The sequence below is a fragment of the Paenibacillus sp. V4I9 genome (assembly GCF_030817295.1).
Taxonomy (GTDB): domain Bacteria; phylum Bacillota; class Bacilli; order Paenibacillales; family NBRC-103111; genus Paenibacillus_E.
In genome coordinates this window covers 57,672-980,417 of the sequence record NZ_JAUSZE010000001.1, presented here as the reverse complement: position 1 = coordinate 980,417, position 922,746 = coordinate 57,672, and the positions used below count along the sequence as shown (strand labels likewise).

The window sequence follows — 922,746 nt, the reverse complement described above, 5'->3', positions numbered from 1 at the left end:
CAAGCTGATTGGAACCGTAGCAGGAGCATTAGGTATTGGGGTTTTCAATACAGCTTTGGAATACACAACAAGTGCTACGCTCGGTAAAGTGCTAGTCTTTACGCTCATAATAGCCTTCTTGCAATGGAAACCGATGGGACTTGTGACGATCCGTTCAAGATCCTTAGATTGAAGAAAGGATGTGGTATCTTCCATGCTCTTAACGGGACAATCCAAGCTTAAATTGATCGTCTATGCCGTTTTTTTGATCGCTATCGCTCTGGCTCCTTTGTTCATGTCAGACTTCCGACTTTCGCTTCTTGGCAAGTTTCTCGCTTATGCCATCATTGCCATGGGAATTGATCTGATTTGGGGCTATACGGGCATTCTTAGCCTCGGCCATGGCGTCTACTTCGGACTTGGCGCTTATTGTATGGCCATGCATCTTAAGCTCGCCGCGACGCCAGACCAACTTCCGGATTTCATGTCATGGAGCGGTGTTGAAAGCTTACCGTGGTTCTGGGCTCCTTTCCACAATGCAGGCGCTGCATTCCTACTCGCCCTCATCATTCCGATGATCGTTGCATTCATCTTAGGATATTTTACATTCCGCAACCGCATTAAAGGTGCCTTCTTCTCCATTTTGTCTCAGGCGTTGGTCATTATTACCGTCACGTTATTCGTTGGCCAACAAGGCTATACAGGTGGAACTAACGGACTAACTAATTTCACCACCTTTCTTGGCTTAAACCTGCAATCCCAATCTACGAAATTATTATTTTTCTATCTCACTTTAGCTGTTGTTGTTGTTGTTCTTATTCTATGCAGTCTGCTCGTCACCAGTCGTATGGGGAACATTCTCACAGCCATTCGTGATGGTGAAAATCGGGTTCGCTTTATTGGTTACAATCCAGTCACTTATAAAGTATTCATTTACTGCGTTTCAGCAGGATTAGCCGGACTTGCCGGTGTGCTCTTCGTCCTTCAGGAAGGCATTATCTCACCTGCACAAATGGGCATTGTCCCTTCTATTGAGATGGTTCTTTGGGTGGCTATCGGGGGGCGCTCAACGATCGGAGGCGCCGTTCTTGGAGCGTTAATCACCAACGCAGCCAAAACAACGTTTAGCGAAGCTTACCCAGCCTGGTGGCCTATTATGCTCGGAGCCATGTTCATTATTGTTGTACTGCTGCTGCCCAAAGGTATCGTCGGTACGATCACACACTATACCTCCAATTGGAAAAAACCCGTGCTTCCTAAGCCGATTTCTTCATCGCAAGAAGCAAGCTGACCATACACCAAATCCTTAATATTATGAAATTTGAAGGGGGAACATCCCAATGCTAGGACAATTAGCGAAACAACAACCTGTAGCCGGCGAGAAAATCCTTAGCGTTAAAGGACTTGAAGTGAGCTTTGACGGATTTAAAGCCTTACGCAATCTGGACTTTTCCCTGCAATATGGAGAGCTTCGGTTCCTCATTGGGCCGAACGGAGCAGGTAAAACGACGCTCTTGGATGTCATTTGCGGGAAAGTGAAACCTTCGCAAGGTCACGTTTATTTCAAAGAATCGATTGATCTCTCCAAGCACCAAGAACACCAAATTGCTCAACTTGGCATTGGACGTAAATTCCAAGCACCATCCGTCTTCTCTACATTAACCGTTTTTGAAAATTTGGCTCTTTCTATGAAACAACAGCGCGGTCTCCTAAGCGCACTATGGACCAAGACGACGAGTGAACAGCGCGACCGCTTGCACCTCCGACTCGAGATGATAGGCCTCCAAAGTAAAGTCAAAGAACGCGCGGGGTCACTCTCTCACGGCGAGAAACAATGGCTTGAAATCGGGATGCTGCTCATGCAGGAGCCCGATCTACTACTGCTTGATGAGCCTGCCGCCGGCATGACAGATAGCGAAACCGAGAAAACAGGTGAGCTGCTGCACGAAATAGCGGCTAATCAGACGATCATCGTAGTTGAACACGATATGGAGTTTGTTCGCCAATTCGCTAGAACGGTCACAGTACTTCATGAAGGCACTGTGCTTCGGGAAGGCACGATGCAGGATATTCAGAATGATGATAAGGTTGCTGAGGTTTATCTAGGAAGGAGAGTGGAACGAGGTGCTTAACCTTCAGAAGATAGAAGCCGGTTACGGCGAGAGTATGGTTGTACGCCATGTCAACCTTCAGGTAAAACCTGGGCAAATCGTTTGTCTAATGGGCCGCAACGGTGTAGGGAAATCCACACTCATGAAGAGCATTATGGGACTCATTCAGCCGAAGTCCGGAACGATCCACTACAACGAACGGAATATAACGTCATTCCCGCCGGATCGACGAGCCAAATTAGGGATCGGCTACGTGCCGCAAGGCCGTGAGATTTTCCCACAGCTTACTGTTGAGGAAAACCTGCTTCTTGGGCTTGAAGCTGCAACTGATGGAAGAAAAAAGCTCCCTGAATCCCTCTTCGACACCTTCCCCGTGCTTCGTCAAATGCTTCACCGCAAAGGAGGCGACCTCAGCGGCGGGCAGCAGCAGCAATTAGCGATAGCCCGCGCCTTAGCCCCTGGCCCCAAGCTGCTGCTGCTAGATGAGCCGATGGAAGGTATCCAGCCTTCTATTGTCATGGAGATTGAAGCCATCATTGAATCTATCAAACAGAGTCGAGAAATTGCCGTATTACTTGTCGAACAAAGTTTAGAGTTCGCTACAGGCATTGCCGATTACTATTATGTATTGGACCGAGGGACAATAGCCGCCGAAGGTCATGCCGAGCATTTGAGCGAAGATCAAGTCCGAAAGCACTTAACGGTATGATTTTGCTTACATGGACCCACCCTACAGAAGGAAGCTGGATTACTTGACCTATGAAATTAGGCGTCAAGTACCGTCCAGCTTCTTTTTTTTCATACGGAGGAACTAATTATGAAGTTAAGCTGGACGTCACAAAATGTATAATGATAACATGCATATATAGGATCGAATGTTGCGTCCGGCATATCGAGCACCGAACCTTTTGAAGGAAAAGGAGGGGGGAACGTTTATGTCTAAGATATTAATTATTGAAGATGATTTAAGCATTGGTGAAATGATGTCGATTTATTTGTACGAAGAAGGCTATCAAGTTATGCGTGCGGAAACTGGCCGTCAAGGCGAAGTGTTATTTCGAGATTTCGAACCTGATATCATCGTGCTTGACATTATGCTGCCTGATGTTGACGGGATTCAGCTATGCACAGACTTCCGAAATTCGTCAACCATCCCCATTCTTATGGTATCCGCCAAAAATGAGGTCTCCGATCGCGTTAAAGGCCTGCAGACTGGCGCAGATGATTACCTATGCAAACCATTCTCCATGAGGGAACTGTCAGCAAGAATACAAGCTTTACTGCGACGTTCACATGCCTTTCCTCCGCCAGTTCAATCTACCGATACGACCGAGCAAGTCGTTCATCTGGACCTAGAGAAGCGCTGCCTTTTTGTACATAACAAACTAATAGAGACCACTTTTTCTGAATTTGAAATTATGAAACTTTTTTGGCAGAATCAAGGACGAGTATACAGTCGGGAGGAGCTTTTAAACCGGGTCCGCGGTTTCGATTCCTATGTAACTGAACGTGCAATCGATGTACATATCGCAAACCTTCGCAAAAAAATAGAAGCTGATCCAAAAGAACCGAAATATATTAAGACGGTTTGGGGTGTCGGTTATAAATTTCTACTTACGTAAGCTCCCAATGGGGCTTTTTTTGTTTGGGATAATTAAGCAAAAACCAGTCACCAAATGGGCAGATGCACAATATGATGATTATGGATAATGACACGCACTAAGAATTTGTTTCAAATTTCAATTATGAAGAAAGCTTTCTCAAGGAAAGCTCAAGGAGGAAATACCAACATGTTGAATAGCCCTTACAGAATCGGTAACCTAGGAAACCAAGGCATGGCCCCGCAAGTCCCTTACGGATATCCTTATCCGGCTTATCCCGTTCCAACAACGGGTGCGAATAAACCTGCACCAAGCGGAACTGCATTTCCGCCTGCTGGAACTGCTTTTCCACCGGCCGGAGCGGCATTTCCACCTGCTGGGGGTCTGCAAACCGGTGTAAATGTACCAGGTCTTCTCCCAATGGAAGAATCTTATATCGAGAATATTCTCCGTTTGAACCTTGGTAAAATGGCTACAATCTACATGACATACGAAAATAACTCGCAATGGAATGCCAAAATTTTCAAAGGCAAACTGGAGGCAGCTGGCCGCGATCATATTATCATCAGCGATCCAGCTACCGGTATGCGTTTCTTATTGCTCATGGTGAATCTAGACTACATTACATTCGACGAGGAACTTCAGTATTACTATCCATACTCTGGCGGCGGACCTGGCCAACAGAGAGCATAATTAGATCACACATAAAGCCGTTTGCTCTTTCGTTAGAGCAGCGGCTTTTTTTGTCATGTAGAGGTCACTTCTGTGAAATGCCACATATGCAGTTTGCGCAGGCCGCCTTCAATCCACTCTTCCCATACGGCTTGATGTGAAGCATTTTCGTTTCCATGCAAGCGTTCTTGTTTCAATGAGAGATACTCCTCATAGGTAACTTTCTTCCAAATTTCCACAAAAAGCCCTGCCTGATCCGTTCCCTCCAGCAGTTCAAATCGCCCTTCCCGCCGCTGCCATTCCTGCATATAGATGAGAAAAGAGTCCCGAAAGGCGGGTTTTATGGCATACTCTACAAAAACTTTGAACATTTTTAGATCTCCCTCTGATTTATTTTTTGCTCCAAAATGGTAAACTAATAAAAAGACGGAAAAATGACCATGCTTACAAGGATAAATGATTCCGTCGTCTTATAAGGACGAGCGCGTTTATCAAGGTTGATGCGAAGCAAAAGTATAAAACTTATACTTTCTTATCAACTAAAGTAAGTTTTCCTACGGAAAACTCAGCCCATGCTTACGAAGAAAATTTTCTACGGAAAATTCTTAGGAGGAAACCCATTTGGACACAGGTACTCATCTCGTAATTGGTTTAGGGTTAGCGGGACTGTCTCAAATTGACCCTAGCGTTTCTGCGGACACAGCGGCAACCACTGCGGTCTTCATAGGAACTGTTATTGGCTCACAGATTCCGGATGTGGACGGGCTGCTCCGTTTTAAAGGGAACGCCACTTACATTCGAAATCACCGCGGTCGTTCTCACTCTTTGCCAGCTTTACTTTTATGGACGCTGCTGATCACTGGAGCTCTTGCTCTTTTCTTCCATGGAATCCCCTTGCTGCACCTTGGTATGTGGGTAGGAATCGCCGTTTGTTTTCACGTCTTCACAGATTGTTTCAACACATATGGTACACAAGCGTTCCGGCCATTCTCTGAAAAGTGGGTGTCATGGAACATTATACACATCTTTGATCCCTTTATCTTTTCAAGCCACATCGCAGCTATTTTCATGTGGTCTTTCCATGTCGCCAGTCCAAAGCTGGTATTCCCGACTTTGTACGGTGTTATCGCCCTCTATTACATCTGGCGCTCTCTGGACCATTACATCGTAGAAAAAGGGCTTTATCGCAAAGACCCCACTCATATGCCTGGGGATAAATACACACTTATTGTAACATTCAACCTCTATGTGTGGAACGTAGTGAAACGAAGAACAGACGGCACCTTCCAGTTGGGTGAACTGAAGAATTCGAAGCTTAGGTGGATCGACACTGTCAAATGTGAAGAACATCCAGCCATCGAGGTGTCCAAGAGTCACGAAGACATCCAAGCCTTACTCTACTTCTCATCCTTCACCTGTGCAGAAGTGAAAGAACATCGTTGGGGGTACGAAGTAAGGTGGGCTGATGTGCGTTATCGACACCGGAAGCAGTATCCTTTCGTCGGTGTTATCCTGATGGATCACAATTTCCAAACACTTGATTCTTATGTGGGCTGGGTGAATGACACTAGGCTTGAAAAAAAGCTAAAAGTGGATCTTTATTAGAAAAGAGGCGCGCTAACCAAACGCGTCTTTTTTACGTTTAAAAAAGACATACAAAAAGCCCAGAGGGTTTTAGGCCTCTGGGCTTTATTGTTACGTAAATCGGGAAAGCTATTAACGAGTCAGGTTACCTAGCTGCGAAAGCCAGATTGTCCTGCCAGCGTTTGCTCAGCAATTTGCACCAAGCGACGAGTAATGTTACCCCCGATTGCACCAGCATCGCGAGTAGCCATATAACCCATGTAACCATCTTGAGGAATTTGGATGCCCAGCTCTTGAGCTACCTCATATTTCAATTGATCTAAAGCTTGATTGGCTTGTGGAACTACCAATGTGTTGCTGCTACGATTTTGCGCCATAAGGATCAGACTCCTTTCAGTCAGCTATAATCTTTGATGTATTTGCAAGCTTGCAATGATAGTATGTGGAGGAAATGAATTTATATGCACAGCGATCAAAAAAGTTTAAAATAAGAAGACACTGTTCAATCTTCTAGAAAGTAGGTCACGTACATGAGCAAACCACTAGCTCTTCTTTTCGCTGTTATTGGCACTCTGCTGCTCGCCTCCATCAGCTTATTCATTGCCCTCAGGCAGCCTTGGATGATCCTTGCCTGTTCCATCATCTCCTTAGGCTTTATAGGATATGGATTTGCAGTTAAAGCGAAGATTCGCAAGAAAAATACGCGGTCTTAACGAAAGCATTAACAACTATCGTCAATAAGAGAAAGAGCCCAAACAGCTGTACTAGCTGTTCGAGCTCTTTTTTGCTTTTTATATAACGACGAAACCCATCCGCTTCTTCACTTCGAGCAGGGTTTGATCAGCCACCTCAGCAGCTTCCTGCGCACCTTTTTTCAAAATGTCGAAAATTTCACCCGAGCTGCGAATTTCACGATAGCGTTGTTGGATCGGCTCAAGAACGGCCACAAGATGCTCAGCTAGATCCTTTTTGAAAGGTCCATAGCCTTGCCCATCGTATTTGGCTTCAATCTCAGCTAAGCTCATCTCTGCAAAGTGGGAGTAGATCGACATCAAATTACTAACCTCCGGCTTGTTTTGAGGATCATACTTTACCTCACGGCCAGAATCGGTGACTGCTCGACTAAGCTTCTTACGGATGACATCAGGCTCATCCAGCATGGCAATGTAACTGCCGGCATTTGGACTGCTTTTGCTCATCTTTTTGGATGCATCATCCAAAGACATGATTCTTGCACCGATCTCAGGCATATAAGGCTGCGGCATGACAAATATTTCACCAAAACGGTTGTTGAAGCGATTCGCTAAGTCGCGCGTCAACTCCAAATGCTGCTTCTGATCATCTCCGACTGGAATAAGGTCCGCATTGTATAACAGAATGTCTGCTGCCATAAGGGATGGATACGTAAATAGGCCTGCACCAACAGAATCCTTACCTTCGGATTTGTCCTTGAACTGTGTCATACGCTCAAGTTCTCCCATATGCGTCAGCGTCGTCATGATCCAGCCGAGCTCAGCGTGCGCATGAACATGGGATTGTAGGAAAATGGATGCTTTACTAGGATCTAGTCCCGCAGCAATATAAAGCGAAGCAATGGACTCTGTTTGCTCCTTCAGAGCTGCCGGTTCCTGAGGAACCGTGATGGCGTGCATATCGACGACCATAAAATAACAGCGATGCAAATGCTGCAGCTTCACATAATTGCGCAGTGCGCCAATATAGTTGCCAATCGTCAGCTGTCCGCTGGATTGCATACCGGATAATACTCGTTTCATTGGATAATCCCTCCAGAATTCTTAACTTCTTATGGTCTAAAAAAACAACAAAAAGGCCTCTCCCCGCAAGGGACGAGAGACCGTGGTACCACCCTAATTTGTCCGTGAACAATTGTTCAATAAGACCTTCAGGCTCTGATAACGGGGAGCTTCCGTTTGGCATACTTGACAGATGAGGATGTTCTCCGGCCTAGGTTCCGGCAACCTGCATACTGTGTTCAGCCTCATGCTCAAGGATCCATTCGGTTTGCTTGTTTCACCGGTTCGCACCAACCACCGGCTCTCTGAGAAACGGAAGACAAACTTACTTGTTCCTATCATCGCGAATTGATTTTATATCATTATACACCCTTACAATCCATTGTCAATCAAGGACATTGTCCTATCTGAACCTGCATGTACATAGGATAGATCATACTAGCCTTTCCATGGATAAAATAACTCCGCGTCCTTCAGGGACGCATCAACGGACAAAGGGGTGTCAACGAATTGCCATCGACTCTATATCGCTGGAGCCTTCCTATCTCCACGGTGATTTGCGCGTTTCTCCTCATCTTAATCGTGACAACGAGAGAGCTTCCTCCTACGGGTTTGGTCTTTTATGAAAGCAAGCTCGTCTTTACAGCATTCATGGATATTTTTCTCGACGCTTTGCCTTTTATGTTACTTGGCGTCCTTCTATCCACGGTCGTTGAAAACTTCATTCCTGAAGCGTTCATCAGACGCATGACGCCGCGGCACCCGTTAGGAGGCATCTTATTTGCCTGCGTTCTTGGCATCATGTTCCCACTCTGTGAATGCGGAATGATTCCTTTCGTTCGTCGGCTCATGCGGAAAGGAATGCCTGTGTACATAGCTGTCATCTTCATACTAGTCGGGCCGATTCTGAATCCCATTGTCTTCGCCTCGACATTCATGGCTTTCCGCGGCGAGCCTTCGATGGCATATTCGCGAATGGGGCTTACATTTGGCGTTGCGCTCATCGTAGGACTGCTGCTGACACGTTTCCTGAAAGGTAACCCTTTACGTCATCCTATCGAAAATCAGGCAAACACACTACACCACCACCGGGGTTCCAGCCCTGGACATCACGCTGACCTTATTCACGCTTACGACAACAATCACGATCACGACCATCATCATGGGCATAACCATAATCATCATCATAAACACGATCATGATCATCATCACGGCCACAATCATTCGCACGACGGTGGTCGCATGATGGTTATGTTCAGCCACGGTACGACCGAGCTGTTCGAAATGAGTAAGTACTTGATGCTGGGCGCCTTCCTAACCGCTCTTATCCAAACATTCGTCGCCCAAGACAGCTTATCTGCGATCGGTCAGGGACCTTTCATTTCACATGTGTTCATGATGGGCTTTGCCTACCTGCTCTCGCTGTGCTCCACAACAGATGCTTTCGTGGCTGCCTCCTTCGCCAACTCCTTCTCTCCAGGCTCCTTATTAGCTTTCCTTGTGTTCGGCCCGATGATCGACGTCAAAAGCACGCTGATGATGCTCTCCATCTTTAAAGCCCGCTTCGTGCTGACTCTCTCCATCGTCGTCGCGGTTACGGTGTTGGCGGGATCATTGCTTTTAATGCGTTTCTTTTTAGTTTAAAAAAAAGGAGCTCGCCACTTATGGCGAGACTCCTTTTTGATATTAATAATTAAAACTTCAGAATGGCGCCTGCACTAGCATTTGTCACCATTTTCGTATAACGCGCCAAATATCCGGTTTGGATTTTCGGTTGGAACTCTGTCCAGCTCTCGCGGCGTTTCGCGAATTCTTCATCGCTGATTTGCAATTCGATTTTGCGGCCGTCCATGTCCACATCAATGATGTCGCCATCATGTACGAAAGCGAGTGGCCCGCCCTCAGCGGCTTCCGGAGAAATATGACCGATGGAGATACCACGGGATGCGCCAGAGAAACGTCCGTCCGTAATTAACGCAACCTTCGCGCCAAGACCCATACCTACGATTTGGGAAGTAGGAGCCAGCATTTCCGGCATACCAGGTCCACCCTTCGGACCTTCGTAGCGGATAACAACGACATGGCCTTCTTTAACATGACCGTTCGCAATGCCGTACAAAGCTTCGTCTTGCGAGTTGAAGCAAATAGCTGGACCAACGTGACGTCCGCCAACGGATTTATCAACTGCACCAACTTTAACGATACTCCCCTCAGGAGCAAGGTTACCGAACAGTACAGCTAGTCCGCCTCTTTCGCTGTGCGGGTTCGTAATTGGACGAAGCACTTCATGGTTCAGAATTTCACAGCCCGCCACATTTTCACGCAACGTTTTGGCAGTTACTGTCATGCGGTCACCGTCAAATGCACCCGGCTTTTTGAGCAGCTCGTTAATAATTGCACTTACACCACCAGCCAGATGCACATCTTCAATGTGATAATCGGAAGCTGGAGCGATTTTTGCTAAGTGAGGTACACGTTCTGCCACTTCGTTAATGCGTGAAATCGGGTACTCAATACCCGCTTCTGCCGCGATAGCCAATGTGTGAAGAACTGTGTTCGTGGAACCACCCATTGCCATGTCGAGAGCAAATGCGTTATCGATCGCTTCGATCGTAACGATATCACGAGGCTTGATGTCTTTTTCAATGAGGACCATCAATTGTTTCGCACAATCTTTCACGAATTGCTTACGCTCTTCAGCAACAGCCAGAATTGTACCGTTACCCGGCATAGCTAGACCAAGGCCTTCAGCCAAACAGTTCATGGAGTTCGCTGTAAACATACCGGAACAAGATCCGCATGTCGGACAACCGTATTGCTCTAACTCTTCTAGACCCGCTTCATCTAATTTACCAGCTTGGAAAGCACCCACGCCTTCGAATACGGAGGATAGGGAAATGGATTTACCGTTTTTATCTTTACCGGCTTTCATTGGGCCGCCGCTCACTAACATCGTAGGGATGTTAACGCGAAGGGCACCCATGATCATACCCGGTGTAATTTTATCACAGTTAGGAATACAGATAAGGCCATCGAACCAGTGAGCATTAACTACCGTTTCCAAGGAATCCGCAATAATCTCACGGCTTGGCAAGGAATAACGCATACCAATATGCCCCATCGCAATGCCATCGTCAACACCAATTGTGTTGAATTCGAAAGGAACCCCGCCTGCTTCACGGATCGCTTCCTTCACGAGTTTACCAAACTCTTGCAAATGAACATGTCCAGGAATAATGTCTATATAAGAGTTACAAACCGCAATAAACGGCTTGCCGAAATCTTCCTCTTTAACGCCGGCTGCACGCAGCAAACTGCGATGCGGAGCACGGTCGAATCCTTTTTTAATCATATCGCTTCGCTGTTTTGGATGAGCCATTCTCAATTCCTCCTAGATTTCATTTCTTTTGAGAAAACAATGAATCTATCATACCACACTTCTCGTAAAATTTCTGCCTTTAGTATGATAACGCGTCAATGTAACATCAAACATACCGCTTTAGGCTTTGCGTCGATTCAAATGAACGAAAGTAATGGCCAAAGCCAGCACCAGCACCCCGCCTTTGACAATATCAAATCCGAAATAAGGCACATTCAGCATCGTAAGTCCATTGAGCAATACGCCAATCAATACAGCACCAAAGAAAGTCCCTATGACATTAGGCTTCCCTGCACCTAGCACAGAATACCCGACGAACACCGAGGCAACAGCTTCCATCAGAAGCGGAGCACCGGCATCAATCTGTCCTGAACCGACACGAGAAGCATACAGAATACCTCCGAACGCTGCGAAAATACCGGACAGCACATAAGCTGCTAAGCGGATTTTGTTAACAGAAATCCCAGAGAGACGTGCTGCCTCCCGATTTCCCCCCGTAATGTAGAGCTGGCGCCCCCAGCGGGTGTACGTCAGAAAGACATGCACAACGATTACAGCCACAATCATAAGAATAACAGGCACAGGTACACCAAGGAGCTTTCCTTGACCGATCCAAAGAAATTCCGGCGTAAACTTCCCTTTTGCCACCGTGCCGTCTTGGAATCTCATATTATTATAGATGGAAAAGCCTTTCGTATACGTTTTTTGCACGCCACCGATGATGTACATCACCGCTAGAGTAGCAAGTAAATCCGGAATGCGAATTTTTACGATGAGCCATGAATTTATGAGTCCGATGATAGCTCCTATAATAAGAGGAACGATAATAACCAGAATGAGAGGCTGTTGGTACCAAACCATCAAAGCCGCCGCAGCCACCGTTGATAATGAAACCGTTGAGCCTACGGATAAATCAAAGCCGTCTACAATTTGAGATAACGTGACCCCTATAGCAACAAACATCACTATCGATATCGACCTTAAAATGTCCGCGATGTTGTCATAAGTCATAAAATTTTCATTGATGATCGAAAAGACGATAACCACCAACGCAATAATGAACAAAGCGCCGTATTTAAACGTAAAATCCAAACTTCTTTCCTTCATGCTATTCAGCCTCCCCCGCACTCGCATACGTTAAAATGAGATCCTGCGTCGCTTCCGCACGGGAGAGCTCCTTCACCACAGAACCATAGCTCATTACTAAAATGCGATCGGCAATTCCTATAATTTCATTCAGCTCGCAGGATAAATAAATAATGCCTTTACCTTCCGAGGCCAATTGACCGATCAAGCGGAAAATATCGCTTTTCGCGCCAACATCGACCCCTTTAGTCGGCTCGTCAAACATGTAGACGTCGGCATTCGTCGGCAGCCATTTGCCCACGGCCACCTTCTGCTGGTTGCCGCCGCTTAGATGCTTCACAACGCGATTCGGATCGCCGGGCTGCACGCCAAGCTGCTCCACCATCTTCGCCGCGTGCAAACTCTCTGCGCTGCGCTGCACGAAGCCAAGCGAGCTCAGCTTGCGCAATATCGGAAGCGACAGATTGTGCTTCACGGTCTCCTCCACAAGGACGCCCTGCTTGCGGCGCTCCTCGGGCACGAGCGCGATGCCGGCGCGCACGGCATCCTCTGGCTGGCGCAGCGCGAGCTTGCGCCCGGCGAGCCACACCTCGCCGCCGTCCGCGGCGTCGGCGCCGAAGATCAGCCGGCTCAGCTCCGTCTTGCCGGCGCCGACCAACCCCACGACGCCGAGGATTTCGCCTCGGCGGAGGGCAAAGCTGACGCCGCGCACCTTGGTGCCGCGGCGCAGCCCTTTCACCTCGAGGAGGGTATCGCCGATTGGAACATCGGCTTTGGGGAACTCCTCGGTGAAGGTCTTGCCCAGCATCGCCTCAATGACTCCGGCGATGTCCATGTCTGCGGCCGCCTGCGTGAGCACGTGGCGGCCGTCGCGCATGATCGTGATCCGGTCAGCGACGCGGAACACTTCCTGCAAACGGTGGGAGATGAAGATAATCCCCACCCCTTCGCGCTTCAGGCTGTCCATGATCTGGAACAGCCGCTCTGACTCCTCCAGACTAAGCGGTGCTGTAGGCTCGTCGAAGATGATGATCTTGGCCTTGTGCGCCATCGCTCTAGCGATAAGTACTAGCTGCTTCTGTGAGATGCTCAGCTCGTCCACCTTGCTGCGGACAGAGAACGCAGCCCCGATTTTTGCTAGAATTGCTTCGGCTTCCCGATGCAGCTTTCTCCAACTGACCCAGGCCCCGCCTTGAACCATTTTATCCATCATGACATTTTCGGTCACTGTAAGCCCAGCTGCTAAGGCTGTGTCTACTTCTTGATAGACGCAATAGATACCTTGGTTCATTGCTTCCTTAGGCGTCTGTATGTTGAGAGACTGGCCGTTTATTGAAATTTGCCCCGTATCATGGGTATAAGCGCCGGATAAAATCTTCATCAAGGTACTCTTTCCAGCACCGTTAGCCCCGAGCAAGGCATGAATTTCTTTGTTTTGCAGGTCAAAATTAACCTCCTGCAGCGCCTTCACGCCTGGGAACGATTTGGAGATGCCTCTCATATGCAGCAAAGACCCGTTGTCAACCGACATCATCATTCACCTCTCATCTCAATCTGAAAGTCCCATCGCATAATAACGATGGGACCGCATTGGATTACACTATTTTTTTTCTGCCGCTTTCAACCAGTCCGTATAGCCTTGTTGGCTTCCGCCCCAGCCTTTGACGTATTCGCTAAGCTGTGTTGTATTTACTTGCTTGTCCTTCGGCAGTTGGTCTCTGGATACATAAACAGGCTCCAATACCACTTTCTCAGGCGTTTGGTCACCATGCAGCTTCTGATAAAGGTAACGCACTTGTACGCGACCGATATCTTTCGGATCTACCGCAGCAGATGCCACCCATGGGCTTTTCGGATCTTGCAGCAATTGCAAGTCTTCATCACTCAGGTCAATCCCGTATACTTTAATTTCTGTACGTCCTGCTTGTTGAATCGCACGGGAAGCGCCTTTCGCAAACTCATCCCAAGCTGTCCATACCGCTGTGATATCACCTTTGTTCGGGTATTTCTTCAGAATCGCTTCCATTTGCGTTTGTGTATCTAACGCAGGATCTTTAGCTGTACCGAATGCAGCTACTTCTTTAATGTCTGGATATTTCTTTTGGAAAGCTTGGTAGGCCAATTGTCTGCGTTCCATCGGTGCAAAGCCGGCTACCCATACTTTCACGATGTTCCCTTTACCGCCAGCATCCTTCGCAAGCTGCTCTAACGTAGCTTCAGCCATCTTCTGATCGCCTTGCTCTAAGGACGTAACGCCCGGAACAGAAAGAATCGAATCGAAACTTACGACTGGAATTTTCTTTTCTAGTGCTTTCTTCACGCCTGCTTCCAACGCTTCCGCTGTTCCGTGATCGATGAGAATACCATCGAATTTCTGATTAATCGCTGCATCCAGATTGGATGACATTTTCGCCAGATCCGTATCAGCAGCGAATACCGTTACCTTACCGCCAAGCTTCTCTACTTGTTCCTTCACACCTTCTACATACTGAGATGAAAATGTACCTGTATTGAATTGCATCACGAGTGCAATTTTCTTTCCGCTTAAATCTGCTGCTTTAGCTGCGTCAGTCGCTTTCGCGCTTGCAGCAGGTGTTGCCGAAGCGCTGCTGCTCTCTTTTTGTCCGCAGGCCGCAAGCAAGCTTCCTACTAAAGCCAGGATGATGAATAAACCGCCTAATTTCGTTCTTTTCATGAGTTACCCTCCCGATCTAATGCATTACTCTATTTCCTATCAACTCTATCAAAAATTATACCGAGTAATTTAATAGGAATTACTGTATATTAGCATTGGTAGGATTTCCCGTCAATACATTTGATGATATTTTCTCTTACATTTCGACTTTTTTTATTTCCTTCCAAAATCAGCCTTGATTTCTCCCCATTTCCGCGTATCCCACTTCATAATTTTATTAGTATAAGCGTTCGTTTTGAGCCATTTCAACGCCCGATCAACTAATGTCCAAATTTCTTCTGTGGAAGCATCCCTAACTAGATTAGTGGAAACCTCTTTTTTACGTATCCAGCTCAAAGCTGTGACTGAATCGGTATAAATGGTTTTATTACTGCCTAGCTTCTGCAAATAAGCGAGTCCGTGAACGATAGCAAGAAACTCACCTAAATTATTCGTCCCTTTGGAAATAGGGCCTTGATAGAAAATAATCTCACCCGTCTTCGTATCGACACCTTTGTATTCAACAATTCCTGGATTCCCCGAACAGCCAACATCGACGGAGATACTGTTATAGTCGACTTCAGGCGCCGTCTCAGGTGTAGCTGACTTGCCCGTAGAAGTTGCAGCTGTTCCCCCTTTTCCAGAGAAATTCAGCGACTTCTGCCACCCCTTCTCCAGTGCTTGACGTGCCTCCAGCTCCGATTCATACGATTTAAATCTAGCTTGCGGATAACCTTTGGTCTGAGCCTGACAATCAGCCCATGTACGGTAGATCCCTGGTTGATGTCCTACCCAAACAACATAATATTTCACTGCTGCCATCTTATTCACTCCGTAATTGTTGATGTATTTGATGTACAAGATCTTCGATAACTTTCACTGTATCACCGAAATAAGGCCGATAATCCAAATCTTTAATAAACGCAAGATAGGTTTCACCTACCTCCATAACCTTCTTGCTGTACTCCAAGCTAGGGATCATATGCGTTTCAAGCTCGCGATATGTTCCATTAGAGCGCTCCTCAACGGATGCGAGTTCCACTTGTTCATCCGCCAGATGACGCACAACGAACGAAAAACCTCTACACTCCGGATCTCCGCAGCCGCATACAAAGAACGGCATTCGCTCCCATTGATCCGCTGGCGCAAAACGATTCGGCGCGGTATCATGCAGGGCACTATACAAGAACGCAGGAAGCCCCACATCTACACACAATGGCTCTTCAATAATAATACTATCGTCCACCGCCATGAGGACATCTGCCTGAATAATTTGTAAATCTTTATCTAGGGACCAGCCCTTTATGGATATATCAAACATAACTCCTGCCTCCGCTCTCCCATTTATTCGGTTTTCTCATTATAGCAAAGACTGTGCGTTCCTGCTTTTAAGGTTTATTTTTATGGTGATAATTTCCAGTTTAGGTGATGAGTATAATTCCTAAAAAAGATTATACTACCATTACTGGAGGTGATATCAGATGGCATCAGGACAATCTCGTAGCAGCAATCAACTAGTTGTTCCACAAGCTACGCAAGCTCTAGACCAATTGAAGTTTGAAGTTGCTCAAGAATTAGGCATCCAAATTCCTCAAGACGGCTACTACGGCTACATGGCTTCTCGTGATACAGGAGCAATCGGTGGAAACATCACTCGTCGTCTCGTGCAAATTGCTGAACAGCAACTTGCTGGCGGCGCAGCCGGTAAATTCAGCAGATAACAGTTTTCCCTATACTTAAGTAAAAAAGGGCTTTCTTTTAAGTAGCAACTACTTGGAAGAAGCCTTTCTATTTTTTTAAAGGATAAATTTTGTATAACAGAAACTGTCGATTCATGCACTATGCCGACTAACCACTGGTAGACTTGCCTCCAAAGTTTGATTCTAGAATCTTTCAGCAGCTTTATGAGGGTAGACTGGGCTATAGTGGATACCAATGTTGTAATTCCTACAACAATTCGCACACCAAAAGGCTATTTTGCAACATGAAGTTGCATTTCATACAACATTTCGAGCTCATTTGCTGCTAAATCGCCTATATGAGGCCCAATTGTTGTAGCATTATGCAACAATGAAGGGAGAAAGGCGGGATCCAGGCAGCGATTGTTGCACTTTTTACAACATCATTTCAAAAGAGAATATGGATCCGTTCATCAGGCAACCTCAGTGTGCATAGATGGCGAGCGATTCTGATTTAAGAAATTTCCATGTAGAACAAGATTAGATGAGTGATTGGATGAGTGTATCGACGGTCCTAAATCCCTATTCCTCCAACAAACAAATACAAGCAATATACCAGGGACTCATAGTCACTTACCGAATGATTAACATATTCACTATCTCACTTTTCTTAGCAATAATCCGCAGCTAACTAACCTAAATTAGGTTAGTTTCGTCACCTTTCCCCTCTAGCCCAAAATAAAGGAAAGCCCATGCACAAGTGCATAGGCCTCTTACAGATCCGTATATGCGAGTTGTCGCATACGGTTCCTCCGAGATTATCCCCTCGGGGGATGATATTCATAGTAAAGCAGCCGCAGCCGCATCGTCTATATCCCGAATCAGATCCTGCGGATCCTCAAGACCCACGTAAAGGCGGACAATGTGCCGTTCCTTATCTCCGCTCCGTATCACATTTACGTTGACTAGACTTTCAAATCCTCCCCAGCTAACACCAATTTTGAAATACTGGAGTTTTGTCGCCCAAGCCTTCAGCTTCTCCAACGGTTCATACGATTCGAACGAGAATAAGCTGCTGAAACCTATTAGCTGCTGAAGCGCCAATTCATGCTGCGGATGTGTAGGGAGTCCTGGATGGTGAACGTGAGCAGCGTAAGGTTGGTTACTAATATGCTTGGCTATGAGCATTCCGCTGCGCTGATGGCGTTCCATTCTAAGCGGAAGTGTCCGCAATCCGCGCATCACTAACGACGCTGTTTGTGGCGTCATGATACCACCGAAAAGCATATATTCCGAATTGCTAAGTCGATTCATGAGTTCCATTGAACCAATGACAACCCCGCCTAAGCAATCACTATGTCCGGATATATATTTCGTTATAGAATGGACAACCAGATCAATACCTAACGTAATCGGCATTAGGTGACATGGTGTAGCCCATGTGTTATCGATGATGGTCTTGATTCCCTTGCTCGCGGCAAGCTGAGCACACGCACGCAAGTCTTGAAGCTCGAACGTCATCGTTGTCGGACTTTCCAAATACATCAACTTCGTATTTGGCTTGATAGCTTCTTCCCAATTGCTGAGTTCGGTTCCGTCAACGAAACTCGTCTCTATACCGAACTTGACCAGGTACGATCCGAGAAACTCGCGCGTCGGACCGTAAGCGTGATTCACGCATACAATGTGATCGCCTTGCTGAACAACAGAAAGAACTGCCGCTGTGATGGCCGCCATCCCCGAAGCGAAGCACTTCGCGTCCTCGCCGCCCTCCATTTTGGCTAGCTTCTCCTCCAGATTACGAACGGTCGGATTGTTGCCGCGCGAATAGACGTGATGCCCTAACACATTTTGCATAGCCAGATCGAATTGCTCATGAGTTTCGAAAGCGAATAAACTGTTTTGATAGACGGGGATGTTAATCGCCCCATGGTGTCGAGTATCGTACGGGTCATGTGCCGCCTTGGTGTAAAGCGAATCCCCCGATTGATCTTTATTCATAGATGTTTCTCTCCGATCCGAAATTTGCTGCTTAGCCTTTCACTGCGCCTTGCGTGAGGCCTTCTACGATAAAACGCTGCGCGAACGCGAACAGAAAGACGGTTGGAATGACGGACAAGACGGTGCCTGCCGACATGGCGCCCCAATCGACATCATATTTGAGAATAAGTGAGTTCAATGCTACAGGCATCGTCTTAAGTAGGTCGTGATCGATGAACATGACCGCCATAAACAACTCGTTCCAGTTCTGCACGAATGCGAAAATAAAAGTCGAGGCGATCCCTGGCATCATGATTGGCACGATGATCCGGATTAGGGCAACAAGCCGCGAACATCCGTCGATCATCGCCGCCTCTTCCAGACTGGCAGGTATGCGTTGAAAGAAGCCACGTAAAATAATGGTTGAGAATGGTATTAACCCTACCGTGTACATGAGTACAAGAGCGATTCTAGAATTAATTAAATCCAATTGCGTCATCATGAGGTAAAGTGGTCCGAGCGAAATGAAACCTGGCAGCATCTGTGTCGCGAAAAATGCCAACATAATTTGCCGATGTCCACGAAATTGAAAACGGGCAAGCACATAAGCACTCAAGACGGAAATCACAATAACAATAAGTGCTGATGAGATAGCTACCAACAGGCTATTACCGATATAGACATGAAATTTGGATATTTTAAAAATGTTGACATAATTGTCGAACGTAATATTCGTCGGCCAATATTTAAGCGGATATGTGAAAATTTCGTTTTGGGGTTTTAATGAAGTAATCAAAATCCAATATAGCGGGAACACCATGATTACTAGATGAAGCGCTAGAAAAAACACCTTGAATGGACCTATGAATTGTAAGCGCGTCTTCATGGTTAGAAATCCCCCATCTTTTCAGATTTGGTTACTGATAAGTAAAACAACGTGTAAAGCAGTAAAAGCACGATCATGACAACCCCGATTGCGGATGCCGCGCCGTAATCCCCAGCGTAAATGATTTTATCCAGCATTAATGAAGATAAAATATGCGTACTTCCTGCTGGTCCACCGTTGGTCATGCCGTAGATGATCGTAGGATCGTTAAAGATCCAGATGACCCGAAGCAGCGTAGTCGTAATGATCGTCGGTAAAATGTAGGGAAGCGTAACGCTAAGCAGCTTGCGCGCCTCGCTCGCTCCGTCCATCTCGGCAGCTTCGTACAGCTCGGAAGGCACTGATTGCAGCGCTGCGAGCAGCATAATTGCAAAAAATGCGATGCCGTACCATACGTTCGCGATAATGACGGAGATCATTGCCCATTTGGGATCCGACAAGAACCCGATCCGCGTTTCGATCAAACCGGTTTTGAGCAAAAGATCGTTGATGACGCCGATTTGTGAGTTGAACATCCATTTCCAAATCATCCCAATCAGAAAGCCCGAAAGCGCCCAAGAGTAAAATACTAACCCTTGGTAAATCCCTCTACCCCGGAATTTTTTGTTCATTAACAGCGCAAGCGTCAGCCCAATGAGAAATTGAAATACTAAGGAAAAAAATACCCAGTACGCACTGTTCGTCAACGCAGTCAGAAACTTCGGATCCTTGAATGCATCCCGAAAATTTTGCAAACCGACAAAATGGACATTTCTAAGATCAAACAGTTTGTATTCTTGAAATGCCATGATGCCGCCCTTTAGGAACGGATAATATGTGAAAATAAGGACCAGTAATAGAGCGGGGAGCAAACCAAATAAGATGAACGGCTGCCGACTCTTCATTAGATGCACCACCTCATATAGAAAAATGGTAATGGGCAGCGAATCGCCACCCATTACGAAGGTTAAACGCTATTTTTTCTTCGACTTTTGATCCATCCAATAAGCGTCCCATTTCTTCAGAACGTCGACGACAGTGAACTTACCGAGCAAATACGCCTGGCCAGACTCCATGCTCGCTTGATTCCATTGACCCGTTCCCGGATATTGGAATGGCGGCTTGTAGTTCATGAATACGTCCGGCTTGTTGGACATATCCAGCAACGTTTTGTAAGGACCTGTTTTGAAGTACTCATCGTTTGCCGCTGTGGTGTGAATCGGTACTAAGCCGTACTTTTTACCAAATTCGGTATTCTGCCCAGGATTAGACAAGAAGGCGATCAACTTGAAGGCCGCTTCTTTGTTCTTGGATTGGGATGCGATACCCCAACCAGCTCCTCCTGCTTGAATGAGAGCCTTGCCGCTTGGTCCCGTTGGCATCGGTGCCGTCGCCCATTGTTCCGGCTTCATTTTCTCCTGTATCGTCTGAATGACGTCCGGATCTTGCAGCAGCATGCCGGTTACACCAGAGGTGAACGCCTGTACCTGTTCTTGGAAGCCCCAGTTGACAGCATCCGAAGGTGATGCTTCTTTATAAATTTTCATATATAATTCGATAGCTTGCTTAGCTTCTGGTGATGAGTAAATCGTATTGCCGCTCTTTAAGAACTGCGCATCTTCCAAATTCACCTGATCTCCGTTATAAGCGAGTACCATCTGATCAGTGATGCCCGCAGACCCCATACCGCCTCGGAACGAGAACCCGTAACGGTTCTTAGCTGGGTCGGTTAGCTTCTTGCCTGTTTCATATAGTTCTTGGTAAGAAACCGGCGGTTTCAAGCCTTTCTCCTCGAACCAGTCTTTGCGGTAGAACAATTGACGCTGGTACAAGCCATTCGGAATGAAATAGAGTTTATTGTTATTCGTTGCAATCGACTTGGCCACAGCTGTTACTGTACCGAAGTCTTTCCAAGTACCCGTGTAAGTATCGAGCGGATCAATGTACCCGTTGTTCACATACTCCGCGATGTTCAAATCTCTTACTTCTAGAACGTCTAGTTCTTGTTTAGCTGCAAGCATAGTTCTGATCTTATTATCCGCTTGATCGAACGGAGGCGAGATGAGATCGACCTTAATTGTCGGATTCTCTTTCTCGAATTGGGAAATCATCGCTTTGAGAATGTCGGTCCGTTTCGGGCTCGTCAAGCTCTCGATCATATGAACGGTAACCACTTTACCAGAACTTGCACCGGCACCCGCTTGATCGCTATTGCCTTTCGCATCACTTTTTGCAGTGTCCGTATTGCTGCCGCAAGCTGCGAGCAACCCCATTAGCATCGTAGATGCAACTACTGTTGGCCATACTTTACGCATTTGTTTTCCCCACATAAGAAGATACCCCTCCTCGGTTGCGATTAAATTATGATGTATCATCCAGTCATCCTGTCTGATAGGTTGATCATAATTGATACCGCTTTCTCCGTCAAGTAAAAAAATCGACATTTTTTTTAATAGGTTTTGATCAGTTTCTCGATGCAATCCATCATTTGATGAAACTCGCTTGTCGCTCTTTCTGGGTCATGCTGGGAAATCCCCTCGTAAATCGTATGATGGAAAGGATAGGTCTCGTCAAATAAACGCTTCTCTCCAAGCGGATCGTTGAAAAACTTTTGATAAAGGCCGCTCATGGAGTTAATGACACTTTCCAAGATCGGATTACCTGAAGATTTAATGATGTGTTGGTGAAAAGCAAGGTCGATTTGCGAGGTATCTTTCCCGCTTTCTTTCAGCCTTTTATACTCATGTAAAATTTTCTCCAACTCTTTCAATTGATTAGCATTGATATTCCGTGCGGATAGCTCCACCGCTTTACCCTCGAGTGCCCGACGCACATCAAGTATGGAAAGTAAGAACTTCTTCTCGTTCTCCACCTTCACTTTGCCGGTGAAACGAAACGTATCAACATCGCGCACAAAAATACCCTTGCCGTTCTCAACACGAACAATATCAACAGCTTCCAAATAACGCAGAGCTTCCCGCAAGGACGAACGGCCAACGCCAAACATCGCGGTTAGTTCTCCGGCGGAAGGCAGCTTGTCTCCCTCTTTCAAAGCATTTTCCTCAATATATCGTTGAATTTCTTGTGCAACTAGTTCATGAACATTGTATTTCTGAATTTTCGGCATCGATTTTTCCCCTTATCTTCGAACCTGTGTACCTATCAGACAGGTGAATCATAGTATGAATTCTATGAAGTTGTCAAGCCGTGTGAACGAAGTCTTTTCGTTTGATATTAGCTGAAAGCAGCTCAAAAGCATGAAAAAGGGTTAAATTGTTGCACAACATACAACAACCATGAGTTTCTAAGAAGAAATCTAGGAAATTGTTGTTCGCCGTCAACTTGCCTTGCTAATTCTTCATTCAAAAAAATCAGCAAACGAAAGGCTAGGAAAACATAGTTATTACTTACCAAAAAAATAGAAAGGACTGCTCACAATAAGCAGTCCCTTCGTTTTAAGGCTTAACTTGATATAGGTTATACAAATCATCCAGCATAATGTTAGCCGCTTTGACACCGCCGGCAGTATTCCAAGTCGCATCATTCACTTTGATTAACTTATTTTCTTTAACCACTTTAAGATTTTTCCAGAGCGGGTCATTCATCCATTCCTGCTCTTGCTTGGTCCCTTTGCCATCACCGGTCTCATAGGTAAAATAAAACACTTTATCCGCAGCATCAAGCTCCGTTAGACGCTCCTTGGTAATGTCTTCGAACGATTTTTCATCACTCTTAGGATCCGAACGAACCATACCGATTTGTTTAAAAATAACACCCGTGAACATATTGCCGTAATAGTATCTGGTTTTGCCGCCCATGAAACGAACGACAGCCACTTTCTCTTTCAGCTTATCGCCTGCTTTGCTTTTGAAATCCTCAATGCGCTTATCGAAAGCTGTGATGACTTTATCGCCTTCGGCTTTCTTATTTAACGTATCGGCATATAAGATGAAGTTACTTTTCCATTCACCGCGCAGCGTCTCCGAGTATATCGTTGGAGCAATGGCTTTTAATTGATCGTAGACTTTCTCATGACGCATCTTATTGCCAATGATTAAATCGGGTTTAAGCGATGCGATCAACTCCAAATTCGGCTGTGATTCACCACCGACTGTCGTCACACCCTGCATATCAGCTTTAATATGATCAAACCATGGGCTTCCATAATAAGACTCAACCGCACCAACCGGTTTAATGCCTAACGCGAGAAGTGCTTCCGTTCCTTCATTGGTCAAAATGACAACCCGTTTTGGATTCGCCGGTACGGCCGTTTCTCCCATGGCATGTTTAATGGTTCGAGTACTATCCGCCTTCGCTGATTGTTGAGGTGCTGCAGATGCCGAAGACTGTGAACTTGGCTTATCTCCACAAGCCGTCAAAACAACGGACAAAACAAACATAAGTGCAATAAGAGCCCAAGCTCTTCCTTGTTGACGATTTCTTTTTCCAAACATATAAATGAGTTCCCTCCATGCAGTCAATTAATGATAACGATTATCATTATCTATCACATACTACTAAATTTATCACCTGCCTGTCAATATATATTGATAATGATTATCATATTCGTTGACTTCGCTAGTCAGACTCATTAAAATAAATGAAGCAGCATTTAAGGAAGCAGGCAATCATTCATGAATAACTCAAGCTTTTCAAGCAAAGAACGTCTCTACCATTTCTATAAAAGTATTGGATTACTCGCGGCTTGCTGTTTGTTGGCTGCAATGATGCTCAGCAGCGTTATGTTCGGACTACATACGTATTCATGGGATCAAATTAGGACCTCGTTTGCGCAAGCCGCCGAACCAACAAACGAAGCTATCATCATCCAAACCGTACGCATCCCAAGAGCCTTAATAGCAGCGCTAGTAGGGGGAAGCTTGGCTGTTGCAGGCGCTCTTATGCAAGCTATTACACGGAATCCGCTGGCTTCTCCAAGTATGTTCGGCATTAATTCAGGCGCTGCCTTTGCCATTGTCTTATCCGTTGGATTTTTTAATGTTTCCAGCCTTACACAGTTTACATGGATTGCATTTCTCGGTGCTGCATTTAGCTCTGCCCTTGTCTATGGACTCGGTTCCTTAGGCCGCGATGGTTTAACACCTATGAAAATTACGCTCGCGGGCTCAGCAATGACGGCATTTTTCGCTTCGCTAACTCAAGGCATTTTGCTTGGGAACGGTAAAGCGTTTGACCAGGTCTTATACTGGCTTGTCGGATCTGTCGAAGGACGGACTATGGCCATGCTCCAATCCGTTTACCCTTATATACTAATCGCTTGGATTGGCGCTATATTTCTATCACCGCACATCAACATATTATCTATGGGGGATGATGTAGCCAAAGGGCTTGGACAACGCACCGTATATGTAAAATTCATTACCGCAGTAGTGATTGTCATTCTTGCCGGAGGCTCAGTTGCTGTTGCGGGTCCGATTGTTTTCGTAGGGATTATCATACCGCATATCGTTCGCTTTCTTGTTGGAATCGATTATCGCTGGGTCATTCCGTATTGTGCGGTTCTAGGCGGCATTCTTTTAGTTGGAGCTGACATTATAGCTCGTTTCATTGTTATGCCTAAGGAAGTTCATGTCGGTGTAGCGACAGCCATTCTCGGAGTACCCTTCTTCATCTATATCGCTCGCAAAGGGGGACTTCTGAAATGAGTCATTCCCATCGTTATGTCACCATTCGAAAAAAAGGCTTCTCGTATCTGATCAGTAAGAAATCTCTTATTGTTTCTCTTTTTCTGCTCCTTGCCGTCATCATCGTGATGATTCTAAGTACCGGAATTGGAAGCATCTATATCAAACCTGCTGAAGTCGTTCGCGCTGTTTTTGGTTACGGGACTGATCCAAACACGATGATCGTAAGGACTTTGCGTCTACCTAGAGTCATTGTTGCTGTCCTGATTGGTGCATCGCTTGGTGTAGCCGGAGCCATTTTGCAAGGCATTGTACGAAATCCATTAACCTCGCCGGATACGATTGGTACAACGGGCGGGGCTACACTTGGAGCTGTTTCTTTTTTCTTTTTTTTCTCAGATAAAATCAGTATTCACTGGCTGCCAGTTGCCGCTATTATTGGCGCTTTCGCCGCTACATTACTTGTCTATTCACTCTCATGGAAAAATGGAATCACGCCTCTGCGGCTTGTCTTGATTGGGACGGGACTTACAGCTGCGATGAGTGCACTCTCCTATCTCATGCTGCTTTCCGGACCGATTATTCTGGCTAATCAATCTCTGACCTTTATGACAGGCAGTATTTACGGAGTTTCCTGGAAAAAAGCGGTTTACCCGCTCTTACCATGGGTCTTGTTATTAATTCCTATCATCTTCTTGTATGCGCGGCACATTACCATACAGTCCTTGGGTGAAGATATCGCCCGTAGTGTTGGAAGCAACGTTCAACGTCAACGCTTCCTATTGATCATCCTTAGTGTTGCACTATCAGGGGCTGCAGTCGCCTTTGGGGGTGCGATCAATTTCATTGGTCTCATGGCTCCGCACATTTCCCGAAAGCTCGTAGGACCTAGCTTCGGCGCGCTTATCCCAGTGTCCGCGTTGACAGGTTCCCTACTTTTATTGTTAGCTGATTTAGCAGGACGCTTCTTATTCAAACCGCTCGATATTCCGGCAGGTGTATTCACAGCAGCTATCGGTGCCCCTATCTTCATCTATGTGCTATATCGCAGTAGAAATCGCGGTTAACAACAGCGGTTTTACTTAAAGGAGAATAGACCTATGCCCACCCTGGAAAAAGCACTGGAAGCACAATCGCTTCAGTTAACATACGGAGAGACGACCATCTTCCAAAGCTTGAATTTACAAATACCAAAAGGCAAAATTACCGTATTTATTGGCAGCAATGGCTGTGGGAAATCAACACTTCTACGTTCACTTGCTAGACTGCTGAAGCCGAAATCAGGCGCAATCCTATTGGATAGCACGGAAATCGCCAAACTCTCCACAAAAGAAGTAGCCCGGAAAATGGCCATCCTCCCACAAGGACCTTCCGCGCCTGAAGGGCTTACCGTACGACAGCTCGTGAAGCAAGGACGCTACCCTTATCAGAGTTGGCTGCAGCAGTGGTCATCTGAAGATGAGAGGAAAGTCATGCATGCCCTCCAGCTTACGAATATGCTCACCTACGCGGATCGCAGTGTGGATTCCTTATCTGGCGGACAGCGCCAAAGAGCTTGGATCGCCATGACACTGGCGCAGGATACCCCTACACTGCTCCTTGATGAGCCCACTACCTATCTAGACTTAACCCATCAGATTGAGGTACTTGACTTACTCTTCGAGTTGAATGAGAACGAACAACGTACGATCGTGATGGTGCTGCATGACATCAATCTGGCCTGCCGTTATGCCCATCACATCGTCGCCATTAAGGATAGTTCTGTTTATGCAGAAGGAAAGCCGGAAGACATCGTGAACGAGCAGTTGCTTCTAGATGTATTCGATATGAAATGCAGCGTTGCGCCCGATCCTATCTTCCGCACACCTATGTGTATCCCTTACGGAAAGGGCCGCATTCTTCCCCATAAATAATGACAACCCCGGTCATCTACGTGACCGGGGTTGTTTGCGATAAAAGGAATAAGTGCTAAATCGTTCTTGCAAAATTAGCCATATTGTAATTGCTTTCGAACATAATACTTGCAGACACCAGGTTTTGCCTAATTGTGAAATCGAACAAAATTTCACCATGGGTCCAGCTTTTCTTCCGTTTCAAAGATTCAATAGCCATCTGACGAAAGGATTGATACTGCAGTTCCGTCAAACCTTTGGTCGTGGTTGCAGGCAATACGCCGTCCTTACTTTCAAACGGAAGGTGCTTAATACCAAATTTCCCAATTTCGTTGTTGCGAATATGAACAAACACAGTACCGGAATTCACATGCGATAATTCTTCTTTGATCTTCCTAAACACCAAATCGATTTGTCTAGCGAGTGGCATCTGATCCAAATTCATCACTTTCCTCCTTAAAGTTTTAAATTTTTACTTATTATGTAATTTACGTGACTGTAGACCTATTATACTCACACTATTTACATAATTCAACAGTTTATTTACATTATTCACACAATTCTTACTATTATTTATGTAATGTTAATATAAATCCCATTTCAATTGTAAGAAACGAACGATATTTGTCGAAATGATGTAGAATATTTCCAGATTCAATGTTATAATTTGCAAACATACATCATGGATTCCAGCACAAATAAACAAATTTCGCAGAGGAGTCGGTCGGATTGGATAAAGTATCGTCCTTATCGTTCAGAAAGAAACTACAACTTGGTTGTTATGCTCTTATTGGTTTGAATTCAATCTTCATGTTGATTGTTACATTTGCCTCAGATTGGAATCGCTTACTTGGTATCATATTCCTGCTTATTATTCTTGGAGGCAGCTACCCGTTCATTCGATGGTTCGAGAGTCAGTTAACGGAACCCATTGCCGATTTATCCCGAATTGCGCTCAACATTTCCAAAGGGGACTTCTCTCAAAAAGTAACCGTAACCTCAGATGATACACTTGGACAGCTTGGCCAATCTTTTAACAAAATGATAGATAAACTCCGCGATATTCTTCGCGACACTGGAACAATCTCGAAGCAGGTTTTTCAAACAAGCCGCGATATATATGTTAAAAATGAAAGCTTCCGTACTGTCCTAGAACAAGTGAGCATTTCGGCCCACGAGCTGGCCTCAGGTGCCGGGCAAATTTCAGAAGAAGTTTCTGGCGTTTCGATCACCTCCAAAGATATTGAAGTGAGAATCGTCAACTATGCCGGATCTGCGAAAGAAATGAAAGACCGCTCGGATCAGATGATGACCCTTGTAGAAAAAGGACGCACGTCCGTTGAAAGCCAAGGCATCGGTATGAAACGAAACGTAGAAGTTACACAGCAGGTGTCTGATACAATCGACATGCTGGCTAGACAAGCTGAAGGCATCAGCAGCGTTACTCGTTCCATTTCCGAGATTGCTGAGCAAACGAACCTCTTATCCCTCAACGCTTCCATCGAAGCTGCTAGAGCTGGCGAACATGGCCGGGGCTTTGCAGTCGTCGCTCAGGAAGTGCGTAAGCTAGCTGAAGAGTCAACCTCTCTTACACGTGAAGTATTCGGTTTCGTGAAAAGCATCGAGCAAGGCATTCAAGAAGCCATTCGCAGCATTCAAGTTAACGAAGATGTCGTGAAGAAACAAACCGTGTTAATCGAGCAAACCGAAATTGTTTTTGCTGAGATTGTCGGAAGCGTAGGCTTTATTTCGGAAGAAATTACCCGCTTCGCGGAAGAAAGCGAACAAATGCTGACAAGCTCCGAACAAATTGCTGCAGCGATGGAGAACATATCGGCGATCACGGAGGAATCAGCGGCTGGGACGCAAGAAGTTTCCGCTTCTATGAATGAGCAGATCGCTACAGTACAAGGGATCGTCACACAAGCCGAAGAGATGACACGTGTTGTCACACAATTACAACAGACGATTCAGGTTTTCAAATTATAAGCTTTATTCCACAAAAAAGGCTTTCCCACTTCGATCATGGGAAAGCCTTTTTTATCTCATACTTGGACTTTAGCTTCAGTTAGTTCCATGAACTGCTTCACATCTTGAGCTGCCATATCGACTGCGCTTTGCCAGAAATCCGGCTCTGTCAGATCAACGCCGAGATGCTTCTGAGCAAGCTCCTCCACGTTCATGCTGCCTGTGTCTCTAAGCAAAGATATGTACTTTTCTTCGAAGGCTGCACCTTCCTGCACCGCTCTCGCGTAAATACCTGCACTAAACAAGTAACCGAACGTGTAGGGGAAATTATAAAAAGGTACATCCGTCGCATAGAAATGCAGCTTAGCCGCCCAGAAATGCGGGTGATAGCTGCTTAAAGCATCTTTATAAGCAAGTTTCTGTGCATCCACCATGAGCTCATTCAAACGCTCAACGCTAACTAAACCTTGACTTCGTGCTTCGTAAAAGTTCGTCTCGAAGATAAATCTCGCATGGATGTTCATGAAGAAAGCGATCGCGCGCTGGATCTTATCCTCAAGTAAAATGATGCGTTCTTCATCAGTAGTGGCACTTTTCACAACTGCGTCCGCTACGATCATTTCAGCGAAGGTAGAGGCTGTCTCAGCGACGTTCATCGCGTACTCCTGCGCTAACGCAGGCATATCCGTCATGACATGCTGATGGTAGCCGTGACCTAACTCATGCGCTAATGTAGAAACATTGTTTAGCGTTCCGCCGTAGGTCATGAAGATACGTGTCTCACCCGCTATCGGGAAAGATGTGCAGAAGCCTCCAGGTCGCTTCCCTGCCCGATCCTCAGCTTCGATCCAGCGCTTCTCAAAAGCTTCCTCCGAAAAGGTTGCCAGCTTAGGACTGAACCGTTTGAATTGATCGACAATCAGAGTAGCGCCTTCGTCATAAGAAATTTTCTTCGAGGAATCGCCCAGTGGCGCATCCACGTCAACCCATGCCAACTTATCAACACCTAGCAGTTTCGCTTTACGGTTCAAATAGGCAACGAAAATATCTTTGTTGCGGTCAATCACGTCCCACATGACATTCAGCGTTTTCTCTTCCATACGATTGATAGCAAGCGGCTCTTTATGTATATTTTTCCAACCTCTGTATTTATAAACCTGAAGACGGAAACCTGCCAGATGGTTTAATGCTTCGGCACAATATTCCTCTTTATCCGTCCATGCTTGTTCCCATTTTTCAAACAGATTCAATCGTTCTTCCCGATTCTCTGTATGCAGTTTATTAAACGCTTGACCGGCGGATAGCTCCACCTGTTCACCGTCAACCTCCACAGGCATGCGGAATTGACCAACGGTCGTATTATACAGATCTCCCCACCCATGATAGCCATCTACGGCCAAATCATTAATTAAGGCTTCCTGCTCAGGCGGCAACTTCTCTTGGGCCAAGGCACGTCGCTCATGGAGCGGAAAAGCAATGGCTTTGAACGGCTCTTTCTGCAGTAGTGCTGACCATACATCATCTGGGATCCCCGTCAGTACTTGATCAAAATGGGTGAGCGAAGACAAATGCTCTGCAAACAAGCTTTTGACCTGCCCGCTAAGCACAGGCGCTTTCTTATCTTTCTGATTATCCGCTAACAAGCAGCCTACGAAAGAATCCGCCTCATGGATATACTTCAAATTATGCTGAAATAATTCGATCAGTTTCACTAGCGAAGCTGTATCTTCTGCCTGTTGTGGTGAAGGGGTATTTCGTACTTGTTCTTGAAAAGCAGCAATCGATGCTTGAAGCTCCTTCAGGTGAGCTGCGAATGCAGGAGACTCGCTTCCCCCAGGAAAAAAGGTTTCTAAATTCCATGTTTGATTAAGAGGTAAATTAAGCAAAGCTATCACCTTTCCTTTCCATCTTTTATTAAATCATAAACTTCACCTGATCGCCAATCATACTCATCTTGCTCATTGCTTATAGGTAAAAAGTATGATTCAATTATAGTTAGTTCCCACACCATATATTCGGAACAGGATGGGTGATTTAAAATTATGAAACCGTTACAAATTTCTCCAGAAACGGCCGTTAAGCTAGCTGAGCAACTTAAGGTGCCTTTAGAACATCTCATGCATATGCCACAACATATTTTACTGCAAAAATTAGCGGAGCTCGCTAAAGCTTCCTCTACGGAAAATAGCGATCCAGAATCGAAGTAAGCTTTGATCCCTTTCGCTAACACTTGGCCTTATGACATTATTATGAAGGACATTTATGTGGCCCAATGTCCCTTTTGCCATAGCCCCAATGTGCTGCTGCCGTTGAAAATCCACGAACTGACATCCATTCACGAAGGCAAAAAAAAGCTGCTTGTGTTTCCTTGCTGCCATAATAAGCTGACGCTCGTTGACACAGATCGAGATTACTTATTGGCGGACACCGCAATACGCAAATGAATCGTAGTTTCACGCAATTAGCCAATTAAAAAATGAACGCTTAACCATTCAAGGGATTGAAGTCAACCCAAGAATAGCTAAGCGTTCATTTGATTTATACGGCAATACTCATTATGTAGCTTGTTTCATTTCGTCTGGGAGCTCCATACGAATGGCAAGCATATCTTCGCGGGTTACTATCCATTGTTCACGACTTGCTCTAATCATACCAGCATCCATAATCTTGCGGTCATTAATAATGCGCGAAAACCATTTGACCGCTTCATTGAAGCGGCTTAATCTGCGATTGAGCTCTCCTATTAAGTACATGAGTCGTGCATTATTGAGATCCAAACCTTCTGTTTCATACACACTGACATATGCGTCCAAGGCAAACGTTAGGAAACGCTCCTCCTGCTCCCAGTCTCCTTTGGATCGATACAACCACGCCAAATGATGTAGAAGACCTGCTATAACACGCGATTTCTCATCTCTAATCTGTGCACTAAGAAGGGCCAACTTGTAACTCAGAAGGGTATCTTCCCAAGTTCTTTCTCCGCAAAAATTGCGCATTGACCAGTTTTGAGCCACTCTCTCGTAAAAAACTTCCCGCTGTGCCGGTTTCCATTTATCTGAAAAGTTCTCCGTATGCGCATACCCGCAAAACGGACAGACCCTCACGACATAGAAGTCGGGATTGATGTCTTTATAATGAACACAGAAATCAGTATCTGTTTTGCTAGCTTTCTTAAAGCTTGGGCGAACCTTCATCGTTTTGTAGGAATTGTCGCAATACGTGCACTTCACTGAAATATCATATAAAGGTTCGACCATCATTGAAACCCGCCTTCACTAAAGTTGTATGCAGGAAAGAAGAACTATTCATCTTTTGATGTGTTAATAAAATGATAGGCAGAGCCTTTCAGCCGTTCAAGCAAAAAATCCCGCAAATCAGTCGGTAGTCCTACTTCCACCATTGCTTCCGACATACAACTTAACCATGCATCTGCGCGTTCTACTGTAATTGGGAATGCCATATGTCTAGCTCTCATCATCGGATGTCCATGCGTATCTGAATACAAGGTTGGACCACCAAAAAACTGACTTAAGAACATGAACTGTTTATCTATAACCGGACCTATATCGGAAGGAAACAGAGGCGACAGAAGTGGATTCTGCTGAACTTTTGGATAAAAGGCTTCCACGAGTCTGCGTACCGTCTCCGCTCCCCCCATCAATTCGTACAACGTGCTGCGGTCATTTTCTGACATTAGGGTAAACCTCGCTATTCGTAATACTTTAATAGTTTTCTAAATCCTCATCCCCTGCATGCATGAGCGTTTCACGAATGACAAATACGAACATACATACAACCAAACCAGCAATGACACCTGTCATTTGAATCACTCCCGCTGCTTAGGATATAAGACTTCACTAGTTCTATTTTACCATAAAACCGGGCTATGAACAGTACCAAAGTCTAAGTATTTTGGGACGGCATGTATGTCCCATCCTGTTCATATAGTTGAGTAGGAGGAGGTATCCAATCTCATGCAGAAACGAAATTTCACGGCTGCGTTACTCATGGCTTTTGTTGTTGTTGCCATTATTCTATGCTTATTTGCGTTCCCTCATGACGGCCTTCAAGCAGCCTTGCGCGGCGTTTCCATTTGGTGGGATGTGCTCTTTCCCGCACTTTTCCCTTTCTTCGTCATTTCCGAAATTATGCTCGGCTTCGGTATTGTTCATTTCTTCGGTACGCTGCTTGATCCAATGATGCGTCCCGTCTTTCGTATCCCTGGCATCGGAGGCTTCGTAATGGCTATGGGATTCGCTGCCGGCTATCCGGTCGGAGCTAAATTGACCTCCCAGCTGTGGGAGCAAAAGCTTGTCAATCGTGAGGAAGGTGAACGGCTCGTTGCGTTCACAACAAGCTCCGATCCGATTTTCTTAATCGGGGCCGTGTCGATAGGCTTCTTCCACGATGCTTCTTTGGCTATGATCTTGGCTGTTGCTCATTACGGAGGCTCCGTGCTGATAGGTTTAATGATGCGATTTCACGGCAGGAAGAGTCTGCCTACTGTACAGGAGACTAAGAGCAAGGACTGGGTCTGGAAGCGTGCTTTTGAGGCGATGCACAGCGCTCGAATCAACGACGGCAGATCCATAGGCACATTACTGAGTCAATCCATTCTACAGTCGCTCAGCTTGATTTTCGTAGTAGGTGGTTTAGTTGTCTTCTTCTCAGTTGTTTTAGAAGTCTTAACAGCGGCTAAAGTCATGAATGCGATCTACCTGCTCATAGCCTCCATCCTGCAAATCACAGGACTCCCCCATGAGTTATCTCAGGCAGTTATGAATGGCTTGTTTGAGGTGACACTTGGGGCGAAGGCTGCCGGGAATGCTCCCGCGTCGCTAGCGCTCTCCAGCAAGGTAGCTATTGGCGCTTTTATATTGTCATGGGGCGGCATGTCCGTTCATGCTCAAATTGTTAGCCTATTAAGCCATACGAATCTGCGTTATTTGCCATTTGTCACCGCCCGCTTCATCCATGCCTTGCTCTCAGCTGCTATTGTTCTCGTTTTTTGGGAGCCTATGCAAATTTTCCGTGAATCCAAAGCTGTTTTCTTACCTCAATATGATTCGGCTTCTCCTGTTCTCAGCTATCTAAGGCTTATGCTGCCAATTAGCGGAACGGTCTTCCTGGGTGCTTTTTCTGTCATTGCCGGACTCTTTGCTGCATATTCCTTACTTAAACTGGTGTATGAAAAGGTTGGTGGAACAAGATAATATGGGTAATCACGATCATGATCATAAAGGGAGAGAACATCCAGATATGCAAGAAGCCTTCCCCAAAGAAGCGAAACATTTGCCTCCAACGATTGAGCGTTTAACTGAGCTATCATTCAACTTATGGTTCAGTTGGAACCATGACGCCTTGCAGCTTTTTGCACAAATAGATCCTGCAAAATGGGATCAATGCGGCCATAATCCTGTTCGTCTACTTCACCTGTTGGACAATTCACAGATCGAGGCCCTAAGCGGAAACCAAGATTTTGTAGCAAACTATCAACAAGTAATTGCCAAGTTCGATGCTTATATGAACGGCACCACTTGGTTTCAAGAGAAACATCCGGACCAGGGTTATGTAAAAATTGCATACTTCTCCGCGGAGTTCGGCTTTCATGAATCGCTGCCGATTTATTCAGGAGGACTGGGAATCTTAGCTGGTGACCATACGAAATCTGCAAGTGATTTGGGTATCCCTTTGATCGGTGTTGGACTTCTTTATAAAAAAGGCTATTTCACGCAGAAAATCGATGCCTCCGGTGGTCAGCAAAGTGAATTATACCCTTATGACTTCAGCAAGCTTCCGATCGAACCTATGCAGCAAAATGGCCAGCAGCTCGTCGTTTCTATTGATATGCCTGGTCGCGCTATCACCTTACAGGTTTGGCGTGTGCGTGTCGGACGTAATTCGATCTATCTGCTGGATGCCGATCATGAAGCCAACAATCCAGCGGACAAAGAACTGACCGCTCAGCTGTATGGGGGCAATCAAGATACGCGGATTGCTCAGGAAATGGTTCTTGGCATTGGGGGCGTCAAGGCGCTTCGGCGGCTTAATATCTACCCCAACGTGTACCATATCAACGAAGGGCATGCGGCTTTCCTCACGCTGGAGCGACTGAAGGAGCTTCTACATCTAGGCCTTCCATTTCACGTGGCGGTTGAAACCGTTCGCTCAGCCACTGTATTTACTACCCATACGCCTGTACCGGCGGGGCATGACACGTTCTCCATCGAGATGGTGGAACACTATCTCGGGCCTCTCCTAAGTGAACTATCACAGTATAAACAGGACATTGTAGCACTAGGGCTTGATCACCATACGGGTCAATTCAATATGACCCATTTGGCCATGAATACAGCCGGACTGCGCAATGGGGTCAGTAAGCTGCACGGTCAAGTATCCCGAGAAATGTTCAAAGAATTTCACGGTCATATCGATGCGAACGAAGTTCCCATTAGCTCCATTACGAACGGCGTACATCTGGATACATGGACAGCGCCGCAATGGAAAGAGCTGCTTGATCGTTTCCTGCCCGGTTCATGGCGGGAAGAACAAGCCAATAAGCATCAGTGGGCGCAAATCGAGGTCATTCCAGACGAATCCATCTGGAAAGTGCATCAACAACTGAAAGAAGATTTAGTTCGTTACGCCAGGCGAAATTTGTTCGAGCAGCGCAAGCGCAACGGAGAATCAGAAGCGCGGATCGAGGAAGTCAGACAGTATTTGAATCCCAAGGCTTTAACCATTGGATTCGCCAGAAGGTTTGCGACCTACAAGCGAGCTAATCTTATTTTTAATGATTTGTACCGGCTTAAGAAGATAATCAATGATCCCGAGAGACCCGTACAATTTATTTTTGCTGGCAAGGCTCACCCTGCAGATTACCCAGGTCAAGAGCTTATCCGTGAAATTTATCGCGTTTCACAAATGAAAGAATTCGTCGGAAAAATCGTTATTCTCGAAAACTATGACATGAATATGGCCCGTTACCTCGTACAAGGCGTAGACGTCTGGTTAAATAACCCCCGTAGACCTCTTGAGGCCAGTGGAACAAGCGGTCAAAAGGCCGCCATGAACGGGGTACTTAATTTTAGCGTACTCGATGGCTGGTGGGAGGAAGGCTATAACGGTACGAACGGCTGGGCTATCGGTTCCACAGGAGCTGCTGACTGGGCTGCACAAGAGAAAGAAAATACACAAGCCATCTATCACATTTTAGAGAAAGAAATTATTCCACTGTATTTCAATCAAGGAGCACTCCCGCATCAATGGATCAGCCGCATGAAGCGTTCTATCCAATCGCTTAGCCCGGTCTATAACACGCATCGCATGGTGCAAGACTACACAGAGCTCACCTATTTACCGACAGCTCAGCGAGCCCGACTCTTTGTTTCTAATCACTATGATGTTGCAACTAAGGTTGCCGACTACAAACAATTCATCCGTTCGAATTGGTATCACGTGAAAATCATTGGCATCGATGACCGCTCAGCCAAATTATCTACGGAAGTGCCGTTAAACGAGATAAAACCATCAACGAAAGAAATTACAACACAAGTTCACTTCGGCCCCATTTGGCCGCAAGATACGGCAGTAGAAGTCATATATTACGAGGAAAATGGCGAAACATGGGAGCAAAAAATTATTCCAATGGAACCTGTAGGCGAACTGATTGAACAGATGCAGAGCTATAAAGCGACAATTCCATCCCATCTCATTCATGGGCCTCACTTCTCTATTCGCGTACGCCCTATCTCTTCTAACTTCGCACATTCCTTTGAACTTTCCTTAGTCACCAGCACATTATCGTGGCAGTAAATACGTGAATTCCTAGATAAAGCCCCGTTTGGGGCTTTTCTTATTTTCTTTTATAAATTATTATGAATAGAGAACTTACGGTATGTGTATGCGCTCATGAATGCAAATCTAACCACTTGGTGATGCTATGGATTGGAATAAGGCACTGGAATTGGCATATATCGCACCGAATACAGATTGTCATTTGATCATTGTCGGAGAATGTAAAGATGGGCAACCTTTTTGCTATGAAGAAAATTTCTCCATTGATAAAATAGGTGAGGCTTCATTCACCGTTTGTTTAGAGCTATCCGGAATTTTTCCATTCGACAAATTAGAGCATATTTCTTTCATTGAGTTTTCTTTTAAAGACCGTGGAATTTTATATTACGCCTATGTCGATTTAATTCAACTTGAATTAAAGAAGACGGTATGTTACCTTTCGTTATCCATTCCCGAAGAAATTCATCATCATCAAAACAGAAGGTATAGCCGAGCTAAGCTCTCCCTTCGAACACCTATCACTTTGCGTATTGTTGGCATTCGCGGCATATCCGCAAGCAAGGGAGTCGCCTTTTCCGGACAACTGCTTGATATAAGTGCCAGAGGGCTTTCTTTCGTTACGACGAATCGGCTTTTCTTCCCCTTATTTCTGGAATTCAGCTTTATTCTCCCTGGGTATCCCCATTCTATTACCGCCTATGGTGAAATTATTAGGGTAACGAATTTTAGTAATGATTCTTATCACGTCGCCGCCGAATTCCGACATACACCTGAATCTATGCTTCAGGACATTGATAAATATTGCTCGATTACAAGCTAATACTTACGAAGAAAGTTTTGCTAAAGCAAAACTCATTTTATGCTTACGATGCAAGTTTTCTTACGAAAACTCTTAGGAGGAAACCAATTGAAATACAACGTCATTGAACGAGGCGATGACATCTCCAAGGGGCTGACAGAGCGGTTCCACAAACTCGCCGCACAGCAAGGCATGCCGAGGGATGAAGAAAATCCCGACATTGTCCTTTCTATTGGCGGAGATGGCACAATGCTGCAAGCTTTTCATAAATATGTGCAGCAGCTTGATCACATTGCTTTCGTTGGTATCCATACAGGTCACTTAGGTTTCTTCGCAGATTGGAAACCAGATGAGCTGGATCATCTAGCTTCATTAATGTTCAGCGTCACCACCCCCGAGGAACTGCGTATTGTACAGTACCCCGTTGTTGAGATTGAAATTACGACAGAAAAGGGCTCCGAGACGCATCTGGCTCTCAACGAATTTACAATACGAGGAATCGAAGTATCGCTAGTCGCGCGGCTACACGTTAACGACGAAATGTTCGAAATGTTCCGTGGTGACGGAATCTGCATCTCCTCGCCTGCAGGTAGCACTGCTTACAACAAAAGCTTAGGCGGAGCAATGGTCCACCCTTCGCTCGAAGCGATTCAAATTGCAGAGATTGCTTCTATTAACAATAGAGTCTACCGTACACTCGGCTCTTCCATGATTTTACCGAAGCATCATCACTGTGACATTTATCCCAAAGCGCAGCAGAATATGCTTTTATCACTTGATCACCTTTACTTGCAGCGAGACGACGTTGTTTCTATCCGCTGCCGTGTAGCAGCCAACGTGAAAGTTAAGTTTGCCAGGTTCCGCCCATTTCCTTTCTGGAATAGGGTTCGGGAAGCTTTTGTTGGGTTAGAAGTGAAATGAACAATAAGAAGACGCCCCTCGCTCGGTTGGAGAATGAGAGGCGTCTTTTGGTTTTACTACATCAAGGAGTAGTTGTAATCACTTCAGAAGGTACTTGCTGCTTTGCGCCATTCACTTTTTCGATAATGAAATAAGCGCAGCCAAAGTTGCAGTACTCATTCAAGTAATCTTGAAGAGCCGCGATGGATGATTCCTTTGTCGCTTTAGGATGGATTTCTTTAAAAAATCCTCTCAGCCTTAACTGGCTGTACCCCCAATCGCCGACAATATAGTCGTATCGCTCCAACACTTCGCTAAAACGTTCTTTAAAAACTTCAAAATTCCAGCCATTCTTATGGTCTGTAACGAGCTCGTATGTTTTATTTGCAATATGAATCATGATGGTAGGAAGCTCTCCTTTCTATGATCCGTTCGTTAATTTAAACGTTCGATGCGGCTTGAACCTGTTCATGGGCATGGTACGAGCTGCGTACTAACGGCCCCGACTCTACGTGCTTAAAGCCACGTTTCATGCCCTCTTCTTTGAGCACAGCAAACTGCTCAGGTGTATAATACTTGGCTACAGCCAAATGCGTTGTAGACGGCTGCAGGTACTGCCCAATCGTCATAATGTCGCAGCCAACTGCGCGTAAATCCTCCATCGTTTGCAGCAGCTCGTCCCACTCTTCGCCTACGCCAATCATGACGCTGGATTTGGTTGGGATGTTCGGAGCAATGCGCTTCGAACGCTCCAGCAGTTCAAGAGAACGGCGATACTTCGCCTTCGAGCGGACGCGGTCTGACATGCGTTCAACAGTCTCCATATTATGGTTCAAGATATCAGGCTTAGCCTCTAGAACCGTGGCCAGTGACGCTTCCCGGCCCAAGAAATCGGGGATCAGCACTTCGACTGTGCACATTGGCAATTTGCGGCGAATCGCTTTGATGGTCTCAGCGAAAATCATCGCGCCGCCATCCGCCAAATCATCGCGCGCAACGGAGGTGACGACACAGTGGCGCAGTCCCATTTGTAAAGCGGCATCAGCTACACGTTCTGGTTCTTCAAGATCCAGCTCGGTAGGCAGCCCTGTTTTGACTGCACAGAAACGGCATGCTCGGGTACAAATATCGCCCAAAATCATAAAAGTGGCTGTACGATTCGCCCAGCACTCATGGATGTTCGGACATTTGGCTTCTTCGCAAACCGTATGCAGCGTCTTGGAACGCATCATTGACTTTATTTCTTTGAAATTCTCATCTGTCTTAAGATTGATTTTTAACCAGTCTGGTTTTCTCTCTAATGGCTTTGGAGGCACTATAATTCCCGCCTTTTATTTGGTTTCTCGTTCTTGTTATTATAACATGAATGACTGACAAAACAATCCACTTTGCCAGTCAGTTGTGATACACTTATCAAGATGGCCAAAACAGCTTAACCTATCACGTAAAGGCTGTATGGGAGGGAAGAAACATGAGCATACAAGAAGTAACACGAGAGAAAGACCGCAAGCTTGGAGAAATTTTAAGAGGTATGGGCCGAGTATTAATCGCCTTCTCCGGAGGGGTTGACAGTACATTCGTCCTCAAACGTGCGCAGCAGGAGCTAGGAGATCAAGTCTTAGCCGTCACTGCAGCATCCGAAACATTCCCTTCTCGGGAATTCGATGCCGCCGCCCTACTAGCAGAACAAATCGGTGTCCCACTGTACAAAACAGAGGTCAAAGAATTGGAGAATGCGAATTTCGTCGCTAACAATCCAGATCGCTGTTACCATTGCAAAACGGGACTTTATTCACATTTGCAGCAACTAGCCAAAGAGTTAGGGTACCCCTACATTCTTGATGGCTCGAACATGGATGATCTCGGTGATTATAGACCGGGTCTACAAGCCAAGAACGAGCAAGGCGTCCGTAGTACTCTACAGGAGTCCGGCATGACCAAAGACGAGATCAGACAGCTTTCCAAAGAGTTAGGACTGAGTACTTGGAATAAACCGTCCTTTGCTTGCTTATCTTCTCGTATCCCTTACGGAACACAAATTGAGAAGTGGAAAATCGACCAACTTGACGAAGGCGAATACTTCTTGTCCCAGCTTGGATTGTACCAGGTGCGCGTACGTCACCATGAGAAAATTGCCCGGATCGAGGTTATGCCGGATGAGATTCATAAGGTCGTTGAACACCGTGATGCGATCTATGAAAAGTTCAGCAAGCTCGGCTTCACTTACGTGACGCTCGATTTACAAGGTTACCGAACGGGCAGCATGAACGAAGTACTGTCCAAGGAGACGAAAGACAAGGTGAAAGAAGCATCCTTATGATGGACCTAGAGAAAATCTTAAAGCTCGTCCAGGCAGGCGATCTGGACGTAGAAGAAGCCAAAAAGCAAATCATCAAGGAAGGCAGCGCCGCTGGCCCAGCTAACCTTGATCTTGGATTTGCTCAGCTCGACATCGATCGCGAGAAGCGTACGGGCTTCCCCGAGGTCATATTCGGGGAAGGCAAGACCGCCGAGCAGATCGAAGCGATATTCCGGCGGCTGATGGAGCACACCGACCGCGTGCTCGCTACGCGGGTCGATGCGGCCAAAGCCGCCCATGTTACCGCTGCCGTGGAAGGTGTCACCTACCACGAAACAGCACGTTCGCTCACTTGGTTCAAGCGACCGATGCTTAAAGTCCACGACGGATATATAGCCGTCGTGTGCGCAGGCACCTCCGACCTCCCCGTGGCGGAGGAGGCGGCTCTTACGGCAGAATGCCTGGGCAGCCACGTTGAACGTATATTCGACGTGGGTGTCGCTGGCATTCACCGGCTTTTCCGCCGGCTAGAGCTCATTCGCGGCGCAAACGCGATTGTGGTCGTTGCCGGCATGGAAGGCGCGCTCGCCAGCGTCGTCGGCGGGCTAGTAGCCAAACCGATCGTGGCTGTGCCGACAAGCATCGGTTATGGCGCGAACCTTGCAGGTATCGCCCCCTTGTTGTCGATGCTAAATAGCTGCTCACCAGGAATCTCAGTAGTGAACATCGACAACGGCTTCGGAGCTGGTTACTATGCAGGGCTCATTAACAAAAATATGTCGAAACGAGCGTGAGATCCTACAATGCGCATTTTATATTTAGACTGCTTCTCCGGAATCAGCGGCGATATGACCCTTGGTGCTTTAGTAGATGCGGGAGCAGATCGAACTTACATTGAAGAAGAGCTTACCAAAATCAAGCTAGAGCCGTATATGTTGGAATGGAAGCGCGTTGTAAAGCGCGGTATTTCCGCCTTAAAGCTTGATGTTATTCTAGACCCAGAGCATCCACCGAAACATCATCGTCATTACTCAGAAATCGTACAAGTCATTCAACAGGCAGGATTCAATGAGCGTGTAGCAGCTCTCAGCTTAGCTATTTTTGAAAAGATCGGTATTGCTGAAGCCAAAATCCATGGCATTCCCGTTGAAAAAGTACACTTCCACGAAGTTGGAGCCATAGACTCCATTGTCGATATCGTAGGTGTGGCCTTAGCCATTGACTCCCTGCAAGTCGAGCGCATCTTTTCCTCTCCAGTACCGCTAGGTTCAGGAACGATACATATCGATCATGGTATATATCCCGTACCGGCTCCGGCAACACTGGAAATGATGCGAGGGTTACCCATTGCTTCAACCAACTATAACCTAGAAATGACCACGCCAACTGGTGCCGGTATTATTTCCGGAATCGTGGACGAGTTCTCCAAAAGCTTTCCTCCTATGATCGTTGACACCATCGGTTACGGTGCAGGTACAAGAGATTTACCTAATCAACCTAATGTGCTTCGCGTCGTAGTCGGTAAAGTTGATCCTTATATTGGAAAATGGCAAGTAAGCCATGAGCACCTTGTCCATGAGCATGGTCATGGACATACACATGATGATCATCATCACCACCAACATGAACATTCACATACGCACCCTCACCATACATGAATCTCCAAAGGAGACCATTTATCAAATACCAAAACGCCTCTTCCTTCAAATCAGGAGGAGACGTTTTTTGGTTTTTGCTGTATAAACTGCATCCTAACTTCCTCGTATACCTGTTTCAAAGGTACTTGATGCTCCTTAGCAATTTGTTCGCATTCTTTGAACTCTGGTGCATATTGTACCAATTTCCCCTGGTGATAACCAACTTTTACCGTTAAAAGTCCCCATCGTGTTAGCACTTGCTCGAATTCTCTAGCCAATCTATGACAAGAAGCGTGCATATACCGGATGCCAAGTGTAGTTGTCTCGCTAAAAATAACCTCCTCTACAACAGAGAGCCGTTTATCTTCAACGAGCACATTCAGCATAATCCCTGGTCTGCCTTTCTTCATAATAATCGGTACTACAAATACATCATTCGCACCTACTTCAAACAGCTTATCCATTATATAAGAAACCCACTCCGGGTTCATATCATCCAAATTAGCCTGAATTAACAACATACTATCGTCCACATGCTCATCCCTATGATTAAAACTCACTGTTCTCACCTCTTACAGGCATCATAGCAAAAATCGGATAACAACGAAAGATGCAGGGATAAACATTCGTAGAAGAGTACATCCTAAGAACTAACATTTCAGGAAGGATGATAGAGATGAAAAGCAGACCGTTTTGGTCGCGGGTTCTTGTTCTTAGCCTCCTCCTATCAGCAACCGAATCCGGGACTTTTTCAAGTAGTGCTGAATCCCATGCCACTGCATCTGACCAATTATTTGCCGCAGTTCCGTCTAAAGTTAACCCTAACTTGAACACTGAGCGGAAAGAGCTATTCGAAAAAACAAGCATCTTGTCGGGCATTCCATGGGCATACCTTGCCGCAGTTGATCAGTACGAAAGAACCATGAATATCGCGAAAAAAAGAACCGTGCATCAAGGGATTACCAGCATTTACTTCCCTGAAGCAGATTGGGTCGGCTTATTGAATCCAGACCAACAAGATACGAATCCAAGAAGTATCTCCTTCTTTCATGGTTACGGGCGAGATGGTTCAGGTGACGGCATCGCAGATCGAAACAACGATTTAGACGTACTGGCAGCTATGGCCACACTAATGAGCAGTAATGGCAAACAAGAAGAAAATTTACAAATTAACTTATGGAATTATTATCAAAACTCGCGCAGTGTTGAACGTATCAAACAATTTGCTACAATTTATGCCACACTTGGTACCCTCGATGTTTACGAGCATGCTTTTCCACTACCGGTGCACGCAGACTACTCCTACCGCAGCACATGGGGGGACAGCCGCGGATGGGGTGGGCATCGTTCCCATGAAGGAACAGATTTATTTGCGGGTTACGGTGTTCCTGTTCGAAGTACTTGCTATGGCATTGTGGAAATTAAAGGCTGGAATCCCTACGGAGGCTGGCGGATTGGTATTCGAGATGTAAACAATATTTATCACTACTACGCCCATCTCTCTGGTTTTCAAAAAGGAATCAAAGAAAATGATATTGTAAAGCCTGGACAAACCATCGGCTGGGTGGGTAGTTCTGGATATGGTAAGCCGGGAACATCAGGTAAATTTCCACCCCATCTTCATTTTGGACTTTATCGTGATAATGGGCTGACCGAATGGAGCTTCGATCCTTATCCCTCCCTTCGCAAATGGGAACGTGAAGATCGGATGAAAAAGAAAAAATAAAACCGCTCCATTATTGGGGCGGTTCTTTTTGTGTATTACTTTCTTGCGTTGAAACTCCCTCTGGCTTTGGTGTTGTTGTAGTTCCCGCATTCGGAATGCTTGGGAGTGATAAACTCGGTGGACCCGCATCCTTATTACTACCCACAGGTTTTCCCTTATTATCATAATAATAGGTAGGGACATCCCCAACCACGAGTGAATAGGAAATAGGAATTTCTGTTTCCACAATTTCAGTGTCAGAATCAAAGGGAATAATCACGGATACCTCAGCAATAATGCGAACATACACTTCAAACATAACCATATTGATTCCCGCATTTTGAGAACGCGTATTCAGATCAACCTTCACATTACCAACTGGCAGCAGCCGAATCGGAATATCAGGGCCAAATGAGGAGAGAATCGCACTATTCATCGCTTGCCCCACCGGAATATGCTCTGAGATACTTTGCAAATCTTTCAGTTCACCTTGCACAGTCTTAATCGTATCCGCAGTTATACGCATATGTTCATTATAATTAAGCATGAAGCCTGTTATTTTACCGTTTTTATCCATCTTCCAATCAATTAATTGCTCCGCACTCGTACTTCCAGCCACATGATCCGCAATAGCACTATTAATCGCTTGTGTCGCTATCTGCTTGATGCGTACCTTTGCCAAATTCATCAGTGGAGGTCTAAGATTACGTTCTACGAAAATAAAAAACTGCACGCCAAATAAGACAAAGATGAGAAGACCGATCAACAGCACCTTTTTGCGGTTTGTTTTACCTGTAGGTCTGCTTCTCCAGCGTCGCCTTAGCAGCATCCCATTCCCTCCCCTAGCCACTCAAATCAATTAGTACTACCTTATGCGGACATGGAGTGAAAAAGAAGACACGTTCCCTACAGCAAGTCCACTCAACGGTCATACGTTTTGCGCATCCATATCATTATCGTGTCTGAACCCCAATGGGTCTTACCTACTTACGACTGCTCAGTTATCCCCATCATTAGTATCCGCTCACATCTGTGACCCATCATCTCAGTTTCTTTCCACATGCGTCTCATTCATTCCGTATCTTCTCACGCCTGGCCCCCATCATCTTAGCATCTTCCCACGTGTGTCTCATCCATTTTGTATCTTCTCATGCTGCGCCCCATCCTCTTAGCATCTTTCCACGTTCGTCTCTTCCATTCCTTATCTACTAACGTCTGCACCTCATAGACTCTGCATCTCCCTAACTTACCCACCACATCCTTCAGCCGACAGAATTTGTCCTGTCCAAGTCCTGTCCGTCCTGCTTGTCTCAATACATGTATCTCAACTCATTAGTATCTTCCCTCCCAAGCCACCTCACTTTGCATCCAACCCAACTTTTCACCACCTCTATGGACACTATCCCCATCACTCAGAAATCAGAAAATAATCCGAGTTTCAATCAAATATTTTCCATCTTCTCTTGAAATAAGACCATATGTTTGGTATATTATTAGTAGGAACATATATTCCCATTTTAACGCAAATGGAGAGATGCATATGAATTCTGCAAGTATGTCACTTGATCAATTTCAAAATCATTTTTCCACTGATAATGCTTGCATCGAGTATATTTTTCATACTAAGTGGCCTGAAGGGTTTAGCTGCCCGCGCTGTAAACACAGCCATGCTTATGTAACAACAACCCGTCGTCTTCCGCTTTACGAATGCTGTCAATGTCGCCATCAAACGTCTCTTATATCCGGGACTATTATGGAAGGAAGCCGAACTGGACTAAGTAAATGGATGCTGGCTCTTTTTCTTTTCTCCCGTACAAATAAAGGTACGACCGCAACCGAACTTTCTAAATTTATTAAGGTTACTTATAAAACTGCCTGGCTAATCTTATATAAAATCCGTTCTATGATCCATAGCTCAGATAATCAAACTCCGCTTTCGGGCTCAGTTTGTATTAATTCGGCTATCTATGGACGACCTTATAATCCTTCTGTTCACAAACACCCTCAAGAGCACCTTCTTCTCATAGGCTCATCAGTTAATGAATGGAATGAATCTACCTACCTCAAAATAAAGCACGTTCTTCTTACGAATCCAAAAGAAAGACATATTCCTCGTTTTGAAACAAAAGCCTTCCATCAACAGCACATAGAATCCGATACCCAAAATATTGAGATTGTTACAGGCTTTTATACTCCCACACGACTTCGCCCTTTGCTCGTATTCGCTAAACAAGCTAGTAAATGGATAAATAACACCTTCCATAGCCTCGGACCCAAACATTTACAAAAGTACTTAGACGAGTTTAGTTATCGACAAAACCTTTCTTCAAAAAACACACCTATTTTTGCCCATTTAGTTCAACTCTGCTTCAAAACCGCTAGCTACTAATAACAGTAGTATTCTATTTAGCCATTCAATTTCTTGTAATTATAGAAATAAAACTTAGTTTCAATTGACGAACAATTTTATCACGCATACATACATACATACATACATACATACATACATACATGTATTCATTCCTACATTCATGTCTGCTTTCATTCTGAGTTATAGGGATAGTGAACATAGTGGAATGAAAGTGAAAGACCACCTTTGTTGAAAGGTGGTCAAGTATTGGAATCATGGTTTCGGGTTTCGGGTTTCGGGTTTCGGGTTTCGGGTTTCGGTGCTTGGTTCTGGTTCTGGTTCTGGTTCTGGTTCTGGTTCTGGTTCTGGTTCTGGTTCTGGTTCTGGGTTCTTGTGATCTCGGTTATTGGTTCTTGGTTCTTGGTTCTAAGTTCTTGGTTCTTGGTTCTTGGTTCTTGGTTCTTGGTTCTTGGTTCTTGGTTCTAAGTTCTTTGTTCTTTGTTCTTGGCTATTGGCTCTTGGCTATTGGCTCTTGGCTACTTGCTCTTGGCTCTTGGGTTCTTTGTTCTTTGTTCTTTGTTCTTTGTTCTTGGTTCTTGGCTCTTGGTGCTTAATCTTGGTACTTCTTGGTTCGTTTTATAGTCGGTGTCGTATAGACAATCTTTTTAGTATCGATCCATGATTAGTTGTGTTTTCAGTGAATCTTGTGCGAGGAACCAGCCTTTACTTTGCAGATAGGTAATTAATTCATCATGCTTCGTGGATGCCGTCGATTCACTATTTGTTTTAAATGAAGCTTCAACAATGTACTCAGTTCCCGTACCAGCTGCATTTAGAATCGGCCATACTTCGATATAAAGCTGTTGGCCGCTCCATGTTCTGACTGAACGTTTGGCTAGAACTGGACCGTAGACACGGGAAGAAGAAAGCTTGCTAGTCCCCCATCCACTGTAGAGCCAATTATTAAATTTATCAGGTGAATTATTAATCAAAAGACTGCGGGAATCGGTCTGGTTTGGGAGATCCATACCGCTATAGCCTGATTTAGTACCTGTCTTTGGACGTGTGATACTTAATGTTTTTTTCTGATATCCCCACTCGACTTGTGCCTCATAGCCCGTATCGTTTGAATCAAAGCCTTGTTGGTTGGCGAGTGTTAAGGCCCCATTAATATCGTTACCAATAACGGCATAGCGCTTTTTGTAGGTAAGCTCGAAATCGTTTTCTCCCTCTGTTTTACGAATCCTTGGACTCCACCCATTGTTATAAATGTCCTCGGCGTTCGTATCCAGGAACTGGACATTCATCTTAGTCACACTATCTGGCATGCCAAATGCACTCTTTACGCTGCTTGTAAGTTTAAAATCTGATCCAAGAACTGCACTTGGATTAAGGAGAAGCTTCACTTCATAATTCGGTATCATGTTGCTCGCAGCTGCAGCAGGCTGGGGTGCTCCGCCTAGACCAACAAGTAAACTAGTTCCTACTACGGCCACTAGGACGACCATCAGAGCATTTTTCTTTAACATCACTTCATCTCCTCAACTCTTATGGAAAGTTTACCCTCATAGACTGACATTAAAGGAAGAATGTCATTAGATGATTATCTACACTTGTATTTAGTGTAAATCTAGTTAAAGGAGTAAAAAAACTGAACCCCCTTAACATTTAGGAGTTCAGCTGTGTTTCATTTTATAATTTCTCGGAGTTCATCCCAAGATACAATTCGAGGCAGGTTCAAGTGCTGATTATACGATCTATCTTTCACATATAAGTTCAATGGGAGGTGAGACATGGTTTCCAGAACAACCGGTTTATCATCAAAATAATAATCCAAGTTCAGTTTCTCAATAATATGTACTTTCTCGGAATCACTCATCCCACAATAAAAATGTCCCTCAACCACCGGGAAACCATTGGCTATTAACCAGTTTTTCGTTCGGTCTGTATGCTCTTTGGCCCTTGCCGTAATATAGTAGACCTCATGACCTTGATGTACTAATTCCTGCAAGATATCTACGGCATAGGGAAAAGAAGGACACTGAGAATAATAAATGTCATCGCGGAGGCTAGACCACAGCTTGCCTCCTTCTTCTTTCGTCAAACCGAAAGCACTGTGAATTTCCATCGTCGTTAAGGCGTGAAACGCGTCCAAGCCAATATTTTGCTTTAGCTTATGGTTATAAATATGAAAGGCATGTTCTCTTAAATTAATAAGTGTATCATCGATATCAAAGCCGAATTTCAAGGTTAACTCCTCATTTCACGGATATACTATGCTGCGGGAGCAATTTCCTTTATTATTTTCCCCTTATTCCTTCAATATAAGTCCGAAAAGACTTGCAAAAACAGAGGCTTGTCCCCTCGAAATGATGCAGCCGCGCAAATCCTCTATACTCACACCTAAACTTGTAAATTCACAGCTGCTGATATCAATTCCTGCAAGCTTCACACCCGTGAATTGTGCCCGGTCCAGCTGACAGTTATCGAAATATACTTTTTGCAGCGTGGATTCGTAGAAATCGGCATTTAAAAGCGAACACTCCTGAAAAAAAATCTGCTTGAAATTAGCCATACGAAAGGTCGCATAGTCGGCCAAGCATGTATGAAATAAGACGTTTCGGACGGTTGCTTCTGTCAGGTCAATGCCCATGATTTTGCAGTTTCTAAATTCAGTCCGATGGATCGTAGCTTCACCAAAATCAACGTTGGATAGATCGCATTTCTCGAAAATAACATCTGTCAGCTCTATATCTTTCATCGATATCCGAGTGAAGGTGACATTACGAAATATCACTTTATCAAACGCGACTTTATATGCGGACTGATTGTCAATGATACAATCACTTATAAGACCCGTATGAAAGCTATCTTCCGGCTGCATTTCCTCGTTCGGCAGTGTAATGGCTGATATTTCTTTGGGGATTTTCGGTGTTTCAATTTTGGGAATGCTCATCTGGTACTCCTTTGTGATCAAGTGATAGGGCAAAAAAATAAGCCTTACGGCTTTTTGAACATATACTCGTTGGTAGTTAAGTCTCTCTTGATACTACCATCTCTTCTTCCCACCAGACAAATCTTGATCGCTTAACCCATTCAATTTCTCATACGATTCTTTCCACATCACATAAATGGACTGAATTTGGATAAATTCCTGGTCCGTCGGTCCTGCCCCTTGCATAAACATGGCCTCTAACATTTGTTTGTAAAAAGTCATTCGTTTATAAATAATTTGTTTCTCCATGTCTATAATTTCATCCAATGTATGATAATCCATAAATGACTTTATATCGTCAGGGAGCTCATCATCCAGTCGTTCTTCTCTAGGTGAAGGAGTAGGTCTAGGTGTAGATATACTCGTTCTATTACTTAAATCAACTGTCGTCCGCAGCTCTGATAATAGGATATTCTCTTTCGCGCACATGACATGAAAATATTTATTTTTGAGCAACTCATTAATTACAAGCTGACACATATCTTTATTCCGTATTAACATACCATCAAAGGGATGAAGGGTCCAAACATGATCTTTCTCATATATATTGAAAGTGAACCATTCGTTGGCATACAAAATTCTGGTATTAATTGTAGACTCGTCAACAATCTCAAATGTAAAATCCAGCAACGTACAGCCCCCTCCCCAGCATTACAAATCTATTCTTATATTCTACCAAATCATAACAAAAAAAAGAAACCTTTTCAGGTTTCATAGAAGACTATTTTTCAATGAATTTAGACACATATTCTGCTTTTTCAGCGCTTGCTACGACAATGAGCACAATGATTATTCCAGAAAGTATAATCCCGCTTATTATCATCCTGTGCACCTTCTTTGACAGATTTGTTCATCTATATTCAAAGATATGATGCACGGTTTCTTTTATTCGCCTAAATCCATAATAACGTATTTCTCAATATGACTAGCCATAATGCCATAATTTGGTATCTGTTTGTCCACTTGCTCACCCAAAATTGATTTCACTGCTAAATAAGGGAAATTAATACCTGATAGACAAGTCACATGCAGACCGCCAGACATTCTCGGATTAATCTCAAGTAATTTAGGCACACCCTGATTGTACTTCACTTGAATATTGTAATTAAACGGGATCTTGTAGGTGACAGCAACCTGATGTGCGATTTCGATCAGCTCGGGCACTTCCTCAAGCAGCCTTAGCCGTCCGTCTGCTTTGCGACGCGGCACAGCGGCAAGTAATTCCCCAGAAGCCGATGCTAAGCAATCGATGCTGTACTCGAAGCCGTTTAATAATTCCATCACCATCAGGTCCTCGAAACGATTTACGGATGATAAGGTCTTGTATACCTGTTCCGTAGAGAGATAGGGAGTAACTGTGCCGAACAGGTCAGTTAATGTATCCCGCCCATTGCTGATGATTCTGAAGCCCATACCGCCCTCGGCATTCGTTGGCTTGATACAAACCTGGTGTCCTGCACTTACGAGCGTCTCATAGGCTGTCATAAATTCATCTGCTGTATTGACTACATGATAATCAGGGATTGAAATAATGTTCGTTTCCCTAATGGCTTCATAAAACTTTTGTTTCTCCAGCAAGTTCTCTAATAGCTCAAGGTCACGACAAACCGTGACTTTCGTTCCTGCTTTTTCGAACAAATCAATATGCTTCGCTATTGCATACATATGCAACCTGGGAATGAATACATCAATGCCATGCTTTTTGCAAAAATTTAGGGCAAACTCCACATAATCATCATCACCTAACACAGGTTCGGTATCCGCGTAATCAGCCGCCTGTAAAGCCATGTGGGTACGGTCCGGATGTGTGGCATACATTTTGAATTGGACGCCATCCTCATTATTGCGAATGCTATTCATGTAATGAAAGGCTACCGAAAACCAACGGTTAAACCATACTTTTTTCATGAGGACTCCTTTATGACAAATAGATTAGTTTGCTCGATGTTTACAGATTCAACATACTTAAGTATTTCGTCCGTAGCAAAAATCCCAGATTCCTCGGTAAATGAATAGCTCCCCGTCGATAGAATCTGCTCTTGTCGAAATAACTCTCCATGCCTAGGGACGATAGAGAACTCAGCAAAATCAATCAAGATTTGATCCAAGAGGGAATCACCAGATGCTACAACTTGGTGCTCCTCTGTTAACTGCTTGAGATGCTGAACAGCATCTCTTTTATTAACAACTTGGGGAACGACATAGACCTTTCTTCCTTGAACGGAAGTGCTCCAGCCCATACGCTGAAGTTCTGCACTCATTTGAGTAACTTCCTCCAGCGGCATCTTCGCTCGGTCAATGATATGGGAAAAAAATAGCTCGTCGCAATAGCTGGAACTGATGACCCATTCCGGACTAAGGACACGATCTAGCAGTATCCTGACATCCTTCACATGCTCACTTGATTCAGTAACGCGAGCGACTACAGATGCTTGCCATCCCAAGTCGGGATGTCCATCTATCAAAATATTCCCGCCGTTGCTCGTAACCGCATAGGTGGGTTTCAACATTTGACTAATTAAATGTATACGATTGTACTGCTGCATGGTTCGTGTCGTAACCGGGATGAAAATGAGCTCCGTCATCAACTTTTGAAGCAGCTGGTAGGAACTTGAGGACATATACGATCTCACTTTACCGTCAATGAACTCTGCTGTAATAATCCGATCGCCTAATTCTTCGGCACGTTCTAAAGGCTGTGAATAGATTAACGTTTGATCTAAATCGCTTGCAAATATCATTCGGCATCTCCTTTCACGGATTTAATAATACCACAACAGGAATAAGTGAGACCTGGGTACACTTCTATTGGTACTTCCCTAGCTTCAGCTAAAAGGAGGATATGACGTATATTGGGATTATCTAATCGGTCAACTAATATCCGCCACGGCACTCTACGGAGCAGTACACGGGTCGTTTCTCCGACACCGGGTTTAATCAAGTTGATATCCTCAATCTGATACTCACTCTGAATCGCTTGGATATCTCGCAAACCCTTCCATGAAATCGTAGGAGGATGCTGGAGTAAATTCTGGGCACAACGCTGTGCTTCTTTCACTACCTCACCAAAAAAGGGCACAATCTCCGCAATAAAATGATTGGAGAGATCGTGGTCTAACCACTCTTTATAATATTTGGAACCATGAAAGTCATGCGGCCCAATGAGATCCTCGCGCAGCACCGTTCGACTAATTAAACCGGATACCACCGCATTCAAGCATGCACTCGGAATCAAGAAATCCTCTCTCGTTCCAAACATATCGGTGCAATGGCCAGGATCAGCAAGTACAGCAAGATCATCGTCCAGCTTGATCCTGTAATCTCGTTCCAGCTTGCTGCAAGCCTCTATAAGCACTTTACGGATTGCTCCCTTGCCGGTCCACCCGTCGACAAATTGAAGATTCGCCTCCGGATGCTTCTGCAGGATATAAAACAAAGCGTTCTCGTCAATCCCTTTACCTCGAATAATCGAGATGCTGTAATGAGGCAAGTCCAACTGATGCACCTCTTGCAGGTAACGTCTTATTAGAATACCGACCGGTGTGCCCGCTCTCGCAAGAGAGACTAACACCGTGTTCGGTCCTTTCTTATTTCGAATAAGCTCTGCCGTAGTACCGACGGCTAATGCAACCTTCTGGGCTGACATCTGAAGCGTCTCTCGGTACAATTTTAAATAATCGGACGTAGGTAGATGCTCTTGCGGTAACATTTCTGAATAATGAGTACCCGATTGAATGGCTAGTTCTCTCGCATCCATCGACTTTTCCAACTTAACCTCGCTCAAATCCTTAAGCAGGAATGTCACATCAGAAGCTGGATAGCTGCCCAAGTGCCTAGGCTCCTCTATTGGCCTAGCTCGCCAATCTTCCATTCTGCATTCTCCTTCCATTCAACCGTTTGAGGAGAGAAAATAACAATATGAATCTGTTTCAGCCCTCGCGTTTGAAGAATTTGAAGCAATGGCTGCATCGAAGCAGGATCAGCTTCTCTTTCCATAAATAAATAGAGATCGTCATACATGCCTACCGGAACGTTGTATAGGAAATGAATTACGTCGGGATCCTCCGGAGATGAGTACGGATAGCCTACCTTGACTGCGTAATCCTCTGTATCAATGGTATGAATTGGACTCCTCGTCGTCGATTGGTAATACACACCTTCTCCCATTTCAGCGGCAATTCGCATGGGGATATACATAAACTCACCTGTGCCTACGCACAGCGTCTTCTTACCTATTCGAGTAAGTTTCAACTGCTTGGCGGCTTGAGATATCGAATGACTGGATTGTTCGCTTTCCTCCGGCGTAAGACCAAATCTTCCGCTATGCTGTAAATAAGGATGTTGGCTCACATAAGGAGCATGAGCGAATAGATGATCTATATACTTGAAGTAAATGGGTCCCATTTGATTTGGAATAGGAAGGACAGGCACTTGGGGGGTTAAACTTTCAGATGAACCCGTTACTTTTACCTCACCTTTGACTAAGGAAAGCACGTGGATGGAGATACCTAACTCCAGTTCTAGCTTCAGAAACTGCTGCTGATCCTCTGGGGTTCTCCAATCAAGCAGAGCAAGGATGTAGTAGGTTTTCTTCGGAAATTTCCCCTGCATATCTCGAATAATGTTCAAAGAGGTCTTACCTGTCGTAATTTCATCATCAACAAGGACTACAATCTCAGGGTGTGTAAGCATCTGAGGATCCTTCGCGTAACAATAATGTGCTACCGCATGGGAATGTTCCTCACTGAAATTAATGATGGATGCCGATCCTTCTATCACTTCACGTGTGGTATGAATATAGCTGCCACCATAACCAAAGGTTTCATAAACCGCATGTCCGATAGCTGTGGCAGTTTCAGCAAACCCTATAAAAGCAACTGATTGGGGCAAACTTAAACGATAGGACATAATTTCTTTATAGGCCGCCTCGGCCTGAGAAGGATCTATAATGCCCTGAATGGCTTGAGGGATTAACTGCTGCGGCATATTACCTTTTAAGGCTTGTTGTAAAAGTAGTGCCAATGAAGCTCCGCTTAATAAGGAGGAATAAGGATTTACAGGGATATGTTTACCTAGCACTTTGCTAACAAACAGAAACGATCGTTTCTTATTGATTCTTGCCGCCATGGCGAACAGAGAGTCGAGGGGAATCTCAAATGGATTAGAGGTCAATGTCACTTGAAGCTCTAAATCGCCTGCGATCTTATACGTATGCTCGATTATGCTTGAGCAATAATCCGTCATATTGTTGTTGTTCATGCAGCACCCCATAAATTTGTGATCGTAAGAGAATACGTCTAGCCCAACTTAAATGAGGTTTGATTTCATTCATTTTATTGGCATATGCGCTCTTAATAACGCCATGATCGCCATTATTGTTCGTAATAATGCTTGTAGCATCCGTATACTCTTCATGTGTCACCGCGTATAGCGATTGAACGGGTTTAATATGAGTAGGATGAATAATTGTCTTGCCAATCATGCCGTTCTCTTTATCCATAATCACTTCGCGAACCAATCCCTTTTGAGGAAAATATTCCCATACAGGTCCAGAAATAACGTAAGAGGCGTCAACACGTCCAAATATATTAATAATGTCAGCTACACAATCTCGAATCGGCGTTATGTCATAAATGGTCATGTCTGGGCTGCGTCTCAAACCAAATAGGCTCGAGAAATCCGTAGCGCCAATTCTTACATTGAGGACCAAATTCTTATACTGCTCTAGGATCTCTTTAATCGTTTGAAGCGTATGGGTACGGCTTTCCTTATAAATCACAGGTTCAGACTCTAGAATTGGCAAACCATATAGCATCGGGGAAGAAGAAGGTTTCTCATCATTATAATTTTCTAGGATTTCAAAATAAGCCACTCCATTGTCTACACTAAATTTCGGGAAAACAAATCCCGCTAAAAGGGCTACATTCTCTTCTAATCTTTCGATCAAATAATTTAACTGATTCACACTTCTTACACGTACGAATAATAGCGGAAGATTGTCCGTATGAAGAATTCCGACTTCCATGAAGGTGGCTAGCTTATTCATTTGATTCACCAATGATTCTTCTGCGGCATGAACCTCATTTTCACCAACGGCATCTTCCAAATCAAGAATAACTGAAACAAGACCTTCAATTTTACCAAAAGCGATATCTTCCGCGAACGTGGGACGTGTAGCAGGCATATAAAGAGCAGCACCAATGGAATAAGCAAGGATTTCTTTGCGCGAATGATTATGGAAGGAAGTCGGAGGTAAATAAAATAGAGCTTTCTCTTCATCCGCTGTTAAATAATTAAAATATCTCAATCCCGATTCCTCCCTCTTTCGTTTAAGAAACAATCCCCCCGTAAAGGAGGGATTGTCATTGTTATAGTCGGTATTATTAGTTAGCTGATTCAGGCTTGTCCTTTTTGCGAAGCAAGCTAAGTACAATCGTGCCTCCAAATATGACAATAAGGGTTGAGAAGAAAAGAACATGTGAGATATGGACACCGAATGCGCCGGCAATCATCTTAAGACCAATAATGATAATAAGGATGAAGGCTGCTTTCTCCAACTCTGGAATCTTGTCAATGAGCTTTAAGAAGATTTGCGCCACGCCTCTCATCATAAGTACACCTATAATGCCTCCAAGGAACAGAACCCAAACCTGGTCACTGACACCAAAGGCAGCAAGGACGCTATCGACACTAAAAGCAATATCCATGACTTCTACAGCAAGAACAGTACGCCAGAAGGAAAGTCCTTTATTCTGAACTTCCCCTTCCTCTTCCTTCTTCTTGAAGAAAAGATTACTGATGGCAATCCAAAGGAGATAGGCGCCGCCGAGCACTTTAATCCAAGTAATTTGAACAAGAAACGTACCTACCCCAATAGCTATGAACCTGAAAACATAGGCACCTAGGAGTCCGTAGAATAAAGCTTTTTTCTGCTGCTCCTTCGGTAAATGCTTAACCATTACTGCCAGTACCAATGCGTTATCAGCGGATAAAAGACCCTCTAAGATAACTAATGTCCCGATAATTCCCCAGTTAACCGGATCAGAAAGTGTTGTTGAAAGCACTTCCCAATCGAAAAAGTTAAGGAAGTTGTTGATAAAACTTTGAAAAAAATCTGACATGCCTTGACCCTCCTGTATATTTCGCTAATTATTTACTTATTTCCTGCAACCCATCTCATTCCCCATCCAAAGGCTTCATCTAGCACCTTATGACCGGAGAAATATTGAACAAGCCGCTCAATGCTAAATGTTTCATTATTTTGGTTACGAATTAATGCAATGGCACACATGCCCTGACGATTATCATGTTCGTTCAATTTCACTATGATGTCGGGTCCGCCATCTTGTTTGATGGACACTACGCCATCTGCTTCAGACCAAGTGGTTGCACCTTCGTAAATGAAAGTAAAAATTAGGATGCGCTCAAATTCAGAGAGCTTATTCCCATTAATTCGAATGTTCTCTCCTGTTGTTACCGAGCCCGTACGATCATCACCGTCTAAGGCGATATACGGCTCTCTATGGAGTGAACCGAATCGGTTGCCAAGCGCTTGAATAACGCCCTTCTCACCGTTCTTTAATTCATATAAACAAGCTAGATCCAAATCGATCCCTTTGCTTTTACCAAAAAATCCGCCGGGTTTCTTCTTCTGATTCCAGTTTAAATTAATGACAATTTCCCCGAGATTACCTGTTGTCTTCTTTGCAAGACTTATGCGATCGCCCTTCTTCTTCAATTCAATCTTATTCAGATTAATTGGAGTTGGAGGGATAAGAGGAGGTTTACCCGCTTGCGTCGGAGTTGAAACTGGGGGAGGCGTCGGTGTCGGATTAGGTACAGGGCTAGGTGTAGGTTCATCCTTAACCTCGATTCCGAAATTACCGCACAGCGCTTTCAGCCCACCGGAAAAACCAGATCCAATCGCACTGAATTTCCATTCTGTGCCGTATCTATATAATTCCCCTACAACAATAGCTGTCTCAACGGAGAATTGATTTCCTAATTCATATCGCAACATATCTTGCCCTGTGCTAGGATGAAAAATCCGTAAATAAGCTTGTGTCACTTGGCTGAATTGCTGCTTTAACTTCTCACCCTTATGAATGGTTAGTGTGATAGCAACTTTCTCAACATGGGCTGGAACGTTGGAAAATTGAATAGAAAATTGCTTCTTATCGGTCCCTTGAGAGGGTTGATCGATGAAGTTCACACCACTTTTTGTAGGATTGTTGTAGAATACCAACTGTTCGTCATTATCTACCTTCCCGTTAACGCCTAACAAGAATGCTGAAGTATCCAGATCTATGTTCGCAGGAGAGTTCCATCCGAGTCCAATACCAATCTGTGAGAGTCCCGGATTTGTTTTTGTAACATCCGTCTTTTGGCCTTTGACAAGAGATATATGCATAAGGGCTGTCCCTTCCGTACTCAATAATTGAAGGGTGATGCCTTACTCGCACCACCCCACCTGTTTCTGAATTTACTGGGCATCAAGTCCGTAGTTTTTACAAAGGGCTTGAAGACCACCTTGAAAACCACTTCCAACAGCTTGGAATTTCCATTCTTGACCTCTGGCTGTCTCGGTACAATTCACAAATGACAACGGCCGTTTCTACAGAAAAGTCCTCGCCCAAGTCATAACGTAAAATCTCCCGATTCGTTACCTCATCAACAAGGCGAACGAACGCATTCGATACTTGTCCGAAATTTTGGTTGCGATTCGATCCATCATGAATCGTAACAGCTATACCTACTCGGTGAATATGCGCGGGGATTTTGGAGAAATCAACTCTGATTTGCTCGTCATCCCCATCGCCATCACCTGTACGATTATCGCCGGTATGCTCAACGCAACCATTAACACCAACCAAGTTGTTGTAAAAAATGAAGTCCTCAAGCCCTTTGGCTTTACCTTCAGCATGTAGCAGAAAGGCTGACGCATCCAAATCGAATGAATGCCCACCGCTATATTTGTTCGTATCCCAACCTAATCCGATGATAGCCTTACTGAGGCCAGGGTTCGTTTTGGTTAAGTCAATTCTTTGACCTTTTGACAAGCTGATTGTCATTGCTGCATCTCCTTAGAGTTTTCGCAAGAAAACTAGCATCGTAAGCATAAGCCTTAGAGTTTTCGCAAGAAAACTAGCATGATAAGTAAGATCTTAGGAAGTTTGCAAACCGTAATCGCGAGCTAATCCTGAAAGACCGTCTTTGTAGCCGCTACCGATTGCGCTGAATTTCCATTCGCCCGCGTTACGGTACAATTCACCGATAACTACGCCTGTTTCAATGGAGAAGTCTTCTCCAAGATCAAAACGAATCAATTCTGCGCCTGAACCTTCGTTAAGAATACGAACGTAAGCATTGGAAACTTGTCCAAAGTTTTGCGCTCTTGCTTCAGCATCATGGATCGTAATGCAGAAAGCAATTTTCTCAGTTTCAGCAGGTACTGCACTTAGATCAACACTTACTTGCTCATCATCGCCATCGCCAGCTCCTGTACGGTTGTCGCCGTTATGTACGATTGAACCATTCGCGTTCTTCGGATTGTTGTAGAAGATGAAATCAGATTCAGATCCTACTTTGCCAGAAGCATTAACAGCGAAAATGGAAGCGTCTAGATCGAAATCTTTACCGCCATCATATTTGTTCGTGTCCCAACCTAGACCAACAACAACTTTAGTTAGACCTGGGTTTGATTTTGTTAAATCTACTTTTTGACCTTTGGATAGTGAAATTGCCATTGTATATAACCTCGCTTTATAGGGGATTTGGTTGTGCTATTATTGATATCGTTTAACTAATTGTCCAACTGTTGTATCCGTGCTTCCTTCACCAATCGCGTTGAATTTCCATTCGCCGCTATGACGATAAATTTCACCAACAATCAGGGATGTTTTACCTGAATAATCTTCGGTCAGATTAAACTTAATCAATTCTTGTTTATTCGAATCATTCACTAACCGGATGTAGGCTGATTGAACGAGACCGAAGTCTTGTTTTCTATTCACGCAGTCGTAGATATTAACAACGAAGACGATTTTACTAACATCCGCAGGAACTTGTCCTAAATTAACAGCTACTTGCTCATCATCGCCATCGCCTTCCCCTGTGCGGTTATCACCGGAGTGAACAACTGAACCATCAGGGCTTTGCAAGTTAGCGAAGAAAACAACATTTTTCTCTTTCGTCAATTTCCCATTCTCATCTAGTAAGATGACGGAAGCGTCGCAATCAATTTCAACAGCTGTTTTTTTGGATCCGAAGAAACCTTTCTTCTCCACAACTGCAGGATCCCAACCTAGTCCAACTACAACTTTGGAAAGACCCGCATTACCTTTTGTTAAATCAATTTTTTGACCTTTGACCAAACTAATTGTCAACGAGGTCACCTCCCTTCATATCCTGTATTCGTACACTCTTTCATTTGATACGGATGAAGTTCGAACACGTTTCATTTTTCCGATTAAATTATTTGTAAATCGACGATCACAGACTAAATTCGCTCGGATTGAGGTTCAGCGCTGTACAAATATCTTTGACAACCTTCTTTTCTTGATCATCAAAATCTCCGTCTGCAGCACCAATTGCGCAGCATACCGCAATGATGATTCGTCCAACTTCCGGCTTATTGTTAAACTTGGAAATAACTTTAAGCGCTTCTTGCTTGCCTACAATGGCTGAGAATTCAAAGTTGCCAGCAAAGTGATTGAAGCGAGCGATGACATTACTGACATCAAATACTTTAAGCTCTTCGCTACGGCTGATGTAACCAATCATCTTTTCTTTTTCTGAATTACCAATGCTGCCATCAGCGGCCGCTACAATCGCACAACCTGCTACAACGGCATCCAGAAAATCTTTGTTTTGAAATTTTTTGACTTGCTCGGACAAGCCCGTTTTCGCGCTTGAAAACCATGATTTAAACGTACTCATTTCAGCACCACCTATATGATTTAGTAACACATTTTGACTATAGGCTACATTTTTCTCCACAATAGTCTATGTTCACAGTTTATACGATTACACATTTGTTTTCAAATATTGGAATTTCAAAGCTGCATTAGGAAATAATTCAACCTAAACGCCATAGAACCGCCCAAAACGGGCGGTTAAAATAGACTAATTAATTAAAATGGAAATAAGTACCAATACCAACTGAATTTTAGATAGCAGCCTCTACCTTCGTGTAGCGATTCGCAGGAATCGGTACGCCTAGGTTTCCCCGCAGCGTGTCAGATTCATACTCTTTTCGGTATATACCGCGCTCTTGAAGGATTGGCACAACGAGATCGACGAAATCGTCCAATCCTTTGGGAAGAGCTGCGGCAATAATAAAGCCGTCTGCCGCTTCTTCTTTAAACCAGCGCTCGACACGATCAGCCACTTGTTCGGGTGTTCCTGTAAATTCATTGCGCGGTGTTGCGATACCAAGCGCAACTTGACGAAGTGTGAGGTTTTTCTCTTTCGCCGTTTGCTTGATTTTATCCGTACCGCTGCGGAAACTGTTACTGCCGAAATCTCCGAGATCCGGGAACGGTTCATCAAGTGGATATTGAGAGAAATCGTGGTGCTCAAAGAAGCGCCCCAGAAAATCCAATGCTTTATCAATCGTAACTAAATTAGCAATTTCTTGATATTTGCTTTCTGCTTCTTCTTCCGTGCGTCCGATAATCGGGCTAATCCCAGGAAGAATAACGAGTTCTTCGGCTGAACGGCCATAAGCTACCGCTCTGCTTTTAATATCTTGATAATAAGCCTTAGCTTCCTCAATCGTTTCGTGTCCGGCAAATACGGCATCAGCGACTTTAGCCGCGAAAGCCCGACCATCCTCAGAAGCCCCTGCCTGGAAGATAACCGGTTGGCCTTGCTTCGAACGCGCAATATTGAGTGGTCCCTGAACGGAGAAAAACTCCCCTTTGTGGTTCAACGTATGCAGTTTGCTTGGATCAAAGAATACGCCGCTTTCTTTATCCCGAACGAAGGCATCGTCTTCCCAGGAATCCCAAAGTCCACGCGCTACTTCCAAGAATTCATTCGCGATCCGATATCGTTCTGGATGTGTGGGGTGCTGGTCTTTGCTAAAATTTCTTGCCGATCCCTCTAGAGGTGAAGTTACGATGTTCCACCCTGCACGCCCATCACTGATCAGATCAATCGAGCCGAATTGTCTGGACACTGTAAATGGCTCGCTGTAGGAGGTCGAAAGTGTACCAACCAGACCAATATTGGACGTGACAGCAGCCAGCGCTGAAAGAATCGTAATCGGTTCAAACCGATTCAAAAAGTGAGGGATGGATTTCTCGGTAATGTACAGACCGTCTGCAATGAAAACCAGATCGAATTTACCGGCTTCAGCTTTCTGGGCCTGCTGTTTATAAAAACCAAAATTGACGCTGGCATCAGTAATCGCCTCGGGATGGCGCCATCCTGATATGTTTCCACCAACACCATGAATGATTGCTCCAAGCTTCAGTTGCTTTTGTTTTGACATCGTCATCACGTCCTTATAATTATTATTGAAGAATTGCTGCTTCTTTCAACTGCAAGCGGTAGCTTTTTACGACGTTTTCGCCCTTTAGAATATCCTTATCAAATGCCCGTTCGAAGCCTAAACGCTCATAAAGCTTCACGGCAGATTCCATCATATCGGAAGTGTGCAGATGCAGTGTAGATGCACCCAATTCCAGCGCTCGTCGGGCGCTTTCTTTAATGAGCTCCGTAGCGATTCCCTTGCCTCTCGCTTGCGGGGAGACAGCCAATAAGCGAATAATCGGAGTATGGATATCCAATTCAGGAAGTCCATAGGCAACCTGGGAAGACAGGAACAAGAGGGAGCTGCCCACGATTTCCCCATTGATTTCGGCAATTAGTCGTGCAGAAGGAGCGTCGCCATCTACAGAGGCAAGAATGTTGTCTTTGTACTGCTGCCATCCTTCGGGAGGAAGAACTGCTTCGTATTGACTGTAGGCATCAATAAGAAGCTGCCTGATCCCCTCACGGTCTTCCGTACGAGCTTCGCGAATCCGAACCCTATTTGTACTCATTTCCCCCACACCTCTTTCTATCACATATAGGTTTAGTCGGTTTTATTATTAAAGGTTCGCGGCTTGCCTAGCTTGTTTAATCCGCTCTATTTGGGCAAGATGCACCTGCACATGTGCGGTAAAAGATTGAACGACATCCGTCAAAGCTAACGTCTGACCTTTGAAGTTAACGCCCGTTTTCTCCCAGTCTTGTGGGGATAGTCTTCGCAATAATAGGCTGTTATAGGTCAATAACACTTCGAAAGCGTCCAAAATATCTAAAGCTGCACCTTCATTCGCCTTGGCACTGCTTACCCAAGCATCTTGCCCAAAGGCAGGCAATTGGACCGTGGATCCAGAAATGATCTCGCGAATGCGAAAGGAAACAACAATGTTATGATCGGTCAAATGAGACAGAACTTCCGTCACACTCCATTTATCCGCGTTCTCTTTCCATTTCAACTGCTCATCCGTAAGTCCGTCAATCGCTGCTCTCAACTGTTTATTTGTATCTATATAAGGTTGAATATCGATTACAAGTTGACTCATCCTGATACCTCCACTTCGAATTTGGAGCTTATTTGCTTGAGAGCTTGCTCCGCTAATATGGCAAAATAGTTGGCACTGATCGGCAGTGCGCGCTCATCTAGATCAAAGGCGGGATGGTGCCATTCCTGCGTACCCGATGTACCCATGAATAAGAAAACACCCGGCACCTTCTTCTGATAGAAAGCGAAGTCTTCCCCTGCTAGCGATGGTGTAGGCGTGATGACCTGCAAGCCAGCAATATCCGCAGCTAGGGTTGCTAATTCTGCTAAGCCCGCATCGTTCTGCACGGCTGGAGGACCCTTGATCCATCGTACAGATGCCTTCGTCCCATAAGCAGCCGCTACACCATGAACAACTTGATCGAACCTGTTCAGAACCGTGGCTCGAACCTCCTTATCGAATGTCCTCACCGTTCCATCTAAGACAGCTTTATCCGGAATGACATTCCAAGCGGTTCCACTGTGTATCTTGGTGACGCTTATCACAGCACTTTGCAGCGCACTCACATTCCGGCTTACAATCGCTTGGAGTGCTGTGACGATATGTGCGCCGGTTACAATGGGATCTATCCCCGCTTCAGGCACCCCAGCATGTGTACCCTTACCCTCGATTTCAACAACAAACCCATCTGCAGAAGCCATGAGTGGTCCCGCTTTAATGCCGATTGTGCCCACAGGAAGATCGGGTTTATTGTGCATTCCAAATACGGCACGAACCCCCTCCAAAGCACCGCTCCTGATGACCTGCTCCGCTCCTTGCGCTTTCTCCTCTGCCGGTTGGAAAATGAAACGAACCGTACCCAGCAGCTCCTTCTCTCGCTGCTTTAATAAGAAAGCGGCGCCCAGAATGGCTGCGGTATGAAAATCATGTCCGCAAGCATGCATGGTGCCCGGAACCAATGAGGCGTAAGCCAGTCCAGTAGATTCCTGGACAGGCAACGCATCAATATCGGCTCGCAGCGCAATAATGGGTCCTTCGTGCAGACCACCAACCTCCGCGATAAGACCTGTTTTCAGAGGAAAATTAGCCACTCGGATACCCGCTTCCTGCAGCCAGTCTCGGATAGATGCGGTTGTTTGAACCTCTTCGTTCGATAATTCCGGATTTTGATGCAGATGACGCCGAATCGCGATCAGCTTCTGCTCAAATGCCGACTGTGATTGTTCCGACAGCGTTTCGCTCATGCACATTCCCCCTCTAAAAAGCCCAATGGCGTTTTTACCTACACAAGCAGCTCCGAGAACGCCTCACTAAGCAATTCAAATGACCGCAAGCGTTTGGCGAAATCTTTCACCGACGTTGTAACGATAAACTCATCTACCCTATACGTTTGCTGGATGTCCAGCAGCTTTTGACGGACGGATTCTTTGGTGCCTTTCGTAATCTCCGCTTCCTTCTCTTCTACGGTGAATTTGGCTTGCGTTTGCCGTCCATACTCCTCGGCTTGTTCAAGGGTTCCTACCGTCAAGGTTTTACCGTTTTCCAAATGGATTTTGACATTTTTATATTCGCCAGCCATCACTTTGGCCTCTTCTTCTGTGTCAGCTACAATTAAGGACAGTGCCAAGATCGCCTTCGGCTGCCCGCCATGTTCTCGATTAAATCCCGTGTGATACGCTTCAAAAGCAGCAGCTGCCACAGCATGATCACCATTAATGAATTGGGCGAATACATAAGGAAGCCCTAATTCAGCAGCTAATTCCGCACTGGCCGCTGTGGCGCCAAGCAGATAGATATCCGCTGGTTGTGTCGGAATCGGAGATACCCGAAGGCCTGTAAGCGGATGATCAGCATCCAATCGATTATAAACAAATTGTTTGAGTTCCTTCAGCTTTCCCGATAAAGTAGCTGGCTCCGTGATGCCCTGCTGCAGAGCTTTCGTAGAACGAGGAAGCCCGCCAGGCGCCCTTCCGATCCCAAGATCTACTCTTCCAGGTGCTAATGATGCCAGGACATTAAAGTTTTCTGCTACTTTGTAGGGACTGTAATGCTGCAGCATGATGCCGCCAGAGCCAATACGTATGCGCTCTGTTTTCGCTAATAAATGAGAAATTAGCACCTCGGGTGAAGAACCGGCCAATTGATCGGAATCGTGATGCTCCGATACCCAAAAGCGGTGATAGTCCAGCTTTTCCGCTAGTTGCACTAGCTCAATCGTATGCTGCAGAGCGGCTTCCGCATTCTCCCCCGGGAAAATAACGCTTTGATCCAAAATACTAAGTTTGATCCCCATATCATCCACTCCGTATTCGCTGTTAATTTATATGTTAAAGGTATACTCCGGCGTAATTCGTTTCAGAAATTGTCTCGTACGCTCTTCCTTCGCATCGCTAAAAATATCCTGAGGCCTTCCTTCTTCCACAATCACACCTTGATCCATAAAAACAACATGATTCGAAACTTCACGAGCAAAGCCCATTTCGTGCGTGACGACAATCATCGTAATGCCTTCTTTGGCAATTTTCTGGATAACCTCCAGCACCTCACCGACCAACTCAGGATCAAGTGCAGAGGTTGGTTCATCGAACAAAATCACTTCTGGATTGAGTGCCAGCGCACGGGCAATGCCCACCCTCTGCTGCTGTCCGCCTGACAGTTGGCTTGGATAAGCGTCCAGCTTACTTCCCAGCCCCACTTTCTCCAGCATTTGAATGCTCGTTTGCCGTGCAGTTTCTTTGGATTGCTTCTGTACAATGACAAGGCCCTCCATCACATTTTCCAGCACCGTTTTATGTTTAAATAAATTGTAATGTTGAAATACCATCGCCGTTTTCTTGCGCAGCGTGTGAATATCCTGTTTGCTCGGACGCTTGCAATTGATGGTGAAATCCCCAATCATTACCTCACCTTGATTCGGCTTCTCCAAGTAATTGATGCAGCGAAGCAGCGTCGTTTTGCCTGAACCGCTTGGGCCAAGAATACAGACGACTTCACCCTTTTTAACCGTCAAATTGATACCTTTCAGCACCTCATGCTTGCCGAATGCTTTGGTGATATTCGCCATTTTGATCATCGTACACCACCTCGGTTGTAAATATTTATTCGTTTCTCAAGCAGCTCCGTTATCTTCTCGATCAGAATTGTCACTCCCCAGAACAGGAAAGCCGCGGCAATATACGATTCAAAGAATTTCCAATTCGTTGTAGCGACGATTTGCGCTTTGGCATTAATTTCAACAACGGATACCGTGAAAGCCAGTGTAGAACCGTGAAGCATACCAATGAACGAATTGGATAAGTTAGGCAAGCTAACAGCCAGTGCCTGAGGAAGCACAATGCGCCTTAACGCCTGCGGTGTTGTCATGCCGATGGAATAGGCAGCTTCGATCTGTCCCTTATTCACGGCTAGAATGCCTGATCTCACTACTTCAGCCAAATAGGCCCCTGCTGTAATCGAGAAGGAGAGAAAGGCGAAACCGATCATTGGAATAGAAGTCGATCGGAAGCTCCAACCGATGGCTGTTGCCAAAGAATCAATAATAACAGGCAATCCGAAATAAATGAGCAGCAAATGCATCAGCATCGGTGTTCCTCGTATGAACGTTACATAGCCGCTTGCGATGTAATGGATAACAGGTACGCGGTATATTCGGATGATCGCCACTGCCGATCCAATCAGAAATCCGAAGAAAACCGATACAATCGTAATTAGCATCGTAATGGGCAAAGCAGAGAGCAGTTGAATAAAGGCGGAACCGATAAACCCTAGATCGAGCTTCATGGTTGATACCCTCCTTTATCTGTTTGAGCGGATGCAGCCCAGGGTGTCTTAAACAAGCGCCTAAATGTAAACTTCGAATCACGTTGAACAATGAGTTGTTCATGCCGAAGTAGTCTTTTTTCAACATCCAAGAACAGCTTCTCCAGCCCGTAACAAATGACAAAGTAGATGAGCGATAAACAAATGTAAGTTTCAACAAAATGTTGAGTTGCCGCACCAAGCGTTTGCGCTTTCCCCATCAATTCCATCGCGCCTAACGAAAAGGCTAACGAAGTATCCTTCAAATTGGCGATAAGCAGATTCGCAAAGTTCGGTATCGATATGGCAAGCGCTTGTGGCATGATGATACGTGTAAAGGCTTGGTACCCTGTCATTCCTATCGCATAAGCAGCCTCCACTTGCCCTCGATCCACGGCTTTCACGGCTGCCCGAATGACTTCAGAGATATAAGCCCCGCCATGCAGCCCAAAAGTCAGAATAACGAAGGTCAGGACGGGGGCTTTAGAGACGTCGACGTTAATGAGCTTCAAGATCTCGGGAAGACCATAATAGATGAGGAACAATTGGATAAGGATCGGCGTCCCCCGGAAAAATGACACATAGATTTGGGATATCCTTCTTAGCACCGGAACCTCATACAACCGTGGCAGGGCTATGAGGAATCCGATCAGTACACCCAGCAGCATAGAGCAAGCTACAATAAACAATGTAATATGGAGATAAGAGACTAATTTGGGCAAAAAATCAAAGACATAGGTGATATCAAATTGTTGTTCCATTCGGACGATCTCACCTTTCTGTACCGTTCTTACTTAAAGCTGCATTAATCTTTCTTCGTATAGTCTCCTCCGAGCCATTGTGTGCTAAGTTTGGAAAGCGTTCCATCTGCCTTCACAGCTTTCAACGCCACGTCGATTTTATCCGCAAGAGCTTGCCCGTCTTTATCATTTTTGCGGAAAAGAAAGCGAACCTCAGCTTCTTCAATAATCGGTCCCACTGCCTTTAATTTACTTTGAGGGTCGACGAGCGGCAGCAAGAAATCCGCTCCGAGGGATCCGTCCGCACGTCCTGTTGTAAGCTGACTAACCAAATCGTTAGCTGCACCGTTTTGGTAAACTATTTTGATCGCGTTATCGTTTGCTTTATTATAATTTTCTAATAGCGTAGCTTCGGCACTAGTCGCTGTCGTTAACGCTTTTTTACCTTTTAAGTCATCAATCGATTTAATGTTTGTATTGTCTTTAGCCACGATAACTTTTGTTTTCCAGTACGCATAAGGCTCGTTGTTGAAAAGGTATTTTTGCTCTCTTTCCTTATTCTTCTCGATTTCGTGGGCAACAAAGTCAATTTTGTTCGTTTCCAAGCTGAGGAGCAGGTTAGCGAAATCCATCGTTTTGAATTCAAACTCGTAATCAGGAAGCCGATTATCCAGTTCTCTGACAAGCTCGATATCATAACCGGTAAGCTTACCGTCATTATCAAGGAAAGCTACGTTCGGAAATTTGGTACCTGTTCCAACTATGATCTTCTTCACTTTGACAGGCTCGGTTGCAGCAGCTGTAGCTGCAGCAGCCTTCGTACCTTCAGCGGCTTCCTTTGGTGATGCGATGGTTTCTGTATTTTTCGCCCCACAGCCTGCTGCTACCAAAGCCAAAGTTAGTGTTGTTCCAAGGATTGTTAATTTTCTCATCTGTGTATTCCCTCCATTTTTTCGGTTACAAACATTAAACTTATAATTCCTACCTGTTTTATACGAATTAACTTTAGAATTAATTTATCATCAAGTTTCACAACTGGATAATAGAGTTTTTCTATAAGCTTATATAAGAATCTGATATTACCCTTTCGTTCGGCCCCATAATCCTTTGCAAATATCCAAAATACTGTTGAAAAATAGTGTATTTTCCCCATTTAGCGTAATCAAGTTCGTCTGCAAGGCAATGCCCGCTGTCTCTGGAAAGTCAATTGGAAATAGCCTATTATCCTTAACTTCCTGACTGACGCTAAGCCCAGGTAAGAAAGCAATACCTGCCCGCTGTAGAACCAGCTTCTTAGCAGTTTCGGAGTTATCCGTCTGGATCTGGATGTTTGGAGGCTCCTTCAAACTCTCAAATACACGGTGAATGCGCATCCAGTCTAGAGAGCCGCACTCAAAGAAAATAAGTGCCTGACGTCCAATATCCTGGATCGTTAAGTTTTCCTTCTCAATAAAGGGATGCCCCTCATATACATAAAGTCGAATAGGATCTTCATAAAATTTCGCTGACAAAAGACTTGGATGGGTGATTCCCCGCACAAAGCTGATATCCACATCCCGGTTCAGAACCTTGTTGACGAGATCATCTGTAATTCCGGTCGTTAGTTTAAAATTGATTTCCGGGTATTTATGCTTCATCTTAGGGATGATTGCTGGCATCATGTAATTAGATACAGATACCGTACAGCCGATCCGCAGCTCATTAGGCAGCGCCTTTTTCTGCTTAAGATGGATTTTACTCTTCTGGAATGTTTGCAGTAATTGCTGCGCGTAAGGGAGAAACTTCCTGCCATCATCCGTTAAATGAACTTGCTTGCCAATTCGATCAAAGAGCTGACAATCCAGTTCCCGTTCTAACGATTGAATTCTAGCTGTTACCGAAGGCTGGGAAAGGAATAATACTTCCGATGCCTTGTTAAAGCTGCCATAATGGATGACATATACGAACGCTTCTATATTCTCAATATTCATCGCAGTGCCCCTCCAGATGACCTAAAAGATATAAAGTTTATTATTCCAATCAATTAACTCGGAATTAAATATTTTTATAACTATAAGCTATCTTCCAATCGCTGTCAATATAAGAAATGCTGTTTCATTAGAAAAAGACCTTAGCTCCTGCCGCAAAATCTTGCGGGTGATCTAAGGTCTTTGGACTATGTATACTTAGGATCGTAAACAACGGTACAATTCCGCCCTTTTCCTTTGGCAAAATAGAGCGCTTGATCCGCATGCTCAAGAACTTCATGTGCCGTCATTCCGTCTGTTGGGAATGAGGACACTCCCAGAGATACCGTGATGGGTTGACCTACTGGGCTTATGGTCATTTCCAACTTATTACGGATCTTCTCCGCATACAGATACGCATCATCTTTCGTCACATGGGGCATTAGAACAATGAATTCCTCTCCGCCAAACCGGAAGTAGTATTCGTTCTCACTTGCCATTGAAAGCAGAAGCTTTCCTAGATATTTCAGAACCGTATCTCCTGCAAGATGCCCGTGCGTATCATTAATAATTTTGAAATGATCAATATCCAGTACAATGAGAGAAAAATCTATGCCTTCCTCCAACCATTCGAGCATTTGTGTTTCCATGCTCCTTCTGTTGGCAAGACCCGTTAAAATCCGTTTGAGCTTCCAGTGCATATTGATTCGCTCTCTTTTGCAAAGCATCGATCGTGATTAACATAGTTTTGTACAAATGATAGGCTTCATACGTATTCGTTCTTACCTTTGGCAGATCTGCGACTTGCTTGCCATTCAAGATTTTATAGGCGGTCGCAGCCAATCGGGCATAGGGAAGAGTCAACTTCTTGGCCAACCATGCCGTTAGCATAAGGATGAGAAGGAGAAAGGGTAATGAGTACAGAATGGCATTTTGGATCAAACCCATCGACTTTTCATTTATCTCTTCCAGCGGCGATTGCACTACGATTCCCCAACCATTGGCAGGTACATAAGAATAGCCAGCAAGCATTGGCACTCCCACTGTATTCACGACTTTCTCTTACCGCTATGACCACTAATGAGCTTGGCTACCACTGGATTAGCGCTGACATTCTGACCTAAACGATTGTGTTCTGGATGATAAATAAGATTACCGGCCCCATCGACCACATAGATATATGAACCTGATGGAGAGTAGCTGTTGGAACCGAATATATCATTTAACACATTGTTTTCTCGCAAATAAATAGCACCTCCTAAAGAACCCAAATACTGGCCTGAGGAATTAAATATAGGATTTGTCATTAATACAATAAGCCTATTCGTTACAGATTCAAAAGGTGCTGAGATCGCAGGCTTTCGCTGCTCAATCGCATCCAAAACGGCTGTCGATGTCAGTTTTTTGCTTGTGAGACCTACCGAAACAGGAGAAATAGCTAAGACATTCCCATTGGCGTCATTGACCATTTGTGAGTTAAAGTAATTGCTGCTCCCCGTTACCAAATCCAATTGTGCTTGGATAGAATCTTGTGTTTGCATACTCCTCGCCAGGTGTTCAGAGGTCACTTTCAGGCTTTTCTCCATTGCTTTGAAAAGGGAGTTCATGGTCACGCTCATTTTTTTTGCACTGTCATAATTAAGCTCAAGTGTCGTTTCATACAAGGAATCTCGTTCTGCCTTAAACGAAGCAGCTATTTGAATGATAGATATGATCGAAATAGATACAAGCATCAATAGGGTTATATAATGAACAAGTCGTATCCGCGGAGCAGCATCGGCTGTTCTCATACTCCTCATCTCCTAAAAAAGATAGTTACGAGTCGTTTCGACAACTTTCGACATATCTCCTTCATTTTTAATGCCAAGCATACAATTGAAAAACAAAACAAAGAAAAAAGCACGAAATTCGTGAATGAATTTTGTGCTTCTTATTTCTATCTTAGAAAGAGCTTGCCGTTGATCGTACAAGCAGCCGTGAATACGCTCGAATGTACGTCCTTCCGCCTATTAGCGAAATTAAACGGTTTCGTGGTAACTAAACCTTCCAGTTCAATACGGTTTCCAGCATGGATTTCAGATGCTTCACTCGGTGGACCTCAGGTTTTACTTTTACTATTTTAAATTCATCCCTGATATGCTGGATGAAATCAATCCGTAAGCGTTCTAACTGCTCTTCTGTTAAAACGTACGTATAATCTCGGACAGATTCGTATGTATGGTACCATTCGCTATTTTCCAAGAACGTAAAGGATGAACGTTGGTACCACTCTTTTACATGACTCTTCAATGCAGCTGTGATGGTATCATCATTCCCCGACATTGCGTAAAGTCGATCAGAGGACATTAGGTTTCTGTACTTGATCATGCTATCATCAGGGAACGAATTGGGAAGTGCATAAAACTGAATTACAAGTTCCAAAATCTCCATATAGGCATGTGGTCCAGCCAGTTTCGGATTAAATTGACACTTAACTGCGGCATGGGCAATATTCTTAAGCAAACGTAGTGCTTCTGCTGCTTCCTTTTTATCAGGCGAACCTTGAAAAAATAACCCTTGCTTTCCTGCACGAATTTCAGCCCGATCAATCGCATCATGGAGCGCATCTTCAAACTGATCTTTGCTGTACGGTGCCCACTGATCGATATGATCAGTAAGTTCCACGCTCATGCCAAACTCTCTACGGATAATGCTTAGCAGGTTAATCCCGCCGCTGCCGTTAACTACAGCAAATATATCGTGTAAAAACCTTTCCAAGTTTTTTGCCTTTTTCGTGGCCCCCATAATTTCACTGGGAATCGTATAACGGGTCTCAGCCTCTTTTTGCTCGAGATTGGTAATAAGCTGATTTAACTCTGAGAGTAATGGATGCTCCATTCTTGAATCCTCCGCTTTATCTTTTTTATTGAATAGTTCCCCCAACTGCCCATTTTTATCAAGTATTACAGAAACATGCCCTTCGACACCTGCCCGAAAAAAACACGTGTCCTCTACAATCCATTTGTTTGGTCCCGAAAACCGTACCTAAGTATATATAAGACATCATTATGTCTTTATAACATTTCAATAGTACACATTATTTAAATATAGTGTATATTATTTATGAGATCATAAAGCAGGCTAGGAGTACAAGAAAGGATTGAGAAGCGTGATAAACAACATCCATTCACTGGCTGAGGAAATTATTATTTCCGCCCAACCCGATCGAACGATCGATAAGGAAGCTAATAAGGACGGACATCTGCTATGTCCAAGGTGCAACAACAAAACCGGGGAATTCCTAATAGGGGAAGTATGTACTCTTTGCTTGGACGAATTGGAGTTTGGCTATCCTTCCTATCCCTCTTATCCATTAAGTGAATACAATAAAGGCGGCTAATATGAGCCGCCTCTTTTTAATATTCTTACAGCAATAAAGTTCATTCCGCATTGTGTTTTAGGGATTGTATCCTATTCTCTTACTTGACTTACTCCTCCCCGTCTTGGGTCGGCAGCACCAACTATTTGTCCTGTGTCATGCCATCTCATTAATCCGTGAATCCCCCCGTAATACATAGGATCCGCGTTGTTCACTACCTCATATCCAAGCTTGACTAAATCATCCGCCACAGCATCTGGAAGCGGGCTCTCAACATATATCATTTTTTCATCAATAAAAAACCGCGAGGCAGCTACTGCTTCTTCGAGGCCGATCCTTTTTTTTATAACGTTTTCCAAAATGACAGATAGTATCATAGGGATACGCTTGCCTCCTGCCGAGCCAATCACAATGGTTCTTTCATGGTTTCGTATGATCGTCGGACACACGTAACTTTGAGGCCTCTTTCCCGGCTGCACCTGATTAGGGGAGATTGCATCATTCGTAAAATTACGCATTTGATTATTGAGAAAAAATCCGCCTATTTCAATGCCCGGGCCAAAAAAGCCGCCTATTGTATTTGTCGCAGACACACACATTCCATCTTTATCCATAATGGAAAAATGAGTTGTATTAGCAACATCGTCCAACGTAACCGGTATCTCTGATATGATGTCCGGCCTGATGTTGTCAGCCAATAAGCCGATCAGCTCACGGCTAATCAACCTTTGTACCGGCGGAGAACAAAAGTCCGGGTCACCCATCGTGCTTTGTCTCAGCTCATAGCATTTCCTTATGACCTCGCCCCAGTGATGTATATAATAGATAGATTGCTTCTGCTGCTCGTGCAGCTCCAGCAGTTCACTGATCTTTAACGCTTGGATCAACGTTACACCTCCGAAAGGCGGAGGTGATGTGATCACATCGTAATTGTCGTATTCACTGTAGACCGGCTTTTTCATGGACACGCGATAGTCCCGAAAGTCGTCTTGTGTCATTCCGTCTACCATAGCCGAAATTTGTTGCCCCAGCTCGCCCTGATAAAACCAATCGGAACCGTTATCACGAATTGCTCTCATCGTCTTTGCAAGTACCGGCTGCTTCAACCATTCTCCTTGACGAATAGCTTCCCCCTCAGGAAAAAAGCTTGGATGCTGTTCTGCAATCAATTGCGGAGATTTCACCAATTGCCGATGTAAGGCTGCACCGGAGGCAAAACCCGCTTCAGCAACGCTTATAGCAGGATCCATTAAGGTTTCCATATCCAAAGTACCGAATAATTCATGCACCTTCTCCATGCCTTTTACGAAGCCCGGGACCCCAACCTCTGTTGGCGAGATAACCCCCGACATAGGTGCAACTTCCCGGTAATCGCACACTATCGATTCTTGTATCTTTGCAGGCAATATTAGCATGACACCGCCTCCCCCGATCCCGGAAGCATAAGGTTCGACCACGCTCAACATATACGAAACCGCGATAGCGGCATCTGCCGCGTTGCCTCCGGCCTTTAATACGGACATTCCCGCTTCCGTCGCCAGAGGATGTGCTGAACTGACACCATATTGATGCTGATTACCCATAAAAAGACGCCTCTATTTCCCCAAGCGGATAATGGCATGAAACGGATCGATCTAAACCTAACTGACGTAACTGCGGTTCCTCCACGATGCACCGGTCCTGTACGTAGGGACAGCGGGTATGAAATCTGCAGCCTGAAGGTGGATTTAACGGATTTGGAGTTTCCCCCTCCAATGCTTTCTTCTCTTTTCCGCGAAGTTCCGGATCCGAAACGGGTACGGAGGCAAGAAGCCCTTCGGTATAAGGATGTAAAGGACGGTTAAGCAAATCCTCCTTTTTGCTGATTTCCATAATTTTTCCCAGATACATAACTGCGATGCGATCGCTAATGTAGGCAACAGCCGGAAGGCCGTGAGCGATGAAAATGTATGTCAGCTTATAACGCTTCTGTAAAACGGAAAGAAGATTAAGTATTTGTGATTGTATGGACACATCCAGAGCGGACACCGGTTCGTCGCAAACGATCAATTTAGGCTTCAGGGATAATGCTCGTCCGATTCCTACTCTTTGCCGTTGCCCGCCGCTGAATTGATGAGGGAACCTCTCTGCAAAATCCGCAGATAAGCCCACCGCTTCCAGAAGCTTGTATACTTCCTCCTCAAGTTTATCCCCCTTGGCAATCCCGTGTGTACGGAGCGGTTCAGCAATGATATCAAATATTTTCAAACGGGGATTTAATGATGAAAACGGATCTTGAAAAATCATTTGAATATCCTTTCGCTTTTTGCGAAGCGTTTCGCGTGACATTTCGCTAAGATCAGTGTCCTCAAACAAAATTTTCCCGGAGGAAGGCTCTATTAAGTGCATAATCATATTCCCCAACGTCGATTTCCCGCATCCTGATTCACCCACAATACCGAGAGTTTCACCCTCATAAACAGTGAGGCTCACTTGATCTACCGCTTTCAATATTTGCGTTTTTCTTTTTATGAAGCCCTTGGTAATTTCGAAATGCTTGCTCAACTCGTGGACTTTCAGGAGCACTTTGCGTTGTTCTTTCGTTTCCACTATCATCACCTCTTCTCCGCCCATTCTTTTTCGAATTCTTCCTGATACATCAAGCATCTAACCTGATGATCCGACGCTAATTCTGTTAAACGCGGCTCATTACGGCTGCAAGTCCCTGTTGCGAAGGAACAACGCGGATGAAAGCGGCAACCTTCCGGCATGTTCAACGGGTTAGGGACCGAGCCTTCTATGGAATCCAAGGTCTCCAGGATATTGTGCAACTTTGGTATGCTTTTTAACAACCCCCGAGTATAAGGGTGCTTTGGATGTTTGAATAATGTATATACGCTGCATTGTTCGACAACTTGGCCTGCGTACATAACCACAACTCTGTCTGCCATTTCAGCAATTACACCCAAATCATGAGTAATCAAGACTATGGAATTACCTTCATTCTGAATAATTTCTTTCATTATTTTCAAAATTTGCGCTTGTATAGAAACGTCCAAGGCGGTTGTCGGTTCGTCAGCGATCAACACTTTAGGACTGCAGGAAATCGCCATCGCAATCATCGCTCTTTGACGCATACCACCACTTAGTTCGTGGGGATACGATTCGTACACACTTTCAGGCCGGGGTATTTTAACTTTGTTCAACAGCTCCAAAGCGTGTTGCTTTGCCTCTGTCTTGTTCATGTTATTGTGGTTCATAAGTGATTCCTGAATTTGATGGCCGATACGGAAAACCGGATTTAATGCGGTCAGAGGCTCTTGAAAGATCATACCGATTTCCTTGCCTCTAATCTTCCGCATCTCATGATGACTTAATTTCAATAAATCCCGGTCCCGAAAACGAATTTCTCCCTCAACAATTTTTCCCGGACTTTCAATCAACCCCATAATAGAAAGGGAGGTTACGCTTTTGCCTGATCCAGATTCACCCACAATACCAAGTGTTTCCCCCTCTTGTAATGTGAAAGTAACGTCGTCAACAGACGGCACTGCGCCATTATCCGTGAAGAAGTAAGTTTTTAATCCATTAACTTGTAAAATAGGTTGTTTCAATGTATTTCTCCTCCCTCCATGAATGATGCCTACTATTATATGTCTTGAGAACGAGGGTCGAAAATATCACGCAACCAGTCGCCCAAAAATATGATACCTAGCGTCGTGATAGTTATGGCTAGTCCGGGGAAAGTTGCGAGCCCCCAATTAGTAGCCAAGTATTCACGTCCGGTGCTCAGCATTCCGCCCCAAGAAATAGTGGGAGGTTGAATGCCTAAACCCAAGAAACTCAGTGAAGCTTCCGAAATAATGGTGGTCGCCATGCTTAATGTCCCAAGCACACAAAAGGATGAAAACACATTTGGTAATAAATGTCGGATCATAATCATCCCGTCACGTACTCCAATCGATTTAGCGGCTCTGACAAATTCTCTTTCTTTTAGACTTAATACCTCACTTCGGATAACCCTTGCATAAACTACCCAATTCGTGACACCCAACACAACAATAAGAGTAAACATACCGGGTCCGGTCACTTTCAATATAACTAGAGTGAACAGAATATTAGGAATAGCCAAAAAAGAATCAACTAATCTCATAAAAACATTATCCAGCCATCCGCCGTAATAACCTGAAATCAAACCAATGGATAAACCGATAGCACCCGCCACAATAATCGCGAATAATCCTACAACCAAAGAAACCTGGGAGCCGTATATGATTCTGCTTAACAAATCTCTGCCCAAGTTATCGGTACCAAGAACATACTGCATGCTTCCGCCGTCCAACCAAAAAGGAGGGGCAAGCATATCGGTTATATGTTGTTCTGAAGGATCATAAGGAGCCAACCACGGTGCAAATAACGCCGTAAAGATAACGATAGACATAATTACAAAGCCGATCGTACCTGTTTTACTTTTGAGCAACAATCTAAACCAAAAGAAGATACGGTGATTTTCTTTTTTGTTTTTCTTTATGAGTCGACTCGCCGGAACTGCTTGCTCACTACTTATCATCCGTCTTCTCCCCTTATCTGTACTTGATACGCGGATCGAGCCATCCGACAAGAATATCCGTTACTATGTTAATCAATATGACGGACACAGCTACAACAAATATAGCAGCTTGTACAACTGCCATGTCTTTTGAATTAACAGATTGTACAATTAATTGGCCTAATCCTGGCCATGCAAAGATGGCTTCCGTAACTAGAGCACCGCCGATCATACCGCCAATCTGCATCATAATGATCGTAACGACCGGAATCAAAGCATTTCTGAATGCATGCTTGTAGATGACAACAGAATTCTTTAATCCTTTACTCTTTGCCGTTCTAACGTAATCCTGATGTAAGGAGTCAAGTAAACTCGAACGAGTTAACCGGGCAATATAAGCGGCATTACCGAATCCAAGCGTAATCGCCGGCAGAATGAGATGTAAGAATGTGCCGCTTCCCGAAACCGGTAACCACTGAAGGTTGACACCGAACACGAGAACAAGCATAATCCCAAACCAAAAATGGGGCATCGCCTTTCCGAGAACGGTTCCTGTCGTTACAAAAAGTTCGAGAATAGAGTTTTTGTGTGTTGCGGACAATATTCCAAGCGGTACTGCCAAACAAATTGCGATTATTTTGGCGGCTACTGCCAGCTCTAATGTAACAGGCAGCCTTTCCAGCACCAACTCCAGCGCATCCTGATTAAACCGGAATGATTTACCGAAATCACCATGCAGCACATTCCATAAGTAGGTCGCATATTGAACATAGAATGGTTTATCTAAATTTAAAGCTTTCCGGAGTGCATCCATATCTTCTTGGGTAGCGTCCTCCGGAAGCATTAATGCAACAGGATCCCCGGATAAGTGCATCAAGACAAATACGATAGAAACGATGATCAACAACACGGGAACCATCTGTGCCAATCGTCTTAGGGCATAACTTCTCATGGAATTCACTTCCTTATGTTATTATGCGAACAAGTTGTTAAGTAATATTGAAAAGATAGGGGCATAAATATTGCCCCTATTGAAAGATCAGCTTTTAAATAAGCAAATATCAGCGTTTTGAAATTTCGTATACTTTGTACATTTCGTCTAAACGAGGGGTGAAGTTCACAGATTTACTTGCTCCGTAGCTGTTATGCTCCAGATACAGGTACAATCTCAAAAATTGATTCGCTTCCACTTGTTGTGCCATTTGATACTGAGAGTCCCTTTCACCTTGATTCATGTTCTTTTCAGCTTTTTTCAATATCTCTTCCAACTCCGGACTGCTAAGACCCAAATTAGTTAAGCTTCGTACCGAAGTGAGATGCTCGCTGACCATAGTGAAAGCATCGAAGTTAGAGTTCGCCAGCCAAACCATATGTAAATCACTGACTTTGTTTACTTTTCTTATTTCTTCATAAACACTAAATTCAAGTAATTCCAATTTCACCTTAATACCTACTTTAGCCAGCATACCGACTATCATCTCGGTAACTTCCTTGTCTTTTGCATAACGTCCTGTGGTCGATTGCATCGTCAGTTCCAAGCCATTTTCGTATCCTGCTTCTTTCAATAATTCCTTAGCACGCTTTTCATCATATACAGCAACATTGAACAATTTTGGATTTGCCCCGAAATTACCTGGCGTAATGCGTGTTCGCGTTGTAGTACCCAAACCGCCTAATAATTTATCAATGATCAGCTTCTTATCTATTGCCAACTCAACGGCTTCCCTGACTCTCAAATCTGCCATTGGAGATTTTGGATTAGTAACTTTTGGAACAAGAAATGCTACACGGTTCGAAGCGCCGCTTACGATCTCGGTTTTATCATTTCCTTTCACACGTGGCCAATCATTGCTGCCGACTGAGGGAATTATATCAACTCCACCCGTTAAAAGCTCTCCAACTCTTGTCGAGCCTTCAGGAAGAATACGGAACACTACCTGGCTCCAATCTTTTGCGGCACCTTCAAAGTATTGCTCATAAGGCTCTAACTTAAGGTGGCTGCCTTTTTTCCACTCAACAAACTTAAACGGTCCTGTTCCAACAGGCTGCTGGTTGAAGGAATCCATTCCCTTTTCTTCTATGTATTTTTTCGGTAAAATTGCAGCACTTGTGCGGGCAATGACACTCAAGAAAAGCGGGTTTGGTCCGTCCGTAATAAATTGTACCTTGTACGGATCAATAATCTTCACTTCTTTAATTGATTTGTAATATACACTTTCGCCCAGCGTTTTCTCAGCAACTGCTCTTTCGAAGGAAAACTTGACATCCTCTGCAGTCATTTCTGTGCCGTTATGAAACTTAATGCCCTTTTTAAGATCAAATTCCCATGTCGTATCGTTTACTTTTTTATAACTTTCTGCCAAATCAGTGCTGATGTTTCCTTTAGCGTCGCGTTTTAATAATGTATTGTACATGTTATTGACTGCCATCCATGTTACAAAATCATTATGGGCGTAAAGATCCATGGATTTGACCTCTGTAGGCAGCGCGATTGTCAGTGGACGCTTTTCATCCTTCTTGTCGGGTTGAGCCGTATTATTCTTACTAGTGGTACAACCCGCCAGCAAAACTGCAAATGCAATAAAACATAAAAGAGCGGCTTTAATAGAATGCTTCATATATATATCCCCCTATTATTTTTTTCACAACATAACAACAGCCACAATAAAGAAAAGCCGGATCACTAATGTTGACAAGCCTGGACGAAAGCATTAAACAGTTTCAGAGAGTAAATATCGTTCTTGCCGGTCAAATTTTCCGGATGCCATTGCACGCCCAAAACAAAACGGTGCGTCTTGCATTCAAATCCCTCAATGATACCGTCACTGGCTCTTGCGCATACTTCAAACCCTTCAGCAACTTTTCTTACCGCTTGATGGTGGTAGCTGTTCACCTTAAAACGGGTGGATTGAACAGCTTGATGGAGCAGCGAGTTTTCTGCAACATCTACAAAATGCGTTACGTGGCTCCGGGGCGCATTTTGTCTATGCTGCAAAAGCTGATGATCATGTTGGGCATAAATGTCCTGAAAGAGATCCCCGCCAGCAGAAACGTTAATCATTTGACTGCCTCTGCAGATGCCCAGGATTGGTTTGTCTAATTTCAAAAATTTGCTTATCATCATAATTTCGAAATGATCCCTTTCAGGGCATACTTCACCTAATTCCGGATGAGGTTCTTCTCCGAAAATATTGGGATCAACATCTCCTCCTCCAGTAACCAATAAGCCGTCAATTGATTCCACCAGCCGGTCTACTTCTGAATCCTCCGATAAATTAGGCAACACGATCGGCACTCCGCCCGCTTTTACAATTGCACGAATATTACTCAACCCGGTAGTCAGCAGTTTCTCATCTCTGATATTCGATGTAATTCCAATAATAGGTTTCAATTCATACACTCCTTCTGAAAAATACCACGAGTTTATATATCTTTATTAGCGGAAATCCTTCGGCACTTTTTTGGCTACACCCGTACGAATAGCCGCTTCAATTACCCGGTTCCGAACTGCGCTAACTACTTTATGATTAAATACGCTTGGTATAATATGACTCTTGCTTCTGTCCTCGTCAGTAATGATCGAGGCGATAGCTTCGGCTGCTGCAAACTTCATTTCTTCATTGATTGTAACTGCTCTGCAATCCAAGGCCGCACGAAATATTCCTGGAAAACAAAGCACGTTGTTGATTTGATTCGGATAATCCGATCGTCCTGTTGCAATTACCGCAGCTATATCTTCGATATCCTCCGGGAGAATTTCCGGATCGGGATTGGCCATGGCGAACACGATTGGATTTGCCGCCATCGTCATGACATCCTCTCTCGTTAACAAACCTCCAGAGGAAAGACCGATAAATACATCTGCTCCTCTTAACGCATCGCGTAAGGTGCCCGAAAGCCGCTTTGGATTCGTTTCCATTGCGAACCATTCCTTCATCGGATTATCATACTTTTGGTCAGCGGTCAGTATCCCCCGCCGGTCAACGCCCACGATCTCCTTTACACCTGCGGCAAGCAACATACGGGTACAGGCCACCCCGGCAGCGCCAACCCCGCATACAACAACCTTGATCTCCTCCATAGATCTGTTCACGAGTTTCAAAGCATTGAGCAACCCTGCATACATGACAACCGCTGTCCCATGCTGGTCATCATGAAAAACCGGAATATCCAATTCTTCACGCAGCCGTTTTTCAATCTCAAAACACCGTGGCGCTGAAATGTCTTCAAGATTAATCCCGCCGAATACGGTGGCTATATGCTTTACGGTTTGGATAATTTCTTCCGTATCCTGAGTACTGATACAGATCGGGAAGGCGTCTACTCCGGCAAATTGTTTAAACAAGACCGCCTTTCCTTCCATGACCGGCATAGCTGCACTGGGCCCAATGTTTCCAAGCCCGAGAACAGCACTTCCGTCAGAGACCACAGCTACTGTATTTTTCTTGATGCTGAGAGTAAACGCTTTGGCAGGATCTTCTTTGATCGCCATACATACTCTGGCTACATCCGGTGTATACACCCGGGACAAATCGTCACGGTTTTGAACCGGGCTTTTGGGCACTGTCGAAATTTTTCCACCAAGATGCAGCAGAAAGGTACGGTCGGATACATGGATCAGCTTTATCCCTGGGATTCTAGAAACCGCTTCCTCAATTTTACCGATTTGCCCTGCGTCAGCGGCATTTATCGTGAGGTCTCTTACTGAGATATTCTTTCCCGCATCCACCAGATCAATGGCTATGATGTCCCCCCCTGCCCCTGTAATGCCTGTCGCAACCTCACCGAATTTGATATGAGAGTCCATTTCAATACGCAGTATAATATTTTCTCCTTTATTAAAGGCTATTTTCCCCATACTCTTTCCCCTCTCACGCTTATGAAAACGCTTTACTATGTTTATAGTTTAATACGACATGAGAAAAATTGGAAATACTGCTTCCTTATAAATATATAAGTAGAAATTATTAATTGTCGTTATCCTGATAGTGTTTCGAACAATTCCGGTTACAAAAGCAGATTGAAATGCTATAATAAATTGTCGAATCATATTGTCATATATTAGGAGATAGCTCATATGCAAGTAAGTTATTTGTCATTACGTTATTTTATGGAAGTCGCTTTTTGTCTTAACTTCAGCCATGCAGCCCAGAAATTGCATATTTCCCAGCCCGGATTGAGCCAGCAAATCACAGCGCTCGAAAAAGAACTCGGCATTAAACTGTTGAACCGTTCGACCCGAAACGTTACATTGACCGCAGAAGGCGATTATCTTCATAAAAATCTTTTACCCTCATTCGATAACATTGAAAAAACCATCATGCAGCTTGTGGAAGCCGGAACTGTCCCGCAAACGACTATTCGAATCGCGACCGTTCCGTCCGCTGCAAGCAATATGGTCCCTTACCTTATTAAAAAATTAAAAGAAGAGCATCCGTTAATCGAATTTTATATCAAGGAGACAACCTCCGTTCACGCAGCCGAGCTTGTACAGAAAAGCGAATATGATCTCGCCTTTATCCGAACTCCTATAGACCTCAAACAGACGATACAGCCGCCGCTTAAGTGGTTAGAGTTTTCCAAGCATCCTATGAAGGTGGCTTTATCCTGCCAGCATCCGGCAGCCGTACAAGATGAGATCGATCTTTACGAGCTTAAAAACGAAACTTTTTTACATTATGACCCTAAGCATTCGCCGTCTCTTTATTATTTGCTGGAGCATGCATGCCTTACCGCAGGATTCATTCCAAAAACCATCGGGGCCGGGCCGGAAATTTTGACCATTGCCAATCTGATCTCCAATGGAATCGGGATTACCTTAATGCCGCAGGATATGCTGGAACTTTTAAATTCTTACAAGATCAAAGCTATTGCATTGAAAAACCTGTCTCTTTTCAGTTCGATTTCTGTCATTTGGAACGACGTAAGCGTACCTTTAATTACGAAGGACGCATTGTCTATATTGGAGCATTTACCGCATTACACTACAAAAGAGTCTATGAAATCCAAGACATTATCATCTCAAACCGTAGGACAGCATCCATCATGAATCGGGATGCTGTTTTTTTAATGGCGAAAACGGTCTCTCAACCTTGAGGGCCTGGCATAACTCTACTTATAATCCCTGATTATAAATGTATAATATATTCATATTTTCACTTTATTTCTGATGATGTTACATTGTTCATGAAATACATTTAAGAGAGGGGTAAGGTTCATGAATTCTGTAAAAATGAATGTCATTTCCTATGGCTTAGGTCCAATAGGCATCAAAATTATGCAAAGCTGTTTGCAATCCGATCATATTCGGTTAATTGGTGCGGTTGATATTGATCCTCAAAAAATCGGAAGGGATGTAGGAGAACTAGCAGAGAGTACTGCTGTGGGGATTAATGTTGTTCAGAGTTTAGATGAAATCGATACGGCACGGCTGGAGGGGCGCAAACTTGCACTCCATGCAACAGGATCCAACCTGCCACAGGTTTGGCCGCAAATTAAGCAGTTACTTGATCAAGGATATTCCGTCATTTCTACCTGTGAACAATTAGCTTATCCATGGCACCGCTATTCGGAATTGTCCAAAGAAATTGATTTATATGCACGCGATAAAAGGCAGTTTGTAATTGGTACCGGAGTTAATCCGGGATATATCATGGATTCTATGACTTTATTTTCCACTTCTGTGACGCAATCGTTGTCGAAAATTAAAATCTACCGTAAGGTAGATGTTTCCAAACGCCGTATTCCACTGCAGAAAAAAGTGGGTATCGGTATGTCACCGGAAGAATTTCACCAGCTTGCACAAAACGACCGCATAGGTCATGTCGGACTTGAGGAATCATTGCGTCTTGTTGCTTATGGTTTGAATCTGACCTTAACCGAAGTTATTAACAAGATTGAACCAACCATCTCCCAAGAAGACACTGTCTTAGCAATAGGACCCTTAAGTAAAAATGAAGTAAACGGCTTGCATCAAAATTCAACGGGTTCTACGAAAGAAGGGATACCCATTGAATTGGACCTGATTATGTCTGTAGACGTTGTTACGGAGGACAGGATCATTCTGGAAACGAATGATATGGGTACTGTAGAGTTTGTTGTCCCACAAGGTATTTTTGGCGACACCGCTACCATCAATGTTGTAGTTAACACCGCAAAAACGATGCATTCGTCTAATCAGGTTGGTTTGTTAACCATGGCAGACATTCGGCTTACCAGAAATTTAATGTAAGGTACACGTTCTATTTTTAAAAATATCATTTCAAACATATAAAACAACTAATCCCTTGCCTTTCATACAAGCATGGGGTTATTTTTTTAGAAATTTAGGCGAATATATAACCCCTAATTATAGAAATATAAGTATTTCGTATTTCATTTAAGAAATTTTCAATGTTACAATTCAAAAAAGAAAGCGTTTACAAAATTATCCTGTTCAATTTCTTGCATATTAGAAAGGAGGTGAGGCCATGAGCTCTACATTAGTTTTCCAGTTTTACTAACGTTTTTTCTATGGATTTGTTAGTTAGGTTCGTTTTAGAACAACGATGCTAATTTCGTACAGGATCTATATTTCGATACGATTAGGAGGAGATTTTATGTCTACGTTACAGAAGCAGAAGCGCTTATTAAAGAAAAGCATTTTTTGGAGTTTATTGATGAGCGTACTTTTCCTTGTATTATTTAATACGAATGTCCTTGCAGCACTTCCCGCACCCACCGGACTTAAGGCTAATTCCGGGAATGGCCAAGTGACTCTGTATTGGAATGCCGTATCCGGCGCTGTTAAACATAAGATTTCGCGGGCTACCTCCAGCGATGGCAAATACAAGCACATTGCCAACAATATTACATCGACGTCTTTTACCAATACCGGGGTAGACAACGGGACTACTTACTGGTATAAGGTGGCGGCTATCGATTCCGAGGGAAACACAAGTGAGTATTCCAGCGCTGTTTCAGCCAAACCGAGTGCGGTTCCAGCTGCACCGACCGCATTGATAGCAGTATCGGATGATGGACAAGCTGTTCTCTCTTGGGAAGCATCGGGCAGCAATACGAGCTATACGGTTAAGATGAAAACATCCTCGACCGGGTCTTATTCGACTGTGGCAAGCGGAGTAAACAATACGACATTTACCAAATCAGGCTTGACAAACGGCTCTATATATTACTTTGCCGTCAACGCTACCAACTCCGGCGGTACCAGCGCCGATTCGAATGTCGCTAGGGTTACTCCTGTGGCCCCGCCTGCAAGCAGCGTCTATTGGCCTCTAAGCTTTTCAACTGCTGTCAATGGGGACGAAATCCGCTATCCATACGGTCCCCGCAGGCCCGGGGATTATGATTACCATGGTGGGATCGACATAAATGCTCCGGAAGGCACCCCTGTCTATGCCATGATGGATGGAACCGTAACTAATATTACTCCGGATAACGGCAGCTCAGGTCCCGGCAACAAAGTCCTTGTCAATCACGGAAATAAACATTGGACCGGTTATTTACATCTTAGCGCGTTCGCTTCGGGACTGACTGTGGGTCAAACGGTTCAAGCCGGCGATCTGATTGGATATGTGGGGCACACCGGCGCGAATTCCGACCATTTACACATTACTTACATGGTAGGACTAACCTCCGAAACCAATAACGAATCCAGAAGCAAGAACCCGTTGGAAATACTGCCTCATAGCCAACCGACGGTCACCGCAGCGTTCCGCACCGATACAAGCAATACAGTTGACATCAACATCCCTGTCCAACAGAGCACTATTCGCTGGATCATTCTGAAGGGCCAAGGACAAACAATAATCGCAGATTACTATGATATCGTTGGCCAAGGTTCAACGAACCGTAACAATCAGAGCCAGTATGGCATGTATATTGACGTTGACGCTCCTGTCGATCCATACCCGGCAGGCGGAGGAAATCTGCATCTTTTTGTGCGGCCTGATCCTTCTTCCTCCTTCGTCGCGGACAGAATTATCATTAAAGACTTTAACGGTAACACACTGATTGACGAGACAAAATAAAAAAGTCTGCATCAAAAAGGAGCTGTCCTAGTCAGTTATGACTTTGGAGACAGCTCCTTTTAAATTGCTGCACCCGTACGTCCGTTCCATGGACAACCCTGTCCTCACCGCTATATTAATTAAATATTGCAGGAGCCTTACTTCCTTTCTAGGCATGATCTGAATGGTTAATTAGAATGCAATCTGTACAATAACCATAGACATCAAGCTTGTAGCTAATGGGCTTGAAACTGTTGGTTAGTGTTGGGAGCTCGATCCGCTCGGTCACTAAATCAATGGGTACGGATCTCTCGCAGTCAACACAGATCAGATGGTACTTTGGATTCTCCCGATCAATGATTCGAAATCTCACCTCATCCCCCAGAACAAAGGATTCAATGATCATCAGTTCAATAAAAAGTTTGATGTTTTGGTATATCGTGCCATAACTCAGTCCTATAAATTGCTTTTCCATCTTCTGATAGATATCAATGGCAGATAAAGGTTTTGCAGAGTTCAGAATAAGATCTATCATAGCTTTGCGCTGTTCGGTTAAACGCATGCCTTTGCTAGCTAATTTCTTAAACTGTTCCTGCAAATCATGATGTTCATTTATTGGATGCTGTCCCTTCATTCGAAACGCTCTCCTTCTACTACAGCTATGATATGGCTCCAGCTGGTGCGGCATCTCTAGGTAAGGTTCTTGGATTGTAAGCTGCATAACCGTGAGCGATTTTGTCGTAACTCACTTCACTATCTTCAATAATCATTTTGCGCTTGGCCTTCAAAATAATTTGTTCAATGTCGGCAAAACTGCAGCCTAGCAGCAGCTCCTTAGACTGCTCGATGAGCTTCCTATTTTCATGCGAAACCCCAAGTAGTTTTGTCAAAAATACATCAAGCTCCGCCCTGCCTGGCAATTCATACGTCATTCGCGTATCAAACCGGCGCCACACTGCCGTATCCAATTCCTCTTCCAAATTCGTCGCAGCTATAAATGTGCTATTACTATGGAATTCATCGAGACATTGCAGCAAAGTATTGACCACTCGCGCCATCTCTTTCACTTCATCAATAGAATCTCTAGCCCTTGCAATGGCATCGAATTCATCGAGAAACAGCACACATGGCGCCAGCTTGGCGAATTCGAAAATTTTACGAATATTCGATCCCGTTTCACCGAGATGACTATGAATAATCGCATCCAATCGAACGACAATGAGTGGAAGCTCCAAGCGGGACGCCAGATAATAGGCCGTTAGTGTTTTTCCTGTTCCCGGAGGGCCAAACATAACGATTTTGTTCGGAATTGACACCTCGGCTTCTTCGAACTTCTGCTTCATATTCTGAATGGTTATAAATTCTTCCACGATTTGCTGATTGTTTTCTTGCAGGACGATATGTTTGATTTTCTTCAGGCACTCATCAGGTGTATAAACAGTTGCCGTTTCAATCCCTTTGGATTTGGGCAGCCTGATATTTTTTTTAGTGGTCATTCTTTATTTGCTCCTCATTTTGTACGTATTCGGTGCCTAAACCTCATTCTCAAAAGACTCAGCGCATTGCTGGATCATCTGACAGAAGGAACGGTTGTGGCCTATGTAAAAGGATGAAAGATCGTATCGGTTCCTTGCGGGTTCAAAGGAAATCAATAAGCGATGTCTCATGCGCTTCATGGTCAATTGGACAAATTGCTCGGCTCGCTGAGATGCTATGATCGTGAGATAAGCATACAGGGAATGGTCTTCTGGTTCATCAAGTGGGCTTACACCTGCACAAGAGAATTCAGTCGCAATTTGCTTCTGCTGAAGCAGCATCAAGGCTGGAAACAATTCCGCATCCACGTGGATATGTCCGAGAAGTGTCGTCTTCTTAGCATGCTTGCGCTGTTTCTCACGTGCTGCCCATTGCAATAACTCTTGCTCGCGGCGGCGCCACTGAGCATCTGTGTGATGACTTAGAATGACTTCGCTTTCCTCATTGGGTTTCAAACTCATCAACCCCATCAGCCTCCTCTGAATAATCTCCTTCACAAAGCAGAAAACCCGGACAAGTAAGCCCGGACCTTCTTGGTTTATTAACGTGTTTCACGATGAAGTGTGTGACGCTTCAAACGTGGACAATACTTTTTCAGCTCTAAACGAGATGTTTGGGTTCTTTTATTCTTCGTCGTTGTATAGTTTCTGTCACCAGTTTCCGTACACGCCAATGTAATAATGACTCTCATGCTGTTCACCTCCTATCATACATCATGGCTGAATTTATTGTGGCAAAGGGCAGGCTTCTTCCAACTCCATCATAGAATTCGGCAGCTCATCCTCGAAACGATTCCAATCTCCTTGCATTTCAACATCCGTTAGCAAGCAGGCATCCAAAGAAGCGACGATACCAACTCGGTCCATCTCCATGCCGATGAATACAACCTTATTAATGCGATCTCCATAGGTATCATCCCAGTGTGTGATTTGATCCGCGTCTTCTTCGAGAACAGCTTCTCTTTCACCATCTGGCAGCGCAGATACCCAATACCCTGCTGGACCGAAGCGAATAGAAGGACCTGCTTGGCTTAAGTTCTGAGCGTGATCGTTGCGCGTTGCAAGCCACATGATCCCTTTAGCTCGGATGATCTCAGCCGGCCAATCTTCCATCCAACTCATGAGCCGCGAAGGCTCGAATGGACGAATTCTTTCGTAGACAAAAGAGGAAATGCCATATTCTTCAGTTTCTGGTGTATGTGATTCCTTTTCCATTTCCCGCATCCAGCCTGCGGACGTACTCGCTTCATCGAAATTAAATAAATGAGTGTTCAAAATATCGGTTGGAGCAACCTTCCCGTGAACCGAGCGAATGAATTTGGCTCTAGGTTGTAATGTGCGTAGTACGCCCTCTAGCTCAATCAGCTCATCTTCTTCCAGCATGTCACACTTGTTCAAAATCAGGACATCACAAAACTCAATCTGATCAATCAGCAGATCAACAACTTCGCGTGTATCATCTTCACCCACAGCTTGACTGCGTTCAAGAAGCGTTTCTCCAGAGGAATAATCCGTCCAGAAACGGTAGGCGTCTACGACGGTTACCATCGTATCGAGACGGCAAAATTGCGTAAGATCAATCCCTTGCTCTTCATCCATATACGTGAACGTTTGTGCAACCGGTAAAGGTTCACCTACACCCGTTGATTCAATAAGGATATAGTCAAATTTATTCTCTTTAGCAAGCCGCTCTACTTCCTTCAACAGATCTTCACGTAATGTACAGCAGATACAGCCATTAGACATTTCAACCAAACTCTCATTCGTACGGGAAAGCCCGTTGCCTTCTCTAATCAGCTCGGCGTCGATGTTGACCTCACTTAAATCGTTAACAATAACCGCAACTTTTAAGCCATCACGATTATGTAGGACGTGGTTTAATAGCGTTGTTTTGCCTGCTCCCAAATAGCCGCTTAAGACGGTTACAGGTATTTTTTGATCTACCAATGTCATAACCTCTCTCTATTCGTAAATTTTACGTATTCAAATGATTAAAAAAAGCAAACTCATGATTCTATTTATTCATTTAACGCTTTTTTCAATGCTTCTAGGTTATTCGTCATAACACCGATGTAATCAAGGTTTTTCTTTTTATCATCGTCCGTTAATCCCTCTAATGGATTCAACACAGCCGTTTTCGCACCGACTTCTTTCGCAATTGTATTCGCAACCTTTGGATCTACCAAAGTTTCAAAGAAAATCGTTTGTACCTTATTATCTTTCGCAAATTTAATAATATCTGCCATTTTATCAGGAGCTGGCTCTTCTTCAGGGGAAAGTCCGGCAATAGGAACCTGTGTTAGCCCGTATTCTTTGGCCAAATAACCAAATGCAGCATGCTGCGTGACGAATTCTTTACGCTTTACATTTGTAAGACCTGTTTTAAATGACTCGTCCAAGGCTTTAAGCTTTCCGATATAGGCATCCGCATTTTTTCGATAATCCTCTTTGTGAGCAGGGTCAGCTTGCGTTAATCCAATCACTATGGCCTCAACCTCTTGCACAGCAAGAACCGGAGTTAACCAAACATGCGGATCTAGGATTTTGTCTCCATGCGCTTCTTCTTTATGGTTTTTATCTTCTTTCTTGTGATCCTCTTCATGCTCTTCTTCCGCTAAGCCTTCCATTAATTCAATTCCTTTACTGGCTTCAACAACAACACGATTCTTATTCTCAGCGCTCTTAAGTGCTTGCTCCGCCCATCCTTCTACAATACCGTTGTAAACGAACACATTGGCGTTCTTCAGTTGTTTCATATCTTTCGCACTAGGCTCCCAGTCATGGGGTTCAGCCCCCGGCGGGATTAGAGTAATCACATTGGCATGATCACCTGCAACCTGTTTTGTGAATTCATACATGGGATAGAAGCTTGTAACGACATTTAATTTCCCATCGCTTGAAGCGGTGTTAGATGCACAGCCCGATAAGAGAGCAGCTGATAGTACGGTAAAAGCAAGTGATTTCGTTACCCAGATTTTTTTCATTGTTTTTTTCCTCCTAATATTTGTTGAATGATGAAATTGTCGTTTCTTTGGACATACGAGGCATGGTGTCAATTGCATTTTTTGCTTTGCTTTTGCTTAATGTCAGCACGACCTTTTTCAAACCCAAGCCAGCAATAAGAATAAATAAGAGAAGCAGCGCTATCGTTCCTCCCGGGGGTGTACTAAGCTGATATGACGCGGTAAGTCCGGAAATGACACCAAGTAAACCAATACTCATAGCTATAAAAAGTGCGGATGTAAAACTAGGTGCAATCCGAATGGCAAGTGCCGCGGGCAGTACAATTAATGCCGAAACGAGAAGAACTCCCACAATGGGCATAGCCGCAGATACAATCATACCTGTTAAGACGCTAAAGCCAAGTGAAATCCATTTCACAGGAAGCCCATTTGTCTTAGCCGTATCTTCATCGAATGTAATCTGATAAAGTGGACGACGGAATATATAGAAAAAGATGCCCCCAATCATCGCTACCACAAACATTAGGAGTAGCTCGGTTTCGTTCACAGCAACCACAGAGCCGAATAAATAAGCGGAGAAGCCTTTATTAATGCTTTGATTGAGACTCATAATGATCACTGCTGTAGATAACCCACCCACCATGATGATAGCAACCGAAATTTCACTATAGGTTTTATAGGACCTCCTTACATATTCAACAGCTATAGCTCCTAACGTAGCTACGACGAATCCAGTCAAGGTTGGATTGATATTTAGATACGCACCTCCTGCAACCCCAGCCAAGGAAACATGGGAGAGCATGTCAGCCATCAAAGCTTGTCTGCGAAGCAGCAGATACACACCCAGAATCGAAGCCAGGATGGCAATTAACCCACCGGCACAAAATGCCCGCTGCATGAAGTCGTAGTGCAGCATTTCCATCCGCCATCCTCCTTCCTCTCCAGCTCAATGATTCGATCCAGATAGGGAGCGACCTCGGTAAGGCCATGCGTCACCATAACAACGGTTCGCCCGTGAGCTTTCACTTGATGATGCATCAACTCATAGAAACCAAAGCGGCTCTCCTGATCCATCCCTGTCGTCGGTTCATCGAGAACAAGCATATCGGGCTCCTGTGCAAGCGCTCTGGCTATGCAAATTCGCTGCTTTTGACCGCCAGAGAGCTCACCGATCTTGCGCTTGCGCAAATCCCACATCCCAACCTGACGGAGTGCTTTCTCCGTCTGCACCTCATCTTCTTTGTCGAGTTTACGAAACCATGAGCGGCTTGCGTACCTGCCTGATTGGACAAACTCCAATATGGTGCTAGGGAATCCACTGTTGAAGGCGGAGATTTGCTGAGATACGTAACCCACTCTTAGCTTCCTCCCCTCTTTATTGGTTGAAGACAAGAAAATACTCCCTTTCCAAGGATCAAGCAAGCCAAGAAGTAATTTCAGCAAGGTCGACTTGGCTGCACCATTGGGGCCCGTTATAGCTACAAATTCACCCGACTGAATCTCTACACTCGCGTCTTGAATACAAGGGACATCATTGTAACCGAATTCCACCTCATCCATGGAGGCTACCAGCATAAGAACAAATCCTTTCCAACTTTATATGTAAAAATTACGATTTTATATCATGACGATCCTCGATTCATATGTCGAAGCCCAAACTACAAGAAAGTTATTAGGCATTGCGGTTGACAAATCGTAATAATTACTTATTACAATGAAGAATATATCTTTTTCCAGAGGTTGTGTCAATAAGAAATCTTTGCAGGTAATATGCGAAACTTGAGGTAACTCATAGAAAAATGGCGTTCACCCCATGGAGTGAACGCCGTATATGGAATCTAATGTGCCGCTCGTCTATACTGAAAAGCGCATATCGTTTTATTTTTTTATTAAACAAAACGAAGTATTTAGAATGGTTTCGATTTGTTCCACAGGCACCCCTGTTTTCTCTAGAATACGGGTACCACGCAAGGCATTAGCCAAGAAGGCTCCTAATTCTTTGCTTGTGAAGCGTGTCGTAATCTCTCCTAATGCTTGCCCTTTACTAATCACTTCCTCGAGCACAAGCTGGACGTCACTAAACATTTTTTCAACTTCATTGGTTACTTCCTCATCACTAATTCCAAATTCCAACGCCGTGTTTACCATCAGACATCCGTTGCGGCTATCTTCATTTTTCGAACAAAGTGAAGCCGATTTAACGGCATCTAGAATTTCCGTTGGCGACCCGCCTCGATCGACCACTTCTCGAAGTGAATCGAGATTTTGCGCTCGATACAGGGCAAGTGCTTTTAAAAAGAGTGAACGTTTGTCTTCAAAGACGCCATACAGACTTTGTTTTTTGACATGAGTCTTATTGGTGAGATCTTCGAATGAGGTTGCTTTGTAACCTTTTGCCCAAAAAACTTCCATCGACTGATTCAATACTTTATCAACATCAAATTCTCTTGGTCTGCTCATAATAAGTGAATCATACAAATAGTTGACTACGAAGTCAAGAATATAAGGAGATGATTTCCTGAGTTTTGCGAAATTAATTTTAACAAGATGAATAAAAAACCATTTAATCCACAAAATACTCCTACACCACAAAAAAGGAGTGAATCAAATGTCTAGAAGAAGAAACAGCAATACATTAGTCGTGCAACAAGCAAGAGCAGCTCTTGACCAAATGAAATATGAAGTCGCTCAAGAATTAGGTATTCAGATTCCTCAAGATGGTTATTACGGCTACATGGCTACTCGTGATACTGGCGCAATCGGTGGTAACATTACGAGAAGATTAGTTCAACTGGCCGAACAACAGCTAACCGGCGGAATTAGACGCTAATTCCTTGGGTGATGTGCAAGCAAAACAAAAGACTGTAACCACCACTTCCTCCTTTGGTGATTTCAGTCTTTTTTTTATGCTCATGTAACGAATTCTATGAATACTGGGGACCGAAGTTTTCCATTTTTGGTCCAATTTCTCGTCTTAATCTTTGCCATGATTCGTGGTTCCATATAAGCAAAATTCTTGTCTTCCTTGAATACTAAGCGATTCTTCAAGCTATCTAAAGCTTTCTGTTGAATTGGTGTTACACCTGACTCAATAACCCCGACTGGGAACTTCGAGCCATCAGCTGCATCAATAGAGGCCAATAAGGCAAAATTATTTTTTCTGTAACCGGATATGTACACATCCGCATAAGTCCAATTGATCACCTTTTGCCACTGTTTGGAGCGTTTTTCTATTTCGTATTTGGAATTCTCTTTTTTCGATTTAATGATGATGCCCTCAAGTCCCCGCCCACGAACCTGCTCAAAATAATCAACTGCATTTCCTTCAAACACTTTAACCTTTTTATAATTCTCAGTTTCAATGAAAGCCTTGTCCAACAGTTCTTTACGCCCCAGTAAAGTTAGACCCGTGACGTCAATTCCTTTATATCTCAAGATATCAAATGCGCAGAATATCACAGGTGTTTTGTTTTTCCTAGATAAAAACCTGGCCGACATGGCTTCAAAGTCTGGTTTCCCTTGATCATCAACAATCATTAATGCACCATCAAGTATCGTTCCTTCAGGCAGGGGGCAATTATACAATTCGGGGAATTTATTTGTGATCAAATTATTATGCCTCGTATAAACATAGAGTTTATCCATGTTGGAAATAATACATCTTAGACCATCTAATTTTAATTCCGCTATATGATTTTTACTGTAAAATGGTTTATTATCTTTAGCGTTGTACGCTAGCATAGGAGAAATGAACATTTTTTATCACCCTAAGCTAAATGATACTTCACTGTTATTCATCTGCCTAATGGAACTTGGAGGAAAACTCATTTGAGGTAAGGACGCATCTCTTACTTTACCGCAATCGCTCTACTGTTTCCTGTTGGAATTGCTTTCGCTCCTTTCGATGTCGAATGATATGCATATCCACAATTTCACTTAGCCTAGCAAAAAATCCATAGCTAACTATACTAAATAAGGTAAACTTCGTCGCCTTACCCCTAACCTAAAAAATATAAATTCTTATGTAAAAAAAGACACATACCTGTGCCCTTTTCACCTATCTGTTATTGTCTGATAACTAAAATATCACGAGGAGGGATACCGGTACTTTGGATCTGTTGAATTTGGGAATTTGTAAGGTTGCGTCCTACTAAAATTAAGGAAGAAGTTAGATTATTGAAATTACCTAAATTCGACACGTTTTGGCGTCCACGAAATATGCGAATGGATCCCTGGAAGTTAATTCGTGAAAACAAAACTAGTGTCACAGAATCTGTGGTTGAAACATTTCTTAGACGGAAACTGGATAGGACGTTATCAAAACGGAATGCGCCCAGATCTCGAACTGCTACACCTCCACGTCTAAGAGCAATCCGCCGATTTGTAAAATTATTGCCAGAGAAAAGTTGGAGCCTTACATCTGTGTTTGCCAATTCTATCATCCTTTCTTTTGGAATAATATATTCTATGATTGATTCATAGGAATGGTTTGGACAAATATGCATGGCAAAACAACCGTTTTTCTGTATAAAACTGGATGGAACAAAATTGAATACGGAAAAACATGGGAGAGCGACTGAAAGAGAAAAAAGCCCCTGATAGGGGCAAATTTAAAGTAGACGATCTTCATTATCCTAATCGATTCGATTCAGCTTTGTTGAAAGATGTAAGATCCGCTACATGGTCCTTTAGTTCTAATCGCGACTTTTGTGGTGAACCCGCCCGCCAAACTGCCAATTCTAGCGATACCATAAGGCATAACAGTAATAGTCACTGTGTTATTTAAGAGCAATACGAAGGATTTGCTACTGTTGTTAGATATTGCTAATGTTCCGTCCACTTTAGGGACTACAAATAATGGTTTTGTACCTGATGTTGGGAAATTAAATGACCCGGCATGCGAATATTTAGACATACTTTTCCACCTCCTCTTACTGACTCAATTAAATTATTCAGATCAATATATTTTGTCCGGGTGTTTGTTGATCATTGAGTAAATTGGTGGAAAATGAACATTTAGGCTCATGAGGAGGTGCAAGATGAAGTACAAAGTTTGGGAAGAGTTTTTTCGGTGGTGTATGATAGTTGGCAGAAATGTTAACAAGCGAACCGCCGACACCGTGATGGCCCGAATGAAACTATACGAAGCGATCAAGAAGGCTGAGGCAGATAAAGAATATCTAGCTCGGATGAATGGAGCTGAACCGCAAAAACCCCCGCCTAACAAAGATTCGTTCTTCTAGCATAATCACCTCCTCATTTTTCGTAACGGATTTCATTGAACGTATGAAGTTCAGATAAAAAAAAGTATTTGACCCCGAAGAGATCAAATACTTTAATAGGCGTAAAAATGGTTAGTTTCCCAAAGGCTTACCGTCTTTAAATTGCCCTTCATACGTAATTTTCCCATAATAATCCATTAGCTTGCCGGTTCCTTCCGGCACACCGTTTATAAACATTCCTTCATAGATTTGTCTATCCGATATAAAAAGCCTTCCGTAGCCTTCCCTTACTCCGCCTACAAAAACACCTTCATACTCGAGATATCTCCTATAGTCTTGGCCCTTGCCATGTTTTTCTCCATTTTTCCATTCGCCAATATAATCTTTGAAATAGTGAATTCCATAACCTTCGAATTTGTCGTTTACAAACTCTCCCTCGTACTCTAAAATTTTAAATCTTGTGTTATCATATAACTTGCCTTTGCCGTGACGGTTATTCTCTTTAAACCCGCCTTCATACAATAGTCGTCCTTGTGAGTATAACTTGCCAGATCCATCATATTTGTTTTTTGCGAATTCGCCTTCATAAAGAAGCATTCCTTTTACATAAAACCGACCAATACCATCGTATTTTCCGTTTTTAAAACTGCCTTCGTATATCATTTCACCAGATGGATCATATCCGGCCCCTTGCCCTTCGGGTATTCCATCCTTAATTTCTCCGACATAATAATAATCAGTCATATCATTGCCTTCAACGAATCCTTTTTGGATGAATTTCCCTTCTTCTTCAATCTCATTATTCACGAATTCAGCATCATACCACAGGGAACCATCCTCCCGATAAAGTTTACCTTTGCCATGCATTTTTCCATCATGTAGTTGTCCCTCGTATCTTAACGTTCCGTTTGAATAATAAAGCTTTCCTTCGCTGCTGGGATCAATGATGTACACTTTGCGAAGTTCATTGTTCCAAATCACTTTTCTCCCAGTTGCCTCCCCAACGAGTCGTAGCGGAACCATCGTAACGTCATTTTTGATTTTTGGCGCTGCCTCCAAGGTGATTACAACTCCGTTAACGATTGCTCTAGGCTCGTCGATCTGCAACTGAATCGTTACGCCATCTTTAGAACCGGTCACGGTTCTTGTTTCGGCGTCCCACTTTATTCCTAGCCCAAGCTTCTCGAAAATAGGACGGAATTGAACCAAGGTGGAACCATTCTCGATAAAAGGCTGCTCTTCAAAAGTTACATTTTGTCCATCTGCATAGACCTTAACACGCTTAGCATCCGACTTACGCAGAGGGGCTAAAGGTGCCAATGATTTATCCAGTTCTGGGAATTCAGGTCTATTTATAGCAACTGGCGCAGGTGAAGGAGGGGGATCTGGTTTGAAGTTCGTTGGTCCGTCCACAGATTTTTCAATCTGTAGCGGCATCGCCTTCATTGTTACCCCATCAAGCCAAATGAGCGTGTCGCCAATAAATGCGATTGGCAACGCGGGTATCAATTGTTCCTCGGACTGTGTCAATTGCATGGTCGTGCCGTCATCTATTCGAGCTCCCATAAGTTGATGAATGCCATTCTTGTCTTCATTCACCCAAGCTACATAATTATCGCCTACCGCTAATTGGGCATAAAAGCGCGTACTGTTGTTAAACGGTGTTAAGTACTGAATTTTGGGTGAAGTCCCACCTAGCTGCAATAACGCTAATTGTCTTCCTTTATCATTTTTTGATACATAATATAGAGCTGTATTTCCTTTAAACTCAACAAAACTATTGAAAGTGTAGCCACCCGGAGGAGCGATCTCAAGCTTTATAACGCCCGACTTAAGATCATATAGATTTAATTTCCCCCCAGATTTAAAAAGCACATTGCCGTTGTCAATAATTGGTTCTCTACCTGACCCAATAGGCGATACGGTACCCGTGGCCCATTCATAGGCGAATAGACTGCCTCCCGTTTCCCAAACGATAAACTCGCCATCAGTGCTTGGCGCTGAGAGTGGTCCAGGTGTGTCCGTAAGCTTTTTCTCAGCTCCTGTACTTAGATCATAGGCATAAACATTGAAATCGAATTGGGAATCGGCTTTTTCCAGCCACACTACAAGTGTACCACTGATGAAAGCGCTTCTCTTATGCTTTGGTGTGGTTGTGATTTGCTGCTTTTCACCGGTAACAATGTGCTGTACCGTGATTTGGTTATTGTCCAGCCAAACCATATTTTGTCCTGAGATTGTGGATTCCCCTGAGTATCTTGTTGGGAAAATCGTTTCCTCTGCGAATGCTCTAGGAATGTAGGAATTCCCGAACAGACACCCTATAGCAATAACTAGAGACATGATTATGTAAAGATGTTTTCTAAACGTTGTTTTAACCATGGGTATGTTCAGTCCTCCGCTATGAAATAAATACAACAAGTTCCCCTAGATTATCCAATAGTTCTTCTGATATCGACATAGGGCTTTTGTCATATTTATGCAAAGGAGCAGAACGCACCAAAACCTAACATGAAAATCTTAATACCATCTCAAGGCGACAGGCAGGCATTGGATAAACAAAACAAGGCTCTCCAAACGTTTCATCATCGTATTCACCCTTTCAAAAAGACAGAAAACGCCTATCCGTGTAGGATAGGCGCCATTGCCTTAAGTATTAGTTGCACTTTGTCGTGCGGTTAATTGAATTATACTTCCAGTTGGACTTCGTGTCAATTATAGTGACACGAAATAATGTTATTCTTGTTTTTATTAATATAAAGATATTAAATGGTATATAATATGACATTCAATCAGTGAAGGGAAACCAAAAGCGGTTGTAACTCGCACGATTTCAGTATGAGGGTGTAATAAGAAGCGACGGAAAAAGCAATTTACGGCATTGCAACGTAACAAATACAGCCGGCCTCTCAAGAGGGCAGGTTGTATTTGTTTAAAGGATTTTAATTGGATGGAATGATTCGAATATCCTTATCCAAATTGGCAAGCATCATGAAATTGCGATTGAAAGTAAAGATGCGTTTTACCTGATAATAGGACATGGTCACAGCAGTGAATGCTTCGCTGAGCGAGAAACGGAGCTCGGGCCTGTCCATAAGCAGTCTGCGCGATTCCCCCTCAATTTCGGGGCCGCTAGAGATGACCGCCAGCTTGCCTTTACTCACTGCTTTATCAATTGCATTCAGAAAATATTCCGCCTGCTCATAGCTGTATTCATTGCGAAGCCATTCGTGAAGATCAAATATAATGGAGTTGGTCGTCATGTAATTACGTTCAAGGTCATGCAAATCCAGAAACAGGGAACGGGCTTTCGCATAGCGGGGGTCTTCAGGGTTCATTAAAGCGGCTAAAGCTGTTTCATCCAGAAAAATTGCATCTTGAATGTTCAAGTGGTTATCCATATGTCAGCACTCCTTAATCCTCTAGTCTGCAAATACCATCCAAATACAGAAGCGGGTTATCTTCCTTTTGATCCACTGAGATGGGGGTTAATTCGTATGAGGCGCTTGCCAGGTATTGGACAAGGATTCCATTGACGATCGCTTGTACGGTCGTATGCTGCATATCGGCGATTGCTTTCAGCTCAACATAATATTGCGGATCGAGTTCTATAGTGCCTTCTTCTTGTTCTTCACTTCTTGAAGAAATGAATTCGGAAGCGGTAGACTTCGCTTTTTCGAATTGATTTTGAATGAAGCGTTTGTAATTATTCGCCATCGTGATTCACTCCTTATGCATAGCTTTTATAACGATTCGTCGAATTCTGTCGATTTCAGGGGGTAATGTCGGGCGGAAAGCCAGCTTCTGGCTTCCTGCAAGGTGATGGGTGTCTTGGGAAAATAAAGAATTAGAGTGGTTTAGACGTATCAAAATCAAAAATTGCTATCGCTGATGAGGGTAGGAGTGAATCGCGGTACTGGGGTACTATCGTCCATACGAAAGAAGCTGTTCGCAAATTGATTCAACAACTTCGTAGAACGGAAGAGGTAACGCTTGAAGTTTGCTATGAAGCTGGACCTACTGGGTATGTGCTGTATCGTTGGCTACTAGAGATGAATATTTCTTGCACGGTCATTGCACCAAACGGTAGAGAAAAAGGAAGGGACAGGGATTAAGTTTGAAGGAAACAAAGAGAACAATCGAGGAACGACTGATAATACAGGGAAAATACAGGATTCTCAAGGCTTTAAATATACCTTATTCCAATTTCCTATCCCCATAAGCCAAGTGGAATCAAGAGTGAGTGCGTGAAATCAGCTCAGCTTGCATTCATAGTTTGTAATCTTTAATCGGAATTTGTAAGCTTTGTGTGGAGTTTATTGGGTGTTAACATGAGGAAGCAAAAACGGACAAGCCTTTTTGACTTGAGCAATTAAAGTTTGCAGTTTATCAGGAGAATAATGGCTTGATGGAATCGGAGATGGCACGGGAGCCTGGAGAAACAAAAAGCCGAGCGAAATCAGGAATGGATGGCTGTAAACTATATTTAGCCAAATAGCATGGGTTTATTTAGGAATATCTTTCCAGCCCACCATTTGTTGAAAGCGTTGAGCCAGTCAAGATTACCGAAGCCCCCTCCTTTAGATGGGGTAAAGCGACTTGTATTATCATTTAGCTAGTTTAAGCTGCTTCCGGTCGGTTCGGCCTATACCCAGCGGCAAGCTAAGCGCCCCCAAGAAGATGATGAAAGCCGCTCCGATTAAAGCGGTACGGTAGCTGCTATTTCCCAATATCAGAAGACCTGCAATGAGCGGTCCGATTATTTGCCCCAAGCCAAAGAAGGTGGTTAGCAAACCTATAATCTTTCGGTTGTTTTGCGGGTATAAATCCTTGGCAAAAGCGACGGACAGCGTCGTTATTCCCATAAAGGTTACGCCGAACATAAGGGCGCCTGCTAATACGGCAGTTGAAGAAGGAATAAGAACTGGAATCGCAATGCCTATGGATTGCAGCAGCATGGCAACGGTCAATGTCCACTTTTTTCCCCATCGAGAGGCAAGCATCGACCAACCGACGCACGAAGGCGTCGCGGAAATACCAACCAGCATCCAACTGAGTGACGCAATATTTTGGATGCTCGAAACCGACTTGGCGAAAGCTACAAGATAGGTCCCGGTAACAATGTAGCCCAAGCCTTCCAAGCCATAGGCAATCATCAAACATATCAAGACCCGCCGAACGGCCGAAGGGTGATGGTCGTGGTCATGAGGAGAGCTTAACGTCTGCGTACCGGTATGCCTGTCCCGCAACGAATACCAGGCTGCCAGACCTAAGATCAGACTGATCAGTCCCAGTCCCTTCCATACTTCGGTCCAATCGCTGTTTCGGGCAAGCAGCGGAACTGAAAGTCCGGTCAGCAGAATGCCCGCTCCCACGCCTCCGTAGAATATTCCGGCTTGGAGCGCCGATAAACGATCCAGTACGATGCTGGATGCGATGACAAACACGATTGCGCTGGCAAGGCCCGACAAAGACCGGAGTACGAGCCAGGCCTCTAGGCTGTGGAACACACCCATTCCCCATGTGGTCGCAATACTGACGATTAACCCGGCGAACAGCAGCGTGGATCGGCCTTTAACCTGGACCAGCGTCAGGACAAACGCGCCGATCAAATAGCCCAAGTAATTGCTTGAAGCCAGATAGCCCGCACCCGCGGCGGAGAACAGATGGTGATCCATCATCATCGGGAGGATAGGAGTAAAGGCGAACCTTCCGATTCCCATAGCCACCATCAATGCTGCTATGCCTCCGAGCAAAACGATCAACGTCCTTCTCTCCATTCGCTTTCCCTCCTGTCTTTACCTTCGTCTGTTCATTCATCATACAATGATTTTTGTTATCATGTATAATACAGAATAGTGATATTGAATATCTTAATTTCAGATATCTAAACCTAAATATACAGGAGGTCTATATGGATATTCAGTTGCTCAAAGTGTTTTTTACCACGGCGCACGAAGGTAGCATTTCTAAAGCGGCTCATAAATTAAACTTTGCCCAATCCAACGTTACCCATAAGATTCAACAGCTGGAGACCGATTTACAGACCCAGCTTTTTTACCGCCACAATCGGGGAATTACGCTTACCCCTTCCGGTCAAATCCTAGTTTCCTATGCGGAGAAAATATTGCATGTCATTCAGGAAGCCAGACTGGCCGTCGGAGACTCCTCCGTTCCCGCAGGACCGCTTCATATCGGGTCTCTGGAAACAACCGCCGCCGTTCGGCTGCCTACGCTGCTTACCAAGTATCATATCGAATATCCGGCGGTCGACTTCTCTTTAATTACCGGTACTTCCGAGAAGCACATTCATGCCGTTCTTCATTATGAGCAGAACGGAGCATTCGTGGCCGGTCCCGTGGAGCATCCCGATTTGGTTCAGGAAAACGTCATTGATGAGGAGCTGGTACTTGTCACCTCGGTCTCCCATCCGCCTGTTAATTCCTTCCATGATGTGCAGCTGTCTACGCTTCTTGTATTCCACAGCGGCTGTTCCTACCGGGCAAAATTAAATCAGCTGCTCCATGATGAAGGCATATTGCCCGTTAAGCTGATGGAATTCGGGTCGATTGAAACGATTATAGGTTGTGTAGGCGCCGGCCTCGGCATTGCTCTTCTGCCGCGTTCCATCATAACCGAGTCGGAAAAGCAAGGCCGAATCCGCTGCCATGCGATCCCCGGCAAGCATACCATCGTCACAACCGTGTTCATCAGACGCAAAGACGCTTTAATCACGCCCGCATTGTCAGCCTTCTTATCGGAGATGCGAGCCCATTTTAACTAAAGTACTGGAATTGAGCTTATCTATAATTAAGACACCGATTTGGCAGGAATCCTATTCGGAGGTGTTCCTGCTTCTTTTACATGTTGACAGATAAATACTCTATAATTATAATAACTATTATTAGATTAAATATATTTAGGGTAAATATTCATAGGAGTGAGTTGCAAACATGTTTCTGTTCGTCCTAGCATTGGCTGTAATCGCTTAGCTGGAACACACTATAAGATAAGGAGTTGTTCAAATGAACATTCAAATATTGGGACCTGAACATCAAGGTAAAGAAGAATTCGACGGCGGCAAAATAACGGCTCAGAAACCTCTAGGTTTCTCGGGACAAGGGGCAGTTACGGTTAGGCTTGGTCCTCTTTTCTACTGGGCTTGGGGACATGCAGAGTCGGAAGGAGGAATCGGGTTTCATCCTCACCAAGGTTTTGAGATCATTTCTTATGGAATTGCCGGACAAGGCTTTCACAAAGACACGCTCGGCACCGAAAGCATCCTTGGACCAGGTGATATTCAACTCATGCAAGCGGGCTCGGGTATTCATCATGCCGAAAGCGTCGAGGCGGGCTTCGAGAGTTTTCAAATCTGGCTTGAGCCTTACTTGAATGAAGCTGTAAGGCGAGCGCCAACCTATTCTCTGTTCAAGCATGAGCAGTTTCCTCAGTCACGACAGGATGGAGTGAACGTAAAGACGATATTGGGAGAAGGCTCCCCCATCCTCCAACTAGTAACAGATGCTCGGATGTTTGACGTCGAGATTCAGCCAGGTACGTCGTACGTCCATCGGGTTTTGCCGAACCGGACGCTTGCCGGTTTGTCGATTAGAGGGGACGGCGGTTCCTTAAGGGCAACTGGACAAGAACCCGTCTCATTCAAGAATAAAGACTTTGCGATCGTTCAATGTGAACAAGAAGGAGAAATCAACATACGCGCTTCAGGAGAAAAGCTTCGAATGTTTCTAATTGAAGTTCCTACTGAGGTTGAATATCCTTTGTATGATAAGGCCAGATAAGGGGGATGGAGAATGACTGAACGCGATGCTGAGGGTAAGGAACTTGATTTAAAACTAATACGCGTAATAAGAAACATGGTGAAAGAGTTGTACGGGAGCTTAGAACGTGACATTGACAGCTATGGCCTCAGTGGGGAGACCTTTCAAATTTTGGAGTTTCTTTATAATAAAGGACCGCAGCCCATCCAGAAAATAAGCGACACCTTCTCGATTCCAAGCGGGAGTATCACCTACGTGGTCGATAAGCTTGAGAAGAAGGGCTTCGTGGAACGACTCCCCATCCCGGGTGATCGACGAAAAACGAATGTGACATTGACTGCTGAAGGGCGAAGCTACTTTGATAATATCTTCCCAAGGCATGTTCAAACGATCTCCGATAATTTGTCCTTCGCAACGGACGGGGAGAAGCTCGAACTTATTCACGTGCTGAAGAAAATTGGGTATGGTATCAAGAATCGTGAAGGCAATACCAATAATGATGGATCAGATTCTTTTTGAAAGAAGGATTTTACTTAAATTTTGTATGTAGGGGGATTTGAAAATGGAAATAGGTGTAGATACATTTGTCGAAACAACTCCGGATGTTAAAACGGGCAAGACAATAAGTCATGCGGAGCGGTTGCGTGAGGTTGTTGAAGAAATCGTCCTTGCCGATCAGGTTGGGTTGGATATATTTGGGGTCGGTGAGCATCATCGTAAGGAATTTGCGGATTCCGCTACTGTCGTTGTGCTGGCTGCAGCGGCGTCCATGACCAAAAGGATACGCTTAACCAGTTCGGTTACCGTGCTCTCTGCTGTTGATCCAGTACGTTTGTTTCAGCAATTTGCCACGCTCGATGGTATTTCAAATGGTCGTGCTGAGATTATCGCGGGTCGAGGCTCTATGGTCGATGCGTTTCCATTGTTTGGTTATGATTTAAAAGACTATGATGAGCTTTACGCGGAAAAATTGGAACTATTATTAAAATTAAGGGACTCGGAGAAGATATCCTGGAAAGGAAAGCATCGACCTGCGCTTACGAATCTGGGTGTGTATCCGCGTCCAGTTCAGAACCCTTTACCCGTGTGGCTTGGCAGTGGGGGTAATGCGCAATCGGTAATACGAGCAGGGGAACTGGGACTGCCTCTTGTTTTGGCGATCATTGGCGGGAGCCCCTTGCAATTTGCTCCGCTCGTGCCGCTCTATAAGAACGCTGCTACTCGTGCAGGACATGATGCATCGAAATTAAAGATAGCCGTACACTCACTCGGGTTCGTTGCGGAGAGTACTTCGCTTGCGGCCGAAAAGTATTTCCCTCCCACTCAGGCAGTGTTTAATTCAATGAGTAAAGAGCGTGGTTGGGGACATTATAGCCGTTCACAATTCGATGCCTCATGCAGCCCAGAAGGCGCATTCTACGTAGGCGATCCCGAAACGGTGGCCAACAAAATTATTTATATGCAAAAACATTTAGGCTTCTCACGATTTTTCCTACATTTACCTGCCGGCAGCATGCCACATGAGGATGTTATGAAATCCATTGAACTATTGGGTAAGGAAGTCGCACCGCGAGTTCGGGAAGAGGTCGCAAGATGGGAAGCTGAAAATGAGGGTAAGTAGAAAGTTAGCGATAATAAAAGCCGTCTAATTCTAGGTGACTTTTTTCTATCGAGAATTCAACTATTGTTTATTGAAAAATAGGTCTTGGCAAATTCTCCGAATTGTTGGACAACCTATTCGACGGTCAGATCATATTAGGTTTTATTGTATGCTGTGAAGAAGAGCCTCGTATATATGGATACCATTTGCCCAAGTCACGACTCCTTCAAGGAGAAGGACTCGATAACGTTAAAAACAATCAACGCGATGCGCAAAAACTAGGTATTACAGGGTGCCTTTCTTTATCCTGAATGAGAAACAGCAGGTTGTTTTCGTTAAGTGTTCATTGAAAATAAAGATTTAGACAATAAACCAATAAAAGTGCAAGCATCCGCGCTGTGAATGAACGCAACTCTTCAAAAGCAAATGACGCAGATCCACAAGCTGTAGCGAAGAAATTGCACATATTCTCAGCTTTTCGGCAGACAGCCAGCACGCTCGTGAATAGGTGCGGCTGAAGAAAATCGCTTGACATGGAGTAAACTCCATACGATACGATACAAATGAAAACGAACATGCTTAATCGCATAATCAATATGATGGGAGGAGGGTGAGGGATGGAGCCTACATTTTCAATCGCAGAGATTTCCAAGAGGACAGGTCTCAGTTACGATACGATACGTTATTATGAGAAAATTGGGCTGCTGCCGCCAGTGAAGCGTAAGGAAAACGGGCAGAAGGAATACGACAAGCTCCATCTCGACCGTTTCGTCTTCATTACCCATCTAAAACGAACCAATATGCCGCTGAAGGAAATTGAAAGGTATATGACCCTGGCATCCGCTCGAAATTACGAGAGCTGCTACAGCGTACTTCATGAGCACAAAAGATGGCGGAAATGAACGCTACTTTGGAAATGATGAATTACAAGCTGGACCACTTTAAGGACCTGATGAAACGTTCAGGCTTAGGAGGAGATTGAACTATGCATACAGATCACACATATAAGATTACACCTCAAGCACCGATCCCATCGGGCTACGGGCCGCAAACAACAGCGCGAGAAGCGCTAGCCGGACTTGACCTAAGCGGCAAGATCGCCATCGTGACCGGCGGGTACTCCGGTGTCGGACTTGAGACAACCCGCGCTCTGGCGGAAGCAGGTGCGTCGGTAATTGTACCCGCGCGTACGCCGGAGAAAGCCCGCACTTTAATTGCTAATATCCCGAGAGTGGAGCTGGAGGAGCTGGATCTTATGGCCCCTGATTCCATCGATGCATTCGCGCAGCGGTTTCTGAATACTGGCCGGCAGTTGGATATGCTCATTAATAATGCAGGCATCATGGCTCCTCCGCTGGTGCGCGATTCGCGCGGCTATGAATCCCAGTTCGCGACCAATCACTTGGGACACTTCCAGTTGACAGCTCGGCTTTGGCCTTCTTTGAAACAAGCAGGAAACGCGCGTGTTGTCTCCGTCTCTTCAACCGGTGTCCGCTTCGGAGGCGTTGATTTTGAAGATCCAAACTTCGACCGGCAGGAGTATAACAAGTGGAAGGCCTATGGACAGTCCAAATCTGCCAATGCGCTATTTGCTGTTGAGCTGGACCGCTTAGGCAATGCGTACGGCGTTCGCGCCTTTTCTGTCCATCCCGGCAGAATCATGACTGATTTGGTGCGTTATATGTCGGATGAGGAGAAGAGCGCAGCAGGCGGGGAATTTAAGACCACTGAGCAGGGAGCTGCAACAAGCGTTTGGTGTGCGACGAGTCCTCAGCTTAAGGGCAAAGGCGGCGTTTATTGCATAGATGCCGATATTGCCGAGGTCATTACGGCCGAAGCTTTGCAGGGGCTTGGTCAAGTGATGTCCGGTGTTCTTCCTTGGGCGATCGATCCTGGCTTTGCGGAGCGGCTTTGGTTGCTCAGCGAGGAGATGACTGGCGTGAAATTCAGGACCTGAGCATGACACTATATTAACAATTTTATTTACATTGAAATGATCAACTTGAGAAAATGGAAACAATCTCTTTACCGTCTAGTGAGTGAATCGGGCTTGGCTGCTGCAGCTCACAAACCTGGGTTCTTCTGGTCCGAAAGAACCCTATAAATGAACCCAGTGCCGTGTAGGCACTGGGTTCATTTATATTTCCTAACCACGAGAGGGTACTGTAACCATTCTCGGATTACTTTCCAACCGTATACAAGATGTTAAGAAGGGAATACTTGGAGAGAATCTGCTCTGAAGGAGAACGTAAATGAAGTCCACTGAAAAAATATCGGGAAGTCAATTATGCTTGTTAATTTTTTCCTTTATAGCTCCCATCGTCATTCTTATGATACCAGGTTTGGAGTCGAAGTTCTCCAAGCAAGATACATGGATAACGATTTTTCCTGCTACCTTGATGGGGGCATTAACGATTTGGGTGATGATCATATTGTCGAATCGCTACCCGGGTCTTACGATTATACAGTACAGCTCTCAAATCATAGGGAAATGGCCTGCAAAATGCTTAGGATGTTATTTTATTTATTACTGGATTAGTTATGATTTCGTCGTTCTTAATCAACACATACAGTTTATTAATACCGTTCTGCTCATGAGAACTCCTGCTATCGTTGTCAGTCTAACGTTGGCACTCTTATGCGGTTTAGCAGCCTATATGGGTATCGAATCTATCGCAAGATCTAATGAGTACATTTCCTTACTCATCTTTGCTCTGTTGATTCCACTCTTGATACTCATGCTCACGGAATCTGATTCGGAGCGGATCCTTCCTGTGATGAGTCATGGAATGGTTCCAGTCCTTCAGGCGTCCGTTTTCTCAACCACTTACTTAAGTCAATTTTTTATTTTGGGGTGGCTTCTTCCTTATTTGAATCAACCGAAGAAAGCAACCAAAGTTTCGTTCATCGCATTGTTGCTTATCACTGGTCTTCTCTGCATTGCTGTTATACCTCTGATTATGATCTTTGGGCCGTTAACCGATAAATTGACTTTTCCAGTGTTAGAAGTAATTCGGTATATAGGCATAACAGGAAGCTTTGAACGCTTGGAAGCTTTAGGGGTGGCTATATGGGTTATGGGTTGCTTTGTAAAAGATGCTCTCATCTGCTTTATTATATGTCTAAGTGTAAGCCATCTTTTTAACATAAGAAATTACAGGGACTTTGTATTCCCTATAACGATTTTGGCAGGGATAGGATCGGTTTCGGTTTTTAAATATTATTCCACTGATTTGACTACTTTTCTTAGATATTCTTATCCAAGTTTTGCAATTTTCACACAATTCATTTTACCCCTTGCACTTCTAATGATTGATACGATAAAGTGGCGCTGGAGGAAGTCAGTGGTTTAGTTGAAGGAGAACGCGAATGGAGTCCGCTGAAAAATATCGGGAACTCAATTATGTTTATTACTTTTTTCCTTTATAGCTCCCACCGTCATTCTTATCATGCCGGGAGTGTTGTCGAAAATTTCCAAGCAAGATGCGTGGATAACGATTTTTCCTGCTGTCTTGATCGGGTCATTAACGATTTGGGCGATGATCAGAATCGCTACCCGGGTCTTACGATTATACAGTACAGCTCTCAAATCATAGGGAAATGGCCTGCAAAATGCTTAGGATGCTATTTTATTTATTACTGGTTTAATTTTGATTTCATCGCTCTTAATCAACACATACAGTTTATAAATACCGTTCTGTTCATGAGAACTCCTGCTATCGTTGTCAGTCTAACGTTGGCACTCTTATGCGGTTTAGCAGCCTATATGGGTATCGAATCTATCGCAAGATCTAATGAGTACATTTCCTTACTCATCCTTATTTTGTTGATTCCACTCTTGATACTCATGCTCGCAGAATCTGATCCGGAGCGGCTCCGTCCAGTGATGAGTCAAGGAATGGTCCCAGTCCTTCAGGGGACCATATTCCCAGTCGCTTACTTAGGTCAAATTATTATTTTGGGGTGGCTTCTTCCTTATTTGAATCAACAAATTGACTTTTCCAGTTAGATGTAGTTCGGTATGTAGGTATAAAAGGAATCTTTGAACGCTTGGAGGCTTTAGGGGTGGCTATATGGTCATGGGTTGTCATCTTTTTAACATTAGAAATTACAAGGACTTTGTATTCCCTTTAACGATTTTGTCAGTAATAGGATCGGTTTCGGTTTTTAATTTATATTCCACTGAATTGACTACTTATCTTAGATATTCTTTTCCAAGTTATGCATTTATTACGCAATCCATTTTACCCCTTACACTTCTAATGATTGATACGATAAAGAGGCGCTGGAGGAAGTCAGAGGTTTAGATTTCATTGTTTTAAAATGATTTTTCCGATGGGCTCAAAAATGAATCTCACAGGAGCTGTTATGCTAATATGAACATGGGCAAATAATAAAGAGCCTAGAATCATACATAATCCCATCAAACAACTATATACAACAGCTACTTTAGGCTGTTTTTTATTTAGAAACATCTGAACTTTATAGTAAGACCAACCCAACGTGAAAATAACAAAAGTTGATATTTGCAGGATCATTATTCGGACTCCTTCTCGAAGGAAGAATGCACCATTCCCTCTCCTTTTATTATCAGGTTAACTTCAACCGATATATCTGCCTCTGGAAACCGAGTATCCCATTGATTTTTCAAAATTGCCCACTTTTCAGGGTTATGCTTATAAATTTCTTGGCCAAAGCCCACGCTATCCACTTTATATTTCTTTTGGATTTTAAATATAACATCTTGGACTTGTTTCTTGGCTGCATCTTCAAGCGCTTTTGTTATTAGCTTCAAATTCTTTGGTTCGTTGATATCCAGACCGGAGTTATTCTCGGTCAAACTTCCTTGACCTTCCAGATGGATCTTAAATTGTACAGAATCATACCCAGTCTGCGTAATGATCTTGCGGTCAGCATGGGTTATCACCATCCCAACTTCCCCATTACCTTCGGGTAAATTTGCCGTGATTCGACCGAACTTCAGCTTGTCCGTCACCCACATCAGCCCGAATGTTTCATTTATATCTAATAAACCAGATAGTTTTAAATCTTTAAAAACGCCGGCGCCCGCTAACCTAAATAGTTGCTTATGTGGATCTTTTGAGTGGATATCGGATTCAATTACCCCAACAACGGGATGAACACCCTCACTTTCAGACGAAATAAAAAAATCCTTCAATGTTACTGCTAAATCATCTCCCGAATTTTCCATTTCCCTCACTGCTTCGATTGGCACTTGCTTTAAAGGATAATTCATTTGCAAAATATTCTTCCCTTCTTCCCCTTTAACAACCATGATATAGGTTTTTAAGCGATTTCTTGGGTCATGAGTAAAGATATCCAGTACACCTTGAATTCCATGCTTAGCTAAACGTTCACTAATAAACACAACGCTGCGATGAGAGTAGAACAATATACGTGAACTTTTCTTCTGAAGTTTTTGATGAATTTCATTTCCATTTTTTCCTTCTGCGGATATAACGAAAAATTTATCTTTGCTGCCGCTCCCTCCACCACTCATTCCTCCTTCAGTAGATGGAGTTGCGATTTGAAGGGAACATAGCAGCATGTTGCCGTCGTCCGACAGGTCCATTGCAGTACCTGTGACAAATGCAAGATCATTCATTTCCATACGATCCCAACACCCGCTAATAAAGACAAATACGAGAAGAATCATATATTTTAGTCTTCTCATCACTTAACCCCCAATCCTTTAATCCGCCTCAACCTAAATTTCTATGAACTGCTAAGACCGCCCTCCCTCTTGATTCGATCTTGTCGACGAGCGAAATTTCGCCCAAATCGGTATCCTTATCAAAACATCCTTCAAGCCGGTCAACTTAAGCGGAGAGACTGGAGAAAAATAAAGAACCCCGAAGGAACGAAGAGAAGTCACGTGTAATATGATGCCTATCAATCCTAGAACAATGCCATAGAGGCCCAGTGTCCCCGCTAAGAATAACATTGGAAAACGAAGTAATCGGATCCCATTTCCAAAACTATATCGAGGAATCGTAAACGCCGAAATTCCAGTGATGGACACGATAATGACTACTGGAGCAGATATTAATCCCGCTTGAACCGATGACTGGCCAATGACTAAACCTCCAACGATACTTATGGTTGGGCCTATCTGTTTAGGCAGACGATTTCCGGCTTCCCGCAGGGCTTCAAATATGACTTCCATAAGTAAAGCTTCAATCATCGCAGGAAAGGGAACGGCTTCCCTTGATGCAAGAATACTCAGCACAAGATTAGTGGGTATCATTTCCTGATGAAAGGTCGTAGTAGCTACATACAGCGGAGGTGCAAATATCGCTAAATTGATAAAGAGGAATCGAATCCATCGAACAAAAGTAGCGACTGGCCAACGACTATAGTAATCTTCACTTGCCTGAAGTCCTGTCCAGAACGTCATCGGAACAATAAGGACAAATGGGGTAGTATCCACAAGAATGGCTACTTTTCCTTCAAGCAATTCAGCAGCCACTACATCTGGACGTTCTGTGCTGTGGACTTGGGGAAATGGTGAATACGGTTGATCCTCAATAAATTCTTCGATATACGCTGAATCGAGTACACCGTCCAATTGTATGGAATTCAATCTTGTTCTAACTTCGTCAACTAATGTTTCCTGCACAATACCCTTTAGGTACGTAATGGCTATTCGAGTCTGGGAAAGCTCTCCTAAAGTAATATACTCTATCTTTAATTTTGAAGTTTTGAGTCTTGAACGTATCAAACTTATGTTTGTTGAAATATGTTCAATAAAACCGTCCCTTGGGCCGCGTATAACAGGCTCGGATGACGCTTCTTCAATACTTCTTTTGGATGAACCGGGAATTGAGACCGTTATCACATTGCTGCTACCTGTAATTAGAATGGCGGCATAACCCTCTAATAGGTTACGAATGGTTTCCGATACTTTTTTAGAGCTATTCGTGGTTCCAACGGAGATCATCTCACTTTTAAGATCTCCTGCTTCCTTCGGAAATTTATCATTTGTTATGCTCGTGAGCATTGGTTTAATTACATGCTCATCGAGCATTTTTGTATCAATCAAGTTATCTATGTAAACAATGAGCCCTTGAAGGTTATGATTACCTTCTATCCTTCGGTATTCCAAGTCAGAACAATCCTGGAATGTTTCTCTTAAAATCTTTTCGTTTTGCTCGATATCCGATGTAAACTCATTATTATTGTCTTCCTCCAGGTTAGTGCTTTTCATTTTAAGAAGATTTTCGTTTTTTTTGAATTTACCTCTTTTAAACCATCTCATGAAAGATCCTCCTGGTTGACACAGTCACTGCTATTATTCCAACTGGAGTAAAACATATACGATGAATACGACTTCGATGAATTTATTGAACCGAAACGATTCCCAGCAGAACTGATCACAGCTAGTGAAACGTTCAGGAGAATTGCCGTCTGCCTATATCCTCACATAAATCAAACCCACTGCCAACACGGCACTGGGTTCATTTATAGGGATATTAACGTAATTACTTCATCTTAGCGGCAAGCTGCCGGCGATATTCCAACGCAGGTAGTCCGCCCCAACCCCAATTCTCGGTATCAACCTCTTCGATAACTACGAAGGTAGCTTCTAACGGTTTGTTCAGAACGTTGAGAAGAAGCTCGCTAGCCCCTTTTATGAGCGCCGCCTTTTCTTCCGCCGTGACAGACTGACGATCTGGTGTGGTACCCTCACGGGTCACTTGGATCGTAACGATCGGCATGGAAATTTCCCCCCATTCGGAATGATATGTTTAGTTATTATTTTCCTAAACCGTTTTTAACCCAACTAGCAACGGATACGGCGCGTTTTGCTTGATGCTCGGCAGCAGCCCGCACGTCTTCCTTTATCGCTCCATTTTGATCCACGGATATACTTGTCCCGTATGGATGTCTCCAAAGTCATTCCATTTTTATTTAATAGAGAATAGTTTGCGCCTGATTGATAGTTTCTTGCACGATACTCTCTGCACTTTGGCCAGAAGTAAGCATCCGCAAACCTTGTCCTGCCCATAAAGACATATAATCGGGATTATTTTGCTTGGCCGCAGCAGTTCTAATATCCCTTGTCGCGGTATTTTGAGTAGGGAACGGAAGCGGCTCTAACCCGCTCTTATCCCAGACTTCGATAAATTCGTTAGCAACCCCTCTGGCTGGACGACCGGAAAACACGTTCGTGATCACTGTGCTCTCCTCGGTGCTGGCAAGCAGTTTTTGCTGATACGAGATATGCGCTCCCGATTCAACCGAAGTCAGGAAGCGCGTTCCCATCTGCACACCCTGTGCCCCAAGTGCGAGGGCGGCGACAAGCCCGCGGCCATCCATAATCCCTCCTGCCGCAATTACCGGAACATGAACACGGTCAACAATTTGCGGTACTAAGGCCATTGTGCCAATATTAGCACCCATGGGTCGATTGGAGATGTCAAATGTCCCACGATGCCCCCCGGCCTCGCTGCCCTGAGCCACAATCGCGTCGCATCCCGCCTGTTCAGCAAGGAGCGCTTCATTGACCGTCGTCACCATTGTGACAATTCGAATGCCGCCCGCTTTGGCTTGCTCAATCATATGTGCAGGAAGAACGCCAAACGCCGTGCTGATAATCGGGACTTTTTCCTCCAGCACAACGGTGAATTGTTGCTCGAAATGATCTGGCGTCCGCACGGCTTCTCCCGCGACCTGCGGTAGCCCGAATTTATTTCGGATATCATTTAGTCCCCGTTGAACTTCTTCAGTTCTCGTATTATCGTCGGTAGCACGAATAGCAAATAAATTCACTCCAAAGGGAGCATTCGTTAACTTACGAATGTCACGAATCGCACTGCGGAGCGCTTCGGGCTCCATATAAGCGGCTCCCAGCGTGCCAAGCCCACCCGCATTGGATACGGCCGCAGTCAAGCTGACTGTTCCAGGTCCTCCTGCCATGCCCGCCAAGAAGATTGGGTAACGAATATTAAAAATGTGACAAAGCTCTGTGTCAAGTTTCATATTCATCTTCCTCCTCTTACGTTACCTTAATTATCCTGCGGTAGTTCTCCGGTGTTGAGAGAATCGAGATATGCCAATTTACTGCGCTCCAATGGCTCATCGGGACGTGCTTTTTAATCCATTTGGAAAAACGGCGCGTTTTTCATATAGACAATATCGATATTCTCATGTAGAGGACCGTTTTGTTCAGTTCTTTCCTTAAGCTCCAGCCATTCTGGATCTTCCAGAAAGGCTTGGAAGTTCCGTTCACGGGATGCCGCGTCCAGATGCTCAAGTACGTAATACAACCGATCCTTTGATTCGTCCACATCTACCCAAAAATTAGTTACCTTCATGTCATGCTTAGCAAAAATTCTTATCGTATCATCCCGAAACCGATCCAGTATCGCTTGCATGCGGCCGGGAACCACTTGGTAAATCCGCAGTTCGTACAGCATAAACGCCATCCTCCTTTTCTGAATTCAGTATTTGTCTGTATTCAAAAGATTATTTACGGCTTACCACTGTCCGGCATTTTGACCGCCATCGACATGAAGAATCTCTCCGGTCACGAATTGTGCGGATTCTAGATACACAATGGCGTCAACAATATCCTGAACCTCGCCCATTCGGCCCATTGGGTGCAATTTAGCCAAAAAGTCGTGTGTCTCTACCGAATGCATCGGTGTTTTGGTGATCCCTGGCGCGACTGCATTCACGCGAATGCCCTTGTCTGCATATTCAATCGCCAGCGATTTCGTTGCCGCGTTCAAGCCTCCTTTGGTCAGTGCGGCAAGAACGGATGGCACGGCTTTAAGGGGCTGCTCTGTAGTTCCGCTTGCCGTGATGTTGACGATGTGGCCGGAACCCGCCTTCAGCATCTCGGTCACCGCACGCTGAGTAACTTGGAAGAATCCTGCCACATTGATGGAGAGTACCGATTCAAAATCCGCTTCAGTGAAGTCCGTGAATGGTTTCGCTATAAAAATACCGGCATTGTTCACCAGTGTGTCGATACGTCCAAAGCGCGAAATTGCTTCGCCGATTAAGCGTTCAGCTATTTGCGGATCTGAAATGTCGCCGGCAACATATGCCACATGCGCGCCTGTCGGATCGATTTCATTTGCAGCCTCAACCAATGCTTGTTCGCGGCGACCATTGATGACTACATTGGCTCCTCGTTTCACTAGTTCAATTGCTGCTGCTTTTCCCATACCGCTGCTTCCACCTGTAATTACTGCTACTTTACCTTGAACACTCATTTCTCCATTCTCCTTTATCTACCTATTAGAAGGTAGTTTGTATTTGAAAAAATATCAGACCTTCTGATCTGCTCGTTCATCATACAATGATTCTGTTATCCTGCATAATACAGAATAATGATATTGAGTATCTCAAATTCAGATACCTAAACCCAGGAAGTCTATATTCTAGAACAATGGGAAAGTCGATGGCGAGCCATTGCAGCAGCTTAACTATTCTCAAACACTCTTATAAAATCACTAGGAGATTGTAGACCAGATAGGCTGACCTTCTCGTTGATGACAAAGTAAGGCACCCCTCTGATTCCCAGCTTTTCCGCGTTGCGCTGTCCTAGTTCAACCTTTTCAATCCCATCGCCTTTAATAAGCCGCATTTTAAGTTCAGCAGCATCATCAGTGATCCCGTTTGCTCTTGCTATTTCCACAAGTTCATCCACATTACCGATATCGATGCCATTTTCAAAATAAGCCGTATATATCTTCTCAATCAATTGCTCTTGCAAGTTCTCTGGCGTAATAGCTATTAACTGATGGGATAAGGTAGTATTCGGTGTATATTTCACAATATCCATATTAAATCTAAGACCGAATTGAGCACCGGTTTCATTATACTGCCTCATTCTTGCTTCGAATTGAGGAACCCCGCCTAATCTGCCCATCATAACCTGGCGATAATCTTCTCCTTCAGGACGAATGCCAGGATTAATCTGAAAAGCATGCCAACGAACGATTGCCTTAGTGCCTTCTGGCAATTGTTTCAAAGCGGTTCGCAGACTGGTAGTTCCCATACGACACCAGGGACACATCGTATCCATATAAACATCAATCATCAATTTTTTCATGATTCAACCACAATTGGCTTTACCGTTTTAATATGATTAATATAATCGATGCTGCTCTGTGCTAATCGTTCATCCGTAACGATAGAAGTGTCGTTTAGTGAAAAGTGAGGCAGATAAGAGGCACTAATAAAATGAGCAAGTGCTTCTATAGGTCGCAATATTTCTCGGAGGGTAAAGCGATTGAACCCGGTTGCTTGATACGACTCTTCCGTACCATAGGTCGAGATCGCAACACCGATTTCTTTACCTGCTGTTTTAGTGCCATCCGGACCATAGGCCCAGCCGTATAGCAAGACGGAATCAAACCACTTTTTGAGTAATGGCGGTGTGCTGTACCAATAAAGCGGATATTGAAAAATAATCCGGTCATGCGCTTCAATCAATTGCTGCTCTCTAGCAACATCGATATTCTCTTCTGGGTACGATTTATATAATTCATGAATCGTGATATCGCCATGCTTTTGCAATTCCTCCACCCATGCTTTATTCCAGTTGGATGCGTCGATGTTCGGGTGAGTAACGATTACTAAAGTTTTCATTTTATTTGCTCCATTTCATCATTGTTTTAGGATCTTTTTTAATTTACGGACAGGTTTCCTGCATGATTTTCATTTGTTTATTGAAAATCTTTCTTGCTTGTTAACTAAGGGTCCATCAAGTTCTGAGATTCGTTTTACTTCAATCCATTCAGGATCGTTGCGGAAACGATCGTAGTTAAGGTTACGCATTTCCATATTGGCATGCTCAACAACATAATAAAGACGGTTATTTGCTTCATTTAAATCTTCCCAGAATTGCGTCACTTTCATACCATAATTCATAAATAATTGAACAACATGATCTCTTAACCTTTCTTGGATAACCTTCATCTTATCTAGATTTACATCATAAACTCGCAGCTCATATAATATCCAAGTGTTTGTGAGGCGAATAGCCCGTGGACATTTACTTGATTCGTCCACAACTACCCAAAAATTAGTTGCCTTCATGTCATGCTTAGCAAAAATTCTTATCGTATCATTCCGAAACCGATCCAGTATCGCTTGCATGCGGTCGGGAACCACTTGGTAAATCCGCAGTTCGTATATTGGGTTTATCCTATGTCTGTCTATTAGGGTAACTTTTCGTCAATTTGTTATTTCGGCATAGACGCTTAATCACGCCCTCATTATCAACCATCTAGCGATTACTTCCTCTTATCAGCAAGCTGATGTCGATACTCCAACACAGGCAGTCCGCCCCAACCCCAATTCTCGGTGTCAACCTCTTCGATAACTACGAAGGTAGATTCTAAAGGCTTTTTCAGAACGTTTAGCAAAAGCTCGCTGGCCCCTTTAATAAGCGCCGCCTTTTCTTCCGCTGTGACAGACTCACGATCTGGTGCGGTGCCCTCACGGGTCACTTGAATCGTAACGATCGGCATGGATATTCTCCCCATTCAAATTAGATTTGTTTTGTATCTACTGTTGCATTTGCTTAGTGACCAGCATTCTGTCCGCCATCAACATAAAGGATCTCACCAGTTACGAAATTGGCTGAATCCAAATATAAGACTGCTTCGACGATATCATGTGACTCGCCCATGCGTCCCATAGGATGCAATTTAGCTAGAGCATCGTGTGATTCAACAGGGTGCATTGGTGTTTTAATTACCCCAGGTGAGACTGCATTCACCCGAATTCCTTTGGAAGCATACTCAATTGCTAATGATTTCGTCGCCGATTTCAGACCGCCCTTCGTCAATGAGGCGAGTACGGAAGGAACGGCAACCGACGGTTGGTCAACTAGACTCGTCGTGATGGTAATGATGTGTCCCGTTCCTTGTTTAAGCATCTCAGTTACCGCACGTTGGGTAACGTGGAAGAAGCCGACGACATTCGTGGATAAATATGTTTCAAAGTCCTCTTCTGAATACTCCGTAAATGGCTTGGACATGAAAATTCCTGCATTATTAACTAGTGTATCGATGCGTCCATAGTGAGCCAAACTTTCGTCGATTAAGCGCTGCGCGGTCTTAGGATCTGCAACATTACCAGCAACAAACCGCACTTGTTTTCCTGTAGGATCGATTTCTTTTGCAGCTTCAGCCAACACTTGTTCGCCGCGTCCATTGATGATTACATTCGCTCCTCGATTCACCATCTCAATCGCCATGGCTTTCCCAAGACCGCTGCTTCCGCCAGTTATCACAAATACTTTTCCCTGAATATCCATGTGTTATTTCTCCTTATGAATTTCTAATTATGAAGAATAAATTAAGCGTAATGAATCTTATTATTGACCTAAACCGTTTTTAACTCGTGCCTTAATTATTTTCAAACAATTTAATAAATTCATTAGGAGATTGTAGTCCAGATAAGCTGATCTCCTCATTAATTACAAAGTAAGGAACCCCTCTGATCCCCAGCTTTTGCGCATTACGTTGTCCTAATTCAACTTTTTCAATTCCATCACCTTTAGTAAGCCGCATTTTTAACTCAGCATCATTAGTGATTCCAATTCCTCTTGCTATTTGTACAAGTTCATCCACATCTCCAATATTAATACCCTCTTCAAAGTAAGCAGTATATATCTTTTCAATCAATGGCTCTTTCAAGTTCTCTGGAGTAATAGCTATTAACTGATGGGATAAAGACGTATTGGGTGTATATTTTACAATATCCATATTATATTTAAGGCCATAACTTTCCCCGTAATCGTTATATTGCTTCAATCTTGCTTCGAATTGAGCAACTCCGCCTAATCTACCAATCATAACCTTCCGATAATCTTCTCCTTCAGGACGAATACTAGGGTTAATCTGAAAAGCATGCCAACGGACGGTTACCTTTTTATCTTTGGGTAATTGTTTCAAAGCGGTTAATAAACTTGATGTTCCCATACGACACCAGGGGCAACTTGTATCCATATAAACATCAATGATCAAGTCTTTCATTAGTCCACCACAATTGGCTTTACCGTTTTAACATGATTAATGTAATCGATGCTGCTCTGTGCTAATCGTTCATCCGTAACGATAGAAGTGTCGTTTAGTGAAAAGTGAGGCAGATAAGAGGCACTAATAAAATGAGCAAGTGCTTCTATAGGTCGCAATATTTCTCGCAGGGTAAAGCGATTGAACCCGGTTGCTTGATACGACTCTTCCGTACCATAGGTCGAGATCGCAACACCGATTTCTTTACCTGCTGTTTTAGTGCCATCCGGACCATAGGCCCAGCCGTATAGCAAGACGGAATCAAACCACTTTTTGAGTAATGGCGGTGTGCTGTACCAATAAAGCGGATATTGAAAAATAATCCGGTCATGCGCTTCAATCAATTGCTGCTCTCTAGCAACATCGATATTCTCTTCTGGGTACGATTTATATAATTCATGAATCGTGATATCGCCATGCTTTTGCAATTCCTCCACCCATGCTTTATTCCAGTTGGATGCGTCGATGTTCGGGTGAGTAACGATTACTAAAGTTTTCATTTTATTTGCTCCATTTCATCATTGTTTTTAGAAATCTTTTTTAGTTTACATACAGGTTCCTGCATGATTTTCATTTGTTATCGAAAAATGATACGTTTTTCATAAATATACTTTCTTGCTTGTTAACTAAGGGTCCATCAAGTTCTGAGATTCGTTTTACTTCAATCCATTCAGGATCGTTCCGGAAACGCTCGTAGTTAAGGTTACGCATTTCCATATTGGCGTGCTCAACAACATAATAAAGACGGTTATTCGCTTCATCCGAATCTTCCCAGAAATGCGTCACTTTCATATCATGATTCATAAATAATTGAATAACATGATCTCTGAACCTGTCTTGGATAACCTTCATCTTGCCTGGATTTACATCATAAACTCGCAGTTCATATAACATCCCTTCCCTCCTCCAATTATGAAAAATTGTTTGTTTACTACTTAACTTTGCCGATAAAAATATCCAAGTGTTAGTGACGCAAATAGCCAGTGGGCATTTACTTGATTTGGAAAAACGGCGCGTTTTTCATATAGACAATATCGATATTCTCATGTAGAGGACCGTTTTTTTCAGTTCTTTCCTTAAGATCCAGCCATTCTGGATCTTCCAGAAAGGCTTGGAAGTTCCGTTCACGGGATGCCGCGTCCAGATGCTCAAGCACGTAATACAACCGGTCCTTCGTTTCGTCTATGTCCACCCAAAAATTCGTTACCTCATGTCATGCTTAGCAAAAATTCTTATCGTATCATCCCGAAACCGATCCAGTATCGCTTGCATACGGCCAGGAACCACTTGGTAAATCCGCAGTTCGTACAGCATAAACACCATCCTCCTTTTCTGAATTCAGTATTTGTCTGCATTCAAAAGATTATTTACGGCTTACCACTGTCCGGCATTTTGACCGCCATCGACATGAAGAATCTCTCCGGTCACGAATTGTGCGGATTCCAGATACACAATGGCGTCAACAATATCCTGAGCCTCGCCCATTCGGCCCATTGGGTGCAATTTAGCCAAAAAGTCGTGTGTCTCTACCGAATGCATCGGCGTTTTGGTGATCCCTGGCGCGACTGCGTTCACGCGAATGCCCTTGTCCGCATACTCAATCGCCAGCGATTTCGTTGCCGCGTTCAAGCCTCCTTTGGTCAGTGCGGCAAGTACGGATGGCACGGCTTTAAGGGGCTGCTCTGTGGTTCCGCTTGCCGTGATGTTGACGATGTGGCCGGAACCCGCCTTCAGCATCTCGGTCACCGCACGCTGAGTAACTTGGAAGAATCCTGCCACATTGATGGAAAGTACCGATTCAAAATCAGCTTCAGTGAAGTCCGTGAATGGTTTCGCTATAAAAATACCGGCATTGTTCACCAGTGTGTCGATACGTCCAAAGCGCGAAAGTGCTTCGCCGATTAAGCGTTCGGCTATTTGGGGATCTGAAATGTCACCGGCAACATATGCCACATGCGCGCCTGTCGGATCGATTTCATTTGCAGCCTCAACCAACGCTTCTTCGCGGCGGCCATTGATGACTACATTGGCTCCTCGTTTCACCAGTTCAATTGCTGCTGCTTTTCCAATACCGCTGCTTCCACCTGTAATTACTGCTACTTTACCTTGAACACTCATTTCTCTATTCTCCTTTATCTACCTATTAGAAGGTAGTTTGTATTTGAAAAAATATCAGACCTTCTGATCTGCTCGTTCATCATACAATGATTCTGTTATCCTGCATAATACAGAATAATGATGTCGGGCATCTCAAATTCAGATATCTAAACCTACATATACATATGTCATTCAAAAATGTTCTACTTCACAGCTACCGTTCTCCACCTCAATCCGCTATCAGCGGCGATACCTTCTCCCATTCCACAACTTCGTCAATTCTTTTACTCAAGGCATCACGAATACCATACGTTGCCAATGATCCGACTGGGAAATGAAGATTGCTCAATAAATTTACGACCGAATCCTGTAACACCTATGATGGTTACTTTCTGTTTACACAGCTATGTCTCGTAACGCTTGTTTGTTTCTGAACTGACGGTATGCTGCAGAAATACACATCAAAACTCCTGTTGTAACAAAGACACCAACTGGAAAACCCCAGGTCCCCCATACTGGGAATATAAGTGGCATCAACGAGACACCAAATGCAACAGGAACAGGTGCTTTAAACAAATTACAAAGAATGAGTGTAATCAAAACATTAACGACACCAACCCAAATGATTGAACCTGCCAACAATTGATAGACTCCGACTGAAAGAATGGCCGTTATCGTCAATACCGCTAAACGGGGTGGAATCAATTTCCAAGTGAATTTCTCAGCATGAAACACCTCAAAAATCAGGGCAAATACAGGTGGAACCACTAAAACTTCTAGTCTTGTTGCGAATGCCAGCCCAATCCAAAGAGCTAAAACAATGGTTATGATAACCGTATCCGTTTTCTTTCGAAAATTCTGCGGACCACCAGACAACTTTTCTGGATTTCTCAATCTAAAAGCAGCAAACATAATCACAAACGTAAAGACAGCAGTTGTGATTGCAAAAACATAGTCATGTAGACCTAAAAAGATCGGCAGCAATGTAGCAGGAATCGTTGGTCCAAAATTGACGCGAAATATATGCATTAGAATGACAATAATCACAAGACCAAGCAATATTTTCGGCAGAGGCATTAGGGACAAATCGTTCAAAGAGGTGCCAATGAATGCACCTAATGTTGGGGAAAGCCACAAGTGAACCGGCTTCTTCATCCAATGCGGTACAGGAAACACCATAACCCCCATGGCCATACCAGCAATTTCCGGGAAGAGAATATCCCTTTGTTGTAGAACTACAGAACCAACAAGCATGACAATAACTAAAATGTAAGCTGATAAAAAACTTCTGGATTTTAGGATATTCCAAACCATTTCAATAGTTCTCCTTGTCGAGACCAGTCCATTACTATGACGAAAATGTACTGATTCCTTTGTCATTTGAGATTTCAGTTCAATCCTTAGTAGGCTTGTTCAAAATCGTTATCGATATCGACGTTCTGACTCTTGAATTGGATAATCATACGTATTATCCGTTGACGAATGGATTTTATACGCGCACCATCCCTTATTACGCGATCCTATATAATGACTCGATTCTTAAAATCCTGAAAAGATTGTACATAATTCCTCCATCTTTCGGGAATCTCCTCAATATTTTCACAATAAACGGCCTGTAAATAATGGGACAAGTTCGTTACTTTCTCTTCGACAAGGACCTCGCGTATCTCAGAAGGTTTTGAAGGCACATCATTTTCCCGCACAATCTCGAATTGGTCTAGTGGCAAAAACATTTGCAAACTTTTTTTATAGGAACAACGAGTTGGGTAACGAGGTGAGCTTCCGGAATCGTACTTAGACAACTTAACAGTGTCATAGCAGTCATAGAGCAACGAATGTGCATCCAATTGAAGGATAGCAAAAGCTTCATCTGGTTCTCTTTTTGAATAAATCTCCAGCATTTTTTGACAATCTCTTTGCGTCGGCCAAAAAAATACGTGCTGATCCAGATAATTACGAAATTGTTGATGAGTTGTTTTTGCATCCATTACTTGATCTGCAATTCGTAGATGAGCGTTTGCTACAAACACATTTCCGTGAAAATGTATTTCTCTACTGACTATCCGTCTTTCATTTGATAAGTTAGGATCAACCTGATTACATGAATACAAAGCATCAAGGTGCGCAATTGAAGGCAAGTTGCGGACTCTCGTAAAATGAAATAGTGACTTCCTTTTTGAGCTGTTCGTTATTTTTTTTACAACTGAATCGTTCATACCATGATACCTCTTGTCCGATCTCATTTTTTTGTCTTAGGTACAAATATAACTCAAAAAAGCTTGATGTCTCTATCAAGCTTTCGCTTCCTGATCGCAATATACTGTAGGTTCTTCCTTCTTAATAGACTTAATGTAAGAAAGAACAAGATCGATAAATCCGCTGGCTGCCCGCCCCAAATACTTATCTTTATGATAAACAATCCCTACTTCTCGGCAGAGCGTTGGGTTTACGATCGGAATGATGATCAAATCCTCATATTGATACATCTCGATTAATGTTTTAGATAGAATAGTGGACCCCGTCCCAGACCTTACTAAATTAAATAAAGAATCGATCGTTGTCGTTTCAATAAAAGGCTTTAATTCTAGACCTGCATTTTGACAGGTAGAATCAATCAGTTGTCGGCATCGGTGTGTTTCAGGAAACATCACAATGGGCGTTGTTACTAATTCCTCAAAATTAATTTGAGGGTAGCTGGCCAAAGGATGGTTAGCGGTAGTCACGAAAAAGAAAACTTCTCTATAGAGAGGCTTAATCGCCAATTTATCATGTTCTACAGGTAAAATGGAGATGGCAAAGTCCAGTTCATTTAGCAGGACCCGTTCAACGACATCTTCATTAGCAATCAACTTTATGCGTATATTCGGATAATTGCGATGATAGTCGGTTAAAAGTGATGAAACGAGTTCATTTAATTCACCCGGCAAGGCGCCAATCGATAAAGTACCGCGTTCTACTTTCTGAAGCTCTTGAATTTGTTCGCGTGCACTTGCCAAGGATCCTATAGCTTTATGGGATTGCTGATACAAGATCATACCCGCTTCTGTGATCATCGTCTTCTTACCGATTCGATCAAACAATTGAACACCAAGCTCGTTTTCAAGCGCCTTAATTTGATGACTTAACGTAGGCTGTGTAATTCCAAGCTTATCTGCAGCCCGAGTGAAATGGAGTTCTTCGCAAGTCGTCATGAAATATTCTAGTTGTCTTAATTCCATCCTCATTCACCTCCTGTTTCTTGCATCACGTAAACATGCCACTAATGGTTGTTATTATTTGTTACTGACAGGAGGACAATACATGCGAAAACCTCACTATCACGATAAGGTTTTGGAGTTAAATTGCTATTTGTCCGATTGATTCTTCTCGTGTTGTAATCAGTCCCTTTCCGATATTTCGAAAAGGGACTCATGACGAACTAATCTGTGCACTGTGCACGATTACCTACGCCTTTATTTGAAACTTGAATTATCCTCTAAGCAATTTGCCATTGAACAGAATGTTCAGCGTTCGAATAAACAAAACGATCAGAACGATACTAAGCAATGCCAGAATGACTGCGGCGATGGCGATTAACAGCCAAGAATTCACGAACATCGCATACTTCAAAGCAGCATTGCTAAGCGCAGCCATCGGAAAGCTTACACCCCACCAAGAAGCGCCGAAGGGTACAGACTTTTTGAAGACTTTAAAGAACAGGACGGTGAATAAAAACAAGCCAAAGTAAAACAAGATAGATGCGAACTGATCAATTTGTTGCATGAAGTTCGTATAGCTAAGAAAACCAACCTCAAACGGTGCAATCATGATGAGTATGGAAGGCGTTAATCCAGCTGGCATTGGAGCATGATGGATCAATCTGGATGCGATCATGATGAACAAAACTAAAGCAATAATTCCGCCGATCGCTAAGCACAACAGATTGATTTCATGCGCCCAAGGAAACGGCATCGTTCCGCCGGCGACGCCCACGTCGAGTGTAGCCACCACAGGAATAAGCCATGCAGGAACCGCATTTCCTGGTTCTTGATTCCCCTTTAACAATCGTGAAACGAAGACAAAACTAAGCACTAAAGTGGTTGCCGTACCGATGATCCAAACAGTTTGGCCTATTACTTGACTGTAGGTACCTAGCACGGAAGAAAGCAATAGAATCGCAATCGTGATTGTACCGAAAAAGTTCCCTATGATAGGATGCGTAAATTCGCCTACCACTTTCTGAGGGTATAGAACCCATTTTGAAATATAACCTATGCTTAACGCGATAAACATAAGAACCGCAACGATTCCAATAATATCAGCGATGACGGGGGAAGTACCAAATAGCTTGCTCGCTTGTCGCCAAGCCAAAGACAAACCTGAAATACCCATAACTGACGCGAATAAATTAACTGGCAAGAATTGCACGGAACCGATCCTTCTTTGTTTCTGTACGGCAGCTATTGTTTGCATAGAAAGTCACCAATTTCTTTTTATTTTATTATCCAATTAACTAATTATTTGGTTAACACTTTATTTTTAATATCAAATTAAAGAACTTGCGATTTGATCAAAGCCAATCGTTTGGTCTAATTAGGAAAAATCATATGCACTTCAGGTGGAGGCAAATGAATGAACGATGATTGTGTACGTAAATGTTGCCTGCCGTTTATCCAAACGTACTTTTCGTCATAACTTTCTATTAATCCCCCACCTGAGGCTTTCTCATCAGTTACAACCATCACATAATAACCAAAAAAAATAGCATTTTCAAAATCGATGTCAAATTGAAGCGTAGTATGGTTCATCTACTTCCATCCTTTCTTTCGTATTATCCAATGGCTGGATGTACTGTTCTACCCCAAACCAATTAATCTCCCACATCTAACAGCTACCACTACACCTAAAGCAAGCTCCATATTCGATAGATACCAAATCTTCAAGCTTCCCCCCTTCTGCAACGATTTCCTAATTTTAAACTTGTCCCGAAAAGTGATCAATATCGTTGTTTCTATTATTCCTATAGATAAGACTATCACCTACGACCTCTCCACGAGACATAGCCGTCAAACCTGTACGGGTTAGTTCCAAGATGCCATAGGGTCTCAGCAGCTCAATTAATGAATTAATTTTATCTTGATCGCCAATAACTTGAATTATCAAACTTTCTAATCCCATATCGACTATAGAAGCACGAAAGGGTTCAACAATACTTAAAATAACCGGTTTCACTTTGGACACAGCACTTACTTTGATAAGTGATAGCTCGCGGTTAACCAGCGGATAATCGGTTAATTCAACACAGATGTCACAATAACCATACGGGACAATCCAGGTTCTTCTGACTGGCCTACAGTTATACTGTCAATGTTGAAACCACTTCCTCCTGGAATCCCAAAAACAGTATCGACACCTTCAATTAGCAAGCTTCTGATAAGCGCCTCCGATCCTGTTATCATATCGCTCTTCATTAGCTTAGTAAGCCATTCATGCTTCGAGTGTTGTCACTCAATCTTAATCATGGTTTTTTCCTCCAATTTTCCAAAATATAAAAATCCTTCCACCCCTAACCGCAATGTTATACAGCGATTAGGGACGAAAGGATCATTTCGTGGTACCACCCAGATTCACAGGAAATCTTATGACTTCCAGCCTCATGAAGTCAAAGTAAACTCTTTGACCTATTACCAGATTTAAGGTTCAATCTAGTTTTCACTCAAAAGCTCCGAGATGACCGTACAAGGGTTTAAGGCAAAGCTTCCACCAAATCCTTTGCTCTCTGGACTTAAGAGCCCTTGTGCTTTATTCTCTTCATCGCATGGAATTATTTGAAATATTTAAAAGTATCTTGATTACCTTTTAGACTAGGTTATCATAAGTGATCTATTTTGGTTATGAAAAGACTCGATACCTGGTATATCAAAACTAGATAACAAAGGGGATGTCAGAATTATGATTGACTTGTTAGAAGGGAGATTTTTCTAGACGTTCATTGCAGTGATGGTGGTGGAAAGCTTTTATCGTGCGTCAGAAAAAATGGGGATATGTTCTATTCGACATGCTTCAATGGCGTACTGATCATCATACGCAGTGCAAAATATAATTTTCGACTTTATTCCTAGCTCTTGGACGTACAAACCGGTTTGTAATGTGATTTTCATTGGATTTCACTCCTCTTGATTGGATGCGCAGATTTCCGCGTGTATGCTTCTTCTAAATGTTACATATAGTAATCGTAGAAACATATACTATTTTCCCTTCCATAAAGAGGCCGACCCGAATTTTTACGTTTCAGGCCAGCCTATTCTAAAAATTATTCCGAATCATTCATTGGACAGTTTGTAGATGATCTTTTTTATTCCAATGGTCCTAATGGTTTATTAGAGTAGAGTTCCAAAGTTTATCAGTAACACTACTAATCCTAAAATTAATAAAAATATTGGCATCATCATTTGTTTTACATTATCTTTAATTTTAAAATGAGTAAAAATAGCCCCGATCATCGTTATAACAATTATTAAACTACCCCAAGCGGCCAATGTCCCATTCCAAATACCTGCAATAACCAAAACCCCTGAAATGACTTCTACCATTCCTGTGAATACTCTAAACCATCCCGGATAACCATAATTCTTAAATCCTTCCACCATTTGTTTCGATCCGAACTTCATAAACCCAAACATTAAAAAACCTAATCCTAAAATAACTTGAAGAATAATTGATAAAATATTCATTACTATCTCTCCTTATTTCTTAATTTTTTTATCCTAAGCGTTAGATATCCTTGTTATAGATTTTCTACGCGTCCCTCATTGTCGGCTTCCCATCTTGCGACCTCTTCCCGAACTCGCGGTGCGACTTCCTTACCCAATAGTTCAATGGATTTCATAACATCCTCATGTGGCATGCTGCCGGCAGGTAAATGTAGGAAAAATCGTGAGAAGCCTAAATGTTTTTGCATATAAATAATTTTGTTGGCCACCGTTTCGGGATCGCCTACGTAGAATGCGCCTTCTGGGCTGCATGAGGCATCGAATTGTGAACGGCTATAATGTCCCCAACCACGCTCTTTACTCATTGAATTAAACACTGCCTGAGTGGGAGGGAAATACTTTTCGGCCGCAAGCGAGGTACTCTCCGCAACGAACCCGAGTGAGTGTACGGCTATCTTTAATTTCGATGCATCATGTCCTGCACGAGTAGCAGCGTTCTTATAGAGCGGCACGAGCGGAGCAAATTGCAAGGGGCTCCCGCCAATGATCGCCAAAACAAGAGGCAGTCCCAGTTCCCCTGCTCGTATTACCGATTGCGCACTACCCCCACTGCCAAGCCACACGGGTAAAGGGTTCTGAACTGGACGCGGATACACACCCAGATTCGTAAGGGCAGATCGATGCTTTCCTTTCCAGGATATCTTCTCCGAGTCCCTTAATTTTAATAATAGTTCCAATTTTTCCGCGTAAAGCTCATCATAGTCTTTTAAATCATAACCAAACAATGGAAACGCATCGACCATAGAGCCTCGACCCGCGATAATCTCAGCACGACCATTTGAAATACCATCGAGCGTGGCAAATTGCTGAAACAAACGTACTGGATCAACAGCTGAGAGCACGGTAACCGAACTGGTTAAGCGTATCCTTTGGGTCATGGACGCCGCTGCAGCCAGCACAACGGCAGTAGCGGAATCCGCAAATTCCTTACGATGATGCTCACCGACCCCAAATATATCCAACCCAACCTGATCGGCAAGGACGATTTCTTCCACAACCTCACGCAACCGCTCCGCATGACTTATTGTCTTGCCCGTTTTAACATCCGGAGTTGTTTCGACAAATGTATCTACACCTATTTCCATTTTCAAATCCCCCTACATACAAAATTTAAGTAAAATCCTTCTTTCAAAAAGAATCTGATCCATCATTATTGGTATTGCCTTCACGATTCTTGATACCATACCCAATTTTCTTCAGCACGTGAATAAGTTCGAGCTTCTCCCCGTCCGTTGCGAAGGATAAATTATCGGAGATCGTTTGAACATGCCTTGGGAAGATATTATCAAAGTAGCTTCGCCCTTCAGCAGTCAATGTCACATTCGCTTTTCGTCGATCACCCGGGATGGGGAGTCGTTCCACGAACCCCTTCTTCTCAAGCTTATCGATCACGTAGGTGATACTCCCGCTTGGAATCGAGAAGGTGTCGCTTATTTTCTGGATGGGCTGTTGTCCTTTATTATAAAGAAACTCCAAAATTTGAAAGGTCTCCCCACTGAGGCCATAGCTGTCAATGTCTCGTTCTAAGCTCCCGTACAACTCTTTCACCATGTTTCTTATTACGCGTATTAGTTTTAAATCAAGTTCCTTACCCTCAGCATCGCGTTCAGTCATTCTCCATCCCCCTTATCTGGCCTTATCATACAAAGGATATTCAACCTCAGTAGGAACTTCAATTAGAAACATTCGAAGCTTTTCTCCTGAAGCGCGTATGATGATTTCTCCTTCTTGTTCAGATTGAACGATCGCAAAGTCTTTATTCTTGAATGAGGTTGGTTCTTGGCCGGATACCAAGATGGAACCACCTGTACCTCTAATCGACAATCCTGCAAGTATCCGGTTTGGCAATAGCCTATGGGCAAATGACGCTCCTGGCTGAATCTCGACGTCGTACATCCGCGCATCTGTTACCAGGTGAAGGACGGGCGAGCCTTCGCCCAATATCGTCTTTACGTTTACCCCATCCTGGCGTGTCTGAGGAAACTTCTCGTGCTTGAACAGCGAATAGGTCGGTTGTCGTCTTACCGCTTCATTCAAGTAAGGCTCAAGCCAAATTTGAAAACCCTCGTAACCCGCTTCGACGCTTTCCGCGTGTTGAATACCCGAGCCTGCTTGCATAAGTTGAATATCACCCTGTCCAAGAATGCTTTCGGTGCCGAGTGTATCTTTGTGAAAGCCTTGACCGGCAATACCATATGAAATAATCTCAAACCCCTGGTGAGGATGAAGCCCGATCCCTCCTTTTGCCGCAGCATGCGCCCAAGACCAGTAAAAAAGAGGACCAAGCCTGACCGTAGCAGCCCCTTGCCCCGAGAAACCTAGAGGTTTCTGAGCTTGTATTTTGCCGCGGTCGAATTCTTCTTTAGCTTGATATTCAGGTTCTAATATTTGAATATTCATTTGAAAACTCCTTTTCTTAAAGGTTTGCTCCAAATCAAATGGACAAAAACCGCAGATTCCGCCAACCGCAGCAAGCGGGTCAACAGAAAAGATATCTTATTAATATTATTCCTATAGTTAAATATCCTAATATTAGTTATTCTATTTCTAGAGTTTGTATCTGTCAACCTGTAAAAAGTAGGAACATCTGCGAAGAGAACGCAAACCAAATTTCCCTACAACAAGGGGTCCTTCAGCTGTTTGCTCGCAAGTTATAAACATGCAAACAGGGCAGCAGCCATGAATGGGCTGCCACCCTATTGGGAGAGCTTTTATTCCACAATATTAATTTTCACATCGATATTCCCTCATGTAGCTTTGGAGTATTTCCAATGGCTGCATCACAGGGTAACCCTATCGATGCTACAATTGTACACTCTTGATTGAAAACAGACCCCAGAATGCTGATGCACTGAAAGGAGCTGACTCGGCAGCTCCTTTCATTTTAATTGTATTATGTATCAAGCTTTAAGAATTTCGCTGTCCACCTTGAGAGTCAGCTCAATAGCTATAAAATCCCCTACCTATCAAAAGGTAAATTATTTACAAAAAATATCTGCTTTCTTTTTTAAGTATTTTCAAACACTCTAATAAGTTCATTAGGAGATTGTAAACCAGATAGGCTGACCTTCTCGTTGATGACAAAGTAAGGCACCCCTCTGATTCCCAGCTTTTCCGCATTGCGCTGTCCTAATTCAACCTTTTCAGTCCCATCACCTTTAGTAGTCACTTGGAGACAAAACATCATCATTCCTATGGTGAGCCTTACTTCCTCTCAACAAAGCAAGGCTACCATTCGAGATGGCAGCCTTGTCATGGTTAACCTATAATCACCGAGCATTCATCAACTAGCTCGATTTGGTACAATCTTTTCGGTTAAGTTATTACCGTTACTATTCGCAACTATTAAATATATCTTTTGTTTCATTACCACGCTATTCTACCCATAGCGGACTGAAGGGCTGCCATGCGGCAGCCCTTCAGATGTTTAACTATCGTTCTTCGTTTAGCTTAATCCCACTCAACAAGATGGTTTATATTATTTTTATAAGATTTTTTCTATCCTACATATCCATTTATAATACCCTAATAAGATTATCATAAGGAGAGGATTAATAACTACTGAATGCCAACATTTCCACCACCCGTAGTGAAAGTATCCCCAAGGTTCAGGTAGCAATGTAATGGACTCATAAATTACTGTACATATGTCCTAATAGATCAAGTAAAATATTTGTTTTCTCAATGGACTTTTTAAAAGGATACCAATTTAAAAATATCATATTAACGGGAGGAATCAGTGCACCATGGGCTGGCAAAGCCTACCAATCAATAACTTTTGTAAAATACCAATAGCCATGGTATTTAAAATCCACAAAAAAATCGAAGGTATCTTGAAACGCCATGTAAATGTTCAAATATGAACAATTTGGTTTACTGTCAAATTATGACCGCCTCCTCCACATTTCCCTCTAGTTCAAATATCAATATTAATCCTTCTTTTTATTAGCGTCGAGTTCTGCTTCGATTTGGGAGACTTTTGAAGACTCCCCCATACGCCAGTAGACAAAAAAACTAATGGCAATGCAAGCAGCTACGTAAAAGTAGAAAAGCGACTCAGCTCCAATGCTCTTGAACCATAATGCAATGAACTCCGCAGTCCCACCGAATACCGCGACGGTGAGCCCGTAGGGAAAACCCACGCCAAGAGCACGGACTTCTGTCGGGAAGAGTTCGGCTTTCACGATTGCATTGATGGAAGTATATCCTGTGACAATAATGAGACCCACCAGCATGAGCAAAAAAGCACCGATAGGGTTCTTCGTATCCTCCAGGATCAGGAACAGTGGCACTGTCAACAATGTTCCAAAGATTCCGAAACAGAGCAATAACGGGCGCCGTCCAATCCGGTCGGATAACATGCCAGCAAGCGGCTGAAGTACGACGAATACCAGCAGGGCAATAAAGTTGATCCAACTGACAACCTCCTTTTGGAGCCCCACAGTATTTACCATGTACTTCTGTAAATACGTCGTGTAGGTATAGAAGGCGACGGTTCCGCCGAGTGTTAGTCCAATTACTGTCAGCACCGCCTTAGGGTGCTTCATCAAAGCCCGAACCGTTCCAGCGCTAGCCCGGCTTTCAGAACTCATTTTTGAAAACTGCTCCGATTCATCCATCGTGCGGCGCAGCCATAATACGGCCAAAGCTCCCAATGCTCCGATAACGAAGGGAATACGCCAGCCCCAAGACTTCATATCAGGTTCACTGAGTATTTGCTGGAGGATGATCTGCACCCCCAGTGCCACCAGCTGTCCGGCAATAAGTGTGACGTACTGGAAGCTCGAGTAGAAGCCTCGGCGGCCACTGCTGGCCATCTCGGACAAGTACGTTGCCGAGGTTCCATACTCTCCACCTAGCGACAACCCTTGGAGCAGACGAGCAAGAACCAGAATAATAGGAGCCAGCATGCCAATGGTACCATAACTCGGGGTGCAGGCAATGATCAGGGAACCACCGGCCATGACGGAGATAGAAAGAGTCAGCGCCGCACGCCGGCCATTACGATCAGCGTAGCGGCCTAGCAGCAGGCTCCCTATCGGGCGCATTAAAAAGCCGACGGCGAAGATCGCAGCTGTGTTTAGCAGTTGGCTAGTCGGATCTCCCTTGGGGAAGAACTGGGACGAGAAATACACTGCGAAAGCAGTATAGACGTACCAGTCGTACCATTCTATCAGATTTCCAACCGAGCCTTTGAAGATGTTGCTTGTGATGCTTCGTGTCTTTGCGCGCTCAATGGAATGAGTCATAGTTACATTCTCCTCCTGAATTATCGGTGTTAGATCAGGTGCCTTATGAATTATGTTGCTCAAATTGTAAAAAAGTCATGTTTCCTAATTTAAATAGAACGCTTGTCAGACATATGATTCATAAATGGAAGCGCAACCAATTAAAAAACTCTCCTAATGAGCTCATTATAACAAGGTTTTAATCACTTGGAAGCGCTTTACATCCAAGATGTATGATAGTCAACCTAAGATGTTATAGTTCGATCCTGAAACGCAATTCGCTTACTTTGTTAATTCACAATTAAACTGCCCGGTAGTTGAGCGAAAGGCTTGACTCGATTAGCAGCCTTTTTCTATGCTGTTGTACCAGATTGGAAGAAACATAATGAAATTACCTTAATACCCATTAACAACTAAAAACCCTTAAAGTGAATTACTTTAAGGGCTTCATTTTAGTTTTATATCTACTGTTTATTAAAAAATATATACGTTTAATATGATAGGGGCTTGTTTGTACTAAATAAAAATCTAGCCGGCATGGCTTCAAATCTGGTTTCCCTTTATCCTTCTTGATAATCAATTAATCAAACATCTTGGTTCCGCATCCAGTTCTCTAGAGCACTAATTAACTGTTTTTCTAAATCATTGAGTCCCAAATTGGATTTATCATATACTGATTTATTTTGACTCTCAGTTCCATTTAACAATCATTCAAGTGAACATCCGAATTTCAAATGAATGGAAACGACAGTTTCTACGGAAGGCTTGCTTTTTTCGGACTCTATCCCCAATGACATTCAAAAAAAACCTCCAAATCGAAACGAATTATGACAACGTTTATTACAGAGATTTTCGAGGCCAATTTTCTAAGTAATTTTCATTTCAACTATTTTTATGCTATTAAAGATTTTCTCTACTGATGCTTATAAAAAATCCCGATGTATCAAGGCTTTGAGCCACATCGGGAATGACTTAGTTGTGACAAATCTACGTTCCAAATCTATCAAATAAATTACAAACGGTGACAAACTGAATTATAAATCACATATTATGAGTTTATTTGCTGTGGAGTCAACCGCTGCCGCGAAGCCTCAAACAACAACACCGTCGCGGCCATCGCGACGTTCAGCGATTCCGCTTTGCCCTGCATCGGTATAATCACCTGCACATCCGACTGTGCAGCAACCTCCGGCGACACGCCCTTGGCTTCGTTGCCGAGGATCAGCCACGTCGGCTGCCGCAGGTCCGTGTCGTAGCACGAGCGCTGCGCCTGCAGGCTCGTGGTTACAAGCCGCACGCCGCGCTCACGCGCACGCGGCAGCAGCTCAAGCAGATCTGCCTCCACAATCGGCAGATGATACATCGATCCCATCGTCGAGCGGATCGTCTTGGGATTGTACAGATCGACCGTGCCACGGCCGAGCACAACAGCCTTGGCCCCGACGGCATCCGCGCTGCGGATGATCGTGCCAAGGTTGCCTGGGTCCTGAATGCCGTCCAGGACAACCACAAGATCATGCTCGCCGGCGAGCAGCTCGTCCATACCAAGCTGCGGCCGAGCCACAACGGCCAAAACCCCCTGCGGCGTCTGCGTATCTGAGCATTTTTCCAGCACAGCCTGGCTGACGCCAACCCATTCCACAGATGGAGTGGCCTGCTCAGCTAATCCAGCAGGAACCCCTTTTTCCAAGCTATACATAATGGTCTCTACCGGCGCTCCCGCACGCAATGCTTCCTCGACCAGATGATAACCCTCAATGATATATTTCCCTTGTTTGTCCCTGCCCCGGCGTTCTAAAAGCTGCACCCATTCTTTGACTCTGGCATTTTGAACAGACATAATTTCCGTATGTATACTTGTCATTTATTTTTACCTACTCTGCAAAAGTCACTTCAAAAGTTTGAAGATTTGAATTTTTTCCTACAATAACTAGAATATCGTCCATTCTAAGAGGCTCTTCCGCACTTGGCGGAATGATCAGCTGTTCATTTTGTTTGATCGCAATAACATTACAGCCATATTTAGCCCGGATATCCAGCTGTTTGAGGCTTTTACCAATCATTTGTGTAGATACTTTAATCTCAACGATACTGTAATCGGCAGAAAGCTCTATGTAATCGATAATATTAGATGAGATCAGATGATGCGCCACACGCTGTCCCATATCTCTTTCCGGATAAACGACTTTGTCTGCGCCAATTTTCTTTAACACTTTTCCATGCAGATCATTGACAGCTTTCACTACTGTCGTAGGTATGCCCATTTCTTTGAGGATTAATGTAGTCAAAATACTCGCTTGAATATCCTCACCAATAGCCACAACCACAACGTCAAAATTACGAATACCTAGAGCTCGCAGCGCTTCTTCATCCGTAGAATCTGCTTGAACGGCATGCGTGACGAAAGCTGAAACCTCTTGAACTGTCTCTTCACGATGATCAATAGCGAGGACCTCAAACCCTAATTGTGACAATGTCTTAGCGACGCTAGACCCGAATCTTCCCATCCCAATAATCGCAAATTGCTTTCTCACTGTTGGCGTGTCCTCCAAATTCCTAAGATGATTATAATTATAACATACTCATGACCCGCATCTCACTATGCATAGAAAGGTGGTGAAGTGTCGAAGGATGAACGGCTTGAAACTTGCGCATATTAATAACGATAACGAAATGGAAGCGAGGTCCACGAATGAACATCACCTTAAGACAGGCCATCGTCCAGCGAGTCCAGAATAAATCGAATAATGAGCTTCAGGAAGTTATTGAGGATTCCATCGGCGGAGAAGAACGGGTTTTGCCCGGACTTGGTGTGCTTTTCGAAATCATATGGCAGCATAGTGAAGCGAATATTCAAAACCAACTCGTAGAAACACTCAAAGAACATCTCGAATGACTCTACAACATCTAGCTGGCTAGGGGGTCGCCTGTGCATCCCTTAGCTGGTTTTATCCTATTCTGGGAACTTACAGGCAGCAGGGAATCTCCCTTGAAGACGGCGAAGCGCAGTGCCACTCAGATACGAATCCCAAGCTGGTCTTACTATGGTTAAAATATCATGAAACGTCTCAAATGGATAATAGGCTGTTCCTTCCTCTTTCAAATACTTAGCAAGACTCGCTCGCGCAAAAATCCAATCAGCAAAGCCGGAACCATAATAGTCACTGCTGCCATCACCAATGTAAATGACAAGCCATCCTTCCTCTTTAAGCTGCTTAACAACACTTGCCTTGCAGCACCCACACCATTTGCATGCTGAATTCGTATTCTGGACCCCGAACTGAAATTCACCATCTGCCAAATAAGTAATCGGATTCCCGATAACACGGTCCACTTTCACCTTCAGACGACCTAAAATTCGCTCAATATAATAAAGCATCCCATCACTTAAAACCGTAATGGGCACATCTTTCTGCTGGCAAAAATCAATAAAATCCCGCGCGCCATCCCGCAAATAGACACTCTCAATCAGCCTATCAACCTGCTCCTGCCGACCTGCAAGCAAGGGGTATGCAGCTTCAATCCAAGCCAAAGAACCAACCTTTTTCTCTCGAAAAAGTCGGGATGCAAGGGTAACCTGCGGTTCATTTAGCACATCTAATCCTTCCATCAATACATCGCCAACATCCTGTTCCATCAATGTTCCGTCAAAGTCCGTCACGACAGCAATTTTTTGCATGGCAGCTTGTCCCCCCTTTTAAACTCAGAATCCGATAATCTTAATTTTCTATAGAATAACCTAAAAAACCTGCCCAAAGGGACAGGTTCTACTCTAACTATTCTACTTTCACCTTATAATTTAGCCCACTCAAGACCGCAAAAAGCATCAATTGGAGACTCTCCTCGAAACGGTTGCTTGCCAACCAAACATCTAATAATTTCCTTCTGTACCGCCAAAGTAGCGTTATATGCATTTATCATCGTAGGCATAGACGGGAGTTCATAAAGTGTATACGGATTTCCCAGCGAGATAAAGACGGTTGGCACCTGAGTAGGGTACCATTTGAAGAGACCTCCTGTCTCCTGGGGAGAGAGACGCATGGAATTTTGCATGAATCCTGGCGATTTCTGAACAAGAAAAATAACCGCATCTATTTCGTTACCCTCTTCAAGCCAATATTCTTGTGACCGCCTCATTCAGCCGCTCCTCCGTAAGCACGCCGTCATGGACGCCCTGAAGCATAGCCTGAAAATCTTCATGCATATCATTCGTAAACAGGAACATGTCAACGCCCGACGCAATACATTGCGGAATGATATCTTTACGTCGGCCAAAGCTCGTCATGCCAATCATCGATGTAGCATCGGAAACGATAAGTCCGTTAAACCCGAGCTCTTCCCGCAGAAGCTTCGTGTTCAATTCGTACGATAAGGATCCCGGTGTATGTTTAGTTCTTACATCCGTGATTCCCAATTCTTCATAATAGCTTGGCAGCGTGATGTGAGCGCTCATGACTGTCTTGATCCCTTTCTCGATCGCCGATTTATATACACGGCCATAGGTCTCACGCCACTCTTTCATCGTTAACGTATTATTCGTCAGCATCTTATGCTGATCTCGGTCATCCATGCCGTCACCAGGCCAGTGCTTCACGCAGGCAGCCATCCGGTTGTTCTTCTGAATAGCATTCATAACGGGCAGCGCAGTCTGTTCCACGATATCTGGCGTATCGCCGAATGATCGGATGTTGACGATGGGATTTTGATAGTTGTAATTGATGTCAATGACCGGACCGTACACCCAGTTGAACCCCATTTCGTTACCCTCAACTTCTATTGCTGCTCCAAAGGCTGTTGCAAGGTCTGGTTCGTTTGCGGCAGCCAACTGCATATTTGAAGCCAAATTCGTTCCATCGGCTGCCCCGCCTTGTCCACCATTTTCAAGATCGCCTGAAACCAGCAGCGGTACTTTACTGCGCTTTTGCAAGTCACGGATTATAGATGCCTGATGCTGCTTCGTTGCATGTGGGGAAAAACCAAACACATGGAAGATGAGGTAAATATTTCAAAATTACGGCTCGGCCTGCTGGATTCTCCCAAATTTGACCTAATTTTGAATTTTCATTTAACGTCATTTTCTAGGCCTCCGTCTTCTTGTTTGTGTATAGTACCGAAGCTACCGCACGATTCCATCCGGCGATATGCTGTTCACGTATGTTTTCCTGCATCTTTGACTCATAGACGGAATAAGCTTGGCCCCGGTTCTTAAGCTCATCAAGCGATAACCAAAAACCGACCCCTAGCCCTCCCAAATAAACAGAACCCATCGCAGAAAGCTCGACAACCTCCGATTTGATGACTCTACGTTCCAGCATGTCTGCTTGAAACTGCATAAGAGTGGTATTATCGGAAGCGCCTCCATCTGCCCGCAGTTCTTTCAACCGGATGCCGGATTCAGATTGCATCAACGCTACCGCATCATTTACTTGGTAGGCAATGCTCTCTAGCGCTGCACGGATGATGTGCGACCTTCCACTTCCCCGGCTCATCCCCATAATAGCCGCCCGGGCATAGGGATCCCAGTAAGGAGCGCCTAATCCAACGAAGGCCGGAACGACATATACACCTTCGTTATTCGGAGCTTGAGCAATCAATTCCTCCATCTCCTCAAAACTGCTAAAGAGACCCAATTGGTCGCGAACCCATTTGATCGTATCGCCGGAGGTGCGGATGATGGCCTCAAGCGCATAAGTGATCCTGCCGCTCATCCCCCATGCAATTGTAGTCACCAACCCATTTCCAGGCTGATCATGCTTCTCGCCAGTGTTCATGAGTACAGAGGTGCCGGTACCGTATGTCGCTTTAGCCATACCGGTATCAAAACATTGATTCCCAAATAAAGCGGCTTGAGAGTCACCTATAATGCCAGAGATAGGAATCTTTGCTGAGAATAACTCTGGATCCTGTGTATAGCCGAAAATTTCATTAGAGGATTTAACCTCCGGCAGTAAAGCGGTCGGAATCTGGAACCATTCACATAATTCTTTGTCCCACTCCAGTGTATGAATATTGAATAATGACGTTCGGCTAGCATTCGTAAAATCAGTGGCATGAACGCTGCCTCCCGTTAGCTTCCACAGGAGCCAACTATCTATAGTCCCGGCCAGAAGCTCCCCTTGTTCAAGCTTCTCCCCAGCGCCTTCTGCATGCTCCAATATCCATCCCCACTTAGTTGCAGAAAAGTAGGGGTCGAGGAGCAGACCCGTCTTGGCGCGAACGATATCTTCCATGTTGGCAGCTTTATATGCAGCGCATCGATCCGCTGTCCGCTGACACTGCCAAACGATAGCAGGATAGACGGGCAATCCTGATGTTCGATCCCAAACAACGGCTGTTTCTCGCTGATTGGTGATGGTCAGTCCGGCTAACTGATCGGCGTCAATACCGGCCAATTCCATGGCATGATGAGCTGTTTTTTTCAAATTGTTATAAATCTCAAGGGGGTCGTGCTCGACCCAGCCAGGTTGCGGATAACTCTGCTTATGTTCGGCTGTACTTCGGGCGATGATACTTCCGGAACGATCTACGATCAAGGCCTTCGTACCCGATGTACTTTGGTCTATGGCTAGGATATAGGTTTCAATCATGGGCTGCCCACCTACTTGCCAAGTATCTCAAGCGCTACACGCTTAAGATTATCTGTGTGGATCCCGTAATGTTTGAATACTTCTGAGCTTTTGCCCGCGATGGCCGGTTCATCCGGAATGCCGATAATACGCATCGGAACGGGTTGATGTTGGACGACTACTTCCGCAACTGCTGCGCCGAGTCCGCCGAAGATACTGTGCTCTTCTACCGTAATGATATGCCCCGTTTCCCCGGCAGCCCGAATAATCGCTTCTTCGTCTAACGGCTTAATCGTGTGCATATTAATGACGCGGCAGGATACGCCAACCTCTTGGAGAGCTTTCTCTGTATCGAGAGCTACCCGAACCGTTTCCCCAGTAGCAATGATCGTCAGGTCCGTGCCATCACGCAGCGTCACCGCTTTGCCAATGACGAATTCATAGTCATCGGATTCGTAGACATCCTCTACAGCGTTTCTTCCAATACGAACATAAACGCCGCCTCGGTGCTTAACTAAAGCCATTGTCATTCTCTTCGTTTCGTGACGATCGGCAGGCAATACTACCGCAAGCCCCGGAATTGCTCGTGCTACAGCTATATCCTGAACAGAATGATGTGACATACCAAGTGCGCCATAGCTGATCCCGCCACTTATGCCTACAAGCTTCACGTTGGTTCCAGAATAAGCTACGTCTACTTTGATCTGCTCAATGCTGCGCATACTTAGGAAACAAGCCGGCGAAGTGACAAAAGGCTTCTTCCCGCTATGGGCTAGACCGGCGGAGATGCCAACAATATTTTGCTCGGCAATGCCGACCTCAACGAATTGATTAGGAAACGCATTGGCGAAAGGCGCCATAGCCGCGGAACCTCGGGAATCGCTGGTGAGAACCATAATATCCGGATCGGTTTCAGCCAATTTCAATAGTGTTTCGCAAATAACCTGACGGTTAGGGATCGTATTCATGTTAGCGCACCTGCCCTTCTTGACTCAATAGCTCAAGCGACGCGGAGAGTTCTGCCAATGCTTGCGAAAGCTGTGTATCGTTCGGTACGTGATGGTGCCATGCAGGATTATTTTCGGCAAAGGAAACGCCTTTGCCTTTCACCGTATTGGCCATGACCAAGGTAGGTTTTCCAGGTACAGTTGGCACCGCCCCGAAAGCCTCAACCAGTGAATCCATATCGTTTCCGTCAATGGAAACAACGTTCCAACCGAATGCTGCCCATTTCTCTTCAAGTGGCTCAAGCCCCATGACTTCTTCCGTGCCGCCGCTGATTTGCAGGCGATTTCGGTCAATAATACCTACGAGATTGTCAAGTTTGAAATGGGGACCGGCCATAGCCGCTTCCCAAACAGAGCCTTCGGCCTGCTCGCCATCACCCATGAGACAGAATACCCGATAACTCTTACCATCTCGTTTAGCCGCTAGCGCCATGCCTACCGAAATGGCAAGCCCATGCCCAAGAGCACCAGTGTTCATTTCTATCCCAGGCACCTTATTGTTAGGATGGCCGATCAAACGTGTACCGAATTGACTGAATGTCCCCAGTTCCTCTTTCGGGAAAAAGCCTAGGTCAGCGAGGATGCACCAAAGTGATTCCACGGAGTGGCCCTTGCTGGCGATGAAGCGGTCCCGTTCGGTCCATTTCGGATTCTGTTGATCGATATTCATAATTTTATAATATAAGGCCGTCAAAATATCCGTATTGCTCAGGGAGCCGCCAGTATGTCCTGTCTTGGCTCCGTGTATCATCTTTAGCAGATCCATTCGGATCTGGATGGCTTTTGCTTTCAGTTCTGAGTGGTTCATAGGGCCCTCCTTAGAGTTTTTGTTTTAACAAAAACTTACTTCGTAAGCATAAGCTGAGTTTTTCGCCAGAAAACTGGCTTCGAAAGCATGGTTTACACATCAGCGCCGCGCAGCCACGCCTGAATTTCTTGTACAGTCGGATCCACTGGATCCGGGGATAAACCTGGTATATATTGGCATGCTTCATAAAGTGCAGGAATCACGTTAGCATGAATCCCAACTGCATGATGAACGTAAGGCCCTTTCACCAACTTTTCTTCCCATAACGGCCAGTCATTTACTTCCACCCAAACATAGGAACCGCGTGTATAAGGACCCTTGATACCGTGTGCTCGCCCTAAAAACAATTGATATTCCCCATGGTCGCCGTCAAAGCGGGCCAGCGTCATTCCACCGCCTTTGATTTCTCCTTCATGTGTGCCTGGCGCATGATCATCGAACAAGAAGTGCTTACGCAGCTTCGGCTTATCCTCAACCGAGAGAGAGACAGGGAAATTGCCACAGTGAAAGAGCAGCTCTCCATTCGGATTCTCAGGATGACGGACCGTCAAGTCGGCGAAGAAACGTCGGAGCTTGATTCATCGAAGCAGCCTGCACCATGATAGAGGTAATCGCTCCGTGAATGTCGGTTTCGCAGGTTACCGGAATCTGCTCATCCGTTAGAATCGCATTGGCCAAGCAAGGCATAATTCCCATAGCATCTTGAAGGGAAGACCAGCACTGGATGGCGATCGCTGTACTGCCAGTTTTGGTTGCGTATTGTTTCATAGCTACCTTCAGGGCTGCTATACGTTTCACGTCTTCCTCGGTAACCTCGCTGTAATCAAGCTTTTCTTTGATGTAGGCAATGGCTTCATTCAGCTCAGCGCTGCTTCCCTTTTCAATCTGTTTCGATGTCCGCTGAATATCGATTAGCGTAATGGGATGAATTTCGATACCGAACTGCTCCAGCAGCTCCCCTTCGTTGCACATCATCGTCAAGAAAGAAGCTGGCCGAGGTCCAATCTGCAAAATACGCAGGTTGCGCATTTGACGAACCACATTCGCAGCGGCAATGAAATTGGTAAATCCACGTTCAAATACCGGATCATTCACCCGACTGTTAGTCACATACGTAAAAGGCACATTAAAACGGCGCAGCACTTTACCTGTGGCGAATAGCCCACATTGGGTATCCCGCAAACGCATACCGTCCTCAAGAGGTGATTCATCACGAGGTCCCCATAACAACACAGGCTTTCCAAGCGCTTTACCAACCCTAGCTACGGTATCCTCGGTACCAAAGTTACAATGCGGAAAAAAGACAGCATCCACCTTTTCCTCTTTGAAGCGTTCAATAATCGCATCCGCATTGATATGATCATCATAAAGCAGCCCCTCGGAATTCAGTCCCTCCAAGTCCACAATGTCGATGTCCAAACCGAAGCTCTCGATTTTCTCCCGTATTTGAATCTTGTACTTGAAAGCATCTTCAGCGCTAAATACAAAACGACGGGTAGGGGCGTAACCCAGTTTAAATTTCTTCATGTCATGTCTCTCCTCTAAAATTCAAATGATAAATGGATGAATAAACAAACTAAACACAATAAGGAAGAATTCAATTAATCAACTAAACAGAAATAATAATTTAGTAGTTAACGATATAAACTTTTTACTTAACTCCCTTTACAAAATCATCCTATCACCCTAAATTTCAGGTGTCAACGACTTATTTTAGCTATTTTAAATAAAATTTAGTTCTATAATAGCTAAACTTAACTAAACAAATTAGATTCAACTTGTATATATTTATCAATCGTTGTAAACTAAACTTACTTAACGAATTAGTTAACATGAAAAGAGGAAATTCCGATAATGAAGATGGAAGATATTGCGAAATTAGCAGGTGTTTCAAAATCAGCCGTATCCTTTGCTTTCAGTGGAAAACCTGGAATTAGTCCAGAAACACGTGAACGCATCCTGCAAATCGCACAGGAAAGCGGATACCTCCCTAGAGCAAAATCCCCATCCATTGACCATACAGCTAAATCACTTACCTTTTTAGTCATTTCAAACTCTGGAATCGTACTAGAGCAGTTTTACCAACAACCATTCTTTAGGGAACTTATCCAATTCATAGAGGAACGATGCCGTACGAAGGGCTATTCCTTACTTTTTTCCTCCATCGATATGGAGTTTTTGGAGAGGGATATTCGGGTCGTTGCAGAGGAAAAGAAAAGCAATGGCGTCGTCCTTTTAGGAACGAACCTAAATAGGGAGCAAATCGCAGATATTGCCAATAAACTTCAATCGCAACTCGTTGTTTTGGACACCTGCTTTGATACCCTGCCGATTCATTTTGTAGAAATTAACAATTTTATGGGCGCTTATCAAGCCGGCACTCATCTCTGTGAGATAGGGCATACCGATATTGGCTATATTGAATCGAATGTGAGAATTCATAATTTCGAGGAGAGAAAGCGTGGCTTTACCTCAGCCATTCAAGAACATGGCAGGGAGATTCTAAGTACCCACAGATTTTCCGTAGCGCCTACCATCCTATCCTCCCAAGATTCGCTCAAAGCTCAGTTGCTAGCGTTCCTGAAGGAAGGTCATCGTTTGCCGACCGCTTTATTTTGTGAATGCGATTATATCGCCATCAGCGCAATGAAGACACTTCACGAGCTAGGATACCGAATACCTGATGACGTGTCCGTAATCGGTTTTGACAATATCTCCGAAGCGGTTATTGTCTCGCCAGAATTAACGACCGTCCATGTGGAAAAGCAGAGAATGGCATATCTCGCTGTGGATCTGCTTATTGAATCGATTGAGTTAGAACAGAGTGCTGGCACCAAGATCAAGGTTGATACACATTTCATCGAGAGACTATCCTCGCGAGCGAATCTTGTATCGATAGACTAGGTCAAAAGGTGCCATCCAGATCGGCTTTTCAAACGCAAGCCTTTAACCACTTTTAGTTGAATTAGTAGCTTCTGAGGGTCTTATTTCTGCGGAATAACCCATATGCCATAAAGGTTACTTAGAAGACCTTTTCATCATCTCAGTTACTAATCTGCAATTTTAGCTACTCTCCAGCAACTGAGCCGTCTTTTTCAGACGTCTCACGGCTGTTTCTCCCCATTCAGGCTTCTGAGAAGGCCTTTTCCGCCTTCTCAGTTACTCATCTGCAATTTTAGCTACTCTCCAGCAACTGAGCCGTCTATTTCAGACGTCTCTCGGCTGTTTCTCCCCATTTAAGCTTCTGAGAAGGCCTTTTCCATCTTCTCAGCTACTCATCTGCAACTTTTAGCTACTTTCAGCAACTGAGCCGTCTTTTTCAGACGTCTCACGGCTGTTTCTCCCCATTCAAGCTTCTGAGAAGGCCTTTTCCGCCTTCTCAGTTACTCATCTGCAACTTTTAGCTACTTTCAGCAACTGAGCCGTCTTTTTCAGACGTCTCGCGGCTGTTTCTCCCCATTCTGACTTCTGAGAAGGCCTTTTCAGCCTTCTCAGTTACTCATCTGCAATTTTTAGCTAACTGGGATGGCGACCTGCTGCGCGAGGTCCTCGATCAAACGTAATTCCAGCAGCATTTTAGAAGGAGCCGGCAAAATTTATAAATGGGACTACAAGAACAAAAGCTTAACTACGCTGCTAACCGCCACCGGGACGTATTCCAACAACATCACGAAAGGAACTCCAAGCTTGCAGGCCGATTTAATCGGCGATTGGCGTGAGGAAGTTATCTGGAGGACGGAAGACAGTACTGCCCTAAGGTTGCTTCGATCGCGGGACAATATCAAGTTTATAATCCTAACAGCGGGAAGGTGCTGGACGTTGCCGGGAGTGGGACGGCAAATTGAACAACGTACAAATCTGGGCCGCTACCGGCAGCACTGCGCAAAAAAATGGCGTCTGTTAGCTCCGTAAACCGCTGCCAAGCGCAACAAAAAAGACTGCCCCTAGGCAGTCTTCTTTGTATAACCTCAACAGTTACGCTTCTTCGATAATCGCAATTCCCCAGCGAGTCAGCTCCCTGACCGCCCCTTGCTTCACTGCCTGCCCGCTCAACAATTCTTTCCCCTCCGCATGCGGATACTTCAAAGTCTCCGTACGATCGGAGTAATTGAAATAGTAACGAACGGTCTTCCCTTGGTCATTAACGCCCGATTTCACAATAAGAGGATACTGAATATCTTGATCCATCCCCCATAGTCCGGCATCCTTGACCGTCATTTCCAGCACCTTGCTCATCACGGCAGCGCTCGGCAGACAGCCAACATAAGTCGTAGTGCCTTTCCCATGGCGGTTCTTGGTAATGGCCGCATACGCTCCCCAATGAGGATGGTCATAAGAAGCCACTACTTCTGCCGTCGTAGGAGTAAGCAGTTCCATCCATGTGTTCACTGTGTTGTCCGCGGGTCTAACTTCAAAAGGGTCACCCTTGAACGAAACGGATTTCGGCTCCACAAATAGGCTATAGCGGATACCGCAAGCTTCATCGATAGCGCCGGGTTGATGTGTGGTGCGGACTTTGACATGTTCATTGGTAAAGCCGCTTTTAAACGTATAGACAACATGCCCGCCATTTCTGACGAAAGCGTTCAACCGCTCCAGCAGTTCATCTGACGCTGCATATAAGGCCGGAACAAGAATCAGATCATAGTTGTCCAGATTTCCGCTGTCCGGATGAACGATATCACAACCGATATTCATTTTATACAACGCATCGTACATAAGCCGAACTATATCGTTATAGTTGACTTTACGACCGGGCAGAGGGAACCATTCCATCGCCGTCAAGGACTCGTTAGTGACCAGCATTGCGACTCGATTCGATTTCTGCAGATTCACAAGATGCGGCGACAATCGATTAAAATCGCTGCCGATCGTCTTGGCTTCTTCATAAACGGGATTCGACTCCAAATCGTGGCTTAGCAAGCCCTTCCAGTAGGTTTCGGCTGAATTGTGTATCGAATGCCAATGCCAATAAGAGACCATGTTAGCCCCGGAGGCCAGATGGCTGAATGCTTGAAGCCTTAATTGTCCCGGGTAAGGAGTCCAGTTAGGAAAAGCTTGCGCCTGCGTTTCCAACACGAAATAATTGGTTCCTTTTAGAGCACGGGTAACGTCTCCGCCAAACGAAATTTCGGTTCCTGTCAGTTCATCTTGGGAAGGATGATAGATGTCGACTCCGGCGATATCCAAAGACGCCGACGCAGCAAAATGGTCTACATCCGGTTGAACATCGAAGGAGTAACCTCTCCACTCGAAATCAAAGTTATGCGTGACAAACTGACTTGGTCGTTTATATTCATTAACGATTGACACCTGCCAAGCCAGAAAATCGGTGACGAGCTTCCTCTGGAATCGGGCGAATTCTGCCCCCAGACTGCCGTTGATCGTACCGACGACGGAAGGAAAGTCCTCCCAACTGTTAATTCGGTTGCTCCAGTAATCCAGCCCAAATTCCTGATTGAGACGTTCTAGGGTTCCGAACTTGTCTTTCATATATTTCACGAACATAAATTGAACGTTGGCACCTGCCGTATGATAATGCTTGGTCTCATTATCTACCTGATAACCGATAATCGCAGGGTGATTTTGGACATGCCCGATTAAGCGAAGGTCCTCATTGCGCAGCCCGATCTGCCTCTCAATTGATGTTCTAATGTAACCAGCAAGGTAGCGTTTGTGTGCAACAGACTTAAGCGCCTCTCCGATAATCGGATGAGGCGCTTTGCGCTCATTGCGTAGCCCGACCTACCCCTCAAACAAGTTGCCTCCATATTGGCTTATTCTCATATCCCAAAACTTTTACCTCCTTGTCAACACAAAAAAAGGGCTGTTCCACATGTAGAAATCTACTTGGGACAGCCCCTTAAGGTCATTGACCTTCTGGCACATTCGAATCGGTATTCAAAACGAAGTTCATACTTCCATTGGATTTTTCCAATGCAATTGATCTTCAGGCTTCAAAATTCGTGCTTCTATTGGAGTAACTCCAATGAAATTGACGTTTAGAGCGCCAACCCCCTATTTCCACTGGATTAATTCCAATGGAATAGCTGCAGACTGCAAAATTTATAAAGTAGAAGCTGAATTTTCCAAATATGACATAGGAACAGCCCGCATCTAAAACTTTTTATAGCACAGAATCAGGTGAAAGCGGAGCTGGTTTTTCACAGCTGCTTTGCATCACGTAATGCTTCCCTGAGTCGGACGCATCGTGGAAGCCATGCATCGCCTCGAGCACGTGGTACGCCAGCTCACCATTCGCACGGTGTGCATCACTTTGGCCGCTTATCAGGGCCTCTGCCATCGCTGCAACACCTAAACCGCGGTGGTTTTCTTTGTAGCCGTGCGACAGAGGGATCGGCTCCCAATCTGAACCGCCTTTGCGAATAAGCACCTGACCGCCGAATGTATTCGGATCCGGAACGCGTAAAGAACCTTGACTGCCGTAGATTTCAATGTTCGGAAGCTGAGTGCCACCCATAATATCAAAGCTTGTTACAAGCGTAGCAATCGCACCACTATGGAAATCCAGCACACCAGCAATATGCGTTGGGGTATCTACTGTAATTTTTTGCCCACGTTTCTTCTCACTAGAAATTGTGCGCTCCGGGAAACTTACTCCAGCGGACCCTGTTACTCGGCGAATAGGACCAAGCAAAGCCACAAGCGCTGTTAAGTAGTATGGACCCATATCGAACATAGGGCCGCCACCCTTTGCATAGTAAAACTCAGGATCCGGATGCCAGTGCTCATGTCCTTTGCTCATCATAAATGCGGTTGCCGCGATCGGCGTGCCAATCCAGCCGTCATTAATCAGCTTCACACACGTTTGAATCCCTCCACCGAGGAACGTATCCGGCGCACTGCCAACTAGTAATCCCTTGCGGCGCGCAACTTCTAGGATCTGCATACCTTCTTCACGGGTTACAGCGAGCGGCTTCTCCACATATACGTGTTTGCCCGCTTCCAACACTTGAATACAGACTTCGGCATGTGCTGCTGGAATCGTCAAATTGATCACAATATCAATATTCGGATCATTCAATAGCTCTTGAACCGTATACGCATGAGGAATACTAAATTCCTCCGCCCGAGCCTTTGCTCTATCCAAATCGATATCGGCACACGCGAGCAGCTCCAAATGCACAAAGTTAGGAATATTTTTCATATAGGCAGCACTAATATTCCCGCAACCGATAATACCAACTTTCTTCTTGCTCATCTCTTACTTCCCCCTAATCGTTATCGTGTTGCCCACAGCAAGCCGCGGCGCATTAATTCAAGTGTTTCTGGCATACGAACGATGTTAGCTTGATGACCTAACGAGTTATAATACACCTTGCCCGCTCCATATGTTTTGGTCCAAACAACCGGCATCTCCACATCGCCAAAGTCTGTAACCGCATGTACATGAATGGCCGGATCCACATGCATGTAATACTTTTCAGAGACAACGACAAAATCATCCATGCCCTCCGTCAATAGATGCCCCCGATCCTTGATTCGAACCGTATACGTAACGCCATCATTCCCGGGATGCGCTACCCATTGACCGCCAACCATGTATTGATATTCCACTTCATTACGGAAGGAATCTCCCATACCGCCATGACAACCGGCGATGCCAGTTCCGCCTTCTTTTACCGCTGCGATTAACGGATTCAACTGCTCACTTTCGATTTTACCCATGGTCCATACTGGAACGATAAGATCAACGCCCGCCAAGCGCTCTGCATCTTTGAAGCTGTCCAGTGTATCCGATACTTCCACGCCAAAGCCTTCCTCACGCAATAACCCTGCGAAAATTCCAGCCACCTCTTCAGGTTGATGACCGTCCCAGCCACCCCACACAATCAATGCTTGTTTACTCACTGCTCAAAGCCCCTCTCCAGACTATTTATCATTAGACTTCACTAATACTCACCCAACGACGCTGCGCAATGGATTGATCCACCGCTTCCAGCACTTCTTGACACTTCACACCGTCTACGAAATTCGGGACCGGCTGACGGTCTTCCGAAAGTGCGTTCATCAGCTCAACGACTTCGTGTACAAATGTGTGCTCATAACCAATCGTATGTCCTGCAGGCCACCAAGCATCCATGTAAGCATGTGACGGATCTGTCGCCAGAACACGTCTGAAACCCTGAACATCCTCATCATCGCTTGTAAAATAAACCTGTAATTCGTTCAAACGCTCAAAATCAAACTTCACACTACCCTTACTACCATTAATTTCAAAAGAATTCGTGCACCGGTGCCCTGGCGCAAAACGAGTGGCCTCGAAGCTTCCGAGCGCCCCATTCGCGAAGCGTGCCATGAACAGCGTCGCATCATCGACCGTTACCGGTCCGTGCGGTGCATCCTTACTGCCTTTGGCGCTAAGCCCCGTCATCGAAGACGGCAGTGGCCGCTCCTTAATGAACGTCTCACTCATGCCGATAACCTCCGTCATATCACCGACTAAGAAGTGTGCCAGATCGATCAGATGCGCGCCCAAGTCGCCGTGCGACCCAGAGCCGGCAATCTCCTTCTGGAGGCGCCAGACCAGCGGGAACGTTGGGTCTACGATCCAGTCCTGCAGGAACCAGGCGCGGAAGTGATAGATGTCTCCGAGGCGGCCGCTCTCGACTAGCTTCTTCGCGAGCTGCACCGCAGGAGCAAACCTGTAGTTGAAGCCCACCATGTGCTTCACCCCGGCAGTTTCAGCCGCCTCCAGCATCTCCCTTGAATCCGCAAGGGTCAGCGCCAGCGGCTTCTCACAGAACAGATGCTTGCCAGCCTTCGCCGCAGCAATCGCGATTTCCTTGTGCGCATCGCTGGGCGCATTGATATCGACAACGTCGATATCGGGATGCATGACCAGCTCGCGCCAGTCGGTGACATACCCGTCCCAGCCGAATTGTTCGGCTGCGCTGCTGACACCGCTTTCATCCCGACCGCAGATGAGCTTCATCTTCGGTACCGCTGTCTGCGGGAAAAACATATGCAAATCCTTATAAGCATGACTATGTGCTTTGCCCATAAACTTATAGCCAACCATACCAATATTGAAAGAATTCATAAAAGTGCGCCTCCCTAGAGTTTTGCCTTAGCAAAACTAGCTTCGTTAACATTCATTTCGGTTCTTTCATCCATATACCTACTATTCATTTATGATGACTGCTCTTTGATGATTGTCGAACAACCAATCGGGTCGGCAGCTTGATTCGTGTATCCTTCGTGCCTTCCCCACGCAGCAAACCCGCCAGCACACTGCGTGCTGCTTCTTTGCCCATCTCATAGAAAGGCACATTGATGCTGCTTAGCGGTGGATCGCTGAGCTTAGCAGCATCCGAATCATCGCAGCCAATAATAGCGAAATCACGCCCAGCCATCCAACCTCGCTCACGGAGCCCTTGCATCAATCCGATCGCCATACGATCATTGGCCGCAAATACCGCTTCCACTTGATCCCGATGTTCCCATAGCTCTGATGCCGCTTCATACCCGCTCTTACGGCTGTAATTACCTTCAAGCAGCAGCTCAGGCGTAACTTCTAAACCTGCTTCACTCATTGCTTTCATATAGCCTTGAAGTCTATCGCCAGAGTTCGAGTACTGGGGCGAACCATTCAGAAAAGCAATCTTCCGATAACCCTCTTCCTGTAAATGCCGAACCGCCCTATAACTGCCCTCTACATGATCAGCATCCACTTCATGAAAGGATAACCCCTCGAAGCTTTGATTGACCAAGCAAAAAGGCAGTCCCTGCTCCTGCAGCTGCATTAGCGATTCCCGCTGGTGCGGAGTATCCCTTGAACCCAGAATGACACAAGCATCCACCTTCTGCGAGCGATAAAGTCGGGTGTAATCCAAACTCTCATCCGGTGTTAAGAGCGACAGCAGCATATCATAACCCTGCTCCCTTACTTGTTCCCCTATGCCGCTTAATATTTCTGCGAAATAAAAGGCAGAGAAGAGATGCACTTTGGGCATATAGGGCAGCACAACGCCAAGATTACCACTGCGTCTCCGAGCGAAGCTTTGCGCAATAGCATTTGGATGATAGTTGAGCTGTTTTGCAGATTCAAGTACACGCTCTTTCGTAGCAGGCTTCATGGGGCCTAGCCCATTAAATACACGGGATACGGTCGCCTCTGAAACCCCTGCTAGTTCAGCAACCTCTTTTCTCGTCACCATGCATAAGCCTCCAATAATTCATCCATTAAACTAACAATGTACACGCGTACATTTTCTCATTCAAAAGCCATTCATGTCAATACAAAATTATTGAATGTTTTTATTTAACAATATTCGACATTTTCATCAATTTTACATAAAGTTAAACAAGAAGATTGCTATTATTTGTAAAAAAAACTAATTTATAATCTTGTCTACAGTTCGCCTTTCGACTTATGATAGGGGGTACAGTGGACAACTATGATGTAGGAATGAGTGATAGCAATGAAAGCAGTCTGGCGCCTTTTTCACTTCGCCGCATCGACAACATTAGGTACTCTTAGGAGTAAGAAAATAATCACTCGCATTAACCAACGACAGCAGATTCAAGCATTGTTAAAGCAGGCTATTAGAAGTCAACATTATGATAAGCGCACAGCCCCATTATATACCCTTCTCATCCTTGATATTGACCGCTTTCGCCAAGTTAATTTCTCGCTCGGATACAAGTCTGGCGATCTCCTTTTGGAAGAAGTGGTCAAACGTCTGCGGACCGTACATGGCTGTGACCTTGTTGTTCAATCAGGAGATGATGAATTTGTTCTCCTTATACATGCTACTACCCATGATCAGCTTTCCCAAATCATTCAAAGCATACAGTACGTTTTTGTTACATCATTCATCGTAATGGATCAAGAATGTTTTATTACCGCGAGTATGGGTATGAGTGCTGTGGACATATCGTTTGCTACGATCGAACAAGCCTTGCATCAAGCTGATCAAGCTCTCCTAGCCGCTAAGCGTACAGGTAAGAACAAGCTTGTTACCTATAATTCCTCACACGCGCAGCGGTTCTCCAATCAAATTCAGATGGAAACTGAGCTGCGGAAGGCGATACTTGAGAATCAACTCATCCTATACTATCAGCCACGTCTTGAGCTCTCCACCGGAAACATTATTTGTCTGGAAGCGTTGGTGCGCTGGAATCACCCGAATCACGGCTTAATTGCTCCTAACGAGTTTATTCCGCTTGCTGAAGAGAGCGGTTTGATTTTGCAACTCGGGGAATGGGTGCTTCGCGAGGCTTGTCTCCAAAAAGCGAGATGGCTGGAAGCCGGTATTTTAAATTATCAAATTGCTGTAAATATTTCCCCTTGTCAATTTCAAGATGAGTCATTTTCCGATAAGGCCATTCAGATTATTGAGCAAACCGGTATCGATCCTGCCTTCCTGGAATTTGAAATTACCGAAAGCTCGATTATGCAAAATATGGATATGACCGTTGCGGTATTGGATAAACTATGTAATAAAGGGATTTCGATCTCTATCGATGACTTCGGTATTGGCTACTCTTCACTTAATTACTTGAAACAATTCCCTATCCATTGTCTGAAAATAGACCCCCGTTCTTTCGTGAAAAATATACATAGCAATAAAGATGATTGGGCCATTACGAATGCCATTATCCATCTCGGCCATGCTCTTGAAGTGCAAGTGGTTGCAGAAGGCGTAGAAGAATGGAGCCAACTTGAAATATTGAAAGAAACAACCTGTACAACGATTCAAGGCTATTTACTAAGTCCTCCTGTATCCGCTATCGAAATTGAGCAAACCTTTCATAGGAATAACAACAGGCCGGTTATGATTTCATAACCGGCTGTATGCTTTGGCATAACGTCTCATTTTGGCAAAAATACGTTTGTCACTCAATCTTCGAAAAATATAGGGATCAGGACTCGTATTTACCTCGAGAATCCATGGATGCAGATTATCGTCCAAGGCGACATCGACACCGATCTCCTTAACCCCTCTATAACGCGTATTGATCGCCTTCGCAACCTGTAACCCCAGAACATGCAGCTTCTTGACATACCTCTTCCTCTTACTTGTACTCAAATACTTGTGGAGCAGCGTTTCCACCGGCTTCAATGTTCCCCCATTATGGAAATTAGTAACCACTTTTTTCGGATGGGCCACTCTGCCTATAACACCTGTTGTCTCCCACTTCTGTGAAGGCGTTTGTTGAACCATGACACGCAGATCAAATCGGTTTCCTTTGTATTTGAGCAGATGAATCCCTTTCTGTACTAAATAATTCCGTTTTTTCGTCTTTTTACTGAGAGATGCATACATCTCATCAAATGTTTTAAACTGTCTTAATCGAACGCCTGACTGATACGAATAAGGCATTTCTGCCCCCTCCTCCGCCAGTTCCACACGTATAACACCGTTTCCAAACATACCTACATTCGGTTTAACATACACCATCTTATATTGGTTAAGCATTTCACTTAGTGTCTCTTGATTCATTCGTTTGGTGGTCGGAACATATTTACGCAGCTTGTGCTTAGATTCAATTGCTTTTGTTTTGCCAATTTTGCTAGTGACGTACCTAGCTCTACTAAGACGGACCGGTTTCTTTAACGCCTTTTTCATATTTTGCCTCCAGCTTCAGTCTATAGAAGTCGGCCAAAGATTGTGCTGTGGCCTGCCAGCTGAATTGCTTTATGACATCTTGCCGCGCCTGTTTGGCTAAACCCTCTGCCCATTCTTTCCGTTCGGCCACCGCCACAATACTTCGTGCGAATGCGCGAGGATCTCGGAATTCTTTGATCAAAATCCCGTTAATTTCATGCTGAATAACCTCTTTAATTCCCCCAATGTTCGAGGCGATTACTGGTAATCCAGAAGCCATCGCTTCCACGTTCACCAATCCGAATGCCTCATGCTTTTGTGAAGGACATATAAAGCAATTCGCGAGTCCATATACTTCATGTATCTTACGATGCGGTATATTGCCAAGAAACTTCGTTGGCACTCCAAGCGTATTAGCCTTCCTTTTAAGCTTCGCCTTGAAGCCTCTACCTTGCTCACCCCCAGCAATCAACAGCTTTAACCCAGGGATCGATTTTCTAGCTTTATGAACAGCGCGAATCAACTGAGGGATGCCTTTGCGCTGGATAAGTCGGCCGACATAAAGAATTTGAAAACCGTTCCTGCTAACTCGGTACTTTCTTCTTAAACGTCTCCTCGTTTTCTCCGATTTAGGACTAAATCTAGCCACATCGGTCCCGAGGTAAATCTTGTAAAGCTTATTTCGCTGTTTCGGATACAGCCTTGTTAGCTCTTGTTCGAGTGAACTGCTATTAGCTACAATCCAGTCCACTTTATTCAATTGCTTGGAGCATCTACGAATAGAAGCATAAGGAGGCTTCACGAAAGTTAAGGAATGTAAGAATAAAGATACTGGTGTTTTCGGAAAATGGCGTTTGATGACGGCAGCATAATGGGGTCTGTTATCAACTTGAATCCAATCAAATGTCTTTCCTTTGGTAGCCTTAAGCACTTCCTTCAAGTACGTACGAGAGCTTCCCGTAGGTACCCTTATTATCGTAAGTTGGCCTTGTCGTGAACTACGGCTGTACCTAGGATGCTGCCTCGAAATAACGGTAACTTGATGCTTTTTGGCAAGCTCGCGTGCAATGGAGTAAATACATATTTCGACGGAACCACCTAGAATTGGCGGTACTGGAATTTGTTCAGGAGCAATGATTAAGAGGTGCACGTCTCTAATTCACTTCCTTAGGGCTAGCTTAATGATTACTTATTAACCCGTACCTATTGTATGAAGCAAACGGTCCATTGGCGACAAAATTGAAAGAAGAGGCTGCTCCCCAAATTAAGATCTGGGGGCAGCCTCTTCTTCAATTACAACACTTATGGAGCACTAGTTAAAAATTTAGCATTCGGGTTTTTCTCGATCGAAGATCGCAGCGCATACTCGCTCTCGAACAAGCCTACGTAATTCCCTTTTTTATCTTTTACCAGCTGTGAGTTAATACGGAATTTACTTGGATCCAGCTTCTCATCTACAATCCAACGCGCGAATTGATAGTTCTGGCGCTGTAATAAAATATCTACGCCATATTCGGATTTCATCCGATGTTCAAGCACTTCGAATTGCAGTTGACCGACCACGCCAAGAATCATGTCCTCGAAACCAATCGTGGTGAATACTTGAATCATACCTTCTTCAGTCAATTGATCAATACCTTTGAGGAACTGCTTTTGCTTCAAGGCATTCTTGATGGAAACTTTGCTGAACAGCTCCGGAGAGAACGTAGGCAGCTCGTCGAAGATAACCTCTTCCCCTTCACTTAGGGAATCTCCGATACGGAAAATACCGGGATCAAACAAGCCAATGATATCGCCAGGGAATGCCTCTTCGACAATGTCACGGTCTTGCGCCAAAAATTGCTGCGGCTGAGCTAATTTAATATCTTTGCCGAGTCGAACATGTTTCACGGACATACCACGCTCAAACTTGCCAGACACGATACGCAGGAAAGCCACACGGTCGCGGTGAGCTGGATTCATATTCGCTTGAATCTTGAATACATAACCTGAGAATTTCTCTTTTGTAGGCTCTATGATGCCTGCCGTGCTGTTCCGCGGCTCAGGCGCTGGCGCAAGCTGTAGGAAGTTCTCTAGAAACGTCTGCACACCGAAGTTGTTCACGGCACTGCCGAAGAAAACAGGTGTCAGCTCGCCTTGCAGCACTTTCTCCATATCAAACGGGTCACCGGCTACATCTAGCAGCTCAATATCCTGGCTTAATTGTTTGTGCAAGAATTCACCTGCAATTTGTTTCACTAATGGATCATCAACACCATCCACCTTGCGTACTTGAATTTCTTTGTGATCTTCACCTTGATACAGCTCTAATTGCGACTTCCCGCGATCGTAAACCCCACAGAACTGCTTACCCGAACCAATCGGCCAGTTCATTGGATACGAACGAATACCGAGCACTTCTTCTAATTCCTCTAAGAGTTCAAACGGGTCACGGCCTTCGCGGTCCATTTTGTTAATAAACGTGAAGATCGGTATTCCGCGCATTCTGCACACCTGAAATAGCTTCTTCGTCTGCATCTCGACCCCTTTGGCTACGTCAATCAGCATCACCGCGCTATCCGCAGCGGTAAGTGTTCGGTACGTATCCTCACTGAAGTCTTGGTGACCAGGTGTATCCAGAATGTTCACGCGATGCCCTTCGTAGTCGAACTGCATAACGCTGGATGTTACCGAAATTCCACGCTGCTTCTCAATTTCCATCCAGTCGGATGTCGCATGTTTGCTAGCCTTACGCCCTTTGACCGTTCCGGCTAAGCGAATCGCGCCTCCGAATAACAGCAATTTCTCAGTTAATGTTGTTTTACCCGCATCCGGGTGAGATATAATCGCGAACGTACGTCGCTTAGCGACTTCCGTTGCGAGAAGTTTAGTGAGTTGCGTTGTCATCTGTTAGATTATTCCCTTCTTGTTTTACATATAGAGGTAGTTTAAAAAGTTCACTTTGTCCACATCAGATGATAGTCTGATTGGCGAATAAACTTACTGATAAACACGGTCGCTCATCCCCGAATTACTTCGATATAGGATTATCTCATAACGAAGTCATTCAGTAAGCATCTCGGCATCGAATCTTGAACGAAACCGGGAAGTCCGGTACTCACGTAGCAAATCTCTACGTTCCGTTCCTCCTTCTCCGGACTTCGTCCAACCTTCTCGGTTCTGAAAGCGAGCTTTTTAAACACGCATTTAATAGCTTACTATGAATCAGGCTTGAACTTTCTGCAAATCAATACTCCAATTCGCTTCATCTAGGAAAGTTCGATTGCTAAACTCTCGGCCGCGCACGACAACCTTATCCGCAAATACTTGCACATATATGCCCTGTACTTTATTTTTGGCTTCTTGCTGGTAGGCGCGGTTAAGCGTTCTTCCAACCGAAGCATTGTGGAAATAATGGAAAGTCTCCTGCACATAATGCTGTGTCCCATTCTGGAAATCTTGATGGCGATGCCCACAGAACACGAATACATTCTTATAAGGCTTTAGCGTCTCGCGGAACTTTATAGCGCGCATTAACTGATGTGATCCACCATCTGTGCCATTAGGTGGCAGCGGTTGATGCGTCATCACGAATAGTGGTCTTCCTGGTTGATAGAGGCTTTTCACCCGTTCTTTGAACCATTCCAGTTGCTCATCGGAATACCAAGCTCCCTCACCAACCTCCGGCTTCTCCTGCACGTAGGCTTCTTGTGAAAGCAGCAAAATGGAGTGACCCTTGGTCGTAAAATCATTGTAGAGTGTCTTGTAGCCAAAAAACTTCTTGAACGACTCTCGGCTCATCGCGTCACTTTTGCCGTTGGGAACGGCTGCTTGATCCCAGATATTCGCTTTATTAATCCAGATCGAGTAATAATCGTGATTTCCCATGTTCGCATGAACAGGGGGAAGTTTATATTCACTTACAATGGTACGCAGCTCCTTATAATCTCGTTCCGTTCCTGTGTCCGTCAGATCGCCTGTTAGCATAATAGCATCAACAGGACCGTCGAAATGTGTAATATCATCAAGCGCTTGCCTTAATTTCTTACCCGTAAGTGCATCACCTATACTGACATGAAGGTCGCTTAAAATAAAATAGGACATGAGGGGACCTGTCGGCAAGGGTTCTGTCGAAGTTTGTGCCACGGATTGGGAAGGCTCAGGTTTCACAGATGATAGGGCGGGCTGAGCATCTGGAATAAACTTTTTCTTAACCATTTGACTAAAAATCGCACTAAATCCAACGAGTGCAGCCCCTATTGCCAGCAGCCATCTGATAAAAGCTCTTCGTGACATATACGCACCTCAAGTAATGAATAGTAAGATTTACTCCGTAATATTTATTATACCACAAAAAAAATCCAACAGGCAGAGTCGCCAGTTGGATGTTAGGCTTGTTACCTCAAGGATAAACGGCTTACGCCGTCCATAACGAGCGCGTTTGACAAGGTTGATGCGAAGCTAGGTTATTCCCTAAACTTATTCGTATCAACTATGTTAAAACCGTTGTTTTTTGAACGGCTTCCCAATCAACTTCACCTTCATTTTGACCATTAATCGGCCACCACTTAAAGCCGTCTTCGCTTAGGAGCTTCGTTGCCTCTTCAGGCCCCCAAGATCCGGCTGGATAATGTTTCAGATCTTCCGTCTTCTCACTCCATGCTGCTGCAATACGATCCACATAGGACCAAGCAAGCGCCACTTCATCCCAACGGGTAAAGTACGTGGAATCTCCACGTGTTGCATCGTACAGCAAGCGCTCGTAAGCTTCCGGCGTATTGATACCGATCTGGCAGCTTTGGCAGAAATCCATCGCTACTGGAACGATGACGCCTTCCGAGCCCGGCTGCTTCGCATTCATTTTCAGATAGATGCCTTCCATCGGATTCACACGGAAAACAAGCAAATTCGGCTCCAACTCATGCTTTTTGGCCAAATACACATTATTCGGAATATTCTTAAATTCTACAACGACCTCTGTCGTTTTAACTGGCAGTCTTTTGCCCGTACGAATGTAGAAAGGTACACCTGCCCAACGGAAATTGTCCACGTGAACTCTGGCTGCGAAATAAGTCTCTGTTGTTGATTGCGGATTCACCGAATCTTCTTCACGATAAGCAGGCAGCGCTTTGCCTTTGGCTGATCCATTCGCATATTGACCACGGACCACATTCGCACGAACATCGTCGCCGGATTCGAATAAGCGGAGGGAACGCAGGACCTTCACCTTCTCATCACGGATATCTTCCGGATGCAAACGGCTTGGTGGTTCCATTGCCATCATCATCAGCATTTGCAGCATATGATTCTGACCCATGTCGCGCAGGGCGCCAGAGTGATCATAATAACCGCCGCGTTCTTCAACACCGACAGTTTCACTTAACGTAATTTGGATGTTAGCTATGTATTTGTTATTCCAAAGTGGTTCAAAGAAAGCATTCGCGAAACGAACGAACTCAATATTTTGCACCATTTCTTTACCTAAGTAGTGATCAATGCGGTAAATATCTTGCTCTTCAAATACTTGACGAAGTTGTCCATTCAAGCGCTCAGCCGATGGCAGGTCGTAACCGAACGGCTTCTCAATAACAAGACGGTGCCAGCCTTTGGTTTTGAGCAATCCGCCTTCACTTAAGTTGTACGATACGTTACCGAAGAGCTCTGGAGCCAGAGCGAGGTAGAACAAACGGTTCCCACCGGTCTGATATTTCTCATCGAGTTTGGCTGTCAGTACATTAAGTTCATGGAAACCAGCGACATTATTGATATCCAGTGACATGTATTCAAAACGCTGTGCGAATCGATTCCATTCCGCCTCATCCGTCACTTTATAACGGGCAAAATCCTCAATCGAATGCTTTACATCATCACGAAATTGTTCATTCGTACGAGGTCTTCTAGCCAAACCAACTACAGCAAAATTTTCCCCTAACTTTCCTTCACGATATAGGCTATAAAAAGCTGGAAACAGCTTTCTTTTCGCCAAATCGCCCGTTGCTCCGAAAATATAAAACACAGCTCCACTCATCTATGCATCATTCTTTCTCTATTAGGATTAGTTAATATGCTTAGCATACCTAAAATAGTCAAGCTATTCAACTTTTCTGAGAACTTTCTTCCATAACTTTTTCTTATGAGAAACTAGACATTCGTCTATACCGAACCGCCCGGCCATGAATAGGCTGAAAGTACACAATAACACGGAGGTGCTAAGATACGATGCAGCCGATTCATCCGATTACTGATAAAACCTGTCGAAGCTTATACGGAAAGCCTGTTCTTATTTTTTTTAACGATGGCTCCGAGATCTATGGCATATTAAGTCGTATTGAAAAAAACAAGCTGATCCTGAATGATGATGCCACTCCTAAGCTCAGCACGACTACGAAAAAAACCAAAAAAACCATATCCAAATCAAAAACAGTTAAATCGAAGCAAGCAAAGTCACCAAATCAAACTTCATTCTCGGGTACAGCAGATGAGGGGTATTCCTCCTTTGGCCTACCTCTCTTCGGTGGCGTAGCCTCTGGCTATCAAGGCGCGATCGATATTCAACTCGAAAACATTGCAGCTATGTTCAGTGAATGATGAAGGGGCTGTGGATGAAACCATCATCTGCAGCCCTTTGTCTTATCTTCTCAATTTCTTACTCATTTTATAGCAGCTTAGCTCGGGAATAAACGAATGAATTTCGTAACCTTTGCGTAAGTAAAATTGAATCGCCTTAGGGTTGCTTTCATCAACAAAAAGTTCAGCCGTCAAACAGCGTTCACTTTTCCCGTACTCCTCAGCGACCTTCATAAGTTCATGCCCCCAACCTCTCCCTTGCTCACGAGAATCGATGGCTAACATATCAATGAACAGCACACGCGATTTGCGAATCATTGTGATGAATCCGAACGGCTGTTTTAACCCTTTGGCAGTAACAAACGTTTTATTCTGATTCAGTCTCTTCCGTATTTCTGAAAATGTTACGGAACTACCTGTGTCATACAATCTAGAAAAGGGTACTAACTGTTCAACGACTAATCGATGAATAGCTCGATCGTCAATGGAAGCCAATCGTTTGCGTATCACTTGGCACCGCCTCCACAAGAAGCAATAATGCTATCTTATGTTGGCAGGACCGCAAATGACTCTGCTTGAATAGGCAGCTTTTTTATTGTTCTAACCAAGCAAGTACCAATTTACCCCAGTCCCTACGAATGCTATACTATAATTAAGCGAAAATGAGGTGATCTCCATGATTTATGCGTATCCCCCAATCATGGCTTTGAACAGCTATCAAACTCATAAAGACTACTACCGGGTAAGCGCGGTAAGCGGTATTGCCGGCGGTAAATCAAGTACCATTCGACGTCCTCTCGACATGCCCTTTGCAGAATTAGCCTACAAACAACACGCTCAGTCTGCCGCGAAAGGCGTAGCCGAATTTGTTCAATCCGCACAGAACGTTAAACAATCGGCACAATCCTTGGTGGAGTCTCGACTTCCTGCTATTGCCTACAAGGCAACACCTCTTTCGTCAGAAGCCGATAGCGATTCCATCATTGAACCTATACGTCAATTCGTACATACATATAATGAATTTCAGGACAGTTTGCGGGATTCTCCCGAGTATTTGAATCGCTCACTTCTCATAGGACTAGAGCAAGCCGCTAAGCCCTATTCTCTGAAAGAAATTGGGATAACGAAGCTGGATAACGGAAGCTTAGAACTCCAAGAAGACGAACTTCAAGATCAGATTAAGAACCATTTTAGCTCTACGTTAAAAAGTCTTGGCAGCATTACAAACTTCGCCGCCACACTCTCGAATTCGATTGGACAATTGCAGCAATTGCCTTCGGAGTCATTGTTCCAAATCTCACGTTCACAGCTTAAGCCATACGGCCAATATCGATCCCAGCTGCAAGCTTATTTGCCGGTTCCGATGAGTGGACTGCTGCTTGATGTTGAGATGTGAGCGAGAATTCAAAATTTTATAGATCTTATGAAAATGATCCGGCTGATGCTCGGGTCATTTTTTTAGCGCCAATCTCAGGCTCAGAAATCGACATCTCAAACCGGCTACTCCTTCTTACACACATAAAAACGACCCTCGAATGAGCTCATGCACATGCATGCTCACCCAGAGGGTCGCTTTCTTTAGAATAGCTTCTTACCTAATACATGATCTAAAGGGATGAATCCGATTACTCTGCTATCCATACTGTTATTACGGTTATCTCCCATCACGAAAATATGATCGGCAGGCACCGTCCATTTCTTGTTTCCGTTCGCTCTCATTGCCTCATTAATGTAAGGCTCGTCAAGAAGCACACCATTGCGGTACATCTTGTCATCCTTAAGCTCCAATTGATCTCCCGGCTTACCAATCACCCGTTTGATCCAGACATGTTTATCATCACCTTTGGTAAATAAACTGAGCAAAGGGCTGTCTAACAGGTCATTCTTGAATGTTCTCTTAAGATCGACTCTGGAGTCAATAATGACAATATCCTCGTATTTCGGTTCATAATTAAACGTATGAGAAAGCTTTGATACATAAACGCGTTGACTGTCATGCAGCGTCGGATCCATGGAATGTCCCATAACCTTCGTGGATTGGAACACAAAAACTCCAAGAAATATGACTAAAACAAACGAAATGGCAATGGAACCAAACCAGCTCCAAATTTGCTTTAATAGATTCATTCGTATCGCTCCCTTATGACTAAATGCTATTCAGCCAAACCATGTTTAAAAGCATAGATGGCGGCTTGTGTTCGATCTTCTACACCTAGCTTGGCCAGAACATTGGTAACGTGAAACTTTACCGTCTTCACACCAATAAACAAATCATCCGCAAGCTCTTGATTGGATTTACCTTTAGCAATCAAGCGAAGCACTTCCATTTCACGATCGGTTAACTCTTCATGTGGCTCTGCTGCCGGCTTAGGCTGACGAAAGCGATTCATGATCTTGGAGGCAACCTGAGACTCCAGAATGGACTGCCCTTTAGCCGCCGCTCTAATCGCTTGAGCGATCTCGGAGGCACGTGACGTTTTGAGCAAATAGCTGAAAGCCCCAGCTTCAATCACTGGATACATTTTCTCATCATCTAAGAAGCTCGTCAACACAATGACTTTGCAATCCGGGTAAAGTTGCAGCAGCTTCCTTGTCGTTTCGATACCGTCCATGCCTTCCATAACCAAATCCATGAGTACGACATCAGGTCGATATTCCTGTGCTAGCCGAATCCCATCATGACCATTGCTGGCTTCCCCAACCACTTCAATACCATCCTCTGTCCCTAGTACGGCTGCGAGTCCGATCCTGACCATTTCGTGGTCATCGACAAGCAAAACCTTAATCAACGCATCGTCCATTTGTTTCTCCTCTCGATAGAAAACTATTTCTGCCTTGTTATCTATGGTAATGGATTAACTTTCAACCGCATATTCAGTAGCTAGTATCGGCACACGAATTTCAATACGCGTACCTCGATCAGGCGCGGTAATGATATCCACAGAGCCGCCGATTTCATTAACCCGCTCCTTCATGGACACTATACCGTACGATGTAAGCTTCTTAGCATCTAATTCAAATCCGACCCCATCATCGCGTATCGCAAGTCGAACACCGTCTGGGCGATGCAGCAGCTTCACTTCCAGCTTGTTCGCCTTAGAATGACGCAGAGCATTAGAAAGCGCCTCCTGGACAATACGGAACAAATGGTCCTCAATCCCCTTATTCAAGCGGATATCCTCGTCCATATCCCAAGTAATCGCCATGGGCACTTTAGCCGCAAGCTCCTTCAGAAGCTCGACAAGTCCTTCGGACAGTCGTTTCCCTTCCAGATGAATAGGTCTTAAATGCAGAAGCAAGGCTCTCATTTCCGATTGGGCAACAGAAGCCATCTCTTCAATGAGATGAATTTGTCGTTTAGCCTTCTCGAAATCTTTATCCAAGGTCCGCCCTACTGCCGTTGCCGTCATCGATATCGCGAATAGTTGCTGGCTCACCGCATCATGAAGCTCCCGTGCCAATCGTTGTCTTTCTTCAATCACGGCAGACAGCTTTGCTTTCTCCGCAAGCTCCGCATTATCATTAGATAAGCGTTGCAGGGAAGTAACCTGCTCTTCCCATCGCTTCATAATACGGCCTAACTGATCACCTAGACGCCCGATTTCATCTTCACCGTGTTGGAAACCGCCGCGGGCAAACGTCCCTTTTTCCAACAAAATCATCGTTTCCATCATCGGCTCAAGCCTCCGAGTAATTCGGTTGCTATTCCAGAAGCCATACACAGCGCCCATTCCGCCTATAACCAATATCGTTATGAATGTAAACTTAACGCCCTCTTGCCAGCTCGTAAATAGCACAATCAGATTGCGTGAATTCAAAAAATAAATGATCGCGCCAAACACAACGAAACTAAAGATGATCGATTCACTCATGCTGCGCCATATCATATTCGTTAATCGTCGTTTATAGCCGTCCAATTGGTGATGAACCTCCTCGAGATCTTTACGCGTGCCTAAGCGCACATTCTCACAATACTTTGATCTTGATATCTCCTACGATGTAAGAAAGCACAAGTTTCACGCGGTGATCGCAAAGTTCATAGTTAGGGGACTGCCAGACCAGCTTGTTCATAACCCCTGACTCACGCTCATTCGCAACTTGAATCTGCCCAAAAGAAATGGAAGCTGTGACAGCGATACCGATATCATCCGGCACTTTTATATCTACATCTCCTACAACGCCTTGCAGGATGACAGTCGTTTCCTTTTGCTCCAAAATCGCAAGTGAGAGATCAATGTAGGTTTCTCCGATAATGTACCAAGTTGAACTGTTACGTAAAATCCAAGGCTCACGTCCTAAACGGACGCTATCCACCAATTTCTGCTTTTGCATATACGTGTCGTCTTTGTGTACTTGCTTAGATCGTATGAAAAACAAACCTAGCGAAATTAAAACAATAGAGAAGACGATGGTAATGTGATCACCGAATAAAATCACTGCCCCTATACCGATCAGCACATAACCTTTGCGCTCTTTGCGTGAACGGACCCGATGAATGCCTAGCAAGATGAGGATAATGGCAAGAATGGGGAAAAAGCCTATCATATGATCTAGAAGCAAAAAAAGACCGGCTCCAATCAGCACTAGTGCTGTATTGCGGTTACGGTTGCTTTTAGTTTCTTCTCCCATCGCTGCACCTCCTCTGGCTGACTTTTAAATGACTTCATATAGATTCCTAGCATACCATAAGAATGGACGACCTCCAAGATGCAAATCCTTGCGCGGCAAGGCTTCCGCATGAATCATGGAGGTCAATGGCCCATCTGCGCCTACTTATTAGGCGCTAGAGGGATACACGCGGCTATTTCTTGTCGCGCGGGTCGTTGTCATCGCTGCGATGCTGCTGCCACTCCTGCTGGAACTTGCCGCGCAGCGTGCGCAGTTCCTGCTGAAGGTTGCCGCCGGCTTCCTTCAGCGTCTCTTGCGACAGGCGGCCCGCTTCGCGGAGCCCCTGCAGCGCTTCCCGGCCGAGCTCGCGGCCGGTCACTTCCAGCTCGCGCCAAGTATCGCGAGCCTCTTTCTCATGCAGCCCGCTGCTCGGCGGCTGCACCTGAGCCCCCTCGGCTGCGTGCCCCGCACGCAGCCCGCGCAGTTCATCCGCGAGCGCCAGGCACACGTCCTGGCTGCTTGCGTACTGCGCGCGGTAGTGCTCGCAAGCGGCTTCCTCGCGCTGCTTTTCTTGCAGCGCTAGCCGCGCGAGCTCTTCATCGCCGGCGCGCATCGCCAGCTCGGCTTGCTCGCCGCGCAGCTGCGCCATCTCCTCTGCGTTCACACAGTGGCTTCGCAGCTCAATGGTTCGCTTCAGCGCCTCCTGATAGCGCTGTTCCAGCTTCTCTATCACACTGTTCCCCCGTTCAAGGTGATCAAGCTTGCCGGCCGTTTCTTGCCAAGCAGCCTCAGCCATTTTGCCAATCCGATTCAATATATTCATGAAGTTACACCCCATACTCTTAAGATTTAAAATTCATTTCGTTTCTTCAATAAATGAATACCATACGCCACTAAACATGCTGCGAACGCAATCGCGATGAAGCCCGATAGTTTAATGATCAGTATCAAGCCGCCCAAGCCGGCGATAAACCATCCAATTTTCTTTCCGTTCTTAATACCTACATAGCCTAATCCAAGCATAGCTGCCGGGAATAACAACCCCATTAAATGAATATGACCACCCATCTGATGTAAACAAATAAGTAAACCTGCCGTGATTAAAACCAGTGCCAGCCCTTTCGATCGATCCATACTCATTCTGCTTACCGCCCTTCACGTGTTCTTCATGCTTCTATCGTACCTGAAACAGCGATATGTCAAAACGGACTCGCGACTGTTTTTGTACCTAGACCTAAGTCCAGTACCCTCTAAGACCTCCATCCATATTTTGGCCGTTGCCCCGTCAAGCCTCGGATGCTAAACTATTTGAAGCCGAGTCCGGTGCACAGACAAAGTGCCGGTACGGGGGACGATTTACATGGGGTGAATATTTGCTCTTCATCGGAGCAGACTAGGGAGAACCTTCTTCCCGAACCCGTCAACTAACCTCGAAGGCTTATGAAGGAGGATTACCAATTGCATACAATTACTAAAGGGTTAACTAGCCTTGCTGTGTCTTTAACGGTTTTGGCAGGAGGCTTTCTTTCGCCATTTACGGCGCATGCCGCTGAAATGGATGTGAAAGTGCAAGTCAATGACGAACTGATTCAATTTCCGGATGCTCAGCCTTTTCTGGATGACAATCATGCCACCCAAGTGCCGATTCGTTTCGTAACGGAGAAGCTTGGTTATGACGTGAAGTGGCAAAAAGAAGGCGATGAGATCAAGGTCACGCTAAATAACAACAAACATTCGATCACCTTAGTATCGGGACAAAAAGAAGCTGAAATCGATAGCAACCGTGTCGAGATGGATACACATGCGGAATTCCAAAATGGACGCGTATACGTGCCTCTTCGTTTTCTAAGCAGAGCATCAGATATTCCCGTTCAGTGGGATGCAAGCAGCAAATTAGCTATTCTAAGTAAAGATGGCAATCAGCATGCGCCAGATTATGAATTGTTTCAATCCACTGCCTATTCAGCAGATCCATCTGAGAATGGCGGCTACGGAGCTTTTGATTATATGGGTAATCCATTAGGTATTGGAACCGTTGCTGTAGATCCGAACGTGATTCCTCTAGGAACTAAGCTCTATATAGAAGGTTATAATTTCAATGGCCTACCTGCAGGCGGCATGTATGCTTACGCAACAGATACAGGCGGTGCAATCAAAGGCAAACGTCTTGATATCTTTATCCCAGGATCCAAGCAATCCTTAAAGAAGTTTGGTATCCAAATCATTAAAGTGTACAAACTATCCAATTAAAACGGCTGATATCAAAAAAAAGCTTGGTTTCTGAGATTATGATCTCAAGAAATCAGCTTTTTTTATTTCAGGTGGTAAAACCAGAAAAGCTGCTCTCCCATCATATAGTGACGAGAAGAGCAGCCTGCAGTTACTTAAACTTGATTTTTGGGGATACCATTTAAACTTGGGACATAATCAGCGGCATTGTTGCTCGATAGCGTTTGCGCCTCTTCGGTGAAATTAGCGTTATTCTGCTGATTCTTTTTCTTATCTGCTCGGTTATCTTCGCGGTCATACTTGGGATCGGCGTCATTTTTGGGCATAGCATTCACCTCCATTGTCTCATAGTTAGTATGAGAAGGTGGCTTGCATTTTATCCCAGTTATCTGGAACTAGCGTTGTTCCTTATATTACTTTTAAAAGAAATCCGCTAAATAGGTTGTCCGCCGCGGAATAGCAGTTTCCAGCCGGCTAACAAGTTCATCAGAGCCTTGAAGACGCTCAATTCGGGCCATGAATCCTGCTTTCTGATAACCCATGAGCAAAGCCGTCAACGTCTGAATGTTACAGCTAAGTAGTTGTTCCTCAGCTGGTATTTCATCTTCAGATAACTTCGCTACGAGGGCCGTCTTCCCATTGTCGGTAAACTGTAACCGATAGAAGCCTTGGTTCCAATCCGCATGCGTGTCTGAAACACGTAAATATATGGGTTCGGCTCCATCACGAGCTTCATATACATACTCTGTCAGAAAAGCTTCTACATCCACAATTCTCGCCGAGAAATAAGTAATCTTCTCTTGTTTGAACTTTGGATCGTGCACCAGAAACGGAAGTTGGTCATCTACAGGTGCATTCACTTCCACTTTGGTTATCATCGAGTCATGATCAGCAATGAATTTCCATAAGCCGCGTCTTGCTTCCTCGTCAAGAAAAACCAACTCATGGATGGTCGCCACTGTGTCCTTTACCTGGTAAAATACATAGCCCCGCTGTTCCCCTTGGGCGTTCGTGTAGACGGCAGCTGTACCCTTTTTAAATTTCAAATAACGATTATTCCACCAGTCCGCATCCCGCTCCATCATGCCATTGTATGCTTTTGCAAACTTAGCGTAGATTGGATTCAGAATCTCACCGCTTTTGACTACACGTAAAATCGAACTGCCCTCTGCGGCTTGAAACTTGGGAAGCTTATCTACAGGAATTTCATATTTCAAATAATCCACGTATGTTTCCCAGCCATATTTACGATAAAATTCAAACTTAAACGGCGCCAGAAAGGAAATCGTTTGACCCTGCTCTTTCATCGCTTTAAGCGCTTGAACAAGAAGCTGTCCCACCATCCCATTGCGTCGGTACTCTGGCCATGTTGCTACGCCCGCAATACCGCCCATCGCGAAGCTCTTCCCGTTTAACCAAGTCCGGAAGTTAAGTACGGTAAGCTTTGCAGCCATATTGCCGTCAACGAAATAGCCCCACACTTGATTAGGATCTGTAGAGCTTATCCGCTCTGCCTTTTCCTCTGCGGTAAGCTCATATTGAAACGCAAACTCAGATAGAGAAAAGCTCTCTAGAAGCTCCTCTTGTCGTAATGTACGAATTTCATTCATCTCAATTCACCTCATTTAGAATAGATCAGCTTTTCACCAAAGCGGCTGCTAGAACTGGCTTTCCTCTGGGCATGACACCATGAGCATCGGGCTCTAACGTAATGGCAATCGTGTCATAATTATTCGGATTGAATATGTAATATAACCCGCCTGTACCGTTATGTGTCATGAAAGTGCCAGCATTCACAGGGGTTTCTTTCCCCTTAATTAACCACACTTGATAAGCCTCAGGATGCTGACTGGTCTATCACATTAACCAAAGCAGTGGCGATGGGTCCTCACTCGCATTAATGAAGAGTAGGGCAAATGTCCAATCAACGAATGCCCCCCGGTCATATGCTGTATAGGGATACATCCTACAAAAAATATATACCGGAGGGGATACTATGTCATATGCAGCTGGTTGTGGAACTCCAGGATACGGAAATTCAGTAGGCGTTGTTCTTGTCCTGTACGTTCTGCTTGTTATCATTCTTGCCACGTTCTTCTAATAGAGTGAAAAGTCTCACACATTGATCTCGTATAGAATGGCCTACCATCAATGACTTCTTAACGGAAGTTCAGCGATAGGTAGGCCATCTTTATTGTATAGGATAAATAATTACGCGTTCGTCTCTTATGAACCCCTTACCCCCGGCAGGTAAGTAAATCAAACAATCCGCATCTTTGATAGAAACCATAATACTGGACTTATCAATACCTGATGGCTTAACCTTCAAACAGCCGTTGACCACATTTGTCGTTCCTCTGACATAACGCGGGTAAGCGGAGCCTTTATCATAATCGACATCCAACTGAGCCGTGATCGCTACTGGATAAGGTGAGTGACACCCTGCCATCGCTTTAATCAGCGGTTTGGCAAACAGCTCAAACCCAACGAATGATGCGCCCGGATTACCGGACAAAGCTAACAGCAACCGATTGTTCCATAAGGCAGCACTGGTTGGTGTACCTGGCCGCATGGCCACTTTGTTGAACAGCAGCTTGCCCTCAAATCGTTCAAAGACATCAACAAGAACGTCGTAATCGCCAACAGAAACACCGCCGGATGTGAGGACTAAGTCGACTTTGGAGAAAGTTTCTTGCAGCGCCGCCTCCACCTCTGCCACATCATCCGAAAGCGCCTGCATGATAACCGCAGATCCCCCAGCAGCTTCCACCTGCGCCGCCAGCATGTAGCTGTTACTGTTGCGAATTCGCCCAGGCTGCAGCGGTTCTGCCACATTCAGCAACTCAGAGCCTGTTGAGAATATGGCGACTCTTGGTTGCCGATAAACGGATACATACGAGTAGCCGAAAGTGGCTAATATCGCCGCTTCGCCAGGCCCAATCTGTGTACCTTGCTTAAGCAATATATCCCCTAAACCGATTTCACCGGCTATTGGGGTTATATTGCTTGCTGCGGGTATATTTTTTTTGATGCTCACATTGTAGGTGCTCGTTCCCGCATCTTGGAGGGAATCCGTCATCTCCAGCATAACGACAGCATCCGCGCCATCAGGAACTGGAGCTCCCGTCATAATACGAGCAGCCATACCAGATTGGATGGTAAGCTGAGGAACCGTTCCGCTAGGAATTCGTTCTATAACACGTAATACAACTGGAGCTTCTGGTGTGGCCTGCTCAATATCCTTTGAACATAGCGCATACCCGTCAACGCCTGATCTGCGAAAATGGGGTACCGGATGATCGGCAACTATGTCCACGGCCAGCCTTCTACCGAAAGCGGAAGATAGCGGAACAGACTCTATTGGTGTGTGTTTAACATATTCGAAAAGTAGGCTTCGGGCTTCCTCAACCGAAATTACTTTTCGCCCAAACTTTAGCTTAGTATCGCTGCTCACTAGCGTCTGTTCCTCCTAAGGTTAACCGCCAATCTGCGACATCCGGCGAAGTGTTGGTGTATGAGACTGCTCTTCATTCATCAATGCCTGGGCCATCTCATGATTTTGTGGTTTGATATCCAAAGCGCGGAAGAACAAATCTTCCATCGCAGCGTCATCCCCGATATATTTTCGCACATTAAATTCATCTGACCAATATAGACATGGCTTCACATTGCCATCCGCTGTTAATCGCAGACGATTGCAGGTCTCACAGAAATGATCACTAATCGGGTGTATGAGCCCAAATGAGCCTAAAGCTCCGTCAATTCGAAAGTTCTGAGAGGGACCATTTCCATAAACCGCGTCCGAGGCAGAAGCATTCCACCCCTTGGCTTTACAGCGATCTAAGACCGTGGTCAGGGATAAATAGCGGCTTTTCCAATCCTCGTCTTGGTGACCGATTGGCATGTATTCGATGAACCGAACCTGAATAGGACGGTCAATCGTCATTTGCAAAAAGTCTTCAATTTCGTCATCGTTAATGCCTTTCATCAAGACCACATTGAGCTTAATCGGGGTGATGCCCACCCGGTAAGCTTCTTCAATGCTAGCCAGAACACGACGAATATCCCCGCCTCTGGTTATCAAAGAGAACCGATCCGCTTTCAAAGAATCCAAACTAATATTAACACGGGTTAACCCAGCTGCACGAAGCTTTTCAGCTCTCGATGCAAAGTATATCCCATTCGTAGTCAGAGCAATATCTTCAATTCCGGGAATTTGAGAAAGCATACCGATCAACTGCTCCAAGTTTTTGCGCACAAGGGGCTCTCCGCCGGTTAATCTCAACTTACGAACACCAAGTCCTGCCAGCACACGAACAACTTCAGTAATTTCCTCGAAAGTTAACAGCTTTTCATCCGGTTCAAATTCCATTCCTTCTTCAGGCATACAGTACACACAGCGCAGATTACAACGATCTGTAACAGAAATTCGCAAGTAATCGTGCATCCGTCCGAATCGATCCATAAGCAGCTTCGGCATAGGAGTTCACCTTCTCTCTATGTACATTATGGCATAAATAATAACAAAATCCTAGATTCCCTTGCGAGAACTATCTGGAAAAACAACTTCTATGGCAGATTAGCTAACATTTGCTCATACTCTTCCGGAGTATTCACATTTGTTGCGAAATGGGTAGGGATACTTTGCCCTTCAAAAAAATCATTCTCTACAGGCTTCCAGTCAATATGATCCAGCAGCCCCATTAAACGAAACTGCTCTTGCTCCAATAACACCTCGGCTTCGGAACCAACCAATCTTGAATAAATGCCATGAAGAGGATGAACGCGACCGTCCAACACAGGGATAACTGCATCCAAATTTGCTTTTTGGCATAAAATGGCCATTACCTTTGCGGCTTCGGCAGAAATAAAAGGCATATCACAGCCCACAATCCATAGATACTGCTCTGATGCAACCAGGGAGGCGGCATGAATGCCGCTTAAGGGCCCTTTTTGTACATAATGGTCCGTGATACAATGCACGACTATATCGGAAACCGAAGACAAGTGAGGCAGCAATACCTCAGGTTCATTGGTTACGACAATGACTTGCTTACAGATGCTCGACATTTCCTTCAACTGCCTAAGAAGCAAGAGCTGCCCTTGCACGGGAAGAAGTGCTTTTAACCTTCCTCCCATACGGCGATTGAGACCCCCGGCAAGAATAACACCTGTGATCATGCTCCAAGCTCCGCCAACCTTTTTAGGAAGGATTGTTTCCAACTTGCCGATAACGCTTGTATCTCTGCAATGCGCTTAGCAGCCTCTATATTCGTTTTTTCGTGATACTTGATTTGGTTGGCATAGGCGACAGTTATACCCGCTTCATCTTTGGCGATAAGTCTCACTTGTGAGCTCTTAGAGATCACGCCTTCTGTAAGCACCCTCAAATAATAGCCAGTATAGCCGGTTTCCTGTACTTGGAGGGTTGCATCCACCCAATCCAAACGTTTCGCTAGTTTATGACAAGGTTGACGAGGCTGTGAAACCTGAACGATTACGTCACCAATAGCGTAGGTGTTACCAATACAAACCTGATATTCGAGCAGACCGCGCACCGTTAGATTCTCACCAAACGTTCCTGCTGCCATCTTCTGACCTAGTACTTGCTCCCAGTGTGCGTAATGCTCCTCCGGGTACACACATAGCGCTTTGTCAGCTCCTCCATGCACCGTTAAATCCGCTTGCCCATCTCCATCCAACTGTGTCTTCGATACATGCAAAGATGAGCTGACCGGATATTTATAAATACCCGTAACCAGCTCTTTCCCTTGATACATGATTGTTTGTGGTAAACCAACGTTCAATGATACGATTTCCATCGCAATGTCCCTCATTTCCGAGCAAGTTTCTTAGTATTAACTATACCAAAAGCCTCTTGGAAAGTCAGTTACCAGCTTACTTGAGTAAAAGTAAATCACGCTTTGGATCTATCTACCCATGCATCGTTATCGTAGCCTCTTACTTCCCAGTAGCCCATATGCTCCTTCTCGATGAGCTCGATGCCTTGGAGCCATTTGACGGATTTGTAGGCATACATTTGCGGAACGATTAGTCGGACTGGGCCTCCTAATTTTTGCGGTATGGGCTTACCATCCATGAGCACAGCGACCATAATATCATCCCCGTTTGCCTGGCTCAAGGACAATGCATCTGTATACACTTTATCTCCTGAATAAAATTTCACATATTTTCCTTTGGCTTGAACACCAGCAGCAGCTAATAATTGCTTAAGCGGGATGCCCTCCCATGTACATTTGTAAACAGACCAGCCGGTCACACAGTGAAAATCACTAACCTGCACAGTCCGCTTCAGCTTCAAGAACTCTTCCCAGTTCCATGCACTGGGGTTATCGACCAAACCGGATATCGCGAATTTCCACGTATCCGAGGAAAAAGCCGGAATTTCCGTAACGGTGTAAATACGGAAATTCCCTTGCGCTCCTCCGCCCACGACGGCGGCGGAGTCCGGCAGTGGCGCCGGCGGCGGAAGCATCCGGTTGCCGTCGGTTGCGATATATTCGGCGGTCGTAGAGCCGCCGGTGTCGAACGCACCTTTTATCCAGCGATAAAAGGCGGGACCGATCGCGATCACGAGCAGCAGTCCTGCGGCTATCCGCAGGAACGAAGCGCGTGTGATCGGCGACTCCTTCAGCGCGGCGATGACCGCCTGCGCTGCTGTGCGCCTTGCCGTGGCGTCCTCTGTCGCCACGGGAGCCTGGTTCGGCGCCGCTGCGATAGCACTGGCGGCGGCTGGGTCTGAGACCGCCTGCGCGGATGCCGGCGGTCTTGCCGTGGCAGCGGCTTGTTCAAGCCGCTGCTGGCGCTTGAGCCATCTGCTGCGCGAGATGGCGTGGTACACGGCATACGGCACTCCGACCCAGGTGAGCAGGTCATGCACGAAGAGTGCCGAGTTGTTCAAAGCCGGTGGCAGATTGCGGAACTGCCACAAGATCACCCCTGATCCGGCCCAGCCGATCAGGAGAGCAAGGACGAACACCAGATTCGCGCGTTGATTGCGGCGCGCGCGAATCTGGTGCCAATGCTTACGAATCATCGGAGCGTAAAGCGCGATGAGCAGAATCGATGCAACACCCAAGTAAATGTGAAGCTGCTTGATCGTCACACGAAAGCTCCCCAGATCTCCCCTAATCGCACCTATACTCAGCACAATGCCCGTCACAGTTAGCAGCAGCAAAATCCACGCATTCCAGCTATGAATAGCATTCAATCGCTTCCCAAAAGATTGCTTCAGCCACCCTCTTTTTGAATCCATACCGTCACCACCTTCATTCATTTACGATCTTTCCGTTATTCTTATCATAACGTATAAATATTAAAAAAGGCTTACAAATTCGCTAATATTCGCATGGCTATCAACCTAAAGAAACCCCCAAACTCCACTTACGTCGTGGCGATGGGGGCTTTTTACGTATTAGACTACCTCACGAAATACTTACAAGAGACTAACAAAAAAAACCAGCACCATTACATGCCAGGCTTCCAAATCATTAAAATTAGCGAAATCAGAGGTAAAATTGTACCTATTGTCCCATAAATATCCCATTTCCTTGATACCTGCCGATACGCTGCCGTTTGCTCCCCTAATCGCAGTGATTCTTCACTATAGCGGATCATTCTTCTCTGCAGAGGCAGTAAAATGGCCAACCATAACAACCCAGAAAGCGAGAATAAAATTAATGATGCCGTCACCCAATTCCATTCTAAAAGAGAATAACCTAATTGAAAGGCCATCATATGCCCCGGAATCAGAAGCAGCAGAATTCCAGGCACAGTGAACACATAGTCTGCTAACATAATATTTTTAACCGTCAAATGAATGGTCATAAGATCCTGCTTTCCATAATGAGCACGAACCTTCCAAAAAGCAGCGGTCACTATATTCCCCAGAAACAATACAGCCCCTAATGAGCAAGGTCATAACCCGATGGTGCCTAAGTCACGATGATAAACAATCTCTCATATTCCCCCACAAACGGTACCCAGGACTAGCAAGCAAACTTGTATTAAATACAACAATAGTCAATCAAATTTAGCCTTATCTCTGCAAATGTTGCATAAAATACAACAATTTTGCGCCAAAGTGGCCAGTTAGAGTGAATTAAGCTTAAATTGTTGTACAACATACAACATCTCTGACTAGAAAGGCAGAAACCTAGGGAATTGTTGTACGTTGTACAACAATTCCCCCGCTTACAAACGAAAAAATCAATCATACCAGCCATCCTAATCTGCCCCACCTACCCCTTCGCCTAGAACCAAAAGAAAACCTACCCGCGCAAAAAATACCACAAGAAGGGACAATCCCTCTTGCGGTCCATATGCGTTTCAATTACAGTCTATATGCGGTCTATATGGTCTATATGTGTTTCCCTTGCAGTCTATTTGCGGTCTACTTTTGATCTACTTTCGATCTACTTTGATCTACTTTTGATCTACTTACGTCCTACTTCTGGCCTACTAGTGGTTTACTTGCAATCTACTCGCACTCCTTGCAACTTCCGGCAATAATCTCTCGCTGCCTCTTTTCAGTCTCTTACCCCACTAATAAATCGGCAACGTAAACCAGAATCGGCTGCCATTCCCTTTATCACCCGTATGGCTATCAACGCCAATCGTTCCTCCATGCAGGTGAACAATCGATTTGGCGATCGCAAGTCCAAGACCTGCGCCTCCGCTTGCTCGAGTTCTTGACGGATCTGCACGATAGAAGCGATCGAAAATCTTATTGCTATCCTCTTCGTCGATCCCTTGACCATGATCCTGAATATCAAGTTGCACATACTGCGCTGAGATCTGTTCAACTTTAATTTCAATCGTCCCACCAACAGGAGAATGCCGAATTGCGTTATCCAAAATGTTAGAAAGGACCCGCTTCATTTCCTGGGGCATAATGGCCACCGGTGGCAATCGATCAGGCAAGTCGACATCGACTTGCAGCTTTTTTTCCTCCAACTGAAAAGCCAAGCTTTGCAAGCCGTCTAGCAGCAAATGATCGACATGGTACCGTTCAGGAACAAATTCAGTTCCTCCAGCATCCAACTGCGATAGCTTAAATAATTCTTGAATTAGTCCGTCTAATCGTCCTGTTTCAAGCCGGATGGTTTGTAGATACCGCGCAAACGTTTCTTTATCTTGAATGACATCGTCCTGCAAAGCTTCAACGAATGCTTGAATCGAAGCCATTGGGGTCCTCAAATCGTGTGAAACATTCGCTACGAGTTCTTTACGGGATGCCTCAGCGGTTCGCAATTTCTGAAAGCTTTCATTCAAGTTGCCCGTCATTCGATTGAATTGTTCTGCCAGTTTTTGAAATTCAGCAGGTCCAATCTTAGGCACTTGTCCCTCAAAATGCCCTTCCGAAATATGCGTCGTTTCCTCCGTAATCGCATGAATGGCTTTCTCGAGGGGGCGCGTCATGAAGTAATGTATGAGCATCGATACACTCGCTGCTCCAAGAGTTACCGTCGTCAACAGGACGACGTCCTTCCAGTTCAATAACATATATCGATAGCATATAAACAAGGTGAGCAAAATAATACTCGTACTCACCCCACTCGCAATGAGCAAATAAATACGAAGCTTCATGATGGCTCCCTACCCTCAAATTTATAGCCAATACCCCATACAGTCTTAATATATCGCGGTTGGGAGGGATTGGGCTCGATCTTCTCTCTCAACCTGCGAATGTGGACAGTGACCGTTGTTGTATCGCCATAATAGTCGATATCCCACACTTTGCTTAGCAGCTGATTGCGTGAAAATACTTGCTCCGGATGCCCAGCAAACAGGTGCAGCAGTTCAAATTCCTTCACGGTCAGCTCGATTTCCTTCCCTTTCACCCGAACACTCCGGTGCAGCACATTAAGCTCTAGCTCCGGAAACTTCATGATATGCGCAGGTGGCACAGCGCCTGCACCGTTAGCAGCTTCCGCTTGTCCGCGCTGCTGCCTCCGCAAAATCGCTTTCACTCGCAGCACCAGCTCCCGCGGCGAGAATGGCTTCGTCAAGTAGTCGTCTGCGCCCATCGTTAACCCCATGAGGCGATCCATTTCATCGCCTAGAGCCGTCAACATGATGATGGGCACGTCCTGCTCGTTGCGAATTTCTTCGCACACTTGCCAGCCGTTTTTGCCCGGCATCATGAGGTCAAGAACAATCAGCTGCGGGCTGTGCAGCCGCCATAAGCGGATGGCTTCGTCGCCACTCACCGCCGAAATAACCTGGTACCCCTCTCGCTGCAAATAGACGGTGCACACATCAATAATATTCGTTTCATCATCCACCACGAGAACGATTGAACCCATACGGCATACCTCCTCAAGCATTCATTCTATTATACCGCAGAGCAATGAAATGAAGCTTACGTATGTATTACAAAAGCATTAAAGCTTACAAAAGTATGAAAGCTCCCCAAATTTCGGGGAGCCTCATTCCTCTAGGTTTGCAAAGCAGCCTCTATAATAGGCTCCTCTTTTTTGTGATTAAGACTTCGAATATATCGTGTTTGAGCAATACCGGCTATGAGAATAATGGCAGCTAAGACGGCGAACATCATCTTCCCGCCATAATGACTAAATAGCAAGCCTCCCAGAATAGGCCCAATGGCGCGCGATAGCTGCCAATTCATACCGAACACTGAGAAATACCAACCTCTATGCTCCTCTGGCGCAATAACGGAGATCACCTTCTGAATGTGGGGACCATTTAACATTTCACCAATGGTAAATAAAAATTCAACAAAAAGGAGTATGGCAAAGATAGGTACAAATCCATAACCAACTGACACAATGGCGAACAACAGATAGGATGCAGCGACTACCAAATAGGCGGAAACGTGCTCTGTACGCTTTGCAATCCATATTTGCAGTGCAATAACGACACAGCCATTGAAGGTGATGATCGCAGCGAAAACAGTCTTATAATTCTCGAAATTCTGCTGCAAATGCAGTGGGAACGTAGACTCAACTTGTGCATACAACAGAGATACCGGCATGGCTAAAAGCGTTATCCAAAGGAGCGGCTTATGATCCCGCCATCTGATTTTCGGCTTTGTCTTAGACAATTCCTGCTCCGCGGCACTCTTCACAGGCATTGTCTCAGGAACCTTCCAGACGACCAACCCTGCGTATGCCAAGAGTGCAACCGCGCAAGTCAAGAAAATAATTGTGGGATTCCATGTGAATAGAAGCAGTCCAAGCAGCGGTCCAAATGCTGAACCCATATTTAATGCTGTGTGCAGCAAAGCAAATACTTCAGCTCGCTTCTCCTGCGGGACAACATCTGCAATCTGTGCATTAGCAGCTGGTCCAAACATAGCATGGCCAATGCCGTTAATGATCGAAATGACAGCAAATTCCCAAACGTAACTGGCAAACATATAACCGCCAATGGCGAAAGCTTGGATAATGAGCGCAGCCAGCATCATCGGCTTCCGCCCATAACGATCGCTTAAGCTGCCTGCATACAAATTCACGAAAATTCCGCATAATGGCTGCAATCCGATAATCAACATAGATAAGAAAATAGAACCATCCAGCTTATCATACAAATAAAAAACCAAATAGGGTCTCATCATAAATCCGGCTAATGAAGTTAGAATCGTCCCAACGACTCGAACCCATATCGCTGTATCATACTTGCTAATCAATGAAAACAAAGGGATCCTGTGCATACAACCTCCTAGATGTTATTAGTCTTTTCAGTTTAGAGGTATTTTGACAAAAGAAAAAGGTAAAATCTCGTTATAACGGATTTCACCTTTTATGAATGATTACCTATGTAGTTATCCGCCAATACGAATTTTGCGGTATGTATCGATAAACGAGAGGACATCTACTCTTTTCCCCCTCTTTTTCGCGACTCTGGCCATTTTCACGAGTGTTGTCCAGAATTCATCTAGAACAGGAGATTCAAATTCATTTTCTTTGGGTGCTTGTGTAAGGTTATGTTTATTTTTATAGGTCGTGCCTTCATCCGAAATGAGATACTGAATTTGACTTTTTTTCCATTGCTCCCCGGTTACATAACTTACTCCAATTTCGCGCATTTTTTTGCGTACAGAAGTTACGGGACGACATAGTTCTCTGGCAATTACAACTGGAGGACACTCAGAGGAAAGGCGAATCAACTTATCTAATTCCTGTGTGGACCAAGGTTTCTTAGTCATAATAATAACCCCACTTCATAAATGAATGTTTCGTTCTGCCTGTTAATGGTTACTAACTAAAGGTATAATAAGAGAATACCAACGAAATGTTAAAGAAGTATGAGTTAACCATAATGAAAGTATGAAGACATAACTTTTTCGATAATTTCCCCTATTTTATGCCCTTCGAACTACTATTGGGTGACAAATTAGGACTTTATTCGTGGTAAATTTATCTAATGGAGAGTGAAGGACTATGAAACATCATATTAACGGAGCCGAACAGTTCGTCGTAGAAAAAGGGCATGGAGCACCAGTTATTTTACTGCACGGCTTTCCATTGGATCATCGCATGTGGCAATCGCAGATAGACGCTTTGTCAGGGAACTATCGTGTCATTACACCTGATTTACGTGGCATGGGCCAGTCTGATGTACCCGTATCGAATATATCGATAGACCAATATGCCAATGACATTTTAACTTTAATGGATAAAATGGGCATAGAAAAAGCCGCACTTGGCGGCTTCTCCATGGGTGGTTATGTGGCGTTTGCACTTTTACGCAAAGCTCCAAAACGTTTCACAGGTCTTATATTGGCCAATACTCGTCCTGAAGCAGATGGACAAGAGGCTCGTAAGAATCGTTTAAACATGGCAGTCTCTCTATACGAAAAAGGGTCCGTGGTGGCAAGAGATGCTATGCTGCCTAAACTTATTACAGAACCATCGAAGCAAAAGCACCCTAAGCTCGTCGATACCTTGAGTATGGTGATGGAATCGATGCCAGCAGAGGGGCTTGTCCATGCATGTCTTGCGATGGCATTCCGCGAGGACTCTGTCGACCTGCTTGGCTCTATTTCGGTGCCAACTCTCGTCATCGCTGGCGAACAAGACCCGATCGCGCCTCCGGATGTCATGAAGAAAATGGCTGACCAGATTAATGGCGCCAGCTATCATGTAATATCGGCTGCCTCACACTTGACGCCGATGGAAAAACCGGAAGCTTTCAATGCGCTGCTGATTGATTTTCTAAAGGGCATTAAAGCCTAACCAGCTGGTCCATGACCATCACGGCTGCACCAATCGCTAAAGCTTCCTCACCAAGCTGCCCTTTGCTGAAAACAACCTGATAAGTGGGGTAGTAGTATGTCTTCCGAATCGCTACCTGCGTAGCGGTTTGGAAAAACAACTCCCCTCCCGCAATTAACGGCCCCCCTAAGATTACCTTCTCGGGGTGTAAAATATTTAGCAAATTAGCTAGTCCAATGCCAAAATAGGTGGCAGCCTCCGTGATGATCTCCACAACTAGGGGATCATTTTTTTTGAGCGCCTCTAGAACATGCAAGTAAGTGACATGCTCGGGGTCATCAACCAAATGGGATAACACCGTGGATCGACCCTGCTTCAATGCAGATCGAGCCGCCTTCTCGATGGCATATAAAGAAGCATACGACTCCAATGCTCCATAGTTGCCTGATCTATTACGATGGGGAACACCATCCGTTTGAATAATCATTTGGCCAACAGAGCCTTCCATATCGACCGCACCGTAAATAACCTTTCCTTCCGAAACCATGGAGGAGCGCAAACCAATTCCTGCATGAATATAGAGCAGATGCTTAAAGCTCTGCGTACGTTGATGCCATGATTCAGCTAGGATGGCCGTATTAGCTCCATTATCCAGCAGTGCGGGAATACCTAGCTCTCCTGTTAGCTGCCTGCAAATCTCAACATTTCTCCATCCTTTTGCTGGAAAATAGGACGGCTCTAAGATGGTACCTGATAATCGATCCACAGGACCAACAGCACCAATCCCTATTCCCAGCACCGATGAAGAATGTATCTGGTGCGTGGCTAACATCCTTTGCACTTCTTCCACGATAAGACGAATCAGCACATCAGGCGTCATCTCAGCCGTCATCGTCCAGCTCCGTGTGTCCAATTTCTTCATTCCCAGATCGACAAGAACGAGCTTGGACAATGTTCTGGATATTTCCAAACCAAATACATAAGCATAGGCTGGATTCTTTTCATACAGAATTGGCCTACGCCCACCTGTTGAAGCACCGAAACCAGATTCAAGGATAAGTCCTTGAATCGTCAGTTCCTCCAAAAGCCGCGTCAACGTAGATACCGTCATCCCGCTTTGCTCTAATAATTCCGTTTTGGAAACCGTTGTTTGACGACAAATTCGCTCATAGATTTCTTTCGCCTTACGATTTGGAATACGTTCCGTTATGACATCTACGTTCAAAGAAGCAGCCCCCAATGATAATCTTTCTCATATATTTCGCCATTGGGAAGCCAAAATCCTTCCTTGTCTTCCCCTTATTCCTTCGATCCAATCATGAGGGTATAGCCCATATAGGAATGATATTTATTGACGAGCTCATCGTATTTGGCTGTGATTTGCCAAATCCGCGGATCCATAAACGACTGCTTATCAGATAAGTGAACAGGATCCGGATGTTGAACTTGATCTTCGAACATCGTAAGCGGGAATGAATGTATCCCTGAGAAGTCCACGGGTACAAACCTGCTCTTTTCCAACAGCTCCCGCCATTCATCCATACTATATATTTTACTTACCCCATAGAAGCTGCACAGCGCCCGATGAACTCCTGGGGACATCTGTTTGATTCGGATGACTTCTCGATCATAGAGCTTACCTTCGGATTTAAGTACCCTGTAATACTCGGATACAGCTTTCTGAGCATCGGCAAAATTCGTCACTGACTCCACCATCACAACATCAAAAGTATGATCATCAAAGGGTAATTGGCATACATCCCCAACCATGAATTGCACCTGTACCCCCTGTTTCTCAGCTCTTATGATCGCTTTCGCAATCATTTCTGGGCGAATATCGACCGCTGTTACTTCGCATCCTTGCTCAGCCAGGAAACATGCCGTTCTTCCAGTCCCGCATCCGACCTCCAGCACGCGCTTCCCTTTCTCAATGGGATACTTCTTCAATTGCTCAATCGTTTCTCCGAAACCCCCGGGATGCGCATTGCCCACTCCTAATTTGGCTAACATATCTAAGTACTCGATAGCACTTACACCTCCACAATGGCATATCATTCTCTTTTCTACCATATGGAGGGCTGTCGCCTCATGTTCAGATTCTTGAACCATTTTTGGAAAAAAAGGCGCTCGCCTAAAAGCGCATGTTTTCAACTTCTTTTAGGCTAAATACCCAATCAAATTATCCCCTCTCCCCATAGGATAATATTGTCTCTCATCCGATTTCACAGAGAGCATTCCTTCAGATGGGGGGTGACATAAATGGGTGTTGCTGCTGGTGCTGGTGTTGGATATGGCGGTGGATATTCTTCCTCTGCTGCTGTTCTCGTATTGTTCATTTTGCTTGTAATCGTAACTATGACTTACGCTTGGTAATCATAAATCATTAGGAATATTGCAAGAAAATAAGGAGCTTCGGTTCATTTGAACCGAGCTCCTTCTACATGTACAGACAGGTTTGATGCCATTCTCACGCAGTTTATCTAACTTATTTTTTGTTTGCTGCCAAGAAAGCATCGAATTGTTTTTGTTTTTCTGCAATAATCTTATCGACGCCAGCTGCTTTTTGTTTCGCCAAATACTCGGCAATTTTTTCATCTGGATCGACTGAACCCGTTCTTATTGCTGCTTCGTATTGCTTGCTTACGTTAGTTACAGCAGCGATTTCGGTTTTTACCGGTTCCGCATCAAACGAGAAACCTAGACCAGGAGATTTAATGCCTTTGGCATTAAATTCTTTAAACAAATCCCATTTCTTAGGATTTTCATTAGACATCAGGTAGTTCAAGAATTGGTTGCCAAGTTCCCATTGTGCACCTGGGTTATAAGGATGATTTTTGGGATCAATTCCAGGTGCTGTATCAATGACATTATCCGATTTTTTGACATAATGTTTACCTTCAATACCAAAGTTAATTAAGTTGTTCAAATACTTATCGTTGTGTAAAAGTCCAATCACTTTCATGGCTTTATCCGGATTTTTAGATGATTTCGAAATAGCCAACATCGCGCCGGAAGCATCGCCGGTCGTAATCGTAGGTACTGTCAAATCAATTTGTCCAAGCTTGAAGCCAACATAACCTTCCATTTCAGCAGCTTTTCCCGGCTTCAGACCTTCTGCCCACATAAATACTTTTCCCGCTTTTGCTTGATCGGCAACGGTCACCGTACTTGTAGACGCATCTTTATTAATGTAACCCGCCTTGTACCACGAACGGGTAAGCTTCATCACGTCTACATATTGAGGAGTCTCCAATTGATTCAAAACTTTGGTGGATTTATCCGTTTTACTTATCACACCAGGAATAGCCCCATCACCCAAATAATCCCAATCTAAGCCATCAAAAACTCCATTGCTTGTAGCAGCCATAAAGAAAGGAGTAATTGTAGGCTCTTTTTCTTTAATCACTTTTAATAGCGGCTCTAAATCAGCCCACGTTTTTACTTTGGATACGTCTAACTGATATTTATCGGCCAAATCTTGACGGTAGACAACACCCCGCGTTGCAGCCAATTCCTTATTTGTAGGAATTCCGTAGTTTTTACCATTAATTTTGGAACCTTCAAAGAAAGCAGGATCAAGCTCCTTCTTAAGTTCAGGAGCATCTTTATCAATCAGCGGTCCAAGATCCAAGAAAGCGCCTTTTGCTACATTGATCGCATATCTTTGCCATGCAGCTGTGAAAACAATATCGGACGGTTCGCCTGAGGCGATCATCAAGTTTAATTTATTATCCCATTGTCCCCAGTCAACAGCATTAATTTTGAGGGTAACGTTCAGTTTATCTTTTAAATATTTGTTAGCTTCGGCTTCGACCAATGCAACATCTTTCTGTGGGGTTCCAGGAAACATAAGCTGTATTTCAGCCGTTGGTTCATTTGCTTTTGTTGTTGCTGTTGTTGCTGCGGCAGATGCTGCCGGCGCTGGCGTAGAAGTCGTGCTTTCCTTCCCACAACCCGCGGCTACCATACTAAGTGCTAACAAAGAAACCAAACTTATAGAACCTAAATTCTTTTTCACTAGTAAACCCTCCCATTTTTTACATATATATACTAAACCGGAGTGATCCGGAACTAGCCTTTCACAGCACCGATGGTCAAACCTTTAACAAAATACTTTTGGAAGAAAGGATAAGCGAATATGATAGGTCCAATACCTACTACTGCCATTGCCATCCGCAGTGTTTGCGAAGGGAGATTAACGACTGCACCCATTTTCGATAATTGGCTGGCAGCATTCTCATTCGTTGTTAAATATTGAATATTTAGCAGCGTTTTATACATTAAATATTGCAAACTTATTCCGTTGCCTTTCGTGATAAAGATCAAGCTGAGAAACCAGTCATTCCAGTAGTTCAAAGTATTGAATAATCCGATTGTTGCGAGCACCGGAAGTGATAAAGGAAGGATAATTTTATAAAATATCTTCACTTCACTCGCGCCGTCAATGGTTGCGGATTCAATGATAGAGTCAGGAATGGTCGTTTGAAAAAAAGTCCGCATGATAATCACAAAAAATGGCTGAAGAAACAAAGGTATAATAAGTGACCAAACCGAATCCTTAAGATGTAATAAATTCACATATACCAGATACCAAGGAACCAAACCGCCGTTAAAGATCATCGTTAAAAATATGAAAAGCGCGAATTTATTCCGATGTCGGAGTTCCTTTCTAGATAAGGGATACGCATAAAGTGCGATTAACAGCAGGCTAAGCAAAGTTCCTACAACGGTTACAAATATCGTGACCCCATAAGCTGTAATAATTTGAGATAATTGATTATAAAGAAAACTGTATGCATCCAGACTGAACTTCTCCGGGTAGAATTTAAAACCGTTCGCAACAACCGTATTCTCATCCGAGAAAGAAATGCTAATGACTAAAAGTACCGGAAGTAGACAAGCCAAGGATAAACAGATAAAAAACAGATGCAGCAATAACTGCGATAATTTGTATTTCGCCATTTTGATCCCCCTAAAAGTTACCGATTTCTTGTTCTAAAAGAGTGCATTCTCTCGGCTAAATTTTCTCACGAGAACGTTGGTCGTTAATACTAAAATCATTCCGACAACAGCTTGATAAAGCCCGGCAGCAGAGGACATTCCGATATCACCATTCGTTTGGAACGTTCTATATACATAGGTGTCAATCACATTAGTTGTTGGGAAAATCGATCCTGAATTTAATGGAACTTGGAAGAACAGACCGAAATCCGAATAGAAAATTCTACCGATAGCAAGCAAAGTCGTTATGATAATTATTGGATATAATAATGGAATCGTTATATAACGTACTTGATGCCACCTGGATGCCCCGTCGATAGTTGCAGCTTCATAGTAATCACTGTCAAAACCGATAATCGCAGCAAGATAAATGAGTGAGAAATAACCTATGCTTTTCCATGTATTCACAAGAGGAAGTATATACGGCCAGTATTTGTTTTCCGAGTACCAATCGATGGCTTCAAATCCTAGTGGAGTCAAGATCGATTTATTAATAAATCCATTTTCCACCCCTAAGAAAGCAAGGACGATATAACTAACAATTACCATCGATAAGAAGTAAGGTAAAAAAATTATCGATTGATACATTTTTCCTGCAATTCGACTTTTAACTTCATTAAACAAAATAGCAAGACCGACACCGAACACAAGATTTAACACAATAAACAATGCGTTATAGAGCAGTGTATTGCGGGTAATAACCCAAGCATCTGAGGTACTGAATAAAAACTTGAAATTTGTCCATCCCACCCATGGACTATGCAAAATTCCATCGGTATAATTCACGTTTTTAAAAGCAATAATTACGCCAAACATCGGAAAGTAATTGTTAATGAGTAGAAATATAACACCCGGCATAAACATAAGATAAAGCGCTTTATATTGCAAAATATGACGAAGGCCATCGTTCTTTTTACGAATACTTCGTTTTACAGGTTTTGCAGGTACTGTTATACTAGCCTCCTGGTTCATTTGAAAACCCTCCTATTATCCGGCAAGCTTTAGCATCTTGCATCTTCTATTACTTATTATAAGGTGCTTGATCTTTCTACTCTACTGGTAAAAGTGACTTATCAACTTGTGTTATTATGACATAAATAAAAAGACTCTTGGCTGCAAAACCAAGAGTCATTCTTTATGTTATTTACACTTTTGATTTACTCTTTCGAAATTCCTGTGGAGTTAATCCGACATTTCTTTTAAACATTTTAGTAAAATGAGGGATATCACCATAGCCAACCAGAGAGGAAACATCACTTATTTTAATATTTGTGGAGATCAAAAGTAACTTTGCTTTGTTCATTCTTTTCTCCAGAATGTAGTCCGTTAACGAGGTGTTTGTTTCTTTTCGAAACAACCGAGATAAATACGCTGAATTAAAGTGTACATATTCTGCAATTTGCTCTCTACTAAGTTCATCCTGCAAATGCTCATCAATATAATCGTATATTTTTTGGATGACGGATGCTTTTTCTCTATCTTCTACTTGTAGGATGTCTGTTCCTAGTGTGACAATGCGCTGAGACCATTGATTAAATTGCGCTAACACTTTGTTGGATTGTGTAACATTGCTGCGTTCCATTTCCAAAACCGATACATACGTTTTGAGCAGATTATGGAACGTTGAGACTGTGCCGACATAGCAGGACAAATGACAATAAAAGTATTGATTGCAAGCCGATAAGTAACTTTCACACCGACGTGTAAGTTCCTCTATATCCATACTTTCGCCATGTTTTTCATAAAGTATAACGATATTATGTCCTCTTCGATCTTGAATAACACAGCCCTGATCTCCTTTTATAATTAACTCGGAAGCTGCATTTCGCAGTGCATATTCCAGTATTTCCTCTTCACGTACTGTCAACTCCTTTTGCCACAATTCTACACTTATTAAAATAGGCAGTATTGAAAATTGGGATGAAATATTCAATTGATATTTTGTAATAAGCTCTTCTAATTGTGTTTCCGAAGGAGACATTCGATTTGCAAAAAATTCTTGCCAAAATCTTTCCTCCATAAGAGGTTTATGGGATTCAAACAATGAAGAGTATTTTTTGTAAGTTCGATCTATAATAAGTTTTTGTATGACACGGCTAACAACAGCCTTTAATTCTTCATAATTAACAGGCTTCAACAAATAATCAAAACTGCCTAGGTGAATCGCTCTGCGTGCATAACTAAAGTCTGCATGTCCTGTCACAAAAATCGTTTCTGTTTGCGGATAATTTTCTTTAATCCATTCTAATAGTTCTAAACCATTGCTTGAAGGCATCTCTATGTCACAAATTACGATATCTACTGCGGATAAAGTAAATCGTTCTTTGGCCTCCTCTGCATTAAACGCCTCAAAAACTTCTGAAATGTCAATCTCTGACCAATCAATGCCTTGAGTAATACCTTTGACTGCATATAACTCATCATCCACAACCAACAAGTTATACATCTTCATCCTCCTCATTTACACAATAACTCATTGGTATACCTAATTTAACTTCAGCACCTCTGACTTTGCCATTGTTAAACAACAATTGTGCTTTTCCTTTATATCTGATACGCTGCCTTTTTATTACATTCTGGATGCCTAGATGGCCTTCTGCAAATAATTCATCCTCGTAACGGTCTTCTTTCAGCTTCTTCAAGAAAGTCTCAGAAAATCCGACTCCGCTATCACTAACTTCTATCCACAAGAAATCTTGTTCATCTGCAGTAATAATGATCCGAACCGTAAACAACTCTCTTCGATCCGTAAATCCATGAATGATGCTATTCTCAACAAAAGTTTGAATCGTCAAAGGCAGGATATCACATTTCCGATATCGATCCGGAAGTTCAATCTCATAAATGAGTTGGTTAGGAAACCGCAGCTTCTGAATCTCCAAATAATTTTGAGTGTGTCTGATTTCAGCTTCCAGTGTCACGGTTCCTTGCTTAGTCTGCGTTATAAAACGAAAGTATTCAGCTAAATGCTGTGTCATTTTTTGTATCAAAGCATATTCCTTAATAGCAGCTAAACTATAGATTATATTCAGTGAATTCAAATAAAAATGAGGTCGGATTTGCACCTGCAGCAGCCCAAATTCAGCCTCCTGTGTACGAATTTTTTCCTCGTAAACATCTATTTTCAACTTTGAAATCTCTGTAACCATATTGTTAAACGTGCCTATCAAAAAAGAAAATTCACTAGAGTGATTTTCATTCAATCGAATGTTTAAATCGCCTCGCATAATACGATTCATCCCACGCATCAATGAATTCATTGGCTTCAATAAGACACTTCGCAGAAAGTATAAGTAAAAAAGCAGAATCAATATCCCGCACAGAGGGATAAAATATACCGCTATCTGAAAGAATGGAAGATGTTTCAGCATAGTTCCTTCGGGAATCATTACGGTGTAATTAATGTTTGCAATTTCAGAAAAAACACTAATCAGCAAATATTTATTATTGTCCTTTGGATCGGTAACAATTTGGTACGTATTATTAAGATGAGGTACTGCTTCAACTGCTCCCTTTAGTTCCGAAGCTCCAAGAGTCGTATGTGAAGCGACAGCCCCATTTTTGGTAAGTATGACTGCACCGCCGGTTGTCCCCATATCCAAAAACTCTAACGAAGCGACCAAGCTATCTGTATTTACGATCGCCCCCGCGATGAGATTGTTCGTCAGGCGCGTAGTTTTCATTAAGACCGTTCGATTTTCAAATTGAATTAACCGCCATACCGGCGAGTCCACATTTTTCTGATCCGCCATTTCTATTGGAACTGTTTCCACAATTAGCTTCTGCTGAAAATAATAATCCTGTTTTGTTACAAAGGTCACATCCTGTGTCTGGTCATTAAAAAGAAATATGGTATCCAGCAGAAAAAAATAATTGAGGTTCGTTTGAAAGCGATTAACTATTCTTTTTTTAGTTAGTAAATACTCGTCCGTACCGAATGTAAGATCATTAAGCTGATTAATGTCAATTTCGTTGTCCCATAAATCATATAGATAGGTATTAGTTTCAGCAAACATCTTATTGATTTGCTTTACGTGCTGCGCAAGTAAGTTGCTATTTGTCGTGGAGACTTGCTCTCGTACGACAGTTATTGCATACAAATTATTAAATAATAGAAAGAATATAAGCGGAATAATTATAATTAGAAAGCCAGCAACGAATTTGAAGCGCAAGGAATTTTTCACACCCATCCTCCTTCCAGGATATGCCAGAAATTATATGAAGTATTTTCTCGATTTCACGACATTTGTATAGGATTCAAACGCATTAAATTTTATATTGTATGGATATAAAAAAGGACATGAAATCAAATGATTTCATGTCCTTTTTTTGCTCCATACCGGCAAGAGGACTCGAACCTCCACCCTTTCGGACTCGATTTTGAGTCGAGCGCGTCTGCCATTCCGCCATGCCGGCATATGAAGTTGTAAAGATAATGGTGCCGAAGACCAGACTTGAACTGGTACGGTAGTCACCTACCGCAGGATTTTAAGTCCTGTGCGTCTGCCGATTCCGCCACTCCGGCTAATAAATGTGGAGGCGCCACCCAGATTCGAACTGGGGGTAAAGCTTTTGCAGAGCTCTGCCTTACCACTTGGCTATGGCGCCTTAGTAATAATGGAGCGGAAGACGGGGATCGAACCCGCGACCCTCGCCTTGGCAAGGCGATGCTCTACCGCTGAGCCACTTCCGCATATAAAACTGGGGATCAAGGATTTGAACCTTGGCATGACGGAGTCAAAGTCCGTTGCCTTACCGCTTGGCTAATCCCCATTATGTTACTTGGGTAATAATGGGCGGACGACGGGACTTGAACCCGCGAATGCTGGATCCACAAACCAGTGCGTTAACCCCTTCGCCACGACCGCCACAATATTAAGTTTCTTACTTTTTTGGCAGGGGCAGCAGGAATTGAACCCACACCAAAGGTTTTGGAGACCTTTGTTCTACCCTTAAACTATGCCCCTAGAAAAAGTAAATGGAGGCTGATGGATTCGAACCACCGAACTCGAAGAGAGCAGATTTACAGTCTGCCGTGTTTAGCCACTTCACTAAGCCTCCACAAAGCAATGGTGCCGTCGAGAGGACTTGAACCCCCAACCTACTGATTACAAGTCAGTTGCTCTACCAGTTGAGCTACAACGGCATATTAAGTTTGTAAAAATGGTGGCTCGGGACGGAATCGAACCGCCGACACGAGGATTTTCAGTCCTCTGCTCTACCGACTGAGCTACCGAGCCTTACTTGATTTTGAAAAAATGGCGGAGCTGACGGGATTCGAACCCGCGGTCTCCTGCGTGACAGGCAGGCATGTTAGGCCACTACACCACAGCTCCATGCTAAGTACAAGATCTTCAATAAGAAGATTGGTTGCGGGGGCAGGATTTGAACCTGCGGCCTTCGGGTTATGAGCCCGACGAGCTACCGGGCTGCTCCACCCCGCGTCATTAAGCATATATGATGAATCCTAGTAAAGCAAGTCTTGCTAAGGAATCATGGTGGAGGCTGACGGGATCGAACCGCCGACCCTCTGCTTGTAAGGCAGATGCTCTCCCAGCTGAGCTAAGCCTCCATGAGAGTATTAATGGTGACCCGTAGGGGACTCGAACCCCTGTTACCTCCGTGAAAGGGAGGTGTCTTAACCACTTGACCAACGGGCCTTGCTAGAAAGATAGTGGCGGAGAGAGAGGGATTCGAACCCTCGAGACGCTTGTGACGCCTACACGATTTCCAATCGTGCTCCTTCGGCCAGCTCGGACACCTCTCCATATGGCTCCCCGAACAGGACTCGAACCTGTGACAACTCGATTAACAGTCGAGTGCTCTACCAACTGAGCTATCAGGGAATAAAAACAATGTTCACTTCAAGGATTTATTCCTTGAAAACTAGATACGAAACTTGCGTAAAGGTACAGCTCTTAGGTTTTCTTTCTGGGCGAATCTGAGAGACTTTGACTTTCGTCAAAGATCCCTATATTAGGTTAAGCCCTCGACCGATTAGTATTCGTCAGCTGCATGCATTGCTGCACTTCCACCTCGAACCTATCAACCTCGTCGTCTACAAGGGGTCTTACATACTGGGAAATCTCATCTTGAGGGGGGCTTCGCGCTTAGATGCTTTCAGCGCTTATCCCCTCCGTACATAGCTACCCAGCGATGCCTCTGGCGAGACAACTGGTACACCAGCGGTACGTCCATCCCGGTCCTCTCGTACTAAGGACAGCTCCTCTCAAATTTCCTACGCCCGCGACAGATAGGGACCGAACTGTCTCACGACGTTCTGAACCCAGCTCGCGTACCGCTTTAATGGGCGAACAGCCCAACCCTTGGGACCTACTTCAGCCCCAGGATGCGATGAGCCGACATCGAGGTGCCAAACCTCCCCGTCGATGTGGACTCTTGGGGGAGATAAGCCTGTTATCCCCAGGGTAGCTTTTATCCGTTGAGCGATGGCCCTTCCATTCGGTACCACCGGATCACTAAGTCCGACTTTCGTCCCTGCTCGACTTGTAGGTCTCGCAGTCAAGCTCCCTTATGCCTTTGCACTCTGCGAATGATTTCCAACCATTCTGAGGGAACCTTTAAACGCCTCCGTTACATTTTAGGAGGCGACCGCCCCAGTCAAACTGCCCACCTGACACTGTCCCCATACCGGATCACGGTACCAGGTTAGAACTCCGATACGATCAGGGTGGTATCCCAACGATGCCTCCACCCAAGCTGGCGCTCAGGCTTCAAAGGCTCCCACCTATCCTGTACAGATCGTACCAAAGTCCAATATCAAGCTGCAGTAAAGCTCCATGGGGTCTTTCCGTCTTGTCGCGGGTAACCTGCATCTTCACAGGTATTAAAATTTCACCGGATCTCTCGTTGAGACAGCGCCCAAGTCGTTACGCCATTCGTGCGGGTCAGAATTTACCTGACAAGGAATTTCGCTACCTTAGGACCGTTATAGTTACGGCCGCCGTTTACTGGGGCTTCAATTCATAGCTTCGGAACCGAGGTCCCTAACCACTCCTCTTAACCTTCCAGCACCGGGCAGGCGTCAGCCCGTATACTTCGCCTTGCGGCTTCGCACAGACCTGTGTTTTTGCTAAACAGTCGCTTGGGCCTTTTCACTGCGGCCCCCTCGGGCTATTCACCCTACCGAGGCACCCCTTCTCCCGAAGTTACGGGGTCATTTTGCCGAGTTCCTTAACGAGAGTTCTTCCGCGCGCCTTAGAATTCTCTTCTCACCCACCTGTGTCGGTTTGCGGTACGGGCACCTTCGCCTGGCTAGAAGCTTTTCTTGGCAGTGTGAACTCATGACCTTCGGTACTTAAAGTTTCCCTCCCCATCACAGCCCAGCCTTATCGATGTGCGGATTTGCCTACACATCAGCCTCACTGCTTGGACGAGCATCCATCAGCTCGCGTCACTATCCTTCTGCGTCACTCCATTGCTCATAACGGCTACGGTGGTACAGGAATTTCCACCTGTTGTCCATCGACTACGCCTTTCGGCCTCGCCTTAGGTCCCGACTTACCCTGAGCGGACGAGCCTTCCTCAGGAACCCTTAGGTTTTCGGCGGATCAGATTCTCACTGATCTTTTCGTTACTTATACCGGCATTCTCACTTGTATGCGCTCCACCTGTCCTTACGGTCAGAATTCTACGTACATACAACGCTCCCCTACCCATGCACAAATTCATGTGCAAGCCATAGCTTCGGTGGCGTGTTTAGCCCCGTTACATTTTCGGCGCAGAGTCACTCGACCAGTGAGCTATTACGCACTCTTTCAATGGTGGCTGCTTCTAAGCCAACATCCTGGTTGTCTGTGCAACTCCACATCCTTTCCCACTTAACACACACTTGGGGACCTTAGCTGATGGTCTGGGCTGTTTCCCTTTTGACAATGGATCTTAGCACTCACTGTCTGACTCCCGGATTTAAGTTTGTGGCATTCAGAGTTTGACTGGACTTGGTAACCCTTGGCGGGCCCCGCACCCAATCAGTGCTTTACCTCCACAACTCAACATCCGAGGCTAGCCCTAAAGCTATTTCGGGGAGAACCAGCTATCTCCGAGTTCGATTGGAATTTCTCCGCTACCCCCACCTCATCCCCGCATTTTTCAACATGCGTGGGTTCGGGCCTCCAGTGAGTGTTACCTCACCTTCACCCTGGACAGGGGTAGATCACACGGTTTCGGGTCTACGTCCACGTACTAAAGCGCCCTATTCAGACTCGCTTTCGCTGCGGCTCCGTCTTTTCAACTTAACCTCGCACGGGAACGTAACTCGCCGGTTCATTCTACAAAAGGCACGCCATCACCCATATAGAGGGCTCTGACTTTTTGTAAGCACACGGTTTCAGGTTCTTTTTCACTCCGCTTCCGCGGTGCTTTTCACCTTTCCCTCACGGTACTGCTTCACTATCGGTCACTAGGGAGTATTTAGCCTTGGCAGATGGTCCTGCCGGATTCCGACGGGGTTTCACGTGACCCGCCGTACTCAGGATACCTCTAGGGGTTTCGTTCGATTTTGGCTACAGGGCTTTTACCTTCTATGCCGGACCTTTCCAGATCTCTTCGCCTACCGAACTAACCCCACAACGAGGTCCTACAACCCCAAGGAGCAAGCTCCTTGGTTTGGGCTATTCCGCTTTCGCTCGCCGCTACTGACGGAATCACTTTTGTTTTCTTTTCCTCCAGGTACTTAGATGTTTCAGTTCCCTGGGTATGCCTCTACTATTGCTATGTATTCACAATAGAGTAACTGCGCATTACCACAGCTGGGTTCCCCCATTCGGACATCCCCGGATCAAAGCCTGCTTACGGCTCCCCGAGGCATTTCGTCGTTCGCCACGTCCTTCTTCGGCTCCTAGTGCCTAGGCATCCTCCGTGTGCTCTTTCTAGCTTAACCTAGAAAAAACTTTAAAGATTTTTGCATGATCCAAAAGAATCACACAACCTAAGTTCTTACTTTACGTTTTGTTTCGTTATCTAGTTTTCAAGGAACAATGTGATGCTCTTCGCTCCGCTTCTCAGCGGCGGAATAACATCTTAACATCTCTTCTATACGTCAGCAACACGTAAATGTTACCAGCACAAAAGTGATGTTTGAAAGAGGCTTGCTCTTTCAAAACTGAACACGAGTGAGTAAGCAATTTGTGTACTTACGTACACTTGACTGGTCTTATCAAGACCGAGTCTCCATAGAAAGGAGGTGATCCAGCCGCACCTTCCGATACGGCTACCTTGTTACGACTTCACCCCAATCATCTACCCCACCTTCGGCGGCTGGCTCCCTTGCGGGTTACCCCACCGACTTCGGGTGTTGTAAACTCTCGTGGTGTGACGGGCGGTGTGTACAAGACCCGGGAACGTATTCACCGCGGCATGCTGATCCGCGATTACTAGCAATTCCGACTTCATGCAGGCGAGTTGCAGCCTGCAATCCGAACTGAGATCGGCTTATAAGGATTGGCTCCACCTCGCGGCTTCGCTTCCCGTTGTACCGACCATTGTAGTACGTGTGTAGCCCAGGTCATAAGGGGCATGATGATTTGACGTCATCCCCACCTTCCTCCGGTTTGTCACCGGCAGTCATCTTAGAGTGCCCACCCAAAGTGCTGGCAACTAAGATCAAGGGTTGCGCTCGTTGCGGGACTTAACCCAACATCTCACGACACGAGCTGACGACAACCATGCACCACCTGTCTCCTCTGTCCCGAAGGCCTACGATATCTCTACCGTATTCAGAGGGATGTCAAGACCTGGTAAGGTTCTTCGCGTTGCTTCGAATTAAACCACATACTCCACTGCTTGTGCGGGTCCCCGTCAATTCCTTTGAGTTTCACTCTTGCGAGCGTACTCCCCAGGCGGCATACTTACTGTGTTAACTTCGGCACCGAGGAATCGAATCCCCGACACCTAGTATGCATCGTTTACGGCGTGGACTACCAGGGTATCTAATCCTGTTTGCTCCCCACGCTTTCGCGCCTCAGCGTCAGTTATAGGCCAGAAAGTCGCCTTCGCCACTGGTGTTCCTCCACATCTCTACGCATTTCACCGCTACACGTGGAATTCCACTTTCCTCTCCTACACTCAAGTCAACCAGTTTTGGATGCGAACCGGGGTTGAGCCCCGGGCTTAAACACCCAACTTAATTGACCGCCTGCGCGCGCTTTACGCCCAATAATTCCGGACAACGCTTGCCCCCTACGTATTACCGCGGCTGCTGGCACGTAGTTAGCCGGGGCTTTCTTCTCCTATACCGTCACACAAAGAGCAGTTACTCTCCTTGCTGTTCGTCTAGGGCAACAGAGCTTTACGATCCGAAAACCTTCATCACTCACGCGGCGTTGCTCCGTCAGACTTGCGTCCATTGCGGAAGATTCCCTACTGCTGCCTCCCGTAGGAGTCTGGGCCGTGTCTCAGTCCCAGTGTGGCCGTTCACCCTCTCAGGTCGGCTACGCATCGTCGCCTTGGTAGGCCGTTACCCTACCAACTAGCTAATGCGCCGCAGGCCCATCTATAAGCCACAGATTGCTCCGTGTTTCATAATTCTCTCATGCGAGAGAACCAATTATCCGGTCTTAGCTATCGTTTCCGATAGTTATCCCAGTCTTATAGGCAGGTTACCTACGTGTTACTCACCCGTCCGCCGCTAACTTATCCCGAAGGATAAGTCCGCTCGACTTGCATGTATTAGGCACGCCGCCAGCGTTCGTCCTGAGCCAGGATCAAACTCTCCATAATAGTAAAACTATTTGAAAGCTTAATTGCTCATTTGCGTTGCTAGCGAGATTTTGCAATCTCTTTTTTGAACGATTTCTCGTTCGCGCTTACTCACTCGTTGTTCAGTTTTCAAAGATCAATTTCTTTCGTATTTCTGCGCCATCCGTTTAGCGGCGACTTTTATAATATATCACATCTAGGCTACTCAATGCAAGCTTTTTTTATTTTTCTTTTTTCATACTTCGCTTACATCTTGGTATTGCGTTGGCTTTCGAATGCGAACCGTTTTTAGCGGCGAGAGTTAATTTATCATAGAATCACAATCAAAGTCAAGCAATAAAATAAGAATAAAAAAAGAACCAGAATAATACCTGATTCTTCATGGGTTTGGATCAATTAAACACTCGTATATCTTAACTCGATTTCTGAATTCTCTTCATCAATGATAACGGCTACTTCTTTAATCAATCCTTTTTTGACAAGTTTATTCAACAGTAATGGAAGCTCTGCCCTAAGCTCAACTAATTGAGAATGCTGTTGCAGTTCATCCGTGCTCAATGGTTGTTCATTTTCTCTTAGGATTTGAATAAACGCCTCACAGCAACGTTCCATTTTCGACATAACTGAAAACTCACAGGCGAGTAGAACCAGCTGAACTCTTTGTTTCAACGTCTCCTTACTCATTGTCAGTTCCTCATATAGTTTATACACGCCAGGATTAATTGCACGGATCTGCCTCCATACGGTGATTTCCGGGTGATAGCCATCTTCGATAATAACAATGCGAGCCCAGTGATGAAGCGCTTCAAGAATGTTATTGTACGCATCTAACAAATGCTCATCTAAAATGTATTCCTTGCTCTGAAGATATTTACGTAGAAAATGGGAGAATTCAACAAGTAGTTTGTGCTCACGTAAGTCCCCCGGAAACTCGAGTATTCGGTGACGCAAGCCTTCTAAATAAGTGTTCTGATCCAGAAGTATCTCCCCTTTTAGCAGCCAGTGAAGGATATTTCGGTTGACGCCATGACGTATCCATTGCTCTATGGAAGACGGATCTACCCATCTTTCTTGTATCCTCGAATCGTCTCTTATATAATTAGTCGTATGATTGTTCAGGCTCAGGTCGTTCGTTACTATAAGAAGTAGCGTATCAAAACCATCCGTCAGTGAAGGAAGTTGCTTAGGATTATCTACCGCCATGACACTAATGATCCTCTGGTCATTTCGGAACTTAAGCAAAAACTGCTCTTTATCGATTCCCATGGGTATCCGAAGCTCCTGTCTCCAAATTGTTTATATCTATTTCTACATTGTAGAAGGAGTTTCCTGCTGATTTCTGTGACAATTCATACAAACAAGATAGCAATTGAATGGGGAGGAACAACGCGTGCGTTTCAGATCAAGTAAAGTAAATGAATTCCGCTTATGGGGTCTCGCCATGACCATGGGTGGAATGCTGCTTATGATTATAGGACTAGCGGGCATCGTTTTTGACTGGGGGAAGGCTGGGCGAATCATCGCTGTAGTCTTCATGATCATTGGTATGATAAGTATGATGGTTAGCATGGGTATATACTTCTGGGCAGGGATGCTTTCCACATCGGCGACTGTCATTGATTGTCCGGAATGCGGAAGAAGAACGAAGATGCTGGGGAAAACGGATCGCTGTATGTTTTGCAAAACGATCTTAACAGTTGATCCACAATACGAACCAACGGCCGAGAACGAAACAGCAGCCACACAAGCAATTCAAGTCGAAGTGGACAGAGCTCACGAACATAAGCCTCATTGATCGTAAAATAAAAGCCGCAACCCTCTTGGGTTCGGCTTTTTGTTATCTTATTGCTTAGCTTGTTGCAAATTATCCTGAATGACTTTCCACGTTGTCGGCTGTTCAAAGCCTCTTCTCCACGAGGCCACTCCTGCTAGATCGTACTTCTTCACGAGTTCAAGCCTTGCTTTTATCGATGTTTCATCTTCTAACCAGATACGTATGAGTTTCTCTCCTTCTTTGTACTCCACGTAGTTCTGACCAGTTTCCGCCAAGAAAGTAGGAGTTAGTTTCTTATCTTTAATAATCGTTTGGGCGGCTTCCATCGTTAAAGTTTTGGAGGTAGCTGTCGTTTTACCATTTTTGGTCTCTTCGGTCCACTGGCGCGTATAGAATGGCACACCTAGGACAAGCTTAGATGGCGGCACCTTCTCGCTCCCCAAGAGCTGGGTAACAGAGCGCTCTGTCCATGGCAGCGATGAAACGGAGCCGGATTTGGGGCTAGAAGCCCAGTATTCGTCATAAGCCATCAGCATCATATAGTCAACAACTTCGGCAAGAGCAGGTCTGTCATAAAACATGGACCACATCTCATTCGTTGATTTCGGTGTTACATCGATGGAAACGGCAAGACCTTGTTCATGCATAAAAGGTGTCAATTCGCGGACGAATTGGACCAAATTTTCTTTATCTTTGAGATGCACATTTTCAAAATCAATATTGATGCCCTGCAAATTATACGTTTGTGCAAAGCCGAGCAACTGTTTAATCATTTTCATACGAAGATCATAGGACGACAACGCTTGAGATGTGCGATCAGGTTCAAAGCCGTTGCTAAACAACGCCCAGACCTGATAATTGCGCGTTTGCGCCCATTTTACATAGGAAGCGTCGGCCAAGTTCTTAATGCGCCCCTCACCGTCAGCCAGAGAGAACCAGGTAGGGCTAACCACATGTAAGCCAGGCATCTCGCCAAGCTTGGAAGTGTCGGGATTCTTCGTAATGACGTGCTCCCAAGTCAGATTTAGTTTGCCGTTAAGCGGCTTCCAAGGTACATAAACTGACGTCGGCTCCTGTGCAGGTATGGTTTCTTCATGATCCTCCAAAATATCAGCTTTACGTACAAAGCCTATAGGACCACTCAGCTGCTGTACGCGATACCATTCTCCCTCTACAGCTAGTATTATCACTTGTTCATTGTTTGCAATCGTGGAGACTATCGGTGCTTTTATAGAAGCAAAGGTCCGCAGCTGTGTATCTTCAGTACCTACATGCTTCCCCCACTTGACGAGGTCGCCTTTTTTGAATAAAAGAACTGCACCAGACTTCTCGGACTCCCTTATTTCAAAAGGATACAGCTGCCGAAGAGGTTCTATGGGCACGTAAATGTCATTCCCTTTCTTTTCAACAGGAAAAGATAAGGTGATTGGTTTCTCATTCATTAACGCTGAAAGCTCCGTAGTCTTCAACCGTAATACTTTATCATTCGTTGTGATAATAACGGAATCAGTGCCTTTTTCATATATAATCGATGGGTCCATCCACTCCTGTATGAGCTCCAGCGGAAGTTTCAGTCCCTCTTTTTCCCCAATCGCGCTTGTCTTATAGAAATTCCCTTGATAGAAAACCGGTTTGCTTAACTCATGATATTCTAGTTCTACCTTCGTACGGTTCGGCGCTAACTGCTGCCATAAGAACGTAGCTGCACCCGCGGCAAACATTCCAATAAAGAGACCAAATAATAAGAGAATTCTCTTCGTTGATCTTCTGCGTTTCGGTTGCTGATCTGTAGGTGTTGAATGCAAGGTTTCACTTCCTTTATGCGATATATAAAAAGAAAAAAACGTGTTCTCACCTCTCTACATCCGAAAGGTAGGATCACGTTTCATTATACATCATAGGTACAGATAATGAGGAATTCTACTTAAGTTAATGCTTGGTAATCCCTGTACAATCCGGGCAAACGCCATAAACCTCTAGTCGATAACCGCCAACTCGGAAGCCTGTTTGCTCAGCAGCGGTAGTCTCGATATCCGAAAGTGGCGGATACTCAAAATCCGAAATCTTCCCACACATATCGCAAACAGCATGATAATGGTCCGTCATATCCGCATCAAAGCGACTCGAGCTGTCTCCATAAGTCAGTTCCCGAACGAGTCCCGATTCAATAAATACTTTAAGATTATTGTAAACAGTCGCAACGCTCATGTTAGGAAATTTCGATTCAAGAGACTTGTAAATGTCATCTGCTGTCGGATGAGTCATGGAGTCCAGCAAAAAGGATAGAATAGCATGCCGCTGCGGCGTCATCCGAACACCTGTTGTTTTCAACTTAGCTAAAGCCTGTTCTAATTGTGCTGCCATGGTACTCACCACCTGATGTTAGTCATTAAAACCTTACATTATATTGTACGCTGTGTTAATTGACTTTTGTCAATGATGGTTGCGCATATAGCACCATTTGGCTATTTATTTTTACGGGAATCTAGTACATACATAGCTAAACCAGCAAGGACGAGGATAACCGATCCAATATACGTGCCCATGAGATCAAAGAGCCCTGTAAACCAACGAGGTTTGTTGCTGAGAAGAAAAAACAATACACCTGCGGCAATGAAAATAACACCAAGATTCGTGCCTTTGATCAGCTTCTGTAAAGGATCTTCACTATCATAGAGGCCAGCTGCAAATTCACCAAGCTCATTGCGCCGATTCACATTATCTGTGGTTTGAAGCGCATCGAATAGATTATAGAAGTAAATGACCGGAATGAACAATGCAAAAAGCGTTACCATTGGGACACTTGTGTCGGTCCGAGACGCGAAAGACGTGATAATAAAAATATCGAGAATGAGAAGCATCATAATAAATAGCCCGCGCTGCATAAGGCCTAAGTAGAAGTGTCCAGTCCCCGGGACAATGAACGATAGTACGCCTGCGACCCATTTGCGTTTTCTTGGAGCAGGATAATAAGGAGGATAGTGTTGAAAAGATGGATTGGGCGAATACTCCGGAATGTGCGGATTGTCGTTTGATTGATTCATGTGATTGCCTCCGATCGAATTTTTTAACACATATGAAAATATAAGTCCTCGATTAGAGGTTTTCTCATAAGGATTGGGATAAATATTGGATATACATTGTTATCTTAGCGATCCCCGAATTTATATGCATTATTTTGTTAATAATCCCTGATTGCATAAGGAGTACAGTTGCTGCTATCGCAACAAAACTGTTCACCCATTGATTCCTTCTGCCAACTTGAGGGTTTTTAGGATTGTCAGGAATTTCAGCAGATTGTACCCTGCGCATCACACGCTCCGTCAGCATTGGGCTTGGTTCGCTAAGCGGCATCTCGTCCAGCAGTTTATTTAGGTATTGCGTGAGCCGAGTGTCTTCCTGATCTTTGGGAATCATCTGCGTTCACCTCCAACCATTTTTCTTTGAGCATCGCTTTTCCCCGATAGAGTCTAGTTTCCAGCGTTTTCATGGGCAGCCCGGTCACCTCAGACATCTCTTGATACGAGAGCTGCTTATAATGGAACAAATACATAATTAATCTATACTTGTCTGGAAGTTCGGAGAGCAGTGCCTGCATGCGCTCCTGCTCATCCTTCAGCATAGCCATTTCCTCGGGCTGCTCCCGGGCATCTGTAAACCAGCCCTTCATTTTATCGAGCAGTGCTTCATAAGGCTTACGCTTCTGAGAACGCCGAAAGTCAGTCACGAGATTCGTCGTCATGCGATACAGCCAAGTTGTGAACTTCGCATCGCCGCGAAAATGAGTTAAGGAACGAAACAGCTTAACGAACACTTCTTGGGTTAAGTCTTCAGCAGTTTCCTTATGCGGGGCCATGCGGTATACCAGTGTAAAGATGTAGTTCTTATGCCGTTCTACCAATACACGGTAAGCATCGGAGTGACCTTGACGGACCCGGTCGATCAGCTGCTCATCCGTCATTTTGTCCATGCCTGACTTCCCCCCTTTCTGTTCGTCCAAAAGCTTAGACGCTTCTTATGGGCTGACCCCTTCAATTTTTACTTTTTTCAAGAGTAACGCCGGTAACCCCTTTCATTTGATTGATTTCTTCAAGAGCCGTCCCGATAATGGACGGCTTAGGAATGGTGACGTGAAATGTAATTTGAACATGATTCGGTTTATTCTCGTTTTCTTGTTCTTCCATTGAGATCTTACGGATGTCAACTTTCTGTTTACCAAGTAGGGTCGTAATAAGTCCTAGCGTCCCCGGTTGATCAATCGCCTGTATTTTGAGAATACGAATTTTCTTCCCGTTAAAATATTTATGCTCCACTTTATTCAAGATCCATAAGGAGATGAGTACCATGAAACATGCTAGAACAGCCGGGTAATAGAAGCCAGCCCCAATGGCAAGGCCAATCCCCGCAACAACCCAAAGAGAAGCCGCTGTCGTAAGACCCGTAATGGATCTCCCATTAAAGATAATCGTTCCAGCACCTAAGAATCCGATACCGCTAATAACTTGCGCAGCTAAGCGCGAAGGATCAATACGGACGTTCACTTCATTCACAAAGGCACTAAACCCATACATGGAAAGCAACATAACAAGGGCAGAGCCCACACAGACTAAAATATGTGTACGAAGGCCAGCTGCATGACTGCTAACTTCCCTCTCAAACCCGATTAATCCACCAAGAAAAAGTGCCAGAACTAACCGTATAGTGATATGGAGTTGATCAATGACCCAAGGATTGCTCATCGTGTAACCGCTCCCTTTTTTCATACTGATAGCGCCATGTATCACACATGATAGTGAGAACAACTGAAAAAATACTTAGAAGCTGATAGCCGGCCGTTCGAAAGTGGTTAAGCTTATTCCCGGAGGAACTGTGAATACTCGACGCACGGCGAAACCGAAGCTCTCGTATAACTGAATAGCAGGTAAATTCTCGGTTCCGGTGGATACAATAAAACGCGTTGCTCCATTTAACTGTTGATCCATTAGTATATGTTGTAAAAGTGACCTAGCAATCCCACGGCGAAAAAAATTCGGATGGACCATCATGCGGCAGATCGTGACAATGCAGCCTTCTCGGGAGTAGGAAATGGCTCCAGCAAGTGTACTCTCATCATTCTCATGAACGAAAAAGCCATAAAATGTTTCCTCCGCTTCGCGTATAGACTGGATTCCATCCTTCAGTGGCGGGATGTCGTCGAAGCCAATAAGGTCTGCTTCCACACGATAGGATGCAATTTGTAGCGATAACAGGACCAAGATATCCTCGTTGGTTTCCAATAGAAGTTGTTGAATGGACAATCAGAGTCCTCCTCTCAGTGAACTACGCCAATCAATTGAAAAAAAGTGGTGTCCATAAACATCGGATCACCACTTCAGCTTTAATCACTTACTGTTCAGGCACTCCACAATTAATTTGTTGACGAGTCCTGGATTTGCTTTACCTTTGGTTTCTTTCATGACTTGCCCAACTAAGAAGCCCACGGCTTTTTCCTTGCCGGCTTTGAAATCCGCTACCGATTGGGGACTGTTCTCCACTACCTGCTCAACGATGGCCTTGATAGCACCTTCGTCGCTGATTTGTACAAGCCCCTGCTCTTCAACGATCTTCTGCGGCTCTTTGCCGGATTCGATCATTTCCTTGAACACCGTTTTGGCAATTTTGGTGGAGATTGTGCCTTTCTCAATCAGACCAATCATCTCCCCTAAGCCCTTACCCGTGATTTTCACATCGGCAAGTTCGAGGTTATTCGCGTTTAAATATCCGAGCAGATCGCCCATGATCCAGTTCGAGACCGCTTTGGCATCTTGGGTATATTGTAAACTCTCTTCGAAGAAATTTGCCAGCTTCATGGATGAAGTGATTACATCAGCATCATAGCTTGGCAGGCCGAACTCACTGCTGTATCTCGCTTTACGCGCGTCAGGCAATTCAGGGATAGAGGCTTTGACGCTCGATTTCCAAGCATCATCGATATGCAGGCTGACGAGATCCGGATCTGGGAAATAGCGATAATCATGCGCATCTTCTTTGCCGCGCATAGATAACGTCTTGCCTTGCGTTTCATCCCAGCGGCGGGTTTCTTGCTCGACTTCGTCACCACTGCGGAGAATTTCGGCTTGGCGATATTCCTCATACTCGAGTCCTCTTTGGACGCCACGGAACGAGTTCATATTCTTCAGTTCGGCTCTCGTGCCGAATTTCTCTTGCCCGAAAGGACGCAAGCTGATGTTAGCGTCACAGCGCAGCGAGCCTTCCTCCATTTTCACATCGGAAACGTCGCAATAGATCATGATCGCCCTGAGCTTCTCCAGATAAGCCCGCGCTTCCTCCGGCGAACGCAGATCAGGCTCGGATACGATTTCAATCAAAGGCGTTCCCGCACGGTTCAAGTCAACAAGAGAAGTGTAACCACCATCAACGTGTGTCAGCTTACCTGCGTCTTCCTCCAGGTGAACACGAGTCACGCCAATGCGCTTGCTTACTCCATTCACTTCGATATCGATCCAACCGTTCAACCCGATTGGCTGATCATATTGCGAAGTTTGGTAGGCATCCGGTGAATCCGGGTAAAAGTAGTTTTTACGGTCAAATTTACTATGTGTAGATATCGTACAATTGAGCGCCATAGCGGCTTTCATCGCATATTCGACTGCTTGACGGTTAAGTACCGGAAGTACACCCGGGTGACCTAAACAAACCGGACATGTATTCGTATTCGGAGGTGCTCCGAATGAGGTTGCACAACCGCAAAATATTTTGGAAGCGGTATGAAGCTCTACGTGAACTTCAAGACCGACTACTGTTTCAAATTGGGTATCTGTTGCCGACAAAATGAATGCCTCCTTCGTTACTCATGAACTATTAACCTACAATTGCGGGCGCTGCTTATGATGATCTGTATGCTGCTCGAAAGCGTGGGCTACACGCAGAAGGGTAGCTTCATCCAACGCTTTGCCGATGACTTGCAGGCCAACGGGAAGTTCGTTCACGAATCCGCAAGGTACGCTAATCGCAGGAATGCCCGCCAAACTGACCGGAATGGTCATGATATCGTTCAAATACATCGTGAGTGGATCACTGCTTTGCTCACCGATTTTGAAAGCAGGCGTCGGAGCCGTTGGTCCGATGATGATGTCGAATTTCTCGAACACTTGATCGAAATCTTGCTTGATCAGGGTACGGACTTGTTGTGCTTTCAAGTAGTAAGCATCATAGTAGCCTGAGCTTAACGCATAGGTTCCGAGCATGATGCGGCGTTTGACCTCGGGGCCAAAGCCTTCGCTGCGCGACATGTGGTACAAGTCCAACAAGTTGCGAGCATTGTCCGAACGCACACCGTAGCGCACGCCGTCAAAGCGCGCAAGGTTCGAGGACGCTTCGGAAGAAGCGAGCAAGTAGTAAGCCGCCACAGCATACTCAGTATGAGGCAATGTCACTTCTTCCCATACAGCGCCTAGACCTTCAAGCACTTTGAGCGCTTCAAGCACTTTCTCTTTGACCGCAGGGTCGATACCATTGCCCATGTATTCTTTGGGTACGCCGATGCGCAGACCTTTGATATCACCAGTCAATGCGCTGAGGTAATCAGGGATATCCACTTTCGCAGACGTGGAATCCTTCGGGTCGTAGCCGACGATGGCTTGCAGCAGGTAGGCGGAGTCTTCAACGTTCTTCGTCAGCGGCCCGATCTGGTCGAGTGAGGACGCGAACGCTACTAAGCCATAGCGGGACACAAGTCCGTATGTCGGCTTCAGCCCGACGATACCGCAGTAAGCGGCAGGCTGGCGAATTGAGCCGCCTGTGTCTGAGCCCAGCGCGAAGTACACTTCGCCTGCAGCTACTGCTGCAGCGGAGCCGCCGCTGGAGCCGCCTGGCACGTAATCCGTGTTCCACGGATTGTGGGACGGATGGAAAGCGGAGTTCTCGTTGGAGCCGCCCATGGCGAATTCATCCATGTTTAGCTTGCCGATCGTAACGGTTTGAGCATCCTTGAGCTTGCTAACCACTGTTGCATCATAGATCGGCATGAAATTGGATAAGATTTTGCTTGCACAGGTCGTTTTCAAGCCTTCGGTGACCATGTTATCTTTGATCCCAATCGGAAGGCCGAATAAATGGCCACGTTCATTGCTGCTTGCGAACTGCTCGTCCAACTTGGCGGCGGCTTGTCTAGCGTTCTCTTCATCTAACGTAAGAAAGGCGCGAACCTTGCTTTCCACTTGTTGAATTCTTGTATAGGATTGATCCACGAGATCGGCAACTTTAAGTTCTTTGCCTTGAAGCTTCGCGTGAATTTGCTGTAGGTTTAAATCAAACAAAGACAACGACAGGCACTTCCTTTCATAATGGTTCTTATTCTAAAACAGCTGGGACTTTGAATTGCCCGTCTTCGTGATCGGGTGCGTTCAGCATCACTTTCTCAATAGGAAGCGATGGCTTCGCGACATCCTCACGCATGACGTTGACTAACGGCATGGCATGACTTGTCGGAATGACACCCTCGGTATTCAGTTCATTCAGCTGCTCGGCATATTTTAAAATGGCATTTAGCTGTTCGGTAAATAGTTCTTTCTCGTTATCACTCAGGTCGAGTCTAGCCAACTTCGCAACATGCTCGACATCTGTTTTAGTTATGCTCAAGTTTTCTACACCCCTTTAATTAATCAGCATTTAGTCATTCTTTTCATTATATCCCAGATATTTTACGAACTCAATCCAGAAAAAACCACAATTCAAAAACCACAGCTTTCTTCCTAGCTTGGCTTGGAGGCCTTCGCTAAAAAGAAGCTGTGGTTGAGTTTGCGGTCAAGAATTATTGGATAAATCCCGTATCCATCGCTTTCGCTTTTTCTTTTAACATGTAATATTTAAGCTTAGCTGCGGCTACGACCGTTTCATTCTGACGGACTTTGATCTCGAATTTATTCAGATCATGCTTGGAGATGACGCCAACGCTATAGCGAAACTTCATTTTAGTCAAATCGGCCTGTACATCATTCAAGTTCCGCTGTTCCGTGAGAACGGTTTGATATGCATTATTGGCATCGTTGTACATCACTTGAATTTTCTTGGTCAGTTCAAGCTTGGTTTGCTCATTTTTCTGACCGTTTATGGCCAGATTAATGCCTTGATACGTTTCACCATATGTGTTCTGGGTAACCGTGTGACCCGTTTCCCATACGGCTTCGTCGATGTTATTACCGGCTGTTTTCATCTGATAGGAAGCCTTCAATAAGGTGGTCGTATCTGTCTCCGAAATGGGATCCACTGAAATGGACTCGATATCCTTGATGACTAGATTAGGGTCGTAGGAAATCCCAATGTCCGTCGAGAGCTGCACAAGCCCCAACCGATAGTTATTAAGCAGCGTTGCGATATCGTCCTTTTGTTTATTGATGGTTTTCTGCACCGTTTGCACATCGTCAGATGATGCTAAACCTTGCTGCACGAAAAGCTTAGCTTTCAGCAGGTCTTTCTCCATCACAACCTGGTATTCATTCATGAAATCCAGCTGCTTTTTCTGTGCTAATAATTGCACATATTGCGCGATGGTTTGCAAGCGGATGCCCGCCTTAGCTTCATCTGACTGCAGCAGCGAGTTCCGCCCATCCGTCCCGAGCTGATGCGCTGCTGTGCTCATTTGCGCGCGTTGGGAGGATATGATTTTATTCATGCCACCAGCGAGAGCCCCCATCCCCTGCATCATCTGGTTCATCGCATTATTTTGCATGACGGTCCAGGCGATATCGGTTGGGTTTGTTAGGTTAGGCAGCTGAGGATTCCCTGTATTGGTGACCTCTGCAGGAGTGCTCGGTAAATGTCCGGGCGTCATCGAGGCTGAACCCATTTCATTCATTTGCTGTTCCAAATCGCCCTTTTTACTGCCTTGAGCTGCGTATTTTAGCGTTAGCAAGGCAAGGTTATGGGAATCTTTCAGTGCTTTATCCAGCACATATGTCAAATCAACGGAAGATACGGTTTCCAGAACATTCACATTGACGTATACATTTTGATTTGGATCTTGGGCGTTATCGGCGAATACGAGAGTTTGCGTTGTGCTCGAAAGGAGTAACAGGGCTGCTGATAAACTTATGAGCTTTTTTTTCAAAAAAATCGCTTCCTTCCTCTTTGGTTATAGCGTGATATTCGAACCGGCTGGCAGCACAGCTCGCGTGCCCGCAGCGGTATCATTGGATTTCTTTTTAGAGAAAATAATGAAACGAGTTAGCAACATAGCAATGAAATAAGTGAGTGCACCGGTCAAAATCAATGAAACGCAATCATGCCAAATGACGGAAAAGTCATTTCCTTTAACAAATACGTTGCGCACGCCATCTAAAAAATAAGTGAGCGGAAGCATATGCCCGAGCACCTGCAGCACTTTAGGCATAGCTTCGAATGGCCAAGTGAACCCCGATAGCATGAAGGAAGGCACCGCAATTAACATCGCTGTCTGCGTCGCCCCGAGCTGATTGCTCGAGAACAAGCTGATTAGATAACCGATACCGCTAACCGCAAAAGTAAAGCTCACAACGATGGCCAAGCCTACAAGCAAACTACCGCTCATAGGTGCACCAAAGGCATACAATGCGATGACGAAGGTAACGGATGTGTTAAAGAAATTGATTAAGAAGTAAGGAGCTGTCTTCGCGTAAGCGATGCGCCACGGATTTCTTCTCCATGCCTCGAACCGCTGCCACGTTCCTGCATCTTTCTCGCGAGTGATGGTTAAGGCAATGCCAAGAAACAGTACTTGCTGTAGAATCGCGCCAACAAGCCCGTACAGCATAAAGTCACTATAGTTGAAAGCTGAATTGTACATTATCCGATATCGAAAAGGAATCGGAGAGAGTGTGTTCATCACTTCTTCATTCTGAAGTCCTTGCTTTAGTTGGAGCTTTTTTTGTGAGTAACCCATGCTGAAGGTTGTAATGACTTCGTTTGCCCCTTTGGTAGCCGAGTTCGAAATCATCATGTTGCTGCCGTCGATCAATGTAAGCAGCGGCAGCGTTTCGCCATGCTTCAGCTTCGCTTCGAAATTAGAGGGAATGACGAGGCCTACCTTGGCCTCCCCCGATGAAAGCGCCCGCTTCACATCTTCCTCCGAGTGATATTCCTTCTTGATCTGGAACGTTTCACTTTGCTCGAAGGCTTGAATAATTTGACGACTAAGAGGACTTTGGTCTTCATCGATAACAACAGTGGCCATTTCGGTCACTTTATGGTGTAAGTAAATCGATCCGAACAGCACCGTATAAAGAATCGGAACGAAGAACAAGATCAGAAAAAGACGTCGGTCCTTCAGAATGTGCTTCCATTCTTCTGCAATTAGCTTGCCAATCCGAAGATCCATCTCCTTCATCATCCTTCCGTTTTACCGTTCCATTGCAAGGTCATCCCTGTTGTTGCTGTGTCTGGCAATGTATTCAGTTCGATTTTGATCCCAAACGAACGTATGTCCGTTTCGCCTGAGGTTTGCGTTGCTTTCTTAATTGCGAAATCCGGCGCAGCTGCCACGGTTTTAACGGTACCGACGACTTTCTCGCCCGTTGATAACATGATCATGCTGATGTTGTTGCCTACTTTCAGTCCTGCAATAGATGTCTCCGGCAAGTAAAACTTAGCCCAACGTTTCTCCGTCGACTCGACCGAGAGTACGGGGAATCCAGAGCCAACAAGCTCGCCAACCTGTGCTGATTGACTAAGAATAACTCCGTCGATTGGTGCAACCAACTCTGTGTAGCTCAAATAAGTCTCCGCTTCCAGCTGAGCCGCTTTCGCTTGCTGTTCACCGGATTGCGCCGATTGAATTGCACCTTGTGCTTGCTGCACAGCCGCTGCAGCCGCCGCTACATCGCCCTGTCTCACCTGCACGTTTCCGCGATTGGCTTCAGCCAGCTTAAAGGACGCTTGCGCTTGGGCTAGCAAAGCTTCCGCTCCGCGAATTTCTTCCTCACGTGGTCCTTGATTCGCCATGTTTAACTGCTGCTGCGCCAGATCACGTTTCGTTTTCGCTTCTTCGTAGCTCACTTTCACTTTATCCACGTCAGCCTGAGCAACAAGTCCTTGCTCCAGCATCGCATTCATCCGATTCAAGTTTTGTTCAGCAATGTTGTATACTTCGGAAGCCGCCTGGAATTGAATCTCCGCTTGCTTCTTTTCTTCCGGACGCGCCCCATTATGCAGCCCATCAACTTTGGCTTGTGCCGCGCTAACTGCCGCCTTCGCCTGTTCGACTTGCTGTTCGGCTGTATCAGCCGTCACGTTGACACCAGCAATACCCTGCTGCTTCTTCGCTTGAGCTGTCGCGGTAGCTCCTTGCGCCTCTGCGATCTTGCCTTGAGCGAGCGCGACGGCCGCCTTGGCCTGCTCGACTTTAGCTTCAATCTCGGTGCTTTGCAGACGGGCTAGTACTTGCCCTTTTTTCACAACATCCCCTTCTTTCACGAGGATTTCGGTGACTCTTCCGCCCACTTTGAAGCTGGCGCTCACTTCGTTCGATTCAATATAAGCCGTAGGATGCAGTTGGTTAACTGTATCTGATTGGCTAGTTGCCTGTTTGGTTGTTAAAAGAAATGCACTAGTTCCTATGACAATCGCCATTACGGAATAAACCATTGGTCTAATAAAACGCATAATTACCCCTCCATGAAATAAAAATGAGAAAATTACTGAATCAGAAAGTTAGCAAAATATAACTGCAGCGTGTTCATAATCCGCTCGTCGGTTAATGGCACGTTCTGTTTCTGCTTCTCCCAATCAAAAACTAAAGCGACATACAGCTTGAATAAAATGAAAGCCGTCATCTTCGGGTCACAGTTCTTCATCGTGCCGTTATGTATCGCGCGTTCCATATGTTCACTCATGAACTGGATCACTTCTGTTTCGATACTGGCCAGCGCTTCGATCGTTACCGGACTGCCAAATTGTTGAACCTCGTGAGCCAATTGGATGAGCAGCTCATGCTCTTTGCGAAAAACGAGAACCCCATAAATCGCACTATGAATTTTCTCAAAGGGTGTTAACCCCTCTGCAATTGCTTTATCGGCGACTGCTTTCATCTCGGCAATTAACGACTGTACAATTTCATGCAAAAGATCTTCCTTATTCGCGAAAAACGTATAGATCGTCGCTTTACCGACACCAGCTATTTTGGCGATTTGATCCATCGTTGTACCTTTGTACCCAAAAAGTGAAAAAGATTTCTTCGCTGCTTCCATAATCATCAATTTTTTGGCATCCATTTGCGCACCTCAGAACTAGAATACTAAAATAGTTTTATGTTCGGATATTAATGTACCACCATTTCATGATTTTAGCAACAAAATTAAAAAGCAAAACCCGCACTAGTGAGCACTAGGCGGGTTTGGTGTTTGATGAAACATGTATTAAATCCAGGCCTTCAGGCCGATTTGTTTAATGAAGTCTTCGGTTGATTGAACATCTTTGTCTCGTTCTACTTCCTGTTGTCCACTTGGCTCACCGTTCATAATTTTACGAAACAGCTCTTCGTTCTTCGTTGCAAGCGCGAAATCGATTAATGCTTCTCTCTCGACTTGGTCCGCCTGCTGATGGAGAAGAACTTCTTCAAGCTCGATATCTGACGCAGGTACGTAATAGTGTTTATTATCCTTGGGGACGCGAACGACGTAGTCGAAAATGTTATCGTTATTCCGGTCGTATGCAATAATATATCCATATCCGCCTATAGGCAGATTCTGTTCTAAACTATCGGCAATTACTATTATTTTCTCACCAAGACGAAGCATCTGAATTCCCCCCACCTATATAAACCCACAATCTATAAGTCAACCAGACTTACCCTCTACTCTACTAAAAAAAATAGATGGTGTCCAATTGATAGAGGGATCATTAGTAAAATACGCTATTATTTTTGGAATGAGATGGAAGAAGGTATAATGAATGAAGAACTTTAAATGCAATTATCTGAATGAATAACAAGGAGATTCCACATGAGCGAGAATACCACTAAGAAGCCACGCCCATCTTTGACGGAAGGCCCGATTGCCAAGACGTTAATCTTATTTTCTTTGCCAATTCTGTTAGGTAATGTGCTCCAGACGCTTAATGGTTCTATCAATGCCATATGGATTGGCAAGTACCTCGGTGAAGGTGCGCTTGCGGCGACATCCAATGCCAACATTATCATGTTCTTCTTAATTAGCTCTATCTTCGGCATTGCGATGGCCGTCGTCATCATGATTGGTCAAAATCTCGGTGCTCAAAAGGTAGAAGAAGCTAAAAAAGTTGTCGGCACCAGTACAGTCTTTTTCCTCATTCTTTCCATCGTCGTCGCCTTATTCGGTTTGCTTTTCTCCCATACCATTCTGGGGTGGATGAATACACCTGCGGATGTTAAGGATCTTGCTGTTACGTACACGCGAATCATATTCGCTGGCGTTCCATTTATGTTCGGCTTTAATCTCATTATGGCTATATTACGGGGCTCAGGTGACGCCAAGACTCCTTTCTATTTCCTGCTGTTGTCTGCCGTTATGGACATTGTGCTTAATCCATTGCTAATTCAAGGCATGGGGCCTTTTCCGAAAATGGGGATAGCCGGCTCGGCTGTCGCAACCTTTGTGGCACAGCTGATAAGCTTCGTGCTGTTGATTGTATATTTATATCAGAAAAAGTATTTTCTGCGGATTACGAAAAAGGATATTCCCCTGCTTCGCATTAACTGGATGATCATACGGACGCTGATTCAAAAAGGACTGCCGATGGGATTAAATATGGTCGTGGTTTCCCTAAGCAACTTAATTCTCATCCATCTCGTGAACTCCTATGGTTCTGAGTCGACCGCCGCTTTCGGCGTTGCGATGCAAATATCCAGCTATGTGCAAATGCCAGCCATGGCGATTGGCGGAGCTGTGACTTCCATGGCTGCGCAGAACATTGGTGCTGGGAAATGGGATCGGGTGAATCGGATTACGTGGACCGGTGTTGGGGTTAACATTATTATGACGGGACTTATCGTCGCTCTGCTTCATTTGTTCAACCGTGAGGTCGTCAGTTTCTTCCTTCCACCTGAGGGCAAAGCTATCGCAATTGGCGTACATATTAATAATATAACGCTATGGTCTTTTATTATTTTTGGCGTGTTTAACGTCGTTGCGGGCGTAGTTCGTTCTGCAGGGGCTGTTGTGTTCCCGCTCATTGTTGCCTTTATTGCCCTGCTGCTTGTACGAATTCCGCTTGCTACTGTACTGGCGAACAAGTATGGATTTGATGTGATCTGGTGGAGCTTTCCGGTTAGCTTCAGTGTAGCGGCTGCGCTGAACTTGCTTTATTACCGCTTTGGTAAATGGAAGCAGGCGAGGATGCTTACGAGTAAAGTGTAGAAAAAAGGTCTGCTGAGCCAGTACATAGGGCTTGGGCAGACTATTTTTTATCAGAAAGTATGAGTTAAGCAATATCCGCTTCCGCTACCCGCACGACAAAATCCATACCGTAGGGATACCCCGAGGCGTAAAAACTGAACAAATCCACATCCTGGTTTTGAACAAACGGCAAAGACTCCCCATTGTCCAGCCACTTTACGGAACGAATCGAATCCTTTAAACCCGTAAACGCCCTTGGACCAATCCCGCCTCCACCAACTGTGACATTGGAATGTCCGTTCGATCCCAAGTCGTGAACAAAGAAGTATAATTTCCCGTTGTCTCCCTTCAAGGCAAAATCAGCCCCTACACCTTGGATGCCAGACGGAGTTACGCCATAAATGGCTTCCTCATACATGTGTACCCAAATTCCCATGGTTTCCAATAAAAATTTTTGCAACGAATCCACCATTCCCGAACCGGTAGGACCAATATTCAGCAGATAATTGGCTCCAACTTTCCTGCAAACGCAAATGGTCTCGATTAACTGCTTGACGGATTTGGTCTGAAAGTCTTTTAACCCGTACCCCCAATGATTATTAATGGTCTGGCACATTTCCGCAGCGACATACTTGCTTTTGCCGCGACGATCAAGCGGGGTCGGCTGTCCTTGTTCGAAAGTCACACTGTCAATCTCCGGATGACCGTATTCCCCGCGTTGATGCAGCCCGGAATTATTGACAATAATCGCCTCAGGCTGATACTTGCGAATCATGCCGTATAGCTCATCCTCCCTCCAATCAGCCAAAGGTTTGTCCCAGTTACCATCAAACCAAAACCCACCAATCTGCCCATAATGCTTGCACAGAACCTCTACAGATTTTATTAAATAGTCCAGATAGGCGTTAAAATCCTCTTGGTAACTTTCCTGATACCAGTCGATTGTCGTGTGGTAGAAAAACGGAACAATTCCTTCCTCCCGGCATCCATCCACAAATTCAGCAATGAGATCGCGTCCGGCGGGACTGTGGGGGGCATCATAGTCAGAGAGCCCCCTAGTATCGTACAAGGAAAAGCCGTCATGATGGCGAGTCGTAAGCACGATATACTTCATTCCGGCTTTTTTCGCTACACTCGCAATCGTTTTTGCATCAAAATCCTCAGCCGTGAACGTATCTTTCAGCTTATGATACTCAGCTTTAGGGATTCGATCAATGTTCATGACCCATTCCCCTCGACCCAACTGCGAGTATAATCCCCAGTGAATAAACATGCCGAAGCCCATACGTTCGAAGGCAGCCACATGTGGTGAAGGCTCGGGAATTCGGTTCGAATTCATATTTCCATCTCCTCCTTTGGTTTGCGAGCGCTATCGAATTAAAAGCCTTAGCTGGAGCTGTATAACCGGAACCAGCTAATTTGCACAGTTCCATCGAAGATCAGATAGACATCGCGGATTCCGGCAGCACCTGACAGTGCAGCCTTTACCGTCGTCCAAGCCTGCCAACCGCCAGTAGGTGGCACGGCACAGATGCCTACAAGATGTCCATCTGGCGCGTCGAGACGTATTTCGATCTTCGCACCCGCTTCTGCTTGGGCAACCCGAGCTTCAAACGCATCCACTCCGCTGCCTAAATCGGCGTTCTGAAAGGCTATCCAGGCTGCAACGCCATGATTGCGAAGGCTCGCTCCTCCGCCTTCGCAGCACGCGTCCAAGTAGACGCCTTCATAGTCGTCATAGTTCGCGGCACGAACGGGATCATCCAACTTACGCGCTGGAATCGTTTCTCCATGCACGGAAAAAGATGCCTCCGCGAGCAAACTGCCTGAAGAAGAGCCAACCATTACCGTGTAAGCACCGCTTTCCACACAATACCGATCACGCGTTACGTCCCAAAAAGCAAGTTCTGCCATTAGAAGTGTAAACGTTACGATTTCGCTTTGACCGGGCAGCAGATGCACGCGCTGGAATCCTTTCAATGTCTTAAACGGACGTTGAACGCGAGATTCGTTGGCGCGAGCATACAGCTGGACAACCTCATCTCCAGCGAGATTTCCGATGTTTTCTATGCGGATAGTGACCTCCAATTGTCCATCAGAGTTGATCTCTGCGTCACTAAGCCGCAGATCGCTATATTGAAAATCGGTGAAAGAACGCCCGTGGCCGAAAGGATAGAGTCCTTCACCATCAAAGTACTGATACGTTCGTTTCCCTTTGATGATGTCATAATCCATCAAATCCGGCAGCTGGTCCGCAGAGCGGTACCAGGTCATGTTAAGTCGGCCCGCCGGATTATAATCGCCGAACAACACATCAGCGACAGCGTGCCCGAGTTCTTGTCCGGCGTGAGAGCTGTAGAGCATAGCAGGGATATGCTCATCTTCCCAGACCACGGCAAACGGGTAGCTGCCGACGATAACCACGACCGTGTTCGGATTTGCTTCGAACACGGCGCGAATGAGCGCTTCCTGCGCAGGCGGAAGCGTCAGGTCTTGACGATCAACGCATTCCTTACCGTTGATGAACGGGTTGTTGCCGACGAAGACCACGGCGGCTTCAGCGGATTTAGCGGCATCCACCGCTGCGCGGATGCCGTCCTTCACGACGTCGATCTCGAAGCGATCGGCGTCACCCGACTGACCGGCTCCGCCGCTGACGGTCAGCTGCCCGCCCTCGCCGGCCGCTACCGGATGGCCGGCCCATGACTTCATCGCGGCTTCGGCGGCGTCCAGCGCCTCGAAGCCGAAGGCTTCCTTGACGAACCAGCCGCGGGCTTCGTCGGCAGTTGCCGCGAGTCGGCCGTCATCCGTCTCGGTGACGAACTTACCGCTGTCAGCGGAGCGCAGCGTGACGCTGCCCCAGCCCCAGTCAGCGCGGTCGAACAGGGCCGCGTCGGCCGCGTCTGTGCGATCGGCTGCAAGCAACTGATGTGCTTCATTACTAAGCCCAACGTACGCGCCAACAGCCTTGTTACGAAGTCTTATTCTATCGGAAGCCTCTTCAAAGATGACTGTCTTCCCAGCCATCTTCTCTTGAATCCCTTGCACTGGTGTGATTCGATAGGCAGGCGTGCCGCTGTACCAATCCGTATAAACGGTATTCGCGAGCGGCCCTATGACAGCAATGCTCTCCAATCCTCTTTTAAAAGGGAGAGATCTATCATTCTTAAGCAATACGATCGATTCACGTGCAGCACGTAAGGATAATTCCGCATGCTCGGGTGCACATAGTTTGGACTCTGGTGTATTGGCATACGGGTTGCCTTCCTCTGGATCAAACTCCCCTAGTCTGAATCGGACACGAAACGTATTGCGCAGAGCCTGATTCAAGTCCTCTTCATTCAATAATCCTTGCTCTAGCGCGTCGTGAATGGCTCGAAGCGAAATCTCCTGATCGTCCGTTATGCTGTCAATGCCGTTCTTGATCGATTCCGCAACCGCTTGGGCGTAAGAATGCATGTGTTTATGCTCGCGCACCGTGCCTAGAACATCGCCCGCATCGCTGACAACAAAACCATTCATCCCCCATTCACCCTTCACAATCTCGTTCACATCGGGATTCAGATTGCAAAGTGTGCCGTTGACGGCATTGTAAGCCGTCATCATCGAGAGTGCACCACCCTCTTTGAAAGCTGCCTCAAATGCTTTCAGGTAATATTCCCGCATATTACGCGGATCCATGCTGACCGAACATTCACCCCTATCAATTTCGTTATTATTGCCTAGGAAATGCTTTAATGTAGCAACCGCCTTCAAATAAAACGGGTGCGGTCCTTGCATGCCTTTTACCAACTCTGTAGAAATCCGTCCTGTCAGATAAGGATCTTCTCCATAAGCCTCCTCCGTACGCCCCCAACGAGGGTCACGTTCCATATCAACGGTCGGCGCCCATATCGTAAGTCCATTAATCGCAGGATTCCTCTGAAAATATACCCTTGCTTCATCACCGATTGCTGAGCCAATCTCACGAAGCAAATCTGGATTCCATGTACACGCCAGGCCGATATTTTGCGGGAACACTGTCGCTTCGCCCAGCCATGCGATCCCATGTGCCCCCTCCGTCCCATGCTTATATGGCTTTACACCAAGGCGGGGAATTTCCGTTTGATACTGGCACATTAGGTTTATTTTTTCTTCTAGGGTGAAACGGGAAATCAAATCAATAACACGCTCTTCGAGCGGTAATTCCGTGTTTTGGAACAGCAAAGTCGTATCTATGTTCATACCTAATTCACCCCTTATAGTTGTAAACGTTTACCATTCTTGCCTGCACCACTTATTTGAAAAAGAGCCCGTGAGACACGGACCCTTTCATCAATTTATGCCATACTTCTATTCGTTCCAGAGCTTCACTCTGTCTTTCACCAACTGTGTGAATTGTTCACCCATTTTCTTCACGCCGACTTTCTCCAGATCTGCCATGAAAGCATCCCATACTTTATCGAAGTCTTCCGGCTTCGCTAGAATCGCCTCTGGGATCCGTTTTTTCATAATATCTTCGGATTTTTGGAATGTGACTTGTATATCGGAGCCTGTTGGCATCGAAATTCCCCAAGCAGCGCCGTACTTTCTAACTGGGAATTCTCCATCTTTTGGCCACAGATCTTTATAAGTTGTAACATTATAAGCTTTCAATGTTTCAAGGTCTGCTTTTGTATAGTTCTTTTGGATTTGTTCAGGGAAACTAGTCGTATAGTAGTTGCCGGTAGGATCTTTAACTCCATCACCATAGCGTGCGGACAGAAAGTAGTTTCCGATTCCATTTTCTTTCTTATAGCCGCTCGGGTTGTTGGTTTTTTTGTCCTGCGCTTCAGGTGTAAGTACACGCTTGCCATTTTCCACCTTGTAGTCGACGCCCTCAATGCCCCAGTTAACCAATACTTGGCCTTCATCCGACGCCAACCAATCCAGAAACTTGATCGCACGAACGGGATCTTTCGCTTTCGTTGTAATACCGATTCCCCAGCCTGCTAAATAACCTGTATCTTGGAAGGAGTGATCTTTTATATTCTCATTCAAAGTTACTGGGAAATGCGCATAGGTTTGATCCAACTTGCCGTCTTTCTTTAAGACGTTTTCGCCGTCGCCATACTCCCAATTTTGGTCAATCAGACCAAGCACTCGGCCGCTGGCTATTTTCGCTTTATATTGATCGTATTTTTGCACAAAGCTTTCCGGATCGAGCAATCCGATACTGTTCATATGATTAAGCCATTTGAAATACTCTTTTTCTTCAGGACGCAGGAAATGGTACTTGGCTTCATACGTATTTTGATCGATATTGAACTCGCCGTCATCTGGAGCTCCTGTTGTGTAGAACGCCGGGTTCGTCACAGAGATCAGAATACGCCAGTCGTCTGCTAGCAAAGACAATCCGACTGTTGGTTTTCCATCCATGGTTGGATGCTTTTCTTTGTAGGCTTTTATAGCGTTCTCATAATCCTGCACGGTCTTGATTTTCGGATAACCAAGCTCTTTTAAAACCTGATGCTGAAGTTCAAATCCACCCCCAGCATCAAAATACTTTTGGTTCACTCCTGCGGATGGAAGCACATAAATAGCGTGATTATCATTGCTGTAACGGAGCCTTTTCAAATAATCGCCATACACTTTTTTGATGTTCGGACCGTATTTGTCGATTAGAGGCGCAAGATCCACCATAGCACCGGCATCGATTAGCTTTTGCACATCACCTTTCCCACTAATCAGATCGGGGTATTCACCACTGGAAGCCATTAGAGCAATTTTTTGATCTGCAGCGCCTACCGGGAATTCTTCTTTAAGCGTTACTCCGGTTTTTTCTTTAATTTTCTTACCAACTCCGGATTGCATATCGTCCCAGTCTGCATTCGGATCAGCGCTAAACATAGAAAAAGTTATCGGTGCCAATTCATTTGAATCAGCTGCCTTCGTACTGCCTGGTGTTGAAGATGCAAGATCTGAAGCGTCTTTGGAGCAGCCTGTCACGGTTACGATAGCTGCAGTAAGCAAGACTGCTGTTATTGTCGCGGCTTTCTTTCTCATGGTTTGTATCCTCCCTTTATATGTACAATCTATTGAATCACAGGAAACCCTGTCATTACCACATCCCTTTAACTCTTTACAGCACCAAGCGTAATCCCTTTAACAAAATATTTTTGTAAAAATGGATATACAAGTAAAATGGGTACGGAGACAACCATTGTAATCGCCATTTTAATGGACTCAGGTGAAACCTTCGCCACATTTTGCATAACATTGGGATCATGTGATTCGTTGCCACTTTGTGTACTCTGGAGTACTTTCATTAACTCATACTGCAGGGTGGTCAACTTTTCATTCGAGCTGTTATATAGAAATGTATCGAACCAAGAATTCCAATGTCCTACAGCAATGAACAAAGCAATCGTTGCTAGTACCGGCTGACAGAGCGGCAATATAACCTTCCAATAAATAGTGAAATCATTGGCTCCATCGATTTTTGCCGATTCTTGCAAAGCATAAGGCAGCCCATCCATATAAGATCGAATGATGAATACGTTCCAAACTCCGAGGATACCAGGAATGATATAGACCCAGAACGTATTAATCATGTGCAGATCACGCATCAACATATAGCTAGGAATCAAGCCGCCTGAAAAATAGAGTGTAAGTGCAAACAACATGGAAACCGGTTTACGAGCTTGGAAATCTCTACGTGACAAAACAAAAGCGACCATCGATGCACTACCTACACCAAGAATGGAACCGATTACTGTGCGCAGCACGGAGTTTTCGAATCCTCTGATTAGACCTGGAAAACGAAAGATAGACTGATAGTTTTGCAAGGTGAAAGCGCGAGGCCAAATATGTATACCGCCCCTCACCGTATCGACAGAATCATTAAGGGATATAGCTAATACATTCAAGAAAGGATATAAGGTAGCAATTGCTGCTAAAATCATAAGAATGTAGAGAAACAGATCGAAAACAATATCGAAGTAGTTTCTCCTGAGTAATACTTGCATGCTCCCACCTCCTAAAAGTTTTGCTTTAGCAAAACTAGCATCATAAGCATAAGTTTAGATAATCGTTTCTTTAGTAACTTTCTTATAGATGGTATTGGCTGTTATGACAAGAACAATACTTACGACTGAACTGAAAATACCAACCGCGGTACCAAAGGAAAATCGTCCTAATTGAATCCCATATTTAAGCGCATATAATTCCAGCACTTCCGCATAGTCGAAAACGAGCGAGTTTTGCAGCTGAAACTGCTTTTCAAAACCGATGCTGATCAAATTGCCAATCGACAAAATGAATACAACCATGAATGTGGTACGAATACCTGGCAACGTAATATGCCAAATGCGGCGAAATCGACCCGCGCCATCCACGGTGGCTGCTTCATACTGCTCCTGATCTATACCCGCCATGGCTGCAAGGAAAATGATCGAATTCCAACCGGTTTCCTTCCACATATCGGAAGCGGTTACAATCCCCCAGAACCAAGTGCCTTTGGCCATAAACTGCACAGGTTGATCGATGATATGAAGCTTCATAAGCAGTTCATTAACGGCACCTCCGTCAATAGAAAGCATCTTGGTCACCAAGCTGGCTACAACAACCCAAGATACGAAGTGAGGCAAATAGGAAATGGTTTGAATGGAACGTTTGAACAATTGCCCCTTGAGCTCATTCATCAGAATAGCAAACACGACAGGTACTGTAAAACCAACGACAAGCCCCATGATACTCATACCCAGCGTATTCTTTAATGCGTTGTAAAACCGCTCATCCATAAACAATTGTTTGAAGTTATCGAATCCGACCCATTGCTGCTGCAGAATCGATTTCCCAGGCTTGAATTTCTGGAATGCCATTAACCAACCCCACACAGGCACATAATTAAAGATGATCACGTAGATGACAAAAGGGATCGACATCATATAAAGATAGCGCTGTTGAACCATCGTTTTCCAAAACTTCGAAGACTTTTTCCGATCCGTAAGGTGGATGGTCGTCTCCGTAGATAGCGTTTTCATAGTATCCCTCCGTTTATCTTATATCTCTATCATACTGGATGATTCCCATTCAAAAAACCACCCTAATTCAGCTTCAAATCATGTCAAAATAGCGCTTTCAAGAATTCGGTTACATAGGGATGAAATAAAAGAGATTGCCTCCTATCCAGTTCTCAGGCTAGATAGAAAGGGCAATCTGTTCAATTCTTCTTCCCTTTAAACGAGGAAGGCGATTCGCCTACATATTTCTTAAACTTGCTGTGAAAATAATCTGCATTAGCATATCCAACACGCTGAGCGACTTGATGGACCTTGTGCCCTTCACCCAGCAGCTCAATCGCTTTCTGGATGCGGATTTGATCCAGGTAGGTGTGAAAGTGTGCGCCGGTATAGTTTTTAAAGATTTTACCTAAGTATCCGCTTGTATAATTAAACAACTCCGCTAACGTATCCAATTTTAAATTCTCAGCATAATGCCGCTCGACGAAATCCATAATCTGCTTTAACAAAGGTTCATTACTAGAGACACTAATCTGGTTGGTCAAGTCACATAACTGTTGACGGATGCGATTTTGGATGGCGGACAAGTTCGGCTGCTCATAAATTTGCGCAATGATGGTCATGGCATTCTGCACGATGGTGTACGTTTTATCGTTCAGCCCAGCCAGCTTGTTCAATACCATAGAGATCAGCTGTGCATAGTTCGTTTTTAAGCCATGCTCGCTGCTATCATAGGTGATAAGCTCTGCTCCGGCAAGTTGGAGCAAGTGTTCCAAGTTTTCTTTATTCCCCATATCCATTGCGTAGTAGATCTTCTCGGCTAAGGAGACGATGTCTAAAGCTGACAGATGCTCGCTTGCTTGAATGACATCATGCTGAGCAATAAGCTCATCGCCATAGAGAAAATGCTTCGTAAGCAGGTTCGCTGCTTCTCCGAAGGAAGTGCTAACTTCATTACTTTGCTTAACTACACGACCTATGGCACTATGGAAGATATGCTCAGGCAGAGCCGCCTTTATCTCACTGTAAACACGACTCCTTGCTCCTTCATCCACAATGGGCTCCGTTAAAAGAACACCAATATAGGGGTTCGCTGTAAAGACAACACCTCTTCGCTTTTTGGTCTCAAACAAGTCGATTAAACGTTGTTGGATTAAGGCGTAGATGCGAGAATCAGTCTTTTGTGACTGAGCCAGTTGGAGCAGCAGGACTTGATATCCTCCCGCTGATGCTCCAATTAGAGCTTCAACATTATCCGGTATGGACCGCTGGTTATCATCCGCTGCTATTAAAGCTTGTATGCATTCCTCTCTACGCTGCGCCTCACTTTTTACACTAAATTGGGATAACTCCTCTTGCTTCTGAAGATACTTATAAATCCGCATTAATTCAACCACAATCTCTTCTTCGTCCACTGGCTTGAGCACATAGCCATCCACCTGTCCGATAATCGCTCTTTTCGCGTAATCGAAATCCGCATATCCGGTGAGGATAAGAAACCTGCAGGCAGCATCCGTTTTGCGAATTTCCTCAATGACCTGCAGCCCATCCATTACCGGCATGCGAATGTCAATGATAATTAAATGCGGCGCCAACTCTGCATACTTGCTCATCGCTTCTCGGCCGTTCATCGCATCACCTACAACCTGAAAGCCATAACGCTCCCAATCGATCAATGTCTGCAAGCCCGCGCGAATCATAGGTTCATCGTCGACAATTAACACTTTGTACATTCTTCTCACCCCTGAATCGGTATCGAAAAATAAATGCGTGTCCCAAATACCTCATTAGAAATAATCGTCAAGCCATAGGTGTCGCCATACATTAATTTAAGCCTTTGGTGCACGTTACGCATGCCAATACGATGCTCTTGTTTGTCCTGGGTGTCGCTCATCGACTCCGTAATCTCCATCAGTCTAGATTCACTGAAACCAACCCCATTATCGATTACTTCAATACGCAAATGATGACCTTCTATCGTCGCATGAACCTTCAAAATTCCGTTTTCCTCCATATACTCCAAACCATGAATGACCGCGTTTTCAACAAGTGGCTGTACGATCAGAGGGGTAATCATCATGTCGCTAACTCCCTGATCCAAATGAATTTCATACGTCAACCGATCTCCAAACCGGAACTGCTGTATATCTAAATAACAACGAATCATGTCAAGCTCATCCTTGAGTGGAATTAGACCCCCCATGATTTCAAGCTTTTTGCGCATTAGCTTGCCCAGCGTTCGAATGATGCCGGAAATTTCTGCTTCGCCTTTCAGATGGGCTTTCATTCGAATCGATTCCAGCGCGTTAAACAGAAAATGCGGATTGATTTGACTCGCCATCATCCTCAGCTTAATCTCTTTTTGCCGCAGTTCTAACTGATTGTTTATTCGGTTTGACTCATGAACCTCGTCCATCAACTCCCGAATGCTTCGGACCATGTTATTGAACTGTCTAGCGAGCATGCCAACCTCATCATGCCCATCAATTTCTGAAGTAACATGCAGATCTCCTAGCGCCACTTTATTGATCTGTTTGTTCAACTGAAGCATTCTGGACGTTAACATGTTGGAAAAGAAATAAATGAGGACAAAGGCTACAAGTAAACTCGCTAACGTAATGTACAAACCCATATAGCTGATCTTGTTGGCTTTGCCAACGATACTCTCGACTGTGAATACGGATACAATTCGCAAGCCTCTATCACTTAACGTCGGTATGAGGTCGTTGATGAGAACTTTAGAATCTCTTTCTTTGAACCGCGTCTGGTACGTGCCTTCCGGCTTATTCAGAAAGTCTTTGGCGAAATCCAATTCATTTAAGTTTTTGCCGACCCATTCCGTGTTCTTAGCAGCAACGATATTTCCAATGCCATCCAAAATCATCGTATCAAATAACTCTTGACTAACGATCGCATTTATTTCGTCAGGATTAACATCAATCACCAGCACACCACTGGTTCGGTAGTTCGGGAAATAAATCCTTTTTACCAAACTAAGCACTTTTCGATTATTTTTCGTTTCATCCCCGATATAGTACCAACTGATCTTCTCTGTTTTTTTATTCATTGCTTCCTGGTACCAAAAAGACTCCAGAATCGCAGGGGAAGGCTGTATGAAATTCCAATTGTTTAGCGTTGTTGGATTCGTTGTGTAGAGCCGGATATTGTAGACCTCTTTATACAGCTTTACAAAATCGGTAAAATCCTGGAACTCTTTATAAGCGCTTACAACTTCATAAATGGATTGATATTGCGTGTTAACTACACGTTCCAACCGCGGATCAATCATCAGTTTGTTCGAAATCTCAATCGGAATCCGGAGAATGTCGGATGCACGCTTATTAATTTTCTCCACGTTATTGGATGTCTGTCCAATCGCATCATTGAGAACCGATTGCCGAAATGCGTTCGTCAGGAACACACCCACGATCAGTACCGGAATGACCACGACCAAAATGAACGCGAGAATAATTTTATTTTTTATCCGAATATTGTTCGTCTTCTTCATGAAGTATTGGAGCATCGTCATCACCACTCGGCGCGAGAAATTTGTCGTACTTTTTATTATAATACAGTTTCATGATAACGGACTACAGGAGAGATTAGGCAGATTATCATGTCAAAATTAAAAACCTTCCGAAGCCATGTGAGATGACTTGGAAGGTTCTATGGTTGAGATGGGACTTTATTAGCCTTTGACGGCACCTGCCGTCATACCGTCAATAAGGAATCGCTGCATGAAGACGAACAGGATGACGACCGGCAGTACGGATAAGACAGAGGCAGCCATAATACTACCCCAATCCGTCATGTATAACCCTTTAAACAGGGTGATGCCGGGCGTAAGGGTGCGATGGGCTTCATCATTAATGAACACAAAGCCAAACATAAATTCATTCCAAGCATTCACGAAAGCAAATAACGCGGTAGCAATTAAGCTTGGTATGGAAACCGGAAGGATAATCCGGAACAGGATGCCTACTCTCGAGCAACCGTCAATTTCGGCCGATTCCTCCATCTCGTACGGGATGGAATCGATGTAACCTTTTAGCATAAAGGTACAAAGTGGTACCATGAAGGTCGTATAGGCCAAAATCATCGAGTAATACGTGTCTAGCAAATGATAATTTTTCATCAGTAAATACAAGGGAATAAGCAGCAACACGCCCGGGACCATTTGGGACAGCAGCATCGTTATACTCACAGCCTTCACACCACGGTAGGAGCTGAACCGACTTAAGGCATAGCCAGCAAAAATCGAGATAATCAGCGAAAGGATCGTCGTCGTCGACGCGACATACATGGAGTTGCCGAAAAACGTGACAAATTTGGATTCCAACAGCACCCGCGAGAAATTACCAAACGTTAGGTTATTAATCATAAATGTCGGGTGACTAGTCCGGACTTCTTGGATTGGCTTTAATGCCGTATCTGCCATCCATAGGAATGGAAACAGGCAGTAGGTTGCAAGAATGACGAGTACACCGTAGGTGAGTACTTGCAGCCAAAACTTTTGCTTCTTGCTCATAAGCATGCCATGCACCTCCTATTTTAGGCTATTTTTTTAGCGGATCGGACGTACAGCAAGAGAAAGGCAACCATCATAAAACCAAGCATCATCGAAGCCAAGGCCGAGGCTGCGCCTACATCGTACTCTTTCATCGCATAGCGGTAAATCATCACAGGCAGTGTTTCCGTCGAATTAAAAGGGCCGCCTTCCGTCATGACCCAGATAAAGTCAAAATTGATGGCTGTCCATATGATATGCACAAACACGAGTACCAGGGAGACGGACTTAAGCTGGGGCAGAACAATGTTGAAAAATCGCTTGGTGACACCCGCTCCGTCGATCGCCGCGGCTTCAATCATTTCTTTGGAAACCGACTGCAGGCCGGCGAGCAGACTGATTGTATAGAAAGGAAAACTTCTCCATATGTTGACGAAGGTTACGGTTAAAAGTGCTGTATTGATTTCGCCCAGCCAATAATAGGGCTTATCGATTATTCCCAGCTTCACCATCCAAATGTTCATAATGCCGTAGTCCGGTGCGAGCATCCATTGCCAAGTTAGTCCGGCAACAACGATCGGTACGACCCATGGGATAATAATAATACCGCGAAAAATGGCTCTACCTTTCAAAGGCTGATTTAACGCAACAGCGGAAATAATACCGAGCAAATACTCTCCGATCACAGATAATACCGTCCAAACAACCGTGTACCTCAAAGAACTCCAAAAATTCTCATGCTGAATAACCTCTTTATAATTATCCCAACCGGCAAACCCATGAATCGTTTTATTCACTAGGTTTTTGAAATGAAAGCTATCCCATATGACCGTTATCAAGGGATACGCAATGAGCAGCAGAAAGAAAACTAGGGCAGGCAGCACGAACAGGTTGGCTATCAGTCTTGTTTTACGTTCGCGCCCGAAAGGGGATTTTCTTCCCGGGTATGTTCGATTTTCTATCGTTTCTCTAATATCCATATTCTCCACCGTTATCACCATTTTTGGGTAAAGTAAAGCAGGCATAGTCAGGGTATGCCTGCTTGGTATTGGGTCTTACTGTATGGTTAAACTCTATTTCGAGCTCAACTCTCCGGATTTCTTCAAGTCATTGTTGATCGCTTCAGATAACCATTTCGCGACGTCTTCAGGCGCATCGTTTTTGATGAGGGCACGTGCAATCGAATCTTCCATATCTTTGGTAATTCCACCTAGCGAAACACTAGGGAATACGACGCCTGTCGAAGCTAATTCTGTAAATCCTTTGCCCCAAGGGCTGTCGCTTACCATGTCAGAACGCGGTGAATTGGTTGGGCGAATGCTAGTTTGCCAATCTTTGCTCATAATAAAGGTAGCAAATTCAAAAGCTTCTTTCGGATGCTTACCCGATTTATACAAGTAAAGCGGGCTCACCTCAAGGAAAGTAGCTGATTTCTTTTTGGATGGCGGAGCCGTTACCTTGACATCCTTCATTTCCTCCGGATTCTCTTTGCTGCGTCCTTCAATCCATGGGCCGTTGACAACCATCGCATATTGACCTTGCGCAAAATTCGTATCCTCTTCCTGCCAGCCCCATGTCTTCGCTTCGGACCTGATCGCTCCTTTAGCAAGCAGATCTTGGTAGAACCGATAAACCTCACCTGCGCGTTTCAACTCATCGGCGTTGTCTTTCCATGTGTTCTTGAATTTACCATCATCCATTTTCTTCGCTATGACCAGGTCATTTTGCGCAAATAAGGAGAGGAGTTCTTGTGGGGAGCGAACTCCCGCAGCCGCAATACCGAATGCTTCTTTGCCGGTAGCCTGCTTCACTTTACCTGACATGGCGAGCAATTCGTCCCATGTTTTCGGCGGTGCATCGTAGCCTGCTTTCTTCAGCATGTTCTCGTGATACAGTAATGCGCGAATACCTAGGTAATGAGGGAGCGCGAGCACTTTGCCTTCCGCTGTAAGGGAGGCCATGACATTCGGATAAACTTTATCCTTGTCGCTCCATGCATTATAAGAAGCCGTCAGATCTTGGAGGGCATCCATTTTCATGAACTCTCCAAACCATTCGCTAAGTCCCCAGCTTAGATCAGGCGCGTTACCCGCATTAATCGCCGCAATCAGCTTATCATGCAGCACATCAAACGTAATGAGTTGTACGTTAATCTTAATGTTTGGATGAGCTTCCTCAAATTTCTTGATCTGTGCTTTGGTCTTCGTCTCTTCTTCCGAATTCGGTGACCAAGCTGCCCAATAGTCCAGCTTCACCGGCTCTTGATTAGCTGCAGTCGTTGCTGCAGCTTCTTGTTTTTTTGGAGCCTCTGTCGGGCTGCCCCCATTAGCTGCTGTGTTGTCGGACTTTGCACATCCTGCCAGAACCGAAAGCGCTACGATACCTGACAATACTGCTGGAACTATTCTTTGATTTGCCATACGTCCAAGTCCCTTCCTTTATCCCATTGTTTGTTGGTTTTGCTTACATTCTTATTGTACAAAGGGATGATCGCCTGCAACATGTGACAATACTCAGAACAAAGTGGAAAATATTCAGATGTCATTATGCAGCTGGGCTCGATATTGTTTGGGAAGTAGACCTGTCGTTTTTCGAAACACTTTGCTAAAATACCGCTGGTCCTGATAACCTACACGCTCAGCTATTTCATAGGAGGTCAAACCACTGCTTGCAAGCAGCAGCTTAGCCTGATCCATACGAACCTTCGTCAAATAGTCGGAAAAGTTTTCTCCGGTGACGCTTTTGAACATGGAACAGAAGTAATTTTTATTGAGATAAAAATGCCGCGCAATGCTTTCCAGATTAACCGACTGGTAGTTGTCTTCCACATACTGTTTGATGCTGTAAATAAGCTGCTTTCCGCTCTTCATTTTGTGGTTGTTCGTGACGCTTTTGAGCAGTTGATCCATTATGCTGCGGAGCAGTCGTTGAACTTGATTCACTTTGAGTTCCTGAACACCCGTTCTTGCCTCCTGAAGCCAGAGCGGAATTTGCTCTGAGCGGTGTGAAGCGTGTGCAATTTTATCAACCAATAAAGTAGCTGCCTGCTTGAAGTCTTGCAAGCTCATGGTCGCCATTGCCTGCTGATGAAGGGCCTCTTCGAGCTTTCGCAGCAAACCAGCCTCGCTGTCGATCGTCCCTGTATCGACTAAGCATTCAAGCAGAACTTGCAGCTCCTTCCATTCCCTGGACTCGACCTGCCCTGCTTTATCCGGTTCCTCGCCATAACGTACGATCGTCTCCTGCGTACCGAAACGGATCGTTTCCATTGCATGGACACCTTCGAAATAAGCGGTCGTGAGCGCATCTATGCGCTGCTTCTGGACACTGATACCGATCAGGGCGCGCACACGCAAACAGGTTGTTAATGACAAATGAATGCGTCTGGCCCACTTCATGACGTCATAGAACGTTCCTTTGGCCTCACATACCGCGACAAATTCATTCGATTTATGCAGGTTGCGAAACACAGTACCGCCCTGTTCCTGCAAGATTTCCTCCAAAATGTTTCGTGCGGCAAAGTAAAAGATGGATCGATCCCCGCGATAACGATCTTGAATATGCTCATCCAGATCGATAAGGTGAATAACAAGGGTATGGTACTTATATTCCGGCAGCGCCAAATACAGCTGCTCGGCGCGCACAAAAATGTCAATCTCGTCCTTAATCCGCCCCGCTACAATTTGGCTTAACAGCTCATCCCGCATGAGCACAATCCCTTGATTCAGGACCGCTTTTTCATTGATTTGCTCGATCCTCCGATTTGAGTCCAAAGCGAGCTGTTCTACGGCCCTGCTTAATGTGCGAATCAACTCCACCTCTTGCAAAGGCTTCAATAAATAGTCGAACGCATCCAGCAAAAAAGCAGGCCGAGAATATTGAAAATCACCGTATCCGCTAAGTACGATGACCTTGCCCGTAAATTGTCCGCGTTTCATCCATTCCATAAAGCTGAGCCCGTCCAGCAGCGGCATTTTGATGTCTGTAATCACAATATCCGGGAGATACTGCTCAACCATAAGACAAGCTTCCTCGCCATGATAGGCATCACCTACGATTTCCCAGCCTAATTGTTGCGCAGGTATACATGCTTTCAATTGTTCATGAATGGCTTCTTCATCATCGACAATGAGTATTTTCATCGGGCGACCCCTTTTCTCACATCCGTAACCTCTTCCCGAAGGGGAAGCTCAATCACAACGATCGTCCCCTTGCCTTCTTTACTTAATAGACGAAGTCCAAAGTCCTTCCCGCACAGCAGCTTCAAGCGTGTTTGCACATTATGAAGACCAATGGAATCGCTGGTTTTATTCAAAAGATCTTTGACCGACGGCGGCATACCCGCTCCGTTATCTATAATATAGATGCGAAGCTTGTTCTCACCCCGGTCCTCTCGGACATAAACCTTCAGTATTTTCTTGGACTTTCGGGAAGGAATTAAGCCATGATCGATGGCATTTTCAATAATCGGTTGGAGAATCAGCTTCGGAACGTACACGGTCTGCAGCGCCTCTTCCAAGCGGATATTAATGCGTAAAATTTCCGGATAACGCTTGTTGATAATATATAAATAATTGCGGATATGCCGAATCTCTTCTCTCAGCGTTACCCACTCTTCCTCAATATTCATATTGTAGCGATACATATTGCTCAGGCACTGGCAGATGATCTTCACATCCGGCGCGTTTTGAATCATGGCGATACTGGACATCGTCTGCAGGGTGTTATGCAGGAAATGCGGTGAAATTTGGGCCTGCAGCGCCTTAATCTGCACCTCTTTATTCACAAGCTGGAGCTTCAAATCATGATCGATCAGCTGCTCTATTTGTTCCGCCATCTGATTAAACTGATTACCGAGAAAGCCTATTTCGTCCTGCGTAAGCACGTCCGTTCTAGCGGTATAGTCACCAAGTTGAATCCGAGCCATATTGCGATGGAGCAAAACAATCGGCTTCGTTATACCGAAGCTAAGCGTCAGCGAGAACCCAATCATCAAGATAAAAGCAAGAATAATGACGGCAATCGCTACATTACGGAAAAAGAGCAAGCTAGGATTGATCATGTAGGTATACAATAGCTTCCAACCCAATTTCTCAAAATTCGTTGTAACCAGCTTACTGCCCGGCGCCAATGAGCTATCTTCCAGCTTGGCATTGATTTGGTTAACATCCGTATGATAAACGATCACTTGCAAAGCGTTCGTCAAGATAACCTGGCCTTTGTAGTAGGTATTGTATTTTTCAATACGCTGCTGCAGTGAAGTGCCTTGAATATCAATAACAAGTAGACCCACGCGCTTTCCCCGGTAATTTAAGGGGTGCAGGTATTGGTAGATGGGTTGCTCATAGAAACTTTGCCTATGGTAAACCAGAAGTGGTCCCTGTTCACTGCTTTGTTCCATCATATCCATGAGGCTGTTCAAATATTTCGGGTCTAAACCGGAAAAAGAGACCGGTATATAGGAGAAAAAGCTGCCTGCTGACTCCCCCTTGGAGTTGACCAAGTAAATACCGAGAATATCTTTGAGCTTGGAATTGTAATACATGCCCCAGAACAAATCTCGCGTGTCGCGAAGAGTATCATAATTTCGGCTGTTATCCGGCTGGTAATCGGCACCTCGTCGTAAGCTTTCGAGTAGATCAAAATTGTAATATACCCGATAGGCCGTATCATATAAATCTTGATTGTAGTCTTCGATTTGGCTTTTCATATCTTGCGAAATGCGAGACTGGGCCTGCTCAGCATCATTACGAATGGTTTGTGACACCTGATACAATATAATGCCGGCCAGAATCGTGATCGGTATCCCTGTTGTCAGCAGCATCGCCATTAAAATTTTCATCCGAATTCGTTTGATTTTCATCGGGTCACTTTCCTTCTGTATGCATGGGATAACCTAGTAATGAAACATATTTCTCGGTATAAGGGTAAAATCCTTTTCTTCGCTCAGGCGAATCGGCGAGAAGACCACCTGCGTTTAAGCAAGTGGCCTTTAGGTCACTTATTAAGTATAAAATAGCTTGGCTCATAACGGCATGAGACAATGTTCAGAGGCATGTGGAAAATATTCAGTTACTAAAAAAACTTTCCGAAGACCTATAAGAGGCTGGGAAAGTTCAGTGGAACTGATAAACTACAACTGCAAGAGATCTTTATGGATTTTAATAACAATCTTCTTATTCGTCTTGACCTCGGAAATGGAGCAGTTCGGACGGTGGATATCCGATGGGAAGCAAACCGCAAACATGCCTGGTTTCAAAAGAATCTCGGTTTCTTGCTGCGAAGGATCCGATTCGTAAAAGGCGATATCATGCGAGTCGAACTTATTATCGACCACTTTGGCGTCAGGATGGAGCTTGTAGAAACAAAGCTTTTCCTCGCCGCTGACCAGAAATTGAATATCCGTATATATTACATGAGACTCAGGCATTTGCTCCGCAGATGGTCGGGTCACAACCTCCTGCACATTGGCAAACATAAGATGACCATTATCGCCTTCTAGGTCATATCTACCCGCTTCCGCTTCACCTAAGTTGCGATTCAGAATGTAATCGATACCTCGTCCAACCGCTGTGGGCCACAGATGGCGTTCTTGTTCAAAATGCCTAACGTCGCTAATAATCATTCGATACATGACTCCTTTTGATACACTGAATAAAATACTACTTTTACTATAGCCTATGACGAAAAAAAAGACCCGCTTTTTTTAGAAAAGCGAATCTTTCTTCGTTCTATTAATCGAGATGAAATGCGAAAATTACTCAGCAGGACGCGGACCAGGATCCATACCTGTTTCAGAAGCCGTCATTAACGGTTTAACCGTGAGCTCAGCATGTACATGAATTTGGCAGGATAAGCGGATATTGTCTTCCGTGATTCCTTTAGTCTCTCGAATAGCAGCCTCTGTCGAATTCATGGGACCAGCATCCCCCTCAATGATTTCAACACGGCAGGTTGCACATCTGGCGTTACCCCCACAGCGATGCAAAATGTCTACCCCTTGGTCCATGAGGGACAAAACGAGCTTTTTTCCTTCTTCAGCCTCAAATGTTTCTGCTTCTTTCCCTATAACTTGAATCATCGGCATCATAAATTCCTCCTTTTTAACCTTTGTTGCCTAATTGGCGTCATAGCAAACACGAAGCAAAAAAAAACGTTCACACCATTGACGGTGAATGATCCCCCGAACAGTGTGAACGTTACTAGGCTGCCTTATTACTAAAGTTTAAAACTTTTCTTGCTTTGCGCCTTCCCAATCCGCCAAAAACTTCTCGATCCCCGCATCTGTCAGCGGGTGCTTGCTCATGGATTCGATAACCTTGTAAGGCACTGTAGCGATATGTGACCCTGCAAGAGCAGCTTCAATCACGTGAGCAGAGTGACGAACGCTGGCAGAGATGATTTCGGATTTGATACCGTGTACTTGGAAAATTTGGCTGATTTCTTTAATTAGATTCATACCCACTTGGTTGATATCATCCAAACGTCCAATAAATGGCGATACGTAAGTTGCTCCTGCGCGTGCAGCAAGTAAAGCTTGCGTCGAGCTGAAGATCAAGGTTACGTTCGTTGGGATGCCCAGTGATCTGAAAACGCTAGTCGCTTGAAGTCCATCCAATGTCATTGGAAGCTTAATAACAACATTTGGGCTTAGCTTAGCAAGCTTCTTGCCCTGCTCAACCATTTCGTCTGCTTTCAATGAAACGACTTCTGCACTAATCGGTACATCGCCGACAATGGAGATAATTTCTTTCACGGTTTCGAAGAAATCTCTACCTTCTTTAGCAATCAGTGAAGGGTTAGTTGTTACTCCTGCTACTACACCTAACGCGTGAGCTTTGCGAATTTCGTCTACATTGGCTGTGTCGATAAACAATTTCATCTGTATCCCTACCTTTTCTCCCTTTTGTGGGCTCTTATTGGAAATACTTCTGTCTGATTTGTTGAACGATTGCATCTGCTGTAAAACCGTATTCACGAATTACTCGATCTGCCTTCGCTGATGCACCAAATTTACGGATGCCAACAACGAAGCCATCGCCTCCCGTAATCTCTTCCCATCCTGCAGGATAGGCCATCTCAATGACAACATTTGCTTTTACTTGTGGTAAAAGGATGGCACTGCGCACCTCTTCTGGCTGCTGCTCGAACAATTCACGGCTTGGCATGGAAATAACACGAGCCCCAATACCATCTTGCGCCAACTGCTTCTTCACGTCAAGTGCTAAGCTCACTTCAGAGCCCGTTGCGATAAGTTGAATATCAGGGGTCGCTGATGCTTCAACATCAGATAACACATATGCTCCTTGATGAATATGAGCATAAGCAAGCTGATCCGTGCCCGGAAGCACCGGCAAATTCTGACGTGAAAGCGCGAATACGAACGGGCCTTCCTTCGCTTGGAGAACATACTCCCAAGCTGCTGCAGTTTCGTTAGCGTCCGCAGGACGGAACAACGTCAGATCCGGAATCATGCGCAGGGATGGAATCTGTTCGATTGGCTGATGCGTAGGGCCGTCTTCGCCGACAGCGATGCTGTCATGCGTGAACACGTACGCAACTGGGAGCTTCATGAGCGCGGACAAGCGAATCGCGCCGCGCAAATAGTCGCTGAACACGAGAAACGTTCCGCCGAAAGCGCGCAATCCGCCGTGCAGCAGCATGCCGTTCAGCGCTGCGCCCATGGCGAACTCGCGGACGCCGAACCAGAAGTTGCGGCCGCTGTAATCGGCAGCGCTGAATGCCGCGGCGTCATTAATCATGGTGAAGTTGGAGCTCGCTAGGTCGGCGGAGCCGCCTACTAGTTGAGGTACCCGCTTCGCCAAGCCGTTAATCACTTTGCCAGAAGCTGTACGCGTCGAAATAGCGCCGCTCTCTGGGGTAAAGCGCGGCACATCGGCGTTCCAGTCCGCTGGAAGGTCGCCGCGATTCGCGAGTTCGAATTGCTGAGCGAGCTCCGGGTGCGCAGCCTGGTAGCTGTTCCACAGCTGCTCCCAGCTGGTTTGGGCTTGAGCGCCCAGTTCCTTGTGCTGGGCGAAGTGCTTGTAGACCTCAGCCGGGACGTAGAAATCCGGCTCGAGCGGCCAGCCCAGAGCCTGCTTCGTCAGCAACAGCTCTTCTTTGCCTAGCGGCGAGCCATGCGTACCGCCGTGGCCGCCTTTGCCGGCTTTGTTCGGACTGCCGTAGCCGATCGTTGTTTTGATTTCAATCAGGGTTGGACGACCCAGATCCGCCTTGCCTTCTTCGATCGCGGCGGAAATCGCCTCGACGTTGTTTTGTTCTTCCACACGTAAGTATTGCCAACCATAGGATTCAATACGCGTCCGGATATTTTCAGAGAACGACATGTTTAACTCGCCGTCGAGCGAAATATCATTTGAATCGTAGAGCACAATTAGCTTGCCCAATTTCAAATGACCTGCCAAAGAAGCAGCTTCGGAGGAAACACCTTCCATCAAGTCGCCGTCTCCGCAAATAGCATACGTGAAGTGATCAACGATTGGGAAGTTCGGTTTATTGTAGACGGAAGCTTGATGAGCTTCGGCCATTGCCATACCAACAGCCATGGCAACCCCTTGGCCAAGTGGTCCCGTTGTCGCTTCTACACCTGCTGTATGACCATACTCCGGATGCCCGGGTGTGCGGCTGCCCCATTGACGAAATTCCTTGATGTCGTCAATGGTTACATCATAACCACTTAGGTGCAGCAAACTATAAAGCAGCATCGAGCCGTGTCCTGCAGAAAGAACAAATCGATCACGATCAACCCATTTGGGATTCGTCGGATTGTGCTTCAAGTGCCGTGTCCAAAGTGCATACGCCATAGGCGCAGCACCCATCGGCATACCAGGATGACCCATAGCCGCTTTCTCGACTGCATCGATTGTAAGCGTTCTAATTGTATTGATGCTTAACTCTTCAATGCCAACAGTTGTCTGATTCAAAAGAGATTCGCCTCCATCAATTTGGTTGTATTAATTCCATCTACTCTTTATTATAAGGATAGATGAAGCATTCAAATAATTGATAGTTTCGATACTCGCTATAGAAGGTGTCTATATGGTGAACTTTGAGCTTTATAAAGTATTTTATCTGACTGCCAAATCTGGCAGCTTATCTAAAGCAGCAAAAGAGCTTTATATTACCCAGCCCAGCGTCTCTCACTCGATCAAATTGTTGGAGGAGACTCTGGGGCTGCAGCTGTTTGCCAGAACGTCCAAAGGCGTCGAGCTTACTAAGGAAGGTGCTGTGCTGTTTTCCTACATCGAACAGGCTTACAATTTCATTTCACTCGCGGAAGAGAAATTAAGTGAGCTTCGTAATTTCTCGAGCGGAGAAATCAAAATTGGCGGCAGTGACTCCTTGTGCAAACACTATCTGCTCCCTTTTTTGGAGTCATTTCACGTGCAGTATCCACATGTGCAGATTAACTTAGTCCACGGAACGACACCGGAAATTGTGAAGCATCTGAAGGAAGGCAAGATTGATATTGGAATTGTCAGGACGCCTATTCTTGATGATCAATTGCAAGTGCACGAAGGTATTACTATTCAGGATTGCTTCGTAACGGGGCCAAAATACCGAGAGCTGTCAATGGGAAAAGTCTCCCTTGCTAAGCTGTTAACCTACCCGATCATCTTATTTTCGAGTAATAGCTCATCACGGAAATTCGTCACCCGAATTTTCAGTGAAAATGGCTTACTGCTGGAACCGGAAATTGAGCTCGGCAGCGTGGATTTACTCATCGAATTCGCAAAGATCGGCTTTGGCGTTTCCTTCGTAACCAAAGAATTTGTAGCGAAGGAGCTGGCAGACGGAAGCTTGTTTGAGGTGAATATTGACGCTACCATTCCGTCGACTAAGATCGGAATTATCACTTTGAAAAATATGCCGCTATCGACCGCGGCTTCTGCTTTCGTTGCAGAGCTGGAGAGTCCCGGGGATTGAGCCGAGGTGAAAATAACTTGGAGTCGGTACCTGAACACCTCTACGCGGCCTGAGAGCGCCAAAAAGGCGCTTTCAGCTTGCTTTTTCGCTCCTAACATGCACAAAAACTCCAAACTTACAAATTAAGCGCCTTTTAGGCGCTCTGAACTTGATAGACCTCCCTAGGAGAGCGGATGGTTGGGAGCGGGAGGCTGGGGGCTAGTGTGGAAACCCCATCCGAGCGCAAACAAAGGCACGCCCAGCCAAACTGGGCACGCCTTTTTCATTTTCACAAACTAACAATCGCTTTAATGACCTTCGACTCTGGCTTCAACCAAGTCTCGAACTGTCCAATCATGCTCTCGAAAGTCGCGCGGTGCGTGATGTAGCGCTCGATGTCGATGATGCCGTCTTGCATGGCGGCACTTACGGTGTCGAAATCCTCCATGGTCGCATTGCGGCTGCTCATTAAGGTCAGCTCCCGTTTATGAAAGTCGGGATCATGGAAGGTGATATCTGCCTTAACCAGTCCGACATACACGAGTTTGCCGCCATGTGCGGCAAGTCCGAACGACTCCGTCATCGACCTGGCGTTCCCTGTCGCATCGAATACGACGGTAGGATATTCGCCGTTCGTGAGCGCGGCTAGCTGCTCCTTCGGCTGCTGCAAGGCATTAATCGTATGGTCGATTCCTGCCCAATCACAGCAAAAGGCCAAGCGCTCATCGTTAATGTCCATCGCAGTTACATTCGCACCGAGCTGCTTAGCGAGGATCATGACGCCGAGTCCGATTGGACCAGCGCCAATTACCAGCACGTTTTCACCAGCGCGAAGTTCGGACCTTCTCACTGCGTGAGCTCCGATGCTCAGCGGCTCTAACATAGCTGCTTGGTCCAGTGTCAGCCCATCGGTCTTGATGAGATGGCTGACTGGCAAGGCGATCAGCTCTCTCATCCCCCCGTCGATATGTACGCCAAGCACCTTCATATCTGTACAGCAGTTCGTCTTGCCATTACGGCAAGCAATACAAGTGCCGCAGTGCATATAAGGGACGATGCTTACTTGATCACCGACTTTTAGCCCTGTGACACCCTCAGCAATCTGTTCAATATAACCAGCCAGTTCATGCCCGAGAATACGCGGATAGCTAAAAAACGGCTGATTCCCTTTATACGCGTGCAAATCCGTCCCGCATATGCCAATCCTCTTGATGCGAACAATAGCTTCACCTGCTCTTAGACTAGGCTCCTGTACTTCTACTAGTTTAAACTTTTCGATCTGTTCACATATGATTGCTTTCATACCTGGTTTCCCCCTGTCCCATTACATATAGGTCTTCTCGTTATATTCGGGTCTTCCACTAATCCAAGATTTATTGTGAATAGGGGTCAGGATCTCTAACACTTCATGAAGCAGCTCGATGTCCATTGGTTCATCTGTCCACGCAATATTTTTGCGAATGTTGTCAGGGTTCGCTGTGCTGACTAGCGTCGTAGGGATGCGTTCATTCGCTGTTGCATACTGCACGGCCAACTTGGCAATGTCAGTTCCCTTACTTGCACAGTGTGCAGCAGCCTGTTTACATAATCGCTGGATTTCGCCTGAGGCTGGATGCCATTCCGCCGCTGGCCTAGTGCTCAGAAGCCCCATCGACAGCGGTGATGCATTCACCAAACCGACCCCATGCTGCTCCAGAAGCGGAACTAGATCCAGCAAGGAAGTATCATTCAAACTATAGTGACAGTACGACAAGACGGAATCGAGTTCTTTGTGAGCCAATGCCTTTTCAAATATAGATACCGGCAAACCGGATACCCCAAAATAACGAATCTTACCTGATTGCTTCAATTCATCCAGCGCAGGGAAGGCCCCTTCCAGAATCTCGTTAAATGGGACAAACTCCATATCGTGTAAATATAAGATATCAATATAATCCGTCCGAAGCCGCTGTAAGCTCTCATCGACACTTTCCAGAATTCGCTTCTTCGAGAAATCGAACACTTCTGCTCCGTACCGCCCTGCCTTCGTCGTCAGGATGAAACGATCCCGATCCAACTGGGCTATCGCCTTACCTAGTACTGTCTCTGCCTTGGTTAATCCATAAAAGGGAGACACATCAATCAGATTAATGCCCATATCAATCGCTGTATGAACGGTTCGAATACTTTCTTCTTCGTTCGTTTCACGAAATACAGATCCAAGTGAGGATGCACCAAAGCTCAGCACGGAGACGTCCAGTCCGGTTTTGCCTAATTTACGATATTTCATAATTTATAAAATTCCTTTGCATTTAGTCCGAATAAGCGGGCTTTATCTGCTTCCGACCAATTTCCTGGCAATGCTTGAGTAAGCACATCAATAACGTCATCGTACTCTGCTGCGAGCAAACAAACCGGCCAATCACTGCCGAATAAAACACGCTCCGCTCCGAATACATCTATCACATGCTGGATATAAGCAGTAAAATCCTCACGCTTCCACTCCGTATGATTGGCTTCAGTCACCATACCGGACAGCTTACAGTATATATTGGGATGCTTCGCAATAGCGGCCATTTGGCTTTTCCAAGGCTCAATAACGCCATCCGCAATACGCGGCTTAGCCATATGATCGATAACTGCGCGTAAACCCGGAACCAAATTCAAAAGCTGAACCACCGGCTCTAATTGATGAGATACGACAAGCAGATCAACGGGTACATCTTTTTCGGCAAAATAACGGATCGCTTCTACAAAATGAGGCTCAAGTATAACACTCGCATCCGGCATTTCTTGAATCATGACCCTAAAGCCTACATATTTGGGATGCTGGCTAAATCTTTTGTAATGGATATGAAAGTCAGGATCATTCAGATTGAGCCAACCTACTACTCCTGCAATCGTATCTGATTCCTCGCTTAGAGATAATAGATAATCCGTTTCTTCTAATGTCGGCGCCGCTTGAACAACAATGGTTTTATTCAAGTTGTGCTGGTGCAGGTGGGAGAGTAAGTCGTCCGGCAGAAAATCACGATATAATACCGATAGTTCCGGTGTAAGCCACCCATAGTCACCCCGATCCATCTTCCAATAATGCTGGTGTGCATCGATCCGCATAAGATTCTCCTCTTCATTATCCGTATTTGGTACCGCTTTCTTCTATTGTATCACCAAATAAATCATATGAAATAACGATATCTAGCATATTTATACGGTTTTTTGATATCATGGGTCTACGAGCTAATTTGAAGGAGAGATCATATGCATCCTGTACGTAAAGTGTTCGATTCAAACGATGCCTTCCCGTTCTCATTTGCCTATAAAAACACGAAGAGCTCGCAAAGCGAGCTCCCTGATCATTTCCATGATTGGTATGAAATTGTGTATGTGTATCGAGGAAATGGAACTTTCTTTATCGATCATACTTTTTATGAAATGAAACAAGGTGATCTCTTCCTCATCCCAGGCAATACGATTCACCGGGCAACGCCGGATAAAGAGACACCTGTAACGTCCACAGCGATTTATTTCAGCCCCAGCATCATACAGACTCTTCACTTGGGTGACTCTTTCTCTTATTTGCATTGCTTCGAGCAAGCCGCAGAACACCGCAATTACAAGTTTGAAACGCTGCTCCCGCAGCGTCAACAACTAGATGTGTGGTTGGAATCCATTCAATATGAATTCAAACATCCGAACTTGGGTCACCGGCAAGCTATCTTGCTGCAGCTCCTTCAACTCCTGCTTTTTTTGAATCGTGATTTGGGTTCTGGCACGAAGCCAAACGCAGGGGATTCCATCGCTCCCCCTATGTGGATGAGGGAAATTTTACTCTTTATCGATCAGCATTTCTGTGAAGACATCGGCCTTAAGACGCTTTCGAAGCAAGCCTCCGTCACGCCTGCCCATTTCAGCCGGGTATTTAAGCAGTTAATTGGGATGAATATTACCGCCTATATCATAACCAAACGAATAATACGAGCGAAGCAGCTGCTTAGCGAAAACGACCTCAACATTAGCATCATCGCAGAAATGTGCGGCTTCGAGAGCTTACCCCATTTTCATGCCATGTTCAAAAGAGTTCTGGGGATGACACCCGCGGCTGCTAGAAAGTCGGCTAGATAGCTGAGCTGCACTGGTTATTTGGAGGCGTTCAATCGAGCAATTGTGATCATATACGTGGTACCTTTGGCCACTTCACTCTTGACCTCTATCTTACCTTGCATCTTTCTAATAATGCTAAACGAAACCATTGTGCCAAGGCCCGTCCCTTTATCTTTGGTCGAAAAATAAGGAGTTCCAAGTCGATTCATTTGCTCTTTGGTCATACCAATACCTGTATCTCCAACCGAAATAACAACATGTCCGTTTATTGAATGGGCAGTAAATGTCAAAATCCCGCCATCAGGCATGGCCTCAATACTATTTTTCCCGATATTAATTAGCGCTTGCCGTAATTTATTTTTATCACCAAGAATCAGAAGCTCTTCTTGTTCGATTTGTTTGATGATCTGTACATTTTGATAGTTGGCATAGGAAGTAAGGACGTTAGCTACATAATCGATCTCATTCTTCATTTCGATTACTTCTATTTTTTCCGGTTCAGGTTTAGCGAAAGTTAAATAGTCGGAAATGATGTGCTCCGCACGCTCCAATTCCTCCAGACAAATTTTTTGATAATATTGTCTATTCGACGTCTTAAGGTCATCTTTCCCCATCAATTGTATAAATCCTCTGACCGAAGTTAAGGGGTTTCTTACCTCGTGCGCAACAGATGCCGCTATATCACTGACAATCTTCATCTTCTCGCTTCTTATGATTTCATCGCGCAATTGGGCATTTCTCTTGAAAGTTTCGAGTACGTATACAAATAAACCGGAAATAGCGCATTGGACAACAATTACACCGTAAAAAACCGGATAATTCGTATTAAATAAGGTAGACAGATTGCCTATGAGATAGCTATAAACGGTTAAACTTATAAGACGAATACTAGCATAAACAAGAATGGATGAGATCATTTTCTGAATCAATGATAATCCCTGGAACTTGATTACAAACCAGATAATCACCAAAAAAGTAGGTAGAAAAGCGATGATATATGCCATCTGGTTGGGACTGCCTTGTATAAATCGATAGACAACGACCACCGCATATAAAAAAAGAGAGACGTAAACGCCTCCATATAAGGAGCCTATACTTAGCGCAATACCGCGTAAATCAAAGGTAAAACCATTAAGTACGACCGGAAACGTCATTGTAGCCACGAGCGTGAAACAAAAAACAATGGCAATTATTGTCCGAGTGTAGCCATAATCACGATCTGACTTCATGATATAGGGGTAAAGGACAACAGGTAGAAACACAAGAAATAAATTGAATAGAAGATCCCTAACGTGATTAAACATATAGCCTCCCAGTACCGTCCATACACATAACAGTACCACTAAACATGATGTGGAAACAATTAAAAAAACATCCTCCATAGATGTCTATAGAAGTTGTTTAAGTTTAAGTTTAAGTTTAAGTTTAAGTTTAAGTTTAAGCCTAAGCCTATTAATTTTAAGGACGCCAGCCAACTAGTTATCACGGATTTTGTTCTTTGTAATAGTCAACGGTCTCTTGCAAGCCAATTCTTAAAGTATACACCGGACTCCAATCCAAACCGGTAAACGCAGCGCGATTATCCAATCGACTGTGAATGATATCTCCAGCTCGGGCAGGTGCGTAGGAGGGATTGAAGCTCACCCCGCTAATGTCGCACATTTCCTTAAGAAGAGCGTTAATACTTGTCTGCTCGTTCCAACTGATATTATATAGACCTCGGCTCCCCAGGTTCAGGGCGGCCATATTTGCACGAACGATATCTTTCACATAAATAAAATCTCTTGTTTGCTCCCCATCACCAAAAATCAATGGTTGTTTCCCCTCTAGAAGCTTGTCTACAAAAATCGAGACTACGCCTCCCTCACCCTTTGGATCCTGTCTAATCCCATATACATTCGAATAACGTAAAATCGTATAATCTAACTCATAAAGAGAAGAAAAACTCTCTATATAGTGTTCCGGTGTATGTTTAGAAATACCATAGAAGGATAGCGGCTTTATCGGATGAAGCTCATCAACACCCAAATATTGCGGGGTTCCATACACCGCTGCGGATGAAGCGTAAATCAGCTTCCGAACACCATGTTCCCTGCATTGTTCCAAGACTGCTATCGTTCCGAGAATGTTTATTTTAGCGTCTAGTAAAGGATAAGTAAGCGAGGTCTGGATATCGATTTGTGCAGCATGATGAATCACGACTTCTGGGCTCGCAGCGGTAAATGCTTTTGCTAATCCGTTATCTAACAAATCTCCACGATGAAAGACAGCAAGGGGATTCAAATTCTCTTCACGACCTGTAGACAAATTATCAAGAATATGTACATGATGCCCAGAAATGATCAATTGATCGACAATATGTGAAGCAATAAAACCGGCTCCCCCGGTAACTAAAATATTCATAAGCGCACGCCCCCATCATGTTAACGTAAATAAGCTACAATATAGATCACTCGACTTGCGTTTTATTATATTATAAATAACAAATAAAAAGAGCCATTATTTCGAACTAGATGAACTAGCTCCAGATAATGGCTCTATTTTTTGTCAGCCTTAGATTTAATTTTTCACGACTCTATCATATAAAAAGTCGGCAATATGGACGGCTTCCATGCGATCTTTTTGCCCATGCTTTTCAATACCCAGCTTCATTTGCAGCAAGCAACCAGGGTTGCTTGTAACCAAATACTGAGCGGCAGTAGCGTTCACATTTTCCATTTTATGTTCAAGAATTTGGTTCGCCATTACGGGCTGTGTGACATTATAAATGCCGGCCGAGCCACAGCAGGAACCTGCATCTTTCATTTCAATAAAGGCAACATTGCCTACCTCTTTCAGAAGCTGTCTGGAAGGATTGCTGCCTTTCATGACATTACGTAGGTGACAAGAGTCCTGATACGTAACGCGAGTGGAAGCTCCACCGTCAACAGTCTCTGCGAACTGGAGTGGACGTCCTTGCTCAACTAGAATCGTACTGATGTCCTTCACTCGCGCAGCGAACCAAGCCGAAGCTTCCTTCCATTCCGGCCCCTCGTGAAGCAAATGATCATACTCCACTAGAATGGCGCCGCAGCCACCCGCATTGGACACGATATAATCTACACCGGCTTCTTGGAAAGCGCGAATGTTATTCTTGGCCAAAGCTTTCGCCTGATCACTCTCACCGCTATGAGCATGAAGAGCCCCGCAGCAATTCTGCGTCTCTGGAATGACCACGTCAAATCCCGCTTCAGAAAGCAGCTTTACCGTTTTGATGTTCGTTTCGGTAAACAAAACATCCATTAAACAGCCGCGGAACATGCCAACCGTAGCAATCTTTTCCCCTTTTGCCGGAATGTAGGTGCCCAATTGCTCTACGATCCCTTTACTGGAAGCGTCAGGGAGTATTTTTTCCATATCGGATAAGTGCTTGGAAAATACCTTTACAGCGCCTGTTTTCCTAACGACGGTTTGCAACCCTGATTTTTTATAAAAATGAAGGCCTGATCCTAACAAACTCATCCTTTTTTGATGAGGGAATAGCTCCTTGAACACCAGCTTACGTACACCGCTTACCCACCATCTGTGCTGCTTCGTGTGCGTCTCAATTGCATCGCGCGCCTGCTCAATTAACTGACCATATTTCACATCAGCCGGACAGGCTGGTTCACAAGCGCGGCATCCTAGGCAATGGTTCATTTGGTCTTCGAAGCTGATACCTGGCTCCATAATACCATCCACGGCCGCTTTCATAAGTGAAATTCGTCCGCGAGGAGATTCGGCTTCCACGCCGGTCTCCTTGAATGTCGGACAAGCTGGCAGACAAAAACCGCAGCGCATACAATTGGTTAACTGCTCGTAATCCAGCTTCTGTACCAGTGTTTCTTGAAGTGTTGCTGCTGCGAGCTTAGCCACGATCAATCACCACCCTGCGTCTGGACTCTTTGGCAAACATTTTACCTGGATTTAACAGATGGTGAGGATCGAAGACTTCCTTAATCCCTTTCATCATGGCGATTCCGGTACTTCCCACTTTCCATTCCAAGAAAGGCGCTTTGACTAAACCAACGCCATGCTCGCCAGTAATCGTCCCCCCCATCCCGATTGCCGCTTCAAATATTTCTTCGAAGGCTAATTCAACACGATGTATTTCTTCGTGATCCCTGGCATCCGTCGTCGCCGTTGGATGAAGGTTGCCATCTCCTGCATGTCCAAAGGTACAAATTTGCACGCGATGCTTCTCGGCTATGCGATTGATTTCTAGGACCATATCAGCAATCTTAGAGCGTGGAACCGTTGCATCCTCCAATATCGTTGTTGGGCGTAAACGGGCGAGAGCGGTAAAGGCGCTTCTCCTTGCCGTTAACAGCTTCAGAGCTTCCTCTTGATTGCTCGCAATGCTAACTTCATCCGCCAGCTCCTCGCGGCAAATTTCTGAGATCCGTTCGATATCCCGCTCAACGGTTTCCATATCACCATCCTGTTCGATTAACAAAATAGCTGCCATATCGAGCGGAAGTCCCAACTTGGCGAAATCGTCTACAACACGAATCGTTGGATTATCCATGAATTCTAAGGTAGCCGGAATGATGCGATTTTCAATGATTTTGGATACCGTACGAGCTGCTCCATATAAGTCTTTGTACATGGCGAGCATCGTTTTCTTATATTTGGGAGGCGGTATTAGCTTAAGCGTTGCTTCGGTAATGACGGCTAATGTACCCTCCGAGCCAATAAGGAGCTTCGTTAAATCATAGCCGGCCACGTCCTTCATCAGCTTCCCGCCAGTACGCATTATTTCGCCTGAGGCTAGGACACATTCTAATCCGATCACATAATCTTTGGTGGTGCCGTATTTTAAGCCGCGAAGACCTCCGGAGCATTCCGCTATATTTCCGCCTATCGTCGAGATCGACATACTGCTTGGATCTGGTGGATAAAATAAGCCAAGATTTTCAATATGTTCAATGAATTGCTTCGTAATGATTCCCGGCTGAACGGTTGCCGTTAAATTTTGCAAATCAATGTCGAGTATCGCATTCATTCGATGCATGACCATCACGATGCCCCCTTGAACAGGGACCGTTCCGCCGCAAAGATTCGTGCCTGAACCTCGGCTGACCAGCGGAATGCGATGCTCATTTAACACTTTCATAATCTCAGATACCTGCGCCGTATCTTTGGGATAGATCACACCTTCAGGCAGCGCTTGGAGCATGGGTGTCCCATCGTAAGAATGCGTAACAAGAGATTCCATATCATCTTTGAAAAATGCTTCGCCTACAATATCCTGCAGTTTTTGTCTTACTCGGCTTTCAAGCATAAATACCTCCCATGGGACTGCTCATTTATTTCAACACAATTGATCATGTGATCAGATGACTTTTTTTCTATTTTAACTTATGATTGAATAGATGTATAGATACTTCATGGGGGAATTATATGACATTTCAGCAGATTCGACCGCAGAAGGGCTCGGAAATCGTGCTTCAGCAAATTAAAATGCAAATCGAGACGGGTACATATGCACCAGGTTCGAAACTTCCTACCGTCGTGGAGCTTGCAGCTAGCTTTCAGGTTGGCCGTTCTACGGTTAGAGAAGCGCTTAGCGGATTAAAGGCAATGGGCTGGGTAGATATTCGACATGGCGGAGGCACCTTCGTTACGAACCCTTTGCCAATAGACAGCAGCAGCCTCTTTGACCAAGGCCAAACGCTGCAGGAAGTGCAGGAGGTGCGAAGATTCATAGAGGCGGGTTGTGCTTCGTTAGCCGCAAATCGCCGTACCGAAGGAAATCTGACGTCACTCAGGCAGATCCTTAGCACGATGGAAGCAACACTTGAAAATGAAGAAGAAAGCGAGCAAGCCGACATTCGCTTTCACCTAGAAATCGCCAAAGCCTCTCACAATTCCCTCATGATCGGGATGATGGAGTCATTGACGGAGCGGTTGCAGCAAAGTATGAAGGCTTCTCGCCGTCTATGGTTTTTTGCTGAACGTGCTTCCGCTGAGAAGCTCCTCCAGGAACACCGTGACATCGTCGATGCCATCGAGATTAAAGATGAGCAGCTTGCAGCGGAGAAGATGTCGCAGCATATTCATAAAGTGGATCAAGTAATTCAAAAGCTTGCTAAAATCTCTACGGATACATTCTGAGAAACTTTGCTGCCTATTCTTCTATAACTGGTATCCGCTCGATTCGGGGATCGGTAAAGATGTCATACTCATCCCGGCTAGTGCTGGAAAATTCAGAAACAACTCTGCTGTGCGCTCTTGAGCCCTCGTGATCTCGCTTCTATTCATCTCTTCTTGCCCTCCCTAAAAGTACCATCGGATATTGCAGTCTGCCAGTTCTATATCAAAAGAATCTAAGGCAGGGCTAACTTGCCCATGATCGTAGGTCGTTCAGCTCCGGTAGCGGATGGCAGATTATTAGGCGCGCCATGAATCCAATCGTTACCCAGCAAGGCAAAGAGGACAGCTTCTTTGGCATCACCTGATAAGCCAAGTTCATCCGATGTAAGAATGGATTGCTCCGGAAGCAGCTCTCGGAGCATTCCGAGCAGCGTCTGATTATGCGCCCCGCCGCCGCTAACAATCACTTCCGCAATGTTATACTCTGGGAAAACGAAGTCGTTGTAAGCATTGGCGATAGAATGCGCGGTAAATGAAGTTGCTGTCGCGACGATGTCTTCAGGAGGTAATCCTCGCTCAAGAGCAGTCGCCAAATAAGAAGAGGCGTATGCTTTACCAAAGAGCTCCCGCCCCGTTGTTTTGGGTGGAGGGAGTTTGAAGTAAGGATGTGCCAGCATGCTATTAAGCAGCTCTACATCTACAAAGCCGATAGAGGCCCACGCGCCATTCGAATCATAAGTCAACCGGCCTTGTGAAAGCTCAAAGACAACTTGGTCCATGATCATATTGCCTGGTCCTGTATCAAAGGCGATAAGACGATGAGAATCGGTCGATGCGGAAGCCGGAATGGCGGTGCAATTGCCAATCCCGCCGATATTTTGGAGAATACGACCCTTTTCCTCATGGCGGAACATAATAAAGTCCCCGTATGGCGCTAGCGGTGCACCTTGACCGCCAACCGCCATATCCGCTGTACGGAAATCGCCAACAACAGGTCTTCCCGTCCGCTTAGCAAGGACGGATAAATCGCCGATTTGCAGGGTTGATTTCGGCAGAAATGGATTCGCTTCATCCGCGAATGGAATATGCCATACCGTCTGACCATGAGAGCTGATGAGATCAATTTGCTCCAAGGGAATGTTAGCCGCTGCTGCCGCACGTAACACTGCATCGGCAAAGCACTCTGCTATCGCGAAGTTCATCCCGCATAGCAAAGACACATCGGAATGTTCGATGGAACATAATTCTTTGAGCTTTTCCCGTAATTCATCTTCATAGGCGAAGCTCTCAAAGTGGAGCACCTTGACCTTCGCGTCAACGCCGCAGCCATCAATTCGAACAAGCGCGACGTCTATGCCGTCGAGGGAAGTACCTGACATGATTCCAGCAACCGTCAGAGATGTTTGGTTCAAAAGGGAACGCAGCATCACAAACCACCCTCCCACTTCCATCCTGCAGGATAGTCTAAACCGAGCGAGACCGGCAGCCGGCCTTGCGGAGTAAGCTGACCTAGCAAGCACTTGGCCGCACTTTGCAGGGCAAGCGGCCGGCTTTCATAAGCCGCGACGAAGGTTGAAATCTCCGGCAGCTCCAGCAAATCGTAAGGCACTCGCAGTGCGACGACGACAAGCGGCTTGCCGAGCGTCTGCAGGGCTCGCACCAGCTCGATCTGCGCGGGATGGAATCGGGCGTTGTACGTCCCGATAACGATCTGCTCCGCCCGCTGCGCCTCGGCGAGCAGCCCAGCGCTCCTCGCTGCCACCTCCGGCAGCGGCAGCACGCGATCGAGCACGTCTAGGCCGTGCTCGGCCAGCGCAGCCCCCAAGCTCGCGGGGCCCGCGTATGTTTCGTCGACACCCGACGAAACAGCTGCGGCCACAGTGATCGCGAGCGTCTTCACCCGCTTCAGCGGGAGCAGCTTCTGCTCGTCTTTGACGAGCGTGATGCTCGCCTCGCTGAGGCGCTGGGCGACCGCGCGGTGCGCCGCGGTCCCCACTTCATCCGCGGCAGCCGCATTTGGCCGCGCTTCAAACAAGCCGCGCCGCTCCTTGAGCGCGAGCAAACGGATTACCGAAGCGTCAATACGCGCTTCGGTAATCCGCCCTTCGCGCACCGCGCGCTCCAGCGCGTCGATGGCCGCGAGCTGGCGGTCGCGGCTGTGGCTGATCAGCACAAGATCAGCACCCGCTTCGACCGCCATGACAGACGCCGGTGCTGTGCCGTAATGCTCGGAGATAGCGTTCATTTCCATGCAATCGGTCATGATAACTCCCTCAAAGCCGAGCTCCTCGCGGAGCAGTCCAGTAAGTACCGACTTCGAAAGCGTAACAGGCAGCTTAGCCGATTCTAAAGCGGGGAAATAAATGTGCGCTGACATAATAGCATCCACGCCGTTCTTGATCGATGCAACGAAAGGTACCAATTCAACCGCACGAATACGCGCTTCGGAATGCTCGATCGTTGGTAAATCCAAATGTGAATCCACATTCGTATCCCCATGACCCGGGAAATGCTTGGCCGTTGCGACGACCCCAGCATCCTGGTAACCTTGCATCGACTGACGTCCAAATTCAGCGACAAGTTCCGGAGACTCCCCGAATGATCGAACACCGATAACGGGATTATCCGGATTATTATTCACATCCAGAACAGGTGCGAAGTTCATATTAACGCCCAGCGTTCGCAGTTCCTGCCCTGAAATAAAGGATGACTCATAGGCAGACTTTGAACCGTCAGTTGCTTCAAGAGCTCCCGCGGCTAGTGCCATCTGCCCAGGCATTAACGCCACGCCTTCCGTTAAGCGAGCCACCATGCCGCCCTCTTGATCGATGGATATCCATAAAGGCAGATTCTGAGAACGCTTTGCAACTTGTTGGAGCTGCTCGGATAACCGAGCAACTTGCTGTGTATCCTGTACATTACGAGCGAAATAAATGACCCCGCCTATGTTATTTTGTTCAATAAAGTTCTCCAGATCTTCGGTCATACCCGTGCCTTCAAATCCACAAAGGATCATTTGACCGATTTTTTGCCGAAGCGTCAATTCATTGAGGTCCCTCTGGCTCCTGCTCATATTCATCTCGTTTATTACTCCCCTCGTAAAGCAATCAAATTCATCTATGTAAGTGTTTACAAAGTGAACCGAATACCTATTATTATAGGAACAACAAAATAATATTTCAATACAAATATAAAACATGAAATTTTATTTTAAATAAAATCAGAACCGATTAGAATGAAAAAGAGGCAAACGAATGTATCCACATTCGCTGCCTCTTTTATGCTAACCCATATAGTTATCTATCGCTGCTAAAACCTCTTGTAATTTACGATTAACTTCTGTCAGCTTAGATTCCAGCTGTTCATAATTACTTTGTGTATCAAGAGTTGTATCATGAATTGCATCCTGCAAGTCATATGCTGAGCTTGAAAGATCTATCGCCCCAATATTGGACGCAATCCCTTTCAGCGTATGGACCAGCAAGATAGCTTTCTTGATGTCGTCTGCTTGAAGCGCCTCTCGAATTTCAACAGCTGTTTCTGCATGATTTTGCACAAATAGCCGTAAAATCCGATGATATAATTCCGTTTTATTTCCCAAACGCTCCAGTGCTTCTTTTACTTGTAAAACAGGCAAGGTTTCATACGTTTCTACAGTGGCAGCGACTTGTGACAAGCCTTGCAATTTCGTGCTTTGAATCACTCGCTGCAGCACACTGAACAGTTCAATCGGTTCAAAGGGCTTTGTTATATATGCCTTCATTCCTGCTTCAATCACTTGCTCCTTTACGCCCTTCACCGCATCAGCCGTCATCGCGATAATGGGGGGAACTTTGTAGCCCATCTCTATGATTTGACGCGTAGCCTCATATCCGTCCATCACAGGCATTTGCAAGTCCATTAATATGGCGTCATATCGCTTATTTCCGACCATTTTTATAGCTACCGCACCATTCTCCGCTACATCGACAAACATCCCTTTCTCACTTAGAAACTCTTTGGCTACCATCTGATTGATCTCATTATCTTCAACTAACAAAATGTTGGCGTTGCGAAGCTCAGTGAATTTCTCTGCTTGATCCTGGTCCTCTAAGATGCGCTTTTCCAAAGATTGAGAGATCTGAGGCTCAAAAAAACCTAAAATTTCGTTATACAGTTGTGACTGGCTAATAGGAAAGTAAAGCACTTTCATGACAACAGACGTATGAGCAAGCTCTTGCAATTTTGATTCGTGATAAGCACTAATCAGCACAAGAACTTGAGATGGCGTCGAATAGTTCGTTTTGATATTATCCACAAGTTGAACGGCATCCGCATGTTCCAGCTGCCAGTCGATAAGTACCAAATCAAACCGACAATCACGGTGGATATTTGTTATCTCGTTGACCTCCGACCCGATGACACAGACAATGAACTGCAATTGTTCAAGTTGATTTTTCAAAACCAATTGCATCTCGGGGCTATCGCATACAAGTAATACGCGAAGGAACTTCAAATGAAAGTCTTTCTCTACTTTAAAAAATACATCCGTGCTGTGATCAAAACGTGAGGTAAAGGTAAAACAAGACCCGCTTTCCAGCTCGCTTTCTAAGTCGATTGACCCGCCCATGAGTTCGATCAGCTTTTGGCTAATGACCAGCCCAAGGCCAGTGCCCCCGTATCTGCGGGTCATCGACATGTCAGCTTGCGTGAACCCGCGGAAAAGTTGTTTTTGCTGCTCCTTAGTCATACCAATCCCTGTATCGCTAACGTTAAAACGGAGCACAATCCCTTGGTCGTTGTTCGATTGCAATTGGACGGAAATGGCTACTTCCCCGTATTCCGTGAACTTAATCGCATTATTGCACAGGTTTAGCAGCACCTGATTTAATCGGAACGGATCTCCCTTCAGCATCTGAGGAACCGCGTGATGAACAGAGAAGTGGAGCTTAAGCCCTTTTTCAAACACTTTAAAGCTCATCATCGTCGAAATATTGTTAAGCACCTCATACAAATCGAAATCGATTTGTTCCAAGACGATCTTCTTCGCCTCTATCTTCGAGAAATCGAGGATATCGCTAATAATGGAAAGCAGACTCTTGGCGGATAGAACCGTTTTGTCCAAGTAATCCTTTTGCTGGTCCGTCAACTCTGTTTGCTGCAGTAAATAATTAAAGCCAAGAATCGCATTCATGGGTGTACGGATTTCGTGGCTCATATTCGCAATAAACTCGCTTTTGGCGCGATTTGCGGCATCAGCCGCTTCTTTTGCCTCTGTTAACAATTTATTATTGCCCTCAAGCTCTGTAGTGCGATTATCAATCCGTTCCTCTAAGCTTTCATTGACTTGCAATAACTCTTGAATCAGACATACATTTGTATTTTCTAATTCAAGTGCTTCTAAATTTCGTTCTTTGAGCTTAGACGACATCTCATTAAAGGCATTGGTGAGCTCGCCAATAACGTCTTTTCGATAATTTTCTATAACAATGCCAAAATTGCCATTTCGAATATCAATCACTTTTTCATTTAATATTTTAATAGGTGTAATGATCCATTTCGTTAATAAAAGACTTAGCGCGACCAAAATAACTAACACAATCAGAGCCTCTATACTAAACTTGAACAGCAGAGAATGAATGTCTTCTGTCAAATCATGTTCAGGTATCGCAATGACTAAGTACCAATCAAAATTTCCATTATACGAATATTTACTAACATCTAAAAAATAATTCTCACCCATAATTTGATACTTACCCGAACGAGTTTGCAATTCATTATTAGCCTTCGCTTTGATCAATCCATTACTTTCTTTAATTACTTTATTTTCTGATGTGCTAGCTCTGACTCTTTCATATTCTTCCCCTTTTTTCGTAAATAAGGTATTTCCGGTTGAAGTTGCAATTAATTCTCCTGTAGGCTCCATAAGGAAAACCAGACCACTTTTACTAATATTAAGATTTCGCATATGCCTAGCTACTTTATCTAGAGAAATATCCATACCAAAAACCCCAACAACTTTGCCATCAACTGATATTAGTGGTTTTGAGGTTGTGATTCCCAGACCAGCTTCAAATACGCCTCCATACACTTTCGACCAATAAGTAGTTCCCGTCCATTTCGCTTGCTCATACCATGATTGTTTTCGAGCATCAAAATTCGTAACAACCTTTAATTCCTTCATAAAATTACCAAATTGATTGACTTGATTGACCATAACCCTGTTGGAAGGTTCACCTGTCGAAGAAGAAATTTCTAGAACACCATTATTTATTCCAGACGATACGAATTTACCTGATTCATTTGCATAGTAAGCATAGTCAATAAAGTCATTATTGCGAACTTCTTCTAGAAAAACCTTCCCCAACTTATCGACATCTTGTAGGTTTAGAGAACCATTTTCCTCTAACGTGACATTTAAGCTATTCACATACTCCGCCGGTTTAAAATAGCTGTCCAACTGATTAAATAAATCGGATTGTATATGATGGATGACGCGCAAATTCGTTTTGTCAGTGACTTTAGATGTAAATCCATTGACTTGTAGATAATAAATAGCTCCCAATATAAGGGGTATACATATAAATGGAAAAATGATTTGTTTATGTAGACTTAAACGACTATATGTACGCGCAAAGCTCTTTATCATCGGTAATGCCTCCAAATGAACTAAGTCTATGTATTCATTTATTCGACATGGTTTGACGTTATCCTTGGTTGTAATGTAAATCTGTGGCAAAATAAGATCGCCCACAGGAAGGCCTCGTGACCAAAGGAACAGCCCTTGTCGAAATCCTATTCGGGGATTAAACGACAAAAAAAGTGGTTGATCAGGAAAGCTTCCTGTCCAACCACTTTACTTTGTTATGCGATACCGGCAAGAGGACTCGAACCTCCACCCTTTCGGACTCGATTTTGAGTCGAGCGCGTCTGCCATTCCGCCATGCCGGCTTATATGCGCGCCTTAATGAGTTAAGCCGCGCATGCTGTTAAGATAATGCCGAAGACCGGACTTGAACCGGTACGGTAGTCACCTACCGCAGGATTTTAAGTCCTGTGCGTCTGCCGATTCCGCCACTCCGGCTTAATTGAAGCTCCGAACTGGAGTAACTAAGCTACAATCCAGTTCGTCACTTTTGGATGCGCGTAGAGGGACTTGAACCCCCACGGTCGCCCGCTAGATCCTAAGTCTAGTGCGTCTGCCAATTCCGCCATACGCGCATGCTGTAAATAAGGCAAAATGAGTCATGTAGGATTCGAACCTACGACACCCTGATTAAAAGTCAGGTGCTCTACCAACTGAGCTAATGACTCATGTTTAAGACATGAGTTCTTGATTGGAAAAGAATGGGCGGACGACGGGACTTGAACCCGCGAATGCTGGATCCACAAACCAGTGCGTTAACCCCTTCGCCACGACCGCCATATGAATAAGTCTTGCTGGGCCCCGAAAAAGTAATCGGCGTTTCTACAAAGCCTTGCTTCACTTTTTTTGGTAATATGGTGCCGTCGAGAGGACTTGAACCCCCAACCTACTGATTACAAGTCAGTTGCTCTACCAGTTGAGCTACAACGGCATATTCAAGTATGGTGGCTCGGGACGGAATCGAACCGCCGACACGAGGATTTTCAGTCCTCTGCTCTACCGACTGAGCTACCGAGCCATGCTAGATGTTAATATAGGGTTTCCCGGAAAGTAAACGGACGTTACTTCAAAACTTAGCGTCACTTTTTGGGGAATAATGGCGGAGCTGACGGGATTCGAACCCGCGGTCTCCTGCGTGACAGGCAGGCATGTTAGGCCACTACACCACAGCTCCAAAATGTACGTGTTATGGTGAACGCTGACGGGATCGAACCGCCGACCCCTACCCTGTCAAGGTAGTGCTCTCCCAGCTGAGCTAAGCGTTCATGATGAAATCATTTGGGTCCCGCGCAAAGTATTAGAACTATGCTTCGTCAGCATCTCGTCACTTTGTGGGGATATTGGTGACCCGTAGGGGACTCGAACCCCTGTTACCTCCGTGAAAGGGAGGTGTCTTAACCACTTGACCAACGGGCCTTATTTCCGCGCGAAAGAGGCGGCAAAAAAAATACCCAACTAGTGGGTACTGCTTGGCAACGTTCTACTCTCCCAGAACCCTGCGGTTCAAGTACCATCGACGCTGGAGGGCTTAACGGTCGTGTTCGAGATGGGAACGCGTGGGTCCCCTCCGCCATCATCACCAAACAGTCAAAGCGTGTTTGCGCCTTGAAAACTAGATACGAAACATTTGTAAAGTAATCCTTAGGTTTCAAGCAGAGAGACTTTAATCTACGATTAAAGATCCCTATATTAGGTTAAGCCCTCGACCGATTAGTATTCGTCAGCTGCATACATTGCTGCACTTCCACCTCGAACCTATCAACCTCGTCGTCTACAAGGGGTCTTACATACTGGGAAATCTCATCTTGAGGGGGGCTTCGCGCTTAGATGCTTTCAGCGCTTATCCCCTCCGTACATAGCTACCCAGCGATGCCTCTGGCGAGACAACTGGTACACCAGCGGTACGTCCATCCCGGTCCTCTCGTACTAAGGACAGCTCCTCTCAAATTTCCTACGCCCGCGACAGATAGGGACCGAACTGTCTCACGACGTTCTGAACCCAGCTCGCGTACCGCTTTAATGGGCGAACAGCCCAACCCTTGGGACCTACTTCAGCCCCAGGATGCGATGAGCCGACATCGAGGTGCCAAACCTCCCCGTCGATGTGGACTCTTGGGGGAGATAAGCCTGTTATCCCCAGGGTAGCTTTTATCCGTTGAGCGATGGCCCTTCCATTCGGTACCACCGGATCACTAAGTCCGACTTTCGTCCCTGCTCGACTTGTAGGTCTCGCAGTCAAGCTCCCTTATGCCTTTGCACTCTGCGAATGATTTCCAACCATTCTGAGGGAACCTTTAAACGCCTCCGTTACATTTTAGGAGGCGACCGCCCCAGTCAAACTGCCCACCTGACACTGTCCCCATACCGGATCACGGTACTAGGTTAGAACTCCGATACGATCAGGGTGGTATCCCAACGATGCCTCCACCCAAGCTGGCGCTCAGGCTTCAAAGGCTCCCACCTATCCTGTACAGATCGTACCAAAGTCCAATATCAAGCTGCAGTAAAGCTCCATGGGGTCTTTCCGTCTTGTCGCGGGTAACCTGCATCTTCACAGGTATTAAAATTTCACCGGATCTCTCGTTGAGACAGCGCCCAAGTCGTTACGCCATTCGTGCGGGTCAGAATTTACCTGACAAGGAATTTCGCTACCTTAGGACCGTTATAGTTACGGCCGCCGTTTACTGGGGCTTCAATTCATAGCTTCGGAACCGAGGTCCCTAACCACTCCTCTTAACCTTCCAGCACCGGGCAGGCGTCAGCCCGTATACTTCGCCTTGCGGCTTCGCACAGACCTGTGTTTTTGCTAAACAGTCGCTTGGGCCTTTTCACTGCGGCCCCCTCGGGCTATTCACCCTACCGAGGCACCCCTTCTCCCGAAGTTACGGGGTCATTTTGCCGAGTTCCTTAACGAGAGTTCTTCCGCGCGCCTTAGAATTCTCTTCTCACCCACCTGTGTCGGTTTGCGGTACGGGCACCTTCGCCTGGCTAGAAGCTTTTCTTGGCAGTGTGAACTCATGACCTTCGGTACTTAAATTTCCCTCCCCATCACAGCCCAGCCTTACGATGTGCGGATTTGCCTACACATCAGCCTCACTGCTTGGACGAGCATCCATCAGCTCGCGTCACTATCCTTCTGCGTCACTCCATTGCTCATAACGGCTACGGTGGTACAGGAATTTCCACCTGTTGTCCATCGACTACGCCTTTCGGCCTCGCCTTAGGTCCCGACTTACCCTGAGCGGACGAGCCTTCCTCAGGAACCCTTAGGTTTTCGGCGGATCAGATTCTCACTGATCTTTTCGTTACTTATACCGGCATTCTCACTTGTATGCGCTCCACCTGTCCTTACGGTCAGAATTCTACGTACATACAACGCTCCCCTACCCATGCACAAATTCATGTGCAAGCCATAGCTTCGGTGGCGTGTTTAGCCCCGTTACATTTTCGGCGCAGAGTCACTCGACCAGTGAGCTATTACGCACTCTTTCAATGGTGGCTGCTTCTAAGCCAACATCCTGGTTGTCTGTGCAACTCCACATCCTTTCCCACTTAACACACACTTGGGGACCTTAGCTGATGGTCTGGGCTGTTTCCCTTTTGACAATGGATCTTAGCACTCACTGTCTGACTCCCGGATTTAAGTTTGTGGCATTCAGAGTTTGACTGGACTTGGTAACCCTTGGCGGGCCCCGCACCCAATCAGTGCTTTACCTCCACAACTCAACATCCGAGGCTAGCCCTAAAGCTATTTCGGGGAGAACCAGCTATCTCCGAGTTCGATTGGAATTTCTCCGCTACCCCCACCTCATCCCCGCATTTTTCAACATGCGTGGGTTCGGGCCTCCAGTGAGTGTTACCTCACCTTCACCCTGGACAGGGGTAGATCACACGGTTTCGGGTCTACGTCCACGTACTAAAGCGCCCTATTCAGACTCGCTTTCGCTGCGGCTCCGTCTTTTCAACTTAACCTCGCACGGGAACGTAACTCGCCGGTTCATTCTACAAAAGGCACGCCATCACCCATATAGAGGGCTCTGACTTTTTGTAAGCACACGGTTTCAGGTTCTTTTTCACTCCGCTTCCGCGGTGCTTTTCACCTTTCCCTCACGGTACTGCTTCACTATCGGTCACTAGGGAGTATTTAGCCTTGGCAGATGGTCCTGCCGGATTCCGACGGGGTTTCACGTGACCCGCCGTACTCAGGATACCTCTAGGGGTTTCGTTCGATTTTGGCTACGGGGCTTTTACCCTCTATGCCGGACCTTTCCAGATCTCTTCGCCTACCGAACTAACCCCACAACGAGGTCCTACAACCCCAAGGAGCAAGCTCCTTGGTTTGGGCTATTCCGCTTTCGCTCGCCGCTACTGACGGAATCACTTTTGTTTTCTTTTCCTCCAGGTACTTAGATGTTTCAGTTCCCTGGGTATGCCTCCAATGCAGCTATGTATTCACTGCATGGTAACTGCGCATTACCACAGCTGGGTTCCCCCATTCGGACATCCCCGGATCAAAGCCTGCTTACGGCTCCCCGAGGCATTTCGTCGTTCGCCACGTCCTTCTTCGGCTCCTAGTGCCTAGGCATCCTCCGTGTGCTCTTTCTAGCTTAACCTAGAAAAAACTTTAAAGATTTTTGTGCAATCGTTAGATTGTCACAACCTAAGTTCTTACTTTACGTTTTGTTTCGTTATCTAGTTTTCAAGGAACAAAGTTGAAGGTAAATTCATCCTTCAAAACTGAACACGAGTGAGTAAGCGATTTGTGTACTTACGTACACTTGACTGGTCTTATCAAGACCGAGTCTCCATAGAAAGGAGGTGATCCAGCCGCACCTTCCGATACGGCTACCTTGTTACGACTTCACCCCAATCATCTACCCCACCTTCGGCGGCTGGCTCCCTTGCGGGTTACCCCACCGACTTCGGGTGTTGTAAACTCTCGTGGTGTGACGGGCGGTGTGTACAAGACCCGGGAACGTATTCACCGCGGCATGCTGATCCGCGATTACTAGCAATTCCGACTTCATGCAGGCGAGTTGCAGCCTGCAATCCGAACTGAGATCGGCTTATAAGGATTGGCTCCACCTCGCGGCTTCGCTTCCCGTTGTACCGACCATTGTAGTACGTGTGTAGCCCAGGTCATAAGGGGCATGATGATTTGACGTCATCCCCACCTTCCTCCGGTTTGTCACCGGCAGTCATCTTAGAGTGCCCACCCGAAGTGCTGGCAACTAAGATCAAGGGTTGCGCTCGTTGCGGGACTTAACCCAACATCTCACGACACGAGCTGACGACAACCATGCACCACCTGTCTCCTCTGTCCCGAAGGCCTACGATATCTCTACCGTATTCAGAGGGATGTCAAGACCTGGTAAGGTTCTTCGCGTTGCTTCGAATTAAACCACATACTCCACTGCTTGTGCGGGTCCCCGTCAATTCCTTTGAGTTTCACTCTTGCGAGCGTACTCCCCAGGCGGCATACTTACTGTGTTAACTTCGGCACCGAGGAATCGAATCCCCGACACCTAGTATGCATCGTTTACGGCGTGGACTACCAGGGTATCTAATCCTGTTTGCTCCCCACGCTTTCGCGCCTCAGCGTCAGTTATAGGCCAGAAAGTCGCCTTCGCCACTGGTGTTCCTCCACATCTCTACGCATTTCACCGCTACACGTGGAATTCCACTTTCCTCTCCTACACTCAAGTCAACCAGTTTTGGATGCGAACCGGGGTTGAGCCCCGGGCTTAAACACCCAACTTAATTAACCGCCTGCGCGCGCTTTACGCCCAATAATTCCGGACAACGCTTGCCCCCTACGTATTACCGCGGCTGCTGGCACGTAGTTAGCCGGGGCTTTCTTCTCCTATACCGTCACACAAAGAGCAGTTACTCTCCTTGCTGTTCGTCTAGGGCAACAGAGCTTTACGATCCGAAAACCTTCATCACTCACGCGGCGTTGCTCCGTCAGACTTGCGTCCATTGCGGAAGATTCCCTACTGCTGCCTCCCGTAGGAGTCTGGGCCGTGTCTCAGTCCCAGTGTGGCCGTTCACCCTCTCAGGTCGGCTACGCATCGTCGCCTTGGTAGGCCGTTACCCTACCAACTAGCTAATGCGCCGCAGGCCCATCTATAAGCCACAGATTGCTCCGTGTTTCATAATTCTCTCATGCGAGAAAACCAGTTATCCGGTCTTAGCTATCGTTTCCGATAGTTATCCCGATCTTATAGGCAGGTTACCTACGTGTTACTCACCCGTCCGCCGCTAACTTATCCCGAAGGATAAATCCGCTCGACTTGCATGTATTAGGCACGCCGCCAGCGTTCGTCCTGAGCCAGGATCAAACTCTCCATAATAGTAAAACTATCTGAAAGCTTAATTGCTCATTTGCGTTGCTAGCGAGATTTTGCAATCTCTTTTTTGAACGATTTCTCGTTCGTGCTTACTCACTCGTTGTTCAGTTTTCAAAGATCAATTTCTTTCGTTCACTGCCGTGTTACCGAAGCAGCGAGAAGTAATATACCATACTAGTTTTTATTTTGCAACTAGTTTTTTTCTAGTTACTTTCACCAGCCTGTCTTGCGGCCGGAGTGATAATATACCATGGTTATTAAACGTATTGCAATGTTTTATTTTTCCAATTCAAATGTTTTTTAAATATAAACGAAAAAGGCAGATTCCAATTTGGAACTGACCCTTTTAATCGTTTTCTTAATTGGGATTCATTTTAGGAACTACATGACTCTAGGTTTTGCGGGATCGCAATTCGGCGGGGGAACAACTCCGCTTTGAGACAACTTTAATAAATAGTAGCACTCTTCGCGATACATATGATCCGGGACGAGAGGGTTAATCCGCGATAACAGCTCTGCACTTAGACCAAGCTCTTCGACTTCTTTCAAGAAAGCCATGAATATAGACATTTCCATATTAACATCCGAATGGAACTTATTAATTGAAGGGTAACTAGCTCGCAACGTACGTAAATAACCTGTAAGTTCAATCGCTTTTAAATAAAATTCATTGAAATTCTTCTCAAAGTGCCTGCTTCTCTTGATTAATCTCTTCTCTACCACATCCAAGTCCACCGCAATAACTGCCGCATGACCAGCAGCATCAGTCAGCCAAAGCAAATCATTATGCAAAGGAGCATACATCGGAACCGGCTTACCCTCCATGAGCACGATAAGTATTTTGAAGTACTCCTCAAGCTCATTCACCATATGATTGAGAAATGTCGGTGTTAATCCAAGCTTTATTTGCCCGAGTAAAGATCGATCTAAAAGATTCAGTTTATACTCGCGTAAATTTGACGTTAAATCGTAAGCTTGTTTGTTTAATTGAGCCAAATTGCTATCTTCCTTCATTCGCGCTTGACCAAGGAGTTGATCATATTGGTTTATGTAGGAATGGGCGATAGCAATATCTTTGAGCTCCACAGGAGCAAGGGCATTATAAATAAACCTCGCATGATCCCCTAAAATTTGCAGCCAAAATCGATGTTCAAACAACGTTTGTTCCATCAGTTCATGCCCCTTTCCCGCTAATACTTCACTTAATTGTATGTAACGATCTAATGATAAAAAACCGATCCCTGTTACTTTTTTAGAGGAAAACGAAAAAAGACGCCTTGTGGCGTCATAGTGGCAGCAACTACCTAGCATATATAGAAGCTTCTCCAGAATCTCTTCATAGTTAGGAAAGGATTCCTAGAACTCGAATGAATCTACTTCAGCGCGGGCATTACTAGCATAACTGCGATCTCCTATATTACATTCACTCTTCACCCTCTTACACGATCAGCTTTAACCTTTGGCAAAGCCACTTTATATCGACCCAAATATTGCGTCCCGATCACCCCTGTTAGAATCATCACAGAACCGATCAAGTGATACACCGTCACTTTTTCCCCAAGAAAAAGGGCACCCGCAACTATGGAGACAATTGTTGATAAATTAGTGAAAACGCTCATTTTGGAGGCTTCTATCTTGGACAAGACATAGTTACCTGTCAAAGCCGTCACCAGTGAGGAAAACAAGCCTAGGAAGAGAATGGCCACAATAAATGAAGGGTTAGACAGCGGTGAAAGAAAGGCCTCAAATGTCCCCGCACCAGCATGACTCGAAAGCGAAACAATAAGAAAGGTAGCAAATCCGATACCGAGCATAAAATAACTTAGCTCCGCTGGGCTAAACTGCTTCGAAAGCGAGCGAGCTAGAACACTGTATCCAGCAAAAGCCACACAAGTCAGAACCAACAGGATAATCCCTGTCATGTTTGACCAATTTAACGTGCTCCCCTTCATGATGAAAATAAATAGAACGCCGAATACAGAGAGGAAAATCGATAGTTTCTGCAAAACGCTTGTGGTTTCCTTCAGAAACAATGAAGCAAACACCATCGTTACGATCGGCGTGAACGCGTACAGGATGCCTCCCTCTGCCGAAGAGGTATGCAGCAGTCCATAAGCTTGAAGCGTAAAGAATCCTAGTGGATATGTTGTTGCGAGCAGAAACACTTTGATTAGCGGTTTGCCACGGTAATTCAACTTAACCAAGCCTAGTGCAACCGGGATGGATAGGACAGAGAACGAAACGGCAAAACGGTAGGTGAGCGTATCGAGTGGACTAGCATGATCAAGAGCTATTTTGGCAAACAAGAAAGAAAATCCAATGATTACCGCGTTTAGTACGGCAAATATATAGGCAAGTTTGATTCCTTTTCGGCTATTCATAATTCCCCCCACTTCCTAACGAATTTATGGTACTTTATTGGTAATGGTGCCGGCCGGCTGTTGGTTATAAGCATAGAACGAATGCTGTCGTACTACAATATATTTACGGACCAACTGTACCGGTACAATTAAGGGCGGGGGACATATATATGCATAAATATTCTCTTATTTTCAATGACATCGAACAGCGAATTGAGGATGGACAAATACGATCCGGACAAAAGCTGCCGTCAATAAGGGAGCTCTCCATCACCTATTCTTGCAATAAGAGTACGGTCATTCGTGCTTATACCGAGCTTGAGAATCGCCATCTCATTTACTCTATCCCCCAAAGCGGGTATTATGCGGTACAGAAGAGAACGGATGGCATCCATCCAACGGAACAATCTGCCTATGATTTCTCTTCGGGTGCTCCGGACCCTGAGCTGTTTCCTTATCTCGATTTTAAACATTGCATTAATAAAGCGATTGATACCTATAAGAACGAACTGTTCGTATACGGAACTCCGCAAGGACTGCCATCGTTATTAAAGGTGTTAACCAAGCATTTGGCCAACTATCAGGTGTTCACGAATCCAAGCAATATTCACGTTACATCAGGCGTGCAGCAAGCCTTATCCGTATTGGCTTTGATGCCTTTTCCGAATGGAAAACGAGGCGTGCTGCTTGAACAACCGAGCTATTATTTGTTTATACGCCTTTTGGAACTTTATCAAATCCCTACTTTTGGCATCACAAGAACAGTCAGCGGCATCGATCTAGACGAATTAGAGCGATTGTTCCGTACAGAAGATATTAAGTTCTTCTATACCATGCCCCGCTTCCATAATCCTCTCGGCAGTTCTTATTCGGAACAAACGAAGAAAGCAATTGCCCAACTAGCCAAACGCTATGACGTCTACATCGTGGAAGATGATTATCTGGCTGACTTGGAGAACGATACGAAATCTGACCCCATCTTCGCTTATGCTTCAACCCATGTTGTTTATTTAAAAAGTTACTCTAAGATCTTGTTTCCAGGATTACGAGTGGGCGCAGCCGTCCTCCCTACAGATCTCACGCCCACGTTCAGCAATTATAAGAAATTGTCGGATATCGACAGTTCCATGCTCTCGCAAGCAGCATTAGAAATTTATATTCAGAGTGGTATGTTTGAACGGCGCAAGCGTAAAATCAGAGATTCTTATTCCCGTAGATTGATGCATCTGAATAAATCCTTGCTTGCAAACAATAACACCGCATACCTATCTCCCACTGAGGTGATTTCGGGTGTGTACACCCATATCATCGTCCCAGCTCATCTACACATCCCAACCCTGTTGGATAGATTGCGTAAGAAGCGTGTTATTCTGCAAGACCTCGAGCCTTATTACTTACCTGCGTTTAAACCAGAGCATTTGTTAAGTCTTAGCGTAACGCAAGTATCTGAGGAGCGGATCGAAGCCGGCGTACGACTTCTTGCGGATGAGATTAAGCGTATGCTTGGGTGAAACGGAGCTCCTTCGAATTCCGAGGTCCCTATCAACTTCCTAAAAGCAAAAGCCCTTCTGATTATACTCATCAGAAGGGCTTTATTTACACATTCATCTGGTAGGAGATTCCGGAAAGAAGCAGATCCCAAACCGAAGCAAATTCCTGTTCAATCGTGTCTGTTGACCACTCTTTCGCATGTGCAGGATGATGAAAACGCGAAGTAGCGATAAAAATAGCTCTCGCAGTAACGATTGGTTCAACAGATTTGAACTCCTGGGACTTCATTCCTTCTTCGATAATCCGGGCAATCTGATCGATTAATTGATTGACATGCGTAGTTATCATTTCAACGGCATCTAATGTAACAGCCGCGTACATGGCAAACATTTCGGAATCATTGATTGCATAGGTCTTCTTCGTTTGGATCAGGGTTTCAAACCACGAGCGCAAACGCTCCGTAGCACTGCCACCAGACTGGATGGTAATAGTTTCTAAGGGTTCTAAAATGATTTTGTGCAGCCACCGCTCAGTTACTGCCTCTCTTAACGAGGCTTTACTGGCAAAGTGTCGATAAAGTGTGCCATGGCTAACTTGAAGTGCCCGAGCCACATCGACAACGGAAGTTTTATCAGGTCCATAACGTCGAAGCACCTGTTCCGCCGCGTCTAGTATGGCTTCCTTCGTTAGTGGAAGATCATTGGACATGTTGGTCCCCCTCTCTATTAGTAGTTCCATGGTACCACATCAAGTATCAAAAACAAAATGACAATATCGTTATTTTGTTTTATGTTTTATCTTTTATGGGAACCCAACCATGCTCCATATGTAATATTACCTAACATAAATATATTAATTCCCTATTATTATATTGCTTTGCCAAATCATTGGAAATAAAAAATCGCCTTAGAAAAACATAGAATAATAGAGTATAGGATAGATTATTGAATATATAACACAGTTGTTATCGCTTTCTAGGAGCTTGATAGATTTGTCAGTTTATCTAACACGATATAAGATTATTTTGTCTTACATACCAACATCATTCACGGGAGGTAATATTTTATGACATTGGATCGAAGCAAAAAAGTTTTCAAGCGTGTCCTTTTCTCTTTACTTACTATCACCATGTTGGGGAGCAGTTCTTCATTAGCTTTCGCAGCGGATGCTCCAGCTCAACCTACTAGCATTCCGATTCCTGCTCTTTCGGACTCCTTTAAGCAATCGTCACTCTCCAACGTGATTGTCATTGGAACTGGCGGCACCCTCGCCGGTAAAGCAGAAGATAGCACAAGCTTCCAGAACTATAGAGCAGGTACATATTTGATTGAAGACTTGGTGAAACAACTGCCGGGTAAACAGAAAATTGCGGATGTAACGACCTACCAATTCGGTAACAAAGGATCAGGCGGCTACACCATCGCTGATCTGTACGATCTTTCTCTTACTGTGGATCAAGCGCTTCAGGTTTATGATAGTGCCGTAGTTACAACTGGAACCGATACCATGGAAGAGATCGCCTACTTCCTTGATCTAACTGTTCGCAGTGAAAAGCCAGTCGTCGTAACCGGCGCTATGCGTCCCTGGGACGTTATTGGTACTGACGCTCCTGCCAACCTGTACAATGCTATCAAGTTGGCAGGCAGCGGCAAAACTAAATGGTTTGGCACAGTCCTAATGTTGAACGATGTTGTTCACGCAGCTAGAGAAGTGACGAAGACCAACGCACAGCGTATGGACACCTTCGAGACGCCAATGCTTGGTGCACTAGGGTACATTGACGAGAATAATATTCGTATTTACCGCGCTCCTGCCCGAGCAGTGAAAGCTGGTACAGCGGATTGGGCTACACCTTTCGACTTGAAAACGATCACGAAAGACAAATTGCCTGCCGTAGAAATCGTCTATAGCTATCAAGAAGCAGGCGGAGGAGCTATTAAAGGCCTGGTTGCAGATGGTGCCAAAGGGATTGTAACAGCTGGAACCGGCGCTGGCGGTATTTCTGCCAAAATGACGGCAGCCCGTACGGAAGCAATTAAACAAGGCGTACTCTTCGTTACAACGACGAGAACGGGTTCAGGTACGATGTATCCAGGAACTGCGGATGGCATTATTGCAGGTGACAACCTGAATGCACAGCATGCCCGTCTCATGCTTCTGCTTTCATTAGCATTCTCTAACGATCAAGCCAAGATCAAAGGTTGGTTCGCTAATTACGGTACACAAGATGTCAAAATCGATGCGCAGCTTCCTGCTGCTCCTTAAGTCCTCCAAGACCACAGAAGAGATGCCAGTATCGGCCATCCACATAACAAGGAGGTATAACTTTAATGACACGGACTCAACATAGCAAAAATAGTCGTATCAAAAAGCTGTTCACTCTTCCCCTTATCGTGTCTTTGTTAGGCACCATGTTGGCATTTGGAGGAGCGGCAACAACCGCCTTCGCGGAAGAAGCTGCTCCCAAGCCTGCCAGTTTTCCGATACCAGCCCTTTCCGATACGTTTAAGCAATCATCGCTTTCGAACGTGATTGTTATTGGGACCGGCGGTACCTTAGCTGGCAAAGCTGAGGATAGCACGAGCTTTCAAAACTATAAAGCAGGCACGTATTTGATTGAAGACCTCGTCAAACAACTGCCAGGCAAGCAAAAAATCGCCGATGTGACGACCTACCAATTCGGTAATAAAGGCTCTGGCGGCTACACCATCGCGGATCTATATGATCTTTCGTTAGCTGTCGATCAAGCGCTTGAGGTATACGATAGCGCCGTTGTTACAACAGGTACGGACACTATGGAGGAAATCGCCTATTTCCTCGATCTGACCGTGAGAAGTCCTAAACCAGTGGTTGTAACTGGCGCCATGCGCCCTTGGGACGTCATCGGAACCGACGCACCTGCCAACCTGTACAACGCTATCAAGCTGGCCGGAAGCGGCAAGACCAACTGGTATGGCACTGTGATCATGCTGAACGACGTCATCCAAGCGGCCAGAGAAGTTACCAAATCGAACGCACAACGGTTGGATACATTTGCGACTCCAATACTAGGTGCACTTGGGTATATCGACGAGAGCAATATTCGTATGTATCGCTTGAATGGACGCGCTATGAAAGCTGGAAAAGCCGATTGGGCAACCCCATTCGACTTAAAGTCCATCACCAAGGATAAGCTGCCAACCGTTGAAATTGTTTATAGCTACCAAGAAGCAAGCAGCGGGGCCATTCGCGGTTTCGTCGCAGACGGTGCGAAAGGGATTGTTACTGCGGGTACAGGTGCAGGCGGTATTTCTGCCCAAATGAGCGCAGCCCGTTCAGAAGCAATTAAACAAGGTGTTGTGTTTGTAACGACGACAAGAACGGGCTCAGGCACGATGTATCCGGGAACGACGGATGGCATCTTTGCCGGTGACAGCCTGAATGCACAGCATGCCCGCCTTATGCTTCTTCTTTCACTAGCATTCTCAAGTGATTACAATACGATCAAAGGCTGGTTTGCGACATACGGAACACAGAGCATTGGCGTGGATCCGTCCGATATTGCTAAGCATTGGGCAGAGGTAACCATCGGGAAAGCGATCAAAGATGGCATCGTGTCAGGCTACCCTGACACTTCGTTTAAACCAAACAAAAATGTTACTCGCGCGGAATTTGCAGTCATGCTGATGAATGGTCTGAAGCCGGTTAGCGAAGGGGCGAAGCTAGCTTTTACCGATGAGAAAGAGATCGGTACTTGGGCTAAGAATGCCGTTGCGCAAGCTGTCAAAGCAGGCTTCATCCAAGGCTACGAAGATGGTACATTCCGACCGAATGAACCGATTACCCGCACAGAAATGGCGTCCATGATAGCAGGCGCGATGAATCTGAAAGCTGATCCTTCTGCAGCTACAGGATTTACCGATGATCAGGAGATCCCTTTATGGGGTAAAGGTGCTGTCATTGCACTTAAACAAGCAGGTGTTATTAGCGGCAACGAAAACAACCAATATGCTCCGAGTGGCTCTACGACAAGAGCAGAAGCTGTAACAGTCATTATAAACATGCTGAACAAGAAATAATAACAAGCGTTGATAAACCCCTCTTTGTATGATTTTTTCATACAGGAGGGGTTTTTAGTTTCTAGGTCATCATTCGTTTGACTAATTCTCGATTGCGCTTTTTAAAGACTTCATTATGTGAAGACACCATGGCAACCTTATTTGCATCCGGCTGGATATATTGCTTTGCTTTATTTACTGCGTTTGCAGCGTCTTGGAAAGCACCGGCTATCAAATGAAGCTTCCCATCGTGATGTAAAATATCTCCAGCCGCATAAATTCCATCTATCGAAGATTCGCTAGCCGCATTACCAGCAATGTAATAGTTATCTGCGATTGCAATCTTTACTTCACTATTTTTAAGCAGTGTTGTATCACGTTCATAACCATGATTAATAATCACTTCATCAATGGGCAAATACGATACCTCACCAGTTTCATGGTTGGTAAGTTCGACACGTTCAATGACTTCATGATTACTGCTAGCAACTAGTTTGGTTATGGACGTATGGAAGAAACAAACAACGGAGCTCTCCATGAGCTGCTTTACTTGTGCTTCGTGGCCAGTTAAAGCCTCTTTTCGATAGGTTAAATAAACGTTTTTGGCGATAGGCTCTAGTTCATTTGCCCAATCAATTGCGGAATTTCCTCCACCAGAAATGATCACCGTTTTGTTTCTAAAATGCTGCAAAGACTTCACGGTATAGTTCAAATTAGACACTTCATATCTCTCAGCGCCTTCGATCTCCAGCCTTTGCGGATTCAATATTCCCCCTCCAACAGCAACGATAACTGTTTTCGAGTAATGCTTTTGACCAGAAGCAGCTTGTAAGACAAAAATCCCCTCTTCATTACGGGTGATCGACTCTACTTTTTCATTCAACACAACTTCAGGATGAAACGTTAATCCTTGCTCTACAAGATTTTCAATAAGCTTCGCTCCTGGAATTGGCGTGTGTCCTCCCACATCCCAAATCATTTTCTCCGGATAGATATGTATTTTTCCACCCAGTTGGGTTTGGTACTCAATAAGCTTAGTCTTCATTTCTCTAAGTCCACTATAAAAAGTTGAGTAAAGCCCTGCTGGCCCTCCTCCAATGACAGTCACATCATACAATTCCTGTTCTTCCATTTCCCGATCACTCCTCGGCTATGAAACGTAAATGATTATCATTCTCAATCAAATATACGTCTATTCTTCTTATTTGACAACTAAAAAAGTTATTAACAAATAAAATCGTTCGCTTTATTGTGTGTATTGTAATGAAATTGATAATCATTATCAGTTAATGGGTAATGCCTATTTTTAAATAAATGGAGGTTATCTTATGGTTCGCCTGTATACAGATCAGCTAAACATTGGTTATGGTGAACGTTTAATTGTAAAAAATCTCAGTGTAGAGATTCCAGACAAGAAAATAACAACCATTATCGGAGCGAATGGCTGTGGAAAGTCTACCCTATTGAAAGCAGCTACGCGGATTATTTCCCATCAATCTGGTTTAATCGTTCTAGATGGCGAACATATTGCCAAAGAACATACAAAGATACTCGCTAAAAAAATGGCGATCCTTCCACAAGCGCCCGAGAGTGCAAGTGGTTTAACCGTCGGTGAGTTAGTATCCTATGGTCGCTTTCCTTATCAAACGGGCTTTGGGCGCTTATCGAAAAAGGACTATGAAGTGATCGACTGGGCGCTTGAAGTTACAGGTACCATTGACTTTAAGTTCCGTCCTGTAGATGCACTATCCGGAGGCCAACGCCAACGCGTTTGGATTGCTATGGCGCTTGCGCAAGAAACGGAGATTATCTTCCTTGACGAACCTACCACCTATTTAGATTTGGCGCATCAATTAGAGGTTCTAGAACTTCTGCAAAAACTAAATCGGGAACAGGAACGTACGATTGTCATGGTCTTGCATGATTTAAATCAAGCGGCGCGTTTTGCTGACTATATCATCGCTCTAAAAGATGGTGAAATCGTGAAAGCTGGCACTTGCGAAGAAGTGATGAACCATGACGTGCTCAAGGAAGTATTTCACATTGATGCTGAAATCGGGCGAGATCCTCGAACAAATAAACCTATGTGTGTTACCTACAATTTATTAAAGGGAGATAACCAAAATGAACAAACGGCTCATTCCGTTCCTGCTCTTCATCTCATTAGCTCTTAGTGCTTGCAGCAGCCAAACAACCCAAACCGAGAAGAACGCAGCGAAAGTTGAAAACAAACCGACAACCATTACCTACCAATCCGAAAATGGACCTGTCGAAGTTCCAGCCAATCCGCAACGCGTCGTTGTCCTTTCTTCTTTTGCAGGAAATGTAATGGCTCTAAAAGTTAATCTTGTTGGTGTCGATTCATGGTCTAAAATGAACCCGCGCTTCGAAACAACATTGAAAGCTGCGCAAGAAGTATCCGATGAAAGCTTAGAAAAATTGATTGAATTAAAACCGGATTTAATCATCGGTCTATCCAGTGTTAAAAACGTGGATAAATTGAAGCAAATTGCCCCTACAGTCACGTATACATATGGAAAGGTAGATTATTTAACCCAGCACTTAGAAATCGGCAAGCTTTTAAATAAAGAAAAAGAAGCGCAAGCTTGGATTACTGACTTTAAAAAACGGGCACAGAAAGCCGGAGAAGATATTAAAGCTAAGATAGGTGAAGACACGATTTCTGTTGTTGAGAATTTCGACAAACAGCTTTACGTCTTCGGGAATAACTGGGGGCGTGGCACCGAAATTCTTTACCAAGAAATGAAGCTAGAAATGCCTAAAAAAGTTAAAGAAATGGCTTTAAAAGCCGGTTATTACGCCTTGTCTTTGGAAGTACTTCCGGAGTATGCAGGTGACTACGTTATCTTCAGCAAGAACCCAGACACGGATAATTCATTCCAACAAACCGATACCTACAAAAACATTCCAGCTGTTAAAAACAAACAATTATTTGAAGTCAATGCGAAAGAGTTCTATTTCAATGATCCACTAACTTTAGACTATCAACTCGATTTCTTTGTTAAATGCTTAGGTAGTAAATGATTACGGAACATCAACGGTTCATCCCATTCGTTTATAAACTGATTGCTGGACTAGTAGTATTTGCGGGTATGTTTATTGTTTCCATGGCATTTGGGGCCGCAGATGTTACCGTCAAAGATGTCTGGCTCGCCCTCACTTCTCATGCTGTAGGTGATAAAATTTCGATCATCCGTCTCCCCCGTGAAATTGCGGGGATTTTTGTTGGAGCCGCGCTGGCCGTTTCCGGTGCCATTATGCAAGGGATGACCAGAAACCCGCTTGCTGATCCAGGTTTACTTGGCTTGACCGCTGGGGCAAACGCGGCACTCGCTTTTACGATTGCTTTTATCCCTTCAGCCAATTATTTTGGGATTACGATTGCTTGTTTTATTGGAGCAGCCGTAGGTGCAAGTATCGTCTTCGGTATTGGCGCAGTGAAAAAGGGCGGCTTCTCCCCTCTGCGAATTGTATTAGCCGGAGCTGCTGTATCTGCGTTCCTATACGCGATCTCGGAAGGTATCGGTATTTATTTTAAAATTTCAAAAGATGTATCCATGTGGACTGCAGGAGGGTTGATCGGCACTTCATGGGGCCAACTCCAAGTCATTGCGCCATTTATTACGATCGGTATACTGATTTCCCTGTTCCTATCTAGGCAGCTTACCATTCTAAGTTTAAGTGAAGAAGTCGCTGTTGGATTAGGACAGAAGACGACACAAATCAAAACCGTTCTTTTTATCATCATCATCTTACTCGCGGGTGCTTCTGTTGCACTTGTTGGGAATATGGCGTTCATTGGTTTGATGATTCCTCATATTGTTCGCGCCATTGTTGGAACCGATTATCGTTTTATTGTGCCAATGTCGGCAATTATAGGGGCCGTATTTATGCTTTTTGCGGATACCCTTGGACGTACGATCAATTCTCCCTATGAAACACCCGTTGCGGCCATTGTGGCGATGATGGGTTTGCCCTTCTTCTTGTTCATCATACGTAAAGGAGGAAATGCATTCTCATGATTCATCCTCCCGCTTTAATAAAAAAACAACGGCTGCTCATATATGGTTCACTTGTGCTTATTACGATGACGATCGTTCTCGGGATGGGATTGGGATACTCCTCTGTATCCTATGATAGGCTGATTCCTGCCCTTTTCGGTCAAGGCACATTCAAAGAAGAGTTCGTTTTATTTTCGATCCGACTGCCACGCATGATCATTACACTGCTAGCAGGCATGGCACTTGCCTTATCGGGTGCAATTTTACAAGGAATCACACGAAACGATCTAGCTGATCCGGGCATTATTGGTATTAATTCTGGGGCTGGTGTTGCTATTGCCGTATTCTTTTTGTTTTTTCCTATCAAGGCGGGATCGTTTATTTATCTGCTTCCACTTGTTGCTTTTATAGGTGCTTTAATTACGGCATGCTTCATCTATTTGCTTTCGTATAATAAAAAGGTAGGTCTTCAACCCGTCAGGTTGGTGCTAATTGGAGTTGGGTTTTCAATGGCGCTATCCGGAGTCATGATTGTCATTATTTCATCTGCTGAGCGGGCTAAAGTCGATTTTATCGCAAAATGGTTAGCCGGAAGTATTTGGGGTTCTGACTGGCCTTTTATTTGGGCTATTCTTCCATGGTTAGCCTTACTCATTCCATTTACCTTATACAAAGCAAATCGTTTGAATCTCCTGGGACTAGGCGAACCTGTAGCCATCGGCGTAGGTGTATCCGTTGAAAAGGAACGAATTGTCTTACTTTTAACCGCGGTTGCCTTGGCCGCTTCGGCCGTTTCGGTTACTGGAGGAATTGCCTTCATTGGACTCATGGCTCCGCATATGGCCAAAGCTTTGGTAGGACCCAGAAATCAATTATTTATTCCAGTCGCCATTCTGATGGGTGGTTGGCTGTTAGTAATGGCAGACACCATTGGACATAACGTGATTGAACCTGATGGTATTCCCGCCGGCATTATGGTCGCACTCATTGGGGCCCCGTATTTTATGTATTTATTATTGAAAAAATAAGCGAGTTTAAAAAAACTGAGCTCCATGGCATTATGGGTTCGGTTTCTTGCCGTATATTTTATTATCGCATTACGTTGTTGGATATTTCACCAATTGTATGGATTTCAGTAGTAGTAAGCTTAAATTGCATTGCTTTTACATTTTCTTGAGCATGATGAATTTTAGAAGCGCCGGGAATAACGATCTTCGGCACATCATCGGCACTCAGCACAAGCCAAAACTTGCCTACTACCCCTTGCCCATTGCTAAATTGCCAGCATCCCAGTCCGAGTGGAGAGAGCACTAAATTCGTGCTTCCCAGTTTACGGAGTAATCTTGTTTTCTCCATGACACTCACCTTTTTTTCAAATTGAACGCGGGCTATCGCTTTTGCAAAGTAATGCAATGTTGTATTTTCTACAACATTAGGCTGGCAAATCCGCGTTTTCCTGTGATTGTTGCACGAAATACAACATTTTCCCTCGAAAATAGCTCATTGTCATGAAATTAGGCTAAATTGTTGCACAACATACAACATTGATAGCTTTGTGAGAAGAAAAACTCCGGAATTGTTGTACTCCGTACAACATTAGCCCCTCACCACGATCACAAACCCAAATTCTTAGCTGGCCAAGCTATAAAAAAATTTGTTTTATGTTTTTTATGGTTGGGGTTCCTTCCTGCTGGCAGCATACCGTATGAAACGCAAAAAACCAGCAAACTCGAAAGAGAAAGTTTGCTGGTTTTTTCAACCCAAAATGTATCAAATTACAGTACTGTTTGACTGCAGCAGTCAGAATGGGATTTAGGGGATGACGAATGTTCAGCTTATTTCTTTGCAGTCGCGTACCAATCATTGACTTCTTTGACGCTTGCATCTCCGCCGGAAGTTTTGAATTTCTGTTGGAATGCTTCCAAACCACTAATGGCTTCTGCTCCGAAAATCAACTTCGTTGTGTAGTCTCCTACCATCGTATTCAACTGTTGGAAGTTTTTCGAGAACTCAGGCAAGTAAGGAGCGAAACCCAATGGATCAAGCACTCTTACACTAGCTTCCGTCACATTCATAAACTTCCAAGCTTCAAACAAGCGTAAATCTTTACGTACACGTGCTTGCCAGTAAGTTGGATAGTTTTTGTCATCTGAGCCCATTAAGAAATTATTTGCTCTATTGCGCTCATCTGTAAAGATAGGTTGAATCGGTGTATACGTGCCATCCTTGAACGTAAAGTGCTTGTTCTCTTCACCAATAGCCATCCCTTTAAACGTATCCTTTTCAAGTTTAGCGTTCATCCATTTGATAGCATCCTCAGGATGCTTGGATGCTTTAGGAATGAAAGAAATACGGTCAAAGCCTTGGTTTGCAGATAGGCCTACTTTGCCATCCTTACCTTTTAATGCTGGAAGAAATGTCGCCTTAGCTGTAGGTATGTTTTTCGCTAATGCATCTGCAATAACAGGCACATCAGACCAGTTCATCAGAATGATTCCTGCTCTTCCGCTTGTGAATTTTTCTTTAGCGGTAGCATCTTTATTGGCGGCAAACTCTTTATCAATCAAGCCTTGTTTAAAGAGATCTTGGGCAAAATTGATATAATCTTTGTAAGCTGGGTCTAGAATTCGCGGTGTTAACTTCCCATTCACATTATTCCAGAAGTTCGGCATACCAAAAGCACCGACAATGTTATCAATGAAGGCTGAATCGCCTCTCACCGTTAACGGAATATTTTTATCTCCGTTCCCACCTGGATCCTTCTCTTTGAATGCTTTGAGAACAGCCAACAACTCATCCAACGTCGTAGGCGCTTTCAATCCTACTTTATCAAGCCAATCCTGCCGAATGTATAGGCTAGTAGAGGTGGTCGGTATACTTTTGGTAGGGATTGCGTACAATTTCCCATCCACTTTAGCGGCTTCCAGAGCTTCAGGATCTACAGCCGATTTAATGTTGGGTCCAAATTTATCGATCAGCGGCCCTAAATCTACTAGAGCGCCTTTTTTCGCATAGTCTGCATATAAGGCTTTGAATTCAGTCCCACCAAGTGAAGTAATCACATCATAAGCCTCTCCAGAGGCAATGAGAATGTTCAGCTTATCTTGAGGCTTATCTTGGGGAAGCATATCATATTTCACTTTGTAGCCCGTTTTCTCTTCTAGGAACTTAGCTACCGGATACGTGTTGTAGTCCTCTTGCTGCCAAATTTGCAACGATCTTAACTCTGCCTTCGGTCCAGCAGTTGTCGCAACTGCCGTAGTTGCCGCTGCTGTGCTAGCTGGGGATGCATTGCCGCCTGTGGCCGTGTTTTTGGATGCGCAGGCGACAAGTGACGAAACGGACAAGCATGCTGCAACAGTTATAAGCATCGCTTTGTTGTGCTTTTTGAGCATGGGTAGACCTCCCTAAGTGTATGTGTTTACTATATCATTAAACCCTGGATGCTGAAATCCAGAGCGTTAATGCACAATTACCCTTTCACAGAGCCAATGAGTACGCCTTTGACAAAATGCTTTTGCAAATAAGGATAGACGAGCAGCATCGGAATAATGGAGGCAATCACGGTTGCGGATCGAACTCCCTCCGGTGATGTATTCATCAAGTCGTCCGTACTTTTATTCAAAGCATTGGAACTGTCGGCATTCAAAACAATGTCGCGCAAGTACAACTGCAAAGGCTTAAGGCCTGCATCATTAATATAGAGCATCGGGTGAAAATAGTCGTTCCAGAAGTAGACAGCATAGAAAAGAGCAATCGTTGCGATGACAGGTACACTTAAAGGAAGTATGATGCGAAAAAGAATCGTAAAGTTACGAGCGCCATCCATTTTGGCGGATTCTTCAAGAGCCTCAGGCAATGATTCATAGTAGCTTTTGATCACAAGCATATTGAATACACTAATAAGAGCAGGCAGCATCAGCGACCATAAGCTATTAATTAAATGCAGCTGTTTCATTAGCAAATAATTTGGAATAATTCCGCCATTAAACATCATCGTGAAAATAAACAGCAGCATAATCATCGAAATGCCTGGCAGATACCTTTTGGACAATGGATAAGCCGTTATTGCAGTTACCAGAATTGCAAGCACTGTACCAACAACTGTGATGAGCAGCGAAATCCCTATCGAGTGAAGAAATTGGCTGGAGGACACCACATATTTCATTGTATCTAGCTGGAAGCCTACTGGAAAAATCCCTACTTTACCGGAAACTACCGCTGACTCATCACTAATGGCTTTGGATAAAATATTGGCCAAGGGCAGCAGTGTAGCTAAGCCGGATAATAATAAAACAAGATAAATACAGAAGTCTAATGACCAATCACTAAGCGTTTTTTTATGCATGTTTTCCACCCCTACCATATGCTTCGCTTGATTAGTTTTTTACTAAGTTCATTACCTGCTACGATTAGGATGAACCCAACGAGGGAGTTGAACAACCCGACCGCTGTACTAAAGCTATAATCTTGTTGACCGAGACCTTGCCGATAAACAAACGTACCGATAACATCGCCGGACTGATACACGACCGAATTGTACATGGTCAAAATTTGCTCCGTACCCGCTTCAAGCAAGTACCCCATGCGTAAAATTAAGATTAGAATGATCGTTGGCAAAATACCCGGCAAGGTAATGTGGAGCATTTGTCTAATACGTCCTGCTCCGTCAATGGAAGCGGCTTCATATTGTTCCTGTTCGATACCTGCAATGGCTGCGATAAAGATAATCGCGTTCCAGCCTGATTCCTTCCAACCTGCTGTAAATACCACTACACTTCGGAAGAACTGGTTGTCCAGAAAGAAGGAAATCGGCGTCCCACCGAACCACTGAATCATATTGTTCACTAGACCGCCTGATGGGGACAAGATATTAATAAACAATCCTGAAATGATCACCCATGATAAGAAATGCGGTAGAAAAATAATGGTTTGAATCGTCTTCTTGAAAAAGGCCTTCCGAACCTCATTCAAGAAAAGCGCGATGATGATCGGTATCGGAAAAAGAAGCACAATCTTGTAAACGCTGATCAACAAGGTATTCATGAAAACCTGATAAAACTCTTCGGAATGTATGAGCTTCTCAAATTGATCCAGACCCACCCATTTACTTCTGGCAAAACCATCAAAAATGTTGAAGTCTTGAAAAGCGATAATAATCCCATACATAGGCGCATATTTGAATACAAACAGAACTAACAATCCCGGCACTAATAATAGGTATAAATCAAAATTGGTTAGAATTAGCTTCCAACGGCCACTACCTTTTGTCTTGGGCTTGGCGTGAGCTTTTTTTCGTTCAAGCTCTGTTAGCGTAACACTCATGAATGGCTCACCTCCGTGTTCTTATAGGTTAATTATATAGGTGCCTTGAAACGACTTGTAGATGGTAATATTTCTGTTTCTGGTGCAATCTTATGGTATTTATGCAAACAAAAAAGCCAACCTCTTTCTTATAGAGACGGCTTATCAGATGAATATTTAGTTGTCATTCGAACCGTAACGGTTGTCCCCTCTCCGAGTGTAGAGTGAAGCTCCAGTCCATAGGCGTCTCCTGCGAACAGCTTGATCCTTTCATTCACATTGAACAAACCATACGAGCTTCCGGAACCGTCTGATTTCATGGTGGGACGCGGCTTTGTCAGCAGACTTTGCACAAGCTCTGGCTCCATGCCGATACCGTCATCCGTGACGGATATGATCAGAACCCCCTCTTCCTGTCTCGCCTTGATCAAAATAGATCCTGTTTTGCCCTTTGATTTTCTTATCCCGTGCAGAAGGGCATTTTCCACAATTGGTTGGAGTGTGAGCTTAGGCATTTCAATATCATCCATGCCATCTTCGATGTCAAAATGAACCTCAAAACTCTTTGGAAATCGGGTTTGCTGAATCTCCAAGTAAACCTTGGCTAAATTAAGCTCATCGGTCACACTGACCAAATCTCTGCCCTTATTTAAGCTCAGCCTGAAATATTTGGCCAACCCATCGATCATCTGGCTAATATCGTGAGCGTTGTGTCCAATAGCGATCCAATTGATCGTATCCAAGGTATTGTATAAGAAATGAGGGTTAACCTGTGCTTGCAAAGCTCGAAGCTGTGCTTCACGCTCCTGCACCTTCGATGTATACGTCTCTTCCATTAAATCTCGGACCCTATGGATCAGATGATCGACGCTCTTTTCTAGCAAGTTAAAGTCGCCTTCCGACGTACCGCTCTGCTCATCCAGTCCCTCCATGCCTTCTCGTTTAATGGCTCTTATCACCATCTGTACGCGACGATTCATTCCCCGAACGATAAAAGCAATCAGAATAAAAACAAGGATGAGGAACAGTATCGTTACCCCTGATAAAGTCGCCGCACTGGAAAATTGATTCAACGAGGCAGCACGGGAGCTAATGCCATTCTTAGGCACTTCCGCAACCAGCTTCCAACCTGTGGAGCCAATCGTCGTATAGACGACATATTGTTGGATGTTATCCTCTGTGATGGCAGATACGCCTTCATTCTTTTGTTCTATAGCGCTAAGCACGGCACTAGATTTCAGCTTCGTCCCGAGCAAGGATTTGTCGTTGTGCAAGACGACCGTGCCACCCGGTGCAACCATGAATACATTTTGCTCTTTGTTCAACTCGATATTGGATAGGATACTTTCTATGGTTTTAGAAGCGACTTCAATAGATAAAACTCCTGACAAATGATCGTAATTATCCGGATCCCGCAGTACTCTAATACCCGAGAAAATATAGCGGGCGCTCTGTACATCGTCTAGAAAGTTTTCCAAGTAAGCTCCCGTCCACACGAGATTGCCATTGGCGTTCAATACATCTGTGTACCAAGGACGGTTTTTGATGCTTTCCCACGGAAAGAAATTCACCCTCTCATGGGAAAAAAGCTTGGAGTCGTTGACATACAATCGAACACGGAACACAATCGGATTCGTTTTGGCATTATCAACCAAAATACGCAGTTCCTTCATGGCGTCGAGTTGATCGCTATCCGATGTTGAGGTGCTTAAATACTGATGCAGCTTAGGATTCATGAGAATCGTATTCGAAATATCTCGGGCGGAATCGAATTGGTGATTCAAATTGATTTCAGCCTGCTTCAACGTCTGAAGCATCGTTCGCGTTACTTCTTCTTCCAAAATGCGGGAGTACCTCTGCGAGTATGCATACAGTAATATGGAAGCTGGAATCAGGATCAACACAATGTAAGCGACCAGCCATACCCTTGCTGCAATAACGCCCTTGAAGATCATCGATACGTAATTCCAACCTCTACTCATGAGATGCTTCATTCCCCTCTACCGTCTTTACATGAAATGATCACGAAATGAGCTCGGCGTATGTCCAGTTTGTTTCTTAAATATTTTGCTAAAATAGCTAGGATCCGAGTAGCCAACGGCATAGCAGACCTCATAAAATTTGTTGGCTGGATCTTTCAAGAGCTCCTTGGCTTTGTCCACCCGAACTTTCGTCATATATTCGTTGATGGTTTCGCCTGTCTCCTGTTTGAATAGCAGGCAAAGATAGGTAGTAGATAAGAATACTTCCTTCGCAATATCCCCCACCTGCAGGTTTTCCGCGAATCGTTTATCGATTAAGGAACGAATACGTTCAATGACATTTTTGGCTTTGCCGCTGCGCTTTTCACCGATTCGCTCACACACCTCGATGAGATGGGATTCCACAAGCCGTCTTAAATCGCCTAACGTTTCTTGTTGAAAAACCTTAACCAGAAGCTCGTTCTCCTTCTCCTCCAACCCCTGCTTGTGAACATTCAGCTCCAGCAAGATTCGGCTTGCAAGCAGCAGAAGCTGCAAGCTTAAGTTGCGCCCATACGGCATGCCTTCTGCACGATTGCGGGAAAGAGCGCTATAAATAACATTTAGTTCTTCCTGCACCTTGCCAGTTTCCGCAGCTTTCAAAGAAGAGATCAATCTCTCATTCTGCGCTGGATCAAAGCGGTACATGCTGTCCTTACCCTGTTCCAAATTATCCATGGAGATAACCTGATTCTTACCGAGATACCATCTTTGATCAGCGGCTTCTCTTGCTTGCGAATACGACTGCGGCAAGCTGGCAAGCCTCGATATTCGTTCGCCCACGCCGATGGTCACACTAATTTTCAAATAGTTGTAGAGACTTTCGCGGACTTCCTCGGCTAATGTAAACAAAAGACTTTCCTGATCTTCCTGCTCCACCAGCCGAAGAATGCCAACGAACTCGCCTATTTGATTTTCAAAAACATATCCACCAATCTCTTTCTCAATAAGCTCTTGCACGATATTAAGTACAGAGTAGGATAACAGCTGCTGATCCCTCTCGGATCGGTTCTGTGCAACCTCAGACGCATTGTCTATGCGAATCGCAATCACCCAGTATGTCGCCTCAAACGGAAGCTCAAGCCCGAGGAATAGGGTACGATCCTGTATACGTGCAGGAAAAGTGATCCCTTCCCTAATTAATGACATGAGGAATTTCTCCCGCAGCAAGGGCATGCTTTGAATGAGCTTGACCTGCATGTCCTCAATCAGTTTTCGTTCCTGCTTTTCCGTCTGTAAGGTACGAACCAAGCGTTCAACCACCACGCTCAGCTCCCCCAAATTGACGGGCTTAAACATATAATCGACCGCTTTGACTTGAAGCGCAGATTTCAAATATTCGGCATCATCATGGCCGCTCACAAAAACAATTTTGATATGAGGAAATCGCTCACTAAGTATATTCGACATCTGAATGCCATCCATATTGGGCATACGCACATCCGTTAACACTAAATCCGGCTTCAATCGCTCAATAACCTCTAACGCAACGTCACCGTCATCCGCATCACCCACAACTTCAATCCCATAAGCATTCCAGTCAAAATAGGTACTTAGCCCAAAACGAACTGTCGGCTCGTCGTCCACAATGACTAATTTATACATCTCGTGTCGGCCTCCCTTTAGCTGCAGATCTACTTATTATATCTTGCAAAAAAGCCAAGGACATATGAGAATCTTATGATTTCTGGTTTTATATTTATATGAATTCAGAAAAAACACGGTCATTTGCAGGCGCTGAAGTTGTACTCCCAACAAAAAAATCACCTTGAATGCGAATGTGTTCAAACGGCAGCGTAGGATTGGCAATTCGCCACAGCATCCGGTCGGCAGCGCGATAACCAGTCTCTCGGATCGAAAGAAGCGGTCGGGTGAACGATGGCAGAGATTCGGATTGCTCATTCAGAAACCCAACCAAGGACACATCCTCAGGCACTCGCCACTGAAGCTCGTTGCACAACTCATATACGATCGGAACTTCATGATCAATTCCGCAGATGATAGCGCTTGGCTTAAAGTGATCCATTTGCTGCAGCAGCTCTTCACGCCACTGCGCTTGGTTGGTCCGTTCACCGATGGAATGCATAGAAGGGTCGATTTCGACACCGAGCATATTCATCGCGTGACAGAAGGCTTGCCAGCGCAAAATAAAGCCACGCTGCAAATGGATATCTCCCACGTACATCATTCGCTCATGCCCAAGGCTTCGCAGATAGGTTACCGCTTGAAACGCAGCTTCGTAAACATCCCAGATCACGCTGTCTATTTTCACTCCTGGAGGAGGAAAGCTGAGCAATATTCGTGGCAGCTGAAGCCCAAACAGAGCGGGCTCCCACGCCTTAGGCACAATGCTTGGAGCGATGAAAATGCCGTCCGCATAGGCCATTCCGCTCTCTTCGATCCAATCGTTCATATGCTCCTTCTTGATCTTTTGCGGTAACATGAGAAGCTCGATTCGATGGCCGAAGGAAAAGAAACGATCTTGAAGTCCTTGAAGCAATAGGCGATTATAGGCCACGGATTCTGCGGTCTGTACCAAAAGGAAGCGCTTCCGCTCATTGGGATAAGGAGCAATGTGATCGAGCCTAAGGCTGCGAATCTGATCCATTGTATAATAGCCCAGCTTCTCGGCCGTGTGGACAATAAGTTGTCTGGTAGCTTCCGACATGCCAGATTTTCCTTTTAGCGCTTTAGACACGGTCTGAACAGTCAACCCAAGCTCATTGGCAATCGTTTTTAGTGTAACTTGCTTGCGGGTAGGCATATAGGGATGCACCTCAATATTAAGTAATCAGGATTTGATATTCGTTCAGTTATCATATCACGTCCTCTTTTTTGATTAAACTAAAATTAAACTAGTTCCTCCATATCAGGAATCTATAATGAAAGAAATGACACTCAACACTGAGCTTTAGCAAATGATTACAAATCCAGTTTTGCTGAAGCAAAACTCTTAGGAGGAACATCAACATGACGAAGTTGAACATTCAAACCGTAACGATCCCCACGCAGAACTTACCTGTTAGCTATACCCCAGACGTGGTTGTCGTTGGAGGCGGCGCATCAGGCATTGCAGCAGCTATTGCGGCAGCCCGCAATGGCGCTAATACGTTATTAATTGAACAAAGAGGCTACTTGGGCGGGATGGGGACAGCTGCTCTGGTTCCTGCCTTCTGCCCTTATACCGATGGGGAGAAGCCCGTCATTCGAGGAATTGGGCTTGATCTGCTCGAGAAGATGAAGCATGCTGCTGGGGATGACTTTATGAGACGTTACAAGGAACAGTTGGACTGGGTTCCCATCGATGTGGAAACGCTTAAGCGCGTATATGACGCAGAAGTACAGTCTAGTGGGGCAAAGTTATTGTTCCATACGGTAGCGGATCAGGTGCTGCTGGATGGTGATCGGATAACCGGACTAGTCATAAGCAATAAATCCGGACGATCCGTCGTCCAAGCCAAATTGTACATCGATGCTTCGGGCGATGCGGATCTCGCTGCGCTGGCAGGCGTTCCTTTTCAAGTTGGAGGAGATCATGGGGAGCTTCAACCTGGTACTATGTGCTATGTGGTTACCGGTGCGGATAAAGCACGCTTTGAGCAGTTCCTTCAAGATACAGGCGAACATAAACAGCTGGAAAGCATCGTTGTTAAAGCGCAGCTAAACGGCGACCTTCCGGAGGGACGTAAGCGAATATCGGGCATGGCCTGGATTTCCGATTCCGTTGTTGGCTTTAATTTCGGTCATATCTTCGACATTGACGGCACGAAAGCGGAGGATTTGACCCGTGCCGCAATCGAGGGCCGGAAGCTAATCGACACGCAGATCCGGTTTTTACGCAAATATGTGCCGGGCTTTGAGTATATCTTCCTCGTTCACTCCGGCGACCAGATCGGTATCCGTGAAACACGCCGAATCCAGGGTGACTATACGCTCGTTGTCGAGGACTTCTTGTCGATGCGGACATTCGAAGACGATATCGCACGCAATTCTTACTTTATCGATATCCATTTGGCAAACGCCAACAGCACGATGACAATCAAGCATCTGCCAAAAGGCAAATCCCATGGCGTACCTTATCGCTGCATGCTTCCGCAAGGCAAATCGAATCTAATTGTAGCCGGACGTTCCGTCTCGTCCGATCGCCCTGTGCAAGGTTCGCTTCGCGTCATGCCAAACTGCTTTGCCATGGGAGAAGCAGCAGGTGTCGCTGCAGCCATGGCAAGCTTCGCCGGCCTAGGTTTCCGCGAGGTTCCGATCTTAGAACTGCAGAACAAACTGATTGAGCAAGGGGCATGGCTTGGTGAACGGCCGGGTAAAGCCGACGTGGATCAAACCGTTGCCGTAGGTGCCGTTACATTTGATGAAGAATGTTAATGTAGGGAGTGTTCATGACATGCAAAGTAAGTGGGTAGGAAAAACCTGGGGAACACTCGGTGACAGCATTACGGAAGCAGGCGGATATCAGCCTCTCATTCAGTCTGCTCTAGGCTTTTCGAGCGTCATCAATTATGGGAAAAGCGGCTGTTCGATGACTGCCGGAGGCGACCGCGATTACGGAGCCACGACGCATGTGGGCAAAACGATAGATGCTTCCTTGGATTGCGTCACCGTCTTCGCGGGAGTGAATGATTTTCGCTTGGATAAACCTATTGGCGGCATCGGTTCGACCGATATTTATACGTTTTATGGAGCCTATACGACCCTCATCGAAGATATTTTGGCGAAAAATCCACACTGCCGCCTAAGCTTGTGGACACCGCTGCAGAGGGATAAAGATGGTTATGACATCTTCTATGTCAATGCTGTCGGGCACCGCTTATACGATTATGTCGAAGCTATTAAACAAATTGGTCGTCTGTACGCGCTCCCTGTCCTTAATCTGTATGAACAAAGCGGGCTCAATAAGCTGACGCTGCCCCTTTTTACTTCAGATGGCTTGCATCCGAACGAGTCAGGGCATCGACGCATTGCGGATATGGCGATACCTTTTTTATTAAGTTTGTGAAGGAAGCCGTTCCTAGGTATATTTTGAACTGTGACCCCATTCTTAGACACTTCAAAACGCTCAGACGGTTTCCTGCCCTTTTGGTAAGCTTTAACCACAGCTAACTTGAATGCTGGTTGATAGAGAAGTCTATTCTTTCATTGTGCCTCCTACATTGGTAACCACTGTAGTCCATCTACCCTCACGAAAGCTAAATGACTCTAAAATCGAATTCAGCATGCACGTACTTTTATACTTTTTAACCGGATTGGCCAAGTGGCTCAAGCTTACACCGGGCCATGTTTGACGGAACCAAATGCTTCACCATCGCCTTGCTCTCCTTCTGCTGGAAGGGAGCTGGCATGCAAAAAGACACCTATACGGTGTCTTTTTGTCTATTCTTTCTATTCTTTCTATTCGTTAATACCCGCTAAAGCCCCACGCTTATGGGTTCATAAATTCGCATAAGCTAAAAAGCCCAGCAAGGGTACGATCCAGAGCAGCGGGATACAGTTCCAGATCAGCGCAGCCTTATACCTCCGGCGGGAAAAAAGAATCCATCCCGTAATTAGCGCGGCCAGAAGTCCTAGCGGGTAAATGACAATATAAGAAAAAAAAAGCCAAGTCGTCACATCATTTACCGCATCAGGATGGTCGAACATCATGACCGACATTCCGGCGACAAACAGCCATACTATTACAAACAAGACGTACACGATTTGTGACACGATCAATGTCCAAAGCGTTTTTTTGCGATTCATCCGTTTTACCCCTTTATGTTGGTATTTGTTACCTTACCTATATTTCGACATCATTTTCAATCAGTCCTACTAGAAGTGAAGCAATTAGAACCATATGTGACCTGGGTGAATATCATGCTGTTGTAAAAACGATTGGAGGATGGCTATGTACCCGAAATATCCTTATTACAGCTATGAAACAAAGTGCGAAAATAAACCCGTTACCTTTCCGCCGCAGCATCAGGACATACAACCGGGTTTGGAGTACTTAATGGTTCCAACGCCAATATCAGACAATCCGCAATATGTTGGGAGTGGGAAATTACAAGGTAAGGTCGCAATTATTACGGGGGGCGACAGCGGAATCGGGAGAGCCGTGGCCATCGGCTTTGCCAAAGAGGGCGCAGATGTGGTCATTCCTTACCTTTACGAGCATGAAGACGCCAAAGCAACAGTGGAAATGGTATCACGCTATGGCCAACGCTGCCTTCCGATTGCCGGGGACTTAAGAGATGAAGAGTTCTCCAATGAAATCGTGCGAAAGACGCTGGAATATTTCGGGAGAATCGATGTTCTGGTGTTGAATCAAGGCGTTCAGTTTCCCCAAGAGAGCATCCTGAATATCAGTACCCAGCAGCTCGAGGATACGTTCCGTACGAATATTTTCCCGCATTTCTTTATGACCAAAGCCGCGCTTCCCTATTTGCAGTCAGGAAGCTCGATTATCAGCACGGCATCTGTGACAGCATACGCGGGGGCCCCCCTCCTTGTAGATTACTCATCAACCAAAGGCGCAATTGTATCGTTCACCCGTTCGCTTTCGCTTCAGCTAGTGAAACAAGGGATCCGGGTGAATGCGGTGGCTCCGGGTCCGATCTGGACCCCATTGATCGTTTCCAGCTACTCCGCCGAATACGTAAAAACATTCGGCACTGAGACACCGATGCGGCGTGCCGGTCAACCGTTCGAGCTTGCTCCGACATACATTTACTTGGCATCGGACGATTCCTCGTTTGTTACCGGACAAGTGCTGCATGTGAACGGTGGTGTTATGACTGAGACTTGAAAATGACAGCAAGGCATGCTCCTATGCAGTATGCCTTTTTCGCAAATATCGCCCTATTCCGTCCATCATTATTTAGGGTAGTAGGAAAACCCTGGATATTTGACGTTCAATCTCAACAAGCGCCGCTGCGATATTTTTAGATATAGGAAAATTAGAAGAGTCCACGATTCGTACGCTGCCGCCAGGTGTTTTGATTGGTGTTTGTGCTAGTAGCTGATGCTTGAAGCTCAAGGGGATGGTTCCGTAAGGGGACTGTACCCTCTCACTTTCAATCGGTCCAGGAACCATGTCTTGATAGATATAAACCTGCCCGGAGGGAATGTTGTCAAAGACATTCATAGGTACTCCAAAATTGGCCGATAATACATCTTTTGGCGTGTGTGCAAACCAATCGGAGATCGACTAAGTATTAAGATCAGAAAAGTTACCGTCATCGAAGACGAGCAGGAATTCGGAGTGTTCCAACCCCTGAATGGAATGTGGCAGCCCCGGGGGAAAGTACCACAGGTCGCCAGGGCCTACGTCGGCAATGAAATTTCGTCCCTCTGAGTCAATTGACGTAATTCGTGCTCGACCTAATATCATATAGGACCATTCTGCTTGTTGATGCCAATGCAATTCCCGGACACCACCTGGCGCCAAGCTCATGTTTACACCTGAAAGCGTGGTCGCAATGGGTAGTTCCCTGACCGTGATTTCCCGTGACCACCCTCCGTGATTTAACTTCATAGAAGTGTCAGAGAATGAAAATTTCATGTTAGGGAGCAAGCCAGAATCCGTTACAGGCGGAACCAGCATGTCAGGGTTTTCAATATCCCTCATAACATCCCGGGGACCGGTATCCATCCCTCCCGCTCCGTCACTTCGGAGGGGCTGTGGTACATTTCCGTACATCCCTTGATTCCGTCTCGGAATTTCCATTTCATTGACTCCTCTCATGGATCGCGTTCTATGCATACTCATACTAAAAGATATATGATAGTGAATCTGTGTAAATGACTTTCGTACCTCTAACAAAACCTTGCATAGATGAACAAAAAATAAGGACCTGCTGTGGCAGGCCCTGTCTTTATTTTTAGATAGAACTGAATTTATATGATCTATCAACCGCAGTGTTAGAAGCTGTTTACACACTTTACTTGATCAACATCCGATCTGCTTCGCCCCCTTACCCCAGCTGAGTTGGCGGATCACCTTAAACTCACCACAAGATATGCGCGAACGCTCCTTCGTAATCTAGTAGACAAGCAGATGCTGGTTGTCATAAGTGGTCAGGAGCGAGTTCGGACATATAAGCTGCTAATCTAGGCTGGTCGGGAAATAAGCGGTTTCGAGCAAAATAAGGTATCTACGTTCCGCGAACATAATGGTAGTGTCGATTAGAACAGAGTCGAGGCTGGGACACACATAAGTAACTACCTCACAGCTGTTCATTGATTAGTATTCTTGAAGCTGCGGGGCTCCATTAAGTCATTAGTATGGCCATTAACTGCATTCGCTCCATTCCTTCTATCATATTAATCGTCCTGCTGCTCCCTTTATCACGTTTGATTGTCGGAACCGCCTTGGGTCCTACGGCCGCTATCGTGTCAAAAAGCCTGCAGCAGCTGCCGAATTGCTCCATCTAAGTCCAGCACAATATTCCAACAAAAAAAGGCTTACGCCGTCTTTGTGGAGAGTGTTTGTAAAGGTTGTTGCACAGAAAGCTACACCCAAGTGACATAATGCTAAAACATTTGCTTGCAAGGTAGCAACGGCAATAATTTGACATTCCCAAAAAAACTGTGGGTTTCAGCATTCTTTACTACCCACTGTTTACACAAGAAAATAGGCGTGCACCCGATAGAGTGAACGCCTGAATTATAATTTCGTTACAAGATTGTTCGGTTACAAGATTCTCTTACCGAGAAGCGAGGCGATCAAACCAACTGCAAGCCGTGCCGTTCGTCTGCTTTCATCGAGGGTCGGATTCAATTCGACAACATCCATGGACGTAATGAGACCCGATATCGCTAGCAGCTCGAAGGCAAAATGAGCTTCCCGGTAAGTTAGTCCACCGGGAACTGACATACTGACCCCAGGGGCCTCCAAAGGATCTAGGCTGTCAATATCAAAACTAAGATGGATACCATCCGTTCCGTTACCGGCGATTTGCAGCGCTTTTTCCATGACCTTCTCGATACCCATACGGTCGATTTCATGCATGGTAAAGCACGTAATACCTTCAGATAGAACTAAATCCCTCTCACTTTGCTCTACATCTCGAACTCCAACAATAACGACATTCTCTCTTTTAATAAAAGCATTTGTCCCCGGAATATCGGTTATCTTGAATTTGGATTTGCCAAGTGCCGCCGCTAGCGTCATCCTGTTCATATTTCCCGTTGGACTAGTATCCTCGGTATTCAAACCGACATGAGCATCGAAGTAAATAACGCCTAAGTTTGTAAAACGTGTTGTCAGCCCTGCAAGTGTCCCGATGGTTACGCTATGATCTCCACCCAGCACAAGTGGGAATGTCCCTTGAAGAGCCGCTTGTGACACATGCTCCGCCACCAGCCTACTCATCTCCATGACTTCAGGGAAATGCTTTACTACCGCATCCTTTGCTTTGTTTGGAGGAAGTACGGCAATTTCCGGATACTTTACCGTATGCACAGCCGCTAGTTCATACTCTGTTTTACGGATTTGCCGCAATAAGCCCGCCTGTTCTAGGCTATCAGGACCAAGTTCAGTTCCAGTTCGTCCGGACCCAAGCCCAAAAGGCACTTGAATTATAGTTAATTGTTTATCGTTCCCCATCATAAGCACCCTCTTATCGTTTTATCCAAATCGGAAGGAATTCTATTTCACTTAAGCACCAGCTCGATGCGCTCAAGTGCCCAATCTATTTGGTCTTTTGTAATGGTGAGCGGAGGTGCGAATCGTATCGTCGTTTCGTGTGTCTCCTTACACAGAATGCCTAACTCTTTTAGCTTCTCACAGTAAGGGCGAGCAGGTTCGACCAGCTCAAGACCAATGAACAATCCGCGACCTCGTACTTCTTTGACATTTTTACTATCGATTTTCCGCAGCTTATCAATGAAATAGGTTCCCAATTCGGCCGAACGTTCAACGAGACGCTCTTCCTCCAAAACATCCAAGGCTGCAATAGCAACGGCACAGCCCAATGGATTCCCGCCAAAGGTAGACCCATGCGATCCGGGGTTGAACACACCTAGAATTTCCTCATCTGCTGCAACGGCGGAAATAGGAAACACGCCACCCCCTAGTGCTTTCCCCATTATATATATATCCGGTCTCACCGATTCCCATTCACATGCGAACAGCTTTCCGGTTCGGCCAAACCCCGTCTGAATTTCATCGGCGACTAAAAGAATGTTGTTCTCTTTACAAAGCTGTGAAGCTTTGCTTAAGAATCCTTCCTTCGGAATCACAATCCCTGCTTCCCCTTGAATCGGCTCCACTAAGAAAGCAGCTGTATTCGGAGTTATGGCTTTCTTTAGTGCTTCCAAATCGCCGTAAGGAATGATTTTAAAGCCTGGAGTGAAAGGCCCAAAACCCTCTTTATACTCATCCGAAGACGAAAAAGAAGTTATCGTAATCGTCCTCCCGTGAAAGTTCCCTGCACAGACGATAATTTCAGCCTGATCCGTCAGCACTTTCTTAACTTGATACGCCCAACGCCTTACTGCTTTGAGTGCAGTCTCCACCGCTTCAGCGCCTGTATTCATGGGCAGGATCATACTTTTCCCTGTCATAGCTGAAAGTTTTTCATAAAAGACACCAAGTTGATCGTTGTGAAACGCTCTGGAAGTCAATGTTACTTTATCCGCCTGATCTTTAAGTGCCTGAATAATTTTCGGATGCCTGTGCCCATGGTTTAATGCGGAATAGGCGCTCAGCATGTCCATGTAACGGTTGCCTTCAGGATCTTCCACCCAAATACCTTCCGCTTGTGAAACAACAATGGGCAGCGGGTGGTAATTATGAGCGCCGAAGCGTTCGATTTGCTGGATGATCGTTTTCGATATGCTTTGCATAGGGCTTCAATCCTTCTCTAAGATATGTTATAGTATGCGTTCTCCAAATACAGAGCCAATCAGCTCCACGGCTGTTCTTGCTGTTTTATTATGTTGATCAAGCATCGGATTTACTTCGACAAACTCAGCGGATACGAGCACATTACTCTCATACAGCATCTCCATCGCAAAGTGGCTTTCCCTATATGACATCCCTCCTGATACCGGAGTGCCAACACCCGGAGCTTCCGCAGGATCCATTCCGTCAATATCTAGACTAAGATGAACGCCGTCCGTTCCGTTCGTTACGATTTTGAGCGCTTCTTCCATGACATGCCTCATTCCATAACGGTCAATCTCATGCATCGTAAAGACGCGAATTCCTTTTTCCTTCAGGAACGTCCTCTCGCCATGATCGATCGATCTGGCTCCTATGATGACCACATTCTCCGGCTTTACCTTTGTTTCTACACTGCCGATCGATACCAACTCCGAGTGCCCGTACCCGAGTGCAACCGCTAAGGACATGCCGTGAATATTACCAGAGTACGTTGTCTCCTCCGTATTCACATCCGTATGTGCATCAAACCAGATGACCCCGAGCCTGTTCACATGCTGTAGAACCCCTTTAATGGTTCCAATCGCAATACTATGATCGCCACCGAGAATGAGCGGAAATTGACCTTTGATCATTTCACCAGTGACAACTTGGCATAATTCATTATTCACTTTACTTATTTCTTTTAAATACTTCAGTTTTTCGCCTGTCCGACATGCATCCAAAGCTCTATTCACATGAATATCGCCTAAATCCTGTACCTGATAGCCCAAAGCTTCAAGTCTATTAACCATATCGGAGCCTCTTAATGCGCTTGGTCCCATCTCCACGCCATTTCGATCTGCGCCATACTGCAGCGGAACGCCAATTATGGAAATACTATTTTTCTTCATGGTATTCATCTGAAGCGCTCCTTTTCACCTAGTGGAAATGCTCATCTCCATAAACACAAAATCCTCCTAGATAAAACCTATAAAATGGCTTTTCTCCTCAGGAGGATTCTGCATAGATGCCTTATTCAACACCTAATTATATAAATGGCATGCAATATACTGACCATTAACTTCCTTCAATATCGGCTTTTCTGTCTTACAAATGGCCATGCACTCACTGCATCGTGGATGGAATGTGCAGCCCGAAGGCGGATTGGCGGGGCTTGGTACATCACCCTGAAGAACGATCCTTTCCTTCTTGACTAAAGGATTCGGTATCGGTACGGCAGATAACAAAGCTTTCGTGTAGGGATGCTTCGGGGAATTAAACAGTTCATGCTTATCCGCAAGCTCCACAATTCTCCCCAAGTACATTACGCCTATGCGGTCGCTAATATGCCTTACAACACTTAAATCGTGCGCAATGAACAAATACGTCAACTGAAATTGCTCCTGTAAATCCTGAAGCAGATTGATCACTTGCGATTGGATCGATACATCCAAAGCGGATACCGGCTCATCGGCTACGATCAGCTTAGGGTTTAAGGCTAGCGCACGGGCTATCCCTATCCGTTGGCGCTGTCCGCCACTGAATTCGTGCGCATACCGTTTGGCATGGTAGCTGCTCAAGCCGACGACATTCAGAAGTTCCTCCACGCGTCGGTCTCTTTCTTTGCCGTGGGCTAGACCGTGAATAATGATCGGCTCCGCTATAATTTCACCTACAGTCATACGCGGATCTAGAGAGGCATAAGGGTCCTGGAATATCATTTGCATTTCTCTACGCAGCTTCCTTAACTCCCCCGGATTCATGCCGACGAGATTGGTCCCCTCATACAATACCTCTCCTTCTGTAGGCTGAAGCAGCTGCAGAATCGTCCTTCCTGTTGTCGATTTCCCGCATCCGCTTTCGCCTACCAACCCTAGCGTTTCCCCTTTGAAAATCGTGAAATCCAGTCCATCAACAGCCTTGACATGGTTCACGGTACGGCTGAATATTCCTTTTTTGATCGGGAAATATTTTTTTAGGTTTTTAACCTCAACAAGTGGCTGCTTCATTTTGAGCCTCCCCTGTCGAAGAATGGAGCCAGCAACGGCTGAAGTGGTCGGTTTCGACTTCTATTAGCAGTGGAGCTTTTTGCCGGCAAATATCCAAAGCGAACTCGCAGCGAGGAGCAAATGCGCAACCTTCGCGCAGGCTGCCTGGAGTCGGCACGATCCCTTTAATAGCATACAATCTCTTTTCATCCGAATGCATGTTCGGGATCGATTTCATGAGTCCTTGTGTATACGGATGTTTCGGGTTTGTGAACAGTTTTACTACGTCGGTTTCTTCCACGACTTTTCCGCTGTACATGACAATGACACGGTCACACATTTCGGCAACTACGCCCAGATCGTGAGTGATCATCATAATAGCCGTATTATGTTTCGTCTTAAGCTCCCTCATTAGATCCAAAATCTGCGCCTGAATCGTTACATCGAGCGCCGTGGTCGGTTCATCAGCAATCAATAGCTTCGGATTACAACTCATCGCCATAGCTATCATCACCCGCTGCCTCATTCCTCCCGATAGCTGATGAGGATATTCATCGACAATTTGCTCTGGCCTAGGGATACCTACGAGTTTGAGCATCTCGATCGCACGTTCCCTCGCCCTTTGCTTGTTATACCTCATATGGATTTCAACCGCTTCGCCGATCTGCTGGCCGATTGTAAACACTGGGTTCAGAGAAGTCATTGGTTCTTGGAAAATCATCGCCATTTCATTACCGCGAATCGTTCTGATTTCTTTGTCCGAAAGCGCTAACAGATCTTTCCCATTAAACGTGATTGAGCCTTCTACCACCTTACCGGGGGTAAGCCTCATCGCCGTTAAAGAAGTCACACTTTTGCCGCAGCCGGACTCTCCGACAATGCCAACAGTTTCTCCCTCACGAACCGTGATGTCAACTCCGTCTACGGCCGGTACTACACCCTCATCGGAATAAAAATAAGTCTTGAGCCCTTTGATCTCAAGTAATTTGTTCTTCAATGTATGACCTCCCGTTACAGCTTCATCTTCGGATCAAGGGCATCGCGCAAGCCATCGCCCAACATGTTGAAAGACAATACCATAAACATAATGGCAAGTCCGGGTATGGTGCTGACATGAGGGGCCGTTCTCAAATATTCCCTTCCCGTGCTGAGCATAGCCCCCCATTCCGGTGTAGGCGGCTGAGCCCCCATACCTAGAAAGCTGAGTCCGGAGGCAGTCAATATGGCCGTTGCGATTCGTAAGGATGACAACACGATAATAGGAGCAATACTGTTCGGAATCACATGCTTAATAATGATAAACGCATGAGTGCCCCCCATCGCTTTGGCAGCCTCGATAAATTCTTTATTCTTCACAGAAATGACGGCGCTGCGGGAAATACGAGCAAACGTCGGAACCGAGAAAATACCAATGGCAATCATCACGTTGCTCATACCAGGACCCAAGACACTTACGATCGCCAATGCCAACAGGAAGCTCGGGAATGCCATGAAAATATCCACGATACGCATGATCAACATGTCGGCCTTTCCTCCAAAATAGCCGGAGACCGTTCCTAACGTAACGCCGATAATAACGGAAATCAATACCCCGACGATGCCGATCATCAATGAAATTTGAGTACCGTAAATGATCCTAGATAAAATATCCCGCCCGAATTCATCTGTACCAAACGGATGGCTCCAACTAGGAGTTTCAAGCATTATTTGCATATTTTGCACGATAGGATCATAGGGAGCAATCCATCGTGCCAAGAGCGCGACGATGACAAAGATCACTGTCATCCACAGTCCGACCAAGGCCCGTTTATTCTGTTTAAATCGGCTCACCATCATGTTCCAAGGCGTACGGGGGACGTAAGCCTGTTGGTCCAGATGGTTCTGCGCCCCTTGTTGATCTGCTGCTTCTAGCTGACTCATGAACGTGCTCCTTTCTTAGTCGTATCTCACCCGGGGGTCTACTAAACTGTAGCAAAGGTCGACGATCAAGTTCACCACGACAAAAATGGTGGCGATAAACAGAACACTACCCTGAATCGCCGGATAGTCCCTAAACTGAATGGATTGAATCACATAGCGTCCCAGCCCGTTCATAGAGAACACCGTCTCCGCAAGAACCGCTCCCCCCAACAAATGACCGAATTCCAATCCGATAACCGTAATAATCGGGATTAGCGCATTCTTCAAGGTATGCTTATAGATCACGGCCTTTTCCTTAACACCTTTCGCGCGTGCCGTACGAACGAAATCTTGGTGAATAACTTCCAATATGCTGGAACGTGTCAGTCGGGCAAGGATAGCTGATGAAGAAAGGCCTACAGCAAACGCCGGAAGTATATAATATTTAAGCCCGTCATTCCCTCCGGATGGAAGGATTTGCAGGTAATATGAAAAAATAAGAATTAGCATGAGTCCCAACCAAAAAATTGGCATAGATATTCCGAACAAGGAGAACATCATCGTGAGGTTATCCCAAATACTGTTCGGCTTAGTGGCAGAAACGATTCCGGCAATAAGCCCGATCAACACCATAATAATAATGGCCATGACGGTAAGTGTAATTGTGGTCGGGAATCGCGTGAGAATCTCTTGTAGAACAGGTCGGTCAGAGCGTAAGGATGTTCCGAGGTCACCACTTAACAAATGATACACATAACTTCCATATTGCACATACAAAGGTTGATTTAGTCCCAATCGATCCCTAACGAGCTCTACATCCTGCTCGCTGGCTTCATTGCCGGCTATCAAACGGGCTGGATCACCTGGAACCGAATGAATCAGGATAAACACAATAATGGATACACCAATCAAGGTCGGGATCATCTGCAGCATACGCTTTATGATATAGCTAAACAACCTGGTGCCTCCTTGTGAAAATGGGGGGATGTAAGTCATCTCCCCCATTTATCTAGATTTCTTATTTCTTCACAGCATCACGCAAAATAAGTCGTTCGTTAGTCCAATTATAGACGCCCTCTACATTTTTGCGAACCCCAGTAATTTGCTTATTATCCAAAACGAAAATCCAAGGGGCTTGCTCCTTAATTATTTTCAACGCGTCACTGTAAGTCTTCTTACGTTCGTCAGGATTTGCCGTTTTCATGCCCTTATCAAGCAGCGCGTCCAAATCTGCATTCGTGATTCCAGAGAGGTTATTGCTTCCAGTTGTAGCAAAATTCGGTCTTGCCGCCCAGTCCGCATCTCCAGTTGAAGCTCCCCAACTATCCATGATTACGTCGTAACCGTCTTTCTTCGGATTGGTTGTTAAACCTTTGTACGTGCCCCACTCATATTTCCGGAATTCCACGGTAAATCCAACAGCTTGTAAATTGCCTTGAACAAACTCAGCGATTTGACGATCCATCAAGTAACGGCCTTCCGGTGTCCACAGCATAATCTTGGTTCCCGGCTTAACACCGGCTTCAGCAAGCAGCTGCTTGGCTTTTTCCGGATCATAAGGATAAGCACCTACGGAGGAATAGCCTACGATCGGCTCTGCAACAGCCGCCTCAGAAACCTTACCATATCCAGACAAGATTTTTTTCACAATCGTGTCTTTATCGACCGCATAGTTCAAGGCTTGACGAACTCTTACATCATTGAAAGGCGCCTTCGTAGTATTTAGAGGAAACTCAAGAGTTCTAGAGCTTGGAGAAACGATTACATTCACTTTGTCGTTCCCTTTAAGCCGCTCTACATCTGTAGGAACGACAGGCGAGATCACATCAGCTTCACCTGTTTCCAGCATGATGGAACGCGACGCATTTTCAGGAACCGGCTTAAACGTAATCGTCTTCACTTTCGGCTTGCCGCCCCAATAAGTAGGATTGGCCTCGAACACAACTTTGGTGCCCGGTACCCATTCTTTCAGTTTAAAAGGACCAGCGCCGACGGGCGCTTTACCGATATTTTTGCCCTGCTCTTTCAGATTTTTCGGGCTATGAATAGCGCCAGCCGCTTGAGCAAAATAAGTTAAAGCGGGACCGAACGGAAACTTGAGATCGAAGCTGACTTGATATTCGCTATCCGCGTTCACTTTATCGATAAACTCAGCATAAAACGAATATCGATTCAGCTTATTCTCTTTGTTCAGAACCCGGTCAAAGTTGAATTTGACGGCTTCAGCATTCAATGGGGTATCATCTTGAAATTTGACCCCTTCACGAAGCTTAAACGTCATTTTCTTTCCATCTGTAGATGTACTCCACTCTTTCGCCAGCTGAGGTACGATTTTTCCTTCTTTATCCAAAGTAACCAATTTGTCGAAAAGGAGTTCAGTCGCATTGTTGGATAAGGCGTCATTGCTATCCTGCGGGTCCAAAATCGTAGGTTCAGCACCTAAAGCGACAACAAGATCTTTCGGTTCTACAGCGGCTTGATTATCAGTTCCTGAGGATTTTGATGAACTGCTGCAAGCGGAAAGAACAAGCATCGTGCACAAAAACAATATAAATGAAATTTTTTTCAAAATAACTACCCCCTATAATTAATTATTGCGTTCATTACTGGCCTTCCATAATACAAACTCATCGCGAACTTGGCGTAATGAGTCTGGATCAAAACATAAATCATAGGCGGTCATTGCCAAAGCCTTTGCAGCTTGGTTCAATCCCGTCATGCCTCCCTCGGAGCACGCCGCATCGCGAAATTCCGGGGTATGCGGGGTTACATCACCAATTCTAATGTACGGATGAATGGTAGCTGTGATTTGTCCCACATTACCTATGTCTGATGAACCTATTCCTCCTCTTTCTGGAGGGTTGGTTACTTCAAGACCCATAAGAGTTAAATTGTCTTTAAATAAGCTGGATAAATATTTATTATTATTTCTTTCCGCATATATCAAACCTTCGCTTATCTCACACGTTGCTCCTACTGCTTCTGAGCAGTGGTGAACCACCGTATAAATTTTGTCTCTTACTACGTTCAGTTCTTTAACCGTAGGAGCTCGAAACATAAATTTCGCCTCGCAATAATCGGGCACAACATTAGGTGCATCTCCTCCTCTTGTTATAATTCCGTGAATTCTAACATCTTGCTTAAAAAACTGACGTAAAGAATTAATGGCTACATAGGAGTTAATTAGAGCATCTAAGGCACTGATTCCTTTTTCAGGCTCAGATGAAGCATGAGCTTGTTTTCCATAAAACTTGAATGTTGTATCTACGCAAGCCAGTCCTCCACGCATCACCATATTGCTTTGACGTGGATGGCACATCATAGCTGCGTCCACCTGATCGAATACACCCTTCTCGCTCATAATGATTTTGCCGCCGCCATCTTCCTCAGCAGGAGTACCATAGACTTCTATTTTTCCCGGGAAATCAGGAAAACAATCTTTAAGAGCTAGTGCGGCACCAACGGCTGCAGTACCTATCAGGTTATGGCCACAGGCATGACCGATTTCAGGCAAAGCATCATACTCGGCTAGCAAGGCGATTGTAGGCCCTTCTGAACTTCCTGCCCAAGAAGCGCGGAAAGCAGTCTCCAAACCCGCTATGCCCGTTTCCACCTCAAAACCCGCTTTCTTTAGGGGCTCCGTTAACCAATGAACCGCTTTGTACTCGTTAAAGGCTAATTCCGGATTGGAATGAATCTTAAGAGCAATTTCGCGCAATTCAGGGTCCCGGGTGTCAACAGCTTGCTGAATGTGTTTTTTAGCTAGTAATAATTGCTCAATCACCTTTTGTCATCGCCTTTCGATTTATGCATGTCAGATTAACTAACACTTCATGTATTAATTTTAAACCATCACCACGATATAAGTAAAATTAATATTTTTTTGCTATATACCAAAAATTTTTTAATAACAAAAGGTTAGATTGATGCCGTGGATCAGCATAAAAACAAAAAAGGAACACGCCGTTTATCGGTGTCCCTTTACGGTTTATGTTATTTGTTTGATATAGGAGACAAAGTGATCCACCATTGTGTATTGCAATGACGTCTCTCTGTACAACATCCAAGTGTTTCTTATAATCGGCTCGCCATTTTTACGCACCAAATTGATTAGATGTAACCCATCCTCTGGTCTTACAAAATTGCTAGGAATAATGGCGTAGCCCAATCCATTTTTCACCATTTCTTTACAAGTTTCATAGGTATCAACCTGCATCGTAATAAAAGGAGGCTCCGTATATCTCTCATACCACCAATCTTCAATCGTTCGGCTCAAAGAGGAATGAGATTGAACATAACTTGTAGATGATTTGCTAGTAAGTTTAGGCACTTTATAATTAATCCTAGGTAATTCGGGCAGCCTATCTACATCGATTTTCTCTTGGGATATTATGCTAATGTTTCCTTCATTGATCAGATATTTTTCATCAAACCATTGAAATTCCCCTCTGACTATCGCCACATGAATATCTTCAAGAAGCAGCAATTCAAATATTTCGTCACTCCAACCCGTATTCACATTGAGCTGCACTTTAGGGTAGGCATTAATAAAATTCTTTAAAATTGGAGGAAGGTTATGAAGCCCAAAATAGCTGAAGACCCCTATTCTTAAATTGCCTTTTACTTCATTTCGCATGTTTACGATATAATCTTTTGTATTTCTCAAATCAATCAGATTTTTATTGGCGTAAGTAACCAAATACTCCCCTTCGGGGGTAAGCTTAACTCCCTTTGCGCTTTTGGTAAAGATGGGGACACCAAACTCTTTCTCTATTTGATGAAGTCGATAAGTTAATGCCGGTTGTGTAACATATAGGCGTTCCGCTGCTTTAGTTAAGTTTTGTTCTTCCGAAATAATTTGGAGCATCAAACAATCCTTCTCGTTCATGCACTTCCCCCTCGATATAGCAATGACTTATATAAGGCAACCTATTTGAACATTCAAGCATCTTCCCCTCGTGGCGTTCTAATTTCGTTAAGTTTGATTTTATAAATCTCCCCCCATTCTTTCATAGATACTATGATCGGTACTAACGTCTTTCCAAAATCGGTAAGTGAGTATTCCACTTTGGGCGGTATTTCTTTATAAACTTCTCTATGAATGATCCCGTCCCGTTCAAGCTCCCGTAACTGCAATGTAAGCATAAACTGCGTAATACCCGGATTGAGACGTCGAAATTCATTAAATCTTTTCGTTCCGTCAATGAGATGATAGAGTATGATCCCTTTCCATTTCCCCCCGATGACGTCCAGAGTTGTCTCCACAGGGCATCCTGCCATGTTTGGACTAGCACCGTATTTGTTTCTTCGATCTCCCATTACCCTATCTCCCTCCAATGGTATGATTTTTAGTACTATATAATAAAATTATGCGTACTTCCTTAAAGTAAGTATACAACATATAATTCAAACGTACGATATACCAACTTGAAAGGAAGAAGAAAAATATGACTAATCACCAAAAAATGAAAGCAGTCGGCGCTTACCGATATCTCCCTATATCCAATCCGGAGAGCCTTGTTGATCTGTATATTGAAAAACCGATTCCTACTGGACGCGATCTACTGGTGGAAGTAAAAGCCATCTCTGTCAACCCTGCCGACTTGGGCGTACGAGAGAAAACCAACTATGAAGAAGAATCACCTAAAATTCTTGGTTGGGATGTAGCTGGGATCGTGGAACAGGTTGGACCTGAATGTCAGTTGTTTAAACCTGGAGATGAGATCTATTATGCGGGGAGTGTGGCTCGCCCAGGGGGTAATAGTGAATTTCACTTGGTAGATGAACAAATTGTGGGAAACAAACCGAAGAGTTTGGATTTTGCACAAGCAGCCGCTTTACCGCTTACCTCGATTACTGCCTGGGAGGGTTTATTTGATCGTTTAGGAATCCATCTCAGTGTAGAAGAAAATAAAAATAAAAGCATACTCATTATCGGAGCAGCAGGAGGAGTAGGGTCGATTGCTACTCAACTTGCCAAATTAGCAGGTCTAACTGTAATAGGAACTGCTTCACGCCCAGAGTCAATCCAGTGGACCAAAAATCAAGGGGCAGATTTTACAATCAACCACAATAGCCATTTTGCATCGCAACTCAAGACTATTGGATTTGAGACTGTCGATTATATATTTTGCTTAAATGACACAGTACAACACTTTGCGAATATGGCAGAGGTCATAACACCCCAAGGTAAGATTTGTTCAATCGTTCCTGCAGATAAAGCCTCTTGGACGGGAAGCTTGGATATGGACCTGCTTTTTTCTAAAAGTGTCACGTTTGTATGGGAGCTCATGTTTACCCGATCCATGTTCCATACCAAAGATATCATCAAACAACACGAGTTGCTGAATGATCTGGCCGACTTAATCGATAAAGGTAAGTTAACAACCACTTTAACTGAACGCCTAGAACCAATTAATGCAAAAAACCTACGTGCAGTACATGAAAAAATGGAATCAGGTAGATCGATAGGAAAGATTGTGCTGGAAAACTTCTAATAAGCTTCAAGATTATGAAGGCATCTTACTGTTCGCATATGCAGCCGCCCCGATCATACCAGCTTGTCCACCTAATTTCGCTTGTTCTATCTTACAAGCATGGGAAGAAAGCTTTAAAGCATGATTTCGGGCGGTATCACGTACTGAATTTAGCAAGCGATCACCAGCTGCCGACATTCCACCACCAACTATAATTACTTCTGGATTTAATAAGTTGATTACATTCGAAAGACCGAATCCAAGAATCTTTCCTGTTTCATGCATAACCTCAATTGCAAGTGAATCTCCCAGATCGTATGCTTCTGAAATCATATGGGCAGTAATTGCCGTCCGATCGTCTCCCACCCATTGCAATACGGTACTTGACCGCCCTTCCTCAAGCTTGTCTGTAAAGGTTTTAACCATTCCTATCGCAGACGCGTATCTCCCTAGACAGCCTGAGCTTCCACAACGACAAGGGCGACCTTCCCGGTACATATTCATATGCCCAATTTCGCCCGCGCTAGATGTTGTACCGTAAAAAACCTTGCCATCATTTACAATACCAGATCCTAGACCAGTACCTAACGTGATCAATACCAAGTTTTTGTAACCGATGCCTGCGCCAAACAGCCATTCACCATACATATTTACCCGCACATCATTGTCGATAAAAACAGGGAAGTCAAAATTACTTTTCATTTGATTAACAACATGAATGTTTTCCCAATCTGGAAAGTTTGGTGAAAATATGGATAGACCTTCATCTGGATCAAGTAAACCAGGGATTCCCATACCCATGCACTTAATAGAAGTTTGATTGATTCCTTCGAACGACATCATCTCTTGAACAATTTCTTTAATTCTGTTTAACACATGAGTAGGTCCTTTTGCTGCTTCCGTGGGGTCACTTCTTTCGTGAATTCTTTGAAACTCCGTGTTGAAAATTGCGGACTTAATATTTGTTCCACCAAGATCAATTCCAATTACATATTTACTCATAACTATCTCCACTCTCACATAATTTCAAATCCGATAAAACACAAACTATGAAGTCAAGGATAATTAAGGGATATGTCTTTCCAGTACTCCCACGCCTTTAAATACACAGGCAGATCATGTGGGATTTATGTGCCGATAAGTATGAAGAAATTGTTCCGCCAAGATAATTTGTTGCGGACGATCTATTTTCAAAACGTATTTTGCTTCGTTGTGTTCTGAAAGAACATTTTATTTTCCCCTTATTAATATACATTCTTAAGTTACTTTGATTTTCAATAGTCTGGTTTTCGTGACCATGCCCGCACTCTCCAGAGTCCTCTTAGAAGCTTCGTTATAATACCAACATCCACTTACAGGCTTAATACCCTGCTTATAACACCATTTCCTTAATTGTAAAATGATGACTCTCCCAATTCCTTGCTTTCTATATGCCTCATTAGTTAACATACCTATGCTTGCTAAACCTTCGAACATCTTAGACTTCTCAACTACTCCGATTCCAAGCAACACAGCACCTTTATAGTAGGTGAAGAGTTCTCCACTGGCAATCCGCCGTTCGTATTGGTCAAGAAAATCTCCACAGATTTGTTGTATTTGTTGCAGATCTTCTAAATTAGCAGGGCCAAATGATTCATCACCTGAAACATTACTCACTATTATGTCTGCTTGATTATCTTGGAAAAAGTAAGCTTGTTTGTTGATCGTGAAGTCCTTATCTACCGCTAGGCTTACAAATAGTTCATCGCAGGTCGGAACGAAAAGAGAGTTCACTGTATTACGTTCAAGCACTTGGCTAAACATCTTCTGCGAGTGCATTTGGTAGGGGCGGCTGATGTAGAATTGGGTAAGAAGTTCGTTATTGTAAATAGCATAGTAACCTACTACTTTCGATCCCTCTTGGATCATGTAAAAAGTCGATGCTAGAATATGCTCCTCCAAGAAGGAATCAAAAGGTGAAGATAGCCCGTGGATATATTCTTCAATAAGATATTGAATTTCATTGATAAGACATTCTTTTGTAATCATCCCAAGCCATCCTTTCATGAGCGACTATTATTAATTCCATAGTAAATGATGCATTTCATAAATTAAAGGGAAAGTATTATAGAGTAGGGGACTGGTTTCCCAGTCCTCCCTCATCAAACCGTACGAGCAGTTTTCCCGCATACGGCTTTCCGATGTTCTTCACCCAGCGCAGTATTGCTGCCCCAAGCACTGACTCGGTGACCCTTCTCGGGTGCAGTTGGTCTCGCTTGTGCTTTTTGTTCCAGTACAGTGTCAGTCTACGAATAATATGCCAGTCAACTTTTAATAGAAATTTGTTCGACATGCCTTCTTCATCACCTTTTTGGATGGAATACTTCGCAAGTCATAAAATTTCCCCGTCTTAAACAATTTCGGCATGCGGCGGTGATGAAATCCGAGAAAGTCGAATCCCTCTTTATCCAACCACAGGTTCACAAGTTTAGACTTGTCCGTATTCATTGTCAATTCCACCCGAAGGCAACTGCTCCTCCAAGATGTTCTTATTTTTCCTTTTTCCAGCCTTCTTTTAACCAATCGTACAGTTCTAGTGATTTTGCACGAAACTTATTCGAATCGTTACTTAGAACGACTTCTTTTTTTGCGGGGGTGCACGCCTTTGAACAGTGGAATAAATAAAGAGCGGTTGCCGAAGCAACCGCTCTTTCGTTCCCATTAATTAAAGGAAAATGGGATTCCCCCTGATTTTATAGCTTTTATATTTCCTTCATTTTCTTTTTAAAGTTGGACATAAATAAACCTTTAGTTACTTCCATTTTTCCAATTTCACTAAATCCCTGGTCAATATATAAGTTTTTAGCTGGGGTATTATTGGCTCCCGTTGAAACAATGATCTCATGAATATGATTTTCAACCTTTTCTATGAACTGTAATAGTATTCTCCCGATTCCTTTTCGAAAGTGATTAGGGGCAACCATTAAACGATGAATGTCCAAAGTTTTTTCTTCTATCTTATAAGATATAACTCCTGCTAATTCGTCATTAATATAATAACCAAAAAAATTCTCGCCACTCTGTTGAAGATTTTCAATATTTTCCCTCAATGGTGGTAAATCAAAAAAATTAATCAGTTGAGCTTCAACTTGGTATGATGGGATTTGGACATTTAGAACACTTTGAGCCATTTCTTTGTTGCTAATATCTATATTTCTAATCATATGTACACTCCTTTATTTCACTATACCAAAATTTTTCCAAAACATTCAACTTTGGAGGCAACTACATGATAATAGGCAACCGTATTACATTGCTGCGGGAAGAACCAGGTTTGGCTCAAAAAGAGTTGGCTTGCAAAGGCGAAATATTAGAACACAAATTTGGGTGCCCTGCGTTTGTTCCCTTCTTTTCCACTCTAGGCATCACATCTTTTTTAACTACCCGACAGATATCCCTTACGGATTCTTGATGTGGACATATACTTAAGAAAACCCGATGGGGAGGATGCATGTGGTTATGAAATCAGACCGACTCACGATTATTATAGAAAAAGGTAATAAACGCATGATCGCAAGAACGCCGATCACTGGAATTGACAAGCTGGTGTTCGTCGTAAACCATCAATTTACCAACGCCCCCAACACGACGCAAATTGCAAGCGGTGCAGGCCGCAGCAGCGCTGCTGGCAACAACGCCGCTATTAAATCCCCGAATACGCAGCAGCAACAGAGCGTCGGGGCCGGAGGAACAGCTAAGAACAAATGGTTGAAGGGCGCCAATGGCGGACTTTATCATGGCAATACCCGGCCCGGAACGCGTCGTTGCGGCAAAGAAATTGTCATTGTCCTTAATGATCAGATCGTCAAGCTTCCCAGAAATTCCGCTAACGCCTCGGCTACCCAGGTGGCAAGCGGAGGCGGAAGATACAGTACGAGCGGGACTAACTCTGCAATTGAAAGTGCAGGAACCAAACAGCAGCACGCTGTCGGTGGAGGCGGAACTGCTTTGAATAAATGGATTAGCAAGCGCAGGAAGAAAAGAGGAGCACCCGCTTAGTAAGCTCCTCTACTCTCGTTTCTCTTTAGTTTAATCGCTTTTTACAACACAAATGCCTACTCTTTACTGGTTAACCATCGGTTTGTCCCAGGAAATTAGGTAACGGTAATAGAAACGGCGTCGGATAATTGCCCCTGGAAGCACCTCATGTGCCGCTTGGCGAATCTCGATTAATGACTCTTTAGGATCTGCAATCCGAACACTCGGATCTTGCATCCCGCCATGAAGTCGGTCCATGACACGGATTGGGAGAACAAGAAGTCCGGAGATGACAAAATCCATAATAGATTTGTCAGCTGCTATACCAACTATAAGGAGCCGCCCGCCAGGTGCGAGAACTTGGCGCATTTTTAACAGTGCGCTTCTCAATTCCATATGGTGCAAAGTCGCTACACAGATGACCGTAGAATAACGTTCCTCTTGAGAAGGGACTGGCATGGCGAGGAAGTCACCGTTTACGAGCGACACATTTGATGTTGCAGCAAATCGCATTTGCGCACGCTCAATAACTTTCGTATCGGGGTCGATACCGATAACTTGTTGAGCGAAAGGCGCAAGGCGTTGAAGTAGTAATCCGTCACCACACCCGATGTCGAGCACTCGTCCGCCGCGTACCTTTGCGTTTTCAACTAACTCTTCGTGAAATGCAGTATTGTGATTCCAATATTTCTCCATTGCTATATTCACTCCCTTACTCTTTCGATCGTAGATTATACCTCAAGCAGATCTACTCCTTGTTTTGTTCAACTATAGTTTCCGAAGTTTCCGACTTAAATCTATGAATCCATAATGGCTTAAGCATATACAAACGCATAGAAGCGAGAGATCCCTGATATGTAAACACATTCCTTTGTATTAAGCAACGAATTCGCCACTCGATGAACCCATCGTCAATTCGCTGTTTCTGACGCCCGATGATTTCACCCACTAGTCTTACAGCATAGAAAAAACCATCGCTTTTAAGATGAAATTTTTCCGGAGAAATTCTTTTAGCTCTGTCTATTATTTCCCGGTCAAAATAATCTACGGGGACCGTTTCGACTTGACGGGTCTTACGTATTCTAAGGATGCCGTTGTCCTCAAGGAGCTGTTTCCAATTCGTTACATATCGATCCCAAACATGCGGGGTAATAACTTTCGCATCTTCCATAAGCGGAAACAATTTCTCTGGTGAGACTTCTCCAGTAGAGCGTGGTCTGAACTTGCCATATCTCTTGTAATAAGCTTGGGAAACGCTGACAAACGATACAGGAATTGAATATGGCAAATTAGCCAATAAACACATAAAACCTGTTTGTTCTGTTGAGCTGTCGCCCACCCAAAATAAGAGCGAGTCATCATCAGTGAGTAAACTCGCCCATCCGCTGAAATTTTTATATGAATCACGCAGATATGGAATATATTCGGTTTTGTCTTCTTCATTTAAAATTTGCTCCCACCAATTAAGGCGAAATGATTGAACACTATCCAGAAATATATTTCCAAGCGGACCCAACATTAAGTCATCTTCCATAGCTATGATTTGTTCAGTTATTTGATTTATTTTAAATGCTTGTCTAAGCGTTCCACGGGTTGATGCCCCAAAAACAATATGAGTCCTCATTAATATTTCCTCCAAACGGATGACATGGTTTATTTCTCATTATATCCGTTTTAATCCGAATAATAGTCGTTGAAGTAATCTGCCCGTCGTTAATAGCATTTTTTTCCTATTTGAACTGCTTATATTTTTAATGAATTCAGATATTTGGTCTATACCCTCCATCCAAAAACCATAACAAGCTGTTGCATCTCCCTCAGGCGATGTGACATGCGTCTTTTCGGCTGTTACTTTTCTTCCAGAAACGCAACTTCTTCAGGTGTTAACTTAATTGAAAGAGCCTACCGCATTTTCGAGATGAGCGGAGGCTATCGTGTCAATCATTAGGTCCGCTCCCAATCAGTGCTTCTGTTACATTCACATCTATGCCATCTCTTCCGCCCCACGCTCGGCACTTATGCCATTTTCCTGAACCCATGCCCACATAGCCGCAAAAATAGGCTGCAGATTCCACCCTCGCTCAGTTAGCTCATATTCGACGTGCAGGGGCACACCGGGGTACTGCGTGCGCGTTATAATCCCCTTCTCCTCCAGCACCCGCAGTCGATCCGTTAACGTCTTCGGGCTAATCGGGTGTAGCTTTCGCCGCAGCTCTCCAAATCGCTTGGTGCCGACAAACAACTCTAGCAGAAGAGGAAGGGTCCACTTACCATCCAAGATTTCCAGCAAAGGATCAATGGCTTCGATACAAGAGCGATCCAACATTGACGTTTCCTCCATAGTTCATTTTTTGAAACTATTGCACTTTATTGTAACTACTTTTCAAATATACCACAGTGTTGTAGTCTTATTGAAGAGCCGAAACACAAAATTCTACTTCATATCGATATCAACCCCTGAGTGGTGCGCGCAACCGGGGCGCTCAATCGATATTAACAGGACTTTGAATCACATCAATAATCTGAATATTTAGATAACTATTCAATACGATTTAAACGCTGCTTGAAACAATCGGCAGATTGGAGGCATAAATGCAAAGACCGTTTGATGTAGATGCATCGGAGTATCCGTTCAAGGACCACTGGATGCCTTATGGCGATGGCATGATTCATTACGTTGACGAGGGGCAGGGGCCTGTCATTCTTCTCCTACACGGAAACCCCACCTGGTCGTATCTTTACCGGAACGTCATCAGAGAATTGAGCGGCGAATGCCGTCTGATTGCATTGGATTACCCGGGACTCGGAATGTCACGAGCTCCTTCCGATTATGGCTATACGCCGAAGGAGCATTCTGAGGCTGTCACCGAATTCATCCGGCGACTGGATCTCAAAGACTTCGTACTAGTAGTCCAAGATTGGGGAGGCCCGATCGGATTCAACTACGCCGTAAGGCACCGTGAGAACCTGCGCGGAGTTGTCGTGATGAATACCTGGGCATGGCCGGCCACGCTCCCTGCGATGAAGCTATTCTCGTTTGCCATGGGCGGATGGCCCTTCGGATATTGGCTGCAGACAAGGCGAAACTTCTTCGCCAAGAAGATTGTCCCGCATGGGATCTATCATTCCGACAAAATCACGGATATCTTGAGAAAGGCTTACACCGATCCATTCCCAACCCCAAAATCCCGGAAACCGACATGGGTATTCCCAAGGCAGATCCGAAAAGCGCGTCCGTGGCTCGCGGAAATCGAGGCGAAACTGCCGGTTCTATCCAATTTGCCAACAGATTCTGTGGGGGATGAAGGATAGCGCGGGCTTTCCACCCGAAGAGATGGCTAAATGGCAAGGTTATTTGAAATCGAACGAAACTGAGTCGTTAGACGATGCCTCCCACTACGTGCAGGAAGATCGGCCCGACCGGGTGGTCGCATCCATCCGCAGAGTCCTTGAACGGACATCGCAGCAATCAAGAAAGCTAGGCTGAACTATAATCACCATTTATTTTCATCGACTATTAGGAGGCTATCCAATGAAAACAATTCTATGGGCAACACTAACAGGCAATGGCAACTACGCGCAATCGAGTCCGAATAATCCCCCAAAAAAGGAAGCGCTCGGCGATTTTGCGGCACAAGTTCAAGCAGCTGGTAATTTCATTGTCGGAAGACGTACGTTTGAAGGGATGTTGGCGAGCGGAGGCGAGGGTGCTTTTACCGGCATGGATATCGTCGTCGTATCGGCAAGCGTGAAAGAAATTCCCGGTGTGACGGTTGTCGGCTCGCCGCTCGAAGCCTTGAGCTACCTGCAGGATAAAGGCTATCAAACCGCCCTCATCTCGGGGGGCGCGGACCTTCACAATGCTTTTCTGGGTCAAGGGCTTGTTGACGAGCTCATATTCAATATCGCGCCGGTACTGGAAGGGAAGGGGCTCAATCTATTGATTGACACGGAGAAGTACCAATACAAAGAAGTGGAATTGTTGAACTTCAAATCACTCGGCAGCGGCGTCGTTCAATTGCACTATGCGATTGGTCATTAAAACGGCAGCCAGGTAGATCGCACCAAACGTATGAGTGGGGCAATTGAGCTATGATCAAATCTTTACGGTTCAACGAGGCCGTCGATCGTTTCCGCGGCAGCCTCGTTGTATATTTAATATGAACTAACGTTCTCCGTTAGCCATCCATGCATCTCTTCCACTGCACCACAGAGCATGAAAGTTAATCAGTTCTTTCATGGTAGTTGAGCGACCGTTATTAGTACTTGTCGGTTGCAGATAAGGGGTATACACTTCTAAGCGATAATGGGGTAAATTTGAGCGGTACAATAACATGCGTATTCCAGTATATGGTATAATGAATTGCGATTTACATTCATTTATACTATGTTTCCTGATACTTAAACACAAGAGGTGCCATATGTTCACTCAAATTTCTAATGATAGAGTTGATATTCATAATTCGTTAAATCAAGAAGAAGTAAAATCTCTGGCAGCTGATAACTCTTTAAAAGTTGTTCAATTCTCTAATGAAGTTGACCCTGCAACTTTCCGATTACTTAATGATTTATTATTTTCCGTCAGAAATGATATTTGTCTTCGTGCATATGGATTTTACAGCTCTACTTGCGATTTAAGCTTTATTTCTTCTTTAACAAATCTCAAGCGATTTTCAGCAGACTGTTTAATGGACGCAAAAGGTATGCATAATTTAGTCCATTTGAGAAATTTGAAGGAGTTAGGGATAGGTATATATAAACTTGAAAACTTCGACTTTCTAAATGGAGTTCCAGACACTTTAGAACGATTATTTCTAGGAGCAACAAAATCAAAGAAACCCGACTTAGTTCCTTTATCAAGGTTTACAATGCTAAGGAAAATCTATATAGAAGGACAACATAAAAATATAGATGTTCTCAGGGGCCTAACAAATTTGGAAGATGTAACATTGAGGTCGATAACAACACCAGATTTGAATTACTTAGTCCCGTTAAAGAAGATGTGGTCCTTGGATATAAAGCTCGGGGGGATTAATAATTTTTCAGCAATAGAAGGTTTAACGAATATTAAATATCTTGAACTGTGGCAGATTAGAGGGTTATCAGATGTTGGGTTTATTTCCACATTGAACGGTTTACAAAACCTCTTTTTACAATCTTTACCTAACATTGAAAAGTTGCCTTCGTTCGATAACTTAAAAAACTTGAGGAAGATATCTCTGGAAAATATGAAAGGTCTTAAGGATGTTAGCAACTTAGAATCGGCACCTGCATTAGAGGAATTCATCCATTTATCTGCAAACAACATGCAACCAGAAGATTATATTGATGTCTTGAAAAAAACTTCTCTTAAACGAATATCATGCGTATTTGGCAGCGATAGAAAAAATAATAGGTTTGATGAAATAAAAAAAGAATTTAATAAAGTTTCATCTGAATGGTCAAAGTTTATTTATAAATAATTCCTACAGAATAAGAGCTTGGGAAAGTAGTCCAAAGCTAACTTTGAACTGCATATCCACTGGCAATCCATCACGCTCTACTCCCGTTACTTAAATGAACAAAAAAAGAAGCCACCGCGAGGCAAGCTCCTTTACTATCGTCTCCCGTTAGAGTTCAATCTCTTAACTTAGAAGTGCCTCATCTTGCAATCTCGTTATAATTTCATTAACAGTTTCATCAGGGGTCAATTCAGATGAATCCAACCACATTCCGATTCGTGGTGTTTCATTTCGCAACAGACTATCCAATCCTTCAACGGTCCAAACACCATATCCTTTTTTAATACGGGCAGATTCCCTTAGTATGACAACTGACGAGTTTGGACAAAGAACCACTACATAAAAAGGTCGGCTTTGGATATAGGATATAAAATCATTCAACATTGGTCCAATCACGACGTCTTGAACTACTACTTTAAAGCCTACTTGAAAATAGGCATCCGCGGACTGCGCGGCAAGCCGATATCGTAGACGCAATTGGTTCAATTCATCACTTCCGGCATCTGGGTGAACCTCTTTGCGGTTATTAACAATCATTCTCCGGAAAATATCTCCCCGCAAATGAACCGATTTCTCGAACCGTTCGGAAAGCAACTGTGCTACCGTTGATTTCCCACTCGCCATTATTCCGGTAATTAAAATAATGCTAGGACGTTCTGTCAACATTGAGTCATCGCTTCTTTCTTCTTTTTACCAAATATTATAAGGGTAATAAACCAACTGATTTAAGGGTGAGTTTAAATAAATTTGATTATTCCGTCTTCTGCCTGTTACTTTAATGAAAAAAGCAGACCGCCGCTGTGCCTGCTAGGTTTAATGGTATTATTCAAAATGGTCTTCGAACAATTCGATAGTTTCAATATGATTAAACTTTTTTTTGATCTGCTCAACCAAAGATCTTACTCCAAATATTTCAGTAAATGTATGACTCCCAACTATTAAATTCATTCCTACATATTGAGCATATTGTACCGTGTATAATGTTTTTTCTCCGGTTAGGTATGCATCGCAGCCCAATTTTACTGCGTCAAGGATATTTTTCGTTGAGTTTCCTGCTCCCGTAATAATCCCCAATTTACTAATTCGTTTCTCTGTATGCTTCCATGATTTAACATCTTCATTTAAGACGTCTGTTACCCTTTCACACAATTCCTCGAACGTTAATGAGTCATTGAACACGCCGACTCCCGGTACACTCCTACCTTCATCATGATAGGAAGTTTGGATAATTTGGTTGACCTTTAATAATTCAAAAAGTGAATTACACGTACCAAAGTCAGCATAATCAAGCGGTAAATGAACGAAGTAATGACCGATTTGAAAATGCTTCAATAGACCATGGCATTCTTCTTTCATCCCGAATATGAAATCCCAAGCATCATGATGCGTAATGATTAAATCCACCTTTTTATCAGCAGCTTGACGTACAATATCAGGTGTAATATTCGTTGCGAAACCAATTCTGCTAATTACCTGTGGGCCAAAATTGTATAATGTGTATTCTTCTCCTTCATCAAATGTCTTTAATAAGTCTCCAAAGAGCAAGTGGGTGGTCTCAATAAATTGATCACTCTGCATTCAAATACACCACCTTATATTTTTTTTGAATACTTTCTCTAAAATTTCCCATTTTCCTGCTATCAACCGATAGCCACCATACTCTGTTCAATGTCCCATGATTTAGATAATTTTGTCCACATATCAATATAAACTGGTTTATAGCCATCTGCATTCATAGGGGCAAAATGACAAACTTGGTGGGAAACATCTTCTATAATTTCAGAATTTTCACTAATGGCATCCGAGTAGATTTTATCGTATTCCACGACCTCATGAGGTGAAAACCTTAGTAAAGAAGATTGATAAAATAAAAGTCCCATAAGCACTGAAACGAATTTATTTTCTCCTGTATCTTAATAAAAATAAGGAGCAGCTGCCAATGGCAGAACTGCTCCTTATTTGTGTTCAACTAAAGTTTTCCGTAGTATTTTCTATGATGAAGCATCTAGTTTAGATTCCGTATATCTGATGCGGTACATAAGGCTCCTCTAGGCTCACAATTTCGTTTGAATCCAGCTTCACCGATAACGCAGCAACTGCATCCTCCAGATGATTAAGCTTTGTTGCGCCGATGATCGGCGCCGTTACCGGCTCCTTTTGCAGTACCCACGCAAGCGCGACTTGCGCACGAGGAATGCCCCGCTTGGCGGCAACTTCGGCAACTTTCTCCACGATCTTGCGATCGGCGTCTACCATTGCCGCAACTAGCCTTTGTCCGGCTTCGTCTATCTCTGAACGGGCTGTCTTTTCATCCCAATCTCGGGTTAGCCGACCTTTAGCAAACGGACTCCATGGGATGACACCGATTCCCTCTGAGCGGCAAAGCGGCAGCATCTCCCTCTCTTCTTCCCTATACATTAAATTCAATAAATTCTGCATGGAGACAAACCGGGTCCAACCGTTACGTTCGGCGACATGCTGCGCTTTCAAGAACTGCCAAGCATACATCGAGGATGCTCCTATATACCTTGCCTTACCTGCCTTTACTACGTCATGGAGTGCCTCCATCGTCTCTTCTATAGGCGTAGTGTTATCGAAACGGTGGATCTGGTACAAATCGACGTAATCCGTACCCAGCCGTCTTAGGCTGTTATCAATTTCGCTCATGATTGCCTTGCGGGAAAGTCCCGCGCCATTCGGACCCGGGTGCATGCGGAAGTATACCTTTGTCGCAATGACGACCTCATCACGACGGGCGAATTCCTTCAATGCACGTCCGACAATTTCCTCACTTGTTCCGTCAGAGTATACATTCGCAGTATCGAAGAAGTTAATGCCTAATTCTAGCGCTTTTTTAATGAATGGCCTACTTTCCTCTTCATTCAGCGACCATGGAGCGATTCCGCGTTCGGGTACCCCATAACTCATGCAACCAAGGCATAATCGTGAAACTTCTAAACCGGTGCGGCCAAGTTTTACATACTCCATATAATCGATACACTCCTTAGTTTTACTATTTTTTTCACTGTTTCAACGTTGTGCAGCTGCGTCAATTTGTTTCGGAGGGAAGAGTACCGGTGTTCAGAGGGCTAAGCCCTTTGTTTTTCAACAAACGTTTTACAAAGAAAGTGAATAGCAACAAGGAAAACGCGACCGACACAGCGCTGACCGTAAACAATAGCTGGTAGCTCGTGTATTGGGAGACCCAGCCTAGCATGATTGCACCTAGCCCGATGCCGAGGTCGGTAGCAGTCAATAAAGAAGCAGTGGCAACCCCTTTACGGTCCGGGTGAGCAAGACGTATCGTTGCCGCTTGAAGAGCCGGATGCACGGAACCGAAACCGATACCGTACAGAACCGCCGAAACGAGCACGCCGAACAATCCGGTCGAAAAGCTCAAGGTAATCAAAGCCGAAATCGTAATCACAAGGGCCGGTACAATGACATACGTCTCGCCATGCCGGTCCGAAAGTTTTCCCGCAATGGGACGGATCAGGGCAAGCGTTGCAGCATAGGCCAGAAAGAACGCGCCGGGATTGACCTTGATCGAGTTAGCAAAAAGCGGGACAAAGGTGGTAATGCCACCATAAGCGATAGCATGAAAAAAGCACGATGCCGTGACGGGCAAGACCGATTTTTCAAAAAATTCGATTCTCCTTGCACCAGATTTCGGCCGGAAAGGCATTTTTGCACCAAACGTCAAGAGCAGCGCTGCGGCAGAGAGGAGGACGGCGAATAGAAACAGAGCGTGGTACGACAGGTTCTGTGTAACCCAGATGCCGAATATCGGGCCGACCGCCATAGCCATGGTCGTGGCCGTGCCAAACCACCCCATGCCTTCTCCACGGCGGGCCGACGGGATCATATCCGCAATTGCCGTGTAAACGGCGGTTGTGGAAACCGCCCAGCTCATCCCGTGCAACATTCTGAGCACCATCAAAACGAAGATTCCACCGATCCAGTCATACATATACATCCCCAAGGTGAAGAGAAGCAGCCCCCAGACGATAAACGGACGCCTGCCAAACCGATCCAGCAGCACGCCGACGATCGGGCGAAAAATAACGGCAGTCAGCATAAACGCGCCCGCTGCCAGTCCGACCTGCGTTTCGTTGCCGCCCATCTGTTTGATGAACAGCGGTAGCGTCGGATACAGCGAATAAAATCCGGTGAATAGGAAAAACATCCCTACCGTCATGAGAATAAACGGCTTCGTCCATAGGCGTTCCACTTTCATTCCTCCTCAAGTTCTATCAAGAACTCTTGTGTGTTAAAGGGCGTAACCTTATTATGCAATAAATGAAAAAAAGACCGTTATCTCATTTGTCTTAAATGATTGCCTAATCCTCTCACTACCACTAACACCACAGACGTATATGCCTTATAATTGAAAAAGATAAAACAATAAGGAGGAGCCTATGTCTGAGGAAATACTAAAACAGCAGGATGAGCTCGCCAAACTGATAGAACCTCATTCGGGTCAGGACGGAGTTTACGAGACCGTTATCCCATCTTTATTTTTTATTCGCTACTCTAATGTGACCGAGCCAGTCTACAGAGTTTACAAGCCTTCCTTATGTTTCATAGCTCAAGGTTTGAAAGAGATATTGCTGGCACAGGAGCGTTTTGAATATGGTCCTGCCAACTACCTTATTTCATCCATGAACTTACCGGTGATCGGCCAGGTCATAAAAGCTTCTTTCGACGCTCCGTATTTGAGTTTCAAACTTGAATTTACACAAAGTCAAATTTTAGAGGTTTTAAATGACTCTGAAATTCAAATCACCCCGAAAGAAAATGCTAAGCGAGCTATGTTTGTCGGTCAGATAGAGCTGCCTATACTGGATGCGATACTCAGATTAGCTCGTTTGCTAGATAATCCCAAAGACATTCCGTACCTTGCTCCCATCTACACAAGGGAAATTCTATATAGGCTTCTGCAAGGGCAGTATGGAGTTGCGCTGGCACAAATCGCAATGGAAGGAAGCAGCATCTATCGAATCAGGGACGCTATCGAACAAATTATCAATGACTGTGATAAGCCTTTACGAATTGAAGAGCTTGCCGAAATAGCCAGTATGAGTATTTCTTCGTTTCACAGACACTTCAAAGAGGTAACCGCTATGAGCCCTATTCAGTTCCAAAAACAGCTGCGATTGCAGGAAGCACGACGCCTATTATTATCCGAGTCAGCGGATGCCGCTGATGTCGCATTCCGGGTAGGCTATGAAAGTGCATCCCAATTCAGTCGCGAATATTCTCGTATGTTTGGTTCTCCTCCCAGAGCAGACATAAAGCGTCTGAAGGAAAAATATGACCAAAGACTAAACGTAAGATGATCCTGCCCAGCGAGGGCAAATTAATCCGTCAAAACGCGATTGGGTAGTCCCATTGAGAGACGACTATCTAAAATAAAAATTGAATTAAAAACATATAGATGAGAGTACCACTTGCAATTGACAAAAACATATTTCTCTTCCAAATATGGAGCAAAGCAACTAGAACAATAGAAATCAGTTCGGGTACTCCGTGGTTACCGGATAAAAATTTGACATCTTTGATACTATAGACAACCAGTAACCCTAGCGCTGCTGAGGGCAATACTTTGCCTAGATACTGCACATAACTTGGTGTGGGTCGACCTGAAGGAAAAATAATAAATGGAATAAATCTTGTCATCATGGTTCCCAAAACAACCATTCCAATCGTAATCATTCGCTCTATTAAAGTCATTGACATGTTCGTTCACCTGTTTTCTTTAGCTGCATTCTCATCAAAGTAAGTACGAAGAGAATGACGATCATGGAAGGGAGGATAAAGTTACCACTGTTAAAAATGAAAAGGCATAAAAGTGATAGTCCTAGACCCAATAAGCAAATTTTATTGAGATTTCGAAAATGTTTCGTATTAAGTTAGTTCCAATTCCCGGTGACGAGTGCGGAATGCTGCCGGATGAACTTGAAACTCAGTGCCTTCAACTGGAAGTACATGGCGTTTTTTTGATGCCTTCTTGTTCTAATCCCACTACTGTAATGATTTCAGAAAACCGCAAAAAAGAATTAGCTGCTATAATTCGTAAGCATAATTTGATTTTAATTGAAGATGACATTTACGCCTTTTTGACGGCTGGTATTATAGCCGATTATGATCAGCCGATGTTTCAGCTCATCCCAGAACAAACTGTCTATATCTGCAGTACCTCCAAGTCAATCTGTTCAGGGCTCCGAGTGGCATATATTGTGTTTAGCGATGCTTTTAAAGAGAAGATTATTAAGGCAATTTTTAATATCAATGTCAAGACATCTTCATTGGATGCCGAGATCATAACCGAACTTATTTTATCTGGAAAAGCAAATGCAATTGTTGAGGAAAAAAAACAGCTAGCACAATCTGCAAATCATATATATTCAGAGTTTTTTTCACAGTCTTTCCACACTGGTCATCCACTGAGTTTTTATAGTTGGCTTCCCATCTCGGACAATGGCGATGGATCACGGATGGAGAGTGCCTTTCTTCAGAAAGGAATTCGTGTTTTTCACTCAAATCGCTTTCTATGTGGAGCCAATACGCAGGATAAGTTTTTGCGAATAGCACTTGCGTCCACAAACTCTTTGGACGAATTAAAAAGAGGATTGGAGATCTTAAAAGGAAATCTCAGGTAAAATAATGACGGTTTAAACCAGTTAGTAGGTTTTCTAGTTCCCATTGACGGTAAATCTATTTTTTCGTTAATGACTTCATAATGTTCTTGACGCCTCTCGATCTGTTCGAACCCCTGGCTATCGCATGAATCAGACCGTTTTTCTCGTAGTAACGCAAGTTGTTGCAACTCCAAAAATAATAAGCGTTCACCCAATAGAGTGAACGCCTAATTACTTCAAAACTTTATTGTACTTCAATAGACGGCCTTTGGACGACAATAAAGGAATCGACATTCATTCCTGCCATCGTTAACGCTTCGTCCCAAACGACCGCAAAACGTAGATACACCCCTCCTCCGTAACGAATTCAATCCGATCAGCATCAATCCTACGATAATCGATGATAACGCCCTCCGACACAACGGTATCAACGGGCTGCTTGCTTCTTACTCTGCATAAACCTCGGTGTCGGGATCGCAGGCTCACTTCTGTCCATCCCCCCTGCTCCCACCGGATATCAACCTCGAATCCACCTCTGGCCAGTAAGCCTTTTACGAACCCGTCAGCCCACGGTGTGGGTAATGCGGGAAGTAGGCTAAGTTCATCGGCATGACTTTGAAGCAGCATTTCGGCGATACCAGCCGTGCCGCCAAAGTTGCCGTCAATTTGAAAAGGAGGATGCGCGTCGAATAAATTCGGGTAAACGGATGTCTCCAGCAGCTGTCGTACATAGCGATAAGATGATTCGCCTTCTTCCAACCTCGCGAACAAATTAATGATCCAGGCACAGCTCCAGCCCGTGTGCCCGCCACCCTGCTCCAGTCTTCTCCGAAGCGAGGTCCGCACCGCTTCCGCCAACTGAGGATGCTCATGAAGCAAAATTTGATTCCCCGGGTAAAATCCGTACAAATGGGACATATGCCGATGCCCCGGTTCCTTTTCCATGAAATCTTCTATCCACTCCTGAAGTTGTCCGTACCGCCCAACCTGTAACGGATAAAGTCGTTCCCTTGCCTGACTCAGCGCAAATTGGAAGTCCTGATCAACATCCAAAACTTCACAGGCCTGCATACAATTATTGAATAAATCCCAGATGAGCATGAGATCCATCGTTGCCGCTTTGCTGACTGCCGAGACAAAGCCATTGGACGAAACAAATTGATTTTCCGGCGAGGTGGACGGATTCGTAATCAGAAATCCTGAGGCGTCCTCTACCAGCCAATCAAGCGCAAACATGGCTGCTCCTTTCATCAAGGGATAAGCCTCGTTGCGTAAATAGGAAGTATCTTGGCTAAAAACATAATGCTCCCATAGATGCCTGCAAAGCCAAGCTCCCGACATCGGCCAAAAAGCCCAATGGATACCTCCATCCTGCTCGCCAACCGGATTAGACAGTTTCCAAATATCCGTATTATGATTAGCAGCCCAACCGCGGCAGCCAAATGTTTCCGATGCAGTAGCCGCTCCTGTAAGAGCCAATTCTCCGATCATCTTCAGCAGAGGTTCATGGCACTCGCTCAAATTACAAATTTCAGCAAGCCAGTAATTCATTTGAACGTTAATATTGGTCGTAAAATTGGAGGACCATGGCGGTTGGAGCTCCCGATTCCAGATGCCTTGCAGATTCGCCGGCTGGGAGCCCGGTCTTGAGGAAGCGATCAATAAATATCTGCCGAATTGAAAGAACAACTCCACCAAACCACGATCATCGGCGCCTGTGCGAAATCTTTCCAATCGCTTGTCAGTCGGTAATTCAGACTCCGCTGGGTCGCCAAGCTTTAATTCTACTCTATGAAATAAGCGTTGGTAATCTTCTATATGCCGCTCAAGCAGCTGGGTATATCCTCTGAGTCTTGCCGCTTCAATTCTGCTGAGGCAGGTGTCTCTTAGCTTCCGCTGCCGGTTCGGGTCGTCAACTGACGGATACGTCGTAGCAGCAGTTATCAGCAGAACTGCGTTCTGCACCCCCTGCACCGTAAGCTCCCCTTGATTGGAAACCGAAACCTCACCTTCATCGGCAAGCACGGCCAGATGCAGCTCGAACTCAATGCTTGGCCGTTCATCGTAGAGAATAGGAGGCTCCGCTCCCACACTCCTGTAGTTCGGCTCTACGTGACTGGGGCATCGTCCCTTGTACACCAGATGCTTGTCCGTCAGCCTGATCACTTCTCCCTGCAGCATGCCCTGCAGCGAGGCTGTAAAGATCAGCTCCTGCTGCTCCGCTTCGAGACATACAACCATCACCTGATCTGGGTTACTGCAAAATGCCGTCTGCAACAAGCACTGCTCACCGCTGGCCGTCATAAGTACTTGTGTAACGGCGTTGTCCAGCGACAGCTCACGCTTATACGTCGAAATCTCTCCCGGAAACTCGCGCTGGATGATCAGGTTGCCCAAGGGCAAGTACGACTGCGCATAGGAGCTCAACGCTTCTTGGTGGATCAACTGCTCTGCTTCTTGATAACTGCCTAGATCAATGAGACTTCTGACTTTGGACAGGCTCGGAAATGGACGCGGCCGCTGAGCGTCATGCGGAGTCCCTGACCACAGCGTATCTTCGTTTAATTCAATCCGCTCCACAGTCTGTCCGCCGAACACCATGCCGCCCAATCGCCCGTTACCGATCGGAAGCGCCTCTTCCCACTGTACCGCCGGTTGCTCGTACCAGAGCTCCAATTCTTTTTCACTCACACGCTTGCCCTCCTCCGGATATCCCACTATCAGAGATGAATCGTTTGCTATAAAAGTCCATCCAACGATTTTTTATTAAGGCATGGCCAGCTGGTGTCGGATGAATCCCGTCCCAAAAAAAGTCATCGTTTCTACCGCGATTACCGTCGGTAATCGAATCACCTTGAAACAATATGGATGAAACCCCAAATGTATTCATATCAATACTCCTTTAGATCAGCAATTGTTCCCATACCATGACAGGAAAGCATCCGCTATAGCTAAGCCCGCCACCCCGTTTGGATGCGGGTCCGAACTTGAGGCCATGTAGGCAGGCTTTAGCAGATTATCGTTTGGTGCTGCTTGGGAAAGCACCTCTGCCATATCAAACACGTGATCGGCACCAAGAATGGCATGTTGGCGTATTGAGTCATTGACCTGTCTCCAGACCAATTCCTGCGAATCGGTGAAATTAAATGTAGGAACTGTGCACAGGATAACCGTCTTTGCAGCATTGTCCTGCTTAAGCTTGATGACGATGGTCTGCAGGTCGTCCAGCAATTGAGCCGCACTTCGGCCAGCAGTACCAATATCGTTAACACCTAATGCAACGACAACCACATCGCTTTGCTTGGCCTTGTACAGCCAGGCCCCGTCGCTTGCAGCATCATAGGCTCTTGCCCATCCTGAACCGATATTCCATACGCTTCTAGAATCTCCTAGACCCTCCGCAATGTGTGCAGCCCAGTATTCATAAGCATCCAAACGTGTCCGTACGCCTTGGGTAATCGAATCCCCCAGAAAAGCAATGCGTTTCGCACATGCACGCTCATAGCCTATAAAATCCGGCAGCACCAGGCAGTTGGCAGATCTGCGGTATAAATCGGATGACGCTTGATCAGCAGCATGTCCCGGCGCATCATAGGCAGACACCAGCAAGCCTTCCGTATTGAAGGGAATGCTGTTCCCCGCATCCATAGTCGTAATCGTCCATGTAAACGCCAAATAGTTTCCTTCCGGGATAGCAAAAGTTAAGGCATCACTCCAGAACGTTTCACCCGGTATGACAAGTTTGGAGAACGAAGAATCGTAAGTTAACGGTACTTGAGTGCCCGAAACGACACTTCCATCGGGAAGTCTCCCACCGTCAGCTATGTAAGCCGCCTCAATTCTCCATGAACCCCCTTGCAGATTTGCCTTGGAAACAGACCCGTCCGCCCATGTGGAGTCCACGTTATTACTGCACCAGAATTTCATCTTCAGCTTTCCGTATTCCCTCGGGTTAATGTAAGTTCTGTAAGAGTGCGTAAAGGTTGAATCGCTAGTCATGATACAATTTTTTGCCGTTGAAAGAACGGTGGCTGACCTATAGGAAGCCCACATCGCTGAAATGACATCCTTTCCTTAGCCTTTGACGGCTCCGGCTGTTAAGCCGCTGACGATATATTTCTGCGCCATTAGATATAAGACAAGAACAGGTAATGAGGTCAGCGTCAAGTCGGCGAAAACGAGATTCCAGTCCCTGCTGAATTTACCGTAAAAGTTATATACGGATAAAGGCATCGTCCAATTGGAGCTATCCGTTAAGAAATAAATCGGGATCGTAATGTCGTTCCAGACAGACATAAACACCATAATCGCCACGGTGGCATTTACCGGAATAATTAACGGGAAAATCACTTTTATAAATACGTCGAACATATTGGCGCCTTCCAGAAAAGCTACCTCATCCAGCGCCCTTGGTATCGACCTCATGAAACCTGTGTACAGAAAAACGCTAAAAGCGCTGTTCATCGCCGCATAAATAAAAATTGCGCTCGTAATGGTGCCGTAAAGGCCCAACCATTGGACAACGCGGATCGTCGTAATAATCGAGACCGGAGCAATTAACCCCATAAAGAAAAACAGGTAGATCAGATTGGAAAGCCGTGTATCCCGGCGCACAATAATGAAAGCAGCCGCAGAAGTCGTGATAATGTTCAACACGGAAGATACACCTGAAATCAGGATGCCATTCCAGAAAGCACGAAGCAGCCCTCCCTGTTCAATCACTTCCTTGTAATTGGAAAACATCCATTTACGGGGAAGCTTTAATGAGAAATCCAATACCTCTGAGCTTGTTTTAAAGGAACCTAACAGCATGATGAGAAGTGGCGCAATAATGGCGAGCGCAAGGAGCAGCATGATGGCTTCCACAACGATCGTCTTCCAGTCGGTTTTACGCAATGAAATCATTATTCCTGTACCTCCTTGCGGCGCATATACATGAGCAGCGGAATGGAAATAAGAGTTACGGCTATAAACAGAACGGTATTCACGGCCGTTCCAAGCCCCCAGTTGCCTTCACCGAAGGCTTTTAAAATCATGGTCCCAATGACCTGAGAAGAATTCCCGGGACCTCCTCCTGTCAGAACGAACACCTCGGAGAACACCTTCAAGCCTCCGATCAAGGTCAGCATGACATTGATATTGATAGCGGGCCACAGCAACGGGAGCGTAATGTGAAGGAAGCTCTTCCAGCCTCCCGCTCCGTCGATTCTGGCCGCTTCGTAATAATCTTTCGAGATGGATTGCAGCCCGGCCAAATAAATAGCCATTTGAAATCCGGTAAATTGCCAGATCGCTAGTCCGCTAATCGTAAACATAATAACGGAAGGATCCGTCAGCCAAGCTTGCTTCAGAACACCTAAGCCTACGGCTTCAAGGATTTGATTAATTAAGCCCTCCGAACGAAGCATAGGGATGAACAAGAGACTGATGACCAGTACGCTTATAATGGAAGGTGTGTAAAATATCGCTCTTAGCCAATTTCTGGTTTTTAAATTCATATTCAGTGCAACTGCAAGAAGGATTGCCAGCACATTTTTGCCAATGACAGTTACAATAGCGAAGATAATCGTATTCTTGATGGCCAGAAGCAGCGTCTCGTCCGTGAAAATACGTTCAAAGTTATACAGCCCATTGAAATGGATCTCTTCCGTGTCCAACCGCCAATCCGTAAAGGAATAAAACAAACCAATTACCGTTGGCAGCACATAAAAAACCAAATAGAGAAGAAGAGCAGGCAAAATTAAATAATAGGAATACAGACGTTTCGTAATTCTCATGTTATCACGCTCCATAAAAAAACTTCGGCAGAATAAAGCCTTTAAGCTTCATTCTGCCTTTTGGCGAAACCTTATGCTTAGAAGCCTGGCATCTTCTTGTCTTTCATTAACTGTGCGAATTTCTTATCCCAGGAAACATAAACGTCTTTCGGAGTCTTACCGCCCGCATACATGTCTTGGTAGCCTTTCCATAGCTCTGAGATGTCGACAGATAGGTAAGCGTCCATTGTCATCGTCGTTTTATTCGTTTTCATATAGGTATCGACGATCGCCTGCTTATATGGAGGCAGTTCCGGCGTTTGGATATCTTTGAAATTGGAAATATACTTGTTCGCTGTTACAATTTTTTGCCCTACGCTTTGGGAGGCAAGGTAATCAAGGAATTTCTTGGTTTCCGCCAGATGCTTAGCTTTTTTAGGGACGAACAATTGGCCGCCCAGCGGGCTTATTCCCAAATCCGCTCCGTCTGCATACGGGATAGCAAAGAGTCCAAGATGAATGGTTGGATCTTTTTGATAGGCGTCATTAATGAGCCAATCCCCCATAGCCATCATAGCGACTTCCTTCTTCAGGAATTTATTGACAGCCATGTCATAGCTATCGCTTAATACATCTTTGTTCGTATATCCTTTCTTAAACAGGTCCAGCTGCTGCTGCGTAACGGTTTCAAAAGCGGGAACTTCGGTCCATTTGCGCTTATTCGCGTTCAAATCTTCCCACAGCTTAGGATCATTTTTCTTCGCATAATCAGCCAAAGCAGCTGCAGTCCAAATATTGGTAGCCCAGGAATCTTTAAAAGGCATGAAGATCGGAGTGATACCGCTTGCTTTAATTTTGTCACTAACCGCCAGCAGTTCTGTATAATTCTTTGGAACAGACAGTCCCAGTTCCTTGAATATATCCTGGTTGTAAACCATTCCCTGCTGCCCTGCGTCCTGATTCAGGTGAAACGCGTAAATATGCCCGTTAGAAGAAAGTACATCCTTGTTAAGCAATCTGGAAGCCCACGGCTCATTATCCAGCTGCTCAAAATTTTTATCCAGATTTAGTTCTCTTTCAGCACTGACTAGGTTATATAGAATCAGGTCAGGCACTTCTCCTACAGCCAGCTTCGTCTGCATGATCGTGGAGATTTGCTCGGAAGGAAGCATCTGAATGTTAACGTGAATATTCGTCTGCTTTTCAAACTCCGCCAGCATTTCTTTATTCGCATAAGCTGCGTTCTCAGAGCTTTTCCCCAATGCAAATTCAATCGTTGTTTTTGCTGACTGCGAGGGAGCCGCTTTATCAGAGCTGCTTGGCGTGCTGCTTCCGCCTGAATCTTGATTGCTTTTGGATCCACAGCCTGTCAGGGAGAGCGCTATCATAAGCGCAAGGGAGCCAAATACGATACTTCTATTTATTTGTTTCAAACTGAACCCCTCCATCATGTTTGTTTGATGAAACCCGTTGCAACTGGTTACAATTACGATTATAGGGCGCCACTCCTGCAAAGTACATGTTCGTGGTTGACTCTTCCTGTGTAATATTATGAACCAATTTTGGGGGTATTAACGATTTCATTCCGGTGTTATAGTAGGGATATTCATGACACTACAGGAAGGAAGGTGTGCAGGGGTGAATAACTTGATCGGCAAAAAGCCGCTGCAGATCAACCTCCAGACCAAGCTGTTTGCAACCTTTTTCATTTTGCTTGTCTTTATTCTCGGCTGTTTCCTGATTTATGTAAATGTGCTTGTCGTCAAGCCGCTTAAAGAAAGGACGATTCAGGACACCCTCTTGACGGCCACCAAGGTTGCGAGTCAACTGGACAGCTACATCGCTATGCAAAACCAGCTTTCGCAGCGCGTATTGTCCAATCGGGATATTTTCTCTTTTTTGTATGAGTCCTTAAACAAAAAGTCAACCTACACGATTGATGATTTAAATCAGAAACGTGTGCTTAGCGATATCATGTTTCGTGCCGTCGGCCCAAGCCTAAATATCCATGATATGATCATTTACAGTCTTCAGGGCGATGAGCTGGCCTCCTATATCGGTTATACGGACTTGCCTACGTTAGGGCCGGTGCTTAGCAACGAGACGACAAGAAGGAAATTGGAAAGCAGCAGCTACATTCTCTATGCGCCCAAGGACCAGCCAATCTCCTTTATACGTTCCATCGTGGATGTGAACGGCACCGTCTTCGGCTATCTATCCATTCAGATGGACAATCGTGATTTGCAGTCTTTGGCTGACGCCGGAAACATCGGAAACGTGTATATAACGGACGGCAACGGTGAAGCGGTTATTAAGTCCTCAAACATGGAATACAAGATACCTGACGGAAGCAATGACAAACTTTCGAACACTAACGGCATTTATAAAGATACGTCTGACAACTATGTCGCCTTCCAGAAATCTTCGTTTACAGGATGGACGGTATATGTGATCACACCGAGCAAATCCGTTCTTGGTTCTGTCAATTCCGTTAAAAATATTGCGATAATCATCATTGTTTCACTGACGTTATTCTCGTTTTTGTACATCTATTTCACGTCCAAAAGTCTAGTGTTGCCGATCAGAAAGCTTCGCAGCCAAATTCTGCGCATCAACTACAGCAACTTGAGCATGAACATGGACAGCCGGTTGTACAACAATGAACTGCTGCTCCTGAACGAAGCGTTCCGCGAGCTTTTTGACCGGCTGCAAGAATCGATCGAAAGAGAGAAGATGGCGGTACATAAAGAGGCAATGGCTCGGAATTCGGCGCTGCAAGCGCAGATCGCTCCGCATTTTATTCATAATGTGCTTTATTTGATCAGCATAGCGGCTCAAGAAAATAAGAACCAGATCGTCAGTGAAATGTGTAAGCATTTGTCTGAAAATTTGAGATATGTCGTTTCTTCGCCGTATGAGCATGTCACTTTATTGGATGAAATCGAACATACCAAGCATTACTTATCGCTGATTGGGCAGCAATATGAGGATGATCTCATATGGGAAATAGACATCGATCATTCATCTGAATCCATACTGCTGCCACGCCTGGTCATTCAACCATTTGTGGAGAACTGCATCGAACACGCCTTCGATCGATCCGATCCTCCGTGGAAAATCCAGATTAAAGCCAAGCTGTACAACGGGCTGTGGGCTATTGAAATCACGGATAACGGCGGAGGGTTTGAGGAATCCAAGATCAAAGAAATTCTAAGAAATATCGACGACATGAACCCCGACTCCCAGGAGCAGGAGAGTCTTGCAGCGGGAATTGGCAATATGGGGATTGTGAACACTGTAAACCGCCTTAAGCTTATGTACAGGAACCGGTTATTTTTTAATTTGTACAACAATTCCGGCAGCCAGGGCGCTACCATCCAAGTTATTGCTTCGTTAACCAGAGACTTTTACTAGATTCATGTGGGAGGGACAACGATGTTTCAAGCTCTCATTGCAGAGGACAGCAAACCGATTCTGCGGAACCTTAAAGCACTCCTTCAAACTTCCGGTCTTCCCATTCAGGTCGCAGCCGTCGCTACGAACGGCGAGGAAGCACTGGAGATTTGTCACCATAACGCAATCGACATTCTCATTACGGATATCAGAATGCCCAAGATGGACGGTCTTACACTAATCGATCAAGCCAAAAAAATAAACGCCAAACTGAAGGTAGTTCTTATCAGCGGGTATAACGATTTCGAATATACACGAAAAGCCATTAATTTGCAGGTATGCGACTACTTGTTAAAGCCTGTAGAACGCAGTCAGATGATGGAGGTTATGGAACGAGTCGTCATCCAACTCATAGAGGAACACCATACAGAAAGCTCAGTATTTGACGGAATCATGGATCAGTCTGCCAGCCGTCTTATGAAACTGGAACCCGTTTTTTTTGAGCAATCCAAGCTGTTATGGGTGGTTCGCAAGCAAATCTTTACGCCCCTTTCAGATCACTGGGATTCGGGGATTATTAAGATGAGACTGACGGAGGCTTTTGAGGGTCATCCCTTCTGGCTTTTTCCAACTCAAGATCCCCTTCAGCTTCTTATCCTGACGAATGCTTCTTTCATTGAGGGCCACAATTACAATTTGAATACATTGGAAAAAATACACAATTGCTTTGTAGCACTGGGCCTCGATGTCTCTATAGCTTGCAGTTCCAGATCGGTAGTGCCCAAGAAAATCCCCGAGTCTTACAGGGAAATTTCACAGACGCTCATGGAGCAATTAAACTTCTCCAAGCCGATCCTGCTGGATGTCAGCCTTCCTCAGCACATACAGCAATCTTCCAAAGAGGAAATAAACCGATTAAGCGACAACTATTCAGGCATGATACAGAGACTTCAGAAGGACCGCTTTCTCCTCCAGCTCTCCGAGCAGTTGAGTAAATGGCAGCAGGCTGACCTCCCCGTCGCCCAGTTGGAACGCTTTGTATCCCGGCTTGTAGGAGCATTCGAATCCTCCGCAAACCAGCATATCGAATGGAAAAACTGGGCGGTGCTTGAACAAGCCAGGAAACTGAAACTATTTGATCAAACAAGCTATACCGATTTTTGCTCTGAACTTCTTGCATTTTCTGGCGAATGCTTCGACTTTTTGCTGACCTTTAACAAAAAAAGCGGCAATAAGTTGTTTATCAAAATCGATGAGCATCTCAGAACGAACCTGTATGCGCAAGTGTCCATGAGCGATCTTTCCACGAAATTTCATGTAAGCTCTTCCTATATAAGCCGAATCGTAAAAAAATATTCACAAAACACGTTCGTACATCACTATCTGGATTTGAAAATTCGCGAAGCAAGAAGACTTATGGAAACAAATCCCGATATGAAAATCAAAGAATTATCGGATGCTCTCTACTTTCACGATCAGCATTACTTTTCGAAAGTGTTCAAGGAATATGTCGGATGCAGTCCATCGGAATACAAAGCAGCGATTCCCTTCACGCCTCAAGATGTATAAAGAAGCTGGGGCAAGAATTGGACATTTGAAACAAAAAAATCCGACTTGCCTTTTGAAAGGAAAAGTCGGATTTCTCAGTCTCAATCTATCTTTGCACCGTATGAACGCAAAAAACTAACAGCTTGTTCTCTGTCCATCCGTGCGCCTTTGACAACAAGCGTTTTAAAATCGATTCCATCCATATTAGCGCCACGCAAGTCCGCACCCTGCAACTTTGCTTTTCCAAAAATTGCACTTGTCAGGTCGCAATCTCTTAGATCAGCCTTCTCCAGATTAGCATCAGAAAGATCTGCTCCATAAAAACGAACTCCTCGCATAACCTGTTTTGCTAATCTGGCTTGTCTCAAATTTGTATAGGACCAATCCCCTTGAACCAATGTAACACCATCCATTTGCGCGCCTGCAAAGTCTGAGCCTGTCATTTTACAATGGTTAAATTCTGAAACGAAGAGATTAGCTTCAGTAAAATTGCAGTTTTCAAAAGCTGATTCTGTGTGAATCGAACCATTTAACAAAGCTCCGCGAAAATTGCATTCTACGAACCGGCATTGATTTATCGTGATTTCCTCCATCGAACTGCTAGTAAATGTACAACGTTTAAAGGTGCAGCGAATGAGTTCGCCGTATCTTAAATCCCGCCCACTAAAATCGACTGCCTCGTAGTGTTGATCCATATACTGAAACATATAGCCTCCCTCAAACAAACAACAATTGAATAACTAACCTTATAAACCCCACTATTTATTTTTTTAATATATCATATGCGTGTCAAGTCCCTGTCTAATCTCAATCAAAAGTCAAGAATTTTATTTTTGTATTTATTTTTTTGAAACACGCCGCTTCTTTAAAAGTTGGAACGATTCCTAATACCTCTTGGCTATTCTATAATAAGATAGGAATGACAAAATGGTTGAGAGGGATAATTAGTCCCCACTCAACCACTTTTCTTTGTTTTCACCGATCAAAGCACGTCGAATGGTGCCATCATAGCCGGTGAATATTGAATTCAAACGCTAGGTCTTGATCGGCTTTGATCAAATACTCATCATGTACCGGCGCGCCCCAGCTGTCGTCACCACCAACGCCCATCTGTCTGCCCGCTACCGTGACGACCGTATAATGAACGTTCGGCAGCTCGTAATGATGGTAGGCATTTTCCAACTCGAATGCCGTAAACGGCGAAATGTTACATTCCACCGGCTGAGCAGCTGGTGCGGTTATCCGAATACCGCGGCCATCGTCGTTCGTAATGTTCACACGGCGGACGCCCGTGCGGTTCCCCGACTCTTGCGGCACGACATATCCAGACACATTATCAGCAGCGTCATTATTGAACACCCCAAGCCTAGCTCCAAAGGCGCGATCGATATAGTTCTCCTCAGGTCCCATCGCGTACCAATCCAAATGGAAATAATCAGCTGGAACCTTGAACGACAACGCGAATATCGGCAGTTTCGGAAGACCGGTTGCCCCCTCGTAGCGAGATTTGACGTTCAAACTGCCGTCGGCATACACCGTATATGCAACTGTCACTAGAACGTCCGCGCTAATGCTAAGCTTGTAACGAAATGTTACTATTACGCTTCCCGCTTGCTGCGTCAATTCGACTCCGATGCATTTGCGCGTTAAGCTCGCCGCGTACCAAGCACCCGAATCAAAGCCAAGCGAGAATCCTTTATCGTTATCCGTTGTCGCACGCCAGAATAACGGCGCTGGCGGAATGGCGATCATCTCTCGCCCGGCATAGTTCAGTGAAATCAGGCTTCCCGCCTGCTTCGAGAACATGATACTAAAATCTCGTCCATGAACCCCTATGTTTACATCGCCATCCACGACTCTGAATGATCCTTCAGGCTGTGCAGACGAAGCCAGATCATCAACCAGAAATACGTACTGCCCGAACGCAACTTCATATCCAGCTTCAGCCCATAGGGTGCTCTCCTTCAAATTGAGCGACGTATGTACGACATACTCACCTGGCTCATCAACAGACGGCAGCTCAAGCGGCACATACGCCTCGTTTTGCGCCGGAACGTCGATATTCCTCTTACCTCGGAATATCTCCTTGCCTTCTTTATGAAGGACAACTAGCAGATCATAGGCCTCCGTACCTTCGAACAGGTTCTCGTTCGTCACCTTCACACCTTTACGATCCGGCACGAGTTTGATGTTCTGGTAGAGGAATTTCACTTCCTGCATCTTTGGCGATACCTTGCGGTCCGCATAAACGATACCGTTCGTGCAGAAATTATAATCAGTGGCGCGGTCGCCGAAATCTCCGCCGAATGCGAGAAACTCTTTGCCGTAACGATCTTTCTTGACGATCACCTGATCGATATAATCCCAGATAAATCCACCTTGATACATCGCATATTTCTGTTCGAGCTCTGTATATTTATGCATACCGCCTACCGAATTACCCATCGCGTGCATATACTCGCAGCTTATATAAGGCTTCTGCGGGTTATCGTTCAAATAGGCCTCAATGTCTGCCGGCTTCGCATACATGCGGCTCTCCATATCGCTTGTATCGTTATACTTGCGGTTATGAAAGACCCCTTCATAATGAACAAGTCGACTAGGATCCTTCTCCCGGAAATAGTTCGACACGTTTAGCAGGACTTCGCCCGCATAGGCTTCATTACCAACTGACCAGATCAGAATAGAAGGATGGTTCTTGTCGCGCTCGACCATCGAAATTGCACGGTCCATCACGATATCCTGCCATTCCGGCTTATTCGCTGGAATATTCCAAGATGGCTCTACTGCGCCCATCTTCTGCCATGAACCATGCGTTTCCAAATTCATCTCATCAATGACGTAGATTCCATAGATGTCACACAATTCGTACCATAACGACTGATTCGGATAATGAGACGTCCGGACGGCATTCAAATTGTTGCGTTTTAGCGTGGCGATATCCCACAGCATATCTTCCTTCGTAATGGCCCGTCCTCTGCGGCTGTTAAATTCATGACGGTTGACACCCTTGAAGACGATTCGTTTGCCGTTAAGGTGCATAATTTTATTTATCATTTCAAACTTACGGAAGCCGACCCTCTGTGAAATAACCTCAACAAGCTTGCCTGCTTGATCATATATACTCACATACAGAACGTACAAATACGGCTTCTCTGCACTCCAAGTAGTAACTTGTCCCGCATCGATTGACAACGATATAGCTTCAAGGGTTGACACTTCGGAGCGAGCCTTCGCCACTATATTCCCCACTGCATCCTTCAATTCAAGATAAACAGCAGCTTCTTGCCTATCTGCAAGCTTGATATCCGCACGAAGGCTGCCCTTCTCATAAGCGGCATCAAGATCAGCATGGACAAAAAGATCGCGAACGTGAATGCTCGGAACGGTATATAAATAAACGTCGCGGAAAATGCCTGAGAAACGCCAGAAATCTTGATCTTCCAGCCAGCTGCCTGTACTTCTTTGATACACTTGGGCAGCAAGCTTATTCTCACCTTCCTGCAGGAACGGCGTCAGATCGAATTCCGCCGGAGTGAAGCTATCTTCGCTATAGCCGACAAATTCACCGTTTAACCACAAGTAAAAGGCTGACTCCACGCCTTGAAACGAGATGTAGACGGGCCTGCCCTTCATATTATCAGGCAGTGTGAAGTACTTCACGTAACTACCGACCGGATTATCATTTTCCGGAATAGCTGGCGGACGAATATCGTGATGTCCATCCCATGGATACATCGTATTAACATACTGGGGCTTTCCGTAACCCTGCATTTGAATGTGTCCTGGCACTTCAATATTGCTCCAACTGCCGCACTCGTAATCGAGCTGATGGAACAGCTCGGGACGATCAGCAGGCTTCACGGAATAGTTGAATTTCCAACTGCCGTTCAGGTCGTGCCGCAGCGACATCGGCGCTGTTGCTTCTGCTTCCTCTAATGTTTCGTAATAACGGTGATCTGAGTGCGCCGGCAGACGGTTCACAGCAAATACGCCTACATCGGTAAGCCAGCTTAGGTTTGGCTTCGTCAAATTCATTACATTATTCCCCCGTAAAGTTATTTAAAAGCCAGGTGATATGCGCTGTGTGCGTAATCACCTGACTTTCTTTTTTCTATTTCACCGAGCCTGTCATACCCGCTACAAAATGCTTCTGCATGAGGAAGAAGACAAGTGCAGTCGGAATCGTCGAAATCACGATAGCCATCATAATAATACCATAATCAGGTGAATAGCTTGATCCCAAATTCGATATCAGCATGGGTATTGTTTTTTTCTCCGGTGATTGCAGAACGATGAGCGGCCATAAATAGTTGTTCCAGCTCGACATGAACGTAATGATGCCCGCTGCGGCGTATGTCGTCTTCATCGTAGGCATGAAAATACGGAAGAATAGGCTTAATTCGTTCAGCCCGTCAATTCGACCAGCCTCCAAGAGCTCCCTCGGAAACATCTTCGTACTTTGACGGAAGAAGAAAATCAGGAATGCTGTAGTGAATGTCGGCAGCACAACGCCGGACACCGTATCCAACCCGATAAATGGAATAACGCGCGAGATACCACCGAACATTTGAAACAACGGTACCATGATGGCCGCGAACGGAATCATCATTGACAGTAACAGAATGTTAAATACGACGTCCTTCGCCTTACTTCTATAAATTTCAAAGCCGTACCCGGCTAGAGAGCCGATTAACATGGCCAGCACAGTCGTTGTAATCGAAATTTTTGCGGAGCTCAGCAAGGCTGGTACAAAATCTACGGAACTAAACAAGTTTGTTATATTTTCCACAAGGTGGCTTCCCGGCAGCAATCTTCCTTTGGTTACATCGGCCGACTTATTCGTGGCGCTGATAATCATCCATAGAAACGGAAATATGGAAATAAACGCAGCGACACTCAGAAATATATAAATAAAAACACGTTTCCATTTATCCATTTTTATCACCTGCTGCTTTAAACTGAACAAACGCCAATATAATGATCATAATCACGATGGAATACGACACGGTTGCCGCATATCCGAAATCCGCTGAATATTTAAAAGACAAGTTGTAAATATACTGGGAAATGGACATTGACGCGTTCCCCGGTCCGCCCTTCGTAATGTTAACAACTTCATCAAACAACTGCAGCGTACCAATTGTCGATGTAATGGAAGTAAATAAAATGATGGGCTTGAGCAGTGGCATCGTAATTCCGAAAAACTGTCTCGTTGATGAAGCTCCATCAATCTTTGCAGCCTCGTAAATCGATTGATCGATATTTTGAAGCGCGGACAAGTAGAAGATCATATTATAGCCTGTCCAGCGCCATGTGATTGCAAGAATAACCGTCACTTTTGCCCAGAACGGATCCGTGATCCATTGAATCGGGCCTGCAATAAGATGAATCTTGATCAGAAGTTTATTAACCAAGCCCTCCGTAGCAAACAAATATTTAAATATAACGGAATACGCTACAAGCGAGGTAACAGCCGGTAAGAAAATCGCCGTACGGAAAAAGCCTTTCAATTTTAACTTACTGTCGTTCAATAACACAGAGATAAACATAGCTAGAACAATCATCACTGGAACCTGGATAATCAAGTAAATAAACGTGTTCTTAACCGCGGTTATAAACGTTTTATCGCTAAACAGACGAGCATAGTTGTCGATGCCGACGAAGGATAAATTCATTCCCTTACCCGATTTAAATGACAAAATAAGAGCTTGAATCATGGGATAGAAATAGAACGCTGCAATCATGATGACCGCCAGGATAATAAACATCCAACCAGTCAAGTTAGCTCTTGTGCGAATATTTACGCCAGGCCTCGCTGCTTTCACGTTAGCCTAACCCCTTTCTTTACGGAAATAATACCATGGAACTTCCTCCAACTCCTGCAACCGGAACGTTAACTTTGGAATCAGGAGAAGGCGAAGCCCCAGGTTTTATTAATTGCCGTATGATCTAAATTATTTAACTTGTGTTTCTGCTTGAGCTTGAGCGTCGCTTAACACTTTGTCGAGATCCGTACCCTTTAAATAATTTTGCATTTGGACGACAAGAATATCTTCAATCGCATACGTATGCATACCATAGTTCACCTTTGGAATTTGCTCTGTCCATTTGGCGAAATCGGCAATTACTTTTTGACCACCGAAGAATTCGTCAGCTTGGGTGTACGCCGGTCCGGATGCCGCGGCTTTTAATGTACCGATTGCACCAATCTCCGTAACAAGCTTCTGATACAATTCAACGTCAGAGCCAAATGTCTGTTTCAAGAAATCAGCCGCAGCTTCTTTTCCATCGACGTTCATGACATACCACGAGCTGCCGCCAAGGTTCGATGCATGAACAGATTTTGGGTTGTTTGTCAGTTTAGGAAACGGTACGACAGCCCATTTGCCGGACTGCGACGCTTCTTTTTTAACCGAAGCCGTAATCCAGTTACCAGTTGGAATAGTAGCTACTTCGCCACTATTGAATGCGCCAACGAATTGGCTCCAATCCGATGTGACCTTCACAATGTCCGCTTTCATTATATCTTTATAGGTTTCAGCCGCTTCCTTCAAGGCCGCATTGCCTGCCAAGTTAGGCGTCGTTCCATCTTCTTTTAAATACCACGAGCCTGCGGACTGAATCATCATGCGAATAAGCCCAAGATCGTTCGGATCTTGCGTTAGCAGTTGTTTGCCTGTTTTGGCTTTCACTGCTTTACCGATCTCAATCAGCTTCTTCCAATCGATATCCTGCAGATCCTCAACTTTGTAACCCGCTTGCTCTAAGTAATCTCTTCTTACATATAATCCAGCAACGCCGGAATCAAATGGAACCCCATATTGTTTGCCATTTACACTTGTAGGTCCGATTTTGTAATCGGCGAAATCAGTCGGTTTAATCACATTCGTTAATTCAAAGAACGAATCAGGATAAGCTTGCAGGAAGCTTTGTGCACGATAATCTTCGATCAATACGATTGTCGGCAAACTTTTTGTCGTGCCTGCATTCAATCCTGCGTTCAATTTCTGAATGATATCGGCTTGCGCGTTTTCCACAATGTTGATCTTCAAACCGGAATCGGGATTTTTCGCCGCGTAAGCTGCTTTTGCACGTTCCATAGCACCAATATTAAATACTTTATCCCACGCCCATACTGTAATTTCCTTTGCAGCTGCAGGCGTAGCTTCAGCGGTTTTTCCACCCGTATTCGGCACATTATTCCCTTTGCTTGCGCATGCCGTCAATAGTACTAAGCTGGCCAACAGAATGGCGAGTACCTTTTTCACAAAAATTCAGCCCCTTTTAAATTACTGTAAATTAGTTTTGAAAGCGTTTGCCTCGCTAACAATAGTCATTATAACAATTCGTTAAAATGACCCGTTAGTAATATATTTGTGTGGATTTGTCATTCTATTGTTAGCTTTCTATTGGTTTTTTATGTAATAGCAATTAATTTGTTTATTGGTATTTTTTTTAGGTATGAAGGAGTGGAAGCTTTATTTTCACTCTCGTTCCCTCGCCGATGTTACTCACAATGGTAACGCCGTATTCCTCTCCGTAAAGCAATGCTACACGGTCATGTACATTTCGAATTCCAATACCGGAGAAAAAACGGCTGCTGCTAACGGAGCTCTGCGGATTATTCCCATTATCAAAGCCTTTCATTCCAATACCGTTGTCGATGACCTCGCAGACCAGCGCATTTGCCTCCCGCGACACCAGTACATAAATGTACCCTTCGTTCCTTTCATGAAAGGCATGAAAAAATGCATTTTCGATAAAAGGCTGGATGATGAGCTTGGGAACATGATAGTTCATACAATCCTCGGCTGCAAAATAATCGACTTTGATCTGCTCACCGTAACGCACGTGATTAATAAATACATAATTTTTCAAATTAACTAGTTCTTGCTCCACGGTTATCGTTTCACTAATGTTGCTGACGGTATTCTGGAGAAGGGAAATAAGGGAGTTGATGGTAGCGGCGGCTTTCTCCTTATTCCCCTGCTGGACCAAAATTTTCACGGATGCCAGCGTATTGTATAAAAAATGCGGGTTAATCTGCATTTGCAGAGCGGATAGCTCCGCGTTGCGCTGGTCCTTCTGTGTCTGAATCAGCTTCTTTATATATTCGTTAAGCTCGTCCAGCATGTAATTGTATGCATGTCCGAGTTCCTTGATTTCGTAGCTGCCAGTAACCGTTATATAATTATCGAAATTATTTTCCGTAATGCCCGACATTTGTCTGGCAAGCAGGGTCAATGACTTTGTCAAACGTCTTGAAATAACAAATACAATAAGCAGAGCTGCGAACACGATAGCCATACAGATAAGCGCAACCCTTTTGACATCAACCATCTGACTAAGAACCATTTGTTTATCAATGAGATTGACTAGATAAAAATCATACGTAGGAAGGTATTCCGAAAGCACTAGACTGTTTTTCCCCATTACACTTACATCTTTGACATTTATTTTTTTTTGTTCAATTTCTTTTGCATAGCCAAGTAAATCAGGCGCCTCTTCGCCAATTAACTCATGGCGGTTACTTGATACGACATTGCCCGAACGATCCAATATGATAACGTCGTTGCCATCGCTTGTGAAGTTCGTGAAGAACCGCTTAAAGTCACTTTCTCGTATGGCAAAATAAAGAACACCATATGGATTGCCGCTCGTTCTCTCCATAAGTGCCCTAGAAGCGACAATCACCGGGTCAGCTTCAGACGTATTGGTTATGCTTTCTTTATCCAATTGATAGATAAGCCGCTTTGGCGCGACTAGGGTATTGACGGTTAACATGCTGTTTCTCAGCTTTTCCAATGAGCTTGGCCAATAATAGCTATCCGTCGAGTGGCTTTTCTTATTCATTCCACTGATCGTAATTGTAACTGGGTAGGCTGCTACATTAGACTGAATTCGTTTCATCTGCTGGCTAGCCTCATATTGACTTCGCACCGTAGAAAGTGTGTCCATATCCGTATTCGTCAGAAACTCTTTTATTGTGCCGTTCTGCAGCACATTATTCGATGCCGTAACGATAGAATAATTGAACGATTCGAAATTCGCTTGAATCTGGCTAATGATTTTTGAGTTCGTAATACTGAACGTATTCATGAAGAGTCGCTCCGACATTTGAATCGTGACAACTGAAGTGAAGAGCGACACGGAGATAATACTAACCACCGTGACGATAAACATTTTAATAAAAAGACCATGATATTTAAATTTGTCCAGAAGTCTCCTCATAACCTAGTTCCTTTTCTTGTTGAGATGAATTTTTTTGTATTGGCTCGGTGATATGCCCGTTAATTTCTTGAATACTTTTGTAAAATAACTATGGTCCGAATAACCTACTTTTTCGCTAATTTCGGATATAGATGCGAAATCCTGCTCCAGAAGATTCGCTGCCTTCTCGACTCTGATCTTGTTCAAATATTCGCTGAAGCCTTCTTTATTATGCGATGTGAAATAACTCGACAAATAAGAAGGATTAAAATGAAAATGCTTAGCTATTTCCGTTAGGCTGAGTGGCTCAGCGTAATGCTGGTGGATATAATCTAGAAGCATCGTCATATTCGGATTTCCGCCCGTTGACCGCTTCGTTTTTATAACAGCGTTTGTTTCTTGTATAAATGTCTCAAGAAGCCTGATTGCTTCGCTGACATGCGACGCTTCGCCTATCGATTTGAAATAAGCATATTTCGCTTCTTCCAAATTCTTCATATCCAACTCCAAACGGCCAAGCACAATTGTTATATTAAAAATGATATTTCCCAAAAAGGACTTGAACTCAAACACATCCGTTTGATAATGGTTTGACGCGGCCTGCACGTACCCCAATAAATCCTGGAAGGCCTCTTCGAACTGTTGTCGATTCATTTGTTCGGTAAAGCGAGTCATATTAAATTTCGCAACCTCTTCAGAATGTTTCGGCAGTTCCCCATATACAATTAAATTGTTGGAGGTAGGTAAAAAAAAGCGATAAGCGTTTATTTTCAGGAACCCATCCCTAAAGTTCGTGCCGAGCTGTCTCAAATCGCTAAATGCCTCACCGACCGTCCAGCCAATCTCCGGCTGCTGATTCCTTGTCCAAGCGGCAAGCCTCCGAACGATAAATGTGAAACGATCCCACTCGCTCTTGTCCATGTTTACCAGCACAACAACCATGTTAGGATCAGTGGGAACGGGATAATAAACCGCATGATCGAAGCCACTATCCAACTCAGCAGCAATTTTCGCCATCCATTGAGAAGCGGTATGTTGATCCTTGCTCTTGCTCGGCAATTGCTTGAGATCAGCCCCCAGCAGGATGTAACTAGGATATGGAAAAGCAGCGGTGATATCTTTAAAATCGTCATCGACCTCATAACCGGAAATAAGCTTATCAATGACAATCTTAATGGACAAGCTGCCATCGTCATTTGACTCTTCCAGCTTTAAAGAGGGAATCTTACGCGCGGTGCGCTTCAATATGTCGAGCAGCTGCTCAGCTTCAAGCTTTGGCTTTAATATATAATCAGCAACCCCGCTTTGAAAGGTTGACCTTACATAATCAAACTCACCAAAACTGCTTAATATGATCACTTCAATTTCCGGGAACTGCGACTTTATCACACGAGTAAGCTCCGCTCCTCCCATAACAGGCATCACGATATCGGTAATAACGATATGAGGCTGCATGCGCTCTATTTGTTCAAGAGCTTCTTTGCCGTTGGAAGCCTCTCCTACGATCTGAAACCCCTCTTGTTCCCAGTGCAACAAGTGCTTGATACCCTGTCTGACTAAAATTTCATCATCTACAATAAGTATACGACAAGAACGAGCCATCCCTTTACCTCCGCATTGAATATCTATTACCTTCTTCAAATCATTCGTAATAACTTCGAATCACGATGTCTTGATCGTAGTTGCCGAATCCCCTGCCGAATAAGGTTAATCCTCCTCGACCTCGAGCGGTATCTTCAGCACTTATTCGCAATGTCCACTGCGTGCTATCCCATTGTACATCCTTGATCGTGACATCCGAAATTTGCTGACCATCTATGAATGTACCGTTTGCATTTATTCGAAGTACTTTCATTAATCCGTATTGATTGACGTCAGAATGCCACCAATCTGGTGACAATCTACCTCTCATTCGACCGAAATCTCCGGGACTCGTCCACATTCCCAGTAATTTATCATTGATTGTAAATAGGATGTCCGAAGGCCAGTTTTCATTAATATGGGGAGCTTCGGAACCGATTTCCATTGAGATTTCAATTTCTTGTACGATTTGATCTTTGAAGAGATAGTTTGGTAATTTATATTCGACAAACCCCCTAGCAAACCACAAAATGCCTGCATGAACGCGTTCAGGATCCAAAAAATAGGTCGGATTATCGTAATAACCGATCATCTTTTCTGTTGTTGCAATTCCACACGTAGGGGAAGCCGCGAAATCCGTGTATTGGCCGACAGGCATAGCAACCTCAACGAATTTTCTTTTCAAAATAGAAGAACGGGATAATTTTATTTGCAGGTACTCCGTTGACAACGAACAAAACTTGTAGGTCCCGCCGTTAACCCTTTTCATTTTATAGCTTACAAGCCCTGCTCTCTGCAGTTTGGTAACGTGTTTACTGACAATTGCACTGCTTAGGTAAAGCTCAGAAGCCAATTCTTTAATATGCATCTCTTTTGTATATAATAAATCAATAATCTGCAGCCGCACCTCGCTCGCCAATGCTTCGTAGACCCGAAGCGATTCCGAATCCGTTGTTAAATACATAATTACACACCCATTCTTGAATTAGTAATTTAGTTAATCCTATATTTTTCACATCCAACACATTGAAAGTATCTATCTATTATGATAAATATTATATAGAATATTAACAATTATGACTTAATCATTTCATTAATTCAACTAGGAGGATTATATGCTATGTCCATGAAATCGACTATGCTTATTGATAAGAATTTCACCATTTCAGAAGTAGATCCAAGGCTCTATGGGTCATTTATCGAACACCTAGGACGTGCCGTATATGGCGGAATTTATGAGCCAAACCATCCAACCGCAGATGAGAACGGCTTCCGACGCGATGCTCTGGATGCTATTCGTTCACTGAATGTTCCTATCATTCGCTATCCTGGGGGAAATTTTGTATCCGGCTATAACTGGGAGGACGGTGTTGGTCCAAAGGCCGAGCGGAAGCGTCTATTGGATCTAGCATGGTGGACAACAGAAACCAATGAGATGGGAACAAATGAATTCGCGGATTGGGCTAAATTAGTCGGTTCAGAAGTCATGATGGCCGTTAATCTGGGTACCCGCGGCGTTGACGCGGCTAGAAATCTCGTCGAATATTGTAACCATCCTTCTGGTTCTTACTGGAGTGATCTGCGAATATCCCATGGTTATAAAGATCCGCATAATTTCAAAACGTGGTGCCTTGGGAATGAAATGGATGGACCTTGGCAAATCGGAGCAAAAACGGCTGTCGAATACGGCAGATTAGCGAATGAAACGGCCAAAGTTATGCGCTGGGTTGACCCATCCATAGAGCTTGTTTCATGCGGCAGCTCAACAAGTGGAATGAGTACGTTCGCTGATTGGGAGGCTACCGTGCTCGATCTTACCTACGATCAAGTGGATTATTTATCCTTGCACTCCTATTACAATAATAATGCGAACGATTCCTCTAATTTCTTGGCGAAATCGCTTGATATGGATCAATTCATTTACAGTGTAACAGCGATTTGCGATTACATGAAAGCGAAGAAACGGAGCAAGAAAAAGCTCATGCTTTCAATGGATGAATGGAACGTTTGGAATACCATCGGATCAAGCCGTGCTGCTGAACGCTGGCAGGTGGCACCGCCGGAATTCGAAGATGTTTATACGATGGAAGACGCTCTTGCAGTAGGCTGCTTCCTAATTACACTGCTTAAACATGCGGATCGTGTTAAAATGGCGTGCATAGCCCAATTGATTAATGTGATTGCACCGATTATGACTGAAAATGGAGGCCCTCTTTGGCTGCAAACCACTTATTATCCGTACCTTCATGCTTCATTGTACGGTAGAGGAACGGTGCTTCACCCCATTATTTCTTCACCTAAATACGATTCAAAGGACTTCACCGATGTCCCTTATCTAGAGGCAATCAGTGTTTTCAATGAAGAGCAAGGTGAAGTTACGATCTTCGCAGTAAATCGTCATTTATCAGAGAGACTCGAGCTTAACGTTGACGTCCGCAGCTTCGGTGAAGTCAGCATACTTGAGCATTTAGTGTTGGAGAATGCAGATTTAAAAGCGACCAATACAAAAACGAAGCCTGATAATGTCGTCCCTCACAAAGGCGGTAACGCCAAAGCAGACGACGGATATGTAAAGGCTGATCTCAGCAAAGCTTCATGGAACGTTCTTCGACTGCAAATAAAAAACACCTAGAATAAATAATAGTAACTGATCCAAAATATCCGCGTGGACGTACCCAGATTCAATCAAAAAGAGTCTGCCACCATACAAAAAAACGCAGCCGAGTTGGCTGCGTTTTTTTGTATAATGGAGCCTAGGGATTTAACCGACCTCAGCTCGCGTCATGGATCAGTCCGGCTGTAGTCGGAATAATTTCTAACCATTCAAGCCGAACTAGAGCATCTTTAGCTTGAACTACAATGCGATGTGTCCCTGGCTCAAGCGTGAACGGTTCTCTGATATTTTGGTTCTCGTCATCTATCGAGATTGCCAGACTTCCGTTTTCATCAAACTCGTTAAGGTGTACGTTGATCTCATAAAGCGTATAGTCCGTAAACTTAGGCACATAAATTTCATAGGCCAGCCAATCGCCTTCAGCTAAGTCTACTTCTAGGCGCTCGTCATCCTGCCATGTCTCTCCTTTGCCATGTTCGAAGTTTGCTGTCTCCCTTGCACTTGCTACAAACCGAATGTCCGTGCGGTCATTGATGCGAAAGCCAACATTCTGATTCGACGGCTGCTGGATGCCATAACTGACACCTTCTCCCCGATACCCGTAGAAAATAGCAGGTATTCGGACAGGAGGTCTGCCTAACATGGCGTCAACAAGATCGCGGTAATACACACATTGGTCGAATGCTAAATTATTTAGATATTCCCATAAGATCCGTTGTGCAGTTATCTCATCTGGCTTCGGACCGCCTTCTAAGTACTCGACCAGCATCTCCCATTCGCGGGGCACCTTAACGCTGCAAGGTGAATTATCCTTGCCCATCTTCTTCCAAGTCCAGAAATTCCAAGAGATATTGTGATCTTCAAAAAGACGAAAAGCACCCGCATACCATGCTTTGTTATTCTCGCCACCTTCACCCATGTAAATGGGCACGTTCCACTCTTCACGCTTTTCTAAGTAGACTCTGATGCTTTCCGTATCTGGATTATTCCAATATTTATGGAACTGCAGCATCAGATTATCATCGATTTTTTCCGTAAAGATCGACCAATCCGTTGCCCAATGGGCACCTTCTAGAATAATCAGGTGGCGTTCATCTACTTCCCTGATCGCCTTAACGATGTCCCGGTAAAGAGGCATTACCTCACCGTTATAGGCAGAGAACCAGTTAGGCAGCGGCTCGTTGAGAAGATCATAGCCGGCGACAATCCACTCATCCTTGTAATGCTCTGCGAGAAAACGCCATAACTGAACCGTAAGACGCCTATTATGCTCTTCTGTAAATAGCTCTGGCAAGTCACGTTCAGAGTCGTCAATATTCGTACCCGTCTGGCCCCCAGGTGCCCCGTGCAGATCTAGAATCACATAAAGGCTGTGCTTACGACACCATCCGATCAGTCGATCAATGAGTTTCAGTCGATGCTCTTTCACCCGAAGTGGCTCGCCGTCTTCAATTAAAAATCTTGCGTTTATTGGCACCCTAACCGAATTGAATCCTTCAGCGGCAATCTGCTGAATATCTGCTTCCGACGTGTGAACATCATAGTAAATGTCCCAAAATCTTTCGGCCTCCCGTTCGCCGATCAGCTCTTGAATCATCTTTTCAATACGCCGCGGACGATCTCCTTGCTGCGGAAACATCCACATATAGCCCTCTGGGAGCAGCCAGCTTCCGAAGCCGACGCCTCTCAGCAGCACCTCGCGACCTTCTCCGTTGACTAGTCTCTTCCCGTCAGCTCTAAGAAAGCCAACAACTTCGTTCTCACGCTCTGAATTCATTCTTATTAGTCACTCCTATCCCTTTATTGCACCGTCTGCTATACCCTTCATAATGTATTTTTGCAGTAATAAATAGAAGAGAACGACCGGCAGCATGGCCAAAATCAATGAAGACAAGATGGCAGACCAGTCATTATTCCCGTATTGACCGAACAGCATATTGGTAGATAATAGCAAGGTATACGTCTTATAGTTTGTCAACATCAGTAACGGCAGAAGAAAGTCGTTCCATATCCATAACAGGTTTAAAATCGCAATCGTAGCCGTAATCGGCAGTAATAACGGAAATATGACGACAAAATATAATCGGAACTCACCGCACCCATCGATGACAGCTGCTTCATCCAGATCGCGGGGGATAGACTTTACAAAACCATGGTACAAAAAGATCGCAAAGGCGACACCCGTGCCTATATAGATCAATCCCAGACCCGTTGTTGAGCCCTGCACGGATAGCGCTTTTGAAATTTTAGTCAGCGTTATCATAATAGAGTGAAAGGGAATCAACGTGGACATAACGAACAGCAGAAATATAAATGCGCTTAACTTCCCTGGTGTCCTAGATAGTTTATAGCCAGCCATCGATGCGCAAATAATAATGCCTAACAAACCAACCGATGCGATATATACCGTATTTCCTAAGCTTCTAACAAAATTAGTCTTATGGAACGCGCCAATATAATTTCCTACTTCCAAATGGGTAGGCAGCGACAAAATATTATTCATCATGGCGCCTTCCGTCTTAAAGGAGTTCAGCAGTCCCATGTAGATCGGAAACAACGTAAATATGGCAGCCGCAATAAGGATCAGCAGAACCATAAAGGAACCGATTCGCTTCATGATTCCACCTCTCTTCTCTTCATCAGCCACAGCTGAATCAAGGTGATCAAGAACACGACTAGAAATAATATCATCGCCTTAGCATTTGCGTACCCATATCGATTACTGGATTTAAATGCTTCTTCGAAAATGTTCAGTGCGATGACCTGTGTCGATCTGCCTGGACCACCGCCGGTTAACGAGTAGACGGCATCGAATGCTTTAAACGAGCCGTTAAGGGTAAGAAAGATACCGATCGTCAAGGCTGGATAAATCATCGGAAGCGTCACATATCGAAACGTTTTAAAAGCATTCGCGCCATCCATCGCAGCCGCTTCTTTCAGATGCTGGGGCACCCCCTGCAAGGAGGCAATATAGATCACCATCAGGTAACCGACGCCTCCCCACAGAGACACGATGACGATGGCGAAGAACGAGTAAGCCGGATCACCGATCCAAGATTTATCCAAAAAGGCGAGTACCGAATGTTCGGCTATATACGGAAGTACTTTTGTGAAAATAAATAACCACATAAAGCCGCCTATGATCAAGCTGATCATATTGGGCATGAAAAAAATCGTACGGAACCATACCTTGCTGCGCCGTCTGGATTCCACGAGAACCGCCAGAAGCAGAGCCATTGCATTCTGAAGCACAACCATGAACACGACATATTTAAGGGTGAAACCTATCGACTTTAGGAAGAAAGGGTCCGCCGTCAATGCCTCGATGTAATTCGCCAATCCCACCATCCGATACGTGCGATTCAGTCCGTTCCAATTCGTAAGGCTGTACCATGCGCCCCCGAATGCGGGGGCGAGTACGAATACAGCGTAGAATAATAGAGCGGGAAACACGAAGGCTAATAGGATGACCGTCTTTTTTCGTTTCGTTGTCATTAGCCTGTTCTCACTCCCGGTCACCATATATAGCCATGCTATTGCTGAGCCTTAATCGCGTCTGCCCATTTCTTATCCAACGCTTTGATAATCTCGTCTTTCGTTACTTGCTTCGCGTAGTAGCTTTGCAGCAGCTTCGCTTGTTCATCCGTGATGCCATTGGGAAGAGACAGGTCCTGATAAGCTTTCCCTTGAGAAACGTAGGTCATCGCTTCATCGATCCAAGGGAACGATTTATACGTGTGAACCTTAGATACGGGATTGAACTTCAATTCTTGGAACAAGGCTGACGAATCCTTCGCATCAAGGATGTAGTTTAGAAGATCCATGGCAACCTCTTTGTTCTTGCTTGTTGGAGATACCGCTAGAGACGTGGACGTTGATAGGTTAATCATCGTGCCTTTCGGGTTATTGCTCACTGGAAGCGGTGCTACACCGAATTCGATTTTCGGGTTAACCTTTTGAATCGCTTCTGCTTGCCACGGTCCTTGAACCCACATTGCCGCTTTTCCGTTAGCGAAATCGGTTGAGCCCTGGGCGCTGCCTACTTCAAATGGCTTATCTGTCCCATTTTGCATAACAATATCAATAATATTAAATACGTCCTGTACGTCTTTGTAGGAGGCTTCACCCTTGTTCATCTTCTGGATCCAATCCGGATGCTCCGAAGTCACGATTCCACCGAGCGACAGCGCCATGATTAGCTGCGGAATCCATGCCTCTTGGAAAGACAACTCGAAGGGTGTCACTTTATTCGCTTTCAGCTTCTCTACAACGGCTTTCATTTCATCCAACGTTTGAGGTGCCTTCAGGCCTAAATCATTGAACACTTTCTTATTGTACAAATAACCCCATTCCAAGCTTTCAAGGGGTAATGCTACAATTTTTCCATCAAAGGTTACCGTCTTTTTAACGTTATCGAACAAGCCTGCCGCAAATGGCTGATTGGATAGGTCACTCAAGTAACCGGCTTTGTAATAGCTGGGGACGTCTGCCACAGCGTGCAGGGTGAATAAATCCGGCGCATCATTGGAAGAAAGGCGAGTCTGCAAGATTTGCTTGGCTTGATCAGGATTCGGCATTTCAAGATTGATGGTGACATCAATATTTTTTTCAGCTTTTTCCTTTGCTTTAAATTGCTCAAAATATTTTTCAAATTGATCCTTAAACCGTGGAAAGCCCATAAATACTTTCAATTCAACTTTCTTCGCTGGCGTGGATGCTGCAGGTTTCGAATCTGCCGGTGCCGGCGTAGCCTCTATTCCACCAGAGTTTGTGCCACAACCGACCATTGCGCCCAATAAGGTAACGCTTAGCATTAAGTGAAGCGCTTTCTTCATTCTTCATTTCCCCCTAAAGAAGATTAGTAACTACAATTTCAGTATAGAGGAGAAGGGTTTTATGAATCATTTGATGTTATTAGCATTCGTTATTGTACTTTATTGATTTCCGAGCTAATCCTTACGCATTTCCCCTGGTGTGAGCCCGAAATGTTTCTTAAACACGCGATAAAAGTAAGCAATATCGATATAGCCTGTTAGCTCTGCTACACGTTTGATGGCTAGTCGTTGATCCATAATTAATTCCTTCGCTTTCTCCATCCTCTTACGAACGATATAGTCGGATAAATTTTCTCCGATGGAAGCCTTAAATGTTCGACTTAGATGCTCCTTACTCACAAAAAAGTGATGAGAGACCGTCTCAAGGGAAATCGTTTCTTGGAAGTGGCGGTCAATGTAAGCTTGTACGTCCTCGGGGGCTAATCGATTTTTATTTTTGCGGTAAGCTTCTATGACATCTATTGCATCAATTAACCAATCACGCAGGATGGTATGAATCTCTCCTAAAGAGAACCCACTTAGCAATGCAGCACGTTCGCGTCGCTCTTCGATCCAAGCTGAATCCAAACCATAGTCCGTACCAGCTGTAAACTCTTCCAGCAAGTGCAGAAAATCATGCACAATTCTAGCCGGTAATCTCCCGTCCAGTGCTTCTGAATAGCCTTCGGATAAGAGGTCCTCTATCTTCACCAGTGTGTGGAGCACTGCGGGGCGATTAAGTTCCAAGAGATATTCATAAACCTGCTGCCGGTAATTCAAATAGGTGTCCAGCATCTTTTTATCCGTAAAAACGTGCGTATCCCATGAATTTGGTAGTTGTAGTGAAGCTTGCAGCTCCTCCACGCACCGAGAAAGGGCAGCGTTCAATTCAACCGGATTGATTGGCTTCAAAAGGTACTCGATGGCACGGGAACGTATCGCCTGCTTCAAATAAACGAAATCGTCAAAGCCGCTCATCACGATAATTTTAACTTCGGGGTATCGTTCATTTAATACTTTCAGGAGCTCCACACCGTCCAGTCCCGGCATACGCATATCGGTGATCACGATGCTTGGATGCAGCGTCTCAATCAGAACGATTCCTTCCCGCCCGCCGTCTGCTTCCCCAATGATATTCAGTCCAAGTTTGTTCCAAGCTCCCAATGATCTAACGACTTGTCTGGCCCATAGCTCGTCATCGATGATCAATACGTTCAGCATCCGTTTTGTCCCCTTCCTCCTGCGTAACAGCAGCCAGTACTAATACAACCAAAGTCCCTACCCCTGTCTTGCTAAATATTCGAACACCACAGCCCTTGCCGAATTGCAGCTTGAGCCGTGCATGCACATTCCTTAATCCGATTCCCCTTTTCTTCCTTACATCGTTGTTCCTTGCTCGAGGCGCCAATTGTCCATCTCTCAGATCCGTTCGCAACTCGTATAGACGCTGGCCGTCAACGCCTACCCCGTCATCCTTAATGAAGATATAGACTCGTTTACCTATCAACCTTATCCGAATCTCGATATTCCACTTGCCTTCCTTACGCTGTAGTCCGTGTTCAAAGGCATTCTCGAGAATCGGTTGGAGTGTGAATTTAGGAAGCCTTGCAGTAAGTGCCCTCTCATCTGTAGATACATGCATGCAGCAACGATCTACAAAGCGTTGTTCCTGAATATATAGGTAATTTCGCATATGCTTAATTTCGTCTTCGAGAGGTACCAAATCACCGTCTGCACTGATGGAATAACGTAAAAGCTCCCCCATTACCCGGGTAATTTCATAAATTTCAGGCGCATCCTTCACCAATGCCATTCCCCCCATCAAATTCAGGGTATTATTGAGAAAATGCGGGTTGATTTGCGCCTGCAGAGCCATTAATTGCGCATTCTTCAGATCGATTTCCTGTTGATATTCAACCTCGATCAATTCCTTAATACGCTTCATCATGGAATTATAGCCGTTTTCCAGCAATCCGATTTCGTCCCTGCTTTGGACCGGAGACATTTTAAAATTATGAATATGTGTCATCTTCATTGTTTTGGCAAGCTTGACAATCGGCCTGCTAATCCGAAGCGATACGAAAATGGAAAGCAAAATAGAGGCTATAGCAAATAGGGTTCCTGTTAAAATCCCTGCTTGGATCGTCGGTTGTGCGCTTTGGTTAACTGTGCGAAGTGGAATGACCTTCACCACCGTAAGTTGACCGTCCCCGACTCGTTTTAAGAAATAGAAATCCGTCTTGGTTCTACGAAAGGCCAATTCAAAATCATTCTGATCGAGGCTTTGAAGTTGAGACTGAAGCTCTAAAGCGTCCATTGTCTCCGTTGAGCCCGACAAAAGCTCCCCTTGATCGTTAATCAAGTAAACCGAGCTTTCTGATTCTGATTTTAAAATATCGCTGACTTCCCTCCACACTTGCTTGTTTATACGGACGGAAATACCGCCTAACAACATACGATCCTCAAATCGGTTCATACTGTGATATGCATAGATGGCACTGCCGGATTGTTTAAAATACATATTGATTGGTGTTTGAAGCATACGTCCCCAGTTGCCTTCCTGAATGTTTAAGGAATAAATGGTTCCGCTGTTTGCATAACTGACTGAGAATGCCTTTTGGATCGGATGAATATATAAATTCAACTCGTCTATCTTTCTGGAATTTGCATAGAAGGCAGACGTTAGTGTGTTTTTGATATAATTTTGCGTGTTAAATTGTACCCCGATATCAGGGTTGTTCATATCATTAAGTCCAGCCATGAGCGTTTGATTAATTTGTAAGGAATAAAACAGAATATCGATTTGCTGATGGAGCTCCTCCAAATATTGATCGGCCCATAACATCCTCGAATTGTTCGCATTAATGATTTCCTTCTCTACGGAACTCCGTGTATTATTCGTGGCAATCCATGTGACGGTTACGACCGGCAGCGTGGTTAAGCAAATCATGAGTACCATCAATCGAAGACGTAGGCTTGTTCGCATCGTAGTAGAGTTCCTTTCTGAACGAAGATAGCGCTTATCTTCATGTTACTTTATCTTTTGAGGAATAGCATTCCTATTTTATAATCTTCATGCAAACTAGAATAAGCGCAAGTATCTCTTGCGCTTATGAATCAGAAGATCTTATTGAATAAGCTCTCATAGCTTAATTTTAGAGTTGCTGCATGCAGATGTCATTCTAATTTATTGATTAACACTATTAGAAAATATTGATTTCGAAGAAATAATAAGGAGCTTTCCCAAAAGCAAATAAGTTCATATAGGGGCACAGAAACAAAAAAAATGAGGTGGCAAGGTTCTTGCCTTCTCATTTTTTTTGTTTTCTGTCGACTGCAAGGGAAAGTCACCCCATCTTTATTTCGCGGAACGTCGATCCGTTACGAGACGTTTCGAAGATCATTCAAACACGAATCCACACCGACATTTCACCAGGCTGTCGGTTGCCCCACAAGTAATACGGTACAGCTTTTAGCTTTACCGGCTCAGAAACATGCTGCTGCGCAAGCCGGCGGTACGCCATATTCTCTTGCCATGAATCTCGTTCCTCGGCGCGACCTTTCGCTTCAATGACGACCGCTCCACCAAGCAGCTCGGTGTCGTAATACGAATGCAGCTCCGCTTCGCGATCGATAGACAAGTTCGGAAGCAAGCTGCCGTTGTCCGTTTCCTCCAGACAATAAACTAGCGGACCGCGTTCAATAGCAGCTTTGCCTGCATTGGCCCTGATCTCCGGATGCGAGGTAATCAACTGCGCCTCAAGCACGGGCTCCCATTCCACGATGTCTCCCTGTGCCCATTGCCTACTTACGGTCGCATATCCATTCTCTACCTCGTATTCCGAAATCATGCCGTTAATTTTCATCACAGCTTGCCCGTAGCACCAGGATGGAATGCGCAGCGCAAGCGTAAATCCGGCATCCGGAACAGCAGTTAATTCAATTCGCACATAACCTTCCCAAGGAAGACGCGATTGCTGCTTCAGTGCCACTTGACCGACAGCTAGCTCGAACTGTGCTTCGCTGCCGATGAACAGATGCGTATAAACTTTGTTATCTTCTGCAGAAGTTGTATAAATATAATCGTTCAGCGAGGTGAGAAGCCGCGCCACATTCGGTGGGCAGCACGAGCAGCCGAACCACTTCTGCCGCACCGACTTCACGTGCCTACGGTCCGGGTTATCTAAAGAAGCCTTCGGCCACACTTCCAGTGGATTGACGTAAAAATAATGCTTGCCGTCCCGCGACATACTGCCTAAAACGTTGTTGTACAGCGCCCTCTCTAGGACGTCGGCGTACTCGCTCTTCGCCTCCAGAAGCAGCATGCGGCGGGCGAAGAAGATTAGACCGATGGAAGCACACGTCTCGGCATATACGGTATCATTCGGCAAGTCGTGGTCGAAGGTAAACGCCTCACCCTGATGCGTCGAGCCGATACCACCTGTAATGTACATCTGCCGCTTCGTCGTGTTATCCCACAATCGACGGCACGCCTCGAGCAGCTCCCGGTCATTTGTCAGGCTTGCAAGGTCCGCCATCGCCGTATACATATAGACCGCCCGTACAGAATGGCCTATCGCGGCATCCTGTTCACGAACTGGCAAATGCGCCTGATTATAGGCTATTTGTTCGATGGACGGAATCGGCAGCTCCTTCTTCGCCCAATGACTGTACCCATCTCTCTGCTTGCATTCCTCAATCAAAAAGTTCGGCGATTGACCGCGCTCATCGATAAAAAATTGCGCCAACTTCAAATAACGCTCCTCACCCGTCGCTTGATACAGCTTCACTAACGCCAGTTCTATCTCCTGGTGACCGTCATAGCCCCTTAGTTTGCCTGGCTCGCGACCAAATACGGTGTCGATATAGTCGGCAAATTTGCAAACGACATCAAGCAGTCTCCGTTTTCCCGTGGCTTCGTAATACGCAACCGCTGCCTCCATCATATGGCCCGCGCAGTACAGCTCGTGCGCTTCATGAAGATTCGTCCACGCATTACCCGGTTCTTTGATCGAGTAATACGTGTTCAGATAACCGTTGTTGTGTTGGGCCTTGGCAACTAGCTCGATCAATTCGTCCGCAGTTCGCTCCAGCTCGGGGTCGGGTTGGCTTGCAAGCGAGTATCCGACCGCTTCAATCCACTTCGCCACATCGCTGTCCTGGAAAACCATCCCCCCGAATTCGCCTTCTTCTATCCCAGCTGCAATCCGGAAATTACGGATCGCATAGCTCGGCTCGGCATCTGGAATCCGGTCGTTAAGTGCCTCCCATTGATAGGGAATAACCGTCCCCCGCACCAGCTCTGTAAATTGATTCCAAAACCCGTCCTGTATGCGTACACGCCTACTACTCTGCCGCTCGCTCATTGATATCCCCATATGAAAATCCTCCTAGAACTGTAATTGATTTATATGACATTTGATTATCACTCTCATCCAGTTTATCCTTGAATATATGGATGAACTACGAATAAAACAAACCTATTTTTTATAAAATTTCACACTGCATATGGAGGGTATTGGGAATGAACGAATCAGGAATCATTTGGATGGAGCTGCCACCAGTGCCTTATTACATTACGACCGGGTTATCGACCTTAAATCCGGGGGAGCAGCACCCGAGCCGGCGGAATATCGGCATCTTCGATCTGCTTTGGGTTGTCAAAGGGACGTTATACATCGGAGAAGAGGATATGCAGTGGGAAGTTACGGAAGGACAGACACTATTACTATTGCCCGACCGTTATCACTACGCGGTGAAGCCCTGCGAGACGGAGACCCTTTTCTATTGGAATCACTTCGACTTTAAAGGGAGTTGGCTCCAGGCGGCGGACAATGCTCCAAACCCAGCCTACCCGGTCCAGCATGTATGGGCAAACCCCTATACAATTCGGATTCGGCAATATGCCTCGCCGCCGGAGTTTCCCCTTGCCGTGTGCCACCTTCGCAAAATGCTTGCATCGTCAGACCAACATCGCTCGGCGACCTTTTGGAACGAGCAGCAGCTGTTCATGGAGCTGCTGCGTCTACTAGAGGAAGGGTATCGTGGAAGCGACTCTTCCCCTGCCTTAAAGCTTGCAGAGAAAGCAGAAGCTTACCTTCGGCAGCATTTTCAGGCTGACGTAACGAATGAATCACTTGCGGAGGCTCTTCATTATCACCCGAACTATATTGTTAGGTGCATGAAAGAGATCTACCACTGTACACCGATGGAATATCTGCACGAGTATCGACTGGAGCAAGCAAAGCTGCTGCTGATCAAAACGGATTGGGCGATCGGGCAAATCGCCGATCGTGTCGGTTTCCAATACGCCCCATACTTCTCCAACTGCTTCAAACAGTATGCCGGCATCTCACCTCTGCGTTTCCGCAAGCAGTATTCACATTAGTCGTTCTGCTAATGACGCCGTGCTTGTAACGCGCTAATCTTACAATCGATGACCCGCTTCCCCTTCCTGTGTTAACTTCCATGCGTCCAAGCTTTCCAGAAATACTTCTCCATTCCTGGCAAACAGCTTGAATCCCAGACTGTCAGGTTTCGGGTAAATGCGGTTCGTTACGGTTTTCAGCCCGTTATTAGCAAATAGCTCAACAGAAGAACGGTCAATGAATATTTGCAGCTTAATGCAGCCATCATCCAATGGAGCAAGATCCACTTCACTCACACCCGCTTCGCCTGTACCGGAGTGATTACGATCCACTCTAAGCTTACGGTCAGCAGCCGAAAAGCTCACTTCCGTGTACTCGGAACCATCCTCTGAACAGCGAAGCAGTAAACCGAACTCAGCATCGTCAGCTGATTGATTCGTGTTAAAAATGGCGATAAGTTCAAGCGCATCACCATGAATTTCTGGCAATGGTACTTCGGTATCCGCACAGATGGACAGATTGCTGACATGGTGATGAGTCCCGCGCATGTCCCTCAATTCCTCCACAGGCAGTATCCGCAGTGTTCCGTCGTCATCAGAAAGTCTCAGCTCGCGAGGCAGGGTAAAAGCCCCCATCCAGCCATGCTCCTGCTCCGGCATTCGAGCACCCCAAATATTCATCCAGCCAATGAGAATACGCCTTCCCTGTCCGTCCACGAACGTTTGCGGAGCATAGAAATCAAAGCCATAGTCTAGCCGCTCCGCGTAACGGTAGTCGAATATCCCGGTCTCACAGCTAAGCCTGCCGGTTAGATACATCGTCCTGGTCGTTCCCATATTCATAGGGGAAATCACCAGCACGTGGTCATCTCCGTTCCCTAGCGGAAACAAATCTGGGCATTCCCACATATCCCCCATCGTGCCATCGCTTTCAGCTGCGACCCCGATATAGCTCCAATCCCTCAGATCAGAAGACTTATACAGCAGCGCTTTGCCCAAGCCGTCTTTCCCGTATCCAATAACCATGTACCATATTCCATCATGCTGCCAAACCTTCGGATCCCGAAATCCGAAGCCACCTTCTTCTGGCGCGCCAGCAATAACTGGGTTATACGCTGCTTTGTTGAAAGTAACCCCATCTATGCTTGTCGCAATGCACTGAACCTCAGTGGGTGTGCGTCCATCGACATGTCCCGTGTAGATCAACGTCAGCACACCGTTATCGTCCACAGCACTGCCCGACCAGCAGCCATGACCTCCACTTTCTCCCGCATCGTAATTCTCCGATGGCGCCAACGCTACAGGCAGATGCTCCCAGTTCACCAAGTCTTTACTTTTGGCATGCCCCCAGTGCATCGGTCCCCATTTGGGCTCATAGGGATAGTGCTGATAAAACACATGATATTCATGATTAAAATAAATCAGTCCATTCGGATCATTCATCCATCCCGCTGGAGGCATTAAATGATAGCGAAGCCTGTAGTTCCCCTCTGCCACTGATGCTGAAGCTTGCTCCAACGCCTTATTGGCTAGATCGACTCGTTCTTCGTGACCCCTGTTCCGTTCCTTGTCCTCTTGATGACTCATCCTATCTCACCCTCACTCCTAAACTTCTATAACACATTTTCTGCTAGCATTAATGCATCAATTTCTTCAATTGTACCAAGTGAAGGAATGGCACCTTTTCGAATCGTCGCTAAAGCACCCGCTGCATTCGCAAATCTCAAAGCGCTGCATAGTTCATCTTCGCTCCAAGCGTGTAAAGGTTTTCCAAGCTTTAACACTTCATGTAGAAAGGCTCCAAGAAAGCCATCCCCTGCACCCGTTGTATCAACCGTATGAACAGAATAGCTATCAACCTTCCCCCACCAGTCGTTCATTCGATAAAATGAGCCTATAGATCCCGCGGTTACTAATAGCAGCCTAATTGAATACAGATCCATCAACTGTTTGGACGCAATTTCTATGTCCCCCTGACCTGTCAGGAAGATGATCTCTTCTTCGGATACTTTCACGAGGTCAGCCAATCTCAAGCCTGCATGAATAGCCTCCCTAGCATGCTGTTCGTCCTCCCACAAAGAAGGACGCCAGTTGGGATCATAAGAAATAAGCGCACCTTTCTCCTTGGCTTTCTGCGCGGACTTAATCGTAGCTGAGTAGGAAGGCTCCGCCGTCATCGAGATGGATCCAAAGTGAAAAATCCGCGTTCCCTCCAACATAGCATGATTCACCTCATCCTCTTTCAGCAGCTGGTCAGCACCAGGCTTTCGTGAGAAATGAAAGGATCTCTCGCCTTGCGAATCCAAATGAATGAAGGCCATTGTTGTATGGGCCTCGTCAGACGCTATAAGCCCGCTATCTGACACACCCTGCTGCAGCAAGGCTTGCCGCAAATACCTACCAAAGGGGTCATTGCCCACCTTCCCAATGAACCCGGTCTTCATGCCGAGCTTAGCCATAGCGGCCACAACGTTCACGGGAGCTCCCCCCGGATTTCGCTCAAATAAAGGCTGTCCGGCGTCTGATAAACCTTGAGGTGTAAAATCAATTAAGTACTCCCCTAGCGCAACTGCATCATAGTTCATCTTAAGCTTCCTTTCTCCTCATTATGCAAACTCTGGGATCAACCTTTAATACCTGACATCGTGATACCCTGGATATAGTAACGCTGCAAGAACAAGAACAGCAGCAGAATCGGCACTGTAGATAACGTGTTCGCCGCTAATACTTTGGACCAATCCGTCCCTTCGTTAGAGGAAAACGTGGATATACCGACTTGAATCATTTGCATCTTCTGATCATTAATGACAATGAGCGGCCAGAGATAGGAATCCCAATTGCCTAGGAATGTCATCAGGCCGAGTGTAATTAATGCGGGAACTGCTGCCGGAAGCACGATGGATACGAAAGTGCGCTGCAGGCTAGCTCCATCTATACGTGCCGCTTCCATCATTTCATTCGGAACCTCTGCGAAAAATTGCCTCAGCATAAAAATGCCGAACACGGACAACATCGATGGTACGATCAGCGCTTTATATGAATTAAGCCAGCCCAGATCATGCATGAGCAAGTAGTTTGGCACGAGCGTAACTTCACCCGGTATAATCATCGCGGACATAAATAAGGCGAATACCACTGTTTTAAAGCGAAATCTGAGTTTAGCAAAAGCAAAAGCTGCCATCGAATTAATGATAAGCACAAGCGCGGTTACGATCGAAGCCACGAACAAGGTATTCCAGATATAACGAAGAAACGGATTGCGCGCATTGAAAATGACATTATGAAAATTACGTCCCGTCCATTCCACAGGGATCAGCAGATGAATATTCAGTGACGTATATTTAAAAAGCTCCTGGTACGGACGAAATGAGCCGGCGACCATCCATAGGATCGGAGCGACAGAAATCAGAGCGATCACAATCATGATGATCATTCTTACGATGTTGTTTATCCTCTTCACAGCGATTCCCTCCTAATATTTATTTGGGGCCCCCGCAAAGTAATCGGCATATACTTCAGAGCTTAGCTTCACTTTGTGGGGTAATACAGGGATCTTTGAGCGGAGCTCAAAGTCTCTCCTCTTTGGGATCTTTGAGCGGAGCTCAAAGTCTCTCCTCTTTGGGATCTTTGAGCGGAGCTCAAAGTCTCTCCTCTTTGGGATCTTTGAGCGGAGCTCAAAGTCTCTCCTCTTTAATCAGCATCTTTGTTAAACAGCTTCATTTGGATAAGTGAAATGGCTAGCACGATCGCAAAGAGCACAAAAGCCGCCGCTGTCGCATACCCCATTCTCATTTGCGTAAAAGCCTGCTTATAAATATAGAAAACAACCGTTTCCGTCGAGCTGTTAGGTCCTCCATTCGTCAAAACGAAAACCAGCCCTGACAGCTTGATAGCATCTATCGTCGTCATAATGACCACGAAGGCCATGGTCCGATTCAACAACGGAAGCGTAATCTTGAAAAATTGCTGGATCCTAGATGCACCATCCACTCTAGCAGCTTCGTACAGATCTGGAGAAATATTGTTCAGACCTGCGAGGAAGATGATCATGAAAAATCCGGCGCCTTTCCAGATTCCGAGCACAATAATGCCATTCATCGCCGTGTCAGGATCAGATAGAAAGCTCGTAACCGGCAGGTGTAGAGCCTTGAGAACACTGTTCAAGAGCCCAAACTCTTTGTTGTAAATCAGCTTAAAGACCGTTGCAGCCACCGCTGTCGAAATAATAACCGGGATAAAATAAAGCGTTCGGAACAGACTTGCCGCCACTGTTTTCTTCTGGATCAATAACGCTAGCCCCAGAGCGATACTTGTTTGAATCGGAATCACGATAATAGCAAAATAAAACGAATGCTTCAGACTGTTAAAGAAAGCGCGATCCTTCATCAAATGAACATAATTATCCATTCCGACAAATACATCGCCTGCGCCTACAAGTGAATAGTTTTTAAAGCTAATGATGAATGCTTGCAGCATTGGGTAGAACACGAAGACAAGCAATAAGGCTATCGCCGGGAAAATAAACCAGAATGCAGTAGCTTGCTCATGCTTTCGGAAGCTTTGCGATTTTTTTTGGGTTTCTATCACTGTTTGTATCGCAGTATCCATGGTTCATCTCTCCATTCCACTTCTATCAATTTGTATCGTAAACAAAAACCTTGAAGCTCGAAACCACACCGCCATCTGGACTAATCGCTTTGATCTCCGCCTGTCCGGCCTGAACGCCCTTCACCATAGCTCCTCCGTCAACAGCTGAAACTGTAGCTACCGCATCGCTGTTAGACTGCCATTTCAACAGCTGCGGAGCGCTTAAAGGAATGACCGAAGCTTCGACCAGCTGACTGCCATTCACAGGCACATCGAGCGTGCTCTTACTTAGCACAATCCGCTGCGGCTTCACGGCATTCACATCCTCATCACGCCATATCGTTTGTATCGGATAAAAATGAGCACTCTCCAGCGTGACGCTGCCTTCCAAAGCAGTTAACTCCAACCGGTTACTCGTCGGGTCCGGGAATATCAGGCTAGAGACGACAGCCTCGCCATCGTGCCCAAATACCTCAAGACTAGATTCATCTACGAAAAATCGGAGCTTGAGCTTGCCTTCCTTCAGCTTCAGCGGCGCCGAAACTTTCTCAGCGAAGCCCTTCTCGAACGATGTGATGCCGGAATGTGTTCGATCTACCGTCAACTGCTCCGTCTTGGCATCATAGCTGACGCCCGTTTCTTGGTTGCTTCCTTTTCTTAGCTTGAACGCCAATTTCGCATTCGGCTGAACAGATAGTTCGGTAACCATCTCATAAGATGTTCCTTTGATGACGTCGAACGGATTATTTCCTGCTGATAACGCCTGCTTGGACACAATCACTTCCTTACCGCGCAAAGTCTGAAGTTCCTTAATCGGCTCCTGAATCAGCCGCAAACCTTGATCAGGGATATTCCTCAGCCTAAGCTCGCGTGGGATGGACATGTTCCCCCTCCAGCTGCTCGTCGGCATCGCGAACGCATAACGCCAATTCGACATCCAGCCCAGCCAGATGCGGCGTCCATCTTTGGCCGGGATATCTGAGTAGGACACAGCCGCATAGAAATCTTTACCGTAATCCGTCCATAGCACGTCCGATGGCTTATTATCATTCTTGAACGTTAGGCCATCGAACGTACCGATGAAGTATTGCGCTGTGGACCCTTTCGTCGTGTTGTTACTGCCGATACTTACCGCTAGAACCCACTTCTTTGCTTTTGAGCCCTCCACCGGCAGCTCGAACAAGTCCGGACATTCCCATACGGCCGCGTGCGAGCCTTGATCGCTCCCGAATTCACTGGTCATTTTCCACGATTTAAGGTCAGGCGATGCATAGAAACGAACATGGTTATCGACAGACACAACCATCACCCAAGAATGGGTAGGCGCATGCCAGATGACCTTCGGATCTCGAAAATCCTTCAAGCCCTGATTCGGAATCACCGGGTTTCCTTCATATTTGGTCCATGTCCGGCCTTTATCCGCGCTGTAGGCAATGCTTTGCGACTGAACACCGCCTTTGAAATGGGTAAAAATCGCGACCAAGCCCGCTTTGCCGCCAAAAAATCCGCTCGTGTCCTTGCTATCCACCACAGCGCTCCCAGACCAAATCTCTCCCAAGGAATCCCGAGCCAGAGCTACCGGGAGATGATCCCAGTGGATGAGATCCTTACTAACCGCATGTCCCCATTGGCCCTTGCTTTGGTAAAATTGGTGATACTCACCTTCGAAATAGACCATCCCATTCGGATCGCTCATATTCCCGGATTCCGGTGATAAGTGATACTGTGGACGGAACTTTTCTGTATAATAATTCGGATCACTCGCATACGTAAAAGCTGAGTTTTCTGCTGAATCCGACGATCTGCCATCCTCTTTAACCAGAACCGCCACCCCCAATCCTAGAAGTACGACCGCGGCAGTACCAACTGCCCATAACCCTAATTTCTTCCGCATACTTCCTCCTTGCGTCATGTCGCCATCATTTTCTGTATGGTTATTGTACCGAGTCCGTACGAAGAAAGATTTCAAAATCATCGGGAGTTGCCTTTCAATTTTATTTGCAAAAAAATAAGCCCTCTGCAAATGCAGGGACTTAGGATAGCCTATGATTTTGTATTAACTATACTTTTTTACTTAGTAGTTCTTCCCGATACTCCTTTGGACCTTTGCCATAATACTTCTTAAAAGCGGTGCTAAAGTAACTCGAACTGGAGTAACCAACCAGCGTAGCAATATCCGTTAGCTTCAGTTCATTTTCTTCCAGCAGCACCGTAGCCTTACTTAGACGCAATTTCGTGACATAATCACTAAAAGTAACTCCCACACTCGTCTTAAACAACCCGGACAAGTAGGTCTCGTTAAGATGAAACATTTCCGCAAGAGAAGCCAGCGTGAGCTCATAGGAGAAGTTCTCATCCACATAATTGCGAATCGCTTCGATCATCTGCTGGCCGCTGGAGAACCTCGTTTTCCTCACTTCATTCATCACCAATTGAGCCATTTCATGAAGCTGCTCCAACACTTGCTCCCTTGAGGAATAGTCTCTCACCGTCATCTGACAGTTCCATAGATAGCTTTGCAACGATGCGCCACCAAGTTCGAACTTCTTGGCTATTGCATTAAACAACAAAATAATCCTAAGTGTCAAAAAGGTGAATACAAACATCGGTGTGTCTCGATCAGCGGAGAATATGGTATGCAGCTGCTTAGTAAATGCAGGCATATCCAGATTTTCAATGGTTTGCATCAGCTTTCTCTCTACTTCCGGCGAAAACGCGTGTGTCAATGCCAGCATATTTCGGTTCGGCTCAGCCTTGTCTGATTGGATCGTGCCTTGACTCCATGCCAGCATGCTTGATGCATAACCATCCTTCAACTGCCTCAGCCCGTTGATGGACTCGCCTATGCCGACTACACTCTCAACTCTCAGATAGCTTTTGATATTCCGCTTGAGCTTGCGCACGAAGTCATCCATGAAACGACCATGCTGCATAGGATCTTGAATAAGGATCAGAAAATGCATCATGGCAGGATGAGTAATGGGATAAAAGGGATACACCTGCTCCCAATTTTCAGCAGACTCCCGGCAAATCATCTGGAATGCCAGGTAGAGTAAGTCTTTCCGCTCATTCCAATCGTCCAACCGTCCTTGCGGAATTCTCATCTCAACCGTCACAAACTGCGCATGTACATCATCTATGGTCAAAGAAGACAGCTGTAATTGCTGCATCCGTTCTTTCACGGTTGGTACACTAAACCATTCATCCTTCACCAGCTGCCAAATTAATTGCTCCTGCATCAGTTGAAGCTGTTGGTGATTCTTCATTTCCTCTTGGTCTTGTTCGCGTATTCGATTCCGGTCATCTTCCAATTCTCCGGACAGTTTGGCAAGGAGTGCCGTTAATTCGCTGCGTACTACAGGCTTTAACAAATAATCTTTCACACCCAATTGGATGGCCGCCTTCATATATTCAAAATCGGAGTAACCCGAAAGCACGATGATACGAAGATGGGGGAACTTCTCCTTACTAGCTTTGATGAACGCTATACCGTCCATTTGCGGCATTCGGACATCCGTAATCACAACATCGGGCAGCGGCTGCTCACTAAGAAGCTGCATGGCCTCCAGACCATTAGCTGCTTCTAATTCAATTTCAAATCCGGCGGATTTCCAATCGATTTTGGCTTTAATACTGTTACGTACACCGACTTCGTCATCAATCAGCATAATTCTGTACATCTATGTTGTCAGCTCCTTAACAGAGGAAGGTACAAGGTCAATTCCGTCCCTTCGCCCAACCTGGATTGTAAGCCTAAGTGAAATTGCTCCCCATAATTCAACCGACATCGTGATAAAACATTGCGAAGTCCGATACTTTGCCCCTCGCTGCTAAGAATGGCAACAGAATCCCCTGTTTTTATCTCTGCCAATAAATCTTGTACCAACTCGGGGGACATGCCAATTCCGTTATCTTTGACGGAGATCAGCAGTCTTTCATCTTGTACCAGAGTCAGCAATGTAACCTGTGCGACGCCTGCCTTCTCTAGACTATACTTCACTGCATTTTCCACCAGGGGCTGAATAATGAACTTGGCAATCATGACATCATCTGCCGCGGGATCATCCTCTATTACGACTTGTAATCGATCTTCATGTCTTAAATGAAGAATGAACAGATAATCCCGAATATAGTTCATTTCCTCTGCCACTCGGACCAAATCGCTGTTCAAGTTCAGAGAATACCTCATCATTTTACCTAATGCCTCGGTGGCGTCCATCACTAGGTCTTCCCGCCTCATAGCCGCCAGACCGCTAATGATTTCAAGCGTATTATTATAGAAATGCGGGTTAATTTGCAGAAGCAGCGCCTTATATTCGGCATTCTTTCTACGTAAATTCGTTTCGAATTCGGTTTCGATCAAATATCTTAACCTGTGCGTCATTTGCTCGAAAACCCCCGTCACATAGCCTACTTCACTATGTCCTTCCCGGACTTTCGGCATCACATGCAGAGCCTGATTAAATTCGCCGCGCTGCACATGCTTCATCGCTTTGCCCATCACACTAAGCGGCTTGGTAATGCCTGCGGACAACCAAAAGGCCGTGAGTATGGCGAGTATAAGCAAAAGAGCGGTAACCAAAAGCATCGTTTGCCTGATATGAGTGATCTTCTCATACAATTCTCCTTCGGGAACGGTGCCTACAATGGTCCAATTTTGAGCCGGCAATTTGCGGAAAAAAAGCAGATTCGTACTCCCTTTCTCCTCAATAGGGAAAATCCCGCTAATCTCCTCCTCGAATCGTTTATCGATTTGCTTAAGACCACTACTTAGAATGTCCCGATGCTCTGCAATATTTTGATCCAGCACACTATTGCCTTCACTCGTTAGCAAAATCACTTTCCCAGTCTTCCCGACCCGAATCTTCTCAATCGCATTTCGAAGCAAGGTTGTGGGGTAATTGACTTTAATGAACCCGACATTCTTTAACGATTGCAGCTGCACCAGTGGAAAAAGAAAGCTATTAATCGATCTTGCTCTCATGAATTCGTCCGATTGGTCGATATCTTTATGCGCTGTCGTCCAGCGCTTGTTTGCTGTCATAAATGCCATAAACCACTCGCTATTTTTATAGGTTCTATCTTGCGTCCACAATCCTCCGGCATCCTCGGCAAAAGCACTAATTGATATGCCGTTAGAGTTGTTAACTGCATACGAAGAAAAATACTCCCGCAATCTCTGCTTCGTAAGAACACGCTCCTGTATCGTATTATCCGGATTCAAATGAACGGTAAGCCATTCCTGCGTCGTTCGGCTGCTCACGACCTGATTGCCCGTATCTTCAACCTGAGTAAGCAGAGTCACAACATGCGAAGCAAATTGTTCAATTGTTTGAGCGGTTGAAGATTCAATCGACGCTTTAATCGTTTTCGTCGCTTCCTCACTAAGAATATAAGCGAGTGCGGCAAAAGGGAGGATTAGCAAAATAGAGAAAACAGCCATTAGACGGCTCCTCAATGAAAAAAACATGAAATCCCCCGTTTCTTATCCAGTCATCACACCATCTATTTATCATACACGTCAACCTTCTTAGGAAACAACGACAAAGAGACGATCATCGAAATGATTCGTCTCTATGATCTTCACAACCCTACTTTTTCTGCTGCGCCTGCACATCCGCATAAGCCTTATCGATTGTCGTAATCGCTTCTGCAATGGATGCATCAATATTCCGTTTGCCGATGGTGACATCTTCAAACATTTTATTCACAGCATCGGACATTTGCGGGAAGATTGGCGTAATCGGACGCGGTCTGCCGTACTTCTGATTTTGAATGACGAAGATGTTCTTCGGATACTCGTTCAATTCCGGGAAAGTCTTCGCTGAAGAGTAACGGGATGGAATATCTTTGGTCATTCCGGCATACGTCTTTTGTCCTTCCTCACCAGTCACCCAGTTGACGAACTTCCAAGCTTCATCCGGATGCTTGCTCTTCGATGAAATGCCCAGCGCCCAACTGCCATTCGCTACCGCTTGTGCAGTCCCCTTAGGCAGAGGAGCAATGTCATAGTCTTCGCCCAGCTTGAAATTCGGGAACTTCTCTTTCAGATTCGCCAGAGACCAGGAGCCATCAATCGTAATGCCCAATTTACCGTTCGGGAATGGATCCGGCGGATACTCCAGAGCAGATACTTTATCTTTGTTATACAGATCCGAGAAGAATTGAACGGCTTTCTTCGTTTGCGGTGAATCCAAAAAACCTTTCGACGTTTTACCATCAGGACTCATAATTTCCCCGCCAAGCTGCCAGATGATCGGATACTTGAAGTAAGCCGTACCACCCGCGTTCCCGAAGCCCTGTGCAGGATCTATACCAAAGATGCCATTGGCTGGATCATTGATTTTCTTTGCAGCATCGAGCACCTGATCCCATGTCCACGGCTCATCCGGATTTTTGGAAGGAAGCGGAATACCCTTCGCTTGAAACATCTTTTTGTTATAGAACATGGCAATCGATGATTCCGTTAATGGCGCCATATAAATTTCATTTTGATACGTGTAGGTCGCAAGTGTTGATTTAGGAACATCATCGATATTCCCGTCCGTCTTGAAGTATGTGGTTAACGGCTTCAGAGCACCGGCATTTGCGTACGAACCGACCGTAGGAGCATCTAACGCCATAATATCCGGCGGGCTGCCCGATGCGATGGATACTCGTAGTTTCGTGTCATAATCTGAATATGGAATCGGTGTCATTTCGACAGAAATGTTCGGATACTTTTGCATGAAGGAAGCAACGAGCTTGTCATAGGCTGTATTCTCCGTATCATTCCCTGAGTTTCTCCAGAACGTCAGCTTTACTTTCTCTTCTTTTTTAACAGCATTATCCGTTTGTTTGGGTACTGCTGACGACGTATTTCCACCATCACTTTGCGTTGAACATCCCGCCAATAAACCACCGACTACGAGAGCGCTTACTACTGTTTGGCTTAGCTTTTTCAAAATGTGAATGCCCCTTTCATTTATCTGTTGTTGTAGTTCTTGTCATCATCATATCAAAGGGGCCGGGATATTAAATTCAATATTCTCTGCTTAGAACTTATAAAATTATCATGATTCTGGTTATTGTACAAGAGCGTAACGAGCTTCATCGAACATATTATCTACGTCAAAGCTATATTGTACACCAACAAAAAGTGTTCATTGAGCTTTTGCGAAATACGTTGATCCCACGTTCGTAATCCTACCTGCCCCCAGAAAATACGCTTGGGTCTCGTATAACTTAGTATCAGCTGCAGCTAGAATACTTTAATAAGGTGGTCATAATCATGATAGTAAAGTTAACAAAAGAACCCAAACGGTCCTACCTTCTTGCCAAAAGCTTCATGATCAGCTTACTCGTTTTTAGCGTGGGTACCGGTAGCGTTTTAGCTTCGGAGATTACAACAACAACAACAACACCGTCGTCCAATCCCGCATCCGTGAGCGTCACCCAGAATACGACTTCCTCCTCGCAAGCAGGCACGACTTCGAACGAATCCAAAACAGAGACTCCAGATCTTTTGCCAGGAGACTTATTCTACTTTGTAAAAATAATGTACGAAAACATTCGATTGGCCCTAACTGTCAATGACGTGAAAGAGGCGCGACTACTTACCGCATTTGCCCAAGAGCGACTTGTGGAAGCAAACGTCTTATTGGCTCAAGGAAAAACGGAAGAGGCGAATCTATCTCTCCAGAAGTCGCTGGAAACTCAGCAAAGTGCTGTTCAAAAAACAGATCAGGCTTCTGGAATATCGATAACCGTAAAGACTACACAAGTAGAGACTATTGCACAAGCGGCTGCTAAAGATGAGGATTCAACACAAAAAGAAACTGCAGCAACAGCCGCAGCGAAGCAGGGCAGTGAGCAAACAGCAGATCCCGAGCAAACGGAAGCCGAAGATGTGATCAATCCTGTAAGAGAAGTGAAAAATCCGGAGCAGGTATTGAAGGTAAAGGCCGATTTACAACACAATATTGTAGCCCTGTCCTCCGCATTGGAAAAAGTGGGAAATCCGAACGCTCAACTGGCTTTAATGAAAAATATAGAAAAGGCGTTTGCTCATCTGGATAAAAAACTGTCCAAAATCGAGAAAAAAGAGAAGCTGGGGCAGATGAATGAGAACGTAACAGCTAAGGAAGAGCAGCCCACGGTTGCTTCGCTGGTTCCATCTCCATTTCCAACACCAGTATCAAATGAGCCTGTCTCGGACCAAGAGAAACAGGAAAGCTTAGTAACAAAATCAGATCAAACGAAGAAGGATGAAGACAACCAGCATATGAATAAATCTGATAAAGCAAAAGAGAAAAAGAACGATAGCCCACACAAAGGTGGCGAAAAAGGGAACGGCAACGGACACGATAAAAATAAAGGTAGCAAACAAGAATAAAACCGCTACTCGCCCCCTTTTCAATATATAAATACTTAAGTACGAATCTTACACCTTCTCGATGTTAAAAGTAACGTGCTTCGGGATGCGCAAAGACAATGGCCGAGACCGCAGCCTCCGGCGGCAGGCACTGGTCATGCTCATGCATTTACCGTATAATCATAGGCAAGTGACGAAGAACGTCCCGTTCCATTCCGATGAGTGGAAACGGGACGTTTTCTATTTTTAGAGGGAGGTGAGAGATTGCCTTTTGATGAAGAGCATACCGCATTTATCCGTCTTCATCTTGAAAGCAGGACGGGGGAGCGTCGAGGCCGGCTGGAGAGGGGCCATCGGCACGGTGAACTGCTGTTTCTAAGCAATGTCTGGTGGCCGCTACGTGGAAGTTTGAAAGACCTTCATCCGGAATACGAAGTACTCGATTGGCGGGGGAGATCTTACTTTGCCGATTTTGCCTGGCTGCCGGGATACGTTAAACTAATATTTGAAATCAAAGGATTTACCACGCACGTACGAGAGATGGACAGACACAAATACTGTAACGAGCTGAACCGTGAAACGTTCCTTCACTCTATGGGATTTCACGTCATTTCCTTCGCTTACGACGACGTCGAACAGCGCCCAGATCTATGTATCACTTTGCTGCGCATGGTGCTGAGCAGGTATCTTCCCAGCCAGACACCAGTCTCGCGCGCGCTTCTTGCCGAGAAAGAAATTATCCGACTCGCGACCCAGCAGGCTCAGCCGCTCCGACCAAAGGATGTGGAGCTTCATTTTGAGATCGATCACAAAACTGCGGTTCTTATGCTGAAAAAGTTATGTACAAAAGGCCTGCTGCTTCCTTCTTTTCGCGGCAACAGAGAAAGGGTAGTTAGGTATGAATTGGCTCCTGGTGTGCTAGATTACTTCGACTAAAGGGAAAACATCCTGCTAATTGCTCTGTTTGATCGCTTTGCAATCCCTATAGCTGGATAAGCTCCCACTAATTCAATCGAATTCAGTCAATTTTTCAACCAATCGCCGATTTAGATGGAGGTTTTCCAGTTAGACGCATTTCCCTCTATGCAGGAATCAATTTTGATGGAGGATCTCCCTCTATATGTGGCTGCGAGCGACGGGGGTGGCGTGGTTGGGGTCTTGGAACTATCAACAGGATGCCGATTATGCTGGCAATTTGTTTTTGTAATTATGCTCTCGTTCTTCGTTATGTTTCGAGGCCGTAAAGCAAACGAGCACGATCACAGTTTATTGGTTCATTTATAGGTGTTTCTAAGAAATAGTCCAACTGCCATTTCTGAGTTTTTTGAGCCTGGTGACTTATTGTCTTGTCCCAAGGTGGATAAACTCGTATTGCACGTTTACCGCCTTCACCTTGATTTGATACTATATTTTGATTGAATAGAACATGCTTTGGAAATACAAATTGGCCAAAGTTATTCCCTTTGCGAGTACTAATTACGAAGAAATCGACTGGATCCAATACGTCATACGGTTGGATCGATCCATCCCCAATTCTATGCCATAGTGTCACAAATTGCCCTACCTTTGTAGGAGTGATTTTAGCAACACGAAATCTAATGGAGAGAGAATTTAAATGAAATAAATAAGCCCCATATTCAGCATTTTGAGCTTCTAAAAGTGGTTGAGAGCAATCAAGCCCGCACACGTTATAGACGAGATTCTTGGTAGCAAGCAGGTCAATATGAATTATTTCTGAGGAAACCCAGGAATTTTGATCATTAGGGCATGCTTCTGATAAATTACTATTTTTCTTATCCATCAATTCTAATCTCCTATGCTCATAATATTCTATATAAAAGAATACCAAACATTTGTTCTTGACGAAAACGTTTTTTCACATAACTTGCATTAAGCCTTACTCACCTATTTGACAAGCTAATCCAAATCCAATTATAGTGTTAATAGTTATTATTACTATTAATAAGTGATTCCTGGGGGATTGCTGATCGTCAATGAATTTGCAAAAGGAAAAGGCAAACAAACTGGCTAACTACTTCTTTTCATCAAGGGGGAGGCTGGAAGGGACTAGGCATTGAACATATTACCAGCTCGCCATGTAACCCACGCACTTGTCGCATATAGCAAAGCGCTAACATAGAACAGCGCATTGATCGTCAACCAGTCGATTACATAGCCTCCTATGATGACAGCAAAACCCGACGCCACAGACGTCCAAAAATGATAAGCCCCAATTACAGCCCCGCGCTCGCCCCACTTGGTATGATCGGCGATTAGTAGACGTTCGCTCATTTTTTGCATCGCGTTGCAAACGCCCATCAGCAATTGTAACGCCAGCACCCATGCGTAGCTCTCCACCCACGGGAACACAAGCATTGCCAGCATCATGCCGAGTGAGCTCCATGTCAGGATTCTAATTCCGTGGCTATCAAGTCGCGGTGCCAACCACTGTGACACAGCGGCAGAGCTGATCGTGAACACCGCAAACGCTAGCCCGTACTTCGTGAAACTGTTACCAAGGTTTTTAAGGAACAGCAAGTAATAAGGATAAATCATACCCGCCGCCAGCGTAACGATGCTTTGCGAGCGAATGAACCATCTTAAATTCATGTCAGGCTACTCCCCTTTATAGTCCATATAAAAATAGTTCACAAACAAATGATTCGGATCGTATTGCTCCTTTTTTCGAAAAAAATCTGCATACCTCGGGTATGCTGCCCGAAACTGATCAAGCCGCGGATATGCGATATACGGCAAATAGTATGTTCCATTGTGTTGAATGACCCGATCTAGAACGGCCTGAATTCCTGTCCGAACTTTATCCTGACCTTCCTTTGACAATGGGACATTGAATAAACAAACAAGCGCAAACATATCGTCGGTAGCATAAGAGAGTGTCGCTTCCTCATCGTGATTAACATAGCGTACCGTAATATTGAGTAGATTTAAATTTTCTACCTGCAGTACTGCCCTCAAATCGTCCACAAACCCCGCAAACTCCTGAACCGGCAAAAAATATTCCTGCAACACGTCATTGCTCCCTGCCTGCCGGTACTCCATAAACTCCGACTCCGAGCGCATCGCGTTGTTCCTCGTTATCCATGTACCTTGCTGCTTGGTGAAATATGGCTTCTGTAGATTCCACAGCACATTTTTACCCCAGCCGAACGTGCGGTTCAGATTAAACAACAACTTGGATAGAATTACGCCCTCTTCCTGAGTTTTCAACTGGTCGTGGCCCTTCAAAGGGACGGAACGGTCTAGAACATAATTAATCGCATACATTTCGGTTAAAAAATGTTCTGGCGCTACCGAAATCCGAGCAATGTGCAAATGAATATCGGGGTTCGTCTTCACATACTCAGCAAAATATCGACTGTACGAAGCTACGTCCAAATTGTCGACCGCGAGCTTATACATTTCGTTGTCGGTCAGTGTAAGCGTTACGTCAAGAATAATCCCGAACAATCCATAACCGCCGATGACGAGCCCGAATAGATCGGCATTTTCATTGCGGCTGACGTTGAGTATTCGGTCATCTGCCGTAAGTAGACGGAACGATTCGACGCTTTTGATGAGTGAACCGTTGCGGATGTCCCTTCCATGAGCATTGACGCTAAGCGAACCGCCTATCGTAAAAATGTTCTGCGACTGCATCGTCTTCACCGCCAAACCGTACGGGTTGACGTAATCCTGCACGTCTTTCCAAGTTGCGCCGGCTTGAATACGGATCTTTTTTTTCTGCTGATCGAAGTCCAGCACGCGGTTATACGAAGTCATATCTACAACGATGCTGTCTTTGTAATACGTATGGCCACCCTGACTATGCCGCTGCCCGGCTATTGAGATAGTAAGGTGCTTATCCCGAGCCTCCTGCAAAATGCCCCGCAACTGATCCTCCTCACGCCCTTTAGCAACTCCCGTTACTTTTACTGGACGAAGCCTGCCGTAGTCGGTGATCAGATACGGATCCTGTTCGAGCGTATCGTATTGAAAGTAATTGAGGAAGCAAAGGACGGCGAGAAGGAGGAGAGCGATCCATTTTTTCATAAGTTCCTCCGTGGTGAATCATTATGTATTCACCAATTCGGCAATACAGGCAAATATCCTGTTTATTGGGACAGGTTTTGTACTTTTCGCTTGCTCGGTGGAATGTAACCCTTGACCAACTTTCTGTTTTCTCAAATATTTGGCTAATCTGGACATGGGACAGACTAAAATATTTTTTGGTTATTTTGTTGACTTAAACCTTGGTTTAAGTCGTATGATAGTCCTGTCGACAAAGAAAGATAAAATTTGGAGGTCTCCAGATGAAATATTGTTCAATAAGCGAAGCTGCAGCCAAATTCAATATTCCAGAATCAACGTTACGTTATTATGAAAAAAAAGGATTATTACCATTAATCGAGCGTGATGAAGCTGGTAGGCGGTTATTTTCATAAGATCAAAATGCGAAAGAAAAATTTCCTAGCCTTATTACTCGTGTAAGTGATTTGGCTATTGAATCCGAGCGTGTAGCATTGTTTGATTGGGTAACAACGAACTATCCAGAAGTGAATGTGTTAGTTAACAACGCAGGGATTCAACAACGTTTTAATGTGTTAAAAGCGGATGCGAAGAACAATTGGAGTTATTTCAGTAAAGAAATCACAGCCAATATTGAAGCACCATTCCAACTCTCTATGCTTTTCGCTCCATTTTTTGCAACAAAAAAAGAGGCGATTATCATTAACGTCACATCCGGGTTAGCTTTTACACCGTTTCCAATTGCTCCGATTTATTCAGCTACGAAAGCAGCGCTTCATTCATTTACGATGAGTCTAAGACATCAACTTTCTGATACGTCTGTAGAAGTAATTGAAGTTGCTCCTCCGGCAGTGAATACAGCTTTAGGTGGAACGGGGTTACATTCGCATGGAGAACCATTAGATGCCTTCGCAGATGGAATTTTCAAAGGATTAGAAGAAGGTAAAAAGGAAATTGGATATGGTACTTCTGTGGATCGCTTACGCATGTCACGAAATGAAGTAGACGAACACGTAGAAAATATGTACAAGGCAATGAAAAACACAATTGAATAACTATACTTGCGAAAATTCCTTATTCAACTAAACTCCCGTTCGGAATAGAGCACCAGATGATTTAATACAAGCAGCCTGCTAGATCTTGTTATGAAGCTACCTTGTCATCGGCCAATGACAAGCACTTTATATCATAAAACAAAAAAGCCGCAATATAAGCGGCTTGTAATGGGATAATATTCTTGTCATCCGACAGATAAGATGATCCAGTATCTTATGCATCTTCTTCAGTACGCTTCGAATTAAAGTTGCACCAGACCACCGCATAAGCGATGCCCTTTAGCATGGAAAGCGCTTCTGCCACTTCTTTTTGTCTGCACTACCTTCAAAAACAAGCTGCATGGCTGGTCGAATTTCAGTCCTGTCTTTCGCAATAGTGAAGCTCATCATTGAGTCGATCTCTTATTGAAGAAAGGAATCGTTTTTAAGCCAAGACCCACCTTCATCAGTGCTTCGGTAACACATCGTTGCAGCTTGCAGTGCTCCCTTTGCCGCTTCCTCTAGCGTATTATAACGGTTTTCCATTGCAACAAGAGGTCCAGCAGTGTCTGCGTCTCTATAATAATGACTGAGCTCATAAAAGTAACTGCTCTCCCGATTTTTAAGAATGCGAATTCCAATATATATGCCATCTATTCTTGCTTTTAAACATTGTACGACTTCATGAACGGATTCAATATCTGCATGGACATTCTCGAGCTCAGATAAATTTAACATGCTTTATGCCTCCACGTCATCGTTCATAATAAGATAATCGATGCACTTCAAAATTTAGGTATCGAGGATAGTTTATCCAGATTAATGAAATCGATTCATTTTCAGATGTCTGATGAAAAATATTATTTATCAAGTATTTGAAGACGACTACGTTCTATTATCTCATTATCCGATAAAACCCAATCTTTAAATCGAATTGTCCACAAATCTAATTTTCCATCGAACTCCATGTCTTTTATAACAAAAAACGTTACGATCCGGACCACATTCGTGTTCCTGAGGGGTGAGGCTCGACCACCGGTAGACCTCCTCCGTCCATTGATAAATGTGCTGAAAAGCGGAATTCACCCTTATGATGTTAAAATTTATATCCACGATATCGATCCCATCGGAAACGTTATCGAATAGGGATTCCAATAACTCCTTCGTTTTCTTCAACTCATTTTCAACTTTTTTTCTCGAAGTAATGTCGATGCAGGAAGCGATCACTTCCACGGTTTGGCCGTTGCGCCGTATGGGGCTGAGCGACGCTAGGTAGGTATAACCGTTTACTGCTGTTTCCTTACTAAGTCTTCTAGCTCGCGCTTGGTTTCCGGTAAGGCCTCATTCGTCCTTTTAACAACTTGTATGGGAAAAATATTTTAGGTATTCACTTCTGCTGCTGACATCTTGAACACCTAGACAGACTTCGTTATTTCAATCTCGATAATGGCAAATTTAATAGACTAGGTACCTCTTCAGGGAAGTTTGTCATACATAAACCAAAACTATACTCATGTATTTTAAAATAAAGCTCGTCATCACCGTTACTTTCGTAAATAATATCTTCTTCCTGCAAGCAAGTTTTGACTTCCTCAATGAAGATGGAATTTGTTACTCCAAAACTTACGTTCATCGTTGGTGGTAAAGCAGACATTGCGATAGGAATCCATTTTCTTGTCTTTGAAGGAATAACGGCATGTGCTGTTCCCCCAATTGCGAAAGTAAAGTTATCAGATACCTTATCAAGTTTGAGGTTGAGAATTCTAACTAACAATTCTCTGAACTGAATGACACTATCTACTGGAAATCCAGTTTCTCTAAGATAAAGTATTTTTAACGGACCGCATGGAGGTAAAATGCCTTCCTTTACATAATTGTGCGTAATGATTTCTAGTAAATTCCCGTCTCCGTCTCGAAAATATACATTTTTCCCTGTCTCAAAAACGTCCACAATCCTGCCATCTGTCCACTTTAGAAGTGATATACGTTCCTTATCGATCCATTTTACTACATTTTCAAATTCTGAATAAGGAACCTCGAAAGCAAAATGGGCTGGAGCTATTGGCTCAGCAGCTTCTTTGAATGCTAAGGTAAAGGATTCTGTCGGTAGAAAACGTATTTCGTTATTTGATTCATAAATAATCGGGAAACGTAATAGATCATGGTAAAATTGCTTAACACCTTGTAATGAAACCGTATTTAACTGTAATCGGGCGAAATGAGTAATCACGTTTTTCACACCCTTATGTTTTATGGTTTATTTTACCATGTTGGAGATGTCTGTTGGTAAATTTGTTCCCTATGACTCACTCTTCACCCGATTAAGTTTCAAGCAAGGGTGAGATCAACTTTATGTAGGGTAAAGAGAATAAAGAAAGTAAGAATTGACCATTCGTCAAAAAAAGTATGGAATCGACATCACAATTGGTTCGACCAACCCATGTTATTTATGTATTCTGTCACTTACAATTTAATTAGAACTGCAATTTTTCTTAATTGAAGGAGGGCTACTATGAAGCGTAAGTGGACAACCCTGGTGGTATCCAGTATCTTGGCTGTCTCAACAGTAATGGGTGGCGGCATATCTGCAATAGCAGCATCGAAGAGCAGCACAGGTGGAACATCAGTTTCAGCCAAAACATATGTAATCGCCTTCTCGAACCAGCTTCCGACGGGTTATGCAGCAATGATTCAAGCGGCAGGTGGACAAGTTGTTCGCGCCATTCCTGAAATTGGGGGATTGGAGGTGCGCTCGTCCAGCACCGAATTTATGACAAAGCTGCAGTCATTCAAGGATATTGCTGCTGCCAACGTTCAGATGGTACATAAGCTAAGCGATGGTACAGTAGATCCCTCCGCAGCAGACGGTCAGCCAGTTACAGATATTCCCCAGCCGGAAGCAACGAGCAGTTACTGGGACTATCAGTGGGACATTAAGAAAGTAACGAATGACGGAGCTTCGTTTGCAATTGAAACCGGCGGCACAGGCGGAACGCATAAGGCTGTTGTAGGCGTTATCGACAGTGGTATTGATGCCAATCATCCCGACTTAAAAGCTAACTTCCTCGGTGGTATGAACTTTGTACCCGCAGGAACAGATACTAGTGAAACCGGTGATCCTAACGATCTACTGGACCGCGAAGGCCACGGAACGCATGTGGCAGGATCGATCGCCGGGAACGGTAAAGTCAGAGGGGTCGGCCCGAATCTTGGCATCCGCTCCTACCGCGTATTTCCCGGCGGACAAGGTGCGCCTACGGCCTGGATTGTAGCTGCTATCATTCAGGCGGCGAACGATAAGGTTGACGTCATAAACATGTCGATCGGCGGATTTGACTCCCAAAAGTATTATGTAGATGGAACCAAATATTCGGATGTTGCTGACATTCTGCTTTGGAAACGTGCCATTCAATATGCTGTGAACCATAATGTAACGGTGGTAACGGCAGCTGGTAATGAAGGTCTCAACCTACGCGATAACAAAGCGATGATCGATTATCTAAACGCTACATACGGTTCCCCTGGCGTTGTATTTAAAGGGAAAACAACAGAAACACCTGGCCAAATCAATGGTGTCATCAATGTTTCATCCTCTAACAAGTGGTCGACGAACAGTATCGCATTTTACTCCAATTATGGATTAAACCAAATCGATGTAGCAGCACCAGGCGGCGACAATGGGCCCGTATATGCTGCAACTCTAGACTTGAACCAACGGGATTTCCACTATCGCGCGCTAAGCACATGGCCTACTTATTTGCCTTCGTACTTCACTTCTAACCTGCATAGCTACGCGCTACTCCACGGCACATCCATGGCGGCTCCGAAAGTAGCTGGCATTGCAGGCGTCATCAAAGCGGCTCATCCGGAGTTGAACCCTGCCCAAGTAGCTGCGTTAATTGAAAAAACAGCAAACGATTACGGCCCAACCGGTAATGATGCTCTATACGGCGCAGGTGAAGCGAATGTATACAATGCTCTAGTCAAATAAGTTCATAATCAAACAAGCCCAGTGCCAAAAACGGCACTGGGCTTGTTTGATCTCTTACAACCTTAAAGTAAAGTATTTCGCCTACTCAATACCAACTTGTAAATACAGAAGAAGTCCCATAAGCTAATGGAATTGCTGCTCCGATCATCAGTACAGGTCCCCACCAGGTGAAGAAAGAGATCCCCATACATAGGCTGATTAAGATCAGCGCCGGCAGTACAAGGATAGGAATTGCAGATTGGAGAGCTTGATGTTTAGTTATGTCCTGTATTGGAAAAAGAGTCAGAAACGGAGCTGTTAATTGATCTTTACAGAATGATTTCCTCCAAAATACTAATAGGCATGCAGCAAGGATCCAGATCGTAATTTTAAGGGCACCTGGCAAAATAAACATAGCTCCACTGATCACAACGACGAACTGTATCGTTTGCTTCCACTGTGTACCATTTCTAAAAAAGGATTTCGTTAATAAATCAGCGATTCCGTTGCTAGCACCTTTCCCTTTGAATAAGCGCTGCGATTTCCCGAATAAAAGGGGATACTTCCGTGTCGGTTTTCTTTTCCGCTCGACAACTCGAATTAACATCAGAGAGACAATTCGCATCCGTGAATCTCTTTCTCTGGCGATATCAGCGAAGAAAGCCCCTTTCTCTTGCAGCCGTTCTCTGCTTAAGAAAACAACCAGCACTAGTAAAAGAAGAATAGCCGTCCAACTGTAGTAAGTATTATGACTAACCTCCGTAACTAACACTTGATACAAGAAGAAAAGCCCTACGAAAACCACAATCCGCAGCAACCAAAGCACAATGCCATTTAAACGAAGTGTAAGCAATTGGCGAAGCAAGCCTAAGTTAATTTTCAGCAAATAGGTAAGCAACCATAAACAAATAACTTGTAACACGCTATAGGAATACGTTTGAACTAATAAAGGAAGAAATACGAGCATCAATATTAACGTCGTGACTCCCTGCAGCACAAGTGAGTATCTATAGCCGAGCAGCATGAGATGCCGAAACCATTTCTGGTTCTGTCGGAGGAAAAGTTGGTCCCCCTCCTCAACAAAGTATCGAATGGTTCCCAGCCAAGTGAATACATAGAAGACCGCTGTAATCATAAACATCGATATCCAACTAAACCAAGAAGGCTGAGTCGCCCACCAGGAGTAATATTGATAGCCAGCCACAATCATCAGTGGAATGACAAAATAAATGGCAATAACCCAATCCACAGCCATTCGTAAAGCCCGATACTGGAAATGCCAATCCGAACGCACTCTTCGTGTGAAAACCTGAAAGCTGCTCTTCAACCCGTTGTCCCCCTTCATAGTAAGGAATGGAAGCAGTCGAACAATGGCGCGTCAGGCATGCCGCATTGCTGCCTAATATCCTGCAGTGTTCCATTTGCTACCAATCTGCCACCTGAAAGAAGTACAAACGAACTGCAAATTCGTTCTGCTGTATCTAACACATGGGTACTCATCAGAATGCCCGCACCGCGTTTGCGTTCCTCCTCCAACATCCCTAAGAAATCTTTAATCGCTTTCGGATCCAGTCCAATGAAAGGCTCGTCTACAATATACACATCTGGTTTATTCAAAAAGCCGAGGATCAGCATAATTTTCTGCTGCATCCCTTTGGAAAATTTCCCGGGCAGTTGATGCTTTTCATCCAACAGTCGGAACCGATGCAAGAGATCATCTGCACGCTCTAGGAAAACCGTTCGATCCAGATTGTAGACGGAAGCAGCAAATTCCATATGCTCCCACAACGTCAACTCATCATACAGAATCGGATGCTCCGGTATGTAACCATAGCTTTTTCGTTCACCCATAAAGGAGATTTTACCCTTGAAATCCTTCAATAAACCAAGGATGCTCTTAATCGTCGTGCTTTTGCCAGCTCCATTTGGACCTAATAGACCCACTAGTTCACCTTGTCGAACATCAAAGTGAATATTTTTAACAATATCTGGAACTTCATCATAACCAGCCTGATCGATATCTACTTCTAATACAGCTAATCGTTCTTCTGACATTCTCGGTCACGATCCCTTCTACCCTCATCATATACCACGCATTCGCGCATTTCCAACACTGTATCATGAAATGATTTACGGAATATGAATGTCTGATAAAAATAAAAAGTATTTGATCCATAGCTGATCAAATACTTTGCTTTGTGCTAGCTATTTTTTTAGTAATATCACGATTTTCTGGTTGATCCGAATGTTTCTATGCACTGCTTCCACCGCTCCAGTTCATTCGTGCAAGCCCAAATGTGCGGGTATCTGGAGCGTAGGTCTCGCATATCTTGCTCATCGTCAATCGTCCACGCTATCAATTGAATGCCCTGTTCATCACAGTGCTGAACGAATTCGTCCGTCAAATAAATATATTTCACGGAAACGTAACGGGCATCAATCTGCTTGGCAAGCGGGAAGACGGAAGGTGTTGCTCCGTAAAGGACAAGGCCCAGCTCGATCTCACGAGACAATTCGCGCATCCGGACGATTGAATAATGATCGAATGATGTCACGAATACTTGATCATTGACACCGCAAGAGTGCACCACATCAAGTACCTTCTGCTCCAGTCCCGGATACATGTTGCCGCTCTGCTTCAGTTCAATGTCTACCTTAGCTTTTCCCTTGGCCAGCTGCAGTACTTCCTCGAGCGTTGGGATCCGTTGGCCTGCTCCGGCGTCCAATTTACGCAGCTCGTCGAACGTGAACTCCATCACTCTGCCCCTGCCATTCGTCGTCCGGTTTACCGTCGTATCATGAATAACGACAGGTACACCGTCTTTAGTCAACTGTACATCCAGTTCCAGATGACTGTACGATAAGTCTAAAGCGGCTTGAAAAGATGCGATCGTATTCTCCGGAACTTTCTTCGGGTAACCTCTATGGGCCAATCCTGTAATCATTGCGGCTCGTCCTCCTCGGTTTGATCATGCAGCAGAACTGAATCCATCTAACTTCCATCATCATAACGCAAATGTATGCCGCTTGCCACCTAGGACTTACTCCTTCGACGGCATGATTTGAATCCGGTCCAGAGCGTAGCTAGAAGACGTTCGGTACTTGGTTGCACCAGACTCGAAAAGTATATAAAGCTGTCCATTTGTTTCGAACAGTCCTTCGGACATGGGGGGCGTTTCCAGCTTATTACTTAAGTTTTTGCTATCCAAAAACCAGACCGGAACATCCTTGCCTCGAACCGACACAGTGGTATGCGGTTTGTCCACAGTCAAGCTATTGACGTACCTGTGCAGTGTACTCGCATTATTGCGGCCATATGATTGGCTGAGCCAAATGCCGTCCTTGCCGATGTACATCCCTTGAATACTGTCGGGCAGTGATAAAATATAGTCCGGCACGGCTGGTACCGCCCCCTGCTCCGCTTTTGCCAAAGGCAGATCTGTCGCCACATCGAGCTTATAACCGACCGCCCATGCTTTATGCTCTTTATCATCGCGATTCGTCATATAGTGTGACTTATCCGTCGGGTAATCGGTGCCGTGGGCAAATTCGCCGATCCATAAGATGCCGTCCGCGTATGCAGAAAATGAGGCACGCGTATCGTTCTTAACCGAACCGACGAACGTCAGCTTGCCGTCATCCGCTTTAACGATATCTTCGATATTGACATAGTTCACGTCTTTATCCGACGAAATCCAGACATGCTTCCGACTTGCCGTAATCCCTCCCGCATGACCAGTGTAGGGAGCGCCTCCGCTTTTATAAAGTTCAAGTGCCTTGACCATTTGCCCAGTACCAGCATCTATGACCGTCAATAGACTTGGCTTGCCATCGTCCCTGTAATACGAAACAAGGATCCATTTGCGGTCCTCTAGGTAGGCCAAGCCTTGCGGGACAGCATTTTGTTTCAAAGCAGGGACGATAGGCCCCTGCTTGCTTTTTTGCAAAAAGGTTTTGATCTCCGGCATGTCGACGCGGATTTTGATACCCGCTTCTTCTTGTGTAATACTGGTCGATGACACTGCAGGCTGGCTGTTACTTGACTTATTCACCGTTCCGCTGGAAGCTCCGGCTTCAGCGGCCGGTTTCGTATACGCCGTTGGCGTGGACGAAACCGATGAAGCAGCCTGCTGGCAGCCTGATAAGGCTAATGTCGATAATCCTGCTATGAGAACAACCCATGCCGTTCGTTTCATCGTTCTGCCCCCGCACTGACCGTATGCGATAACATGGCCCGCAGTTTGCGGGGATAATCAGTGATAATTCCCGATACGCCATAGTCAATCAACTCCGCCATACGTTCTTCGTCATTGATCGTGTAAGGAAATACTCGAAGGCCTTGTGCAATCGCGTCACGCACATCTTCACCGACGATTCGAGTATGCTTGGGATGCAGTGAGTATACCGGAAAACCTAAGCCTGTCGCCAATGCGATATGCCTACCTGGGTTAATGTCATACAGAAGGCCGATCTTGATTTCCGGCTCAAGGAGCTTCAGAAACAGCAGACATTTATGGTCGAATGAGGAAACAATCACATTTTGCATGCGATTCTTGCGTTTCATGAGCTCCACCAAAGCAGGCTCAATTTTACGCCCATAGGAGTGCTTAATTTCCACATTAATGATTACATTCGCCGGTACGAGATCGAATACTTCTTCCAGCAGCGGCACACGCTCACACGCGTACTTCTCATGAAACCATCGGCCTGCATCAGCTTGCTTCAGCTCCGTCAGTGTCAATTCGTTCACTCTGCCGTTTATGTCCGTCGTCCGATTCAGTGTGTCGTCGTGAATAACGACGATTTCCCCATCCTTGGACAAATGAATATCCAATTCAATCGCGTCACAGCCTTGCTCAAGTCCGAGACGGAAAGCAGCCAGTGTATTTTCCGGCGCTTCCCCTCTCGCTCCGCGATGCGCGATGACTAACAGTGGTTGTTTTGTCATGATGCGAGGGACTCCTCTCTTACTTAAATGTCGAGTTCGCCATGGCGGCTACAATATATTTCTGCGCGAACACAAACATGATAACGATAGGTAAAATGACCAAGATACTGGCAGCCATCAGCAGATGGAAGTTAAGCGCCTCGTCTCCGGCGATTGAATCGCGCATCATAGCAATACCGACAGTCAGTACGCGCATTTTATTCGAGTTGGTCATAACGAGCGGCCAGAAGTATGCATTCCAGCTGTGTATAAAGCTGATGACAGTCAAGGTAGCTACCGTCGGCATCGCCATCGGGGTCAGAATGCGATAAAGCACCTGAAAACGACTCGCTCCATCCACTTTGGCTGCCTCAATCACATCGTTATTAATCGATCGGAACATTTGGCGCAACAGAAAAATGCCGTATGCTGAAGCCGCATGTGGAATGATCAACGCGTAGTACGTATTAATCCAGCCTATTTTCGACAACATAACGTAAATCGGTACGAACACGACCTGTTCAGGTACAATCAGCGCTGCCAGTACAAGGACGAACAAGTAATCTCTGCCCGGAAACGTACCTTTCGCGAAAGCGTATGCAGCCATTACGCCAATGTTAATTTGCAGAAATACGATGCCGACTGTTTGGATGACCGTGTTCACGGTAAAACGATAAAACGGGATCGCCTTGAAAGCGTTAGCGAAGTTTTCCCACATCAACTTGTCCGGCCAAAAGGTCGGTACAGCCATGCGCAGCTCACCCGATGTTTTCAAAGCAGTGATCAGCATCCAATAAATAGGAAAAAACATAATTAGTGTAATACAGATTGCGACAATGACCCGGGTACTGGTAAACAGCGGATTCTTCATATGTCACTGGCACCTACCCTTCGTAATGGACTTTCTTTTTGGATACATACATTTGTACCATGGTCAGCAAGACGATAATGAGGAAGAACATGATAACAAGAGCTGACGCTCGGCCTGTTCGAAACTCGGTAAACGCCATTTCATAAATCCAGTACACCATTGCTTTCGTTGAATCGAGAGGACCACCATTCGTGATGACATCGACCGATTGGAACACTTGCATCGAAGAAATAAAGTGTGTAACGACCAGAAACAGTGTTGTCGGAGACAGCAGCGGCAATGTAATTTTCCAAAACTGCGTCCATTTGCTCGCCCCGTCGATGCCGGAAGCCTCATAATATTCGATCGGGATGCTTCTAAGTCCGGCGATGAATATAATCATCGTAAAGCCGACGCCTTTCCAAACCCCAATAAGGACAAGCACCCAAAGCGCGGTCTTCGTATTGGTCAGCCATTGTATCGGCTCCAACCCCACCCTATTCAGCAATTCGTTCACCAATCCATATCGACCGTTGAAGATCCACAGGAAGATCATCGACACGATAACCATCGAGATGTAATGCGGCATGAAGATGATCGCCCGCATAAAGCCGAAAAACTTCGAAACCGAGTTAAACAAAAGAGCCAGTAACAGCCCGAGTCCGAGTGTAAGCAAAACGTCAAATATGGTGTACGTAAAAGTCACTTTGAGCACTTTATAGAACGTGTCGCTAGTCAGCAAATAGACGTAGTTGTCGAAGCCGATGAACTTTTTCACCGGCTTCGTCATATTCCAGTTCGTAAAGCTGAGGTATAACGAATTAAGCAGCGGATAATAAATAAACAGTGTCAATACGACCAATGCCGGCACCGCAAACGAAAAGTCTTTCAAGTATTCTAACCAACGGGATTTAGACCGTTTGGGCGTTTGCTGTAGATGAACCAACTGACTTTCCGTCGCTTTCATGGCGACTCCCCTTTCCTTCTAGCCTTCTTTCAAAATCGCATCGATTTCTTTCACAGCGTCTTTCATGAGCGGCACTGGATCCCCATTTTCGAGAATCATTTTACCGATCACTTCCATGTATTTCTTACTGAATTCCGGATAAGTCGGGTGCTGCGGACGGCCTACAACATTGTCGAAATTATCGAACACCGCTTTGTACTGCGGAAGCTTCTCAAAGTACTTCTTGCCTTCTTCCGTCGTGAGAACGGACTTATGTGTTGGCAAATAGCCTGTACCTTCCGCCCATTTGATATTGTTCTCGGCTTCAGTCATGAACTTGATGAACTTCCAGGCAGCTTCCTTCTGTTTAGCGGGAGCTCCGTCCATCATAACAATGCCTGCTCCGCCGATGTGCGATTTGCGTTCTTTGTCGCCAGGCAGAAATGAAACGCCTACTTCAAATTTCGCATTTCCCAGGTAGGTTTTCAAGACAGCCGAAGTATGCTCAACCATCGCCACTTTTTCCTCTAAGAACATTTGGCGCATGGTATCCGAAGCACCTTTGCCGTAGCCCATATGCATCGAGCCGTCCTGCAGCCATTTATGGAAGTTTTGAACCCACTTCAGACTGTCCGGCTGGTCAAGCAGCGTTTTCTTATGATCTGGACTCAGTATCGCGCCACCTCCGTTAGATACCCACGGATCCATGTACCATGTATCCCAGCCTGGTACGGAGAATGCGTAACGAGTCGTTTTTCCGCTTTCCTTAACCGTAACCTTTTTATTGAAATCTTCGATTTCAGCCCATGTTTGGGGCGGTTTAACATTCAGCTTATCGAGCAGCGTTTTGTTATAAATCATAACGCTTGTACTGACGATTAACGGGAAGCCGTATTGCTTATTGTTGTAAGAATACGCTTGCAACATCCCTTTAGAAAAATCGTTCATATCTACTTTATCGCGAGATATGTAACCGCTTAAATCTGCAAACACACCACTGTCAGCAAAGTTAGGTAACACTGAAACTTCCACATTGGTGACGGCAGGAACTTCTTTGGCCGCAACAGCCGCCTGCAGCTTCTTATGCAAATCGACGTATGCACCCTGGAACACCGGTTCCACTGTGATGTTCGGATACTTTTTCTGGAACTCGGTAATCATGTAATTGACTGCAGGCATTTGCACTTCAGCATGGGAATGCCAATATTGAATCGTGATCGGCGAGTTGTCTTCCACCGCCGACGGCACTTTCGCAGTTGTCTGCTCCCCACCGTTCGAGCAGCCAACTGCTGTTGTCAACATAAGAGATGATGCCGCAAGCAAAGGAAACCATTTTGTTAATTTCATTGTAAAAACCCCTTCCATTAATTGTATGACTTCTGCGGATGAAAAAAGGAGAGCACCAAGACACAAGAAACTAAGGAGCCGCGCAAATACCACACGGTCCGTTCGTCTCTTGGGCTGTCTCAATGATCTCCGACCCAATCGATATGAACGAATTAAAGCGTTTTCTTAACCGTTTCTAGTATTTCACATTATTGCGTAATAGTCAATACAGCGCTATATTTTTCCATTTATTAACATTGAAGACAAGGTATTCATCAATTTGAGCGATTTACCCTATCGCGTGTCTGCTTGACTCCCGGGTACCTGACACCATGCTGAAGACCTTCGACTCCGTAGACAGAATATGTCCAGTTGTCGAGATCGTATCCATCGCCCTAATCAGTGTTTCCCTTTGGCTTGTCTTCAAGCTGAAACGCAGCTCCATGGCCGCCTCCAATACACCGTCCACTTCGGTCATGCCGTCCGGCTTCATCTGGACGTTCACGATGTGAATGCCGTTCTCGCCGAATTTGGTAGCAATGTTGCCCAGCACGCCAGGCTTATCGACGATTTTTATCACCACCTCCATCGTTCTCCGATTGCGCATTAAATACTTTTCCCATTTGTTAAGCACAATCAAACTAAGCAATACCATAACCGTTGCAAGCACCGCGCAATACAAGAAGCCCGCACCGACGCATAGACCGATTGCCGCCACCACCCAGACGGAAGCGGCGGTCGTCAACCCGGACACAGTCAAACCGGTTCGCATGATGGTACCGGCTCCCAGAAACCCGATGCCGCTAATGACCTGCGCCGCCAGTCGTGCCGGGTCTATCCGAACTTGCGGCTCGTTAACAAACTCGGAGAAGCCATATATCGACAGCAGCATAATTGCCGCTGATCCGATACAGACGAGAATGTGCGTGCGCAGACCAGCCGCATGGTTGCTCCATTCCCGCTCCAAGCCTACGAGTCCCCCTAACCCGACAGCTAGCAGAATTCGTATGGTAAGCTCTAGATCTGTAATTTGCCATACACTGCTCAACTCCTATCACCCCGTTCTTTAGATTGCATGATCATTTACTGGGAGATCGTAAATAGAAGCGAATAGCGCTTCCATCATGTTGAGCTGTTTTTCTTTCTGAGCCCCGTCGTAAGACAGGTGATTGCAAAGTATTTGAAATACAGCGTCAGCATATTTCTCCGCCTTGGTCAGTTGGAAATACGTCCAACCGGTATGCAGTCTTAAGAAATCGGACACGTTGACGGTCATTTCTTCTTCCATGCAGTACATCAGCTCTGCATGCAGCCAATGCATTTCTAGTGGAATGTTTGCCTGTCTCAAAGCCGGCAGACGGTCCATAATACGAAGGGCATTCGAACCGAACGTATCAATCCAATCCTGCATGACCGTTTGATTTACGCCTTGTGCGGCTCCCAATCTCACCATTTCTTTCTTCCATTCCGCATAGCTTGCACCACTCAGGTGAACTTCTCCACCGCTCACCGTAATCCTATCCGTACTGCAAGCTGAGTAGCTTCGTCCAGTGGAGTTATGCAGCTCACGGGCGACAAGGTCGACGACTTTCTCGGACATTTTGCGGAAACCCGTCAGCTTGCCGCCGGCTATGGTAATGAGCTTGCTGTCGGAAACGAAGATCTCATCCTTTCTCGACAGCTGGGAAGGGCCTTTGCCTTCTTCGTAAATAAGCGGTCTAAGCCCCGCCCAATGGGAACAGATATCGTCCGTTGTAAGCCCGACGCTGGGGAACATAAAATTCACCGCGCGGATAATATAGTCGCGATCCTCTTTCGTCGTTCTCGGGCTCTCGATGGATTGCGAATAGACAGTATCCGTTGTGCCGAGATATGTCACCTTTCCACGCGGAATGACGAACACCATGCGGCCATCCGGCGTATCGAAGTACGCAGCCTGCTTTACTGGAAACCGCTCGTAATCGACAACAAGATGGACACCCTTAGTCAAGAACAAGCGTTTCCCTTTCAAGGAACCGTCGATATCCCGCACCTTATCGACCCACGGTCCGGTTGCATTGACAATATGTTTGGCGTTAATTTGCGTGTACGTCCCGTTAATACGATCGTGTACGCGAACACCCACCGCTTTACCGTCACGGTAAATAAACCCCGTTACTTCGGCATAGTTCACGATGCTGGCGCCTTGCGCGTAAGCAGTCTTCATAATGTCAATCGTCAGTCGGGCGTCGTCCGTACGGTACTCGAAATATAGCCCGCCACCCTTCAGGCCATCCTGTTTCAGCAGCGGCTCTAGCTGGGCTGTTTGTTGACGGTCAAACATTTTTCTCCGCTCCTTACGGGCCACTCCTGCCAGCCAATCATAGATGTATAACCCAATTGACGAGGCAAGGTAACCGTACGTCCCGCCTTTGTATACAGGGAGAAGCATCGGTGCGGGAATGACAAGATGCGGTGCATTTTTGTACAAAATTGCCCTTTCCCGTCCAACCTCCTGCACAAGCTTGACGTCTCCTTGCTTCAAATACCGCAATCCGCCGTGAATAAGCTTCGTAGAACGGCTGCTTGTGCCGGAACCGAAATCGTTCTTCTCCAACAAGCCGACACTCATGCCGCGCGCACTTGCATCGAGCGCAATGCCAGCTCCTGTGACTCCGCCTCCGATAACCAATAAATCAAGCTCGCTTTGCGCCATCGTTTCTAAGATAATCGGTCTGTTAGCTGCTGAAAATGCAGGTTTCATGTATGGTTCGCCTCCAAGTAAAATATAAAACCCCTAAGAAAAAATGCGTAAATAAACCGCATCTTTTCCAAAGAGGTTCTCCTTCGTCTCTACCGTTTGGAATTAAGTCGTATTTTTGTTTATTCTTCTCATACGGCCGAATATCCTAATACTTTTTGGTATCCCTATTGTTACCCCCGGCCTCTTCTGGACTAACAATTATTTTCATCTCAATCGTTTTTCCGTCGAATGCGATCGATATCACGTTGGTACCTGGTTTAACGGCCCGGACTAATCCCTTGCTGTTCACCTCGAGAGCCTCAGAACTTCCTTTGACCGCATAAGCAGCCAGTGACGTTACGTCACTCTCGTACCCGTCCGCATAAACAGCTTTAATCGCAAGCTGGAACGACGTGCCTTCCGTCATACGTCCGTTAGAAGGAAAGTCTGCGCGAATCGAATCCGGAGAGGTTACCCGTACGGTGGCCTTCAGCACACTCCCTCCGGCCGTACCAGTAATCGTTCCTGTGCCCGGTTTTATGCCGCGAATGCGGCCTTCCGCTGTGACCTCGACAATTGACGGCTCGCTGCTCGTCCAGATATAGCTACCCGTTACGTCCTCAGCATTGCTTTTACCACGGTCTGCAAGTACGGTCGCCTGCGCTTGAGCTCCGATCTTCAATTCCTGAGGAACACCTGCTAATGTCCGGTTGTCGTATGCACGCAGCTGATCCAGATTCAGCTTAAGCAATCGATCCATCGAATAGGACGACATGAACCGCATATGGTTCGCACCCGATTCGAAATTCATATACAGGTGATCAGCACCGTCCTCATTGCGGATGAACATATTCTCGGCACCGGTTGGAACGTTGATCGAACCGGTTTTATTCACGTTATCCAACAACCAAACCGGAACGGTAACGCCTCCGATGGACGTTTCCGCATTTTTCGTAGACAAGTCAGAGACGTTCGGCATCGCATAGCGTACAATCGAGTTGTATGGCCGCCCATGGTTGTAAGTGAGCAGCACTTCTCCCTTGTTAAACGCCACACCTTGGATTTTATCTCCGATACTTATCACATATTTAGGCACAAATTTGTCCATGCTCTCTTCCCGGAAGCTTGGTGTATCGGATGGAAGTCTGTCGTTTATATCAAGCTCATAGCCAACAATCCACGACAAATGCGACTCCCCGTTGCGGTTTTGCATCTGGTGCGATGGACTTGTCGTATAGGAAGGCGGGTTGCTGTATTCTCCAACCCACAGTATCCCGTCCTCGTACGCTGCGAATGAGGCATTCGTCACAACACCGAACGAATCCGCAAATTGCGCAAAGCCCTGATCCGGCGTATCAATTAGCGTCTGAATCGGCATTCGGTACATTCTCTTGCCGGATGATAGCCATATATTATCCCGGCTTACCGCAACACCACCCGCGTGCCCGGTGTATATGGAACCGTCAGGATTTTTCAGGTTAACATATTTCTCCAAAGTACCTGTCTTTGCATCGACGATTGCCAGAGTGCTCGGGTCCCCCGTGTAGTGATACGCTGCCATCAGTATCCATTCATGCTGGTTATCCGCAAAATATGACATACCCTGAGGAACGTGACCTTGTACAAGACCCGGGATGATCGGACCTTTCTCCCCGACATCCCATGCCGCCCTGTACCGAGATTCAGTAAGTGCATTCGCAGGACTCGGCTCGCGTTCTACCTGAGTCATCAGTGGGTAGGTCGGCATAACCGCAGCCGATACGCGCGCGGATTCGTTGCCGGAGTTATCTATCGCGCTCAACTCGAACGTCACCGCAACTTGACCCGGAAGTGCCGGTATCTTGTACGACGTAACCGATGCCGGCAGTGTCACCTCAAACTGTCCGCCCATGTACAGCCGATACCCAGCCAAGTCGGATTCCGCATTTGGCTGCCAGCTGACAAACACTTCACCTCGGCCTGGCTCCGCTTGAAACCCTGCAGGTGCGGCAGGTGCAGTTTGGTCATGCGTCGACTCGCGAGGAATTTGCGTAGAGTTAACTACCCCAGGCGACCCGGTTTGCTGCACGCCGAGGGTCCGCATGACAGTGCCGCCGAACATCGGATAGGCATAGGCAATCCCTTTTTTCTCGAGAAACTGACCGGCTGAATATGCTGCCGAAACGAGTACAGTACCGTTCGGTTCGACGATATCGATGATACCGCCGCTGTTGGATAATCCGCCTGCGCCGTCGCCATATACGAAAGCCGAATCCACAACATACTTTGCTACTTGGAAGCCGTAATAGGAAAAGTTAAATCCGTCCGGCTTCAAATAGTTAAGCCCATTCGGACGTACCCAGAATTGAATGGTTTTTTTCGGCCCGATGAGGGTCTGCTTTTCGAATGTCCACGACCAGCTTTTCGCAGCGTCATCCGGCTGAGTGAACCGCACTGTTTTACCGTTCAGGTCGAACGGCACCGAACGCGGATTGTACAGTTCGATGAACTCATACGCATCGTAGACATCGCGCGATTCGAGCGGCTCTGTGTTCCATGTGTCGGGAACAACTTCCGTTATCATTACGCCCGGCATAGCATCAGCCGTCGGCGTTGCAACGATCGGAGCCGTCAGAACAGATTCTCTGCCGGCCGTATCGATCGTGCTCACCTGCAAGGTAACGGCCGTCCCGTTTTCCAGTCCCTCAATAATCGCCTCATTCTCCGGTATGAGCAGCTTATTTCGCGCCACGCCATTCACATATACGTTCACATAGGCAACATCCGGCTCGAGCATATCGCTCCAGGTCACCCTCACTCCGCCGACACCAGCCGTGACCTGTATGCCAGTAGGGGCAGCTGGCGGCAGCGTATCCGCCGGATCGGCTACCTTCTGCACCGGATACAGGAAGCCCGGATTTGTCTGCATGGGTATTCTGCCGGTCGAAACAACCCCATTGGCGCGATCCGGAATAAAATTGGCACTGATGCTTTCACCGATATCTTCTACATTGTAGGTCGTGTCAGTTAGCAAAATATGGTCAGGATCGAAAAACTGTACACGCCGTGAAGCCGAATTCGACATGCCGCCGTTTACGACTACGAACATCTGATCCTCCGTAATCGAGCTGCCATAAGCGAGATTGAACTCAGGCAGTCCAACCTGCTGTACGTTGGTGTTTTTGAACCAAATAATGAACGTCCCTTGCGGTGCAATCATTTTGTTCTCCGTGATGGGATAATCATAAACGGTTGCGCCTGCCATGTATTTTAAAGTAAATCCTTTGACGTTAATGGGCGTAGAGGTAGAGTTGTACAGCTCAATAAACTCGAATGCATCTGTCCCGCCGGTTTTGTAGTCGATGTTTTTCGTATTTGGCGCCATCTCCGTAATTACAAAGGAGGGAGCCGCCTGCGGTTTTTGTGCAACCACGGCGGGCTGTGCGGACTTTAACCCTGACTGATTGACGGTATAGACAGCGAAGGTAACGCTTTGTCCATTCGTTAAACTTGTCGCCACATAGGAGGAGCCTGTCACCAAATCCGGCAGCTGCACGCCGTTTTCATAAACACGATATCCAGCAACATCCCCCTCGGTAGAAGCGTCCCAGCTCAGACGAATCGCCTTATCGCGAGGAAGCGCTTGTAAACCAGTCGTAACAGCAGGAATAACCGGAATGCCCGCCTTCCCGCGTACCGGGAGCGAAGCTGGGGATACGCCCCCATCTGCATAGACGGACGATAACGTAAATGAATAATCGGATCCATTCGTCAGCCCGGTATATGTGTATGTCACATCCGTGACCGACGCCGTCGAAAGTCCGTTCCGGGGATAAATCCGGTAGCCGATCACATTCGGATCGCTGCTCGGCGTCCACGACAGCGTCAAGCCGCCGTCTCCCCCGGCTGCAATCACGTCGCCCGGCGCGACTCCCGGCACTTCATCGGAGGCGATACGTCCCGGCGTCGCTGTCTTATTTCCGCCGTTATGTACCATAGCGATGCCGGAGGAAGGTTGCTTAAACGATATGCCTTTGTTTTCGAACGTATCATCAACGGCATTCACGAAATATGTGGCGACAGCAATTTCCGAACCGCGCAGGTCGACTAGGGAAATGCCGATATTTTTCTGTGAAGAGCTTCCGTTGTACAAGCCAGAAACGTTTTGCAGAACATGTATACGGTCATTCGGCAGGTCGGACTCAGCGATACCATAATTGCTTCTGAACTGGTCACGCGTCAATTGTGGTGTGTTTTCACTGATCGTGCTGTTTTGCGTCCAGATCAGCACCGTTTCACGAGGGGGAATACGCACATTACCACCTAGTGTTCCTTCCCATTTAAAGACACCGTCAATTTTTCCTTGAAGCCTGTACCCCGTCAAGTCAATCAGATCATCAGAAGCGTTGTAAAGCTCGACATATTCGTAACCGTCATTCGAATTTACGTTGACCGTATCCGGAACCAGCTCCGTTATAAGTACAGCTGGTACCGATGCCGCCGATGCCGACACAGCCGGGATACCGATCCCAGTAGCGGCCGAAGCGGCGAATAGTGACAGAGCAACCGTACGAGCGACAGTTTGTTTGAACTTACGATTCATAGCTCTCCTCCTCTTTTTCACCCATGATCTCGTCGTCTCATTTCAACCATTTTTCATTCAAATGTACTTGCAGTCTCTTCGATGGTCTTCCCTAACAAGAGGTCATATACGGAATTGAGAATATAATCCGGTTGATAGTCGGCCTTTTGAATATCCTCCTTTTGCGTAATTCCCGTCAAAACCAATGCCGTGTGCAAACCCGCTAGTTTACCCATCAAAATATCGGTTTCAATCCGATCGCCTGTCATAAGACATTGATCTGCATTCAGCTGCAAGCTTTCCAATGCCGCTTTGGCCATATAAACGGACGGTTTACCGGTAATGAGTTCAATTTTCTTGCCTGTTGCACCTTCAATAGCTCCGATCATCCCCCCGCAATCCGGAACATCCCCTCCTTCCATTGGACAAGTTCTATCCGGATTTGTGGCAAGCACCATAGCTCCTTGCTTAATCGCTTGATAGGCAAAATCCAGATGAGAATAATGAAACTCACGATCCCATGAGGTGATGACGACATCCGTTTCTTCAGGCGATGCTGCGAATGTAAACCCCGCTTGCTTGAATTCTTCTTTGATCAACGGTTCCCCGATCACGTATATTTTACAGTCCTTGTATTTTTCTTTTAAAAACCGAATGGTAACAAGCGTTGGACTCAAGATTTGGTCAATCCCGACTTTTATGCCCAAACCATTCAGTTTTACGACATATTTGTCTCTGGATTCAATCGTTTTATTCGTTAAAAATAAGATTTTTTTATGCCTCGATTGTAGGAATTCGATCACCTCAGCTGCGCCATCAATCAAGCGCCCCCCCAGATAAATAGTGCCATCCAAATCAAATATATATCCAGCAAAATCTCTCATCTGTTCCAACTCCCATATGGTTCAATTCGAAAAAAATCCCAAACCCTAAGACAGACTCCACCTTCCGGCTAAAGTCAATCTGATAGGTTTGGGATTCTACTCGTCTCTTTCCCTTACACATCATCATAGATTAATTTTCATGAAATCAAAGCCAATGCTTATTTTATCCTTAATAGCTGATACTTGACTCTCGAGGACGCGAACATAAGGCTCATTATCGGTTAAATGAACGGCAACCACCTGATCAATACGTTCCAATGGATAGTAATCGATTATTTCCTGTAAACTCGAATGATTAACCAGTGGACGTTCGGCTGTTGTCGCTTCGTGAATCAATATGTCAATCTGCTTTTGTTCTTTGATCCAACTATTGGGCTCAGTATCTGCCGAATAAACCAGCACCTTATCCTTATACAGGACTTTCAACCCAACAGTCGGACCTAGATGCAGACTTGGAAAGGTCGTTATCTCTAACTCCTCTTCTTTGATCAACAGTGATTCCGTTCTCCACGCATACGTATGGATCTGAACTTCAAATAACACGGGCCATTGATGAATATCAATCACCTCTAGCCATTTCTTTAGTTGGACCTCATTCTCAGAGGAACAATAAATGATCAGAGGCTTCGTTCGGCCGGCCAGCCACATTCCCCATAGAAGGGATGGCAAGCCATACACATGATCGATATGAAAATGTGTGAAAATGACTTCCTTCACTTGATGGACGCTGATTCCCAATTTAGCAAGCTTGCTCAAGGGACTTCCGCCAACGTCTACCATCGTTCAATCTTCACTGTTTTGGATGAGGAAATAGGTGTTATCTCTTTCCATCCCGCCAACCGCACAGGCTGTTCCTAGTAAGGTAATTTCCATTTTGTGCTCCAACATGAATCCCCCTAAAAAAGATAAAGAACCCGCAACTACACATGAACTCACTTTTCCATTAGAAAGTGAATTACAGTGTAATCAGGGGTTCTCATTAGTCTCTGCCCAAGATACAATATAATTTGATATAGCCACTATACAACAACAATTCTGAAAGCGCAATCATTAAATTTATACAGCCTGAGATTTTTCTGGTTCCATGGTTTTGTGCAAATTCCAATGGTGCGACTCGAGTGAGAGCACATCACCCGTTTTGGAAATATTCTCAATCGCTCGATTCAACTTTTCGATATTGTTCATTTTAACGCTGAATGTCAGTTCTATAATCGACCCTACACCATATGCGTTTTGCCCGGAGTTATCCGGTTTCAATTTCACATTGATCACCTGAATGCCTTGTTCGACGAATAAAGTTGATATTTTATCCAGTGTCCCCATCCGATCATGGATCCGAATCACTACATCCTGATTCTTTCTGAAGCGAAATACGTGTTTCTCCCATTTGTTTAAGACGAATAAGCTAACTAATACCATAAACGTTGCCAAAATAGCGCAGTAAAAAAAACCTGCACCTACACATAGGCCAATCGCTGCAACAACCCAAATGGATGCCGCTGTCGTTAGCCCTGAAACCGTTGAACCGTTTCGCATGATGGCTCCAGCCCCCAAAAATCCAATGCCGGTGATCACCTGTGCTGCCAAACGTGCCGGATCTATTCTCACATTGGTTTCATCTACAAATTGGTTAAATCCATAAATAGATAAAAGCATGATGGCTGCGGAGCCGATACACACCAAAATGTGCGTTCGCAGACCGGCCGCATGGTTGCTCCATTCCCTTTCGAAACCAATAACTCCCCCCATAGTGGCAGCAGCAAATATACGAAGTGTTAACTCCCAATAACTAATATGCCAAATGCTATCCATCTCTAAGCCTCCTGCAATCCTAATAACTTACTGTCCGATAAATGCCGATAAAAAAACCTCCTTGAAAAAGGGCATACGGGCATACTCCCGCTGCACCCTTTTCCAAAGAGGTTTCTCCTAGTCTCCTACCACTTTGAATCCGTTGTTATCCTGCTATCAACTACGCTATTGCCATAACTCAGACTTCCCTGTAGACACTGCCAACGCCCCAGCGTGTAAGGCCTCATCTATTTCTCGCTGATTGTCAACCAGTCCTCCGGCAATAATCGGGTAGGGAGTCATCGTAGTTAGCCCCTCGATAATGTGGGGCATAATGCCAGGCATGACCTCAATTGCATCCGGCTGGCTTTGCTCCGCCGCTTTGATCCCTCTTAGCACGGCGCTGTGATCAATAAGGAAAATACGTTGAATGGCCATCAAATTCATGTCTTTCGCTATCCGAATGAGGTTACCTTTTGTTGAAATGATTCCCGTTGGCTTTACATTTTTCGCTAAATAAGATATTCCGGTCCGATCAGCCACTATTCCCTCAATAAATTCTACATGAAGAAAAACTTGCTTACCTGCGCCTTTTACCTGATCCACCAAATCCTTAACATTGAAGATGGAGCCCACTAGCAGAAAAATAATATTGGCCTGACTCTTCAAAGCAAGCTCTAGTTCTTCTTCTTTTTGTACTGTGGCAATGGTCTGGTGCTCTACAAGATCGATTATCGGATACATGCAAATTCCCCTTTCAAATAGATAAATAAAAACCCTGACCCAAATGAACATACCCCTCCAGTCGAAGGATATGATCACGGGAAAGGGTTTCTCTTTATATTCGAACCTAACCGTATTTAATTGATATGATTTAGTTTGAATTATAAAATCGGTATCGACTTTTGTCAATTGGTAATTCAAACGAGTGGACTGTCGGATAGGGTTCCGGTTCCCGATAAGCATCGACGAGAAACGCTGCGTGAACTTTGATGCTCTCGCGCAACGATTGTGGCTGTAACACGCGTGCGTACCGCCCCCAACTGAGTACCCATTGCAAAATATCTTGTTCATTTCGACAATGCAGCGTCGCTAGGACATCGTCCTCTCGTTCTTCCAAATTTATTAAATAGAAAGAGGGATTTTCTCGAACCCAAGGAAGTGCCTCTTTCGCGAACGATACGGTCACTTCTTGTTGAAAGTTTTGTTCCGGCTCATACTCATGCATCCGAAATTCGGAGGGACGCTCAAAGGTGTCTGACAACAGAGTAACGGACTCCATACGCTCCAAACGAAATTGACGCAGTTCTTTGCGCATGGTGCAATGACCCACGAAGTACCAAATTCCTCTGAGATGAACGAGTCCGTAGGGATGAACGTTTCGTGAGGATGAGGGTTCTTCGGATGCATAAGGGGAAGATCGACGGCTTCTATACGTAAAGGAGAGCACACGTTGTTCCAAAACGGCTCTGCGTACAAGCCCTAATATTTCTTGGGCGGATTCTGTTACGTTCGGGGCATGAAAAGCTTCATCCAAGTTCAGGAGATGAATACTGTCACGAAGCTGTTGAACCTGTTTCCGCTGCTGTTCGGGCATGATTGCCTCTATTTTCTCTTGTGCTGCATGCGCTACTTCACAATATGTGCTATCAAACGTATTAGCTACATAGTCGCTCCCGAGTAACAGCATGGACGCCTCTAGAGCCGTAAATTGAATCGGCGGTAGAAAGAACCCTTCCATGAGCTCATACCCAATACCTGGTGTTGAGCGGAGTGGTATGCCTGATATCGAGAGGGCCTCCATATCACGGTACACCGTACGGACGCTCATTTCGAAGCGCATTGCCAAATCTTCGGCACGCACTACCCCTTTTCTCTGTAGTTCCAGAAGAATTGCAAGCATACGATCAGAACGTTTCATGAAAAAAGCCTCCGTCTTGCTCCTGACAATACGTTGTCAAGAGCAGGTTGTTATAATGAACATATTCTCACTTCAAGTAGGAGAATCCTACATCAAAAAAAGAGATATTTCTCATGACAATCAAAATGGGTACCGTTGGCCGAGAATTTGCAGCTGACTAACCATAAAAAGAGGAGCAATCAAAATGTGGAAATTTGAACACAGCGTTATAACCGATGCGAAGGCGGAAACCATTTGGGGTCTTTACAGCAACATTGACACTTGGAAAGAATGGGATGAATTTGTTCATGTTAAACTAAGGAACAAAAGGAACTTTACAGCCGAAAGGGCGGGATGCGCTGGCATCAGTATTAGTTTCTCCCATGATATGGACCCTGTAGAAAACGGTACGAGGGTAAATCACACGATGATTATTACCGGTCCAAATGCTGAAACTTTAGGGCCACAAATCGGAGGAGAAATTTCACAACGTATCCCTCATACGGTTGAATCACTTTGCGGTTGGCCAGAAAAATTGAACTCGAGGCTGTGTGATTGATATGGAAAATAATAATCTGCGTTATTGGATCGGAGTCGTCTCTAAATCGCACGTCATGAGAGGAGTAGAAGGCGGCTTTGCTCAATTATGTCACGGAAAAGCTGCCCCCTTAAAGCGAATGAAACAGGGAGATTGGCTAATCTATTACTCCCCAAAAACGGATTTAAACGGCGGTGAACCTTTACAAGCATTTACAGCAATTGGACAAGTGAGAGATGACGAAGTGTACGAATATCCTATGAGTGAATCCTTCATTCCATATCGACGCAACATCGATTATTATGAGTGTACGGAGGCTCCCGCCCATTCCCTCATGGACAGAATGAGTTTCACCAAAGGAAACCGAAATTGGGGATATCGCTTTCGCATGGGACACTTTGAAATTGATTTAATGGATTTCACAATTATTTCAGAGGCTATGAGACAGCAATGAGTTTTCTACAATTGAATTCATAAATGAACTTTTCGATCAATTTGCTCTATTGGCAAACAGAAAAGGCCCCTCACGGAGCCTCTGTGTTACCATTAATTATATATGGTTCGAAAATAAAAAAACTCCCATCGTGGGAGGTTAGTTTTGTGAATATCGATTTAGCAATGGATAGCTATTGCTTCTGTTGAACCTTTACACCTTTAATCAGAAGCCAGAAAGCTAATGATAGCTCTCCAATCACACCAGGTACGGCTACAATCAGTAGGAATATCGTTTTGTAGTCGGTATAGTTGGGTAGAAGAAAATGTGCAATACTATCTATGACATATCCCGCAGATGCAATGATCAAGAAGAGCCCAATTATTCTTGGTAGGTAGCCTCCTGACTTGACTATTACATAACCAACGACCAACAAATGACATCCAAAAAATACTAATCCAATCAGCCATCCATTGTTAAATGCATTGATCAGTAACATCACCTGAGCTTGTAGCTGATCTGTTGTGAATACCGTCAAGTATTCAGCACCACTTAGAAGCGGTAAAACATTCAAAAAATTAGACAAGGCGATTCCAAAAATGGCCGTGTATACCAACCTAAAGCACGCTGCGAGCATGGCAAGATTCTTATTAACGGGTTTGAGTAGAACATACAGTACCCAAGCTACCAGCACATCAAGAATAAGTACAATGACGAAGCTAATAAATCCACTCCGAAATAACATTTCATTGGCTATGATGTTATTAGCAGTTGTTGCTGCATCATCCGGGATAATAAGACGCTCAATAACAGAAAAATTAGAAAACATAGCAAGTATGGCCATAAGTAAAAGCCCTAACCCTGCGACTCTAGAATAAAAAAGCGGTGAAGCTTCGGTGTTACGATTTGTCATTTCTAACCCCTCCTAATTTTCCTCAAAAGAGAACACTTCTTCCAACTTTAAGCCGAAGACGTGAGCAATACGAAAAGCCAATTCCAGAGATGGGGAGTAATTACCTTTCTCGATTGCAACGATAGTCTGTCGTGTCACCCCCGCTTTATCTGCTAATTGTTGTTGGGTCATTTCATCATGGTTAAAACGTAAGGTCCGAATGTTGTTGCTAATTTGCCCTTTGCCCATCTTAAACTCCTCTCCGATAGAGATACAGCTGAGTGATGATTCCAACCACCTCTGACAATAAACCTGAACTAATAAGTATGATGAACATGACATAGGGTGGTTGATCCATGACCAGCGGTATCATGGATAGAAGAAACCCAATGATAAATACATAATGAGAATTTCTCGTGGATTTCAATTCAATTAATTTGTCCAGCTCATCCGTAATTAATGGTTCTTTCTCCTTTGTTGCTATGGTATTGATCATACTGAATGCGATATGAATGATGACTTTTGCTAAAATCGACACTGGGATTAAGATTAAGATGAAGGCTCCCCAGAAGCTGTATTCATTCGAAGTATGAAAGCTCCCTTCTTGGTACTTTTGAAACACGTACATACTATAGATAGAAAAAATGAGTAAGGTGGTAAATAATGATACGATGTTTCTCTTTTCTTGAAAGGACATATTTACCTCTCCTTTTCTGTTAATATTTTTAAATAAGTAAAGTATTATATACACATTATATTATTTACCATACATTATGTCAAGTTTTGTTTACATCGCTGATCAAAAAGAGAGCAGCGGCTCCAGCCCATGCTCCAATACATACAAATAAAGGACTCAATCAAGAGGCCTTTAAGGGTTAAATTTATGATTGCATCAGGTGATGGCTGATTAAAAAGTATTATGATAGTATTACAGACATGATTTGGTATGATAAAATCAGAAAACTGAATGTTTTAAGAGGATGTTTTATCGTGTTTGATTAGCCTTTATTTTCAAATTAAATCGACTGGTTGAGGTGAACTGCTATGAAAGAACAAAAAATACATACGTATGAAGAGGCCGTTCAACTTATTCATGAAGTCGGTATTCTACCTTTAGCTCCCTTAATCCCAGATCACCCGTCACTCTATCAGGTCACTCACGGTGAGCCGTGGTTAACTGGCACAGATTTAGATCCTTGGGTGTGGCGAGCGCGGTTTCCGAGCGACGGTACGGCTGCCTATGGCAAATTCCTTAAAAAAAAATCAGTTTTTATTTCACGCGAACTGTTTCCATGGGTCAAAGCCATATTAGGAAGCCCTCAACCCATTGAAGATCGTTATAAGAACGGCCTTGTTTCCAACGCTTCCTTAGAGCTCTTCCGGCAAATCAAAGAAGAAGAAGGAATTGAAACAAGGTCGTTAAGAGTTAAAACGGGCATGAATGCCAAAGAAATGAAAAAAACCTTTGGTCAAGGTTTATTGGATTTACAAGGCACGTTGGATATCGTCATTTCCGGTGTCAAAGAAAGCAGAATTTTACTAGATGAGAAAAGCGCATGGCAAAGCACTTCATTCGAAACAGCGAATCATTGGATGGAGAACGTTGGATTGCACGAATTCGACATTGATTTGAAGATTGCCAAACAAGAATTGCACGCTCGATTAAAAAGCAGTTGTCGTCCCGATTCGATGACATTTTTCACTAAACTGTTTCAGTTCGAAGCCTGACCTTACTTCAAGTTGTTTAATTTTAAATAACATTCCGATATAACGCACCTCAAATACTTAACCGCTTAACTCCAAGCTCCTTGAGCTTATTACAGTTAGTAAGTCCCAGGCATTCCGTAGTAATAAATAGTTATAAAATGGAAGCTAGGAAATGATTTTAATTAAAATATCCCTCTCGAACAGCTGCATTCATTATTCGACTATCTTCTACACCCTCATTCGTGAAGAACATAACGAAACCTATAAATTGAAACAATTATCATGATTAAAGGAGCTTCTAATGCTGACCAATATGGAGGAAAGAAAAATCACTAATGGAGATATTGACCTGATGATTGCCCAGATTGAGGAAGGCTGGAGAGAGTTGAGTATGATCGGTAGGTCTTGTCGGGATATTAGGGATGATCTGGTTAGGCTAACGCAAGTTTTGGATGAAATCTTTTATTAAGCTACCGGCATGCGATCCCGTATGATACCTCCTGGTGTCTCTCGCTTTAATGGAAACATCTTTCAATGCCTTTATAAGACATTTATGTTTTAATGAAAGTATCATTAATTGAAATTTCAGAGAAAAGGAGTTTATGACTATGAAAATAGCCTCTTTTCTATTACCCAAAGACAAAGTTGCCTTTATCACATCATCAGCTTCCATGCAGGAAGCGTTAGAACAATTAGAAAATCACTATTACACAGCACTTCCCCTTGTTGATAGTGACGGGAAATATGCAGGTACATTGTCGGAAGGTGACCTGTTATGGACGTTAAAGAATACACCTGGGATTCATTTTGATAATATCCATCAAGTGCCCGTGAGCGAAATCGAGAAGCATATTCATAATGAGTCCGTTTCAATTAATGCACACATGGAGGATATGCTGGCTCTGGCAGCTGATCAAAATTTTGTTCCGGTTGTAGATGACGAAAATATTTTCATAGGAATTATTCGCCGGAAAGATATTATTGAATATTATATGAGAAACATAACCGATTAATGAACCTAATGCCCATGCTTTAAGTTCCATTAGTATTGATTTGCGTTTCCCTTTCCTCTTTTTTCTACTACATCGACATCTCTATCCAGACACTATGCCTCCTTAAATTGCCGAATTCACAATTAATCCCACCATTTAATCTATGGGTATCGCCCTTATTTCACCATATTTGGTCATAAAAAAATTAAAAAGCTGCCCAATTAAATTGCGGCAGCCTAAATGTGTTATTAAAAAACGCACAACATATTCCATTACGATTTAGTTAGTTGTCTTCTATCTTCTACTTGTGGTGGTTCCTCCATCCAACCATGTTTGATCATTATTTCTCCACCGTCTTTGACAAAGGGTAAAATTTTCTGAGCAAGTCGTGCCATCGTCACCAGCAAATCACTTCGCAAACTAAAAGCTCCACCAAGTGCATGGCTCCCAATACCAAATGATCCTAACAAGTTAGTGATATACATCATTAACTTATCCGAAAATGGAGAAACAGTGGAATTCGTCGCTTTACCTGCATGAGTAGCTGGCGGTTCTATGTAATCCTCGCGTAAAAATTCACCTAGTGTTGTCTCAACGTCCTTGGACAATTTCATTCCTTCAATAAAATATTCTTTTACTTTCTTATCATTAGCGACTTGGGCGAATCCAATCATTAATTGCATACCTGTAAGGTTGGTCTCAATGGCATGATGTATAAGGGAAATTTCAATGGCATTTAATGCTCTTGTTTCCCTTAACAAATTAAACCCTGATAAATAATTTTTATCCTGAACAAAGGTAACTTCTTTGGGCATTGTCATAAAAGGCGGGCGGACAAGAACCCCCTTATCTAAAAGAAATTGTGTACATTGGTCAAACATGTCTTGTGCGTTTGCTGTTAATTGCTTAAATAGTTGTCTTATATCTTTACGGTAGGACATCGTTGAGTACAACGCAAAAAGACTAGCTTCAATCTTACTTATCATATGTAAAAACATGGGTTCATACAGATAATCAAATAACTTAGGAACTCCTTTATTAACGTCGTTCGCCGTAAAGCCAAGTGGAATAACGGCTCCTTCTTGTTGGAAAATATTTTTAATGGATTCTACAATTTGTACCGATGAATCGTAAGTCGACTTTAAGATTTGCTGAATTTCTTCATTTTCTACATGCTCAAGGAAATACTCTAAAAACCTTAATAACATTGTTTTTTCATGATATGTCATCCACAGGTTTCCTATTTCCGATGATGTCAATGGTACATGGTTTGAATTCATTGGCTATACTCCCTTGTTTTAATGATTATTTTTATCCATTAACTCAATTTAAATTCCCAAATATTTAATATGCCCGTTATTGGAGTGAAGGTACGCTACGCGGCAGAGCTTTTCTCCGTGCAATAAATTATCTTATTTACAGGAAATAATACTACTCGTTAAGACTACTTTATAGACCAAAGCTACTCCTTTTGAATTTACATAGTCCGTATTTACGGGTTCTAGAACTGAGCTACAAGGCATCGATATATTAGCTTTTCCGGTTTCAGGACTAATCAGGGCACTACCCACTATGAATAAAGCCACAATAATTTGTTTCACTTTGTCCCTCCACATTTTGTTATGGTTATTATTCCTTCCCACTTCGTTGTTTAGTATTAAACGAGAAATAAAAAAAAGAAGCCGCTTCATAGCAGCTCCTGTTAAACTAAAGTTTTTCGTTAATTGTCATCATCGGAATCGGAAAATAGCTCCTGCAGGAACGTCTTTCTGTTTTCAAGAAACCGTCTTGTGATGATGTAATGCAGCGTGTCTTCATATCTAATTTCCTCTATGGGATGAACATCAAAGTTAATAATCTGTGCATCTGGAAATCCGAGAAGTATCGGAGAATGCGTTGCAATGATGAACTGAGCTTCTTTCTCTAAATCCTTGATGACCCGCATCAATGCCAATTGCCTTGCAGGGGATAACGCAGCCTCAGGTTCGTCGAGAAGGTAAATCGCCTTTTTCCCAAAACGATGTTTAAAAAGAGAAAGAAACGCTTCACCATGCGATTGCTCATGTAAAGAACGACCACCATAATACTGCAGGCTTTCGGGCAAGGTATCCAAATGGGAGGCAAAGTGATAAAAAGTCTCTGCTCTTAGGAAAAAGCCATTCGTGATTTTAGGCATCCAGGAAAGACGAATATGATCCCCCAGAATGGAATGCGAAGCATCCACATCATAGTAATTGTTCTTCCCTCCGCCAGCCGTATTAAACCCGCTTTGATAAGCAATTGCTTCAAGGAGCGTTGATTTACCCGAACCATTCTCCCCAACAAGAAAGGTGACATTCGTCCGAAAAGAAAGTGACTTTAAAGATTTTACAGCTGGTATAGAAAATGGATAGGTTTTCGGATCCGTATGATCATTCCTTAGAATCTCAAGGCTTCGCAAGTACATTAATGTCAACTCCAAACAAAACTTTCATGAACCTAGTATTTGTTGTTATTTTAACATAACCGCTGTTATTCCATTATAAGCTATTACATATACTCAAGTATTATTTTGTATAAAGCTGGTCGCAATTGACCTATCCGAAGGTGAGGTCGACGCTAATGACTAAAATGCTGGAATCTGATGCAGATCTATTTGCCGCAGCATTATCACAAACTCCGGTTTCTGTGTGGCAGACGGATGCTGACGGTGTTTACTGCGAAGTAGATCGCGGAATCATCGAAAAGTTTACGAATAAATCCGTAAGATTGAGCACGAGAACGGATGATATCGCATATTACTTCCGTGATGATGGGACCATATTCCGTGCTGAAACGTAAAAAGGGCGAGATCCGGATAAACCAGCCTCTTATCTATTTTTGCAAAGAAAAGATTTTGCGGACTTGCTCATTCCTCAACCAAAGGCCTCCCCAAACTAACACTGCAAGATAAACGGGAAACAGGATCGTAGAAAAAAGCGGGGCATCTAGACGAACCTGTGTCGCAATCACGCCGCCAAAATAACCGGTCAACACCACTGCACCTAAGATCGTTGTACGAGGTAATGCATATAGAATAGTAGAAAGAAGTCCGAGTATGCCTATCAACAAAATATGATGTTCCTGGTAGCCAAGTGATACGGTAGAATCAACAACAAACGCAGGTTTAAATAATTTCATGATACTGTCAAGCAGCATAAACAAAATGGCTATTCCGCTCAACACTCTTGCCGTCCATAATCGGCCTTTAGAAATTGTTCTTGTCATCGTCCATCTCTCCTTTAACTGACTCCTATTGATTACAAAACTAGAAACACAAATGATGCATACTTTTATTGGTCTTGTAAACTCAAAACTATGTAAAGTTTAACGCCGCTGACAGTCTACAACTTCATTATACCGTCTAGTACTTTATTTTTCAGTCTAAGTTTATTTCCATCTAAAAATCGGACGATATTCTTAGTTTAGATGTTCAGGTGTCGGATCTGCTTCACAACTTCCTTGGGGCTTTCAGGATAATATCTGAATTTTCTGTCAAATTTCTCTCGGAGTTCTTACCAAAAGCCTGTCCGGATAAACCGAACAGGCTTTCTTCACTACTCTTTCAATTTGGCAATAACGGCGTAAGTGACTGTTCTGGAAACCGCAGTCGGGTTCCAGGCGGTGAAGAACCATCTGTCTTCAGTGGAAGAGTAGTTATCGAGCAAATAACCTTGCTGATTGCCGGAAAAAATCCAAGAGCCGCTAGTTGTAGGCGTTTCCGTTGACTGCCGTACTCCGGAAACTGAAGGGAGCGACGGTGACCGGCGCGAATTGAAACCGGGCGAAGCCGTTACCCAGTTGCGTTACCCGAATAGCTTTCTTGATGTTCAAAGCGCCGGTACGCTTGGTGAATTTTTTTCCCAGCTTGATTTCGGCTTTGCGAATGAGTTGGAGTGTGCTTTTCTTCAAATCTATCATCACCTTTCTAGTTGATACGATAGTAGATGCATTGATTGAGAGATTTGGATTGGACTCATCCCTTCGGGAAAATGCATCATTTTTGTATAAAAATTTCATACGGTGGAAAACTATTCCTTGTTGTTATTTTAATAAAGGAGGTGTCACATGCCCAATCAAGATAATCAAGCAACTAAGGCAGAAGTACAGTCTACGGAATTAAACAAAATGCCTGTCCCAGGTAAAGATGATACGGAATTTTCCGCAGAGGAAGCGGCAGAGGCATTTAAAGAAAATCAATCCTCCAGCAGCAGATCACAAGATCAATGATCATCCTATGTAATGCGAAAAAAGCCCGGTTCCACTTGGACCGGGCTTTTCGTTTTCTATAAAATTAATGACTAACAATCATTGGAATTTCTGCACCGTCCGTGGACTCGCCTTCTGCTCTCTTGGGCTTTTGCAGCATAAGGCCAAGCAAACCGCCGACAACCGCGATACCCAGCAGAATTAAGAAAGTGTACCCAAAGGAAGAAGCATACAAGTCTAAATCCGGCTTCTGCTTACCTGATTCAACCATTAAATTTTTCATCCTCGTTGTAAAGATCGTCATCAAAATGGCGATAGCGAAGGACATCATAACTTGCTGTGCGGCGTTCGTGAGCGACGTTACACGTCCAACCAAATTCTGTGGAGCGGATTGGATCAAATGATTATTGAGAGGCATCATAAACAGTCCCATTCCCGCGCCCAGCAGTGCAAGCGGCAGGATCACTGTACCTACACCTGAATCGCCAGAAATATTGGACAGTAACAAGGCTGAAACCGTTGTAAGTGCCATCCCCGCCAAGACGAGCGGACGCGCTCCGAAACGATCTGACAGTTTACCGCCAATTGGCATAAATAAACCGGATGCCAGAGCTTGCGGAAGCATGATGAGCCCTGTTTTCAATGGACTATAGCCATGGGCCTGTTGTAAATATAGGGGGACAAGGAACATGGTTCCGAACATCGCAATCTGTGAAATCCATTGTACGATGATTCCTTTTGTAAAATTACCTGAGCGGAAAACGCGAAGCTCGAGCAGCGGATTCTCACGTCTTAATTCCACAATAACGAATAAAATAAGCGCCACAATACCGATTCCTGAGCCGATCAGTGTATCAGCATCCATCCATGTGGATTTCCCGGTGATCGGGTCAATACCACCATTAGAAACGCCGTACACTAGCGCGGCAAAGGCAATTGGCCCTAACAGCATGCCAAGTAAATCCAAGGATGCAACCGACTGCCGCTGTATATTCGGTAATGTACGGATTCCAAGGATAATACCGATTACACCGATAGGTAGGTTAATCAGGAATATCCACTGCCAGCTGTGATATTCAACTAACCAGCCTGCAACGACGGGTCCAAGCGCCGGACCCAGCAAGATCGGAATTCCCATCATGCCCATGACTGCCCCTACTTTTCCCGGCGGCGACAGACGATAGATGAACGCCATAGCAATCGGTACAACAACACCGCCACCCAAGCCTTGGATGATACGGAAAGTAATCAGCATTTCAACCGAATTAGCCAGCGCACATAGACCAGAACCAATAGTGAATAGACCTACCGAGATCAAGAATATTTTCTTGGCGCCAAATCTGTCGGATAACCAGCCCGCTAAAGGAATGACCGCTGCTTGTGCCAACGCATATCCGATCACGGTCCATTGTACTAAGGACAAGTTCAATAGATTAAATTCTTCCTGCAGCTTGGGAAGAGCAACGTTTACCGCCGTTCCGTCCAAAATCACCATGAAAATCCCAACCACAATTGCCACCAACGGCCCTAATATGCTTCGCATTGAAAACGGGGCTTCTGCTGCTGCAATGTTTTTATCTGAAGACATGTATTCCCTCCATCCGATTCAGCATCCTCTGCTGACTCTCTCTTGTCTAATCCCAAATTTAACGGACAATTGTCCGTTTCAAAATGATGCTAACGAAATATTGTTTATTTGTCAATTGGCTGGGAGATGTTCTCGACTCAAGCGATCAAGAGTGTCCATTGTAAGAGACCCACAGCTAATGGCTGCGAGTCTTTAGTAAAACAGTTAGAATTGAAAATATATAAAGGAACTCTGCTCCTGCTTTAACGTATAAAGCAATACTAGCACTATTACACTGTACACTGCTGCCCTTATGGGCGAAGGAATCCAACGGTGCCATGCTATGGATACACGATCAAGATGCTTTAGTAAGTACCACTCCAACACATGCAAGGCACAGAGTCCACCCGTGATCCACCAGAAATGCCACACCCACTTCGGCATGATCAAAGCCCTCGGACTTAGCATACGGCCAATTAAATCCAAAGCGGTATGTAACCCCTCTGTTCGAAATATCACCCAACCGAGACAAGTTAACATGAAAAAGACGATAAGAGCCATAATTCGATACCATATGGATTTTTGAATATTAACGAAATGTAGTTTCTTTAGTAGGATCAAGTATAGTTTATGACCTATTAGTAGCGCCCCTTGATACATCCCCCACGCGACGAAGGTCCATTTACTCCCGTGCCACAATCCCGAAATCGTCATAGCTGCAAATAGGTTGGCATACTGCCTTATCTCACCGCGACGAGATCCTCCAATTGAAATATATATGTAGTCACGTATCCACGATGACAATGTGATATGCCACCGACGCCAGAACTCCGTTGCGTTAGTACTCAAATAGGGCGTATCGAAGTTTCGTGCCAGCTCTAATCCGAACAAATACCCGACGCCTACAGCCATATCACTGTAACCGGAGAAATCGCAATAAATCTGGAAAGCATACAATACCGACGCAGTCCAACCTTCAGCACCGCTGATTGAGCTGGCTTGTGAGAAGAAGCTATCGCAATAAGGGGCCAATTGATCAGCTATTCCCATTTTTTTCACCAGTCCAAGCACAATAAAGAATGCACCCAGACGTAGTTGAGCAGGGGTAAAGCGGATGTCATCCAACTTCTGGATCTGTGGCAGGAATTCCTTACCTCTCATAATTGGCCCTGCGATCATATGAGCGAAGAACATAATGAACATCCAGAATCTCAGCAGTGAACGCTCAGCAGGAATTCGACCCTTGTATACATCCACTAGATAAGAAATCAACTCAAACGTATAAAATGAAATTCCGAGAGGAAGTGCCATATGCAACCACGTTGCCTGATGGGCGACCAGATGGATGGACAATAACTTCTCTAAGCTTCGCAGGGCAAAATCCGTATATTTGAAAAATATGAGATTGCTCGACGTCAAAAAAATACCCATAAATAACAGAATCCGCTGTCGAGCCGGGCCTGAATGGACTATGCTCAAACCGCAACAGTAAACCGCTAACGATATAATCCCGAATAAGAGTAAATATCCGGGTCCCACCACACCGTAAAAGATGACATTTGCAGCCGTGAGCAGCCATAAGCGATTTCTCGGAATTAAATAATATAAACACATGGAGATCACTAAAAACAAGGCAAATTCCGGCGTATTGAACATCATAACGAGTTGGTTGCCCCTCTCTGTAAGTAAGCGTCCCAAATGAACTGAGCCATCATCCTGTAGCCATCAGGCATGAGATGGGTGAAGTCCGTGAACAATTGATCCGGAACTTGTCCCTCTAGATTCAAGTAATGAACAGGTTGCTTTGACAGAAAATTATCCAGCCTCTTCATGTTCTCAACATATCCGGAAGTATTGACGAAGTCTTTCATTAACTCATGATTTGTACCCGTCATCACAACCCAAGTATTTTTGCCTTTTTGATGAAGGATGATTTTCCGAATAAAGAAGACGTCTGGATTGGTCTCCGACAAGTTCAAAGGTAGTTCGCTGAAAGATACCTTCAATTGTTCCCAATGCAGCATGTCGCTCAAGGTTTGCGGATCCTTGATGTACCATGGCTCCGGCTGTGAAAGTGAATCGTCCGCCATTGGCCTGTTGTGCCACTGATCCCACTTGTTACCTATATATTTTTGATAATAATCCTTATACGACATTAAATTGACATGCGAATAAACGTACCGATTCAGCACATCCTGCAACCATTCATAAGGCTTTTTATATATCGAATGCCAATCTGTTTGCTTCAGTTGTGATTTTACTGCCAGGAACGATGTAGGCTCTAGTTTGCGTAAATCCTCGGCCCACCATGCCAGTGTGGATTGATAAGGATCTCGGAGGACAAAACTCGCATATCGTATATTCAGGATCACATGGTCGGTTGATATCCCGTGCTTATCCAGCATTAGCAGCATCGTGTATAGATCGCCAAGTTGTGAGCCTGGGAACGATAGATTGAATATCAGCGGCTGCTCAGGCATTTGTTCCAAGTAGGCACTAATACTCTGATCGGAATTGCCTGGACTTCCGTAAAATACAGAATCACCGAGAATGATAATGTAATTGATAGCATTGTCATGATCGATTTTGTTCTTAATAAATTTGATAACCGGGTCAATGTTTCTAGGATTATTGACGATAAGCGGGTACGGGAGCCGTTTGTGATAGAACACATCCGCAGAAATGGCATAAGGCAGTAAAAAATTCAATAACAATATATACACAACCAAATAAGGAATCGTCTTGATTCTCATCCATAATCACCCAGATATAAGACGCAAGCTAGATTTAAAAGTTGCGAATGAAACTATACATGATTTGCGGTGACGCCTCGTACTCCATGAACTTTCTCGCAGTCGATTGCGGCCATACAAAAAGCCAGTATTCGGTTTATGGCCAATCGCTACGAAAACACCGTCAGTTTCGATGACTTCTTCAGCACCGGTCGCATTATCTTTCACCTTCAGCCCGGTCACACCTTTGTTATCGGAGACGACCTCGAGCGGCGTCTTGTCCAAGCTCCATGTAATTTTACTGTTGCTGCGCGCTCCTGCATGATTTTCGAGGCGAGTACTATCTGATTAGTGAAGGTTACCCGTATGTTGTTTCCATTCGTGTGCACCCCCTCCTCCAACCTGTATGCTTGGAAGCCTTTGTTGCGCAGTTCGCCAAGCGGTATGGATATAGCTCCAGGAATATGATCATTGCCATTATTGAGCAAAACAAAAAATCCTTCAGTATGTGCCGAAGGATTGGATCTTATAATCAGTATTAGTTGTGCAGTTTGACTAAATTGTCTGTTTGGATATCGATCCAAAATATTCTACAACTACCTCACGGAATTCCATTGCAGCCCGCGAAATGAACCGACTCCTGTGCCATAATAAAGCGATCTCCCGTACCAATTCGTGATTCTCAACTTGGAGATATTTGATGTGTTCCCGTGAATTCCTTGCCGTGCTTGGTATGAAGGCTATGCCAATTTCTGCTTCCACAAGAGAGCTTAGCCTTGCAGGTTCATCTCCCTCATACACATATTTAGGTACAAATCCAACCGATTTGCATATAGAGTCCACTAGATCGCGAGTACCGTAGCCTCTCTTTACACCAACAAACCATTCATCCCTTAGTTCTGTCAAGGATACGCTGCTTCGGTCTGCCAGCCGATGCCCCTTTGGAACAGCTACAAGGATTGGGTCGAAGAACACGATTTGACATTCAATGTCATCCCCTTGTATAGAAGGTGAGGACAAGCAGAAATCGACCTCTCCTCTATGAAGAAGTGTAACCATTTCCTGCGTGGTCAGCATTTGCACATGAAATTGGATATCGGGCCGCTTTTTCCGAAACTCTCGAAGGATACTTGGCAACGTGCTTGCGGTGGTCACCGCCAATTCGAGTGTGCCATGTTCCGGGCTGGATAAATCGCTAAGCTCCTGCTTCCCCTGTTCCAATTCAAACAACGCCCTTTCTGCACGGCGAAGGAATCTGCTTCCGAACTCATTCAATCGCAGCTTCCTCCCTATTCGATCGAATAGAGGGACCCCTAAATCCTCCTCCAAGCGTTGAATCGTTTTACTTAGTGACGATTGAGTTACGTGCAGACTTCGTGCAGCTTCGGTCACATGTTCCAAACGAGCTACCGCGAGAAAATATTGCAGTTGAAGAAGTTCCATTTTGCACCCTCCATTCATTCCCTCAAGTCAATGAAATCATAACATAAAATGCATTGGAATAAATAATCGATTTCAAGTACGATGACATCAATACACTTTGAGGAGTGACCAAAAATGAATGCTCGCAGCAGGTGGTTGATGATTTCCGTTGGCCTTGGGATACTATTGAACCCATTAAATTCTTCAATGGTTTCTGTTGCTATTCCAAGGCTGCAAAATGTGTTCCAACTTGACTTTACAGTTGTTTCCTGGATTATTTTTTCTTTCTACATTGCGAGTGCAATTGCTCAACCTGTCATGGGAAAGGCCAGCGATTTATTCGGTCGCAGGAAGATATTTCTTACCGGGCTTGTTGTAGCCTTCGTTGCATCATTATTAGCTCCACTATCACCAAACTTTGGGTGGCTCATCGTGTTCCGCATTGTGCAATCCATCGGAACAAGCATGATGGTTGGGGTTGGAATGGCCATTGTTCGAATTCATATTACGGAGAAACAAGGGACTGCGCTGTCTGTTTTGTCCATATTCCTATCAGGAGCGGCAGCCATTGGACCCTTTATTGGCGGGGTCTTGACTCACTGGTGGAGCTGGCCTGCTATCTTTTTCGTCAATATTCCGTTCGTGGTGGCGAGCTTTCTATTTTCTTGGAGGAATATTCCTAAGGACGAACCATCAACATCCGTTGCACGGGGCATGTCCTTTCGTAAATGGTTTGATTTGATTGATGCGACAGGGATCCTGCTCTTCACAGTGGGTCTGGTTGCCCTGCTCGCCTCCTTACTCTCAGCAAAATCATCTGGGCAAATCTCATTAAGTAATGTTATTGTCGGGCTGATAGGCCTCGCTCTACTGGGGGCTTTCGTACGACATGAGTTAAAAGCGAAGTCACCCTTTATTCCTTTGCGCACATTCGCCAAATATCCTGCGATGACTTGGGTTAATGTCGAATTCATGCTCGTAAACATACTTTTTTACTCGCTCTTTTTCGGGCTTCCGTCCTACTTGCAAATGGTACGTCATGTCAGCGAGTTCCAAACAGGGATTCTCATGCTTAGCTTAGGCTTGTGCTCGCTAGTTACTTCTCCAATAGCAGGACGATGGATCAATAAATCAGGACCCAAGCCGGCATTGCTCGTGTCCGCAATACTTATGACACTTGGGTCGGTGTGGCTCGTAACATTGAGTCAAACTTCACCGGTTATCAGTGTGTGTTTGGCTTTGGCTGCATTCGGTATTAGCAACGGGTTGAACAATGTCGGTATGCAAGCGGCATTGTTCAATAGTTCTCCAAAAGAAATAATCGGTGTAGCATCCGGATTATTTAATACATCAAGATACTTGGGAACCATTCTCTCTTCATTGTTGATAGGCATCGTAATGGGAGGTAACTTCAGCTTCGGGGGATTTCGAGTGCTTGGGATTATCCTCACGGTAATTGCATTATCTTTGGTATTCATGAGTCGGCGGCGCCGGGAGTCAGGGCAATTGCAAGAGTCGTAGGTTCACCAAGTTCAAATTAGAAGGAGCACCGATGTGGTAGGAATCGTTTTTTTGAAATGCAAACAAATAAAGAGGGTGAGTATCATGATAACTGTTAACATTAAGGATTGCTCCTCGTGGGATCAAGCCTGGCAACAATCGCAAAAGAACCACGGGAATCAAACCATCTCGATGTGGGACGCCCGAGCGCAAACTTTTGCCGGGAATGCCCTCGGAAATGCGGCTGAAGGTTTTGCTTTGACTCCGGAGGAAGGATCCAACTTCTATCGCATCCAGGCCGAATTCTTGATCGACGACAACGGCATCGTACAGGATGCGCACTACGGCCAACTTGTGATAGATCACTTATCGCTCGACGTAATTGACCGTTTTGCTGCTGGTAATAACGGCGCAGTCGATTTAGGAGTATCTGTTGAATCTAAAGTGAAGCCGGGATAGAACAGGTGATTTGCATAGGTTTCATTCAGATTGTGGCATGCTCACATATGCGACAAAAGGTTGGTACTTTCAATACACGACATAGGCGAATTGTTGGCAAAACATGAATAAGACTTTAACGTCGGTACACACCCGGTGTTAAGGTCTTTTCCTTTTGCGATTTCTACGAAAACTTCACAGGCTTCTTTATGAGCTTACATAAAGCTAGGTGATTCCCTATTGACAGTACACAGAGCTTAAATTAAGATATTAGTAAATGAACGGTTCATTCATTATTTGAGAGGTGGAATAAAATGGGGAGAATGATTACGAATAGTAAGTGGACAGTACAAGGCAAATATGTAGTGATTACTGGGGCTACAAGCGGCATTGGGTTGGCCGCGGCCAACGAGCTTGCAACTCGGGGGGCAAACATAGGAATCGTAGCTCGTAATCAAGCTAAAGCAAATGAAGTAGCGGCTCAAATCATGGCATCAACCGGTGGAAGAACCACTGTGGACATATTCTTGGCTGACATGGCTTCACAAAAGTCCATACGTCATGTTGCAGCTGACATTTTGGCCAAATGCCCGAGAGTGGACGTTCTGGTCAATAATGCCGGCGCCTTGTTCGAAACGCGGAAATTAACCGACGATGGTATGGAGATGACTTGGGCTGTAAACCATCTGGCGCCTTTCCTTCTGACTACGCTTCTCCTTGATCGTATGAAGGAAAGCCAGCATGCCCGTGTTATCACAACCGCATCCCATGGTCACAAGATGGCCAAGAAGGGTATCAACTTTGATGATTTCACTGCGGAACAACTTTATAGCTTTCCCCAAAATTTTATTGGTGGTCCTACATTTCGCTACGCTGAGACCAAGCTCGCCAATATCCAGTTCACCACTGAATTGGCGAGGCGGCTAGAGGGGACCGGAGTCAGCGCCTACTGCTTTGATCCTGGTCTTGTTTCCACGAACTTCAATCAAAACAACGGACTCTTAGCCCGTATGACTATGGCCGTGATGAAATTGTTTTCCCGCAGTCCGGAGAAAGGTGCCGAAACTTTGGTGTGGTTAGCAGACTCGGACGAAGTGACTGGTCATAATGGTTATTACTACACCGACAGGAAAAAAACAATTCCGTCTGTTCCCGCTCAAAACCTTGACGACACAAAACGATTATGGATGGTAAGCGAAGAACAGATCGGAATTCGAAGACTCTAACAGATAGTTGTCACAAAGGAACCTAATTGGAGAGTGAATAACGTTGACACAACTACACGAACAATCCCCTGATCGCACTCACGATGAACGCAGAGAACAGATTAAGAGAGCAGCTCTTAAAATATTCGCTCAACGAGGAATCGCTGGTACGAAAATGAGCATGATTGCTTCTGAAGCCGGTATTAGCCAAGGACTTTCTTACCGCTATTTCAACTCCAAAGAAGAAATCTTTTCAGTACTCGTACAGGAAGCGATCGAAGAAGCCCAAGCGGCGATTAACAACGTTCATCAACTACCAGGTACACCATTAGAACAAATAAGAACTTTAACAAAAAGAATGCTTGATGAGAGTCATAAACATTTTTTCTTATTGCTTCAACAAGTACAAAAGTCGGATGAGGTGCCTGCAAAAGCCAAAGAAATGGTCAATCAATATTCTCCCAGAGATACAATTGATAAACTGGTTCCTATATTCATCAAAGGTCAACAAACAGGGGAATTCTGTCAAGGTAATCCTCAAGAGCTGTTGATCCTCTATTTCACCGTCATAACTGGACTCATGCTGCAGGAAACGCAATCCAATAAAGGCTGGCTGTTAGAGGTTGATACCTTAATGAAAATTTTAACGAAATGAACACTCACTGCCCATAATATTACTGTATATTTAATAAATAAAATCCTAATGCAAAAAACCCAATTCCAATCGCAAAATGAATACCTCTTGCCAACCACCAAGGCAATATTTTGAAGAATAGTCCCACAAATAGACCGAATATTATTCCAGCAATAGCTCCGAAAACCCATCCTATAAAAGTATCAGATGAAGCATTAAACAAACTTGGCATAAGTGCATAATCAACAACGCTTTTCTTTTTATGTACTTCTTTCGTAAGATAAAAACCGTAAGCGATGGCTATTAAAGAAATTATCCAACAAATTATAGTTCCGATCCAATCCTTGATCATCTTTTCCTCCAATATGAAACGCTTGCAATTTAATAAAAAAGAAGCTGGATCATTGATCTCAGCTTCTTCATTCTTGCGTCTTACCTGAAAGGAGAAATTAACCATATTGCAGGCGATACTTCATTCAATTTCAATTCCAATATGGATACAATTTTTTAACAACGAACATTATCCGGTAAACAGGTTTTCTTTCTTTTCCGTTTTAACGCAATCACCAATATTATTGCCCAATAAAAAGCAAAGTATACATGAATACTTTTGACTATAAACTAGACGGTAAACCACGAAGAAACATCTGTATACAATCCGTATTTTGCTTTAATGCATTAATTGTTTTTAAGCTTGGCCCTTTATATATCTCTGGATGATCCACTTCGTTGTATTCTTCCCGTACCGAAAAAGCCAGCTTTTCTTCATCTTTGGAGAATTCCGCATTAACATTAACTTTATTTCCACGTGCATCTAGGCGAACCCATCTTCCTATGGATTTAAGGTAAACTGCATTTAAGGCATGGATGCAATACCCTGTATCTGGTGTGTCACCTATTGTGAGTCGTTGATAACAAAAACCAGTTGGAATCCCTTTGCTTCTTAATATGGCGCATAACAGATTAGACTTAGCGTAACAAATACCTTCCTTAAAGAATAGTGCTTCCGAGGCTTTACATGTAATTCGTGTACTTTGAATATCCCAAGAATGAGATATTTCATCACGAACAAATTCATAAGCTCTTTTCACAAAATCATCTTCGTTATCCGATTCGTTATATAATTCTGTTGCTTTTTCTTTAATAGATAGGTGACTATAATCAACTTCCTCAGTTTCTACTAGATAATCTTCTAGAAAATTTGATTCACAAGACAAAATCATTCCATTTCACCCTCAATCGATTGTTAACATCATATCGTTATTTTTCGTTACTCCCACTTGAATGTTAGGCTGGCGATAATGAAGGCTACAAGCATCCAGCCGCCAAGCAGCGCGGCTTCACGCCACACGTCGGCAAGCGATGCTCCGACATTCATGATTTGGCGCAGTGCTGAGGACAGATGCGAGATCGGCAGCAACTTGACTACGGGCTGCAGCCAGTCAGGCATATTTTTGATCGGAAAGAAGACGCCACCTAGAAAAAGAAGTGGGAAGGAGACGAAACCGGCAATCGGGCCAGCGCTTTCCGGCGTTTTGGCGAGTGCGGCGATGATAAAGCCGATCGACATGAAAGTAAGTGTCCCGAGTATCACGAACATTAGCAGAAGTATCCACGAACCATTCACCTGTGTTCCAAAAATCAGGCTGCCGATTAGCAGCACGATCATCGCCTGCGCGCCGTTCAACAGCAGTCGGGCGGTGATTTGCGCGGCAATGAAGCTCCGCGGTTGGAGCGGCGTACTCTGAAGACGCCGAAGGATACCCCGCTCGCGCCAAGATGCGATTTGGCCGGCGACGCCGTTCAGATTGTTACTCATAATCATCATAGCAACGATGCCTGGGACGAGGAAGTCGATATACTTCAGGTTAAGAGATTGGACCGCCTGTGATTGAATCGTGACGACAGGTGTGTAACCCACGATCTGCTTGCTAATACCATCGGCGATCTGAGACATGATGGGAAGCCCGATCTGATTGGTTGTTTGGCTCGTCTCGTCGTAGTAGACGGTGAGTTTGGAGCCCTGCATAGAGGCGGATTTAGCGCTCACAGCAGCTTCATACCCTTTGGGAACGGCGACGACAAGCTGCCGATCGCCATGCTTAAGATCTTTCATCGCAGCATTGAGATCTGTGCTTTCAGTTAATTTTAATATGGATAGCTGCTTCATAGAGGATAGAAGTGCCTTCGACGCAGTCGTCTGGTCTTGGTCGATAACGGTGACGGAGAGCGATGTGCTGTCCCCTTTTCCTAAGAATGAACCTAGCATCACCATGAAAAAGATCGGAAAAACGAGCGTCCAAAATAATACTTGCCGATTTCGCCCAAAAAGTCGTAACTGGGCTAAGGTCAATTGACGATACGCTTTCATTCTTCCCTCAGGCTCCTTCCCGTCATGTGGATAAACACGTCCTCAAGCGTTGCCGTGCGCGTTTGCAGATCAGAAACCCGGATGTTTTGCTCTGCAGTTTGTTGTACAAATGCAGTTAGCGCATTCTGCAAATGATCCGTGTACAACACAAACGTGTCTTTACGCTGATCAACTTGTTTCACATCAGGCAATGACTGGACAAGCGTCAGCACTTCCTGCTTTCGTGCCTCATCTTCTCGGATCTGCTCCGGCATGCGAAACTCGATGGCGCTGTCTGACTGCAGGCTGCGCACGAGCTGCTCCGGTGTATCCAACGCAACGATTTGTCCTTTATCCATGAGGCAGATACGGTCGCAAAGCACATGAGCCTCTTCCATGTAGTGCGTTGAGATCACCACAGTCTTACCGCGCTCCTTCAAGCGGAGCACGATATCCCACAACGTACGTCGGGCTTGAGGATCGAGTCCGGTTGTCGGCTCATCCAGAAAAACCACCTTCGGATCATTCACGAGCGCCAACGCAATGGCGAGTCGCTGCTTCTGGCCACCGGATAAGTTTTTGACGCGGTCATTCTTTTTTTCGCGCAATATCATGTCGTCGAGCAGCGGCTCGACTGGCACTGAGCTTGGATAAAAGCTTGCGTACATGCGGATGATCTCGTGAACGTGAAGCAGATCGAACAGTGACGTCGATTGGAGCTGTACGCCGATGATTTCCTTGACCTTTTTCAAATCTTTTTTCGTATCGAAGCCTGCGACAAGTGCTCTCCCTTCATCCGGTCGCCGCAAACCTTCGATCATTTCCATCGTTGTCGTTTTGCCCGCCCCATTTGGCCCGAGCAGTCCAAATACTTCCCCTTCACTCACTTTAAAATGAATGCCATTCACCGCGGTGAATTTCCCATACCTTTTGACGAGTCCGTCAACTTCTATGATGGCGTTGGCCAAGGTTAGTTCCTCCCTTTTGATATTCCTTTATTTCTTGTGCCACGTTGTTAACGGAACGAGGCTACCGATTCTTTTGCGCGGCAGCCTCGTTATCTTAGTTGTTAAGCTCTCGTTTCCCGTTTAGGTCGGATGACCAAAAGTACACCAATAAAGATTAATACGGTACCTATCCCAAAAGACAGGCCAACTTGCTCACCTAGTAATAGCCACCCTAAAAAAGTACCGACTATAGGCTGGAAAAAGAAGAATAATCCGCCACTTGAAGCGTTCAGCATTTGCAATCCACGATTCCACAGTAAAAAACCACATGCGGTCGAAATAACTCCTAAGAATAAAAGACCACCCCAAATAGATGGATGCATCATGGCTTGAAAATCGAGCTCATCTAATCGACTAATTGTAAAAGGTGTTAGTACGGCGATTGCCACAAGAGTAGCATAGCTCGTTACGACAATTGGTGAATATTGCTTCGGTACACGTTTTATAAGAACAGACATTAGTGACCATGTTAGTGCTGCAATAAGCAGTGATGCGCCACCAAGTTGATGAGATGTATCAATATGGGCATTTCCAACAATAATACACACACCGAATGTGGCTAAAACAATAGAAATTGACTTTTTAAATGTAATTTTTTCTTTTAAAATGAGACGCGCAAACAGCACCATAAAGGCAGGTGTCGTTGAAGTAATAATGGCGCCCATTTGTGCATTAGAGAGCATCGTACCCACTTCTTGGGTAATGATAGAAATTGTATTTCCAACAAGCCCAATAATGAAAATTAATGGCCAGTCGTTTTTCAATCCGCCATGATTGTTTGGTTACAACGCCAATAATTAGCAATGCAAAAATCGCAATAACATAGCGAAGCCATACTAATACAAGTGGTGGTACAACGTCTACCACAACTTTTACCACCACATACATCCCACCCCAAATACTAGCAGCGAGTGATAAATATAACGACCCTAATAAGGTTTTATTCATTTTGTACCTGCAGGTACATCATTTTCAAATAATGGTGACCACATCATCAGCTTTCAGCTCACTTTCAAAACGTTTATTTGATTATACAATAATATGGTTAATTTAGGCACCGAAGTTCAACTTAGAAGATACCGCTTTACATGCTGTGCCACTTCAACCGGTGCGTATTTATTATCCGGAGCGAGATGATCTAGATTTGGTAAAATCAACGTTTGTGTTAGTGAAATGGTTTCGTCCAATACTCGAATCATTTGATGCACAGAATCTGGACTCTTCCCCCCAGAAATTAAAAGGACATTCGTATCAATCATTTGGTAATTACTGAAAGTGGATGCCAGGCGTTTCACTTCTCTGTGCTCTATTAAATTTTCTGGCAATAGTTTTTCAATTTGATTCCAATGATTTCCGCGTATTACCAAACGTAAAATAAACTTTGCATACCATTTCGGTAACTTTTTTAAGGGCGAGTGAGCTGCACCCTTTACAAAGCTGGCAAATGCCCCCCTAAAATCTTTCTTATTCATGTCTTTTTCATATTCAGGCAGCCAATCCCATTCCGTTGGTGTCGACTTAATTGAAACGCCAGGTTCATAGACAGCCATTTTCTTAAAGGTATGGGTTCGCGCAGCCTCCAAAGCTACAAGCCCACCGTAGCTATGACCGAATACATAGGTTGCCTTCGTTGCTTCTTGTACGCTTTTTACATCTTCACATTCCTTATTGATGGTATAGTTAATCCCTTGTGGTCCACTCCATCCACGTCCACGTCGATCCATAACATGGACTGTAAAGGAATCCGACAATTCTTGGGCAAACTTAGTAAAATCATTCGAAGTACTAAGCGCCCCGTGGATTACAATGAGACTCGGACCCTTACCTATACTTTGGTATCCAATTGTAGTTCCGTCCTTCGAAACTGCAGTTGAATGGGTAAACGAATCCCGAAAGTTCGAATTTATTTTTGCACTTACTATATCCATTTCCATCCCCTTTTCTTCACCAGTAGAAACAACGCATACAACCTAGTCTCCAAGCTGAATAATACTCGTGTTTTCATTATATAACGACGAAATTATCATTCATTCAAGCCCGGGGATGAAATCACACTCAGTCTTGAGACCGAACCAAAGCAAAAAGACATGCTTAGCTCCCAGCATGCCTTCCTTTAGCCGTGTCCCTGCAAAAGTACTATTCCACCAATTCTACATTCAAGATATCGTCAAATGCTACCCAATCCGTACCATTTTCGTGGGATAGCTTTACTCTTCTTATCTCTTGATCAATTATGGTTATTAGACCTGTAATTTGCCCATCCCCAGTCTCATTATAAATCTTTATACTAATAAATTGCTGGCTAAGTAAGGCATTAGCCAATACGTTGGCTATCTTTTTATTCTCACGATTACTAATACTCATTATTTCTCCACTCCAATCCCAGAACATTTGTTCTAAACCTATTATACTTTTAGTAGGATGAGTGGTAAAGAGTTAGTGGTCAATCCGTTAAGGAAAGGATATTCAAGTAAAAGTCAGCTGCACATAATCCGAAAATCGTTTCACCGCCGGAGACAGATATCGGCTTACGTAACCTATGCAGTTCACCCCATTTACTGTGATTGTCCAGATAAATGGTTTTCCATGGGAATGGATGGTCGACACAATTTAACTGGAAAATCTGCTTCTAATTATGCCCTTTCCTCTTTGAAAACACATTTTAGATGGAAAACCTACCGTAAAAACAACTGTTTTTGATGATTTCAAAGAAAATGACTGAAATTAACGGGAGAAATTCCATTTGATTTGATCGAAGTGGTAACTGCAATCCAATTACAGGTGTATTTTCACGTTAATAACTGAATTGGAGTCTGTTTTACCAGTAAATGGATTAAACTGCATAGGTCATATTCCTTAAATCCCCTCTACGATCCGTTTCGCACGAACAGTTACTTGTTTTAAAAGTTCATCTTCATCAATCGTCATTAATTTCCGGTTTTTCATGAGCACTTTACCGTTAACTATCGTTGTATCAACATCAGCTCCATTAACACTGTATGCAAGCAGCGACTCAACATTATGGATAGGCTGCAAATGCGGTTTGTTCATATCGACGAGAATTATATCCGCTTTTTTCCCAATTTCTAGTGTTCCTACTTCATTATCTATGTTTAACAACTTAGCGCTTCCTTTTGTCGCCATACGTAAAACATGCCCGGCGGGAAGCACTGTCGGGTCGCCATAATCTAATTTCTGCAACCAAGTCGCCGCTTTTATCTCCTCAAACATATCGATAGTTGTGGCACTTCCTGTTCCATCCGTACCCAGACCGACGGTGATGCCCTGATTAATCATTTCGAAAACTGGTGCAATCCCACACCCTAACTTTAAATTGCTTACTGGGTTATGCGATACGCCTCCACGCATCCCTTTCAAAAATCTAATATCTCGTCGATTCAGATGCACGCTATGAGCTAAGAGAACATGCGATCTTTCAAAGAGACCTTCATTATACAAATACTCCGTGGGCGTCTGGTTGTATTTTTCTTGAATTTTCATTACTTCTTCCTTTGTTTCGGCTAAATGGATGTGGATTGGTAAGTTCAACTCTTCTGCCATATTTATGATTTTCCTTAATGCTTTTGGAGGACAAGTGTACGGTGCGTGTGGGCCGAGCATAGTTGAAATTCTACCTTCCGCTTTTCCATTCCAGCGTTCAACCAGTTCCAGTGCTTCTGTTATCCTTTTACCTCCGTCGTCTTGAAGAAAAACCAACCCTCTTGTTAATGAAGCACGCATACCAACTTCTTGAACCGCTGAAGCAATTTCGTTCATATGAATATACATGTCAGCAAAAGCTGTTGTTCCTGATTTGATCATTTCTGCCATCGATAGCTTGGCACCCCAGTAAATATCTTCGGGGGTCATTCTGGCCTCGGCCGGCAGCATTTTTTTCTCTAGCCAATCCATTAATTTTAGATCGTCGGAAAATCCTTTCAACAAGCTCATTGGGGTATGTTGATGGGCATTAATCAAGCCAGGCATCGCAATCATTCCTTGTCCCTCAATAACTTCGTCTACCCCATCTGTAATTTGGGTCCCCAACTTTTTGATCTTGTCTCCTTCAATGAGTATGTCCCCAGTAATGGGTTGATCATCATCGATCATCGTGAGTATAGTTACATTTTAAATTAATGTTTTCATAAAAAAACCTCCTAATATCTATTGATAATTAGGAGGATAAACTATGACGTAAGGTTAATGTCAACGACTTTCCTTTTCCGCTGAGGGTGACTTCGATTGTTCAGATGGTCAAGGAAATTGTGATTCAGGCAAAATCGGGACAGTTGAGCAGCGCACTACAATGTCTCAAAGCTAGGGAATCTGCTGAAACGATTATCATTATTTCGCATCGTGAAATATAATACCCAAACTGTATCTTGTACCTGTTGTTATTGTGTTTACACCGTGTCGAAGAGTCGTTTTATAATAGCCTCGCGTTCCCAAAACCGGACGATGATTGGTTGGAAAAATCAGTCCTTCTCCTTGTTTCAAAGTGATGACATGACCTCTACTTTGCGCCCTCGGACGCTGTTCCACCAATAGTAACTCCCCACCTGTGAAATCTTCTTCTCTTTGATTAAGAGCGAATACGACCTGAAAGGGAAAGAATACTTTCCCATACAAATCCTGATGCAGACAATTGTATCCCCCAGCTTCATATTTCAGGATCAATGGGGTTGGACGGTTCTGCCCTTCTTGATGGCATTGATCGAGGAATTCCGCTAATGTTGCCGGATAAGAAGCATTGTGGCCCAATTGTTCTAGCCAGCGATTAGCTGTTATGGCAAGTTCCGGATACAATCCTTCGCGCAGCTGTTGAAGCAAAAATGGCAGGGGAGCGTTGTAATATTTGTACTCCCCGACCCCAAAGCGGTACCGAGCCATGTCAATGGTCGTTCGAAAGCGGCTTTCTTCCTCGTAAGTACTTATGATTTCCTTACATTCCGTATTGTTTAACAAGCCAGGTAGTTTGGCATAACCGTGTTCGTCCAGCGACTGCTGCATGAAACTCCAATCCAGATCAGCTAATCCTTGCGACAGATTCTCAGACATGCTGTAAGCCTCCCTTTTTGCGCGTATCGTCACATTCAAGTTCCAACCAACTCGTCAAAAGGCATATTAACCTCTGCGAACAGTATAACCCCGAAAATAAGCTTTTGTACGCGTTCTCGAATGTAACAGCAAGATAACGAAATTATTAAATGCCGTTTTATGTTACAACTACAATAAGGTGGTGAATTGTCATTTACATGGGTTCAAACGGCATTGAGAAAAACGAAAATCAATCTTCCTACACATTATGTTTACCGGAACAATATGCAAGATGGAAAGCGGAAATTGATTTTAAATATTCCTTTACAGGAATATTCCCATTGTGGTATATTCAAAACAGAAAACAAGAACAAAAACAATTTGGAGGATGATAATATGAATAACGCTCAGGACACGAACAACACGCTCACGTCCATTACAGGTCAAGAGCTCCGTATCACCCGTATCTTTCATGCGCCGCGGGAACTGGTTTTCAAGGCTTGGACAGATCCGGAGCATTTGCCGAAATGGTGGGGACCCAAGGGCTTTACGAATACGGTTCAGGAAATTGATATTAGACCAGGCGGGGTATGGCGTTACGTTATGCACGGTCCGGATGGCGTCGATTATGATAATAAAATCACCTACCACAAGATAGTAAGCCCAGAGCAGCTCGTATACTCCCATGGCGACGACGATGAGGACGATCAATTTCATGTGACGGTCACGTTTAAGGAGCAAGCTAACACAACGACAGAGCTCACGATGACGGCGCGCTTCAAATCCGCCGCTGAGCTAGAGAAAGCGGTCAAGGAATATGGAGCTGTCGAGGGCGCCAAATCAACAATGGATCGTCTCCAGGAACAACTGGCCGCTATGTAAGAACCAAAATCAAGTCAAATTATAAATTGAAGGGAGTAATAAATTCATGAAAAAAACGAAAGTTATGTATTGGATTTTTACAGCTTTGTTGGTAGCCTTGATGGGCATTGGTGCTATCCCGGATATCCTCTATGCATCAGATGCGGTTGCCTTATTTGCTCATTTAGGCTATCCCTCTTACCTCCTGCCTTTTCTGGGCGTGGCCAAATTATTAGGTCTTGTAGCGATACTGATTCCCGGCTTTCCGAGAATGAAGGAATGGGCTTATGCCGGGCTTACATTTGACCTTGTGGGTGCGATGTATTCAAGTATCGCGGTGGGCGATCCTGCCGGCGGCTTAGCGTTTTTCATCATCGGATTTGTTATCATCGGCGGGTCCTATGTGTGCTATCATAAGAAACAAAGATCTGCATCATTAAGTCAGCCACCCGGCTTAGCGGCATAAACAAAAGAGCTCCCTTGTCCGGTATATGTTGAAGGAAGGAGTGCATGAACATGGGCTTGATCACAACAACCTGGAGCGCACTAGCAGAGCCCAACCGATTGTACATCGTCGAACTCCTGCGGGGCGGTCCCCTCACTGTAGGGGAAATCGCCGAGCGCCTCAGCCTCCAGCAGCCACAAGTTTCCAAACATCTCCGCGTCCTTAGCGACGCGGGGTTTGTTGAAGTACAGCCCAGCGCCAATCGGCGTATTTATAAGCTTCGAGCCCAGCCCTTCATAGAAATGAACACCTGGCTGGAATCTTACCGCCGCATGTGGGAGGAACGCTTCGACCGATTGGACGAATATTTGAACGAATTACAGGGAAAGGGGAAGAAGTAGGGGTTCTCTCCCTGTTCCCGCATAATAAACTAAAGACACCTTCTCGGGTGTCTTTTTTGCCTGTTGAGATTTCTCAACAGGCTATTCATATTATCCTCTTCCAGCCACCCGTTGCCATCCTCCCGGATATGCAAATGGACATTTATTTTATATTTCATGACAACTATTGTCACTATTACCCTCTACAATAGGGTTCAAGATCAAATATAAAAGAAAATGGTGAAAAAAATGAACAAAATTATCGTGTTATTTTTTCTTGTCATGTTTGTTATCGGTACGGATACGTTTCTTATCTCTCCGCTGATTCCTACACTGCAAAGTATGTTCGGCGTTCCTACCTTAATCGCAGGATGGATGATGGGAGCCTACACCTTGGGTTCGGCGGTGTTTGCACTGATCGCCGGACCTTTATCAGATGGATGGGATCGAAAAAAAGTACTGCTGTCAGGCCTTACTTGCTTCGCAGTTTCAACATGCTTGTGCGGTTTTGCTGTTGATTTTTGGACCATGTGCTTATTCCGTTTTTTGGCGGGAGTCAGCGCGGCGTTTACAGCTCCGCAAGTGTGGGCAGCCATTCCGACCCTGTTTCCTCCAGCCAAAATCAGCAAAGTGCTGGGCATCTCCTACGCAGGGCTCGCTGTCTCCCAAGCGCTCGGCGTGCCGATCGGAAGCCTGTTGGCAGCAAGCAATTGGTCCCTTCCATTCTGGGTGATCGGCATATTTTCACTTCTTTTGGCGGTTGCGGCTTTTTTCGTCATGCCCAGCATGAAACCGCACGGACAGCAAGGGTCTAAGCCTATTATATTAAAAAGATACGTTCCCCTGCTGACAAGCGGCAAAGCGAGAGGCACCTTCCTCGCCTACTTTTTTGTACATCTAGGGAGCAGCGCCGCCTTTGCTTTTCTCGGGAAATGGATGACGGACCGCTTTTACCTTTCGATTAATGAGGCAGGATATGTGATCATTTTTTTGGGGCTTGGCAATTTGCTCGGCAGCCTATGCAGTCCTTATGTGATAAAAGCCTTAAATCAGTTACAGACTATGGTGGCGGGGATGCTCATCGTTAGTGCGGCTTATATCGTATTGCCTCATGTGTCGTCGGTTTATATAGTAAAAGGTGCTTACTTTTTCATTTTCACTATCCTCGGTATTCTGTTCCCGCTTATGGTAGGGCTGCTGAATAGTTTAAATCCGACCATCCGCGGCACCATTTCAAGTCTGGCCACATCAACCATGAATGCGGCGACAACGTTCGGAGCTTGGATGGCCGGATTGCTTTATGCGGTGTTTAACGGTTATTCTGCTGTAGGTATTTTTACAGGGATCTGCCTGGCATGCTCGCTGTTCGTATTTATCTCAAGCGGGGTTCTGTCGACTCAAGTGGAAAGAAAACAATCAAATTAACACGGGTTCGCGTTCCGTAAGTGCAGAAGTCTACTCCCTCAAATCGAAAAATTTTTCATCAATGGCATGATAAAAGAAATTACTCCCATACCCAGCTTAAAAAAGCTGCCCATATTACCAAAGAAACCTCCACCCCCAGCAGTACCTGTTGCAGCACCACCTTTACCAAGGCCACCCAGTAATCCGCTAGAGCCTCCTCCAAAAAATCCCCCAGGACCCCCGCCACCAAGAAGACCAAGCATGCCTCCGAATCCACCTCCGCTAAGTAAGCCTCCCAAACCTCCTAAATTGGATATTTGTGCTTTTGCTTTGGCTTTATTTCGCGGGAGCTTCCGATTTCCCTTGAAGCCTTGAAGAATGATTTGGTCGCCTTGCATTTCATTTAGTACTCCGTAATACAGAGAACCGTCCTTGAGCACTACACATACCGGTGTTCCTAAGATATCTTTAACTTGCGAAGAGATAGTGGGCGATGATGCAGGAATGGCCTTTTGTCCGACTTTCACGCGTCCGTGCTTTTTTTTACGCTGATGTAAAGTTTTCATTCCCTGCTCACTCATCCTTTTATATGAAATAATACTTCTTGTCATCTTATGTTGTTTCTTCATGTTTGGACTATGCTCTCTTCAAGATGAGTAATTATTAAATTCACTAGGTATCGAAGGAAGCTTTCTGTAACTGGCTAGAAGGTAAGTAAACAAGAAAGACGGCGGCCATTGAATAGGGCCAAATAATTGCGTTCCTGGATGTGGACTTTGATAGTTTATTTTGAGACCAGTTATTCCAGGTGGCCATACTGTTCCAATATTCCCAATTGTCTCAGGTCGCCCAAAATTCATTTCATTTTCAATGTTTTCCATTAGCATTCAGTAGTTCACCCAACTTATTTTACGATCTGATGTTACTTCAATAACATAAAGAGGAGCTGCCGCGATGCAGGCCCCTCAAGTATGGTTTACTTTAAGTTTAATGGTATAATTAACTATAGATAATCTAAATTACATATAGTGAGGCGGTAATTATAATGGAAACAGGTAATCAAACAATAACGGTAGAAACCACGGTACATGCACCAACTGAAAAAGTGTGGGAATATTGGACAGAACCACAGCATATAAAGAAATGGTCTTTTGCTTCTGATGACTGGTTTGCACCAAATGCCGAAAATGATTTAAGGGTTGGTGGAAAATTTCTTACAAGATTGGAAGCAAAGGATGGAAGCTTTGGATTTGATCTTGGTGGTGTTTATGATGAAGTGAGAATAAATGAATTTATTTCTTACACTATGGGAGATGGAAGAAAAGTTGCGATTACTTTTATTAGTCTAGAAAACGATACTAAGGTAATTGAAGCTTTTGAAGCAGAAACCACCAATTCCATTGAGATGCAAAAAGCTGGCTGGCAAGCGTTTCTAGATAATTTTAAAAAATATAGTGAAATTTCTAAATAAGATTAGGATAAAATGAATCGGACATGCAGGTTTAGTCATAATTATTGAAACATTAATTTAAACCTTCCATTCGGAAGGTTTTTTTATACAAAATTAAAGTTTAGAGACTAAACGCCGGGTCGTATATTTCCCCCGAAAAGCCTCTCGGCAACCAAAGGAGCGTAGCGGCTGCAGCCGGAATGCGGTGTTAGCTGATGTTGCCTCTTCTTAGAACTGCCTATTAAATTTCTTTGTAAATATTTCCTTTAGTTTGTTATTCAGTTGTTCATTTAATTTATAGTAAGTACGGTTTATTGAGGTCGGTATAAAATCCATCTTTAACTCATTTCCCTCATACAATGCTACTCTAAAAATATATCCTGTTCTTCCTTCTTGATTTTTCTCAGGATCTAAGACCAAGTCTTTGATTTCATTTGAAAATTGATCAATTTCTTTCTTGTTTTCAATTTTTATTCTTTCACCAGAACTTCCATCAATCAGTTCAATTTTTGAGACATTCATTATGCTTCCTGGATAAGCTTGAGAAATAGTTATTGGTTTCAATATGGGGCTGTCTGTTGTTTTACAAGCGGTTAATCCCAGTAAGAGAAGAATTATTATTATTTTCTTGATCTTAATCCCTCTTTCTTTAGGCAATTTCCGATAACGGCTATTCTGCAAACTTAGCAAAAATTCCATACTTAGAGTATTCGCTAAGTGATTAAGCTGCCCGTTAACTTAACGAGGCTGCCTTGTGCTGGCAGCCTCATCATGATGTAGTTATAGTTTTAGAATTTGTTATTATCCTCATATCCCCATCGTTCCAAAAGCCATTTATTTTCTAAATATCTTCTTCAGTTAATCGGCCCAATTTCATTTTAGCAAGGAGAACGAGTTCTTTACGACCTGTGTACTCAAAGTCCTTGTAGATCTCCTGATTCTTTTTATGGAATAGGTGGATTTGCTCAGTAAGTTCGAAATATGGCAACGTCCCTTGTTTCCACTCCAAAAACGATTGATTCAATGGCTCCAAGGCTTGTTCAGTTACCAATTTGTGATACTCATCAAGAAGTTCACGTTCTTGCTGTTTTTTTTGTTTAGAATTAAACTTGCTCTCCACCTTGTTAATCTCCTTATTCAGTATTTACTTATTTTTCTGCGTTAGCGTAATGAACTTGATTTAATCAGTAAGCCAACCAGATAATATTCCTGCTCTTTTTACTACTGGAATACGCTCTTCGCGACTTTCTATCCTTTTGGCATTTCCACTTTACCTTAGTTAAGAAGTAGACTCTACACGAGTCAAGTTCCTTCCAATACCAACAGGCGAAAGGGATTCTCTCATCGGATAATTCTATCCCCGCCTCCTCAATCGCTTCTCGATCTAAGCCTTCATTTATTGACTCGTCTTTATCCAGTTTACCACCGAGCACAGGCTACCACGCTTTACTGCCCGTTAGCTTAATGACCCGACCAGTCTAACACTTATTTCCTAGGCTACGACCAAGCCCCTGTAATGAAGCTGTGGCGAGTATGATGGGCATAAAAAAGCACCATCTAATAATGATACTTGATGGTGTTGCACCGCGACATACTATGTATATGGAACTTCTCTTTTATATGAACCCTGATTTCAAGTTCTTCGAGTGACCCATACCTTATATATAAATTTGCCTTCAGACTAAACTTTGTCAGCATGAGCATGGAATCGGTCTATGTTAGCTAAGTAAAAAGTAACACATATGCGGCTTTCTCGTCAGGAGTTGTATATCCATCAAACGCACCCATATTTATGTCATTGCTTATAGAATGCCCCCATTCTTCTGCCTCCCAAAGAGTATCAAAAATCATGGAGCCTTGTTTACAGTTTGATTCATGCCAAATGGTACTCAATTAAACCTCCTTCAAATTGAACCTCTCATGAAATCCATCTTTTATTTACTTATTTGATTGTATTTCAATTTTCACCACTGAAGCTTGACCAGGGTAACTTAGAAAGGTAATACCCACTGACCATGCCTTTACCTGTTGACCAATGGATAAGTCGCTAAATACCTGTAACTGTTTACTATCCTTTACCACTATTTTTCCATCTTCAGTTAAAGTGACCCAAGTCGCATCTGGATTTTCACTATTCCCTACCTTCTTTTCGTGATTTTCAATAAGAACTTTTTTATTTACCTTATCAGTTTTGATGATTTCGCCTATAATATTGGCTTCTTGTCTACAACATTGAATAACTCTAAGTTTCAAGGGAAACTCCTTACCAACAAATTTAAACAGTGATTTTTTAATTGAATATATTTCTTCACTAGACAGATTCTTCTCAAATTCACCAAACTTTCTAATCTCTACTTCAAGATGTTCTTGAGTTGAACCAACAGACATTAACCTAATTGAATATGTTCGCCCTAATTCATCCCAGTAATTTCTTAACTTTTCCTGAATTATTCGCAATTCTTCACTTGTAAATTCTTTTTGTTTTGCGGTTACACTTTCACCATTAGCAGATGTTATCGCAATGGTTTTCGTAGCCTCATTCCACTGGACTTCTCCGCCTGTTGCCTCAACTACTGCTTTAACTGGAAGATACGATGTGCCATTAAGAATGACTGGAGTTAGTACGACACCATCACTGTCTTTGGGTACCCAAGCGTTATTATTGAGTGTAAATTTGAAATCATGGTTTAAGTATGCCTGGATGCTTTCCACACCTCCTGACGCATAGCTGGTAATCCCAAATGCCATAATGCAGGCACTTATAACCGCAATTTTCTTCCATCTCATTTTTATTCACCTTCCAGAAATATTTCTTTTTCAAGCAATAATCAAGGAGCAAGATGCTTCAACATTAATACGGTAATTACTGGGAAATGTTGCATCCATGTTGAAGAATCCTGCCCGTTACTTTAATGAACCAAAAGTGGAGATGCTCCACGTAAGATCCTTCATCGTAACTACTCGTTAGCCATCCATTTCCCTTCACAGAACACCACAAAATAATGTGAATTTAATTCGTGACTGGCAACTTCCAGGGTAGTGCAATAAAAAATTGTTGTAATCAAAAAAATATTAGTATAAGGTAAAATATAAATATAAATAAATTACAATTTAAGGCAGGGACATATTATGAGTGAGTTTACTTTTGGTAACATAGTTCGCACTGTAAATAGATCAATTATATGTGAGAACCTTCCCTCTGGAACTCCTATTATTCAGCTCAATGAAGAATGGCTCGCATTTTTCACTGAAAATGACGGTGAACAAAGATCGTCTGATCTAGCCGAAGAAATTTCAAAACACTGTCCTATACTTTATTTTTATAACCTTGAAGATCATTGCTGGGGTTATGAGATATTAAATGGAGGTGACGTGTTATCCACATTTCACTTTTCTTATGAACTAGAAAGTGAACTTCTATTTGATATTGCTTCAGATCGATATCCAGATATTAAAAGAATAACAACGTTTTTATATAACACAGAGGAAGGAAAGAAAGTTTTAGACGAAATTCAATCCCAACTTCAGGACCCGTCTTTCTTAGAAATCGAAGTAAGGAAACACTTTGAATCAGTGAATGTTGATGATTTTAATTTTTTTGAGCTAGAAGATGAAATCATAGATGAGTTACGAAAACTATTGATAGCTGATACTTATTTAAATGGAGAGTATGACGCAATCGATAGATTTAAAACATTACTTGATATCGAGAAAATGTGCTGGATAAGGTATGATCGAACAGAAGATAGAGAAGATATTGAGTACGTTTAGAGTATTATCCTTAATCGACGGTTCTGCTTCCTTAGCAATCTGGGACAATAATTTTATCAGTAACCATAAACCGAAAAGTAAAGGAGATACCTATTGTACATGTATAATAGGTATCTCCTTTACTTTATCATGTTACTGAACTATAGTTCTTCGTTAGCTTAATGACGTCTATTTCTATCCCCGCTTATTCTCTAGTCGTTTTCGTAATAAAAGTATTAGTGTGAAGAGACCAAATATAGAAACAGCTTCTAATAAATAGTGAGTCAAACAAACTGATAATGATTGATCACTAAGGTATTATCCAAATTGTGGTACTCAAAATCAGCGGATTGCATAAATCCAGTCAGGTATAACAACCCCCAAACTACAAATATCCCATAATCCACTGTCGCTGCCATTGTTAATGCGATAATAATACCGAGTAAACCTTGTTTACTTCGTCATACCTGACACCCCATCCAAAGATCTGTTAGAATCCCAAGACGTTACTTTTATAATCATCAAGTATCTTCACTTCAATACTAGATTTCAGCGAAGACAACTCGTTAATAAATTGATTATATAACTCATCTGTCATTTGATATTTCGGATTATTATATTCCAGGCTATTAATATATGATATCCGATTTGCTGTAGGAGGATGAGTTACATCAAGCCTAGAATCCGACATTAGATTAATTCTATTTATCCGTTCCAATTCCTTTTCAGGAATGTGTGCAGCCTGATTCTTGAATTCCTCGAATAATGGATTTGAGTTCCGGTTGTTAATCGTTTTCAGAATACAGAAATCAAAAAGAAAATGGAGATGCATCTTGTTCAGCAATGATAGCTTTGCATCCTTACCGGAAATTTTAGTTGCATAGCTATCTGCCAAATATTCGGCCCTCTGAGCATCTAGCCAATTTAGGTGACAGATCAAATATAAAAACACGAAAATCAATTTTGAAACAAGTAGTAAAAAAACATTAACGGGAATCATACATATGGCTATTACAAAAGAGAATCCGTTTGGTTCGAAGAGTCTGTTAGGCTTTATTATTTGATACCATGTACTCAAAGTGTTAATAGCGGAACCTATAAAAAAGCCCCGATTCAAGTCCCCATTAATTCCATGGGCTAGTTCGTGTGAAATTAAAGCAACTAATTCCTGTTTTTCAAGGATGGCTATTAAGGGCAAACCGAATTGAATTATTTTCTTCCTTTTTAGCCCCACTTGAGCAAATGCTGCATTGAAATCTCCATTAATAATAATTCCATGTACTTTACCAGCACCAAAAGTGGAAGCTATCTCATCTACAATCTGATAAGAAACAGGGAATCGTTCTCTCGATAAAGGTTCGGTATCCAACGTATAACCTTTGGGACGTGTTAACCAAGCAAGAAATATTAAGAATACTCCAATGATCATCAGTAATATGTGAGGAAACTCTGCTATCAATAAATAAACTCCGCTCAAGCATAGGCTTAGGCTTAAAAGATGAACGACGGTGCCAGAAAATATCGTTAATATCTTACGAACAGTAACTTTTGGGTAGAGGGCTCCGTTTCGAATCATCGTGTTAAGCAAGCCCTCACTTGATTTCTTCCCGGCTTGTATGTATATTTTCTCGAACAAGTTCTTTGGTCCCTTATTTTCTTTAGGATTAATATTCCAGTTGCATTTATCACACCATGTAGCATAACCGTGAACTTTAAGAACGATCTCTTGGCATTGAGGACAATTTATTCGGCTTTTATTTTCCAATGTTAATTCCATTATTTTAATAATCCCCATTTCGAATACTATTATTGATATGAATAGTTAAATACTATAGTTGTAATATCGGTTTATTTAGCCTAGTAATTAAGGATTTAATGCTGACATTACAAGAATAGAGCAACCGACACGGTTGCCCTATTCTTGTAATGGGTACGCTGATCCATACCAAAATACTAGAACATTTATTAATTCAACACTCCATTAATCTGCCCGTTAACGTAGAAGGCTGCCGATTCATTTCTGTCGATAGCCTTCTCCTGATATTTATTGAGCTATAGTTTCCGTTAGCGTAACATCTCCGACTGTAATAAGCGATAGAGAATGATTAGACTAATAATTTTGATACACTTTTTTGCCTTCTTTATCATAACCCGTTGCATTTACTCCTGGCACTGTTCCATAATAATTTGTTGAGATAACATACCAGATTCTAAAGCCTAAACCCGAGTCAAATAATATTGCATCTTCATTAAGATTCCAGCCGTTATTGTAAGCGATGTGTAATTTATTTATTTCTTCGTTGTTTACGCTACCCCAGAATAAATGGTATCCCTTACCTGCCCCTCTCATTTGGTCAAGATTAGCCCATGAAAACGAAATAGGTTCAATATCCTTATTAACCATCCCTGACCCCATGATCCATTTCCAATTACCATCATAATTCCTATCCAAACCAACACCTACATCATTTTTCAAACCTTCATAAAAAATAATTGCACCATCAGTTAATTCCACTTTTTTGATAATACCCTTTGATTTAATACCAGTAGCAACGAATGCTTGTTCAGGTGTTTTGTATGACTTTTCAGTATAACATCCAGCAAAAATCGACACTGATACAACTAATAAAAGCAAGACATTCAAAAACTTGAGCATGAGCGTCCCCCCTAACTTTCAAGCTTTAAATACTATAAAAATTAATCAAGCGTTGATTTCTACATGTGCTTCTTTAAATGTTTAAACGTAATCAAGGCATTATATGTTTCCATGACGATTTATTGAGCAATTCTGCCCTTTAGTTCAACAAAACAGAAAAAAAGCCGGTACTCGCAGATACCGGCTTCTTATTTACGTCTACATATGGACAATCATGTTATCCAGTCACACGACTCACAATTTTTAGAACCGCATCTCTCGTTAATTTGTTTCCACCAACAGCGAGTAGGTTTACCGTAGCATGAGCTAACGCTAATGGTATCTTGCAAAATTTCAACGCTGGACCTTCCTTCAGGTCTGCGATATAAGTGTCGGCGAGTTGTAAATTGCGACGTGTGTACTGTTGCATCTCCTTGAATCCCCAACCGTCAGGAAAGAAGTCAACGCCACGTTTAAGATCCTCCACTCTATTTCGGAGGATATTTACCGCCTGCAGTCCTCTTCCGAAGGCAATCGCCTTCGTTAGATCGGATTGCGTCCCGTCATGCCACAACCATAGTTCTGATAGCATTTCTCCAACCATACCAGCCACGCTATAGGTATAGCGGTCCAAATCCTCTTCCGTATGAATGTTCCACCCGTTCTGAACCCATTCGGCCATTTGTAACGACATCTTTGCGATGTAACTATATACGATTGGAGCTCCGGAGGATGGACAAAGAAGCACCCACTCATCGAGTTGCATTGTAACTGCCGGTAATACTGCCCCATACGGCGATAGTAATTTTTGTGTTGCTTCGATAATATGTGGGGATTGGAATGCCTCGTGTATACCGAGTAATAATTCCACTTTCAATTGGTCTGTGAGTTCATCATGATCCTCGATTTCATCTATAGCCCGCATACACAGATAGGCAGATGTTACAGCCTCCTTCAATCCTAAATCCAAGTAACTAATAGGTATATAAAAAGTACGGCTCGTTTTCTTCAACATGGTCATTGCATCATTCAGGGCGGCGTTATTAATGGGTACTCCCTCCAAGTATTAGCTTAGCTTTTAACTTATTCATAGCTTAATATCATGATAACATACGTTGATATTGTCAATCCAAATACGATAACCATTACTCTACTAAGCTGCCCAATAGCGCAATCACTCCGGTTCCAGTCTACCGCGGCGGCGATATTAAGATAGTAGAAGTATTGTCGTAACTTGAACATATCCAACGCGATTCACACCCTTTCGATTGGCAATAAAAAAAGCACCCGTGGGCACTCTATCTAGCATGGCTTTTTTGTAAACATAAATTTCGTTTGTTTATTGAATTGAGCGTGGGAAGGTCCATATCAACTGTTTTTTGAAAATAAATTTAGACTTTAGATTCTTACTGTGACAAGTGTTTCTGACCTGAAAAAGGGGTAAGACCGAGATACGTGTAGAAATGGGCTAGAACGCTAGCAGCCGATCAAAATTTTGTTCCAGTTGTAGATGACGAAAGTATTTTCATAGGAATTATTCGTCGAAAAGATCTTATTGAATATTATATGAGAAACATAACCGATTGATGAACCTTTCAACTGTTTTTGGAAGAAATGTTAATGATTTGAATTTGCGAATCGCCTTGCTCTAAGGTTAACATTACACAACTAAATGTTGACATAATCATTAATTCTTAATTTCCTACTACTACTTTTGTGTACGAACTAAACTCTGGGTTCCCCCATTTTGAAGATCCGAACAAATAAAAAAACGCAGCCGACATGACTGCGTTACTCAATATGTATTGGTGGAGCCATTCCACTACCATACAGAAGAGGTGTCCTCTCTATGATAGAGCAACAACAGCCACTCGATTCAACTGCCAAATGAAATCAAGCCAGCGTTTCGCGAGTTGAACGTGCTCAAGCAGTTTAACATTTATGTTCGTCTATACTCGAAGTACTTTTACCACTAGACGTTTTACCACCCCTATAAACCGAGGTTTCGTCCATGAAGGAGATACGAAAATCGTGTACATCCCTAATCGGTTTCCGCCCCATAAATCAGTAATAATGCCATTACCAATAACTGCTGTCTCATTTCTACGGGTTCCAAGTATATCCAATGCGGCAAAGAATGCTTTTTTCTTCGGTTTACCCGCCTCGAACAAAGCTGGAATCTCATTTATCAGCCCATGTTTTTGTATCGGAGGTTTGCTGTTCGAGACGATAATTAGCTTTATTGCATATCGGGACTGAAAGTTTTTAAGCCATGTTTTCAGCGAATCCGATACAGACTCAGCATTCTTTTTCATTATTGTATTATTCCAGTCAAGTATTATTCCTTTAATTCCTGCCCGCTGAAGCGCATCTCCGTCTATCTCATAAATTGAACGCGCAATTTGGGAAGGTTTAAAAATAGGCATAAGCTTCCTCCGTTACAGTAATATACTAGTAAGCCAGTCGTATATAGTTTGCCTTCATTTGGTTAAAATCATTCTAACCGGAACCTTCAGCATTTCGAACCATGATCTCTACTGATACATTCTTTAAGATCCCTTAAATTGCTCTTTCTTCAGCATTAACCTGCCCTTTAGTTTAATAGCAAAAAGAGACCCACAGCAACGGGCTGAGGGTCTAAGTTTATATTTTAAAGGGGGGTCGACTTTTATTATAGGCTCGATTCATTAATGCCACATGAAAATAAGATTTCAATCATGTTACATTTACTTAACACTTGGTTGCAATAGGTAAGCATTTGATGTAATCTCCAGCTTTTCCCCTGCTCCACACGGAGCGTGCCAGTTTCCAAGCACTCCGCGTTCCCTCTAATTAAATGTACTTGATCATAAGTTCCTCGTTACTCATTGATTTGGGATATGTTAAACTGGTTCTAAAGCATATTTTTCACGGTAGTTGTTGATCTTGTTCATCATCAATTCCGTTAGACCCAGTCTATTCTTGAGTACGTCAATCGTCTGTATCTGAGTTAGAAGTATAAGTTGTTGCACCTCTTTGTGGAGGATACGTAAGTTATTAAACTTGTCGGTTCCCCCTAAGTGCAACGGGATGTAGTGGTGGCAATGAACATCGGATGCGAAGAGATACATGCCTGTAATTTCGCATTTCCCCATCTTCATACTATACCGACTGATCCGATTATCCATATATTGGGCACTCTGATTCAGGATGCTAGATTTCGTTAGTAAGTAAATTTCCTGACGTAAATCTGGTCGAAGCTTTTTGTGTATTTGTTCTCTGCCTGCTGTCGTAAAGAGCGAAAGACCTGTACTGAAGCCCATCGTATTCTTTGTTTTCACATTCGTAAGAGGATATAAATAGACATCTGCTACTTTAAAAGTCCTGCAGCCCAAGCTGTAAAATTTACTGTACGTTGGCGGTGGGTTTGCAGGATGTTCGTATTTCCCGATTTGTTTAAGACGATTGTACATGAAGGCACGTAGATCGTAGGCAAGACGTGAGAACGCAACACTTACATGTGTTGCCCGATTGAAGTAGTTGTGAATTCCTAAAACGAAGCTGTTGAACCGAGCAGCGTTTAGAGCCGTTGGCGAAGTCCTCATTCTGAGAATGTGTTTCTTGGCTTCGCTTTTAATTTTCTGCCTTTTACCCGCTTTGATGCCCGTATGCGCTACTCGCTTTTGACCCTTTTTGTTCGCTCGGATTGTAAAACCAAGAAATTCCGACTCTCTTTTTCGCAGGTTAATGATTTGCGATTTCTCTGGTGAGACGTCGAGTTTCAGACGGTCTTTGAGATACAGAATTACCGCATGAAGTAAAAGGGTTGGACAAACAATTAAAACTCCACACCGCGAACTTTAGAAAACACCATAGTATCTCTCAATGAACCGTCTACATCACACTTATCATTTCGAAGAATTCCTTCTAATGTGAATCCCAGTCGTTCGGCAATTCGTGAACTTCGAACATTGCGTCCATCACATCGGATTTCAATTCGATTAGCTTGTAACTCATGTACAGCATAGTTTGTAATAGCTTCTACTGCTTCAGTAATATATCCTTGATTGCCAAGAGATGTACGCACCCAGTAACCAATTTCAAATTTTCGTGATTGCCAATCAATTCGATGTAGACCGCTGCTACCAATTAATTGACCTGTTTCTTTCAGAATAAGGAGTAATCTTAGATCGGTACGATCCAAGAATTGAAGCCTAGATCGTCGGATACTTATTTCAGACTCTACAATTGTAGGAATGTTCCTAGCCCACGGCATCCAGGGACGCAATTCTTCAATACTTTCTTTAACTGCCTCATTTACCCTTTCGCCATCTTCCCATAATGGGGCTCTTATAAGCAATCGCTTACTTTCAAAGCTCTCAGGTATCGTATATAGTATCGGATCGGTTGGTTTAATGCTCATTCAATAACCCCCCTATACAAAATATTTCCATAAGATTAACAGCATTTTATACATTCTTCAATATAAAATCATAACCTTTATGAAGAAAACTGCCCGTTAACGGAACGAAAGACTGCCACGCGGCAGCCCTTTCAGTATGGAACTATCGTTCTCCGTTAGCTGAGTACGTCTTTAATTCACTCTTACAGTGTAATCTGCTGATCCCTAATATTTTTGATACTGTTCTGCCAATTTTTAATCGGCAGCACCAGTCCGCCATCGATCAATTTTTTCACATTCTCATCGTTTACATCTAACGTAATGAAATTGAAAAGCTTGCTTGAAGCGATCATCGTATTCAGCTTCTTATTCTCATTTCCTGCCAGGACCATCAGGTAAAGATTCACACCCGTCTTTTTGGATAAACGAAACCTTCAAGTCCACATTCGGAATTGAAGGTTTTTAGCTGGTCTCGAACTCTTCTGGTACTGGTTTTCTGTGAAATGCTTTTATATCTTGAAGCGGAGGAAGCCCGAAGAGCCGGCGGTATTCCCGACTGAATTGAGCTGGGCTCTCGTATCCGACTTCCAGCGCGGCGGCCGTCGCGTTCGTGGAGCCGTTCAGCATGAGGCGTCTTGCTTCTTGGAGGCGGAGTTGCTTCTGATATTGCAGGGGAGCCATCGTCGTGACAGCTTTGAATTTGTGATGGAGTCCTGAGACACTCATTTTGGACGATCTCGCCACCTCTTCGATTGTAAAGGTTCTGTTGTAATTCTCTTTTATCCATTCAATGGCTCTGCTGATCCCCTCGTTCTGCTGGTCCATGAAGACACTTTGGACAAACAAGTGTCCATAATCTCCCGTAAGTAAGCGGAAAATCATCTCGCGCTTGATCAGCGAAGATAGAAAGCGGATTTCCACCTCTGGTTTGCCTCTCAGTTCCAACAGACGGATGAATAAGAGCTGCAAGTGCTCATCGGATTTGCCTACATAAGCTCCAGGTCCTAGCTTTCTGTCGAGCGGTTTCACGCTGATACCAGTATCCATCATGACAGAAGCAATCTCTTCCGCCGTTACATCGATTCGCAAGCCAATATGAGGCGATTGCCGCGTAGCGCCGACGACTTGACCGGAGGCCGGTATATCGATCAACGAAACCAAATAGTCGCCCGCGCCATAATAGATCGTGTCCTGACCGAGATGAAGCTTCTTGGCCCCTTGTAGAATCAGGCAAAAAGAGGGGGTGAGAATACCGGGTATGATCGCCGTTGGTCGGTTGCGCCGGACCAGCGAAAAAAAAGGTACGGACGTCTCCGTACGCCCCTCTGAAAGATTAAGGGAATCGACCATATTTAGTAATTGATTCAATTTCGTTTGCATGGAAACGTCCCTCCATCCCGTATTTCTTCTCCCATTATACGCGCTTCCTCTAAGAACGCCAACCTGTTTATCGAACTATAAGAATTTTACTATTGCAGTATTGAGCAATTTTTTAGCAGAAACGAGCTACTTCCCGATGCTAATTCGCGTCATAATAACCTTTATAACATGAAAGGGAGGTTATCCTCTTGAATGAACATTCGAAACGAATTATTTTGGCGATGATCGTCGCCTGTCAGTTGATGATGGTGCTCGACGCTTCCGTCTTGGTTACCGCGTTACCCGAAATCGGCCGCACACTCCATCTGTCGACGGCCGCTTTGACTTGGGTGCAGAACGCTTATATTTTGGCGTTCGGAGGCTTCTTGTTGTTAGGCGCTCGTGCAGGGGACATCCTAGGAAGGAGAAAAACATTCAGTGCGGGGATCGCCTTGTTTTCGCTGGCCTCGATGCTGGCCGGCTTGGCGCCGTCCGCTTCGCTTCTGCTTGTGGCTCGCGCTTTGCAAGGATTGGCGGCAGCGATGGCGACGCCGTCTGCTCTCGCCTTGTTGTCCGTCAGCTTCTCGCAAGCCCGGGAACGGTCGAAAGCGATCGCCGTTTACAGCGCCGTATCGGGAGCCGGCGGCAGCGTCGGTCTAATCGTCGGCGGATTGTTGACGGATCTGATCTCTTGGCGCGCTGGGATGTTCCTCAACGTTCCGATCGGCGTCGCTCTGCTTCTTATGGTGCCTCGATATATGCAGGAGACGGAAACGAAAGCGGGCCGACTGGATTTCATGGGAGCCTTGACGTCGGTGATCGGCATGACGGCGCTGGCATTCGGCTTCGTTCAAGCCGCGTCTGTCGGATGGGAAGCGCCGGAAGTATGGGGCTCGCTTGCTCTCGGAGGTATCTCGCTAGTGGCTTTCGTACGGGTTGAAGCACGGGCGAAAGAGCCAATTACGCCTCTTCACCTGTTCGCGAGCCGAACGCGCTCCGGAGCCTACTTGGGTAGGCTGTTGCTCTTGTGCGGGAATTATCCGATCTTTTTCTTCGTTCCGCAATTTCTACAGAACGTCCTTCATTTCGATTCTTTGGAGGCCGGACTCGCAATCATGCCGTTCACGGCCGTTCAATTCGGGATGATGTATGCCATGCCTTCGCTCGTTGCCCGATTCGGGAATGCTAAAGTACTGATCGCCGGATTGATAATCGCGATCACTGGAACAAGCTGGCTGAGCCTCATTTCGGCTGATTCGAGCTTTTTCCCTCATTTGTTTTTCCCTTTGATCGTCATGGGGTGCGGTGCCGGGATGATCTTCCAGCCCTTCACGACGCTGGGGTTGTCAGGCGTAGAGGCCAAAGATGCAGGAGCGGCGTCAGGGCTCGTCAACGTCGCTCATCAGACCGGCGCATCGCTAGGGCTCGCGGTTCTGACCGCCGTCTTCGAGGCGGCGAACCGTCCGGCAGTTCCTTCGGGTACTTCTTTTGCCCATGCGATCTCCGTCTCGCTCGTGGGTTCTGCTATTTTCCTGACGGCTTCTCTCCTAGCAGTCTTGATCTTGCTGCTGCCGGCGGACAGGGCGCAGCGCGCCGTTGCGGCTGAAACGCGGAACGCGTCCTGAAGCTTTTATTATTCTTTTATTCTTCCATGTGCTAGATGATAGATGAGACCGAAGTAGTTTCGGCGAAACGGGCCGGATTCATGGATATTTGAAGTGGATGTTGATCTTTCTATTCATCGCGACCGGCATAATGCTGTTTCCTTGGAGCTGGGAAAAGTCGTAATGCTGCTTGAACAGCTTAACGAAATAGTTTTGTTGTCGTAGCCGAGCAGCTCCGCGACCCGCTCGACGGTGTTGTCGGAATGGTCGATCAGCGACTGCGACTCCGCCTTCTCCATCTTCATTCAAGTTACGAATTTGATGAAGTTCTGTTTTCCCCAGTCTCTTGCAGCACGATCTTGCAGGTTTGGAGTTGGAATCCGCCTGGTCAACCTCCCAATTTTGATTAATCGCTTACGCATGTCAAGAGATGAAGTCGATGTATACGTAAAAAATATGTACAATGCAACGAAAAAGTAATTGAATAATGGTGCTGTCTGACTGCGCAGAGCGATTCGACGCGGGTCGTCAATGTGGCGGACGAGATTTATTCTAGCCATCAATGGCAATTGAAGAATGCTGCCCTTTAGCTCAACAGTCACTGACCTCCGACTAACCATCACAGAAGAGATTGTTAACAATTACTTGTTACTTCATTTCACATTGCGGCAATAGTACGTTGTTCTTGTCTAAAAAATCAGTTACGATATAAGTTCTTGACTATATTTACAGTAATGGTTATATGTTCTTGTACTATAATTCGGCATAAGATATATGTTCTTAGTACAAGTTTTTTTGTTTATTCATTAAATGATGCCATATATAGTATATAATGGTGATCTCATAACACACCATTAATGTGTAATGTTATGCCTCTAAATCGACCATGGCAAAGGATGTATGTTCTTGTCCAATATCGGTAAAGGATACAAGTTCTTGTCTTGCGAAAAAGACAAGAACTTGTATCCTTAAAATAAAAAAACCGCGCTACGCGCGGAACTTTATAGATATATGTTCTTGTCCTCTTACAGTTTTTCTTGAGTATTTATAAAACTAGTAAATGAACTTTCTGAGTAATCAATGTTATTAGCGTTTAACCCCTCGATAGTAAATTCATTATTGTTAAATGACTTTTTTAAATCTGTTTCACTACCATTTTTTTAAGACAGACCTCTTTCTTAGTAGTACCACTGTAATAATCTTTAGCCCAGGTTTTGGTGATGTAACTGACAAATTCGGAGTGACCTTTCAAAATTTTTACTGAAAGCCAACGCTAAAATATAAAACTGAAACGTAAGACTTTTATCTTTGCCCTGCTGTTATTCAGCAGGGCCCATGCTTTCCGGCACATCCTTCGCATAAATCACAACCTGCATTTCCTACAGGTAATTACCTCATTTCACTCCGATTCCAAGCCATATCGCTCAAATGACCTGCATGTTGTGCAGAACAACTGCCTTCTGCCATCAATTCCTTACAAATCACATGCACTTTTTGCATCTAGATCAGCTATAGGGCGCTACGATCCCCTAAGCTCAATTGGCACATTCACCGGAACCTTCAACAGCACCACCCAGAAGACCGTAAGCACAGCTGAAACTAAATACGCCAGCAGGGGCTTCACCGAGAAAAGTCTCAACATAGGAAACATCGTGCAGTCAAATAACAAGGACCACCAAAACCCCCAGCCATATTGATACTGAATTCGCCCGAACATATGCAAAACGTATTCTGTACCGCCGTAAATGAGTACCCATTGGATATAGTGAAAGACGACCTTCATCCGACCCTCTGGATAGTTCGTTAGGAATAGCAGCGCTGTAGCCGGGAAAACAATAAAGGTATAGATCATTTCGGTTATACTATGACTAAGGGAAAAGTCAGGCATTAACTGCCATAACAGATGGTTGGCACAGAGATAGTGGTACAGTAAGTTCCCCAGCGCAAAGTACATCATGGTCGAATGATACTTCTTCCAGTTCCGCCAATCCCCCCACCGATAAGCTGCCCCAATGATGATGAAGCCTATTACAAAGTGCATAGAAGTTCCCCTTGTCATATCAAATTTACACAAAGGTCATTATTACCATAATTTACCTATCTATGCACGCAATAGAAAAGAGAGCTACTTGCCAGCCCTCTCATCCTAAACTGTCTTGCTGTTCGTTGAAAATAAAGTTTTAGACTGGAGTTGCTGATCCCACGCGGGTTTTAGAATTACAAAATCGGCAGCCTTCGTAAAATAAGTTTTAGACTGACCCCAATAAAAGAAACAGCGGCAGCCTTGGACGAGAAAATAAAGTTCTAGACTACCACTGTTTTAATGAGCTATCGTTCTCCGTTAGCGTAACTCCAATTCCCATCGATCTATCCTGATATGATTAAGAGGAATCCCTTACATTGAATTAGTGTCTAGAAATTGAAGAATCGCATCATTTACTAATAAAGGGTTCTCCCTTAACATATGAGGTCTATGGCTGCCGTTCGAGACAATAAGATACTTTGATCCCTTAACAAGGGAACTCAAGTGTCTGATTTTTTCCTCGCCGACAAATTGGTCATGTTCACCAGTGATAAATAAGGTCGGGCATTTAATACTGCTGAGTTGTTCCTCTGATAGTTGCGGGTATAGACACCAATCTCGTGCGGATTGTCTCATATGTTCTTGCCAATTACCTTTATGTGCTTCCATGTGCCTTTCAATCATTTGATTAATCGTATCCTGCTTCCCATTTTTAACAAGCCATTCTGGTTCAAATTCTTCAACACCAGTTGGATCACAAAAACCGCTTGAACCAATAGTAGTAAGAGTAGCTACTCTATCGGAGTTATTAACGGCAACATACAGACCGACATTTGCTCCCAAGCTGTAACCAATCAAATGGGCTTTTGAGATATCCATATTATCCATAAATTCCAAAATATCATCAGCAATTTTAGGCGTAGACCATTCAAGAGTTTCGCATTTTGTCCTGCCATGTCCTCGGAAGTCAGGAAAAAAACAGGTGTATTTCTTTTGGAAATCTAGCATTTGACTCGCGAAAGCCAAGATGCCCCGGGAATACCCGCTATGCAGAAAGATTACAATCTCCCCCAAGCCCATTTTTTCGTAGAACATCTCCAAGTCCTTAACCTGTAGGTATGGCATCGTTTTTCCCCCTCCCTCATGAGTGTTGAGTTTCTATAAAATTCAATATGGTATCGTTGACAAATACAGGATTTTCTCCATTCATATGAGGTCTATGACTGGAACCTGGCACTATCACATAACGAGAGTTATGGATCAGAGCAGCTGAACGCTTTAAATCATCCTCAGGTGCGAGCTCGTCATATTGCCCAGCAATAAAGAGAATGGGACAGGCGATACTGCTTAGTTCTTCGTCATTTAGCCGCGGATACGTCCGCCAATCTTTAACCTTTTGCCGCAAGAATTCCTGCCAGTTACCTTGATGCGCGTCCATATGTCTTTCTATCATGGAATTGATAAAATCATTGTGACCGTTTTGTAAAAGCCACTCCGGTTCAAACTCTTCCGATCTTTTGGACGCGACAAAACCACATTGACCTATTGACGTCAATGATGCAATTCTGTGAGGATGACTGACAGCACAATGGAGCGCAACTCCTCCTCCCATACCATATCCAATAACATGTGCATTGGAAATATGTAGTTGATCCATAAATTCTATGATGTCTTCAACATGCCGCGGGGTACTCCATTCAAGGCTGTAACTCTGGGTTCGACCATGCCCTCTAAAGTCTGGAAAATAACAGGTGTACTTCCTTTGAAAATCGAGTATTTGACTGGCGAAAGCTAATATTCCCCGTGAAAAGCCACTATGTAAAAACAAAACTGGATCACCGGTACCCATTTGTTCATAATACATTTCTAAGTTATGAAACTGAAGATAAGGCATCCTAACTCAACTCCTAAATTCATATATAAGAACTAATGCTCTTATATCGTACACCAAAATTATCCATATGAACAAGAGAATTATTACGCATAACTGCCTGTTAACTCAGTCAACAACAAAAAGGGACCCACAGCAACGGGCTGCGGGTCTAAAATTTATATTTTAAAGGGGGTCAGTGTTTATTATAGGCTTGATTCATTAATGCTGTATGAAAATAACATTTCAACTTTATTACATTTAATGAACCAACGTTATCGTTTAGCGAGAAGAGTTTTTATTGAGCATTGTTTGCTCCTATAAGTGAGAGCAATTTATCCCTTTCGAGATCAGGGATGGGATATGATTGCAACATAGACAATGGATCACTCAAGGAACCATCAACGAAGGTAGCTGTTTCTCCCTTTTTAAGCCATACCTGTTTGTCCATTGAACTCCCTGTTATGGTTTCGATATGCACCCAATAGTTTGGATCAATTTGATTTCTTTCAACTACTTTATCGGTTATTTTAAATGCATTCAATACTGCTGCATGGCATTTTTTGTTTTTTTGTCTTCACGGAAAAGAACCATTCCCTTTGAATCCGATATAGTTATTTTATCTACATCGTTTCCATGTAAATTCGGAAATCGATTTATCCATAGAAAAACGTTTACTACAACTATTGATAAGATAATAATCAATGCTTTAAAAACTTTATTCATTTGTCTCCCCCCTGCTGAGTTGCACATGTAGCATGGTTCTATTGTCACCAACTCTTTATGCTTATTATGACCGCAACTCAACACGAACATAACTTCCCGTTACTTCCATAAACAAAAAGAAGAGCTGCCGCGAAGCAAGCCCTTCCACTATAGTTTCCCGTTAGCCATACATGCAGCGCAATATCAGCGCTGCACCACAGAGGATGAAAATGGATAAAATCCGTCAATACTGCTACTACGGCTGGGTGAGGAAGGTCGATCAACTATGGTGTGTTAGAGCCCATCCGTTAGTCTGACTCCAACGACCACGGTGGATCACAGAATGTCGCTCCCTTTCGGGAAGCACGCATGGTAGATTAATCCTATTTTGGTTTTTGCACCAGCCCAATATTCAGAGCCGTAGAAAGGATTATTTCAATGGATATTATCATTGAGCGAGCATGTGGTATGGATGTACATAAGGATTCCATTACCACATGTACGATGACACCTGAAGGAAAGGAGATTCAATCGTTTTCTACTAAAACCGTATTTCTACTCCAGTTAATTGACTGGATTAAAAAGCATGGGTGTACCCACGTAGCGATGGAGAGTACAGGCGTTTTCTGGAAACCAATTGCTAACCTATTAGAAGCTGAAGATATTGAGTTTCTTGTCGTGAATGCTCAGCATATGAAAGCTCTCCCAGGACGTAAAACAGATGTCAAAGATGCTGAATGGATCGCCCAACTTCTTCGTCATGGACTTCTAAAAGCTAGTTTCATTCCGAACCGAATTCAACGAGAATTAAGAGAACTAGTTCGCTATCGCCGAAGCATCATTGAAGAACGAGCCCGACAACATAATCGGATTCAAAAAGTGCTAGAGGGAGCAAATATCAAACTGGGATCTGTGGTTTCAGATATTATGGGGGTCTCGTCCAAAGACATGCTTCACGCCATCGCAGACGGTGAAGAAGATCCTGAGAAATTAGCAAGCTTCGCTCGACGCACTATGAAAAAGAAAAAAGAAGAACTCGAACGGATAATTCTGGACATAGACTTGTTCATCAAATATATATTCTCCCAATATAACTACCCAATCCAAACTATAAGAATTCAATATACTATATAAGTTTAATAGGAGGGGAGTTGGAACTTAAATTGAGTATATTAACGGTAGTAGCGCTGCGAAAAGCGGCTACGAAAACGATCCCAATTTACCGTGAAATTGTTTGTAATCCGGTATATGCAACACGCTTAACCATCGCGATCCGGAACAATAATTTGGATTCACTCAATCGTTTATTCAAGGAAGTTACATCTGGTTTCAACGATTTTGGAACCAATAGATTTGGATTTAGCATCGGCTTTAAGGCTCCGGCTCCGGCGGATCAAGTAGAAAATGCGACTAACACAAAAGGGAGAGTCCGCTTAACGGTAATCAGCCTGAGAAGCATTTCTAAGAGGATTCTGCCGTTATACCGTAAAATTAGCAGTAACAACGTATTCGCCACCCAACTCGTCCTAGCTGCAAGAAATAGAAACAATACCATACTTCGCGCATTAATATCACCATTGCTGCCAGCCAATAGTTTGGTATCTGTACAGGGTGACCGCACAGGTATTATACTTGAGATTAAGTCAGTGACGGGCGTTGTGTTTATTACTCAATTTTTTGTATTGTAAATTTTTATCCCAAAGCAAAGAACTCCAAATCAAAGAGGTTGGGTTCATTTGTTGATCTGATTAAAGGCATTAATGAAGAAACGGAGCATCTCGTGTTATTCCTCCCGTAATGCTCCGTTCCTCTTGATTTTACCGCTTTCATAACGCTCAGAAGAAAACCTACTGTAACGATGGAAACAAGAAATGATACTACTTTGACCAATATTTGATGCCTTCTCGGAATATCCCCAAACCTATTTGGTAGGTCATCAGTAACCAGCCAAAAATAAGACTTCATAATGATGATTATAATTATCGCCCTTACTAAGTCCCACAAAAACGGGTATCCAAGAAAAGCAACCGATCATATTTACATCGGCAAGTGACAACAGAGCCACGGCAGGAATCCCGCCATGGCTCTGTTTCGATTGCGGTTATTGTACCAACACCTTTTCAAGCTCGCCGCACCATTTACCCCAGCCATACCTAGCGCCTTCGAGACCTTGAGCATTGGCGAATCCGGTTTGTTCGAGATGAGGGTTAACCTTTCCATCCCCTAAATCCTGCAGCGTCCAGGTGACCGTGTGCTTCTCTCCTCCGCTGACCCAAGTATAAGACACCCGGTTTGGTGCGTCCACGATAAGCACTTCGCCGTCAATAATGCCATCCCAATATTCAGACGGCTGAGTGCGAAACTGAAAACGGTGTCCTACAACGGGCCTAAAATCATTATCCATCGCCTGACCGGTGTGGATGTTGACCACCCACTTGGCAAGCTTGCTTGAATCGGTTAAGGCGGACCAAAGCTTCTCAATCGATGTCTTGTACTGAAAATCCAAGGTTAATGTTAAACTCATTCTTCTTCCTCCTCTAGTAGTTGGTTCAAGCGCAACATATTCGCACGCCAAAAATTGCTGTAGAAAGCCACCCAATCTTGAATTTCTCTGAGTGGAGAGGCGTTTAACCTAAATCGCGTTTCTCTGCCGACTTTTCGATCAAGTACCAGTCCGGCCTCTTTAAGGATTGTCAAATGCTTGGATACCGCTGTACGGCCCATTTGAAACTGTGCCGTTAATTCATGAAGCGGTATCTCTTCAGCCTCTGCTAACAGACGAATTAGTCGGCGCCTAGTCGGATCTGCAATCGCGTCAAAAACATCCCGCAATTGGTTGTTTTCGCTCATAGCACCCACTCCAAAATATTATTTTCTGTAGTAGAAATTTATTGGTGGTACGAAGGGAGAGCCGTTGATTTTACCACCTCCTTAAAGCATGCGGCTCTTCGGACGTAGCGCCCAGGAGGCGATATTTAGTGCAGCATATGAAAGCGGAAGGATAATAGGAAACCCATAATCGCCAGCAAACGCATGAGATACAGCCGCACCGGTCATTAAAAAGAAGATACCTGCGTGAACCCATTCTTTAAGCCGAGGAAAACCTGGCACGACGAGAGCAATGGCTCCAAGCACTTTCCAAGTCCCGAGAATGGTCAAGACGTATAATGGGTAACCAAGATTCTTCACTAGCTCGATGTTTCCCCCATATTGCATCAGTTGCCCGATACCACTTAACATAACTGCTGCTGCGAGTAGTAATGTGACTGACCAATATGCAATAATTTTTCCTTGAGGCTGGGTTTCTACTTTCGTGATCGTTTCCGCACCGATAATCTTACTCATTTCTTTCCTCCTCATAATTGTTGATTCAAGTGAACTATATTCTTGCTCCAAACTTTCCAAATGACTAATTACTAATTGGACACCATTTAGTGACGCTTTGATTATAGGTCACCATTTGGTGTCGTGTCAACAACATTTTTAAACTCCGCATGAAAACGTTAGTTAGCAATGTATGACAACACTTTATGCCATTTGGCTCTTTGACTAAATGTTAAAAAGCCTCGGCGCGATAATGCCGAAGCTTTTTGATCATGACTCAGTTTTGGTGGGCAAAAAAAGCCACAGCAACGGGCTTAGGGTCTAAGTTTTATATTTTAAAGGGGGTCGACTTTTATTATAAGCTTGATTAATTAATGCCACATGAAAATAAGATTTCAATCATGTTACATTTACTTAACTCTTGTTTCTCGTTAGCTTTTTCACCAATTCAATAACTGATTGAATGAATGGTGCTATATTTTCCATTTGTAACCAATATATATTTACTGTTCTATATTGCCCATTAGCACAATAGGCCACCGATCCCCGACAGCCTACATGAACTTTGTTATGAAGCTAGCGTTTCCCGTTAGTTCATCGAACCGCGAGAGAAACGATTAAGTGCAAGAAGTTGGGTGTGTGAGCGTTTATCTTCTCGTAAACTCCATAATCCAATTGGTATCCCAGTTGTTGCCGCCATCAAACGAAAAGGCCTGTTGCCAGCGAGCGGTATTCTCCGTGATCTCATCCCAAGTGAATCTCATGTGCAGCGGCTTTCCGTCTGATGTTTCTACCACTTGATTAAACACACCAATTCCATTTTCAAACTTTCCGATCAGCGGTCTAAAATCATGAGGGTTGCGATTATCCAGCCATACCAACGACCACTGCTGCGTTTCCTCGTCATAAGCGCGTATCGTCATCCCTTTTCGGACTTCACCATCCGGGAATATTCCTTCAAAATGGTCAATGATGACCTTCCCATCGAGATATTTCTCACCTGTATGACTAGCTTCAAACTCTTCCCAGACGCCTTCCTTTTCCGGATACATCGCATTCGTCCGACGTCTATTGCGATTTATCATCGGTTTAAGCGTAAAATCTAACAAAAAAAGGAGCTGCTGCAAGGTAGCTCAGATTTTACATTAACAGGCCTTTCTAATAAAAAATTAAAGGAAAAGCAAATGTAACGAAAGCTGCCCAAAGCCCGTAGACCGGCAAATACTTAGTAACGGCATCTTGGATGGCCAACGGTCCGGTTTTGTTTTGTAGAAAACGCATATAGGAGAGCATAATCCAAATTAGATTGGCCCAGATAAGTATGTTTACGCCTAAAACAGCAAGTCTGTTGGGCGTAATCCCATAAGAAGAAAGCCTGAACACTATGGCTGATAAAGACACACTGTCAATGATAAGAGCAAGAACAATTAGGGCAAAATTTATATAATCAGAAATGTTCTTTTTCTCGTCTGTGCCGCTTTCGGTAATGGAGAATATGGTGACGGCCAATACACTAAGGAGTATTCCGTTGAAGGATAGGAGGAAATTGCGGTCCAAGAATGGATTTTTCCCGACCCAAATAACCGTTATAAGATAGACCAACAATGTTGCCAGTACAAGAGGACTAAAAATTTTGGCTATATATGGCGCTATATTTTTTGCAAGTTTAAGGTTCCTTGATACCAGGTAAGTAGCCACTATAGCGAGTGCGGCAGCACCAAATAAAACGACATTTTTGAAATAAAAATCAGATATATCCATGCCGACAAATCTAAATAACTGCATGGTTAATGCGGTTAGCAGCATTCCGCTTATTGCCATACTGGCGTAGAGTATGCAAAGTTCCCCATTAAATTTAAGATAGGCTAATCTTATGCTGCCTCTGCCATATTCATTTCCTGTAAATGCAAGCCCTACTACTACCCACAAGAATATGGGAAGGTGTATATACGCCAGGATAATACTGTCTTTTTGCTCTAGTGGCAGCATATTCAGATAAAACCCGGAGATTAGGAATGACGATACTAGGGTGTAAAGAACATTTTTTTTAGGGAAATTATTGAATACAAAATAGATGGCAATTAAGGGAAGAATTCCAAATACAAGGTTAATAGGGGCTATAGCTTGCTGTTCGACAAAATGAAAAATGATCCTTGTACTAATCCCGGCCAGAATTGCTAAAATTCCCATGGATAAGAAATCTTTCTGAAACAAGGAAGCTTTTTCTGTATGTACAGTCTCCTTGAAATGCAATCTTTCATACCAAACGGCAAGAACCTGCGAATCAGGGTTTTGTTCCCAGGCGTAGGAGAATGACTTTTTAAAAGTTTCGGGTTCTTTTCTAAACATTCTCTCCAGCTCTTGGGGATTAGCCATATTTTCAATAATCAGATTGTTAATGCCCATGGTTATACCTCCCCTAATTGTCATATTAAGTCCTACTTTCCTCCACAATGTTTATTAACCAAACTTTATTATGCTTGAGTGTCTTCGTCACTTCTGTATTCTAAAATATCTCCAGGTTGACAATCTAAAGCCTTACAAATCGCCTCTAAAGTGGATAATCGAATCGCTTTTGCCTTTCCATTTTTCAATATAGAGAGATTAGCCATCGTGATTCCAACCCTCTCCGAAAGTTCTGTTACGCTCATTTTCCGTTTAGCCAACATCACATCAATATTGATGATAATCGCCATGTTATTCACCTCAGACCGTTAAGTCATTTTCTGATTTTATATCTATGGCATTTTTTAAAAGCTTTTGAAGAACAGCAGCAAAGACTGCAATAACCATGGAGGCAAAAATCATGACCATTCCGATTACAATTATACCTGGGGCATCGTCTTTCTCCGCCATGAGATAGAAGAGTGGCATGCCTACCACATATAGGATACTGATTGTGATTGCACAGTATTTTATATTCTTTAAAACTTGTACAGATAATTCCGAGAAAGCTTTGTTCTTGTCAATATAGCTTAAAAGTTTAAAAGCTTGATACAGAGCAAAGTAAAAAGGTATCGCCGTTGCATACAAATCGATTAAAACGAGATATTTCATATAAGTATGATCTGGATACAATTCTGCTGCAAAATTCGCTATCTCTGGCACCAAAAATATACACAAAGCAAGAATCGGAATTCCAATAAGAAAAACAACTACCTTTAAAAAGAGTGTTTCTCGTTTCATAAAATGCACCTCACTTAGTTATTGTCATTGATTTTAATACATGATTTATCGTTTTACAATATATAATTACCGATTATTATTATATTATTGTTGTTATATAAATATCCCTTGAATTTTAGACAAAGATAAAAAGCATTCCTCATTACCAAGAAATGCTCTATACCTTTGACGTATTGCTATCATAGATTATAGCCTAGAATCCGGCAACCGAATTTCGCTTGAGTTTATTGAAGAATCCAAAAAGGAGCCTAGTCAGCTCCTGCACTAAACTCCCTCTATGGAGAATTGCTGCCCTTTAGTTCAATGAGGCTGCCCGGTTGGTTCCGCGGCAGCCTTGTTTTTGTGTTATTCAGCTGGTATATAGGTTACACCTTCTGTATAGGAATTGTTAGCATTCCAGATTAGGTATTCATTAACACCAGCATCTTTTAAGGCTTTAATTTGTGCATCTACTTCAGCCTTGCCATATTTAATATAATTGCCAGCACCTAACCAGCTTGCTGTAAAATCTTGAAGCCAAGGACGTGATAAGGGGGGAGTCTGGAGCTGTGCAAACTTCTCTTTTTCAGCCTTCATATATTCGGTAACAAGTCTATAAGGCTCTTTATCTGGTTTTGGAATTCCGAAATAACCATTAGACCAATGACTTGGATAAATCATAGACGAAATTACATCTACTGAGCTAGAAATGCGGTTAAAGTTCTGACCGATACCTGGAGCTTCAGGCAATGTAGCCGTATATCCGAAGATATCAACAGACACTTTTACTTTATACGACTTTAGTTGTTCTCTGGCATATGCGACAAAGTCGCTGACAGCATCAACACGAAGCTGTGTCATACGTGCTTTATCGCTAAAATCCGGTGCTTGGGGTGCATGTTTTTTTAGATCAGACATGCTCTTTTGAGCATCGTCCAGTGCTTTTTTATTTTCATCGGCTTTTGCTGAATTGTAGGTATTCGTAGCATCTGTCAACTTTATTTGTAAAGAAGTCAAATCGTCTTGATATTTCTTAGAGGCTTCAGAATAATCTTTTTCTTCTTGCACAAACTTAGTTGGTTTTTTATCCTTGTAGTCGCCCAATGAATATTTAAGAACTTTGTCCCTACTTTCAAAACCTTCCGGAAATCGAACATAGTCAAATTGGATCTCTTTAAACCCAAGTTCTGCAGCTAATTTTGCAACATCAACATTATAATGCCATGTTTCTTGAAGGAATGGGTTGATAAACCCGTCACCTTTTCCATTACGCCAAACACTGTTGCCGTCTAAATAAGAAAGGTCTGGACGTTTTTTCGACAGAACCGTATCTTTAAAGGCTACAATACGTGCGATAGGATAAATTTTATGCTGTTCAAGAGTTTTCATGAGTGCTTGGGGATCTTTTATGTAAGGTTGGCCAAATTCTGCAAATTTGCCCTCAGGTTTAAATGTGATATAGCCGTCATCATCCTTTATATCTATCACCATTGCATTTAGGTCTGTGTTATCAACAAGTGATAGAAGTTTAGACATATGGCCCCCCCAGCTGACCAACCTGTTACATAAATTCCACGTACTGCATCTGGATAATCGAAGTGTAGTGGGGGATCAAATGCAGGTGCTTGACTTGCTGCAGGTGTTGGCGACACCGCGAGCGGTGAATCTGAGGGCGATGGCGCGGATATGGGTGTAGGCGTGGGCGTGATTTCTGGTGCAGACGTTGATGGCGGTTCCGATGGATTCGGCGTGTTTAAAGCGACTTTTGACGACAAACAAGCTGACAACGAGAGTACTAAAAATAGCATAATAAAAATAAGACTTTGTTTCTTCACGATGTTCTCCCCCTTCTCCCAAAATCACTCAATTCTAATAGTTATTTTTAATTGGTAATAACGGGAAATTTAATACTCAATAATTGAAATATTCGCGAAGCGATTAAACTATGCTGCTCGTTTGTACAATAAATAAAAAAAGAGCCGTCTAAGCAGCTCCTGCACTAAAGTTCCTCGTTAGCTAAAACGTTATTGAATGATGAGTTGAGGATAATATTCGCAACTCCATCTTTCGGTTTAAGCGTATCACTGATTAAGTATAAGTTCGAAACTTTACCACTTAATATTTCATTTATTGAATCAATCAGCATATGCCCTCTTCCATCGGGTACATTAGTGTCGTGTTGAATACCAGTCCAGCACTCGTAAGGCGCGGAGAGTGTTCCAGCGGCTAGGCTCGCCTTCCACACCTTCCATGTCGAAGTGAACTCGATCGGGGTGAGAGTTCTCGAGCGGCCATTTCCCGTTTTGGTCTTGATTCTTCGCCACCAGACCGACGGCCTCAGTGACCCGTTCATCGGGTTCGACACCGGCGCTGCGTAAGTAATCCAGACCCCGCAGCAAGTCGTAATGCCACGTGGTTGGGAACGAGAAACGCGTCCAATTTGGATCGATCACCTCGCCGGATGACAGGGACCTCAACATGCGACGCTCCAGAAGGTACTCTTGTGCCCGGACGCGGGCTTCGGTCACCGCAGCAGTTTCACCCTTAGCCTTCTCGTACTCTAATAGTCCTTCCAAGACACATATGGTGCTATGGAACGAGGATCGTCGACTTTGAGGGGCGTTGCAATTCCAGCCTCCGTCCTCAAGCTGCTCACCGAGGAGTCGATCGACTAGCCGACCGCTTGCCTCTCCGAAGTAAGCACCCACTCCAAGGATCCAACCATTGACACAGGCCTCGGTCTCGCCGTCGAAGTAGGGCCGGCCGCCCATTTGCCGCGGCCAGGTGATGTGGTCACGCACTAGGCCGATCGATCTGCGGGCTTCCTCACCCGACGGATCCAAGCCTAGGTCCTTCAAAAGCAGCAAGGTGTAGCTCGTGCATAGCCAGTTCCGTGCGTCGGCGTCACCGCCCCAGTTGCCCTCGGAAGATTGCAGGCCGAGAACCCGGGCACCCCAACCTTCCGAGACAATCCGCGACCGCTCTGCGGCAACACAGTCATCGGGCTCTTCGGTTAGGTCACGCATCACCTGCCAACGGATCGCAGGGTCCCCGCTAGTATGGAAAATGATCGTTCTTTTCAATTAGACTTGGGGCTATTCCTCCACCTCGATTACAGAGGTTTCATCAGTCATACCCCTGCCCTCACAAGGATAAATTCATTTCGGCAAGTGCCTTATTGCAACCGTTTCGGGTAAACAGCCCTTCCAGCAACGTCCCTTGTTTTCCAAGTCCCTTATAACCTAGCTATCCGTTCTGAACTTAGGTGCTTCCTCTAAGCCTGTGAGACCAATGCCACCATAGTTTGGCATAGCGTATTTCAGAGCAGAAAATTTTACTTTACGCCACTCACCCCATCGTCTGATGGTACACACGTTTCCGTGTGCTCTAACTGTAGACCTGTACATTCGGAAGTTCGTCAGTTCGCTTCTGTGCAAGCATTCTCACCATATCCAGTTTTTCAGCCACGCGACATATCCGTTGGCATACCTTTTTTTTTTTCTCTGTATGGCTCTAGCCTTCGTTTTGCCGAATCTACCTGTACTTCACACCTCATGTTCTGTTAAACATGACGCGCGCAGGAGTATTGGCGGGGTGGTTTCGGGATACATGGTTCCGTCATTCCCATCCTCGGTTGTAAAGTTAAGATTACACCTTGTAATCTTCTGCTTTTCACACTGTCTGGTGCTTATGGCAGAACTTGTCGTACTTCTGCGTTAGTTGAATACGTTCACGGTGATTATTCGAATATCTTATTAATTTCAACACTGTCATAATCTAAAATCCAATCATTATAATTTTTATACAAATGCCTTATAGATTCTTTACCTGAAGCAATAACATCACAACCTCTGTCATCATAAATATGAAAGATTGTATCGTTGGTAGTGTTGATAAAAAATATATCGTGATAAATTTTTGGTTTTATATCCATGTCCTGATTACAAATTGCCTTTATTAAGTTAATATACTTGACGTCAGAAACTTTGCATCGAAGTGTGTATCTATGCGTTTCAAAGTCGTAGATGTCGTACACGTCTTCAAAGACATAAGGAATAACCTTGTGTTGTAATTTAAATAAGACATCTTTGTATTTTATATAGTGGTTAAATATCTTTAGTTTTCGTCTTTTAAGTAATTTTTTTTCATCAGCATGGTGTACGTTGGCAACTATAATTATATCTTCATCAGGAGAATGAAGACTTTTGAAAAGTGATAAAGAACGCTGATAGACACGCTCCATATAAAATACATCCTTATTTTCATCAGGATTGCCCAGCTCAAATCTAATACCTATATCCCAATTATAAAAAAGAGGTGGTCTTAATTTTAAGTCAGGAAACTTCTCATTCATACAATCGTTAAAGAGCATATTAGCACCTCTTTTTTCTTTCATTTTAACACTGGTCGTTCTAAAACTTAACTGCTCGTTTAGCTCAATGACCTGGTCACATCCGGTTGGGTGGTGCGGATGTCTCCGACTGAATCTGCTTCCTGCTCAGATGGAAGTGCAATTAAAAATACTTACAAAATCTGATATAGTCTTAATAGATAGCATAAACCTTAGAGGAAAACCTCCAATTAGAAGGAAGTGTTAAACAATGAATTTAGAAATGGTTATACAGGAGCTTGAAGCTCTCGGCAAGGAACGAACCAAGAAAATGTACGGATCCAATGGCGCGCAAGAACCGCTTTTTGGCGTGGCTACAGGCGATATGAAGCCCATCGCCAAGAAAATTAAAATTAATCAACCTTTGGCTGAACAGCTTTACACCACAGGGAATTACGACGCAATGTACTTTGCCGGCATAATTGCAGACCCAAATGCAATGACTGAAGCGGATTTTGAGCGTTGGATGGATGCGGCTTATTTTTATATGCTGTCCGATTATGTGGTTGCAGTAACCTTGGCAGAAACAGATATTGCTCAAGAAGTTGCCGATAAATGGATCGCAAGCGGCGAAGAACTGAGAATGTCAGCGGGCTGGAGTTGTTACTGCTGGCTTTTGGGTAATCGCCCGGACGGTGAATTTTCCGAAAGCAAAATTGCCAATATGCTTGAAATCGTGAGAAATACGATTCACGATTCTCCCGAAAGAACTAAATACGCTATGAATAATTTTATTTACACAGTGGGGGTATCCTATATACCGCTCCATGATAAGGCGGTCGAGACCGCAAAGGCAGTAGACCCAGTAGAAGTCAAACGGGACAAGAAAAAAAGCAGTTTCCTACATGCTTCCGAAAATATTCAAAAGGCAGTAGATAAAGGGCAACTTGGTTTCAAACGCAAACATGTAAGGTGTTAAACTATGGCTTCGCCACAAGAAACGATTTGGGCAGCCAAGCCATTCAGGCTTCTCCCGGGAAATCTGATCAAGTAGAAATCATTGCCCAAAACTTTTCCTGCCCGATAGCGGGAAAAGACAGCCGGTCATAGCAGCTGCCTTTTCTTCACGGTTATTGAGCTAAAGTTTCCGATAGCATGATAGTACCTTAATTAACTCCAATTAAAGTCCTACATTTAGATACTTGAAAAATGACCATAAGAAAAGTGTTGTTGTTATACACCAAGCAAAAAAACAATACAATGAAATCTTCAATTCTAATTCTACATACAAGCATCTGAATTATTCGAATGATTATTTCACCAACAACAAAAATCCCTAAACAAAGAAGTCCCCAAAAATATACAGTTTTTTCAAAACCATTAAGTTCAATAATTTTATGATTAATAATACTCGGCACACTAATCCAAAAAAATCCAAATAATAAAATCATTAAATATTTGAATTGGTATTTCGAGCAAATATACTTTAATTTAAGTCTTGAATTTTGCATTTAAATTTCCCTATTCTTGGAGATTAATGAACTCTCTTCTGCGTTAGTATTTGAACCGATAAAATAAAAAAAACCACTATTTAGGCGGTTCTTAATCGGACTATGTTCTTGTCACCCGACAAAAACCTACAAAAACCAAAAGCACCCTGAGCTCTCTGCACCGCGAAGTTACATATTTCCCCATTAATTGGAGCATGGTAAGAAGATAATCGCAACCTGAAAGGGACCCTGTAATGCTGACTCTCCTTATCGCTTTTTTTATCAGCATGATCGGCATCGCATTGATTCCTGTTCTACGGAAGACGCTGCATCCGCTGGAAATATTGTCGTGCGGCTTATTAGTAGCTTCCCTAGAGCAGTTCTCCTATGCCATACTGACCGTGAACCTGCGGCTGGTGAATGTAAGTGACAATCCGCTCGAATTTATTGCATTGAAGCTGGAACAGATTATCCTCGCTCCACTCCTTATTCTGTTTGGTTTATTTGTGCTCTTTTCCAAATCAGGAAAGCCTTTTCTTAAAGCGATAGCATTGGCAGTCACCGTTGTTCTCCTTTGGGGCGTGCAGTATTTGTATCATCTAAGCGGCACCGTTCAATTTGTTAAATGGAAATGGGAATACGTATGGATCAGAGATGTTGCGTTACTTGCCATTTACATTATGTTTCTCGCGTTATTGCGAGAATTTTTACGATGGCAGGAGGTGTCCGATGATCCTGTATCCTCCGATTCGCTTTGATGCAAACGAATGGTTCATCCTGATCATATCCGTGGTTTCGTGGGGTATTTTCTTGCTGCTGCCGAACCGCCTGTCTTTCGTCAGCATATTTATCATTTGGCTGTTTAACGGATTGCTGGCATTTACAGCCGATTTTTCCATCGGCGTCAAGCCATTCGATCTTTACGATTTCGGCGATCGGCCCGAATTCGAGTGGTTCGATATCATTCTCTATCTGTTTACCTATCCGCCTACACTGTTTTTCATGCTGCACTTTTATAAAAAATGGATGCCTGCGGGATGGCGTCTCTTCGGATATATTCTCTTATTCAGCCTAGTAACGGTTGGGCTCGAAGGAATCTCAACCTACTGGTTTCACGCCTTTACCTATAAGGGCTGGAAGCTGTGGTACTCGGGTCCGATCTATTTGATCATTTTTGTCTTGAACCTTCTGGTATTTCGCTTTGTGCAGCGTTACGTGCCGGAACGGAAAAAGTAACTCGCCGCCAGTCCTCGTAAAATTTGTTGACACTTGCATACTGCTCATCCCGAGGTTTGGCATTGGTACGATGCGGATTTGGCACGATTGAAAGGAGTTAGTGAGGAGTAGGGGTGTTGAATGTGTTAAATCCACGTTTTACGAATTACAAAACCGTCTGACTCCGAAAAATTAGTAATCGTATGATCCCAAAAATCAAAACAGCGGCTGCAAAGGACGAGAAATAAAGTCCTAGGCAGCCGCTGTTTTATTGAACTATCGTTCTCCGTCTAGCGTAGCAGTACATGCAGCAATAATTGCTTATACTCCGTAGAAATCCTTTATATTAAACCAAGTTTCATACCAGAATGTTTTTTGTTTATTTGGTTTCAATATCTCGATCGTTCCTTATTATAAACACTTTATCATCTATATTTTTTAGGGTATCACCGAACTGAAATACAATATCTAAACAATCCTGTCGATACTGTTTTTCTCTTGTATCTGACAACTCTGCTTTTTCAGTGGAAAATTTTTTTCTAATTTTTTCCTCGTCCCTTCTAAAAAACTTTAAGTTGTTAGCCCGTTGTCCTAGGCTATCGTTCTTCGTTAGCTCAACGAAGAACATGTTGCCAATTTGGAAGCAATCCATAGTCCCTAGTATGTTTGTAATCTAGGAGCATTGCAGCTTCCGTATTATCTATACGAAACTTCATCGAGTCCATCCCTAGATCTAAATGAGGATCCCTATGTATTGTATGAATAAATACCTTTTCTTTAAACAAGGTATTTTATTTATAATAGTACCTTGACAGACATAGTAGTATGTCATATTATAAAAACACGGAGGTGATGAAATGAGCGAGAACAAAATTACATCCGACTTGCTTCGCGGACATACCGATACGATGATTTTACGGCTCTTATCCGAAGCTGACCGCTACGGGTACGAAATTGTCAAACTGATCGCCGAGCGCTCGGGCGGCGAGTATGAATTAAAGGAAGCCACGATGTACTCCAGCGTCCGGCGGCTTGAAACAGACGGCGATATCGAGTGGTATTGGGGCGATGAATCTCAGGGCGGAAGGCGCAAGTATTTTAGGATTACCGAAAAAGGCAAGGATATATACGCCCGCAACAAAAGGAATTGGGAGTATTCGAAGCGCGTGCTAGAAAATTTATTATAAAGGAGATTGGATGAGATGAATCCGAAATTGACGAACTATTTGAACGGCGTTTTTACGCCATATGATGGGGTAAAAAGCGTCACCGAATTAAAGGCGGACCTGCACTCCGATTTGCAGGAGCGATATCGTGAACTGAAAGTCGAGGGCAAAGACGATGAAACAGCGTTTAAGATGACCATTGAGAGCATCGGCGACATCGAACAAACAATCCTGGAGGTGGCGAACCTCTCCCGCTCGCTGGAGCGGCAGGTGCTGACAAACTTTAGCGCGAGCAACTTGCCAATGAGCGACTTTGCGGGCGTTATTGCGCATAAAGGAAATTTTACAGCGAGCGCTTTACGCGGTTCCGACTTTGCTGGCGCAGACTTGACCGGCAGTTCGTTTAAGGCCAGCGACGCACGTGAAGCCAATTTTGACGGCGCGAATCTGACTGACTGTACCCTATCCTCCCTAGACCTTTCGGATGCGAGCTTCAATGAATCGATCCTTATACGTACTAACTTCAGCACTTCGGGGCTGGACGGAGCAAAATTCACAGGCGTAAAACTGACCGACGTCACGCTAACCAAGCTCGACCTTAGAAAAACAATCTTTGAAGGTTGTATCTTTGACGGCGTGGTCTTCAAAGATTCCGACCTGAGCGGGCTGCGTCTTGACGGGCAAACCTTTATCGGTGTTAAGTTTGACAAGTCGGCATTAAAAGAAGTTTCGTTTAGGGGCGCTACACTCAAGAATGTCTCTTTTCAGGCTTTCTTTTCGTTGACGAATAAGTATTACCGTGGCATCAAAACCATCTGCTTTGACGGAGCAATGATGGATAAGTTGACTTATGCCTCTCTTAAGGGCATGGGGGCCGATTTGTCTAAGGTTACTGTTCGATAAGGAGGAGGAAGTTTATGCAAAACAAATCAATTAAAGTGATTGGGCTGCAAAAATCCTACAAGCAGCATCAAGTCTTAAAGGGCGTGGATTTTGAGGTTGAAAAAGGTAGTATTTTCGCCCTACTTGGCTCCAACGGGGCGGGCAAGACAACGGTTGTCAAAATCCTCTCCACGCTGCTAAAACAAGACAGCGGAACCGCCACCGTAAACGGATTCGATGTTGCGTCAAAACCCGAGAATGTGCGGCAGGCGATCAGTCTGACCGGGCAATTTGCCGCCGTGGACGAAATTTTGACCGGACGGGAAAATCTGATTATGATTGCCAAACTGCGATACCTCAAAAATCCGCGTCAGGTTGCGGACGATTTGCTTACACGCTTCGGCTTGACAGACGCCGCCGACCGCAGGGCGTCTACTTACTCGGGTGGTATGCGCCGCAGGCTAGACATCGCCTTGAGCCTTGTGGGAAAACCGCAGATCATTTTCCTCGACGAGCCGACCACTGGGCTTGACCCCGAGGCGCGCATCGAGGTTTGGAAGATTGTCAAGGAGCTTGCCGACGGCGGCACGACGGTACTCCTAACCACGCAGTATTTGGAGGAGGCTGAGCAGCTTGCCGAGCGAATTGCCATTCTGCACGAGGGTAGGATTATCGCCAGCGGCACACTCTCGGAGCTAAAAAAGCTGTTCCCATCCGCAAAGGTGGAATATGTTGAAAAACAGCCGACATTAGAGGAGATATTCCTCGCAATCATCGGCAAAAAGGAGGGAAAATAAATGGAGACGGTAAAGAAACACTTTTTCAGCGATCTGGGCGTTATGCTTGGGCGTTCCATGCGCCATATTTCCCGCAGTATGGACACCATCGTCACGGTCACCATCATGCCGATCGCGATGATGGTGCTGTTCGTCTATGTGTTCGGCGGTGCCATTCAAACCGGTACGGACAACTATGTGAATTATTTGATGCCCGGCATCCTGCTGATTGCTATTGCAAGCGGGATTTCGTATACGGCTTATCGCCTGTTTATCGACGTGCAGCGAGGCATATTCGAGCGGTTTCACTCCATGCCGATTTCACGTTCCACCTTACTGTGGGGGCATGTGCTGACCTCGCTGGTATCCAACGCCATATCGGTTCTCGTCATCATTCTCGTAGCGTTGATTATGGGCTTTCGTTCGCCGGCAGGGATATTGTCATGGCTTGCAGTAGCCGGCATACTCGCGCTGTTTACGCTGGCATTAACTTGGGTCGCGGCGATTGCCGGACTGTCCGCAAAATCAGTAGATGGAGCAAGCGCCTTTTCCTACCCGCTTATCTTCCTACCGTTTATCAGCTCGGCGTTTGTACCGACCGAGTCGATGCCGTCGGTCGTTAGAGCCTTTGCAGAAAACCAGCCGGTGACCTCGATAGTGGAAGCCATCCGTGCGCTACTGTCAGGTCAGCCGGTGGGCAATGATATATGGATCGCTCTTGCGTGGTGCGTAGGGATTTTGTTCATAGCATATTTCTTTGCAATGAGGGTGTACAAAAAACGGGTGTGAAAAAAAAGACAGCTTTTTCTGAATTGATCAAAAGAGAAGACAGTCCTGAAGAAAAAATTCTACATCTATATAAAGGCGTAACTGATTAGCAGTGTAAAAAATGCGAATGTCGTTCTAAACACTTATACTGGGCTTACATCAAGAGGGTATTTATACGAGTTATCGTGCTTTGGTTGCTCATGTTGAAAAAATGTCATATAGCATGGATTTGACGCACAACCGACTAAATAAATCGTGAGGAACTTTTACGATGATTTTCAAATAAAATGCAAGATATAAACCAATTGAGCGATGATAAACATTTCCTCCTAATCGTGCAATCTAACACCAATAAAATCACCTTTGTTTTATTCTAAATTCATGAAACATGGTATCGTTATTCTTAAAGGAAACCACAGTCAATTGGACATTATAACTTGAATTATAACATACAATTTATTCCACTATGCTGCCCGATAGCGGAGAAGGCAGCCGTTCCAATCCGACGGCTGCCTTCACTTGTTGTTTATTGAGCTATCGTATCCGTTAGTTCAACGTTTTTTTACATTCATTTAGATTTAGAAAGGTCAAAACGTGCGATTTCTTTTTCTTCGATTGAAACAATTAATGTCGCATCGAGGGCATTGATTAATAACTTGTTTGGTAATATTCCAAATATATGATGGCGTTAAGTTTTTCAGTGACTCCATCTGAATTGTTCTATCCGATAAAGCCAAAAATATCAGCACCTTTTCTAAACCACTTAATCCTAAAAGGAAAAACTCAAAAAGTGGAATCCTATATTTATTAAGGGATTCCACTTTGTTCTTTTCTGTGAAAATGCTCTAAGAAGAAGGGGAGTACCTGCGAAGCTCACCATTGCCAACTCCCTTAAAAAGTTTCATATTAGACGTGTATTGGAACAAATCGAAGGGATCACAATATGTTTTCGCCTGATCTTTTCTGTCTGGAAGAACAAATAGCGGGGAATCCCCGCTTTGAACGATTTGCGTTACTTCAACCAGCCCTTGTAATTATGTTTTTTGGTCCACTGATCACCCAATAATTGTACGACTTGCTCGTTTGTGAGATTTTTCTTATCTACAGTTGCATATAATTCATTGAATTCTTCCTGAGTAACAGTAATTTTCCATAACTGATCAACCATATATTTACGAGTGGTTCCCAACTGAATTCCTTTCACCTTAAAAGGAACCTGTCTTTCATTCATATAAATAAACATCTCCATGGCGGCGTAGACATGGTTCAGCTTTCTGTTATCTTTGGTTTTTGATATTACGTATAAAACCTTTGCTGTTTCATCAATTGTTCCATCCCTCTCGGGGATAGCCTCTTTAGTTGATTTATTGTTGCTAATTACGTCTATTCGTTCAACTGATACTTTATCTGCTGCAATAATCTTGAGGTCATGTATCAAAGCCTCTTCTGTCACACTACTACCGACTGGATCAATTCGATTCGAGATCAAAGTGATAAAAAAGTACAATAATATAAGAGCCGAAACTCCTAATAAAATATAATAAATGAGACGTTTCTGTACTACCATGATTGCCCCTCCCTTTATTAGAAAAGCTGAGTCCTCATAAAATGAGAACTCAGCTGTTATGTGGTAATTGTCCCAGCAACTTGACCTCGTAATACATTCCGAATTCGTGAAGTGATTCATACTCGTAGGCATTAAAATTTTCAATTATGGCGATAAGTCGATCGATGACAACTTGAAATCCTAACTCCTCCAAGAATTCACGGACGACGATTTCCTCCGTCGGCTCATTCACCTCAGCTCTTCCGCCAGGTAAGACCCAAGCGTCACCTTTCTTGTTTCTTTGAAAAAGAATTTTATCACCATTACGTAAAACCCCTGCGACTCTGATACCCGGTAGCCTCGTCATGTACTCATGGAGCTATCGTACCCGTTAGTGCAACGAGTCTTTATAAGAATTAAGTTACCCAATCCACAAAATGGTATTTTCTGTTTTAAAAGCTAAAGGTAACTTTTTAATAAGCAAATCAATCGTTGTCACCATATATACCAAATCATTTTTTAGTTCCAGAAGTGTAGATTCCAACTGTTCTTTTCTTATTTCTACTCCATTCTGAATACCATAAATTTTTAACTCCTCAATAGCTGGTTGCCAAAAATTTGTAAAGAATTCTTCGTTAGAAATTGGTATTTCAAAACCTAGTTCAAATAAATTATCCTCTTGATTCATTCTAAACATACTAACAGACATTAATTAGCCTCCAAACTCCGCTACCGTCTCCCGGTAGTTGAATGAATGATATGGTTCTCAGCAGTATCTTTCTTCAATAATTATTAATCTTACTTATTCTTTATCTTTTATCTTCCACTAATTTATATCCTGTATAAGTAAGTTTATCCGTTTTTGCTTTTCCATCTTCAGAATAAATAACACTCTCAGTAATAAACCCATACTTTTTACGATTATATTCGTGCTTATTCCGTTCATACTCTGATGATTTTTCTCTCGGGTCATTTTCTTTACCCAAGAAGCTGTCAAACGAAGACGAAGTTGAAAAACGTGCTCCCTCAATGACTTCAAATTTAGAAACATCATCTACAAAAAGTGGTAAGCTACCACAGTATGCGTCGTTTTTATCTTTTGAATAAGGATACTCCAGTACTTTAAAACTATCTGGGTTTGCATTGATTACTTTAAATATTGACCAGTCATTACTAACGTAAATATATACATTATTCTTATCTTTTGCGTAATGATATCTGCCTTTGGTGCTAATAATTTTGAAGGTTCCCGGATCAGACCCTTCTACTTTATGGTTTTTAAAAAATACACTGTTATTATCTCTTGCAAAATCACTGTACTTTAAAACCTTGAATTCATCCTTTTTTACATTGATCGGACTAACTCTTCTGCCAGCTCCCGCATCATAGGAAACATAATTCCATGTTCCATTTTCATATACAAATCCCGGTTTGAATGAGAACCATACATATAAACTTATAGTTAGGATGCAAACAATAAGGGTACAAACAACAATTCCGGTTATCGCTAACTTCTTTTTCATTAACACCACTCATTCTAATTAATTGTAAGGAAACAAAAGCCATAGACATTGATTTAATACATATTCGTTTAGGTTATCGTACTATCCTGCCCGTTACTTCAATGACAAAAGCAGACGGCCGCGGCTGTCTGCTTAATTTCACTATCGTTCCTCGTTACTTCAACAAACTGTATTAAGAATTGTGATTAATAGTTCCTCTGAGTACATATGGTGCTGATGATTTACCAATTATTGATCCCTTTAACTCACTTGGTATATTTATGTATTCTTCTGCTCTTTGAGGTTCCATCCAAGTAACTTCCTCAATTTCTTCTGGAAATGAGATATTTATTTCTCCACCAATTACATTCCCTCTAAAGGTAAAGAAAATTGTATGATGTTCCCTATCTACAAAAAACGCTTCACTTACACTGAAAATACCATTTAATTCAACCTCTAAGCCCGTTTCTTCTTTTACCTCACGAATAGCAGCTTCTTCAAGTGTTTCTCCCCGTTCTACTGCTCCACCAGGAAGTGTATAGTAGGAAGATTTCATACCCTTGTTTTTGACCATCAATACATTTTTTCCTTGTTCATCAAAGAGAAGCACGTAGGCAACATCTACTCTTTTCATTTAATAAATCCCCTTCTCGAAGAAATGTGAATTATCAACAATTCGTTACTTTATTTGAACTATCCTGCCCGTTAGCGCAACGAGGCCGCCGTTCAAAACGCGGCAGCCTCGTGGTATAGTTTATTGTGCTATCGTTATCCGTTAGTTGAACGCCGAACTAACTTCAATCACGTTTCCTTATGAATAATTTTATATAAGCCATATAACAGCATCACCAACACCACTAGCAATATTGCTTCAAACAGCAAACCTTTAAATCCAAAATAATGTTGGCTATAAACGGATACCACAACAATCGCTGTTATCGATATATTTAAAAAAGTTGTTGACATAAAAAGACTTCCTGACGTTATGATTCTGCGGATTTTACCTACTATGATAAGGGTAAACAATAGTGCCACTAAAAATATAACATCTGGGGAATTTGTCTCTAATTCATTTTTGTGAAATCTATAGCCAGTAATCGCTAAAATCAAAATTGTAATTGCAGGGATGAAAATGATGTTTATCCACCTGAATGCCTTATTCCAAAATCCATCCATAAGAACTCCCTTATAAATTTTTTATATATACATTTTCACCATATGTTATTCAATTATTCTGCCCGATAGTTGAACAGGCCGCCGATGAAGAAGCCGGCAGCCTGTTCGTCATTGTGCTATCGTTTCCGTTAGTTTAATCACATACTGGGTTATATTTCTTTATCCTGTCTACATATTACTTTCTGTCACCTTCCCCAATAAGGCTAACATCGGCATTTATTTTTATTTTTATATTCGGATACTGCTCCTCCCATATATTTTCGTCCCAATGTCTTGTTCTGCTTCGTACAAAGTTACCAAGACCCAGTGGATCGATTCCTAGTTTTTGAAATCTATGGATTAAATCCTCTACTGCATTAACAATTTCTTTACTAAATGTAGATTCTAAATGTTGTCTGTCATTATCTGTTATTTCGAAACCCGCACTTTCTAAAATGCTCCCTTTCAATTTAAGCTTAATGTCAATTTCAGGGTTTACGTTATTAAATGACGCTTTATATCGAAAACTGGATTGTTCGTTCTGTACAGAGACGTATACATCTTCCCTTAATTTCGTTTCATATGTACCGTGATTCTTTTTTTCAACAAGCAATTTAAAAAATTTTAATTCCTTATTGTTTAAGGAATCAACATACTTGTCCTTTTGAAATAAAGCTAGACCCGTTATTTTAAATTTACCCTCTTCTAATTTTACAAGCGGCAGATACGGATCGATCCCTTTACCCAACAAGGCATATTCAAAAGTATGCAAATTTGTCCTTGGTAAATGTCCTTCTTTAATATTACTATTGAATTGTTGAATCAAATAATGGCCTTTTTCCACAGAATGACTATAATTTGCCTCTAATAACTCTTTAGCTTGTCCATCTACCACTGCTAATTGCAAACGTTTAGATACTCTTGGATTTCTCAAGGCCATATCTATAGCTTTTTCAAGTCCTTCTTTAGCAAGCTGACGACTACAAAGTAGGACGGATAGCTTTCCACTTAATATAGGCGTGTTTTCCTCTTCCAGAAGTATTCCTCTTGCGTTTATAATTGTTTGACTAACGGCGGTTGCCTCAACATTTGTGATCGTGTCCTTACCTTTGTATTGAGGTTTTGAAATCGTTAGTATCATTGTCGTCTTTGGTCCTTTATCCACACCTATAACAAGAGGGATTGAAACTCGATCAATGATTGATTTATTTACACAACCTATCAGAGCAATTATAAAAATAAAAATAACAATTACAATCAGAGTAAATCGTTTCATTCAGTTTTCACCTTCTTTATCATCACAAGTAAAAACATGAAGGGAATATAAGCATAAACAATCGCCATGCCGGTATAAGACAGCAAAAGACGTGCATTGTCTATAACTTTAAGATGAGACAGTAAGGACACAAGAATAAAAAACAGAACTGCATAAATAGGAACCGTAGCAGTTAATCTGATATTGGTAATTAATTTAGTGATTCGGCTCACGGACCATAGACATAAACATAGAATAGGCAGAACGCGCAACAACTGAGAAGAGACACCCACAACTTCAAAACGTTCAATATACGGAAGCTGTACGAATTGGAATTGAGATATTGATGGCCATATTTGTTTAATTAATTGATCTTTACTGAAAAATGCTAATGAAGCTATAATTTCACTCAGGTAAAAAAAGGTAACGGCTAAATTAGCTAAATGCACCCAACGTTCAGTTTTTTGCGGCTGTTTAAACCATGGATAACAAATTAATATGACTTCCACTCCAAGGAAAATAAAGGTTGTTTCCCCTAAGCCTTTTGCTAGTTCAACTACCTTATGATCCATAATGGGTAAGAAGTTGCTAATATGAAAGTAAGGTACAAGAAATACATAAATAAAAAGTAGCAGATATTGAAATAAACTAAAGAAACAAACTCCGATAACGATTCTTAACCCGCCATAAACGGCATAGCTGGCAAGAAGAAGTAACACCAGATTAAGAATCCACGTATCCAAATCAGGAAACATCCATACCTGAACAATCTCTATAAATGTTCCAAGCACAGTACCACCGAAAAGAAGCAAATATCCGATAAGCAACAGATTCAATAAATTACCAATCCACCTCCCGAAAAAAACTTGGTTGATGGATATAATGTCTTTTTTTTCTGAATTTAATATTCGATACATCATCCAAATGACTACATGAAAAATAAGACCGTTTAATATGACAACAATCCACGCATCCTGTCCAGCTATCTTTGTAATCGCACTTTGGAATGTCAGAAAGCCTACTCCTAATTGCATACAGTGTGCTGCAAAAAAGGCCATATAAGGCGAAAGTAAGTATTTTTCACTGATGTTATTGCCCATAATTTACAACCTCATTCTTCATCTAGATCTGAACTCATTCTGGAAGGATTTTGTGTACGTAAGGAGCGTGGTCTCTTAGAAAAACTCGAAAAGGGAAGACGAACCAACGAATCATTTAAATCAGAACGTCGAAACGGGTAAATAGGTGCCAAATAAGGTGATCCCAACGTTTTCAACCTCAAAAGATGTATGAGAATGAAAGCAGAAATGATAAATATACCGAGCAATCCCAACCATTGTGCAGCTAATATCAGAGGGTAACGAAGTAAGCGAATAGTCGTGCTCATTCTGAAAATCGGCGTAGTGAAAGAGGCCAATGCAGATAATCCAACAATAATTAACAGTATATTGCTAGTGAGTGACGCTTGGACAGCTGCAGTCCCAATTACAATACCTCCCACTATTCCTATGGTTTGTCCAACTCTAGCCGGCAATCTCGCACCTGCTTCCCTCAGAAGTTCAATAGTCAATTCCATAATAATTGCTTCGATAACTGGCGGTAATGGAATTGTTGCCCTAGACGAAATCAGCGTGCTTAATAAAGTAGTAGAAACTACTTCGTAATGATAAGTGGTCACGGCTACATAAAGTGATGAAGCACCTATGGAGAAAATAATTGCAAAAATCCTTATTAGCCTAAAGAAAGATGCGATATTCCAAGGCAAATAATAATCTTCATATGCCACAAAAAACCAATTTAACGATACTGGACCGAGCAATGCATCAGGAGAACCATCCATTAAGATAGCAACCTGTCCTAATCCTAAACCTGAACATATACGATCCGGTCTTTCCGTTTCCAACAGCTGAGGGAAAATCGATTTCGTGTTTCCTTCAATCATTTGTGACAACATCGTGGTGTCAAAAAGAAAATCATAATCTATACCCTCAATTCTCTCTGTAACAGTTCTCACGTAATCCTCATTAGTTATCCCTTCCAAATAACAAACAACCACTTTTGATTTCGATAAGCTACCTACAGAGAGTTCCTTCATTTTAAGGTTTGGAACAGGCAGTCTTCTACGTATCAAATTCAAATTGACTTCTAAGGATTCTACAAGTGCTTCTTTTGGCCCAACTATACTAAATTCAATTTCAGGTTGTTGAACGGATCTACCTTTATTTTCTGCTCCATCTACTAATACAACTTGTTTATCCTTTCCTTTGAAATAAATAGCAACGTACCCTCTAAGCAATTTTTCCTCAATTATTTCCCACTCTGCTGTCATCAATTTTTCAGTAAATGGTAATAAAGCATAGAATTCGACTAACGATTGATTCCCATTAAAATTGAGGTGAGGCAAGATTGCTTCATGTAAAATAGTTGGATTAATTAAAGTTTTAAAATAGCTAATCGTAAACGGAAGAATAGATGTACTATTCTCATAAAATATAAAATCAGATGAATTCACCATTTTTTTTAGGTTATTTATATGTTCATCATTCTTTTCCAGGTTCATTGGTAGAATTTCCTTTCTTATATTTATAGGGATATTGTTCCAAAATGTGACGATATTTATCCAACAATTACTGGTTGTCTCGATTGATCTCGATTGTGAATCATCCCAGGGAAATTGAAATCCTTGAATGAACAAGAAAATTAAATTCAGAAGGTAAATATGCTAGTAAGGATTGTTTTGCCGATACACCTGTGGCTGAGGATCGCAGAGCATTCCTAGTAATACGGCTTTATTATCCGCTATCCGTAAAATAAAACAGACATTACCGGCTATAAAAATGAGACTTTGCATATACGATATGTAGGAATTGATATCGTTAAGGAATTGAACGAGCGGGATATAAACTTAGACGAATGTTTCCGGCATCAACTAAGCGGTGAAACAGTAAATTTTGCTTTATCATGCAGCGCATATACATCCAAATTGATTTTCAGTTCATTAGGATTCAACTCCGAAAAGATCTAATTAAAAAGACCCAAGGTAACTTAAAAGTAACTATCTTATTAAATAGTGCCTCCTTGAAGGAACAATCGCCCTATTCTATACTTGGTTTCATAATCCGAACGAAAAAATATTGAGTAGAAATAAAAATGAAATTTGAATATAAAGTTAACTCCGCATCACTCATACAGTAAGATACATAAAAGTGATCGTATTCGTGGATAAACAAGCAGCTAAAAGGCGATTTCAATTAGAGGTGACAAATTGTGTGGTCATTATCGGATGAAGAATTGTTAAATATTTTAAATGAGGCTACGAAACTAAAATTAGACACTAAATTTATTGAAATGATTCAATACCAAATTCATCTGCGGAAATTGAAAATCGATTATTCGTTGATTGAAGAAAATTTTAATATCAAATTAGCTAACGTTGAATTCGATTAGCTGATGATCATTAAAAAGCGGTAAGCGTCACTGCTGCTGGACATTATTTTCAAGCGATTATATGTGTACAAGACAACTACCGCGACATGAAGTCTCGGTAGTTGTCTTGTTACTATAGTTACAATCTGTCATACAGCAGGAGGGCCTATTCCACCCACTTTGGTCTAGAAGTTCTTCTTTGTTGTACTCCTAACACTTCGAAAGTAACCATCCTTGCTCCGCCCAATTTTCTACCTCTTGCAATACGTGCCCAAGTGCTTTGCCCCTGTCGGTCAATTCATTTTCAATTAGTATCAGTGTATGATTGTAAACATGCCTTTTCAATGATTCCGAATTCCAACAGTTATACGTTTTGAGAGCATGACATAGCTCAGCTCGGGTATTTCTGCAATAATCTCCATGTAATGTCTATTTCCTTCCTTCATTAAGCTTTTGATGATTAAACCCGTCCAACGTTTGCCAAGCACATCAAATGCCGCTTCAGATATGTATTTATTCATGTTTATGAGTTACATCTCCTTTTAGACCGCAGGAGGACCGAATTTACCTGCATGATAATCCCGAAAAGCCTGCTGTATTTCATCCATCGTGTTCATGACAAAGGGACCGTGCGCAACGACTTCTTCTTTAATCGGAACCCCGGAATAAATAAGCACTTTTGAGCGAGTATTTGCTTTGATTATCAGTTCGCTTGTATTTTTTTCGTCCCCGTTTTCATTGAACGTTAGCAACGCCACGCTTTTTTTATTCAATACAGTTCTGCTATCACCAAACTCAAGCTCTCCTGACAACACATACAGATAAGCATTGTGATTTTCAGGCAAAAGGTGCGTATACGCTGCACCGGGAGCAAAATTAATTTCCGCCATGGTTATGGGAACCAAGCTTTCCAATGGTCCTTTAACACCAGCAAATTCGCCGGAATAAACCTTAATAGCTCCCCCATCAAAAGGAACCCTCGGAACATCTTCAACATAGATTTCCTGATAGGTAGTTGGCGATTTCTTTAACGACTTAGGCAGGTTAAGCCATACCTGAAGAGTATGGATAATCTCGTCATCTACAGCTTCTTCGGCATGTCTGGCCGCCCAACCAGCATTCATATATTGCACGTCGCCGGCTTCCATAATGGAGTGTGCCCTCCGGCATTGTCGATGTGCTCCAATCTTCCATCCACCACGTAGGTGACAGTTTGGAAACCACGATGCGGGTGATCGGAGAACGTGCCGCGCTTAAACCAGTCTTCCGCCATCAAGATGAATGGATCCCAATCTTTCCATCGACCTGGATCCAATACCCAAGCTTGTTGAACATGCGGAAATCCTCTCTCACCGAATCGAACCATCCAATGTTCCTTGATATCCCTTTGAAAAACGGCAGTTGTTGTTTGTTCTTTCATCATTTTTCCCTCCATTTAAAAAATATTTTTTGGGGAAGTAAGGACGAGACAAATTTGATCTTGTCCAGGCCCCGTTTCTTTCTGTTATCTGATTACCGGGTGCCCTCTTTTAAGTCAAGAAGCTGCCATTCCCAGCGAAGACCTTGGCCGAAGCCGCCGCCGTATTCCTCGAACAATGTCATGACTGCCCCGGTGGTTTCCTCCCGCGCCCAATCACGTTGCAGCCCACTGACATAGGACCACGTGGTGATTGGGGTAGCTCCCGCTTGGAACATACGCTCTACAGCGAACCGCCGGAAACGTCTGTAATAAATTAGACTTCGTAACCGTCACCGATTGCAGAAAGAACCGGCACCAACAAACATACTTCTGTCCAAGCCCTGCCATAACAATCTTCTAATGACTCGATTTCTTTACCCACTCTAGGAACACTCTAGGAATCTCTCATCTTCCCATGTGTTTAAACCTGTGTGGTCGGTCGATTGGCTTTTGATTCGGGAATTCTTCCTTGAATTTCCTTGATGAGATTCTGACGTTCGGCGAATGCTGTTGTCAACAAAGTCGGCACCTTGAATATATTTGCGGCTTACGATAATGCTTTGGCGTGGTTGATCACCGTTGAAGCATAATGGGACCGGATCGTAAGCATTGCAGGTATTGATGATCGATGAGCAGAAGGGCATGATTGTTCGGGTTTAACAGTTTGGAATATGATATTGTGGTTGTCATTAGTATGTCCTTCTAATAATGTTTTGTTCTCTCCCGTGATGTTATACCTTTATTATAAATAAATAACTTTAATAAAGTAAGTAAGCACTTCAATGTGTTAGTTTCAAAAAAGAAACCGAAGGTGTTTAATGGACTTATTATGAACAATATGATTCTCTGGCCTTTATCAAGTCAACCTATACTCTGGTGCGAGCTGAAGGAGGAACAAGCGAAGTTCCGCGAAGTAACACTATCAGAGTTGAAAAAGCAGCTAAGCCGAGGGAGTATCTATCATCTTTTGTTTAAAGACTATGTATGGCTTAAATAAGGTTTGTAATAAGCACAACAAAAGACCATTCCTAATTAGAATGGCCAAACTTTCGCTATTAAGCATTGTTCCTAACCACTGTTTCCAACAGTATCTTTTTTTGATACTATTCCACATCAAAGTGGCTTCTTCATATTTTGACAATTTAGGAACATAATATATAAACGTAAAGAGACGAATGAAATATGGCAACAGAGTTCGAACTTGGGCTATATACCTTAGGTACAAATCGATCTCGGAGGATGGAATTATCGAAGATAGCACAGATATTGAAGTGGCGACGCTATGGATATGATTATCGGGAAATGGAAAATCTCCATTCTCCTGCATTTGATGCGCGGCGGCACCAAGCGGTTTAATGAATTGCGACAACTGATGCCTAGTGTCACTCAAAAAATGCTAACTTCCCACTTAAGGGAGCTTGAAGAGGAAGGGATTGTAGGACGAGTAATATACCCTCAGGTGCCTCCGAAAGTTGAATATTCCCATTACAGAATACGGGCGAAGCCTGGAGTCCATCATCAATATGATGCACGAATGGTGGGAAGCTCATATCAGAAAGAAGCAACCCATAGAGTAAAATTAGGTGCTCTTGGGTGTGACTTTCTTCGGCTACAGAAGTATTATATCACCATTATTCCAGTTCTCATGAATTGTGCCACATTAGACTTCATGCGGCATAAGTTTTTCATTTAGCGGCATCTTAATGCATGTACTTTCAAATTGATTTTCAGTTTATTAGAATTCAACCCGATAAAATCTAACTAAAAAACAAAGGTAACTTCAAAGTAACTATCTTAATAAATAGTGCCTCCTTGAAGGAATAACCACCTTATTCTATACTTTGTTTCATAACCCGAACGAAAAAATATTGAGGAGGAATACACATGCAATACAAATCATACGGTTCAGAGAATTCTTCGGTTTCCGCAATCGGTCTCGGCTTAATGGGAATGTCCGATCTTTATGGTCAGTCAGACAGAGTGGAGAGTATAGCAACTATTCACGAGGCACTCGAACAAGGAGTTACATTGTTTGATACTGGTGATTTCTATGGCTCTGGTCATAATGAGCTGCTGCTAAGCGAAGCACTGCAAGGTCAAAAGAGAGATAAAGCTTATATCTCAGTTAAGTTCGGAGCATTGCGCACTCCTGATGGAGGCTGGGGGGGATTTGATGCCCGTCCGGAATCCATTAAAAACTTTCTAGCTTATTCATTAAAAAGGCTAAATGTAGAATATATCGATCTGTATCAGCCTGCACGTGTCGATCCAAACGTGCCTATCGAAGAAGTTGTGGGTGCTATCGCAGACATGGTCAAAGCGGGATACGTTCGACATATTGGCCTCTCGGAAGCTGGTGCGGATACCATAAGACGCGCTCATGCTGTACATCCTATTACTTCACTGCAAATTGAGTATTCCTTGTTCAGCCGTGGAATTGAGGAAAAGATTCTTCCGACTTTAAGGGAGCTCGGCATATCCTTAACAGCTTACGGTGTTCTTTCACGAGGACTATTAAGCGGTACTTGGTCTAAAGAACGCAACTTAAGTCCTTACGATTTCCGCGGCTATGTTCCAAGATTTCAAGGCGAGAATCTGGATAAAAATCTGTCTCTTGTTGAAGCTTTACGTGAAATTGCCGAAGAGAAGCAAGTAACTGTTGCTCAGCTCGCCATAGCCTGGGTCCTCTCACAAGGGGAAGATATTGTTCCAATCATTGGCGCAAGGCGCCGCACATACCTCAGAGATGCCCTGGGAGCGTTAAATGTAAATTTGGCTCCTAAGGATCTGGAAGCTATACAAGCAGCCATACCTCAGGCTGCCGTATCTGGAGATCGATATTATGCTGAGGAGATGGCACATCTCGACAGCGAGAAATAAATACCCCACCGAAAAGGTCTCAGGTATTTAATCCTGAGATCTTTTCGACTTTATTTCCCTGTAGGTTCTGACTCATTATTTTTCGGTGATGTCCTCCCCAATCATACATAACATCAAATAATGAATCCAGTGTTTTACCGTATTTTGTTAATGAATATTCAACTTTGGGAGGCTTATCAGGAATAACCTTTCGCTGTAGCAAACCATCCTCTTCTAATTCACGCAGCTGTTGTGTCAACATTTTTTGAGAAATTCCAGGCAGTGCTCGACGCAACTCGTTAAATCGTTTACTCTCCTCGCTAATTTGCCATAGTAAGGATAACTTCCATTTGCCACCAATAACTCTCAGCGTTTCCATGACGTTAATATCGCATTCATCATCCAACTCATCAGTAACGACATTGCTGTTAGTAAAATCCTGATCCATATAAATGATCTCTCCCTTTAGATATGTACCATTCGTCTCTGCTAAATAAATAACTTTTTTATGGAAGCATGTTCAGTTCCTTCTCTTGCAAATCATAAAATGCCAACTTGTAATGAATTTGTTCCAAATAAACATAAGTTTGTCTCAAATTTTTTTCAACCTTTTCTTTATGCTTAAGCATCATTTGTTTACGAATAGATAAAGTGTTATTCCTTCCAAATAACAATCTACCATATTGCCTCTCATCTCCTTTAGAAGCATACCGTTAAACGCAATGCTCTACCTTTTCCCCTTTGAATTAGAGATAGCTCTTACTTTTTTTCTTCTTTTCAAAGCTTACAAACCGTTTTATCAGTCATCTTATCCAAACGAACAACTATTATACAAGGATTTTATCAACTATATTTTTGACCGATAAGACGCTTGACTTAGAGTTTACTCTATTAAATAATATGTAATCAAGCGCCAAAACGACTGGCGCTAATCTATCCAATCCAAGACAAATGTTTCGCTATAGTTATCCGTTAGTTGAACAGCCAATTATTTCCTCCTCGACCTCATTTGTCTGATGAATCAGCCGCACTTGTACCCGATGTCTCGTCCAACTTCCAATGACCTTACAAAACCTTAAATTCTGGTTGTATGACATCTACCAGACTGCTTGAAGGATCTACTTGCAATAGAGTTACAGCCCTATTTTCATAGATCCCCCTTACGGTAATATTACCTGGAGCATGTAACTTAAAATCTACATTCCACGAGGTTGGCCAGGATGGTAAAAGTCTTATTTCATTTCCGTTACTTTGCAAAATCATGGACTGCAAGGCGTTCATGCCCACACCACCATTATCCAAATCAGGCATCCAGTCATATTGTTTATTCCAAAACGAAGGGAAACTTACATCAGCCGTTTGGTTTGTTAAATGGGATATAACACCCGCCTTGGCAATGGCTGTTATTCCAAGTAAGGCAGCTTGTATGGCATCAGAACGCCAGCAGTTAAGTGCTTTAAATATACGATTGTTAAAAGATGTAATACCTGTATCTATATTCGGTTTCCCAACACCGTACACTTTATAGGGAAAAACAGCATAAAGTTCAGGGTTCTCAACGTTTTTCGTCTCTGTTGCATAGAATTCGGCTGGTTTAATAAATGTCGCTGAACCTGTTGTCCCAAGTGGAATTGGCGGCAAGTCATCCAAGCAGTTTTGCCATTCATCCCTTTGGGCTTGTGTTGTAATTGTTGTAGGTAAGGCAAGTAATTTGGACAGAATGTATCTAAGACCAGCTACCTCAGGGGTAGGATTGATAACATCATCCCAATACGTCTCCAAAGAATGAATGCCCTCGAACTTAATGATCCCATTCTCTCTCGTAAAGTGCTGATCAAAGAATTTTACTACTTGCTCAGCTATCGGAATAAGCGTATTGGATGCAAATGCTTGATCCTTCGTATAGTCGAAATATTCAAGCATCATTGCTGAAAGCTCTATGCCCCCCTGCCAATAATATTTGATATAATTATTCCTCGGCAAGTTACCCGGATTCGGTGTCGAACTACTGTTCAAAAAGTTATCATTAAGGTATAAGCCATAAAAATTGACTACTTCAGGAAAAAATGCACCTTCGTGGTTAAAATATTGTTGCGTGACGTCCTTTTGCAGATTGAGCATATTTGTATACATATTAAACAGCGGAAGCATCATATCATAATCCCCCGCTGCAAGCATTGGCCAGTACATATGTCTTGTATTCTGGAACCAGTAGCCAGGACCCCACTCCCTAAAATCTCCATTTACATTGTTGCCATCTTTAGTCATGTAATCGAAATTAACTATACCTCCGTTAAACTTAATTGGGTATTTCCCTCTGCCTTGGATGGCATCCATAAACCTTTGCAACAGGTAACCCCTTGTTACATTGGTTGCATCCTTATCGCCTGTTACAAAGATCCAACTCCTGTCCCAGAACGAATCCCACCAGTTCATATGGTTGGTACGCGCCGTTTCTATATCAGTAGCTTCAATATTGTTTATTTGGGTACTCAGCTGGCTTTCCCAAGTGGCTACTGTGTCTGTTTGGGCCGTATAGGGATAAATGGAAAGGACAAAATTAGTCCCGTTTGAACTTGAACGAAGAGTTGTGTTACTGATGGGAACCATATTGCTGCCTTTCAGAATAGCCCCAAATGTCAAGTTCATATAGGGGTCGGGGTATGTACTTTCATAACCGCTTAAGTTCTGAGCATCAAGAGTGGTTTGGTAAGGTGAACTGCTGTTCCTGTGATACCATAGCAATTCATTAGTTCTTGATAAAACCTGATCAGCGCTTTCCGAAGGTGTTGGTTGACCAGAATAAGCTATTCCGTAATAACTATGTTTCGTTTCAGGGGTCGAACTAATAACAGTATCGCGCCATATCTCTGTAGTGACATCCATCTGGAAAGGCTGTTGACCTGATGCCTCAACTCTGATAACAGCCTGGTTTGCATCCACCCAAACCCTGAGAGTAACCTGTTGGCCTGCCGGACCGGCGGTAATAAGGATCTCTCCTTGACGTAGTTTCAAGATCTGCGAGAAAGCATTACCTATAGCGAAGGGGTTAGGCGTAATTTCAACACGCACCCTGCCTAATTTTAATAGTCTGGACGCCTCGCTCCATGTGTCTGTTTTAGATATATAGAACAAGAGATCCCCATTACATTCCGTCCATACATTCAAGGCAATATCTCCATTTCCAATAGGCATTGAACCGGCTGAGCCTATTGTGCTTGGTTTAGTATAGGCAACATTGTAGCTATCCAGTTTTGCCTGAATGTCGGTATTAATCTTGGTTTTTAACATATTTTCCTCCCAATGGTGATAATGGAATATAAGAAGGAGCCATTGCTAACTCACATGTTATGCAATGCCCCCTTTCATGAATTGACTTTGATTTGTTGTTTTCTTAAATTTTACTAAACAGGTGTATGCATGAATAGGGAGTCAGAATAAAGATACGTCTCTTAAATTGCTTAACTCGACAAATGAAAGATACTAAATGCAATTTAAGTCACATAAATAAACTTGTTTATCATTATATTTAATCGGTCGTAAGTTCCGCTAATCTGCCCTTTAGTTTAATGATGCTGGTATTCAAGGCAGACAGAGTTTATCAAATCCCCTAACGAGCCAATCCGCTGTTCAACTGAATCAACATGATAAAACGTACATGTGTTTCCGATATCATTCAGTTCATTTGTTGAGGAGTATAAATAAATTTTCTTTCCAGCCCCCAGAGCAATTCCTAACTCAACATGACTCCCTTTTCCAGCTGGAAACATGACAATTACAACATCTGCATTCAAAACCCCTGCTACTTCTTCTTGACCTATGTTACGTAGTTTTGTTATGGAGTCTATGTTTGAATGAGTTGTCCAGTCGTAAGTATGTTGAAAACCACGGGCACTCAAACTCTCCGAGACTTGCCGTACATTTTCTATATTTTTGAGACTAGACGCTATGTAAAATTTCATATAATTCCCCCTGTTTCAACCTTCTAATCATTGCAGTTTTATATTAACACATATTGGAAGTATCCTGCCCGTTAGCTGAACAGTAATGCTCTTGATGGCTCTTTCGGGAATGAGATCAAGTTCTTGTCCCCCGACATGTATTATTATCTTATGTTATTATCAGAGTACCCGTATCGTCTGCACCTGAAGGCGGGTTAGCGCCGGCATTAAATTGTTTAATAATTTCATTTTTTAAATTACTCAAATGCGACCACTGATTGATCTCTAGTCCATTTTTGCCTCCTTCTTGGATATGCATGGAGGTTATTTTACCGGCTGTTTGACCATGCTCTGATTTTCGAAACCAGTGTGCATGAATTTCAATTTCGACTCCTTCAATATCGGCCTTCAAGAAGGCTGTTCTTGGCTGTGCTCCTTGATATTTTCCACCGGCATAGTGTACATCAGGTTGAAATACTTCCCATTCAATATCGTCTTCCGCATCTACAGTAGCAGCCAGACGAGTTCCTAGAAGATGAGAAGCTGGACTGTTATTTTTAATTTGCATATTATTGGCATAATTTAAATAAATATCGTTGTTCCCCCAAGATGCGGCGATAGCTACACGATCTGCCGCATCTTGGGAGTTAGCTGTTAACGTTCGCATCAATGCGCTAGCACTAAAAGAACCATTCCCAGCTTTTAAAACGTCTGCGATAATTTTTCGGCTTGGATTACTTGTGAGTCTTGTAAGAAGCGTGACCCACTCATAAGCTGTTGCGTCTTCCGGCATATTATTAACTGCTCTATCTATATCAGGAATATCAGCCACTGATTTATAGATCTTAGGCAATTCCGCGTTTACGGCATCTTCATCTTCCGTTCCATCACGTAATTTTTGTGCTATCTCTAAATTTGTTGGATCCTCAGGCACCGTCCCATCAAGTGCATAATCCACTTCATCAGGGGAGTATGCGTAATCATCATCAACCTCTATCCAATCGTCACCTTGTTGTTTAAATGATTCTGTAATCGTACCGGATTCATCGTACACGATGGCTGTCTTTCCATTGTCTGTTAATTTAACAATACTGCCACCGTTTAATTTATTGTACAGCTCAACATAGTCTGCTTGGAAAACTTCCCATGTCATTTCCTCCGCGCCTTTAAAAGCTTGAACGGTTTCTTGATCATAATCAATAGTGTGGTATGCGATTCGCTGTACGACGGGCATGAACTTACCTTGAGCCACTGTCATTGAGGCTTCTACGTTCTTGGATTCTTCGGGCATTTCAGGCGAAGGTCCTATATACATGGATGCCTTGCTACCCATTACATCCGCTTCCTGCTCCAAAGATGGATCATCATTTATGTTAGCCGCACTCATTGTAGGCTGCACTCTACCTTGTTTTTGCTGTACTACATGCCAACCTTCATGCGGTAAATGTTCTTCTTGACTAGGCCCGATATGAATCTGATTTCCCTCTGCATAAGCTGCAGCCTGTAGTTTCGCAGGCTTGTCTGAATTGTAATGAACCTTTACATCCGATAAATCAGTGCCTGATAAATGCTCTAGCCCTGATTTAAGATGGCTGGGCATCCCCGTACGATTCTCTTTTCTTTGGATCGGTGATTTAGTGGGGACATCCACTTTTGAATTGTTCGCGTATTTTGGAGGTCTTAGTGGTTGCATTTGAGAACGCATGAATTGAGCAACCGCTCTATTTCCTATGGTTCTTTGCAAATGTAAAATGTGGGATTGAGAAAATTGAACGGAAGGCTCAACAGGAACACTTTTCGTATCTGCAGTATTATTAATATTTGAAGTATGATCTGATTGCTTCGAAGTATTGCTGCTTTTAGAAAGTGAGTATGAATGCACGGGAAATCGCCACCATCTTTAAATTAGTTTTAGTTATGCAATATTATCTTTCCAAACTTTTTATTATAGTTCTTCTCTTTCAGATAGAATGTTGAATTTGATGTCATTCGTTATTGCGGTTTCGTCATAAATAGTTTCATCCATATTTATTTGAACACCTCATGCCATATAGTGAACTTATAAATTAATAATACCATTATTTGGAACCATTATGTTTTAGATCAATGAAATTGGGCAATAAAAAAAGCACTGGTTAGGGTGCTTACTTGAACGATTCGATCCAAGGATACTTGTTCTTGTCATTTTACGCTCCTCCACTCCTACCAGGGAAAAGAATTTCATAAACCTAGCTACGCCGGTTGAGTTGAATATGTAGTTCTCAGAGGGGATATAGCATTAGTAGTAGTTGCATATCATAATTGAATATTTCAAAAAAAGCCCCCGTTTTCAGAGTCCACTGCAAAAGCCTGACTGTTGTATATTTCCACTATACTGCCCGTTAGCGGAATAGGCCACCGAAATTTATCACCGGCAGCCTGCTAGATCTTGTTATGAAGCTATCGTTCCTCGTTAGCCTAACAAATCCCAGTTCTCAATCTTTCACAACAACTTATTGGTTCGACAAAAGCATCACCCACTAACATATTCGGCGGATCGTTTGAATTGCTCGTCATTTGGACTCACGGCTATATAAAGGTCATATTGATCCAATACTTGGATAGCGAACACTCCCACCGCATATCCCAAAGAACGTATTCTTGCAGATTATCTTTTATTGCTTTTATTTGCTTTTTAATTCAATGGTTTCGGTAATATCATCCACAACAACAGTAGCTTTAATTATTTCGTCTTTTATTTCAATCGCACCGTTTCCCGGAGCATTTTTAAGGATTAGAACCTTCTCTTTAGGAGGAGAATCTTGTGACTGCTTTGTACCACGGGAACTTGACTGAAATCCATATTCAAAGTGTTTTATTGAAGCCAATTCAGCTAACGATCCTTTATAGGTTAAAGTGAACTTACTCTGTGATTGGTTCTCATAACTTGTTTTATGGTTGGTATCTTCTGTAAACACCCCTTTTCCGGTCACCTGGTATTCTGCTGACCAATTCTTACTTTCTCCAACATAAATATAATTATGATTAACTACTTTTTTGTTTGAACAGCCATTAAAAAACAGTGTTGAGATAAGACAGATAAAAACTATTGACGTAAGTTTCAAATAAATTCCTCCATTTCATATTTGATAAAATCATAATCGATTATTGATTTCAATAATGTATTATCCATATCAAAAACAATGCCTTTGAATTTAGCTTTCATCGTATCCTCCCACAGTTTTTATGATCGACCTGATCACTAATATCCATTTATTAGTGTATTCGTGACACGCACAAAATTCCCTTTAGGTTGTTCTTCGATAATCTAAGCTATTGCACTAATGTTATCCGTTAGCTTAATCCTCAGTGATTTGATAAGAAAATTACATTGTAAGACCCAACGACAATTTTTGGAGGTAGCATGAAACAGTTCACTCCAGATAAAGTACCTGCAGATATGTTCACTACATCAAAGTTAAAGAAAATGGGGCTTACCCCCATTTCAGAGTACTCTGCGTATATTACTTATCCCCCAAGTAAAAGACGCTACAAGTTATACAAGCTTGAGAACGTACGTCCAATTGATAAGAATGCAGGATATTCATTACTCGTCAAAGTTAGTAAATATTCAAGCGGAGAAATTTTAAGCCCACAAGAAATGGAAAAGAAGCTAAGAGAAATAAGTAATCGCTTTAAACCTATATGATTCAAGTAAAACGAGGTTGCAGTTTATCTGAAACCTCGTTTTACCACATGTTCAACTATCGTTTTCCGTTAACTAAACGAAAATCTCGACTTATGATAGGGAAACTGAAGTAACATTGCCCTGCAGTGATTGCATTATACGATGGATTTAGACTTCCTTGATTAGCTTCCATAACTTTTTTGAATATACTAACCAAACCTTGTAATCACTTATTTCTTCCCTAAAATCGTAAACTTTGTCCATATCCGTGAAATGGCCAATAGCGGCTATCGGTATCTTTAATTCAATTGAATTTTTTATAGTTTTTGATAAATCAATGAATAATCCATCTCTGGTGGATTCTAAAAGCACTGATGAAATTTCCTTTGGGATATTCTCAAGTTTCCTTCCTGTTAACTTTTGAAGTTTCAAAATAATAACTTTAGATAAAAGCATTTCATAATCATGTAGGTCTGTAACATAGAGCTTGTTAAACCAACCATCATCATGTGCAAAATAGGCAAATCTCTCCTTTGGCACATTATGTAATGGCCTAGCAAGATGACTAAAAAATAATAATTCTGCAATTTGAATGTTGCTTAATGCATCCAATTCCTCCTCGTTAGAGAAATCTACCCAACAAAAATCTCCATAGCCATAAACATAATCCTCTATCAGTTGCTTACATATATCAAATCCCTAATTATCTTTTTTTTCTTCATGAGATATGCACCTCAAAATGAACGATTAGTTTTATGTATTTTATAACCTATATTACTACCCTTCAGGCCGGCTACCTTCATATGTCTATATTGCGCTCTCGTTACCGTTAGCTTAACTGAAATGCTTTTTTAGAACAGCTAATTTCGCAAATCTCCTGTCGTAATTTTGTCGTTCCAGAAGGTTATTTAACCAAAATAATGCTCTTTGTTTTTCCCCGTTTTCAAGAAATGTTTCAATGATTCTTTTAAAATTATTGTTATATTTGAATTGCTCATCTGATACTAATTCCAGTGATTGTTGGTAAAAATTTGACGCTTGATTAAATTCGTTCATTTTCGAATACAAAATTCCCAAATAAATCAAACCACTCGCCTTTTCTTTTTTAGAAAATGGTTGATTTATTGCATCCTTCATTGTTTCAATTGCTTTTTTCGTAAGAAAGAGTGATTCATAAAAAGATGCCCTATCAACATAATGCACATATTTTTTCAAAGGTCTTATCAACGAAAATATGCCCATTTATTAACCCGTCCCCATATTAAATTCTCCCGTAATTATGTTTATGTTTCCCAGATCCTTTCTCAACTAACCTGCCCGTTAGCCATCCATGCATCTCATGCACTGCACCACAGTGCATGAAAGTTGCATGAAAGTTAATCAGTTCTTTCATGGTAGTTGAGCGATGCCATCTGTCTACTACTTTATTATTTCAGTCAACAACATTATTATCTAGTCTAAAACTTTATTATTTGCGGACACCATCGAGGTTTTAACCAGAAATGGCCCACACATTGTCATTATCCTCCGTTTATGCGATTCCGAGATATTTTTGAGAGCCCTGGGTTGGTTGTTTATAATATATTCTTTAATAATATTTGCACATTCGACGCTTGTGTTTTTATTCGTACAGACTTCCAAGTCGTATCTACTATGTTTATGTACAATTTCAAACTGTGCTTTGGCTAAGCATATAGGTCTATCTCTTCGCTCGAGCTCGTCAAGCGGACAATGTACACCAATGAAGAATGTTTGTGTGTTACACTAAGTATGATCAACACGGCCAGAAGAAAGAACTCAGACCAAGGGAGACACCCTACCAAATGAAGAAATGGTACACCATCTGCATGTATCTCGTGCTCATACTCATTGTCTATGTATTCAAGGATGAAATTTTGCATTGGATGCAGTATGGGGATGCGCCCGTTCTGCTTATTTTTGCGGCTGCGCTCGGTTTTATTATTGTACCGGTCATCCCCTACAAAATAGTTATCGGCATGCTCGGGTTTATGTACGGTCCATTGCTGGGCGCTTTGATCAGTTGGACTGCTGCTTCCGTCGCGTCAGTCATTGTTTTTTGGCTGGCACGCTACTTGTTTCAAAAGCAGGGCCGTGCTTACTTGTCCAAGTACGAGAAGCTGGAAAAGCTCCAAGCCGCGATTGAAAAAAATCCGTTCCTGACTATTTTATTGGCTCGACTGATCCCGGTTATCCCTCAGTCTGTCGTTAATGTCATTCCTGCCATTACTTCCATTCCGGTCGTTACATTCGCCGTTGCGTCCGCATTGGGCAAAATTCCTGCTATGCTCCTGTTTGCGTTCATCGGCAGCAATCTGTTTGCTGGCACCAGCAAACTCGTTTTGTCCGTCGGCGTGTATGTCCTTTTTTTGGCGTCCGTCTACGTCGTTTACCGCGTCTGGCTCAAGAAGCGATGGCTTTAAGCAGCTATGCTTCGGGCATTTACTGATAAAAAAATCACGGCCGCCTGACGTTGATCCAAGAAAAGCTCAGTAACATTCCCGATAAGAGGTTTTTTAAAGTGTCTGCCGTTATCCACCAGAAGCTGATCATTTCTTCATCGCTGCCGCGGCGGTTTGTTTTCTGGTCTTTGCACTATCGTATCCGTTAGTTTAGTGAGCAGATCTCTTTCTTAGGGTTATTCTGAACCTGATTAATGACTGAACCAATGAAGGAATCAACGATGCAGTGTGGTGTTTCCGAGGTCGATTTTAATTGTGGAACAAATAACGTACCGATGAAGAAATTGTGTTCTGGTAATTCAATTATTCTTGGGCTTCCCATGGTATCTGCTCCAACTATTTTTAATCCGGCTTCATGAATGGTAATTCGCCCCATTGAAGGGGCGACAGCAGGAATTATTCACGCTCTCGTAACGATTTGGTCTGCCGTACGAATAGCAAGCGCAACTGTTGTCAACGTTGGATTTCCGGACCCAATGAATGGCAAAACGCTGTTGTCGGCCACATATAGTCCGGAAATGCCGTGAACTTGACCGTACCGATTCGTGACCGAGGTCGAAGGATCATCACCCATACGGCACGTACCCGAAGTGTGATGCAAATCTCCGGTAGGTACAAGGCAGATTTCACCCAAGGTGATATCGGCCACGGAAGAAATATGCTTTACAGACTCTACCATCTTTTGAATTTCGACTCGTTCCGCTTCACTAAATGAAAAGTGTACTTCTATTTCCGGTACTCCGTATTCATCTTTTCTATTTGGGTTGAGAGTGACCCTATTTTCATACCGAGGATCAATCTTCCCAAAACATTGGATAAGAATGTCCAGCTCCTCCAAAAACGGTTTTGCTTCAGACGATGGATACCAATCATAACCGCTCGGTCCTACCAGACGGATCTGGTAGGGCTTTTCCGGCGTTGCAGTGATTAAAATGGCGAGAGTCCCCGGAATGTCCGTGAAATCTCTGCGGCTTACTTTTCCGGGAGCCAGCATAAAAACTTGATTTGTCATATAGCGGCCAACCGCTTCCCCCTGGATGCCCGATTGAAGCAGCAAACGCGGGGTTTCATACGTACTTGCCGACAATACGATCGTTTTTGCTTTAAGAATATAAGAACTCATATCCGGAGACATGACCTTAACGCCTACTGCTTTCCCCTGATCGACCAGTACTTGAACGGCTCGGGCGTTTATAGCCAAATCGAAAGGTCTGAAAAATGAAGCTTTGGCAATGAGAGAAAAAGAACTAAAAAAAACATCCGCATGAACTTCCCCAAACTTTGTCGGATGAATATCGGCGGCTATCGGCATGTATCTCGATTCGGAAAAACCGCCTTTCTGCAGACGATCCAGCAATATCTCCGTTAACGTAGACCCTCTGGCATATTCGTCGTTGACATTCATGACCCGCTCGGCAATGTCATAATAGGTATCCATTTCGGGAATCGGGATCGGCCAATCCGGAAGCAGAGACAAAACCAAGCGTGAAGCGACTAGGTCCCAGAACACGGTCCTTCCCCCAAGGCAAATGACCTCTCTTGCCCCTATAAACTCCGGATAGGAGCCTTGCAATGGTTTTGATAAGTACCGGTAATATTGTTCAAGGCGTGTACGATTCATCATTGGAAGGTTCCGGCCATGCGTTGGCATGACAATGTTTCCTCTTTCGATAATGCCAATCCGTTTACCGTTGTTCCGCCACTGTTCGCACAGTCTCCAGAGCATGGTTCCTCCTCCGGCACCTGTACCAACTATCAGAACATCGTATTCGTTTTCCGCCATGGTTTCCAAGGAAGTCAGAGGAATCCAATTTTCGATATATTCTGGTGGTATGTGACAAGTCGGAGGAATAGCAACTTGCCTCATGTCCGATTCGGTGAAGAAAGGAAGATTTACCAGTTTACCAGCGATGTTCTGATCAGGGCTTTCGATGGATGGATTAAGTGTTATGAGTTCATCAATCGATACACGCTTTGTATCCGCGATGATTCGAAGTGTATCGTTGTTTCGAGCAACCCATATTTTCAATGCCATGACTCCTTTTTCACTCCTTTACATCTTAATCCTACGCCTAATTTAGTTTATGTAAGGGATACTGGGAATAAGTCTATGCCAAAAATAATAAGCGTTCATCCAATAGAATGAACGCCTACTTACTTAAAGACTTTATTGTCTACTTCAAACATTATTGTTCACTTCAAGACTTTTTTGTTTACTTCAAAACTTTATTTGTCACTTCAAAACTTATTTGTAAACCAATAAGGGGTTGTTGGGTGACAATTAAGTTTTGAAGTGGTGTTTTCGAGTGAAAAACCTGAATTACAAATAAGTTTTGAAGTACTTTTTACATACATGTATCTATAGGTCTCATTCAACTAATGTGTCCTGTTAGAGTAATAACATGTTTGCATATCTCCTAAAATCTACTCCATCGAGATTAAAAAAACAAAGCTCATAAGACTCGTATCGGCCAACATCTACGTTGAAAATTTTTTCCCCCTCGGGGAGAAGTCTTTTAAAAGAGTTTACACAAAAGATTTGACAGACCCCCCTAAAAAAATAAAACCGCGCTGAGCGCGGGTATCTAACGATATATGTTCTTGTCTAAAACTTTCAACTAATAAAAGGTGTATTTCAACAGTAAAACTCCCCCATACGCACAATGGTAAAGCCGATTTCCCGCATCCGCTTGTAATCATCGGCCCACATCTGCTCCGGCCAATGCTTGGGGTAGTAGCACAAGCCCAGATCAAATTTCTCTCCCGGAATGGTTTTGTCCACGGTTCACTTCGTCACCTTATCGTTTGGTATGATATTTGAATTATTCAAAACGGATGTTGCCAGCAAACGGAAGCACCCGGATGTTGCCCGATTCGGCGTCCGTCACCGGCTTCCCGTTGATTGTGACATTCTTGAATACGATATGCTCGACTGTCCTGTCCGCATCGTATCCGCCGATCCGCGACGGATTGGAGCAGTCCCCGGCGCAGGAAATATTCTCGTAGTGGATATGTTCGATCCGTTTGCCCGGCACTGGATTGTACTTCGGGTTGAAGAGCACGCGGATATCGAACAGCTGTCCGAGCTCGAACGGTTCAACCCGGATGTTCCGGTAGGTCACATTTCTAACCGTATTGTTATCGCCGGCATTAATCGACATACAGCCCCGATAGTCGGGCTGCGGCTCATGATGCTCGAGCACATCGATATTTTCGAACATGATGTTCTCAATGACGTCCCCCTTATGGTGATTGCCGTGCCCGCCGATATTCATCGGATGAGCCACGTCAGCCCATAAGACGGAATTGCGGACGACAACATTCCGCGTGTCTCCCTGATAATCCCAACGGCTGGCGTAAACCGCGATGCAATCGTCGGAATTGCGCATAAATACGTCCTCGATCTCGATATCCGAGCTGGCCATCATATCGATCCCGTCCGACCACCCTTTCGTACTGAACGCTTTAAAGTTCGCAATCCGGATCTGCTCGGACTTGCCGATATAGATGCTGTAATGCGGAGGATCGATAAGTGCAATTCCCTCGACGCGAATCCGCTTGGAGAAGATGATACGCACCCCGCGGAAAGCGGAAAAACGCCCGAATTCAGTCAAGTAAAGAACGCCTCTACCGCGGACAGTGACATCGCTGACGGAGTCGCAGACCATAGAGCCCGCGACCGCCGCTCCGCCGGCTATGTAAACCGTTTTCCGCGACGGGATGCGCAAAATCACTTCCTCCAAATGATGCATGCCCGGCCCGAAATAGAGCGTATGCGTCTCGCAGCCGTCTGTTCCCGCAGCCGTCAGCAGCGCAAGAAGGTCCTCGGTCCGGTGGATGCCCGGCTTGATGAAAGCGACGCCCGGCTCGTCAGGGGACGGCGCATCCTGCTCGAGCGGATTGGCAAACAGATGCAAATTATGGAACCTGTCACCGTTCACTTCCACCGACAGCTTTTGCGGGCCGTCAATGGTAAAGGTGATCGTGTTGCCGTTAAGCGTGTAAGAAACACCGCGCGACAACGGACGAATCACGCAGTCGTTTACTGTCCTCTCGTTCTTCGTAACCTCAATCTCAGTCGTGCCCGAGCAATCGAACATCGCCATGGAGGCATGCCGGACCTGATGCATGTCGACTTTGACATCATAGACGAAGAGCTGTTCCCATTCGCCGCCCGCCGGTCTTGCCCTGACCGTGAAATCGTGATTTTCCGCTAACCCCGAGGGGCCCGGATACGTAATTAGCTTTGTTTCCTTTGACATGTTGGTACCTCCAACTGAGTTCATTTTGATGTATGGCGACAATGCCCACGCGATCCGCAATCATGATTATTGGATTTTCACGTCGAAAGTCGGCTCGGATGGCGCTTATTATATTTTTTAGGTTCCCTTATTGGGGGCCTTTTTTATATGACAGCATATGGTCCAGCAGAGAAGCCACTCATCCCCAATCGGAAATGAGCGGCTTAAGCTCAATCAATTATCTTAGTTTAATGTTACGATCTTCCACTGCTGGTTGGTGCTGTTGCTGTCGTTGAAAGAAGCGGCCTGACGACCGTTTCCGTAACCTTTAGTCTAACGACAAAACCTTCACACCGTAAGGAGCGAGGTTCAGTTCCCCCTCAGTAAGTCGTTCGCTTTCCAGCATGTCTTCGGTATCCCTCAGTATACGGACTTTGACCGGTTGTCGGAGTAGTTCAATAAAAAGGCGAAGCGACGATGTTGTTTCTCTCGGATGGCAGCCTCCACCTCAGGAAACAGTTCCGCCCACCCTGCTGCTTTGATTGTAGTGGCATCTCTTTCCATGATTGTACTACTCTGTTGTCACGGAAGCCGAAGCTTTCAAACAGCTTTTTGGCAGAAGTTATTGGTCCCATAAGGGATCCAGCAATAACGTGCAGGTCCAGCAGGAGCATTGTAGATACCGGTTTTATTGAATATTCCTCCAAATAGAGAAAATGCTTTAGGTTATCTTTGTACATTACATAGGTTTTAAATAAATTGCTGTTCCTCCCGAGCTTTCCAAATGAAACTCAAGTATGGAATCTTTGGTAACCTCGACAGATCTAATACCCACCTTTGTGCGAGTATCAAGTTCCGATACATCTTCATAAATCTGTGCACTATATTTATTCTCAGCATCCAGAAAATGTAGAGGAATTTTAGCAGTACGGGCTTTCTCATTATTAATGCATCCTATAAACCATTTGCTGTCCTTGCGTCTTGCAATAATTGCATACTCTCCGATCTCACCCGATATTCCAATTGACTCATCCCAAGTTACCGGTATTTTCTCCCAGAATTCAATTTCCTCCTCACCATGCCAATCCGAAGGTTTGTCATACCAGAACATCATCTGCATAGGACTATACACAATAACGCCCATAGCCAGCATATGTGCATGTGTTACTTTTAACCGTTTATCAAAATAGCAAAGCGTATAATCACCGGCACCTGCCTGAAAACGCACAAAAGGTAAAGTTGTGTTATGTGTAGCCGTGGGAAAATGCTCATTTCCCCGAATCCCTTCCTGTGTAAGCACATTGGGATAAGTTCGCGAAAGGCCTGTAGGGCGATAGGCATCGTGAATATTGACCATCAATCCATGTTCATGGCACTTTTTTACCGCTTCTACAAGCCATCGTGTCCACTCTTGAGGCCCTACTTTCACAAAACCTAATTTAATGCCTGCGATCCCCATCTCTTTCCATACAGGAAGTGAAGCATCCAAATTCGGTTCTGCTGCCGTTCTGTCCACATAGAGGAAGATCCCGATCCCTTTCTCCTTCCCATAGGAAATGACTTTCCTCAGATCCAAATCCCGGTTGGGATCTTCCCTTGTTGGAACGATCGCCCTATGTTCCGGGGGATCCAACGGTCCGTACCAGCCACCGTCAAAAAGAACATACTGGAGACCATGGTCGGCGCAAAAATCAATGCAGGCAAACGCGCTGGTTGTAGACAGACCCACATCCCGCAACGCTTTTCCAGGCTTTACATATGGAAAATCCTCCTCCTTGCAGGCCTCGCTCAGATTCAGCGCCATGTTGCTCCGGCACAGCAATTCTGCCGCATGGTCGGCAAGAATAAAAGTGCGCCACGGCGTTGCAAAAGGAGCCTTTCCTACTACATGGGAAACCAGGCTATCGCTTTCATCCTCGTTTAATGTAAATCCATATCCCACATAATCAACATCATTGTAAAGTCTGCACATATGTCCTGATAAATGCACTTGTAACGTGTTTTCGGCATGTTCGTCTTTGACAATCAACATCCTGGCGTAATCGGTCAGCCCCGCTTCGTGAATCAGCACATATCCGCCTTCCGGCAGTTGCACGGCAAACGGACGTTCGCAATAGCCGCTTATGTCTCCTACCGGTTTTACACAATATTCCCCTTCGACTCCATGCTCTTCCCAAGCCATACTCCCTGAAGGGAAAGTAAAACCTGTATCTTCCTGAGTAATGGTAAACTCCTTTATTTTTTCCTGCTCCGGTATCACATATTGAAAAGCCGTTCCCTCCGAATAAGCACGCAAACGGATTTCCAGTATTCTTCCCAAGTCATCTTCCACGCAGACGGCTGCCTCTTCGAAGCTTTCGTCAATCTCGGCCCGCTCCCCGTATAGAGGTTTCCACGATCCTTCCACTTTTCGTCTCGTAATATTACTTATTGTAAACTTGTCGCATAAAGAAGGAAAGTTGGCCAGGTGCAGTCCAAGCCTTGAAGGCATAACCACCGTTTGCCCTTTACGTTTCACGTCATACCACAGTTTTCCATCCTGATCCAAACTCAAGCCGATGCTATTCCCGCCATATGATGCTTCTACGATCATCCTTACTCACCCCAACCTTTATTTTCCAAATATTTCATAGGCAGAAGAAGCGTCAAGAAGTTGGCTTGACCGCTCCTTCTGCCTATAAGGTGATCTCCTATTTCTTCCAATCTTTCAGATATAAACGATTCACGGCTTCTGTAAGATCATTTCCGACTTGCTTTTTCCACTGATCGATGAAAGCATCGTAATCTTCAAGCGTTTTCTTGCCGATAATGACCTGAGTATACAGAGAAAGCCACTGATCAAACAACGCTTTCCCCTTAATTGTCAGGTCCTCACCCGAAGGCGAAGTAATCGGTCCAGGAGGAGCCGTTACGGTTACAGTCAAATTATTTTTCCCGTAATGCCCATTCGGATCGTCAATTAAAGTCGCCAATTGCTCTTTAACCGGTTTGGACGTCAATTGCTTCGTGTAATCCCAGTCTGCCCCGACCTGGGCTATAGCCCCCAACCACCCAAAACCTTCTCTCACTTTTGCATCGTCATTATTGAGTTCCTTTTTAACGACCGGAACGCCGTCCACATAATCAAAGGTCTTGCCTTCGACCCCATAACTCCTTAAGGTATACATATCTTTGCTCATCGATCTATTGATAACATCCATGGCTGCATGCAGCTTATCTCTATCTTTCTCTAGTTGGCTTCCAAATGCCACGAAGTACATGCCGTTCAACAAGTCCCCGGCTATATAAATCGGCTTATCTCCTTGCTTTAATGCCGGGTACGGGCCCCAGTCCATTTTAATATTCGGTATTTTTGCAGCAGCCAAATCTGGAGCAGAGCCCGGTATATAAGGCGGCTTCAAGACATTCGCCAAGGGACTCTGAACTTGCATAAAGATGGAATTTCCATTGTAGAAATCATTACTATAGCCAGGAGAATCCATCGTAACCCATTCCGGATTGATGTAGCCATCTTTATACCATTTCTGCAATTGCGCCAGAGCACTCCTCATTTCCGGCATGAACGGACCATACATCAGCTTTCCGTCCTTCATATGCCATCCCTCGACCGAAGTTCCGTATGCTCCCAGTACCCATCTGAAGGAACCCAGAATCCAGTCCTTCCCTCTAGCTGCAACCGGATATTTGTCAGGATATTTCAGTTTATATGCCTTAAAGACGTCATCCCAATCAGCTATGGTCTTAGGCATCGTCTTTCCGAGCTGTTCCAACACATCCGTTCTGACAATCATTCCATAAGGGGTCAGCGAGACTTGCGAACCTGCACCAAATCCTGCAAACTTGCCGTTAACCTTCATCCTTGAGAACATGCTGTCCTTGGAATAACCGTTGTTGGCAAAATTTTTCAGCGCAAGGTTATACACATCCGGCATATACTGCTTAAACTCTTCTTCTGTAAATTTGGCCGTAGCCTTCTCTAAAACCGTCTGACTGCTCCAGGTCAGAAAGATATCGGGCAAATCTTGGGCAGCCAAAAGCAATTGAATTTTTGCCAGGTAGTCGGCATCGGGAACATTCGTCACCTCAAGCGTATTGCCTCCCAGCTTCTTGTTGAACTTCTTCATGACTTCCGAATCTTTATTCGGCGTGATGCGCATTCCGAGCATTTTAAAATTATAGGTTTTCTTCGGCTGCTCCTTTGGCGCATCTGCCGCCGCCGTCTTATCTGCGGGCTTACCGTCAGGCTTCGCGCATGCAACAAGCGATCCGGCCATCAAGACCGCCGCAATTGCTGTGGCTATAATCCTTCTGTTCTTGTTTAACAAAGGTGTTTCCCCCTTCAGCGAAATAGTTTATATTATAACGACAATGTCACTATAATCACATTCCTAGCCTTTCACAGCTCCAATCATAATGCCCTTAACGAAATACTTCTGCAAGAACGGATACACTAAAATGATCGGAGTCACGACAAGCATCAAGATGGCCGACTTAATAGACTCGGGAGTATAGCGGCTGCCCGTATGATCGGCCGTCGGGTCTAAAGCTATCTGATCAGCCCCGGACATCTGATAAGCATCCTGCAAGACATCTCTCAATTGGATCTGCAGCACTTTGATGTTTCCGTTGGTGTTGTAAATCAATGCATCGAACCAGGCATTCCAATGACCGACCATGGTCCACAACGTCACTGTCGCCAAGACCGGAGTAGAGAGTGGAATCACGATTTTGAAGAAAATAGATAACTCGTTTGCCCCATCCATCTTCGCGCTTTCCTCTACTTCATCCGGCAGCACCATAAAAAAACCTCTCATAATCAATATGTTCCATGCCGTGCAAAGACCGGGAAGCACCAAGGCCCAGATCGTATTGGTCAAATGGAGATCCCTTACCAATAAGAACGTAGGAATCAGACCTCCGCTGAAAAACATGGTAAACACGACTAGCCCCATCCACAAAGGACGCCCGTACAATCCTTTCTTGGAAAGCGGATAAGACATCATGGCCGTAACGATTACGGTCAGAAAAGTCCCCAATACTGTTCTCAGTATCGTCCAATAATACGCTTTCAAGATGGACCCGCCGATAAAAATCCGTTGATAAGCATCAATAGTCGGATTCTTCGGAATCAAATGCAAACTGATGATATTCGCTTCCCCCGGCGGACTCAAAGAAATCACAATTTGTTGCCAGAATGGAATGACGATGGTTAGGCACAGCGCCGTCATAAATACTGCGTTGCCAACGTCGAAACTTTTTTCCAAAAAACCTTTCTTCATCCTCATCCTTGCCCCCCTTACCAGATACTGCGCTCTGTAAACTTGCCGACCAGCCAGTTCGCCGATACGACTAATAAGGCCCCGATTACGTCTTTACACAAGCCCACAGCAGTTGAAAAGCTGTATTCGAAATTTTCCAAGCCGATGCGGTATACATATGTATCGATGATATCGGACACCCCGTATACGGCCGGAGAGTACATCGTAAAGATCTGATCGAAGCCGCCATCCAGAATGTTTCCCAAGCGGAGAATGAACATCATGGAAATAACGGGCAAGAGGCTCGGCAAGGTAATATACAAGCACTGCTTAAACCTTCCTGCCCCGTCTATTTTCGCCGCATCATACATATCGTTGCCGACAGTCGCCAGTGCAGCCAAATAGATGACGCTCCCGTACCCCATTTCTTTCCATACATCGGTTCCAATTAATATCGATACGAATGCGCTGGAATCGGCAAGCGGAACTCCGGTTTTCCAACCAAACAATTTGTATATATATCCATAGATGCCGTAACTCGGAGAGAAGACCTGGAACGAAACCCCGGCGACAACGACCCATGAAAGAAAATGAGGCAGATAGGAAATAGTTTGCAATACTCTTTTAAACTTGGCGCGTACGATTTCATTTAACAATAAGGCAAACAGAATCGGCGTCGGGAAACCGAAAAGAATCTTTAAGAAGCTGATTTTCAACGTATTTTCGATCAATGTCCATATATATGGCGACTCGAACAGCCTATTGAAGTATTTGAGTCCGGCCCAGGGGCTGTGCAAAATTCCGAGCAACGGGTCATATTCTTTGAAAGCAATGATAATGCCATACATCGGGTAGTATTTAAAAATCAAAAAATACACCAAGCCTGGCAGCAACAAAAGAAAAAGGTATTTTTGTTTACCTATTTTCACAATAGGATTTGGGATTGACGCAACAAATTGTTTTACCGTCTTTTCAGTTTGCATTCTTTTCACTCCTTATGGTTATAAGTGTAGCAACGTCCGCTATCCATTTGAATGATATTTTGTGCCTTTTTTCTTGATGTTTTGTGACTGCGGATCATTCCCGAAGAAGCAAAAAAAACGTGATCGGTGCGGAGCCGCAACCTGCTCCTCTTACCGAACACGATTCACTCATCTAGCCTCTATCCCATTCCTTAGGCGTAGTCCCCGTCATCTTTTTAAAGATTCGGCTAAAATGTTCAAAGTTGCTGTATCCGCACTTTTCTGCGATCTCGTACAGTTTATATTTATTGCACGCCATCAATTCCTTTGCTTTATCAAGCCTGATACTGTTCAAATACTCGGGAAATGTCGTCCAAAGTTCCTTTCTGATGAGCCTGCTCAGTTGAGACCTGTTCATCCCTACTTCATCGGCAACGAACTGAAGGGATATATCTTTGAAATAATTATCTCTTACATAAAGAATGACTCTGGAAACCGTATCATTATACGTAATGAACTGCCTGGATATCGTAATCAGCAAGTCTTTCAACCATCTGTTCAGCTGTTTTACCGACCAGGTATCATAGTTATTTTCATCAAACTTATGAATATAACTGCCGCAAACCTCCATCATGCCGTTTACTTCCGCAAATTCATTGATAACGATCGAATATTTTTCAAATAGTCTGACGACCTCGCCATACTCCCTAACATTTACTTCCCCTTCTTCAACGCATAAAATTTCATGTGCATTTCTCAAGATATCCGGATTCAGACTCTTCAATGCGCTCCGAAGATATTCGACCCGTTCCGCAATTTGAATTGACTTTTTTGGAGTGTTCTCAAAAGTATTTACATCGCAAAGCAGTTTTCCCTGTCCATAAATATATTTGGATCGGCACGCACTGCAGGCACTTTGATATAGCTCTTTCAAGCAGGAAGTTTCCCCAGGCATCATACATATACCCGCTGAAATTTTGACCTTCAGATAAGCAAGCAACGCTTCCTTCAAATGATCAAAGACTTGGGTGAATGGATCCACCCCCGAGATTTCATCCATTCCTTTGGCATAACAAACAACCACGAATTCCCCCGAGGATGTATAAAAGCTGTCTGCCGTATAATAGTTGCAAAAAACTTCATCGATGATATTAAGCACCGCAAAGGAAAAAAATGGTTCGTCTCCGTTCCATACGTTTTTCATCAGACTATTGAAATTATCGACACTGAATTGCATGACTCTGCAATAGCCCTTAACAAATTTCACATCTAAAGAGATCAAATCCTTTTTAAGGAGATCCTCATCTTTTATATATCCGCGCACGAACTGATTCAGTAATATACCCTTGATATAATGCCTGTTTTCGAAAAGCTCCTTGCGGCTGAACTCAGTCGAATCCTTTCCAAATGCCCTTTCTTCCTTATCCGAATCAAGTTCCTCTGAAACTTGAATTAAAAGCTTTTTAAAACTATCCGTATCCAACTCGGTTTTTAACATATATTCACTGGAACCCAATTTAAAGGCTTCTCTGACCATGTTGAATTCATTATATGAACTAAGGACAAGGATCTTTGCGTGCGGATAAAGCTCCCGGAAATGGCGAATAAGCTCAAGTCCGTCCATCACCGGCATCTTCATATCCGTTACGAGGATATCAATGTTGGTTGCTCTAGCAATTTCAAGGGCCTCTCTTCCATCGGCGGCTAATCCCGCAAGCTGAAAGCCGGTTTCCTTCCATGGAATCATTGTACTTAAAAGCTCTAGGATTTTCTTATTGTCATCTACCAGTAATATATTTTTCATAGCATCCCCCTTTGGATGTATGTGCTCTCGGGATCGTCTGTTGTATAATTCAGGTTTATGATCGCCTTGGTTCCTCTTCCTGCCGAACTCTCAAACCTCAGACCACACTCTTCTCCAAAATATAACTTAATACGCATATTCACATTCGTTAAACCAATACCATTGTAAGACATTCCATGTTCAGGGTGATTGTTCTTCAACTTTTGAATCGTTTCTTCACTCATTCCCAATCCATTGTCTTCGATAACCAACTGAAGCTGTCCATCCCTGATACGGGAAGAGATACGGATTTCGGGGTCTTTCACATGATCTCCGAAGCCATGCAGGATGGAGTTCTCAACCAGTGGTTGAAGCAGCATGTTCGGGATTAAACACTTATAGGATTGCTCACATACGTCATAAACCACATTGATTTTGTCATTATATAAAACTTTCTGTATGTCTACAAAATCATTAATATTGCATAGTTCCGTTTCAAGGGAAACCATACGTCCTGCATTTGCTAGCGTGCGTTTTAACAATCTCGAAAGCTTTTGAAGCATTTCCGCCGTTTCCTGATCATGATGAGAAACTGCTGAAAGCCTTATTGTAGCTAATACATTGTATAGAAAGTGAGGATTGATCTGATATTGAAGCATGCTGATTTCGGTTTCATTTCTTCTTCTCTCTTCCTTAATCAGTTTGTCCAACAGCTCCTTAAGCTGAACGGCCATGTAATTAAAACTCACCGCAATACTTCCGAATTCATCCCTGGACCTGACATCTAATCTGGCGTCAAAATTCCCGTCCTGCAAATTTTTCATAGCAGCTTTAATTTTCTTAACCGGTCTTGCAACGCTTCTGGACAGAAATAAAGCCGCAACGACCAGAATCGCGAACATCAACACGGAAAGAGCCAAAGTCGCAACAATAATATTATTTGTTTCTCCTATAAAGTCTTTTCTGGGCATGCTCTGGACAATTTTCAAATTCCACTTCGGCAGCGTATAAAAAGTGATTACGGAAGTGTCTCTTCCTTGTTCATCAATGTAATATCCGCTTGCGTTGCTTTCATAAGCCCTTCGGTAATCGGACCGATCCTTTATATTGCTGAATATCTGCAGCTTATCCTGACTTGCCAGAACATTGCCTTCGTTATCCGTAATATAGGATTTCCCGTTTCCGGAACCAATCGTATCATTGATTATGGCGGAAAAGCTTTTGATATCCATAAATAAAAACACGCTTCCCACATCTGTATTTTGATAGGAGTTATAATCCGTAAGCTTTCTGCCGTAACACAGATACAGCCCATCCGTTTCGGAGGAATCATCCGACTTGATCGTTCCTCCGAAATAAAGCGCGCCATCGGCGGCAATCGTATTTTTATAGATGCTATCTCCTTTAAATTTCTTATCGTCAAAACTGCCGTTGCCGTATTTATACACAAGTCTTTCGTCTTTGAATACCGCAAAATCCTTGACCATGTCGTCCTCAAAGAAAATAGCGTCCAGCATCTCTTTCATTTCATGCTCGGCAGGAACTGTTTGGTACGACGTTTTATCAAAGCTGTTGGTTTCCACTACCTTCATAAATTCAGGAGTATAGATAATCAGGTCCATATATTTTTTTACGGTTCGCATCTGAACATCCAGATTTTTCGCCTGCTGCTCCAGAGATTTCAAAACAGCGGCGCTGGTTTTTTCTTCTACTACGGACGAGGAAAGACGGTACGAATAGATTCCCATCGTCACTAACGTCAAAATAAGCAGGCTGCAAAAAAAGATCATCAGTCGAAGGTGAATGCTTCTCAAGCGGCAATCCTCCATATTTTTATGTTCGTTTTAATAGCCCCTTACTCGAGATTTGTATGACCTTCACCGTGCCGTCATCCACATTCACATCCGCTTGGATGACCCCGTCCTCTGTTTCCAGGATCAAGAGGGCTCCGTCGATTCGGCTCACACGCATCTCCTGCTTCCCTTTTTCCTTGGGATACAGAACGGTCAGGAACCCTTCCTTGGCGTCGGCCACGGCACGGATATATTCCATCATGGAGATCCCATCATGCCCGCTGTCGAAGAACTGTGTGGAACGCCCCTTCTCCAACCGAAGGGAGTTTAACGAAGTAACGAACACCGTTTCCAGATCCATGGAATAGGCTCCCTCCGAGTGGACCCGGCCGGCTTCAACCCTGCTATTCACAGATGCCACCGGCAGACTGAAGAGTACCTGTCCCTCGAAATCCTCCAAGGTGTCACGGATAATGTAAAGATCCGGGTCCTTAATATAAGTCACATGCCGGATGTGACGGCCGTTGCCTTCGGGATTGCCGATCTCAATCGTAATGCTCTCCACGTCATCGCCGAGCTTGATATCCAGCACTTTGCTGTTTCGCGGAACGTCCACCCAGCCCCGCTCCAGACTGTAGGTCCCCGCCGACAAGTTGATGGGTCCGCCGGTATCCTTCGCTATGCCGGTCTGTCGGGTGGCAAATTGCACGCAAGCGTGAGAGTATGAACTGATATGCCAGCTGGTGCTGCTGTCGAAGTAGCCTTCAATGCCGGAATCCATTACCAGCGGGATGGAATTCTTATACAGAATGAAGGAGCCTTGGTCCAGATGGCCGTGGGCGACAGGCTTGGGACTCGACATGATGGCGAAGTAGCTCTGGTCTCTCTGCCCGGGGTTTTTCCGGAAAATATAAATGCCCGCATCCGGATAATCTCCGGTCGAACGAAGTGCAAGAGGCTTAAACGGAAGGTAGGAATCCCCTTGGCCCATAATATTCTCCAGAATGATGCTTTCTCCCCACAGCCTCTTGAAGGGCTTCCCGGAGGCTGCCCAGGTATAGTACATCCGGTCGGCCAGGTCCCGGTCCATCTTGGCAATATCGGTGAGATAAGTGGCGAAGTAGCCGAATTCCCCGCCGCCGCCCAAAGCATGGTCGCCGAAGGGAGGGGTTCCGACCCGGCCCTCGAAGAACGCATAGCCCGGTGTCTGCATCTCAATGCTGTAACCGAACATTCTCGCAAGCGGCGTCGTCTCAAACCAATTCTCACCCATTACATTGTCCACGGCCTTCGCATAACCCGCGAAACGCTCCAGCGCTGCATGGTGGTACCTGATGGACTCCGGCCATGATGAGTCCGGATTCACGTTCAGCTCCAGCTGGGCCTTCAGAATCATGTCCGCATTGTTCAACCACGTATGGCGGTTGGGGAAGTCGGGCAGCGCCATCATCATAAGTCCGGTGCCCGCGCACATGTCCGTCTGCCAATTACTGCAGCCCTTCTGCGCTTCATATGGCGTCCACTCCGTCCTGTCTCGCAGGTCAAGCATATATCGGAGCATGTATTCCACCATGGCGTAGAACCGCGCCTTCTCCTCCGGAGAGAATACGCCCGCCTCCCGGATGAAGGAATAGCTGACGGCTATGGCGCTGAGCAGTCTTCCGCCTTGTACAGCGCCATACGAATCGTTTCCTTCCGGGCGCAGGTTCGTTACCAGCCAGTGCTCCGCGCCCTGGCAGAAATCATTCAGAATATAGAGGATCGCCAGCTTCACCTTTCGGGCGTAATCGATTTCCTTAGTAAATGCATATTGTATGGCATCGCATTGCATGGCAAGCTGAAAGCGGCCGCCCGGTATGGAGGATTTTCGGTTGAACCAATATTCATTTTGGCCCACCGTGTTCCCCGACTCATCCTTATAGGTGATGAGTGTCTTCAGGCCTTTCTTCAGCTTGCCGTCCAGCTTAGCCTCGAAGGTCAAGGTGTAACCGACGCCGCTATCCACGCGGAATTCCTTCGTATAGGTCCAGGCCCCCTCATCCGTACCTGTCGGATTGCTGATATACAGCGAGTGCTTGGCGCCCCCTTCCTTATCCTTCACCATGATCTGGGAGGAAGGGTTGGCCGTTTCCAGGGCTTGGCGGTCTCCGCCGCCGCAATACGGATAGACGTCCTCCCACTTCAGGACAGGATTCCCCCGGAGCGCCTGCGGCTCCCAGAAGAGAGGGGTTTTCTCCCCTTCGTCGAAGCCCGGGTTCAGGATCTTAAGGCTGCCGCCGCTGGCCGACAGGATCTCCAGATTATCGATCCATACGTGTCCCAGCCCGTCTTCTTCATTCTCTTCGGCAGGCAAAATGAACGAGATTGCCGCCTTCACCGCCCCCTCAGGCGCTTTGAAGTTTACGATCTTGTCTGTGGAGCTCCAAAGATAGAAACGATCGTTCAACGCGTTATAATCCGCTTGACCGCCGGGGATCAGGGAAACGGCCTGCTCCAGATAGTCCAAGGAGTAATGCTCCGCTATTCGGGCAATCTTCCCGTATTGCTCCTTCACCAGCGGATCCGCCGCAACTGTGGCCTTCACCTGCTCCAGTGCAGCTTCGGTCAGATAAAGGGAAGTTGATGGTTCCAGATCGGTACGCAGCACCCTGGAGTGCCGGAACTCCCGAAGGCGGTTGAAGCATTCGACAGTGGCAAGCGCCAGAGTCTCGTCGTCGTCCAAACGCTCCAACGCCGTCTCCGCCTCTTTCAACGACAGCTTCAACCGGACAGCAGCATTCGGAGCATAACACCCTACCTCCGTTCCGGTCCTGGCCTGCTCCAGCACATCCTTGGCCTTGCCGACGGCCGAGAGGGCTCTCTCCTTCAGCCGCCCCAAGCCCCCGGCCATGACATCCTGCTGCTCGAACCACTCCAAGGCCGGCTCCAAGCCGTAATAGGTATAGACCGTCTGCTCCCGGTCGAAGGGAGGCACCATTGTAAACCGCTTGGTGGCGAACAGAACCCCTTCTTCCTCCCTTGGGACAACAAATTGGCGGTTCCGTACAAAGGGCAGGCGACTGTCCCCCGCCAATGTATTCTTGGCCGCCTGGACCATATCGGCCAGCGCCAGCTTGGCCCCGTCCGTGAAGTAACATCCCCTTGCTTCTATCAGAGCCTCCGCCCGGTTCACCAGAGACTGCAATTTTTCTTTTTCGGCAGATATGGCGTTCATTTCTCTATCCCTCCTTTGGATTGAAGCATCCTTCTAACGGATCATTACTTGCAAACGTTCACCTTCCGCAGCCGCCATACATGGCTCGTGAAATCTTTGCGCATATCTTTTAATCATAAACCCGTTTTCCCCTCTATCATTTGCTTATTTTATTAAATTTCGGTGTGTATTTTAGTAAAGGCTCGCAATTGAAAACCATGCAGCCCGCCCGTTGACCAGGCTGGGCTGCATGTTTCATTGCTTCGTATATTTAGCCTACAATCTGCCATTGTTGGTTCGTGCTGTTGGTGTCGCTCCATTGGCCTAGATCGGCACCGCCCGTCGTGCGGCCCATCCCGTCCAGAAATAACCCGGTTGCTCGGTTTTGGAACCGCACTTGGTTGCCGGCTATCAAGATGGACCATTGCTGGTTATTGCTGGTGCTGCTGCTCCATTGTCCGGCAGCGGAGCCGCCCGTCGTGCGGCCTAACCCGTCCAAATATAATCCGGTCGCAACATTCTTAAATCGCACATAGTTCCCGTTAGTTTCCTCAATCCACCGCTGATTTGCGCTGGTGCTGTCGCTCCATTGTCCGGCAGCGGAGCCATTGGCAGTGCGGCCCATCCCATCGATATACAAGCCGGTGGCGGCGTTTTTGAATCTGACCGAAGCAGTCCCCAAAGTTCCTCCCGTAGCTGCAGATACGGCAGAGGATTTCGATCCTCCGGCTACTTCTACCTGATAATAGTAATTCGTATCAGGGGTCAAGGTTGTATCGCGATATAATGTCGCTGCAGTAGGGGCGCTGCTAATCTTTACAAAAGTGCCATTCGGATCTGTGGATCGGTAGATGTTATACCCCAGCGCACCCGGCACGCCCGACCAGCTTAAGTAGATCGTATTCGCACCCGCCGCCGTTGCCGTCAATCCCGTTATCGAGCCTAACGTGATTTTGTTGCTCAAGCCGACCGTCTTTGCCGCATCCGGCGTATACAGCAGCATCGCAAGCGGATAATCCTTTGGCGCAACCTCCGGCATTCTTGTTTCGTAGGCATAGGCCAAGTACTTGTATTTCTCTTGGCTCATATCCACTTGTTGGATATATTTATAATAGTTATATAAAACACTGTAGAACGCATCGATTCTGCCTCTGCCATCTGCGTTGATCGTATCAAAATATTGAATCGTACTGCTTTGGTTTGCCCATGCAGGCGTCCATAAAACATTGTAACCCAGATGATACTTGAGCAGATAAGTAGTTCCTGCCAGCAGCCGGTCGTCCAGGAAGTTGAACATATTCACCGCATTGGAAGCCGCAGACATCGCTCCGCTTGCCGGGTCAACCTTCGTGCCTTGGGCATAGATGGTTTGCGCCAATGTAGACAGTCCGGCGACATCGGCGTAGGAATGCCCTACATCACGCCCCATTTCGATGGCCTGCACATGGTAATCCGCCGGAGCCAATGCCGCTCCTGTTCGCTCATTTTGCGTCATCCACCGCATCTGATGCTTAATGGAACCGTTTTTCCCTCCTTGATCCCCTGCCGAGTTCACGGTTGTTGCTTCTACAGCCTCGGCATACAGCTTCATATCATTGGTAAAGATCGCTCTTCCCATCGTTCCCATCACAGCGAACTGATGCTGATTCATAAACATGGTATGCGTATTATACGTAACCGAAACAAGATTCATCGCATTGGCAAGGTTCGCCGTATCCGTTGCCGTCCATTTCAGACTCTGCGTAGGCGTATCGGAATAGCGCAAGATTTCCGCTGCTGCCGAGAGAAAATAACTCATTGTAGCAAAACGGAAGTTCACATGGGTAACGCAATCTTGAATGGCGGAATACTTTCTGATGATATCCATGGCATTGGAACGATACGTTTCATCGCCGGTGATATACCACATGATTGCCTGCATGAATGCGGTTTCAGAATCGGTATTGGCACGTGTTCCTACATATTCGCTGGGATTACTGTAATACTTCATCGTCTCGGGGTCGGTAAACCCCCATGGCCCTTGGATGTGCCGGAATATATAACTGTTTTCATAATAGATTCTTGGTGTCTTACTGGATTGGGAGTCGGCGGCAAAGGCATTAAAAGCCGTGTTCCAAGGCTCATCCCCCGCCCTTACATGATCGCGCATGTTATCCAAATCCGCCAGATTCATCGCGATTCCGGGGTGGTGGATGGTTCCCGTTATCGTGTTCCCATTGGAATCTATGTAGGAAACATTGGCGTCCACATTGACTACCTGTGGTTTGTAAGGAGTAATCAGCGGTGAAACAGCCGCTTTCGCAGTCTCGATGCTCCCAAGCCCGATAAAGCTCATCATGACCAACGTCAAACAAAGAATACTGGATAGAACTTTCTGTAAACGCTTTCTAAACATTTAATTACCTCCGTTTTTTTGCGAATTTGGATAAATGTATCATTTCACTCCTTATATAATTAGGAGGAAGGCGCTAAGGCCTTCCTCCCGAATATAATTGTTCTTACTGGACGCTTGATTGATCATGCGGCACTGTTACCGTTGCCGTCCTGACCGTTTTGTTGCCTGCTTTATCGGTAGCTGTGTACGTGATAGTGTAGATGCTTCCTTTTTCCGCACGAACACTGAATGAAGTGGCGGCTGTGCCGAAATGGGCCTGAATGTCGCCGCCTCTGCCGCTATCCGGCAGATTGCTGGTAATGGAGGTCAACACCACCGATTCGATCCCTGAACCGTCGTCGCTCGGAAGCAGAGTGGCATGGATCGGCACCATCATATGATTCGGCGGCCAAATCGACGTCTTGTCAAGCTGGACGGATAATACAGGGGCTATCTTATCCACTTTGAACTCAATCGTTTTGAGTTGTTCCACGTTGCCGGCTTCATCCTTGCTGCGGAAACCAACTTTATAAGTCCCATCGCCAAAGGCGGGAACGGATCCGTTGTAAACCGTCCAGTCACCGTCATTGATCTGGTACTCCGTTGTCACCGCTCCTCCATACACACTGGCGTACACCGACAGACTTACGGTTACGTCCGTCGTGTACCAGCTGTTCTTACCGTTGGGCTGGGCAGGGCTTACTGTTGCTGTGGTGACAGGAGCGGTCTTCCAAATGTTGCTTACAACGGCGCTGGTTACATTCGATACGTTGCCTACGGCATCCGTTCCTCTTGCATATACGGTATCATTGTCCTGGACAACAACAGGACCCGTATAAACGTTCCAAATGCCGCTATCGCCCGTTTTGTACTCCTTCACCGTTGCATCTTCCGGATAGGTAATCGTTACGGTAACACCTTGATTGGTCGGATCTGTGGTATCCACTGCCAAGGTCGCTTCAGCCGGTGCTATACGGTCGATGTTGACAACCGCATATTGGGTAACGTTAGAGACATTGCCGGCGGCATCTTTCCCTCTTGCAAAAACCGTACTGTTGTCGGTGATTACCACTGGAGCGCCGTAAGCGGTCCAAACGCCGGTCTCACCTACCTTGAACTCCTTCACTGCAGCATCGGCCGGATAGCTGATTGTTACAATAACATCCTGATTAGTCGGCTCCGTAATGTCGGCAGACAAAACGGCGTCTGCAGGCGGCAGCCTGTCGATATTGCTGACGGTATAGTGGGTCACATTTGAACCATTCCCCACAAAGTCCTTGCTCTGAGCATAGACAGTAACATTGTCGGTTACGGTGACAGGTGAAGCGTACGCTGTCCATGTGCCGCTAACCCCGATTTTGTACTCCTTGACCACTGCGTTGCCCGGATAGCTGATCGTCAAGGTAACATTGCCGTTGGTCGGGTTTGTAACGTCCGCGGTGAAGACGGCATCCGAAGGTGCGGTCTTGTAAATGTTGCTGACCGTGTAGCTTGACACGTCCGAGATGTTGCCTGCGGCATCCGCACTTCTTGCGTACACCGTTGTATTTTCGGAAACTGTTACAGGAGCCGTGTACGCTGTCCATACGCCGTTATCGCCCATTTTGTACTCCATCACCGCCGCGTCAAGCGGATAGTAGATGGTCACATGAACATCCTGGTTGGTCGGCACGGTAATATCTGCATACAAGCCGGCCACAACAGGCGGAGTAGTATCAGCGGTGCTTACAGTGACCGTGTGCTGCTGCTCCACATTGCCTGCCCAGTCTACACTCCAATAGACCAACGTATGCGTTCCCTCAGCGGTTAATGTTACCGTTTTACCGGTTTGCTGCGTGCCGCCGTCAAGGATGTAATAAGTTGCCGCAACACCTGAGCTGTTATCTACGGCATTGAGGTTTACCGTATTACCAGTGATGACCGAACCCTGGGGCACATCATCCGTTGTTGCCGGAGGCGTCACGTCCGCCGGTTTCACTGCACCATGGAATCTCACTTCATTCATACTTCCAAACCAAGCGTTTGGATTGACAATTTTGATGTAACGGTACGGTACTTTACTGCTGACCGCAAGGGTTTGCCAATTCGGTGTAGATACCGCCGCTTTGGTGAGTGTCGTCCAGGTTGAATTATCGTTGGAGCCTTGGATCACTGCACCATTGATTCTTGTATAATATTGATCTTGTCTTGCGAGCAGCTCTACACTCGTTAGCGTAGCTTGATTGCCGGCCTTAAAGTCGAAGATGATGTAGCTTCCGTTACCGGAGTTGTTGCTTCCAATACGGAAATCCGAACCCGTGCTTGCATTGCTGTCGAACAAAGCATTCACCTGCTGCAGGGTTGTTGCTGCCGATCTTCCTGAAGTGGAATCAATTAAATTCGCGATACTGGTGACATTTTTAATCACATCCGACTCATCAACAAGGTAAAGAGAAGTGTTGTCTGTTGTTTGAGTAGCCGGATACCCTGCCGTTCCGTCTTGTTTATTGTAATTAATGGTGAATATCACCGGCCCTGAAGCCACGCCTTGATTCAAGGTGGCCGTAGCTGTCCAGTTGATATTGTCAGTGGAAGATACGGCTGCCTCTTGGCCTTGAATCGCGACTTTTACGTCTTTAATGGGCTCTTTGGCTACAATCGCCAGTTTTACTGTGTTGCCGGGCACGATCCTGTTCACGATGCTTTGAGCTGAACTGATCGAAGCCGATTGGATTCTGAGCAGAGATTCAACTTTACCATGGAATCTCACCTCGGCCATATTGCCAAACCACGCATTGCCATTATAAATACGGATATACCGATAAGGGACATTACCGTTGACCGACATGGTCTGCCAATTCGGTGTAGATACCGCCGCAGCAGTGAGAGTCGTCCAGGTCGTATTATCGTTGGAGCCCTGAACCACTGTTCCGCTTATTCGAGCGACTTGATCTTGTCTGGCAAGCAGTTCTACATTCGAAAGGGTAACTTGATTGCCTTCCTTAAAGTCAAAGGTAATATAGCTTCCGTTACCGGAGTTGTTACTTCCAATACGGAAGTCGGAAGCTGTGTTTGCATTGCTGTCAAACAAAGCATTCACCTGCTGCAGGGTCGTTGCTGCCGATCTTCCCGAAGTAGAATCAATTAAATTCGCGATACTCGTCACATTTTTAATGAGATCCGACTCGTCTACAAGGAACAGAGTGGAGTTATCTGTAGTAGAGTGAATCGGGAATCCGACTGCTCCATCCTGCTGGTTGTAAGTAATGGCGAAATTTACTGGGCCTGTTGCAGCGCCTTGATTCAAGGTCGCTTCTGCGGTCCAGTTGATATTGTCCGTCGAAGTAACCGTCGCAGCCAGGCCTTGAATCGCGACCTTAACGTTATTGATCTCTTCCTTGGATGTGAAGGTCAATTTGGCCGTGTTACCCGGAACAATCCTGCCTTTGACGCTCTGAGCCGAACTGATCGAAGACGACGCGATCTTGCTCAGGGACTTCACAACGCCATGGAATCTTACCTCCGCCATATTCCCGAACCAGGCGTTCCCATTGATGATTCGGATATACCGGTAAGGCTGATTGTCGTTAACAGGTAAAATTTGCCAATCCTTCGTGGACACAGCACCCGAAGAGATGGTTTTCCAGGTTGTATTGTCATTGGAGCCTTGAATGACCGCGCCATTGATTCGGGTATAGTATCCGTCCTGCCTTGCCAGCAGCTCCACATACTTCAATTGGGCATAGCTGCCTTGCCCGAAGTCGAATTGGACCCACGAATCGGCTCCGTTGCCGTTCAGGCGGTAATCGGTCGATGATGCAGGATTGTTATCGAACAAAACGTTCGCCGTTGCAATAGCGTCTGCCGGCGATCTGCCGTTGGAATCGGTAACCGCAGCGATGGACGTCACATTTGGGATGACATCCGATTCATCCACCAGAATCAAGCGAGACCCGTCGGTTACGAACATCGTTTCCGGGGCATCGGTCCCTTCCGCCGTCTGATAATGAAGCTTGAATGTCACATTCCCCGGCGACGTCCCCTGCTGCATGACCGCTTCGGCCGTCCAGTTCAGGCCATCCTCCGAATGAACGGTCGCGGGTACACCCTGAATCGTAACCTTCACGTTCTGAATGGCTTCCGTCGATTGGAAGGACAATTTCGCTGTGTCTCCCATGACGATCCGCCCTCCGATGACCTGATCCGAACCGATGGAGACCGATGCGATCTTGTTGATGACCTCGTGACGCTTCCCGAAGATATGGAACTCGGACAATTCAATGAAGGGAGCGTCGTACGGTTTTTGAATCATTTCGATCTTCAGAAAACGGAATGGCTCATTCTGGAGCTCTGGCGACACCGCCAACATATTCATGGCTGTCGAAACGGGGGTCACTCCCGGCGTCAACCGGGTCCAGTTTTCTTTGTCGTTGGATCCGTATATGGTAATGCCGCCGCCGCGTTCAGGAAATCCTCCTCGTGCCTGAATCCCGAACGCACTGGCCGAAACCCGAAAATTGGGCCCCATGTCCATATCAACGTCCCTACCGGACGAGCTCGGGTCATTATCCATGTAAGTTCCCGTATTGAAGCCCCCAGACAAGAACATCCCCTGATAATTGATGCTGCCGTCGCCCAGCAACGGCGTGGTTAACTGAAGTCCTTGCACGACGCCATGCAGAACCGCCAGCTTCTGATAGAATTCGGCGTCCGTTGCAGTATTCATAACGCTCATGATTTCGTTGTATGCTTGTTTATACGTATCGAGCGTGGCCCAGATATAATCCTTATTGGCGTCATAAGACGCAATGACGGCACCTACCGCCGACTGCCGATCATTGGCGACGGTCACCGTGACATCCCTTGTGGATACCGTTATGCCGTCGGAAGCTTCCACGCTGAAGGCATACGTTCCGGCTTGCGCCGGTTTCCAGGAAAATGTGCCGGTGCTTGTATCGAACACGGCGCCTTCGGGCGCACCCGCGATCCGATAGGTCACAACATCGGACGTGCCTGCGTCCGTTGCCGAGAAATCTAAATGGAGCGCCGCCTCGGACCCAACATAGGTAAACAGGTTCAAAGGGGTATTTCCTTCATTAAACACCGGCGGCGTCAGTTCATTGGCCGCGTTGACATTGATATGGTCGATATCGACCGTCGTTCCGTTGCCTATAACCGTGAAATAACTCAGGGTCCAGAGCCCACCGCCTTCAGAATATACATATCTCCATTGCCCCTGGGTATCCGGCAACGTGATCGTTTGGCCCGAGGCTGCCAGCTTCGCCGCACCGTTGGTCCGAATCTTGTATCCGAGCACGCTCGAACCGCTGCCGGATTCAACCAAAGCGATTTTGCTGCCGGATTCCGTGGCCTGGATGCGGACGAAGGAAACATCGCCCTCTTGCATGGCGGTCGAGTTGCCGTCCAAGTTGGTGAACCGATCCTCGACCTCCTTCCAATTCGGATTCGGGTTCACCTTCGGGAGATGGGCCGTTCCTTCGGCCTCGGCAGCCCTGGGGATGTACAGCCAATATTCCCCTCCGGAATCCCGTGATGCCCAACTGTAATCCGTCCTCTTGTTGAACATCTCCGTGTAGTAGGGAGCAACTTGCTCCATGTCCAAGCCTTGCTCATATTTATAGTAATAGTACAGATCGTAGGCATTGCCGCCGATTCTTCCCCGATATCCGGTATTCAATACCTGGTAAATGACCGGGCTGCCATCCTCGCGCATACGCGCCTCTGTCGGGATCCAAGGCGTATCATAGCCGTTCATATACCGGGCAAAGTAGTCGGTACCCGCCAGAATACGTTTGCCGAGAAAATCGTACGTAGTAACCGCATTCGCTGCAGTGGAAACCGTACCGTCAACCGGATCCACCTTGGTTCCCTGGGCCTGCAACAGACGCGATATAATGGAGACATTGATGACGTCGCCGGTGCTGTGAGCCTGGTCCCTGCCCATCTCCGTTATCTGCACCTGCGGGTTATCTACCTTCTCGCCTGTCGCCGCATTCGTATCGACCAACCGGAACAATCTCAGGATGGAACCGTTTATGTGCTGGTCTAGAGCCGTCTTATTCACTGTGAACCACTCTACGGCCTCGCGATAGCGCTCCACATTGCCGGTGAAGATATATCCGGAGATGGATCCGACGAGCGGATACAGATGCTGGTTCATGAAGCGGCCATTCGTATGATTGAAGGTATCGGTGACCGGAACGATCACATTATTCGTGAGCTTGGCCGTATCCTGGTCTGTCCATGCCAGTTCCGGCGTCTGCGTGCTGGTATACCTCATGATCTCCGCGGCGGTAACCATCCGGTAGAGCGGGATACCCGTATGGATGTGCGCATCGGTAAAATACGCGTAATCCGCAGGGTTCTTCTGCTCCCATTTCCGGATAATATACATCGCATTGGCCCGATAAACCTCATCGCCCGTAATCACATACATAAGAGCCTGCGTATACGCTGTTAAGCCATCCCATATAAATTTTTCGTTATAGCCCTGGCTGCACCAACAGCCTTCGGAAAATTTGGACGAGACCGTCTTGGTTGCAAGCGGGACTCCCCACGGGTCAGTCGACGTGGCCATCTGGTTGAAATAGGTTTTCCAAGGCTCCTTATTCGCCCGTATTTGAGTTTGCAAATTCTCGAGTGTTTCCTTGGTCAGCCCGATACCCGGATGTTTGAATCCGCTTTCATCCATGGTTTCATAAATCGTTGGCACATAATCCGTCATGAGCGATGGTGAGGCCGTTTCCGCCGCCGCAGTTCCTGCCGTCAGAGGCAGGAACATGACGGTCATGCTCGCGATAACGAGGATGGATAGGTATTGTTTCAATTTTAGACGAAAACTAGTATGATGCACCTTCATCTGAACTCCCCCATTCCAATGATTTTATTCGACTTGCATTAGGTGAATTCAACGTCATATGCATGTTCTCCTACCCGAATATTTCCAGACTCCGGATGGAGAAGGTGCCGACCGTTGATTCGAACATTCCGGAACATCACCCCCTTGACGATTCTGGACTCATCGAATCCGGCAATAACCGACGGATTATCGCAGGCTCCGTTGTAAACGATATTGTCGAACAAAATATTTTCCACCCGGTAACCGGGACATGGATTATATTTGGGATTGAAAAGCACGCGAATATCGAACAATTGTCCGAGCTCGAATGGTTCGACCCGGATATTTCGATAAGTGACATTCCGGACCGTATTGTTGTCGCCGCAATTAATGGACATACACCCCCAATAATAGGGCTGCGGCTCATGATGCTCGAGCACATCAATATTTTCGAAAAGGATGTTCTCGACGATGTCCCCTTTCTCATGATTGCCGTGCCCGCCGACATTCATCGGATGAGCCACGTCCGCCCATAAAACGGAATTGCGGACTCTGACATCCCGTGTGTCCCCCTGATAATCCCAGCGGCTGCCATAGATCGCGATGCAATCGTCGGATGTTCGCAAGAACACATCGTCAACGTCCACATGGCTGCTTGCCATCATATCAATGCCGTCCGACCACCCTCGGGTGCTGAATGATTTGATGTTTCGGATCGTAATATGCTCGGATTTCCCGATGAATACGGTATAGTGAGGAGGATCGACAGCAATGATACCTTCAATCGCAACGTTTCTGGAGAACAGGATTTCAACGGTGCGGTAATACGTCGTCTTCTCGAAGTCGGTCATATAGACGATTCCGCGCCCCCGGATGGTTACATCCTGTACACGATCGCACACGAATGCCCCAGCAATCACCGCACCGCCAGCGACATAGACCGTCTTGCCGGAAGGAATGCGGAGCTGCGGCTGTTCCAGAACATGCATACCGGATTCAAAATAGAGGACCGATATATCTGGCGTAATAAGACTCTGAAGTTCTTCCGTCCGATGAGTGCCCGGCCGAACGACGATTACGCCCGGATCACCAGGGTTCGGTGCGTCTTCCTCGATCGGATTGGCAAATATGTGCAAATTATGGAACCGCTCTCCGTCCACTTCGAGCGATAGTTTGCGTGGTCCATCGATTGTGAACGTCACCCGGTTTTCGTTCACGACACCGTCAATCCCCACGGATGCAGGACGAATCTCCACGCTCCGAACCTCTCCGTTATTCTTGGTCACTTCGATTTCAACCGCACCGGTGCAATCGAAATAAACCATAGAGGCGTTCCGCACATCGTGCATGTCAACCTTCACGTTGTAACAGAACAACGGCCGCCATTCTCCCTGATCTTGTCGAACGCGCACCGTATAATCGGAATTTCCAACCGCCCCCTCGGGAGCAGGGTAGACGATCAATCGATTCGATGCCGAAGTGTTTGAAATCGTCTTCATACCGGTCTCTCCGTATATTCCAGAACAATCATGTTGATCCCGTCCTTCGTCAGTTAAAATACGGTCGACCGGAACATAGAAGCATATTCCAGCCAACCGGCTTCATAGATAGTTAAATTACATTACTTTTTATTTCGCTCTGCGTATACCTTATTAACTTCGTCCGTCATTTCTTGACCGCCGGATTTCAGCCATTGCGCCTTGAAATCGTCGAACGCCTTATCTGTATCCGCTTGGCCAGTGACGGCTTTAATCACATATGCGTCTAAAAGTGTCTGTAGATTCGCCCCATATTTCGCCTTGGTGGTCAAAACAGCAGGTCCCAAAATGTCTCTGAGCGGCTCATAACCGGTATCCACCTTCGCCTTCAAGTCCAGCAATTCCTTGCTCGTGTTATATTTCGCCATGGAACTATCTACGGCGTTGAGTGGATTGTAGAAGTTGCCGGCGCCGGCTTTGTTAACAGCGGCCTCAGGTGTCGTCTTCGGAACAACCAAGTCGCCGTTCATATCGTAGTTGATGTCCTTCTGACCGTAAACCGTCAGCAACCACAAATCCGGATTTGTTGCAACGGCATCGAGAATTTGCTCAATCTTGGTCCGTTTCGCTTCATCCTTCTCAAGCTGTACGCCCAACAGAACAGGAGCTTGACGCGCGCCGCCCGAGAAAGCGTACGCTTTGCCAGCCGGACCGATAACCGGCTTTCCGGCGATAACGTTCTGACCCTTCTCCAATCCGGGCTTCGCAATAAATCCGGAGGTCTTAGCGAAGCTACCCCACCCCATGTTGTCGACCATACCGATCTTTTGGTTGGCGAATTTCTCGTTGAGTTGATTGTTGTCGGTCGTCAGAAACTCCGGATCGATCAGTCCGCCCTTATACCACTTGTTCAGAAGCTTAAGTGCGGAGCGGGTTTCTTCCGTGATTCCGCCGTACACGATTTTGCCGTCGGTGCCTAACTTAAACAGATACGGCGATACGCCGTAAGCCGAGAATACGGAGGTGAACATTTGGATCGGGATCTTGCCGCGGCCCGACATGCCGTACGTATCCTTCTTGCCGTTGCCGTCCGGATCGTTATTGGCGAATTTCGTGAGCACATCCTCCAGCTCCGCGAGCGTCTTCGGAGGCTCGTTGTAACCGATCTTCTTCAGCCAAGCCTCGTTGTAACCGGGAATGAGGCCTGAATTGCCGCCCGGCCATACTTTCGGAATCCCCCAGTTCTTCCCTTTGTAATTGCCAACACCCCAGCTGCCTGCGTCGACCGATTCCATCGCTTTTATATAACCCGGCATATTCTTTTTGATTTCATCCGGGGAAACGCTGGCGATGACGCCTTGATCCGCCCACGTGGCCATATCGATTTCGTTTGCATCGATCGGGAAAATGTCAGGAACTTGTCCCGAAGCAAGCAGCACTCCGAATTTATCCTTCCATGTCGTACGTTCAAATTTGACATTCTTGATTTTGACGTTGAATTTTTGCTCCAACTGCTTCTGCACATAGTTGTCGTCAGCTTCAGGCGCATTGAAGTTGTTCGCCCAAGTAATTTCAATCGGCTTTACTGCTTCCCCCGGTTTATTGGAAACTGCCGGCGTTTGTTCGGCCGTTTTCCCTCCACCGCATCCTGCCGCCAAAAGCGACATCGATAAGACGATAGAAGTCATACCCAACATTTTCTTGTTAATTTGTTTCATTCTTTTTTTCCTCCCTTTTTTATCATACAAGTTATATTTAGACGGAACACTACAAGAGCAATCCGTTTAAATCAGGTGATATATGCTAACCCTTTAGCGAGCCAACCAAGACGCCTTGGACAAAATATTTCTGAAGAAACGGATAGACGACGAGGATCGGCAACGCAGTAAACATGATGATTGCGGCCTTGAGGGTTTCCGGCTCCTGTTCCTCGATAGGCCCGTTCATCAAGTTATTTCCCTCCGGGATAATCACGATTCTTCTTAGCAATATCTGAAGCACAGTCTTCGATTGATCCTGAATGTACAGCATCGCATCGAACCAGGCGTTCCAATGCCCGACGGCAGACCAAAGCGCAAGAGTGGCCAATATAGGCTTGGACAACGGTATCACGATGGTGAACAAAATACGCAGGTCGCTTGCCCCGTCGATTTTGGCGGAATCCTCCAACTCCTCCGGAAGGCTCATGAAGAAGTTGCGAAGAATCAGCATCGAATACGTGCTGATCAAGCCAGGGATAATCAAGGACCAACGCGAATCGATGAACCCTAGCGATTTGATCAGGAGGTAGGTGGGAATAAGCCCGCCGCCAAAAAACATCGTTACAACAATAAACATGGTGTAAAAATTGCGATGCGGAAGATACTTCTTCGAGAGCGGGTAGGCCCCCATCGCCATGAATAGCAGTGTAAGAAACGTCCCCACTACAGAGCGAAACACCGTGTTCCCGAAAGCGATCCAAACCGAATCGGTCGTAAGCACTCTCTTCCAAGCACCGAGCGATATCTCATGTGGATACCAGTGCAATCCCGGCCTTAACGCCTCGGCACCGGTACTGAGGGAGATGGAAAGAACGTGAAGAAACGGGTAGATCATACATATACAAACACTAGCAAGAAATGCGATTACGAAAATTTGAAATACCTTTTCACCTGAGCTTAGTCTCACGGCCGTTCACACCTTTCTGAACCTTGTTACGTAATTCCTTCTTGCCCCATTTTTTTCACGATATAGTTGGTCATTAACACCAGAACTACCGCTATGACATTTTTGAAAAGACCGACTGCTGCCGTCAAACTGAACTGGAAGTTTTGCAGGCCTACGCGGTACACATACGTATCCAATACATCAGCTTTGTCATATACAGCTGGAGAATATAAGGTCAGGATCTGGTCGAACCCCGCATCCAAAACCCCGCCAACCCGCAAGATCAATAGAATGGTAATAACAGGAAGAATGGAAGGAATCGTAATATGCACGGTTTGCTTCCAGCGGTTTGCTCCGTCAAGTACGGCTGCTTCGTACAGCTGCAGATCCACTCCAGCCAAAGCCGCCAAATAGATGATGGTCCCCCAGCCAATTTCTTTCCAGATGCCGGAAGCGACAAGGGTGAACCGGAAATACGATTCGTTGCCCAAAAAATAGATCGGTTTAAATCCAAGCTGTTCGATGATATAATTGACGACCCCCGTGCTCGGAGACAGCAGCGTAATCATAATCCCGCCTATGACGACCCAGGATAAAAAGTGGGGCAAATACGAGATCGTTTGGGCAATCTTCTTGAATACCGAAATCCGCACTTCGTTTAATAGCAATGCCAAAATGATCGGGGCCGGAAAACCGAATGCGATGTGATAAAAGCTGATCACAACCGTATTTCGCATGATTTTCCAAAAGTCAGGTGACATCGCAAATAAATAATGAAAGTGCTTAAACCCAACCCAAGGGCTTCCCCAAATCCCTTTCATCATGTAAAAATCTTTAAAAGCCAGTTGAATTCCGTACATCGGGCCGTAGTGAAATATGGCATACCAGATTAACACAGGAGCTAATAATAGAAACAAATACTTGTTCTTTTTATATAGTCTCCAGTTGTAGGCCACCCTGGATTCCGTTTTTTTGCCGGCTTCTTTGACAGCGCTTACTGCAGAGGCGTTTGCCGGATTCATATGTTTTGCACATCCTTTCGAAATTTGGGTTGTTGTGTTCTTGGCGCTATGACCAAAATGTAAACGATTGAAAGCGCTTTTTCCATGTCAATTTCATTCGAATTTTTTTGAATTCTTTCAAAATCGGATGTTAATTTCTTTCGAAATGAAAAAAAACAGCCTGAAATCGGCTGTTTGGGAAATATTGGGGCAAAAATGCGCTATTTTGCCCCGCTGAACATCCTATTCGATTACTTCTTTTGCCGCTGTGCATATACCTTGTTGGCTTCGTCCGTCAATTCTTGGCCTCCGGATTTCAGCCAATTCACTTTAAAATCGTCGAACCCTTTATCCGTATCCGCTTTGCCGATGACGGCTTTAATCAAATAATTATCCACCAGCGTCTGCAGACTCGCCCAATATTTCGCCTTGGCGGTCAATACGGCCGGGCCAATAACGTCTCTGAGCGGCTCATAACCGCTGTCCAGCTTCGCCTTCAGATCCAGCAATTCCTTGGTCATGTTATATTTCGCCATGCTTATATCTACGTTGGCGAGCGGATTGTAGAAGCTGCCGGCGCCGGCTTTTGAGGCCTCCGGTATTGTCCTTGCAACGACAGAGTCGCCGTTCATGTCGTAGTTGGCGCCCTTCTCACCGTAAACCGTAAGCAGCCAGCCTTCCGTATTTGTTGCAACGTATTCGAGAATTTGCTCAATCCTGGCCCGTTTCGCCGCATCCTTCTCAAGCTGCACGCCTAACAATACAGGGGCTTGACGCGCGCCGGCGGAGAAGGCATACGCTTTGCCGGCCGGCCCGATAACCGGCTTTCCTGCAATGACGTGTAGGCCCTTTTCCAATGCGGATTTCGTAATATATGCGGATTCAGCGTCAAAGCTGCGCCAACCCATGTTATCGATCATGCCGATCTTTTGGTTGGCGAATTTATCATTAAGCTGACCGTTATCCGCCGTAATGAACTCCGGATCGATAAGTCCGGCCTCGAACCACTTGTTCAGGAGCTTGAGCGCCAAGCGGGTTTCTTCCGTGATGCCGCCATATACGACTTTGCCGTCGGCACCTATCTTGAACTGATACGGCGATACGCCGTAAGCCGAGAATACGGAAGTGAACATTTGGATCGGGAGCTTGCCTCGGCCCGACATGCCGTACGTATCCTTCTTGCCGTTTCCGTCCGGATCGTTGTTGACGAATTTGGTGAGCACATCCTCCAGCTCCGCGAGCGTCTTCGGAGGCTCATTGTAGCCGATCTTCTTCAGCCATGCTTCATTGTAACCTGGGATCATGCCTGAATTGCCGATAGGCCATACTTTCGGAATTCCCCAGTTCTTTCCATTATAGTAACCGACATTCCATGCGCCGGCGTCAATCGATTCCAGCGCTTTCGTATACTTCGGCATATTGTTTCGGATTTCATCCGGGGAAATGCTGGCAATGATGCCCTGGTCCGCCCATGCGGCCATATCGGTTTCGTCTGCATCGATCGGGAAAATGTCGGGAATTTGTCCGGAAGCAAGCAGCACGTTAAATTTATCCTTCCATCCCTGGCGGTCGAGTTTGACGTTTTTGATTTTGACCTTGAATTTTTGCTCCAGCTGCTTCTGCACATAATTGCCTTCAGCTTCAGGAGGACTGAAGTTGTTCGCCCACGTAATCTCGATCGGATTGTCGCCGGCCTCGGGCTTCGCCGTTTCTACGGATGCCTTCGGTGTAGTCCCGCTATCGCTTTCTTTGCCGCAACCGACCGCGACGAGAGACATCGACAAGACGATGCTCATCAGACCAAGCAAAGTCTGTTTTCTTTGGTTCATTGTTTTGTCCTCCCCTTTTAATTTCTTTATTTAGAAATGGAAGAAACAGCCGTTAAAAGGCTGTTTAAGGAAAAAACCCGCTAGTTGGTCGCACTCGCCGTTGGTTTCGTTTGTCTGTACTGAACCGGAGTAATGCCAAAACGTGCTTTGAATTTAACATGAAAATATTGCAGGTTACGATATCCGACAAGTGCAGCGATTTCCGTAACGGACAACTTATCGTCCTCCCGCAGCAAGCAGGCGGCTTTTTCGAGTCTGATTCGGGTCACGTATTCGGTAAACGATTCGTTCATCACTTCGCCGAACAAAGTGGAAATGTAGGCAGGAGCAAGCGAAGCAACTTCGGAAAGAACGTTGAGCGAAAGATCTTCGTGCAAATGCTCATCGATATAGCCTTTCAGCTTGAAAATAACTTCCGCTTGCTTATGCTTGACTGAATCCCGCACATGAACCCCAATCCGTTCGGAAAGTCTGCGAATCGATGCCATCGTGTCTGCCAGCGTATCTTTCTTCAGTTCGTCAAACAGATTAGAAGGAGGAACGATTTGCTGCAGCCCCAGCTCAATGATCGTTTCGTACAGTGCGGAAACGAGCTGAAGAAGCGCGAGTTCCACCGATTCAAGCTGCATATTCCGTTCCATCAGAATCGCAGCGAATTCATCGATAAATAGATTAGCGCCCTCTACATCCCCGGCCTTAAGCGTATTCTGAAATGTAGCCAGAGGAATCAGTGGCGGCTTCGGATCAAAAGCGGAAATTTTCGAATGAAGAATGATTGCTTCAGGACCGTACATAAAGCGATATCGATACGCTTGATGAGCAACTCGATAGGAAAGAGGAATTTTTTCGGGCGATACGACCGAAGTGCCGATACCCGCTCCGAATCGAAGCTCTCCCCGTACTTCGTCCTTGATTTTGTCCAATTCCGCTGCTACCATCTCATCATCCATCTCGGTGCGTGAATCCAGGAAGTAAATGATGGCCACTTCCTGCGAATTCAAGCAAACAACCTCGTATGGCACGGTGCGATCGAATTGCTCGTATCGCATCTTAAGCTTCTCGCTATCGCCTTCGATGAGTTGGGCATGTACCACCTGATAGCGGCATTCCTGTTGCAGGCCATCCACATGCACTAGACCGAGACTGGCGCCCAACACCAGGTTTTTCATCTCATTCTTTTTGGCCTGAGATTCCAAACTCACGATTTTTTGTCCCATGAAGTTCAACGCACTGCCGATAATCATATATTCATTCGCATGGCCTGGGTTCAGACCCGGTTGATACAGGTTGCGAACATGTTGGATCAGCTTTTTCATCGGGAGATAGAAACGTTTGGAAATCAGGTAGGAAACCGCAAGCCCGAACACGAGTACAAGACAGCAGGCTACGAAAATTTTGGTTTTCATTCGTTTTGAATCCAGCACAAATGAATTCATCGGCCGAACTATCGCATAGGTCCAACCAAGTTCCGACTTCGAGCCGGTGAGATGCGATAATACGATGGTACCGCGCACACTGTCGCTGATCTTTGAGACGGTCTTGCCGGATCCGATGGCTTGCTGAAGCAGCCCGACTTCTTCCGGATTCTCCCCGGCTGTTTGCAGGAGTACATTCCCGTTCGCATCGAATATATAGAACCTCTCGAATGAGGAGGTAATGATTTTAGCTACAGCCTGCTTCAGGTACTCCAGATCGACGTCAACATACAGGTATCCTTTCGGCGAAGAGCTGCCAATCCCATATGGGAGCTTAACGACATACGTCATCACTTGTTTTCCGTCCGGCAATGTGCGGATCATCCACCGGTTCGGAGCAATTTGCGAAAGCTGCCCTATAAAACCGAAGTCCTTGGAGTTTTCAGGATTTTCAAAGAAAAGATCGCTGTTTACGACATAATTTCCTTTATGAAAATACACGGTTATATTGGAAGCGCCTTCAGATGTTTTCCTAAAACTGTCAAGATCTTGTTGCAAGGATAAAATAAGATCAAGGTTTCCTACCCATCCATTATCCAGCAAATAATTTAAATTAGAGTTGTTCCGAGTGAAAATGGTGGGTATGACCTTATTTTGTAGATTGTCTTCGTATTTTTGCAGCAAGGTCCGTTCCACATAATCCTTTGCCGTAACGAGACGGCTTTGGCTATCCCTGGCGATTTCGTTCACCATCATCTGATTGGCCTGCGTGTACAGGTAGCCCCCCGCAAGTCCGAGCAGCACGACAGCTAATGCCGTATGCGATAAGATGAGGCGGTTAAAAAAGGTATCTCTATAAAAAGACAAGAATTTCATGAGTATCCTCCCGCACAATCCTTGATACCGTACAACTTCTGAATGTTTCTCTTCCATTGCCCTCGGGTAAAACCAATATACCAATCTTTTGCTTGATTTGCCAGAGGTTCGTAGATTGCAAGTGTTGGAAATCAATGAACAAACAACTATACAAATAATAAGCGTTCACCATAGAGTGAACGCCTAATTACTTAAAAACTTTATACTTCAAAACTTTGTTTGTTACTTCAAGACTTTATTTGTCACTTCAAAACTTTATTGTCTACTTCAAAACTTATTTGTCACCCAACAGGTGTTGTCATCATAGCCCATTGACATTTCACTCTCCACGTAATAAAATATTTTTACGTAACACATACTTTGTATTGGAGGCTATCCACTCCATGCTAAAAGATATTCAAGACAGCTATTACATCGAGTCTCCAGAGCAAGCTACCGTCTTGTTGAACCCTATTCGCGGGGAGATCATTGCTCAGCTTCTGGAACCTGGCTCTGCTGCTGAAGTGGCTCGAACACTCGGGGAAACGGCCCAACGCATTAACTATCACCTCAAAGCTTTGGAAAAAGCAGGCTTGGTTCAACGCGTAGGCACTCGTCAGGTGCGCAATCTGGTCGAAGTATTGTACAGAGCGATAGCCAAAACATTCGTACTGGCCGAATCGTTAAGTATGAAGCCTGAAACCTTGCAGAGGTTGAAGGACCAGAGCTCTTTGGCTCACCTTGTGACCACATCCGAGCGGATTCGTAGAGATGCGATGCTGCTTATGGAGCAATCCGATGTGGGCGAAGTAATTCCTAGTGCTACGCTTCAGCTGCAGGTCCATCTGTCTGATGAACAGCAAAGGCAAACATTCGTTGAGGAGTACGCTGCCATGGTGCAGCAATTGGTGGATCGATACTCGGGCTGCAAAGACGGAAATGATGCCTATCAAGTCTTGTTAGCCGTATATCCCAAACCGAAAGAATGAGGAGGCAACCGCCATGAATCATGAACAACAAACAAGTAAACCGCAGAATGACGCAGTACCTGCAACACCTGTTATTGCTTGGGAGCAAGCCGTTGATCGTACTCCTGAAACCTCAGGAAGCAACGTGATCTCGATCGACTCATATCGTCGTCAAGGCACCTCGCCTAATGAATCAGAGGCTACCTTCACCGTTCGTGAATTTCAAACCACCCATGGCGAAGAACCGATCCGTTTAATCATGGTATCCTCTGGTTTTGGTCAAAAACGTACGGTCCACAGTCATACCGTCCAAAGCAAAGCTTCTTAAATATAATACTTAAAATGAAAGGATGATTCCTATGAGTTTCATACCTATGGTTGTCGAACAATCTTCGCGCGGCGAGCGCTCTTATGACATTTATTCCAGACTGCTCAAAGATCGCATTGTGTTCCTTGGCACGGAGGTCAACGATCAAGTGGCCAATGCGATTGTTGCCCAGTTATTGTTCCTTTCCGCTGAAGATCCAGAGAAAGATATTTCTCTCTACATCAACTCACCCGGCGGTTCTACTTCTGCAGGACTGGCGATTTTCGATACGATGCATTTCATTAAGCCCGATGTATCCACCATCTGTGTAGGTATGGCCGCATCTATGGGGGCTATCCTGTTAACAGCAGGTGCACCTGGCAAAAGGTTCGCTCTCCCTAATGCCGAGGTCATGATTCACCAACCATGGGGAGGCGCCCAAGGTCAAGCCAGCGATATTCATATTCGTGCCCAGCACATTCTCAAAACACGGCGAACACTCAATCGAATTCTTGCCGAAACAACTAAGCAGCCGATCGAGAAGATTGAATTAGATACAGACCGTGATTATTTCCTAACCGCTGAAGATGCGAAAACGTATGGATTGATTGATAAGGTTATTGAGAAAATCTAATCGTTCATCCTATAAATCAAGATTGAAAAACCCTAGCCACTGGCTAGGGTTTTTCAATAATAAATGATCCCTCCGAGGGAAGGTAGATGGAATCCTCGTTCGAGTGTCTCCAATTATCCTTAACCTTTTACCGCGGAACCAGTAATACCTTGTATGATATATTTTTGTCCAATAAGAAATATAAGCAGCATGGGGACAATGCCAGCAGATGTTGCCGCCATCATTCCGTTATAGTCAATATTGAATTCTAGTATGAAATTCTGCATACCCAGCGGGACTGTATACAGATCACGGTCAAGTAGGAAAACGAGGGCATTCTCATAATCATTCCAGTGCCAGGAGAAATCAATAATCGCTAAGGTAGCCAACGCCGGTTTGGCCAGAGGCAGCATGAGCTGAAAGAAAATACGGAAGTGACCAGCCCCGTCCACAAAGGCCGATTCAGTGATCTCCTGTGGGATCGACATGAAAAATTGTCTCATCAGAAATACCCCAAAAATGGTAAACAAACCAGGAAGAATAAGTGCCCAGTGCGTATTATAAATCCCTATTTTATCAAACAAAATAAATTTAGGAACAAATAACACTTGCGGTGGAACCATCATCATAGATAAGTAGAACATGAAGAGCAGGTTTCTTCCCTTAAACTCAATTCGCGAAAATCCATAAGCCGCTAAGGAGGATAAGAATGTAGCACCAACCATGCAAATCAGAGCTATTTTCAACGAATTCATATAATAAATAAGAAAGCTTTCCTTGCCTGTCCATACTTTAAGATGATGTTCAAACGTCACCTTCTGGGGTATCCATTGGATCGGGTATTGGAACACTTCATTTGGTGTTTTAAAAGATGTACTTATCATCCAAAGAAACGGCAAAATCATAAAAAGACCCAATACTAGCATGGCAATCGTATATAGTAATTTTGTCGATTTTATCTCCATATGTCTCAACTCCGGTTTTTACTTAATAGTGAACCCATCGCTTCTGACCAACCCATTGAATCATCGTGATCAAGAAGATAATACCGAATAAGACCCATGAGATGGCTGAAGCATAGCCCATTTCATAGTAACGAAACGCATTGTGGTAAATAAATAAGGATAAAATCGTTGTACTGCCGCCAGGTCCGCCTTGCGTAACAGCTTGAATCATGCCAAACGTCTTCATAGACGTAATTAAGCCCGTAATCATTAATAAGAACGTGGAGGGACTAACTAGAGGAAAGATGATTTTCCAAACCGTCGTCCATGAGCTGGCTCCATCGATTTTTGCGGCTTCCAATTGTTCTTGCGGTATTTCTTGAAAGGCTGCCAAATAAATGATCATATTATAGCCAAGAAGAAACCAAATCCAAATAATGTCTATGGCGTACATCGAAGAGGTCGTCGTAGACATCCATCCTGGCGGATTATCAATGCCAATGGAACGAAGAAAGCTGTTAATAGGTCCCTGCGACGGCTGAAACAAAAGCATCCATACAAAAGCAACAGCTACACCGCTCGTAATGTAAGGCATGAAAAACATAGCCCGTAACAGACTCTTTACATACACACTGCGATTCAATACAAGAGCTACAAGAAAGGCCAATCCGATTGAAACAGGGACAGCGGCAAGAAATAAGGCTGTTTTCTTCAATGAAACATAGAATACTGGGTCATGAAATAACCTGTTGAAATTGTCGAGACCGATCCACTCGATATCCGGCGATGTGTATTTATAATTCGTGAACATAATCCCCAACGAAAATATGGCAGGGATGACAAAGAATAATATGACGCCTAGCATATTAGGTAAAATGAACAAGTACCCTAATCTACGTTGTTTTTTTGCCCAGTTCATTCCATAAATCACTCCTTTTTTGAACAAAAAAGGGAGGTGCCTCTTACTTGATGCATCCCCCCATCTTTTCTTGCTATTTCTTGTTTTTGGATAAGTAGTCGTTATGGCGCTTGACCGAATTCTTAAGGGTGTCATCTAAGGACTGTGCCTTCAAGAAATACTTTTCATATTCTTCTTTTCGCGCATCCACAACCTGTTGCGGAAGCGTTGCTGTAAACGTAGGGAATTTGCCGAATACAACCTTTTTGAGCGAATCCACATCATATGTTTTTTCATTGTCTCCAAGGAGCAGTTTAATTGCTTCTTCCACATTCGCATCCTTAGAAGAAGGGATGCGTCCGCCAGCAGCAAGTGGCATCATTCCACCATCTGCATACCATTTCAAAAACTTCCAAGCTTGCTCTTTATTCTTCGAGTTTGGATTAATGGAAATAACGTCGCCAAGTCCTCCCGGATATTTAAAACTAGTCTGTTCTTTCGTCACTTTAGGAACCGTGGCAAAAGCAATCTTGAAGTCGCGCGGGAAATCTTTCATGTTGTTTGAACTGCGGAATATAAACTCGCCCGCCCCAAGCATGGCTGTTTCGCCTTTTAAAAACATCGAATCGGTAGGCATTTTACTCGTCATTTGTTCGCCAAGAAGAGGCATTGATTTATCATTATGCATCATATCAAACATAGCTTCGTACGCCTTACGAACAGTCGGTTCGTCGAGATTGGATGTCCCATCCGCTTTCGTGAATCCGGCTCCGGCACTAGCTCCATCAATAAAGTTGGTGTATCCGGAGATATGTTCTGTAAAGCCCCAACGTGTGCCTTTTTTGAGCTTGGTCGCATATTGCTGCAGATCAGCCATCGTCCAATCTAACGAAGGAACGGCTAGTCCAGCTTCATCAAGTGCATTTTTGTTCAACCAAACGAAAGATACATTCTTTTTGGTTGGAAGCCCGTAATACTTATCTTTTACTTTCCAGTCCTTTGCATCCGTGCCCATTTTATCGTCAATATTGTAGTCTTTAAATTCACTAAGATCGAGTGCTGTTCCAGCATCAACACGTTTTGATAAACCCGATAAGGTATAGTTGACATATAAATCGATACCTTGATTTGTCGTAAGAGCCGTATCTAGCTTTAGATTTCCGGCATCATCATTGACAAAACGCTCATATTTCACCTGAATATCGGGGTTCTTTGCGTTCCAATTATCAACAACCAACTGCGGACCGGCTTCGGCAGGTACGCCACCCCACATCGTAAGCGTGACCGCTTTCTTAGTTTCTGAAGAAGCAGCGGGACTGTTCTTAGCGGCATTCTCACCCGATGAACCACAGCCTGCAGCAACTCCCAACACGACAGCCGCAGAGAGTAGACTTAGCGTTGTTTTCTTCATATTCATCATTTGACCCTCCTGTATTTCATATCCTTACTGGTTATAAATCAACTATATCACCAGCTTTTTAAGGTTCGAAGGAACAATGTATTGTTCTTTTAGCACAAAAGTTTGATTTCATAACTTCGCATTTTGTTGTCTGAAAATACTCGGCGGCATGCCGACTTCTCTCCGAAATATGCGAGCGAAGTAATTCTCATTGGCAAAACCGACATTGGCCCCGATTTGAGCAACAGGTTGATCCGTGTGCAGCAGCAGGTGACAAGCCTTTTCAATGCGCAGCCCCATGATATATTCCGTTATAGTTTTACTTGTTTTTTTCTTAAAAAGGACACTCAAATATTTATCATCCATCGTTGCAATACCAGCAAGCAGCGACAGCGGCATCTCTTCTTCAAAATGCTGATTCATATAGGCAATGACTTTATTTATTTCAGCATGATCCGTAACCTCATAGTTCGTTGCCTTCCATTGTGCCATGTACATATCGATTCTCTGTTTAAAAAGAGTCCCCGCCTCCCTATGAGAAAGAGCCTCTACAAAGGTACTTAGGGTGTCAATTGTCGTAAATGCGAGCTCTGCAAACTTGCGATCCAAACGCAGCACTATTTCTTTTACACGAAGCAAAGATAGTTCTACGTCCCTCATCCACGACCAGATTTCCTGCCATGAAAGATCCAGTAATCCTTGGTTCATTTGCTCAAAAGCTTGGATTAAGCTCTTCTCAAGCGACCAAGGCAGGTTGGAATAGGCATTAGCCTTCAAGGTTTTGGGCTGGTGGAAGAAAATGCCCGCTCTACTTGCATACCATAGTTCAGTCAACCGAGAAACCATGGTTTTCCAAACCGTGTGAATAGCCTCATCAGACAACCGCTCTGAGATTAAAACAACGAAATCACAACGCTGTTCGGTGTCCCTTATTCTAATCTTTATTTCATCTGGAACAGAGCATAGGACCGTGGTCATTCCCATCTTGGTAAAAAGATGCATCCTTGCGTTCATTTCCGTATCGAATAAAGGCAGTTGCAGCAAATCTTGCTTATCGAAAATGGTTTGTCCATGCAAAATAAGGATAAGTAGATTGGGGTTAAAAGAATCCCGAATAAACGCCGGGTTTTCAATCGTCCGCACCTGATCATTAGGTTCGTTATATAAAATCTCACAGTAATCGTCTATTTCTTGAGAAATAAGACGCAAGTTTCTTTCTAACTCCCGTTTTACCTTTGTTAGCGCATCAGTCATTTTCTCCGGAGTCAAATAAAGCTTAAGCACATAACCCGATGCCCCTAGCTCCATCGCTTGCTGGATAAACTCAAAATCATTCATGACAGTGAGCATGATGAAGGCTGTTCCTAAATTCTCCCGGCGAACCTGCGAAAGAAGCTCTACACCATTCAGGACAGGCATCATAATATCGCAAATGACCAAATCCGGCTGTTTATTTCTGATAAATTCCAAGGCTTCTTGGCCATTTCCACATTCCTCTATCACCTTGAACCCATTTTCCTCCCAGGGCATCCCCTTTCGGATACTTCGTCTCACGAAGGCTTCATCTTCTACCAAGAGAACTGTCCACATGTAAGCTTTCCCCTTTCGAATAGGGTGGAGACAACAAGAACGGAATACGAATGCGAACTAATGTCCCAATTGGGATGGATTCTATAGCCAAAGTTCCTTCTTTTCGAAACAGGAGCACGAGTCTCTCTTCGAGATTTTTCAAGGCAATGCCATTTCCTGTACTGGAGGTTGACCCAGCGTTACCTACGCCAACACCATTATCCTCCACATCGATAACAAGCTTATTTTCTTGTTTTTGAACTCTAATTTGGATGCTGCCTGACCTCTCGATCTTCGCAAACCCATGATAGATACTATTCTCAATTAGCGGCTGCAAGCTCAATTTAGGAATAAGCGCATGGCGAAGCTCAGGGTCAAATGTGATATCCACATCGAATTCGCGGTCATAGCGAAGCTGCTGAATACGGATGTATCTCTGGGCAAGTTCAATCTCATGCTCTAGATGAATTAAATCCACATCCAATCGCATTCCTGCTTCCAATAACTTGCCGAGCGACTCGCAAACTTCAGGAATTTGATGATCACCGAGTTCAATGGCAAGCCATTTCACCGTATTTAACGTGTTTAACAGAAAGTGCGGGTTCATTTGTGACAAAAGCATTTGGAAACGCATAGCCTCTTTGTTCCTTTCTTCCTCTTTCAACCGGTTAAGAAGGTTCTCCACATCTCTGACCATCTTATTAAAAGCCTGTATAAAGGTTAGAATTTCACCCTTATAGCTTTCCTCAGGCAATTGAATCTTCAGATTTCGCTTCACAACATCAGACATTTTTCTCTGCAAAAGCTGCAGGGGTCTGGTGATGGTGGTCGAGATCAGAAAGGTCATGACAATAAATAGAACGGCAATAATTAGCGTTGTCAAAATATAGGATTGCTGCAGCTGATTCACTTTGTGAAACAGGTATTTGGTTGGAATGCTCTTGACTAGAAACCAATTCAAGCTCGGAATTTTAGAATAACTAATGATGTGGTCATTCTCGACCTTACTTCCAGTCGGCTCCCAACCTAACGTATTCAATGGGTTTGGCAGCGCAAAAGCACTGGATGTATTGCTGCGCCCGTAGATTTCTCCTTCTGCGGAAGCCAATACATACAATTCGTCATTTATCGGGCTTGGGATAGCGCTTCGAAGCCAGCTTTGATAATCAACGCCAATTCTTACAACGGCATAAACCTGATTATTTTCGTCTCGTAATCCTTTATACATGGTCAATAAAGAGGGTTGAATACCAAAGGCTGAGGTTAGCCCACCTTCTTCTAGCTGCCATTTGGAAAGGGACTTTCCAAGGAAAGCATCCTGTATAACTGGCATTGCCGAAAGAGCAGCGTGGCTTAATATATGAGTAGGTCCATATGAGGTGTAAACATGATCTTCCGCATCAAGAACGGTATAGTAGACGTAGGAATTAGCAATAAAAACACTATTATTAATGGCATTAAACTTCTCTTCGATTTTTAGTCTTTGTTGGAAAGAGGCATAAGAACCCCCCTCTTCGGGATTTCTCAAAATCGCAGTTACAAAAGAATCCTGTTCAATCAGGGTAAAGGTCTTCTCTGAAACACTTAATAAACTGCCAAGTGAGGATGTAATCGTTGTCATTTGTTCGAGATTTTGACTGCTAACTTGTTCTCTCATTAACGTCTCAAACTTTTGAACGTGCGTCATATTTAAGATAATAATGGGCAGCAAAATAACGAGTAGGAATGCTAAGAACAGTTTGTACTTTAACGTTTGTGGTATGAAATGTCTCAATTTCATTGTCCATTGTCCCCTTATGATTTTCATATGGGTCAAGTATACTTGCTTGTTAATTAAAAACAAAGAGACTGGCATGATTTTTCCGCCAGTCTCTCTTTTATGGAAAATTATTTATACTCGGCGAATACCGTCCCTCGAAATGGTCAGCTTTTCATAACCATTTTCGGTAATCAAATACGTATCCTCAATACCAACCACTCCGCGACCGGGGTAGGTGAATTTAGGTTCGATCGCGATGACCATGCCGGGCGCCAGCGGGTATTTGAAGCCTTTGGCGAGAACGGGCAATTCGTCGATTTCGAGCCCAATGCCATGACCAAGGAATTTCACTTGGTCGGCGCCGTACCCCATGAAGTGGGCGCTAAGCCCCGCTTCCTGCACTTGATCCAGCGCGAGCAGATAGAGATGCTCGGCAATAACGCCAGGCTGCAGCCTGGCTTCCGTGGCGCGGAGCACCTGCTCCGCCACGTCATAGGCCCGCTGCAGCTCAGGGTCTAGATCGCCGATCACAAGCGTGCGCGTCTGATCGATAAGATAGCCGTCGATCGAGCAGCCGATATCGACGAGGATTGGTTCGCCGCGCCGAATCGGCGCGCGGCCTGAGCTCTGCGGGCTGGACGGGTGAAGCCCCGTGCCTCCGGCCGGCCCGTCAAAATAGGTGGGCACCGCTGCCGCCGCGCCTGCCGCTACCATTCCGGTTATCAACTCGGAATTGTACGCGCGCATGCGCATCAGCCCTTGGTGCCCGCGCAGCCGGAGCTGATGCTCAATGAGCGCCATCAGCTCAAACTCCGCCATCCCCTCACGAATGTGGGGGATGACCGCTTCCAGCGCTGCGTCGACGACGCGCGCAGCCGCTCGAATCGCCGTGACTTCGTCCGGCGATTTGATCATCCGCTGCTCGCGCACGAGCAGCGAGCCGTCCTCCCAGGCCGCGCGGGGCAGCGCGGCCTGCAGCCTTACATACAGCTGGACGGGTAACACGTCCAGCTCAGTGGCGATCCGCATCGGCGCAGCCGCGGATCCACCCGCGCAGCGCGCGCGAAGACGCTCACCCAGCGTCTTCAAAGACCCCAGCGCTTCCACGGCCGCTGACGCTTCCTCCTCCGCTCGGACCAAGCTTCTGCGTACGAGGTAAAGCGCGTCTCCCTCCGCCGGAATAAACAAATACCCCGTCTGCATCGATCCGCAGTAGTAATATATATCGACGTTGTTCGTGACCAAGAAGCCGGACCAACCCCGCTGGATCATCTCACGCTGCAGCGCCTGCTGACGTTGCTGGAAAATAGTCATATGTATCTCTCCTTGTAACCTTGAATTCACACCTCACTTTCTCATTATACTTTCGTATGAGGTCAAAATACCATCTCCGCCGAAGACTTAATCGTCCACGTAATCGGCTGCAAAACCGCATAAGTCCGCGGAAACTCCAAACGGATGAACATAATCACACCAGGCCGATCCAGTGTAACAGAGTAACTATTTCCCGCATTCACATACGTATAAGGAAATACCTCATTATCATTAATAATCTTAAATAATTCCACGACAACCCTACTGCGCAAAAACGTATTCGGCAGCGGATCGTTCGCCGTATTTAATCTTAAATTAGCTTGCAGATATTGCATGGCTACTTCTCTAGCCTTCGTCTCATCAATACTGTGAATACCGCTTGCCAGCTTTACTTGATCACTTTGCTGAGCCGCCGCATGCACCGAATTATTCAATGCATGCTTCCCGTGAAAAAGCGTATGCATAGCCAGTTCTTCATCCGTTTGCAGCCCATATAGCGACATATAAACGACGCTCATCAAGACTATCAAAAGCAGTTTATACAAAACATCACCTCGAGCCCCTAAGGCACATACTCACTCATCTTCATGCCTGTTGCCCCCATACGATCCGATCCGGAAGGGACCGTAATTCCGACAAGCTGATCAATGACAAAAAGTCGATGATACGGATACGTCATTTTTAAACTCAGTCCTGTTCCTCTCCAAACAGGCATTCCTGGATCCATTCCCCCGACCCCCGAAGTCGTATCTACCGTGTAAACGAGATCTCCCGGAATGAAGCCTCTTTCCGCCATCCGATTCTTAGAGTCCTGAATCATGGTGCTATTAATATAACCGTGCCTGCCATTAGCACCGATTTCTAGCAAATAATCGACTTCTTTTTGCAAAACAGCCTGCCGAACAATAATGACATGCTTATACACCGGTGCAAACATAAACCAACAAAGCATTGTTGCAAATAGGATAAACACCAAAATCTGCTTCATGGGTTAATTCGCTCAATCGTCCCATTGATCCTTACTCCGCTGTTACTTACTTGCTTCCGAGTACCTGTGCTGCCACCAACCACACTGTTATATATGACAATCACCACCATAATTAGCATCACCGTAACGAGGATCGATCTCACAGAAAATCTTCCATCGTTACGGCCTTAATGCGGTAATATCTGTATTTGCCTGCGTTCCGTGCGTCGAAATATTCCGCCTCATCCCTGTTGACCCATCATTAATAATCGATGTAAAAAGTAAAGCCACTACAATTAGCATCATAACTGTGATCAATATATTCCTCATAACTTCCCTCTCCCTTTAGTTAATCGCATTAAATAATCGCTGGCCTTCTGCAATCCACGGGTACATGAATACCCGAAATGTGTTCAAAATTGGCAGTCCTGCTAATACAAACAAAAGATAAGACACGGTTTCTTTTTTACTATCTCGAACCAGTTCCATTTTTTCTTTGTAGTCCTGAATTCTTTGCTTTAACAACTCGTAATAGCTCCCATGTTCATTCAGTCTCAAAGCATTCAGCGTCTCCCCAAAGCTGTGTGCTTCATCTGTCCCTAGTCTGATTTTAAAATGGTTAATAGCCTCTTCCGAGCCTTGATACCATTCATTCAACAGCAATTGGAAATGCGACCGGATGGAGCGCGTTTGTGAAACACATAGAGATAGCTTGGCATGTAAATTCAGCCCAGAATCGTTGTAATAGAGAAGATGATGACTAATCACGTAAATCTCTCGGACTATTCGATGTGCTCGTTTTTCCTTTAATTGAGCCAGCACCTTTTTATCAAAAAACAAAAAAATGAGTAAGCAAGCAGTCCCAACCATCACATAAATCGGCTGCATATACAAAGTTAGCACCGGATACTCCAGAGCTAAATACCCAACAGCACCGAGCAAAAGTGCGCCACCCATCGCTATCCTTCTTACACCTTCATAAAGATTAGCATTCATCCAAATACCGCACCCCAGCAGCAGTTGACGCTTTTCCTCCACGATTTTCGTACTCATACCTAAGTATGAGAACATCCATGAAGGAAGTTTTGTTTCTTGCAGTGCTCTTTTGACATGTAGTGATCTCCATCTCTTCTTACGTGCAGGCATATGCATGAAAAAGTGATAAAAAACGGTCATGAAAAGAAGAAAGAGCAGCAAATTAGAAACCATCTGCAGCATAACCAGCTGCGTGCTTTCAATAATCACGGAAGCAAATCCCTCACATTCTTCGCATAGATAAGTACATGCCCATTAAAAACGAGACGAAAATGAGCAGAAGCGCATCAAGAATCATGTTTCGCCCATCAGGGTCAACAATATAATACAAATAAGCGTTCTCCGTGTTTACCTTGAAATTAATAAATAAGAATAAGGCAAGAAACAATATCGGCGTAAAATTAGCAATACGTATCTCTAAAAGTCGATTTCTTTCCAACTGATCGAATCGCTGCGCTTTCCGCATATCGACAATCAAATCCTTTAAGCTTTCACCGACAAAGCTCCCTTCCGTCAAAGCAACACGCATGACACCGACAAAATACTCGGCCCATGTATGGCCCAAAGTGAGTGAGAAAATGCGTAAGCTCTCCTCCGTATCCCTTTGTGTCATGAGATTACGATATAATTGCTCAAATACGGGCTTGATCGGATAAAGAATTCGGTTCTCTTCTAAACAATATTTAAGAGCCATTTTCATGTTTTTATTGGGATCCACCATATAGTACTGATAGAACACTTCAACGGCCGGAAGAAACTCCAATCGGGTTTGCAGCCTGACACTGACCAGCTTCAACCGAAGCAACATATAAGGAAGTGAAACACAGATAGAAGTAACGATAACAACCCCTTTTAACGTCTGAAAAAACAACATCCCCGCCAACAATCCTACTAAAAACAAAACGAAACTGACTGTCATAATGCCACGCATGCTCATTTTGGATTCGACGGATTCCATCATTTCCTTTATATGCTTAAATAAAGTACTTCTATTTCCCAAATATTCGCTGAATCTAGCGACGAACGTGGAGGTTTTGACATAATGCAGCCTATATCTGGCTTTGCGTTGTCGGATCAGTACGTGTAAAAGCGATTGAGTAAGCACAAAAACTAGAACAAGTAACAACAAGAGAAAGACATATTTGGCGAAAATCATGGCTAAAACTCGCCTTCTTTCTCAATAAATCCGAGTTCCCTCAACAAAGCAAGACTCTCATTGTCTGCCTTGGCTATTTTCCGCGATGCATGATGCGACAATTTCCCGGGAAATGTCCATTCATCTGTCGACTTGTCATAAACTGAGAGATCCGTGACGCAAACCTCCTCATTTTCATAACGATATTCGACGATTCGCATAATCTTTCTTTTTCCATCAACGACAGCCATCTCCATACCGATTTGTGTCACAAACTCTGTAATCCGTTTCGTTAGACGAAGTGGATTCATCCCCCTGCCATCCAACATACACATATCTGTAATCGCATCAGGCACATCCTCAAGTTCACTCACATGAACCGAAGTAATACTGCCCTCGTGACCCCGCGTACAAGCCCTAACATAAAGATTGGCGTCATCATCCCGAATTTCAGCATGACAAATGCGCTTAGGCGATTGCCTCAATGCCAATTTAAAAGCTTGCAGCCCAGAATGCCGCGGATCTTCCTCGTCAATTTCGTATTCGACGATATTTTTATGCGGAAAATCGCGCTTTAAATTCAACTCGAATCTCGATTCGATCGTAATAATTCGTTCATTATCGTCCATTTCGGCAATTATCGCTTTGATTAAATTCGTTTTCCCCGAGTTGGTAGGACCGATAACAACCATATTGAAATAGGATCGGATCAAGATCAGAATCAGCTTTTCCATCCTTTTATCCATCGTGGCTAGTTCCGCAGCAGCAAGGGACGTCAAATCAAACCGCTTAATCGTATAAAAGCGAATCGTTAATGTCGGTTCAGCCGTAAATCCGAACCCAGTCATCGTAACGCGGGATCCGTCCCGTAGAACTACCTCTGCCCATCGCTTCCTGGGATTCAAAGTATCATTGTTAAACAGAACCAAATTCTGCTGAATCCTCTCTAATTCACGCACAGAAGGCAACGAATAGGCAGACGGCATTGCCATCCCATTGCGCACCTCAAAAATCTGTCTCCCCACAACCTGAATCTCTTCAAGTCCCTCCTTATGCTTTAGTACTAGTTCAAGAACGTTAAGCCCAATAATCTCTGCAAAAATGGCTTCTGGCAAAGTCGTATATCCACTCGTCCTCGGAGGCACATCCGAAAGCCTTCTTTTCGAAACCAGATCATGGATAATCGCAAGAAGCTTGCCTCGATCCTCCTCATAACCAAGAATCGCACGATTCAAAGTCTCGTTATATTGCTGCTTTTCGGCCTCAGTCCTGCCCTTCATCGAAACAAGTTCACTTCGAATATCCTGTACCCATTGGTTAAAAAGAGCATCCCCCTGCATCTGCTGTTCAGGTCTTTCTCCATTGGAAGCTCCAATACCCACACTTGATCTTAGACATCCCTCGCCATCTTCCTCTTCTCCCACATGGCCCAGAGTCCGCCCGCCATGCTCTGCCCCAAAACCAGATCTCACCGAGCCATAATCGGATCTTCTCTTTTCCATCTCAGTACTTGAAGTCAAATCAACCACTGTGCCCTCGCTTTTGCGTTCATGCATGTATGTAATGATTGAAAACCTTTCCTCACTCACTCCCCTCACCTCTTTCCAACTTGATTTAAGTTGCAGCTCGTCTGCCTGTTATGATCTTCTGCAGCCATGTTACTTGTCGTAAACTCACCTTCCTTGGCAGCTTATAGTAGTCAATGAATTTTCGAGAAACCGCCCTAACCTCCTCATGCATGGCGTGGGTCGGCACGAACATGTCCAACAGTTTGCCTTGATTACAACGGGAAAGCGCATCAGCATGCCGAGATACTTGACCAATCAGATGCAGCTGTGTTTCCTTGCGAATATCTTTAATCGTGAACTCACTATGCTTGGCATGTCGATCCGTTTGAACAGCCATTAACTCAAAGCCATCCGGCTGAAGACCAAAAACAGCGCCAACCTGCCTAATCCACCTCGAAAAATCCTCTTGAAAATGGGCGATATCCGCTGTCGTTACCACAATTTTGCTATCCGCTTCTAGCAATCCACAAACCGTCGCCGCATTGTCCCAATAAGCGCTTACTTCTATGATGCATACATCAAAAGTGCTTCGTGCCACACGCAATAAATGAATAATCTCCGATGGCGTAAAAAACTCCGCCTGCTCTCGAAGCATATTCCCATACAGGATATGCAGCCCATGTGCCTCTTTCGGTTTATCGCAAACCTGCTGCAGCCTTTCCGGTGTAAGACTTTGCGCCTTTAGCTCCGCTCTCAGACCATCCAACGTAAAAACATGTTCATCTCGACCTAAATAACGATGAAGTTTAGAGCTTTTTAGATTGAGACACAAATATCCGACTTTCATTGATGTCTCTAAGGCTAGCGCGTGTGCTACACCAAATGAAGCTAACGTCGTACCTATGTTTGGCGTAGAGCCGATGAAAGTAATTAATTTTCCTAACGATTGTTGATTCGTATGGTCTACCCCGGAACCATCAACCCAGGCCCGAATGTCGTCAGCAATAACAGCTGTGCTGCGCCCTGGCTGAACATAATCAAGCTTCATCAGCTTGGACATTTTCAAATATTTCTCATTTATGGAAGCATCGTGATAGTTCGAGAGCAGAACAATGATTTTTAAACCTGCGTACTGGAGTTGTAACTCCTCAAGAAACTCTTCAAAATCCCCAAAATCCATCTCCCGATCCGAAATAATCGTATGCGAGTAAGGCATTTCCGTTAATTTACCACGTAAATCATCCGCAGCCGAGCAGATCGTCCAGTTTAACGGTTTCGAATAAACCACATTCGTAATCTCATCAATTAATCGTTGATCCGTCGATAGCAGTCCTATATGCAAATCTCATACCTCCTTTCATTCCTCGCCGATCTCATACACCTTTTCATTCTTCTGCCAACCTGATACCCATTTCACTCCCCAGTCAAAATAGAAGAGGAACTGAACGCGATGACTAACCTCGCTTTCTTCGAGCTGCATAATTGATCAATCTGAAGCCACTCACTCTCTGCTAAATTTAAGTTGATTTGGTCGATAGCGCCGTTCGCTTCCAATCGGGAAGCATACATCTTTTCCTTATCGCCTTCCACCTTGGATAGCAGATTAGAACTCTTCGGGTTGTCCACCTCCACATTCGCCGAGGACTTCACGGAAGCAACCGTAATTTCCTTCTCATCAAAAAGCCTGCGCGAGCTGCCATCAGCCCCCGACACGTAAATACGCACCCGATCCCCGGCACGAATACCATTTGAAACCGACAACAAATATTCCTTGGGAATTTGAAAAGTAGCCTGCTGCTCATTGGGAAGCAAATGATAACGATTCACCTTCCATTTCAAAATAGGCTCCTGCTTACCAAGCGGTATCAACGTCTCCTGCCCAACCACCTCCGTCAGCTTCGTCATCATTCCTTCTGTGTAACTGCCCTTCTGAACAGCTCTAAATTCCATCATATCCTCACGAATCAAGACACCGGCCCGAATAAAATCCTTCGGAACCACAACCTGAACAGTCTGCTGCAGCTCGACCTGGTTCACTTGCATGACATACACCCCATACACAAGCACCCCCGCCATAACCGCAGCAACCAAACTAATAAGCAGGCTTCTCCTGCGATTCAAAACCTCACCCCCTTTTCTCGCCAAAACAAAAAAAGAACGCAACCCCGGATATAAATCCGAAATCTGCGTTCTTCGCAAATCAAAACATTCTTGATATAAAGTTCAAAATCTACAACCTAAAAGTATCACATAAACTTCCAATTTTCAACATATATTTACAAGCTATGGAGATTAGGGCAATGCATCCATTTCATAAGCCAATATCTGGTCACTATCCCTTAGACTCAGGAACTCTAAGTTTTAACTCTTCTTATGCCACGGTTTCCATCATTCTACTTTTGTAGATACCACAGAAAAAGCCTCTATCAAACATATGAAGGAGTCGGCTTACAATCTCTAACATCTGAGGTGACATCTTCGACCTTCCAAGTTTTCTGAGTAGAGGGGATAGCGATCCATATCATGCCAAGCCGATTATTGCACTTCCGCAAGCGTAGGGAGCGCAGGAATCGCTCCCCTGCGCGTCGTCGTAATTGCGCCTACGCGGTTGGCGAAGGCGAATACCTGTTGGGCGGCTCCTGTTTCAGCGAGCACGTCGACGATGTTAGCTGGCGTAGCGCCAAGCGATACCAGCTGATAGAGCATGCCGCCGACAAAACTATCGCCGGCGCCAGTCGTGTCCACGGCTGCCACAGGCGTGCCGGGGATAACGACATCCTGCCGTGCGGTCACGACACGGCAGCCCCCAGGGCCTAAAGTGATGATAATCACTTTAGGTCCGCGCTGCAGCAGCTGCTGCGCACCTGTGGTCGCGTCCACGCCGAGGAGGAATTCGACTTCCTCCTCGCTGACTTTGACCACATCCGCAAGCGGAAGCTGCGCCAGGATTTCAGTCCGAGCTGCGTCAGCGCTCGGCCACAGCGCCAGTCGAACATTGGGGTCGTACGACACCAATGCGCCAAAATCTCTCGCTCGGCGCGCTGCGTCCAGCGTCGCGGTGCGGCAAGGCTCGGCGATCAGTGATACCGAGCCGAAATGATAGACCGCGGCGTCTTCCAGCCACTGCGCCTGGACTTCGTCTGCGCGCAGCAGCATGTCCGCCGCCGGGTCGCGGAAAAACAAGAAATCGCGCTCACCATCCGCGCGCAGTGAAACAAACGCCAGACCGGTCTTCGCCTCATCGGTCTGCACAACTGCCGTATGCACGCCGACTTCGTCAAGCGTGCGCACCAAAAAATCGCCGAATGGGTCACGGCCGATTTTACCGATAAACCTTGCGTCGCCGCCCAGCTTGGCGACCGCCGCAGCAACATTGGCCGGCGCTCCGCCCGCCGCCCGCTGGAAGCTTGTAACGTCAGCCAACGCTTGCCCGTTCACCTCCGGTACGAAATCAATCAAAAGCTCACCCAAACATACGATATACGTTTTACCCATTTTTCCATCAATCCCCTTTATTTTGATATCCTAATGCATTCATTACATAAGTGGTTGTTTGCGCAATTAACGTCTGCGTATCCGGCCGATCCTCCGTAAACATAAGCTCAAAAAACTCCCTCTGCTTATAAAAAAACATCGAGCCAAGCACAAACATAAGCGTGCTATCCAAGGATTCAAAATGAAAAATCCCATCCTGCCTGCCTTTCTCTAGTAAATCCCTTACCTTTTTCCATAATGGATACACGAGTTCTCTCATTTTCTCCACACGTGGAGTAATCGTAATTATCTCCATTTGAATAAGAGTAATCATTTGAGGATCAGCACTTCTGATCTCTATAACACCCTGAATAATCGTCCGGATACCTACAATGGGATCCTCAATGGCAAAAAAATCAATTAACTTGTTCTTCGGAAAAAACTGATTAAATATCTCATAGAAAACGCTCTCTTTTCCGCCAAAATAATAGGAAACCAGAGCCACATTGGCCCCGGCCTCCTCGCATATTTGACGAACACTTGTCGCATCATAACCATGCTTCGCAAACAGCTTCTTTGCTGCCAAAAGAATTTTCATTTTCATATCTAATTCTGGTTCAGCCATTTTATCAACGCCCTCCTCGTACTTGAGCTAAGCGGTTTGTGGACGTTGTTCCATGGCAGGCACTGCCTTTGCCTTTTTCGCAGATACAACCAAGATATCGATTACTAGTGCAACTGCGGCAATAAGAAACAAGAAACCGGCTTCCTTTGTAACACCTGGCCCACCAAACAAGATATTCATTAACCCATTCACTGCATAGGTAGCTGGGAAAGCATTACTGATTGTATGATAAAAATGCGACAAAAGCTCCCTTGGCACAATGGCACCCGAGGACACCAATTGCAAGGACAACATCGCGATGTTAAATAGCATACCTGCGTTCCCAAACAATGTCAAAAACATTTGAGCGACGAGCGCAAAGGTGAGTAAGAATAAGGTTTCGAAAGCCCAAAGGGATAAAAAGCCTTTCTCCACATGCCCGCCCAAGGCAATGACCATCGTTGCACTGATCAGTCCCACAACAACAACGGCAATAATAGTCACAACGATACGCGCGGTCATTTTGCCCATCTTATTAACAGATGCACCCAGTATATTCGTAGATACATTAAAGTTCATTCCCATGATCATCGTACCCACAATAGAAGCAAGCACTAGCATCATAGGAAGCATCTGATTTGGCATATCCTTTACTTTATTGGTGCTTTGAATGTCCGAGGTCACCTTAGTTGCGAGTCCTTGAGCTATTTGCCCTGCTTGCTCAGCTGGTAATTTCGGATTCATCTGTGTTAGAACTGCAGATGCCCCAGCTGCTACTGCCTCTTTGTTCACAGACGCCGTGACATTCCCGGCTACCGCTTGCATCACGGACTTCGTCATAGAAGGATTAGACTCATTAATTGTATAAGTAATAGGTACCGTCTGTCCTGGTGTTTGAAGCTGTTTAGAGAAATCAGCCGAGATATGCATAACCATCTGAACTTGACGATCATTTAACAGATTTTGTGCTTGTTCATTAGTAGTCACTAACTCCGTTTGAAACGGAAGATTGCCTTGCAGGTTCTGAACAATTTTGCTCCCCAAACCTTGATCTTCATTGACGATCGCGATCTTTAATTGGCTCGTATTATCGGTTACTCCCTTATAACCCGTCATCCAAATCAAACTAAACAACAACTGAAACGTAATGGCTGTGATAATCCCGACCTTCGTCGTTGCTTGTTTTAGAAATGCACCTAATGCGTGTTTCATATTTACCACTCCTCTTTGTTAAACGACCGTTTAAATTAAACGTTTGTTTAAATTATAGATTGGAGCTTAAAAGCTGTCAATACGTCTTTTTAGCTGCTGCTGCTGAAGAACTTATAATCATCGTTGACTAATAGTATAAATTTTTGGAGGGTATTACACTCAGTGTGTCTGACTCAGTGATCGTGCAACTTACACTTCGCTTTAGAAACTGGATTACGAGCTATAGTTTTGTTCGAGGGAGAGGTTCCGCCTGCATATCAAATCTAATATTATATTTTCTGAGACTAATACTAAATTTCTCCGATCATCATAGCAGCAGCAATAAAAAAAAATAAAAAAAACCGCCCCTGTTTGGCGGTTTAGAAAATAATATTTGTTATCAAAAAAATCTTGTTAAATAGGCATGTTAACACTATTAACACTTGTTAACATGATTTTCTATGCATTTATAAGCATTATTATTAGCCGTTCAGATTTTGATTTTCCAAGATTTCTTTGTCCTCAACGTTATCGCGAGTAACTTTTTGTACCCCGATAGAGCTGTAGGAGATCAAAAGCATAACGGCAACGTAGTAGCCCTTTACGTTTAAATCGAATGGCGCGTTAAATAATCCAATGAAAAACATGACGAATCCAATTATTAACCCGACTATCGCCATTCCTGTGAAAGCGGGAGTGTTACGCATACGATGCTTAGGATTTTCGATTTTCATATCTTTGTCCTCAGCATTGTCCCGTATCACCTTTTGGGTGACGATGCTTGTGATGGTGATTAGGAACATACATAACAAGTAATAACCTTTGACGTTTAATTGCCAGTCAGCATTGTAGATGCCAAGGCAATATAAGAATAATCCAGCCGTAAGAGCGAAGTAAGAAGCCGCTGTGAAAGCTGGTGTGTTACGTTTTTGATACTTTGGGTACATTGGGGGCCCACCTCTTATGGTTTTTTGTGGTTTACTTATTGTTGGTTAGTGCATCATCATAATTGGATCTCTTTTACAAATATATTAACTTACCGAGCAGCATAATAATAGGCTTATTTTCATGTAGTACCTATCTGGTAATTAGGCAACATTTGTTATATTAAACGACTGTATTGTTCAATTCATATTCTCCAAGTTAAAGATCAATTTTTATTAATCGAAGTAATTTGATAAGTTCTCTTCGCGTTTTTACTTTACTCATAAGTAACTGTTCGGATAAGACTGCTAGGATCCATACAATAACTCCTGTCGTATCCAAATCCCTATCTGAGCTTTTCTTATTATCTAATAAATGAACTCCAAGCGCAAAACACATTCCGTCTCTATTTTGTCCAATCACATCTAGCATTCTATGAATAAAATGAGAGCATAGGGAGGTGATTACAATGGCTTTGTTCACAGGTGTTATCGAAAACCGTCATTTTACAGTAACAAATTTAGTTATCAGTTTATCCAACGAAGGCGATGTCCCAGCCGAAGTTGAACTCCAGGTGTATCGCATACCGACTCTGGGGTTCAGCACTGCAATACTTTACGTTTTGCACACAGTTTCACTAGCTCCTTTCAACGAAGTAAACTCTATTATTACTTTTGACAACGTATTTGCGAAAGTAAGTCGATTTGCCGTTCGTGTATTTCCAAGCGGTCTAGGGGGGGCTAATATCGTCCCAACTGTTGGCTTATTAGATGACTCAGCGAATGTTATTCGCATAATCAAACCAGGTGATTTTCAAGCTACTGACTGACCTAATGTTTTAAGCTAGCAGCAAGGCCAGCCATTTTCTGACCACGAAGTCTTCAGTTACGACGATGTGGGTGGAATAACCACCTTGCGTATATTGCCCGTACCTAGGAGGATCGAACCCCTGACCTCTTGCATGCCATGAAAGCGCCATCCCAGGCTGAGCTGACCCTCATTATGATCTTGTATTGAAGGAAGGGGTAGCCCCGCGTCTGATAACGAAGTTTACATTGCCAAAAAACCATAGCATACTCCGGCATCATAAGAACCTTGCCTGTGGCGGAAGGATCCTCTATCTTGTTACTTGATAATTTCACTATAGACGTTTTGTGTAGCCGTAATACTCTGACTCTCTAAATCGGTAAATCTGCTCCATCTCTCAAAAATAACGGTATAACTTCGAGTGGTGCATCGCTCTCTATCCAAATGCCGCCCTCATGGATTTGACCCGTGCTTACCTCTTTCCATGATGAACCTTTTGGCAAATAAATCTTTCTTACTCTTGCACCTTCATAAAGTATAGGGGCTACGAGCAGATCAGGACCGAACATGAATGCATCCTCAATGTTCCAGGCTTCACGATCCTGCGGAAAATCATAGAACAGCGGACGCATTGGGGGAGTACCCTTTTCGTGCGCAGGGCTGGGGAGTAGCCTTAATCCCTAAAGATAAGCAATTCGCCTCTGTGCTAGGCGGAGAAAATTTGGCGGTGATTAAAGGTGAAAACAGCGGTGAGGCTATAAAGTTTCTGACTTACTTTGCGGACCCTAAAGTCATGAACAATTTCGAAAAAGATTTCGGGTACTTTCCTCCCAGAAAGGACGTGGCTTCCGATCCTTTATGGACAAAAGATCCGCTATTGCAAATTTTTTCTGAAGAAATGCAGTATGCACGTCCTCGACCTGCTAGTCCACAATGGCCGGGAATTTCTAAAGCCATCTCTGCCGCTTTAGTAAAATCGTTATCGCAATATGCCGATCCGATTGAAAATGCCAAGGAAGCGCAAGCAAAAATAGATCAATTATTGAAATAACCAGAGATTAGCCATCAATGCTAGTCTCTTTAATTTGACTATAAATAAAAAACTCCCCATTCACGGGGGAGTTCAATTTATGTTGTTTGTTGTGTGTCAAAATTTGATGCTGGGTTACCGTAACCATCGAGCTTTTCATCGCCAATGATATCGACAAATTCTTTCGCTCCTTCTGGAACGGAGAGAATATCTGATGCCTCAACAATTGTTTCTAAATTTCCTTCAAACGTTTCTATATCCATTTTTATGCCTCCTTCGAAGAATAATATTGATATTATGTACCAACATTTACCTGAACATACAATGAATTATTTCAAGGTTCAGTAAAGCCATGTGAGGCCATAGAAATCATCCTCCACGAATCTTCCCCAGTCACTCTATCAAACTTGATATACGCGGCATCCTCATGTTTGTCACAAGCATGTAGTTCATAGTCAACATTTCCAATTCGAAATGTCGCTGGTTGATCGCAGTAAGAGCATATTGCCGTATTTACTATTCCTATTCCCATGCCCATTAACACCCACCGTTCAATACATCATATAACGTCCATGATGCCACCTTCTTGGCATTTCTATACATAGTAAAAAGTGAAACGATACGAGACAGGAATGCTCCCAGTGGCTCCATACTTATGAAACAAAAAAGTAATCCAATCCGGTCGAAAATCCCCAGAAGTGGATTACTTTTTTATTGACGATCAATGAAATTAATATTTACAAATCCCACGCGTAATAATCACAAGCAAAATGAACAGAACGAGAATACTTCCGACTGAGTTATAAGAGCTAACTTTTGCTACAGGGTGGTGTACAGCAACCGGTTTTGGGAAAACATAGGATGTTTGTTGGTAGGATGCGTGCAAATGGATATCATTGTGGACCGGGCTTTGCATCATAGGAGCTTGCGGCTGTACCGATAGCGGCATTTGGGTTGGCATCGACATCGGCATCGGCATTGGCATCGGAGCTGGCATCGGCATCGGGGCTATTGGGTACGTTGGAGCTTTTGCATATTCCATGAAAGAGCACCTCCTCAAAGTTTTCCTTAAGGAAAACTTTCATCATCAAATTAAATGGTCTTAAACAACTTTGTTTTCGTTTAGGTTTGGGTGAATAGCTTACAACATCAGTCTATGGGGGAGCACCTACCTTGAACACGGTAAACACCCAGATCCAAATAAAATGGTCTGATGTCATGGGCGAACGAGCATGCATGCATGGGCAAAAACGATCCAAAACCACGCGAAAGGGAACTCGATTCGTTATCGTAGTTCCTCTTAGCTCATTTCCAACTAAAAAGGACTGCCCCACAACGGGAGCAGCCCTCTCATATTTACACATATGGATTGTTTTCTCGTTCGAAACCAATCGTTGTTTTGGCGCCATGTCCTGGATACACAATGACGTCATCATCGAGTAAAAACAGCTTATCTTGAATGGAATCCAGCAGCACGTTGTTATCCCCACCGAGAAGGTCCGTTCGACCTACCGACAGTTTGAACAGAACATCTCCACTGAACAGGTGCTTCTCGTATAAGAAGCTCACACTTCCCGGTGAATGACCGGGGGTATGGAATACCTTAAGCTTAATGCCAAGAAACTCGAGCGTTTGCCCTTCGTCTAGCGCATATTCAGCCGGGTCCGTTTCAATCGGAGCTCCTAGATCAGGCCAGCGAGCTGAGCCGTTTTTCTTTGGATTCGTCAGCCAGTCGGCTTCCAGATCGTGAATATACACGGGGCAGCGTTTGAGCTTACGGATCTCATCGACCCCACCGATATGGTCAAAATGAGCATGCGTGAGGAGAATCGCTACAATATCCAAATCGGCAATCTTTTTGATAAGTGATTTAGGATTCATGCCTGGATCTATGATAATGCCTTTTTTCGTTTCGGGATCAGATAACAAATACGCGTTCGTACTTACCGGGCCTAGCACAAATGATTCTATTTTAATCATATGTATTCACCTTAGAACGACTCGATTAATTCACGAAGTTCCTTCACAATAACAGCATGATATCCGTTACCTTCACCATATTGACGGCCCATTTCGGCTCTGGCTACTTGAATTTTTTCGTTATAATCTGCCGCTTCACGATCTGGATTTTCTTTTTTGAATTGATTCATGACAGCTTGCACGTGTTTCGGACGCGGACCCCATTGTCCCAAAACAAAACCGCCTGTATCTGTAAATATAACAATTGGAATCGCACGACCGCCACCCGTCAGGAACTGGTCAATAACGTCGTAATTTTGTTCAATAATAAGTACTTCCGTAGGAATACCGCTGTTCTCCAGCGCTTTGAATACGACAGGTACGTTACGAACAACGTCGCCGCACCAATCCGCAGCAACGATTAGACAGCGCAGATCATCCCGGTTGTTTAGAGAATCGAAATACTCCTTGTCCTCTTCATTATCCCATTCAAATCCATTGTAATAAGCTAAAAATTGCTCTTGATTTTTCTCCATGCTGTCAATGAACTGCTGTGGCTTTAAGCCAGTGCGTAGTTTGCTTGCAAGATTCGTACTCATCGCTGATCATCCTCTCATATCGTCATTCGTTTCTTTTATTGTAGCAAATGCACGCGAAAGCTCCAAATCTTTGTGGCTTATATCTTCGCTTTTCTTTTCAAATATAATTGATAACCCACATACAAGATCGTTAAGACAATCGCTGCGATAATTAATGGCTTAATGTATGGTCCTGCGATTTCGTCAATCGTTTCCCAGTTATCTTTGAGCTTCATGCCCAAGTAGACATAGAGAATGGAATATGGAATTAAAGCTAGACCTGTGTAGAGTGTAAACTTACCTAGTGGCATTTTGGCCATACCCCCGGGAAGGGATATCGCATGACGGACAATGGGAATGAATCTAGCTGTGAAGATCATGCCTGTCCCATAGCGGTTAAACCAAGACTCAGCTACATCAATATGATGTTTGCTGATAAGCAAATATTTACCGTACTTCTCAAGGAAGGGTCTACCTCCGTAGCGACCGATCCAATAGAGCACCACTTGCGCTAAGGTACCGCCGATTACAGCACAAACTATAGCGCCAACAAAATTAATCTCACCTTTAGACACCAGATAGCCTGCGTATGCTAAAAGCAGTTCGTTAGGGATAACTTCCAACATTAATCCGAGGAAAATCCCCCAATACCCAAGTCCTTCCAAATAAAGCAGTACATTGTGAATCAACTCACTCATCCATGAAACCTCTCTCCACTTAGAATATCCGTTTCTAGTCTATAAAACATTCTATCACAGACGGGCTCCTATCAACCAGTTCCACGCTCTTTTTGCGCTAAAAAGTAGGATATAATATGCTCCTTGCAGGCATGTACGGGTGCACTTAAATCTTTGCCTGAGCGATGAATGAGCCCATGCTCTAGCAAAATTGTTTTCTCCTGCTGCAGTCTCAACAATTTGCCCGATTGAAGCTCTTCCTGAACGGATGTTAACGGCATTAAGGAAAGACCCATTCCAAACATCATGGTCTGTTTAATCATTTCCGTGCTGTCGAACTCCATCGCTGTAAAGGTGGCTAACCCTTTGTCTGCTAAGACCTGAGAGGCCATCGTTTGGTAAATGCAGCGGCTTCCAAAGCCAATTACTTTGGTATCCGCTATTGCTTCCCAACCATCGTTCTCCACACGACTTACCAATGCAGGAGCCCCTACCCATACCAATTCATCTTGGATCAGAGGTATAAAAGTAAGATTGTTAGCCTTCGGGTCGCGAGGAACAATACCAAGGTCAACGCGGTACGCAGACACTTCTTGGATAATATCACGTTGATAACCGGTTTCCAGTTGCAATTGTATCTGAGGATATTGTTCAAATATAGTAGGCAGCAGCTGTGGAAGATGCGGCACGCAGAAGGATTCAAGCGCTCGGAGCCGCACCACGCCTTTGGGTTCATGCAGACCGGTTAATTTATCTTGAAGGGATTCGCCAAGCTGTAGGTATCGATACGCATAGGGGGCAACTTCTCTGCCCGCAGCAGTTAATTCTACACCTCGGGGCAAACGCCTAAACAGAGCTTGACCCAATGTTTGCTCAAGTTGATGAATATGCATCGTAACCGTTGATTGCACGTATCCGAGCTTGAGGGCTGCCTTGCTGAAGCTTTTCTCCTCCATCACCGTGATGAAGGTTTTCATGCTGCGCCCATCCATATGTTCAAGCATTGTACGCCACCCCTACCTATCGAATTATCGAATATCTATTATCATAATCATTCGTTATTCAAATGATTTAACTCATGATACCATGAGAATTAATAAAGGAAAAGAGGTGTACACAAGCAATGAATAGCCCTGCATCATTCCCAAAAGCATTCGCTCTGCTCATCCCCGGAATCGGCGGGTTTCTCGCCATTCTGGTTTGCAGCTTACTCGGCGATTTCACCCGAGTCTCGCTGCTTATGGCGCCCTTCGGCGCCTCATGCGTCATCGCCTTCGCGCTCCCGCAGAGCCCGCTCGCGCAGCCCCGCAGCCTTGTCGGCGGCCACCTGCTGAGCACGCTCGTCGGGCTCTGCGCGCTCTCCGCCTTCGGCGTCCACGCGTGGAGCCTCGCCCTCGCCGTTGGCGCCGCCATCACGCTCATGCAGCTGACGCGCACGCTGCATCCGCCGGCCGGCGCCGACCCGCTGCTCGTGATGCTCACGGGCGCGGGCTGGGGCTTCTTGCTCACGCCGGTGCTTCTCGGCGCCGCGCTGCTCGTGCTGGTTGCCCTCGTTTATCACCGGGCAACCCGAACCCATTACCCCACAGCATGGTGGTAATTAGAACCCTCACTTGAACATCGGCTTGAACTGTTCATCAGATCATAATCATGCGCTGACAAGCCTCCGCATAAGATGTACAAGAACCTTGTACAGGAGGCGGACCAACGATGTCCCGAGTATGGATTATTAAACGTAAGCATCTCTTTCTGGCAGCCGCTGCTCTGCTGCTGCTCCTCTCCGGCTTGCTGTATATGAACCGTGGGAGCATCGTCTCAACGGCAGCCGAGCCGACTGCGGAAAGGACGATTCACATGGTAACCGGAGAGTTCAAATCAACCACCGCAGACGGTAAAACAATTGAAGCCTATCGATGGGATCCGGGCACCGTCGTTGTCCAAAAGGGCGAGAAAATCAAGCTAAGCATCTATGGTGTGAACGGTCAGAGCCACCCTTTTCTCATCGAAGGGCTAAATATTAGCGGTGAAGTCAAAAAAGGGAAAGAAACCGTTGTACATTTTACAGCCAATCAGGAAGGGACTTACCGCATCATTTGCTTGACGCACACGGATATTGCCCATAGCGGTCCGATGATCGGCTATATCGTGGTGGATTAGCCTCTTGGCCCAAATGGGCGGCTTAGGTTCCTGTCCCCAGTGGCTCTGCGCCCTCTCCATGCATACAAATAGCATAGAGGGAGTGTGGATACAGTCATGATCAATAACAAGCCGAGTGAAAAACATAAGCAGCAGTTCCCCAGTGCTCGCGGAATTCGGAGAGCTTGCAGCAAGGAATTATACCGAACCGTTAAGCGCTTGAAACTATGGATTTCTCCCGAGCAGATTAGGGCTGCTGAGGAGCTCTATGTGAAAAAAGTGATGCTGAATCTTCCATTCATCATGGAGAACGGCAGTAACCGCAAAGCGCTTTCCGACTGGTTTGACGAAAATGTAGGGCCAGAAATTGCCCCGCTTTGGAATGTGGAGCTTGAAGTACTAAATCATGCGTTTCGTGACGCATTCGGTGGTTAAAGCAAAGAAGGCCATGGGTATGTTAGACATACGCCATGACCTTCTTTTTCATATGAACATTTTAGTGATATTCAGGCAGCCATTTGCCGTGTGCTTCAATTAACTCATCACACATCGCAACGATATCGTCCATCGACAGCTCTGCTGATGTATGTGGATCCAACATAGCCGCGTGATAAATATGCTCGCGTTTACGTGTGATTGCTGCTTCAATCGTCAGCAGCTGCGTATTGATATTCGTACGGTTGAGCGCCGCTAGCTGCGGAGGCAGATCGCCAACGTAGGTAGGCGTAACTCCATTACGGTCTACTAAGCAAGGAACTTCAACGCATGCTTCGCGCGGCAAGTTCGTAATTAAACCAGTATTCATCACATTACCGCCGATTTTGAACGGAATATCGGTCTCAATCGCTTCGAAAATGTAGGAAGCATACTCATGGGAACGATTGTGTGTCAGATTCGCATCATTTACCAGATCCTCGCGCATTTGTTTCCATCTGCTAATTTGCTCGATGCAGCGGCGTGGATACTCGTCGAGTGGAATATTGAAGCGGTCTACCAGCTCTGGATAATTGCGTTTGATGAAATACGGATGGTACTCCGCATTATGCTCGGAAGACTCGGTAATATAATGACCGAATTTCAGCATCATTTCATAACGAACCATGTCCCAATGCTTCTCTTTTTGCTTTTCCGCGGCCCGCTTCTTAATCTCTGGATAAAGGTCAACGCCATCCTTGGTTACTTCCAACAGCCATGCCATGTGGTTGATGCCGGCGATTTTGGCTTTAACGCCTTCCTTTTCCAAGCCCAGACTTTTGAAAAGCTCCGGAATACACGCTTGTACGCTGTGACATAAGCCAACTGTACGAACACCGCCATACGTGTTCATAACATTGGTTAATACTGCCATCGGATTCGTATAGTTGAGGAACAGGGCATCTGGACATACCTCGCGAATATCCGCTGCGAAATCCAGCATCACAGGAATCGTACGCAGATTTCGGAAAATACCGCCGATACCGACCGTGTCGGCAATCGTTTGACGCAAGCCGTACTTTTTAGGGATTTCAAAATCCGTTATTGTACATGGATCATAGCCACCTACTTGGATAGCGTTCACCACATATTTAGCTCCGCTCAGAGCTTCCTTACGGTCCGTATAAGCTTTTATAACAGACGTACTTCCGCTAGTCTTTTTGATGTTATTCAGCATGTTAGCTGAATCCTGCAGACGTTCGTGATCAATATCAAAGAGAGCGATTTCAAAGCCTTGCAGCGCAGGTGTGAGCAAACAATCACCAAGTACATTTTTCGCAAAAACCGTACTTCCAGCACCTAAAAAAGTAATCTTGGACATGTGTGAATCTCCTCCATAGTGAGTTCTTTTTTCTTATCCTCACTATAGCGCAGGACGACTTCCAAATACATGGATTGAACGAACTCCTATATGGACATTTGTAGTTTATTGATGTATCCTAGAAACAAAAACTATAAAGAGGCTTCTATGAATCAGGATCATTCCTATTTCGCCCTTCATATCAATCCGCTCCATAGCACCAATGAATTATCCGTACTTTTCAGTGGAGAAGGCAAGCCTATTCCTCTGCATAAAATGGGACCTGCCGTGCATGATTATTACCTTATCCATACCGTGCAAGCGGGAGAAGGCACGTTCGAGATGCATAACCGCACTTACCGGTGCTCCACTGGAGACACCTTCGTTATTTATCCCGGAGAGTTGTTCAGTTATATCGCAGATAGCGATCATCCCTGGCACTATACATGGGTTGCCTTTTCAGGCCGCGCTGCAGGAACCTTGCTTTCGCAAATTGGCGTTTCCCCCCAACAGGCCGTCATTTCGGGGAGCAACCCCCGCTCTATACGTCATTATTACCGACACATTCGCTCCAGCTTTCAGCATTCTGACACTCCTGTGCTTGAGGATATGGAATCCGCTGCTTGGCTTCGCCTCTTAATCCGGGAACTCGGGCGCATGAACAGCCACCAGATTGCCGTTAAACCAACAACCGAAACTGATATCGAGCGTCAGGTCGGACAAGCCATCCGATACTTAGAACTGCAATACACACAGCAGGTATCTATCGAGGAACTCGCACACACACTAGGCTATCACCGTACGTATTTATGTAAGATGTTCAAACAATCTACGGGCTTAGCCCCTATGCAGTATCTATTAAAAGTTCGCATGGAACGGGCCAAACAGTTGTTAGAGACATCTATGACTATTGACCAAGTAGCGTCTTCTGTCGGATTTAACGATGCCCTCTATTTTTCCAAACAATTTCGCAAATGGAGTGGAGCAGCGCCTTCGGTTTATCGTAAAGAACAGAAATCCTAATAGGTGAAAAGAAAGCCTACAACCCCTCAGTTTTATCTGGGGCCGGAGGCTTCTTTATTAGAGGGCGTTAATAACTAAAGCGCTCAAAGTAATAGGACCTATGACAGTAGCCGTTAAACCTGCTGTCAAAGACTCAATAGATAAGGTATAGCCATGCGATCCTGCTGGTGGGTTAACATCGATTGCTTGAATTGTCGGAACATAGTATTTCTCAACGCCAGATTCAATACCAAGTCGTGCATAGTAAATGACTTGACCATCGCGGAAAATGCGGAATAATACACTTCCTGTACCTACATCTCCTCTTACTCCAATTGTTGCTTTCAATTCTACAACTTGAGGATATGTGGCTGGAACATCCACTCTGACTTCCGCAAGTCCTACTCCTGCCGGAGTTAATGGGACAGGAATTTGTACCCCATCTGTAACGGGCGTAACCGTAAGACCAAAGTAACTTTCGATTTGATTTGCCATGATTCTTTCATCTCCTTTTCTTGTAAGATACTATATTGTATGAAGTTGATAGATTAATAGATTGGACAAAATAATCATTTATTGAAATTATCCGCATAAAAAAAACTGCTGACAAGGACGGATCCTTATCAGCAGTTTTTTCGTATGATTAAATTTCAATATCAACAATCAAGCTATCGACTCTGCCTACTTCTCTAATATATGCAGCAACCGCTTGGTGCTCCGGATTTGGACCATAAGCCTCAAGAGCTGCTCTATCCTCAAAACGTACAGATAAAACAATTTGGTAGCCTTTGTTCTTCTCTGAAAAGTTAATGCCCGCTTGAATATCTACAATGCCTGTTAGATGCTCTTTTAACGCTTTAAATCTATCAACGACTTCTTGGAGCTGCTCCTGTGTCGTTGTTTCACCGAATTTTACAAGTACAATATGATCGATCATGATATAAAACCTACTTTCCCTGTGTGTTTATATTTAACGTTTGATTAAGCGCAGAAAACGCGCTTTCAGCGAGAGCGTAAGGAGCCGAAGCTCGTCAGTAGAGTCTGAGAAGCCGAAAAACAGCTTCTCTGCAGATTGTCCCGCGCGTCCGTGCTGCTTAGAGATTAACGTCCTTAATCATATCAGGTAGGCGTGTTCACGTCGATATGGAACCTCTACTTCGAAGCAAGCTCAGCAATCTGAGCTGACAGCAGCACATGTGTGCCGAACTGACCTGACTTTGCGGATTTAATTAATCCCGTAGCGATCGTTTTCGCATGGATCGGCCGATACGTACGGAGTCCACCGATCATAAGCGGGGAAATGGCTCGCGACACCATGCTTCCCAATTTCTCACCCCGTCGAAACTCATCTCGTTTACCTAGAATAAGTGAAGGACGAAGCATGTAAAGCGCATGGAGCTTAAGCTCCCTTAGGCCTTCCTCCACCTCTCCCTTTACCCGATTGTAAAAAATCGAGGATTTGCGGCTCGCTCCCATCGCAGTTACTATGGCAAATGCCTCTGCCTTACCCGAACTAGCTATTTGCCCCAATTTCATAGGGTACGCCAAGTCTACTTTTCGAAACTGCTCTTGGGATCCTGCCTTCTTAATTGTCGTACCTAACGTGCAAAATACATGAGCATGCTCCATGTCAGACGGTTCAATAAGAGCATCCAGATTGCTAAAATCGGTTACGATTTGAACCAATTTCTCATTTCCGCGGAGATGACTAATTTGCATGTTTTTACGAACCAGTGCAATCACTTTCGTGTATGCCTGATCTTCTAGAAGCAGCTTAATCAGCTCACGGCCAACTAATCCGGAACCGCCTGCTACAATGGCTGTGATTCCCATATAAGCCCTCCTAATTAAACTTCCCAATCGTTTCTGAGCTTCTCATAAAGTTGAGCTAAATATGCAGCAGGATCCAATGTAAACCCTAGGTCATGTTCTAACTTATTAGAAAAATGTTGAGCAATCGGTACGGCTAACTCCTGTAATCTTACATTGTGCATTGTCGGTATTCGCTCAACCCAGGCTTGTAAAAGCTGCCAGTCTATCGAAGAGATCTCTTGTCTTTTGGCTTCGTCTATCTCCAAGGTGAGGATGGGGTAGTTCTTTTTGGAGATGACCTTATCGATATGCTTTCGACGTTTCATTCGTTCAAAACGAGCTTCAATCACAACAATCGTTCCGGCTACCATATCACCGATGCGCTTATCTTTTGAACTAAAGATGATACTGACTGCACCAATGAAGTAGAAAGTTGGCATCATATCCAGTAAACGAAATAAGTTACGAATCAAGATCGATAATAAGGTTGCAGACTGACCGTTATTTTGGAGCACGCGAAGTCCTAGAATTCTTTTCCCGGGCGTTTGCCCTCCCATGAAAGCTTCTGTGCAGACGAAATAGCCTAAGTTCACTACAATCCAAAGAATGATGGCAATTGCAATCAAATAATCTGCAAGGGCAGGCAGCCAATCACCCGAATATAACCTGCTTATCAAAATAGCAAATACAAATAAAAGGCCATTCATCACAAGCAAAATCAAACAATCAAGTATATGCGCTAACGCCCTGCTGCCAATGCCTGCGGTTTGAAATTGCAATTGCACCTGCTCAGGTGTAACTATGGTTAGTTCTTTATCCAGAGACTCGTTCATAGCATCTCCTTATGATTTCAAAATTATGGTAACGAATGTCATTGATATGCTAAAATGAACAAGCAAAACTCTTAGATTATGCTCACGATGCAAGTTTTGCCAAAGCAAAACTCTTAGGAGGTCCACCCCATGAATATCTCGCGCTTTATTCGAGAACATAAATCGCAATGGACAGAGCTTGAGCAGCTGCTGATTCAGCTTAGTAAGCGGAAGAGCAGTTTGCAGGCCAGCCAAGTGAATCGATTCACTGAACTTTACAAAGTCGCATCTGCTCATCTCGCTACCTTACAAACTCACATGCCTATGGATGAAACAACCCTATATCTGAATCATCTCGTGTCCCAAGCTCATAATGCGATGTATAAAGAAAATAACAAAAGCAGTAAACAGATGAAGGAGTTTTTCCTCCACTACTTTCCATCGCTAATACGCGCGAGAAGTCTATTTGTGGGCTTTGCCCTTTTCTTATTTTTGCTTGGTGGGCTGCTCGGCTTCCTGTCTGTATGGAACGATCCATTGAATCTATCCATGATCATGCCAGGGGCCATGGCCGATAGTATTGACCCTTCCAAAACCGCCGATCCACGCGGCGACCTGCATTCACCACTTGTATCAACAGCCATCATGACGAACAACATTCGAGTCGCCGTTCTCGCTTTCATAAGCGGTGTAACGCTTGGGATCGGGACCATCTATTTAATGATAAGCAACGGCCTTATTGTAGGAGCATTAGCTGCCGTTTTCATGCAATCTGGGAAAAGCTATGTATTCTGGGCTTACATATTGCCGCATGGCATTATTGAGCTTACCGCTATTTTCATCGCTGGCGGCGCCGGTTTGTATATGGGATATCGATTCTTCGTTCCAGGACCCTTTCCGCGCAAGCTGCGTTTTCTGGAGTCGGCCAAGGAATCCGCCCAGCTCCTGATCGGCACGATTCCTTTATTCATCATTGCTGGGATTATTGAAGGTTACATTACACCGTCCACGATGTCGCTTGAGGTTAAATATCTCATAGCCGGAATGACTTTATTGTTACTCGCACTCTATTACGGATATGGCATTAGTCATCGATCTAAACAAAAACAATTAACGCTATGAACGATCTCGCGATTTCAAATCCAAATAAGCATTAACAGCGCTAAGTGTCAGTTGGTCGGCAGGGACATCCATCACCGGGATGCCACGGCCGGCCATTTTGGTTACATAGGCGTAACGGTCTGTTGTAAATTGGTGGGCAATACTTTGCCGATAAGCCTGGCGGCTATCCTCAGCGCGAATACGTACCCATTGATGAAGAAGCGGATCCTGCAAGGACAAGAGCAGCACATGGTGACTTCTGCGCAATCGCTGCACATATGGCAGCATCTCTTGATCATACAGATAACTTTCCATATCGGAAAATAGCACGACAAGCGAGCGTTTTTTCAGAAAGCGCAGCACATGAGAGAAGGCGATCTGTGTGTTAGACTCCACGAAATCCGTCCTCAGATCATACACGGCCCTCGTTAACTCCTGAAGATGGGAAAGCCCTTTTCCAGCCGGTACGTACACTTTCACTTGGCTTGCGTAAGCAATTAACGCTACTTGATCCCCTTGTTTAAGAGCTACGGCAGCAAGTGTTAATGCAGCTTCCAGTGTCCGGTCAAGCTTCACTTGTCCCTCAAGCTCGATAGCCATTTGCCGACCACAGTCCAACACTAAGGTCACAATCTTTCCTTTTTCCGGCTGGAAAAGGTTCGTCATCAGCTTCGTCGTGCGAGCAGACGCTTTCCAATTGATATGTCTCATATCGTCGCCTTGCACATAATCACGGATATAATGAAACTCCGAGCCGATACGCTGCTTTTTGAATAGTCGCTGGCCTTCTAATATTAATGCATCCTGTACAGCGCCTAGTACACCTCGTACCTGAGATAAATCAGGATAGATATCAATCTTATCTACCTGTTTCAATCGCACTTGCTTCTTCCAAAGCCCCATGCCTCCGGAGTAGCGCAAGTATACATGTTCGAAGAAGTATTCCCCTCTTTCGAGAGCCATCGTTGTATAAAAGAAAGAGGCTGAAGTTCCTCGGAACGCGCCGCTCAAATGGTTGCTTACCATGCTGAATGTTTGGGGCAAATGATCCATTAATTCAACGTGAACAGACGGCTGTTCCTCGGATTCAAGCTCAAGACCCACCTCAAAGCTGCTTCTGACATCCATCTGCTCCGGAAGTTTGCGCCGGATTCCCCAACTGCTGCGTTTAGGAAGCAGTAAAAGATCAATGCCACTTAACACGCAGAGCAGTGCATTCCAGCTCCAGAATACAGGTAGGGCGGCATCAAATATAGAGGCTATTAACGTGACTACTGCACCTACGAATACGAGTACAATGAATCGGTTCGTTGGCAGGATAAAGTCCTGAAGCAGGAATTTATCGAGGAACCGGAATAGAGCCGAGCGTCTCTTGGATGATGTGGTCACTTGTTCCGCCCTCCAATTCCGCTTGCGGTGTTAACAGCAGTCTGTGCCGCAGTGCAGGTCGCGCTACAAGCTTAATATCGTCAGGCGTCACATACGTTCGTCCATCCAGTAAGGCCCAAGCTTTACTTGCCATCAGGACGGCAATTCCTGCCCGGGGACTAGCTCCCAGCTGTATGCGTTTGGACTCGCGGGTCTTACGAATAATTGTGGCAATATAGGTGTATAAGGATTCCTCCACAACCACATCGGAAAGCCTGCGCTGCAGCTCTGTGATGCGTTCTGGGGTCAGTATGGCCGCGAGTGACTCCTCTTGATGCTGCCCAAACGGTACGTGGCGGCGAAGAATTTCCACTTCAGCTTCTTCACCAGGATAATCAAGCACCAGCTTGAACAAGAAACGATCGAGCTGTGCTTCTGGAAGCGGATAGGTACCTTCGTATTCAACGGGATTTTGGGTGGCTACGACAAAAAAAGGATTTGGGAGCTTGTATGTATTCCCCTGAATCGTTACTTGGCGCTCTTCCATTGCTTCTAGGAGAGCCGCTTGTGTCTTCGGTCCGGAACGGTTAATTTCATCAGCCAATAGAACATTCGTGAAAATAGGACCTTGAATCGTAGTAAATGAATGATCCTGCATATGATAAATGACGCTGCCCGTAATATCTCCGGGCATCAGGTCTGGCGTAAATTGAATACGGCGGTAATCGCCGCCTGATAATTCCGCAAGGGTGCGCGCCATCTTGGTCTTTCCTAGACCCGGCACACCTTCTAGCAGTACATGACCACCAGCCAATAGGGCGGTGACGAGCAGCCTTATGTTCAGCTTTTGGCCGAACAAGCGCTGCTCCATCGATTGGATTAATTCATTCATTGCGCTCACTCCTTCTCCAAGTAGGCGATCATCTCGCCCATCTCCCGCGTTCGCTGCACGAACGCTTGGGTGCTCACGCCCCGCTGCTTCGCAGCGCGGGGCCCAGCAGAGCCGCCGCTAGCAGGCGGCTCCTCCAGCAGGCGCGCGAGCTGCGCCGCCTGCGCCTCAGACATGCGGCCGCGAGCAGCTTCCGCGGCCTGCAAAGCACTTGCGCTGGGGCTAAGCCCCCAGCGCTGATGCAGCAGCTGCCGCAGGAACAGCTGCTGGTGCGCAAGCGCCTCGTGCTGGTAGCCGAGGCGCTCGTACCAAGCGGCGACGGCGTGCACGCCTTCGTCGCCGCGGCGAACCGTCCACGCCCGCGGCGTGTAGACGGGGCCAAAGCGCTTGCCGCGCAGCCAGAGCCACAGCAGCAGCGCGAGACCAAGCTGCACGCTCGCGAGCACGAGCCACGCGGGGTAGACGGCAAGCAGTCCGGGCTTCGTCCCGAAGCCGTGATGGGTCTCATCAACCCACACGGCGTCCCAGGACTTCGCGAACAGCGGCCAGATCAATTCGAAATGGGACTCCTGATCAATCGTCCCATTCTGCATCCAGTTCGGGGTCATCACCACGGTGATGCTGCCCGAACCTTCTTCTATACGGCTGGCGAGCACGCCGTGGTCATCTTCGAACAGCACCCGCCCGTTTCCACCGGGCTTAATCCGGTACGGTGTATCCACCCGTCCCGTCAGCAGCCCCTCTGCTGGCGTGTAATCCGGCGAGACCCTAATCGTCGAGACAGACGTCCTCTCTTCCGTACTCTCTTTCGCACTCTCATTCGCACTCACTTCCGTACTCACTTCCGTACTTCCCATCCCAATCTCCCCTGCCAACACAGTCCCCCAAGGCTCCCACCCTTCGGGCTTGCGATCAAACAGAACAACATCATTACCCTTCCGAACCCAACCCAACAGCTGCTCGCGATCTGCCTTGGTCACAGCCGACGGCTGTAAGGCAACCAACAGCATCGCTTCACCATTGGGCAGGTTTTTCCAGTTTAGACGCCATTCCTTTACAGCCTTCTGCTTCGTACTCAGCAGTTCTTTCCAAGCTTTCGTGCCGTCGATATCCGCCGAGAAGGACAGATAGGGAGGTTGATCTGGGAGCTTTGGCTTTACTAGCCAGTAGCCTAATGCGAGAAATAACAGGATGCTGAGTGCTAGTCCCACATGCAGCTTATTCAGCCCTCTCATGTGCAAAGCCCTCCTCCCTGCCGATAACACGGGCAATCTGTTCATACATAGAAGTAAACTGTTCCTCTGTTACAACTTCCTTGCCATACCAAATGCGTTCAAATAAAAGCGAGCTATCATGGAACAAAGGGACTAGGGAAGAAGCTGAACCTCCCAGCTCCTCCGCATACTCCCAGTTCGTCTTCCATTTCTCCACACGAATCATACGTTTAGCTTCCATAAAGAACAGAAGTGACAGAAAGACCGAGCGTACGCCCTCTCTCCAGTCACCAGTTCCCTTTAGCTCCGCTGCTTGCTGCCAATAGAAGCGATAAGAACGGCTAATTTCTCCTACAGGCAAGTAAGCATCAGAGCGGATTCTCTTTTGCCAAATAATTTGCTTCAAGAACCAATAAATCGCAAATGCAGCAATTCCAAGAAGTGTAACGACAACACCAACTGTCATCCAGTCCGTTACCGAATCAGAAACTTGAAAATCTGGCAGCCAGCTCCGTATTTTACGAAAAAGCGGCTTCAACCATGCCCAGAACGAGCTGTTCTCTTTGACCTTATAAGCCGTATATTCGCTTTGATTTAAGATTTGTTTTAATTGCTCTTTATCCTCTTGCAAAGAAGTCGCTAAAGCTGCATTAATCATTCTTTTTATCCAAGTCTATCGGACGAAGATCTTCAAAAGTATCAAACGGCTCCAGTTCTTCCGCTGGCTCAGTTGGAGAAGTTTGCATCGTGCTTTCAATCAACGATTCAAGTCCCAGACCCTCATTACGAACCTTGAGATCGAAGTAGCTAACCGCATAAGGCAGAAACCATAGGGACATGACCAATATTGAAATTAAACTTTGTAATAACTGAGCCCCTAGTCCTAAACCCAAGACTGCAGCAATAATCAATTGAATGACGAATAGGAAAAGATACAAAATGAGCGTAAGTACGAAGTACATCAAAAATAAACGCCAGAAGCTTTTGCGGGTCAATTTCCAACTGCGGCCTAGTCCAACAGACTCTTCACCCATTGCAACAAAAGGCAAATAATAGCACCAGCGAATGAAAAAATAGGAAAAGGTGAAGATAGCTCCAAGACCAAGGATGACAAAGAAGACAATCGTTAGTGCCACCGCACCTCCACCAAAACCTCCTACCGAACTGGATAAGTTTCCACCTATCGCAAAGACGATAGCAAAAATGACAATAATAATTGCGAGACCTATGTATATTCCGAACATGATAAGAGCATCCAAGAACGTGCTTCCAGCTAACGGCCAAAATCGACGGAACGATTTGCGCAATAGCTCCCCGACTCCCGGTGTTTCTTCGCCGAAGAGGCTTGCTTTAACCAGATGTAAGACAGAAGCCACCGAAGCTGGCATAAGGCCAAGAATCATGATTGGTACTAAAACCAACACAAAGAGGAGTGTCTTCCCTATGTCTTTCGGCGTCTGATTATTTTTCATAAAAGAACCGGATCCAAACATATCCTGCATGGATGCTCCACTGCGAATCTGCTCAAGAATGGATGATGACGTACTTGCCGTCTCTTGATACGTCAGCAAATGCTGCAGTAAGTAAAATGGACCATACAAGATCAGCATGATAATTGTCAATGTCACAAAATGCTTGCGGTACAAATGGAAACTGCGATCTAATATTCTTCCAATTCCCATTGGTCTTAATGATGCGTTTTGCATGGAGAACCCCCTAAATGTTGGTAATTCAAATACTCTCTGACTATTATACACTAAACCCTCAAATTTCTGACCATCAAATTCTACACAAAAAAAACTAGATCAATACCTATCATTGATCTAGTTCTACTCTGTTTCTTCCACCGGATTTCGCGCGATAGAGGGCATGGTCTGCTCTGGAAACCATATCTTCAAGTACCATCGTACCGAACACCAGAGTAGGAGAATATTCAGCTACACCTATGCTCGCTGTTAGTCTTACGGTAACCTGCTCATCCGAGTATGGTTCTTCCATGATATGTAGTCTCAGATCCTCAGCCAAGCTTACACTTTCTTGTGCATTTTTACGCAGGGCAAGTAGGATAAACTCTTCGCCTCCATAGCGTGCAACAATCGTATCTGTTCCCGAATGCCGCTGTAGTATAGAAGCAACGTGATGAAGGACGCGATCACCCACCAAATGCCCATAGGTATCATTGATTTTCTTAAAATGGTCAATATCGAACATCATAACGGAGCACATTTGCCCTGCAGCAATACTGGCTTGAAGCTGTTTATTTCCTTCTTGCATCATATAACGGCGATTATGAATTTCTGTCAATTGATCCACCAATGCGGAATGCTCCAATAGCGAAATATTCTTCTTGAGCTTATCAGACATCAGGTTGAATGTATTGACCAACTGCCGCAATTCAATCGGAGCCATTCTAATTTTATCCGCATCAATCTGATAGTCGTAGTTCCCGTTCTGAATGATCTTTGTACCGCGAAGCAAGTATCTAATCGGTCTCTCCATTCTAGATGCAATCGTAACGGCAGCACCGATACTGAGAATAAGGGCAATAAGCGAAATGATAATAATCGCAATACTTAATTGATTTAATTTCTGAAAAACTTCTCTCTGCGTGATCTCACCTACGACAATCCAGCTTTTTCCTGTAGACCATTTATACTGGCCATAAACCCTTTCACCGCGAAATCCAATATAGGAATCATTCGAAGTGCTCCCTGTCTTGGCTCTTTGCATAATTTCAGTTTTCATCGGGACATTGACGAATTCTTCGCTTTTGCTTGTATTACTTGAGGCTGTGACAATATACCCGTCCGAATCCAACACATAGACTTCCCCAGTTTCACCAAAACTTAGCTGCTTCATTAAACTATTCAGCATTTCCAGTGTTACTACGCCTAGCACAGCACCTTTGAAATCATTATGGTCGCCAAGCACGGGAGCAGAGAACGTTATGACGGGTTTCCCTGAATCTTTGGATAGGATAACGCCGGAGATAAAGCTTTTCTTCTCAAGCGCACGTTTAAAATAAAGTGTATCTCCGACATAAATCTGGATTCTAGGATCCGCATCCGAACGAATATATCCATCTTTTTCTACGTAACTAATCGACAAGAATTCAGAATTCACTCTTGAGTAGTCTTGAAATTCTCTTTTTAGTTCGCCTATTTCATGAAATTTTGCATGGTCGGATAAGGCGAATCGTTTAATCGTATCCAGTTTTTCCTGATTCCATCTTTCAATATATAAACTTTGCAAGACAATCATTTGCTTTAATTGATTTTCAGCTTCATCTAAGCGATTTTTCTTCTCTATAAAATAAAAAGGGACAATAATTGAAAAGGTTAGTGTCACAATGACAACAACGATCCATAATTGAAACCTCATTTTTATCGTTTGATTTGTAAAATAAGAAAACATCGGTCTCATTAAGATTTTTGCTCCTCTTCATCCCTTATTTCATCATTATACCCTTATATTAGGACAAGAACAGACAATTTTCTCCTTTTTTTCAACATAAAAAAGCTCTCATCCGAATAGATTTGAGCTTCAGTTTCGAGCTGCAGCACATTGAAAAGCATGCTTTTTTCGCTTATGCTAATTTGTAAGCAGAAATGAGGTCATTTTCCCTATGAAAATTCTTGTACTCACCGAAAAACCAAGCGTCGCCAAAGAAATTGCCCGTGTCCTTGGCTGCAACCAAAAGCAAAAACACCATTATGAAGGTGCCAAATATGTCGTCACTTGGGCACTTGGCCATCTCGTTACCCTTGCCGAGCCTGATGATTACGATCCCAAGTACAAAACATGGAACCTGGAAGATCTCCCTATCATCCCTGAACGCATGAAGCTTAAGGTGATGAAGGAAACATCGCAGCAGTACCGTGCGATCGAACAGCTTAGCCGCCGGGGTGACCTTGCAGAGCTGGTCATAGCGACGGATGCGGGGCGCGAAGGCGAGCTCGTCGCGCGATGGATTATGGAGCTGATCCGCTGGAAGAAGCCGTTCAAACGGCTTTGGATCTCGTCGCAGACGGATCAGGCGATTCGCGAAGGCTTCGCGCAGCTGAAGCCGGGCACTGACTACAACCGGCTGTATCAAGCAGCCGTCTGCCGTTCCGAGGCCGATTGGCTGATCGGCCTGAATGTGACCCGCGCGCTGACCAGCAAGTTCGGCGCGTCCTTGTCTGCTGGGCGTGTGCAGACGCCCACGTTGGCCATGATGACGGGCCGTGAGGCGGAAATCCGGGATTTCCGATCCGTCGACTATTGGTTGATCGAAGCCGATCTGTGCTCTTTCCGCGCGGTGTGGCGAGACCCCAAAACAGGCGACACGCGCATTTTTGACCGCGAGCGTGCAGATGCCTTAAAAGCGAAGCTGCAGGGCCAGAGCGGCAAAATCCTGCACGTGCAAAAAACCGAAAAGCAGATTCCGCATCCGCTTGCTTATGACCTAACCGAATTGCAACGCGATGCTAACCGCAAATTTGGTTTTTCAGCTAAGCAGACGTCGAATGTGCTGCAAAGATTGTATGAGCAGTACAAGTTGGTCACCTATCCGCGTACCGATTCACGTTACTTGACCTCGGACATGGTGCCGACCCTGCTCGGCAGGCTCAAGGGTGCAGCCATTGGCCCCTACGCAGCGCTAGCGGCTCCTTTTATACGCAAACCGTTAACGATTACGAAACGCATTGTCGACGATACCAAGGTAAGCGACCACCATGCGATTATTCCTACTGGAGAAGCCATTTCACTCGCCACCTTAAGCGCTGACGAACGCCGTCTCTATGATCTCATTTTGCGGAGATTTCTAGCCTTATTCTGCGGTCCTTGCCGCTATGATGAAACCAAGCTGACTGTGGAAATAGCCGGAGAGAAGCTATATGCATCGGGTAAAGTGGTTAAACAAGCCGGTTGGAAAGACGTGTACGGAGCCACTGATTTCACCGATCCAGATCGGGAAGATACCGAGTCTGATGAAGACTCTGCTCAGCTGCTGCCCCAAGCTGCCGAAAAAGACGCCGTAACCGTCCGTAACGCCCGTCAATTAAGCCGCCAGACGAAACCGCCTGCTAGATACAACGAGGCCTCCTTGCTTTCTCAAATGGAAAAATGGGGCCTCGGCACGCCCGCTACACGCGCTGACATTATTGAGAAGCTTGTGTCTTCCGACACCATTGAACGTCAAGGCTCCTTACTCGTTCCAACTGGCAAAGGGACTCAGCTCATAGAGCTCGCTTCGGAGGAGCTGCGTTCTCCTGAGCTTACAGCCCGCTGGGAGCTGGAACTAGAACGCATTTCCAAAGGCAAAGGAAGCATGGAGCAATTCCTAAGCGGCATTCGCAAAAAAGCAGCCGAGCTGGTCGATGAGGTCAAGAAAAGCTCTGCGGCCTATAAGCCGCATAATTTAACGGGCAGCAAATGCCCGGATTGCGGGGAGTTTCTCCAAGAAGTAAAGGGGAAACGAGGCCGCTACCTCGTTTGTTCCAGCCGCGAATGCTCCTATAAACGCGAAGCTGATGGATAACTGACCAACCACCGCTGCCCGCAGTGTCATAAGAAAATGGAGATCCACACCGGCAAATCCGGCAAGTATTTCCAATGCCGTCCTTGCAACGTTGTCGAGAAAATAGACAATGAATCAACTGGCGGCGGCCGGCGCGCTTCTGCCAAAGCGAACCGTCAGTTGATCGAGAAGTTTTCCGATCAAACCCAGCTTGGCAACTCACTTGCTGACAAATTGATGGCTGCGCTGCAGCAGAAGAATGACGAGTAGCCAAATAAAAAAAACCAAGCGAGACTACTGTCGTCGCTTGGTTTAACTCTCTATTTACTACTCACAGCTACTGTTCCTTTTACCGCTAGTTGAAGCTGTTCCAAACTCGTAATTCCCAAACTAATGAGCGCTTCTCCCGCTTCCATGTGGACATTCGCTAGCATATGCATACTTGTATTGGGTACAAGTGATTTTCGGAATTCATGAAATAAGACAGCGTTGTACGTTTTAAGAACTGTCATGAATTCTACCGTTGGAGGGATAAATGAACGGATTTCGGAAGCTTTCCAGAAAAAATCCCTCACTAACATAATATCAGCACCCGTGCGTGTCAACTTTCGAATCATTGCAAAAAATTCATCGATCAATATCTGTTTATCCGGCCTCATGTGACCATCCTCCAGTTCAGCGTCTTCTCGTTCAAAAACCGTCTACTTGAAGGATATCATAAATAGTACTTTTGATCTACCTGTATAGTTTAATATACCTATATTATTGAAAATTTTTCTGTTTTGGTAACAGCTTATGCCGATATGAGAGAAACATATCCAGTACAAAAAACACCACACCCAAATTAATCGCTAAGTCAGCCAAATTCATCACACCATGGCCAGATCGAAAAACGATGAAGTCGGTCACTTTACCAAATAATAATCGTTCGATGCCATTACCAATAGCCCCGCCCACGAAAAATGCGGCACCAACCTCTTTGAAGAATCCTTGAAAGCTTCCTTTTTTTCTGTAATACAAAATAACAGCAATAATCACAACAGCAAGAATTCCTAAATAACGCGCTGAGCCCTGCAGCGAACTGCCTGCTGCTCCACTATTTTGATAATGCGAAAACGAAATGATGTCTTTATAAAACGGCATAGATTCGCCTACTTTTAAGATAGACCGAATCCACACCTTCGAAATTTGATCCACGGCTGTCACTACAAATATGATGAGATAAAATAACATTAGACGCCTCCTCCCGCAAATATCACCTCATAGATTCTATATTACATGATGACACCACTCGACTGCGAATGTTGCCAATAGCTCTTATAAAAGCAAACACAAATAACTACCTCAGACTCTGTCTGTGATAGCTATTTGCGCCCTCTTTTACCCTTCCTATCAGGTTAAGGACAGAAGTGTTTTTAGCAGCTCTCCGGGCGAGTTTACTAAGTAATCGGGCTTTCCGCTGAGCAGTAAATGCTGAGAGTCATAGCCCCAAGTAACGGCAACTATGGGAACGCCTAGTTTCCTGCAAGCTTCGATATCCCTTAATTCATCTCCAACATAGATCATCCGCGAGGGGGAAGTCCCCCATTGTTTCATTACTTTGCGAATCGAATGATGCTTACCAAAAATATGCTTAGCCGAAATGATTTCCTTGAACGCGCCATCCAGCTTATTATTTTTAAGAATCTGACGAATATTCACCTCGGAATTGGAAGAGAGTATGGAGCTTCTCATCCCTTGTGAGGAAACTCTGGCAATAACTTCTTTCATCCCAGGTACAATGTGAAGTGTACGAATATTTTCTTGATAGAGCTGTCTACCGGCCGTTACTAGCTTTGGAATTTGGAGTACCGGTACACCTAAGCGATCCACCCGCTCAGAGATTGAAAGTGATCTCAGAAGCGCAAGGTCTTGGTCTCGAATCCTGCGAAATTGATACTGCACGGCCATTTCATTATATAGCTTAACAAGTAATGCTCTAGAATCGACCAGTGTCCCATCAAAATCAAAGAGGATGTGTTTTACCATTCTGTTGTATATAGAAATAAGGCCGGACCCTCGGGCGGCACTTGGCGAATTTGATTATGAATAAACTCCTCTTGCGGATCCACAGCGATATGCGGATTGCTAACGACCCGTACATCTTCCCATACACAGGATACACCAAGTCCATGTTCATCGGCATCACCGGCAAACATTTTGCATCCTTTGCAAAATTGCTCTTTCTGTTGGTCGTCAAGCTTCACAATTTTATTACGAAGACAGCAGTAAATTTCATTCTCTGTATTACATACATTAACATGGGTGATTAGAGCCATTGACTGTCAACTCCTTGCGGCACTTTTTGTGTGTAATAGTAAGTTTATCGCGCTATCATTAAGTGTATGACTGTTTTTTGTAAACGAAATATTTTTTTCGCTGACAACCTGCCTAATTTGTTACAATAAGGAAAAAATACGTTTCTCTTGGAGGAAATCTCATGCAAAACTGGATGCACTATGCCATTCCTTTCCTACTCATTGGCCTTTTTATCTATCGAAGAACGAAGCGAACCATTGGTTTTCAAAAGTTATCACGAGGTAGACTTAAATTCCGACTCACTCTCTTTAGTATCCTCGGAGCTGTCATCTTCCTGCTAGGCTTTGTCCATCCCATCCATTTCATTGGTTATATAATCGGCCTAGCAGCAGGTATCGCACTCGGACTCACCGCGATTCGCCACACCCTTTTCGAACATCGTACGGACGGATGGTACTATCGCACCCACTTATGGATCGAAATTACGGTTCTGGTGCTATTTCTTAGCCGGATCGTTTATCGCTTGGCCTTTATCAGTCTTTCATCCAACTCAGCGCGCATGAATCCGGTAGATCCAACTCAATTTACCAAAGACCCACTGACCGCAGGTGTATTCTTCATTATTTTGTCTTACTACGTCTTATTTTTCAGTTATCTCCTTCGCGAAGAAGCCAAATTGGATCCAGCTCCTTTAGTCTCTGATGATACAAGTGATCTTTCGAATCCACAGGCAAACGTTAATGTGGTTAAGTAATCCCTAACTTCAAAGAAAACAAAGAGCAGTCCAAAACTAGAAAATATAGTTTTAGACTGTTTTTGTATTTATTGTATGAACGATGGATTAATTGGAATAATAAGGACTTAACATGAACAAAGGAGTTCGAAATCCCTTGGTTGCGATTTTATACTCGGTTTTATGGTTACTAGCAGCTCTTCGGTTTGCGGACCGAAAATGGGAGCAGTACTATCCAACACTCCTCTTTGCTGCGTTATGTAATGGTCTCTATGAGTTGATCTGTTATCAATATCAACTTTGGCAAATGGAGCCGAATGGGCTTCCGGTTGCCACGATTCCGATCCTATTGCTTATTCTGATTGGCATGCCTGTATCGACTTGGGTATACCTATCGAACTACCCGCGAAATCATAAACTTCTTTCCCAGGCTTATTACATCATCTTTTTCACTGGTATTTTTGTTTTGCTTGAATTTGTATCTGTGAAATGTGGAGCAATAACGTATCATAATGGATGGAACCTACTTTGGTCCTCATTTTTCGATATGATCATGTTTATCATGCTGCGTATTCATTATCGCAAACCGTTATTCGACTTGCTCATGTCGGGACCCTATACCGGATTATTAATGAGTATTTTTGATGTAGGTTTTGATAAAATGAAATGAACCTCGAAGCCGATTGGTCAGCTGCTTCGTTCTGACTCTGCATACACAAGATTATTATTGTCTTTATGCGTGTAAAGGTGAAATTTTAAAAACGCGATGCTAAAATGACATCGCGCTTTTAATGCTTGGGCCAGTTCCTATTCAATCCTGGAATGCCGCCCTTTGAAAAATGTTGCTTAAACTTGTTCATTAAATACCTTTGTTTCTACATCCAAAGAACTAACCATAGACTAGCTCTTTTTCGCTTAGACCAAGCGTCTCTGCTGTTGAAGTATGAATTTCGTGCAGAAGCTCTGGATTTTCCATTAGTGACACGCCATAAGAAGGAATCATTTCTTTAATTTTCGGTTCCCACTCTTTCATATGTTGCGGGAAGCATTTTTTAATTACCTCAAGCATAACGTGAACAGCAGTAGAAGCACCTGGAGAAGCACCTAGTAATGCTGCAATCGAGCCATCAGCGGAACTAATAACTTCCGTGCCAAATTGAAGTGTACCTTTACCGCCTGCTTCAGTATCTTTGATAACTTGCACACGTTGGCCCGCTGCTACTAAATCCCAATCCTCGCTTTTGGCGTTCGGGATAAACTCTCGCAACTCTTCCATGCGCTTTTCTTTCGATAACATAACTTGCTCGATCAGGTATTTTGTCAATGACATATTTTTTGCACCTGCCGACAACATCGTTACGAGATTATCCGGTTTTACGGAAGTTACCAAATCAAACATTGAACCTGTTTTTAAAAACTTTGGTGAGAAGCCGGCAAATGGTCCAAATAGCAATGATTTTTTATTGTCGATAAATCTTGTGTCAAGATGCGGAACAGACATTGGAGGAGCTCCAACCTTAGCTTTACCGTATACTTTTGCATGATGCTGCGCTACAACATCCGGATTATTACACACCATAAATATTCCGCTTACCGGGAATCCTCCAATATGTTTTCCTTCAGGAATGCCGCATTTTTGCAGTAAATGCAGGCTTCCTCCCCCGCCACCGATAAAGACGAATTTTGCAGTATGGCGTTCGACGTTACCGCTGTCATTTCGTACTTTCAATTCCCACGAGCCGTCTCTAGTACGTTTAATATTATCAACGCTATGTTTGTATTTGATATCGACGTTTTTACTCTTTAAGTGGTCAAACAAAATGCGCGTTAAAGCGCCAAAGTTGACATCAGTTCCAGAGTCGATTTTTGTTGCAGCTATAGGTTCATTCGATGGACGATCTTGTATAATAAGCGGAATCCATTCCATCAGTTTTCCAGGATCATCGGAAAATTCCATCCATTGAAATAGAGGATTATTTGACATCGCTTCAAAACGTTTCTTTAAAAACGTTACATTTTGTTCCCCTTGTACCATACTCATATGTGGCAATGGCATGATAAAGTCCTGCGGATTACGTATCAGCTTGCTGTTTACAAGATAAGACCAAAACTGCATTGAAAGCTGAAACTGTTCATTAATTTGGATAGCTTTGCTAATATCTATAGATCCGTCTGGTTTTTCGACAGTGTAGTTAAGCTCGCACAGTGCCGCATGCCCTGTTCCTGCGTTATTCCATTCGTTAGAGCTTTCTTCTCCTGCATTTTCGAGCTTCTCAAACACTGTAATTTCCCATTCCGGTACTAATTCTTTCAGAAGTGTCACTAAAGTCGCACTCATGACTCCGGCACCAATTAAGATGACGTCTGTTTTAGTTTCTCTGTTGCTCATTTTTACCATCCTTATACCCTAAATTTGCAGAAAGGATGTAGGCGCTCCTGCTTAGGCGTCACACCAAACCAAGGCGCGAACTAGTCACACACCTTTTCTGTTTCAATTATAACCATATCATAGTGTATTACAATTATTTATAGATTAAAATATCTACTATTATCTGATTATTATAAGCTATTTAATAGCTGGTGAAAAGTGAGAAATCCGTCCACAAGGTCCTAGGAACACACAAAAACCAAAGCCTTAACCCAGCTTCTTGCAAGGATTAAGGCTTTGGTTTGCCGTTAACATTACTTATTCACTTTAATATGGTTATCATACCATTCCCTACCAGAAGCCCACTTTTTAGAAGCAGGATTCTCTTTTAGTATTTCAGAACAGGCGATTGCCATAATATATTCTTCTAATCCATTTTTATCACTATTAGCAAATTTGTCGAGCATATAATTTAAAGACTTTTCTCCTTGCATAACAATGTATTTGTAATCCTTATTACTATCTACACCCTTAATATAGTCATAAGGATTAGAGGATAGTGATACTGTATTATCTTTTGGGCTAGTAATATTGTTAAGTTTTTCATCGATTGTTTGCTCAAAGGTTATATCCGATGTATCCGATGCAACTTTCTTTACAGAGCAACCAATCAAACTAAATAAAAATAAAACAGTGAGACTTATAACCATCACGTTCATTAATCTTTTTCTCATAAATTTCTCCTTTCTATTCCTCCAATCTTTCATTTTTTCTGTTTATATAACCGTTCAGATTGTTATTATCATGTAATCTAATCAGTCTTTTTCAATTATAGCTATATACTTCTATTTTGCCTGAATGTACCCTTCCGCTTTAAGCAGTTCGGCGATCAGAACAGCACCGCCAGCTGCTCCGCGTAATGTATTATGTGATAGTCCTACAAATTTAAAATCGTATATTGAATCCTCGCGCAATCTCCCCGCAGAAACACCCATTCCGCGCTCAATCTCACGATCAAGTTTAGTCTGTGGCCTGTTCTCTTCTTCAAAATAAGTAATGAACTGTTTTGGGGCGCTTGGCAGACCAAGCTCCTGCGGTCGACCTTTGAATTGCAGCCAGCGATTAAGAATTTCTTCCTTAGAAGGTTTTTTCTCAAACGATACAAATACGGTAGCCAAATGCCCATCCGTTACTGGAACGCGAATACACTGCGTTGTAATTAAAGGCGCACTTGCTTTAATAATTTCATCATTTACAATGCTGCCCCATATACGCAGTGGCTCCTGCTCGCTTTTTTCTTCCTCACCGCCAATATAAGGAATGACATTATCTAACATGTCAGGCCAATCGGTAAAGTTTTTACCGGCTCCGGAAATCGCCTGATACGTCGATGCAACCACTTTTGTAGGTTTATAATCTAGCAGTGCATGAAGGGCCGGCACATAGCTCTGGATTGAACAGTTGGGCTTAACGGCAATAAAACCGGTTGAGGTTCTAAGCCGCTTTCTCTGTGCAGCAATCACTTCAATATGCCCTGGATTAACTTCCGGAATGACCATCGGGATATCAGGCGTCCAGCGATGAGCCGAATTATTGGAAATAACGGGTGTGCCCGTTTTTGCGTATGCCTCTTCCAACGCTTGAATTTCATTCTTTTTCATATCCACTGCACAAAAAATAAAATCGACCTGACCGGCAACTTCCTCCACTTTCGATGCATCCTGAATCACGATATTTTTCACTTCTTCAGGTATTGGGCTAAACAACTTCCATCTGCCTTGCACAGATTCTTCATATGTTTTACCTGCCGAACTGCTACTAGCGGCGATGGCCGTTACTTTAAACCAAGGATGCTGATCCAGCAACTGAACAAACCGCTGACCAACCATACCTGTTCCTCCGACAATACCAACCTTCAGTTTTTCTGACATAAGATATTCAAATCCTTTCAAAATAGCATGATTAAGGGGAGCCCCTAAAATATATATTCAAACAATCTGATTCGGTGTACCGCATATTACACATGAGCTGTACTTCATCTGCTCAATAAAAAAAATCCCACCCCCAAGACTATAGTCAGTCTTAGGGACGAGATTGTATATACTCGTGGTACCACCCCAAATTCGCTAATATGTCGCCATATCAGCCTCTTCAAGTACGGCACTACCATGTAATGCGTATACTTTAGCTCTGTAACAGGAGCTCCTGACACACCATCACCCTTTTCAAAAGGATCCGATGTGCTGCTCTGAGGCTTTTTTCAATAAAGTACTCTTTACTCCTTTTCAGCAAACGGAGCTCTCTGTGAAAGATTTCATTTATTTACTCTTCTCTTCATCGCATTTGAATATTGCGATTATATTATCAAATAACCATTGTAAGGTAAACATAATTTTTGAAAATTCGAAAACTTTACAAAGTTTGAACATAACTACCCTTTACTTGAGAAGTAACAAATTCTAGTGGAGCACCGTTATCTAGCAATTGACATGCATAGGTGTGGCTGATTCGATGAGGATATACATTGGCAGTAATTTCCCCGCGTTGTGCTGGCTTATTACCTGACTCTTGTCATTATTGTGTTAAACATTCAGTACAGCTTGCTTCGAAGAGCTGACACCTTTGAATTTAATAAAACTAATGATCCGCCATGTTGCAATGTAGCCAAAGGTCATCAGGTTGCACATAAAGCTAAGTGTGCTTGGATCGATTGATTTTATAGTCGCAATCGCGAGGAAACGCAGTGCAAAGATCACGATCAGCAGCACAAAGACCGTTTTGTTACGCTTAATAAACGTGTTGCCATTGTCTCGAACTTCAAAGTTGGTCGTCACGATAAGCGGAATCGAAATCATCATACCGATCAACAAAGCAATGATTACTTGCTCTTCGCGGATATGCAGCGATGGATCGAACAATTGCATAAGCGAAGTAGAAATGTATAGGATAGGCAGCAGCAACGTTACTCCCGATTTTTTTAGCGGCTTACGCATGCCACTTAATTGTCCACGCAGGATGAAAAAGAAAATCAAAGCCGAAATCATCAACGATACAGTTGAATTCATAGTAATGTACACTCCCTTAAAGGATTTTATAGTCTTATTATCACCTTTAAGGGAGTGTTTCAAAAGTGAATCAAGTCATCGGATCGAGGTGACAATTGTCATATTCGTGCAACTATGAACTTAAAACGCCATCTTTCCAGTGATATTCATCGGCAAAGCATCCGCCCGGCCAACGGAGCACAGGGATTTCAAGTTGCTTCAACGCTTGTTAATTCAGAAACAATAAATTATAATAGCCAAAAACTGACCTATCGTGCTTTTTAAGGAGATGCAGGATGATTCAATTAATTAGTTGCGGATATAATTTTAAACATTGGGATGGGGTCACTATTGACCGTCCGGTAGGAGCAGGGAATTATGCCTTTGTTCTTTTTAAAAGCAATTCAGAAGTTATTCTCGACGGCAAGTCATTCGTGGCCGAAAAAAATTCCTATCTCATATTTCAACCTTCAACCCCCCATCTTTACAGGGAATTGGAAAAACCATTTGTCAACGACTGGTTCCATTGTGACGGCACTGAAATTCAGGATTTCCTTTTGGAGTTGAATTTCCCCCTTGACACGCCCGTCAAGGCTGCAGATCCGCTATTAATTACAAAATGCATCATGGAATTACATAGCATCAACCAGTTGGGCGGCCCGCTGCGCGATAAAATCATTGATTCGGATATAAGAACTCTTTTTATGAAGCTTCGTAATCTGCTTGACAGACCCACCTTGCCCGACAAGACAAGTCGATATTTTAGCCAATTTTCCGAGCTGCGCAATGAGCTCTACAGTTCGCCTCAAACGAATAGGTCCGTAGAAAAGCTTGCTTCGTGCATGAATTTAAGTAAATCTTATTTCCAACATATTTATAAGGAACTATTCGGGTGTTCTGTGGTTATAGACATCATTAACAGCAGGCTGGAATACGCCAAGTATCTTTTGGAGAACAGTTCGTTATCCATCGCCGCCATTTCCAAAATGTGCGGATATGAGAATGATACCCACTTTATGCGCCAGTTTAAAAAATTCGTTGGCTTTACTCCTAGTCAATTCAAGTCCGGACGCAAATAAGGTGACTTGTTGATGGGAAGAAACTCTAAATTCCAAAACAAAAAACCGCTAAACCCAGCACGAAGTCATCTTCATGTCGAGGTTGCGGTTAAAAAAACATGGATGTTTTTTCTTACTCAGTCCCGCCTATCATTGGCAGGGCTGCGTAACTAGGAGATGAGAGCTCGTTTTGCATTTTCTTAAAATGAATTTGTAACGAGCCAAAAAATACTTTTCCCTGATTGTAGTGAAGCTCACATTTATACCCGTACGAACGGGATGCCGATTGCAGCGCTTTATAACCTGGTAATGCAGTGACCAAAGTGGTAATCCGTTTAATAATATGGTTAGGTACTTTCGTAAACATCGTCGCGTGTATCCCATCGGCAACCGATACAAAGCTAGGAAATGTACGCTTGTCGAAATGCGAAAGTGTAACAAAATCGGCGCCAATTGCCAGCATATCTTTGTTCAAACGGTTTAAATTTATGGTGATATCCTTGTAAAAATAAATGCCAAAACCGATTTTGTTCGTTAATGGGTTCAAGCATTTTTTCCATCTCAACAATGTAGCTGCTGTATAAGTCTCAAGTTGATCCATAAATGAATGCCAGTGAATTAGTGATCTCAAACTTTTTTTCATTAAGTTCTCCTTCATTTCTATATGTTTACGTAATTTAGGTGTTTATTTTATTTGACTCTAGAACAAGAAGGATTGTTCACAAATAGCATTGGTAAATGAAGGGAGTGCCCTTGAGGGCAGCCTCTTTTCATCTATTTGCCGTAAGTTGTCGGGTCTAGGGTGAATGCAAGACTTTTCCAGTTGAAATCTCCTCGCGCTCCACGGAGTCGGTTTTCATGAGCAATGTTCCGGTAAAGTTGAAGCGCCTTGCGGTCGGTTAACTGTAGAGTGTCTTGACCTAGGTGTTCGGACAATAGTTGACGGCGGAGTGAACGCACCACTTTGGGGTCCCAAAACGCAGCGTTCATCTCCGTATGACCAAAGAGTGAATTCCAGTGAAGGTTGCAGGAACCGATTGTCGCCCACGCGTCGTCGATCAGCATTATTTTGGCATGTACATAAATATTGCTGCGCTCCCCCTGTCCATTCAGCCCTGCTATTCCAACAAGTGCGAAATTCTCGTATCGGCCAAGCGCTTCTAAAGAATCGAAGAAGCTTTTGCTATCCGGATGTTGACGGGATGCGCGCACGTATGGCTCGGGCTCAGCTGGAACGAGGAGGACGACGTCCACGCCACGTTTTAGTGCCTCCTCCAGTCTGGCAGAGATCTCCGGAACTGGGAGAGCCTGATTCTCGATGTAGATTGAGCTGCGAGCGGCATCGATCGCTTGTTTGTACTGCCCGAAAATGGATCGCTCGCCTGCAGCAATATCGAAGGAAGAACCCCCGGGAGTTGGATAACTATTACTGTAACGGCCCGCATACACGTTCCTTTGAATCTGCACCTGGCTGTCTCCTCGAGGAACGGATACGCGTGTAGGGAAAGTCAACTCGTCATCGCCATTGTGGCCCCACACTCCGCCTTCCTCCATTCTCTCGCTAGCCTCGTTCCATCTTTGCACGAAACTATGGTGCACGTCGGTCGCGGATGGTCCTATTACTTCGACAAAGACGTCGTGGCGTTGCCCCTCGCCCATGTGGCCTGGTTCGAAGGACTTGAATGTCGGATTAATTCCACCGATAAATGTCGTCTCGGACGAATGTCCTGCATCGATCAGCCAACATTTTTGATGTTGGCAGAAGTAACCATGAGCACGGTCCCAACGGGCACGGAAAAGCGAACCACGCGCAGCGAGCATTTCACGGTTATCGTGAGATACTGGGAAGGCTTGGCCATACCCACTGCTCTCCAAATTTGGGCGCCAGAAAATGACGCGTACATCCAATCCACGAGCAACCGCACGGTCCAGCACATCGAACAGGGTACCGCGATCATCTGGCATCTGGAAATCCGGATCCATGAAAGTAATGGTGAGCCAGACACTGTGCTGTGCTGTTTCGATAGCCTCACAAATGCGCCGAAAAGTGGGAGCACTATCCACAAGCGGACGAACAATATTACCGTGCCGTACGGGATAAGAACCGGATTCGAGAAATGGTATATGTGGCTCCGAACCGGCGACGGTTGAGACCTCGGTTTTGCTCATAATTTCCCCCTTAATACTCATCTCACCAAAATCGATTTCTAATTTTATTGCAGGTTTTCGAGCGATACTACTTCTATATATGTGTTCAGTAGATTCCGAAGTTGTTGCATAACAAACCCTACATGTTTACTATCTCTGCTCAATTTGCTTGCCATCACACTGCCTTCGAGTGAAGAAATGATAAATGATGATAGTGACTCAACATCTACATCTGATCGGAATTCTCCAACAGATATCCCATGTTTTAAAATACCTTGGACGAGGCTTAACATCTCCTCATACGCGGCTAAAGCTTTATCACGCAGGATTGGAAAGGTATCATCGCTTTCAACTGCCGTATTAAGCAAAGGACACCCGCCTTTTATTGGGGGATTGTTCACGGGATCAATATGTACATTACATACAGCCATTATTTTGTCTATCGCTGTATCCGCATTATTTATGGCCGATGATAATTGTTCCATCAAAACCTGCCCCGCATATTCAAACGCTTCCACCGCGATTTCATCTTTGTTAGAGAATCTTCGATAAATCCCTCCTTTTGTTAATCCTGTAGCCTCTATGATGTCTTGTATCGATGACCCGGCATACCCCTTTTGATTAAATAATTCAGCGGATTTACTAATGATATGTTGTCGTGTTTTCTCATCTTTACGCATTTTCCAGTCCCCCATACATCCCAAATAGCATTTGAAATACATTGTAACATTTCTCTTGCATTTAACTAAATATTGGAGTAGCATAATACCGAACCGTACGGTTCGGTTCGGTATTTTTATCTTGGGTTAGTCACCAGAGAGGACAATGAAATTATGAACACTGTAAAAATCGTCCGCATTCCAATCCTCCCCATGCACATGGTAAATTCCCACTTACTTGTGGGCCCTGACGGATGCATTCTAATCGATGCGGGACTACCCGGGTCTGAGAATAAAATTAAAAAGGCCTTAGCTAAAGAAAGACTTACTTTCAAAGACATCAAACTCATCGTCGTGACCCATGCGCATGTAGATCATGCCGGAAGTGCAGCAGTAATTCGCGAGCTATCAGGAGCACCTATATTGGCTCACGAGGGGGATGCTAAACATTTTAATCGAGAAACGCCAATGACTTTTTGCCCAACCGGTTGGTTTGGCCGTTTATTTATCAAGACACCATTAATGCTCGAGCCGTATATCGGTTTTGAACCCGATATTCTGCTTACAAAGCATGATGTTATCGACTTGGAGCGGTACGGAGTTCCGGGGATGGTTAAGCACACACCTGGGCATACAGTTGGCTCTGTCTCTATAGAGCTTGCTTCTAATGAAGCTTTGGTCGGTGACCTTGTCGCTTCAGGAATTTTGTTAGGCGGTATCGTAAGAACCAATCGTGCCATACGTCCACCATTCGAAGATGACCCGCACACAGTAGCCCGTGAATTGACCCGCCTGCTTGATTCTGGAATCGAAAAATTCTACATGGGGCATGGTGGTCCGTTAAAGGCTTCCGAGATCCAACGTCATACCCAGTCTCTCATGATGCTGCCAAAAAAATAAAATGCGCCTACGTCCACGCTATTCTTTGGTGAGCAAAGGCTGCCATAGAATCATCCTCCGGCAGCCTCAAACTAATCATATGATTCACTCTTGGAACTAAAGTAAGGACCACATAAGCCAGTTTCGTGGGTTATTACATATGTGTATTTAACACATTTAAGATTTTATCTCTAGTTTCTCCTAAACGTTTTTCTGCACCATTTGGGAATAGCGGTTCGCTCCAGGTGAATCCGTCACCCTTGTATCTTGGAATAATATGCATATGATAATGCGTTAAGTCGTTAAACACTCCGCCGTTCTGGCATAAAGAAATGCCGTCTGGCTGAAATATTTGTTTTAATATCTTAGTTATTTTCATTGAAGTATCCATTATGCAGTGAGCAGTGCCAGTATCCATATCCTCGAAATCCCAAAAATGTTTTTTGGGGAGTATTAGCGTATGACCCTCGTTAAATGGAGCGATATCAAGAACACAGGTTATCAACTCATTCTCGAAAATAATATTTACGTTTGGCTCCATCCCATTAGAAATGCGACACCCCAGGCAATCCATCCCTATCTCTCCATTCTTATAGAATTCAACACTACATCTAGCCCCAAACCAGCACAAAAGCACAATGGATCAGGAACTATTTTCTCCTGGTTCATTGTGCTTTTGTGTATCTGGCCTAGAAATGAAACGCCTCAATAATTACCCTTCCAGCACATCCGCCGCCAATTCGCCCGCAACCTCAATCATCTTGGGAATTACTGCTTCATTTGTTCCGGATACGTAAATATCTCCCTGATAATGCCGAAATGGGACCATTATATCGCCATAGCTCCACAAGAAAAAATCTCCCTCAATGGACATGCTGGTAGAGCCTGTTACCGTAAACACTGAGGTATAGGAAAAATCAGGTTTGGACGTAAAATACTGCTTGCACTCTTCTAAAGATATTATTTTCGACGAATTGTCCTTTTCCTGAAATGCTCTTGTAATTCGATAGCGTTGACTCATTGAAATTCCTCCATGATCGTTCAATATAAAAATAACCCATGTGTAGAAACATGGGGGTTCTCAACAATTTTAGTTAAGCAAGCATGCGCTTATTTTTCAAGAAATCCTGTTGAAGGGTTCGTTATGAAAAAACCTTCTTCAGGTACATGAAAATATTGAATCCAAACCCCATCTAAAAGGTCTTCTCGTTTATCTAGTAAAATTTTAATATCTTTGTCTGTTTCTACGATCTCATCATGTTCAGTAGGTGTATCCAGCATCACATCATAATGAGCATGTTCTCCATGATTCAGTGTAATAAATACACGAATCATCTTCCCTTCCGCTTCTTCACTACTCAACATATTTTTTAAGACCTTAGCGGCATTTCGATTGATTTTACATTTCATGTTTTACGACCCCTATTCATTTTTTATACTGTAATACTATTAGTTACAGAAAAGTTTGTCAAGATATTCGAATTTTAGCTACCTATCTCTTTCTCATCAAATGATAATCCTTTTACTTCAATAAGCCGTGACACCTTTGTTAATCTTATTCCCCTGATGTTGAGTCGTTATTCTTTAAGTTATTTCTTCCCGTGTAACAGAATATCAAGCGTAAGAGCAATAGGCACCCTCTTGGACTCTAAAATCATTCTAGCTTCTTCAATAGTCTCACAATCCTTTTTGTTGGTACATTTATGAAAAGTGGCTGTCTCAAAAAGTCTATTGACCTTTTGGGACAGCCTCCCTACCATGACTTATCAACCGCCGTAACCGCGTACAGCCTACTCCTCAGCAGCGTGAGCGAACTGCGTGCTGTACAGCCGTGCATACAGCCCATCCTGTGCAAGCAGCTCGCTGTGCGTGCCCCGCTCCACGACGCTGCCCGCTTCGATCACCAGAATGTGATCGGCGGCCAGCACCGTGGAGAGCCGGTGCGCGATCACGAGCGTCGTGCGCCCTTGCATCAGCTCCTCGAGCGCCGACTGCACATAGGACTCGGACTCCGAGTCCAAGTGCGACGTCGCCTCATCGAGGATGAGGATGCGCGGGCGCTTTAGGATCGCGCGAGCAATCGCGATCCGCTGGCGCTCGCCGCCGGAGAGCCGGTGGCCGCGCTCTCCCACCATCGTGTCGTACCCTTCGGGAAGCGACACGATAAAGTCGTGGATGTAGGCCTGCCGACAAGCGGCCTCCATCTCCTCACGCGTTGCGTCCTCCCGCGCGAAGCGCAGGTTGTCGCCAATCGTCGCGTGGAACAGAAACGACTCCTGCGTCACATACGCGATCTGCTCGCGCAGCGAAGCCAGTTGAACGTCGCGGACGTTCACGCCATCGACCTCGACGACACCCGACGTCGAGTCATACAGCCGCGCGATCATGCCGATCAGCGTCGATTTCCCCGCGCCGCTTGGCCCGACGAGCGCGACCATTTCACCCGGCTGCGCCTCGAACGTGACGTCCCGCAGCGCGTACTGCCCTGGCTTATAAGCAAAAGAAACCTGCTTATAAGCCACCCGACCCGCGACCTTCGTCAGCGGCGCGGCCCCGACTGAGTCCATGACATCCGGCACCATGTCCTGGTACTCGAAGATACGCTGGAATACGCCAAGCGCAGTGGCTACCTCGACATGTAGGTTCAGCAGCATACCTACAGGCATGTACAATCGCCCAAGATACGCCGCGAACGCGACGATCGATCCCAGCGTCATGCTGCCGGATATGACGGAGTAGCCGCCATACATATAAATAATCGCTGTGCCTAACGGCCCCAGCGTACTCGTCGCCATCCCGAACCAGCGGCCAACCAGATTGAGCCGCAGCTCCAAATCCATAACCTTCTGGTTCATGGCCGTAAACTCGATCTCCTGCTGCCGTTCTCTACCGAAGATACGCGTCAACAAGGCACCGGAGATTCCGAAATTTTCACTAAGTTGAGAAGTAATATCGGAACGCACTTTCTGTGTTTCCGTGCGCAGCGATTTCCTTAACCTCGATACTTTTTTCACAGGCAGCACAAACAGCGGAAGAATAAGCACGGAGATAATGGCCAGCTTCCAATCAAGGGCAAACAAAATACCAATGGTCGAAACAACAATGACAATCTGTGTAATCGAGGACACAACCAGCGAAGTCACGACACTCTGCACAGCCTGTACGTCTCCCGTAATCCGTTGAACAATTTCTCCCGACCGAGCATCCGTAAAGAATGCCATCGATTGCCGCTGCAAATTATGAAACAAAGACTGTCCTAAATCCCGAATAACCCCTTGGGTTACTTTGGTATTGAGATGATTTTGCCACACCCCAAGTACTCCGCTTAGAACGGGAAGTACAATCATAAGCATCGCCATTCCTGCCAAAAGCTTCATATTGCCCAGCGGGATCGCTTTATCAATAATTTCTTTCATAACAAGAGGTGGGATTAAACCTATCAAGGCTGCAAACAGCGCCAACCCTATTATCGCCATTAGTTGTCCCCAATACCCTTTGAACAACCGTAAAATCCTTCTAACCGAAACATCCTTTAACTTCGCTTTAGGCCGATTCCTATCGGAAAGCCGCCCCATTCCACCTGGTCCCACTAATCATCTCTCCGTTCTACCCTAAGCTGCCTTCTAAATGGGAAAAGCATGCTCGATTGCCTTCGTCACTTCATTAGCCATCTTCAACACGCTGTACAGCGATGTCGTTTGTAGAACACTATACTGCCTAGGACCGTCTGCATTGACGATAGCAGCGATCGTATAATCTCCAACTTGAGGCAGCACCTTCCCTACTGACTTCCCCGGAGCCAAAGGCTGATTAGACACCTGATACATGCCCACTGACAGCTTTTGTCCCAAACAAGCATCAATCGCTATCACCACACAGCCATGTGGAATTCCCTGCAAACGCGCTGCTAAGTTACTAGCATCACAAGGCGCTTCAAGTGTTCCTATCACATGCGGATACCCCAGTTCCATAAGTCTGCTCCCTACAAGCGGGCCCAGTGAATCGCCTGTAGATCGATCTGTTCCTATACATACAAAAGCCAACGAATCCGGCTTCATCACCGACTTTTTCCCAATTGCCTTGAGAAAGATGGCCAACTGCTCGCCATTCATCTTTTTCCAATACTGCTCCCGCGGTTCAATCCGTTCTTCCCCCATCAGATCCTCCCTTAACACGCATCCAGCAAAATTTCCCCTCACTCGTGATGAATGATATAATGCGGTCAACTTCTATTCTTTCACAAGGAGGCATACCATGTCCACCCTAGGAATTATCGCGATTCTGACCCTCCTCTACTGGCTTTATATCACTTTTGATGTGCATAAAGGCATACATTTACTGCATACACTGCCCAAATCCACGAAGCTCCCGGACAAGCCTCCACTCGTTTCGGTCATTATCGCCGCCAAAGAAGAGGAGAGTACCATCCTAGAAACCGTTCGACATCTACTCACGCAAAATTATCCGCGCCTTGAGATCATCGCCGTCAATGACCGCTCTCAGGACGCTACCGGCGTCCGGCTTGAAGAGCTGCGGAAGTGGTCACAGCACAAAACGGATATTCACACACCGCTGCAAATCATTCACATCACCTCTCTGCCTGAAGGCTGGCTTGGCAAAAATCATGCCCTCTACCAAGGGTATCAGCAAGCGAGAGGCCAATATTTACTTTTTACAGATGCCGATATCATTTTTGCACCAGGAACGATTTCAGATGCGGTTACTTATATGAAGGAACATGACGTACAGCATCTCACGCTGACCCCTAACATGATTGCACGAAGCACACTGCTCAGAGGGTTCGTTCATTTCTTCCTCTTCTCATTTTCCTTATTCGTACGCCCGTGGCGTGCCAACCTTGACAACGCTCGTGAACCGGGCATCGGAATTGGTGCCTTTAACATGGTCAGCCGCAGCGCTTATGAAGCGATTGGCACGCACAAATCGATCGCCCTAAGACCTGATGATGATCTTCAATTAGGCATCTCCCTCAAACGAGCTGGATTTAGGCAGAAGGTTCTGTCTGGCAAACACATCCTTCAAGTCGAATGGTACCGCTCTCTCAAGGAAGCGATCGTCGGCCTGGAGAAAAACCTTTTCTCCGGCTTTCGCTACAGCTACACCATTGCTTTACTGGCTTGTCTGGGTCAGCTTATTTTTTTTATATTCCCTTGGCTCGGTCTTATCTTCTTTTGGGACTGGAGAGGTGCCGTCTATGCTGTCACTGTCATTTTACAAATATGGCTATACCGCAAGCTAATGTTCCGCCTCATGAGCAAACGCGGAGATGAAGCTTTCTTGCTCCCTATCAGCGCTTCCCTGCTCCTCTATACGATTGTCCGCTCCGTTTGGCTAACTTGGAAACAAGGTGGCATCAATTGGAGAGGAACGTTCTACTCCCTGCGCGAATTAAAAAAGAAGTAAATTCAGAAAGGATGATAGCTGCCATGCCTCTTGCGCGTTTCCGCATTCGTACTTACACCGCGATGCTCAGCTGTCTGCTCTTAGCAGACGTTATCTTCCCAGTATCTACTTCTGCACAAGGTACCGTACAAACACAAAGCCGAACGATTGCTCATAATGGCAAGTCGTTTACTGTACAATGGGTCACCATTGATCTCACCGATCCCTACTTGCGCGTTAAGCCTGTTACGGCTGAGGGCGGCATTGGCCATGATGAGTCCTTCTCCTCCATGTTAACGAGAAACCATGCGATTGCAGGGATCAACGGAACTTTTTTTGACGCCTATGAAAAAGATGATACCCAGCGCTACCCGAATGGTTTACTCGTTGGCTCCGGCGAAATCATGCACTCAGGCATTAATCCTGCCTTTCTGGTTCATGCCGACAAAACCGCTAGCTTACAACGAATCCAAACAGAGCACCAAATAAGCGTTACTCATCAGAGCAAAGCCTACACATTCACTGCTTGGGGTGTGAACAAATATTACGGCGATTCCGCCAATGATCAAGTCGTCTGGTACAACCGCGCTTTTGGGCCGACGATCGACTTTCCTAACTCAACCAAAGTTGTTCTCCGCGAGGGCAAAGTTACAGCCGTTACGACGCAGAGTGTCGATATTCCCGAAGATGGGCAGCTGTTCCTACTCGGAAATAGTGCCAACAATAAGACCTACGTGCTGCCTAATATCCATATTGGCGATATGGTGAAGCTGACTTCATCTCTCCATAATCAAGATACCGGAGAAAGCTCTATGCTTACAGCGGTTGATGCCGCTATTGGAGCAGGGCCACATTTGCTAACGAATGGCGCAGTTGATTTGGATACCAAACGGGATGGCTTTACCGATCCCAAAATCACAACAAGTGCGAACGTACGCAGCTTCATTGGGTTAGACGCTTCCCATCAGTTTGTAATGGGGACACTCTCGACTGCTACGATGGCGGATATGGCGCAAGTTCTTCTAAAGCTAGGCTTAACGGATGCAATGAATATGGATGGTGGTGCAAGTTCATCTCTGTATGCGAACGGCTCCATGCTGCGAAGTCCGGGTCGAGCGCTCAGCAACGCACTTGTCGTGGAACGTCTCGATCATCCACAAATCCAATTAGAGGTAAATGGACAATTCGTTTATGAGTTCCGCGGATATTTATTGCAAGAAACAAGTATGGTACCCTTTCGGGGTATTCTAGAAAGAATCGGTGCCAAATTCGAATGGAACGGGACAACACGTACATTAACCGTTCATCATGGTTCTAATAATCTTGAGCTTCGACCGGATCATTCCGTGATGACTGTGAATGGGCAATCGGTCACACTACCTGAAGCACCTACCATAGTAGATGGTCATATTTATATGCCCTTACGAGCCATTATTGAATCCTTAGGCGGACAGATCCAGTGGGATCCACAGCTTTACCGGGTTTCACTTCGCTTTTAGTGCACGCGATTCATTCGTACAATTCGGTAATACAGTTGGCTGCTCACCTCTTGCTCCACTTCCAAATAACCTTCCACATGCACATAATCACCCAATATAAAGGTGGATGCATCGGCAGACCCGGAGTGTGTCAGAAAGAGGAGAGCGGCTTTTTCATTTCCAACCACAAACCCCATTTGCTCATTCACTTGAAACTTATCTAGAACTTTCCCATGGTGAGACCTTGCAATATGATGAAAGCGCCAAGACTGATCCTCTTTTATTAGAAAATAAAGCACGCGATTTCTCTGATTATTACTGAATTCCCTCGTCACACCAATCATGCAAACCTTCTCGCCTATGCTAAGATACTCATCGACAACAAAGGATTTTAATCGCAAGCGATGCACATTTTTCTGCTGAATATAGGCTTCCATCTCTTCAATCGTTCTTTGATCCTTCGGATCCTGTTTCGTTGCGTAAAATACTTCTTTTATAAACGTGTCCGTCTGTAGGCTTCTAGCCCCTTTGAAATGATTATACGTAAGGAAAAATCGATCAATAACTCCCCGAATCTCCTCTGGTATGGCAGGACCTTTTTCCACGATATACATGCTATCTGCTTTATTCGAATGTCTTTTTTTATAAAACCAACTTTTCCAGACACTTAATTGCATGCCGTTCGTGTCACCTGCTTTCTTCCAAACATTTCTTCATTATAGGCTAAAAACCATAAAATTTCGATAAAAATCGCAATATTTCGCGCAAAAAAAAAGAACATCTGCCTTCTATGCTTTCATTCGAAAGATTCATAGAAAACAAATGTTCGATGATTTAATCCTTTTTCATCACATGGCTTATTTACAGAACTCTTTTGGCACCCACATATCTGGATCCCCAGTATGAACTGGCGAGACTATCTATCGTTACACCTCTAGACGTTGTCGCCGAAATGAATTGATCATTCCCCAGATAAATACCAACGTGATTTACACTGCCTGCTGCAAAAAACACCAGATCTCCAACCTTCAAGTCCGTAACTCTGGTTCCTGCTTGATCGTACATTTGAACTGAAGTTCTGGGTAGATCAATGCCTTTAGCTTCGTACAAATAGCGCACAAATCCGGAACAATCAAACCCTCTGGGTGTTGTGCCTCCCCAAACGTATGGCGTACCCATGAACGTATTTGCTGTTTGCACGATTTGATCAGACATGGATGGTTTAGCCACCGCTGCTACCTTCAGAGCTGGTGCTGGTGGCGGTGCAATCCAGGCTGGCATGTGCGACTTGCCATCGACATTCACAATCGCGATACGATTCGCTTCATTCCATTCAATCGGAGAACCGAATGTTTCAGTAATGAATCGCAAGGGTACATACGTATTACCTTGATAAAGCGTCGGACTGCTTTCCAGACTAATCTTCTTGCTGTTCACAATCGCTTGCTTCTCGTCGGTTGTCAGTTGAATCGTCTGCTGCTTGTTCATCAACGTGACCACTATGTCGCTTTCTTGCTTCGCCCAGCCTACTTGATAACCCAATTTCTCAGATAGTACTCGCAGAGGAACTTGCAGCGTTCCTGCGTTGTCAATAAATGGCTGTACTTCTGGGAACTGAATCAACTCATCGTTGACCTGGACTTTCACAGTGGATGCTGATGATGCGGCTTGAACCGAGGGAGCTGAAAACAGAGATACTGCTGCACAAACAAGTGCGCATGAACAAATAAAGCTTTTTGTAAAAAGTTTCAAAAATTGTTCCTCCTTGAAGCCTCCGAGGTTAGTTGACGGGTTCGGGAAGAGGTTTCCCTAGCGCGCTCAGTTTATTAAACAGCTGAGCATTCATTCACCCCAAATAAAGAAGTCCCCCGTACCAGAGCTTTTGCTGCTCCGAGATTCGGCATTTTTTGTCTATGTTAGACTAGCATAGTTGGTCTATTAGTTTCAACTTTTGCATAGTGGTAATAGTTTCCACAAGAAAGTCTCTCGTATTAATTGCTTATCGTTTCAACTTCGGCTGCGAGCACATATTTGATCTTCTTGATTTTGGTGTAAACCGTTGTCGTACGATGTTTGTCTGCTGTGGAAATGACCAACTGAATTTGTTGATTCTCGTTCAAGTCCTTAATTTTGATATGCTTCACCTTCATGTATTCTGCGCTGATTTGATCGATAAGTGTGGACATGTCCCCTTCAGGACTGAATATTATATTGATCGCCAAGTCCTTCTCCCTCAGCTTTTGTGGGCCAAGCAGCTTGATAAAAATCGGAAACAGATTGATAGCGAAAATAATAAGAATAACAGCCAAAGTCGCTTCTTGATAAAATCCTGCTCCCGTTGCGATGCCAAGAGCGGAAGCCGCCCATACCAATGCCGCGGTCGTAAGTCCAGAAATAATCTCATTACTTCGTCTTAAAATAACGCCAGCCCCGATAAAGCCTACTCCGCTAATAATTTGAGCCGCTAGCCTCATAGGATCCATATTCGTATATCCAGGGATGGAGTACTTTTGAACGGCTCCTATCGATACAATAGTGATTAAGCAGCTAGCCACCGAAATCACCATACTCGTTTTCATACCCAATGGTTTATGCTTCAGTTGACGGTCAATCCCAATCAACAGACCTAATAACAGCGCCATCCCTAGTTTCTCCAAAACAAGAAGACTCATTTCATGTCCCCATTCCTAAAGATAAAATGAAAGGTAAAGCCCCGGAAACCGGGGCTTTTCGCATAGAAATTTTTCACTTGGAATCCTGCGTTTGCAACAAATCTTTTAATCTTCCTGGGAAGTCTGTAATGATACCCGAAACCCCAAGCCCAGTTAGATGCAGCAGATCATTTACTTCATTTGCCGTATAAGGGTAGACATAAAGCCCGCTCTTTGTCGCCTTCAGCACATCCTCGGCATCCAACATTTGAAAGTAAGGATGAAGCGAGTACACCTCCACATCAAAACTGCGTGCGTATGCGGTAGGATCAAGCAATTTGGATTGATACAAAAGACCGATCTTGGCTTCCGGTTCCGTTTGTTTGATCCTTCAGACACACTTATGGTCGAATGATGAAACGATGACATTATTCAAACGGTTACGCCTGCGCAGAAATTCAACTATCTTATGCTCCATTCTGCCATCGTAGGAGTATTTGATTTCCACGTTAATCATAATGTTATCGGGTACAAGATCAAAGACTTCGTCCAAAGTAGGTACGGTCTCCCCTTTGAACTCATCGCCAAACCAAAGACCAGCATCATAGGTTTTGATTTCCAATAAACTTTTCTCCACTATTAGGCCTTTCCCGTTTGTAGTCCGATCTAGCGTCATATCATGACACACGACGATTTCCTCGTCAGCGGTTAAATGAACGTCAAGCTCAATCCCTTCGCATCCCTGGCTTAACCCAAGCCGGAAGGCAGCAAGCGTATTTTCTGGGGCCATTCCTTTGGCCCCACGATGTGCAATAATCATCGGTTTATTACTAAGCATTCCTGTTTCCTTTCCGGCTAGTGGACTCAAGCCTTTTTACATCATTATTTGACTGTTTTGTTATAAGTTTGAATCTTCGAAGTGATCTCTTTTTCGGCGGCATCCAATGCTTCCTTCGGAGTCTTCTTGTTGTTAAGCACTTCTTCGATCGCCCCTTCAACAATTTGTCTTGCTTCAGGGAATACACCCATTACCGCGCCCTGCGTAGATGTGTTTAACTTCGTTTGGTGCAGTTGATCAATCGCCGTCTGGAATTGAGGGAACTTTTTCAGGTTTTCCTTTACAAGGTCTTCGTCATAGGCTTTTTTGGTAATCGGGAAGTACCCCGTATTGACGTGCCAGTAAGCCTGCTCCTTAGGTGTAGTCAGAAATTTGATGAAATCCCAAGTGGATTTCTGCTCATCATCTGGGCGGTTATTCATGACCCATAAGCTGGCTCCGCCGACAATAACACCACCTTCTTTCGCATCTGCCGGCTTCGGCAAGAAGCTGGTTCCCACTTCGAATTTACCGCTGGCGCTGTCAACAAGACCCTTAAGCGCCGCTGTGGATTCCAGAATCATACCTACCTGACCTGCGGAAAATGCTTTTTTGGAATCGTCTGTTTTGCGTCCCAGATTGTTAGCCGCTTTGGTGTCAATAAGATCCTTCCACCAAGTCAGTACCTTCACACCTGGCTCCGTGTTCACCTGCGATTGGGTTGCATTAGAGGTGCGACCGTTTCCGTTGTTTACGTATTCGGCGCCTTGATTGGCAAAGAGCTGCTCCATGAACCAGCCATAAATCGCAAAGTTTGCCCCGGTAGCTTTACCTGATTTGGTAATGGCATCTGCAGCAACTTTCAATTCCTCGAATGTTTTTGGAGGTTTCGCAGGATCTAGACCAGCTGCTTTAAACAAATCTTTATTATAATAAAGAACCGGATTCGACGTGTTGAACGGCATCGAGTAAAGTTTGCCACCTAAAGTATAGTAACCGGCAATGTTCGGCTCCAGCTGTGTCAAATCCCACTTATCCGCATCAATGAAGTTTTGCATGGGTGTAATTGCTTTGGAATCAATCATGAAGCGGCTGCCGATCTCATACATCTGGACGACCGAAGGGCCTTCGCTTGTACCCATCGACGCCTTTAATTTGCTAAGCAGGTCGTCGTAATTTCCTTGGTACACCGCTTCTACCTTGATTTTATTCTGAGAAGCATTATAATCGGCGACCAGTTGATCAACAACTTTCGTATTTGCTCCACCCATCGCATGCCAGAAAATGACTTTCTTAGGTCCGCTTGCCTCAATTGCTCCAGATTTCGTTGCTTCTGGTTTCTTGCTTTCTGTACTTTCCCCCATATTTACGCTGCATGCCGCAAGGAAAACCATCGATGCCGTTAAAACTAAACCCGTTAACTTTTTTTTCCCCATTGTCTCTATCTCTCCTCGCTCAAAGTGGATACATATATATGATAAGCCTGTTAGGTAACAGACGGATCATCGCTCGCTTAACCTTTAACAGCACCCGCGGTAATTCCACGTACTAATTGTTTCACACCTAAAGCCAATAAAAGGAAAGAAGGAAGCAGAACGATCGTAACTCCCGCCAAAATCAAATTCCACGACATGACTTCCGCATGCTGCAGCATAGAAACCCCGATTTGCACCGTTCTCATGGACGCCCTATTTGTAATTAACAGGGGCCATAAATAGTGGTTCCAGTGCGTAAGGAAGACATAAACCCCCAAAGTAGACAGCGCAGGACGGGATAGCGGAAGTACGATAGAGAAAAAATTCCGGAGATGCCCGCATCCGTCGATTTTTGCCGCATCAAACAGCTCATTAGGCAGCTGAAGGAAAAACTGGCGAAGCAGGAAAACCCCGAAAGCTCCCGCCATAAAGGGAACGATCAGCCCCTGGTAGCTGTCCATCCATCCCCAATTTTTGATGGTCAAATAATTAGGAATAATGGTGACTTCCCATGGAATCATCATGGTCGAAAGAAAAACGGCGAACAATACTTTCTTTCCTTTGAAATTCAGGAACGAAAAAGCGTAAGCGGCCAAACTGGACGTGATAACCTGACTTACCGTAATCCCCGAAGATACAATAAAGCTGTTCAGGATAAAGCGCACGATTGGAAAGCCCGAAATAGCGTTCTTGAAGTTCTCAAGATACAACTGAGAAGGAAATAATGGCGGTGGGAAGTTAGAAACTTCCTTCTCTGTCATAAACGATGAGGATACCGTAAATAAAAGCGGATACAAAACGACAAGGGCCAGCACAAGCAGCAACAAGTAATTCAGGGTGGGTGCGATCCTTTTCGCGATCATTGATAATGCACCTTCTTTTCTAAAACTTTAAACTGCACCACAGTCAAAATCATGATAATCACAAAGAGAACCAAAGCCTGAGCACTTCCGATTCCGAAACGGAAATTAACGAAAGCGTCCTGATAGATGGAATACACGATCACATTGGTCGAATTCATCGGACCACCTTTTGTCAAAATATGAATCTGTCCAAAGGCTTGGAAGGCTCCGATCACTGACACAATAAGGGCAAAAAATATCGTGGGCGACAAAAGCGGAAGAACGATTTGGATAAATGTCCGTGTTGGGCCTGAACCATCAATTTTAGCGCTTTCATAAATTTCTTCCGGAACCCCTTGAAGACCACTGGATAGCACAATGAACAGAAATCCCATATTCATCCATATCGTCAACAGGGAGATCGAAACCAGTGCCCACGAAGGGCTCGTTAACCAAGGGATCGGTTCAATATGTGCAATGCTTAGAAAGTAATTCAGCATCCCTGCTGTCGGATGGAACAGCAAGAACCAGATAATCGACCCCGTACCTACCGATATGACGATAGGCAGAGAAAATATGAACTGGAATACTTTCATGCCCCGCAGTTTGTTGTGGGTGATCGCTGCCAAAAATAAGGACCATACGATTGAGGTAGGTACCGTAAACAAGATAAACAACAACGTCACTTTTAAATTCGAATAAAACTGTCCCGATGCAAGTAAATCGATAAAATTATCAAGCCCGACAAATTCAACGACCCTACCGCGAGGGTCCGTGAGCGTCATACTCAGGTAGACTGATTTGACCATCGGATAAAAAAGGAATGCAGCAAACAAGACTAAGGAAGGTGCCAGAAATAAATAAGCTAATATGTTCTCCTCCCACTTCTTTTTCCTTGCTGATACACTTTCAGTTGTCTCTTGAATTAAAGCGCTTTCATTTACTAACAAAATAGCATCCCCCTCTCTTTCAAAAAGTTACATTTTCACGCTAAGGGCATTCGGTTTCCCTGTATCGCTTTTCGTAACTCGTTAATTTCCGTCTCGCACATTCGGAGGAAACGGGTGAAAAGAGCGAAAAAAAACACATAAACTGACATGCCCTTTTGACATGCAATCTACGTGAATCTCCTTGTCTCCATCACAATTATTAACTTGTTCACATCATACACGCTAGTAACGGATACTGTCAACCAATATTTTCCATGAGTTATCATTTATTTGATTAGAGCACATGCTACCCAATATTCTTCGAGCAGAAGCAGTGAGAATTCATGCACGCATCCCCTTCTTCCTTCACGGATCATAAGAAAACGGCTTACGCCATCCTTGATTGAGAGAGTTTATAAAGGTTGATGCAAAGCAATCTACGCCTAATTAATGTCGTGCTGAAACATTCGCATACTTATCCCTGTAAAGTTGTACTTTGTACAACTTTAAGCAAGCTAATCCGTGTTTTCCAACCGAATGTTGCAAAAAATACAACACTTTTAGCCTAAAGCAGCTCTATAGCCAATAAAAAGGATAAATTGTTGTAGCACATACAACATTCTGAGCTGTCCAAGCAGAAATCAAGGAAATTGTTGTACGCAGTACAACTTGTCTTCCCAATTCTCTATTTCTTAAAAAAATCAGAAACAAAGCGCTAGAAAAGAATAGTTAGCTTCGTCGCTTTACCCCTAACCAATAATACTGTAAAAAAAGACCACCCGAAGGTGGTCTTTTTCTGTGAAGCGGGCGGCGGGAATACTCCAAATTCTTATTTAAAATGCTTCCTACGGAAGCGGCTAGTAGTAAATTGGGACGCGCGTCCTACTTGGGTATATTCTATGATGTCTTCACGGACGGTCGAACCCATACGGCTTCTCTTCCTTTTCCGTTCAAACGAAAAAGATCACCCGAAGGTGATCTTTTCCTGTGAAGCGGGCGGCGGGAATCGAACCCGCGCGATCAGCTTGGAAGGCTGAAGTTCTACCATTAAACTACGCCCGCGTATTATAAAGGGATTGATGGTCGGGACGACACGATTTGAACATGCGACCCCCTGCTCCCAAAGCAGGTGCTCTACCAAGCTGAGCTACGTCCCGATGCGTTTTATGAAAATGGCGCGCCCTGAGAGATTCGAACTCCCGACCTTTTGATTCGTAGTCAAATACTCTATCCAGCTGAGCTAAGGGCGCAAATTAATTGGAGCGGAAGACGGGGATCGAACCCGCGACCCTCGCCTTGGCAAGGCGATGCTCTACCGCTGAGCCACTTCCGCATCGTATAATTGCATGTCATTCTCGCTTACGTTTCTCCGAGGCGACAAGGAATAATATATCAGGAATTAAAGACAAATGCAAATGTTTTTTATATCCATTTTTTATTTGATGAAAATACCGCCAAACGGCAGTACTTCTTTGGCTATGCGACGCAATAGACTGTCATTTCTCATATGCTCATCCAATTTGCGATCTGGCTTACAGGGCTGCATGAGAACATGACCTTGCCCCGTCATTTCCCAATGATAATTCATATGCTGACTGGCCAGTGTATTGCCGTACACACACAGACGCAGCTGAGCATTACGCGGATAGGCAACAAGGCAGTTTATATCGACATATAAAGGCTGCTTAACATCCAGTGCCATTTGGTAAATCGGTCCTGCAGTCAGAAGTCCTAGTTTGCCTGGACCTTTAAACTGCATTTTCACAAGATCCTGCGTAATCAGTGTATTCTTAACATTTTGCAGATGAGAAGTGTAGCTGACTCCCTCAGTATAAAACAAAACATGTCGAAATTCATACAGAAGATCATCATCCGCTCCTATAAGTATTACAGCCATGCTATACCCTTCAGGGAGCCCTAGCATTACATTGGCAGGACCATGCAGCCGTGACTGGACAAAACGCCTCTTCCTATACATACTAGGCAGCTTCATTAACGAATCTTCTCTCTGCTCAGACTTCCCTTGGAAAGCAACAATTTGGTTCGGATGCAGCACATGAACAGACTCACCCTGTTCGATGCACATTGTAGCTATCTTTGCATGTGAGCTTACTTCTTCGAAAGATACCTCCATACACACCGACCTCCTCGTAAGACTACCTCTATCTCATTCCGCGCTTTTGCCTCCTCCAGACAATGAATCGAAACACGCGGCCCAGCACAAAATAAAAAAGAACCAGCAAAACAGCCGTCACAGCCATATAGGTTAATTTCCGATTTCGCTTTTCTTTATCTAGGGCTACTTGTTCCATGGCCTTCAAGCGTTCTTGCAATTGTTCATTTTCCCTTTTAAGAGTTTCGTTTTGCCCAAGAAGCCGTTCCTCAGTTTCTTCCGAATGCCGTATGGCTTCGGAAAGCTTGTCCTTCTGATCCTCTAATTGCTGCTTCGTAGTCTCATAGTCCTTCTGAATTTGTTCCACATTCTCTGGCAGTTGATATATGTCTTTCACCCGATCCAACCATGAGGCTTGGACAGCAGAAGCTGGATACATAATGGCCATTAAGATCACAAGTACGCCTAGACCTTTACCGATGCTGTAGGAAAGCTTGTAAAGTGCTTCAGTGGCATTTGAGAAGGCTATGCCGTCCGGATCCCCTTGACCTTGAATCGTGACATACCAGATAGGCACAAATTCGAGCGATTGCGGGTTCGCGGGAGCTGCTGCATGTGTCAGCAGACATAAAAAAACTTACCCTTCGCCAAATTTCGCGAAACAGGTAAGTCTCATCCTCATAAAAGTCGTATGTAATTATACCGCTGCTGGTGGCGTGAATGAACGCTGAGCAAATTCAGCATCTAACATGTAGAAAGCGTTACTGTCTTTATCAATTCGTTTCAATTTATTAATAATGCTGTCGAACATTGCTTCTTCCTCTACCTGCTCATCAATGAACCATTTCAAGAACTGCATAGTCGCATGTTCTCTATCGTTCAATGCCAAATCTGATAGATGATAAATACGTCTTGTTACTTCTTGCTCATGTTGATAAGCATGTTCAAAAGCATCTAGGATCGATTTGTACTCATTCACAGGCGTATCCATACCAGCAAAGCTAACCTTTTTTCCACGATCATTTATGAATTTGAAAATTTTCATCGCATGGAATTTCTCTTCTTCAGCTTGTACAATAAAAAAGTTTGAAAAGCCGTCTAAGCTTTCCGCAGCACAATAACCAGCAATAGCCAAGTAGACGTGCGCGGAGTAAAACTCATAGTTCATCTGCTCATTGAGCGCTTCTGTAAGTGTATCATTTAACATAGATGCACACACCTTTCTGTATGGTTATCTCTTACGTATTCCCCATACATACAAGATTACCAGAACTCCGCATACAAATACAAACGGAAGTAACAATTTAAGAAGGGTTAAGTTCAAGCCATCACGCTTTCTGCCCTGGATTCAGCTATAATTTGTTTGATCTGAGCATAAAGTAAGTCAGGCGATGCTGCACACAACAGCTCCTTTTTACCGATCATGGCGATACATTCTTTCTTACAATGCTTACAATTACCTAAGCAGTCCTTCTTCTTCTGCTTCAGGTCCGGATATTCGTTTTTCAAGGACTTATATATTTGTTTGGATCCGAATTTCTCATTTCTACAGCAGTATTTAATCGTTTTCAATTCGATCTCTCCCCGCCATCGTCATTTACTACTATCATTGATATTAGTGATAATAATAATCAATGTCAACTGAAATATAAAGTTGCTTGTCCATAGAACGCAAAAAACTCAATAGCCGCTAGGCCATTGAGTTTTTTAAATCTTTAGAATGACGAGTAACACAGTCTATCATTGAACAGGTTTCTAAATGTGCAGGTGCAGAGAAGACAAAAGGTGTGCGACCCGCACTCCGGGCCATAAAGGTAACTGTCTTAGGGCGATTCGGAATTAAATCAAAATAGTTATCATCAAATATGCCCTCTGTCGACGTAGATATTCGTACTTGTTTGGCCAACGTATCTGTTTCCAATACAAACCGGGTTCCCCCGCTTCCTTCCACCTCGGTTATTTGAATGGTTGGGTCAGCTAGTTTCATTTCCTTAAATGGCACCAAATAATGTTCGCAGCTTCCGATGACGGTTCCATCCTTCTCCAACTGTACAACGAGCAGAACGGATGTCTCATCGTTTCCTGCCAGCAACTCTTCTTTGTTCACCGAGATGGCTTTAACGCCTGATAAAGCATCTACCTCAACCAGCCCCACGCAGCACCATATAACATTTCCAGAAAAATCTAATAACTCGATCCTAAGCGTTCCGTGAATCGGAGATCGCATATCGGAAATAATGTAAACATCGAGGCGGCTTTCATCTGTATCATCCACCGAGAGAAGTACATCGCTGAAGCTGCGCCGTGCATAATATTGCAAGGCTTTCCATCTGCCATAGTAATCCATCCCAGCCCATGAGGCCACAGGCCAGCAGTCATTCATCTGCCAATATAGAGAACCCATACAGTATGGCTTACGGCGTCGATGCGCTTCAATGGCAGTTTTCATCGCCTCCGCCTGCAATACCTGACTCATATATAGAAAGGATGGGAAATCTTTCGGTTCCCTCATATAGATGTCCATGTATTCCTTAATTAATTGATTGCCAAGTTTGTGCTTCTGATGTGCCAGCATGACTTCAGATTCTAACGCCATATCTGTTTCCTCGGCATAGGTCTTAACCGACTCGTATTCCGGGAACGACTGGAAACCATATTCGCTCATAAAACGTCCAACATGCGCATTATACTTTTCAAAGGGCTCTACAGAATGCCATACGCCCCAGTAGTGTATATCCCCAGAGGATGAATTCTGGTGAGCATGTTGATCCTCATTCCCCTTAAGCCCACACATAGGTGAAGAAGGCCAGTATGAAATATCCGGAGCCAATCGGTTAACTGCTTCAGGTAAAATCATATGAAAAATTTGCTCATAGTCATGCCAAATACGGTCCCGCTGCTCGGTGCTGTAAAGCTTTTTCCATCCCCAGCCAGCTTGCTCATCATAATGTGACCACGCCGTATCGATTTCATTGTTTCCACACCACAACGCAATACAAGCATAGTTTCGGAGACGTTTAATGTTCTCCTCAGCTTCTAACTTAACATTGAGTAAAAATGCTTCGTCACCAGGATACATACTGCAGGCAAACATAAAGTCCTGCCACACTAGAAGTCCGTACTCATCACAAAGCTCATAAAACATGTCCTGCTCATAGATCCCGCCGCCCCAAACCCGAAGCATGTTCATATTGGAGGCTGCCGCTGTGGCAATTTCATGTCTATAGGTTTCGTAAGTAACTTCTGTTAAAAAGCTGTCATTCGGTATATGATTGGCACCCTTGGCAAACACCGCTACGCCATTTAATTCGATATAAAATGAGGTTCCATCGTCATCTTGATTCGTCACCAGTTTAACGGTTCGAAGTCCGGTTCTAATACTTTTCTGTGCTGCAGAACCCCTCAATCCTATTAATTCCACTTTAAAGCTATATAAATCCGGCTCTCCTAGCCCTCTGCACCACCACAAGCGGGGTTGATAGATAGACAAATTCAGCTCGACATGATTAATTCCACTTACGAGATCTACTTTCTTTGTCCAACTGAGAGATTCCGTGAAAACATGTAGTGATCCTTCCCATGCTTCTGTAACCTCCATTTCCAGAACAGCAGTAAGTTTGGCGATTAAAGGAGTAACTTCATCTTGCCTGATATATACATCGGTAATTCGGCATTCCGACCAGCCTTCGAGCCTTACTTCACGCCATATCCCGCTTGTTACAAAGCGCGGACCCCAGTCCCATCCGTAATGATGAGGCGCCTTGCGAGCGAAGACACTAATCTTCTTGTCACCGAGGCCGCCTACATCCGACTGATCGTTTGCTGCAGGCAGTCCGTAACCCAGCCTCGAAAGCTTCGGTAAATCTTCATGAATCGGCGATCGGAAATGAACAGTCAGCTTGTTATCGCGATCGGTGAGCCATTGCTTCACATCAACTCTCCAGCTGCGGAACATGTTATCCGCTGAGAGAATGTGCCGATCATTCACATATACGTCTGCGTACGTATCTAATCCGTCAAATACTAGTTCCAGATGTGAGTTGGATTTCAGCTCCTCTGAAACATCGAAATAGCATTGATACACCCAATCTTTTTTGTCGATCCACTGCAGTTCGCTCTCATTCTTTCCATAAAACGGATTCGGAATAATGCCGTTATGATATAGATCCATATGGACACAACCAGGAACTTTAGCCGGCATCCAGTTATTTTCGTCATAAGCTTTAAACGTCCACTCTTTCCATACATTTGCTGTTTCGCTCATCCTGTCCTCCACATAAGCGGTGCTATCGAAAACCCGCTTTTATAATCTATAATCGAACATCGTTAGTGTTCGTGCCCTTACTTTCTTTCAGTCTCGCTTCTTCTATCTCATGTTCCCAATTCAGATGCCGGTATTCGGCCGTTTCATCAGAGGCGTCAAACCAATCCCTAAAGTCCTGCCAAAGAGCCGGTGTCCACATCCCATCGATTTGAGCTGTTGTATAGATTCCCTCATTCAGCCTTATAAAGCCGAAGACGTCGCGCACTTGCGATTTTTCTGCAAGCTTGACCGTCGTCTCAGCCAAATGCGGAGGAATAAAGATAACTCCAGATGGGGTTCCGAGTACAACATCACCCGGGAGGCATACAGCTCTTCCGATCCGGCATGGCACATTCATGCCGACCATTGTCACATCCTCGATAGCAGTTGGATCGCTTCCTCGATAATAAACATTGATTCCCTCAATTTTGACGACCTGCTGATTATCACGAATGCCTCCCCATATGACAGCACCGCCTCGCTTTGTGCGAGCAGATATGGCTGTTGATAGATTTCCGCCCACGAATGTTCCTTTGTAGACCTTATCGAACATGTCGACTACGGCCACATCATCCTCTTCCAGACAATCGATAATCCATTGATTGAAGAAGCCTTTTCTATTCTCTTGTTCATGTCCATAATTTAGGAGTGTATGATGCAAATCAGGCCGTAGAGGCAATAATACCGAAGTCACGGCACGTCCTACCATAACTTGTTCAGGATGAATAATCTTGAAATCCCCTTCAAATTGAAACTTGTAGCCGCTGTTCCACAGGGGGCCCCATGCTTCCTCCAACGTAATGCGGCGCATACGACGCAATACATCGTCGGGTACTTTTGGACGTCCATTTGGGAATCGTTCCCCTTCCCATAACGGCGTAAGTTGGATGATGTCTTCAGCATTATCGAATTTCATGAGTTATTCCTCCTGCGTTTTCGATTTTGTCAGCTCCATATGCGGTCGTTCGACCAACGATGATTCCATTCATCCGTCGAAACCCATAAACCTTGATCTTCTGGATGCAAATGCTGCGCAATCACTTCGTCATTAAGCTCCTCAATACCGAGACCGGGAGCATCCGGCACGGTGATGAATCCATTCTGAACGAGCGGTTTCGTCACATAGCTAGAAATGATGAGATCATCCCACCACGACACATCATCGGAGTGGAATTCCAAGGCAAGGAAATTCTCCGTTGCAGCAGCCACATGTGCAGCCGCTAGACAGGCAATTGGGCTTTCAGCCATATGAATCGCCATCGCTACGCCATATTCTTGCGCCATATCGCCAATTTTCTTCGTCTCTAGTATTCCACCAGCCGTTAGCACATCCGGATGAATGACGGATACTCCGCCAGCTTCAATGAGCGGTCTGAAATTTTCTTTTAAATAAATGTCCTCACCCGTACAAATCGGTGTTGTGACACTACTCGCTAGCTTGGCGTACTGCTGTGTATACGTCCATGGAATCATATCCTCCATCCAAGCCAGGTTGAACTTATCGATCCGACGCCCAAGTTTAATACAATCTTCAACACCGATATGTCCAAAATGATCAATAGCAAGGGGAACTTCATACCCGATAACGGATCGAACATCCGCTACATATTGTTCCAGCATATCGAGCCCCTTTTCTGTCACATGGATGCCTGTAAAAGGATGCGCGATATTGTACATATCATACACTCGGTTGCGCAGCGCTCTTTCTTCGGATTGTGACAGGCTTCCGGGCTGGCGTTTCCACCAGGAGCGCGATAGACTCTGCATGTCTTCTAGGAATCCAAGAGGCGCGCTTAAGGTACCCGGCTCATGAATAATTTGATTGATGCCAAGATCCATTTTCAAAAATGTATATCCTTTATTCATTCTTTCTTTCAACGCTAATCCCATCGCATGACCAGTGTCTCTGCCGTTCACGTCCGTATCGCAGTACATTCGAATATTATCGCGAAATTTGCCGCCCAGCATTTGATAGACAGGAATTTGATAGGCCTTTCCTGCCAAATCCCATAGCGCAATCTCCAACCCGCTGACGCCCCCTCCCTGACGAGCATGGCCTCCGAATTGCTTAATACGACGGAACAATTTATCAATATGACAGGGATTCTCACCTAGCAATCGACTCTTCAACATCTGAGCGTACACTTTATCCGCACCATCACGAACTTCTCCATAACCAACCAAACCTTGGTTGGTATACACCTTAATTAGGCTGCAATGCATCGGTGCGCTGACAATATCGGCAAAGCGGATATCAACGATCCTCAGCTCAGATGGATTTGAATGCCCGTTAACGTGGGCTAAAGTGCTTTCATAGGTATCTGGTCTCAGAATGATCCTCAATCCTTTCTTTACTGTAAATAAATTGCTTCTACCGTTAACATCAATTGTTTGAGGCTGCTGCCTCCATCAAGCCCTTCATGTAACCAACCCCAAACAAACGGCCCAAAAGCTCGTAACCCGGATTCTTATTATCCTCTCCTGCCATTGTAGGCACATGATCGGGCCTTGCAGGGCCTTGATAGCCGTATTTATAGTAAAGCTTCATGGCTGCGAACATATCCGTTTTGCCGTCATCATGAAATGTTTCCTCGAAACGTTCCGCATTGCCCTTCACATCGCGAAAATGCACAAAAAATATTTTATTCTGTTCTGCAAAGTGACTGATGACAGACGGAATATGCTCACCAGCTGTAGCTAATGTCCCTTGACATAAAGTAATCCCGCTATATTCGCTTGGAACTAAATCGATTGCCCTCTGCAGTGCATTAGCGCTCGTCAATATACGTGAAACTCCGCGAATTGGTGAAATTGGCGGATCATCCGGGTGTAGAGCAAGCTTCACCTTGGCTTTCTCAGCAGTTGGCACAATTTTCTCCAGATAGTATTTAAGATTGTCCCAGAGCCGATCTTCCTCCACGATACCTGCCTCCGTCAAAGGTGCATCTTTCATCAAAGAATGATCATAACCGGATACAAGGGCTTCTCCACGTGTACGAATGCTCGTTGATGTGCGGAACCAGCCAAACTGCGCCATAAAATTGTAGCAAAGGACAGGTATGCCAAGAGCACCCATGTTCGTAATCAACGTTTGCATGACGGCAATCTCTTCATCCCGCCCAGGTAACCCTAATTTAATTAAATTCGTCGAAGGAGCCGATTCAATAACCGCTAATACGATACCGTTGTTCTCGAATCTTTGCTTCATTAGAAGCAGATTATGATAATCCCACGGTTTCATACCGTTAAGTTCTCGGGGCAATGGACCCACCGCATAATTCACGCCCATTTGTTTGGCAAGCGACCAAAGCTGATCAGGTTCTGATGAAAAAAATTCAGCTAATTGCATGCTAACATGACCTCCCCCAATATTGAGCCACTTCAATTCTCAAAGGAGAACGGAAGTGGCTCAAGAGAAATGTATAGGATGATTAGTAGTGCTGACTTTATTTATTCAACTTGGCTTCCGCATCTTTTCCTTTATCTGTAATTGTTTTGAACGCTTGTTCAAGCGTCTGTTTGCCGAACATGACGGCTTCCATTTCCGATTTATACGTTTTCACGAAATCTTCACTGCCTGGAGGAGCCGGATAGAAAGGCAGCGCTTTGTCTTTGGCTACGTTCAATAAATCTTTACCGAATAGATCACCTTTTGACAATGTAGATTCAAGACTTTTGAAAATAGCTTCATTAATTGGAATTCCTCTCGTTGTACCCAGAGCTTTGCCAGCCTCTTGATTGGAAATGAACCACTTGATGAATTGTTTCGCTTGTTCTTTATTTGCTGAGTTTGCACCCACACTGAGGAAAATGGTCGACTGTGCCCAACCTCCCCCTTTCGAACCTATCGGATTGCTGTTCACTACCAATTTGCCTGGAACTAGTGCCTGGATAGCCGTTGCAGACCCCACGGATGCTCCTTTGAGCATCACTTTGCCGGCTGCCAAAGAGTCGAGTTTTGGATCGTTCTCCTTAAAAGATAACTGTAAATCGGCCGAAGGTACGATGCCGTCTTTGCGGAACCCAGCATATATGTTTTGGAATTGGAACCAAGTGTCCTTATCCAGATTGAACTTCGTGCCGTCTTGGAAAATAGGTCCTTTTCCTTGGGCCGTTTGATAATACTGATACCAGTCCCAAACATTTGATAAATCATCGATCGGATATTTGTCTTTAGGCAATTTCGTGCGTGCTTCTTTCGCAAAGGCAAAGAAATCATCATAGGACCAATTATTGAATGGCAGCTTGATGCCTGCCGCTTCAAGGTCAGGTTTGTCGTACACCATCCCCTGACCGTTCAAACTGAGGGGCACACCGTACAGCTTTCCGTTGATTTTAACATTTTCCAAAATTTTCGGATCGACGATGTCTTTCAAATCGAGATCCGACAAATCAGCGAGCTGCCCCCGCTTGACGTAGCTCTGAATATATGCCGCATCCATTTGCAGTACATCCGGGATCGAATTGGACGCCGCTAAAGTTGGAAGCTTCTCCCAAAATCCATCCCATGCCGTATACTCTGGGGCAAATGTCACTTTAGGCACTTGACTAGTGTATAAATCAAGCGCCTTCAAAGTGGCATCATGACGTGCCTGTGTTCCCCACCACATGATCTGTCAGCTTAACGGCCTTGTCAGAAGCAGGCGCAGCCGTCGCTGTTTTCGCCGTCGTTTGCGGCTGTGTCGATGATTGAGCCGGCTTACTGCCGCTGCTGCATCCTGTAAGACCAACTGCTGCGGCAATCATTGTTAGAGATAAACCTTTGAGCCATGCTTGTCGTTGTTTCATGAATAAACACTCCCTTTTATATGTGAAATGATGTATTACCTACATGAGGTGCAGATTTTGGCATCAACCTTTGATTCCTGTTGTAGCGATGCCCTCCACGAAATGCTTTTGGGCCAAGAAAAACACGATGGCAGAAGGTGCGACTGAGAGAAGCGACATGGCCAACAATTGGCCCCACTGGATTTCAAATTGGTCAATAAACATCCTTAGTGCCAGACCGACTGTAAATTTCTCAATGGAGCTTAAATACAGCAATTGGGAGAAGAAATCGTCCCAGCTCCAAAGAAATGTGAAAATACCTACGGTTACAAGCGCTGGTTTTATTAAAGGTGCAATAACGAAGAGAAATATTTTATATACAGAGGCACCGTCCATTTGTGCGGCCTCGTCCAGATCTCTCGGAATGCCTCGAATAAATTGGACGACCAGGAAGATGAAGAATGCCCCCCCTCCAAAGAAATGAGGTAATATCAATGGAATATAACTGTTCACAAGACCCAGCTTGTTATACATAATGTACTGAGGCACAACCGTCACCTGAGAAGGCAGCATCATGGTAAGCAGCAACACGGAAAACCAGAAACCTCGTAGTTTAAACTGCAATCTCCCAAATCCATACCCTACTAGTGCCGCCGTGACTACGCCGCCTAATACGTTCCAGAATTCCATTAGAAGCGTATTGGCAAAAAAGGTGGTAAACGTGTACTCGGAAGAATACGTCCAGCCTTTGGTGTAATTTTCCCACATCAACACTTGCGGCCAAATCGTTGGTGAACCTAATTCCGCCAAACTTTTCAATGAGGCACCTATCCACCAAAAAACCGGGTAGAGCATGATCAGAGAAAACGGCAGTAGAATGAAATGTGCCTTCAATGAAGAATATCGCCGTATGATCATTTAGATTCTCTCCCATCGGATTCGTAATAGACCCAGTATTTGGATACAGCAAAATTAATTGCCGTTAATATTGCTATAATAAGTAACAATATCCATGCTAGTGCGGACGCATAACCCATTTGAAATTGTTTGAAAGCCTTTTCATATAAGAACATGACATACATGTAAGTTGAGTTTGCAGGGCCACCTGCCGTAATGACGAAGGCAGAAGTAAACATTTGGAAGGAGCCAATAATACCTAAAACTAAATTGAAGAACATGACAGGTGAAAGCATGGGTAACGTAATGGTGAAAAATTTGCGAATGTTTCCAGCACCATCTACGGAAGCGGATTCATATAAGTCTTTAGGAATTTGTTTCAAGCCCGCTAGGAAGATAACCATGGTGGACCCAAACTGCCAGGCATTCAGTAAGATAAGAGTACCAAGAGCTGTATCAGGGTTCGATATCCATCCAACTCCGGTAATATGAAACCATCCCAGAATGTGATTGATATATCCATCCAATCCGAACATGTTTCGCCAAAGCGCAGATACCGCAATACTTCCCCCAATTAACGATGGAAAATAAATAGCTGTCCGATACACATTCATCCCACGGAGACTCCGATTCAGCAGCATGGCCACCATTAGGGAAAAAAACAACTTGAATGGCACGGAGACGAGAACAAACGAAAAAGTTACAGAAAGCGATTTCAAGAATAATCGATCTTTTGTAAAAATCTCTGAATAGTTTTTTGAGCCAATCCATGACGGCGTATCAAGCAATGAATAATCTGTAAAAGATAAATAAAATGACTGAATAATCGGCCATAGCGTCAACAGTAGAAAGCCAATTAACCAAGGAGAAATGAATAGATATCCAGCAGTATTATGCTCATCTTTATTGCGAAAACTACGCTTTCTTATACTCATAGTTGTTACCTTCTCTCAGCTTAAAATAAAAATGAGTCAAATTTGCTTAATGTATTCCGATTGTAACCCTAATGTTTTTTACTGTCAACCTAATATGTGAATAATGTTATGTTAAATAAACTATTTTTTTGTTTATTTTAATCGTTTACTTTCATAACATAATACATTATTTACTTATATTTATGTTTATCTCCTGGATAAATCGATAAGTAACATAAAAAAGTTCCCGATTCAAGTTTACTTGTAAACTTGAACCGAGAACTTTGTAAATCGAGCCATTTCAATTATTCTTAAGTGTTACTTTCTGTGAGAGCACGGATACTTTCCCTAATAATTAAGTCGCTTTGCAGCAATACTTTTTCATAGGGCATATGCCTATTCTTCAATCTCCATATCAACAAGTCTACAGCTTTGATACCGAGTGCATCTTTCTCTGCATTGATTGTTGTAAGCGTTGGAAAGTCTTTAACAATATCGACATTGTTATCAAAACCGGTTAAAGAACAGTCTTCTGGCACACGAAGTTTCATTTCCCTTAAGGCATTATGGACAAGCACAGCAATTTGATCATTTGCGCTCACGAATGCAGTAGGAAATTCGCTTGTTGGGATAGACTGCAAGCCTGTCAGCAGTAAATTCGTATTCTCTTCTCTCAGAGAAGGTATTACATTTAACAATGCATGATTTCTATGCAAATAAGGAAGCTCATTCTCCTCCATGATCGACCTGAAGCCTGTCCAACGGTCAAAAAAACTTCGCGAATAACGCAAATTGCCGACGAATTGGATACGAGTGTGACCCTTGCCAATCAAAAAATTAGTAAGCTTGCGCATAATATCCACATTATTCATGAAAATAGTATCCGACTCAATCATCTCATCTTCATGATCGACCATTACAAAGGGGATTGCCTTACTTCTTAGCTCCATCAGCATTGGAGTTGATACAAGCCCAACACCAATGACCCCCAACAGCCCCTCTGGTTTCATAACCAGATTAAAGTTTCTAGGATTGTCATCTGAGACAATGATCGAGCCTATTCCTTCAGATTCAAGTGTTTTGGAGATGCCGTCTAGCACTTTCCCCCAATAGCCGGACTCTTTATTCTGGCTGCGAATGTTTGGAATCAGAATACAAACGATTTTATCACTTTGCTCCGAAGTGGACTGACTCTGAATTTTTTTAATCGTTTTCTGGTTCAGATATCCTAATTGGGAAGCGATTTCAAAAATTTTTTCTCTCGTTACTGCACTAATGCCAGATTTACCGGACAATGCTTTCGATACTGCATATTTAGATACACCAACTCGATCCGCAATCTCCTGCATGGTAATTTTATTCGTTTTTGTCAAAGCTATCACTCCAAATCAGTATCCGACACTCGCGTTGATTTTGTAAACCAAACAATGTATTCATAATAATAACAAATTAGCATAGATAAGTATACAGAAGTGTTATCCCTTGTAGATGGAGAAAATAAAAAGAAGAGTAGGCGCTTATTAGCAACCTACTCTTCTTTACCGATAATGCGGTCAAGAGGACTCGAACCTCCACGGGGGGTTAGCCCACACGGACCTGAACCGTGCGCGTCTGCCAATTCCGCCATGACCGCGAAACAGAGAACTTTAGACTACGTCTAAAGCTCCCCATAAATACTGAGTCATGTAGGATTCGAACCTACGACACCCTGATTAAAAGTCAGGTGCTCTACCAACTGAGCTAATGACTCATGTCCAGAAATAAAAAAATGGCGGAGCTGACGGGATTCGAACCCGCGGTCTCCTGCGTGACAGGCAGGCATGTTGGGCCACTACACCACAGCTCCACACTATGTAAGACATCTAATATAGGGATCTTTTTGATATTATCAAAAGTCTCTCCTTATATAAGAGGTTGGTTGCGGGGGCAGGATTTGAACCTGCGGCCTTCGGGTTATGAGCCCGACGAGCTACCGGGCTGCTCCACCCCGCGACATTACTAGCATGATATTTTATTATCCCCGAAAAATGTTTAGCTAATGCGTTACACTTTTTAAGGTAAAATGGTGGAGGCTGACGGGATCGAACCGCCGACCCTCTGCTTGTAAGGCAGATGCTCTCCCAGCTGAGCTAAGCCTCCATGGGATAAAACTAGAAAATAGATGGTGACCCGTAGGGGACTCGAACCCCTGTTACCTCCGTGAAAGGGAGGTGTCTTAACCACTTGACCAACGGGCCTCGTAAACAGGCTTTTCTTATGTAAAAGTTTATAGGTGGCGGAGAGAGAGGGATTCGAACCCTCGAGACGCTTGTGACGCCTACACGATTTCCAATCGTGCTCCTTCGGCCAGCTCGGACACCTCTCCATGAAAAGCCTGGTATGTTATAAAAAATGGCTCCCCGAACAGGACTCGAACCTGTGACAACTCGATTAACAGTCGAGTGCTCTACCAACTGAGCTATCAGGGAAAACTGCTTGGCAACGTTCTACTCTCCCAGAACCCTGCGGTTCAAGTACCATCGACGCTGGAGGGCTTAAACGGTCGTGTTCGAGATGGGAACGCGTGGGTCCCCTCCGCCATCATCACCAAACAGTCAAAGCGTGTTTGCGCCTTGAAAACTAGATACGAAACTTGCGTAAAGTAATCCTTAGGGTTTTGGTTAAGCCCTCGACCGATTAGTATTCGTCAGCTGCATACATTGCTGCACTTCCACCTCGAACCTATCAACCTCGTCGTCTACAAGGGGTCTTACATACTGGGAAATCTCATCTTGAGGGGGGCTTCGCGCTTAGATGCTTTCAGCGCTTATCCCCTCCGTACATAGCTACCCAGCGATGCCTCTGGCGAGACAACTGGTACACCAGCGGTACGTCCATCCCGGTCCTCTCGTACTAAGGACAGCTCCTCTCAAATTTCCTACGCCCGCGACAGATAGGGACCGAACTGTCTCACGACGTTCTGAACCCAGCTCGCGTACCGCTTTAATGGGCGAACAGCCCAACCCTTGGGACCTACTTCAGCCCCAGGATGCGATGAGCCGACATCGAGGTGCCAAACCTCCCCGTCGATGTGGACTCTTGGGGGAGATAAGCCTGTTATCCCCAGGGTAGCTTTTATCCGTTGAGCGATGGCCCTTCCATTCGGTACCACCGGATCACTAAGTCCGACTTTCGTCCCTGCTCGACTTGTAGGTCTCGCAGTCAAGCTCCCTTATGCCTTTGCACTCTGCGAATGATTTCCAACCATTCTGAGGGAACCTTTAAACGCCTCCGTTACATTTTAGGAGGCGACCGCCCCAGTCAAACTGCCCACCTGACACTGTCCCCATACCGGATCACGGTACTAGGTTAGAACTCCGATACGATCAGGGTGGTATCCCAACGATGCCTCCACCCAAGCTGGCGCTCAGGCTTCAAAGGCTCCCACCTATCCTGTACAGATCGTACCAAAGTCCAATATCAAGCTGCAGTAAAGCTCCATGGGGTCTTTCCGTCTTGTCGCGGGTAACCTGCATCTTCACAGGTATTAAAATTTCACCGGATCTCTCGTTGAGACAGCGCCCAAGTCGTTACGCCATTCGTGCGGGTCAGAATTTACCTGACAAGGAATTTCGCTACCTTAGGACCGTTATAGTTACGGCCGCCGTTTACTGGGGCTTCAATTCATAGCTTCGGAACCGAGGTCCCTAACCACTCCTCTTAACCTTCCAGCACCGGGCAGGCGTCAGCCCGTATACTTCGCCTTGCGGCTTCGCACAGACCTGTGTTTTTGCTAAACAGTCGCTTGGGCCTTTTCACTGCGGCCCCCTCGGGCTATTCACCCTACCGAGGCACCCCTTCTCCCGAAGTTACGGGGTCATTTTGCCGAGTTCCTTAACGAGAGTTCTTCCGCGCGCCTTAGAATTCTCTTCTCACCCACCTGTGTCGGTTTGCGGTACGGGCACCTTCGCCTGGCTAGAAGCTTTTCTTGGCAGTGTGAACTCATGACCTTCGGTACTTAAATTTCCCTCCCCATCACAGCCCAGCCTTACGATGTGCGGATTTGCCTACACATCAGCCTCACTGCTTGGACGAGCATCCATCAGCTCGCGTCACTATCCTTCTGCGTCACTCCATTGCTCATAACGGCTACGGTGGTACAGGAATTTCCACCTGTTGTCCATCGACTACGCCTTTCGGCCTCGCCTTAGGTCCCGACTTACCCTGAGCGGACGAGCCTTCCTCAGGAACCCTTAGGTTTTCGGCGGATCAGATTCTCACTGATCTTTTCGTTACTTATACCGGCATTCTCACTTGTATGCGCTCCACCTGTCCTTACGGTCAGAATTCTACGTACATACAACGCTCCCCTACCCATGCACAAATTCATGTGCAAGCCATAGCTTCGGTGGCGTGTTTAGCCCCGTTACATTTTCGGCGCAGAGTCACTCGACCAGTGAGCTATTACGCACTCTTTCAATGGTGGCTGCTTCTAAGCCAACATCCTGGTTGTCTGTGCAACTCCACATCCTTTCCCACTTAACACACACTTGGGGACCTTAGCTGATGGTCTGGGCTGTTTCCCTTTTGACAATGGATCTTAGCACTCACTGTCTGACTCCCGGATTTAAGTTTGTGGCATTCAGAGTTTGACTGGACTTGGTAACCCTTGGCGGGCCCCGCACCCAATCAGTGCTTTACCTCCACAACTCAACATCCGAGGCTAGCCCTAAAGCTATTTCGGGGAGAACCAGCTATCTCCGAGTTCGATTGGAATTTCTCCGCTACCCCCACCTCATCCCCGCATTTTTCAACATGCGTGGGTTCGGGCCTCCAGTGAGTGTTACCTCACCTTCACCCTGGACAGGGGTAGATCACACGGTTTCGGGTCTACGTCCACGTACTAAAGCGCCCTATTCAGACTCGCTTTCGCTGCGGCTCCGTCTTTTCAACTTAACCTCGCACGGGAACGTAACTCGCCGGTTCATTCTACAAAAGGCACGCCATCACCCATATAGAGGGCTCTGACTTTTTGTAAGCACACGGTTTCAGGTTCTTTTTCACTCCGCTTCCGCGGTGCTTTTCACCTTTCCCTCACGGTACTGCTTCACTATCGGTCACTAGGGAGTATTTAGCCTTGGCAGATGGTCCTGCCGGATTCCGACGGGGTTTCACGTGACCCGCCGTACTCAGGATACCTCTAGGGGTTTCGTTCGATTTTGGCTACGGGGCTTTTACCCTCTATGCCGGACCTTTCCAGATCTCTTCGCCTACCGAACTAACCCCATAACGAGGTCCTACAACCCCAAGGAGCAAGCTCCTTGGTTTGGGCTATTCCGCTTTCGCTCGCCGCTACTGACGGAATCACTTTTGTTTTCTTTTCCTCCAGGTACTTAGATGTTTCAGTTCCCTGGGTATGCCTCCAATGCAGCTATGTATTCACTGCATGGTAACTGCGCATTACCACAGCTGGGTTCCCCCATTCGGACATCCCCGGATCAAAGCCTGCTTACGGCTCCCCGAGGCATTTCGTCGTTCGCCACGTCCTTCTTCGGCTCCTAGTGCCTAGGCATCCTCCGTGTGCTCTTTCTAGCTTAACCTAGAAAAAACTTTAAAGATTTTTGCATGATCCAAAAGAATCACACAACCTAAGTTCTTACTTTACGTTTTGTTTCGTTATCTAGTTTTCAAGGAACAATGTTGCAACCATTACATTCGCAAAGCGATGTTGGTTGTCAACTTGTGTTTGAAAGATTGCTCCTTCAAAACTGAACACGAGTGAGTAAGCGATTTGTGTACTTACGTACACTTGACTGGTCTTATCAAGACCGAGTCTCCATAGAAAGGAGGTGATCCAGCCGCACCTTCCGATACGGCTACCTTGTTACGACTTCACCCCAATCATCTACCCCACCTTCGGCGGCTGGCTCCCTTGCGGGTTACCCCACCGACTTCGGGTGTTGTAAACTCTCGTGGTGTGACGGGCGGTGTGTACAAGACCCGGGAACGTATTCACCGCGGCATGCTGATCCGCGATTACTAGCAATTCCGACTTCATGCAGGCGAGTTGCAGCCTGCAATCCGAACTGAGATCGGCTTATAAGGATTGGCTCCACCTCGCGGCTTCGCTTCCCGTTGTACCGACCATTGTAGTACGTGTGTAGCCCAGGTCATAAGGGGCATGATGATTTGACGTCATCCCCACCTTCCTCCGGTTTGTCACCGGCAGTCATCTTAGAGTGCCCACCCGAAGTGCTGGCAACTAAGATCAAGGGTTGCGCTCGTTGCGGGACTTAACCCAACATCTCACGACACGAGCTGACGACAACCATGCACCACCTGTCTCCTCTGTCCCGAAGGCCTACGATATCTCTACCGTATTCAGAGGGATGTCAAGACCTGGTAAGGTTCTTCGCGTTGCTTCGAATTAAACCACATACTCCACTGCTTGTGCGGGTCCCCGTCAATTCCTTTGAGTTTCACTCTTGCGAGCGTACTCCCCAGGCGGCATACTTACTGTGTTAACTTCGGCACCGAGGAATCGAATCCCCGACACCTAGTATGCATCGTTTACGGCGTGGACTACCAGGGTATCTAATCCTGTTTGCTCCCCACGCTTTCGCGCCTCAGCGTCAGTTATAGGCCAGAAAGTCGCCTTCGCCACTGGTGTTCCTCCACATCTCTACGCATTTCACCGCTACACGTGGAATTCCACTTTCCTCTCCTACACTCAAGTCAACCAGTTTTGGATGCGAACCGGGGTTGAGCCCCGGGCTTAAACACCCAACTTAATTAACCGCCTGCGCGCGCTTTACGCCCAATAATTCCGGACAACGCTTGCCCCCTACGTATTACCGCGGCTGCTGGCACGTAGTTAGCCGGGGCTTTCTTCTCCTATACCGTCACACAAAGAGCAGTTACTCTCCTTGCTGTTCGTCTAGGGCAACAGAGCTTTACGATCCGAAAACCTTCATCACTCACGCGGCGTTGCTCCGTCAGACTTGCGTCCATTGCGGAAGATTCCCTACTGCTGCCTCCCGTAGGAGTCTGGGCCGTGTCTCAGTCCCAGTGTGGCCGTTCACCCTCTCAGGTCGGCTACGCATCGTCGCCTTGGTAGGCCGTTACCCTACCAACTAGCTAATGCGCCGCAGGCCCATCTATAAGCCACAGATTGCTCCGTGTTTCATAATTCTCTCATGCGAGAGAACCAATTATCCGGTCTTAGCTATCGTTTCCGATAGTTATCCCGATCTTATAGGCAGGTTACCTACGTGTTACTCACCCGTCCGCCGCTAACTTATCCCGAAGGATAAGTCCGCTCGACTTGCATGTATTAGGCACGCCGCCAGCGTTCGTCCTGAGCCAGGATCAAACTCTCCATAATAGTAAAACTATTTGAAAGCTTAATTGCTCATTTGCGTTGCTAGCGAGATTTTGCAATCTCTTTTTTGAACGATTTCTCGTTCGCGCTTACTCACTCGTTGTTCAGTTTTCAAAGATCAATTTCTTTCGTTCACTGCCGTGTTACCGAAGCAGCGAGAAGTAATATACCACAGCTCGTTCATCAATTGCAAGCACTTTTTTTCTTGTCAATTTCTGTCGCTCTCTGTCGGAAAGCTATAATAACATAGGTTGCTGTTTGAATGCAAGTCCCATTTAATGACTCATGGTGATTTGCCGCTTCAAAGCAACGAGGAATAATGTAACACGTAGGGAAACCAATTACAACCCCTTTGGAAATGTTCCATAATTGCAATTGTTTTGAATTGTTCCTACATAAGAATCTAAACAAAAAGGATGCAGTCCTCTGCATCCATTGAAGCTCATTAGTATTCCATTCTATCTATTGAAGGGAAATTCAAGAGGGAATCTACATCATCTCTAATAAATCGCATTATCTAGCAGATTATTAACGAATCAACGCGTAGATTGAAAGAATTCGATACGCTCTCCGTCTAAACCATTAAAGAAGAAGTATCTGGAGCCATTCGGAAGGGTTGTAATCTCAGCATCCAACTGATCTACTCCCAATCCTTTGATTCTTGTAAATTCCGCTTCAATATCATCCACAGTAAAGGCCAAATGGTGAACTTTGCCCTCTTGCGGTAAACCCGCGTTATAACCCTCTATTAATTCAACTTCAGTTTCATTCATTGCTTCAAAGCCAAGAAAACCGAGTTTGATCACACCATTCGTATGTAACAAGGTACTTTTATGCTTAAGCCCAATCACATCTTCATAGAAACGAATCGACGCTTCTAAGTTCGCTACCATTACACCGACATGCTCCAACTTCAAAACTGCCATCTGTACATAACCTCCTCCATTCATCTCCTTCTATTGTAACGAAAAGAGCATGAGAGGACTAGACCGTCTTTAAGAGATACGGAGCGTTTCCATTTCGCCATCCAGCGAGAAGAGCGTTACTTCTTTATTCGTAATATTGACCAAACCAATCTCATCGAACACTTTTCTCACCTGAGCATTGGATAAATGCTTCATTATCGTTTGGGCCGCTATCTGTAAATGATCCTGATACATAGATTCAAAAAACATAAGAACTTCTTTTTCCCCGACAAGGATTTTTGCGTACATCATCCCATCAACACCCCCAATATCAATGGTTCAATTGTATAATTTGGAATCTAGGAAAGTGTCAGAACTTTATTAGGTTTATGTTAGGTTCATAGATTTCGCCTTAGATATAAAGTCAGTGTATACTAGAGTAAAGTAGATGAGGTGGGAGGGTGCAAATATGAGATTACTAAAGCTTCTTCAAATCTATGAAGTGGATGGGATTACACCCAAGCATCGATCGGAACGATTCGATTTTGATGAAATTCAAGGGCAGACATTTCGTGAAATGAACCCTACTGAGGTTGGGTGCCCAATGATCCTATCAGGCGTCCATCAATACATTCCTTTCAAAACAACTAGAGTTCAAGCAATTGATCGGGACGGATTGGATTTCAGGGTGCTGACACGCAATACCATCTATCATTTTGAAGTTTATACGGAACGCCAAGCCAAGTAACCTTTGGAAGGTTAATGGCTTTTTTTGTTCATTCATATAATAATAATTTCTTTACTTCTCAAAATCTACCATTTCCCCTTATACTAATAGATGGGTTTATTAACCGAGGTTCTATTAATTTGAAGGAGGAATTTTTAACACATGAAAAAAACATTGACCACCCGCCTTACAGCGCTCGCTCTTGTTACTGTTCTAACTAGCTCTTTCGCTAGCAGCCTAGCATTTGCTGAAACAGCAGCACCCTCTTCTCCCGTTTCAATGAAATCAGATATGCGTCTTGCCATTGATAACGGCGCTATTGAGGGCTACGGAGATACCGATTACCGTGGTGCAAATGCTGCTACTCGCGCTGAAGTGGTAACAATGATTAACCGTGCTGCCAAGCTGAAAAGTGCAGATCTTGGTTCTGTCACGTTCACGGACCTTGCAAATTGGCAAAAACAAGCGGTTGCGAATGCCGTTGCAGCTAAGCTCATTAGCGGCTTTGCTGACGGTACGTTTCACCCAAATGCTGCCGTTACTCGTCAAGAGCTTGCTGAGTTGATCGTTAAAGTCGTAACTGGCGGCCAACTGCCAAAAGTGAACGAGAATGTGTTGAATTACTTCAAAGATTCCTCATCTATCGCTAAAGAATCCCGACCTTATGTCGCTTATGCCGTCATCAGCGGAATTTTCACACCTACCCTTGACGGAAACTTCAACCCTACTGCGGAAGTAACGCGTGATGAAGCAGCTAAGGCGCTTAAGCCTATTTTATTTAAAGTGGTTGATATTTTAACAACGAACGATATTCACGGTAAAATCGAAGTCGGCTTCGATAAAAAACGCAATCAAGGTCAAGGCGGTATCGAAACACTCGGCGGTATCGTGACCGATTTCCGTGCTGTAAATCCAGGCGGAACGGTCGTTGTTGATGGCGGAGACGCATGGCAAGGTACGCTGATTTCCAATACGACGAATGGTCAATCTGTGATGGACACGATGGCGCAAGTACAATATGATGCCGCGGCTATCGGAAACCACGAGTTCGACTTCGGTCGTGACGTTCTGATCGACAACATTAAGAAAGCTAAATTCCCTATTCTCGGGGCTAATATTATCGATGATAAAACGGGTAAACGCGTTGACTGGACGCAGCCCTATGTAATTGTTGAAAAAGATGGTCTGAAAATCGGTATCATCGGCTTCGCAACTCCACAAACTACAACGACAACGAAATCTACAAACATCGAAGGCCTTTCCTTTGTAAATCCAGTTCCTTTGGCTAAAGAGTTGTCTGCTGAGCTTCGCGCTAAAGGTGTTGACATCATTATGGTTACCTCCCACCTACCAGGTGAGCAAAACCAAAAGTCTGCTGAAATTATTAGTGAGCTTGCTGATCTCGCAAGAGGCACTGGGAATGGTACTCTTGATGCGATTGTTGGTGGTCACTCCCACATGCGTGTTGCCGGTATCGTAAATGGTATTCCTGTTGTTGAGGCTCAAAGCTGGCTATACGCGGTAGGGCACATTCAACTATTTGTAGACAAATCCACAAAGCAAGTCGTATCCTCGAATGCAAGCTTGCTTGAAACATATACGAACCTGACGACAGCTGACGCGAAAATTCACCAAACGGTTGAAGATTATAAAGCCAAAATTTCGTCGAAATCCGGAGAAGTTGAAGTCGTTGTTGCAGAACCGCTAAGTCGTAAATCTTTCCGCTTTGCTGTCAATGGCGGAGTTGATCGCGATGGCGCTTCCCAGTTAGGAAACAGCATCACAGATGCCATGCGTGCTTCTGAGAAATCCGACATTGCCTTCACTAATATTGGCGGCATTCGAGCAGATGTGGACAAAGGTGAGCTGACGTATGGCAAAATGTTTGAAGTGTTCCCTTTCGGCAATTACAATGTTACGGGTACGATGACTGCTGCGCAAATCAAAAAAGCACTCGAAGTAACGGACAAGTATACCAATCTTCCGGCTATTCAATTCTCAGGCTTGAAAGTAGAATGGGACAGCACGAAGCCACTCGGTGAGAAATATTCCAAGATCACCCTAGTAGATGGCACTCCTATCTACGTCGATGGCAAGTTGAATACAGATCGCACGTTCAAAGTAACAACCAATGATTTCATGGCTACTGGCAGTGGCGATGGCTTTACGGTATTTGGTGAAGTGAAGGATTGGAAAGATGGCGCCATCATGCTGGACGCTTGGGTGAATTATGCTAATTCCCTGAAAGCTGCTGGTAAAGAACTATCTGTGCAGGACGATGGTCGCGATGTGCGTTTGGATTTGAAGAAGTAAGCTATCATTAATTATTAATCCCATAAAATAAAAAGGCCTTTGACCGCATCCAAAAAGGATAGGGTCAAAGGTCTTTCTATTTGGTCAGCCATACACGCAACAGGGATAGCAATTGGCTTAAATTAAGCGGTTTGCTAATATAATCGGAAGCTCCTGCTTGCAAGCAAATATCCCTGTCCTGTTTCATAGCCTTGGCTGTCAATGCAATAATCGGTACTTTCTCAAATCGGGTATCTTTCCTAATCATTCGCATGGCTTCGTAGCCATCCATAACGGGCATCATGATATCCATAAGTATGAGATCGATGTCCTGATCTTTCTTCATGATCTCCAAACATTCTTGTCCATTATGAGCAACACTAACTAGTATGCCTTCTCTCTCAAAAGCATTGCTTAGAGCAAACACATTCCGAACGTCATCGTCGACGACAAGTATTTTTCTTCCACTAAAATTGTTCCTCTCTGCTGGGTCCGCGGCTTTCTTATAGGCATCCCTAAGCAGAAAGTCACTTATCATTGGGGAAGACGCAGCGGCAGCTTCTTTCTGCATGGATTCAGTTTCGTTAAAGACATGCTCCAATGAAGGAACATAAAGCGTGAAGGTACTACCTACTCCCTCTTCGCTTTGCATAATAACCCTACCACCGAGAAGTCGGGCTAATTCACGGCTTATCGATAAACCAAGGCCTGTCCCTCCATATTTACGATTCGTTGTTCCATCCGCCTGGCGAAACGGCTCAAAGATCAATTGCTGTTTCTCAGGAGATATCCCAATCCCTGTATCTTTTACGGATATGACCAGAACTTGTCTTTGTTTAGCCAATGGCAGAAATTCTCTAATCTGCTCCTCGCTACACATACTCAAATTCACCAGAACAGAGCCCTTATGTGTAAATTTAAAGGCATTCGAGAGTAAATTTTTAATAATTTGGCTTAAACGTTGTTCATCCGTATAGAAAATGTCTGGAACCTGTGAATCACGCATGATGCTGAAAGTGAGATTTTGCTGTTCGGCCACCTTTGCAAATTGACTTCGCAATATATCTGGAAGCTCTGATACATTCATTTCACCGACATGAATATCTAATTTACCAGCTTCGACTTTGGATAGATCAAGAATATCGTTAATCAGATGCAGAAGATCATTTCCTGAAGAATGAATAACACGGGCGTACTCTTGCTCTTCTTTCGTCAACGAACCCTGTTTATTTTCTTGCAGCATTTGGGAAAGGATCAACACACTGTTTAATGGGGTACGAAGTTCGTGTGACATATTCGCCAAAAATTCCGATTTATATCGAGAACTTTGCTGCAGCTGAATCGCATGTTCTTCAAAAGATGCCTTAATATTCTCTAGTTCCCGTGACCTTTCTTCGGCATAACGATTCTGTTCCTCCAACTGCTCATTCGTCATGTGCAGTTCTTCTTGTTGTGTTTGAAGTTCTTCCGTCATGATCTGATATTCTTTTAAAAGCCGCTCAACTTCAACACGCGTTTGCACACTATGTACAATTGTACCTAACACTTCGAGAATATCTTCCAGCAGCTCAAGCTGCAGCGGAGTAAATTTATCAAAGGAGGCCAGCTCCATCACAGCAATAACTTCATTGTTATGTAAAATGGGTACGATCAGAACACTTTGAGCCTTCGCCGCTCCGAGTCCAGACGATAGGATAATGTAACTATCTGGTACATTTGTTAGGTGAAACATTCGCTTCTCGATCGCACATTGACCGACTAGTCCTTCACCCAATTGGAATCGATGAACCCCAATGCCATCACTTTCCCCCATGACCGCATAAGAAGCCAACCTAATCATAGAATCCTTACCTTCATAGGAAGAACGAAGATAAAGCAGACCGTAAGAAGCATCAAACAGTTCAGCCGCTTTACTAATAAAGGTTTTCCCGAGTGTCTCCAGGTCCGAAATCCCTTGAAGCATATGAACGACTTCCGTTAATTTTCGCTGCTGCCACTCCATCTCTTCTTGATTCTCAAGCAGAACATTCGTTGCTTCCGCAAGATCTTTCACCTCATCATTCATGGTAACGTGTATACGTTTAGAACGATCTCTCTTCGATGAACTTAAATGCATAATACTTCGTGTTACTTGTTTAATCGTCCCTACGATAGATCGGGAAATTAATAATGCAGCTGCTATTGAAAATATAACAACAAGCGTTAACATGACGAATAAAGACTTGGTAAGCATCTGATTCTGTGCATCTAAGTGAGCCGCTCTTCTCTTGGTAAGTCCCATTTCAACGCTGCGAAAGCGATCCAACTGTGAGCGTATATCATCAATAATCTGCTTCCCAAGTAAAAAATTATAATCAAAATACGTTTCGTTATTAATACTATTTCTCATCGAAGATAGGGAGTTCCCTCCGCTCTGCTGAAGCCATCGCTCGATTGATGCCTTAATGGAAGAAAGATTTTGCTCCTGTATGTTATTATCTCGAGTTAGTTGACTGAGACGACTGTAGGATTCCCTCCATTTCGACTCGCCAAGTTTGTAAGGTTCTAAATAGCTGAGCACACCCGTAAGCAAATAGCCCCGCTGCCCGCTTTCCATATCCATCACATATTTTTCGATACGATTCGTTTCATTATGGACGGCAAAATCATGCTCGATGATATAATTTCTATCTTCCTGCATGGAGATCACTTGATAATTAACTAATACAAATGAAATGGTTAAACAGACAATGATGAACATATACCCAATCATAATCTTGGAACGGATACCAAATCTACTTTTCCTCATCATGCTGCCGTCCTTTCCTTAGTAGAATTCACCTCATTAAATATATTATACTATGTTCCCTAAAAAATGGGATATGGTGATTATATATCCTTTACTACTTTACCGAGTTAATGTATTATTATAGTAACGCATTAAATTAAACTAATTTAATTAAGTAGGAGTGATTATTATGAGTCCAACAATTAAACACATCCGCCCTCGCAGTGTCCTTTCACGCATGAAGCCGTACTCTCCTGGGAAACCCATTTGGGAAGTTCAAAGAGAATTAGGTATCGAAAAGGTCACTAAGCTTGCTTCTAACGAGAATCCAATAGGCCCTTCACCACTGGCATTAGCAGCCATTCAAGCTTATCTGACCGATATCCATCGCTACCCAGACGCCGACACGGTTGATCTTAGGGGGGCAATTGCAGAGAAATTACAGTTTTCTTCGGATGAAGTCCTCGTAACCAATGGGGCCGATGAACTCATTACGCTTATTTCAGAGACATTTTTGGAACCAGGGGATGAGATTATTGTTCCTTCTCCAACTTTTAGCGAATATGAATTCGGGGCTAATTTAATGGGCGCAAGTATCGTGCAAGTACCGCTTCGCGAAGATTACCGTTATGATGTTGACGATATACTCACTGCTGTAACTGAACAAACCAAGCTGCTTTACATTTGCTCACCTAACAATCCAACAGGCACTTATATGAAGAAACAGGATTTACATCGGCTTATGGAGGAGCTCCCTTCCTATGTTCTTGTTATTTTTGACGGGGCCTATAGTCACTTTGTAACGGCGGATGATTATAGTGATGGGTTGGAGCTTGTGCGTATGGGCTACCCCATCGTCGTAACACAAACCTTCTCCAAAATATACGGATTGGCTGGTATTCGTGTTGGGTATGGCATCGCGTCACCAAGTATTTTGCATAGTATCCGTCAGGTCAAAGAACCATTCAATGTGAATGCATTAGCACAAGTTGGCGCTACTGCGGCGATTAATGATGATCAGCATCTTGATGCGACACGGGAGATGAATGCTCGCGGGAGAGAGCAGTTATATGAAAGTTTGCAGGGAATGGGATTGAAATTCACACGCAGTATGAGTAATTTCCTATTGGTTGAGCTTGGACCGGACGCTAAAAACATCTATGAAAAGCTGATGAATAAAGGAATTATTATTCGTTATGGCGGAGCTTGGAACCTCCCTGATCATGTGCGGATTTCAGTTGGGACGTCTGAAGATCATACGGTACTAATCGAGGCGCTTCGCGAAATATTCATTCATCAAGCCTGATTTCATCTCCACAACTCAAAAACGCCTTGAACAGATAAACCGAAACTTACCGCCAATTGTTTGTGTGCAATCAAATATGCTACAATACTAACAATTATTGTCTCATGGGGGTAAACGAAGCGATGCTGAAGGAATTTAAAGATTTTGCTTTCAAAGGGAACATGGTTGACTTGGCTGTTGGGGTTATTATCGGGGGCGCTTTCGGGAAGGTTATTACTTCGATTGTGAATGACATTATCATGCCACCAATTGGGTTATTACTGGGCAGAGTTAACTTCAATGAGTTGTTTATTTCTTTGAATGGCAAACACTATAACACCATTGCAGAAGCTGCTGCAGACAATGGCGCCCCCGTTCTTAAGTATGGGCAATTTATTTCTACTTTTTTAGATTTTTTAATTGTTGCACTTGTTATTTTCCTCGTTATCAAACAGCTTAGCAAGTTCCGCAAGAAAGAAGAGCCGAAAGAAAAAGTGGTATCATCCAAATCTTGCCCGCACTGCTTGTCCGAAATTCCCGTACAAGCTACACGCTGTAAGTTCTGTACTTCAGAGCTGTCATCAGGTACTTCTGTGTCAGGAAGTATTCAATAGGTATTGTAAAAGCCCGAATCGAACTATATCGATTCGGGCTTTTTGGTGCGCAGATCGGCGATCTCGCCTTGCGCGAAAGCGTTTGTATTCAGTAGGTCGAGCAGCTGCTGCGCAGTAGCTTCGGGCGATTGCAGCTCGCCCTGCTCTTTGAGCTGGACGAACCTGCTCACCTGCGGGAAGTCCACTTCTTCAGCAGCGCGGATCTCCCGCTGCATATCCGTGTCAACCACACCCGGCGCGATGGAGTAGATCTCCACCGGGTGCGGTTGGTTCATCTGCTCGACGCCCACGCACCGCGTCAGCATATCGAGCCCGGCTTTGGCGGTGCAGTAAGCACCCCAGCCGGGGTAGGGCTTCTTCCCCGCGCCCGAGGAGATGATGGCGACCCGCTTCTTAGTCAGCCATGCCTGCGTGAGCCGAATGAAGCTGTTCGTCAGCAGCGCGGGCGCGATGAGATTGACCTGCAGGCTGCGCTGCAGGTCGTCATGGTCTGCTCGGCCGATCGACGTCATCGGTTCGAGCATGCCAGCATTATTGATGAGCGTGATGGAATCCGCTTCATCCACCGTGCAGAGGATTCGCTCCATGAGCGAATCCAGGCCTTGCGTGTCCGCCAAGTCGTAAGCGTGGAAGGTAAGTGTACCTTCCGCGCGCAGCGCCTCTTGGCGCAAAGCCTCACTGTAGCTGCGAGAAATGCAGTGAATCGCAGCTCCCTGCTGTAGAAGCTGCTGAATGATCGCAGCGCCAAGTCCTTTTGAACCGCCTGTAATAATATACGTTTCCATTTACGGCACCTTTACGACAAACGGAACTGTTATTACTTGACCATCCCGTTGAAATTCGCCCCATATTTTATAGATACCACTCTTCGGAAATGATGTCTTGAATTTGGCTTCTGGCCCTGATGATTTCTCATCTACAGGATGTACATGCAGATACAGGTCCGCCTTCTCATCAAGAATAACGACATGCCCTACTGCACCTAAATAAGGCTGCAAATTGGTTATTGGCGCTTTTGTAGCAGCATCCTTGAAAGTATAAGTCAAATTCAGGTCCATTCCCGCCATGAGATGATCAGCCACCAGTGATATCTCGATACCATTCACCGCTGCGGTAAGCTTGCTATCGGGCTGAAGGGCTATGGCAGGCGCAGCCTCTCCACCTGCTTTAATTTCGTGACTTTTGACTATTTGCGCTTGCCCGCTAGGTTTAAAATCAGCGAACAACTTATAGTTTCCGCCTGCAGGAAGCGCTGTACGAATCGTGAACAACCCCTTACCTTGATAGGTCGGATGAATGTGCTTGTAGTAGGAAAGATCTTGGCTAACCAGAATAAGATGCATCTTTTTCTCATGGTTTAGTTCAAAATCATCTACTGATTTCCCGTCTTTATCAAGTATCTGTATCGTCATCTCAGTTTCTTGTTTGGCTTGTACGGAGTCAGACGAAAGCTTAAATACGGCCTGAATACCTTCTTTTTCCGCCGATTCACCACTGCTATGGCCTGGATGTTCCTGCCCTTTATTTTCTGAATGAGCGGAGTGCTCCGTAGTTGTTGCTTTACCACAAGCACTCAATAAGAGAGCCGCTGTGAGGAGAATTACGCCTATTTTCTTCATTATTGCACCACGTAGCCTTGCTCTTCGATCGCATCTTTGATTGCTTCCACGCTAAGCTTCGTCTCATCGAACTGCACTTCGACTTCTTTGTTAGCCAGATTCACCTTACCTTCTGCACCCAGCTCCTTCACCGCTTTCTCAACTGAATTCACACAGTGATTGCAGGACATTCCTTCAACTTTCAAAATAATAGTAGACATTTTCAACACTCCTTATAGGTGTAGTTATTTCATTAGGGTTATTTTTAAAGTATACCCCCCCACCCTATATTGTCAAGTCTCATTAAACAAAAAAGAACCCGCTGCCTGGTCGCAACGAATTCTTCTCTCATTAGGCTATTAGTTGAGCACGCCCAAACTACTCATTTCCTCTTCCATCTCTCGTCTTAACGACAGCTTATCATGTTCTTCCATAAACGCGGCATCTACGCCATTCATGATCAGCTTAACCAGCTCCGGTGTCGTAAAGCCAAAGCGGTCCGCGAGCACCCGATATTCATTGGTAATGTTCGTACCCGATACGCTGGGGTTATCCGTATTAATCGTTACGACCAGCCCTTGCTCCAAATATTCGCGAATCGGGTAGGCTTCCCAACCAGAAACGGCCTTCGTTTGGATGTTGCTGATCGGACACATTTCGAGCGGGATGCGGCGATCCTTGACCATTTCCAATATGGACCTGTTCTCCTTCAATCTAACACCGTGCCCAATACGAACTGCGCCGAGATTCGTGATGGCTTCAAACACGTTCTTCGCTCCCGCTGCTTCTCCAGCATGGATGGTGACAGGAATACCAAGTCTTCCTGACTCTGCAAAAACCTCCCGGAAACATTCCGGCGGATACGACGCCTCATCACCGGCTAAGTCGACAGCGACTAAGCCTTTCCCTACATACTTAGCAGCCGCTTCGATCACTTCTAGGTTGCTTTCGCAAGAATGATTTCTCATGCAGATCGCAATGACACCGACTCTAACACCGAAATCCCGCTGCCCCCGCTTCATTCCCTCTAACACATGATGAATCGTTTCCTCAACCGTCAAACCGTTGTTCCTATGCAGCTGCGGTGCGAAACGAACTTCCACATATCTACAGTTATGCTCAGCAGACTGTTCGACGACCTCATAGGCGACCCGTTCCAAGGCTTCAGCAGATTGTAAAAACCGTGTAGTAAAGTCAAATTTGCTTAGATATTCAATGAGACTTCCGCACTCCTCACCTACTCGCATATGTGGAATGAGTCCATCTTTATCATACACGGGAAGTTCAATACCTTGCCTACGAGCGAGATCCAGAATCGTCTCTGGCTTCACACTGCCATCCAAGTGCAAGTGAAGATCAACCTTGGGTAATCTCGCTAATAGATCGTTAGCCCGCATGTTATTCATCTTCCATCTCTCCTTTTTCTTTCAATTTCGTAACGCGCTTTTAAAGAATTTTAATAACTTTACTCGAATGTCATGATTATGTCAATATACATGACGAAAATTTCGTTTTGTTAATATATGCGTAAGGTATGATGACATTGTGTGAAAATCTGGAAATAAAAAAAGATCCACTCCAGGGTCATTCATCCCCGCTGTGGATCTTCTATTCATTTCTCCTTACGATGAATCACTTTCAATGCTTCCCGTACGCTTAGCGGCGAAAGCTCCGTACTTGCAACGAAAGACTGTACCGCTGCGGCGTCTGTCTTCGAATACTCACGAAGCGCCCAGCCTATTGCTTTGCGGATGAAGAATTCCTTCGAATCGGCCATGCGCCTGATACAGCTAAACAGAAGCGGCACATCCGTCCGTTGTTTATATTTTAGTTGGAACAATATCGCCGTTCTTTGCAGCCACATATGATCCGAAGCTAACCACTTATCCACATAGGATGGAATCAACTCAGGAAACCTCTGCAAGTGAAAGCCGATTAAGTGATCAGCGATCATATCAACGGTGTCCCACCACGATTTTGTCACGACGAAATGCTCCAAGACATCGATATGCTCCCGTTCTGCATCTTTTTGCAGCCCAGTAAGGACCAATAATGCCGTGTAGGCAAACTCGCGCTCCGGCAACTCCCAGAGCTCTTTGGCAACTCTGACCCCGTCCTCACCTTTAGGGAAGCCATGTTCCTTCGTGAATTGCTTAGTCAATGCTACTCGTGCTGGATTTCGGATCCCGAGAAATGGGAAATGATTCTTCATATAGGCTTCCATACTTGGCGCATTTGCCGTGTCGCGGTGTGCTCTTAGCCAAGCCTCCAGCTTGTCCGTATAAGGGGATGCCATCGGTCTCGTGCCTCCTTTTTAACCTATCAGCTATATGCTTTATTGTAGCAATTCCAAAGTAATTCGGGTATGCTTATAGCAGAATTTTTAATATATACTACTTATCGGATCGGAGAGAACTACATGACTTACAAACTAGTTGCCGCTGACTTAGATGATACGCTGCTGCGTGATGATCTAACCATCTCACAAGAGACTATTGATGCTATGCACCAGGCTGTTGCCAAAGGCGTAACCGTAACGATTGCAACGGGAAGAAGCTTCCCATCAGCTGCCAAAATCGCCAACCAGATCGGACTCAATGTTCCGATTATCACGTATCAAGGCGCATTAATCAAAAATCTACTTGATGAGGAAATCCTCTACGAGCGTACAGTACCTGTTGAAAGCGCCCGCCTCCTGCTCGATTTCTGCGAAAAGCGCAATCTTCATCTACAGCTTTACCATGGGGATCAGCTTTATGCAGGTGAAGATAACGAAAAGATTAAAGCCTACGTACGTCTTTCTAAGACGCCTTATATCATTGGTGATCTGCGCCAATGGATTGACATCCCGCAGCCTAAGATGCTTATCGTCGATACGCCGGAAGTTTGCGACCAGCTGCGCGAAGAGCTGCTGCCTCTGCTGGGAGACAAGCTGCACATTACGAAGTCCAAACCACACTACTTGGAATTCATGCATAAGGAAGGTACCAAAGGACATGCGATCACTTTCCTTGCTGAGCATATCGGCTGCTCCTTAGATGACGTTATTGCTCTGGGCGATGCTTGGAATGATCGTGAAATGCTGGAAGTCGCTGGACTTGGCGTTGCCATGGACAATGCGCTGCCGCAGCTCAAGGAGCTGGCGAACTACGTGACGAAGAGCAATAACGACGACGGCGTTAGACATGTTATTGAAAAGTTTATTTTGAATACGTAAGAATACGCGAGAGTTAAACCGATTCCATCTGCATGGTTCACATGCGCCGGAGTCGGTTTTTTATTTACAATCGCTTGTTTTTCGGACATATCCTGTCCCTCCGGCTTATATATTACAATAGAATCAGACAATCCCCGGAGGTGTTTCCACATGGAAAATTTCCCATTAACGCTGCGCTCTCTCTTTGAACGTTCACAAACCTTGTTCCCCAAAAAAGAGGTTGTTTCACGTACAAGCACCGACATCCGTCGGTATACGTACGCCGATTTCGGGAGACGTGCGAAGCAGTTATCCAGCTCCCTGCAAGCACTTGGCGTGAAGCCAGGAGATCGGGTTGCGACTTTTGCCTGGAATCACCACTGGCATCTAGAGGCTTATTTCGCCATCCCCTGCATGGAGGCTGTGCTGCACACGGTCAACATCCGCCTCCCCGCTGAGCATATTGCGTATATTCTTAATCATGCGGAAGACCGTTTTCTCTTCGTCGATGAGACCTTACTCCCTATCATAGAGAAAATCCAGGATCAACTTACGACGATAGAAGGCTATATTTTGATGACGGATAAAAAGGAATTGCCGCCTACTTCTTTACATCCAATCTATTTATATGAGAACATGATAGAGGGCGGCGACCCTCAGTATACATACGCTGCGGACATAAATGAAAGCGCTCCCGCAGGCCTCTGTTATACATCTGCGACAACTGGCAATCCCAAGGGCGTGGTGTATTCTCATCGCGGGATCTACCTGCATTCCCTCTCCATTGGTCTGGCGGATACACTAGGACTTTCTGAACGCGACACCGTTCTGCCTATTGTGCCGATGTTTCACGTTAATGCTTGGGGACTTCCATTCGCGTCTGTCTGGTTCGGCAGCAAGCAAGTGCTTCCGGGACCTTCGCCGACACCTGACATCCTGCTTCGTTTGATCGCAGACGAGAAAGTGACGATTGCTGCTGGTGTCCCTACGGTATGGACGGCCGCACTTAAGGTGCAGGAATCACTGCAAGTGGATTTATCATCCCTTCGCGCAGTGGTCTGTGGAGGATCTGCTGCCCCGCGCAGTCTGATTGAAAGCTACGAGCAGCGGCTCAAGGTTCCATTCTATCATGCTTATGGGATGACAGAGACCTGTCCTCTCGTTACCGTTGCCCGCCTCAAAAGCTACCAGGAAGAGGCCTCTTACGATGAACAATACGATGCGAGGGCTACTCAGGGCTTGCTTGTGCCTGGGCTTGATATGAAAATCGTTGGACCTCGGGGTGAGGTAGCTTGGGATGGTAAGGAAATGGGCGAAATCCTACTGCGCGGGCCATGGGTAGCTACGGAATACTACAAAGATGCCCGAACACAGGAATCGTTCCAGGACGGGTGGTTCTATAGCGGAGATATCGCGGTTATTGACAGTGAAGGATTTGTGAAGCTGGTGGACAGGGCCAAGGATTTGGTCAAAAGCGGCGGGGAATGGATCTCGTCTCTCGACTTAGAAAATGCATTAATGGCACATCCGAATGTGTTCGAGGCTTGTGTCATCGGTGTGCCGCATCCCAAATGGGATGAACGGCCTCTTGCTTTCGTCGTCCTGAAAGACGCTGCGTTACAAACGGATGACAATAAAGAAGATTTACTCACCTTTTTGGCAAACAAATTCACAAAGTGGTGGATTCCGGACGATGTTGTGTTCCTCAACGAAATACCTAAATCGTCGGTCGGTAAATTTATGAAACGCGAGCTTCGCGAGCAGTATCAAACCTATTTCACAGGAGACTAGATAGCAATGAACAATTTTGAATTAGAGGGCTTCCGCTTTTATACACCAACGAAAGTTCGTTTCTGTGAAACCGATGCGAACGGACACCTGAGTCACCTTTCTTCCGTCATTTACATGGAGCAAGCCCGCTGTGAGTATATGAACGGTTTGGGTTTATTTTTTGCAAATTCGGATGGTAATCTGGCTGATAAAACCTTCTTTCTCGTCAGCCAAAGCGTCGAGTACAAGTCTCAAGCGCATTTTAACGATAACCTCGATATTTATATGAAAGTGAGCCGGATCGGCACTTCATCGATTGAAACTCAGTATGCCATTGTTAAGCGGGAGAATAAACAGCTTGTGAGCTTCGCTACCAGCACTGGCGTTTATGTCGATGTTCATACACAAAGCGGCACCCCGCTTCCAGAAGACTTAGCAAGCCGGATCGAGCAATTCGAAGCTTCGTTCCTAGGGCAGCAGCAATAGAACAGCATTCACAGCATTAATTATTAGCAGCGTAAATTGATGATGGAGGGCGCGATTGGTATGTTCGATTCAACCTTGCTGAAGGATAAAGTCATTCTTATTACAGGTGGCGGTACCGGTCTGGGCCGTGCTATGGGCGAGAAATTTCTGACGTTAGGCGCAAAACTAGCGATTATCAGCCGACGCGAGGAAGTGTTAGCTAAAGCAGCAGCCGAAATGGGCAGTGAAGGCAAAGAAGTATTCTACAAAAGCTGTGACGTGCGTGACCCGCTTCAAGTTGCCGAGATGGTGGCCGCTGTGGATCAGCACTATGGCCGTATTGATGTACTGATTAATAACGCAGCCGGCAACTTCGCCAGCCCGACAGAAAATTTATCTCCGCGCGCAGTGGATGCGGTGCTGGATATCGTCCTTCACGGAACGTTCTACACCACGTTAGAAGTGGGCAAAAGATGGATCGAGCAGGGCGTCGGCGGTACGATGCTGAACATCGTCACCTCTTACGCCTCCACCGGCTCGGCCTTCGTTGTACCGTCGGCTGCGGCCAAGGCCGGCGTGCTTGCGCTGACGCGGTCGCTTGCCGTCGAGTGGGCGCGGCACGGCATCCGGCAAGTCGCCATCGCGCCGGGGCTCTTCCCGACCGACGGCGCGTGGAGCCGACTGGCTCCGACCCCCGAGCTGTCGGAGAAGCTCTTGAACCGCGTGCCGCTGCGGCGGGTCGGTGAGAAGGATGAGCTCGCGAACCTCGCGGCTTATCTGATTTCGGACTACGCCGCCTATATTAACGGCGAAGTGGTCACGATCGACGGCGGCGAATGGCTGCAGGGCGCCGGGCAGTTCAACGATCTGCTCGAGGTGACCGAGGAGCAGTGGGTTGGGCTTGCGGAGATGACGCGCAAGGGCAAGTCATGAGTGGTATGTAGGATCATTTGCTTACTCATTTGCGTAATGTTGTATTTCGTACAACATTACGCACGTTATTACACGTTTTCCGCGTGAATGTTGCAAAAAATACAACAATTTATGCCTCGCACTATTAATTATTTGTTTTAAAACTCGTTATCCTTTGACTGCACCAGCCGTCATTCCCTTCATAATCTGCTCTTGGAACAATAAGAACACGATAATGGTTGGCAGTACGGCAATGGCAAGTGCAGCCATCGTCAATTCGTAATCGGTCATATACCCCGTAGCAAAAGCAGATAAACTCAGCGGAACTGTCTTAAGCGCAGGCTTGCTAATAAAGACTAGTGCGAACGCAAAATCATTCCAAAATCGTAAAAATCCTAAGATCGCTACCGTAGAGAGAGCTGGCAAGCTAAGCGGAAGCATCATCCGAAAGAAAATGCCCCAATAGCCTGTGCCGTCGATTAACGCCGCTTCTTCAATTTCTTTGGGAATCGTAATTAAATAAGCCGCAATGACGAAGATGGCTAATGGCAGTTCAAAGGCCACATAAGGTAAAATGAGTGCACCGTACGTGTTCAGAAGGCCGATTTTTTTCATAATAATAAAAAGTGGTACGAGTGTGCTATGGATCGGAATGAGCATTCCGAGTAGGAATAAGCCCATTAAAAATGGCTTTAATTTAAATTCAAACCGTGATAAAACAAAGGCTGCCAGTGCTCCAATAACTAAGGTCAGCACGAGCGAGGCCACTGTCACTACGGTAGAGTTCCAGAGCGAGAGACCCATACCCGATACTTTCCATGCTCGAACGATATTGTCCCATTTCCAAACCGTCGGCAGTAAAAAGGGCCGCGAATGAAATTCCTCATTGGACTTTAAAGCACTCATAAATAACCAAATCAACGGGTACAGCGTGACAAGTGCATACAGGGTCAAACAGATGTTGATGACAACGCGCGCCCACCCTCTTCGCTTCTTACCTCCAGCGGGAAAACCCGTCTGCATCGATACAACCTGCTCCATAGATGTCCCTCCTGAGAGAAATTATTTCCTAACGATAGTCTCGTTTCATGAGATATTGGCTGCCAACGATTAAGAACAAACTAAGAATAATAATTGCCGTAGAAATGGCACTGCCAAAACCGAAACGATACACATTGAATGTGCTGTTGTACATATAAGAAGCAAGCAGTTCCGTGGAGTGTGCCGGTCCACCGCCCGTCATGACATAGATGAGATCGAACGCCTTCAAGCTTCCGGATATGCATAGCACGACGGCTACCTTGACTGTATCCCATATCATAGGCAGTGTGACTGCAAACAACTTGCGAACCGGACCCACGCCGTCCAGCTGAGCAGCATCTTCAATCTCCGGTGAAATATTCTGTAGAGCGGCAATAAACATAATCATGTAGGGACCAATATAATTCCAGATGATCGGCACCATGAGCGCGAACATCGATACTTTCGGATCGGAGAGCCAAGATTTCTTCCAGCTTTCAAGCCCGATTCCCTCAAGTAAGAAGTTGAGAATACCGATTTGCGGGTGATAAATGTATCCCCAGATGATCCCGACAACAACCGAAGACAGCACCATGGGCATAAAGACAGAGGCTCGAATGACACGTTGAAATAGCGTACTGCGCATGAGGAGAAGCGCTAATACCATAGCAATCGGTACCTGACCGAAAACGGAAGCTGCAACGATAAGCATGTTATTTTTAAAAGCTTTCCAGAAGATTGGATCTTGGATCACTTCTGCGTAGTTGTCAAACCCGATAAATTTGGCTGCCCCGATACCTTTCCAGTCGAAAAAGCCGTAGTATGCCGACCAGAAAATCGGTACAATGACAAAAAACAGATAGAGTACTAAGGCCGGAAGCAGCCCTATGGTAATGAATCCTCTTATTCTAGCGGATACGGTCATAACTTCCCTCCTTGCTATCTTTTTTTGAAAAAAGGCTCCAGCCGGGCTTTGGCTGGAGTCCTGTGGCCGTACTTTATTTGCCGACGGCTTTCGCTTGCGCGTCTTGAATTTTTTTGGCAATATCCTCAGGCTTGCCGCCCATAAGTAGCTCTTGAAGACCATTGTTCACGACATCGGCACTAGCGGAGCTAAGCTTGCCATCGTAAACTGGCGTTTTCTTGACCGTGTTCATCATTTTGTACACTTCTGCAAACAAGGAAGATACTTTGGTTGTATCCAAATCTACTTTGTAGCTAACGAGCTGGTTGCTTTCCAAAATGGCTTTCTGTGCTTCTGGGCCAGACAAGGCATAGATCAGTTCGTAGGCTGTGGCTTTCTGAGCGCCGGTAACTTTCTTACTCATCCCAAGACCTGTTCCCACTACGCCTGAAAGAGAGCTCGGATCACCTTTGCCGTTAGGCACGGATGGCAGAACGGTAACAGCCATGTTAGCTAATGCTTCTTTGGACGTATTCGACGCTAAGTTCGGTAATGCCCAACCACCATCGATCATCATGGCCGCTTTACCTTGAGCGAACATTTGTTCCATTTGTGTGTTATCAATGCTGTTGAAGCCTTCTTGGAAAGCCCCAGCCTTACCAAGCTGTTGAAGATACATCAAGGCTTGTACGAATTCTGGATCCGTAAATTTGGCGCCATTCTGATCCACTGCTTTCAGGAACCATTCCGTACCTGTCACACGGTCTGCAAGTGAGCTGAGAATGCTGGACTGCGCAACCCATGCTGCTTTGTTACCAAGTGCGATTGGTGTAACATTATTCTTTTTGAACGTATCCACCAGCTTCATGAGATCGTCCCATGTCTTAGGCGGCTGTACATTATATTTGTTAAAGATTTCTTTGTTGTAGTAAAGGATCGAAGTAGGAGATAAAGCCATCGGTGCGCTGTAAGTTTTGCCTGAGATGGTGAAATCATCAAACGACCCTGGCATAAAACCATTCTTCCATTCCGCTTTGCTGTCCAGCAGCTCATTAATCGGCTGAATCAAGTCACCACCGACGAATTCCTTGGTCATGACACCTGGCCACATCACGAATAGATCTGGCATTTCATTAGCGGCTGCTACCGTTTTTAAACGTGGACGGTAACCATCGGGCGGGATTCCCTGTATATCTAACTCGACATTCGGGTGATCTTTCTTGAACTTCTCCATATATTCACGCATCGTTTTGGCGCGGAGATCTTCGCCTGTATAGTTGTGCCAAATCGATAATTTCACTTTCTCAGCTGGTTTGGCTGCATCTGTCGATTTGGGAGATGTGGTACCCGCAGCACCCTCTTTTGTTCCACTTGAACCACAACCGGCTAATAAAGCTAATGACATCGTTGCCGCCAGTGTAACGATCAATGACTTTTTCATTTGTTTGGACCTCCTAAAAGTTTTCGTAGATACATAAGCTCAAGCTCTCTCTATGAACTTTAGTATAGAGGACATATTCAGGAGGGGGTACGGGAGAAACTTCGGCGCAGAGGGGGACATTATTCAGTCTTTATTCCCTTGTCGAAATTCAGACGGCGTTCTTCCCGTATACTTTTTGAACTGCTGCGTAAAGTATTTGATATCTTCATAACCAACTCTTCTAGCAACATCACTGACTTTGGTCTGAGTACCCTGGAGGATATCCACGGCGCGCTTCATCCGTTCCTGAGTGACGAATTCGATATACGTACAGCCTGTCTCCCGCTTGAACACCTCGCTAAAATGATTAGGATTCACATGCACGAATCCAGCCACCTGCTGCAGCGAAATCGGCTGATGCAGATTGTCCCGGATATAGGCAATAGACTTGTGAATATACGCGTAGCGATTCTGATCCAAGCCTTGATGAAAACGCGTCATCACGGCAGAAAGCACCTTAAAGACTTCTTCTTCGGGACGCCCTTCCCGCTCGTAGGTAGGAAGTGTGCTAAGTGAAACCGTCCCCTCTTGGGAAGAACTGGCCCGTTCAAGCCATCGATGACCCGCTATAATCATCGACTGCAAATAGCCCTGCACCGTAAGCGGCGTCGCTGAGGCATCTTCCATCAGAGCCCGCACCTTCTGGTTCACCCAGTGCCTCAGCTCTGTGGCATTGCCGCTCATCAAGATCGCCGTAAGCTCCGCTTCCTCCTTCTCGGTGCATACCGTACGACCTCCGCTGCGGTCCCTGATATCATCAACCGTAAACAGTCCCTGTGCACCGAGCAGCCCTTGGTAAGCAAAAACTTCTTTCGCCGCACGATACGATTCCCGAAGGCCTTCGTAATCCTGTGTTACGGTTCCAAGCGCTGCAAATGCCGAGCATTTGAGCGTTTCGGTAACGCGCTTAAGCGCCTTTGTGAGCCCAGCTGGATCGGTCATCCCGACTTCGTGACGCACTACAAGCAACAAATGGTCCTTCTTCATGAGCGTAACACACGGGAGCAGCTCGAAGAGGATATTCTCTGCGGCTCCTTGCAGAAGCTCCAAGATAGGCGTTTCCCCCCAACCGGACACAGAGATAAGGAGAACTTGCATCGCTGCAGATTCACCTGACTCCGGGTGAACAACTATACCATTCTTGCTAAACCATACTTGCAGCTGCTCTTGAGCTTCGCTATCATCGTTCAAGCCTCGACCCAGCACCCGTTCCAACAACTGATTGCGCAGTGCAGCCTGTTGAAGATTATCCTGTTTGATCGACTCCCATTTATCCATAATGTTCTGCTTCGCTTTCAGCGCAGCTTTAATAATCTCTTCTGGACGACTGGTCTTCAGCAAGTAATCAGTCACACCTTCGCGCAGTGCCTGCTGGGCATAACTGAAGTCATCGTAACCTGTAAGGATAACGATCTCCGTATCCGGCAGCATCGCTTTCACCTCGCGTGCAAGCTCGATTCCATCCATACCTGACATACGAATATCGGTCAGCACAATATGCGGCTTCTCTTCAGGAATGCGCTCTAATGCCTCTTCAGCAGAAGCGGCGGCCGGAAGAAGTTCTAGACCAAGCTCCTTCCAATCAATGACGGTACAAAGACCTGTTCGTATAATAACCTCATCGTCTACAATCAAGATTCTCATGTCGCTAGTTCTCCCGTCCCAAGAGGAATTGAAAATGAAATGCTCGTCCCCACACCCTGCATACTCTCAACAATAAGCCCAGATTCTGCTCCATAATGCAATAACAATCTTCGGTGAACATTGATGAGTCCGTAGCTAGTAACAGCTATCTTCGTTTCTTTAGCGACTTCGCTTAGCATACCTAGTTGACGATTGGCCAAAGCGAGCTGATCTTGAATCTCACGAAGCTTCGTCTCATCCATGCCTATTCCGGTATCTTCAACAACGAATTTCATTTGACTAGCCTGCCGTTCTCCGTGCACATAGACGTGACCCTTCGCTTTTTTCTTCTGGATACCATGAATAAGACTGTTCTCAATCAGAGGCTGTAGAAGCAGCTTCAGCATTGAGGTTTGCACCATCGCGGGATCGATAAAAAATTCAATCTCAAACTGGTCTGGAAAGCGAATAGCTTGTATATAGGCATAATTCTGTGCATGAGAAATTTCCTGCTGAACGGCACAAAACTCCTCGCCCTTATTCAAACTAAATCTTAAGAAATCACTGAGCGCGCCCACCATTTCAGCAATTTGACGATCCTTATTCATCAAGGCAATCCAATGTATCGAGGATAGAGTATTATACAAAAAGTGCGGATTGATCTGCGCCTGCAGAGCCATAATATCCGCTTCCTTTTTCATCGCCTCGTTCAGCTGCACTTGATCCTTCAGTCTACCTATCCGTTCACTCAGCTTATTATAACTGTGGACCAGTAGTCCGACTTCATCGACGCTTTTCACCTCATAAGTAGGAATCGTCTCGTCTGGATTCAGATCCTTCAAATATTTGGTCAGCTTCATCAAAGGCTTCGTTACCCATTGCAAGAAGTAGAGTACCATCCCCATAGCGAGCAGCAGGGCAATTACGATCGTAACAGCTGTCACTGTGAGTACGTAACCATTTTGCTTTTGATAGATCTGTGTAGGGATGAAACCAATTAATTTCCAACCTAATCGAGGAATAGGATTATACAAAACCGTATGCGGTTGTTCCCCTATTCTTACGTTCAGCACACTGCTTGCAGCCGCTAGATCCCCCATTTTCGGAAAAACTTCTCCGACGGTTCGTGCTAACCAACTCGGATCGCCACCCGAAATGATCTGATCATATTGATCTAACAAAAGAACGAATCCACTGCTTTCCCAGCCTGCACCTGTCAAATAACGCTCGATCTCTGCCTGATCGAGCGAAACGGTAAGCGTACCTAACGTCTTGAAAGTACTGACATCACGAATGGGTCTGACTAGTGAAATGACCTTCTTCGGTCCGTCCGATGTTTGAATTTCATACAGCGGAGACCACCATTTTGAAGCTGGCCTGTAAACGGATTCATATTGCTGTGAGAGAGGAAATAATCCCGAGTTGGTTATGGTCGTTGTAGAAAGAGCAGGGTTGCCGTTCTTCGGTGTAATTGTAATGTTGGAGATGTATTTTTTGGAATATGATAAATTCCATAGGGTGCCCACGATAAGTGAATAGCTGTTGACGTCCCCTTCTTCGTTATCGAGATACGTTTGAATATCCTTTTGCCCGATCAGAAACACCGACATATTCTCAACGTCTTGAATAACAAAATCAAGCTTATCTGACATTTGCTTCAGTGTGTTCATCCCCGCCTGCTTCGCCTTATCCTCCGTCACCGATGTTGCGATGCTATAGGACACGATCCCCATGGAAAGCAACGGTAATACAACTGCGAATAAAATAAGCAAAGACAGTTTACGTTTCAGGGATTTGGCAAACCAGCGTCTCATGGGTGATCCCTCCTTCGGTCTTACAGTGATCTTTTTTACATAGTACCATGAGCATCGGCAGAAAATCATACTTTTTTTTAGTTCAACAAACTTTTTGTTTGACATTAAATATGTTTGTGTTACCATTTTTCTCAGAATAACCTTACAAGGGGAGATGACAGACATGGAATCAATTCAAGATGAATTCGGGTTTTTGACTGAACTTGTGACAGGACTTGCCGCTCAATTCGGAGACAACTGTGAAGTCGTGCTGCATGACTTGACAGGTCCTTACGACAGCTCCATCGTCGCGATTGCGAATGGTCACATCACAGGACGTAAAGTCGGAGATCCCGGAACGAATCTGGGTCTGGAGCTGCTGCGGGGAAATCATGTAAACGATAACAAGTTTAACTACTTAACACAAACCAAAGATGGTCGCATTCTGCGCTCCAGTTCGATGTATATGAAAAATAAAGCAGGTACTATCATTGGCTCGCTGTGTATTAATTACGATATTACTGAGCTGATGATCGCGGAGAAAACGCTGCAGACGCTTATACGTCCTGGGGAACAAACAGAAGTAAAGGAATCGTTCGTTACAAGTGTAAGCGATCTGCTCGATGCCCTTATTCAAGAAGCACAAGAGCAAGTTGGCAAACCCGTGGCGGTCATGACCAAGGAAGATAAAATGCGCATGATTCAACTTCTGGATGCGAAAGGTGCTTTTCTTATTAAAAAAGGTGGCGAGAAGATTTGTACCTATTTGAATATCTCAAAGTATACCCTTTATAGCCACTTAGAAGAAGGCAAAAGTGCCGTGAAAGAGAGTGTGGAAGGATGATGAAAACGTTGGAGAATTTGGAGACACCTTCCCTGCTTATTGACACAGAACGCATGGATCGAAATATTCAAGCAATGGCTGATGTCATCAGCAAACATCATGTGAAGCTGCGTCCGCATGCGAAAACGCATAAGCTCCCTTCCGTCGCACTCCAACAAATTAAGGCTGGCGCTGTCGGAATCACGGTAGCAAAAGTGTCCGAAGCTGAGGTTATGGCGGCGGGTGGCGTTAACAATATTTTCATCGCTTACCCACTTGTAACCGCAAGCAAGATTGAAAGAGCGATTCGCTTAAGCGAGCAAATCGAGCTGATCGTCGGCGTCGATAGCTTAGCAGGCGCTCAACAATTAGAGCAGTGCGCTAGCCGACTTGGCCACTCGCTGCAAGTCCGGCTAGAAATCGATACCGGCTTTCGCAGAACCGGCGTACTCTACGAGCAGGCCTCAGCGCTCGCCGCGGAGATCGCCCGCATGCCGCATTTGCGGCTGACCGGCATCTACACGTTTCGCGGCTCCCTGCTTGCAGGCAAGCCAACTCTCGACGTGGCTGCAGCCGGTCAAGAAGAAGGCACCCTGATGGCGCAGCTGGCCGAGCGTCTTAGAGCGCAGGGCATCGCTATCACGGACGTTAGCGTCGGATCCACACCGACGGCCGCTTCCGCCGCTGCGGTAGAAGGCGTGACGGAGGTCCGCCCAGGCACCTACGTGTACTACGATCGGATGCAAGCCCGCTTAGGCCTTTGCGGCATCGAAGACTGCGCAGGCAGCGTACTCGTCACCGTCGTTAGCCGCCCGTCGGCGGATCTCGCGATCATCGATGGCGGCAGCAAAACATTCGCTACCGATGTGCAGCCGGGCACAGACCCGCTTCAGCTGCGGGGGTTCGGCCACATCATGAACCTAGAGGATGCGCTTCTCATTCGCTTATCAGAAGAGCATGGCATGCTTGATCTTGGGCCTCTCGCCCAGGCGACCAACATACAGGTAGGCGACAAGCTGCGTATTATTCCTAATCACATTTGCAGCACCGTCAACCTGCATAATCAGGTTTTTATGCAGCGCGGTGATGCGTATGAGCCGCTTCCGGTGCTTGCACGAGGTATGTTGGAGTAAGCAATCAGGCAGCATTACTGCCGATTTAATCACCATTCGACTTGGAGGTCAACATTATGTCTCAAATTGAACAACGTCTACAAGACCTAGGTATCACGCTTCCCGCATCCCCGGAACCGCGATTCACTTATATTCCTTGCAATCAAACAGGGAATCTCATTTATTTATCCGGTCAGGATTGCCGTATTAACGGTGAACTTATGTACGAAGGCAAACTTGGCCGCGAAGTAACGATCGAGCAAGGTCAAGCAGCAGCCCGTCAAACCATTATCAATTGCTTAGCGGTTATGAAGGGCTATCTTGGAGACTTGGATCGTGTTGTCAAAATCGTGAAAATGCTCGGTTTCGTCAATAGCGCTCCGGGCTTTGGTGATCAGCCCTATGTCATCAACGGCGCTTCTGACTTGTTAGTGGCTGTGTTCGGCGAGCAAGGCAAACATGCTCGTTCAGCGATTGGTACGAGTGATCTGCCTTTTCACACACCGGTGGAAATTGAACTTATCGTAGAAGTGCGTGATTAAGCACTATAATAAAAAGAACCTGGCCGATGGCCAGGTTCTTTTCTGCCTACGTTTGAGTATAGGGAACGAACTTCTCTTTGCTATCACTCACTCGAATAGATACCAATCCTCCATCTTCTCGTATGTAAAGATGAAATATATAGTTACAGACACGATTCCACATCCCCTCGCATCTATAACGATGAAAAATATCTTTACAGCTTGTGCAACGGAATCTTCTCGAAACCACACCCCATTCTCACGAGCTAAGAGGAACGAGGATTCGTTATTTCGCCGTTTCACGTCCTAAGAGCCTTATTGGAGTCAGCTATACTCCTCACACGCGGAATCTTCCGATTAAGGTCTGCAAATCAGCCGCCATGCTGTTCAGTACTGTCGCCGAGGAGACGATCTCCTCCATGCTTGCGTACTGACCCTCGATGTTGGAAGAAACATTTCTTGCTCCCGCAGCGGTCTGTCCGGCTACTTCATCAATCGCGCGAATCACATCCACGGCTGCGCGTGTTTTCTCGGAAATAGCGGCCGAACTTCCTGCCACTTCCTCGATCTGCCTCGCAACTTCGTCCATCGCATCGCGAATACGTTTGAAGGTATCTCGCGCTACGCCGACCACCTCAAGTCCCGTCTGCACCTCTCGGCTCCCAGCCTCGGTGGAACTGACAACCTCTCTTGTTTCATCCTGAATACTGGAAACAAGATGAGCGACTTCTTCCGCCGCTGCTCCCGTCTGCATAGATAACTTGCGGACCTCGTCGGCGACGACCGCAAAGCCTTTACCAGCGGCTCCGGCGCGTGCCGCTTCAATGGAGGCATTGAGCGCGAGCATGTTCGTCTGCCGCGCAATACCTGCAATCATCGCGTTCGCATGGACGATTTGTTCAGACCGTTGACCGAGCCTCTGTACCGATTCAGCAAGTTCCTTCATCTTTTGATAGATAGCATTCATCTGCTTTATCGCTGTCTCGACAGCCGCATTGCCCTCCCCAGCCTCTTGCTGTGCGAGGAAAGACTGATGATTAGCCGACTGCGTGACGCTTGCAATCTGAATGACGGCTGCTGACATTTCCTCCATGATGGAGACTCCCAAGTGCACACTGCGTACTTGTGCATCCGTACCCATCGAAATGTCCTGGACGGTGTATGTAATTCGTTCCGAAGACTCGCTAATTTGCTCAGAATTGCTGCTGAGCGCTTCCGATGCAGCAGCGACGTGCTGGGCACTGCTGCCTACCTGACTAATTAAGCGATGAAGATTGGCTTTCATTTGATTAAAAGCGGTAGCCAAATGTCGTAATTCATCCCTATTCTTCACGTTAATGTCATCAACCGTTAAATCGCATGCTGCGATTCGTTCGGCTGCTTGTACCATAGAACGTATGGGATTAACAATCATGCGGGACAGCAAGAGGCCGATGGCCAAGGCGAAAAGAAAGGCTGCTACACTGACCCAGATCAACGTTTGAACGGTCGATACAACCACATCATGATTGCGGGCAGAAGCTTCCTCCTGGACGTTCCTTTCCAACTCTTCAATCTTCGCGGCAGCCTGTGTCAATGTTTCCGTTGTCGGAATAGCCCACTGCATCGCTTCCGCTTTGGCTAGAGCAACATTCCCTTTGTCGGCGTATTCCGTCACTTTCTTCACTAGACGAGCAAATGTCATGTTCGAGTCTGCCATGGATTGGATAGCACTTTGCTCGTCCTCGTTCTTCGAAACCTCTCCCATCTGTGTAATGATCGAAGAAAGTGTTCCGTTCATTTCCGTCAAAAGCTTCTCTTTGTCCTTCGTTGGGTCTAAAACGTATCCGAACAGCATACTGTTCTGTATTTGCGTTTTCTCTTTAATCTCAGAAACATTTCGAAGAATAGTGACATTATCATTCAGGAGCTTGGAATAGGAGCTATCCACTTTATTCAAGTATGTATACGACATGCCGCTGGTTACTGCAACGAGTAAAGATACAATAATAAATGTGCCTACAATCTTACTTCTCAAAGAAACTGAAAATAGTCTCTTTCTCCAGCTAGTCGAATTATGATTTGCCATGAGTATGCCCTCCTAAAACGTCAGTAATCGCTTTCATTTCATACAGGATAACAGGCTGTCGTTAAATTGCGACAGCCTGTTTCACTTTATTACCTATAACCAAATGGAGCGTCATGGTGTTTAATTATTATTTCGAATTCATGTATTTACGCATATCGAAGGCAACAGCCGCTACGATAATCACACCTTTAATAATCAACTGCCAGTAAGGACTAATTCCGATAAACGTCAAACCATAGTTGATAACGCTGAAAATTAATACCCCTGCAAGAACACCAGGTACAGTCCCGATACCACCGGAAGTGGATACACCGCCGACGACGCAAGCTGCGATCGCATCTAGCTCGTACATATTCCCGTAGTTATTCGTTGCGCCACCTGTTCTTGCTGCTTCCAACACCCCTGCTAGACCATATAAAGCGCCAGCAATCGCGTAAATGTAGATGAGGTAACGGTTTACGTTAATACCTGAAACGACTGCCGCGTGAATGTTGCCGCCGATGGCGTACATATATTTCCCCAGCTTCGTTTTGTTGAACACAATCCAAACGATGATAGATACGACAATGGCAATAATGACAATGTAAGGAATGGAATAAGTAGAACCGGTTCCGATCGCGCCTGTCCCCAGCTGACTGAAATCTGGTCTCAATCCGCCAATTGGCTGTGACTGATTCGGTTTCATATCAAAGTACAAGGAGTTAGCTCCGTAGACAGCTACCATCGTACCCAAAGTTGCGATGAACGGTGGAACCTTGAATTTTGCAACAATGATCCCATTGATCAGACCTACCAATAGACCGGCTGCAATCGCAAGAAGGATCGGTACGATCAATGGCAGCTCTGGCAAATTCGGGAAAAATCTTCTTCCATACTCCTGCGTTTGCAGCATGGAAGCGGAGATAACGGCGGTCAAGCCGACGATACGTCCAGTCGAAAGGTCCGTTCCCCCTGTGATCAAGATGAATGCCGCACCCAAGGCGATAATGACGCGCGTGGATGACTGCAGTAAAATATCACGAAGGATATTTACGGATAAAAAGCGTGGATCATATATCGCGATACCGATAACTAACACGACTAACACGATGTAAATTGCATATTTGGTCACGAACCCACTAATGTCTCTGGATTTCAATGTTTCTGTCTTCGTACTCATGGTTCTTGGCCCCCTCCATTATGCCATATGCTGTGCAGCAAGGCGCATGATCTCTTCTTCAGTTGCTTTATTTCCTTCTACAATGCCTGTAAGGCGTCCTTCACACATGACCATGATTCGGTCTGACATCCCTAACAGTTCGGGCATTTCAGAAGAGATCATGATAATACTTTTCCCCTGCTTCGCAAGGTCAGCGATGATGGAGTAAATTTCGAATTTAGCACCTACGTCAATTCCCCGTGTCGGTTCATCAAGCAGAAGTACGTCCGGTTCTGTGAGCAGCCATCTGGCAAGCAGCACCTTTTGTTGGTTACCACCTGACAGGTTCTTGATCAGTGCGTGCATATTCGGCGTCTTCACCCGAAGCATTTCGATACTTCGTTCGACTTCTACTTTACGTTTAGCTTCGTTGATGAAGCCAAGTGGATTCATATATCTGCCCAAATTCGCAATCACGGTGTTCTCAAGAACGGATAACACGGGGAAAATCCCCGTTACACGACGCTCTTCCGTGAGCAAAGCGATTTTCTGCTTAATGGCATCAATCGGCGACTTGAGCTTCACTTGCTTGCCATGCATGGAAATGCTGCCGGAAGCAACTCCTCTCATCCCGAACAAAGCTTCAATCAACTCTGTCCGCTGAGCACCAACAAGACCGCCGACTCCAAGAATCTCTCCCTTACGTAGATCAAAGGATACATTCTTAAATGATCTTGGAATGACTGAAGTCAGTCCTTCGACTTTCATTAATACACCGTTCGGCACATTGCTGCGCTCAGGGAAACGCTCCTTCAGATCTCGTCCGACCATCTTCGAAATAATCATGTCGGTCGTTAACTCCGATGATGCCCACGTACCGATCTTGGTACCGTCGCGCATAATCGTCACTTCATCTGAAATTTCGAGAATTTCTTCCATTTTATGTGAAATATAGATGATCGAAACGCCACGACTTCTCAGGTCGCGAATGATGCGAAACAGCTGCTCAACTTCGTTACCCGTTAGTGAAGAAGTCGGCTCATCCATAACAATAACTTTCGAATTGAATGACACAGCCTTGGCAATTTCAATGGATTGTACCTTAGAAACAGATAACGTCCCTACCAGGGTATCCGGCTTAATATCCATCTGAAGCTGTTTGAACAAACTCTCTGTATCTTTACGCATCTTCTTGTGATCCACTAATTTCAAAGGTCCGATCCCTTTTAGCGGAAATCTGCCAAGCCAAATATTCTCCATTACGTTACGATGAGGAACCGGATGAAGCTCTTGATGGATCATAGAAATGCCGCTTGCTAAAGCATCTTTCGAACTTTGAATGGAAACGACTTCGCCATTCAATTTGATTTCTCCACCATCCGGCTTATAAATACCGAACAAGCATTTCATCAGCGTCGATTTGCCCGCACCGTTCTCTCCCATCAGCGCATGCACGCTTCCCGGGCGAACTTTGAGGGTAACGTTATCCAGCGCTTTGACGCCGGGGAATTCTTTGGAGATTTGATTCATTTCCAATAAATAGTCATGTACAGTCATGGTAACTCCCCCTACAGCTCACGATAATCCCCACAAAGTGAAGGCTTTCTTCGTTGTCTCTTTACCTTTGCATGGGTTCCCAAATAAGGAAGGCAAGAGCGCCCGCGTATGATACATCGCTGCTCTTGCCCGCTTCTATTCGGATTACTTCGCTTCGTTCATGTTAGCTTTTGTAATCTTTTTGTAGGAAATCCATACATATTTACCGTCTGTTACATCGTAGCCAGTTGTTTCTTTGCTAGGTGTTTTGCCGTTAGCCAGTGCTGCTGCTACATTCGTTGTTGCTGCACCTTGGTTTTTCGCATCGTTCAGAACCGTTCCGAGCAATGTGCCATCGCTAAGCGCTTGAAGAGCAGGAGCTGTGGCATCTACGCCTACAACCGGTAAAAATTTGTTATCTTTGAAATAGCCTTTTGCTTTCAAAGCTTCGATAGCGCCAAGAGCCATATCATCGTTGTTCGCAAGAACAGCTTCGATTTTGCTTTCGCTGGAAGCTAGGAATGCTGCCATTTTTTCTTGACCTTTAACGCGGTCCCACATAGCTGTATCTTCCGCTACTTTTTCTACACCCAGACCAGCGTCTGTGATCGCTTGGATGGAGAACTTCGTGCGAAGCTCAGCATCTTGATGTCCTGGCTCGCCTTTCAGCATAACGTATTGGATTTTACCGTCTTTGTTTTTATCCGCTTCTGGGTGAGCTTTGAAATAGTCAACCAGCAGTTGGCCTTCCATCGTACCGGATTGCTCTGCTTTAGCGCCTACGTAGTAAACTTTATCCCATTTCTTCATGTCGTCAGCAAGTGGCTCACGGTTCAAGAAAACAACTGGAACGTTTGCAGCTTTTGCTTTGTCGATGATAACGCCTGCCGCTGTACGGTCAACTGCATTAATCGCTAGAGCGTTTACTTTTTTCGTGATGAAAAGATCGACTTTATCATTTTGTGTTGGTTGTGAGTTCTGGCTATCAACGATTTCAACTGTTGCTTTATCTTTAGCAGCATCAGAGATCGCGGCACGAACACCAGACATGAATGTATCGTCAAATTTGTAGATAGCTACACCAATTGTTGGTTTTTTTGCTGTGTCTGCTGCTTTTGGAGTTGCTGCTGCACCTGTAGTTGCTGCTGGAGCTGGTGAAGGTGTTGCTGCTTTATTGCCACAGCCTGCCACGGTTGCAACCAATGCGCCTGCTACTGCAAGAGTAATCAATTTTTTCAAGGTAAGACCCTCCCTAAAAGGTGTGTTGTTTATTATTTACATTCCCTACTATACTGGATCAAAACACCAAAACAAATGCAATATCCTCATGTGTTCTATCAAAATTCTCATCACTTTATAAAAGGGAACAGCAGCTTCTGATTATCCGACCAGAACATATTACCCAGGTCAATGGCTTTAATCCCTGTATCCACGCGGCTGGGCACCTTCTTCCCATTCGAAGCTTCAACCGCGTTCTTTACACCCAAATACCCGATACTGAATGGGTTCTGAATGATCGTCGCTTGGATGACACCCTCTTGCAGCAGCTCCAGCTCTTCGGAGGTACTATCAAATGTGATGATTTTCACTTTGTCCTGCAGGTTCATACTCTGAATCGCATGCGCAACGCCAATGGACGAGATTTCATTCAGAGCAACAATCCCGTCTAATTGGGGATGCTTCTCCATCATGTTACGGGTTAGCTGCGCAGCAAGCTCATAGTCAGTCATACTGTAAACCTTATCAATCACCTTAACACCAGGATATTTGGATAATTCCTCCAAAAGACCTTGTTCCCGAAGCTCTGTATTGCGCTCTCCTTGCATAAAGCTAACAATAGCAATATCACCGCTTGTCCCAGCCAGCTTGATGAGCTGTTTGCCAGCCAATTGTCCAGCCTCATAATTATTAGCCCCGATGAAGCTCTTGGCTTTGCGTGTCTCCACTTCAGAGTCGATCGTGATGACAGGAATTCCTCGTATTGACGCATCATTCACAACCTCGGATAATTGCTTATAACTGTTAGGAGCCAACACAATGGCGTCCGGTCCACTGTTGATTGATTGCTCCATTAAAGCGATTTGCCCCTTCACATCCGCTTCATCGCCTGGTGCACGGAAATCCAGCGTAACATCAAACTCCTTCGCGGCCACCTCGGCGCCGATCTTCACCGTCTTCCAGTAATCTCCATTTTGACTTCGGAGTACAACCTCCAAATGTTTCTTCTGCTCGGTTGGTGTAGTCTCCGTTTGTTTGGAACAGGAGGACATGGAGATGACGGCTACCAGGACGGCAAATAGAAGCGGTCTTACTTTCATTGTTTTATCCATGGCTTCTCCTTCCTATTCATCTTCAAGAAATAAAGGAATCCAAATCTTGACGGTAGTTCCTTCTTCCAGCTCACTTTCAACCTTGACCCCATACTCCGAACCGAAATATAACTGGATGCGCTCATGCACATTTCGCAGCCCTACCCCAGACCCTTTTTCACTTTTCACATGACCGGTCAGGATGTTTTTGAGCGTTTCTTCCGACATTCCGACACCGTTATCCCGAATCTCGAATAGGATCTTCTCATTGATCTTGCTGACCGAAATGTGAATGAGGCCTTCGTCCACCATATATTCAATGCCATGATAAAGTGCATTTTCCACAAAAGGTTGTAAAATCAATTTCAACGTCTTGTAGGGCAGCACCTCATCATCCACCTGAATCTCGTAATCGAACTTATCTTTATACCGCATCTTCTGGATGATCAAATAATTCCGAATGTGCTCGATCTCTTCCCCGATGGTAATAATATTCTTACCTTTGCTCAGCGAAATCCTGAAAAACTTAGACAACGACGTGATGGTTTTGACGACGTCTTCATTCTTCCCATTACCCACCATGCGAACAACGGAATTGAGTGTATTGTACAAAAAATGCGGATTAATCTGAGACTGCAGTACCTCCAGCTCATTCTTCCGCTTCGTCTCCTGCTCATGGATACTTTGATCCATCAGCTCACGAACCCGCGAGACCATCAGATTGAATCTCCGCGAAAGCTGCTCCACTTCATCAGCGCCCCGAACATGAATATAGGTGTCAAAATGGCCCTTTTCGACCATTTCCATCGACTTCTTAAGTCGCTTAATAGGCTGCGAAATGCGCGCAGACATGAATGACGAGATCAACAAAATGAAAACAAGGACAATCACGAGAAGCCAAATCATGAACGTACTGATTTCCTTGCGTGTTGTAACCATTTCATCCATGTAAGAGACGCCAATAATTTTCCAACCGATGTTATTAACCGTCCTGACCACATTAAGCCGCGACTCACCATCGCTGACATCCATGTATTTTCCATACGAGAATTTGAGCGCTTGCTCCACATTTTCATACTTCAAACCAATATAAATAAGCTGCTGCTGCGGGTGATAGACAATGTTACCGGCAGAGTCGTCGATGATGTAAACATAGCCTTTTTTGCCAAGAGAAACCGTGCGGAACACGTCATCCAATGTCTTGAAATTAACATCAACGAGCAGCACAGCCTCCACCCATTTCCCATCCTTTTGAATGGAAACCCCTTTGCTCATGGAAACGACCCATTTGTATGGATCCTTGAACAGATTCTGTATATGCGGCAGGGAAAAAGTGAGATGGTTCGGATTATCCAGCGCAGACTTAAACCACGACTGCTCAAGAAGTCGCGTATTTTTGCGCATCTCGGTCGTGGGAATGCCGGTTACTAGTCCGCCATCTGCTGTAAAAAGATGAATGGAGACGATATCCTCGCGCGTACTCGCGATCGTTTCCAACTGCTCGAGCAGCTTGTCCGTTGGAATGCCATGGCTTTTGGCGATTTTTGCATCGACCACCTCGAAGGTATCCGCCATGCCTTTAATATAGTGTTCCAAGTTAAACTGTACCTGCTCGATCACCTGCTGCGTATTCAGAAAAGCACTCTCTTCTGCGGTTCTAGAAAATTTATTATAAAGCACCAGTGAGACGATCAACATAACGATCACCGTAATCAAAATAAACGACATCGTAATCGTAAATTGAATGCTTTTCACTCTCATCGTGTCCAGCAATACGTTATACAAAGCCTCGAATAGTGTTCTCACTTTACGTTTCAAGCTTTACCACCCACCCCTTTAACCCTAAAGCCCTTTGGAACTGTTATTTCGGTACTCTTTTGGGGAAACCCCGACATTTTTACGGAACGAAAAGCTGAAATAATTGGCATCGGCATAGCCAACCTTCTCCGCGATCTCCAGAGCCTTCATATCCGTTGAACGCAAGAGCTCTTTGGCCTCTTCCATACGAATATGGTTCAAATAGTTCACGAAGGTCATTTTCGTCTCTTTCTTGAAAATACTGCTGAAATACCCCGCGCTAATATGCAGGTGGCCGCACACTTTATTAATCGTGATATCACCTTCGTGATAGTGGCTCTTCGTATAATCCTTGGCCATTTCGACCAGATTTTTGTACGTATATTGACGATCCGTCGCGATATGATTCATCATGCTGGCACATAATTCGGCAAGCCAATGCTTGGCTTCTTCCAAGGATGTGAATTTATTTATCTCTGTAAAAGGAATAAAATGATCGCCAAATACCTCATCGACGTTAAGGTTCGAGTCCTTGGCCGCTTTCAGGATACAAGTCAATATTTCGAGTAAATAAATTTGGTAGTCCTTAACGGAAACACCGCCCTCTAACCCTTGAAAAAGCTCGTCCATCGTCTCCCGAATCTCCTGGCTCGTCCCGACCTTAATGCAGCGCGTCAAGGCATGCTCCTTCACATCATCAAAACGAATCTTCTCCACGTTCCGCTTCTCCACATCATCAATGTAGATCATGCGATTGTTGCCTAAGATAAGCCGGTAATCCAGCGCCAACACGGCATCTTCATACGAATAGCTAATCTTGGTTACATCTTTCATAACGGTTCCAATCCCAACTGTCAGCGTAAACTTCAAATATTTTTCTACGTTCTGCCGTACTTCTTCCAGCACCTTCATCGTTTCTTGAAGCGCAGCTCCTCTGTCTGTGCTCTCCCTCGCAGCTAGTACAACCACTTGATCGTTATGCATAAAAACAAGGCCAAGACGCCGTTTATCGGCAATCTCCTCGGTAATATTGAGCAGGGCAAAATATTTCAGCGCCTGATCCTCGGAATATTTCAAAGAAACGGACTTCGCCAACTCACTGCGATTCTCCAAATCCTCTTCATGAATGAGCACCCCATCGATGCTCAGGACTGCTACAACATAGCTATTCCCACTGAGCTCAATCCCATAGTTCGCGGCCTTCTCGTACACTTCATCGCGCGGGAGTTTCCGGTTCATCAGGGTCGCCAGGAAATTTTCCTTAAGCACAGGCATGCTCTTGCGGTAATGCTCCTTCAGCAGCTGGACATTTTCCCGATGGGACACTTCTTCCTGAATCTGCTCCTTCACCTTCAGCAAAGCATTGATCAGCTCTTGCGCGGAAAAAGGCTTCAGTACATATTCATCAATATGAAGCTTAATCGCCCTTTGGGCATATTCGAACTCATCATGCCCCGTAAGGATGATGAGCTTAATCGTTGGGAAGCGCTCACGGACCGCTTCTGCCAACTGAAGCCCATTCATGAACGGCATCTGAATATCCGTCACAACCACGTCCGGCTGCAGACGCTCAACCATTTCCAGCGCTTCCCTTCCATTCTCCGCCTTCTCTACAACTTCAAAGCCAATAGCTTCCCAATTTATCTCACGGACGACACCTTCCCGCACGTCCTCTTCGTCATCCACTAATAGCAGCTTGTACATGTCCGTCCTCCTAAAGCTGTTCGTATAAAAAGCTTACTTCGTAAGCGCTTCTCGTAAGCGTATTCTTAATAAACATCATTGTACTAACTGCCTATGGAATAAACAACTGGTTGATGCTCTCACTCAGGAAATAATGGTAAAAATCACCTTTCGTCTGTTAAAATTAAGTGAGATAAGACAATTGTCGTAAAACTGCTTACAAGACAGGAATTACAATAAAACTGCTCACACAAACAAGGAGGAGACCCCATTGGATTTCGCACAAATAGGACGAATCGCTTCACTTATTAAAGCAAACGTAGGTAAAGTCATTGTTGGCAAAGACGATACCGTCGAGCTTATGGTCATTGCCCTCATTGCTTCCGGGCATGTGCTGCTTGAGGATGTTCCCGGTACAGGGAAAACGCAGCTAGCCAAAGCGCTGGCCCGCTCCCTCGACGGCACTATGAAGCGCATCCAGTTCACACCCGACTTGCTTCCGTCAGATGTAAGCGGCATCAATTTCTTCAACCAGAAGCTGGGCGAATTCGAATTCCGCCCAGGGCCGTTATTCGCTCACATCGTGCTTGCCGATGAGATTAACCGCGCGACGCCGCGCACGCAGTCCAGCTTGCTGGAAAGCATGGAGGAACGCCAGGTGAGCATCGACGGTGAAACGCGCATGCTCGAAGCTCCGTTCCTCGTCATTGCCACGCAGAACCCTGTCGAGAATCAGGGGACATTTCCCCTCCCGGAAGCGCAGCTCGACCGCTTCCTGATGAAGCTCTCGCTGGGCTATCCGTCCGCAGCCGAACAGGTCCAGATCTTGAAGCGCTACCAGCAGCATGATCCACTAGATCAGCTGCTGCCGGTCGTAGGCCGTGCTGAGCTGCTCGAAGCTCAGCACTTGTTCAAGCAGGTGCGCGTCAGCGACGAGCTGCTGCAGTACATCGTGCAGCTCGCGGAGGCGACGCGCGCGCATGCGGATGCCGCGCTTGGCGTCAGCCCGCGCGGTGTTCGCGCCTTGATGAAGTCGGCGCAGGTCTACGCGGCGCTTCGCGGCCGCGACTACGTGCTGCCAGACGACATCAAAGCGCTGGTTAAGCCCGTCTGGGCGCATCGCATCCTGCTGCGCACGCGATCGCGCCAACAAGACCAGCAGGTGCATGCCCTGCTGGTCAGTATCCTTGCAGCTACCCCCGTTCCTACGGAAGTGAAGCTGGGGTAGCTAATGAGCATTAGCTGGATTCTCATCATCACTGTCGCTCTGTTCTTCCTCCAGCACCTGCTATTTGCCCGCTGGGGGTTTCGCGGGCTTCGCATTGAGCGAACCTTCAGTACGACACATTGCCATGCCGGGGACGACATTGTCATGATCGAAACGATCGTTAATCGCAAGCTAGCACCGATTCCTTGGCTTCGCTTGGAATCAACAATTCATGCGGGGCTCCACTTTGCGAAGATGAGCAATCTCGCAGTGAGCAGCGGAGCTCTTTTCCAGAATCATCGCAGTCTGTTTAGCCTTATGCCTTATACAAGAATAGTCCGACGCCACGGAGTACACTGTGCGAAACGAGGTTGGTATAAGCTCGAAACGGTGGCCGCTTCAATGGGAGATTTGGTTGGTGTGCAAGCTGCTTCTTCGATCCACCGTATGCAGTTGGAGCTCCTTGTTTACCCTCGCTTGGTAAGCAGAGATGACATCCCTCTCCTTTCCAGCCGATGGCAAGGGGATATAACCGTTAAACGCTGGATCATGCCAGATCCGTTCCTCGTTTCCGGCGCACGGGAATATCGCTTTGGTGATACGATGAACAGCATCCACTGGAAGGCGACAGCACGCAGCCAGCGACTTCAAGTATATAATCGAGATTTCACTGCTGACCCTAGGCTGCTCTTGGCCGTAAATACGCAAATAACGGAAACGATGTGGGATGCTGTGACCGATCCCGAACTCATTGAGAAAGCTCTCTCGTACGCAGCTACACTTGCTGAATATGCCGTGAGCCAAGGTATTCCTGTTGGTTTCGGCTACAACGGCTCTCTGCAGGGTCAGCCTGGAGTTCCTGTGTACCTCGCCCCCGAAGGTGGTTGGCCGCACTTGGAACATCTTTTCGAAACGATGGCTAAACTTGCCATCTCTTGCTCTCGCTCCTTCGATGACTTCCTCGATCATGGAATCGAGCAGGAAGGGACCGCGATGGACATCATCCTGCTGACATCCTTCGTGTCTAAGGGGATCGAAGAAAGTATTGTGCGGCTTGAATCGTTAGGACATTCTGTATTTATCATCCCCTTGCAACACGACCTTCTTGAGCTGAACGGAGAGGAGGTAGGTGATTCCGATGTTAACGCCCATTCAAACGCCTTCTCAACGAGCTAATCTTAATTTTCTTGTGAGAGAATTCTGCTTAACGATCTTGTACAGTTTACTCGAACTCATTATCTTCTTTCCGATTATAGTTCTAATCCAGGTCTATGTGTCTGAGACCTTACTCTGGATGACTTGCTTACAGTTTTTGCTCTGTTATGTGTTTGGCTGTTTCTTTGGACGTATAAAATGGCTAACTCGTACTCTCTACGAGTTAATGCTTTGTGCGGGAGCAAGTTTAACGATTGCTTACCTCCTACAAGGCAACAACTGGCATGGCTGGACCTGCGCAGCCATCGGGTTAATACTTGCATATCGCGGAATTCGCTGCACCAAGGATGGATGGCTCTCGCTCTTCCCTGCGAGCATATTTGTTACCGCAGGTTTGGTTTATTTCGTAGGTGTCCCCATTATGGGACGGTTGGCTCTTTTCCATCCGTATATAGGTTGGATGAATGGATTCGGGTTCTGTTCGTTGGTCATTTTTTTCTTAGCAACGAATCGCGCTCAGCTCCTTAGCGCCACGTTAGCAGGCAATGAACGTGCTGCAGCATCGTCACTATCTGAGTCAGTGAAGCGCTCAAGCCGCATTTGGTTAATTACATTAATTGCTTGTATAGCAGCTGTTGCCTACTTTCAGCAATTGCAAAAAGGAATAGGCACTCTTTTTCGTGCTTCGATCGCTTGGCTGCTGCGTCTTTTTCAGTCCGAGCCATCATCTGATAAGCTGCCCGAACCAAGCCCTGCAGCACAACCACAGCCGTTTCCGCCTCCTGCTCTCAGAGGGGAACCAAGCTGGTTTGACATGCTGCTTCACTATGCCCAGGTTATTTTCGGCTATCTCATAGTTATCGCTCTTATCCTTTGCGCCATCTATATCATCATTGCCAAGCTAACACCAGCTCTGGTCTCGCTTATCCGGCGCTTGATGAACCGTTCATTTAGCAGCAAAAAAGGCGAGGGAACCGAAGGATTCACAGATGAAAAAGAGAATCTTCTAGCGTGGAAAGAACTACCGCGTATGTGGTGGCAGCAAACGATGAAGAGTTGGTCAAGGGGGAAGGCCAATGAGCCAAAATGGTCACATTTGTCGAACAATCAGGAACGCATCCGTTTCCTTTATCGTGTTTTGATCCAGCAAGCAACTGAGGCGGGGTATACTTATAATAAAGCCCATACCCCAAATGAAACAGAACAGGAGTTGTCAAACCAATATCAGCTATCCAACCAAGCCGTTCATGCCATCACATCAGCTTATAACCAAGCACGATATAGAGATGACGTTGTATCTGATTTAGAGCTTGATCAAGTACTGCAAACTCTTGACCCTCTCATTCGCAATCAATTGAAATGAACACCTTATTCCCAAGCTGTAAGCATGTTTTTCATCACTAAGGTGATGAATCACAGCAATCCCATTACAATAACGATGAAAAACATCGTCTCAAATTAACAAGCTCACGCCGTTTCGCCATCACGTATTTTCCTATCAACGCCTCGGCCCCGCTAGCACAAATAAAGGGCCAGCTTACTCACCCAATTCCGATTCACCTATGCAAAACCATAAAGAAGCTGCGCAGCAAACAACTGCACAGCCTCTACCTTTTATACTTATGCACCGCTTATGACTATTTATCCGACTGTTTAAATCCCACTCCGTATCCCAGCATTCACATTCAAAAAAATCAGTCACATTTTTGCACACGGCTGCATATACATAATTGTTTGAATACATTCGACTGAGGTGGTTTTGAGATGTTAGCATTAAAAACCGGTTGTGAAAAAGAAGAAGTCGTTCACACATTATGTGAAATGGGATTGGATCAAATCGCAAAATGGATCATGGTATTACCTGAAGACAGGTGGGAAAGCATGTTTCTCTCAACATGGCCAACACTTGCTAAAAAATGCGGCTTCAATAGATAAGCTGCTTTTCTTTTACATAAACATACGAAAGACCATGTTGGCATTCGCTCTATGCAATCCTTGCATAGAGCCTTTTTTGTCATCATGGCTGTCAAACTCTATTATTTGTTTGGTGACCATCTTTTTAATTTATGAATATTTCGTGTAAAGAGGCCTGTAAGAAACCGCGGAAAACCAAACTCAACCAGCTTCTGCTTCACCCGATCCTTCATCTGATCAGCGGTTAAATCAGGCATTGTGAATTCACCGTTTTGGTAGCAATGACTGCAGTATACCTTGCTCTTCACGCCAGACTTCTCTGTTCCTCCGCCTTGCTCATCACGAGCGAGCGGCATGCCGCAGCTTTGACAGTTTTTATTGGTGTCCATGTTTTTTACTCCTCCTAAAAGCTTCTCCTATTATCATACCAACAAAGCATTCAATTGCAATGAGAAGCTGACTATTATCTATTCAAGCGCTTTCAGAGCAGGATAGCAGCTACCCGCAAGCGAATCTACTAGAGATAGATTGTCAATTTCATTAGAATAGTAAAACTTTAAGGAGGACTGTTGTGAAGCCCGTCACAGTGAAAGATTTGGTTGAGCGTTTCTCGCTCGAAGTACTTGCCGGACATTCGGAACTGCACCGCCCGATTACCAAAACAAAGGCACATCGCCCTGGACTTGAATTTGTCGGCTATTTTGAATATTTTCCGCAAGCGCATGTTCAGTTGTTAGGCAGGAAAGAAATTACCTATTTACACAGTCTCAGCGAGAACGAAAGAAATCTTCATATCGGTAATATTGTCAAATATCATCCGCCTTGTTTCGTCGTGACGAGAGACCAAGAAGGCTTGAAATATTTAACCAAATATTGTGAAGAGGAGAAAATCCCACTCCTTCGTACGGCTGCCCATACGAGTAAATTTCAAGACTTAGTTGATTTATACTTAAGTAAATCGCTCGCTCAGGAGATTGCCGTTCACGGTGTTTGCGTCAATGTCTCGGGGATTGGTATTCTGCTTCGAGGCAAGTCTGGGGTTGGCAAGAGTGAAACCGCCCACACCTTAATTCACAGAGGGCATCGCCTCGTTGCCGATGATGTCGTCGTACTGAAGAAAATTAGCCCCGAGACCCTGCTCGGTACCCACAATGGGAAAACGAAGGAATTCCTGGCGCTTCGCAGCATTGGACTGATTAACGTCTCGCGGCTTTATGGCCGCAAAGCTTTCCAAGACGAAACGCGGATCGTGCTAGACATTGAGCTTACGAAGTGGCAGGAGCATGCGCTCAACAACGATTTGGAGCTGGAACCCTGTTTCACCGAGTATATGGATATTAAAATTCCACATATTGAAATCCAACTACAGCCAGGACGTGATGTTGCCGGACTCGTTGAAGCCGCGGCCAACAACTGGTATTTGCGTCAGCAGGGGTACCGTGCTGCCGAGGAATTCATGCAGCGTCTGCAAAATGACACCGATTAAAAGAAGCCGCCCCATCCTAGGATGAGGCGGCTTACTTATTTAGCTTTTTCTCTTTTCGTCAACCAAGTCGGGGAAGTGATCCTGACTGTAATATCATCGCTTTCACCGTGATTCATATTTTTCCAGGCTCGCTCTTGCCACAGCTCATACGGATACAGAATAAACGAAAGTCCCAACATGATGAGAAATATGTGATAGTGCTTCACACTGACAAGATCCGCTATGCCAAGCTTTTCCTCAATCCGATGAAACACAAAGGCATAAAAGGCATCTAACAACACATTAGCAACAACATATAACCAAAACCGCCCAAATGTAAAGTGAAAGACCCACATCGTTCCGACAAGAAAAACCCCATAGGCAAAGGCTGTATTTGTCACATGGCCCCATGGAACGATGGTATCTTTTAATATCCACAACTTATATGTATAGCCAATCTCATACACGATCGTGACCAAAAGAGCTGAGAAAATACAGACAGGCATATACCTGTAAATACTTTTCTTCTTCATCAAAAATAAAGATAACCAGGGCAGCACAAATCCTGACCAAAGCAGCAATTTATTTAATATGTGACAACCTCCCCTGCGGTTTAGTTGATTTTACCATTTCCTTATTTTGTCCATCTTATGCATGGTTTAGGCTCGGTCAGCTCTGTTTTTGGCTTTTCGACGATACGGGGTACCGTCCCAAAACAACCTTTCGAATCGAAAGCTGTTAGTGGAGGTGCTTCTTATGCGCAAAAGATTAACAATCACGATACTATCTATTACCCTAGCCGTTTTGATGCTTTGTGGGTGGACGGCCTATGCGGCAACTTCACCTAATACATCGACTTCGACTTCCGTCCTGGGGACATTCAAAACCATCGCTTCGGATGCTGTCACTGTAAACACAAGTACTGGTGATCAAACCATTCCATTAGCCAAATCCGTATGGGTTTACCGTAATGATCAAAAGGCTCAACTGGCTGATTTAAAGCCTGGGGATCAGATCGAATTAATCGTCAATAGCAAGCAGCAGGCTGCCTATGTGAAGGCGACCTCAGCTGGTGCCGGGGTACCCGTGACTGAAGCCGCTCCAGCGACAACAGTAACCCCTGAGCCTACGTCGACACCAGCTGCGTCAGGATCAAGCCAACAACCTACAACAGTTGTGCCAAATGAACCTGTAACTAGCACGCAACCCCCTTCCCAGCAGAATAATGAGATTTATCCTAACTTGGAGGACATCGACCTGAAGGTGGATGGCAAGCATTTCAAACTGCACATTAAACAAACCAAGGGTGCGAATGGCATCTTATATGATCTGAATATTAAGCCTGAAAATAGCGGTACGATTCATCTCAAAGGGGATCAAGCCGCCGCATGGATCAAAATGCTGCTTGCTTCCGTCGACCTCAAATCTTCAAATGCTGAGCAGGCGTTAACACAGCTGCTTGCCGAGCATTATAACTTGGACGCAACTAAACTAAATATCCATATGAAAACGAAATGGGAGCAAGTACAAGCACCCAATACGCTAAAAGAGCAGGGTTCCCATGAAGTTGAAAACGCACAAAAAGATGAAGATGATGATGAAGATAAAAACAAAGATAAAGACAAAGACGACAAAGTTAAGTACAAAGAAAACGTTAAAAGCATCAGCAATAATAACAACAAAGAAAATAACAACGCTAAATCCAAAGCGCACGGTAACAATGAACATTCAGGAAAAGACGATGATCACAAAAAGAGTGACAAGTAGAACCGTTGCAGCCACAATGATGACTGACTCATAAAACTGAAGTCCGAGTTTTGTGCAAAATGATGCACTTTTTACAGGTTCTCACAACGTAGAAGGCCCGCCATCACAATAAAAGCCGCCGATATCCAATAAGGATGTCGACGGCTTTTTGCTGCTTTATCTTTTCTTCCCCTTGCCCTGTCCGTGCTCACGTTCTTTTTTGTCTTCCTTATCGTCCTTGTCTGACTCTTCAGATGAATTCGAATCCTTAGCAGTTTGAGCCTCTGCCCCCACAATCGGCATATCAAAAGGAACAATAGGCGTCTGAGCCAAGGCCCGACTCATCATCTCGCGAAATAAAACAGCAGGAACAGCACCGCCGGATGTCGTCAAGTAGTGCTCTTTATCCGTACGGTCATAACCGACCCACACAGCAGCCGTTAGCTCTGGTGTGTAACCAACGAACCACGCATCTTTAGCACTTCCGCTGCCTAAGCCTTCGAATTCCTTCGTTTGCGGCAGCTGCGTTGTGCCAGATTTACCAGCAACGGGGCGATTCATAGCAGCGTTCCTGCCTGTTCCCTGCGCAACAGCCACTTGCAGCATTGTAGTCATCGCATAAGCTGTTTCCGGCTGCATCACGGGAGCCCCCTTCGGGTTTGCCCCAACGAGCACATGACCACTGCTCGTCTCGATCTTCGTGATGGTATGCGCTTGATGCAGAACCCCCTTGGCGGCGAAGGCGCTGAATGCTTGCGCCATCAGTAGGGGTGACACCCCTTCTGAGAGTCCGCCAAGTGCGATGCCAAGCTGACGATCCTGAGCGGGTAAATTAATGCCCAGTGATTTAGCAAATTGGAGTCCACGATCAATCCCTATCTCGTGAAGCAGCCACACGGCTGGCACGTTCCAAGATGAAACAACAGCCTCTTGCATCGTCACCTGTCCTCTCGTTTGGTGATCCCAATCTTGTGGCTGGTAGCCTTCGATGTTTAATGGACCATCATATAAGAGGGAAGATGGTTTATAGCCTTTCTCCAACGCGGGTCCATAGACAACAATCGGCTTAAAAGATGACCCCGGCTGTCTCTTCAACTGCGTTGCACGACTGAACCCACGGAAGACGCCTTCTCCTCGTCCTCCAGCTAAGGCGCGAATCCCACCGGTTCGCTGATCTACGATTGCAGCGCCACTTTGAATGAGCTGATCTGGCTTGCTTTCCGGAAATAGACTTTCGTCTTTAAAAACATCCGCAACTGCATTCTGCACCGAGGGATCAAGCTCCGTCGTGATTCGCAAGCCACCCGTCAATAACTGTTCTTCTGTAAACCCATACTCATGAACAGCTTCATTAATGACCGCATCCACATAAGCCGGATAACGTCCCTTCAGCTCATTGCCTTTATCGGATTTAACGACACCTAACGGTGAAGCTTTGGCTTTCTCGTAGTCCTGCGCAGTGATCTTACCTTCATCACGCATCAGTACAAGCACAGTATTCCTTCGCTCGAGTGCCTGACCTTCATCCTTAAATGGTGAGTACCGGCTAGGAGCCTTAGGAAGAGCGGCAAGAACGGCTGCCTCAGACAAGGTTAGATCCTTCACATTTTTATTGAAATACGTTCTAGCCGCTCCCTGTACCCCCCAGCTCCCTTCCCCGAAATAAATGCTGTTTAAATACATCTCCAGAATTTCATTTTTACTGTAGGTTGTATCTATTTTAATCGCATAGGCGGCTTCTCTTAGCTTTCGGCCCAGTGTTTTGTCCGCATTGAGAAACAGATTACGAGCCAGCTGCTGTGTGATCGTACTGGCTCCCTCCGAATAGCTGCCTCGCAGCACATCACGAGCGACTGCACGGAAGATGGATCTCATATCAATACCCGTATGCTCATAGAATCTTCTATCTTCTACAGATACAACCGCATCTGTCAGTGCCTTCGGCAATTGTGAAAACTGAACAGGCTCAATTTTTGAAGCAGATAACTGCGAAGCCGGTTTACCGTTCTTATCCAGCACAAGTGTTGACTCCGGCAGCGGCTGGCTTAACTTTGATACATCAAGTCCACGAATGTAGGAATAACAAGCCACGAATACAATCACACAACCCATCAGTACAATAACACTGCAAATTTGCCAAAACCTTTTTTTCTTCCAAAATGCTTTAAACATCTTACCTTCCTCCTTACGTACGCTTATATATATTCGCAGGATTCCTGCAGTTAGCGACGCATGAGGAAAAGGAACTCTTACCAATTTAAACGACGTATAAAGCCCCCCAGTACATAAACAACTGAAGGGCCCATTATTTAGAAAATATAATTTTTAAGCGATTGAGGTCGGCGCTCCGAAAATACTGGTGTAACCGCTGATGCTGCCTAGGATACGCTCCGCTTCCTCATCGTTCATGGAACCATATCGTTCCACGGCATCGACGATTTTAGGAAACAAATGAATGTCTCCTGCACTTGCGAATCCGCAAACACCAGGGAACGATAACACAAAATGCACACAAGCATCTATAATCTGCTGCTGGTCAAAAGGTTCATACCATGTCGCATAAGGGCGCTTCTCCTCTTCTCCCCATGGAGCCTTAGCAATCGCTTTGATGACCCTGATAGCTGCATTTTGCTTATTGGCTTCTTCCATGAGTGCATCGAAAGCTTCCCGATACTTCTGCAAACTATACATATAATAATTGAGCGGCAGGAGCACGGTTGCGAAAGGAAATCGATGTAACGCTTCCAAATGTACACTCGGAGCATCATGCCCATGTCCAGTTATGCCAATCTCCTTAATAATTCCTTCAGCTTGCGCTTCCAAGGCTGCCTCCAAAGCACCGCCCTTTTCTGTGCAGCGGTCTAACTCCTCGATAGAGCCTACCGCGTGCAGTTGAAGTAAGTCTACCGAATCAACCCGCATCCGTTCCAGAGAGCGATAAATTTCTTCTTTCGCTTCCTTCTTCGTTCTTTGCCCTGTTTTCGTAGCTAGAAAAATATCCTTGCGAATTTGACTGATCATAGGACCCATGCGTACTTCGGCATCCCCATAACTGGCTGCGGTATCAAAATGGTTAACCCCATGCTGCAAGGCAAAAGAGATGGATGCATCCGCTTCCTCTTGCGTCACATTGCCGAGACTTGCTGCACCAAACATAACGACTGAGCTTTCGTAATTCAAACGACCTATTGCTCGTTTCAACATGAATGAAGTGCTCCTTCCTTATTGTTCTTACTCTTCCTCACCATATCATTTACTGGGCCAAGAATACAGTTCTTCGCTTAACTAGATACAAAAAAAGCTTTTGGATACAAACATCCAAAAACTTTTTACTCCTACATCAATGTATGCCAATTAATACGTTGCCCCTTGCAAGAACTTAACTCGTTCACCCATTGGAGGAATTTCGTTGCCTTCCACAATGACTTCAACAACCACAGGACCCCCATGAGAAAGCCACTCATGCACATTTTCTTTCTGTAGTTGATCCAGAGATCTAACCTCGGCATGACGCAAGCCAAGCGATTGGGCAACACCTGCAATACTAACCCGCTCTTGTGAGAAGTCTTCCAGGCACCTTTTGTACTGCAGCATGTGACCATGATAAACCATCCCGAGACGGGCATTGTTAATGACGACAAATAGGATCGGAAGATTGTATTCCTTAGCGGTTAGCACTTCGAGACCATGCATGAAGAAACAGCCATCGCCTGTAATACAGATTGTTGGTCGAGTCGGTTCCGCTAATTGTGCTCCTAATGAACCTCCGATTCCAGAGCCCATGCCTCCGAAATTGATATCAATATCGAACTCTTGTCCGCTCTCGATCAATAAGTTTTGGATCGAATAGGTCATGAATTCACCGATATCTAGGAAGAATCGAGCATTCTTCGGTGCTGTTGCACTGAGACGACGGATCGCCGACAACGTATTCCATTTCTCTTCGCCTTGTTCGGAAGCTGCCGCTGCTTCGCTTAGCCCTTGGAATGCCTCGCTTGCATATGATTGATCTTGTCCATCAGCCGAAAGCTGATCTAATAATTCCGCAATGACAAGCTTTATTTCACCATGTACAGGATACTGGGTTTCAAAGCACTTTCCTAGCTCACTTTGATCGTAATCGATATGAATGAGCTCTCTACCCGCAACCAATCGCGGTTCCCAGTTGCTTGTTGCTAGCTCGCCTAAGCTTGAACCGATGATCAGCAGTACCTCATGATCATTACCGTTTAAGTATTCACTCGCTTTGATATTTGCTGATAAGCCATATATCCCTAAGGAAAGCGGGTGATTTTCGGGAAAGGCCCCTTTGCCGCGAGGCGTCGTTGCCACTTTCCACTCAAGTGTTTCAGCCAACTGTACGATACTTTCAGAGGATGATTTAGCGCCATTACCCAGCAGAATCGCTCCACGTAGACCAGCTGCTTTGATCCGGTTAGCCGCCGCCTGAGCTGCTGCCAAATCCATCGTTGGCGGCTGTTCTGGAGGTAACACAGGAAGCTCTCTTACGCCAATGTCCGTCATTTGAATATCAATGGGAATCGCCAAATGCACAGGACCTGGCACGCCGCTTATCGCTTTGTGATAGGCCTCTGCCAGAATCTCTGGCAGTTGATTAGGGTCTAGAACCGTTCGGCTCATCTTCGTAATCGATGCAAAGATCGGCTCAGCATACAGCTCTTGCGCGCCCCCCTTGCCCATTTTACCAGATGGCACCGAGCCTGTGATGAATATAACAGGAAGCTTCTGCTTCCAAGCATTCGCAGCCGGAGTCACGAGGTTCGTCGCTCCAGGTCCGCTAGATGCCACGCAAATCGATGGAAGTCCGGTAATTCTCGTATAAGCACCTGCCATGTAGCCGGAGCTGTTTTCATGCTTAGCTACAATCGGCTTAAGCTCAGGAATGTCCAAAAGGGCGTCATAGATCGCATTGATTGAGCCTGCTGGAATACCGAACACATATCGCACACCTTGCTGCACTAAAAATCTCAATCCTACTTCAATCGCCCGCATATTGGTTACTCCTCTCCTTTAGGTAAAGTAAATTTGAATACCGAACCTTGACCTTCCGTGCTCTCAAACCAAATCCGACCGCCATGCAGTTCGATAAGCTGTTTTGAAATCGCAAGACCTAAGCCTGTCCCATTAATTTGATTATTGGCTTGATAAAATTTCGTGAAAATGTTTTTCTGCTTCTCGTAAGGGATACCGATACCGCTATCATGTACTTCAACCGTAAGTACCGTTTCTTCGAAAATCGTTTTAATGGTAATCACACCCATAGGAGGTGTAAATTTAATCGCATTGGAAAGTAAGTTCAGTAGAATCTGAAGAATGCGTTGTTTATCGACGCTTACAATCGTATCCGTTTCTGCATCTGATTCAACAACCAGAATCAGTTTCTTCTTATTAATCAGTGACTGTACGATAGTAACAGATTCCTTGATGATTTCTTTGAAATCAGCTTCGGTATACACCAATTCAAATTTACCATTTTCCATTTTAGCGAAATCCAGCAATTCATTCACTTGATCCAGTAAACGCTCGATCGACTTGGATGCAATATCCAGTAAATCCTTCTGCGAATCGTTGAGACCACCGAGAATTCCTTTGCTAAGGATATCTACAGATCCTTTAACCGCTGTAATCGGCGTACGCAGCTCATGCGAAAGTGTCGCGATGAAATCACTTTTCAACTCATTTAGATGCTCTAGCTCTCGTACTAGACCCTCAAGCTTGAAGTTAGCATGCTGCAGCTCTATGGAACGTTCATTGACAGAGTGATCCAATGTTTCCGTATGCTGGGCATTCGATAGCGCGGTAGCTGTAGCATCAGAAATCGATTGGCAGAATTCCAATATGCTCGCTTCATACTTCCTAGGCTTCCCAATAGATGGAATCGCAACGACACCGTAAACGGATCCTTTGGCCACGAGCGGGAATACCATTATGCTCCGGATATCAAAAGAGACGAACGCTTTATGATTAGGCCGCGGATCCGCATACACATCCTCGATTGCCGCTGATTTCTTCTGAGTAATGACTTCATACAAAAGGCGGTCATTTTCAATGGTTAACTTGACTTCTCTATGCTTAACCTTCCATTCGTCAACCGTTACATTCACAGAAGACAATTGATAGGGCTCAATGGTATGCTCTTTTTCATTATATAGATGAATACCGATATCCTTAGACCCACTGGCTTTGCGCATGTAGTGGAAAAAAGTGTTCAGAACATCTTTGACCGACAATGACTCCGATAAAGCTTTCGTAGCGTCAAGAAGAAGCTGCTGCTTCTCCATCAGAAGCTGCCGTTGTTCGAACATACGGATATTGCGAATCGCCACACTTGCCATGTTAACAAAAGCTTCTGTAACTTCCATCTGCTCCTGGGTAATATTCATCGGTTTTCCGAAATCGTGGACGAAGACAAGACCAAACACGTCATTTTCTACAATGACGGGAATCCCGAGAATAGATTTAATTTTTAATAGTTGTCTCTTGGATTGATCCAATCTCAGATCAATACTCGTATCCGAGATATAATCGCTAGCTTGGTTGCGTAAAATATCCCTAACAAACTCATCTTCTCTGGGATCTATGAGCAGCTCCGTTATATCCACAGGCAATTTATTGCCTTTATATCCTTGAAAAGTACCATCCGGCTGTTTCAAGAAAAAACCAACAAGATCCGCTTGAGTAATCTCTCCTGCGATCGCGTCAACGAAGACTTGCAGGATTTCAGACATTTCAAACTGAGAATTAATGACCTTCGTCATTTGAAATAACTTTTGAAAACTTTTCAATTCCATGACCATGCGCCACCCATTCCCCTTTTATTAGCGAATCTTTATTTGATGTCTTCCGTTATTCTTGGCCCCAAGAAGTGCAGAATCAGCTTGCATAATGATTTGATCGAACGAGCTAGGGTCGAAATTATTCGTCAACCCTATGCTTACTGAAAATTCCTGTGATTTATGCGGTGCCAGGCTAACCTTTAAACCGTCGACAGCCTTAATAATGCTGTCTGCAATCTCTACACAATTCGCTTCACTTTGGAGTAAGACCAAGTACTCGTCCCCGCCGTACCGAAAGGCTAGATCATGCTCGCAAGAAATTTTCGAAGATATGATCGTTGCTACTTCCCTCAAGACTTGATCCCCAACCAAATGACCATAGTTATCATTAATGTCCTTAAAATAATCCATATCGACCATCATAGCGGCTTGAAATTGCTTGGTTCCCTCTTTGATCATCCGAATGGTAATATCCAAGTAGGCTCGATTATATAAACCAGTTAATGCGTCCACATACACCAATTTGGCTAATTGTTTATTGTCTTTCTTCAAGTTTTTAACCTTCGCTTTTTGGTGGAGGGCAATTTCAACCTTTCGTTCCAGCACATCCAGATCGAATGGCTTGGTCAAATAATCAATGGCTCCTAATCGTAGTCCTTGTAAAATATCTTCCTTCTGTGCATTTGCAGATAAGAAAATAATCGGAATATCAAAGTCACTTTCGGCTATTAATTGTTTGCATATTTCAAATCCAGTCACTTCAGGCATCATCACATCAAGTAAAATAAGATCAGGTGCCGTCTCTTTGACCATGGAGAAAGCCTCTTTACCATCCTCAACCGTGATGATTTCATAATGTAACGAATTTAAAAATATACGGAGTATATTTAAATTATGGGGTTCGTCATCGACGATAAGAATGCGACATTTCATTAATCTATCCCAGCTTTCATTACTAAAATAGTTGCATGTTGATAAGTTATTATCCATTCATTTGCATTTGCTCATCGATGATACTTAAGAAAATTCGCACCAATTCTTTATCAAACTGCTTGCCCGCGTGAATAAGAAGTTGTTCCCTGACTTCATGCACGTGCAGCGAATCTCGGTATACTCTCGTAGAAGTCATCGCATCAAATGCATCTGCAATACTTACAATGCGTACAAGCAAGGGAATCTCTTCACCTTGCAGATTGTCCGGATATCCTCTCCCATCCATACGTTCATGATGCCATTTTACAATAGGCAGCAGGTGCTCAACATCCGGCAAATCTTTGAGCAACTCATAGCCAATTACAGGATGCTGGCGAATGACGTTAAATTCTTCATCTGATAACCGTTCAGGTTTCATTAAAATATGATCGGGAATTGCTATTTTACCAATGTCATGCAAAAGAGCCCCTAACTTCAGTCGTTCCAGTTCGTCCTCACTTACCCCCGCTTTCGCTCCAAGCAAAGTAGAGTAGAAAGCGACATTATAACAGTGATCGACCGTGAAGCTATCTTTAACCCTCAACGTATTAAAAAGATTCTCGTAAGCTTTCTGTTTCAGCACTTGTCTCCGAAATTGAATCTTTTTAATCAATTGTTCCATATGCAGTTTAATGAGGTTGCATAGATGCAATTGATCCTCCGTAAGTTGAATATCAGAAGGAAATGAGAATAATAAAGCCCCGTAAGAAGGTCCATGCTTTATATGAAAACCGTATATACATTCATACTTGCTCATTATAAGATAATTTTTGATATGTCCTTCTGCCTTATGTACAGACAAACGTATACCATCGGGATTTCGGAAAAAAAACTGCGTTTGGAGCACAATTTGTTGTAACTGTTCCATGACTGCGGTACTAATATTAACCGAATAAGATGCTGGGGTGCTCTGATGTTTCTCGTCTATAAGAAAGAGAGAGATATGTTCGCAGCCAATTGTTTTCTTGGCGATATCACTCAATTGTCCGATCGATTCGAAGATGGAATCAGAATTTATCACATTTTTAAAAAACAATGAATTCTGCATAGATGTACCTCTTATTCTTCTCAAATAAACTTCCCCAACTATTGAATTAGTACTAGTTCTTCTTAATAAGGAGATTCTCCTCTATTATAAATAAAAATTTCCATTATTCTAATATTTTTTTACTCATATCGCTATATAATTACTCACTTTTTGTTAATTTCTTGGATTATTCTCTCGATTTCTGTCAGATAACTTGCGTATATCCTGCACCAAAAACAAAAAGGCCAGCCCACTTCTAATGAAATAGGCTGACCTTTTCTAGTTCTAAAGATCTAGTTAACTGAAATAATAGGTTCAATAAGTGATAACAAGAGCTGTGTGTCCTCTTACCATTTTGGGAGAAGGGATTATTCGGATTGTAGAGAGTTAATAGAATCTGCTCAATGTCGATTACTGTAGTTTCCATAAAGTATTCGTGCTTAAGCGCATTTTGTACCTGATAAGAAGAATAATTGTCATAGATATATACCTGTGATCCGTAAGGAGTCAAGTGGTTATTATAGTCCATTGTATAGATGGATATAAAATTTGCTCCTTGTGGACCCATCCGCCGAGGAAACCACCTATCAAAGGGCCCACTATCATACCAAATTGGCTCCCAACCCCTAGCTAAAACGCAGTAGACCGAAAGCAATCAAGTTATGATTAATCAAATCAGTTAACTGTATGAAAACACAAAAAAGCATAATCTAGCAGTGATTTCACTGCTAGATTATGCTCTACTATGATCGGGACGACACGATTTGAACATGCGACCCCCTGCTCCCAAAGCAGGTGCTCTACCAAGCTGAGCTACGTCCCGAAACTAACTATGAATATCTAAAAAAATGGCGCGCCCTGAGAGATTCGAACTCCCGACCTTTTGATTCGTAGTCAAATACTCTATCCAGCTGAGCTAAGGGCGCTTAATAAATGGAGCGGAAGACGGGGATCGAACCCGCGACCCTCGCCTTGGCAAGGCGATGCTCTACCGCTGAGCCACTTCCGCATAGGGATCCCCAAGCCGTATAGTACGACTTGGGGATGATTGATGCGCGTAGAGGGACTTGAACCCCCACGGTCGCCCGCTAGATCCTAAGTCTAGTGCGTCTGCCAATTCCGCCATACGCGCATGCTGTAAATAAGGCAAAGTGAGTCATGTAGGATTCGAACCTACGACACCCTGATTAAAAGTCAGGTGCTCTACCAACTGAGCTAATGACTCGCATCATTGGTTGCGGGGGCAGGATTTGAACCTGCGGCCTTCGGGTTATGAGCCCGACGAGCTACCGGGCTGCTCCACCCCGCGTCATAGTTAGATGTGTTCCCTACATTGGTACTAATACCCTTGCGGGTACTGCTTGGCAACGTTCTACTCTCCCAGAACCCTGCGGTTCAAGTACCATCGACGCTGGAGGGCTTAACGGTCGTGTTCGAGATGGGAACGCGTGGGTCCCCTCCGCCATCATCACCAAACAGTCAAAGCGTGGTTTGCGCCTTGAAAACTAGATACGAAACATTTGTAAAGTAATCCTTAGGTTTTTTTTCTGGGCGAATCTGAGAGACTTTAATCTACGATTAAAGATCCCTATATTAGGTTAAGCCCTCGACCGATTAGTATTCGTCAGCTGCATACATTGCTGCACTTCCACCTCGAACCTATCAACCTCGTCGTCTACAAGGGGTCTTACATACTGGGAAATCTCATCTTGAGGGGGGCTTCGCGCTTAGATGCTTTCAGCGCTTATCCCCTCCGTACATAGCTACCCAGCGATGCCTCTGGCGAGACAACTGGTACACCAGCGGTACGTCCATCCCGGTCCTCTCGTACTAAGGACAGCTCCTCTCAAATTTCCTACGCCCGCGACAGATAGGGACCGAACTGTCTCACGACGTTCTGAACCCAGCTCGCGTACCGCTTTAATGGGCGAACAGCCCAACCCTTGGGACCTACTTCAGCCCCAGGATGCGATGAGCCGACATCGAGGTGCCAAACCTCCCCGTCGATGTGGACTCTTGGGGGAGATAAGCCTGTTATCCCCAGGGTAGCTTTTATCCGTTGAGCGATGGCCCTTCCATTCGGTACCACCGGATCACTAAGTCCGACTTTCGTCCCTGCTCGACTTGTAGGTCTCGCAGTCAAGCTCCCTTATGCCTTTGCACTCTGCGAATGATTTCCAACCATTCTGAGGGAACCTTTAAACGCCTCCGTTACATTTTAGGAGGCGACCGCCCCAGTCAAACTGCCCACCTGACACTGTCCCCATACCGGATCACGGTACCAGGTTAGAACTCCGATACGATCAGGGTGGTATCCCAACGATGCCTCCACCCAAGCTGGCGCTCAGGCTTCAAAGGCTCCCACCTATCCTGTACAGATCGTACCAAAGTCCAATATCAAGCTGCAGTAAAGCTCCATGGGGTCTTTCCGTCTTGTCGCGGGTAACCTGCATCTTCACAGGTATTAAAATTTCACCGGATCTCTCGTTGAGACAGCGCCCAAGTCGTTACGCCATTCGTGCGGGTCAGAATTTACCTGACAAGGAATTTCGCTACCTTAGGACCGTTATAGTTACGGCCGCCGTTTACTGGGGCTTCAATTCATAGCTTCGGAACCGAGGTCCCTAACCACTCCTCTTAACCTTCCAGCACCGGGCAGGCGTCAGCCCGTATACTTCGCCTTGCGGCTTCGCACAGACCTGTGTTTTTGCTAAACAGTCGCTTGGGCCTTTTCACTGCGGCCCCCTCGGGCTATTCACCCTACCGAGGCACCCCTTCTCCCGAAGTTACGGGGTCATTTTGCCGAGTTCCTTAACGAGAGTTCTTCCGCGCGCCTTAGAATTCTCTTCTCACCCACCTGTGTCGGTTTGCGGTACGGGCACCTTCGCCTGGCTAGAAGCTTTTCTTGGCAGTGTGAACTCATGACCTTCGGTACTTAAAGTTTCCCTCCCCATCACAGCCCAGCCTTAACGATGTGCGGATTTGCCTACACATCAGCCTCACTGCTTGGACGAGCATCCATCAGCTCGCGTCACTATCCTTCTGCGTCACTCCATCGCTCATAACGGCTACGGTGGTACAGGAATTTCCACCTGTTGTCCATCGACTACGCCTTTCGGCCTCGCCTTAGGTCCCGACTTACCCTGAGCGGACGAGCCTTCCTCAGGAACCCTTAGGTTTTCGGCGGATCAGATTCTCACTGATCTTTTCGTTACTTATACCGGCATTCTCACTTGTATGCGCTCCACCTGTCCTTACGGTCAGAATTCTACGTACATACAACGCTCCCCTACCCATGCACATACGTGCAAGCCATAGCTTCGGTGGCGTGTTTAGCCCCGTTACATTTTCGGCGCAGAGTCACTCGACCAGTGAGCTATTACGCACTCTTTCAATGGTGGCTGCTTCTAAGCCAACATCCTGGTTGTCTGTGCAACTCCACATCCTTTCCCACTTAACACACACTTGGGGACCTTAGCTGATGGTCTGGGCTGTTTCCCTTTTGACAATGGATCTTAGCACTCACTGTCTGACTCCCGGATTTAAGTTTGTGGCATTCAGAGTTTGACTGGACTTGGTAACCCTTGGCGGGCCCCGCACCCAATCAGTGCTTTACCTCCACAACTCAACATCCGAGGCTAGCCCTAAAGCTATTTCGGGGAGAACCAGCTATCTCCGAGTTCGATTGGAATTTCTCCGCTACCCCCACCTCATCCCCGCATTTTTCAACATGCGTGGGTTCGGGCCTCCAGTGAGTGTTACCTCACCTTCACCCTGGACAGGGGTAGATCACACGGTTTCGGGTCTACGTCCACGTACTAAAGCGCCCTATTCAGACTCGCTTTCGCTGCGGCTCCGCCTTTTCAGCTTAACCTCGCACGGGAACGTAACTCGCCGGTTCATTCTACAAAAGGCACGCCATCACCCATATAGAGGGCTCTGACTTTTTGTAAGCACACGGTTTCAGGTTCTTTTTCACTCCGCTTCCGCGGTGCTTTTCACCTTTCCCTCACGGTACTGCTTCACTATCGGTCACTAGGGAGTATTTAGCCTTGGCAGATGGTCCTGCCGGATTCCGACGGGGTTTCACGTGACCCGCCGTACTCAGGATACCTCTAGGGGTTTCGTTCGATTTTGGCTACAGGGCTTTTACCTTCTATGCCGGACCTTTCCAGATCTCTTCGCCTACCGAACTAACCCCATAACGAGGTCCTACAACCCCAAGGAGCAAGCTCCTTGGTTTGGGCTATTCCGCTTTCGCTCGCCGCTACTGACGGAATCACTTTTGTTTTCTTTTCCTCCAGGTACTTAGATGTTTCAGTTCCCTGGGTATGCCTCTACTATTGCTATGTATTCACAATAGAGTAACTGCGCATTACCACAGCTGGGTTCCCCCATTCGGACATCCCCGGATCAAAGCCTGCTTACGGCTCCCCGAGGCATTTCGTCGTTCGCCACGTCCTTCTTCGGCTCCTAGTGCCTAGGCATCCTCCGTGTGCTCTTTCTAGCTTAACCTAGAAAAAACTTTAAAGATTTTTGCATGATCCAAAAGAATCACACAACCTAAGTTCTTACTTTACGTTTTGTTTCGTTATCTAGTTTTCAAGGAACAATGTTGCAACCATTACATTCGCAAAGCGATGTTGGTTGTCAACTTGTGTTTGAAAGATTGCTCTTTCAAAACTGAACACGAGTGAGTAAACGTTTTGTATCCGAAGATACTTGACTGGATCTATCAGATCCGAGTCTCCATAGAAAGGAGGTGATCCAGCCGCACCTTCCGATACGGCTACCTTGTTACGACTTCACCCCAATCATCTACCCCACCTTCGGCGGCTGGCTCCCTTGCGGGTTACCCCACCGACTTCGGGTGTTGTAAACTCTCGTGGTGTGACGGGCGGTGTGTACAAGACCCGGGAACGTATTCACCGCGGCATGCTGATCCGCGATTACTAGCAATTCCGACTTCATGCAGGCGAGTTGCAGCCTGCAATCCGAACTGAGATCGGCTTTTAAGGATTGGCTCCACCTCGCGGCTTCGCTTCCCGTTGTACCGACCATTGTAGTACGTGTGTAGCCCAGGTCATAAGGGGCATGATGATTTGACGTCATCCCCACCTTCCTCCGGTTTGTCACCGGCAGTCATCTTAGAGTGCCCACCCAAAGTGCTGGCAACTAAGATCAAGGGTTGCGCTCGTTGCGGGACTTAACCCAACATCTCACGACACGAGCTGACGACAACCATGCACCACCTGTCTCCTCTGTCCCGAAGGCCTACGATATCTCTACCGTATTCAGAGGGATGTCAAGACCTGGTAAGGTTCTTCGCGTTGCTTCGAATTAAACCACATACTCCACTGCTTGTGCGGGTCCCCGTCAATTCCTTTGAGTTTCACTCTTGCGAGCGTACTCCCCAGGCGGCATACTTACTGTGTTAACTTCGGCACCGAGGAATCGAATCCCCGACACCTAGTATGCATCGTTTACGGCGTGGACTACCAGGGTATCTAATCCTGTTTGCTCCCCACGCTTTCGCGCCTCAGCGTCAGTTATAGGCCAGAAAGTCGCCTTCGCCACTGGTGTTCCTCCACATCTCTACGCATTTCACCGCTACACGTGGAATTCCACTTTCCTCTCCTACACTCAAGTCAACCAGTTTTGGATGCGAACCGGGGTTGAGCCCCGGGCTTAAACACCCAACTTAATTGACCGCCTGCGCGCGCTTTACGCCCAATAATTCCGGACAACGCTTGCCCCCTACGTATTACCGCGGCTGCTGGCACGTAGTTAGCCGGGGCTTTCTTCTCCTATACCGTCACACAAAGAGCAGTTACTCTCCTTGCTGTTCGTCTAGGGCAACAGAGCTTTACGATCCGAAAACCTTCATCACTCACGCGGCGTTGCTCCGTCAGACTTGCGTCCATTGCGGAAGATTCCCTACTGCTGCCTCCCGTAGGAGTCTGGGCCGTGTCTCAGTCCCAGTGTGGCCGTTCACCCTCTCAGGTCGGCTACGCATCGTCGCCTTGGTAGGCCGTTACCCTACCAACTAGCTAATGCGCCGCAGGCCCATCTATAAGCCACAGATTGCTCCGTGTTTCATAATTCTCTCATGCGAGAAAACCAGTTATCCGGTCTTAGCTATCGTTTCCGATAGTTATCCCAGTCTTATAGGCAGGTTACCTACGTGTTACTCACCCGTCCGCCGCTAACTTATCCCGAAGGATAAATCCGCTCGACTTGCATGTATTAGGCACGCCGCCAGCGTTCGTCCTGAGCCAGGATCAAACTCTCCATAATAGTAAAACTATCTGAAAGCTTAATTGCTCATTTGCGTTGCTAGCGAGATTTTGCAATCTCTTTTTGAACGATTTCTCGTTCGTGCTTACTCACTCGTTGTTCAGTTTTCAAAGATCAATTTCTTTCGTTCACTGCCGTGTTACCGAAGCAGCGAGAAGTAATATACCATATTGGAATTTCATTTGCAAGCTTTTATTTTATTTATCCATTCGTGAAGATATTCAACACGTTCAGACTCATTTATAATCGCTTGCCCCTTGTCCGTTTGGAACAAGAATCATAATATAGCACATACAATTTTGTAAAGCAACCTTTAATTAATTTTTTATGAAGGAACCTCTCGAGGCCAGAACATCTGACAAACGAAAGGCTCAGTAAGACTATTTTATGAAAAAGTGTTTTAATCTACTTCAATCTAATGCTCTTGAGCAATAAATCGAGGGGTTCTCTCTCTTCTGATTCTCCACGATGATCATGCTGGGCAAGCTTATCCAACCTCGCTATCTGATGACCATAGTCGTACATAGCCGCAGCCACAACCGACAAACGCAACATTCCTTCGGACTGCTTATTATAACGGTCGATGAGTACTGTCATGAAACGCTCGTTCTCTGCTTCCATCTCCAAACCTTCCGAGCAGTCATCCTTGAGCTTATCATCGAATTTCAGCAGAACGTGCTCGTGGAACTTTATTAGCTTTTCCAAATGATCATCGAAATAGACATCGATTGCCTGTGTGCGGGACGTTTGAAAATAGTGCTCATCCACGGCTTCAAGAACCTCAAGCCCTTTATACATCACGAGAAGCTTCTGCTTGTAAACAACGAGTTCACGAATGCGGTTTAACCCGCTTCCCTTGATTTTCTTAATCTCTTCTTCCATGAGTCTGTACTTATCCGATAAAGACTTCAAACCGCTGCGCAGACCTTCTTTTTCCTCACGGAATACGGTCTCTTTCATTTCATTAGAGATAACCGTGCGAAGGAGGAGCGACATTTTACCAAAAATAGTACGAATCTGTGCGGCGAATTGCTCTTTGGGCTTAGGTGGAAAGAAAAGAACATTCACTACAAATGCACAACCTATGCCAATTAAACTCAACAGCAAGCGATTGACGGCAAAGCGCCACTCTCCTGAAGCCTCCATGACTGCTACAACGGTGACTAAGGTAAGGCCGATCGTTTCCTCCATGCCCATTCTTAAACTTATGATGATAACAATGATACATACAATGCCAATAGCAATCACATTATTAGAAAAAAACATACCCGCAAGCAGAGCCAATGCCGCACCTAGAATATTCGTCTGCAGCTGCTCTAGGAAATAGCGCCAAGATCGATAGATCGAAGGCTGCATGGCAAAAATTGCCGCTACGGCCGCAATAACAGGAGGAGAGAAATTGAGCCAAGCACTTATGTATAAGGCCAAAGCAACAGCAATCCCCGTTTTCCACACGCGCGCACCGAAAACCATGAAACCCCACCTCATTCACAAAAATCTTATTCATTTATTATCTTACACAGGTACGGATATGGATGCAAAGATGAGGTTTAGAATTAGATACGGCTAGCCGCTATCCTCCGAATGATCCACCCAAAGTCAGTCTAACAATGAATTGGCTGCCATTACCTTGCTCACTCTGAAACGTGAGGGAACCACCTAGCAATTTGGCAAGCTGCATATTTAAAGCCAAGGTTCCATTTGAATGACACCTACTCCTAGTAGCCATACTGTAAAGATAACTTACCTAATGCTGCAGGAGGACACCAATGATCAAACAAAAATGGCGAATTCCCCCCACGCAAGGGCTTGGTTTTAAACTGGGAAATGGGCAAGTCGTCCGCATAACCGATGTGAATGGCGAGCAGATTGCTGACTTTGTCGCCTATCGTGTCGACGATACCAACGTGCGTCTGGATCCTGGTGTTACCATGGATGTGCTGCGTGCGATGAAATTAAAACCTGGGGATCTTCTCTATTCCAATACATATAGCCCTCTGCTCACTGTTGTGGCTGATACCGTAGGGCGACACGATTTCATTAACTCTCCTTGCCGCTCTGAAATGTATGAACTGCTGTACGATAAACAAAACCATGCAAGCTGCTATCATAATCTGAATCAAGCCCTTGCTCAGTTCAGCATTCCAGCTCCGGATCAACACTATTCTTTGAACTTCTTTATGAACACGTTTATTCTGCCTTCTGGACAAATCAGGATAGAGCGGCCGCTATCCAAAGCTGGCGACTATGTTGAGCTTCGCGCAGAGACGGACCTATTCGTGGCGGTATCTGCTTGTCCTTGTTCAGAAAGCGCCTGTAATGGATATGTTTGCACACCTATTGATGTGGAAATTATGAACTAGGGACATTCACCCACTTTTCCTCCTTCGCATAGTATGCACGAATGGATGAAGGAGGGTGTTGACATGGCTAATTTAATCTCCAAAGACTGGCTTGAGGATCATCAAACGGATCTGCCGGAATGGCAGCAGGATGCTATTCGCAAATTTGGTCATATGATTAATGATCCGGACCAGATGTACCCTTGCATACCCGGTCGTCTTGGCTTTATCTCTAATAGTCTACGATTCGGATTTGCTGCAGATCCTAGATCCGACGAAGCCGTCAATAATGTCGCTAAGCTCTTGCAGCAATACGGCGATTGTTCGCGTGAAATGGGTAAATATGCTTCTCTAGTCATTTTTTTTAATACACCTGACGAACTAGTCAATAGCTTCTCTATAGAAGATTATGAACAACTGTTTTGGTCTGTTTTAAGCCGGGTAAGCGCTAAAGATCAGGTCCCATGGCCTTCACATATTTCGTCAGATCCTACCCATCATTCCTGGGAGTTCTGTTATAACGGGCATCCGTATTTCGCTTTTTGCGGGACCCCTGCGCACGAAATTCGGAAGAGCCGACGAACTCCTTGTTTCCTCATTACGTTCCAGCCTCGGTGGGTATTCGAAGAAATCAACGATTCGACCCCTTTTGGCCGTAATATGAAAAAGCTGATTCGTCAGAAGTTAGTCGAGTATGACGGAGTTCCCGCGCATCCCTCTTTGAAGTGGTACGGCCAATCGGATAATCTAGAGTGGGAGCAGTATTTTTTGCGTGATGATGAAAGTGTCGCTTCTAAATGCCCTTTCACTTCTATGATAAATAAGGTTTAACGAGCAAAGAAAAACCAGCATGGGTTGCCGAGACCGATGCTGGTTTATTTTGTAATTTAATGTACAGTTCCTGCTCTGTTATTTGGTGGCATTTGTGGCATTCCTTGTGCCGGAACGAAGGTGTTAAGCATTTTTTGCATATCAGAGGCTTCAAGTTGCGGAACTTGGTAATAGGCATTTCTATTTTGATACAAGAAAATTTCATACGCCATCTCGATAAAGTTCTGTACTTGAGAAGCCAATACACGACGTACAACAGGGTTCGTCACTTCAAGAGAAGTCATCGTAAGCAGTGCAGCATGGGATTTCACAAGGCCTAGCATATGCGCGCTAATGCCTGCATCCTTCACATCAGCCAGCGATTGATTCGGTTTTTTCGGTTGAGTCGGTTTGATGCCGTAGATCGGCTGCGACAGATTTCGGATCATATACGTCTGCGTTTCTTGACTTGGCTTTTGCCCTGTTGAAAAGCACTCTGCCGTTATGTTGTAATGGAACAGTGCAAAATTGTACTGACGATCCAAAATATCCAGAAGCTCGTTATCTTGGACAAATTGTCTAAACATCATGAACTGGTCCAACACATTAATTGTACAAGATAACACCTCATGTAAATCAAAGAGCTCATGCCCCCCATGATTCATGTTCTGCATGCCTTGTGTCATGTTGTTATTTGGCGTTTGCTGCTGCATCTCGAAGTCTCCTTTAATGAATGGAATAGTAACTTCGATAATATGAGTTATTTTGAGCGATTTTATTCATGTTGAATGTAAAATACCCCCGGCAAGATGCCGAGGGTGTCGTTATTTGAGATGTAGAACTTAAGCAGCAGCCGCTAAGCTTTAGGTTTATCGCCATTGCTGCTACTCGCGGCCTTGGCAGCTTTGGCTGCTGCTAATAGACCTTTACTTTTATAAGGTTTCGGGGCACTCTTTGCTCTATTGGCACTAGCTTGCCATCGGTTCCAGCCCTTACTGTCTGTCCCTCTACCGGTTCCGCCTTTACCCTTCGCTTTGCTCATGTATTCACTCCATTATGTTATGCTTCTTATTTTTTCAGCAACGACGACCATGTGGTTTCAAGCCATTGATCGAAGTCAGACCCTTTGTCGCCTTCGTAAGTATCATATACGTCACTTCTGGTCTTCTGTAACTTCTCTTTAAACTCTTCAAACGTATGACCTTCCGGCAAGCTCTTCTTAATGCGCACAAAAACTTTACCTGCGCCTTTAATCAAGTCACCTTTTTTCCTTGGCGGCAGCTGAACATCCTCACCAAATGCCCGGAGTTTGCGGTAAGCAGCCTCCTGAATGGGATATACAGCATCGCTGCTCATCATACGCGCTAGTATGTTAATGGTTTGTTGGTCGTTATACTGACCTAATGCTTCAACGGCTTCTAGACGTTCTCTCCAATTGGATGTACGATTGGCCGATTTTTTTAGTTCCTCAAAATTGGGAGGTATTTCGTTTTTTAATTCGATGGTCAAATGATTCAGGCTCCTTCTGTCTGCTGTTATTAGATTGATGTTACACTTTTTTGATGTAGAGCGCCAACTTTTTGGTGATTATATTTAAAAACGGGACACTGAAGTACCATTTATACAGGATTTTATATATTTTATCATATTATACGGGTATCTCTTTTTATCAACGATTTCAATAACCTCAATTTGAGGTGAATGAGATGTCCGATTTTTTAAGACTAGTTGGCGAGCGGTTAAGAATGGTTAGAAAGTTAAAGGGGTTGGAAATTTTCAACGAATGATTTCCTGGATACTATAGATGCCAAGGAGTCTGGTAAATAGCAAAAAAAACAAAACAACGACCAGCTCACACCATGCGAACTGACCGCTGCTTCATTTGCTATTCATTATATCAGCCTCAATTTACGACAACACCCCTACAGTACTTGCATACAGCAGCATCGATTGCAATTTCCTCGTTACAGTAAGCGCACGACTTATGTGTTTGTAAATCAGCCACCGGTACCACTTTGCGCTTCTTCACGTTCATGTAAATCAATAAACCAACCACAACCACGATAACGGCCAACAACCAATAAACCATACCGAAACACCTCCTAGTTGATAAACAACTTCTGATGATTCCGTATAAGTATATTCGGTCATTCTTGTCCATTTGTCTTAGTTGTGAACAAGAATAAATACTAGTTCCTATTTCGACTCAAATCGCAACGTTATCCCTTTACATCATCATGATCCGTTCCCGTAATGACGTCATACCAGTCTTCAATGTCTTTTTCAAACTTTGCCGTCTTTTCTCTATACATAGCAAGCGTATCGTTGCCTAGAGGCAAATGAACCGGAGGCTTTTCGGCATTAGCCAGTTTAATGAAAGCTTGAGCAAGTTTCTTGGGATCGCCGGGCTGTTTTTTATTAACTTGTGTGGCAAAGCTTTGCATTTCTCCCACTGTGCCTGCATAATCATCGATGACATGAGCGGTTCTTATCAGAGATGTTGGATCAAGGAATTCAGTTCTAAAAAAGCCTGGTGCTACAACCGTTGCATAAATCCCTAAAGGAGCTAATTCCAAAGCCATGGACTCTGTAATGCCTTCAACAGCAAACTTGGTGGAACCATAAATCCCCCAGCCCACAAACCCGTTTAATCCACCCACTGATGAAATATTAATGACATGTCCCGAACGCCGCTTACGCATGTAGGGTAAAATTGCGCGGGTAACGTTTAGTAAACCGAAAACATTGGCATCATAATTTTGTTTCACTTCTTCATTCGAAGCTTCCTCAACGGCACTCAGCAATCCATAACCAGCATTATTGACTAGCACGTCAATTTTTCCGAATTTGTCTATTGCTTGTTTCGCTGCATCTAAGGCTTGAGCTTCGTCCGTAACATCCAGCACAGTTACCAACAAGTTTTCGTTGTTCTCAAGCTGCGCAGCTAGTTGTTCAGGCTTGCTGCGGACGGTAGCTACCACCTTATTACCCTCCGCTAAAGCAGCTTTTGTAATTTCCAATCCGAAGCCTCTGGATGCGCCGGTGATGAACCATACTTTTTGATTTATCATTTTTTATTGTCTCCTTCTCGTCGTCATTTTTAAATTGAATCATTCATGACCTAAGATTATCACAGCGCATTCCACCCTACTTTTCCAAAAAGCCCAAAGTATTTGACCATTTAGCTCAAATAAAAAATCTTAGCCCGGCGGGTGCCGAACTAAGATCTCTGTTAGCTTTTAGCTTAACTGTTGCTTGTAAAAGGACGGGGTATAGCCAAAGTGCTCTTTGAAAACCCTTGAAAAATGCGCAACATTCTCAAAGCCCGTCGTAAAGCAAACATCCGTTACTGACATGGCTGAATGGGTCAACAATTCTCTGGCCTTCTCCAAGCGTTTCTGCCGAATCCATAGGGATGGGGATGTATTGTAAATCGTTTGAAAATCCCGTTTGAAGCTGGACAAGCTTCTGCCCGATAAATAAGCCAAATCATTCAGAGAAACTGGATTCAAGATATTTTGTTCCACGACGGTTGAGATATCGGATCGAACCTGCTGCTTCAATTGAAGTAATTGCTGCATGATATTTTCGTTGGCATGGCTAAGATCAAACAATAATTCCAACAACTTAATCTTAATTAATCCGTCCTCGATGTTATCGGGTTCGTTGAAATATGGTTTTAGCGAGCCTAAATAGAGTAACAGTCGTTCACTTATCGGATTTACGAAAATAGGTACCAACACTGTTGGCTGCGCAGATTGAATGTCCGCCATTTTAATAAAGTCTTTAAGCACTTCATCTTTTAGAAAAAACATCATGTACTCTAATAAGTAAGCCTGATTAGGTTCGCCTGATTTTTCATATTCAATAACAATGGATTTTTGAATCAGTACCATTTCATGCCTATGAGCAACGTACACCTGATTGCCGTAACGCACCGTATAAGTGCCATTCAGCACAAACATGAGAAGATAGTCTTCTAAGAACATAGACCCTTGTTTTCCTACCGTGTTGGTGCACGATTCAATAACTGTGAGCCCTTTGAGTTTCAAAACGCTTTGATTGAATGGCGATGCTGCCAAGCCTTGCGGTGCTTTTATTATTCTATGGGTCACGCGCACCCTCCCCTCAATTCCCTACTTCAACTGATGATAACCAAACTCAGGCTGATGATAGGAGATATTCTCTCTAATTGTACCACGGAATATGACATTTTTCTGTTGGACAACATAACTAAGCCCCTCTGAACACCAGAAGGGCTTTTCGTTTAAACGTTGCAATAAGGTCTAGATGTGCATAATCAATCCGTCATACGCGACTACGACCCCGGCAGGTTTAAAGATTTCGTCGAATTCATGATGAAGCAGTTTGGAATTATGGCTAAAATGAGTGACGACGATGGGCGCATCCGCTTTTAATATGTGTTCTTCACGAAACACTCGCTGAGCCTCCAATACGGTTTCGATACACATATGGTTTCTGTCACGGGAGCGCCCCGTATACCCGTGCGTGCAGTCAAGTATGGCGCAATCTACATTGGCTCCCTTTAACCATTCCCATGTTGCTTCTGGGAACCAACCTGAATCATGTCCGTACAGCAGTTTCTTGCCGCCCCGCTCGATCAAATATAATAAGCATGTTTCCATTTTGTCATGATCCGCTAAAAGAGGTGTGACAAGTGCTTCACCCACTTCAATCATCTGAAAGGGACGCAACAAATGGAAGGCGTAGCGTTCACCCTCAAAACGACCAATGGCGACACGTGTATGGTGCATCACGGCATCATTCCCATAGATATGTAGAGGATGCTCCAGTCCGTGGGCAATCCCCTCTCTCCGGCATTCAAGATCATAAGCATTAAAATGATCAGAGTGCGTATGCGTAACAAGCAAGTGCTCAATTGCGCCCAAATCAATGTTATCGCGAAGCGCCTGCATATAAGAATCGGGAGAATAGTCGAATTTGATTACATCGTCAAGGATGGCCGAACTTCGTGTGCGAATGTTTTTTCCGCCCAGCGTCCGTGCCTGGATGCAAGACCCACAGCGGCAAAACGCATTCGGAAAGCCTTCTGCTGCTGCGGTTCCGAGAAAATGAATTTTCATAAGCTTCACCTGTCATTCGTATTTTGTCTAACTATTTACACCAAAGAGAGGACGGATTTCCGCTCTACAATCGTCGTCTTAATTTTGATCGTAATTTGTCTCTCATTGGAATTGTTAACACGCTTCATTAGCAGATTAAATGCTGATTGCGTAAGCTGCTCGGTACATTGCTTGACCGTTGTAAGAGGAATCGGTGTTAACCCAGATAATTGAATATCAGAGAAACCCACAATGGAAAGCTGCTCAGGGACCGGAATCTTCAAGTGTAATGCTGTATATAACGTAGAAATTGCCACATGATCGTCTCCGCACATCAGGGCTGTCATCTGTGGATTTTCACGTATGAAGCTCTCCTGTTCAGGGTCGCTCTTGTTAACATGGCTAGAATCACAGAGTTCGCTTTTAAAAAGAATATACTGATTTTTGACGGGAACCGCATGATCAATGAGCGCCTGGATATAACCTTGATAACGCTCCTCCCTGCTGGTGATGTTCTCAATCGCATTCGAAACGTAGCCGATTTCCCGATGTCCTTTTTCAATCAAATACTTAGCCATCTGGTAAGAGCCTTGAAAATGATCATGGTAAACACAATCAATCTGAACTTCGCGAAAAATTCGGTCGATAATCACAATCGGAAACTGCTGCAATTTCAATCTCAACACTTGGTCACTGCATATCTTTCGTCCTTGTGGAAATAGGATAATGCCGTCGACTCCACCTTCGACAAGCCCCTGAAGACAACGGTCCTCATCATCTTTGGACTTGCTAATCTTTAGAATCAGATCACAATCATGCTTTCGCGATTCGATCTCGGCAGCTGCAATAATCCTTGACGTGTAATCAGACATATGGGACACGATGATAGCGATCCGCTTATTCTGTTTTTGCTTCTCTACGACCGGCGTCGGCTCATTTACCTTCAGAATACCTTCGTTATCAGACACCCCATTCTGCTGCGCGCAAAGGAAGGTGCCCCTTCTTGGCAAACGGTAAACGAGACCCTGCTGAACCAGTTGTTCTAGAGCTAGCTTGCTTGTCATCCGGCTTACACCAAATAGCTTCGCAAGCTCCCCTTCCGAAGGGACTGGATCATGCGGTTGAAGCCTACGTCTTTGAATGATGTCCCTTACCTTTTCGGCAAGCTGCAGATAGAGTAGATTCGGTTTTCTTGGCATATGTTCATATTTCATATAAGGACATCCCTCGTTTAATTATATAAATCATGATTATCGATCGACGCAGCGTTATAAATGGTGATTAGCCTTTAATGCCCGTAAAGGTAATGCCTTGAATGAATGATTTCTGCAGAAAAAAGAATAGAATGATAATCGGCAGGATCATCAAGAAGGTAGCCGCCATAAGCAATCCCCACTCTGTGCTGATCTCGTTTTGAAATTGCTGCAGCCCCAGAGACAATGTATATTGGCTAGGGTCATTCAGATATAACAGCGGGCCCAAGAAATCATTCCAACTACTCATGACCTGGAACAACCCGGTCGCCAGAACAGCCGGCATCGCCAATGGCAGCATAATGCGCCAGTAAATATGAAATTCCCCGGCCCCATCTATGCGTGCGGCCTGCTGCAGCTCCGAGGGCAGGCCTTTGAAAAATTGCCGCAGCATAAAAATATAGACTGGCACACCGAGCGCATGCTTAACGATTAGCGGAAGCAGCGTTCCGACCCATTTCAGCTTATGAAATAGAAGGAACTCAGGGATCATCGTCACGGGCCCGGGAATCATCATCACACTCACAGTCAACCCGAAGATCAACCCCTTCCCCCGCCAATCCAGCTTGGCCAAACTATAAGCCGCCAGCGGAGAAACGATAAGCATGCCCAACGTACTGAATACGGTGACAATCAGTGTATTGCTAAACATTCTTGGAAAAGAGATTCTCGTAAACGCGTCGTAATAATTTCTCCAGTGCATCGGATTAGGAATCCAACGTGGAGGATCCATGTATAATTGGGAGTTATCCTTCAATGATGTCGATATCATCCATAGCAGCGGAGCTGCAAAACTCAACGCCAGCGCGATTAGAACCAATTGGGTAAGGAGGTTGCGCGCAGCTGCATTTCTATGATTTTTCACGTACACAAGCCCCCTCTAGTCCCCTTGATAATGAACCCATTTTTTGGATGAGACGAAAATCACGACCGTTAGCAAAGCAATCACGATAAAAAGTATCCATGCCATAGCCGATGCATAGCCCATTTTCAAATACAGAAAAGCATTCTGGTACAAATACATAACATAAAACATCATGGACCCTGCTGGTGAGCCACTCCCGCCCGTAAGCGTATAAGGTAAGGAGAACACTTGAATTGAACTAATTATCCCCATCACCAAGTTGTAGAAGATGACTGGCGTTAGCAGCGGCAAGGTGACCAGCCCAAATTTCTGATACCATCTGGCGCCATCAACCGAAGCGGCATCGTAATATTCCTGCGATATCCCCTGCAATCCAGCAAGGAAGATGACGACCGTCTGTCCGACAGCCCATAAAGATATCATGACGAGGGTGGGCTTAGCCCAGGCTTCGTTGCCCAACCATGGCGGACCATCGATGCCCAATCTGGACAATAATTGATTGACCAGCCCCGCCTGAGGGTTCAGCAGCCACATCCAAAGAACTGCCTTAGCAACCAAGGGAACAAGAGTAGGCAGGTAAAAGACCGTACGGTAGATTGCGATTCCCTTTACTCTGGTGTTCAACAGCAGCGCCAGCCCTATACTGAGGACGATACTCAGCGGAACGAAGACAAGTGCGTAATACACGGTGTTGTAAATAGAGCTCCAAAACACTTTGTCCTGCATCAAGCTTTGGTAATTCTGAAGGCCGACAAATTGTCCGGCCTTCAGAATGCTGTAAGAGGTAAAACTGAGATAGATGGAACTGACAAGCGGGTACAAATAAAAGAGCAGCAGACCCACTATCCAAGGGGTGATGAATAGCCAGCCAGGCGCGTTTTTACTGAACGCGCGGACGAAAGATTTCTTCCGGGCTTCTTGATGTCTAGGACGGGAAGGCTCCTGTCCAGTAGCTCGGACCAAGTTTGAATCCATCATCTTTCATCGCACCTCATTTGCTTTTTTGGTCACTCGCCAGAGCGGCATTCACCTTGTCTGCCACACTATCGAGCAGATCCTTCGGTTTGCCTTTATTGTTCGAGGCCATATCCAAGGCGCTCGCCATCTCGTTCCAAAGTAACTGCCCTTGTGAAATCACCGGACGCCAGTGAGCCGTTCCTAGAAATCCAAGAATTTTCATATTGATTGGATCATTGGCAAACACTTTTTGATTTACCGAATGAACGACTGACAGATAGGATTTAGTCAATTTTTCTTGTGCCTCATCACCAGTAAAGAATTTCAGCAGCTCCCATGCGCCATCCTGATTTTTGGCTCCCTTGGGAATGACGAGACTGAAACCACCCGACCATGTAACCGTCTGATCGCCGGTTGGTGTCGGCAGCTGTGCTACACCGAAGTTCACATTCGTATTCGCTGCTTTAACCGTTGCCGCCAGCAAGTTGTTTCCGATTTCCATGCTAACCTTGCCGGCCGCAAAAGGATTGATCTGGGTCGAACTGGCTAAAGATTTCATGTCACTGATATTATATTTGTTGGCATAATCCTGCAGCCATTGCAGTGCCTCGACGTTCTTAGGATCATTAGGTGTTACTTTACCGGTGCTCGTGTTATAGAAATCGCCGCCGAACGCCCATCCCCACGTGTAGAAGTTGCCTTGATTAGACCACGGTATAAGACCGATCCGTTTATAAACGTTTCCTTCCTTCACGGTCAGCTTGGCCGCATATTCTTCCAACTCTTTGATCGTCTTAGGCGGCTTCTCGGGGTCAAGTCCAACTTCCTTGAAATGATCCTTGTTATAGAACAAGGCCCGCCCATCAGTAGAAACCGGAAGCCCGTATACTTTATCCTTGTACACAACCTCATTCCATGCAGCTGGATAAAACTTTTTCGGATCGATGGCATCTTTCTTGATCCGGTCCGAAATATCGATCAAAGCCTCCTGCTGGGCCCATGAGGCGATTTGGAAGCGATCGAAGAACACCGCATCCGGGGCAGTTCCCCCAGCGACAGCGGACATCAGCTTTTGTCCTCCGCCAACTGTTAAATCAGCCACATATACAGCATTCAATTTAATTTCGGGATGCGCTGCCTGGAAAGCATCAGCAGCAGCCTTAATTGCTTCCCCCGCCACACCTGTCTTATCATACCAAAATGTCACGGTTCCAGAGGCCTTTGCAGTTGAGGATGCTGGCGTTTCCTTAGTACCCGGCGTGTTCGTCGAACCAGTTGTACCTGTTTGATTGGCCGTAGAGCAGCCTGCTAGCAAACCTACACTCGCAATAAGAGCTAAGACCGCTTTGGGACCACCGTGCGTTCTCTTTGTCATCACTGAACACCATTCCTTTTTTAGGTTTACTTGTCTCTCGTGAAAAACTACTCCTAACCAGAAGCTCTTGGCTGTCTTCAATGTAAGGGCTTCCATATCATTATCGAAGGAGCTTGCCGAAAATGTTTCCCTGTTACTATTAGGGCAAATATAAGGATAACCGACACGCTAATCTATTCACTTTCTTACACTCTAAGTAAGATTTATTGTGGTTCGACCCTGATCAGTGATCTAAGGAAAGGTTACTAGATGTCACTGACACATTCAATGGTTATTTTTATTTAGATTATGTAAATCAATCATTTTATACGAAAAAACAATAGAATTGTAATCGCTTACTATGTCAGCATATGCCAGTATCGTACCCTCTGCCAGAAATCCCTTTAACGATAGACGGGACTTAAATAACAGTCCCTCCGATTGAAAAAAACACTAATTCAGCGTTCTTTTTCGCGTTGTTCTGAAGTAATTTTGCTCGATGCATCAACCATACCCTTTGAACATAATATTAAAATAAAGCGCTTCCAACATCGCTATCGTGGAGAATTTGTAGGAAATATATATAAATAGGGAGTTGATGTCCATGTTCAACCCAAAAGAATGGACCAAACAAATGAAATTCATTCACGGCGTTGCAAGAACTATCTACATCAACAAACACACTGGATTACCAAAGCTAAGTTGTACTTTCACCAAAGAGCAGCAGAAAGAGTTAGAACGTGAAAACAGTAAGTTATCACTTTCGTAATTAGAATCATTTCGGATCAAGTTAGAAAAAGAAAAAGGGACCCCTTTCGGGGTCCTCTTCGACGTTGAATAATGGAAATCCCACTATTAGTACATGACTACGTTAATGATTAATCTAGATGAATACCAAAATGCTCTTGCAGTGCCGCTTTATACTCTTCTTCGTTCTGCGGAATGAAAGTCCTTACCCCGGCGGATGTAAAGATGCGAAACTCTCGGCCTGCCAGTGTATTCCGTCCCTCCAGGGTGCGCTTGGCTACCATTGGGCCTTTGGTAAATATTGAATCCGGGGCGTTCTCACACCAGAATGTCGCAAAAGTGAAATCCTTCGGCAGCTGGGGCTCCTCCGTAAACGAGTAAATGCGGTTCCATTCCTTGTTCTTCTGCTCACATAGCATCCAACCGTAATAGGCATCGCGCTCGAGACGGTAGCACTCTCCTCCTTGATGCTGTTCAAGACCTTCAATCCATGCGATCGGCTTCCTGGGGACGATCCCACCTACTCCGACATCGCACAAGTAAGTCGTGCCTTCTGCTTCAACCTTCAGGACGTGATGACGTCGTTTCGGTGGCGCATTCGGTTCGTCGCGCCAAAATCGAGCAACCAAGTCAGTAACCGGGTAGCCAAGCTCCCGCAGTAACCAGCCGAATAAAGCGTTCAACTCGAAGCAGTACCCACCGCGCCCGCGCACGACTATCTTTTGATATACATCCTGAGGATCCAACGATAAAGCTATGCGGTTCATAATGTCCAAATTTTCGTATGGAACCGTGTGCAGATGACACTCCTGCAGGTCAGCCAGAGTCTTTGCGCTGCCATCGAGCAAACCTTCAAACCCGATACGCTCCAGATAGGACTGAATCTGACTATTTTTACTGAACATGTTGAACAACTCCATCCTTATTTTTTTTCATTGATAGACAAGATCGTGAGATTTAACAACAATATACTTTTAAAAATACCATCATCACCCTATTTCTGCCTCAAATTCCGTTTAACTCTTCATAAAAAGCTTACAAAACGACAACGGTTTTCGAGCGACATTTTAGTTCTAATCCGTTAATCTATGAAAAAAGATTCATAGGAGGGCTAATTTATGATTCAAAACTTAGAGCTATGTATAACGGGATTGTTAATTGTCTCCATCATGTTTCATCTTTTTATAGATATAATCAAAAAGAATAAAATCATTAACTACCCAATTAACTATCCAATTCAAGAAGAGGAATCTATCAAAGTGGTTTACCCACAGTATATCGACTGCAGCCGGAACATTAATCTTTCACTTCTTCCCAAAGAATATCTCTTTACGGATGGGCAGTTTAGTGAGATTCATTAATTTAAGGAGGCCGTACTGTGTCATACAAGGTAATCAGTGATGAAGAGTTGATGCTGCTGCTGTCCCCCACTTACAATAACGAAGAAAATGAGCCATCAGTGAAACCGAAGCTCACCATGAAATTACTATATGAGCTTATAAAGAAGCTTAAGCAAGAGAACATGATGCTTTGCAAGCGTGTAGACGAATTTGAACAGCAATTGAATTTGTTGCATCAGACTCGAGATGAGGTGGCCACCACCCTAGATCTGCCGATTATCGAGGAAACCGGGATAACAGTCGGGACGGAAGCTGAACTCGTTTCCGGCCCCCCGCAAACCATCCTAACCTCCCGCGCCGAACGTCATCCTACTAAAAAGAATAAAAAGAATAAGTCCTTTTGGACCTATTTATTTCGTCCCACTTAATCAATTTCCACTTCAATTAACTTGAACTGTGTAACATCGACAATACCTCGGTTTGAAATCCGAATTTCAGGAATAACAGGTAATGCAATTAATGAGAATGTCATAAACGGGGCGTTCAACGGACAGCCAATTTGTTTCCACGCTTTTTCGAGCTCTGCAACCTCATTAACGACTTCAAGCAATGATTTATCTGACATGAGGCCTGCGATGGTCATCGGTACTTGAGCCAGCACTTCACCGTTCTCTACAACGATCATGCCGCCTCCCATTTTGACAAGCTCATTAGCTGCGAAAGCCATATCCTTCTCATTGATCCCCATAACAATTAGATTGTGACTGTCATGCGCCACTGTAGATGCTGCCGCACCTGCCTTCAATTGAAAGCCATGCGTAAAGCCAAGTGAAATTTGACCCGTTCCACGGTGCCGCTCGATACAGGCTAGACGGATAATATCCTGCTCTGCATCTGGTTGGATGATCCCTTGTTCAACACCTAGTACTGCAGTCATTTTCTCAGTTCTTGCACTGTTTTCAATAATGTTAATGACATTAACCTTCGTCTTATCCTGATTACTGCGACTTACAAGCTTGAAGTCCTCAGCTGTAAGTTCCTGCTTAACGTTCATGGAATTACGGATGTGCTCGGGATAGACGAAATCGGGGAAATCTACCGTGAGCTTGCCATTATCAAAAACAACTTGACCATCGGTAATGACCGTTGAAGGCTCGACCTTCTGTAAATCATCCAGCAATAAAATGTCAGCACATTTACCGGGAGTAATGCTGCCCAAATCTTGCTCCATTTTAAAATAACGCGCCACATTAATCGTTACCATTTGAATCGCGGTTACAGGATCGACACCCTCTTCGATCGCGCGGCGCACCACATGATTGAGATGCCCTTTCTCCACCAAAGTTTGCGGATTTACATCATCCGTGACGAGCGAAATATTGGACGTGCTGACCTTATCTTCGGTTACTACCTTAATGACCTCTTTGACATCATGCCAGGCCGAACCTTCACGAATCATAAGGTGCATACCCATGCGGACTTTGTGAAGACCTTGTTCCCTAGTTACGGTTTCATGATCAGATGTCACGCCGGATGCCGTATAAGCTTGCAGCATACGATCATCATCACTTGGAAAATGTCCTGTGACGGTTTTACCACTCTTGATCGTTTCTTCAATCTCTCCGCACATTTTCGGATCACCGTAAAGGACACCAGGGAAATTCATGACTTCGCCTAGTCCAACCACATTGTCCCACTGCAGTCCTTCTTTAATATCGGTCACTTCTAAGCTTGCACCTGCATCTTCCAAGTCCGTAGTCGCTGGTACGCAGGATGGGAATGTCGTGAATACTTTAAGAGGCAGCTGCTGCCCCTCTTCATGCATCAGCCTTACACCTTCTGTTCCAAACACATTGGCAATTTCATGAGGGTCCATAAAAATCCCCGTTGTTCCTTTGGCTAATGCCGCTTTGGCAAACTGGGTAACGGACAGCATCGTGCTCTCAACATGCATATGACCATCTATTAATCCCGGAGACATATACTTTCCTGTGGCATCGATAATGACCGTTTGAGCCCCAATGGTATGGTCTGCATTCCCTACATACGCAATTCTCCCAGCGGCGACAGCAACATCCATATGCTCAAGTAATTCACCAGAATACACATTAACGAGTGTTCCATTCTTAATGACTACATCGGCAAAAGCTTCGCCTAGTGCAACCTTAGCTAGCGTTCTGCTCACTTCAACTAGCTTATTTCTTTTATTAAGCGTTCTTTTATCTAGAGTCATGGGTTTTGTACTCCTTTATGTATTTTAATTGACATTCTCCGATACGGTGACAAGCGTCACATCCCTCTAAACATTGGTTCACAGAGACCGTCGATTCATTCAACCATCTTGTTCTACATTGAGGTGTCTTAAACCCGAATCCATCGTCATATATGCTCTCTTGAGGCTGCCGGGTAAATGAATCCATATTCTCGGTCGAATGATGTTGTAGAATGTGCAACAATTCTGCCTAGATCCCGCCTGTCCTCCCTCAATGTTGCATAATATACAACAATTCTGCCCGATACAGACGATTTTGCAACAAATGGGCTCAAATTGTTGTACGAACTGCAACTTCAAGTTGCAAAATAGCCTTTAGGCGTACGAATTGTTGTAGATATTACAACATTGGTAACCGCTATAACCCATCTATCTTCACGAAGCTACCGAACAACTCTACAATCGAATTTCGAGTAATGCCAACGAGTTGTGAAAATGAATCGACAGTCTCTCACATGCATTACTTGCATCATTTCACATTAAATTTACCATGAAAATGGTTTTTCTCAAGGGTTGCATGTTACAGCAGAGGATTCCCCATTGCTATTTATTAAATTATACTGAGCGAAGGTCATTCAGATGCAGGTTATCATGGAGGATATATCTAAGACATCAACGGTGACTGGAATACTCCAAATCCTTATTTAAAATGCTTCCTACGGAAGCGGCTAGTGGTATATTTGGACGCGCGTCCTACTTGGGTATATTCTATGATGTCTTCACGGACGGTCGAACCCATACGGCTTCTCTTTCCCGTTCAAACGAAAAAAGACCACCCGAAGGTGGTCTTTTTTCATTGAAGCGGGCGGCGGGAATCGAACCCGCGCGATCAGCTTGGAAGGCTGAAGTTCTACCATTAAACTACGCCCGCACGTCTATCGGGACGACACGATTTGAACATGCGACCCCCTGCTCCCAAAGCAGGTGCTCTACCAAGCTGAGCTACGTCCCGATAAGGTAATAATAACATATGAAAAATGGCGCGCCCTGAGAGATTCGAACTCCCGACCTTTTGATTCGTAGTCAAATACTCTATCCAGCTGAGCTAAGGGCGCATAATAAATGGAGCGGAAGACGGGGATCGAACCCGCGACCCTCGCCTTGGCAAGGCGATGCTCTACCGCTGAGCCACTTCCGCATGGGTACCTCAGGAGTATGAATACTGCTGAGGATTTGATGCGCGTAGAGGGACTTGAACCCCCACGGTCACCCGCTAGATCCTAAGTCTAGTGCGTCTGCCAATTCCGCCATACGCGCATGCTGTAAATAAGGCAAATGAGTCATGTAGGATTCGAACCTACGACACCCTGATTAAAAGTCAGGTGCTCTACCAACTGAGCTAATGACTCAAGTGAAGAACTGGGGATCAAGGATTTGAACCTTGGCATGACGGAGTCAAAGTCCGTTGCCTTACCGCTTGGCTAATCCCCAACATAGTTTGGAAATGGAGGCTGATGGATTCGAACCACCGAACTCGAAGAGAGCAGATTTACAGTCTGCCGTGTTTAGCCACTTCACTAAGCCTCCACATATAAAGCCTTACCGGGCCCCGAAAAAGTAAAAGGCGTTGCTACAAAGCTTTGCTTCACTTTTTTGGGAATTATGGTGCCGTCGAGAGGACTTGAACCCCCAACCTACTGATTACAAGTCAGTTGCTCTACCAGTTGAGCTACAACGGCATATTCATTTATTAAAAATGGCGGAGCTGACGGGATTCGAACCCGCGGTCTCCTGCGTGACAGGCAGGCATGTTAGGCCACTACACCACAGCTCCACACTGTGTAAAACAACTCTCAGAAAGAGTTTGGTTGCGGGGGCAGGATTTGAACCTGCGGCCTTCGGGTTATGAGCCCGACGAGCTACCGGGCTGCTCCACCCCGCGGCATTAAAAGCATAATTTCTTTATAAGCCCCGAAAAAGTAATCGGCGTTGCTACAAAGCTTCACTTCACTTTTTTGGGTAGTATGGTGGAGGCTGACGGGATCGAACCGCCGACCCTCTGCTTGTAAGGCAGATGCTCTCCCAGCTGAGCTAAGCCTCCATAATGGGATGAAGAACTGGGGTCCACGCAAAGTAATCGGAATATGCTTCGTCAGCTATACGTCACTTTGTGGGGAATGGTGGTGACCCGTAGGGGACTCGAACCCCTGTTACCTCCGTGAAAGGGAGGTGTCTTAACCACTTGACCAACGGGCCAAACTTAAAAAAATTACCGACGGAGAGAGAGGGATTCGAACCCTCGCACCACTTACGCAGTCTAACCCCTTAGCAGAGGGTCCCCTTATAGCCACTTGGGTATCTCTCCAATTTATCTAGTAGCGGCAGAGGGGCTCGAACCCCCGACCTTACGGGTATGAACCGTACGCTCTAGCCAGCTGAGCTACGCCGCCATATTGTCTTTCATTTATCTAAAGAAACGGAGAAGGAGGGATTCGAACCCTCGAGACGCTTGTGACGCCTACACGATTTCCAATCGTGCTCCTTCGGCCGCTCGGACACTTCTCCACGGATGTGCTAAAAATTATTGGGGCCCCCAAAAAGTAATCGGAATATGCTAGCATTCTTCACTTTTTGGGGATTTGACTCCCCGAACAGGACTCGAACCTGTGACAACTCGATTAACAGTCGAGTGCTCTACCAACTGAGCTATCAGGGAATATGGTGGAGCCAAGCGGGATCGAACCGCTGACCTCCTGCTTGCAAGGCAGGCGCTCTCCCAGCTGAGCTATGGCCCCTCGTTTGGTGGGCCCTAGTGGACTCGAACCACCGACCTCACCCTTATCAGGGGTGCGCTCTAACCAGCTGAGCTAAGGGCCCTAATGTGTAAAACAGTCTACAGGGCGGCAAAAAAAATACCCACTAGGGGTATTCTGCTTGGCAACGTTCTACTCTCCCAGAACCCTGCGGTTCAAGTACCATCGACGCTGGAGGGCTTAACGGTCGTGTTCGAGATGGGAACGCGTGGATCCCCTCCGCCATCATCACCAAACAGTCAAGCGTGTTTGCGCCTTGAAAACTAGATACGAAACTTGCGTAAAGTAACACTCAGGGTTTTGGTTAAGCCCTCGACCGATTAGTATTCGTCAGCTGCATGCATTGCTGCACTTCCACCTCGAACCTATCAACCTCGTCGTCTACAAGGGGTCTTACATACTGGGAAATCTCATCTTGAGGGGGGCTTCGCGCTTAGATGCTTTCAGCGCTTATCCCCTCCGTACATAGCTACCCAGCGATGCCTCTGGCGAGACAACTGGTACACCAGCGGTACGTCCATCCCGGTCCTCTCGTACTAAGGACAGCTCCTCTCAAATTTCCTACGCCCGCGACAGATAGGGACCGAACTGTCTCACGACGTTCTGAACCCAGCTCGCGTACCGCTTTAATGGGCGAACAGCCCAACCCTTGGGACCTACTTCAGCCCCAGGATGCGATGAGCCGACATCGAGGTGCCAAACCTCCCCGTCGATGTGGACTCTTGGGGGAGATAAGCCTGTTATCCCCAGGGTAGCTTTTATCCGTTGAGCGATGGCCCTTCCATTCGGTACCACCGGATCACTAAGTCCGACTTTCGTCCCTGCTCGACTTGTAGGTCTCGCAGTCAAGCTCCCTTATGCCTTTGCACTCTGCGAATGATTTCCAACCATTCTGAGGGAACCTTTAAACGCCTCCGTTACATTTTAGGAGGCGACCGCCCCAGTCAAACTGCCCACCTGACACTGTCCCCATACCGGATCACGGTACCAGGTTAGAACTCCGATACGATCAGGGTGGTATCCCAACGATGCCTCCACCCAAGCTGGCGCTCAGGCTTCAAAGGCTCCCACCTATCCTGTACAGATCGTACCAAAGTCCAATATCAAGCTGCAGTAAAGCTCCATGGGGTCTTTCCGTCTTGTCGCGGGTAACCTGCATCTTCACAGGTATTAAAATTTCACCGGATCTCTCGTTGAGACAGCGCCCAAGTCGTTACGCCATTCGTGCGGGTCAGAATTTACCTGACAAGGAATTTCGCTACCTTAGGACCGTTATAGTTACGGCCGCCGTTTACTGGGGCTTCAATTCATAGCTTCGGGGTTGCCCCCTAACCACTCCTCTTAACCTTCCAGCACCGGGCAGGCGTCAGCCCGTATACTTCGCCTTGCGGCTTCGCACAGACCTGTGTTTTTGCTAAACAGTCGCTTGGGCCTTTTCACTGCGGCCCCCTCGGGCTATTCACCCTACCGAGGCACCCCTTCTCCCGAAGTTACGGGGTCATTTTGCCGAGTTCCTTAACGAGAGTTCTTCCGCGCGCCTTAGAATTCTCTTCTCACCCACCTGTGTCGGTTTGCGGTACGGGCACCTTCGCCTGGCTAGAAGCTTTTCTTGGCAGTGTGAACTCATGACCTTCGGTACTTAAATTTCCCTCCCCATCACAGCCCAGCCTTACGATGTGCGGATTTGCCTACACATCAGCCTCACTGCTTGGACGAGCATCCATCAGCTCGCGTCACTATCCTTCTGCGTCACTCCATTGCTCATAACGGCTACGGTGGTACAGGAATTTCCACCTGTTGTCCATCGACTACGCCTTTCGGCCTCGCCTTAGGTCCCGACTTACCCTGAGCGGACGAGCCTTCCTCAGGAACCCTTAGGTTTTCGGCGGATCAGATTCTCACTGATCTTTTCGTTACTTATACCGGCATTCTCACTTGTATGCGCTCCACCTGTCCTTACGGTCAGAATTCAACGTACATACAACGCTCCCCTACCCATGCACTAAAGTGCAAGCCATAGCTTCGGTGGCGTGTTTAGCCCCGTTACATTTTCGGCGCAGAGTCACTCGACCAGTGAGCTATTACGCACTCTTTCAATGGTGGCTGCTTCTAAGCCAACATCCTGGTTGTCTGTGCAACTCCACATCCTTTCCCACTTAACACACACTTGGGGACCTTAGCTGATGGTCTGGGCTGTTTCCCTTTTGACAATGGATCTTAGCACTCACTGTCTGACTCCCGGATTTAAGTTTGTGGCATTCAGAGTTTGACTGGACTTGGTAACCCTTGGCGGGCCCCGCACCCAATCAGTGCTTTACCTCCACAACTCAACATCCGAGGCTAGCCCTAAAGCTATTTCGGGGAGAACCAGCTATCTCCGAGTTCGATTGGAATTTCTCCGCTACCCCCACCTCATCCCCGCATTTTTCAACATGCGTGGGTTCGGGCCTCCAGTGAGTGTTACCTCACCTTCACCCTGGACAGGGGTAGATCACACGGTTTCGGGTCTACGTCCACGTACTAAAGCGCCCTATTCAGACTCGCTTTCGCTGCGGCTCCGCCTTTTCAGCTTAACCTCGCACGGGAACGTAACTCGCCGGTTCATTCTACAAAAGGCACGCCATCACCCATATAGAGGGCTCTGACTTTTTGTAAGCACACGGTTTCAGGTTCTTTTTCACTCCGCTTCCGCGGTGCTTTTCACCTTTCCCTCACGGTACTGCTTCACTATCGGTCACTAGGGAGTATTTAGCCTTGGCAGATGGTCCTGCCGGATTCCGACGGGGTTTCACGTGACCCGCCGTACTCAGGATACCTCTAGGGGTTTCGTTCGATTTTGGCTACAGGGCTTTTACCTTCTATGCCGGACCTTTCCAGATCTCTTCGCCTACCGAACTAACCCCATAACGAGGTCCTACAACCCCAAGGAGCAAGCTCCTTGGTTTGGGCTATTCCGCTTTCGCTCGCCGCTACTGACGGAATCACTTTTGTTTTCTTTTCCTCCAGGTACTTAGATGTTTCAGTTCCCTGGGTATGCCTCCAATGCAGCTATGTATTCACTGCATGGTAACTGCGCATTACCACAGCTGGGTTCCCCCATTCGGACATCCCCGGATCAAAGCCTGCTTACGGCTCCCCGAGGCATTTCGTCGTTCGCCACGTCCTTCTTCGGCTCCTAGTGCCTAGGCATCCTCCGTGTGCTCTTTCTAGCTTAACCTAGAAAAAACTTTAAAGATTTATGTGCAATCGTTAGATTGTCACAACCTAAGTTCTTACTTTACGTTTTGTTTCGTTATCTAGTTTTCAAGGAACAACTATGATGCTTCTTCGCTCCGCTTCTCAGCGGCGGAATAACATCTTAACATCTCTTCTATACGTCAGCAACACGTAAATGTTACCAACACAAAAGTGATGTTTGAAAGAGGTTTGCTCTTTCAAAACTGAACACGAGTGAGTAAGCGATTTGTGTACTTACGTACACTTGACTGGTCTTATCAAGACCGAGTCTCCATAGAAAGGAGGTGATCCAGCCGCACCTTCCGATACGGCTACCTTGTTACGACTTCACCCCAATCATCTACCCCACCTTCGGCGGCTGGCTCCCTTGCGGGTTACCCCACCGACTTCGGGTGTTGTAAACTCTCGTGGTGTGACGGGCGGTGTGTACAAGACCCGGGAACGTATTCACCGCGGCATGCTGATCCGCGATTACTAGCAATTCCGACTTCATGCAGGCGAGTTGCAGCCTGCAATCCGAACTGAGATCGGCTTATAAGGATTGGCTCCACCTCGCGGCTTCGCTTCCCGTTGTACCGACCATTGTAGTACGTGTGTAGCCCAGGTCATAAGGGGCATGATGATTTGACGTCATCCCCACCTTCCTCCGGTTTGTCACCGGCAGTCATCTTAGAGTGCCCACCCAAAGTGCTGGCAACTAAGATCAAGGGTTGCGCTCGTTGCGGGACTTAACCCAACATCTCACGACACGAGCTGACGACAACCATGCACCACCTGTCTCCTCTGTCCCGAAGGCCTACGATATCTCTACCGTATTCAGAGGGATGTCAAGACCTGGTAAGGTTCTTCGCGTTGCTTCGAATTAAACCACATACTCCACTGCTTGTGCGGGTCCCCGTCAATTCCTTTGAGTTTCACTCTTGCGAGCGTACTCCCCAGGCGGCATACTTACTGTGTTAACTTCGGCACCGAGGAATCGAATCCCCGACACCTAGTATGCATCGTTTACGGCGTGGACTACCAGGGTATCTAATCCTGTTTGCTCCCCACGCTTTCGCGCCTCAGCGTCAGTTATAGGCCAGAAAGTCGCCTTCGCCACTGGTGTTCCTCCACATCTCTACGCATTTCACCGCTACACGTGGAATTCCACTTTCCTCTCCTACACTCAAGTCAACCAGTTTTGGATGCGAACCGGGGTTGAGCCCCGGGCTTAAACACCCAACTTAATTAACCGCCTGCGCGCGCTTTACGCCCAATAATTCCGGACAACGCTTGCCCCCTACGTATTACCGCGGCTGCTGGCACGTAGTTAGCCGGGGCTTTCTTCTCCTATACCGTCACACAAAGAGCAGTTACTCTCCTTGCTGTTCGTCTAGGGCAACAGAGCTTTACGATCCGAAAACCTTCATCACTCACGCGGCGTTGCTCCGTCAGACTTGCGTCCATTGCGGAAGATTCCCTACTGCTGCCTCCCGTAGGAGTCTGGGCCGTGTCTCAGTCCCAGTGTGGCCGTTCACCCTCTCAGGTCGGCTACGCATCGTCGCCTTGGTAGGCCGTTACCCTACCAACTAGCTAATGCGCCGCAGGCCCATCTATAAGCCACAGATTGCTCCGTGTTTCATAATTCTCTCATGCGAGAAAACCAGTTATCCGGTCTTAGCTATCGTTTCCGATAGTTATCCCGATCTTATAGGCAGGTTACCTACGTGTTACTCACCCGTCCGCCGCTAACTTATCCCGAAGGATAAGTCCGCTCGACTTGCATGTATTAGGCACGCCGCCAGCGTTCGTCCTGAGCCAGGATCAAACTCTCCATAATAGTAAAACTATCTGAAAGCTTAATTGCTCATTTGCGTTGCTAGCGAGATTTTGCAATCTCTTTTTGAACGATTTCTCGTTCGTGCTTACTCACTCGTTGTTCAGTTTTCAAAGATCAATTTCTTTCGTTCACTGCCGTGTTACCGAAGCAGCGAGAAGTAATATACCATACTGATTTTTATTTTGCAACTAGTTTTTTTCTAGTTACTTTCACCAGCCTGTCTTGCGGCCGGAGTGATAATATAACATGGATTACAAACACATAGCAATGTTTTATTTTTCCAATTACAAAAAAGTTTCTAAGGTTGATTCTTACCTACTCTTATAACATCTCCCTACTAATGAATCCTTATAACAAAAAACACATGCTGCTTAAGCACGTGTTCATTATACTCATCATTTTGAACGCAATCGTCAAACCGATTAATGTTTAGTAATCCGAAAACAAAGGCATTATAATTTTGTTCACTATAGTTAGAAGCTTCTTCAAAAAGCGCTCAGCAGTTCATTCAGCAGCTGCTTCAGTTTCCATTAAACGCTCATGAACAACATAACTGTTAACAATGGCTGCTGCAAACGTTGCCCGGTTGTTTCGAAAGTAATGAAATAAAATGCGAGCTTCTGTACACTCTTCATCATATTGCGAAAAGTTGAAGAAATCGTCATCTACCCATCCCTCACTACGCAGGCTTTCAATCGATTCTGCAATTAGACTAGGGATGACCGGCTTTGTTATCGTTGTCATATTCCCACTCCTCGGAGTATATTCAGATACCGTTTATTACCCGTTTTTGCCCACATCAGAAAACAATAGCGATTATTTATAATAACGGGATTATTGGATGGCAGGATCGGCTTTTTTGGATTGGCTTTTTTCAGCATGTTAAGATCACCTCCTTGTTTACTTTCTTATGTACTTGTTATTCATTTGTATTTGTTACTCATTCTAACCAATCTATTAATCTATTAAACCTGATATAACTATTAATTTTGATCCCGTCCAAAAATAGAAACAAATAAAAAAGGAGCAGCTTGACTGCACCTTCACACTATATTTTCAATATTCCATTGTTATGATTGGAGTACCTACGGTTAATCGCAACTTGCCCGTCGTAGATTCTTCATGCAAAGCAACCTGCAGATTTACCGTTTGGTTATCACTCTTAATAGAAGATTGGAACTCTCCAGAAGCTAGTGAAGCACTTACCGTGTTCTGGTCTTTGTAGCTTTCTACAATTTTACCTTTAAAAGCTAGAGCTATTGTATTTACCAGCTCTTCGGAGCTCTCTTGACTAGACTGTTCTTGCCCATTTACATAACCTTGCACCATAACATTCCATTGGCCATTTATACCTAGCTTCTTCAATTGTTTGCCCGCTTGATCTTGCCACTTAACCAACTCCGACTGTTCAGCTTCATGAGAAGCGTCTAATCGCAAGACGACATAGCACGCCGATTGTCCCTGTGGACTAGCCACTGTTACGGTGACGACCGCTCCGGGTACAACCTCAGATTTCGCTGTATAGGTCGGATGTGAATTGGATTCACTCAACACTTCAGCCTGAGAAATTCCAAAAGCGCGGGACAGTTTCTTCCCAGTTTGCAGCATATCCTGAGGTACACCATTGCACGTTCCGTAATTGCCTGTATATTTGAAGGTTATTTGATTCTCATTCATCATGTACGGTTTAACTGTGTTCAATAACTGAAGGGCTTCTTGCTCACCTTGCGCATCGGCATGACGAACCCACCCAAAAATAATGCTTATAATGGACATACAAATGATCGATAATAACCAAGATTTCTGCATATAAAAAGGCACCTCTTTACTAGAATCTTAATCTCTAGTAAAAGGATGCCCAAATCTAGCAAATGTTAAACAGAGGAGGTTTTCTCAAGCTCTTTTTCTCGTCGTACGATTTCTTCCATGGAAGTGTTAAGTGCGGCCTGCGGACCAGGGAAGTGATTTTTATAATAAGCCAAATCCATAACGATCAGAAGAATCAGCATCCCAGCTACGGCATAGCCGGCCATTTGATTCGGAGGGATGACCATGACGATACAGATGAAAAAGATCCACAAAAGCGCGACTACAGAAATGAACGTGCTGTATTTTCCGAGATTCCACGGACCTAGATGCTTATCTTGAAATCTGCCTTCCGCTTTGGCTCTCAGCTTGAGATAGATCGGAATGCCGTAAGCCACATATAAGCCCACAACACTGACCGCAGTTAGGAACGCAATCGTCGTGTAAGTCGCATCCGGATTCACCATTTTGATGATGTAGTCGATGAAAGCGAGCAGGAACGAAAGAATAATGGCCAGCCAAATGGCTTTGGCAGGTGTACGGTATTTCTTCGAAATTTGCGCCCATTGATGGCTCAGCGGCATCCCTTTGTCACGAGAGAAGGCATACATCATACGTGAGAAGGAAGTGATAGAAGCTAGACCGCAGAACCACATCGCGGCGGTGACCAGCCATAGGATAACTGATCCGAATGTCCCACCAAGTGCTTGGCTGATGACATAGATGAACGCATTGCTTGAACCGGCAGCTGCACCGGCATCCTTGATGGACAAGGTAACAAAAGCAAGCATTACGAATCCAATGACAAACGAATAGGCAACGGATGTGAAAATACCCCAAGGTGCTCGCACACGAGGGTTGATAGTCTCTTCGATCGTATGAGCGGAGGCGTCGTAACCCGTAAATGTCCACTGCGCTTGCAAAAGTCCGATTAGAAAAGCAAACATATACGGTTTATCCGAGAACGTTTCGCCCACTTTGAACAAATAATCAACAGGATTCAAGTTGCCTTTGGTGAAAAAGGCAAGTGACAAAACCAGCACCGCCACCACAGCAATATGGTACCACGCCGAGAAATCGTTCAGCTTAGAAACGATACGAATCCCGATATGATTCAGAATACCATGCGTAAGTAGTATGATCGTGAAACAAAACAACACGGTTGTATTACTGGATTCATAACCGAATACACTCGCGATGAGCGGATCGGCGAATAGCGCTACCGAATAATCGATTCCAGCCACAATCCCGATTTGGCCGATCAGATTGATCCAGGCGGTGTACCAGCCCCAGCGTTTGTTTTTCAAAATAGCCGCCCAATGGTACAAAGCGCCAGCCGTCGGAATGGCCGAAGCAAGCTCAGCCATAACTGCCGCGACGAACATTACAAAAAGGGCGACGATCGGCCAGCCAAAGCCCATCATGCCCGCTCCGCCATAGGTTAATCCGTGGCCGTATAACGATACAGCGCCAGTAAGAATGGAAATGATGGAGAACGAAATCGCGAAATTGGAAAATCCGCCCATACTACGCAGTAGTTCCTGGGCATAACCGAACTTGTTTAAATCACTTTTGTCTTTTTCATGATGATTGGAAGGGTTGCTCATCTTTGATCCTCCTCATCAAATAGATACGATTTTGTACAAACAAGTCACCAGTCTCATTTCCCTAGGAAACTTTCATGCTTGCTTTCATCGAATTCGCGAATGCTTTTGTTGGCGATTCTGACAATCCATAAAGCAAACAAACACGTTACCGCAATAATTACGATGCCAATCGTCAGTTCCATTCCGCCTCACCTCCTTCACGGTTAAATTTCCAAGTTGACACCGCTCGTCTTTTGCTCAAGCATTTTACTCACGATGGTGCCGATATGCGCACCGCCTTCCAGGGGAGGGGTACCCCCGCGATGAATGTTGGAAATCACCGTACGGTCGCTCTCCACAGTGCCTTTACGCGGTTTGTAACAGATGTAGGCACTAAGCGATTTCGACGAAACAAGACCAGGTCTTTCCCCGATCAAAAGCACAAGAACTTCCGGCTGGACAATTTCGCCGATGTGATCCATGACAGCGACCCTACCGCCACGGACGAAAAACGGAGTACCTGTGGATAACCCGTAAGCACTCAGCGAATCAAGCAGCGCAGGATAGACATCGCCCAAATTGGCATCTACCGCATTAGCGCTCAGTCCATCCGAAACGACTATCTGCACCTGCGGCTTCATCTTGCACCTTTTCTGAATTTCCGTGATTCCTTCTTCGGTAACAATACGTCCCATATCGGGGCGTTTTAAGTAGTTTTCCGTATTCTCGTACCGAGTTTCTACCGTAAACAAACCGAATTCGTCCAAAAGCGCCTGACTCGCTTCACCATATATGGAATCGACAGCAGCGGCATGGTCACGGCGAAATTTAAGCACCTCTTTGGTGAGCGCCCTCGTTCCCGTACGCCATACGCCGATACGTGCCGGGGTGCTGGCGAGCAGTTCATTCATCCCTTCCTCCCATTTGGGAGTTGGTACTTTAGAGGTAAATGTGACCAAATCGGGGGCTGGGTTCAGTTCCGACACCATTTCTACGCGGGTAGACGGCTGCGCTTCCTCGTTAACCAGATCAGGGTTCATAGAGCGAATGGCCGCCGGATTATCAGCAGCTTTTGATGCAGACAGCTTCTTCTCAAGCTCTGCCATCACCATATCGACAAGCTGATCCATGGGGACAGCTTTATTCATGTTTGTTCCTCCTTACATAAAAAGGGTCGGATCTCCCGCCAGCGGTGTTAATCGGCCATTTTCCATGATCCCCATTTTAACCAGCCATTGTTCAAAAGCCGGGGCTGGACGAAGTCTCATCAATTCCCTCAAAGTAGCGATATCGTGGTAGCTGGTAGATTGGTAATTGAGCATACAATCATCTGCCATGGCTACACCGATCAGGTAATTGACGCCTGCAGCGGAAAGCAGCACCGCTAAATTGTCCATATCATTCTGATCTGCCTTCATGTGGTTGGTGTAGCAAACATCTACGCCCATCGGCAGCTGCTGAAGCTTTCCCATGAAATGGTCTTCCAAACCGGCCCGAATGACCTGCTTGCTGTCATACAAATACTCAGGTCCGATAAAGCCAACAACCGTGTTGACGATAAATGGCTTATATTTTCGGGCAAGGCCATAACAGCGGGACTCGAGTGTGACCTGGTCGATACCATGATGCGCTTCGGCTGACAATTCGGAGCCTTGACCCGTTTCAAAATACCACAGATTCGGCCCTGTCCCTGTGCCTTCCCTGGCAATGAGATCATCTGCTTCGTTAAGAAGAGCAACATCGATACCGAACGCTTTATTCCCGCCCTCCGTGCCGGCCAAGCTTTGAAACACCATATCGGCAGGAGCGCCTTGGCGAATAGCGCGCATCTGGGTTTTGATATGCGCCAAGACACAATTCTGCGTCGGAATCTGCCACTTCTCCATCACTTCTTTGGTGACCTGCAAAATATTTTTGACGCTTTCTGCTGAATCGATAACCGGGTTGATACCGATAACCGCATCACCGATCCCATAACTTAAAGCTTCAAATAAAGCGGCCTTAATACCCTGAATATTGTCCGTAGGATGATTGGGTTGGGCCCGACCGGACAGCACTCCCTTTTGGCCAATCGTAATGTTGCAATGCGATGTGATTTCCATTTTGGATGCGGCCTGCACAAGATCAAGGTTACTCATTAATTTGGCGGCAGCGGCTGCCATCTCACTCGTTAAGCCACGAGAAAGCCTGCGAATTTCATCATTTCCCGTTTCTTGCCTCAGCAAGTACTCCCGCAACTCAGCCACCGTCCAATTGCGAACCTCGGTATATATCTTTTCGTTTATCCCGTCCTCGATTACCCGCGACACTTCATCGATTTCCGGCGGCAGCAGCGGATGATTACGGATATCCGCCAGCGTCAAATCGGACAGAACCAGCTTGGCTGCAATCCGCTCCTTCGCATCTTGTGCGGAGATACCGGCCAACTGATCGCCTGATTTCTCCTCGTTTGCTTTCGCCATGACTTCCTTTAAATCTTTAAATTGAAAGGTAGTACCAAGCAACGTAGTCTTCAGGTTCACTGACTTATCCCCTCCGCTCTGTTGTGAAAGGCCAACGTCTTAACAACGACAGGGATCATGATCCCTGAAATCGGCGTGCCCAAATCGATATAGTCCCCATGCTCTACACGGATTTGATCGATGCATATGACTTTCGGACGTTGTCCGCAGCGCTTAGCCAAGGATTGACCGAGCGCCTTCGCGATATCCGTTTCACAGATAACCACTATGACTTCGCCGCAAGGAAAATATTGAACAAAACTTGCATGCAGCCGATCCGCTAAGTGCTGAAGCGATGTGTACGTAAGATCATTCATTCCTGACAAAGCCAGCCCGAATGGAGGTGACTGATCCCGATCAAAGAGGCTTACGCCGCTTTTCATGATCGCATCCAACGCTTCCGCAAGCAGTCCAGTTTGCTCAAGCATCTGTGGTGTTATATCAAGCCCCAGTACGGGCAGATTGCGTATCGGCAGCAGCGATGCATCCAATTGCACCGTAGCGCCGCTGATTTCCGTACTCTGCATCCCGGCACCGATGACAGTCGCTCTGACCGTTTGATCCGCTTGGATGAGCCGGATGGGATATTGGCCCGATAATTCCTTCCAAGTGTGTGCTAACAAAGGGCCGATATCCTGATGGACCGCCACATCCACCAAGCTTTCCGGTTTCTTCGCCTCCATCAACAGGCCGATGCCTCCGGATACCATCCATTCTCCAATGGGAGGCATTGACGCAAGCGGCTCGCCGCTCAGCAATGAACGAAGTGATTCATCATGCTCTGGAATGATCTGCCCGGCTAAGTAATCCATCATGCAGTAGCACATTCCCATGCAGATTTCTTTTATGAGAGTAAAGCTAACCGTGTCGCCAGCCTTTATGTTGTATCCGCTAGTCCTCAGCCACGGGCGAATCGATGCAGAGATGTCTATAACTACTCCGTTCGAGTCTAATTGGATGAGCCTGCCCCCAACGTGAAAGGTGACCGTTCCAATCAGTTTGCCTCTTTGAAAAATAGCCGCATTCGCTGTACCTCCGCCGATATCGATATTGGCGACTGCGCCTCGAATATGCATGGAACGGCGCTCCGCACCGGCGCCTTTGCCGGCAAGCAGCCCTTCTAGATCAGCACCTGCGGTTGCTACAACGAAATCGCCCGAGCGTTCGGCGAGCAGATGCAGAATTTGCCTCGCGTTCGTTTTATTCGCCGTTTCTCCGGTAATGATCACCGCGCCGGATTTCAAATCCGCTGGACGGATTCCTGCCTGCTCGTACTCTTTGGTCACGATTTCCCATATGCGCTCAGCATTGATTTCATCGCCATTCTTCAGCGGAGTGCTGTAAAGCGGACTCGCATACAGTAATTCCCGCTCCGCGATCTCAAATCGAGGCAAGCTGAGAGCACCCGACGAGCGTACTAATTTCAAACGGCTAATCACCATTTTGGTCGTACTCGTTCCGATATCTAGGCCGACACTTGTGATCCACTGGTTATGCATTTCCCCATTCACCCGTCCTGTGCCACACTAGATAATGATTCCAAACCCTCCGTGAGCATGAACGCCGCCAGCTTTGAAAGAGGAATACGCGTAGTCATGCTCGCTTCACGCATTTTCTTGTAGGCTTCTTCCTCATTTAAGGCGTATGCCTGCATCACGATGCCCTTCGCTTTCTCGATCACTTTGCGCTCTTCGATGGATTGCTTTAGCTGTTTGATGTCCTGTTTCAGTGAATCCATCTTTTCTTTTTGACTCAAAGCAATTTCCACAGCGGGCAGCAAATCTTCCTCCGACACTGGTTTAACCAGGAAAGCGGCGACTCCCGCCTCGCGAGCATCCTTCACCAATTCCTTTTGGCTGTATGCCGTAAGAAGTAAAACAGATGTATCCTGCTGCAGCTTGCGTATAATTTGGGAAGCCTTGATACCGTTCATGACTGGCATTTTAATATCCATGATGGCTAGGTCCGGTTTTAATCTGGCAACGAGTTCTACCGCTTCCTCGCCATTTTTGGCTTCTCCCACGACCCAATATCCACCCTCCTCCAGCATTTCGCGAATATCCATGCGAATGATCGGATCATCATCCACAACAACGATGGCGTTTTTCATGGCTATTCGTCCTCCTTCTGCTGCGTTTTGGAAAGCGGAAAAGTGATATGAACGTCCGTACCCCGCTCATCCGAAGTCATATTGATGATACCGCCGAGATTCTCTTCCACCAGCGTTTCTGTGATTTTCAAGCCAAGATGCCCTTTCCTGTCTGAATGGATTGCCGCTTCAATTCCGATGCCATTATCGGATACATGGACGCTGATGAAGGTGCCAATAAATTGCAGGGAAATGTCGATATTCCCGGTACGTCTCTCCCCAAAAGCATGCAGCACGCAGTTCTGCACAAGCTCATTGACAACAAGCGCAAGTGTCGTAGCAACGTCTGACTGTAAAATAAGCTCATCCCCATAAATTTTCGGATAAATATTCTGATCCGGTTTGGAAGAGGATGAGATAATGTTCTTCGTAATGCGGTCCACCACATCGTTGAAGTGGATCGTTTCAATTCCTTCAAAGGCAAGCATTTCATGAATGACGGCAATGCTGTTAATGCGGTTGATGCTATCGCGATAAACTCTCTCCACTTCTTCAAGCTTGGTTCTTCGCATCTGTAAGCGGAGTAGACTGGATACGGTCTGCAAATTATTTTTCACACGATGATGAATTTCTTTAATTACAGCGGACTTGATCACTAGCTGCTTCTCTTTTTCTTTAATATCCGAGATGTCGCGAATGAGAATAATACCGCCAACCTCCCGCTGATTCCGGTAGATGGACATGGCTTTTAGATCAAAGGAAACATGCCCGATTTGAAGCTCCTGATGGATGAGTCCTTTGTGGCCAATAAGAGGATTCCCTTCCAATCTGCTATAAAACAACTGGGCAATCGGGTATCCGTTAATCACGCCGGCATGACCGATTTCCTTTAACATTTCAGCTGCTCGGGGATTGGTGTAGGTCACACACTCTTTGTCATCAAATAAAACAATGCCTTCGTGCATAAGCGACTGCATACTGCCTTCAGACATCGCCACAGTAAGCAGCGTTTCGCTCAGCTGTTCGGTTGTTTCCATTAATCTCGTCACATTTTTCTCCTGCTCGAGCTTTTCGGAGATGTCCTTTTCCATGATCAAGGCGCCAATGACATTGCCGCCTTTTGACCGAATCGGCACGACGTTCTGCTGAATGGCAATCTGCTCCTGCGAGATGCCTCTGGATCCGATTACGGATTGCCCGGAAAGCAAACAAAACATCACGGCAGGCTCATTTTGCGCAAAAGCATATTGTCCGACGACCGATGTCTTATACAGGGATGGGGCTGAGGATGGGTGTGCCTCGGCAACCACAAGCGCTGAACCCTTGTCTGCGAGCGGGCAGTCAATAAATACATCCGATTCCGACACATCGGCTATCAATTGCAGCTGAGCAGCCATCTCCTTGATTGTCTGGGCTTCTTCCTCGCTTAAAATCGTGTGATTCCTGCACAATTCTATGATCGATGCCACCATGAATCCCTCATTACGTCGTGGATTTACTCTTGTACAATCTCCATGAGTCTTTGCTTCAGCCGTTGAATTCCCTTTGTGGAATTAGCCGACGTCAAAAAGATTTCTCCCTCCGGCAGCGACTGTCTGAGAAGGGTAATGGCTCGATCAATGTCTGCCTTCGGGTGATCGATTTTCGTTACTACCCCAATCGTTAATACAGGAAACCCCTGTTCAAACCCGGGAGGAAAATAGCTTCTGTTCCTCGCAGCATCCTGCACAAGCACAACGGCAGCAGTCTCATGAGAGGTCGCTATTAGGGAGCGATAATACAATGGGTTTTCGCTGTATTCACCGGGCGTATCAATAATCCAGTCCCGATAGATGAGACTTTGGGTTTTGGCCGCCGGCTCCGATTCCCCGAACAAGGCTTTAATTAACGTTGATTTTCCAGCACCGACAGCGCCGATCAGCATCACTTTTTTCATAATTTAAGACCTCGTTATCGGTGCAGTCGCAAATTTCAGCTTATCCTGCAAAAAAGCATTCACAGCCTCAATCGCCATCTCCACAGCGGCTACTTCTCCCGTGAGCACGAGCGAACCGGTGAACCGATCCAAATAACCGATGCCCACACTGGCCGCTTTGGTCGCAATATCTGCGGCAATGATGGCTGTTTCCGTAGGGGTAAGCGTTAAAATCCCGATCGCATTCCTTTCATCAATGCCAAGCTTCGTATACAAAACCGGGTCAGGATTGGCAATCACATGAGCCAGTGTCAGTTGTTTGCCGGGCACATATTCCTGAATCACCCTCATCTTCTGCTCTTCCATACGTCCTCCTCGGTTTCTTGAGCGACCTCATAGCTATCTACAATGCCTACAATCATTGCATCGATAGGAACCATTTTATCCGTGAACAAGGTTCGGGCCGGACTCCCTCTGGACACAATCACACTCTCGCCAACACCGGCTCCAATACGGTCTGCGGCAATGATCGGAGTGCCCGCTTCGCTGTCTTTGAAATCCATCGGCTGGATAACTAACAATTTCAAATTGTCCATGCCCACTTCTTTTTGCGTAGCCCATACACTTCCGATTACTTTTCCTAAAAACATAGGACCTCACCCTTCAGCCGTGACATATTCGATCGTGATGCCTTTCTCCTTCAGCATGTCTTGGGCTAATGAAGATATGATCGTTCTCTTGCCAACTCGTAGCGAGCGAAGAGATTTACTTTTGGATTCCCGCGCCACCCAATCCGCTGAGATGAGCCTTCCTTCATAAACGATGTGCCCGCTATCCTCGGTGCGCTCGTCTTTTTTCATGGAGCTGTCGGGTTCTGTAATTTCAGAATCTGGACGGATTTTATTCACAACCATTTCAGCCAGCTGCTTCAATGGACCAAATTCAACGCCATACATTTGCAGTTCCATTTTGTAATAATCAAAAAGGTTCACATAAGGCTTAGGCAGCGTTAGCGTTCTTAGCGTCCGTCGGTCCGCCCGCTTCAACCCGGAGATATCATCGCCGATGAGTACAAATTTATTCTGAACCAACGTGGAAAAGATGATTTCCGATATGATGGTCCCTTTCATGCCAAGAGCGGCCCTTGCCGCATTATCAAGATCAATTTCCGGGATCACGATTCCCTCATATTCAAGAGGTACCTCTAGTGGAGACGGTGCGAATTCATCGGATGCAATCGTTTTTCCGCGACCGCCGCATTCAATTTGGTGCTTCCCCAGCCAAGAAGAAGCTTCGCCATCCAAGAACAAAATATCATGATTAACCTGGTGATTATTTAACCATATAAAATGATCGGTAAAAGCCTCATGAGCCGTACTGTCGTAAAAAATGTAAAGCACCTTAGGTCGCTTGGCCGCTTGCTTCTCCAATGAGTCAATGAGCTCACGAACAATAGATTCGACCATTTGCTTGATCTCCACCTAGAGCTGCCTCCTTTCGGCGCACGTGATTTCACCGTTTTTGCCGATCACCCGAACCTTATCCCCAGTATTCAAATGGGCAGCATTCGCTTCATCCAAGTCGATATGAAAATCCAGCGAAAATTGTGCGCTAACCCTCACGATCGTATCAGCAAAAATAATTGGCCGCTCCCCCATTGCTTGGACAATGAGGCGATCTCCTTCGTTGACCTGAAAAGTTTGGGCATCTTCTGGAGACATGTGCACATGATTTTTGGCAATGATCAATCCCTGCTGCAAAACGACCGTTCCGCTCACGCCGACGAGTGTAATACTTGGTGTACCTTGGATATCACCGGATAACCGGACCGGAGTATGAACGCCCAGCGCATATCCGTCTGTACGAGAGATCTCCACTTGGGTTGCTCCACGTGAAGGACCCAGAATGCGGACATGTTGGATGATCCCTCTAGGACCAACCAATGTCACGGTTTCGTGCGCAGCGAACTGACCCTTTTGAGACAGCTCACGAAGTGGAGTTAACGCGTAACCAGCGCCGAACAACGCTTCAACATGCTCGGGAGAGAGGTGAACATGCCGGTTTGACACGCCGACTGGAATAAGCTTGAGCCCAATATCCTGGCTTCCCGGAAGGATTGTTGACTCCGTCGGGGCCACGCGCCGCAAAGAGATTCCCCTATCTTTCAAAAAGTCAGCGGCTGCTGGTGTCAGCTTATCCCCGTCCGTTATCGGAAACGGATTTGGCAGGCCTTTAACCAGCTGAGTACGCAAGTGCGTTTCCGTAATAAGCGTCATAGACGTTTTTAACCTTCGAGTTTAGGTAGAATGAACTCAATGTCAGAATGCGGACGGGGAATAACGTGAACAGAGACAAGCTCTCCCACTTTTTCCGCAGCTGCAGCACCTGCATCCGTGGCCGCCTTTACAGCGCCAACATCTCCTCTGACCATGACCGTGACCAGTCCTCCGCCAACATGAACTTTACCGACCAATCTCACATTCGCTGCCTTGACCATGGCGTCTGCCGCTTCAATTGAACCTACCAAGCCTTTCGTTTCCACTAAACCCAAAGCTGCCATTTCTCCTGCCATTTGAATTTCCTCCTCCGGTTATGTATGCAATTGCATTTCGGAAAGCACGCTTTTAATGATCTGCGCAACTTCATCACGCGTAATACCGAGTTTATTAGAGCTTTCCAAACTTTCCGCGACTAGCGCTACAATACGGTTCTCATCGGGCTCCGTCGGCATTTCTTTAATGCCAAATGCAATACGCTTGATGTTCATCAAATGCTGAGGACCGATGTTGTCCGACGTGATGTTGTTGCCATAGGAACCACAGCCCAGCGTCATTGATGGCATAATCCCCGTCGTTGCACCGATTCCCCCGAACGTAGTGCCTGTATTCACTACAATTCGCGATGCTGGTTTCTCCAGCCCGAACGCTTCAATGATCGACAAATCCTCGCCATGGATGCCGAGTGTATGTCCAAGTCCTCCGAGCTCCAAAAGTAGGGTGCAGCGTTGACAGCCTTCTTGCCAATCACTCACGGTATATAAAGCAAGCACAGGACAGAGTTTCTCCATGGAAAATGGATACGCATGTCCTACCTCCGACTCTTCCGCGACCAGTACCCTTGCATCCTCCGGAACGGTTATGCCAGCCTTGCTAGCAATCACTTGCGGAGAACGGCCAACCACATTCGGGTTCATCCCTTTTCCAATGGTGAGGATCGAGCCGACCTTTTCTTTTTCCTCTGCGTTCAAAAAGTAAGCCCCCTGCCGCTTCAATTCCGCGACCAGCTCCGCTTTTACCACTTGATCGACGACAATCGCTTGTTCAGAAGCACAGATCGTTCCGTAGTCGAACGTTTTGCTTTGCAAAATCAGGCTCACAGCTCGTGGGATATCCGCACTCTGATGTATATAAACCGGAACGTTGCCGGGTCCGACACCGTAGGCGGGCTTGCCAGAGCTGTAAGCGGCCTTGACCATGGCGGTTCCACCCGTCGCCAAGATGAGATCGGTCAGCTTATGCCTCATTAGTTCGCTGCTCGCCTCAAGGGAGGGATGCGATATACAATGAATCAGCCCTGCTGGAGCTCCTGCCTTCTCCGCCGCAGCACGCATGACGGCTGCCGACTCCTGCGAACAGCGCAGTGCCGATGGATGCGGACTGATCACGATGGCGTTTCTTGATTTAAGTGAGATCATACATTTGAACAAGACGGTTGAAGTTGGGTTCGTTGAAGGTATAATGGCAGCAACAATTCCGACGGGTTGTGCGATTTCCCAGACTTGCTTCACATCATCTTTGCGGATGATACCAACCGTTTGCATATCCTTGATTGCCGAGTAGACGTCTCTCGCAACGAATAAATTTTTCGCCTTTTTATCGGCAACTTTTCCGAAGCCTGTCTCTTCTACGGCCATAACACCCAGCCGCTCTGCTTCGGACTCCGCTGCTTGAGCCATGGCTGCTACGATCGCGTCAATTTGCGATTGCTTCATTTTCTCCAGTTGTTTTTGTGCCGCCTTTGCCTCTTGAAGGAAATGGCGGACCTCCTGGATCGCTTGTAAATCACTATCCAGCTTCATGTTATCGGCTCTCCCCCTCCATCCCCGTGAAAAGTCTTACCAATTCGGCTTTGCTAACCAATTGGATATCCCGACCGGTTATGGGGAATCGGGGTGTATGGTGCGCAAGCTCTCTGAGTTGTGCTACGCTCATCTTGCTCCAATTCGTTGCACTTTTTTCGTGCGGCGCTGGCACCTTATTGAGCTCCTCTTTCGGTGAATCTTTCGGCTGGTTTTTGGCCCAAGCCTCCTGAATCATCGCGTGTACAGAAGGATCCGGTCGCGGTATAACATGTGTGGATAACAGCTTGCCCACTCTCTTCGCTTCTGCCGCACCTGCATCCACGGCAGCTTTGACCGCTGCAACATCGCCCAAAATATAAATCGTTACGATGCCGGCATCCACTTTTTCATAAGTCGTTACCTTCACATCCGCGGTTTTGGCAGCAGCGTCTGCGGCTGCAATCAAGGCAGGCAGACCGTAAGTTTCGATCATGCCCAAAGACATCAATCTTCCATCCATTTGTAAACACCCGCTTCTCTTTACCCTATTTTCTTAGGCTCTCGAGCAATGCTTCGAACGGCCTCCGCGAACGCTTCTGCTGCTGCCGTACAAGCAGATTGACTGCCTGTCAATAATCCTCCCGCAAAGTTCGTCTCCGTCGGAGGGCCATAAAACTTGCACATGCGTACATCAGCCGCCTTCAGTGCGGCATCGAGTGCGTAAACGGCTTCGAGTGGCGGAGCAATCAAATAAGCAAGAGGCTCTCCTTCTTGAATTTCCGCCAATGTGGACAAATAAGAACCTGTTCTGGAGACAACATGAGCATAGTAAGCATGCGTTCCCTCGTCGTTGAGGGAGTAAAAACAAGCTCCAGTCTCCATCACTTGGATAGCTGCATCTAGCCCGCTTCTTACTTCTGCAGGCGATGCACCGCCTATGATCCCTATAAATTCTCCTGATAGCGGTCCAGAAGCATGACCTGATCCCGCATAGAATGAACGAGCATACACAACTTCAACTGCTGCATTCTTCGTTGCTTCATCGATTGCCGTATAGCCCACATCATCGATGCTGGACGTTAACAGACCAAGGCTGCGAACGCCCGGCTTCAATTCCAACTGAAGTGCCAAGCCAGCATCCACATTAGGGATGATCCTAACGGCGAGCGGAATGGCTCGAATTGGTTGTTGTTTCACTCCTTTCACCTCTTTACCTCGAATGAATGAAAACAAAAAGGTGCCCAGGTGCAGAGAACGACATGTCGCTCTTGGACCTAAGGCACCTTTGCCTGCTATTTATGCTTTTGTTTATGGATATGCAGGTTGTACAAGGAATATTCCGTTTCTATTGATGAAATCTATATCTCTTCCACTATTAAATAAATTAATTTTATTGGAGACTTCGACAAAGAACCCCATCCGTAGATACGGATAGGGTTCAATCATACTCAATATTCATGTTTTTGAAGTCGACCTTCAAACCAACTGCGGTCATAAAGTCTATACCTACTCAATTTCATCTTCATAGTCGGCTGCAAATGCATAATAAACCTCAACAAGATGATCATGAAACCCCCAACCTACTCCTCCCGAATCCTGAACAATTCCCTTTAACCTATCTCGAAATAGATGAAATAATCCACTGCCATTATCAGCTGTTATTTTTTGAAGTGCATTGTGGTACATTGACCCCATACTATAATAAAATGATTCGTACATGTCTCCATATTCGTTGGTAAAATCCACACCCAACTCTACGTAGTAGATCATTAAATCTATCGTTCTCGCTTCATTGTTGCAAAGCTTGCTGAATTCAGAAATAGCTTTTTTCGCTTCAGCCAATTTAAGCTTAGGTTCACCGCGTTCTGGGTAAAACTGATGCAAAATTTTCTTTTGGGCTTCATCAAACAATTGATTTTCCGTATTCTCAGGCTCCAACATCATATGAATATAGCTCTTTACATCGCTACTTGATTTATAACAATCGATAATGATAGAGACTAGCTCTTCAGCCTTATACGTTTTTAATTGTTTCTTAAGCTCCGGTATTGAAATCTTGGTCATCGTGAATTTCTTTCCTTTCCTTTATGGTAGTTATTCTGTCTTATCTACAATTCCATTCCGCTATAGCCCATAGTTCGATATCCTTTTATCCTTTTTTTATACATACTCATGAGAAGTGGCACCTGAATGTCAACATAGTCATAAATTTGAACGTCTTGTTTGTTAGCATGTGACCGGTGTAATCTCCCTGCGTATTGCTGCAAGCTTCCTTTCCACGAAATCGGATGAACTAAAAATAATGTATCCAGTCTAGCATCATCGAAGCCTTCTCCAATCAATTTACCCGTTGCAATAAAAACTCGTTCTTCGTTATCAGGTATGCTTGCGATCCGTTGCCTTATTGACTCTCTCTGCTTTTTACCCATACCGCCTCGTAACACGATCACATTCTTAGCGAACTTTTCAAGCTTCTTTTCAAAATACTCAACATGTGCTGTTCGCTCTGCTAGAAGGATTGGTGATCTTCCTTGATCCAAACATTTTAATAAATCGTCAAAAATCATCTCATTCCTTTTTTCATCTTCTACTAATAACTGATAAATAGTCTGAATAGAAGGACTGACCGTCTGAGATGGTAATTGAAAAGATGTATATCTTGGCAACACTTTATGTTCAAATCCTCTTGTATTAGCTTGGGACTTCGCGTCTATTCTAGTTCGAATAGGACCGCACTGCATAAGTACAATGGGTTGTTGTCCATCTTGCCTGGTTGGAGTAGCCGTTAAACCAACTACATATTTGGCATTTGCCTTTTTCAATACTTGCTCAAAGCTAAACGCCGAAACATGATGACATTCGTCTACAATGATTTGCCCGTACTCTGTTAAGTAATCCTTTATTTGACCTTTATTGTTTAAGCTTTGAATGACGGCAATATCGATAATACCCGTTCGTTTCTCCTTCCCGCCTCCAATGACACCGATATCTTTTGTTTGCAGATTTAGAAAAGTATTTAATCTTTCCTTCCATTGATCCATTAATTCACGGCGATGCACCAACACTAAGGTATTCACTTTTCTCGAAGCAATAATTGAAGCTGCAACTACCGTTTTTCCAAAAGCAGTTGTCGCTGATAGAATTCCCGTATCATGAGCTAAGATTGATCTCGCCGCGGCATCCTGCAGGATTAAAAGCTGCCCAGAAAATTGCACTTCCAAATCTGATCCTTTATTTCTCTCATCGGTTATCGAACATTCCACACCATACTTATCAAACAAATTTACCACCAATTGGAGACAACCTCTAGGCAAAGCAATATGCTTAGAAAAGTCCTCAGCACACCCTATGACACGTGGTTTTCCATATGTAGGCAATCGCATCGCCTGTGTTTTATAAAAATCTGGATTTTGAAAGGATGCTAGCTGCCCAATTCGGTTAATCGCTCTACCTGATAATCCATTCTTTTCAATATAGATCATATTAGAAAGAATGATGTGAATCTTCGAGGGCAGAGTCATATCCATTTCTTCTTCATCAAAGCCAATTTGCTGTATTTCCCACGGTCTATCCTCTTTTGCTTCCTCTTCCCAAATTCCTACGTTTATAACTTTTGAATTTCTAGTAATCTGCTGCAGCTTAGTTTCAACTTGAGATAAACTCATTTTCTTTAAACCAGATAAAAAACTCCACTGATCTTCATATGGGGCTAAATTCTCATCTACGAAAACACTGTTTCCTTCTTTCCGAGGACTTCCTTGCATAGGCAGTGCTATTAAATTACCAAATCCACCTCTAGGAAGCGTATCTTGATTTGGAAATAGCCGATCATAGGAATCCAGACCCAATTCATACCTGTTTTCCATCGTCCTGGTTAAAAGCGCGCATCCGAGTTTCCGAGCCAAGCTTGCATCAATAGGTTGATCAAAAAATATCCATATATGTCCCCCATTCCCTGAACGGGAGCGTTCTAACGCAGCAGGAATCTGAAGTTCTTCGCAAGTAGTTATAACGGCGGCTGCATCTAGCTGCCAATTTTGTTTATCAAAATCCATTACTAGAAACCAACACGTTTCATCTTGGAGCATTGGGTAAACTCCAATCGTACGATTAATCTTCGCATCGAGATGATGAGATATGACCTCATCTGTTACAGGTAGAAACTCTTTATGGGAGCAGTCCGAGCACTTGATTTGAGGCTTCTTACAAACAAATGACCATTCGTTACCACATACTGGAGAGTATCCTGATTTTCCTGTTTTACTTTCCCATCTAATTGGATAAACATCTTCACGACCACGAAAAAGACTACGAAATAACGCAATCTTCTCACTCGGTGTAGAGTAATTATGGACGTTGCCCTTTTCGAGTTCTATCTTAAAGATTGGTTCATTCATCACAATAGCATCATGAGGAAGATTACAATTAACAACCTCCGAATCATCTTTTGTAATAACAGCAAGCTTTTGCTTCAGTTGATGATTCTCCTGATTCAATCGTTCAATTTCTTTCATCGCGAGCTCCAGCTTTCTTGCTAGATCGTTCATAATTCCTCCGGAAGACGTAACTTTGTAAGGTTAGTTTATCATATTAATAATAGAGATTAGAACAAGAAAAACCGTCCATTCACATTAACTCGTGATACAGACGGTGGTTCAATTAGAAATAGAAATAAAAAAAGGAGCAAAAATAGCTCCCGAACTATTGCATCTTTTTTAGAATCTCTTCTTCTTCTTCTTGACTGACCTCTGCATTGAATTTCGACAACAGGTGTTCTATCCACTTTTGCAAGTCTTGGTCTTCCTTCAATAGCTTTTCATCTTCTACTGATAGCCGATATATTTTATCGTTAACTGGATCCCAAATCGCTTTTTCGAAAACAAGAGCTGGCACAAAATCCTTTACATTATGCGTTATAATAGAGCGATCTTCTTGAAGCGCAGTCAATAATATTCGAGCATCATCTGTTTTAAGACTGTTCATTTTAATTTTTGTGCCCTCATCCTCATCTGAAATGAACTCGTAGTTCAATTTCAGATATTCAAAAATTAATCGTATCTCTTCCTCTTGATGCTTATCAGCTTCACAATCTACTTCCTCGAATTCCTTGATAAACTTATCAACATCATCCGCTTGCTTTAGCAAAGCAGGGTCATTCTTGAATTGTTCGCGAAAACGGTACATAAATAAACGGAGTTCCGAACCAACCTGCCAAGGAATAACAAAATTGTAAACTTCCTTATGCTGGTCCGTATAATTGAAAAATTCTCTAACTGCTTCTATTCTATCTTGCTCATTACTAGCACCATTTTTAAATCTAATTGTATTTGTATCTAATACAAAGTTCACTGTTTCATGATTCGTTTTATTTTCTATTCGAAGTGTGATTGTCTTTTTATCCGTCATTTATGGTTATCATCCATTCTAATATAAAATACGGCTAATCTCCCAAATTATAACAGCATACAAAAAAAAGTAAATCACCAAAAAGATGATTTACTCGTTATCTTCTTTTGTTTCCCCAAAAGTTTCTTTGTAGCCTGGGAGGTTTTCCAAATTCATTTCTTTTAGGGCTCTGTGTGTGCGAAGTTGTTTTTGCCTATTTTCGAATATTAAATTACGATATTTTTTGGCCAGTTCTGCATTTTTTTTAAATTGACTAGTGTCAATTCTCCATTCACCATATTCGCCAAAAGTTCTTGTAGCATCCAGTTTTTTGGACTCACACCACTTACGAACAGCTTGTGGTGAAATCCCTAGCAATTTCGACACTTCATTTGTTGTTATATATTCAGGGTCTGGTACTAGGTGCTCTTGTATTTCATTACTTTCAGCAAATGTAACAGTGACTTGTTGAATAAATGTCTCTCTTTGATTTAAGGACAATTGTTGGAAAGTTTCGGATATATTTAGAGAAGCGTTGTAAAGTTGCAAATAAAGCATACCTAATTTATCATCACTTTCTGTTTTACTTAGCCTTTTCAACTGATCAATTACAGGTGTTTCCCAAAGAAAAACAATTTCCTTTTCCTTAGTAACCATCACAATCAACTCCCTTCACCTCCTAATCATACATTATTCTAACCAAGTGCGAAAGATGCGAAACATAAGAAACATAAGAAATTTATAAATGCATAAATTTTCGCTTCGGAATTCCGGATCCTATTGCGGTCCGCAACTCTTCTCTTTTTTCTGTTATTTTAAAATGCAGTAAAAAACACCTACTTTTCACAGCAGGTGCCTTCACTAGTTAAATTGATTTAATTCATCAATAACCGATCAACTACGACAAAACTCAGCCTCTGTTTATTTTTCAACGTGCATCATATCCGCTCATCATCGCCATACCCACTCAATAAACTCCCCCGCCGACAAAGGCTTGCTAATCAAATATCCTTGAACACCATCACAACCCTGCTCATGCAAGTAAGAAAGCTGTTCACTCGATTCGACTCCTTCGGCGATTACTTTCATGTTTAAGCTATGCGCCAATTTGATAATACCGCTTATGATCAATTCGTCTTTTGGAGACATGTTTAAGTTATCAATAAAAGACTTGTCCATTTTTAAATAATCGAATGAAAAATGTTTCAAATAGCTGAGTGAAGAGTAACCCACTCCAAAATCGTCGATGGAAATAGATATACCGAGCTCTTTTATTTCTTCAAGCACTTTCATTGTATGTTGGGTGTTCTGCAGCAGCATGCTCTCCGTTATCTCAATTTCAAGCCACTGAGGATCTAGCTCCGTTTCCTGCAAAATTTGCCCAATCGTACGGACTAAATGATCATTCTGCAATTGAATGGAGGAAAGATTCACCGACATCACGATAGGAGGAAACCCTGCATCCTGCCAAGCTTTATTCTGCCTACATGCCGTCCTTAACACCCATTCCCCGATGGGCAGGATCAATCCACTCTCTTCAGCGATCGGAATAAACTGAACCGGCGACATAGGTCCCAATTCTTGATTATCCCATCGAATGAGGGCCTCTACTCCGTTAATTTTATCGTTGGTCAAATCGATCTTCGGTTGAAAATGCAAATAAAATTCTTCGCGCTCGATCGCTTTGTGCAAATTAGAATGTATCTTGTGCTTGGCTTCATTAAGCTCTTGAATATTTTTGGAATATACACTGTAGGTGTTTCCACCGGATTCTTTGGCCCGATACATAGAGGCATCTGCATTTTTGATCAGCGTTTCCACATCGGTCCCATGTTCAGGATATATACAAATCCCTATACTGGTCGTTATATATAATTCTCTATTGTGTAAATAAAAAGGTTCAGCTAATGCTTGTAAGATCACATCGGCAACTGGTATGACCTCATCTGTATGGCTTAGATTTGAAAAAATAACCGTAAATTCATCGCCCCCCAGCCTAGATACGATAGATCCTTCAGGAACAGCTTGGATAATGCGTTTGGATACATCAACTAATAGAAGATCACCTGTATGATGCCCCAGCGTATCATTTACTTGTTTGAATTTATCTAGATCAAGAAACATTAATCCGGCTAAGGAGTTGTTATGAGCTTTTTCCAATGTTTCCGCCATGCGCTCCTGAAAGTTGCTTCGGTTCGGTAACCCGGTTATTTCATCAAAGTAAGCCATTCTATGAATAATCTGTTCGGCTTGCTTCTGCTCGGTAATATCCTTAGCAATTCCATAGACCCCAACTATTTGATCGTTCACTACCGTCGGACCACAAGTTATGAACATATCACGGCTTGTACCCTCTTTTGTTAAAAAGCCCATTGTAAATTGTTGAGGATTTCCAAGCAGCGCTTGTTCTATATGATGTATCGCTTCTTGTTTCCCTGTAGAAATCACATATTCGAATAAATTAACGTCCAGTATAGACTCTGGGGAGAAGCCCAGTGATTTTTCAAACATGGGGTTAATACTAGTAATTTTACCGGATAGATCTAATGAAAAAACAATATCTGGATTACGGTCAAATAGAGACTGGTAGCGTTGTTTGCTTTCTTCAATTTTATAGATATGCTTGTTATACGCTGAGATAAAGAAGTTAATAACTAGCATGAGGAAGACCGCAAAAATGATCTCGATAAGCAGATCACTTGAATTAGTTTGTTTCAGAAAATGATACAATATAATGGCTACTACTAATAAAGAAACTTGCATTTTAACAATCTTAATCATTGAAATTTCATTAAAAAAAGGAACTTTACTTACAAATTTCATGATTCCCGCACGTATTAATAAGTTAACATTCTCAAAAACAAAGGTAATGCAAATAACTTGAATGATCAGTGGTAGTTGGGTTGTAAACTGCAGAATTGCTGCTGCACATACCATACTAATAAAATACATGCCTAAAGTTGAAAATAACCGATACCAGTTAATTCTATAAAATGGTTTGGTGGCTAACAAAAAAAACATTATGGCGCTTATAAGGATAGGAACCGTACTTGCTGAAATTCCCATAGAATACATCAAGTAAAGAATTCCTAACGTTGATCCATTATACAAAAGTCCATTAGACATTTTAATTGGAAATATATCAACTATTAAAGTTAAAACGCATATAAGAATTATAGGTTCCCAAACTCTATTAGATTGAAGAAATTCCAGACAGATAAATGTTGTGTAAATTCCAGTTAAGAATAATATCAGAGTGTATAGATTTTTATCCTTCATGCTGCTCCCTCTTTGAAGTGGTTCCTAATAGATATCGAATAAATCCGAAGCCTACACTAATATCTCCAATACTTATCACATGTTTGAAAAAAGGAATCCAATCTCCCAACCACCAATAATTGGAAGTATTCATTAGTTGATGTCGAGGATCGTCTGTAACAAAAGCAGAACCATTATACCCAGACATCATCAGAGCCTTTTCTGATACTGGCATTAAACCACCGTGTATACTAATGGCAAATAAATTAAACAAGGCACCAAAACATATAAAAATAATTCCTGGTAAATGCCTGTTCATCCATAAGCCTAAGATCATTATAGCAAATGAAAGTTCAAGTAGAATAGGATAATCGCGCCCCGTTCTATTACTCAACCAATAAATAAAAATTTGAAAAGCAAAGGTACCGATCAATAAATAAGGCATTCTGAAAGTTGCAAAGGAATCAACAATTGTCAATAAATTGCGTTTTAGAATGATACAAAGTAGAAGGCCTGCAAGTATGAAGTAAATCATATATGTTCATTCCTTTATATAAAAAATGAAAGGAACTAGGTTTTGCCTAGCTCCTTTTTGGGATTATGGCCCCCAAGGCTGTGATACAACGGACGAATAAACCATAGCTGCCAAAACCAGAGTCATAAGTACCCAATTCTTCCAATTTTTCATTGCATTTCCTCCCCTTTGATTGAAAAGAATGTCTAGTCAAATGGAAAAATCCATTAAAGAAATTATACTTTTAATGGATTTTTTATACAATGAAAATATTCAAAATATTCAATAATTCGATATAAAATGACATTCAATATTCCCACTACGTCCCTATCAGATCTCTCAATACAAAAGGAACCTACGTACTCTGCTCCAACAGAATAGCGTATGTAGGTTCCTCTTTCAACAATTAATCACAGGATGAATCAACCTCTATAGAAATCCCGAATCCAGCGATGCGGCTTCAGCTTCTCGATTTGTTCCTTTGTTAATCCTTGCCCATCTCCAACCCGCATATTATTCTCCACATTACGAACCGAGCGCATACCCGGAATGACCGTTGAAACAGCAGGATGACTGAGCACGTACCGCAGCGCGATTTCCGGTAGGTTATCCATGGAAATATCAAGATCGGAAGCGATCTTCTGAACGCGGTCATACACCTGTTGTTTGCGGTCGCCACCGAAATAGTTATTGCGGAAATCACCTTCACTGAACGTCGTATCCGGGGTAATTCGTCCCGTCAAGCCGCCTTCATCCAGCGAAACTCTGACAATAACGCCGACATTATGCTCCGCACAGGCAGGAAGCAGTTGATCTTCGGGGCTTTGATCGAAAATGTTATAAATGACCTGTACCGTATCCACAAGCCCAGATTCAATCAGCTTAATGGCATTGTTCGGTTGATGATCGTTAATAGAAACGCCAAAATAGCAGATTTTCCCTTGCTCTTTAAGTTTGCGGATCCCTTCCAGCCAATCTCCTTGACCAACCCATTCGTCCGACCAGACATGAAACTGCTGGATATCGATCGTATCCAGGCCCAGATTTCGCAGACTTTGCTCAGTACTAGAAATAACATGCTCCGCTGTAAAAGCCTCTTCCACAGGCACCCCGTCCCGAGCAGGCCATTGTCTATTTTGGGGAGGAATTTTGGTAGCAACATAAATCGGCTTATCATGGGCCTTTACAACTTGCCCGACAAGTCTTTCACTGTGACCGTCTCCATAGCCCAAAGCGGTATCGATGAAGTTAAGCCCCAGCTCAATTGAGCGATTCAGCGCATGAATCGATTCTTCGTCGGATGCACCAATCCAAGCCGTTTTGCCGATTCCCCATGCACCATACCCGATTTCCGATATCTGTAATCCCGTTTTTCCAAGAGTTCTATAGTTCATTTTTAGCCCTCCATCCATAAACTGTATTCGTTCACTGCTATTATAAAGGAAAACAAAAAACTTAATAAGAACTGAAAAAGTTGTCAGTTAGTAACATTTGAGTAAGTATGGGGTGGGAATTTATTAATGTATAAACGAAAAAAAACTCCCATCTCGAGAGTTAATCACATTAATTAGAATTTTTAAAAATAATACTAACCATGAAGTCGTTTATAAGATTAACTATATTTTTGAATTAGCTGACCATTAGCTTCTAAACTTTTAATCTTATTTTCCAAAAAGCTCTTCTCTAGTCTGATATGAAGCAATTCGGTGTCTAAATCCTGACCCATGGTATAAACCGCGGTAACAATGTCTTCAGTTCTATAAACTCTTTTCATACTCGGATTCTTTGAATGAGAACATTTTTCCTTAAACTCATGTTTTTATTTCTTTAACTCCTTAATAAATTGCAGATATGTAAAAAATAAATGCCAGGCAAGAAAAAATCCACCAATAGCTAGGGCTAATAGAATAGTACCTGTCCAAATAAATCCTTTTCCTGAACGTAATATTCTATTCTTAGATTTTCCGTACTTAAAAATTCCAATCAAAGTAAGTATAATACCTAAAATAAACAAAATAAAACAAAGCAAATACAACAAGAAAAACAAATATCTCACCCCAATAAGAAATAATAATCGTCATTTAAAATTATTTTACCGTCGCACAATGAAAAATCACGGTTGCTTTAATAAATGGGACGCAATTGAACCAGTGTATTTCCATCTTCAACGATAGGAGGCTGTGTGAAAAGTACTTGGTTTTCATTTACAAAAACGTGAATTGGTTCGTTAGAAGCAGCAGCATTGGGTTGCGGGAACGAGCACGAGAAGATATTTCATTTTCGTTTCTATTCCCGCTTCTCTTCTCTAACAGGTTTCATCTCTGCAGGTATGGGTTCACCATGCACATATTCCACATCAAAATGGCCGCTGTATCCGAACAAGGGTCCGAACGTTTTGTTATGAACCTGAACATCAATCCGGAACGTCCCCTCTACATCGTCATACCATTCACAAACATCTGCATAGCCCGAAGCTATCATTGGAAATCGAAACCCAAGCAGCCCCTCATAAAAATATTGATTTCCAGAGCGCAGCTTGATGCCGCCATTGTCCGCAACGGACATGTCGATCTCTACGGCAAGATGCTGGTGTGTGCCCAAGTAATCAATGATCTTTTGACGTTGTTCGCTGTAAATCATTGTAGCATCAAATTTACGTACCCGATTCTGAAAATCAAAGCTCCGTACCCATGTAACTGTCTCTCGTCCGAAGCTATCTAAATAGGCATAGTTATGTATGGTGAATGGAATGTTTTTACCTTTTTGCGGAAATAGGATGTTGCGCCACGTCCCAATGTATAGAAATGGCAACGTAAACCACTTACCATACCAAACTTTGTCCATTGTCCCACGGCCTATGGCCGCTATGCCATCGCTGCTACTGAAACCGAATCGTTTTTGAATGTTAGGATGCAGCTGCGAGAACTCGACTCCCAACACTTTTTGATAAATTGAACTCATGACTACTCATCCCTCCAATGTACTGTGCGCTTACAGCGACGGGCATCCGGCAAATCACGCAGTTGCAACAGCCCAACAAAGGATAAAGCAATCATGCTGACATTGAGCGAAATAGGATTGAAAGGCTCGACATAGACATGCGGCTGTCCTATTGCACTAATACCAAGCAAAACCATAAGAATCAGGTTTAACAGGTACATGATCTTTCTCCATTTTCGGCCAACTAATAATAGTAAAAGACCAAAGCTGATTTCGCCAACCCCCATAATAGCCAGAACAATCGACTCATACCCGTGAAAGAGCCCCGTACTCTGTAAAATGTCTATTTCACCAGAATTCTGCACAAGCAGTTTCGGAACGAGACCTTGATATATCCAGTCAATTGAAAGAATACTTATGCACAATATGTCTGTCAGAGAACGGCTGAAGGAAACTCGAGGTGAGATCCCCTTTTCCAGCGACAGCCTTAACCGATCAAAACTCCAAGCTGTTGCCCCTCCCATCATAGACCTAAACATTAGTTGGTCAAACCATTCCCCTGCCTTGCCGAATCGCGTTCGATAATCATATCGGGTTATGAAGCGAATCCCCTCTTCCGTAGGTATGTACCTCCAAAAACCAGCCCCCTCACGAATCAGAGATAGTGACTGATCAGAACTGAATTTTAAAACCGAAGTTCTCATACCATCTTTTTCATAGGTGCTGTACGTTTCCCCTAATCCCTCTATACGCATCCCGAATCCGATCTTAGTCGCATATTTAAACTGCTGGGGTTCCGACTCCGCACTCTTTTGCAAGTATTGAATTTCAGAAAATCGCAAGTCCCAACTCTCGTGCAACATCGGGTCCTGTGTATATTTCCATAACGACTCTATATCAGTACGAATTATAATTTCTACATATATAGGTTTTCTAGGCAAAAAGTCTCCTCTTTTCCGCAGCCATCTTCTCAAATAAGTGATGGTGAACACAATTCAATGCCATATTTTGCTCTTTTTTATGATGAGCACCAAATACATGACTAATGGAGTTCCTATAACTCCAACAATTGGAACCAGAATTTGCGCATGGATTCCATAATGGAGTTTTAAAGCTTCGGCAGCTAAACCTTTCGGGATAGTCTCCACGGATGGTTCTGTAAGCTTTAGTATTAGGAATAATAATCCTTCTACTAATGCCAAGGAGCCGATCAGTAGAACTGACATCCACATGAATTTTTTCAATTTATCTCCTCTTTCATAAAGAGACTGGATCATACGTATTTTATCGGTCCCTAGTCCAAACATGATTAATTTATAACCACCAAAACTAAGTTAGTCCTTTCCATTGCCAATAAAATACATATTGACTTTTCACTTTATGAAGCATATTATTATCTCATAACTAAGAATCTTAATTTAGAGATATTTTTCTTGCATACAAAAAATATAGCTTACCCAAGTATTGATGCAAAGAATACTAAATTTACACACATTCGAAGGAGTTGTTGTTATGTACGATATCGCAGTGATTGGCGCAGGTCCCGCAGGAGCAAGTGCAGCATTGTTTGCAGCAAAAGCAGGAAAGAAAACTTTACTCATCCATAATGATAAAAGCATGACAAAAAGGGCGTGGCTTGAAAATTATTATGGTATTGAGGAAATTTCCGGTCCTGATCTTATAGATATTGGTAAGAAACAGGCCGTTAAATTTGGCGCCGCAGTAAAGGATGAGAAGGTTCAAAATATCGTTAAAATAGATGCAGGTTTTCACATTGAAACCAATATCGGACAATATGAAGCTAAATATATCATTATTGCAACAGGAGCTTTAACAGAGCTTGCGGAACATTTGGGCTTAAAAACAAAACCAGCAACCGAACCCCGAATTAAGACGGTCATTGATGTTGATACAAATGGCCAAACAAGTTTGGATGGCATTTGGGCGGCAGGTACAGCAGCTGGCGTTAGCGTCCATGCCATCATCACCGCTGGTGACGGAGCTAGAGTGGCGATAAATGTCATTAGCGAAATAAATGGGGAAAGATACGTTGATCATGACATTTTAAAAACTTCTGAATAAAAATTTACCAACTTTACACAAATCATATAAAAGGAGTGGTTCACTATGCTTACCATTTTAAATAAAATTAATGAGCTTTCAAGAAAAGAGAAAGAAATCGGATTAACTGAGATTGAAAAAACAGAACAAGCCAATCTGCGTAAAGAATATCTTCAAATATTTCGTGGTTCAATAGACAGCTTGCTCTTGAATTCTACAATTATTGACCCGAACGGAGATAATGTTACCCCTGAAAGATTAAAAGAAGAACAGGCCAAAATAGCTGCAAAATAAATGCTTCCTGAGTGATAGGAACCAAAATATGCTAAAATTGAGGCGTACCCGTAGGAATTCATATTTATCATTCAATGGAGGTTATACCATGGGCAAAATAGGAATATTTGGATTTGGGCGTATTGGCAGACAGTTATTAAGAGTAGCTTTACAGGATCAACTATTTGTTCCCGTGTCCATCTCTGATATTAAAGACGCAGCAACACTTGCCGCTCTGTTCGAAGTTGATACCAACTATAAGCGCTGGCACGAAGCCGTATCGGCACAAGAAGGTATTATGGTAATCGGTGGACGCGAAATTCTGTTTATCGATTCATCGAAGGAAGTCCCTAATTGGAAAGAATTAGATGTAGATCTGGTAATTGACTGTACAGGCCGAGCTGTCACCCGAGCTGTTGCTCAGGTCCATTTGGATCGCGGGGCAAATAGAGTATTAGTTAGTGGGCCTAGCAAGAGCCTCGAAGATTGTGATGCTGTCTTGCTGAAAGGGATAAATTTAGATAGTTTTGATCCGGAAAAGCATAAAATTATTAGTATGGCGAGTTGCACGACCAACGCATTGGCTCCAGTGGTCAAAATAGTCAAAGAAAACTTCGGGATTAAGTATGGTCTCTTCTCCACCGTCCATTCTTACACGAACACCCAGTCGCTAACTGATCAGCCTATGAAGGATCGCCGAGATTCGTGGGCTGCAGCTGAGAATATCATTCCTTCTTCATCAGGAGCTGCAAGAGCCCTTAAATTTATCTGGAATGATTTGCAGATTACCGGAAAGGCCTACCGGATTCCAACGCGCACCGGAAGTATTGCTGAATTAAACCTTGTGACGGAGAAGCCATGTACAGTACAGCAGGTAAATGATATTTTCCGCAGTGCTGCCAAAGATGGTCAACTGAAAGGAGTTCTTGATGTTCTGGAAGGTGAATGGGCATCATCACGTATCGTAGGCGACCCCCATTCCTCCATCATTGACCTTCCTTTGACCCAACTGCAGGGTGAAATCCTATCCGTTGCAACTTGGTACGATAATGAATGGGGCTACGCTTCGCGATTAGCAGAAGTTGCGGCTTTTCTAGTTAATAAGTAAAATCGCTGCCATTGAATAAGTAGGATCGCCTCCGTTTATATAGAGGCGATCCTTTATTACCTCAATGATCCCCCACTCTTCAATCCTTGAACAAAAGCAATTAATTATACGATAACCATACGGTATTACCCACAACCTCAAAACCCTGCTTGTACCAAAAATTACGTGACTTTTCTAATGAATACACATACATTTTCTTATTAGGGTATTTCAGTTTAAGCCAATCAATGAAGAAAGCTGCATAGCCCTTCCGTTCAAATTCTTTCAGTACATCCAATGCTTCTATAAATACATAATCTGTTTTGTTCTTGATATCAATATAGAAGTCTTGTTCTAAGTATTTTTCATCATCGTTAAAATAATCTTTCTCCGCTTTCTGAATTAACTGTTTCGCACTCGTGTATTCCCAAACCACGGCATACCCCACCATTGTGTTTTCAACTTCAATGAGATATACATCATTAGGCAATTCCGAGCTTTCCTTCTTACTCAATTCACCTGCATGGTAGCCGGATTGCAATTCACTTAATATCGTTTGGAACTCTTGATCGAATGGTCTTTTCGTAATCGTAGGCATTATAAACATCCTTTTCACAATGTTGTCGGTAACGGAAGTATAACATACATCTACCCACATCCCCTATGTTAGTTAATAACGTCAACTATAGCTAATCATGTATAGTACATATGTAAGGAAATCGGCCTCAGAAGCATATGCTCCTCCTCATCATGATAGGGAAACATACATACGCCCCATTTTCGCCTGCTGGGACTTATCCAGTGTGACGAACAGCCCACTCCGATTGATTTTGATAATATGCCGCTGATAACCAGCACGACAAAATCCAATGCCATATTCATCTCTTTTTTATGACGTGTACCAAATACATCACTAATGGCGTTCCTATAACTCCAACAATTGGAACCAAAATTTGCGCCTTGATTCCATAATGGAGGTTTAAAGCTTCGGCTGCTAAACCTTTTGGCATATTTTCCACTGAAGGTTCTGTAAGCTTCAGTACTAGGAATAATAATCCTTCTACAAATACCAAGGAGCCAAACAGTAGAACTGACATCCAAACAATTTTTTTCAACTTATCTCCTCCTTCATAAAGGGAGAGAGCTTCGATAATTATCTTCAAACCCCTCTTTTCCTATTACGGAATTGCCAAAAGAGACTGAACTAAATCAAGCACCCGTGAGATGTGGTGAATTGGAAGGTAGATTAACTTAACCTATGTTTGCAACCCAATAACCCCATCCTAAAATAAAGACAGGGTTAATAGAAGTCACTTTACAGCTCCAATATATCTTTGCAAACTATCCTCTACACATCCGGCAATTAGTTCTACGAATGGTCCTAGGTCATTGCCTATACTTGCTGTTTCGGCGTTGCAGAGATGAAGCTATGAATCGTTCAAAGAGTCTTTATTCTCCACGTGAAACCAGTCAAAATCGGCATACCCGCTTCCGAGAGCTTCGCCGAGCTGAAGGCAAAACAATCCGATCTTCGCGCCGACCCAGCCTCCCGGCATAGCGTCGAACGTGTCGCCCAACGTCTCGTACGCCTCACCGTCAAAGCTGATCTGGAATAAGCATTTCGCCTCTCTAACGATAGTTACACGTAGATAAACAGTTGAAATATCCGCCGGTACCTCAGCATCCAACCGTTCCGACGCCCCCTCCTTGCTTCCTTCACCACTTACAAGCACGATCCGAAGGCCTGCTTCTGACGACTCTAATGAGATGTATCTGTATTTATGCCCGAACACTGTAAGCCCGGCTCGTTCTATGCCTGACCCGGCATACAGCGTCAGCTTCGTCGTCACCGTAAGCTCAGGCGCAGGCAGCTTTTGACATAAGACGTTAGGAGCATCGTATAACGTTGATGCTCCTTTCGGCAGAGAATGAGCCATGAGCCGCAGCTGTCCGGGACTTGCCGTGAGTGAGAGCCATTCCGGCCTGCTGTTTCCTTGCCATTGCCACTGGAGACCAAGCGCCGAGTGGTCAAACTCGTCAGAAGTAGCAGGTACGGCAATAGGCCAACTGCTCCCCGTATTAGGCTTTCGATACTCGGACACCGGCTCGCCGATCCCGTCGCCGTTCGAATCGATACCCATCGTCGGCCAATCGTTCTCCCAGCCCATCGGCTGCAAATGAACAATGCGGCCATATGCCTCCCGATCCTGAAAATGCATGAACCACGACTCTCCCGAATCAAGCTCCACGTATCCACCTTGATGAGGTCCGTTAACATCAGTATGGCCCTGATGCAGCACAATCTTATCTTCATAAGGGCCAAATATGCTTCGCGACCGCAATATCGTTTGCCAGCCTGTTTTCACACCGCCGGCTGGCGCGAAAATGTAATAATAGCCGTTGCGCTTGTAAAGCTTCGGTCCTTCCATGGTAGGATGATCCACTGTCCCGTCGAATACAATACTCCCGTCATCGAGCAGTGCCGTTCCGTCCGGCTTCATGCGGCACATGTTCAGCTTATGCTTAATGCCGCACCTGCTGTTGGCAAACGCATGCACCAGATATGCGTGTCCGTCTTCATCCCAGAACGGGCAAGGATCGATCCAACCCTTTACGGCCTTTACCAGATGTAAGGGTGACCAAGGCCCTGTCGGGTTTTGCGCGGTCGTCATGAAAATCCCCTCGTCCGGAGCGCCGAAATATATATAAAACGTCCCGTTGTGGTGGCGGATGCTTGGTGCCCATACCCCATCCCCGTGGCGAACGCGCCCTTCAAAGCCATCGGGCAATTGATCTATTGCGTGCCCGATGAGCGTCCAGTTCACCAAATCATTCGAGTGCAGAATCGGTAAACCAGGCGTGCTGACGAAGCTCGAGGCTGTCATGTAAAAGTCGTTCCCGACCCGAACAATATCCAGGTCCGAATAATCTGCGTATAAAATCGGATTTCGGTAAAAGCCGTTTCCTAAGTCTGCGGTCCAAACGGAAGATGGTATAGGTGTTATTTTCATTATTGAAGATCCCCTTTTGTAGTTTGAGAGTTTTTAACGAATGGCATTGGCTGCAGCAAAACGAGCTCCCGTAATGTGCACGTTTCGTTTGTCAGCCGCCGCTCCGGCTTCCTGTAGGCGGATCAGCTCCACCTGTTCGCATTGGTGCAAGGTAATGAGCGAACCGTCTTTTACATGTAAGTCCATCTGCTCTAATACAAGCTGCTTCGCATAATGGCAGACTACTCCCCGGTCAGCTGCCGCCGTAACGTTATGGACGTACAGCTGTTCCAGCGGCATTTCCGGAAGGCCGTTGATGAGCAGTGCCGTTTTTGCGCCCGTGCAAACAACATCGATGATTTCGATACTGCGAAAAATCGGCGTTCCCTCGTTCACCGGCTGCATCTCATCTTGAGCGACACCTGAGCCTTCCTTCCCTTCGTAGAAGAGATTGAAGGAGATCGCTTCCATTGCAATGTCGATCATCCGAATACGCTGGATGGAAATATGCTCCACAATGCCTCCCCGCCCACGTGCGCTTTTGAAGCGAAGGCCGATGTCGGTTCCGATAAAGGTGCAGTCCGTCAAGGATACATATCGCACGCCACCGGACATTTCGCTCCCGATCGTAAACCCGCCGTGTCCATGGTAGACAACACAGTTCTTGATTGCCACGTACTCGCATGGAAGACCCAGTTTGCGTCCTGCTTCGTCCTTGCCGGATTTCAGGCAAATCGCGTCATCCCCGACGTCAAACGTACAATGTTCCACGACCGCGTACCGGCACGATTCCAGATCAAGGCCGTCACCGTTCTGCCCATACCACGGATTACGTACGGTTACGTTTCGAATTGTTACATGCTCGGAAGCCCACGGATGCAAGCACCATGCCGCGGAATTTTGAAATGTAGGTCCGTCCAGCAGGATATGTCGGCATCTCCTAAAACTAAGCAGGTTCGGCCGTAAATAATCTCGAGCTGGCATATAGGCTGCCACATCCTTAACACCTTCCCGGCTAAGCCGATCGACCCATACGGCCCCTTGCATAGCGGCCTCCGACGGCCACCACATGTCGCCGGCTTCATTCGTAATACCACCGCTCTGGAGCAGCTGTACCCACTGAGGTTCCGTCATTTTCCACTTCTTTACCGGCCTCCACGCTTCTCCCCCGCCGTCAAACACACCTTTCCCTGTTATGGCAATATGTTCTTGTCCTTCCGCATCCAACGGCGATTGGCAGCGAACAGCGCCCAGACCTTCATAAGTAGACTGAATGAGCGGATAGTCGGCGAACGTTTGACTGAATCGAATGACTGCGCCTTCCTCGGCATGAAGCTCCAGTCGGCTCGCCAGCTTCAGTGGCCCTGTCAGCCAAAGTCCGGCCGGAATGATCAGCTTTCCGCCTCCCGCTTCCGTACAAGCTTGGATCGCTCGGTGGAACGCGTTGGTATTGTCCGTCAGTCCGTCGCCTACCGCTCCGAAATCGGTTAACCGGAACGTCCGATCCGGAATGTCCGGCAGGAGCACCTCCGGCATAACCCAATGAGGGATACCGTTCTCCTGTGTAAAATAAGTGCTGATCGGCAGGCCGGCGCGTATGAGCCCTTCACGCACAAGCAGTGCCATTTCACCCGCCCCGCGTTCGTTAAAGTGCGTATTGTCCGCGCAGCCGTCCGGGTAGTTCGGATGCTCGCCGGGACGAAGCCAGACGAATAACGATTTGGATCCGTCAGGACCAAGCGAAACGAGTTTCATCTCGCTTAATGTGCATAAATCGATGCAGGCGACACCTTCCCGCTGCGCCAACTGCCGGACAGCCTCCGGGTAATCACCATGAGATTGAACGTAAGTCCCCTCTTCGTTAAATTGACGCCGCTGCACCGGCGTAAGAAGAACCGGGGTAGCCCCCACGGACTTAGCAGCATTAATGTACGTTTGCAAGGTCATTTGATAGGTGCCAAAAGGCTCCGTCCGTCGCTCCGGTTCCGGCTTCTGATCGTTATGCCCGAACTGTATCAGCAGGTAGTCCCCTTCCTGCATCGCATCCGTTATTCGAATCAAATGCCCTTCGTTGATAAAGCTCTTGGAACTTCGCCCATTACGGGCTTCGTTGACGACAACGACGGAATCGTTGAAGTAACGCCCGATCATCTGTCCCCATCCGGCCATCGGTGACCGTTCCTGCGGATAAGAGGCTGCGGTGGAATCTCCTGCAATAAATAAGCGAATCGGTTTCATGATGGTACGCTCCTCGTATATAGGATTCATTGAACGGCCCGCTGTGGGACCGATCTCGAAACGATATGACTTCTATCTACAACCTAGCACAAAATAAACATACCTCTCCACACCAATGTTGCTGTATTTGCTCAACCTTTGCAATATTTGCTCTCATGCTTTTAGCATCAATCGGTAACGGTAGAACAAAATCACTCTTTGGGTGATATGATCATAACAAAAATAGCGAGAACAGCCTTTCCATAGGTACCTTCATTGCTAATGACTTTGTCCTTTAGACGTATCCCCTGCACAAAAATTGCATCAGATGTTGCGCTATCCTGCAGCTTGCATCAATTCTCAGAAGTACTCGAGGTAGTTTTGTAGGTTCGTATAGATTCTTATAGTTGAGATTTTATACTGAATAATGAAAGCGTTTTAATGTCACTCAAAAACCGGAAAGAAAATCGTGGCTGTAACTGCACTGGCATTATCTCTCTTATCCATTTTCATTCCCGAAATAAAAAAACCATCCGCCAAGACATAAACGAATGGTTTTGGAGTAAAGATGCTTGATCGCTAAATTGTCAACCTGGATACATATTGATTGACGTAATTTCGAAATGTTTTGTTCTCATGACATCTACGCTTAAGGATAATTGCAGACTCAGGTAAGGGACTTACGGCGAGGTTGAGTAATCTTCCCCAGACGCTGTCGGGATGCCCTTAACCCTGGAAGCAAACTTCAATAACGTTTTACTTGCTTGACTGATCGCGGGGTACGGTTGCAGTTACCGAGACCGTCGTCTTATTCCCCACTTTATCGGTTGCGGTGTATGTGATCGTGTAAACGCGACCGGAACCGGTACCCGCTCGTTCTGCGCGCAGCATAAATGAAGTATCCAGAGTACCGTACTCTGCTCCTTGTATATCATTCGGCTGATCTCCGTCGCCCAGGCCGTCGTCCGGTTCGTTGCTCGTTATGGAGATCAGCACGACCGAGTCGATCTCCGACATGCCATCGTCCGCATAGACGCTGGCATTTACGGTTTCCAACTGATGGTTCACCGGCAAGAGCGTTGTCTTGTCAAGAACGATACGAAGCGTCGGCGCCGTCTTGTCAATGTTGTTTACTGATGCTACAACCGTTCCTGTATTGCCCGCCCTATCCATGAATTCAAACGTAAAGCTGCCATTCTGACTGAACGTATAGCTGGAAGCCCCGTTGTTATTGGTGATCGTCACTTGCTCATTGGGCTCGATCGTGGCGATAACATCTTGGTTTGTCATCGCCGTGGTGCTGTATACCACCTTGGCTGTCGGCGCCGTCTTATCAATGTTGTTTACTGATGCTACAACCGTTCCTGTATTGCCCGCCCTATCCATAAATTCAAACGTAAAGCTGCCATTCTGACTGAACGTATAGCTGGAAGCCCCGTTGTTATTGGTGATCGTCACTTGCTCATTGGGCTCGATCGTGGCGATAACATCCTGGTTTGTCATCGCCGTGGTGCTGTATACCACCTTGGCTGTCGGAGCTGTGGTATCTATGGCTAATGTTCGATAAGCCCACTTCGACCAAGCCCCCCGGGTATCTTGCGTCCGAACCCGAATGCTCCAGGTATCGTAATCCTGCATCATTGGAGCTTGATACGACGTCGCGCCATCGACCACTTCCCCGGAATCCCAAGCCGTCGTCTGCCAATTGTCTTTCGATCCTTGCACCTGATAAGCACGCTGTGCGTCGCCGGCATCCGCATCACTGAAGCTCCACGTGATTGTCGGATTGCTTACGTTGATATATTGGCCGTCCGAATAGGAAGTCACGGTCGTAACCGGCGGCGTATTCTGAAACGTCAACGATACGTTGGAAACCTTGACAGCGTTATAGTTGTGAAGCTCGTTGCTTTCCTGCTTGGCATCGACAGCGATCCCAATATACACATCCGGGTTCATCCCGATCGTGAGTGGCAATCCAACCTGTGTCCACGTTTGACCGTCTTGAGACGCATAAGCCGTAAAGACGTTGCCTGTTCGGTTTAACTTTAGCCAGACAGGTATATTCGTCGCGGCCAGCACGGCTGTCGGTCTCGCTGGCGTAGTCGTAACGCCGCCCTTTTGCCCGCGGGAGATCAGATGTACGGAGTATTTCGTCGGCTGAGTGTCCGATTTGACATAAGATGTGCTGATCATGACCATCGCGGAATCCGGGTCTAGCGTATTCCGGATCATGATGCCGGAAGCGGCGTATTGGTCAACCGGCGTGATGGACTCCACTTTCACGATCCTTTCTCCATCGCCTTTTAACAACTGGTTTGTGAATTGGAACGAATCCCGACTGCCGCTTATTACACCGGATCCTTTGACAGTATAGACGTTATTGGCATCGACGCTTGCGGTTCCCGCGATCGGCGGGTTGCCGATATCCACCGATTTCCATGCAGACTCTGCGTTTAGCGCAGCATCGTTGACATGAATCGGAATAATCGAGGACTGCGTCGATAGTCCGTTGCTGTCGATAGCTCTCGCCGACACATAATGGGTGCCCCCGCTTAAGTTAGTCCAAACAAATGAATAAGGAGCGTCCTTTGCCTCGCCCAATTTCACGACACCATCATAAAATTCCACTTTGGCAATAGAGGCAGCCGCGTGGGCAGTTGCTGTCGTTTGAAGCGTCAGGCTGGAGCCCGTTAGATGCAACTCGTTCAAAGACAGCGATGTTAACGCTACGCTCGGGTTTTTCGGCGCGTTTGTCCAATCGACTAGCGAATGGAGGTACATCTCCACGTTCGTATAGCCGCTTCCCCCCTTCTCCAGCGCGCTCCCGTCGCTATTGTCATTTTTGTTCAGCCCATGCTCATCTTCCCACACGTCGGGCATTCCATCCCCATCGGAATCTACCGGCGCAGGTGCCGAATTCATCTCGGGATAGCCGCCTACCTCTGTCGCCCTGTTTATAAACCGACCGGTCCCGTTTCTCACATCGTTGACAACGCGCGCGTCAACCGGATCTCGCTTCGGCAGGATGGCCCCGGCTTTGGCCAATACGCTGGTATAAGCGTCCTTGCCTGCTTCCGTAGCAACGGAACCGTCGGGCACGGAAAACTCGGTCGGAGACAAGCTTCCTCCATTGACGCGAACGCCAAGCTCGTTATTCGCCGTTACTTCCTCCGAGCCATCCATCACATTGCCCGCAACGTACCATGATCCGGTATCTGCTGAGGCAAATAGTTTTCTCACTGAAGCGTAGGTCCCGGGGCCGGGTTTGTAATAGTTGTTGACCATATTGATCTGGGATCCGTCCCCGCCGTATGTGGGTAAATATCCCCAGTCGTAGATGACATTGTTGCGCAAGTCGACGGTTGCCGGCTGTGGCGCCGTCCCCGCGCCGATGCGAGGATTTCGGCTCGTATTATGCGCGATCAGGTTATGATGGAATGTCGCGGAAGCGCCGCCCCAGATTCCGCCATAGCCGTGTTTGCCTTTATCGTGTCCGGACATCGTCAAGCTCTCGCTAATGATGCTCCACTGCACCGTGGTGCGGACATTGCTGTAGAACGAAAGCACCTCGTCCGTCGACCAGCTCGCGGAAACATGATCGACCAAAATATCGTGTATAAAGCGTCCGCCGAACGCATCCGGTTCGTTAGCAATATTTTGATCTCCCGGACGAAAACGGATATATCTCACAATAACGTTGCTTCCGCCTATGACCGTCTCACCATCCGCTACCGTTATGCCGTCCCCGGGCGCCGACTGCCCTGCAATCGTCAAGTTGCTTCCGGCTATTATTAACCGGCTCTTCAAATGGATGACGCCGGATACGTTGAACAGGATCATCCGATTGCTTTGAGATATCCCGTCGCGAAGCGAACCCGGACCCGAATCGTTTAGATTCGTTACATAATAAACACTGCCGCCGCGACCGCCGGTCGTATACATTCCCGCCCCTTCAGCTCCGGGGAATCCGGGTATCTTGGCAGGGGGCACTTTCGGCTCGGCTCCCGCTTCCTCCGATGCAGCTCCTTCTCCTAAAAGATTAACCGCGGTTACGACATAATAGTACATCGTACCGTTAACAACTGCTTCATCGGTGTAAGCCGGATCTGTCAGCCCGGAAGCGCTGACTTGATACGGTCCGCCTGCGCTGGTACTGCGCTTGACGTTGTAGGATATAGCACCGTCTACCGTGTTCCAAGTCAGGCTTACTTTGGCATTCCCTCCTACGGCGGTTAATCCGGTCGGAGCCACGGGTTTCAGATTGTCCGTTATTTGCGATTGTCCCGGAATCGCTCCGAATGCACTTTCGGTGAGCGTTGGGAGCGGGAAAAGCCCCACAACCATCGTGATCATCAGAAAGCAGGCAAGCCACCTCTTCGACCATATTGTTTTTTTCACAGATTTTGCCTCCCAGTTGGACAATTCTATCCCTTTCGAAATGCCGATAACGCTATTAGTTACGGGGTGCTGGTTCCTTTCAGAACGACATTAAACGTAATTGGGTTGGAGATTGCCTGCCAAAATCTGCAGTCCTAAAAGAATCTCTGTTTGAACCGTCAAGCCGTCATAACCCATACCGTTCCCGCTTCACTCAATCGGCATGAAATCGGGTAAGGGTTATAAACCGTACTGTAAATATTGTCGTTTTTTCCCCTTCCGGCCATCCGCTTGATTTCGGGAGCGACGTTGTCGTAAACGACCCGCATCCCGGTAGCTTTCTTCGGCCAATAACATCCCGAAGCGTACAGACGCTGTCGGAGTCCTTAACCCTGGAAGCAAACTTCAATAACGTTTTAATTGCTTGATTGATCGCGGGGGACGGTTACAGTTACCGAGACCGTTGTCTTATTCCCCGCTTTATCGGTTGCGGTGTATGTGATCGTGTAAACGCGTCCGGAACCGGTACCCGCTCGTTCTGCACGCAGCATAAATGAAGTATCCGGGGTACCGTATTCTGCTCCTTGTATATCATTCGGCTGATCTCCGTTGCCCATGCCGCCGTCCGGTTCGTTGCTCGTTATCGAGATCAGCACGACCGAATCGATCCCCGACATGCCATCGTCCGCATAGACGCTCGCATTTACGGTTTCTAACTGATGGTTCACCGGCATGAGCGTTGTCTTGTCAAGAACGATACGAAGCGTCGGCGCCGTCTTGTCAATGTTGTTTACTGATGCTACAACCGTTCCTGTATTGCCTGCCCTATCCATAAATTCAAACGTAAAGCTGCCATTCTGACTGAACGTATAGCTGGTTGAACCGCCATTATTGGTGATCGTCACAGCCTCGCTTGGCGTAATGGTTGCAACTACATCTTTGTTGGTCGGCGTTGTCGTGCTGTAGACCACTGTTGCCGTAGGCGCGACTTTGTCGATGTTCGTCACAGTGGCTGTAGCGCTGCCCTTGTTGCCCGCTGCATCCATAAATTCAAACGTAAAGCTGCCATTCTGACTGAACGTATAGCTGGTTGAACCGCCATTATTGGTGATCGTCACAGCCTCGCTTGGCGTAATGGTTGCAACTACATCTTTGTTGGTCGGCGTTGTCGTGCTGTAGGCCACTGTTGCCGTAGGCGCGACTTTGTCGATGTTCGTCACAGTGGCTGTAGCGCTGCCCTTGTTGCCTGCTGCATCCATAAATTCAAACGTGAAGCTTCCATTCTCGCTGAACGTATAGCTGGAAGCCCCGTTGTTATTGGTTATCGTCACTTGCTCATTGGGCTCGATCGTGGCGATAACATCCTGGTTTGTCATCGTCGTGGTGCTGTATACCACCTTAGCTGTCGGAGCTGCGGTATCTATGGCTAATGTTCGATAAGCCCACTTCGACCAAGCCCCCCGGGTATCTTGCGTCCGAACCCGAATGCTCCAGTTATCGTAATCCTGCATCATTGGAGCTTGATACGACGTCGCAGTATCGACCATTTCCCCGGAATCCCAAGCCGTCGTCTGCCAATTGTCTTTCGATCCTTGCACCTGATAAGCACGCTGTGCGTCGCCGGCATCCGCATCACTGAAGCTCCACGTGAATGTCGGAGTGTTTACATTTACATATTGCCCGTCCGTATAGGATGTCAGGATTGTAACCGGATGCGTATTATCTGTTAACGGAATGATGGCGGTACGCAGCGGGTTCCAGTTGTCAGTTCCTTTCATTACGTTTTGTACCGTGTACTGACTTGCTTCCTCCGGTGTAAGCTGTTTCGACCAGCCTACACGCGCTTTCGGATTCGCACCCGGTCCCCGGCTGTTATACTCGGAGTATCTGGCCGTTTTCTCGTTAGTCGGCTTATCCCAGTTATGCCAGCCGTAAGGTGCGATCGACGAATCGATCATCGTGTCGATGAAGGCTACTGCAGCGTACTCACGCCACGGTCTTCCGAAGTAGACGTTCTTGACCCCCGGATTGGAGGTGATCTTCGAATTTTTAAAGACATACCCGTAGGTTGTAGTCTCCGGCGTACTTGCCGCGGTTATATAACCGCCGTTCAGGCGATTGTTGTGCAACTCATTGTTTTCGAAGAACGCGGTCGCCGGACCGTAGATGTAATCGACGTCGCCTTCGATATAGCAGTCTTTGAAATATTCCCGCCCTGAAATGTAGATCGTATCCTGAAAACCAAGGAAACGGGCATTTTTGAACACACTGCGGTCCCCGCTTATATAAGCGGCGAGCGCCTGACCGGTGCCTGGACCGGAGTCGTTCTGGAAGGTCATGTTTTCGGCCGAAAAATCGCGGCCTTGCAAGAGGGCCGTCACGGTTTCGAGCGTACTATACGGCGTACCGTCAGGTTTCTTGGAATTCACGTTAAGATTGTAGACGAGAATCGTGCCGGTTGCGCTTTCGCCGACAAGGCTTACATACGGCTTGTTTGCCGGTACGACAATTTGCTCTCGATAGACGCCGTTGCGAATATAGATAACGGTCCTTTTGGTGTTATTGGCCGGAACCGCATTCAATGCCGCTTGAATCGTTGTAAAATCACCCGTTCCATCTTTCGCGACGACCAAAACATCCGCCGGGGTGACAGCGATCGGTTCGGAATGATAGCTTTCCCCATGGGCGTTTACCGCTGAAATCACATAATCGTAGGTTACGCCATTGACAAGGCCCGCGTCCTGATAGCTTGTCCCGGGAATACCGGTCTTAATGGTCTCGTATTGACCGCTCTTGAATGCACCACGTTTGACGGTATACGATACCGCCCCGCTGACCTCTCGCCAGGTCAATATGACCTGGGCATTGTCGGCAACAGCTTGAATGCTGTCCGGAATTGCAGGCGTTCCGCTCGGCGCAGGGACTACCTGAACGGATGCGGAATTGGCGCTTGCAGTCACCGGGCTTGCGGCCGATACGACATAGTAATACCTGGTGCCGTTGCTTACCGTTGAATCTGTATATTGGAGATCTGTTACACCCGAAACAACCGTCTCATAGTTTCGGCCATTTTCCGTACTGCGCTTCACATCGTAAGATAGAGCTCCAGCAACCTGGTTCCAGCGGATCGTAATCTGACCGTCGCCGCTTATAGCCGTCAAACCGGTTGGAGCGTCGAACGGCGCTATCGGTACAACGGCGGCAGCGGCAGAAGGCGCGCTTTCCCCTACACTGACGGATGTGACCTGATAATAGTATCTAGTACCGTTGTCCAGTCCGAAATCACGGTACTTGGTGTCCAGTACGTCGGCAATTTTGGTGTAGGGGCCTGCAGGATCGGTGCTCCGGTAAAGCCTGTATGCGATGACCGGATAATCAATCGGCGGATTCCAGGTCAGATCTGCCTGGCTGTTTCTGGGCTTGGCCGTAAGATTGGTCGGTACACCGGACAGACTCGGAATATCTTCGGCAAACGCTACACTCGAAGCCATGGGGCTTCCGATCTGAATCCATGAAAGCAATAACAGCAAACTTACAATAGCCAAAATACTTTTTCTCATACGCTTCCTCCTAATGAATAGTATCAACCTCATGTCGAAAACAAGAAATCCGCACTACGATTTTTCAAATTTTTTATGGTGATATACACCTCCACCTTCAGTTTGTAACCGTTTTCAATGTATCACATTTGATAGAAGCGAACTTTATTTTACACCTCCAGGACCCAATTTCAGGTCCGGAGGTGTTGTATCGCTCCCTTTCGTAACTTCGAATAACTAGTTATTTGTTGTCATGCGGCACTGTAACCTCAGTAGTAGCCATCGTTTGATTTCCTGCGAGATCAGTGATTGTATAAGTAATCAGATATATACGTCCCTGCCCTTTGCCGGACCGTTCAGCCCGCAGCTGAAACTCCGTATCAAAAGTTCCGATAGCGGCATCCTGAATATCTCCCGCCGTGTCTCCGTCACCTAGGCCATCGTCCGGCTCATTGCTCGTAATTGAGGTCAGGACGATCGTACTGACGCCGGCGCCTTCATCCTGTCCATAGACGCTCATACTAACGGTTACCAGCTTATGATTCGCAGTCGATAAAGTCTGCTTATCCGGAATCAGTGTTAATGTCGGCGCAGTCGTATCGATGTTGCTGACGGTGGCCGTAGCGCTGCCCACGTTGCCTGCCGCGTCAACAAACTCAAAGGTGAAGCTTCCGTTAGCCGTGAATGTATAGCTGGTTGATCCGCCATTGTTGATAACCGTAACAGCCTCGCTTGGCGTAATCGTTGCTACTACAGCCTGATTGGTCGGCGCTGTTGTGCTGTACGCCACCGTCGCCGTAGGTGCGATTTTATCGATGTTATACACAGCGGCTTCAACCGAGCCTTTGTTGCCCGCAGCATCCATAAATTCAAAGGTGAAGCTTCCGTTGTCCGTGAATGTATAGCTGGTTGATCCGCCATTGTTGATAACCGTAACAGCCTCGCTTGGCGTAATCGTTGCTACTACAGCCTGATTGGTAGACGCTGTTGTGCTGTAAGCCACCGTCGCCGTAGGTGCGATTTTATCGATGTTATACACAGCGGCTTCAACCGAGCCTTTGTTGCCTGCAGCATCCATAAATTCAAAGGTGAAGCTGCCGTTAGCCGTGAATGTATAGCTGGTAGATCCGCCATTGTTGATGACCGTAACAGCCTCGCTTGGCGTAATCGTTGCTACTACATCCTGATTGGTAGGCGCTGTTGTGCTGTAACCCACTGTTGCCGTTGGAGCGACATTATCGATGTGGGCTTTGACAAAATCATTCTCAACGTTTACCTCATTTACGAGCACCCACATAAAATAAAGTGCTTTGGCCGCTTTCGCTCTTGCAACGATCATCTTCGGCTCAAGCTCTGTGCCATTGATCATCTTGCCTCTCGCGATACCTTTCTCCGACCGGATGAGACCCAATTCATAAGCATCCTTTACCTTATTGACCAAATCAGGAGATATATCCGCCGTATCCGTAAGCTGCTCGAAGGAAACAAGCGGATAATACATCACGCCTTTGGCGCCGGAATCCAAATTCGGATCGTAGTTCGGGCTGCCGGGCACTGCGGTCGTGCCGTTGTAATCGGTCATGTACTTCGGCTTCGCAGTACCGAATTTGGCCCGATAAGCATCGTCCAATATAGCGCCCATTACCTCGCGTGTCAGCTCTCCGTTCGCATATCCGGCCAATACCGATGAATCCACGTCCATAATCGAGCTGATGGCTCTAACGAATTCGCCCACCGACATCTTCATGTCGGGATTAAAGTTTCCATTGCTATCCTTGCTCATAACGCCAAGCTGAAGCAGCTTCTCAATCTGATTCCGATAATATGAGCCTGCACCGGTCGTCGTATCCTTGGCCATTTCCGGGAAGATGTTCGACCAGTCGCCCGCTGCGATGGCAGCCTTGACGTCTTGTTTAAGAAAAGAAGCAATATTCGCGGCTTTCGGATCGCCTGCGGCTCCTTTGCCAGCGATTTCCGTAACGATGATCCGGGCGAATTGTTTCCCGAGAGCTTCCTTATAGTGAGTTCCGTCTATTTTGTTTGACGGATGTCCGTTGGCGTAGCTTCCGTCGTTGGTTTTGCCCGGCGTTTCCCCCGCTTCAATGGACATGACGATCGCGGTCGTCGCTTCGACTCCGATAGCGTTATAATACTTGAGGCTTTCCGAGTTCAGATCAACAACGGTGACTCCCAGTTCCTCAGCAGCCTTTTTCATAATATCCGGGAACAATCTGGTTTTAAAAGAGTTCGTATAGACAGATCCTGGCTGCGCAGCACCATTGACCCTGGACATCGGAGTCACCAGTACGGGAATCATCCCGCGAGCCCGAATGGCAGGAACATACACTTCCTTGATATAAGATTCATACATCGCTTCAGTAGCGCCTCTGCCGAATCGACGGTTCTCATCCGTACTTTCGTCATTATGACCGAACTGAAACATCACGTAGTCCCCGACTTTTCCTGTCATCAGAATATCGTTAAAACGGCCTTCCGTATAAGCGCTCTTGAACGAACGTCCACCCATCGAATAGTTAACGACATTCACTTTGCTCAAATCGAACATATTGTCAAATACTTGACCCCAGCCACTCATCGGCGTTTCGTCAAAGGTGTAGGATTTGACTGTGGAATCCCCCAGCGTATAAATCGTCGGAAGGCTTCCAGCAGCGCGCGTTTGCGGTGCGATCGGAGTAAGGACGATTTCCTGCACGCCAACAGGCGTATTGGTTTTGTTCGGTTCAATCTCGATATCGATAAAGCTCCGCCCGTTGATAAAGTTATAGGTCCATTCCTTTCCGCTCGCTGTAATGAAATTGCGTATTGGCACTAGCTTTGCCGTATCCCAGTATCCGCCTTTCAGGAGCCGGCTCGTCTGCATGCCCGAAACCGATACGGTTGTGTCCGCAGCAGCGGAGGTTGTTTTAACGTAAACTTGGTACGCTCCCGGAGGAGCTTTGATCCGAAATGCCATGCCGTAATTGTTGTAGTTGTCCTTCTCAAAGCCTTTCTCTGCATAAAATTGCGGTTCGCTAATGACAAAACCGGTTCCGTCCGAAGTAATTGGAGCCGTATGCACTTGTCTTGCCGGCAGCGCGCTGGTCTCATTAACAAAGCCGTAGCCAACCGAAGAGTTGTACAGCGGCGCACCGTTATTCGGGCCATAAACCACTGACGAGTATCCGTCTTTAGCTGTGTTGGTAAAATTAAATTTGTAGGTAATTTGTTCGACCTTGTCGGGTACGTTCTGAATGAGATTAGCAATCACCATCAGATCCTGATTATCGATTTTCCCGTCCAGGTTGATGTCCCCCGCTTTGACCAAGTCCCAGTCGGAATCCGCGGATGATTTGCCGTAATGAGCAGTGATCCATCCCAAATCTGCGATCCCGATTTCCCCATCCTTGTTGACATCCATAGGATCATAATTGAAATTAACTGTGTTAGAGAAATTTTGAATCGCCTTATTCAGCTCAAGGGCAGCTTGATTGATCTCCTGCTGTGTCGACGCACCGTTGCTCTCAACCGCCTTGGCAGTCTGGATCGCCGATTGGAACGTTGCCTTCGCTCCAGACGGGTACTGCCCTGTGCCTGTTCCTTCCACTGCGGCGAGGACCGCAGCTTCCGCATTGACAATAATGAAATGGAGAACCGATATATCCGCATTCACACTCCCTTTTATTGTGCTGCTTACCGTCTCGGACGGCGCGCTTTGACCATCCGCATTGTTTGCGGCCACCGTATAATAGTAGGTTTGGCCTGCCATTACGTTAACATCTGTATAGGTCGTGTCATATACGGAACCGGCGATCGCCGTAAAGCTGCCGTCGCTTGTTGTGCTGCGTTGCACGCTGTAGTAGGCGGCTCCAGCAACAGGGCTCCAATTCAGCGTAATTGTACCGTTGCCCGCCGTCGCGTTCACTCCTCCCGGGGCTGACAGTGCTTGTGGAGCTTCTTGTCCGGGCAGCATGCTGATTAACGTCGGCTCCCATCCGTCTGCTCCCGCCAATATTCGCTGCGGCGTATATTCATTGGCTTCACTAGCCGTTAATTGTCTGGTCCAGCTGAACCTGCCCTTCGCATTGGCTCCCGGCCCGCTGCTGTTATACTCCCCGTATCTGGCCGTCGCTTCATTGCTGACACTGCCCCAGTTGTCCCAACCGATGGCTTTGATATGGGCATCCATCCAGCTGTTGATATATTTGACATTGGCGTACGGCCTCCAGGGTCTGCCCAAATCGACGGTGCTGTTCGTTGCGCTGATATTGGCATCGATATCCCAAGAGGAATCCCAGCTTCCTACCGTTACGAAAGATTTTAATGCAGAAGTGCCTCGTGTCAATCTCGAGTTCAGGAACACATAACCGAATTCAGCTGTCGCATCCGTTGAAGCAGCTGTAATATGACCTCCCGCCTTGCCTACGAATTTGATCTCCGATCTGTCGAAGACCGCCTTCGCATTGCCGAAGATATAATCGCCATCGCCTTCAATAATAACGTCCTTATAGTATTGTCTGCCGCTGTTCGCATAGAGAGTGTCCTGGAAGCCGAGCACCTTCAAGTTCGTAAATACAGCGCGGTCTCCCGTCACAGACAACGCAACGGCCGGTGCAACCAACGTTCTCGGGTACGCTGTATTTTGAATCGTCAAGCTGTCCGCCGTGAAATTGGTTCCGGTTACGCTGACCGAGTAGCTGTTGCCTGTTCCCAAAATGAGCGTTCCTGCAGGCAAAGCAGAGCAGAAGCCCGCAGCCGCCGGAGTTCCGGTCGGGCTCTCCTTGCAGGCATAGTCGTCGTAGGTCAAAACCGTGCCGTCCCGGCTTTGGCCAACCAAGCTGACATAAGGCTTATTAACCAAAATCTTTTCCTTATACACGCCGTTCTTGATGAAAATAACGGTTCTGACCGTATTGTTCGATGCGATGGAATTTACCGCATTTTGAATAGAAGTGAAATCTCCCGTACCGTCCTTCGCAACGACGATCATTGACGCAGGTGTCGCAATGGCCGGCTTGCTGGGCGCACCTTCTCCATTTGCACTCGTAGCCGCCACGATATAGTAGTAGGTCGTGCCGTTCAAAGCAGTGTCATCGTTGGCGTTTGTTCCGGTCAAGCCTGCGCTCAATACCGTGTACGGTCCGGCAAACGAGACCGCTCTCTTCACCGAATAGGAAGCCGCCCCCGGCACAGGATTCCATTGTAATGCCACCTTGTTATTGCCGGGGTTAACGGCAACTCCGTCTGGAGCGGCCGGCGCCCCTACCGCTATGGAAGCAGGCGATGCGGCAACTTGTATGGAATTCATGCTTTCGAGCTGTCCGTTGGAAGCGGAAACCACATAATAATAGATTGTGCCGTTGACCGCCGTTACATCCGTATAGCCCTCCGAGGCGACGTTAGCCGCGATCGTTGCGTAAGGGCCGCCGGAGTTCGTGCTGCGTTTCACGGTATAATAGGCTGCGCCGCTGACAGGCTCCCAACTTATAGCAACCTGCGAATCGGCAACATTGGCAATAACATTCGCAGGCGACGCAAACGGTGCGGCCAGCTTCGCAACAACAGGCGCGCTGTCGTTGCCGGGTGTTCCATCGGGCGCTGTACTTGCCAATGTATAATAATAGGTCGTACCGTTCGTTAAGCCTGAATCATAGTAGCTTGTTTGCGTATACGGCAGCGTGCTTGAAAGGGTTGTATACGGTCCTTCCAAAGACGTGCTGCGTTTCAACGTATACTGGCTTGCGCTTGAAACCTGGCTCCATGATAGGCTTACCGCTGAATCACGGGCGACAACGGCTATATTCGCCGGAGGCTGGGGCAACGCCGCAGATGCCGTTGGCGTTACGGATTGCTCCACCGAATCGTTATTGCCGAATGTATTGACAGAGCTAATCTTATAGTAATAGGTCGTATCATTCGTTATGGTCGAGTCGTAGTAATCCAATTGCGTAACAGGAAGTCCCGAAGCAATCGTCGTATACGGTCCGCCGGAAGTCGTGCCGCGCAGAATCGAATACGACTCTGCGTTTTTCGCAGCCTTCCATAACAATTTTACTTTGGAGGCGTATGGCGTAAGGCTTCCCCAGACAGGCGCATCCGGCAGCGCATTCGGCTTGTAGACAATGATGTTATCCAGCAAAATATTTTGCGCTGTCGTGCCGCCGGTAGTTGCCGAATACGACTTGGCGACCGCATAATCCGTCGGCGCAGCACCGAGCGTTTTCAGCGAGAACGGTTGGCCCTCCAGCTTACCGATCATCGTTCCGTCGCTCATTTTGGTAACGTAGTAGTCGGCACGGAACGAAGTGAAGTTGACAACTGCCTTCAAATGGTACCATACCCCGTTCGAGACGCTGTTCGGTGTAATATTGGTAAAAGCTCCGGTGCTGTCCTTCCATGCAATTCTGCCGCCTTTGAGGTCGACTTGAACGAGCGTATCCGTCGTACGATTCGCATCATTGATCCCGCCGGACAAGGCCAGGACTGTTCGACCGCGGCTGATATCGTTCGTTCCGTTCGGGACAGTTGTGTCTCCGAAGAAATACATATCCTGCTCAATCGTCAAGATGCCTTCTTTAACATTTTGTCCCAATGATTTGGCGATGGCCGTGGAACCGCTGCCATCTCCGACAGTTTGGCCAAGCCCGTTCTTGCCGTCCAAGTCCCTGAGCAACAAAGCATCGGAAGTAACGGCTTCGCCTCCGTCCATTCCTGTTCTGGTAATGCCGATCGAACTGTTGGCGCCGGTAATCGTAGGCGTATAGCCCGCTACCGTCGTCATAGGGTTTGTGGTTTTCATCACCGTCGCATCAGTTACCCCATTCAAATCATCATTGATTAATGCAGTATTCCCGGAGGGCACGGACACGGCGGCCGCTACTTGGCTTTCTATATGGGGGAAGGATACTGTTAATAAAAGTGCGGACAACACAATTTTCAATAGCCTTTTCAACTAGACCACTTCCTTTTCATGTAACGTTATTCAAGGCGAATTGCGTTTATTGCTGCAGAGCAAACAAATGATAAATGGCAACAGCCATCTGCACTCCCATCCCTTTGCCTTTCGGCGCAAACCCGTTTTAAGCGACGTCTGAACCGAAAGACTGGTATTCTACTACCCCGTTTACTTGGCAGAAGGAGCAACTTGTATTATGGATGGATTAGCCTGCAACACAGCAAAGCTTTGAGCCGCCCCGTTGGAGACTTTAAAGGAAGTGAAACCAAGCGTCGCTGCATCCATACCCGAGACCGGCTTCGCTTTAAACTTCAATTCCATAATATCGCCGTTGGAGGTTATGGCGTTGGAAGATCCCAGACTGGACGCGATAATCCTCACCTGACCCGGAATGTCCGTCTTCTGAGCGATGATCTGGAAGCCCGGTTTGAGCGAATCGGCGGAAACAAATTCCACAGTGTTCGTCCCGAATTGCATCGTGAAATCCAATGCATACACTGACGAGTATTGGGAGGACGAAACATTGCTTAACCCTACCCGGTAGCTGAACTCCTGCCCCGAATATACGGTCGCAGGCCCGCTAAGCTTTGCGATCGGCAAGTCGGCAAGGATGCTCGTTTGGCCGCTGATGAAAATATACATGCTTCCATGAACCCCGCTGCCGTCTTTTGCGGTCGCGACAACCTTGACTACTCCGTTATTCTTCGCGGTCAGCAATCCGTCGGCGTCAATCATCGCCCGGCTCGAAGGCGTAATTCCGTCGCTTTCAAACACTTCCCAGGCAACCGACGGGTTTGTCGCATTGCCCGGAAGAACCAATGCCTGCAAGGACCGCGAGCCATTCTTCGACGTGATCGAGTACACTCCGCCCAGCCGCAATTACCGAGATGGATGACACCCGCACGAGAGCAACCGGAGCTTTGTCAATCAACCCGATCGACCCTTTCGGATTCCAACCGTCGGAGCCGCCAAGAGTGGATGCTATGGTATATTGTGCCGCTTCTTCCGCTGTCAATTGTGTCGACCAATTGACACGCCCAGCCGGGTTGGCTCCCGGTCCGTAACTTAAGTATTCTGAAAAGCGGGCAGTCTTCGAACGGCCGGCAACCCATTCGTTCCAGCCTGTAGCCCGGATATGCTCCCCAAGGTAGTTATTGATATACGTCGTGCTGCCGTAATCTCGCCATGGTCTGCCGAGGTCTACAGTTCCGGCAGACGCATCTGGACTGGCAATCAGTTGATTATTGACAAACACGTATCCCGGCTTACCCATTTCCGTGGACGGCGCCGTCACATAACCGGGACCAACGCTTTGAATGATGTTGTTCTCTAATACGGCCGCAGAGCTACCGAAGATAAAGTCGACGGTTCCCTCGATGTGGCTGTTGACAAAATACTGCCGTCCTCTTTCGGTCTCCAGCGTATCCTGGTAAGCTAACAGTTTCACGTTGCGGAAAATCCCCCGGTCGCCTTCCGCATAGAGCGCGACGGCTTGCCCTGCAGTCCGCCCGGCATTGTTCTGAACCGTCATATTTTCCAACGTAAAGTCAGTTCCCGACGTCCTCAGCGTATAGCTGTTGCTTGTACCTAGCGGCTGTCCGTTCGGACCGATCGTGCTTGCTGAATCTCCATTGACAAGCACAGTCCCTTCCCGGCTTTCCCCGGTCATCGTGATCATCTTTTTCGTCGAAGGGACAAGCACCTTCTCGTTATAAATGCCGTTCTTCACTTTGATAATCGTAAGCCTCGTGCTGTTGTCCGGAACGGCATTGATGGCATCCGCAATTTTTGCGAATTGCCCGCTTCCATCCTGGGCCACGGCGAACACTGTGCCCGGTACTGCCTTAACCGGCAAGGAATGATAGCTAGAACCTTTATCGTTGTACGCCGCAACAGCGTAATAGTAAGCTGTATCATTGGCCAGCCCCTTATCGGTGAACGCCAGCCCAGCCACTTGATCGGCGATAACCGAGAATGGTCCGTTCTTGCTGGTTGAGCGAACCACCTGGTAATCGCCAGCACCGCTGACCGCATTCCACGTCAACTGAACCTCCGTATTTCCTGGATCCGCTTTGATGCCAACCGGCACATCCGGCTGGCCGATGTTCAGTACGGGGCGAGCTGCTGCAACAATGGACTCCAGGCCGGTACCCGACTCGTTTGCGGCAGATACTTTGTAGTAGTAAGGCTGACCGTTAACCAGCTTCGTGTCGGTATAATTCGTTCCCGTCACATCTGCAGCGATAATCGTGTATGGCCCCTCTATGCTCGTGGCCCGTTTCAGCGTATAACGGTTGGCTTGTGCAGCCGGCGTCCAACTCAGCGTCACTTGGGCGTCGCCCGCCTCCGCCGTCAAGCTAGGCGTACCAATCTGTGCAAGGGCAACGCCGCTCACAGATGCCGAGACTTCACTTTCTCCCGCTACATTCGTAGCCGTTACTGCGTAATATTCGGTTACGCCATCCAGCACGCCACCCATCCGATAAGCCGGTGCCGTAATATTGGCAGCGATGACCTCGAAGGGTCCCGACGGGCTGGCCGCTTTTTTCACCGTATAGAAGTTGACATTGTCCACGGCGTTCCAGCTCAAATCTAATTGAGAATCCCGGCTCACTGTGTTCAGTCCTGTAGGTGCCGCGGGCTTTATAGCGGATGCCGACGGAGTTACTTGCACCTGATTGGAAGCAGCGGATTCTCCGCCAACTCCGTTGGCCGTAACGACGTAGTAATACGTCTTCTCGTTCGTTACTGTGTTATCGATAAACGAAGCTGTCTGCGATTCAGATTGGATGGTTGCATAAGGGCCTCCATCCGTTTCGCTTCGCTTCACATTGTACGAGGTCGCCCCTTGTACATCCGGCCATTTCAATTCAACAGCTCCATTGCCCGGTACCGCAACCAATCCCTTCGGAGAAGCTACCGGCTCCACATACACCTTCACGTTATCCCAATAGGGGCTGCCCGATCCACTTCCCGGTGTGGAGAAATGAATACGGCCAATTCCCTTCGCTTGCGTATCGGCTAGAGCCGTGCTGAGGAAATCAATTTCCGGAGTCACCGCCGGAACATTATCCACATAAATCTTTGCTTTGCCCGTTTGAACGTTCGCTTCAATCTTGATATTGATCCAACGATTGAGTGCCGGCTGCTCGTTGGTTAACTTCACGTACGTACCGCCATTGTTGATGACGAATACATTATTGCTTTCACCTGCCGGTTTGCGGATTTCCAAAGACAAAGGCGTCTTACCGCCATCCGGTGTTTGCAGCTGGAGCAGGCCGGCAGAGCCGATCATCGATTGCTGCATGTAATCCGCTTCGAGGATGACTGTACCCTTTTGCGGTGTAAAGGTCTTAGCAGCCCTGGTGTTTACCGAGCCTGTATCAAAAAGCTGCATAACTTTGTCCGAGCTGTTTCCTGTACTCGTCCCCGGAACTGCCTGTGTAATCACTTTATTCGTGGCTGTCGCCGGAATTGGATTGACCAATGTATATCCGGCAGGCATTTCTCCAATGGTATCTCCTTCAAAATTGTCCGCAATGAGCCAAATGATCTCAGGAGCGCCAGTAGGAGTTGCGCTGACCTCCGTTGAATCGAAGCTTTCGCCATTCGCATTTAACGCACTAATGACATAATAATACGTTTTGCCCGTTACCAGGTTCGTGTCGGTATAGGACGATGACGTCGTGTTTGGCATGATCGTTGTGTAAGGGCCGCCGTGGATGTCGCTTCGTTTGATGTTATAGCCGGTTGCCACGCTTACCGGGGACCAGCTCAGCACTGCTTTATTTTGCCCTGCCACTGCCGCTGGTGCCTGTGGAGGCGTTGGAAAATCTGCGGCTAACGTATGAAGTTCCACACCGCTGAATAGTGCAGTGTTGTATTTATTAATGTCGTCTATCGTCTTGGAGGCGTCCGCCGCCAACCCGATATAGACGGTTTCCGACATCGGAATGTCAACGGTTGCGACCCGCTTCCAGTTCGTCTTGTCTGCGGATATCAGTCCTGTCAGCTGGCTGCCAAGTCGAACGAGCTTTACCCAATAAGGCGTCGATATGAAATCATCCGGCTCCTCCCTCGCAGAATCTCCGCCTGCCGCCGAACGGCTGATTATGACGCCTTTCTTGCCAAATTTGACATAAGGAATCGCAAGCAGCGCCATTTTGGAGGAAGCATTAAGTGATTCGCGAATCATAACGCCTGCTTCGGCGTTGTCATCTGTAGGTGTAACATGCTCAACACGGGCGATGATTTCGCCGTTGCCTGTTAACGACTGATACGCGAAGTGGAACGCGTCGGCAGTGCCGCCAATATCCCCTGCAGCTTTGACCGTTACCGTCTGTGCGTTGCCTTCCAGCTGTGTATGGCCCGGGATGCCTACAGAACCAATATCTTGCGCTTGCCATGGAGCGATCGGACCGGTTTTGTTTACATGAATAGCGACATTGTCCGAATGCGTCGAAAGTCCCGCTTTGTCCGTTGCACGAACGACAAGGAAATGAGTGCCGTCGGTCATGTTATTCCAATCAAAGCTGTACGGAGCCGCCAAATCCTCCGCTATGGCAATGCCATCAACAATGAATTCTACTTTGGCAATCCCGTCCTTGTCAGAAGCAGAAGCCTCCACGGTTACATGGCTTCCGGCTTCTTTCAAGTTGTTGTTAACTGGGGATGTGATCGAGACAACTGGGTTATCCGTATTGTTGCCGCCCGCGTTTCCTTTGACAATCAAGCCATGAAGGTACACCTCAAGGTTCGTATATCCTTCCGGAGACAAATTTACCCCGTTTCGATCATCCGGGTTTGTAGGGGACAAGCCCTTTTCCAATTCCCAAGCATCATCTATGCCGTCATGATCCTGATCGACTACGGTTGAGACGACTGTCGGATAATCGGGATATCCGCCCACCTCGAGCGGGGAATTCATATGTTGGCCGGTTCTGTTTTTCACGTCGTTCATGACCCGGGCATCGATCGCATCACGCTTTGGCAAAGTAGCCCCCGCACCTGCGAGGACATGATTGTACGCGTCCTGAGCAGATTCAGGCACGTAGCCGCCGGCGACCTGCGCGGGCTGAGACAGCTTCAAAGAAGGGTCTTGCACGCTTTGCACGCCAAGCCAATTGTCGGATGTGACCGCAGCGTCGCCATCCATAATATTTCCGCCTACGTACATCTTGCTTGGCGAAGAGAGTTGATCGAACAACTGATTACGCACATTGTAATAAGTGTTTGCACCATATTTATAATAGTTATTATTCAAGTTGTACTGCCCTTCGCCGCCGGTGCCGTATGCGGAAAAAAGCCCCCAATTGTAAATCACGTTGTTGGTCGACTCCACGATGTCATATTCATTCTTGACCGTCGGGAATCTCGGGTTGCGGCTAAAGTTATGGGCAACGAGGTTATGAAGAAAGCTGGCATTATTTCCACCCCAGATGCCGCCGTAGCCGTGACGCCCCTTTTGATGCGTCGTCATCAGCATACTTTCCTCGGCGATCGACCACTGCACCGTTGTGTTCTGGTTTTCGTAAAGGCTGAGCACCTCATCGACCGACCAGCTGAAGGAGCAGTGGTCAACGATAATGTTTTTGTGATAGCGAAAGCCGAAGGCATCGTCCTCGCTGGGATAACGATCGCCCAAGCGGAAACGCATATACCGGACAATGACATTATCCGCCTCGACGGTCGTCGTGTAATCGGTTACAGTAATGCCGTCGCCGGGGGCGGTTTGTCCTGCAATGGTCAAGTTCGAGCCTGTAATTTTTAGGCTTTCCTTCAATCGAATCGTACCTCCGACGCGGAAGACGACCGTCCGGTTGCTCTGGCTTACAGCGTCTCGCAGAGAGCCGGGAATTGGCGTTTCATTGATCTTATAATCCGCGAGTGTAGTAATCTCATATACCGCTTGACCGCGTCCGCCGGTCACATATTTGCCTCCGCCTTCGGCGCCTGGGAATGCCGGCAGCGAATCGACTGCTGCTTCAGCGTGAGCGCTTACAGGAATGGATGCGGCAAGCATAGCAGCAACAAGAATTTGTGAAAACCATTTCTTCATAACGTGCCTCCTTAAGTTTTGTAGAGCAAAACTGGCTTCGTAAGCAATGCAAATCGATGAATTTAATCAGGAATGCCCCCGATCAGGGTTCGGGGAACATTCCTGTCTTCCTAAAGGATGGGTTACTTCTTCTTGATTTTCTCGTATGCCTCCTTGTACTCCGTTATCAGCTTCTCGCCGCCGGCTTTTTTCCACTTCTCGATCTCGGACTTCCAGCCTGCCTCGTCAATCTTGCCCATAATAAATTTCGTTTCCGCATCGGTCATGATCTGTTCAAGCTCCTTGCCCTTTTCCAAGAAGGTTGCGGAGCTCAGCGTCAGCGTCGGATTGGTAACAACGTGCTTGTCGCTTTCACTACCGATTTGTTGATTCTTACGGAATAGATCGGGCTGCTTCATCCGCTTGGCAATGTTGTAGTCCTCATTCCGCTGTGGCAAAGTATCCCGATAAGGCTTCACTTCCTTCACATCCGCATCTCGGTCTAACGGCAAGGTAACGTCTCCTCCGTCTTTCCAATGTCTGCCTTCAATTCCTTTGACCAAAAGGGTCGCCATCGGCGGATCCATCAATTTGTCCATGAAAGACAACACTTTTTTCATGTCTGCTTCCGTTTTTACAGAGCTTTTCGGAATGGCCAGGAAGCCGTTGTTTCCGCTTTCTCCCGGCACTCTTATGCCTTTCGGGCCTTCTAACGGAGCGTTATCGATAACGGCGGTCGGCACGACCTTAGCGATCTTATCCTGCCAGCTCTGAGCATTGCCTCCGGAGATTCGGATCGCGGCGCGCCCGGTATCGTAAGCCTTATCGATCTCAGCGACATCGACTACAGCAAAGTCTTGATTGATCAGCTTCTCGTCATAAAGACGCTTGAGGAACTTCATCGCTTCGAAGAAGGGCTCGGTCATGAATTCGGGAGTAAAGGTTCCACTCTCATACTGCCACTTGTTTGGACCGCCACTCATCACCGAGAACCGGGTCAGCATTGAATCTGCATTCTGGTTGTATTTCTTTTCCACCATCATTCCGTAGGTGTCGTTCTTTCCGTTCTTGTCGGGATCGCTCAGCGTCATTGCTTTGATTACGTTATACCACTCATCCAGAGACTTCGGCGCCTTGAGGCCTGCAGCGTCAAACCAATCCTTCCGGTAATGGACGACGGAACGGCTCAAACCGCGGAACAAAGGGACGCCATAAATTTTTCCGTCTACGCCAATATTTTCGTAGAAAATCGGATTTTGCGCCGACAAGTTTTTGTAATCTTTCAGGTAGGGGCCGATTTCCCAAAAAAGATTGTCTTTCAATGCTCCGATGGCTACAGCATTGTAGTTGAGCTTGATCAGCTCCGGAAGCTCGCTGGAAGCAATCATGACATTGACCTTCTCGTCGTAGGCCGATAGAGGAATCCACTGGAATTTCAGATCGGTATTCGTGTACTGCTCCATCGCTTTTTCCATATCGTTGTCGTTTGCGGGAGCTTCCCCTACCTGGTTGATGACGATTGAAATCGGGAAGGGCTTGCTGTCCACTTTCTTCGCGCCTTCTGTGGCGCTCGCGCCTGTTTCCTTGTCGCCGCCACAGGCCGACAGCATCACCGATGCAAGCAGCACTGTGCTCATTCCTAATGCAACCTTTTGCTTATTCATAGTTCTACCCCTTCGTTATGAAATGTTATTTAAAACCTAGCCCTCATAGTCATCCTAAGAAAGATAAGTTATAAACCGATGTATTCGAAATAATCAAAATCCGCATGGTTAACGCCGGACTCACCGTTACTGCTAGCGAAGAGACCGATGTACGCTCCTGTGAAGCCCCCCGCCGTATCTGTGCTGAGAATGGTGCCGTCTATATCTTCCGCCAAGTGCTGCCACTGCTCAGCCTCCGCTGCATAATCGAAACGAAGGGACTGTCCGATCGCTTCCACCCTCAAATAAAGCTGGCTCGTATCGATGCTCCGCCTTGCAAGCACCATTTCCTCGCCGGCAATCCTGCTCACAAGGCGAACTTCCCTCTGAGATTCATCATCCAAGCCGCATTCCAAACGATATTGAAAATTATGGTTTTGTAATAACACCAAACCGGCTCTTTCCTTAATCGTACCCGGCGCAAATTCCAGCTTCGTCCGCACGGCATAGGAAATATCCTGCTGCCTACGGCCTACAAAGCTTGGATTGCCGACCTCGGATATCGACTCTGATTTAAGCCTCAGCCTTAGATAACCCGGGCGCTCGCTTAAACTACAAAACTCTCCTCTCGGAGTCCGGATGAAATTCCATCTGTGCTCCAATGCCGGAGCATCAAAATGATCGCAAGCAGGTAATGCAGGCCACCTTGCTTCGGGCAAATTCGGCTTTGGCATCTCCCATTCAATGATTCCTTTACCCGGATTCACTAACGGCCAATCGTCCTCCCAATCCACGGAAACGAGGAACGTTTCACGCCCCATGTTACGGTAATATCCCCCATACGGCCGGGAAGCCAAACATACCATCCACCACTCCCCAGTCTGCGTTCGAACAAGATCCGCATGGCCTACGTTGGTAATACCGTGCTGTTTGCCAAGATGCCGATGCGTCAAGATCGGATTCCGTTTGCATACTTCATAAGGTCCGGTTAGCGATTCGCTCCGTGCAATAGTAACTGCATGAGTAAAGCCCGTTCCTCCCTCAGCAATAAGCAAATAGTAGTACCCGCCCACTTTGTAAAGATGCGGGGCTTCTTGTGCGTGAGCTTGCTTCAGCGCCCCGTCCCACAGACTAAGTTTCGGACCGACCAACTGTTTCGTCTCCAAATCCAGCTCCTGAAGCCAAATCTCCATATGCTTCAGATATTGCTGTCCGCTCGGCGGCACCCGGTTTCCTGTATAGTAGACCTTGCCGTCATCATCGAAGAACAAGGAAGGATCAATCCCAGGCGCATCATCCAACCAATACGGATCCGACCATGGTCCGGCAGGGTCTGTGGCCGTAACGAAGAAATTTTCGCGCCCGCCGGGAACTCTCTCCGTAAGCGTCGTAATCATATAGAAAACACCTTCATGATATCTTAACGTGGGGGCATAGATCCCCCTAGAAGCTGGAATACCATCCAGATTGAGCTGCGACGGCCGATCGAGCACATGTCCGATCTGGCGCCAATGGACTAAGTCCTTGCTGTGGAAGATTGGGACACCGGGAAAATATTCGAAAGTCGATGTGACCATGTAATAATCCTCCCTCACCCTACAGATGGAAGGATCAGGGTAAAACCCGGCAAGAATCGGATTACGAAACGTTTCCATTCAACTTCTCCCCTCTTTTTAGTAAAAACTCTCTATCCCTTCACCGAACCCAGGAGCACACCCTTCGTAAAATGCTTCTGCAAGAACGGATATACAAACAGAATCGGAACGGTAGCAAATACAATAACAGCCATACGAATGGTTAACGGCTGAATCTGGGCTTCATCGATACTTGCATCGCCGATCCGGCTTTGCGCTAAAATAACGATCTCCCGCAGGAGCACCTGAATCGGCCATTTCGTATTATCGTTGATATACAGAATAGCATTGAAAAATTGATTCCAATGAGACACCGCATAGAAAAGAGCGAATGTGGCCATGGCCGGCATCGATAAAGGGAGAACGATACGGAATAATACACCCAGATCGCTGCATCCGTCGATTTTCGCCGAATCCTCCAAACCATCCGGTATTTGTTGAAAAAAGTTTTTAAGCACGATGAGATTGAAGCCGCTAATTGCGCTTGGAATCATCAAAGACCACAGCGTATTGGTTAAACCCAGCGCTTTTACTATAAAATAAGTGGGGATCAACCCGCCTCCGAACAGCATCGTAAACAATACGGCCAGCAAAATGTATTTTCTGCCCCGGATATGCGCCTTCGATAGCGGGTAGGCCATCAGTGAAGTAAACAGCAGATTAATGAAGGTGCCTACAACTGTGATGTAAATAGAAACCATTAAACTTCTGACCAACGTATTTGTTGAGAAAATGTATCGGTAGGAGGCAAGGGACCATTCCTTGGGAAACAAAATGATGCCCCCTCTTGCTACCTCCTCCGGACTGGTGAAAGAAACCGCCAGAATATATAGAAACGGCAGTCCGCAAGCCACAGAGAAGATGAGTAAGAAACTGTAGTTAAAAATATCGAATAGGCGGTTGCCTAAAGTTTTATCGTATGACATTGCGATGTCCTCCTTTTTTTGAAACAAGACGGTGTTAGTACACGCCTTCTTGTCCGAATCGTTTGGCAAGCCAGTTCGAGCCAAGCACCAAGACCAAACCTATTGCCGATTTAAATAAACCTACCGCCGCACTATAGCTATATTGCGCCTGCGTTAATCCTTTCGTGTATACATAGGTATCGAATACTTCCCCTACCTCCCGATTGGTTGGCGTGACCATCAAGAAGATATGCTCGAAGCCGGAATCCAGAAAATTTCCGAGACGAAGAATCATCAGGATAATGATCGTGCTGCGAATCGCCGGGAGGGTAATATGCCAGAGTTGTCTCCACCTTCCGGCTCCGTCTATGCGCACAGCTTCATACAGCTGCATGTCGACACCAGATAAAGCTGCAAGGAAAATAATCGTGCCCCAACCGACTTCCTTCCATATGGATTGCGAAATAATCATCGTCCGGAACCATTCCGGTTCAAGCAGGAAGGCGATTTTCTTCCCGCTGATCGCATAGATCAGTTCATTTAAAATCCCGTTCTCCGTCGTAAGCAGCATATAGAATATACCTACGACAACCACCCATGAAACAAAGTGAGGAATATAGATAAGCGTTTGTACGAATCGTTTGAACCTTTCCCTGCGAAGCTCATTCATCATTAGCGAAAGAATGATCGGCAGCGGGAAGAAAAAGACCAGATTATAAATCGCAATAATGATTGTATTTCTAAACAGCATGCCGAATTGCGGCTCGCTAAAGAACCGTTCAAAATGCTTTAACCCAACCCAAGGGCTTTCCATAAAACCAAGGTGGGGCTTATAATCTTGGAATGCCATAATCAATCCGTACATAGGGACATATTTGAAAATAAGAAAGTACGCCACACCCGGCAACATCATCAGGTATAACCATTTGTCCCTAATGAATTCCTTCATCAGTAAACCGAATTTCGATTTTCGAACCTGTCCGTCCGATTGTCCCGATTGTAAAATCAAGTCTGCTTTCATCTTAAGCTCCTCCACATCTCTTTGTTTATGCCTTTATTATTGGACAGAATCCTTGTGGCAGGCTATACCTGCGGCATAACCTCTTTCGCTGTTCTGCCCTTTTCCAGAGCTATAGCTTCCAGACAACTATATATGCACAAACGAAAAAACCCTTGATTTCTCAAGGGTTCTACGGCATTTTCCAGTATTGGCGGTCTTATTTATCCTTATCTTACTTGGTATAAGCTTCTTCATATTCTCGGATCATCTTATCGCCGCCGGCTTCTCTCCACTTGTTGATTTCGGATTTCCAGCCTGATTCATCGATTTTACCCATAATAAACTTCGTCTGCGCATCCGTAATCAGGACCTCAAGCTCCTTGCCTCGCTCGGCATAGGTTTCTGATTCTAAGGTTAACGCTGGGTTAGGGACAATATACAACTCATTCTCCTTGATGATCTGCTGGTTTTTCCGATAGAGGTCGGGTTGGCGTATAGGCTTCAGGGCAGGATTACTGTCAATATACGGGAAAGAATCTCTATAAGTCTTAACCTCCTTTAGATCCAGTTCACGATCGAGAACCTCCGTATACTCACCTTTATCGATCCAATGTCTATTTTCAATTCCTTTAGAAAGCACGGTTTGCATGACAGGCTCCAACAGCTTATCTAGAAAAGCTAAAATTTTTCTCATTTCCGCTTCCGTTTTCACCGCATCCTTAGGAATGGCCAGGAAACCCACATTGCCCGGTTCGCCAGGGAGCCGAATCCCTCCAGGACCCTCTAACGGAGCCACCTCCACAACCGCTGAAGGAACCGTCTTTACCAGCTTATCTTGCCAGCTTTGGGCATTCCCCCCGACAACCTGAGTACCCGCCCGCCCCAAATCATATAACCTTGACGTTTCCATAGCATCCACGACTGCAAAATCCTGATTCATCAGCTTTTCTTGATAAAGCCGTTTAAACAGCTTCATCGTTTCATAGAACGGCTCCGTCATAAATTCAGGGGTGAAGCGGCCGTTCTCCACCTTCCATTTGTTCGGCCCTCCTTGTGATACGGAAAACCGCGTCAGTGTGGAGCTTACATCCTGATTGTATCTTTTCTCCAGGATAATCCCGTACGTATCATTCTTCCCATTTTTGTCCGGATCGCCAAGTGTGAGCGCTTTCATGGCTGCATACCAATCATCCAGCGTCTTTGGCAGCTTTAAACCCAAGATATCAAACCAGTCTTTACGGTAATGGATAACTGCACGACCAAGGGGACGGTACAATGGTACCCCGTATATTTTCCCGCCTACTGCAATGTTATCGTAAAATTGCTTATTTTGAGCGGATAAATTTTTGTAATCCTTTAAATAAGGTCCGATCTCCCAAAACTGACCCGCCTTCAGCGTAGCGATGATCGTCGGCGTATAGCTGAGCTTGATCAGCTTCGGGAGCTCTCCGGAAGCGATCATCACCTTCACCTTCTCATCGTAGGCCGAAAAGGGGATCCATTGGATCTGCAAATCCGTGTTCGTATATGCTTCGATGGCTTTTTCAATCTCGTTGTCCTTGGGAGGAACCTCTCCAATTTGGCTGACCACGAGCGAAAGAGAAGAGGTTTTAGTGGTATTTTCCACTTCCGGCCTTTTACCCTGGCTGCATGCAGTCAACAGCAAGGAGGATATAAGCAAGCTGACTATGTACACGGAATATCGTTTCACTTGGCACTCCCCTTCTCCTTTTGATCCATCTTCTCCCGGTACTGCCCTGGTGTTACATCGAACATTTTCCGAAAGCTCCGAATGAATGCGCTTATATTTTTATACTGAAGCTTTTCACCGATTTCCGAAATTTTCATATCCGTCGTCTCCAGCATGACCTTGGCCATCTTCATCCGATACTCAGATAAATAATCGCTAAATGTCGTGCCGATTTCCTTCTTGAAAATACGGCTTAGATACACCGGATGATAGCTAAGAACTTCCGAACACGATTCCAATGTAATTTCCTGATCGAACTGCTCCTGAATCATTCTTACAAGCCTATCCGCGATCTTTACGTATTGCGTTTCTGATTTCTCTGATAAAACCTGAATCATTGGAGCAAACAATCGGGATTCGAACCAGTACTCAATTTCATCCCGCGTTTGCAAATGCAGCAATCGTTCTACCGCGCCTTCATCTCCAAGAACTTTTTTTATCGAAATACCCTGATCCTGTACGATCCCTAGAATCCGGGAAATAAGCTGCAGCAGTAAAATGTGATGCTCGTACAAAAAGCCGTCCTTATGCAGCAGCGCATTCAAATAATCCTGAAACAGCTCGGTGGCTTTGTCCAGCTGCATTTCCCGAAGCGCATAGACAAGCTGCTCTTCCATTACCTTAAGGTGCGTATAGACATATTTATCTGCTCCGGGGTTATTTTCGATATCCTCATAGTGAACAATAATATCCGGACCCAGGCTAATGCGGGATTTCATGGCAGACAAGCTTTCTCCATACGCTTTAACGGTATCTGTTAACGAAAGGTACGGTTTACTGATCCCGATGCTTACTTGTATTTGTAAATAATGCTCGGCGTTTGTTTTAATGGACTCTGCCATTTGATACAAAACATTCTTGACCTCCGCCGGATCCTCCGCGTCCGTTGCCACAAGCGTCACTTGCGACTGATTCAAGATGATCGGTGTAAACCGAAACTCAGGCGGCAGTACCTCCTGGGCAATGTTATTCACGGCATAAAGCAGAAGCTCCCGGTCTTGCTCCTGATACTTCGAATCCTGTAAATTATCAATTTTCAGAGTCAGCACCCCTAGACGTTTCCATCCGGTTGGAAAGCCATACATGGCAGAGCGGAATAAATAGTCGTTCTCCGATAACTGTCCTGTAAACAGCTTTAGAACAAAAAACTCTTTTAAATGTCCCGCTTGACCGAGCATTTGCTGTTCGATATGATTTCTTGAAACAGCCAAAGACTGCATGCTTACTTTAATGAATTCCAGCTCATCGGTTCTAGGCTGTATCGATTGAGCGTTAAATTTATGATCAATACCCTTGGCAACATCTAATAGATTTTGTATCGGTCGATACATGCGGCGACTGCCGTACAAAGCAAAAGCCAGAACGATCAATAGAATGGCAGCGCAAACAATCAGCGTTAGCTTGGCAATTTTCTGGGGTTCCTTGGTGATTTCACCAATAGAGATAACCGACACATACGTCCACCCGTTGTAGCCTGAGGAACGATACATAACCGCCACCTCTTCACTCCCTAGATGCGTATTGAAAAGTCCTTGTTTATTCTCCGGTTCCGACTCCAGTCTGCCCGCGATGACCCGATTTATTTCCCGATACCCTTCCTTTACCTCAGCCGTTACAAGAATATCAGCTCCTGTGCGGTCCAGGATATAGTTTCGGTTTGATGGATTGCCGGGTATCAGCGCTTCCCGAATATCGGCTGCCGAAATACGCACAACCACAAGCCCTTGCGGCTTACTCGTCTGGGGCAGGATCGGTATTTTATGTACGAGGGTTATCATTTCCACAGGATTTTCAGGCTCAACGCCATTTGCAGATACCATACCTGTACTCCAATAAATGCTTCTCGGCTGCTTGGCATAATCCCAGAACTCCTTATTGTTATCAAGCTGATCCAACGGTTTCATGGCATTCAGGTTTATAAACCAATTTCGCTCAAGGTTGATTAGAAAAGCCTCCGTAATGACAACATCACTTGATTGAAGGTTATACAGCGACACGGAAAGATCACGTATCTGTTCAAAATCAGTTGGCGAATAATTCGTGTTCATCGCCGTCTTAACCAGAGAAGAGTTGGCATACTGCGTCGCCGATTTCTCAATGGATTTCAACATCTGTTCCACACGCATCTGGGTTTGCGTCAACCATTGCATGTTGCCTTCTTTTACCTTGTCCTCAAGATCCCTAGTTGCAATCGAATAAGAGACAATCCCAATAATTACAGCGGGAAGTACGCCTAATAAAAAGCTAAATGCCAGTAACCTAAGCAAATATCTTCGCAATACGATTTCCCCCTCCGGAAGCACCGCTCCCTGCTCTGTCTAGAAATTGAATATTTCTATTATATATGGAAAACGGGAAATAGACATGATCGTTCTCTTTTTTATTCATTGAGACTTTACGAAAATTTGTTATTATTTAATAAAGGAGTGGGATACCGAATGAATGGGGATTTTGAAATTAGCTTTGCCAAGCAGCCTACCAACATGCCGATGCAGCGTACTCACTACCATGAGCACTATGAAATTTATTATTTGTTCGCCGGGGAGCGTTATTTTTACATAGAGAATCGAACCTATCATGTGAAGAAAGGCTCTTTGATTTTTATCAAGAAGAATGACATTCATAAAACACTAGAAGGCGGTAAACTTCATGAACGCGCGATCGTTTACTTCACGGATGCATTTCTGGAACCGTATCGCGGATCCCATCTGGATCTGCTCTTGTCGCCTTTTATGCAAATTAACCGCGTTATTGATTTTAACAACCTGGAACAGAATTATATTGAGAATCTTCTCTTTCAAATGAATAATGAATATACCAACCCGAATCGTCATGGGCAATCGCTGTATTTTGAAACGCTGCTCGTTCAATTACTGCTGTTCGCCTCTCGCAAGGCAGCGGAAACGGCGGAAACCGCCTATCTTCCGATGAACAAAAAAATTGCGGAGATCACCGAATATTGCAACACGAATTATATGAAAACACTTACGATGAAGGAAGCGTCTGCTCAATTCTTTATTAGTCCCTTTCATTTCAGCCGTCTCTTTAAGCGATATACAGGCTTCAACTTTACCGAATACATTCTCACACTCCGAATTCGAGAGGCACAGAGACTGCTGCGGGAAACCTCCAGCAAAGTAATCGATATTGCAGAATCCGTCGGCTACATGAACATCACTCATTTTAATCGCAAATTTAAGCAGGTAACCAAAATGTCACCTCTCGAATATAAGAAAATGATTAGAACGAATGTAAAATAAACATACGTGAAAAAAAGGAAGGTTGGAGCCATCGAATGGCTTATACAACCTTCCCGAAAATCTGCTATCCATGAATAGGTTCCACATGCACTAGCTTTTCTGACTCCATGCTAGCCAACAGGAATGGCGCCAAGCCCATCATGACGTCGCTAACTATCTTCTCTTCCACATAATACTTGAAAGAACCATCTCGGTAAGGGGTTCCACCCAGTCCGGCACCATGACAAATCCCATGCAGATGTACCTCGGCTGAATCGGTTTCCACAAAATGATCAATCATTCCTTGAAACCCTTTTAACGCTACAGCCTTGAATTTCCCAGATAAATAACCGAGATTAACTCCTTTAGCAAGCGCGTAAACAAACATGCCCGTACCGGAGGCTTCTACATAATTGCCTTCCCTGTGGCCCATATCCAGCACTTGATACCAAAGGCCCGTATCTAGGTCCTGTACCTTAGCCAGCGCTTCCGCCATACGCTCAAAAATCCCGATTATGGTTCCCCGCTTAGGGTGATCTACAGGAAAGTGCTCCAACGCATCGACGACCGCCATCGCATACCACCCCATCCCCCGGCTCCAGAAATGATAGGATTGTCCTGTCGTCGAATCGCACCACGCCTGCTCTCTGCTTTCGTCCCATCCATGGTGGAGCAGCCCTGTCTTCGGGTCTCGCGTGTGCTTCTCTACCAGCAGCAGCTGATTAGCTACATCATCGAAAAGCTCCTCTCGTCCGAACGTCTTCGCATACTCAGCAAGGAACGGAGAGGACATGTACAACCCGTCAAGCCACATTTGGAACGGATAAATCTTCTTATGCCAGAACCCGCCCTCACTTGTTCTCGGATGTCCTTTCAGTTGACCAGCGAGCAGATGTGCGGCCTGCTCATACCATTTCTCACCAGTTCGCCGAAGCAAGGGGAACAGTACTTTCCCTTGGTTTACTTGATCAAGATTATATTCTTCGATAGCGTAAGTCCGAACCCTTCCATCAGGCTGAACGAACAGGTCCATGTGCCGCTTCATAAACTCGTAATAGCGTTCATCGCCGGTTTGCTCCGCCAGCCTCCCAAATGCGAGAAGCATCATACCGGGAACGTAGGCCCACCGTTTCGCCAGCTCCGGATGATAGCCCTCTGCATCAGCTTCAGACATAAATGTATTTGCCGTATTTACAGCCCAATCCAGATGTTTCGTCATTGTTTTTTATCCTCTCTTTTTCCTTATATAAGCTGCTTCTGTAACAGTTCCTGAATACGGATCGGTGCACCTAACTTTGAAGATGGTAACTCTCGGATCTCATTGTAGGCCAAATTCAAATAAAATTCTTTGTGCATCCTTGTTCATTTTTGTGGAACTTTGCTATATATGCGCTTTTTACGTTGTAATATGAAAAGAGACCCTGCAAAGTTGCGGATTTCGCAGCTTTAGCAGGGTCTTTCTATGGCATTATACTCTAAATTGTTCGATTAATGTTTGAAGTTCTTCAGCCAGCTTGGATAAAGCAGCGGAGGAAGAACTGATTTCCTCCATGGAAGCCAACTGCTCTTCCGTTGCAGCCGCCATGTTTTGGGTCCCATAGGAAGCTATTTCAGCAATCTTGGTCACTTCAGTAATGGAGAAGATCACTTCCTTCGTACCTTCCGCTATTCGTTGGGAAGCAACGGAAACCTTTTGAACTTGAGAAGAAACATCATCAACTGAATTTTGAATTTTGGCAAAGGATTCTCCGGCAACATTTACACTCTCGATCCCTTGAACCACCTCTTGTGAAGCTTTTTTCATGGTTTGAATCGCATCTTTCATTCCATCTTGAATGAATGTAATGACTTGTGATATTTCTTTAGCCGAGTTTGCCGATTGTTCCGCCAACTTTTGTACCTCTCCAGCAACTACGGCAAAGCCCCGGCCGTGTTCTCCTGCCCTGGCTGCTTCGATTGCTGCATTCAATGATAATAAATTGGTCTGGGAAGCGATGTCAGAAATAGCGGTTGTTATACTATCCACCTCTAGGGATCTGTCACCTAACCCTTTGATGACATATGACATCTGTTCCATAATCAGATGGATAGACTGCATTTGTTTAATGACCGTCTGAATCGCTTGATTCCCTTGCTCTGCATGAGAAGAAGTTTGCTCCGCTGTTGAAGAAACTAACACCGCATTAGAAGCGATTTGTTGGACTCTGACTGACATTTCATTGACAGCTTCCGAGCTTTTGTTTATGTTATGAACTTGATTTTCCGCCCCACCTGCCAATTCTTGAGCCGTAGAAGCAATCTGTTCCGTAGCTTTACTGTTTTGTTCGGCGCTTGCTAATAATTGTTGGGAAGAAGCGGCTACACTTATAGAAGTTTCTGCCACTTGTCGGATTAACCTTTTCAGGTTATCCGTCATATGATTGATTCCTTCTGCTAGCGTTCGAACTTCATCCTTGTTTCTGACCGTGATGGGTTCCAGCGTTAAATTACCTTCCGCGACTCGTTTGACTTGATCGGAAATTTTTAAGATTGGGGATGCCAAGGAACGCCCCGAGAATAAACCGATTCCTACTGCCATAATGGTAGAGAGCGCAATAACCCCGAGCAGAAACCAAGTAGATTGGCTATACACCTTCTCACTTTGATTTTTGATCGCACTTACTTTCTCATTGTTTACGGCTAATAGCTGTCTGATATTTTCAGAGGCTTTACTAAAGGAGACTCCGCCTTTGGTAAGCCCTTCACTTGCTTCCGCATAGCGATTGCTTTTGACGAGTTGGATATTATCCCTTACTCTAGAGCTAAAATCAGTCCAGTTCGTTTTAAACTCTCCTAAAATTTCCGTCTCCTTAGGATTAAGTTGTAGGATTGAGTATCTGTCCATCTTATTCTTGATCTCTTCTAGATTCTTTTCTGCAACATCCGCAAATTTTGGATCTTTGTTTTTGACAGCACTTAGCATATTAACTCTGGTATTCTCCGCCAATATGCCTATTTCCCCTAACTGTGAAGTAGGGAATAAACCCTGATTAATTATGGTTTCCTGATTAGAGTTTAACGTCCGTAATGAACTAAAAGCGTATGTACCTAAGATGATCATAAGCACACTCACCGCTAAATACGAAGCAATCATTTTACCAGCTAAATTCAAATTAATTCTTGTTTTCATCCTTCTCACTCTCCGTATCGTCTTCGGCCTGAATCAGGAATATCTAAATCCCGACATAATATTCCATTAATCGAGATAATAACACATAAAATATGACAATGACATGATACTTTGTGAACTTTTTTCGCTTTATCATCAAAATAAAAAAGCCACGGACGTAAAGTCCATGACCGATAGGTTATCGCACACGATAACCTTAAAGCCTACAACAATCGCTCTGTCCCTCTCAATGAGGCACCGTTACTAGCGTATACCCTTTGCTTCGAATGCCTTTAATAATGTCCGGTAAAGCTGCTATGGTAGAGGGATGATCGTGCATGACGATAATGCTTCCAGATTGAACTTGAGCTAATACACTTTTAACGACTTTTGAAGGGTCAGTTGTCGCCCAATCTTTGGGATCTTCGTTCCACAGCACCATTTGCATATGATGTTGTTCCGTTACAATCTTGGTATCGTTGTTATAGGCACCATATGGCGGACGAAAAAGTGTGACCGGGTGTTTATCGAACTTTGTAAGCTTATTTAAACCGCTATTAAACTCATTTTCCTGTGCGTCATAGGTCATTTGCGACATATGAGGATGCGTGTCTGAATGATAACCAACCTCATGGCCCTCATAGACAGCCTCTGTCACAGACTGCGGAAAAGCTGCAGTATTTTGTCCGATGAAGAAAAAAGTGACGTGTGTGTTTTGTTCCTTTAGAACTTTGAGAAGTTCCCCCGTGTATTTAGTCGGACCGTCATCAATGGTTATGGCTACATTACCTTTTCCAACCGAATAAATGGGCTTTAAGACTGACTTCTTCATCTGCTTCTTCGTACCTGATACCACAGGTTCTTCCTTTGGTAAACCTGTCTCGAATCCAACCGGCTCCTTAATCGGGCTAGTGATTGGTGTATTATTCGTGGAGGGCATGCCACTATCGGATACAGGTTTAGGTGCAACAATGGGACCAGACGTAACCGCGGGACTCACTGTAGAAAGGGTATCAGGAACGCTGGGAGTTGAAGCTTGCTCACACCCCGTTAACATAAGGATTGTAAGCATACTACTTAAAAAGTACCGAGAGAGTTTCATAGTCTACCTACCCTTGAAAGTATAGCTCCAATTATCGAAAATAGAGCAATACACATTGCAATGAAAATTAATGGAGCAAGTAAATTTTGATTCATGAATTGAGATAGTTCACTATTCATTAATAGTAATTCCTTTCTTAGCCTTATGTAGGTTATAAAGGATAATTTCGACATTATCTTACATAATTCCTTCCAGCTTGTAAGATAGACAAGACATCCGTCCCTGTTTCATGAAGCACCACTCTATGAGAAAAGGCACCTCTTGGGTGCTGCTTTGGGTTTGTCATCGAACCTTTATTCCAAATAAAAAAAGAGAACCTTTTGATTAGGTTCCCATAAGGGGGGCACGCCACTGTTTATTCTTGGTGCGGAAACCCAAATCCGGATGCGATATCATCTCCTAAAGATGCAGAAATTCCACCTAATATATCGTTACTTTTAGCCGCGCTTTGAAGTTGCGAACGTACTTCTGCGGCTGTGTAAGATTGATTTGCAATTAATTTTTCACTCCAAATCTTTGCCGCAAGACCGGAAATATGAGGTGTTGCCATAGATGTCCCACTGATCGTATTGTATCCCCCATCATTCCATGTAGATTCTACATTACGACCAGGCGCACTTACTTCAATATCTCTCTCTTGAATGATGTAATTCCCAACAGTTGCTTCTGCAGAGCTACCACGTGATGAGAAATCGGCTATTCGTAAGCTGTTATTTTCAATCACATTTTCAAGTGCGGCTACCGCTACCACATTTTGTAATGCACCAGGATAACTTATAGTGTCAGGAGAAGGTCCTGAGTTCCCTGCTGCCGCTATCACAAGAACTCCATTTTTTACGGCATTATTAATCGCGGTTTCAATCAAGCTATTTTTTGTACTTGAACCGAGTGACATTGAGATAATTAATTTTTTTACTATTCAAAACGGATTGTTTTACAGCCTCATCTATAGCCCTAGCGATATCGTCCGAATACCCTGAACCTCTATCATTCAGAACCTTATACGCCCATAGTTCAGCGCCTGGAGCGACTCCCCATATTCCTGTACCTGAAACACCACCATCGGCTAAAATTGTACCCGATACATGGGTTCCATGGCCATTCCCATCTGAGCAGCTATCCTCGACAATAGGTTTTTTCATATTGGTAAAGTCCCTACAGCTTATTATCCGTCGCGTTAAATCAGAATGACTTCTATATACACCAGTATCCAAAACAGCAATTGTAATGCCGCTTCCTCCAGAAGTATTTGTAATTAGCGAATTGTTATAAATCTTTTCAATTCCCCAAGGAGTCGGGTCACTCGGACCTTTTATCGTTACTTTCCCTTGAATCCGATTGATTTCCATCGTGTGAACTGTTCCTACCTCTGAAACTGTTATATCCTCACCCTTGCGTTTTTTTATGTCTTCAAATGCCTGCGGGGTAACATCGGTCGTAAAACCTTGTTCTTTAAAATCATGCCGGACGCCATACTTTGACTTTAATCCTCCCTTCACAATTGGGTTATTCGTATTTATGAGTACCCGTATCTGTTGTTCTTCATTACTTGCTGCCGCACTTGATATAGAAACGGACAGAAGGAGAACTAAACATAGTGAAACTATTACCCACTTTTTCATAAAAAACCTCCCAACCATGTAAAAAGTTTGTTTTTTACGATCCGAACTATCATATGCGAACTAATTTTCTTTGATTCCAGTTATTTCATAGACCTTATAGCCAAGAATGTTAACGTCTATTTGGTTGAAAAAGTAAAAAGACCGTTTATGCCTGAGAAGTGGCTATTAACGGTCTTTTGTTTGTGTTCCTCTATGAGAACGGACATGATTGTCAACTGCTTCAATTATTTCTAAGTTGTAAAACGAAACTTCTCGCTCCACTCCCCGTCGTCCTTCACTATGAACTATTCGGTTTTTCCGAATAGTTGCTTCTTCCTGTAATTCACCCTCTTGATAATTGTCATTAACTACTCCAACCCAATCCCCAAAATCCGACTCCCCAAATCCAAATGCTCCCGATCCAGCGTCACCTTCACCTTACCCACACGCCGTTTCTCCCGCCAATCACTAAGCTCCTCTTCCGTATCCAACCGCAATTCCGACACTTCCTTCGCCCTGTTAAGCATATAATCCGTCGTATACAAAATCCGATAAATCCCATGCCCCGCGGGAACTATAGCACTCTCTCTTCTAACCCACTCGTCCACCTCAAACACTACATATAGCTCATCCGTCGCACCTCTACGCCCCAAACATGCTACGCTCGTACTCTCTCCCCTGCCCTTCCGAATACACAATCGCATCCCGATAGCGGTGCATCGTATTAATATCATCCTCTTCCGGCCCCGGCATCTGGTACCTCTCGAAGTATGGCGTCCCCTCATAAGCAGGATTAATGCGATATTTGGCATCAAAAATGTATTTATACTCCTGTCCACCTCGAGAGCTACTTCCACATTTCCTGAACTTTCATAAAATAAAAGCGTGTAATGCATAGTTATCCACCTCTCAAAAGTTTGGAGCTTAATACCCGCTCATTATTATGACGAACTTTAAAGGATTTACCTCATTCATTCCAATTCACTCTCAATTGAATAAAAAAACTGCACCCTAATTGTTAGATGGTGTCTAACAAATGGGGTGCAGTTCACATAAACATTGTGATTTTGCTCGGACAAGGGCTCAGGAAATCGAACCGTGGCTAGGCAGAACCATAATTCGCCGCCGCGATGATCAGGATGTTTGGAGAGACGGCTTACTTTTCAAATCTCTTATAATCCTCAATAAGGTCTTTTAAAATAGGTGTGCTGTTACCCTTACCCAGTTGCTCCCACTTCAAAAGGCCGCCGCATACTTCTCAATTGAAAAGGAATACTCTCCTTAAGAATCTCAAGAAATCAACGTCCTTAAAAGAATCCATTTGCTTGCCCAGATGGTGAAGCTCCCATTGTTTCCCTGCAAGGTGCTTATTTATTTCAGCTATCTCCTTATCGAATTGGTTGAGTTCGTTATTCAGGTTGATTCTGGCAGTATCTTCTTCCCTCTTTAAGAAATCATACTCCGGACTATAGGTTTGCCTTATGTTAGATATCATGTCCTGCGACCTGTTTTGATAAGTTTGTTCTAAGTTATTCAATATTGATTTCCTGTCCTTAAATTTTGATTTTATGGCTGTGATTTCACTACGAGGAACGGATTGGGGGATTTTAGTCCTATACTTGCGTTCTATCTTTTTTTTCCACTCTACCAGCACTTTCGCTTGGGATGGACTCATTCCTACATGAACCGAGCCCCCGTTTTTTAATATCATATACACCTTTTCAATTTTTTTGCGGCCATAGGACTGGAAGATATTAATGTCCAAAAAATCAGCCGGCGTACGAATTCCGCTCGATCTTAAACGCCGTTTGATTTCATCGTCTATATCCGGTATTTTTTCTTGGCTAATCCTATGCTTCATTAATTGATCTTCCAGCCAAGTTTTTTGGAAAGAGGCCAATGCGCCGGCAAGCTCGGTTTTTTCCTCCTGATCTATGGTTTGTCTTTCACCCACGATTTCGCTTATATGACTCCGGAGTTCCTTCTGCAATTTTTCCGTTTCATTCTTTTCTCGTTCCGATACTTCCCCTTGCCTTCGTAATATATCGTTTATCTTGTCTTCCTCCATTTGTTGGAACTTATGCTTTATATCGTTGACTTCGTTCAATTCGCTTGTCAGATCGGAAACAACATATTCAAGCTCCTTTATTTTTTCAGACGTGGTTCTCTTTACTTTAACAGTGGGAAGTTTCACATAACACCAGCTTAAAAAGGCCATCTCCACACCTAATCCCAAAGTCGTGCAGGATACTAAAGCTGTAACCGGAGCGTTTCCATACATAACAGTTGCAGTCGATGCTGCGGTAGTTAATACCAATAATGAAATGGTTCTTTCCAACACGAACCTATCTTTTGACAGAGGCTTGCAAGGTATTGCTTCCGTTGTGAGATAATCCAGTACCCACGACGAACCAACAGGATACGATGTTTCTGGTTGTGATTGGACAGCGGCTGACCGCATCTTCCTAGCGAGCCAATCAGAGAAGGCTGCTAGATGAGTAATTAATTTCGTTGCAGAGGCGGCTAAAGGATGCACGGCATCAACCAATGATTCGGGATCAGGGGGCCGAGGCACCTTCGGCATTTCTATTGCCGTAACATCACGAAAGGAGTTTACCAAAAAACGTAACGTTTCATCATCAACAAGTTCCAGATATTCAAAAGCGCGAGATGCGCCTGGCGAGACAAAGTCTTTCTGTCGAAAGAGGAGACATTCTTCACCCTCTCCCGCTCCAAGCGAATTCCATAATGAAGCATCCACAGAAACGGTTACTATTGAAATCAAAATAACCCACGCTGAAAAGTTATCGATATACGGCCCAAAATGTTCTTCGTTTCTTCCGGGGTGTTGATAATTTCTGTGACCGAGCTCGTTGCTTTTCATGCCGTTTAAGCCTGGTACATACATACCATCATAATCGATCAGAATCATTTCATCATTGTGAATCAATATGTTGCCATGCTGCAGGTCGCCATGCGCAATATTTGCCATGTGCAGCTCAGTGATCATTTTTAGCCATTTATTTGCTAGTCCTTTCAATATTTCAACGTTATGCAAATTTCTTTGGATATAATGAAGCAGCGATTCCCCCTCAACCCACTGCATTTTAACGACTGGAAACCAATTGCCGTTTATTTTTATGCCTTCAGAGAGGTACTCAAAAGGGACGATATAAGGGAGATTAACGGAGCTTAAATGCAAGCTGATGGCATCGTAACGGACCTTTTGATCCTTCACGTTATTGGTAAAGCACCTGACCGCCCATTCCGTCTTTCCGCACTTTATTTTGTAAACACTAGCGAAACCTCCCGAAATAGGACGAGGCAGTCCAAGCTTATCCAATTCAGGGAATCCGGATTGAAGCTCTGGGTCCTTGAAACAAATTTGCGGATTTTGTATCGCTTCCCTATAATCCTGTGGAGTGGGCCATAACATCACCTCACATCCCCTTACAATAGATTTACCCGAATTAATGTAACATCATCATTTCTTAGATAAAAGCCGCCGTCGCGGCAAATTAACTTCCTTTCGGACTGAACTAAATTTATGAATTCATGTTCACCCGCTAACCCTTGTATTTTCTTTATTACGCTTGGGTCTTCCTCGTAACGAGTTAATATCCAGCATGCCAGGGCATCGGTCATTAACAAAAAGGTGTCTCCCGTTTGGGCAGTACCGGTCCATTTTTTAACGAACATTTTAAGGTGAATGTTATTGGCTGAGTTACTCGATATAAGAACCGGCCTATTATGAAAATCATCGACGGAGCTCAAAGGAAAAAAGGCGATAATTTTATCACCCCGAACTTGAAATATACAGCTGTCACCGATCGCTACTGCATCAAACCCCGCGGATGAGGCATCCGTCAAACGAAAAGTGATTCCGGCTAATGTAGAGAACGCCCCGCTTTTTAGCTTCTCTTCAGCGTACCAGGGAAGGTTTTTGGCATTTAGTTTTCTCTTCCAAGCCTTTGACAATTTGGAAACGGATTTATCGATATGTTTACTTTCAAATTTGCCATTGCAATAACCGCTAGCGAGCAAATTAGCCCATATATCGGCAAACGAAGATTCACTAGCCCCATCGGCTATGGCGAATCTATAATACGCAGTATCCTTATTAACAAAAATGCTGCTGCCAACGGCATCTTCATATTCATCTTTGCGGTTTCCCGCCTTTGGCAATGAAAAACATGTGTTTTCTATTTGCACCATAGCCCCCCCCTACCTAAGATTGGCGGGACGCGTTCCAATGTCAAGCGCCTGGATCACAAGGGTTAGATCGGCATTTAATACAAATCCCCTTGATCCATCCGAAAGATTCAATTCATGTTCCTGATTGGCCACCCGGATCATAAATGGTGTCAGCATGCTTGAGCCTTCGTAGAGCATCCTGGAGTATTGATCAGGCAGTCCATCCGAGGTTTCCGGAAAACGCAGCTCATCCGCACTCGGAATGCCGGATATATGCAAGTTGAACAGCAATACATTTCCATCGTCCGTTGCAAGTAGCCTTATTTGTTCCATTGCAGCAGTCGGATCACCGTCGGTGGATTCTCCGTCCGTAATATGAATGACCACCGGCGGAAAACAATGAGAATATTCACTGATCCATTGACTCAAGATGAGATGGGCTGTATTCAACGCCTGGCACATTGGAGTACCGCCGTTCGCGACAGGATCAAACCAGACAGGAAACTTAACAAGCTGATCTACAAGCCCGCCTGCCCCATCCGGAACTTTCTTCAGACGTTTTTCCAATCTTGACGGATTATCTGCTATTTCACTAATCGGCACAAATTCCTTTCCGGCTAATACACCGCCGAATGCCGGCCCAACGTTGGCGCCATAGCCGATCACACCAACATGATAGTAGTCGCGTATACCTTCTGACTTCGCACACTTTATAATAAGATTTTGTAATAAACGATTTATTGCATCGGAAACACTTCCGGCTTTTGAGCTAGCCCCGAATGGGTCGGACATCGATCCGGACTGGTCAATAATAAACAGAAAACAAGACGGATCTGAACGGCTGATTTCTGCTGAATACATGATTTTTCCTCCTCAAAAATGTACATATTCCCATCATATTCCGCAGGAACGGAGATTTGTACTTTTGAAGAAAAAAAATATTGGATGGTTCTTTAACCCGAGATTAACGGCAAGCAGTGCCCCATCTTCGACACACAAAAAAAGTCCCTACATCACTATTCACGGTGATGTAGGGATACTATTTTTCAAAGACTATTTCGTTGCGTCGATTTGTTTAAGCATGAGTACGGGAGACTTTCACTTCTTGCTCGATTGCACTACCAAACACGGGTTATGTTCGCATTAGAAATTAAGAAATTGTCCACGACTACTCTCATTGATTAAATATTTGATAATTCGTTTCACTACATAATTTGCAGCTTCTTCGATTGAAAACTTGCTTGTATCGATTTCGATTTCCGGGTTCCCAGGTGTATCATTTGTGCTCGAGCTGCCTGCAAGCGGTCTGTTTACATAAACTTCAATATATTCTTTACCAATGATGTCTCGCGCGGTTTCTCGGTCGTTTTCGATCGGGGAATCATTCGATACCAATGCAATAAGTCCAGCATCGTTCATCAATTTTGCAACTTCTGCTAATCGCTGCAACGATTCTCCCTGGCCATTCCCCAGTAACATGGTATGGTGACCTGTCGATACCAAACGTTTTTCGACTTCCTTCGCAAGGGTTGATTTATCCGAAACCGCACCGGTGAACCAGAGGGTTAATGGATTCTGTCCTTTTTGCTGGGCACGAACATCTCTGGTGATTTCCGTATCTAGCTGTACAGATCTGTCGGAGCTTTGAAGGGCTTGGTCTATCACTCCGCAAGCGGATGTCATATTGGTTACACGATCGATCAGAATAAATCCGCCAATGCTTTTATTTTGTTCAAAGGAATCAAAAACGATGTCGTCCGATAAAGAAAATTCACATTTTGCCACTTCATTCTTAACAAGATGATCGGCTGAAACCGTGTTGCCTGTATTAATATCGATTTTATGTTTAATTGCCGTTACGGTACCTGGCAGGACTTTCGTTCCTACTTTGACCAGATAATTCTTGCCTGGCGTCAGTACGGAATCATCCATCCAAAGAATCGTAGCGGAGAAACGATCCGCCTCTTGGATTTGATTATCTTTTGTGAATACACAGCCCCGCGAAACGTCGACTTCACGATCCAATTGAATGGTTACGGGTTGTCCAGCAAAAGCTGAATCCCTATCTTGGTCTGTCACTAAGATACGTTTGACTTTCGCTTTTTCACGACTGGGTAGAGTCGTCAACTCATCGCCGACCGCGATGCTCCCAGCCTCAATCTGGCCTTGGAAACCGCGAAACGTATGGTCCGGTCGACATACACGCTGAATTGGCATCATAAATTGCTTCGAGTCGTCGTTTTGGTGAACATCCACATTTTCCAAATACGGCAGCAACGCAAGCCCTTCATACCATGGCGTATTTGGTGATTTTTTCGTAATGTTATCCCCTTCTGTAGCAGAAACAGGAATCACCTGAATGCTTTCAAAGTGAAACTCAGCGGTCAATTGCGAGAACTCTTGTTTGATCGCTTCAAATTTCTTAGGATCAAAACCCACTAAATCCATTTTGTTCACAGCTAAAACAAGATGTTTAATGCCCATGAGTGCGCAAATCCGAGTGTGGCGCTTAGTTTGGGTAATAACCCCTTTCTTTGCGTCCACAAGAATGATAGCCAGATCCGCAAAAGATGCGCCTACGGCCATGTTACGGGTATATTCTTCGTGTCCAGGTGTGTCCGCTACGATGAACGAACGGTGGTCCGTCGTAAAATACCGATAAGCCACATCAATCGTAATGCCTTGCTCACGCTCTGCCATCAGCCCGTCAAGCAGCAAAGAATAGTCAATTTTGCCGCCGCGGCTGCCAAGTCTGCTGTCTAGTTCTAACGCTCTTTCCTGGTCGGCGAACAAAAGCTTTGCCTCATAAAGCATATGTCCAATCAAGGTGGATTTTCCGTCGTCTACACTTCCGCAAGTGATAAATTTAAGCAGACTTTTCATTTTAGAAATAACCCTCCCGTTTACGTCTTTCCATACTTCCCGCCGCTTCTTGGTCAATAACCCGAGTTGTCCGTTCGGATGAAACCGCACCAAGCGTTTCTTCGATAATGGCATCTAGCGTATCCGCCTCCGAATCGGCTCCGCCAGTAAGAGGATAGCAGCCTAATGTGCGAAACCGCATCTTCTTTATTTCAACTTTTTCATGAGGTTCGAGTTTCAAGCGATCATCATCCACCATGACCATATGTCCATCGCGATTGACGACGGGTCTTTCTTTTGCAAAATAGAGAGGTACAATATCAATGTTTTCTCTGCGAATGTATTGCCAAATATCTTTTTCTGTCCAATTGGATATTGGGAAGACGCGGATGCTTTCTCCTTTATTAATTCTTGTGTTGAAAAGTTTCCACATTTCCGGCCGTTGGTTTTTCGGATCCCACGCATGATTTTTATTCCGGAACGAGAAAATCCGCTCCTTCGCACGCGACTTCTCCTCGTCACGTCTTCCGCCACCAAACGCAGCCGTAAATCCGTATTTGTCCAATCCTTGTTTTAATGCTTGGGTTTTCATAATATCGGTATACGCGGAACCATGATCCATTGGGTTGATCCCTTGATTAATACCTTCCTGATTCGAGTGAACAATCATTTCGATCCCAAATTCTTTCGCTTTGCGATCGCGGAATTCGATCATTTCTTTAAACTTCCACGTTGTATCAATATGCATGAAAGGAAATGGCGGTTTCTCGGGATAAAAAGCTTTCAGCGCCAAATGCAGCATCACGGAACTATCCTTCCCGATCGAATACAGCATCACGGGATTTTCACATTCCGCCGCTACTTCTCGTATAATATAAATCGCTTCAGCCTCGAGTTGATCCAGATGCGTCATTTCTTGTATGGAATCAAGCATCAGTTTTTGCATGGAAAGGTGCCTCCTTTTAATTCTCACTAAATCTATCGTATTTCTTTATATCCTATCAGATTCTAGCTTTAATGCAAAGTGGAAGAAAGTGAAATTTTCTATATTTCTAACATTTTCCTCGAATAATGTCGTATTTTTTTCGAAAAGCGGCACTCTTTAGCACAATAATCACTGTGTGACGTTAAAGTTCACTTCGTCACGCCTGAGTCAGAAAAGCGTGGGGAGTCGAACCCCTGTTCATCTTATCCATGCGAACATTAAACATTCTACTCGTAATGAATTAAAGTTTCTTCACAATAAATATTGGGGACGCAAGATTTCGCGTCCCCAATCAGTCCACAACCCTATTAATCTTTTACTCGATCCCCTATAAATGAAGAATAAATTCCTCATAATTCGGCAAGATAAATTACAAAAGAAAATATGTTGAAGTTCGGTGGGAAGCATCAAATGAGTCACCTTTTCTCTAAATATCTAAACTTAGTTTGACTAGTTCAATATTCGTTATTAATTGGACTATCACATGTTCTACACTCCCTAGGAAATGTATCATAGACTACACGCCTTGTATAAAGATCTACTATCTTCAGTTTTTGTGGACGCTGCTCTTCTATGAAAGAGGTTGCTTCAGTAATGCTTTTAAATGTTTCAATAAGTTTATTATCCTCTGTTAGAACATTACAGGTAATGTTATCCCACACCAACATAGTAGGGCTATAAATTTTAATCTTGCTATTATTAAGAGTTTTTGCATATTTTACTGCTTCTTCTAAGCTATCATATTGGCTAATTACTTTATTGCCTTGATATAACGTATAATCCTTGGGATGATCTAAATCAAACATGGAGTCCGTCGGAAAATCATTATTCTTATTTAAGTTTGGTCCAGAAGTATTGTTATTTACCTCTTTAGACGAGCTACTCTCGATAGATATTGAGCTGTTCTTTTTCTGAGAACCACCTAATAATTTCTCTTTTAATTCTCTCTGTTCCACATCCCATTCACTTATTTTATTATGAAGCATTAGTTGATTATCAGTAAGTTTGTCAGCGTCTAGAGGTCTTCCCGCCTCAGCAGTGTAAAGTCCGGCTTGGAGTAAATTTACATATTCATCTCCTAAACGGATGAAATTCTTATGTAAACAAATAATTTCGTTATTATCAGGTAAGATCATATCTTTAACTAAATATAAATTTAGATCAAATCCATAACCAGCCATTCTAATTTTAGATACTGCTTCCTTTTGACTCATTGAGCCATTTATGTAGTTAAGTCCAGCTTCACCATAGTAATTCAAAAAATTTTGAAGCTCTATGCGAGACTTATCCATCTCATCAAAATACTCTTTTATAGTTAACTTCTTTTTATTATTTTGATTGTTTGGTTCAGAGATCGTTTTAGAAGTGGAACTCGGAATATTTTTTGGAGCATCCCCTACATCTATAGAATAGTCTTTGTCATTGCCCTCTTGAACTACCTTCGAATAACGTGGTGTGCTATTTAATGAATCCATAACTTGAAAAGAAGTAAAAATAAAAGTAAGTAATGAAATTAAAAATAAAATTGATCCTAATTTTACGAACCCCTTATTTTGAACATAGGAGAATGCAGTGTAGATCAAGGATAGTGCCGCGCATAGCACACTAAGTATTAATGCTACTATGATTAAATTATTCATAAAATATCTTCACCTTTTCCAACTTCATATGACTACTCTACTATTTAAAAATCAAGATGGTTATATTATCCGGCATAAACAACAACTGTTTACGAAATCCTCGCTTTCTTTGTTTAATGTCATTTGCTTTACAATGGTATCTGTACCCATGCATTCCCCTCATTTTACAATTTGATACCGATGAAATATTATTTCTTATCGTTAAACTTCATACTTTCCAGTAAACTTTGAAAATCCTGAAACGAACTTTTATATGTAACCTCATAAGCAGAGTTTCGGACGCTATAATATTGCGATCCCGACTTGAATATAATTAACGTATCAATTCTTTTATCCCAATCATGTCTATTTACATAGGTTATTTGAAAAGCGTCAAATCCAAACAATTTCACTTGTTTTTCATCGATGATGTCATCTTTGGAGATAGCTCCCTTTTTCTTAGCACGGTCCAAGTATTGAATCAAAGTCATGTCTTTCGTCTCGTTCACCATTTGATCAGAAGAAATAAATAACATGGTGAAATTGAAATATCGCATAGCTAACTGGATGTTCTCAATATCCTCAACTGTAATGAAATCCTGAACCCTCTCATTCACTTCAGGTTCTACTTGGTCGACTCCGGCCATATTCCTCCATAAGCCATAAGCGGTAAAGCGAAACTTAGCATTCATACTGGTATACTCTTTCTTGCTATAAATCAATACTATTCGTTTAGCCTCATTCCATTCTACCTTTGCTCCAACAGACTCTGAGATAAACCGTAAAGGAACGAAGGTATTACCCTCTCTTAACTTCGGCGCTACGGATAAGGTGGTCAATTTACCATTCACTTTTGCGATAGGGTTGTCAATTTGTAATTCGATTTCAATGTCTTGTTTATGACCAGTTATTGTGCGAGTATTTGCATCCCAGGTTATATCTAGACCCATTCGTTCAAAAACAGGCCTAAATTGAACAAGCGTAGATGAGTTTTCAATAAAAGGAGGAGCACTAAACTCAACGGGATTCGCATCAAGAGTTACTCGAATAGGATCATCTTCTGCTCTGGTATTCCCAGGATTAATAATGAAAAGAGATATTATGAAAAACAGTCCTGCAAAATAATAAGATATTTTCGACATAGATACACTTCCTTACTGAAATAATTGACAAGCTTTTAGTTTGCTCCGCGCATTTCTTGGTTTAACTTTTTAACAAAGATGGCTGTTTAACACTATTTCATGTCCCATGTAATTGAATCATGGCATAAATATCAAAAAATCCATGAACCAGAATAATGGGAATAATACGCCTCTTTTTGGCAAAATAAATGGAGAAAATAAAAAATAAAAGCCCATTTAATATCGCGGGTATTGCACCTTGGTATAAATGATATGACGTTTGAATCAGCGTACTAACTAGCACAGCAATCTCTTCTTTTTTAAAAAAGTGAAGAAACTCGGTTATTCCATATGCCCTAACGATCAACTCTTCGAAAAAAGGATTCACAATTATGAATATGAAATAAAATAGAGTGATATCGCTTTTTAAAAATTCAACGTTATGGGGCTCAGACTTCAAGTGTGGAACAAATAGAAATAGTATAATTTCGAGTACATAGAAAGCAAAATACAGTAATAGCGCGTAACCAAGATCAGAAAATTTGAAGGTCAGACCAAGTTCCTTAAAACTTCTTTTCTGAATTTTGAGTGACACTCCCAGTAAGATTAATCCAAGCACCTCAAAGATCACATTAAAACCGAATCTTAAATTACTAACTTCTACTCCATGGGATGGGTGGAATAGGAGATATGTTGATTTAGTAATCGGCCATACCAACGCAAAACATAATATAACAATTAACCAAATTAACCTTTTTCTTGCCTCAAAGTTTAGCATTACGGTTCTCCTTAAAATCCAATTGACGGAATAACAATGTCTAACCCATGGTTTTTTGCTCACTAGCTTTTCTAATCTGCATTCATATACCTAGTAGCCTCTCGAACAATTTCGAACTTATTATCTTCTGAAAAGGTATAACCCTCGTGTCCAAACACTTCATGAATTATTTTTTTCCCTTCGGGATTGCTTCCAATAGAAATAAACGCATCCTGGATCTTTTCACGCCATTTCGGATCCATATCTGAGCGCACTGAAATGGTGTCGTTTGGAATTTTATTAGTAAATGCTAGGACACGGGTATCTCTAATAACATTAGGATAATCCTTTTGCATCAGGGAACGAATATCCTGAAAAACGGCGGCAGCATCCACTCGATTATTGAGTAATCCTTGAACAGCTCTATCATGACCTTGAAAAAACTGTCCCTTTACATCACGTACAGGGTCAATTCCATTCATTCCTAGCGCTAATCCAGGATAAACATAGCCTGCAGCTGAGGTCATGCCCTGCCATCCGATAGTCTTGCCTTTTAGATCCTCAATGCTTTGGATAGGCGAATCTGCTCTAACGAGAAGCATTCCTTGGTAAAAGTCAACAAGTTGTTGAGTGGTCTTTCCAGTTGGAGCGTCCACACCGTACCGTAAAGCCTGCAGAAGTACATCTGCTGTCTTAAAATTATCGTGGGCAGTAACATATTGATAAGGTGGCAAAAAACTGAGATCGACAGTCTTCGCTTTCATTAACCTTATTACATTGTTATAGTCCGTAGAGACAGAAAGCTTGACGGGAACTCCTAGCTGTTCTTTAAGCATTTTCTCGAGCGGCTTTGCCTTAGCTTCCAAAATTCCTGCATTTTGGGAGGGGACGAATTGCACCCGTAGTTCGCTTGGCACAAAAGTAGCGTTAGATGTGGCACTGTTCTGCGGTAACGGATTCAAACTATCTTGCCCTCTTCCACCTATACCTGAAGATGCCATAATAATTGTGACTCTTCGATCAACAGTGTTCCAAGATACCTTCGCCCCGAAAACTTCGGCAATGAATCGAACTGGAACCATAGTGCTCCCATTAGATACATAGGGAATACTGCTCAAGACAACGGCTCCTTTATTGATATATGCAAACGGTGAACCAAGAGAAAGTTGAACAGATGTACCTTCTTTCTCAGCAGTTATACTTTGATCTTCTTCATTCCAGGTTACTGATGTATGCAGCGCTTCGAAAACAGGCCGCATAGGAACCATAACAGTCCCTTGATGATTTACGGGTGGAACTTCAAAGCTCAGCGTCTGATTATCAACGACAATACTTGCCTTGAGATCGTTGTCGGCCATTGCTATCCCACTATTCATACAAAAGTAAATACTGAGTATAGTTGAGAACATGCACAGCAGAACTTTTCGAGCCTTCATATGTAATCCCCCTATTAAATAAATCTCATGTTGATTAACCCCATTAATAAATTTATCAGCATTACTCGTCTGAGGCTTCAAGGTTTTTCAGTATTTCATGAATCTTATCTTCAAATAATGACCTCCCGATTTTCTGCTACCTACACTTGTTCTACTCACAGCTGTTAATAAACCCAGATCGTTCTCAAACCTATTAGCTATACCTAGAAAGTGTTGTCCCCACCCGCTATTCATAGAGATTTCTTGAAATACACCAGTAGGTGCGAAACATATAGCTAAGTCTGATAATCACTACCATATACAACTAAAAGAGCGAGAAAATCTGCGAGTTTGATAGAAACTGTTATAGTCCGCTGAAGCCTTGATATTACTGGGTTTTTCGAGTCTACTCTCAACTCTAGTAGGCTGCTTACAACGGGTTACTGCTACACTTTATCACCAGTTTAACACCAATTTATCACCAATAATGTTGTAATAAGGAAGCATTACTTTTAATTTTGCAGGACAAGAAAAGGCGTGCCTCCTACACATTGTCTTCAGTAATTTAAAAGGAGCCTGAGCAAGGTTAGGCTCCTTGAAGTATTAAAACTACGACTTTATTTGATGAAGCAATCTGTAGTAACAACCGCTGCTTGAGCCCTCGATGTATCTTCTTGAGATGCAAATTCACTTTCATTGGTTCCATTCATTAGATTCAATCCGGATGCTACCCCGACATAAGTGGCCCAGTCGCTGATACTTCCTTCATCGGTAAATGTTACTCCTTGTGTTACCGGTAATTCCTGAAGCTTCTTGCCAGTCGCTTGTAAGTAGGCATTGACCATCATCACAGCCATTTGCTGTCTTGTGATATTAGCCGCGGGAGAAAAAGCATGATCGCTAACCCCGTTCACAATATGAGATTCAAATGCAGCATAAACGGAACGGAACTTTTATACCAGGAACTATCGTTAACATCGGTAAAATTCTCCTCGACTTTGGAGCTTCAATGCTTTAGAAAACCGAGTTACGAATGTGCACTTGTCATATTGGAATCGGCTATATAATTTCCCGTTTTCTTATCCAAATTGCTCAACTGTAAAAGTTAGTGAATTAAAGTTACCGTCTACCCCATTTATGAGGAATGGATTTGAAGATATAAGCATCTTGCCGTAATCGCTGAATCCACATGATAGCCAAGGATGATACGCTGCTATTCACATTCGACAATTTATATAGGATTCACATTATCATTTAAATGCTCTACTAGATCCGGATCGATCTTGATTTGGGACATTATCTGAAAGCCTCCTCGAACACCTCCACAATCTCCCTGCTATCAAAAGGCTTGGCATTATTCAGAGAACAAGCCCTAATATACTGCAAGCGAGGTATGACAATGAGTTTGACCACGAGCGGATCAACAGATAAACTCTCTAGCAATTTAATGGGATCAATTGGAGGATCAATTAATATTACTTTTTGGGCAATATTTTCCTCTTTAAAAGCTTCAATTGTTTCCTTTAAAAGGGCTGTTCCTCTTGGCGTACAATCTGTAATAAAATGGACAGACAATGCAGACGAAGCTAGACGGTTCAACAATGCTGTTTGGGTCGAATCCAAAAGGATGTTCATGTGACCATAATAATTTAAACGCGTTTTTAATTCTGCCACTACTTCATCTACTTTTTCTAAATCATTTTCAAAGTTTCCTTCTATGCATAAGAAATGTCGTTCCATTCGATCCGTTAAGAAATCGTTGAGACTTACAGGTTCCAAGCCGTACTGTCTTAGCTTCGAACTTCCAGTAAGGTCCAGCAACAACGTGTTTTGCCTGCGGGAAATGACTCCTGACCAAGTTAAGGCAGTAGCTGTTCGCCCAGTATCAGCAGGTCCTACGAATATACGAAGCGAATTCTTAATGACATTGTCCACGATCACAACATCTTCTACTCTTTGAGCCCTCAAAAGATTGATAAGTTTCTGTTGATACTCTATAATCGTCGCATCTTCTTCACAAAGTTTAAACACGAGATTAATGAGGCTCTTGATCTTCTCTTCAATGATCGACAAGGAAACTTTATTTTTCTGCAAATCACCAATAAGTTTAGTCGTCACTGCTGCAACATTCTGAGGTGTAAAAATGGGTTTTATCGGTTTCAAGACCTCTTTTATATACTCATTCTTTGACGGAATTTCCTCTTCGAAATTAGTAAGAAGGTCAGTTACACTCCTATCCATTGCCTTGTATACTTCAATAATTTCTTTAGATAATTCCATAAGATCTAGCTGAAGGTTTAGCCTAGATTCAATAAGAGCCTGTAATTTACCTTGGTCTTCGTATACCAATTTCACAGTAGACATCGTATCTAGTGCATTTCTGATATTGTTAATACGCGTATCCACTGTCAACTCTGCTGACTTCACAATAGCTACCATAATGGCAATAACTTTATCAGCTATAATGTTGCGCTCAACCCCTTTATAAGCTGAACGCTCCACGCCAATTTGCTTTATTTTGTCAAACCGAATTTCAGCTGTTAACGAAGTATCCTTAAATACATTGGCTATCTCGCTGTCTAATGACTCTAACATATTCACTAGTACAGCATAATGCGTGTTCTCATGCATAAGTTCTTTGTAGATCTCATCCTTCTCTAAGGCATGCTTAAAGAAATTGAAATCAGCATATTGTCCCATTTCTACTACTCTTTGTTCAAGAGATTTAGTTGGCACATAAGGTTGTTCAATGGCCGCACTTACTTCAACTTCTGCTCCAGCATCAATAACTGCCTCTGCAATATGAAGGTTATCACGAGTCTTACCATCTCCTGATTCTATTACCCTGTTATCACTACCAATTAAGTTGGTCTCGATAATACGATTAACAGTCTCTTGTATAACTTCTAGAGTAACCTTCGCGATTTTAACTTTTTGGACGCTTCCTTCAATAAGATCGGCGTCCTTGTCTTTTTGATACAAGTATATGACGCCTACCGAAGCATGCTTATTCCTTAAGGCCGCATTTAACCCCTGGCCTGAAAGTCCTCCCAAATCTTTTGGACTTAAGACAACAGCATCCATGTTAGATAAATTCGGATGGATCGCAAGGTTTTCAGCTATTTTACTTATATTCGTTTGAAAACCTTTCTCTAAAAAAGCTTTTTTAACGAAAGGACCTAAAGACGCTCCAAATATCATACACGTTATCTCCTAATCAATTAGTAAACTTCCCTTTGTAATCCTTATAAAACTGAATATTTAGCTGCGAATTACGGTTCTCATTGTAGATATACGGATAATGATAGCCTTGAACGACATTGGCTTGATCGACGAACTGTTGGTTTAGATTATAAGATACTTTAATAAAATCCAGTAAATGGTTCATATAAATTGTCGATGCAGCAAAAGTTTTCTTATCCAGTTCTGCAGTCGCGCTTGAATTGGAACCGGCTATTTTTCTGATTTCATTAAAATCATTATTAAGTTGATCTATTAGATCTTCTCTCCGTTTAACCATGGGCTTGTTGAGTTCCTTCACTTGCGCGGAAAGCTGTGTAATGGTTTTATCTTTTTCTTTTACCTCATTGGTTAAACTCTCTATTTGTGCTTTTGCTTCTTCTAACGTTATCTTTTTTTCAGGGCTAGATGCTGATAGAAAAGAAAATGCCGAAGATACGCTTGTACGATGAGCAGGGTTTTTAAAAAATGTATATGCCGAGAATCCGCCAAGAGCTATTACCACAATGAATACAGAGAGCCATATTGTCTTGGTGCTTAATTTTAAAGATGGGCGTTTATTAAACAGAGCTTTCACCCTCTTTTTTCTATCACCCTTTTTCTCCTCCAAAATTTCAATAGCAACATCAATTTCCCTCGCAAGACTCGAATGTGGATTCTGCAAATGAATTGACCGATATACTTCAATCGCGTCTTTAAACTTCCCTCTTGATTCCAATTGCCTTGCTCGTGCAAGAAGAGCCTCTGCCTTCTTCCCATCATTCGGCTGATTAGCAGCCTCTTTAGGCTTAGCTTGTTCGTTTGCAGCCGCTACCTTCGGTTGTTCATAGATGGCGTATTCCATTTTCGAAATTTCAAGCATCCACTCGCCGAATGTTGGACATTGGCTAAGATCATCGCTATCCCATGCCCTCTCAAATAGTGAAACAATTGCATCTCCCCAATTGGTTCGAATGGCCTGAACAAGCTTATTGTATCGAACGCAGTCAGTCTGTAATTCAGAAGGGGCAAAATAACTTTCCCCCCATGCGTTCTCAAAAAATAGTTCCGTACAAGCTGCTAACATTTCCATTAAGAGCACGGCCCCCGCAAAACGGTCGGAGTTAGCGCTCCACAAGCCCGATTGGGTATTGTTCTGAGATGCATACTGTGGGGCATAACCTGGCGAACCTGCTGGGACATACTCTGGACGTTCGAGATGTGCGGCATACATTTGTTCCAGATCAATTAATTGCACATAATCAATCGGTTTTATATCTTTTTTACTTTTATCAAACATAGGAAGAATAAGGTTGGGAGCTGAAAGATCACAGTGGGACAACCCGCGCTGCTCCATCGCAACTAACGTGTAGGCCAAGGCGTAAACTGCCGAATAACTTTGTTTTTTGGTCAAACACTGCTTGTTCAATAAGATATCCATCCAGGTCGGTCCTTCAACCCAATTCATAACAACTGCATAGAGAAGATCCGACTCATTACTTAGCAATTGGGTATTGTTCTGAGGCGTAATAATGAACCGCTCACAGGCCGAGAGTCCAGACATTCCCTTATATTTCGCAATTTGCTCAGTTTGGAAGGCCATCGAAGGATTAATAAACTTAGAACGAAATACTTTAATTGCCTTCTTATGCTCTCTTTCCTCGGAATAAAGTAAATAAACCGTTCCTTGACGACCCTCTTGACCATATGGAACACCGGGAGCATTAGGATGTTCCCCTACGGTATACATATTTCCATTAATGACAAGTCTCTCATTCACTTCCGGCTGAAATCCCATAAAGACGATTCTCCTTAATCGATAACATTCTATTTAGTGTGTTTTGAAAAGTGAGGTGTCCCAACGCACATGAAATACGGACATATCATCACTAGAAGGGTTTTGGCCCTCCTTAGTTAATGTCAGTTGCAGCTGCTTCCCAGAAATTCGCTCCAAGTTGTTAAGTGCCTTTAGACCGTCCGAGTACAGCAATATAGAACCTTGGCTCCCCCAATCACGCAACGTTTCACAGAAGACATGAGGCATTCCACCTACTGGACCACAAGTGCTATTCCATTGATGGTGTGTGTAAAAGCGGTCTCCTAACTTCGTTGTCCATTCAGTGTGATCTGTCCACAGCCGCAATCGCACGTCCCCCTGCCAGGCCAATAAAATTCTGCCTTCTGGGAATTTCTTGCTGGGGAGGTCGATCCGTCCACACCCATAAATCGCACCGCTGCCGTGCTCTTTTTTTGCGGCTAACACTTCACGCAGCATACCCTTAATATGTGGTGGGATTTGATGCCCCTTTAAACTCTCTGTTGCACGAACGGCTATTTCCTTTAAGTACTGATTTAAAATTTGTTGTAGCGTTTCTTCGCTCTGATCATCCTCATTTATATTAATAAGCCAATCTATGAGATGATCTCCTAGAAACTTAGCAGCAAAATCTCCAAAATAGGACATGCTAACTCCATCACAAATGACAAATAACAGGCTCCCCTCCTCTTCGAGGAAAGACAAATAATCTTGTCCACTATCGCCCGCTTCTCTTGTCTCTGCTGAACGTGAATAACCGTATTGATAATCCCAAAACGAATGAATAACCTGTTGAACCTCGGTTTCTGTCTGCTGAGAAATCTCAATCCTCTTATTCATAACTTAGTAAATCGGCGTCGCGGCTGACATTTGAAAACCTAGCGACACCAGTTCAGGATTGGTTCCCGGAAACATAAGCAAGGAATCTTTAGCAAGATTAAAGTGTGCCTCCCGCATCATTTCCCGGTAACTTTCGGGGATGACAGAAGACATCAATTTCAATTTATAACCATAATCATCCCGAAAAGCAGTATCTTCTCGAACACCTTGCCAGCGCTTAGGCTCGTCTACCTCTTGTTCAAGAACATCATCAGAGATAAAAATATTTTCGACAAGCACATTACCATCCTTCACTGACATATCCATTATTCTGCGGACAATAGGCTGCGGATCCTCCCCTGTATACACGCCGTCTGTCATATGACAAATCAAAGGAGCCGGACAATCCTGCATGGTTGGAAGCTCATCTTGTAACAATTTTTCAGCGTATTGGAAAGCTTGAGAAGTATCTGTGAATCTGTAAGTCTTAAGAGTGGGCATCATGCCCGTATTCATCAACTCATCGATTTTTTTAATTCCTCCTGACAGATCGTGAACCTCATCGCTATAAGCTAAAATAGCCACCCGATAACGGGATGAGATGCGACTTCCTTTCGTAGACCTGAATACCATTTGTTTGAGAGCTACATACAAAGAATCCATAACAATATCGATTCGCCTCTTCTCACCCTTCATCAAACTCATAGAACCGCTAACATCTAATAAATAAATAATTAGTGCTGGATTGCTTTGCGTAGCTTGCGTGGTATAGGCTTGCGACTGAGAAGGGACCGTCATCCCGCCTAATATTTGTTGATGAACTTGAGTAGCCTGTTGATTGATTGCCCCCGGCCTTAGCACTTGCGTTTTCATTATGTCCGTTTCCGGGACACTCTGCATGTTTAATTGACTAAGCTGCTCTTTGACTTCGGAAATATCCTGAAATCTCTTGTCCGGGTTTGGTTCCAGCATTCTTTGGATCAACCGAACAAGCCTATCAGGCACATTAGATAATATGGTATTGAGGTCTCCACCGTTAGGGTAATAATACTTGCCCTCCGCTAGTAAGTAATATAGGACCGCACCGACGCTAAATATATCCGTTCTTCGGTCTGTTTGCTTATTCTCGAATTGCTCTGGAGCAGCAAAAGCAATTGTTCCCATTTGCACAGTATCTGAAAATTTACGTTGATCGTATTTGCGTGCGATACCAAAATCAATCAGTTGAATATTGTCATATTCATCTACCATCATATTGGATGGTTTAATATCTCTGAAGATGATTGGAGTAGGTTGATTATGTAGGTACATGAGAATATCACATAGTTGCTGTATGTATTTCAGTATCTTTGTAAGAGGCATCTTACGCACGGCGCCGTCGAATACCTGCTGCAGTGTGATTCCATTGACATATTCCATGACCAAATAGCATCTGCCCTCGGCATCAGGCTCGAAGTAATCCATAATTTTGGGGATATTAGGATGCGATAGACTTGTTAAAATCCTTGCTTCTTCGAGAAACACTTCGTTATTATCAACTTGGGTTATTTCTTTAACAGCCCATATTTTATCGTTAAGCTTCGTATCTTTGACGAGGTACACACATCCCATACCTCCTCGGGCAATTAACGATTCTACCTTGTATCTATTTCCAAGCATATTACCTGGTTGCAACATATGATCACCGGACCTTAAGGTTTGTTTTATTTCCAAGAGATCTTTAAGAGAAAATCATCCCCATTTGTTTCTATCATCAAGTCTCCATCATTAACAGTCTTAATCCCGCCTTTTAACTTGGTTACTGTATCAACTGATAAATTAGTAGATATTCTGTCTATATACTCCGACATCTTTTCGGGATTAGAGACAGAGCCTAACTTTATATAATTAATTCCTACTCGTGCATCAATGTTTGACCCTTTTGGAAGTATGGGAGTATCTCCATTGTTCTTAACGACGTCGGACATTTTAATAAATAACTTTCCTCTCAGAGAAATACCCTCCATACTACCAGATGCATCTAATAGACGCCTCATTGTCACTATAGCCTGTTCCCTAGTGTATGGATCATACGCTCTAAATCCGATGTCTGTTCCTTGAAATATCTTAGCATTAGCAGCAATGTTGACACTTTCTTTGGCCCAATCTGCTATAGCTAACTTATCAACGAACTCAAACTCAGTGGTGGATAGATCCGACATCCTTATCGACATTAGCATGTTAGCCATCATTACTGCTGATTCTTGTCTTGAGATATTAGCTTTGGGTTTGAACTCCGAATCTGAGACGCCATTAACTACTCCGGCCCCAAAAGCCTTGTATACGTGAAAGTCTTCTGTATCATTAAATTTCACATCGTTATGCACCCTAGATAATGCAAACTTTGCAGGAGACATATAGTCAATTACTGACACTACCAATTCAGAAAATTCTTCTCTGTCTATAGTAGACTGATAATTGCTTTGCAATCTCTGCGGCACTATCCCTTTATCTGCCATATATTTAACATCATCTTGAGCCCATGAAGATACTCCATTAGTCTTAGGCGAATTATTAGGAGAAGTAACTTGAGACATGTTGTTGTATGTAGAACTGGTTACAGATTCTTGTGCTTGAATATGTACACCACCATAATATCCGATTGTTGTAGCAGCTACTGCTAATGTTAATGCTCCTAATACTACTTTAAACTTTTGCATTTATATTCTCCTTTAACCCGTTCATGGATATAGGAGTAGCTGACCTTTTGTAGACCATCTACTCCTATGTTTTTTATTAATGTGTTCCAAAGACATCCAAGTCATCGGCCGAAGATTTATTCGAAGAGTAAATGTTGATAACTGGATATGGGATACTTGTTAATGGCCAACTTGTTCCCGCAATATTTACATTACCGTTTGAGTTAGGAGCTTTGTACTGTAAGACATACGTATCCCCCACAGCCTTAATATCAGCTGCCATAACTATAACGGTATTCTTATTTCGGATAGCGTCAATGTTAGCTTGTGTTGCAGGTTGCCCTGCTGCTACTGCTACGGCAGATGAAGGAAGAGCGTAAGTATAATGCCACCTTTGTGCTTGCTCCATGTACTGTGCTGCTGGTAACCTACTTCCTGGATTCTTGTCCCATCCATAGGTACTTGTGTTACCAATGTATGTTCTATTCCGTCCAGTTGCATACATGATTTGTGCTGTACCGTAAGCGTAGTTACTTCCATTAGGTCTAGATGCTTTACCAGTTACAGTGTCTCCTCCAGTATTCTGAGCGAAATCTGCAATGGTATTAGTGTTCGCTGCTTCTTGAGCAAACACATTACGTCTACCAGACTCACCTAACCAATCTAATCCAACGATATGCTGATGTATCGTCATAGGATTCCATCCAGGAACAGCTGCTCCGTGTTTATTAATAGGTTTATAATCACTGTTAACATCCATGTAGATATCCACCGGTTGGATGTTACCATTCTGAAGATTAAGAGCGTAATAGTATGGAATGATCTGCAGATTACCATAGTAGTTACCGATAGTTTGGATATCAGATAGAGTGTTGTACCCTAATCTTATAGGTTGAGTCTGTAGAGCTGGAATGTTGTTCTTCTCTGGCGATAACGGGAATGAAATTGGAGTCTGTCTTAAGTGACCCAATAATCCCCATGTATCTAGATAGTTAGTCCCTGCTGTTACAGGATAACCTCTGATATCAGTTAGGTCCCCTACAATCTTGTTCTGTTGATTCTGATTTACCTTCTTAACTACATTCTGTACTTGCCACTCAGTAGGAATTAACGGCATCTTGAACAAATTAGAATATCTGAAGTCACCAGTATCCTGAATTGTCATATTACCAATACGACCTACTACGTCCACATTAAACCTCTTAAGCGAACTATGCTTAGCTGCATGTGGTTTAGGAGTTCCATATCTAACTTTATTAGTCGGAACGTCATTATCCATCTGACCATTGATTGCAATACTCTTCCACTGTACTAAAGCGCTTAGTCTTTCTCTGTCTGCTAATGGCACATAGAAGTCATACTTACAACCATAACTATTGCAGTCTACCTGTAATGGTATCCACTCTTTAGCTAGGTACATATGGTTATTGTAAATAACATTAAAGTCATATTGGACATATTTCTCTTTTGTCCATTCTGTTACGTCCATATCATCTACAAAGCCTTTCCCCCTAGTATCAGTAGTAGCAGAGATACCATTAGCACCGTCCCCAAAGAAGTCACCTCTATTAGGGAAGTAGAGTTGGAATCCGTAATCTAGCACTACGAAGTTACCTGGAGTAAACCCTCCAGCAGGTGCTGCTGGATTCTGCTGCTTAGCTGTTGTAATGTAAGCCTCTGCAGGGATTGACGTTCCTGAGGATCCGGCTAATACAGGTACATCAATAGTAGGAGTACCTACTGCTGCGTTTGGAGGAGATTTAATAGATACTGCACCATTTCCAGTGTGACCCACTTCAGTCCCACCTGCCGGGGATGGCATAGTAAGATTACCTTGGACAATAGCAGTGTTAGATAGAGTTCCTACGTACGAGGATCCACCTCCACCACCTCCGTCAGAACCGCATCCTCCAAAACCACCTTGACCTCCAAAGTAACCGCCGCCGCCACCACCATCGTCAGTAGCCCCACCTTGTCCTCCAATACCGTTGGCATTGACTCCTGGCGCTCCACTTCCACCGCTGCCTTTAGGGGTGTTAATTCTATCCCCTCCTAAATCTCCATCTCCACCAAAGGATTGTTGTCCTGCACCACCACCAGCTCCAGCTACAAGAAGTTTACCTCCTGCTATAGATGTTATAACTTTAATTGATTTTAATTCATAGGCTACGCTGCTAGACGCACTGTTAGCTATATCCATGCGAATACTATTTATGGTATGACCTGCCCATCCAGCATCGCTTCCCATAGGTACTATATACGTTTTGTAACTAGTATCGCCAGTAGTCATAGCAAACCTAACTACTCTGCTCTCGGATGGACCACCCTGCTCGTTACTAATATAGAATTCACCTGATGGACCGTTACTGGTATTCTTTACTATTAGTTCCACGTAGTCAGTAGAGGATCCTACAAATGACATAGCAGGAGGAACGATCCACGTATCTGAACCAGAGTAACCAATACCATATCCAGCTCCTGCAGATACTCCTGAGAATCCATTAGTGCTTCCTCCAGTAAAGTCCCAAGCATACAAAGCTGTTGGAGTTCCTGAGCTTCCTCTAATATCTGAGGCTCCTCCACCAGAACCAGAATAAGTACCCCCTGCTCCTCCACCGTTCCAACCACCTGCTCGTGTTCCTGGAGCATCACAGCCAGCGCTTAATTCCTGTCCGTGAGATCCTTGACCTCCTACGTTAACAGTTAATTGTTGACCTGCTGTCAAATCAATCTTACCTGTTGCGTAACTACCTCGTCCACCTGTCCTTGCTCCATATCCAGGATCTCCTGTATATTGAGCATTACCACCTGATGCTCCCCATGCTTCTAACGTATACGTTCCAGCTGATGGAGCTGTGAAGGTCTGAGAGCTTCCGGTGTAATTGAATAGCTTAGAAGTTCCAGAATTTGCTGGAATATAGTCAGGATTAGGAATAGTCTGTGTTGTGTAGACTCCCTCTACAGGAATGAATTCTTGTATGCTCATGTTCTTGAGTTTCAAGTCATCAGCAAACATATATTCAGCTACACCTGCTGTAGAGTCAGATTGACCGTTGCCTTTTACGATGTGAATTCTAACTCTATTTACATTAGGGCCCGTAGTAAAATTAGTAACATGATTAGTAGGTGTGTATTGCTTTGTTTCAGACCCACCACCTACAGTTTGATACAGACTTCCATCACTGTTATATACATCTAAATAGAAGTTACCTGTACATCGGTGACAACTTATCTTACCTTCAAACTGATAGTTTGTATTAGGCTTGATTGTCACATCTTTGTAGTACACCCCTATATAGTTAGGACCTGTGTTACCTCCTACGTTCGGAGTCGTATTGATCTCGAAAGAATGCAATCCAGATACTACCCACATATCACCTGTTCTACTAGTGAATCTCACATTATTGTCTGGAGTAGAAGTCCACGTATTCCATCCAGCTACTAAGCTGTTTGGATTAATGTACTCTGCATTTCCATTACCAATAATGTTTTGACGGTAGTTAGGATCTAAAGTCTTTTCGTATTCAACTACTCCTTCTTGCTTATTACCACCTAGAGCCGCAGAAGCTGGAGTTCGTTGATCCATACTGCTAGGTAGAGATATAACCATAGCATCTTCAACTGATACTGGATCATGTATAACAATGTCATTTACTTTGGCATGAGATGATGAATAAGTGCTTCGATAATATTGACCATTATCATTGTAAGTAGGATCCAATGTTTGATTGTAAGGAGTGCCTTCATTATCAATATCGTAGCTTTGTATAGATTTGTAGAATACACTAGACTGTCCTGTCAAGTATTCTCCGTTAGGTTTAGTGTCTGGAATATCTAAATTGGTCTGCATTAATCTAAAGAATGGTGCTGGACGACTTGGTCTATTTAGACCTGCAGGCAAGCTATCAAATACTGTAGATGTTGTCCCTAGACTACCACCAGAATACTTACTACTTGGTACGGAGAAATTACCGTTGTACGACCCTACATGTACTTGCGTCTCTGTCCAATTAGCTGCTGAGTTAGGATTGTTAGTCCACATAGTAGCAAAGTTTGTAACAGGAACATCTAATTGATCTGTAACCTTAGCGGTGTTAGATACTTTATCAAAGTACATAACCGATTGATCACCAGAAGATGTTTGAAGAATCAAGAAATCTGATACCGCTGTTACATTAGTGGTAAGATTTCTACGCTCTGTAAACTTAGCTTGCTCATTAATTGCTCCTGTTTTACTGTTAGCTAAACAGTTATCCGAATTACCTTCCGGCCAATATACGTTATCGTGTTGATCTGTTTCAAGAGAATAACGTAACCTACCGCCCGCACTGTCTTGAGTATTAGATACATGGTAAAAGATATTTGGATCGCCTTGTACTACAGAAGCCGTTACCTCATTAGTGCCAATGATATTAGTCATACCATTGACCTTAGATTTATCTAGCTTCCAAACATTAGCCTTAGTGATCTTCATATAATCGAATGTTACAGTTTGAGTCCAAGTATCGGTGTATCCACCTACCATATGAGAGTCATACCCTCCTTGGTCATACCATCTATCCGTGTGAGCTACGACTGGTCCTGGAGGTGACCCAACAGTATAAGACCTACTTCCTGCTGTTACAGTCTCAGTGTAAGGAGATCCACAAGCATCGACCTTAGTTCTAGGTGTAGGAGCTGAAGGGCTGCAATCTGTACAGAAGTTGACATTGTTAATAGGAGACATAGCCCATCCATTAACTACAGAGAAAAACTCTGATTTGTAATTCCTAGTCTGTGTGACTTTAGGTACATATTCAGTCGTAATATCTACGATGAATTCAGATCCACCTGATGCGAAGTATAAGTTACGATTAGTAGGTGTACCTGCCATTGCTTCAAACTCTTCGTCAGATCCCGTACCAGACATCTGCGGAGATCCTTGTTTGATCTCTGACCAATATTGAGGCTTAGATGTATAATGTCCTTGGTCAGGTTTCTTAGCAGGTCTAATAAATGGTGGAATCTCTACTGATGCTCCAGCTGAGCAAGTTATGGTAGCTGTAGTTCCTAATGTCTTATGAGTAGACATGATGTCTATCGTAGCATTGTATCGGAAATTAACATTCTGACCCTCTGCTATAGGATAACTCATAAGATTATCGTTATAAGTAGGTGGAGTTTCTCCGCCTAATAATTTAAGTAAGTTCGCTTCACTTATGTCTTGATAACTTCCAAGTGCTGGACTTCCTACTGGTGTCCATATAGGAGCTGCTCCAGTATTCCCTGAGTTACCTTTAACGACATCAGATCTCCACATTTGTATCCTGATCTTTATATCTTTCCTAGTGTCTAAGAAAGTTTTCCAATCGTCTACTCCTGATGGCGGCTGCTTCATATCAATTTGTACAGGTAGTTGTTTACTTATTGTGCTTCCAGTAACAATACCACCAGTGCTGTCTTTGTCTGGTAATAAGATATTCTGTATACAAGCACAAGTAGTGTCATCGACCTTCTTATACAGCATTATAAGATCCGTACCACCAATTGCTATACCTGGATTTCTAGAGACTGTTGTAGGTCCCCATCTTACATAGTACGGATCTTCTGTCTCTGTATTACAATTTACGAACGTATTATCTACAGTAGGTTGTTGATATGAGCACACTAGCTTGTAAGTATCTGCTCCAGAAACTAAAGTTTGATCTAGAGTAATACTTTCAGAGTCGGGACCTGCTGGCCAACCTAAGGGATCTGCTGGATTAGGCTCTTGTTCTACTGGTTTTAGATCAGCCCTAGTAGCGTCTACTTTCCATTTCTTATTCAATGGCTGAGGTAGACCAGTATATGTAACTGATAAATCAAAGTATTGTCTAAACCCTGACTTGTTTGCCCAATCCTTAGCAGTTCTGATACTTGAAAGAGTTGTATACTCTCCTGGTTGGGAAATTCCATTAATTGTTACCTCGAAAATAGAGTTGAAGTAAATGGTCTTTCCTTCTGTTACATCTTTCAGAGCTGATGGCATTTTGAACTTAGCCTCAACATCCGAAGCTCTCATTCTAAATTTAGATATAGTTCTACCGGGCTGTGACCACGTGTCAGTACTATCTAGCTGGAATCCTCCTGGACCCATATCTAAGCGAATCCAATTGCTATCCTTTAAAGGATTACAATCTCCCGATAATGGGGCATCTAGCTCAGCAGTACAAGTAATGCCATTATAACTTCCATCGGTCGCGTCGGTCCTCACTAACCATCCTATTGTTTTATACCTAGTTCCCGTCTTGGCTGTTTGATCGTTAGATATAAATATAATATCCTTAGTTCCTGTTTCAAAAGAGATTCCAGTATCATTCCCTGTGTCTACACTACCAGCAGCATCTACATTACTAGGTATTAATTGTAATAGTAATGATAATACCAACAGAGATATCATTATTCGTGATATCTCTGCATTCCACTTGTACAGCTTATTCACGGTGTGTACCCTCCAATATTCTTTCGGTACTTAATGCAGATATTTCTACTACTACGAATTTATATTGCATTTGATACTCTGTAGTCTAATGCAGAACTATTCATCTTTGTTTTGCTCGTAGCTGTACTGACCTTTTCTAAACATGTTTTCGTTAGAACGAACAGCTAAGTACTTTTCATAAGTAGTTACTATGTTAGTGAACAAAGCAACATCCGCATACCCATCATACCAAACTCCAGTGTTCAGTGCAGGTGACTCGGAATAAGCAGAAGGATCATAATTGTCCATGAAAGTTTGGGTTGTGTCATCTGCAGAAATAATCATGAATTTAAAATGAGTTCTCATTGTGGGCATACCATTCATTGCTCTAGTTTGAGAGCTTTCTGGGTCAGCATAACCTTTAGCAATCACGTGATTATCTTTTACCCATTGAACATATTTTCTAATAGATCTCCCGGTAGCTTCTTTATGGGCTGTACTTGGAAATTGCATATTAGATAGTAAAGTATTGGTAAAAGTATCTTCATCAATAGTTCTGTAATCTACATTTAACTGAACTTCGTAGTATTCCTTTACCTTATTAGCCCATTTATCCACATAAGTCTTCAAATCAAAGTTTACTAGACGTAACATCCAATCTCTATTAAAAGAGTCAGTAGTTAGACCTTTGAAGTATGGAAGATTATAAAATTTTTCTGGAAGATCAGTAAGTTTATTCCAATCCGTTGAATATGTTTTACTCAATTCACGTCCCCAAGCATCTAAGGATACAGTACCATTAGTTACTTTAGTTTTGTACGAAGAATCAGTTACTTTTACTGAGTGAGCACCTTCGTCCCATACAACTTCTGAGGACAAAGCTTCACTCACGAAACGCAAAGGAACCATAGTGCGTCCGTCAGTTAATACAGCTGAAGTATCCAAAGTTACAGTAGTACCGTTTACAGTTACAGTGTTAGAGTTCAAAGGGAGGTTGATTTCTTTAGTGCCATATTTAATAGTTACTGCGTTGTCAGCATTATTCCAGACAACAGTAGCTCCCAACTTCTCACTTACGAAACGCACAGGAACCATAGTGCGACCATTACCGTCGATGTAGGGTTCTGTATCAGGGAACTTGACCTTTTGACCGTTAACGATTACTGGAATCATTCGAAGGTCAGAAGATTGTGAACCGAAAGCTGCTGTTGGTACTAATGCGGATGCGAAGATAGTAGCTGCAATTGTTAATGTTGCAATTGTTTTGTTTGTCAATGTAGACCTCTCCCTTTACTACTTTTTCTTTGATTCATTCAAACCTAATCAATCTTCTTCATTACTGTCGTCATTCCAAATGGCATCAAATTCTTCCTCGGTCATTCTATTACTTTCTTCTAAATGAATATAGAGAGGAATTCCATTGTGATCTAGTATATGATCAACAACTGCTTCTTCATCAGAAATAACATAAGTAATTTCGTCATCTCCTTCATATATCTTTGGTGCTATATCTGCTACAACCAGCCATGCATATCCTTTGATTCTATAAAAACTGCTATAAAACTTAACAGACCTTTCAATGTCATCATGTATAATTCCCGAAAGATTATACTTTTCTTTATAATCTTTGGCTATTTTCATAGCCTGACTTGCTGTTATATTTGTTTTCAACTTTTTTTCCTCTATTCTTCAAAACCTTTCCAATCCTGTAAAGGCCACTGCTCCATACCTCTTTAATCTTCTTCATCACTCTCGTCATTCCAAATTGCATCAAATTCTTCCTCGGTCATTCCGCTACTTCTTTCTAAATGAGGAGCAAACGGATGCCCATTAGGGTCTATAATATATTCAACGATTGCTTTTTCATCGGGAGGCCAATCTCCATTTCGTAATTGCCTTTAATGTGTTTTTTTCAAAGTCTCCTTATCTCCTGCCGTTGAACTGTGGAGACTGTTTATTATTTTAGAGATAGCCCCTGTATCATTACTTGGACCATGAAGCGCTAAAGCACCGCAATTCATGGCTAAAATAATTTCAAATAATTGAAATATTTTTTATTGTTTTTAATTCTTGGCTTTTATATTTACCATCCTGAACTGATTCATAGATAACAATTCTTATATGGATATCATAATCTCGAAGCAACTCCGAATCATCATAGTCTGTGATATTTACAACCATATATTTGGGGGTATTTTCTGATATTGTATAAGAATGTTTGGGTAAACTTAACACAGAAGACATAAATGCCCCGAATTTTTCCTCACCAGCTTGATATAACATAATCTCTCTTATATCGATCTTGTCAGTAATGATTTTTTCCGTCTCTGACGATATTTCTATAACTAAGGGAATTGATCTGGTTCCCGCCTTATATACATAGCCTTCTAGTAAATATAAATCTAGTTTCACATTAATTACCTCTAAAAAAATCATAATATTGCTAAACCATTGCAAGTCTTCATCGGTAAGACCTAACCAATTGCCTTACCAAATATTTGTTGCTGTCGCATATTTTTCAGCTTGATCAATCGGTAAATTCATAAACTCTTTCTTACCAAATTTTACTGATTGCCTTAGATGCCTGACCTCATGCAAAATTGTATTTGCCATCATTTTGCATTTCCGAAATTCTTATTTAGATCAATAATCGGCTCCCACTTGGGGTTGAACTTGAAAAGCCCTAAAACATCTCCAGATAGAGTAAAACTCCGCGAATGAAAGGAAAGAAGCTGCGATTGTTAATGTTATGATTGTTTTGTTTGCCATTGTAGACATCTCCCTTGAGTAATTTCGGAGTGTTTATTGTTTCTTAATTACTACTTTTATTGAAAACTTGCGTATTTTACGCAACGAGTAAAAATTGAATCGCAAAGACAGAATTTCAAAATAGCACCATTAAATGTATTCAGGCATATAAGTTCATTTTATATTAGACATGGCTCTAATATAAAATGAAATGGTATCTTTATTTAACAATAAGCTACTAAGATATAATAAAAAATCAAACTCTTCTTCGTCTTCCTCAAAGGCTAACAATAAAGGACTTATAAACGGTTTATATGTAATATCACATACAACTTGATTATTTATTTCAATCCGAAAACATCGCTCTCCATTATCAATCTTTATATTAGAACAAATTATATTATCAGGATTTATTTTATAATTATTATCATTGTATAAAAAGAAACCTTCATTTGCCTCAACATAAATACCTAATAATTGCCCATCTTCACTAAATCCACCTACGCCTTGTCGTGCTTGCTCTACCTTATCTTTTTCAACTATTGAATATCCAGTAGAGTCCATAATTATATAAGTTCCTGTAGTTGAGTAATTATTTAGTGTAACCAAATTCATACCTCCTAGTGAATTAAACCTAATAGGCTTTTACTGAGTGACCACCACCTTCGTCCCATACAACTTCTGAGGACAAAACTTCACTTACGAAACGCACAGGAACCATAGTGCTACCATTACCATCAATGTACGGTTCTGTATCAGGGAACTTAACTTTTTGACCATTAACGATTACAGGAATCATACGAAGGTCAGAAGACTGTGAAGCGAAAGTTACTGTAGGTGCTAGAGTGGATGCAAGGATAGTAGCTGCAATTGTTAAAGCTGTGATTGTTTTAGTTGTCATAGTAGACATCTCCTATTTATTGTTTCTCAATTAATACTTTTATTGAAAACTCATTCTCATTTAACTTATGAATTTAGCATTGTTTCTTTCTTCTTTTCTAACTTTAAAAAGTAAAGTATCAAATCGAAAGCTTCATCTTCATTATCAAATGTTTTAATAATATTATATCCCCCTCTTTCAAAAGATTGGTAAACTATCCACTTTTCACACTCCTTAAGTAAACCTAATTCTAATTCTTTCATAGGCATATTCCCCAGATTATATTTATATTTATCTAAACCTAATTTTTTAATTTCTATCTCTAATTCATTTATGCGCATTTTAATCGTCTCCTCTATTTAATTTCCTTTAAGAAACCTAATTTTTTTAGATATTGCCATTGTATTCCTCTTCCAATAGCATCAAATGCTAGAGCAATTTCTCCACCATAAGTTTTTAGATTATCTAAATCAATCCCATATCTCAAAGCATCTGCATTTATTAACTCAACTAAATCCATATCTTCACAATTTTTAATTGTCACTTAATTCACTGAAATCTCTAATGACTTCATATTGATGATATGCATTCTTATTCTCTATATATGGTAATGCATTTCCTTTTCGTGGAAAGCTCTCATATTTAATTATGATTATATTCAATCTCTTCTAATGTACCTCCTTAGTTTGTTCTATGATAAGCTCCTATATCTCTATAGAAGCTCATTAAAAACCACTAAGTTTTCAAGTTATTTCGTTAGGATAAGAATCATCTCCAGTGTTTCTGGACAGACTATGTTCAAATCAGGGGCAAATGCTTAACGATCCGACTAATTTGCATTGTGAGAGCTTGTTATTCGACCGCCGCGACTCGTTTAGGCAAAAAACAGAAATAACTCATTTGAGTAGCCGCACGTTGTATGCCTTCATTTAACATAACCCATTAATCTTCTTCATCACTCTCATCATTCCAAATTGCATCAAATTCTTCCTCGGTCATTTTATTACTTTCTTCTAAATGAACATAGATAGGAATTCCATTGTGATCTAATATATGATCAACAACTACTTCTTCATCAGAAATAATATAAGTAATTTCGTCATCTCCTTCATATATCTTTGGTGATATATCTGCTACAACCAGCATGCATTCTACTTCTTCTGCTGAATCACCTAGGTATTATTACTCTTGTCTATTTCCTGATTGTTTTCGAGTGGTGCTTCTATTTTATTTACGTTAATTGATAACTCAAGTCCCCCAAATTTATTAGCAAAGAAATTATATAGTGCGCTTACTAACATACCTATTAATCCGTATACTATGATCATGAAAAACGGCATTACTACAAGTGGAATGAAAGTCATAGTACTTTTTGAATTCCCTGAAGCTATCCCGATTATTAAAGCTAAAATTCCAACAAGAAACATTATCCCTAGTGGAACGCTTGCCAAATATAATGTTGTTTTAAACATGCTTTTTGCACCGATTGATTTAATTTCGATTTTCATATGAAATCAGTCCCCTTTGGTTTTAGAAATATCCCGCATTGCAATTACTCATTGGTGTTTACAAAGTGGACATTCGATAACGAACTTTATTTTCCACTAACACACTTTATTTTCCTTGATCATCTTTCTTGAAATACAGGGAATTCAAGAGCCTTATATTTTGCATAGTACATAGCATCGTATGCTGATTGGATTTCAATAGCCGATACGATTTTCAAAAACACCCCGAAAAGTGGCGGTTAAATCCTTCATTTTGCGATGCAATATCATATGATCTTAGTTTATATCTGTCAGCATCTATCCGACTCACTTCATATTCCTTATTCTTATAAATTGCGTACCTTCCATTTCTCATATAAATTTCCCCAGCTCTGCTTTTTTCAAGGTCTCTACAAATCCGATTGAATTCCATCATATCGGCCCATGAGTCAACTATTGGAGGCATTTCAGGATATTCAAATATGTCATGGGTTATATATGTTGTTTTGTTGATGATGATTGGTTCATTTTATACTGAGATAGCCCGCACAAAAATAAAAACCATGAAAGAGCCTTTATTTATAGTTATTATTAAATTTATTTATTGCTCTCAATCGTTTAATAAAGTTTTCTAACGCTTCGCTTTCAGATTGGAATTCTTTCTCAGATATAGGATTTGCTCTCTCATCAGAAGTATAGACATTCCATTTATTTGCCCTTTCTCTAATACCAACTTCATTTGGTTTAATGTCATGGTCATCGTACCAATTAAAATGTTTCATCTCTTCATCCTTCATAATCTCCATAGCTTTATCTCTGGTCATTTTAATCCACATCCCTATTTAATTTTCTCTAATAACCCTAAGCCTTCTAACATACCCACTGGTAAAGGTAATTCATACTGAATTCCACCACCGATTGAACCGAATCCACTTGCAATTTCACCTTTCTGTATTTTTAAATCATTATAAGATAAATCATAACCTTCCATATATGTTGTTACTTTCTCCCTAAGGCTAGTGTCTGTACAATGATTTACATAAGTTTCTATATTATCGAAGTCTCCTGTAACTTTGTACTGATAATACTTTGAAGCATCCTCAACATAAGGCAATGACCTCTGGTCATAATTATATGTTTTACAATCTATAACTGGAGATATATATCTACCATTTGGTGGTCCATATCTGTCAATAACATCTCCTAAATTAGGTGAGTATGCTTCTTTAATAGCATTTCCGTTCCCATCCAATACGTAACCTCCTTTTGGAACTTCAGACCAATTGATTGATCCGTCAGCATTTAATACGCTAGGGTCTTTCGGTATCTGAATATCGCCAGGCCACTTACCTGATGTTGCAAATTCATCTGCAAAATTTGTCCCCTTATATAAATCAATTTTCTTAAGATAAACTGTAAGCTCATCTGCATTGCATGTCGATTTCTTTAGTAGTTCACTTACAAAATCACCCGTCCTCTCTATGACTTCTGGACCCTGACTTCCCTCTATCCTCGAAGGTACACTTGATTGTGACAAGGTTTTAGACCCCGCGGAGATTTCCTCGGCTGTTAAACCGTTCCCCACCTTGATGCCCATTTGTCCCTTCGCTCCACCGTATAGGAAACTCACTACCCCCAAACTCGCTAACCAATGTTCCTTGGATAAGGGCTTGTCCGGTGTAAAGGCCTCGTCCACCGTCTCTACCGCACCGACCGTCAGCCAATTGAAGAAATCATAGCTCGAGTCCCACATATGATCGGCACGGTCTTTTGCCCCCTCATAGATACCGCCCGAAGCACCAATCGTCAGCCAGTTGATAAAGTCATAAGGTGAATCCAACGCTTTATCCGCTCTTGTTTGCAGTCCATTCAAAAAGTCATTTCCGATTTCCCCAAAACTATCCCAAGAGGTTTCCGCCGCGTATGCAATATCATTTCCGATATCTTTGAGAACTTGTTTGAACCAGTTTTCAGAGAATTGTTTTGATATCGTTTTACGATCATCTTCACTCAATTGATTCCATATTTCGTTGAGTTGTTCTGTCGTATAACGGTCTGATTTGCGGGTAAATAGTTCTTCGAGAGTTACTTTTCGGTCACCTATCGATAGAGCTTTACGGCTCAAATCCTTTTCAGATCTACTATAACTATCGATAGAGTTTTTAATAAATGAGTTTAACTCTTTTAATCTCGATTCCAGTTCACGCAAGGATTGACTAGTACTTTGCAATCTGGAGTGAATATTTCTACGCGCTGTAATCGCTGAATCCACATGATAGGTCAAGGATGATACGCTGCTATTCACATTAGATAATTTATAAATGTTTTGATTCACATTTCCTTTTAGATTCTCTACTACATCCATATCAATTTTGATTTGTGACAATATGGCCTCACCTCCTGAGTACAGCGAGTATTTTGTTTATTTATAGTACGTATCTCCATTGATTAATTTCGAATTGCTCATTTCCGCCATCACTCATGGCGCAGGAAAACCCCACATAGGGACTTTTACTTCATAGAATTTCTCGATGTCACTTCTTTCTACCCACTTCTCATATTCAAATCGATCTACTTCTATAAAGCCGTACTTCTTTATAATGTTTGGTCCATGCGTTCCGCTTCCAAGTAACAACTTATCCACTTCTTCTTGAAATACAGGGAATTCAAGATCCATGTATCTTGCATAATATCTGACATCATATGCTGATTGAATTTCAGTCTTGGTGACATGTTTGCAGTAAAGGCCCGAGCTATCAAGAGCAAAACCCAAGCCACTCGTTCCTGAGTCTGTTGTAAATAACTCATAATGGTTATTACTATGTTCTATAACTTCATACTCTCTACCTAGATATAAAGCCCATACACCATTTCGCATAAATAACCTCCGTGTTTCTTTTAATTGACTGCAATAAATCTTTTTACTTTTGCATTGTAAACTCCTATTATACGTTCACCCTGATTTGTAATTTCATAAAGTTCAGCTCCATCTTGTACCGGTGTTTTTGCATCATTCCTGTACTCAGGGACAATATGATCCTTGCTCTCTGTGAATCCATTTCCAGTAAAAGGTGACTTTTGCTCAGTTGCTATAAAATCACTTGCTGTATCACCATTTGTCATCCTGTCTACAGCCTCAGCATTCTTCCCTCCAAATGGGATTTTATAATCATTTGGATTTCCTGCTTTGTAACGCACAAGTAAAGCAGTATCTCCCCCAATGTATGGATTACTCTCGTAATCTAACCTCAAGCCCTCATATATTCCATCAAATGTTCGGAGTGCCTTTGTATCCAATGCCTTTGCAACATATCCTCCTAATCTGATTTGTCCTCCATCTTTAGGACTTTCAAATAACCAACCTTTTGCGTTTTCAGGAAGAACTTTTTGCATAATGGTATTGTATGAGGGACTCTCTACACTTCTCCGGATGTCCTTAATCATTTCAACTTCTTTCGTCGACAACTGTTCAGCAGATTTCAGTCTTAATTCATTGAACTCAGACAAAGTAAGATTGTGCTTATTAAGTATAGGATCAAGACTTTCCTTGAAAGATATTCCTAATTTATCCTGACTTCTCTCTAACCACGATAGTTGCTCACTTGATTGCGTTAACGTTGTAGACCCCGCAGAGATTTCCTCGGCCGTTAAACCGTTCCCCACCTTGGCGCCCAATTGTCCCTTCGCTCCACCGTATAGGAAACTCACTACCCCCAGACTCGCTAACCAATGTTCTTTGGATAAAGGTTTGTCTGGTGTAAAGGACTCGTCCACCGTCTCTACCGCACCGACCGTCAGCCAATTGAAGAAATCATAGCTCGAGTCCCACATATGATCGGCCCGGTCTTTTGCTCCTTCATAGATACCGCCCGAAGCACCGATCGTCAACCAATTGATAAAGTCATAAGGTGAATCCAACGCTTTATCCGCTCTTGTTTGCAGTCCGTTCAAAAAGTCATTTCCGATTTCCCCAAAACTGTCCCAAGAGGTTTCCGCCGCGTATGCAATATCATTTCCAATATCTTTGAGAACTTGTTTGAACCAGTTTTCTGAAAATTGTTTCGATATCGTTTTCCTATCATCTTCGCTCAGTTGATTCCAGATGTTATTGAGCTGTTCTGTCGTATAACGGTCTGATTTGCTGGTAAATAGTTCTTCGAGAGTTACTTTACGGTCACCTATCGTTTGAGCTTTTCGGCTCAAATCATTTTCAGATCTACTATAACTATCGATTGAGTTTTTGATAAATGAGTTTAACTCTTTTAATCTCGTTTCCAGTTCACGCAAGGACTGACTAGTTCTTTGTAATCTGGAGCGAATATTTCTACGTGCCGTAATCGCTGAATCCACATGATAAGTCAAGGATGATACGCTGCTACTCACATTAGATATTTTATAAATGTTTTGCTTCACATTTCCATTTAGATTCTCTACTAGATCCAGATCAATTTTGATTTGGGACAAATTCCGCCACCTCTACTTCCCCCTAAATTCTTCATCTCGAGAAACGTCAATTTTAACAAACAGATATGGTAAAGATTGATCACCAAAAACTACATGGAATATCGGAGTTACTTGGTGCCATTCATTGTGTTCTATGTAATCTGTAATACCTTATAACCCACTTCCGTATTTTTTTCGAAATCCGAAAAAATGCACACAGAAATTATATCTTCCATACTGAAAATACATGCCTTCCATAAGAGTAATGCTATCCTCCTCAACAGGCATAAAGAATTCTGCATGAACCATTTCATCCGTAGGCACATTCAGTATTGAATAAAATAATGGCCCTTTAATCGTTGCATTTTGATGAATGATATCTTTCATAAAGCCTTCAAGCCGATCATTCATTTCTTTATAGTGAAAACGGAATTTTCTAGATATCACATTAGTAAATCGAATGGAATCTGATACGTTTATCATACTAAACCACCTTCATGATGGGGGCATAAATATCGATGATACCCGTACCATAAACATCCAAATAAATGTTGTAGAAAGGTTCTTGTAACTCTAATTCAAAGGATGCCGCTGCTAAACGTAGCAGTTCATAGGAGGGATCGATTTCCTCATCTAAATCTGCATGCCTGATTACCAAACCATCCTCAAACTTCCACAGAGCATGAAAACTATATTTGTCATTTACCGGCATATCTACTACTTCATTAAACCTTCCGTTGCCAAGCCCTTGTACTAAATTGATAGGTTCTCTCTTGCAAATTCCAATTCTTCTTCATCCTGAAAACCAATAAAATATATTTTCTCAATTTGACTATGATTAAAAAGGTACATATATTCTTCATTTATGTTTCCTTCGGGATAAAGGCAGCCAGTATAGTCCCAGACTTGATTGGTTGTAATCTGCTGCTGTTTACGACCATAAATCATTACTCTTTTATTCCCATTCTTTAATAACACAACAGAACCTAAGGGTAAATATGCTTCCATTAGTTACTTCCCCCTCTTTTTTTTGTACGATACATTAGAATAAATAAGCTTATAGAACAATATCCAATACCAACTGAAGCAATAAGAAAATCATAGGACTCTTTCATTTGATGAGGCTGTGCAAAATATATCTTCTTAATAATGTGCATAAATATAAACGTAATAATCACCAAAAAACTTCCGCCTACTACAGCCCAAAAAGTTACTTTTTCATTTTTTATTTCTTTAAAAAGAATTTTAGGTGAAGATAAATAATAAATAAGTAATGATACCAATATAACTATTGATAAATATTCGATTGCTGAAAACCGGAAGTAATTTATTTGCTCATGAATTATACCAGTCGATTGATCAGCCGAGAACTGAATATTTGCCGTTAAGAACAATTGAATACTAACTAGCAGCAAAAATACTGCACTAAAATAACCCAACTGAAACTTAGAAATGTACCTTATTCGAAGCCAAAAACCATAAATAAACATTGCCAAACTACTAACGAATATCGTAACCGAGCTATACCATAACCAAATAGGAACCATTGAAGCATCCTGAGAACTCCCAAACGTTAAAAAGGCATTCATAATAAAAAAGGCAATATTAATTATAAGTAAATTCTTTTTTAAAGAATCATTATGGACTGCGCGATGCCTGGGTAACTTTATTTTCATTATATATGTTCACCCTTTCATAAAATCTATTACAACACTTGGCAACCGCAATGTTTCGCACTGCATCAATGTGACAAGATCGCCATTTTCTGAATAAATACTCTTGGCCAATCGGGCAACGCCATTTTCGTGTGATATTTTCGTTAATATAGTACCTGGATCATTTATCCGTTCCGTTAATACCGTTTCGCCGCTGGATAGATGAATATCTCTTAAAGTCATCATGCATATGTCATAATTCACCCTATTTTCTAAACAAAAGTTTGCTATTTCTTTATTTTTTTGGCCATCATACCATTCAAGTAATCGTTCAAATTGTTTTAAAGGAACTTCCAATACAAATGGTTCTGACTCCTTGATACTATTTGTATGATTACAATGAATCGCCCTTAAAAATTCGTTATTAAACTTATTTTCATTTTTATACAGTTGCAAATCGTATTCATTATTGTTAATTTTGCTTAGCAGCATCCTTTGACCCGAGTTGATATAAAAAACATGGTTTATTTGCTCTTTCTCAATAATGGAGATCATCATATCGGCCCCAAAACAACACATCATCGTTTGCGACAACTGTTCATCTACTTCAATTCCCCCCACTGTATCAGTCTTAAACAACCCCTTTTCAGTAAATTTTTCACAAAACAACTCCCACTCCTCTTGAATCTGCTTTTTTGTAGAGATTTCAAATGGGTCTCTTACTATTAAAGGCAATGGATGCTGGAAAACGACACATAAGAAGTTTATTTCTTTCGCTGATAAACGATATAACATCATTTTTCCCCCACACTTTAATTGGATTATGTAACGATCGCTGCACCTGTCACAGGCTTACGATTAAATAATCCACCAATCCATCGGCTAGCCCCTGTTACAACATCACCAACAACGTCCTTTGTAACATCCAAAGTTGATTTTTTTTCACCATTTTTACCATTCCATACTTCCCATTTCAGTAATTTATCCACAATGTACGTCGCACCAACTGCAATGGCTGCTCCAGCCACAGCTCCAACCGCTGTTCCCGCCCCAGGAATGACTGAGCCTATCGCGCCTCCTATCATGGCACCTGCTTTAGCTGCTACAAGAACTTCTCCAACTGCAACAGCAGCGTTACTAATTTTCCTTTCAATTGGAGCTTTATCGTCGGTAAGCTCTTCAATTGCAACGGCTGCCATTGAGACATACGAAATTCCTTTTCCAAACTTTTCAACCTTCTTAAGTTTTTCACTAACATTGAATAGCTTTGTCGCATTTGGATATCTATTAGCCTTAATATTGTCAAGTGTATAGCGCCTCGCGAGTCCTTCGCCACCTTTATAGTATGGACTATTAATTACCTTGACGTATCTACCGTCGATTTTAAAGCTAGGCAGGTGAAAATATTTAGAAAACCCAAATAAAGCGGATTTTTCTAATACGTCCTTATAAAGTCCCACTTCATCGTTAGTAAGAAAATCGTTTACTTCTTTAAACCACGTATTCCCATTCGCAGCATTAGCATTTTGAGACTTGATATCAGATGGTTTTGCAATGTTGCTAATAGATAATGCTTTTTTGGCTAAATTCTGTTCTGCGACAGCATAGCAATTAATCGATTGTTTCATAAATACCTGTAATTCTTTCAAGCGAGATTCCAATTCATGAACAGAAATCAAAGCCTTATTAATTCTCGAACCGATGTTTCTTCGGGCAGAAACCCCCGAGTCAATCCTAGTCCCTAATGAAGTTAACCCCCCATTAATGTTCGATATTTTCAAGAGATTAGGGTCGATATCTTTGCTCAGACTAGTAGCAACATCTAAATCTATTTTGATTTGGGACATTTCATAAACCTCCTACTTGAATAGGTTGTTCATACTGCTTTTAGCTCTCTCTAATTGCTCCATAAGTTGTCTTGCTCGAGCTCGCTCTGCTGCTTCTCTAGCTTCTTCTTCACGTTTGATTTCCCAAGCAGTTGAGGAAATATCGCTGCTCAGTGCATCAAGAGAACTTGAACAGCTTGCTATTTGCTGCATCATACTGGTGATGGCATTGTTCACGTAGTTCATTTCCTCTGCTTGCCAGACATGATTGAGATTCCCTCTAAAAGAATCCATGCTTCTTTGTATATCTCTCAGAACTGATGCGTATTGACTGATTTGACTTGCTTGGGAACTTGCTTGCTCCATATTGATCCCCAAATCTTACACCTTCCTTTCTAATTAATTGCGGTCACATACGGAAAAAGCAAAACTTATAAGGGCAACAGGATACCCTCATAAGTTTGTAAACTTTTACTTAAATAGACTGGAGTTGTCAGCTTTGTTGTTAAGTTTAGTTTCATTTGTTTCATAACTTTCAACGGTTTTATTTAAGAAATCCACGTACGAATTTACTATAGTCTTATGTTCTTCAAAGCGTGGTACAAGGGCTTCAAATTTCCCTTGAATGGTCCCCGATGCATCACTTTGCCATGTATTCTTTAAATTAAGCATTTCCTTCTTAATATCTTCAAGCCTGGTAAATAAGATATCGTTAATATTTTTGATCGATTGTGCTGTTGTTGATACTTCTGTAAATGAAATACTGATTCCCTCAATAGACATAGTAAATGCCTCCTTGTATGATTAGTTTCTTAATTTCTTTGCTTCGTTAATCCTATCATTTTGTGTGTTAGTATACTCCGTAGAACTGTCTTTTAGAAAAGTGGAATAATTAGTCAACACATCTTTCATGTGTTCAAAATCATCCTTAAACCCTAGAATTTGCCGAACAAATGCTTCATTATCAATACCTTGCCATGCTGCACCCATCTTTTCCACTTCACTGAACAATTGCCCATACTGCTTAATGTACTCTCCTACTTGCCCATCAATCTGAGTTGCCGCTGCTTTCAGTTTTGCTGGATCAACTACGATTTTGTTAGCCATTTTCCTAGCTCCTCTCGAAATTCAATTATTTATATTAACATCAGCTTGGAGCCGTTAAGTAAACCTAGCTCCTGAGCTGATAAATTAATATCCAGAATAGATCCAGATGTTCGCTCACAAATGACAGTATTTTCTGAAACGGCATAATACCCGGCCGATAGCTCCGTAATCGCCTTTGTAAGCAGCTTTTCTATTTCATGCATCTTGCTCGTGAAAGGAATATAAACGTCATAACTTTGGTTGACGGCTGGAACGAATAGTTCAACTAAAATTTTATCCAACGAGCTCAACCTCCATTTGATGTTGTTTAGAAGTTAATTGCTTAATGAGAGTGACGTAACCTTGTCGGTATACATACCCAAAGCCCTCACCTACATCTTGATACAGTTCATTCGATGTTTTGGTTAATTTGAACTGGTATTGATCTGCAATACCATTGCCCAGCCAAATGCCATCTTTTAATGAAGCTTTAGCTTTAAACCAACCTTCATAAGAAACAGAGGAGATGTAGGAGACGCTTTCGCTAATGATTAGCAGCACATTGTAGTCTACTTCGCCCTTCTCAAGTAAGACTTTCAATTTATCCTTAGAGTCCTCAGATAAACGGACGAATAAGGAAGATAACGAACATATGATGCAAGTTAATTTATCGAAAGCCGGCAATGGCTCCCCATTAGCAACAGCATCCTTATACGTATTGTTTCGAATAACAAGGGTGTTAAACAAATCAATCACGGTTTGCTCCAGATCTTCTTTAGGGGTGACATAGGTATAATTTTTCCTGTCATCCGCAATAAATTTAGTTTCAGGGTCAATCACAAGCACTTCGGCAGTATCTTTAGCCGCTAGTACTTCTGCTAGTCCTTGAAGAAAGGAAACCTTATCATTGTTTTGCGATAAAACCAGATTGATATAAGACTGCTCAAAATCAAAATAAGATACTTTCAAGCTTTGCTTCTCCACACCAATTGGAATCAAGGCATTTCGTTTATTTGAGAGCTCATTCACGAAAAAGTCCACATCCACGATTTCAGGTAGAATCGGGATTTTGGAAGCTGTCGGCTGCATCCATGTTTTTGCGTATCGATTACAGAAGTCTCGCACAAATTCAAATGTACGCTCCGGTTCATCATGTACATGAGCAATTTGGAACTCATAGACCTGGTCTGATTTAAAGATTCCCCTCCCTTTATATTTGGAAGGGTACACCCCATCGACATTACCCAATACACTTGAATAGTCGGAAGTATCATTAAGCTGCAGCACATATAATTGCTTGAAATTCTGTAAAATCCGATATCTGACCGCACCTGTATTCAATGCAGTGAGGATAAAATAAATGCCATATTTCAATCCTTCACGCGTCAAGTATGCAATCGCCTCTTCTTTATCATCAAATATTTCAGTAAACGCTGAGAAATTATGAATGACGACAATAATGGATGCCAAATCTGCATGGGTAGCCTGCCTATACGACTGATAATCTCCGCCATAATCAGCAAACAGCTTTTTCCTGCTTCCAATCTCCTTGTATAGCATTTTGAATAAATTATTGATTTTTTCAGTTTCATGCGACAGCAGGACGTCTCCAGCATGGGGAGCAGAAGCAAAGGCTCTCAACGTCTCCGATGCAAAATCTAGGATATATAGATTGATCTCCGAAGGTGTATGTTCCGACATCAGTGAATACATTAATGTGGTCAAAAACGTCGTTTTTCCACTTCCGGCGGCACCATAGATCACTGCATTCCCATCTCGGGATAATGGAAACCTCATGGCCACTTGACTCTGATTAAAGGGATCATCGAATTCGCCAATAATCGGATTCAATTCACTAACTGATGTAGAAGTGGAACTGTATTTATCATTTAATTGCTTTAGATAAATCATTTCCGGGATTGGATCTAACCACAGCGGTCGAACAACGATCTCTTCTTCTTCTGCAATTGCTGCCAAATATTTATTGACTTCATCGATTTGTTTGGGTGGATTACGAACCATATTGCGCTGCTCCGCCTTCACCTGCTTCACAATACGCCCTAAATTGTCGATAACCTCAATCTGCGTTTCTTTATGATTCTCAAGACGATCGGAAGGATAATAGGGCGCACCGCCCCAAGCGGATTGTCCAAGCACGAATAATTCATTGAAGCCTACTTGTACATAGAATCGACCCGTAATGGACAGTTCTGCTGCATCAGGCTTCTTGATCATATCCATACTGTCAGCCTTCTCTTGTACCTTGAGACAAATCCTAAAACGGCTATTGCTCCAAATTTGATCATCCACAACTCCTGAAGGTTTCTGCGTAGCCAATATTAAGTGGACGCCTAAGCTTCTTCCTATGCGCGCCGCGCTGACTAGTTGTGCCATAAATTCCGGTTGTTGTGTTTTTAACTCTGCAAACTCATCCGATACGATGAACAAATGCTGCAGCGGTTCACTTACAAGACCTTCACGAAAAAGCTTCTGATATTTATAAATATCCATATTGCTAATGGTTAATTGCTTGCTCGTCTCACTAAAAATAAACTGTCTGCGTTTTAGTTCACTTTGAATCGAAATTAAAGACCGCTTTACGGAGGCTCCATCTAAGTTAGTAATCGTCCCTGCCAGATGCGGGAGCTCAGAAAAGGCATTCGCCATTCCTCCACCCTTGTAATCGATTAGAATAAAGGCAACTTCATGTGGGTGATAATTCACGGCAAGTGAAAGAATGAAAGTCATGATAAATTCACTTTTCCCTGATCCCGTCATACCGGCTATTAGTCCATGCGGCCCATGAAACTTCTCATGTAAATCAAGATTAAACAACTCACCAGATGGATCTACGCCTATAGGCGTTTCAAGGGAAAGTGTAGGGTCATTTTCCTTCCACCGTGTTAATGCATTCAGATGCTCTATTTTCCCTACACCAAACATATCTAAAAAAGTTAGCATTTTCGGTAGCGCGTACGTCGAGTCGGATGAATCCAGTTCAATATTGGCTAGGGATACTGCAATTTCAAGCTCATCTTGGTTTACATAGCGATCTGCCCTGAAGTCAGTGGATTTAGCGGATGTATCATTCTTATCATAAATTTTGGACACGTCACCATTGCATTCGATAACCCAAGAACACTCTTTAGGTAAATCCATTAATTCATCGTAGAGATTGATTAAACTAAAACCAATATTTTTTTTCTTTTTCAATAAGGACTGAACCATGTCTGTTTTTAAAGCTAACTGCTTATCCATGGAAAAAACCACATAATAAGGGGTAATGTCTTTTAACTCTTCATCTGAAGTAATCAGTTCTCTGTTGGCCATTTCACTCTCAAAATAAGCTGAAAGCTCTTTAACCTCATTCACATTCGTTGCGATAAAACGAACCGTCTTATCATTACTCCAAACATGAGGCAGCCACTTTACATAATCCCAAATATCATGTTCTTTACGATCATAAATAAACACTAGCTTCAACTCATCATAGCTATGGAGCGCTGCAAGCTGTAGAATGGTTCCTTTAATAAATTGAATAACACGTTCCCTATTCCCAATAACCCCACTTATCCATTGATCAATTAAAGAGATAGAAATGGGTACGTGCTCTAGAACTTTGGGAGCCTCCGCTAGTCTATGGAGCTCTTCTTGCAAATTATCGTCATCCATGACAAATCTTTTTTCAGGGTACTTCATTTCCACTACCAAAGGTACGCTGCCCAATCCAAGCCTTACTTTCACAAAATCATTTTGTCTGCGTGTCCTTTCCCACAGATTGCGTTCGCGCATTTTAATTCTAGAGACACAATACTCTAGGGGAACATTATTTTCATGTAATATTTGGCTCTGGTGTTCGGATTCCGCCAAAATTTGTTGGCGAATTTCATTGAGATATTGGGTATATTTTTCTTGTCTTGATTTTTCATATTGAATCTTTTTCTTCTTCTCGTGCCTTCGTGTAAGTATCGGCCATAGGATAGTACCCAGCAGCATGCTAAATGACATCATGAGCATAGGTACTGCCTTCAGCACGGATCCACCTGAACTCAATACGTTTTGCAGTGTAAACATTCCGATAAATAATGACGTTATGCCCATTGTAATTGAAGGACCTAACATTAACATCAATGGCATCTGCTCCATATTTCCAAGCGTAGGGGGAGGATCTATCTTGATCTCTGCTTTTTCAATATCACGCTTAAATCGAGGAGAACGATAAAATAATTTACGATCTTCCTCCACTACATCTTCATCTTCATATAAGTGAACCGGAACTTGTTTCACAAAAGGGTTAAAGATTGAGTCCTTGTAAATCACTAGGCCGTCAGGATTGTTCATAGCAATATAGCCTTTGCCTACGATAATTTTGAGACCAACCAGATAAATGATATCTCCTGGAAGCAGCATTTTTTTCGAAACCCTAACTCCATTTACAAATGTACCGTTAGAACTATCATTATCTCGAATAAAGATGCTAGACTCTGAGACAATCAATTCTGCATGCAAGGAAGATGTATATTTATGCGCGTACTGGATGTCGCTGCTCTCTACCCTGCCTATGGTTATCGTTCCAGAAGTAGGTAGATTTAATTTTTTGAAAATTTTCCGATCACTGGTAATCGGATCTGAAAACAAAACTGCATTTTCTTTAGTTTTTTTCAATGCAATACTATTTACACTCGACGGTTCTAAAATAAGTTCTTTCACTTTTTGATTATTGTGATCTAGTATACTGGCATTCTTATTTGATTTTAGTACCCAATTACCTTCAACACCTTCTACACTAATCACTTTTTCTTCGTAACCATGAATATTTGTATGGGTAACCCAATACTGCCCCCTTGGTTTCTCAGGCAAGACGCAAGTATATAGAAGATTTTCTTTGAGTAAAGAAAGCTGCATGGTCATACTCCTCGAATAATTTATTAAGATACATCTTCTACCAAGAAACCGTCCGCACCGTGAGATATTGTCCAATACTCCACCATATCATCACCAAGCGCTACTTTAATTCCTTTTCTCACTTTAATACGCTTGTGGGATATTTCTTTTCGTAGAACGATTTCATTCTTCTGCTGTTGCATAACACACCAGATTCTTTCTCTGTATTTTTTGGTCCCAAACAGCTTAGCTGGGTTCTTGTAAATCGACTCCATAACTTCATTGCATACATGACTGGTCGCATACTTGCTGAAAAAGCTGATCTCAATCGCTTCGTGTGTTAAGATGTAGGCATCATCTGCTTTTTCCAAAAATTCAAATAATTCCTTTGATATAAGCTCCGATTTTCTTTTGAACGCTGACCTTGAAAAATGGATACTAGATAGCATCTTAGAAAGAAAGAAGATAACTACAATGAGAGCGAAAATACTTAAATAAGTCATTGCGAACCACCGTTTGACATGTTATTATCAACACCTCTGAACCAAAACTGTAACGCTTGGGAAATCTATGAATAGAAAGGATTATTGGCGTTGAAAACAAGTGAGACTACACCGGCTGAATTCTCAGCAAGATTCGGAACAAATAAGGTCCTTCCGGGACAATTCTCTTACTTCATTTGCGATAATGGCGTTGGAGTGATAAGAGATAATAGTAACAATTCCATTGAAATTGTTGCGGTTGACGAGATCGTACCTACCGATATTACACCTGAAGATGAATTATTACTTTTATCTTTAGTATGTGGTGAATTTAAGGAGGATTTAACCATCCCGCGAACGGATACCCTCTTTGATTACGAAGAACGAGAGAAATTGTCCCAGAGACGAGTAAACACCGTATGGGTCGTATTCGGCATGGTTATAATTATCTGTTTAGTTTTTTATGCCTATATGTATTTTATTTAGTAGACCACATTTGTTTTATTCAGAACTGACGTTGTTAAATCACTTCTTTAAGTTTAAATCCATAGGAAAGCCTTGAGTTCGGCCAACGTCAGCAGCGGAAAGATGCTTTTCACGGGCAAGCTGAGCAGCCCCAGCTAATCTAACTTCGATGAACTTATTTGTGGTCTCGAGTGTCCGTTTGAGAACTCCTATTGCATCACTTAGGTTGGAAATTGACTCCTTAGCATTATGACCATGTTCATCGGCTAGCCCAATTTGTGAAGAAGGGTCATTTAGCTTGGCTAGCTCACTCTGGATAATGTGCATGCTCGTTTCTACTTTTTGATTAAAATCGCGACTTTCAAGGTAGATGGATTCCAACTGTTTAGGGTCGAAAATTTTCGACTTACCTCCCATCTTGATCACCTCCGTAATCACTAATACCATCCAAATTAGCTTGCACTTTCGACACGGCGTCAGCCAAGTTATTGAACTCTTCCGTCAAAATTTCATATTGTTCTTCAATAATTTTAATAAATGTTAAATCAGTTGCAGCAGCGGCTTTGCCATAAATATCTCTGAGATATTCTGCATTTGAACGAAGAGCCTGCAATTCATCCGCTAAAATCGCCATAGACTTCTGCACTCCCGCTCCTTCTTTTTCCAACGTTATTAAAATGCTCACCCAAATCCCCTCCATACTACTATTTAAGTAAGTTTTTAGTAGCTTTTCTCTCAGCCGCAGTTGAATTACCTGATGCCGATGTTGAAGTATCTACATTCTTATCCGAATTACTCTTAAAAATTGGCAAAATCGTGGTTTTGTCAGCTTCTGCCTGTGTAATGACTCCTAAAGAGTCGTTAGGAATTCCGGTGGGAATGCTGCCAACGGATTGCGTTAAGATATGTCGTTGTTCGTAAGGTATAGCTGACATGAAGAAACGATCCCATGCCATTTCGTATTCTTCTTTTATAGAATGAGAAAATATGACGCTTTTTCGAACCTCTACTGGCTTATTTATAAAATTACGAACGTTAATCATCGCTGTGATCGCATGCAGCACTCCGCAGCATAACTCCATATCTTGTTCTATTTCTGTGTCTATTAAGGAAAGGTAAGGAGCTAATATGTGGATTGGCTTAGGTGCATTTTCGAAGAACCACGACACTGTGTCATCGTTCAACCTTGGACCTCCAATTAAATCAGTTATAATCTCCATAGTTTTGTAGCTATCTGAAAGTACAACTGCTTGATCGTACACATCTCTATGTACATAGAAGTACCAGTCTTCTTTCGATAGAACTACGGTGTTAATTGTGACGGGCACGTATCGTTCCTTCGAAACCACTAACATTTGAAGTCCACCCCAATTATCTTCATAAGATTGCCCCATGGGGCTTAGTCTATTTCTAATGCGGCACAAAAACTCCAGGATCTACAGCTACTCCATCAATGAACACAGCGAAGTGCAAATGAGGACCGGTAGTTTGCGAGCCCGTATTTCCCGATTTAGCGATGACTTGATATTGTTTCACTTGTTGATTTTTTACAATTTGTTGGCTAGATAAATGACCATATAAGGTTTTTATTCCATGGCCATGATTAATTACAATATAATTACCTAATTCAGAATTACTCGAAGCCTCCTCAATCATGCCATTAAAAGCTGCCAAAACAGCTGTACCTTCAGAAGCATGCATATCCATGCCTTTATGGAATGTCATAGATTCCCTTGTAATAGGATCTAACCTTTCTCCAAATGGTGAAGTCATTCGCACTGGTATTTCTAAAGGAGATTTAAAATGCGTCACCTCTCCTAACTCTGGATAGGATAGCGTTTGTTGATACTTCTCCCTTTGTTCGACTAGTTGATTGTTTAAAACATTCATTCTCCGCTTATCTTGCTCAACGTTCTGTATGATTACAGGATTATTTACTTTGGATTGTTCGACCCAAAAGTTTCTTGCTTTACGTTTAGCTTCAAGCTTAGCAACTATAGATCTGTACTTGGAATCAAGGTTCATAATAAAAGCTACATCTCTCTCTTTACTATTGTTCATTAATGCCTCAGTTGCGTTAAGCGCATCCGATAGGGAGTAAATTTCTAAATCCATGTTCTTTAATGCTTCCTTATTAAATTGATCATTCAAATCCGAGGCTGCAGACAACATCGTATTCGTATTCACTTTTTGAGCTACTCTGGTATATTCTTCTTCCATGAGACCCAGCTTTTCGCCCTCTGCTGCTGCATTATCAACCGCCACACCGTACTTGTTTAATAGGACAGAGGCATCTTCTGCGTGCGCGAAGGAAGTAGAGAAAACTAAGAGCAACAAAGCTATATAAATGACTCTAAACACGAGTACCACCTTTCTTATCTCCAAAGGATTCCTCCCCCCGAGCTGATTCACTTCGTATCTTATAAATTTCTTACTCTTTATTAATTCATACCATGTGCTATTCTTTCTACGATTTCTTTATCCCACTCATCAAGTTCATTCATCAATAGTTCATATTGTTTTTTGGATTCTGGCGTATTTAAAGCCCAAAGTGCAGCAGCACTATAATGTCCCAGAGTATCTATTCCAAAAAGTTTGTTAACGATAGGATCTCTATATTGGCTGATATAAACTAATTTTTCGATAATCTTTTCATTGCATAATTTTTTCCGAACAATTTGACTTATGGCACTAAATTGCACCTGATTATGATGAATATCTAGACAATTAACAAGTTCAACATCGTTTAATTTACCTTCTCGTATCTCTTTTGCTAAAGTTAAGGGTTTCATAATTTCATCTCCTACTATTCTTTTATTGGCCCATAGTTATCTATTAAATATTGTCTTTCTGCTCGATAATTATTCCAAAGTTGTTCAACAAGAGCTTTATTTCCGATTTTTTCTGCTTCTTTTATTTCCACCATATATGCTCTGAGTTCCATAATTATTCTATTTTTAAACTCATACGTAACATCCAATTTTGGAAATCCTTTAGCCATGTCATCAAGAAAATGTTGATACTCATGTCTTAAGGCACTTATCGAAGCATCTTTATAAATATTTAATTGTCCTGGAACAGCCCCTTTAGGTGCATATGCCATAATGTCTCTATCCAGAATTCTTACTTCAACCTTGGCTTCCTGTGCTTGCTTAATAATACTATTCCATTCCTCTGGATGGGAAATTCGCCCAGGTCCGTATATATCTCTAAATGGATCAGCATCATTTTTTCCGAACATGTTATCAGGTAATCTTGTAGGAGTAGTACTTCCCGTAATAGACGAAGAAACCTTCTCTTCAACCTTGCCTACTTGTGCAAGCTTCGCAGCATCATCAACAAGTACCGCACCCTCTTCAGCTACTTTCGCCCCTCTTATAGCTACACCGGAAAAAGGGATTAAAACTTCCGCAATTTTCTCCGAGCCATAACCTAACATGCCCGCTTTGCGATTAGCATCTACTTGTCCAAATTCATGTGCTGTATCTGCGGCAGCTTCATAAAGCTTCCCAGGAATTTGACTTAAGTTTCTTCCGATCTCCACGGAATGTTCTGCGGAGTCGATCATATCTTGCTTCACTTTCCTTAACGGATCAGCACTCGATGCAGTATCTACAACGTAAGCCGCCGCTTCTAAGCTCATTGTCAGCGGATTTATTTTCTGTTGTAATGCGCTCACGGTTATCCCAAGTTTGGCTAATCCAGCTACGCTATCGACTACCCCTTTGGCCACACCTGCTTCAAAATAAGACTTGAGTTGAAATCCTTCATCTACGGTTTTGATCAGCATATGTGTAACTTTATTATTTAAAATCGTGCCTTTTATAAACCGTTGTACCACTCGTTGATTCTGACCTTTATACGTGGAACGATCAATGTAATCGTTAACGAATTGCGCTCCTTGGTCGATCCAATGTTTGGATTTACTTTCAAAATCGTCGCGCATCTTGCTTGCTTGATGAATGGTCTCGACAAATAAGCTTGAAAACGTCCGCTTGTGACTTCCTTCCCCTATCGATAGTGCCTTTTTGTTCAATTCGGTTTCCGTTCTGCTATATCCATCCATAGCGTGTTCGATAAAAGACATTAGCTCTCTTAGTCTCGTATCCAGTTCATGCAAAGCATGACTTGAAGTATTTAATCTAGCCCTGATATTTCTACGAGAAGCAATTGCAGGATCCACACTGTTACCTACTGAAGATAACGAGCTCTTCACATTGGAGATCTTATTGAAGCTTTGATTCAAATCTCTATTACTGTTCTTAACTAAATCTATATCAATTTTGATTAGAGACAATCTGTCCCACCTCCTATCTTGAATAGACTTCCATTATTTTTTCATAAATTCAAGATCTGCATAGTATCCTGCTAGTGCTGCTTCTTTTACTGTGGAGTACAAATTATTTACAGTTACGCTCCCTGGAATTTTATCTACATAACAATAATAATTTGCACCATTACGTACATATCCTGCCACCATACGAGCTGTGTCTATCTTAGTGCCGGCAATGCTGAATCCACTTATAGGTCTAGATGTAGACAAAGTCACACCTTGTACAAGAACTAGAAAGCTAGGGCCTTCTATCGGATTGACCCCGCTGAATGTGGTCAATTGGCTAGGTATGTAGAAATTGTTTTTCCAATTCGGATTATTATTGTTGGTTCTGCTTATGCTATTCGCCATATCATTAGAAATGATGTCGTTTATCTTTACTCTTGCATCTGTTTGAGACATAGTACCTGCAGCTGTTGGCGGTAATCCCATTTGTTTAGTTAAGTTGTTTCCGGTTAAAGCTAGCGTGTATTCTAATCCCATATTCAGAGCGTAACTCGTTCCCAAGTAATTGTGGGTATAGGGGATTTTCATGCCAAAAGTTAAGTCCCAATCCACATCCTTGGCCGCTGTCTCTGGGTAATTACCTCCACCATTTTTGACCAGTTGTTGTGAGGCTAGATAATAACCATCGAAAGTAGCAACAGCGGCTACGGGGATATAATCCTTAATGATTGCTTTGTTCTGTGCAGTGGGCTGCAGGTCGTAGTTGAAGCAAAATACATCTAGAAATGTATCCAATGCAAGCTGTGGATTCACTGTGAATGCTTTATTCATCGTGTAATCCATATCAAGGCTGCCAGTTTTCAACATCGCCATTGCTCCAGCATCCGTTGAATAATCAATGGCATAGGATAATTTTAATTGTTCAATTTCATTTCGCTCTTTATAAACATAGGTCGTAAATCCTATTAACAAAGCTGCGAGGAAGAGTACTCCTACGATATTGACTACACCAAAATTTTTACTCATATCGAACCTACTTTCGCACCATGCCGGCTAAAGTTTGGTCGAACTTAGGTGGAATGAGATGTAAGAGTCTATTTTGTATTCTTTGCGCTCCAGTATAGTCAATTGCTTTTACTGAGACTTTGATTATGTCCCCAGCGTTCCAGGTTGTTGTATTGTCATTAAGAACATAAGAAGTATAAGTGCCGCCAGACCCATCAGGATTTACTACTTTCATATATCTTTTTACCGTAGCATCCATAGACACACCATGAGAGGAGACCCCTAAATAAAAGTCTGATAAATCTGTCGATGATAGTCTGCCATTATCCGCTACTTTATTTATTAGATTTGTCATTTCGTTTAAAACACTTCTATTCATGGTTAAATCCTTACTCATTGTATTGAGAATGAGGGGGCCTCCGGCTAAAATAGTAAAAGCTAATATGACTCCAAGTACCTTGTTAAGTATATCTGTCAATTTCTAATCCACCCGCCTTAAGCTCTTGCTAGTCTTTCTTCTTCTATTGCATATAAGACTTCTTTGATAAGAACTCCATAGTAAATGTAAGAATCCCCTTCAGGATCTTTGTATTTCATTAGTGAAACAATATGTCCTTTAGTATTTCTCTTGATTGCTCCATATAAGTTTCTTCTGTACTTATTAGATGGATCTAAGAATTCAAATAACAACTCAGCCCTCTCTCCTCTGGCACAAGTGGGACTTGCTACGATGACAGAAGTTCCTTTACGGAAAGATGGAAATAGAATGCCAAATAACTTCATTGTGCTCCCCCCTTATGGATGTACATCCCAGAATCTCATACCTGATGGTCCTGTAAATAATTCTAGATGTACCGGTACAGTTGACGGCATAGCTGCTTTGGCATTTTGCAGCATCAACACCTTATTGGCAAGAAAATTGTCATCTATAGAGAACTCTGTAGGAGCTCCAAAAGTATTCAACCTTATTTTTTTGGGTGAAGGGGTATTACGATCCGCTACGACTAACATCAGCATAATATCATCCGTTGTCATATCTCGTTCTGTAGGTACAATCTCACTTTTTGTTTCGAGTGCTGTCTTCTCAATCTGCACCCCAAAACCACCCACATCCCCTTTGAAGAATGGAATTGCGCAATAAATCATGATCGGTGTAAAGATAGCTAAGACCATGATTAAAATGATGGCATCGAATGCATCATCTGACTCGTTCATTGATTATTCATCTCCTACCACAACATCGTACATGTCATTTGTTTTCGTTAAGGTTAGGCGTACCTTCAATTCAAACACTTGGGCTAAGTCGTTAACACTCGTTATAGGGATTATTACGGGATTTGTTAAGGGTGTTTTGGTCACTGAACCGGTTATAGAACGTATCGCATTCGCATTCTTTTGCAGCATGACAAAGACACTTGCTGCTGGGGCAGCCCCGTAAGCCGCCGTGTTGACTAACTCAGTTGCATATGTTTCTGCCTGTATATCAGCAACAGTTGTTACGGCATTCCTTCCGAAGCTTTGACTCATAGTAGTGAACAAAGACAACATGCCAATGATTACCGAAATCACTATAAGATGGACAGTAATATGAACAGCATTGCTTACTTCATTATCCATGCCTACTGCCTCCTAAACTCAATATGGGTAATAGCGCCATTTAAGTCTTTCACTAAAGTGGAGTCATATCTTGCTGTTATCGGAAACAAGTTAGGGTCAGTTAGATAAGTCGTTGAAAACTGAGACGCTGGCGTTGTAGAGACCCATTTCCAATTAAAATTAACATTGGTTCCTGCAGTTGTGTCCACCCATATTTCAGGCATCCCTCTGGATTCTGCAATAGCGGATATAACATCTTGCGGGTATAAATTGGTTGTTCCATCAAACTGACTATAACGTCTATGCTCTTTCACGATAGCGACTGCATTATCATCTTCTTGCTGTATGCTTGCACTCTCTCTTGCTAGAGACCCCAACACCACTACAAAACTTAGAACAAGAGCCGCTGTCATCGCACTTATGCTCGCCCAGACCGCCGCAGGCCATTCATTCATATGAGATCCTCCTCTTACTTTAAAAACTATTTTCTATACTCTATAAGAATTCGCGAGAGCTGAACTAGCTTTTCGCGAATCTTAACAATATAAAAAGATATTTAGTGCTGTCGATGCTATTGTTGAGTAAAACAAACCCCAATAATCGTTCCTGTGGTATCTTTAATTAGTTCTGCTAGGAATTTAGCAGTTGGCCGAACAAATGGTCTAGTTCCCGATTCTGTCATGGGAATATAAACCATATTGTAGGTTATATTACCATTTCCAGCTAACCCCCCTGTAAAGAAGGAATCAGTAGTATTTGCTTTACGTAATCCAGAGGCGCCAGTAGTAGTTATATAAGAAGCAGGAGTTGTAGCAGTAGCAGCAGTAATATTATCACCTGTTAAAATAGCACCATAATTGAACCCTGTATCTGGCGTAAGCGCCATCTGTGATGTTGTCTTTGTAACCGTAGCTACAGGTCTACCCTCAAATAATTTAATCGCAGAAATCACTTGTGTACCTGACAAAATCTTCTGATCATAATCATCGAACTGAGCCAAAGACATGGAGTCCATCGAGTTCTGAACGGTTGTAATCCCCTGATTCGTTGTCCCCCTAGTAAATCCTAAAATAACGAAAATAACCGAAATAATTACCCCAATTACAATCAATGCTATCGCTATTCGTGCGCCAGATCCCAATTCGCCTTCCATTGATTACTCACTCCTTATATCCCTATTTTTATGGTTTTGTGAACAAACTTTCCAATAAAATCAATCTTACAAAATCGGAACCCACGGTACATTATTCAAACATACTCACCCCCTTAGCGTAATCGAGTTAACACTAGTGTTTGACATTCGCCAGAGCAGACATAAATTCTTTAAAGCCCAATATACCCAGCGGTAACAGAATATATAGAATTGCCGTTAACACAAGAGGTGCCATAGCCAAAGGGCTGACCATCGATCTCTTCTTGTTGAGTGTTGTATTCTGTGAGACTTCTCTAATTCGCATGACATGATCTCGCTCTGTCACAAGATCACTGAAAGCTTCCCCTAATGATATTTGGTGGATGGTAAGTATTAGCTTATCCACTAATCTTTTGAATCCGGGGAGAACTGCTTTTGCTTTTAAACGATTAAGAGCTAGATCGGGATTAGACGGATATTCATGATAGGCATCTAGTATGGCATTTTTATGCACTCTACTTTGCCTCTCTAGCCAATATAACGTTTCAAGCGTATCGGCTGACGTATTCATTAAAATAGAAATAATCGTTTGTAGTTGTAATACATCTTCTTCACTTTCTGTTTTCAGCAGCCACGCTCTACCTCTTAGCAATAGTTCCGGAATTTGATAGAAACCTACAGCTACAAGGAAAGCTATGATTATCATCCACCACTTAAAGTAAGTGTTATGATAGCTGATATACTTTTCCTTTAGCCTCTTAACTTGCGCATCTTGGTCGAAAGGAGGCAGTTTAGGAAGTTTTGCCTTCACCAACTCTTTCGTTTGATTTTCACTAGGCAACTGAGGCTTGGATAAATAAAACTCATCCATATCTTTTCTAATCTGGATGTCTTTCGCCGTTAATTTTTCTCCACCGACTAGAGAAACTTCTTTTACATTGCTATAAACAAACTGCTTGCCTAAGTTCACAGCGAAAAACATGCATATCATAGCCATCAAGAAGGCCATACAAGCGTAAATGATCTTGCTCCCGTACATATGACGTAAATCTGTCATGCTAAGAGCACCCTTGATGATCCGCAGCTTCCTTGCTTTCTTTATTTGCTTCTTAGGCATGATATCGTTCACTATTTTTATAAACCATTCACGCTTTAGAAGGTACATTGCGATGCCGTTACGATCATCTTTCCTCACAGAGACTGCGCTATTTACTTTCACAATAACCGTGTATCCAACAATCGAAGCAAGTAATATAACCGTTCTCGAAATATATCCTATCGGCCCGCTATACATCACGGAAGTTCCAGGAATAATGGAAGTGAAGAAACTCTCAATTACTCCGATAGCTAGCAATGGAGCGACAGGCAAATACTCCAATGCGCCGAATCGAGCCTTTTGCAAAGAGATACGCCTAATCTCTAAATTCACCTCGTCCGCCATCATACCCATAGCTTGGAGAAAGTTGGAAGTACCGTCACGCAGCTTCGTGTCACCTGAGTTATTGAGTATGAAACATACACCGGCCAGGGTGCATAACAACTTAAATGGCGTAGTTGCATAAAATTCCTCTAGCCGCTGTTTCCCATCCACATCTGTTAACATGATATAGATTTCCTCGAAAGCACGATGCAGCTCTGAGCCCGTTTCCGTTTCTGCGACAGCTTGAGGAATGGAATTTAACCTTAGGTAGTTTTGCCTTAAAGATGATAAGGACATGGATAGCTGTTTCAAAAGCTTGAAATGAACGCTATCAATTTGCTTATGTATTAAAACATTGTTCATAATAATTGCGTATAGCAAGACCAATAAAGTAGAAAACAAATCCCTGAAGATAATTGCGCCTGATACAATCAATACCATTGAAGACATGGCAGAGGTCGCATAGACACGTACGGCATATACCTTGATCTCTTGGCTTGTGTATACCGACAAATCGGCTACCATAGATTTCACTTTTCTGAAACTGCCCCGCGTTAAGAAGAAATCATCTAGAAATTTACTCATTCTAAAATAAGTCGATAAGGAGATAAATCCTTTATTCTTTTTCGCATAGCCTTTTCTTGAGGCTGCCTTTTTCTTATCCGAGATGATAACCATCGTAATTCCGATAGTTGCCGTGAAAATTATCCCTATAATTAGAAAGATCACTTATAACCTCCAATTATCCAAGATAAATTTCTTGAAATCTTTCACCTTGTCTAACGGCATGACGTCAAGCATTTTCTGTGTTAATTCCGTGGTAAACCAATCGCATGTTTCGTATGTATTCGTTTCTAGGTTATATTTTAAAATATCCCTTGTTGTGAACGTCTTTCTATCCGTCTGTCGATTGTAATATTCTTTGGTAATTTCATTCATAGAGTTCAATGGATCATTCCTGTCGTACTCTGGATAAGGCACGCTTACTTCTAGCCTTACGATTTCGGAAATTCTCTCAATGTATCTACGACCATCAGTGGTGTAGTTGAGATGGATATCTACTCGAATTACGTCGATGACCTGCTGCTCGGCTGTAATCATATTCCCCGAGAACCCTCCGGCATTAACTAGTGAGTTACGTATCGCATAAACTAATTGCTCCGCAACGTTCGCGTGATGTGAAAAGATCGTGAAGATGGATGCTACTTGTCCCATTTGAATCATCCGGGCTGCAATAGGATCTGTTGCAACTTCCCCGACGATAGATACCGCAGCATCTGATTTCTTCAACGCATCTTGCAACTCAGATGCAGATACATAATCAGTTTCTTGTACGGATAAAATATTTCTCTCTGGATACAATTCGCGTAAGTACATCTCCGGTGCCATTTCTAATACACGAATGGTATATCTCGGATCTATGAACTTCACAGCAGCTGTCATCATTACTGTCTTCCCTGCACCCTGCCGTCCGGTAAATCCGCAAGTAATTTGCCCCATCATCAGATACATCACCAGATTGATCGCAAGAAAGGCATCATTCACATAAGGCTTATCAATAAGTGCAGGCAGTGAAGAATCGCTCAAGGTGAATTTACGGATAAAAACAGCCCAATATTCAGATGCCGGAGGTCTCATCGCCAAAACACGTGATTTATCATACATCGTGTTAACCAGAAATCCACGCTTCTCTGTCAAAGGGCCCGGATTGTTGTAACGACATAACAACTGTACGACCCTTCTTAATTCTTCTTCCGAATGAAAGGTCAAGAATCTAAGATGAATATACTTGCCGTTGAAATATAACCATACTGACCTAGGTGCTTTCATAATTTTTTTATCTTTGTTAAGCAGAGCACTCAGAATTGACCCAGAAGTACCGCAGTTGAATCCATTGATATTCATTTCCCGCAATGTATCGATGACACCGAAACCCTTGTATTTCTGATATAACATGACAGAGAGTATATCTAGCATCACATGGTAAGTAAGATCGAAACTTTTCTCAGTGTAAATGGCATCTATATCTTCATTTAAAATAAGATATGACGGCTGCGTTTTATCTTCAATCACATAACGTTCCCGATCTAATCGATACTCTTTGATCATCTCGGAAAGCGCATCTTTGCCATATTTTTTCTTATAGAAATACATTAAAATCTCAAACTTCACGCGAGGCTCCAAGTAATTTGCTCGGAAATCAAATACTTGTAGAATGTCATCCTCGGTCTTTAATACATCCGCTACAATGCTTCTTATTAAATCTTGAACGATTAGCTTTGCTGAGTCGATGCCATAAACACAATTACGCATAGCATCCACGATACGTGCTTTCCTTTTATACATTGACTCGAACTCTTCGTCCGCTAGTCCCGCGAAGTTTTCATCTTTGATCAGATCCGCCAAGCTATACTTTACTATATCTAACAATCTATCGAATGTTAGCTTATCCGATTGCTCGATATCAGGTCTTTCCCGTTTAGACTTCAGATATAGAAACGTCACCAACAATGCGATGCACAAGATGGTAACCATGATCAGTAGTGAATTTAAAGTCACATGTACATCCTCCATTCAAGCTAAACCTTACATCACCACCATTAACCTTGCGGCCAAATCGTTTTCCTGCCTAAATTAGCTAAAATAATCATAAGGCACTCTTTCAAATCATTATTTAGCTCTATGACACGCGGATCTTTATCGATAATATAGGGAAGAATCGTTTGCAACTTCCCCATATTGCTGGTGCGTTTAATAAAAGCGTTATAGCTAATTTTTGCACACCGTCTGTGCCTTAAATTGATTCTCTTAGTTGTATCTCTAAAAGCTTCCACATAGGGATCAAACTGATTAAAGATAAACACTAAGCCTTTTTTATTGAGATAATCCATGACCCCCACAGACTCCCAATATTTTAATTTATCTGCTACATCTCTAGACTGTGTAAGAACCATGACAACCAGATCCGAGTTATCTATGACTGATCTAGTTATTTCGTCATAAATCTCCGTCGCTACGTCTGTAATGACCATCTCATGATTCAGATTCTCGATAACAAACTTCAGAAGCTTCGTGTTGTCTTCATTAGATATCGTATCCGATGCTGTATCAATGATTTGCAAGTTAGGAACGCCTGGGAGCTTTAAACAATAGTCTGAGATCTCATCACCTGATATAGCATTCGCCTCAAGCAGCTTAATAACCTGAGTAAGACTACGTGTCTTATCCTCCAATGTCTTTAACCCTAGAAAACTAGCAACCGCCTTATTATCATTGCCGGTATAAGTCAGGCAAGTCGTCAGATTTTGTGTTTGGGCTAATGCCAAAGCCAACATGACACTAATCGTGGTGCCGCCTTGTTTTCGATCAGGAGATATGATGGCTATTTTCATCTACCCCACCTCCTTGTTAGAAGCGCATAGGCAGCCTTGAAAGTTATATTCAGGTTGGGAGCCAGCATGGCAGCCAACCCTTTATTCAGCTCCTTAGATGGAATAGGTGATAAAATATGAAAAGTTTCAATCTCCTCCACCCTTTTCCAGATCTGAGATAAAGGCATAACGTTAATAGCTCCTTTGTCTCTCTTGCCATCATAGATTATTTTGACCGTTTCATACGCACCTAGAATATCCAGAAAAGCTTGCTCATCCTCGTTTGGTTTATAGCTCTTTACATAGATAATGAAAGAAAGATTTTCAGGAATTGTATCTTGAATATCGAAAATGATATGGTCAAAATCATCCACGGTGTACCCAACTTCTTCAAATATTTCATCCGGAGAAGCATCTGATACCGAAATCATGATATTCGCCATATGTCCTTGGGATTCACCATGTTCCAATAGCCTTTTATAGTGTCGATTGTTACTGAATAAAGCTACATCACCTGTTGCCTGCAATAATTTCATCAAAGCGTAGATAACCGGCCGTTTATCTGTATAGCCGCACACACCTATTAACATTACTCAACCACACCCTTCTCTATGTTCAGAAGCGGTGCACCAGGAGCAGTGTTTTTCTTCTGTTCATTACTGCTTGTTGAGTTCGTTGAATTACTGCTCGGTGGTTTATTACCAGTCGACCCACTATTCGTTGAATTAGATGTTGGTGTTGAGGTTGCGCTTGGTGAAGACGATGGCTTCGGTGCCGGCAACCCGGCTTTGGCTTGGGCATCAGCTTGAGCTTCAGCATCTTGGCGCGCTTTCTCATCATTTTTCAGTTGAGTCGATCCACTATCAATCTTTCCTATTATTTCATTTCTTCCTGACGATATAGCTTGTCCAACCTCTGGGGATACACCAGCTATTCCAGCATCAATCATCGTTCGGGATGTATTGTTAAGTTGAGCATTTATCTTTTGTACAATATTTGGATCGGCTATCATAATAGCTAGTATGTTTTTAGGTACAGAGTAATATTGCGTTGCCGCCTTTTGTATGCCAGGCTCTAAGTATTTTGTTAAGTACAATGTTGAACCATTTCTTACTTGTAAGAAATAGTCGATAAGCGCAGCTTGGTAAAAATGAATCTCTTGTTCGTTTAACTTAAATTTAATTGTTTTATCGTTGATAGCTTCCACCCTTTTGCGGGGTAATACGATGTAATCCTCCCCTAATGGATACACAATTCTGAAGTCTACGTAATCTCCGACTTTCAATCCAATCGGCATTACACTAGCAACTACGTCATATTCCCTAATCGTATCGTCCAAGGGATCTTCCATTACTAAATCTTTGCTGAGCGGTGTTCCTGAAGTCAGTCCCACTCTGTAATATTTACCTATTACGGTTTCAGGATCTAAGATAAAACTCTGATTAATAAAAGATTCCGGTATTTGCTTCATATCTAGATCATTCGGATCGATTTGTTTACCTGGAAATAAACCTTCAACTCCGTCTTTGACCGTCCACACCTCAACCATAGGGCCAATTTTATTGATCTTGGCTTTTAGAGCACCTAGTTCTTTATCATACGACGCTGTTAACGCTCGCTGTTTCGGTCCCCATATCATAAAATATTGACCTACATTGGTACCGATGAGTATTATCGCAATTGCCGCAGCTATAATGATGGTCTTCAAATTCCATTCTATATTCATTCGTGCATCCTCCATGTACTACTTGAGAGTTTATAGCTCATTTATGTATAAAGAATTGATTGTTGTTGTTTCTAACTGACATATGTCCAAGGATCGGGCATAGTCCCTTTAATTTCATAAAAGGTTTTCATGCTATTTTCTAAAATTATCAATCTAGAAACTACATTATTTTTCTTTAAGTAGTAATCAACGTAACTGAAATCGCTGTAAAACCCTGTAATTTCCCACCCATCGTAGAGCAATGTTTCCAAATATACGAAACTCTTTTCCAAAGCTGAATCATATGTATAAGGGATGGATTGTTTTATTCCTATTTTCAAACTCACAGGATCAACCATGGTATTACCAGACATATAGGTATAAGAAGTAATCGGTGTACCATTCTTTCTAGTAATCAATTGACGTACACCACCTGTTACTTTTCGTAACGGCGTACTGACCCTCGTATTCATATCTTTCAAAAATAAGGTATCTCCCTGCACATAATTGATATAATGCTCTCCATTTGCCTCCACCTCTTTGACTATTACCACCTCAGCTGGTAATTTAATTTCAGATTCATGTGAAGCAGCTAAAGAAAAATAAAAACCTGCTAATACTAGTAATAACAGAGGCGAACCCACTATCACCGCTCGCTTATTCAAACTCTTTCACCACTTCCCCTTGATACTTGAGCATCACATTTCCTGCTTGATCAAACTCAATGGTTAGACCTAAAGCTTTCAGATATTCGGTTATATTATTGGTATTTTTATCCAAATTTACCTTGAAGGCCTGTTTTCCATACGTGATGTATAAGGTGTTCCCTTTCTTTTCAAACCCAAGGTTTTCTATACTGCTTACACCAATCGAGTTGGTAGGATCATATAGCGTACCATCTGGATTAACATAGTTTAGGGCAAATACTTTTTAAAGCTGGGTCTATTCCAGGTTCTTTTTGTACCCACCAATAACCCGCAATTAAAAACAAAACGAAAATGGATGTCCACACCAAGGTTCTAAACACACTATCACCACCTGTATTTTGCAATTCTCTACTAAGTACACAGAACTAAATCTTCCCAGTGGAGATTTTAAAAATAGGATATTAGGCTTATACAATATGGCTATATACACCCGTACAATTGGAAAACCTAAGATATACAAAAAGACAAAAAAAAAGACCAATAGCAAGAGGCGACCCGGCTGCCACATCGTTTTCATCTGAAAACGGTAAGGCCCGTAGTTTTGCGTCCCTGCCTTTCGGTCAGGTTTGCCTTTTTCAATTACAACTGCTCTTAATTTCATTGTCGATCTAACTTTTCTTTGTGCCCAAAAATCGATGGCTTAACTTATGAAAAAAGTTGCATTATTTCTCCTCTTTAATATGAGTCTACATACCTATATCATACATATATACGACTAAATTTGATTAAATCCTCTTTTATTGGAATATTTTGTTGAAAAAAGTACGTTTCCTTCGCTTACCACAACTAAAGCAGAAACTCTCTTTCTCCATTTCCGACATATAGTGACTCCATTACGGTATTTCATGTCAGTATGTCTTAATATATCGGACACATGTACTTTTTTCAATGGATCAAAATGTCGAATTAAGTCGAATTCGACGAATTTTTCACAAAGTATTGAAGATGAGTACCAAAAAATGTCCTTTCTGGTACCAGAAGTCCTAGAAACATTGGCCTAATATTTTGCACTCGAGAAACATATATAAGCCCCTTATTCAAAAACAACCCTATCCTACAGAGAGGGTTGTTTTCTTTGAAGTCAAAACTTGAATTTCAGCTATATTGTTAGAGTTGCGGAGGCTCTGAATATCAAAGATATTCGGGAGATTATTGATCTTGTAGATGTTTGGAATGAGGATAACGAGTAAGGTTAAAGGAAAGTAAAAAAACATAGAAGCTGTTGCTTCTATGTTTTTTCACTTTGACTTAGTACAACCATTTTTTTTGAGAGGGTGATGATTTGAGCTACTTCTTTGTGAAACAGTGGTTTCTTTGGAGTGGAAGAATACTTATTTGGAAAGCAATGTATTGAAATTCATATTTCTACTGTATGTATTTAACAATGGAGCTCTCGTGAAAAAATGTAATTAAAAACAGCCAGGGAAGGAATTTATATTTCCTTCTCTGGCTGTTAATCTTGTTTATATAAATTAAATAACACAAGTCACTTTACCGCACAAATGTACTTTTGCAAACTATCCTCAACACATTCGGAAATTAATTGCACGAATGGTTTTAATTCATTTCGTATACTGGCTATTTCCAAAGTCTCATAATATTTCAAACGAGCCTCATTTGCTGCTTTTACAATTGCTGGTGGAAATCCATATTTCATTAAAATTAAATTCATTAAAAGCCGTGCTGTACGCCCATTACCATCAGAAAAAGGATGTATGTAAACGAAACGGAAATGAAATTCCGCGGCTAGTTCAACTGGGTGCAATTTATCTTTGTGTTCATTATACCATTGAATCAACTGTTCCATTTTTTCCGAGAGCACTGTGAAGTTTGGAGGGGTATGAAGAGAGCCTGATATCAAAACGTTGATCATCCGATATCGCCCTGCATTCTCATCGTCAATGTTTTTAAGCACTAGATGATGAATTGATTTTATGACATACTCACTCAATTCCATGTTTCTATTTACTACATCTTGTACGTAATAAATAGCTTCTGAATGGTTAACAACTTCAAAATGCTCATGCAGCTTTTTACCACCTATTGTTAAACCTTCTTCTAAAACTAATTTAGTTTCTAAAAGTGTTAATGTGTTACCTTCAATCGCATTAGAGTTGTACGTCCATTCGACCCGATAAACTTGCTCCAAATTTCTTACAGCAGCCGCTGGTAAAGGACGTAATTTATCTAATTTACTTTTTAAAAGATCTATTTTACCAAAGGTCATATTGCCCCTCCCTCCTTACTTTTATTACCATTATATCACAGTTAAAAAAATTAGACGTTGACTAACTACACTCGAAATAAGTCTTATTCTCCGTCTATCAGATCCATAATAGTCCATGATTTTCGAATACTTTTCATCACCCCTGGGTTAGAAAGCATCCAATCCACCTTTTACAGTCAAACCAAGTTTTTTACCCATTAAAAATGTTCAAAATTGCACTACCATACTTTTCAATCTTTATCTTCCCAAAACCCTTTACCTCTAATAATTCATTTTCAGTTCTTGGATATTTCGCAATCATATCATCCATCTCAGCGTTGTTAAAAATATAATACGCCTTGCTTTGCTCCTCTCTTGATGTTTGCAGCCTGTATGCTGTCAGTTCTTCACGAAGCGCTTCTTCATTTTTTCTTTGTACGTTATCATTTGAGAGCTGATATTTTGCTTCGAAATCCATATCTATTGGAGTATTAAGCTTGATTAGCAAGCTAGCAATATCATACATATCCTTCTCTGCCAGATCATATTGATTCGCCTTATCATTTTGGTACTTCTCTAGTGTCACTTTAATTTGGTCATACTTAATTAGCGTCTTTTCGATCTCCGCAGGGCATTTATACTTCTTAATGATCGTTTTAGGATTGGCCATAACCACAAGTGACAAGATAGGCAAATTGTTGATTTTCAGCTCTTTTGAAAGCACGTGTTTAAGTATATCAACGTGTCTCTTATTTTGAGTGACTGGACTGTAGATTCCCTCTTTGTAATCTTTCCCAAATTTGTTCTTTAAGGTTCTTACGAAGTTACCGTCTGAGTCAATCGAGATGTTACCACTTAACTTCTTGGTCTCAAGGATGCATGTAAATTTGTTTGAAATCACGACAAAATCAAGTTGAGCAACGTAGTCTTCATATTCTAACCTAACATCATGAAGGCAAAGTAAAGGTAAAAATGAATTTTTCAATTCAAAATAAACATTATTCTCACCATCTATTCCGTATTTAAGGAGCTTTATATCCTTTTCAATATTGTCCTTTTCTTCGCCTTCGACAACCTTATTAAAAAGTTCGTTCAAAGCTATTAGTTGATGATTCTCTTTTGTGAAGTCTTTTACGAATGTTGGACTTTGAATTGTACGTTTTTGACCAAATAATTTATTTAATAATGACATAACCTATCTCCTAGCATTGTGTTTTAAGTTTGATTAGAAGTAGTTATCACCTAACTTTATATGAAAATTATACCACGATATTTTCATTGTGGTATCTATTCTTGTGACATGACAGACTTACCTATAGTCCCAACTAAAAGGCGCTCAGGAGCAATTCTAGAGCGCCTGACACCGCTACGAAAAACAATTTGAAAATACGAATCATACATATTTGCATTGTGTATGATTTATAAAAACGGCACAAATGATTGTCAATTCCATTTAGTTCACCATTATCATGTTTGTATCATACATAATTTTGGAATAATGAATTTATGATGATGGGGAGGCTTACCTAAATGGAGTTCGTACAGCCGATTCGTGACAAAAAACAAATCAATGCCATGAAGAAAATTTTGAAAGCAACGAACCTTCGGGATTATTGTTTATTCACAGTGGGAATCAATTCCGGATTAAGAATCAGTGACCTATTGAAATTAAAAATGAGTGATGTTGTTGATAAAAATAGTAATATCAAAGCGCGAATTTATATACGGGAGAAAAAGACAAATAAGGTAAAGGATTTTCCAATTAGTGCGGCGGCCAGCATGGCATTAAAAGAATACTTTGACGAACGAGAAGACTATTCATATGAAGAACCACTTTTTATTTGCCGAAAGCAGCACGCAGGTAAAGCTTCTTTACAACGGGATCAAGCATATAAGGTCATCAATAACGCAGCAAAATCCATCGGGATCAAGGATAGGATTGGGACCCATACACTACGGAAAACATTTGGTTACCATGCTTATCAGTCAGGCGTAGACATTACATTGATTCAGAAGCTTCTCAATCATACAACTCCCAATACAACCTTAAGATATATTGGTATAACCCAAGACGATATGGATGATGTGTATCTAAAATTGAATTTATAGTACATAAGTCATTTTGAAAATGTATATGTTTTAAGAGCTGGATTGCTTTGGCAATCCAGCTCTGTTTGAAAGAAAATATTAGGTAGAAATTATAAGTTCTAGCCTTAAGGAAGCTATTATACATGCACTCTTTTAGAGTTTCGGTAGAATTTTCGGTATGCGGGTCAAAATGCGAGTTTTATAGAGACTGTTATAGTTGGCTGGAGCCTTGATTTCACTGGGTTTTCGGCGTTCGCTTTATGTTCGCTTAGGCTCATTTTGTTAGTTTAGGAGAGGTTTTTTCACCAACTTTACACCAGTTTTACACCAATAGTTTACTAGTTTTAACACCACTTTTTCACACCAATATTTACATCGATATTTACACCATATTTACACCAATAGTGCCAAAAAAGGATCATCACTTGACACATGTTCCCAGAGGAATACGTATGGGTTCATGTGAAGGAGACATGAATATCATTTAGGGTGCATGTAGGTTTACACCATGATTATACATGCCCTCCTAGTGATACATGTAGTTAAAAAACTGTGAAAATACATACATCTCTGGGGGTTGCATGTTAATTTCGGGTGAAATACTAAAAATATCAACACCAATTATGAACACGCCCCCCAATAATTCCTTATGCCGAGGAGCTGCCAAATGTAGATATAGCAAGGGCTTAAACGTTGTTCGTTACCACTTTCCACACCAATTTACATTGGTGACAAATGGGTGCATGTAGAAACGTGAAAGAAACGCAATAAAAACAACCGGAGCAGGAATTTGAAATTCCTGCTCCGGTTGTTAATCTTATTTATATAGGTTACGTGACACAAATCACTTTACTGCACCTATGTACTTTTGCAAGCTATCCTCAACACATTCGGTAATTAATTGTATAAATGGTTTTAGATCATTTCCCATACTTGCTAATTCTAAAGATTCATAATATTTAAAACGAGCGGCATTTTCAGCTTTTACAATTGCTGGTGGAAATCCGTATTTCATTAAGATTAAATTCATTAAAAGTCGTGCTGTACGCCCATTACCATCAGTAAAAGGATGAATATAAACAAATTGAATATGAAACTGCGCCGCTAGCTCAACTGGATGTATTTTACCTTTTTGTTCATTATACCACCGAACTAGCTTTTCCATTTTCTCAGTGACTACCGTAAAATGTGGAGGGGTATGCTGTGAGCCTGATATCAAAACGTTAATCATCCGATATCTCCCTGCGTTTTCATCGTCAATGTTTTTAAGAACAATGTGATGAATTGACTTTATCACAGATTCCGTGAGTTCAATTTTCCGACTTACAACCTCCTGAACGTTGTTGATAGCTTCCGAATGATTGATAACCTCGAAGTGTTCATGTAGTTTTTTCCCACCAATAGCTAGTCTTTCTTCTAAGACTAATTTAGTTTCTAGTAGAGTTAGCGTATTACCCTCAATCGCATTTGAGTTGTAAGTCCACTCAACTCGATAAACCTCATCTAAGTTCCTAACAGCCGCAGACGGTAAAGGTCTGAGATCATCAAGTTCTTTTTTCAAATGATCTGTTTTAGCAAAATTCATTATACCCCTCCCCCATCTTACTATTACCACTATCTCACAGGAGGTGATATTTAGTCGGTGATTGCACCTAGCCTTAACCCGCTTTCAGAACTTTGATTTCACAATAAGAAAAACGATGATCTATTTCATCATCATGGTAATCACGATTTTTCTAATTTTTGATCAGCCTTACTTAAGACTTCACCTATTGATAAGTTGATTACCAAATCTGCATAATTATCAAGCGGGGTAGGATCACGATTGACTATAACAAGTCTAGCTCCGCGTTGTTTAGCTCGCTTGGGAAATTGATTAGCTGGACTTACCTGCAATGATGAACCTAAAACAATAAACAGGTCAGTGCTCTGTAATAAATTCTCAGCAAGGTCAATTGATGCTTGTGATAGCATCTCTCCAAAGAGGACAACATTCGGTCGTATAAATCCTCCGCAGCTGCAAGAATTCCTTTCAACCGGAGGAAGATAAATCTGAGATTCAAATTGTTTATCGCAACTCATACAACGTAGTGTTCCCAGATCGCCGTGAAGCTTTGCAAGTTTTCTTGTACCGGCTTGTTCATGATAATTCTCCACATTCTGCGTAATGATTCCTTTGATTAATCCTTTACTTTCCCATTTCGCAAGTATATGATGCCCTTCATTGGGTTGATGGTTCAACATTTCTTGGATACGCCATTGATAAAACCTAATAAACTCAGAACGATTCGAATTAATTGCCTCAATATCCGCCAACTCAATGGGATTACGATTATTCCACATTCCCCTGTCTGCTGAACGGAAATCCTGCAGCCCACTTTCCGTTGACATACCAGCACCAGAAAAGATTACAGTCGACCTTGCTTCCTTAAGCAATTCTGATAGCAATTTGATTCCCTCCTCAAAACATTCTTCGTTCGGTTGTAATTCCTTTTAAACGCTATCCGGTTTCTCATCTTCTAGCTGTCGAATAGCGCACATTATCGTCAATCGCATACGCGGAATCAATACTTTTTCCAGAAAACATTGAAACTAACTTCACTATAGTCAAAATCCAAAAATTACGAATTTCGATTTAATATCTGTTTAATCCGATTCGTTGCTGCTTCTCCTAGATTCTTCTTCCTTATCCAGTTAATCGGGTGGGACGGCCAATTATTCTCTAGAGAAACAACAATTTTATCTTTGTAATTATTGATTGACGATTTTCTCATAATTTCATCTACTTGACTAGAAAACTTCTCTCTCAAAAAGCCCATGATGACAAATGGCGATTCTTCAAAAATTCGGAGTATTTTATCTGAATATACATTTTCATCTTCTAGAAATCCTATAAATGATTCATTTTGTTTTTCTATGATTGCTTTTATATTCTGATGATACAACTCAGCTTTATTCCCTTTGGGACACACTGCATTAGATGTATTAAAAATTTTAACTTTCCCATTCAAATTATTAACATTGCCGAGTGCAATCTCAAGGGATTTAATAAGGTTTATCATTGTCGGGTCTGGAAAACCCCAGTGCGTAATTGTATCTCCTAGTTCATTGAAACCTCCCCCTGATTCAAATGTACTCCAATGAGGATGTTCAATAAATCCATAGGATCCGGGATTTGTCATCAAGACACTGCAAATCACTTGGGTACCTTCTCCAAACTGTATGTAAGTGTTATCCCTGACCATGTAGCAAATACCCTCATTGTCTTTATGGTAATCTAGAACTCCGTTGGAAAACCTCCTCATTCTGCCATGAACGCGTTGATTATATTTTCTAGGCATTATTTCTTTACCGCCCCTTCAATGAGAGTTAATTCACATGATTTAATTTCATGACCTTAATGCGGCAAATTAAAAAAAGGTACTTCAACTCGCTGTTAATTTTAATCCAACTATCGTAGTTTAATACCATGCTTCAACACTGGAGTAGTTTACTAGAAGGTAAGTGGGAATACTAATAATTCCATTTCAAGATTATGGCTTAATTATACAAGGAAACCCCGACATGTTTCCTTGTCAGGGAAAATACTTTTGAATCAGATATGCACTCATCATATATAGCCTGCCTAACATTTATACAGAATCGCTCTTTCCTAAATTACATCTTGAACAAAGTGATTGTAGGTTATTAATTTCGGTTTCTCCGCCTTTTGACCACGGTATAATATGGTCCAGATGCAATTCTATCGAGGCGTCTTTTGCAGGAGATGCACCGCATATGCAACATTTAAACATGTCTCGTTTCAATACATCAAACCTAAGTTTTATGCCTGGTGTACGACTAGTCTTGTGAGTGCTAGATTTTTCGATCTTCTTTGCTCCTAACGCACTTGTTGAGTCCATAACATCGAGATTACTATTTGGGGCTATGATACGCTCTCCGTTAACACATTTACCTACTGGAAATTCCGCTTTTGCTCCCTTGGGTCTATGCCATATTACACCATTATATGGATAATTTAGCCCAACACATTCATATTGACCTTTACCATTATATATAAATAACGTGGGTTTATTGGGTTTAATTCCATTATTAATAATGTTATAGCAGTAGTCAGAAGGAATAATACTCACTACCGTTCGCCCATACTTCAAATTAACTTCTCTAACAATTTCACTCCTCTCGACAACCTTGCCAATACCGAACATCTTAACTACATCAATAGCGTACTCAACGATTTCTTCATCAGTTGTCATTAAATATTCCAACCTCTCTAAATAAAAAATTAAAATTACCATTAAAAATTATGTTACACTTCTGGTTTTTTTATATTTGATAGTAGGTACTTTGTCTTTTAACGCAGGAAACCATTTTTCTATCTTATAAACTTGTTGAATAATTCCATCGAAAATCAAAAATGCATAATCAACCTTTTCTCGATCTTTTCCCACTTTCCAAATCCCTCTTGTTGCATTATAAATATCTTAATCAGACATACGAAAATTGTGTAACCATCATAAGTACATCTATCTCCCATTCGCTCTAATATTAAATTAGCCTTTTAATACATATATGCAAGAAACCGCACGAGACAATTCCTTTATTAGATGACATTACCGCTCTGCAGACTAAACTTCATCAAACAACTCCTGTATTTCTAATTGCAAAAGTTCTAATAATGGAAAACTTGCGTTGTACCCGAGGCTTTGTACGATGCCGGTGTAGTACCATTTTTTGACTACCCCTGCCTCTTTTAAATTTCTCCCAAGCTGTTTCCCCCGTAGTTGCCAGGTCACGCTTGATGGAACGGAGATTATGGAGCTTGTCGGCGCAGACAACGAGGCGAATTGGCAAAGGAGCATACTTCAATTCGTCCAATGTGTGCTGCTTCCGCTCCTCCCAACTAGCTCCTTTGTCTGATTCCGAGCACCCCTTCACTATTTCGAGCACTCTTTGCCCAAAAAGTTCTAGTATCTCTTCCTCCTTCGTGTCCGTATCTTCAAGGGTATCGTGGAGGAGTCCCGACACAACCACTTCATCTTCGCATCCTGCTTTCAAGAGGATCATTCCTACGGCTTAAGGATGACTAATGTACGGAATATCCGTCCCTTTACGTTTCTGGGACTGATGTGCCGTTGCGGCAAATTCAATAGCAAGATCGATAATGCTCATTTAGTATTACGTCCTTTGTTTTTGTATTATTTATCCATCCATAAGCTGAGGAATGAATCCTTCTGTCGCCATTACATTCTATGCAATTCATTTCCCAGTATCGCTACATCTACTGCAATCTCTTCCGCTCATAATTCTCTCGCACTTTCTACAATCTATAATCTTCTTCCCATTGCAAGTTGCCGTGGTTCTGGCGCTCTGATCTTCTTTTTCTTTCTTCCAATTTGATTTAAGCGCCCCCTTTAAATTGATTCAGTAAATCTTGTTCTTTTGGTACAAATTATTTATTTAATACATATTGCCATTTGATACAAATTGTATCACGCCAGTTTCTTTAAAGCATTATAATCTTCTGAAGCAAGCAACTGTAAACTGTCATCGATTCTTCAATATGTGCGATGCCTGGGTATTTAGGAATATCACATCAACTGAGGTAACATTAGTCCTCTCTTCGCTCAGCATGCGTCTTGAATGTAACGATTACTTTATTAATTATTCATGCTAATCCTCCTAACAGTGGGCAACTAGATTATACTTAGAGTACTGCTCCCGACAGAACATAGCCGCTTCTTTTGAGCTTTCGAATCTGGCCCATCCACCATCCCGCCTTAGATTTTCAATTTCCTTATGTTACGTTTTCTTTTTCTGTTCGACGAAATTGCATTGCAAAATAACATATCCACACCATTTCCCATGACAATTAGACAATATTTCCCCACACATTCTTCTCACGTTCTTCCACCACTCTTCCAACAAAAAAGCCTGAGCAATTTGCCCAAGCTTTTGGAATCAATTTTAGGTTTTTCATAATTTGATGATTTTGAATGACCACACAGTACTATCGATACTTTCTAGAAGCTCAAGGGTTGATTTCTTCAACCCTCTGTGTCTCCATCATCACCGTCGATATACCGCGGCTTACTTGGGACCTCTGGATGCTAGAATTCATGTTCGTCTCTTTGTTGGTCTTGATTTGGGTGGTTTCAGATAGGTTTAAATCCAATTTATCATCAATCTAGCAGCAATTTTTCACCACAATAATAAATGCATTCAGTGGTGTGGTTTCCCTTCCTGATGAAGGATGAATGCTGAACAGGATAAAAATGATAACCTAGCTAATATTTCAAGAATTTAAGAATGATGGGACCGAGTAGAGTCACCTTATAAATAAGGCTGTTACTCCTACAATAATAGCTACTCCAATGCCTCCGAAAAGCAAGATAATTCTAGCATTCAACTTCTTTATCTCTTTAAACAAGGACTCAATATCTATATTGTTAATACGATCAATTATTCCATTTGTTTTCTTTTCAAAAATTTCTTGTTGCTGTTTATTGACTTCAATATATGTTGAAATTACATTTTCACTTTGTGTGTTAATATTACTATTCGCCTGTGACAATTCTTTTAAGAAACTCTCGTACCTTTCATCAAACTCATTTTTTTGTTCTGTGATAACTTGCAAGCTTTTTTGCGCAATGTTTTCAGATATCTTGTCTATATTCTCATTTGCAATTTTAATTTCGTCTAAGAACCCCTCATACCTTCCATCAAATTCTTTTTTTTGTTCAGTAATAATTTGTGAGCATTTAAGTGCAATGTTTTCAGATATCTTGACTATATTCTCATTTGCGGATTTAATTTCGGTTAAGAAACTGTCGTAATTATCGTCCAATGATTTATTACTAATATCGATTTTTGTTACTAAATCATTCAAAATATCGAACAGCTTGTTTGAAATTTGAATATTCTTTTTGAAATCATCAATTCCTGACAATAATTCTTCAAAATCATTAAATAATTTATTTTCCATAGCTACCCCTAAATTTTATATTTGCAAATCGTGCTAAAACCCCATAGTATATTGCATCTTTTTCATTCGATTCAAATACTCTCTTAAATAACTCAATCCCATTAATATTATATCTTTGTGCATACAACTCAAAATTTTTCAAAAGATCAAAACGGTTTCTATTGTCACAATTTTTGTAAACTCTTATAACTGTATTCAAGATATCAGTAAACTCTGTATTAGATGTATAAGTAAGAATTCTTTCTATTCTACCTTTATCAAATTTCCCATCAAATTTTAGGTGCAAGATAAATAGTAAATAGTCCAACTTGTATGAATATTGATTGCTATTGATTCTTTCAATATTAACCGCTATTGACTTATCCAGTCCCCCTATTATATTTTCAGAAATTTCTTTTATTGATAATTTTGAAAAGTGCAATTCGTCATTTTTCACTTCAATAAATGGTAGAGAGAAATATTCTTTTAACCTACTCATTATTACTTGGTTTCCGCTCTCTTTGTGCATTTCGATAAATGATAAAAGGTCTAAAAATTGCTCTTTGTGATGGTATAAAAATTTTGCATGATACCAATTAACATAAATCTTAATTATTTCTTCTATATTATTTGCTTTTGATACCTTAGAAATGCTTTCCCTATTGTTGCCCATAAAATCAAAATAATCGTTTGTTTTTTGTTTGATAATGCGAAGCATATTATCGTTAATTTTATTCGCGTTATTAATAATATTTACAAGAATATCTATTGTTTTTTTCTTTTCGTCCATCGAATAAGAGTACCAATCATTTATATAACCTATTACGTAAAGCATATAAAGATATCTTCTTGTAGTTTCAATAAAGTCTATTTGATATGCATAGATGAGTCTTCCACCATCTCTAAGACTTTCGTAATTCGCAATCAAACTCTTATATAAATCCTCTTTTGAATCAATATTATTATTAAGCTTTCTATATGTCTGCGAATAATCATTATTTAATTCATCTAAGATTGAACTGATATTATCAATTTCACCCACTCTTTTTAATAACACAGGATCAATATTTTTATCGGAAATATTTAAGTATATTATATATGAGGTAACAGCTTCATTAGCTCTCCCGGCCCTTCCAATTTGTTGAACATATTCACTCTTCGAAACTGGTAACCCAAAATGAACAATATTATTTACGTTTTGAAAGTTAATACCAACTCCAAGACCTTCACTCGCAACAAGCACTTTACACTTATTCTCAGCAAAATGATGATATGCATCAGGATTATTTATTGAAAACACATCGGCTTCATACCCAATTTTTTCTGCCAGGTTATTAGAAATTTGATCATTCTTTGTAAAAACAATAGTTCTTTCATTATTTTTTATTGTTTTATTTATTATCTCACAAACTTCTTTATACATATCTGAAGTAGTATCAACACTTTTAAAATTAAAAAGATATATTGTATTTATTAAATGAAATAGGTGAGAAAATATTTTTCACTGGAATATCTAATTGTTTTTGAATATCCTCGATAACTGTATAATTTGCAGTTGCTGTAAACCCAATAAATAGTGCTCTGTCTAAAAATTTCTTCAAAAATTTTGATAACATTAAATATTCCGCTCTAAAATCATGTCCCCAATTTGACAAACAATGTATTTCATCTAATACTACATATGCGACCATTAACTCAGTATTGATACCCCTAAATTTCGCCAATAAATGTCTGCTTTGAAAGGTCGTTGGCGTTAGATATAACAAACTATTACACATTTCAAATTTTGAAAAATCATTGTCATTCTCTAGTTTTAAATGGGAAATATTATCTATATTATGAAATTTCTCTAAATTTCTTATTTGATCACATATTAGAATGTCCGTTGGGGAAACAACAAATATAGGAAGAGGTTGTAATATTGAAATCATATAGTAAATGAGAGATTTTCCACTTCCAGTCGGCATAATACAAACAGAGTGCTCGTTAGCAGCCAGCATATTTTTGAGCACTTCAAATTGACCATCTTTAAAACTTTCGAATGGGGATATTTCGCTCAGTAAATATTCCAAGTCCCCTAAGTTATCGGAAGTTAGTCTATAGTTAATTTTTTGTCCAATCCACAACTCTCGTGCATTAGATATAAACGAGGTGTTTTCTTTTATGTAAATGCCTTTTCCATTTTTTAAACTAATACTATTTCCATTTTTACTTTGATGAATTGCTATTGGCAAATAATTTTTAATTCCGACTAACCTACAATACAATTCTGCATAATTGTTAATAACCTCGATCGCTTGATCAAGTTCTTCAATATCGCCATCAAAGTCAACCTCAAGATAAGAATCTCTTAAATAATTATTTTTAATCATTTGTAAAATAAGTATTTGCAACCTATAAATATTTTTATAATCTAAGCTATAAATAGTTGAAATTTGTTTTATGTATTTAGGTTTATTTGCATCGGTAATTTTAGAATTTCTTAATAAGTAATTATAAATCAATGCGTAAACATTAGCATATCTGTGTTCACACCTTCGAGCTTTTCGCAATCCACAAATAAAGAATCCATTATCACTATTTCCTATACCACATGGCACATAAATATCATCAGTAGTGTGCTTTAATGAAACATTTACGAAATAGTCCTCTTGTGTAATATCTTCCTTTGTGACGATCCCTTCTTGCACAATTTTTGTAAAGTCAACAACTGGTGGTATATTTATTTCTTGTTTGGGTGTGTTTTGTTCGTTTAATTTCTGATGTATCGTCCACGCATTTATAACTTTTTCATCAATGCAAAATAGCCAAGTATTAATTATCCACTCAGCTGTTTTCTTTTCATACCCATAGTTTGTTTTAATATCACTAACTAAGCGTTGTCCTAAAAACTCATCTCGTGGATCTGTCTCTAACATCTTGTTTACTATTCCACTATCAAATGCAGCTAACAACTGATTAACTTTTGCTTTTTCGTTAACGAAGCAATCGCTTAATAACCCTTTAATTAATCTTCTGTCAGTAAATATATAAGGTCTACTCTGTAATTCCTTCAGTATCATTCTTTGTGAGTCCATCCACTACATCCTCCATGATAGATGCATCAGCAGCTTCTTGATTATCTAACACTTGCTCTGACAGAGCATTAATAGTTTTTTCTTCCTCAATCTTGCCTATATCTGTAATACTTCTAGCGTTATTTTTCAAAATATTTTCTAAATATTTCACATTATATATTGTAGAAATAGATACATCATCTCCACTACCGTTTGCGGTTAATCTTTGTAAAAATTCAGATAGTTCTTCTTTTGCTTCACTAGATGACATCTCATTAAATGATTCAAACACCGTCATACATAAATTTTGATAAAATGTTTCATTTGTAAAAGAATTTCTCACCCCATCGGTTGATACCAGTATAGCAACCATGGGCTTTTCGATCCAAAAGTGTCTAAAATTCCGAATTGCATTTTTATCACAGAGAGAAGTAGTAATATTGAATTGTATACGATCATCTGGAGGTACTGGGTTATCAACTTCCCCCTTTCCATTTAATACAACACAATCACCATCGCCAATTTGTATTCCAAAGCAATAATCATCTGTTAATACCGCAGCTATCAGTGTCGAACCATATGCCGATTCGATGTTCATCTCAATAGATTTTCTATCTTTGATAGACAATTTATCCAGTTCACCGTCCGTGAATGGGTTTTCGCGATAGTGATTAGTTACCTCATCATTCCAGTTAAGTATGATGTTTTTTTCAATTTGTATTAACAAATTATCTTTATTATCTGGAAATGATTTTTCATATTTCATCAGTTCATTAAATGCATCAATGGCTACAATTGTTGCGATCTCAGAGCCCTTTGCACTTCTAAAATGCTTTTCACTGCCATGGCCATCGCAAACAACTGCCACCCCAAACTTATTAGAGGGATAATGTGATGAACTGTCTTGGCATTCGGTGTGTTTCTTGATATGACTACTTCCAACAATTGAAATGCTTACTCCATCATATGTATTCAATACTTATCCCTCCATTAACGATGAATGGATTAGTTCCAATCGTCATATTGTGAGTCAACTAATTGGTCATTAAAGTTAACAATTTGCTTATTAAAGTCATCTTGCTTAGTTTTGTCCTGTCCGTCTACAGGTGCATTGCTACTCTTACTGCCAATTTTAGATGCAGTAACACTTACAAACCTAATGAGTTTTTTAAGGGCTTCCGATGTGTGAACTGTAAGTACACTTTCTCGATTTCCTGTAAACTCCGCTAACATATCCTTATCGGCGTCATCACCAATGGCTAATGCTGCCTTCAAAGATGCCTTGAACCAATTATTATTTTTTAATTCATTCAATACTTTTTGATAATCATCAGTTGGCTGACCGTCAGACAAAAGGAATAAGGCAGGTGCATATGAACCCGCTGCATCAGTCATAAATCCACCATTTCTTGAGAGTTTTTCATTTAACAATTTAAAAGCATGTCCCATATCGGTCATTCCGTCAACATTTATATCACTCCATTTGAAATCTTTGGCATCAATAGCAGCTTGATACATCCATTCAGCACCAGTTGAAAATGTAAGAACAGCTATCTTTATATTTGCATCCGCACTATCCTCTGCAATTTGTTGTATTTCAGGAATTACTTCTCTAACTGCTACATTTACAGTTCCAATTTTTGAGCCGGCCATACTGAAAGACTTGTCAATTATGAAAAAAAGGTTCATCGTTCGTTTAGAAATTCCCTCAACTTTATCATATTTGCCCATTAAAAACCCTCCACATTATTTGATAAAACCCTTTTTATTTCCAAAGCTAATACATATGTCCTTTAAAACTGGGATAACTTCGTTTTGCTTTACTGTTTTCTCTTCACCGTTTGGATAGTTCACTAACCAAAGCTTATCTGAAACATTTCTAATACCCCAAAGATTTGGATTAGATTTATTTTGTACTACGGATCCGACAATTTTTGAATAGTTTCCGTCATATGCATGCCACTCAGTGATATTCTTCCCTGGAAAAAGTGCAATTTCATAATCCTTTCCAGAAAACGATAACGGTTTATTTATTTTGTTGTTACATTCGCAACATTCAACAATATCGTTCCGTACCAAACTGGAAAAGTTTTCTTCCCCACATTTAGGACAAGGAAGAATATCATCCTTTAATCTATAAAAAATCTTTTTCCATTCAGCTTCCATAATTCTTTGGTCAATTTCTTTTGACCCTTTTGTAAATGCACGAATAAATGCATCTTGTAAGTAATTTGGGAATAAAGGCCACAAATTTATTACATTGTTATGAATCCCTCTTACCGGTCTATTGCTGGTATCATTAGGATCGCAAACAAAAATTGGTTCACTTGCATAGAACTTCTTTTCAGACTCATCTGTTAAACAAGGGCAACTTGCAACCTTCGTACCTTCGAGTGGATGCGATAAAAAGTAAAACATAAAAAGAACGACAGATAACGAAAATAAGTCTGTATCTAAGTTCGGCCTTGATTTTCCAAGCACAACCTCTGGTGCCATATATCTGCTTTTTCCACCAATACCGAATCCATCACCATAAGGGGCAACATTATCGTTATCACAAATTAGCACATCACCATTTACAGGGTTTACAAAGAAATTTCCATCGTTCAAATCCTGATAACTATAACCTTTCCTATGTAATGCCTGAAAAGCAGTTACCATATTTATTGTTGCATTAATAACAGCCGAAGTACTTTTAAACCTCACCGCTGCATTTAGAAGTTTAACAAAACTTTGATATTCTGCAGGTCGTAACTCCATTATATAGCCAAAACTACCATCTTGAATTTCTGTAATTGCTAACGGCCATAAAAAAGCCTTTGCCGGATTCCCCATTGTAGCATTGCTTACAAGATTCTTATAAAATTTACTTTCATTAGATGAATCTTTTTCAGACATCCCTTTTAGATAGCTGTGGTGATACCATTTAAGAGCATACTCTTTTTCTTTATATTCAACTTTATAAACAATACCCTGTCCACCCTCACCAAGTTTGCTAACTATGCTAATCTCATCGCCGTTGATAAGTTTAATTAGCTTATCTTTTTCAAATTCTTCCATATGCTTATTTCCTTTCGATATGGTTTCAACATAAAATAATGAAATGTATGATTACCGTCCGAGAGCATTATTGTATGAGTTCTATTTCCAAACTGTAAGCCTAATCCATCACGTATCTTCTTAAGTTCCGTAAACAATGCGCTTGATTGCTTATGATAATAAGTCCACCACAATATGCTCTCTAAATATTTCAAGATTCTGTTCAATAAATAGTCGAACGCTCTTGATAGATTTTTTTTCTAGATAAAGCATTTTCAATTATTTAAGGATTGATAGCTTAAACTGAGCCATGTTGTTGTATCGCTCGGCGGCGACTCATCAGCTGTTAGGAAGATAAATACTTTTTCATACGCGGCAAATTATCCATTCAAAATATCAAGGTATTTCTGAAGCTGATGTAAAGATGCAACGCTCCAAATCGTATTTCATAATCCAAAGTATAAGGCTGCCTTTCTCTAAATCACGATATGTTTAAAATTCGACATAGAACACTCTTTTCCTTCCACAATTATGAAGCTCATTTCGGCCTCTATTATAATCTTAGTAATAATTACGATTTTATCTAGCCGCTGACCTCCTAGATGCATCACGCATATATGTTTAATTGCCTTTCATAGTAGTCTTTGTTTTCTCTTACCTGATCCGCTTTTAAAAAGGATATAGATATGTTAAAGATACATTAAATTATTCTTGTTGGATTTTCTTGTCATTCAATGTAGAAGCAAAATTTGGTGATGGGAAAATTCAGGCAGTCCACAATTTCGCTTTTGAAAGACTACGACCATTTGATTGCTTACCCACCTAAAGAAGGAATACTCAAAGGCATGTTGGCGGGTAGAGTAAACGAGAAGAACCTAGAAGAGGTGAAAACTGAAGAATTAAATAAAGTTCACGAAAAAGAAACCTTTTTCGTCCTCGATACGGATGCAAGCCAAGAAGCTGCGGTAATCGCTTCGAATAGCCGACAAGGGCTAATTGTCCACGGCCCCCCTGTAACAGGCAAATCACAGGTTATTGCCAATCTTATTGCAGACCGGCTCGCAAAAGGAAAAAAAAATCTTGTTAGTCTGTCAAAAACCTGTTGCTCTTGAAGTGGTATACAATCGATTGAGTTCAGTAAATCTTAGTCGCCATGTGGCTTTGTTACGAGATTCTTCGAAAGATAAAGCGGGAGTTTATGCTACAGTTTCTTCTATTTTTGAAACCTTATTAGATCAAATACAATCGCCAAATCACGAGAAATTATCTGAAGAGATGCAAGTTCTTGCGAACAAATTAAACGAAGTGGCAATTTCATTACATAAAATAAGACCTTTTGGAAAAACATTGAATCAACTATATGCAAAAGCAATGTGGGAGTTTGAAATTCCGAGCCGTGGCTTGCTAAATCCACAATTCGGTGCCGCGTGATGTTGCGGATGTTTGGTGAGGTGGCATGAACCATGACATCCCTAGCTCCCCTCCAAAGATGCAAAATCATAATTGTGTTATTACTGCCAATTCAATTACTGTGACTGCACTAAATAGGGCCAGGAGTTGGTTCTTCCACCGCAACCGAATGGATTTTTTGAGGTATAGCTCCGTAATTAGTAAGATAAATGCTGAATTTATTATACTGATCCAAAATATACTCATTTGGAACCTCCTCATGATTTGCTTATACTTACCAGTGAAAATAATGATCATATCCTGTCAATGCTTATTTCTATTATAAGTTTCTTTAAAAATTGCTCAACATTACCATCTTCCAGATTAAATAAATCAATGATAGGATGATCCATCTCAACACCAAAGCTATCCTTTTCTATAAGGACTTTTCTGCCAAATTTCTCATTTCTCTTAGAATATTCATACTCCAAGAACGATACCAACTGAAAAAACCTAAGATCTGGATACTTAGTCCAAACTGTTTGGATTAAAGACAATATTCTACTAATGCGTTCTGTCTCCCTGGTCATACTTCCGCCTCCAATAGTAGTGTTATAAAGTGTATCATAGATGTCATCTTTTCCATCAAACCAAAAATCTAACTCAGAACCGCCTAATATTGCACTTTGAAAGATTTTACTTTGTTGCTGTAAATCTTTATTTGGTGTCATATCCACATGTTTCTTTTCATAATTCACATTGTTTTCATTATGCTTGTTTGTCAGCTCATTTCCATCCTCATAATTATCCATGAGTAAATCCTCCATTTTGTTTATTTTTATATGAACATGCAAAAAACCCGCTAAAATTAGGTTTTACTCTTATAGCAGTAGCGCGGTAATTGCGGGAAATCGAATATATGTTGATTATGTCATGATTGCAATTCAGTTGTAAAACGCCAAAAATGACGAATTTTTGATTAAATGCTCTCCAGGGGAACAACTCCTAAAATCTCATGTTTCCTTCAAATATCTTACATTATCACAAATAGATTAATGGTGGTTATTTAGATTCCTAGATAACCCCTTAAAAGCGAAAGTACCGAGTTGCTCTGGATGTTTTAAAAAAGAATGGAGTTTGTGAGTGGGATTATTGGCCTTACTGCCAATAACGTTGGAAATCCAGACTCCAAAGCAGATGGCAATGCAAGAACTTATTTAATTAAGTCATATGTGTGTTTGGACACTTTGGATTCAATGAAAATTAGCTTGCTTATTAATGGACCATTTGTAATGGGGGTTCCTGTCTTTGAAAATTGGTCCAATAATGAAGTGCGTGCAACAGGAATAATACCACAACCTGACAATACTACGAGTTCGTCTGGGCATGCGATATGTATCGTTGGATATGATGACAACAAGCGTATGTTCAAATTTAAAAACTCTTGGGGTACCGAATGGGGAGAGGCTGGTTACGGATATTTGCCCTATGAATATTCCAGCCAGAGTGATTCTGAGGCGTGTAGTGCAATGGATGTTGATTTGGCGGAATTAGATAGGGAATTAAATGAAAGGATACTGCACTTAAAATACATTCCAATATTTGGTAACCCAGTTATTTTACAAAGTAGGTTTGGAAATATAGGAAACTTTGAGCTCATTACGCCCCTTGTTACAGGTGGACTTGCCCATTATTGGAGGAATAACGATGATCCTCATATGCCTTGGAACATCCCTTCCGTTTTCGCTACCGGCCTAGGTCGTATTGACGCGCTAACTTTCATCCAAAGTAATTTTGGGGATCCTGGCAATTTTGAAGTATTTGTTCGAACTGGCGTAAGGTTGGCGACAATGTGGCGTGATTCCCAAACCCATACTTGGAGTGATATAACCTATATTCTAGGAAGTTAAGTAATATCGATAGCACCATTATAGCCAATATCGAATAAGTACTCATTCGATATTGGCTTATTGTCTTTAGATTTGTAGTTTATACGGACATAGGTTCAGAAACGGCACCGAGGATAGCAAATCTACAAATTCCGCTGCTTGATGTGGCTATACAAATCCACAATTCGCCGTCGCGTGATGGTGAGAATGTTTGGTGAGGTGGTGGCTTAATTTCAGCATAAACCACCATTGTAAATTAATGTTTATTTACCTCATTTATGTTGAAACTGGATCATTGAATAAAATGAGTTCATAAAAAAGGCCCGAGGGATGCTTTCTCCTTCGGACCTTTTTGTAACCGATGCTTTCGGATTTGTAGGACAATCATAACATATATTTACAAATACTGTCTATATGAAAATTATTTCAGCTCTTGGGGATTTCTGGAGAGTAACATAGCCAATAACATTTACGTTTGGACTGAATGAGATGCCCGAATTCATCTGAGTCGTGAAGAACCCCTATCCAGTCCCTTAAGTTATGGTTCTGCATGGACAAGGGTTCAGAAAAGCGAGCCGTGGCTGTACAAATCCACAATTCGCCGAAGTGTGATGCTTAGAATGTTCGGAGAAGTGGCATAAATAATTTAGTAAAATTAATCACGATCATTCGAATCTTCCCAGTCAGGCTCCTCAATAATATGATCAGGTGTGTGGAAATAATCACTATCTCCAACACAAGTGCTAAATACCATTCCATGTTCACCACAATCAATAAAATAATCTTCATCATCTTTCACATGATCACCAAAATAACAATAATTACTTTCATAACAATTCTCGCAGTAAGCCACATTGTGATCGTATTTTATTTCTTCTTCAGGGAAAAACTCTCCACAACCATTGCTTTCACATTGAATTCCAATACTCATAGTTTTTATCACCTTGAAAGGGTTTGGTTATTTACCTTTTTCGGCTTCCTTTCTTATAGTACCAATTAGCTTATCACTCCTTGTATCTCTACCATTTGTATTTCTGATTGTTCCTGATGGCAAACCGTGCTTTTTCTCAAATGTACCTACCGTGCAGTCGCTTCTAGTCTTCCTAATCATCTAATCTCCCCCTAATTAAATATGTATTCTCAACAATTACATTCTTTTCAATTGCTTCACACTCGAAGCAATGGTTTGTACAGCTACTAAAATCCCTAACACTAGCCCCGCTGCCTTCACGACTTTCCCCATGTCTCATCCCTCCTTATTCTTGAATAAATCTGAAACAATCCATCCGACTAGCCCAGCGATTAAAAGAGCAAGAAGAACATTTGGAACAGAGGTCCCGTTCTCGATGTTTCGAATAGTTTCTCTGCTCACGTTAGCGCGTCGTGCTAGTTCTTCCTGTGACAACCCTACATTTGCTCTCGCCTCAGCGAGCTTCGATACATATTTGGGTTCCAACAATTACCACCCCTTACTTGTTGTAAGCATACCATACTTGTCCAATTGATGACAAGTATTCTTTGCAAATTATTATTTGCAAAGTAAAGTTGTCGATGATCGTGTAAGAGGATCTTTAGATAGACGACCCTCCCATTTTCATGGTCGCACCGTTCCCCGCAGCAAAAAAAAAAGCGTCAGCACCGTCGAAAGCGTCACCAAGACGCAACTAACGGTACTGACGCTTTTAATGATAAGAATCTTGGTTTGGACTAGAAGCGTGACGAACCCCTTTCCAACCTCTTAAGTTGTGGGTTTATATGGACAAGGGTTCTAGCAACTGAGGGGAGTCGAACCCCTGTCTCCACCTTTTTAACTTGTGTTATATCGCCTCTGTTAAACTACAAAACCCTAGTTTACTAGACTTTTTTAGAATAGTTAAAATGAACCAATAGCATATAAGCCTAAGTAAAACAAGTTAATGTCTACATGTTGGATACAGATTTTCGAGGGGATTCTTAGAACTAATACTGTAAACTTTATCCTATTTTATCTTTTATTATTACAGTACCTTCGTTTCAAGCTTATATCGTTTAGAGACTCTTGATCAAGATTGACATCAGTCTATTAGCAGAAACTTCCACTAGTACGACACTACGTAAATCAAACACTGGATTTTCATTGAATTTTCGACTCAAAATTTCGGGATACCTTGCTAGCGATGGCGATATATTCCAGTCTAACATTATCTAGTATTTCAAGTAGTTCTTTTGCATTTTCCTCATCTTTACCACTCAGTCCAATTTTTTCGTTAATATTAATTCCTATAAATAAGTGTCTAATTTTCTTAAAGTTTTTTAATTTGTTATTGCTATAGTTTTTAGATAGTTGCTCAATGATGTAATTTGCTGAACGCGGGTTAAAGTATTCAAATAAAAACCATCGTATATACTCTTCAAAATTAATTATAAACTTATCTTTGTTTGATTCGTTTATATATTTAACATGTTCTTTTGAAAAAATTAAAATATTAATTATTCTTTTAATCTCACGTGGTGTTATATGTATAAATCCGTTAACTTTTCTTAATGTTTTTGATATCAGGACCTTTTCTTCATTCGTAAAGTTCTGCTCATCATTACCTGTAAGAAAACTGATGTAATCTTGATAAGTTTGCTCTTCTGGCAAAGAAAATGGAATTGTAATATATTTTTCTAAATACCTATCTCCAAAACGAAGTTTTTGTTCGTTTGTAACATTTCCCTCAAAATAATGTTTATTATTATTTGCCAAAGCGTAAGAGACTGTTTCCTTATTAATAGAGATTACACTAACAATAGATTCTACTGGTAGTAATAGTTGAAATGCATTAAAAAACTCCACAATTGTTTTCTCCGAACATCTATCAAGCTCATCGACAAAGAGAACTAACCGTTCTTCCTTTTTATCTTTTAGCCATATATCAATCAGATCCTTCAAATCATCCTTTATATTTTCTCTTGTCCCAAGTTTCCGTTTATAATTTGGAATTAGCATGTGATTTGTAGCTTTTTCTGATAAAGGTTTGGTTAAAAACTTTAATTTTTTAATAAATGGGATGACGATATTAATTCCAACTGATATTGAGGATATTAATCCGATAACATTAATAAAAAAACTGTTATTTTTCACCATGTCAATTATTGAGTTTTCCTTATTTAAAAAATAAAACCATATAAAGAATACTAACAATAATATTGAATTTGTAATATACATCCATTTGTTTTTTCTGAAAGAGATAATTAATTTTCTAAGTCCATAGATTATTTTTGCTCGAAAACCTAACTCCTCCTCAAATTTCGCATAAAGCTGTTTGAGAATAGAGTACCATATCTTGCTTTGATCGTCGTATTCAGTAGCATCAAATCTTACAGAATGTGTCTTACTATACTTAGCTCTAAGTTCCTCATCCTGTTTTCGATTATTATTTAAAACACTTAGCTCCTCCTCGATTAACCGCAAAAAAGATGATTTACCTTCTCCCCAGGGACCATAGATGCCTATCGAAAGAGGAGGCTGTGTTTCTTTATTTGTTATTAATTTACTAATGGAATTTGCAAATTGACGTCGTGAGAGCAAATCATGAACACTTTCAACATCACGAATAATATATCCATCTGTAAACTTTAAATCATTTAGTTCCTTTTCTCTCTGCTCTTTTTCTTGATTATATTCTATCCTCCTAATCTGCTCTTCTCGCTTACTAATTTGATTTGAAAGATACTCTATTTTTCCTTCATCACCCTCATAATCGGGTTCATATGATTCTATTTCATCATGATACCCTTGTTGCTCATATATTTCATTTTGCAACTCATCGCTAAGTTTTGATATTTCTTCCTCTAATTGGGCAATTGTATTATTACCGTCAGACATTAATTCTCATTCTCCTCCAAAAAAAGCGTTAAATTACTTGTTTGTGTTTATCCTGAATTTCTAATACTATATCGGCTAGCAAAAAATGCATAAACAAATATTAGCAAGACTAGAAGAATACCTCTGAACCAAGGACCAATGAAAATTAGTAGGAAGGACGTTATTACAAACAGACAGAATACTGTCCAGTTAACACTTGAATGCTTAAATCTTTTTTTCATCATTATCTCAGAAACAATAATATCAAGTATCGCAATAAATAAAATAAATGCAACTAAAACTGAAATAATAAGAACCTTTTCATTCCAATAATTAGTTGTAGTTAAAACAGAAATTATTAAAAATCCAGTCAATGAAACAAAAAGAATTATTCCAGTATGCACTAATGGTTCAATAAGTGAGGACAATTTAGTTTTAAAATATACACTAATAAATTCTGTGATCCCACCATTGTTTTGATAAGTTATTGGATCACATTGAGTCCTTTTCAATCTTAAAATCTCTTCTTTAAGCTTTTTGCGTAATTTTTTAAGAGATTCATACTTTTCTTCCCCATCATCACTATCAATCCACTCATCAAACTCTTTAAGTAACTCATAGGGAATAAATACTTTTGCTTTTGATATCTTCATTTCAAGTAATGATATTTCTGACCTTTCCCTAATGGTTCTCTTCATTTCAATTTCTAATTCAGAATATATTTCAATAGCCTTCTCAGTCTTTATTATTAAGTTTTTTTGGTTTTCTAAAACGTTTGTTCTTATTTGTCTATACATTGATATAGCGACTACAGTTAATACAATAATAAACAGAGCGGACTGCGGATCTGGAAAAATCGTTTTTACTAATTCAACTAAGTAATTCATAGCATCTCTCCCCCAAGTAGTTTTTATATTACTACTACGTCTTTAGTAAGCTATCGTTTCAAAATATTGACGATATTTGTCGATATGTTACTTCGTATTTTCCTATGTTATCTACTTACTTCCTGTTATAATTTGGATATCACTTAAACAAAGAAGGTCAAAAACATGTTTGATGTATTCTCAGAAGAAATTGAAGTCCAAATTAAACTTGGCATTTCTACCCTGTACTGGTATGTCAATGATTTAAAAAAGGCATGGTTAAGAGCTGGTGTTGACGATAAGTTATGTAATTCTATTTTTATAAGAAAAAACAGCTCAGGTCTTAAACCAAGTAAACGCGAGTTCATGGATATGTTATATGTCGAGCTTCGCAATACAGGCTACAATAAGAGACTTGAAGTATCTCGAAATTTCGTTCGTTTTTTAATTGAGCATAAAAACTTTGTTCCTCACGATCAGAAGCATCGCATAGAAATTGCAGAAAAATGTTCTTTAAAATTAAAAGACATCCTCAATCAACAATTAAAAGAACGTGAGAAAAAGGAAATTATAAAGAAACCTTCTCATGAAACAAAAAAAAGTTATTCCGAACAAATTTCCATGCTTGAGAATCAATTTAAATCGTTATTTACCCTAGAACCTCAGAAAAGGGGCTACGAACTAGAAAAACTCTTTACTGAACTAATGAAAATAAGTGGAGTCTTTGTTGAAAAATCTTTTAAAATTGAGGCAGAACAAATAGATGGTGCAATAAAGTATGAGGGGCATTATTATCTAGTTGAACTTAAATGGACTGAGAAAAAAATTGACCAAGCTCAGATAGCAAGTTTGTATTTTAAAGCTGAGGGTAAATTAGACGCTAGAGGGGTCTTCTTCTCAATTAATGGTTACTCCAAGGAAGTTCTCTCTACCCTCCCTAGAGGAAGGGAAATTAAGGTCTTGTTGTTCGATGGCGTTCATCTTATGAATGTATTTTCGGGAATTTATACATTTAATGAATTACTAGAATATTCTTTAAAGCAAGCCTCTTTAAAAGGAGAAATTTATTGTTCTCATACAATATAATTTTTAAAATAATAATTCATGGTTGATATTGCAATTAGATCAGTAAAATCAATACAAAAAGCAAACAGTAACAGCATCTCGAAAGATAATGGAAATCTTAGCACAACGTTGGAACTGATGAGTTGAAGAAATTATAAAAATTCAAAAGACCACTAAACTGCTTAAGTTTAAGTGGTCCTTTGTTCTCCCTCATATTTCGCTCAATACTATTGTTGTCAAATAATAAATTTGTTTAAAATAGCTTCAAAAAATGCAGTTAACCCGGCCTGGGCTTCGGGCGATCTTAGTAATAAAGTTGTTTAAAATGCACTCAACTATCGTGTCCCGTTAATTGAACAACAACAAGGGATATCCCTCGCTACTTCTATGTAGTTGATGGAAGTGATTTACCAAGCTTCTGGAAAGCTTTTGATAATCTTAAGTTTGGAAGTGAATAACTTGTGGAAAATACATACCCAGATTTTTATGGTTTTATGAAAGAGGAACTGGTTGAGTACTGTAAAAGTATTTATAACAACGTTGGAATTGAAGGTTTATCCTATGTATATTTAAAAAATATAGGCAACTTATACATGTCTTTATATAAAAATGGCATAACTCAAACGGTATTAGTAAATATTCTTGGACTAACTGCCGAATATTCAAAATATAAACATAGTACTATAAAGTGGTCTTACGATAATATACTTGAAAAATGCAAAGAAATCGTTAAAGAATATGGGTATTTGCCACCTGCTGAATGGTTAAGAAAGAACGGATATGGTTCGCTTGTAACAGCTTTGTATCAACATCAAGACAAGTCATTTGCTGATTTACGAAATGATCTAAATGCGAACGAAGGAGGATCGTTTGTTTTATCAAAAAATGGAATGAGATGGCTGAGTCATCCGGAAGCTTCGTTTTCAAATTTTTTATATGCAAGAGGTATTAAACATGATCGTGGGAGAAAATATCCAAAAGAATACTCTGGTTATTCGAAATCGAAATACGGAATTTATGATGTACAATTTTATGATAATCAAGGAAATTTGATTGATGTGGAAATATGGGGAGATAGACCAAATGGGCATAAAGAAGATTATTATGCTGAAAAAAGGAAAAACAAAGAGAAGTATAACGCTGAAAACAATTCAAATTTTTTAGGCATTGGACATAAGGATTGTTTTGACGAACTAAAGCTAACGTCTATACTAGAACCTTATATCAGCAGTATAGAACCTTATGTATTTCAAAATCCTACTGACAAAATAATTCCCTCAACCCATTGGTCTAATGCTGACGAATTATTAGAGTATTGCAGAGAATTCGTGAAACAATTTAAAGATCAAGAATTTCCTACGGAAGAATGGTTAAGAAAAAGAGGAAAATGGAAGGATAGAGAAGGGTTGGCTTATAATACTCTATCAATTTATATAAAAACATGGTTGGGCGGAGTAAGAAATCTTAGAAGGATATTGGGACAAGAGAACGTTAGTACCGTTGAATGGAGTAAAGAAAAAGCATTAAACGATTTGAAAGAATGGTATGAAAAGTATAATTTAACAACTGGAAGTGCCATCCAAAAATATAGGATAAAAAAATTGCAGTTATCAAGAGAAGAGTATCTTAAAGCTTGTTCAATTAATCATGCGATATTTAAATATGTAGGTAGTATGTCAGAAGCTATGAAAATACTAGGTGTTAAAATTAGAAGTATGAAAAAGACTACTCGCTGAGAGCAAGGAGGTGCTTATAGCTTATAGAAAATGTTAAAGACAATTTTATATGGATTATGCGTTTTAAACGGTGAGGAAGTTAAATAACTTTATTATCAAACAACAATTATACCCGATATTTCAGTTTATAGATATACTATCTTGTTAACACTTATTCATTTAAAAAGATCAATCTATAGAAAGGATTGAATTATATGAGAAATAAAGTTTAATTTAAGTGTTTTTTGACGTAAATTTCTTTGATCACTGTCCGTGTCAGGGTAACAAAAATTAATTCAATGACCGCGTCCTAGAAATTCAACTTATTAAGAGTGGTATTTTACAAGGCAAATGAGTGGAGGTGGCTACTATCAAGGACGAATTTAGATTTTTGGGGTATAGAATTAAAGAAAGCCCTGAGTCTGTAAAATATATTGTGTAAACTCCTAAACCTATTAAAATGGAAGTATAGGAAAGGTTGGGGAGAACACATGGGATTATGGACAAAGCAGCAGCTCCGCGAGTTTATGCCGATTGGCATTCACTCACTCGTGCCTCCTTAAAAAGCATGAACAAAGTAGGGCTCCTTCCCTCCCAAAGGTTATGTTGTCCTTCGGTTCCTAGGTACTATGAGCCCCTCGGACTCCCTTCCTGCAGGCGGCTCACTTCGCTTTTCCGCTTATAGAGCGTCTCTTTACGGTTTCTAAAAAAAAAACCGTGCAGGGGAGGGTCTCCCCAGTTCACTGCATTATCTTTCATGCCATGCCGATCCCTTTACACCGGAGGATTCTTCGCTGTTGTTCCAAGTTCTCCACAGCTTCCTTGGCCTTCGTCTATTGAAGCAAGACTCGGCTTCCCCTTGTCCCCCTTGCGGGGCCTTTTTGACAATGCGGCAGGATTCATTTGATATTACGGCCTGGCATGTCGCTCGCCCTGTCTCTGACAGGTACTTTCGTCGATGCGCTTTTACGCACATATCTCGCCATACGCAAGCATCCTAGCTACAAAGGTGGCTTGGCCCCTCCCTTGGTTGGACTTACACCAACTAGATAACGCGTGCTTCTGGGCACGCCTGCAATAAAAAACTGCGCCACGGCGCAGTAGTTGAATTAATCAGTATAAATGTTTATGTATGTGTTTTAAATTGCGAAACCTTAAATGGTCCAATTTGGACATTTTCAGATAGTAAATTAACCGATACATTAAAACTCCGAGTGTGAAAGGTTCTCCTTTAGAATTAATAAACACTAACCCTGATTCTGAAGATACACTAGAATTGGAATTGTAGTACATTTTTAATTCCAACAACAGACTTAATGGTATCTTCACTTCTATAGATTTTTTAGTTCTCTGATAAACATCGATAAATGCTCCACTCAAACAAATATCCTGCCATTTTAGACTTGCAATTTCCCCTAGTCTCATTCCACAATAAATAGCAAGTGAAAACATCAAATAATAAATGTAATTATCTGATTTTACTACAGATAAGAAGTTCTCAACCTCCTCCTTATTTGGTAGCGGCTTAGAGGGTAAATCACTGTTAGAATACAATGAATGAGTATCATATTTATTAAGCAGAGAGAAAATTTTCATTGCCTTTTCTGCTCCACTTCTTGTACTAAACCCGGAAACCTTAACTTCCTCTTCATCAGAGATAAGGTTATTGTTCAATGTGAAAAACCATTTCGATCCTTCGCATTTTATTTCCATGCTTCCTCACCTCCTTATTTTTTTCAAGCATTATTAATTAGCTCTAGCATTTTAGAGATATTCATACCGAGTGTCTCCATTTTGTTGCGAACTTGCTTAAGATGCTCTAGCTCTTTATTCAATCTGATATTCTCCTCCTTCATATCATGTAATTGTTGTTGCATATGCTGAACTTCAAGTGCCTGTGAATTTAAAAAACCTAAGACCGGCTGCCAACTGAGTCCGTCATCATTTATGCATTTGTTATCAACTCGAGGAAATTGAATCACCATTCTGCTCGGCAGATCTCCATTCTTTTTGTGACTAACGGAACGTATCTCATCATAGTGCTGTTTTCTTAGAACACTATTGAATCGAAATGTACAAGCCCCGTTTGTACGTCCTATTTTACCGGCAACCTCTTCAAAAGCCTTTTTTTGACTGCTACCATTTCTCAAATGTTGCAAAACCGTTTTTAATAAAAATTGATCTTGCTCCGTAGACCATACTTCATGATTCGATCTTGCATGGCTCAAAATTTATCCTCTCCTACCTTTTCTATTATTTCATTAATACTATTGTTTCCAACATTGCTACTTCTATTCATTATTAATAGATAGTATTAGATTGTTCTATACTTAAAATTAGTCCCTCATCTCTTCTAACCATATTAGATTCTATGAATACAGTACTGGAACATAAAAAATCCTATCTATATGAACTATAGAATAGGATCTTTTTTTTACTTTAATTGTTAGGTTTCTCTAAACAACCAGGACCTAATGATAGTGGCCAATGATTGCTTTTAATATCTCCCGCGCTGCATAATTCTTCATTGAGCCTTTGAATTCTACTTCTTGATTACACGCCGCCCTTCTTTATCCACTCTTCAATCAGTTCTCGGTGAAACAAGATTCTCCGTCTGATTCTAACATGGGGTATTTGTCGTTCACGAACCATTGCATAAATACAATCCATAGAAACTCCCAGGTAATCAGCAAGTTCTATTACAGAGAATATCTTATTCTTGTTTTCCTTCTCATTGATTACCGTATTTTCCCGGTGCAAGGCCTGCTTCTCCATTTCTATCTCCTCCATCCAAGTTTGAACAATAGAGAGAAGCTTTTGCCTTAAATTATTTGTCCCATTATCAGTGATCATAAAAAAACCTCCCATAACTAGGAGGTTCGACAAGATATCTTCGATATAGTAATTCACTACACAAATGGAGTATGGTAAAAAGCCTCCATTGGTAAACAAACAATTTCTCTAGATCTCAAAGGATGGAAATATGCTAAGTGGTATCTCTGAGGAAATATCGTTCTCATGTACAGAGGAGAAAAACCGAACTTTATAAAGAAAATATTTAGTTCATGGACTTCATGGTTGGATAACTGATCTTCACAGATCTCCATCATCACTGACCCATACTTTATTTCCTTTCGAACATACAAGCTACGATTGCCAAATAACAAGTTAATTCCCTCAACACTGATAGTATATCTATTAACGTCGTTCAAAGATGCTAGAAGTTCTGACGCCCTGCACTCCTCAATATCCAAATTCTCATAGCAATCGTATGACCATTTAGCTGAAGCTCTTCCTGTGGTTAGCCAGTTAAGGGGAACACGACAAATGATTGCAAACATAGCTGCTACAACAATTCCGTTCGTTGAAGCCTCACCATTTTTAATAAAAATATCAATCCTATTGTCGCTAAATCCTTCAAACATCTTCGTATTATACTTTTCGAAAATCTTTCGATATTCTGACCAGACAAATCCTGTAGAATAGGCATCGAATAATATCTTACGTCGTCCTGGAAGAGATAGCTTTCTTAGTAATTGAACATAAAGTGCCATATCCTTCTTCAGTACAGTGAGTTCAAAAAAATGCTTTGAACCTTGTTCCTTGTGAAAATGCAGGTACTCGTCCTCTGAGATTTTTCCATTAATGAACTTTTTTGCTTTCTCAAAATGTTCATTCCTAAATGAATCCGCGCCGCGTTTCTCCCTCATATGAGTATCACCAAAAAAAGGATACCTCATTATGCATAATTCAGGGCCCACACTCCATATATGGAGTGTAAGAATTGCTGTAAACTTTACCGGGAATATTCTTATTAAGATCACACACACACCAAACCAAAAAAAGACTACAATCCAGACCTATCAAGGAGGGTTACCACTGTATCGCAAAGTTAACATTTCCTAAGCTGAACACCTCACTTTAGTGAACTAAAGCCTTTGAATATTACAAAAATAATATCTAAATCTTTGGAAAAAAATGGTTTGATTTGGTGGTGAATTGTCAACAATATAAATAAGCCCTCATAGGTGTGTTTATCCCTTATGATACAGTTCTAAATAGACAGAACTATACCAATAGAAACCACCCATAGGGCTTACGACTTGAACAAGGTACTGCTTAACTAAATTAAGTATAGATAATGTTGGAATGGTTGTAAAGAGTGAATTTATGATAAGGAGTTCAAGCTAATGAACGTTGTGTTAAGTACTGCATTCTCTCAGAACCCTACCGTTGATCAACCGACTCTTTTTGATAGTTTCTCCCAACACCTAGAACGGAAATATTCACCGCGAAGTATCCATAATCATCGACTCAATATCAATTACTTTATCACTTATATGGTAAATACACATTTACTAGGCATCCAACAAGCGGTACTTAACTTGTTTTCCACGGCAGTAACGGGATATGAAGATTTCCTGAATAAGCAAGTTGATAGCCAATCTATAAGCAAAGCCAGAAAGAAAAACCTACTCTCTAGCCTTTCTATCTTTTGCTCTTTTTTGGACGAAGAGAACCTCAGTCCAGTGAAATTCAACATTCCTAAAACAGTCAAGATGAAAAAATCAAGACTAAAAATTCTCAAAAAGAAAAAAGAGGATAAAATTTCTCCCTCTCCTTCCAAGTTATTCACATACCGGCAAAATTGCTCGATATTCAACCATTATTTAGATGAAGTAGAACGACTAGATTTAAATTGCAAAAGAGAAAGGCAGTACAAAACATTATATTTCGTAGAATTCATTTGCTCTACTACATCATCAGATGTATCAATAGATGATAGTTTGCGTCATTTAAGTCCACATAAAATCAAAAATTACGAAAACTATTTAGAGAGAAAGGTTGAATTAGATGAAATTGAAGGGTCTACTGCATATGTAAAACTAAGATATGCAAAGATATTTCTTGACCATCTATACCTAAACAATATCATTCCATTTAAATATTCCATCCCCCCTAAGTTTAAGCAACCTGCTTCACGTAGAAATTCTTTTACTCGCGAAGAAGAGAGATATAAATTTGTGGAAGCCATCTGCAGTAACAGTTCGCCGCATCAAGTGAGAAATCTAGCAATCGTGAGCATACTGATCGATACCGGCTGCCGGCCTATCGAAATATGCAATTTAAAATTAGGGGATGTCTCTGCTACCGAATGTACATTAACATTCTTCAGTGCAAAATCTCAATTCCGGAAGCTCCAAGTGAATAAAGAGGTAATGGCATTCTTGAAGGACTATCTAGAGATTCGTAAAAATATAGCGGTTGATACTGACGTTCTGTTTTTAACTATTGAAAATAAACCCATAACGACAGAATCAATAGGTTCCATTTTCAATAAATACAATAAGTTAGCCTTTGGAAAAAACGTATTCAGCGCCTATGATTTACGTCATACGTACGCAACATTGGCCCTGGATCAGGGTGAACCATTAGAGACTATTGCAAAAACGCTCGGCCACAAAACTTGGGCCTCGACATTATATTACTACCACCGAAATGCGAATCGTTTAAAAGAAAATACGATTTCTAATAATCCGCTAAAGCAGGTGATTGGTTTTGGCCATTGAAGTCTATTCGAACTATGATTATAAGGAAATATGCAATGAACTGGGTATCTCCTATCAAGATTTATTATCACTTATTAATAACAGCTCAAAAAAAGATTTAAAGGATAATTTTCCTGAAGTATCCCTATTGCAGGCGATTGCCCTTTTTAGAGATTACCTAGATAACCAATACGAACTTCAAAAAAAATCAAAGACAACGCTGAATTATTATTTCTCGTTCCTTAATCGGTTCGAGAATTTCATCCAAGATAGACATCCCAACTTAACGATCGCCACAATAAATGAAAATATCTTGCATGAACTCTTCAGTAAGTTTCGTGGTCGAGAAAATTCAGCATTGTCCCCCCGCACACAAAATACATACACATCTATCTTACGTAAATTTTTAGACTTCTGCTATAGAATGGACTATGTTGAGAAAGATTACCGCTACCGATTTACTTGGTCAAAGACCTCTCTCCTTCCGAAATACTTTCAAGAAGAACAGATTGTGGAGATACTCGCTTTGGCCAAGCAGAAGACTTATGGGTACCGTTACCATGCAATGATTTGCTTTCTACTTGGTACCGGCTGTAGGGTTGAAGAACTTCAACACGTTCGTGTCCAAGACTTTGACATTGAGAATGATCTGATTTTCATTCGTAAAGCAAAGGGAAATAAGGAACGATATATCCCCATGTATCCAGAACTGAAGAAGGTAATCCTAGATTATTTAAACCTAACACACGTCAAGGTATGGAGCCGAAACCATACTGGTTTCCTTTTCTGCAAAGAAGAAGTTGCTTGGAGCAATCGCGGAATACCCCTTGCGAAAAGCTCAATTCAGTATGCAGTATCCAGTATTCTGGACAAACTCGGATACACTAAATTCTCCGCACATTCTTTCCGTCACACGTTTGCGGTCAGATGCTTACTAGCTGGCATGAAGTTACATGACCTTAGTCTAATTTTGGGCCATGAGGATCCGAAAACAACTTTTATATACACACAAATGCTTCCGCTAGATTTAAAGAAAGCTGTCGCTGATAAGTTTCCATTCGCATTTGAGAAACTTATCAAGCAAATATTGGAGTTTGATGATGAAAATGTGGATGTTAGCAAGAGAAATTGAAGAATTCGTAACTATCTCTAAAGTGTCCCTTGCCACAAAAAATAAACACAAAAAACATCTACATCTTTTTATGATACACTTGACCGAGGTAGTCGGGGGGAAAGCAGAGGAGATCAACTTAGAAAAAATCTATCTTTTAAAGGATACTCGAGGCGAGGTAATTACCTGGAGACCTATTGACTCAAGAATCATCAACTCCTATCTTTTATCTTGTTACAACAAGGGATATAACTATATGGCTTCCGCACGAGATTCACTAAGTTCATTTTTTAAGTATTTAGAACGCAATTACGATTTTGCGAATCCTCTTCGTCAAGAGCGATTAAATATCCTTGAATTTAAAAGGAATACTGAACGTCGAGCAGCCCTCTCTAAGCACGATGTGTTACGTTTTTTAAACAGTCTGATCACTCATAGTGATAATTTAAAACAAGATTTGATTCTATTTATACTGTTGTTAAGTACGGGATGCAGGATTGGCGAAGCGATTAGCCTTAAGGTTCATCAAATCAATTTCGGAGAAGATACCATTCGTTTGGATAAAACAAAATCCAAAAAAGGAAGAACACTTGTACTTCGCTCAGAATTCGGAGCACTTCTCAGATTATATTGTCAGAAACAGGGGCTGATGAACGAGGATTGTCTATTTTTAAATAAAGATGGCTATCCTATAACACATGATTTTGTAAATGATAGGTATCAAAGTTATCTGAGGGAAGCAAAGATACAAACTTTACCTCTTTATAGTCTCAGACATACATTCGCTACTCTCTTGTATGAACAGGGAGTTGATTTTCTCATTTTGCAACAGCTCATGGGACATGAAAACATTGGGACTACAGAAGGTTATGTACAATCAAATTCTATTCGTAATTCAGGGATTACTATAGAGGAAAATACAATGATGTTTAAGAATATATTCAAAAAATATAGGGGCGGAGGGTGAATCTATTTTTCAAATTCACTCTCCGTATTATAGGTACTATCGGTATACATGATATACAATGACAAATAAAACTCATAGAAAAAAGCACCCATGACAACAGCTATTACCGTCCTCTCCAGATGCTTTCAGGTGCGATTTAATTTCTTGTATTTATAACATAAAATGTTCTTGGTCGTCCATTTTTAGAATGCTGACTAAGGTTCAATTCCTATTAATAGTAGAGGTACTGGTGGATTCCCTCTGCCTTGTCTTATTATATGTTGTAATTCTCTTTCATAGTAGGACGGTCCTGAGGACATTTCATTCAGTAACTTCTTTGTTGGTAAAATCTCAATTCCAACATCAATTTTGTCAGCGATATAGAAACCCATGTGTTTGACAAAAACATCAAAAGCCACAAACGCATATTTCCCAAACTGTAGCTCAACAGCTGTTCTCTTTTTTACGAAATCTGTTTGATTGTAAGATTCTAATGCAACCTTTCCGGCAGCTTCAATTTGCGCTTTCTGTTCTTCATGAGATAAGGATAATACTTTTCTTGTTAAATTTTCATCATCAGTAACGTAATATTTGTATCTCTCTTCCTTCCAATCTCTTGCTTCCAGCTTATCTTTAAAAGCTTTATTCATCTCGCCAGGACTATACAAGACTTGTCCCATCTTTGTTTTTTCTTCACTGACTTTTGTCTTGTACTTCTCTGCATCAATACTAGAAATAACTTCATAGATTTCATCTAAAATATCTGACTTATGGTATTTTAAATACTCAAAACCATTAAGATGTGAGTATTGCGCCCCTATTTTCATAGCTTTTCACCCTCTTTAAATAATTCCTCAACTGAAACATTCAGTATCTTGGCTATTGCAATAATTTCGATGTCAGTAATTTCTCTTGACTGACACTCAATTCTTGATATCATTGGTCTATCAATATTAATCCCAATTACATTTAGTTTAGCAGCTAGTTCATCTTGGGTTAGTTGCCTTAATTTTCTGTAATACTTTATACTAAGCCCAGTTATGTTTCTAACATTCATATCCTTATCTATGTCCTTATTGTGTTTTAATATTGATTCTATAACAAAATCAATGATATAATGTGTGGTATTCACACATCCAAGGGGTGCAACATGAAAACTTTCACACAACAAGATATTTTATCAAATACAAAATTCACTGCAGATGCACTTAATATCACTTTACATAATGGTGATACACTAGAATATCTGAAAACTTTACGAACTGGTTCAGTTAATCTAGTTGTTACTTCTCCACCCTATAATGTTGGTAAAGCGTATGAAACAAAAACTTCAATTGAAACATACTTAGAAACTCAGGAAAAAATCATCGAAGAACTAATTAGAGTCACTAACGATAACGGTAGCATTTGCTGGCAAGTGGGAAATTATGTAGACAAGGGCGAAGTCTTTCCATTGGATATATACTATTACAACATTTTCAAAAAATTCAATCTGTACCTCAGGAATAGAATTATTTGGCGATTTGGGCATGGACTTCATGCAAAGAATAGGTTCTCTGGTAGATATGAAACCATATTATGGTTCACGAAAACTAATAACTATACCTTCAACTTAGATGATGTTAGAGTCCCATCCAAATATCCAGGAAAAAAACATTTTAAAGGTGAAAAGAAGGGCGAATTATCAGGTAATCCAAAAGGTAAAAACCCTGAGGATGTTTGGGATATTTTAGTGAAGGATTGGGATGAATTAGTTTGGGACATCCCAAATGTTAAGGCAAATCATCCTGAAAAAACTTCCCATCCATGCCAATTCCCTGTAGAACTAATCGAAAGATTAGTCCTTGCTCTAACAAACCCTCATGACACAGTTCTTGACCCTTTCGCAGGCGTTGCTTCTTCGATGATTGCAGCACTGAAACACAACCGCAACGCGATAGGTATAGATAAAGAGTTACAGTATATTGATATTGGTATTGAAAGAATAAAATCTTTATTTGATGGCACTTTAGGTTTAAGACCTTTAGGGAAAGAGGTACACATCCCTACTGGGAAGGAAAAAATATCAGCAATACCAGAAGCTTGGCTTAACTCCGATGAATCTATATATAGTAAAAAATGACACTTACAAAGAATCCTTTCCATATTATTCATGGTAAAGGGTTCTTTTATTAACTTTTTGAACGCATCTTCATTAGTGCTCCCGCTTTAATTAGATTAGGAACAAATGGTAGAAACCTCGTCCCCCTCCCAATGATGATAACAAACAATCCAGCCACACACATCGTCAGAATGCTCACAATTGCTTTTAGTGGGGCTAACTCCCTTCGAACAACAAGATACAAGTAAAAAAAACCCACCTTTACGATGGGCTTGTAGAGAGTTACATACGATCCTCATATTCCTTCAAAACTTTGTAGAAAGTGTTTTTCTTTAGCCCCAGCATATTAATCAGTTGTACCGCGGTTATCTCTTTAGTCTGCCATTTTGAATACTCCGCTTTCAACCTTGCTTTTTGCTCCTCTCTATCTTTTCAATCGATAAAAACTTCAATTAGTTTCCAGCGACCATTTCCTCTTTCAGTAGGAATATGCTGCTCGACCTGTTCTACACTTAACTCAATAAGTGTATCTCTTTCGAAATTCCAAACGTGAAATAAATACTTCTCCTTATTGTTTACTGCCTTTTCCCATTCATTATTTGTAATAAAAAAATGTGTCGGACTAAAGTTACAAGCTTTTACCTCGATATATTTTTCCCTGATTTCATTTCGGTCTCCCCTCTTGTAGGAAAGTATGTCATAACCAGCTGTATTATCCTCCAGGGAAATCCATTTTGGAATCCGATCGATGTTTTCCTCATCTAATTTCTTTTTTTCCAACTGAAGTGACCTTCGCTCACCATTCCGACCAATCTCCAGCTTCTTTTGTTGATCAATTTGTCGGGAAATAGAAGCAATATCTTCCCACCACTCCAATGCTTCTTCTGAGAGTTCTTCATTTAGTAATCCAGCATAAGTTAAACACTGTACTTGATCGTCTGACAGAAGCTTTAAAACTTTACTTCTACCAAGATATGCGACCTTTGCCCAAAAGGGCATTATTTTCATAACAAGATTCTTAAGTGTCTGTTGCAGCTGTGTTCTTCTATCTCCAGTAATAACGATTATTTCCCAACCAAATAAATTACCCACTTCCATCGACTTCTTGTAGTCATATGGAACCATGTGGGTAGGTCCCTCTTTCAAATGTTTAACTGCATCTTCAATTGAGCAATCACTGTAGATTGATCGGTGCTTACAAATATTCAAACATCCATCTATGATACTCATTTTAAAGAAGTCTTCTTTCATTAAAGCACCTCTTCATCACTCACTGGTGCTGCAAGGCCAACCAACTCATCGATAATATCCGCTAAATCATCTATTGTAATATCATAATCAATTGGCATTTCTGCCTCTTCTTCATCTAGAGAAAGTCTTTGCAAATCAAAATCCCTAAGAACAGTAGACATTGTTCTTAGTTTCGTAATCAATCGGCGACGGACGGAAAAATCTATCGCGCCAACAGAATTTGGCGCCACGCTCTCTAATACATGAATATTACTAATTGTTCCTTCAGGTAAGCCTAGTCGATGAATTCTGTCTACAGATTGTAGGTAGTGTGCTGCGTTAAAAGACCTATCAAGGTAAATAGCGTTATGGCATGCCATATGTAAGCTAATTCCTTCAGAACAAGCTGCGGGATTTGCAACTAATACCATACACGCATCATCATTGTGGAACCTTTCGATTCTTCCCTCTCGAGTGTTTGGATCGTTTTTTTCCCCTGTAGCTACCTGGCCATGAATATATGTTGCTCCTATGTCACTTAACATTTCTGAAATTCTTTCAACGTTTTCTGTGAAGCTTGACCAAATAACGCTCTTCTCACGAATCTTAGCTAGGTCACGTGCCAATTCACAAGCTTTTTTTATTTTGGGTGAATCATATTCTTCAACAATTGCTTTAAATATTGCTTCTATTTTAGGATCATCGTACAAATAGTTTTCTGGATCTTCATTTGTAAGTCTTTTAATGACCAGAATCGGATTTGCTGAAACTTGAAGTAGTCTCATAACGGATTTCTTTGACGACATCAAGTCAACATTTCCGTTCGTCCTAATACCCGCCAGCTGTTTTAATACCTCTTGCCTTATAACGCTGTATAAGGCCATTTGTGGAGTTGACATTGGGACAGGTATAAAATTCCTTATTATATCTGGTAATCCAAGTTCTCTTTTTGTTGTTCTGACATACAAGTTTCTAATAACATGATTAGCGTCTGCTGATTGGACCGCTCGATACCCCAATCCTTGCCCAGGCCATAAAAAATCAATTTGAGGCCTAAGATCATCTACTGATCGAGGTAATGGGGTTCCACTTAAAATGTCTCTTCTAACTGGTAAATGAGATATTCCAAGGAGGGTGTTTCCCCTCTGAGACTTATCTCCCGCTTTAATACGGTGACTTTCGTCCAGAATTAAATGTACTTTATTACGACCTAAGAGACGTGCTATTACGTCACGTACCCTGGCAAGTTGTTCATAACCAATGATCATTCTCTTCGGCAAACTTTTTAGTAATAATGATATTTGTTCAATACCACCAGAAAGTCTTGTAAATGCCCATTCATTCTGTAATGAAGGGTCTAAGCAATCCTTAATTACATCATCCCATGCTCCGAAAGCATTTTTAGGAGCAACTACTAACAAACGAGTATCATCATCACGTGTTAAAACATGGGCAGCGAAAGCTACTGTTGTTTTCCCTGCCCCTGGAACGGAGAAATTGGCGCCATGAGAAAGACTAATCATTTTTGAAAGGTCTCTAATTTGGTAATCCTTCAGGGTCCGCTGATTAAAACCTAAATCTTTTAATCTTTGGGGAATATCTGCTTCTGAAATGATTAACGATTGAGTAAGTTGCGCGCCCCGAGTAGACCGCACTTCATCTCTATATTTAAGTAATAGCTTCTTTGCATTTTCGCTGTAAGATGTTAAAAACCCAAAGTCTTTGCGAAGATCCGCAAGATGGGGGGCAATTTCAAGGATAGTCGCCCAATCCGCTACTATTGTTCTATCTGTCAGTTCAGCATCTGGTTGGACCCCAAATATTAACTCACGTATTCTGTTCCAAGCTAAAGTATCCGATTGCCCATATAATTCCAGGGAGCCGAGAGAAGATTCATCATGATAACAAATTTTCACTTCCATTTAACTTCCACCTACATTTCATAATCAGTAGATAAAATAAGTAACAGTTGATTGCTTTTCTCGATAATACCTTCTAGTTGTCCCTTTATCTGCTCAAATGTAGACTGATCGCATCTGGACAAATCAATGTCATTTAGACTTCTTAACGCATTTTGTGCATTAATAAGCCCTAATTGTTTAGCTCTATCTTCGTTCCTTCCTTGTTTCACACTCTCCAAAATTCTAGCCAACTTTTCTGCCTTCTCCAATGTTTGGTCCGGGTTGGTGAAAATTGGCTTCAATGGCGCGAATATTGACTTTTGTGTAGTTCCTAAATCACTTAATGGATCATCTTCATCAATATTTCCAACTTGGGTACTATCTATTACAGTATTATCAAGTTGAATCGACTCTTCACTAGCATATCTAAATAAGACGTTTTCAAACTCACGTCCAAAAATCTCTTTAAATCCATATGCCCGATCACCCATACTTCTTGACTCTTTTACCAGTAAGAACCCCAATGATCGACGCAACTCCAATTCATCACCACTTTTACCAACAAGAGCTTTTTGCAAATCTTTGAATAATTGCTCACTACTTCTTACTTCACGATAATCTCCTGGTTTTCCTAAGTAATTATTTAGATACTCTTCCGCCAATCTCAATTGCTGTAGTTCAGCATTTATTTCATCTTCTCGCCTAAAACGATAAGTATCCTTAACTTTTTCTCTACTCCATCGTAAAACTTCAACGTGATATCTTAATTTCCATCTACGTTCCAGCCATCCGTAGGGCAGTTTAGTTTCAGGAATAAGCTGTAGCTCCGTTTCTAGTAATTCAATATCTTCTTCTGTAGTTTCAGTCGGCAAAACAGCAACATTTATATACTCAAATTCTGAAAATGTTCCAGGGTCCTTAGTATAAAGATCACGCATTGCAGCTATGCGCCGATTTCCATTTACTACTACACCAGTGTTGGTGATTAACAGACTAAATCTCTGCACAGCTACTTTTTCCAATTCCTTATAAATCGAACCTTTTTCATCTTTGGATAAGCCAAGTAACATTTTGTGCTGTACGGTTTGTACTGTTTGGTTCTCCTCACCAACCACGAAAAAATCTTCCTGCTCTCCATGCTCTTGTATATACATTATATGTTCAATTTGTGTCCTACCATTTCTCATTCTATAAATAGGGAGGTTTATCGGGATTCTTATAACTGGTATATCAGTGCTCTGACCACGAAATGGGATGATTTCACTCCGATTTGAATTTTCTTTTTCTTGATCAATTCGCACTTTCCTTGCTACTTGATCCATCACAGTAATTAAGTTCATTTTATTTATTCCTCCTCATTCATCAATTCCTAATATAATAGTTGGTATAGTTATAATATCTTTGAATAAGATGATTTCTTTTGTTACTCTTAAGAAATTTGCTATATTACTCCCCAAGGCCCTTGCGGCTCCACTTGTAGGAACAACTAAAACCCCAATCTCAATCTTCTTATTCAGGTACATAGCTTGAAATTTTAATAAATCGTAAAACGCGCGCGTAATGTTTCCAGTTTGAACAGTAAGTCCAACCTTATTTTTCATTGCGTTTATATTCAAGTTAAAATCAGGATGAACGGAAGGGTCTAAAACCCAACCCTTTATGTTTAAATTTACCTTCACTAGCTCATTTATAGTAACAGCTGCTCCTTTTTTCATACCAACGTCAGGTAATTTGAATATCGACTCGATTTCTTCAAATAATCCAATTTTTTCGATAAAATGCCTTCCGTTGTTATGGGAATATACTTCTGATATTATCAATAGCTTCATCACCTTTTCGTATAAGTATCTTTTAACATACTTATTTAGCCTGATCTAAATCCGACAAACCCTCTAGCGTCCTTTATAGCACCATAATCATAGCAATGTTTTATTTCGACACCGTCTTGCCCATTTCCTGTATAACCAAAACAAAAGTATAGTACTTTTGGCATACGTTAATTAACATATATTACTACAGAAGGATATATGATCACTCAATCAATCATCTTGTTGGTTATCCTTCTATTTCTTCTTAAAGCCCTGCTTAAACCCATCTTTTCATTGACCTGTTCTAACTTGATAACACGAATTCGTTCAGCAGCCTCTATTGATTGGAAATAATCATCCTTGGCCTTTAACCTCGAAGGTGATATCCACACTTGCCGTCTCCGCTGTAACTATACCTCAAGAACCACATGATTCTTATGGATCAGCAATTTACCAAGTCCGGGAACATAGCTTAGTTTGTTCCCATATGGCGCAGCGGGCTAAGGTCTTGATTTATAAAGGTTTTCCCGATTCGAGTATTGTTCTGTTTGGTTGAAGTTTGCCCGCAAATGAAAGCTTTCGTCCCCAATTCGTCCCCATTATAAATTGTCTAATCCCTTTACATTAATTTCTGTGTTACTCATGCCAGCCTTGTAATATTGAGGTTAAAACTCAAATTGATCAATTTAATGCTTGAAGAAATTTTATCTTGAACGAATTATTCTCTACTCTAAATTTGCTGTTTTCCTTAAACGATTCATGCTTTTTATATCTAAATATGGATTGTAAGCGTAAGATATCTGGCTCCTCATCATTTACGTTATTAATAATAACAACCTCGTATAAGTCTTTATGTTCCTCTCCAAACAGCACTTCATCTTTTGTTATGTTAAATGTCATCTCCTCTTTCGTTGACGCCTTGACCTCAACAAATCGATACACACCATTTTTGTCCTTATATCTTAGATCATAATGAAAAGTCTCGCTTCCTGTTTCATTATTCTTGGCTCGTAAAGCATTTTCAGAAACCCATTCAACATTATCCTCACCGTATTCATTAATTAGTGCCAGGTATGCAATAACTTCACCCATAAAACCAATTTCTTCATTGGATCGTGCAATACTTCTCCCCACACTCCTTTTGACATTTTTTTTGAGTTTACTTGAGATATCACTTTCAGGTTTTTTCGAAGAAATGTCTTTTATTGGTAATGGCACTCCCGCAAAATCACGAATTATTTTTGAATATAAGTTTTGAAAAGGATCATTATATCCAGGTTTACTTCTGCCATCCGGTCCACCTTCTGGACTTTCAAAATTAGACCGTAAAAAGCCCACATGAGTCTTTTTAAATTCAGTCAAAAGATAATCAACTTCATCAAAGTATAACAAGCTTTTAAACTCATTATTACTCAAAAAGTCAATAATTTGCTGAGTTGTTACATAATATTCTTTTTGAATCAATGTTTCTAACTGTGTAAAGTTTTCATGGTAAATTTTGGATAAATCAATAGACGATGCTTCAGATAGATCGATCTGAAACTTTTCTTTAATGGTGAGCTTAAAAATTTTAAGAACGTTAAAATCAAAAGAATTTTCATAAGAGGAAAACTCCATGTTTTCATAATCAAGTTGCAACTTAATATACCTTTTCTTTTCAGCAGGCTCTTTGAATTGTTTAATTTGCAGATAAAGCAACGTTAAGAATTCCTGTCTGTAATTTAATTTGCAATTGTTAAATTCCTTTTTATAGTAGTCAATTAAATTAATCTTATTTAAAGTAAATAAGTTAAATACTGAAATTTTAAGGTGTAATATTTGAAATAATCTTTTAAGAGACTGAAAATTCGAGTATGAGTTTATTTCATCATAATCGAGTATAGATTCAATTACATTGGAATCCAATTTCAATATATTTTTACAAAACACTTTAAACTCTTCTTCGTGATATGGGATATCCTCTCTGATTTTTATTTTTTTGGCCTTAATGACGGCCATCCAAAAATTTTTAATTGGACTTGTTGCACTTCCTAGAAGATTCTTTGACCTTAATAGGAGTTCCAAGTTCTCATCCTGAAATTCCTGAGCTATTAAATCATCACGATCAAGTCTTCTTTGGTAATACATTTCCCTAAAAAAACCTCTGCTATCTTCACAATCTAAGATATTAGCAATAAGTTCCGTAAAATCAGCCTTGAAACGTGCATCATAACGTAAATCATCAACGGAGTGATGTCTGCCTTCTGATAATTTAAACATAATTGTATTGTCAATAATGATAAAATCATAGTCATTGAGAACCAAGGCTGTCTCTACTCGTTTATGTATAAAACTAGTAACAATCTCCGTACAGAGCATCACTTTTAATTTTTTTAATTTCTCCAATTCATTATGTTTTTTATCCCTGTTTATCCTTGAAACATAAAAATATGGCTTTAGCTCCTCAAACTCTAGTTGAAAATCATCATTTAGACTATGATAAATAGGTTCCGATAACAAGTTATACTTAATACCTTCAAAATAGTTCACCCCGTAAACATCCTTCACTCTCTGCTTACTAAGACGTCTATCAAGAGCAATAATATTGTAATTCTTTAATATATCATCACAATACATGCGATTTGGTATAAAATATGTATCTTTCACGGATGAATATTGTGATTGAGTTCCTTTTCGCGAAAATACTTTCCCATCTGCATGAAAGGCCGAGTAAAAAATCGACTCTTTTTTTATCTTAGGCCTGCTATCAATTATCATCTTGTAGATAATTTCAGCTTTTTCACCTTTAGGATCTAATTCCTCTAGATCATCTAATATTCCATATATAGTTTCTGTTGAAAATGTAGAAAGATCGGAACCAATTCCAATACTATGTAACAATTTTTCAACATCCTCAGCAGATATTCCATTACTGATAAATTTATCGGAGTTTACATCAATATTAGGCGATTCTATAAAAGGACTTAAGCTTTTATGAATTATTTTAGTAAAACAAAAGTTTCGGGGTAAAAGTCTCTGATTTTTTTCATTAATCACCCAGTTGCTATTTTGTAGTTTCCAAAGAAGAAATGACTTAAAATACTTCCCCGGTAATGGTTTCCTTTCTGATCTATATTTAAACTTCAATTGAAAGGATGCCCTACTATTTTTTTCGATACCTGATGTAACTAATTCATAGATTGGTTTACATTTAATTAGCCATATAATTATATCTTCGAAAGAAGATTTCTCCAGTATTTGATCAAATGAATCTACTATTTCAGCTGTTATGTGAGCTCGTTCAGTTTGATAGTTCATCACATCATTCGGACTACCAAATTCAACATTCAAGTCGCCGAATTTAACTGGATAATTCTCTATGGCCTCATATACATATTTTTCATAATCCTTTTCTCTAACGGGCAATAGTATAGACCTCGGGAATACTTCAATTCCCGTCCATGATAAGAATCTTTTCACTTCAGCCTTATCCACAGTTTCAAGTCCTAAAATTTTGGGTGAACCTACAAAACAATTCTTTTTAATTGGCTTAAAAAGGTTCTCGGTTATTGTTTCAAAGTATTCCTTTCCAAAGTAAATTTGATTTGATTCCACCACTTGATTATGTCGATTTAGAATAGGCACCGATAAGTCGTTAGGAAATCTCTCTCCTGTCTTCTTCGCACTTATATAAATATTAAATAATGAATTTAATAATAGCTTAATATATTTACTTTTATGTCTGTCCAGATCATGAATAATTTCTCGAGTTTGATTAACAATCTTCCTTATTACAGTTACAGGTTTATATTCATGCACATTAAATATTTGGATACAGTTATATAATCCATTTACATTGCTAACATTAAAAGCACTGAGTAGAGCTTTGTATAGAGACTTGCTCATGAATGTGAGACTAATAAACTCCGGGACAATTATTGACATCTCATCTAACGGAAGAAATATTTCATTCTTCTCTGGAATAATGTTATTATTTTGATCAACAAAAAGAGGAGGACGAGACTCTTGTATGTTATCCTTATAGCACTCGAACATGAATCTGATTAATTTTGCTCTTATATTGTTATCAAGCTTTGAATTAATACTTTTAAGATTATTGCACAGTGGCCCATACATATAGGTAAACATATTTATTTGTTTTAACATATTACGAACTTGATCATCATCAGTAAACTTAGTAAGGTTGGCTGATATTTCCTTCGGGAGGTATTCAGCTTCTTTCAGTCCATAGAATACTGGTTTCTCCAGATAAGAAATATATTGGTCAGAAACTGTAGGAAATAATTTATTTTCCTTTATCTTCTCAATGAGTTTTTTCTTGAAACCCATGTTTTCTAAGTTTTTATCTAATTTCCCATCGAAGGAAAGCAATTTAATTGCATCCCAGCTAGACTTTGTTTGATTAAAAGTGATTAATTTAGCTGTATCAATAAGTACATCTATAAGGACTCCCATTAAATGTTTATTATTGGGAGAGTCATTAAATTGGTTCCTATTACCATTGAGCTCAAATGTTCCATGAATTACTGCAGGAAAACTTAGCTGCACATTAGTTCTAAAAAATGAATATAAAACATCTCCATCATCATCAAAGTTATCAGTGTAGGCTACTTTTATCTCATACTCCTTATTATTATACTCACCTTTTCTACCATGTACGGACCATTGTTTCCCCTTGATTTTCTCCCCATTCTCATACTTTGAGACATCCACTTTTTGATTTGTTAATAAAAGTTCCTCGCCGGTAATATTAATTGTATTTGTATCTTCTAATAGAATTTTCTTTTCCATTAATATCTGTTTTTCGTTAGTTTGGAGAACTAATTGATGAGTGTTTTGCATAAACAATAAATCTTCAATATCAAGCTTATCGAGTTGAGTTACAATATTATCATAAACTCCCTTTTTTAGATCAAGAACTATATAAGTGTCAAACTGCATATTTTGAATATTTTCATCAACAATTATTGGTCTATTAACGATCCATTTTGGGGCAACTAATGTAGCAATCGGATAAGGTTCTTCTTGTTTGATTATAAAATCATTTACTGACGGGGATTCACTTATAATTTCATTAAGAAATTCGATTGCATTGTTTCTAGAAAACTCAATTGAAAGATCATAACTTTTAATATAAACAGATTCAGCCCAACTCAAAATCGACCTAAAGCCGGTACCTTTGTGGCCAATCTTATTCTTTCTTCTAGATTTTGAACTTAAATGAGGATACATGAGGGAAACAATACCATCCCTAGAGAAGGGAAGCCCATTATTTGCAATGATGAGTTTTTCCTCGGAAACGAAAATATATATTATTTTCTTATTGGCCAATTCCGCCTCATCATCAGCGTTTTGAAGCATTTCCAGTATTTGACGACCGTTGTATTCAGATATTTTCTCTTTTTCATTTCCATACTGACTTAACATTAAGTTAGGGTTATGAATATAACTATTCTTAATTTTATCTATCTCTTGCTCGGCAAACTGCTTCACGATGAGTCCCCCTCTTAATATCGACTTTGTCCCCAATTCAGTTTATTAATTTGTGACTAACCAGTAAGCGGAGTAGAACTGTTTCTTAAAATTATCATTATCCCCAATCTGAAACTTATCCTATCTAGTAACCGCAATTGATTTTCCTCAAAAACCCACTCAAATATTTGGTCTCGAATGGATAAACTGATGACGCTTCCTACACCATTCATTTTAATGGTTTTTAATAGACACATATTTGTGATTATCAATAAAATAAAGCCCTGCTTCCTTCACTTTACCGCCGCCGACCATTCGCTCCCACTCCTCCACATAAGCAACTACTTGAGGCCTATAATAATCCACATACTGCTGCTCATGCTGGGATTCATAGCGATCCGTCTTGAAGTCTACGATGACATATCCGTCTTCCTCTTCGAATACAAGATCGATAACACCGCGAAGCAATATGGTCATCGACTGCTCCTGCTCATTCTCCTCCATCTGACACGCGGTCATGAAGGAAAACTCATGGCTTCTCCACCTTGCATTCATGCAACGTCGCCACATGTCGCTCTCGGTTACCTGCAGCACCGTCGCTTCCGCCTGCTCCAGCCATCTCTCATCGACGCCCTCTTCTTCCGCATTCATTCGGCAGAAGTCCCGCAGGTCTTGAACATCCATGCCTTCTCCTAAAGCCTGTAAGCATCGGTGAACCAAGCTGCCATAAGCCATACCCTTGCCTTCAGCTGAGCGTACAAGTACTATTTCGCTTGAAGACTTAGCTAACTTTGTTACGCTAGCCACCTGATATGTAGGTTTTTCTGCACTTTCCAGTCGACTCTTCCATTCGGCCAACCTTGCCTCTACATTCGGAATTGCTTTTAGCTTTTCAGCCCGTACTGGACTGATCGGCGTCACATCTAGCTCCATCTGCCGCTGCAAGGAAACAGCCAAAAGGCTCCACGGATCAATCGCTGGTCTTGATGGATATTGGCTGACAACCAAAAGCTGTTTGGCTCGTGTTGCAGCCACATACAGCAGTCGATCCTTTTCCGCATGCATGTAATCGCGCTCTTTCTCGGCGAGTTCCAACCAATTTAACGGTTGGGCAATGATCTCCGAGCTGTAAGCATCCTTTGGTCTGGTAATTGTAAAATAACCAAGCGGCGGTTCTGACATTCTGTCAATATGCTCCTCAGCATCATGGTCTATATAACCGCAAGGACATGCCAGGATGACAACGGGTGCCTCTAATCCTTTCGCTTTGTGAAGGTTCATGATCTTAACGGCTTCTCCTCTCCCCGCGAACAGGCTAGCTGATTCCAATCTTTCCGTGAACGTAAGCTTTCTCATCCGCTCTGTTAGCGCACGCCAATCAACAGCTGCATCCGAATCCCCTTGCAGCAGCTCTATCAATTTGATAAGCGTACCGCTGCGGATTGCTCCTGATTCATTAACTGCAGCTGCAGGTACGATGCCAATGTCTTGAATCATTTGCGAAAAGGCGGATAGTGCAGGTAGTTCTTTAACCCATTCGGCATATTGGCGGAGCTTGCGAAGCGCTTCATCGACCATTATGTTTTTCTCCGAAAGAACGGAAGAATCTAGAGAGGAATACAAGCTGATGCTGCCTCCAGCAAGTCGATAGTGATACAACGCATCGTCGCTGATTCCGAACAACATCCCCCGCAGAACTGCCAATAACGGAACCCGATCGGTTGGATCGTTCAGCGTTTCCGCCAGCAGGTATAGAGCGTTCAATTCCTCGAACACGGCGTGGCTGCCCGATGTATCCGATGCGATCCCATAATGCTCCAGAAGCTCCGCATACAGGCTAATGAATTTTCTATAGTTAAACAAAATCATAAAATCGCTCGGACGCGCTGACCGTGTTATCGACTTTCCATCGCCATCCTTATCCTCTTGAATCAAGAGGTTCCCATCACAGGCCCACGCCACAAACTGCGCTGTACGTTCAGCATCGTGAATGGCTATATCCGCTTGCCGATCTCTCTCCTGCTTAAGTATGGTCATGGTGTACACACCATGCAGCGCTTTTTTACCAGAAGGATTCTGCCGCTGCGTAATCATTTGCACGTAAGGCGCTTGGAAATCCGATGTTTGCCCCGGCAAAATGAATTTGCTCTCAAACGCATAGTTGACGAAGTCGCCAATTGCCTTAACGGAGCGGAAGTTACGTGTTAGTTGGAGCACGTTTCCGCATTGTCTGATTCGTTCTTTCACGAAGTTGTAGGTCGAGATGTCCGCTCTGCGAAATCGATAAATAGACTGTTTCGGATCTCCTACGACAAACAATGAGCCTGGCCGCGGAAGCTGCTCTCGCCAATTCGACTCGGATGGATCTACTCCTGTAAGCAGCATCATCATTTCCGCTTGTATAGGATCTGTATCCTGAAACTCGTCAACAAAAAGCCGGCTGTACCGCCGTCCGAAATAGCTTCTCACTTCTGGATAAGTCCGCAGCAGCTCCGCGGCTTTCATCAGCAGATCTTGAAAGTTCAGTCTACCCGCTTCCATCCTACCGCTTTGACAGTATTGGACAGCCGGAAGAACAAAAGTGATCAGCTTAGAGTGTAAGAACTCTCTCCATGCCTGTAAAAAAGGCCGAAGTGTTGTCGTCTGCCAATCATGAAACTGCCCCTTTATTTGCTTAGCCATCTTGAGGTCCGTCCAGCGATTTAAAGTAACGTTCAATGTCCGGTCAAACAACTTTGCCAAGACCAAAACATTCATATCATCCGACATGTCCTTACTTCGTAGATGACGATTAGCTGTGCGAATTGTTTTCTGCAAATCGTCCCAATCCTTTTCCGGCTGAACCGTCGGGATGTATCGGAATGCTTCCTCCATCATTGGAAATAACGATTCTCTGATCACAAAGAAATCTGGTCTTTCCGACTGTACGGTATGTATAGTCACATCCTCATACTGTGACACTTTGTTGTAAACAGCTCGCAAATCCTCTACATGGACTAGTAAAGCAGCCAACTCATCGATATGGGAATCTTCTCCATCTTCACGTAATTGCTCCAAATAGTCATCCCAGCATTTATCCCGAAACTCTTGGTCCTCATGCTCATCCATTTCCTGAAAAGCCGGATCGAGCTTCGCTTCGATGGGACGTTCCCTCAAAAGCCGGCCACAGAACGCATGAATCGTTCCAATGAAGCTTTCTGGCACCTGCCGCACAGCTTCCAGCAGCGCTTCCCTCTCTGGACCTTTCGGTGCTTTGCGCAGCTCTTGCTCGAGCTTGATTCTAAAGCGTCCCATGAGCTCGGAAGCTGCCTTATTCGTGAACGTAATGGCGGCGATGTCTCGCACTTGTGCTTTACCTGTTTTAACCAGTGCAATCATCCGACCTACGATGGAAGTTGTTTTGCCCGAACCTGCACCCGCTTCTACCAAGAACGTTGTATCCAAGTCGGTAGCGATTCTCTCACGAGACGCCTCATCCACATGAAGCTCTTGCTCTTTAAGCATAGCGGTTCACCTCCAAAATGTGCCCAAGTCTATGGGCGTTCTCAGGAGCAGTCCTTTTCTCTTCAAAGTGCTCTGCATGGGCTCCACAAACCGCTCTGTAATCACACCAGCTGCAATTCTTAGGCTCATTCGTTGGTGGAAAAACACCTTGTTTCATAGAACCCAGCGCGGCTTGAAGCAGTGATGCCAAGTCGTCCCTCCGCGTTTGCGAACGGCTAACTTCCTCTCCCATTCCCCGCTCCGTCGGAAAATAGTATGCTGAGTCCACGACCTGCGCCTCTGGATCAAAACCGCTCTCTCTCATCCACTGTTCTACCGCAGCCCCGTATAAAGGAAGCTGCAGCTGTGTGCCGCCTGAAAAGCATTCATTTTGCTTGTATTTTCTAGGATTACCGGTCTTGTAATCGAAAATTTTGTAACGATGGGGAGCAATCTCATCCACACGGTCTACATATCCTCTAATTGGAATGGTTAACTCGTCACTCAACTCTAACTGCATAGGCAATTCTCCATGAAGTTGCAGCTCCGTAAATACGGGAATGGAAGTCCGATGCTTTTCGTTCGCGTAAAAAATCTCAACATCCTTCCGTATGCTTGCCGCTTCCTTCTGAAAAATATGTGCGCTAGGAGCAGGTACTTGAACCAAATACAGCTGAATAACTTCCTCCGTAATGGCCTGAAGCAGGGATTGATCGTGTGTGATCGGATCCGTTGAATGCGGGTGCTGACTTTTTACCTCCATCAAATATCGATTGTATATTTCGTGAACCAAACTTCCGCGTTGCATCGCGTCCAGCCATTGCGTACGATTATAGGCCGCTACGTCTTTTATACGAACCCCTAGAATCTCCTTATAAAAAAATTGCAAAGGACATCTTGCGTACTGCTCGAGCTTGCTAGCGCTGAAAACGATCGAATCCATATTTACCGGCAATTGATCAGGCTGCTCTCCCGTGTTAACGAGTCCATCGTAAGAAGAACACTTACTATCTAATCTAGCCTCTACCGCCACTTTCCCGTCTTTCAAATGCGAGTAATTAGCATATACAGCTTCTTGACCGTTATAGATTCGCGATTCGCTCGAGAGAAGATTTGGCATCCACCAATCAATTGCATCCATGGATATATCGGACGGCTCGCTAAAAAATCCCAGGACATCTTTCATATCCTGATGCATAGCTTCGTAATCCGCATCGGCTTGACCAGACTTCCTGCGGAATATTTGCAGCATCTCAAAAGCAGGCATGTTCTCCTTTTGATCCGCAAGGTCATAAGAACAATAACTCATTAGGCATCGCCCCTTAATCATGCCAAGCCGACTATTCCTTTCCTCTATCATTCGCGCTGCCCGGTCAGAGCTAACCTGAAGATTCAGGCTGATTCTAAGCCGCTCATCGTCTAGCAGTACAGGATCCTGCTGAATAGAAAAAGCCCAATTGCTTTCACTCATACCGACGATAGATGTATAGGGTCTGCCGGTTTGGCCTCCAGTGTTAAGGGACGCAACGTGAAGATGCCCGGGTGAAGGCGTACTTGTGCATTGTATCCGCATATGATCCAGATCACTGCGCAGATACTGAATAGCTAACGATGTATTCATCGATAGCTCACCGGCAGCTTTCATAGATTGTTCTAACGCTTGAAGTTCGCTGAGGACTTGATAATCATTCTCCTCTTTTAGCAGACAGTAGTTTTCCAGAAAATCCACGACTGCATGGATCAGTTTCTCAGGAGAACTTAATGCTGCTTCCGTTAATTGATTGAATAGCCGCTGAAAAACACGATCAAGAGTCAGAAGAGCGTGGCTTCTTTCCTCTGTAACTTCTTTCGAAGCAGCCAAGTGTCCCAAAAACTTATATCTTTCTCTTCCCCAGCCAATACCTGCACGCTCCAATTCACGTACCTGGCTCGACGTGGTCACTCCTTCATACCGCTCATCTTTGAAGCGAATAATCCCTTGTTTTAGGGCAGACAAAACAGGGTCAACGTTATAGCCTGATTCCAGCCAATCTAGGTATAGCTTTACTGCCTTGCCTGCATTCGTAATTACAATTGGCAGCCCTTCCGAGAATGTACATCTGACGCCTACAGAAGAAGTAACCGTATAAATAGCGGCAGCGTACTTTTCATAGTCGGAAGCAATGACCTCTACATGATCCCATGCTATCGAGCTGCCCATCATTCGGCGCATGACTTCACGCACTTCCGCGATTGACCCCAATGCATGGAAGAATTCCGAGTTTTCAACAGGGAAATTGGAGCGCTGATCCGTAAATTCGTGACCCACAGATAATGTAACATGCTTTCCACGCGTGAGTGCTTGCAGCAGTTTGTGTTCCATTTCAGTTCGAATCACGAAAGGGTCTACGATAATGCTCTCATTTATTAGCTGAACCCGTGCAGTAAGTTTACTCAGTCCTGCAAAATCTACAAGTTTATTTCGTCGCAGCTCTTCCTCATACCGTCCGAGCAATTTTTTTACGAACAGACCTTTTTTCTCATTCTCAAAATCCTCGGCGAGCAGTTGATCCGCTATCACTCCTGCACCGCGCAGCTCCAAAACCGCACGATGGAACGCATGGTTGAACCCGGGAGTTAATGCGACCCCTGAGAGGTAGGATGAAGCTGACGATGATTCTTCCTGAAGCAATCTATACAGGATCCATTTCGATTCTGAATGGGGAAGATAACGCAACTTGCTCTTCGCCAATTGCAACTTGAGGCGTTCCATTGACCATGATTCCAGCGTCCGCACCTCGGTATTTAATACGGGCCCATAAACTCGGCTTATTTGTTCCAGCCATTGATGTCCCTGCGCAAGACTTGGTACAAGTAGTACTTTACGCTGCAATGGATTCTTGTTCATGATCTCATATAACTGTTGAATGCGCGTCAATGAATCCAGGTCTCATCCCTCCATTTATCCTATCAGGCTTCATACAAGGTTTTCCAACGCTCCAGCTTCTGCCGCATGACGTCCCGATAAGACTTCGGCTCCAAGATTTCCGCGTCCGGACCGTATTGACTGACCCAATTCATAAACTCACGCTCATGATTGACCGTTACTTCAAACAAAAGACTTCCATCCTTCTGAGGGGTCATTTTCGGCTTCACAAAAAGCTCCTCTTCCTTCACATAACGAGCTATATCCGCGTGAAACTTAACTTTAAACCTAATTTGTTCTTCCCCACGCTCGATGGACCATGTATTTTTCATGTACGATCTTAAATTAAAATCGCCTTTATCGAATGATTGATTAAGCAACTTTACATCACGAAATCGGCTGATCCGGAATGTTCGAATGTCACCAGCCGAATGACAATAGCCAATCAAGTAGAAACGGTGGTCCCGTGGCACCAAATAGTAAGGATCGATACTTCTTTGAGACTCCTCATTGCGACTCTGTGTATAGTAAACGGTTTGTATCGTTTGCTGAGAGAGAGATGCCTGAATAATATCGTAGAGAAACGAAGTTCCGTCTTCACGGTAGGCAGGTGTACCCATTTGAATAACATCCGTGACATGCTGCACAATATCGGCTCGTTTCGATTTTTCCTTTTGATGTACGCCCATAACCTTTTCAAAAGCAGAATCAAAGCCTTCCGGAAGCAAAGGTTTGATTTGTTCCAAAACAGAAGGCATCATGGAGAACGACAACGCTTCCTGCTCCGTCCAATCTAGCGGATACATGGAGAAATTACTGATAAACGCATAGCCTTTGCCATGTCCGTAATTCGAAATTGGGATATTCATCGCATGAAGCGCTTCAAGATCACGATAGATGGTCCTCTCCGCAGTCTCGCATCGTTCTGCCAACTCCCTTGCCAAAATGCCCGGTTTGGATTGTATCAAATTAATAATTCGCATCAATCGAATCAATCGTTCAGTCACGTCTTGTTGTCTCCTTCACATTCACATGATCTAAAAGTACTAATTTCAGTAAATTCGACCTATGACTAGGAGAGTCCTGCTATTTCTTTCTTTTCATCTGCCTGTACTTCTGCTCATGCAAGGATTTTCTCGTTTTGCTTGAAAAGCTGAAATTCTCCAAATGGCTGTAAAGCATTTGAGCTTCCTCACGCAGCTCGGCATCCTCGGATTGTACCGCTGATAGTAGCATTTCATCCGCTTGCTGTTGGAGCAGCATTTTCCCCGTTTCCTCATCACCTTGGTCGAACGCGATTATCGCATGCTCGATTGCCATAGCTGATTCAGTGATTTTGACCTGTTTTTCAACATGGGGGTTCGATGAATTCATGATCAAATTGAGATCGTTCGTAAAACTGGCTTCGATCTTGTATTGGATCGTGCAGAGCTTTGCACCTTCCGTCACATCTACGTAGTCCCATTGGATATTAAGAACTTCGTGTTTACCAAAGACATGAGGGAAGAACGAGATTTCAAGCAAGATTGACTTAACCTCTTGGTCGAAAATATCTCCCATGGACAGCTTCAGTCCATTATTGTCATCTTGAGCTTTATAACCATAGATATGTGTAATGCGTGTTGTATCTGAAGGTTGTATTGTCAACTGTACATTTTGGGCAACGACGGATAATAGACCATCCAGTTCCTTGGAGAAAAAACCAGGAATGTCTTCCGGTTTCTCAATAAAATAGAAGTTTCCACCGCCATGGTCCGCAATGCCCTCCATAAGTTCCTCGTCGAACCCGTCCCCAACGCCCATTGTTGTTACACCAATTCCAAGACTATGAAATTCCTTTGCAATAGACTGCAGCTTCGTACGATCCGTTATGCCTTCATTCGCATGTCCGTCGGATAATAATAGAACCCTGTTTACACTACCGTCTACTTTTCCTTGCACCACATACTGAATCCCCTGCAGCAATCCCCCGCTCAAGTTGGTACTGCCACCATCTTGTATAGTCTCTATCTTTTGTTTCATGACATCCTTGTGAGTCACATTCTGTGGCGCAAACACCGTATTTACCTCATTATCAAAAGCAACCATGCTGAGTTGGTCCTCTTGGCTCATTTGATCGGTTACGAACTGGCAAGCCTTCTTACTGTAAGCAAGCGGCGCCCCAGACATGGATCCACTGCGATCCATCACTAGTGATATATTCATTGGCGCTCGGTCAGAGCGAGATCCGGCATTTCCTTTTAACTCGAGGAGCAAGAATGCTTTTCCCGCCCCTCCCATTGGCCAATACTCGTTATTCCATGCATGGGTCATTTGAATAGGTGAACTCATGTGCAACATCCTCTCTCATGGTTTCTGATAAGAATGTAGCATATGCTTTGGTCAACATGATGTCAGAGAATGTTCGTTCGCATGTAAAAGACGTGGACCGAATAAAAGTCACACGTCTCCTTTTAACGTTAGTACCGTTTTTCTTTTCTTGAACTTACGATTGCATTGGCCATATTTAAGAAGCTAGAAACATCATCACCTGAATTCATTTTATCTTTTAACAGTTGTAGCTCGTTGATCATTTCATCCCTTGGTCTAGCGGATATATAATTCATATACTTATTGATTAGTTCCATCTTTGTATTTTTTGCAGCTGTCAAAACGAGCTTTCGTGAAACAAAATTTTGCAGTTCCTTTACAACTCTGAACGTATCTTTGGACTGAAGCATTTTATTTATTTCAAAAAGCAGCTCCTGGCTCTCGGTATCCGTATTTTTAATAATATCCAAATCTGTTGAAATCGCTTTCCTTTTAGGAGTGGCACTTGATTTAGCTCCTGAAATGCCTTCGAGCTCTTGAATTAATTGGATGACACGAGCCAAGAATGGCTCAGAACCGTCCTTTAGCACTTCAGCAACCTGCTCGAATTCCTTGTCGCTATACCGCACTTTTAACTTCAACAGATCAAGTAACAGCTCTTTGGCCTGGTTCGTCATTCAATACCCACACTCCGTAAAAACTCGTCTCCTACCGCATAAAATTCTTCCATAATATTTCCTCGCGCCCTCGAATCTTTGAACATCGGCTTTCCTTCACGAATACCGTTGACATATGCTTTGGATTCTCTAACTTCATTGTCGAATACATGCCAGTTGTTTTCTTTAGCAAAAGCTAAAACCTCTTTCTTGGAAATACGGTTTTCCGGTATGTCTCCTGCCTCTACATTATTGAAAATAATTCCGGAAACGGAAATCTTGTATTCTCCTTCGTTATCCTCATTGAAATCCTCAATACTTCCCTTAAGCAGTGGCAGCCCGATGATAGCTAATTTTTCAGGCTTTACAGGTATAATTAACGAATCGCTGGCCAAATAGCTGGCTACTGATAAAATGGAGTCTGTCGGTGGACAATCAATCAGAACCAGGTCGTAATTACATTGGAACTTCGCTAAAAATCGGCGCAGTTTATGCTCCTTTGCCGTTGGATTCTTCAATGTTTTCGATAACTCAGCTCTCGCCGGAACAAGATGAAGGAGACTACCATCCGTCCATTCATCAACAGAATGAATAATATCGCTTGTTACTTTGTTGCTGTTTTCAAAAATGTCAACTATCGATTGCTTTGGACTTTCTAAAAAATCCCGATACCCGTCGCCCCCCATGAAAATTTGCGTCAGATTCGACTGGGGGTCAAGATCGACGGCTAACACTTTGTACATTTTTTTATAAGCTGCATACCAAGCTAGGTTGTAGGTTAGGGTGGTCTTACCGACTCCGCCTTTCATATTAAGCATAGAGACAACTTTTGCCACTCTACCCGCTCCTTCTACCTATTATTGAATTAGATTCAAACATTATGTTCATTCATGTTTGTTCAATAATACGTACGGAGTTTCCCACATATGCGTCATCATTCTGCTTAACCCAAAAACGAAAAAACAGCCCATAATGATTCGGGCTGTTTCACAATTATCCTATACTCATCTAACAAATTGATTATTTAAATTTACTCCCACATTATACAATGATCTCCAGTAGCCTCTCGTGAATCGATCTCCAGTTCTTGCTTAGATCTACAGTACATACTTTAACCTCATGACCAGACACACGATATACTAGGTCTACTGACTGATCTACTTTTGGATATAGCAGCATCCCTTTCAGTAATTTGCTTTGTGGCAGTTTTCTTTCATAGTTTCTTAAATACGCATACAACTGATAAAGATTAGCACTCTTAACCTTTTCCGTGTCGTAATGCCGGGATAAAGTTTCTATGGAGTATTTAGTATCGATAATCCACTTGACGGTTTCACTTTCCAAAGAAATATCTGTTTTCATTACAGGTAAGAACGAATGATCATTATCATCCACGTCCCAATGAATGATGTCACTTGATACCTTGTAGGTTAGCAATTCTTTTCTATAGAAATTTCGGACAAATTCTTCGAATAACTGGGCCATCTTATAATGGTTTCGTTCAAAGTCAATAAATCGATAGCTGCCCTCGTCTTCATTGATTAATAGTCCCTGATATAATAGCTTGCATATATTTAGAATAAATCCGTAGTGCATGTTGCCGCGCTGAAGAGTTACCCTCTGAAACAACTTATAATCTAGTTTGAGAAGTGAAACATCACCCAAATATGGATATATCATCATAATTTGTTCACGATAAGACACACTTAAGTCCTTCGTCTTAAGTAACGCGAAGAGTGTAGATTTGATAATTTGGTTATGCAAAATATTAGGACTCAGTTCATCATATGTGATTACCATTTTGCTACGATGAAAGGATAATTCTCGAATCGATTGGGGGAAATCAATTTTCCCTCTCAATGTAGATGACTCTTCATGAAATGGTTTATACTCACGGTAAAATCCCTTTTTCATTAACGCAGTTAATCTTATAATTAAAATTCTTGTTAGAAGATGATAGATGTCCTTATCCTCTTCTTGATTTACGGTGACCTCGTCCTTCTCTTTTAGCCGATCCCAGGCATAGCAAAGCATATAGTAAAGGTTGCGAATAGGAATTTTGTTAGGCTCGTTCAAGCAAACCCCTCACTTTATCTTCATCATCAAACCAATACTCCCGAAGCAGCGGCTCCACTTCCATCTTTAGAATATGCTTGTACCAGGTCTCTTCATCTTGAACATTGGCCATTGGACAGAAGTAACTGTGCCCAATCTCGTAGCCTTTACCTAAGCTCACTTTATCATTTAAAATTTCACGATTGATGTCGTTCATGGCAGATACGATTCGGTCGATAAAACCTTGGCTAATGCCCTTACCTAGAAGATGTTCTTTAAATTGCAGTGTATGATAAGCTGACTCGATGGAAATAAAGGCGAATCTTCTCCTTAAAGCATAATCCACTAGAGCAAGTGATCGATCAGCCGTATTCATAGTTCCAATGAAGTAAAGATTTCTAGGTATATAAAAGACCTCATGGTCTTCCGAATACGTCAATTTGACAGCATAAGCCTTAGATCGTTTGTCGGCTTCAATCAACATCATGACTTCGCCGAAAATTTTTGACAGATTACCTCGGTTAATCTCATCAATAATCATGTAATAGTTATGGTCAGGATCCTTCATTGCACGATCACAGAACTCATAAAACAGCCCATTTTTAAGGCCAAAACCTCCGTTGCCTACTGGCTTATAGCCTTGAATGAAATCCTCATATGCATAGGATTGATGAAATTGGATCATTGCAATGCGACTATCATCTTTCGCACCATTATGATAGTAGGCAAGACGTTTTGCAATGTATGTTTTACCGACTCCTGGAGGTCCCTGTAAAATAATATTTTTCTTAATCTCTAAAGCTAATCGAATCTCCTCAATCTGTTCTGCAGAAATAAATACTTCCTGTGTCAGTTGATCAAGCCCATAGGGTTCCAAGGTCTGTTCATCTTCAACTGGATCTTCTTCGTTCTCAACAACTCCATCAAGAGGCTTGCTTTCCCCCATTAAATTAAGAACTGTTTCTATAAAATCTTCGTAAGGAGTAAGATTCGTAAGGGTCTTTAAGGCGAGCTTAGAATCAGATGGAAGATTCCAATTGCCACTCTTCAGCCAAAGTGCGGACCTGACCGATTTATAGTCAGAGCGTGAAAGGTCAAATCGATATTCGGACGTTATTTGACCAAACGCAATAATGGACCGGATACCTTTTTTAATAAAAACATAATCTCCAACCTTCATCTCATATAAAAATTGATAATTTGCCAATGCATCGTTACTCGGATTATGATCGAGTCCATTTACTTCTTTTAATCTATCTGCAATTTCTTGTTTGGTCTGAAATTGCTGTAAATCACCAATCTCATCCCAGTTTACCGCGATGATTCCATTTTCGTGGAAGTCGTTCCACCGATGCGCATCTTCACCGGCAGCAAGAACCCAATACTGTGCTTCCCCTTCAGTTTGCTTTAGCGGAGTCTCCTTTTTTCCATACTTCACAAAGAGGAAGCTGAAAAATTGATCAATTTCCAAGAATATAGGAAGGTCCGTCTGCTTTCCTACTATCTTCAGATACTTATTTACTATTTCATGCTCCTGAAGGCATGCTTGGAATTTAAGGAACTTAAGTGCCGTGGAATCCCCTTTGGCATAATCGGGCTTCAATTGCAGAACATTTTCAACCGCCACTTTATCTCGCTGGTTATAAAAGCAAAATTGGTCAGGAAACACGTTTCCAATTATTTCACTAGCAACGCTTTCTCCAAAACCAAATAATTTATATTTATCATCAGTGGTAAAACGCTCGATTCGTTCTTCGATCGGATCTTCGCCGTAGAGCAGATATAAGAAACTGCTTCGATACTTTTCAATCGGCTCGTTAATGTTTCCAAGCGCCCTCTTTTTGGCAAGAGCCATTCCAAAGGCATTTATATGATCACCAAGTCGCTGAATATCCTCCCACTCAATGGTCTTTAAATAGTTCAGATCTTTGAATGTATTAAAGAATTCATAGTTCTCTTTGAGAAAATTGCAGTTGTCAAACCATTTAGCCGCTTGGTTTCTAAATGCCAATAAATATTTCTCTAGAAGTGGTAAATTTGACTGCTCCGATAATTGACTCGGTGAATTCCATAGCTCCAGCAATGTTTCATATTCACTTTCTAATATCTTGTAGTTGGTATTCTGATTCATTTTAAAAATAGGCAAGTCCGCGGTTTCAGGTAAATCCCTGAGTTCATGTCGCAGTAACATACCATCCTCCGATTTTACACGGTGTTCAAGTACTTGTAGCTCAACTCTCCAACATTGCCTCGTTTCATCGAAATATGGCTTAGCAGCTACCTTGCACCAGCCAATGATTCCTCCAGAATTCTTCTTTGCTCCGTCTGACCTCCATAAAAAAACAGGGTCGTGGATAGCAATTTCATCTTTATAATGTTTTTGTCTTAAATCCCAACTGATTCTTTGATTTTCTGATACATAAGTGTCTATATCAAATTGTTTCGGGTTACCTTGAAAAATCCAATAATTCATGTTTGTCCCACCTATCATTTATTTTTGAAAATCCCTGTCTCTTTTGCCTTTGCGTTAGTTAATTATTGGTAAATTCAACCCTAAGTTAAAAAATCCTTCTAGTCTCCTCCTCTCATCTGACCTTACTTTTAAACCAATTGAATAGATGATCAACTTATGATAAGAATTTAGCACTTTTTTCTGTCATTAGGATGACAGCGAACGTACGTTTTTAAAGGATTATTTTCAAAGGGGAAAGGGAGCTTGAATTCAATGCTTGGCATATGTATCCGTGAATATTTAAGTGGTGATACTTGGAATGTATTCATATTGCTCTGGAGGTCATATGGTATGGCGAGTTTAGAAAAAAGAGGTAAAAATTCATGGAGATTGACCGTTAGCATCGGAAGAGATGCAACAGGCAAATATATACGTCACGGTAAAACCGTTCATTGCCGAACTAAAAAGGAGGCTGAACTTGAACTTTCCAAATTTGAGATTGAAGTCCACGCCGGAGCTTACATCTCACCTGAAAAATTGACGCTACATGCTTTCGTCGATGAATGGAGGGACAAGTATGCATTGCAGGAACTTGAAGTAAAGACATTATCCATTTACATCAGAATTTTAAACAAACGGATTCTTCCTGCTCTTGGGCATTTACGATTAGATCAAGTCAAACCATTGCATATCGTTTCATTATTAAGTGAACTAGGTAAAGATGGAAGCAGGCAAGACGGGAAAGATGGTAAGCTTTCTTCCGGAACCGTTCAATACGTATACCGAGTGTTGAAAAACATCTTCTCAAGAGCGGTTGAGTGGCGCGTTATTAAATCAAATCCTGTTGCGGATGTTAAATCGCCCAAAGTCGTGCATAAGGAAAGTGAAGTGTACGATGAGGATGAAATTCAGTTATTATTCCAAGCTTTAGAAAATGAAGCTTATCATTGGCGAATGATGATCACCCTTGCTTTAACCACTGGTCTTCGCCGCGGCGAACTAGTCGGCCTTGAATGGAAAAATGTTGATCTAGAACACGGCACCATTTATGTAAAACAAAGTATTTCAGATTTCATCAACGGCAATCCCGTTATTAAGGAACCCAAAACCAAAAAGTCTACTCGGAAAATTAATCTATCTGACGCTGTATTGGAAGAAGTAAAAGAATATCACAAGTACTGCACACATGAATGGGATGGATTGGAGAAAACCAGAGATAACGATCATTTCTTTGTTTTCTTTAATCAGTACGGCAGAGCATTTTATCCCGAAAGCCCGTATTTGTGGTTTCGCGGCTTCTTAATAAAACACAATTTAAAATACATCAAATTTCATGATTTACGTCATACTTCCGCCACCTTATTAATTAACCAGGGTGTTCATGCCAAAATCATTTCTGAACGTCTGGGACATGCCAACATCACGACAACGATGAACATCTATGGGCATGTTTTATCAAAGGCGGATAAAGAAGCTGCAAATAAGTTCGATCTGATCATTCCATTTAAAAATCGCAAAGAAGCATAAGAACCCGAACGATTGCTGTACCAATCGTTCGGGTTCTTTTTCTTATGGACTATAACAGTTCATTCAAATACGCCCTGTATTATCAGCAATAAATCGATCCGGTTTATCCACGCGAATCTAAGGTAGTTTTATTTAAATTTATACATGAGGGGTATCCTGTCCAGTAACAGGGATAACATGACCGTTATTGTATTCCTTAATAATCTGACCTTCTGCATTCATATACACAATGTATGTTTCGTTCGCCTTTGCATCTAGCTTAGCGCGATCACCAGTAAGCTTGATAAGCTTTTGGAGATCATTGATTTGATTCATGAGGCTCACCATCCCAGTAGTTAAGTACCAGCATTTTGTTTTAAATTATAACATAAATGAACATGTAACTTCGCATAACTTCTGTTAAGAAGCACAGCCGCAAATAAGTTCAATCAGATCATTCCGTTTGAAAATTGCAAACAAGCATAAAGAACCCGAACGATTGCTGTACCAATCGTTCGGGTTCTTTTTCTTAAGGACTATAACAGTTCATTCAAAATGTGCCCTGTTTTAGGCTCTTTTCGGGTGATTTCCGCTGATTTCGGCTCATTTATGTTGAGTTTTTACACCAATTTTACACCAATGGCAAAAAAACCACTAAAAATCACTACTGTATTACTAATTTCATCCAACTGTTTCATCGAAAAAACCCAGTATTAATAAGGCTTTTCAGCATCTGTTTCATTTCGTACAAGCAGCGCAACCGACTCCACATGCACCGTATGCGGGAACATATCCACCGGCGTCACCTCCGCGACGCCGTAGCCGCCATCGACGAGCACGCGCAGATCGCGCGCGAGTGTCGATGCGCTGCACGATACGTAGACGACGCGTCGCGGCTTCAGCTCGAGGATCGTCGCGAGCAGCGCCGGATCGCAGCCCTTGCGCGGCGGGTCCACCACGATCACGTCGGGCCGAACACCCTGACGTGTCCACTCGGGGAGGACCACTTCCGCAGGGCCTGCCTCGAAGTGCACGTTCGTCATGCCGTTTAACTCGGCATTCTTCCGTGCATCCGCGATCGCCTCTTCGACGATCTCAACCCCGTACACCTGTCCCGCCTTCTGGGCGAGGAACAGGGAGATCGTACCGATGCCACAGTAGGCATCGACCACAGTCTCGCCGCCTGTCAGCGCGGCGTACTCCAGTGCCTTCCCGTACAGCACTTCCGTTTGTACGGGGTTAACTTGATAAAACGATCGCGCGGAAATTGCAAATTTCACATCGCCGATATAGTCATAGATGACCTCGCTGCCCCACAGGACGCGAGTCTCATCCCCAAAAATAACATTCGTCTGTTTCACATTAATGTTATGGCAAATGCTCTTCACACCGGGCAGTGCAGCCCGAATGCCAGCAACCCACTCGGCGACACGAGGAATCTCGGTGCCGTTGGTTACGAGCACGACCATGATCTCTCCCGTGCGGAAGCCGACTTTGACGACGACGTGGCGAAGCAGTCCGTCATTACGCTCTTCATTATAAGCGCGAATACCAAGACGCGCGCCGATCTCTTTCACACGAGCAACGACTTCGTCGTTCGACTCATGTTGAATCAAACACTCATCCATATTGATGATGCGATGGCTTCCTTGCGCATAGAATCCGCCGATGAGTCCGCCCTGCTCTTCCCCAAAAGGAACCTGAGCCTTGTTCCGATAACGCCACGGATCGGTCATCCCCAGCGTAGGATGAACAACAATCCCTTGATCTGAAGCACCAGCATCAAGATGACCTAGTGTTGGCTCACCCACAACCTGCAGCTTCCCAATCCGCTGCAAATTATCCACAACCTGCTGGCGCTTCACGCGAAGCTGCGCCTCATAACTCAAATGCTGCAGCTGACAGCCGCCACATTCCTCATATATCCCACAATCAGGAACCACCCGATCCGGACTCACTTCCAGCACTTCCACAAGCGCAGCATACCCATACTGCTTCTTCAAATGCTCCACCCGCACAAGCGCACGCTCACCAGGCAGCGCACCAGCGACAAAAAGGGTAAAGCCGTTCACACGGCCTACCCCTTCGCCATCATGGCTGATCCCAATGATCTCAGCCTCATATTGCTGCCCAATCTGCACCGGCAGATCGGCCATCCAAGCCGGAGCCGCCTTCGCGACGGAATTCCCTATCTTTCCAGAATTCCCTGTATTCCCAGTCCTTCCGGAATTCCCTGTCTTAGCTGTCTTCCCAAAATTCCCAGTTCCTCTATGTTTACCTGACACTGAGCCAGAACTACCTTTTGCTCTCATAATACCCTCACTTTACTCAATCCCTGTTTCTTAATCTACTTAGGCCGGGCGCAGCGCGCAGGGGGTAACGTCTTATCCCTACTCTAGCTTCTCCTGCTCCTCATCCCCATGACCCTGCCCATTCCCCTTCAAATGAAACGGCGTGGTCAACGTCTCTAGGAACGTCTTCTTATAAATCGACTGCCCAGACTCATCCACAATAATCTGCAAATGACTCTTCAAATTCGTCATCACACAAGGCAGCGTGCCCCCGAACTCTCCATCCAAGTTCAACTGGACGTAGTCCGGCGAATTAATCTCGATATGATTCGTTTGGAAATAAATCAGATTCGGATCGCTCAGATGCTCGCCGCGCAGTGCGAGTGTAACCACTCTTATGAACTCAGCAAGATTACACTTGCGCAGAATCAGCACATCGAACAATCCATCATTCATACTCGCTTCCGGAGCCAGCTTCTCGAAGCCGCCGACGGAGTTGGAGTTGCCGACGAGGAACATCATGACTTCCTCATGAAATTCCAGTTCGCCTGCCTTAACGTACAGCTCAATCGGCTTCAGCCTAGGCAGTTTCTCCAGTCCCTTCATATAATAGGCCAACTGGCCGATCATGGTCTTGAGCTTGCTTGGGACTTCGTACGTCAGCTCGGTCATCGAGCCGCCGCCGGCGATATTAATGAAGTAGCGGTTGTTGATTTTGCCTACATCGATGTCGGTTGTGTACTGCTGCACAATCAGGTCGCAGGCGTACTCCAAATTCTTAGGAATGCCGAGCGCCCGGGCAAAATCGTTGGTCGTTCCCAGCGGCAAAATGCCAAGCGGGGGCCTGCCTTCCCTCTCGGCCATGCCGTTGACGACTTCGCACAGGGTGCCGTCTCCGCCTGCAGCGATGATTAGATCGAAGCCTCGGCTAACGGCATGTGCCGCTGCGAGTGTTGCGTCGCCTTCACCGATGGTAGCGTGAGTGGATGTTTCGAAACCACCGCGCTCCAGGCGCTGAAGAATTTCTGGCAAACGTTTTTTCATTTCTTCCCGGCCAGAAGTCGGATTATAGATCAGTCTTGCTCTTTTGACCATTGCGTCTCATCACCTGTTTCGCCTTCTGCGATTTCTGAAGCAATCTGCTTCTCGATCCATTTGGAAATTAGCGGACTAGGCAGCAGCGCCCGTCCATTGTACCGATATTCGAACCCTTCCATGCGGGAAGGGATGACTTGCGTCGTGAAATAGCCTTCACTTAGAAAAAGCGGCGCAACGACGACTGTATGGTCAGGCTTCTTCTGAGCCCACCCTGTCATCTTCCGTTTCACTTGATCTGGCAAAAGCATAGCGACATCCGCCTCGTCGAAACCGCCTAACACTTTCAACCGCTCTGCGAGCAGCTCTAAGCCTTGGCGCCACTTGAGATGGAAGCTCTTCTCTTTACTTCCGTGACCGATGAGCAGGACGATTTCCTGACTTGGCGATTCGGAAAGCTCTTTGATTTTCGCATAAATAATCTCAGCAATAACGGGGTCGTCATCAATTGGTGATGTGAAATGAATGCGCGCCTTGATATCAAAAGGTTCCATATCTGTCTCGAGCAGTGGCTCTTTAATCACACCTAAGGCGTAGCTGATTTCATCAATATGTGTACTCCCAGAGGACACGAACAGTGGAACGACGATAATATCCGTCACGCCTTGCGCCTCTAAACTGTGAATACCATCTTGAATTAATCGACCTTCCACCAACTCCAAATAAGAAGCGTAGATCGGAACATTCATCGGCATCCTGACGGCAGTCACGGCATCATCGACCAGCTGAACCCAGCCCTCATCCCGAGATCCATGGCTTATGACTAGCACACCATACTCACTCATTTTGTTTTCCCCACCCGTTCTAACCATGCCTATAAATCCTATGCTAACGAATGTGTTCACACATGTCAATTGACCTGCAAATAAACAGGAAAAATCCCGCATTACGCAAGTAACGCAGGATTTGAATTCTTTTTGGAACAAACGACTTCATTAACGACCTAAACGATCTAGCGTCAGCACATAGCCGTCGTTTCCGTAGTTCAGGCATCTTTTGACACGAGAAATGGTTGCTGTTGATGCGCCCGTCTCGGCTTCGATCTGGTTATAGGTACAGCCCTTGCGCAGCATGCGAGCAACCTCAAGGCGTTGGGAAAGCGATTGAATCTCGTTCACTGTGCATAAGTCATCAAAAAAGACATAGCACTCTTCAATATCTTTGAGCGTCAGCACGGCTTCAAAAAGCTGGTCTATTGCTTTATCATTTAATTTTTTTAATTGCATAGGTTGTCAACTCCCAGTAGAAAAGCATGTTAGCTTATAAGATCTGTTTAAGCTCCTGTGTATCATTCGACACGTCATGTATAAATCCTTCCTTTAGGATTGCGAAACGTTAAAATTTCTATGCGTTAATGAGGTGAATTGTGACATTTAACTAGACCCGTGACATTCGTCCATACCAACGGTAGGCAAGTGACATATCCTGTAGGAGACAAATCTGATATAAAGGATCGTGAATCCTAGTGAGCAACCAAAGACAAATCATTGGCAATGGCGGTAATCGTCCTGAGGTGCATACAAGAAGCTTCACTTTACCTACCCAACTCGGGGATGGCGGCTTCGGGCAATATCCGGGCTTAGGCGGCGGTGGCGGCAATCCGTTCGCACAAGGCGGTGGAGGATTTCCTACTCCTTTCGATGGAGGCGGTAATCTCTTCGGCGGCCCAAGCGGCGGTAATGCGGGTGGCGGATTTTTTGGTGGTGGTGGAAATCCTAGCGGCGCAGGTGGTGGTGGAGGCGGTAATTTCCTTAGCAACCTCTTAGGCGGTGGCGGTGGTGGAGCTGCAGGTGGTGCCTCGTCTAACCCACTGAGCGGCTTGAATTTGAAGCAAATCTCCGGCTTCGTTGAACGTATGGGTGGTATTGACGGCATCCTCGGCACAATGGGCAAGGTCCAGAAGTTCATGAGTACCTTTCAACAAATGGCACCTATGGTGAAAACCATTTTGAGTTCGATTGGCAAAGGAAAAGTGAATTCATCCGCTGACTTGGAAGAAATAATTAAACCCAAACGCAAACGCCGTAAGAAATCAAGCTCAGGCCCTAGAAGAAAAGGCGCTTCTAAAACCTCCTTAACCAAACGCAAACGCCGATAAGATTATCCTACACAGATCACTCTCAGGTCAACCTCTAGTCATACGCAGGTCAAAATAATTCCAAAAAAGCGCACGAGAAAAGCCGTCTCGTCTTGGTTCTAAACCCAAGCCGGGCGGCTTCTCTGCGCCTATCTATTGCTATTCCATTTTCACCGCTGTCCCCTCCGGTACGATCTGAACCCAGGTGTTGCCCGGCAGCAATGGCACTTCCTTGCCATCGTCCGCATAGGCGCGAAGCATGCCACTTTTACGTTCCCAAGTGATCTGCTGTGATTTGCCTTCTTGCAGAATGAGACCTTTACCAGGTCCAAAAACATCCACCGTCCGGCGCCCCTCTTTGTCCACAATCTTATGCTTGCTTTCGAGTACGAGCAGATTTTTGGTTTGCAGCTGTTTGCCGGTCTCCTTGTCGAGATGCGGCTTGCCCTCCATGCTGCGCTTGTACACACCTTCAGCCGCATTGTATTCATAGGAAGCGAAATATCCTTGAATATAAGGAATTTGAATATAATTCACGGCTGCGCCGGTAAGCTTACTTTGACCATCCTTGGCAAAAGTGAGCAGCGGCCCGTTCCATTCGGAGCGGAATTTGCGCGCCTCGGCGCCCTGCTTCATTTTATCCACAGAGGTATAAAGATTGTGCGGTGCTTTACGATCCGTCGCGCGCCAGTAGTAGGCGCCATCGCCGTACACCTCATCGAGATGGGACAGCTTACGGCCTGCCATCATATCCATCGCCTCCTGACTCCAGCCGGCATGGACGATAACCGCATCGAGCGCGTCGCCGATCTCTACGAAATAAGGGCGTATGCTGCGCACGGGACCAATGGTCTTCGCTGCTTGGCTCTGGAACACGGAGACGAATCTCGTAATCTCGCCCTCTGCGAGAATCTCATAGACGATGTCCGCTTGATCTAGGCCGGTTTGGGGCCTGGCTTGCGGGGCATTTTCGACCATGACCATGAAGGGTCGGCTCTTTACTTCTTTATCGGTAGGCAAACCCGTTAGCGGGAATTTGTAAGGCAGCTCCGTTTCCACAACTGTAGCAGCAGGTTTGGAAGGTGGTGATGCGGCGGCGGACGTGGCTTCAGCGACATTCGGGCTGGCGGGTGGTAAGGAGGCAGGCGTATCGCTGCAACCGACAATAGCTATGACAGAGCATCCCAGGACGAGCCAGGCGCTAAGGTTTTTTTTACGGAATAAAGGCAATGATTTCAACAGGACTGCACCTCTTCTCTTAATCGTTCTAGTAAATATATATGCTAGTGATGCGATAGGTAGAAGACTTTTTGTGCTAGTGGGTCAAAAGGTAGTTGGACCCGCGACTGTGATTAGGTATAGTAGGGAGAGATGGATTATGTGTTTGTTACTAGGTAAGTGTGGTACTGAATCGTGTTGTGAGGAGCCTAGACCGGCTAGCTTCTGTTTGTGTGATAGATATGTTTACCGGCTTTCTTCCGGTTTCTTGATTGGCTTATTTGTTAGATTACTTCTTTATGCCTGATGGAATTGGTTACTGGAATGCTAATGGCCATTTTTGCTGCACTTTTTGCAGCTTCTACCTTTATAGACGGTCTGACCACCGGAATTACATGCACTTTTTGCATGATTATTTGAATGACTTAACAACCAGATCAAACCAAAGCATGATAAACACTAATTATCTTTTTTACTCGCCAAAAAGGAGGCTATTCCATGACCAAGCTCACCGATGACCAAGCCATCGTATTGTTCGACGGGGTCTGCAATCTATGCAATGGTGCTGTTCAGTTCATCCTGCGGAACGACCCGAAGGGGATTTTCCACTTTGCTTCCTTACAATCGGAAAGCGGCCAAAAGCTGCTCGAGCAGCACAACCTGCCTACGGATATCATCAGCACGATCGTCCTGATCGAGGGCCGCCGCTCCTATATCCGTTCGACCGCTGCGCTGCGCATTGCCCGCCGTTTGCGTGGCGCTTGGCCCTTAGCGTATGCGGCCATCATCATTCCGGCTCCGCTCAGGAATCTGGTCTATGCTTTCGTGGCGCGAAACCGCTATCGTTGGTTCGGTAAAGCCGAGCACTGCAAGCTGCCGAAGCCTGAGTTCAAAGCGCGATTCCTGGATTAGCGATCAGTATGATTTTTCGCAGTCCGACTACGACTTCCTCATCCCACCAAACATCCAACAGCACAAACTCAGCGTGCCCATCTGAAAGCTATGATGCAGCAGCTTTGCCCTACGTGTAGTGTCTGCCGCACCTAGCGCAAGCAGCAAAGGCACAAAATGCTCTGGCGTCGGAACCGCCTCACGCGCGTTAGGCGCTCTTTCATCATATCGAACGAGCGCATCCAAATTCCAAGTCTCCAGCTGCTCCGCCAACCACTCATCGAACTCCACCGCCCACACCTGCGGCACAGGATTATTCCGATCCAGTCTGCGCAAGTTGTGAACCGTCCCTCCGCTGCCGAGGATGAGAACATCCTCTTCCCGCAAGGGGCCCAGTGCTGCACCAATGCGATAATGCTCCTCCGCCGTCAAACGCGGATTCACAGAGAGCGCCACCACCGGTATCTGCGCATCTGGATACATAATATGCAGCGGTGCCCATGCCCCGTGATCCAAGCCTCGCTCATCATCGAGCTCACAACGAATGCCTTCTTCCTGAAACAATCGCTGTATATGTAAGCTTAGCGTCAAATCCCCTTTAGCTGGGTACTTAATGTCATAAAGCTTTTCTGAAAAGCCCGAGAAATCATAGATCGTTTCTAGATGAATCGCCGAGCTAATCTTCTGCACGGGACCTTCCCAATGTGCGCTGAACAGTACAATGGCTTTGGGCGCAGGAATGCTCTTGGCTAGCTTCTGCAAAAACTCGGTGTAAGCATGCTGCTCGATCGCCAAACTCGGTGCTCCATGGGCAATGAAAAAAGATGGCAGCATGGCAGATCCCCCTTCTTCCTAAATGGTAACTTTTTACCAATATATTATACATTATACGCCGTTGGGCACAAATAAAACCTGGCCGATGGCCAGGGTCTTGTCTAAAGCCTACGTTCGAACATGGGGAACGAACTTCTCTTTGCTAGCACACGCTCGTTTAGATATCAATCCGCCATCTTCTCGTCTGTAAAGATGAAATATATGGTTACAGACACGATTCCACATCCCCTCGCATCTGTAACGATGAAAAATATCTTTGCAGCTCGTGCACTGGCTGTAGGTTATTGTTTATAAGGGCAGCTCATCGGCTTTTCAAAAACTGCTCAATCCCATCTGCGATACCTTGGGCCAGCTTCTTCTGATATTCCGCTTCGGACATCAGCTCATCTTCTTCCGGATTCGTCATGAAGCCAAGCTCGACCAGCACGACTGGCACTTTGGACCAGTTGAAGCCTGATAAGTCGCTGCGTGCTGATAGTCCTCTCCCAGCTGTGCCAGTAGCTGTCTTCAGATGCTCTAGAATAAAGCCAGCTGCTTCATGGCTTCCTGCTGCGATGGGCTTCACCGCCGCTGAGGAAGCCGACGGGTACAACACCGAAAACCCTTTGGTCTTCGGTGAACTATCGCCATCCGCATGAATGCGCACAGCCAGCGCTGCTCCTGCTTCGTTCGCCATATCCGCGCGCTGCTTGTTGCTGATATCGACCTCATGCGACTCGCGGGTCATCGCAACCTCTATGCCGCGGCGGACCAGCTCGTCTTTGATCAGCAGGGAAACTTCCAGATTGAGCACATATTCCGGTTTTTTCGTTCGTACGCCAACCGTGCCAGAGCTGACCTTTGGCTTGGTTTCCCGTGTATCCGGACCTACAGACTCAAGAGCATTATTACCATAACGCTGATGTCCGGGGTCCAGCATGACGAGCCTTCTTTGTTTAGACGTTGCAGCGGTTTTGGAAGCCGCGGGTTCTGCTGCAGCCTTTGTTGAAGGTTCTGGTATAGCCTCTGCTGCAGGCAACTGCAATGCTTTCTCAGCGGCGGAACTTTCCGCTTGCGGCTGCATCGTCGCGCTACTCGTGACCGCAGGCGTTTCCTTGCTTACTATAGGCGACTCCTGCGGTATAGCCGGTCTATCCAAAACTTGTGACGCACAACCAGCCACGACCAGTACAAAGACCATCCCTACGGCAACACTCATGAAAGCCATCCACGGCTTCCGGTTTTTTGCTGTATTCACATGCATGAAACCAACATCTCCTGCCAAAACTATCCTTAATATAAAAAAATTAGAGGAGGCACTCACATGAATACCCTCTGGAGCTACATTTCTCACCACTGGTTATCGATTGCTTTAATCGTTGGTGTACTCGTTGCCTTTTGGTATGTTTACAAAAACAAGGACAAGTATATCAGGGGAACCGATGACAAATAACTCCGGACTGTCTATACTTATTATACCTTAAATACTTTGACGACCTCTTGGAGCTCGTCAGCCATTTTAGACAACGATTGGGAAGCTGCGCTAACTTCTTCCATGGAAGCAAGCTGCTGTTCAGCAGCTGCGGCTATGCTGTGTGTGCTTTCTAGCGATTTACTGGAAATGGCACAAATTTGCTCGACAACCTCAACCATGTGTTTCGAGTCGGATTGAATGAGGACAGCCGATTGAGACACTTCTTTCACATGTCCAAAAACATCCTCCACCGCTTGGAGAATAGCCAGAAATGCCGCCTTCGCACTTTCGCTCATTAAGGTTCCATCATTGACCGCCTGAGTTCCCTTATTCATGGAATCTACCGCACTGTTGATTTCAGATTGGATGTCACCGATCAAACTGCGAATACGGTCCGCTGCTGTTGCTGATTGTTCGGCCAGCTTGCGTACTTCGGTTGCAACAACGGCGAAGCCCTTACCGTGCTCGCCAGCTCGCGCTGCTTCAATCGAGGCATTGAGCGCTAACAAGTTCGTCTGACTGGATAACGATGTAATCAACGTGATCGTTTCCCCGATTTGCAGCGATTTCCCGCTGAGCTCATCTACAATCATGGACGATTGCTCCATATTGCGATGAATGAGCTTCATTTGCTCCGTTACCTCGCCTACGGCTCTGTTCCCTTTTTCAGCTGTCTCAGCCGTTTTTTCTGTTGAATCATTTACCTTCTTAACGCCATCCACAATCGATACAAGCCGCTTGGCGATATCGGTGACCGTCTTTTTCGACGTATCATTCATATGACTTTGTTCATCTGCGCTTGAAGCGACTTGCTGGATGGAATCTGCAATTTGCTCTGTCGCTCTCGAAGTTTCCTCTGCGCTAGCCGATAATTGCTCGGACATAGAGGCAACTGTGTGCGTGTGCATCGAAATAGATCCAAGCATCGTACGAAGCCTCTGAATCATTTCATTGAAGGAATGCCCCATTTGTCCTAGTTCGTCACTTGTTTTCACTTCCATATGCTGCGTTAAATCACCTTCCGCAATGCGACCCGCCATCACTTTAGCTCTTCGTATTTGGTTAATAAGGTATCGACTGAATAAAATAATCACAAGCACCATGATAACCAGCGCGATCAGACCTCCTATGCTCAAAGAAACGACAAGCTTCTTCATAGGCTCTAGCAGCTCTTTCTCTGGCATAACGAGCGCAATCGTCCAGCCGGTTTCCGGTATTTTTTGATAATAAATACGATTAATTCCCTTGTCATCTGTCATGGTGGACTGGCCATTTGGCTGGGAAAGCAGCGTTGGCGCCAGCGCACTTATCGACGGGTTCGGGTCCTTATCCATACTGACCTTCATCACCTTGGACTTATCCGGCAGATCTAGATAGTTCCCTTTGGCATCGACCATGAACGCCCAGCCTGTGCGGCCTACCTTCGTTTCTTCAACAAGCTTTTGCAAGCGAGCTAAGTTAAAATCGCCGGTGACAACAGCGAGAAACTGCTTTTTTTGATCATAGACTGGCACGCTCGCTGTCACCATGGTGACTTTCGTCGGTTCGTCATAGTAAGGATCAGAGTACGCAAACGACTGCTTGGTATCCTGAGCCACTTTGTACCAATCCCAGTGCGGATAATCGTAATCGGCTGCGTTATAGTCTTGGGTTAAGCTAATTTTGTCACCTTCGCGGAATGCGTAAGTCGAAAAATATTTCGTTTTGGCATTGTACTTGAACGGTTCAAAGAAAATTCCTAAACCAAATGTATCTTCACTCGTGGACAAATCACTACTTAGTATTTTATTATAGTTGTCCAAAGTCAACTGGTTAGGTGCAAACTCAACCGTCCTGGCAACCACTTCTCCCACTTTACGATGCGCAACAAGCTTTCCATTAATGCTGCTGGTCACACTTTCTAGCTGCTGCTGCATCTTGAGCCCAATCTCGTTATTAATCAACCCTTTGCTCTTAACATACGCGAACGCGACGATGCCAAACAGAGTAACAACAATTAGAGGAACAAGCAGCAGCATAAATTTACTTTGAATACTTTTTAGCTTCATTATCTTCATCGCCCCCACTTATCTCTAGGATTATAGATTATCACTAGAAAATTCTGTGTTTTTTCGACAAAAACCTCTTATTTTCGACATTAAAAAACACAGCCTTTTAACATACAAAAGGTTGTGTTTCTGCTTCCAAACTATTTACTGTCAAAATAAATTGGGTTCGTTAACGCAGCCATAAGCGTCATGTTGACCACATCGAAATGCCGCCACACTTCAGCACGTACAAACGTTGTTCCCTGTGCGTCAAAATGGATGGTAAGCCCCCCGTCTAAGGACACTAGTACTTCCTTTTCCAATCTGATGTTGCTGAACAGTTTGATCTTATCTCCGGCCTTCAAATCCTCGGCTTGCAAACTAACTTCTCTGCTCCTCTCTCCTGCTGGAACAATGTCGCCAACCCGATAAGAGCCGCAGTTCAGCTCCACAAAAGGCCCGTTTGGCGCATAAGTAATCACCACATGACCCAGCCCTATGGCGCTCAAAATGCCATCCACGGTTTTTTCAGAAGCGTACACCCATGTACATGGCATCGCATGCTTGACGTACGGATCCGGTCGATGGGTATCGCTGCCGCCAACAGCAACAAGCCTTCTGCCAGAGACGAGTTGACTATGCCACCAATTCAACGTTCTAACATTCCGCTCCGTAAAGGGGCCATTCCATACTTCTACCCAGTCGTGATCTACACCCAAATCCCAGTCCCACGGGCAATACTCGCAGTGCGGATGATTGATCACGATTTTGGCTCCGTTAGCACGGGCTTCGGCAATCTTGGCGTTGACGTCTTCCTGACTCTTCACCCGAAAATCTCGGATCGGATCGGTAACGCCCAGGAAATTACTGTGTCCGAAATTCGTTGTAAACTCCATCCCCGGTATCATGACAACGCTTGTATGGCGCGGATAGGTCATGTTCTGGCTGACTGTATTGTGATCCGTCATGGCGATGAAATCGCAGCCGAGTTCCTCCATCCTTGCTGCATTCTCTTCCAGTGTAAAAGTGCCGTCGCTGTTCACGCTGTGCGTATGTAGATCGCCTTTCAGCCAGCGAGGTGTCTTATAAAGAAATTCGATGGTAATGGTAACTGAACAACCTTTGCTCGGTACCTTGTAGGCGTTATGCAGAACCGCCCAGTTTCCCGGTGTTAAGTCACCCGATAAATAGCCGGGAGTTGATTGTTCCTTTCCGAGTCGAAATGCTTTGCGCGCTCCTCCGCTCCAGCCTCTCACTCTGCTAGTGTCCCTCAGGCCTAAGTCGATTACGGCCTTCTGTTCGCCGTGTGATTCGATCACATAAGTGACCACAATTTCCTCAACATGCTCGGGCATTTCAAAAGGCACTTCGATATAGGTGCTTTGCTCAGAATGAGTAATTTTTTTCGTAATTGTCGTAACTGAACGTAATCTTTCCACATGTTTCATTTGTCGCTCTCCTTGATCTGCTATGTTTTAAGAAAAGCGCAAAGAAGCAACAATCGGATAATGATCCGACGGGTAGCCCCCTTCAATTTGCCTTCTATCGACTATCGTTTCCAGCAGTTCCACCTCGGGAGATACGAAAATATAATCAATTGGCGCCTCGTCTGCTCCACCTTTGAAGTCATGCGCAGTTCGGCCCACATTTCCTTCCATAGCGTTATAAGCGTCTTTCAGCCAGCCGTTCGGACCTTCTCCACCAAATTCCCCTCTCAAATAACGGATAGGCGGATAGCTTGGATGGCTGTTCATGTCCCCCATTAAAATAACGGGTAAAGAAAGCTCGGACTTGTGCGAACGAATATAATCCCAAATCACTTTAACGCCATTTTCTCTAGCTTCTTTACTGTGATGATCCAAATGGGTGTTGTACACGATAAATGCTTTCTGACTGTGTTTGTCCAGGAATCGAACCCACGTGCACATTCTAGGGAACATGCTGTCCCAGCTTTTGGATGCCGTTACTTCTGGTGTTTCCGAAAGCCAGAAATGACCTTCCTCCAGCACCTCAAGCTCATCCTTCTTATAAAAAATAGCGCAATGCTCATTTTCGTGTTCGCCAAATCGACCCATGCCGATCCAATTGTATGCTTCCAGCTCCCCATGAAGCTCGGTCAGCATGTCATAATAGCCTTCCTGCGTGCCAACAAGAATAGGGTCGTGCTCTTGGATTGTATGGGAAACGCGCCTCACACGATGAGGCCATGCGTTGTCCCCATCCTTCGGCTCATTGTATCGCAAATTGAAAGTCATGACCTTCCACTCCATCGTATATGCACCTCTTCTTTGACTATTCTTTTACAGAACCGAGCATGATGCCATGTATAAAATACTTTTGCAGAAATGGATAAACGATAAGAATCGGCACCATCGAAACTACGATTTTGGCAGCGTTGAGTGTCTTATCCGATACTTTCATTAGTAACTCAAGCTTCGTCGAATCAAGCTCCAACAATGCGTTCTGGTTGACGACGAGCTGCTGAATATACGTTTGCAGCGGATAATATTCTGCACTGCGCATAAAGATCATGCCGTCAAAGAACGAATTCCAGTGACCGACAATACTGAATAAAGTGACAGTAGCCATCGCTGGCAGCGAAAGCGGCAGATAGACTTTTACCATCATATACCAAGGTCCTGCACCGTCCATGTAACCCGCGTCGCTCAGCTCCTTCGGCAAGTTCCGGAAGAAGTTCATTAACAAAATAACATTAAAAACCGGCACCGCACCCGGCAGCACAAGAGCCCACATGGTGTTAAACATCCCTAATGCCTTGACGGTCAAATATAACGGAATAATTCCGCCACTGAACAGCATCGTAAACAGCATGAACCACATATAAACGTTCCGGTATGGGAATTCCTTGCTGCTTCTCGACAACGGGTAAGCCATCATAACGGTCAATACAAAATTGATTCCCCCGCCCAGCAAAACCCGTTTGACAGAAACTAAAAACGCATTGAAAAAATGCGGTTCTTCCATAATTTTGCGATACGATTCCAAAGAAAAGCCAACTGGCCAAAACTTAACGAATCCCCCTGCCGCTGCCGCGTTGTCGCTAAAAGAGACAGAGAACACGTGCACAATAGGCGCAAGCGACATGGCTGAGATGACTAGCATCACCAAGATTAGAGCTGCTTCGGCTATACGAGCCGAAATTGTTTTATTGCGTACCACTGGCATTCACCTGCTTCATTAGAAAATTCTGTAATTCGCATACGTATAGGCAACTCTGTACGAAATAAAGATGAGAATGAAACCGATCGCTGATTTCAACAAACCGACGGCCGTGGCTAAACCATACTGAGCCTGCACAAGTCCTACCCGGTACACATACGTATCGATAATATCACCTGATTCGTAGACAAGAGGATTATACAAATTGAAAATTTGATCAAAACCTGCATTCAAAATATTGCCTATGCTCAGAGTAGCCAGCAAAATAACAGTAGGAACCAAGCTCGGCAGCGTAATATAATACAATTGTTTCAATCTAGCAGCTCCGTCCATTTCGGCCGCTTCATAGAGGGAAGGATTAATGCCAGCAAGTGCGGCTAAATAAATAATGGCAGCAAATCCGAATTCCTTCCAAATGTCCGTACTAACGACAATGCCAGGAAACAAGCTGTTTTTGGCCATAAACATAATCGGCTCAAAACCTAACGCTTTCAACATATTGTTGATAATACCGTCTAACGACAGCATATCCATCACAACACCAGCCAAGATAACCCATGAAATAAAATGAGGCAGGTATACAACCGTCTGCACCCATCTTTTGAATATCCTGAATCTAATCTCATTGAGCAAAATAGCGAATGTAAGCGGAATAATAAGGTGCGCTATAATTTTACACACGGCAATAAATACCGTATTAAAGAAAATCACTTTACTATCTCTCAGTTGAAACATGTACGTAAAATTTTCGAAGCCAATCCATGGAGAGTCCCATATTCCCAATCCGATTTTGAAATCTTGGAACGCAATCGCGATTCCGAACATCGGCACGAGATGAAAAATAATGAGAAGCACGATACCCGGCAGGATCATCAAATGGTAGTGTTTATAGAACGATTTTATGTTCATGAACGATACACCTCTGTTCAAACTTATCCGTTTTTGATGGTAGAAAGAGCGCACCACCATTCGGTTAGGTGATGCGCTCTTTTCATTAACACGTTACTTTTTGGACTTGCTGATTTCATCCGTTACTTCTTTCGTGATTTCGTCGCCGCCTTGTGCTTTCCAATCGGTAACGAACTTATCAAACGAATCAAGGGGCTTCTCGCCCATTACGATGCCGAAGAAAGTTTCATTCTCCAATTTTTGTAGATTAACCCATTTTCTTTCCATCGTTTTCGTATTTGCTGTAAATTCGCTGTACACCTTATTCATGTTCATCTTCAGCAAATCTGCTGGAACGGTATACCCGAAATATCCTGACCAATCTTTCAGATCTGCTTTCGGATTGGCTTTATCGCGAGTTGCCTTTGCATGCAATTCTTTCATTTCAGGATTCAGCTCTTCAGGCTTGATTTGTCCGCTCATCGCCTTTTTCAATGTATCGGACTTTCTCTCCACAGCATCCGCATAATCGTAGGTGGAATTTCCGATCGGCCAGTACTCTGCGCTTACCGTGAAGTCTAATTTCAATGCGTCAGGATCTACTTTACGCTGAGCATTGATAAACGTGTTCGCGTAAATCATAGCCGCTTCAGGATTCTTCATCCCTTTCCTTCACAACAATAAACTGTGTACTTACTGGCACCATCATCGTGTTCACAGTCCCTTTGGCATCAGGGATCAAATAAGGCACGAAATCAGCCTTCGGATTGAGCTTCATAGCATCAGCAGCCAACCCGCCGGACCACCAGGGTCCGAAGAACATACCCGCTTTGCCGGATACGATATTCTCGTTCGGATCTTTGCGCAAAGCAAATTCCTTATCAATTGCACCTGCTGCATACATGTCACGCAGCTTGCCGAGTGCTTGCTTCGTTTCAGGAAGTATCGAAGCATAAGCAATCTTGCCGGAGCTATCCTTGACCCAGTTGGAAGGATAAGCACCGAACGCCTGGAAAATACCTTTAAAGTCACCTCGTTGCGCTTTACCGCTTACAGTTAAAGCTTTCTCGAAACCGGCGATTCCAATTGTATCCGCTTTGCCACTACCGTCTGGATCTTTCTCTACGAAAGCTTTGGCGATCGCAGCGACATCGTTAATCGACTTTGGCGGCTGAAGTCCCAATTTATCCATCCAGTCCTTGCGTACCCACGCCATACTTGCAGCATCCGCTTGCACGCTAATATTCGGAATACCCATCAATTTACCTTTATAAGTTGCTTTCTCAATCGCTTTGTTGTTCGTTGATGCATACAATTCCTTAGCTAATGGGGAAGCATATTTGTCATACACTTTGCTTAAGTCCTCAATCTGTCCGGCTTCGGCGAGGGTAAGGAAGATTTGCTCATTTACAAGCATAACATCGGGCAGATCGTTGCTCGCGATGGCCAGTTTCATCTTTTGCTCATAGTCCTGTGAAGCTGCATACCATAAGATTTTAAAGTTGATATTTGTTTTTTCCGAGATATATTTCATGTACTGATTGCTTTCTACTGTATCGCCGGCAGGTAACTTTGCGCCTGGGCTCAAGCTTTTGAAGGTGGTCACTTCAATCGGATTCGGCATTTTAAACGGGTCCACCTTAACGCTCGGATCTGCAGCTTGCCCGCCGCCGTCCTTGCTGGTCCCTCCGCTGTTGCTTGAACATGCCGACATGAGAACAACCAATGCAATCATAGAAATTAGAGCTTTTTTCTTTTTCATATTGCCCCTCCTCATTAATTACCCTTCACTTACATCTTAAAGAAAATGAGAGGCATTCGGGTCAGTTAATGTCTTACGTTTAGGAGCAAATCGTCTCCTAATTGGCATCCTGGGAACGTTTAGGAGACGAAAGTGTACTTCATTGGAGACGATTTGTGTCACTGTCGTTTTGTAAAAGCCCGAATTTATCTCTGGCTCTTGCGAAACTCACCAGGCAGCATCCCCGTCAACTCCCGGAATACTTTGCCAAAATATTTTTCATTCGGATACCCAGCCTGCGTGGCGATCCAACCAATCGTTTTCCCTGTTTGACTAAGCAGTATTTTCGCGTGATTCACCCGCACTTCCCGGATATAATCGTTAAATGTTTTCCCGGCAATATCCCGAAAACAGCGGCTGAAATAGCTGCGACTCATATTCACCCTTTTTGCGATGTCCGGCAGAAGAAGCTCATTTTGAAATTCTTGATGAATAATGTCTACTGCCTTCCAAATACTTGCTTTCACTTCCTGCGAATACGGTCCTTCATCCTCTTCGGCAAACGCAGGAGTGCCCTGGATCTCTACTTTCGTTTCCCTTGTTCGTACATGCTGCTCCTGCATTTTACCTACAATTCTTCTTAAAATTTCGTCCATCTGCTCATGTTCAAGCTCGACCTTGGTCATATAATCCAGCGCCCCTAGGCGAAGCGCTTCCTGAATCAGTTCAAAATCCTGATGAAACGTTAATACGACCATGCTAATATCCCGATACCGTTCTTTCACACACCTCATCAAATCTATACCTGACATAACAGGCATCGCTAAGTCGGTAATGAGCAAGTCCACTTGATTATTCTCCAGAAACTCCAACGCTTTTTTGCCGTTACCGGCTTCTCCTACAACCTCTAGATTATGCTCACGCCAAGGCATCATCGCGATGAAGCCTTTACGCACCAAGTGATCATCGTCCACAACCATAACTTTTATCATCCGAGTACACCTCCTATTGGAAGACGAAGTATGATCGTCGTCCCTGAGCCGATTGTGCTTTTAATATGAAAACTCGCGGCTTCTCCGAATTGGAACTTCACCATACGGTTTACATATTGCAGCCCGATTCCCATACCTACCTTCTTTTTCTCTAACGTGTTCTCGCTCATTAATTGAACGATTTCTTCCTCTGTCATCCCGTCTCCATTGTCTCTAACTTCAATAATGACATGCGAGTCACCGTCTTCTATGACACTGACCTCGATAATACCTTTATCCTCCAAGCCGTGATACAACGCATTTTCAACAAGCGGCTGTAGAATGAACCTTGGAACCGGCAGCTCAAGCGCCTCGGAATCGGCATGGATTTTCACATCAAATTGAAAGTTATAACGGATGCCCTGCAGCTCAACATAATTTTTCAAAGCCTCAATCTCATCTTTAATTCGAGCAGGCCCGCCTTTACCGAGATTATAATAGAGCACTTTATTCAACGTAGAAACCAAGCGGTCAATATCCTTCTGCCCATTGGCACGAGCCAGCCAGCGAATAGTATCGAGCGTATTGTGAATGAAGTGTGGATTGATTTGCGTCATTAATTTCTCGACTTCGAGATATGCCTTGCTTTGCTCCTTCTGCTCCACCTCGCCGATTAATTCGAAGATTCGGCTTCTCATTTCTGCGAACTCTTTATAAATAACCGCAAACTCCAAGATCTGAGATTGTCTTCTCGGGAAAACCTCGTTGTTACTTTTTACATTGCGAATATCCGTACTCAGCAGCTTGAGCGGACGGTATACCGTTCGCCAAATCAACCAGGCAATGAAGAAACTTGCTATAAGCGTTAAGATGGCAAAAAAGGTGAACTGCTTGATCCACCTATTTACTTCGAGGTTGTATACCGATTTGGGGACAGCGGCCAACACCTTCCAAGATTGATTGCTGGTCTCCTCAAACATCATATATTTGCCCGAAATGTCTTTATTCGATTGGTTATTGGCATTATGCAGCATGCCCACAGGAAAATCAGTGGAATTCTCGCTATAAACAATTTGGCCAAGATTATCAACGATAAGATGTACCAAGTTGCCGCCGAATTGTTCGTTATCTTTGAGTATGCTTTCGGCCAATTTAAAGTTAGTTTCGATATAGACATATACATCGTCACGATCCGGCAGCTCGACTTTGCGCAGGATGGACAGCACTTCATTGCCGTCGATCGGGTTTAAAGAAAGATGCGGTCCCATATAAGTAAGTTTATCGAATTTAATAAGTACAGGTAGCTGCTTAAGGTCGTAATCGTCCCGAACGTTAAAATTCTCAAATAATAGTTGCTTGTCTTTCTCAAAGTAATAAAACATTAATCCAAGGGTCGGGTTCGTAAAATGAATCAAGCCTAACTCGCTTCTGATCTCGTCGTTCAATCTTTTCTTCTCATATAGATCAGCTGATAAATAGTTCTCTAGACTTTTGCCAACCCTCCCGTCAAAGGCGAGCTGCTGAGAAGTGTGATTTAACTGTCCGAGCGTATCTTCAAGCAATAGCCTTACTTGATGCAAATTACTTTGGACCCCGCCCTCTGCTTTATTTTGTAAAATCGCATACATAGAGAAATAAGAAATACTCCCAATAAGAATTAAGGGTGCGAGTGAGCTGATAAACAGGATCAGGATTAGACGATATTTCAACGAATGCGGCTTCGGATGTAAACCCCTAATTTTAAGTATTGTCATGATTCAGCCTCACTTTGCTAACTTCCTAACATTGCCTAGTATACCTAACATATAAAACGCTTACAACGGTCAATTAATTGAGAAAAATGAAAAAGCACAACCCTTTGATGAACAAAAGGCTGTGCTTTATAAGTTTAAGCTATTTCAAAGCTTTCATAGCGATATCCGTACGGTAATGCTTCCCGTCAAAATGAATCCGATCCGCATCCGCATATGCTTTCTGGCGAGCTTCAATGATATCTTTGCCAAGACCTGTGATTCCAAGAACGCGTCCGCCATTGGTGACAATTTGGCCGTTCTCGATGGCTGTCCCCGCGTGGAACACTAGCGAGTCTTGCACTTGATTAAGCCCAGTGATCGGCAACCCTTTCGGGTAAGGACCTGGGTAGCCTGGTGAAGCTACAATCACACAAACTGCCGCTTCCTCGCTCCACTCGATCGGCTGTTCAGCCAAAGTTCCGTTGTTGATAGCTAAGAAAATATCAAGAAGGTCAGTCTTGAGGCGAGGCAAAATAACCTGCGTCTCTGGATCACCGAAACGTGCGTTAAACTCAATGGTTTTCACGCCATTCGGGGTCAAAATCAAACCGGCATAAAGTACGCCCTTGAATGGACGGCCTTCTTTTACCATCGCATCAGCTGTAGGTTGAACGATGTTCACAAGCGCTTCCTGTACAATCGACTCTGGGATATGCGGCAGCGGGGAGTACGTACCCATTCCGCCAGTATTTGGCCCTTTATCGTTATCAAAAACAGGTTTATGATCCTGCGAAGGCACCATAAGACGAACCGTGGCCCCATCGACAAAAGCTAGCAGTGACATCTCTTGCCCCGTTAGGAACTCCTCAATCACCACGCTGGCTCCGGATTTGCCAAACACTTGATCCACCATAATATCGCGAAGCGCGGCTTCCGCCTCCTCCATCGTTTGCGCAACGGTAACACCTTTTCCAGCAGCTAAGCCGTCCGCTTTAATAACAATTGGCGCCGACTGACTGCGCAAGTATGCAAGCGCTGGCTCATAAGCGTCGAAAGACTCGTAAGCTGCCGTAGGGATACTGTATTTCTTCAATAGCTCCTTCATAAACACCTTGCTGCCCTCAATAATCGCCGCATTCGCGCGAGGTCCGAAAGCCTCGATACCTTTGGACTCCAAATGGTCAACCAAACCTGCTGCTAATGGATCATCAGGTGCTACCATCACGAGGTCAATCGCCTGCTCCTTCGCAAATGTACTGATCTCCTCGAATTGCAGTTCCGTAATCGGCACACATTCCGCCAAACCAGCAATCCCGCCGTTCCCCGGTGCGCAGAACAATTTGCTGATCTTCGGGCTTTTGCTGAGTGCCCATACAATCGCGTGCTCACGCCCGCCTCGTCCAATAACTAATACACGCATCCTAGGTAACCCCTCTCATGGGGAATGCCCACGGTCCTGTTAATGATCGTGAGCATTCTCAATTGTTTTAGTGTTTAAAGTGACGAACGCCTGTCATGACCATCGCAATGCCATTTTCGTTCGCTACGCGGATGGATTCTTCGTCTTTAATGGAGCCGCCCGGTTGAATCACCGCTGTGATTCCCGCTTTTGCTGCCATTTCAAGCGTGTCACCCATTGGGAAGAACGCATCGGAAGAAAGGACGGAGCCTTTCGCCTTGTCGCCAGCTTGCTCAATGGCGATTTTGGCCGCGCCAACGCGGTTCATTTGACCAGCGCCCACGCCAACCGTCATATCGTCTGCAACGAGTACGATTGCGTTAGATTTAACGTGCTTAACTACTTTCCATGCGAAAAGTAATTGTTTCATCTCTTCAGCCGTCGGTTGACGTTCGGAAACGACTTTCAAGTCAGCTTCGGTTAGCTGGTAAGCATCGCTAGCTTGTACGAGCATGCCGCCTTCAACCGTTGTAATCACTGGCTCCGCTTTGCGACCAGCTACTGTATCTAAGCCGCTTACTTTGAGTAGGCGAATGTTTTTCTTTTTAGAAAGGATCTCGAGCGCTTCCGGTGTAAAATCAGGCGCAATGACGATTTCCAGGAAAATCTCATGCAGCAGCTGCGCTGTTGCTTCGTCAACCGCACGGTTCGCAGCAACGATTCCACCGAAGATGGAAGTCGGGTCTGCATTGTACGCTTTCGTGTAAGCCTCTAGTACGTTTGTACCGATACCTACCCCGCAAGGATTCATGTGCTTAACGGCTACAACCGCAGGCTCGCTGAATTCTTTGACAATCTGAAGCGCAGTATTAGCGTCGTTAATATTATTGTACGATAGTTCTTTACCGTGTAACTGTTCAGCTGTTGTAATGTTGCCAGCAGCCGCATTCGGCTTGCGATAGAAAGCCGCGCTTTGATGCGGGTTCTCTCCGTAACGAAGCTCCTGCATTTTCTCATAAGTCACTGTATAGCGCTCTGGGTAAGGCTCGCCTTGCAGGCCAGTCAAGTAGTCACCAATCAACGCATCGTAAGCTCCAGTGTGACGGAACACTTTGGCAGCTAGACGTTTGCGCGTTTCCAGCGTTGTGTCGCCAGTCTCTTGCACTTCTTCCAGCACCTTCGCATAGTCGGTTGTATCCACGATAACGGAAACGAACGCATGATTCTTAGCTGCGGAACGAAGCATAGTCGGTCCACCGATATCGATGTTCTCAATCGCATCTTCGTAAGTCACATCAGGCTTCGCAATCGTTTCAGCAAAAGGATACAAATTCACGACAACCAGATCAATATACTCCAAACCGAGCTTCTTCATGCTCTCTTGGTGCTCCACGTTGTCACGAACTGCTAGTAGTCCGCCGTGAACATTCGGATGAAGCGTTTTGACGCGGCCATCCATGATCTCCGGAAACCCTGTAACCTCGGAAATACCGATCACCGGCACCCCTTTATCCTTCAACAAACTAAGCGTACCGCCCGTAGAAATGATCTCAACGCCCAGCTTCGACAGCTCGCTCGCGAATTCAACAATTCCCGTCTTATCGAAAACGCTGATTAGTGCTCTTTTGATTGCCACTATGCTTCCTCCCAGAAAATTGATTTTGTATGTTAGATGATTACTTTAAAAGCTAGTTGTTACCGCAGAAGCGCCAGCCCGCCGCGGCTGAAAGTGCGTTTTTGGTCGTCTCACGACCAAGTTGGTCCATTACTGCTGCTGAGAGTGCGTTCTTTGTCGTCTCACGACCAAGCTGGTCCCTTACTGCTGCCGAGAAGGCCTTTTCGGACTTCTCAGCGAGCTGGTCGGGCTGAACAGCCGCTTTCGGCCGCTGAGAGTGCGTTTTTGGTCGTCTCACGACCAAGTTGGTCCATTACTGCTGCTGAGAATGCCTTTTCGGACTTCTCAGTGAGCCGGTTGGGCTGAACAGCCGCTTTCGGAGGCTGAGAGTACTTTCTTGGTCGTCTCACGACCAAGTTGGTCCATTACTGCTGCTGAGAAGGCCTTTTCGGACTTCTCAGCGAGCCGGTTGGGCTGAACAGCCGCTTTCGGAGGCTGAGAAGTGCGTTTTTGGTCGTCTCACGACCAAGCTGGTCCATTACTGCTGCTGAGAAGGCCTTTTCGGAATTCTCGGCGAGATCGCAAAGCTGATCAGCCACTTTCCGTCGGCTGAGAAGGCTAATTTGTTTTAAAATCCTCGCGCATACAGATGAGTTATCCACAGGGACCTTGATCAGGATTTACGTACCAACAGACATGGAGCAAGCTCCTATAGCAATTAGCAGATTCTACGGCCCCGTCTGTTTTGCCGTTTATCAAAACGCAGTCACAAAGCGGATACCCAGATCCTACGACCGCACGCTAACCCTGCGGCCATCCAAGCTCAAGCGGTCCTCGCGCAGCCAGCGAATCACCTGCGGCAGCAGCACGTGCTCAGCCGCATGGATGCGCTCCGCCAGCGAGTCCGCAGTCTCGTGCTCGTGGATCTCCACGGCGCGCTGGGCGATAATCGGTCCGGAGTCCAGCCCGCCATCCACGAAGTGAACGGTCACGCCGGTTTGCTTCACGCCATACTCGACGGCTTGCTCGATCGCACGCACGCCGGGAAAAGACGGCAGCAGCGAAGGATGAATGTTGATCATGCGCCCGAAATACGGCTCAACAAGCACATTCGTAATAATCCTCATGTAGCCGGCCATTACGATCAGATCAACCTGACGATCTTGCAGTTCCTTAAGAATAAGAGCCTCATAAGCCTCACGACTCCCATATTCCTTCGGAACAAACGTGAAAACAGGCACCTTCGCCTCTACAGCACGCTCCACCACATACGCTTGCGGGCGGTCACAGACAAGAAGCTCGATGCTGACATCAAGCTTCCCCTTCTGTACCTGATCTACGATGGCCTGGAAATTCGAGCCGCTGCCCGAAGCAAAAACCGCAATACGGTAAGGCTGCATTAAACCTCAGCTCCTTGGAACGTCACTACACGCTCGCCTTCTGTAACAACACCAAGACGGTAGGCTTTCTCGCCTTGTGCTTCTGCTGCTGAAATAGCCTTCTCCGCGTCGTCTGCGCCCACGATAACAACCATCCCGATGCCCATGTTGAACGTGCGGAACATATCGTTGTTCGTAATGCCGCCCTCACGCTGCATCAACCCAAAAATCGGCAGAATCGGCCACGATCCATATTGGATTTCGACGTTCACACCATCAGGCAGAACGCGCGGAATATTCTCGATAAAGCCGCCGCCTGTAATGTGTGCCATCCCTTTGATTGCAACATCTTCAAGCATCGCAAGAACTGGCTTCACATAAAGCTTCGTTGGCTCAAGCAGCACATTACCAAGCTTATCGCCCAGTTCATCCACATGCCCTTGAAGCGTATAACCGCCATCTTCCAGCAAAAGCTTGCGCACAAGAGAGAACCCGTTACTGTGCACACCGCTCGATGCCAGACCTAGAACCACGTCTCCAGGACGGATCGTTGTACCATCGATGATCTTTTTCTTGTCGACGATTCCAACCGTAAACCCGGCAATGTCATACTCCCCTGACGCATACATGCCCGGCATTTCCGCCGTTTCGCCACCGATAAGTGAGCAGCCAGACTGCGCACAACCGTCAGCGATCCCTTTAACGATAGCTTCGATTTTCTCTGGAATTACTTTGTCACAAGCGAGATAGTCGAGGAAAAAAAGCGGCTCCGCGCCTTGAACGATAATATCATTCACGCACATCGCAACAGCATCGATCCCAATCGTATCATGCTTATCCATTGCAAAAGCGATCTTCAGCTTCGTGCCCACGCCGTCCGTACCAGATACGAGCACAGGCTCCTCGTACTTGTCTTTGTTCAAGCTGAACAGCCCGCCGAAGCCACCGAGGTCAGTTAACACTTCAGGACGGAATGTCCGTTTAACGTGCTTTTTCATCCGTTCTACTGCTTCGTTCCCCGCCGCGATATCGACTCCAGCCTTTTTGTAAGCATCCGACACTTAGCAATCACTCCTTAGTTTGTCTATGTATCGGGAGGTCCTAAGACCATCCCGTTATTTCAAATCATTTTAATCGCAAGCACAACCAACCTTTGTAACATCTACAATTTCCGTTGGATAGGTATTATCGAAGCAAGCCGTACAGTAGCCGCTTTCTGCCCCTGCCGAACCTTGGCCGATCGAATCTAACAATCCTTCTTTAGTCAGAAAATGCAAGGAATCCGCATTGATCGCTTTACGAATCTCTTCGATAGAATTCATCGCAGCGATCAGCTCTTTCCGATCCGGAGTATCAATTCCGTAGTAGCATGGGTTCATAAAAGGCGGCGAAGAGATTCGCACGTGCACTTCTGTTGCCCCAGCTTCTCTTAATAGATTGACGATTCTCAAAGACGTTGTCCCGCGAACGATGGAGTCATCAATCATGACAACACGCTTGCCTTCGACGACTTTGCGAACGGCGCTCAGCTTCATTTTAACACCTTGCTCACGAAGCTCTTGGCTTGGAATAATGAACGTCCTGCCTGTGTAGCGGTTCTTGATCAGACCCAGCTCATAAGGGATACCCGTTTGTTCCGCATAACCGATCGCAGCCGAAATACTCGAATCCGGCACCCCGGTCACAATATCAGCGTCAACGAAAGCTTCCATCGCCAGTTTCTTACCCATCCGCTTACGTGCGGAGTGAATATTCACCGTATCAATGTCACTATCTGGACGAGCAAAGTAGATATACTCCATCGCACAAATCGCACGTCGACCGCTTTCCGTGAACCGCTCCGAGCGGAAGCCGTCGCGGTCAATCACGATGATTTCCCCCGGCTGCACATCACGGAAATACGTAGCTCCCACCGCATCGAAGGCGCAGGACTCGGAAGCGAACAAGTATGCATCTCCCAGACGGCCGATCATGAAGGGACGAAGTCCGTTCGGATCGAGCGCAGCAATCATTTTATCTTTGGTAGTGATCAGGAAGGCAAAGCCGCCGATAACTTGATTCATCGCATCTTTAACCGCATCTACAATATCGTCGTGCTCCGAACGGGCAATCAAATGCGCCATAACCTCGGTGTCGCTCGTCGTTTGGAAGATCGAACCCTTCTTCTCAAGCTCGCGCTTGATAATGTTGGCATTATCGAGGTTACCGTTTGTCGCAATCGCAAGGTCGCCCTCCCGATATTTGAAAACTAGAGGCTGCGCGTTCGCCAGCTTGCTCTCGCCTGCTGTGGAATAACGCACATGCGCAATCGCTGTGGAACCTGTCAGAGGCGATAAATTCTCGTTAGTGAACACCTCTTTGGCAAGTCCCATCCCGCGATAGTAGTTAAACTTTTCATCTTCTACTGTACAGATACCAGCGCTTTCCTGTCCGCGGTGCTGCAGGGCATGCAGCCCGTAATAGCACAGAGAGGAAGCGTCGGGATGACCATACACCCCGAACACCCCGCACTCCTCATTCAGCTTATCAAACAATCCGCCTTGGCCGCCTACACCTTCGTTGAAATACTCTCCTGTCCAAAGCTCATGCTGCCCGTCGCCCACTTGGACAACAGGAGCAGCAGGAAGCTTTAGGGCCTCTGATTGTTTCACGCCATTAGACATGGAATCGCATCCTTCCAGACTTTCGCCAGCTCGTTTACCGGAGACTGGAGACGCTGTTCGTTATTGATTTTAACGGTCAGATCTGAACCTGTTACTGTTCCAATTTCTTGATAAGGTACGCCTTGTGAAGCAACCCAGTGTTTCAAAGCGTCCGCTTTATCAGGGGAAGCACTCAGCAAAATACGGGATTGTGATTCACTGAACAGCGTGAAGTCAGGACGAAGGTCAGACGCTACATTAACAGCTGCGCCTACTTTACCACCGATACAGCTTTCAGCCAAAGCAACGGCCAAGCCGCCTTCGGATAAGTCATGCGCAGAAGCTACAAGACCTTCTTGAATTGCTTTTAGTACAGCATTTTGCAGGCGTTTCTCTGTAGCCAAATCCAATTCAGGAGGACGGCCTTCAGTTACACCGTGAATCACATATTGGAATTCACTGCCGCCAAGCTCCGCTTTCGTCTCGCCTAGCAGGATGATGATGTCGCCTTCTTTTTTGAAGCTTTGCGTTGTGATGTGATCGATGTCATGAACAAGACCAACCATCCCGATGACCGGAGTTGGGTAGATCGCACCTTTGGCGTTCTCGTTGTAAAGCGAGACGTTACCGCCGATAACCGGCGTATCCAAGAAGCGGCAAGCTTCTGCCATACCGTCAGTGGATTTCTCCAGCTGCCAGAAAATTTCTGGCTTGTCTGGGCTGCCGAAGTTCAGGTTATCCGTAACCGCGAGCGGCTCAGCGCCGGAGCAGACAACGTTACGTGCTGCTTCAGAAACGGCGATCCGTCCGCCAACTTCCGGATCCAGGTACACATAGCGTCCGTTGCAGTCGGTTGTCATCGCGAGGCCCTTGCGGGTACCGCGAATGGTCACAACCGCTGCGTCCGAACCCGGACGCACTGCCGTATCTGTACGAACCATGTGGTCATACTGGTTGTAAACCCACTCTTTGCTTGCTACCGTCGGAGACGCGAGGACAGCCTTAAGCGCATCCGTCAATTTCGTTACCTCTGGGTAACGAGTCGTGTCGATCGATGCGCTAGCTTCGTAATAAGCCGGCACTTTGCTCGGCTTATTGTACACCGGGCACTCGTCGACGAGTGCGCCGACAGGCATGTTCCCCACGACTTCACCGTGGTGGATCAACTTCAGGTAACCGTCATCGGTTACCTTGCCGACTTTGGCGCAGTGGAGACCCCAGCGCTCAAAAATGCCCTTAGCTTGCGCCTCATGCTTCGGCTCAACAACGAAAAGCATACGCTCTTGAGACTCAGACAGCATCATTTCATAGGCGGTCATGCCTTCTTCGCGCTGCGGAACTTCATCAAGGTAAAGCTCCATGCCGTTACCTGCTTTACTAGCCATCTCTGCGCTGGAGCAAGTAAGCCCCGCAGCGCCCATATCTTGAATTCCGAGCACGATGCCGGAATTAATTAACTCTAAGCACGCTTCCAGCACGAGCTTCTCCATGAACGGATCGCCCACTTGTACCGCTGGGCGCTTCGCTTCGGACTCAGCCGTAAGCTCCTCGGATGCGAAAGTCGCACCGTGGATACCGTCGCGGCCAGTCGCTGGTCCAACGTAGAACACTGGGTTGCCAACACCTTTGGCAACACCGCGTTGAATCATGTTGTGGTCGATAAGACCCACGCACATCGCATTAACGAGCGGGTTCCCCTCGTAGCTCTCGTCGAACATCACTTCGCCGCCGACTGTCGGAATCCCGATACAGTTCCCGTATCCAGCGATTCCGGATACAACGTGCTCGAACAAGTACTTCACGCGGTCGTTTTCCAGCTTGCCGAAACGCAAGGAATTCAGAATCGCTACCGGGCGCGCGCCCATGGAGAAAATATCACGAATAATACCGCCCACACCTGTCGCCGCGCCTTGATAAGGCTCGATCGCTGAAGGGTGGTTATGACTTTCTATTTTGAAAACAACCGCTTGGTTGTCTCCGATATCTACAATCCCTGCGCCTTCGCCAGGTCCCATCAGGACGCGAGGTCCTGTAACTGGGAATTTGCGAAGAACAGGTTTGGAGTTTTTATAAGAACAATGCTCGGACCACATAACGCTGAATACACCGATTTCTACATAGTTCGGATTGCGTCCAAGGAAGCCGCAAATTTTGGCAAACTCTTCGTCCGTTACGCCCATTTGCTTGTAAAATTTTCTGCTCCGCGATTTGCTCGGCTGTTGGTTCATTAACGGATAGCTGCTGCGTCATGTTTCTCCCTCCAAGCGCTTAGAATTGATGTAAACATTTTCTTACCATCTGCGGAGCCAAGAATCTCATGAACGGCACGCTCTGGATGAGGCATCATACCAACTACATTACCAGCTTTATTACTGATTCCAGCGATATCATCAAGTGATCCGTTCGGATTGTTCCCTGCTTCATAACGGAATACGATTTGATTGTTTTCTTGTAATTCTTTTAGCGTAGCTTCGTCACAATAGTAGTTACCTTCGCCGTGAGCGATTGGAATTTCAATCAGCTCACCCTCCGCGTAATCACGCGTGAAAGCCGTTGTGTTGTTCTCCACTTTGAGAATCGTTTGGTGGCAGCGGAATTTCATTCCGTTGTTGCGCAGCAAAGCGCCTGGCAGCAATCTTGCTTCCGTTAACACTTGGAATCCGTTACAAATACCTAGAATGTACTTGCCTTCTTCCGCCGCCTTAACCACAGCTTTCATGACGTTCGTAAATTGTGCAATCGCTCCGCAACGCAGGTAATCCCCATAAGAGAATCCACCCGGCACGAGGATGCAGTCGTATTTGGACAAGTCGCCATTTGTATGCCAAACATACTCAACCGGCTGACCAATGGTATCTTCGATTGCTTTGTACATATCGATGTCGCAGTTCGATCCCGGAAATACAAGAACCGCAAAATTCATGACGTATTCCTCCTCTAGCGTTTTGCCTTGGCAAAACTTTTTTCGTAAAAATCTGGTATGTTACGCCAACTCGTAGCGGTAGTCTTCGATAACCGTG

The 922,746-nt window shown here is 44.2% G+C and carries 815 protein-coding genes, 63 tRNA genes, 14 rRNA genes, 23 pseudogenes, 3 riboswitches and 2 other annotated features (2 of these 920 running past the window's edge); of the genes and pseudogenes, 177 read left to right on the top strand and 738 right to left on the bottom strand.

The annotated features are described in order from the left end of the window. The 6 genes from urtB to gerQ form a co-directional block, all read left to right on the top strand. Positions 1-172 carry the final stretch of an urea ABC transporter permease subunit UrtB gene (urtB, locus tag QFZ81_RS04805; protein ID WP_047681504.1) on the top strand. It extends 734 nt beyond the left edge of the window, so the window shows 172 of its 906 coding nt (coding positions 735-906); its start codon lies off the left edge, out of view; its stop codon occupies positions 170-172. 21 nt (positions 173-193) lie between these two features. Further along, a complete protein-coding gene (gene urtC / locus QFZ81_RS04800; RefSeq protein WP_307447469.1) occupies positions 194-1,270 on the top strand; it encodes an urea ABC transporter permease subunit UrtC in 1,077 nt (358 codons plus the stop codon). A 49-nt stretch (positions 1,271-1,319) separates the two neighbouring features. Next, positions 1,320-2,111 (top strand): urea ABC transporter ATP-binding protein UrtD, encoded by a 792-nt coding sequence (gene urtD, locus QFZ81_RS04795; RefSeq protein WP_307447471.1) that lies wholly within the window; start codon positions 1,320-1,322, stop codon positions 2,109-2,111. Next, positions 2,104-2,799: an urea ABC transporter ATP-binding subunit UrtE gene (urtE, locus tag QFZ81_RS04790; RefSeq protein WP_307447474.1), complete on the top strand. Its 696-nt coding sequence runs from the start codon at positions 2,104-2,106 to the stop codon at positions 2,797-2,799. Before urtD ends, urtE begins: the two co-directional genes overlap by 8 nt. Before the next feature lie 226 nt (positions 2,800-3,025). Further along, complete coding sequence (locus tag QFZ81_RS04785; protein ID WP_307447477.1) at positions 3,026-3,712, top strand: response regulator transcription factor; 687 nt, start codon at positions 3,026-3,028, stop codon at positions 3,710-3,712. A gap of 168 nt (positions 3,713-3,880) precedes the next feature. Beyond that, on the top strand, positions 3,881-4,384 hold the full coding sequence (gene gerQ, locus QFZ81_RS04780) for a spore coat protein GerQ (protein WP_307447480.1): 504 nt from the start codon (positions 3,881-3,883) through the stop codon (positions 4,382-4,384). 53 nt (positions 4,385-4,437) lie between these two features. Here the strand turns inward: gerQ and QFZ81_RS04775 are convergent, their stop codons facing one another. After that, on the bottom strand, positions 4,438-4,734 hold the full coding sequence (locus QFZ81_RS04775) for a hypothetical protein (RefSeq protein ID WP_307447483.1): 297 nt from the start codon (positions 4,732-4,734) through the stop codon (positions 4,438-4,440). Positions 4,735-4,984: 250 nt separating this feature from the next. Here QFZ81_RS04775 and QFZ81_RS04770 point away from each other — a divergent pair, with 250 nt between their 5' ends. Beyond that, entirely contained in the window at positions 4,985-5,968 is a 984-nt protein-coding gene (locus QFZ81_RS04770) for a metal-dependent hydrolase (protein WP_307447485.1), read from the top strand. 128 nt (positions 5,969-6,096) lie between these two features. On the opposite strand, the gene QFZ81_RS04765 is transcribed toward QFZ81_RS04770, so the two are convergent. Then, positions 6,097-6,324, bottom strand: coding sequence for an alpha/beta-type small acid-soluble spore protein (locus tag QFZ81_RS04765; RefSeq protein ID WP_056829533.1), 228 nt, complete (start codon positions 6,322-6,324; stop codon positions 6,097-6,099). A gap of 153 nt (positions 6,325-6,477) precedes the next feature. Between QFZ81_RS04765 and QFZ81_RS04760 the strand changes: the two genes are divergently transcribed. Further along, positions 6,478-6,660, top strand: coding sequence for a DUF5325 family protein (locus tag QFZ81_RS04760; protein WP_307447488.1), 183 nt, complete (start codon positions 6,478-6,480; stop codon positions 6,658-6,660). Positions 6,661-6,738: 78 nt separating this feature from the next. On the opposite strand, the gene trpS is transcribed toward QFZ81_RS04760, so the two are convergent. Then, entirely contained in the window at positions 6,739-7,722 is a 984-nt protein-coding gene (trpS, locus tag QFZ81_RS04755; RefSeq protein WP_307601663.1) for a tryptophan--tRNA ligase, read from the bottom strand. Between the two features lie 65 nt (positions 7,723-7,787). Continuing rightward, positions 7,788-8,052: a binding site (T-box leader), on the bottom strand. Between the two features lie 159 nt (positions 8,053-8,211). Here trpS and QFZ81_RS04750 point away from each other — a divergent pair. Then, on the top strand, positions 8,212-9,345 hold the full coding sequence (locus QFZ81_RS04750) for a permease (RefSeq protein WP_307447494.1): 1,134 nt from the start codon (positions 8,212-8,214) through the stop codon (positions 9,343-9,345). Between the two features lie 49 nt (positions 9,346-9,394). On the opposite strand, the gene ilvD is transcribed toward QFZ81_RS04750, so the two are convergent. From ilvD to QFZ81_RS04720, 6 genes are all read right to left on the bottom strand, one after another. Then, complete coding sequence (gene ilvD / locus QFZ81_RS04745; protein ID WP_307447496.1) at positions 9,395-11,080, bottom strand: dihydroxy-acid dehydratase; 1,686 nt, start codon at positions 11,078-11,080, stop codon at positions 9,395-9,397. Between the two features lie 120 nt (positions 11,081-11,200). After that, positions 11,201-12,187, bottom strand: a complete 987-nt coding sequence (locus QFZ81_RS04740; protein ID WP_307601661.1) for an ABC transporter permease — start codon at positions 12,185-12,187, stop codon at positions 11,201-11,203. A 1-nt stretch (position 12,188) separates the two neighbouring features. Continuing rightward, positions 12,189-13,697: a sugar ABC transporter ATP-binding protein gene (locus QFZ81_RS04735; RefSeq protein WP_307606827.1), complete on the bottom strand. Its 1,509-nt coding sequence runs from the start codon at positions 13,695-13,697 to the stop codon at positions 12,189-12,191. Between the two features lie 69 nt (positions 13,698-13,766). Then, the gene (locus QFZ81_RS04730) at positions 13,767-14,861 is read right to left on the bottom strand and encodes a sugar ABC transporter substrate-binding protein (protein WP_307447503.1); all 1,095 of its coding nucleotides are present in this window, start codon (positions 14,859-14,861) and stop codon (positions 13,767-13,769) included. 153 nt (positions 14,862-15,014) lie between these two features. Then, positions 15,015-15,662 (bottom strand): ribonuclease H, encoded by a 648-nt coding sequence (gene rnhA, locus QFZ81_RS04725; RefSeq protein ID WP_307601659.1) that lies wholly within the window; start codon positions 15,660-15,662, stop codon positions 15,015-15,017. 1 nt (position 15,663) lies between these two features. Continuing rightward, positions 15,664-16,161 carry a hypothetical protein gene (locus tag QFZ81_RS04720; protein WP_307447508.1) on the bottom strand — a complete coding sequence of 166 codons (498 nt, stop codon included), beginning with the start codon at positions 16,159-16,161 and terminating at the stop codon, positions 15,664-15,666. 160 nt (positions 16,162-16,321) lie between these two features. On the opposite strand from QFZ81_RS04720, the gene QFZ81_RS04715 reads away from it, so the two are divergent. Next, the gene (locus QFZ81_RS04715) at positions 16,322-16,561 is read left to right on the top strand and encodes an alpha/beta-type small acid-soluble spore protein (protein WP_307447511.1); all 240 of its coding nucleotides are present in this window, start codon (positions 16,322-16,324) and stop codon (positions 16,559-16,561) included. 798 nt (positions 16,562-17,359) lie between these two features. Here QFZ81_RS04715 and QFZ81_RS04710 read toward each other — a convergent pair. The 6 genes from QFZ81_RS04710 to QFZ81_RS04685 form a co-directional block, all read right to left on the bottom strand. Next, on the bottom strand, positions 17,360-18,520 hold the full coding sequence (locus QFZ81_RS04710; RefSeq protein WP_307601657.1) for a trans-sulfuration enzyme family protein: 1,161 nt from the start codon (positions 18,518-18,520) through the stop codon (positions 17,360-17,362). A 31-nt stretch (positions 18,521-18,551) separates the two neighbouring features. Then, positions 18,552-19,385 (bottom strand): carbohydrate ABC transporter permease, encoded by an 834-nt coding sequence (locus QFZ81_RS04705; protein WP_307447517.1) that lies wholly within the window; start codon positions 19,383-19,385, stop codon positions 18,552-18,554. A gap of 2 nt (positions 19,386-19,387) precedes the next feature. After that, on the bottom strand, positions 19,388-20,269 hold the full coding sequence (locus tag QFZ81_RS04700) for a carbohydrate ABC transporter permease (RefSeq protein WP_307447521.1): 882 nt from the start codon (positions 20,267-20,269) through the stop codon (positions 19,388-19,390). 69 nt (positions 20,270-20,338) lie between these two features. Further along, positions 20,339-21,694 carry an ABC transporter substrate-binding protein gene (locus tag QFZ81_RS04695; protein ID WP_307447524.1) on the bottom strand — a complete coding sequence of 452 codons (1,356 nt, stop codon included), beginning with the start codon at positions 21,692-21,694 and terminating at the stop codon, positions 20,339-20,341. A gap of 119 nt (positions 21,695-21,813) precedes the next feature. Further along, positions 21,814-22,491 carry a FadR/GntR family transcriptional regulator gene (locus QFZ81_RS04690; protein WP_307447527.1) on the bottom strand — a complete coding sequence of 226 codons (678 nt, stop codon included), beginning with the start codon at positions 22,489-22,491 and terminating at the stop codon, positions 21,814-21,816. A gap of 328 nt (positions 22,492-22,819) precedes the next feature. Beyond that, entirely contained in the window at positions 22,820-23,818 is a 999-nt protein-coding gene (locus QFZ81_RS04685; RefSeq protein ID WP_307601655.1) for an ABC transporter substrate-binding protein, read from the bottom strand. Positions 23,819-23,998: 180 nt separating this feature from the next. Between QFZ81_RS04685 and QFZ81_RS04680 the strand changes: the two genes are divergently transcribed. From QFZ81_RS04680 to QFZ81_RS04670, 3 genes are read left to right on the top strand one after another with little or no spacing between them, the layout of a single operon-like run. After that, positions 23,999-25,030 carry a FecCD family ABC transporter permease gene (locus QFZ81_RS04680; protein ID WP_307447532.1) on the top strand — a complete coding sequence of 344 codons (1,032 nt, stop codon included), beginning with the start codon at positions 23,999-24,001 and terminating at the stop codon, positions 25,028-25,030. Then, positions 25,027-26,076 (top strand): FecCD family ABC transporter permease, encoded by a 1,050-nt coding sequence (locus QFZ81_RS04675; protein ID WP_307447534.1) that lies wholly within the window; start codon positions 25,027-25,029, stop codon positions 26,074-26,076. Before QFZ81_RS04680 ends, QFZ81_RS04675 begins: the two co-directional genes overlap by 4 nt. Before the next feature lie 33 nt (positions 26,077-26,109). After that, positions 26,110-26,922, top strand: a complete 813-nt coding sequence (locus QFZ81_RS04670) for an ABC transporter ATP-binding protein (protein ID WP_307447536.1) — start codon at positions 26,110-26,112, stop codon at positions 26,920-26,922. A 55-nt stretch (positions 26,923-26,977) separates the two neighbouring features. Here the strand turns inward: QFZ81_RS04670 and QFZ81_RS04665 are convergent, their stop codons facing one another. After that, positions 26,978-27,346, bottom strand: a complete 369-nt coding sequence (locus tag QFZ81_RS04665; protein ID WP_307447539.1) for an O-methyltransferase — start codon at positions 27,344-27,346, stop codon at positions 26,978-26,980. Positions 27,347-27,630: 284 nt separating this feature from the next. On the opposite strand from QFZ81_RS04665, the gene QFZ81_RS04660 reads away from it, so the two are divergent. Continuing rightward, positions 27,631-28,890 (top strand): methyl-accepting chemotaxis protein, encoded by a 1,260-nt coding sequence (locus tag QFZ81_RS04660; RefSeq protein ID WP_307447542.1) that lies wholly within the window; start codon positions 27,631-27,633, stop codon positions 28,888-28,890. A 56-nt stretch (positions 28,891-28,946) separates the two neighbouring features. Here QFZ81_RS04660 and QFZ81_RS04655 read toward each other — a convergent pair whose 3' ends face one another. After that, positions 28,947-30,755: a M3 family oligoendopeptidase gene (locus QFZ81_RS04655; protein WP_307601653.1), complete on the bottom strand. Its 1,809-nt coding sequence runs from the start codon at positions 30,753-30,755 to the stop codon at positions 28,947-28,949. Positions 30,756-30,911: 156 nt separating this feature from the next. Between QFZ81_RS04655 and QFZ81_RS04650 the strand changes: the two genes are divergently transcribed. Both QFZ81_RS04650 and QFZ81_RS04645 read left to right on the top strand, forming a co-directional pair. After that, positions 30,912-31,076 (top strand): YycC family protein, encoded by a 165-nt coding sequence (locus tag QFZ81_RS04650; RefSeq protein ID WP_082562639.1) that lies wholly within the window; start codon positions 30,912-30,914, stop codon positions 31,074-31,076. A 3-nt stretch (positions 31,077-31,079) separates the two neighbouring features. Next, entirely contained in the window at positions 31,080-31,313 is a 234-nt protein-coding gene (locus tag QFZ81_RS04645) for a hypothetical protein (RefSeq protein ID WP_082562640.1), read from the top strand. 111 nt (positions 31,314-31,424) lie between these two features. Here QFZ81_RS04645 and QFZ81_RS04640 read toward each other — a convergent pair whose 3' ends face one another. Then, positions 31,425-32,129 (bottom strand): DUF2225 domain-containing protein, encoded by a 705-nt coding sequence (locus QFZ81_RS04640; RefSeq protein ID WP_307601651.1) that lies wholly within the window; start codon positions 32,127-32,129, stop codon positions 31,425-31,427. A gap of 41 nt (positions 32,130-32,170) precedes the next feature. Then, on the bottom strand, positions 32,171-32,563 hold the full coding sequence (locus tag QFZ81_RS04635) for a globin domain-containing protein (protein WP_307447553.1): 393 nt from the start codon (positions 32,561-32,563) through the stop codon (positions 32,171-32,173). 280 nt (positions 32,564-32,843) lie between these two features. On the opposite strand from QFZ81_RS04635, the gene ylbJ reads away from it, so the two are divergent. The 4 genes from ylbJ to QFZ81_RS04615 all read left to right on the top strand — a co-directional run bounded on the left by ylbJ (position 32,844) and on the right by QFZ81_RS04615 (position 38,386). Then, positions 32,844-34,082 carry a sporulation integral membrane protein YlbJ gene (gene ylbJ, locus QFZ81_RS04630; protein ID WP_307447555.1) on the top strand — a complete coding sequence of 413 codons (1,239 nt, stop codon included), beginning with the start codon at positions 32,844-32,846 and terminating at the stop codon, positions 34,080-34,082. Between the two features lies 1 nt (position 34,083). Continuing rightward, entirely contained in the window at positions 34,084-36,684 is a 2,601-nt protein-coding gene (gene glgP / locus QFZ81_RS04625) for an alpha-glucan family phosphorylase (protein WP_307447557.1), read from the top strand. Positions 36,685-36,811: 127 nt separating this feature from the next. Continuing rightward, positions 36,812-37,486, top strand: coding sequence for a PilZ domain-containing protein (locus QFZ81_RS04620; protein ID WP_307447559.1), 675 nt, complete (start codon positions 36,812-36,814; stop codon positions 37,484-37,486). Positions 37,487-37,573: 87 nt separating this feature from the next. After that, on the top strand, positions 37,574-38,386 hold the full coding sequence (locus QFZ81_RS04615; RefSeq protein ID WP_307447561.1) for an NAD kinase: 813 nt from the start codon (positions 37,574-37,576) through the stop codon (positions 38,384-38,386). 61 nt (positions 38,387-38,447) lie between these two features. Here QFZ81_RS04615 and QFZ81_RS04610 read toward each other — a convergent pair whose 3' ends face one another. Both QFZ81_RS04610 and lipA read right to left on the bottom strand, forming a co-directional pair. Then, complete coding sequence (locus tag QFZ81_RS04610; RefSeq protein WP_036632718.1) at positions 38,448-38,765, bottom strand: YutD family protein; 318 nt, start codon at positions 38,763-38,765, stop codon at positions 38,448-38,450. Between the two features lie 40 nt (positions 38,766-38,805). Next, positions 38,806-39,681 carry a lipoyl synthase gene (gene lipA / locus QFZ81_RS04605; protein ID WP_307601649.1) on the bottom strand — a complete coding sequence of 292 codons (876 nt, stop codon included), beginning with the start codon at positions 39,679-39,681 and terminating at the stop codon, positions 38,806-38,808. Between the two features lie 155 nt (positions 39,682-39,836). On the opposite strand from lipA, the gene larE reads away from it, so the two are divergent. Genes larE through larC form a run of 3 tightly spaced genes read left to right on the top strand, consistent with a single transcriptional unit; the run spans position 39,837 to position 42,322 of the window. Further along, a complete protein-coding gene (gene larE, locus QFZ81_RS04600) occupies positions 39,837-40,685 on the top strand; it encodes an ATP-dependent sacrificial sulfur transferase LarE (RefSeq protein ID WP_171692805.1) in 849 nt (282 codons plus the stop codon). Next, the gene (gene larB / locus QFZ81_RS04595) at positions 40,682-41,458 is read left to right on the top strand and encodes a nickel pincer cofactor biosynthesis protein LarB (protein ID WP_057307614.1); all 777 of its coding nucleotides are present in this window, start codon (positions 40,682-40,684) and stop codon (positions 41,456-41,458) included. Before larE ends, larB begins: the two co-directional genes overlap by 4 nt. 9 nt (positions 41,459-41,467) lie before the next feature. After that, positions 41,468-42,322 (top strand): nickel pincer cofactor biosynthesis protein LarC, encoded by an 855-nt coding sequence (gene larC, locus QFZ81_RS04590; RefSeq protein WP_307601647.1) that lies wholly within the window; start codon positions 41,468-41,470, stop codon positions 42,320-42,322. 50 nt (positions 42,323-42,372) lie between these two features. Here larC and larC2 read toward each other — a convergent pair whose 3' ends face one another. After that, positions 42,373-42,861, bottom strand: a complete 489-nt coding sequence (gene larC2, locus QFZ81_RS04585) for a nickel pincer cofactor biosynthesis protein LarC2 (protein WP_307447569.1) — start codon at positions 42,859-42,861, stop codon at positions 42,373-42,375. Positions 42,862-42,977: 116 nt separating this feature from the next. On the opposite strand from larC2, the gene QFZ81_RS04580 reads away from it, so the two are divergent. After that, the gene (locus tag QFZ81_RS04580) at positions 42,978-44,027 is read left to right on the top strand and encodes a M23 family metallopeptidase (RefSeq protein WP_307447571.1); all 1,050 of its coding nucleotides are present in this window, start codon (positions 42,978-42,980) and stop codon (positions 44,025-44,027) included. A 10-nt stretch (positions 44,028-44,037) separates the two neighbouring features. On the opposite strand, the gene yunB is transcribed toward QFZ81_RS04580, so the two are convergent. Further along, a complete protein-coding gene (yunB, locus tag QFZ81_RS04575; RefSeq protein WP_307447573.1) occupies positions 44,038-44,835 on the bottom strand; it encodes a sporulation protein YunB in 798 nt (265 codons plus the stop codon). 711 nt (positions 44,836-45,546) lie between these two features. On the opposite strand from yunB, the gene QFZ81_RS04570 reads away from it, so the two are divergent. After that, positions 45,547-46,395, top strand: a complete 849-nt coding sequence (locus tag QFZ81_RS04570; protein ID WP_307601644.1) for a transposase — start codon at positions 45,547-45,549, stop codon at positions 46,393-46,395. Positions 46,396-46,623: 228 nt separating this feature from the next. Further along, on the top strand, positions 46,624-46,842 hold the full coding sequence (locus tag QFZ81_RS04565) for a hypothetical protein (RefSeq protein ID WP_307601641.1): 219 nt from the start codon (positions 46,624-46,626) through the stop codon (positions 46,840-46,842). Between the two features lie 179 nt (positions 46,843-47,021). On the opposite strand, the gene QFZ81_RS04560 is transcribed toward QFZ81_RS04565, so the two are convergent. From QFZ81_RS04560 to QFZ81_RS04420, 29 genes and pseudogenes are all read right to left on the bottom strand, one after another. Further along, positions 47,022-47,885: a hypothetical protein gene (locus QFZ81_RS04560; protein WP_307601639.1), complete on the bottom strand. Its 864-nt coding sequence runs from the start codon at positions 47,883-47,885 to the stop codon at positions 47,022-47,024. 158 nt (positions 47,886-48,043) lie between these two features. After that, on the bottom strand, positions 48,044-48,604 hold the full coding sequence (locus tag QFZ81_RS04555; RefSeq protein WP_307447579.1) for a 5' nucleotidase, NT5C type: 561 nt from the start codon (positions 48,602-48,604) through the stop codon (positions 48,044-48,046). Positions 48,605-48,667: 63 nt separating this feature from the next. After that, a complete protein-coding gene (locus tag QFZ81_RS04550) occupies positions 48,668-49,312 on the bottom strand; it encodes a pentapeptide repeat-containing protein (RefSeq protein ID WP_307447581.1) in 645 nt (214 codons plus the stop codon). A gap of 93 nt (positions 49,313-49,405) precedes the next feature. After that, positions 49,406-49,981 carry a hypothetical protein gene (locus QFZ81_RS04545; protein ID WP_307447583.1) on the bottom strand — a complete coding sequence of 192 codons (576 nt, stop codon included), beginning with the start codon at positions 49,979-49,981 and terminating at the stop codon, positions 49,406-49,408. Between the two features lie 255 nt (positions 49,982-50,236). Then, positions 50,237-51,259, bottom strand: a complete 1,023-nt coding sequence (locus QFZ81_RS04540; RefSeq protein ID WP_307447585.1) for an ATP-grasp domain-containing protein — start codon at positions 51,257-51,259, stop codon at positions 50,237-50,239. After that, on the bottom strand, positions 51,256-52,092 hold the full coding sequence (locus QFZ81_RS04535; RefSeq protein WP_307447587.1) for an HAD family hydrolase: 837 nt from the start codon (positions 52,090-52,092) through the stop codon (positions 51,256-51,258). Before QFZ81_RS04535 ends, QFZ81_RS04540 begins: the two co-directional genes overlap by 4 nt. Then, positions 52,089-53,222 (bottom strand): cysteine protease StiP family protein, encoded by a 1,134-nt coding sequence (locus QFZ81_RS04530; RefSeq protein WP_307601637.1) that lies wholly within the window; start codon positions 53,220-53,222, stop codon positions 52,089-52,091. Before QFZ81_RS04530 ends, QFZ81_RS04535 begins: the two co-directional genes overlap by 4 nt. Next, positions 53,195-54,610 (bottom strand): phosphoribosyltransferase family protein, encoded by a 1,416-nt coding sequence (locus QFZ81_RS04525; protein WP_307601635.1) that lies wholly within the window; start codon positions 54,608-54,610, stop codon positions 53,195-53,197. Before QFZ81_RS04525 ends, QFZ81_RS04530 begins: the two co-directional genes overlap by 28 nt. Beyond that, a complete protein-coding gene (locus QFZ81_RS04520) occupies positions 54,555-55,658 on the bottom strand; it encodes an HpcH/HpaI aldolase/citrate lyase family protein (protein WP_307601633.1) in 1,104 nt (367 codons plus the stop codon). Before QFZ81_RS04520 ends, QFZ81_RS04525 begins: the two co-directional genes overlap by 56 nt. A gap of 76 nt (positions 55,659-55,734) precedes the next feature. Next, positions 55,735-56,472: a TerC family protein gene (locus QFZ81_RS04515; RefSeq protein WP_307447594.1), complete on the bottom strand. Its 738-nt coding sequence runs from the start codon at positions 56,470-56,472 to the stop codon at positions 55,735-55,737. Between the two features lie 32 nt (positions 56,473-56,504). Next, on the bottom strand, positions 56,505-57,761 hold the full coding sequence (locus tag QFZ81_RS04510; protein WP_307601631.1) for a TerD family protein: 1,257 nt from the start codon (positions 57,759-57,761) through the stop codon (positions 56,505-56,507). A 72-nt stretch (positions 57,762-57,833) separates the two neighbouring features. After that, positions 57,834-58,422, bottom strand: a pseudogene (locus QFZ81_RS04505) (TerD family protein). 93 nt (positions 58,423-58,515) lie between these two features. Then, on the bottom strand, positions 58,516-59,097 hold the full coding sequence (locus QFZ81_RS04500) for a TerD family protein (protein WP_307447601.1): 582 nt from the start codon (positions 59,095-59,097) through the stop codon (positions 58,516-58,518). Positions 59,098-59,136: 39 nt separating this feature from the next. Further along, on the bottom strand, positions 59,137-59,736 hold the full coding sequence (locus QFZ81_RS04495) for a TerD family protein (RefSeq protein ID WP_307447605.1): 600 nt from the start codon (positions 59,734-59,736) through the stop codon (positions 59,137-59,139). 106 nt (positions 59,737-59,842) lie between these two features. Beyond that, complete coding sequence (locus QFZ81_RS04490) at positions 59,843-60,289, bottom strand: tellurite resistance TerB family protein (RefSeq protein WP_307447609.1); 447 nt, start codon at positions 60,287-60,289, stop codon at positions 59,843-59,845. A gap of 229 nt (positions 60,290-60,518) precedes the next feature. Beyond that, entirely contained in the window at positions 60,519-61,847 is a 1,329-nt protein-coding gene (locus QFZ81_RS04485; protein WP_307447611.1) for an LLM class flavin-dependent oxidoreductase, read from the bottom strand. Positions 61,848-61,869: 22 nt separating this feature from the next. Further along, the gene (locus QFZ81_RS04480; protein ID WP_307447613.1) at positions 61,870-62,400 is read right to left on the bottom strand and encodes a GNAT family N-acetyltransferase; all 531 of its coding nucleotides are present in this window, start codon (positions 62,398-62,400) and stop codon (positions 61,870-61,872) included. Between the two features lie 48 nt (positions 62,401-62,448). Further along, a complete protein-coding gene (locus QFZ81_RS04475; RefSeq protein ID WP_307447616.1) occupies positions 62,449-62,928 on the bottom strand; it encodes a DinB family protein in 480 nt (159 codons plus the stop codon). Beyond that, on the bottom strand, positions 62,925-64,112 hold the full coding sequence (locus QFZ81_RS04470; protein WP_307447619.1) for a M20 peptidase aminoacylase family protein: 1,188 nt from the start codon (positions 64,110-64,112) through the stop codon (positions 62,925-62,927). The genes QFZ81_RS04475 and QFZ81_RS04470 overlap by 4 nt, the downstream gene beginning before the upstream one ends. Positions 64,113-64,150: 38 nt before the next feature. Then, entirely contained in the window at positions 64,151-65,161 is a 1,011-nt protein-coding gene (locus QFZ81_RS04465; protein WP_307601629.1) for an LLM class flavin-dependent oxidoreductase, read from the bottom strand. 27 nt (positions 65,162-65,188) lie between these two features. Continuing rightward, complete coding sequence (locus QFZ81_RS04460; protein WP_307447625.1) at positions 65,189-65,941, bottom strand: amino acid ABC transporter ATP-binding protein; 753 nt, start codon at positions 65,939-65,941, stop codon at positions 65,189-65,191. Further along, positions 65,938-66,648 carry an amino acid ABC transporter permease gene (locus tag QFZ81_RS04455; RefSeq protein WP_307601626.1) on the bottom strand — a complete coding sequence of 237 codons (711 nt, stop codon included), beginning with the start codon at positions 66,646-66,648 and terminating at the stop codon, positions 65,938-65,940. Before QFZ81_RS04455 ends, QFZ81_RS04460 begins: the two co-directional genes overlap by 4 nt. Further along, positions 66,645-67,427, bottom strand: coding sequence for an amino acid ABC transporter permease (locus tag QFZ81_RS04450; protein ID WP_307447630.1), 783 nt, complete (start codon positions 67,425-67,427; stop codon positions 66,645-66,647). The genes QFZ81_RS04455 and QFZ81_RS04450 overlap by 4 nt, the downstream gene beginning before the upstream one ends. A 44-nt stretch (positions 67,428-67,471) precedes the next feature. Then, positions 67,472-68,338, bottom strand: a complete 867-nt coding sequence (locus QFZ81_RS04445; protein WP_307601624.1) for a transporter substrate-binding domain-containing protein — start codon at positions 68,336-68,338, stop codon at positions 67,472-67,474. Positions 68,339-68,485: 147 nt separating this feature from the next. After that, positions 68,486-69,376, bottom strand: coding sequence for a LysR family transcriptional regulator (locus QFZ81_RS04440; RefSeq protein WP_307447634.1), 891 nt, complete (start codon positions 69,374-69,376; stop codon positions 68,486-68,488). A 185-nt stretch (positions 69,377-69,561) separates the two neighbouring features. After that, entirely contained in the window at positions 69,562-69,990 is a 429-nt protein-coding gene (locus QFZ81_RS04435; protein WP_307447637.1) for a GGDEF domain-containing protein, read from the bottom strand. Next, positions 69,935-70,405, bottom strand: coding sequence for a hypothetical protein (locus QFZ81_RS04430; RefSeq protein WP_307447641.1), 471 nt, complete (start codon positions 70,403-70,405; stop codon positions 69,935-69,937). Before QFZ81_RS04430 ends, QFZ81_RS04435 begins: the two co-directional genes overlap by 56 nt. Next, complete coding sequence (locus tag QFZ81_RS04425) at positions 70,402-71,142, bottom strand: cache domain-containing protein (protein ID WP_307447644.1); 741 nt, start codon at positions 71,140-71,142, stop codon at positions 70,402-70,404. Before QFZ81_RS04425 ends, QFZ81_RS04430 begins: the two co-directional genes overlap by 4 nt. Before the next feature lie 247 nt (positions 71,143-71,389). Then, positions 71,390-72,229 carry a hypothetical protein gene (locus QFZ81_RS04420; protein ID WP_307447647.1) on the bottom strand — a complete coding sequence of 280 codons (840 nt, stop codon included), beginning with the start codon at positions 72,227-72,229 and terminating at the stop codon, positions 71,390-71,392. A 262-nt stretch (positions 72,230-72,491) separates the two neighbouring features. Between QFZ81_RS04420 and QFZ81_RS04415 the strand changes: the two genes are divergently transcribed. Beyond that, positions 72,492-72,731, top strand: a complete 240-nt coding sequence (locus QFZ81_RS04415) for a hypothetical protein (protein ID WP_307447650.1) — start codon at positions 72,492-72,494, stop codon at positions 72,729-72,731. A 71-nt stretch (positions 72,732-72,802) separates the two neighbouring features. Here the strand turns inward: QFZ81_RS04415 and QFZ81_RS04410 are convergent, their stop codons facing one another. The 8 genes from QFZ81_RS04410 to QFZ81_RS04375 form a co-directional block, all read right to left on the bottom strand. Continuing rightward, on the bottom strand, positions 72,803-74,293 hold the full coding sequence (locus tag QFZ81_RS04410; protein ID WP_307601622.1) for a gamma-glutamyltransferase family protein: 1,491 nt from the start codon (positions 74,291-74,293) through the stop codon (positions 72,803-72,805). Next, complete coding sequence (locus tag QFZ81_RS04405; protein WP_307447656.1) at positions 74,286-75,305, bottom strand: ABC transporter ATP-binding protein; 1,020 nt, start codon at positions 75,303-75,305, stop codon at positions 74,286-74,288. Before QFZ81_RS04405 ends, QFZ81_RS04410 begins: the two co-directional genes overlap by 8 nt. Further along, a complete protein-coding gene (locus QFZ81_RS04400; RefSeq protein ID WP_307447659.1) occupies positions 75,305-76,303 on the bottom strand; it encodes an ABC transporter ATP-binding protein in 999 nt (332 codons plus the stop codon). The genes QFZ81_RS04405 and QFZ81_RS04400 overlap by 1 nt, the downstream gene beginning before the upstream one ends. A gap of 35 nt (positions 76,304-76,338) precedes the next feature. Continuing rightward, positions 76,339-77,259: an ABC transporter permease gene (locus QFZ81_RS04395; protein WP_307447662.1), complete on the bottom strand. Its 921-nt coding sequence runs from the start codon at positions 77,257-77,259 to the stop codon at positions 76,339-76,341. Between the two features lie 13 nt (positions 77,260-77,272). Beyond that, positions 77,273-78,190, bottom strand: a complete 918-nt coding sequence (locus tag QFZ81_RS04390; RefSeq protein WP_307447664.1) for an ABC transporter permease — start codon at positions 78,188-78,190, stop codon at positions 77,273-77,275. A 109-nt stretch (positions 78,191-78,299) separates the two neighbouring features. Then, positions 78,300-79,856, bottom strand: coding sequence for an ABC transporter substrate-binding protein (locus QFZ81_RS04385; protein ID WP_307447667.1), 1,557 nt, complete (start codon positions 79,854-79,856; stop codon positions 78,300-78,302). A 65-nt stretch (positions 79,857-79,921) separates the two neighbouring features. Continuing rightward, on the bottom strand, positions 79,922-80,629 hold the full coding sequence (locus QFZ81_RS04380; protein WP_307447669.1) for a gamma-glutamyl-gamma-aminobutyrate hydrolase family protein: 708 nt from the start codon (positions 80,627-80,629) through the stop codon (positions 79,922-79,924). A gap of 45 nt (positions 80,630-80,674) precedes the next feature. After that, a complete protein-coding gene (locus tag QFZ81_RS04375) occupies positions 80,675-82,096 on the bottom strand; it encodes an NAD-dependent malic enzyme (RefSeq protein WP_307447673.1) in 1,422 nt (473 codons plus the stop codon). 219 nt (positions 82,097-82,315) lie between these two features. Here QFZ81_RS04375 and QFZ81_RS04370 point away from each other — a divergent pair, with 219 nt between their 5' ends. The 3 genes from QFZ81_RS04370 to QFZ81_RS04360 all read left to right on the top strand — a co-directional run bounded on the left by QFZ81_RS04370 (position 82,316) and on the right by QFZ81_RS04360 (position 86,267). After that, positions 82,316-83,287 carry a LysR family transcriptional regulator gene (locus QFZ81_RS04370; protein WP_307601619.1) on the top strand — a complete coding sequence of 324 codons (972 nt, stop codon included), beginning with the start codon at positions 82,316-82,318 and terminating at the stop codon, positions 83,285-83,287. A gap of 168 nt (positions 83,288-83,455) precedes the next feature. Next, positions 83,456-84,469 carry a hypothetical protein gene (locus QFZ81_RS04365; protein WP_307447679.1) on the top strand — a complete coding sequence of 338 codons (1,014 nt, stop codon included), beginning with the start codon at positions 83,456-83,458 and terminating at the stop codon, positions 84,467-84,469. Between the two features lie 367 nt (positions 84,470-84,836). After that, positions 84,837-86,267 carry a peptidoglycan DD-metalloendopeptidase family protein gene (locus QFZ81_RS04360; RefSeq protein WP_307447682.1) on the top strand — a complete coding sequence of 477 codons (1,431 nt, stop codon included), beginning with the start codon at positions 84,837-84,839 and terminating at the stop codon, positions 86,265-86,267. A 148-nt stretch (positions 86,268-86,415) separates the two neighbouring features. On the opposite strand, the gene QFZ81_RS04355 is transcribed toward QFZ81_RS04360, so the two are convergent. The 9 genes from QFZ81_RS04355 to QFZ81_RS04315 form a co-directional block, all read right to left on the bottom strand. Next, positions 86,416-86,880: a Fur family transcriptional regulator gene (locus QFZ81_RS04355; RefSeq protein WP_307601617.1), complete on the bottom strand. Its 465-nt coding sequence runs from the start codon at positions 86,878-86,880 to the stop codon at positions 86,416-86,418. A gap of 25 nt (positions 86,881-86,905) precedes the next feature. Continuing rightward, positions 86,906-87,742: an AAA family ATPase gene (locus QFZ81_RS04350; RefSeq protein ID WP_307601615.1), complete on the bottom strand. Its 837-nt coding sequence runs from the start codon at positions 87,740-87,742 to the stop codon at positions 86,906-86,908. A 36-nt stretch (positions 87,743-87,778) separates the two neighbouring features. Continuing rightward, positions 87,779-88,243, bottom strand: a complete 465-nt coding sequence (locus QFZ81_RS04345) for a hypothetical protein (protein WP_307450065.1) — start codon at positions 88,241-88,243, stop codon at positions 87,779-87,781. An 80-nt stretch (positions 88,244-88,323) separates the two neighbouring features. Next, complete coding sequence (gene rpmG, locus QFZ81_RS04340; RefSeq protein WP_029195131.1) at positions 88,324-88,473, bottom strand: 50S ribosomal protein L33; 150 nt, start codon at positions 88,471-88,473, stop codon at positions 88,324-88,326. A 34-nt stretch (positions 88,474-88,507) separates the two neighbouring features. After that, the gene (locus QFZ81_RS04335; RefSeq protein ID WP_307601613.1) at positions 88,508-89,734 is read right to left on the bottom strand and encodes a GTP-binding protein; all 1,227 of its coding nucleotides are present in this window, start codon (positions 89,732-89,734) and stop codon (positions 88,508-88,510) included. 65 nt (positions 89,735-89,799) lie between these two features. Beyond that, a complete protein-coding gene (locus QFZ81_RS04330) occupies positions 89,800-90,765 on the bottom strand; it encodes a metal ABC transporter substrate-binding protein (protein ID WP_307601611.1) in 966 nt (321 codons plus the stop codon). A gap of 13 nt (positions 90,766-90,778) precedes the next feature. Continuing rightward, entirely contained in the window at positions 90,779-91,666 is an 888-nt protein-coding gene (locus QFZ81_RS04325) for a metal ABC transporter permease (protein WP_307447696.1), read from the bottom strand. Continuing rightward, positions 91,612-92,319, bottom strand: coding sequence for a metal ABC transporter ATP-binding protein (locus tag QFZ81_RS04320; RefSeq protein WP_307447699.1), 708 nt, complete (start codon positions 92,317-92,319; stop codon positions 91,612-91,614). The genes QFZ81_RS04325 and QFZ81_RS04320 overlap by 55 nt, the downstream gene beginning before the upstream one ends. A gap of 303 nt (positions 92,320-92,622) precedes the next feature. Continuing rightward, the gene (locus QFZ81_RS04315) at positions 92,623-93,204 is read right to left on the bottom strand and encodes a TetR/AcrR family transcriptional regulator (RefSeq protein ID WP_307601609.1); all 582 of its coding nucleotides are present in this window, start codon (positions 93,202-93,204) and stop codon (positions 92,623-92,625) included. Positions 93,205-93,352: 148 nt separating this feature from the next. On the opposite strand from QFZ81_RS04315, the gene QFZ81_RS04310 reads away from it, so the two are divergent. Next, entirely contained in the window at positions 93,353-93,574 is a 222-nt protein-coding gene (locus QFZ81_RS04310; protein ID WP_307447707.1) for an alpha/beta-type small acid-soluble spore protein, read from the top strand. A gap of 80 nt (positions 93,575-93,654) precedes the next feature. Here the strand turns inward: QFZ81_RS04310 and QFZ81_RS04305 are convergent, their stop codons facing one another. Together QFZ81_RS04305 and QFZ81_RS04300 are read right to left on the bottom strand one after the other, a co-directional pair. Further along, positions 93,655-94,500 (bottom strand): ATP-dependent DNA ligase, encoded by an 846-nt coding sequence (locus QFZ81_RS04305; RefSeq protein ID WP_307447710.1) that lies wholly within the window; start codon positions 94,498-94,500, stop codon positions 93,655-93,657. An 892-nt stretch (positions 94,501-95,392) separates the two neighbouring features. Next, on the bottom strand, positions 95,393-95,659 hold the full coding sequence (locus QFZ81_RS04300) for a hypothetical protein (RefSeq protein WP_307447713.1): 267 nt from the start codon (positions 95,657-95,659) through the stop codon (positions 95,393-95,395). Between the two features lie 124 nt (positions 95,660-95,783). Between QFZ81_RS04300 and QFZ81_RS04295 the strand changes: the two genes are divergently transcribed. Further along, positions 95,784-95,987, top strand: a complete 204-nt coding sequence (locus QFZ81_RS04295; protein WP_307601607.1) for a hypothetical protein — start codon at positions 95,784-95,786, stop codon at positions 95,985-95,987. Positions 95,988-96,098: 111 nt separating this feature from the next. Here the strand turns inward: QFZ81_RS04295 and QFZ81_RS04290 are convergent, their stop codons facing one another. The 4 genes from QFZ81_RS04290 to QFZ81_RS04275 form a co-directional block, all read right to left on the bottom strand. Continuing rightward, complete coding sequence (locus QFZ81_RS04290) at positions 96,099-98,348, bottom strand: stalk domain-containing protein (protein ID WP_307601605.1); 2,250 nt, start codon at positions 98,346-98,348, stop codon at positions 96,099-96,101. 560 nt (positions 98,349-98,908) lie between these two features. Continuing rightward, positions 98,909-99,367 (bottom strand): hypothetical protein, encoded by a 459-nt coding sequence (locus QFZ81_RS04285; protein ID WP_307447720.1) that lies wholly within the window; start codon positions 99,365-99,367, stop codon positions 98,909-98,911. Positions 99,368-99,380: 13 nt separating this feature from the next. Beyond that, on the bottom strand, positions 99,381-99,683 hold the full coding sequence (locus tag QFZ81_RS04280; protein ID WP_307601603.1) for a hypothetical protein: 303 nt from the start codon (positions 99,681-99,683) through the stop codon (positions 99,381-99,383). A gap of 890 nt (positions 99,684-100,573) precedes the next feature. Continuing rightward, positions 100,574-101,746 carry a YbfB/YjiJ family MFS transporter gene (locus tag QFZ81_RS04275; protein WP_307601601.1) on the bottom strand — a complete coding sequence of 391 codons (1,173 nt, stop codon included), beginning with the start codon at positions 101,744-101,746 and terminating at the stop codon, positions 100,574-100,576. Between the two features lie 134 nt (positions 101,747-101,880). Here QFZ81_RS04275 and QFZ81_RS04270 point away from each other — a divergent pair, with 134 nt between their 5' ends. The 8 genes from QFZ81_RS04270 to QFZ81_RS04235 all read left to right on the top strand — a co-directional run bounded on the left by QFZ81_RS04270 (position 101,881) and on the right by QFZ81_RS04235 (position 109,353). Beyond that, on the top strand, positions 101,881-102,750 hold the full coding sequence (locus QFZ81_RS04270; protein ID WP_307601599.1) for a LysR family transcriptional regulator: 870 nt from the start codon (positions 101,881-101,883) through the stop codon (positions 102,748-102,750). Positions 102,751-102,991: 241 nt separating this feature from the next. Continuing rightward, positions 102,992-103,765 carry a pirin family protein gene (locus QFZ81_RS04265; protein WP_307601597.1) on the top strand — a complete coding sequence of 258 codons (774 nt, stop codon included), beginning with the start codon at positions 102,992-102,994 and terminating at the stop codon, positions 103,763-103,765. 12 nt (positions 103,766-103,777) lie between these two features. Beyond that, positions 103,778-104,263 (top strand): MarR family winged helix-turn-helix transcriptional regulator, encoded by a 486-nt coding sequence (locus QFZ81_RS04260; protein ID WP_307601595.1) that lies wholly within the window; start codon positions 103,778-103,780, stop codon positions 104,261-104,263. Positions 104,264-104,306: 43 nt separating this feature from the next. Then, complete coding sequence (locus QFZ81_RS04255) at positions 104,307-105,365, top strand: LLM class flavin-dependent oxidoreductase (protein WP_307601593.1); 1,059 nt, start codon at positions 104,307-104,309, stop codon at positions 105,363-105,365. Between the two features lie 596 nt (positions 105,366-105,961). Next, complete coding sequence (locus QFZ81_RS04250; protein ID WP_307601591.1) at positions 105,962-106,246, top strand: MerR family transcriptional regulator; 285 nt, start codon at positions 105,962-105,964, stop codon at positions 106,244-106,246. An 83-nt stretch (positions 106,247-106,329) separates the two neighbouring features. Further along, complete coding sequence (locus tag QFZ81_RS04245) at positions 106,330-107,301, top strand: oxidoreductase (RefSeq protein ID WP_307601589.1); 972 nt, start codon at positions 106,330-106,332, stop codon at positions 107,299-107,301. A 295-nt stretch (positions 107,302-107,596) separates the two neighbouring features. After that, entirely contained in the window at positions 107,597-108,697 is a 1,101-nt protein-coding gene (locus QFZ81_RS04240) for a GerAB/ArcD/ProY family transporter (protein ID WP_307601587.1), read from the top strand. 50 nt (positions 108,698-108,747) lie between these two features. Next, complete coding sequence (locus QFZ81_RS04235; protein ID WP_307601586.1) at positions 108,748-109,353, top strand: GerAB/ArcD/ProY family transporter; 606 nt, start codon at positions 108,748-108,750, stop codon at positions 109,351-109,353. Between the two features lie 301 nt (positions 109,354-109,654). Here QFZ81_RS04235 and QFZ81_RS04230 read toward each other — a convergent pair whose 3' ends face one another. From QFZ81_RS04230 to QFZ81_RS04075, 32 genes and pseudogenes are all read right to left on the bottom strand, one after another. Then, positions 109,655-109,882 carry a hypothetical protein gene (locus QFZ81_RS04230; RefSeq protein WP_307601584.1) on the bottom strand — a complete coding sequence of 76 codons (228 nt, stop codon included), beginning with the start codon at positions 109,880-109,882 and terminating at the stop codon, positions 109,655-109,657. Beyond that, positions 109,882-111,039 carry a Ger(x)C family spore germination protein gene (locus QFZ81_RS04225; RefSeq protein WP_307601582.1) on the bottom strand — a complete coding sequence of 386 codons (1,158 nt, stop codon included), beginning with the start codon at positions 111,037-111,039 and terminating at the stop codon, positions 109,882-109,884. The genes QFZ81_RS04230 and QFZ81_RS04225 overlap by 1 nt, the downstream gene beginning before the upstream one ends. A gap of 51 nt (positions 111,040-111,090) precedes the next feature. Further along, the gene (locus QFZ81_RS04220) at positions 111,091-112,623 is read right to left on the bottom strand and encodes a spore germination protein (protein ID WP_307601580.1); all 1,533 of its coding nucleotides are present in this window, start codon (positions 112,621-112,623) and stop codon (positions 111,091-111,093) included. 223 nt (positions 112,624-112,846) lie between these two features. After that, positions 112,847-113,083 carry a tautomerase family protein gene (locus QFZ81_RS04215; RefSeq protein ID WP_307601578.1) on the bottom strand — a complete coding sequence of 79 codons (237 nt, stop codon included), beginning with the start codon at positions 113,081-113,083 and terminating at the stop codon, positions 112,847-112,849. Between the two features lie 37 nt (positions 113,084-113,120). After that, a pseudogene (locus tag QFZ81_RS04210) lies at positions 113,121-113,252 on the bottom strand (NAD(P)H:quinone oxidoreductase, type IV); the annotation flags it as partial. A gap of 24 nt (positions 113,253-113,276) precedes the next feature. Then, the gene (locus tag QFZ81_RS04205; RefSeq protein ID WP_307601576.1) at positions 113,277-114,353 is read right to left on the bottom strand and encodes an NAD(P)H-dependent flavin oxidoreductase; all 1,077 of its coding nucleotides are present in this window, start codon (positions 114,351-114,353) and stop codon (positions 113,277-113,279) included. A gap of 107 nt (positions 114,354-114,460) precedes the next feature. After that, positions 114,461-114,784, bottom strand: coding sequence for an NIPSNAP family protein (locus QFZ81_RS04200; RefSeq protein ID WP_307601574.1), 324 nt, complete (start codon positions 114,782-114,784; stop codon positions 114,461-114,463). Between the two features lie 60 nt (positions 114,785-114,844). Continuing rightward, positions 114,845-115,588, bottom strand: a complete 744-nt coding sequence (locus QFZ81_RS04195) for an SDR family NAD(P)-dependent oxidoreductase (RefSeq protein ID WP_307601572.1) — start codon at positions 115,586-115,588, stop codon at positions 114,845-114,847. 209 nt (positions 115,589-115,797) lie between these two features. Continuing rightward, positions 115,798-116,430 carry a DsbA family oxidoreductase gene (locus tag QFZ81_RS04190; RefSeq protein WP_307601570.1) on the bottom strand — a complete coding sequence of 211 codons (633 nt, stop codon included), beginning with the start codon at positions 116,428-116,430 and terminating at the stop codon, positions 115,798-115,800. Continuing rightward, positions 116,427-116,969, bottom strand: a complete 543-nt coding sequence (locus QFZ81_RS04185) for an NAD(P)H-dependent oxidoreductase (RefSeq protein ID WP_307601568.1) — start codon at positions 116,967-116,969, stop codon at positions 116,427-116,429. The genes QFZ81_RS04190 and QFZ81_RS04185 overlap by 4 nt, the downstream gene beginning before the upstream one ends. A 69-nt stretch (positions 116,970-117,038) precedes the next feature. After that, a complete protein-coding gene (locus tag QFZ81_RS04180; RefSeq protein WP_307601566.1) occupies positions 117,039-117,479 on the bottom strand; it encodes an NIPSNAP family protein in 441 nt (146 codons plus the stop codon). A gap of 137 nt (positions 117,480-117,616) precedes the next feature. Further along, a complete protein-coding gene (locus QFZ81_RS04175) occupies positions 117,617-117,853 on the bottom strand; it encodes a tautomerase family protein (RefSeq protein WP_307447764.1) in 237 nt (78 codons plus the stop codon). Positions 117,854-117,906: 53 nt separating this feature from the next. Beyond that, positions 117,907-118,644: an SDR family NAD(P)-dependent oxidoreductase gene (locus tag QFZ81_RS04170; RefSeq protein WP_307601564.1), complete on the bottom strand. Its 738-nt coding sequence runs from the start codon at positions 118,642-118,644 to the stop codon at positions 117,907-117,909. Positions 118,645-118,735: 91 nt separating this feature from the next. Further along, entirely contained in the window at positions 118,736-119,365 is a 630-nt protein-coding gene (locus tag QFZ81_RS04165; protein WP_307601562.1) for a DsbA family oxidoreductase, read from the bottom strand. Beyond that, complete coding sequence (locus QFZ81_RS04160; RefSeq protein ID WP_307601560.1) at positions 119,365-119,904, bottom strand: NAD(P)H-dependent oxidoreductase; 540 nt, start codon at positions 119,902-119,904, stop codon at positions 119,365-119,367. Before QFZ81_RS04160 ends, QFZ81_RS04165 begins: the two co-directional genes overlap by 1 nt. 70 nt (positions 119,905-119,974) lie before the next feature. Further along, positions 119,975-120,298 carry an NIPSNAP family protein gene (locus tag QFZ81_RS04155; RefSeq protein WP_307601558.1) on the bottom strand — a complete coding sequence of 108 codons (324 nt, stop codon included), beginning with the start codon at positions 120,296-120,298 and terminating at the stop codon, positions 119,975-119,977. Between the two features lie 97 nt (positions 120,299-120,395). Beyond that, positions 120,396-120,596 carry a hypothetical protein gene (locus QFZ81_RS04150; protein WP_307601556.1) on the bottom strand — a complete coding sequence of 67 codons (201 nt, stop codon included), beginning with the start codon at positions 120,594-120,596 and terminating at the stop codon, positions 120,396-120,398. 11 nt (positions 120,597-120,607) lie between these two features. Continuing rightward, a complete protein-coding gene (locus tag QFZ81_RS04145) occupies positions 120,608-120,718 on the bottom strand; it encodes an NIPSNAP family protein (protein ID WP_307601554.1) in 111 nt (36 codons plus the stop codon). A gap of 60 nt (positions 120,719-120,778) precedes the next feature. Continuing rightward, positions 120,779-121,522, bottom strand: a complete 744-nt coding sequence (locus QFZ81_RS04140; protein WP_307601552.1) for an SDR family NAD(P)-dependent oxidoreductase — start codon at positions 121,520-121,522, stop codon at positions 120,779-120,781. Positions 121,523-121,897: 375 nt separating this feature from the next. Beyond that, positions 121,898-122,815: a hypothetical protein gene (locus tag QFZ81_RS04135; RefSeq protein ID WP_307601551.1), complete on the bottom strand. Its 918-nt coding sequence runs from the start codon at positions 122,813-122,815 to the stop codon at positions 121,898-121,900. A 206-nt stretch (positions 122,816-123,021) separates the two neighbouring features. Next, the gene (locus QFZ81_RS04130; RefSeq protein ID WP_307601549.1) at positions 123,022-123,717 is read right to left on the bottom strand and encodes a DUF7002 family protein; all 696 of its coding nucleotides are present in this window, start codon (positions 123,715-123,717) and stop codon (positions 123,022-123,024) included. Positions 123,718-123,792: 75 nt separating this feature from the next. Next, positions 123,793-124,719 (bottom strand): LysR family transcriptional regulator, encoded by a 927-nt coding sequence (locus QFZ81_RS04125; RefSeq protein WP_307601547.1) that lies wholly within the window; start codon positions 124,717-124,719, stop codon positions 123,793-123,795. 250 nt (positions 124,720-124,969) lie between these two features. Then, on the bottom strand, positions 124,970-125,953 hold the full coding sequence (locus tag QFZ81_RS04120) for an SLAC1 anion channel family protein (protein ID WP_307601545.1): 984 nt from the start codon (positions 125,951-125,953) through the stop codon (positions 124,970-124,972). Between the two features lie 116 nt (positions 125,954-126,069). Then, complete coding sequence (locus QFZ81_RS04115; RefSeq protein ID WP_307601543.1) at positions 126,070-126,288, bottom strand: hypothetical protein; 219 nt, start codon at positions 126,286-126,288, stop codon at positions 126,070-126,072. A gap of 166 nt (positions 126,289-126,454) precedes the next feature. Beyond that, positions 126,455-126,939 (bottom strand): annotated as a pseudogene (gene ilvN / locus QFZ81_RS04110) (acetolactate synthase small subunit). 921 nt (positions 126,940-127,860) lie between these two features. After that, positions 127,861-128,214, bottom strand: coding sequence for a DoxX family protein (locus QFZ81_RS04105; RefSeq protein WP_307601540.1), 354 nt, complete (start codon positions 128,212-128,214; stop codon positions 127,861-127,863). 53 nt (positions 128,215-128,267) lie between these two features. Then, the gene (locus tag QFZ81_RS04100; RefSeq protein WP_307601539.1) at positions 128,268-129,338 is read right to left on the bottom strand and encodes an LLM class flavin-dependent oxidoreductase; all 1,071 of its coding nucleotides are present in this window, start codon (positions 129,336-129,338) and stop codon (positions 128,268-128,270) included. 43 nt (positions 129,339-129,381) lie between these two features. Beyond that, the gene (locus tag QFZ81_RS04095) at positions 129,382-129,867 is read right to left on the bottom strand and encodes a MarR family winged helix-turn-helix transcriptional regulator (protein ID WP_307601537.1); all 486 of its coding nucleotides are present in this window, start codon (positions 129,865-129,867) and stop codon (positions 129,382-129,384) included. Positions 129,868-129,879: 12 nt separating this feature from the next. Further along, positions 129,880-130,653 (bottom strand): pirin family protein, encoded by a 774-nt coding sequence (locus tag QFZ81_RS04090; protein WP_307601536.1) that lies wholly within the window; start codon positions 130,651-130,653, stop codon positions 129,880-129,882. Between the two features lie 1,529 nt (positions 130,654-132,182). Continuing rightward, positions 132,183-133,502: an MFS transporter gene (locus QFZ81_RS04085; protein WP_307447813.1), complete on the bottom strand. Its 1,320-nt coding sequence runs from the start codon at positions 133,500-133,502 to the stop codon at positions 132,183-132,185. 1,027 nt (positions 133,503-134,529) lie between these two features. Beyond that, positions 134,530-135,345 carry a TrmH family RNA methyltransferase gene (locus tag QFZ81_RS04080; RefSeq protein ID WP_307601534.1) on the bottom strand — a complete coding sequence of 272 codons (816 nt, stop codon included), beginning with the start codon at positions 135,343-135,345 and terminating at the stop codon, positions 134,530-134,532. A gap of 10 nt (positions 135,346-135,355) precedes the next feature. Next, positions 135,356-136,015 carry a potassium channel family protein gene (locus QFZ81_RS04075; RefSeq protein ID WP_307601531.1) on the bottom strand — a complete coding sequence of 220 codons (660 nt, stop codon included), beginning with the start codon at positions 136,013-136,015 and terminating at the stop codon, positions 135,356-135,358. Between the two features lie 158 nt (positions 136,016-136,173). On the opposite strand from QFZ81_RS04075, the gene sspI reads away from it, so the two are divergent. Beyond that, positions 136,174-136,377, top strand: a complete 204-nt coding sequence (gene sspI / locus QFZ81_RS04070; RefSeq protein WP_057307674.1) for a small acid-soluble spore protein SspI — start codon at positions 136,174-136,176, stop codon at positions 136,375-136,377. Between the two features lie 57 nt (positions 136,378-136,434). Here the strand turns inward: sspI and QFZ81_RS04065 are convergent, their stop codons facing one another. The 7 genes and pseudogenes from QFZ81_RS04065 to QFZ81_RS04035 all read right to left on the bottom strand — a co-directional run bounded on the left by QFZ81_RS04065 (position 136,435) and on the right by QFZ81_RS04035 (position 143,389). Continuing rightward, entirely contained in the window at positions 136,435-137,160 is a 726-nt protein-coding gene (locus QFZ81_RS04065) for an MtnX-like HAD-IB family phosphatase (RefSeq protein ID WP_307601529.1), read from the bottom strand. Positions 137,161-137,273: 113 nt separating this feature from the next. Beyond that, the gene (locus tag QFZ81_RS04060; RefSeq protein ID WP_307447824.1) at positions 137,274-137,618 is read right to left on the bottom strand and encodes a hypothetical protein; all 345 of its coding nucleotides are present in this window, start codon (positions 137,616-137,618) and stop codon (positions 137,274-137,276) included. Then, a complete protein-coding gene (locus tag QFZ81_RS04055; protein WP_307601527.1) occupies positions 137,590-138,408 on the bottom strand; it encodes a glycoside hydrolase family 3 protein in 819 nt (272 codons plus the stop codon). Before QFZ81_RS04055 ends, QFZ81_RS04060 begins: the two co-directional genes overlap by 29 nt. 151 nt (positions 138,409-138,559) lie before the next feature. After that, positions 138,560-140,068, bottom strand: coding sequence for a glycerol kinase GlpK (gene glpK / locus QFZ81_RS04050; RefSeq protein ID WP_307601524.1), 1,509 nt, complete (start codon positions 140,066-140,068; stop codon positions 138,560-138,562). A gap of 11 nt (positions 140,069-140,079) precedes the next feature. Next, a complete protein-coding gene (locus QFZ81_RS04045) occupies positions 140,080-141,015 on the bottom strand; it encodes a transketolase family protein (RefSeq protein WP_307601522.1) in 936 nt (311 codons plus the stop codon). A 1-nt stretch (position 141,016) separates the two neighbouring features. Further along, positions 141,017-141,862: a transketolase gene (locus QFZ81_RS04040; RefSeq protein ID WP_307447839.1), complete on the bottom strand. Its 846-nt coding sequence runs from the start codon at positions 141,860-141,862 to the stop codon at positions 141,017-141,019. A 92-nt stretch (positions 141,863-141,954) separates the two neighbouring features. Next, positions 141,955-143,389, bottom strand: a pseudogene (locus tag QFZ81_RS04035) (L-fucose/L-arabinose isomerase family protein). Positions 143,390-143,716: 327 nt separating this feature from the next. On the opposite strand from QFZ81_RS04035, the gene QFZ81_RS04030 reads away from it, so the two are divergent. Both QFZ81_RS04030 and QFZ81_RS04025 read left to right on the top strand, forming a co-directional pair. After that, positions 143,717-144,766, top strand: coding sequence for a LacI family DNA-binding transcriptional regulator (locus tag QFZ81_RS04030; RefSeq protein WP_307601520.1), 1,050 nt, complete (start codon positions 143,717-143,719; stop codon positions 144,764-144,766). Positions 144,767-145,383: 617 nt separating this feature from the next. After that, positions 145,384-145,624, top strand: a pseudogene (locus QFZ81_RS04025) (rhamnogalacturonan lyase family protein); the annotation flags it as partial. A gap of 213 nt (positions 145,625-145,837) precedes the next feature. Here the strand turns inward: QFZ81_RS04025 and QFZ81_RS04020 are convergent. Then, positions 145,838-147,469: pseudogene (locus tag QFZ81_RS04020) on the bottom strand (beta-galactosidase); the annotation flags it as partial. A 382-nt stretch (positions 147,470-147,851) separates the two neighbouring features. Between QFZ81_RS04020 and QFZ81_RS04015 the strand changes: the two are divergent. Then, positions 147,852-147,983: a hypothetical protein gene (locus QFZ81_RS04015; RefSeq protein ID WP_307447848.1), complete on the top strand. Its 132-nt coding sequence runs from the start codon at positions 147,852-147,854 to the stop codon at positions 147,981-147,983. A 6-nt stretch (positions 147,984-147,989) separates the two neighbouring features. Here QFZ81_RS04015 and QFZ81_RS04010 read toward each other — a convergent pair whose 3' ends face one another. The 4 genes from QFZ81_RS04010 to QFZ81_RS03995 all read right to left on the bottom strand — a co-directional run bounded on the left by QFZ81_RS04010 (position 147,990) and on the right by QFZ81_RS03995 (position 152,043). Then, positions 147,990-149,084, bottom strand: a complete 1,095-nt coding sequence (locus QFZ81_RS04010) for a Gfo/Idh/MocA family protein (protein WP_307447851.1) — start codon at positions 149,082-149,084, stop codon at positions 147,990-147,992. 20 nt (positions 149,085-149,104) lie between these two features. Further along, complete coding sequence (locus tag QFZ81_RS04005; RefSeq protein WP_307447855.1) at positions 149,105-149,734, bottom strand: ThuA domain-containing protein; 630 nt, start codon at positions 149,732-149,734, stop codon at positions 149,105-149,107. Between the two features lie 31 nt (positions 149,735-149,765). Continuing rightward, positions 149,766-150,926 (bottom strand): Gfo/Idh/MocA family protein, encoded by a 1,161-nt coding sequence (locus QFZ81_RS04000; RefSeq protein WP_307601519.1) that lies wholly within the window; start codon positions 150,924-150,926, stop codon positions 149,766-149,768. Between the two features lie 85 nt (positions 150,927-151,011). After that, positions 151,012-152,043: a LacI family DNA-binding transcriptional regulator gene (locus tag QFZ81_RS03995; RefSeq protein ID WP_307447861.1), complete on the bottom strand. Its 1,032-nt coding sequence runs from the start codon at positions 152,041-152,043 to the stop codon at positions 151,012-151,014. A 264-nt stretch (positions 152,044-152,307) separates the two neighbouring features. Here QFZ81_RS03995 and QFZ81_RS03990 point away from each other — a divergent pair, with 264 nt between their 5' ends. Beyond that, entirely contained in the window at positions 152,308-153,675 is a 1,368-nt protein-coding gene (locus QFZ81_RS03990) for a putative bifunctional diguanylate cyclase/phosphodiesterase (RefSeq protein WP_307601517.1), read from the top strand. On the opposite strand, the gene QFZ81_RS03985 is transcribed toward QFZ81_RS03990, so the two are convergent. The 5 genes from QFZ81_RS03985 to zwf form a co-directional block, all read right to left on the bottom strand. Then, a complete protein-coding gene (locus QFZ81_RS03985) occupies positions 153,670-154,458 on the bottom strand; it encodes a YheC/YheD family protein (RefSeq protein WP_307447866.1) in 789 nt (262 codons plus the stop codon). The two genes, QFZ81_RS03990 and QFZ81_RS03985, sit on opposite strands and share 6 nt — an antisense overlap. Next, positions 154,424-155,587, bottom strand: coding sequence for a glycosyltransferase family 4 protein (locus QFZ81_RS03980; protein WP_307601515.1), 1,164 nt, complete (start codon positions 155,585-155,587; stop codon positions 154,424-154,426). The genes QFZ81_RS03985 and QFZ81_RS03980 overlap by 35 nt, the downstream gene beginning before the upstream one ends. Positions 155,588-155,739: 152 nt before the next feature. Then, positions 155,740-157,323, bottom strand: coding sequence for a peptide chain release factor 3 (locus QFZ81_RS03975; RefSeq protein WP_307447871.1), 1,584 nt, complete (start codon positions 157,321-157,323; stop codon positions 155,740-155,742). A gap of 318 nt (positions 157,324-157,641) precedes the next feature. Continuing rightward, positions 157,642-158,712, bottom strand: coding sequence for a metallophosphoesterase family protein (locus QFZ81_RS03970; protein WP_307601513.1), 1,071 nt, complete (start codon positions 158,710-158,712; stop codon positions 157,642-157,644). Between the two features lie 196 nt (positions 158,713-158,908). Next, positions 158,909-160,444 carry a glucose-6-phosphate dehydrogenase gene (gene zwf, locus QFZ81_RS03965; protein WP_307601511.1) on the bottom strand — a complete coding sequence of 512 codons (1,536 nt, stop codon included), beginning with the start codon at positions 160,442-160,444 and terminating at the stop codon, positions 158,909-158,911. Between the two features lie 191 nt (positions 160,445-160,635). On the opposite strand from zwf, the gene QFZ81_RS03960 reads away from it, so the two are divergent. Next, positions 160,636-161,004, top strand: a complete 369-nt coding sequence (locus QFZ81_RS03960) for a hypothetical protein (RefSeq protein WP_307447878.1) — start codon at positions 160,636-160,638, stop codon at positions 161,002-161,004. Between the two features lie 42 nt (positions 161,005-161,046). On the opposite strand, the gene QFZ81_RS03955 is transcribed toward QFZ81_RS03960, so the two are convergent. Then, the gene (locus QFZ81_RS03955; protein WP_307447883.1) at positions 161,047-161,493 is read right to left on the bottom strand and encodes a GNAT family N-acetyltransferase; all 447 of its coding nucleotides are present in this window, start codon (positions 161,491-161,493) and stop codon (positions 161,047-161,049) included. 166 nt (positions 161,494-161,659) lie between these two features. Here QFZ81_RS03955 and QFZ81_RS03950 point away from each other — a divergent pair, with 166 nt between their 5' ends. After that, the gene (locus tag QFZ81_RS03950; RefSeq protein ID WP_307447885.1) at positions 161,660-162,379 is read left to right on the top strand and encodes a hypothetical protein; all 720 of its coding nucleotides are present in this window, start codon (positions 161,660-161,662) and stop codon (positions 162,377-162,379) included. Positions 162,380-162,561: 182 nt separating this feature from the next. On the opposite strand, the gene lepB is transcribed toward QFZ81_RS03950, so the two are convergent. The 6 genes from lepB to QFZ81_RS03920 form a co-directional block, all read right to left on the bottom strand. Continuing rightward, positions 162,562-163,110, bottom strand: coding sequence for a signal peptidase I (gene lepB, locus QFZ81_RS03945; RefSeq protein WP_307447888.1), 549 nt, complete (start codon positions 163,108-163,110; stop codon positions 162,562-162,564). 26 nt (positions 163,111-163,136) lie between these two features. After that, a complete protein-coding gene (locus QFZ81_RS03940; RefSeq protein ID WP_047679491.1) occupies positions 163,137-163,784 on the bottom strand; it encodes a response regulator in 648 nt (215 codons plus the stop codon). Positions 163,785-163,838: 54 nt separating this feature from the next. Then, positions 163,839-164,900: a sensor histidine kinase gene (locus tag QFZ81_RS03935; RefSeq protein WP_307601509.1), complete on the bottom strand. Its 1,062-nt coding sequence runs from the start codon at positions 164,898-164,900 to the stop codon at positions 163,839-163,841. Between the two features lie 49 nt (positions 164,901-164,949). Further along, positions 164,950-165,612 (bottom strand): cell wall-active antibiotics response protein LiaF, encoded by a 663-nt coding sequence (gene liaF, locus QFZ81_RS03930; protein WP_307601507.1) that lies wholly within the window; start codon positions 165,610-165,612, stop codon positions 164,950-164,952. A gap of 172 nt (positions 165,613-165,784) precedes the next feature. Continuing rightward, complete coding sequence (locus QFZ81_RS03925) at positions 165,785-166,414, bottom strand: PspA/IM30 family protein (protein ID WP_307601505.1); 630 nt, start codon at positions 166,412-166,414, stop codon at positions 165,785-165,787. 26 nt (positions 166,415-166,440) lie between these two features. Next, positions 166,441-166,731: a hypothetical protein gene (locus tag QFZ81_RS03920; protein ID WP_307447901.1), complete on the bottom strand. Its 291-nt coding sequence runs from the start codon at positions 166,729-166,731 to the stop codon at positions 166,441-166,443. Between the two features lie 162 nt (positions 166,732-166,893). After that, positions 166,894-167,045: riboswitch (cyclic di-AMP (ydaO/yuaA leader) on the top strand. A 4-nt stretch (positions 167,046-167,049) separates the two neighbouring features. Between QFZ81_RS03920 and QFZ81_RS03915 the strand changes: the two genes are divergently transcribed. Next, on the top strand, positions 167,050-167,841 hold the full coding sequence (locus QFZ81_RS03915) for a stalk domain-containing protein (protein ID WP_307601503.1): 792 nt from the start codon (positions 167,050-167,052) through the stop codon (positions 167,839-167,841). Between the two features lie 134 nt (positions 167,842-167,975). Here the strand turns inward: QFZ81_RS03915 and QFZ81_RS03910 are convergent, their stop codons facing one another. The 3 genes from QFZ81_RS03910 to QFZ81_RS03900 form a co-directional block, all read right to left on the bottom strand. Continuing rightward, a complete protein-coding gene (locus QFZ81_RS03910; RefSeq protein WP_307447907.1) occupies positions 167,976-168,146 on the bottom strand; it encodes a hypothetical protein in 171 nt (56 codons plus the stop codon). Positions 168,147-168,239: 93 nt separating this feature from the next. After that, the gene (locus QFZ81_RS03905) at positions 168,240-169,430 is read right to left on the bottom strand and encodes a GNAT family N-acetyltransferase (RefSeq protein ID WP_307601501.1); all 1,191 of its coding nucleotides are present in this window, start codon (positions 169,428-169,430) and stop codon (positions 168,240-168,242) included. A gap of 25 nt (positions 169,431-169,455) precedes the next feature. After that, on the bottom strand, positions 169,456-169,647 hold the full coding sequence (locus tag QFZ81_RS03900) for an anti-sigma factor (protein WP_373463629.1): 192 nt from the start codon (positions 169,645-169,647) through the stop codon (positions 169,456-169,458). A 169-nt stretch (positions 169,648-169,816) separates the two neighbouring features. Here QFZ81_RS03900 and QFZ81_RS03895 point away from each other — a divergent pair, with 169 nt between their 5' ends. Next, the gene (locus tag QFZ81_RS03895; RefSeq protein ID WP_307447913.1) at positions 169,817-169,921 is read left to right on the top strand and encodes a YjcZ family sporulation protein; all 105 of its coding nucleotides are present in this window, start codon (positions 169,817-169,819) and stop codon (positions 169,919-169,921) included. 90 nt (positions 169,922-170,011) lie between these two features. Here QFZ81_RS03895 and QFZ81_RS03890 read toward each other — a convergent pair whose 3' ends face one another. The 10 genes from QFZ81_RS03890 to QFZ81_RS03845 form a co-directional block, all read right to left on the bottom strand. Further along, positions 170,012-171,274 carry a molybdopterin molybdotransferase MoeA gene (locus QFZ81_RS03890; RefSeq protein WP_307601499.1) on the bottom strand — a complete coding sequence of 421 codons (1,263 nt, stop codon included), beginning with the start codon at positions 171,272-171,274 and terminating at the stop codon, positions 170,012-170,014. Positions 171,275-171,295: 21 nt separating this feature from the next. Next, positions 171,296-172,300, bottom strand: a complete 1,005-nt coding sequence (gene moaA, locus QFZ81_RS03885; protein ID WP_307447919.1) for a GTP 3',8-cyclase MoaA — start codon at positions 172,298-172,300, stop codon at positions 171,296-171,298. Positions 172,301-172,389: 89 nt separating this feature from the next. Next, positions 172,390-173,001, bottom strand: a complete 612-nt coding sequence (gene mobA, locus QFZ81_RS03880; protein ID WP_307447922.1) for a molybdenum cofactor guanylyltransferase — start codon at positions 172,999-173,001, stop codon at positions 172,390-172,392. Next, a complete protein-coding gene (locus QFZ81_RS03875; protein WP_307601497.1) occupies positions 172,998-173,657 on the bottom strand; it encodes an MOSC domain-containing protein in 660 nt (219 codons plus the stop codon). The genes mobA and QFZ81_RS03875 overlap by 4 nt, the downstream gene beginning before the upstream one ends. An 80-nt stretch (positions 173,658-173,737) precedes the next feature. Further along, on the bottom strand, positions 173,738-175,096 hold the full coding sequence (locus tag QFZ81_RS03870) for a molybdopterin-dependent oxidoreductase (RefSeq protein WP_307447929.1): 1,359 nt from the start codon (positions 175,094-175,096) through the stop codon (positions 173,738-173,740). 212 nt (positions 175,097-175,308) lie between these two features. Beyond that, positions 175,309-175,737: a DUF2269 family protein gene (locus tag QFZ81_RS03865; RefSeq protein ID WP_307447932.1), complete on the bottom strand. Its 429-nt coding sequence runs from the start codon at positions 175,735-175,737 to the stop codon at positions 175,309-175,311. A 648-nt stretch (positions 175,738-176,385) separates the two neighbouring features. Then, complete coding sequence (locus QFZ81_RS03860) at positions 176,386-177,429, bottom strand: HAMP domain-containing sensor histidine kinase (protein ID WP_307601495.1); 1,044 nt, start codon at positions 177,427-177,429, stop codon at positions 176,386-176,388. Continuing rightward, complete coding sequence (locus tag QFZ81_RS03855; protein ID WP_307601494.1) at positions 177,426-178,148, bottom strand: response regulator transcription factor; 723 nt, start codon at positions 178,146-178,148, stop codon at positions 177,426-177,428. Before QFZ81_RS03855 ends, QFZ81_RS03860 begins: the two co-directional genes overlap by 4 nt. A 131-nt stretch (positions 178,149-178,279) precedes the next feature. Then, positions 178,280-179,515 carry an MDR family MFS transporter gene (locus QFZ81_RS03850; RefSeq protein ID WP_307447938.1) on the bottom strand — a complete coding sequence of 412 codons (1,236 nt, stop codon included), beginning with the start codon at positions 179,513-179,515 and terminating at the stop codon, positions 178,280-178,282. A 111-nt stretch (positions 179,516-179,626) separates the two neighbouring features. Next, positions 179,627-180,010: a hypothetical protein gene (locus QFZ81_RS03845; RefSeq protein ID WP_261304497.1), complete on the bottom strand. Its 384-nt coding sequence runs from the start codon at positions 180,008-180,010 to the stop codon at positions 179,627-179,629. Between the two features lie 235 nt (positions 180,011-180,245). Between QFZ81_RS03845 and QFZ81_RS03840 the strand changes: the two genes are divergently transcribed. Next, positions 180,246-181,040 (top strand): alpha/beta fold hydrolase, encoded by a 795-nt coding sequence (locus QFZ81_RS03840; RefSeq protein ID WP_307601493.1) that lies wholly within the window; start codon positions 180,246-180,248, stop codon positions 181,038-181,040. Here the strand turns inward: QFZ81_RS03840 and QFZ81_RS03835 are convergent. Together QFZ81_RS03835 and QFZ81_RS03830 are read right to left on the bottom strand one after the other, a co-directional pair. Then, the gene (locus QFZ81_RS03835; RefSeq protein WP_307601492.1) at positions 181,030-182,244 is read right to left on the bottom strand and encodes an ROK family protein; all 1,215 of its coding nucleotides are present in this window, start codon (positions 182,242-182,244) and stop codon (positions 181,030-181,032) included. The genes QFZ81_RS03840 and QFZ81_RS03835 overlap by 11 nt on opposite strands. Positions 182,245-182,318: 74 nt before the next feature. Beyond that, positions 182,319-183,089, bottom strand: a complete 771-nt coding sequence (locus QFZ81_RS03830) for a class I SAM-dependent methyltransferase (protein WP_307601491.1) — start codon at positions 183,087-183,089, stop codon at positions 182,319-182,321. A 189-nt stretch (positions 183,090-183,278) separates the two neighbouring features. On the opposite strand from QFZ81_RS03830, the gene QFZ81_RS03825 reads away from it, so the two are divergent. Next, positions 183,279-183,392, top strand: a complete 114-nt coding sequence (locus QFZ81_RS03825; RefSeq protein WP_307447954.1) for a YjcZ family sporulation protein — start codon at positions 183,279-183,281, stop codon at positions 183,390-183,392. Positions 183,393-183,504: 112 nt separating this feature from the next. Here the strand turns inward: QFZ81_RS03825 and QFZ81_RS03820 are convergent, their stop codons facing one another. The 24 genes from QFZ81_RS03820 to QFZ81_RS03705 all read right to left on the bottom strand — a co-directional run bounded on the left by QFZ81_RS03820 (position 183,505) and on the right by QFZ81_RS03705 (position 198,005). Continuing rightward, a complete protein-coding gene (locus QFZ81_RS03820) occupies positions 183,505-185,037 on the bottom strand; it encodes an ABC transporter substrate-binding protein (protein ID WP_307601489.1) in 1,533 nt (510 codons plus the stop codon). A gap of 53 nt (positions 185,038-185,090) precedes the next feature. After that, positions 185,091-185,981 carry a carbohydrate ABC transporter permease gene (locus QFZ81_RS03815; protein WP_307447960.1) on the bottom strand — a complete coding sequence of 297 codons (891 nt, stop codon included), beginning with the start codon at positions 185,979-185,981 and terminating at the stop codon, positions 185,091-185,093. Between the two features lie 33 nt (positions 185,982-186,014). Further along, the gene (locus tag QFZ81_RS03810; protein WP_307447961.1) at positions 186,015-186,992 is read right to left on the bottom strand and encodes an ABC transporter permease; all 978 of its coding nucleotides are present in this window, start codon (positions 186,990-186,992) and stop codon (positions 186,015-186,017) included. Between the two features lie 172 nt (positions 186,993-187,164). Beyond that, complete coding sequence (locus QFZ81_RS03805) at positions 187,165-188,466, bottom strand: response regulator transcription factor (RefSeq protein ID WP_307447963.1); 1,302 nt, start codon at positions 188,464-188,466, stop codon at positions 187,165-187,167. Next, positions 188,459-190,204, bottom strand: a complete 1,746-nt coding sequence (locus tag QFZ81_RS03800) for a sensor histidine kinase (RefSeq protein ID WP_307601488.1) — start codon at positions 190,202-190,204, stop codon at positions 188,459-188,461. The genes QFZ81_RS03805 and QFZ81_RS03800 overlap by 8 nt, the downstream gene beginning before the upstream one ends. 153 nt (positions 190,205-190,357) lie before the next feature. After that, a tRNA-Leu gene (locus QFZ81_RS03795) sits at positions 190,358-190,436 on the bottom strand. 20 nt (positions 190,437-190,456) lie between these two features. Then, positions 190,457-190,545: transfer RNA gene (locus QFZ81_RS03790), tRNA-Leu, on the bottom strand. 9 nt (positions 190,546-190,554) lie between these two features. Continuing rightward, positions 190,555-190,628, bottom strand: a tRNA-Cys gene (locus QFZ81_RS03785). A gap of 10 nt (positions 190,629-190,638) precedes the next feature. Continuing rightward, positions 190,639-190,713 (bottom strand) — tRNA-Gly (locus QFZ81_RS03780). Positions 190,714-190,721: 8 nt separating this feature from the next. After that, a tRNA-Gln gene (locus QFZ81_RS03775) sits at positions 190,722-190,793 on the bottom strand. Positions 190,794-190,815: 22 nt separating this feature from the next. Continuing rightward, a tRNA-His gene (locus QFZ81_RS03770) sits at positions 190,816-190,888 on the bottom strand. 25 nt (positions 190,889-190,913) lie between these two features. Then, positions 190,914-190,987 (bottom strand) — tRNA-Trp (locus tag QFZ81_RS03765). Positions 190,988-190,999: 12 nt separating this feature from the next. Then, a tRNA-Tyr gene (locus QFZ81_RS03760) sits at positions 191,000-191,081 on the bottom strand. Positions 191,082-191,090: 9 nt separating this feature from the next. After that, positions 191,091-191,166 (bottom strand) — tRNA-Thr (locus QFZ81_RS03755). An 18-nt stretch (positions 191,167-191,184) separates the two neighbouring features. Further along, a tRNA-Phe gene (locus QFZ81_RS03750) sits at positions 191,185-191,260 on the bottom strand. A gap of 19 nt (positions 191,261-191,279) precedes the next feature. After that, positions 191,280-191,356, bottom strand: a tRNA-Asp gene (locus QFZ81_RS03745). A gap of 31 nt (positions 191,357-191,387) precedes the next feature. After that, positions 191,388-191,464: transfer RNA gene (locus tag QFZ81_RS03740), tRNA-Met, on the bottom strand. A gap of 52 nt (positions 191,465-191,516) precedes the next feature. Continuing rightward, a tRNA-Val gene (locus QFZ81_RS03735) sits at positions 191,517-191,592 on the bottom strand. 13 nt (positions 191,593-191,605) lie between these two features. Beyond that, positions 191,606-191,680 (bottom strand) — tRNA-Glu (locus QFZ81_RS03730). Positions 191,681-191,695: 15 nt separating this feature from the next. Then, a tRNA-Ser gene (locus tag QFZ81_RS03725) sits at positions 191,696-191,787 on the bottom strand. A gap of 3 nt (positions 191,788-191,790) precedes the next feature. Continuing rightward, a tRNA-Asn gene (locus tag QFZ81_RS03720) sits at positions 191,791-191,866 on the bottom strand. Between the two features lie 131 nt (positions 191,867-191,997). Next, positions 191,998-194,922 (bottom strand): 23S ribosomal RNA (locus QFZ81_RS03715). A gap of 296 nt (positions 194,923-195,218) precedes the next feature. Next, positions 195,219-196,760 (bottom strand): 16S ribosomal RNA (locus tag QFZ81_RS03710). The 16S and 23S rRNA genes sit together here with 16 tRNA genes alongside, the layout of an rRNA operon. A 375-nt stretch (positions 196,761-197,135) precedes the next feature. Beyond that, a complete protein-coding gene (locus QFZ81_RS03705) occupies positions 197,136-198,005 on the bottom strand; it encodes a nucleotidyltransferase-like protein (RefSeq protein WP_307601487.1) in 870 nt (289 codons plus the stop codon). A gap of 124 nt (positions 198,006-198,129) precedes the next feature. Here QFZ81_RS03705 and QFZ81_RS03700 point away from each other — a divergent pair, with 124 nt between their 5' ends. Next, complete coding sequence (locus QFZ81_RS03700) at positions 198,130-198,534, top strand: YgzB family protein (protein WP_307601485.1); 405 nt, start codon at positions 198,130-198,132, stop codon at positions 198,532-198,534. Positions 198,535-198,581: 47 nt separating this feature from the next. On the opposite strand, the gene QFZ81_RS03695 is transcribed toward QFZ81_RS03700, so the two are convergent. The 15 genes from QFZ81_RS03695 to QFZ81_RS03625 all read right to left on the bottom strand — a co-directional run bounded on the left by QFZ81_RS03695 (position 198,582) and on the right by QFZ81_RS03625 (position 212,282). Beyond that, a complete protein-coding gene (locus QFZ81_RS03695; RefSeq protein WP_307447976.1) occupies positions 198,582-200,318 on the bottom strand; it encodes a glycosyl hydrolase family 18 protein in 1,737 nt (578 codons plus the stop codon). A 124-nt stretch (positions 200,319-200,442) separates the two neighbouring features. After that, positions 200,443-200,877, bottom strand: coding sequence for a peroxide-responsive transcriptional repressor PerR (gene perR / locus QFZ81_RS03690; RefSeq protein WP_171640648.1), 435 nt, complete (start codon positions 200,875-200,877; stop codon positions 200,443-200,445). A 101-nt stretch (positions 200,878-200,978) separates the two neighbouring features. Beyond that, a complete protein-coding gene (locus QFZ81_RS03685; protein WP_307601482.1) occupies positions 200,979-201,557 on the bottom strand; it encodes a DUF6677 family protein in 579 nt (192 codons plus the stop codon). A gap of 64 nt (positions 201,558-201,621) precedes the next feature. Then, positions 201,622-201,930, bottom strand: a complete 309-nt coding sequence (locus tag QFZ81_RS03680) for a hypothetical protein (RefSeq protein ID WP_307447982.1) — start codon at positions 201,928-201,930, stop codon at positions 201,622-201,624. Then, positions 201,881-202,483, bottom strand: a complete 603-nt coding sequence (locus tag QFZ81_RS03675) for an RNA polymerase sigma factor (RefSeq protein ID WP_307601481.1) — start codon at positions 202,481-202,483, stop codon at positions 201,881-201,883. The genes QFZ81_RS03680 and QFZ81_RS03675 overlap by 50 nt, the downstream gene beginning before the upstream one ends. 61 nt (positions 202,484-202,544) lie before the next feature. Beyond that, on the bottom strand, positions 202,545-203,252 hold the full coding sequence (locus QFZ81_RS03670; protein WP_307601479.1) for an MgtC/SapB family protein: 708 nt from the start codon (positions 203,250-203,252) through the stop codon (positions 202,545-202,547). Positions 203,253-203,327: 75 nt separating this feature from the next. Further along, positions 203,328-203,810, bottom strand: a complete 483-nt coding sequence (locus tag QFZ81_RS03665) for a GNAT family N-acetyltransferase (protein ID WP_307447992.1) — start codon at positions 203,808-203,810, stop codon at positions 203,328-203,330. Positions 203,811-203,894: 84 nt separating this feature from the next. Further along, on the bottom strand, positions 203,895-205,346 hold the full coding sequence (gatB, locus tag QFZ81_RS03660) for an Asp-tRNA(Asn)/Glu-tRNA(Gln) amidotransferase subunit GatB (RefSeq protein ID WP_307606825.1): 1,452 nt from the start codon (positions 205,344-205,346) through the stop codon (positions 203,895-203,897). Positions 205,347-205,379: 33 nt separating this feature from the next. Continuing rightward, on the bottom strand, positions 205,380-206,837 hold the full coding sequence (gatA, locus tag QFZ81_RS03655; RefSeq protein WP_307601477.1) for an Asp-tRNA(Asn)/Glu-tRNA(Gln) amidotransferase subunit GatA: 1,458 nt from the start codon (positions 206,835-206,837) through the stop codon (positions 205,380-205,382). A gap of 28 nt (positions 206,838-206,865) precedes the next feature. Further along, positions 206,866-207,153: an Asp-tRNA(Asn)/Glu-tRNA(Gln) amidotransferase subunit GatC gene (gene gatC, locus QFZ81_RS03650; protein ID WP_307447997.1), complete on the bottom strand. Its 288-nt coding sequence runs from the start codon at positions 207,151-207,153 to the stop codon at positions 206,866-206,868. Positions 207,154-207,325: 172 nt separating this feature from the next. Next, on the bottom strand, positions 207,326-208,621 hold the full coding sequence (locus QFZ81_RS03645; protein WP_307601475.1) for a TolC family protein: 1,296 nt from the start codon (positions 208,619-208,621) through the stop codon (positions 207,326-207,328). A 24-nt stretch (positions 208,622-208,645) separates the two neighbouring features. Continuing rightward, complete coding sequence (locus QFZ81_RS03640; protein ID WP_307601473.1) at positions 208,646-209,866, bottom strand: ABC transporter permease; 1,221 nt, start codon at positions 209,864-209,866, stop codon at positions 208,646-208,648. 8 nt (positions 209,867-209,874) lie between these two features. After that, positions 209,875-211,149 carry an HlyD family secretion protein gene (locus tag QFZ81_RS03635; RefSeq protein ID WP_307601471.1) on the bottom strand — a complete coding sequence of 425 codons (1,275 nt, stop codon included), beginning with the start codon at positions 211,147-211,149 and terminating at the stop codon, positions 209,875-209,877. A gap of 32 nt (positions 211,150-211,181) precedes the next feature. After that, entirely contained in the window at positions 211,182-211,757 is a 576-nt protein-coding gene (locus QFZ81_RS03630; protein ID WP_307448013.1) for a TetR/AcrR family transcriptional regulator, read from the bottom strand. A gap of 144 nt (positions 211,758-211,901) precedes the next feature. After that, entirely contained in the window at positions 211,902-212,282 is a 381-nt protein-coding gene (locus QFZ81_RS03625; RefSeq protein WP_171693625.1) for an ATPase, read from the bottom strand. A 204-nt stretch (positions 212,283-212,486) separates the two neighbouring features. Between QFZ81_RS03625 and QFZ81_RS03620 the strand changes: the two genes are divergently transcribed. Further along, complete coding sequence (locus QFZ81_RS03620; RefSeq protein ID WP_307601469.1) at positions 212,487-213,878, top strand: MATE family efflux transporter; 1,392 nt, start codon at positions 212,487-212,489, stop codon at positions 213,876-213,878. A gap of 64 nt (positions 213,879-213,942) precedes the next feature. On the opposite strand, the gene QFZ81_RS03615 is transcribed toward QFZ81_RS03620, so the two are convergent. From QFZ81_RS03615 to tkt, 16 genes are all read right to left on the bottom strand, one after another. Then, positions 213,943-215,196: an alpha-L-fucosidase gene (locus QFZ81_RS03615; protein ID WP_307601467.1), complete on the bottom strand. Its 1,254-nt coding sequence runs from the start codon at positions 215,194-215,196 to the stop codon at positions 213,943-213,945. 47 nt (positions 215,197-215,243) lie between these two features. Next, positions 215,244-218,081 carry a glycoside hydrolase family 3 protein gene (locus QFZ81_RS03610; protein WP_307601465.1) on the bottom strand — a complete coding sequence of 946 codons (2,838 nt, stop codon included), beginning with the start codon at positions 218,079-218,081 and terminating at the stop codon, positions 215,244-215,246. Positions 218,082-218,189: 108 nt separating this feature from the next. Continuing rightward, the gene (locus tag QFZ81_RS03605) at positions 218,190-219,881 is read right to left on the bottom strand and encodes an ABC transporter substrate-binding protein (RefSeq protein ID WP_307448021.1); all 1,692 of its coding nucleotides are present in this window, start codon (positions 219,879-219,881) and stop codon (positions 218,190-218,192) included. 68 nt (positions 219,882-219,949) lie between these two features. Further along, positions 219,950-220,843 carry a carbohydrate ABC transporter permease gene (locus QFZ81_RS03600; RefSeq protein WP_307601463.1) on the bottom strand — a complete coding sequence of 298 codons (894 nt, stop codon included), beginning with the start codon at positions 220,841-220,843 and terminating at the stop codon, positions 219,950-219,952. A 54-nt stretch (positions 220,844-220,897) separates the two neighbouring features. Beyond that, positions 220,898-221,860: an ABC transporter permease gene (locus QFZ81_RS03595; protein ID WP_373463628.1), complete on the bottom strand. Its 963-nt coding sequence runs from the start codon at positions 221,858-221,860 to the stop codon at positions 220,898-220,900. 179 nt (positions 221,861-222,039) lie between these two features. Beyond that, positions 222,040-223,572, bottom strand: a complete 1,533-nt coding sequence (locus QFZ81_RS03590) for a response regulator transcription factor (RefSeq protein WP_307448027.1) — start codon at positions 223,570-223,572, stop codon at positions 222,040-222,042. A 5-nt stretch (positions 223,573-223,577) separates the two neighbouring features. Continuing rightward, positions 223,578-225,362: a sensor histidine kinase gene (locus QFZ81_RS03585; RefSeq protein WP_307448029.1), complete on the bottom strand. Its 1,785-nt coding sequence runs from the start codon at positions 225,360-225,362 to the stop codon at positions 223,578-223,580. Positions 225,363-225,527: 165 nt separating this feature from the next. Next, the gene (locus tag QFZ81_RS03580; protein ID WP_307601461.1) at positions 225,528-226,373 is read right to left on the bottom strand and encodes a carbohydrate ABC transporter permease; all 846 of its coding nucleotides are present in this window, start codon (positions 226,371-226,373) and stop codon (positions 225,528-225,530) included. Positions 226,374-226,390: 17 nt separating this feature from the next. Beyond that, on the bottom strand, positions 226,391-227,326 hold the full coding sequence (locus tag QFZ81_RS03575; RefSeq protein ID WP_307601459.1) for a carbohydrate ABC transporter permease: 936 nt from the start codon (positions 227,324-227,326) through the stop codon (positions 226,391-226,393). A 93-nt stretch (positions 227,327-227,419) separates the two neighbouring features. Beyond that, on the bottom strand, positions 227,420-228,766 hold the full coding sequence (locus QFZ81_RS03570) for an ABC transporter substrate-binding protein (RefSeq protein ID WP_307601457.1): 1,347 nt from the start codon (positions 228,764-228,766) through the stop codon (positions 227,420-227,422). A 114-nt stretch (positions 228,767-228,880) separates the two neighbouring features. Continuing rightward, positions 228,881-230,488, bottom strand: coding sequence for a response regulator (locus tag QFZ81_RS03565; RefSeq protein WP_307601454.1), 1,608 nt, complete (start codon positions 230,486-230,488; stop codon positions 228,881-228,883). Further along, positions 230,485-232,209, bottom strand: a complete 1,725-nt coding sequence (locus tag QFZ81_RS03560) for a sensor histidine kinase (protein WP_307601452.1) — start codon at positions 232,207-232,209, stop codon at positions 230,485-230,487. Before QFZ81_RS03560 ends, QFZ81_RS03565 begins: the two co-directional genes overlap by 4 nt. Before the next feature lie 270 nt (positions 232,210-232,479). Continuing rightward, positions 232,480-232,971 (bottom strand): NanQ anomerase/TabA/YiaL family protein, encoded by a 492-nt coding sequence (locus QFZ81_RS03555; RefSeq protein ID WP_307448047.1) that lies wholly within the window; start codon positions 232,969-232,971, stop codon positions 232,480-232,482. A gap of 132 nt (positions 232,972-233,103) precedes the next feature. Then, a complete protein-coding gene (locus tag QFZ81_RS03550) occupies positions 233,104-233,433 on the bottom strand; it encodes a 2Fe-2S iron-sulfur cluster-binding protein (RefSeq protein ID WP_307450077.1) in 330 nt (109 codons plus the stop codon). 138 nt (positions 233,434-233,571) lie between these two features. Further along, a complete protein-coding gene (fsa, locus tag QFZ81_RS03545; protein ID WP_047682483.1) occupies positions 233,572-234,228 on the bottom strand; it encodes a fructose-6-phosphate aldolase in 657 nt (218 codons plus the stop codon). Between the two features lie 34 nt (positions 234,229-234,262). Next, a complete protein-coding gene (gene tkt / locus QFZ81_RS03540; protein WP_307448054.1) occupies positions 234,263-236,290 on the bottom strand; it encodes a transketolase in 2,028 nt (675 codons plus the stop codon). 115 nt (positions 236,291-236,405) lie between these two features. On the opposite strand from tkt, the gene QFZ81_RS03535 reads away from it, so the two are divergent. Further along, on the top strand, positions 236,406-237,293 hold the full coding sequence (locus QFZ81_RS03535) for a LysR family transcriptional regulator (protein ID WP_307448057.1): 888 nt from the start codon (positions 236,406-236,408) through the stop codon (positions 237,291-237,293). Between the two features lie 268 nt (positions 237,294-237,561). Here the strand turns inward: QFZ81_RS03535 and QFZ81_RS03530 are convergent, their stop codons facing one another. From QFZ81_RS03530 to QFZ81_RS03520, 3 genes are read right to left on the bottom strand one after another with little or no spacing between them, the layout of a single operon-like run. Further along, on the bottom strand, positions 237,562-238,575 hold the full coding sequence (locus QFZ81_RS03530; protein ID WP_307448060.1) for a zinc-binding alcohol dehydrogenase family protein: 1,014 nt from the start codon (positions 238,573-238,575) through the stop codon (positions 237,562-237,564). A gap of 21 nt (positions 238,576-238,596) precedes the next feature. Beyond that, on the bottom strand, positions 238,597-239,541 hold the full coding sequence (locus QFZ81_RS03525) for an aldo/keto reductase (RefSeq protein WP_307601450.1): 945 nt from the start codon (positions 239,539-239,541) through the stop codon (positions 238,597-238,599). Next, the gene (locus tag QFZ81_RS03520; RefSeq protein ID WP_307601448.1) at positions 239,538-240,368 is read right to left on the bottom strand and encodes an amidohydrolase family protein; all 831 of its coding nucleotides are present in this window, start codon (positions 240,366-240,368) and stop codon (positions 239,538-239,540) included. The genes QFZ81_RS03525 and QFZ81_RS03520 overlap by 4 nt, the downstream gene beginning before the upstream one ends. A gap of 144 nt (positions 240,369-240,512) precedes the next feature. On the opposite strand from QFZ81_RS03520, the gene QFZ81_RS03515 reads away from it, so the two are divergent. Continuing rightward, positions 240,513-241,376, top strand: coding sequence for an AraC family transcriptional regulator (locus QFZ81_RS03515; RefSeq protein ID WP_307601445.1), 864 nt, complete (start codon positions 240,513-240,515; stop codon positions 241,374-241,376). A gap of 14 nt (positions 241,377-241,390) precedes the next feature. Here the strand turns inward: QFZ81_RS03515 and QFZ81_RS03510 are convergent, their stop codons facing one another. From QFZ81_RS03510 to QFZ81_RS03495, 4 genes are all read right to left on the bottom strand, one after another. Beyond that, a complete protein-coding gene (locus tag QFZ81_RS03510) occupies positions 241,391-242,659 on the bottom strand; it encodes an ATP-binding protein (RefSeq protein WP_307448076.1) in 1,269 nt (422 codons plus the stop codon). Between the two features lie 178 nt (positions 242,660-242,837). Then, positions 242,838-243,758: an NAD-dependent epimerase/dehydratase family protein gene (locus QFZ81_RS03505; RefSeq protein ID WP_307601444.1), complete on the bottom strand. Its 921-nt coding sequence runs from the start codon at positions 243,756-243,758 to the stop codon at positions 242,838-242,840. A gap of 156 nt (positions 243,759-243,914) precedes the next feature. Then, positions 243,915-245,249 carry a (Fe-S)-binding protein gene (locus QFZ81_RS03500; RefSeq protein WP_373463627.1) on the bottom strand — a complete coding sequence of 445 codons (1,335 nt, stop codon included), beginning with the start codon at positions 245,247-245,249 and terminating at the stop codon, positions 243,915-243,917. Further along, the gene (locus QFZ81_RS03495) at positions 245,242-246,657 is read right to left on the bottom strand and encodes an FAD-linked oxidase C-terminal domain-containing protein (protein ID WP_307448083.1); all 1,416 of its coding nucleotides are present in this window, start codon (positions 246,655-246,657) and stop codon (positions 245,242-245,244) included. Before QFZ81_RS03495 ends, QFZ81_RS03500 begins: the two co-directional genes overlap by 8 nt. 119 nt (positions 246,658-246,776) lie before the next feature. On the opposite strand from QFZ81_RS03495, the gene QFZ81_RS03490 reads away from it, so the two are divergent. Next, a complete protein-coding gene (locus QFZ81_RS03490) occupies positions 246,777-247,490 on the top strand; it encodes a FadR/GntR family transcriptional regulator (protein ID WP_307448086.1) in 714 nt (237 codons plus the stop codon). 21 nt (positions 247,491-247,511) lie between these two features. Here QFZ81_RS03490 and QFZ81_RS03485 read toward each other — a convergent pair whose 3' ends face one another. The 19 genes from QFZ81_RS03485 to QFZ81_RS03395 form a co-directional block, all read right to left on the bottom strand. Beyond that, a complete protein-coding gene (locus tag QFZ81_RS03485) occupies positions 247,512-247,637 on the bottom strand; it encodes a hypothetical protein (protein ID WP_307448089.1) in 126 nt (41 codons plus the stop codon). A 65-nt stretch (positions 247,638-247,702) separates the two neighbouring features. Then, positions 247,703-248,896 carry an anhydro-N-acetylmuramic acid kinase gene (locus QFZ81_RS03480; protein ID WP_307606819.1) on the bottom strand — a complete coding sequence of 398 codons (1,194 nt, stop codon included), beginning with the start codon at positions 248,894-248,896 and terminating at the stop codon, positions 247,703-247,705. Continuing rightward, entirely contained in the window at positions 248,896-250,548 is a 1,653-nt protein-coding gene (nagZ, locus tag QFZ81_RS03475) for a beta-N-acetylhexosaminidase (protein ID WP_307448095.1), read from the bottom strand. Before nagZ ends, QFZ81_RS03480 begins: the two co-directional genes overlap by 1 nt. Before the next feature lie 204 nt (positions 250,549-250,752). Continuing rightward, positions 250,753-254,097 (bottom strand): response regulator, encoded by a 3,345-nt coding sequence (locus tag QFZ81_RS03470; protein WP_307601442.1) that lies wholly within the window; start codon positions 254,095-254,097, stop codon positions 250,753-250,755. A 223-nt stretch (positions 254,098-254,320) separates the two neighbouring features. After that, positions 254,321-254,399, bottom strand: a tRNA-Leu gene (locus QFZ81_RS03465). Between the two features lie 47 nt (positions 254,400-254,446). Further along, positions 254,447-254,532: transfer RNA gene (locus tag QFZ81_RS03460), tRNA-Leu, on the bottom strand. 57 nt (positions 254,533-254,589) lie between these two features. Beyond that, positions 254,590-254,669 (bottom strand) — tRNA-Leu (locus QFZ81_RS03455). 20 nt (positions 254,670-254,689) lie between these two features. After that, positions 254,690-254,762 (bottom strand) — tRNA-Lys (locus QFZ81_RS03450). 36 nt (positions 254,763-254,798) lie between these two features. Next, a tRNA-His gene (locus QFZ81_RS03445) sits at positions 254,799-254,871 on the bottom strand. A 78-nt stretch (positions 254,872-254,949) separates the two neighbouring features. Next, positions 254,950-255,025, bottom strand: a tRNA-Thr gene (locus QFZ81_RS03440). An 11-nt stretch (positions 255,026-255,036) separates the two neighbouring features. After that, positions 255,037-255,112, bottom strand: a tRNA-Phe gene (locus tag QFZ81_RS03435). Between the two features lie 79 nt (positions 255,113-255,191). Next, positions 255,192-255,268 (bottom strand) — tRNA-Asp (locus QFZ81_RS03430). A 15-nt stretch (positions 255,269-255,283) separates the two neighbouring features. Continuing rightward, a tRNA-Val gene (locus QFZ81_RS03425) sits at positions 255,284-255,359 on the bottom strand. Between the two features lie 76 nt (positions 255,360-255,435). After that, positions 255,436-255,510, bottom strand: a tRNA-Glu gene (locus QFZ81_RS03420). Positions 255,511-255,561: 51 nt separating this feature from the next. Further along, positions 255,562-255,678 (bottom strand): 5S ribosomal RNA (gene rrf, locus QFZ81_RS03415). Between the two features lie 106 nt (positions 255,679-255,784). Then, a 23S ribosomal RNA gene (locus QFZ81_RS03410) occupies positions 255,785-258,707 on the bottom strand. Positions 258,708-258,905: 198 nt separating this feature from the next. After that, positions 258,906-260,447: ribosomal RNA gene (locus QFZ81_RS03405) — 16S ribosomal RNA — on the bottom strand. 378 nt (positions 260,448-260,825) lie between these two features. Continuing rightward, complete coding sequence (locus tag QFZ81_RS03400) at positions 260,826-261,614, bottom strand: DUF2935 domain-containing protein (RefSeq protein ID WP_307601440.1); 789 nt, start codon at positions 261,612-261,614, stop codon at positions 260,826-260,828. 260 nt (positions 261,615-261,874) lie between these two features. Next, positions 261,875-262,825, bottom strand: a complete 951-nt coding sequence (locus QFZ81_RS03395; RefSeq protein WP_307448103.1) for a DMT family transporter — start codon at positions 262,823-262,825, stop codon at positions 261,875-261,877. A 149-nt stretch (positions 262,826-262,974) separates the two neighbouring features. Here QFZ81_RS03395 and QFZ81_RS03390 point away from each other — a divergent pair, with 149 nt between their 5' ends. After that, on the top strand, positions 262,975-264,315 hold the full coding sequence (locus tag QFZ81_RS03390; protein ID WP_307448106.1) for an aminotransferase-like domain-containing protein: 1,341 nt from the start codon (positions 262,975-262,977) through the stop codon (positions 264,313-264,315). An 85-nt stretch (positions 264,316-264,400) separates the two neighbouring features. Here the strand turns inward: QFZ81_RS03390 and QFZ81_RS03385 are convergent, their stop codons facing one another. Continuing rightward, positions 264,401-265,003, bottom strand: coding sequence for a TetR/AcrR family transcriptional regulator (locus tag QFZ81_RS03385; protein ID WP_307448108.1), 603 nt, complete (start codon positions 265,001-265,003; stop codon positions 264,401-264,403). A gap of 357 nt (positions 265,004-265,360) precedes the next feature. Between QFZ81_RS03385 and QFZ81_RS03380 the strand changes: the two genes are divergently transcribed. Together QFZ81_RS03380 and QFZ81_RS03375 are read left to right on the top strand one after the other, a co-directional pair. Further along, positions 265,361-266,560, top strand: a complete 1,200-nt coding sequence (locus QFZ81_RS03380) for an asparaginase domain-containing protein (RefSeq protein WP_307601438.1) — start codon at positions 265,361-265,363, stop codon at positions 266,558-266,560. A 65-nt stretch (positions 266,561-266,625) separates the two neighbouring features. Further along, on the top strand, positions 266,626-268,353 hold the full coding sequence (locus QFZ81_RS03375) for an asparaginase domain-containing protein (protein WP_307601436.1): 1,728 nt from the start codon (positions 266,626-266,628) through the stop codon (positions 268,351-268,353). Positions 268,354-268,414: 61 nt separating this feature from the next. Here the strand turns inward: QFZ81_RS03375 and QFZ81_RS03370 are convergent, their stop codons facing one another. After that, complete coding sequence (locus QFZ81_RS03370; protein WP_307448119.1) at positions 268,415-269,464, bottom strand: NAD(P)/FAD-dependent oxidoreductase; 1,050 nt, start codon at positions 269,462-269,464, stop codon at positions 268,415-268,417. Positions 269,465-269,660: 196 nt separating this feature from the next. Here QFZ81_RS03370 and QFZ81_RS03365 point away from each other — a divergent pair, with 196 nt between their 5' ends. The 4 genes from QFZ81_RS03365 to QFZ81_RS03350 are packed head-to-tail and all read left to right on the top strand — an operon-like array spanning position 269,661 to position 273,382. After that, entirely contained in the window at positions 269,661-270,506 is an 846-nt protein-coding gene (locus QFZ81_RS03365) for an ABC transporter ATP-binding protein (RefSeq protein ID WP_307448121.1), read from the top strand. After that, positions 270,457-271,377, top strand: a complete 921-nt coding sequence (locus QFZ81_RS03360) for an iron-hydroxamate ABC transporter substrate-binding protein (RefSeq protein ID WP_307448124.1) — start codon at positions 270,457-270,459, stop codon at positions 271,375-271,377. Before QFZ81_RS03365 ends, QFZ81_RS03360 begins: the two co-directional genes overlap by 50 nt. Then, the gene (locus QFZ81_RS03355) at positions 271,374-272,375 is read left to right on the top strand and encodes a FecCD family ABC transporter permease (protein ID WP_307601434.1); all 1,002 of its coding nucleotides are present in this window, start codon (positions 271,374-271,376) and stop codon (positions 272,373-272,375) included. The genes QFZ81_RS03360 and QFZ81_RS03355 overlap by 4 nt, the downstream gene beginning before the upstream one ends. Then, positions 272,372-273,382, top strand: a complete 1,011-nt coding sequence (locus QFZ81_RS03350; RefSeq protein ID WP_307448133.1) for a FecCD family ABC transporter permease — start codon at positions 272,372-272,374, stop codon at positions 273,380-273,382. Before QFZ81_RS03355 ends, QFZ81_RS03350 begins: the two co-directional genes overlap by 4 nt. Before the next feature lie 61 nt (positions 273,383-273,443). Here QFZ81_RS03350 and QFZ81_RS37220 read toward each other — a convergent pair whose 3' ends face one another. The 7 genes from QFZ81_RS37220 to QFZ81_RS03315 form a co-directional block, all read right to left on the bottom strand. Further along, on the bottom strand, positions 273,444-273,710 hold the full coding sequence (locus QFZ81_RS37220) for an aldo/keto reductase (RefSeq protein WP_373462704.1): 267 nt from the start codon (positions 273,708-273,710) through the stop codon (positions 273,444-273,446). Positions 273,711-274,189: 479 nt separating this feature from the next. Further along, on the bottom strand, positions 274,190-275,749 hold the full coding sequence (locus QFZ81_RS03340) for an extracellular solute-binding protein (protein WP_307601432.1): 1,560 nt from the start codon (positions 275,747-275,749) through the stop codon (positions 274,190-274,192). 77 nt (positions 275,750-275,826) lie between these two features. Beyond that, positions 275,827-276,702 carry a carbohydrate ABC transporter permease gene (locus QFZ81_RS03335; RefSeq protein WP_307448142.1) on the bottom strand — a complete coding sequence of 292 codons (876 nt, stop codon included), beginning with the start codon at positions 276,700-276,702 and terminating at the stop codon, positions 275,827-275,829. An 11-nt stretch (positions 276,703-276,713) separates the two neighbouring features. After that, entirely contained in the window at positions 276,714-277,679 is a 966-nt protein-coding gene (locus tag QFZ81_RS03330) for an ABC transporter permease (protein ID WP_307448144.1), read from the bottom strand. Between the two features lie 128 nt (positions 277,680-277,807). Further along, positions 277,808-279,640, bottom strand: a complete 1,833-nt coding sequence (locus QFZ81_RS03325) for a sensor histidine kinase (RefSeq protein WP_307448148.1) — start codon at positions 279,638-279,640, stop codon at positions 277,808-277,810. A 27-nt stretch (positions 279,641-279,667) separates the two neighbouring features. Continuing rightward, the gene (locus QFZ81_RS03320; RefSeq protein WP_307601430.1) at positions 279,668-281,284 is read right to left on the bottom strand and encodes a response regulator; all 1,617 of its coding nucleotides are present in this window, start codon (positions 281,282-281,284) and stop codon (positions 279,668-279,670) included. Between the two features lie 94 nt (positions 281,285-281,378). Continuing rightward, positions 281,379-282,443: a LacI family DNA-binding transcriptional regulator gene (locus QFZ81_RS03315; protein ID WP_307448155.1), complete on the bottom strand. Its 1,065-nt coding sequence runs from the start codon at positions 282,441-282,443 to the stop codon at positions 281,379-281,381. A gap of 206 nt (positions 282,444-282,649) precedes the next feature. On the opposite strand from QFZ81_RS03315, the gene QFZ81_RS03310 reads away from it, so the two are divergent. Beyond that, positions 282,650-284,056 carry an FAD-dependent oxidoreductase gene (locus QFZ81_RS03310; protein WP_307601428.1) on the top strand — a complete coding sequence of 469 codons (1,407 nt, stop codon included), beginning with the start codon at positions 282,650-282,652 and terminating at the stop codon, positions 284,054-284,056. A gap of 19 nt (positions 284,057-284,075) precedes the next feature. Then, entirely contained in the window at positions 284,076-284,687 is a 612-nt protein-coding gene (locus QFZ81_RS03305; protein WP_307448161.1) for an SGNH/GDSL hydrolase family protein, read from the top strand. A gap of 431 nt (positions 284,688-285,118) precedes the next feature. On the opposite strand, the gene QFZ81_RS03300 is transcribed toward QFZ81_RS03305, so the two are convergent. Beyond that, positions 285,119-285,427: a hypothetical protein gene (locus QFZ81_RS03300; RefSeq protein ID WP_307448163.1), complete on the bottom strand. Its 309-nt coding sequence runs from the start codon at positions 285,425-285,427 to the stop codon at positions 285,119-285,121. 145 nt (positions 285,428-285,572) lie between these two features. Here QFZ81_RS03300 and QFZ81_RS03295 point away from each other — a divergent pair, with 145 nt between their 5' ends. Further along, positions 285,573-286,472: an SDR family oxidoreductase gene (locus QFZ81_RS03295; protein ID WP_307448165.1), complete on the top strand. Its 900-nt coding sequence runs from the start codon at positions 285,573-285,575 to the stop codon at positions 286,470-286,472. A gap of 105 nt (positions 286,473-286,577) precedes the next feature. Here the strand turns inward: QFZ81_RS03295 and QFZ81_RS03290 are convergent. Then, a pseudogene (locus QFZ81_RS03290) lies at positions 286,578-287,366 on the bottom strand (cupin domain-containing protein); the annotation flags it as partial. 575 nt (positions 287,367-287,941) lie between these two features. Here QFZ81_RS03290 and QFZ81_RS03285 point away from each other — a divergent pair. Beyond that, positions 287,942-288,085 (top strand): annotated as a pseudogene (locus tag QFZ81_RS03285) (methionine ABC transporter permease); the annotation flags it as partial. 274 nt (positions 288,086-288,359) lie between these two features. On the opposite strand, the gene rocF (QFZ81_RS03280) reads toward QFZ81_RS03285, so the two are convergent. From rocF (QFZ81_RS03280) to QFZ81_RS03230, 11 genes are all read right to left on the bottom strand, one after another. Next, the gene (gene rocF, locus QFZ81_RS03280) at positions 288,360-289,277 is read right to left on the bottom strand and encodes an arginase (protein WP_307601426.1); all 918 of its coding nucleotides are present in this window, start codon (positions 289,275-289,277) and stop codon (positions 288,360-288,362) included. Between the two features lie 44 nt (positions 289,278-289,321). Further along, the gene (locus QFZ81_RS03275) at positions 289,322-290,515 is read right to left on the bottom strand and encodes an ornithine--oxo-acid transaminase (protein WP_307448169.1); all 1,194 of its coding nucleotides are present in this window, start codon (positions 290,513-290,515) and stop codon (positions 289,322-289,324) included. A 27-nt stretch (positions 290,516-290,542) separates the two neighbouring features. Next, entirely contained in the window at positions 290,543-291,445 is a 903-nt protein-coding gene (rocF, locus tag QFZ81_RS03270; RefSeq protein ID WP_307450083.1) for an arginase, read from the bottom strand. Positions 291,446-291,577: 132 nt separating this feature from the next. Next, positions 291,578-292,543, bottom strand: a complete 966-nt coding sequence (locus tag QFZ81_RS03265) for an ABC transporter ATP-binding protein (protein ID WP_307601424.1) — start codon at positions 292,541-292,543, stop codon at positions 291,578-291,580. Then, positions 292,524-293,519 (bottom strand): ABC transporter ATP-binding protein, encoded by a 996-nt coding sequence (locus QFZ81_RS03260; protein WP_307448172.1) that lies wholly within the window; start codon positions 293,517-293,519, stop codon positions 292,524-292,526. Before QFZ81_RS03260 ends, QFZ81_RS03265 begins: the two co-directional genes overlap by 20 nt. 14 nt (positions 293,520-293,533) lie before the next feature. After that, on the bottom strand, positions 293,534-294,442 hold the full coding sequence (nikC, locus tag QFZ81_RS03255) for a nickel transporter permease (RefSeq protein WP_307448174.1): 909 nt from the start codon (positions 294,440-294,442) through the stop codon (positions 293,534-293,536). A gap of 15 nt (positions 294,443-294,457) precedes the next feature. Then, a complete protein-coding gene (nikB, locus tag QFZ81_RS03250; RefSeq protein WP_307448176.1) occupies positions 294,458-295,378 on the bottom strand; it encodes a nickel ABC transporter permease in 921 nt (306 codons plus the stop codon). A gap of 61 nt (positions 295,379-295,439) precedes the next feature. Continuing rightward, complete coding sequence (locus QFZ81_RS03245; RefSeq protein ID WP_307448178.1) at positions 295,440-296,990, bottom strand: glutathione ABC transporter substrate-binding protein; 1,551 nt, start codon at positions 296,988-296,990, stop codon at positions 295,440-295,442. Positions 296,991-297,008: 18 nt separating this feature from the next. Beyond that, positions 297,009-298,205 (bottom strand): M20 family metallopeptidase, encoded by a 1,197-nt coding sequence (locus QFZ81_RS03240; protein ID WP_307448180.1) that lies wholly within the window; start codon positions 298,203-298,205, stop codon positions 297,009-297,011. Between the two features lie 204 nt (positions 298,206-298,409). After that, positions 298,410-299,309, bottom strand: coding sequence for a LysR family transcriptional regulator (locus QFZ81_RS03235; RefSeq protein WP_307448182.1), 900 nt, complete (start codon positions 299,307-299,309; stop codon positions 298,410-298,412). Between the two features lie 53 nt (positions 299,310-299,362). Beyond that, entirely contained in the window at positions 299,363-299,740 is a 378-nt protein-coding gene (locus tag QFZ81_RS03230) for a winged helix-turn-helix transcriptional regulator (protein ID WP_307448184.1), read from the bottom strand. Positions 299,741-299,868: 128 nt separating this feature from the next. Between QFZ81_RS03230 and QFZ81_RS03225 the strand changes: the two genes are divergently transcribed. Next, positions 299,869-300,918, top strand: a complete 1,050-nt coding sequence (locus QFZ81_RS03225) for a zinc-binding alcohol dehydrogenase family protein (RefSeq protein ID WP_307448187.1) — start codon at positions 299,869-299,871, stop codon at positions 300,916-300,918. A gap of 12 nt (positions 300,919-300,930) precedes the next feature. Here QFZ81_RS03225 and QFZ81_RS03220 read toward each other — a convergent pair whose 3' ends face one another. The 5 genes from QFZ81_RS03220 to QFZ81_RS03200 form a co-directional block, all read right to left on the bottom strand. Then, the gene (locus QFZ81_RS03220) at positions 300,931-301,899 is read right to left on the bottom strand and encodes an ROK family protein (protein ID WP_307448191.1); all 969 of its coding nucleotides are present in this window, start codon (positions 301,897-301,899) and stop codon (positions 300,931-300,933) included. 255 nt (positions 301,900-302,154) lie between these two features. Further along, complete coding sequence (locus QFZ81_RS03215) at positions 302,155-302,925, bottom strand: GNAT family N-acetyltransferase (protein ID WP_307448194.1); 771 nt, start codon at positions 302,923-302,925, stop codon at positions 302,155-302,157. Positions 302,926-303,001: 76 nt separating this feature from the next. Further along, positions 303,002-303,229, bottom strand: coding sequence for a hypothetical protein (locus QFZ81_RS03210; protein WP_307601421.1), 228 nt, complete (start codon positions 303,227-303,229; stop codon positions 303,002-303,004). Beyond that, complete coding sequence (locus QFZ81_RS03205; protein WP_307448200.1) at positions 303,208-303,384, bottom strand: hypothetical protein; 177 nt, start codon at positions 303,382-303,384, stop codon at positions 303,208-303,210. Before QFZ81_RS03205 ends, QFZ81_RS03210 begins: the two co-directional genes overlap by 22 nt. Before the next feature lie 254 nt (positions 303,385-303,638). Continuing rightward, complete coding sequence (locus QFZ81_RS03200; RefSeq protein ID WP_307448203.1) at positions 303,639-304,100, bottom strand: GNAT family N-acetyltransferase; 462 nt, start codon at positions 304,098-304,100, stop codon at positions 303,639-303,641. A gap of 343 nt (positions 304,101-304,443) precedes the next feature. Here QFZ81_RS03200 and QFZ81_RS03195 point away from each other — a divergent pair, with 343 nt between their 5' ends. Next, positions 304,444-304,935 (top strand): hypothetical protein, encoded by a 492-nt coding sequence (locus QFZ81_RS03195; RefSeq protein WP_307606817.1) that lies wholly within the window; start codon positions 304,444-304,446, stop codon positions 304,933-304,935. Between the two features lie 63 nt (positions 304,936-304,998). Here the strand turns inward: QFZ81_RS03195 and QFZ81_RS03190 are convergent, their stop codons facing one another. The 3 genes from QFZ81_RS03190 to QFZ81_RS03180 all read right to left on the bottom strand — a co-directional run bounded on the left by QFZ81_RS03190 (position 304,999) and on the right by QFZ81_RS03180 (position 307,240). Beyond that, on the bottom strand, positions 304,999-305,622 hold the full coding sequence (locus tag QFZ81_RS03190) for a class I SAM-dependent methyltransferase (RefSeq protein ID WP_307448206.1): 624 nt from the start codon (positions 305,620-305,622) through the stop codon (positions 304,999-305,001). A gap of 40 nt (positions 305,623-305,662) precedes the next feature. Further along, positions 305,663-306,538, bottom strand: coding sequence for a DUF3658 domain-containing protein (locus QFZ81_RS03185; protein WP_307601419.1), 876 nt, complete (start codon positions 306,536-306,538; stop codon positions 305,663-305,665). Positions 306,539-306,898: 360 nt separating this feature from the next. Next, positions 306,899-307,240, bottom strand: a complete 342-nt coding sequence (locus QFZ81_RS03180) for a winged helix-turn-helix transcriptional regulator (protein ID WP_307448211.1) — start codon at positions 307,238-307,240, stop codon at positions 306,899-306,901. A 266-nt stretch (positions 307,241-307,506) separates the two neighbouring features. Here QFZ81_RS03180 and QFZ81_RS03175 point away from each other — a divergent pair, with 266 nt between their 5' ends. From QFZ81_RS03175 to QFZ81_RS03160, 4 genes are all read left to right on the top strand, one after another. Further along, the gene (locus QFZ81_RS03175; protein ID WP_307601417.1) at positions 307,507-308,226 is read left to right on the top strand and encodes an alpha/beta fold hydrolase; all 720 of its coding nucleotides are present in this window, start codon (positions 307,507-307,509) and stop codon (positions 308,224-308,226) included. Beyond that, complete coding sequence (locus QFZ81_RS03170; RefSeq protein ID WP_307601415.1) at positions 308,216-308,401, top strand: alpha/beta fold hydrolase; 186 nt, start codon at positions 308,216-308,218, stop codon at positions 308,399-308,401. Before QFZ81_RS03175 ends, QFZ81_RS03170 begins: the two co-directional genes overlap by 11 nt. Positions 308,402-308,446: 45 nt before the next feature. Then, positions 308,447-308,956, top strand: a complete 510-nt coding sequence (locus tag QFZ81_RS03165) for a dihydrofolate reductase family protein (RefSeq protein ID WP_307448217.1) — start codon at positions 308,447-308,449, stop codon at positions 308,954-308,956. A gap of 379 nt (positions 308,957-309,335) precedes the next feature. Next, a complete protein-coding gene (locus tag QFZ81_RS03160) occupies positions 309,336-310,376 on the top strand; it encodes a leucine-rich repeat domain-containing protein (RefSeq protein ID WP_307448220.1) in 1,041 nt (346 codons plus the stop codon). Between the two features lie 162 nt (positions 310,377-310,538). Here the strand turns inward: QFZ81_RS03160 and QFZ81_RS03155 are convergent, their stop codons facing one another. The 5 genes from QFZ81_RS03155 to QFZ81_RS03135 all read right to left on the bottom strand — a co-directional run bounded on the left by QFZ81_RS03155 (position 310,539) and on the right by QFZ81_RS03135 (position 314,646). Further along, positions 310,539-311,081 carry a phosphotransferase-like protein gene (locus tag QFZ81_RS03155; RefSeq protein WP_307601413.1) on the bottom strand — a complete coding sequence of 181 codons (543 nt, stop codon included), beginning with the start codon at positions 311,079-311,081 and terminating at the stop codon, positions 310,539-310,541. Between the two features lie 156 nt (positions 311,082-311,237). Next, positions 311,238-311,993 (bottom strand): Nif3-like dinuclear metal center hexameric protein, encoded by a 756-nt coding sequence (locus QFZ81_RS03150; RefSeq protein WP_307601411.1) that lies wholly within the window; start codon positions 311,991-311,993, stop codon positions 311,238-311,240. A 62-nt stretch (positions 311,994-312,055) separates the two neighbouring features. After that, positions 312,056-312,241: a hypothetical protein gene (locus QFZ81_RS03145; protein WP_307448226.1), complete on the bottom strand. Its 186-nt coding sequence runs from the start codon at positions 312,239-312,241 to the stop codon at positions 312,056-312,058. A gap of 184 nt (positions 312,242-312,425) precedes the next feature. Then, on the bottom strand, positions 312,426-313,403 hold the full coding sequence (locus QFZ81_RS03140; protein ID WP_307448229.1) for an aldo/keto reductase: 978 nt from the start codon (positions 313,401-313,403) through the stop codon (positions 312,426-312,428). A 61-nt stretch (positions 313,404-313,464) separates the two neighbouring features. Then, the gene (locus tag QFZ81_RS03135) at positions 313,465-314,646 is read right to left on the bottom strand and encodes an MFS transporter (RefSeq protein WP_307448233.1); all 1,182 of its coding nucleotides are present in this window, start codon (positions 314,644-314,646) and stop codon (positions 313,465-313,467) included. 187 nt (positions 314,647-314,833) lie between these two features. Between QFZ81_RS03135 and QFZ81_RS03130 the strand changes: the two genes are divergently transcribed. Then, a complete protein-coding gene (locus tag QFZ81_RS03130; RefSeq protein ID WP_307448235.1) occupies positions 314,834-315,754 on the top strand; it encodes an AraC family transcriptional regulator in 921 nt (306 codons plus the stop codon). A 67-nt stretch (positions 315,755-315,821) separates the two neighbouring features. On the opposite strand, the gene QFZ81_RS03125 is transcribed toward QFZ81_RS03130, so the two are convergent. Further along, complete coding sequence (locus QFZ81_RS03125; protein WP_307448237.1) at positions 315,822-316,154, bottom strand: branched-chain amino acid transporter permease; 333 nt, start codon at positions 316,152-316,154, stop codon at positions 315,822-315,824. Between the two features lie 134 nt (positions 316,155-316,288). Here QFZ81_RS03125 and QFZ81_RS03120 point away from each other — a divergent pair. Then, positions 316,289-317,077 (top strand): annotated as a pseudogene (locus QFZ81_RS03120) (aminotransferase class I/II-fold pyridoxal phosphate-dependent enzyme); the annotation flags it as partial. A 288-nt stretch (positions 317,078-317,365) separates the two neighbouring features. Here QFZ81_RS03120 and QFZ81_RS03115 read toward each other — a convergent pair. The 6 genes from QFZ81_RS03115 to QFZ81_RS03090 all read right to left on the bottom strand — a co-directional run bounded on the left by QFZ81_RS03115 (position 317,366) and on the right by QFZ81_RS03090 (position 324,245). Beyond that, positions 317,366-319,747, bottom strand: a complete 2,382-nt coding sequence (locus QFZ81_RS03115) for a glycoside hydrolase family 95 protein (protein WP_307448241.1) — start codon at positions 319,745-319,747, stop codon at positions 317,366-317,368. After that, entirely contained in the window at positions 319,740-319,946 is a 207-nt protein-coding gene (locus QFZ81_RS03110) for a hypothetical protein (RefSeq protein WP_307601408.1), read from the bottom strand. The genes QFZ81_RS03115 and QFZ81_RS03110 overlap by 8 nt, the downstream gene beginning before the upstream one ends. 17 nt (positions 319,947-319,963) lie before the next feature. Then, a complete protein-coding gene (locus tag QFZ81_RS03105; RefSeq protein WP_307448246.1) occupies positions 319,964-321,109 on the bottom strand; it encodes an SGNH/GDSL hydrolase family protein in 1,146 nt (381 codons plus the stop codon). Positions 321,110-321,130: 21 nt separating this feature from the next. Continuing rightward, positions 321,131-321,961 (bottom strand): carbohydrate ABC transporter permease, encoded by an 831-nt coding sequence (locus QFZ81_RS03100; RefSeq protein WP_307601406.1) that lies wholly within the window; start codon positions 321,959-321,961, stop codon positions 321,131-321,133. After that, positions 321,961-322,833 carry a carbohydrate ABC transporter permease gene (locus QFZ81_RS03095; protein WP_307601404.1) on the bottom strand — a complete coding sequence of 291 codons (873 nt, stop codon included), beginning with the start codon at positions 322,831-322,833 and terminating at the stop codon, positions 321,961-321,963. Before QFZ81_RS03095 ends, QFZ81_RS03100 begins: the two co-directional genes overlap by 1 nt. 77 nt (positions 322,834-322,910) lie before the next feature. Continuing rightward, complete coding sequence (locus QFZ81_RS03090; protein WP_307448252.1) at positions 322,911-324,245, bottom strand: ABC transporter substrate-binding protein; 1,335 nt, start codon at positions 324,243-324,245, stop codon at positions 322,911-322,913. A 175-nt stretch (positions 324,246-324,420) separates the two neighbouring features. Here QFZ81_RS03090 and QFZ81_RS03085 point away from each other — a divergent pair, with 175 nt between their 5' ends. Further along, complete coding sequence (locus QFZ81_RS03085; protein ID WP_307601402.1) at positions 324,421-326,226, top strand: sensor histidine kinase; 1,806 nt, start codon at positions 324,421-324,423, stop codon at positions 326,224-326,226. A 21-nt stretch (positions 326,227-326,247) separates the two neighbouring features. After that, on the top strand, positions 326,248-327,774 hold the full coding sequence (locus QFZ81_RS03080) for a response regulator (RefSeq protein WP_307601400.1): 1,527 nt from the start codon (positions 326,248-326,250) through the stop codon (positions 327,772-327,774). 80 nt (positions 327,775-327,854) lie between these two features. On the opposite strand, the gene QFZ81_RS03075 is transcribed toward QFZ81_RS03080, so the two are convergent. The 8 genes from QFZ81_RS03075 to QFZ81_RS03040 all read right to left on the bottom strand — a co-directional run bounded on the left by QFZ81_RS03075 (position 327,855) and on the right by QFZ81_RS03040 (position 339,511). After that, positions 327,855-328,460: a pentapeptide repeat-containing protein gene (locus tag QFZ81_RS03075; protein WP_307601398.1), complete on the bottom strand. Its 606-nt coding sequence runs from the start codon at positions 328,458-328,460 to the stop codon at positions 327,855-327,857. A 298-nt stretch (positions 328,461-328,758) separates the two neighbouring features. Next, a complete protein-coding gene (lacZ, locus tag QFZ81_RS03070; RefSeq protein WP_307601396.1) occupies positions 328,759-331,791 on the bottom strand; it encodes a beta-galactosidase, LacZ type in 3,033 nt (1,010 codons plus the stop codon). Positions 331,792-331,867: 76 nt separating this feature from the next. Beyond that, on the bottom strand, positions 331,868-332,692 hold the full coding sequence (locus tag QFZ81_RS03065; RefSeq protein ID WP_047682364.1) for a carbohydrate ABC transporter permease: 825 nt from the start codon (positions 332,690-332,692) through the stop codon (positions 331,868-331,870). Further along, positions 332,685-333,524, bottom strand: a complete 840-nt coding sequence (locus tag QFZ81_RS03060) for a carbohydrate ABC transporter permease (RefSeq protein WP_307606815.1) — start codon at positions 333,522-333,524, stop codon at positions 332,685-332,687. Before QFZ81_RS03060 ends, QFZ81_RS03065 begins: the two co-directional genes overlap by 8 nt. A gap of 186 nt (positions 333,525-333,710) precedes the next feature. Next, positions 333,711-335,024 carry an ABC transporter substrate-binding protein gene (locus QFZ81_RS03055; protein ID WP_307448272.1) on the bottom strand — a complete coding sequence of 438 codons (1,314 nt, stop codon included), beginning with the start codon at positions 335,022-335,024 and terminating at the stop codon, positions 333,711-333,713. Positions 335,025-335,211: 187 nt separating this feature from the next. After that, entirely contained in the window at positions 335,212-336,987 is a 1,776-nt protein-coding gene (locus tag QFZ81_RS03050; RefSeq protein ID WP_307448274.1) for a cache domain-containing sensor histidine kinase, read from the bottom strand. 3 nt (positions 336,988-336,990) lie between these two features. Then, the gene (locus QFZ81_RS03045; RefSeq protein WP_307448280.1) at positions 336,991-338,568 is read right to left on the bottom strand and encodes a response regulator transcription factor; all 1,578 of its coding nucleotides are present in this window, start codon (positions 338,566-338,568) and stop codon (positions 336,991-336,993) included. A gap of 40 nt (positions 338,569-338,608) precedes the next feature. Beyond that, positions 338,609-339,511: an ArsR/SmtB family transcription factor gene (locus QFZ81_RS03040; protein WP_307448283.1), complete on the bottom strand. Its 903-nt coding sequence runs from the start codon at positions 339,509-339,511 to the stop codon at positions 338,609-338,611. Positions 339,512-339,667: 156 nt separating this feature from the next. Here QFZ81_RS03040 and arfA point away from each other — a divergent pair, with 156 nt between their 5' ends. Continuing rightward, on the top strand, positions 339,668-341,179 hold the full coding sequence (gene arfA / locus QFZ81_RS03035) for an arabinosylfuranosidase ArfA (protein ID WP_307601394.1): 1,512 nt from the start codon (positions 339,668-339,670) through the stop codon (positions 341,177-341,179). A 139-nt stretch (positions 341,180-341,318) separates the two neighbouring features. Here arfA and QFZ81_RS03030 read toward each other — a convergent pair whose 3' ends face one another. From QFZ81_RS03030 to QFZ81_RS03000, 7 genes are all read right to left on the bottom strand, one after another. Beyond that, positions 341,319-342,938, bottom strand: coding sequence for a cellulase family glycosylhydrolase (locus QFZ81_RS03030; RefSeq protein ID WP_307601393.1), 1,620 nt, complete (start codon positions 342,936-342,938; stop codon positions 341,319-341,321). A 15-nt stretch (positions 342,939-342,953) separates the two neighbouring features. Next, a complete protein-coding gene (locus QFZ81_RS03025) occupies positions 342,954-343,778 on the bottom strand; it encodes a carbohydrate ABC transporter permease (protein ID WP_307601391.1) in 825 nt (274 codons plus the stop codon). Continuing rightward, complete coding sequence (locus tag QFZ81_RS03020) at positions 343,775-344,656, bottom strand: carbohydrate ABC transporter permease (protein WP_307601389.1); 882 nt, start codon at positions 344,654-344,656, stop codon at positions 343,775-343,777. Before QFZ81_RS03020 ends, QFZ81_RS03025 begins: the two co-directional genes overlap by 4 nt. A 38-nt stretch (positions 344,657-344,694) precedes the next feature. After that, positions 344,695-345,996 (bottom strand): ABC transporter substrate-binding protein, encoded by a 1,302-nt coding sequence (locus QFZ81_RS03015; protein ID WP_307601387.1) that lies wholly within the window; start codon positions 345,994-345,996, stop codon positions 344,695-344,697. A gap of 114 nt (positions 345,997-346,110) precedes the next feature. After that, complete coding sequence (locus QFZ81_RS03010) at positions 346,111-347,196, bottom strand: response regulator (protein ID WP_307601385.1); 1,086 nt, start codon at positions 347,194-347,196, stop codon at positions 346,111-346,113. Further along, positions 347,171-348,961, bottom strand: a complete 1,791-nt coding sequence (locus QFZ81_RS03005; RefSeq protein ID WP_307448306.1) for a sensor histidine kinase — start codon at positions 348,959-348,961, stop codon at positions 347,171-347,173. The genes QFZ81_RS03010 and QFZ81_RS03005 overlap by 26 nt, the downstream gene beginning before the upstream one ends. Before the next feature lie 418 nt (positions 348,962-349,379). Further along, complete coding sequence (locus QFZ81_RS03000; RefSeq protein WP_307601383.1) at positions 349,380-351,353, bottom strand: glycoside hydrolase family 127 protein; 1,974 nt, start codon at positions 351,351-351,353, stop codon at positions 349,380-349,382. A 146-nt stretch (positions 351,354-351,499) separates the two neighbouring features. Here QFZ81_RS03000 and QFZ81_RS02995 point away from each other — a divergent pair, with 146 nt between their 5' ends. After that, complete coding sequence (locus QFZ81_RS02995) at positions 351,500-352,363, top strand: helix-turn-helix transcriptional regulator (protein ID WP_307601381.1); 864 nt, start codon at positions 351,500-351,502, stop codon at positions 352,361-352,363. A 39-nt stretch (positions 352,364-352,402) separates the two neighbouring features. Here the strand turns inward: QFZ81_RS02995 and QFZ81_RS02990 are convergent, their stop codons facing one another. The 8 genes from QFZ81_RS02990 to QFZ81_RS02955 all read right to left on the bottom strand — a co-directional run bounded on the left by QFZ81_RS02990 (position 352,403) and on the right by QFZ81_RS02955 (position 363,873). After that, entirely contained in the window at positions 352,403-353,929 is a 1,527-nt protein-coding gene (locus QFZ81_RS02990) for a glycoside hydrolase family 32 protein (RefSeq protein WP_307601379.1), read from the bottom strand. Positions 353,930-353,955: 26 nt separating this feature from the next. Next, complete coding sequence (locus tag QFZ81_RS02985) at positions 353,956-354,927, bottom strand: PfkB family carbohydrate kinase (RefSeq protein ID WP_307601377.1); 972 nt, start codon at positions 354,925-354,927, stop codon at positions 353,956-353,958. 38 nt (positions 354,928-354,965) lie between these two features. Then, positions 354,966-355,802 (bottom strand): carbohydrate ABC transporter permease, encoded by an 837-nt coding sequence (locus QFZ81_RS02980; RefSeq protein ID WP_307601375.1) that lies wholly within the window; start codon positions 355,800-355,802, stop codon positions 354,966-354,968. Between the two features lie 230 nt (positions 355,803-356,032). Continuing rightward, positions 356,033-356,950 (bottom strand): carbohydrate ABC transporter permease, encoded by a 918-nt coding sequence (locus tag QFZ81_RS02975; RefSeq protein ID WP_307601373.1) that lies wholly within the window; start codon positions 356,948-356,950, stop codon positions 356,033-356,035. A 25-nt stretch (positions 356,951-356,975) separates the two neighbouring features. After that, positions 356,976-358,823, bottom strand: a complete 1,848-nt coding sequence (locus tag QFZ81_RS02970; RefSeq protein WP_307448326.1) for a GH32 C-terminal domain-containing protein — start codon at positions 358,821-358,823, stop codon at positions 356,976-356,978. 166 nt (positions 358,824-358,989) lie between these two features. Beyond that, positions 358,990-360,609 (bottom strand): response regulator transcription factor, encoded by a 1,620-nt coding sequence (locus QFZ81_RS02965; protein ID WP_307601371.1) that lies wholly within the window; start codon positions 360,607-360,609, stop codon positions 358,990-358,992. An 8-nt stretch (positions 360,610-360,617) separates the two neighbouring features. Then, the gene (locus QFZ81_RS02960; RefSeq protein WP_307601368.1) at positions 360,618-362,372 is read right to left on the bottom strand and encodes a sensor histidine kinase; all 1,755 of its coding nucleotides are present in this window, start codon (positions 362,370-362,372) and stop codon (positions 360,618-360,620) included. Positions 362,373-362,520: 148 nt separating this feature from the next. Continuing rightward, a complete protein-coding gene (locus QFZ81_RS02955; RefSeq protein WP_307601366.1) occupies positions 362,521-363,873 on the bottom strand; it encodes an ABC transporter substrate-binding protein in 1,353 nt (450 codons plus the stop codon). A 326-nt stretch (positions 363,874-364,199) separates the two neighbouring features. Between QFZ81_RS02955 and QFZ81_RS02950 the strand changes: the two genes are divergently transcribed. After that, the gene (locus QFZ81_RS02950) at positions 364,200-365,303 is read left to right on the top strand and encodes a DUF5667 domain-containing protein (protein WP_307601364.1); all 1,104 of its coding nucleotides are present in this window, start codon (positions 364,200-364,202) and stop codon (positions 365,301-365,303) included. A gap of 243 nt (positions 365,304-365,546) precedes the next feature. Continuing rightward, positions 365,547-366,218 (top strand): DUF559 domain-containing protein, encoded by a 672-nt coding sequence (locus tag QFZ81_RS02945; protein WP_307601362.1) that lies wholly within the window; start codon positions 365,547-365,549, stop codon positions 366,216-366,218. Between the two features lie 289 nt (positions 366,219-366,507). Here the strand turns inward: QFZ81_RS02945 and QFZ81_RS02940 are convergent, their stop codons facing one another. The 3 genes from QFZ81_RS02940 to QFZ81_RS02930 form a co-directional block, all read right to left on the bottom strand. Continuing rightward, a complete protein-coding gene (locus tag QFZ81_RS02940; protein ID WP_307601360.1) occupies positions 366,508-367,083 on the bottom strand; it encodes a MepB family protein in 576 nt (191 codons plus the stop codon). A gap of 266 nt (positions 367,084-367,349) precedes the next feature. Beyond that, positions 367,350-367,892: an MFS transporter gene (locus QFZ81_RS02935; RefSeq protein ID WP_307601358.1), complete on the bottom strand. Its 543-nt coding sequence runs from the start codon at positions 367,890-367,892 to the stop codon at positions 367,350-367,352. 6 nt (positions 367,893-367,898) lie between these two features. Further along, complete coding sequence (locus QFZ81_RS02930; protein ID WP_307601355.1) at positions 367,899-369,332, bottom strand: FAD-binding oxidoreductase; 1,434 nt, start codon at positions 369,330-369,332, stop codon at positions 367,899-367,901. Positions 369,333-369,592: 260 nt separating this feature from the next. Between QFZ81_RS02930 and QFZ81_RS02925 the strand changes: the two are divergent. Together QFZ81_RS02925 and QFZ81_RS02920 are read left to right on the top strand one after the other, a co-directional pair. Then, positions 369,593-369,721 (top strand): annotated as a pseudogene (locus QFZ81_RS02925) (MerR family DNA-binding transcriptional regulator); the annotation flags it as partial. Positions 369,722-369,727: 6 nt separating this feature from the next. Then, positions 369,728-370,363: pseudogene (locus QFZ81_RS02920) on the top strand (SDR family oxidoreductase); the annotation flags it as partial. A gap of 402 nt (positions 370,364-370,765) precedes the next feature. On the opposite strand, the gene QFZ81_RS02915 reads toward QFZ81_RS02920, so the two are convergent. From QFZ81_RS02915 to QFZ81_RS02910, 3 genes are all read right to left on the bottom strand, one after another. Beyond that, on the bottom strand, positions 370,766-371,080 hold the full coding sequence (locus tag QFZ81_RS02915) for a hypothetical protein (protein ID WP_307448353.1): 315 nt from the start codon (positions 371,078-371,080) through the stop codon (positions 370,766-370,768). A gap of 186 nt (positions 371,081-371,266) precedes the next feature. Next, positions 371,267-371,569 (bottom strand): PAS domain-containing protein, encoded by a 303-nt coding sequence (locus QFZ81_RS37215; protein WP_373463763.1) that lies wholly within the window; start codon positions 371,567-371,569, stop codon positions 371,267-371,269. A 202-nt stretch (positions 371,570-371,771) separates the two neighbouring features. Continuing rightward, positions 371,772-372,572 (bottom strand): VOC family protein, encoded by an 801-nt coding sequence (locus QFZ81_RS02910; protein WP_307448356.1) that lies wholly within the window; start codon positions 372,570-372,572, stop codon positions 371,772-371,774. 282 nt (positions 372,573-372,854) lie between these two features. Here QFZ81_RS02910 and QFZ81_RS02905 point away from each other — a divergent pair, with 282 nt between their 5' ends. Beyond that, positions 372,855-374,333: a S8 family serine peptidase gene (locus QFZ81_RS02905; protein ID WP_307601353.1), complete on the top strand. Its 1,479-nt coding sequence runs from the start codon at positions 372,855-372,857 to the stop codon at positions 374,331-374,333. An 85-nt stretch (positions 374,334-374,418) separates the two neighbouring features. On the opposite strand, the gene QFZ81_RS02900 is transcribed toward QFZ81_RS02905, so the two are convergent. The 16 genes from QFZ81_RS02900 to QFZ81_RS02825 form a co-directional block, all read right to left on the bottom strand. Next, on the bottom strand, positions 374,419-375,639 hold the full coding sequence (locus QFZ81_RS02900) for an ABC transporter permease (protein ID WP_307448361.1): 1,221 nt from the start codon (positions 375,637-375,639) through the stop codon (positions 374,419-374,421). Positions 375,640-375,653: 14 nt separating this feature from the next. After that, positions 375,654-376,367, bottom strand: a complete 714-nt coding sequence (locus QFZ81_RS02895; protein WP_307448364.1) for an ABC transporter ATP-binding protein — start codon at positions 376,365-376,367, stop codon at positions 375,654-375,656. 167 nt (positions 376,368-376,534) lie between these two features. After that, positions 376,535-377,257: a glycerophosphodiester phosphodiesterase gene (locus QFZ81_RS02890; RefSeq protein ID WP_307448367.1), complete on the bottom strand. Its 723-nt coding sequence runs from the start codon at positions 377,255-377,257 to the stop codon at positions 376,535-376,537. Between the two features lie 96 nt (positions 377,258-377,353). After that, positions 377,354-378,508: a hypothetical protein gene (locus tag QFZ81_RS02885; protein ID WP_307448370.1), complete on the bottom strand. Its 1,155-nt coding sequence runs from the start codon at positions 378,506-378,508 to the stop codon at positions 377,354-377,356. Beyond that, on the bottom strand, positions 378,505-379,260 hold the full coding sequence (locus tag QFZ81_RS02880; protein WP_307448373.1) for a glycerophosphodiester phosphodiesterase: 756 nt from the start codon (positions 379,258-379,260) through the stop codon (positions 378,505-378,507). Before QFZ81_RS02880 ends, QFZ81_RS02885 begins: the two co-directional genes overlap by 4 nt. Before the next feature lie 19 nt (positions 379,261-379,279). Next, complete coding sequence (locus QFZ81_RS02875) at positions 379,280-380,110, bottom strand: carbohydrate ABC transporter permease (protein WP_307448375.1); 831 nt, start codon at positions 380,108-380,110, stop codon at positions 379,280-379,282. Positions 380,111-380,123: 13 nt separating this feature from the next. Then, the gene (locus tag QFZ81_RS02870; RefSeq protein WP_307448379.1) at positions 380,124-381,056 is read right to left on the bottom strand and encodes a carbohydrate ABC transporter permease; all 933 of its coding nucleotides are present in this window, start codon (positions 381,054-381,056) and stop codon (positions 380,124-380,126) included. A gap of 18 nt (positions 381,057-381,074) precedes the next feature. Beyond that, positions 381,075-382,382, bottom strand: a complete 1,308-nt coding sequence (locus QFZ81_RS02865) for an ABC transporter substrate-binding protein (RefSeq protein WP_307601350.1) — start codon at positions 382,380-382,382, stop codon at positions 381,075-381,077. A gap of 268 nt (positions 382,383-382,650) precedes the next feature. Then, on the bottom strand, positions 382,651-383,409 hold the full coding sequence (locus QFZ81_RS02860) for an MgtC/SapB family protein (protein ID WP_307448384.1): 759 nt from the start codon (positions 383,407-383,409) through the stop codon (positions 382,651-382,653). 18 nt (positions 383,410-383,427) lie between these two features. Then, positions 383,428-385,104 (bottom strand): glycerol-3-phosphate dehydrogenase/oxidase, encoded by a 1,677-nt coding sequence (locus tag QFZ81_RS02855; protein WP_307448387.1) that lies wholly within the window; start codon positions 385,102-385,104, stop codon positions 383,428-383,430. Between the two features lie 145 nt (positions 385,105-385,249). Continuing rightward, positions 385,250-389,665: a lamin tail domain-containing protein gene (locus tag QFZ81_RS02850; protein ID WP_307601348.1), complete on the bottom strand. Its 4,416-nt coding sequence runs from the start codon at positions 389,663-389,665 to the stop codon at positions 385,250-385,252. Positions 389,666-389,718: 53 nt separating this feature from the next. Beyond that, complete coding sequence (locus tag QFZ81_RS02845; RefSeq protein ID WP_307448393.1) at positions 389,719-390,528, bottom strand: HAD-IIA family hydrolase; 810 nt, start codon at positions 390,526-390,528, stop codon at positions 389,719-389,721. A 123-nt stretch (positions 390,529-390,651) separates the two neighbouring features. Further along, positions 390,652-391,308, bottom strand: coding sequence for an MBL fold metallo-hydrolase (locus QFZ81_RS02840; RefSeq protein ID WP_307448395.1), 657 nt, complete (start codon positions 391,306-391,308; stop codon positions 390,652-390,654). A 276-nt stretch (positions 391,309-391,584) separates the two neighbouring features. Further along, positions 391,585-392,340, bottom strand: coding sequence for an MgtC/SapB family protein (locus QFZ81_RS02835; protein WP_307448397.1), 756 nt, complete (start codon positions 392,338-392,340; stop codon positions 391,585-391,587). A 165-nt stretch (positions 392,341-392,505) separates the two neighbouring features. Continuing rightward, complete coding sequence (locus QFZ81_RS02830; protein WP_307448400.1) at positions 392,506-393,063, bottom strand: glycerol-3-phosphate responsive antiterminator; 558 nt, start codon at positions 393,061-393,063, stop codon at positions 392,506-392,508. Between the two features lie 130 nt (positions 393,064-393,193). Further along, the gene (locus QFZ81_RS02825; protein ID WP_307448402.1) at positions 393,194-394,240 is read right to left on the bottom strand and encodes a helix-turn-helix transcriptional regulator; all 1,047 of its coding nucleotides are present in this window, start codon (positions 394,238-394,240) and stop codon (positions 393,194-393,196) included. Between the two features lie 184 nt (positions 394,241-394,424). Here QFZ81_RS02825 and QFZ81_RS02820 point away from each other — a divergent pair, with 184 nt between their 5' ends. Both QFZ81_RS02820 and QFZ81_RS02815 read left to right on the top strand, forming a co-directional pair. Then, positions 394,425-394,778 carry an SRPBCC family protein gene (locus QFZ81_RS02820; RefSeq protein ID WP_307448406.1) on the top strand — a complete coding sequence of 118 codons (354 nt, stop codon included), beginning with the start codon at positions 394,425-394,427 and terminating at the stop codon, positions 394,776-394,778. Position 394,779: 1 nt separating this feature from the next. Then, on the top strand, positions 394,780-395,211 hold the full coding sequence (locus tag QFZ81_RS02815) for an EVE domain-containing protein (protein ID WP_307448409.1): 432 nt from the start codon (positions 394,780-394,782) through the stop codon (positions 395,209-395,211). 172 nt (positions 395,212-395,383) lie between these two features. Here QFZ81_RS02815 and QFZ81_RS02810 read toward each other — a convergent pair whose 3' ends face one another. From QFZ81_RS02810 to QFZ81_RS02800, 3 genes are read right to left on the bottom strand one after another with little or no spacing between them, the layout of a single operon-like run. Next, positions 395,384-396,103: a DUF4386 domain-containing protein gene (locus tag QFZ81_RS02810; RefSeq protein WP_307448412.1), complete on the bottom strand. Its 720-nt coding sequence runs from the start codon at positions 396,101-396,103 to the stop codon at positions 395,384-395,386. Positions 396,104-396,115: 12 nt separating this feature from the next. Continuing rightward, on the bottom strand, positions 396,116-396,331 hold the full coding sequence (locus tag QFZ81_RS02805) for a helix-turn-helix transcriptional regulator (RefSeq protein ID WP_307448415.1): 216 nt from the start codon (positions 396,329-396,331) through the stop codon (positions 396,116-396,118). A 1-nt stretch (position 396,332) separates the two neighbouring features. Then, entirely contained in the window at positions 396,333-396,779 is a 447-nt protein-coding gene (locus QFZ81_RS02800) for a hypothetical protein (RefSeq protein ID WP_307448418.1), read from the bottom strand. A 347-nt stretch (positions 396,780-397,126) separates the two neighbouring features. Between QFZ81_RS02800 and QFZ81_RS02795 the strand changes: the two genes are divergently transcribed. The 3 genes from QFZ81_RS02795 (at position 397,127) to QFZ81_RS02785 (ending at position 398,802) form a co-directional block, all read left to right on the top strand. Next, positions 397,127-397,810: an AlkZ-related protein gene (locus tag QFZ81_RS02795; protein WP_307448420.1), complete on the top strand. Its 684-nt coding sequence runs from the start codon at positions 397,127-397,129 to the stop codon at positions 397,808-397,810. Between the two features lie 280 nt (positions 397,811-398,090). After that, positions 398,091-398,258 (top strand): hypothetical protein, encoded by a 168-nt coding sequence (locus tag QFZ81_RS02790; RefSeq protein ID WP_307448423.1) that lies wholly within the window; start codon positions 398,091-398,093, stop codon positions 398,256-398,258. 139 nt (positions 398,259-398,397) lie between these two features. Continuing rightward, entirely contained in the window at positions 398,398-398,802 is a 405-nt protein-coding gene (locus tag QFZ81_RS02785) for a CBS domain-containing protein (RefSeq protein WP_307448425.1), read from the top strand. A 251-nt stretch (positions 398,803-399,053) separates the two neighbouring features. Here the strand turns inward: QFZ81_RS02785 and QFZ81_RS02780 are convergent, their stop codons facing one another. Both QFZ81_RS02780 and QFZ81_RS02775 read right to left on the bottom strand, forming a co-directional pair. Then, on the bottom strand, positions 399,054-400,061 hold the full coding sequence (locus tag QFZ81_RS02780; RefSeq protein WP_307448430.1) for a DUF3231 family protein: 1,008 nt from the start codon (positions 400,059-400,061) through the stop codon (positions 399,054-399,056). Between the two features lie 440 nt (positions 400,062-400,501). Beyond that, positions 400,502-401,227: an AAA family ATPase gene (locus QFZ81_RS02775; protein WP_307448433.1), complete on the bottom strand. Its 726-nt coding sequence runs from the start codon at positions 401,225-401,227 to the stop codon at positions 400,502-400,504. A 155-nt stretch (positions 401,228-401,382) separates the two neighbouring features. On the opposite strand from QFZ81_RS02775, the gene QFZ81_RS02770 reads away from it, so the two are divergent. Continuing rightward, on the top strand, positions 401,383-401,601 hold the full coding sequence (locus QFZ81_RS02770; protein ID WP_307448435.1) for a hypothetical protein: 219 nt from the start codon (positions 401,383-401,385) through the stop codon (positions 401,599-401,601). Positions 401,602-401,634: 33 nt separating this feature from the next. Here the strand turns inward: QFZ81_RS02770 and QFZ81_RS02765 are convergent, their stop codons facing one another. Together QFZ81_RS02765 and QFZ81_RS02760 are read right to left on the bottom strand one after the other, a co-directional pair. After that, on the bottom strand, positions 401,635-402,027 hold the full coding sequence (locus QFZ81_RS02765; RefSeq protein ID WP_307448438.1) for a DoxX family protein: 393 nt from the start codon (positions 402,025-402,027) through the stop codon (positions 401,635-401,637). A 477-nt stretch (positions 402,028-402,504) separates the two neighbouring features. Further along, on the bottom strand, positions 402,505-402,711 hold the full coding sequence (locus QFZ81_RS02760) for a hypothetical protein (protein ID WP_307448440.1): 207 nt from the start codon (positions 402,709-402,711) through the stop codon (positions 402,505-402,507). Positions 402,712-402,867: 156 nt separating this feature from the next. On the opposite strand from QFZ81_RS02760, the gene QFZ81_RS02755 reads away from it, so the two are divergent. Beyond that, positions 402,868-403,029 (top strand): hypothetical protein, encoded by a 162-nt coding sequence (locus QFZ81_RS02755; protein WP_307448443.1) that lies wholly within the window; start codon positions 402,868-402,870, stop codon positions 403,027-403,029. A gap of 64 nt (positions 403,030-403,093) precedes the next feature. Here QFZ81_RS02755 and QFZ81_RS02750 read toward each other — a convergent pair whose 3' ends face one another. The 5 genes and pseudogenes from QFZ81_RS02750 to QFZ81_RS02730 all read right to left on the bottom strand — a co-directional run bounded on the left by QFZ81_RS02750 (position 403,094) and on the right by QFZ81_RS02730 (position 408,750). Further along, the gene (locus QFZ81_RS02750) at positions 403,094-404,596 is read right to left on the bottom strand and encodes an MDR family MFS transporter (RefSeq protein ID WP_307601346.1); all 1,503 of its coding nucleotides are present in this window, start codon (positions 404,594-404,596) and stop codon (positions 403,094-403,096) included. A gap of 204 nt (positions 404,597-404,800) precedes the next feature. Further along, entirely contained in the window at positions 404,801-406,234 is a 1,434-nt protein-coding gene (locus tag QFZ81_RS02745) for an MBOAT family O-acyltransferase (protein WP_307448453.1), read from the bottom strand. Beyond that, a complete protein-coding gene (locus tag QFZ81_RS02740; RefSeq protein ID WP_307448457.1) occupies positions 406,231-407,328 on the bottom strand; it encodes an SGNH/GDSL hydrolase family protein in 1,098 nt (365 codons plus the stop codon). Before QFZ81_RS02740 ends, QFZ81_RS02745 begins: the two co-directional genes overlap by 4 nt. Positions 407,329-407,421: 93 nt before the next feature. Continuing rightward, positions 407,422-407,622, bottom strand: a pseudogene (locus QFZ81_RS02735) (thioredoxin-disulfide reductase); the annotation flags it as partial. Between the two features lie 240 nt (positions 407,623-407,862). Beyond that, positions 407,863-408,750, bottom strand: a complete 888-nt coding sequence (locus QFZ81_RS02730; protein WP_307448463.1) for a LysR family transcriptional regulator — start codon at positions 408,748-408,750, stop codon at positions 407,863-407,865. Between the two features lie 114 nt (positions 408,751-408,864). Between QFZ81_RS02730 and QFZ81_RS02725 the strand changes: the two genes are divergently transcribed. From QFZ81_RS02725 to QFZ81_RS02710, 4 genes are all read left to right on the top strand, one after another. Then, on the top strand, positions 408,865-410,250 hold the full coding sequence (locus QFZ81_RS02725; RefSeq protein WP_307448466.1) for an MFS transporter: 1,386 nt from the start codon (positions 408,865-408,867) through the stop codon (positions 410,248-410,250). Between the two features lie 84 nt (positions 410,251-410,334). Continuing rightward, entirely contained in the window at positions 410,335-410,688 is a 354-nt protein-coding gene (locus QFZ81_RS02720) for a hypothetical protein (protein ID WP_307448468.1), read from the top strand. Positions 410,689-410,981: 293 nt separating this feature from the next. Beyond that, complete coding sequence (locus tag QFZ81_RS02715) at positions 410,982-411,893, top strand: SDR family oxidoreductase (RefSeq protein WP_307601343.1); 912 nt, start codon at positions 410,982-410,984, stop codon at positions 411,891-411,893. A 43-nt stretch (positions 411,894-411,936) separates the two neighbouring features. Then, on the top strand, positions 411,937-412,527 hold the full coding sequence (locus QFZ81_RS02710; protein ID WP_307448475.1) for a TetR/AcrR family transcriptional regulator: 591 nt from the start codon (positions 411,937-411,939) through the stop codon (positions 412,525-412,527). Positions 412,528-412,546: 19 nt separating this feature from the next. On the opposite strand, the gene QFZ81_RS02705 is transcribed toward QFZ81_RS02710, so the two are convergent. The 9 genes and pseudogenes from QFZ81_RS02705 to QFZ81_RS02665 all read right to left on the bottom strand — a co-directional run bounded on the left by QFZ81_RS02705 (position 412,547) and on the right by QFZ81_RS02665 (position 420,921). Next, complete coding sequence (locus QFZ81_RS02705; RefSeq protein WP_307601341.1) at positions 412,547-412,858, bottom strand: hypothetical protein; 312 nt, start codon at positions 412,856-412,858, stop codon at positions 412,547-412,549. A gap of 262 nt (positions 412,859-413,120) precedes the next feature. Next, the gene (locus QFZ81_RS02700) at positions 413,121-413,729 is read right to left on the bottom strand and encodes a transglutaminase-like domain-containing protein (protein ID WP_307601339.1); all 609 of its coding nucleotides are present in this window, start codon (positions 413,727-413,729) and stop codon (positions 413,121-413,123) included. Positions 413,730-413,776: 47 nt separating this feature from the next. Continuing rightward, on the bottom strand, positions 413,777-414,877 hold the full coding sequence (locus QFZ81_RS02695) for an ABC transporter permease (protein WP_307601337.1): 1,101 nt from the start codon (positions 414,875-414,877) through the stop codon (positions 413,777-413,779). Further along, a complete protein-coding gene (locus QFZ81_RS02690) occupies positions 414,874-415,824 on the bottom strand; it encodes an ABC transporter ATP-binding protein (protein ID WP_307448488.1) in 951 nt (316 codons plus the stop codon). The genes QFZ81_RS02695 and QFZ81_RS02690 overlap by 4 nt, the downstream gene beginning before the upstream one ends. Positions 415,825-415,925: 101 nt before the next feature. Continuing rightward, positions 415,926-416,811, bottom strand: a pseudogene (locus tag QFZ81_RS02685) (DMT family transporter). A gap of 116 nt (positions 416,812-416,927) precedes the next feature. Beyond that, positions 416,928-417,791 carry an alpha/beta hydrolase gene (locus QFZ81_RS02680; RefSeq protein WP_307448491.1) on the bottom strand — a complete coding sequence of 288 codons (864 nt, stop codon included), beginning with the start codon at positions 417,789-417,791 and terminating at the stop codon, positions 416,928-416,930. A 208-nt stretch (positions 417,792-417,999) separates the two neighbouring features. Beyond that, positions 418,000-418,227, bottom strand: coding sequence for a YolD-like family protein (locus QFZ81_RS02675; protein WP_307448495.1), 228 nt, complete (start codon positions 418,225-418,227; stop codon positions 418,000-418,002). 492 nt (positions 418,228-418,719) lie between these two features. Further along, positions 418,720-419,973, bottom strand: a complete 1,254-nt coding sequence (locus QFZ81_RS02670) for an amidohydrolase (RefSeq protein ID WP_307601335.1) — start codon at positions 419,971-419,973, stop codon at positions 418,720-418,722. 234 nt (positions 419,974-420,207) lie between these two features. Further along, a complete protein-coding gene (locus tag QFZ81_RS02665; RefSeq protein ID WP_307601332.1) occupies positions 420,208-420,921 on the bottom strand; it encodes a 2OG-Fe(II) oxygenase in 714 nt (237 codons plus the stop codon). A gap of 197 nt (positions 420,922-421,118) precedes the next feature. Between QFZ81_RS02665 and QFZ81_RS02660 the strand changes: the two genes are divergently transcribed. The 5 genes from QFZ81_RS02660 (at position 421,119) to QFZ81_RS02640 (ending at position 424,011) form a co-directional block, all read left to right on the top strand. Further along, positions 421,119-421,292 carry a hypothetical protein gene (locus tag QFZ81_RS02660; protein ID WP_307448502.1) on the top strand — a complete coding sequence of 58 codons (174 nt, stop codon included), beginning with the start codon at positions 421,119-421,121 and terminating at the stop codon, positions 421,290-421,292. A 4-nt stretch (positions 421,293-421,296) separates the two neighbouring features. After that, complete coding sequence (locus QFZ81_RS02655; RefSeq protein WP_307448505.1) at positions 421,297-421,782, top strand: SRPBCC family protein; 486 nt, start codon at positions 421,297-421,299, stop codon at positions 421,780-421,782. 46 nt (positions 421,783-421,828) lie between these two features. Next, positions 421,829-422,227: a DoxX family protein gene (locus QFZ81_RS02650; protein WP_307601330.1), complete on the top strand. Its 399-nt coding sequence runs from the start codon at positions 421,829-421,831 to the stop codon at positions 422,225-422,227. 50 nt (positions 422,228-422,277) lie between these two features. Further along, positions 422,278-422,607, top strand: coding sequence for an ArsR/SmtB family transcription factor (locus tag QFZ81_RS02645; RefSeq protein WP_373462706.1), 330 nt, complete (start codon positions 422,278-422,280; stop codon positions 422,605-422,607). Positions 422,608-422,835: 228 nt separating this feature from the next. After that, complete coding sequence (locus QFZ81_RS02640) at positions 422,836-424,011, top strand: MFS transporter (RefSeq protein WP_307601328.1); 1,176 nt, start codon at positions 422,836-422,838, stop codon at positions 424,009-424,011. A 38-nt stretch (positions 424,012-424,049) separates the two neighbouring features. Here the strand turns inward: QFZ81_RS02640 and QFZ81_RS02635 are convergent, their stop codons facing one another. Further along, on the bottom strand, positions 424,050-424,556 hold the full coding sequence (locus tag QFZ81_RS02635; protein ID WP_307601326.1) for a hypothetical protein: 507 nt from the start codon (positions 424,554-424,556) through the stop codon (positions 424,050-424,052). A gap of 479 nt (positions 424,557-425,035) precedes the next feature. Between QFZ81_RS02635 and QFZ81_RS02630 the strand changes: the two genes are divergently transcribed. Next, positions 425,036-425,461 (top strand): SRPBCC family protein, encoded by a 426-nt coding sequence (locus QFZ81_RS02630; RefSeq protein WP_307601324.1) that lies wholly within the window; start codon positions 425,036-425,038, stop codon positions 425,459-425,461. A 207-nt stretch (positions 425,462-425,668) separates the two neighbouring features. On the opposite strand, the gene QFZ81_RS02625 is transcribed toward QFZ81_RS02630, so the two are convergent. The 4 genes from QFZ81_RS02625 to QFZ81_RS02610 form a co-directional block, all read right to left on the bottom strand. Continuing rightward, positions 425,669-426,097: a hypothetical protein gene (locus tag QFZ81_RS02625; RefSeq protein ID WP_307601322.1), complete on the bottom strand. Its 429-nt coding sequence runs from the start codon at positions 426,095-426,097 to the stop codon at positions 425,669-425,671. A gap of 184 nt (positions 426,098-426,281) precedes the next feature. After that, entirely contained in the window at positions 426,282-426,560 is a 279-nt protein-coding gene (locus QFZ81_RS02620) for a hypothetical protein (RefSeq protein WP_307448523.1), read from the bottom strand. A gap of 602 nt (positions 426,561-427,162) precedes the next feature. After that, positions 427,163-427,333, bottom strand: coding sequence for a hypothetical protein (locus QFZ81_RS02615; protein ID WP_307448526.1), 171 nt, complete (start codon positions 427,331-427,333; stop codon positions 427,163-427,165). Positions 427,334-427,378: 45 nt separating this feature from the next. Continuing rightward, a complete protein-coding gene (locus tag QFZ81_RS02610) occupies positions 427,379-428,227 on the bottom strand; it encodes a stalk domain-containing protein (protein ID WP_307601320.1) in 849 nt (282 codons plus the stop codon). Between the two features lie 342 nt (positions 428,228-428,569). On the opposite strand from QFZ81_RS02610, the gene QFZ81_RS02605 reads away from it, so the two are divergent. Beyond that, positions 428,570-429,211 (top strand): hypothetical protein, encoded by a 642-nt coding sequence (locus tag QFZ81_RS02605; protein WP_307448532.1) that lies wholly within the window; start codon positions 428,570-428,572, stop codon positions 429,209-429,211. A gap of 469 nt (positions 429,212-429,680) precedes the next feature. On the opposite strand, the gene QFZ81_RS02600 is transcribed toward QFZ81_RS02605, so the two are convergent. The 3 genes from QFZ81_RS02600 to QFZ81_RS02590 form a co-directional block, all read right to left on the bottom strand. Continuing rightward, entirely contained in the window at positions 429,681-430,967 is a 1,287-nt protein-coding gene (locus tag QFZ81_RS02600; protein ID WP_307601318.1) for a M48 family metallopeptidase, read from the bottom strand. A gap of 333 nt (positions 430,968-431,300) precedes the next feature. Beyond that, positions 431,301-431,846: a hypothetical protein gene (locus tag QFZ81_RS02595; protein WP_307448542.1), complete on the bottom strand. Its 546-nt coding sequence runs from the start codon at positions 431,844-431,846 to the stop codon at positions 431,301-431,303. A 217-nt stretch (positions 431,847-432,063) separates the two neighbouring features. Then, complete coding sequence (locus tag QFZ81_RS02590; protein WP_307450094.1) at positions 432,064-432,846, bottom strand: squalene/phytoene synthase family protein; 783 nt, start codon at positions 432,844-432,846, stop codon at positions 432,064-432,066. Between the two features lie 452 nt (positions 432,847-433,298). On the opposite strand from QFZ81_RS02590, the pseudogene QFZ81_RS02585 reads away from it, so the two are divergent. Beyond that, a pseudogene (locus QFZ81_RS02585) lies at positions 433,299-433,412 on the top strand (CBS domain-containing protein); the annotation flags it as partial. A gap of 362 nt (positions 433,413-433,774) precedes the next feature. Here QFZ81_RS02585 and QFZ81_RS02580 read toward each other — a convergent pair. The 5 genes from QFZ81_RS02580 to QFZ81_RS02560 form a co-directional block, all read right to left on the bottom strand. Then, on the bottom strand, positions 433,775-434,251 hold the full coding sequence (locus tag QFZ81_RS02580) for a YqeG family HAD IIIA-type phosphatase (protein ID WP_307448544.1): 477 nt from the start codon (positions 434,249-434,251) through the stop codon (positions 433,775-433,777). Positions 434,252-434,707: 456 nt separating this feature from the next. After that, the gene (locus tag QFZ81_RS02575; RefSeq protein ID WP_307448547.1) at positions 434,708-435,409 is read right to left on the bottom strand and encodes an HNH endonuclease; all 702 of its coding nucleotides are present in this window, start codon (positions 435,407-435,409) and stop codon (positions 434,708-434,710) included. Between the two features lie 233 nt (positions 435,410-435,642). Then, positions 435,643-436,227 (bottom strand): GNAT family N-acetyltransferase, encoded by a 585-nt coding sequence (locus tag QFZ81_RS02570; RefSeq protein ID WP_307448550.1) that lies wholly within the window; start codon positions 436,225-436,227, stop codon positions 435,643-435,645. A 182-nt stretch (positions 436,228-436,409) separates the two neighbouring features. Continuing rightward, positions 436,410-436,598: a hypothetical protein gene (locus QFZ81_RS02565; protein ID WP_373463623.1), complete on the bottom strand. Its 189-nt coding sequence runs from the start codon at positions 436,596-436,598 to the stop codon at positions 436,410-436,412. Between the two features lie 70 nt (positions 436,599-436,668). Beyond that, positions 436,669-437,586, bottom strand: coding sequence for an AraC family transcriptional regulator (locus QFZ81_RS02560; RefSeq protein ID WP_307448554.1), 918 nt, complete (start codon positions 437,584-437,586; stop codon positions 436,669-436,671). Between the two features lie 188 nt (positions 437,587-437,774). Here QFZ81_RS02560 and QFZ81_RS02555 point away from each other — a divergent pair, with 188 nt between their 5' ends. Then, positions 437,775-439,190, top strand: coding sequence for an MFS transporter (locus tag QFZ81_RS02555; protein ID WP_307448557.1), 1,416 nt, complete (start codon positions 437,775-437,777; stop codon positions 439,188-439,190). A 284-nt stretch (positions 439,191-439,474) separates the two neighbouring features. Here QFZ81_RS02555 and QFZ81_RS02550 read toward each other — a convergent pair whose 3' ends face one another. From QFZ81_RS02550 to QFZ81_RS02530, 5 genes are all read right to left on the bottom strand, one after another. Beyond that, positions 439,475-439,771 (bottom strand): hypothetical protein, encoded by a 297-nt coding sequence (locus tag QFZ81_RS02550; RefSeq protein WP_307448560.1) that lies wholly within the window; start codon positions 439,769-439,771, stop codon positions 439,475-439,477. A 917-nt stretch (positions 439,772-440,688) separates the two neighbouring features. Continuing rightward, the gene (locus QFZ81_RS02545; protein WP_307448564.1) at positions 440,689-441,210 is read right to left on the bottom strand and encodes a CBO0543 family protein; all 522 of its coding nucleotides are present in this window, start codon (positions 441,208-441,210) and stop codon (positions 440,689-440,691) included. A 354-nt stretch (positions 441,211-441,564) separates the two neighbouring features. After that, positions 441,565-442,317, bottom strand: a complete 753-nt coding sequence (locus QFZ81_RS02540) for an alpha/beta fold hydrolase (RefSeq protein WP_307448565.1) — start codon at positions 442,315-442,317, stop codon at positions 441,565-441,567. A 16-nt stretch (positions 442,318-442,333) separates the two neighbouring features. Continuing rightward, positions 442,334-443,086 (bottom strand): alpha/beta fold hydrolase, encoded by a 753-nt coding sequence (locus QFZ81_RS02535; RefSeq protein ID WP_307448568.1) that lies wholly within the window; start codon positions 443,084-443,086, stop codon positions 442,334-442,336. 516 nt (positions 443,087-443,602) lie between these two features. Further along, on the bottom strand, positions 443,603-443,788 hold the full coding sequence (locus QFZ81_RS02530; protein ID WP_307448573.1) for a hypothetical protein: 186 nt from the start codon (positions 443,786-443,788) through the stop codon (positions 443,603-443,605). A gap of 417 nt (positions 443,789-444,205) precedes the next feature. On the opposite strand from QFZ81_RS02530, the gene QFZ81_RS02525 reads away from it, so the two are divergent. Beyond that, entirely contained in the window at positions 444,206-444,901 is a 696-nt protein-coding gene (locus QFZ81_RS02525) for an IS110 family RNA-guided transposase (RefSeq protein ID WP_373462707.1), read from the top strand. Between the two features lie 17 nt (positions 444,902-444,918). Continuing rightward, positions 444,919-445,455: a hypothetical protein gene (locus tag QFZ81_RS02520; protein ID WP_307448576.1), complete on the top strand. Its 537-nt coding sequence runs from the start codon at positions 444,919-444,921 to the stop codon at positions 445,453-445,455. A 413-nt stretch (positions 445,456-445,868) separates the two neighbouring features. Here QFZ81_RS02520 and QFZ81_RS02515 read toward each other — a convergent pair whose 3' ends face one another. From QFZ81_RS02515 to QFZ81_RS02480, 8 genes are all read right to left on the bottom strand, one after another. Then, positions 445,869-446,291 carry an SRPBCC family protein gene (locus tag QFZ81_RS02515; RefSeq protein WP_307448579.1) on the bottom strand — a complete coding sequence of 141 codons (423 nt, stop codon included), beginning with the start codon at positions 446,289-446,291 and terminating at the stop codon, positions 445,869-445,871. Further along, positions 446,288-446,617, bottom strand: a complete 330-nt coding sequence (locus QFZ81_RS02510; RefSeq protein ID WP_307448582.1) for an ArsR/SmtB family transcription factor — start codon at positions 446,615-446,617, stop codon at positions 446,288-446,290. Before QFZ81_RS02510 ends, QFZ81_RS02515 begins: the two co-directional genes overlap by 4 nt. Positions 446,618-446,698: 81 nt before the next feature. Next, a complete protein-coding gene (locus QFZ81_RS02505) occupies positions 446,699-447,112 on the bottom strand; it encodes a DoxX family protein (protein WP_307448585.1) in 414 nt (137 codons plus the stop codon). A 626-nt stretch (positions 447,113-447,738) separates the two neighbouring features. After that, entirely contained in the window at positions 447,739-448,200 is a 462-nt protein-coding gene (locus QFZ81_RS02500; RefSeq protein WP_307448589.1) for a hypothetical protein, read from the bottom strand. 49 nt (positions 448,201-448,249) lie between these two features. Beyond that, positions 448,250-449,497 (bottom strand): DUF4153 domain-containing protein, encoded by a 1,248-nt coding sequence (locus QFZ81_RS02495; RefSeq protein WP_307448592.1) that lies wholly within the window; start codon positions 449,495-449,497, stop codon positions 448,250-448,252. 68 nt (positions 449,498-449,565) lie between these two features. Next, positions 449,566-449,787 (bottom strand): helix-turn-helix domain-containing protein, encoded by a 222-nt coding sequence (locus QFZ81_RS02490; RefSeq protein ID WP_307448594.1) that lies wholly within the window; start codon positions 449,785-449,787, stop codon positions 449,566-449,568. A 10-nt stretch (positions 449,788-449,797) separates the two neighbouring features. Beyond that, a complete protein-coding gene (locus QFZ81_RS02485) occupies positions 449,798-450,277 on the bottom strand; it encodes a DUF2975 domain-containing protein (RefSeq protein ID WP_307448597.1) in 480 nt (159 codons plus the stop codon). Between the two features lie 345 nt (positions 450,278-450,622). Next, positions 450,623-451,792, bottom strand: coding sequence for a putative glycoside hydrolase (locus tag QFZ81_RS02480; protein ID WP_307448599.1), 1,170 nt, complete (start codon positions 451,790-451,792; stop codon positions 450,623-450,625). A gap of 150 nt (positions 451,793-451,942) precedes the next feature. Here QFZ81_RS02480 and QFZ81_RS02475 point away from each other — a divergent pair, with 150 nt between their 5' ends. Continuing rightward, positions 451,943-452,149, top strand: coding sequence for a hypothetical protein (locus tag QFZ81_RS02475; RefSeq protein ID WP_307448602.1), 207 nt, complete (start codon positions 451,943-451,945; stop codon positions 452,147-452,149). 275 nt (positions 452,150-452,424) lie between these two features. Here the strand turns inward: QFZ81_RS02475 and QFZ81_RS02470 are convergent, their stop codons facing one another. After that, positions 452,425-453,339, bottom strand: a complete 915-nt coding sequence (locus QFZ81_RS02470) for a hypothetical protein (protein WP_307448605.1) — start codon at positions 453,337-453,339, stop codon at positions 452,425-452,427. A 656-nt stretch (positions 453,340-453,995) separates the two neighbouring features. Further along, complete coding sequence (locus QFZ81_RS02465; protein WP_307448609.1) at positions 453,996-454,628, bottom strand: DUF3885 domain-containing protein; 633 nt, start codon at positions 454,626-454,628, stop codon at positions 453,996-453,998. Positions 454,629-454,857: 229 nt separating this feature from the next. Between QFZ81_RS02465 and QFZ81_RS02460 the strand changes: the two genes are divergently transcribed. The 7 genes from QFZ81_RS02460 to QFZ81_RS02430 all read left to right on the top strand — a co-directional run bounded on the left by QFZ81_RS02460 (position 454,858) and on the right by QFZ81_RS02430 (position 460,904). Continuing rightward, positions 454,858-455,565 (top strand): DNA alkylation repair protein, encoded by a 708-nt coding sequence (locus QFZ81_RS02460; RefSeq protein WP_307448611.1) that lies wholly within the window; start codon positions 454,858-454,860, stop codon positions 455,563-455,565. Between the two features lie 765 nt (positions 455,566-456,330). Further along, positions 456,331-456,834, top strand: coding sequence for a hypothetical protein (locus QFZ81_RS02455; RefSeq protein ID WP_307448613.1), 504 nt, complete (start codon positions 456,331-456,333; stop codon positions 456,832-456,834). After that, positions 456,806-457,312: a hypothetical protein gene (locus tag QFZ81_RS02450; RefSeq protein WP_307448615.1), complete on the top strand. Its 507-nt coding sequence runs from the start codon at positions 456,806-456,808 to the stop codon at positions 457,310-457,312. Before QFZ81_RS02455 ends, QFZ81_RS02450 begins: the two co-directional genes overlap by 29 nt. Positions 457,313-458,148: 836 nt before the next feature. After that, complete coding sequence (locus tag QFZ81_RS02445; RefSeq protein ID WP_307448616.1) at positions 458,149-458,478, top strand: PadR family transcriptional regulator; 330 nt, start codon at positions 458,149-458,151, stop codon at positions 458,476-458,478. 15 nt (positions 458,479-458,493) lie between these two features. Beyond that, positions 458,494-459,360 (top strand): pentapeptide repeat-containing protein, encoded by an 867-nt coding sequence (locus tag QFZ81_RS02440; protein WP_307601316.1) that lies wholly within the window; start codon positions 458,494-458,496, stop codon positions 459,358-459,360. A gap of 14 nt (positions 459,361-459,374) precedes the next feature. Then, positions 459,375-460,136 carry an ABC transporter ATP-binding protein gene (locus QFZ81_RS02435; protein WP_307448620.1) on the top strand — a complete coding sequence of 254 codons (762 nt, stop codon included), beginning with the start codon at positions 459,375-459,377 and terminating at the stop codon, positions 460,134-460,136. Then, positions 460,137-460,904: an ABC transporter permease gene (locus QFZ81_RS02430; RefSeq protein WP_307448621.1), complete on the top strand. Its 768-nt coding sequence runs from the start codon at positions 460,137-460,139 to the stop codon at positions 460,902-460,904. It abuts the gene before it with no gap. Positions 460,905-461,895: 991 nt separating this feature from the next. On the opposite strand, the gene QFZ81_RS02425 is transcribed toward QFZ81_RS02430, so the two are convergent. From QFZ81_RS02425 to QFZ81_RS02385, 9 genes are all read right to left on the bottom strand, one after another. Next, on the bottom strand, positions 461,896-462,450 hold the full coding sequence (locus QFZ81_RS02425; RefSeq protein WP_307437995.1) for a hypothetical protein: 555 nt from the start codon (positions 462,448-462,450) through the stop codon (positions 461,896-461,898). Positions 462,451-462,499: 49 nt separating this feature from the next. Beyond that, complete coding sequence (locus QFZ81_RS02420) at positions 462,500-462,796, bottom strand: NUDIX hydrolase (protein ID WP_307437994.1); 297 nt, start codon at positions 462,794-462,796, stop codon at positions 462,500-462,502. Positions 462,797-462,850: 54 nt separating this feature from the next. Continuing rightward, a complete protein-coding gene (locus QFZ81_RS02415; protein ID WP_307448623.1) occupies positions 462,851-463,138 on the bottom strand; it encodes a hypothetical protein in 288 nt (95 codons plus the stop codon). Positions 463,139-463,238: 100 nt separating this feature from the next. Continuing rightward, positions 463,239-463,952, bottom strand: coding sequence for a DKNYY domain-containing protein (locus QFZ81_RS02410; RefSeq protein WP_307448625.1), 714 nt, complete (start codon positions 463,950-463,952; stop codon positions 463,239-463,241). A gap of 172 nt (positions 463,953-464,124) precedes the next feature. Continuing rightward, positions 464,125-464,565 carry an NUDIX hydrolase gene (locus tag QFZ81_RS02405; RefSeq protein WP_307448627.1) on the bottom strand — a complete coding sequence of 147 codons (441 nt, stop codon included), beginning with the start codon at positions 464,563-464,565 and terminating at the stop codon, positions 464,125-464,127. A gap of 167 nt (positions 464,566-464,732) precedes the next feature. Beyond that, positions 464,733-465,107 (bottom strand): hypothetical protein, encoded by a 375-nt coding sequence (locus QFZ81_RS02400; protein ID WP_307601313.1) that lies wholly within the window; start codon positions 465,105-465,107, stop codon positions 464,733-464,735. 175 nt (positions 465,108-465,282) lie between these two features. Further along, on the bottom strand, positions 465,283-466,362 hold the full coding sequence (locus QFZ81_RS02395; RefSeq protein WP_307448631.1) for a Ger(x)C family spore germination protein: 1,080 nt from the start codon (positions 466,360-466,362) through the stop codon (positions 465,283-465,285). Further along, positions 466,359-467,441: a GerAB/ArcD/ProY family transporter gene (locus QFZ81_RS02390; RefSeq protein WP_307601311.1), complete on the bottom strand. Its 1,083-nt coding sequence runs from the start codon at positions 467,439-467,441 to the stop codon at positions 466,359-466,361. Before QFZ81_RS02390 ends, QFZ81_RS02395 begins: the two co-directional genes overlap by 4 nt. Before the next feature lie 11 nt (positions 467,442-467,452). After that, positions 467,453-468,901: a spore germination protein gene (locus tag QFZ81_RS02385; RefSeq protein WP_307448636.1), complete on the bottom strand. Its 1,449-nt coding sequence runs from the start codon at positions 468,899-468,901 to the stop codon at positions 467,453-467,455. Positions 468,902-469,608: 707 nt separating this feature from the next. Between QFZ81_RS02385 and sda the strand changes: the two genes are divergently transcribed. Then, on the top strand, positions 469,609-469,788 hold the full coding sequence (gene sda / locus QFZ81_RS37210) for a sporulation histidine kinase inhibitor Sda (protein ID WP_373462708.1): 180 nt from the start codon (positions 469,609-469,611) through the stop codon (positions 469,786-469,788). A gap of 189 nt (positions 469,789-469,977) precedes the next feature. Here the strand turns inward: sda and QFZ81_RS02380 are convergent, their stop codons facing one another. The 3 genes and pseudogenes from QFZ81_RS02380 to QFZ81_RS02370 all read right to left on the bottom strand — a co-directional run bounded on the left by QFZ81_RS02380 (position 469,978) and on the right by QFZ81_RS02370 (position 471,190). Continuing rightward, positions 469,978-470,064, bottom strand: coding sequence for a hypothetical protein (locus tag QFZ81_RS02380; protein ID WP_307606813.1), 87 nt, complete (start codon positions 470,062-470,064; stop codon positions 469,978-469,980). Between the two features lie 44 nt (positions 470,065-470,108). Continuing rightward, on the bottom strand, positions 470,109-470,288 hold the full coding sequence (locus tag QFZ81_RS02375) for a winged helix-turn-helix transcriptional regulator (protein WP_307448642.1): 180 nt from the start codon (positions 470,286-470,288) through the stop codon (positions 470,109-470,111). 21 nt (positions 470,289-470,309) lie between these two features. Further along, positions 470,310-471,190: pseudogene (locus QFZ81_RS02370) on the bottom strand (pirin family protein). A gap of 1,318 nt (positions 471,191-472,508) precedes the next feature. On the opposite strand from QFZ81_RS02370, the pseudogene QFZ81_RS02365 reads away from it, so the two are divergent. Both QFZ81_RS02365 and QFZ81_RS02360 read left to right on the top strand, forming a co-directional pair. Then, positions 472,509-472,803 (top strand): annotated as a pseudogene (locus QFZ81_RS02365) (winged helix-turn-helix transcriptional regulator). 307 nt (positions 472,804-473,110) lie between these two features. Continuing rightward, positions 473,111-474,106: an aldo/keto reductase gene (locus tag QFZ81_RS02360; RefSeq protein ID WP_307448651.1), complete on the top strand. Its 996-nt coding sequence runs from the start codon at positions 473,111-473,113 to the stop codon at positions 474,104-474,106. A 19-nt stretch (positions 474,107-474,125) separates the two neighbouring features. Here QFZ81_RS02360 and QFZ81_RS02355 read toward each other — a convergent pair whose 3' ends face one another. From QFZ81_RS02355 to QFZ81_RS02335, 5 genes are all read right to left on the bottom strand, one after another. Continuing rightward, on the bottom strand, positions 474,126-474,533 hold the full coding sequence (locus tag QFZ81_RS02355; protein WP_307448654.1) for a winged helix-turn-helix transcriptional regulator: 408 nt from the start codon (positions 474,531-474,533) through the stop codon (positions 474,126-474,128). A gap of 617 nt (positions 474,534-475,150) precedes the next feature. Beyond that, a complete protein-coding gene (locus tag QFZ81_RS02350; RefSeq protein ID WP_307601309.1) occupies positions 475,151-477,376 on the bottom strand; it encodes a DUF5703 domain-containing protein in 2,226 nt (741 codons plus the stop codon). A gap of 275 nt (positions 477,377-477,651) precedes the next feature. Next, positions 477,652-478,047, bottom strand: coding sequence for a nucleoside 2-deoxyribosyltransferase (locus QFZ81_RS02345; RefSeq protein WP_307448659.1), 396 nt, complete (start codon positions 478,045-478,047; stop codon positions 477,652-477,654). A gap of 148 nt (positions 478,048-478,195) precedes the next feature. Continuing rightward, positions 478,196-479,626, bottom strand: coding sequence for an eCIS core domain-containing protein (locus QFZ81_RS02340; RefSeq protein ID WP_307601307.1), 1,431 nt, complete (start codon positions 479,624-479,626; stop codon positions 478,196-478,198). 1,063 nt (positions 479,627-480,689) lie between these two features. Beyond that, positions 480,690-481,130, bottom strand: a complete 441-nt coding sequence (locus tag QFZ81_RS02335) for a hypothetical protein (protein WP_307448979.1) — start codon at positions 481,128-481,130, stop codon at positions 480,690-480,692. 299 nt (positions 481,131-481,429) lie between these two features. On the opposite strand from QFZ81_RS02335, the gene QFZ81_RS02330 reads away from it, so the two are divergent. After that, positions 481,430-481,714, top strand: coding sequence for a hypothetical protein (locus QFZ81_RS02330; protein WP_307448981.1), 285 nt, complete (start codon positions 481,430-481,432; stop codon positions 481,712-481,714). 147 nt (positions 481,715-481,861) lie between these two features. Here QFZ81_RS02330 and QFZ81_RS02325 read toward each other — a convergent pair whose 3' ends face one another. From QFZ81_RS02325 to QFZ81_RS37205, 3 genes and pseudogenes are all read right to left on the bottom strand, one after another. Next, on the bottom strand, positions 481,862-482,305 hold the full coding sequence (locus QFZ81_RS02325; protein ID WP_307448983.1) for a hypothetical protein: 444 nt from the start codon (positions 482,303-482,305) through the stop codon (positions 481,862-481,864). A 222-nt stretch (positions 482,306-482,527) separates the two neighbouring features. Further along, positions 482,528-482,935: a protein-tyrosine phosphatase family protein gene (locus QFZ81_RS02320; protein ID WP_307448985.1), complete on the bottom strand. Its 408-nt coding sequence runs from the start codon at positions 482,933-482,935 to the stop codon at positions 482,528-482,530. Between the two features lie 210 nt (positions 482,936-483,145). After that, positions 483,146-483,442 (bottom strand): annotated as a pseudogene (locus tag QFZ81_RS37205) (phosphotransferase-like protein); the annotation flags it as partial. 74 nt (positions 483,443-483,516) lie between these two features. On the opposite strand from QFZ81_RS37205, the gene QFZ81_RS02315 reads away from it, so the two are divergent. Beyond that, positions 483,517-484,134 (top strand): TVP38/TMEM64 family protein, encoded by a 618-nt coding sequence (locus QFZ81_RS02315; protein ID WP_307448988.1) that lies wholly within the window; start codon positions 483,517-483,519, stop codon positions 484,132-484,134. A 439-nt stretch (positions 484,135-484,573) separates the two neighbouring features. Here the strand turns inward: QFZ81_RS02315 and QFZ81_RS02310 are convergent, their stop codons facing one another. The 18 genes from QFZ81_RS02310 to QFZ81_RS02225 form a co-directional block, all read right to left on the bottom strand. After that, complete coding sequence (locus QFZ81_RS02310) at positions 484,574-486,208, bottom strand: GMC oxidoreductase (protein WP_307448991.1); 1,635 nt, start codon at positions 486,206-486,208, stop codon at positions 484,574-484,576. 600 nt (positions 486,209-486,808) lie between these two features. Continuing rightward, complete coding sequence (locus QFZ81_RS02305) at positions 486,809-486,955, bottom strand: beta-galactosidase (RefSeq protein WP_307448994.1); 147 nt, start codon at positions 486,953-486,955, stop codon at positions 486,809-486,811. 40 nt (positions 486,956-486,995) lie between these two features. Then, positions 486,996-488,435 carry a glycosyl hydrolase family 28 protein gene (locus QFZ81_RS02300; protein ID WP_307448997.1) on the bottom strand — a complete coding sequence of 480 codons (1,440 nt, stop codon included), beginning with the start codon at positions 488,433-488,435 and terminating at the stop codon, positions 486,996-486,998. 718 nt (positions 488,436-489,153) lie between these two features. After that, positions 489,154-491,007 (bottom strand): glycoside hydrolase family 97 protein, encoded by a 1,854-nt coding sequence (locus tag QFZ81_RS02295; RefSeq protein WP_307448999.1) that lies wholly within the window; start codon positions 491,005-491,007, stop codon positions 489,154-489,156. A gap of 97 nt (positions 491,008-491,104) precedes the next feature. Further along, a complete protein-coding gene (locus QFZ81_RS02290) occupies positions 491,105-492,739 on the bottom strand; it encodes an extracellular solute-binding protein (protein WP_307601305.1) in 1,635 nt (544 codons plus the stop codon). Between the two features lie 63 nt (positions 492,740-492,802). Beyond that, entirely contained in the window at positions 492,803-493,699 is an 897-nt protein-coding gene (locus QFZ81_RS02285) for a carbohydrate ABC transporter permease (RefSeq protein ID WP_307601303.1), read from the bottom strand. Between the two features lie 11 nt (positions 493,700-493,710). Further along, the gene (locus QFZ81_RS02280) at positions 493,711-494,655 is read right to left on the bottom strand and encodes an ABC transporter permease (RefSeq protein ID WP_307601301.1); all 945 of its coding nucleotides are present in this window, start codon (positions 494,653-494,655) and stop codon (positions 493,711-493,713) included. Between the two features lie 172 nt (positions 494,656-494,827). Continuing rightward, on the bottom strand, positions 494,828-496,438 hold the full coding sequence (locus QFZ81_RS02275) for a response regulator transcription factor (protein WP_307449013.1): 1,611 nt from the start codon (positions 496,436-496,438) through the stop codon (positions 494,828-494,830). Beyond that, entirely contained in the window at positions 496,435-498,231 is a 1,797-nt protein-coding gene (locus QFZ81_RS02270) for a sensor histidine kinase (RefSeq protein WP_307449017.1), read from the bottom strand. The genes QFZ81_RS02275 and QFZ81_RS02270 overlap by 4 nt, the downstream gene beginning before the upstream one ends. Before the next feature lie 19 nt (positions 498,232-498,250). Continuing rightward, positions 498,251-501,424, bottom strand: a complete 3,174-nt coding sequence (locus QFZ81_RS02265; RefSeq protein ID WP_307449020.1) for a heparinase II/III domain-containing protein — start codon at positions 501,422-501,424, stop codon at positions 498,251-498,253. A gap of 250 nt (positions 501,425-501,674) precedes the next feature. Further along, positions 501,675-503,798, bottom strand: coding sequence for an RICIN domain-containing protein (locus QFZ81_RS02260; RefSeq protein ID WP_307449023.1), 2,124 nt, complete (start codon positions 503,796-503,798; stop codon positions 501,675-501,677). 103 nt (positions 503,799-503,901) lie between these two features. Continuing rightward, positions 503,902-510,636 (bottom strand): OmpL47-type beta-barrel domain-containing protein, encoded by a 6,735-nt coding sequence (locus tag QFZ81_RS02255; protein WP_307601299.1) that lies wholly within the window; start codon positions 510,634-510,636, stop codon positions 503,902-503,904. 38 nt (positions 510,637-510,674) lie between these two features. Then, positions 510,675-512,114, bottom strand: a complete 1,440-nt coding sequence (locus QFZ81_RS02250; RefSeq protein WP_307449029.1) for a glycosyl hydrolase family 28 protein — start codon at positions 512,112-512,114, stop codon at positions 510,675-510,677. Between the two features lie 122 nt (positions 512,115-512,236). Further along, complete coding sequence (locus QFZ81_RS02245) at positions 512,237-513,811, bottom strand: extracellular solute-binding protein (protein WP_307601297.1); 1,575 nt, start codon at positions 513,809-513,811, stop codon at positions 512,237-512,239. A gap of 85 nt (positions 513,812-513,896) precedes the next feature. Continuing rightward, positions 513,897-514,760, bottom strand: a complete 864-nt coding sequence (locus QFZ81_RS02240) for a carbohydrate ABC transporter permease (protein ID WP_307449034.1) — start codon at positions 514,758-514,760, stop codon at positions 513,897-513,899. Between the two features lie 26 nt (positions 514,761-514,786). After that, positions 514,787-515,761, bottom strand: coding sequence for an ABC transporter permease (locus tag QFZ81_RS02235; RefSeq protein WP_307449037.1), 975 nt, complete (start codon positions 515,759-515,761; stop codon positions 514,787-514,789). Positions 515,762-515,991: 230 nt separating this feature from the next. After that, the gene (locus QFZ81_RS02230) at positions 515,992-517,569 is read right to left on the bottom strand and encodes an extracellular solute-binding protein (protein WP_307449040.1); all 1,578 of its coding nucleotides are present in this window, start codon (positions 517,567-517,569) and stop codon (positions 515,992-515,994) included. 80 nt (positions 517,570-517,649) lie between these two features. Beyond that, complete coding sequence (locus QFZ81_RS02225) at positions 517,650-519,860, bottom strand: AraC family transcriptional regulator (protein WP_307449042.1); 2,211 nt, start codon at positions 519,858-519,860, stop codon at positions 517,650-517,652. A gap of 383 nt (positions 519,861-520,243) precedes the next feature. Here QFZ81_RS02225 and QFZ81_RS02220 point away from each other — a divergent pair, with 383 nt between their 5' ends. Genes QFZ81_RS02220 through clpP form a run of 3 tightly spaced genes read left to right on the top strand, consistent with a single transcriptional unit; the run spans position 520,244 to position 521,748 of the window. Then, positions 520,244-520,828 carry an ArsR/SmtB family transcription factor gene (locus tag QFZ81_RS02220; protein WP_060649270.1) on the top strand — a complete coding sequence of 195 codons (585 nt, stop codon included), beginning with the start codon at positions 520,244-520,246 and terminating at the stop codon, positions 520,826-520,828. A 13-nt stretch (positions 520,829-520,841) separates the two neighbouring features. Continuing rightward, on the top strand, positions 520,842-521,135 hold the full coding sequence (locus QFZ81_RS02215) for a hypothetical protein (RefSeq protein ID WP_171644946.1): 294 nt from the start codon (positions 520,842-520,844) through the stop codon (positions 521,133-521,135). 31 nt (positions 521,136-521,166) lie between these two features. Continuing rightward, positions 521,167-521,748 (top strand): ATP-dependent Clp endopeptidase proteolytic subunit ClpP, encoded by a 582-nt coding sequence (gene clpP, locus QFZ81_RS02210; protein WP_047684586.1) that lies wholly within the window; start codon positions 521,167-521,169, stop codon positions 521,746-521,748. Positions 521,749-521,867: 119 nt separating this feature from the next. Here clpP and QFZ81_RS02205 read toward each other — a convergent pair whose 3' ends face one another. The 19 genes from QFZ81_RS02205 to QFZ81_RS02115 all read right to left on the bottom strand — a co-directional run bounded on the left by QFZ81_RS02205 (position 521,868) and on the right by QFZ81_RS02115 (position 540,471). Further along, the gene (locus QFZ81_RS02205) at positions 521,868-522,692 is read right to left on the bottom strand and encodes a carbohydrate ABC transporter permease (protein WP_307434352.1); all 825 of its coding nucleotides are present in this window, start codon (positions 522,690-522,692) and stop codon (positions 521,868-521,870) included. Between the two features lie 22 nt (positions 522,693-522,714). Next, a complete protein-coding gene (locus QFZ81_RS02200; RefSeq protein WP_307434355.1) occupies positions 522,715-523,590 on the bottom strand; it encodes a carbohydrate ABC transporter permease in 876 nt (291 codons plus the stop codon). Positions 523,591-523,663: 73 nt separating this feature from the next. Next, on the bottom strand, positions 523,664-524,989 hold the full coding sequence (locus tag QFZ81_RS02195) for an ABC transporter substrate-binding protein (protein WP_307434358.1): 1,326 nt from the start codon (positions 524,987-524,989) through the stop codon (positions 523,664-523,666). Between the two features lie 108 nt (positions 524,990-525,097). Continuing rightward, positions 525,098-526,558, bottom strand: a complete 1,461-nt coding sequence (locus QFZ81_RS02190) for a response regulator (protein ID WP_307601294.1) — start codon at positions 526,556-526,558, stop codon at positions 525,098-525,100. Then, complete coding sequence (locus QFZ81_RS02185; protein WP_307434365.1) at positions 526,530-528,317, bottom strand: cache domain-containing sensor histidine kinase; 1,788 nt, start codon at positions 528,315-528,317, stop codon at positions 526,530-526,532. Before QFZ81_RS02185 ends, QFZ81_RS02190 begins: the two co-directional genes overlap by 29 nt. A gap of 111 nt (positions 528,318-528,428) precedes the next feature. After that, positions 528,429-529,610, bottom strand: coding sequence for a M24 family metallopeptidase (locus QFZ81_RS02180; protein WP_307601292.1), 1,182 nt, complete (start codon positions 529,608-529,610; stop codon positions 528,429-528,431). A gap of 62 nt (positions 529,611-529,672) precedes the next feature. Further along, entirely contained in the window at positions 529,673-530,155 is a 483-nt protein-coding gene (locus QFZ81_RS02175; protein WP_307434370.1) for a hypothetical protein, read from the bottom strand. 17 nt (positions 530,156-530,172) lie between these two features. After that, entirely contained in the window at positions 530,173-530,598 is a 426-nt protein-coding gene (locus QFZ81_RS02170) for a hypothetical protein (protein ID WP_307434373.1), read from the bottom strand. After that, entirely contained in the window at positions 530,595-530,741 is a 147-nt protein-coding gene (locus QFZ81_RS02165; protein ID WP_307434376.1) for a hypothetical protein, read from the bottom strand. The genes QFZ81_RS02170 and QFZ81_RS02165 overlap by 4 nt, the downstream gene beginning before the upstream one ends. A 16-nt stretch (positions 530,742-530,757) precedes the next feature. Further along, positions 530,758-530,907, bottom strand: a complete 150-nt coding sequence (locus QFZ81_RS02160) for a hypothetical protein (protein WP_164484210.1) — start codon at positions 530,905-530,907, stop codon at positions 530,758-530,760. 15 nt (positions 530,908-530,922) lie between these two features. Further along, positions 530,923-531,822 (bottom strand): hypothetical protein, encoded by a 900-nt coding sequence (locus QFZ81_RS02155; RefSeq protein ID WP_307601290.1) that lies wholly within the window; start codon positions 531,820-531,822, stop codon positions 530,923-530,925. Between the two features lie 13 nt (positions 531,823-531,835). Continuing rightward, positions 531,836-532,768 carry a hypothetical protein gene (locus QFZ81_RS02150; RefSeq protein WP_307434386.1) on the bottom strand — a complete coding sequence of 311 codons (933 nt, stop codon included), beginning with the start codon at positions 532,766-532,768 and terminating at the stop codon, positions 531,836-531,838. A 2-nt stretch (positions 532,769-532,770) separates the two neighbouring features. Then, positions 532,771-534,336 (bottom strand): ATPase, T2SS/T4P/T4SS family, encoded by a 1,566-nt coding sequence (locus QFZ81_RS02145; RefSeq protein WP_307601288.1) that lies wholly within the window; start codon positions 534,334-534,336, stop codon positions 532,771-532,773. Positions 534,337-534,361: 25 nt separating this feature from the next. Further along, positions 534,362-535,597, bottom strand: a complete 1,236-nt coding sequence (locus tag QFZ81_RS02140) for a CpaE/TadZ family protein (RefSeq protein WP_307601286.1) — start codon at positions 535,595-535,597, stop codon at positions 534,362-534,364. A 71-nt stretch (positions 535,598-535,668) separates the two neighbouring features. Then, complete coding sequence (locus QFZ81_RS02135; protein WP_307601284.1) at positions 535,669-536,376, bottom strand: CpaB family protein; 708 nt, start codon at positions 536,374-536,376, stop codon at positions 535,669-535,671. Positions 536,377-536,790: 414 nt separating this feature from the next. Further along, a complete protein-coding gene (locus tag QFZ81_RS02130) occupies positions 536,791-537,750 on the bottom strand; it encodes a PfkB family carbohydrate kinase (protein WP_307601282.1) in 960 nt (319 codons plus the stop codon). A gap of 7 nt (positions 537,751-537,757) precedes the next feature. Beyond that, positions 537,758-538,354, bottom strand: a complete 597-nt coding sequence (locus QFZ81_RS02125) for a TetR/AcrR family transcriptional regulator (protein ID WP_307434400.1) — start codon at positions 538,352-538,354, stop codon at positions 537,758-537,760. 27 nt (positions 538,355-538,381) lie between these two features. After that, complete coding sequence (locus QFZ81_RS02120; RefSeq protein ID WP_307434403.1) at positions 538,382-539,545, bottom strand: YhgE/Pip domain-containing protein; 1,164 nt, start codon at positions 539,543-539,545, stop codon at positions 538,382-538,384. 461 nt (positions 539,546-540,006) lie between these two features. After that, positions 540,007-540,471 (bottom strand): YiaA/YiaB family inner membrane protein, encoded by a 465-nt coding sequence (locus QFZ81_RS02115; protein ID WP_307601280.1) that lies wholly within the window; start codon positions 540,469-540,471, stop codon positions 540,007-540,009. A 446-nt stretch (positions 540,472-540,917) separates the two neighbouring features. Here QFZ81_RS02115 and QFZ81_RS02110 point away from each other — a divergent pair, with 446 nt between their 5' ends. After that, on the top strand, positions 540,918-541,277 hold the full coding sequence (locus QFZ81_RS02110) for a hypothetical protein (protein WP_307601278.1): 360 nt from the start codon (positions 540,918-540,920) through the stop codon (positions 541,275-541,277). A gap of 349 nt (positions 541,278-541,626) precedes the next feature. Here QFZ81_RS02110 and QFZ81_RS02105 read toward each other — a convergent pair whose 3' ends face one another. Beyond that, positions 541,627-541,887 carry a hypothetical protein gene (locus QFZ81_RS02105; protein ID WP_373463622.1) on the bottom strand — a complete coding sequence of 87 codons (261 nt, stop codon included), beginning with the start codon at positions 541,885-541,887 and terminating at the stop codon, positions 541,627-541,629. On the opposite strand from QFZ81_RS02105, the gene QFZ81_RS02100 reads away from it, so the two are divergent. Then, complete coding sequence (locus tag QFZ81_RS02100; RefSeq protein WP_307601276.1) at positions 541,827-542,306, top strand: extracellular solute-binding protein; 480 nt, start codon at positions 541,827-541,829, stop codon at positions 542,304-542,306. The genes QFZ81_RS02105 and QFZ81_RS02100 overlap by 61 nt on opposite strands. Positions 542,307-542,383: 77 nt before the next feature. Here the strand turns inward: QFZ81_RS02100 and QFZ81_RS02095 are convergent, their stop codons facing one another. From QFZ81_RS02095 to QFZ81_RS02070, 6 genes are all read right to left on the bottom strand, one after another. Continuing rightward, positions 542,384-542,548: a hypothetical protein gene (locus tag QFZ81_RS02095; RefSeq protein WP_307601274.1), complete on the bottom strand. Its 165-nt coding sequence runs from the start codon at positions 542,546-542,548 to the stop codon at positions 542,384-542,386. A 467-nt stretch (positions 542,549-543,015) separates the two neighbouring features. Further along, positions 543,016-543,327, bottom strand: coding sequence for a hypothetical protein (locus tag QFZ81_RS02090; protein WP_307434434.1), 312 nt, complete (start codon positions 543,325-543,327; stop codon positions 543,016-543,018). A 314-nt stretch (positions 543,328-543,641) separates the two neighbouring features. After that, a complete protein-coding gene (locus QFZ81_RS02085; protein WP_307434437.1) occupies positions 543,642-544,265 on the bottom strand; it encodes an MBL fold metallo-hydrolase in 624 nt (207 codons plus the stop codon). An 11-nt stretch (positions 544,266-544,276) separates the two neighbouring features. Continuing rightward, entirely contained in the window at positions 544,277-544,843 is a 567-nt protein-coding gene (locus tag QFZ81_RS02080) for a thioredoxin family protein (RefSeq protein ID WP_307434440.1), read from the bottom strand. A 77-nt stretch (positions 544,844-544,920) separates the two neighbouring features. Beyond that, a complete protein-coding gene (gene uptA, locus QFZ81_RS02075; RefSeq protein ID WP_307434443.1) occupies positions 544,921-545,520 on the bottom strand; it encodes an undecaprenyl phosphate transporter UptA in 600 nt (199 codons plus the stop codon). Between the two features lie 71 nt (positions 545,521-545,591). Beyond that, on the bottom strand, positions 545,592-546,503 hold the full coding sequence (locus tag QFZ81_RS02070) for a LysR family transcriptional regulator (RefSeq protein WP_307434446.1): 912 nt from the start codon (positions 546,501-546,503) through the stop codon (positions 545,592-545,594). 119 nt (positions 546,504-546,622) lie between these two features. Between QFZ81_RS02070 and QFZ81_RS02065 the strand changes: the two genes are divergently transcribed. The 3 genes from QFZ81_RS02065 (at position 546,623) to QFZ81_RS02055 (ending at position 548,070) form a co-directional block, all read left to right on the top strand. Beyond that, the gene (locus tag QFZ81_RS02065) at positions 546,623-547,099 is read left to right on the top strand and encodes an HPP family protein (protein WP_307434449.1); all 477 of its coding nucleotides are present in this window, start codon (positions 546,623-546,625) and stop codon (positions 547,097-547,099) included. Between the two features lie 110 nt (positions 547,100-547,209). Further along, a complete protein-coding gene (locus QFZ81_RS02060; protein ID WP_307434452.1) occupies positions 547,210-547,656 on the top strand; it encodes a cupredoxin domain-containing protein in 447 nt (148 codons plus the stop codon). 96 nt (positions 547,657-547,752) lie between these two features. Further along, complete coding sequence (locus QFZ81_RS02055; RefSeq protein ID WP_307601272.1) at positions 547,753-548,070, top strand: dehydrogenase; 318 nt, start codon at positions 547,753-547,755, stop codon at positions 548,068-548,070. A gap of 61 nt (positions 548,071-548,131) precedes the next feature. Here the strand turns inward: QFZ81_RS02055 and melA are convergent, their stop codons facing one another. Further along, the gene (melA, locus tag QFZ81_RS02050) at positions 548,132-549,430 is read right to left on the bottom strand and encodes an alpha-glucosidase/alpha-galactosidase (protein ID WP_307434456.1); all 1,299 of its coding nucleotides are present in this window, start codon (positions 549,428-549,430) and stop codon (positions 548,132-548,134) included. Positions 549,431-549,577: 147 nt separating this feature from the next. Between melA and QFZ81_RS02045 the strand changes: the two genes are divergently transcribed. Then, a complete protein-coding gene (locus tag QFZ81_RS02045) occupies positions 549,578-550,432 on the top strand; it encodes a helix-turn-helix domain-containing protein (RefSeq protein ID WP_307601270.1) in 855 nt (284 codons plus the stop codon). 57 nt (positions 550,433-550,489) lie between these two features. Here the strand turns inward: QFZ81_RS02045 and QFZ81_RS02040 are convergent, their stop codons facing one another. From QFZ81_RS02040 to QFZ81_RS02025, 4 genes are all read right to left on the bottom strand, one after another. Then, the gene (locus QFZ81_RS02040; RefSeq protein WP_307601268.1) at positions 550,490-550,906 is read right to left on the bottom strand and encodes an exosporium protein C; all 417 of its coding nucleotides are present in this window, start codon (positions 550,904-550,906) and stop codon (positions 550,490-550,492) included. Positions 550,907-551,054: 148 nt separating this feature from the next. Beyond that, positions 551,055-551,348: a Dabb family protein gene (locus tag QFZ81_RS02035; protein WP_307601266.1), complete on the bottom strand. Its 294-nt coding sequence runs from the start codon at positions 551,346-551,348 to the stop codon at positions 551,055-551,057. Positions 551,349-551,563: 215 nt separating this feature from the next. Then, complete coding sequence (locus QFZ81_RS02030) at positions 551,564-552,244, bottom strand: NAD(P)H-binding protein (RefSeq protein ID WP_307434465.1); 681 nt, start codon at positions 552,242-552,244, stop codon at positions 551,564-551,566. A 14-nt stretch (positions 552,245-552,258) separates the two neighbouring features. Then, positions 552,259-553,056: an RDD family protein gene (locus QFZ81_RS02025; RefSeq protein WP_307601264.1), complete on the bottom strand. Its 798-nt coding sequence runs from the start codon at positions 553,054-553,056 to the stop codon at positions 552,259-552,261. 129 nt (positions 553,057-553,185) lie between these two features. Between QFZ81_RS02025 and QFZ81_RS02020 the strand changes: the two genes are divergently transcribed. Then, positions 553,186-554,157 carry a stage II sporulation protein M gene (locus QFZ81_RS02020; RefSeq protein WP_307601262.1) on the top strand — a complete coding sequence of 324 codons (972 nt, stop codon included), beginning with the start codon at positions 553,186-553,188 and terminating at the stop codon, positions 554,155-554,157. Here QFZ81_RS02020 and QFZ81_RS02015 read toward each other — a convergent pair. From QFZ81_RS02015 to QFZ81_RS01990, 6 genes are all read right to left on the bottom strand, one after another. Next, positions 554,152-555,525 (bottom strand): DUF58 domain-containing protein, encoded by a 1,374-nt coding sequence (locus tag QFZ81_RS02015; RefSeq protein ID WP_307601260.1) that lies wholly within the window; start codon positions 555,523-555,525, stop codon positions 554,152-554,154. The genes QFZ81_RS02020 and QFZ81_RS02015 overlap by 6 nt on opposite strands. Then, on the bottom strand, positions 555,476-556,396 hold the full coding sequence (locus QFZ81_RS02010; protein ID WP_307434478.1) for an AAA family ATPase: 921 nt from the start codon (positions 556,394-556,396) through the stop codon (positions 555,476-555,478). The genes QFZ81_RS02015 and QFZ81_RS02010 overlap by 50 nt, the downstream gene beginning before the upstream one ends. Before the next feature lie 5 nt (positions 556,397-556,401). Beyond that, on the bottom strand, positions 556,402-557,628 hold the full coding sequence (locus QFZ81_RS02005) for a DUF4350 domain-containing protein (RefSeq protein ID WP_307601258.1): 1,227 nt from the start codon (positions 557,626-557,628) through the stop codon (positions 556,402-556,404). Beyond that, on the bottom strand, positions 557,612-558,265 hold the full coding sequence (locus QFZ81_RS02000) for a DUF4129 domain-containing protein (protein ID WP_307601256.1): 654 nt from the start codon (positions 558,263-558,265) through the stop codon (positions 557,612-557,614). Before QFZ81_RS02000 ends, QFZ81_RS02005 begins: the two co-directional genes overlap by 17 nt. Further along, positions 558,258-559,313, bottom strand: a complete 1,056-nt coding sequence (locus QFZ81_RS01995) for a DUF7847 domain-containing protein (protein ID WP_307601254.1) — start codon at positions 559,311-559,313, stop codon at positions 558,258-558,260. The genes QFZ81_RS02000 and QFZ81_RS01995 overlap by 8 nt, the downstream gene beginning before the upstream one ends. Before the next feature lie 109 nt (positions 559,314-559,422). After that, positions 559,423-561,030 carry a sensor domain-containing diguanylate cyclase gene (locus tag QFZ81_RS01990; protein ID WP_307601252.1) on the bottom strand — a complete coding sequence of 536 codons (1,608 nt, stop codon included), beginning with the start codon at positions 561,028-561,030 and terminating at the stop codon, positions 559,423-559,425. 202 nt (positions 561,031-561,232) lie between these two features. Here QFZ81_RS01990 and QFZ81_RS01985 point away from each other — a divergent pair. After that, a pseudogene (locus tag QFZ81_RS01985) lies at positions 561,233-563,380 on the top strand (DNA topoisomerase III). Between the two features lie 50 nt (positions 563,381-563,430). Here the strand turns inward: QFZ81_RS01985 and QFZ81_RS01980 are convergent. The 4 genes from QFZ81_RS01980 to QFZ81_RS01965 form a co-directional block, all read right to left on the bottom strand. Beyond that, entirely contained in the window at positions 563,431-563,769 is a 339-nt protein-coding gene (locus QFZ81_RS01980; RefSeq protein WP_307434497.1) for a hypothetical protein, read from the bottom strand. 103 nt (positions 563,770-563,872) lie between these two features. After that, a complete protein-coding gene (gene lspA / locus QFZ81_RS01975) occupies positions 563,873-564,343 on the bottom strand; it encodes a signal peptidase II (protein WP_307601250.1) in 471 nt (156 codons plus the stop codon). 159 nt (positions 564,344-564,502) lie between these two features. After that, positions 564,503-565,138, bottom strand: a complete 636-nt coding sequence (locus tag QFZ81_RS01970) for an HAD hydrolase-like protein (RefSeq protein ID WP_307434503.1) — start codon at positions 565,136-565,138, stop codon at positions 564,503-564,505. Further along, on the bottom strand, positions 565,132-565,428 hold the full coding sequence (locus tag QFZ81_RS01965) for a hypothetical protein (protein WP_307434506.1): 297 nt from the start codon (positions 565,426-565,428) through the stop codon (positions 565,132-565,134). Before QFZ81_RS01965 ends, QFZ81_RS01970 begins: the two co-directional genes overlap by 7 nt. A 161-nt stretch (positions 565,429-565,589) precedes the next feature. Between QFZ81_RS01965 and QFZ81_RS01960 the strand changes: the two genes are divergently transcribed. Both QFZ81_RS01960 and QFZ81_RS01955 read left to right on the top strand, forming a co-directional pair. Continuing rightward, positions 565,590-566,162 (top strand): CcdC protein domain-containing protein, encoded by a 573-nt coding sequence (locus QFZ81_RS01960; RefSeq protein ID WP_307601248.1) that lies wholly within the window; start codon positions 565,590-565,592, stop codon positions 566,160-566,162. A 136-nt stretch (positions 566,163-566,298) separates the two neighbouring features. Continuing rightward, positions 566,299-566,811, top strand: a complete 513-nt coding sequence (locus tag QFZ81_RS01955) for a CBO0543 family protein (protein WP_307601246.1) — start codon at positions 566,299-566,301, stop codon at positions 566,809-566,811. 219 nt (positions 566,812-567,030) lie between these two features. On the opposite strand, the gene QFZ81_RS01950 is transcribed toward QFZ81_RS01955, so the two are convergent. From QFZ81_RS01950 to QFZ81_RS01935, 4 genes are all read right to left on the bottom strand, one after another. Beyond that, on the bottom strand, positions 567,031-568,530 hold the full coding sequence (locus QFZ81_RS01950; protein WP_307601244.1) for a malate:quinone oxidoreductase: 1,500 nt from the start codon (positions 568,528-568,530) through the stop codon (positions 567,031-567,033). Between the two features lie 293 nt (positions 568,531-568,823). Continuing rightward, entirely contained in the window at positions 568,824-569,243 is a 420-nt protein-coding gene (locus QFZ81_RS01945) for a hypothetical protein (protein WP_307601243.1), read from the bottom strand. A 111-nt stretch (positions 569,244-569,354) separates the two neighbouring features. After that, on the bottom strand, positions 569,355-570,440 hold the full coding sequence (gene asd, locus QFZ81_RS01940) for an aspartate-semialdehyde dehydrogenase (RefSeq protein ID WP_307434522.1): 1,086 nt from the start codon (positions 570,438-570,440) through the stop codon (positions 569,355-569,357). 150 nt (positions 570,441-570,590) lie between these two features. Beyond that, positions 570,591-570,856: a binding site (T-box leader), on the bottom strand. Positions 570,857-571,091: 235 nt separating this feature from the next. After that, positions 571,092-571,574 (bottom strand): CcdC protein domain-containing protein, encoded by a 483-nt coding sequence (locus QFZ81_RS01935; protein ID WP_307601241.1) that lies wholly within the window; start codon positions 571,572-571,574, stop codon positions 571,092-571,094. 275 nt (positions 571,575-571,849) lie between these two features. Between QFZ81_RS01935 and QFZ81_RS01930 the strand changes: the two genes are divergently transcribed. Further along, positions 571,850-572,632, top strand: a complete 783-nt coding sequence (locus tag QFZ81_RS01930; RefSeq protein WP_307434526.1) for an AraC family transcriptional regulator — start codon at positions 571,850-571,852, stop codon at positions 572,630-572,632. Positions 572,633-572,744: 112 nt separating this feature from the next. On the opposite strand, the gene QFZ81_RS01925 is transcribed toward QFZ81_RS01930, so the two are convergent. The 4 genes and pseudogenes from QFZ81_RS01925 to QFZ81_RS01910 form a co-directional block, all read right to left on the bottom strand. Then, positions 572,745-573,254: a hypothetical protein gene (locus QFZ81_RS01925; RefSeq protein WP_307434531.1), complete on the bottom strand. Its 510-nt coding sequence runs from the start codon at positions 573,252-573,254 to the stop codon at positions 572,745-572,747. Between the two features lie 131 nt (positions 573,255-573,385). After that, entirely contained in the window at positions 573,386-574,150 is a 765-nt protein-coding gene (locus tag QFZ81_RS01920) for a phospholipase D-like domain-containing protein (protein ID WP_307601239.1), read from the bottom strand. 189 nt (positions 574,151-574,339) lie between these two features. Then, positions 574,340-574,594, bottom strand: a pseudogene (locus QFZ81_RS37200) (phospholipase D-like domain-containing protein); the annotation flags it as partial. 230 nt (positions 574,595-574,824) lie between these two features. After that, on the bottom strand, positions 574,825-575,439 hold the full coding sequence (locus tag QFZ81_RS01910) for a TetR/AcrR family transcriptional regulator (RefSeq protein WP_307434539.1): 615 nt from the start codon (positions 575,437-575,439) through the stop codon (positions 574,825-574,827). 153 nt (positions 575,440-575,592) lie between these two features. Between QFZ81_RS01910 and QFZ81_RS01905 the strand changes: the two genes are divergently transcribed. Then, complete coding sequence (locus tag QFZ81_RS01905; protein WP_307434542.1) at positions 575,593-576,318, top strand: MBL fold metallo-hydrolase; 726 nt, start codon at positions 575,593-575,595, stop codon at positions 576,316-576,318. 133 nt (positions 576,319-576,451) lie between these two features. Here QFZ81_RS01905 and QFZ81_RS01900 read toward each other — a convergent pair whose 3' ends face one another. The 5 genes from QFZ81_RS01900 to yyaC form a co-directional block, all read right to left on the bottom strand. Continuing rightward, positions 576,452-576,871 (bottom strand): HIT family protein, encoded by a 420-nt coding sequence (locus QFZ81_RS01900; RefSeq protein WP_307601236.1) that lies wholly within the window; start codon positions 576,869-576,871, stop codon positions 576,452-576,454. 138 nt (positions 576,872-577,009) lie between these two features. Next, positions 577,010-577,318 (bottom strand): hypothetical protein, encoded by a 309-nt coding sequence (locus tag QFZ81_RS01895; protein ID WP_307434547.1) that lies wholly within the window; start codon positions 577,316-577,318, stop codon positions 577,010-577,012. Positions 577,319-577,407: 89 nt separating this feature from the next. Further along, positions 577,408-577,707 (bottom strand): iron-sulfur cluster assembly accessory protein, encoded by a 300-nt coding sequence (locus QFZ81_RS01890; protein ID WP_307434550.1) that lies wholly within the window; start codon positions 577,705-577,707, stop codon positions 577,408-577,410. A gap of 380 nt (positions 577,708-578,087) precedes the next feature. After that, positions 578,088-579,773, bottom strand: coding sequence for an ABC transporter ATP-binding protein (locus QFZ81_RS01885; protein ID WP_307434554.1), 1,686 nt, complete (start codon positions 579,771-579,773; stop codon positions 578,088-578,090). 147 nt (positions 579,774-579,920) lie between these two features. Then, positions 579,921-580,454 carry a spore protease YyaC gene (gene yyaC, locus QFZ81_RS01880; RefSeq protein WP_307434556.1) on the bottom strand — a complete coding sequence of 178 codons (534 nt, stop codon included), beginning with the start codon at positions 580,452-580,454 and terminating at the stop codon, positions 579,921-579,923. A 97-nt stretch (positions 580,455-580,551) separates the two neighbouring features. Here yyaC and QFZ81_RS01875 point away from each other — a divergent pair, with 97 nt between their 5' ends. Beyond that, positions 580,552-581,721 carry a glycosyltransferase family 2 protein gene (locus QFZ81_RS01875; RefSeq protein WP_307434561.1) on the top strand — a complete coding sequence of 390 codons (1,170 nt, stop codon included), beginning with the start codon at positions 580,552-580,554 and terminating at the stop codon, positions 581,719-581,721. Continuing rightward, complete coding sequence (locus QFZ81_RS01870; RefSeq protein WP_307434564.1) at positions 581,676-583,199, top strand: stalk domain-containing protein; 1,524 nt, start codon at positions 581,676-581,678, stop codon at positions 583,197-583,199. Before QFZ81_RS01875 ends, QFZ81_RS01870 begins: the two co-directional genes overlap by 46 nt. Here QFZ81_RS01870 and QFZ81_RS01865 read toward each other — a convergent pair. From QFZ81_RS01865 to QFZ81_RS01680, 37 genes and pseudogenes are all read right to left on the bottom strand, one after another. Further along, a complete protein-coding gene (locus QFZ81_RS01865; protein ID WP_307601234.1) occupies positions 583,196-583,855 on the bottom strand; it encodes a hypothetical protein in 660 nt (219 codons plus the stop codon). The two genes, QFZ81_RS01870 and QFZ81_RS01865, sit on opposite strands and share 4 nt — an antisense overlap. 184 nt (positions 583,856-584,039) lie before the next feature. Next, positions 584,040-584,930: a C40 family peptidase gene (locus QFZ81_RS01860; protein ID WP_307601232.1), complete on the bottom strand. Its 891-nt coding sequence runs from the start codon at positions 584,928-584,930 to the stop codon at positions 584,040-584,042. 2 nt (positions 584,931-584,932) lie between these two features. Further along, positions 584,933-585,091, bottom strand: a riboswitch (cyclic di-AMP (ydaO/yuaA leader). Between the two features lie 78 nt (positions 585,092-585,169). Beyond that, complete coding sequence (locus QFZ81_RS01855; RefSeq protein WP_307601230.1) at positions 585,170-585,850, bottom strand: MgtC/SapB family protein; 681 nt, start codon at positions 585,848-585,850, stop codon at positions 585,170-585,172. Positions 585,851-585,923: 73 nt separating this feature from the next. Next, positions 585,924-586,649: pseudogene (locus QFZ81_RS37195) on the bottom strand (glycerophosphodiester phosphodiesterase). A 62-nt stretch (positions 586,650-586,711) separates the two neighbouring features. Beyond that, the gene (locus QFZ81_RS01840) at positions 586,712-588,082 is read right to left on the bottom strand and encodes an ABC transporter substrate-binding protein (protein ID WP_307601225.1); all 1,371 of its coding nucleotides are present in this window, start codon (positions 588,080-588,082) and stop codon (positions 586,712-586,714) included. A gap of 77 nt (positions 588,083-588,159) precedes the next feature. After that, positions 588,160-588,984 (bottom strand): carbohydrate ABC transporter permease, encoded by an 825-nt coding sequence (locus QFZ81_RS01835; RefSeq protein ID WP_307434582.1) that lies wholly within the window; start codon positions 588,982-588,984, stop codon positions 588,160-588,162. Next, complete coding sequence (locus tag QFZ81_RS01830) at positions 588,981-589,889, bottom strand: carbohydrate ABC transporter permease (RefSeq protein ID WP_307606811.1); 909 nt, start codon at positions 589,887-589,889, stop codon at positions 588,981-588,983. The genes QFZ81_RS01835 and QFZ81_RS01830 overlap by 4 nt, the downstream gene beginning before the upstream one ends. Positions 589,890-590,883: 994 nt before the next feature. Further along, positions 590,884-590,954, bottom strand: a tRNA-Gly gene (locus QFZ81_RS01825). Positions 590,955-590,972: 18 nt separating this feature from the next. Beyond that, a tRNA-Pro gene (locus QFZ81_RS01820) sits at positions 590,973-591,049 on the bottom strand. A gap of 16 nt (positions 591,050-591,065) precedes the next feature. Further along, positions 591,066-591,142 (bottom strand) — tRNA-Arg (locus tag QFZ81_RS01815). A gap of 8 nt (positions 591,143-591,150) precedes the next feature. Next, positions 591,151-591,225: transfer RNA gene (locus QFZ81_RS01810), tRNA-Gly, on the bottom strand. 102 nt (positions 591,226-591,327) lie between these two features. Then, positions 591,328-592,026 carry an AIM24 family protein gene (locus tag QFZ81_RS01805; RefSeq protein ID WP_307601223.1) on the bottom strand — a complete coding sequence of 233 codons (699 nt, stop codon included), beginning with the start codon at positions 592,024-592,026 and terminating at the stop codon, positions 591,328-591,330. A 28-nt stretch (positions 592,027-592,054) separates the two neighbouring features. Further along, a complete protein-coding gene (locus QFZ81_RS01800) occupies positions 592,055-592,582 on the bottom strand; it encodes a hypothetical protein (RefSeq protein WP_307601221.1) in 528 nt (175 codons plus the stop codon). A gap of 120 nt (positions 592,583-592,702) precedes the next feature. Beyond that, positions 592,703-593,212 carry a ferritin gene (locus QFZ81_RS01795; protein ID WP_057307929.1) on the bottom strand — a complete coding sequence of 170 codons (510 nt, stop codon included), beginning with the start codon at positions 593,210-593,212 and terminating at the stop codon, positions 592,703-592,705. 113 nt (positions 593,213-593,325) lie between these two features. Beyond that, positions 593,326-593,577 carry a DUF1450 domain-containing protein gene (locus QFZ81_RS01790; protein ID WP_029197887.1) on the bottom strand — a complete coding sequence of 84 codons (252 nt, stop codon included), beginning with the start codon at positions 593,575-593,577 and terminating at the stop codon, positions 593,326-593,328. Positions 593,578-593,695: 118 nt separating this feature from the next. Beyond that, on the bottom strand, positions 593,696-596,269 hold the full coding sequence (locus QFZ81_RS01785) for a beta-mannosidase (RefSeq protein WP_307601219.1): 2,574 nt from the start codon (positions 596,267-596,269) through the stop codon (positions 593,696-593,698). A 46-nt stretch (positions 596,270-596,315) separates the two neighbouring features. Further along, a complete protein-coding gene (locus QFZ81_RS01780) occupies positions 596,316-597,224 on the bottom strand; it encodes an RraA family protein (protein WP_307601216.1) in 909 nt (302 codons plus the stop codon). 29 nt (positions 597,225-597,253) lie between these two features. Beyond that, positions 597,254-598,651: a mandelate racemase/muconate lactonizing enzyme family protein gene (locus tag QFZ81_RS01775; RefSeq protein WP_373463621.1), complete on the bottom strand. Its 1,398-nt coding sequence runs from the start codon at positions 598,649-598,651 to the stop codon at positions 597,254-597,256. A 40-nt stretch (positions 598,652-598,691) separates the two neighbouring features. Next, entirely contained in the window at positions 598,692-599,657 is a 966-nt protein-coding gene (locus tag QFZ81_RS01770; protein WP_307601215.1) for a mannonate dehydratase, read from the bottom strand. 97 nt (positions 599,658-599,754) lie between these two features. After that, positions 599,755-600,918 carry an extracellular solute-binding protein gene (locus QFZ81_RS01765; RefSeq protein ID WP_307601213.1) on the bottom strand — a complete coding sequence of 388 codons (1,164 nt, stop codon included), beginning with the start codon at positions 600,916-600,918 and terminating at the stop codon, positions 599,755-599,757. Continuing rightward, complete coding sequence (locus tag QFZ81_RS01760) at positions 600,890-601,096, bottom strand: hypothetical protein (protein WP_307601211.1); 207 nt, start codon at positions 601,094-601,096, stop codon at positions 600,890-600,892. The genes QFZ81_RS01765 and QFZ81_RS01760 overlap by 29 nt, the downstream gene beginning before the upstream one ends. Before the next feature lie 63 nt (positions 601,097-601,159). After that, positions 601,160-601,993, bottom strand: coding sequence for a carbohydrate ABC transporter permease (locus QFZ81_RS01755; RefSeq protein WP_307434611.1), 834 nt, complete (start codon positions 601,991-601,993; stop codon positions 601,160-601,162). Beyond that, the gene (locus QFZ81_RS01750; RefSeq protein WP_307601209.1) at positions 601,990-602,907 is read right to left on the bottom strand and encodes a carbohydrate ABC transporter permease; all 918 of its coding nucleotides are present in this window, start codon (positions 602,905-602,907) and stop codon (positions 601,990-601,992) included. The genes QFZ81_RS01755 and QFZ81_RS01750 overlap by 4 nt, the downstream gene beginning before the upstream one ends. Positions 602,908-603,197: 290 nt before the next feature. Further along, positions 603,198-604,259, bottom strand: coding sequence for a LacI family DNA-binding transcriptional regulator (locus tag QFZ81_RS01745; RefSeq protein WP_307601207.1), 1,062 nt, complete (start codon positions 604,257-604,259; stop codon positions 603,198-603,200). 175 nt (positions 604,260-604,434) lie between these two features. Further along, a tRNA-Leu gene (locus QFZ81_RS01740) sits at positions 604,435-604,519 on the bottom strand. 44 nt (positions 604,520-604,563) lie between these two features. Next, a tRNA-Lys gene (locus QFZ81_RS01735) sits at positions 604,564-604,636 on the bottom strand. Between the two features lie 19 nt (positions 604,637-604,655). Beyond that, positions 604,656-604,732 (bottom strand) — tRNA-Asp (locus QFZ81_RS01730). A gap of 69 nt (positions 604,733-604,801) precedes the next feature. Next, positions 604,802-604,878, bottom strand: a tRNA-Met gene (locus tag QFZ81_RS01725). A 71-nt stretch (positions 604,879-604,949) separates the two neighbouring features. Continuing rightward, a tRNA-Val gene (locus QFZ81_RS01720) sits at positions 604,950-605,025 on the bottom strand. 23 nt (positions 605,026-605,048) lie between these two features. Next, positions 605,049-605,123: transfer RNA gene (locus QFZ81_RS01715), tRNA-Glu, on the bottom strand. A gap of 36 nt (positions 605,124-605,159) precedes the next feature. Then, a tRNA-Ser gene (locus tag QFZ81_RS01710) sits at positions 605,160-605,251 on the bottom strand. A 27-nt stretch (positions 605,252-605,278) separates the two neighbouring features. Further along, positions 605,279-605,354: transfer RNA gene (locus QFZ81_RS01705), tRNA-Asn, on the bottom strand. Between the two features lie 5 nt (positions 605,355-605,359). Then, a 5S ribosomal RNA gene (rrf, locus tag QFZ81_RS01700) occupies positions 605,360-605,477 on the bottom strand. Between the two features lie 65 nt (positions 605,478-605,542). Further along, positions 605,543-608,465 (bottom strand): 23S ribosomal RNA (locus QFZ81_RS01695). Between the two features lie 242 nt (positions 608,466-608,707). Then, positions 608,708-610,249 (bottom strand): 16S ribosomal RNA (locus QFZ81_RS01690). A 533-nt stretch (positions 610,250-610,782) separates the two neighbouring features. Continuing rightward, positions 610,783-611,172 carry a VOC family protein gene (locus QFZ81_RS01685; RefSeq protein WP_307601205.1) on the bottom strand — a complete coding sequence of 130 codons (390 nt, stop codon included), beginning with the start codon at positions 611,170-611,172 and terminating at the stop codon, positions 610,783-610,785. A gap of 69 nt (positions 611,173-611,241) precedes the next feature. After that, positions 611,242-611,463, bottom strand: coding sequence for a hypothetical protein (locus QFZ81_RS01680; protein WP_307434623.1), 222 nt, complete (start codon positions 611,461-611,463; stop codon positions 611,242-611,244). Positions 611,464-611,620: 157 nt separating this feature from the next. On the opposite strand from QFZ81_RS01680, the gene QFZ81_RS01675 reads away from it, so the two are divergent. Both QFZ81_RS01675 and QFZ81_RS01670 read left to right on the top strand, forming a co-directional pair. Then, complete coding sequence (locus tag QFZ81_RS01675) at positions 611,621-611,899, top strand: hypothetical protein (protein WP_307434626.1); 279 nt, start codon at positions 611,621-611,623, stop codon at positions 611,897-611,899. A 141-nt stretch (positions 611,900-612,040) separates the two neighbouring features. Then, positions 612,041-614,191 (top strand): 5'-nucleotidase C-terminal domain-containing protein, encoded by a 2,151-nt coding sequence (locus tag QFZ81_RS01670; protein ID WP_307601203.1) that lies wholly within the window; start codon positions 612,041-612,043, stop codon positions 614,189-614,191. Positions 614,192-614,267: 76 nt separating this feature from the next. On the opposite strand, the gene QFZ81_RS01665 is transcribed toward QFZ81_RS01670, so the two are convergent. Beyond that, positions 614,268-616,961 carry a response regulator gene (locus tag QFZ81_RS01665; protein ID WP_307434637.1) on the bottom strand — a complete coding sequence of 898 codons (2,694 nt, stop codon included), beginning with the start codon at positions 616,959-616,961 and terminating at the stop codon, positions 614,268-614,270. Positions 616,962-617,127: 166 nt separating this feature from the next. Between QFZ81_RS01665 and hisC the strand changes: the two genes are divergently transcribed. Beyond that, on the top strand, positions 617,128-618,243 hold the full coding sequence (hisC, locus tag QFZ81_RS01660) for a histidinol-phosphate transaminase (RefSeq protein WP_307434640.1): 1,116 nt from the start codon (positions 617,128-617,130) through the stop codon (positions 618,241-618,243). A gap of 122 nt (positions 618,244-618,365) precedes the next feature. Further along, the gene (gene mscL, locus QFZ81_RS01655; RefSeq protein ID WP_307434642.1) at positions 618,366-618,836 is read left to right on the top strand and encodes a large conductance mechanosensitive channel protein MscL; all 471 of its coding nucleotides are present in this window, start codon (positions 618,366-618,368) and stop codon (positions 618,834-618,836) included. Between the two features lie 23 nt (positions 618,837-618,859). Here mscL and QFZ81_RS01650 read toward each other — a convergent pair whose 3' ends face one another. The 5 genes from QFZ81_RS01650 to QFZ81_RS01630 form a co-directional block, all read right to left on the bottom strand. Then, the gene (locus QFZ81_RS01650; protein WP_307601201.1) at positions 618,860-619,621 is read right to left on the bottom strand and encodes a (S)-benzoin forming benzil reductase; all 762 of its coding nucleotides are present in this window, start codon (positions 619,619-619,621) and stop codon (positions 618,860-618,862) included. Beyond that, entirely contained in the window at positions 619,622-620,455 is an 834-nt protein-coding gene (locus QFZ81_RS01645; protein ID WP_307601199.1) for a hypothetical protein, read from the bottom strand. Next, positions 620,455-620,655, bottom strand: a complete 201-nt coding sequence (locus QFZ81_RS01640) for a copper ion binding protein (protein ID WP_307601197.1) — start codon at positions 620,653-620,655, stop codon at positions 620,455-620,457. Before QFZ81_RS01640 ends, QFZ81_RS01645 begins: the two co-directional genes overlap by 1 nt. 138 nt (positions 620,656-620,793) lie before the next feature. Further along, a complete protein-coding gene (add, locus tag QFZ81_RS01635; RefSeq protein WP_307601196.1) occupies positions 620,794-621,840 on the bottom strand; it encodes an adenosine deaminase in 1,047 nt (348 codons plus the stop codon). Between the two features lie 206 nt (positions 621,841-622,046). Then, complete coding sequence (locus tag QFZ81_RS01630) at positions 622,047-622,730, bottom strand: DNA alkylation repair protein (protein ID WP_307434657.1); 684 nt, start codon at positions 622,728-622,730, stop codon at positions 622,047-622,049. Between the two features lie 123 nt (positions 622,731-622,853). Here QFZ81_RS01630 and QFZ81_RS01625 point away from each other — a divergent pair, with 123 nt between their 5' ends. The 4 genes from QFZ81_RS01625 (at position 622,854) to QFZ81_RS01610 (ending at position 626,798) form a co-directional block, all read left to right on the top strand. After that, entirely contained in the window at positions 622,854-623,651 is a 798-nt protein-coding gene (locus tag QFZ81_RS01625; RefSeq protein WP_307434660.1) for a Cof-type HAD-IIB family hydrolase, read from the top strand. Positions 623,652-623,801: 150 nt separating this feature from the next. Further along, positions 623,802-625,421 carry a long-chain fatty acid--CoA ligase gene (locus QFZ81_RS01620; protein ID WP_307601194.1) on the top strand — a complete coding sequence of 540 codons (1,620 nt, stop codon included), beginning with the start codon at positions 623,802-623,804 and terminating at the stop codon, positions 625,419-625,421. Positions 625,422-625,427: 6 nt separating this feature from the next. Continuing rightward, a complete protein-coding gene (locus tag QFZ81_RS01615; protein ID WP_307601192.1) occupies positions 625,428-625,886 on the top strand; it encodes an acyl-CoA thioesterase in 459 nt (152 codons plus the stop codon). Positions 625,887-625,946: 60 nt separating this feature from the next. Beyond that, positions 625,947-626,798: an SDR family oxidoreductase gene (locus QFZ81_RS01610; protein ID WP_307434670.1), complete on the top strand. Its 852-nt coding sequence runs from the start codon at positions 625,947-625,949 to the stop codon at positions 626,796-626,798. Positions 626,799-626,945: 147 nt separating this feature from the next. Here QFZ81_RS01610 and QFZ81_RS01605 read toward each other — a convergent pair whose 3' ends face one another. The 5 genes from QFZ81_RS01605 to QFZ81_RS01585 form a co-directional block, all read right to left on the bottom strand. Beyond that, positions 626,946-627,818: a carbohydrate ABC transporter permease gene (locus tag QFZ81_RS01605; RefSeq protein ID WP_307434676.1), complete on the bottom strand. Its 873-nt coding sequence runs from the start codon at positions 627,816-627,818 to the stop codon at positions 626,946-626,948. 28 nt (positions 627,819-627,846) lie between these two features. Beyond that, positions 627,847-628,722 (bottom strand): carbohydrate ABC transporter permease, encoded by an 876-nt coding sequence (locus QFZ81_RS01600; protein ID WP_307434679.1) that lies wholly within the window; start codon positions 628,720-628,722, stop codon positions 627,847-627,849. Positions 628,723-628,795: 73 nt separating this feature from the next. Then, positions 628,796-630,142 carry an extracellular solute-binding protein gene (locus QFZ81_RS01595; RefSeq protein WP_307601190.1) on the bottom strand — a complete coding sequence of 449 codons (1,347 nt, stop codon included), beginning with the start codon at positions 630,140-630,142 and terminating at the stop codon, positions 628,796-628,798. 123 nt (positions 630,143-630,265) lie between these two features. Continuing rightward, on the bottom strand, positions 630,266-631,825 hold the full coding sequence (locus QFZ81_RS01590) for a response regulator (protein ID WP_307601188.1): 1,560 nt from the start codon (positions 631,823-631,825) through the stop codon (positions 630,266-630,268). Next, a complete protein-coding gene (locus QFZ81_RS01585; RefSeq protein WP_307434690.1) occupies positions 631,822-633,618 on the bottom strand; it encodes a sensor histidine kinase in 1,797 nt (598 codons plus the stop codon). Before QFZ81_RS01585 ends, QFZ81_RS01590 begins: the two co-directional genes overlap by 4 nt. Positions 633,619-633,781: 163 nt before the next feature. Here QFZ81_RS01585 and QFZ81_RS01580 point away from each other — a divergent pair, with 163 nt between their 5' ends. The 3 genes from QFZ81_RS01580 to QFZ81_RS01570 are packed head-to-tail and all read left to right on the top strand — an operon-like array spanning position 633,782 to position 636,074. Next, positions 633,782-634,441: a helix-turn-helix transcriptional regulator gene (locus QFZ81_RS01580; RefSeq protein ID WP_307434693.1), complete on the top strand. Its 660-nt coding sequence runs from the start codon at positions 633,782-633,784 to the stop codon at positions 634,439-634,441. Continuing rightward, positions 634,438-635,553, top strand: coding sequence for an alanine racemase (locus QFZ81_RS01575; RefSeq protein ID WP_307434697.1), 1,116 nt, complete (start codon positions 634,438-634,440; stop codon positions 635,551-635,553). The genes QFZ81_RS01580 and QFZ81_RS01575 overlap by 4 nt, the downstream gene beginning before the upstream one ends. Before the next feature lie 56 nt (positions 635,554-635,609). Next, complete coding sequence (locus QFZ81_RS01570; RefSeq protein ID WP_307434699.1) at positions 635,610-636,074, top strand: RidA family protein; 465 nt, start codon at positions 635,610-635,612, stop codon at positions 636,072-636,074. Between the two features lie 316 nt (positions 636,075-636,390). Here QFZ81_RS01570 and QFZ81_RS01565 read toward each other — a convergent pair whose 3' ends face one another. The 7 genes from QFZ81_RS01565 to QFZ81_RS01535 form a co-directional block, all read right to left on the bottom strand. Then, on the bottom strand, positions 636,391-638,121 hold the full coding sequence (locus QFZ81_RS01565; protein ID WP_307601184.1) for a methyl-accepting chemotaxis protein: 1,731 nt from the start codon (positions 638,119-638,121) through the stop codon (positions 636,391-636,393). 127 nt (positions 638,122-638,248) lie between these two features. After that, complete coding sequence (gene mglC / locus QFZ81_RS01560; protein WP_307434704.1) at positions 638,249-639,280, bottom strand: galactose/methyl galactoside ABC transporter permease MglC; 1,032 nt, start codon at positions 639,278-639,280, stop codon at positions 638,249-638,251. An 18-nt stretch (positions 639,281-639,298) separates the two neighbouring features. Further along, complete coding sequence (locus QFZ81_RS01555; protein WP_307434708.1) at positions 639,299-640,816, bottom strand: sugar ABC transporter ATP-binding protein; 1,518 nt, start codon at positions 640,814-640,816, stop codon at positions 639,299-639,301. Between the two features lie 144 nt (positions 640,817-640,960). Further along, positions 640,961-642,034: a galactose ABC transporter substrate-binding protein gene (locus QFZ81_RS01550; RefSeq protein ID WP_307434711.1), complete on the bottom strand. Its 1,074-nt coding sequence runs from the start codon at positions 642,032-642,034 to the stop codon at positions 640,961-640,963. Positions 642,035-642,144: 110 nt separating this feature from the next. Continuing rightward, positions 642,145-643,125: a substrate-binding domain-containing protein gene (locus QFZ81_RS01545; RefSeq protein ID WP_307434714.1), complete on the bottom strand. Its 981-nt coding sequence runs from the start codon at positions 643,123-643,125 to the stop codon at positions 642,145-642,147. Between the two features lie 12 nt (positions 643,126-643,137). Beyond that, positions 643,138-644,865, bottom strand: coding sequence for a cache domain-containing sensor histidine kinase (locus tag QFZ81_RS01540; RefSeq protein ID WP_307449148.1), 1,728 nt, complete (start codon positions 644,863-644,865; stop codon positions 643,138-643,140). A gap of 81 nt (positions 644,866-644,946) precedes the next feature. Further along, the gene (locus tag QFZ81_RS01535; RefSeq protein WP_307434718.1) at positions 644,947-646,605 is read right to left on the bottom strand and encodes a response regulator; all 1,659 of its coding nucleotides are present in this window, start codon (positions 646,603-646,605) and stop codon (positions 644,947-644,949) included. A 250-nt stretch (positions 646,606-646,855) separates the two neighbouring features. Between QFZ81_RS01535 and QFZ81_RS01530 the strand changes: the two genes are divergently transcribed. The 4 genes from QFZ81_RS01530 (at position 646,856) to QFZ81_RS01515 (ending at position 650,881) form a co-directional block, all read left to right on the top strand. Further along, a complete protein-coding gene (locus QFZ81_RS01530) occupies positions 646,856-647,812 on the top strand; it encodes an AAA family ATPase (RefSeq protein WP_307434721.1) in 957 nt (318 codons plus the stop codon). A gap of 3 nt (positions 647,813-647,815) precedes the next feature. Next, positions 647,816-648,967 (top strand): DUF58 domain-containing protein, encoded by a 1,152-nt coding sequence (locus QFZ81_RS01525; RefSeq protein WP_307434724.1) that lies wholly within the window; start codon positions 647,816-647,818, stop codon positions 648,965-648,967. Continuing rightward, complete coding sequence (locus QFZ81_RS01520; protein WP_307434727.1) at positions 648,930-650,309, top strand: DUF4129 domain-containing protein; 1,380 nt, start codon at positions 648,930-648,932, stop codon at positions 650,307-650,309. Before QFZ81_RS01525 ends, QFZ81_RS01520 begins: the two co-directional genes overlap by 38 nt. A 401-nt stretch (positions 650,310-650,710) precedes the next feature. Beyond that, positions 650,711-650,881, top strand: coding sequence for a hypothetical protein (locus QFZ81_RS01515; protein ID WP_156389969.1), 171 nt, complete (start codon positions 650,711-650,713; stop codon positions 650,879-650,881). A 101-nt stretch (positions 650,882-650,982) separates the two neighbouring features. Here QFZ81_RS01515 and QFZ81_RS01510 read toward each other — a convergent pair whose 3' ends face one another. Next, positions 650,983-651,249 carry a zinc ribbon domain-containing protein gene (locus QFZ81_RS01510; RefSeq protein ID WP_307434733.1) on the bottom strand — a complete coding sequence of 89 codons (267 nt, stop codon included), beginning with the start codon at positions 651,247-651,249 and terminating at the stop codon, positions 650,983-650,985. 182 nt (positions 651,250-651,431) lie between these two features. Here QFZ81_RS01510 and hprK point away from each other — a divergent pair, with 182 nt between their 5' ends. Beyond that, positions 651,432-652,346, top strand: a complete 915-nt coding sequence (gene hprK, locus QFZ81_RS01505; RefSeq protein ID WP_307434736.1) for an HPr(Ser) kinase/phosphatase — start codon at positions 651,432-651,434, stop codon at positions 652,344-652,346. Positions 652,347-652,381: 35 nt separating this feature from the next. On the opposite strand, the gene QFZ81_RS01500 is transcribed toward hprK, so the two are convergent. Next, positions 652,382-652,861: a hypothetical protein gene (locus QFZ81_RS01500; RefSeq protein ID WP_307434740.1), complete on the bottom strand. Its 480-nt coding sequence runs from the start codon at positions 652,859-652,861 to the stop codon at positions 652,382-652,384. Positions 652,862-653,081: 220 nt separating this feature from the next. Here QFZ81_RS01500 and QFZ81_RS01495 point away from each other — a divergent pair, with 220 nt between their 5' ends. After that, complete coding sequence (locus QFZ81_RS01495; protein ID WP_307434743.1) at positions 653,082-654,092, top strand: hypothetical protein; 1,011 nt, start codon at positions 653,082-653,084, stop codon at positions 654,090-654,092. Positions 654,093-654,248: 156 nt separating this feature from the next. On the opposite strand, the gene QFZ81_RS01490 is transcribed toward QFZ81_RS01495, so the two are convergent. From QFZ81_RS01490 to QFZ81_RS01415, 16 genes are all read right to left on the bottom strand, one after another. Further along, entirely contained in the window at positions 654,249-656,243 is a 1,995-nt protein-coding gene (locus tag QFZ81_RS01490; protein WP_307434746.1) for a transglycosylase domain-containing protein, read from the bottom strand. A gap of 153 nt (positions 656,244-656,396) precedes the next feature. Further along, positions 656,397-657,275, bottom strand: coding sequence for an aldo/keto reductase (locus QFZ81_RS01485; protein WP_307601181.1), 879 nt, complete (start codon positions 657,273-657,275; stop codon positions 656,397-656,399). 150 nt (positions 657,276-657,425) lie between these two features. After that, positions 657,426-659,084, bottom strand: a complete 1,659-nt coding sequence (locus tag QFZ81_RS01480; protein ID WP_307601179.1) for a thiamine pyrophosphate-binding protein — start codon at positions 659,082-659,084, stop codon at positions 657,426-657,428. Positions 659,085-659,089: 5 nt separating this feature from the next. After that, the gene (locus tag QFZ81_RS01475; protein WP_307434755.1) at positions 659,090-660,883 is read right to left on the bottom strand and encodes a GAF domain-containing sensor histidine kinase; all 1,794 of its coding nucleotides are present in this window, start codon (positions 660,881-660,883) and stop codon (positions 659,090-659,092) included. A 27-nt stretch (positions 660,884-660,910) separates the two neighbouring features. Next, positions 660,911-661,801, bottom strand: a complete 891-nt coding sequence (locus QFZ81_RS01470; protein ID WP_307601177.1) for a diguanylate cyclase — start codon at positions 661,799-661,801, stop codon at positions 660,911-660,913. A 49-nt stretch (positions 661,802-661,850) separates the two neighbouring features. After that, positions 661,851-662,888, bottom strand: a complete 1,038-nt coding sequence (locus QFZ81_RS01465; protein ID WP_307434762.1) for an HD-GYP domain-containing protein — start codon at positions 662,886-662,888, stop codon at positions 661,851-661,853. A gap of 728 nt (positions 662,889-663,616) precedes the next feature. Beyond that, positions 663,617-663,690: transfer RNA gene (locus tag QFZ81_RS01460), tRNA-Pro, on the bottom strand. A gap of 26 nt (positions 663,691-663,716) precedes the next feature. Beyond that, positions 663,717-663,793: transfer RNA gene (locus tag QFZ81_RS01455), tRNA-Arg, on the bottom strand. An 8-nt stretch (positions 663,794-663,801) separates the two neighbouring features. Beyond that, a tRNA-Gly gene (locus QFZ81_RS01450) sits at positions 663,802-663,876 on the bottom strand. Between the two features lie 43 nt (positions 663,877-663,919). After that, a tRNA-Leu gene (locus QFZ81_RS01445) sits at positions 663,920-663,999 on the bottom strand. Positions 664,000-664,019: 20 nt separating this feature from the next. After that, positions 664,020-664,092: transfer RNA gene (locus QFZ81_RS01440), tRNA-Lys, on the bottom strand. A gap of 7 nt (positions 664,093-664,099) precedes the next feature. Beyond that, a tRNA-Met gene (locus QFZ81_RS01435) sits at positions 664,100-664,176 on the bottom strand. Positions 664,177-664,226: 50 nt separating this feature from the next. Then, positions 664,227-664,343, bottom strand: a 5S ribosomal RNA gene (rrf, locus tag QFZ81_RS01430). Between the two features lie 118 nt (positions 664,344-664,461). After that, positions 664,462-667,382 (bottom strand): 23S ribosomal RNA (locus QFZ81_RS01425). 240 nt (positions 667,383-667,622) lie between these two features. Then, positions 667,623-669,164 (bottom strand): 16S ribosomal RNA (locus tag QFZ81_RS01420). A 405-nt stretch (positions 669,165-669,569) separates the two neighbouring features. After that, positions 669,570-670,637 carry an FUSC family protein gene (locus QFZ81_RS01415; protein ID WP_307434766.1) on the bottom strand — a complete coding sequence of 356 codons (1,068 nt, stop codon included), beginning with the start codon at positions 670,635-670,637 and terminating at the stop codon, positions 669,570-669,572. Between the two features lie 296 nt (positions 670,638-670,933). On the opposite strand from QFZ81_RS01415, the gene QFZ81_RS01410 reads away from it, so the two are divergent. Together QFZ81_RS01410 and QFZ81_RS01405 are read left to right on the top strand one after the other, a co-directional pair. Then, positions 670,934-671,527, top strand: coding sequence for a DUF1989 domain-containing protein (locus QFZ81_RS01410; protein WP_307434769.1), 594 nt, complete (start codon positions 670,934-670,936; stop codon positions 671,525-671,527). A 63-nt stretch (positions 671,528-671,590) separates the two neighbouring features. Next, on the top strand, positions 671,591-672,337 hold the full coding sequence (locus QFZ81_RS01405; protein ID WP_307434772.1) for a YqcI/YcgG family protein: 747 nt from the start codon (positions 671,591-671,593) through the stop codon (positions 672,335-672,337). A 56-nt stretch (positions 672,338-672,393) separates the two neighbouring features. Here QFZ81_RS01405 and QFZ81_RS01400 read toward each other — a convergent pair whose 3' ends face one another. The 11 genes from QFZ81_RS01400 to QFZ81_RS01350 form a co-directional block, all read right to left on the bottom strand. Beyond that, positions 672,394-673,029 carry a spore coat protein gene (locus QFZ81_RS01400; protein WP_307434775.1) on the bottom strand — a complete coding sequence of 212 codons (636 nt, stop codon included), beginning with the start codon at positions 673,027-673,029 and terminating at the stop codon, positions 672,394-672,396. A gap of 143 nt (positions 673,030-673,172) precedes the next feature. After that, positions 673,173-673,358, bottom strand: coding sequence for a DUF3934 family protein (locus QFZ81_RS01395; protein WP_036635181.1), 186 nt, complete (start codon positions 673,356-673,358; stop codon positions 673,173-673,175). Between the two features lie 26 nt (positions 673,359-673,384). Further along, on the bottom strand, positions 673,385-673,825 hold the full coding sequence (locus QFZ81_RS01390; RefSeq protein WP_373462549.1) for a HEAT repeat domain-containing protein: 441 nt from the start codon (positions 673,823-673,825) through the stop codon (positions 673,385-673,387). Positions 673,826-674,219: 394 nt separating this feature from the next. Further along, positions 674,220-674,405: a hypothetical protein gene (locus tag QFZ81_RS01385; protein ID WP_307434779.1), complete on the bottom strand. Its 186-nt coding sequence runs from the start codon at positions 674,403-674,405 to the stop codon at positions 674,220-674,222. A gap of 130 nt (positions 674,406-674,535) precedes the next feature. Beyond that, positions 674,536-675,387, bottom strand: coding sequence for an oxidoreductase (locus QFZ81_RS01380; RefSeq protein ID WP_307434782.1), 852 nt, complete (start codon positions 675,385-675,387; stop codon positions 674,536-674,538). A 168-nt stretch (positions 675,388-675,555) separates the two neighbouring features. After that, on the bottom strand, positions 675,556-676,431 hold the full coding sequence (locus QFZ81_RS01375; protein ID WP_307601175.1) for a helix-turn-helix domain-containing protein: 876 nt from the start codon (positions 676,429-676,431) through the stop codon (positions 675,556-675,558). A gap of 171 nt (positions 676,432-676,602) precedes the next feature. Further along, positions 676,603-677,421, bottom strand: a complete 819-nt coding sequence (locus tag QFZ81_RS01370) for an MBL fold metallo-hydrolase (protein ID WP_307434789.1) — start codon at positions 677,419-677,421, stop codon at positions 676,603-676,605. Between the two features lie 35 nt (positions 677,422-677,456). Then, positions 677,457-678,614: a GntR family transcriptional regulator gene (locus QFZ81_RS01365; RefSeq protein WP_307434792.1), complete on the bottom strand. Its 1,158-nt coding sequence runs from the start codon at positions 678,612-678,614 to the stop codon at positions 677,457-677,459. A 67-nt stretch (positions 678,615-678,681) separates the two neighbouring features. Further along, entirely contained in the window at positions 678,682-679,518 is an 837-nt protein-coding gene (locus tag QFZ81_RS01360; protein WP_307601173.1) for a carbohydrate ABC transporter permease, read from the bottom strand. 15 nt (positions 679,519-679,533) lie between these two features. Then, positions 679,534-680,496, bottom strand: coding sequence for a carbohydrate ABC transporter permease (locus QFZ81_RS01355; RefSeq protein ID WP_307434798.1), 963 nt, complete (start codon positions 680,494-680,496; stop codon positions 679,534-679,536). A 13-nt stretch (positions 680,497-680,509) separates the two neighbouring features. Beyond that, on the bottom strand, positions 680,510-681,850 hold the full coding sequence (locus tag QFZ81_RS01350; RefSeq protein ID WP_307601171.1) for an ABC transporter substrate-binding protein: 1,341 nt from the start codon (positions 681,848-681,850) through the stop codon (positions 680,510-680,512). Positions 681,851-682,433: 583 nt separating this feature from the next. Between QFZ81_RS01350 and QFZ81_RS01345 the strand changes: the two genes are divergently transcribed. Next, complete coding sequence (locus QFZ81_RS01345; RefSeq protein ID WP_307434807.1) at positions 682,434-682,598, top strand: hypothetical protein; 165 nt, start codon at positions 682,434-682,436, stop codon at positions 682,596-682,598. A gap of 109 nt (positions 682,599-682,707) precedes the next feature. Here the strand turns inward: QFZ81_RS01345 and QFZ81_RS01340 are convergent, their stop codons facing one another. Next, positions 682,708-683,481: an arylamine N-acetyltransferase family protein gene (locus QFZ81_RS01340; RefSeq protein ID WP_307434810.1), complete on the bottom strand. Its 774-nt coding sequence runs from the start codon at positions 683,479-683,481 to the stop codon at positions 682,708-682,710. A 213-nt stretch (positions 683,482-683,694) separates the two neighbouring features. Here QFZ81_RS01340 and QFZ81_RS01335 point away from each other — a divergent pair, with 213 nt between their 5' ends. After that, a complete protein-coding gene (locus QFZ81_RS01335; RefSeq protein ID WP_307434814.1) occupies positions 683,695-683,937 on the top strand; it encodes a hypothetical protein in 243 nt (80 codons plus the stop codon). Between the two features lie 17 nt (positions 683,938-683,954). After that, positions 683,955-684,344, top strand: a complete 390-nt coding sequence (locus tag QFZ81_RS01330; RefSeq protein ID WP_307601169.1) for a hypothetical protein — start codon at positions 683,955-683,957, stop codon at positions 684,342-684,344. On the opposite strand, the gene ade is transcribed toward QFZ81_RS01330, so the two are convergent. The 51 genes from ade to QFZ81_RS01075 form a co-directional block, all read right to left on the bottom strand. Continuing rightward, on the bottom strand, positions 684,341-686,149 hold the full coding sequence (gene ade / locus QFZ81_RS01325) for an adenine deaminase (RefSeq protein WP_307601168.1): 1,809 nt from the start codon (positions 686,147-686,149) through the stop codon (positions 684,341-684,343). The two genes, QFZ81_RS01330 and ade, sit on opposite strands and share 4 nt — an antisense overlap. 839 nt (positions 686,150-686,988) lie before the next feature. Next, positions 686,989-687,059 (bottom strand) — tRNA-Gly (locus QFZ81_RS01320). 7 nt (positions 687,060-687,066) lie between these two features. Next, a tRNA-Pro gene (locus QFZ81_RS01315) sits at positions 687,067-687,140 on the bottom strand. A gap of 26 nt (positions 687,141-687,166) precedes the next feature. Further along, positions 687,167-687,243, bottom strand: a tRNA-Arg gene (locus tag QFZ81_RS01310). Positions 687,244-687,251: 8 nt separating this feature from the next. Continuing rightward, a tRNA-Gly gene (locus QFZ81_RS01305) sits at positions 687,252-687,326 on the bottom strand. Between the two features lie 39 nt (positions 687,327-687,365). Then, positions 687,366-687,445 (bottom strand) — tRNA-Leu (locus QFZ81_RS01300). Positions 687,446-687,464: 19 nt separating this feature from the next. Further along, positions 687,465-687,537 (bottom strand) — tRNA-Lys (locus QFZ81_RS01295). 10 nt (positions 687,538-687,547) lie between these two features. Continuing rightward, positions 687,548-687,619, bottom strand: a tRNA-Gln gene (locus QFZ81_RS01290). Positions 687,620-687,633: 14 nt separating this feature from the next. Further along, a tRNA-Tyr gene (locus QFZ81_RS01285) sits at positions 687,634-687,715 on the bottom strand. A gap of 76 nt (positions 687,716-687,791) precedes the next feature. Next, positions 687,792-687,867, bottom strand: a tRNA-Thr gene (locus QFZ81_RS01280). A gap of 18 nt (positions 687,868-687,885) precedes the next feature. After that, positions 687,886-687,962 (bottom strand) — tRNA-Asp (locus QFZ81_RS01275). 31 nt (positions 687,963-687,993) lie between these two features. Beyond that, positions 687,994-688,070: transfer RNA gene (locus tag QFZ81_RS01270), tRNA-Met, on the bottom strand. A gap of 83 nt (positions 688,071-688,153) precedes the next feature. After that, positions 688,154-688,229 (bottom strand) — tRNA-Val (locus QFZ81_RS01265). Positions 688,230-688,309: 80 nt separating this feature from the next. Continuing rightward, positions 688,310-688,384, bottom strand: a tRNA-Glu gene (locus QFZ81_RS01260). A gap of 20 nt (positions 688,385-688,404) precedes the next feature. Beyond that, positions 688,405-688,493 (bottom strand) — tRNA-Ser (locus QFZ81_RS01255). Between the two features lie 11 nt (positions 688,494-688,504). After that, positions 688,505-688,578, bottom strand: a tRNA-Met gene (locus QFZ81_RS01250). 27 nt (positions 688,579-688,605) lie between these two features. Next, positions 688,606-688,693, bottom strand: a tRNA-Ser gene (locus QFZ81_RS01245). 78 nt (positions 688,694-688,771) lie between these two features. Then, a tRNA-Asn gene (locus tag QFZ81_RS01240) sits at positions 688,772-688,844 on the bottom strand. Positions 688,845-688,847: 3 nt separating this feature from the next. Continuing rightward, positions 688,848-688,923, bottom strand: a tRNA-Ala gene (locus QFZ81_RS01235). 5 nt (positions 688,924-688,928) lie between these two features. Next, positions 688,929-689,005, bottom strand: a tRNA-Ile gene (locus tag QFZ81_RS01230). A gap of 55 nt (positions 689,006-689,060) precedes the next feature. Next, a 5S ribosomal RNA gene (rrf, locus tag QFZ81_RS01225) occupies positions 689,061-689,177 on the bottom strand. 64 nt (positions 689,178-689,241) lie between these two features. Then, positions 689,242-692,158: ribosomal RNA gene (locus QFZ81_RS01220) — 23S ribosomal RNA — on the bottom strand. Positions 692,159-692,455: 297 nt separating this feature from the next. Continuing rightward, a 16S ribosomal RNA gene (locus QFZ81_RS01215) occupies positions 692,456-693,997 on the bottom strand. Between the two features lie 504 nt (positions 693,998-694,501). Beyond that, positions 694,502-694,741 carry a hypothetical protein gene (locus QFZ81_RS01210; protein ID WP_307601166.1) on the bottom strand — a complete coding sequence of 80 codons (240 nt, stop codon included), beginning with the start codon at positions 694,739-694,741 and terminating at the stop codon, positions 694,502-694,504. 312 nt (positions 694,742-695,053) lie between these two features. Continuing rightward, complete coding sequence (locus tag QFZ81_RS01205; protein ID WP_307434825.1) at positions 695,054-695,806, bottom strand: YwmB family TATA-box binding protein; 753 nt, start codon at positions 695,804-695,806, stop codon at positions 695,054-695,056. A 65-nt stretch (positions 695,807-695,871) separates the two neighbouring features. Further along, positions 695,872-697,410: an amino acid permease gene (locus QFZ81_RS01200; protein ID WP_307601164.1), complete on the bottom strand. Its 1,539-nt coding sequence runs from the start codon at positions 697,408-697,410 to the stop codon at positions 695,872-695,874. A gap of 53 nt (positions 697,411-697,463) precedes the next feature. After that, complete coding sequence (locus tag QFZ81_RS01195; protein ID WP_261304047.1) at positions 697,464-697,592, bottom strand: hypothetical protein; 129 nt, start codon at positions 697,590-697,592, stop codon at positions 697,464-697,466. A 21-nt stretch (positions 697,593-697,613) separates the two neighbouring features. Further along, a complete protein-coding gene (eutC, locus tag QFZ81_RS01190) occupies positions 697,614-698,537 on the bottom strand; it encodes an ethanolamine ammonia-lyase subunit EutC (protein WP_307434833.1) in 924 nt (307 codons plus the stop codon). Positions 698,538-698,549: 12 nt separating this feature from the next. Continuing rightward, positions 698,550-699,911: an ethanolamine ammonia-lyase subunit EutB gene (locus QFZ81_RS01185; protein WP_307434836.1), complete on the bottom strand. Its 1,362-nt coding sequence runs from the start codon at positions 699,909-699,911 to the stop codon at positions 698,550-698,552. Further along, positions 699,908-701,389, bottom strand: coding sequence for an ethanolamine ammonia-lyase reactivating factor EutA (locus QFZ81_RS01180; RefSeq protein ID WP_307601163.1), 1,482 nt, complete (start codon positions 701,387-701,389; stop codon positions 699,908-699,910). The genes QFZ81_RS01185 and QFZ81_RS01180 overlap by 4 nt, the downstream gene beginning before the upstream one ends. An 8-nt stretch (positions 701,390-701,397) precedes the next feature. Further along, positions 701,398-702,000, bottom strand: a complete 603-nt coding sequence (locus tag QFZ81_RS01175) for an ANTAR domain-containing response regulator (RefSeq protein WP_307434842.1) — start codon at positions 701,998-702,000, stop codon at positions 701,398-701,400. Between the two features lie 2 nt (positions 702,001-702,002). After that, the gene (locus QFZ81_RS01170) at positions 702,003-703,451 is read right to left on the bottom strand and encodes a sensor histidine kinase (RefSeq protein WP_307601162.1); all 1,449 of its coding nucleotides are present in this window, start codon (positions 703,449-703,451) and stop codon (positions 702,003-702,005) included. 23 nt (positions 703,452-703,474) lie between these two features. Continuing rightward, positions 703,475-703,915 (bottom strand): EutP/PduV family microcompartment system protein, encoded by a 441-nt coding sequence (locus tag QFZ81_RS01165; protein WP_483874658.1) that lies wholly within the window; start codon positions 703,913-703,915, stop codon positions 703,475-703,477. Positions 703,916-703,918: 3 nt separating this feature from the next. Further along, positions 703,919-704,260, bottom strand: coding sequence for a BMC domain-containing protein (locus tag QFZ81_RS01160; RefSeq protein ID WP_047676497.1), 342 nt, complete (start codon positions 704,258-704,260; stop codon positions 703,919-703,921). Further along, complete coding sequence (locus QFZ81_RS01155) at positions 704,242-704,544, bottom strand: EutN/CcmL family microcompartment protein (RefSeq protein WP_307434848.1); 303 nt, start codon at positions 704,542-704,544, stop codon at positions 704,242-704,244. The genes QFZ81_RS01160 and QFZ81_RS01155 overlap by 19 nt, the downstream gene beginning before the upstream one ends. Positions 704,545-704,550: 6 nt before the next feature. Continuing rightward, positions 704,551-705,375 carry a hypothetical protein gene (locus QFZ81_RS01150; protein ID WP_307434851.1) on the bottom strand — a complete coding sequence of 275 codons (825 nt, stop codon included), beginning with the start codon at positions 705,373-705,375 and terminating at the stop codon, positions 704,551-704,553. Continuing rightward, a complete protein-coding gene (gene pduL / locus QFZ81_RS01145; RefSeq protein WP_307601161.1) occupies positions 705,376-706,170 on the bottom strand; it encodes a phosphate propanoyltransferase in 795 nt (264 codons plus the stop codon). 8 nt (positions 706,171-706,178) lie between these two features. Beyond that, entirely contained in the window at positions 706,179-706,466 is a 288-nt protein-coding gene (locus tag QFZ81_RS01140) for a BMC domain-containing protein (RefSeq protein WP_047676490.1), read from the bottom strand. Between the two features lie 18 nt (positions 706,467-706,484). Continuing rightward, a complete protein-coding gene (locus tag QFZ81_RS01135) occupies positions 706,485-707,972 on the bottom strand; it encodes an acetaldehyde dehydrogenase (acetylating) (protein ID WP_307601160.1) in 1,488 nt (495 codons plus the stop codon). A 1-nt stretch (position 707,973) separates the two neighbouring features. After that, on the bottom strand, positions 707,974-708,474 hold the full coding sequence (locus tag QFZ81_RS01130; protein WP_307601159.1) for a BMC domain-containing protein: 501 nt from the start codon (positions 708,472-708,474) through the stop codon (positions 707,974-707,976). A 20-nt stretch (positions 708,475-708,494) separates the two neighbouring features. Then, positions 708,495-709,151: an ethanolamine utilization microcompartment protein EutL gene (gene eutL, locus QFZ81_RS01125; protein ID WP_307601156.1), complete on the bottom strand. Its 657-nt coding sequence runs from the start codon at positions 709,149-709,151 to the stop codon at positions 708,495-708,497. Positions 709,152-709,460: 309 nt separating this feature from the next. Then, a complete protein-coding gene (locus QFZ81_RS01120; RefSeq protein ID WP_307601155.1) occupies positions 709,461-710,018 on the bottom strand; it encodes a DUF6155 family protein in 558 nt (185 codons plus the stop codon). Between the two features lie 44 nt (positions 710,019-710,062). Beyond that, positions 710,063-712,501 (bottom strand): TOTE conflict system archaeo-eukaryotic primase domain-containing protein, encoded by a 2,439-nt coding sequence (locus tag QFZ81_RS01115; protein WP_307601153.1) that lies wholly within the window; start codon positions 712,499-712,501, stop codon positions 710,063-710,065. 154 nt (positions 712,502-712,655) lie between these two features. Further along, complete coding sequence (locus tag QFZ81_RS01110; RefSeq protein ID WP_307601151.1) at positions 712,656-713,360, bottom strand: PIN domain-containing protein; 705 nt, start codon at positions 713,358-713,360, stop codon at positions 712,656-712,658. 90 nt (positions 713,361-713,450) lie between these two features. After that, positions 713,451-713,996, bottom strand: a complete 546-nt coding sequence (locus QFZ81_RS01105) for a helix-turn-helix domain-containing protein (protein WP_307606804.1) — start codon at positions 713,994-713,996, stop codon at positions 713,451-713,453. A 294-nt stretch (positions 713,997-714,290) separates the two neighbouring features. After that, positions 714,291-716,618 (bottom strand): sensor domain-containing protein, encoded by a 2,328-nt coding sequence (locus tag QFZ81_RS01100; RefSeq protein ID WP_307601149.1) that lies wholly within the window; start codon positions 716,616-716,618, stop codon positions 714,291-714,293. Next, positions 716,608-717,132 carry a DUF5317 domain-containing protein gene (locus QFZ81_RS01095; RefSeq protein ID WP_307601147.1) on the bottom strand — a complete coding sequence of 175 codons (525 nt, stop codon included), beginning with the start codon at positions 717,130-717,132 and terminating at the stop codon, positions 716,608-716,610. Before QFZ81_RS01095 ends, QFZ81_RS01100 begins: the two co-directional genes overlap by 11 nt. 401 nt (positions 717,133-717,533) lie before the next feature. Next, positions 717,534-718,505, bottom strand: coding sequence for an aldo/keto reductase (locus QFZ81_RS01090; protein WP_307601146.1), 972 nt, complete (start codon positions 718,503-718,505; stop codon positions 717,534-717,536). An 892-nt stretch (positions 718,506-719,397) separates the two neighbouring features. Continuing rightward, positions 719,398-720,072 (bottom strand): DUF4166 domain-containing protein, encoded by a 675-nt coding sequence (locus QFZ81_RS01085; protein ID WP_307601144.1) that lies wholly within the window; start codon positions 720,070-720,072, stop codon positions 719,398-719,400. 2 nt (positions 720,073-720,074) lie between these two features. Beyond that, positions 720,075-720,992, bottom strand: coding sequence for a DoxX-like family protein (locus QFZ81_RS01080; protein ID WP_307601142.1), 918 nt, complete (start codon positions 720,990-720,992; stop codon positions 720,075-720,077). 54 nt (positions 720,993-721,046) lie between these two features. Next, complete coding sequence (locus QFZ81_RS01075) at positions 721,047-721,295, bottom strand: hypothetical protein (RefSeq protein WP_307601140.1); 249 nt, start codon at positions 721,293-721,295, stop codon at positions 721,047-721,049. A gap of 268 nt (positions 721,296-721,563) precedes the next feature. On the opposite strand from QFZ81_RS01075, the gene QFZ81_RS01070 reads away from it, so the two are divergent. The 3 genes from QFZ81_RS01070 to QFZ81_RS01060 all read left to right on the top strand — a co-directional run bounded on the left by QFZ81_RS01070 (position 721,564) and on the right by QFZ81_RS01060 (position 723,493). Continuing rightward, a complete protein-coding gene (locus tag QFZ81_RS01070) occupies positions 721,564-722,133 on the top strand; it encodes an FAD-dependent oxidoreductase (protein WP_307601138.1) in 570 nt (189 codons plus the stop codon). A 45-nt stretch (positions 722,134-722,178) separates the two neighbouring features. After that, complete coding sequence (locus QFZ81_RS01065; protein ID WP_307601136.1) at positions 722,179-722,406, top strand: DUF896 domain-containing protein; 228 nt, start codon at positions 722,179-722,181, stop codon at positions 722,404-722,406. An 88-nt stretch (positions 722,407-722,494) separates the two neighbouring features. After that, positions 722,495-723,493: a type I glyceraldehyde-3-phosphate dehydrogenase gene (locus QFZ81_RS01060; RefSeq protein WP_307601134.1), complete on the top strand. Its 999-nt coding sequence runs from the start codon at positions 722,495-722,497 to the stop codon at positions 723,491-723,493. Between the two features lie 100 nt (positions 723,494-723,593). Here QFZ81_RS01060 and QFZ81_RS01055 read toward each other — a convergent pair whose 3' ends face one another. From QFZ81_RS01055 to QFZ81_RS00985, 15 genes are all read right to left on the bottom strand, one after another. Beyond that, a complete protein-coding gene (locus QFZ81_RS01055) occupies positions 723,594-724,070 on the bottom strand; it encodes a GNAT family protein (RefSeq protein ID WP_307601132.1) in 477 nt (158 codons plus the stop codon). 280 nt (positions 724,071-724,350) lie between these two features. Next, entirely contained in the window at positions 724,351-724,587 is a 237-nt protein-coding gene (locus QFZ81_RS01050) for a hypothetical protein (protein ID WP_307601130.1), read from the bottom strand. A gap of 312 nt (positions 724,588-724,899) precedes the next feature. Continuing rightward, positions 724,900-726,483: a glycoside hydrolase family 43 protein gene (locus QFZ81_RS01045; RefSeq protein WP_307601128.1), complete on the bottom strand. Its 1,584-nt coding sequence runs from the start codon at positions 726,481-726,483 to the stop codon at positions 724,900-724,902. A gap of 33 nt (positions 726,484-726,516) precedes the next feature. Then, positions 726,517-728,700, bottom strand: coding sequence for a glycosyl hydrolase family 28 protein (locus QFZ81_RS01040; protein WP_307601126.1), 2,184 nt, complete (start codon positions 728,698-728,700; stop codon positions 726,517-726,519). 735 nt (positions 728,701-729,435) lie between these two features. Further along, positions 729,436-733,077, bottom strand: coding sequence for an Ig-like domain-containing protein (locus tag QFZ81_RS01035; RefSeq protein WP_307601124.1), 3,642 nt, complete (start codon positions 733,075-733,077; stop codon positions 729,436-729,438). A 395-nt stretch (positions 733,078-733,472) separates the two neighbouring features. Continuing rightward, positions 733,473-736,616 carry a pectinesterase family protein gene (locus QFZ81_RS01030; RefSeq protein ID WP_307601122.1) on the bottom strand — a complete coding sequence of 1,048 codons (3,144 nt, stop codon included), beginning with the start codon at positions 736,614-736,616 and terminating at the stop codon, positions 733,473-733,475. A gap of 220 nt (positions 736,617-736,836) precedes the next feature. Then, positions 736,837-743,544, bottom strand: a complete 6,708-nt coding sequence (locus QFZ81_RS01025; protein WP_307601120.1) for a pectinesterase family protein — start codon at positions 743,542-743,544, stop codon at positions 736,837-736,839. 171 nt (positions 743,545-743,715) lie between these two features. Next, positions 743,716-744,375 carry a cohesin domain-containing protein gene (locus tag QFZ81_RS01020; RefSeq protein WP_307601118.1) on the bottom strand — a complete coding sequence of 220 codons (660 nt, stop codon included), beginning with the start codon at positions 744,373-744,375 and terminating at the stop codon, positions 743,716-743,718. After that, on the bottom strand, positions 744,314-749,605 hold the full coding sequence (locus tag QFZ81_RS01015; protein WP_307601116.1) for a pectinesterase family protein: 5,292 nt from the start codon (positions 749,603-749,605) through the stop codon (positions 744,314-744,316). The genes QFZ81_RS01020 and QFZ81_RS01015 overlap by 62 nt, the downstream gene beginning before the upstream one ends. Positions 749,606-749,727: 122 nt before the next feature. Further along, entirely contained in the window at positions 749,728-751,248 is a 1,521-nt protein-coding gene (locus QFZ81_RS01010; RefSeq protein ID WP_307601114.1) for an extracellular solute-binding protein, read from the bottom strand. Positions 751,249-751,316: 68 nt separating this feature from the next. Continuing rightward, positions 751,317-752,882, bottom strand: a complete 1,566-nt coding sequence (locus tag QFZ81_RS01005; RefSeq protein ID WP_307601112.1) for a glycoside hydrolase family 43 protein — start codon at positions 752,880-752,882, stop codon at positions 751,317-751,319. A 32-nt stretch (positions 752,883-752,914) separates the two neighbouring features. After that, positions 752,915-753,787: a carbohydrate ABC transporter permease gene (locus QFZ81_RS01000; RefSeq protein ID WP_056830827.1), complete on the bottom strand. Its 873-nt coding sequence runs from the start codon at positions 753,785-753,787 to the stop codon at positions 752,915-752,917. Positions 753,788-753,821: 34 nt separating this feature from the next. Further along, positions 753,822-754,715, bottom strand: a complete 894-nt coding sequence (locus QFZ81_RS00995) for an ABC transporter permease (RefSeq protein WP_307606802.1) — start codon at positions 754,713-754,715, stop codon at positions 753,822-753,824. A gap of 283 nt (positions 754,716-754,998) precedes the next feature. Beyond that, complete coding sequence (locus QFZ81_RS00990; protein WP_373463620.1) at positions 754,999-756,477, bottom strand: extracellular solute-binding protein; 1,479 nt, start codon at positions 756,475-756,477, stop codon at positions 754,999-755,001. After that, complete coding sequence (locus tag QFZ81_RS00985; protein WP_307601110.1) at positions 756,474-758,795, bottom strand: helix-turn-helix domain-containing protein; 2,322 nt, start codon at positions 758,793-758,795, stop codon at positions 756,474-756,476. Before QFZ81_RS00985 ends, QFZ81_RS00990 begins: the two co-directional genes overlap by 4 nt. Positions 758,796-758,954: 159 nt before the next feature. On the opposite strand from QFZ81_RS00985, the gene QFZ81_RS00980 reads away from it, so the two are divergent. Next, entirely contained in the window at positions 758,955-759,776 is an 822-nt protein-coding gene (locus tag QFZ81_RS00980) for a helix-turn-helix domain-containing protein (protein ID WP_307601108.1), read from the top strand. Positions 759,777-759,840: 64 nt separating this feature from the next. Here QFZ81_RS00980 and QFZ81_RS00975 read toward each other — a convergent pair whose 3' ends face one another. The 49 genes and pseudogenes from QFZ81_RS00975 to QFZ81_RS00735 all read right to left on the bottom strand — a co-directional run bounded on the left by QFZ81_RS00975 (position 759,841) and on the right by QFZ81_RS00735 (position 813,042). After that, complete coding sequence (locus QFZ81_RS00975) at positions 759,841-760,974, bottom strand: glycoside hydrolase family 88/105 protein (RefSeq protein WP_307601106.1); 1,134 nt, start codon at positions 760,972-760,974, stop codon at positions 759,841-759,843. Positions 760,975-761,223: 249 nt separating this feature from the next. Continuing rightward, positions 761,224-762,924, bottom strand: coding sequence for a methyl-accepting chemotaxis protein (locus QFZ81_RS00970; protein ID WP_307601104.1), 1,701 nt, complete (start codon positions 762,922-762,924; stop codon positions 761,224-761,226). A 226-nt stretch (positions 762,925-763,150) separates the two neighbouring features. Then, a complete protein-coding gene (locus QFZ81_RS00965) occupies positions 763,151-764,005 on the bottom strand; it encodes a polysaccharide deacetylase family protein (RefSeq protein ID WP_307601102.1) in 855 nt (284 codons plus the stop codon). A gap of 355 nt (positions 764,006-764,360) precedes the next feature. Then, positions 764,361-764,870 (bottom strand): S8 family serine peptidase, encoded by a 510-nt coding sequence (locus tag QFZ81_RS00960; protein ID WP_307601100.1) that lies wholly within the window; start codon positions 764,868-764,870, stop codon positions 764,361-764,363. 1 nt (position 764,871) lies between these two features. Then, the gene (locus tag QFZ81_RS00955) at positions 764,872-765,627 is read right to left on the bottom strand and encodes a S8 family peptidase (protein WP_307601098.1); all 756 of its coding nucleotides are present in this window, start codon (positions 765,625-765,627) and stop codon (positions 764,872-764,874) included. A gap of 621 nt (positions 765,628-766,248) precedes the next feature. Beyond that, a complete protein-coding gene (locus tag QFZ81_RS00950) occupies positions 766,249-766,425 on the bottom strand; it encodes a nuclease domain-containing protein (RefSeq protein ID WP_307606797.1) in 177 nt (58 codons plus the stop codon). Between the two features lie 439 nt (positions 766,426-766,864). Beyond that, positions 766,865-769,042 (bottom strand): protein kinase domain-containing protein, encoded by a 2,178-nt coding sequence (locus tag QFZ81_RS00945; RefSeq protein WP_307601097.1) that lies wholly within the window; start codon positions 769,040-769,042, stop codon positions 766,865-766,867. 14 nt (positions 769,043-769,056) lie between these two features. After that, positions 769,057-769,821 carry a protein phosphatase 2C domain-containing protein gene (locus tag QFZ81_RS00940; protein ID WP_307601094.1) on the bottom strand — a complete coding sequence of 255 codons (765 nt, stop codon included), beginning with the start codon at positions 769,819-769,821 and terminating at the stop codon, positions 769,057-769,059. A gap of 9 nt (positions 769,822-769,830) precedes the next feature. Next, positions 769,831-770,661, bottom strand: a complete 831-nt coding sequence (locus QFZ81_RS00935; protein ID WP_198146350.1) for a vWA domain-containing protein — start codon at positions 770,659-770,661, stop codon at positions 769,831-769,833. Positions 770,662-770,943: 282 nt separating this feature from the next. After that, positions 770,944-772,683, bottom strand: coding sequence for a GTP-binding protein (locus tag QFZ81_RS00930; RefSeq protein ID WP_307601092.1), 1,740 nt, complete (start codon positions 772,681-772,683; stop codon positions 770,944-770,946). Position 772,684: 1 nt separating this feature from the next. Next, on the bottom strand, positions 772,685-773,608 hold the full coding sequence (cysD, locus tag QFZ81_RS00925; RefSeq protein ID WP_307601090.1) for a sulfate adenylyltransferase subunit CysD: 924 nt from the start codon (positions 773,606-773,608) through the stop codon (positions 772,685-772,687). A gap of 494 nt (positions 773,609-774,102) precedes the next feature. Further along, entirely contained in the window at positions 774,103-775,287 is a 1,185-nt protein-coding gene (locus QFZ81_RS00920; RefSeq protein WP_307601089.1) for a hypothetical protein, read from the bottom strand. Positions 775,288-775,475: 188 nt separating this feature from the next. After that, positions 775,476-776,408 (bottom strand): stalk domain-containing protein, encoded by a 933-nt coding sequence (locus QFZ81_RS00915; RefSeq protein ID WP_307601087.1) that lies wholly within the window; start codon positions 776,406-776,408, stop codon positions 775,476-775,478. Between the two features lie 97 nt (positions 776,409-776,505). After that, the gene (locus QFZ81_RS00910; RefSeq protein ID WP_307601084.1) at positions 776,506-777,165 is read right to left on the bottom strand and encodes a CPBP family intramembrane glutamic endopeptidase; all 660 of its coding nucleotides are present in this window, start codon (positions 777,163-777,165) and stop codon (positions 776,506-776,508) included. A 71-nt stretch (positions 777,166-777,236) separates the two neighbouring features. After that, positions 777,237-778,502: a phosphate/phosphite/phosphonate ABC transporter substrate-binding protein gene (gene phnD / locus QFZ81_RS00905; RefSeq protein WP_373463761.1), complete on the bottom strand. Its 1,266-nt coding sequence runs from the start codon at positions 778,500-778,502 to the stop codon at positions 777,237-777,239. A 674-nt stretch (positions 778,503-779,176) separates the two neighbouring features. Then, positions 779,177-779,404 (bottom strand): S-layer homology domain-containing protein, encoded by a 228-nt coding sequence (locus QFZ81_RS00900; RefSeq protein WP_307606795.1) that lies wholly within the window; start codon positions 779,402-779,404, stop codon positions 779,177-779,179. 18 nt (positions 779,405-779,422) lie between these two features. After that, positions 779,423-779,494, bottom strand: a pseudogene (locus QFZ81_RS00895) (hypothetical protein); the annotation flags it as partial. Positions 779,495-779,855: 361 nt separating this feature from the next. Beyond that, the gene (locus tag QFZ81_RS00890; RefSeq protein WP_307601080.1) at positions 779,856-781,760 is read right to left on the bottom strand and encodes a hypothetical protein; all 1,905 of its coding nucleotides are present in this window, start codon (positions 781,758-781,760) and stop codon (positions 779,856-779,858) included. Between the two features lie 16 nt (positions 781,761-781,776). Further along, positions 781,777-783,576, bottom strand: coding sequence for a protein kinase domain-containing protein (locus tag QFZ81_RS00885; protein ID WP_307601078.1), 1,800 nt, complete (start codon positions 783,574-783,576; stop codon positions 781,777-781,779). Positions 783,577-783,609: 33 nt separating this feature from the next. Further along, entirely contained in the window at positions 783,610-784,434 is an 825-nt protein-coding gene (locus tag QFZ81_RS00880) for a hypothetical protein (RefSeq protein WP_307601076.1), read from the bottom strand. Positions 784,435-784,437: 3 nt separating this feature from the next. After that, complete coding sequence (locus QFZ81_RS00875) at positions 784,438-785,211, bottom strand: vWA domain-containing protein (RefSeq protein ID WP_307606793.1); 774 nt, start codon at positions 785,209-785,211, stop codon at positions 784,438-784,440. 153 nt (positions 785,212-785,364) lie between these two features. Continuing rightward, a pseudogene (locus QFZ81_RS00870) lies at positions 785,365-786,072 on the bottom strand (serine/threonine-protein kinase); the annotation flags it as partial. 44 nt (positions 786,073-786,116) lie between these two features. Then, positions 786,117-787,112, bottom strand: a complete 996-nt coding sequence (locus QFZ81_RS00865) for an S-layer homology domain-containing protein (protein WP_307601074.1) — start codon at positions 787,110-787,112, stop codon at positions 786,117-786,119. 76 nt (positions 787,113-787,188) lie between these two features. Beyond that, the gene (locus QFZ81_RS00860) at positions 787,189-793,551 is read right to left on the bottom strand and encodes a glycine rich domain-containing protein (protein ID WP_307601072.1); all 6,363 of its coding nucleotides are present in this window, start codon (positions 793,549-793,551) and stop codon (positions 787,189-787,191) included. Between the two features lie 96 nt (positions 793,552-793,647). Further along, a complete protein-coding gene (locus QFZ81_RS00855) occupies positions 793,648-794,805 on the bottom strand; it encodes a copper amine oxidase N-terminal domain-containing protein (RefSeq protein WP_307601070.1) in 1,158 nt (385 codons plus the stop codon). A 48-nt stretch (positions 794,806-794,853) separates the two neighbouring features. Continuing rightward, positions 794,854-795,201 carry a hypothetical protein gene (locus QFZ81_RS00850; RefSeq protein ID WP_307601068.1) on the bottom strand — a complete coding sequence of 116 codons (348 nt, stop codon included), beginning with the start codon at positions 795,199-795,201 and terminating at the stop codon, positions 794,854-794,856. 363 nt (positions 795,202-795,564) lie between these two features. After that, positions 795,565-795,942, bottom strand: a complete 378-nt coding sequence (locus QFZ81_RS00845) for a hypothetical protein (protein WP_307601066.1) — start codon at positions 795,940-795,942, stop codon at positions 795,565-795,567. Between the two features lie 510 nt (positions 795,943-796,452). Beyond that, positions 796,453-796,887 (bottom strand): hypothetical protein, encoded by a 435-nt coding sequence (locus tag QFZ81_RS00840; protein WP_307601064.1) that lies wholly within the window; start codon positions 796,885-796,887, stop codon positions 796,453-796,455. 25 nt (positions 796,888-796,912) lie between these two features. Next, a complete protein-coding gene (locus QFZ81_RS00835) occupies positions 796,913-797,179 on the bottom strand; it encodes a stalk domain-containing protein (RefSeq protein ID WP_307601062.1) in 267 nt (88 codons plus the stop codon). A 65-nt stretch (positions 797,180-797,244) separates the two neighbouring features. After that, on the bottom strand, positions 797,245-797,499 hold the full coding sequence (locus tag QFZ81_RS00830) for a hypothetical protein (RefSeq protein WP_307601061.1): 255 nt from the start codon (positions 797,497-797,499) through the stop codon (positions 797,245-797,247). Positions 797,500-797,513: 14 nt separating this feature from the next. Beyond that, a complete protein-coding gene (locus tag QFZ81_RS00825; protein ID WP_307601059.1) occupies positions 797,514-797,702 on the bottom strand; it encodes a hypothetical protein in 189 nt (62 codons plus the stop codon). Positions 797,703-798,100: 398 nt separating this feature from the next. Beyond that, positions 798,101-798,304, bottom strand: a complete 204-nt coding sequence (locus QFZ81_RS00820; protein ID WP_307601057.1) for a hypothetical protein — start codon at positions 798,302-798,304, stop codon at positions 798,101-798,103. Positions 798,305-798,330: 26 nt separating this feature from the next. Beyond that, positions 798,331-798,666, bottom strand: coding sequence for a hypothetical protein (locus tag QFZ81_RS00815; protein WP_307601054.1), 336 nt, complete (start codon positions 798,664-798,666; stop codon positions 798,331-798,333). Positions 798,667-799,220: 554 nt separating this feature from the next. Then, positions 799,221-799,469, bottom strand: coding sequence for a hypothetical protein (locus QFZ81_RS00810; RefSeq protein ID WP_307601052.1), 249 nt, complete (start codon positions 799,467-799,469; stop codon positions 799,221-799,223). 14 nt (positions 799,470-799,483) lie between these two features. Further along, positions 799,484-801,031, bottom strand: a complete 1,548-nt coding sequence (locus tag QFZ81_RS00805; RefSeq protein ID WP_307601050.1) for a glycohydrolase toxin TNT-related protein — start codon at positions 801,029-801,031, stop codon at positions 799,484-799,486. Positions 801,032-801,124: 93 nt separating this feature from the next. After that, a complete protein-coding gene (locus tag QFZ81_RS00800; RefSeq protein WP_307601048.1) occupies positions 801,125-801,523 on the bottom strand; it encodes a hypothetical protein in 399 nt (132 codons plus the stop codon). A gap of 20 nt (positions 801,524-801,543) precedes the next feature. Continuing rightward, on the bottom strand, positions 801,544-803,109 hold the full coding sequence (locus QFZ81_RS00795) for a hypothetical protein (RefSeq protein ID WP_307601046.1): 1,566 nt from the start codon (positions 803,107-803,109) through the stop codon (positions 801,544-801,546). A gap of 150 nt (positions 803,110-803,259) precedes the next feature. Further along, on the bottom strand, positions 803,260-803,571 hold the full coding sequence (locus tag QFZ81_RS00790; RefSeq protein WP_307601045.1) for a DUF5085 family protein: 312 nt from the start codon (positions 803,569-803,571) through the stop codon (positions 803,260-803,262). A gap of 1 nt (position 803,572) precedes the next feature. Continuing rightward, positions 803,573-803,800 (bottom strand): hypothetical protein, encoded by a 228-nt coding sequence (locus QFZ81_RS00785; protein ID WP_307601043.1) that lies wholly within the window; start codon positions 803,798-803,800, stop codon positions 803,573-803,575. A 41-nt stretch (positions 803,801-803,841) separates the two neighbouring features. Further along, entirely contained in the window at positions 803,842-804,096 is a 255-nt protein-coding gene (locus QFZ81_RS00780) for a DUF4176 domain-containing protein (protein WP_307601041.1), read from the bottom strand. Continuing rightward, positions 804,096-804,764, bottom strand: coding sequence for a hypothetical protein (locus tag QFZ81_RS00775; protein ID WP_307601039.1), 669 nt, complete (start codon positions 804,762-804,764; stop codon positions 804,096-804,098). Before QFZ81_RS00775 ends, QFZ81_RS00780 begins: the two co-directional genes overlap by 1 nt. 9 nt (positions 804,765-804,773) lie before the next feature. Next, on the bottom strand, positions 804,774-805,541 hold the full coding sequence (locus tag QFZ81_RS00770; protein ID WP_307601037.1) for a hypothetical protein: 768 nt from the start codon (positions 805,539-805,541) through the stop codon (positions 804,774-804,776). A 23-nt stretch (positions 805,542-805,564) separates the two neighbouring features. Next, complete coding sequence (locus tag QFZ81_RS00765) at positions 805,565-806,590, bottom strand: hypothetical protein (protein WP_307601034.1); 1,026 nt, start codon at positions 806,588-806,590, stop codon at positions 805,565-805,567. 12 nt (positions 806,591-806,602) lie between these two features. Beyond that, a complete protein-coding gene (locus QFZ81_RS00760) occupies positions 806,603-806,947 on the bottom strand; it encodes a hypothetical protein (protein WP_307601032.1) in 345 nt (114 codons plus the stop codon). Between the two features lie 93 nt (positions 806,948-807,040). Further along, positions 807,041-807,352, bottom strand: a complete 312-nt coding sequence (locus tag QFZ81_RS00755) for a pore-forming ESAT-6 family protein (RefSeq protein ID WP_307601030.1) — start codon at positions 807,350-807,352, stop codon at positions 807,041-807,043. A 21-nt stretch (positions 807,353-807,373) separates the two neighbouring features. Next, positions 807,374-807,676, bottom strand: coding sequence for a WXG100 family type VII secretion target (locus QFZ81_RS00750; protein ID WP_307601028.1), 303 nt, complete (start codon positions 807,674-807,676; stop codon positions 807,374-807,376). A gap of 29 nt (positions 807,677-807,705) precedes the next feature. Next, positions 807,706-807,957 (bottom strand): methyltransferase, encoded by a 252-nt coding sequence (locus QFZ81_RS00745; RefSeq protein WP_307601026.1) that lies wholly within the window; start codon positions 807,955-807,957, stop codon positions 807,706-807,708. Continuing rightward, positions 807,950-812,560, bottom strand: a complete 4,611-nt coding sequence (gene essC, locus QFZ81_RS00740; protein WP_307601024.1) for a type VII secretion protein EssC — start codon at positions 812,558-812,560, stop codon at positions 807,950-807,952. The genes QFZ81_RS00745 and essC overlap by 8 nt, the downstream gene beginning before the upstream one ends. 23 nt (positions 812,561-812,583) lie before the next feature. Continuing rightward, on the bottom strand, positions 812,584-813,042 hold the full coding sequence (locus QFZ81_RS00735) for a hypothetical protein (RefSeq protein ID WP_307601022.1): 459 nt from the start codon (positions 813,040-813,042) through the stop codon (positions 812,584-812,586). 90 nt (positions 813,043-813,132) lie between these two features. Here QFZ81_RS00735 and QFZ81_RS00730 point away from each other — a divergent pair, with 90 nt between their 5' ends. Continuing rightward, positions 813,133-813,507 (top strand): hypothetical protein, encoded by a 375-nt coding sequence (locus tag QFZ81_RS00730; RefSeq protein WP_307601021.1) that lies wholly within the window; start codon positions 813,133-813,135, stop codon positions 813,505-813,507. Positions 813,508-813,546: 39 nt separating this feature from the next. Here QFZ81_RS00730 and QFZ81_RS00725 read toward each other — a convergent pair whose 3' ends face one another. The 21 genes from QFZ81_RS00725 to QFZ81_RS00625 form a co-directional block, all read right to left on the bottom strand. Then, on the bottom strand, positions 813,547-813,903 hold the full coding sequence (locus tag QFZ81_RS00725) for a hypothetical protein (protein ID WP_307601019.1): 357 nt from the start codon (positions 813,901-813,903) through the stop codon (positions 813,547-813,549). Then, positions 813,893-814,171, bottom strand: a complete 279-nt coding sequence (locus QFZ81_RS00720) for a hypothetical protein (protein ID WP_307601017.1) — start codon at positions 814,169-814,171, stop codon at positions 813,893-813,895. Before QFZ81_RS00720 ends, QFZ81_RS00725 begins: the two co-directional genes overlap by 11 nt. A 19-nt stretch (positions 814,172-814,190) precedes the next feature. Then, a complete protein-coding gene (locus QFZ81_RS00715; RefSeq protein WP_307601015.1) occupies positions 814,191-814,670 on the bottom strand; it encodes a hypothetical protein in 480 nt (159 codons plus the stop codon). 226 nt (positions 814,671-814,896) lie between these two features. Next, on the bottom strand, positions 814,897-815,871 hold the full coding sequence (locus QFZ81_RS00710) for a M23 family metallopeptidase (protein WP_307601013.1): 975 nt from the start codon (positions 815,869-815,871) through the stop codon (positions 814,897-814,899). Between the two features lie 56 nt (positions 815,872-815,927). After that, complete coding sequence (locus QFZ81_RS00705; RefSeq protein ID WP_307601011.1) at positions 815,928-816,278, bottom strand: hypothetical protein; 351 nt, start codon at positions 816,276-816,278, stop codon at positions 815,928-815,930. Between the two features lie 14 nt (positions 816,279-816,292). Beyond that, positions 816,293-817,783 carry a hypothetical protein gene (locus QFZ81_RS00700; protein WP_307601009.1) on the bottom strand — a complete coding sequence of 497 codons (1,491 nt, stop codon included), beginning with the start codon at positions 817,781-817,783 and terminating at the stop codon, positions 816,293-816,295. A 33-nt stretch (positions 817,784-817,816) separates the two neighbouring features. Beyond that, positions 817,817-818,791, bottom strand: coding sequence for a hypothetical protein (locus tag QFZ81_RS00695; protein WP_307601007.1), 975 nt, complete (start codon positions 818,789-818,791; stop codon positions 817,817-817,819). 7 nt (positions 818,792-818,798) lie between these two features. Next, positions 818,799-819,248 carry a hypothetical protein gene (locus QFZ81_RS00690; RefSeq protein ID WP_307601005.1) on the bottom strand — a complete coding sequence of 150 codons (450 nt, stop codon included), beginning with the start codon at positions 819,246-819,248 and terminating at the stop codon, positions 818,799-818,801. Between the two features lie 17 nt (positions 819,249-819,265). Beyond that, a complete protein-coding gene (locus QFZ81_RS00685) occupies positions 819,266-819,553 on the bottom strand; it encodes a hypothetical protein (RefSeq protein ID WP_307601003.1) in 288 nt (95 codons plus the stop codon). Between the two features lie 12 nt (positions 819,554-819,565). Then, the gene (locus tag QFZ81_RS00680) at positions 819,566-819,985 is read right to left on the bottom strand and encodes a hypothetical protein (protein ID WP_307601001.1); all 420 of its coding nucleotides are present in this window, start codon (positions 819,983-819,985) and stop codon (positions 819,566-819,568) included. Between the two features lie 3 nt (positions 819,986-819,988). Continuing rightward, a complete protein-coding gene (locus tag QFZ81_RS00675; RefSeq protein ID WP_307600999.1) occupies positions 819,989-820,387 on the bottom strand; it encodes a hypothetical protein in 399 nt (132 codons plus the stop codon). A gap of 2 nt (positions 820,388-820,389) precedes the next feature. Beyond that, positions 820,390-820,821, bottom strand: coding sequence for a hypothetical protein (locus QFZ81_RS00670; RefSeq protein ID WP_307600997.1), 432 nt, complete (start codon positions 820,819-820,821; stop codon positions 820,390-820,392). Between the two features lie 116 nt (positions 820,822-820,937). Beyond that, a complete protein-coding gene (locus QFZ81_RS00665; RefSeq protein ID WP_307600995.1) occupies positions 820,938-821,519 on the bottom strand; it encodes a hypothetical protein in 582 nt (193 codons plus the stop codon). Between the two features lie 133 nt (positions 821,520-821,652). Then, a complete protein-coding gene (locus QFZ81_RS00660) occupies positions 821,653-823,647 on the bottom strand; it encodes a hypothetical protein (RefSeq protein WP_307600993.1) in 1,995 nt (664 codons plus the stop codon). After that, a complete protein-coding gene (locus QFZ81_RS00655; RefSeq protein WP_307600991.1) occupies positions 823,648-825,477 on the bottom strand; it encodes a pilus assembly protein CpaF in 1,830 nt (609 codons plus the stop codon). 41 nt (positions 825,478-825,518) lie between these two features. Further along, positions 825,519-826,310 (bottom strand): CpaE/TadZ family protein, encoded by a 792-nt coding sequence (locus QFZ81_RS00650; protein ID WP_307600989.1) that lies wholly within the window; start codon positions 826,308-826,310, stop codon positions 825,519-825,521. Then, positions 826,307-826,879 (bottom strand): hypothetical protein, encoded by a 573-nt coding sequence (locus tag QFZ81_RS00645; RefSeq protein ID WP_307600988.1) that lies wholly within the window; start codon positions 826,877-826,879, stop codon positions 826,307-826,309. Before QFZ81_RS00645 ends, QFZ81_RS00650 begins: the two co-directional genes overlap by 4 nt. Next, complete coding sequence (locus tag QFZ81_RS00640) at positions 826,879-828,015, bottom strand: CpaB family protein (RefSeq protein WP_307600986.1); 1,137 nt, start codon at positions 828,013-828,015, stop codon at positions 826,879-826,881. The genes QFZ81_RS00645 and QFZ81_RS00640 overlap by 1 nt, the downstream gene beginning before the upstream one ends. A 71-nt stretch (positions 828,016-828,086) precedes the next feature. Next, on the bottom strand, positions 828,087-828,659 hold the full coding sequence (locus QFZ81_RS00635) for a hypothetical protein (RefSeq protein WP_307600984.1): 573 nt from the start codon (positions 828,657-828,659) through the stop codon (positions 828,087-828,089). A gap of 528 nt (positions 828,660-829,187) precedes the next feature. Next, a riboswitch (cyclic di-GMP riboswitch) is annotated at positions 829,188-829,282 on the bottom strand. A gap of 905 nt (positions 829,283-830,187) precedes the next feature. Then, positions 830,188-830,928, bottom strand: coding sequence for a Fic family protein (locus QFZ81_RS00630; protein ID WP_307600982.1), 741 nt, complete (start codon positions 830,926-830,928; stop codon positions 830,188-830,190). Positions 830,929-831,118: 190 nt separating this feature from the next. Next, on the bottom strand, positions 831,119-832,099 hold the full coding sequence (locus QFZ81_RS00625; RefSeq protein ID WP_307600980.1) for an NERD domain-containing protein: 981 nt from the start codon (positions 832,097-832,099) through the stop codon (positions 831,119-831,121). 338 nt (positions 832,100-832,437) lie between these two features. On the opposite strand from QFZ81_RS00625, the gene QFZ81_RS00620 reads away from it, so the two are divergent. Further along, entirely contained in the window at positions 832,438-833,016 is a 579-nt protein-coding gene (locus tag QFZ81_RS00620) for a site-specific integrase (RefSeq protein ID WP_307600978.1), read from the top strand. A gap of 823 nt (positions 833,017-833,839) precedes the next feature. Here QFZ81_RS00620 and QFZ81_RS00615 read toward each other — a convergent pair. From QFZ81_RS00615 to QFZ81_RS00560, 12 genes are all read right to left on the bottom strand, one after another. Beyond that, positions 833,840-834,580 (bottom strand): Fic family protein, encoded by a 741-nt coding sequence (locus QFZ81_RS00615; RefSeq protein WP_307600976.1) that lies wholly within the window; start codon positions 834,578-834,580, stop codon positions 833,840-833,842. Positions 834,581-834,720: 140 nt separating this feature from the next. Further along, positions 834,721-835,443: an NAD-dependent deacylase gene (locus QFZ81_RS00610; RefSeq protein ID WP_307600974.1), complete on the bottom strand. Its 723-nt coding sequence runs from the start codon at positions 835,441-835,443 to the stop codon at positions 834,721-834,723. Positions 835,444-835,616: 173 nt separating this feature from the next. Then, positions 835,617-836,336 carry a hypothetical protein gene (locus QFZ81_RS00605; RefSeq protein WP_307600972.1) on the bottom strand — a complete coding sequence of 240 codons (720 nt, stop codon included), beginning with the start codon at positions 836,334-836,336 and terminating at the stop codon, positions 835,617-835,619. Between the two features lie 291 nt (positions 836,337-836,627). Then, entirely contained in the window at positions 836,628-837,251 is a 624-nt protein-coding gene (locus QFZ81_RS00600) for an HNH endonuclease (RefSeq protein WP_307600970.1), read from the bottom strand. 48 nt (positions 837,252-837,299) lie between these two features. Further along, positions 837,300-837,446, bottom strand: a complete 147-nt coding sequence (locus QFZ81_RS00595; RefSeq protein ID WP_307600968.1) for a hypothetical protein — start codon at positions 837,444-837,446, stop codon at positions 837,300-837,302. Between the two features lie 187 nt (positions 837,447-837,633). Continuing rightward, a complete protein-coding gene (locus QFZ81_RS00590; RefSeq protein ID WP_307600966.1) occupies positions 837,634-838,053 on the bottom strand; it encodes an HD domain-containing protein in 420 nt (139 codons plus the stop codon). Between the two features lie 1,270 nt (positions 838,054-839,323). Next, positions 839,324-839,980 carry a hypothetical protein gene (locus tag QFZ81_RS00585; protein ID WP_307600964.1) on the bottom strand — a complete coding sequence of 219 codons (657 nt, stop codon included), beginning with the start codon at positions 839,978-839,980 and terminating at the stop codon, positions 839,324-839,326. Continuing rightward, the gene (locus tag QFZ81_RS00580; RefSeq protein WP_307600962.1) at positions 839,970-841,382 is read right to left on the bottom strand and encodes a C-terminal helicase domain-containing protein; all 1,413 of its coding nucleotides are present in this window, start codon (positions 841,380-841,382) and stop codon (positions 839,970-839,972) included. Before QFZ81_RS00580 ends, QFZ81_RS00585 begins: the two co-directional genes overlap by 11 nt. 28 nt (positions 841,383-841,410) lie before the next feature. Continuing rightward, entirely contained in the window at positions 841,411-843,036 is a 1,626-nt protein-coding gene (locus QFZ81_RS00575; protein ID WP_307600960.1) for a DEAD/DEAH box helicase, read from the bottom strand. Continuing rightward, positions 842,996-843,991 (bottom strand): PP2C family serine/threonine-protein phosphatase, encoded by a 996-nt coding sequence (locus tag QFZ81_RS00570; protein ID WP_307600958.1) that lies wholly within the window; start codon positions 843,989-843,991, stop codon positions 842,996-842,998. The genes QFZ81_RS00575 and QFZ81_RS00570 overlap by 41 nt, the downstream gene beginning before the upstream one ends. A gap of 29 nt (positions 843,992-844,020) precedes the next feature. Next, complete coding sequence (locus QFZ81_RS00565; RefSeq protein ID WP_307600956.1) at positions 844,021-844,746, bottom strand: vWA domain-containing protein; 726 nt, start codon at positions 844,744-844,746, stop codon at positions 844,021-844,023. A 15-nt stretch (positions 844,747-844,761) separates the two neighbouring features. Further along, positions 844,762-846,075, bottom strand: coding sequence for a serine/threonine protein kinase (locus tag QFZ81_RS00560; protein ID WP_307600954.1), 1,314 nt, complete (start codon positions 846,073-846,075; stop codon positions 844,762-844,764). Positions 846,076-846,806: 731 nt separating this feature from the next. Here QFZ81_RS00560 and QFZ81_RS00555 point away from each other — a divergent pair. Both QFZ81_RS00555 and QFZ81_RS00550 read left to right on the top strand, forming a co-directional pair. Beyond that, positions 846,807-847,166: a DEAD/DEAH box helicase family protein gene (locus QFZ81_RS00555; RefSeq protein WP_307600952.1), complete on the top strand. Its 360-nt coding sequence runs from the start codon at positions 846,807-846,809 to the stop codon at positions 847,164-847,166. Next, a complete protein-coding gene (locus tag QFZ81_RS00550) occupies positions 847,135-847,485 on the top strand; it encodes a hypothetical protein (protein ID WP_307600950.1) in 351 nt (116 codons plus the stop codon). Before QFZ81_RS00555 ends, QFZ81_RS00550 begins: the two co-directional genes overlap by 32 nt. A 272-nt stretch (positions 847,486-847,757) precedes the next feature. Here the strand turns inward: QFZ81_RS00550 and QFZ81_RS00545 are convergent, their stop codons facing one another. Further along, positions 847,758-848,255, bottom strand: a complete 498-nt coding sequence (locus tag QFZ81_RS00545) for a hypothetical protein (protein WP_307600948.1) — start codon at positions 848,253-848,255, stop codon at positions 847,758-847,760. A 318-nt stretch (positions 848,256-848,573) separates the two neighbouring features. Between QFZ81_RS00545 and QFZ81_RS00540 the strand changes: the two genes are divergently transcribed. Next, positions 848,574-849,353: a C1 family peptidase gene (locus QFZ81_RS00540; RefSeq protein WP_307600945.1), complete on the top strand. Its 780-nt coding sequence runs from the start codon at positions 848,574-848,576 to the stop codon at positions 849,351-849,353. A gap of 634 nt (positions 849,354-849,987) precedes the next feature. Here the strand turns inward: QFZ81_RS00540 and QFZ81_RS00535 are convergent. The 5 genes from QFZ81_RS00535 to QFZ81_RS00515 all read right to left on the bottom strand — a co-directional run bounded on the left by QFZ81_RS00535 (position 849,988) and on the right by QFZ81_RS00515 (position 854,048). After that, entirely contained in the window at positions 849,988-850,263 is a 276-nt protein-coding gene (locus QFZ81_RS00535; protein WP_307600943.1) for a hypothetical protein, read from the bottom strand. A gap of 27 nt (positions 850,264-850,290) precedes the next feature. Then, the gene (locus QFZ81_RS00530; protein WP_307600941.1) at positions 850,291-850,443 is read right to left on the bottom strand and encodes a hypothetical protein; all 153 of its coding nucleotides are present in this window, start codon (positions 850,441-850,443) and stop codon (positions 850,291-850,293) included. Positions 850,444-850,578: 135 nt separating this feature from the next. After that, positions 850,579-850,788, bottom strand: a complete 210-nt coding sequence (locus QFZ81_RS00525; protein WP_307600939.1) for a helix-turn-helix transcriptional regulator — start codon at positions 850,786-850,788, stop codon at positions 850,579-850,581. 657 nt (positions 850,789-851,445) lie between these two features. Beyond that, a complete protein-coding gene (locus tag QFZ81_RS00520; RefSeq protein WP_307600937.1) occupies positions 851,446-853,182 on the bottom strand; it encodes a KAP family P-loop NTPase fold protein in 1,737 nt (578 codons plus the stop codon). Between the two features lie 47 nt (positions 853,183-853,229). Further along, the gene (locus QFZ81_RS00515; RefSeq protein ID WP_307600935.1) at positions 853,230-854,048 is read right to left on the bottom strand and encodes a hypothetical protein; all 819 of its coding nucleotides are present in this window, start codon (positions 854,046-854,048) and stop codon (positions 853,230-853,232) included. Between the two features lie 165 nt (positions 854,049-854,213). Here QFZ81_RS00515 and QFZ81_RS00510 point away from each other — a divergent pair, with 165 nt between their 5' ends. Together QFZ81_RS00510 and QFZ81_RS00505 are read left to right on the top strand one after the other, a co-directional pair. Next, the gene (locus tag QFZ81_RS00510; RefSeq protein WP_307600933.1) at positions 854,214-855,113 is read left to right on the top strand and encodes a restriction endonuclease; all 900 of its coding nucleotides are present in this window, start codon (positions 854,214-854,216) and stop codon (positions 855,111-855,113) included. A gap of 440 nt (positions 855,114-855,553) precedes the next feature. Further along, positions 855,554-856,828 (top strand): hypothetical protein, encoded by a 1,275-nt coding sequence (locus QFZ81_RS00505; RefSeq protein ID WP_307600930.1) that lies wholly within the window; start codon positions 855,554-855,556, stop codon positions 856,826-856,828. Between the two features lie 1,092 nt (positions 856,829-857,920). Here QFZ81_RS00505 and QFZ81_RS00500 read toward each other — a convergent pair. The 4 genes from QFZ81_RS00500 to QFZ81_RS00485 form a co-directional block, all read right to left on the bottom strand. Further along, positions 857,921-858,520 (bottom strand): tyrosine-type recombinase/integrase, encoded by a 600-nt coding sequence (locus tag QFZ81_RS00500; protein WP_307600928.1) that lies wholly within the window; start codon positions 858,518-858,520, stop codon positions 857,921-857,923. 23 nt (positions 858,521-858,543) lie between these two features. Next, positions 858,544-859,035 (bottom strand): hypothetical protein, encoded by a 492-nt coding sequence (locus QFZ81_RS00495; protein ID WP_307600926.1) that lies wholly within the window; start codon positions 859,033-859,035, stop codon positions 858,544-858,546. 325 nt (positions 859,036-859,360) lie between these two features. Next, positions 859,361-859,660, bottom strand: coding sequence for a helix-turn-helix domain-containing protein (locus QFZ81_RS00490; RefSeq protein ID WP_373463619.1), 300 nt, complete (start codon positions 859,658-859,660; stop codon positions 859,361-859,363). 56 nt (positions 859,661-859,716) lie between these two features. Then, positions 859,717-860,517 carry a hypothetical protein gene (locus tag QFZ81_RS00485; protein WP_307600924.1) on the bottom strand — a complete coding sequence of 267 codons (801 nt, stop codon included), beginning with the start codon at positions 860,515-860,517 and terminating at the stop codon, positions 859,717-859,719. A 480-nt stretch (positions 860,518-860,997) separates the two neighbouring features. On the opposite strand from QFZ81_RS00485, the gene QFZ81_RS00480 reads away from it, so the two are divergent. The 3 genes from QFZ81_RS00480 to QFZ81_RS00470 are packed head-to-tail and all read left to right on the top strand — an operon-like array spanning position 860,998 to position 864,434. After that, positions 860,998-862,377 carry a tyrosine-type recombinase/integrase gene (locus QFZ81_RS00480; RefSeq protein WP_307600922.1) on the top strand — a complete coding sequence of 460 codons (1,380 nt, stop codon included), beginning with the start codon at positions 860,998-861,000 and terminating at the stop codon, positions 862,375-862,377. Next, on the top strand, positions 862,367-863,488 hold the full coding sequence (locus QFZ81_RS00475) for a tyrosine-type recombinase/integrase (RefSeq protein ID WP_307600920.1): 1,122 nt from the start codon (positions 862,367-862,369) through the stop codon (positions 863,486-863,488). The genes QFZ81_RS00480 and QFZ81_RS00475 overlap by 11 nt, the downstream gene beginning before the upstream one ends. After that, entirely contained in the window at positions 863,463-864,434 is a 972-nt protein-coding gene (locus QFZ81_RS00470; RefSeq protein WP_307600919.1) for a tyrosine-type recombinase/integrase, read from the top strand. The genes QFZ81_RS00475 and QFZ81_RS00470 overlap by 26 nt, the downstream gene beginning before the upstream one ends. Positions 864,435-864,628: 194 nt before the next feature. On the opposite strand, the gene QFZ81_RS00465 is transcribed toward QFZ81_RS00470, so the two are convergent. Both QFZ81_RS00465 and QFZ81_RS00460 read right to left on the bottom strand, forming a co-directional pair. Then, positions 864,629-865,240 carry a BglII/BstYI family type II restriction endonuclease gene (locus QFZ81_RS00465; protein WP_307600917.1) on the bottom strand — a complete coding sequence of 204 codons (612 nt, stop codon included), beginning with the start codon at positions 865,238-865,240 and terminating at the stop codon, positions 864,629-864,631. Then, a complete protein-coding gene (locus QFZ81_RS00460; protein WP_307600915.1) occupies positions 865,237-865,545 on the bottom strand; it encodes a helix-turn-helix domain-containing protein in 309 nt (102 codons plus the stop codon). Before QFZ81_RS00460 ends, QFZ81_RS00465 begins: the two co-directional genes overlap by 4 nt. Positions 865,546-865,563: 18 nt before the next feature. Here QFZ81_RS00460 and QFZ81_RS00455 point away from each other — a divergent pair, with 18 nt between their 5' ends. After that, positions 865,564-866,535: a DNA-methyltransferase gene (locus QFZ81_RS00455; protein WP_307600913.1), complete on the top strand. Its 972-nt coding sequence runs from the start codon at positions 865,564-865,566 to the stop codon at positions 866,533-866,535. A gap of 411 nt (positions 866,536-866,946) precedes the next feature. Here the strand turns inward: QFZ81_RS00455 and QFZ81_RS00450 are convergent, their stop codons facing one another. From QFZ81_RS00450 to QFZ81_RS00390, 13 genes are all read right to left on the bottom strand, one after another. Further along, positions 866,947-867,765 carry a protein NO VEIN domain-containing protein gene (locus QFZ81_RS00450; RefSeq protein ID WP_307600911.1) on the bottom strand — a complete coding sequence of 273 codons (819 nt, stop codon included), beginning with the start codon at positions 867,763-867,765 and terminating at the stop codon, positions 866,947-866,949. Further along, positions 867,765-869,666, bottom strand: coding sequence for an SNF2-related protein (locus QFZ81_RS00445; protein ID WP_307600909.1), 1,902 nt, complete (start codon positions 869,664-869,666; stop codon positions 867,765-867,767). Before QFZ81_RS00445 ends, QFZ81_RS00450 begins: the two co-directional genes overlap by 1 nt. Before the next feature lie 11 nt (positions 869,667-869,677). Continuing rightward, positions 869,678-870,985 (bottom strand): hypothetical protein, encoded by a 1,308-nt coding sequence (locus QFZ81_RS00440; protein ID WP_307600906.1) that lies wholly within the window; start codon positions 870,983-870,985, stop codon positions 869,678-869,680. 15 nt (positions 870,986-871,000) lie between these two features. Beyond that, positions 871,001-871,465, bottom strand: coding sequence for a BglII/BstYI family type II restriction endonuclease (locus QFZ81_RS00435; protein WP_307600904.1), 465 nt, complete (start codon positions 871,463-871,465; stop codon positions 871,001-871,003). A 669-nt stretch (positions 871,466-872,134) separates the two neighbouring features. Further along, positions 872,135-876,946: a protein NO VEIN domain-containing protein gene (locus QFZ81_RS00430; protein ID WP_307600902.1), complete on the bottom strand. Its 4,812-nt coding sequence runs from the start codon at positions 876,944-876,946 to the stop codon at positions 872,135-872,137. 213 nt (positions 876,947-877,159) lie between these two features. Continuing rightward, positions 877,160-880,429, bottom strand: a complete 3,270-nt coding sequence (locus QFZ81_RS00425; RefSeq protein WP_307600900.1) for a UvrD-helicase domain-containing protein — start codon at positions 880,427-880,429, stop codon at positions 877,160-877,162. Continuing rightward, positions 880,422-883,325: a PD-(D/E)XK nuclease family protein gene (locus tag QFZ81_RS00420; RefSeq protein WP_307600898.1), complete on the bottom strand. Its 2,904-nt coding sequence runs from the start codon at positions 883,323-883,325 to the stop codon at positions 880,422-880,424. The genes QFZ81_RS00425 and QFZ81_RS00420 overlap by 8 nt, the downstream gene beginning before the upstream one ends. A gap of 32 nt (positions 883,326-883,357) precedes the next feature. After that, the gene (locus QFZ81_RS00415; protein WP_307600896.1) at positions 883,358-884,320 is read right to left on the bottom strand and encodes a helix-turn-helix transcriptional regulator; all 963 of its coding nucleotides are present in this window, start codon (positions 884,318-884,320) and stop codon (positions 883,358-883,360) included. 79 nt (positions 884,321-884,399) lie between these two features. Further along, entirely contained in the window at positions 884,400-885,644 is a 1,245-nt protein-coding gene (locus tag QFZ81_RS00410) for a vWA domain-containing protein (RefSeq protein ID WP_307600893.1), read from the bottom strand. Between the two features lie 128 nt (positions 885,645-885,772). Further along, entirely contained in the window at positions 885,773-886,300 is a 528-nt protein-coding gene (locus QFZ81_RS00405) for a hypothetical protein (RefSeq protein WP_307600891.1), read from the bottom strand. Then, positions 886,297-887,115: a ParA family protein gene (locus QFZ81_RS00400; protein WP_307600889.1), complete on the bottom strand. Its 819-nt coding sequence runs from the start codon at positions 887,113-887,115 to the stop codon at positions 886,297-886,299. The genes QFZ81_RS00405 and QFZ81_RS00400 overlap by 4 nt, the downstream gene beginning before the upstream one ends. 205 nt (positions 887,116-887,320) lie before the next feature. After that, positions 887,321-888,355, bottom strand: a complete 1,035-nt coding sequence (gene mcrC, locus QFZ81_RS00395) for a 5-methylcytosine-specific restriction endonuclease system specificity protein McrC (RefSeq protein ID WP_307600887.1) — start codon at positions 888,353-888,355, stop codon at positions 887,321-887,323. Further along, the gene (locus tag QFZ81_RS00390) at positions 888,342-890,807 is read right to left on the bottom strand and encodes an AAA family ATPase (RefSeq protein WP_307600885.1); all 2,466 of its coding nucleotides are present in this window, start codon (positions 890,805-890,807) and stop codon (positions 888,342-888,344) included. Before QFZ81_RS00390 ends, mcrC begins: the two co-directional genes overlap by 14 nt. Before the next feature lie 330 nt (positions 890,808-891,137). Between QFZ81_RS00390 and QFZ81_RS00385 the strand changes: the two genes are divergently transcribed. Beyond that, positions 891,138-892,313: a tyrosine-type recombinase/integrase gene (locus QFZ81_RS00385; RefSeq protein WP_483874675.1), complete on the top strand. Its 1,176-nt coding sequence runs from the start codon at positions 891,138-891,140 to the stop codon at positions 892,311-892,313. Between the two features lie 138 nt (positions 892,314-892,451). On the opposite strand, the gene QFZ81_RS00380 is transcribed toward QFZ81_RS00385, so the two are convergent. The 5 genes from QFZ81_RS00380 to QFZ81_RS00360 all read right to left on the bottom strand — a co-directional run bounded on the left by QFZ81_RS00380 (position 892,452) and on the right by QFZ81_RS00360 (position 896,904). Continuing rightward, the gene (locus QFZ81_RS00380; protein WP_307600883.1) at positions 892,452-892,628 is read right to left on the bottom strand and encodes a hypothetical protein; all 177 of its coding nucleotides are present in this window, start codon (positions 892,626-892,628) and stop codon (positions 892,452-892,454) included. Positions 892,629-893,005: 377 nt separating this feature from the next. Beyond that, on the bottom strand, positions 893,006-894,448 hold the full coding sequence (gene rlmD, locus QFZ81_RS00375) for a 23S rRNA (uracil(1939)-C(5))-methyltransferase RlmD (RefSeq protein ID WP_307600881.1): 1,443 nt from the start codon (positions 894,446-894,448) through the stop codon (positions 893,006-893,008). Between the two features lie 234 nt (positions 894,449-894,682). Next, the gene (locus QFZ81_RS00370) at positions 894,683-895,678 is read right to left on the bottom strand and encodes a diacylglycerol kinase (RefSeq protein WP_307600879.1); all 996 of its coding nucleotides are present in this window, start codon (positions 895,676-895,678) and stop codon (positions 894,683-894,685) included. After that, positions 895,657-896,463 carry a sirohydrochlorin chelatase gene (locus QFZ81_RS00365; protein WP_307600877.1) on the bottom strand — a complete coding sequence of 269 codons (807 nt, stop codon included), beginning with the start codon at positions 896,461-896,463 and terminating at the stop codon, positions 895,657-895,659. The genes QFZ81_RS00370 and QFZ81_RS00365 overlap by 22 nt, the downstream gene beginning before the upstream one ends. A 150-nt stretch (positions 896,464-896,613) precedes the next feature. Further along, positions 896,614-896,904, bottom strand: a complete 291-nt coding sequence (locus tag QFZ81_RS00360) for a YerC/YecD family TrpR-related protein (protein ID WP_029198698.1) — start codon at positions 896,902-896,904, stop codon at positions 896,614-896,616. Between the two features lie 239 nt (positions 896,905-897,143). Here QFZ81_RS00360 and QFZ81_RS00355 point away from each other — a divergent pair, with 239 nt between their 5' ends. Next, positions 897,144-897,776 (top strand): aminotransferase, encoded by a 633-nt coding sequence (locus tag QFZ81_RS00355; RefSeq protein WP_307435013.1) that lies wholly within the window; start codon positions 897,144-897,146, stop codon positions 897,774-897,776. A 138-nt stretch (positions 897,777-897,914) separates the two neighbouring features. On the opposite strand, the gene QFZ81_RS00350 is transcribed toward QFZ81_RS00355, so the two are convergent. Next, the gene (locus QFZ81_RS00350; protein ID WP_307435016.1) at positions 897,915-898,814 is read right to left on the bottom strand and encodes a DUF3048 domain-containing protein; all 900 of its coding nucleotides are present in this window, start codon (positions 898,812-898,814) and stop codon (positions 897,915-897,917) included. A gap of 657 nt (positions 898,815-899,471) precedes the next feature. Here QFZ81_RS00350 and QFZ81_RS00345 point away from each other — a divergent pair. Further along, positions 899,472-899,885, top strand: coding sequence for a thiol-disulfide oxidoreductase DCC family protein (locus QFZ81_RS00345; RefSeq protein WP_307435020.1), 414 nt, complete (start codon positions 899,472-899,474; stop codon positions 899,883-899,885). A 27-nt stretch (positions 899,886-899,912) separates the two neighbouring features. On the opposite strand, the gene QFZ81_RS00340 is transcribed toward QFZ81_RS00345, so the two are convergent. Together QFZ81_RS00340 and QFZ81_RS00335 are read right to left on the bottom strand one after the other, a co-directional pair. After that, a complete protein-coding gene (locus QFZ81_RS00340) occupies positions 899,913-900,698 on the bottom strand; it encodes a DODA-type extradiol aromatic ring-opening family dioxygenase (RefSeq protein WP_307600875.1) in 786 nt (261 codons plus the stop codon). Between the two features lie 301 nt (positions 900,699-900,999). Continuing rightward, the gene (locus tag QFZ81_RS00335) at positions 901,000-901,941 is read right to left on the bottom strand and encodes an N-acetylmuramoyl-L-alanine amidase family protein (protein ID WP_307435028.1); all 942 of its coding nucleotides are present in this window, start codon (positions 901,939-901,941) and stop codon (positions 901,000-901,002) included. A 60-nt stretch (positions 901,942-902,001) separates the two neighbouring features. On the opposite strand from QFZ81_RS00335, the gene QFZ81_RS00330 reads away from it, so the two are divergent. Next, the gene (locus tag QFZ81_RS00330; protein ID WP_307435032.1) at positions 902,002-902,130 is read left to right on the top strand and encodes a hypothetical protein; all 129 of its coding nucleotides are present in this window, start codon (positions 902,002-902,004) and stop codon (positions 902,128-902,130) included. Positions 902,131-902,150: 20 nt separating this feature from the next. Here the strand turns inward: QFZ81_RS00330 and QFZ81_RS00325 are convergent, their stop codons facing one another. The 17 genes and pseudogenes from QFZ81_RS00325 to purS all read right to left on the bottom strand — a co-directional run. Then, a complete protein-coding gene (locus QFZ81_RS00325) occupies positions 902,151-904,199 on the bottom strand; it encodes a methyl-accepting chemotaxis protein (RefSeq protein WP_307435037.1) in 2,049 nt (682 codons plus the stop codon). 140 nt (positions 904,200-904,339) lie between these two features. Further along, positions 904,340-905,626 carry a CehA/McbA family metallohydrolase gene (locus tag QFZ81_RS00320; protein ID WP_307600873.1) on the bottom strand — a complete coding sequence of 429 codons (1,287 nt, stop codon included), beginning with the start codon at positions 905,624-905,626 and terminating at the stop codon, positions 904,340-904,342. Positions 905,627-905,653: 27 nt separating this feature from the next. Beyond that, positions 905,654-906,433, bottom strand: a complete 780-nt coding sequence (locus tag QFZ81_RS00315) for an endonuclease/exonuclease/phosphatase family protein (protein ID WP_307600871.1) — start codon at positions 906,431-906,433, stop codon at positions 905,654-905,656. Positions 906,434-906,470: 37 nt separating this feature from the next. Next, positions 906,471-907,358 (bottom strand): carbohydrate ABC transporter permease, encoded by an 888-nt coding sequence (locus QFZ81_RS00310; RefSeq protein WP_307600869.1) that lies wholly within the window; start codon positions 907,356-907,358, stop codon positions 906,471-906,473. An 18-nt stretch (positions 907,359-907,376) separates the two neighbouring features. Beyond that, positions 907,377-908,267 (bottom strand): ABC transporter permease, encoded by an 891-nt coding sequence (locus QFZ81_RS00305; protein ID WP_307600867.1) that lies wholly within the window; start codon positions 908,265-908,267, stop codon positions 907,377-907,379. A gap of 93 nt (positions 908,268-908,360) precedes the next feature. Next, positions 908,361-908,909: a hypothetical protein gene (locus tag QFZ81_RS00300; RefSeq protein ID WP_307600865.1), complete on the bottom strand. Its 549-nt coding sequence runs from the start codon at positions 908,907-908,909 to the stop codon at positions 908,361-908,363. Continuing rightward, a complete protein-coding gene (locus QFZ81_RS00295; protein ID WP_307600863.1) occupies positions 908,896-910,008 on the bottom strand; it encodes an extracellular solute-binding protein in 1,113 nt (370 codons plus the stop codon). The genes QFZ81_RS00300 and QFZ81_RS00295 overlap by 14 nt, the downstream gene beginning before the upstream one ends. A gap of 185 nt (positions 910,009-910,193) precedes the next feature. After that, entirely contained in the window at positions 910,194-910,979 is a 786-nt protein-coding gene (locus QFZ81_RS00290; protein WP_307600861.1) for a response regulator transcription factor, read from the bottom strand. Continuing rightward, entirely contained in the window at positions 910,976-912,712 is a 1,737-nt protein-coding gene (locus QFZ81_RS00285; RefSeq protein ID WP_307435054.1) for a sensor histidine kinase, read from the bottom strand. Before QFZ81_RS00285 ends, QFZ81_RS00290 begins: the two co-directional genes overlap by 4 nt. Before the next feature lie 139 nt (positions 912,713-912,851). Further along, on the bottom strand, positions 912,852-914,111 hold the full coding sequence (purD, locus tag QFZ81_RS00280) for a phosphoribosylamine--glycine ligase (RefSeq protein WP_307600859.1): 1,260 nt from the start codon (positions 914,109-914,111) through the stop codon (positions 912,852-912,854). A gap of 67 nt (positions 914,112-914,178) precedes the next feature. Further along, entirely contained in the window at positions 914,179-915,726 is a 1,548-nt protein-coding gene (gene purH / locus QFZ81_RS00275) for a bifunctional phosphoribosylaminoimidazolecarboxamide formyltransferase/IMP cyclohydrolase (RefSeq protein ID WP_307435056.1), read from the bottom strand. Between the two features lie 767 nt (positions 915,727-916,493). Next, positions 916,494-917,105 carry a phosphoribosylglycinamide formyltransferase gene (gene purN, locus QFZ81_RS00270; protein WP_307435058.1) on the bottom strand — a complete coding sequence of 204 codons (612 nt, stop codon included), beginning with the start codon at positions 917,103-917,105 and terminating at the stop codon, positions 916,494-916,496. Beyond that, the gene (gene purM / locus QFZ81_RS00265) at positions 917,105-918,145 is read right to left on the bottom strand and encodes a phosphoribosylformylglycinamidine cyclo-ligase (protein ID WP_307435060.1); all 1,041 of its coding nucleotides are present in this window, start codon (positions 918,143-918,145) and stop codon (positions 917,105-917,107) included. Before purM ends, purN begins: the two co-directional genes overlap by 1 nt. Before the next feature lie 69 nt (positions 918,146-918,214). Then, positions 918,215-919,747 carry an amidophosphoribosyltransferase gene (gene purF, locus QFZ81_RS00260; RefSeq protein WP_307435062.1) on the bottom strand — a complete coding sequence of 511 codons (1,533 nt, stop codon included), beginning with the start codon at positions 919,745-919,747 and terminating at the stop codon, positions 918,215-918,217. After that, positions 919,732-921,976 (bottom strand): annotated as a pseudogene (purL, locus tag QFZ81_RS00255) (phosphoribosylformylglycinamidine synthase subunit PurL). Before purL ends, purF begins: the two are co-directional and overlap by 16 nt. Continuing rightward, complete coding sequence (gene purQ, locus QFZ81_RS00250; protein ID WP_307600858.1) at positions 921,954-922,649, bottom strand: phosphoribosylformylglycinamidine synthase subunit PurQ; 696 nt, start codon at positions 922,647-922,649, stop codon at positions 921,954-921,956. The pseudogene purL and the gene purQ overlap by 23 nt, the downstream one beginning before the upstream one ends. Before the next feature lie 60 nt (positions 922,650-922,709). Next, positions 922,710-922,746, bottom strand: the 3' portion of a protein-coding gene (purS, locus tag QFZ81_RS00245; RefSeq protein WP_029198287.1) for a phosphoribosylformylglycinamidine synthase subunit PurS. It continues 203 nt past the right edge of the window; only the last 37 of its 240 coding nucleotides appear in the window; its start codon lies off the right edge, out of view; it ends in the stop codon at positions 922,710-922,712.

Excerpts from the sequence above, each read along its gene's own strand:
- urtC (WP_307447469.1), top strand. The coding sequence starts at position 194 with ATGCTCTTAACGGGACAATCCAAGCTTAAATTGATCGTCTATGCCGTT.
- urtD (WP_307447471.1), top strand. The coding sequence starts at position 1,320 with ATGCTAGGACAATTAGCGAAACAACAACCTGTAGCCGGCGAGAAAATC.
- QFZ81_RS04785 (WP_307447477.1), top strand. The coding sequence starts at position 3,026 with ATGTCTAAGATATTAATTATTGAAGATGATTTAAGCATTGGTGAAATG.
- gerQ (WP_307447480.1), top strand. The coding sequence starts at position 3,881 with ATGTTGAATAGCCCTTACAGAATCGGTAACCTAGGAAACCAAGGCATG.
- QFZ81_RS04775 (WP_307447483.1), bottom strand. The coding sequence starts at position 4,734 with ATGTTCAAAGTTTTTGTAGAGTATGCCATAAAACCCGCCTTTCGGGAC.
- QFZ81_RS04765 (WP_056829533.1), bottom strand. The coding sequence starts at position 6,324 with ATGGCGCAAAATCGTAGCAGCAACACATTGGTAGTTCCACAAGCCAAT.
- QFZ81_RS04760 (WP_307447488.1), top strand. The coding sequence starts at position 6,478 with ATGAGCAAACCACTAGCTCTTCTTTTCGCTGTTATTGGCACTCTGCTG.
- trpS (WP_307601663.1), bottom strand. The coding sequence starts at position 7,722 with ATGAAACGAGTATTATCCGGTATGCAATCCAGCGGACAGCTGACGATT.
- ilvD (WP_307447496.1), bottom strand. The coding sequence starts at position 11,080 with ATGGCTCATCCAAAACAGCGAAGCGATATGATTAAAAAAGGATTCGAC.
- QFZ81_RS04740 (WP_307601661.1), bottom strand. The coding sequence starts at position 12,187 with ATGAAGGAAAGAAGTTTGGATTTTACGTTTAAATACGGCGCTTTGTTC.
- QFZ81_RS04735 (WP_307606827.1), bottom strand. The coding sequence starts at position 13,697 with ATGTCGGTTGACAACGGGTCTTTGCTGCATATGAGAGGCATCTCCAAA.
- QFZ81_RS04730 (WP_307447503.1), bottom strand. The coding sequence starts at position 14,861 with ATGAAAAGAACGAAATTAGGCGGTTTATTCATCATCCTGGCTTTAGTA.
- rnhA (WP_307601659.1), bottom strand. The coding sequence starts at position 15,662 with ATGGCAGCAGTGAAATATTATGTTGTTTGGGTAGGACATCAACCAGGG.
- QFZ81_RS04720 (WP_307447508.1), bottom strand. The coding sequence starts at position 16,161 with ATGTTTGATATATCCATAAAGGGCTGGTCCCTAGATAAAGATTTACAA.
- QFZ81_RS04715 (WP_307447511.1), top strand. The coding sequence starts at position 16,322 with ATGGCATCAGGACAATCTCGTAGCAGCAATCAACTAGTTGTTCCACAA.
- QFZ81_RS04710 (WP_307601657.1), bottom strand. The coding sequence starts at position 18,520 with ATGAATAAAGATCAATCGGGGGATTCGCTTTACACCAAGGCGGCACAT.
- QFZ81_RS04705 (WP_307447517.1), bottom strand. The coding sequence starts at position 19,385 with ATGAAGACGCGCTTACAATTCATAGGTCCATTCAAGGTGTTTTTTCTA.
- QFZ81_RS04700 (WP_307447521.1), bottom strand. The coding sequence starts at position 20,269 with ATGAAGAGTCGGCAGCCGTTCATCTTATTTGGTTTGCTCCCCGCTCTA.
- QFZ81_RS04695 (WP_307447524.1), bottom strand. The coding sequence starts at position 21,694 with ATGTGGGGAAAACAAATGCGTAAAGTATGGCCAACAGTAGTTGCATCT.
- QFZ81_RS04690 (WP_307447527.1), bottom strand. The coding sequence starts at position 22,491 with ATGCCGAAAATTCAGAAATACAATGTTCATGAACTAGTTGCACAAGAA.
- QFZ81_RS04685 (WP_307601655.1), bottom strand. The coding sequence starts at position 23,818 with ATGTTTGGAAAAAGAAATCGTCAACAAGGAAGAGCTTGGGCTCTTATT.
- QFZ81_RS04680 (WP_307447532.1), top strand. The coding sequence starts at position 23,999 with ATGAATAACTCAAGCTTTTCAAGCAAAGAACGTCTCTACCATTTCTAT.
- QFZ81_RS04675 (WP_307447534.1), top strand. The coding sequence starts at position 25,027 with ATGAGTCATTCCCATCGTTATGTCACCATTCGAAAAAAAGGCTTCTCG.
- QFZ81_RS04670 (WP_307447536.1), top strand. The coding sequence starts at position 26,110 with ATGCCCACCCTGGAAAAAGCACTGGAAGCACAATCGCTTCAGTTAACA.
- QFZ81_RS04665 (WP_307447539.1), bottom strand. The coding sequence starts at position 27,346 with ATGAATTTGGATCAGATGCCACTCGCTAGACAAATCGATTTGGTGTTT.
- QFZ81_RS04650 (WP_082562639.1), top strand. The coding sequence starts at position 30,912 with ATGAAACCGTTACAAATTTCTCCAGAAACGGCCGTTAAGCTAGCTGAG.
- QFZ81_RS04640 (WP_307601651.1), bottom strand. The coding sequence starts at position 32,129 with ATGATGGTCGAACCTTTATATGATATTTCAGTGAAGTGCACGTATTGC.
- QFZ81_RS04635 (WP_307447553.1), bottom strand. The coding sequence starts at position 32,563 with ATGTCAGAAAATGACCGCAGCACGTTGTACGAATTGATGGGGGGAGCG.
- ylbJ (WP_307447555.1), top strand. The coding sequence starts at position 32,844 with ATGCAGAAACGAAATTTCACGGCTGCGTTACTCATGGCTTTTGTTGTT.
- glgP (WP_307447557.1), top strand. The coding sequence starts at position 34,084 with ATGGGTAATCACGATCATGATCATAAAGGGAGAGAACATCCAGATATG.
- QFZ81_RS04620 (WP_307447559.1), top strand. The coding sequence starts at position 36,812 with ATGGATTGGAATAAGGCACTGGAATTGGCATATATCGCACCGAATACA.
- QFZ81_RS04610 (WP_036632718.1), bottom strand. The coding sequence starts at position 38,765 with ATGATTCATATTGCAAATAAAACATACGAGCTCGTTACAGACCATAAG.
- larE (WP_171692805.1), top strand. The coding sequence starts at position 39,837 with ATGAGCATACAAGAAGTAACACGAGAGAAAGACCGCAAGCTTGGAGAA.
- larB (WP_057307614.1), top strand. The coding sequence starts at position 40,682 with ATGATGGACCTAGAGAAAATCTTAAAGCTCGTCCAGGCAGGCGATCTG.
- larC (WP_307601647.1), top strand. The coding sequence starts at position 41,468 with ATGCGCATTTTATATTTAGACTGCTTCTCCGGAATCAGCGGCGATATG.
- QFZ81_RS04580 (WP_307447571.1), top strand. The coding sequence starts at position 42,978 with ATGAAAAGCAGACCGTTTTGGTCGCGGGTTCTTGTTCTTAGCCTCCTC.
- yunB (WP_307447573.1), bottom strand. The coding sequence starts at position 44,835 with ATGCTGCTAAGGCGACGCTGGAGAAGCAGACCTACAGGTAAAACAAAC.
- QFZ81_RS04570 (WP_307601644.1), top strand. The coding sequence starts at position 45,547 with ATGAATTCTGCAAGTATGTCACTTGATCAATTTCAAAATCATTTTTCC.
- QFZ81_RS04560 (WP_307601639.1), bottom strand. The coding sequence starts at position 47,885 with ATGTTAAAGAAAAATGCTCTGATGGTCGTCCTAGTGGCCGTAGTAGGA.
- QFZ81_RS04550 (WP_307447581.1), bottom strand. The coding sequence starts at position 49,312 with ATGAGCATTCCCAAAATTGAAACACCGAAAATCCCCAAAGAAATATCA.
- QFZ81_RS04540 (WP_307447585.1), bottom strand. The coding sequence starts at position 51,259 with ATGAAAAAAGTATGGTTTAACCGTTGGTTTTCGGTAGCCTTTCATTAC.
- QFZ81_RS04535 (WP_307447587.1), bottom strand. The coding sequence starts at position 52,092 with ATGATATTTGCAAGCGATTTAGATCAAACGTTAATCTATTCACAGCCT.
- QFZ81_RS04530 (WP_307601637.1), bottom strand. The coding sequence starts at position 53,222 with ATGGAAGATTGGCGAGCTAGGCCAATAGAGGAGCCTAGGCACTTGGGC.
- QFZ81_RS04525 (WP_307601635.1), bottom strand. The coding sequence starts at position 54,610 with ATGAACAACAACAATATGACGGATTATTGCTCAAGCATAATCGAGCAT.
- QFZ81_RS04515 (WP_307447594.1), bottom strand. The coding sequence starts at position 56,472 with ATGTCAGATTTTTTTCAAAGTTTTATCAACAACTTCCTTAACTTTTTC.
- QFZ81_RS04510 (WP_307601631.1), bottom strand. The coding sequence starts at position 57,761 with ATGCATATATCTCTTGTCAAAGGCCAAAAGACGGATGTTACAAAAACA.
- QFZ81_RS04500 (WP_307447601.1), bottom strand. The coding sequence starts at position 59,097 with ATGGCAATTTCACTATCCAAAGGTCAAAAAGTAGATTTAACAAAATCA.
- QFZ81_RS04490 (WP_307447609.1), bottom strand. The coding sequence starts at position 60,289 with ATGAGTACGTTTAAATCATGGTTTTCAAGCGCGAAAACGGGCTTGTCC.
- QFZ81_RS04485 (WP_307447611.1), bottom strand. The coding sequence starts at position 61,847 with ATGTCAAAACAAAAGCAACTGAAGCTTGGAGCAATCATTCATGGTGTT.
- QFZ81_RS04480 (WP_307447613.1), bottom strand. The coding sequence starts at position 62,400 with ATGAGTACAAATAGGGTTCGGATTCGCGAAGCTCGTACGGAAGACCGT.
- QFZ81_RS04475 (WP_307447616.1), bottom strand. The coding sequence starts at position 62,928 with ATGAGTCAACTTGTAATCGATATTCAACCTTATATAGATACAAATAAA.
- QFZ81_RS04470 (WP_307447619.1), bottom strand. The coding sequence starts at position 64,112 with ATGAGCGAAACGCTGTCGGAACAATCACAGTCGGCATTTGAGCAGAAG.
- QFZ81_RS04465 (WP_307601629.1), bottom strand. The coding sequence starts at position 65,161 with ATGGGGATCAAACTTAGTATTTTGGATCAAAGCGTTATTTTCCCGGGG.
- QFZ81_RS04460 (WP_307447625.1), bottom strand. The coding sequence starts at position 65,941 with ATGATCAAAATGGCGAATATCACCAAAGCATTCGGCAAGCATGAGGTG.
- QFZ81_RS04455 (WP_307601626.1), bottom strand. The coding sequence starts at position 66,648 with ATGAAGCTCGATCTAGGGTTTATCGGTTCCGCCTTTATTCAACTGCTC.
- QFZ81_RS04450 (WP_307447630.1), bottom strand. The coding sequence starts at position 67,427 with ATGGAACAACAATTTGATATCACCTATGTCTTTGATTTTTTGCCCAAA.
- QFZ81_RS04445 (WP_307601624.1), bottom strand. The coding sequence starts at position 68,338 with ATGAGAAAATTAACAATCCTTGGAACAACACTAACTTTGGCTTTGGTA.
- QFZ81_RS04440 (WP_307447634.1), bottom strand. The coding sequence starts at position 69,376 with ATGAATATTGAGAATATAGAAGCGTTCGTATATGTCATCCATTATGGC.
- QFZ81_RS04435 (WP_307447637.1), bottom strand. The coding sequence starts at position 69,990 with ATGCTCGAATGGTTGGAGGAAGGCATAGATTTTTCTCTCATTGTACTG.
- QFZ81_RS04425 (WP_307447644.1), bottom strand. The coding sequence starts at position 71,142 with ATGAGAACAGCCGATGCTGCTCCGCGGATACGACTTGTTCATTATATA.
- QFZ81_RS04420 (WP_307447647.1), bottom strand. The coding sequence starts at position 72,229 with ATGGAGCATCCATTACTCTCAGAGTTAAATCAGCTTATTACCAATCTC.
- QFZ81_RS04410 (WP_307601622.1), bottom strand. The coding sequence starts at position 74,293 with ATGGGTAATCAGCATCAATATGGTGTCAGTTCAGCACATCCTCTGGCG.
- QFZ81_RS04405 (WP_307447656.1), bottom strand. The coding sequence starts at position 75,305 with ATGATAGTGGAAACGAAAGAACAACGCAAAGTGCTCCTGAAAGTCCAC.
- QFZ81_RS04395 (WP_307447662.1), bottom strand. The coding sequence starts at position 77,259 with ATGATAAGTAGTGAGCAAGCAGTTCCGGCGAGTCGACTCATAAAGAAA.
- QFZ81_RS04390 (WP_307447664.1), bottom strand. The coding sequence starts at position 78,190 with ATGAGAAGTTATGCCCTAAGACGATTGGCACAGATGGTTCCCGTGTTG.
- QFZ81_RS04385 (WP_307447667.1), bottom strand. The coding sequence starts at position 79,856 with ATGAAGCATTCTATTAAAGCCGCTCTTTTATGTTTTATTGCATTTGCA.
- QFZ81_RS04375 (WP_307447673.1), bottom strand. The coding sequence starts at position 82,096 with ATGGGGAAAATAGCCTTTAATAAAGGAGAAAATATTATACTGCGTATT.
- QFZ81_RS04370 (WP_307601619.1), top strand. The coding sequence starts at position 82,316 with ATGCAAGTAAGTTATTTGTCATTACGTTATTTTATGGAAGTCGCTTTT.
- QFZ81_RS04365 (WP_307447679.1), top strand. The coding sequence starts at position 83,456 with ATGAATTCTGTAAAAATGAATGTCATTTCCTATGGCTTAGGTCCAATA.
- QFZ81_RS04360 (WP_307447682.1), top strand. The coding sequence starts at position 84,837 with ATGTCTACGTTACAGAAGCAGAAGCGCTTATTAAAGAAAAGCATTTTT.
- QFZ81_RS04355 (WP_307601617.1), bottom strand. The coding sequence starts at position 86,880 with ATGAAGGGACAGCATCCAATAAATGAACATCATGATTTGCAGGAACAG.
- QFZ81_RS04350 (WP_307601615.1), bottom strand. The coding sequence starts at position 87,742 with ATGACCACTAAAAAAAATATCAGGCTGCCCAAATCCAAAGGGATTGAA.
- QFZ81_RS04345 (WP_307450065.1), bottom strand. The coding sequence starts at position 88,243 with ATGAGTTTGAAACCCAATGAGGAAAGCGAAGTCATTCTAAGTCATCAC.
- rpmG (WP_029195131.1), bottom strand. The coding sequence starts at position 88,473 with ATGAGAGTCATTATTACATTGGCGTGTACGGAAACTGGTGACAGAAAC.
- QFZ81_RS04335 (WP_307601613.1), bottom strand. The coding sequence starts at position 89,734 with ATGACATTGGTAGATCAAAAAATACCTGTAACCGTCTTAAGCGGCTAT.
- QFZ81_RS04330 (WP_307601611.1), bottom strand. The coding sequence starts at position 90,765 with ATGAAAAAAATCTGGGTAACGAAATCACTTGCTTTTACCGTACTATCA.
- QFZ81_RS04325 (WP_307447696.1), bottom strand. The coding sequence starts at position 91,666 with ATGGAAATGCTGCACTACGACTTCATGCAGCGGGCATTTTGTGCCGGT.
- QFZ81_RS04320 (WP_307447699.1), bottom strand. The coding sequence starts at position 92,319 with ATGCTGGTAGCCTCCATGGATGAGGTGGAATTCGGTTACAATGATGTC.
- QFZ81_RS04315 (WP_307601609.1), bottom strand. The coding sequence starts at position 93,204 with ATGAGCAGACCAAGAGAATTTGATGTTGATAAAGTATTGAATCAGTCG.
- QFZ81_RS04310 (WP_307447707.1), top strand. The coding sequence starts at position 93,353 with ATGTCTAGAAGAAGAAACAGCAATACATTAGTCGTGCAACAAGCAAGA.
- QFZ81_RS04305 (WP_307447710.1), bottom strand. The coding sequence starts at position 94,500 with ATGTTCATTTCTCCTATGCTAGCGTACAACGCTAAAGATAATAAACCA.
- QFZ81_RS04300 (WP_307447713.1), bottom strand. The coding sequence starts at position 95,659 with ATGTCTAAATATTCGCATGCCGGGTCATTTAATTTCCCAACATCAGGT.
- QFZ81_RS04295 (WP_307601607.1), top strand. The coding sequence starts at position 95,784 with ATGAAGTACAAAGTTTGGGAAGAGTTTTTTCGGTGGTGTATGATAGTT.
- QFZ81_RS04290 (WP_307601605.1), bottom strand. The coding sequence starts at position 98,348 with ATGGTTAAAACAACGTTTAGAAAACATCTTTACATAATCATGTCTCTA.
- QFZ81_RS04285 (WP_307447720.1), bottom strand. The coding sequence starts at position 99,367 with ATGGATAACCACTTGAACATTCAAGATGCAATTTTTCTGGATGAAACA.
- QFZ81_RS04280 (WP_307601603.1), bottom strand. The coding sequence starts at position 99,683 with ATGGCGAATAATTACAAACGCTTCATTCAAAATCAATTCGAAAAAGCG.
- QFZ81_RS04275 (WP_307601601.1), bottom strand. The coding sequence starts at position 101,746 with ATGGAGAGAAGGACGTTGATCGTTTTGCTCGGAGGCATAGCAGCATTG.
- QFZ81_RS04270 (WP_307601599.1), top strand. The coding sequence starts at position 101,881 with ATGGATATTCAGTTGCTCAAAGTGTTTTTTACCACGGCGCACGAAGGT.
- QFZ81_RS04265 (WP_307601597.1), top strand. The coding sequence starts at position 102,992 with ATGAACATTCAAATATTGGGACCTGAACATCAAGGTAAAGAAGAATTC.
- QFZ81_RS04260 (WP_307601595.1), top strand. The coding sequence starts at position 103,778 with ATGACTGAACGCGATGCTGAGGGTAAGGAACTTGATTTAAAACTAATA.
- QFZ81_RS04255 (WP_307601593.1), top strand. The coding sequence starts at position 104,307 with ATGGAAATAGGTGTAGATACATTTGTCGAAACAACTCCGGATGTTAAA.
- QFZ81_RS04250 (WP_307601591.1), top strand. The coding sequence starts at position 105,962 with ATGGAGCCTACATTTTCAATCGCAGAGATTTCCAAGAGGACAGGTCTC.
- QFZ81_RS04245 (WP_307601589.1), top strand. The coding sequence starts at position 106,330 with ATGCATACAGATCACACATATAAGATTACACCTCAAGCACCGATCCCA.
- QFZ81_RS04240 (WP_307601587.1), top strand. The coding sequence starts at position 107,597 with ATGAAGTCCACTGAAAAAATATCGGGAAGTCAATTATGCTTGTTAATT.
- QFZ81_RS04235 (WP_307601586.1), top strand. The coding sequence starts at position 108,748 with ATGTTTATTACTTTTTTCCTTTATAGCTCCCACCGTCATTCTTATCAT.
- QFZ81_RS04230 (WP_307601584.1), bottom strand. The coding sequence starts at position 109,882 with ATGATCCTGCAAATATCAACTTTTGTTATTTTCACGTTGGGTTGGTCT.
- QFZ81_RS04225 (WP_307601582.1), bottom strand. The coding sequence starts at position 111,039 with ATGAGAAGACTAAAATATATGATTCTTCTCGTATTTGTCTTTATTAGC.
- QFZ81_RS04220 (WP_307601580.1), bottom strand. The coding sequence starts at position 112,623 with ATGAGATGGTTTAAAAGAGGTAAATTCAAAAAAAACGAAAATCTTCTT.
- QFZ81_RS04215 (WP_307601578.1), bottom strand. The coding sequence starts at position 113,083 with ATGCCGATCGTTACGATCCAAGTGACCCGTGAGGGTACCACACCAGAT.
- QFZ81_RS04205 (WP_307601576.1), bottom strand. The coding sequence starts at position 114,353 with ATGAATATGAAACTTGACACAGAGCTTTGTCACATTTTTAATATTCGT.
- QFZ81_RS04200 (WP_307601574.1), bottom strand. The coding sequence starts at position 114,784 with ATGCTGTACGAACTGCGGATTTACCAAGTGGTTCCCGGCCGCATGCAA.
- QFZ81_RS04195 (WP_307601572.1), bottom strand. The coding sequence starts at position 115,588 with ATGAGTGTTCAAGGTAAAGTAGCAGTAATTACAGGTGGAAGCAGCGGT.
- QFZ81_RS04190 (WP_307601570.1), bottom strand. The coding sequence starts at position 116,430 with ATGAAAAAATTGATGATTGATGTTTATATGGATACGATGTGTCCCTGG.
- QFZ81_RS04185 (WP_307601568.1), bottom strand. The coding sequence starts at position 116,969 with ATGAAAACTTTAGTAATCGTTACTCACCCGAACATCGACGCATCCAAC.
- QFZ81_RS04180 (WP_307601566.1), bottom strand. The coding sequence starts at position 117,479 with ATGCAAGCGATACTGGATCGGTTTCGGAATGATACGATAAGAATTTTT.
- QFZ81_RS04175 (WP_307447764.1), bottom strand. The coding sequence starts at position 117,853 with ATGCCGATCGTTACGATTCAAGTGACCCGTGAGGGCACCGCACCAGAT.
- QFZ81_RS04170 (WP_307601564.1), bottom strand. The coding sequence starts at position 118,644 with ATGGATATTCAGGGAAAAGTATTTGTGATAACTGGCGGAAGCAGCGGT.
- QFZ81_RS04165 (WP_307601562.1), bottom strand. The coding sequence starts at position 119,365 with ATGAAAGACTTGATCATTGATGTTTATATGGATACAAGTTGCCCCTGG.
- QFZ81_RS04160 (WP_307601560.1), bottom strand. The coding sequence starts at position 119,904 with ATGAAAACTTTAGTAATCGTTACTCACCCGAACATCGACGCATCCAAC.
- QFZ81_RS04155 (WP_307601558.1), bottom strand. The coding sequence starts at position 120,298 with ATGTTATATGAACTGCGAGTTTATGATGTAAATCCAGGCAAGATGAAG.
- QFZ81_RS04145 (WP_307601554.1), bottom strand. The coding sequence starts at position 120,718 with ATGCTGTACGAACTGCGGATTTACCAAGTGGTTCCTGGCCGTATGCAA.
- QFZ81_RS04140 (WP_307601552.1), bottom strand. The coding sequence starts at position 121,522 with ATGAGTGTTCAAGGTAAAGTAGCAGTAATTACAGGTGGAAGCAGCGGT.
- QFZ81_RS04135 (WP_307601551.1), bottom strand. The coding sequence starts at position 122,815 with ATGGTTTGGAATATCCTAAAATCCAGAAGTTTTTTATCAGCTTACATT.
- QFZ81_RS04130 (WP_307601549.1), bottom strand. The coding sequence starts at position 123,717 with ATGAACGATTCAGTTGTAAAAAAAATAACGAACAGCTCAAAAAGGAAG.
- QFZ81_RS04125 (WP_307601547.1), bottom strand. The coding sequence starts at position 124,719 with ATGGAATTAAGACAACTAGAATATTTCATGACGACTTGCGAAGAACTC.
- QFZ81_RS04120 (WP_307601545.1), bottom strand. The coding sequence starts at position 125,953 with ATGCAAACAATAGCTGCCGTACAGAAACAAAGAAGGATCGGTTCCGTG.
- QFZ81_RS04115 (WP_307601543.1), bottom strand. The coding sequence starts at position 126,288 with ATGAACCATACTACGCTTCAATTTGACATCGATTTTGAAAATGCTATT.
- QFZ81_RS04105 (WP_307601540.1), bottom strand. The coding sequence starts at position 128,214 with ATGAATATTTTATCAATTATTCTTCAAGTTATTTTAGGATTAGGTTTT.
- QFZ81_RS04100 (WP_307601539.1), bottom strand. The coding sequence starts at position 129,338 with ATGGAAATAGGTGTAGATACATTTGTCGAAACAACTCCGGATGTTAAA.
- QFZ81_RS04095 (WP_307601537.1), bottom strand. The coding sequence starts at position 129,867 with ATGACTGAACGCGATGCTGAGGGTAAGGAACTTGATTTAAAACTAATA.
- QFZ81_RS04090 (WP_307601536.1), bottom strand. The coding sequence starts at position 130,653 with ATGAATATTCAAATATTAGAACCTGAATATCAAGCTAAAGAAGAATTC.
- QFZ81_RS04085 (WP_307447813.1), bottom strand. The coding sequence starts at position 133,502 with ATGACTCATTCCATTGAGCGCGCAAAGACACGAAGCATCACAAGCAAC.
- QFZ81_RS04080 (WP_307601534.1), bottom strand. The coding sequence starts at position 135,345 with ATGACAAGTATACATACGGAAATTATGTCTGTTCAAAATGCCAGAGTC.
- sspI (WP_057307674.1), top strand. The coding sequence starts at position 136,174 with ATGAACATCACCTTAAGACAGGCCATCGTCCAGCGAGTCCAGAATAAA.
- QFZ81_RS04065 (WP_307601529.1), bottom strand. The coding sequence starts at position 137,160 with ATGCAAAAAATTGCTGTCGTGACGGACTTTGACGGAACATTGATGGAA.
- QFZ81_RS04060 (WP_307447824.1), bottom strand. The coding sequence starts at position 137,618 with ATGAGGCGGTCACAAGAATATTGGCTTGAAGAGGGTAACGAAATAGAT.
- glpK (WP_307601524.1), bottom strand. The coding sequence starts at position 140,068 with ATGATTGAAACCTATATCCTAGCCATAGACCAAAGTACATCGGGTACG.
- QFZ81_RS04045 (WP_307601522.1), bottom strand. The coding sequence starts at position 141,015 with ATGAATACGATCCCTAACCGTCAGGTTATTTGCGAAACACTATTGAAA.
- QFZ81_RS04040 (WP_307447839.1), bottom strand. The coding sequence starts at position 141,862 with ATGAACCACTCAGAACTGAAAGCAAAAGCCATCCAGATCCGAATGGAT.
- QFZ81_RS04030 (WP_307601520.1), top strand. The coding sequence starts at position 143,717 with ATGAAGATGGAAGATATTGCGAAATTAGCAGGTGTTTCAAAATCAGCC.
- QFZ81_RS04015 (WP_307447848.1), top strand. The coding sequence starts at position 147,852 with ATGAAATTGACGTTTAGAGCGCCAACCCCCTATTTCCACTGGATTAAT.
- QFZ81_RS04010 (WP_307447851.1), bottom strand. The coding sequence starts at position 149,084 with ATGAGCAAGAAGAAAGTTGGTATTATCGGTTGCGGGAATATTAGTGCT.
- QFZ81_RS04000 (WP_307601519.1), bottom strand. The coding sequence starts at position 150,926 with ATGAATTCTTTCAATATTGGTATGGTTGGCTATAAGTTTATGGGCAAA.
- QFZ81_RS03995 (WP_307447861.1), bottom strand. The coding sequence starts at position 152,043 with ATGGTGACGAGAAAAGAGGTTGCTGAACTAGCAGGGGTTTCAGAGGCG.
- QFZ81_RS03990 (WP_307601517.1), top strand. The coding sequence starts at position 152,308 with ATGAAAGCAGTCTGGCGCCTTTTTCACTTCGCCGCATCGACAACATTA.
- QFZ81_RS03985 (WP_307447866.1), bottom strand. The coding sequence starts at position 154,458 with ATGAAAAAGGCGTTAAAGAAACCGGTCCGTCTTAGTAGAGCTAGGTAC.
- QFZ81_RS03975 (WP_307447871.1), bottom strand. The coding sequence starts at position 157,323 with ATGACAACGCAACTCACTAAACTTCTCGCAACGGAAGTCGCTAAGCGA.
- QFZ81_RS03970 (WP_307601513.1), bottom strand. The coding sequence starts at position 158,712 with ATGTCACGAAGAGCTTTTATCAGATGGCTGCTGGCAATAGGGGCTGCA.
- zwf (WP_307601511.1), bottom strand. The coding sequence starts at position 160,444 with ATGAGTGGAGCTGTGTTTTATATTTTCGGAGCAACGGGCGATTTGGCG.
- QFZ81_RS03960 (WP_307447878.1), top strand. The coding sequence starts at position 160,636 with ATGCAGCCGATTCATCCGATTACTGATAAAACCTGTCGAAGCTTATAC.
- QFZ81_RS03950 (WP_307447885.1), top strand. The coding sequence starts at position 161,660 with ATGATTTATGCGTATCCCCCAATCATGGCTTTGAACAGCTATCAAACT.
- lepB (WP_307447888.1), bottom strand. The coding sequence starts at position 163,110 with ATGAATCTATTAAAGCAAATTTGGAGCTGGTTTGGTTCCATTGCCATT.
- QFZ81_RS03940 (WP_047679491.1), bottom strand. The coding sequence starts at position 163,784 with ATGGACGATGCGTTGATTAAGGTTTTGCTTGTCGATGACCACGAAATG.
- liaF (WP_307601507.1), bottom strand. The coding sequence starts at position 165,612 with ATGGGAGAAGAAACTAAAAGCAACCGTAACCGCAATACAGCACTAGTG.
- QFZ81_RS03925 (WP_307601505.1), bottom strand. The coding sequence starts at position 166,414 with ATGAATATATTGAATCGGATTGGCAAAATGGCTGAGGCTGCTTGGCAA.
- QFZ81_RS03920 (WP_307447901.1), bottom strand. The coding sequence starts at position 166,731 with ATGAGTATGGATCGATCGAAAGGGCTGGCACTGGTTTTAATCACGGCA.
- QFZ81_RS03910 (WP_307447907.1), bottom strand. The coding sequence starts at position 168,146 with ATGCCCAAAAATGACGCCGATCCCAAGTATGACCGCGAAGATAACCGA.
- QFZ81_RS03905 (WP_307601501.1), bottom strand. The coding sequence starts at position 169,430 with ATGAATGAAATTCGTACATTACGACAAGAGGAGCTTCTAGAGAGCTTT.
- QFZ81_RS03895 (WP_307447913.1), top strand. The coding sequence starts at position 169,817 with ATGTCATATGCAGCTGGTTGTGGAACTCCAGGATACGGAAATTCAGTA.
- moaA (WP_307447919.1), bottom strand. The coding sequence starts at position 172,300 with ATGCCGAAGCTGCTTATGGATCGATTCGGACGGATGCACGATTACTTG.
- mobA (WP_307447922.1), bottom strand. The coding sequence starts at position 173,001 with ATGATCACAGGTGTTATTCTTGCCGGGGGTCTCAATCGCCGTATGGGA.
- QFZ81_RS03875 (WP_307601497.1), bottom strand. The coding sequence starts at position 173,657 with ATGAGGGACATTGCGATGGAAATCGTATCATTGAACGTTGGTTTACCA.
- QFZ81_RS03870 (WP_307447929.1), bottom strand. The coding sequence starts at position 175,096 with ATGGATTCAAAAAGAGGGTGGCTGAAGCAATCTTTTGGGAAGCGATTG.
- QFZ81_RS03860 (WP_307601495.1), bottom strand. The coding sequence starts at position 177,429 with ATGAAGCTTCGTATTTATTTGCTCATTGCGAGTGGGGTGAGTACGAGT.
- QFZ81_RS03855 (WP_307601494.1), bottom strand. The coding sequence starts at position 178,148 with ATGGGTTCAATCGTTCTCGTGGTGGATGATGAAACGAATATTATTGAT.
- QFZ81_RS03850 (WP_307447938.1), bottom strand. The coding sequence starts at position 179,515 with ATGCACAGGATCCCTTTGTTTTCATTGATTAGCAAGTATGATACAGCG.
- QFZ81_RS03845 (WP_261304497.1), bottom strand. The coding sequence starts at position 180,010 with ATGACTAAGAAACCTTGGTCCACACAGGAATTAGATAAGTTGATTCGC.
- QFZ81_RS03840 (WP_307601493.1), top strand. The coding sequence starts at position 180,246 with ATGAAACATCATATTAACGGAGCCGAACAGTTCGTCGTAGAAAAAGGG.
- QFZ81_RS03830 (WP_307601491.1), bottom strand. The coding sequence starts at position 183,089 with ATGGTAGAAAAGAGAATGATATGCCATTGTGGAGGTGTAAGTGCTATC.
- QFZ81_RS03825 (WP_307447954.1), top strand. The coding sequence starts at position 183,279 with ATGGGTGTTGCTGCTGGTGCTGGTGTTGGATATGGCGGTGGATATTCT.
- QFZ81_RS03815 (WP_307447960.1), bottom strand. The coding sequence starts at position 185,981 with ATGGCGAAATACAAATTATCGCAGTTATTGCTGCATCTGTTTTTTATC.
- QFZ81_RS03810 (WP_307447961.1), bottom strand. The coding sequence starts at position 186,992 with ATGAACCAGGAGGCTAGTATAACAGTACCTGCAAAACCTGTAAAACGA.
- QFZ81_RS03805 (WP_307447963.1), bottom strand. The coding sequence starts at position 188,466 with ATGTATAACTTGTTGGTTGTGGATGATGAGTTATATGCAGTCAAAGGT.
- QFZ81_RS03705 (WP_307601487.1), bottom strand. The coding sequence starts at position 198,005 with ATGGGAATCGATAAAGAGCAGTTTTTGCTTAAGTTCCGAAATGACCAG.
- perR (WP_171640648.1), bottom strand. The coding sequence starts at position 200,877 with ATGGCAGCACAATTAGAACAGGCTTTAGCTAAGTTGAAAACAACAGGT.
- QFZ81_RS03685 (WP_307601482.1), bottom strand. The coding sequence starts at position 201,557 with ATGAATCAATCAAACGACAATCCGCACATTCCGGAGTATTCGCCCAAT.
- QFZ81_RS03680 (WP_307447982.1), bottom strand. The coding sequence starts at position 201,930 with ATGATTCCCAAAGATCAGGAAGACACTCGGCTCACGCAATACCTAAAT.
- QFZ81_RS03675 (WP_307601481.1), bottom strand. The coding sequence starts at position 202,483 with ATGGACAAAATGACGGATGAGCAGCTGATCGACCGGGTCCGTCAAGGT.
- QFZ81_RS03670 (WP_307601479.1), bottom strand. The coding sequence starts at position 203,252 with ATGAGCAATCCTTGGGTCATTGATCAACTCCATATCACTATACGGTTA.
- QFZ81_RS03640 (WP_307601473.1), bottom strand. The coding sequence starts at position 209,866 with ATGGATCTTCGGATTGGCAAGCTAATTGCAGAAGAATGGAAGCACATT.
- QFZ81_RS03635 (WP_307601471.1), bottom strand. The coding sequence starts at position 211,149 with ATGCGTTTTATTAGACCAATGGTTTATTCCGTAATGGCGATTGTCATA.
- QFZ81_RS03630 (WP_307448013.1), bottom strand. The coding sequence starts at position 211,757 with ATGGATGCCAAAAAATTGATGATTATGGAAGCAGCGAAGAAATCTTTT.
- QFZ81_RS03625 (WP_171693625.1), bottom strand. The coding sequence starts at position 212,282 with ATGCTTCGTCTTGGTGAGAAAATAATAGTAATTGCCGATAGTTTAGAA.
- QFZ81_RS03620 (WP_307601469.1), top strand. The coding sequence starts at position 212,487 with ATGAGCGAGAATACCACTAAGAAGCCACGCCCATCTTTGACGGAAGGC.
- QFZ81_RS03615 (WP_307601467.1), bottom strand. The coding sequence starts at position 215,196 with ATGAATTCGAACCGAATTCCCGAGCCTTCACCACATGTGGCTGCCTTC.
- QFZ81_RS03610 (WP_307601465.1), bottom strand. The coding sequence starts at position 218,081 with ATGAACATAGATACGACTTTGCTGTTCCAAAACACGGAATTACCGCTC.
- QFZ81_RS03605 (WP_307448021.1), bottom strand. The coding sequence starts at position 219,881 with ATGAGAAAGAAAGCCGCGACAATAACAGCAGTCTTGCTTACTGCAGCT.
- QFZ81_RS03600 (WP_307601463.1), bottom strand. The coding sequence starts at position 220,843 with ATGCAAGTATTACTCAGGAGAAACTACTTCGATATTGTTTTCGATCTG.
- QFZ81_RS03595 (WP_373463628.1), bottom strand. The coding sequence starts at position 221,860 with ATGAAAACGCTATCTACGGAGACGACCATCCACCTTACGGATCGGAAA.
- QFZ81_RS03590 (WP_307448027.1), bottom strand. The coding sequence starts at position 223,572 with ATGTACAAAGTGTTAATTGTCGACGATGAACCTATGATTCGCGCGGGC.
- QFZ81_RS03585 (WP_307448029.1), bottom strand. The coding sequence starts at position 225,362 with ATGCTCCAATACTTCATGAAGAAGACGAACAATATTCGGATAAAAAAT.
- QFZ81_RS03580 (WP_307601461.1), bottom strand. The coding sequence starts at position 226,373 with ATGCTTATGAGCAAGAAGCAAAAGTTTTGGCTGCAAGTACTCACCTAC.
- QFZ81_RS03575 (WP_307601459.1), bottom strand. The coding sequence starts at position 227,326 with ATGGATATTAGAGAAACGATAGAAAATCGAACATACCCGGGAAGAAAA.
- QFZ81_RS03570 (WP_307601457.1), bottom strand. The coding sequence starts at position 228,766 with ATGGCAAATCAAAGAATAGTTCCAGCAGTATTGTCAGGTATCGTAGCG.
- QFZ81_RS03565 (WP_307601454.1), bottom strand. The coding sequence starts at position 230,488 with ATGAAAATACTCATTGTCGATGATGAAGAAGCCATTCATGAACAATTG.
- QFZ81_RS03560 (WP_307601452.1), bottom strand. The coding sequence starts at position 232,209 with ATGAAAATCAAACGAATTCGGATGAAAATTTTAATGGCGATGCTGCTG.
- QFZ81_RS03555 (WP_307448047.1), bottom strand. The coding sequence starts at position 232,971 with ATGATTATTAGCGACGTTAGGCATTTTGAACAAGAACGCCATCTGTGG.
- QFZ81_RS03550 (WP_307450077.1), bottom strand. The coding sequence starts at position 233,433 with ATGCCGATGATTCAAGTTATAGGGAAAGAAGCAGAAACATTTGAGGCT.
- fsa (WP_047682483.1), bottom strand. The coding sequence starts at position 234,228 with ATGAAATTGTTTATCGACACAGCCAATGTAGACGAAATTCGCAAAGCT.
- QFZ81_RS03535 (WP_307448057.1), top strand. The coding sequence starts at position 236,406 with ATGGTGAACTTTGAGCTTTATAAAGTATTTTATCTGACTGCCAAATCT.
- QFZ81_RS03530 (WP_307448060.1), bottom strand. The coding sequence starts at position 238,575 with ATGAAAGCAATCATATGTGAACAGATCGAAAAGTTTAAACTAGTAGAA.
- QFZ81_RS03525 (WP_307601450.1), bottom strand. The coding sequence starts at position 239,541 with ATGAAATATCGTAAATTAGGCAAAACCGGACTGGACGTCTCCGTGCTG.
- QFZ81_RS03520 (WP_307601448.1), bottom strand. The coding sequence starts at position 240,368 with ATGCGGATCGATGCACACCAGCATTATTGGAAGATGGATCGGGGTGAC.
- QFZ81_RS03515 (WP_307601445.1), top strand. The coding sequence starts at position 240,513 with ATGCATCCTGTACGTAAAGTGTTCGATTCAAACGATGCCTTCCCGTTC.
- QFZ81_RS03510 (WP_307448076.1), bottom strand. The coding sequence starts at position 242,659 with ATGTTTAATCACGTTAGGGATCTTCTATTCAATTTATTTCTTGTGTTT.
- QFZ81_RS03505 (WP_307601444.1), bottom strand. The coding sequence starts at position 243,758 with ATGAATATTTTAGTTACCGGGGGAGCCGGTTTTATTGCTTCACATATT.
- QFZ81_RS03495 (WP_307448083.1), bottom strand. The coding sequence starts at position 246,657 with ATGCTTGAAAGCCGAGTAAGACAAAAACTGCAGGATATTGTAGGCGAA.
- QFZ81_RS03490 (WP_307448086.1), top strand. The coding sequence starts at position 246,777 with ATGACATTTCAGCAGATTCGACCGCAGAAGGGCTCGGAAATCGTGCTT.
- QFZ81_RS03485 (WP_307448089.1), bottom strand. The coding sequence starts at position 247,637 with ATGAATAGAAGCGAGATCACGAGGGCTCAAGAGCGCACAGCAGAGTTG.
- QFZ81_RS03480 (WP_307606819.1), bottom strand. The coding sequence starts at position 248,896 with ATGCTGCGTTCCCTTTTGAACCAAACATCTCTGACGGTTGCTGGAATC.
- nagZ (WP_307448095.1), bottom strand. The coding sequence starts at position 250,548 with ATGAATATGAGCAGGAGCCAGAGGGACCTCAATGAATTGACGCTTCGG.
- QFZ81_RS03470 (WP_307601442.1), bottom strand. The coding sequence starts at position 254,097 with ATGATAAAGAGCTTTGCGCGTACATATAGTCGTTTAAGTCTACATAAA.
- QFZ81_RS03400 (WP_307601440.1), bottom strand. The coding sequence starts at position 261,614 with ATGGAACAAACGTTGTTTGAACATCGATTTTGGCTGCAAATTTTAGGG.
- QFZ81_RS03395 (WP_307448103.1), bottom strand. The coding sequence starts at position 262,825 with ATGAATAGCCGAAAAGGAATCAAACTTGCCTATATATTTGCCGTACTA.
- QFZ81_RS03390 (WP_307448106.1), top strand. The coding sequence starts at position 262,975 with ATGCATAAATATTCTCTTATTTTCAATGACATCGAACAGCGAATTGAG.
- QFZ81_RS03385 (WP_307448108.1), bottom strand. The coding sequence starts at position 265,003 with ATGTCCAATGATCTTCCACTAACGAAGGAAGCCATACTAGACGCGGCG.
- QFZ81_RS03380 (WP_307601438.1), top strand. The coding sequence starts at position 265,361 with ATGACATTGGATCGAAGCAAAAAAGTTTTCAAGCGTGTCCTTTTCTCT.
- QFZ81_RS03375 (WP_307601436.1), top strand. The coding sequence starts at position 266,626 with ATGACACGGACTCAACATAGCAAAAATAGTCGTATCAAAAAGCTGTTC.
- QFZ81_RS03370 (WP_307448119.1), bottom strand. The coding sequence starts at position 269,464 with ATGGAAGAACAGGAATTGTATGATGTGACTGTCATTGGAGGAGGGCCA.
- QFZ81_RS03365 (WP_307448121.1), top strand. The coding sequence starts at position 269,661 with ATGGTTCGCCTGTATACAGATCAGCTAAACATTGGTTATGGTGAACGT.
- QFZ81_RS03360 (WP_307448124.1), top strand. The coding sequence starts at position 270,457 with ATGAACAAACGGCTCATTCCGTTCCTGCTCTTCATCTCATTAGCTCTT.
- QFZ81_RS03355 (WP_307601434.1), top strand. The coding sequence starts at position 271,374 with ATGATTACGGAACATCAACGGTTCATCCCATTCGTTTATAAACTGATT.
- QFZ81_RS03350 (WP_307448133.1), top strand. The coding sequence starts at position 272,372 with ATGATTCATCCTCCCGCTTTAATAAAAAAACAACGGCTGCTCATATAT.
- QFZ81_RS37220 (WP_373462704.1), bottom strand. The coding sequence starts at position 273,710 with ATGGAGAAAACAAGATTACTCCGTAAACTGGGAAGCACGAATTTAGTG.
- QFZ81_RS03340 (WP_307601432.1), bottom strand. The coding sequence starts at position 275,749 with ATGCTCAAAAAGCACAACAAAGCGATGCTTATAACTGTTGCAGCATGC.
- QFZ81_RS03335 (WP_307448142.1), bottom strand. The coding sequence starts at position 276,702 with ATGCATAAAAAAACGCTTAGTGATTGGTCATTAGACTTCTGTATTTAT.
- QFZ81_RS03330 (WP_307448144.1), bottom strand. The coding sequence starts at position 277,679 with ATGAGTGTTACGCTAACAGAGCTTGAACGAAAAAAAGCTCACGCCAAG.
- QFZ81_RS03325 (WP_307448148.1), bottom strand. The coding sequence starts at position 279,640 with ATGAGTAGAGGTTGGAATTACGTATCGATGATCTTCAAGGGCGTTATT.
- QFZ81_RS03320 (WP_307601430.1), bottom strand. The coding sequence starts at position 281,284 with ATGTATAAATTAGTCATTGTGGACGACGAGCCGACAGTTCGTTTTGGG.
- QFZ81_RS03315 (WP_307448155.1), bottom strand. The coding sequence starts at position 282,443 with ATGCCTACCCGCAAGCAAGTTACACTAAAAACGATTGCCAATGAGCTT.
- QFZ81_RS03310 (WP_307601428.1), top strand. The coding sequence starts at position 282,650 with ATGACGAAGTTGAACATTCAAACCGTAACGATCCCCACGCAGAACTTA.
- QFZ81_RS03305 (WP_307448161.1), top strand. The coding sequence starts at position 284,076 with ATGCAAAGTAAGTGGGTAGGAAAAACCTGGGGAACACTCGGTGACAGC.
- QFZ81_RS03300 (WP_307448163.1), bottom strand. The coding sequence starts at position 285,427 with ATGAATCGCAAAAAAACGCTTTGGACATTGATCGTGTCACAAATCGTG.
- QFZ81_RS03295 (WP_307448165.1), top strand. The coding sequence starts at position 285,573 with ATGTACCCGAAATATCCTTATTACAGCTATGAAACAAAGTGCGAAAAT.
- rocF (WP_307601426.1), bottom strand. The coding sequence starts at position 289,277 with ATGATGGGGAACGATAAACAATTAACTATAATTCAAGTGCCTTTTGGG.
- QFZ81_RS03275 (WP_307448169.1), bottom strand. The coding sequence starts at position 290,515 with ATGCAAAGCATATCGAAAACGATCATCCAGCAAATCGAACGCTTCGGC.
- rocF (WP_307450083.1), bottom strand. The coding sequence starts at position 291,445 with ATGAAGAAAAATAGTATTTCCATAATTGGCGTTCCGCTGCAGTATGGC.
- QFZ81_RS03265 (WP_307601424.1), bottom strand. The coding sequence starts at position 292,543 with ATGAAGCAGCCACTTGTTGAGGTTAAAAACCTAAAAAAATATTTCCCG.
- nikC (WP_307448174.1), bottom strand. The coding sequence starts at position 294,442 with ATGAGTCAGCTAGAAGCAGCAGATCAACAAGGGGCGCAGAACCATCTG.
- QFZ81_RS03235 (WP_307448182.1), bottom strand. The coding sequence starts at position 299,309 with ATGAACGAGAAGGATTGTTTGATGCTCCAAATTATTTCGGAAGAACAA.
- QFZ81_RS03230 (WP_307448184.1), bottom strand. The coding sequence starts at position 299,740 with ATGGGAGATCGAAGAAACAAATACGGTGCTAGTCCAAACATGGCAGGA.
- QFZ81_RS03225 (WP_307448187.1), top strand. The coding sequence starts at position 299,869 with ATGACTAATCACCAAAAAATGAAAGCAGTCGGCGCTTACCGATATCTC.
- QFZ81_RS03220 (WP_307448191.1), bottom strand. The coding sequence starts at position 301,899 with ATGAGTAAATATGTAATTGGAATTGATCTTGGTGGAACAAATATTAAG.
- QFZ81_RS03215 (WP_307448194.1), bottom strand. The coding sequence starts at position 302,925 with ATGATTACAAAAGAATGTCTTATCAATGAAATTCAATATCTTATTGAA.
- QFZ81_RS03210 (WP_307601421.1), bottom strand. The coding sequence starts at position 303,229 with ATGTCGAACAAATTTCTATTAAAAGTTGACTGGCATATTATTCGTAGA.
- QFZ81_RS03205 (WP_307448200.1), bottom strand. The coding sequence starts at position 303,384 with ATGAATACGGACAAGTCTAAACTTGTGAACCTGTGGTTGGATAAAGAG.
- QFZ81_RS03200 (WP_307448203.1), bottom strand. The coding sequence starts at position 304,100 with ATGATTAGAAATATAGATATTAGCAACAAAGAAATGGCTCAAAGTGTT.
- QFZ81_RS03195 (WP_307606817.1), top strand. The coding sequence starts at position 304,444 with ATGATCGCAAGAACGCCGATCACTGGAATTGACAAGCTGGTGTTCGTC.
- QFZ81_RS03185 (WP_307601419.1), bottom strand. The coding sequence starts at position 306,538 with ATGAGGACTCATATTGTTTTTGGGGCATCAACCCGTGGAACGCTTAGA.
- QFZ81_RS03180 (WP_307448211.1), bottom strand. The coding sequence starts at position 307,240 with ATGTTGGATCGCTCTTGTATCGAAGCCATTGATCCTTTGCTGGAAATC.
- QFZ81_RS03175 (WP_307601417.1), top strand. The coding sequence starts at position 307,507 with ATGCAAAGACCGTTTGATGTAGATGCATCGGAGTATCCGTTCAAGGAC.
- QFZ81_RS03170 (WP_307601415.1), top strand. The coding sequence starts at position 308,216 with ATGAAGGATAGCGCGGGCTTTCCACCCGAAGAGATGGCTAAATGGCAA.
- QFZ81_RS03165 (WP_307448217.1), top strand. The coding sequence starts at position 308,447 with ATGAAAACAATTCTATGGGCAACACTAACAGGCAATGGCAACTACGCG.
- QFZ81_RS03160 (WP_307448220.1), top strand. The coding sequence starts at position 309,336 with ATGTTCACTCAAATTTCTAATGATAGAGTTGATATTCATAATTCGTTA.
- QFZ81_RS03155 (WP_307601413.1), bottom strand. The coding sequence starts at position 311,081 with ATGTTGACAGAACGTCCTAGCATTATTTTAATTACCGGAATAATGGCG.
- QFZ81_RS03150 (WP_307601411.1), bottom strand. The coding sequence starts at position 311,993 with ATGCAGAGTGATCAATTTATTGAGACCACCCACTTGCTCTTTGGAGAC.
- QFZ81_RS03140 (WP_307448229.1), bottom strand. The coding sequence starts at position 313,403 with ATGGAGTATGTAAAACTTGGCCGCACCGGTTTAGAAGTTTCACGATTA.
- QFZ81_RS03130 (WP_307448235.1), top strand. The coding sequence starts at position 314,834 with ATGTCTGAGGAAATACTAAAACAGCAGGATGAGCTCGCCAAACTGATA.
- QFZ81_RS03125 (WP_307448237.1), bottom strand. The coding sequence starts at position 316,154 with ATGTCAATGACTTTAATAGAGCGAATGATTACGATTGGAATGGTTGTT.
- QFZ81_RS03110 (WP_307601408.1), bottom strand. The coding sequence starts at position 319,946 with ATGAATACATTTGGGGTTTCATCCATATTGTTTCAAGGTGATTCGATT.
- QFZ81_RS03105 (WP_307448246.1), bottom strand. The coding sequence starts at position 321,109 with ATGTGGGCTTCCTATAGGTCAGCCACCGTTCTTTCAACGGCAAAAAAT.
- QFZ81_RS03100 (WP_307601406.1), bottom strand. The coding sequence starts at position 321,961 with ATGATTTCATTGCGTAAAACCGACTGGAAGACGATCGTTGTGGAAGCC.
- QFZ81_RS03095 (WP_307601404.1), bottom strand. The coding sequence starts at position 322,833 with ATGAGAATTACGAAACGTCTGTATTCCTATTATTTAATTTTGCCTGCT.
- QFZ81_RS03085 (WP_307601402.1), top strand. The coding sequence starts at position 324,421 with ATGACACTACAGGAAGGAAGGTGTGCAGGGGTGAATAACTTGATCGGC.
- QFZ81_RS03080 (WP_307601400.1), top strand. The coding sequence starts at position 326,248 with ATGTTTCAAGCTCTCATTGCAGAGGACAGCAAACCGATTCTGCGGAAC.
- QFZ81_RS03075 (WP_307601398.1), bottom strand. The coding sequence starts at position 328,460 with ATGTTTCAGTATATGGATCAACACTACGAGGCAGTCGATTTTAGTGGG.
- lacZ (WP_307601396.1), bottom strand. The coding sequence starts at position 331,791 with ATGAATTTGACGAAGCCAAACCTAAGCTGGCTTACCGATGTAGGCGTA.
- QFZ81_RS03065 (WP_047682364.1), bottom strand. The coding sequence starts at position 332,692 with ATGGATAAATGGAAACGTGTTTTTATTTATATATTTCTGAGTGTCGCT.
- QFZ81_RS03060 (WP_307606815.1), bottom strand. The coding sequence starts at position 333,524 with ATGTTTATTATCCTGGCGGTCATCATGATTGCAGCGTTCTATTTCTAT.
- QFZ81_RS03050 (WP_307448274.1), bottom strand. The coding sequence starts at position 336,987 with ATGAGGAGACTTCTGGACAAATTTAAATATCATGGTCTTTTTATTAAA.
- QFZ81_RS03045 (WP_307448280.1), bottom strand. The coding sequence starts at position 338,568 with ATGGCTCGTTCTTGTCGTATACTTATTGTAGATGATGAAATTTTAGTC.
- QFZ81_RS03040 (WP_307448283.1), bottom strand. The coding sequence starts at position 339,511 with ATGTATTTAACAACGGATTCGGAATCGCTTCGGGTCTACGAAGCATTG.
- arfA (WP_307601394.1), top strand. The coding sequence starts at position 339,668 with ATGTCCATGAAATCGACTATGCTTATTGATAAGAATTTCACCATTTCA.
- QFZ81_RS03030 (WP_307601393.1), bottom strand. The coding sequence starts at position 342,938 with ATGAATTCAGAGCGTGAGAACGAAGTTGTTGGCTTTCTTAGAGCTGAC.
- QFZ81_RS03025 (WP_307601391.1), bottom strand. The coding sequence starts at position 343,778 with ATGAAGCGAATCGGTTCCTTTATGGTTCTGCTGATCCTTATTGCGGCT.
- QFZ81_RS03020 (WP_307601389.1), bottom strand. The coding sequence starts at position 344,656 with ATGACAACGAAACGAAAAAAGACGGTCATCCTATTAGCCTTCGTGTTT.
- QFZ81_RS03015 (WP_307601387.1), bottom strand. The coding sequence starts at position 345,996 with ATGAAGAAAGCGCTTCACTTAATGCTAAGCGTTACCTTATTGGGCGCA.
- QFZ81_RS03010 (WP_307601385.1), bottom strand. The coding sequence starts at position 347,196 with ATGCTGAACGTATTGATCATCGATGACGAGCTATGGGCCAGACAAGTC.
- QFZ81_RS03005 (WP_307448306.1), bottom strand. The coding sequence starts at position 348,961 with ATGCGAACAAGCCTACGTCTTCGATTGATGGTACTCATGATTTGCTTA.
- QFZ81_RS03000 (WP_307601383.1), bottom strand. The coding sequence starts at position 351,353 with ATGGGGATATCAATGAGCGAGCGGCAGAGTAGTAGGCGTGTACGCATA.
- QFZ81_RS02995 (WP_307601381.1), top strand. The coding sequence starts at position 351,500 with ATGAACGAATCAGGAATCATTTGGATGGAGCTGCCACCAGTGCCTTAT.
- QFZ81_RS02990 (WP_307601379.1), bottom strand. The coding sequence starts at position 353,929 with ATGAGTCATCAAGAGGACAAGGAACGGAACAGGGGTCACGAAGAACGA.
- QFZ81_RS02985 (WP_307601377.1), bottom strand. The coding sequence starts at position 354,927 with ATGAACTATGATGCAGTTGCGCTAGGGGAGTACTTAATTGATTTTACA.
- QFZ81_RS02975 (WP_307601373.1), bottom strand. The coding sequence starts at position 356,950 with ATGGATACTGCGATACAAACAGTGATAGAAACCCAAAAAAAATCGCAA.
- QFZ81_RS02970 (WP_307448326.1), bottom strand. The coding sequence starts at position 358,823 with ATGCGGAAGAAATTAGGGTTATGGGCAGTTGGTACTGCCGCGGTCGTA.
- QFZ81_RS02965 (WP_307601371.1), bottom strand. The coding sequence starts at position 360,609 with ATGTACAGAATTATGCTGATTGATGACGAAGTCGGTGTACGTAACAGT.
- QFZ81_RS02960 (WP_307601368.1), bottom strand. The coding sequence starts at position 362,372 with ATGGCTGTTTTCTCTATTTTGCTAATCCTCCCTTTTGCCGCACTCGCT.
- QFZ81_RS02950 (WP_307601364.1), top strand. The coding sequence starts at position 364,200 with ATGATAGTAAAGTTAACAAAAGAACCCAAACGGTCCTACCTTCTTGCC.
- QFZ81_RS02940 (WP_307601360.1), bottom strand. The coding sequence starts at position 367,083 with ATGGATAAGAAAAATAGTAATTTATCAGAAGCATGCCCTAATGATCAA.
- QFZ81_RS02935 (WP_307601358.1), bottom strand. The coding sequence starts at position 367,892 with ATGAATTTAAGATGGTTCATTCGCTCGCAAAGCATCGTTACGCTGGCG.
- QFZ81_RS02930 (WP_307601355.1), bottom strand. The coding sequence starts at position 369,332 with ATGAAAAAATGGATCGCTCTCCTCCTTCTCGCCGTCCTTTGCTTCCTC.
- QFZ81_RS02915 (WP_307448353.1), bottom strand. The coding sequence starts at position 371,080 with ATGTTAAATTTATCTGAGCTCGAGAATGTCCATGCAGATATTGAATCC.
- QFZ81_RS02905 (WP_307601353.1), top strand. The coding sequence starts at position 372,855 with ATGAAGCGTAAGTGGACAACCCTGGTGGTATCCAGTATCTTGGCTGTC.
- QFZ81_RS02895 (WP_307448364.1), bottom strand. The coding sequence starts at position 376,367 with ATGTCAGAAGAACGATTAGCTGTATTAGAAGTAGATATCGATCAGGCT.
- QFZ81_RS02890 (WP_307448367.1), bottom strand. The coding sequence starts at position 377,257 with ATGATTACAGGATTGGCCCATAGAGGTTACCCGAAGAAAGTTCCGGAG.
- QFZ81_RS02885 (WP_307448370.1), bottom strand. The coding sequence starts at position 378,508 with ATGAAACGAACGGCATGGGTTGTTCTCATAGCAGGATTATCGACATTA.
- QFZ81_RS02880 (WP_307448373.1), bottom strand. The coding sequence starts at position 379,260 with ATGACAAAACAACCACTGTTAGTCATCGCGCATCGCGGAGCGAGAGGG.
- QFZ81_RS02875 (WP_307448375.1), bottom strand. The coding sequence starts at position 380,110 with ATGAAGAATCCGCTGTTTACCAGTACCCGGGTCATTGTCGCAATCTGT.
- QFZ81_RS02870 (WP_307448379.1), bottom strand. The coding sequence starts at position 381,056 with ATGAAAGCGACGGAAAGTCAGTTGGTTCATCTACAGCAAACGCCCAAA.
- QFZ81_RS02865 (WP_307601350.1), bottom strand. The coding sequence starts at position 382,382 with ATGAAATTAACAAAATGGTTTCCTTTGCTTGCGGCATCATCTCTTATG.
- QFZ81_RS02855 (WP_307448387.1), bottom strand. The coding sequence starts at position 385,104 with ATGAAACCTGCATTTTCAGCAGCTAACAGACCGATTATCTTAGAAACG.
- QFZ81_RS02850 (WP_307601348.1), bottom strand. The coding sequence starts at position 389,665 with ATGAATCGTAAGTTCAAACAAACTGTCGCTCGTACGGTTGCTCTGTCA.
- QFZ81_RS02845 (WP_307448393.1), bottom strand. The coding sequence starts at position 390,528 with ATGAGAGATTTTGCTGGATATATATTTGATTTGGATGGCACTATTTAT.
- QFZ81_RS02840 (WP_307448395.1), bottom strand. The coding sequence starts at position 391,308 with ATGGTAGACGTTGGCGGAAGTCCCTTGAGCAAGCTTGCTAAATTGGGA.
- QFZ81_RS02835 (WP_307448397.1), bottom strand. The coding sequence starts at position 392,340 with ATGGATAGCATTTGGCATATTAGTTATTGGGAGTTAACACTTCGTATA.
- QFZ81_RS02830 (WP_307448400.1), bottom strand. The coding sequence starts at position 393,063 with ATGTATCCGATAATCGATCTTGTAGAGCACCAGACCATTGCCACAGTA.
- QFZ81_RS02825 (WP_307448402.1), bottom strand. The coding sequence starts at position 394,240 with ATGAAACGTTCTGATCGTATGCTTGCAATTCTTCTGGAACTACAGAGA.
- QFZ81_RS02820 (WP_307448406.1), top strand. The coding sequence starts at position 394,425 with ATGTGGAAATTTGAACACAGCGTTATAACCGATGCGAAGGCGGAAACC.
- QFZ81_RS02815 (WP_307448409.1), top strand. The coding sequence starts at position 394,780 with ATGGAAAATAATAATCTGCGTTATTGGATCGGAGTCGTCTCTAAATCG.
- QFZ81_RS02810 (WP_307448412.1), bottom strand. The coding sequence starts at position 396,103 with ATGACAAATCGTAACACCGAAGCTTCACCGCTTTTTTATTCTAGAGTC.
- QFZ81_RS02805 (WP_307448415.1), bottom strand. The coding sequence starts at position 396,331 with ATGGGCAAAGGGCAAATTAGCAACAACATTCGGACCTTACGTTTTAAC.
- QFZ81_RS02800 (WP_307448418.1), bottom strand. The coding sequence starts at position 396,779 with ATGTCCTTTCAAGAAAAGAGAAACATCGTATCATTATTTACCACCTTA.
- QFZ81_RS02795 (WP_307448420.1), top strand. The coding sequence starts at position 397,127 with ATGAAAGAACAAAAAATACATACGTATGAAGAGGCCGTTCAACTTATT.
- QFZ81_RS02790 (WP_307448423.1), top strand. The coding sequence starts at position 398,091 with ATGCTGACCAATATGGAGGAAAGAAAAATCACTAATGGAGATATTGAC.
- QFZ81_RS02785 (WP_307448425.1), top strand. The coding sequence starts at position 398,398 with ATGAAAATAGCCTCTTTTCTATTACCCAAAGACAAAGTTGCCTTTATC.
- QFZ81_RS02780 (WP_307448430.1), bottom strand. The coding sequence starts at position 400,061 with ATGAATTCAAACCATGTACCATTGACATCATCGGAAATAGGAAACCTG.
- QFZ81_RS02775 (WP_307448433.1), bottom strand. The coding sequence starts at position 401,227 with ATGTACTTGCGAAGCCTTGAGATTCTAAGGAATGATCATACGGATCCG.
- QFZ81_RS02770 (WP_307448435.1), top strand. The coding sequence starts at position 401,383 with ATGACTAAAATGCTGGAATCTGATGCAGATCTATTTGCCGCAGCATTA.
- QFZ81_RS02765 (WP_307448438.1), bottom strand. The coding sequence starts at position 402,027 with ATGACAAGAACAATTTCTAAAGGCCGATTATGGACGGCAAGAGTGTTG.
- QFZ81_RS02755 (WP_307448443.1), top strand. The coding sequence starts at position 402,868 with ATGCCCAATCAAGATAATCAAGCAACTAAGGCAGAAGTACAGTCTACG.
- QFZ81_RS02750 (WP_307601346.1), bottom strand. The coding sequence starts at position 404,596 with ATGTCTTCAGATAAAAACATTGCAGCAGCAGAAGCCCCGTTTTCAATG.
- QFZ81_RS02745 (WP_307448453.1), bottom strand. The coding sequence starts at position 406,234 with ATGATGTTCAATACGCCGGAATTTGCCTTGTTTTTAGTGATCTCCATG.
- QFZ81_RS02740 (WP_307448457.1), bottom strand. The coding sequence starts at position 407,328 with ATGAGAATCAAGACGATTCCTTATTTGGTTGTGTATATATTGTTATTG.
- QFZ81_RS02730 (WP_307448463.1), bottom strand. The coding sequence starts at position 408,750 with ATGGAACTTCTTCAACTGCAATATTTTCTCGCGGTAGCTCGTTTGGAA.
- QFZ81_RS02725 (WP_307448466.1), top strand. The coding sequence starts at position 408,865 with ATGAATGCTCGCAGCAGGTGGTTGATGATTTCCGTTGGCCTTGGGATA.
- QFZ81_RS02720 (WP_307448468.1), top strand. The coding sequence starts at position 410,335 with ATGATAACTGTTAACATTAAGGATTGCTCCTCGTGGGATCAAGCCTGG.
- QFZ81_RS02715 (WP_307601343.1), top strand. The coding sequence starts at position 410,982 with ATGGGGAGAATGATTACGAATAGTAAGTGGACAGTACAAGGCAAATAT.
- QFZ81_RS02705 (WP_307601341.1), bottom strand. The coding sequence starts at position 412,858 with ATGATCAAGGATTGGATCGGAACTATAATTTGTTGGATAATTTCTTTA.
- QFZ81_RS02700 (WP_307601339.1), bottom strand. The coding sequence starts at position 413,729 with ATGATTTTGTCTTGTGAATCAAATTTTCTAGAAGATTATCTAGTAGAA.
- QFZ81_RS02695 (WP_307601337.1), bottom strand. The coding sequence starts at position 414,877 with ATGAAAGCGTATCGTCAATTGACCTTAGCCCAGTTACGACTTTTTGGG.
- QFZ81_RS02680 (WP_307448491.1), bottom strand. The coding sequence starts at position 417,791 with ATGGATATAGTAAGTGCAAAAATAAATTCGAACTTTCGGGATTCGTTT.
- QFZ81_RS02675 (WP_307448495.1), bottom strand. The coding sequence starts at position 418,227 with ATGAGTATTAGTAATCGTGAGAATAAAAAGATAGCCAACGTATTGGCT.
- QFZ81_RS02670 (WP_307601335.1), bottom strand. The coding sequence starts at position 419,973 with ATGATCGATGATGATCAACCCATTACTGGGGACATACTCATTGAAGGA.
- QFZ81_RS02665 (WP_307601332.1), bottom strand. The coding sequence starts at position 420,921 with ATGTCTGAGAATCTGTCGCAAGGATTAGCTGATCTGGATTGGAGTTTC.
- QFZ81_RS02660 (WP_307448502.1), top strand. The coding sequence starts at position 421,119 with ATGGGTTCAAACGGCATTGAGAAAAACGAAAATCAATCTTCCTACACA.
- QFZ81_RS02655 (WP_307448505.1), top strand. The coding sequence starts at position 421,297 with ATGAATAACGCTCAGGACACGAACAACACGCTCACGTCCATTACAGGT.
- QFZ81_RS02650 (WP_307601330.1), top strand. The coding sequence starts at position 421,829 with ATGAAAAAAACGAAAGTTATGTATTGGATTTTTACAGCTTTGTTGGTA.
- QFZ81_RS02645 (WP_373462706.1), top strand. The coding sequence starts at position 422,278 with ATGGGCTTGATCACAACAACCTGGAGCGCACTAGCAGAGCCCAACCGA.
- QFZ81_RS02640 (WP_307601328.1), top strand. The coding sequence starts at position 422,836 with ATGAACAAAATTATCGTGTTATTTTTTCTTGTCATGTTTGTTATCGGT.
- QFZ81_RS02635 (WP_307601326.1), bottom strand. The coding sequence starts at position 424,556 with ATGAAAACTTTACATCAGCGTAAAAAAAAGCACGGACGCGTGAAAGTC.
- QFZ81_RS02630 (WP_307601324.1), top strand. The coding sequence starts at position 425,036 with ATGGAAACAGGTAATCAAACAATAACGGTAGAAACCACGGTACATGCA.
- QFZ81_RS02610 (WP_307601320.1), bottom strand. The coding sequence starts at position 428,227 with ATGAGATGGAAGAAAATTGCGGTTATAAGTGCCTGCATTATGGCATTT.
- QFZ81_RS02605 (WP_307448532.1), top strand. The coding sequence starts at position 428,570 with ATGAGTGAGTTTACTTTTGGTAACATAGTTCGCACTGTAAATAGATCA.
- QFZ81_RS02600 (WP_307601318.1), bottom strand. The coding sequence starts at position 430,967 with ATGGAATTAACATTGGAAAATAAAAGCCGAATAAATTGTCCTCAATGC.
- QFZ81_RS02595 (WP_307448542.1), bottom strand. The coding sequence starts at position 431,846 with ATGCTCAAGTTTTTGAATGTCTTGCTTTTATTAGTTGTATCAGTGTCG.
- QFZ81_RS02590 (WP_307450094.1), bottom strand. The coding sequence starts at position 432,846 with ATGACCATGTTGAAGAAAACGAGCCGTACTTTTTATATACCTATTAGT.
- QFZ81_RS02580 (WP_307448544.1), bottom strand. The coding sequence starts at position 434,251 with ATGCCTATTTTTAAACCTTCCCAAATTGCGCGTTCAATTTATGAGATA.
- QFZ81_RS02575 (WP_307448547.1), bottom strand. The coding sequence starts at position 435,409 with ATGAGGACTTCGCCAACGGCTCTAAACGCTGCTCGGTTCAACAGCTTC.
- QFZ81_RS02570 (WP_307448550.1), bottom strand. The coding sequence starts at position 436,227 with ATGAGCATTAAACCAACCGATCCGATACTATATACGATACCTGAGAGC.
- QFZ81_RS02565 (WP_373463623.1), bottom strand. The coding sequence starts at position 436,598 with ATGGTCCTGGCAGGAAATGAGAATAAGAAGCTGAATACGATGATCGCT.
- QFZ81_RS02560 (WP_307448554.1), bottom strand. The coding sequence starts at position 437,586 with ATGCAAACGAAATTGAATCAATTACTAAATATGGTCGATTCCCTTAAT.
- QFZ81_RS02545 (WP_307448564.1), bottom strand. The coding sequence starts at position 441,210 with ATGCACTTTGTAATAGGCTTCATCATCATTGGGGCAGCTTATCGGTGG.
- QFZ81_RS02540 (WP_307448565.1), bottom strand. The coding sequence starts at position 442,317 with ATGCCATACCTACAGGTTAAGGACTTGGAGATGTTCTACGAAAAAATG.
- QFZ81_RS02535 (WP_307448568.1), bottom strand. The coding sequence starts at position 443,086 with ATGCCTTATCTTCAGTTTCATAACTTAGAAATGTATTATGAACAAATG.
- QFZ81_RS02530 (WP_307448573.1), bottom strand. The coding sequence starts at position 443,788 with ATGAATAAAGTTTTTAAAGCATTGATTATTATCTTATCAATAGTTGTA.
- QFZ81_RS02525 (WP_373462707.1), top strand. The coding sequence starts at position 444,206 with ATGGATATTATCATTGAGCGAGCATGTGGTATGGATGTACATAAGGAT.
- QFZ81_RS02515 (WP_307448579.1), bottom strand. The coding sequence starts at position 446,291 with ATGAGTTTAACATTAACCTTGGATTTTCAGTACAAGACATCGATTGAG.
- QFZ81_RS02510 (WP_307448582.1), bottom strand. The coding sequence starts at position 446,617 with ATGAGCGAAAACAACCAATTGCGGGATGTTTTTGACGCGATTGCAGAT.
- QFZ81_RS02505 (WP_307448585.1), bottom strand. The coding sequence starts at position 447,112 with ATGAGTAAGATTATCGGTGCGGAAACGATCACGAAAGTAGAAACCCAG.
- QFZ81_RS02495 (WP_307448592.1), bottom strand. The coding sequence starts at position 449,497 with ATGGGCATTAACAATCTGATTATTGAAAATATGGCTAATCCCCAAGAG.
- QFZ81_RS02490 (WP_307448594.1), bottom strand. The coding sequence starts at position 449,787 with ATGGCGATTATCATCAATATTGATGTGATGTTGGCTAAACGGAAAATG.
- QFZ81_RS02485 (WP_307448597.1), bottom strand. The coding sequence starts at position 450,277 with ATGAAACGAGAAACACTCTTTTTAAAGGTAGTTGTTTTTCTTATTGGA.
- QFZ81_RS02480 (WP_307448599.1), bottom strand. The coding sequence starts at position 451,792 with ATGTCTAAACTTCTATCACTTGTTGATAACACAGACCTAAATGCAATG.
- QFZ81_RS02475 (WP_307448602.1), top strand. The coding sequence starts at position 451,943 with ATGGGTGTAGGCGTGGGCGTGATTTCTGGTGCAGACGTTGATGGCGGT.
- QFZ81_RS02465 (WP_307448609.1), bottom strand. The coding sequence starts at position 454,628 with ATGCTCTTTAACGATTGTATGAATGAGAAGTTTCCTGACTTAAAATTA.
- QFZ81_RS02460 (WP_307448611.1), top strand. The coding sequence starts at position 454,858 with ATGAATTTAGAAATGGTTATACAGGAGCTTGAAGCTCTCGGCAAGGAA.
- QFZ81_RS02455 (WP_307448613.1), top strand. The coding sequence starts at position 456,331 with ATGCTGACTCTCCTTATCGCTTTTTTTATCAGCATGATCGGCATCGCA.
- QFZ81_RS02450 (WP_307448615.1), top strand. The coding sequence starts at position 456,806 with ATGATCCTGTATCCTCCGATTCGCTTTGATGCAAACGAATGGTTCATC.
- QFZ81_RS02445 (WP_307448616.1), top strand. The coding sequence starts at position 458,149 with ATGAGCGAGAACAAAATTACATCCGACTTGCTTCGCGGACATACCGAT.
- QFZ81_RS02440 (WP_307601316.1), top strand. The coding sequence starts at position 458,494 with ATGAATCCGAAATTGACGAACTATTTGAACGGCGTTTTTACGCCATAT.
- QFZ81_RS02435 (WP_307448620.1), top strand. The coding sequence starts at position 459,375 with ATGCAAAACAAATCAATTAAAGTGATTGGGCTGCAAAAATCCTACAAG.
- QFZ81_RS02430 (WP_307448621.1), top strand. The coding sequence starts at position 460,137 with ATGGAGACGGTAAAGAAACACTTTTTCAGCGATCTGGGCGTTATGCTT.
- QFZ81_RS02425 (WP_307437995.1), bottom strand. The coding sequence starts at position 462,450 with ATGGTAGTACAGAAACGTCTCATTTATTATATTTTATTAGGAGTTTCG.
- QFZ81_RS02420 (WP_307437994.1), bottom strand. The coding sequence starts at position 462,796 with ATGACGAGGCTACCGGGTATCAGAGTCGCAGGGGTTTTACGTAATGGT.
- QFZ81_RS02415 (WP_307448623.1), bottom strand. The coding sequence starts at position 463,138 with ATGTCTGTTAGTATGTTTAGAATGAATCAAGAGGATAATTTATTTGAA.
- QFZ81_RS02410 (WP_307448625.1), bottom strand. The coding sequence starts at position 463,952 with ATGAAAAAGAAGTTAGCGATAACCGGAATTGTTGTTTGTACCCTTATT.
- QFZ81_RS02405 (WP_307448627.1), bottom strand. The coding sequence starts at position 464,565 with ATGAAAAGAGTAGATGTTGCCTACGTGCTTCTCTTTGATGAACAAGGA.
- QFZ81_RS02400 (WP_307601313.1), bottom strand. The coding sequence starts at position 465,107 with ATGGATGGATTTTGGAATAAGGCATTCAGGTGGATAAACATCATTTTC.
- QFZ81_RS02395 (WP_307448631.1), bottom strand. The coding sequence starts at position 466,362 with ATGAAACGATTTACTCTGATTGTAATTGTTATTTTTATTTTTATAATT.
- QFZ81_RS02390 (WP_307601311.1), bottom strand. The coding sequence starts at position 467,441 with ATGGGCAATAACATCAGTGAAAAATACTTACTTTCGCCTTATATGGCC.
- QFZ81_RS02385 (WP_307448636.1), bottom strand. The coding sequence starts at position 468,901 with ATGAACCTGGAAAAGAATGATGAACATATAAATAACCTAAAAAAAATG.
- QFZ81_RS02375 (WP_307448642.1), bottom strand. The coding sequence starts at position 470,288 with ATGAATAAATACATATCTGAAGCGGCATTTGATGTGCTTGGCAAACGT.
- QFZ81_RS02360 (WP_307448651.1), top strand. The coding sequence starts at position 473,111 with ATGCAATACAAATCATACGGTTCAGAGAATTCTTCGGTTTCCGCAATC.
- QFZ81_RS02355 (WP_307448654.1), bottom strand. The coding sequence starts at position 474,533 with ATGGATCAGGATTTTACTAACAGCAATGTCGTTACTGATGAGTTGGAT.
- QFZ81_RS02350 (WP_307601309.1), bottom strand. The coding sequence starts at position 477,376 with ATGTTAAAAACCAAGATTAATACCGACATTCAGGCAAAACTGGATAGC.
- QFZ81_RS02345 (WP_307448659.1), bottom strand. The coding sequence starts at position 478,047 with ATGAAATTTTACATAGCGTCTAGTCTCAAAAATATAGAAAATGTACGG.
- QFZ81_RS02340 (WP_307601307.1), bottom strand. The coding sequence starts at position 479,626 with ATGCCCAGCCATCTTAAATCAGGGCTAGAGCATTTATCAGGCACTGAT.
- QFZ81_RS02330 (WP_307448981.1), top strand. The coding sequence starts at position 481,430 with ATGAAACAGTTCACTCCAGATAAAGTACCTGCAGATATGTTCACTACA.
- QFZ81_RS02320 (WP_307448985.1), bottom strand. The coding sequence starts at position 482,935 with ATGGGCATATTTTCGTTGATAAGACCTTTGAAAAAATATGTGCATTAT.
- QFZ81_RS02315 (WP_307448988.1), top strand. The coding sequence starts at position 483,517 with ATGAAGAAATGGTACACCATCTGCATGTATCTCGTGCTCATACTCATT.
- QFZ81_RS02310 (WP_307448991.1), bottom strand. The coding sequence starts at position 486,208 with ATGGCATTGAAAATATGGGTTGCTCGAAACAACGATACACTTCGAATC.
- QFZ81_RS02300 (WP_307448997.1), bottom strand. The coding sequence starts at position 488,435 with ATGTCAAAGGAAACAAAGCTAATTACGTATCCGGGCCCCTCGGGGTTA.
- QFZ81_RS02295 (WP_307448999.1), bottom strand. The coding sequence starts at position 491,007 with ATGATCGTAGAAGCATCATATGGCGGGAATAGCATCGGCTTGAGTTTG.
- QFZ81_RS02285 (WP_307601303.1), bottom strand. The coding sequence starts at position 493,699 with ATGAGGATGAAGAAAGGTTTTTTGGAAAAAAGTTTCGACGTTGGCAAC.
- QFZ81_RS02280 (WP_307601301.1), bottom strand. The coding sequence starts at position 494,655 with ATGCAAACTGAAAAGACGGTAAAACAATTTGTTGCGTCAATCCCAAAT.
- QFZ81_RS02275 (WP_307449013.1), bottom strand. The coding sequence starts at position 496,438 with ATGAAAAATATATTACTGGTAGATGACAATAAGAAAATCCTAGAGCTT.
- QFZ81_RS02265 (WP_307449020.1), bottom strand. The coding sequence starts at position 501,424 with ATGAACGCCATATCTGCCGAAAAAGAAAAATTGCAGTCTCTGGTGAAC.
- QFZ81_RS02260 (WP_307449023.1), bottom strand. The coding sequence starts at position 503,798 with ATGTTTAGAAAGCGTTTACAGAAAGTTCTATCCAGTATTCTTTGTTTG.
- QFZ81_RS02255 (WP_307601299.1), bottom strand. The coding sequence starts at position 510,636 with ATGAAGGTGCATCATACTAGTTTTCGTCTAAAATTGAAACAATACCTA.
- QFZ81_RS02250 (WP_307449029.1), bottom strand. The coding sequence starts at position 512,114 with ATGAAGACGATTTCAAACACTTCGGCATCGAATCGATTGATCGTCTAC.
- QFZ81_RS02245 (WP_307601297.1), bottom strand. The coding sequence starts at position 513,811 with ATGAAACAAATTAACAAGAAAATGTTGGGTATGACTTCTATCGTCTTA.
- QFZ81_RS02235 (WP_307449037.1), bottom strand. The coding sequence starts at position 515,761 with ATGAATCCGGCAAACGCCTCTGCAGTAAGCGCTGTCAAAGAAGCCGGC.
- QFZ81_RS02230 (WP_307449040.1), bottom strand. The coding sequence starts at position 517,569 with ATGAACCAAAGAAAACAGACTTTGCTTGGTCTGATGAGCATCGTCTTG.
- QFZ81_RS02225 (WP_307449042.1), bottom strand. The coding sequence starts at position 519,860 with ATGAAATTCTTGTCTTTTTATAGAGATACCTTTTTTAACCGCCTCATC.
- QFZ81_RS02220 (WP_060649270.1), top strand. The coding sequence starts at position 520,244 with ATGCTAAAAGATATTCAAGACAGCTATTACATCGAGTCTCCAGAGCAA.
- QFZ81_RS02215 (WP_171644946.1), top strand. The coding sequence starts at position 520,842 with ATGAATCATGAACAACAAACAAGTAAACCGCAGAATGACGCAGTACCT.
- clpP (WP_047684586.1), top strand. The coding sequence starts at position 521,167 with ATGAGTTTCATACCTATGGTTGTCGAACAATCTTCGCGCGGCGAGCGC.
- QFZ81_RS02205 (WP_307434352.1), bottom strand. The coding sequence starts at position 522,692 with ATGGAGATAAAATCGACAAAATTACTATATACGATTGCCATGCTAGTA.
- QFZ81_RS02200 (WP_307434355.1), bottom strand. The coding sequence starts at position 523,590 with ATGAACTGGGCAAAAAAACAACGTAGATTAGGGTACTTGTTCATTTTA.
- QFZ81_RS02195 (WP_307434358.1), bottom strand. The coding sequence starts at position 524,989 with ATGATGAATATGAAGAAAACAACGCTAAGTCTACTCTCTGCGGCTGTC.
- QFZ81_RS02190 (WP_307601294.1), bottom strand. The coding sequence starts at position 526,558 with ATGTGGACAGTTCTCTTGGTAGAAGATGAAGCCTTCGTGAGACGAAGT.
- QFZ81_RS02185 (WP_307434365.1), bottom strand. The coding sequence starts at position 528,317 with ATGAAATTGAGACATTTCATACCACAAACGTTAAAGTACAAACTGTTC.
- QFZ81_RS02180 (WP_307601292.1), bottom strand. The coding sequence starts at position 529,610 with ATGACTATTTTCCAGCAACGTCAGCAGGCGCTGCAGCGTGAGATGATC.
- QFZ81_RS02170 (WP_307434373.1), bottom strand. The coding sequence starts at position 530,598 with ATGAAGCAGATTTTGGTGTTTATCCTATTTGCAACAATGCTTTGTTGG.
- QFZ81_RS02160 (WP_164484210.1), bottom strand. The coding sequence starts at position 530,907 with ATGAGGAATATATTGATCACAGTTATGATGCTAATTGTAGTGGCTTTA.
- QFZ81_RS02150 (WP_307434386.1), bottom strand. The coding sequence starts at position 532,768 with ATGATTTTCGCCAAATATGTCTTTCTCTTGTTGTTACTTGTTCTAGTT.
- QFZ81_RS02130 (WP_307601282.1), bottom strand. The coding sequence starts at position 537,750 with ATGGGTAAAACGTATATCGTATGTTTGGGTGAGCTTTTGATTGATTTC.
- QFZ81_RS02125 (WP_307434400.1), bottom strand. The coding sequence starts at position 538,354 with ATGGCTGAACCAGAATTAGATATGAAAATGAAAATTCTTTTGGCAGCA.
- QFZ81_RS02120 (WP_307434403.1), bottom strand. The coding sequence starts at position 539,545 with ATGAAACACGCATTAGGTGCATTTCTAAAACAAGCAACGACGAAGGTC.
- QFZ81_RS02115 (WP_307601280.1), bottom strand. The coding sequence starts at position 540,471 with ATGTACCCAAAGTATCAAAAACGTAACACACCAGCTTTCACAGCGGCT.
- QFZ81_RS02110 (WP_307601278.1), top strand. The coding sequence starts at position 540,918 with ATGGCTTTGTTCACAGGTGTTATCGAAAACCGTCATTTTACAGTAACA.
- QFZ81_RS02100 (WP_307601276.1), top strand. The coding sequence starts at position 541,827 with ATGCATCCTCAATGTTCCAGGCTTCACGATCCTGCGGAAAATCATAGA.
- QFZ81_RS02105 (WP_373463622.1), bottom strand. The coding sequence starts at position 541,887 with ATGCGTCCGCTGTTCTATGATTTTCCGCAGGATCGTGAAGCCTGGAAC.
- QFZ81_RS02095 (WP_307601274.1), bottom strand. The coding sequence starts at position 542,548 with ATGGATATAGAAACGTTTGAAGGAAATTTAGAAACAATTGTTGAGGCA.
- QFZ81_RS02090 (WP_307434434.1), bottom strand. The coding sequence starts at position 543,327 with ATGGAATATGCAAAAGCTCCAACGTACCCAATAGCCCCGATGCCGATG.
- QFZ81_RS02085 (WP_307434437.1), bottom strand. The coding sequence starts at position 544,265 with ATGATTAAAATAGAATCATTTGTGCTAGGCCCGGTAAGTACGAACGCG.
- QFZ81_RS02080 (WP_307434440.1), bottom strand. The coding sequence starts at position 544,843 with ATGAGTACGAATCTTGCAAGCAAACTACGCACTGGCTTAAAGCCACAG.
- uptA (WP_307434443.1), bottom strand. The coding sequence starts at position 545,520 with ATGAGTGAGTTGATTCACAATGTACTGCTTTATTTGGAAGGACTTGGG.
- QFZ81_RS02070 (WP_307434446.1), bottom strand. The coding sequence starts at position 546,503 with ATGCTTGAACATATGGATGGGCGCAGCATGAAAACCTTCATCACGGTG.
- QFZ81_RS02065 (WP_307434449.1), top strand. The coding sequence starts at position 546,623 with ATGAATAGCCCTGCATCATTCCCAAAAGCATTCGCTCTGCTCATCCCC.
- QFZ81_RS02060 (WP_307434452.1), top strand. The coding sequence starts at position 547,210 with ATGTCCCGAGTATGGATTATTAAACGTAAGCATCTCTTTCTGGCAGCC.
- QFZ81_RS02055 (WP_307601272.1), top strand. The coding sequence starts at position 547,753 with ATGATCAATAACAAGCCGAGTGAAAAACATAAGCAGCAGTTCCCCAGT.
- melA (WP_307434456.1), bottom strand. The coding sequence starts at position 549,430 with ATGTCCAAGATTACTTTTTTAGGTGCTGGAAGTACGGTTTTTGCGAAA.
- QFZ81_RS02045 (WP_307601270.1), top strand. The coding sequence starts at position 549,578 with ATGAATCAGGATCATTCCTATTTCGCCCTTCATATCAATCCGCTCCAT.
- QFZ81_RS02040 (WP_307601268.1), bottom strand. The coding sequence starts at position 550,906 with ATGGCAAATCAAATCGAAAGTTACTTTGGTCTTACGGTTACGCCCGTT.
- QFZ81_RS02035 (WP_307601266.1), bottom strand. The coding sequence starts at position 551,348 with ATGATCGATCATATTGTACTTGTAAAATTCGGTGAAACAACGACACAG.
- QFZ81_RS02030 (WP_307434465.1), bottom strand. The coding sequence starts at position 552,244 with ATGGGAATCACAGCCATTGTAGCAGGCGGTTCCGGATTAGTTGGCCGT.
- QFZ81_RS02025 (WP_307601264.1), bottom strand. The coding sequence starts at position 553,056 with ATGAACGAGTCTCTGGATAAAGAACTAACCATAGTTACACCTGAGCAG.
- QFZ81_RS02020 (WP_307601262.1), top strand. The coding sequence starts at position 553,186 with ATGAATATCTCGCGCTTTATTCGAGAACATAAATCGCAATGGACAGAG.
- QFZ81_RS02010 (WP_307434478.1), bottom strand. The coding sequence starts at position 556,396 with ATGAATGAATTAATCCAATCGATGGAGCAGCGCTTGTTCGGCCAAAAG.
- QFZ81_RS02005 (WP_307601258.1), bottom strand. The coding sequence starts at position 557,628 with ATGAGAGGGCTGAATAAGCTGCATGTGGGACTAGCACTCAGCATCCTG.
- QFZ81_RS02000 (WP_307601256.1), bottom strand. The coding sequence starts at position 558,265 with ATGATTAATGCAGCTTTAGCGACTTCTTTGCAAGAGGATAAAGAGCAA.
- QFZ81_RS01995 (WP_307601254.1), bottom strand. The coding sequence starts at position 559,313 with ATGCAAAACGCATCATTAAGACCAATGGGAATTGGAAGAATATTAGAT.
- QFZ81_RS01990 (WP_307601252.1), bottom strand. The coding sequence starts at position 561,030 with ATGAGACCGATGTTTTCTTATTTTACAAATCAAACGATAAAAATGAGG.
- QFZ81_RS01980 (WP_307434497.1), bottom strand. The coding sequence starts at position 563,769 with ATGAGGCCGGATAAACAGATATTGATCGATGAATTTTTTGCAATGATT.
- lspA (WP_307601250.1), bottom strand. The coding sequence starts at position 564,343 with ATGTTATTTTATCTCATCATATTTGTAGTGACAGCCGTGGATCAAATT.
- QFZ81_RS01970 (WP_307434503.1), bottom strand. The coding sequence starts at position 565,138 with ATGGTAAAACACATCCTCTTTGATTTTGATGGGACACTGGTCGATTCT.
- QFZ81_RS01965 (WP_307434506.1), bottom strand. The coding sequence starts at position 565,428 with ATGGCTCTAATCACCCATGTTAATGTATGTAATACAGAGAATGAAATT.
- QFZ81_RS01960 (WP_307601248.1), top strand. The coding sequence starts at position 565,590 with ATGCAAAACTGGATGCACTATGCCATTCCTTTCCTACTCATTGGCCTT.
- QFZ81_RS01950 (WP_307601244.1), bottom strand. The coding sequence starts at position 568,530 with ATGAGCAACAGAGAAACTAAAACAGACGTCATCTTAATTGGTGCCGGA.
- QFZ81_RS01945 (WP_307601243.1), bottom strand. The coding sequence starts at position 569,243 with ATGAGAAAAAGATTAATGAACGTGATGGTTATAAGTCTCACTGTTTTA.
- asd (WP_307434522.1), bottom strand. The coding sequence starts at position 570,440 with ATGTCAGAAAAACTGAAGGTTGGTATTGTCGGAGGAACAGGTATGGTT.
- QFZ81_RS01935 (WP_307601241.1), bottom strand. The coding sequence starts at position 571,574 with ATGAATTCAACTGTATCGTTGATGATTTCGGCTTTGATTTTCTTTTTC.
- QFZ81_RS01930 (WP_307434526.1), top strand. The coding sequence starts at position 571,850 with ATGATTCAATTAATTAGTTGCGGATATAATTTTAAACATTGGGATGGG.
- QFZ81_RS01925 (WP_307434531.1), bottom strand. The coding sequence starts at position 573,254 with ATGAAAAAAAGTTTGAGATCACTAATTCACTGGCATTCATTTATGGAT.
- QFZ81_RS01910 (WP_307434539.1), bottom strand. The coding sequence starts at position 575,439 with ATGCGTAAAGATGAGAAAACACGACAACATATCATTAGTAAATCCGCT.
- QFZ81_RS01905 (WP_307434542.1), top strand. The coding sequence starts at position 575,593 with ATGAACACTGTAAAAATCGTCCGCATTCCAATCCTCCCCATGCACATG.
- QFZ81_RS01900 (WP_307601236.1), bottom strand. The coding sequence starts at position 576,871 with ATGGATTGCCTGGGGTGTCGCATTTCTAATGGGATGGAGCCAAACGTA.
- QFZ81_RS01895 (WP_307434547.1), bottom strand. The coding sequence starts at position 577,318 with ATGAGTCAACGCTATCGAATTACAAGAGCATTTCAGGAAAAGGACAAT.
- QFZ81_RS01890 (WP_307434550.1), bottom strand. The coding sequence starts at position 577,707 with ATGAAATGTAAAATCAATCGAAATGCCGCTAAGGTCTTAAAAAATATG.
- QFZ81_RS01885 (WP_307434554.1), bottom strand. The coding sequence starts at position 579,773 with ATGGCGATAATAGGGTTGGCGCTGTTTGCAGCCTTGATAGGTTTAATC.
- yyaC (WP_307434556.1), bottom strand. The coding sequence starts at position 580,454 with ATGGGGGAAGAACGGATTGAACCGCGGGAGCAGTATTGGAAAAAGATG.
- QFZ81_RS01875 (WP_307434561.1), top strand. The coding sequence starts at position 580,552 with ATGTCCACCCTAGGAATTATCGCGATTCTGACCCTCCTCTACTGGCTT.
- QFZ81_RS01865 (WP_307601234.1), bottom strand. The coding sequence starts at position 583,855 with ATGCAATTAAGTGTCTGGAAAAGTTGGTTTTATAAAAAAAGACATTCG.
- QFZ81_RS01855 (WP_307601230.1), bottom strand. The coding sequence starts at position 585,850 with ATGAGTCTTCTTGTTTTGGAGAAACTAGGGATGGCGCTGTTATTAGGT.
- QFZ81_RS01840 (WP_307601225.1), bottom strand. The coding sequence starts at position 588,082 with ATGGGGAAAAAAAAGTTAACGGGTTTAGTTTTAACGGCATCGATGGTT.
- QFZ81_RS01835 (WP_307434582.1), bottom strand. The coding sequence starts at position 588,984 with ATGATCGCGAAAAGGATCGCACCCACCCTGAATTACTTGTTGCTGCTT.
- QFZ81_RS01805 (WP_307601223.1), bottom strand. The coding sequence starts at position 592,026 with ATGGAGGTATCTTTCGAAGAAGTAAGCTCACATGCAAAGATAGCTACA.
- QFZ81_RS01795 (WP_057307929.1), bottom strand. The coding sequence starts at position 593,212 with ATGTTAAATGATACACTTACAGAAGCGCTCAATGAGCAGATGAACTAT.
- QFZ81_RS01785 (WP_307601219.1), bottom strand. The coding sequence starts at position 596,269 with ATGAGCGAAACAGCAAATGTATGGAAAGAGTGGACGTTTAAAGCTTAT.
- QFZ81_RS01780 (WP_307601216.1), bottom strand. The coding sequence starts at position 597,224 with ATGAAATTCGATAATGCTGAAGACATCATCCAACTTACGCCGTTATGG.
- QFZ81_RS01770 (WP_307601215.1), bottom strand. The coding sequence starts at position 599,657 with ATGCAATTAGCTGAATTTTTTTCATCAGAACCTGATCAGCTTTGGTCG.
- QFZ81_RS01765 (WP_307601213.1), bottom strand. The coding sequence starts at position 600,918 with ATGTGGTGGGGAACACAGGCACGTCATGATGCCACTTTGAAGGCGCTT.
- QFZ81_RS01760 (WP_307601211.1), bottom strand. The coding sequence starts at position 601,096 with ATGAAACAACGACAAGCATGGCTCAAAGGTTTATCTCTAACAATGATT.
- QFZ81_RS01755 (WP_307434611.1), bottom strand. The coding sequence starts at position 601,993 with ATGATCATACGGCGATATTCTTCATTGAAGGCACATTTCATTCTACTG.
- QFZ81_RS01750 (WP_307601209.1), bottom strand. The coding sequence starts at position 602,907 with ATGAGTATAAGAAAGCGTAGTTTTCGCAATAAAGATGAGCATAATACT.
- QFZ81_RS01685 (WP_307601205.1), bottom strand. The coding sequence starts at position 611,172 with ATGGCAGTTTTGAAGTTGGAGCATGTCGGTGTAATGGTAGCGAACTTA.
- QFZ81_RS01680 (WP_307434623.1), bottom strand. The coding sequence starts at position 611,463 with ATGATGTACGCAAAAATCCTTGTCGGGGAAAAAGAAGTTCTTATGTTT.
- QFZ81_RS01675 (WP_307434626.1), top strand. The coding sequence starts at position 611,621 with ATGAGATTACTAAAGCTTCTTCAAATCTATGAAGTGGATGGGATTACA.
- QFZ81_RS01670 (WP_307601203.1), top strand. The coding sequence starts at position 612,041 with ATGAAAAAAACATTGACCACCCGCCTTACAGCGCTCGCTCTTGTTACT.
- QFZ81_RS01665 (WP_307434637.1), bottom strand. The coding sequence starts at position 616,961 with ATGATGAGGAAAAGTAGATTTGGTATCCGTTCCAAGATTATGATTGGG.
- hisC (WP_307434640.1), top strand. The coding sequence starts at position 617,128 with ATGAGTCCAACAATTAAACACATCCGCCCTCGCAGTGTCCTTTCACGC.
- mscL (WP_307434642.1), top strand. The coding sequence starts at position 618,366 with ATGCTGAAGGAATTTAAAGATTTTGCTTTCAAAGGGAACATGGTTGAC.
- QFZ81_RS01650 (WP_307601201.1), bottom strand. The coding sequence starts at position 619,621 with ATGGAAACGTATATTATTACAGGCGGTTCAAAAGGACTTGGCGCTGCG.
- QFZ81_RS01645 (WP_307601199.1), bottom strand. The coding sequence starts at position 620,455 with ATGAAGAAAATAGGCGTAATTCTCCTCACAGCGGCTCTCTTATTGAGT.
- QFZ81_RS01640 (WP_307601197.1), bottom strand. The coding sequence starts at position 620,655 with ATGTCTACTATTATTTTGAAAGTTGAAGGAATGTCCTGCAATCACTGT.
- add (WP_307601196.1), bottom strand. The coding sequence starts at position 621,840 with ATGAATAACATGCGGGCTAACGATCTATTAGCGAGATTACCCAAGGTT.
- QFZ81_RS01630 (WP_307434657.1), bottom strand. The coding sequence starts at position 622,730 with ATGGCATCCCCTTATACGGACAAGCTGGAGGCTTGGCTAAGAGCACAC.
- QFZ81_RS01625 (WP_307434660.1), top strand. The coding sequence starts at position 622,854 with ATGACTTACAAACTAGTTGCCGCTGACTTAGATGATACGCTGCTGCGT.
- QFZ81_RS01620 (WP_307601194.1), top strand. The coding sequence starts at position 623,802 with ATGGAAAATTTCCCATTAACGCTGCGCTCTCTCTTTGAACGTTCACAA.
- QFZ81_RS01615 (WP_307601192.1), top strand. The coding sequence starts at position 625,428 with ATGAACAATTTTGAATTAGAGGGCTTCCGCTTTTATACACCAACGAAA.
- QFZ81_RS01610 (WP_307434670.1), top strand. The coding sequence starts at position 625,947 with ATGTTCGATTCAACCTTGCTGAAGGATAAAGTCATTCTTATTACAGGT.
- QFZ81_RS01605 (WP_307434676.1), bottom strand. The coding sequence starts at position 627,818 with ATGGAGCAGGTTGTATCGATGCAGACGGGTTTTCCCGCTGGAGGTAAG.
- QFZ81_RS01600 (WP_307434679.1), bottom strand. The coding sequence starts at position 628,722 with ATGACCGTATCCGCTAGAATAAGAGGATTCATTACCATAGGGCTGCTT.
- QFZ81_RS01595 (WP_307601190.1), bottom strand. The coding sequence starts at position 630,142 with ATGAAAAAGTCATTGATCGTTACACTGGCGGCAACGATGTCATTAGCT.
- QFZ81_RS01590 (WP_307601188.1), bottom strand. The coding sequence starts at position 631,825 with ATGAGAATCTTGATTGTAGACGATGAGGTTATTATACGAACAGGTCTT.
- QFZ81_RS01585 (WP_307434690.1), bottom strand. The coding sequence starts at position 633,618 with ATGAGACGCTGGTTTGCCAAATCCCTGAAACGTAAACTGTCTTTGCTT.
- QFZ81_RS01580 (WP_307434693.1), top strand. The coding sequence starts at position 633,782 with ATGGAATCAATTCAAGATGAATTCGGGTTTTTGACTGAACTTGTGACA.
- QFZ81_RS01575 (WP_307434697.1), top strand. The coding sequence starts at position 634,438 with ATGATGAAAACGTTGGAGAATTTGGAGACACCTTCCCTGCTTATTGAC.
- QFZ81_RS01570 (WP_307434699.1), top strand. The coding sequence starts at position 635,610 with ATGTCTCAAATTGAACAACGTCTACAAGACCTAGGTATCACGCTTCCC.
- QFZ81_RS01565 (WP_307601184.1), bottom strand. The coding sequence starts at position 638,121 with ATGGCAAATCATAATTCGACTAGCTGGAGAAAGAGACTATTTTCAGTT.
- mglC (WP_307434704.1), bottom strand. The coding sequence starts at position 639,280 with ATGAGTACGAAGACAGAAACATTGAAATCCAGAGACATTAGTGGGTTC.
- QFZ81_RS01555 (WP_307434708.1), bottom strand. The coding sequence starts at position 640,816 with ATGACTGTACATGACTATTTATTGGAAATGAATCAAATCTCCAAAGAA.
- QFZ81_RS01545 (WP_307434714.1), bottom strand. The coding sequence starts at position 643,125 with ATGGATAAAACAATGAAAGTAAGACCGCTTCTATTTGCCGTCCTGGTA.
- QFZ81_RS01540 (WP_307449148.1), bottom strand. The coding sequence starts at position 644,865 with ATGAGAGTGAAAAGCATTCAATTTACGATTACGATGTCGTTTATTTTG.
- QFZ81_RS01535 (WP_307434718.1), bottom strand. The coding sequence starts at position 646,605 with ATGTACAAGCTGCTATTAGTGGATGACGAAGAGGACGTGCGGGAAGGT.
- QFZ81_RS01525 (WP_307434724.1), top strand. The coding sequence starts at position 647,816 with ATGAGCATTAGCTGGATTCTCATCATCACTGTCGCTCTGTTCTTCCTC.
- QFZ81_RS01520 (WP_307434727.1), top strand. The coding sequence starts at position 648,930 with ATGTTAACGCCCATTCAAACGCCTTCTCAACGAGCTAATCTTAATTTT.
- QFZ81_RS01515 (WP_156389969.1), top strand. The coding sequence starts at position 650,711 with ATGTTAGCATTAAAAACCGGTTGTGAAAAAGAAGAAGTCGTTCACACA.
- QFZ81_RS01510 (WP_307434733.1), bottom strand. The coding sequence starts at position 651,249 with ATGGACACCAATAAAAACTGTCAAAGCTGCGGCATGCCGCTCGCTCGT.
- QFZ81_RS01495 (WP_307434743.1), top strand. The coding sequence starts at position 653,082 with ATGCGCAAAAGATTAACAATCACGATACTATCTATTACCCTAGCCGTT.
- QFZ81_RS01490 (WP_307434746.1), bottom strand. The coding sequence starts at position 656,243 with ATGTTTAAAGCATTTTGGAAGAAAAAAAGGTTTTGGCAAATTTGCAGT.
- QFZ81_RS01485 (WP_307601181.1), bottom strand. The coding sequence starts at position 657,275 with ATGTTGAAACGAGCAATAGGTCGTTTGAATTACGAAAGCTCAGTCGTT.
- QFZ81_RS01480 (WP_307601179.1), bottom strand. The coding sequence starts at position 659,084 with ATGCGGGCGATTGAAGTAGGATTGAGATTTTTAGTGCAGCAAGGTGTG.
- QFZ81_RS01475 (WP_307434755.1), bottom strand. The coding sequence starts at position 660,883 with ATGGAATTGAAAAGTTTTCAAAAGTTATTTCAAATGACGAAGGTCATT.
- QFZ81_RS01470 (WP_307601177.1), bottom strand. The coding sequence starts at position 661,801 with ATGAAATGTCGCATTCTTATCGTCGATGACGAACCCCATAATTTAAAT.
- QFZ81_RS01465 (WP_307434762.1), bottom strand. The coding sequence starts at position 662,888 with ATGCAGAATTCATTGTTTTTTAAAAATGTGATAAATTCTGATTCCATC.
- QFZ81_RS01415 (WP_307434766.1), bottom strand. The coding sequence starts at position 670,637 with ATGGTTTTCGGTGCGCGCGTGTGGAAAACGGGGATTGCTGTTGCTTTG.
- QFZ81_RS01410 (WP_307434769.1), top strand. The coding sequence starts at position 670,934 with ATGATCAAACAAAAATGGCGAATTCCCCCCACGCAAGGGCTTGGTTTT.
- QFZ81_RS01405 (WP_307434772.1), top strand. The coding sequence starts at position 671,591 with ATGGCTAATTTAATCTCCAAAGACTGGCTTGAGGATCATCAAACGGAT.
- QFZ81_RS01400 (WP_307434775.1), bottom strand. The coding sequence starts at position 673,029 with ATGCAGCAGCAAACGCCAAATAACAACATGACACAAGGCATGCAGAAC.
- QFZ81_RS01395 (WP_036635181.1), bottom strand. The coding sequence starts at position 673,358 with ATGAGCAAAGCGAAGGGTAAAGGCGGAACCGGTAGAGGGACAGACAGT.
- QFZ81_RS01385 (WP_307434779.1), bottom strand. The coding sequence starts at position 674,405 with ATGGTTTATTGGTTGTTGGCCGTTATCGTGGTTGTGGTTGGTTTATTG.
- QFZ81_RS01380 (WP_307434782.1), bottom strand. The coding sequence starts at position 675,387 with ATGATAAATCAAAAAGTATGGTTCATCACCGGCGCATCCAGAGGCTTC.
- QFZ81_RS01370 (WP_307434789.1), bottom strand. The coding sequence starts at position 677,421 with ATGAAAATTCATTTTCTCGGAACCGCAGCAGCAGAAGGCTTTCCGAAT.
- QFZ81_RS01365 (WP_307434792.1), bottom strand. The coding sequence starts at position 678,614 with ATGAAATATGAACATATGCCAAGAAAACCGAATCTACTCTATCTGCAG.
- QFZ81_RS01355 (WP_307434798.1), bottom strand. The coding sequence starts at position 680,496 with ATGATGGATTCAAACTTGGTCCGAGCTACTGGACAGGAGCCTTCCCGT.
- QFZ81_RS01350 (WP_307601171.1), bottom strand. The coding sequence starts at position 681,850 with ATGACAAAGAGAACGCACGGTGGTCCCAAAGCGGTCTTAGCTCTTATT.
- QFZ81_RS01345 (WP_307434807.1), top strand. The coding sequence starts at position 682,434 with ATGTTCAACCCAAAAGAATGGACCAAACAAATGAAATTCATTCACGGC.
- QFZ81_RS01340 (WP_307434810.1), bottom strand. The coding sequence starts at position 683,481 with ATGTTCAGTAAAAATAGTCAGATTCAGTCCTATCTGGAGCGTATCGGG.
- QFZ81_RS01335 (WP_307434814.1), top strand. The coding sequence starts at position 683,695 with ATGATTCAAAACTTAGAGCTATGTATAACGGGATTGTTAATTGTCTCC.
- ade (WP_307601168.1), bottom strand. The coding sequence starts at position 686,149 with ATGACTCTAGATAAAAGAACGCTTAATAAAAGAAATAAGCTAGTTGAA.
- QFZ81_RS01210 (WP_307601166.1), bottom strand. The coding sequence starts at position 694,741 with ATGACAACGATAACAAAGCCGGTCATCCCTAGTCTAATTGCAGAATCG.
- QFZ81_RS01205 (WP_307434825.1), bottom strand. The coding sequence starts at position 695,806 with ATGCAGAAATCTTGGTTATTATCGATCATTTGTATGTCCATTATAAGC.
- QFZ81_RS01200 (WP_307601164.1), bottom strand. The coding sequence starts at position 697,410 with ATGAGCAACCCTTCCAATCATCATGAAAAAGACAAAAGTGATTTAAAC.
- QFZ81_RS01195 (WP_261304047.1), bottom strand. The coding sequence starts at position 697,592 with ATGGAACTGACGATTGGCATCGTAATTATTGCGGTAACGTGTTTGTTT.
- eutC (WP_307434833.1), bottom strand. The coding sequence starts at position 698,537 with ATGAATAAAGCTGTCCCCATGGATCAGCTTGTCGATATGGTGATGGCA.
- QFZ81_RS01180 (WP_307601163.1), bottom strand. The coding sequence starts at position 701,389 with ATGCATAACCAGTGGATCACAAGTGTCGGCCTAGATATCGGAACGAGT.
- QFZ81_RS01175 (WP_307434842.1), bottom strand. The coding sequence starts at position 702,000 with ATGAAAAACGCCATCGTTGTTGTGGATGATGATCCGATCATTCGCATG.
- QFZ81_RS01170 (WP_307601162.1), bottom strand. The coding sequence starts at position 703,451 with ATGGTGGCATCGATCATAGAATTGTGCAGGAATCACACGATTTTAAGC.
- QFZ81_RS01165 (WP_483874658.1), bottom strand. The coding sequence starts at position 703,915 with ATGAAAAAAGTGATGCTGATCGGCGCTGTCGGTGCTGGAAAATCAACG.
- QFZ81_RS01160 (WP_047676497.1), bottom strand. The coding sequence starts at position 704,260 with ATGGAAGAGCAGAAGATGAGGGTGATTCAGGAATATGTGCCCGGCAAA.
- QFZ81_RS01155 (WP_307434848.1), bottom strand. The coding sequence starts at position 704,544 with ATGTTTTTAGGAAAAGTAATCGGAAGTGTATGGGCTACGCAAAAAGAA.
- pduL (WP_307601161.1), bottom strand. The coding sequence starts at position 706,170 with ATGACGCTTATTACGGAAACGCACTTGCGTACTCAGCTGGTTAAAGGC.
- QFZ81_RS01140 (WP_047676490.1), bottom strand. The coding sequence starts at position 706,466 with ATGGCAGGAGAAATGGCAGCTTTGGGTTTAGTGGAAACGAAAGGCTTG.
- QFZ81_RS01135 (WP_307601160.1), bottom strand. The coding sequence starts at position 707,972 with ATGAAGCTGGATAGTGATTTACAAGCGATCCAGGAGGTCCGCCATTTC.
- QFZ81_RS01130 (WP_307601159.1), bottom strand. The coding sequence starts at position 708,474 with ATGGATGGAAGATTGATGTCTTTGGGCATGATCGAAACTTACGGTCTG.
- QFZ81_RS01120 (WP_307601155.1), bottom strand. The coding sequence starts at position 710,018 with ATGACCAAGATTTCAATACCGGAGCTTAAGAAACAATTAAAAACGTAT.
- QFZ81_RS01115 (WP_307601153.1), bottom strand. The coding sequence starts at position 712,501 with ATGAACGATCTAGCAAGAAAGCTGGAGCTCGCGATGAAAGAAATTGAA.
- QFZ81_RS01110 (WP_307601151.1), bottom strand. The coding sequence starts at position 713,360 with ATGACGGATAAAAAGACAATCACACTTCGAATAGAAAATAAAACGAAT.
- QFZ81_RS01105 (WP_307606804.1), bottom strand. The coding sequence starts at position 713,996 with ATGGTTACTAAGGAAAAGGAAATTGTTTTTCTTTGGGAAACACCTGTA.
- QFZ81_RS01100 (WP_307601149.1), bottom strand. The coding sequence starts at position 716,618 with ATGAAGGATAAAAATCTATACACTCTGATATTATTCTTAACTGGAATT.
- QFZ81_RS01095 (WP_307601147.1), bottom strand. The coding sequence starts at position 717,132 with ATGATTTACTTCATACTTGCAGGCCTTCTACTTTGTATCATTCTAAAA.
- QFZ81_RS01090 (WP_307601146.1), bottom strand. The coding sequence starts at position 718,505 with ATGAACTATAGAACTCTTGGAAAAACGGGATTACAGATATCGGAAATC.
- QFZ81_RS01085 (WP_307601144.1), bottom strand. The coding sequence starts at position 720,072 with ATGAGTTCAATTTATCAAAAAGTGTTGGGAGTCGAGTTCTCGCAGCTG.
- QFZ81_RS01070 (WP_307601138.1), top strand. The coding sequence starts at position 721,564 with ATGTACGATATCGCAGTGATTGGCGCAGGTCCCGCAGGAGCAAGTGCA.
- QFZ81_RS01065 (WP_307601136.1), top strand. The coding sequence starts at position 722,179 with ATGCTTACCATTTTAAATAAAATTAATGAGCTTTCAAGAAAAGAGAAA.
- QFZ81_RS01060 (WP_307601134.1), top strand. The coding sequence starts at position 722,495 with ATGGGCAAAATAGGAATATTTGGATTTGGGCGTATTGGCAGACAGTTA.
- QFZ81_RS01055 (WP_307601132.1), bottom strand. The coding sequence starts at position 724,070 with ATGCCTACGATTACGAAAAGACCATTCGATCAAGAGTTCCAAACGATA.
- QFZ81_RS01045 (WP_307601128.1), bottom strand. The coding sequence starts at position 726,483 with ATGAAAATAACACCTATACCATCTTCCGTTTGGACCGCAGACTTAGGA.
- QFZ81_RS01040 (WP_307601126.1), bottom strand. The coding sequence starts at position 728,700 with ATGAAACCGATTCGCTTATTTATTGCAGGAGATTCCACCGCAGCCTCT.
- QFZ81_RS01030 (WP_307601122.1), bottom strand. The coding sequence starts at position 736,616 with ATGAGAAAAAGTATTTTGGCTATTGTAAGTTTGCTGTTATTGCTTTCA.
- QFZ81_RS01015 (WP_307601116.1), bottom strand. The coding sequence starts at position 749,605 with ATGAAGAAATGGTTTTCACAAATTCTTGTTGCTGCTATGCTTGCCGCA.
- QFZ81_RS01010 (WP_307601114.1), bottom strand. The coding sequence starts at position 751,248 with ATGAATAAGCAAAAGGTTGCATTAGGAATGAGCACAGTGCTGCTTGCA.
- QFZ81_RS01005 (WP_307601112.1), bottom strand. The coding sequence starts at position 752,882 with ATGGAAACGTTTCGTAATCCGATTCTTGCCGGGTTTTACCCTGATCCT.
- QFZ81_RS01000 (WP_056830827.1), bottom strand. The coding sequence starts at position 753,787 with ATGTCATACGATAAAACTTTAGGCAACCGCCTATTCGATATTTTTAAC.
- QFZ81_RS00995 (WP_307606802.1), bottom strand. The coding sequence starts at position 754,715 with ATGAAGGAATTCATTAGGGACAAATGGTTATACCTGATGATGTTGCCG.
- QFZ81_RS00980 (WP_307601108.1), top strand. The coding sequence starts at position 758,955 with ATGAATGGGGATTTTGAAATTAGCTTTGCCAAGCAGCCTACCAACATG.
- QFZ81_RS00975 (WP_307601106.1), bottom strand. The coding sequence starts at position 760,974 with ATGACGAAACATCTGGATTGGGCTGTAAATACGGCAAATACATTTATG.
- QFZ81_RS00970 (WP_307601104.1), bottom strand. The coding sequence starts at position 762,924 with ATGAAAACAAGAATTAATTTGAATTTAGCTGGTAAAATGATTGCTTCG.
- QFZ81_RS00965 (WP_307601102.1), bottom strand. The coding sequence starts at position 764,005 with ATGAAACTCTCTCGGTACTTTTTAAGTAGTATGCTTACAATCCTTATG.
- QFZ81_RS00955 (WP_307601098.1), bottom strand. The coding sequence starts at position 765,627 with ATGAAAAAGTGGGTAATAGTTTCACTATGTTTAGTTCTCCTTCTGTCC.
- QFZ81_RS00945 (WP_307601097.1), bottom strand. The coding sequence starts at position 769,042 with ATGTTATGGCCCACTCCACAGGATTATAGGGAAGCGATACAAAATCCG.
- QFZ81_RS00940 (WP_307601094.1), bottom strand. The coding sequence starts at position 769,821 with ATGGTGCAAATAGAAAACACATGTTTTTCATTGCCAAAGGCGGGAAAC.
- QFZ81_RS00935 (WP_198146350.1), bottom strand. The coding sequence starts at position 770,661 with ATGTATTCAGCAGAAATCAGCCGTTCAGATCCGTCTTGTTTTCTGTTT.
- QFZ81_RS00930 (WP_307601092.1), bottom strand. The coding sequence starts at position 772,683 with ATGAAAAGTCTGCTTAAATTTATCACTTGCGGAAGTGTAGACGACGGA.
- cysD (WP_307601090.1), bottom strand. The coding sequence starts at position 773,608 with ATGCAAAAACTGATGCTTGATTCCATACAAGAAATGACGCATCTGGAT.
- QFZ81_RS00920 (WP_307601089.1), bottom strand. The coding sequence starts at position 775,287 with ATGAATAATTTAATCATAGTAGCATTAATACTTAGTGTGCTATGCGCG.
- QFZ81_RS00915 (WP_307601087.1), bottom strand. The coding sequence starts at position 776,408 with ATGTCGAAAATATCTTATTATTTTGCAGGACTGTTTTTCATAATATCT.
- QFZ81_RS00910 (WP_307601084.1), bottom strand. The coding sequence starts at position 777,165 with ATGCTAAACTTTGAGGCAAGAAAAAGGTTAATTTGGTTAATTGTTATA.
- phnD (WP_373463761.1), bottom strand. The coding sequence starts at position 778,502 with ATGGCCGACAACGATCTCAAGGCAAGTATTGTCGTTGATAATCAGACG.
- QFZ81_RS00900 (WP_307606795.1), bottom strand. The coding sequence starts at position 779,404 with ATGGTCAATGCCTACTTACAAGCGACTGGCAAGAAGCTTCAGGAATTA.
- QFZ81_RS00890 (WP_307601080.1), bottom strand. The coding sequence starts at position 781,760 with ATGATATTTGGAGCGTCTTTAGGTCCTTTCGTTAAAAAAGCTTTTTTA.
- QFZ81_RS00885 (WP_307601078.1), bottom strand. The coding sequence starts at position 783,576 with ATGGGATTTCAGCCGGAAGTGAATGAGAGACTTGTCATTAATGGAAAT.
- QFZ81_RS00880 (WP_307601076.1), bottom strand. The coding sequence starts at position 784,434 with ATGAATAAGAGGATTGAGATTTCTCAGCAGACAGAAACCGAGGTTCAA.
- QFZ81_RS00875 (WP_307606793.1), bottom strand. The coding sequence starts at position 785,211 with ATGACGGTCCCTTCTCAGTCGCAAGCCTATACCACGCAAGCTACGCAA.
- QFZ81_RS00865 (WP_307601074.1), bottom strand. The coding sequence starts at position 787,112 with ATGCAAAAGTTTAAAGTAGTATTAGGAGCATTAACATTAGCAGTAGCT.
- QFZ81_RS00835 (WP_307601062.1), bottom strand. The coding sequence starts at position 797,179 with ATGACAACTAAAACAATCACAGCTTTAACAATTGCAGCTACTATCCTT.
- QFZ81_RS00830 (WP_307601061.1), bottom strand. The coding sequence starts at position 797,499 with ATGCGCATAAATGAATTAGAGATAGAAATTAAAAAATTAGGTTTAGAT.
- QFZ81_RS00820 (WP_307601057.1), bottom strand. The coding sequence starts at position 798,304 with ATGCTGGTTGTAGCAGATATATCACCAAAGATATATGAAGGAGATGAC.
- QFZ81_RS00815 (WP_307601054.1), bottom strand. The coding sequence starts at position 798,666 with ATGAAAATCGAAATTAAATCAATCGGTGCAAAAAGCATGTTTAAAACA.
- QFZ81_RS00810 (WP_307601052.1), bottom strand. The coding sequence starts at position 799,469 with ATGACCAGAGATAAAGCTATGGAGATTATGAAGGATGAAGAGATGAAA.
- QFZ81_RS00800 (WP_307601048.1), bottom strand. The coding sequence starts at position 801,523 with ATGCGAAATGGTGTATGGGCTTTATATCTAGGTAGAGAGTATGAAGTT.
- QFZ81_RS00790 (WP_307601045.1), bottom strand. The coding sequence starts at position 803,571 with ATGATAAACGTATCAGATTCCATTCGATTTACTAATGTGATATCTAGA.
- QFZ81_RS00785 (WP_307601043.1), bottom strand. The coding sequence starts at position 803,800 with ATGCCGGTAAATGACAAATATAGTTTTCATGCTCTGTGGAAGTTTGAG.
- QFZ81_RS00780 (WP_307601041.1), bottom strand. The coding sequence starts at position 804,096 with ATGGAAGCATATTTACCCTTAGGTTCTGTTGTGTTATTAAAGAATGGG.
- QFZ81_RS00775 (WP_307601039.1), bottom strand. The coding sequence starts at position 804,764 with ATGAAAATAAAGTTACCCAGGCATCGCGCAGTCCATAATGATTCTTTA.
- QFZ81_RS00770 (WP_307601037.1), bottom strand. The coding sequence starts at position 805,541 with ATGATGTTATATCGTTTATCAGCGAAAGAAATAAACTTCTTATGTGTC.
- QFZ81_RS00765 (WP_307601034.1), bottom strand. The coding sequence starts at position 806,590 with ATGTCCCAAATCAAAATAGATTTAGATGTTGCTACTAGTCTGAGCAAA.
- QFZ81_RS00755 (WP_307601030.1), bottom strand. The coding sequence starts at position 807,352 with ATGTCTATTGAGGGAATCAGTATTTCATTTACAGAAGTATCAACAACA.
- QFZ81_RS00750 (WP_307601028.1), bottom strand. The coding sequence starts at position 807,676 with ATGGCTAACAAAATCGTAGTTGATCCAGCAAAACTGAAAGCAGCGGCA.
- essC (WP_307601024.1), bottom strand. The coding sequence starts at position 812,560 with ATGCAGCTTTCTTTACTCAAAGAAAATCTTCTATATACTTGCGTCTTG.
- QFZ81_RS00735 (WP_307601022.1), bottom strand. The coding sequence starts at position 813,042 with ATGACTTATTTAAGTATTTTCGCTCTCATTGTAGTTATCTTCTTTCTT.
- QFZ81_RS00725 (WP_307601019.1), bottom strand. The coding sequence starts at position 813,903 with ATGGGAGGTAAGTCGAAAATTTTCGACCCTAAACAGTTGGAATCCATC.
- QFZ81_RS00705 (WP_307601011.1), bottom strand. The coding sequence starts at position 816,278 with ATGAAACCCTTAACTTTAGCAAAAGAGATACGAGAAGGTAAATTAAAC.
- QFZ81_RS00695 (WP_307601007.1), bottom strand. The coding sequence starts at position 818,791 with ATGAGTAAAAATTTTGGTGTAGTCAATATCGTAGGAGTACTCTTCCTC.
- QFZ81_RS00685 (WP_307601003.1), bottom strand. The coding sequence starts at position 819,553 with ATGAAGTTATTTGGCATTCTATTTCCATCTTTCCGTAAAGGAACTTCT.
- QFZ81_RS00680 (WP_307601001.1), bottom strand. The coding sequence starts at position 819,985 with ATGAACGAGTCAGATGATGCATTCGATGCCATCATTTTAATCATGGTC.
- QFZ81_RS00675 (WP_307600999.1), bottom strand. The coding sequence starts at position 820,387 with ATGGATAATGAAGTAAGCAATGCTGTTCATATTACTGTCCATCTTATA.
- QFZ81_RS00670 (WP_307600997.1), bottom strand. The coding sequence starts at position 820,821 with ATGAATGAATGGCCTGCGGCGGTCTGGGCGAGCATAAGTGCGATGACA.
- QFZ81_RS00665 (WP_307600995.1), bottom strand. The coding sequence starts at position 821,519 with ATGGAAGGCGAATTGGGATCTGGCGCACGAATAGCGATAGCATTGATT.
- QFZ81_RS00650 (WP_307600989.1), bottom strand. The coding sequence starts at position 826,310 with ATGAAAATAGCCATCATATCTCCTGATCGAAAACAAGGCGGCACCACG.
- QFZ81_RS00645 (WP_307600988.1), bottom strand. The coding sequence starts at position 826,879 with ATGTTAATAGGTGTGTGCGGCTATACAGATAAACGGCCGGTTATCTAC.
- QFZ81_RS00640 (WP_307600986.1), bottom strand. The coding sequence starts at position 828,015 with ATGAATATAGAATGGAATTTGAAGACCATCATTATAGCTGCGGCAATT.
- QFZ81_RS00630 (WP_307600982.1), bottom strand. The coding sequence starts at position 830,928 with ATGACCTTTGGTAAAATAGATCTTTTAAAAAGTAAATTAGATAAATTA.
- QFZ81_RS00625 (WP_307600980.1), bottom strand. The coding sequence starts at position 832,099 with ATGTCATTATTAAATAAATTATTTGGTCAAAAACGTACAATTCAAAGT.
- QFZ81_RS00620 (WP_307600978.1), top strand. The coding sequence starts at position 832,438 with ATGGAGTTCGTACAGCCGATTCGTGACAAAAAACAAATCAATGCCATG.
- QFZ81_RS00615 (WP_307600976.1), bottom strand. The coding sequence starts at position 834,580 with ATGAATTTTGCTAAAACAGATCATTTGAAAAAAGAACTTGATGATCTC.
- QFZ81_RS00605 (WP_307600972.1), bottom strand. The coding sequence starts at position 836,336 with ATGCCTAGAAAATATAATCAACGCGTTCATGGCAGAATGAGGAGGTTT.
- QFZ81_RS00600 (WP_307600970.1), bottom strand. The coding sequence starts at position 837,251 with ATGACAACTGATGAAGAAATCGTTGAGTACGCTATTGATGTAGTTAAG.
- QFZ81_RS00585 (WP_307600964.1), bottom strand. The coding sequence starts at position 839,980 with ATGGAAAATAAATTATTTAATGATTTTGAAGAATTATTGTCAGGAATT.
- QFZ81_RS00580 (WP_307600962.1), bottom strand. The coding sequence starts at position 841,382 with ATGTATAAAGAAGTTTGTGAGATAATAAATAAAACAATAAAAAATAAT.
- QFZ81_RS00575 (WP_307600960.1), bottom strand. The coding sequence starts at position 843,036 with ATGGACTCACAAAGAATGATACTGAAGGAATTACAGAGTAGACCTTAT.
- QFZ81_RS00565 (WP_307600956.1), bottom strand. The coding sequence starts at position 844,746 with ATGGGCAAATATGATAAAGTTGAGGGAATTTCTAAACGAACGATGAAC.
- QFZ81_RS00560 (WP_307600954.1), bottom strand. The coding sequence starts at position 846,075 with ATGGAAGAATTTGAAAAAGATAAGCTAATTAAACTTATCAACGGCGAT.
- QFZ81_RS00545 (WP_307600948.1), bottom strand. The coding sequence starts at position 848,255 with ATGGATAATTATGAGGATGGAAATGAGCTGACAAACAAGCATAATGAA.
- QFZ81_RS00540 (WP_307600945.1), top strand. The coding sequence starts at position 848,574 with ATGGAGTTTGTGAGTGGGATTATTGGCCTTACTGCCAATAACGTTGGA.
- QFZ81_RS00535 (WP_307600943.1), bottom strand. The coding sequence starts at position 850,263 with ATGAGTATTGGAATTCAATGTGAAAGCAATGGTTGTGGAGAGTTTTTC.
- QFZ81_RS00530 (WP_307600941.1), bottom strand. The coding sequence starts at position 850,443 with ATGATTAGGAAGACTAGAAGCGACTGCACGGTAGGTACATTTGAGAAA.
- QFZ81_RS00520 (WP_307600937.1), bottom strand. The coding sequence starts at position 853,182 with ATGTCTGACGGTAATAATACAATTGCCCAATTAGAGGAAGAAATATCA.
- QFZ81_RS00515 (WP_307600935.1), bottom strand. The coding sequence starts at position 854,048 with ATGAATTACTTAGTTGAATTAGTAAAAACGATTTTTCCAGATCCGCAG.
- QFZ81_RS00510 (WP_307600933.1), top strand. The coding sequence starts at position 854,214 with ATGTTTGATGTATTCTCAGAAGAAATTGAAGTCCAAATTAAACTTGGC.
- QFZ81_RS00500 (WP_307600928.1), bottom strand. The coding sequence starts at position 858,520 with ATGGAAATAAAATGCGAAGGATCGAAATGGTTTTTCACATTGAACAAT.
- QFZ81_RS00490 (WP_373463619.1), bottom strand. The coding sequence starts at position 859,660 with ATGATCACTGATAATGGGACAAATAATTTAAGGCAAAAGCTTCTCTCT.
- QFZ81_RS00485 (WP_307600924.1), bottom strand. The coding sequence starts at position 860,517 with ATGAGGGAGAAACGCGGCGCGGATTCATTTAGGAATGAACATTTTGAG.
- QFZ81_RS00480 (WP_307600922.1), top strand. The coding sequence starts at position 860,998 with ATGAACGTTGTGTTAAGTACTGCATTCTCTCAGAACCCTACCGTTGAT.
- QFZ81_RS00470 (WP_307600919.1), top strand. The coding sequence starts at position 863,463 with ATGTGGATGTTAGCAAGAGAAATTGAAGAATTCGTAACTATCTCTAAA.
- QFZ81_RS00465 (WP_307600917.1), bottom strand. The coding sequence starts at position 865,240 with ATGAAAATAGGGGCGCAATACTCACATCTTAATGGTTTTGAGTATTTA.
- QFZ81_RS00455 (WP_307600913.1), top strand. The coding sequence starts at position 865,564 with ATGAAAACTTTCACACAACAAGATATTTTATCAAATACAAAATTCACT.
- QFZ81_RS00450 (WP_307600911.1), bottom strand. The coding sequence starts at position 867,765 with ATGAAAGAAGACTTCTTTAAAATGAGTATCATAGATGGATGTTTGAAT.
- QFZ81_RS00445 (WP_307600909.1), bottom strand. The coding sequence starts at position 869,666 with ATGGAAGTGAAAATTTGTTATCATGATGAATCTTCTCTCGGCTCCCTG.
- QFZ81_RS00440 (WP_307600906.1), bottom strand. The coding sequence starts at position 870,985 with ATGAACTTAATTACTGTGATGGATCAAGTAGCAAGGAAAGTGCGAATT.
- QFZ81_RS00425 (WP_307600900.1), bottom strand. The coding sequence starts at position 880,429 with ATGCTTAAAGAGCAAGAGCTTCATGTGGATGAGGCGTCTCGTGAGAGA.
- QFZ81_RS00410 (WP_307600893.1), bottom strand. The coding sequence starts at position 885,644 with ATGAGTTCACCTATTCAAATGACCCATGCATGGAATAACGAGTATTGG.
- QFZ81_RS00405 (WP_307600891.1), bottom strand. The coding sequence starts at position 886,300 with ATGACGAACCAGGCCAAAGAGCTGTTACTTGATCTGTTGAAGTTAAAA.
- QFZ81_RS00390 (WP_307600885.1), bottom strand. The coding sequence starts at position 890,807 with ATGAATTATTGGATTTTTCAAGGTAACCCGAAACAATTTGATATAGAC.
- QFZ81_RS00385 (WP_483874675.1), top strand. The coding sequence starts at position 891,138 with ATGGCGAGTTTAGAAAAAAGAGGTAAAAATTCATGGAGATTGACCGTT.
- QFZ81_RS00380 (WP_307600883.1), bottom strand. The coding sequence starts at position 892,628 with ATGAATCAAATCAATGATCTCCAAAAGCTTATCAAGCTTACTGGTGAT.
- rlmD (WP_307600881.1), bottom strand. The coding sequence starts at position 894,448 with ATGGCCGATCTGCCGGTGCAGATTGGGCAGCAATATGAGGCTGAGATC.
- QFZ81_RS00370 (WP_307600879.1), bottom strand. The coding sequence starts at position 895,678 with ATGGTCAAAAGAGCAAGACTGATCTATAATCCGACTTCTGGCCGGGAA.
- QFZ81_RS00365 (WP_307600877.1), bottom strand. The coding sequence starts at position 896,463 with ATGAGTGAGTATGGTGTGCTAGTCATAAGCCATGGATCTCGGGATGAG.
- QFZ81_RS00360 (WP_029198698.1), bottom strand. The coding sequence starts at position 896,904 with ATGCAATTAAAAAAATTAAATGATAAAGCAATAGACCAGCTTTTTGAA.
- QFZ81_RS00345 (WP_307435020.1), top strand. The coding sequence starts at position 899,472 with ATGACCAAGCTCACCGATGACCAAGCCATCGTATTGTTCGACGGGGTC.
- QFZ81_RS00340 (WP_307600875.1), bottom strand. The coding sequence starts at position 900,698 with ATGCTGCCATCTTTTTTCATTGCCCATGGAGCACCGAGTTTGGCGATC.
- QFZ81_RS00335 (WP_307435028.1), bottom strand. The coding sequence starts at position 901,941 with ATGCATGTGAATACAGCAAAAAACCGGAAGCCGTGGATGGCTTTCATG.
- QFZ81_RS00330 (WP_307435032.1), top strand. The coding sequence starts at position 902,002 with ATGAATACCCTCTGGAGCTACATTTCTCACCACTGGTTATCGATTGCT.
- QFZ81_RS00325 (WP_307435037.1), bottom strand. The coding sequence starts at position 904,199 with ATGAAGCTAAAAAGTATTCAAAGTAAATTTATGCTGCTGCTTGTTCCT.
- QFZ81_RS00320 (WP_307600873.1), bottom strand. The coding sequence starts at position 905,626 with ATGAAACATGTGGAAAGATTACGTTCAGTTACGACAATTACGAAAAAA.
- QFZ81_RS00315 (WP_307600871.1), bottom strand. The coding sequence starts at position 906,433 with ATGACTTTCAATTTGCGATACAATGAGCCGAAGGATGGGGACAACGCA.
- QFZ81_RS00305 (WP_307600867.1), bottom strand. The coding sequence starts at position 908,267 with ATGAACATAAAATCGTTCTATAAACACTACCATTTGATGATCCTGCCG.
- QFZ81_RS00300 (WP_307600865.1), bottom strand. The coding sequence starts at position 908,909 with ATGAAGAATCCTGAAGCGGCTATGATTTACGCGAACACGTTTATCAAT.
- QFZ81_RS00295 (WP_307600863.1), bottom strand. The coding sequence starts at position 910,008 with ATGAAAAAGAAAAAAGCTCTAATTTCTATGATTGCATTGGTTGTTCTC.
- QFZ81_RS00290 (WP_307600861.1), bottom strand. The coding sequence starts at position 910,979 with ATGATAAAAGTTATGGTTGTGGACGATGATCACTTGGTGCGTAAAGGC.
- QFZ81_RS00285 (WP_307435054.1), bottom strand. The coding sequence starts at position 912,712 with ATGACAATACTTAAAATTAGGGGTTTACATCCGAAGCCGCATTCGTTG.
- purD (WP_307600859.1), bottom strand. The coding sequence starts at position 914,111 with ATGCGTGTATTAGTTATTGGACGAGGCGGGCGTGAGCACGCGATTGTA.
- purN (WP_307435058.1), bottom strand. The coding sequence starts at position 917,105 with ATGCAGCCTTACCGTATTGCGGTTTTTGCTTCGGGCAGCGGCTCGAAT.
- purF (WP_307435062.1), bottom strand. The coding sequence starts at position 919,747 with ATGTCTAATGGCGTGAAACAATCAGAGGCCCTAAAGCTTCCTGCTGCT.
- purQ (WP_307600858.1), bottom strand. The coding sequence starts at position 922,649 with ATGAATTTTGCGGTTCTTGTATTTCCGGGATCGAACTGCGACATCGAT.